We start from the raw sequence: 903,111 nt of genomic DNA on the forward strand, positions 1-903,111 counted from the left end.
CGGGCCGCGCGGTCGTCTCGTGGTGGGTCGGCTTTGTGGCATGGGGTCAGGTTTCGCCGATGGTCGGTCGTGCGGTCGTCTCGCGGTCGGCTTTGCGGCTTGGGGTCAGGTTTCGCCGATGGTCGGTCGTGCGGTCGTCTCGCGGTCGGCGTTGCGGCTTGGGGTCAGGCTTCGCCGATGGTCGGCCGGACGATCTTCTCGCCGTCCGGCCCGCGTTCCGGCTTGAGGTCGAAGATGTCTTCCTCGAGCTGGATCTTGTTCTTGTGTTCCTTGTCGTCTTCCTTCTTCTTGCCGGCGCCGGCCCCAGCCGCGCCCGCGCCGCCGGCCTTCCCCTTGGCCGCGGCAGCCGCGGTGGCGCCGCGCTCGAGCCGTTCACCGCTGCCCTTGGCGCCGGTCTTGCCACCTTCGCCGGCCGTCTCCTTCGGCGCTCCGGTGGCCCCGCCCCCGGAGACCCGCGACCCGGCGAACCCGCTCCCGGCTCGCCCGGCTCCGGACTTGCCGCGCGTGATGTCCCCACCGGCCCCACCGGCGCCGGTCGTCCCCCCGGGCATGGCAAGCCCATCGGGCCCCATCCGCGGGAAAGCACCGGCGGCCGGCGCGCCACGGAGCCCGGAGTTGCCACCACCGAAGCCCCCGGCGTTCCCGGTCCCGCTGGTGGCCCCGGGCGGAACGAAGGTACTCGGCGGCGTCGCCCCGGGAGGCGTGGTGCCAGGAGGCGCGAAGCTCCCGCTGGTCCCGCCGGTGCCGCCGACCCCGCTGAAGCCGCCTGTCCCACCGGTTCCGCCGATGCCACCCGAGCCACCGATGGTGGGGGTGCCGGTGAAACTGGTGCTGCTGGTCCCGTGGAACCCGCTGGCGGTGGTGCTGTCACCGGACCCCAGCTGCGGCGGGGGTGAGTAGGTGGGCTGGGTGCTGGCGGTCTCGTGGTAGGTGCCGTCGAGGCCCTGGAGAACCTGAACGGCCTGCTGATGCGCGGCATCGGCCTGCTGCTGCTTGGCCTGGATGCCGGTCATCGTGTTGCTCATGCCGACCAGATCGCCCGAGTTGTACTGCTGCTTCGCCTTGTCCATCTCGGCCTGCTGGTTGAACCCGGTGGGCTCGGGCATGTTCGTTTTGGCGTAGTAGGCCGCCGCGGACTGCTGCGAGTAGTGGTTCGACGCCAGCTGCATCGCGTTGCCGGTCTGTTCGGTGTGGCCGGCGGTGCTCTGGAAGAAGGTGTTCGCCTGGTCGGCGGCAGTTCCCTGCCACTGGCCGCCTGCTGCCGTGGCGGCGTCGCGGAACTGGTTGGAGGCGTCGGCCAGCCAGTTGCCGTAGGTGTTCGCCACCCGGCTGCGGTCGTTGAGATCCTCGAGGTCCAGGTTCTTGTGGACCATGTCGTACAACACTTCGTGCGGGCTGTTCGCGTAGTTTTCCCCGGGCGCGGGCGCATCTCCGCGCAGGGTTTGTCCTTCTTGCAGGACCTTTCCCTGGGCGACCGAATAGTCCGACGCGGCCTTCTGAGTGAGGCGCTGGCCGTCTTCGCCGTGTCCTTGAAGCTTCTGAGCGGTCTCCGCGTAGTAGTCACCCTCGGACTGGCGGTGCTGCGCCCGGTGCGGCTGACTCATGGCAGAACTCCGTCTCAGTTGGTCTTCGGCAGCAGGGGTTCGATCTTCTCCGCGAATCCTTCGACGAGCTTGCAGGCGTTGGCCGTGTCCGATCCCGAGGTCACCAGCACGAAGGCGCGAGAGTCGGGCTTCACGTCCAGCCACACGCCGCACTGCCCGGGCGACTGCTGTGGTTCGCGCACTTCGACCGCCGCACGGCCGTTGACCGTTCCGTCACTGGCCTGGCTCGGATTGCTGATGTTGTTCTTGTAGCCCCGGCCGGGTTGCAACGAGAGTGCGACATCCACCGCGCGCACGTCGCCGGCGGTCGGCTTGTTGGCGGCGCAGCTTTCCTTCGCGTCGGCGACGGTCGGCACCGCTGCCGGGAACCCTTGACCGCTGAGGCCTTGGTCGAGGAGCGAACACGGTTTCAGCGAGGCGAAGGAATCGCCGGACGGTGCGGTGGTGTCGGGCGCAGATGTGCTGCCGGCGGCTGAACTGGGGTTCGCCTGACCGCCGACCTGGCTGGTGCACGCGGCCAGGACCAACGCCGTGCCGGCGACGGCGGCCAGAACGGCCGGAATGCGTTGAGAGATCACTGACCCTGCAGATTCTTGTTCAGCTCGGTGAACGTCACGGCGTGAGCGCTCTCGGTTTCGCGGTAGTTCTTCCGCGCGATCACCATCGCTTCGCGCGCGTCTTCGACCCCGCTCCGCATGAGGAGGAGGTTGGGGATCAACGACTGTGGGTCGCCGTTGACCGCGGTCACGTTGAACCGGGCGACTGCCTGCGCGTAGGTGCTGCCCCCCATGCGCGCGGCGTCGGCGAGGATCTCCACGTCCCGAAGCATCTTGTCGTAGCCGTCGAGGAAGAAGTCGCAGGCTTTCAGGTAGGCCTGGAAGCCCTCTTCGTTCACGGCGAACTGGCCGTTGGTGGCGAGTTCCTTCAAGTGGCTGCCGCCCGCGTTGACCTGCTTCGCGGTCTCGGAATCCAGCGGCGCCGCTCCCAGGTTCGAGAGGAAGTTCGAACCGGCGTCACCGGCCGCCGCGGGTGGGGGTGTGAACGTGCCCGGTGCGCCGAACTGCGAACCGCCCATGACGCCCTCCCCGTCGTCCTGGGACCACCCAGCGTGGTCCCTCTGCACTGTACTAGTGACGAAGGGCCGGTGTCAGTGGCTCGCGCCACGCCCCTCGTGGAGCCAGCTGCGCAGGTGAGAACCATCCGAAGGGATGAACCGCAGGCGATCCTCGCCGCCGGGGAGGGGCTCGCTGAACATCAGGAAGCGGCCGCCGTCGTTGTCGACGAAGGTGGCTGCCCCGATCGGGTGAAGGGCGCCTTGGCCGTGGCGGGCCGACAGCTCGACGGTGCCGTACCGGTGCAACGGCCAGGACGAGAACTCGGCCGCGGCCTCTTCGTCCCGGCGGGCGAGAGCCGGGCCGCGGACGAACGTCAGCTCCGCCAGGGGGACCGGCGGGTAGGCCGGCAGCATGCCGACGACCATGTCGACCAGGCGATCCGGACGGGTCTGGGCGAACAGGATCTCTTCGCCCACGAGTTCCGAAAAGACGCCCAGGCCGTGGCCGATCGTCGCTCGGTACAGGACCTGGCGGCCGTCGGCTATTTCTGCTGCTCGGACGATGATCAGGATCTCCGGCTGGGTCCACGACCTCAGCGTCTGCTCGACCTCGATGTCCAGCTTGTCCGGCCCCGCCAGGCCGCGAGCGCGCAGCGAATCCCACGAAGCCGCCGCCAGCCGGGCGTTTTCCTCGAGGGTGTGGCCCGCGCTGCGGATCTCGAACGGGTGCCAGTTCGCCGGGAGACCGGTTCGCCGGACCGCGACGTCGACCTCGTTCAGCCCCAGGGCGAATTCCTCCGGCACGGTGCCGAGCGTAGCGGAACCGGCACCGGGCGCTCAGATGTCCAGCTGCCGCACGCCCGTCTCGCGCTGGGCGACGCCGGCCACCCGGCCCGCCGTCGCTTGTCCCCGCAGCCGGACTATCTCGTGCGGCTGCAGCCCCACCGCCACGCCGAACGCCTCGACGTCCGCGAAACCGCCCTGACGCCGGCGCAGCTCCAGCGCCTGGTTCACCCGTTCCGGGGTCATCCCCGGCAAGCGCGCCAGCTCCAGTCCGGCGGCCGCGTTGACGTCGACCGGGACAACCGGCAGCGGAGCCGAAACCGGGGAAACCGCCGGCGGCGCCAAAACCGGCGCCGGTGGCGGCGCCAAAGCCGGCGCGTCGACCGGGACGTACGTCTCGACGATGTCGTTCTGCTGCACTTCACGCGTCGCCAGGCCGAGGGTGAACACACCCGTCCCGGCCGCCGTCCGCATCGCGATGCCGTCCCTCGCCACCGACAGGATCCGCAGGTCGGTCGCGACGACCGTGCTGCGCTCGTTGAACGTCGTGCCCACCGGGCGCAGCAGCCGGGCCCGCCTGCCGACCGTCAGCAGGTTGTTCGTCCGCCCGTCCGGCACCTCGACCGCGGCCACGACCGAGCCGTCGCCCAGGTCGCTGACGCCGTGGACGTGCGCCGTGCCCTCCCGGCGTTCCAGGAAGTCAGCAGACGGCTCGTCGTACGCGGTCAGCGCGTCGCCGGCCATCGGCGGGACGTCGCACTGGAAGCCGAGCAGCACCGTCCCCGGCTGTCCGGCGGGTAGCTCCGGGAGCGGCCCGGCCGGGCCGAACAGGCCCAGCACCCGCATCGGCCGGCCGACCGGACGCCCACCGCGGAACAGCCCGGTCAACGCGCCGAAACGCAGCACGCCACGCTCCGAGCGCACCTGCACGTGGAAGCCGGTCAGCTGGTCGTACGCCGGCGCGAGCACCGCGGCGACGCCGTCGTGCCGGCTCGTGTCCGGCCCGATCGTGTCGTCGGTGTAGAGCTCCAGCGCGTCGCCGGGGCCGAGGTCGGTGCGCCCGACGGCGACGAAGACGTCCTTCAGGAACCCCGCGTCGGTCACCGGCTCGACGTCGCTGGAGAAGAACTTCTTCCGCACCATGATCCCGAGGCGCAGGTTGTCCGCGAGGATCCGGTCGGCCCGCTTCAGCCGCGCGCGGGCGCCGCGGACCGCGCGGCCCGCGCTCACCTGGCCGCCCGGCAGCTCGCCCAGGCCGGGCAGGGTGACGCTGGCGTTGAGCGCCTTGCCGAACTCGATCAGCCCGACCCTGATCTCGGTCACGACGTGGCGGCCAGGGTGACGCTGATCGACTGGTCGGCGTTGGTCCGCTCCGACTCGACGCGCATGCCCGACCGCGCCGCGCGCTCCTTCAGCCGCGTGAGCACCGCGCGCTGCACTTCGGCGCCGTACGCCTCGTCGACGGACAACACGAGACGCTCGGCCTCGGCGGGTGTCAGGCCCGGGCCGTCGACGTGTGCCAGCTGGACGCCGTCCGGGCCGTAGACGAACGTGATCCGCCGCCCCTCCCACGCCCCGGCGACGGCGTTCCTGTCGTCGGTGACCTGGGCGCGCAGCCCGGACAGCGCACGGGCCAGCAGGTCGCGGTGCCGCATCCGGGTCCGCACGACGACGACGCCGGGCTGCGCCTGCGCGTGCGCGGCGATGGTGGCGGCGTTCAGCTGGGCCAGCGCTTCGCTGCGCAGCTTGAGCGTGACGCTCATCGGTGATCCCCTTCGAGCAGCGCTTCGAGTACTTCGGTGGTGGCGAACCCGTTCAGCTCCACCGATCCGTCGGTGGCGATCCGCAGTTCGAGCCGGTTCGGGGTGGCGAAGATCGACTCGTCGTAGCGGTCGGTCAGGAAGTGGAACCGCTGGTTCACCGAGCCGACCCACGGCCGGGACGGCTCCGGTCGGTCAGCCAGAAAAGGCCCGTCCACCAGCAGATCCGTCGCCTCGAGCAGTTTCGACGGTGGCAGGTCTTCCAAGACGCGCCCGGTGAACGTCATCACCGAAAGCCCCGCCGCGCGCACCGCGGAAGCGAACGCGCCCAAGGGTTCCGGCTGGTCGAACGGCTCACCGCCGAGCAGCGTGACGCCTTCGACGCCCTCGATCGCCAGGACCCGTTCGGCCAGGTCCTGCCAGGGGAGCAGCGTGCCGCCGCGGGTCGTCCACGTCTGCGGGTTGAAACAGCCGGGGCAGCGGACCGAGCAGCCCTGGGTCCACACCGCGCACCGCAGGCCGGGACCCTCCGCGGCGGTGACGTCGACGATCCGGTGCAGGTTCAGGAGTTCCATGACGTCTGCTGCTGCGAAGCCGGGTTTTCCGCCTGCGCCGACGTGCGCCGGTAGTCCTCGGTGAACTCCGACGTCTCCGTCTCCGCGCCGAGCAGGTCCTCCAGCAGCGGGATGTAGTCGAGGCACTTCGAGCCGGTCACGCCGTGGGTTTCGGCGCTGATCGAGCCGTCCTTGCCGATGGTCACGGTCACGCGGTGAGTCATACGTCGATCGCCCTTCCCCTCGGTGACTCCGGTCGTGGCGGCGCGGCGACGGGCGCGACAGGAGCGGCGTCGTTGTCCGTGGCGGCGACCGCGCGGGTCTCCGCCCACTGCCGGATGGCCAGGATCTCGTCGGCCTGGGTGACCGACAGCGGCACCGTCGACTTCACCGCCCGCACCAGGTCGTCGCGGCGCAGCGGCCGCTTCTCGGCGAACGCGTCGACGAGCCCCGACAGCACGGCCTGCTCGATCTCCGCGCCGCTGTACCCCGCGCTGACGTCGGCGAGCTCGGCGTACAGCGCGTCGTCCACCTTCAGCTCGCTGCGCACGAAGTCGTCGGTGACGCGCTTGTTCAGGTGGATCCGCCAGATCGCGGTGCGCTCCGGCGTCGAGGGCAGGTCGACGAAGAAGATCTCGTCGAACCGGCCCTTGCGGAGGAACTCCGGCGGCAGCGAGTCGACCTGGTTCGCCGTCGCCATCACGAACACCGGCGCCGTCTTCTCCTGCATCCAGGACAGGAACGTGCCGAACACGCGCCGCGCGGTGCCGCCGTCACCGCCGCCGCCCGCGCCGGCGAGGCCCTTCTCGATCTCGTCGACCCACAGCACGCAGGGCGCGATGCCCTCGGCGGTGCGGATGACCGTGCGCATGTTCTTCTCGCTGGAGCCGACCAGCCCGGCGAAGACGCGGCCCAGGTCGAGGCGCAGCAGCGGCAGCCGCCACATGTTCGCGACGCACACCGCGGACAGGCTCTTGCCGCAGCCGGGGACGCCGGACAGCAGCAGCCCCTTCGGTGCGGCCAGGTTGTAGGCGGACGCGGCGGGTGTCCAGGTGCCGGTGCGCTTGGTCAGCCAGCGCTTGAGCCGGTCCAGGCCGCCGACGGCGTCGAAGCCCGTGTCGGCCGGGACGATGTCGAGCATCCCGGACCGGCGCACGGCCTGGCGTTTCTCGGCGAGGATCAGCTCGAGGTCACTGGGATCGAGCCCGCCGCCCTCGACCAGCGCCCTGGCGAACGCGTTCTCGGCTTCCGGCAGCGTCAGCCCGCGCGCGGCGGCGACGATCATGTCGCGGTCGTCCCGGTCGATGCTGATCCGGACGTGCTGCCGGTGCGCGGCGACCATGCCGTCCAGCAGCTCGCCGATCTGCTGCCGGTCGGGCAGCGGGAACTCGACGACGGTGGCGTCGTGCTCCAGCTCGGGCGGCACGGGCAGCGACGGCGACACGAGGATCAGGCTCAGCGGTACCGGCCGGGTCTTGAACGCGGCCGCGAGCTCGCGCAGCCGCCGCACGACCTCGGGGTCGGGCCGGTGCCCGCCCTCGGAAACCAGCGACGGGTGCAGGTCGGCGAAGACGAACACGGCGGGCTCCGCCCAGCCGTAGACGCGCTCCAGCGCGGCGGACGCGGTGCGCGTGTCGGCGATCGGCGGCCCACCCGCCGGGGCCAGCCCGGTGGTCGACGACCAGACGTACACCCGCCGCGGCGTGCGCAGCCGGGCGCCGTCTTCCGCGACCGCGCGGATCTCCCGCACCACCCGCTGCTCTTCGTGCGTTTCGACGACCAGCAGCGGATAGCGCGCCTGCAGCAACTGGGTCAGCTCGTCGCGAAACCCCTGGCCGGACATCGATCGCCCCCTCGATTCGGGTCCGGATGCTACCAGCGGCCCGAGCCCGGGGCGGATCATCCGCCGAATCCGTCTACTGTGGACTCACGTGCCGAGCCACGTGCTGCCGAGGTCGGTGGGCGCAGGGTCCATGTCGATTGGTGGACGCCGTGAAGGTCGGGCTCGTGTCCGCGAGCGTAGAAGGCCGGCCGCCGACGTTGGCGCACTGAGCTGGGGTTTCCTAGACTGCGGTCGCAGTCACCGCAGACTTCAGGAGGCACCATGCCTGACGCGCCCGCCCTGCCGAGCTACGCCTCGGGGATCTCCGAGGTCCCGCTGCTCGGGGACACCATCGGCGACAACTTCGACCGGACGGTGGCGGCCTTCGGCGACCGGGACGCCCTGGTCGACCGGTTCGCCGGCCGCCGGTGGACCTACCGCGAGCTGGCCGCGGAGGTGAACGCGCTGGCGCTGGGCCTGGTCGCGCGGGGCATCGGCAAGGGCGACCGCGTCGGCATCTGGTCGCCGAACCGGGCCGAGTGGACGTTCCTGCAGTACGCGACGGCCAAGATCGGCGCGATCCTGGTCAACATCAACCCGTCGTACCGCTCGCACGAGCTCGAGTACGTGCTCAACCAGGCCGGCGTGAAGCTGCTGGTGGCGTCGGACAAGTTCAAGACGTCCGACTACCCCGCGATGGTCGAGGAAGTGCGGGGGAAGTGCGCGCAGCTGGAGCACGTCGTGCTGCTCGGCGGCGAGAGCTGGCAGACGCTGATGGACGCCGGCTGGCAGGGCGAGCCCGCACAGCTGGGGGAGCTGCAGGCCGCGCTCTCGGCCGACGACCCGATCAACATCCAGTACACGTCGGGCACGACCGGCTTCCCGAAGGGCGCGACCCTGTCGCACCACAACATCCTCAACAACGGCTACTTCGTCGGCGAGCTGTGCAACTACACCGAAGCCGACAAAGTCTGCATCCCGGTGCCCTTCTACCACTGCTTCGGCATGGTGATGGGCAACCTGGCCTGCACCAGCCACGGCGCGTGCATGGTCATCCCGGCGCCCGCGTTCGACCCTCGCGCGACCCTGGAGGCCGTCGCGGCCGAGCAGTGCACTTCGCTCTACGGCGTGCCGACGATGTTCATCGCCGAGCTGAACCACCCGGACTTCGCGAGCTTCGACCTCTCGTCGCTGCGCACCGGCATCATGGCCGGTTCGCCGTGCCCGGTCGAGGTGATGAAGCAGGTCATCGACCGGATGGGGATGGCCGAGGTGTCCATTTGTTACGGCATGACCGAGACGTCCCCGGTGTCGACGCAGACCCGCTCGGACGATTCGGTCGAGCGCCGCGTCTCGACGGTCGGCCGGGTCGGGCCGCACCTGGAGAGCAAGGTCGTCGACCCGGAGACCGGGCTGACCGTGCCGCGCGGCGTGCCGGGCGAGCTGTGCACCCGCGGGTATTCGGTGATGCTCGGGTACTGGGAGCAGCCGGACAAGACGGCCGAGGCGATCGACGCCGCCCGCTGGATGCACACCGGCGACCTGGCGATCATGGACGACGACGGCTACGTCAACATCACCGGCCGCATCAAGGACATGGTCATCCGCGGCGGCGAAAACCTGTACCCGCGCGAAATCGAGGAGTTCCTCTACACCCACCCGGACATCCTCGACGCGCAGGTCATCGGCGTCCCGGACGAGAAGTACGGCGAAGAGCTGATGGCGTGGGTGCAGATGCGCGAAGGCGCGTCGCCGTTGACCGAGGCGAAGGTGCGTGAATTCTGCGAGGGGAAGCTCGCGCGCTACAAGATCCCGCGGTACGTCCACGTCGTCGAGGAGTTCCCGATGACGGTGACGGGCAAGGTCCGCAAGGTGGAGATGCGCGAAAAGTCGATCACCCTGCTGGGCTTGGAGGCTGCTGCGGCGACGAAGCACGCCTAAACCGCGCGGGGCGCTCGGGCGTTACCCCTTCGCAAGTGCCGCGAAGGGAGGGCCGAGCGATGATCATCCTGGCCTGGGACTGGTGAGCTGAAACGCCGTGAGGGGCACCCTCAGGGACAGATAAGCCCTGAAGGTGCCCCTCACGGCACACGCGGGTCAGGAAACCGCGGCCGCCGCCTCCGCGATCGCCTTCTCGTCCTCCTCGCCGAACGTGTCCTCCAGCTGTTCCGGCGAGTAGTCCAGGTCGATCTGCTCCACCGGCATCCCGCGCGCCGACTCGATCGCGCCCAGACGCCGCTGCGCGCGGTCCGCCGCGTACTGGATGATCTCGTCCGGGTCGTTGTCGAACGGCACTTCCTCGAACTGGTCCTGCACCCACTGGATCATGTTGAGCGCGTGGGGAAGCAGCTCGCCCATCCGCTGCTGCACGGCGTCCCACAGCGAGTCGTCCGCGGCGACGTGGCGGCGGCAGGTGAACGTGCCCCACGCCATGTGCCGGCGCTCGTCGTCGCCGATGCGGCGGACCAGTTCCTGCATGCCCGGCAGGATGTTCTGCTGGGTGCAGATCAGCTGCCACGAGTAGTACCCGGTCAGCGCGAGGCTGCCCTCGATGACGTGGTTGTACGTCACGCTCGCCCGGATCTGGTTGAGCGGGCTGGGATCGTCCTCCAGCGCCCGCAACGACTGCGGCAGCTCTTCGTAGAACAGCTTGCGGTAGTGCGGGTTCTCGGCGACGTACGGGTGCAGGTCCTCGGTCAGCCCGACGGCGTCCATCCAGCGCCGGAACACTTCCGTGTGCTTGGCTTCCTCGAAGCAGAACTGCGTCAGGTACATCTCGTCGCCGAACCGGCCGGTCGCCGACATCGCCCGCATGAACGGCTGGATGTCTTCGGTGACGGCTTCCTCGCCCGCGATGAACTGCGCGACCAGGTACGTCGTGCTGCGTTTCTGCTCGGGGTTGAGCGTGTCCCAGCCTTCGCGCTCGCGGCCGAAGTCGATATCGGCCGGGTTCCAGAACTTCTTGTTGCCCTTGACGAACAACCGCAGCGGGAACGAGTCCCAGTTCAGGCCGCCCTTGCGCAGCGAAGAGAAGCCGGTCCGCAGTTCGGCGAGCGTGTCGGTCATCGTGTCACTCCATTGTGGACGAAATGCCGGATGGCGGGGGCCAGGACGGCGGTGACGGCGTCGGCCGCCTCCGCCGCGGTGTGCGTGGGGAGCACGAGGTGCGACAGCGAAAGCCGCACGACGGTCTCCGCGAGCAGGGCGGCGGACTCGGCCGACAGGCCCGGCTCGAGTTCGCGGTAGTGCTCGGCCGCGAGCTCGGCGGCCGCGGACAGGATCGGCTCGCCCTTGGTGGTCAGCAGGGGCAGCAGGTCTTCGCCGGCTTCGGTGCCGAGCGCCGCCGCGACCAGGCGGTTCTCCCGCGCGTGCTCGATCGTGTAGACGACGGCGCAGTGGATGCCGGCCAGCAGGCCGTCCGCCGTCTCGAACCGCTGCCGGATCCCGTCGAGGAACTCCGCCGCGGTGCGCAGCGCCACCGCCTGGGCCAGCGCCGCCTTGTTGCCGAACTCGTTGTAGACGGTCTGCCTGCTCACCCCGGCCTTCGCCGCGACGTCGGCCATCCGCAGCGCCGCGTAGCCGCGGTCCGGCAGCAGGTCCCCGGCCGCGTCGAGCAGCGCTTCGCGGAGGGACGCCTTGGTCCGGTCAGTGAAGCTGGTCACACCTTCACCTTGACACAGATCGCCCTGCTGTCAAGACGCTGTACATGATCAGTCGGCGTGTAAATCTGTCGGTGGTGGCAGCTACGGTGCAGGTGTGGGCATCACCGTGGGGTTCGACCTCGACATGACACTGATCGACGCGCGGCCGGGCATGGCCGCGGCGATGACCGCGCTCGGCGTCGAGTCCGGCTTACCGCTGGACGGCGACGCGTTCGCGGCCAACCTCGGCCCGCCGCTCGACGACATCCTGCGCGGCTTCGAGGCGCCCGAGGAACGCATCCCCGGCCTCGTCGACCGGTTTCGCGCGCTGTACCCGGACATGGTCGTGCCGAGCACGGTCGCGCTGCCCGGCGCGGTCGAGTCGCTGCGGGCGGTGCGGGCCGCGGGCGGGCGCACGCTCGTCGTCACCGGCAAGTACGGGCCCAACGCGCAGCTGCACGTGGACGCGCTCGGCCTCGACGTCGACGAGGTCGTCGGCGAGCTGTGGTCGACGCGGAAGGCCGAAGCGCTGCTGGCCCACGACGCGCGGGTGTATGTCGGAGATCACGCCGGCGACGTCCGCGGCGCGCTCGCCGCCCGGGCGGTCGCGGTCGGCGTCACAACGGGTCCCTGCGATCGCGCCCTGCTGCTGAGCGAGGGCGCGGACGTGGTGTTCGACTCGCTGACCGAGTTCCCGGAGTGGTTCGAGCGGACCTACGCGGGGAGCGTGGTGCCCTGAACTACTCCATCCATGCCCCCGCCGCCGCCCTCAACGGAGCAGCGGAGCTGCGCTGCTACTTCTTGGCCCGCGCTTCGCGGACCAGGGCGATCAGGCCGAACAGCAGGCCCAGCGGCGTGATGATCCCGGCGGCGGCCGACAGCCACACCGGCAGGTTCTCCAGACCGGCGGCGAACATGATGAACACCGCCAGCACAGCGAGCATGCCGAGGCCGAAGAGGCCGATGCCGATCCGCATGAGGAACGGTTTACCGGGGGCGGCCACGGCGGCCTCCTTTGTCGCGGTCTTCATGGATCAAAGGGTATCCGCAGGTATCGACTTCTCCCCAGGGCATGTGGCGAGATACGCTTCCAGGAGCGCGCCCTGGGTACGCCCACCGGGCGCGTTCGTCGTGAGCGGACAGCAGAAGGACTGGTGAGGGAAGTGCCGACCGGCAAGGTCAAGTGGTACGACGTGGAGAAGGGCTTCGGTTTCGTCACGCAGGACGACGGAGGCGCCGACGTCTACATCCGCAAGGCCGCGCTGCCGCAGGGCGTCGAGGGGCTCAAGGCCGGGCAACGGCTCGAGTTCGGCGTCGCCGACGGCCGCCGCGGCCCGCAGGCTCTCTCCGTCCGGCTGCTCGACCCGCCGCCGTCCGTCGCCGAGGCGCGCCGTCGCCCGGCCGAGGAGCTGCACGGCCTGATCGAGGACATGATCAAGCTGATCGAGCTGAAGGTGCAGCCGGACCTGCGGCGCAACCGCTACCCGGACAAGAAGAACACCAAGCAGATCGGCGAGATCATGCGTGCGGTGGCCCGGGACCTCGACCCCTAAACCGCTAGCCGTCGAGCCGGAGACCCCAGAAGTCGCTCGGCATGATGTCCGAGCCGGTGGCCGAGTTCACCACGGCCGAGTACGCCTGGATCTCGACCGCGGAGACGCGGTCGGCGGGCGTCGGCGGGGTGACCGTGTAGGCGTAGCGGTCCAGCGAGGTGATCAGCACCGGGTCGCGCTGCTTGAACTCGCCCTGCGGGGTGACGTACTCGACGATGACGCGCCACGGCGCGTCCGCCACCTCGCCGGGTACCGAAACCTGCACCGGCTTGCCCGGCCGTACTCGCAGTGTTTCCGGCGGGCGCACCGTGCGGCACACGTTCTGGGCCGGCTGCGAGTAGTCGCAGGTGACCGTCGGCGTGGCGTTGATGGTGTGGCCGTCGGCGAAGAAGGTGACCTCGGCCGGGCCGGGCGCCGAGCAGCCGGCCACCGCGAACCCACCGGCCGCAAGCAGGGCCACCACCCGGGAACGTCGCATGCGCCGGAGCCTACCGGCGGGCCCTCGGGTCCCCGGGCAGGCCCTGGGCCGGGAAGCTGCCGGTCGGCTCGGGGCGCAGCGGACGATCGCCGCCGAGGCCCGGCAGGAGCGAACCGCCGCGGCGCACCAGGTAGGTCTGGGTCAAGCCGACCGCCAGCACGACGGTGATCACGAGGAAGCCGATCCAGTACGTCGGCGGCAGCAGCAGGCCGGCGCCGCCACCGAGGCACCACGCCAGCTGCAGCACGGTCTCCGAGCGGCCGAACGCCGACGCGCGCGACTCCTCGGGCAGGTCTTCCTGGATCACGGCGTCGAGGCTGATCTTCGCCAGCGCGCTGGCCGTCGCGCCGACCAGGCCGACGATCGCGGCCGTCGCCAGGCCGGGCAGCACGGTCGCGACCAGTGCGGCCAGCACGCAGCCCGCCACACAGCCGACGATCACCTGGTCGGGGCTGCCGAAGCTGAGCCTCGAGCCCAGCGCGTTGCCGAGGAAGCCGCCGGCGCCCGCCGCGGCGCCGATCACGCCGAGCAGCAGCAGCTGCGTGAACGGCGTCTGCCCGGTGCCTTCGGTCTGGGCCTTCACCGCGAACGCGGCGAACATCATGAGGAAGCCGGTGAGCACACGCACCGAGCCGTTGCCCCACAGCGCGACGACGATGTGGCGCCCCATCGGCTGACGCCGCTTCTTCTCGGTCGGGTGCGCCGACAGCGAGGTCGGGACTTCACCTTCGGTCGCCTCGACCCAGGCCGGGATCCGCATCGACTGCACCGCCGCGGCGACGCAGATCAGCGCGGTGAACCACAGCGCGCCCGCGGCGCCGGTGATCCCGTTGATGCCGCTGGCCAGCGCGCCGAACGTGCCGGCGGCGATCAGGCCGAACGTCGTCAGCCGGGCGTTCGTCTTGGACAGCGTGATCTCGGACGGCAGCACCCGCGGTGTCACGGCGGCCTTGAGCACCGTGAACGACTTCGAGAGCACCATCATCCCGAGCGCGGCCGGGTAGAGCAGCCAGTCGTCGAAGTGCAGCGCCATCACGACGGCCATCAGGCCCTGGCCGATCGACGACGCGCACATCGCGAGGCGCCGGCCGCGCTGCACCTTGTCGAGCGCGGGCCCGATCACCGGCGCGACCAGCGCGAACGGCGCGATCGTGATGAGCAGGTAGAGCGCCACCTTGCCCTTGCTCTCGCCGCTGGTCGCCGCGAAGAACAGGGTGTTGGCCAGCGCGATCGCCATCGCCGCGTCGCTGGCGTAGTTCAGCATCACGGCGTAGGTCAGCGAGGTCAGGCCGGACTTTTCGGCGCCGTCGGCCTTCGTCGCGCGTTGGAACGCGCCGACGGCCTGGCCGGTCAGCTGCCGGCTGCGCATCGCCGCCACCCGCGTGACCGTGATCTTCTTCGGCAGCTTCGGCGTGCCACCCGGGGTCCGCGGTTCCTCGCGCGGCTCGGGTTCGGGCTCGGGCGGACGCGGCTCACCGGCGTAACCACCGGTGTCGTAGTGCTCGTACTCGCCGCTGCCGGGACGGCGTTCACCCTGGTAGAAGCCACCCGGCGGGGGTGGCTCGCGGCGGACCTGCTCGGTGCGGTTCGGGTCGTGCGGCGGCGGATAGGGCCGGGCTCCGCGCGGCGGAGGGGGCCGGTGCCCCGTCGGCGCGGCGGCCGTCGGGGCTTCGTTCGCGTTCGGGACGCGCGGCGGCTGCGGCCGGACGTCGTCGTAGTAGCTGCCCGGCGGGTCCTGCCTGGGGGGCGGCGGGCCGGGACGTTCGGCGCGCGGGGCGACGGGCGGGGGCGCGGCCGGGCGGTCGACCCGGGTGGGGTTCGCCGGGGGCGCGGCCGGGCGGTCGACCCGGGTCGGCGCGGCCTCCCGCCAGGAGCGGGCCTGCGCCGCGCCCGGCTCCGGCGTCCAGCGCCGCTTGCTCTTCCGGCCGCGCTGCTGACCCGACCGGCCGGTGCGTGAGCCGTCGGAGTCGGAGCGGGAGCCGAAGAGTGCCACGTCCCAATCCTGCCTTACCGAAGGTCGCTTCCGCCTGCTCATCCGTGCTTTCACGCCGGAGCCGGGACGAACCTCACCCGGAACGTGACCTGCCACTGCTTCCCGGTCAGCAGGAATTCGCCACCGGTTCCGGGAACGGCGGCGATCCCGTTGAGCACGGCTTCAGGGTCGGTCACGTTCGCCTGCGCACGAAGCTGACCTGCGTCGATCGTCGCGGTGACGTGTCCGGTGGCGGCGTCGATCCGCAGGATGGTGCCGGCGTGCCAAACGTTTGCGTAGACGTCGCCGCCGACGCACTCCAGCTCGTTGAGCTGATCGCGGCCGACGTCGACACTGCCGGTCACGGCGAAGGTCTTCGGGTCGCGGAAGGTCAGCCACGACGAGCCGTTGCTCATCACCAGCCGGCCGCTGTCCTGGTGGCACAGCCCCCAGCCCTCACCTTGGAACGGCACGCGCCGTAGCTCCGCGAGGGTTTTGGTGTCGCGTTCGATCGCGAAACCGTCTTGCCAGGTGAGCTGCCAGAGCGTCGGGCCGAGCACGGTGACGCCTTCGCCGAAGAGAGGCGCCGGGAGCGTGGCCTCGACCGCGGGCGGCCCGCCGGCCGGTCCCGCGGTCAGCTGCGAGCTGCCGGCCAGGCCGGTGCTTTCGTAGAGCGTGTCGCCGGCGAACTCGAGGCCTTCGGTGAACGCGGCGGGGTCGTGCGGCAGCGTCGAGACCACCTGGACCGTGAGTTGTTCCGGGCCGGGCGGCGTGGCGGGAGTGCCCGCGCAGCCGCCGAGCGCGGCGGCCAGCAGCAGTGTGGTGAGGATCGGCGTGCGCACGTAGAACAGCCTGGCACGGGCGCCGCGGGTGCGTGCGGCACAATTGGCCGCATGACTCTGCTGCTGACCCTGGACGACGGCTCCGTGCAGCGCAAACTCGCCGATGCGGTGGAGTTCGCGCGTGCCGCGGTGCTGGAGGAAGCGCCCGAGGAGCAGATCGGTGCCCACGTCGGCGCCGGCCGGGAGGACGCGGTCTCGGCGAGTCACCTGTTCGAGGCGCAGGTGCCCGGCTACCGCGGCTGGCGCTGGTGCGTGACGGTCGCGCTGGCGGGCGACGACGAGCCGGTGACGGTCAGCGAGGTCGTCCTGGTGCCGGGCCCCGAGGCGCGCATCGCGCCGGCGTGGGTGCCGTGGGAACGCCGCGTCCGCGCGGGTGACCTCGGCGTCGGCGACATCTTCCCGACGGACGACAGCGACCCCCGCCTGGCCCCGGCGTACCTCCAGTCGGACGACCCGGCGGTGGAGGAGGTCGCCCGCGAGACGGGCTTGGGCCGCATCCACGTCCTGTCCCGCTTCGGCCGCGAAGACGCGGCGACCCGCTGGCACGGCGGCGAGTTCGGCCCCCGCTCGGACATGGCGCGCTCGGCGCCGGGCGTGTGCGGGACATGCGGCTTCTTCGTCCCGCTGGCCGGTTCGTTGCGCGGCGGCTTCGGAGCGTGCACGAACGACATCGCCCCAGCGGACGGCCACGTGGTGGACGTCGAGTACGGCTGCGGCGCGCACTCCGAGGTAGAGGTCGAGGTGACCTCGTCGATCCCGGTGGCCGAGCTGGTCTACGACGACTCCTTGCTGGACTTCGACACTCCCGCCGCGGTCGAGCCGGCTGCTGCTGCCGCCCCGGTCGTCCCGGCGGACGGGGAGCGAGCCGAGGGAACGGTGGCAGACCCGACGGTGGCCGAGGTCGAGGCGGTCGCGGTGGTCGAGGCCACGGAGGTGGTGGAGTCCCCGGCCGCAGAGCCCGAGACGGCGGTGACCGAGGCTGACCTGTCGCCGGCGGAGGTTGAGCCGGAGGTCGTGGAAGCGGCCGCGGCGGAGCCGATTGCGGCGGACGCCGGGGTGGCTGCGGCGGAGGCCGAGGAGCCGGTGGTGGCCGCGGAGGCTGCCGCGGAGCCGGAGCGGCTGGCGGCGGAGACCAAGGCTGCGGAGGCTGAGCCGATTGCGGCGGAAGCTGTGGCGCAGCCGTCGGCGGCGGCGGACGCTGAGTCGGCCGCGGCTGTGGAACCACTGGCTACGGGGGCGGAGGCCGCTGCGGCCGAGGTGTCGGAGCCGACCCAGTCCGAGGTGACCGATGCGGTTGCCGAGCCGCAGGCCGTTGTGCCTGAGGCTGAGTCGCCGGCGGCAGAGGTGTCGGAGCCGACCGAAGGGGCGGTTGCTAAGCCCGAGGCCGAGCAGGGTGTTGCGGCCAAGGCCGGGGATGCCGCGGTTGCCGGGCAGCCCGAAGCGGTTTCGTCCGAGGACCGGACTGCGGCGGTTGAGCCGCAGGTGACCGAGATTGCGAACTCCGCGGTTGCCGAACCGGTTTCGCCGGAGGTCGCCGCAGCGGACACCATGGTTGCCGATGCGCCGGCGGCTGAAGAGCCGACGCGGGTCGAGGTGACCGATGTGGTCGCCGAACCGCAGGATGCGGCAGCCGAGCCGATCGTGCCCGAGGCTGAGGTGACTGAGCCGGCCCGGGTTGATGTTGCCGAGTTGCCGGCTGGTGCGCCCGAGGCTGGGCAGACCGTGGTGAGCGATTCCGCGGAGCCGGTCCAGGCCGAAGCGGCGGCTGAGCCGCAGGTGGTCGAGGCCGACGATGCTGCGGCCGCCGAGTTGCCCGTAGTGGCCGAGCCTGCCCCGGCTGAGGTGCCGGAAGCCGCGCTGACCGATTCGGTTGTCACCGAGACCGCCGAGTCGCGGGCAGACGGGTCCGAGGCCGGCGCGGTTCCGGAACGCGCTGAAGCTGAGCCTGCCCAGACCGACGTGACCGATGCTGTTGTCGCCGAGCCGACCCAGGCCGACGCCAACGAAGCCGACGCCACGGAAAGCGGAGCCGCACAGCCCGACGCCACCGGGACCGCGGCGCGGGAAGCCGAGACCGCGCAGCACTCGGCCACCGAAGCCGATGCCGCGCAGCACCAGGTCGGCGCCGCCGAAACCGGAGCCAAGCACCACGACGTCACCGAGACCGATCACCGCGGCGAGCGGTGAGCGGTTCGACTGCTGAGCCGCCCGTCACCGATCCCTTTGGTACCGGGCGGCTTCGGGACGCGACCCTGCGCGCCTGGCGGGACTCGCCCACTCGGCTCACCGAGGACACCAACGTCGAGCGGGACCTCCGCGTCGGGGCCTATCGGGACCGGCTCTTCGTCGAGCTCGCGCAGAACGCCGCCGACGCCGCTATGGCGGCCGGTGTGCCGGGGCGCGTTCGGGTGTCTCTTGTGGATGGACAGCTCCGGTTCGCCAACACCGGCGCACCCCTTGACGCTCGGGGTGTCGCCTCACTTGCGTCGCTGCGGGCGTCGGGGAAGACCGGGGACACCGTCGGGCGGTTCGGGGTCGGGTTTGCCGCTGTCCGCACTGTTGCCGATGAGGCGCAGGTTCTGAGCAACACCGGTGGTGTGGTCTTCTCCGCCGAGCGCACCCGTGAAGCCGCGGGGATCGACGGTGACGTTCCCGTGCTGCGGCTGCCGTGGCCCGTCGAAACCCCCGTTCCGGCGGGGTTCGACACCGAAGTTCGCCTGCCGTTGCGAAGCGACGTCGATGGGCAAGCCCTCCTCGACGAGCTGGGCAAGGACATCGGTGACCTTCTGCTCGCCCTGCCGTGGCTGGGTGAGGTCGATGTGGACGGTCGTGTGTGGACTCGCACGGCTGACCAGGACGTCGTCGAGATTCGTGGGCCGGAAAAGGAAACCCGCTGGCTGACTCATCGCGGTGACGTCGTCTGGGCCGTCCCGGTCGACGCTCAGGGGACTCCGATCCCGCTCGAAGAAGACGTCCTGCACGCGCCCACCCCCACCGACGACGGGCTTTCGTTGCCCGCCCGGCTGCTGGCGCCGGTTCCGGTGGAGCCGTCGCGACGGCGGGCGCTGCCCGGCGAAGAGCTCAAGCGGGCGCTCGAAAAGGCCGCGAAAGAGTACGTCGGACTGGTCCGGTTGCTGCCGCCGGAACGCCGGTTCGCGCTGGTGCCCGTGCCCGGTTTTCCGAAGTCCACAGTGGACGCGCAACTGCGGGAAGACGTGCTGGCGCAGCTGGCCACCGAACCGTGGTTGTCCACTCAGGACGGTCGTGAGGTCTCCGGTCGTCAGGCGCGCGTGATCGACGTCGACGTGTCAGGGCTGGCTGCCTTGCTGGCCGACGTCGTTCCCGATCTGCTTGCCGAAGCGCCGCCTGCCAGTGCGCTCAAGGCTGTTTCTGTGCAGGTGATCAGCATCGAAGAGGTGCTGGAAACGCTTACCGGCGCCACCCGGGAGCCGTCCTGGTGGCACGACGTCTACCAGGCGCTGAACATCGCCGTCGAATCCCACGCGCTCGCGGCGGCCCGGCTTGACGGCCTGCCCGTGCCGCTTTCCGACGGCCGCACGTTGCCGGGTGCGCGGGGCAGCCTGCTGGTCGACGGCTCGGCCGAACTCCTCGATCTTCTGTCCGATGTGGACATCCCGGGGCTGCGGCTGGTGCACCCCGCGGCATCGCACCCGTTGCTGGAACGGTTGGGCGCCAAGCACGCCGACGCGCGCGAGCTGCTCAACGCCGATCAGCTGCGCGACGCCGTCGAACGCAGTGTCGAGGACGTCCGGTCCGGGCTGGACGGGACGACGCTCGCCGGTGCCGTCCTCAGGCTGATCGCCGACTGCGGTGACGATGCTCCACAGTGGACCGGCGCGCTCGCGTTGCCCGCCACCGACACCTGGCGCCGCGCCGACGAGCTCGTGCTCCCGGCGTCGCCGCTCATCGACATCTTCGACGAAGAGGTCTTCGAGGAGGACGGCACACTCGACGTCCTCGACGAGGACTTTGCCGAAGACTGGCCGGCCGAGACGCTGAAAGCCGTCGGCGTGCTCGATTCGTTCGCGCTGGTGACCGACGACGAGCCGCACGAACCCGACCACGACCTGCCGGACGAAGAAGCCTGGTGGGACGCGCGCGCCGAGCCGCCGTCGACGCTCCTCGCCATCCGGGATCTCGACCTCGTCGCCGACGATTCCTGGCCCGCGGCGCTGCGTTTGCTCGCAGCGCGGCCCGAGACGTGGCACGCCCTGCGCACGCCCGGTGGACACGCCGCCTGGTGGATCGCGCAGTACGCCGTGCTCGGCGGGCTGGCGCCGAACGAGTGGCGGCTGCCGGATGCCGACCTCGCCGGGCTCTACGACGAGGTCCCCGACGTCGGCCTGACCGACGACCTGCTCCGGATCGCCGGAGTACGTAAGGATCTCTCGCTGTCCACAGTGGACGAGGCGGCGGACGTCCTGCGCCGGCTCGGCGACCCGGACCGCACGATCTCGGCCGGCCTGGCCACGCGTGCCTACGACGCCGTCGTCGAGTCCGGGTTCGATCCCGGCGCGCCGGACGCCGTCCGGGCCGCGGACGGGTCCGTCGTCGAAGACGCGCTGGTCCTGGACGTGCCGTGGGTCGCCGGGGCGCTCGAACCGGATCAGTACGTTGTCGCGCCCGAAGAGCCGGACCGCCTCGCGGACCTGCTCGACCTGCCGCCGGCGAGCACCACCCCCGCCGAGATCATCAGCGAGGGCGAGTACGCGCCGTGGGCCGAGCTGCCCGCGCTCAAGCTCGTCGCCGAGCAGCTCGGGATCCGGCTGCCGGACGGTGGCGTGCTGGTGCACGACCCGCTGACCGTGTCGATCCAGCTCACCGAGCACGACGTCCAGTGGTGGTCCGACGGCCGGCTGCACGCGGCCGACACGTCGGAAGGCCTGGCCCGCGCGTTCGCCTGGGCGACCGGGCGCTGGCCGGACCGGCACCTCATCACGGCGCTGCTCGACGACCCGTCGCCGCGGACGCTGCTGGCGTAAGCGCCGGAGAACTCAGACCCGCTGCGCGGACTTCGAGCCGCGGCGGGCGGCGGCGCGCTGCCACAGGATGATCGCCAGCCCGACGAAGCCGAGCACGAACCCGGCCAGCGCCGTCTGCACCCACAGCCCCGAAGTCGTGAAGAAGAGCACCACCAGCGCGACAGTCCAGATCGCGGTGCCTACGATCACCACCGGCGTCAGGTCGGTCAGCCTCTTGGGCAGCTCCGGCGTGTGCCGCAACGAGCCCGTAACCTCCGGTGGATTGCTCGGATCACTCACGAGGTGCAGGGTACTCCGCAGCAGCGAGAGAATGGGCAGGCGAATGGCGGAGCAGGAGACGACCCCCACCGGGACGCCGGAGGCGGCCGGCACCGGGACGTCCACACTGGACCGGTTCTTCAAGATCACCGAGCGGGGGTCGACCGTCCCGCGCGAACTGCGCGGCGGCCTGGTCACCTTCGTGACGATGGCCTACATCGTGGTGCTGAACCCGCTGATCATCGGCAGTTTCGCGCCGGACGACGCGGCCGCGCACAAGGACCTGCTCGGCGGGATCCTGCCCGTGCCGCAGGTCGCCGCCGTCACCGCGCTGGTCGCCGGGGTCATGACGATCCTGATGGGCCTGGTCGCGAACTACCCGTTCGCCATCGCCACCGGCCTGGGCATCAACAGCCTGGTCGCGGTCACCATCGCTCCGCAGATGACCTGGCCCGAAGCGATGGGCCTGGTCGTCATCGAGGGCGTCATCATCGTCGCGCTCGTGCTCACCGGCTTCCGCACGGCGGTGTTCAAGGCCGTGCCGGCGTCGCTGAAGTCGGCGATCGCCGTCGGCATCGGCGTGTTCATCTGCCTGATCGGCCTGGTCGACGCCGGGTTCGTCCGGCGGCTGCCGGACGACGCGCACACCACCGTCCCGGTCGGCCTGGGCATCAACGGCTCGATCGCGTCCTGGCCGACCGCGGTGTTCGTCGTCGGCCTGCTGATCACCGGCATCCTGGTGGTGCGCAAGGTCAAGGGCGCGATCCTGATCGGCGTGCTGTCCTCGACGGTGCTGGCCATCGTGGTCGAGGCGATCGTCAAGGCCGGGCCGTCGAAGGGCACGAACCCGAAGGGCTGGAACCTCGGCTACCCGGCGCTGCCGGACCAGGTGCTCGGCCTGCCGAACCTCTCGCTCGTCGGCGACGTCTCGTTCGGCGCGTGGACGCGGCTGCCGATCATCACGGTCTGCCTGCTGGTGTTCACGCTGGTGCTGGCCGACTTCTTCGACGCCATGGGCACCATGACCGGCCTGGGCAAGGAAGCCGGGCTGATCACGAAGGACGGCCAGCTGCCGAACGTCGGCAAGGCGCTGTTCGTCGAGGGCCTCGCGGGCGCGGCCGGCGGGTTCGGTTCGGCCAGCTCGAACACGGTGTTCGTCGAATCGGCGGCCGGCATCGCCGAAGGCGCCCGGACGGGCCTGGCGAACGTCGTCACCGGCGTGCTGTTCATCGCCGCGATGTTCCTGACGCCGCTCTACCAGGTGGTGCCGGTCGAAGCGGCCGCGCCGGCGCTGGTCGTGGTCGGCGCGATGCTGATGGCGCAGGTGCGCGACATCGACTTCACCGACTACGCGATCGCGCTGCCGGCGTTCCTGACCATCGTCGTCATGCCGTTCACGTACTCGATCGCGAACGGCATCGGCGCGGGCTTCGTCAGCTACGTCGTGATCCGCGCGGCCACCGGCAAGGCGCGCCAGGTGCACCCGCTGATGTGGGTGATCGCGGTGGCGTTCGTCGCGTACTTTGCGGTCGGCCCGATCCAGGCGGCGTTCAGCTGATCAGCCCGGCGCGCTGACCTTCATCGCGGCGTCCAGCACGCCGCGGTTGGGGTCGAACTCGGCGGGCGGTGCCTCGTAGCGGATCGTGACGAGGCTGTCGCCCGCGCCGAGCCCGATGATCGCGACCCGTTCGGGGTCGCGGCCGTCGCGGAGATAGGTGTAGTCCCATTCCGCCGCGTCCCCGAAGTCGCCGGCCTGCACGGGCTTGACGACCGAGCCGTCCTGGTGCGCCTTCGCGGCGATGGCTTGGAGTCCGCTCAGCGCGTCTTCTTGCGAGATCGGCACCTTGTCGGTCTCCAGGAGGAGGTGACCGCTGCGGTAGCTCGCGCGGTCGTTCTCGTGGGTCACGCTCCAGCCCGACGGGACCGGGATCTGGATCGACCAGCCGCGCCCGCCGGCGACGTCGGGGAAGTTGTAGGCCTCCAAGGTCGCCTGGTACGGCAGCGTGGTGGTCGTCGGCGCGGGTGGCGGCGGCGCGGCCGCCGGAGCCTCTTCGCCGCGCCAGAACTGCGCCACCACGATGGCCAGGATCGCCGCGCCGACCACGGCCGAACCCACCAGTTTCTTGTTCACCGGACCCCCAGGTTTCTCCCTCGGGAAGGACGCGTGAGCGTCTCCGGGGTTGCGGGTTGACGGAGATCACCTGAAGGGACGAAGTTTCGTAAGGTATGCTAACTATATGTCCGGCGACACGCACGAACGCTCCTTGGCGAGCCGTCTGCGTCTCGCGGTGGTCCGGCTCAACCGCCGGCTGCGGGCACAGCGCGTCGGGGACGATCTGACGTTGACGCAGGTCGCCGCGCTGTCCACCTTGCACAAGTGCGGTGCGCTGACCCCGGGTCAGCTCGCCGCGAAGGAAGGCGTCCAGCCGCCCTCGATGACGAGGGTGATCGCCGCGCTCGAGGAGATGAAGTTCGTCGAGCGGCGGCCGCACCCGACCGACGGCCGGCAGGCCATCGTCGAGTTGTCCGAGAGCGGGCTGGCCTACGTTCAGCGGGCCATCTCCGTGCGGGAGGCGTGGCTGGACAGGCAATTGGCCGATCTCGGTGACGAAGAGCGTGAAGTGCTCTCGAAAGCCGCCGAAATCATCGACAGGATGGCGGGGAACTAACCACGGTGACCACCACGGGTAGCGAAACAGAACGACAGGTCGAGACCACTGCTACCCGGGAAACGGCACCACCGCCGTCCGCGTCACCGCCGTCTTCGGCACCCTCTTCCGAGCCCGTGGCCCAGCGCCGCGGCAGCATGTTCGCCTCCTTGCGGGTCCGCAACTACCGGCTGTTCTTCACCGGCCAGGTCATCTCGAACATCGGCACCTGGATGCAGCGCATCGCCCAGGACTGGCTGGTGTTCACCCTCAGCGGCAACAACCCGATCGCCCTCGGCGTCGCGGTCGCGCTGCAGTTCACCCCGACGCTGTTCCTCTCGCTCTGGGCCGGCGTCCTCGCCGACCGCGTCGACAAGCGGCGGCTGCTGACCTGGATCCAGGCCGCGGCGTGTTCCCAGGCCGTCGTGCTCGGCGTGCTCGACCTGACCGGGCTCGTGGCGCTGTGGCAGGTCTACGTCCTGTGCTTCACGCTCGGCATCACGGCGGCGCTCGAAGTGCCCACGCGGCAGTCGTTCGTCGCGGAGATGGTCGGCCGGGACCAGATCGCGAACGCGGTCGCGCTGAACTCGTCGATCTTCAACATGGCCCGGATCGTCGGCCCGGCGATCGCCGGGTTCGCGATCACCTGGATCGGCACCGGCTGGCTGTTCATCGCCAACGCGGCCAGCACGGTCGCGGTCATCACCGGCCTGATCCTGATGAATCCGGACAAGCTGTTCCGCGTCGCGGCGATGCCGCGTGAGAAGGGCCAGCTGGCCGAGGGCCTGCGGTACGTCCGCCGCCGATCGGACCTGATGACGGTGATGGTGCTGGTGCTGTTCGTCAGCACGTTCGGCATCACGTACTTCAGCTCGCTCCCGATCGTCGCGGCCAACGTCTTCCACACCGCGGCCGACGGCTACGGGTTGCTCTCGACGCTGGTCGCGGTCGGCACGTTCACCGGCGCGATCATGTCCGCCCGCCGCGGCACGAAGGGCCGGCCACGGGTGCGGCTGATGCTGATCTCGGCCCTCTTCCTCGGCGTGTTCGAGCTGATCACGGCGTTCATGCCGAACTACCTGACCTTCGGCCTCGGCCTGATCCCGCTCGGCTTCGCCACGATGACGTTCCTCAACACGGCGAACGCGCTGGTGCAGACGTCGGTCAGCCCGGAGATGCGCGGCCGGGTGATGGGCCTGTACGTGCTGGTCCTGATCGGCGGCAACCCTATCGGCGGCCCGATGGTCGGCTGGATGGCGCAGGCATTCGGCGGGCGGTCTCCCTTCTACATCGGTGGTGCGGTCTCGGCGCTGGCCGCGGTGGTCTGCGCGATCGTGCTGATCCGGCGGGGCGGGGTTTCCTGGCCGGTGCAGCGGGGGTTCGGGCTGCGGGTGCTGAAGCGGACGAAGGTCTAGCCCGGTCGGCTCGCGTGCCCAGGCGGTCGGTTCGTGTGCCTGGAGGGTCGGTTCGCGTGCCCAGGCGGTCGGTTCGCGTACCTGGGGGGTCGGTTCGTGCGTCCTGAGGTCAGCGGCCGAGTAGCTGGGGGACCATCGACTCGGCCCACGCGCGTAGCTCCTCGTCGGACTTGCGTGGGGACGTCCAGGCGAGCTGGACCTGTTGTCGTGATTCGTCGCTGAGCCGGATCACCACTCGCGGGTTGTCGACCATGGCGGGCCGGCCACCGATCCGGTCGGGGAAGTCCTTGGTGCAGCAGTCGTCGCTCGAAGCCTGGACACCCAGACCGTCCTCGCGGTGTTCGCACTTGCCGCTGTGCTTCGGCACGAAGTCGGTGAGTGGCCGCTGGGTGCTCTGGGCCAGCAGGGAACAGAGCTGCCACGCGATCATCGGGGTCGAGGCGTCGACGATGCCGCTGCCGGGGGTCGGCCCGACCGCGCGGGACGGGATCGAGTCGTCGTAGGACGCCTTCGGCAGCGCCGGCCCGGGGGCCGTGATGGCGTTGACGATCCCGTCGCCGAGGGTTTGTGCCAGGCCGCGCAGATCGCGGGCTGTCTGGTCCCGGGGGTCCTGGGAGACGGAGATCTCCAGGACCGGTTTCGCCCAGTCCGGCGCGCCTGGCCCGAGCAGCCGGGTGACGACGCTCGCATCCTTCAAGAACCGTGATTGGTACGAAGTGGCGGCACGGCCGCCGACGGTGACCTGCTCCGGTGCGTCACCGGACCGGACCGGCCTTCCGTCGCCGAGCTTGGCCGAAACCCGGAGCGTCGTGGTGACGACCTGGCAGCCGAAGATCACGTTGACCTGGCGGAGGACCGGCCCGCCGAGCAGCTTCGCCCAGGTCGCTCCGGGCAGCGCCGAGCACAGGACGTGGCTCGCCGTGTAGCCGGGCAGGGCCGCGACCATTTCGCCGGTCGGCATCGGCACCTCGCGGACCGGCTCCGCGCCCTGTTCCGGCCACGGGCTCGGCAAGGTCGTCGGTGGTGCGGGTAGCGAGACCGGCGGGAACACGATGCGAAACGCCAGCCACGCCCCGCCGCCGAGCAGCGCGGTGAAGGCGAGGACGGCGACGACGATCAGCGCTGCGGTACGAGTGGAGCTCCCCCTTGTGTTCACGGTGTGACCGTATCGGCACGCACCGACAGAAACCGGCGGGTTCGCGCACTGAGGGTCACCCGTACGAGTGAGATCCGAGTCTCCCCGGAAGCCCTCTTGCTCAGAGAGATGAGGTTAGGCTAACCTCATACACGTCCGCTTCGTGGTGGGAGCGGCAGTCAGTTCGGGAACGGACGGAGCCCCGGCCCTGGGAACCCCAGGCCGGGGCTCCGTTCATGTGCGGGTCACGGCAGTGTCGGGCTGAGCGAAGGGCTCGTCAAGGGGTTCTCACCCGGCAGCGTGGGCAGGCGCGGCAACGCCATCCCGAAGTACACCCGGTAGGCGGCGCGGATCGCGTCGTCGCCGGTCAGCAGGACCTCGTGGCGGACGCCGTCGACCGTTTCGATCAGCTTGGCGCCCGAGAGCGTCACGCGGCCCTGGGACGTCGGGCGGGAGCACGTCAGCGACCGCGTGAAGTGCGACGCCGGGGACGTCGACTGCCACCACGCCAGTGGCACGAAGTCCGAAAGCGGACGCGATCGGCGTTCCAGGCGGTACTGCGGCTTCCCGTCCAGCAGGACGTCCACGTCGCCGTACGGCGCGTCCAGCACCAGGAAGTCGCCTTCGGGGTCGCGCTGGGCGTCCACGCCGGACAGGCGCAGCGGGTGCCGGGAGAAGCGGCCGAAGCCGACGTCGAGCAGCCACGGCTCGTCGAGCTCGACGACGACCGCCGCGTGGTCCAGCGGCGGGCCGAGGGACCCGTCCGGGCGGAAGACCTGCGCCGCGCGCAGGGAAGCGTCGTACCCGAGTTCGCGCAGCAGGGCGGCGAACAGGCCGTTGAGCTCGTAGCAGAACCCGCCGCGGCGGCGTTCCACGATCTTGGCGAACAGCGCTTCTTCGGTGAGCTCGATCGGCTCGCCGAGGTGGACGCTCAGGTTTTCGAAGGGGACCGCCGCCAGGTGGCGTTCCTGCAGGGTGCGCAGCGTCGCGAGGTCGGCCGCCGCGGGCCATGCGACGCCCAGCCGGGCCAGATACGCGTCAACGTCCATGGCTCAAGCCAAACACCTCGACCGCACTCGAGGTCAAGCGAATTCACCCGGAGACGAGAACGGGGCCCTCCACAGTGGAGGACCCCGTTCGCGAACCGCGTGCTCAGCCGAGCAGCAGGCCGTTGCCGCCGGCGACGGCGTTGTCGAAGCGCTTGCTGATCTCGGCCCAGTTGAAGATGTTCCACAGGGCCTCGACGTACTTCGGCTTCACGTTCTTGTAGTCCAGGTAGAACGCGTGCTCCCAGACGTCGACCAGCAGGATCGGCACCGTCGGCAGGATCAGGTTGTTGTGGTGGTCGCGCAGCTGCTGGGTGATCAGCGTCTTGCCGATCGGGTCCCAGGAGAGCGCGCCCCAGCCGTTGCCCTGGATCGTCGTCGACACGGCGGTGAACTGCGCCTTGAACTTGTCGAAGGAGCCGAAGGCCTCGTCGATCGCGGCGGCCAGCTCGCCGGTGGGCTTGTCGCCGCCTTCCGGCGACAGGATCTTCCACCACACGACGTGGTTGGCGTGGCCGGCCAGGTTGAAGGCCAGCGTCGTCTCGAGACCGACGATGCCGCCGAAGTCCCCGGCGTCGCGGGCTTCCGCGATCTTGTCGAGGGTGTCGTTCGCGCCCTTGACGTAGGTCGCGTGGTGCTTGCTGTGGTGCAGCTCGTTGATCTCGCCGGAGATGTGGGGCGCCAGGGCGCTGTAGTCGTAGTCGAGATCGGGGAGCTCGTAGCGGGCCATTGGCCCTCCTTCTGTCTTCGACACAAGATTCCGGTATCGAACCTAGTAGCACACGGCCGCCCGCGGCGAGCGGGGGCGCGTCGTCGTCACTGCTTGGGACGACCGGTTCGACAGTGGCGTACCCGGGGGTGCGCCACCCGAAACCGAGCCTGCAACCTGGACTTAAGTCGAGGTCAAGGTGCTGTGACGACGATCATTCAAGCGGTGCGGAACTCGTCGAGCCGCTGGGCCAGCTCGTCGAACACCGCGACGTTGCACTCGAACGCCACCAGCGTCTCGTCGATCACCCGGGCGCGCTCGGCGTCGGTCCAGGGCGCGTTGTCCAGCTTCGCCCGGTAGACGTCGCGGAACTTCGGGGCGCTGCCGATGCCCTCGAAGTGGTAGAAGAGCGTGCCCGCGTCGGCGACGTCGTAGGTCTTCTCCAGCAGGCGGCGGATGGCCTGGCCGCCCGCGATGTCGCCCAGGTAGCGCGTGTAGTGGTGGGCGACGTAGCCGCCGGCCCACGACGACGCCTCTTCGACGCGCGCGACGTACGCCTGCGTCGACGCCAGCGGGGCGATCGTCGAGCGCCAGTCCGGGCCGACGAGGTGCGCCAGGTCGCGCTCCAGGCTCGGCCGCCGGCGGAGCGCGTCGAAGACGAACTCGCCGCCGACCGGGTCGCCGGCCATCCGGTCGCTGGCCGCTTCGATCGCGCCGTAGATGAAGTAGTACTGGACCGCCAGCTGGGTGTAGCCGTCCTGCGACAGCTCGCCGCCCAGCAGCGCGCGCATGTACGTCGAGTAGTTCGCCTTTTCGTGCACCTGCAGCGTCGAGGCGCGCAAGGTCGCCGAGAACGGACGGGTGTCGAGGTCCGTGGTCACCGACATGGAAGGCCTCCCGGCGATCGATCTGACACACTGTCAGAAAGAGCCTAAGCCATAACCGGCGGTAAGGCTACCCTAAATCTTGGCCGCTCCGACCGCTCGCAGCACGAACCGGACGGCGGCTTCGACGACGTCTTCGCGCTGCTCCGGCGGCCCCTCGACCAGCGCCCGGTTGCCCAGCGCGGCGGTGATCATGGCGATCAGGACGTCCGGGTCCTCGGCCGGCCAGCGCCCCAGGTCGACGCCGCCGGCGAGGATCGCGCGCAGCCGGTCGGTGATCGGGTCGGCGTGCGCGCTGATCCGCCGGTACGCCGCGGGGGCCAGCGCCGACGCGAGCGCCGCGCCCGGCGGCATGTGGTACTCGGCCAGCACCCGCAGCTGGAGCCGGACGAACGTGCCGAGCTGGTCGACCGGGTCGGCCTGGGCCTCGACGGCGTCGGTCAGCCGGGTGACGTACCGGGCGGCCTCGTCCTCGACGAAGGCGACGAGCAGGCTCTCCTTGTCCGGGAAGTGGTTGTACAGCGCGCTCCGGCCGACGCCGGCGGCCGCGGCGACGCCGGTCAGCGAGATCGCGTCGAAGCCGCGTTCGTACAGCTGGGCGCGCAGGACGTCGAAGACGCGCGCGCGGACTTCACGGCGGTGCGCCTCCAACGACCCACCGAGGATCTTCGGCATCCGCCCAGGCTAATCGGCCACGGGCCACGTGTGCACCGGCTCGCCCGCCTCCGACAGCTCCAGGTAGCGCCCGAGCATCCGGGTCAGCGCCGCCTCCCGGTCGAGCCCGTGCTCCTGCGCGTGCACGACGAAGTCGCGCTGCCAGGTCGCCCCGGTCCGCCGCGCGAGGCACCGCTGCTCGATGATCCCGAGGTAGCGCTCGCGGGCCTCGTCGGAGACGTCGGAGGCCCGCAGCCCCTCGTGGGCCAGCGGGAGCAGCACGCGCAGCGCGAGCTCGTCCGGCGGGATCCAGCCGATGCCCGGCCAGTACAGCTGCGCCTCGAAGCCGCGGCGCGCGCCCGCGTACAGGTTTTCCTCCGCCGCCTGGAACGACATCTGGCTCCACACCGGGCGTTCCGCCTCGGCGAGCGCACGCTGGGCGCCGTAGAAGAACGCCGCGTTCGCCACGGTGTCGACGACCGTCGGCCCGGCGGGCAGGATGCGGTTTTCGATGCGCAGGTGCGGCAGGCCGTCGACGACGTCGTACACCGGGCGGTTCCAGCGCCAGATGGTGCCGTTGTGCATGCGCAGCTCGGTGAGCTTCGGCGCCTGGCCCGCGTCGAGCGCTTCGATCGGGTCTTCGGCGTCGGTTTCCGGGAGCAGGCCGGGGAAGTACCGGACGTTCTCCTCGAACAGGTCGAAGATCGACGTGATCCAGCGCTCGCCGAACCACACCCGCGGCCGGACGCCCTGGTTCTTCAGCTCTTCCGGGCGCGTGTCGGTCGCCTGCAGGAACAGCGGGATGCGCGTCTCCTGCCAGAGCGCCTTGCCCAGCAGGAACGGCGAGTTCGTGGCGAGCGCGATCTGCAGCCCGGCCAGGCACTGTGCGGCGTTCCAGTGGGCGGCGAACTCCTCCGGCGCCACCTGCAAGTGCAGCTGCACGCTCGTGCACGCGGCTTCCGGAAGAATGGATTCCGCATAACTGCGCAGGCGTTCCGGCTGCTGGCCCGGCAGCGGCGCGCCTTCCATCGCCAGCACGGTCCGTTCGCCGCGCGCGGCGAAGATCTGGTCGTTCAGCGTGACATACCGCGATTTGTTGGTGAGCCACTTCTGGTCGAAATGCTCGTGCTTCAACGTCGGCAGGATGCCGATCATCGCCAGCGCCGACCCGTTGTCCCCGGCTTTCGCCGACGCGGTGCTGAGATAAGCGCGGAGGTCGTCTTCCAGCTGGAGCGCCGAATCGCCGGCCAGCGGCCGCGGCGGCACGTTCAGCTCCAGGTTGTGCTGGCCCAGCTCGGTGGTGAACGACGGATCGTCCAGCGCTTCCAGCACCGCGTTGTTCGTCATCGACGGCCGCAGTTCCCGGTCCACCAGATTCAGCTCGACTTCGAGGCCGATGTTCTTGCGCGGAAAAGAGAAACTGCCGTCGGTGAGCATTCGGGCCAACGTGTCGAGACAGCGCTGCACCTTGCGGCGGTACCGTCCTCGATCGAGCGTGTTGAACGGTTGTGCCGCCAGGTCCATCCCCATGACCATCCCTGCTTCGCGTCGGCGTGGAACTAGTACGTGTTTCAGGTTCCCGGCGGATAACCGTTTCACAGCGGTTGAATCCGTGCTAGCGGCCAAACTGGTGCTCTCCGTCACCAGGAGTTAACCGACAGCAAAATGAACCCGTTTGTACCAGAGCAACTCGACGTTCGGACCAGCGAGCGCCCCGGCAAGCGGATGACAGACTGGGCGGATGGCCGTGATCCACACCGATGACCGGGACGACCCGGGACTCGACGACTTCCGCGACCTGTCCACTGCGGACCGCCGCCCGGACCGCCCTGGTGGCAAGGGACTCGTCATCGCCGAGGGCACCGTCGTGGTGTCGCGGCTGCTGGCGTCCCGGTACCCGGTGCGCGCGCTGCTGGGCGTCGAACGGCGGTTCGCCGAGCTGGCGGACGACCTGGCCGGGACGGACGCGCCCCAGTACGTCACTTCGGCGGAGGTGATGGCCGACGTCGTGGGCTTCCACCTCAACCGCGGCATCCTCGCGATCGCCGACCGGCCGGCGCCCCTGACGGTTTCCGACGTGGTGGCCGGCGCCGGCACGATCGCCGTGCTGGAAGGCGTGGGGGACCACGAAAACCTCGGCGCGCTCTTCCGCAACGCGGCCGCGCTCGGCGTCGGCGGCGTGCTGCTCGGCCCCGGCTGCTCCGACCCGCTGTACCGGCGCAGCGTGCGCGTTTCCATGGGACACGTCCTGCGCGTCCCCTTCGGCCACCTGACGGACTGGCCGGGCGGGCTCGGCGACCTGCGGGCGCGCGGGTTCGCCGTCGCCGCGTTCACGCCGCGGCCGGGCTCGGTCCCGCTGCGCGAGCTGCGGAAGCACGCGCCGGGCCCGGTGGCCCTGCTGTTCGGCGCGGAGGGGCCCGGACTGACGGACTCGGCGCTCGCGGCTGCTGATCACGCGGTGCGGATACCCATGCCCGCCGGAGTCGACTCCCTCAATATCGCCACGGCCGCCGCCGTCGCGTTCTACGAACTGGCCTCGGGTGACTAAGACCTGGTCTCAAAACTCAAGGGTGTGTCACTGCGTAACCTGCCGGTCCGGGTGGGCGGCCCCGGATCGATGACCGTGCCGCGCTAGAGGGGATCTTGTTCGTGCTCGACACCGGCTGCCGCTGGCGAGACCTACCCGAGCAGCTCGGATGCGGTTCCGGGCGCACCGCGTGGCGGCGGTCACGTGAGTGGCAGGACGCCGGCGTGTGGGACCGGCTGCACCAGCTCGTGCTCGACGAGTTGTCCACCATCGACGAGCTCGACCGGATCAGAGGCTGCATCGACGCGGTGTCGGTGCGGTCGAAAAGGGGGCGAGCTGACCGGCCGCAGCCCCACTGACCGGGGTAAAGCCGGCTCCAAGTGCCACGTTCTGTGCGACGCGAACGGGCTACCGCTGCACATCATGTTGTCGGCGGCAAACACCCACGACAGCATGATGTTCGAGCCGCTGCCGGACACGAACCCGACCGTGCGCGGCCACCACGGCCGGGCGGGCCGGCCACGATGCCGACCGGACAAGCTGCACGCCGACGAGGGCTACGACTACCGCCGCTGCCTCACCCGCCGCGGTATCTCACTCGTTTGGGATACATCGGTAGCTCTGTGTCGTCGGGTGGAGGTGACTGGTGAGCTTCTGAGCGCGGAGCAGGTCCTCGGGTCGGCACGGGGCCCCTGTCACCACGAGGGAGATCGATCTCCTGGAGGAGGCTGCAGCCGCGTTGCCGACGGCACCATCGACGGGGATGAACGAGCACTCTCGTCGGGAAGTGATCAGCCATCGGTGGGGCCGCCTCGTCAGAGGCGTTCGATACGGTCGGCCTGCGGGCCCCGGTCGCTCTGACGCACCGCGTACCGGACCCGGTCACCCTTCTGCAGCGACTCCGACCCCATGATCACGGACGCGTGGGCGAAGAGATCGTCGCCGCCTGCGTCCGGGGTGATGAAGCCGAAGCCGCGGTCGGCGTCGTAGCGCGCGACGACGCCCTCGCCGCCTCGTACGGGCACGTCCCGCGCCGCCGGCCCTGCGGCCGCGGCAGGTGCCGACCGCTGCGGCGCCGTCTGGGGCTCGGCGCCCCGGACCAGGTGCACGTCGCGGGCCTGCGGACCCTTGTCTCCACTGGCCACCTCGTAGGCGACGCGGTCGCCCTCCGCGAGCCACGTCAGCCCCTCGGCCAGGGCCCGGGCGTGAACGAAGACGTCCCCGGCGCCGGAGTCGGGGTTGATGAAGCCGAAGCCCTTGTCCTCGTCGTACCAGGCCACCGTGCCGTCGGCACCGTCCGCGATACCGGCCGCAGCGGGTGAGCCGGCCCCTGCTCCCAGCGGGATCACGTGCCCGGCCTGCGGGCCGCGCTCGCCTTCGACGATCAGGAAGGCCACCCGCTGCCCCTCGGTGACCACGCCGCCGGTCACGATGGCGGAGCTGTGCACGAAGATGTCGGCGCCGCCGCCGTCCGGCGACGCGAAGCCGTACCCCTTGCCCGGCTCGTACCAGGTGACGGTGCCGAGCAGGCCCACGGCGCCGCCGGTGGCCGCATCGGCGGTGACGCGAACGCGCAGCGCCTCGGGCCCGCGGTCGTTCTCGCCGACCTCGAACACGACGGCCTGCCCCTCGCGGAGCACTTTCGCGCCGCCGTCCCCGACGATCTCGGAGGCGTGCACGAACACGTCCGGCGAGCCGTCCTCGGGCGCGAGGAAGCCGAAACCCCGTTCGGCGTCGAACCAACGGACGGTCCCTTGCGGCATCAACAGCTCCAGGTCGAGAGGGCGGGCACTGGCCCCCAGTCTCTCTGACAGACCTCCGGTCCGTCGGGCCGGGTCCACAGGCGGGCGGTGCGGAGCCAGGGGCGGGCCGTTGGTTCACCTGGCGACACGCCGAGATTTGAGACCAGGTCTAAGGTGCCTCCTAGTGTTTCGGGGGAACTCGGGCGTGAAGGGACACGGGGACACCATGGAGCTGCGGATCCGCGGTGAGCGTGCGGTGCTGGCCGGGCCGGGCGGCGACCGGGCGCGCGAGGTGGACCCGTACAAGCTCGCGATCGGCGGGGACCTGGCGCAGGCCCTGCACGAGTGGGCGCGGGTGGCGTCCGCCGTGTCCGCCGACCCGGGTGCGGAGGCGGCCTCCGTCGTCTCGCAGCGCGGCCGCCAGCTGGCCGGCCGGCTGGCCGCGGTGATGGGCACGGCCGTGCGGTTCGTGGACCCGGTGACCGGCGCCGACATCGTCGTCGAGCCGCCGCCGCGGCAGCCCGAAACCGGCCGCAAGCTGGTCCGGACGGTGCTGGGCCCGCCGGGGCCGCCCGGGGAACCGACCCCGTGGCCGACCGGGCTCATCGTCTCGGCGTTCATCGCGGCCGTCGTCGTGGTGGCGATGCTGGCGCTGGCGACGACCCTGGCGCGCGAGACCAGCGGCTGGCTCGCGCTGGTGGCGTCGGTGGTGGTGACGGCCGGCATCGCGCCGTCGCTGTGGCTGATCCGCCGCACCCCGATCCTGCGCTGGGCCGCCTACGGCGCGGCCGGCGGCGTGCTGATCGCCTGGGTCGGCGTGCTGGTGATCGCCTTCGGCGGCGCCTGACGGGCCGGAACGGGGATACTGGCGCGATGGAGCAGCTGGACGTGTTGCGGAAGCTCTGCCTCGCCCTCCCGGAGGCGACCGAGCGGCTCAGTCACGGCTCGCCGGCATGGTTCGTGCGCGGCAAGAAGACCTTCGTCATGTTCGCCGACGACCACCACGGCGACGGCAGGCTCGCCTTCTGGTGCCCGGCGGCCGCCGGCGTGCAGGAGGAGCTGGTGCGCACCGAGGCGGACCGGTTCTTCAAGCCGCCGTACGTCGGCCCGCGCGGCTGGCTGGGCGTGCGCCTGGACGTCGACGTCGACTGGGCCGAGATCGACCGGATCGTGCGCGAGGCCTACCGCCTGGTCGCGCCGAAGTCGCTCGCCGCGCTGGTGGAGTAGCGCCGCCAAGGCGGCCTTGAGTGCGTCAGACGCAACCAAGGCCGCCTTGGGGCGTTTGGGTCTAGCCGCGCTGTGAGCGGACCCCGAGCAGCACGTCCTCCCAGGACGGCACGATCGGGTGATTCTTTTTGGCCTTCGGCCGCGCCGGTTCCTCCGCGGTGGCCGTCTCCTCTTCGGGGTCGGCCGGGACGCGGGGGATCTCGCGGGTGTCGTCGTCCGGGTCCGGCTCGGCGGCCGGCAGCTCGGCGTGGTCCGGCGACACCGAATCCAGCGTCGGCTGGAACTCCGCGTCGCGGGCCGGGTTGAGCGCGCGGACCGTCCGGGGCGGGCGGTAGGCGTTCGGGTCGAGCAGGACCTCGGCGTTCTCGTCGAGCGCCGTCACGGTGCCGCCGTGCGCTCCCGGGGCGAACGCCCAGTGCGCGCGGTTGTCCGAGCGGCCGGCCTTCCAGCGCAGTACGACGACCCAGCGGCCGTCGTCGCCCTTCCAGGAGTCCCAGGTGGCCTGCGAGTAGTCGTGGCCGCGCACGCCGAAGCCGTACGCGACGACCTCGCCGAGCGTCTGCACGTCCGGGCCGTCTTCGCGGACCGGGTGCGCGCTCTGCGCGAGCTCGGCGGTCCGGGACCGCTCGAGCAGGACGGGGTAGGCGTAGCGCTCGACGCGCTGCTCCGAGATCCCGGCGCCGCTCGCGACTTGTTCGACTGACTCGCCGGCGCGGATTCGCGCCTGGATCTCGCGTGGCCGCATCTGGCTCTCCAACTCGATTTCGATCTGGCCGAGGCGGGTGATGTCACCCCGCGCCGCCGCGCGCAGTCTCTCATCGGCCGGGAGGAGGAATTGCGTACGGCTCGCCGGGTCTTCGCACACGATGGACTTACCGTCCTCGTGCAACCCGACCACTCGTAGCGTGCGCATTGTTCGCCTTCCCCGATGCTTCACCGTTGTGGGTGCCCACGTTAGAACGGCGCGTCGGCTTGACGTGCGAGGCGCGCCGAGTCATCACCCAAAGGACCACTGTTCACTTTGTGACTCCCGCATCATCCGTGCCCTGGTCAGCGGCATCCGTGTGACACGCCGACCACGCAAAGTCACGATCGAGTGGATCGCCTCCGCGTGTTCCGGCAAAATCTCCTCCGACTGGCCCAGTCCGCTGGGCCCTGTGGTTTCTGGGACTGGTGTGACTACTGGGACGCGTGGGACGTCGCGGGGGTTGCCAGGTCGTGAGTGTTTAGGGCGGTTAGAACCGCCCTAAACACTCACGACGCTCAGCCTGGCGGCAGGCGGACGGTCACGGTGAGCCCGCCGCGCTTGCCCGGCTGGGCCTCCGCCGTGCCGCCGTGGGCGTGGGCGACCGAACGGACGATCGACAGCCCGAGGCCGGCGTTGCGCGTGTCGCCCGTCCGCTCGGCCCCGTTGATGCGCCGGAACGGCTCGAAGAGCGTCGGCACGGCTTCGGGTGGGACCACCGCGCCCGAGTTGCGGACCTCCAGGGCCGGGTCCGCGCGGACTTCGACGTACACCCAGCCGCCGCGGGCGTTGTACGTGATCGCGTTGACCAGCAGGTTCGTCACCAGCCGCTCCAGCAGCACCGGGTCGCCCGCCACCGTGCGCGGCCGGAAGCGGGTCTCCACCTTGACGCCCGCCGACTCCGCCTGGGCCGCGGTGGCCCGGACGACCGCCGCGACGACCTGGTCGAGCCGGACCGGGCTGCGCGCGGTCAGGCCGCGGTCGCTGCGGGCCAGGATCAGCAGGCCCTCGATCATCCGCTCGCTGCGCTCGTTGGTGTGCAGCAGGTGCGTGCCGAGTTTCCGCAGGTCGGGCGCCACCTCGGGATCGGCCATCGCGACTTCGATCAGCGTCCGCTGCACGGCCAGCGGGGTCCGCAGCTCGTGGGACGCGTTCGCGACGAACCGCTTCTGGCTGTCGAACGACTCCGCGAGCCGGTCGAGCATGCCGTCGAAGGTGTCGGCCAGTTCCTTCAGCTCGTCGGGCGGGCCTTCGAGGTTGATCCGCCGGTCGAGCTTGCCCGCCTCGAGCCGCCGCGCGGCCGAGGTGATGTCGTGCAGCGGCCGCAGCGCCCGCCCGGCCATCAGCCAGCCGAACAGGACGGCGAGCGCGGCCGTCGCCACGAGCGCGATCGCCGAGTTGACGACCAGGGTGGACAGCGTCGAGGACCGGTATTCGTCCAGCGAGCCGCTGACCAGGCGCACGGCCATGCCGGCGGGCGCCATGATCGTGTCGTCCGGGATGCCGTACGCCGCGTCGGCCGAGCCGAGGGACGCCGTCGCGAACCGGGCCGGGTCCGGCAGCGTGCCCTGCACCAGCAGGTAGTCGATGACGACGAGGACCAGCCCGGCCAGCAGGAACAGCCCGCCGTACCAGGCCGTCAGCTTGGTCCGGACCGACAGCGCGTTCACGGCGTGCCGAACCGGTAGCCGGCGCCGGGCAGCGTCTCGATCACCGGCGGGTCGCCGAGCTTGCGGCGCAACGTCATCACCGCGACGCGCACCGCGTTGGTGAACGGGTCCGCGTGCTCGTCCCACGCCTTGTCCAGCAGGTCCTCGGCGCTCACCACCGTGCCTTCGGCCCGCATCAGCACTTCCAGCACGGCGAACTCCTTCGGCGAGAGCTGCAGGAACCGGCCGTCGCGCGCGGCCTGGTGCCGCGGCAGGTCCAGCACGACGCCGTCGCGTTGCAGCACCGGCGGCAACGCCGGCCTCGCCCGCCGGGACAGCGCCTGCACCCGGGCGACCAGCTCGGCGAACGCGAACGGCTTGGTCAGGTAGTCGTCGGCGCCCAGGCCCAGTCCGGCGACCCGGTCGGTGACGTCGGCGGCGGCCGTCAGCATCAGCACCCGCGCCTCGCCGCCCGCCGCGACGACGGCGGCGCACACCGCGTCGCCGTGCACCTTCGGCAGGTCGCGGTCGAGGACGACGACGTCGTAGCCGTGCACCCCGACCCGCTCGAGGGCCTGTTCGCCGTCGTAACAGACGTCGACGGCCATCGCGAAGCGGCGAAGGCCCTCCGCGACCGAGTCGGCGAGCAGCCGCTCGTCCTCCACCACCAGCACACGCACCCGCCCAGTCTGCCCAGGCGGGCCATAAGCCCCGCATAAGCGACTTCGCTTAGCGCGCCGGAATCCCCCGATCCGTAGACCTGACGACCTGACCGGAGGAAAGGAGCGAGCGATGCGAACACGCCTGACCGTCATCGCGGCGATCGGCGCCGCGGTGCTGCTCGCGGGGTGCGGGGCCAAGCCGGACGACGCGTCGAAGGTGGCCTCGATCTCGGGGCCGTCCTCGTCGGCCCCGGCGAAGGCCGCGGACAACAAGAGCGACGAGGACAAGATGCGCGACTTCGCCAAGTGCATGCGCGAGCACGGCGTCGACATGCCCGACCCGAAGCCGGCCGGGGACGGCGGCGGCATGGCGATCACGCTCGGGGGCGACGCCAAGGACGCGGGGAAGCTCGACGCGGCGCAGAAAGCCTGCAAGAGCCTCATGCCCAACGGCGGCGAGATGAAGCCGCCGAGCCCCGAAGAACTGGACAAGATGCGCAAGGACGCCAAGTGCATGCGGGACCACGGCATCGACATGCCGGACCCGGACCCGTCCGGCAAGGGCGCGACGCGGATGGGCGGACCGGGCGACGACCCGTCGAAGTTCGAGGCCGCCGCGAAGGCGTGCGGGCTCGGCATGTCCATGCACGCGGAACCGGCGGCGCCCGCGCGATGACCGAGATGATCGAATCCAAGCCGCGGCGCCGGGGCCGGGCGCGCTGGTTCATCGCCGCGGCCGTGCTCGTCGTCGTGGTGGGGACCGGCTCCGCCGTGATCCTCACCCGCGTCTCCTCCGCCACCTCGGTGCAGGAGGCCGCTCCGCCGCCGGTCGAGACGGCGGCGGTGGCCAAGACCGACCTCAGCGAGGAAGAGGAGGCCGACGGCACCCTCGGTTACGGCGAGGAGTCCACGGTCGGCGGCCGCAAGCCCGGCACCATCACGTCGCTGCCCGCCGCCGGCGCGACCCTCACCCGCTGCCAGGCGGTGTACGGCGTCGACGCCAAGCCGGTGCCGCTGTTCTACGGCACGCTGCCGTTCTACCGCGACCTCGCCTCGGGTGCGGCCGACGGCGCCGACGTCAAGCAGCTCGAGGAGAACCTCAAGGCGTGCGGGTACGGCGGCTTCGGCACGCCGGACAAGAAGTTCACCGCGGCGACGGCGGCCGCGCTGAAGAAGTGGCAGAAGGCGCTGGGGCTGGACCAGACCGGCGCGTTCGGCCAGGGCGACGTCGTCCTTTCGGCGGGTGAGCTGCGGGTGTCGGCACTGTCGGCCAAGCTCGGCTCGCCGGCCCAAGGCGAGGTGCTCAAGACCAGCGGCACCGTCCGCTCGGTGCAGGTCAAGCTCGACGCGGCCAAGCAGGACCTGGCCCAGCAGGGCGCCAAGGCGTCCGTGACGATCAACGGGAAGACGTCGAAGGGCACGATCACCGACGTCGGCAAGTCCGCGGTCGAGGGCAAGGACGGGGCCGGCCAGGACGACGGCAAGCCCAAGATCACGGTGACCGTCCAGCTGGACGACCCGGCCGTGGCCGGCACGCTCGACTCGGCCCCGGCGACCGTCCGGTTCACCAAGGACGTCCACCAAGGCGTGCTCGCGGTGCCGGTCGGCGCGCTGCTCGCGCTCGCCGAAGGCGGTTACGCCGTCGAGGTCGACGAGAACGGGAAGCGCCGGCTCATCGCCGTCCAAACGGGACTGTTCAGCGGCGGCAAGGTCGAGGTCAGCGGCAACGGCCTGACCGCGGGCATGCGGGTGGTGACGACGTCGTGACGCCCGTCCTGCGCGTGCACGAGGTCACGCGCACCTACCCCGGTGGCGTCGCCGCGCTCGACGGCGTCTCGCTGAGCATGGAAGACGGCGAGATGGTGGCGATCGTCGGGCCGTCCGGCTCCGGGAAGTCCACGCTGCTGCACCTGATGGGCACGCTCGACCGGCCGTCCACCGGCCGGGTCGAGCTGCGCGGCCACGACGTCGCCGTGCTGTCCGACCGGAAGGTCTCGGCGTTGCGGTCACGCTGGATCGGGTTCGTGTTCCAGCAGTTCTTCCTCGACGAAGGGATGAGTGCGGTGGACAACGTGTGCACCGGCCTGCTCTACGCCGGGGTGCCGCGGCGGCAGCGGCGTGCGCGAGCCCGGGAAGCGCTCGACCGCGTCGGGCTGGGACACCGGGCGTGGCACCGGCCCGGCGAGCTGTCCGGCGGCGAACGCCAGCGCGTCGCGATCGCCCGGGCCGTCGTCAACAACCCGGCGATCCTGCTGGCCGACGAGCCGACCGGCAACCTCGACACCGGCACCGGCGCGGCCGTGCTCTCGCTGCTCGGCGAGCTGTCCGCCGACGGCACGACGATCGTGGTGATCACCCACGACCGGGAGATCGCCGCGGGCATGCCGCGCCGGATCGAGCTGCTCGACGGGCACCTGCGGCTCGACACCGGTCTGGTGGGTGCGCGGTGATCGCGCCACCGGAGGTCAAGCTGCCGGAACCGGCGCGGCTCAAGCCACCGGACGTCGTCGCGCTCGGCGCCCACGGCATGCGGACGCGGCCCGTACGCGCCGTGCTTTCCGCGCTGGGCATCGCGATCGGCGTCGCGGCGATGGTCGCGGTGCTGGCGATCCCGGCGTCCGGCGCGCAGGCCCTGCACGACCGGCTGGCCGCGCTCGGCACCAACCTGCTCACCGCCGGGCCGGGGCAGACGTTGTTCGGGGCCAACGCGACCCTGCCGGACGACGCCGTCGCGATGGCCAAGCGGATCGCGCCGGTGACCGCGGCGACCGGCACCGGGACGACGTCGGCGAGTGTGCGGCGCAGCGACAAGATCCCGGTCGACGAGACGTCCGGGCTCGGGGTCTTCGCGGCGCGGCCGGACCTGCTCGGGGTGCTGGGCGGGAAGGTCCGGTCGGGGGCGTTCCTGGCCCCGGGGAACGGGAACTACCCGGTCACCGTGCTCGGTGCGCAGGCTGCCGCGCGGCTCGGCATCGACCACGTCGACCCGGCACGTCCGCCGCAGGTGCTGATCGGCGCGCAGTGGTTCACCGTCGTCGGGATCCTCGGGCCGATGCCGCTGGCACCGGAGATCGAACGGTCGGCGCTGGTCGGCTGGGACGTCGCGAAGCGGCTCCTCGGCTTCGACGGCCATCCGTCCACGGTGTACGTCCGCGCGAACGAGTCCGAAGTGGACGGTGTGCGGTCGGTGCTGGGCGCGACGCTGAACCCGCAGGCGCCCAACGAGGTCGAGGTCCGCCGCCCGTCGGACGCGCTCGCCGCGCAGAAGCTCACCGACAACACCTACAGCGCGCTGTTCCTCGGCCTCGGCGGGGTCGCGCTGCTCGTCGGCGGGGTCGGGGTGGCGAACACGATGGTCATCTCGGTGCTGGAACGGCGCCGGGAGATCGGCCTGCGCCGCGCGCTCGGGGCCACGAAACGGCAGGTGCGCGGGCAGTTCCTGGCGGAATCGGTGCTGCTGTCCGGGCTCGGCGGGCTGGCCGGCGTCGTGACGGGGGTGCTGGTGACCGCGGGTTACGCGCTGAGCCAGGGCTGGCCGGCCGTGCTGCCGGTCGGCGCGCTGGCCGGCGGGGTCGGCGTCGCGGCCCTGGTCGGGGCGGTCGCCGGGGCGTACCCGGCGGTCCGCGCGGCGCGGCTCGCGCCGACGCGGGCGCTCGCCTGAGGCAGGTCCCCGGGACGGTGCAGGGGCCGTCCCGGGGATTGCACCAGCCTTGCACCTCGGAACGTGCGTCCCCGCAAGGAGAGCACGCAGGGAGATCCCCGGTCACCACCCGGCGAGTTGAATGTGCGGACGGGTTGGTGATCGGGGAGGGCAGTCGGCGTGGCACGAGTCGAGGCGAACAGGCGTGATTTTCTCCGCTGGCTGGCGACGGCGGGCGCGGGGCTCGCCGCCGCGGGGATCGCGCCCGCGCTCTTCGCCCAGGAAGCCGCCGCGGCCGGCACGGATGTCGTGGTGGTGCTCGGGGCCACGGTCGTCGACGGCACGGACGCCCCGGCCCGGCCGAACTCCGCGGTCGTGCTGATCGGCGACCGGATCGCCTGGGTCGGCCCGGCCGTCGAGCTGCCGCACTGCGCCGGCGCCCGGATCGTCGACGGCCGCGGCCGGTACCTGATCCCCGGCCTCTGGGACATGCACGCCCACGGCATCGACTACGAGAAGCTGTGGCCGCCGATGTTCCTGGCCAACGGCGTCACTGGCATCCGCGAAATGCAGGGGTACGACGAGAACCGCGCCACCCGCGACAAGATCGACCGCGGCGAGCTGCTCGGCCCGCGCGTCGTCATGGGCAGCGCCATCATCGACGGCCCGGTCAGCCTGCTCGGCCCGCCGATCACGCAGGTCGCGAACGCCGAGGAGGGGCGCGCGGCCGTCCGGACCGCCGTCGCGCAGCGCTCGGACTTCGTCAAGGTCTACTTCTACCTGCCGAAGGACGCCTACTACGCGATCGCCGACGAGTGCCGCCGCTTCGGGCTGCCCTTCTCGGGCCACTGGCCGTACCGGCTTCGCCAGCTCGACGCCGCGAAGGCCGGGCAGCGCACCTTCGAGCACCTCTTCGGCCTGCACATCGCCACGTCCAGCCGTCGTGACGAGTTCCTGGCTCTCCTCGACGCGAAGCCGTTCGACCCGAACGCGAAGCGCGACTTCTTCAACCTCGCCCGCGAACTCGACCGGCAGGCGGCCCAGGCCTACGACCCGGCCACCGCGGAAAGCCACTTCGCCGCGCTCAAGGCGCTGGACAACTGGGTGAGCCCGACGTTCGCCGTCAACCGCGTCATCTCGCGCCCGGCCGGCACCTTCGCGCACGACCCGCGGCTCAAGTACGTCTCCCAGGACATCATCGACTACTGGGCCGACCGGCTCACGATGTTCACCCCGGTCACGGCCGAGCAGATCGCCCAGCAGGACGCGTACTTCGAGGCCCAGCTGCGGCTCGTCGGCGAGGCGCACCGGGCCGGGCTGGGCGTCCTCGGCGGCACCGACTGCCTGAACCCGTACGTCTTCCCGGGCTTCAGCCTGCACGACGAGCTCGACTACCTGGTCCAGGCCGGCCTGTCACCGCGCCAGGCGCTGCAGTCGGTGACGCGCGACGCCGCGCGGTTCCTCGGCAGGGCGTCGACCACGGGCACGATCACCCCGGGCAAGGTCGCCGACCTGGTGCTGCTCGACGCGAACCCGCTCACCGACATCCGCGCGGTCCGCCGGATCGACACGGTCGTCACGGCGGGCCGGGTGCTCGACCGGACGCGGCTGACCCGGATGCTGGCGGACGTCGAGACGGCGGCGAAGCAGCCGCCGGCGGGCGCGAACAGCAGGTCAGTGCGGTTGCCGGTGCGTGGCTGCTGCTGAGCGCCCGGTAATCTCGGCCGGTCGGAGACCGGGCTCGAGGGGGACGCGTGACACTGGCCGAGCGGCTTTTCGGGGGCTCCGGGTGGCGGAGCCCCCGGCCCGGGGCGAAGCCTCGGATGTCACAGCGGCTTTTCGGGGGCTCCGGGTGGCGGAGCCCCCGGCCCGGGGCGAAGCCTCGGATGTCCGAGCGGCTTTTCGGGGGTTCCGGGGGCTCCGGGCGGAAGCTGGTGGGGGCGCTGGTCGTCCTCGAAGTCGCCGCCGTCGTGCTGGTCCTCGTGCTGAAGCGGTTCGACGGCCTGGACCTGGAGGTCTACCTGGGCGGCGCGAAGGCGCTGGCCCAGCAGGGCTCGCCGTACGAGGCCTGGGTGCCGACGACGCACCAGATCCTGCTGCCGTTCACGTACACGCCGTTCGCGGCCGCGGTGTTCCTGCCGGGCACGCTGCTGCCGTTCGCGGCGACGATGAAGCTCGTCAGCATCGCCTCGATCCTCGCGACCGGCGTCGTCGCCTACCTCTACGTCGCGACGCTCAACGGCTCGCTGACGGACTCGTCGAAGGTCCACGGCCGGGCGGTCGCGGCCCTCGTCGCGATCGTGGCGCAGCTGGCCGGTGCGCTGCTCGAACCGGTGCGCTCGACGCTGGGCTTCGGGCAGATCAACGCGCTGCTCATGGTCCTGGTGGTGCTCGACGTCCTGCTGCCGGGCAAACGCGGGCGGACGAAGGGCCTGCTGATCGGCGTGGCCGCGGCGATCAAACTGACGCCGGCGGTGTTCGTCGTCTACTTCCTGTTCCGCCGCGACTTCAAGTCGGCCGCGCGGGTGGTCGCCGGGTTCGTGGCGGCCGGCGCGCTGCTGTGGCTGATCCGGCCGTCGGCGTCCTTCACGTACTGGACGAAGCTGGTGTTCGACGCGGGCCGCATCGGCGGCGTCGACTACGTCGGCAACCAGTCGCTGAAGGGCCTGGTGACGCGGCTGGGCCTGCCGGAAACGGCGGCGAACATCGTCTGGCTGCTGGCCGCGCTCGCCGTGATGGCGGTGGTCGCGGTGGTGATCGTCCGGGCGGCCGAGCCGGTGCTCGGGCTGACCGCGTGCGCGCTGGGCGGGCTGCTGGTGTCGCCGATCTCGTGGACGCACCACTGGACGTGGTGCGTGCCGATCCTGGTCCTGGCCGGGTACTACGGCGTGCGCGCGTGGCGGACCGACCGCGTGGTGACGTGGTGGGCCGGCGCGGTCGTGGCGGCCGGGCTGGCCCTGTTCATCTGGGGGCCGATGTGGTTCGCGCCGCGCCCGGCGCCGTCGATCGGCTGGTGGCTGGCGACGGAGTCCTACGAACTCTTCGGCCTCGCCCTGCTGGTCCTCGCGGCTTTCGCCGCCCCTCGCCTGAAAGCCGTGAAGGCCTCCTTACCGGCTGTAAGAGCCGGTAAGGAGGCCTTCACGGACGTCTAGGTCAGCTGCCCAGGCGTTCGACGACGTACTCGATGCTCTGTGTGAGCTTCGTGATGTCGTCCGGGTCGATGGCCGGGAACAGGCCGACGCGCAGCTGGTTGCGGCCCAGCTTGCGGTACGGCTCGGTGTCGACGATCCCGTTGGCGCGCAGCACCTTCGCCACCGCGGCGGCGTCGACCTCGTCGGCGAAGTCCACCGTGCCGACGACCTGCGAGCGCAGCTCCGGGTCCTTCACGAACGGCGTCGTGTAGCTGGTCTTCTCGGCCCACTCGTAGAGCCGCGACGACGAGTCCTTCGTGCGCGCGGTCGTCCACTCGAGGCCGCCCTGGCCGTTCATCCACTCGATCTGCTCGGCGAGCAGGAAGAGCGTGGCCACGGCCGGGGTGTTGTACGTCTGGTCCTTGCGGGAGTTGTCCAGCGCGGTGGTCAGCGACAGGAACTCCGGGATCCAGCGGTCGCCGCCGCCGATCTCGCCGATCCGCTCGACCGCGGCGGGCGAGGCCAGCGCGATCCACAGGCCACCGTCCGCGGCGAAAGACTTCTGCGGCGCGAAGTAGTAGACGTCGAAGTCCTCGGCCTTGACGGGGAGGCCGCCGGCGCCGGAGGTGGCGTCGATCGCGACGAGCGCGCCGTCACTGCCCTCGGGGCGGCGGACCGGCACGGCGACCCCGGTCGACGTCTCGTTGTGCGCCCAGCCGACCAGGTCCGCGCCGGCTTCGTAGGCGATCTCGGGCGCGCTGCCCGCGTCGGCCTTGACGACGATCGGGTCGGCCAGGAACGGCGCGCCCTTGGTGACGGAGGCGAACTTCGAGGAGAACTCGCCGTAGGTGAAGTGCTGCGAGCGCTCACGGACGAGGCCGAACGCGGCGGCGTCCCAGAAGGCCGTGGTGCCGCCGTTGCCGAGGATCACCTCGTAACCCTCGGGGAGCGAGAACAGCTCGGACAGCCCGGCCCGGACGCGCCCGACGAGCGACTTGACCGGCTTCTGCCGGTGCGACGTGCCGAGGTAGGTGGAGCCGGACTCCGCCAGGGCGCTCAGCTGCTCGGCGCGGACCTTCGACGGTCCGCAGCCGAAGCGGCCGTCGGCCGGCTTGAGGTCTGCGGGGATGGTCAACTCAGCGTCGGTCATGTGGCCAGTCTCTCAGGTCGGGACGGAGCAGGTCGAAGCGGTGCTGAAGTGTCCGGAATGTGGAATCACCGCTGTTCCGGGCAGTGGGACGGCGCCGCTCCCGGCCTTCGGAGCAGCTCGTCGTCGGCCTTCCGGACGTCGGCGGCCGCGCACTCGGCGCCCGGCTTGACCGTAAAAACACGGTTCCCGGCGTCGCGGCCCGCGCGTAGGTTCCCCGGCGCGGCAAGTCCGGCGCCCGCCCTGACCCGAGGCCCCGCTCACCCCGACTGGGGGTGTGAGCGGGGCCCTCCCTCGGCACCGAAGTTCGACGACAGCCTTCAGCGCCAGCCGTCGACGCCACCCGGCACGGGGGCCGCCGGGTCGTACGGCGTGCGCGTGAAGACGAACGTCGCGAGGTCGAGGTGGTTCGCGACGCCTTCGCCGTCCCGGCCCACCTTCAGCGTCTCGCCGGAGTAGTAACCGTCGAGGCCGACGTACGTGTCGTCGCCCGTCGCGCGGAAGCGCGAGCCCCGCCCGGGGCCCTCCGCCGGGGCCAGCGACAGCAGGCCGTCACCCTGGATCCGCAGGTGGTAGGGCGTCGGGCCCCAGTGCCAGAGGCCGGTCAGCGCCAGCAGCGCCGGGTCCACAGTGGACGGTTGCCACTCCGCGGGGACGCGCGGCTCCAGCTCGTCGGTCATGGTGATCAGGTCCAGGCACAGCGGGGTGATGCCGACACCGGACGTCGAGTTGGTGAGCACCAGCGCGCCGGTGCCCGCGGCCGGGTCGACGAGCGTGGCGGCCAGGAACCCGGGCATCGAGCCGGTGTGCCCGGCCAGCCGGCGGCCCTGGTAGCGCACGAGCATCAGGCCGAGCCCGAAGCCGGTGGCCCAGACGTCGGTGTCGTCGACGGTCACCATCGTGCGCATCTGCTCGATGGTCTCCGGGCCGAGCACGCCGCCGCCGTGGCCGCCGAGGAACGCCGTCCAGCGGCCGAGGTCGGTGATCGTGGACCACAGCTGCCCGGCCGGGGCCATCGCGCCGGCGTCCGGGTGCGGCTCCGGCAGCAGGACGTCGGCGAAGGGGTGCACGGCGAAGCCGTCGGCGTGCGCGCCGACCGGGTGCGGGGTGGTGCGCGTCATCCCGAGCGGGCCGAGGATCTCCTCGTCGAGCACGGCCAGCCAGTCCTTGCCGCGGTGGCGCGAGAGGAGCTCGCCGAGCACGCCGTAACCGACGTTCGAGTAGTGGAACCTCGCGCCGGGCCGGTGTTTGGTGGCGCCGTCGGCGAGGCTGCCGACGAGCGCGTCCCAGTCGGCGCCGGGCGTGCGTTCCCACCACAGGCCGGGCGATTCGGACGTCAGGCCGGAGGTGTGGGAGAGCAGCTGGGCCACGGTCGCGGCGCCGAACGGCGTGCCCGGGACGTGCTTTTCCAGGGGGTCGTTGAGGTCCAGCAGGCCCTCGTCGCGCAGCCGCATGACGGCGGTGGCGACGAGGGTCTTGGTGATCGAGCCCAGCCGGTACTGGGTGTCGGTGCCGGGGACCTCGCCGCCGACGCGGCCCCGCCCGCCGGACCAGACGATCTCCCCGTCCCGCACCACGGCGGCCACCAGCGAGGGAGCCCGGCTGGCCGCCTGCTCGTGGGCGATCCGGCGGAGCAGGGCGTGTTCGGTCGACTCAAGCATGCAGGCATTCTGCCGCGCGCCGTTCAGCCGAGCAGGTTGCGGGCCATCGCCGTGGTCACCGCGGCCGTGCGGTCCGAGACGCCGAGCTTGCCGAACGTCCGCAGCAGGTGCGTTTTCACCGTCGCCTCGCTGATGTGCAGCGCGCGGCCGATGTCCGCGTTCGTGCCGCCCTTCGCGACCAGGCGCAGCACCTCGACCTCGCGCGCCGACAGCGTCTGCGGCTCCGGGTTGCGGACGCGGTTGACCAGCTTGCCCGCCACCGACGGCGCCAGCACCGTCTCGCCGCGAGAGGCCGCGCGGATCGCGTTCGCCAGCTCCGTACGGGACGCGTCCTTCAGCAGGTAACCCGACGCGCCGGCCTCGACCGCCCGCAGGATGTCCGCGTCCGTCTCGTACGTCGTGAGCACGACGATCCGCCGCCGGGGCTGCTCACGCAGGATCCGCTTGGTCGCGCCGACGCCGTCCAGCCCGGGCATCCGCAGGTCCATCAGCACGACGTCCGGCTGCGCGACGCGGTCGAGCGCGACCGCCTCGTCACCGGAGCCCGCCTCGCCGACGACCGTCAGGTCCGGCTCGGCTTCGAGCATGCCGCGCAGCCCTTCGCGGACGACGGGGTGGTCGTCGACGAGCATGATGCGGATCACGCGGGGACCTCCAGGGTCAGTTCGGTGCCGTCGGCGCCACTGCGGAGGCTCAGCGTCCCACCCACCTGTTCCGCGCGGGACCGCATGCCCCGCAAACCGAACCCGGTGACGCGGTCCGGGTCGAACCCGGCGCCGTCGTCCCGGACGTCGAGCCGGACCGCGTCGTCCACAAGGGACAGCCGGACGAGCACGGCGGCCGCCGTCGCGTGCCGCCGGACGTTGTTCAGCGCCTCCTGCGCCCCGCGCAGCAGGACCACCTCGGCGGCCATGGCCAACGGGGGCAGGTCACTGTCCACTTCGTACCGGACGGCCAGCCCGGTCTCGTCGCCGAGCCGGTCGGTCAGCCGGCGGACGGCGTCGACGAGGGAACCGCTCGTCAGGTCGTCCGGCGCGAGCGCGGCGACCATCGTGCGGGCCTCGGCGAGGTTCTCCCGCGCCGTCCGGGCGGCCAGCTCGGCGTGCCGCCGCGCGGCCGCCGGGTCGGTGTCCACTTCGGACTCGATGGCCTGGGCGAGGGTGACGATGCTGGTGAAACCCTGCGCGAGGGTGTCGTGGATCTCCCGGGCGAGCCGCTCGCGTTCGGCGGCCGTGCCCGCCTCGCGGGAGAGCCGGGAGACCTCGGCCTGGCTCTCTTCGAGCTTGGCGATCAGGTCGGCGCGCGCCCGGCTCTCCTCGATGACGTGCAGGATGAACTTGCCGGACAGCACCCCGAACACGACGAGGATCGCCGTCATCGGCAGCAGGATGTGCAGCACCGGGCCCTCGAGGCCGTCGTTGAGGATCGACGCCGCGGGGCTCAGCAGGATCGCCGCCGTGGTGAGCACCGCGGCCGGGCGGAACTCGAGCGTCATGAACAGCAACGGGCAGGCCATGAACAGGATGAAGCTGGCCGTCGTGTTGGCGAGCACCGCGACCGCGACCAGGGCCACGACGACGACGGCGAACGCCCACCGTTGCCGCGCGTGCCCGTCGTCCCGGACGATCCCGCGCCCCCAGAGCAGGTACGTCAGCACGAGCGCGGTGAGCGCCCCGACGGCGACGGTGCCGCGGACCGGATCGGTCTCGTCCAGCAGCACCAGCACCGTCGTGGCGACGTAGGAGACCGCGAAGAGGATTTCCCAGAGCCAGTTGAACCGGTCCCAGGCGTCGCTCACTTCCCGTCGGTCCACCGGAAGCTCAGCCGCGCCAGCACCAGCCCCGCCACGCACCAGATCCCCAGCACCAGCGCCACCCGCGGCAGTTCCCATGAGCCAGCCATCTCCATTCCGACCGCGCCGTCCGGCAGGAACACCGACCGGAAGCCCTGGCAGATCCATTTGAGCGGGAAGAACGACGCGATGTCCACCATGATCTTCGGCAGGTTCGTGATCGGCGTGACGAACACGCCGGAGATGAACTGCAGCACCAGGTACAACATCTGCACCACGGCCACCGCGCCGGTGGTCGACTTCGCGAGCGAGCTGAGCGCGATCCCGAGCAGCGTGCAGGACACGATGCCGAGCACGAACACCCAGAGCAGTGTCAGCCACTTCGCCGGGTCGGTCGGCAGCTTCAGCCCGAACAGCAGCGTGCTGACGGCGACCATGAGCACGGTCTGGGCCAGGCTGGACACCGCGACCAGCACCATCTTGCCGATGAAGTAGGACGCCGAGGGCATCGGCGTGCCGCGCAGCCGCTTGAGCGCGCCGGTTTCGCGGTCGGCCGAGACGCCGGTGGCGATGCTGTTGAACGACGTCGAGACGATGCCGGAGCCGATCATCCCGGCGGCGAGCAGCTGCCCCGACGTCACGCCGGCCAGCGCGGTCGGGCCGTCCAGGATGGAGCCGAGCAGGATCATGAGTACGGCGGGCAGGGAGAAGGTGAAGACCACCTGTTCCTTGTGCCGGAAGAACTGCCGCAGCTCGGTGCCGCCGCGGGCCAGGCCCAGCGCGAGCGGGCCTGGGAGGGCTCGGGTGGCGGTGCCTCCGGATGGCACGGTTGTTTTTCGGGGGTTCCGGGTGGCGGAGCCCCCGGCCTGGGGCGAAGCCCCGGATGGCGTCGTGGTCATGCCTTGTCTCCGATCAGGTCCAGGTAGATGTCCTCCAGGCTGGGCCTGGTCACGGTGAGGTTCGCCAGCTCGCGCCCGCCCGCGGAGAGCTGGTTGACCAGCTTGGTCGGGTACGCGGTGCGCTCGGTGTGCTCACCGCGGTCGTCGATCCACCGCACGGTGGCCTCGGCACTCGCCCGGCCGCCGAGGTTCTGCGGCGTGTCCTGCGCGACGATCTCCCCGCGAGCGATCACCGCGACCCGATCGGCGAGCGCCTCGGCCTCGTCGAGGTAGTGGGTGGTGAGCAGGATCGTCGTGCCCTCGGCGGCGAGGTCGCTGATCAGCGCCCAGAACTGCCGCCGCGCCTCGGGATCGAACCCGGTGGTCGGCTCGTCGAGGAAGAGGAGTTCGGGACGCCCGATGATCCCGAGCGCGACGTCGACGCGCCGCCGCTGCCCACCGGAGAGCGACTTCACCCGGGACTTGGCCTTCTCGGTCAGCCCGACCTTCTCGATCACCTCATCGGGATCGCGCGGGTCGGGGTAGTACTTCGCGAAGTGGTGGACGGTCTCGGCAACACTCAGCTCGGCGGCGTCGTTCGCGGTCTGCAGGACGATCCCGATCTTGGAGCGCCAGGCTCGCCCGGCCTTGCCGGGGTCCTCGCCGAGCACGGTCACCTCGCCATCGGTCCGCTGCCGGTGGCCTTCGAGGATCTCGACGGTCGTGGTCTTCCCGGCACCGTTGGGCCCGAGCAGGGCGAACACCTCACCTTGGGCGATGTCCAGATCCAGCCCGGCCACCGCGAGGTGACCGGGGTACTGCTTGCGCAGGCCGCGCACGCTCACTGCTGTGGTCATGGGTCCAGCTTGGTCCCCGGGGACGTTGATTCCGACCAACGCGCGACTGAATCCGGCTGTCCACCGATCGGTGGACAGCGCGGTCGGCAGGGCGGGTTTCGGTGGTCTCACCTGCGGCGGGGTCGCGAACGGTCCTTTCGTGCTTTGCCGGGTGGGAGTGGCCCTTTCATGCCGGGCCGGCTTGGGTGCGAGTGGCCCGTTCGTGCTTTTTCGGGCACGAACGGCCCGTTCGCGACGCCCCGACCCGGGCGCGAGTGGCCCGTTCGTGCCTGCACCTGCGCACGAGTGGCCCGTTCGCGCCCGCACCTGCGCACCAACGGCCCGTTCGCGACGCCCGGCTTCCCTCGAGACGCGAGTGGCCCGCTCGCGCCTTTTCGGGCACCAACGGCCCGTTCGTGACGCCCGGCCTGGCGTGCGGCTGGCCCTTTCGCGACGTCCCGCGTGCGCACGAGTGGCCCGCTCGTGTCTTTTCGGGCACGAACGGCCCGTTCGCGACGCCCGGCCTGGCGCGCGCGACTGGCCCTTTCGCGACGTCCCGCTTGTGCACCAACGGCCCGTCCGCGGCTTTTCGGGCGCCAACGGGCCGTTCGTGACGCCTCGGCCCGTCACGAACGGCCCGTTCGTGACGCCTCCCCAGTCCGGCCGGACCGGGGCGGCCCGTGCGCGCTGTCACCGATCGGTGGGCCGAGTCGTCGGCGCGGCGGCTTGCAAGATCGGGCTTGGTTTCCCGTGGAACCACAAAAACGCTGTCATACAAGGGAAATGCATGAAAAGCCGCTATCCGGTAGCCCCCGGGAGGGTGAAATGATCAGGCGACACTTGTTGACAAGTTGTCTAACATGACGGAATGCCTCACAAGTGGGTGACCGCCAGCGACGGTGTCCGCCTCTCGGTCGACATCGACGGCCGCGACGACGGGCCGACGGTCGTGCTCGTGCACGGCTATCCCGACAACAGCTCGATGTGGGATCCCGTCAAGGCCGAGCTGCGCGGCAAACACCGCGTCGTCACCTACGACGTCCGGGGCGCCGGGCAGTCGGACACGCCGTCGGGACGCTCGTCCTATCGGCTGGACCAGCTGGCCGATGACCTCAAGGCCGTCGTCGACGAGGTGCAGCCGAGCGGCAAGGTGCACCTTCTTGCCCACGACTGGGGCTCCATCCAGACCTGGCACGCCGTCACCGGCGACGGCCTGCGCGGGCGCGTCGCGTCCTACACCTCGATCTCCGGGCCGAGCCTCGACCACGCCGGCGCCTGGTTCCGGGCGCAGCTGACCCGACCGTCGCCGAGAAAGATCAAAAACGCGCTCACCCAGTTCCTGCACTCCTGGTACATCCTCGCGTTCCAGCTCCCGTTCCTCCCGCCGCTGCTCTGGCGCACCGGGATCATGCCCGCGCAGATCGCCCGCATGGACCCCGGCGCCGCGAAGCCGAGCACGAAAGACGGCGTCAACGGCCTCGAGCTCTACCGGGCGAACATGTTCACGCGGCTGAGCCGCCCGGTGCCGCGCAAAGCCGACGTCCCGGTGCAGGTACTGGCCCCGGCCGGGGACGCCTTCGTCACGACGCCGCTGCAGACCGAGATCGCCGAATGGGTTCCTGACCTGCGGGTTCGCCGGATCGTCGGGACGCACTGGGTGACCCGCGCCAAGCCGAAGGTCATCGCCGACGCGGCCGCCGAGCTGATCGAGTACACCGAGGGCGGCGCGGAGAGCCGGGCCCTGCGGAAGGCGAAGGCCAACGGCCGGTTCGCGCACCAGCTCGTCGTCGTCACCGGCGCGGGCAGCGGCATCGGCCGTGCCACCGCGCTCGCCTTCGCCGACGAGGGCGCCGACGTCGTCATCACCGACATCGATCCGGACGCCGCCGCGGCGACCGTGAAACTGCTGCGGGAAAAGGGGGTCGACGCCACCGAGTACACAGTGGACTCCAGTGACGGCCCGGCCGTGCACCGGTTCGCGGAGCAGGTCAAGGCCGAGCACGGGGTGCCGGACATCGTGGTGAACAACGCCGGGATCGGCATGTCCGGGTCGTTCCTCGACACGTCGGTCGAGGACTGGGAACGCGTCATCGACGTCAACCTCTGGGGTGTCATCCACGGCTGCCGTGCGTTCGCGCCGATGCTCGCCGAGCGCGCCGAAGGCGGCCAGATCGTCAACCTGGCGTCCGCCGCGGCGTACCTGCCGTCGAAGATCCTTTCCGCTTACGCCACCACGAAGTCCGCCGTGCTGACGCTGAGCGTCTGCCTGCGGGCCGAGCTGGCCGAACACCACATCGGCGTCACGGCCGTCTGCCCGGGCATCGTCAAGACCAACATCACGAACACCACGCGCTTCGTCGGAGTGTCCGAAGAGGAGCAACGTCGGCGGCAGAAGGAAAGCTCGAAGCTGTACGCGCGGCGCGGTTTCGGCCCCGAAGGCGTGGCGAAGGACATCCTACGGGCGGTGGAAAAGGACACGGCCATCGCACCGTCCACTCCGGAGTCGAAGGTCGCGCTGGTCCTTTCGCGACTGACGCCGGGCCTGCTGCGGGCGGCGGCGAAGCTGGACGTCACGCCTTGACCGAACGCCGGCCGCGGCGGATGTCGCCGCAGGCGCGCCGCGACGACCTGATCCGCGCCGCGCTCGACCTGTTCGGGTCGCGGCCGCCGGAGCTGGTCACGGTGGACGACATCGTCGCGGCGGCCGACGTGTCGCGGCCGCTGTTCTACCGGTACTTCCCCAACCTGCGCGAGCTGCAGGTGGAAGCGCTGCGCACGGTCACCGACGGGCTGATCGACGGCCTCGCCGGGCTCGAGGAGGGCCCGCCGGAGGTACGGCTGCGCGCGGCCGTCCGCGGCCTGATCGACGTCGCGGACAACTACCGCGCGGGCTACATCGCCTTGCTGCGCAGCGGTTCCGTGATCGCGACGTCGGAGACGGACGCCGCTGTCGACGCCGTCCGCAACCGCGCGGTCGCCCTGATCCTGGACGCGCTCGACGTCACGGACCCGTCGCTGTTGGTGCTGCTGACGCTGCGTTGCTGGACGGCGGTCGTCGAAGGCGCACTGCTGAGCTGGCTGCAGGAACGCACCGTCGAACGCGATGACCTGGACAGCTGGCTCGTCGACCAGCTCACCGCGATGCTCGCCGCCACCGCCGCGCACGAGGCCACTGCAAGTCCGTGAAGGACTCCTTGAGGGACCACAAGTCCCTCAAGGAGTCCTTCACGGACAACGGAAAGCGGTCAGTGCTTGGTGACCAGTTCCCAGCCTTCGACGTCCTGCGGGGTGCGCGGCGCCGGGCCGACGTACTTGGCCGACGGCCGCACCAGGCGTCCGGTGCGCTTCTGCTCCAGGATGTGCGCGGCCCAGCCGGCGGTGCGCGCCGAGCTGAACATCGACGGCATCATGTGCGGCGGGACCTGCGCGAAGTCCAGGATCACGGCGGCCCAGAACTCGACGTTCGTCTCGATCGGGTGATCCGGACGGCGCTCGCGCAGCTCCTTCAGCGCGGCCTGCTCCAGCGCCGCGGCGACCTCGTAGCGCTCGGCGCCCAGCTCCTGGCAGGTGCGCCGCAGCACGCGGGCCCGCGGGTCCTCCGCGCGGTAGACGCGGTGGCCGAAGCCCATCAGCCGTTCCTTGCGGTCGAGGATGCCCTTGACCAGGCCGGCGGCGTCGCCGGTGCGTTCGACTTCTTCGATCATCGGCAGCACGCGCGCCGGGGCGCCGCCGTGCAGCGGGCCGGACATCGCGCCGATCGCGCCCGACATGGCCGCGGCGACGTCGGCGCCGGTGGAGGCGATGACGCGGGCGGTGAAGGTCGACGCGTTGAGGCCGTGCTCGGCGGCCGACACCCAGTAGGCGTCCAGGGCCCGGACGTGGGCCGGGTCCGGCTCGCCGCGCCAGCGGATGAGGAAGCGTTCGGTGATCGAGTGGGCCTCGTCGACGCGGGCCTGCGGGACGGCCGGCTGGCCGATGCCGCGGGCCGACTGCGCGACGTAGGACAGCGCCATCACCGAGGCGCGGGCCAGCTGCTCACGGGCCTCTTCGTCGGTGATGTCGAGCAGCGGCCGGTAGCCCCAGATGGGGGCGAGCATGGCCAGCGCCGCCTGGACGTCCACCCGCACGTCGCCGGTGTGCACCGGCAGCGGGAACGGTTCCGCGGGCGGGAGGCCGTGGCCGAACCGGCCGTCCACGAGAAGGCCCCATACGTCGCCGAAGGTCACCTTCCCGGCGAGGTCTTCGATGTCGACGCCGCGATAGCGCAGGGCACCGCCGTCCCGGTCGGGTTCGGCGATCTCGGTGTGGAAGGCGACTACGCCTTCCAGGCCCGGTCGGAAGCCGTCGTCGGGTTGGCCGGACGGCTGTGGCTTGCTGATCGTGGAGGTAGTCACTGTTTCGCGAAACCTTTCGGTGCGCTTTCTTCCCCGGCTGGTCGCGCTGACGGGATACGCACGGAAAGCGCGCACCATCGCACGGATGGATAGACCTTGCTCCCTCGATCGCCGGGGGGCAATCGAAAGAAGCGGTGGTTTCGGTCACGATTACGAGAACGATTCAGTCACACAGGCCGTCCAGCAGGAGAATTTTTCGCGACGCACTGTGACGAAGCCCAGGTAAATCCTGTGTTTCCGAACCGGGCGCGGATGTGGTCCGGGTGATAGACCTAGCTGATGCACCTCAGTCCGCAGGAGCGGGACAAGCTGCTGATCCACGTGGCGGCGGACGTCGCGCGGAAGCGGCTGGACCGCGGGGTCCGGCTCAACTACCCGGAGGCGGTGGCGCTGATCACCGACCACGTCCTCGAAGGCGCCCGCGACGGCCGCACGGTCAGCGAGCTGGTCGCCAGCGGCCGGACCGTGCTCGGCCGGGCGCAGGTCCTCGACGGCGTGCCCGAGATGGTCGACTCCGTGCAGGTCGAGGCCACTTTCCCGGACGGCACGAAGCTCGTCACCGTGCACGACCCGATCGTCTGACCGCCCGCCCGTCGTGAGTGTTCAGGGCGGTTCTAACCGCCCTGAACACTCACGACCCCCATGTGAGAGGAGCCGGATGCGTCCAGGCGAGATCATCCCCGGCGACGAGCCGGTGGAGCTGAACCCGGGCCGCGAGCGCGTCCGGCTGCTCGTGCGCAACCTCGGCGACCGGCCGGTGCAGGTCGGCTCGCACTACCACTTCGCGGCCGTCAACCCGGGCCTCGAGTTCGATCGTGACGCCGCCCGCGGGCACCGGCTCGACGTCCCGGCCGGGACGTCCGTGCGGTTCGAACCGGGCGTCGAACGTGAGGTCGACCTCGTCCCGCTCGCCGGGGCCCGCCGGGTGCCCGGGCTGCGGTCCGAATTTTCCGGGGAGTTCTGAAATGCCGCAGATCGACCGCGAGCGCTACGCGGAACTGTTCGGGCCGACCACCGGTGACCGGATCCGGCTCGCCGACACCGACCTCCTGATCGAGGTCACCGAGGACCGTTCGATGGGTCCCGGCGGCTCCGGCGACGAGGTCCTCTTCGGCGGCGGAAAGGTCATCCGCGAGTCGATGGGCCAGGGGATGGCCACCCGCGCCGAGGGGGCGCCGGACCTGATCATCACCGGGGCCGTCATCCTCGACCACTGGGGTGTCGTCAAGGCCGACGTCGGGGTGCGCGACGGCCGGATCGTCGGGATCGGCAAGGCGGGCAACCCGGACACGATGGACGGCGTCGACCCGGCGCTGGTGATCGGGCCGTCGACGGAAGTGCTTTCCGGCAACGGGAAGATCCTCACAGCGGGCGGCATCGACTGCCACGTCCACTTCATCTGCCCGCAGCTCGTCGACACCGCGCTCGCCGCCGGACTGACCACTTTGGTCGGTGGCGGCACCGGGCCGAACGAGGGCACGAAGGCCACCACGGTCACGCCCGGCGCGTGGAACCTCGGCCGGATGCTGTCCGCGATGGACGGTTACCCGGTCAACGTCCTGTTGCTGGGCAAGGGGAACACCGTCCGGCACGAGGCGCTGCGCGAGCAGCTCGCCGCCGGCGCGGGCGGGTTCAAGCTGCACGAGGACTGGGGCACGACACCCGCGGCGATCGACGCCTGCCTCACGGTGGCCGACGAATCCGGCGTCCAGGTAGCGATCCACACGGACACGCTCAACGAGGCCGGCTTCCTGGAGTCCACTGTGGACGCCATCGGCGGGCGCTCGATCAACGCGTACCACACCGAAGGCGCCGGGGGCGGGCACGCGCCGGACATCATCCAGGTCGTCTCGCTGCCGAACGTGCTGCCGTCGTCGACCAACCCGACCCGGCCGCACACCGCGAACACCCTCGACGAGCACCTCGACATGCTGGTGGTCTGCCACCACCTCAACCCGTCGGTGCCCGAGGACCTCGCCTTCGCCGAGAGCCGGATCCGGCCGACGACCATCGCGGCCGAGGACGTCCTGCACGACCTCGGCGCGATCTCGATGATGAGCTCGGACTCGCAGGCGATGGGCCGGATCGGTGAGGTCATCATCCGGACCTGGCAGACCGCGCACGTGATGAAACGCCGTCGTGGCGCCCTGCCCGGCGACGGCGCGGCCGACAACCTGCGTGCCCGGCGTTATGTCGCCAAATACACGATCAACCCGGCCATCGCGCACGGCATGGAGACCGAGATCGGCTCGGTCGAGGTCGGCAAGCTGGCCGACCTGGTGCTGTGGGAGCCGAAGTTCTTCGGCGTCCGGCCGCACGTGGTCCTGAAGGGCGGCTTCCCGGCGTGGGCGGCGATGGGCGACGCGAACGCGTCCATCCCGACACCGCAACCGGTCATGGCCCGGCCGATGTTCGGCGCGAACATCGGCGCCGCGCTGAGCCTGCACTTCGTCGCGCCGGAGGCCCTCGACAGCAACCTGCGGGAAACTTTCCGGATCACGCGACCGCTGGTCGCCGTGTCGAACACGCGCGCGCGGACCAAGGCGGACATGGTGCTCAACGACGCCACGCCGGACGTCCGGGTCGAGCCGGACAGCTTCGCGGTGCACGTCGACGGCGAGCTGATCGAGCCGCAGCCCGTGACCGAACTGCCGATGGCCCAACGATACTTCTTGTTCTGATGGACCTTTCGGCACTCATTCTCGCGGACTCCCGCTTCCCCGGCGGCGGGCACGTCCACAGCGGCGGGCTCGAAGAAGCGGTCGCGCGCAAACTGATCAAGTCCGAAAGGGACCTGCCGGGATTCCTTTCCGGACGGTTGCGGACGGCAGGCCTGCTGGCGGCGGTGTTCGCCGCGGCGTCGGCCCACGCGGCCGCGCGATCCGTCTCAAGTGGACACTGGTCCCGGTTGGACGCCGAGCTGGACGCGCGGACGCCGTCGCTCGCGCAGCGCGAGGCGTCGCGGGCACAGGGGCGGGGGACCGCGCGGGCCGGGCGGATCTCCTGGCCGTCCCCGGTGCTCGTCGCGCTGTTGGAGGAAACGCCGCGGCCGCACCACCCGATCGTCCTGGGTGCGCTGGTCGGCGTCGCGGGAGGTGCGCCGTACGACGCCGCGATGGCCGTGGCCTACTTGGCCGTGAGCGGTCCGGCGAGTGCGGCGGTGCGGTTGCTGGGGCTGGACCCGTTCGCGGTCAACGCCGTCGTCGCGCGGCTCGACCTGCGGTCGGTGTGCGAGACCGCGGCGGCGGTGGCGGGCGACGACCCGGCGTCGCTGCCGGCGCCCGGATCACCCGGGTTGGATCTGTTCGCCGAGGCGCAGGCCCGGCATCACCAGGAAGAGGTGCGTCTCTTTGCCAGCTGAGCACGGTCACGGTCATGGGCACTTCCACGAGGTCAACTTCGACCCGACGGCCGCCGAACCCGACCACTACGACGCCGCGCCGACGGCCGGGCGCGCGTACCGGATCGGCATCGGCGGCCCGGTCGGCTCCGGCAAGACGGCGCTGACCGCGGCGCTGTGTCGGGCGCTGGGCGACGAGGTGAACCTCGCCGTCGTCACCAACGACATCTACACGACCGAGGACGCCGACTTCCTGCGCCGCGCGGGAGTGCTCGACCCGGAGCGGATCGAGGCGGTGCAGACCGGCGCGTGCCCGCACACGGCGATCCGCGACGACATCACCGCGAACCTCGACGCCGTCGAGCGGCTGGAGGAGAAGTTCCCGGGACTGGACCTGGTGATCATCGAGAGCGGCGGCGACAACCTGACCGCGGTGTTCAGCCGCGGCCTGGCCGACAGCCAGGTGTTCGTGGTCGACGTCGCGGGCGGCGACAAGGTGCCGCGCAAGGGCGGCCCCGGTGTCACGACCGCGGACCTGCTGGTGATCAACAAGATCGACATCGCGCACCTGGTCGGCGCGGACATGGACGTGATGACGTCGGACGCGCACCGGATGCGCGGGGAGCTGCCGGTGATCACGCAGTCCCTTGTGGACACTCCGGACGCGCCGGCGGTCGCGGCCTGGGTCCGGTCGCTGCTCCCGGTCCGCGCCGGGTGAAGGCCCACGCCCGGCTGACGGCGTGCTTCGACGGCTCGCGCACGATCCTGCGCGAGCTGCGCTCGATGGCGCCGTTGACGCTGTTCCCGCGCCGCGGCGGCGGCCGGACGGCGGTGGTCCACCTGGTCAACTCGGCGACGTCGCCTCTGGGCGGCGACGACCTCCTTCTGACGATCCGCGTCGGCCCGGGAGCGTCGCTGCGGCTCTCCGGCGTCGCGGCGACGCTGGCGCTACCCGGCCTGCACGGCGAAGGCTCACTGTCCACAGTGGATGTCTCGGTGGCCGAGGGTGGCCGGCTGGAGTACCTGCCGGAGCCGACGGTCATCACCGCGCGAGCCCGGCACACCGCCGTGTTCCGGGCCTCGCTGGCGGACGACGCCTACCTGCACACGCGCGAAGTGCTGGTGCTGGGCCGGGCGAACGAGAAGCCGGGCACGCTCACGACGTCACAGCAGGTCACGCGGGGTGCGGTGCCGGTGCTGCGGCAAACGCTGACGATCGGGGACTCCACTTTGGACGCCAGCCTGGCCCACTTGGCGGGCCGCCGGGTCCTGGCCACGGACCTGGTGGTGGGCGGCCCGGAGCTGCAGGCGGCCTCGGGTGACTGGTGGTCCCGCACGCCCCTCGCCGCCGGCGGCACCCTCACGACTTCGCTCGCGCCGGACGCCGTGACGGCGTTGGCGCCCTTGTCGTGAGGGGCACCCTCAGGGACTTGAAAGCCCTGAGGGTGCCCCTCACGGCTTGCGGAAGCTCGGGTGCCGCCGTGTCGGGGTCCCGTGCGAGCCCTCGGCCCGCGAGCGCCGGGCCCACAGCGCGCGAGCGCCGGGTTGGCAGCGCAGAAGTTCCTGGCTGCAGCCAGGACCTCGGCGGTGGTCGGCCTGGTCGTGAGGGGCACCCTGAGGGACTCGGAGTCCCTGAGGGTGCCCCTCACGACCGTCGGAAGTCGACGTGCCACCGCTCGCCGGGGAAGGCCCCCTGCGCCGTCCCCGGCGAGCGGAAGTTGTCGAAGATCGCGATGGGAAAGCGGTCGCGCGAGCGGGACGCGCTCGTTCTCGATACCGTGCGCCGGCGGGTTCGACGAGCGAATCCCGCGGAGCCTTTGGTAATGACGATTTTCACAAGTTACTCACCCGGGTAGGATCTGGCAATCCCTCGGAAGGAGGAGAGAACCGGTGGCTCGCACGTACGGCGGGGTCGCGCCCGAGCAACGTCGTGCCGACCGTCGCCAGCGGCTGCTCCTGGCCGGCCTCGAGCTGTTCACCTCCACCGGGTTCCGGCACACCAAGATCACCGAGATGTGCGCGCGGGCCGGGGTGTCGACGCGGAACTTCTACGAGGAGTTCGCGAGCAAGGAGGACGTGCTCCGCACCCTCCACGACCAGATCAACAGCCTGGCGCTCGCGCACGTCACCGCGGAGCTCGACAAGGTCGCCGAAGCCGACGCGCTCACCCGCATCTCGACGCTTCTCGACGTCTTCATCGCGACGGTCACCGTGGATCCCCGGATGCCGCGCCTCAACTACGTCGAGGCGGTCGGCGTCAGCGCCGAACTGGAGGCGCAGCACCAGGTGTGGGTCGACCGCTGGGCGAACTTCATCGCCGCCGAGGCGAATCGCGCCGCGGAACACGGCGTCGCGCCCGTGCGGGACTACCGGCTGACGGCGATCGCGCTGGTCGGGGCGGGTACCGGGCTGCTGCGCGAATGGCAGGCGCACGACCCGCCGCTGCCGGTCGAACAGATCGGCGCGGAGTTCCGCGCGATGATGTGGTCGGCCATCATGCGGCCGGAAAAGATCTTGGACATCGAGGGCAACCGCGGCGCGACCTCCGACGTGGAAGAGTCGAGCCGGGAGGGGGATCCGGGGGGACACCGGCGAACGTGAAGGGCCGTTACCAGCAGCGGACGCTGGTAACGGCCCTTCACGGACTTTACGGGGTGCGCGCCGTCGGAATGCCCAGGGAAACCGGGCCCGTCTCCTGGCACAGGTCGTGACAGGTGTTGTCGAGCGTGCAGCACAACGAGCAGATCGGCCCGCTCTGCTTGGCGCAGTCGGCGACGTCCGGCAGTTCGTACGGATCACCGCAGACCGAGCAGGTGTACGTCGCCCGCAGGTCGATGTCCTGATCGGGCCCGGCGACCGTGTTCGGCCGGGCCAGGTAGTACTTCCCGCGCGTCACGACGGCCAGCGTCGGCACCAGCACAATCGCGATGACCAGCGCCAGCAACGGGCTGAACGCCGCCAGGAACTGCCCGAAGGCACCGAAGTACGCCGCGATCGAAACCGTCGAAGCGACGAGCATCGAGCCGAACCCGACCGGATTGATCTTGTGCAGGTAGGCCCGCTTGAACTCGATGTACTTCGGCGAGAGCCCGAGCGGCTTCGCGATGACCAGATCCGCGCACACCGCGCCGATCCAGGCGATCGCGACGTTCGAATAGAAGCCCAGGATCTTGTTGAGGAACCCGAACGCGCCGAACTCCATCAGCGCGAGCGCGATCCCGCAGTTCACCAGCACGTACCAGACTCGGCCCGGGTGCTTGTGCAGCACACGGGAGAAGAAGTTCGCGAACGACAGCGAGCCCGAGTACGCGTTGGTCGTATTGATCTTGATCTGCGAGACGACGACGAACAGCGCGGCGAACGTCAGGGCGACCGGGCCGAGGGCCGGTTTCACCGCCTCGACGTACGGCGCGATCGGCTCGAGCGCGGCCGTCTTGCCGACGACGCCGAGCGCGAGGAACGCCAGGAGCGCGCCGCCGATCTGCTTGGCGGCCCCGAGGATGACCCAGCCGGGCCCGGCGGCGAGCACCGCGGTCCACCAGGCCCGTTTGTTCTCCGTCGTCTTCTCCGGCATGAACCGCAAGTAGTCGGCCTGCTCGCCGATCTGCCCGATCAGCGACAGGGCGACACCCATGCCGAAACCGAACCCGATCGCGGAGAACCCGGACCCGGCGCCTTCCGTGCCGCCGAAGGCCGCGAAGTCGGCGAAGCGGCCCGGCTCGCGGACCAGCACGACGACGAACGGCAGCACCAGCCCGGCGAGCCACAGCGGCTGCGTCCAGGTCTGCATCTTCGCCACCGCGCCCATGCCGTAGAGCGCGAACGGCAGGACGATCAGCGTGGCCAGGAGGTAGCCGACCGCCAGCGGGATGCCGAGGGCGAGCTCGAAGGCCTGGCCCATGATCGAACCTTCGAGCGAGAAGAAGATGACCGTGAAGCTCGCGTAGACGAGCGAAGTGAGCGTCGACCCGAAGTAGCCGAAGCCGGCTCCGCGGGTCAGGAGGTCCATGTCCACTCCGGACTTCGCGCAGGCGGCCGCGATGGGCACGCCGGTCGTGAAGATGACGACGGCGGCGGCGAGGATCGCCAGCACCCCGGAGGTGAAGCCGTAGGAGAGCACGATGCTGGCGCCGATCGCGAAGTCGGCGAGGTAGGCGATGCCGCCCAGCGCCGTCGTCGCGACCACGAACGGTGACCATTTCCGGAACGAATGAGCGGCGAAGCGCAGTGAGTAGTCCTCGCGGTTTTCGTTCGCCGCGAGCGGGGCGTACTGGCGTTGCGGTGGGACCGTTTCGGGAGTGCCTTCTGGGGCGTTCGACAGGATCTCGGTCATGCCTGCCTCCGGGGGTGGTGGGGAACGGGCCGAAAGATAGCCGCGTCCTTTATCGATCCCGGTCCAGGAGGTAACGCGGGCGTAAATGGTTGCTGACGGGCGGTTACGGGACGATGGCGGCGAAGTCGTGTCGGGAGTCACCGTTCAGTGGGTTCCGCTGCAGCTCGCGAGGCCCTAACGTCACCTGGACCCAAGTGTCAGGGCCCCGACCGGGTACGGAGGTTTGGCGATGATGCCGGAGATCGAGGACAAGGTGGAAGACGCCGTAGTACGCCTGCCCGGGATGCGCGTCGCCTATGACGGCGCCGCGTTCGACGAGTCGGCGCTGGCGGCCACGTGGACCGACCAGTTGCAGGGCTGGCTGAACCAGGCCGTCGCCGCCGGGATCGCCGAACCCAACGCGATGGTGCTCGCGACCGCGGACGCCGAAGGCCGCCCGTCGTCGCGCACCGTGCTGTGCAAGGGCCTCGACGAGCGGGGTGTCGTGTTCTACACGAACTACACCTCGTCGAAGAGCCACGACCTGACGGCGACGCGCTACGCGTCGGTGACGTTCCCCTGGTACGGGCTGCACCGCCAGGTCCACGTCCGCGGCGAGGTCGAGAAGGTCGGCGTCAAGGAGACGGCGGAGTACTGGGCGCAGCGGCCGCGCGGCTCGCAGCTCGGCGCCTGGGCGTCCCCGCAGTCCCGCGTCGTCGACGGGCGCCGCGCCCTGGAGACCGCGCTGAACGGCATCGAGCGGCGCTTCGCCGACGTCGAGCACATCCCGGCCCCGCCGCACTGGGGCGGCTGGCGGATCCGGCCGGACCTCGTCGAGTTCTGGCAGGGCCGCGAGGACCGCATGCACGACCGGCTCCGCTACATGCGCCACGAAGACGGCTGGAACATCGAGCGCGTCGCGCCGTAGTTCTCTGCTCCCGAAGGGCCCTCGCCACGGCGGGGGCCCCTTCGGCGTCCGGCGACGAAAATCACGCGACCGGGGATAGTTAGCCGAGCTAAGCTCGTTGGTTGTGAGTGATCAACCGGGGACCTTGCCGCCCCGCACGGGCATCCGCGGGCTCCTCGGGCGCATTGTCGTCGACACCCGGCCGTTGAAGATCCCGGCCTTCCGCCGGCTCTGGCTGTCCACTGTGGTCACCGCGGTCGGCACCCAGCTGACCGCCGTCGCCGTGCCCAAGCAGGTCTTCGACCTCACCGGCTCCTCGGCGTACGTCGGCCTCAGCGGGCTCGTCGCGCTGGTCCCGCTGCTGGTCTTCGGGCTCTGGGGCGGCGCCATCGCCGACGCCGTCGACCGGCGGAAACTCCTGTTCGTCACGAACGTCGGGGTCGCGATCACGTCCGCGCTGCTCTGGCTGCAGGCGTTCCTGAACTTCGGCTCGGTGTGGCTGGTGCTCGGCCTGCTGGCCGTCAACCAGGCGTTCTTCGCGATCAACATGCCGACCCGCGGTGCCGTCGTCGCCCGGCTCGTCCCGCCCGAGCTGCTGCCGTCGGCGAACGCGCTGAGCACCACGATGTCGACGTTCGGCGCCGTGTTCGGCCCGCTGATGGCCGGCGCGCTGATCCCCGTCCTCGGCCTCTCGACGCTCTACCTGATCGACGTCATCGCCCTGACGATCACGCTCTTCGCGGTCTGGAGGCTGCCGTCGATCCCGCCGCTGAACGGGCCCTCGCGCCGCGCCGGCGTCCGCGACGTCGTCGACGGGTTCCGGTACCTGGCCGGGCAGAAGATCCTGCTGGCCTCGTTCGTCGCCGACATCATCGCGATGGTGTTCGGGATGCCGCGGGCGCTGATCCCGGAGATGGCCGAGCGCACGTTCGGCGACCCGCCCGGCGGCGGCCCGGCGCTCGGCTGGCTCTACGCCGCGCTGCCCGCGGGCGCGATGCTGATCGGGCTGTTCTCCGGCTGGCTGACGCGCATCCACCGCCAGGGCGTCGCGGTCGTCATCTCGATCTGCGCGTGGGGCGCGGCGGTCGCCGCGTTCGGGCTCGCGCACTCGCTGTGGCTCGCGGTCGTCTTCATGGCGGCGGCCGGCGCCGCGGACATGGTCAGCGCGGTCTACCGGATGGCGATCCTGCAGACCGCGACCACCGACGAGATGCGCGGCCGGCTCCAGGGGGTGTTCACCGTGGTCGTCGCCGGCGGCCCGCGGATCGCCGACCTCACCCACGGCTGGGGCGCCGCCGCGTTCGGCACCGCGGCCACGGCGACCGTCGGCGGACTGCTGGTGATCGTGCTGGTCCTGGCCGCGATGCTGGTGCTTCCGGCGTTCTGGCGGTACCGGGCGCCGACGGCGTAGGACGCCTCCGGCTACTGTGCAAAGTATGCGTATCGCAGTCGCTTTGGTCGCTTTTGCCGCTTTGACCGCCTGCTCCGCCGAGGACAAGCCGGCGCCGGCGCCCAGCTCGTCGTCGCCCGCGCCCAAGCCGAGCACGAACGCCGCCGCGGCGTCGCTCGACCCGTGCGCGCTGCTGCCGGCCGCGGCCGTGTCGAAGGCGCTGTTCCTGGACAACCTCACGGCGGTGCCGGGACCGGTGCAGGACAACGCGGCCAGCGGCGGCAAGGCCCGCACCTGCGAGTACAAGCTCGACAACAAGGCCGCGGGCGCGCTCGCGGTGACGCGGTACGACGGCCGGCAGGCGAAGCCCGCCGACATGGTCGCGTCGATCAAGAAGGCCAAGCCGGGCGCCCAGGACGTCGCCGGTTTCCCGGACGGCGCGGTCTACTACGTCGACGAGCAGAAGACGGCGACCCTCGCGTCGGCCGAGCTGGTGTCGGGGACGCCGGTGCTGATCAACTACACCGGCCCGGCGAAGATGACGCCGGATCAGATCGCGCCGCTGGTCAAGGCCGCCCTCGCGGCCAGCAACTGAGCTGTGCCGTCCGGGGCTCCGCCCCAGCCGGATCCCCGGAACCGCTGATCAGGCCCAGCCGACGAGCTGTCGCTGCCCCACGGCCGGCAGCTGCTTCAACGCGGGCCGCGTGATCGCGCCCGGCCCGGCCCGCAGGAGCACCGCCGCGGTGTCGCCGGTCTTGATCCCGGCGCGGGCGATCGCCTCGTCGCGGTCTTCTTCGGCCGCCCTCGCCTGACCGGCGTAGAAGGCCAGTTCGTCCAGGATTACCCGGCGCTGCGCCGGGTCCTGCCGCTCGAGCCGGCGGGTCCCGTCGTCGAGTGACCGGATGCCCGGGCCGGCTCGTTCAGCCGCGCCGAGTGCTCGCCGACGATCATCGTCGCAGGGCCGCCAGCTCCACCGGGCTGTGGGCGGAGAACACCGTCACCTCGTCCTGATGCTCCTTCACCAGCTCCTGCAGCCGGGCCAGGTTGTCCAGGCGGGCCTGGCGTTTCGTCTGGACGATGTTCTGGAACGCCGTCATGCCCGGCGGGCAGTGCGGGGCGACCGGGTCGAGCTGGCCGTGGAAGAAGTACGCGTCGCCCGCGTGCAGGAGCCAGCCGTCACCGGTGTCGATCGCGACGCCGCTGTGGCCGAGCGTGTGGCCCGTCAGCGGGACCAGCAGGATCTCCTCCGGCAGGCCCTTCAACGACCGGACCGCGTCGAAACCGAACCAGGGCTCGCCCGTCTCGTCGTAGGTGCTCCACAGTGGACGGTGGGCGAACTGGGCCGCGCGGTAACGGTTCTTCTCCGCCGCGTTCGACGGGGCCGTCGCCGCGCGCTGCTCCTCGGTGCGGACGTGCACCACCGCGTTCGGGAAGTCCGCCAGCCCGCCGGCGTGGTCGACGTCGAGGTGGGTCGGCACGATGTGGCGGACGTCGGCCGGGTCGAGGCCGAGCGCCTCGATCTGCGCGACCGCCGTCTCGGCCGCTTCGAGCCGGGCGCCGACCATCGCCATGAACGGCCGGCCCAGCCACTTGCCCGGCTGGGCGACACCCTGGGTGCCGAACCCGGTGTCGACCAGCACCAGGCCGTCGCCGGTCTCGATCAGCAGGCAGTGGGCGACGAGCTCCGCCCGCCGCAGCAGCCCGGGCTCGCCGTCGAGCAGCTTGCCGCCCGCCGGGCGCATCGTGCCGCAGTTGAAGTGGTGCACCTTCATACGCTGCTCCTGGTGCTCAGCCGGAGGAACTGGGTCTCGTCGTGCGCGGCGAAGACGCTCACCTCGTCGCCGTGCTCCTGAACAAGCTGTCGCAGGCGGGCGTGATTGTCCAGCCGGGCGCCCTTGACCGTCTCCATCCGGCCCTCGAACCACCGCAGGCCCGGCGGGCAGTGCGGCGCGGCCGGGTCGACCTGGCCGTGGAAGAAGTACGAGTCGCCCGCGTTGAGCAGCCAGCCGCTGCCGGTGTCGACGGCGACCCCGGCGTGGCCGCGGGTGTGCCCGCCGAGCGGGATCAGCAGGACCTCCTCGGGCAGGCCGGTCAGCTGCCGGACGGCGTCGAAGCCGAACCACGGGTCGCCCGTGTCCGGATAGGACGTCCACTGTGGACCATGACTGAACTGGATCTTCCGGTACCGCCCGCGTTCGGCGGCGTCACGCGGTGACCGCAGGGCCCGCAGCTCCTCGGCGTAGACGTGCACCCGCGCCCACGGGAAGTCGATGAGCCCGCCCGCGTGGTCGAGGTCCAGGTGGGTCAGCACGATGTCCCGGACGTCCGCCGGGTCGTGACCCAGCGCCCGGATCTGCGCGATCGCGGGCAACGCCGGATCCGCGATCGGGTTCGACTGCCGGACGAACCCGGCGCCGAGCCAGGCCTCGCGGTCGACGGCGGCCGGCGTGCCGGTACCGGTCTCGACCAGCAGCAGCCCGGTGGCCGTCTCCAGGAGCAGGCAGTGGCAGACCATGGTGGCGCGGCGGAACAGGCCCGGCCGGCCGTCGACCAGCCGGCCGCCGGGCGGGCGCATGGTCCCGCAGTTCAGGTGGTGGACGCGCATCAGGAGAACTCCCGTTCGAGGGTGGCGTGCAGGTGGGCGGCGACGGCCCGCAGCGGGGCGACGTCGCGGCGGGTGCGGGCCAGCAGCAACCCGCCTTCGACGGCGGCGAGCACGATGGTGCCCAGCTCGTCGGCGCGATCCGCGGGAAGTCCTTGCGTGGCAAGGTATCCGGTGAGGATATCGTGCCAGTCCGCGTAGCCGTCCGCGCACGCCTCCCGGATCGGTTCGCTCTCGGCGGCGGCGTCCAACGCGACTGTCGCGAGTGGACAGCCGCGCTGGAAGTCCGACTCCGTCAGGAAGTTCGCGAGCGCGTCGACGACCCGGTCGATCGCGGTCGCGACGTCCGGGGCGCCGGCCACGACCGCGCGGAGCAGCTCGCCCGTGCGTTCGCTCGACAGCCGGACGGCTTCGGCGGCCAGTTGTTCCTTGCCGCCGGGGAAGTGGAAGTAGAGCGACCCCTTCGGCGCGCCCCCGGCCGTCGTCAGCTGAGTGAGGCCGGTGGCGTGGTAGCCCTGCGAGTGGAACAGGTCGGCGGCGGTGTCGAGCATCCGCTGCCGCGTGTCGGTGCGGCGAACCATGGAAGGGACCGTAACGCAAACTATGACGACCGGTCTAGTGAGTAACGCTGAAAAGCCCGGCTGCGGCCATCCGGGTGAGCCTGCTGGTCTGACCGAGCGACAGCGCGCACTATCACTAAGCGTGAGCGAATCCGAGTTCGTGGCACCGCCGGGTGGTGTTCGCCGAGAGCTGCCCCGCGCCGCCGCCAGCTCGCGGCGGCGCGTCACCGTGACGCTGGTGCTGCGTCGGCGTTCGTCAATCCCTGACCAGCTCAGCGCCGGTCCGGACACTCTCGGACGAGAGCTGTTCGCCGAGCGGTACGGCGCCGATCCGGTCGACGTCGAGATCGTCCGCACGGCCCTGGAAAAGCTCGGGCTGGAGGTCGGGGGCAGCGATCTCGGTACACGGAGCGTAGTCGTCTCGGCTCAAGTCAGGACCCTCGTCCGGGTGCTCGGGACCCGGCTGTGGATCCCCGCCGAACTCGACGGGATCGTCCTCGCGGTGCTCGGTTTCGACGACGGGCCCGGCGAGCTCCTGGCCGCCCTGGCCGCGGCGGTGCACGCCGAGCCGACGCCGCCGGTGCTCGACGTCGGCGTCGCGGACGAGGACTGGACCGAGCAGGAACGTGCCGTGCTGGCCGAGCTGCTGGCGGACGCGGCGGCGCTGGGCATCAAGGTCGTCCGGCCGCGTCGGTAAGGTCGTCCGCATGGGCAACCCGACCGGTCAGCAGTTCGAGATCACCCGCGGCAACGCGCGCGCCGTCGTCACCGAGATCGGTGCGGGCCTGCGCGCGTTCGAAGTCGGCGGAGTGCCGTACGTCGAGGAGTTCGCCGAAGACGCGAAGCCGCCGAAGGGCGCCGGACAGGTGCTGCTGCCCTGGCCGAACCGGACCAAGGCCGGCTTGTGGACGTTCCAGGGGGAGCCGCAGCAGCTCGAGATCACCGAGGAGGCGCGCGGCAACGCCATCCACGGCCTGACCCGCCACCTCGAGTGGGAGCTGCTGGAGCACGCCGAGTCGTCGATCACCCTGGCCGTCGACGTCGAGGTGCAGCCGGGCTGGCCGGTGCCGCTGCGCGCGACGATCACCTACGACCTCGCGCCGCGCGAGCTGACGATCACCCACGAAATCCGCAACGAAGGCGAGCAGCCGATCGGCGTCGGCGTCGGCACGCACCCGTACTTCCGGATCGGCGACGTCCCGACCGACGAGCTGACCCTCACCCTGCCCGCGAGCCGCGTCCGGCCCTACCTCGGCGACGAGCAGATGCCGTACGCGCCGGAGCAGGACGTCGAGGGCACCGACTTCGACTTCCGCGGCGGCCGCGTCCTCGCGGGCGTCGACCTGGACACGGCGTTCGGCGGACTCGCCGCGGCCGACGACGGCCTGCACCACTTCGTCCTCGCCCACGGCGAGCAGGAGCTGCTGGTCTGGACCGGCCCGGACTTCCGCTGGGCGCAGGTGTTCACCCCGGACGACCTGGTCGGGCGCGGCCGCGCGGTCGCGATCGAGCCGATGACCTGCCCGGCCGACGCGCTCAACACGGGCACCGACCTGGTCGAGCTGGAGCCGGCGACGTCGTGGTCCGGCAGCTGGGGCATCCGCGTCAAGTGAAGCCGCTTCGCCTGGGCGTCGCCGACGCGGGCGAAGTGCTGACGCTGCAACGCGCGGCGTACGTCACCGAAGCCCGCGCGCACGACGACTTCGACCTGCCGCCGCTGCTGGAGACCTTCGCCGAAGCGCAAGCGGCGTTGGCGTCGTGCCTTTCGTGGGGCATCCGGGAGAACGGCCGGCTGCTCGCGTCGGTGCGCCTGACGGTGACCGGGCACGTCGGCGTGGTGACCCGGCTGGTCGTCGCGCCCGACCGGCAGGGCGCGGGCCTGGGCGGCGGGCTGCTGCTCGCCGCCGAGGCGGCGGCCCCGCCCGAGGTGACGGTGTTCCGGTTGTTCACCGGGTCGAAGAGCGTCGGGCCGCTGGGGTTGTACGCGAAGCACGGCTACCGCGAGACGCACCGGACACCGGAGAACAACCACGAATTGGTGCACCTGGAGAAGGTGCGGGTTCCGTAGGCTGCTCCGGTGCAGACGGTCTCGTTCTGGCAGGCCTGGGGGCTGTGGTTCGACGGCCAGTCCGTGGCGGGCTTCCGGCTGTGGGGTCTGCCGGTGCTGTGGTGGGGCCGGTTCGGCAAGCTCGGCCAGTTCACCGGCGGCCTGGCGGCGATCATCGACATCGTGGGCGTCGCCCGGATCACGGGGTGGGGCGAGCGGCTGCGGGCGAGGCCGATCGCGGCGCAGCGGCAGACGCTCGCCGAAACCCGGCGCCGCAGCCGCGCGATCTTCCGCGCCGCCTACCGCGACCTGCTGGCCGACTTCGTCCAGTCGAAGGAGGCCAAGCACCGCCGTCTCGGTCTGGGGCTGGGCAAGCCGAAGCGGGAACCGCTCGACGTGGAGACCCGGCGGGTCAAGCGCATCCTCATCACCGTCGTGCTCGTCTGGGCGGCGCTGCTGTGGGGCCTGACCATCTGGGCCCGCTCGGCGTGGGACGACCGGTCATTCGATCCGGGCCTGCCCTGGTGGCTGCCGATCCTGTTCTTGGCCCTGACCTTCCCGTTTTCCTTGATGGCCATCTTCACCGGCCTCTCGCTCGGCCTGAATCTGCTGGCCCGGGCCTGGCCGCTGGTCGTTTACGGCCTGTTCGTCCGCGTTCGATCTGCTGGCGAGCTGAGCCCCGCGTCGCGGCGTCCAGGCGAGTTCGTTAGCGTGGCGAACTATGGCGAAGGCAATTGTCGGGGGCTACGTCGTCCCCATCGACGGTGATCCCATCGACAACGGCACGGTCCTGATCGACGACGGCAAGATCGTCGCGGTCGGCACGGAGGCCGACGTCGACATCCCGGAGGACGCCGAACTGGTCGACGCGGCCGGCACCTGGGTGCTGCCCGGCTTCATCGACGCCCACGCCCACCTCGGCGTCCACGAGGACGGCGAAGGCTGGGCCGGCAACGACACCAACGAGATGACCGACCCGAACGGCGCCCGGTTCCGCGCGATCGACGGCATCGACCCGTACGAGCCCGGCTTCGACGACGCGCTGGCCGGCGGCGTCACGAGCGTCGTCATCAAGCCCGGGTCGGGTAACCCGATCGGTGGCCAGACCATCGGCGTCAAGACCTGGGGCCGCAGCATCCTCGACATGGTCTTCGCGGAAGGCGTCAGCGTGAAGAGCGCGCTCGGCGAGAACCCGAAGCGCGTGTACGGCGACAAGAAGCAGACGCCGTCGACGCGGCTGGGCGTCGCGGCGATCCTGCGCGAGGCGTTCACGAAGGCCCGCAACTACCAGGCGAAGCGCGACCACGCGGCCGCCGAGGGCAAGCCGCACGAGGTCGACCTGACCCAGGAAGTCCTGGCCAAGGTCCTCGACGGCGAGCTGTACTGGGACCAGCACGTCCACCGCGCGGACGACATCGTGACGGCGATCCGGCTCGCCGACGAGTTCGGCTACAAGCTCGTGATCAACCACGGCACCGAAGGTCACCTGATCGCGGACCTGCTCGCCGAGCGCGACGTCCCGGTCATCCTCGGCCCGCTGTTCACCACGAAGTCCAAGGTCGAGCTGCGCAACCGCACGCTGCGCTCGGCGGGCATCCTGGCCCGCGCCGGCGTCAAGATCGCGATCACCACGGACCACCCGGTGATCCCGATCAACTTCCTGGTCTACCAGGCGGCGCTCGCGGTCAAGGACGGCCTCGACCCGCACACGGCCCTGAAGTCGCTGACCGTCAACCCGGCTGAGATGCTGGGACTGGACGGGCAGATCGGCTCGCTGAAGCCGGGCCTCGACGCGGACGTGGTGCTGTGGTCCGGCGACCCGCTGGACGTGATGAACCGCGCGCTGCGGGTCTTCGTCCGCGGCGCCGAGGTGTACCACTTCGACGAGCAGCTGGGCGAAGGCGTATCGGCGGACCGCCGGTACCGCGAGTCCCGCTGACCGTCCCTTGAGCGGGCGGACGACACGTCGGTTACCGGGCGGTTCCGGCGTGTCGTCCGCCTATTTTCTTCACGACAGCAGGGCGTCGAGGTCGAGCCTGACCGGGAACGGGACGTCGGTCGTGAAGGTGCCGGTGACCGCGGGCGCGTCTTGGTACCCGCGGCAGGCGACGAGCGAGACCGGCTCGGTGAGGTCGATGATCCAGTAGTGCGGGATCCCGGCGTCGGCGTACTCGTCGTGCTTCACCCGGTAGTCGGTGCGTCTCGAGCCCGGCGACACGATTTCGATGACCACGGCCACCTCGTCGGCGCGGATCAGGTCGCCGACGCGGGCGACCGCGGCTCGGTCGAAGACCAGCAGGTCCGGGCGGCGGGAGAAGCCGGGCTCGCCGTGCGGCGCCAGCTGCAGGTCCAGGTCGGTGCCGAGGGCGAAGGCGAGACCGCGTGGCAACTGCCGTTCGAGCTGTCCGGCCAGCCGGCACGCGGCCATGTTGTGCCTCCGGCCGGCGCCGGGCGACGGCACCACCCGGCCTTCCACCAGTTCGGTGAAACCACGGTCGGTTTCCCCGAGCGCTCGGTACTCCTCGACTGACAGCAGACGGCCGGACATGGGGTAACGGTATCTGTGCCGGCCGTGCGACAGCCTTCGCTGGACCGGGCTACACCGAGGCCTTCAGTTCGCGCGCGATGACCATCCGCTGGATCTGGTTCGTGCCTTCGAAGATCTGCGGCACCTTCGCTTCGCGCATGTACCGCTCCACCGGGAAGTCCCGCGTGTACCCGGCCCCGCCGAGGACCTGGACGGCGTCTGTCGTCACCTTCATCGCGCCGTCCGTCGCGACCAGCTTCGCGATCGAAGCCTGGCGCTGGAACGGCATCCCGCGGTCGCGTCGCCGGGCCGCGTCCAAGTACGTCGCGCGGGACGACTCGACCGTGGCCGCCATGTCGGCCAGCAGGAATTCGACGCCCTGGAAGTCGATGATCGGGCGGCCGAACTGCGAGCGGCCCTTCGCGTACTGCACCGCCTCGTCCAGCGCCGCCTGGGCCAGGCCCACCGCGCACGCCGCGATGCCCAGCCGGCCGGAGCTCAACGACGACAAGGCGATCTTCAAGCCGTGGCCCTCGTCGCCGATCAGGCGGTCCGCCGAAACCGTGGCGTCGTCGAAGATCAGCTGGGCGGTCGGGGACCCGGTGAGGCCCATCTTCCGTTCGCGCGGCGCCGCCGACAGGCCCGGTGTGGCGCCGTCGACCAGCAGGCACGAGATGCCGCGGCCGCCGTCGTCGCTCGTGCGGACCATCGTCGTGTAGAAGTCCGCGACGCCGGCGTGGGTGATCCACGCCTTGGTGCCGTTGACGACGTAGTCCGAGCCGTCGAGACGCGCGCGGGTCGTCAACGCGGCCGCGTCCGAGCCCGCCTGGGTCTCCGACAGCGCGTACGCGCCGAGCAAACCGCCTTCGAGCATGTCCGGGAGCCACCGGTCACGCTGCTCGTCGGTGCCCCAGTTGGCCAGGCCGTAGCAGGACATCGTGTGCACCGAGAGCCCGACGCCGACCGTCATCCACGCGGCCGCGATCTCCTCCAGGACCTGCAGGTACACCTCGTACGGCACGTCGCCGCCACCCCAGCGCTCCGCGTACGGCAGCCCCAGCAGCCCGGACTTGCCGAGCAGCCGGAACTGCTCGCGCGGGAACCGCTCGGCCTCCTCGGCCTCGGCCGCGCGGGGCGCCAGCTCGTCGCGGGCGATCTCGGTCGCCAGGGCGAGCAGGTCCTCGGCGTCCGAGTCGGGCAGCAGGCGTTCGGCGGGCATCGTGGTCCTCCCGGATAACGGTACTGAAAACAGTACTGTGGGTCTGCTTAGAGTACAGTACGACAAGCCTGGGGTGGCCGGAAGACGTAGGAGATAGTGGTCCGATGGAAGCCAGTCGCCGGCCCACCGCGAGGCAGCGTGCCCTGCTCGCCGACCTCGAGGCCCTCTTCCTCGCGGAGGGGTTCGCCGCCTTTACCCTGGACGACATCGCCGCCCGCCTGCGCTGCTCGAAGTCGACGCTCTACGCGCTCGCGCCCAGCAAGGAGCAGCTCGCCGTCAAGGTCGTCGCCCAGTTCTTCCGGGGCGCCGCGGAGCGGATCGAGGAGCGGATCGCCGGGATCGACGACGCGCCGAAGCTCATCGGCGAGTACCTGGCCGGCGTCGCCGAGCACCTGAATCGCGCGTCGGCGACGTTCATGCGCGACATCGCCGAGTTCGCCCCGGCCCGCGAGACCTACCAGGTCAACAGCCGGTTCGCGGCGCAGCGGATCCGCGCGTTCATCGACAAGGGCGTCGCCGACGGCGTCTTCCGCGACGTCCACGCCCGGCTCGTCGCCGAGATGACCGGGCTGATCGTCGAAGGCATCCAGACCGGCGTGCTCGCGCAGCGGACCGAGGTGTCCGACGCCGAGGCGTTCACCGCTCTGGGTGAGCTGCTGCTCGGCGGGTTGAACAAATAGCGGACAGGAATTGTCACCCGCTTCTCCCTTAAACTCGCCGGGTGATCGTCGTAGGCGGAGAAGCTCTCGTAGACCTCGTCCCGGGTGACCCCGTGGACTCCACTGTGGACGGTGGGCTGCGCGCGCTGCTGCCGCGCCTGGGCGGCGGGCCGTACAACGTCGCGCTGGCCGCGGGCCGGCTCGGCGTGCCGACGGCGTTCCTGTCGCGGGTGTCCACCGACCGCTTCGGTGAAGCGATGGTCGAGCGGCTGCACGCGTCGGACGTCGACACGTCGCTGCTGCAACGCGGGGATGAGCCGACGACGCTGGCCGTCGTCGCGCTCGACGCGAAGGGCGCCGCGCACTACACGTTCTACGTCGAGGGCACGGCGGACCGGCTCGTCGCCGACCCCGGCGCGCTGCCGGAGGAGGTCACCGCGCTCTCGCTCGGCACCCTCGGCATGGTCCTGGAGCCCGGCGCGTCGGCGTACGAAGCGATGCTGCGGCGCGAGGCCGCCCGCGGCGTGCTGACCGTGCTGGACCCGAACATCCGCGAGGCCCTGATCACCGATCCGGCCGCCTACCGCGCCCGGTTCGCGTCGTGGCTGCCGGACGTCCGGTTGCTGAAGATCTCCGACGACGACACCGCGTGGCTCACCGAGGGCGCCGACCCGGTCGCCGCCGCGAAGACGTGGGTCGAGTCCGGTGTGGACGCGGTCGTGCTCACCCGGGGCGCCGACGGCGTCGCGGTGATCACCGCCGCAGGTGAGGTGGCCCACGTGCCGTCGAGGAAGGTGACGGTGGTCGACACCATCGGCGCCGGCGACACCGTCCAGGGCGCGCTGCTGGCCTGGCTGACCACCCACGAGGTCTCGGACCTGGCTTCTCTCGACGCGGACGCGTGGCGCGAAGCCCTCACGTTCGCGGCGAAAGCGGCCTCGATCACCGTGTCGCGCAGTGGCGCGGAGCCGCCCACGACCGCCGATATGGCATCCACCGTGTGAACCTGGTCCCAAAGCGGGTACCTGGGGCAACGTCACCGCTGCGCGGTGCGGGGTTTCTCGACTAGCGTAGAGGGGCATTCTTCATACCCCAGCGGGGCGGTGTGCAGCGAGGCGCCAGTGTTTCCTCGCGTGAACACGTGGCTACCTGTGGAACCTACAGGCGCCGCCGGCCCGTGCCCAACGTGAGAGGGACTTGCATGTCCGACGCGACGACTGCGGGGCAGTCCGGCGGCGAAACCGCGAAGCTGAGCCTTCCGAATGGTGAGCACGAGTTCAAGATTGTCCACCCGGTCGAGGGCGCGCCCGGGATCGAACTGGGGAAGCTGCTGGCGCAGACGGGGTACATCACCTACGACCCCGGGTTCGTCAACACCGGCGCCGCTTCGTCGGCGATCGCCTACATCGACGGCGACGCCGGCATCCTCCGCTACCGGGGTTACCCGATCGAGCAGCTGGCCGAGAAGTCGACCTTCGTCGAGGTCTCCTACCTGCTGATCTACGGCGAGCTGCCGACCGAGGCCCAGCTGGCCGACTTCACCGAGAAGATCCAGCGCCACACGCTGCTGCACGAAGACCTCAAGGAGTTCTTCGGCGGCTTCCCGCGGGACGCGCACCCGATGCCGGTGCTCTCCAGCGCCGTCTCCGCGCTTTCGACCTTCTACCAGGACTCGCTCGACCCGTTCGACGAACCGAACGTCGAGCTGTCCACCATCCGCCTGCTCGCCAAGGTCCCGACCCTGGCCGCGTACGCGTACAAGAAGTCCGTGGGCCAGCCGCTGCTGTACCCGGACAACTCGCTCGGCCTGGTCGAGAACTTCCTCCGCATGACGTTCGGCTTCCCGGCCGAGCCGTACGAGGTCGACCCGGACGTCGCGAAGGCGCTCGACCTGCTGTTCATCCTGCACGCCGACCACGAGCAGAACTGCTCGACCTCGACCGTGCGCCTGGTCGGCTCGTCCGAGGCGAACCTGTTCGCGTCGATCTCGGCCGGCATCAACGCGCTGTTCGGCCCGCTGCACGGCGGCGCGAACGCCGCGGTGCTCGACATGCTCGAGGGCATCAAGAACGACGGCGGCGACGTCGCCAAGTTCGTCGAGCGGGTGAAGAACAAGGAAAAGGGCGTGAAGCTGATGGGCTTCGGGCACCGGGTGTACAAGAACTACGACCCGCGCGCGAAGATCATCAAGAACACCGCCGACGAGATCCTCGGCAAGCTGAAGGGCGGCGACCAGCTGCTCGACATCGCCAAGAAGCTCGAAGAGACCGCGCTTTCGGACGATTACTTCGTTTCGCGCAAGCTGTACCCGAACGTGGACTTCTACACCGGCCTGATCTACCGGGCGCTGGGCTTCCCGACGAAGTTCTTCACGGTGCTGTTCGCGCTCGGCCGCCTGCCGGGCTGGATCGCGCACTGGCGCGAGATGATCAACGACCCGGCCACCAAGATCGGCCGCCCGCGGCAGATCTACACCGGCCACGCGTCGCGGGACTACACCCCGATGTCGGAGCGTTAAGCCTCGATCGAGAAGCGCCCCGTCGTGCACTGGCACGGCGGGGCGCTTATCGTTGTCCGGCGTGACCAAAGAAGCACCCGTTGTCCTGTGGTTCCGGCGCGACCTGCGGCTCGGCGACCACGCCGCCCTGCTGGAAGCCTCGAAGCACAGCAAGCACGTCCTCGCGCTGTACGTCCTCGACGAGGCACTGCTGAAGCCGTCCGGCGACGTGCGCACGGCGTTCCTCTACGGCTGCCTGGAGAAGCTCGACGAGCAGCTCGGCGGCCGGCTGATGCTGGTGCGCGGCGAACCGGCGGCCGAGGTCGTGAAGGCCGCCAAGAAGATCGGCGCGAGCGCGGTGCACGTCAGCGCCGACACGGGCCCGTACGGCCGTCGCCGGGACGCCGAGGTCGCGAAAGCCTTGGCGGAGCACAACATCGACTGGGTCGAGACGGGCTCGCCGTACGCGGTGGCGCCCGGGCGCGTCACCAAGCCGGACGGCGACCCGTACCGCGTCTTCACGCCGTTCTTCCGCGCGTGGACCGCGCACGGCTGGCGTGCGCCCGCCGACACCGGACCATCCCTTGTGGACTGGGTCGAGCCGGATCGCTCCTCGGGGATCCCCAAGCCGCCGCGCGTCTCCGCAACGCTGCCGGAGCCGGGTGAGCAGGCCGCGCTGGACGTCTGGCACGCCTTCCTCGACGGCGGCGTCGACACCTACGACGAGGACCGTGACCGGCCGGATCGTGAAGGCACCACGCGGATCTCGCCGTACCTGCGCTGGGGGTGCGTCCACCCGCGGACGCTGCTCGCGGACCTGGCCGGTGACGACCGGGTGGGCGCGAAGTCGTTGCGCAGCGAGCTGTGCTGGCGCGAGTTCCACGCCGACGTCCTGTGGCACCGCCCGGAAACCGCGCGCAAGAACTACGACAAGCGGTTCGACAAGATGAGCCACGACGACGACCGCGACGCCTTCGACCGGTGGTGCGCCGGGAAGACGGGCTACCCCATCGTCGACGCCGGGATGCGGCAGCTGCTGGCCGAAGGCTGGATGCACAACCGCGTCCGGATGGTCGTCGCGAGTTTCCTGGTGAAGGACCTGCACCTGCCGTGGTGGCAGGGCGCCCGGCACTTCATGAACCACCTCGTCGACGGCGATCTCGCGTCGAACCAGCTGAACTGGCAGTGGGTCGCGGGCAGTGGCACCGACGCGGCGCCGTACTTCCGGATCTTCAACCCGACCACGCAGGGGGAGAAGTTCGACCCGAACGGCGACTACGTCCGCAAATACGTCCCGGAACTGCGTTCGGTGGCGGGGAAAGCGGTCCACAAGCTGAAGGACCGCCCCAAGGAGTACCCGGAGCCGATGGTGGATCACGCCCACGAGCGCCAGGTGTCCTTGGAGCGGTACGGCAAGATCACGTCGTGAGTGTTCAGGGCGGTTCTAACCGCCCTGAACACTCACGAGGGCTCAGCCGCGCAGGGCCTCCGACAGCTTGATGCGGCTGCCGATGCGCAGCACGCTGTTGCCGTAGATCTTGCCGCCCAGCCAGGTCAGCAGCGCGACCAAGGCGACCGTCAGGCCGAGGGACAACCCGATCTCCCACCCGGCCGCGGCGCCGGTCGCGATCCGGGCCGGCATCAGGATCGGCGAGAGCAGCGGGATCAGCGAGACGACCTTGGCCGCCGTGCCGTCCGGGTCCTGCAGCAGCAGGTTGAAGCCGGCGACGAACCCGATGATCAGCACGATGTTGATCGGCCCGACGACCGACTGCGTGTCCTCCTGCCGGGACACGAGCGAGCCCAGCGCGCCGTAGATCGTGGCGTACAGCAGGAAACCGAGCAGGTACCAGAGCAGGCCCCACAGCAGCGCGCCGCCGGCGAACCCGGACAGGGTGAACACCCCGCTCACCGACGCCGCGATCAGCCCGGCCGTGGCGAGGATGACCAGCTGGACGAGCCCGACCAGGCCGAGCCCGATCACCTTGCCCAGCAACAGCTGCCACGGCCGCACGCTGGCGAGCAGGATCTCCACGACCCGGCTCGACTTCTCCTCGACGACACCCTGGGCGACCATCGTCCCGTAGGTGATGATGCTGATGTAGAGCAGGAACGCGACGATCAGGCCGACGACCAGCCGCTGGGTGTGGTCGGCCGGCTCCGGCGACAGCGCGTCGTCCTGCACGTGGGTGCCGTTGACCTGCGCCATCACGTCGGCGGGTTCGAGCTGGGCGGACGAGAGCACACCGTCGAGCACCTGCTGCTGCGCCACCTGGTCGAGCACCGTGCGCAACTGGTTGTCCAAAGAGGACTTGTACGTGGCGGTCAGCTTCGCCGCACTGCCCGAGACGAGCGCGTCCAGGTCGCCGTCCTCGACCTTCTGCCGGCCCTCGGCCGGGTCGGTGATCGTGACGGTCGAGATCTCCTGGCCCGCCTGCGCCGCCTTCGTCTGGAGCTGCTGGGCGATCCCGGTCGCCTGTCCGGTCAGGCCCACCGTGCTCTTGTCGGCCGCCCCGGCCAGCGCGGCCTGGAACCCGACGTAACCCAGCAGCAGCACCAGCATCACGACGGTGCCGATCACGAACGAGCGCGTCCGCAGCCGCGTGTTCAGCTCGCGCTTCATCACGAGCCAGACGGCGCGCCGCCCACTCAGCGTCCTCATCGCGGCTCCCCCTTGTCCGATACGGCGTCGCGGAACAGCTCGGTCAGCGTCCGGCGCCGGTGGCTGAACTCGGTGACCGGCCCGGTCGACAGCGCCGCGGCGAGCACGGCCTGGTCGTCGGCGCTCGGTTCGAGGCCGAGCACGGTGGTCGTGTCACGTTCTTCCAGCACCCGCACGCCGGGCAGGCCCGCGGCCCAGCCGGGACGCGCGCCCGGCGCCGTCACCACGAGCTTGCTGCCGGCTTCGGCGGTGAGCTCGCCGACCGTGCCGACGGCGACCATCCGGCCGTTGCGGATGATCCCGACCCGGTCGCACAGCCGCTCGACGAGGTCGAGCTGGTGGCTGGAGAACACGACCGGCACCCCGGCCGCGGCCTTCTCGCGCAGCACCGCGCTCATGACGTCGACGGCCAGCGGGTCGAGGCCGGAGAACGGCTCGTCGAGCACCAGCACGGCCGGGTCGTGCACCAGCGCCGCGGCCAGCTGGACGCGCTGCTGGTTGCCGAGGCTGAGCTTCTGCACCTCGTCCTTGCGGCGCTCGGCCAGGCCGAGCCGGGTGATCCAGGTTTCGGCGTTGCGGTGGGCTTCGTTCGCCGTCAGGCCGTGCAGTTCGGCGAGGTAGACGAGCTGGTCCAGCACCTTCATCTTCGGGTAGAGCCCGCGTTCTTCCGGCATGTAGCCGATGTGCGTGCGGGTTTCGTGGGTGATCGGCTTGCCGTCGAAGCGGACCTCGCCACCGTCGGCGGCCAGCACCCCCAGCGCGATCCGCATCGTCGTGGTCTTGCCGGCGCCGTTGCTGCCGACGAAGCCGAACAGCTCGCCGGCGCGGACGTCGAACGTGACGCCGTCCAGCGCCACTTTCGCCCCGTAGCGTTTGGAGATCCCGTCGATCTCCAGGTTCCCCTCGGTCATGGGGTGTCCCCCTCTTCGAAATCGTCGGGGTCGTCGTCCGGCAGCGACCAGCCCAGCACGATCGGCGGGACGGTGGTGCCGGTGACGAGCAGCGCGGACATCATCATCACGCCGCGGAACGCGCCCTCGGCCTGCCCGGCGACGATCAGGGTGTAGAACATCGCGACCAGCATCAGCGCGACGAGCACCAGGTAGCCGATGTAGGTGACGCGGTGGCGCCACTCGCGTTCGCGCTCGTCCAGCAGCCGCGAGAAGCTCCCGCTCATCCGGCCGGTCAGGATCTTCAGCAGCGTGAAGGAGGCCCCGCCGGTCAGCAGGGCGCCCATCCAGAGGCCGAAGTACAGCCACGGCGAGACCACGGTGAAGACGGCCGCGCTGCCGACGAGCACGAGGTCGGCGCCGGCCAGCGCCCCGGCCAGCGCGCGCCGGTGCCGCCGGTCGCGCCAGCCCGGCAGCCGCTGGGCGTGCCGCAGTTCGCGTTCGTCCATCTTGTCGAGCTGACGTTCCCAGTAGGCCGCCAGCCGACCCTGCTGTTCGATCATGGTCATGCTCCCCCCTCGCGGTAGACCTGGGTGGACAGTGGCATGAACGGTTCACGGCTGAACACCGCTTCGACCGGCAGGTCGAACACCGCGCAGATCCGGAAGGCCAGGTCCAGGCTCGGATAGTGGTCGCCGCGCTCGAGCGCCCCGATGGTCTGCGGGTTCACCTCGACGGCGTTCGCCAGCGCGGCCCGGCTCAACCCGCGTTCGGCCCTCAACACGGGTAGCCGGTTGTAGATCGGCAGCTCTTTGCCGCGCCTGACCGGACTCATAGAACGTACTGTTGCAAAAACCCAACGACTCGTCAACCTAAGAGAACATCAAGCCTCAGCTTTCGCGCACGCCGAAGCGGCACTTTCACGTGAAAGTGCCGCTTCGGGTCAGGCCAGGCCGGCCAGTGCTTTGTCCACCAGTTCGGCCACTCGCGGGGTCGCCGCGGTCGCGTCGGCCGGGACCAGGGACAGGCGCGTCCGGCGTTCCAGGACGTCCTCGACGTCCAGGGCACCCTCGTTGCGGACCGCCCAGACGATCTCCGCCGCCGTGATTTCCGTGCCCGGCGACACCGGGGCCGCGAACTCGGTGTCCAGTTCGCCCAGCGCCGCCACGCGAGGCGCCTCCGTGCCGTACTTGGCCACCAGCCGGGCCGGAGCGTCCACAAGGGACAGATCTTCGCGGCGGGCCGCGCCCAGCAAGGGAAGCCGGGAGGTCCGGCACGGCGAAGTCGGGAGCCCGGCGAGGCGGACCGCCGCGTCGACCGCGTCCTCGGCCATCCTCCGGTACGTCGTGAGCTTGCCTCCGACCACCGTCAGCAGGCCGTCGGAGCCCGCCAGGACCGCGTGCTTGCGGGACAGGTCCGCCGAACGGCCGCCCGTGCCTTCGATCAACGGGCGCAGTCCCGCGTACGAGCCCGCGATGTCCGCGCGGGTCAGCGGGCGCGACAGGACCGACGACGCCAGTGCCAGCAGGAAGTCCACATCGGACTCCGGAACCGTTGGCACGTCGGGCAACGAGCCCGAAACCGGCTCATCCGTCAGTCCCAGGTAGACGCGGCCGTCCGGCTGGGGGAGCAGGAACACGAAGCGGTTGGTCTCGCCGGGCACGCCGATGTTGATCGACGTCGTGCCCATCGGGACCGTCCCCGGCGCGAGCACCAGGTGCGAACCGCGCGACGGCCGCAGGCGGACCGAGCCGGTCAGGGTCCCGGCCCAGACGCCCGTCGCGTTGATCACCTGGCGGGCGACCAGGTCCAGTTCGTCGCCCGAAACGCCGTCGCGGACGCGGACGCGGTCGGCCGTCACCGAGAGCGCCGACAGCCGCGTCAGGATGCGGGCGCCGAACGTCGCCGCCGTGCGCGCCAGGGCGATGACCAGGCGCGCGTCGTCGACGAGGGCGCCGTCGTAGGCCAGCAACGCGCCGCGCAGGGCGTGTGGTGAGAGGGCGGGGGCCAGCGCGAGCGCCTCCGCCGCCGGGATCGTGCGCGGCCGCGGCAGTACCGATGACGGCGTGCGCGCCGCCCGGCGGAGGCCGTCGCCCGCTCGCAAGCCCGCCGAAACCAGCGCCTGCTGAGCCCGGGACGTGCTGGGGTACAACGGGAACAGCTGCGGCATCGCGCGCGTGAGGTGCGGCGCCGTGCGCGTCATCATGATGCCGCGCTCGACCGCGCTTTCGTGCGCCAAGCCCAGTTCGCCGTGCGCCAGGTACCGCAGTCCGCCGTGGACCAGCTTCGACGACCAGCGTGATGTCCCGAAGGCGAGGTCGCGCGCCTCGACGAGCGCCACCGACAACCCGCGGGAAGCGGCGTCGAGCGCGATGCCGGCGCCGGTGACGCCGCCGCCGACCACGATGACGTCGACGCGCTCGCCCGACGCCAGTTCCGCGAGCTCGCGTTCACGGCGCCGTGCGTTGAGCGACCCCGACGTCATGGCTTCAAGGCCGCGTCGAGCACGTGGGTGAACTCGGCCATCAGCGCCGCCTGGTCGACGTCCATCGTGGCCGGCCGCAGCGAGAACGCGAAGGACTGGACCAGCAGCAGCACCGACCGGGCCTGCGCCGCGACCGGCGCGCGCCGGACCGAGCCGTCCTGGTGGCCGGTTTCGAGCAGCTGGTGCAGCACCTGCTCGGCGAACCGCTGGGTCGCGCCGAGCCGCTCCACGATGTACGGCAGCACCAGCTCGGGGTCGACGTCGAGCAGCGTGCGGAACAGCGGGTCGTTCGACAGCGCGCGGATCCCGGCGGACGCGATGAGCACGAGCCGCTCACGGCTGTCCGACGCCTCGGCGCCGCGTTCGCTCGCCGTGCGCAGCAGGCCGCTGAACTCACGCGTCATCAACGCGGCGAGCACGCTGCGCACGTCCGGAAAACGGCGGTAGACCGTCATCCGGCTGACGCGGGCGGTGCGGGCGATCTCGGCGAGTGTGGTGCGGCGCACACCGACGGCCAGCACGCACGTGCGCGCGGCGTCGAGCAGCACGTCATCGGCCACTCGTGTCGCCGTCTGCCGGTTACGGGTGTCCGCGAGCGCGGAAGATCCCGCGATCTGCGTGGTGTGACGTTTCACGTCCATGTGTCACACTGTAGTCGTGAACGAGCTGATTGACCACCGTCTCCGCCAGTCCTGGACCGCGGAAGCCGCCGACGCCGCCCAGCTGCCCGCGCGGGCGGCCAAGTGGCTTGAACAGCGTATAGGCCAGGTGGGTCCCGGCGCCGCACCGGTGGCCGAATTGACGGTTAAAATACCGTCGTCAAGTCTGGCCGGATCTGCAGTGGAAACGCTGTCGGAGGTCGTCGGAACCGCGAACGTGCTGGTAGACGACGAATCGCGGCTCGCGCGGGCCACCGGGTTGTCCTACCTGGATCTCTTGCGCCGCCGGTCGTCCTCGGTGGAGTTCCCGGTGCCGGACGCGGTCGTGCTGCCCGCCGGACCGGACGAAGTCCAGGCCGTGCTCGACGTCTGCGTGCGGCACGATGTCGGAGTTGTCCCGTTCGGCGGTGGGACCTCGGTGGTCGGCGGGGTCGCGGCGCTCAGCGGTGAAAAGACGTCCGTGATCGCGCTGGACCTCGTCCGGCTCGACGCGCTGGTCTCGGTCGACACCGAATCACGCATCGCCATCCTCCAGGCCGGCGTCCGCGGCCCCGAAGCCGAGCGGCTGCTCGGCGAGCGCGGCCTGACGCTCGGGCACATCCCGCAGTCGTTCGAGCGCGCCACGATCGGCGGCTTCGCGGCGACGCGCTCGGCCGGCCAGGCGTCGTCGGGCTACGGCCGGTTCGAGGACATGGTCACCGGCGTCCGGCTGGCCACCCCGCGCGGCGAGTGGAAGCTCGGTGTCGCCCCGGCGTCCGCGGCCGGCCCGGACCTGCGTCAGCTCGCCGTCGGCAGCGAAGGCACGCTCGGCGTCATCACCGAAGTCTCGCTGCGGGTGCGGCCGGCGCCGCCGGTCAAGCGGTACGAGGGGTACGCGCTGCCCGGCTGGGAGGCCGGCGCGGCGGCGGTCCGCGACCTCGCGCAGAACCACGTGCTCGCCGACGTCACCCGGCTGTCCGATGTGGACGAAACCGAGGTCTCGCTCGCGCTGAACGGCGGGCTCAAGACGACGGCACTGCGCAAGTACCTGTCCGCGCGCGGCGTGCGGCACCCGTGTTTCCTGATCGTCGGCTGGGAAGGCACCGCGCACGACGTCGCGGTGCGCCGCCGCGAAACCACCCGCCGGCTGAAGGCGCTGGGCGCGGTGCGCGTCGGCAAGGCGCTCGGCGAGTCCTGGCGGCACGGCCGGTTCGGCGGCCCGCGCCAGCGCGACATGCTGATGGACCGCGGTGTCTGCGTCGAGACGCTGGAGACCGCGACCTACTGGTCCACTGTGGACGAACTGCGCGACGACGTCCGCGCGGCGCTCACGGCGTCACTGGGCCGCGCGATCGTCATGTGCCACATCTCGCACGCGTACGAGACGGGCGCGTCGCTGTACTTCACGGTCCTGACCGCGCGCGATCAGGCCGACCCGGTCGGGCAGTGGCAGCGCGCGAAGGCCGCGGCGTGCGAGGCGATCAGCGGCCTCGGCACGATTTCGCACCACCACGCCGTCGGCGTCGACCACGCGCCGTACCTGAGCGCGGAGATCGGCAAGCTCGGCGTCGAGGTGCTGCGCGCGGCGAAGTCCGCGGTGGACCCGACCGGAATCCTCAACCCGGGCAAGCTGATCTAGGGAAAGGTGCGCCCGTCCGGCGGCTCGACGACCTCGCACGCGATGCCCGGGCCGGCCGCTTCCTCGCCCCGCAGCCCGATCGCCTGCGCCTGCGGGACGTCGGCCGTGCGGACCGGCTTGCCGTCGACCAGCAGCGGGAAGCGGATCGGCATCGCGCCGATGTAGGCCAGCACGTCGGTGACCTTGCTGCCGTCTTCGAGCGTGATGGCCGGGTCGGTCAGCCGGACCAGGTGGTAGCGGTTGCCGCGGCCCTCGCAGACGTCCAGGACCGCGAGCTGGTCCGGCGTCACGAACCAGACGGCGTGCTCCTCGACGCCGGGCAGCGCGGTGAGCGTCGCCGGGCGCTGGCCGTCGCGGTAGCGCAGGCCGGACGCCCAGACCGCGCCGAGGCCGTCGCATCGGGCGTGCGCGACGACGACCGGGCCCCGCAGGCCCAGTTCGGCGCGCATCCAGCTGATCTTCGACGGGTTCGCGTTGGAGCCGTACGCCAGCACGGCCTGCCGCTCACGCCAGCCCTCCGGCGCCGTGTCCAGCGGATACCCGGCGCCGTCGGTGTGCACGAAGGAAAAGCCCGGCCGGGTCCCCGGGTAGGGGTCGGCCGGGTAGTCCTCGTCGACGAAGAGCGTCAGAACGTCACCACGCTACGCAGGACGTCACCGTGGTGCATGCGCTCGAAGGCCTGCTCGACGCCGTCGACGCCGATCCGCTCGGTGACGAACTTGTCGAGCGGCAGCCGGCCCTGCAGGTAGAGGTCCACCAGCATCGGGAAGTCGCGGCTCGGCAGGCAATCGCCGTACCACGACGACTTGAGCGAGCCGCCGCGCGAGAAGAAGTCGATCAGCGGCAGGTCGTCGAGGCGCATCTCCGGCGTCGGCACACCGACCAGCACGACGGTGCCGGCGAGGTCGCGCCCGTAGAAGGCCTGGCGCCAGGTCTCCGGCCGGCCGACGGCGTCGATCACGACGTCCGGGCCGAACGAGCTGGTGGCGTCCTGCATGGCCTCGACGACGGCTTCTTCGGAGAGACCCTTGCTGTTGACCGTGTGGGTGGCGCCGAAGTCCTTGGCCCACTCCAGCTTCCGGTCGTCCATGTCGATCGCGACGATCGTGGTGGCGCCGGCGAGCTTCGCGCCCGCGATGGCCGCGTCCCCGACGCCGCCGCAGCCGATGACCGCGACCGAGTCGCCGCGGGTGACGGCGCCGGTGTTGATCGCCGCGCCGAGCCCGGCCATCACGCCGCAGCCGAGCAGCCCGGCGACGGCGGGTTCGGCGTCGCGGTCGACCTTCGTGCACTGTCCGCTGTGGACGAGCGTCTTCTCGAGGAACGCGCCGACGCCGAGCGCGGCCGACAGCTTGGTGCCGTCGGCGAGCGTCATCGGCTGGGTGGCGTTGAACGTCGAGAAGCAGTACCACGGCTTGCCGCGCTTGCAGGCCCTGCAGGTGCCGCAGACGGCGCGCCAGTTGAGGATGACGTAGTCGCCGGGCTCGAGATCGGTGACGCCGTCCCCGACGGCTTCGACGACCCCGGCGGCCTCGTGGCCGAGCAGGAACGGGAAGTCGTCGTTGATCCCGCCCTGGCGGTAGTGCAGGTCGGTGTGGCAGACCCCGCAGGCCTGCACGTTCACGACGGCCTCGCCCGGCCCGGGATCGGGCACGAGCACGGTCTCCAGCGAGACAGGCTCGCCCTTCGCCCGCGAAACGACCCCCTGGACCTCGTACGGCATGCGAATCCACCTTCCTCGCTGGTTCTGCCCGCAGCTAATCACGGATCATGCGGAGATGGCGACATCCGCATGAGTGAGAGTCGGTGGTGAAGACGCAACAGGGTGCGTCTAGCGCAACTGATGCACCCAGGCGGCGATGACGTCGAGGTCACCGGCGGTGAGACCGGCGCTCGGCGCGACCGTGTGGAGTAGCGCCGGCCCCGGGTGGTGGGCCGTCACCCAGCGCCGGTCCGCGCCGGTCGTCTCGTCGTCGATCCAGACGAAAGGCAGGCCCGCGGCCCGCTCGACGATCCGCCGGGTCTTCCGGTGCCGCCCGGCGCGGGCGTCGCGCTCCTCGTCGGGAGAGTCCGGCCAGGTCAGCACCGGCAGCGGCGGCAGGCCGAGCAGCGGGGCGACGCACTCGTTGGCCTCGTCCAGCCAGGTGGTGGCCCAGATCAGGTCGCCACCGAGGGCCAGCAGCCGGGGGCCGACGCTCGGATCGACCCGGGACAGCAGCGGGTTGGCCAGTTCGGCGTTCGTGAACACCTCGTACTGCCCGGTGCTTCTCCCGAAGGGGATCAGCGGGCCGTCCACGTCGAGGAACACCAACGGCTTGCTCATGGCAGCGCGAAGTCTGCCATGAGGGGCACCCTCAGGGACATAACGTCCCTGGGGGTGCCCCTCACGACACGTCGGGGGTCAAGCCGGGGTGATGATGTACGCGATCCCGCCCGGGCCGCCCGCCACGGTTCCGTCCGCGCGGTACCGCTGGGTCCGCTGCCAGATCTTCTCGAACTGGTCTCGCTTGTACACGTTGCGCACCCGGTCGTTGCTGCTCGACGCCGGGTCGTTGACGATCACGTCGCCGTCCTTGGTGAAGCCGACCACCACCATGATGTGGCCCGCCGTGCCGTAACCCGCGCCGTCCAGCTCGGAGGCCAGGAACGACTGGGACGTGATCACCGGGATGCCGCGGACGATGTAGTTCTCCAGCTCGTTCAGCGAGTGCAGCCGCGTGATGTGCCCGCGCAGCCCGCGCGACGCCGCGTACGCCGTGTTGAACGGCCAGTTGCCCGTGCCGTCGTACGCGTGGTCGTAGGTGAAGCGCGCCGCGAACGCGATCGACGGGTCGACGTAGTCCGACGGGATCCACGACATCTCCGCCGCCGACGGCTTCTTGCCCCAGTACTCGGCCACCATCTCCGTCGACGTCGGGCTGCACCAGGCCTCGCCGCCCCCGCCGTACTGCGGGAACTGTCCCTTGTGGAGGTTCTGCGCGTACGCCGGCACCTTCAGCTCGATCCCGCTCGCGCGGCCCGGCTTCGTCGTCTGGACGTCGAAGCGGTTCGGCACCGCCGAGGTCATCGCGCCCAGCGACGTCACCGACGGCGTCGCGTGCGAGCCCTTCTCCCGGTAGAGGCTGATCCGCAGCTTGTACGACTTGAGCGTGACGCCGGTCTTCGTGACCAGCGTGTCGACGTCGACCAGGGCGTTCGCGTCGTCCTGGCCGTCGACGCTGGTGCGCAGGATGTCGGCGTCGCCGCTGGCCCAGCGGCCCATCACGTACCAGCCGGTCTCCGCGCCGGCCGCCGTCCTGCCCTGCGCCTCGACCTGCAGCCACGTCTTCGCCGGCGTCTGCGCGTTCCACGACGACACGAGCTGCGTCGCGCCGAAGCCCTGGCGGTACGACGGCGACGTCCACTGGCTGTATTCGTACGTCTTCGTCGTGCCGAGCTCGGGTTCGGTGTGCTCGACCGTGCCGATCGGGCGGGTGATGCGCAGGCCGTCGCGGGTCAGCGCGAGCCCGGCGAAGCTGCCCTCGTGCAGGCGGCCGCCGGCCCACTCGTGGTAGTCGATCGACTCGTCGTCGCCCGGCCGGCCGGGCGCGGCCTCGGCGACCTGCGCCGTCACCACCGTCACCATCACGGCGGACAATATGGCGAACAAACTGCGTACCCGCATCCCGGCTCCTTGCTCGACCCACCCAGTAGCCAGGGATTTTCGCCGGTCCGGCCGGGTATGTAAACAGGTACCTAGAGGACGGCCTGGGTCTGTGTCACTTTCGCGACCAACTTGCCGTCGTCGTCGTGGATCTCCGTCTCCACCACGACGAACTTGCGGCCCGCGTGCAGTGGTCTGGACGACGCAGTCGCGTAGCCCGAACGCACCGCGCGCAGGAAGTTCGTCTTCGACTCGACAGTCGTCGTGCCCTGCGCGCCCTCGGGCAGGTTGAGGAACGCGCACACGGCGCCGGTCGAGTCGGCCAGCGCCATGAGCGCGCCCCCGTGCAGCGCGCCGCCGAGCGTGCAGAGGCTCTCGTCCCACTTCAGCCGGCTGCGCACGAGCGCGGGCCCGTGTTCGAGGACCTCGACGCCGAGGCGTTCGGAGAACGGCATGGAGCGGTGGAAGAGCTGCGTGCCCTGGGGATCGGTCATGCCCTCGAGCCTGCGGGACACCGGCGCCGCGGGTCGATTACCTCCCGGGTAACGCGCGTCAGCTCAGCGGGTGGACGAGCAGGGAGGTGCGTGCGCAACCTCATCCGCTGACTCTGGGTAGCAGCCTTACTGCGGTCGCGGGGAGTCAAATTCGCACAGGGCGACACGTTCATGGGATTCCCGCCAGCCAACGTGGTGTGGCATTCGACGATTGGTGCTTCATGTTGTGTTAACGTCGCGTTCGGTCGTCGACGCGGGTTTCAACCAGGTGACGTGATGGAACTTTCGTTCCGTCACGCTCTTGCGTCCTGTAATGTTGAGGGTTCCGTGTTTCTGGCACCGCAGGTTGGAGCGTGAGTGAAGTGGACGACACTGATGCACCTGCCGAAGACTATGACTACAGACCGGTGCGTCCCGCAGAGACCGGTAGTCGAGTTCGTATGCGGAGCCAGGAGCGGCCGGGGGTTCGGGTCGTCAAGGTTGCAACGCCTCGGGTGGGCACCGACGGTCTCCGTGAGGCGTTGAAGGAACGATACGGAGTCAAGGAGAAGTAGTGGGGCGTAGGAACTCCTGGCCAAGAGTCTTCATCCGGACCGCGAGTTCGCGCATGTGATCGCTCTCTGCATCGCCGAAGTAGACCTCTTCTTCGATTGCGGGTGCATGGAGCAACAAGATCATTACCCCGACGGGAAGCTCGTAGTACGGAGCCTCAGGGAGAATGATCGGTACGGCCAGGAAGTGAGTCCATCGACCGTCATGGCTGTTTTCGACCGTGCCTTCGGTCGCCTGCCTGGCTGCGAACGCCGAGACGGCTACGTAACGCGACATGTGCTCGATCCGGGCACTGTGTGGCCAGTAGCCCGCGTCTGGCAAGACGACATTTTGTGACGATGCGTAAAGTCTCAGGCGGCGTGAGTCGGGGTCGTCGCGGACCCAGACTTCTGCTTTGACGTGAGGGGTTCGATCGAGTTGTCTCTCTTCGTTGATCGCAAACTGTCGCAGACTTCTGGAGTAGTCGACGAGTCGATTGAGTCGCTGCGGTTTTTGATCCTCAGTTGACCATGATTGCCACCACTTGCGGAGGCGGGTGGAATAGTTCGGTACTCGGAGGTCTGTCGGGATCGTCGCTTCATGTAGGAATTGGCAGACTTGCCCATAGAAATCGGGGCGTAGAACGCGTACGCCGAGGTGAAGTCCGCGGAGTGATGCATAGCGCGCACTGGAGGGCAGCCAAGGCTTCCCTCGTAGCTGGGCATGTGCGACCTCGTCCTCAACTGGAAGCAATGCGTAGACTTCGCCTCTGCTGAACCGCCGAATCATGGCTGCGATGTTGTAATCTCGCAAGGAAGCGCCGATAAATAGTGTCAAGCCGCCGCCAGTGACCCGTTTGGGCAGGTAGTCGCGCCATTTGCTTTCCCGGTCCCACTGGATGTACTCGCGTTCGGAGAAGACGACCTCGCGGGCTGAGCCTGTTCGTGGTATGAAACCGTGAAGATGCGAGATGGGGACCCCGCGGGCGAGTCCGTCGTCCTCGTGGTTCCAGTTGGTGTATACGGCTACGCCGTCGGATCCTAGATCACTGAATATTTCGTGATGACCGGCAATCTGTTCAAGCATGTCGTCATAATTTGTTGTGAGAATGTGGACGTCGCACCCGGCGAGCCGTTTGGCAACGGCAAGACGGAGTACGTATACCGCGAGGGAGTCTTCCGGTGTGCGGTCTACGGGAGAATCTCCGCTGCTGGCGTAGAGAATCTTGGCGATGTCCCTGTTTCTTTGATTGAGTGCATGGAGAGGATGTTTTTCGTCGTATAGTGCGTCGACTATCGATGCTGCAGGCATCTGATGGAAGAAGTCAACGGCCTGTTGGACGGTTGAGTGGCACTCGTGGTCGTTCTGATACGTTTCTGACTCTAGATTCTCTAGGAGCCGCGATACCAGGTTGGACCAATTTGGCACGTGAAGATCGGCGGCTATGCCGGCGCCGGTGAATATTGTGAGACGTTTCGCCTTGGCAATCTTCTCGATTGCTTCTTTTGTGTCTTTCTCGTCGAAAAAACCGATGCCGGGATCTCGGTGTGGTGGTCTGTCAGGACTTACCAAAGTTCACCTCGCCGACTCGGGTCAGTCAGTGTAGCGGAGTCGGCGCTCGGTTCTGGGAAAAGTTCTTGTCACGGTCAGATTGTCGTCGGGTCACGTCTCGATCGATGGTGGGTGGCGTTGCCTGGGTCTTCAAGTCGTCGCTCGTAGGCAACCTCGCGCTGGCATTCGCGGTATCAGCAGGATGACGCTGACCTTTACGGGGTAATCATGTGACCCATGGTCTCCATTTTGTGGTCGACGCTAGTGCTTATGGGTGGTTCTACGTTTGGTACCGTTGCGGATGATCAGGGCGTCAGATCCTCGTCTCTGATTTCGGTGAGGCGATGGGCTGGTCAAGTCCGCCCCACTTGCCCACGCCGATCGGGGTAACGCGCGTCAGCTCAGCGGGTGGACGAGCAGCAGTTCCGTGTTGTGGTCGACGGCCTCGCCGACGCGGCCGAGGTCGACGTGGATGTCGTTGTACGACAACTCGCGGTACAGCGCCGCAAGCGCTTGCGGCGTCCGGGCGTCGTAGTCGACGGCGTACGGCGCTTCGGCCTCGATCAGCGTCGTGAACAGCGACAACGTGCCGTCGGCGTTGTCCGCGACCTCGACGATCCTGGCCTGCTGCGGGAAGTCGACGTGCGACGCGGTGTTGATCTCCCAGAAGCTCTGCTTCGGGGTGCCGCCGGCGTGCGCGGTGATCTTGTTGAGGTGCGTGTGGCCGTTGACCCAGGCCAGCACGTTCGGGAAGCGCTTGAGCAGCGCGACGAACGCGTTGCCGTCGAGGCGCGGGTCGAGCAGGTGGCGCGAGTCCGGCAGCAGGTTGCCCATCGAGCCGCTGGTGTGGTGGCTGAACAGCAGGAACAGCTCGTCGGTGACGCTGTGGGTGACCCGGCGGCCGAAGAAGTCGTAGTACGCCGAGCTGCCGCGCTTGAGCGTCGACTCGACCCAGTTGTACTGCGCGAGGCCGATCGAGCCGTCGGCGAACCCGGCGTCGGTCGTGGTGTCGAGGCTGATGCCGGTGATGCCCGGCGCGATCCGGAACGTGTAGTAGACGGCCTTGCCGTCGGCGTTGTCGGCGCCGAAGCCGTGCCCGGCCGGGCCGGGGCCCGTGTTGGCGGTGTCCAGGTGCGCGCGCACGAACTCGCCGGTGCTGAACGGGCGGCGGCGCGCGTCCGGCGTGATCTCGCGGATCGTGCCCCCGCCGCCGAACAGCTCGGCGACCGGCACGCTCGAGCCCAGCTTCTTGATGGCCGCGGCGAGCTTCTTCGCGGTGCTCTCGTCCTTGCCGATCACCTTGTACTTGCCGGTGTACCAGGCGTCGATGCCGGGGATCTGGGCCGGTAGCGAGCCGACGATGCTGTCGTCGTGGTTGCCGAAGGTGCAGAACCACGGGACGTCGAGGCCCGGCGCGGTGAACGTCCCGATGCCCGCTTCGAGCAGGCCGGGAAGCTGCGGGAACCCCTTGGCGGAGTAGGCGTCGCTGCCCGGGATGGCCGGGTTCCAGAACGCGCTGTTGCCCGAGTTCTGGACGCCTTCGTAGGCGTTCGTGGCGCCGGAGTTCGGCGTGACGCTGCCACCGTTGAGGACCTTGAGGAACCAGTCGAGCTCGATCAGTTCGTGGTTGTCGGTGTTGTCGCCGGTGGTGACCATGAGGTCGAACGGCCGCCCGGTGAACGGGCCCTGCCGGACGCTGTTGACCCGCTCGACGAGCGCGCTGGTCGCGACGGTCCCGAGCGCTTCCTGCGGCCGGTGCGCGGAGCCGATGTAGGGGTGCAGGTACTCGAAGCGCGCGGGGCTCTCGGTGTCGGTGATGTGCAGGTCGGTGAACTGCACGAACGCGCTGAGCGCGCGGCGCCGGTCGTCGCGCCCGGCCTGCGGGGCGGCGAGGTCGCCGCGGACGACGAGCGGCCAGCCGGGACCGGCGCTCAGCCGGGAGTAGGTCGCGGTGCCGCCACCGGTCGCGACCTGTTCGAGCGTGGTTCCGGTGGTGCTGACCGAGCGGGTGGAGGTGAGCCGCAGTGCCCGGTCGAGCGCGTTCGCGGTGGGCGTGCAGAGCAGCAGCCCGAGACCGGCGGCGCCGGCCGTGGCGAAGGTGCGCCGGGTGAGTTCGGCCATGTGATTCGCTCCCCAGGTGTCTCGGTTGCCCAGCACCGTGCCGGACGACGTTGTCCACACGGTGAACATGAAAAACATTCACCGTGACACTTGGGTTCACCTTGTCACAGGGCTTGGGGTGGGGTGTACCGCCGAAGGTCGTGGTCATTTCCGCCGCTGGCCCTGCGGCTCAGCAGGCGATGCCGCACGCTCCGGCGGCGGCGAACAGGCCGAAGAAGAACAGCATCACGATCAGTGCCGGGATCACGCCGATGATTCCGCAGATCAGGCCCGCGATCGCCATGCCCTTGCCGGTGTAGCCGGGCCGGCCGCCCTGGACCATGCCGGCCCACGACAGGCCGATCGCCAGGAAACCCAGCAGCAGGTCCGCGAACGGGACCCAGAAACCGACCAGGGCGAGGATGCCGACGACCAGGCCCGCCACCGCCATGCCGCTCGTGCGCAGCATCGGGTACGCCGCCATCGCGTTGGGCTGGGCGGGGTAGGGCTGGGCGGGGTAGGGCTGAGACGGGTAGGACTGCGCCGCGTAGGGCTGGACCGGGTACGGCTGCGTCCCGTAGTAAGGCTGCATCGCCGCCGGCGGGGCCGGCGTCGGCATGGAGGGCGGGTACTGCTGCCACGTCGGCTCGGCCGGGTCGGGCTGCTGGTAGGAGTCGAAATCGGTCACGCCGCACCCACTTCTGTCAGTGACCTCGAAGTCGTTCCGGTGGCCCCGGTTGTTACTCAGCCCTTCAAGCCCGACTCCGTCACCCCGCGCACCAGGTACCGCTGCAGGAACGCGAACAGCAGCACGATCGGCAGGATCGACACCGCCGCCGCCAGGAACAGCAGGTTCAGCTGCGGGTTCTGCGCCGTCAGCAGACCCGACAGCGCCACCTGGACCGTCCACGAATCCGGCGACTGGGCGATGATCAGCGGCCACAGGAACGCGTTCCAGCTGCCGATCACCGTGATGACCGCGATCGCCGCGAAGAAGCCCCGGGAGTTCGGGACCACGATGCGCCAGAACACGCCCCAGCGCGTCAGGCCGTCGACGCGGCCCGCCTCCTCCAGCTCGCGGGGGAAGTCCAGGAAGTACTGCCGGAACAGGAAGACGCTGAACGCGCTGAACAGCCCGGGGATCACCAAGCCGCGGAAGTCCGACAGCCAGCCGAGGGTCGAGACGACCACGAAGCTCGGCACGAACGTCACCGACGTCGGGATCATCAGCGTCGCCAGCACCGCGTAGAACACGATCCCGGAATGCCGGTACGGGATGCGCGCCAGGCCGTAGCCCGCCAGCGAGCACAGCACCAGCAGGCCGACTGTCTGCAGCACCGCCACGATCGCCGAGTTCAGCAGGCTTCGCGCGAAGGGGACGTCGTCCGAGGCGAAGAGCTTGGAGAAGTTCTCCCAGTGCACTGTGGACGGAAAGAAGGTCCACTGTGGAGCGGTGATCTCCGCTCGGGACGCCAGCCCGTTGCGCAACAGCAGGTAGAACGGCAGCAGGAACAGCACGGCCGCGATGATCAGCGCCGTCCAGCGGAGGAACGCCCTCATGTCGCACGTCCGAACCGCAGGACGCGGCCCTGCAGCAGCGTCACCATGGCGATGATCAGCGCCAGGATCACCGCACCCGCGCTGCCGCGGCCGAGGTCCTGGCCACCCGAACCCAGCGAGGTGTAGTACAGGTAGACCAACGGCGGCCGCGCGAACGGCGGGTAGCCGCGGGCGTCACCCATGATGTTGTAGAACTCGTCGAACGCCTGGTACGCGTTGATCAGGTTCAGCAACAGCACCGCCACGGCCGTCGCGCGCAGCTGGGGCAGCGTCACGTACCGGAACACCTGCCAGCCCGGCTTCGCGCCGTCGAGCCACGCGGCCTCGTACAAGTGCTGGGGGATCCGTTGCAGGGCCGCGATGAACAGGATCATGTAGAACCCGAGCTGCAGCCACAGCCGCGCCGTCACCAGCACGATCCAGTACAGCGGCGGGTGGACCGTGCCCGTCCACGCCACCGGATCGGCGCCGAACAACGACAGCACGGTGTTCGCCAGGCCGTATCGGACACCGGAGAACAGCGACGTCTTCCAGATCAGCGACGCCACGACGTACGAGCACGCGAACGGCAGGAAGAACACCGACCGGAAGAACGCCCGCGCGAACCGGAGCTGGTTGACGCCGAGCGCGAGCGCCAGCGACAGCACGAACGTCAGCGGCACGATGAACAGCGCGAACACGCTGAACGTGCCGAGGCTGGACAGGAACGGCTCGTCGGTGAGCATGTGGCCGTAGTTGTCCAGCCCGACGAACTTCGTCGGCGTGACGGTGTTGCGCGCGTCGAAGAACGAGAGGTACGCGCTCCAGCCGATCGGCAGGTACGCGAACACCGCCAGCCCCAGCAGGAACGGCCCGACGAACAGCCAGAATGTGCGTGCGTCTCGCCGCTTCATCCCCGGTGTCATCCAAAAAGACGCTTGAGCTCGGCAGCGGCAGTAGCAATGGCCGTCTTGACCTGCGCGGCCGGGTCCGCTCCCTCCTTCGCGATCTTCGCGACCGCGTCGGACAGTGCCGTGTTCGCCTGCTGTGTCCACACCGGACCGCCGACGAGGTGGCTGTTCTCCTTGACGAATCGAGCGGCGTCGGCGGCCGGGCCGGTCTTGAGGCTGTCCGCGCGGTCGATCAGGCTCTGCCGCGCGGGGACGTGGAAGCCGAACTTCGTCGCGAACTCCAGCTGGTCCTGCGTCTGGTCCACCCACAGCCACTTCACGAACGCCTTCGCCTCGGCGACGTGCGCGCTCTTGGCGTTGACCATCGCGCCGTACGCGCCGACCGGGACCGACGGCGCGCCGCTGCCGTCGAGCTTGGGGAAGGGCAGCACGCCGAAGTCGTCGTCGAACGCGTCGCGGATCTTCGGCACGTTCCACAGCCCGGTCCACTGCATCGCGGCCAGCCCGTCGATGAACGCACCCGGGTCCGACCAGTCGGCGGGCGCGCCGAGCAGCAGCGAGCCGTTGGTGTTGAGCGTGTGCAGCTTCGCCAGCGCGGTCGCGGCGCGCGGGTCGTCGAAGCCGACCTCGCGGTTGCCGTTCTTCAGGTAGTCGAGGCCGGCCGACCACAGCAGCGGGCCGGTGAGCACACCGACACCGCCGTCGTTGCCCGCGAAGAAGCCCTTCACGCCGTCCTTCGTGAGCTTCGACGCCGCGTCGATCAGCTCGTCGACGGTCTGCGGCGGCTGCACACCGGCGGCCTGGAGCAGGCTCTTGCGGTAGAAGAGCACCTGCGTGTCGGTGGCCTGCGGGACGCCGTAGACCTTGCCCTCGACGGTCTGCGCGGCCAGCACCGCCGGACTGAAGTCACCCTTCACCGGCCCGATGACGTCGTCGAGCGCGACGACCTGGTTCTGCCGCACCCAGTCGATCTTCACCTGCGCCTCGAAGACGTCCGGCACCTTGCTGTTCTGCAGCGCGGTGACGATCTTCGAGTCGTAGTCGCCGGGGTTCCACTGCACGGTGACGGCGGCGCCGGGGTACGTCGCGGCGTAGCGCTTGACGGCTTCCTGGACGCCGTCCTCGCCGTACGCGTGGTACCACTGCTGCAGGCCGACCTTCGGCGCGTCCGTCGGCGGCGGTCCCGCCGAGTACGCCGTCGACGCGGGCGGGTCGCCCTGCCGCCCGGTGTTGGACCCGCACGCCGCCGCGAGCGCGCCCACCGCTCCCGCTCCCGCGAGCGCGAGAAAACTCCGCCTGTTCCGCATCCCCAGCACTCCTCCGTGAACGTCCGTGAAGGCCACCTTGAGGGACATAGAGTCCCTCAAGGTGGCCTTCACGGAACTAAAGGCACGCCGGAGATTTACCCGTTAGAGCTGTGAGATGTCGAGCTTTCCCTCGGAGTAGGACGCGCGGATCCGCTTCTTGTCGAACTTGCCGACGCTCGTCTTGGGCACTTCGTCCACGAAGGTCCAGTTTTCCGGCAGCTGCCACTTCGCGACCTTGTCGCTGAGGTACTCGCGCAGCTCCTCGGGCGTAGCCGTCCGGCCTTCCTTGAGCACGACGGCGACCAGCGGCCGCTCGTCCCACTTCTCGTCCGGGATGCCGACGACCGCGGCCTCGGCCACCGCCGGGTGACCCATGACCTGGTTCTCCAGGTCGACCGACGAGATCCACTCGCCGCCGGACTTGATGACGTCCTTGGCGCGGTCGGTCAGCGTCAGGTAGCCGTCCGAGCTGATCTTCCCGACGTCACCCGTGCGCAGCCAGCCGTCGTGGAACTTGTCGGGGTCGATGTCCGCCCCGCCGTAGTACGCCCCCGCGATCCACGGGCCGCGGACCTCCAGCTCGCCGACGGCGTCGTTGTCCCAGGGCAGCTCTTCGCCCGAGTCGCCGATCAGCCGGGCCGTCACGGCCGCCGGGAAGCGGCCCTGCGTGTAGCGGTAGCGCCAGGCCTCGTCGCCGGTCGCGGACGCCGGCGGGCGCGCGACGCTGCCCAGTGGGGACGTCTCCGTCATGCCCCAGGCGTGCAGGATCCGGACGTTGTGCCGCTCCTCGAACGCGTGCATCAGCGACGGCGGCACCGCCGACCCGCCGACGACGACCTCGCGCAGGTGCGAGATGTCCTGCGGGTGGGCTTCGAGGTGGGCGAGCAGGCCCTGCCAGACGGTCGGGACCGCGCCGGCGAACGTCGGCTTGACGTCGGCCAGCAGTGCGGCGAGCGGCGCGGGCTGGAGGAAGCGGTCCGGCATCACCAGCGTCGCGCCGACCATCAGCGCCGCGTAGGGCAGGCCCCACGCCATCGCGTGGAACATCGGCACGATGGCCAGCGCTTTGTCGTGCTGGGCGAGGTTCATGCTGTCGCTCATGCAGACCTGCATCGAGTGCAGCCAGATCGACCGGTGCGAGTAGACGACGCCCTTGGGGTCACCCGTCGTGCCCGACGTGTAACACATCGCGGCCGCGGAGCGCTCGTCGATCTCCGGCCAGTCGAAGGTGTCGGGCTGGCCGGCCAGCAGCTCGGCGTAGGAGTGGACCTCGACGCCGGCCGGCGCCTGCAGCGTCGACGCGTCGCCGTTGGCCACGATGACGTGCCGGACCGTCTTGAACTCCGGCAGCTGCTTGGCCAGCAGCGGGACGAGGGTGCCGTCGACGATGACGACCTGGTCCTCGGCGTGGTTGGCCACGAAGACCAGCTGCTCCGGGAACAGCCGGATGTTCAGGGTGTGCAGCACGGCGCCCATCGCCGGGACGGCGAGGTAGGCGGCCAGGTGCTCGGCGTTGTTCCACATGAACGTGCCGACGCGCTGGTCGCCGGTGATGCCGAGGCTCCGGAGCGCGTTCGCGAGGCGCGCGGCGTTGCGGCCGAGCTCGCCGTAGGTCTCGCGACGGGCTTCTGAACCGGTCCAGGTGACGACTTCGCTCGCCGAGTGCACCGACGTGCCGTGGCGGAGCAGGTTCGCCAGCGACAGCTGGCCGTCCTGCATGGTGCTCAACATGGTCACTCCCGGGGGTGTTCGCCGGTGAACTGGGGTTGAGCCGACTCTAGTGCGGATCGGGTGAAGCGGGCATGGTCAACAACGGCTCCGTTCGGTCACGGTCGTCGCCCGATCGCGGGACGACCGAACGGTGATCATGATCATCAAATATGGCCCTTTTCCTTGCACGTAAGGAAAAGGGGGCGAATTCGGGGCGTAGCGGAGGCTTCACTTCCGGGTGAGTGAGGCCACTCGGGACGCTCACTGGGAGCGTTTCCGCAGGCCGGAGCGGGTTGCCCGGCATCACCTCCAGGGGTAATAAGTGCGTGTCGGTTGCACGGCGGAGAACCCGGTGGCGTTTACTGGGGCCGTGGTAAGAGACGGCTGAGCAGCGCTTGCAGCAGCAAGCACAGCAAAAAGCCGTCGGCCGCGAAAGCGGAGACCTGAGAGGAAAGGACTACTACGTTGGCTCTGCCTACGTTGACTCCGGAGCAGCGCGCCGATGCACTCGCCAAGGCGGCCGAGGCTCGCAAGGCGCGTTCGGAGCTGCTCGCGTCGATCAAGTCCGGCAAGGAGAGCATCGAAAAGGTGCTCAAGCAGGCCAAGGAGAACAAGACGATCGGGAAGACGAAGGTCACCCAGCTGCTGAAGGCCGTCCCCGGCCTCGGCGCGGTGAAGGTCGCCGCCCTGCTCGAGCAGGCCGGCATCGACCCGGACCGGCGCGCCGCCGGCCTGGGCGAGCGCCAGCGCGAGGCGCTCATCGACGCGCTCAAGTAGCCGTCACCAGGAGCTGACCGCGAGGGGAGTGTCGCTCGTGACACTTCCCTCGCGGATCTCCCGGATCCTGGGACTCTGGAGTGGTGGACGAACTCCCTGCCGTTGATTTGGCCGCCCGCTACCAGCGCGGCGACTTCCTGTTCACGACGGCCCAGCGCGCACTCCTGGCGCAGGGCACCCTCCGGACCGTCACCGAGACGGACGCCCGACGGCTCGCCTCGGTGATCCCGGGCGTGCTCGCCGAGACCGGCGCCCCGCTGGCGGTCGGCGTCCTGCCGTTCGACACCGGGCCCGACACGAAGGTGTCCGGTCACCTGGTCGTGCCCCGGACCGTCCACCGGTCCGAAGGTGCCCCTTCGCTGCCCCGTGAGGTCCTGCCGGCGCCGTCACACGTGCGCGCGGTGCCTTCACCCGAGCAGCACATGGCTTCGGTGCGCGCCGCCGTCGACGCTCTTCGTGAGCGTGACCTGCGGAAAGCCGTCCTGGCTCGCGCGCTGGACCTCGAGTTTTCCGCGCCGCTGCCCGCCGAGAGCATCGTGCGCAACCTGGCCGTCGGCAATCCCCGCCACTTCACGTACGCGGCCGAGCTGCCCGGCGGCCGGACGCTCGTCGGCGCGACGCCCGAGCTGCTGCTGCGCCGCACCGGGCGGACGGTGTTCTCCAGTCCGCACGCCGGCTCGATGCCGCGCTCGGCCGACCCGGCGACCGACCGGGCCAACGGCGAGGCGCTGCGGACGTCCCGCAAGGACCAGCTGGAACACGCCGTGGTGATCGACTACCTCGTCGAAGCGCTGCGGCCGTTCTGCCGGACGCTCGAGGTGCCGGCCGAGCCGGAGCTGGTCACCACGCCGGCCATCTGGCACCTGCGCACGCCGATCACCGGCGAGCTGGTGGACCCGGACGTCACGGCGCTCGACCTCGCGGCGGCCCTGCACCCGACCCCGGCGATCTGCGGCACCCCGACCGACGGTGCGCGTGACCTGGTCCAGGAGCTGGAGCCGTTCGACCGCGACTACTACGCGGGCGCGGTCGGCTGGGTGGACGCCACGGGCGACGGCGAGTGGGCGGTGGCGATCCGCTGCGCCGAGATCGCGTCGACGTCGATGCGGCTGTACGCGGGGGGCGGCATCGTCCCGGCGTCGGACCCGCGGGCGGAGCTGGACGAGACGACGGCGAAGTTCCGGACCCTGCTGACGGCGATGGGCCTGGAAGACAGCCTTTAGGGCACCCAGTGTTCCTCGGTGACCGACAGTTCTTCGGTGGTCAGCACCGCGATCGCCGCTCGGTAGCCGTCCGCGGCCTTCAGGTCCGCCAGGCTCGTGCGCGCCGGGTCCAGGGCCGGGTCGCCCGAGGTGATCAGGCGGGCCGGTTCGTCGTAGCGGGAGAACGTGATGCTCTGCAGCGGGATCTTCAGGCCCTTGCCCGTGGCCTTCATCACCGCCTCCTTGCGCGTCCAGTAGACGAAGAACGCGCGCGCCTTCTCTTCGCCGGACAGGCCCGTCAGGTGCTCGGCCTCGGCCGGGCTCAGGGCGTACTCGATGAGGCCTTCGTCGGCCTTGCGGTTCGCCGTCTCGACGTCGAGGCCGACCGGCACCGCCGGGGTGGCCGCGAGGCCGATCAGGTCGCCCGAGTGTGAGATGGACAACGTCAGGTCCGCGCCCGGGATCCGCGGCCTGCCGTGCGGCTTGCCGCAGTCGTCGCAGGTCGCGTCGAACTTCACCGACTCCAGCGGGACGCCCAGGCGCTCGGCCGTGACCGTCTTCGCCAGGACGCGGCCGGTGAGGAACCGCCGCTTGTCCGCGTCCTGCCGGTACGCCCCGAACCGGTCCTGCTCGACGTCGTCGAGCAGGCGCAGGAAGCGCGGCTCGGCGGGCAACGGCGCTGACCAGCGGACCACGATCTCCATCACACCCCCGATCTTTCCCGCTACCACGGCCGTTGTCACGAATTCGGGTGCAGGACTGGGGTAATGCCGCACTCAGCGGGTACTCTCGGGTAAGCAAGCGCTTAGCCAGTGACAGTGTTTTCCGGGGCCTTGCCCCAGACCCCGGCCGGGGGCGAGCCCCCTGGACCCCCAGAAGCGTGTCAGAGGAGCAGCTCACCCATGGATTTCTCTCTCAGCGTCGAAGAACGTGAAGTGCGCGACTGGGTCCGCACGTTCGTCCAGCGCGAGCTGGTTCCGCTCGAGCAGGAGGTCCTGCGGCGCGAGCGCGCGAACCAGCCCGGCCTCACCGGCGAGGAGCTGAAGGACCTCCAGCTGAAGGCCAAGGAGTCCGGCTTCTGGGGCATCCTGACGCCGGAGGAGTACGGCGGCATGGGGATGTCCGCCGTGATGGCCGCGCTGCTGGAAGCCGAGCTCGGCCGGACCTTCGTGCCGTTCCGCTTCGGCGGCGCCGCGGACAACATCCTGTTCCACGCCAACGAGGAGCAGAAGCAGGCCTACCTCCTGCCGACCATCTCGGGCGAGCGCAAGTCCTGTTTCGCGATCACCGAGCCGGGCGCCGGGTCCGACGCGAAGGCCATCCGGGCGACCGCCCGCAAGGACGGCACGGACTGGGTCATCAACGGCGAGAAGACCTTCATCACCGGTGGCAACGAAGCCGACTTCACCATGGTCTTCGCCATCACCGACCCGGAGAAGGGCGCGAACGGCGGTGTCACGTGCTTCCTGGTCGACCGCGAGGCCGGCTGGAAGTCCGAGTACATCGACACCATGGGCGAGTGGGGCCCGGCGTCGCTGGTCTTCCAGGACGTCCGCGTCCCGGAGACGCAGATCCTCGGCGAGGAAGGCCGCGGCTTCGAGCTCGCCATGCAGTGGATCGGGCAGGGCCGCTACCTGCTGCCGGCGCGCGCGATCGGTTCGTGCGAGCGGCTGATCTCGATGGCCATCGAGCACGCCAACACCCGCGAGACGTTCGGGCAGAAGATCGCCGAGCGGCAGGCGATCCAGTGGATGATCGCCGACTCCGGCGTCGAGCTCGAAGCGCTGCGCTGGCTGGTGCTCAGCGCCGCCTGGCAGGTCGACCAGGGCGTCGACTCGCGGCACGCGCAGTCGATGGCGAAGCTGTACGGCGGCCAGAAGGCCAACGAAATCGTCGACCGCGTCATGCAGATCCACGGCGGCATGGGCTACACGCGGGAACTGCCGGTCGAGCGCTGGTACCGCGAGCTGCGGCTGCTGCGCATCTACGAGGGCACCGACGAGATCCAGCGCCGCACGATCGCGCGCAACCTGCTCAAGGGGCACGTGAAGGTCGGCGGCGTCCTCGGCTGAGGGCCCCCCGGAACGCGGTCAAGGCCACCTCCCGAACCTCCGGGAAGTGGCCTTGACGGCGGTTGGAGCTACTTCTTGTTGCGGATGGCGATCGGTACGCCGGCCAGGTCCTCTTCGTTGCACAGCAGCTTCACGTCGTAGTACGGCGAACCCTGGCGGTCGTCGTAGTCGAGGTGGATGGCCAGGACGTCGAGGGGCTCGCCCAGCCACTCCTGCGCCTGCCGTAGCCACTTGGAGCACCGCTCCAGGGCGGTGGGGAGATCGTCATCGCGGAACTCGACCGGGCGGTAGGGCACGTCCTGCACCTGATCGCGGGGGTTTGCCGGCGTCGGGAGGCCCGGCGCGAGACCCGAGTCGTCCAGTTCCAGTTGGATCGTTTCCTCAGTCACCCTTCGAGCGTCCCCCACGCGCGCCGTCTGAGCAAGGCGTACTCAGGTAAAACCGGCGCTAAACGGACAGCCCCCACTCTTTGGCGATGATTTCGCGGCACCGTGCCAGGTTGCTCACACCGGGCGCCGACGTGCAGCCCAGCGCCCGCGACGCCAGCTCCGCGTAGTGCTCGGCGAGCTGGTCCAGCGCGAGCGGGCCGCGCGGCGAATACCACCGCGCGACACCACTGCACATCTCCAGCAGGGCCAGCCGGGTCACCGCCGGGTGTTCGGTGTGGAACACCCCGGCCGCGACGCCTTCGTCGATGGCCGCGGCCCACAGCCGTTCATAACCGTCGCGCAGGGCCACGACCGGCTCGCGCGCGGCCGGGGACAGGACGTCGACTTCGTTGTCCACCACCCGGGTTTCCGCCGGGCCGACCGCGTGCGCGAGCACGTGCAACGCCACCAGCGTGCGCAATCGGTGCACCGGGTCGGGGCTGCCGGCGGTCGCTTCGCGGGCGGCGTCGAGGAGGCGGTTCAGCGCGGTGTGCATGATTTCCGCGAGCAGATCCTCCTTGGTGCCCATGTAGTGGTACAGGCTCGCCGAAGAAAGTTCCGCTTCCTGGGCCAGATCCCGGATACCGGTGCCGTGGAACCCCTTGGTGGCGAACAGTTTCACGGCCGCCGCGCGCACCCGGTCGCGACTGCTCACAGCCAGGTCCCCACCTTCGCGTCCCAGGCCCCGGCGCGCAGGTCGGCCACCTTCCGCAGCTCGCCCTTGGCGACGCGCTCCGACGGCGTCAGCGGCAGCTCGTCCGCGAACGCCCAGAACCGCGGAACCTTGAAGTAGGCCAGCTTTTCCGCGCAGAACGCGGCGAGCGCGGCCGGCTCGGGACGCTCGCCGTCACACACGACGTACGCCTTGATCTCCTCGCCGCGCAGCTCGTCCGGCACCGCGATGACAGCTGCCAGCCGCACCGCCGGGTGCAGCAGCAGGGCGCGTTCGACCTCGTCGGCGGAGACGTTCTCGCCGCTGCGGCGGATCATGTCCTTCGTGCGGCCGACGTAGTAGACGCGGCCCGCGTCGTCCATCCGGGCGAGGTCACCGGTGCAGAACCAGCCGTTGCGGAAGGCTTTCGCCGTCGCGTCGGGATCGTCGTGGTAGCCGTGCATCAGGCCGATCCCGCGGATCAGCAGCTGCCCGGTTTCCCCGCGCGGCAACGGCTTCCCGTCGTCGCCGGCGATCATCACCTCGCGGTCGCGGCTGGGCCGGCCGATGCAGCCGGTGCCGACGGTCTCGCCGTGATCGGCGGCGCCCACCCGGATGTCGCCGCCCGTCTCGGTCATCCCGAACGCCTCGAACCACGGCACGCCCCAGCGCTGCTCGAGCTCGGCGTGCAGGTCGAGCGGGATGGCGGACGCGCAGATCGCGCGGACCTTGTGGTCGCGATCGGCGGCGGACGGTTCCTGGCGCAGCAGCAGCGTCGGCATCAGGCCGAGGCAGTAGAACCACGTGACGTCGTGCTCGCGGACCTTCGCCCAGAACGTGCTGGGGTGGAAGCGGTCGAGCACGACGAGCGTGGCCCCGCCGGCCAGGCCCAGCGCGACGTTCCACTGTGGATCGATGTAGTGGAACGGTTGCGCGGTCAGGATGACGTCGTCCGCGCCGACGGCCGGGAAGTCCGTGGCGAGGCTCATCGCGAGGGTGGTCCAGTACCGGTTCGGCAGCACGCAGCCCTTGGGCGCGCCGGTGGTACCCGAGGTGTACTGGAGGTTCACCGGCGTTTCCGGCACCGGTGTGAAAGCGGCACTTTCACGTGAAAGTGCCGCCCCCAGGTGGTCACTTTCACGTGAAAGTGCCGCGGGGGTGATGACCTCGGCCAGGCTGATCCGGTTCAGCAGGTCGGTGAACTCAGGTGCTGCGACGACCAGCTTCGCGCCGGAGTGGCGCAGGACGTGGGCGCCGTCGAACTCGCGGTAGTTCGTGTTGATCGGCACCAGCAGCGCGCCGATCTTGGCCAGGCCGAGCCAGATCAGCGGGAAAGCGGGCTGGTTGCGCAGCATCACGGCGACCCGGTCACCCGGGCCGACGCCGCGGTCGGTCAGCGCGGCGGCGATGCGTGACGTTTCGGCGTCCACCTGAGCGAAGGTGAAGCGCTTGCCGGTCTCGTCGAAGATCCACGCAGTGCGCTGCGGCCACAGTTCCGCGGCGCGCGCGACGAGCTGGGCGAGGGTGCCCACCTCGGCCGGCGGCGTCACGTCCGGCTCCGGAAGGCCTCCGTGGACGCGGCGACCGCGGCCGAGTGCTCGGTGATCAGCGCGTGGCTGACTTCCAGCTCCAGCGCGGGCTCGACGTCGATCGGGGTGTCGAGGACGCGCTTCGCCATCGCCGCGGCGGCCGGCGGGTGCTCGGCGATCCGCTTCGCCCAGCTCCGCGCCTCGGCCTGGAGCTGTTCGGCGGGCACCGCCGTGTTGACCATGCCCAGCTCCGCGGCCTTCCGGCCGTCGAAGCGCTCGCCGAGCAGGAGCAGTTCCTTCGCCTTGAGCGGGCCGACGAGCAGCGGCAGCAGCCGCGACGCCGCGCCGGTGACGCTCAGGCCGAGCGAAACCTCGGGGAACGCGAAGACCGCGTCCTCGGCGGCGAGGATCAGGTCGCAGCCGAGCGCGAACTCGGCGCCCGCGCCGATCGCGTAACCGTGCACCGCGGCGATCACCGGCTGCCGCAGCGCGCGCAGCCGCCGCGTGACGTCCTGGAGCCGGTCCAGGCGAGCCCGCGAATCACCTTCGGGGGTGGGCTCCTTGAGGTCGTGGCCGGCGCAGAAGGCCCGGCCGTTCCCGGACAGCACGACGACGCGCGCGTCGCTGCGGGCGGCGGCGTCGAGCGCGGCGAGGAAGTCGTCGACCAGCACGGCGGCGACCGCGTTCAGCCGCTCGGGCCGGTTGAGCCGGATGTGCGCGATGCCGTCTTCGACGGCGAACTCCACGGTGGGCATGCGGCCGATGCTAGACGTTCGATCGATCGATCGATAGCCTTTGAAGGATGCAGGTCGATGCGGTCTACGAAAACGCCCTGGTGTGGACGGGCACGGGCTTGACCAGCGCACTCGCCGTGCTGCACGGCCGGGTCGTCGCGCTGGGGGAGGACGCTCTCGGGGTGTCCGCGCGCACGCGCGTCGACCTCGGCGGCGGGTTCGTCGTGCCGGGCTTCCACGACGCGCACAACCACATGGCCTGGTTCGGGATGGCCCTCGACGACGTCCCGCTCGGCGGCTGCCGCAGCGTCGAGGAGGTCTACGACGCCGTCGCCGCGCGGGCCGCGACGCTCCCCGCGGGCAGCTGGGTGGTGGGCAGCGGGTACGACCAGAACAAGCTCGCCGGCGGGCACCCGGACCGGCACGGTCTCGACCGCGCGGCGCCGGGGATGCTGGTGCGGCTCAAGCACACGTCCGGGCACATGACCGTGGTCAACTCGGCCGTGCTGGACCAGCTGGACCTGGCGCACGTGCCGGTCGGCGGCGACGTCGTGCACGCCGAGGGCTCGCCCACCGGGCTGCTGCGCGAGCAGGCCCAGCTGCTGCTGCGGCCGCTGACCTACCCGACGCCGGTGGAGCAGGTCGTCCGCGGCCTCGACCGCGCGTCGGAGCGGTACCTGTCGGAGGGCATCACGAGCGTCCAGGAGGCCGGGATCGGCGGCGGGCTGGTCGGCGAGACACCCGCCGAACTGGCCGCCTATCAGCTCGCGCGCGACCGCGGGGTGCTGCGCGTGCGCAGCACGGTGATGGTCGCGGCGAGCGTGCTCCACGACCTGCCCGACGGCGCCGGGTTCGGCCTCGACCTCGGCCTGCGCACCGGCCTCGGCGACGAGTGGCTGCGCGTCGGCCCGATGAAGCTGTTCGCCGACGGTTCCCTGGTCGGGCGCACCTGCGCGATGCACGAGCCGTTCGACGGCGAGCCGTTCGACGGCGAGCCGGACAATGTCGGCTACTTCCAGGTGCCCGAGGACGAGATCGCCCGCACGATCCGGAAGGCGCACGACGCCGGCTGGCAGATCGCGACGCACGCGATCGGCGACCGCGCGATCACTGTCGTCCTCGACGCGTACGAAGCCGCGTTGGCTGCTTCGCCGCGCGCGGACCACCGGCACCGCATCGAGCACTGCGCGGTGCTTCAGCCCGCGGAGCTGACCCGGCTCGCTTCGCTCGGCCTGATCGCGTCACCGCAAGGCCGGTTCGTCAACGAACTCGGCGACGGGATGCGCGCCGCGCTCGGCGAGGCCCGCGTGCCGTGGTGCTACCGGCTGCGCAGCGTCCTCGACGCCGGTTGCGTGCTCCCGGCGTCGTCGGATCGCCCGGTGGTCGACGGCGCGCCGCTGCTCGCCCTCGCCGACATGGTGCGCCGGCGAACGGCGTCCGGTGCGCCCTTCGCTCCCGAAGAGGCGTTGACGCCGGAACAGGCGCTGCGCGCGTACACCTACGGCTCGGCCTACGCGACGTTCGCCGAGCGGGACCTGGGCACGCTGGAGCCCGGGAAGCTCGCCGACTTCGCCGTGCTCTCCGGCTCGCCCCTGGACGAGTCCGCTTTGGACGACCTGAGCGTGCTGGCCACCGCCGTCGGCGGCGAACTGCGTTACCAGGCCTGATGTCTCACTTGCCTCCCACGAATGCGTGTGCCTCCTTCGCCAGGGCGGGCCACGGCTGCGGCGAGTCCGCCGCCAGGGCCAGCCATTCCTTCATCGGGGTGCCCTTGTTCGCGTCGAAGCGCATCCCGTGCCCGCCTTCGACCAGCTCGTCCACGCGTATTTTCGGCAACTTCAGCACCAGCTGCCCGCGGACGAACATCGCGAAGATCCGGCCGTCGGCCCGCAGGGCGCCGCGCCCGAACCCGCCGGTCGCGCCGGGTGGCGTGATGCCCGGTTGTCCGGTGAACTCGTCGACCAGGTCCTCGAACTTCTCCTCCGGTGACACCGACCACCTCCTTCGCGCTCGACCCTAACGACCACCACCGACAGAAACGGGAGGCGAAATGCCCGTCCGCGACGCCGTCCTCGAAGACATCGAGGAGATCTGCGCGCTCATCGAGGAGCACGCCGTCTACGAGGACAAGCACGACCTCAAGCTGGACCGCGCCGAGATGGGCGGTCACCTTTTCGGGCCGGAGCCGAAGGCCTGGGTGCTGATCACGACCCCGCCCGGCGAGCCCGGCACGGTCGCCGGCTTCGCGTTCTGCAGCTGGAACTTCTCCACCTGGGAGGCCAAGCCGGGGATCTGGCTGGACGACCTGTTCGTGCGTCCCGCGCACCGGCGTCACGGCCTCGGCGGCGAGCTGCTCGGCGAGCTGGCCCGCCGCACCGGCGGCCGCGTCGAGTGGGACATGCAGGCGGGCAACGAGAAAGGCGAGGCGTTCTACGCCCAGCTCGGCGCGGAACCGGTCCCCGGCTGGATCCGCTACCGCTGGCGGCCGTGAAGCGCACGGGGAAAGTACCCGGCCCGTATCGTATGCGGCATGGGAGATGGTTCGGTCCGGAGATCCTCGTCGGTCGAGGACTACGTCCGGGTGATCTACGGCCTGGTCGAGCGCGGTGAGCCGGTCACCAACACCTCGCTCGCCGGACGGCTGGAGGTCAGCCCGTCCTCGGCGTCGGGGATGGTCACGAAGCTGTCCCAGCTCGGCCTGGTCACCCACGTGCCCTACCGCGGCATCGAGCTCACGGCCGACGGCCGGCTGCTCGCGCGGTCGGTGCTGCGCCGGCACCGGCTGATCGAGACGTACCTGGTCTCCGAGCTCGGCTACACCTGGGACGAGGTCCACGCGGAGGCGGACGCGCTGGAGCACGCGGTGTCGGACCGGCTGGTCGAGCGCATCGCGGCCAAGCTCGGCAACCCGGTCCGCGACCCCCACGGCGACCCGATCCCGGCCGCGGACGGCAGCGTCGAGGAACTGTCGGTCCGCATCCTGGACGACCTGGAGCCGGGCGCGGTCGGCGAGATCGTCCGGGTCTGGGACACCGACCCGGAGCTGCTGAGGTACCTGACGGAACACGCCATCAACCTGGGCGAACGCATCGAGGTCGTGGAGCGCCAGCCGTTCGGGGGGCCGATGGTGGTCAAGGTCGGGTCACCGCCGGAGGTGGCGACCCACGCGATCGGCAAGGAGATCGCGCAGGCCCTGTCGGTCACGCTGCGCTAGCCACCGATGGTGAGGCTGAAGCCGTCACGCTCGGTCTCCTCGGCGCTCTTCCACAGGGTGCCGCGGTTGGTGTTGCCGAGGTGCACGCCGTAGCGCTCGGCGCTCGGCACGTCGGTGAACGTGAAGGTGAAGGTGCGCACCCACATGCCTTCGACGATCTTCGTTTCTTCGCCGGGGGTGCGGCGCAGCTGGGTGGTGGCCACGACCTGCCCGGTCTCGTCCACAAGCGTGACTTGCGAGCCACTGCTCAGGTCCCCGTAACCGTCAGCTGCGGCTTTGGTGCACTTCATGTCGCACAGCAGGGACAGTGTGCCGTTGACGGACGAGGGGCCTGAGGTGGTGAAGACGATGATCAGGATGGTGGCGACCACGGCGACGACCGCGGCACCCGCGACGATGAAGAGGGGCTTGCGGCTGCGGTGCGCGGGCGGCAAAGCCGTGTCGGGCTGCGAGACGGGCTCCGGGGTCGGCGGTTGGCGGGTGTTCGGGTCGACGGTCATTTGTCCGCCTCGCTCTCTGTGCCGGGATTGTGCAGAGAGACGCATTGATCACCGCGGGTGTTACGGGCGGTGATCGAGCTGTGATGACGTCGGGGCGCGTACGTCCGGGTGACGTCCTGGAGCGGATGTGGTGACCCCGCCGCGCCGCCGACCATGGGCGGCATGACCTCTCCGTTCCGCTTCGGCATCGTCGCCGGTTACGCGCCTGACCTCGGCACCTGGACCGCTCAGGCGCGGCGGGCCGAGGAGCTCGGCTTCGACACCCTCCTGGCCACCGATCCGGTCTCCGGGGGTGACCCCTTCGTGCTGCTCGGGGCGGCCGCCGCGGTTACCGAACGGATCACCCTCGGCACCTTCGTGCTCGCCGATCCGTTCCGGGACGCGCGGGCGCTCGAGTGGCAGGCGCGGACGCTGTAACAGCAGACCGAGGGCCGGTTCGAGCTCGGGCTCGGCGCCGGGCGGCCGAACGCCGACGCGCTCGCCGCGAGCCTCGGGCGGGAGTTCGGCTCGCCGGGTGAGCGCGTCACACGGATGGCGGACACCGTCACGCACCTCAAACGATCGATCGAGCGGCCGCGGCTGCTGCTCGCCGCCAGCGGGCCGAAAATGCTGGCGCTCGCCGCGCAAGAAGCGGACATCGTGACCTTCTCCTGGCATCCCACGACCACCGAGGACCAGGCGCAGTCCATTGTGGATCGATTCCGTACGCTCGCCGGGCCGCGGCTGCCGGAGATCGAGCTCGGGCTGAACCTGATCGCCGTCGGGGACGAGCCGTCGCCGCGGGTGGCCCGCTTCGCCGGGGCCGATCTGCCGGAGCTGGTGGCGGCCGGCGCGGTCACCGTGCTGCCGTCGGATCCGGGCCGTGCCGGGGAAAACCTCCTCCGGTGGCGGGAGCGGTGGGGGATTTCCTACGTCACCGTCAACTCCGGCTACTCGGCACCGTTCGCCGCGATCGCGGACCACGTCAGGACTTCCGGGGCGTTCGCAGGTGGGTGAGTGGTCTTCCGATCTCGCCGAAGCAGGCCTACGCTCCAATTTTCGTATTCGGGAGTGCTTCGGAGCGATGTGATGACCGGTCAGCGAACACACACGATGGACCGGGGGGACCAGGCCGAACTCGACCGGCTGCTGGCCCACGGGCCCTTCGCCGTGGCACTGCGAGCGGCGATCCGGGTTCGTGGCCTCGGCCTCGACCGGATCCGCTATCGCTTGCGCGGCAGGGGAACCACGGTCAGCTTGGCCACCCTCAGCCACTGGCAATCCGGACGGTGCCGGCCGGAACGGGCAGAATCGTTGGAGGCGTTGAGAAACCTCGAGGACATCTTGAACGTGCCCGGCGGTTCGCTCAGCAAGCTGCTCGGACCGCCGCGGGTGCGCACGCGCTTCCACCCGCAGCCGCCACCGCTCAACTGAGCGGTACCAAGGGAAAGCCGCTCAAGTGAGCGGCTCGCGTAGGCTCGCGGGCATGCGAGCTGTGGTCATGGAGGAGTTCGGCGTTCCGCCCGTGGTCAGGGAGGTGCCGGAACCGGTTGCGCCGCCGGGCGGGGCCGTCATCGAGGTCGACGCCACCGGCGTGTGCCGCAGTGACTGGCACACGTGGCAGGGGCATGACAGCGCGGTGACACTGCCGCACGTCGCCGGCCACGAGCTCGCCGGCCGCGTCGTCGCGCTCGGCGAAGGCGTGCGCGGCTGGGCGCTCGGCGCGCGCGTCACCGTGCCGTTCGTCTGCGCCTGCGGCACGTGCGCCCAGTGCGCGCGCGGCGACCAGCAGATCTGCGACCGCGAGTTCCAGCCGGGCGCGACGCACTGGGGGTCCTTCGCCGAGCGCGTCGCGATCGGGCACGCCGAGGTCAACCTGGTCGCGCTGCCCGACACGCTCGGCGCGGCCGAGGCGGCGGCGCTGGGCTGCCGGTTCGGCACGGCGTTCCGCGGGGTGCTGCGGCAGGGCCGGGTCACCGCCGGGCAGTGGGTGTCGGTGTACGGCTGCGGCGGCGTCGGGATCTCCGCCGTGCTGCTCGCCGTCGCGGCCGGCGCGAAGGTCGTCGCGGTCGACGTCTCGCCGGCCGCGCTGGAGCTCGCGGCGAAGTCGGGGGCGGCGCTGACGCTCGACGCGTCGGCGTTCGACGGCCCGGAAGCCGTCGCCGCGCACGTGCGCGAGCTGACCGAAGGCGGCACGCACGTCTCGCTCGACTGCCTCGGCTCGCCGTCGACCTGCGCGGCGTCGGTGGGCAGCCTCCGCAAGCGCGGACGGCACGTCCAGGCCGGGCTGATGCCGCCGGCGCAGGGCGTCGCGCCGATCCCGATGCACCGGGTCATCGGCGGCGAGCTGGAGCTGGTCGGGATCCACGGCCTCCAGGCCCACGAGTATCCGGAGCTGCTGCGCGTCGTCGAGACGTCGGGCATCGACCTGGCCGCGCTGATCGGCCGGCGGATCGGGCTCGACGACGTCCCGGCCGCGCTGGCCGCGATGACCGACCCGGTGCCGGCCCGGGCCGGCGTCACCGTGGTCACGTTCGGTGAGTGATCCACGGCATCGTGTTCAAGTGATCCGTTCGTAGCTGATCCACGCTGGCATGTGACAAACAGGTGTGGGAATGTCCAAGCCATGGCGGTCCAACGCGAGGGGACCCGGCCGCAGGAGCGCCCGATGGGACGTCTCCTGCGGCTGTTCGGGTCCGCCGGTGTGACGTTCCGCGGTCACCGGGTGGTCCCAGGGCACGTTGCCGGAAGTCGGCGACGGGAGCCGCTGGCAGAATCGAAGTAGTGGACGCTCTTCTGCCGAGACCCCGCGCCGAGCTCGCGCCCGGTGCGGTGCACCTGCCCGACTGGCTCGACTTCGACGCCCAGCGCGACCTCGTCGCCGCGTGCCGCGGCTGGCCCGGTTACCGCAACACCACGTACCCCAACGGCGGCGTGATGTCGGTCAAGACCGTCTGCCTCGGCTGGCACTGGTACCCGTACGGCTACTCGCGCACGACCGACGACGGCCGGCCGGTGCTGCCGTTCCCGGACTGGCTCGGCGACCTCGGCCGCCGCGCGCTGGCGGACGCGTACGGCGAACCGGCCGACGGCTACGAGCCCGACACCGCGTTGGTCAACTTCTACGCCGCGAAGACGAAAATGGGGCAGCACCAGGACAAGGACGAGCAGAGCGCGGCCCCGGTGGTGTCGCTCAGCCTCGGCGACACGTGCGTTTTCCGCTTCGGCAACACGGAGTCGCGCAACAGGCCGTACACCGACGTCGAACTGCACTCGGGCGACTTGTTCGTCTTCGGCGGGGCGTCCCGGTTCGCCTACCACGGCGTCCCGCGGACGTTGCCGGGCACGGCGGACCCGGCGCTCGGCCTGACCGGCCGGCTGAACATCACGCTGCGGGTGTCCGGCCTCTAGTCTTCGGTGAACTCCTTCTCCGGGACCATGACGAGCCGGACGGCCATCGCGCGGGAGCCTTCGGGGTGCTCGCCCGGCGCGGTGACGTACTTCCAGATCAGGTTCTGGTACTCCTCGACGAACGAGGCGATCTGGTCCTTCGTCAGGCGCAGCCCGGAGCGGTGGATCTGGTTCCAGCCCTCGGCACTGTCGTACCCGGCGTACGCCCGCGTGAGCAGGCCGATGTCGTGGCTCATCTTGAGCGCGCCGAGCTTCGACGCGGCTTCGCGCTCGTCGGGCGTCATCTCCAGGCCGGGCGGGGTGTAGAGGTCCTTCGACAGCGCTTTCCACCAGCGCTCACGGCCGGTGGAGCGCTCCTCGATCTCCGCGATCAGCCGGAGGTCGGCGAGCTTGCGGAGGTGGTAGCTGGTCGTCCCGGTGCTTTCGCCGAGGGCCTTCGCGACGCTCGTCGAGTTCGCTTCGCCGTGTTCGCCCAGGTAGGACAGGATGTCGCGGCGCACGGGGTTGGCCAGGGCCTTGTAGAAGGCCTTGAGATCCGCGCCGGTGAGGACCCGCCGTTCGGGACGTTCGACCATGCCCCAGAGCGTACTACAGAGACTGTTTGCAAAGAATCTCTGCATTCGGCTACCTTGGGTTCCAGAGGCACGGGAACTTCGGGGGTTTCGATGCGGAAGGTCTTCTGGGCGGCGGGATTGTGCCTGCTGCCGTGGATCGCGGTACTGGGGATGACCCTGCCGGACGTCTATCCGGCGCAGCACTGGAGCCTGGCGTGGACGGGCTTCGACGCCGCGGAGGCGCTCGGCCTGCTCACGACGGCCTGGCTGCTCGGCCGGGGCGATCCGCGGGTGCCGTTCGCCGCGATCGGCACGGCCACGCTCCTGCTGACCGACGCGTGGTTCGACGTCGTGACGGCCGGCGACGACGTCGTGTTCTCCCTGCTCATGGCCGGGTTGGAGGTGCCGCTGGCGTTGGCGTGCCTGTCGGTGGCAGTGCCGCGCCCGGCGGTCCCGGCGCATGTCTGAGCTGAGCCCGCGGCTGCGCGACGAGATCGACGACCAGGTCGCGGAGGCCTTCGACGCCTACCTGGCGGAGTCGGGACTGCTGCGGAAGCGGCGGCGGGCCTGGCCGGTGCTGGTCGCGATGGCACTGGGGGTCATCGCGACCGGCCTGGCCCCGGGCGCGGCCTGGGCGATCTGGCTCGCGGTCACGGTCACGGCCTCGGTGGTCTGCCGCGGCTTGTCGTGAGTGTTCAGGGCGGTTCTAACCGCCCTAAACACTCACGAGGGCTGGAAGCGGAGAGTCTGACCCGGGCGCAGCTGGGCGGCGACGTCCAGGTCCTCCTCGTCGACGACGGCGATCACCGGGTAGCCGCCCGTCGTCGGGTGGTCGGCGTGGAACAGGATCGGCTGCCCCGACGGCGGCACCTGCAGCGATCCCGGCACGCACGGCTCCGACGGCAGCTCGTCTTCGCGGGCGCGGGAAAGCGGAGGGCCGGTCAGGCGGATGCCGACGCGGTCGGAGTCCGGCGAGACTGTGTACACAGTGGACAGAAGACGCGCCGGGTCGGTGAACCAGTCGCGACGCGGTCCCGGCGTCACCCGCAGCACCGGGGACACCGGAAAGGGCGCCCGGGGCGCGAGATCGACACCAGGGAACTCGAGCGCGTCGTCGCCGACCGGCAGCAGCGTGCCCGCCGCGATCGCGGGCGGCCCGAGCTTGCCCAGCGTGTCCGTGGATCGTGAGCCGAGCACCGGCGGGACGTCGATGCCGCCGCGCACCGCGACGTAACAGCGCAGGCCGGCCGAGGCCATCCCGAGGGACAGTTCCGCACCCGCGTGCAGCGTGATCGGCGCGTTGAGGCCGAAAGCGCGGCCGCCCGCTGTGACGGGGCAGTCCGCGCCGGTCACCGCGACCGTCGTCACCGCGGACGCGCGCAGCACCAGGCCGCCGAGCGTGACCTCCAGGGCCGCGGCGCCGGGCGGGTTCCCGACGAGCCGGTTGGCCAGGAGGAACGAGCCGCGGTCGGCGGCGCCGGACCGGCCGACGCCGAGCGCCGCGTGGCCGGGCCGGCCGAGGTCCTGCACCGTTGTGGCGAAGCCGGGCCGGCGGATCTCGAGCTTCACGAAACCTCCCGGAACCGGACGCGCGTGCCCGGCGGCAGCAGGTTCGGCGGGTCGCGTTCGACGTCCCACACGGGCGCCTCGGTGCGCCCGATCAGCCGCCAGCCGCCCGGCGACGCGCTCGGGTACACCGCGCTGTACTCACCCGCGATCGCCACTGAGCCGGCCGGGATGCGCGTGCGCGGCGACGACCGGCGGGACACGTGCAGCACCGGGTCCGCGCCGGACAGGTAGGCGAACCCGGGCGCGAACCCGCAGAACGCCGAGACATACGACCCCGCGCGGTGCCGGGCCACGACCTCCTCGACCGACAATCCGGTCTCGGCCGCGACCTCCGTCAGGTCTTCGCCGTCGTACACCACCGGGATCACCACTTCGCGCGTGTCGGCAACCTGACTGTCCACAGGGGACACTCGACCCAGCAGGGCGCCCAGCCGGTCCGAGGAGGTCACCGCCGGGTCGAAACGGACCAGCAGCGTGCGCGCCGCCGGAACGAGTTCCACCACCCCGTCCGGCGGCGCCTGCGCCAGCGCGGCCTGATAGCCCAGTACGTCGTCGACTTCCACGAGCACCGCACGGCGTCCGCACGGCAGCAGCCGGACGGTCATCCGGTGAACGCGGTGAGCGTGACACCCGCGTCGGTCAGGCCGTCGCGGATCCGCCGGGCCAGCTCCACCGCGCCCGGCGTGTCCCCGTGCACGCACAGGGAATCCGGGCGCAGGTCGAGCTTCCCGCCGCCGGCCGTGACGACCCCGCCGCCGGTCGCCATCGCGACCGCGCGCTCGGCGACGGCGTCGGGTTCGTGCAGCACGGCGCCGGGCTGCTTGCGCGACACCAGCCGTCCTTCCGCGGTGTAGGCCCGGTCGGCGAACGCCTCGGCGTACGCCACCACCCCGGCTTTTTCCGCCTCCCGCTGCATTTCCGAGTCCGGCAGGCAGAGCAGCGCGAGCGCCGGGTCGTACCGGCGCAGGCCCTCGACGATCGCCGCGGCCTGCTCCGGATCGGCCGCCGCGGTGTTGTACAACGCGCCGTGCGGCTTTACGTACGTCACGCGGCTGCCGGCCGCGCGGGCGAACGCGTCGAGCGCGCCGATCTGGTAGAGCACCTCGTTCGCCAGGTCTTCCGGGGCGATGTCGAGCGCGCGCCGGCCGAACCCGGCCAGGTCGTGGTAGCCGACGTGCGCGCCGATCGCGACGTCGCGATCGGCCGCCAGCTCGCACACGTGCCGCATCACCGACGGGTCGCCGGCGTGGAAGCCGCAGGCGACGTTCGCGCTGGTGACGATGTCGAGCACGGCTTCGTCGTCACCCATCTTCCAGGCGCCGAAACCCTCGCCGAGGTCGCTGTTCAGGTCCATTTCAGCCCACCCGGTATTCGCTGTCGTGGCGGTCGGTGATGAACATGTACCCCGGCGCGTGGGTGATCGCGTACGGCGGCCGCGACGCCATCAGCGCCGCCTGCGGGGTGACCCCGCAGGCCCAGAACACCGGGACGTCACCGTCGGCCGCGTCCACCGGATCACCGAAGTCCGGCCGCGAAAGATCTTCGATGCCCAGGGTACGCGGATCCCCGATGTGCACCGGCGCGCCGTGGACGGCCGGCATCGCGCGGGTGATCCGGATGGCGTCGTCGACGCGGTCCTCGGGGAGGTACCGCATCGAGACGACCATCGGGCCGAAGAGCCGCCCGGCCGGCTCGCACTGCCGGTTCGTCAGGTACATCGAGACGTTGCGGCCCTGCTCGACGTGCCGCAGCGGGACGCCCTCGGCGGCCAGCGCCGTCTCGAACGTGAAGCTGCAGCCGATCGAGAAGGCGACCATGTCGCTGCGCCACAGCCCGGTCGCGTCGGAGACCTCGCCGGCGAGCACGCCGTTCTGCCAGATCCGGTAACGCGGCAGGTCGGTGCGCAGGTCCGCGCCGTCGGCCAGGCGGGTGGCCGGGTCGCCGGGGTCGGTGACGTCGAGCAGCGGGCACGCCTGCGGGTTGCGGGTGCAGAACAGCAGGACGTCGTAAGCCCAGTCCTCGGGCACGGCGATCAGGTTCGTCTGGGTGAAGCCGCCGGCCCAGCCCGTGGTGGGGCGGGCCGTGCCACGCCGGAACGCTTCGCGCGCTTGCTCCGGCGTGAAGGTGGCCGGTTGGTCGAAGGTCGTCATGAGTTCCCCCTTGGGAGACTTCCGGGTCCGGGGGCGGGCCCCCGGGCGGGGTGTGGGGGTCGCACCCCCACAAGATTCAGTCAACGAGTTCGATCCCTCGGGTTTCGGGCAAGCCGAGCAGGGCCAGGGCGGCGATGGCGTAGCCGATCGCGCCGAACACGATCGCGCCGCCCGCGCCGAGGAAGCCGACGACGGTCGGGAAGATCGCGCCGACCGCGCGCCCGAAGTTGTACGTGAAGCCCTGGCCGGTGCCGCGCAGCGTCGTCGGGTACAGCTCGGCGAGGTACGCGCCGAAGCCGCTGAAGATCGCGGACATCGAGAAGCCGAGCGGGAAGCCGAGCACCAGGACGAGACCGTTGGCGCCCTTGGGGATCTGGGTGTACGCGACGATCAACCCGGCCGACAGGATCGCGAACGTCAGGAAGGTCTTCTTGCGCCCCATCAGGTCCGTGAGGTAGCCGCCGCAGACGTACCCGACGAAAGCGCCGGTGATCAGGAACGCGAGGTAGCCGCCGGTGCCGATCACGGTCAGCTCGCGCGTCTTCTTCAGGTACGACGGCAGCCACGTCGAGATCGTGTAGTACCCGCCCTGGACGCCGGTCGCGAGCAGCGCGGCGAAGAACGTCGTGCGCAGCAGGTCGCGGTGGAAGATCTTGACCAGCGTGCCCTTGACGCGCTCGCCCTTGAGACGCTCTTCCGCGCGCGGCGCGTCCTTGACGCTCTTGCGGACCCAGAGCACGAGCAGTGCCGGGATGACGCCGGTCCAGAACATGATGCGCCAGGCCAGGTCGGGGCTCGCGAGGCTGAACACGACGGTGTAGACGATCACCGACAGGCCCCAGCCGACCGCCCACGCACTCTGCACGAACGCCACGGTCCGGCCGCGGTAGCGCGCCGAGGAGTACTCCGCGACCAGCGCCGCGCCGGCCGCCCATTCGCCGCCGAAGCCCAGGCCCTGCAGGGCGCGGAAGATCAGCAGCGTCTCGAAGTTGGGCGCGAACCCGCAGAGCACGGTGAACACCGTGTACATCGCGATGGTGATCTGGAGCGTGCGGACACGGCCGATGCGGTCGGCCAGCATGCCGGCGCCGATCCCGCCGACGGCCGACACGACCAGCGTCGTCGTGCCGAGCAGACCGGCTTCGCCGCTCGAAATGCCGAAGTACGCGGTGATCGCGGCGAGTCCGAGGGGCAGGGTCTGGTAGTCGAACGAGTCCAGGCCGTACCCGCCGAACGCGCCGGCGAAGGCGAGCCGGCCGCGTTTCCCCAGTGTGCGGAACCAGTCGAACGGCCGGGCCTCGGTTGCTGTGGCAGTCATGTCGGGCACCTCCAGGCCAGTGTCTCATCGTGGCGTGACTCACACAGTAAGGATTGTTCAACAATTCCACAAGACTGCAATTGGATCGTCCTCAGTGTGACGGGTACCATCGTCCCCGTGGTCATCGAAGACAGCGTGGTCCCGGACCTGCCCGGCCTGGAGGCCGATCGCGGCCTGGTCAGCCGCAAGAGCACGGCCGAGCGGGTGGCCGGCGTCCTCCGCAAGCGCATCGCGGAGGGCTTCTTCCTGCCCGGTGGGCGGCTGTCGGAGCAGGACATCGGCAACGCGCTCGGCGTCTCGCGCAACACGCTGCGGGAGGCGTTCCGGCTGCTCACGCACGAGCGGCTGCTCGCCCACGAGCTCAACCGCGGGGTGTTCGTGCGGATCCCGAGCATCGAGGACGTCGTCGACATCTACCGCGTGCGCAAGATCATCGAGTGCGCCGCGGTCCGGGGCGTGACGGCGAAGCCGGCGTCGTTCCCGCGGATCAAGGAGAAGGTCGACATCGGCGACGAGGCCGCCCGCAACGGGAACTGGAAGGACCTCGGCACCGCGAACGTCTGGTTCCACCAGGAGCTGGCCGCGCTGTCGGGCAGCGAGCGCGTCAACGAGCTGGTCAGCAGGCTCATCGCCGAGCTGCGGCTGGTCTTCCACATCATGGCCGAGCCACGCCGCTTCCACGAGCGCTACCTGCCGCGCAACCACGAGATCCTGGACCGCGTCGAGGCGGGCGACGGCGCGGGCGCGGAGCAGCTGCTGATGAAGTACCTGGAGGACGCGGAGGAGCAGCTGGTCGAGGCGTACGCCGACCGCGCGGCCGCGGCCCGGGCGGCGATCGCCGTCGAGTAGTGCGTCTTCGGGCACGCTTGCGGTCCGGACGGGCCGAGCCCGGCTTTTCCGGGCCGCGGACTGGATAACCTCAGCGCGGTTTCGCCGCCGGAACCCCCAGCGGCCGGCGAGACCCGGCTGCCGGGGCGTGTGACTACCCCCAGGGTCACCCCCGGCAGCTCCGAAACGCCGTGAAGGCCTCCTTGAGGGACTTAGAGTCCCTCAAGGAGGCCTTCACGGACTTGCCGGAACTCAGCCGGCGTAGCGGGCGAAGATCCTCGTGAAGTCCCATGCCTGCTGGGAAACGCCCGAACACGTGTCGTCGTTCGGGTAGGCGCCCGGGCAGGGGCGGTCGCGGTTCGCGGACCAGAACGTCAACCGGGCCAGGTGGTGCGTGTTCGCGTAGGCCAGGATGGTGGTGAAGTCGGCCAGGGTGACCGTCTCGCTGTTGTCCGTGATGCCGTTCATCGACGAGATGCCCATGTGCCGGTAGGCCGTGTCGTCGTCGTAGCCGTAAGCCGACTTGACGACGTTCTTGAGGCCTTCCGCCGCGCGCTGGGTGAGCGTGCCCATGTTCTGACCGGCGCCGCCGAAGTCGAACGGCATGATGACCCAGCCGTCGACCGTGAGACCGGACTGCGCCGCGCGGTTGACCAGGCTGTTGTCCGGCCCCGACTGCCCGGTGCCGAACGTGACGTACAGCTTGATGCCCGCGTTGTTCGCCCGGATCGTCTTCAGCGCGTCGACCGTGCGCTGCTGCACCGTCGGGTTGCTGTAGGCGTCGGCCTCGATGTCGATGTCGATCGCCTTGAGGCCGTAGGCGCTGATCACCTTCTGGTACGCCGCCGCCAGCTCACCCGCGCTGCCGCACGACGACTCCAGCTTGTTGCCGGAGTAGCCGCCGAACGACGGGATGACGTCGCCGCCGCCCGCGCGCACGGTGGTGATGGTGTTCTGGTCGACGCCGCCGGTCAGCGCGCGCCCGTCGTCCCACTGCGGGTTGCAGTAGCCGTTGGACAGCACGAACGCCAGCGTGAACCACTTGACGCCGGTGGCGTTCTGGATCGTCGCCGGGCTCGGCGGGTTGCCCCAGCCGTTGTAGAGGTACGGCGCGACGGCCATCACGCCCGGCCCGGACGGCGGCGGGGTCGTGCCGCCGCTCGGCAGCGTCCACTGCTGGTTGGCGCTGGTGGCGCACGTCCAAATCTGCAGCCGCGTCCCGTTCGCGGACGAGTTCCCGGTCGCGTCGAGGCACTTGCCCGACCCGGTGTTGACGAGGTTCTTCGCCGCGTTGGCCGTCCACTTCTGGGCGGTGGAGCCGTTGCAGTCCCAGAGCTGGATGGTGGTGCCGTTGGCCGTCCCGGCGCTGGTGACGTCGAGGCACTTGCCCAGCGCCTGCAGGGATCCGTCGGACCCGACCGTCCATTGTTGAGCTCCGCTGCCGTTGCAGTCGTAGAGCTGGATGGCCGTACCGTTCGCGGTGCTCGCCGCGTTGACGTCGACGCACTTGCCGGCGATGCCGGTGATCGGCCCGGTCGCCGCCTGCGCGACGCCCGGGGCGAGCACCAGTGCCGATGCCGCCGCTATGAGGGCGCCGAATGCTGCTGCTCTTCGGGGGTTCCGGGTGGCGGAGCCCCCGGCCCGGGGCGGAGTCCCGGTTGTCACTGCCAGTTTCTTCATGCGGGCACGTTCCACTTCTGGTTGGCGGCGCCCGTGCAGGTCCAGATCTGCAGGCGGGTGCCGTTCGCACTCGAATTGCCGGTCGCGTCGACGCACTTGTTCGACGCCGCGCCGACGAGGTCCTTGGCCGCCGTCGCCGCCCAGCTCTGGTTGGCCGTCCCGCCGCAGTCCCACAGCTGCAGCTGCGCACCGTCCGCTGTGGACTGTCCGGTCACGTCGAGGCACTTGCCCAGCGCGCGGAGCGTGCCGTCGGTGCCGACCGTCCACTGCTGCGCGGCCGAGCCGTTGCAGTCGTAGAGCTGCACGGCCGCGCCGTTCGCGCTGCTGCCGCTCGCGACGTCCAGGCACTTGCCGCCGAGGCCGGTGATCGCGCCGGTCTTGCCGCCGCCACCGCCGCCGGTGCCCTGGTTGCCGGCCCAGGTGAACGTCGCCGACGTGTGGCCGGGCAGGTTGTAGGTGAACGACGAGTTGCCCCAGTTCACCCGGACGCTCTGGGTGCCGGTGCTGGTGTTGTACGCGATCAGCGCCTTCGAGCCGTCCGGGTTCTTCCAGGCGACGTTGCGGACGGTCGAGTTGTCGTTCGAGTCGATCCGGACCGCGCCGGGCTTCACGAACTTCGTCAGGTGACCCATCGTGTAGTACTCGACGGTGTAGTCGACCTGGCCGTTGCGGCCGTCTCCGTTGTGGACGGTCACGAGGCCGGTGCAGGTGTCACAGCCACCGTTGTGCGGGTTGTGCGCCTGGTCCATCGCCAGGCTCCACTTGGTGACCGTGCGGCTCCAGTTGCGCGTGTAGTCGACGATGTTCGTCATGTCCTCGGCCTGCTGGTTCGACACCCAGGTGCCGCCCGAGTGCTCGGTCGAGTACGCGTTCACGCTCGGGTACTGGTTGTGCACGGTCGTCTGCTGCGAGACATTGCCGCCGTAACCGTGCCACGCCATGCCGCCGAAGTTCGGGTGGCTGCGGATCGCCGCGTCGTCCATGGTGGGCGCCGCGAAGGACTGGTACTGGTCCCAGTTCCAGTCGAGGGCGAGGACCTTTGTGGACAGACCGGCGTTCTGCAGCGCCGGCAGCAGGTTGTTCTTGGTGAAGTACGCCAGGCCCGCGCCGTTCCAGTTGGTCGACGGGTAACTCGCGCAGCACGTCGGCTCGTTCTGCACCGACAGGTAGTTGATCGGCACACCGGCGGCCTGGTAGGCCTGGGCGTACTTCACGAAGTACTGCGCGTAGGCCGGGTAGAACTGCGACTCGACCCAGCCGAGCAGGTAACTGTCGTTGTCCTTCATCCACGGCGGCGCGCTCCACGGCGACGCCATGACCTTGATCTGCGGGTTGAGCTGCAGCGCCTGCTTGGTCAGCGGCAGGACGTCGGTCTGGTCGTGCGCGATGGAGAACTTCGTCAGGTTCGGGTCGGTCTGCCCGGCGGGCACGTCGTCGAACGTGTAGCTGTAGCGCGCGATGTCCGACGCGCCGATCGGGTTGCGCAGGAAGCTGATGCCGATGCCCGCGTTGGGGTCGAACAGCTTCTGCATCACCGAGTTGCGCGTGCCGGCGCTGAGCAGGTTGCTCGAGTTGAGCAGCCACGCGGCGGAGTCGGTGAACGACGCGCCGGCGCCCTCGAACTGCTGGTACGTAGTGTTTTCGTTGACGTTGATGGTCTGGCCGCCGGTCCCGGTCCCCGCGGTGAAACTGGTCGGCGTCTGCTGCTGCAGGCCGCGGGTGACGTTGACGCCCTTGGCGTCGTCGGTCGTGGTGAGCCAGACGTTCACGGTCTCGCCCGCGGCCTGCGCGGGCACGGCGAAGGTGGCGGCGGCGAGGGCCGTCACACCCAACAATGCGGCGAGAGAGCGTTTTCTCATGGGAGCGTCCACTTCTGGTTCGCGCCGGACCCGCAGGTCCAGATCTGGAGCCGGGTACCGTTGGCGGAGCTGTTGCCGGTCGCGTCGAGACACTTGCCGGAGCCCGCGTTGACGAGGTTCTGCGTGCCGTTCGCCGTCCACTTCTGGGCGTTCGAACCGTTGCAGTCCCACAACTGGACGGTGGTGCCGTTCGCCGTACCCGCGCTGGTGACGTCGAGGCACTTGCCGAGCGCGCGGACCGTGCCGTCGGAACCGACTGTCCACTGTTGCGCGGTCGTACCGTTGCAGTCGTAGAGCTGGACCGCGGTGCCGTTGGTGTTGCTCGCCGCGTTGACGTCGACGCATTTGCCGCCGAGGCCGGTGATTTGCCCGCTGCCGGCGGGCGGCGGGGTGGTGGTGCCACCGGCGAACTGCGTCGCGACCTGCTCGCCGAGACTGGTGGCGTTGTTGTGGTTCTCGATCGGGTTGACGTGTGTGTTCGGGAACACGATGTACGTCACGGGACCTTCGGTGCCGCCGTTGGACGGGTCGGGGTTGATGCCGAGGTTGACGGCGGTGGCGTAGGAGGCCTCACCGATGATGCCGGTCGGCCCGGTGTCGCCGACCACGGCGTAGGTGACCTGGTTGTTGTAGATCACCGCCACGACCGAACCACCGTCGATGCCGTAGTTGCGGTAGTCCCATGTGGACGTCGGCTGCGGCAGCACGATGTAGGGCAGTTGCGCCGCGTTCAGCGGCTGGTCGGTCGACGTGTGGAACGCCGTGTCCGGGTAGAAGCAGCAGTCGGTCTGCTCGTTGCACTGCGTGGTACGGACGCCGTCGCAGTCGATGTCCATGTCGGCCTTGAAGAACACCGCGCCGTTGGCCTGGCAGACGGGCACGGTGGCCGCGCCGCCTTCGTCGAAGGAGTACTTGCCGTTCGAAATCTGCTGGCAGGACGTCGTTTTCGCGAGCAGCTGGCTCGCGGACGGGCCGGCCTCGACCGCCGCTTGCGCGGAGGTGGACATCAGGAAAGAAAGCGCTAACAGGGCACACCCCATTAGCGCGACGAGGAATCGCCGCACTTGGATTCTCCTGTGGGGTAAGGGGTCGTGAGTGTTTAGGGCGGTTAGAACCGCCCTAAACACTCACGAGGGGGAGCAGATCAGGGCGTGGTCCACTTCTGGTTCGCGCCGCCGCCGCAGGTCCAGATCTGCAGGCGGGTGCCGTTCGCACTCGAATTGCCGGTGGCGTCGAGGCACTTGTTCGCGTTGGGGTTCACGATGTCCTTGGCCCCGCTGATCGCCCATTTCTGGGCGGCGGTGCCGTTGCAGTCGTAGAGTTGCACCGCTGTCCCGTCGGCGGTGCCGGCGGCGTTGACGTCCATGCACTTGCCGAGCGCGCGGATCGTGCCGTCGGTGCCGATGGTCCAGTTCTGCGCGGCGTTGTTGTTGCAGTCGGTGATCTGGATCGGCGTGAGGTTGGCGGTGCTGGCGCCCGCGACGTCGACGCACTTGCCGCCGATACCGGTGATCCGCCCGGTGCGCCCGGACGGCGGGGTGGTGCCGCCGGTGTCGTTGGTGACGTGGACGTAGTCGACGACCAGCTGCTGCGGGAACGTCGTGCTGCTGTTGGGGTCGCCCGGCCAGTACCCGCCGACGGCGAGGTTGAGGATGATGAAGAAGTTGTGGTCGTAGACCCAGCGGTTTCCGTTCAGGTCGGACGGCGTGCGCGTCTGGTAGAGGTTCCCGTCGACGTACCACTTGATCTGGTTGGGCGACCAGTCGACGGCGTAGGTGTGGAAGTCGTCGGAGAAGTTGGGGCCGTTGTAGGCGGCGCCGATGCCGCCGGAGCCGGAGTAGCCGGGGCCGTGGATGGTGCCGTGGACGGTGTTCGGCTCGAAGCCGACGTTCTCCATGACGTCGATCTCGCCGTCGGTCGGCCAGTTGCCGCCGCCGAGCATCCAGAACGCCGGCCACATGCCCTGCCCGCGCGGCAGCTTCATGCGCGTCTCGAAGTGGCCGTAGGCCTGGCTGAACTTGCCGGAGGTGTTCATCCGCGCGGAGGTGTACTCGCAGCGGCCGTACCAGCAGTTGTAGTTGCCGGGGTTTTCCTTCTTGGCCGTGATCACGAGGTGGCCCTGGCCGTCGAGCTGGGCGTTGTTCGTGCCGGATGTGTAGTACTGGCGCTCGTGGTTGTTGACGTTGTCGCCGGTTTCGAGCTGCCACTTGGAGCCGTCGACGGCGGACCCGGCGGGGCCGTTGAAGTCGTCGGTGAAGGTGGCCGCGGCTTCGGCGGCGGGTGCGGTCAGTGCTTGCTGCCCGAGGACGAGCAGTGAGCCGACGGCCAGTACGGCCGCTGCTCTGCGCAACTTGCGGAATTTCGAGGTGGACATCTTTGTCGCCTCTCTCACCGTGGGGACCGGCGTTCCGCGCGCAGCACGGAACGCGGGGAGGGGAGGGTGGCCGTGCATGCCGGGGCGGCGGCAGGCGTGACCGGGCATCGCGGTGCCGTCCGCGGTCCGGGGCGGGTGGGTCGCGGGCGACGAAGGGTTCTACAGGGCTTTGTTGTGCCTGGCAACAAAGTATGCATGGTCCAGACAAGTCGGGCAACAGTCGGACCGTCATTTTTTTTCAACCCGAATTAAGGGTGGGTGGCTGACGGGCGCGGTCGGCCCGAGGTGCTGCTGACCTGCGGGAGCCCGGTTCCCGCTCAGCGGGGCACGCCCGTTGTGCACAGGCTGGCCACGTTGTGGACAAGCGGGCTGCCGGGGCGGGCTTTGCCGGAGGTTTGTCGGGTGGGGTCGATACGCTGGAGCGGGGATGGACCCCCGGGGAGGGCGGGCCCCGCTCTGGGGCCGCGAGGGCTCGACACACTGCCGACAAGCTGCCGCGAAGGGACGACACGCCGGCGGGAGTGGCCAACACGGTGCCCGGCGCACCGGGGGTGTCGGGTGTGCCCGGCGCGGCCGACACGCCGACGAGAGTGGCCAATACGCTGGCGGGAGTGGCCAACGCGGCGCCCGGCGCGGCCAACACGCCGGCGGGAGTGGTCAATACGGCGCCCGGAGTGGCCAACACGGTGCCCGGCGCGGCCGGCACTCCGGGGGTGTCTGGTGTGCCCGGCGTGCCGGCCGCGCCGGTGAGCGTGTTGGCCGCTGCGGGCGGTGTGTTGGCCGCGCCGGTGAGGGTGAGGGTGAGAGCGGGAGCCCGGGTCAGGCCGCGTCGGAGTTGGGGGCTGCCGGTTTTGCGATCCGGGACGTCGCTCCCTGCTCCAGCAGGTCCGCCACCGGTAACGTCGCCGCTCCCGTGGCCACCGCGTCCAGGCCCAGCGACCCCAGCTGGATCGACGTCTGGCTGAACGGGTGCCGTAGCGCGTGCTCGCCCGCGGCCTCGCGGATCCTGGGCAGGAGCTGCTCGCCCAGGGCCAGGCCCGCCCAGCCGCCGATCACGATGCGTTCCGGGTTGAACAAGTTGATCAGGTTCGCGATGCCCGCGCCCAGGTAACCGGCCGTGTCGTCCAGGACGCGAGCCGCCGTTTTGGACTTCGGGGCCGCCTCCAGCAACGCCGAGAACTGGGCCTGCTCGTCCGCGCCCGGGACGTCCTTGCCGCGTGCCTTGCGATACCGCGTCAGCACGCCCTCCGCGCCGATGTAGGCCTCCAGGCAGCCGTGGGAGCCGCAGCGGCATTGCGCGCCGCCGTACGCGATCGTCGTGTGGCCCCACTCGCCCGCGCTGCTCGTCGAGCCGCGGTACGTCGAGCCGTCCGCTACCACCGCAGCGCCGACACCCGAGCCGATCAGCGCTATCACCGCGTGCTTCGCGCCGCGGCCGGCGCCGAACCACATCTCCGCCTGGCCCTGGGTCTTCGCGCCGTTGTCGACGAACAGTGGCAGGGTCACCCCCGCGTCACGCAGCAGCGACGTCAGCGGGACGGCGTCCCAGCCGACCGTCGGCGCGTGCACCAGGACCCGCTCGCCCTGCTCGACCGTGCCCGGCACGCCGATGCCGACACCGAGCACCGCCGATTCCTCGATGCCGGCGCTGGCGAACACCTCCCGCAGCCCCGACGTCACCTGCTCGACCGCCGTCGCCGGGTCGGGCGCCGCCGGGAGCGGGTGGTCGACCGTCGCGAGGCGGTTCATCGCCAGGTCGAACAGTTCGATCTTGACGCCGGTCTCGCCGATGTCGACGCCGACGACGTGGCCGTACGCCGGGTCGACGCGCAGCAGCACGCGCGGCCGGCCGCCGTCGGATTCCACCTGGCCCGCTTCGGTGATGAGCCGTTCCTCGCCCAGTTCGGCGGTCACGTTGCTGACCGTGGCGGCACTCAGTCCGGTCAGCTGGCTCAGCTCGTGCCGCGACAGCGGGCCGTCGAAGTAGAGTTTCGACAGCAGCAGGGAACGGTTGTGTCGCCGCAGATCGCGGACGGTGGTGCGCTTGCTCGCCATGGGCAACCCATCTGAACTCTTACCGGCTACTGACAGGATGCCTGATCACCCTAAGTTGTGGCCATGTATTAACTGGTGAACTAAGTCCCGAACTGATGGTCGCACCGCAGGTATCTGGCACAATCCCCACCGTGACCCAGGTAGTGCGCCAGACGACGCGGGACCTCCGGCGGCACAACCGCGCGGCACTGCTCTCCACCCTCTACCTCCACGGCCCGGTCAGCAGACTGGAACTGGTAGCTGAATCGGGACTTTCGGCCGCCACCGTTACGAACGTCGTGGCCGAACTGATCGCGGACGGCGTCGTCGCCGAAGCCGGATCGGTCGAATCGGACGGCGGACGCCCGCGGACGCTGCTGGCCGTGCGCCCCGATTTCGGCCACGTCGTGGGCGTCGACGTCGGCGAGACGCACGTCGAGGTCGGCCTGTTCGACTGCGCGCTCGGGACGCTCGGCACCGTGCGCCACCCCCTCGTCGGCACCCGGCTCGACCCGGGTCAGGTGGCCGCGCTGGTGCACACCGGCATCGCCGAGGTCCTCGAGAACGCCGACGCGAACGCGGTCTTCGGCGTCGGCATCGGCGTGCCCGGGGCGGTCCGCGACGGCGGGATCGTCCACGCGCCGACCCTCGGCTGGCGCGGTGTGGCCTTCGCCGACCTGATCCGCCCGCACGTCGTCGCGCCCCTTCACTTGGACAACCGCGCCCGCACACTGGGCCAGGCCGAGAGCTGGCTGGGGGCCGGCCGGGGCGCGGACCGGGCCATCGTCGCCCTGCTCGGCGTGGGGGTCGGGGCCGCGGTCGCGACGGCCGGGCCGTCCCACCCGGGCATCACGACCAGCGAGTGGGGGCACACCGTCGTCAAGGCAGGGGGCGCGGCCTGCCGGTGCGGGTCGCACGGCTGCCTGGAGGCCTACGTCGGCACCGAGGCGGTCGTCCGGCGGTACGCCGACCGGGTCGGCAAGGATCCCGTCATCGGGGACGAAAGCGACGCCGAACTGGCCCACATCGTGGCGGAAGCGCAGGTCGCCGGGCCGGCCGCGGAGGTGCTGGCCGAGACCGGCGAGTACCTCGGGATCGGCATCGCGAACCTCATCAACCTGCTCAGCCCCGACCGGGTGGTGCTTTCCGGCTCCGCAGGGGCGATCATGGGTCCGGCGATCCTGCCCGCCGTGCGTGACGCGGTCGGCCGGCACGCGCTCGACTACCTCGCCGGGCGCACCGAAGTCGTCCTCGGCCGGCTCGGGCCGGAGGCCGTCGCGCTCGGCGCGGCCACCCTGCCGGTCGCGCAGCTGCTCGCCGCGGGCGGCCGGACCGGCTGAAACCCCTTGTGTCGCAAGGGGTAAACCGCCGGTCGGCCCAAGGTCGCGAGTTCTTTCAGTACTTAAACTTAGGCACAAAACGTTACCGCCGTGTTATTGACGTGACCCGAGTCACCCGGGTTGACTCGTGGCGTCGTTCGGTCGCCGGCGGTCGGGGCTCGCTACCAGTCGACACGGAGTAGTAGTCGTCGATGACCAGGAGGAACCGATGCGAGTCAAGCGCTCCATCGTCGCAGCGCTAGTGGCACTAATGGCCCTGGGGGGCTTGACCGCGTGCGGGGGAGGTAGCTCGAGCGCAGGTCAGGGCAACCCCAACGCCGTGCTCAACGTGGGCATGCCGAACGGCCCGCAGTCGGAGAACAACAACCCGTTCCTCGAGACGTCGGCCGCGGCCAACCTCGGGTACCGGTGGACGATCTACGAACCCCTGGTGATGCTCAACCGCGTCAAGCCGCAGGAGCCCGGCAAGCCGTGGCTGGCCGCCAAGTGGGACTGGTCGGACAACTACAAGAAGCTGGTCCTGACCATTCGGGACAACGTGAAGTTCTCCGACGGCCAGCCGATGACCGCCGAGGACGTGGCCTACACGTTCGGCCTGCTGAAGGACAACAAGGCGCTGAACATCGACGCCGTCCCGTACAAGGACATCACCCCGGCCGGCAACCAGGTCACGCTGGGCTTCGACAGCTCCCAGTTCGTCAACCAGGTGAAGATCCTGCAGACGATCGTGGTGCCGAAGCACATTTGGCAGGGCATCAAGGACCCGGCGCTCGACACGATCAAGAACCCGGTCGGCACCGGCCCGTACACGCTCAAGTCGTTCACCCCGCAGACGGTGATCGTCAGCCAGCGGGACGGTTACTGGCAGGAAGCGCCGAAGGTCAAGGAGATCCGCTACACCTCCTACACCGACAACAACGCGCAGGTCTCGGCGCTGGCCAGCGGTGCGGCCGAGTGGAGCTTCGTCTTCATCCCGAACTACAAGGCCGTCTACACGAACAAGGACCCCGAGCACTACAAGCTCTGGTTCCCCGCGCAGCTGGCCGTCCACGGTCTGTGGTTCAACACCGAGAAGGCCCCCTGGAACAGCGCGCCGCTGCGTCAGGCGATCAGCAAGGTGATCAACCGCGACGACATCTTCAACCAGGGCGAGGCCGGCTACTTCTACCCGAAGAACGACCAGGTCACCGGCATTCCGACGCCGGCGGGCGACCCGTTCATCGCGCCGCAGTACCAGGGCCAGACCGTCAAGGTCGACGTCGCGGCGGCCAAGGCGCAGCTCACCGGCGCCGGCTTCACGTTCAACGGCGACAAGCTGCAGGACCCGTCCGGCAAGCCGGTCACCCTCAAGCTCACGGTCCCGTCGGGCTGGTCGGACTACATCACCGACCTGGAGATCATCAAGGACAACCTGTCGCAGATCGGCATCACCGCGACGGTCGACAAGATGAACCAGGACGCGTGGACGAAGTCGGTCGACACCGGTGACTTCGAGGGCCTGATGCACTGGACCAACGACGGTGCGACGCCGTACGACATGTACCGCGACGTCATGGACGGCAACCGCTACAAGCCGACCGGCCAGGGCAACATCAACGGCAACTACGGCCGCTTCAAGAACGACGAGGCGACCAGGGCGCTCGAGACCTACGCCAACGCCGAGGACGACGCCTCCCGCACCGCCGCCATGGCGACGCTGCAGAAGATCATGATCGACCAGCAGCCGATGATCCCGACCTCGGCCGCGAACTCCGGTGGCGAGTACAGCACGAAGAACTGGACGGGCTGGCCCGAGGAGGCGAACCCGTACGCCCCCGCGCAGCCCACCCTGCGCAACGCGCTGGACATCATCCTGCACCTGAAGCCCGCGGCCTGATCCATGGCGGACTCAGTTGTGAAGACCGGTCACGGGGACGGCCGCGGTGACTCCGCGGCCGTCCCGGCCCCCTCCGATCCGGCCGCCGCCGGGTCGGAGGGGGGTACGGAAGAGGTCCTCGGCGACGTCGTCCTCGAGGCGACGGGGCTGACCAAGCACTTCCCGGTGCGCCGGAAGGGCCGGGCCGGGCTGACCGGCCCGCGCCGCGCGGTCCAGGCCGTCGACGACGTCTCCCTGACGTTGCGACGGGGCCGCGTCACCGCGCTGGTCGGCGAGTCCGGCTCGGGCAAGTCGACGGTCGCGCGGCTGCTCGCGCAGCTCTACCCGCGCACCGGCGGTGACATCCAGCTGCACGGCGAGACGGTGAACGTCCGTGGCGGAAAGGCCTTCCGCGCCTACTGCCGCCAGGTCCAGATGATCTTCCAGGACCCGTTCGCGTCGCTGAACCCGGTGCACACGGTGCGGTACCACCTGACGCGGGCGCTGAAGATCCACGGCCGGGCCGGCGACGACCTGGAGCAGGCGCTGCACGACCTGCTGCTGCGCGTCCAGATGACGCCGCCCGAGCGCTACATCGACAAGTTCCCGCACGAGCTGTCCGGCGGGCAGCGCCAGCGCGTCGCGATCGCGCGGGCACTGGGCGCGGACCCCGAGGCCCTGCTGGCCGACGAGCCGGTGTCCATGTTGGACGTCTCCATCCGGCTCGGTGTGCTGAACCTGTTGCGGGACCTCAAGGAACGCCTGCACCTCGCGATCCTCTACATCACCCACGACATCGCGTCAGCGCGCTACTTCGCCGACGAGACGATGGTGATGTACGCCGGCCGGATGGTCGAAGGCGGCGACAGCGAGACGATCACGCAGAACCCGGCGCACCCGTACACGCGCCTGCTCATCGACTCCGCGCCCGACCCGGACCGGCTGGTCGGCGGCAGCGCCGAACTGGACCCCGGTGAAGTTCCGGCCGAGCGCGGCGCCGGCGAACCGCCGAGCCTGATCGACCCGCCGTCCGGCTGCCGGTTCCACCCGCGCTGCCCGGTCGCGATGGAGCGGTGCAAAACCGACCTGCCGCCGCGGTTCGAGGTCGACGACGCACCCGGCCACTGGGCCGCGTGCTGGCTGTACGACGGGGCCGCCCGATGAGGTACCTGCTGCAACGGCTGGCCTTCTACCTCTTCACGGCGTGGGCCGCCGTCACCATCAACTTCTTCATCCCGCGGCTGATCCCCGGTGACCCGGTGCAGTCGCTGATCACGAAGAACCAGGGCACGCTCAGCGCGGACGCGATCCAGTCCCTGTATGTCCTCTTCGGACTGGACAAGAACGAGAGCATGGTCACCCAGTACTTCCACTACTGGGCCCAGCTCTTCCGCGGCGACCTCGGGCTGTCGTTCACGTTCTTCCCGACGCCGGTCACCGAGGTGCTCGGCGACAGTCTGCCGTGGACGATCATCCTGGTCGGCATCACGACGATCATCGGCTTCCTGATCGGCACCGCGCTCGGTGTCGTCGCCGGCTGGAAGCGCGGTTCGTGGGTCGACGGCCTGCTCCCGGTGACGACGTTCCTCTCGTCGGTGCCGTACTTCTGGCTCGGCCTGATCGCCCTGACGCTGCTGGCCGGGCCGGGGAGCTTCTTCCCGTCGTCCGGCGGGTACGACCCGGGCCTGATCCCGGGCTGGGACCCCGACTTCATCGGCAGCGCGATCCAGCACAGCCTGCTGCCCGCGATCACCATCCTGATCAGCTCGATGGGCAGCTGGATACTTGGTATGCGCAACATGATGGTGACCGTCGCGTCGGAGGACTACGTCACCGTCGCGCACGCCAAGGGCCTGCCCGAACGCCGGGTCGCGGTCGGTTACGCGGCGCGCAACGCGCTGCTGCCGAGCGTCTCCGGCTTCGCGCTGGCGCTGGGCTTCATCGTCGGCGGCACGCTGCTCGTGGAGATCGTCTTCTCCTACCCGGGTGTCGGCTTCGAGCTGTTCCAGGCGGTCGGCTCGCAGGACTACCCGCTGATGCAGGGCATCTTCCTGATCATCACGCTGTCGGTGCTGGTGGCGAACCTCCTCGCGGACGTCGCCTACCTCGCGCTCGACCCGCGGACCCGGAAGGCGGGCTGACATGGCGGTACCAGCAGCGGACGTCAAGGCCGCCCAGGCCCTCCCGATCGACGCCATCGCCGGGCGCGCCAAGCGGCGCAAGTTCCGGTTCCTCAGCGGCGGCAAGACGATCACCGGGCTCAGCGTCATCGTGTTCTTCCTGATCATCGCGGTGATCGGTGAGTGGATCGCGCCGTTCGACCCGTCGGCCCGCAGCAACGACCTGCTCGAAGGGCCGTCGGGGCGGCACTGGTTCGGCACCACGCACCTCGGCCAGGACATCTTCAGCCAGGTCCTGGCCGGCACCCGCAGCGTCATGCTCGTCGGCCTCACCGCCGGCGTGGTGGCGACGATCCTCGCGGTCATCGTCGGCGTGACGTCCGGCTACCTCGGCGGGACGCCCGGTGAAGGACTCTCCGCACTGTCCAATGTGTTCCTGGTGATCCCGGCGCTGCCGCTGATCATCATCATCGGCAGCGCGCTGCCGAGCGGCGGTGACTACCTGGTGGCGGTGGTCATCGGGTTCACGTCGTGGGCGTGGGGCGCGCGAGTCCTGCGGGCACAGACGCTTTCGCTGAGAGGCCGGGAGTACGTCGAAGCAGCGCGGGCCACCGGCGAGTCGACGTGGCGGATCATCTTCTTCGAAATCCTGCCGAACCTGACCGCGGTGATCGCGTCCAGCTTTGTCGGCACGGTGATCTTCGCGGTGATGTCGGAGATCACGCTGGCGTTCGTCGGCGTCTCGAGCTTCTCGAACTGGAACTGGGGCACGATCCTGTTCTGGGCGCAGAGCCAGCAGGCGCTGGCCCAGGGCGCCTGGTGGTGGTTCGTGCCGGCCGGGCTGGCGATCGCCGTCCTCGGCACCGCGCTGTCGCTGCTGAACTTCGGCATCGACGAGTTCGTCAGCCCGCGGCTGCGCGGCAGCGGCAAGGCGAAGGTGCGGGACATCCACGGGCGCACGCAGCGCATGCGAGTGGGCTTCACGCCCGTGCTCGGGCGGGAGGAACAGGCATCATGACACCGGTCCTGGAGATCAAGGGTCTCGACGTCGACTACGGCGTCGGCGACGAAGCCGTGCGCGCGGTGCGGGACGTCCACCTGACGCTCAACCGCGGCGAAGTCCTCGGCCTGGCCGGGGAAAGCGGCAGCGGGAAGTCCACTTTGGCCTACGGGCTGACCCGGCTGCTCGCGCCGCCGGGCGTGATCCGCGGCGGCGAGGTGATCTACCACCCCGAGAACGCCGAGCCGTACGACGTCCTGAAGCTGAACCACAAGCAGCTGCGCGACTTCCGCTGGGCCGAGACGTCGATCGTGTTCCAGGGCGCGATGAACTCGCTGAACCCGGTGCACAAGGTCAGCACCCAGCTCGTCGACGTCATCAAGGCGCACGAGCCGGACACGACCCGCGCCGGGCGCGCGGCCCGCGCGAAGGACCTGCTGAAACTGGTCGGCATTTCGGCCGACCGGCTCGACGCGTACCCGCACCAGCTCTCGGGCGGCATGCGCCAGCGCGTGATGATCGCGATGGCGCTGGCGCTCGAACCGCGCGTGGTCATCATGGACGAGCCGACCACCGCGCTCGACGTCGTGATGCAGCGCCAGATCCTCGGTCAGCTCGTGGAACTGCGCGAACGGCTGGGCTTCTCGGTCCTGTTCATCACGCACGACCTTTCGCTGCTGGTCGAGTTCTCCGACCGGATCGCGATCATGTACGGCGGCCGGATCGTCGAACAGGCCCCGGCGTCGGCGCTCTACCGGGACGCACTGCACCCGTACAGCTTCGGCCTGCTGAACTCGTTCCCCGCGCTGCGGGGTCCGCGACGCGAGCTCAGCGGGATCCCGGGTTCCCCGCCGGACACGCGGGGAATGCCGGCCGGCTGCGCGTTCCACCCGCGGTGTCCCAAGGCCTTCGAGCCGTGCGACTCGAAGATCCCCGTGCTGGGCCTGCCCGGCGGCGACGCGTCGCGCGAAGTGGCGTGTTTCCTGCACCCCGTCGCTACCCCCTGAACGTCGCCCGTCCTGTCCGGTACCACTGGAGGAGAGCCGCCTTGACCGAGACCACAGCCGCGACCGCGCAGCAGCAGGCGTTGATCGACAGCCTGCCGCCGGACTTCCGCTGGGGCGTGGCCACCGCCGCGTACCAGATCGAAGGTGCGGTCTCCGAAGACGGGCGTACACCGTCCATCTGGGACACTTTCTGCCAGGTCCCGTGGGCGATCGACAACAATGACAACGGTGACATCGCCTGCGACCACTACCACCGGATGCCGGCGGACATCGGCCTGGTGGACGAGCTGGGCGCGGACACCTACCGGTTTTCCGTGGCGTGGCCCCGGATCCAGCCGCGCGGCCGCGGCCCGGTCAACGAGGCGGGCATCGGGTTCTACGACCGGCTGGTCGACGAGACGCTCGGCAAGGGCATCACGCCGTGGCTGACGCTCTACCACTGGGACCTGCCGCAGGAGCTCGAGGACGCGGGCGGCTGGCCGGCGCGCGACACGGCGTACCGCTTCGCGGACTACTCGATGCTGGTGTTCGACCGGCTCAAGGACCGCGTGCGGCACTGGACGACGTTGAACGAGCCGTGGTGCTCGGCGATGCACGGGTACGTGCACGGCGTGATGGCGCCGGGCCGCCGGGACTACGCGGCCGGGCTGCACGCGGTGCACCACCTGCTGCTGGGCCACGGCCTGGCGACACAGCGGATGCGCGAGGCCGCGCCGCCGGACACGGAGTTCGGCATCACTCTCAACATGTGCACCGCCGACCCGGCGACGGACTCCCCGGAAGACGTCCGCGCGGCGCGTCAGGCCGACGGCCTCGGCGTCCGGATCTACCTGGACCCGCTGGTGCGCGGCGAGTACCCGGACGACGTGGTGGAGGACCTGGCCGCGCGCGGTGTCAAGCTGCCGGTGCAGGACGGTGACCTCGAGATCATCTCGACACCGCTGGACTTCCTGGGCGTGAACTACTACTTCGGCCAGCAGTTCTCCGGCGTCGACGAGCAGGGCAGCGCGGTCGACTCCGACGGCGTCCCGACGTCCCGCGCGGTCCCGTTCGGCGAGCCGACGACGGCGATGGGCTGGGAGATCCTGCCGGACAAGTTCACCGAGCTGCTGACCCGGCTGGGCCGCGACTACCCGAACCTCCCGATGTACATCACGGAGAACGGCTCGGCCTTCGACGACGACCCGGATTCGAGCGGCTTCGTCCGCGACGAGCAGCGCACGGCGTACCTGGCCTCGCACATCGCCGCGGTGGCGGCGGCGCGCAACGCGGGCGCGGACGTCCGGGGCTACTTCGCCTGGTCCCTGTTGGACAACTTCGAATGGGCGTACGGCTACGCGAAGCGGTTCGGCCTGATCCGGGTGGACTACGAAACGCAGGAGAGGACGATCAAGCAGAGCGGCCTCTTCTACCGCGACACGGTGCGCCGGGTCCGCGGCAGTTGAGCTACGTCCGTGAAGGCCTCCTTACCGGCTCTTACGGCCGGTAAGGAGGCCTTCACGGCTTTTCGGTGGTAAGGCTGGCCCCACCAGGGTGGCGGTGGCAGGCCCCATGGTTCGGCCCCGGGGGTTTCCCTAGCTTCGTACGGGTAGCCGACCCCTGGGGGAACCATGAGCGTCCGGACGGAAATCAGACCCGCGCCACCGCAGCGGCCGCCGTGGTGGCGACGGCCGTGGATCGGGCCGCTCGCCTTGCTGGTGCTCGCTTTCCTGGCCTTCTCGCTGCCGCCGTACCTCGCCTTCGATCCGGCGCAGTCGAGGGTGCCGCAGCCGGAAGGCTTTCCCGCGCACTACTGGTTCCTCGTCGCCCACGTGATCTTCGGATCCGTCGCCATGGTGGGGGCCGTGCTGCAGATCTGGCCGTGGCTGCGCCGGACGTACCCCGTTTTCCACCGTTACGCCGGCCGCGCGTACGTCTTCGCCGGGGTGCTGCCGGCCGGGGTCATGGCGCTGACCATCGGTTCGCAGAGCCCGTTCGGCCCGACGACCCGGGTCAGTGACATTGTCGCGGCGCTGCTCTGGCTCGGCTGCACCTTCGCCGGCTGGCGCGCGGTGCGCGAGCGGCGCTTCGGCGACCACCGCAAGTGGATGATCCGCAGTGTGGCGATGACGTTCTCGATCATCGTCAACCGGCTGATCACGCCGATCGCGATGGTCGCGCTGGAGCCGCAGATCCCGACCACGTTCGGCGGCAGCGAGCTGGCCTACTCCCAGAGCGTCGCGGCGATTTCCTCGTGGGGCGGTGTGGCGATCGCGCTCGTCTTCAGCCAGCTGTGGCTCGAGCGGAAGCCAGCCAGCGCGCGATGATCGTCCGCTGGATCTCCGACGCTCCTTCGTAGATGCGCGGCGCGCGGACCTCGCGGTAGAGGTGCTCCAGCAGGTGCCCGCGCCGCAGGGCCCGGGCGCCGTGCAGCTGCACCGCCGAGTCGACGACGAACTGGGCGGCCTCGGTGGCGAATAACTTCGCCATCGCCGCGCGGCCGCCGAGGTTCTGCTCGCCCGCGTCGTACGCGCCCGCCGCCGCGTAGACCAGCAGGCGCGCTGCTTCCGTGCGCGTCGCCATCTCCGCCAGCGCGTGCGCCACCGCCTGCTGCTTGATCAGCGGGCCGCCAAAGGCTTCGCGCTGCCCGGTGTAGTCCACAGTGGCGTCCAACGCGGCTTGCGCCATCCCGACGGCGAACGCGCCGACGCTCGGGCGGAACAGATCGAGGGTCCGCATCGCGACGGCGAAGCCGCGGTTCTCTTCGCCGAGCAGCTCTTCACGCCGGACCTCGACGCCGTCGAACGTGACCGTGCCGATCGGGTGCGGGCTGACCAGGTCCAGGTGCTCGCCGCCCAGGCCCGGGCGCTCGCCGGGGACGACGAACGCGCTGACGCCGCGGGAGCCGGCGCCTTCGGTGGTGCGCGCGAAGACCGTGTAGAAGTCGGCCTCGGGCGCGTTGGAGATCCACATCTTCTCGCCGGTGAGGCGCCAGCCGTCGCCGTCCGGCTCGGCTTTCAGCGAGAGAGCGGCCGCGTCCGAACCGGCGTCCGGTTCGGTGAGCGCGAACGCCGCCACGGCGTCCCCGGCCGCCACCGCGGGCAGCCACTTCGCGACCTGATCGTCCTGTCCGGACTGCAGGATCGGGTAACTTCCCAGGCCCTGCAACGCCAACGCCGTCTCGGCCTCGGTGCTGACGGTGGCGAGGTTCTCGCGAAGGATGCACAGGTCCGTCGCGGCGGCCTGGCGTGACGGCTTCCCGTCGGCGACGCCGGGGAACAACCGCGCGAGGAGGCCGAGCGCGCCCATCGCCTTGAGCAGCGGGCGGTTGACCGCACCCTCCACACCGGACTCGGCGAGCGGGCGCAGCTGCTCTTCGGCCAGTCGCCGGACGTCCGTCGCGAAGGCGAGCTGGTCCGGGTCGAGGGTGAAGGTCATCGCGAAGCTCCCGGTCGCCAGCGGGCGTGGGCGGTGCCGGTCGGCCCCGACCGGACGAGGTCGAGCCGCGGCTCCGGGCCATCCGAACGGCCGGTCTGCGGTCTGCGGTTGCCCGCGGCGAACTGCTTCGGCCAGACGATCGGGTAGCCCTGCTCGGCCGCCGCGTGCAACGTCCACTGTGGATCGTAGAGGTGGGTCCGGCCCAAGGCGCACAGGTCCGCGCGGCCGGCCAGGATCAGCGAGTTCACGTCGTCGTACGACGAGATCGCGCCGACGGCGATCACCGCGATGCCGTACTCCTGCCCGATCTCGTTGCGGATCCGGTCGGCGTACGGCGTCTGGTAACTCCGGCCGTACTGCGGCTTCTCGTCGCACACCACCTGGCCGGTCGAGACGTCGATGCCGTTCGCCCCGTGGGAAGCGAAGGCGCGCGCGATCTCCACGGCGTCGTCGGCGTCGATGCCGCCGTCCGCCCAGTCGGTCGCCGAGATCCGGACGGTCATCGGCCGCTCGGCGGGCCACACCGCACGGACCGCGTCGAAGACTTCGAGCGGGAACCGCAGCCGATTCTCCAGTGAGCCGCCGTAGCCGTCGGTCCGCTGGTTCGTCAACGGCGAGAGGAACGACGAGAGCAGGTAGCCGTGCGCGCAGTGCAGTTCGAGGACGTCGAACCCGGCGCGAGCGGCAGCGAGTGCGCACGCGACGAACTCGTCCCGGATCGCGACCATGTCTGTTGTGGACAGTTCACGGGGGACCTGGTTCCGCTCGGAGTACGGCAGAGCCGAGGGTGCGCAGACTTCCCAGTTGTCCGACGGCAGCGGCTCGTCGATGCCGTCCCACATGAGTTTTGTCGAACCCTTGCGGCCGGAGTGTCCTAATTGGACGCCGATCCGAGCGGGGGACTGGGCGTGCACGAAGTCGACGACCCGCTTCCACCCTGCTTCCTGCTCGGCCGTGTAGAGACCGCCGCAGCCGGGCGTGATCCGCCCTTCGGGCGAGACGCACACCATCTCCGTCATCACCAGGCCGGCGCCGCCGAGGGCCTTGCTGCCCAGGTGCACCAGGTGGAAGTCGCCCGGCACACCGTCCACCGCGGAGTACATGTCCATCGGCGACACGATGATCCGGTTGGGCAGCTCCAGCTCGCCGAGCTTGAACGGCTGGAACATCGGCGGCCGCGACGTCGTGCCGAGCGACCGCGCGAACCAGTGGTCCAGTTCGCCGGCGAACTCCGGGTCGCGCAGGCGGAGGTTGTCGTAGGTGACGCGGCGGCTGCGCGTGAGGATGTTGAACGCGAACTGCGGCGGGTCCTGGTGGGCGTACTGCGCGATGTTCTCGAACCACTCCAGGCTGGCCTGCGCGGCGCGCTGGGTCGACGTCACGACCGGGCGCCGTTCCAGCTCGTACGCCTTGAGCGCCTCCGCGACGCCCGCGTTTTCGTGCAGGCACGCGGCCAGCGCGAGTGCGTCCTCCATGGCCAGCTTCGTGCCGGAGCCGATCGAGAAGTGCGCGGTGTGCGCGGCGTCGCCGAGGAGGACGACGTTGCCGTGCACCCAGGTCTCGCAGCGCACCGTGCCGAACGTGACCCACTTCGAGTTGTTCGCCATGACGCCGTGGCCCTGCAGGACGTCGGCGCACAGCTCGCGGATCAGCGAAATCGACTTCTCGTCACTCTCGCCCGGCTTGAGCGAGGTCGCCGCGATGGAGCCGAACGTCCGCTGCCAGACGTCCTCCTGCACCTCGAGGATGAACGTGCTGCCCTCGCGGCCGTACGGGTAGCCGTGGATCTGCATGATCCCGGCCGGCGTCTCCAGGACGTAGAACTTGAAGGCGTCGAACACCAGGTCCGTGCCGAGCCAGATGTAGCGGCACCGGCGCGTCTCGACGCTCGGCCGGAAGTGCTCGGCGTGTTTCGCGCGGACCGCGGAGTTGACGCCGTCCGCGGCGATGACCAGGTCGTAGCCGGACAGATCCGCCGGGGCCTCTTCGCGGAAGCGCAGTTCGACGCCGAGTTCCGCGCAGCGGTTCTGCAGGATGCCGAGCAGGCGCTTGCGGCTCATCGCGGCGAAGCCGTGGCCGCCCGAGGTGGTGACCGTGTCGCGGTAGTGGACGTCGATGTCGTCCCAGCGGGCGAACTCGGCGCGCATGGCCTCGTGCACGGCCGCGTCGGCGTGTTCGATCCCGCCGAGCGTCTCGTCGGAGAACACCACACCGAAGCCGAAGGTGTCGTCGGGCGCGTTGCGCTCCCAGACGGTGATGTCGTGACCCGGGCCGAGCTGTTTGGTCAGCGCGGCGAAGTACAGGCCCGCCGGGCCGCCGCCGATCACCGCGATACGCACGCCGTCCAGGGTATGTCGTCACGCGTACGACCGTCAATAAGGCGAAAGATGGGCTACCGTGTCCGCATGGAACGCATCAACCCGCCGGAGCTGGGCAAGCCCTCCGGGTTCTCGCACGCGGTGGTCGCCGAGGGCCGGGTCGTCTTCCTCGCCGGGCAGACCGCGCTGGACGCGTCGAACAAGATCGTGGGCGACGGCGTCGTCGGGCAGTTCGAACGCGCGCTCGGCAACTTGCTGACGTCGCTGCGCGCGGCCGGCGGTGAACCCGCGGACCTCTGCAGCGTGACGATCTACATCGTCGACATGGCCGACTACCGGGCGCACGCGCGCGAGATCGGCGCGGTCTGGCGGCGGCTCGCGGGCACCGAGTACCCGGCGATGGCCGGCATCGGCGTCGACCGGCTCTGGGACGAAGAAGCCCTGGTCGAAGTCCAAGGCTTCGCGGTCGTGAGTGTTTAGGGCGGTTAGAACCGCCCTAAACACTCACGACAAGGTGCGGCAGCGGACTCAGCCGAGGTTGATCGCCTTCGAGACGTACGCGCGGGCCGGGTCCTCCAGCCGGGCGTGCAGCTCGAAGAACAGCTCGGCCGCGCGGATGCCCGACCAGTCGCGCGGCAGGAACTCCGCGGGCAGGCCGGGGTCGAGGTAGGGCATCCGCCGCCAGCCGGTCAGGACCCGGACGTAGTCGCCGAAGGCCTCTTCGTCGGCGACGGTCTTGCGCCGCTGCCAGCGGCGCAAAGCCGGGCCGTGCTCGTCGAGGAACGTTGTGTACAGCTCGTCGAGCCGGTCGAGGTCCCACCAGTCACGGACCTTCGCGGCGACGTCGCCGAAGGCCAGGTGATCGGCCCGGAACAGGTCGGCGTACCCCGCGAGACCGAGGCGGGTCAGGGCTTCGGCCGTGACGTCGTGCAGGTGCGCCGGCGCGATCCAGACGCCCGAGGCGGCGGTGCCGAAGCCCATCCGGGCGAGCTGGGTGCGCAGCAGGTGGCGCTTGTGCCGCTCGGTCTCCGGCACCGAGAACACCGCGAGCAGCCAGCCGTCGGCCGGGGTCGCGCGCTCGCGGCGGAAGATCCGCTCGTCACCTTCGCGCAGGATCCCGCGCGCGTCGTCGGACAGTTCGTAACCCGCGGTGGCGTTGCGGCGTACGGCCTCGAGGATCCCGCGTCGCTTCAACCGGGAGATCGACGAGCGCACGGCGGGCTCGTCGACCCCGACGGCGGCCAGCAGATCGATCAGCGACGCGACCGAAAGCCAGCCGCCTTCGGTGCGCGAATAGAGGCCGTACACCGTCACGATGAGCTGGCGAGGCTGGGCCGCACGGCCGGAGCCGTCCAGTTCGGTCGCCTCGGGTACGGCCGTCATCCGGCCACAATAACAACCGGCCGCGGACCACTCCGCTACGATTTCGCCGCGATGCTGCCAGCCACCAAGGGGATCTTCGACCGGCTCACCCGGCGCGGCCGCCTGATGTCCAAGCGGACCTGCGACCGGCAGGGCCACGTGGTGCGCACCGGGCGCTTCCTGTTCCGGACGCCCACCGCGTGGGAGTACGCCGCCGCCGTCGCCTGCGGCAGTGATCCGGCCGCGCAGCGCTGGCTCGGCTGGCAGCGCGACTCCATCGTCGCCCGGGGCGCCCGGGCGGACGCGCTGCGCGTCGTGCCCGGCACCGGGCCGGACTGGGTGTCACCCGATCCGCAGTCGATCGACCTGGTGATGATCGACCTCGAGGCCGGCCGGTGCGTCGGGCTGGTCAGCGTGCACACCGGCGAGGACGGCGGCCCGGAGACCGGCGGCTACCTCGCGCCGGACTACCGCGGCCGCGGCATCGGCCGGGTCCTCTTCGCCACCGGGCTGGTGCTGGCGCACGATCACCTCGGCCTGCCGCGGGTGCGGGCCGGCGCCGAGGTCGGCAACGTCGCGAGCGCGCGGTCCCTGCAGGCCGCCGGGCTGGCGCGCGTCGCCGGGCCACCGACCTACCGGCTGCCCGACGGCCGCGTCACCGAGGCGTGGTGGTTCGAGCACGCCGTCCCGCGAGTGATGCGCTGCGCCGGCCCGCAGGCGACGTGGTTCCGGGCGACGTCGGTGCTCTGAACCCGTCTTGCTCCGAAACCGTCGTGCTCCGAAACCGTCGTGCTCCGAAACTTCGGCGGGCGCCGACGTTTCCCGCACCTACGGTCGGCGCATGACCCAGCTGACCGCCCCGGTACCACCCGTTCCCGCCGACGTCCCGCCCGGCGGTGTCGCCTGGCTGCGCGCGACCGTCGCCCGCTTCAGCAACGGCTCCGAGCACGTCCGGCGGCGCGCCCTCGCCGTGTCGTTGCTCGCCGAGATCGACGAGAACGCGGTGCAGGACAAGGCTTTCGCGTGGACCCAGCGGATCCTCTCGAAAGTCGAAGACGTCGATGTGATGGCCGTGCTCGCCCGGCCGGTGCCGGTCGGGGTGCTCGCGGAAGCGCTGGGGCTGCCCGACGTCTCGGCGGAGGTGGCGCTGGTCGCGGCCGCGTACCACCCGCACGTCACCCCGTCGGAGGCGGCGGAAGCGGCGATGGGACGGCTGATCGGGGCGTGCGGCGGAGTCACCGAACTCGCGGCCGCGCGGATCGGCGTGCTCGTCCAGGCCTGTGACGCCACCGCCGGCCTGATCGGGAACGCGCTTTCCGCGTCACTGGCCGGAAAACCGGGCGAGCTCCTGGCCGACCCGCCGGTGTTGCGGACGCGCCGCCGCGTCGACGGCGAGGACGTCACGGTCGAATTGACCGGGATGCCGTTCGGCGCCGGGCCGCGCGAATGCCCGGGTTCGGCGCACGCGATCGCGCTCGCCACCGGGGTTCTCCAGGCGCTGCGCGGTTTTCGCCTGACAGAAGCGGAAACGGCGTGGGTGTCGTCGCCGAATCTCCGGATGCCTTCGGTGCTGCGGGTGACCCGCGGGAGTTCTGCCGGTGGCCTCTGCTAGAACTACCGCGTTCATTTGTCTGGGGGAAGGCCGGAAATTGCTGTACATGGATGGGCTGCTCGGCTTCGTCACGCTCGGATTGTGGATCTTCTGCTTGGTCGACGTGATCACGACGGACGAGTCGTCGTGCCGCAACCTGCCGAAGATGCTGTGGCTGCTGCTCGTGCTGCTGGTGCCGCTGGTCGGTTCGATCGTCTGGCTGGTCGCGGGCCGGCCGCAGCAGGTCGCGCGTGCCGGTGGCCGCTACGAGCGCAACGCGCCGGCGTTCCCGGAGTACGACCGGCCGGGCCGGTTCGCGGCGGGGAGCCCGGACGACGACGAAGAGTTCCTCCGCAAGTGCCGTGAGCGCGCCGAAGCGCAGCGGAAGCTGGCGCGTGAGAAGGGCACCGAGGCCTGAGCCCGAACACCTCATCGGGGAGCTAGCAGGCAGGGCCTTCGCAGGAGCCGCGTTCGTAGGCCTCCAGCGTCGAGATCACCAGCTGCCGCTCGGCCGGCGTCAACGGCGCCAGCGCGTCGCTCCACGCCCTCGCGCCGCGGGCCAGCCAGGCGTCGACGGCCGGGCGTTTGCCCGGCTGGATGCTGACGATCGTGCGGCGGCGGTCGGCGGGGTCTTCGTCGCGGTTCAGCACGCCCTGGCGGCTGAGGTCGCCGACCATCAGGCTCGCCGTCGTCGGCGCCACCTGGAGGCGGGTGGCCAGCTCGGTCACCGTCATCGGGCCGTCGAACAGCAGGTACGACAGCAGCGAGAGGTGCCGCGGCGCCAGCGTGCAGCCGTTGAGCTCGTCGGGGACCGGCGTGCGCTTCGCCCGGCCGACGAGGCGGGGCATGAGCAGCAGGAGCTGCCGCACGCCGTCCTCGACACTCGGCCCGGCTTCCGTTGACACCGCACTCCTCCCGTCGGTAGCTTTGTTTGCAAAACAAACGCTTCGATCGCTCCCGAGCCTACCTCGGGGCACCGATCGAGCGTACCGGCAAGAAACAGGGGTTGAGATGACGTCCGAGGTTCCCGGGTTGACCGAGGTTCGCGAGATGAACAAGGGGGTCACCGAGGAGTTCCGCGCGAACGCGGGTGTCGTCGGCGGCATGTTCGAGGGCAAGAATGTGCTGCTGCTCACGACGATCGGCGCGAAGAGCGGCGAAGAGCGCCTCTCGCCGCTGGTCTACACCCGCGACGGCGACCGCCTGGTGATCGCCGCGTCCATGGGTGGCGCGCCGAAGAACCCGGCGTGGTTCCACAACCTGGTCGCGAACCCCAAGGTCACGGTCGAGGTCGGCACCGAGAAGTTCGAGGCGACGGCCACGGTGATCGCCGACCGCGCCGAGCGTGACCGCCTGTACGCGGGCATGGTCGCGCACGCCGAGGGCTTCGCCGACTACGAGAAGAAGACCGACCGGATCATCCCGATCGTGGTCCTGGAGCGCTGACCACCGGTCGTGAGTGTTCAGGGCGGTTAGAACCGCCCTGAACACTCACGACAAGCCGCGGCAGACCGGCCGGGCCGCGGGGTCAGGAAACCGACGTCGTCGCGGGGGCGGACTCGACGCGGGGCTCGGCGGGCGGCTGTCCGGCAGCCTCCCGCTCCTCGCGCCGGGCTTCCTTGCGGGTGATGATCCGCTTGCCGACGTCGATCATGGGCTTCTCGACCCAGCGGTGGATCAGGTCCGCGATCGCCAGGCCGACCAGGAACACCGTCACCGCCGTGACCGTCCGGTTCACCACGAGCCCCGGCACCGCCTGGACGACGACGAAGTGCACCGGACCCTGCAGCAGGTAGAGCGAGTACGACCGCTCGCCGACGAAGCGCATCGGGGCCGTGCCGAGCAGCCAGCGCAGCGGGCCCGGGCTGACCAGGACGATCAGCAGCAGCATCGTCAGCACCGTGTACCCCACGAGCAGCAGCAGGTTCTGCCCCGACTCGTTCCACAGGGTGTCGAGGTTCGTGTGCAGCAGCGCGAACGCGGCGACGATCGGGATCGCGGCCAGCGGGTGCGTCAGCGGCTTCAGCAGCGTGTACCCGCGGCGGTAGTGCAGCAGGATCGCCAGCAGGCAGCCGCTGGCCAGGATGAAGTAGTGGATGGTCGAGGTGTAGATCGCGGTCTTCGACGCGCCCAGCACCCAGCCGCCGGTGGTCAGCGGCACCAGCGCCAGCAGCGCGACCATCGCCGCGCCGACCAGCAGGAACTTGCGCTTGGCCGCGCCGATCCCGATCGCGACCAGCAGGAACGGCCAGACCAGGTAGAACTTCTCCTCGATGCCCAGCGTCCACGAGCCGCTGAAGAAGTTGTCGGCGCCGTTGCCGCCCGAACCGGGGAAGAACTCGTTGAGGAACGTCAGGTAGTACTTCAGCGCGTGCGGGAAATCGCGGCTGAGGAACTCGGCGCGCAGGAGCACGAACGCGACGATGCCGCCGAGGATCACCAGGTACGGCGGCAGGATCCGGAAGACCCGCCGGATGTAGAAGTTCGACAGCGAGATCCGGCCGGTGCGGTCCTGCTCGCGCAGCAGCAGCGTCGTGATCAGGAAGCCGGACAGCACGAAGAAGATGTAGACGCCGACCCAGCCCGACAGCCAGCCCCAGTTCGGGCCGCCGAAGTGGAAGAAGATGACCATCGTCGCGGCCAGCGCGCGCAGGCCGTCGAGCCCGGGGAAGCGCCGGCTGCCGAGGTAGTCCTCATGGCTCATCGTGCGCAAGACGTTCCCCCATCGGTGTGACAGTCGGGGGCGAGTATAGGGCGTGGCTACGGCCGCCCCGGCCGTGTGGGGCGGGGCAAGCGCGTCCGGGCGAACGCGATCAGGGCGCGGGCCGCCGGTCCGATCGGGCCCTGATCGCGCCAGGCCAGCGCGAGTACGCCGCGCAGCCGCGGCCGGACGATGTCGATCACCCGCACGTCACCTTCGTGGTAGCGGGCCAGGGATTCCGGCACCACCGCCACGCCGAGGCCGCGCACCGCCAGCTGCACCAGCACGTTCGGGTCGGCCGCCTCGAACGCGATCCGCGGGGTCAGCCCTTCGGCCGCGAACGCCCGGTCCAGCGCCGTGCGCAGGCCGGTGCCTTTCGGCAGGGCCATCAACGGCGGCCCGGCCAGGTCGGCCAGCGCGACTTCCGCGCGGTCGGCCAGCGGCCCGGACGGCGCCGTGACGGCCAGGAACGGCTCGTCGATCAGCACCTGCGTCGTGATGCCCGGCGGCGGCTCCGCCGCGAGACCGACCACGGCCAGGTCGAGCCGGCCCTCCTGCAGCGCCGTCAGCATCGTGTCGGAGTTGGCCTCGGCCAGCGTGATCTCCACCGCCGGGTACCGCTCGTGGAAGCCGGCCAGCAGGTCCGGCAGCCCGACCGGCCCCGCCGACGTCACGGCGCCGAGCGCGACCTGGCCGCGGACCAGCCCGGCCAGCTCGTCGACGGCCTCGTGCACGCCCCGCACCGCCGCGAGCGCGGCCCGGGCGTGGGGCAGCGCGGCCGCGCCGACGTCGGTGAGCCGCACCGTGCGGCCGGAGCGGTCCAGCAGCTCCTGCCCCAGCTCCCGCTCGAGGCGCCGGATCTGGGCGCTCACCCCGGGCTGGGCGACGTGCAGCCGCTCCGCCGCGCGCGTGAAGTTGCCTTCCTCCGCGACGGCGACGAAGTACGCGAGCTGATGCAGTTCCATAAGCACTGATTCTAGCCGGGATAAAAACCAGATCTTGGACTTCTGATCGTCGCGGGCCGAAGGTGGAGGGAGCACCGAAGGAGGAGTTCACGATGGACGTCACCCCGCTCACCGGCCAGGTCTTCCGGCCCGGTCAGGACGGCTACGACGACGAGGTCGCCGGCTTCCAGCTCGCCGTCGCCACCGCGCCCGCCGTGGTCGTCGGCGCCGAGACCGCCGACGACGTCGTCACCGCCGTCCGGTTCGCCGCCGCCCACGGCCTGCGCGTCTCCGTGCAGGCCACCGGTCACGGCCTGACCGCGGGCACCGAAGGACTGCTGATCAGCACCCGCCGGCTGGCCGGCGTCGAGATTGACGCCGAGGCCGGCACCGCCCGCGTCGAGGCCGGGGTCCGCTGGGGCGCGGTGCTCGAAGCCGCCGCGAAGCACGGGCTCGCCCCGCTCAGCGGCTCGTCGCCGGACGTCGGCGTCGTCGGCTACACGCTCAGCGGCGGCTTCGGGCTGATGGCCCGGAAGTACGGTCGCGCCGCCGACCACGTGCGCGCGATCGACGTCGTGACCGCCGACGGCTCGCTTCGGCACGTCGAGGCGGGTTCGGACCTGTTCTGGGCGCTGCGCGGCGGCCGGGCGGACTTCGGCATCGTCACCGCGCTGGAAATGGACCTGGTTCCGGTCACCGAGCTGTACGGCGGTGGCCTCTACTTCGACACGGCGGACATCCCCGCCGTGCTGCGGGCCTGGCGCACGTGGGCGTCGAGCGCACCCGACACGCTCACGACGTCGCTCGCCATGATCCCGTACCCCGACCTGCCGATGGTGCCGGAGACCTTGCGCGGCAAGCACATCGCGCACGTCCGGGTCGCGTACCTCGGCGACGGCGGGGACGACCTCGTCGCGCCGCTTCGGGCCGCGGCGCCGGCGCTGATGGACACGCTGAAGCGGATGCCGTTCAGCGAGTCCGGCTCGATCGCGGCCGAGCCACCGCACCCGCACGGCTACCACGGCACCAACACGACGGTCACCCAGCTCAACGACGCCATGCTCGACGCGATCGTCGAGCACGCCGGCCCCGGCGCGGAGGTCGGCACGGTGCTGATCGTCGACCGGCTGGGCGGCGCGCTCACCCGGCCGCCGGAGGTGCCGGGGGTCGGCTGGGACAGGCAGGCGGAGTTCGTCGTCCGAGCGCTTTCGGTGGTCGAGGCCGGGATCGAGCCCGTCCGCAAGGCGCACGCGAAGCTGTTCGACGCGCTGACGCCGTGGTCGAGCGGGCGGCTGCTGCCGTTCGTGTACGGCGAGCACGACCCGGCGGAGGTCGCCGAGAGCGTCTACCCGGCGGATGACCTGCGGCGGTTGCGGGAGCTGAAGCGCGAGTACGACCCGAAGGCCACCTTCGGTTCTTGACACGACGTCAACAGCGGCGTTTCCTGAGGGCGGAACCCGCTCGGGCGAGGAGGCGTGCCCATGGCCGCGACCGCCCTCCGGGACGCCGTTCTCGGCGCCGGGCTGCTGGCCGCCAGCGCGAACGTGATCATGCAGCTGTCCCGGGCCCCCGTCGGGCACGGCGTGGTGGAGAGCAAGGTCGACAGCGGCAACCTCTTCCGGCACCCGGTGAAGCGGACGCGGACCACGCTCACCTATATCGCCGTCGCCACGATGGGCACCGACGCCGAGCGCGCCGCCTACCGCCGCGGCGTCGACCAGGCTCACGCGCAGGTCCACTCGGACCCGGACAGCCCGGTCGCCTACAACGCGTTCGACACCGATCTCCAGCTCTGGGTCGCCGCCTGCCTCTACAAGGGCTTCGAGGACGTCCACCTCGCGTTCCTCGGCGGCGACCCGGAGCGCTTCTATCGCGAAGCCGCGGCGCTCGGCACGACGTTGCAGGTCCGGCCCGGGATGTGGCCGGAGGACCGCGAAGCGTTCGAGGAGTACTGGACCCGGGGGCTCGCCGAGGTCGCCATCGACGACACCGTCCGCCGGTACCTCACCGACCTCGTCGACCTGCGGTTCCTGCACCCGGTCGCGGCCGCGACCGGCCGGCGCTTCCACCGGTTCGTCACCACCGGCTTCCTGCCGCCGCGCTTCCGCGCGGAGATGCGCCTGACCTGGACCCCGGCCGATCAGCGCCGGTTCGACGCGCTCCTGCGCCGCGTCGGCGTGCTGGTCCGGCTGAGCCCCGGCCCGCTGCGGCGCTTCCCCTACAACCTCTGCCTCTGGGACCTGCGCCGCCGGCTGCGCACCGGGCGTCCGCCGGTCTGAATCGCCCCGTTACAGTGTCGGGTCGACACCGGCCACCCGAGGGGATTCCATGACGGCGATCGAGGCGGACGTCGAACCGCCGGTGACCGCGCCGGCCCGCCGCGGCCCGCTGATCGCCGTTTCGGTGCTCCTGGCGGCTCTTTTCCTCGTCGGCGCCTGGGCGGCCTGGTTCCTCACGATCGACGACGCCTTCATCAGCTTCCGCTACTCGGCGAACTTCGCGGCCGGGCACGGCCCGGTGTGGAACGTCGACGGCCCGCGCGTCGAGGGCTTCACGAACTTCGCCTGGGTCGTCTGGTCCGGGCTCGGCGCGTGGCTCGGGCTGGCGCTGCCGCTGTTCACCAAGGTGACGTCGCTGCTGCTCGGCCTGGGCACGCTGTACCTGCTCATCCGCGAAGGCCACCGCCGTGCGGGCCTCACCGGCGTGCTGGTCGGCGCGGGCGCGTACGTCGTGTTCCTGCCGACCTACTTCCACATCACGGCCGGCCTCGAGACGGCCGCGTTCGCCGCGGTGCTGCTGCGCGTCGTCGTGCTCGGCCTGCGGGTCCTGGCGAACGAACGCGTGCGCGTCTGGGAGCCGCCGGTCCTGCTGCTCCTGCTCGGCATGCTCCGGCCCGAAGGCGTGCTGGCCGCGCTGCCGGTCTTCCTGCTGTGGTTCTGGCGCGAGCGCGGGGCCGCGCGCTGGTGGTGGAGCGGCGGCGCGGTTGTCGTCGGCGCCGCGTACTTCGTGTGGCGCTGGCGGTTCTACGGCCAGCTGCTGCCGAACACCTTCTACGTCAAGTTCGGCAACCTCGACTCCGGCTGGATCTGGACCAAGCACACGACGTTGCTGCTGCTCCCGCTCCTGCTGCTGACGCTCTCGCTGCTGCTCCGCAAGGCGACGCGCGCGATCGGCGCGCTGCTCGTGGTGACCGTCGCGGTCACGTACGTGACGTACGCGGTGTCCGGGCCGACCATGGACTACCTCGACCGCTTCGCCGACCACGCGATCCCCGTGCTCTGCCTGGGTGCCGGGATCGCCGCCGGGACGCTGGCGCCGCGGGTCGTCGGCGCCCTGCTCGGGCTGGTGGCCGTCGGCTGGTCGGCCGTCGCCGGCGCGAGCGCGCCCGACCTCGGCGTGATCGCGAACTACGGCCCCGACCTGCAACGCGCGCACATCGCGATCGGCAAGGGCCTGGCCGAGGCCGACGTCCCGGCGCCGGCCCGCAGCCTCGCCGTCACCGACGCCGGCGCGATCCCGTACTACAGCGGCTGGCAGTCGATCGACTACATCGGCCTCAACGACCCGAAGATCTCCCGCGGCGCGGACCCGACGCAGGTCGTCATGCAGGCGCACCCGACGGTCATCGTGGTGACCGCGAACGGCCCGGAGCCCGAGGGCAAGCGCTACGGCTTCGACTTCCCGCGGGCGACCGTGGGCTACCAGAAGGTCGCGGCCGTCGAGATGCGCGCTGGTTACTGGCAGGACGTCTACGCGCTGCCGCAGTACGCGGACACGATCGGCGAGCACGTCCGGCGGCAGGCCGACACGGCCGGGCAGGCCAACGACCCGGGCCGGCCGGAGGACACCGTCGACCGCTGGCTGGACCGGCTGCGCTCGCAGCTGCCGTTCTGAGGAAGGCTCGCTGCGAGTTGACCGCTTCGCGCGCGGGCGCGAAGGTGGGCCGATGAGCAGCGATGAGCTCCGTCACGGCGTCAAGTTGAGCAGTCTCGACCAGGAGGTCTTCCCCGGCGCGGGGGCCACCAAGCGCGAGATGCTGGACTACCTCGAAGCGGTCGCCGACCGGATGCTGCCGGAGCTGCGCGACCGGCCGCTGTCGGTGGTGCGGGTGCTGCGCGGCCAGGGGCCGTTCATGCAGAAGAACCTGCCGAAGTACACGCCGGACTGGGTCGAGCGGATGCCGCTGTGGGCCGACCGCTCGCGCCGCGAAGTCATCTACGCGCTGGGCAACGACCTGCGCACGCTGATCTGGTTCGGCAACCAGCGGGCGATCGAGTACCACGTGACGCTCTTCCGCGGCGAGCCCACGACCGGGCCGACGCACCTGGTCCTCGACCTCGACCCGCCGGAGGAAGGCCCGTTCAGGCTGGCGATCGACGCCGCGAAGCTGGTGCGCGAGGCACTGCAGGCCGACGGCCTCGACGGCGCCGTCAAGACCAGTGGCTCGAAAGGCCTGCACGTCTTCATCCCGCTCGCCCCGGGCCAGTCGACCGAGGACATCGCGGCGGCCACCCGCGCGGTCGCGGCCCGCGCCGAGCGCATCGACCCGGCCCGCGGCACGACGGAGTTCGTCAAGGAACGCCGTGAGGGCAAGGTCTTCCTGGACTCGACCCGCTCCGGCGGCGGCACGGTCGTCTGCGTCTACAGCCCCCGCAACCGCCCGGGCGCGCCGGTGTCGTTCCCGGTCCGCTGGGCCGACCTGGACGGGGTCAAGCCGTCGGACTTCACGGTGCACACGGCGCCGGGTCTTCTGGCCGGCGGCGACCCGTGGACCGAGGAGATGCCGGAGCCGTTCGTGCTGCCGGCGGACCTGGTCGAGGAGGGCCACACGATCCCGATCGCCCGGGTGGCCGCGATGCACGAGGGCAAACGCCGCGCCAAGGCCGCCCGCGAGTCCGGCTGACCCAGTCGCGGGGGTTCCGTCCAAGTCCGTGAAGGCCTCCTTGAGGGACTCAGAGTCCCTCAAGGAGGCCTTCACGGACTTGGAGCCGGGGTTAAGCGGCCTGGTTGTGGGCCGGTGCGGCCGTGCCGTGGGCAAGGCGGCGGGTCAGGACCACGATTGCGGCCGGGCGGGCCGCCGGGACGCGGTGCCGGGCCAGCCAGACGACGTCGCGGCCGAAGGACCAGACCAGCGACGCCAGCGCGACGGCCACCGCGGCGAAGGTCCACGCCACCGGCAGGATTTCCGACACCGCCACCACCAGGACCACGCCCTGGATCGCGGCCACCGTCTTGCGCGCCATGCTCGGGTAGAGCGGCGCGGTCAGCCACGGCATCGCCCACGAAGCCGCGACGAACGCGTAGCGCATCAGGCCGATCGCCAGCACCCACAGGCCGAGCTTCTCCGACACCTGGACGCACAGCAGCAGGATCAGGAACGCGTCGACCTCCATGTCGAAGCGCGCGCCGAACTCGGACGACGTGCCGGTGCGGCGGGCGACCTGGCCGTCGACGCCGTCCAGCGCCAGGGCGACGGCGATGAGCGCGACCAGCCACGCGATCGGCTGGTGGGCGTCCGCGATCAGCTCCGCGGCGCAGCCGACCAGCGTCGCCCGGGCGAACGTGATCCAGTCCGCCGGGCCGAAGCCGCCACGGCCGGTGCGTCGCAGGCCCCAGCCCGTCAGCAGCACCAGTGCGACGCCGAACACGAGCCCGGTCGCCCAGGCGATCGGCGCGAGGCCACCGGCGACGGCCCCGGCGGCGAGCACCCACGCCGGCACCGCCGCGCGTAGGAGAAGTCCCTGCTTGATCATCGTCCGCTCCGAGAAATGCTCATAGGGTGGCGGCGACACCAGCCTCCGGCCGCCTGCTAGGAGAAACACGTGGAACGCGCTTTCTGGGTTCAAAAGCCGGACGAGGGCGAGATCCGGTCCGTGACACTGCGCGACCCCGGACCGGACGAAGTCCTTGTGCGCACGCTGTATTCGGGCGTCTCGCGCGGCACCGAAACCCTCGTGTTCCGCGGTGGCGTCCCGGCGAGCCAGTACGACGTCATGCGCGCGCCGTTCCAGGAGGGCGACTTCCCCGGCCCGGTCAAGTACGGCTACCTCAACGTCGGTGTCGTCGACCAAGGCCCGAGTGAGCTCCGGGGCAGGACCGTCTTCTGCCTCTACCCGCACCAGACCGCGTACGTCGTCCCGGCGAGCGCCGTGACCCTCGTGCCCGACGCCGTCCCGCCCGGCCGCGCGATCCTCGCCGGCACCGTCGAGACCGCGGTGAACGCCGTGTGGGACGCGCGGCCGCGGCTCGGCGACCGGATCGCCGTGATCGGCGCCGGGATGGTCGGCTCCAGCGTCGCGAAGCTCCTGTCCGGCTTCCCCGCGACGCGCGTGCAGCTCATCGACGTCGACCCGCGGCAGAAAGAGATCGCCGACGCACTCGGTGTCGACTTCTCGACGCCGGAAGAAGCGCTGGGTGACTGCGACCTCGTCGTGCACGCGAGCGCGTCCGAGGCCGGTCTCGCGAAGGCGCTGGAGCTGCTCGCGCCGGAGGGCGAGGTCGTCGAGCTGTCCTGGTACGGCGACCGGAAGGTCAGCGTGCCGCTCGGCGAGAACTTCCACTCGCGGCGGCTGACGATCCGCAGCAGCCAGGTCGGCACGGTCGCGCGCCCGGACCGCAGTTACGCGCAGCGGCTCGGCGTCGCTCTCGATCTCCTGGCCGATCCGGCGTTCGAGGCGCTGGTCAACGGCGAATGCGCGTTTGACGACCTGCCGTCGGTGTTACCCCGGTTGGCCACGAATGAACTTTCCGCCCGCTGTCTCCGTGTCATGTATCAGCCGCAGTAACCACGTCCACCCCGAACGCATCGGAGGTCTTGGTGTTCAGCATCACCGTCCGTGACCACGTGATGGTCGCCCACAGCTTCCGCGGGGAAGTCTTCGGACCCGCGCAACGCCTGCACGGCGCGACCTTCGTGGTGGATGCCACCTTCCGCCGCACCGACCTCGACGAGGACAACATCGTCGTCGACATCGGCAAGGCCACGGAAGAGCTCGGGGCGGTGCTGAGCGACCTGAACTACCGCAACCTCGACGACGAGCCGGCGTTCAAGGGCATCAACACCTCCACCGAGTACCTCGCGAAGGTCATCGCCGATCGCCTCGCCGACGCGGTCCACGCCGGACGCCTCGGCGAAGGCGCGCGCGGGCTCGAAGGCATCACCGTCTCGCTGAAGGAATCGCACGTCGCCTGGGCGAGTTACGAGCGTGCGCTGTGAGCGCCATCTACGTGATCTTGCCGGGTGACGTCGACGACCCGGCCGTCCCGAGCGGCGGCAACAAATACGACCGCCGGATGTGCGACGGCCTCACCGCGGCCGGCCTCGAGGTGCACGAGATCGCCGTCAGCGGGTCCTGGCCGCGCCCGGACACCGAGGCCCGCGCGGTCCTCGGCCACCTGCTCTCCGCGTTGCCCGCCGGGTCCGCCGTGCTGCTCGACGGCCTGGTCGCGTGCGGGGTGCCCGAGGTGATCGTCCCGCAGGCGCGCCGGTTGTCGCTGTCGGTCCTGGTGCACCTGCCGCTGGCCGACGAGACCGGCCTGCCGCCCGCGCTCGCCGCCGAGCTGGACGCGCTGGAACGCGAGGCGCTGCACGCCGCGAGCTCGGTCGTCGCGACCAGCGAGTGGGCCGCGCGACGGCTGATCCGCCACCACGGCCTGGCCCCGCACCGCGTCCACGCCGTGACGCCCGGGGTCGACCCGGCGCCGCTGTCGATCGGCACCGACGGCATGTCGCGCCTGGTCTGCGTGGCCAACGTGACCCCGCGCAAGGGCCAGGGCGTGCTCGCCCAGGCCCTCGAGACCGTCGCCGACCTGCGCTGGACCTGCGAGTGCGTCGGCGGGATCCGCCGCGAGACGAAGTACGTCGAGCGCCTGCGCGAACACCGCCTCGGCGCCCGCTTCACCCTCACCGGCCCGCGGTCCGGCCAGGCGCTCGCCACGACCTACCACACCGCCGACCTGCTGGTACTGCCTTCGCGCGCCGAGACGTTCGGCATGGTCGTCACCGAGGCCCTCTCCCGCGGCGTGCCCGTGCTGACCACTGACGTCGACGCGCTGCCCGACACCGTCGGCGTCGCGCCGGACGGCTCGGTGCCCGGGATGCTCGTGCCGGGTGACGACGTCGACGCGCTCGGTGCCGCGCTGCGCCGCTGGCTGACCGAAGCGGACCTGCGCAAGCGCTTGCGCGCCTCGGCGGCGCTGCGGCGCGAGACGCTGACCAGCTGGGACGACACCGCGCGCCGGATCGCCGAGGTGCTGCAGCGGCAGGAGGCAGCGGCATGAGCGAGCTTGCGAGTGAATCATGCGACACGGGTGCCTACTCGCCCGAGTGGCTGAGCCTGCGGGAGCCCGCCGACGCGGCGGCCCGTGCGCCCCAGCTGCTCGAACCGCTCCGGGAGTTCCTGCCGGACGACGAAGAGGTCGTCATCCGCGACCTCGGCTGCGGCACCGGCTCGCTCGGCCGCTGGCTGGCCGCGCGGCTGCCCGGCACCCAGCACTGGATCCTGCACGACCACGACACCGCCCTGCTGGCCCACGCCCGGGCGGGCCTGCCGCGGACCGCGCTCGACGGCAGCCCCGTCGACGTCGTCACCGAACAGCGCGACGTCACGGCGCTGCGCGCGCCGGACCTCGACGGGACGTCGCTGGTCACCGCGTCCGCGCTGCTCGACCTGCTGACCAAGGACGAGGTCACCGCGCTGGCCGGCGCGATCGTCGGGGCCGGCTGCGCGGCGCTGCTGATGCTCTCGGTGGACGGCCGCGTCGAGCTGTCGCCCGCCGACCCGCTCGACGACGAGATCGCCGCCGCGTTCAACGCCCACCAGCGCCGGATCACCGGTGGCCGACGCCTGCTCGGCCCGGCCGCCCTGGACGTCGCCGCGACCGCGTTCGGCCGGCTCGGCGCGACCGTGCTCCGCGCGGAGAGCGCTTGGCGCCTCGGACCCGACCAGGCCGAACTGCAGCGCCAGTGGCTGCGCGGCTGGGTGGGTGCCGCCGTCGAGCAGGTCCCGGACCTGCTCCCGGCCGCCGACGTCTACCTGCAGCGCCGGCTCGAGATGGCACAGTCGCACGAACTGCACGCGGTGATCCACCACGGCGACCTGCTGGTCCTGCCGCCGAGCCTGGAGGTGGCGGCGTGAAGCGCGCGCTCGCCTGGCTGCGCATCCTCGGCGCCGTCGGCATCCTCGCGGTGCTCGTCTGGCAGCTCGGCAGCGACGCCTTCCTCGACGGCCTCGGCCGGATCGACACCGTCGGCGTGCTGGCCGCGCTCGGCATCGGCTTCGCGACGACACTGCTCAGCGCGGGCCGCTGGCAGATCGTCGCCACCCGGCTCGGCCTGCGGCTTTCCCTGCGGACCGCGGTCGGGGACTACTACCGCGCGCTGTTCCTCAACGGCGTGCTGCCCGCGGGCGTCCTCGGCGACGTCCACCGTGCGGTGCAGCACGGCCGCGAGTCCGGTGACGTGCCGCGCGGCGTGCGCGCCGTCGTCCTCGAACGCACCGCCGGGCAGGTTGTCCTGATCGGCTCCGCCGTCACCGTCGTGCTGGCCTGGCCGGGGGTCGTGCCGGGCGCGTTCCGCCAGGTCGTGACGCTCTGCGGGGTCGTCGTGGTGCTGCTCGCGGTCGCCGCGGTGGTGGTCGGCCGGGTGGCCGGCGGCCGCTGGATCCACAGCCCGTCGAAGGTGCGCCGCGGCTTCGCCGCCACCCTCGCCGACGTCCGCCTCGGCCTGCTGACCCGCGAGACGTGGCCCGCCGTGGGCCTCCTGTCGGTCGCGACGCTGGCCGGGCACCTGGCGCTGTTCGTCGTCGCCGCCCGCGTGGCCGGGGTGGCCGCGCCGGTCGGGCAGCTGCTGCCCCTGATGATCCTCGCGCTGCTCGCGATGGGTCTCCCGCTCAACGTCGGCGGCTTCGGGCCGCGAGAGGGCGTCTGCGCCCTGCTCTTCGGCGCGGCCGGTCTCGGGGCCGCCCAAGGTGTCACCGTCGCCGTCGTCTACGGCGTGCTCACGCTGGTCGCGAGCCTGCCCGGCGCCGGTGTCCTGCTCGTCCGGAGCGTCGCCGGGTTCCGCCTGGCCCGTGCTCCGCACGCCGGAACAGTCGTTCCCGCCCCGCGCACGGCGGCCGACGTTCCTGTCGAATCGGAGATGGGATTGAAGTCATGACCGCAAGCGAAGCCGTCGAAAACCTGCCGCACCGGGCCGTGGTCGAGCGGGTGGTCGACACCCGGCTCCCGACGCGGCACGGGACCTTCCGCGCGGTCGGCTACCTCGACCGGACCGGCACCGAGCAGGTCGCCCTGGTCCACGGGGACATCACCGAGCTCGGGACGCTCACCCGCGTCCACAGCGAGTGCCTGACCGGCGACGTCTTCGCCTCGACGCACTGCGAATGCGGCGACCAGCTCGCGGCGGCCCTGGACCGGATCGTCGAAGAGGGCGCCGGCGTGCTGATCTACGTCCAGGGTCACGAGGGACGCGGCATCGGCCTGCTGGCCAAGCTCAAGGCGATGCGCCTGCAGGACGAAGGCCTCGACACGGTCGACGCGAACGTGGCCCTCGGCCTGCCGATCGACGCCCGCGACTACCACTCGGCGGCCGGCATCCTGGCCGACCTGGGGGTCCGCTCGGTGCGGTTGCTGTCGAACAACCCGGAAAAGGCCAACCAGCTCACCCGCTACGGAATCCGGATCAGTGAGCTGGTTCCGCTGCTGGTTCCGCCGAATCCGGAGAGCCTCCGCTATCTCCGGACGAAGGCCGAGCGGATGGACCACCTGCTCCCGCACCTGTCAGGCGCCTAGCACGTCCAGGACGGCGGCGAAGCGCTGGACCAGCGTGTCCAGCACGACGTGTCCCTTCGCCGCGGTCGCCAGCGACGGACGGCCGACGACGCCCGACTCCGTGTACGCCCGCAGGCCCAGCGTCAGCAGGTGTTCGCGGTCGGTGACGTGGTCGGCCGTCTCGTAGCCGGGCCGGACCAGGTGCGGGTGGGCGTGCAGCAGGATCGACGTCTCCAGCTCGCCCGCGTGCATGTCGTCGTCCAGCGACGTCCGCAGGCCGGCCGCGGTGTGCGCGGCCTGCCAGTCCGCGACGCCGGGGAACAACGCCATCCCGCCGGCGCTCTCTTGGACCACATTGGACAGTACGTAGTTGCCGCCGTGCCCGTTGACCAGCACGAGCCGGTCCACGCCGGACGCTTTCAACGAGTCCGCGACGTCGGTGACGACAGCGTGCAACGTGCGCGCGGAGACGCTGACCGTGCCGGGCCAGGCGGCGTGCTCGTGCGAGCAGGAGATCGGAAGCGGGGGCAGGTGCAGCACCGGGTACGCGCCGGCGACGGCCTGGGCCAGCGTCGCCGCGATCACCGTGTCCGTCACCAGCGGCAGGTGCGCGCCGTGCTGCTCGAAGCTGCCGACCGGCAGCACCGCGACCGCCGCCCGCCGCCGCTGCTCGTCGACGGTGGTCGTGAGCGGGAACAGGTCGGTCATCGCGAGGCCCTTCTCTATGTTGGTGGCATGAGCGAGCATGCCGCACTCCTGGACGTCGCGCGCGAGGCCGTGGCGCGAGCGACCGCGATCATCCGGTCGCGCCCGAGCTTTTCCGTTTCCGCGAAAGGTGATCGTGACCTGGTGACCGACGTCGACACGGCGGTCGAGGACGCGCTGCGCGAGTTCCTCGCCGCCGAGACGCCGGAGATCGGCGTCCTCGGCGAGGAGCGCGGGCGCAGCGGCGACGACGGTGATCGCTGGTGGGCGCTCGACCCGATCGACGGGACCGCGAACTTCGCGCGCGGAATTCCACTGTGCGGGATTTCCCTGGCGCTGGTGGACGGCGCGCAGAGCACGGTCGCGGCGATCACACTGCCGTACCTGGGCGTCACCTACACGGCCGCGGAAGGCGAAGGCGCCTTCGCGAACGGAGAGCGGGTCGGCGCGTCCACGGCGACGGAGATGTCGGACGCCATGATCGCTGTCGGTGACTTCGCGATCGGCGACCTCGCGGACGAGAAGAACCGCGCGCGGCTGTTGCTCCTTTCGGACCTGGGCGCGCGGGCGCAGAAGATCAGGATGTACGGCAGCGCGGCGATCGACCTGGCGTGGGTAGCGGACGGAAAGCTCGACGCAGCACTGATTCTGGCCAACAACCCGTGGGACACGATGGCCGGTGTGCTGCTGGTGCGCGAGGCCGGCGGCGCCGTCGTCGACCGCGACGGGAGCGAGCATTCGGTCGATTCCGCGGCCACGATCGCCGTCGGTGCCGGGCTGCGCAAGGAGATCGTGGACGCGCTTGATCGTGCCCATGGGGTTGTTCGTTAAGATTTCCGGGTACACGGTGGGCAGCGCCACGTGCGTGATTGCACTGTCCGCGCAAGGTTTTCGGTTACGTTGGTACCGGTCGGCGGATGAGCCTGGCATGCTGGCCGGATCCCGTCGGCCGCTTCGGAGAATGGTGGATGCTCGTGGAAAGTCGCCGGATCCGCGATCGGTACCGGCTGATCGAGCCGATCGGCGGCGGCGCGATGGGCACGGTGTGGCGCGCGCAGGACGAGCGGCTCGACCGCACGGTGGCGATCAAGGAACTCCTGCTGCCGCACGACCACGACGAGGACCGCACCGAAGAAGCCAAGAACCGCGCGATGCGCGAGGCGCGGATCGCGGCCCGGTTGCAGCATTCCCACGCGATCACGGTGTTCGCCGTCCTCGAAGAAGAGGACCGGCCGTGGCTGGTGATGGAGTACCTGCCGTCGAAGAGTTTCGCCGTCCTGATCCAGGAGGAACCGGTTCCGGTCGACGACGCCATCCGCGTCGGCGCCCAGATCAGCTCCGCGCTGGCGGGCGCGCACCGCGTCGGGATCGTCCACCGCGACGTCAAGCCGGCCAACATCCTGGTCTCCGACGACGGCACGGCGAAGATCACCGACTTCGGCATCTCCCGCGCGATCGGTGACGTCAAGCTCACCGCCACCGGCGAGATCGCCGGAACGCCCGCGTACCTCGCGCCCGAGATCGCCCGTGGCGAGGACGCGAGCTTCGCCGCCGACGTCTTCTCCCTCGGTGCCACGCTGTACGCCGCCGTCGAGGGCTCGACGCCGTACGGCACCGCGGACAACCCGATCGCCTTGCTCTACAAGGCGTCCAGCGGGGAGATCGAGCCGCCGGTCAAGGCCGAGCGGCTGACCCCGCTGCTGCTGCGGATGCTCGCCCCCGAACCCGGCGATCGGCCGTCGATGGACGAGGTCGAGCGGGAGCTGCGGGCGCTGCTGACGGACGAAGAACCGGGGGAGGCCGTGCTCGCGGCGACCGTCCCGGAGACCCCGGCCGCGGTACCCGCCATGCCGGCTTCGGCCGTCATCCCGCCCCCGCCGCCGGGCGAGGTCGCCGCGGTGTCACCCGGCGCTCGCAAGGGCATGATCGCCGTCGGCGCGGGCGCGGCGCTGCTGTGCGTCGCGGTCGTCGTCGCGATCCTGCTGGTCGTGCGCCAGAAACCGCCGCAGGACAACGCCGCGCCGCCGGCGTCGCTCGCGCCGTCCACCTCGGCTTCGGTCACGCCTTCGGTCACGCCGTCCCCGACACCCGCGCCCTCGTCGGCGCCGTCGACCTCGGCTCCGCCCACGTCACCGACGATTTCGACGGTGGCGTCCGCGAAGACCGCCGCCGCTTCCCTCTCCGCCTACTACGGGCTGCTCCCGGGCAATCCGGCGGAAGCGTGGAAGCTGCTCACGGACAAGTTCAAGGCCTCCCGCCACCAGAGCTACGCCTCGTATTCGAGCTGGTGGGGCCAGTTCAAGTCGGTGCAGGCCACCGGCGTCACGGAGTCGGGGCCCAACCGGGTCACCGCGCACGTCACCTACGACGGCAAGCAGCCCGAGACGGACACCTTCACCATGGTCCAGGTGAACGGCGTCTGGATGATCGACGCCCAGAGCTGAACCGTTCGCCGACCTCCCGCGTGTGACAGATGAGCCGTCATCGTCGTCGACCGCGCCTGGAGGTAGCCGTGTCCGATTCCACCGCCCTGCCCCGGCGTCCGCGATGAGGCCCGCCGACCCGATGGTCTTCATTCTGCCCGCGGCGCCGCCGGGCAGCGATTCGTACGACAAGCGGATGTGCCAGAATCTGCCCGCCGTCGGGCAGCCGGTGCTGGAGCTGCCGATCGCCGGCGACTGGCCGGAGCCGGACGCGACGGCGCGCAGACGGCTCGCGCGGTCCCTGACCGCGCTGCCCGACCGGACGGTCGTGCTGCTCGACAGCATGATCGCGGCCGGCGTCCCCGAGATCGTCGTCCCGCACGCGCGGCGGCTGCGGCTGGCCGTCCTGGTCCACCAGGCCCTCGCCGACGAGCCCGGCCTCGACCCGGCGCACCGCGCGGAGCTGGACGCCTGCGAGCGCGAGACGCTGCGGATGGCCGGCATGGTCGTCGCGACCAGCCCGTGGCTGGCCCGGCTGCTGATCGACCGCCACGACCTCGACCCGAGCCGCGTCTACGTGGCGAAGCCCGGCACGGACTCGGCCCCGCTGGCCGCGGGCGCGGACGGCGTGTCCCGGCTGCTGTGCGTCGGCGACGTCACCCGCCGCAACGGCCAAGACGTGCTGGTGGAAGCCCTCGGCGAGGTCGACCACCTCGCGCTGTCGTGCGTCTGCGTCGGCTCGCTGGCGGTGTCCCCGGGTTACGTCGACGAGCTGGGCTGGTCGATCGAGCGCCTCGGCCTGGGCGGCCGCATCACCCTGTCCGGCGACGCGGTCGACCTGGGCGCCGCCTACAACGCGGCGGACCTGCTGGTCATCCCGTCCCGCGGGGGCGCGTCGGGCATGTTCGTCGCGCAGGCCCTGGCCCGCGGCATCCCGGTCCTGGCCACGGAGGTCGGCGGGGTCTACGACGCCCTGGGCGTCGACGCGGACGGCGAGATGCCGGGCCTGCTGGTGCCCCCGAACGACCCGTTCGCCCTGGCGGACGCGCTGCACCGCTGGTACGCGGACCCGGAGCTGCGCCGCTCCCTGCGCACGGCGGCGTTGGGCCGCGGAAGTGCGCTGGAGGAGTGGGACGTAGCGGCGCGGCGGCTGACGCAGGTCCTGTCGCGGCTGGCATCGGAGCCGCGCATCGTGGCTTGACCCTTGCCGCGGCTGGCAGTCTGGCCGGATGGTGTCCCAGTCCGAACGGCCCGACCACCACCTCGACTCCGAACGCGGGTTCCTCGAAGTCGCCGGCCGCGAGGCGGACCGCCCGCTGCGCGAGACGTTGCTGGGCTTCCGCGACCTGGTCTCGGCCGACATGGACTGGGCCGACGTCCGCAAGCGCCGCTTCCGGCAGCGCGCGTCGATCGTGCGGGTGAGCGCGCTCGTGCTCACCGCCGCGTCGACCGTGGTCCTGGGCATCCAGGAGATCCCGGCGCGGGCGTCGATCGCGCTGCCGATGGTCGCGCTGGTGACGGTGCTCGGCGGGCTCGAGACGTTCTTCAACTGGCGCTCGCGCTGGGTGCTGATGGAGGAGACCCGCTACGGCCTGAACCGGCTGCGGGACGACATGGACTACTACATCGTCGCGACTCCGACGACCGAGCTGAGCCGCGAGAGGCTGCAGGAGTTCTTCGACCGGCACCAGGCGACCTGGTCGGACGTCAGCCGCCAGTGGGTCGAGTTCCGCAAGCTCGACCGCGCGCCCCAGGCCCCGGAGGTCCGAGCCTGAGGTGATTATTCGTCCAGCGCGACCTTGCCGGTCCGCCGATACCGCGTGGCGGGGTTCCGGACGTTGACCTCCGTGGTCTCGACAAGATCTTCGCTCCGCAGGATGCGCAGCCACCTGGCCACGGTCTGATCCGTGAGACCGGTGGCTGCCGCCAGTTCGAGCCGGGAACGTTCGCCGGCGGTGAGGGCGTCCAGGATTTCCGCACGGCGATCGGCTCGCCGTGGAGCGGAACCCGTCGTCGAACCGGGTGCGAGCGCGGGTGCGAGCCGGTACCTCGCCCAGCGTCGATTACCGGTCTGGACCACAAGCTTGCGAGCGATCAGATCGCCCAGTTCCTGGGTCGCCACCCGATGTGCGGTCGAAGAGGTGGCTCGATGTCGGTCGCGCACATGGCGCCCAGATCCGACGACATCTTCGCCGGGTCGGACAGCCCGATGGGTTCGAAGCCGGCCTGTTCGTCCAGGCCGGGTACCAAGGTGCCGCCGCGGGTGTTGGCGAACGCCACGAGCGAGTCGCGCGCTCCGTCACGCCGGCGACATATTAGTTGACATGCTAGTTCGCATGCTAGTTAACATGTTGCGCGGGGTAGCGGACGGCTACTGAACGCGTCCGTAGCCTGACGGCACCCCGACGCGGCCGGAAAGCCGTGAAGGCCTCCTTACCGGCCATAAGAGCCGGTAAGGAGGCCTTCACGGCTTTCACCGAGCGCTCACGCCAGGGTGAGTGCGTAGATCTCCACCCGCGGGTCGTTCGGCAGGCTCACCGACTGCAGGGTCTTCCCGCCGTCCAGGGCCGCCGAGACACCGAACAGGCGCACCGGCGGGCCGTCGACGCCGCTGCCCGCCTTGATGCGGTGCGGCATCTCGAGCACCACCGGGCTGCCCGATCCCGCCCAGTCGCCGAACGTCGCGGCGAGGTCGGCGCTCGTGCCGTCCGTGTAGTGCGCGGTCAGCGTCGTGGTCACCGGGCCGTTGTGCGACGACCCGACCAGCCGCAGCGAACCGTGCGCACCTGCCGGGAGCAGCAGCGACTGGCCCCGCGCCTCGACGAAGTTCGCCGCCGTCCCCGACGCGTCCGGCGCCGCGTACGTGACGCCGTCCCAGGTCACCGGCCCGGCCGCCGGCAGCAGCGACGCGTCGTAGCTCCAGCCGCCGCCGTCGAAGTTGCCCTCCGTCGACGCCGCGACCGTCGCCGTCCCGTCGTGGTTGTAGTCGCGGCCGAGGTCGACCGCGCACTGCGCGCCCGGCGAGACGCACGCCGAGGGCGTCCGGACTTCGATCGACACCGACCGGGTCACCGTGTTCGCGCCCAGCCCGGCCACCTTGACCTGCACCGGATACGTCCCGGCCGCGGCATTCGCGGGCACCGTCACCGTGATCGGCACCGTCTTCTGCACCGGCAGCCGCCCGGACCAGATCACGTCGACCGGCTGGACCTTCGCCTTCCACCCGGCGGGCGCGGTCGCGGAAATCGTCACCGGCTGCAGCAGCGGGTTCTGCGCGAGGACGTCCAGGTCGAGGTGCACCTGCTGCGCCGCGCCCGACGGGATCACCACGGACGACTGCCGCAGCGACGCGTCGACGTGCCGCCGCAGGTCACCGACGGCGTTGTTCACCGACGGCGGCTGGGCGCCGGCCGAAGTCCCCCACGAAGACGGCTTCGACCCGAGCTTGTGGTTCAGCGTCCCGCCGTGCGCCAGCGCGGACCAGTCCAGCGACGTCTGCCGGACGTCGCGGCCGTTGAGCGACACGCTCTGCACGTACCGGTTGGTGTCGCTCGCCCCCGGCGCGTTCACCGTGAGCGTGCCGCCCTGCGACCGGCCGTACTGTCCGATCCGGACGGTCGCCGACTCGAACTGCGGGCTCGACACGGCGAGGAAGTTCGCGCCGCTCATCGTCGGGTACAGCCCGAGCGACGAGAAGACGTACCACGCCGACATCGTGCCGAGGTCGTCGTTGCCGGTCATGCCGTCCGGGCCGGTGGTGAACAGCGTCATCGCCGCGCGGACGACCGTCGCGGTCTTCGCCGGCGCGCCGACCCAGTTGTACATGTACGGCGCGAGCAGGTCGGGCTCGTTGTTCGGGTTGTACGTCGCCTTGCCGTAGTAGTCGTACGGGCTGGCGATCCAGTCGTTGCGCGCGGTGCCGGCCGGGTCGGTGAGCAGCTTGTCGTAGGCGAAGAACGAGTCGAGCCGCTTCTGCGTCGCGGGCTTGCCGCCCATCAGCGAGACGAGCCCGGCCGGGTCCTGCGGCACGAGCCACTGGTACTGGTAGGCGCCGCCTTCGTGGAACTGGTGGTCGGCGTCGACCGGGTTGTACGGCGTGAGGAACGTGCCCTCGGTGGTGCGCGGCCGGAACGCTTGCGTAGAGGAGTCCCAGAGGTTCTTGTACCACTGGCCGCGGTCGGCGAACATCCGCGCGTCGGCCTGGTGGTTCAGTCCACGAGCCATCAACGCCAGCGCCGCGTCGGCCGCGGAGTACTCCATGGTCGCCGACGCCGGGTGCTCGCAGTCGTTGTCGCCGCCCTTGGCCGCGCAGTCCGTGCCGAGCGTCAGGCCGCTCGGGATGTACCCGCGGTCGTTGTAGTAGTTGACGCCGGAGCGCCCGTTGTAGGGCGAATCGGCGGGCGGCGTGCTCGTCGCGTTCTTCTTGAGCAGCGCGTACGCCTCTTCTTCGTGCCCGGCGAGCAGACCCTTCGACCACGCCTCGACGAGGAACGGCGTCACCGGGTCACCGGTCATGATGTTGGTTTCACTCTCGGCCAGCGCCCACCGCGGCAGCCAGCCGCCGTCGCGGCCGATGGCGACGACCGACAGCGCGACGTCCCGCGCGACCTGTGGTTCGAGCATTTCGAGCAGCTGGTTCTGCGGGCGGTAGGTGTCCCAGAGCGAGAAGTTCTGGTACGGCGTGTAGCCGCTCGCGGTGTGCACCTTGGCGTCGAAGCCGGTGTACGTGCCGTCGGTGTCGCCGGCGAGGTTCGGGTGCAGCTGCGAGTGGTAGAGCGCGGTGTAGAACGCCGTCTGCCGCTCGGTGGTGCCGCCGCCGATCTTGATCGCGCCGAGCCGGTCGGCCCACTGCTGGTGCAGCGCGGCCTTCGTGGCGTCGAAGTCGAAGTCCTTGGTCTCCGCCGCCAGGTTCTTCCGCGCGCCGTCGAGCCCGGTGTAGGACAGGCCGACCTTGAGCACGACGTCGTGGTCGGTGGTGGCGTCGAAGCTCGCCCAGGCGCCGTTGCCGCCGGTGCCCGCGGCGTCGCGGCTGCCGTCGGTGCGCGTCGAGCCGCGCCAGGTGCCGTAGGAGCTGAACGGCCGGTCGAAGGTGGCGGTGAAGTAGACGGTGTGCTCGTCGTGCCCGGCACAGAACCCGCCGGCTTTGACCCGCCCTTCGAGCGTCCGGTCGCCGACGACGTGGATCTCGGAGTCCTTCACGGACTGGTTGGCCTGGCCGGTGTTGAACAGGACGTTCGCCTGGCCGGTCGACGGGAAGGTGTAGCGCTGCCAGCCCGTGCGCGCGGTGGCCGTCAGCTCGGCGTTCACGCCGTACTTCTTGAGGCCGACGCGGTAGTAGCCGGGCTCGGCGTGCTCGTCGTCGTGGCTGTAGGCGGACTTGTAAGCGTCCTTGTCAACGTTGTCGACGGCGCCCGTGGTCGGCATGATCGGCAGCTCGCCCATCACGCCGCAGCCGACGCCGGAGAGGTGCGTCTGGCTGAAGCCGTAGATCGCGTTCTGCAGGTAGTCGTAGCCACCTTGCCCGCCGGTATCGGGGCTGACCTGCACCATTCCGAACGGCGCGCTCGCGCCGGGGAAGGTGTTGCCGAAGTTCTGCGTGCCGACGAAGGGGTTGACCAGGCTCACCGGATCGGCGGCTGGTGCCGGCGCGGCCTGCGCCACGGCGGGCGCCAAGCCGACGACCACCACCCCCGCGGCCACCGCGGCGGCCAACCGTCTGCTCTGCGACCACATGGGCGCACCTCTCAGGAGATGACAACGTTGTCAGAAGCGGACCTTCGGTCACGCCCTCGGTCCGGTGAGCACCTTTCCACCTCGATGGGCGTTTGAGAAGCCCTCAACCGGCCGCTTCCCGCGACGATCGGTTCCGCGCGGTGGCGAGCAGCGCGGCGATGCCCGGCTTGCGCTCGTCCCGCCGCCGCCAGGTCATGGTGACGCCGGTGTCCTCGCCGGCGAGCGGAATGGCGGTCGCGCCGGCGTGCTCGACGATCGCGGGCACGATCCCGCACCCCAGTCCCTGCGCGACGCACCGGCAAAGCGCGGCCAGGCTGCCGACTTCGGCTTCGATGACGGGCCCGTCGATCCGGTCCAGCATTTCCCGGAAGCCGCAGCCCCGTTGCGTGGCGAGGAATCCGACGCCCTGGAGATCGCCGGGCCGGATCTCCGTCTGGCCCGCCAGGGGATGCCCCTCCGGCACGATCACGACGAGCTGTTCCCGGCCCAGCTCTTCACTGGCGAGCGCAGGATCGGCCGGCGCGTCACCAAAGGTGAAGCAAACGTCCATTTCGGACTCCCGCACGGCCGCGTACAGCTCGCCCCGGCCGGCTTCCACGAGCGAGACGCGCACCCGCGGCCACCGCGTCCGGTACTCCTTGAAGATCTCCGGAACCCACTGCGCGCACAGGGTTTCCAGGGCGCCGATGGTCAGCTCGCCGTCCGGTTCCCCGCGCTCGTCGTCCACGGCGGCCTTGGCCTCCTCGACCAGCGCGAGAACCCGATCGGCGTACCCCACGAGCCGTTCCCCGGCGGCGGTGAGCGCGAGGCGTCGCCCTCGCTCGAACAACGGCGTCCCCAGCTCGGCCTCGAGGGCTTGCACTTGCTCGGTGACGCTGGACTGCGCGTAGTGCAGCTCCCCGGCGGCCCGGGTGAAGTTGAGCGTCCGCGCGACCACGCGAAAGGTGCGCAGGTGGCGCAGTTCCATGGTGTCCCCCATCGGAGTTCCCGATACCCGCCATCGTAACTCCCTGCTTCCGCCGATGTCACTGAGCGTCCAGGCTCGGAGACGTGCCAAGACTCCTTACCGGCCTCTCGCTGGGCTACTTCCTGGTCATGCTGGACACCACGATCGTCACGGTCGCGCTTCCGGCCCTCTCCCCGTCCTTGTCCGGCCAGCAGTGGATCTCGAACGGCTACACGCTGACGTTCGCGGCGTTCCTCCTGACCGCGGGAGCCTGGTCCGACCGCCATGGCGCCCGGCCGATCTTCTGCACCGGCCTGCTCGCATTCGCCGCGCTCTCGCTGCTCTCCGCGCTGTCGCCGTCGGTCCCGGTCCTGATCGCGCTCCGGGCCCTCTCGGGCGTCGCCGGCGCCCTGCTGGTTCCCAGTTCCCTGTCGCTCATCGCGGCGACGTACCCGGTTCCGGCGGCCCGCGCGAAAGCCATGGGCGTCTGGGCGGCGCTGAGCGGAACCGGTCTGGTGGCGGGCCCGCTGCTGGGCGGCGTGCTGACCGAGGCGTTCGGCTGGCGGGCGATCTTCGTGGTGAACGTCCCGGTGGCGTTGCTGGCCCTGATCCTGTCCCGCCGCGCGCCGGCCACCCCGCCCAAACCGGGCCGCACCGACCGGCTCGGCCAGACGACGACGGTCGTCGCGTTGTCGGCGCTGACGTACGCCTTGATCGAAAGCGCTTCCGGCTGGACCTCACCCTCGGTTCTCGTCGCCCTCGGAATCACGGTCTTGGCGGCGGCGACATTCGTGATTTCCCAACGCCGCCCGGACGCAATGCTTCCGGCGCGGCTCTTCCAGGACCGGATATTCCCCTGGGGCCTGGCGGCGGGCGCGATAGTGAATTTCGGACTCTCCGGCGTCCTTTTCGTTTTGTCGCTGTACTTCCAGGAGGTCCGCCATTACCCGCCGGCACTGACCGGCTTGGCCTTCCTGCCGCTGACCGTCCCGACGGCGTTCAACCCCGTCTTCACCGGCCGCCTGGTCGCCCGGATCGGCCCCCGGGTCCCGGCGACGGCGGGCTTCCTCCTGATGTCTTCAGGGACGCTGCTCCAGGCATTCGCCACCTCCGCGGCACTCTCAGTGGTCGCATTGGCCTTGCTGGGCTTCGGCGTCTCGCTGGCCATCCCGTCCCTGCTGACGGCGACGATCGGCTCGGTCCCGCGGGACCTGGCGGGCATCGCCGGCGGCGCGTTGAACGCGTCCCGGCAAACGGGTGCGGTCCTGGGAGTGGCGATTCTCGGTGTCATCGAATCCGGAACATCGATGGTTTCGGCTCTGGTGGCCGCAGCCGCGCTGCTGCTCTCCGGGGCTGTGGTGGTCTCGGTCGCCTCAGGCCCTCGAGAACCGGTAGGAGACCGCCTCTGAGCGTGTCCACTTTTTAGCAACTTTTTGGACAGTTTTGCAGTTATTGGCCACTTTTTTGTCCTGGTGTTGCGCTGTTCGGCTTGCCTATCATCGTCCGCGTGCCGGGATACAAGTACGATGTGTTCGTCAGCTACAGTCGTCGCGGGACCGCGCCGAAATGGCTGTTGACAAATTTCTACCCCAGGTTCGTCGAGTGTCTTGTCGACGAGATGGCCGACGCGCCGAAGATGTTCATCGACAAGGAGATGCACCGCGGCGTTCACTGGCCTTCGCAGTTGCAGCACGCGTTGCGGCACAGCAAGATCATGATCGCGGTCCTCTCCGCACCGTACTTCGTATCCGACTGGTGCATGGCCGAGTGGGGCAGCATGCAGGCGCGGGAGAAGCTGCTAGGGCTGGCGAGCCCGCAACGTCCACAGGGGTTGATCTACCCCATTCGTTACTCGGACTCGGTCAGTTTCGAAAACGAAGGGAGGATGCGGTCCTGGTGGGACTTCAAAGGACTTGACGGCCCGGACAAGGGGTTTCAGGAAAGTCGAGACTGGCACCCGTTCCAGCAGAAGGTCCGGCAGTGTGCGCAGGACCTCGCGGAACTGCTGAAGCAGGTGCCGCCGTGGCGGCCCGACTGGCCGGTCATCGACCCTCCTGATCCCGTCCTGCCACCACCGCCGGCACTGCCGAGGTTCGGCCCATGACGGGGACCGTCGTCACCTTCTACTCCTACAAAGGTGGAGTAGGACGCAGCTTTACGCTGGCCAATGTGGCCGTGCTGCTGGCTCGTTGGGGCTACCGCGTCCTCACCATCGACTGGGACCTGGAAGCACCCGGCCTGCACCACTACTTCCGGCCCTTGCTGCCGAAGACACCCAAAGGCGGGGTGGTCGACCTCGCTTCCGACTTCCTCGCCGGAGCCAAGCGCCCGACCCGCCACGCGGTCCGGCTCGACCTCCCGGAAGGTGAGGTGTCGCTGCTGGCCGCGGGCCGGCAGGACGCCGGCTACGCGGGCCGGGTGCAGGACATCGACTGGGGCGACCTGTACCAGCGGGGGTTCGCAGACTTCCTGGAGGTCTGCCGGGCCGAGTGGACAGACGACTACGACTTCGTCCTGATCGACAGCCGGACCGGCATCTCCGACATCGGCGGTATCTGCACCGCGCACCTGCCCGACCGGCTGGTCGTTCTGTTCACCGCCAACGACCAGAGCGTTCACGGCGTCGTCGAGACCGCGCAACTCGCCAACCTGGCCCGCGACCGAATGCCCTACGACCGTCCGCCGCACCTGGTGCTGCCGGTCCTGTCCCGCCTCGACAACCGCGTCGAGTACGAGCGGGCCGAGGCGTGGCAGCAGCGGTGTGCCGAGATCGCTGCCCCGCTGTTCCGGAACTGGCTGGCCAAAAGCGTGACGCAGGACCTGATGCTGCGGCACACCACGGTGCCGTACGTGTCCTACTGGAGCTTCGGTGAGCAGCTCCCGGTGCTGGACGAACCGGTCCCTTCCGCGGACCAGATCTCGTTCGCCCTCGAGACGGTCGCCGCGGTCATCGCTCAGCAGTTCGACCGGACGACTTTGCTAGCGGACAACAGGGACGCTTACGTGGCCGCTGCTCGTACTCAGCGGCGGTCCTACAGGCTGGACCTGCTGGTCTCGATCCCACGGTCGCAACCGAAGGCGGCCGACGAGCTCATCGCGAAGCTGAAGGCGCTCGGGCTCGAGGTCGATCGCTCCGTGTCCAGCGATCCGGAGTTCCTCGAGCACAGCAGCGATCCGGCCAAGCACCTGTGCCTCATCGTGGACCGCGAGGTGAGCCGGTGGCAGGCCACCGAGGCGGAGCGCTTCCTCCGGCACGCTCTCGACGCGGATGGCGACCGGCAGTTGTTCTGCGTCCTCACCGGCCGGACGGATCCCGAGAAGCTGCCCGCGTTCCTGCGCAACTTGCGGTACTTCCAGCTGGAGGCGGACCAGCGGCCGAGCCAGGTGGCACGGCAGCTGCACGAGATCATCACGGAAGCGACGCCCAGTCACACGGACCCGGACCGCACCGCACTTCAGGACGTGGCGGCCGCGTTACGCATGGTGCCGGACGCGGTGGCCCACGCCGGCCGGTGGGCCCTGATCGAGCAGACCGTCGTCGACATGGCCGCAGCCCTGGACGACGGTGACACGGCTCTGCTGAAGGACTTGACGGTGGACCTGGAGCAGTTGAACCAGGTGCGCGCGAACGGCAACCGCATCACGGCGCCGGACGATCTCCGTCCGCGGATCCGCAACCTGCTCGACCGGATCGATCGCCGGACCAAGAACTCGACCAAGTGAGGAGTGGGGAATGGCGGAGAAGTACGGAAGCCCGGAACGGGCGACGCTGCTCGTGCTGGTGATGAACGGTGGCGAGCTGCCGAACGCGGATCTGAGGAAGGACCACGGTGTCGACCTCAGCCCGGCGGGCCGCACCAAGCTGAACAAGGCGGGCTTGCTTGAAACCCGCAAAGAAGGCAGGCGGCTTGTCCACAAGATCACACGCGCGGGGGAGGATTGGTGCGATCAGGCACTGGCCGACATCGAAACCCCGCCGCGGTCGAACCCCCTGGTTCGGATTTGCTTCGCCGCATTGAGGCTTTACGCGGGGCAGAACAATCTCCGACTCCGTGATCTCGTCGGCTCGACGCTGAAGCCGGAGGAATCCTTGGAGGACGTGATCCTCCGGGTCTACCAAGAGCTGTCCGGCAAGCCACAAGACTGGGTGCGCCTCGCGACGCTCCGTCCGAAGCTCAACGGTGCCGAGAAGAACGAGGTCGACCAGACCCTGATCGGCATGATGAAACAAGGGTTCGTCCACCTCTCGCCGGACTCGGATCGCCAGGGCCTCACCGATGCGGACCACGCCGCGGCGATCCGGATCGGCAAGGAGGACAAGCACCTCGTGGCGATCGAGGAATCATGAGTGAGGAGCAACAGCACCAAGCGCTCGCGGCGGTCCGGTTCAACTCCGCCGAGACACCGGACGACGTCTGGGGCACGTCGCCGTTCCACGTGGACGGCCTGCACACGCGGGCCGAGAACCGCATTCGCGGGAGCATCCTCGATACCAAGAACAGCGTCGGCCCCAGTCCCATCGGGCTTACGTTGCAGGGGCAGAAGGGCGTGGGGAAGACCCACCTGCTCGGCCGGGTGCGTCGGTTCGTCCAGCAAGAGGACGGCTACTTCTTTCTGATCGACTTGACGACCGGTGCTGCTTTCTGGGACGACGTCCTGCGGGCCATGCGTGGTGAGCTGTGGCGCACAGGCGACGACGGCGAGCTCCAGCTGGCCAGGTTGCTGCAGCGGTTGTGCGACAAGGCGGGCGTGACCGAGTCGGTGGCCAAGGTGATCCTCGGTAATGCGCCGCTCACCGTGGAAGACCTCAACAACTTCATCGATGCTCTGCGTCGGGTCGACGCCCATGTTGCCGTCGAGTGCGTCGACACGGTCCGTGCGCTTGTGCTGTACGCCGCCCTCGACTCCGACCAGCGAGCCGTCGGCAAGGACTACCTGTCGGCATCGATGGACGAGGACAAGAAGAAGGCGCGCAGGGTGTGGGGCCTACCGACAGACCCGAAGCCGCACCGGGAACTGGTCACGGAGATCTCGCGAGTGCTCGCGCTCACCGGACCGAGTGTGGCCGCGATCGATCAGCTGGACTCGTTCATCACGCCGGAGCCCGATGAGCGTTCGTCGGAAACGACCGGTGAACTCGGCGTCATCGCTCACGGCCTGATGCAGCTCCGGCAGTCGACTCGGCGAACCCTGTCGATCGTGGCTTGCTTGCCCACCACGTGGATTCGGCTGCAGAAAGCCGCGACCGACTCGTTCGAAGACCGGTTCACCGAGACCCCGATCCTCGGCGCCATCGTCGACCCTCGAGTCGGCCGGGCGGTGGTCGAGAAGTGGCTCGGCGTTGTTTACCAGGGCATCGGCTTCACGCCGCCGCACGAGACGTGGCCGATCGCGGCGGAGGCCTTCGGCAATTCGTGGAGTGGCTACACCCCACGGCAGGTGCTCCGGCGGGTTCAAGAGCACGCCGAAGTTTGCCTGTACGGCGAAATCCGCGAATTGACCTCGTTCGATGAAGAACCGGCAGAACCTACCGAGGGGCCGTCTCGGCTCGAGCCTGGCTCGGAACCGCACTACTTCGCCGACCTCGACCGTGAGTTCGCCGAGCTGCGCAAGAAGACCGACGTGAGTGCCGTGCTGAGCTACCACAACGAAGACGATGTGATGCCCGGGCTCCTGCAAGCGGGCTTGCGTTCGTGGATCACGGAGTTCGGCAACGACGACAAGTCCTGGGAGACCGAACCACCCCAAGACGGGGCACGCGATCTGCACGCCGGTCTCCTGCGGGTGTTGAACGAGAAAGATGACGTCAAGGAACGCTGGATGTTCCGGGCCTTCGCGCCTCAACACGGCAACCGGGTACTGCGACGGGTGCAAAACGCGATCGACGCCGCGGGGATCCGGGACGGTGTGCGCAACCGGCACCTGGTGCTGATCCACCACGGTGCGAAGGGCTGGACAGGTGGCAAGACCAAAAACGTGGTCGGCGACCTCGCCCGGGTAGGAAGTCCGCGCGTCGAGATGAGCAAGGACGACATCCGGACTTTCTGGGCGCTCAAGCAACTGTTCACCAAGCAGAGCTACGAGCTGCTGAACTGGCTCGTGGCCCGCAAGCCGGCGAGCAAGACGGGACTGCTGCGGCAGATCCTGCCCAACATCGGCCAGCCCCGCGGCAGCCAGCGGGAAACTCGCCCGCCGCCGGTGCAAGAGATGCAGTCATCAGTCGTCGCGAAGAAACAGCAGCCGGTACTGGACGCCAAGCCGCCGGCGGAGCAGAAGCCGGGCGAGTTCACGCTCGGCGTCGACGGTGAGATCCGCATCGAACTCGAGTCCCTCCGCAAGCACGCGGTGATCTTCGCCGGTTCCGGTACCGGTAAGACCGTTCTCCTCCGGCGCATCATCGAAGAGTGCGCGCTGCACGGCGTGTCCGCTATTGTCCTCGATCCGAACAACGACCTCGCGCGGCTCGGCGACGCTTGGCCCGAACCACCCGACGGCTGGCGTGCCGGTGACGCCGACCATGCCGCGGAATACCTGGCCAACACCGAGGTCGTGGTGTGGACGCCCGGCCGGGCCGGTGGGCGGCCGCTCAGTTTCCACCCGCTGCCGGACTTCGCCGGGGTCCGGGACGACGAGGACGAGTTCACCGCGGCGGTTGAGGCGGCCGTGGCAAGACTCGTCCCGCACGCCAGGGTGAGTGGTGGCACGAAAGGGGCGATCCGCGGACAGGCCGTGCTGCGCGAGGCGCTCACGTACTTCGCGCGCGAGGAGTCGCGCAGCCTGTCCGGGTTCGTCGACCTGCTCGCCGAGCTGCCGATGGGAGTCAGCAAGCTCGCCACCGGCACGAAGACCGCCGCGGACCTCGCCGAGACACTGCGGGCCGCGATGGTCAACGATCCGCTGCTCGGCGGCTTGGGCGAGCCGGCCGATCCCGCCGTGCTGCTGACGCCGTCGCCGGGGAAGCGGGCCCGGATCTCGGTGATCAGCTTCGTCGGGTTGCCGTCAGAAGACCAGCGGCAGGGGTTCGTCAGCCAGCTGCAGCTGGAGGTGTTCGCCTGGATCAAACGCAACCCCGCGGCCGACCGGCCGCTGGGCGGCCTGTTCGTCATGGACGAAGCGCAGACGATCGCTCCGTCCGGTGGCTGGACGGCCAGCACTCAAAGCACCATCCTGCTCGCCTCGCAGGCCCGTAAGTACGGACTCGGCCTGCTTCTCGCGACTCAGGCGCCCAAGGGCCTGCACAACCAGGTCACGGGGAACGCGACCACGCAGTTCTTCGGCCGCCTCAACAGCCCGGCGCAGGTCGCCGCGGCGAATGAGATGGCGAGGGCGAAGGGCAGCACCGTCGAGGACATCTCGCGGCTGGAACGCGGGCAGTTCTACGTCACAGGCGAGACGTTCGGGTTCCGCATCATGCGGGCTCCGCTCTGTCTCAGCCACCACCCGCCCACTCCGTTGCGGCTGGAAGAGGTTCTGGACCGGGCCCGCACGGGTCGCTGAGGAAAGGCCGCGTTCCGAGGGGGAACGCGGCCTTTTTCGTGCGCTGGGACCGGAGTTGACCGTTGCCCGCGATGGCGGTCAACGGTCAACTCCTTGTCGCGAAATCGTGCGTGACGAATCCTGATTGCAGGGCGCGGAATTTCGCAAAAGCCCTGATCAATCACCTTTATCAAGGAGGATTTGTCATGTCCTTGTCCAAAAAGCTGACCAAAATCGGTGGACCCGTTCTCGCGCTCTGCATCCTCGCGGCGGCCCCGATGATCGGGTCCACCTCGGCGTTCGCGGACGGCGGTGACGGCGGCACCCCGCCGCCCACCAGCACCCCCGCCCCGCCGCCGGCGGGCACCAACGGCAACCCCTGGCACGGGTGACGCGCGCCGGGCCGGCCGCGATCGATTCGCGGCCGGCCCGGCAATTGCGTGAATGCCACTTGGAATGATGTACTCGGGTGTCATCGAAATGGAGGTTCGCATGGCCGGGACATTCGGCACGCTGTTGAGGGAATGCCGGGCCGCTGCCGGGATCTCGATGGGTGAACTGGCCAAGCGGGTCAACTACAGCAAGAGCTACATCAGCAAGATCGAAAACGACCTCAAGCCGCCGAACGCGATGCTGGCGCGGATCTGCGACCGCGTGCTGGACGCCGGTGGCGCGTTGATCGAATCGGCGCACGAGACGCGGGCGCGCGCCATGGCGGCGGCGAAGACCCCCGGCGCGCTCGATCGTCGCCAGATGCTGGCCGGCGCGGGCGCGGTGCTCGGGATCGCGCTGGCCGGCGGGTCGCGTCCGATCCTTGACGACCAGGTGGTGACCGGGCTGCGCGCGTCGTTCGAGCACCTGCGCACCCTCGGCATGCAGACCAGCCCCGCGGTGGTCCTCGAGTCCCTCGTTACCCAGACGCACACCGTGCACGCGCTGGCCAGGGGAAACCCGGAGCCCGTCCGGTCCCGGCTGCTGCTGCTCGCTGCCCGGATGTCCGAATACACCGGGTGGCTGAGTCAGGAAGCCGGCAACGACCAGGATGCGCTGTCGTGGACGCGGCACGCCTCGGAACTGGCCCGTGCCGCCGGCGACCGGGAGATCGCGAGCTACGCGTACGTCCGGGAGGCCGGGCTGGCCCTTTACCGGCACGACCCGATCGGCACGATCGGCCTCGCCCGGCAGGCGCAAAAACTCGGGCGAGAGGGTTCGCGGACGTTCGGTCTGGCCGCCCGGCGGGAAGCACAGGGGCACGCGCTGGCCGGCGACCGGGACGGCTTCGAGCGCGCGCTGGACCGCGCGGCCGGCTCGGTGTACTCGTCCGCTGTGGACGCCAAGGACTACCCGGTACTCGGTTCGACCGCGGCGGATCCGCTGACACTCGCCCGCGGTTGGTCGCTGGCCGATCTCGGAATGACCGGTGAAGCGGCGACCATCCTGGGTGAGGAGCTGTCCCGGGTTCCCGCGATCAACCGCCGCACCAGGGCCCGGTTCGGCGTCCGCCGGTCACTGGCCCACGCGCTGGACGGGGAGATCGACGAGAGCTGCCGGACGCTGACCGAGACGATCGGCGACGTGGCGCAGGTCGACTCCGCGACCGTGCGGACGGACCTGCGCGAACTCGCCAGGTGCCTGAGCCGGTGGCGTGGCCACCACACCGTCCGGGAGATCTACCCCGAACTGAGCCGCGTGCTGCACCAGCACTGACGTCACCGCAGGAGGCAGGCGCACTCCAGAGCGGCGCGTTCCTCGCGCACCGCACCGGCTTCCGGCAGATCGAGCTCGGCGAACGCGCTTTCGGCGGCGGCCCAGTACGCGACGGCGTTTTCGTGGTCGCCCATCGCGTGCAGCGTCCTCGCGATGTCGTGGCGCGCGCGGGCCTCGTAAGCGCGGTTCCCGTGGCCGGCGGCCAGGTCCAGGGCCGACTTGGCGGCGGTGAGCGCGTCCCGGTGCGCGCCCTGGGCGAGGGCCGTCGTGCCGCGGTCGAGGTAGAGCTGGGTCTGCAGGTCGGCGTCGGGCACGTTCGCCGCCACCTCGCGCGCCTTCTCGTGATAGCGCACGGCCTGGGGGAACCGGCCTTGCTGACGGTGCACGTTGCCGATGTTGTTCAGCGCGTACGCCTCGACGACGTGGTCCCCGATCCGGGCGGCGTAGCCGTGCGCGTCGGTGTAGCTGGCCAGCGCATCCGTTAGGAGGCCGAGCTTTTCCTGCACGGACCCGAGATTGTTCAGCGTGTGTGCCACGCCCTGGATGTGGCCGACTTCGCGCAGCATCCGGGCAGCCGCCGAGTGCTGCTCCAGGGCGACGTCGAAGTTGCCGTGCAGTTCGTTGAGGTAGCCGAGCATGCTCAACGCGTGGGCCTGGCCCCGCGGGTCTTCGCTCCTCTCGGACTTGGCCAGCGCGGCCTCGAGGTGGGCGATGGCCTGGTCGTGCCGGCCCAGCTCCATGGTGGGAATGGCGAGCGCGCACAACGTCGCCGCCTCGCCCCGCTCGTCGCCGAGGCGGCGCCACTTCGGCAGCGCCTGCGCGGCCAGCTCCAGCGCCTCCGAAAGCTGCCCGCGCCGGTCGTTCGCGGTCGCCAGCCGGAGCAGCACGTGCGCCTGGCCCAGGTCGTTGCCCGGGTCCGCGGAGACGACTTTCCAGGCGAGGTCGAGGGTGCCGATCCAGTCCTCGAACTGGTTCGTTGTGTTGAAGTAGCGCCACAGCAGCACGGCCAGCCGCCAGGTGTGCTCGGGCAGCTCGCGGTCGGCGGCGTACCGGACCGCGGCCACGAGGTTGTCGCGCTCGGCGACGATCCACCGCAGCCCCGCGTCGGAGTCGGCGAAAACCGGCGTCACCGGGCAGGACCGGTCCGTTGCCGGCAGCTGGGCCTTGTCGAACGGGTACGCGGCGCCGACCGCGGCCGCCAGCGTCACGAGGTAGAAGTCGAGCAGCCGCACCAGCGCGCCCTCGCGGTCGGCCGGCTCGGTGGCGGCGAACTCCTTGAGCGGGTCCAGCATCTGGTACCGCTCCGGCGCGGCCTCCTCCAGCAGGCTGACCTCGTGGAGGTCGTCGAGCAGCAGGCGGGCCTCGGTGACGTCGCAGCCGGCGAGCGCCGCCCCGCCGGGGACGCCGACGACCGGGCCCGGCACGCTGCCGAGCAGCCGGAACAGGGCGCGTTGCGGCTCGCCGAGCTGCTGGTAGGACACCCGGACGGCGGCGGTGCCGTCGACGTTCTCGCTGTCCGCGCCCCACGGCCCGTTCTCTTCGAGCAGCCCGAGCAGGTGCGTCAGGGGCCACCGGTCGTGCCGCCGGAACAGCGCGGCCGCGACCCGGATGGGCATCGGCAGGAACCCGCACCGGCGGACCACGGCGGCGACCTCGCTCGTCCGGCCGCGCACCCGCGCCCGGCCGGTCAGCTGGTGGAACAGGTCGGCCGCTTCTTCGGGCGGCAACGGCGAAAGCCGGATGTTCTCGCCGGTGTCCGCGTCGCCCATCCGCCGGCTGGTGATGACGGCCAGGCAGCCGTCCGTCTCGGGCAGCAACGGCCGGATCTGCTCCGGCGTCGCGGCGTTGTCCAGGACGAGCAGGGTGCGCGTGCCCCACAGGGTGTCCTGGTACAGCCGGACTTTCCGGCCGACGGTGGCCGGGACCTGTTCGGCGGGGACGCCGAGTTCGGTCAGCAGCTCGGTGAGGGCGTCGCCGACGTCGACCGCGTCGACGCCCGGGGTGAACCCGTTCAGGCGGACCAGCAGCTGCCCGTCGGGGAACCGGTCGCGGAGCTGGTGGGCGGACTCGACGGCCAGGCCGGTCTTGCCGACGCCCGGGGCGCCGCTGACCCAGACCGCGCGCTGCCCGGTCGCGGCGGCGGACTCGATCGCGGCGAGCTCCGCGGCGCGGCCGGTGAACCCGCCCGGCCGGGTCGGCAGGGAGCTGGGCGGATCACCCTGTTCGGCGCGCGCGGCGAGCTTGCGCAGCACGGGCCCGGGCTGCATGCGCAGGCCGTCGAGCGCGTCACGGGTGCTGGTGAACACGCGCAGCGCGCCCGCCCGGTCACCGCCGGCGAGCAGGGCGCGGATCAGGAGTTCGGCGTGCTTCTGGCTGGCCGGGTCGGCCTGGACGAGTGGCCGCAGCCGGTCGCGCGCCGAGCGGTGGTCGCCGGACTCCAGCTCCAGCTCGGCCAGGTCGCCGACGGCGTCGGGGTAGCTCTCGTCCGGCGAGATCACGTCGGCGCCGCCGACCCGGTCGATGTCGATGTCCTCGAGGAACTTCCCCCGCCACAGGTCGAGGGCGGCGCGCAGCAGGGTGATCGCGCGGCGCGGGTCTTCGGCGCGGACGTCCGTGGCCTGGTCGCGCAGCCGGGCGAACCGGATGGTGTCCAGCTGGTCGTCGCCGATCCGCAGCAGGTAGCCGGTCGGGGTCGTCTCGATGCCGACGTCGCCGGCGTCCTGGACGACGTCGCGCAGCCGCTTGATGTAGCTGCGCACCATGGTGGGCTTGGCTTCCCGGCCGGCCCAGACGACCTCCGCGAGCCGGGCGGGCGTCACCGGCTTGTTCGCGTTCAGGAGCAGCACGACGAGGACGAACCGCTGCTGCTGGTCACCCAGCTGCACCGGGACGCCGTCGTGCCACGCCTCCAGCGGGCCGAGCATCCGAAACTCCACGCGGCCTCCCCGGCGCCAGCTTGCTGTCCGCAAATGACATCGCGCAATCGGCCGAAAGGGTTTCGAAAATCCGCATTTCCTCCACGTTCGATACACACGCCCTTGCCAGACTCCGCCGGTCGATCAGGGGTGTGAAGGAGAAACCGGTATGGGGTCCGACGTGTTGCCGTGTTACGTCGCTTGCGATGTTTCGCTCTCGATGGCCGACCACATCGACGAGCTGAACAGCGGCCTGCGGGAGTTCCGCGGCGCGGTGCACGCCGACGCGTCGGTCACCGGCCGGATCCTCTGCAGCGTCGTCGGCTTCGGGGAGACGCCGCACGTCGTGCAGTCGCTGCTCCCGATGGACGAGCTCGCCGAGCTGCCCGCGCCGCGCGCGTGTGCCGGCACCAACTTCGGGCCGGCGTTCAGGTTCCTGCGAGAGGTCATCGACGGGGACGTCGGCGGGCTGGAGAAGCACCGCCTCCAGGTCCACCGGCCGGTCGTCTTCTTCCTGTCCGACGGCCAGCCGACGGATCCGGTGACCTGGCCCGCGGCGTTCGCCGAGCTCACCGACCCGGCCTGGGAACGGCGCCCGCGCGTGGTCGCGTTCGGCGTCGGCGACGCGGACGAGGACGCGCTCGGCCGGATCGGCACCTTCCGCACGTACCTCGGCCGCGACGGCGTCCGCGTGGGCACGGCGTTGATCGCCTCGGTGATGCACGTTCTGTCCACTTCCCGTCCACCGGCCGGTCCCACTCTGTCCAGAAAAGGAGACGCCATGGAAACGCACTGAAGGAGACCACTGTGGAGCGTTCCGAGCTGGTCCACGAGCTGAAGGTGCTGCGCAAGGGCCGTGGCCTGCAGGGCCGGATCGAGGAGCGGGTGGGCCCGGTGCTGAGGTCGGCCTGCGACGTGACCGCCGACGACGGCCTCGTGGTGATCCGCACCAAGGTGGCCGCCCGGCTGTCCGAACTGGCCGAGCACCTGCCGGAGGACCTGCGCCTGGCGGCGTTGGCGGCCTTCGCGATCTCCGCGGAGGCCCGCCAGCCGCTGTACCAGGACCGGGTGAAATGGGCCGCGACCCGCGTCGACCGCGACCCGCGGACGGTCCGCCGTCGCGTGGACGAGGCGATCGACCTCCTGGCGGAGCTGGCCACCGGCGGGCGCCGCGGCCCGGCGCCGTCGGAGAAGAGCCGCTGGCACACGGCCGAGCTCCGGGTGGCGATGGTCCTGGACCAGCCGCGGCCGGAGATCCTGGAGCAACGCCGGATCGTCGCCGATCAGAGCGGCTTGCGTTCGCTGGACCTGGCCGTCTCGCTGCCCGCCGGTCGTGAGGACCTGTCGGTGACGGTGCTGTACGGCGGGACGCTGGTGGACCGCGGGATGGAGGCGAGCGACCGCTGGGGTTACGGGCTGGAGCTGCCGAAGCCGTTGTCCCGGGGCGAGTCGTGGGAGGTCGCGGCCCTGTTCCGGCTGCCGTCGGCGGCGGCGCTGCAGCCGTGGATGGTGTGCGTGCCGCGGCACGTGTGCGACTCGTTCGACCTGCGCGTCCGGTTCGGACTGGAGCACCCCCGCGAGGTCCGCGCCCTGGACGGCGCGTTCCAGCGAGACGTCGCGGACCCGGCGTGCGGCGGTCGCCGCCTCGCGGTCGATTCGGCGGGGGAGGTCCACCTGCGGTTCCGGGGGCTGACTCCGGGGCTGGCCTACGGCGCCCGGTGGGGGGACGCGCCGTGAGCGCTCAGTCCAGCAGCCGTTGTTCCTTGGCCACGGCGACGGCGCCGGCCCGGGTGTCGACGCCGAGCTTGCCGTAGATCCGGCTCAGGTGGGTCTTGACCGTCGCTTCGCTGATGAACAGCGCGCGGGCGATCTCGCGGTTGCCCAGCCCCTGCGCGAGCTGGCGCAGGATGTCCCGCTCGCGATCGGTGAGGGAAGGCCGCGGGGTGCGCAGCTGCGCCATCATCCGGTCGGCGACCGGCGGGGACACGGCGGTGCGCCCGGCCGAGGCCGCGTCGATCGCCGCGTACAACTCGGTGGCGGACCCGGCTTTCAGCAGGTACCCGGTGGCGCCCGCGGCGATGGCGCGGGTGATGTCCGCGTCGGTGTCGTAGGTCGTCAGGACCAGGACCCGGGGCGCGTCCGGACCGGCGTGGATCCGCCGCGTCGCCTCGATCCCGTCGATGCCGGCGCCGAGCTGCAGATCCATCAGGACGACGTCCGGGCGCACGGTGGCCGCCGTCGCGACGGCTTCCTCCCCGCTCGCCGTCTCCGCGACGACCTCGATGCCGTCCGCGCCCGACAGCAGGGCGCGCAGCCCGGCGCGCACGACGGCGTGGTCGTCGCACACCAGCACGCGAATACTCATGGGGCAGTCTCCAACGGGATCGCGGCCGAAATGACGGTGCCCTGGCCAGGGGCGGATTCGACGGTCAGGCGGCCGCCGAGCTGCCGCGCCCGGGCCCGCATGGCCGGGAGGCCGTGGCCGCGTTCACCCGGGTCGGCTTCTGTCATGTGGAACCCCTGTCCGTCGTCGGCGACGTCGAGCACGACCTGGTCGTCGAGGTAGGTGAGCGTGACGACGGCGCGGCCGGCCCCCGCGTGCTCGAGCGCGTTGGCCAGCGCGCCCTGGGCGATGCGGACCAAAGCGGACTGAACGCGCTCGGGCAGCGGCCGCTCGGCGCCGTCGACGCGGACCTCGGCGGGCAGCCCGGCCTGCGTCTGCCGGTCGGCGACGGCGTGGAGCGCGTCTTCGAGCGTGGCGTCGGCGAGGTCGGCGGGGGCGAGGTCCTGCACGAGCCGGCGCGCTTCCGACAGGTTGCCGGTGCCGACGCGCAGCGCGGAACGCAGGTGCTCGCGCGCCAGCTCGGGCCGGGCCCACGCCTGGTCGGCGGCCTGCAGCAGCATCGCCTGGCTGGACAGGCCCTGGGCGAGCGCGTCGTGGATTTCGCGGGACACCCGGTGCCGCTCGGCCAGCACCCCGGCACGCCGCTCGGACTCGCGCAGCCGCTCGGTCTGCCGTCGCATGAAGGTGATCACCGCGGCGGTGACCACGGCGATGGCGATCGGCACGATGGTCAGGTTCGGGTCGAAGCCGTCGGCCAGCCGGTTCTGCGAAACGACCACGAGCGCGGTGACCACGGCGACCACGGCGAGCGCCGGCCCGGTCGGCAGCGTGCGCAGACCGGTGACGAACAGCGGGATCGCCGACCAGGCGAAGCTCGGGGCGAGCACCACCAGCACCACCCAGAACGCGAGGACGACGATCAGCCAGACCAGGCCGGGCTTGCGCATCCCCACGCCGTAGGCGACGACGAGGGCCGCGGTCAGCGCGATCACCCACGGCGCCAGCGAGGTGCCCTCGTGGCGCGTCAGGAACCGGACCGCGGAGGCGAGCACCAGCAGGAAGAACGCCGAGTGCATGACAGCGGCGAGCCACCGCGCGTCGGAATCGGCCGTTGTCATGTTCGCTCCCCTCCGCTCTCAGCGTCGACCGGGCCCGGTGCCCGCGCATCAGCCGATCGGCTGACCCGGTGGTCGGCCGATGCGTCGACCGCACCGGCCTGGTGGCGGGCTGAAGCTGGAGTCATCGAACCGCACGACTCCGAGGAGCGCACCATGATCTCGACCCGCACCCGCATCGCCGCCGCCGGCTTGGCGATGGTCAGTGCCGCCACCGTCGGCGCGGTGTCGGCGTCCGCGGCGCCCGCCACGGGCCTCGTCCAGACGTCACACCTGTCGATCGCCGCCGCGCAGAAGGCCGGTCAGGCCGCGCTGAACGCCGCCACCAAGGCCGGCCAGCACGTGTCGGTCGCGGTGGTGGACCGCGACGGCAACACGGTCCTGACCCTGCGCGGCGACGGCGCGGGCCCGCAGTCCTACAGCTCGGCGCAGCAGAAGGCGTTCACGGCGGTCTCGTGGAACGCGAAGACGTCCGAGCTGGCAGGCCGCCTGCAGCAGACCCCGACGTTGAAGGACATCGAGGGCACCCTGTTCCTGGCCGGCGCGGTCCCGGTGACCGCGGGCTCGACCCCGATCGCGGCGGTCGGCGTCGCCGGCGCGCCGTCGGGGACGCAGGACGAGTCGTTCGCGCAGGCCGGCGTGGACGCGCTGGGCAAGTAACGTGTCGACGGTGTTGATCAGTGACGTCCGCCCCTGGGGCGGCCCCCGCAGCGACGTGGAGCTTCGCGGCGACCAAATCGCGGCGATCCGCCCGCACGCTCCCGGGGTCCCGGCTGCGGTCGAGGGCCGCGGCCGCCTGCTGTTCCCGTCGTTCAGCGACGTCCACGTCCACCTGGACTCGACCCGCATCGGCCTCCCGTTCCGCCCGCACACGGGCGGCCCGGGAGTGGTCGCGATGATGACGAACGACCGCGACAACTGGCGCTCAGCGGAGGTCCCGCTACCGGAGCGAGTGGCCGGCACCCTCGAGCGGATGATCGCGCACGGCACAACGCGAGTCCGCAGCTACGCGCAAGTGGACGTCGACTGCCGTCTGGAGAAGCTGGAAGCGGTCCTGGCCGCGCGTGAGAAGTTCGCCGCCCAGGCCGAGGTCCAGGTGATGGCGTTCGCCCAGGCCGGAATCCTGCGCGAACCAGGCACGCTGGAGCTTCTGGACGCCGCAATGCGCTCAGGAGCAACAGTCATCGGCGGCATCGACCCGTGCACGCTCGATCGAGACCCCAAAGGCCACCTGGACGCGGTATTCGCCCTGGCGGAGAAGCACCAGGCGGAGATCGACATCCACCTGCACGAGCCGGGCCACCTGGGCCTGTTCTCAACCGACCTGGTGATCGAGCGCGTCCGGGCGCTGGACATGCGAGGCAAGGTGACGATGTCCCACGCGTACGACCTGGGCTCGATCTCCGAGTCGGTCAGCCGCCGGGTCATCGACGACTTCGCGGCGCTGGACATCGCGATGACCACAGTGGCGCCCTCGGCCGCCGGCCAGCTGTCTCTGCTGGACCTGGTTTCCTCGGGCGTCCGCATCGGCCTGGGGGAGGACGGCCAACGCGATTACTGGAGCCCGTACGGCAACTGCGACCTGCTGGACCGCACGTGGCAGCTGGCCTTCACCCGCGGCTTCCGCCAAGACGCGCATGTGGAGCTGGCCTTGGCGGTCGCCACCATGGGCGGCGCGTCGATCATGAGCCACGACGTCCCGCGCTTGGCGGGTCTCGAAGACCGCCCAGGCCTGGCGGTGGGCGACCGAGCGGACCTGGTCCTGGTGGACGGCGAAACCCCGACAAGCGCGGTGATGGACCGAGGCAAGGACCGCACGGTCCTCCACAACGGCGTGGTGGTGGCCGACGGTCTCGCGGTGCTCAAGCGTTGAGGGATGGCTCAGGCGTGCGCAGCTCATGGCCATCCCAGGTGAACCTCGCCGTGGTCACGGCGTCGTCGCCGTCGGCGCCGGTGATCAGCTGGTGGATGCCGATGCCGCTCAGTTCCGAGTAGACGCACCACTCGTGGTCCGACGTCAGCATGAGGTCGAGGTCGAGCGCCGACAGCAGCCCGAACACCTGCCCTCGGTTGGTGGCGTCGACCCCGACGAACACCTCGTCGAGCAGAATGACGCGGGGCGCTTGCGGCGCGGCCTGGTAGTGCGCGGCGACGGCGGCGAACAGCGGCAGGTGGAGCGCGATCGCCTTTTCCCCGCCCGACAGCGCCCCGTGCAGCTTGCGGGTCAGCAGTTTCCACCCTTCGCCGTTGGCCCGGTCGACCTTGACCACGAACTGGTGCCACGCCGTGTAATCGAAGACCTGGGCGAGCTGCTGCTCCCAGCTCGTCGCCGTGTCGTCCGCCTTGGCCTGTTCGATCCGGTCCCGGAAGAACCGGTGCAGTGATTCCCGTTCCGCGTCGTTCAGTCCGGCCGGATCCTTGAGCAGGAGGTCGCGGGCGGCTTTGGTGCCGGTCGGCAGATCCGGTGCCACCTGCCAGACCAGGTGCACTGCCACCTTCGACGCCGTCCGCACCCGCTCCAGTCGGGCGTTCATCCCGTCGACGAGCTCGTTCGCCTGCCGGATCCGCGCGGCCAGGTGCCGCCGCGTGTCACCGGTCAGGGTCTGGTCGAAGAGCTGCCGCTCGCGTTCGGTGATTTCGTCGCGGCTCTGCTCGGCCTCCGTCCGGAGGATGTGCAGCAGCTCCGCGGCGCCGACCCGGATGCCGTCGACCACCGCGGTGAAGACCTGCACGTCCTCGTCGGTCTCGAGGTCGAGGTCCGCGCGCGCCTTCAGGGTTTCCCGGCAGGAGTGCACGGATTCGGAGAGCCGGTGCAGCGCGTCGCCGATGTTGGCGGGCGAGTGTGGAATGGTCGGCCAAGCGCCGGCCACCAGCCGAGCTGCCTCCAACGCGGCGCGGACGCCGTCCGACGCGGCGAGAGTCGCTTCGAAGGTGGTCAGGTCGTCGATTCCGCCGTCGGCGGGGAACACACCGGTCGCCAAGTGCCGGAACCGGTGCGCCGCGTCATCCCGGCGGGTCCCGGCGAGCCGGTGGGCTTCGTCGTCGGTTTCGCGCCGGACCTTCACCTCCCCGAGCTTGGTGGCGAGTTCGTTGACCGAGCGGGCGGTACTCCGGTGCTCTTCACCCAGTTCCCGGATCTTGGCGCGCAGGGTTTCGATCTCGGCCAGCACTTCCCGGTAGTCGACCCCGAACGTGCTGTCGACGGCTTCGAGGGTGGCGGCGAGCCGTTCGTGGTCGCCGGCGGCGTTCGCGGCTTCTTCTTCCCGGTCGGCGGAGATCTCCGCCGAGCGCCGGGCCTGTTCGGCCGCGGCGGTGGCGACCTGCCGGAAACCGGCCAGCTTGGCGTGGGCTTCCAGCCAGCCTTCGGCTTGGTCCTGGAAGGAGGCAATGGCGGTCGCGAGGGTGCCGAGGGCCGCGCGGTCGGTCGGCAACCCGTGTTCGGCGGCGACGCCGGCCAATTCGTGGAGCGCCCGGGCCACCTCCCGATCGCGCGAGGTGACGGCGTCGACCCGGTCCCGGACGATCCGTTCGGCCGCGGCGCGTTCCGACTCCCGCCGCACCACGTTCTCGGTGGCGGCGGCCACCGCCGTGTGCCCGGGACGCGCCGCACGTTCGTGCGCGACCACCTCCCGGCGCGTCAGCAGGGCAGCCAGCTCCTCGCCCAGCGAGGTCACCGCGGCGTCGTACTCCGCGACCGATGCCGTCAGCGCGTCGATGCGACGTCGGCGGGCTCGTTGGCGGGCGAGGGCGCCGACGTAGGAAGCGTGCTCCTTTTCCCAGCTCCCGCTGAGCGCACCCAGCCGCCACGACCCGTCCGCGCCGATCGCCGCAGGCGCGCCTTCAGGCAGGTCGTCGCCGAAAGCGATCGACCGCAACAGCCGCTCGACGGCGCTCGGCTCGACACCGGCGTCGCGTTCGGCGATCAAGACGTCGCCGAGCGACCGGCCGGGTACCGGCGGGAGAGCACCGGGATCGGCGAAGACGTCGTGACCCGCGACGTCGCCGCGCGGCCCGACCCAGGCGTCCAGCAGGCCGCTTCCTTCGAGCGCCGCCTCGACGGCCGCGGCCGTCCGCGCCGGCGTCGAGTCCGAGAAGTCGACAAGCCGCCACAAGGGCGCCCCGATCATCGCCGCCCGGTCGGTCGTCCGAGTCGGTGGAGCTTCCGGCGGCAGGTCCTGCTCTGTGCGGAGCCGGGCGAGAACGTCGGTCAAGCCGGCACGTTCGCGTCGCGCGGTCGTCAGCGCCGCGCCGGCTGTCGTTTCCTGGCGGATGATGTCTTCCAGGATCGGCGTGGCGACGGCATCGATCCTGGCGAGCAGCTCTGGTTCCGATTCCAGACAGCTCAGGAGGGTTTCGGGCTCCGGAAAGCTCAACTCACGACAGCCCGCCACCCACGCCAGAAGCTCGGTGCTCAACGCGGTCAAGGCGGTTTCGCGTTCGGCAACCGCGCCCGTGAGGTGTTCCTGTGCCTCGGAGAGCCTGGTCCGGGCCGTGTCCAGGTCGGACTCCGCGTGCGTTCGCCGGTCGACGGCACGCTCGTGGCCGTCCAGTGCCTTGCCGACCGCGTCGAGCTGACCTCGCCTGCTCCGCACGGCGGCGCCGAGCAGAGTCCGGGCCTGGCTCGTCTCGGTTTCCACTCGTGCCGAGACTTCCTCGTACGCGCTCACCAAACCGGCCCGGGTGGCGGCGTTGCGGGCCTCGAGCTCTTGCACCTGAACGGCTTCCGCCTGCTGGTGCACGGCTTGCCCGGCGGTTCGCCGGACCTGCTCGTCGCCTGTCGCGGCGGCGCGCTTGCTCGCCGCGTCCCGGCCGAGCCGTTCGGCGGCGGAGCGGGCTTCGGCCGTCCGGCTGCGCAACCTGTCCAGCTCCTGCCCCTGCTTGTACTCCTCGCTCTCCATCAGCCCGGCCTTGCGTGCTTCGGTGGTGCCGATTTGGCCGGCCAGCTCGTCGGCTCGGTGCTCGGCGGTTTCCTTCTGCCGGGCGGTGGTCTCGTGGCGTTCGGCCGAGTCGCGGGCGGCCTTGGCCCGGTTGTCCAGCTCGGTCGTCGCCGAAATCAAGGCTCCGGCACCGGCGCGGAGGACACGCTGGGCGTAGGTGCGCTGGCGGGTGGCCAGCGTACGGGTCGCGTGGACTTCTTCCTCGAGTGCTTTGAGCCGCCCGCGTTGCGCGTCGAGCCGCTCGAAACCTTCGGCGAGGTCGGCGATCTCCTGCTGTCCCAAGGGAGGCAACGCGCGGGAAAGCAGGCTGGACAGCAAAGCGGGGTCGAGCCGTTGGGACAGCTTCGGCATTCGCAGCTGGAGCAACGCCATGATCAGCGCGTCGAAGCGTTGCTCGCTCAGCCCTGGGAACAGCGTCGTCCGGACCTCCGTGCGGTAGTCGCCCGCGTTGCCGTAAACGACGCCGTCGGTGCCGAGGCGCTCCTCCAGCACACTCTTCGTCAACGGCTGGCCCGCTTGGTTGACGAGGGAGAGCTCGTCTGGAGCGACGCGCAAGCTCGTGGTGAAGTAGTCGGGGTGCACGCTGGTGGTGTGCGAACTCGCCTGCAACCGGGCGCCGCAGGTGAACCAGCGCTCGGGCTCGCCGGGAAAGCGGAACTCGAGCCAGACGTAGCCGACCCTGGTGGTTCCGGTCGCCCCCTCGCCCATGAGGTTCCAATGCATGGTTCGTTCGCCGGTGCCGAACGTCGAGAGCCGGTTGGCGCGCAGGCTCGCGTCGAACAGGAACGGCAACAGCAGCTCCAGAGCCTTCGACTTCCCGCTCCCGTTGGGCCCGCGCAGCAGCAGGCGTCCCTCGTGGAATTCGAAGACCTCGTCGTAGTACCGCCAGACGTTGAGGATCCCGGCCCGGGCCGGGATCCAGCGCGGCGGCCGTGCCGCGGTTTCCCCGGCGGCGTGCTGGGGGAGTTCGGTCACCGTCATGGCGTCGTTCCTCCGGGTTCGGTGGTCCGGGCATCCCGCACCGCGTAACGGGCCGCGGCCGGAAGCGGCCGCACCAGGCCGGCTTCGTGCTGAGCGAGCCCGAACGCGGTCAGGACCGCGAGAGCGTCCGACGTGAGCTGCCGGGGCCCGTCTTCGTTGCGATACGTCTTCGCCCACCGGGGAAAGCGGTCGAGCAGCGCGGCTGCTCCGATCTCCAGTTGCTCCACTGTGGACGGTCCGGTGAGGGACTCGAGCAGCAGCAGGGCCGCGACCTTCGCGGTGCCGGCGTCGTCGGGGAACCGGCTGTCGGTCGCGATGCCTTCGACGTCGACGAGGAGCACGCCTTCAGCGCGCTCCTCCAGGACGAAACCCGCCTGGTCCGCGGCCCGGCGCAGCAGCTGACGTCCGGTCGGCGAGGCGAGGTAGGCGCGTTCGTCGGCATTCAGGTCCTCGAAGTAGAGCACCGGATCGTCGACGATCCGGCGGAACACCGAGTGCCGCAGCCACAGGTTCCGCTGAACTTCCGACCGGGTCGCGGTTTCGTCGTGGGCGCCGGAAGCAAGTCCGTAGCGTCGTTCGCGGGACACTGCGGCCAGCAGCTCGTCGAAGCGCAGCGCCACCTCCTCGACCGGGACCGCGAGCTGCGACGCCCCGACCGGTGCGGCCAGGAGCCGGAGCAGCAGCGTCGCGTCGATCCGGTACAGCACCTTGGCCTCCGCCGAGTCCACGAAGGCTTCGGTCGTCCCGTCGACGACCTCGACCACGCCGTAGGACTCGAGCAGGCGCAGGACGTCGACGAACGCCATGCGTTCGCCGCGGCTGGCGGTCTCGAACGCCGGCACGACGTCGTCCGCCGCGGTCGCCCGCCCGACCCGGTCCGCCAGCAGACCGATCGTGGTCACCGGGACCGCGAGCAGCTCGGCCGCGACGACGCACAGCAGCGCGTAGCGGCGACGGTCGAACGCGGCCCGCCCGGACCGCGGCCGCCGCGCGGGCCTCGTCGGGTCCGTGACGGTCCGCACCTTGACCAGCCGGGCGTACCCGAGCCGCGGTTCGACGGTCAGGGTCCACCCGCAGTAGTAGTCGAACCACTGCCGGATCGGTTCTCGCCGGCGCCGGACCAGGTCGAACGCCTCGGGTTGGCTGAGCTCGGCGATCAGCGGGGTCGCGAGCAGCCGGCGGATGCCGTGCGCGACCTCCTCGCGTTCGGCGCTCACCAGCTGGTTGGTCAGCTTGGTCACGGGCGGCCTCCGGCGCTGCGCCGGACGAGCCGCTGTCCGGCCGTACGGATCTCCACCTCGTAGTCCGGGCCGCGGAACTGCCCGCGCGGAGTCGTCACAGTGGCCGTCGAACCGTCCCGCGGCGGGCGGAGGAGGATCTCGATCCGGCCGTCGGAGGTGGCGCTGTGCCGGTTGCCGGCGCGACCGGGAGCCGCGCCGAGCGCGCATCCCAGCAGATCCAGCAGGCGCTCGAAGACGGCGTGATCGAGCGCCCCGAACGACGACAGCCGGATCGCACCACCCGTGTCGAGCATGTCCCACGCCGCTTCCAACTCGGCTCGCTCCGCGCGCGCCTGTTCGGCTCTGGCCGCCCGCACCGCCGCGACGTCGCGCACCTTGCCCGTGCGGCTGAATCGTTCGGTGCGCCCGCTCGTCCTCAGCAAGGGGGAGACCTCCACCGGCGGGGCGTCCGCCCACGGCGAGGTCGAGCTGATCAGCTCGGGATCGGGATGAGCGAGATGAGCGTGCCGCGCGGAGCTCAGCCCGAAGACGGTCGACCACAGCCGGTGGAGGTCGTCCTGGGCGGGGACCACCGTGAACCACCGGGCGAGCTCACGGAAGTCGGCCACCGCGCTGCTCGTCCGCCGGCGTGACTCCGTGATCCGGTCGAGCACCTGGAGCAGCGCGATGATCGCCTTGCGCGCGACGAGGTGCAGCTGCTCGACCCGCGGCTGGGAGCCGTCCACCGGCAGGAACCAGGTGCGCAGGCCTTCCCACTTCGCGCGCCGGTGCTCGAGCCAAGACGGACCCGGGTCGGTGGCCGTGAGCTGGGGCAGGTCGGCGCCGGTCAGGGCGCGCAGCTGCATCAACCCGACGCCGTGGTCCTCGACCTGCTGGATCCGGACCGCGATGGTGTGCGACCGGTGTTCGAGGTTGGTGAGGAACTCCTGGAGGTAAGCCACCGTGCTGGCCTTGACCTCGTGGAAGGTCGTGAGGTTCGCGCCATCCGCGCGCAGGAGCCGCTGCAGCTCGCCGTTGAACTGCTTCGTGTTGCCGCGCAACGCTTCGAGGTGGGCTTCGAGTTCGATCAGCGTGGTGAAGATCCGCCGGTTGGTGCCCCTTTCCAGTTCCCTGACCAGGTCGCCGAGCCGGTCGGCGATCGCGTCGAGCACCGCGGTCTGCAACGCACCGGTCGCGGCCAGGACGTTCATCGCGTGGACCACGCCCGCGAAGGCGGCTTCGCCTTGTCGCGTCAAGGAATACTGCAGGTTGCGACGTTCGTACTCGCCGGCGGTCCGGTAGTTCTCGGAGTGGTTCTGGACGACGTCGACGAGGTTCCAGTCCCGCAGCTTCCCCAGCGCGTCGGTGAGTTCGTCGTCCTCGATCGCTTCGAGCCGGCCGACGGTGCGCAACCGGGCCCGGACGTCGTCGAGCCCCAGCGCGGTTTCCAGCCGTTCGTTGGCCTCACCGAAGGCGTGCAGGATCGAGACGTACAGCCCCGCCCGATCCCCGCTGGTGAAGCGGAACATCTCGGGCGGGACACGGATCGGATCCATGCTGCCTCCCGGTGGTCATCGGTCACGCTACGGGACGGCACCGACAGTTTTCGGAGACGCGGATTCGGTGACCGGTCTTTGTCAGCTTCCTGTCCGCTGGACGATTTCATCCAGAAGCGCCCTTGCCAAGCGCTCCTCCGGAACGGTTCGCCCGGCTTCGGTGAGGTGCCTGGCCAGCTGCGCGTCCCACGGCACGGAGGTGACCCGGCCGACGGATGGCCCATCGGCCACCGCGGCGAGGTAGTCGTCACTGCTCATCCGCCAGGGCACCGCACCGGTCCGCGCGACGACGTTGGCGGCGATCCGCAGCCCTTCGCCGTCGAAGTCACCGTGGTAGTACAACGCCGATCCCGCGGCGGAGAGCTGGTTGAGCAGGAGGATGCCCGCACTGCTCGGCCACCCCGACGTGCACACCAAGGGCGGGCAGCGCTCGCCGAACCGATCGAGCGCCACGGCGAGCACACTGGGGTTCTCGAAGACCCACACCTCGGGCGGTGCGCTGGTCAACGCCGTCGTGGCCCGAAGCTGTTGCAGGGTGAGGGCCGCCGCGAACCCGGCGTCGGCCCACAGCTCGAGAACGTCGCTGACCACGCCACCCCGCGTCCGCAGCCCGGCCGCAAGAACGGTGGAAGACAGCTGGTCGTCGGCGATCCCGGCCCGTTCCCACAGGGCCCGGCGCTCAGGCGCGTCGGCCGGAGGCGGGACGTCGTAGATGGCGACCAGGGCCTTCAGGACGAGGTTCGCGCAGCGTTTGCCCTCGTCCAAGGCGTGGGTATCACCGAGAACCTCGTCAGCGAACTTCGGAAGCGGCTGTCCGGCCGCGGGCAGCTCGGACAGCACCTCAAGGACCTTTTCCAGCTCTTCCCTGGTCCGGGCGATCGACCCGCCGACGAGCCCGGCCCGCCGGATACTGGCGACCCAGTCGCCGAGCGCCGGCTGAGCCGTGACAACCGGATGGCCGCCGAGCCAGTCCCACAGCTCAGCGCGCCGAGCCGCGGCTTCACGCCGCTCGGCCGCGCGGTCGCCGATCGGCCCGACGAGCCGGCTGACGACGGCGCGCGAGTCCTGGCCGGTACGGTCCAGCAGCACTTGGTCGAGCTTGGCGAGGCTGATCTCGACGTGCTCGCCGGGCAGCCGAGCGGACCCGAGCAGGTCGGCCAGGGCAGTCCGCTGCCCGGGATCAAGCGGCCCGACCTTCACCCGGCTGACCGCCAACCCACCCGACAACCGCGCGTGCACGGCTTGCCAGAGCGGCATCAAGGCGATCGGCAGTTCCACGATGCCGCCCAGTTTAGGCTGTGGATCCGGGTGAATATCCCGCGCGTATGTCCGAACGCTCAGTGCTCAGGATCGTCCGGGACGTCCACGGCCGGCTCGGCGAACGAGCAGACGAGGATGTCCTGCTCTGCCTCGAAACCCTGCTGGAAGCGCGACGTAGCTGGCTGGCGGTGCCGGACCCCACGTTGTGGAAGACGGGTGATGCGCACCGGCTGCTGATCGAGCTGGCGGCGACGCGCCTGACGAACGCGTTCGGCATGGACGAACACGCTCCGGCCGCGTTACGGACGTTGTTCGACTTCCTCGACGCCACCGACCGGTTCCACCCGGCCTCCATGCGCGCCGCGACGCTGCGCAAGGAGCTGGCCAAGGCAGCGGCGAAGTTCCCGGCGGCGATGGCGGACGAGTCCCAGTGGCGGCTGGCGAAGCGCCTCTACACGGCGATGCGCGCGGACGGCGTCGACATCGCCGACGACGTGAAGGTCGCGGCGTGGACGAAGGCGTTCAACACGTCCCCGGCCGCGCGTCGGCGTGCCGTCCTCGGCGCTCTTCTCGACCACACACCCGAACTGGCTACCGCGAAGTTCGCCGCGCGCGACGGCCAGGTCGCCGCGGTCCGGCGCGGCACCGAGTTCCCGGCCGAGTTCCTCGACGACCTCGAGCCGCCCGTGGCACAGCCGCCGATCACGCTCTCACCGGCCGCCGAACTCGCGGACCAGGCTCGCGCCTCTGCGCTGATTCCCCGCCTCGTGGCGTGCGGCCGCTGGGCAGCCGAGGGGAAAAAGGTGACGCGCCGAGGCTTCCCGTCCCCGAGCGACACGGCCGGTCTGGCGGACGCGCTGGGTTTCGAACCCGGTCCCGGGGCCCGGGACCCACGTGACCACGTTCCGCTGATCCGGGCCTGGCGCTTGGCGCTGGACGTCGAGGCGCTTCAGCTGCACCGGACCCAGGTGGTCGCGGACCCGGACTCGCGGCCATCGAGCGTCTGCTGAGCGGAGACGCGGGCACCGAAGAGACCCTGCGAACCTGGCACGAGATCGCCGACGTCGCGATCACCGGTCCGGCTGCCTTGGACCTACGCGATGCGGAGACACGCGAACTGTCGGAGTTCAGCCGCCCGTGGGGCCCGCGGGCTCTTGGCGAGCTGTACCGCGCCGAAGAGCCGGCCGATCTCGAAGACCTGGTCGACGAGCTGGTCGCTCTCTACGAGGACCCGGACATCGACGATCTCACGTTCGAGCTGGTGGGCGCGGCTACAAGGGCCGGGCTGCTCGCGGCCTCCGAAGCCGGCGTGGTCGAGGTGACCATCCCCGCCGACGCGGAACTTCCCGCCACAACCGGAGCCTTGCTGGGCGAACCGGCGTGGGCGGTGATTCCGGTTCAGGGCACGACAGTCGCCTTGACACCGCTGGGCCGCTACTTCGTCCGGGAGAACCTCATGGCCGAGGGAACTGATGCGCCGCTACTGGAGCCGACCTCGTAACTCCGGCCTAGGGCCGAGATACAAGGAGATCCGCTATCACGTCGGATTGCGCGCGGAACCGTTCTGAAGCGAAGGATGCGGTGTGCCCCCGGCAGGATTCGAACCTGCGACACCCGCTTTAGGAGAGCGGTGCTCTATCCCCTGAGCTACGAGGGCCTTGCCGACGCAAGCTTAGCGGGCCCGGGACACGCGCAGACGAAGGGGCACGGATGGAGTAACCCGACCTCCGTCGTCACCCGACTGAGTGGTTCTGGCCGCGGCCCTACACCTCCAGGGTGGGCCGATGGCGCCTGACCTGGTCGGACCAGCAGCTCACCTGGTCGTGTCTGGTTTCGAACTGCTGAACAACAGTAGGTAACCTTCGTTAACGGGACGCGGGGAGCCGCCTCCTACTGGCTGTTGCGGAGGGCTTCGTTGATCAAGCTCATGTTCGCCGACGACGAGGAACTGGTGCGCTCGGGGTTGCGCGCGATGATGTCCGGGGCCCAGGACATCGAGATCGTGGGCGAGGCGAGCGACGGCAGATCCGCGGTGGAGGTCGCGCGTCGGTATCACCCTGACGTGGCTCTTCTCGACATCAAGATGCGTGCCCCTGACGACGGCATCCGGGCGCTGCGGGCCATCCTCGCCCTTCCTGACCCGCCCACCGTCGCCATGCTGACCACCTTCGACATCGACGAGTACGTCAGCCTCGCGCTGCGGCTCGGGGCCAACGGCTTCCTGCTCAAGGACATCGACCCCGCCGCGCTGCTGCGGGCCGTGCGGGACCTGGCCAAAGGCGGTGCCGTCCTCGATCCGGGGGTGGCCGCGCGAATGGTGCAGTCGCACCGGGACGAGCAACGCGCCGCTCAGCCGGCTCGCAAGCTGCTCGCTTCTCTCTCCGAACGAGAACGCGAGGTCGTCGCGCTGATCGGGCAGGGTCTCAGCAACGCTGAGATCGGTGGGCGGCTCCACCTGTCCGAGGCCACCGTCAAGGGGTACGTCTCCGCCGTGCTCTCCAAGATCGGGGCCGCCAACCGCGTGCAGGCCGCGCTGCTGGCCTACCGCGGTGGCCTGCTCGACCAATAGAAGCCAGTAAATGCTGCTCACGGCGCTGGAGTTCCTCGGGCTCGTCGCCTTCGCGGCGTCCGGGGCGCTGGCGGCCGTGCGGGCCCGGCTCGACGTCTTCGGTGTCGTCGTGGTCGGGCTCACCACGGCGCTCGGCGGCGGGGTCATCCGGGACGTCCTGCTCGGCATCCACCCGCCGACGACGCTGCGGAACTGGCCCTACCTCGCCGTCTGCGCCGTGACCGCGCTCGTCGTGTTCGTCTTCCACCCGCAGGTCGCGCGGCTGCGGCGGGGTGTGCTGCTCGCCGACGCGCTCGGGCTCGGCGTGTTCGCCACCGCCGGGACGACCATCGCGCTCAACGCCGGCGCGACCGTCTACGCCGCGTGCCTGATCGGCATGACGACCGGGATCGGTGGCGGCGCCGTGCGCGATCTGCTGCTCCGGGAAATCCCGCTGGTCCTGCGGAAAGAGATCTACGCCGTGGCCGCGCTGGCCGGCTCGGTGCTCGTCGCGATCGGTCACGCTCTGCGACTGCCCGAGGGGCCGGTCACCGTCGTGGCGGCCGCGGCCGTGGTGGCCGTGCGGATGCTCGCGCTCTGGCGGCACTGGAACGCCCCGGTCGCGCGCGGTCCGGAGTGAGAGAAACTCTTTGTGTGTTCTGTGTGTGTTCTTAGGCGAGTCTCAGCACGCTGAGTAAAACTATCGCCATGCGCATCCTTGTGGTGGACGACGACCGCGCCGTCCGTGATTCGCTCCGGCGGTCCCTGGAGTTCAACGGCTACCAGGTCGAGCTGGCCGGCGACGGTGCGCAGGCGCTCGAGGCGATCATCGCCAACCGGCCGGACGCGATGGTCCTGGACGTCATGATGCCGCGGCTCGACGGCCTGGAGGTCGCCCGCCGCCTGCGCAGCACCGGCGACGACCTGCCGATCCTCGTGCTGACCGCGCGCGACACCGTCTCGGACCGGGTGTCCGGGCTGGACGCCGGCGCCGACGACTACCTGCCGAAACCGTTCGCGCTCGAGGAACTGCTCGCCCGGCTGCGCGCGCTGCTGCGCCGCGCCGTCCCGGAGGGGCCCGGCGGGCAGGCGTCCGAGACGTTGGCCTTCGCGGACCTCACCCTCGACCCGGGCACGCGCGAGGTGCGCCGCGGCGGCCGCGAGATCAGCCTGACCCGGACCGAGTTCGCGCTGCTGGAACTGTTCCTTTCCTACCCGAAGCACGTCCTCACGCGGGGCCGGATACTGGAGGAAGTATGGGGTTACGACTTCCCGACGTCGGGCAACGCCCTGGAGGTCTACGTCGGCTATTTGCGCCGCAAGACGGAGGCCGAGGCGGAGCCGAGGCTGATCCACACGGTGCGGGGGGTGGGGTACGTCCTGAGGGAAACTCCCCCGTGATCGACCCGCCCGGGGAAGAGGACCCGCGCGGCACCCGCTGGGGTACGCGCCGGTTCTCCCTCCGCGGCCGGGTCACGCTGCTCGCCGCGGCCTGTGTGGCCGGCGCGGTCGCGCTGGTCTCCCTCGGCGCGTACATGGTCGTCAGCAGCAACCTCTACCAGCAGCTGGACGACGGCCTCGTCGCGCGCGCCGAGGCGGCGGTCAACTCGCCGCAGGTGCAGACCGAGCTGCGGCAGGTCCCCGGCGCGTTCCTGGCGAGCGCGGACCTGCAGATCGGGCAGCTCAACGCCGCTCCCGACGTCCAGCACGCCGTGATGACCTACCCGCTGTCGAGCTCGGCGCCGCCGTTCGACCAGCGGGAGCTCGACGTCGCCAACGGCGATTCGGCGCAGTCGCTGCGGACGGACTTCCGCACGGACAGCCGGGTGGTCGCGCTGCCGTCCGGGCACGGCGAGGCCATCGTGCTGGCCCAGTCGATGGGTCCGACCAAGCGCACGCTGAACGAGCTCGCGCTGGTGCTGTTCCTGATCGGCGGCGCGGGCATCCTGGTCGCCGCCGCGGCGGGCACCGCGGTCGCGCGCGCCGGCCTGCGCCCGGTGGACCGGCTGACGTCGGCCGCCGAGCGCGTCTCCAAGACCGGCGACCTGCGGCCGATCCCGGTCAGCGGCGACGACGAGCTGGCCCGCCTCACCCAGACGTTCAACACCATGCTCGGCACGGTCGCGGACTCGCAGGAGCGGCAGCGCCAGCTGGTCGCGGACGCGGGCCACGAGCTGCGGACGCCGTTGACGTCGCTGCGCACCAACCTCGAGCTGCTGCTCGCCGCGAGCAAGCCGGGCGCGCCGCCGCTGCCGGACGCGGACCGCGTCGACATCGTCGCCGACATCAGCGGCCAGCTCGACGAGCTGACCCAGCTCATCGGCGACCTCGTCGAGCTTGCCCGCCAGGACGAGCCGCGCGAGCGCTTCGAGCGCGTCGAGCTGCTGGACGTCGTCGAGCGGGCGCTGGACCGGGCGCGGCGGCGTGCGGGCGAGATCAACTTCGACGTCTCGCTGCAGCCGTGGGTGCTCACCGGGGACAACAGTTCGATCGAACGCGCGATCCTGAACCTGCTGGACAACGCGGTGAAGTTCTCGCCGCCGGACGCGACGGTCTGGGTGCGGCTCTACCCGCTCGGCGACGGCACCGCGGTGGTCGAGGTGGCGGACGCCGGCCCGGGCATCGCCGAGGAGGACCTGCCGAAGGTGTTCGACCGCTTCTACCGCTCGTCGGAGGCGCGGACGCTGCCCGGTTCCGGGCTCGGCCTCGCGATCGTCAAGCACGCGGCCGAGCGCCACGGCGGGGCGGTCTACGCCGCGCGGGCGCCCGAGGGTGGCGCGCTGATGACCATCCGGCTGCCGGGCGCGCCCGGCTGAGGTTGCTGTCGGGTAACTCGGGGGACAGCGGGCCGCGGTGGCGGCCAGGATCGGCGCATGCTGCTGCGCCGATGCCCGGCCGCCGCGGGAGCCGGCGTGGTCGCGGCCCTGACCGTGACGTCGGCGCCGACCACCGGCTGGTGCACCGGGGGCAGTTGTGTCCTCTTGGGCTTCGTGCTGGTTCCGCTCGTGCTGCTGGCCGCTGTCCTGCTCGCCTGGGCGGTCCTGGGTCTGGCCCGCGTCCGCCCGGCTTGGCCGGTCGCGCTTGCCGGGCCGCTGGTCGTGTTGTCCCTGACGACGACGCTGCTGGGCAGCGTGTGGACCTGGCCTCTCGCGGTGTACGTCGTCGTGGTCGCGGCCTGTTACGTGCTGGCGGCTCTGGTCACCTCAGCCGCGCTGTCACGGGCCTGGCGGGTTGCGCTCGGGTCGCCGGTGGTGGTGTTGTTCGGCTGGGGTGTGCTGCTGCCCCTCCTGGTGCCTGGCCTGTGACCAGGTGTTTCGAAGTTCACCCCGATCACCTCAGCGGATACCATGTTGAATCGTGTAGGATTTTGTGTGGTTGGGGAGCCGACTCGGGACGGAGTGAACGGTGCTGGCGCGTCAGCGACAGGCGGTGATCCTGGAAGAGGCACGCCGGACCGGTGCGGTCCGGGTCAGTGACCTCGTGACCAGGCTGGGCGTGTCCGACATGACGGTCCGCCGCGACCTGGACGTCCTGGCCGGCCGCGGGCTGGTCGAGAAGGTCTACGGCGGCGCGACGTCCATCGTCGGCAAGAGCACCGACGAACCCGGTTTCGAGGCCAAGTCCGTCCGTCAGCGCGCGCAGAAGGAAGCGATCGCCGCGCTCGCGGCGAACCTGGTCCGGCCGGGCACCGCGATCGGCATCTCCGCCGGCACCACCACGTGGACGCTCGCGCGGGCGCTCGACGCGATCTCCGGGCTCACCATCGTCACCAACTCGATCCAGGTCGCGGACGTGCTGCGCGGGTCGACACAGCCGGACCGCACGGTCGTGCTCACCGGTGGCGTGCGGACGCCGTCGGACGCGCTGGTCGGGCCGGTCGCCGTGCACAGCCTGCGGTCGCTGCACCTCGATGTCGTCTTCCTCGGTGTGCACGGGATGTCCGACGGGCCGGGGTTCACGACGCCGAACCTGACCGAGAGCGAGACCGACCGCGCGCTGGTCGAGGCCGGTCGCAAGCTGGTCGTGCTCGCCGACCACACCAAGTGGGGCACCGTCGGCATCTCGACGATCGCCGACCTGGACGAGGCCGACGTCGTCGTCACCGACGACGGGATCCCCGACGACGCCAGGGAAATACTCGCCGAAAGGGCAGGGGAACTCATGATCGCCGAGACGGCGGAGACAGTCGAGGCTGAAGAAGCGTGAAGCGCACGTCACGGCGCCTGGCCGATGGCCGGGAGATCATCTATTTCGACCAGCCCGGCGCGCCCGAGCGCGTCGCCGAGGACACCCGCGACCTGCCGCCGGTTTCGGCCGCGTCGGAGATCCGGCTCGACCCGCTGACCCACGAGTGGGTCGCGATGGCCGCACACCGGCAGACGCGGACGTACAAGCCGCCCGCCGACCTCTGTCCACTGTGTCCGAGCAAGCCCGGCAAACCCAGTGAGATCCCGGAAAGGGACTACGACGTTGTCGTGTTCGAGAACCGCTTTCCGTCCTTCGCCGAGGATGTGATCGGCGAACCGACCACTGTGGACGGTCTCGGGCTGGTGCCGGTCAAGCCGGGGCGGGGGCGCTGCGAGGTCGTCTGCTTTACCAGCAACCACGACGGTTCCTTCGCCGGGCTGACCCCGAAGCAGGTGCGGGCCGTGGTCGACGCCTGGGCCGACCGGACCGCCGGACTGTCCGAAGTGCCGGGTGTGGAACAGGTTTTCCCGTTCGAGAACCGCGGTGAGGAAATCGGCGTCACGCTGTCCCACCCGCACGGGCAGATCTACGGCTACCCGTTCGTCACGCCCCGGACCGCGCGCATGCTCGACGTCGCGCGCGCCTACCAGGCCGAACACGGCCGCCCGGTGCTCGGCGACGTCCTGGCCGCCGAACGCAAGTCCGGCGCGCGCGTCGTGGCGTCCGGCGAGCACTGGACGGCGTTCGTGCCGCCGGCGGCCCGCTGGCCGGTCCAGGTGCAGATCGTGCCGCACCGGCAGGTTCCGGACATCCCCGCGCTGACCGACGCCGAGCGCGACGACTTCGCCGACGTCTACCTGGACGTCCTGCGCCGTTGTGACGCGCTGTACGACCGGCCGTTGCCCTACATCGCGGCGTGGCACCAGGCACCGGTGCGCCAGGACCGTGAACTCGGCTGGCTCCACCTGGAGCTGTTCTCCGTGTTGCGCGCGAAGGACAAGCTGAAGTACCTGGCGGGGTCCGAATCGGGCATGGCGGTCTGGGTGAACGACGCGACACCGGAGCAAATCGCGGAACGGCTCCGCGCGGCGGGGTGACCCGGCCATACTCATCTCCGATGCACAGGTTCGGCTCAGGAACCTCTCAGGACCGTCCCGCAAGGTGATGACATGACCGAGAACGACCCCACCGCGCACGACCCCGCGACCCCGCGGCCCTCCGCGGACGCCCAGCCCGGCTCCGGCCAGGAGGCCGCCCCGGGCGGTTGGGCCGGGAGTCCGTACGGCGAGCCGAGCGCCACCGCGTCCGGCAGCCCGTACAGCGACCAGAGCGCGTCCGGCAGTCCTTATGGCGACCCGGCGTCCCCGTCCGGCGGCACGCCGCAGTACGCGGCGCCGGCCGAGCCGTCCTACCACGCGGTCACGGGGGCCGATCCGTCCTACGGGGCGCAGAACCCCTGGTCAGCACAGGGCGCGCAGACACCGCCGCAGGGGCACCACCAGCAGAGCGTCTACCCGCCGCCGAGCCCGTACGCGCAGCCCGGCACGTCGGTCTACAACGCGCCTCCCGCCCCGCCGGCGAAGCGCTCCGGCGGCAAGCTGCTCGCCGGCGTCGCGCTGGTCGCGCTGCTGGTCGGCGGCATCGCCGGCGGCGCCGTCGGGTACCTCACGGGCGGGACGTCGGGCCCGTCGAGCAACGCGCTCGACGCGCCGAAGCCGGCCCAGCAGACGGGCAACGCGCCCGCCGGATCGGTCGAATCCGTCGCGCAGAAGCTGTCGCCGAGCGTCGTCGAGCTGCAGGTGAGCGGGCAGCAGGGGGCCGGCGAGGGCTCCGGGTTCGTCATCAGCACCGACGGCTACATCCTGACCAACAACCACGTCGTCGAGGTCGCCGCGGGCGGCGGGCAGATCCAGGCCGTGTTCCAGGACGGCCGGAAGGCCGCGGCCAAGGTCGTCGGCCGCGACCCGACCACGGACATCGCGGTGGTCAAGGTCGACGGCGTCGGCAACCTGACCCCGGTCGAGATCGGCCGGTCCGACGACCTGCGCGTCGGCCAGTCCGTCGTCGCCATCGGCTCGCCGTTCGAGCTGGCCGGCACGGTCACCTCGGGCATCGTCAGCTCGCTGCACCGGCCGGTGCGGGCGGGCGGCAGCACCGGTGACCAGACCACGGTGATGGACGCCGTCCAGACCGACGCCGCGATCAACCCGGGCAACTCGGGCGGTCCGCTGGCCAACATGTCCGGCCAGGTCATCGGCATCAACTCGGCGATCTACAGCCCGCAGTCCGGGCAGCAGGGCCAGGGACAGGGCGCGTCCGAGGGTGGCAACGTCGGCATCGGCTTCGCCATCCCGATCGACCAGGCGCGTCGCACGGCGGACACGATCATCAAGACCGGCCAGGCCGTGCAGACCTACATCGGCGCGCAGGTCAAGGACGCCCCGCAGGGCGGCGCCGAGCTCGGCGCCATCACCGCGGGCAGCCCGGCGGAGAAGGCCGGCCTCAAGTCGGGCGACATCGTGACGAAGATCGACGACCGCACCATCGACTCGTCCGACACGCTCGTCGCCGCGATCCGCACCCGGGCGCCGGACGAGAAGGCCACGTTCACCCTGCAGGGTGGCCGCACGGTCGAGGTGACCCTCGGCGGGCAGCCCGTCACCCCCAACTGATCCATTCCAGACGCTCGGCCGCCCTGGCGCGGCCGAGACCAACCCTTGGCTCGACCCCCGTGACTTTCGGGGCCGGACCCACAAGGCCACGCGCGACCGGATTTCGACGCCGGTCGCGCGTGGCCGCTTTTGTGGGGGCTTCTGGACTGGTTTCTCATGTGTCTGGAGGGGTATCGCGCGTGATTGGAGGGTCGGTCAGGTGCGGGTGGGGCGCTTGAGGTGGGGCGTCAGGCGGTGGCGCAGGGCCGTGAGGACCACTGCCAGCCAGACGGTGGCCAGGGTCAGGGCCAGGCCCAGGGCTGGGTTGCCGTCGTGGAGGCCGGGCATGGGGGCCGTGCCGTAGGGACGCCAGAGGAGCGGGAACGCCAGGATCAGCAGGACGCCGGTGAGGACTGTGCCCGTGACTACCGGGGTTTTCCACGGGGGCGGCAGGAGGCGGGCCAGGGTGACGCCCAGCAGGGCCGTCAGCGGGGCGATGACGGCGTCGTTGAGGATCGGGCCGCCCACGAGCCAGCCGACCGTGCCGAAGACGTCCGGGCGCAACGGCAGCGCGTAGTCGGCGAACAGGATCACGCCCCACCCGAGGGCCGCGAGGCCAGTTAAGGCGAGGAGCACACGGGCGGTCTTCACAGGGCCTCCAGTTTTGTGACCCACTTCGTCTGCAGCACCCCGGGCCGGTTCGGCGCGATGATCCGGCAGGGGAAGCCGTGGTCGAGGTCGAGGACGTCGCCGTTGAGCTCCAGCGCGAGCAGCGTCAGGTCGTCGGCGGTGTGCTCGCCCGGGAGCACGCTGACGCCGTACAGCCCGGCACGCTCCAAAGAGGACACTCGCACCGCCGTGCCCGGTTGTGCGCCGGTGGCTTTCAGCAGCGTCGGCAACGAGATCCCGCGCCAGGTCGCCGACTGGCTCCAGCCTTCGACACACGCGATCGGCAGTTCGGCCGTCGTCTGCGGCAGGGCGCGCAGCTCGTCGAGCGAGAAATTCGTGGTGCCGCGCGGGGTCACCACCGAGAGCCGCCAGGCCGCCGCTTGCGCGGTCTGCGTGACGCCCGCGGCCACGGCCGTGCGGTTCACCGGCAGGCCCTGCGTGCCCTTGCTCGTCTTCCAGGCTAGGCCGGAAACGCCGCGCAGGAAGGGAACCGTGGCGCCGGCCGTGGCGACGACCGCGACACCGGTCGCCAGGCCCGTGGTGCGGAGGAAGCCGCGCCGCGACAGCCCGGTGGCCGGACGCTCCTCGGCCTCGCCGCTGACCCGGCTCAGCGCGCGGCGGATGACCGGCAGCTTGACCGCGACGTGCACCAGGATCGACCCGATCGCCAGCCACGCGACCGCGTAGTGGACCTGCGGGAAGTAGAACGCCCACGGGTAGTTCTGCGCGACGTTCAGCAGGCCGGTCGTCAGCTCGAAGAACGCCGAACCCGAGAGCACCAGGATCGACAGCCGTTCGAGAGCGTGCGGCAGCGAGCGGACCAGCGGCCGGCCGAACAGCTTCGGGTAGACGCTCCACAGTTTCGCCAGCAGCAAGGGGATCGACGCCACGCCGGAGATCACGTGCAGCCCCTGCGTGACCCGGTAGAGCCCGACCGGGCGGCTCGGCCAGAAGAACCACTCCGGCGGGTGCTGGATGAAGTGGCTGATCAGGCCCGTCACGAAGCAGGTCGTGAAGGTGACCGCGAGCGCCAACCCGATCTTCGACGTCACGCGCTCGTTGTGCGCCGCGGCCTTGAACTGCTCTTCCTTCGGGATCGGCAGTTGTTCGACGCGTTCGTTCAGCCGCGCTCGCGCTTCGCGAGCGCGCACCGCGAGGGATGTGCGTTTCGGCTTCACGGCTTCTCCAACCGGGCGAACCAGCGGTGGCCGTGCCGGGTGGTCCGGTCGACGTGCAGCCCGGCCCGGTTCGCGACCTCGGCGATGGCGTCCACGCCGACCCAGGCCCAGGTGAACCACGCGACGTCGGCGTGGCCGGGCCGCAGCCGGACGCGCTCGTGCCGCAGGCCGCCGCCGGGCGGGTCCAGCTCGACCAGGACGTCACCGTCCTCGGCGATCAGCTGGGCCACGCGACGCAGCAGCGCCGCGGGGTCGCCGCCGATGCCGATGTTGCCGTCGGCCAGCAGGACGTGCTGCCAGCGGCCTTCGCCGGGAATGTGGTCGAAGACGTTGCGGTGCAACGCATTACCGCCACGCCGGCGGGTCAGGCGGACGGCGGTGCGCGAGCTGTCCACGCCCAGCGCGACGACGCCGCGTTCGGCCAGCGCGGCGGTGAGCCGTCCCGGGCCGCAGCCGATGTCGAGGGTCGGGCCGGTGCAGGTGTCGAGCAGCACCTCGTCACCGTCGGACGCCTGGGCCCAGCGCTCGACCGGCAGCTCGATCCGCTCGCCGCTGGGCAGTTCGAGCCAGCAGCGGTGGCCGAGCAGGCCGTGGTCGAACTCGCTTCCGGTGCTCGCCGGCGCCGTCATCAGGCGACCGCCCGATCGACGGCCGCGACGGCGCCGGCGAACCGGCTGCCGGGGCATTCGAGCGCCACTCCGCGGGCGTCGGCCATCGTGTCCACATCGGACAGTTCGGTGGCCTGCCACGGCTCCAGGCCGCACGTGATGAGGGCGCGCAGCGTGCGCTCGCCGGTGTCGTCGCGGGACATCGGGACGCCCGCGAGCGCCTGCGCGGCCCGCGGGTCGGTGAGGCCGAGGGCCCACCAGCCGCCGTCCGCGGCCGGCCCGAGTACGGAGTCGCGGCTGTTGCGCAGGACCGGGGCGATCGTCGCGGCCAGCGATCCCGGCGTGACCTGCGGGGTGTCCATGCCGATCTGCAGGATCGGGAGCCCGGCGTGCACCGCGGCGGCATCGGCGTGGGCGTTCGCCAGCCGGGCGCCGAAGTCCCAGCCACGCTGCGGGATCACGGTGGTGCGGCGCAGCGCGAGGCCGATTTCGGCGCCCCGGGTGGCCGCGCCGAGGTCGCCGGTCATCGCGACCACCGGCTCGGCGCCGGGCACCGCGCAGACGGCGTCGAGCGTGTCGAGCAGGGCGGACGCGGCGATCTCCGCCGCCTGGACCGGGGTCGCGGGTGGGCAGAGCCGGGTCTTGGCGAACCCCGGCACGGGGGCCTTGGCCACGACCAGCAGCACGAACCGGGCCGTCATCGCGCCAGCACCCGCCCGAAGTCGCGGACCGCGCGCAGCGTGCCCCGCACCGAGCCGGACACCTTCGACTTCGTGCCCTTGGCCCGCTCGCCGTAGCGGACGTCGGATTCGTCGACCCGCCATCCGGCGCGCTGCGCCTTGATCAGCAGCTCGAGGGGATAGCCGAACGCGCGATCCGTGACGCCGAGGCCGAGCAACGCCCGCCGATCCGCGGCACGCAACGGCGCGATGTCCCGGACCGGCAGTCCGCGACTGCGCAGCAGCAAGGACAGCACGATGTTGCCGGCCCGCGCGTGCCACGGCCACACCCCGGGACCGGTCGGCACCCGGCGTCCGACGGCCAGGTCGGCGCCGGCCACGACCGCGTCGACCAGCCGGGGCAGGTCGGCGAGATCCAGCGAGCCGTCGGCGTCGGCGAAGCACACGATGTCCGCGGTGGCGGCCTCCAAACCGGTGTGCACGGCCGCGCCGTACCCGCGTCGCGGCTCGTGGATCACTTTCGCGCCGAGCGCGGCCGCCACCTCGGGTGAGCCGTCGGCCGAGCCGTTGTCGACCACGATCGCGCGGTAGCCCGGCGGCAGGCCGCCGAGCACACCGGGCAGGGCGCCCGCCTCGTCGAGACAGGGGAGGACCACGTCCACTTCCAAGTCAGTCACGCCGCTGACCGTAGGTCTACGGTGGACAGTGGGAAAGCATTGTGCCGCTTACCAAATCATGACGTTGACCAATCGGATGACGAGTTCTTACCGGCTCGTTACGGCTGCCGCCGCCGGGCCGTGAAACCCGGTGAGCGGCCCTAAGGTGGACGGCGATGAGCGAGCCGAACCCGGCAGCCAGGCTCGCCGAGCCGCCTGCCCGCGAACCCGAAGACCCGGCACCCGATCGGCCCGCACGCCGCGCCCACCGGGCCGATCTCCTCGCCGTCGCGGCGGCCGCGGTGCTCGTCGCCGCGGCCGCCGCGATCGGCCTCTACTACAACCGGCCGAACTCCGGTGTGGTCATCTTCGTCAGCGCGCCGCCGCTGTTCGCCGACTGGCTGCCGCACGTCGGCCCCGGGTCGGTGTTCGCGGTGCTCATCGCCGCCGCGGTGGTGCTCCACGGCCCGGCACTGGCCGCTCGCCTGCCGTGGCGCCGCGCACTCGTCGCCGGCTACTTCGCGTCGCTGGCCTGGATCTTTTCGCTGACCTTGGTCGACGGCTGGGCGCGCGGGTTCGCCGGGCACCTCACCATTCCCCAGGAGTACCTGCACGAGGTACCCGGGATCACCGACATCCCGCGGATGCTGCGCGAGTTCTCCTCCCGCATCCTCGACTTCCAGCCGAACTCCTGGACCACGCACGTGTCCGGGCATCCGCCGGGCGCGACGCTGGTCTTCGTCTGGCTGGACCGGCTCGGCCTGCACGGCGGCGCGTGGGCGGCGACGGCCGTCGTGCTCGTCGGCAGCCTGGTGGCGGTGGCCGTGCCCGCCTCGGTCGCCTTGCTCGGCCGGCCGGAAGCGGCTCGCTCGGTGCTGCCCTTCGCCGTGCTCACCCCCGGTGCGGTGTGGATCGGCGTGTCGGCGGACGGCCTGTTCGCCGGGGTGACGGCCACCGGCCTGGCGTTGCTGGCGCTGTCCGCGAACGGGTTCGCCCACGGCCGCCGGTACGCCGTCCCCGCCGGGTTGGCCGCGGGTGGGCTGCTGGGTTTCGGCATCTTCCTGTCGTACGGCCTGGTGCTGCTGGGCGTGGTCGCGCTGGCCGTGGCCGTGCTCGGACGGCAGTGGCGGGCGGCGGCACTGGCGGTAGTGGCGGCGCTGGCTGTCGTCGCCCTCTTCGCGTGGGCGGGTTTCTGGTGGCTCGACGGCTACCACCTGGTCGTCGAGCGCTACTACCAGGGAGTCGCCCTGGTCCGGCCGTACTCCTACTGGGTGTGGGCGGACCTGGCCGCGGTCGCGGTGGCTCTCGGCCCCGCGGTCGTGGCCGCCCTCCGGCGTGGCCTGACCGAGGCGTTCCTGCTCCGCCCCCGCCGCGCGGTGTGGGCCGACCCGGTGCTCCTCCTCGGCATCGCCGCCCTGCTCGCGATCATCTTCGCGGACGTTTCGGGCCTGTCGAAAGCGGAGACCGAACGGATCTGGCTACCGTTCGGGGCGTGGCTGCTGCCGATGACGGCTCTGCTGCCACGGCCGGGGCGCCGGTGGTGGCTGGCCGCGCAGGCCGTGACGGCGCTGGCGGTCAACCATCTGCTGCTGACGGGCTGGTGAAGACATGACAGGCGATCAGGCGGGCCGTGTGCTCGTGGTCGACGACGACGAGACCGTGCGCGACGTCGTGCGCCGCTACCTCGAGGTGGCCGGGTTCACCGTCGACATGGCCGGCGACGGTGCCGAGGGGCTGGCGAAGTTCGCCACCCACGAGCCCGACCTGGTCGTCCTCGACGTGATGATGCCGGGGATCAACGGCCTCGAGGTGTGCAAGCGGCTGCGCCAGGTCAGCCAGGTGCCGATCGTCATGCTCACCGCGCTCGGCGAGGAGGAGAACCGGATCGCCGGGCTCCAGCTCGGCGCCGACGACTACGTGACAAAACCCTTCAGCCCCAAGGAACTCGCCCTGCGCGTGGCGTCCGTGCTGCGCCGTGCGCGGATGCCCCGGCCGACACCGGCGGCCGCGGAACTCGTCGACGGCGACCTGCGGCTGCAGATGACCGCCCGCACCGCGACCCTCGGCGGCCGTGAGCTCCCGCTCACCACCCGGGAGTTCGATCTGCTGGCCTTCTTCCTCGGCCACCCCGGCGTCGCCTACTCGCGGGCGGACCTGCTGGAGAAGGTCTGGGGCTGGGACTTCGGCGATCAGTCCACTGTGACCGTCCACGTGCGACGGTTGCGCGAGAAGATCGAGCGCGAACCGGCCAAGCCGACCCGGGTCGCGACCGTCTGGGGCGTCGGCTACCGCTACGACCGGGAGCAACCGTGATCGAGCCTGGCGAGTCCTTCGGCGAGATCCTGGCGCACCTGTGGCACATCCTGCCGCTGGCGCTGCTGTTCGCCCTGCCCGTGGCCGTGCTGGGCGGCGTGGTGCTCTACGTGCTGCGCCGCGGTTCCCTGGCCACCACGCTGACCGTGCTGGTGCTGATCCCGGTGCTCTCGACGCTCGTCGGCGTGCTGGGCGTCAGCGGGTTCATGTTCACCCCGGCGCTGACCACGATGCTGCTGGTCTGCCTGCTCGTCGGGGTGATCACCGTGCCCGCCGCGATCATCCTCGGCCGCGCCATCGCCCGCCGCAGCGTGTGGGAGCGGGAGGCGCGGAACCGCGAACGCGCGGCCGAGGCATCGCGGCGCGAACTGGTCGCCTGGATCAGCCACGACCTGCGCAGCCCGCTGGCCGGCATCCAGGCGATGGCGGAGGCCCTCGCCGACGGCGTCGTCTCCGAACGCGACGAGGTCGCCGACTACGCCCAGCGGATCAGTGGCGAGACCACCCGGCTGTCCGGGATGGTCGGCGACCTGTTCGAGCTCTCGCGGATCACCGCGGGCGCGCTCGAGCTCACGATGTCGGCGGTGCCGCTGCGGGACGTCGTCAGCGACGCCGTCGCGGCCCAGAGCCCGGTCGCCGAGCGGAAGCGGGTGCGCGTACTCGCCAACGCCGAGTCCTGGCCGATCGTCACCGGCAGCGACCCGGAACTGGCCCGGATCGTGCGGAACCTGGTGTCCAACGCGATCCGCCACACCCCGCCGGACGGGACGGTCGCGGTGCAGATCGGCGTCGACGGCGACGAGGCCCTGCTCGCCGTCGACGACTCCTGCGGCGGCATCCCCGACGACGAGATCGGCCGCGTCTTCGACGTCGCCTTCCGCGGGACGCAGGCCCGCACGCCCGAGCGCAGCGGGACGACCACCGGCGGCGGGCTCGGACTGGCCATCGCCAAGGGCCTGGTCGAGGCGCACCGCGGGAAGATCGGCGTGCACAACCACGGCCCGGGCTGCCGCTTCGAAGTCCGCCTGCCGCTGGCGATGTCGTAGAGATGGGTGACACCCACATCGGTGGGACTTCCGCCTGATCCGCGTTCCCGGGCGCCGCGGCTGGTCACCTTCTGCGCGTTCTTGGCCGTGTCCGGGGAAGTGGGCCGGGGCGATCACCGCCGGGGTGCGGGCCACCTCCTCCGGGTCGTGGTCGGCGATGGACCCGGTCGTCACGCAGCTGCACCGGCGTGTGGATGACGTCGCCGAGCAGGATCAGCCGCTCGCCGTCCGCCTCGACGTCGAGGACGTAGTGGCCCGGCCCGTGCCGCGCGGTGATGCCGGGTCAGCGGGACGGGGTGCCGGTGCGCTTCGATCGTGTAGTCGCCCACGGTGATCCGCTGCATGAATTGAACAAGGTCGACGGACCGTTGCCGTCAGACCGAAACCGGGTCCCGCAGTTCCGCCGTCGCGAAGCCGTCGATGCCGGTGGCGAACCCGACCTCCGCGGTGAACCCGAGCAGCTCCCGGGCCCGCGCGGGGTCGGCGACGACGTGCCGGACGTCCGCGGCCCGGGCCCCGCCGACGACCCGCGGTGCCGGGCCGTCGCACGCCCGCGCCAGCTCCCCGGCCAGCTCGCCGACCGTGTGCGGGGTGCCGGAGCAGACGTTGACCGGGGTGATGTCGCCCGCCGGGCCGTCGGTGCGCAGGGCGAGCACATTCGCCCGCGCGACGTCGTGGACGTGCACGAAGTCGCGCTGCTGTCGGCCGTCTTCGAGGACCAGCGGTGCCTCGCCGCGGACCAGCGCCGAGCGAAACAGCGACGCGACGCCGGCGTACGGGGTGTTCTGGGGCATCCGCGGCCCGTAGACGTTGTGGTAGCGCATCGCCCAGACGCTGCCGCCGGTCTGCCGGGCCCACGCGCCGGCCAGGTGTTCCTGCGCCAGCTTCGTCGCCGCGTAGGTACTGCGGGGGTTCAGCGGCGCGTCTTCGGGCACCAGCTGCCAGGCCAGCTCGGTGCCGCAGACCGGGCAGCGCGGCTCGAACCGGCCCGCGTCCACATCGGACGCCCGGCGCGGCGACGGCGGGACGACACCGTGGTCCGGGCACGAGTACCGGCCTTCGCCGTAGACGACCATCGACGACGCCAGCACCAGCTTCGCCACGCCGGCCGCGTGCATCCCGGCCAGCAGCACGGCCGTGCCGTAGTCGTTGTGCAGGGCGTACGACGGCGCGTCCGAGGGGTCGATCCCGTGCCCGACGACGGCCGCCTGGTGGCACACCGCGTCGACGCCGTCCAGCAGCTCGGCGACGATCTCGGTGTCCGTCACGTCGCCGCGCAGGAACCGGTGCCTGCCGGTGTACGCCGGTGGTGTGCGGGAGCCGTGGGCCGTGGGGAGCAGGTTGTCGAGCACCACGACGTCGTCGCCCGCATCGGCCAGCAGATCGGCGATGTGGGACCCGATGAACCCGGCTCCGCCGGTGACCAGTACGCGCATGACGGACACGCTAGGTGCCCGCGAGGGGCGCCGTCGCGACAAGCGCGGGCACGTCACGGAATCGTCAGAACTCGCCGGGCACCACCCGCCGCCGGGTGACCGAAACCGACTACGGTGGGCGCATGGAACGGAGTGCACAACGGCTGGGCCGGGCCCTCGTGGTCATCGTGGACGATCGCGTGGCGCACGGCGAGCACGAGGACGCCACGGGACCGCTGGTGACCGAGCTGCTCGAAGAAGCGGGCTTCATCGTCGACGGCGTGGTGGTCGTCGAGGCCGGGGCCGTGGGTATCCGCAATGCGCTCAACACGGCCGTGATCGGCGGCGCCGACCTGGTGATCACCGTCGGCGGCACCGGAGTGCTGCCGCGCGACAACACCCCCGACGCCACCGCCGGGGTGCTCGACCGGCCCATCCCGGGCATCAGCGAGGCGATCCGCGCGTCCGGCCTGGCGGCCGGCGCCGTCGACGCCGGGATCTCGCGGGGGCTCGCGGGCGTCTCGGGCAGCACACTGGTGGTCAACCTCGCCGGCTCGCGCTCCGCGGTGCGGGACGGGATGGCGACCCTGACCTCGCTGGTGCCGCACGTGATCGACGAGCTTTCGGGCCTCGAAGAGGTGTGACCCTCCCGCGCGGCCGGGGTGGCGTCGATACCGTCGCCCCCTGGCCCGAGGGATCGTGGACTTTCACATCGGCGGACCTGCGGGTGCGCAGGCTCGGTTTCGGGGCGACGCACCTGCCGTCGGAACCCGGTTCGGCTTCGCGCCCGTTCGCTCGTGATCCGGCCGATTCCGGGGACCGGCCGGATCACGCACCAGGACGAGAACGTCGCCGCGGGAGCGTCTCGACGCGCCGGCCGGCGCGGGCTGAGCTTCGCTCTGGAGTTGTCAAAGAACGCGTCGTGGGACACTGGGGTCATGCCGGGCGAACAGCGGAACCCCCAGGCCAGCAGCGAGCAGCGCCGGCGGGTCGACGAGATCTTCGGGGACGTGCTGCCCGAGACCACCTCCGACGAGCGCGACCCGGACCGGCGCACCGGTCTCCCGGACGACTGGTATCGGGAGAACCGGCCACCGCACCACGATCGCTGAGCCGTCAGTCGCGGCCGCCGTCGCGCTGGGCCTGGGCCCGCAGCAGGTCGCGGATCTCGATGAGCAGCTCGACGTCGGTCGGCTCCGAGGGGCCCGGCTCCTGGCCGCGCTTGCGCCGCTCCTGCACGTGCTTCACCGGCAGCACGATCACGAAGTAGACCACCGCCGCGACCAGCACGAAGTTGATCGCCGCGTTGATCACGCTGCCGATGTCCAGGAACGTGGCTTTGTTGTTGTCGAAGATCTGGTAGCCGAGGCCCTGCGCGGCGTCCGTGCCGCCGATCGTGCTGATCAGGGGCTTGATGAGGCCGGTGGTGAACGCCGTGACGATGGCGGTGAACGCCGAGCCGATGACCACCGCTACGGCGAGGTCGACGACGTTGCCGCGCATCAGGAAGTCCTTGAAACCCTTGAGCACTTGTTCTCCTCACGAACGGGGACGGTTGCTCCACCGCCCCGAAGCCTGCCGGGGGATGCCGTCGCCCGCCTCGGCGGGCGCGGGCTAGCGGAGAGTAACCGTTACCGGACGGTCCAGTGAAATCGCCGCCACCCTCGTCGCGATCGCTTCCGGGAGCCGGAGCAGCACAAGCGGTCCCTTGGCCGGCCCGGCCAGCGGACGCGCCGAGGCCGCGTCCGGCGATGAGATCGTCACCACGGTCGCCCCGCCGGCCAGCACGGACGCGGACGCTCCCGGCCCCGGCGCGGCCACGACGTCGACGCGCTGCCCGGGCCGCAGCAGTTCGGCCACCGCCGAGTCGGCCAGCCGGACCGGGACGGTCGCCGTCGCGGGATCACCCGGTGCGGGGATGGTGCTCGCCAGCCGGACGTCGGTCAACGGTTCCCCGGCGCGGACGGCGCCCGCCAGCAGCCGTCCGGCGGCGACGTCGAGGGCGCTCAGCGCGCCGGACGGGCGCGCCTCACCAGGGAAATCGGCCAAGCGGACGTCGGCGGCGCGGAGCATGGCGCCGGACGGGAGATCGCGCGCCGCCACGACGGTCGGGATCGTCGGCGCGCCACGTGCGGAGCCTGGATGGGCCACGAGCAGCAGCCCGGTCAGCAGCAGACCGGCGGCGAGCCAGCGGCGGAGCAACCTTGTCCGCCGGCCCTGCAGCCGGGTGAGATCGGGTGAGCGGAGCTTCGCCAAGACGTCCACAGGTCCCCCTCGATCGGATCGAGTGCGGCCACGTGCCGCACAAGATCGACGTTAGGAGCAGCGGACGGGCCGCCGGAAGGGCCTCGTCCGCACCCTGTGGACAACTGGGGTGTTGTGGATAACTCCGGGCTCAGGAAGCCGCGGCGGCGGTTTTCGTCGTACCCGAGGAGGAAGATGCCGAGCCCGAGTCGGACTTGGGCTTCGACTCCGTCTTGGTCTCGGGCTTCGACTCGGACTTGCCCTCGCTCTTCGCCGGCGTCGAGGTGGTGCTCGACTTGGCCGCGTCACGCGAGTCGGTGCGGTAGAAACCGCTGCCCTTGAAGACGACGCCGACCGAGCTGAAGACCTTGCGAAGCGGCCCGGAGCACTGCGGGCAGACCGTCAGGCTGGGGTCCGAGAACGACTGCACGGCTTCGAACCGGTGGTCGCATTCTTTGCAGGCGTACTGGTACGTAGGCACTGAGGGCTCCTTTGCTGGCACTCATCCGACAAGAGTGCCAACTAGATTGTGCTTGAAACCATTCCCCGAAAGCAATTCCTCGTTGCTCACATCGGCAGGTCGAGCACGCCTCGACCAGGGGTCAAGACGCCGCTCATCCGCACGTCGTGAGGTTGTCCGGGCAGCCGGTCGACCAGCTCTTCGTCGCGGACGACGGCGAGCAGGCGCGCCCCGGCCGCGGCGAACACCAGCGAGCGATCGTAGTGGCCGGCGCCGCGGCCCAGCCGGACACCCTGCCGGTCCACGGCCAGCGCGGGCACCAGGACCAGCTCGGCCGCGCCCACGGCGGCGGCACCCAGGCGTTTCCCGCTCGGCTCGAGGATGCCGCGCAGCCGCCCGGGCGCAAGATCGGCCTCGCCGGTGTACTCGGCCCAGTCCAGCGGACCCGGCTTCGGGGCGATGACCGGCAGCAGGACCCGCGCGCCGCCGGCGGCCAGCGCGTCGACGAGCGCCGTCGTGCCCGGTTCGGTGCCGAAGGGCAGGTACGCGCACACGGTCGTGGCTGTGACCTTCGACACCGCGCTGACCAGCGCCGAAGCCTCGTGGGCGTGCGATTCGGCAGTCTGCCCGGCTCGCGCGCGCGTAAGCCGGGTACGCCACTCCGCCTTGCTCAGGTGCTCATTGCCCAGCGCATGCATGGCCTCACGTTAGGCTTTGCGCCCATGACGGGCGCCGCAACTTCCAAGACGTTCAGAACCGCTATCGTGCCTGCCGCCGGCCTCGGGACACGCTTCCTGCCGGCGACGAAGGCCGTGCCCAAGGAACTGCTGCCCGTGGTGGACACGCCGGGGATCGAGCTGGTCGCGGCCGAGGCCGCCGCCGCCGGCGCGGAACGCCTGGTCATCGTGACCTCGCCGGGCAAGGAAGCCGTCGTCAAGTACTTCGAGGACCAGCCCGAGCTGGAGGCGAACCTCGAGGCCAAGGGCAAGACCGAGCTGCTGGCCAAGGTCCGGCGCGGCCCCGCCCTGCTGGCCGTCGAGACCGCGATCCAGGAGCAGGCGCTCGGCCTCGGCCACGCCGTCGCGCAGGCCGAGCCGAACCTGACGCCCGAGGACGAGGCCGTCGCGGTGCTGCTGCCGGACGACATCGTGCTGCCGACCGGCGTGCTCGAGCGGATGAGCGAGGTGCGGGCCAAGCACGGGGGCAGCGTGCTCTGCGCGTTCGACATCCCGAAGGCCGAGATCTCGCCGTACGGCGTCTTCGACGTCACCGACACCGACGACGAAGACGTCAAGCAGGTGCACGGCATGGTCGAGAAGCCGAAGCCGGAGGACGCGCCGTCGACCTACGCCGCGGCCGGCCGTTACCTGCTGGACCGGGCGATCTTCGACGCGCTGAAGCGCATCACCCCGGGCTCCGGCGGCGAGCTCCAGCTGACCGACGCGGTCGCGCTGCTGATCACCGAAGGACACCCCGTGCACATCGTCGTGCACCGCGGCGGACGCCACGACCTGGGGAATCCGGGTGGTTTCCTGCGCGCCGCGGTCGATTTCGCGCTCGAAACGCCCGAGTACGGTCCATCTTTACGGGCGTGGCTGACGGAACGGATCGGGACAGATCGCCCATGACGGAATCCCTCGACGCGGCACGGCCCGAAGTGGCCGAGGACGAGGAGGCCGAGTTCCGCTCGGTCGAGTCGCAGATCGCGATGACGCTGGACGCCGCCGTCCGGCCCCGGCCGGTGCGGGTGGCGATCTCCGAGGCCCAGGGGCTGCTCTGCGCCGAGGAGGTGGTCGCCGAGCACGCGCTGCCCGGGTTCGACCAGGCGGCGGTCGACGGGTACGCCGTGCGCAGCGTCGACGTGCGCACGGCCGGGCAGGAACCGGTGCAGCTGCCGGTGGTCGGCGAGATCGCGGCCGGCTCGCGCCAGCCGCGGCGGCTCCAGCCGGGCCAGGCGGTGCGCGTCGACACCGGCGCGCCGCTGCCGACGCTGGCCGACGCCGTCGTGCCGCTCGCCTACACCGACGGGCACCAGGCCAAGGTCACCGTGCACCGCTCGGTGCCCTCGGCGGGGTACGTGCGCCGGGCCGGCGAAGACGTCCAGATCGGTGACGTCGCGGTCCGCAGCGGCGACACGATCGGGTCGGCGCAGGTCGGCCTGCTCGCCGCGGTCGGGCGCGCGAAGGTGCTGGTCTACCCGCGGCCGCGGGTCTCGATCGTGTCGGTCGGCGACGAACTGGTCGACATCGACCGGACACCGTCGGTCGGGCAGGTCTACGACGTCAACTCCTACGCGCTGGCCGCGGCCGCGCGCGACGCGGGCGCCGAGGTCAGCCGGGTCGGCATCGTGTCGAGCGAGCCGAAGCGGCTGCGGGAGATCGTCGAAGGCCGGCTGCTGATGTCGGAGATCGTGGTCGTCGCCGGCGGTGCCGGCGGCAGCACCGGTGACGACGTCCACTCGGCGCTGTCCGACCTCGGCCGGATCGACGCGACGCGCATCGCGATGCACCCCGGCTCGGTCCAGGGGTTCGGCCGGCTCGGCCCTGACTCGGTGCCGACGTTCCTGCTCCCGGGCAACCCGATGAGCGCGCTGGTGGTGTTCGAGGTGCTCGTGCGGCCGCTCATCCGGGCGGCCCGCGGCACGCGCAACCCGCACCGGCGGATCGTCGGCGCGCGGCTGCTGTCGCCGATCACCTCGACCGAGGGCCGGCGCGGCTTCCTGCGCGGGCAGCTCCTGCGCGACGAGGCCAACGGCGAGTACCTGGTCCAGCCGCTCGGTCAGTCCGGGGCGCACCTGCTCGCGTCGCTGGCCGAAGCGAACTGCCTCATCAACGTGCCGGAGGAGATGACCGAGGTCGCCGCGGGCGAGCAGGTGCAGGTCACCTTCCTGGCGCAACGGGCCTGATGAACTCCGTGTCGGGCGTCTCCTACCCGGTCGAGAGCCGGCACCCGGGCTGGCCGGCGCGGCTCGGCCCGCTGCGGGTGCCCGCGGGCGAGGTCGCGATCCGGCCGGTCCGGCTGCGCGACGCCGGCGAGTGGAGCCGGATCCGGCTCCGGGACCGCGCGCACCTCGAGATGTGGGAGCCGACCGGCGTCGGGCCGTGGCCCGAACGCAACGCTTTCTGGTCGTGGCCGTCGCAGTGGGCGGCGCTGCGGTCGCTCGCACGGCGTGGTCAGTGCCTGCCGTTCACGATCACCCTCGACGGTCGTCTGGCCGGCCAGATCACTGTCGGTAACGTCGTCCGCGCGTCGCTGCGGTCCGCCTGGATCGGCTATTGGGTCTCGTCCGAAATCGTGCGCGGCGGGGTCGCGACGGCCGCTGTCGCGCTCGTCACCGACCACGCCTTCGCCGCGGCCGGGCTGCACCGGCTGGAGGCCACCGTGCGTCCCGAGAACGCAGCCAGCCTGCGGGTTCTCACCAAAGCGGGGTACCGGCAGGAGGGGCTGTTCGAGCGCTACCTCGACGTCGCCGGCGCCTGGCGGGACCACTACTGCTTCGCCGTCACGCGCGAGGAGACCGGCGCCGGGCTGGTGTCGCGGCTGGTCTCGGCGGGGCGTGCGGACTACGCCTGACGGTGATTACCCATCCGGGGTTGTGAGCGCGTTACCACATGCTGTGAGATTCACCTAATCCGGTGAGGCATTTCCGTGATCCAACCCGGCGAGCCTCCGTCCGATCTGTTACTCCTGTGACTAGCGTGATTTCAGGTGAAGGATCGGGGGAGGTGACGGGAGATGCCCAGCTCCGTGATCATCGTCGCGCTCGCCGCGGCATGGCTCGTCGTTCTCGTGCCCATGGTCGCGCGTCGGCGGCAGCAGGTCGCGAGGACCGCTGACTCCGCGTTGGCGGCCAGGGTCGTGCGCAGTGGTGGTGGACGCAACGAAGACCGGGAGGAATTCGCCATGTCCGACAGTCCCGTCAAGTCCAATCTCGTGAAGTCCCGGCCCTCGGTCGAGGACGACCTCGCGGAGCTGGAGGCGGACCTCGAGCTCGAGGACGACTTCGACGAAGAGGAGCCGGAGCCGCTCCCGCAGCCGACCCGCGCCGAGCGGGCGGAACGAGCCGAACGCGAACGGGCCGGCTACCGCCCGGGCCGCGGCGGCTTCGACCCCGAGGCCGCGGAGATCGCGGCCCGTGCGAAGTACAGCTTCCGGCAGCGCATCGTCGTCATCCTGCTCGTCATCGCGGTGATCACGGCCGCCGTCGCCGGCTTCCTGATGCCACTCGTCTGGTGGGGCCACGCGCTCGCCGACGTCGTGCTGGTCGGGTACCTCGTCTACCTGCGCCGCCAAGTGCGCATCGAGGAGGAGATCCGCCAGCGCCGCCTCGCGCGGTTCAACAGCACCCGCGCCCCGCGACGCCCGTCGGAGCCTCGGCCTTCGTCTTCGTCCACGTATGCGGCTTCGACATCGGAGTCGACTTCGACTTCGGTCGAGGACGAGCTGGAGGACGACGTCGACGATGTGGAAGTCGTCGAGCCGGCCCGCCGCGAGATCGTCGAGCGCCGCCCGTCGCCGACATCCCGCATCCGCCGCAGCGCGGTCGTCGTCGACCTGGACGACGAAGACCCGGCGTTCGAAGAGCTCGACGAGCCCGGGACCGGCCCTTATCGACGCGCGGTAGGCGAGTGACCCCCCGCGTGATGTGCTCGTAGGGCACTGCTAAGCTCTACGAGCACGATCAAGGGGCTGTAGCGCAGTTGGTAGCGCGTCTCGTTCGCATCGAGAAGGTCAGGGGTTCGATTCCCCTCAGCTCCACCCGAAGTTCGAAGAGAGCCTTGTTCGCGGAATGCGCGAACGGGGCTCTCTTCGTTTGTGTCCTCTGGGGGTGCAACCCCCAGACCCCGCCCGGGGGCACGCCCCCGGACCCCCGTGTGTGGTTGCGTTCTCGTGGTGGGTTGGCTTTCGTCAGGTTGGGTCGCGGTAGCGGTGCAGCAGTCTGGTGAAGTTGCGCAGCTTCTTGGTGGCGTCCTCGGAGAGGGGGTCCGGGTGGAAGTGCATCACCTTGTTGCGGACCGTGCGGATCTCCGCCAGGCGGGCGATGAAGACTTGGCGGTCCAGGGGCCACGCCAGCTTCTGCCAGATGTCCTTGTTCTCCAGGATGTGCTCGTAGTCGCCGAAACCCAGGTCGTCGAAGCTCTCGATCGGTCTGCGGCAGAACGGCTGGACCGTGCTGAGGTCCAAGGCGCCCTTCAAGACCCAGCGGAGGGTTTGGTCCAGCTCGCCGAGCTGGAAGAACGGGGTGGCCATCTCGCCGTAGCGCCGGGCGACGTCCGCTGTGGTGACGATGCCCATCACCGCCTTGCCGATGTCCGTGACGAACACGAACTCATGGTGCTGCAGCGCGGGAAGGACCTCGAAGAGGTCTCGGTCGTACGCGACGACCTCCACGTGCGTGATGATCGCGTCGGCGACCGTCGCGTCCGGTTTCCGGTGTATCGCCTGGGCGATCGAGCGCCACGTCAGGGCGCCGCGCGGGTTGCGGGGGCCGCTGAGGACGGCCAGCTGCGAATAGTCGTTGATGACCATCTTCGTGATCGCCTCGTGCAGCGTGCTGTTCGGGCCGACGGACTCCACGCCCTCGAGCGGTGACAGGTTGCCCACCGTCAGGCGGACGTTCAGGTCGTCATCACCTTCGTCGTCCTCGGCGACCGGCAGTTCGCCGGCGACGGGCGAGCCCACCGTCGCGGGTACTTCCGCTTCGTCGGGCGGTGTTGTCAGCGACACCAGCGTGTCTAGGGTGACGGCGCGGAAACTGGGTGACGTCACCAGTCCGTGGTTCGCCAGGTCCGCCTCGATCTGGCTGACCTGGTCGCCACGCTCCTTCGCGCCCCAGAACGCCAGGAGCTCGCGGACGGTGATCTGTTCCGGGGCGTGCTCGTCCGCGCGGCTGCGGGCTTGCCGAAGGCGTTCGTGGATGCGCTGACGCACCTTGTCTTCGGTCTGCTGGTGCGCTACCCGGGAGATCGCCCGGTCGAGCAGCTCCTGGCGCACGTTGTCCAGCAGCCGGTCCTGGTCGACGACCCACCACGCCCGCCAGCCGTCGACCGCCCGCATGCCCGCGGCCACCATGGCGGCCCGGGAGGGCGAGCGGAACTCCTCGCCGTCGGGCTCGAGCCGGATCCGGCCTTTGCCCGTCACCGTCGCGGTGTAGGTCGCACCGATGCGGGCGCGGTTGAACCTGAGCTTCGCGCCGGCCTCGATCAGCCCCGCCTCCAGCAGGTCCGAGACCATCACGCGGCGGCCGCGGATGAGGTACATCGAGCGGCCGCCGGTTTCCCCTGCTTCCTCGGTCACCGGCGCTCACCACTTCCGCAGGCCGGCGAACCTGCGCCGCGCACCGATCGCTTGCCTCAGTACTTTTTTCTGGAGCTCTGTGTGGGTCAGACGTTCCACTCGCGTGAGCTGCAACTCAGCCGCGACGGCGAGCAGGGTCTCCCGGTCCAGGTGCTGCGCCTTGAGGTACGCGGCGCCGTCCGCCTCAGTTTCGATCTCGCTCAGGCGCGCGGTGATGGCCGCGACGTCGGCGCTCGGTTCCGCGGGTGCCGGCGGCGGATCCGGCGCGGTGGCCGGCTTTGCCGCCTCCTCGGCGATCGGCTCGGGCGCGGTCGCCTCGGGCTGGTCTTGGCCGGCCAGGAGGGCTACGAGAGCGGCCTTCTTGAGGCTCTTGTACCGGGTCAGGCCCAGCTGTTCGGCCATCTCCTTCAGCTTGGGCACCGTCAGGTCCGAAAGCTTGCGCGACCGGTCGTCGGACGGTGCCGCGACGGGCGCGGCAGCAGGTGCCGTGCCCGGGCGGAGAACCGTCAGCTGCGCCTCTCCGCTGACGATCGCCTGCAGCGTCGTCTCGTCCTGCTGTGCCAGGAACTCGTAGATCCTGGCCTGCAGGACGGCGAAGCTCTTCAGCTCGCTCATCGGCGATCACCCGACAGGGCGAGTGCGCTCAGCACCTCGTCGGCCAGCTGGTCGAATTCCCGGACGACGTCGTCCTTCCCGTTGGTGCGCAGCATCGCCGGGACACCGCTCTCGCCGGCGTCGCCGAAGTGGCTCGAGCTGTTGCGGATCCTGCTCTTCAGCACGGGAACCACCGAGTTCGCGGCGACCTCCTCGATGTAGCGGTGCTGGGCCAGTACCACCTGTTGCGAGTAGATCTGCACCATGGTGAAGACGACTCCCAGGAACCCCGGGTCGATCGGCCGGTAGGTTCCGGAATCAGGTTTGTGATTCACGTAGTCGTTGAACTGCTGCACCAGTCCCGCGCAGTTGCCGGCCAGGTAGTCCAGTCCCAACGTCGACAGGTAGTCCGCCTTGGCGGGTACCAGGATCTGTTCGCTGGCCACGATCGCCGTCTTGGTGACCAGCCCGAAGTTCGGGGCGCAGTCGATCAGCACCAGGTCGTAGTCGTCGAAGTGGTTGTCCTCCAGTGCATCCCGGAGGCAACTGTGCAGGTCCAGGAACTTCCGCTTCGATCCGTCGAGGGTGGTGCTCCCGCCCAGCAAGGCAGCGAGTTCGAGGTCGATGTCGATCAGGCCGAGGTGGGAGGAGATCAGGTCGAGCCGGCCGGTGGAGTTCCGGAGAACGTGGTTGACCCGTTCCGGTGTGACGACGAGGTCGGCCAGGGAGATGTCCCGTCCGAGTATTTCGGAGTCGTACCACTGCTTGATCGTGCGGTTGTCCTTGAGCCGGTTTTGCCAATCGTCGACGGTGAAGAACGAGAAGGTCAGGTTGGTCTGCGGGTCGAGGTCGAGGAGGAGGACACGCAGGCCGCGGGCGGCGGCCACCGCGCCGAGGTTCGCGGTGAGGGTGGTCTTGCCCACGCCGCCCTTGTAGTTCATGACCGCCACGACCCGCATATGGCTCTCCCCGCTCGCCGATCCGGTCTACGACTTTCGCAGAAACCGGACCGGCGCGCGCGGGTGTCATCGAACTGGCAATTCCTTGTCCTCTTTCTGCCTGTCAGGAAACGGTCTGGAGCCAGTTCGTCACCTGGGTGAAGTACGTTCCGGCGTTCGGGGCGTAGTTGATCGCGTGGCCGTAGCCGTTCAGGATGTACGTTTGCAGGCGCGCCGCCGGGGCGAAGAACGGGGCCTCCGAAGCCCGCAGTGCCTCCGGCGACGAGCAGTCGCTCGCCAGGGGGCCGCAGAAGTGCGGGTCGTCGCCCACCACCAGGAACACCGGGACCGTGATCTGCTGGGAAGCCGGGATGACCACCGTGGTCATCGCGATCGTGTCCACCGCCTCCGTCACCGCGAAGACGTCCTTTGTGGACTCGTCGTACGCGATCGCGCCCGGGTCGTTCGGGCCGGGGGTGTGGAACGCCGTGTAGCGGGTTCCCGGGGACGTCGTCAGGTAGCCCGCGTCCAGGCCGCGGCTGCCGAGCCGGGGGTCCAGGGGTGCCGGGATCATGTTGGCCAGCACCGGGATCACGGTGACGTAGTTCATCCGGTGCGTCATGTCCGTCACCAGGACGCCGTCGACGTCGTGGAAGGTTCCCGCTTCGATCATCGCCATCGCCGAGCCGATCGAGTGACCGCCGACGATCACCTTCGTGAAGCGCGTGCGGATCGACTGGATCACCTGGTGGACCGCGTTCGCTTGGGCTGTTGCCGACAAGAGGGCGCTCAGGGGCTGGGAGCTCGAGCCCGTGCCCATGCGGTCGACCGCGAGTGTCGCCACGCCGGCCTGGTTCATCGCCAGGCGGAACGAACGCAGCTCCGGCGTGTAGGCGATGTCCCAGTAGGACGCGTTGTACGTGCCGCCGGGGATCAGGACCACCACCGTGTCGGCCTGGGACGGCGCGCAGAGGCGGCCGTGCATTCGGCCCAGCGCGACCGGGACGTACAGGTCCTGACAGGTGACCGTGTCCGCGTGGGCCGGGATCGGTACGGACATCGCCGCCGCGATCAGGAGCAGGGCAGCACAAAGGCGGCGGAAAGCTTGGCGAAGCAAGGAGAACTACCTCCAACTAGCGACGGACTGCCGTCATCGGCAGGCTTTCGGGGTACGCGGCGGAGGTGAACTTGACGCGCACCGGCCGGCCCGGGACCGGGACCAGCCGCCAGCGCGCGGCCACCGTGGCCACGGTGATGACGATTTCGTTCTGGGCGAAGACGTTCCCGACACACTGCCGGGAGCCCGCCCCGAACGGGATGAACGCGCCCTTCGGCAGCTGCTTCGCGCGCTCCGGCGACCAGCGGTCGGGATCGAACCGCCCGGGAGCCTCGAAGCTGGCGGGATCGTGGTGCAGGGCGTGCGGGCTGACGATCACCTCGGCCCCCTCCGGCAGCCGCTCGTCGCCGAGCCGGACTTCGGTGAGGGTCCGGCGCATCAGCATCCAGAGCGGGTACTGGCGCAGCACCTCGTCGACGACCTGCCGGACGTAGACCAGCCGGTGCAGGTCGTCGCCGGTGACCGGGCGGCCGGCCAGCACCTCGTCGATTTCGGTGTGCACCCGCGCTTCCACGTCGGGGTTGCGGCCGAGCTCGTGGAACGTCCAGGCCAGCGCGAGCGCGGTCGTCTCGATGCCGGCGGTGAGCAGGGTGAGAACCTCGTCGCGCGCTTGCTCGTCGGTCATGCCGGCCAGCAGCAGCATCGACAGGAGGTCGCCGCGGTCGACGCCGTCGGCCCGCCACTCGCGGATCACCTCCAGCACGATCGCCTGCATCCGGGTGATGGCCTCGTCGAACCGGCGGTTTCCGGGAATCGGCAGTTTTTCGACGAACTTCGGCGACAGCGCGCGAATCATTCCCTGCTGGATGATCAGATAGATGGAACGGCGTGCTTCGGCGATCGCCTCTTTCCCGAGCTCGGTGGAGAACAGGGCCTCGCCGACGATCGTCACCGCCAGGCCCTGCAGGTCTTCGTCGATCTTCCGCACTTCGCCCGGCTGCCACGAGTCGCCCAGTTCGGCGGCCGCGCGGCGCATGGTTTCCACGTACGCGGTCAAGCGGTCGCGGTGGAACGCCGGCTGCATCAGCCGCCGCTGCCGCATGTGGAAGTCACCGTTCGAAAGCACCAGGCCATTCCCGACGAACGGCCGGAACTTGTCGAACATGGCGCCCTTGCGGAACTTCGGCCCGGCCGTGACCAGCACTTCGTGACTCAGCCGTGGACTGGTGACGAAGTAGGTGGGTGCCGGGCCGAGGTAGATTTTGACGATCTCGCCGTGTTCGTGCAATGCGTCGGTGAATACGAAGCGTCGCCGAAGGAGCGCCGGGGTGTGCCCGAGAAAAGGCCACCGGCCCGGTGCGACCGGGACGGTCATGAGGACTCCTCGTTACGCCATTGTGTGGATTCCGCCAACGAGACGGCCTACGGTAGGCGCGTCCGGTCGAGCGTGACAGTGCCCGAACGGGTGGTCTGCGGTCACGCATATGGCGCAGCGAGGGAACCGCGCGGGATGGCTAAACTCGGGGCCATTCCCGATGTGACTAGAAGGTGTTCTCTGTGACACGATCACCGGAATGGGTGCCACCGGGTGTCGACATCTCCGTGCCGAGCATGGCGCGCACCTACGACTTCATGCTGGGGGGACGGCACAACTTCGCCGTCGATCGCGCCGTGGGCGCGCAGATCGAGCACGTGATGCCCGGCCTGCGCGAGGCCGCGCGCGTGAACCGCGCGTTCCTCGGGCGCGCGGTGCGGTTCATGGTCGACCACGGGATCCGGCAGTTCCTCGACGTCGGCTCGGGGATCCCGACGGTGGCGAACGTGCACGAGGTGGCGCAGGCCTGCGACCCGGAATGCCGGGTGGTGTACGTGGATCGCGACCCGGTGGCGGTCGCGCACAGCGAATTGCTGCTGGCGGGCAACGATCACGCCGCGATCGTGCGGGCCGACATGCGTGACCCGGAGACGATCCTCGACTCCCCGCAGGTCCGCGGCCTGCTCGACCTCGACGAGCCGCTCGGGTTGCTGATGTTGCTGATGCTGCACTGGATCCCGGACGAGTCCGGGCCGCGCGAGCTCGTCGGCCGCTACCGCGCGGCCCTGGCGGACGGCAGTTTTCTCGCCGTCACCCACGTCACGGGTGACCACCAGGGCGAGAACCTCACCGAAGCGACCGACGCGATCAAGGAAAGCCGGAGCCCGGACCAGGTGACATTGCGAACGCACGAAGAAGTGACCGCGTTGTTCGCCGGATTCGAAATCGTCGAACCCGGTCTGGTCGGGTGCGGCGAATGGCGGCCGGCCGGTCCGTCGGACATCTCCGGGACCGCCGACATGAACACACTGGTTTACGCGGGAATCGGCAGCAAGAACGCCGACGGTGACCGATCCGCGCGAGCGAAAGCACAGCAAGGCTGAATAAATGGCGAAACCCGATCACCGGCCGGACGGTTCGGCGGATACGTCCGATCCGGCGCGCGAGCGGAACCTGCTCGCCCGCAAGTGGGCGTATCTGCTCAGTGGCGTCACCGTCGTGTCACTGAGCCGCGAAGGGCTCGAGGAAGAACTGCGCGGCCTGCTCGACGCCTTCTGCGCGCACCTGCTGGAGCGGCCGGCGGGCACCTCGGCCGCGGAGCGGATCGGGCAACGGCTGGTGTCGCTCGGTTACGTCGGCGAGCCGGGCCTGCGGTGCACGCTCGACGTCCTCGGAAAGGGGTTGCCGGCGCTGGCGGAACTCCAGCCGCCGGACCGGTTCGCCGAGCGGATCGTGCTCGGGCTGGGCGCGCTGTCCTGCGGCTTCCTGCTCGCGCACGAACGCAGCGTCCTCGACCAGCAGGAGATCATGCACCTGTCGCTGCTCAAGGCGGTGCGGGACGCGCAGTGGAACCTCAAGGAGAGCGAAGCGCGCTTCGACGAGGTGGTCACGTCGTCGGCGAGCGGCATCGCGGTCGTCCGGCTCGACGGCCGGATCGCGCGGGCCAACACCGCGCTCGCCGACATGCTCGGCCACCCCTCCGGCGAGCTGACCGGGACGGGGCTCTACGACCTCGTGCACCCGGATTCCGTCGAGATCTTCCGTGAAGCCATGCAGACACTGCTCGAAGACGGCGGCCGCGACCGGATCCGGCAGTCCCAGCGGCTGCTGCGCAAGGACGGTGACGTCGCGCGCATCTCGCTCACCGCGTCCCTGCTGCGCGACGCCGGTGACCGGCCCCGGCACTTCGTCGTGGTGGTCGAGGACGGCACCGAACTGATGCTGCTGCAGAGCGAGCTGAGCCGGCAGGCCCTGCACGACGTCCTGACCGGCCTGCCGAACCGCCAGTACTTCGGCACCCACCTCGAGGCGGCCCTGCGGCGCGCGGACCCGGTCCACGGCGTCACGCTGCTCCACGTCGACCTCGACGCGTTCGGCATGATCTGCAACAGCCTCGGCCGGCGCGTCGGCGAACAGGTGCTCGTGCACTTCGCGCAGCGGTTGAAGGCCGTCGTGGCGCACGAGCGGGCGATGATCGCCCGCTTCCACAGCGACGAGTTCGGCATCCTGATCGAGAACACGGCGATGACGCCGTCCATCGACACCATCGTGCGCGCCATCAACGACGAGCTCGCCGAGCCGTTCTTCGTCGAGGGCCACGGGCTGGCGCTGTCGGCCAGTGCCGGGGTGGTGCACCGGCCGGTGAAGGGTATCGACCCGGGTGAGCTGCTGCGCGCGGCGGACCAGACGCTGCGGCGGGCCAAGGCCCGGCGGCGCGGGCAGTGGAAGATGTTCGACCCGGTCGCCGACGCCGCGGACCGGCGGGCGCAGGGGCTCGCCGTCGGCATGGCCGGGGCGTGGGAGAACGGCGAGATCGAGGTGCGGTACCGGCCGATGGTGCGGCTTGCGGACGGTGAGCTGGCCGGCGTCGAAGCGCGGCTGCACTGGGACCGGCCGAGCGAGCCGCTGGCGCACGAACGCTGTGCCGAGCTGGCCGAAGCGACCGGGCTCGTCCTGCCGCTGGGCGACTGGGCGCTGCGGACGGCGAGCCGGCAGGGCGAGTGGTGGCACCAGCGCCTGGACTTCGGGCTGCCCGTGGTCGCGGGCCTCACCGAGCACCAGGTGACGGACGAGGCGCTGGGCACCCGTGTCACCGGGCTGCTGGCGGATTCCGGCCTGCCGCCGGAACAGCTGATGATCGGGGTCCCGGTCGGCGCGCTGGGGACGTCCGGGGTGGTCGAGAACCTGACCGCGCTGACCGGGCTCGGCGTCCGCGTGCTGCTCGACGAGTTCGGCATGGGGCCGGACGACCTGCGGGCGATCGAGGACCTCCCGGTCGGGGTCGTGCGGGTCGCCCGGCGGCTCGCCGAATGGCAGGCGTGGACGGACTCGACGTTCCTCGGCGAGCTGGTGCCCCTGGTCCGGCAGGTCGGTGCCACGCTGGTCGTCGACGGCATCGACACCGCGGGCCAGGCGGACTGGTGGCGGGACGCCGGCGCGGACCTGGCCACCGGCGACTACTTCGGCGCGGCCGACACGGCGGGCGCGGTCGTCGAACTGCTCGTCTGAGCCGGTGACCGGTCATCGTGGTGGTGCGGAAGAAAGCCGCGATGACCGGTCACCGTGCAGGAGGCGATCTGTCAGGAAAAGTGAAACGTCCTGGACGGATCTTCCCGAGGTGCTACCGGGTTCCACAGGCGGTCGCCGAACAGGGACAGGGCCGCCGGGAGCAGGACACCCCGGACCACCGTCGCGTCCAGGAGGATCGCGAAAGCCATGCCCAGGCCCAGCATCTTGTACTCGATCGCCGCGAGGCTCAGGAAAATGCTGAACACGCCCGTCATGATCAGCGCCGCGCTCGTCACCACGCCGGAACTGCCCGCCGTGCCTTCGACGATCGCCTCGCGCGCCGGGCTGCCCGCCTGGCGGCGTTCGCGGATCCGGCTCAGGATGAAGATGTGGTAGTCGGTGCTCAGGCCGAACAACAGCACGAACAGGAACATCGGCAGCCAGCCGAGCACCCCGCCGTAGGGGGTGAAACCCAGTAGTGGCGCGAGAAAGCCGTCCTGGAACACCAGCGTGAGGACGCCGTAGGCCGCGCCGACCGACAGCAGGTTGAGCAGGATCGACACCGCCGGCACCACCACCGAACGGAACACCACGAGCAGCAACACGAACGCGAGCAGCAGGATGAACCCGAAGACGTAGGGCGCCCGCTCCAGGACTCGCGCGGTGAAGTCGTGGGCCTCGGCGGTCCGGCCCGCGACCGCGAAGCGGACGCCGTCGAGCCGGCCGATCGACTGGGGCAGCAGGGTTTCCCGCAACGCCGTGAGGGTGCGGTCGGCCGCTTCGTCGTTCCCGGAACCACCGAGCGGGACGCGCACGACGAGCGCGTCACCCACGGGTACCACGACTGCCGGCTTCGGGGTCCGGGCGGTGAATTCGTCGATCGCCCGGCGGACCGCGGGTGTGTCGACCGGGCCGCGGTCGCTCCACAGGACGACGTGCGCCGGCATGGTGCTGCCCGGGAAAGCCTCCTGGACGCGCGCGGCCGCGTCGATCACCGGGACGCTGCGCGGCAGGCTTTCGGTCGGGGCCGGGTCCTGCAGCCGGATCCCGATCGCGGGCAGGGCGAGCAGGACCAGTAGCCCGGCGGCGATCCCGGTCCACAGCGCCGGCCGCCGGGTCACGATCGACGCGACGCCGGCCCAGAACCGCGAGCGCGTCGCGACCGTGCGACGCCGGCCCAGCCACGGGATTCGCGCGCGGTCGACGCGATCTCCGAGCAGTGAGAGCGTGGCGGGGAGCACCGTCACCGACGCCAGGACCGCGAGCCCGACGACGAGGATGGTGCTCACCGTCAGGCCGCGGAGGTTGTCGAGGCCGGTGCACAGCAGGCCGGTCACGCACAGCGCGACCGTCAGTCCCGACACGACGATCACGTGCCCGGACGTCCGCGCCGCGATCCGGATCGACTCTTCGACGCCGTGCGCGCGTTCTTCCCGGACGCGGCGCAGGAAGAACAGCGAATAGTCGACGCCGACGGCCATCCCGATCAGCAGCGTCATCGAGGAAGTGGCGCTGTTGACCGGAATCCAGTTGTCCACTGCGGACAGGAGGCCGAACGTCGCGAGCACGGTGGTGCCCGCCAGCAGCACCGGGATCGCCGCCGCGACCAGCGACCCGAACACGACCAGCAGGATCAGCAGGGTGAGCGGGAGCGAGCGCGTCTCGGACCGGCCGATGTCCTCCTTGATGCTCCGGTCGACCGCGCCGGACACGCTGAGGTCGCCCGCTTGCGCGAGCCGGTCACCCGGGTGCCGCGCGGCCACCGCGTCGACGGCGGCGGTCGCCGTCACGAGGTTCGCCCGGATTTCGGTGCCGGTGCCGAGAAGCCGGAAGGTGACCAGGCCGGACCGGCCGTCGGCGGAGACCTGCGCCGGATCGGCCAGTGGGCTGCGGATGTCGGCCACCGCACCGGACGCCGCCAGCGCCGTCACCAAGTCCGTTGTGGTGGCGGGAGAATCGCGGGGGACCAGGACGTTTTCCCAGAACGGTTCGCGGGCGTCCTGGCGGTCGAGGGCCGCTTGACCGGTGCCGGCGTCGCCGGCGGGACTCGAGCGCGCGTCGGTGCCGGGAGTGAACGTGCCGATGACCCAGGCGAGCGCGACAAGCGCGAGCCAGCCGAAGATCGCCGCGGCGCGGTGGTGCGTCGACCAGCGCGCGACGCGTTCGACCACGGGCGTGCCTGCAGGCAGCATGAACTAAAGTCCTTCCGTGAAGGAGTGATCCGATGAGAGCTCGCCCTCGGGCGAGTGGGTGCTTCTTCTTCCTGGGCCGCCGAGTTGCCGCTCGGCGGTCCAGGGCCTCAGGTCAGTCGACCTCCTTGAGCACGTGTTCGATGGACCGCAGGCGGTCCTGGACGTCCCGCAGCTGCCGTTCGGTTTCCTCCTGCGTCCGCACGGCTTTCTCCGCGAGCGACCGGTATTCGTGCTCGCGGGCCAGCGCGGCCTTGGCGCGCCAGCTCGTGGCGAGCTGCACGATCCCGACCGTGAGCACGACGGTGATCAGGACGAAGACCCCGGTCACGCCGATGATCTCCTGCCACTGGTGCCAGTTCATGTCCGTCCCTCCTCGCCGTCCCCGCGGACGGACTCCGGTGTGGTCAGCGTCGGCACGGCGGCCGCGATCGCCTTCGGCGTCAGCACGACGGAGAACGGCGTGAGCTCGTAGAACCGCAGCGTCTTGCCGTCTTCGCCGACCTCGAAGCTGGCCGTGACCAGGCCCGCGGCCTCGAGCTTGCGCAGGTGCACCTGCAGGAGCGCGCGGCTGATCCGCAGTTCGCGCGCCAGCTCGCTGACGTAGGCGCGCTCGGCCAGCAAGGCCGCGACGATCCGCAGCCGGTGCGGATTCGCCAGGGTCCCCAGCAGCCGGACGAGCTCGTCCCCGGTGGGCTCGGTCACGGCGTCCTCCACATGCAAACAAAAATTAGCAGGTGGTGGCGCGGAGGTCCATCGGGGTGATCCCCGAGACGGTTCATCCAGTCGTTCGGCTCGACGCAGGCCGTCGACGAGTGCACCCGCCGGCGTCACCGTGAACGGGCCGACCTTGACGACCCGGGCGCTCGTGGGTGGGCTGCCGGCGGCGGGCCGTGTACTCCGGCTTCGGGACCGCGGGATGGCGGCGACGCTCAGCGGACGGGCAACGCCCTCCGCCGCCGCGTCAGTGCCGACGGGTCGAGGTTCGCCTTCGTGCCGGCGTCGTGGCCGTCGAGGTAACCGCTGCCGGACAGGCGCCGGGGCGCGGCCGAGCGCAGGTCGCCGTACTCCTCGTCGAAGCGGTGCTGGACCAGGGCCGAGCGGTCCCGGACCACGAGTTCCGCCGAGCGCGCGCCGGGCGCGGCCGTGCGGACGGCCTCTTGTTCGGCCAGCGAAAGCCGTTCGTGGACCGCGCGGGCGAAACCGTGCAGCCACGTGCGCCGGTACGCGGCGAGAGACTCGCCGGGGAAGAAACCGCCGGGCCGGACGCGGTTCAGCTGGGTGCTCGCCTGCAGCAGGAGGCTGGTGAACAACAGCTCCACGCGGCCGAGGTCGGACTGGTAGCCGAACACCGTGACGCTCTCGACCTTCTGGCCGACGCGGTGCAGCAGGGTCCGGCAGCGCAGCGGGTAGGCGACCGAGGTGAGCAGGCTCGCCTTGTCCCGGCTGTAGGGGTCGTCCATCGGGATGGTGAGCGTGCCGATGTCGTCGACGCTCGCGCCGGTCTCCGCGAGCATCGCCTGGTCGATGCCGTACCGGGCGACGAGCTCGGCGGCCTTCTTGTTGTACGCCTCGGCTTCCGCTTCGGTGACCGCCGGGTCCTCGGCCTTGGCCAGGAGCTTGCGGATGCGCTCGAGCTGCGGGTCTGACTCGGACATGGGCGGAGCTTATTCGATCAGGTGTTCGGGCGCTCGCACCGGGTGAGCGTGTCGCGGAAGCCGCGGCTTCCGCCGGCGGAACTGATCGGGCGGCTGAGGAACCCGCTGCCCGGTGGGCACCGGGGCTCGAACAGCGGGTTGTCGTCGCGATCCACGAGGAGACCGGTGCGGTGGCTGCTCGCCGAGCTTCCGGGACCCGTGCGGATCAGCACCACGACCGGGGCGGAGAACGCGCACATGATCCGCGTCAACCGCGAGCTCGGCTTCGGCCCGGAGCGCACCATGCTCGCCGTGCGGCGGGACCTTGCTCAAGCTCCCGGCCGGACCAGCCCGGTTTCGTAGGCCACCACGACGGCCTGCGCGCGGCTGGAGATGCCGAGCTTGGCCATCAGCCGGTTGAGGTGGGTCTTCACCGTCGCTTCGCTGACCCGCAGCTCGGCCGCGATCCAGCCGTTCGGGACGCCGGTACCGACGAACCGCAGCACCTCCAGCTCGCGGTCGGTCAGCGCGGCCAGCGCCGGTGACGCGGTGGGCGATTCCGGCGGGGTCCGGGTGAACGCCTCGACGAGCCGGCGGGTGATCGTCGGGCCGAACAGCATGTCGCCGCGGGCGACCGCGTGGATGCCGGCGATCAGCGTCTCCGTCGGGCTGTCCTTGAGCAGGAAGCCCGCCGCGCCCGCGCGCAACGCCGTGTAGACGTACTCGTCGAGGTCGAAGACGGTCAGCATCAGCACGCTCGGGCGCGGTGCCTCGGCCGTGGCGAGGATCCGTTCGGTCGCCTTGACGCCGTCCAGGCCCGGCAGCCGGATGTCCATCAGGATGACGTCCGGCCGCAGCGCCGCCGCCTTCCCGATCGCCTCCAGGCCGTCACGCGCTTCGCCCGCGACGTCGATGTCCGGCACCGCGCCCAGCAGCGCGACGAACCCGGCGCGGACGAGGTCCTGGTCGTCGACCACCAGCACACTCGTCACTCGGGCTCCTGCGGTTGGGCGAGCGGCCGCGGGTACGGCAGCGTCAGCACGACGGCGAACCCGGCCGGGTCGCGGGGGCCGATCTCGATCACGCCACCGTACATCCGGGCCCGTTCGCGCATGCCGATCAGCCCGTGCCCGCCCGGGTTCGGCGGGCCGGCCGGCCCGCCGCCGGGATCGGTGACGGCGAGGACCAGGTGCTCGGTCCGGTAGTCCAGCGTCAGTTCGGCCGTGGCGCCGCCGTGCTTGAGGACGTTCGTCAGGGCTTCCTGCGCGACGCGGAACGCGCACAGCTGCTGGCCGGGCGGCAGCGTCCGGGGCGTGCCGGCGACCTGGAGGCCGACCGCGATCCCGGCTTCGCGGACCCGGGCGGCGAGCGTCTCGAGGTCGTCGAGCCCGGGTTGCGGCCGGTACCCCTCGAGCGGGTACTGCGGCGGGCGGAGCACGCTGAGGAGGCGTCGCAGCTCGTCGAGCGCTTCGGTGGTCGTGCCGGTGATCGTGTCCAGCGCACCCCGCGCGGTGTCCGGCGCCGAATCGAAGACGTACCGGGCGAGGTTGGCCTGCACGGAGATCACCGAAAGGTGGTGCGAGACGACGTCGTGCAGCTCGTGCGCGATCCGGACGCGCTCCTCCGCGACGGCCAGCTCGGTGTCGTGCTCGGCGTCGCGAAGCCGGTGGCTGCGGACGTAGGCGGTGCGCCCGATCGCCGCGACGCCGGTCGCGAGCAGCAGCGACAGCAGCGTGTCGCCGACCGGGGAGACCGGGCTGCCGAACAACATCGACGTCTCGTAGGCGATCAGGCCGAACACGGTGACGGCGAGCGCGTCGCGGAACCGGCAGTGCGCCCAGACGGTGTACGCGGCCACGATCACGCTGAGCTGGCCGAGCTGCGAGCGGAAGCCGAGCGCGTAGAACACGCCCATCAGGGCGACGCAGGCGACCAGCGTCGTGATCGGGAAGCGGCGGCGCGCCGCGAGCGGCAACGCGCTGACGGCGGCAAGCACCAGCCCCAGAGGGCGCGCGTGGGCGCCGAAGGGGTCACCCAGCTCGGTGGCGCCGGCCAGCTGGTAACCCGCGACGAGCAGCGCGAGCACGGCGTCGGCCAGCCGTGGCCGCGCCCGCAGTTCACGCAGTGCCGTCACGGTGAGGAAGCTACCGGTGTACCGCGAAGGTTTACCCCGGCTACCTCGTCAGTTGCTTCCGCTGGGTGGCTGTCCGCCACTACGGTCGGCCACTGACTCGGCGGAGAGGGTGCCCCACCGGGGCCGGGGGAGGTCTCCGGAGCCCCCTCTTCGCCGGGCGTCAGCCGAGATACGCGTCGAGCGTGACGGCCAGCGCCGATTCGGGTGACGGTGCGAAGCTCGCCCCGGCCAGCCCGCCCCAGAGCCAGAGCTGCGCGAGGCCGTGCAACGCCGCCCAGAGTGACGCGGCGACCAGCCGCAGGTCGGCGCCGGACCGCGCGATCGGCGTCGGCACGGCGGCCACCAGGACGGCGAAGGTGTCGAACACCGCGCTCGCCGCCGCCGAGAGCGCCGGGTCGGTCGCGTCGATCAGGTCGCGGCGGAACATCAGCTCGAACATCGCCGGGTTGGCCAGCGCGAAGTCGACGTAGCTGTGGCAGGCGGCGGTGAGCCGCTCGCGTGGCGACGTCTCCGGCAGCGTCTCGCGGCGGGCGAGCAGGTCGGCGTACCCGCGGGTCGCGACGGCCGACAGCAGCTCGGCGCGCCCGGAGAAGTGCCGCAGGGGCGCGCCGTGCGAGACGCCGGCCGCCTTCGCGATTCCGCGCAGCGTCACGGCGTCGACGCCCTCGCCGGCCAGCAGCTCGGACGCGGTGTCGATCAGGCGTTGCCGGGTGCCCATGCCTCGTCCAAGGTGATCGGGAGCAGGTCGGGGCGTTTGGCGAAGAAGCCGTCGCCGGGCTGGCGGCCGATCATCCGGTTGCGCGTGCGCGTGACGGCGACCGGGAGCACCTCCCGCAGCACCCAGTGCAGGTCCGCGCGCCAGCCGCCGTGGGACGGCGTACCGGGCAGTGGCGCGAGCCAGCCGGGGTCGTGGTCGAGGCCGAGTAGGCCGAGGACGTAGGCGGCGAGCCGGTGGTGCCCGTGCGTGGACAGGTGGAGCCGGTCGGCGCCGAAGTAGCGCGAGTCGGTGGCGGCCTGGTCGGGCCACAGGTCGACGAGCCGCGCGCCGTAGCTGACGGCGGCCTCGCGGATGGCCTCGTTGAGCGCGACGATCCGCGGCCGCATCCGCGCGCCCAGCGGCATCCGGTTCGAGACGTCGCTGAGGGTGAAGGTGACGACGGTGGGCGCGATCTCGGTGCAGGCCCGGATGGCGGCGTCGACCCGGCGGGCCACGGTCCGCGCGTCCCAGCCCCGGCTCATGACGTCGTTGCCGCCGCCGAAGAGCGCGATCAGGTCGGGTTCGAGGCGGGTCGCGGCGGGCACCTGCTCGGGCACGATCTGGTCGAGCCGCCGCCCGCGGACGGCGAGGTTCGCGTACCGGAAGCGCGGCTCCTCCTCCGCCAAGCGCGCGGCGACGAAGTCCGCCCAGCCGCGGTACTGGTGCCGGCCGGGGTACGGGTCGTCGAGACCTTCGGCGCAGCTGTCGCCGAGGACGACGAAACGGTGGTAGCTCATTCCCGATCTCCGTAACCCGTGGTTCACCTTGTGGACACTGTCTATCAAACTTCTGTAGACGCTGTCTACATCGGGTGCCCTCGACTGATCCCGAGGTCAAGGCCGGGTGCGTCGGTAAAATCCACGTGAGGCGTTGCATCTTTCCTAGGGAAAGTGACGACTCGGTGGGGCGCGTGGGCTGAGGGGTGGGACCGGCGTCCTGGGGGCTGGGTCAGGCGAGCCGGGCGCGGTGGGCCGAGACGGCCGCGCGGCGGGGGTCCGACGGCGGGAGCGTCGTCAGCAGCGCGTCCAGGATCTCGAAGTCGTCGACGCCGCACGAGGTTTCCCAGAACGACCACAGCACCGCCGGGTCGGTGCTGTTCAGTGCCACCTGGCGGACCTGGGCCGTGAGCGTCTCACGTTCTTCGCGGATCGCCGGGGCCTCGGACTCCGGCAGCAGCGGCCCGCGGAACACCTGCAGCACGTCCGACGGCGAACCCGAGCGCAGCAGCGACCGCGCCTTCACGAAATCCGCGTCCACCTCGGCCGCCAGGCGGTACGGGCGGGTCTGCACCACCGTCGCGCCCAGCTGGGAACGCAGGCGGTGGATCTCCGCGCGGACCGTCACCGGGTTGCCCGACTCGCCGTAGAGCTGCAACGCGAGCCGCTCGGCCGAGAGGCCGTTCGGGTGCAACGCCAAGAGCGTCAGGATTTCCGCGTGGCGCAAGGTGAACGGCACGTCGCGACCGTCCACTGTGGTCGATCCGGCGCCGTCGGCCAGGTACTCGAGGCGCAGCCGGGGGCGGTGGCCGCCGCTGCCGCCGGAGCGCAGCCGGAGCAGGTAGCCCTCGGCCAGTGGCTCCATCGTCGCGATCCGGCCGTCGGGGAGGGCGACCGTGCCGCCGCCGCGACGGACGTCCACCGTGGCCGGCAGCAGGCACGCCTGGGCCGCGAGCACCCGGCCGCTCGCCGAGAGCAGCGCGCCGGGGCGGCCGCGCAGGGCTTCCAGGTGGGGCATGTTGACGCGCCGCAGCCGCTCGTCGCGGACCGCGAGCTGGGCGCGCAGCTGCCCTTCGGCGAGCTGCGCCGTCGCCGTGACCAGCGACAACATCGCCGGGTGGACCGTGCGCAGCGGGCCGCTGACGTCGATCGAGCCGAGCAGCACGCCGGTTTCCGGGTCGCGCACGGGTGCCGCCGCGCACGTCCACGTGTGGTAGCGCCGGACCAGGTGCTCGGCCGAGTAGATCTGCACCGGCTCGCCGGTCGCCAGGGTCGTGCCCATGGCGTTCGTGCCGATCGCCGACTCGCTCCACCGGGTGCCTTCGGAAAGGCCGACGTGGTCGGCGCGCACCAGCTGGTTCGCGGCGCCCTCGCGCCACAGGATCAGGCCCTCGGCGTCGGTCACGATCATCACGTGCTCGGCGTCGTCGGCGATGCTCACCAGCATCTGCCGCAGCACCGGCAGCACGGGCGCCAGCGGGTGGGCTTCCCGCAACGCCGTCAGCACGTCGACGTCGTAGACGAACGGCGCTTCACCCTCGTCCGGGTCGACGTGCGCGGCCAGCGACCGGTCCCAGGACGCCGAGACCACGGAGCGTGGCGAACGCGGGCCCGGCAGCCCGGCCAGCACCGCCGCGCGGACGTGTTCGAGCAGCCGCGCGTACGACTCCGGATCGCGCAGCATCTCGGGCTCGGGCGCCTCTGCCACGTTCTTGAGAGTAGAGAGCCAGCTCACAGGGCTGCAACGTCCGTGCAACGTTGCCCGGCCTACGTTCGGCGGCGCCCGAGAAGAGCCGTCACTCCGAGCAATGAGGCAGGGAAGATGGTCCAGTACGCCGCACCGAACACCGAAGGCAGCGTCGTCAGCTTCGAGTCACGCTACGACCACTACATCGGCGGCGAATACGTGCCGCCCGCCGGCGGCCAGTACTTCGAGAACCCGACTCCCGTCACCGGGAAGACCTTCTGCGAGATCGCCCGCGGCACCGCGCCGGACGTCGAGAAGGCCCTCGACGCGGCCTGGGGCGCGGCCCCCGCGTGGGGCAAGACCTCGGTCGAGGAACGCGCCGGGGTCCTGCTGAAGATCGCCGACCGGATGGAGCAGAACCTCGAGAAGATCGCGGTCGCCGAGGCCTGGGAGAACGGCAAGGCCGTCCGCGAGACGCTCGCCGCCGACATCCCGCTGGCCATCGACCACTTCCGCTACTTCGCCGGCGCGCTGCGCGCCCAGGAGGGCGGCATCTCGCAGATCGACGAGAACACCGTCGCCTACCACTTCCACGAGCCGCTCGGTGTGGTCGCGCAGATCATCCCGTGGAACTTCCCGATCCTGATGGCGGTCTGGAAGCTCGCCCCGGCGCTGGCCGCGGGCAACGCGATCGTGCTCAAGCCGGCCGAGCAGACCCCGGCGTCGATCCACGTGCTGATGTCGATCATCGGCGACCTGATCCCGCCGGGCGTGCTGAACATCGTCAACGGCTTCGGCGTCGAGGCCGGCAAGCCGCTGGCCTCCAGCAACCGCGTCCGCAAGGTCGCCTTCACCGGTGAGACGACGACCGGGCGGCTGATCCTGCAGTACGCCAGCGAGAACATCATCCCGGTGACCGTCGAGCTGGGCGGCAAGAGCCCGAACATCTTCTTCGACGACGTCGCCGCGCAGAACGACGCCTTCTACAACAAGGCGCAGGAGGGCTTCACGCTCTTCGCGCTGAACCAGGGCGAGGTCTGCACCTGCCCGTCGCGGGCGCTGGTCCAGACGGGCATCTACGACAAGTTCATGGGTGACGCCGTCGAGCGCGTCCGCAAGATCAAGCAGGGCCACCCGCTCGACACCGACACGATGATCGGCGCGCAGGCGTCCAACGACCAGCTCGAGAAGATCCTGTCCTACATCGACATCGGCAAGCAGGAAGGCGCCGAGATCCTGATCGGCGGCGGCCGCAGCGACCTCGGCGGCGACCTGTCCGGCGGTTACTACGTCGAGCCGACGGTCTTCGCGGGCGACAACAAGATGCGGATCTTCCAGGAGGAGATCTTCGGCCCGGTCGTGTCGGTGACGAAGTTCGACGACTACGACGACGCCATGAAGATCGCCAACGACACCCTCTACGGCCTCGGCGCCGGCGTCTGGTCCCGGGACGGCAACACCGCCTACCGGGCCGGCCGCGACATCCAGGCGGGGCGCGTGTGGGTGAACAACTACCACGCCTACCCGGCCCACGCGGCCTTCGGCGGCTACAAGGCGTCCGGCATCGGGCGGGAGAACCACAAGATGATGCTGGATCACTACCAGCAGACGAAGAACATGCTGGTCTCCTACTCCGACCAGGCGCTCGGGTTCTTCTGATGACCGAGCGGGTGGCGTTGACGGAGGAGGCGGCCGACCTCCTCCGGAAGCTCGCGGCGACCCACGGACCGGTGATGTTCCACCAGTCCGGCGGGTGCTGCGACGGAAGCGCCCCGATGTGCTACCCGAAGGGCGAGTTCAAGACCGGCCAGACCGACGTGCGCCTCGGCGACCTGGTCGTCGAGGGCATGGAAGACGTGCCGTTCTGGATGTCGGGACCGCAGTTCGCGTACTGGAAGCACACGCACCTGACGGTCGACGTCGTCCCGGGCCGCGGGAGCGGGTTTTCGCTGGAGGCGCCCGAAGGCGTGCGCTTCCTGATCCGCTCCCGCCTGTTCACCGACGAGGAGTCGGCGGCGCTGAACCGAAAGCACTGAACAACGCCGTGGCGAGCACCAGCCCTTCCCGGGCGACCGGGGCGAGCAGGTGCTCGTCCGGCGCGTGCTGCAGGCAGCCGGGGTAGGAGTGCGGCAGCCACAGCGTCGCCAGGCCGAGGACGTCGGTGAAGACGTGGTTGGGCAGGCCGCCACCGAAGTTCGGCAGGAGCGCGACGGGCTGGGCGGCGACCTCGTCGAGCGCGGCCTTGGCCCAGCCGACCCACGGGTCGTCGACTGGCGTGCGGCTGGCCCGGAAGTCGCCGCCGACGGTCACCTCGACCATCGGGAACCCTTTTGCGGCAAGGTGATTCGTGACCGCATCCGGGATCTTCCCGACGTCGGTCCCGGCGACGTACCGCAGTTGCAGGACCGCCCGCGCGCGGCCGGGGATCGCGTTGACCGGCCGGTCGACGTCGCCCGCGTCGAGCGCGAGGACTTCGAGGGTGTTCCAGCCGTAGAGCCGTTCCGCGGCGGTCAGGCCCGGCGCGCCCCAGCCTTCGTCCGGTACCGGGTCTCCGGGCGTGTTGGCGATCTTGAGGCCGTCGAGTGCCGCGCGCACGCTCTCGGGGAGTTCCGGCGGGAGCAGTTCGGGCACCTGGACGCGGCCGTGGCCGTCGACCAGGCTCGCGATCGCCCCGGTGAGCGTGGTGGCCGGGTTGCGCAGGACCCCGCCTCAGTTCCCGGAGTGGTAGGCGTCCGGGCGCAGGTCGATGTCGAGCGCGAACCGGATGGCACCACGCGCGCCGAGGAACAGCGTCGGTGTCGCGGCGTCCAGGCGCGGGCCGTCGGAGGCGATGAGGACGTCGGCTTCGAGGAGGTCCTTTTCCTGCGCGGCGAACTCGGTGAGGCCGGGTGAACCGATCTCCTCGCCGGTCTCGAAGAGGAACTTGAGGTTGAAGCCGAGGTTGCCGCGGTCGGCGAGCAGGAGCCGCAAGGCCGTCAGGTTGATCAGGTGCTGACCCTTGTTGTCCGCGGTGCCGCGGCCGTACCAGCGGTCGCCGTCGGCGGTGAGCGTCCACGGGCCTCGCCCTTCGCCCCACTCGCCGGCCTCCCCGACGACGTCGGCGTGGCCGTAGCAGAGCAGCGTCGGCAAGCCGGGATCCTCGACGCGGACGCCGACCAGGAACGGGCCACCCGCCGGGGCCGGGTTCGCGTGCTGCGTGACTTCGCAGCCCAGCGCCGTCAGCGCGGGCGTGAGGACTTCGTCGAGGTAAGCCTGGATGGCGACGCGGCCTTCGGGCGCGTCGCTGACCGTGGGGTACGCGACGAGCGTGGCCAGTTCGGCGAAGAGAGCGCCGGAGTCGACGTGGGCGCGGGCCTGGTCGAGCAGTTCCATGACCTCAGCCTAGAGGTGGGAAACAATACGAACGATCGTGCTATCTTCGGAGCATGAACGTCGACAGCGTTTACGTGGGGGAACCGAGCGTCCTGGGGTACCGGCGCGAGCTGCCGGTTCTGAGCGGGATCACCAAGGCGCTGGTCACAGCGCCGGAGCTGAACCTCACCGAGCTGAACCTCGACGGCGACCGGCAGGCCGACCTCACCGTGCACGGCGGCCCCGACAAGGCGGTCTACGTCTACCCGGCCGAGCACTACGCGGCCTGGCGCGAGGACGGTTTCGAGGTGTCGACGGCCGACTTCGGCGAGAACATCTCCCTGTCCGGGCTCACCGAGGACGACGTGCGGATCGGGGACGTCTGGGCCTGGGGTGACGCGCTCGTGCAGGTCTCCCAGCCGCGGTCGCCGTGTTTCAAGCTCGCGATGAAGACCGGCCGCAAGGACGCCGTCCCGGCGATGATCGACTCGGGGCGCTCCGGGTGGTACCTGCGCGTGCTGCGGCCGGGCACCGTGCCGACGTCGGGTGCGGTCGAACTGGTCGAGCGCGCGGACGGGCCGACGGTCGCCGAGGTGTACGTCATCTCGTTCGCGAACTACGGGCAGCTGCCGCCGGAGCACGTCGGGGCCGCGCTGGACTTCGCCGACCGCGTGCTGGCGGCACCCGCGCTCGCCGAGCAGTGGAGCGCCGGGATCCAGTCCACTGTGGACCGCTGGCGGGCCCGCCGTGCCGGTTGACGGGCGGCTGGCCCGCGGCGACGCGACCCGCCGCTTGGTGCTGCGGCGCGCTGTGGACGTCGCGTCGGTCGACGGGCTCGACGGGCTGTCCCTCGGCCGGCTGGCCACCGAGCTGGAGCTGAGCAAGAGCGGCGTCTTCGCCCTGTTCGGCTCCAAGGAGGAACTGCAGCTCGCGACGGTCGAGGCGGCGTTCGAGATCTTCCGCTCGCACGTCGTGACGCCGGCGACGGAGGTGCCGCCGGGTCTGCCGCGGCTGCGGGCGATCTGCGAGAACTGGCTGGACTACTCGGAAAAGCGCGTCTTCCCGGGTGGCTGCTTCTTCTTCAACGTCGGCGCGGAGTTCGATGCGCGCCCGGGCCGGGTCCACGACGCGGTGGCGGCGGCGAGCGGCTCATTCGCGGACTTCATCCGCGCGTCGGCTCTCGAGGCAGTAACCCTGGGCCACGTCGAGACGGACCCCGAAGTCCTGGCTTTCGAACTGCACGCGCTGGGCCGAGCGGCGAACGCGGACTCCGTCCTCACCGGCACCGCCACCCCCTACACCCTGGCCAGGCGAGCCATCGGCGCAAGACTGTCGTGAGTGTTTAGGGCGGTTCTAACCGCCCTAAACACTCACGACAACGGGACCACCTGCTTACTTCCAGTCGACCTGGGGGCTGCGGTAGAAGTTGATGCCTTCGAGGGTCCAGCGGGGGGACTGCTTCGCCAGGCGCAGGCGGTAGGCGTCCCAGTTGTGCGTGGCCTTCGGGGACCAGCCGATCTCCGCGATGCCCGGCAGGCGCGGGAACGCCATGTACTCGATGTCGTCGCTCGTGCGGATGGTCTCCGTCCACAGTGGAGCTTCGACGCCCGCGACCTGGCTCTCGCCGACGCCGGTCACCAGCGACGCCGGGTCCCAGTTGTAGCCGTCCTTCACCTCGACCAGGGCGGCCCAGTCCTGGCCCAGCGGCGTGGACTCGTCGTACTTCATGTCCAGGTACGCGTAGTTCGCCGGCGACATCAGGATCTTGTTGCCCCGGGCCGCCGCGGCGGCGACGGAGGCGTTGTCACCGCCGAAGTCCCAGTACTGCGGGATCGCCGACACCGGCGGCGTGGCCTTGGCGATCTCGTGCCAGCCGGTGATCTTCTTGCCGTACTTCGCGACGATCGGCGCCACCTTCTGCTGGAAAGTGATGTAGTCCGCCGGGGGCGTCGCGTGGGCCTCGTCGCCGCCGATGTGGAGGTACCGGCCCGGCGTGATGGCCGACAGCTCGCGCACGACGTCGTCGACGAACTTGTAGGTGATCGGCGACGAGATGCACAGCGAGCTGTAGCCGACCTCGGTGTCGGTGCGCACCGGGACGGCCTTGCCGTCGCAGTTCAGCTCCGCGTACGTCGACTGCGCCGCGTTCGTGTGGCCCGGCATGTCGATCTCCGGGATCACCGTGATGTGCCGCGAAGCCGCGTACGCGACGATGTCCTTGTACTGCTTCTGCGTGTAGTAGCCGCCGGGGTCGCCGTACGCGGCCGTCTTGCCGCCGACGGTCGCCAGCTTCGGCCAGCTCTTGATCTCGATGCGCCAGCCCTGGTCGTCGGCCAGGTGCAGGTGCAGCGTGTTGAGCTTGTACTGGGCGATCTGGTCGATGTACAGCTTGACCTGGTCCGGCTGGAAGAAGTGCCGGGCGACGTCGAGCATCGCGCCGCGTTCGCCGAAGCGCGGGTAGTCGAGGATCGTGCCGCCGGCGACGGTCCACGTCCGGTGCTGCACGTGCTTCGCCTCGATCGCCGACGGCAGCAGCTGCCGCAGCGACTGGACGCCTTCGAAGAGCCCGTCCGCGGTGTTGGCCGACAGGGAGACGCCGTTGCGCGCGACCTTCAGCTGGTAACCCTCGGTGCCGAGCCGGGCGTCGTGACCCAGCTCGAGCGAGATCGCGGGCAGGCCCCACGCGCGCGGCACGACCGGCAGCGGGTAGCCGGTGGCCGGGCGCAGCAGGCCGCGCAAGTAGTCCGCGACCTGGCCGGCGCCCCGATCGGCGCTGATCACGGTGAACGGCGTGAGCCGGAAGTCCGCCTTCGTGTCGGCTTTCGCCGAGACCGGCGCGGGGACGACGTCGGTCACGCTGCGTTCGGGGGTGGTGGTGGCGGGGGCCGCCGCGGCGGCGGCGGGCAGGCCGACTGCCGTCAGACTCACGACAGCCGCGGTCAAGACGGCTCTGGACAAGCGCATCAAAGCACCTCCGGTCGGGGACTCCCTCACAAAGGTACAGACCAGCCGGTGTATTTGGAACAATACTTTACGAAGTGCGCAGCGCGGCCCGGATCGCGTCCAGCACGGCCGGATCCTCGATGGTCGAGGGCGCCGCCTCGTCGCGGCCGTCGGCGATCGCGCGCATGGTCTTGCGCAGGATCTTCCCGGACCGCGTCTTCGGCAGAGCGTCCACAATGGACACATCGCGGAACGCGGCGACCGGCCCGATGTCCCGGCGCACCACCGCCACCAGCTCGTCGCGCAGCTGGTCCGCAGGCGTGTCGACGCCGGCCTTGAGCACGACGAAGCCGCGCGGCAACTGGCCCTTGAGCTGGTCGGCGACCCCGATCACGGCGCACTCCGCGACCGCCGGGTGCGAGGCCAGCGCGGCCTCCATCGACCCCGTCGACAACCGGTGGCCGGCGACGTTGATGACGTCGTCGGTGCGGCCCATGACGAACAGGTAGCCGTCCTCGTCGAGGTACCCGGAGTCGCCGGTCAGGTAGTGGCCGTCGTAGCGGGAGAGGTAGGCCTCGCGGTAGCGCTCGTCGTCACCCCAGAGCGTCGGCAGCGAGCCCGGCGGCAGCGGCAGCTTGACCGTGATGGCGCCCTCGCGCCCCGCGGGCAGCTCGTCGCCGGCCTGGTCGAGGATCCGGACGTCCCAGCCGGGCACGGGCTTGGTCGCCGAGCCGGGCTTGACGTCCATCGGCTCCAGGCCTCGCAGGTTGGCCGCGATCGGCCAGCCCGTCTCGGTCTGCCACCAGTGGTCGATCACCGGCGTGCCCAGCTTCTCGCGCGCCCAGTGGTAGGTCTCCGGGTCGAGCCGCTCGCCGGCCATGAACAGCGTCCGGAACTGCTTCAGGTCGTACTTCTCCAGTTCCTTCGCGTCCGGGTCGACCTTCTTGATCGCCCGCAGCGCGGTCGGCGCGGTGAACAGCGCCTGGACGCCGTGCTCGGCGATGACCCGCCAGAACGCGCCCGCGTCCGGCGTCCCGACCGGTTTGCCCTCGTAGAGCACTGTCGTCGCGCCCGCCAGCAGTGGCGCGTAGACGATGTAGGAGTTCCCGACGACCCAGCCGACGTCGGAGGCCGTCCACCAGACGTCGCCCGCGTGGACGTCGTAGATCGCGTTCATCGACCAGGCCAGCGCCACCGCGTGCCCGCCGGTGTCGCGGACGACGCCCTTCGGCTTCCCCGTGGTCCCGGACGTGTAGAGGATGTAAAGCGGATCGGTCGCCTTCACCGGTACCGGATCGACCGGGGACGCGCTCGCGGCCAGCTCCCGCCAGTCGACGTCCCGCTCGGTCAGCTCGGCCGGCGCCTGCTCGCGCTGCAGCACCACGACGTGGTCCGGCTGGTGTTCGGTCAGCTCGAGGGCGGCGTCGATGATCGGCTTGTACTCGACGACGCGCGTCGGCTCGATCCCGCAGGACGCGGCCAGGACGACCTTCGGTTTCGCGTCCTCGATCCGGGCCGCGAGCTCCTTCGGCGCGAACCCGCCGAAGACCACCGAGTGCACCGCGCCGATCCGCGCGCAGGCCAGCATCGCGATCACGGCTTCGGGGACCATCGGCAGGTAGACGATGACGCGGTCACCGTGCGTCACGCCGAGCGAACCCAGCGCACCGGCGAAGCGCGCGACCTCGTCGCGGAGCTGTTCGTAGGTGAACGTGTGTTGCTGTCCGGTCACGGGGGAGTCCCAGATCAGCGCGTCCTGCCCGCCGCGGCCGGCCTCGACGTGGCGGTCCAGGGCGTTGTAGGAGGTGTTCAGCTCGCCGTCGGGGAACCAGCGGTAGAAGGGCGGGTTCGTGTCGTCGAGGGCCCGTTCCGGGGCCTTCGTCCAGGTGATCGTCTTGGCCGCTTCCAGCCAGAACGCGTCCGGCTCGGCCAGGCTCCGCCGGTAGGCCTCGGAGTACGCGCCCATTCCCGCTCCTTCGCGTCGAACGTCCCGCCGGTCCCATCATGACGCCGAGACGGCGGGCCCGCCGGATTCCGCGCGGGATCCGGGCGCCGGAAAGACCCGGCAACCCAACGGCGGCGGCGCGCGTCCTAAGCTGGACCGCGGGGAAATGCCGCGTGACGGTAAGACGTGAACACGGACAGTGAGGGGAGCCCGGCAGTGAACGGACTCGCGAGCGCGTTGCTCTCGCTAGCCCATTCCTTGTTCGGCCCGGGCTTCTGCCCCGGCGACTGGGTCTGGGCCACGAGTGCGGCGGGCGCGCTCGTCGCGTTGCTGCCGCCGATCGGCGCGCTCGTCGTCTCGATCATCCGCAAGGGCACCGGCAACCGGTACGACCTGACCACGCTGTCGGTGTTCGGCGTGATCGGCCTGCTCAGCACGCTGGTGCTGCCGTGGCTGCTGTCGAACGGCGTGTCGGGTGTCTACCGCATGGTGTTCGCCGGCCAGAGGTCCGGGCTGTCCGCGAGCGAGGTCGCGACGCTGAAGGGGCCCGGTGGCTGCTGGGTCGACTCGCAGGTGAACTACCTGGGCGGCCGTCAGACCGTGTTCGACGTGCTTTCCTCCGGCAGCACCGGCGCCGACGACCTCCCGTTCTTCGTGTACCTGCTGGCCTTCATCGTGCTGCCGGCCGGGTCGCTGCTGTTCGTGATGCTGCAGGGGCGCACGGCGTTCCGCCGCGGTCCGAAGTGGCCGTCCCGGTTCTTCTGGATCCCGTTCGTCGCGATGGCCTTGTTCAGCGTCGGTATGGAAGCGAACACCGCGCTGCACTTCTGGCTCGGTTTCCTGCCGTTCAGCGTGCTGGGCCTGATCCCGGTCGCGATGGTCGGCCCGCCGCCGTGGTCGGTCATCAACCGGCCGGACGTGCCGCCGCCGAACCGCAACCCCGAGCCCTACCGGCCGCCGCAGCAGCCGCCGTCGCAGGTCCAGCCGCGGCCCACCCCGCCGCCTCCGCCGCCCCCGATCAACAAGCCGTACCCGAAGACGGCGCTCGCGTCCGCGCCCGAACCGCCCCCGATGGCGGGCGCGCTGGCCGCGGCGCCGGGCCCGATCCCGCACCCGCCCGGCTCGCGCAACGCCGGCGGCAGCCGTTACCGGCGCGTCAAGCAGCTCGGCGCCGGCGGTTTCGGCACGGTCTGGCAGGCCGTCGACACCCAGCTCAACCGCACGGTCGCGCTGAAGATCGCGCACGCGCCGGACCGCGACACCGCCGAGCGCATGCAGCGCGAGGCCCGCGCGCTGGCCGTCGTCAGCCACCCGAACTGCGTCAAGGTGTACGACCTGGCCGAGGAGCCGGACGGCCTCGCGCTGGTCATGGAGTACCTCGAAGGCCGGCCGCTGGCCGAACTGGTCGACGGCCAGGGTCCGCTCGACGACGTCGCCGCCGGCCGCCTGTGGGCGACCATGGCGGGCGCGCTCGCGGCCGCCCACGAGAAGGGCGTCCTGCACCGCGACATCAAGCCGTCGAACGTCGTGCTCGACCCCAGCGGCCTGGCCCACCTGATCGACTTCGGCATCGCCCGCAGCCAGGGCGACTCCAAGATGACCGCGACCGGCATGATGATCGGCACGCCGGACTTCGTTGCCCCGGAGCAGGCGATGGGCGCGACGGCCTCCCCGGCGTCCGACGCCTGGCAGCTCGCGGCGACGATCAGCTACGCCTTGACGGGCCAGCCGCCCCGCGGCACCCGCGAGACCCCGATGGCGGCCCTGATGGCGGCGGCCCGTGCGGAACCGGTGTCCCGGCTGCCGCAGCGCAGCGCCCACGCGCGGCTGCTGGCGGCGTCCCTGGACCCGGAGCCGCGCCGGCGTCCGACGCTCAACTCGGTGCGCCGCGAGGTGGAGGGCTGGCTGTCGAGGGCGGGCAAGTCCGCGGACGGCCCGGTCACCCGCGTGGTCCCGCGCCAGCCGCACCGCTGACCCGGACCCGTCGTGAGTGTTCAGGGCGGTTAGAACCGCCCTGAACACTCACGACAAGCCGCGGCAGCCCCCTCAGCCCGGCTTCACCGCCGAGAAGATCACCAGCTGCTTCGGCTCCAGCTGGACGTCCACCTGCTCGAAGCCCGCCTTCTCCAGACGACCGCCGAACGTCGGCGCGTCGACGACGTTCATCGTGTCGCCGATGTGCAGCAGGCGGAACCTCAGGTTCAGCTGGCCGTCGCTGCCGCAGTACGTGCCGCCCGGGCGCAGGACCCGCGCGGCCTCGGCGAAGATCGCGTCCTGCAGCTGCTTCGTCGGCACGTGGTGCAGCATCGTGAAGCAGACGACCGCCGAGAAGCGCCCCGACTCGAACGGCATCTCCGCGCCGCTGCCCTCGACGACGTCGGCGCGGTCGCCGAACTTCGCGCGCAGCAGCTCGGTCGACGCGTGGTCGATTTCCAGGACCGTCAGCTTCGGGACGACGCCGAGCAGCACCTTCGTCGTGGCGCCGAAGCCGGGTCCGATCTCGAGGACGTCGTCCCCCAGGTCGCGCTCCTTCAGCCACGGCGTGAGGCGCTCCTCGACGGTGGCCGCCCACTTCTCCGAGCTGCAGATCTTGCGGTGGATCAGGTTCATCGGCATGCCGTCGACGGTAGGGAGCCGTCGTGGTGACCGGTAGCCGATAGCCTGCCAACTGATGTCGCAAAACGGCCACCACGCGATGCTGCTCGGCGAGGTCGACCTGCCGGCCGGCACCTGGTTCCCGTGGCACGAACACCCCGTGCACCAGCTCGTCTGGGCGGCCAGCGGGGTCATCGCGGTCAAGGCGGGCGACGCCGGCTGGGTCCTGCCGCCGACACGCGCGCTGTGGATGCCCGCCGGCGTCCAGCACCGGACCGGCGCGCTCGGCAAGGCCGCCCTGCGCGGGATCTACGCGCACCCGGACCGCAGCCCGGTGCGCTGGCCGGAGCCGCGGCTGGTCGCCGTCCGGCCGCTGCTGCACGAGCTGCTGGAGTACCTGACCGGCGACGGCGTCGCCCCGGAAGCCCGGCTGCGGGCCGAAGCCGTCGCGTTCGACCTGCTGGAACCGCTCGACGTCGTGCCGATCGTGGTGCCGTCACCCGCCGATCCGCGGGCGCGGGACGTCGAGGCGGCGGTGCTGGCCAACCCGGCCGACCCGCGCGGCCTCGCCGAGTTCGGCCGGGACGTCGGCGCGGCCGAGCGCACGCTGGCGCGGATCTTCGTCCGCGAGTGCCGGATGCCGTTCGGGACGTGGCGCACCCAGGTGCGGCTGCGTGCGGCGCTGCCGCTGCTGGCGCAGGACGTGCCGCTGGAGACGGTCGCGCACCGCGTCGGCTACAGCTCGGCGAGCGCGTTCGTCGCCGCGTTCCGGCGCGCCGTCGGCGTCACGCCGAGGGCGTACTTCGCGGGCTGAGCGGGTCGAGCTACCGCCAGGACGGCAGCCAGCGTTCGGCTTCCCACTGGCCGGTCGTGATCGCGATGCCGTTGAGGATCGGCCACAGCCAGGCGAAGTTCGCCACGACCAGCCCGACGTACAGGCTGACGACGAGCAGACCGGTCCCGCGTCTTTCGAACCCGCGCTTCGCGCTGCCCAGGATCTGGCCCAGGCACAACGTCAGCCCCAGCACGAGGAACGCGGCCAGCGGCGTCGCGTAGAAGAAGTACATCTGCCGGTCGATGTTGGTGAACCAGAAGACGTACCCGCCGAGGTAACCGACCAGCACGGCGGCGTAGCGCCAGTCCGCGCGGAAGATCGAGCGCCAGGCCGCCCAGCCGAGCATCGGGATGGCCAGCCACCACATCGCCGGCGTCCCGATCAGCATCGTCGCGCTGACGCAGCGGGACTCGCCGCAGCCGGTGATCTCGCCGTCGTAGCTGTAGAGCATCGGGCGCAGCCCCATCGGCCACGTCCAGGGCTTCGACTCCCACGGGTGCGGGTTGTCCTTGGGCGTGACCAGGGTTTCGTGGAAGTGCAGGACGTTCGCCGAGTAGTCGCCGAGCGAGCGCAGCGACGCCGGGATCCAGCCCCAGACGCCCGGCGCGATGTCCTTGATCTCGGTGTAGTGCCGGTCGGTCGCCGTCTCGCTGGCGAACCAGGCCCAGTACGCGGCCAGGTACATCAGCAGCGGGATCAGCAGGATCGCCCACAGCGCGGGCAGCACGTCGCGGCGGATCGTGCCCAGCCAGGGCCGTTCGACGCCGGCCGCGCGCCGCGCCGCGACGTCGAAGAAGACGCACAGCAGCCCGAACGCGACGATGTAGTAGAGCGCCGACCACTTGACGCCGAAGGTGAGCCCGATCATCAGCCCGGTCGCGAACCGCCACCAGCGGAAGCCGAGTTTCGGCCCCCACGGCGACTCGTCGGCCCAGCCCTCGCGCACGGCCGTCGCGAGCCGGGTGCGCACCTGGTCGCGGTCGACCAGCAGGCAGGCGAACGCGGCGAGCACGAACAGCGCGATGAAGATGTCGAGCATGCCCATCCGCGACTGCAGGTGCAGGACGCCGTCGCTGATCACCAGGATGCCGGCGATGGCGCCGAGCAGCGTCGAGCGCGTCAGGCGGCGGGCGATGCGGATGGTCAGGAAGATGATGAGCGTGCCGGCCAGCGCGGGCATGATCCGCCAGCCCCAGCCGTTGTAGCCGAACAGCCATTCGCCGATCGCGATCAGCTGCTTCGCCAGCGGCGGGTGGACGACCAGCTCGTAGCCGTAGTTGTCCTCGTAACCGCCGTTGCGCAGCACCTGCCACGCCTGCGGGACGTAGTGCTTCTCGTCGAAGACCGGGCTGCCCTTGTCCGTCGGGCTGCCGAGGTTCTGCAGCCGGACGATGCCGCCGATCACGGTGAGCACGATGGTCACGAGCCAGGCGCGCAGCCGGTCGTCCGGCATGCCGCGGCCGAGCAGGGTCGTCTCGCGGTCGGTCGGCGGCCGGAGCGCCTCGGCCGGGCCCGGCCGGACGCTTTCGTCGTCGGGACGGGTCAGCACGGCGGTCACGGGGCGATCCTACGGGCGGGACAGGGCGTACGTCGTCCGGATCCGCCGACCCGCCTAGGCTGGCCCGGTGAGCTCATCGGTGACACCCGGCCGCCTGGTCCTGGCCGCCACCCCACTCGGCGACGTCCGCGACGCGTCGCCCCGCCTGGCGGAAGCGCTGGCCGAAGCCGACGTCGTGGCCGCTGAGGACACCCGCCGCTTCCGGTCCCTGGCCTCGGCGCTGGAGATCACGCCGCGCGGCCGCGTGGTGAGTTTCTACGAGGACGTCGAGACGGCGCGCCTGCCCAGGCTGCTCGAATCGTTACAGGCGGGCGAGACGGTGGTCCTGGTGACGGACGCCGGTATGCCCAGTGTGTCCGATCCGGGCTTCCGCCTGGTGGCGGCGTGCGTCTCGGCGGACATTCCGGTGACGTGCCTCCCGGGCCCTTCGGCGGTGACCACGGCGCTCGCTTTGTCCGGTTTGCCGTGTGACCGGTTCTGCTTCGAGGGCTTCGCGCCGCGCAAGCCGGGTGAGCGGACCAAGTGGCTCACGTCGCTTGTTTCGGAACCCCGGACGGTGGTGTTCTTCGAGTCCCCGCACCGGCTGGCCTCCCTGCTGGCGGACGCGGCTGCGGTGCTGGGCGCGGACCGCCGGGCGGCGGTCTGCCGGGAGCTGACGAAGACGTATGAAGAGGTGAAGCGGGGGACGCTGGCGTCGCTGGCCGCCTGGGCCGCGGACGGCGTCCGCGGCGAGATCACGGTGGTGCTGTCGGGCGCCGAGCCGCGCGCGGTCTCGGTGGCGGACCTGGTGGGCGAGGTGGCGGACCGCGTCGCGGCCGGCGAGCGGCTCAAGTCCGCGGCGGCGGAGGTCGCGGAGGCGACCGGAGTGTCCAAAAAGGAGCTTTACGATGCCGTGCTGACGGCGCGGAAGGCGACGTGACGCCGATGTCTGTTTTGTCGTAGGTGAAATCCGGATTGAGCCATTCGGTCGCTACCGCCGCAGTCGATCATCGACGATCGTTCCTGGTGGGCGCGGCCAGGACTGTCCAGGCCGCGGAGGAGGGGTTTCCGCGTGTCTTCCGTTGTGCGTTCTTCCCGGTCGAGAGCCGGCCGTGGCGGGCTCTTCCTCGTGCTGGCCGTGGCGTCCGGCATCATCCCGGCCGCGGCCTTCGCGCGTCCGGCTGAAGCGGCGCCAGTCGCGCAGGCGCCCGACGCGCCCGCCGTTTCCTCGCAGAGGTACCCGGCCGATACGTTCGGCGGCGGCCCTGGCGTGCCCGGCGACTTCACGTTCACGCCGGCCGGCACGGGCTCCCCGGTCGACCACTACATCTGGCGGCTGGACGACTCGGTCTCGCCGAGCTGCGACGGCGTCGAGGCCGGCACGGTGAAACCGACGGTGCCGGGCGGGTCCGCCACCACGACCATCACTCCCGCCAGTTCCGGCCCGCACGTGCTGAGCGCGTGGGCGTGCGACAGCGCGAAGACACCGTCGGATCGGACCGACTACTCCTTCTCGGTCAAGGACGCCGCGGCCCCGGTGGCCGCGTGGCAGTTCGAGGGCGACACCCGCTCGCAGTTCGCCGGTCTGCGCTACGCGGGTGCCGGTTCGGCCCCCTTCGCGCCGGGCAAGCTCGGTCAGGCGCAGGCCGTGAGCGGCCGGCCCGGCGACTACCTGGCCACGAGCGCGCGGATCCTGGACCTCGGCAAGTCGTTCTCGGTGTCGGCGTGGGTCGACGCGGCCGATCTGGGCAAGCGGCGGGTGGTGCTGTCCCAGGACGGCGCCCGGACGAGCGGGTTCGCCCTGCAGTACCTGGAAACCGGCAAATGGGCGTTCAGCCTGAGCGGCTCGGACGTCGCGAACCCGGTCGTGCGGTCGGCGGTCTCGACGGCGGCGCCGGCGACGGGCGTCTGGACGCACCTCGCCGGCGTCTACAACGCGACGGCGCACACGGCGACGCTGTATGTCGATGGCCAGGCCCAGCAGACGATCCCGGCCACGGCTTCGGGCGGGGCGGGCCCGCTGGTCCTCGGCGGCGGCCTGGCCGCGGGAGCGCGGGCGGACCTGTTCCACGGGGCGATCGACGAGGTGGCGACCTTCGGGCGCGCCCTGTCCGCCGCCGACGTCACCACGCTCTACAACCAGAACGGCGTCCCGGCGGGCCTTTCCGCCACGCGTGAGTACACATTGGACGGTGACACGGCCGACGCCACCGGCGCCGACGGCACGCTGACCGGGACGAACGTCGCCTACGGTCCGGGCTACTCGGATTCGCCGGGCCGGTCCGCGACCGACGACTCGATCGGCCACGGCCGGGGCCAGGCGCTGGCGGGCACCGGCGCGGCGACGTCGTCCCCGGTGGTGGACACCGCGGGGGGCCTGGCGGTTTCGGCCTGGGTGAAGCTGGACAAGCCCGGCTGCTACACCTTCGCCGCACAGGGAGGCGCCTCCGGCGACGCGTTCAGCCTCGGTGCCACGTCCGACAGCCTCGAGTTCGGGCTGAGCACCACCGGGGGCCTCTGGCGGTGGGCGAAGACGTCCATCACCCCGCACCTCGGGAAGTGGACCCACCTGACGGGCGTCCACGACGTGCTCGCGGGCAAGGAACGGCTGTACGTCGACGGCACGCTCGCCGCGGAAACGACGATCCCGGCGGGCACCGCGTGGCGGTCGACCGGCCCGTTCCGGATCGGCGCCTTCGCGGGATCGATCGACCAGGTCCAGGTGTGGGACCGCGCGCTGCCGGCCGCCGAGGTGGCCGAGCTCGCCAACACCGCCGTGCTGCGGGCGAACTACCAGCTCGACGGCACCACGACGGACTCCGTCAGCGGCGTTGCCGGCACCCCGGGCGGGAGTTTCCGGCTGACGACCGACGACGACGGCGCGGACGTCGGCCGCTTCCCGTTCGACGGGGGCGCTCAGGTCGAAGGGCCGCGCCCGCAGAACTTCCGCAGCGACCGGAGCTTCACCGCCGAAGCCTGGGTCAAGCACACCTGGACCGAGGTGGACGCCGAGCGGGAGAAGCAGCGTGACCCGTCCGACCCCGCCGGTGTGGACAAGGCCGGCCGCACGGCGCTCGGGGCGAACAGCGCGTCCTCCTCGCCGTACCTCCTGGGCTACCGCGGCGTCCAGGACGCGAACGGCACCTGGCGCCCCCGCTGGAGCTGGACGCTGGGGGCGACCCAGATGATGCCGGACGGAGACGCCGAGTCCGGTGTCTGGACCCACCTCGCCGGGACGTACGACGCCGTGACGCACCAGGCGTGCGTGTACGCGACGACGGACGCGTTCCAGTTCAGCCCGAAGTGCGTCGGTGACGTCACCGGCTGGAACGGCGCGAGCGATCTCGAGGACCTCTTCCTCGGGCGTGGTCGGTTCGACGGCCAGGACAGCGATTACTGGTACGGCGACCTGCGGGGCATCCGGGTTTACAGCGGCGTGCTCGACCAGCAGCGCATCAACGTCGACGCCATCCTCGACCACCCCTAGGACGGCGGTGGTGGTGACCGACGAGGGAGACGGGCCGTGGCGCGCGGAGATGGTCGAGCTGGTTCGAGGAGGTGACGTCGCGGATGCGACCGACGCCTTGCTCAGCCTCACCTACCACGAGCCGGATCGGAGCTGGCTGCAGAGGTTCCTCCTGGAGTGCCTCGGATCCGGGGTGAACCGGCAGGTCCGGGCACTCGCGGTCACCTGTGCCGGGCACGTCGCCCGGCTCGATCACGAGATCGGTCCGGCGCTCGTGGCCCGGCTGCGCGAGCTGGAGAAGGATCTTGTTCTCGGTGGGATCGCCGAAGACGCGCTCGCCGATGTCGTCTCCTTCGCAGACGGCGCTTGACGGGTCAACCGGTCCCGTCCACACCTAGGACAGCAGCGCCGACACCGCGGCGTGGGCCTTCCCGGCATCGGGTGCGTCGCCGGTGATCACGTCCGTGTAGACGAACGACTCGCCGATCCGGACCAGCAGGTAGGCCAGGTCCGGCACGGGTAGCGGGGGGACGAGACGGCCGGCAGTGGCCTCCGTCGACAGCAGGGACTCCAGTTCGGCGATGGTCCGCTGCTGGCAGACGCTGGCCCGGGTCGTCAACAGGCGCAGGGCCCGCTCCGGCTCCCGGCGCAGGAAGTCCCGGAACGGCGGGGACTCGTTCGCCGATCGGACGAAGCCGCTGACGAAGTCCGCGATGCCGGCGGCTCCGCGTCCGACGCACGACGGCAGCAGGTGGGTAATCGACGCGGACGAAAGGAACCACAGGATCTCGCCCAGCAACCGGTCCCGGGAGCCGACGCGGCGGTGCAGCGTCGCGCGGCTGATCGACAGCGCCTCCGCCAGTTCTCCCATGTCCAGCCGGCGGCCGGACAGGAACCAGGTGCGGGCCAGCTCGAACTCGTGAGACATATGCCAGAATGTCTCACACGACGATCGAGAGGACCAGCAGATGCGCGCAGTTCAGGTGACCGAGTTCGGCGGACCCGAGGTGCTCACGCCCGTCGAACTGCCCGATCCGGTGGCCGGGGCCGGTGAGGTGCTGATCGACGTCGAGCGGATCGGCGTCAACTACGCCGACACCCACCAGGCCGAGAACTCCTACCTCGCGCCGTCGAAGCTGCCGCTCGTTCCCGGTGGTGAGGTCGTCGGGCGCACCGCCGACGGCAAGCGGGTCGTCGCGCTGCTCAACAGCGGTGGCGGGTACGCCGAAAAAGCCGTCGCGCCGGAGGTGACCACCTTCCCGGTGCCCGACGGCATCGACGACCTGACCGCGCTGTCCATGCTGGTCCAGGGCGCGACCGCCTGGGTGCTGCTCCGCAAGAACGCCCACCTCGAGCAGGGCGAGTCCGTCGTCGTGCACGCGGCCGCCGGCGGGGTCGGGACGATCGCCGTGCAGCTCGCGAAGGCGTGGGGCGCGGGCCGCGTCATCGCCACCGCCAGCAACGACGAGAAGCGCGCGCTCGCCCTGGGACTCGGCGCCGACGTCGCGGTCGACTCGCGGGCCGAGGACATGACCGCGACGCTGCTCGAGGCCAACGGCGGCCGCCGCGTCGACGTCGTGCTCGACATGGTCGGCGGCAAGACCACGGACCAGAGCATCGCCGCGCTGGCGGCGTTCGGCCGGCTGGCGTTCTACGGCATGGCCGGGCGCGAGTCGCCGAAGCCGGTGGACCTGCGCAACATCCTCGGCCACAGCACGACGATCAGCGGCATGTGGCTGCCGCACGTCTTCCGCCTGCCGGGCGACGTCTTCGGCACGGCGCTGACCGAGCTGTTCGACCTGGTGCTCGCCGGGAACCTGAAAGCGGTCCCGGGCGGCGAGTACGCCCTGACGGACGCGCGCGGCGCGCACGAAGCCCTGCGCTCACGCGGCACGGTCGGCAAGCTCCTCCTCGACCCGACGAAGTAAGTCCGTGAAGGCCTCCTTACCGGCCATAAGAGCCGGTAAGGAGGCCTTCACGGCTTTGAAGCCAGCAGGGCCTCCAGTGGCGCGGCCTTGTGGAGGCACTCCTGCCACTCCGCCTCCGGGTCCGAATCCGCCGTGATGCCGCCGCCGACGCCCAGGGTGATCGAGCCGCCCGAGAGCTCGAACGTGCGGATCGCGACGTTCAGCTCCAGGCCCGCCGCCGGTGAGATCAGGCCGATCGCTCCCGTGTAGACGCCGCGGGCGCACGGTTCCAGCTCCGCGATCAGGTCCTGCGCGCGGATCTTCGGCGCGCCCGTCACCGAGCCCGGCGGGAACGTCGCCGCCAGCAGCAAGTCGTCGGTCACCGACGGGCCCAGTACCCCCGAGACCGTCGACTCCAGGTGCCACACCCCCGGCGCCGGGCGCACCCGCAGCAGCGACGGCACCGTCACGGAGCCCACTTCGCAGACCCGGCCCAGGTCGTTGCGCACCAGGTCCGTGATCATCACGTTCTCCGCGACGTCTTTCGTGGACTGACGCAGCAGCGAAGCGTTGCCGGCGTCGAAAGGCCCACGCCGGGGGAGCGTTCCCTTGATCGGCGTCGACAACACCGAACGGCCGTGGCGTGCCAGGAACAGCTCCGGCGAGAACGAGACCACCGAACCCCAGGCACCCGACAGGAACGCCGCGCGACGCGGGTTCAGCCGGGAGACGCCGGCGGCGAACAGCGCGGCCGGCGAGCCCGAGAACGAGCCCGTGAAACGGCTGCAGATGTTCGCCTGGAACAGCTCTCCAGCCTCGATCGCGTGCACGCACGCCTTCACCGCGTCCCGGTGTTCCGAAGGCAGCGGACGTCGTAGCGGGCCGGCCGTCCAGGAAACGGCAGGAACGGCCGAAGCCAGCAGGGACTCCATTGTGGACACCGATGGGCCGCCGCCGTCCAGGGACTCCAGGTAGCAGGTGCCCGACGCCGACCACCGCAGCACGTGGTCCGCCCAGCCCCACGCCGTCGCGGGCAGTGCGCCGCTCCGGCCCGACGGGTCGGCCGAGTCGTAGGACAGGTAACCGAACCAGCCGCCGCCGACCACGCCGTGCGGGGCGTCCGCCGGCTCGGGCCGGGAAACCGGGCCGGGGGACACCTGAAGCGACGGCGCGATCACCGCCCGTGAGCCGAACCAGTCACCCGACAGCATCGCGGGCGGCGGCAGGCCGTGGGCGCGGGCGTGCGCGGTCAGCACCAGGAGCGCGCGCGACGGTGTCACGTTCGTCCGGAGTGTCCTGCTCTGCACGCGCATGGCGACATTGTCACCGGTCCTACAGCAAAAGGTCGCCCAATGTGAACGGATACACGACGGCGTTCTGCTCCACCGGCCCGTCGATGCCCGGTACGCCCGGCGCGGACGCGTGCTGGTGGATGCCGAGCCGCGCGTGGAACCAGCCGGCCCGGCCCGGGATGCCGTTGTGCCGGATCAGCCACAGCACCACCTCGGAGTCGGCCCAGCGGTCCGGGTGCAGGCGGTGCTGCCAGCAGTCGTAGTCGGCGTAGATCAGCACCCGCTCGACCCGCGCCGCGTGCCGGACGTGCTTGATCCACGCCTTGATGAACCGGTCGTCGACGCTCGGCGCCGCGACCTCCAGCGCCGGCGCCAGCGAGCCGGGGGAGAACGCGCCGAGCTTGCTCGCCGTCCGGACGAAGTGGTCGGCCTGGTCGTGCACCGCGCCGGGCCGCGCGTAGTGGCGGCCGCCGACGTGCAGCCCGGCTTCCTGCGCGCCGGCCAGGTTCCGCTCCGCGGCCGAGCTGCTCCAGTTGACGTTCTCGCTGATCGTCACCGAGACGAACTTGGTCTGCGCGCCGCGCACGGCCTGCCAGTCCGCGACGCGCTCGCGGTGGGACAGCGAGATGCCGAGTTCGGCTTCCGGCTCCGTCACAGTCCGCCCCCGGCGCGTAGATGAGAGCACACCATACGTCGCCGGGAGCGGACCCGCAGTCACACCACACCGGGTTGATCAGGCGTTTCTTTGGTCAGGCGCTGTCTCGCTGGAAGGTGCGCGTGCCCCACCACACGGACAGCGCCGCGAGCGCCAGCACGACGACGCTCCCCGTGAACAGCGCGTCCATCGTGAAGTCGCCGCGGAAGCTGCTGCGCTCGACGTCCACCACGTGCCGGAACGGGTTGATCCGGGAAATCGTGTACAGCCAGCCCGGCGCCGAGCCCGCCGTGATCGGCAGCAGGATCCCGGACAGCAGCAGCACCGGGATGAGCACGGCGTTCAGCAGCGCCGGGAACGTCTCCTCGCTCTTCAAGGTCAACGCCAGCGCGTACGAGCACGACGCCAGCGAAACCGCCAGCAGGAAGACGATCACCAGGCTCAGCAGGACACCGCCGACCGGCGCGTCCAGGTCGAACGCGAGGTACGCCAAGGCGATGATCAGCAGCGCCTGCACGACCGCCTGCAGCGCGTTGGCCAGCACCTTCCCCAGCAGCAGCGCCGCGCGGCTGACCGGCGTCACCCGGAACCGCTCGACCACGCCGGACCGGTATTCGGCCAGCAGGCCGAACCCGACGAACGAGCTGCCGAACAGCGCCAGCTGCGCGATCAGCGCCGGGGTGAGCAGCATCCAGCCGTCCACTTCGGACAGGCCCTGGGCCTGCACCGCCCGGACCATCAGGGGGCCGAAGAGGAAGAGGTACAGCAGGGGCTGCATGATCCCGATCAGCACCCAGGTCGGGTTCCGCAGCGCGCTCAGCATGTCGCGCCGGAAGATCAGCCAGGTGTCACGCAACATCGGCGGTCTCCTTCGCGGTGTGCGCGCCCTGCTCGGCTTCGCGCAGTGAGCGCCCGGTCAGGGTCAGGAAGACGTCGTCCAGGGTCGGCCGGTGCACCTGCATCGACGTCATCGCGATGCCCCGGGTGTCCAGCGCGCGCAGCAGTTCCGGCAGTGCGACGTCGCCGCGGGGCACCCGGAACCGGATCACGCCGCCGGTGACCGACAGCTCGTGCGCGCCGGACAGGCGCTCGGCGGTCTCGGCCGCTTCGGCCGCCGAAGCCGGGTCGACGCCGACCTCGACGCCGTCGCCGGACACCCGGGCCTTCAGCGCGTCCGGGGTTCCTTCGGCGACGATCCGGCCGTCGTCGATCACGATCAGCCGGTCCGCCAGCGCGTCCGCCTCGTCGAGGTAGTGGGTGGTGAGGAAGACCGTGACGCCCTGCTCGGCGCGCAGCCGGCGGATGTGGTCCCACAGGTTCGCCCGGCTCTGCGGGTCGAGCCCGGTCGACGGCTCGTCGAGGAACACCAGGCCCGGCGAGTGGATCAGCCCCATCGCGATGTCGAGCCGGCGCCGCTGCCCGCCCGACAACGTCTTCGTGAGCCGCCGGCCGAGGCCGGTGAGGTCGAGCTGTTCGCACAGTTCCGTGCCGCGCGCGATGGCGTCGGCCTTGCTCATCCGGTAGAGCCGCCCCTGCAGTTCCAGCTCTTCGGCGACCTTGCTCTCCGGCGCGCTGCCGCCGCCCTGAGCGACGTAGCCGATGTGCTCGCGCACCCCCACGGGATCGGCCAGCAGGTCGTGCCCGCCGACGGTCGCCGTGCCGGCGGTCGGCTTCAGCAGTGTGGTCAGCATGCGCAACGTCGTCGTCTTGCCGGCGCCGTTCGGCCCGAGGAAGCCGACCAGCTCGCCCGCTTCGACGTCGAGGTCGACGCCTTTCACCGCGTGTACTTCGCCCCCGGTGCGGCCCTTGCGGCGGAACCGCCGCTCGAGGCCGCGTGCCGTGATCATGAGATCCCCTCTCGACGATTTAGTCAAATTTGACTAGCAGAAGCCGGCACTCTAGTCCCGCAGGTGAGGGGTTAGTCAAATTTGATTACTCGGCCGGATCGGCCGGTGGCTCCCCGAAGGCGCCGCCTTGCTCGTCCGCCATCACGTATTCGCCGGCTTCCAGCCGGGCGATCAGGCCCTGGAGCCAGTCGAAGCTCGCCTCGGAGATCCCGCCCCACAGCCGGTACAGCTCGCCGACGTGCTCGGGCGTGCCCAGCTCCATGCTGGCCTTCAGCTCTTCGATCATCAGCGTGGCCTGCCGCCGCTCGGCTTCCAGGTGCACCAGCCGGTGCCGGAGCAGGTTGACCACGCGGGCGCGCGGCAGCGTGGTCATCAGCGAGATCGCGGCCGACAGGTGCGGGTGGTTCAGCTCCGGGTCGGACAGCGCCTTCGACAGCAGGAGCTGGTACTCCTGCTCGCCGACGTCGGTGAGCCGGTAGGCGACCCGGTCCGGGCCGCCGTCACCGGGCTCGACGTCGACCTGCTCCAGCAGTTCTTCGGTGGTCATCTTCTTCAGCGCGTGGTAGATCGACCCCGGCTGGACGTTGGCCCACTTGTCGGCCGACCAGCTCAGCAGCTCGCGCCGCACCTGGTAGCCGTGCGCGCGGCCGTACATGCGCACCACCCCGAGCACGAGCAGACGCGTCGCGGACACCCTGGCCTCCTGTACCTGCCGGAATCGCCTTGGACGGCATCCGTAGGCTAATAAGGTATGAGCACCCCAGTGTTGACTGCGGTGGCCTGGCCCTACGCCAACGGCCCCCGCCACATCGGCCACGTGTCCGGATTCGGCGTCCCGTCCGACGTCTTCTCCCGCTACCAGCGAATGGCCGGCAACCGGGTGCTCATGGTGTCCGGCACCGACGAACACGGCACGCCGATCACCGTCCAGGCCGACAAGGAAGGCCTCACCTCCCAGCAGACCGCCGACAAGTACACCCGTCAGATCGGCAACGACCTGCAGGGCCTCGGCCTGTCCTACGACCTGTTCACCCGCACCACCACCGGCAACCACGCCGACGTGACGCAGCAGATCTTCCTGGCGCTGCACCGCAACGGCTACGTCGTGCCGAAGACCACGCGCGGCGCGATCAGCCCGTCCACCGGCCGCACGCTGCCCGACCGCTACGTCGAGGGCACCTGCCCGATCTGCGGCTACGACGGCGCGCGCGGCGACCAGTGCGACAACTGCGGCAACCAGCTCGACGCCGCGGAGCTGATCAACCCCAAGTCGCGGATCAACGGCGAGACGCCCAAGTTCGTCGAGACCGAGCACTACTTCCTCGACCTGCCGGCGTTCACGAAGACCCTCGGCGACTGGCTCTCGACCAAGACCGACTGGCGCCCGAACGTCCTCAACTTCACCAAGAACCTGATCGACGACATGCGGCCCCGGCCGATCACCCGCGACCTCGACTGGGGCGTCAAGATCCCCCTCGACGGCTGGAGCGACCAGCCGATGAAGCGGTTCTACGTCTGGTTCGACGCGGTGATCGGCTACTTCTCGGCCAGCGTCGAGTGGGCGCGGCGCTCCGGGAACCCGGACGCGTGGCAGGAGTGGTGGACCAACCCCGACGCGCGGTCCTACTACTTCATGGGCAAGGACAACATCACCTTCCACGCCCAGATCTGGCCGGCGCTGCTGTTCGGCCACAACGGCGAGGGTGACAAGGGCGGCGAGGCCGGGAAGTACGGCAAGCTGCACCTGCCCGACGAGATCGTCTCCAGCGAGTTCCTCACCATGAGCGGCTCGAAGTTCTCGACCTCGCGCGGGCGTGTCATCTACGTCGAGGACTTCCTGCGCGACTTCGGCCCGGACACGCTGCGGTACTTCATCTCGGTCGCCGGCCCGGAGACCCAGGACACCGACTTCACCTGGGACGAGTTCGTCCGCCGGACCAACTTCGAGCTGGCCAACGAGTGGGGCAACCTGGTCAACCGGTCCATCTCGATGGCGCACAAGAACGTCGGCGCGATCCCGCGCCCGGAGGCGCCGGCCCCGGCCGACGAAGAGCTGAAGGCGTTGTCCCGCAAGGCGTTCGACACCGTCGGGGCGCACCTGGCCCGGTCGCGGTTCAAGCAGGCGGCCGGCGAGGCGATGCGCGTCGTCACGGCGGCGAACAAGTACCTGTCGGACCAGGAGCCGTGGAAGCTCAAGGACGATCCGGCCCGCCGCGACAGCGTGCTGCACACCGCGTTGCAGGTCGTCAGCGACGCCAACACGCTGCTGACGCCGTTCCTGCCGCACTCGGCCCAGAAGATCCACGAGGCTCTCGGCGGCACCGGCGTGTGGGCCGCGCAGCCGGAGCTCAAGGAGGTCGAGGACCTCGACATCGCCGGCCGGGTCAACCCGATCCTCACCGGTGACTACGCGGCGGAGCAGGCGAAGTGGGAGTCGACGCCGATCGAGGTCGGCGTCCCGCTCGCCAAGCCGTCGCCGCTGTTCACGAAGCTCGACCCGGAACTCGGGGAAACCGGCCCCGAGTGGGCCCCGATCACGAAGTAAGAGGTATGCGAGTTGGGTGACGAGAAGCGCGAGCTGCCGCCGGTCCCGGACCGGCTCCCGGTATCGGTGGTGGACGCGCACACCCACCTCGACGCGTGCGGCGCGGTCACCGCGGCCGATGTGACGGCCATGGTCGACCGCGCCGAGCGCGCGGGCGTCGCGCGCGTGGTGACGGTGGCGGACGACCTCGCCTCCGCCCGCTGGGCGGCCGAGGCGGCGACGTGGGACCGCCGGGTGTGGGCCGCGGTCGCGATCCACCCGACCCGGACCAAGGCCTTCGGCGACGCCGAGAAGGCCGAAGTGGAGCGCCTGGCGTCGGCCGAGCGCGTCGTCGCCGTCGGCGAGACCGGCCTCGACTACTACTGGGACTACTCGCCCCACGACGCCCAGCAGGAGGCGTTCCGCTGGCACATCGACCTCGCGAAGCGGCTGGACAAGCCGCTGATGATCCACGACCGCGAGGCCCACGAGGACGTGCTGCGCATTCTGGCCGAAGAGGGTGCGCCGAATGCCGTAATCTTCCATTGTTTTTCCGGGGACGCGGAAATCGCGCGACGCTGTATCGACGCCGGATACGTGCTTTCGTTCGCCGGCACCGTGACGTTCAAGAACGCCAAGGGGCTCCACGAGGCGGCGCGGCTCTGCCCGCCGGACGGTTACCTCGTCGAGACCGACGCGCCGTTTCTGACCCCCCACCCCTTCCGTGGACGCCCGAACGAGCCCTACGGCGCCGCGTACACCGTCCGTCACCTCGCGGCGCTCAGGGGCGAAGCTGTCCACGAAGTCGCCGAATCGGTCCGGACCACGGCCGAGCGGGTCTACCGACTCCCCAGTGTCACAACGGGGTGAACGCATTGCGACAACCGGGTTCCATGATCGCCCACCTGATGGAGTGACTCAGATCACGACACTCCGGGGGGTGTTTGCGCAACCCGGCGGGACCCGTTACTGTCCCGTGATCGTGCCGGTCGGTACTGCACCATGCAGTTGCCGGCTGTTACGCCCTCAGTCACGTCAGTGCACGTCGGGGAAGCGGAACCGGGTTGGTACGACCGGGACCGTGACGATGGCGCCGGCTGCGGGCCCAGACGTAAAGACTGCCGCCCCGAACGGCGTCTTGGGAAAGGGAACGACCCGGTGACAGGTAGCAGACAGGCTGGAGCACGCTCCGCCGCCGTCCTCGACCGCAATTACTTCGAGGACACCGCGTACGGCCAGCTCGACTTTTCTGACGACCCGAACATCACGCAGCAGGACATCCTCGCCGCGCTCGGCCCCGACGCCGACGCGATGATGGCGTCGATCGACGTCGACGTCGACGAACTGATCCGCCTCATCAACGCGGAGACCACCTACCTCCCGCCGATCGTCATCCCGGACGAGATCGAGGCGGACCGGACCGCGTCCCCGCAGGCCAAGAAGGCCATGCTGGACGAGAGCATCCGGGCGACCTCCAAGGTCTGGAAGCGCCGCTTCCTCAAGGGCGCCGTCCTCGGCGTCATGATCAGCATCGCCGGCGGCGGCGCGGCCGCGCTGGCGATGAACAAGAGCATCACCGTCGACGTCGACGGCCAGACGACCACCGTGCACTCGTTCGGCGACACCGTCGGCGAGGTGCTGGAGGACGCGGGCCTGTCGGTCGGCGCGCACGACTCGCTCTCCCCGTCCCCGCAGGCCGAGGTCGGCGACGGCGGCGTCATCAAGCTCGAGCGCGGCCGCCAGCTGAAGCTGGTCGTCGACGGCGCGGAGCGCACGTCCTGGGTCCGCGCGACCCACCTGGGCGACGCCCTGTCCCAGCTCGGCATGACCGACGCCGAGAAGGCCGGCACGTGGATGTCGATGCCGAAGGACGGCGAGCTGCCCCTCGAGGGCGCCACGGTCCAGATCAAGACGCTCAAGCACCTCACGCTCTTCGACGGGGCCAACGAGCCGAAGCAGGTCACGACGACCGCCGTCACCACGAAGGAGTTCCTGGGCGAGTACAAGCTCACCCTGGGCCCGGAGGACGCGGCCGAAGGCGGCCTGGACGTCAAGCTGACCGACGGCGCCGAGGTCCACATCAGCCGGACCGGCGTCTCGATGGTGAACCAGAAGGAAACCATCGCCCCGCCCGAGCAGAAGGTCGACGACCCGGACCTCGACAAGGGCAAGACGCAGGTCGAGGACCCGGGCACGCCGGGCGAGAAGATGGTGACCTACAAGGTCACGCAGAAGAACGGCAAAGAGGTCTCGCGCGAGTCGATGTCGGAGCAGGTGATCACTCCGGCCAAGCCGAAGATCATCCACGTCGGCACCAAGAAGGCCGCGACCCCGGACATCGGCGACGGTTCCGCGTGGGACCGCATCGCGCAGTGCGAGTCCGGCGGCAACTGGGCCATCAACACCGGCAACGGCTACTACGGCGGCCTCCAGTTCGACAAGCAGACCTGGAACGCCTACGGCGGCTCCCAGTACGCCGCGCTGCCGAACCAGGCTTCGCGTGAAGAGCAGATCGCGGTGGCGGAGAAGGTCCGCGCCGGCCGCGGCGGCAGCTACAGCGCCTGGCCGGTCTGCGGCAAGAAGGCCTGACTTCCGCTTTTCCGAAACGGCCCCCACCTCCGGGTGGGGGCCGTTTCGCGTGATCAGGCGAGATACCCGCCTGATCACGCGGGTTCCGCCTGCGGTCACGTGTGTCGAACGTCCAATCACGCGTGTCGGCTCCTCGATCACGCGAGCCGACCCTTCAAGTACGCGAGCCGACTGTCCGGGTACGCGGGCCGACCCTCCCCGCACGGATATTCGGGTGCCCCGGCCCCAGGACCTGGTCAGACTGGGTCCGTGGAGGAGTACTACCAACGGCACAAGCTCCGGTACTTCCGCGTGGCACTGACCCGGCTGACGTGGCCCGCCGAGCGGCAGCAGGCGTGGTTGCGCGAGATCGGCATTCCCGTCTGCGCGGACGAACTCGCCCTGGAGTTCGACGACTTCTACGAAGACCTCGGACGCAGCCCAGGACACGGCGAGGCCACACCGGCCCTCGCCGAACTCGATTGCCTGCTCACACGGATGAGCGGCGAAGTCAACGCACACCTCTGGACGTTCGATGCTCTCGCGGCCGAGCCGGACTGGCGGCGGGTGCGCGAGCTGGCCACCGCTGCCCTCGCGGTGTTGCCGGACCATGCTGGGTAAGCTCACCCGGTGGTTGAACTGTTGGGACCTGCCGAGATCCGCGGGCTGGCGGCCGAGCTGGACGTGCGGCCGACCAAGAAGCTCGGGCAGAACTTCGTGCACGATCCCAACACCGTGCGGCGGATCGTCGACCTCGCGCGCCTCGGCCCGGACGACGTCGTCCTGGAGGTCGGGCCCGGGCTCGGCTCCCTGACGCTCGGGCTGCTGGCCGCCGGGGCGCGGGTCGTGGCCGTCGAGATCGACCCGAAGCTGGCCGAACGGCTGCCGAAGACCGTCGCCGAACGCGGGCCGGACGCCGCGGGCCGGCTGGACGTCCTCGAGGCCGACGCCATGCGCGTCTCGAAGGCGGATCTGCCCGCCGAGCCCACCACGCTTGTGGCCAACCTGCCCTACAACGTCGCCGTGCCGGTCGTGCTGCACCTGCTGGCCGAGCTGCCGTCGCTGCGCCGCGGCCTCGTCATGGTCCAGACCGAAGTCGCCGACCGGATGGCCGCCGGCCCCGGCAGCCGGATCTACGGCGTCCCGAGCGTCAAGCTCGCCTGGTACGGCTCGGCGCGCAAGGTCGCCGCGGTGCCACGCTCGGTGTTCTGGCCGGTACCCAACGTCGATTCGGCGCTCGTCGCCTTCGAACGCGGCGACGCGCCGGCGTCCGAGGACCGGGACCGGCTGTTCGGTCTCGTGGACGCCGCGTTCTCACAACGCAGGAAGACGCTCCGCGCGGCGCTCGCCGGCTGGGCCGGGTCGGCCGAGCGGGCCGGTGAGCTGCTGGTGGCCGCCGGGATCGACCCGAAGACCCGCGGTGAGCAGCTGGACGTGCACGACTTCGCGCGGCTCGCCGCCGTCGCCGGCTGACCGCGGCAAAATACGTCCTCCGCGGTGCCCGTCTCGCGATCCGGACACCTCCAGTCGTGTGATCTGGCCCAACAGGCTTGCTTTCGCTCCTCGGGATCGGTTTTACTCAGTACGTCCATCCCGAGCGACTGAGAGACCTGGCTCGCCGAAGTCGCAGCAACCACCCTCCGCAGGGCAGGTGCTACCGCCAGGACCGATGGAGGCCGTCCCGATGAAGAGGGTTGCTCGCCCGCTGCTGCTGACCAAACGCCGCGTTGTCGACGAGGGTCGCCGCTCCGTGACCGCATGTCGACGCTCCAACTGAGCTTGCTCGACCCGTCACACCTCTTCTTCATGCACCGTCCATAGAGGACGGACACTTGCTTGCGGCCGGACGCGTACATCTACGCGCCCCGTTTTCTGGAGCCTTCGTGATCACCGTCGAAAACCTGTCCAAGTCCTTTGCCCTCAACGGAAATCCGGTCGTCGCGCTGCACGATGTGAGCGTCGACGTCCAGGCCGGCTCGCTGTTCGGCGTGGTCGGCCCGGCCGGGTCCGGCAAGTCCGTTCTCGCCCGCTGCATCGCGCTGCAGGAGCGGCCCGACCGCGGCGTCGTGCGGCTCGACGGCCTCAACACCGGCACGCTCGACGGCCGCCGGCTCCGCGAGATCCGCCGTCAGCTCGGCGTCGTCGGCACCAAGTCGGAGCTGATCGCCGAGCGCACCATCGCCGGCAACATCGCGTCCCCGCTGGAGCAGCTGGGCATCGACGGCCCGCAGCGCCGCAGCAAGGTCGGCTCGCTGCTCGACCTCGTCGGCCTGACCCCGCGCGCCGCGCAGCGTCCCGGCGAGCTGACCGCCGGCCAGCTCCGCCGCGTCGCCGTCGCGAAGGCACTCGCCGCGGCCCCCGCGGTGCTGCTCGCCGACGACCCGACCGCCGGCATCGACCCCGAAGAGGCCGGCGCGGTGCTCACCGTCCTCGACCGGGCGCGCGCCGAGCTGGGCGTCACCATCGTGGTCACGACGCCGGACGCGAGTGTCGTCCGCCGTGTCTGCGACGACGTCGCGGTGCTCGAAGACGGCACGGTCGTCGAGCGCGGCTCCGTGCTCGACCTGATCTCGAACCCGGGCAGCCGCACCGCGCAGGCGCTGCTGCCGGCCATCGAGACCACCCGCGCGCAGGCGTCGCGCTACGACCGCTCGGTCGACGTCGTGCTGGTCGGCTTTGCCTCGGTCGGCGCCCTGCTGCCCGAGGCCGCGGGCCGCTTCGACGTCGAGTTCGCCACCATCGGCGGGGGCCTGACCCGGATCGGCGACACCCCGGTCGGCCGGTTCCGCCTCGGCGTCCGCGGCGAGCGGGCCGACGCGGCGCTGGCGTGGGTCGCCGAGCGCGGCGGCCACGTCACGCACACCGCCCGCGGCCCCCAGGGTGTCGCCGCGGCCTGACCCCAAAGCCGGCCCCCAAAGCCGTGAAGGGCACCTTCAGGGACTCTATGTCCCTGAAGGTGCCCTTCACGGCGTTCAGCGGGTGCCGGGCGCTCGACGTCCTTTCTCCTGGCGGGAAGCCGGCCGGTGCGGGCACGTAGGCTGGTCGGGTGCTCGCTGTAGTCCCGCCCCCAGTCACCGTCCGGGTCCCGGCCAAGGTCAACCTGCACCTGGCGGTCGACGACCTGCGCGAGGACGGTTACCACGAGCTGGTGACCGTGTTCCAGGCCTTGTCGTTGACCGACGAAGTGACCGTCGCGGTCACCGACGACCCGGGCCTGGAGATCTACGGCGAGGGTGAGGGTTCGGTGCCCACCGACGCCACGAACCTGGCCTGGCGCGCCGTCGAAGCGCTGGCCGCGCACGTCGGCCGCACCGAGGAGCCGAAGGTCCGCGTGGTGCTGCGCAAGGGCATCCCGGTCGCCGGCGGCATGGCGGGCGGCAGCGCGGACGCGGCGGCGACGCTCGTCGGCCTGGCTTCCCTCTGGAACCTCGAAATCACCCGCGACGAGCTCGCGGAGATCGCCGCCGGCCTGGGCAGCGACGTCCCGTTCGCGCTCTACGGCGGCACGGCGCTGGGCACCGGCCGCGGCGAGCAGCTGGTGCCGGTGCTCTCGCGGCACACGTTCCACTGGGTGCTGGCCTTCGACCAGCGCGGCCTGTCGACGCCGAAGGTGTTCGGCGAGCTGGACCGGCTGCGCGCCGAGGGCAACCCGCCGCGGATCGGCGCGCACACGCCGGTCGTCGAGGCGCTGGCCTCGGGCGATCCGCGTCAGCTGGCGCTGCTGCTGGGCAACGACCTGCAGGCGGCGGCGGTTTCGCTGCGGCCGGGGCTGCGCCGCACGCTGCGCGCCGGCGTCAACGCGGGCGCGCTCGCGGGCACGGTTTCCGGCTCCGGCCCGACGTGCGCGTTCCTCTGCGAAGACGCGCAGACGGCGGTCGAGGTCGCGGCCGAGCTGTCGGGTGCGGGGGTGTGCCGCACGGTCCGCGTGGCCCACGGCCCGGTGCCGGGCGCGCGGGTGGTCGGCGGGGACGACGCGCCTCGCGCCGCGCCGCCGCGGGTGCACGCGTGAGGCGCGCTGAGTTCGCGTTCCCGGGGCCGTTGCGGGACAAGCTCGTCGGGGCGATCCTCGACGGCACGAAGACGACGACGTCCGCGCTCCTCGCGGGTTATGAAGCCGACGGCGAGGCGCCGCCCGTGGCCGGCGAGCGCGAACTGGTCGTCGACTCCGCCGACAAGGGTGTCGCGATCATCGAGATCCGCGAGGTGCGGATCCTCCCACTGTCCGAAGTGGACCTCGCGCACGCGGTCGGTGAGGGCGAAGGCTTCACGACCGTCGCCGGATGGCGCGCGGACCACACCTCCTTCTGGCACACGGCGCAAGTGCGCGCCGAGCTGAAGGATCCCGAATTCACCGTGGACGACACGACTCCGATCGTGGCGACCCGGTTCACGATCGTGGAAAGGATCGGCTGAGCGCATGGCCAACCTGGTCAACCTGGAGGCGGTGAGCAAGTCCTACGGGGTGAAGCCACTGCTGGACGGCGTCTCGCTGGGCGTCGCGGCCGGGCAGCGCATCGGTGTCGTCGGCCTCAACGGCGGCGGCAAGACCACGCTCCTCGAAGTCCTTTCCGGACTCGCCGAGCCGGATACCGGTCGGGTGAGCCACGTCGGCGGGCTGCGGATGGCCGTCGTCACCCAGCGCACCGAGCTGCCGGACGGCAGCAGCGTCGGCGAGGTCGTGCTCGAACGCTACGGCGCCGAGCACGAATGGGCCGCGGACGCGCGCGTCCGGTCCATTGTGGACGGACTGGGCATCACCGCGATCGGGCTCGACACACCCACCGCGAACCTCTCCGGCGGCGAGCGGCGGCGGGTGTCCCTGGCCGCCGCGCTGACCGGCGAGCTCGACCTGGTCGTGCTCGACGAACCGACCAACCACCTGGACGTCGAAGGTGTCCAGTGGCTCGCCGACCACCTGCTGAACCGGCGCATCGCGGTCGTGGTCGTCACGCACGACCGGTGGTTCCTGGACACCGTCGCGAGTGTGACCTGGGAGGTCGCCAACGGCCGCGTCGAGAGTTACGAAGGCGGTTACGCGGACTGGATCTTCGCGCGCGCCGAGCGGGCGCGGCTGGCCGCGACGGCCGAGGAGAAGCGGCAGAACCTGGCGCGCAAGGAACTGGCGTGGCTGCGCCGCGGCCCGCAGGCGCGCTCGTCGAAGCCGCGCTACCGCATCGACGCCGCCGAGGCGCTGATCGCGGACGTGCCGCCGCCGCGCGACACCGTGGAGCTGATGGCGTTCGCGAAGCGGCGGCTCGGCAAGACCGTGCTGGAGCTGGAAGACACGACGTACACGGTCGGCGAGCGGACGCTGCTCGACCACGTCACCTGGCGGGTCGGCCCCGGCGACCGGATCGGCCTGGTCGGCATCAACGGCTCGGGCAAGACGTCACTGCTCAAGCTGCTCGGCGGCGACGTCGAGGGGTCGACCGGGCGCCGGATCCAGGGCACGACCGTCGCGCTCGCGCACCTGCGCCAGGAGCTCGACGACCTGCCCGCCGACCTGCGGGTGCTGCAGGCGATCGAGCAGATCGCCGGGCGCGTGGTGTTCGGCAAGCAGGAGATGACGGCGTCGCAGCTCGGCGAGAAGCTCGGCTTCCCGCAGGCCCGCCAGTGGACCCCGGTCGGCGACCTGTCGGGCGGCGAGCGGCGCCGGCTGCAGCTGTGCCGGCTGCTGATGGCCGAGCCGAACGTCCTGCTCCTCGACGAGCCGACGAACGACCTGGACATCGACACCCTGCAGCAGCTGGAAGACCTGCTCGACGGCTGGCCGGGCACGATGGTCGTGGTCTCGCACGACCGGTACCTGGTGGAGCGCGTCTGCGACACGATCGTCGCCCTCTTCGGCGACGGCCGCATCACCCACCTGCCGGGCGGCATCGAGGAGTACCTGAACCGCCGCGCCCTCGCCAAGGAGCCCGCGGGCGCGACGGCCCCGACGGCGGCGAAGGCCGAGGCCAAGAAGTCGGCGGCGGACCTCCGCGCGGCGCAGAAGGACCTGGGGCGCCTGGAGCGCAAGCTCGACCAGCTGCATTCCAAGGAGGAGAAGCTCCACGCGGCGCTGCTGGAAGCGGCGACGGACCCGGCGAAGCTGATGGAGCTGAACGCGCAGCTGAAGGGCGTCAAAGGTGAGATCGAGGACGTCGAGGCGCGCTGGCTGGAGACGTCCGAGCTGCTGGAGTGACCGGTCCAACGTTGAAAGCCGTGAAGGCCTCCTTCCCGGCCGTAAGAGCCGGGAAGGAGGCCTTCACGGCTTTCCTGCGCAGGTGCTCAGGCCGGTTTCCGCGTTGATCGGCGGATGGTGACGGCCAGCCAGTAATCTGACGCCCATGAGCAGGTTCGTGGACACGCTCGTCGCCACCGCGGCGGGTCGAGGTCAGCAGCGTGGCATGGTCACCGGGGAGCCGAAGGAGCCGGTCCGGCGGACTTGGGCCGAGGTGCACGAACAGGCCCGGCGGATCGCCGGTGGCCTGGTCGCCGGGGGATTCGAACGAGGCACGGCGGTCGGGGTGCTGGCCGCCGCGCCGGTGCTGATCGCGCCGACCGTGCAGGCCGTGTGGCTGGCCGGGGGCAGCGTCACCATGCTGCACCAGCCGACCCCGCGGACCGACCTCGCCGAGTGGGCCGAGGACACCGTGCGGGTGCTCGGGATGATCGACTCGGACCTGGTGCTGCTGGGCGAGCCGTTCGACCAGCTCGCCCCGGTGCTGGAGCAGAAGGGCATCGGCTTCAAGCTGATCAAGGACCTGGCCGATGCCGAGCCGCTCGCCGAGGCCGTCGTCACCGATGAGGGTGAGACCGCGCTGCTGCAGCTGACCAGCGGGTCGACCGCCGACCCCAAGGCCGTGCGGATCACTTACGGCAACCTCTACTCCAACGTCAAAGCCATGGTCGACCGCGCGGAGTTCGACTTCGACACCGACGTGATGGTGTCGTGGCTGCCGACGTTCCACGACATGGGGATGGTCGGCTTCCTGACCGTGCCGATGACGTTCGGCGTCGAGCTGGTCAAGATCACCCCGGTCGAATTCCTGTCCGGGCCGCTGATCTGGCCCGAGCTGATCACGAAGTACCACGGCACGACGACGGCGGCGCCGAACTTCGCCTACGCGATCGTCGGGCGCCGGATGGCCCGCGTCGACGACGACAACGCCTACGACCTGTCGAAGCTGCGGATCGCCCTGAACGGTGCCGAACCCGTCGACGAGAGCGCCGTCCAGACCTTTGTGGACGCCGGCGCGCGGTTCAAGATGCCCGCGGAGTGCGTGTTCCCGGCCTACGGCATGGCCGAAGCGACGCTCGCGGTGTCGTTCGCGCCGCTGTTCACCGGGCTCACCCTCGACGTCGTCGAGGCCGGCGCGCTGGAGGCCGACAACCGCGCGGTGCCCGTCCCCGAAGGTGACGAGCGGCGTGGCACCGACAGCGTCCGGTCGTTCGCGGTGCTCGGCCGCCCGCTCGACGGGCTCGAAGCGGAGATCGTCGACGACAAGGGCGAGCGGCTTGGCGAGCGTGCGGTCGGCGAGATCCGGCTGCGCGGCGAGGCCGTGACCCCCGGCTACCTGACGATGGACGGCCCGCTCGACACCCAGGACGCCGAAGGCTGGCTCAGCACGGGCGACCTCGGCTACCTGATCGACGGCCAGATCGTCATCTGCGGGCGCCGCAAGGACGTCATCATCATGGGCGGCCGCAACCTGTACCCGACGGACATCGAGCGCGCGGCCACGTCGGTCGAGGGCGTGCGCGCGGGCAACGCCGTCGCGGTGCGCATCGACGCCGGCAGCCGTCGCGAACGCTTCGCCGTCGTCCTGGAGTCCAAGCTGGCCGGTGACGCCGAGGCCGAGAAAAACCTGGTGAAGCAGGTGTCGGCCCGGGTCCGCGACGCCGTCGACATGCGGCCGTACGCGGTGGTCGTGCTCCCGGCGGGCAGCCTGCCGAAAACACCGTCCGGCAAGGTGAAGCGCGCGGCGACGGCCGCGCAGTTCGCGGACAGGATCAAGAATAACGCGGACGCCTGACGCGTCGCTTTCACGTGAAAGTGCCCACCTGGAGGCGGCACTTTCACGTGAAAGTGACGGTCTAGCGCTGCTGGAGGTGCTCGGCGAGAGCCGGTGGGGTGGCGCGCTCCGCGGTGGCTTCCTCCGAGGTGCGGGCGCCCGGCAGGTCCGGGGCGCGGCCCGAGCGGGCGGCGAGCTGCTCCTCGGCCGAGTCGAGGAACTGGTCGACCTCGCGCTCGTCGTAGCCGCGCTTGCCGATCAGGGGCTTCGAGAACATCACGTGGTGCACTTCCGCGGCGGTCAGGTCGTCCTCCTCGGCGAACGTCTTGGCGATGCGCCGGACGAACTCGTCGACCTCGTGCTTGGCGTAGCCACGGCGGCCGATCGGGGCGTTACCGAATGTGACCTCGGCGAGGTCTTCGGCGGTGAACGACATGGAACTCTCTCCGATTCCGGGGTTGGCGGTGCGAACTCCCGTACACCGTCCTAACCCGTGAACAGGTTCCTCGGAAGGGGCAACCCCGAAGCTCACCCCGACGGGCGCCCCGGCGCCCGCCATCGAGTGAGCGGCACTACCCAGCGCCATGTGGCGGGTTTCACACTTCGACCTGGGTCTTCAGCTCCGGCCGAACCACTTCCGGGGACCCGGGGGCGCGCCGTCCTCGGCCACCGGCGGCGGGGCCGGGTTCCGCAACGCGACCAGCGCCGCCTCGGCTTCGTCGAGGAACATGTCGACCTGAGCCTGGTCGTAGCTGCGCGCGCCGATCGGCATGATCGTGAAGTCGACGTAGTGGATGTCGTCGGCGGTCAGGATGTTGCGGCCGGCGAGCGCCTCGGCGATCAGGTCGAGGAACGCGTCCACTTGGTCTTCGTCGTAACCGCGACGGCCGAAGCGGGGTTTGCCGAACGCGATCGCCCGGACTTCGTCAGGGGTCATGGATTCACCTTGCCACCCGTGTCAGCCCGCGTGAAAGGTGTTCTGCGCCGCGGCGAGGCCGGTCGCGACCAAAGCCTCGGTGGCGTCCGCGCAGCGATCCACCTCGAACGGGAGCTCCTTGCGCTCGACCGTCGAAAAGTCCTTCAGCACGAAGTCCGCCGGGTCCTGGCGGCCGGGCGGGCGGCCGATCCCGAACCGCACCCGGTAGTACTCGCGGGTGCCGAGGGACTTCGTGATCGAGCGGAGGCCGTTGTGGCCGTTGTCGCCGCCGCCGAACTTCAGCTTCAGGGCGCCGAAGTCGACGTCCAGCTCGTCGTGCACCACGACGACGCCGGTCGGCGGCACCTTGAAGAACTTCGCCGCGCCGACCAGGGGCCCGCCGGAGAGGTTCATGAAGGTACGCGGCTTCACGAGCACGACCCGGCGGCCGCCGAGGCGGCCTTCGACCACTTCGGCGCCGCTCTTGTGCGCCTTGAACTTGCCGCCGACCCGGCCGGCGAGCTCGTCCAGCACCATGAAACCGACGTTGTGCCGGTTTCCGGCGTACTGGGGTCCGGGATTGCCGAGGCCGGCGAGCAGGATCAGCTCGCCGGCCCCGGGCAGGTCTTCGGTCATGCGCGAATGTTATTCGGCGGCTTCGGCCGAGTCGTCGCCCGCGTCGGACGCGGCGTCTTCGCCCTCGGCCTCTTCACGCTGCGGCTCGTTGACGGCCACGACGAGCGAGTCCGGGTCGGTGATCAGGACGGCGCCCTGGGGCAGCTCGACCTGCGACGCGACGATCTGGGTGCCGATCGGGGCGCCCTCGATCGAGACCTCGAACTGGTCCGGGATGTGCAGCGCCTCGACCTCGACCTGCAGGGTGTCGACGTCCTGGTTGACCAGGCCGCCGGGGCCGGGGTTGCCGGTGACGACGACGGGGATGTCGACGGTGATCTTCTCGCCGCGCTTCACGACCAGCAGGTCGACGTGCTCGATGTAGTTCTTGAGCGGGTGCACGACGATGGTCTTCGTCAGCGCCAGCTCGTCGGAGCCCTCGAGGTCGAGGGTGATGACGGCGTTGGAGCCGTTCTCACGGACGACGCGGGCGAACTCGATGGCCGGCAGCGCGAAGTGCCGCGGGTCCGAGCCGTGGCCGTACAGCACGGCGGGGATCTTGCCGGCGCGACGCGTGCGACGCGCGGCGCCCTTGCCGAACTCGGTGCGCGGCTCGACGGACAGACGTACCTCGGACACGGTGTGGCACTCCTTCAAATCACGAACATGGTGCGGTGAACAGCATGCTGCGGCGGGGATGCGGTGGTCTTGTCGTTCAGGCGGTTGCGTTCGGCGGCGAGTTTCCGGGCGTGCACGACAGCCGGGGGCTACTCCGAGCCGCCGCGTCGATCACGCCGGGCACCCTGGAAGGGCCCCGCCTCGCCGAGACAACCTCAAGAGTGTAAACCAACCTCATCACGGTGGGTTGCGGCGGGTGCCCGGACCAGGCTAGAACCCTCTTGAGCCCGGGACGTGACGACACAAATCCGGTGGCGGAGCTCCGCCGGCCGAGGTGTGCTCGGCGGAGCGGGGGAGAGCAGGGGGCGGGACGATGCGGGCTCGAGGCACGGTGGCGGCTGTGGTGCTGCTGAGCGGGCTGCTGGCCGGGTGCCAGGTGGCGGTCCCGGGCACGCCCGGCGTCTCCGCGGCCGACCGGGAGAAGGCGGACCGGCGTGCCGAGCAGCGCACGGCGGTCGACGCCGCCCTCGCCGCGCTGGAACAGGCCCCCGCGCTCGCGCTGAAGTCGACGCTCAAGGGCGCCGAGCAGCAGTTCCGGATCACCCGCGGCGGCAGCGCGGTCGGCGCCCTGCCGCTCGAGGGTCGCGCCGTCCAGGTGACGGCCGCGGCCGGCCAGTTCTACCTGCAGGCCGACGCCGACTACTGGAAGGCGCACGCGATCGACGAGGGCACGCAGTTCGGCACGAGCTGGGTGCGCTCGCTCGGCTCCGAGCTGCCGCTCGACCCCGCGGCCAAGTTCGCCCCCGCCGCGCTCGCCGGCGCGTTGCGCAAGGCACTGGCCGGGATGGACCAGACGCGCGAGCCGGTCAGGAGCAAGCTCCCCGACGGCACCGAGGTCTACCAGCTGGGCGCCGCGCCCAGCGTCCTGCGCGTCACCACGGCCAAGCCGAACCGGGTCGTCAGCTTCGCGCCGGTGCTGCTCGACCCGCAGGCCGGGCCGAAGTTCGGCGCCGAGTTCCAGGTCGCCCCGCTCGCCGGGGACGCGCTGAAGACGTTCCACACCGACCTCGACAACACCGTCGGCGGGCTGGGACAGCCGTTCGAAGGACTGGTGCAGGCGAGCGCCGTCGTCACGAACGACAACCTCGACTGCAAGGACTTCGTCGGCTCGTGCACCACGACGGTGGACGTCTCCAACAGCGTCGTCGGGACACCGGCCGCCGGCGGGAAGAGCACGGTGCACATCAACCTCTCCGTCGAGGTGAGCGCCGACTCGCTCGGGGCGCAGACGTGCACGGCGGCCGCCGACGCGGAGCCGTACGCGACGATCAAGATGTCCTGCACGGTCAAGTTCAAGCTCCCCAACCGCACGGCCAGCTACCAGGTGCTGTCCAAGCCGAACGCGACGGCGGAGGTGCGCGCGGCGCTCGACGTCAACGCGGTGAAGCAGCAGCTGGCCACGGAGTTCGCGGCGCTGGGCGGCTGACCTGGACACCTACCCGGCGGTGCGTTGCTTCCGTTGAAGTAGGTGATCTTCCGTTCTTAGAGTCGGCTGTGACAGCCGAATTCGAACGGAGAACGTGATGGCCAAGCTGGTGGTTTTCGGGGGGACCGGGTACGCCGGGGGCAGGATCGGCACCGAGGCGCTGCGCCGCGGGCACGAGGTGGTCGGCGTCGCGCGCCACCCCGGCGCGGTGCCCGAAGGCGTCGAAGCGGTGCAGGGTTCGCTGCACGACGAGGACTTCGTCGCGCGGGTGGCGAAGGACGCGGACGTCATCGTGGTCGCCACGCCGGCCCGCGCGCTCGACGGCGAGAAGCTGCTCGACGCCGTGCCCGCGCTGGCCCGGATCGCACGCGAGCACGACGTCCGGCTCTCGTTCGTGGGCGGTGCGGGGAGCCTGCACGTCGCCGAGGGCGGCCCGCGCCTGATCGACACCCCGGAATTCCCGGACGAGTACAAGGAAGAGGCCGGCAACCACGCCGAGGTGCTGTACCTACTGCGCGAGCAGCCCGAGGACCTCGACTGGTTCTACGTCAGCCCCGCCGCCGAGTTCGGCGCCTGGATCCCCGGGGAGCGCCGGGGCGGGTTCCGGGTCGGCGGCGACGTCCTGGTGACCGACGAGAACGGCAAGTCGCACATCGGCGGCGACGACTTCGCGACCGCGTACGTCGACGAGATCGAGGACCCGAAGCACCGCCGGGCGCGCTTCACCGTCGCCTACTGACGGGTTTCGGGGGTCCGGGTGGCGGAGCCCCCGGCCCGAGGCGCAGCCTCGGTCGGGTACTGACGGGTTTCGGGGGTCCGGGTGGCGGAGCCTCAGCTGGGCACCGAAAGTTCCCGGATCACGGGCGCGAACGTCTCGAGCATCGGCTCGAAGACGGTGATGTACGTGAAGCCGTAGCGCTTTCGCCGTTGTTCCAGTTGCCCGGCGATCTCCTCGACCGTGCCCAGCAGCAGCTGGGGCGCGTCGAGGAGCTCGCGGGCGTCCGGCACGGCGCTGCGCTCGGTCTTCTCGTGCCACGCCGCGGCCGCTTGTTCGCGGTCGCCGGTGACTTCGACGTGCTGCACCAGCATGTTGTACTCGACGTCCCGGCTCGTCGCGGACCGGAAGTACGCGACGCGCTCGTCCATCGCCTCGGCGTTGTCGAGCTGGAAGGTGCCGGGCGGCTTGCCGGGCTGCTGCCGGAGCCCGGCGAACCCGACGATGTCGGCGTGCTCCGCGGCCAGCCCGAGGACGCCGTCGCTGTTGCCCGCGATGAGCAGCCGCGGCATCGCGAGACCTTCGTCGTCGAAGTGGTTCCGCAGGTAGCCGAGGCTCTCGGCGAGGTAGCCGATCCTGGCCGACGCCTTCTGCCACGGCAGGCCGGCGTTGTCGAACTCGGCCTTCATGTGCCCGGAGCCGAGGCCGAGGTCGAGCCGCCCGTCGAGCAGCGCGGCCGTAGACGACGCTTCGCGCGCGAAGAGCGCGAGGTTGTAGAAGGGCACGTTGGACACGAGCGTGCCGAGCCGCGGCCGCTCCGTGACGGCGGCGGCCATGGCGAGCACCGGGAACGGCGCGAACCGCCCGGTGCCGAGGTGATCGGGCACGGTGATGACGTCGTAGCCGAGCTCTTCGGCCCGCCGGCACTTCGCGATCCACGCGTCCCGGCTGCCGATCTCCCGGAAGCTGACGCCGAACTTGAACTTCCCCATGTCGGCGACGCTAGCTCCGGTGCGGTCCGGGTGTCGCGGGCTTTCGCGGGCAGCGGAAAGCCCGCCCTCCGCGGCTGGGAGAGCGGGCTTTCCGGGGAACCTCAGGCGTTGCCGTCGAAGAGGGACGTGACCGAGCCGTCCTCGAAGACCTGCTGGATGGCCTCCGCCAGCATCGGGGCGATCGACAGGACCGTCAGGCCCTCGAACCGCTTCTCCTCGGGGATCGGGAGCGAGTTCGTGACGATGACCTCGCGCGCCTTGCACTGCGAAAGGCGCTCGGTCGCCGGGTCCGAGAGGATGCCGTGGGTCGTCGCGATGACGACGTCCGCCGCGCCCTCGTCGATCAGCGCTTCGGTGGCCTTCACGATCGTGCCGCCGGTGTCGATCATGTCGTCGATCAGGACGCAGAGCTTGCCCTCGACCTTGCCGACCACGCGGTTCGCGACGGCCTGGTTCGGCTTGTCCGGGTCGCGCGTCTTGTGGATGAACGCGATCGGGCGATCGCCCAGCGTCTGCGCCCACTTCTCGGCCAGCCGCACCCGGCCCGAGTCCGGCGAGACGACGGTGATGTCGGCGTCGCCGTAGGTCTTCTTGATGTGGTCGGCCAGCACGCTCTGGGCCATCAGGTGGTCGACGGGGCCGTCGAAGAAGCCCTGGATCTGCGCGGTGTGCAGGTCGACCGTCATGATCCGGTCGGCGCCCGCGGTCTTGAACAGGTCGGCGATCAGCCGGGCCGAGATCGGCTCGCGGCCCTTGTGCTTCTTGTCCTGGCGCGCGTACGGGTAGAACGGCATCACGACGGTGATCCGTTTTGCGCTCGCCCGCTTCAGCGCGTCCACCATGATCAGCTGTTCCATCACGTACTCGTTGATGGGGGTGGTGTGCGCCTGGATGACGAAGGCGTCGGTCCCGCGGACGGACTCCTCGAACCGGACGAACAGCTCGCCGTTGGCGAAGGTGTGCGCCGTCTGCGGGGTGATCGTCACGTTGAGGTGCTCGGCGACCTCTTCCGCGAGCTCCCGGTGCGCCCGTCCGGAGAAGAGCATCAAGTTCTTCTTCGGCGTACCTGACTTCGGACTCATGCTGGCGACTCCCCGTCGGTTCCTGCTGCTGAATCGGCGTCGAGGGCGGCCTGCGCCGCCTCCGCCGCGGGCGTACCCGGCCGGCGCCGGATCGCCCAGCCTTCGATGTTGCGCTGCGGCGGCGCCGACACCGCGAGTGTGCCCGGCGGGACATCCTCGCGGATCACGGCACCCGCACCACTGTAAGCGCCGTCACCGATCCGCACCGGGGCGACGAAGGTGTTGTCCGCGCCCAACCGGACATGCGACCCGATAACGGTCTTGTGCTTGTTCACGCCGTCGTAGTTCACGAACACGCTGGAGCAGCCGATGTTGCTGTTCTCGCCGATCGTGGCGTCGCCGACGTAGGTCAGGTGCGGCACCTTCGTGCCGGCGCCGATGTCGGCGGCCTTCGTCTCGACGAACGCGCCGAGCTTGGCCTTCTCGCCGAGCTTGGTGCCCGGCCGCAGGTAGGTGAACGGGCCGACGTTCACGCGGTCGCCCAGCTCGGAGTCGGAGCCGTGCACCCGCACGACGGAGGCGCCGGCGCCGATCGAGACGTTCGTCAGCGTGCTGTCCGGGCCGACGGTGCTGCCTTCGCCGACCGATGTGGTGCCCTTGAGTTGCACGCCGGGCTCGAGCACGACGTCCCGCGAGAGGGTGACGCCGGCGTCGATCCAGGTCGAGGCCGGGTCGACGACCGTGACACCTTCGCGCTGCCAGTGGCGGACGATCCGGCGGTTCAGCTCGGCGCCGAGCACCGACAGCTGGACGCGGTCGTTGACACCCTCGGTCAGCCACGGGTCGTCGACGACCAGCGCGCCGACGTTCAGCCCGTCGCCGTTCGCGATGCCCAGGACGTCGGTGAGGTAGAGCTCGCCCTGCGCGTTGTCGGTCGACAGGCGCGAAAGGCCGTCGCGCAGCACCGCGGCGTCGAAGGCGTAGACGCCCGAGTTGATCTCGGTGATCTCCGCCTGCTCCGGGGTGGCGTCCTTGTGCTCGACGATCCCGGTGACGTGGCCGGCGTCGTCGCGCGTGATGCGGCCGTAGCCCGCCGGGTTGTCGACCACGGCGGTGAGCACGGTGACGGCGTTCTTCGCGTCGGTGTGCTCGGCCAGCAGAGCGGCGAGCGTCTCGGTGTCCAGGAGCGGGACGTCGCCGTAGCTGACGATCACGGTGCCGGTGAGGTCGGCGGGCAGGGTCGCGAGGGCGCAGCCCACGGCGTGGCCGGTGCCCTTCTGCTCGGCCTGCACGGCGGTGCCGACCGCGCGGCCCAGGTTCTCGCCGACGGCGGCCAGCTTCTCGCCGACGGCCTCGCGGCCGTGGCCGACGACCACGACGAGGTGCTCGGGGTCCAGGCCGGCGGCGGCCCGGACGGCGTGCTCGACGAGGGGCCGCCCGGCGATGGGGTGCAGCACCTTCGGCGTCGAGGAACGCATGCGGGTGCCTTCACCCGCGGCCAGGATCAACGTGCTCAGCGGGCCGGTCAACGACGCTCCCAACGATGGCTCCAGTCGTCACTTTCTCCGTGAAAGTGTTCCGGAGGAGTCGTCTCCGGAACACTTTCACGGAGAAAGTGACGCTTGACGGGCACCGATCCTAACTGTGCTCGTCGGGGTCCCACGCTGGGTCGGTCGGTAGGCCTTCGCTGGTCCACGCGCCCGCCGGGTCGGCGGCCATCGAGTTCGCCGACGCCACCTGGTTGCCGCCACCGCGTTTCGCCTGGTACATCGCCGCGTCCGCGCGGGCGAGGACCTGCTCGCCGCGCTCTTGCGGGCGCAGTGAGACGAGGCCGATCGACAGCGTGACGCCGTGCGAGAGGTGGTGCGGCAGGCCGGCGACGGACTTCACCGCGCGGCCGAGCGCCATCTTCGCCGCGGACGCCGGGGTGCCCGGCAGCAGCACGATGAACTCGTCGCCGCCGTAGCGCGCCACGAGGTCGTCTCCCCTCAGGGCGTCACGAAGCGTGCTCGCGACGACACGCAGCACGTTGTCGCCTTCGGCGTGCGACTGCTTGTCGTTGACGCCCTTGAAGCCGTCGAGGTCGACGAGCGCGACGGCCAGCGGCTGCGCGTCGGCCGAGGACGCGAGCTGACGCAGCTTCTCGTCCAGCGCGCGCCGGTTCGGCAGGCCCGTGAGCGGGTCCTGCAGCGCCTGCTGGGTGATCGCGCCGTGCTCGGCGGAGAGCCGTTCGTGCTCGCGGCGGGCGTTCAGGGTGGCGATCTGCGACTCGCGCAGGCTCCACATCTCCGACTCCAGCCGGGTCGCGTAGTCGACCAGCGACTTGCTGACGCCGGACGCGTAGTCCGGGCTCGTGTCGAGGCGGGCCAGCTCGCGGGCGACGTTCAGCCGCATCGACGGCTGCGAGCCGTCGTCACCCAGTGAATCGCGGGCCGCGCGGAGCACGTCCAGGGCTTCCTCGCGGCGGCCGGCCTTGTCGAAGCAGCGGGCGAGCGCGATCGTCACGATCTCGCGTTCGCCCGGGAGGCCGATGCCCTCGTGGAGGCGCCGGAGCCGCTCGATCTGGTCCTCGCTCGGCCGGTGCAGGGCGGGCGCGGCGGCGAGCACGCCGACCTGCTCGACGGCTTCGACGCCGGCCTCGCGCGGGAACAGCGACTCGCTGTAGGGCCCCTCGATGGCCACCGCCATCGACGCGGCGGTGCGGAACTTGTCGGCGCTCTCGTCGTACTCTTCGATCCGCTCCAGCCGCAGGCCCCAGCCGAGCAGCATCTTCACCCGGTTCAGCAGCTGCAGGGTGATCTCGTGCGGGGTCGCGCTCTCGCGGATCGCGGCGGCGGCGCGGCTGCTGACCTCTTCGGCGGCCTCGTACACGCCGAGCTGGTTGAGCACGATCCAGCAGTCGTTCAGCGTCGACCACAGCATCCGGTTCCACAGGCGGACGCCGACCTGGCGGTCCGGGGTCACGGAGTCGTCGAGGATGGCCAGCGCGCGGGCGATCTCGGTGAGCGCGGCGTCCTCCTGCGCGGCCAGCACCAGCCGGCGTCCGCGCAGCGCGTGCGCGTCGGCCCGCAGCAGGGCCAGGCCGTGCCGCCGGGTGTGCGCGAGCATCTCGTCGAGCCGCGGCTCCGCTTCGGCGGCGAGGCCCTTGGTGATCAGCCGCGCGGTCGCGGACGCGCGCAGCAGCTGCGCGACCAGCAACGGCTCGCCGCGGCGCTGGGTCTCGTCGAGCAGCTCGTCCATCTGCGCGACGATTTCGAGCTGGTGGGGGTACTCGGACCGTTGCACCGCGGCGGTCAGCTCGCGTGCTCGTCCGACGAGCCAGGCGTCGGACATCTCGACCATCGCGGGCCGTCTGGCCGCTACCGGGTCGGTCGCCTCTTCGGTCAGCGCCAACCTCCCGGTGTCGTGGTTCGGGGTACTCGGCTTGTGGTGTTTCCGCTGCTCCGCCGCCAGGATTCGAACCTGAACTGTCAGAACCAAAATCTGAAGTGCTGCCGATTACACTACGGCGGATTGCTCCTGGTCAGGATAGCGACGATCGGGTGTCGTCCGCGCGGGGGATGCGTTACGCGCCCGTCTGCGGGGTAACCGGGTCCGAAGTACCGGTGAGAGTTCAGCCACTCCCCACCCGGCGGAACCTCCTGTACCGTAACTTACGGCATCGTAGGTTAGGTAACCCTTTGTAGGGGCACCTCCCAGGAAGAAGTGAAGCGTATGACGGCCACGCTCGACCGTTCGCAGCCCACCGGGGAGCCGCCGGCTCCCAAGGGGCCCAAACCTGTCACCGAAGGCACCCGCGGGATCGGCGTGCAGCTTTCGGTCTACTTCGGCGTGATCGCGCCGTTGGTGGCACTGCTCGTCGCGGTGCCGTTCGCCTGGGGCTGGGGACTGAGCTGGGTCGACGTCGGCATCTTCGTGGTGTTCTACGCGATCAGCGGGCTCGGCATCACCGTGTCGTACCACCGCTACTTCACGCACGGCTCGTTCAAGGCCAAGCCGTGGCTGCGCGTGGTCATGGCCATCGCCGGCAGCATCGCGCTGCAGGGCCCGGTCATCACCTGGGTCGCCGACCACCGTCGCCACCACGCGTTCTCCGACCGCGACGGCGACCCGCACTCCCCGTGGGCGTTCGGCACCTCGCCGTGGGCCATCGCCAAGGGTTTCTGGCACGCGCACATGGGCTGGCTGTTCGAGCGCGACCAGACGAACGCCGAGCGCTTCGCGCCGGACCTGGTGAAGGACCCGGCGATCAAGAAGGTCGACGACCTGTTCTGGCTGTGGGCCCTGGTCAGCCTGGCGCTGCCGGCTCTCGTCGGCGGGCTCGTGTCGTGGTCGCTGTGGGGCGCCGTGACGGCGTTCTTCTGGGCCGGGCTCGTGCGCATCTGCGTGCTGCACCACGTCACGTGGTCGGTCAACTCGATCTGCCACATGATCGGCGAGCGCCCGTTCGCGGCGCGCGACAAGTCGGCGAACTTCTGGCCGCTGGCGATCTTCTCGTTCGGCGAGTCCTGGCACAACCTGCACCACGCCGACCCGACGTCCGCACGGCACGGAGTGAAGCGCGGCCAGATCGACATTTCCGCACGCCTGATCTGGATCTTCGAGAAGTTCGGCTGGGTGCACGACGTGCGCTGGCCGACCCCGCAGCGATTGGCCAGAATCGCCACGGAGAAGAGCTGAGCAAGTAGGGTTCGGCGAGTGGCGGGGAGACGACGTTCAAAACGTGAGCAGGTCACCGGGGCACGTCCGGCCGCCCCGGTGACCCGCGTCCGGATGACCGGCACCGAGCGCCGTCAGCAATTGCTGAACGTGGCGCGGGCGTTGTTCGCCGAAAAGGGTTTCGACGGCACGTCGATCGAAGAGATCGCGCACCGCGCCAACGTGTCGAAACCCGTGGTGTACGAACACTTCGGCGGTAAAGAGGGCATCTACGCCGTGGTCGTCGACCGCGAAACCCAGCTGCTGCTGGACCGCATGGTCTCTACCCTCCACGGCGGCCACCCCCGGGTGATGCTCGAGCAGGCGGCGACGGCGTTGCTGTCCTACGTCGAGGATTCCCACGACGGCTTCCGCATCCTGGTCCGCGATTCCCCGGTGGCGAGCTCCACGGGCACGTTTTCGACGGTCCTGAACGACATCGCGAGCCAGGTGGAGCACATCCTGGCCCAGCAGTTCGCGGCCCGCGGGTACGACGAACGACTGACGGCGCTGTACGCCCAGGCCCTGGTGGGCATGGTCGCGCTGACCGGCCAGTGGTGGCTCGACGCGCGGAAGCCGAAGCGGGACGAGGTCGCGGCGCACCTGGTGAACCTGGCCTGGAACGGGCTGTCGCACTTGGAGCACAAGCCGAAGCTGCGGCTGACCTGACACCTGCTGAAGGTCCGTGAAGGCCTCCTTGAGGGACTCAGAGTCCCTCAAGGAGGCCTTCACGGACTTGGGCTCAGCGCAGCTGCCCGGACTCGTGCAGGTGGTCGAAGATGATCTTGTCGACGGCGGAGACCCGGGAGCGGTCCGCGTAGCCGAGCCACGCGATTTCTTCGATCTCGCTGCTCGCGACCAGCGTTCCCGTGTAGTCCGCCGTGAAGCACGTCATCCGGACCACGACACCCGAGGCCTTGCCGTCCGCCTGGGCCTCGAAGACCCCGGCCGGCTGGATCGTCGGCTCGGCGATCGACGCCGTGACCTCTTCGCGGACCTCTCGGACCAGCGTCTGCGCGTCCGTCTCGCCCGGCTCGCGCTTGCCGCCGGGAAGGTAGTAGACGTCCTTGCCGCGCGAACGGGTGCTCAGGATGCGGCCGTCCACCAGGTGCAGCCACGCGATCTTGTCGATCATGCCGGGCTCGGATCGATCTTCGTCATGACCCGATCCTAAGCACTAGGTTCGGGGACATGGGAAACAGCAGGGAAGTAGTGGTGACCGGCGGCGGCACGGGCATCGGTTACGCCGTCGCGGCGGCGTTCGCGGCGGCCGGTGACCGCGTCACGATCACCGGACGGCGCGAGAAGGTGCTCACCGAAGCCGCGACGCTGCTCGGCGCGCGTCCCGTCGTCTTCGACGCGGCCGATCCCGCGGCCGTCGAAACCGCACTGGGTGAGTTGCCGGACCGGGTCGACGTGCTCGTCAACAACGCCGGTGGCAACACGGACTTCGCCGGCGACGCCGAAGAAGGCCTGGCCGGGTTCGCGGCCGCGTTCGAGCGGAACCTCCGGTCCAATGTGGTCAGTGCCGCGCTGGTGACGCACGCCCTGCGCGACCGGCTCACCGATCACGCTCGCATCGTGACGATCGGCTCGATCGCCGCCCACACCGGCGCCGGTTCCTACGGTGCCGCGAAGGCCGCGGTTGAGGCGTGGAACGTCAGCGTGGCCCAGGAGTTCGGCTCGCGCGGGATCACCGCCAACGTCGTCGCGCCGGGACTGATCGGGGACACCGGGTTCTTCCACGGCAAGCTCAGCGACCGCCGTCGCGAGCAGCTCGTCGGGAACACGATGAACAAACGTCCCGGCACGCCCGCGGACGTCGCCGCCGTGGTGACGTTCCTGGCGAGCCCGGCCGCCGGGCACGTGACCGGCCAGGTCGTGCACGTCAACGGCGGGGCCTACCTCGGATAATCCGGCTGGAAGCCGGTCCCCGGGCGCCAGGTCGGCGATGGCGCCCGGGGACCGGCGGCGGTGCTGCCGCGGGAACGCTATCTTCGGACCGCGTCCAACACGCGTCGGGGGCGGGCGAAAACTCTTGGTGCACACCATGTTCCGCGATCGCCTCGCGTTCCGACAGTGTTCCCGGCACCGGCTGGGCGTGGTTTTTGCATGATCAGGCGGGCGTGATCTTGAGCAGCTTGTCGTTCGTCCCATCCGACGTGGTCAGGTACAGGGCGCCGTCCGGGCCGCTGCGGACCGCGCGCAGGCGGCCGAACTTGTCGTCGAACTCCGGCGGCAGCGTGACGTCGAGGACCTTGCCCGCGGGGTCCAAGTGGTACAGCAGCAGCTTCTGGCCCTTGAGCGCGACCACGACGAGCGCGCCGTCGTTCGGGCCCCACTGGGCGCCGGTCAGGAAGGCGTCGCCGCTGATCGCCTCGGTGATCTTACCGGAAGTCCACAGTGGACTCACCGCGTCCGGGAAGCGCTTGAGGTCGGTCATCGGCACGCTCTCGTCGTAACTCTGGTCGGTGCCGCCCTTCGCCGGGTCCCAGCCGTAGTTCGCGCCCGGCTTCAGCAGGTTGACCTCGTCGTCGAACGTGGGGCCGTGCTCGGCCGTGACGACCTGGCCGCTGCCCGGCCGGATCGCCACGCCCTGCAGGTTGCGGTGCCCGTAGGTGTAGACGAGCCGCTCGCGCGGGTCCGACGAGGTGATGAACGGGTTGTCCGGCAACGGCTTCCCGGTCTTCGCGTCCAGGCGCAGCACTTTGCCGCCCAGGGAGTGGCGGTCCTGCGAGACGGTCGACTTCGCCGTGTCGCCGGTGCCGACCAGCAGCGCGCCGTCCGGCGCGAACGTCGGGCGGCAGCCGGAGTGCCGGCCGCTCGGGTTGACCGGCAGCCCGGTGAGCAGGTCCTTGACCTTCGTGGCGCTCCCGCCGTCGTCGGCCAGCTTCCAGGTGACCAGCCGGATGTCGACGGCCTTGCCACCCTCCTGGTGGTCCTGGCAGGTGATGAACTCGCGGCTGGTCGTGAAGTCCGGGCTGATCACCATGCCGAGCAACCCGCCCTCGCCCTGCACGAGGACGTCGGAGAAGTCGGCTTTCACCTCGGTGGCCTGGCCGCCGCGGACCAGCGCGAGCTTGCCGGGCCGCTGCGGCACGAGGATGCCGCCGTCGGGCAGGAAGCCGATGTCCCAGCCGTGCTCGAGGCCCGCGGTGACCGTCTCGACCTTGAACTTCCCGCTGAACGCCGCCGGTGTGGACGCGGGTGGCGGGACGCTCTGCACAGGGGCGCTCGAAGCCCCCGAACAGCCCGTGACCAGCAGGGACACCACTCCGATGAGACCCAGCGCACGCCGCATACGGCCCATCCTGCCATCAAGCGGTGAAATCGCCGTTCGCCGCCACGCGCGTGAGGAACGCCAGGTCGGCGTCGCCGGGGAGGTAGTGCCCGGTGCCCGGCACGAGGTCGGCGACGGCGTCCGGCGCGAAGGTCTCGAGCCGCCGTTTGGTCGTCGCGGAGTCGACCATGACGTCGTCCGTACCGGCCACGGCGTACACCGGCATGGTCAGCCGGGCCAGCGTGGCGTCGTCGAAGGCCGGGAACGGGCCGGTGCGGTAGCGGTAGTTCGCCGACACGAGCAGCTGGTGCTCGAGGACCTCCGGAGACTTCGCGTCACCGAGCACGCCGGCCACCGACTTCCGCCGGCCCCGCTCGCCCAGCAGCGCCCACAGCACGGCCTTGACCAGGAAACCCTTCTTCATCGGGCCGAGGCCGATCGGGGACCGCAGGGCCAGCGCCGTGACGCGCCCGGGCCGCCGGGTCGCGTAGTCGAGCCCGAGCCAGCCGCCGAGCGACGACGTCAGGAAGGCCGCCGACGCCACGCCGAAGTGGTCGAGCACGGTGTCCAGCCAGGCGGCGTACCGGTCGGAGCCGATCGGCGGTCGCGTCTCGGCGCTCAGCCCCGGCTCGCCGACGACGTCGACGGCGTACACCCGGAACCGCCCGGCCAGCGCCGGCATCCGGGGCGCCCACTCGCCGGAGTTGCTGCCGGAGCCGTGCAGCAGCACCAGTGGCGGGGCCTCGGCCGGGCCGGAGACCAGCACGAACGTCGCACCCTCCGGCGTCGGGACACGCACCCGCTCGTGGGGGACGGGCCACTCCTCGAGGACGCCGAGGTAGCGCTCGCGCAGCAGCCGCGCGCCGACTTCCGACTTGTATATCGTCATGCAACATACTCTAACCTTCCCTATCAAGTGGATAAATAGGGAGCGTTACGACCCAGGTCGTACCAAGCCGGACTCGTAGGCGAACACCACCGCGTGCACCCGGTCGCGCAGCCGCAGCTTGCCGAGGATCCGCCCGACGTGCGTTTTCACCGTCGTCTCGCCGATGTACAGCTTCCCGGCGATCTCGCCGTTCGACAGCCCGCGCGCGATGAGTCCCAGGACGTCCTTCTCGCGCTCGGTGAGAACGTCGAGTTTCGCGACGTTCACGGGGTCGCGATCGTCGTGGAGGCGATCGAGGTAGCGGTCGAGCAGCCGGCGGGTGACCGACGGCGAGACCATCGCGTCACCGCGCAGCACCCCGCGGACCGCGACGAGCATCTCCTCCGACGGCGCGTCCTTCACCAGGAACCCGCTGGCCCCGGCGCGCAACGCGGCGTAGGCGTACTCGTCGAGGTCGAACGTCGTGATGATCAGGACACGCACGTCCGGCAGCTCCGCGCAGATCCGCCCGGTCGCGGTGACGCCGTCGAGCACCGGCATCCGGACGTCCATCAGCACCAGGTCCGGCCGCAGCTCGCGGGCCTTCGCGACGGCCTCCTCGCCGTTCGCGGCCTCGCCCACCACGGCGAGGTCGTCCTGGCTCTCGACGATCATCCGCAGCCCGACCCGCACCAGTTCCTGGTCGTCGCAGAGCAGCACCCGGACGCTCACGGCGCGACCACCAGGCTCGCGCGCACCCGGTAGCCGCCGTCCGGGAGCGGCCCGGTCGTCAGCTCGCCGTGGTACATCTCGACGCGCTGGCGCATTCCTTCCAGCCCGCGCCCGGACGACGGCAGCACCGGCGAAGGCGGGTCGTCGCCGCCGGTGTTCGTCACCTCGATCCGGGTTTCGCGGGGCCCGAAGGCGACTTCGACGCGGCCGGTCGCGTCGGCCGGGGCGTGCTTGATCATGTTGGTCAGGGCCTCCTGGACGATCCGGTACGCCTGCAGCGCGGCGCTCGCGGGCAGGCCGCCCGGGTCGCCGCTGACGTCGAGACTGACCGCGCGCCCGGACTGCTCGACGAGCTCGCGCAGTTCCGCCACCGTCGGCTGCGGGCTGCGCGCGGCCTGGCCGGCGTGCAGCACGTCGAGCAGCCGCCGCAGCTCGGCGAGCGCGTCGCGGCCGGTGCGGCCGATGGTGTCGAGCGTGCGGTCGACGACGGCGGGGTCGCGGTGCCGCGCGAGCTTCGCGCCCTCGGCGTTCAGCACGATCACGCTCATGCTGTGCGCCAGCACGTCGTGCAGCTCCCGCGCGATCCGCGCGCGCTCCTCGGCGGCGACCGCGCGGGTCTGGGCGTCGACGCGTTTCCCCTCCTCCGCGGTGAGCTCTTCCTTGGCGTGGAAGAACTCCCCGAGCGCCCAGGCGGCGATGTGCAGCGGAAGGGTCCCGGCGATCGTGAGGGTCGGGTTGTCGGAGTACGTGCCCCAGGTGAAGCCCCACATGACGTCGAGGACGACGACGCAGGCGGCGATCAGCGCGCCGGCCCATCGGTCGCCCAGTTTCACGAGGGTGAACAGCGCCACGGCCATGCTCAGCTCGGCGCGGCCGCGGTCGAACGCCCAGATCTCGTTCGTGTAGGTCGCCGTCGCCCCGGCGATGATCAGCGCCGCGGCGAGCCGCGGGTAGCGGCGGCGCACCAGCAGCGGCAGCAGGAACAGCATCGGGATCGCCCGGATGGTCCACGGCGCGGCGCCGTTCCAGTTGGGCGCCAGGGAGACGAACACGGCGTACAGCGGCAGGTCCACCGTCCACCGGTGCCGTCGCACCCACATCACCAGTCGTTCCACGGACCGAACGTAACGCGGGTGCCGGGCCCGTGGCGTCATCCCGCCGGTCCGTCCTTGTCCTCCCTCGGGAGGACGCGAGCGGCCGATCCGGCGGATTCGCGGCCACGGCGGCCGTTCCTAGCGTCGGGATCATGTCGATCACCAGTGAATTCCTCCGCCACCCGATGCTGACGGGCGCGATCGCGGCCAGTTCGCCGCGGCTCGCCGAGACGATGACGGCGGGCCTCGGCCTGGAACGCGCGGCCCGCGTCGCCGAGCTCGGGCCGGGCACCGGCGTCTTCACCGAAGCCGTCCTCGCGCTGCTTCGCCCCGAAGCGAGCCTGACGGCCGTAGAGATCAACCCGCGTTTCGCGGACGCGCTCCGGGACCGGTTCCCGCAGGTCGATGTTGTGACGGGGTCGGCGGAACACCTCACCGCCGCGCGCTTCGACGTCGTCGTGTCCGGTCTGCCGTGGACGGCCATGAGCGCGGACCGCCAGCTGCGCGTCCTCGACGCGGTCACGGCGTCGCTCGCCGCGAACGGCCGGTTCACGACGTTCGCGTACGCCCACGCGGCCTGGACGCCACCCGCGCGCCGCTTCGCCGCGTCGCTGCGAAGCCGTTTCGCCGTCGTAGAGCGGACTTCGGTCGTGTGGGGGAACCTGCCGCCGGCGTTCGTCTACCGCGCGGCACTGCCGGTGAGCGTGGGGAGGGCCCGGCGTGGACAGCCTGCTGCGGCCTCTGCTTGACGCGCCCGCCGTGCTCGTCTACCTGGTCTGCGGCCTGGTGATCGCGGCGGAAACCGCACTGCTGCCCGGAATCGTGCTGCCGACGTGGTCGACGCTGCTGCTGATGGGGTTCCTCGCCGAGCGCGGCACGCTCCAGCTGGGACTCGCGTTCGCGGTGGCGGTGGCCGCCGCCGTGCTCGGCGACCAGCTCGCGTACCTGGAGGGCCGCCGGTGGGGGCCGCGGCTCGCGCGTCGCGTCGGCCAGGACCGCTGGGACCGCGCGGAAGCGGCCGTCGCGCGCTACGGCGTCCCGGCGGTGATCGCCGGCCGCTGCCTGGTCGGCGTCCGGACGGTCCTGCCGCGCGTCGCGGGCTCGGCGGCGATGCCGTACCGGCGGTTCGCGGCGGGCAGCGCCGGCGCGGCGGTCCTGTGGGCGGGCGCGGAACTAGCGGTGGGTCACTTGACGGCGTCGGCCGTCTGAAGCAGGGCTTCCGCGGTTTCGGCGTCCGCGGGCAGGAACGTCTCCAGCTTCAGCTCCGACACCGTGACGTCCGCCGCGGTCGCGAACGTCGTGATCGCCGTGATCAGCCGCAGCTCACCGACCGAAGTGGACAGTCGGACCGGTACCGCGAAGCCCAGGTGGTCCGGGGCCGGCGGGGACGCCGGCGGCAGGTACGACTCGAGTTCGGCGAGCTGGGCGGCGAGCCGTTCGTCGGGGTTGCGCGCGAGGTCGTTGCGGATGCGCTCGAGGATGTGGCGTGCCCAGTCGTCGAGGTTGCGCACGCGCGGCGCCATGCCCCGCGGGTGCAGCGCGAGGCGCAGCGTGTCCACCGGCTCTTCCAGCAGCTCCGGCGCGACGCCCTCGGTGAGCAGGCCGAACGCGTCGTTCTTCGCGACCAGCACGCCGTAGCGGTCCACGACGATCGCCGGGTAGGGCCGGTGGCCGTCGAGCAGCCGCCGCAGGCCGTCGAGGACCGGCTTGATCGCCGGGTCACCGAGCCGCGTTTCCGGGTACGACGGTGCGAACCCGGCGGCGTAGAGCAGGCCGTTGCGTTCGCGCAGCGGCAGTTCCAGCGACTCGGCGACCCGCAGCACCATCCCGCGGCCGGGAAGCGAGCGCCCGCTCTCCATGAAGCTCACGTGCCGTTGCGTCGTCCCGGCCCGCAACGCCAGGTCGAGCTGGCTGAGGTGCCGCCGAATCCGCCAGTCCTTGAGCGCCGTTCCGAAGTTCACGCGTCCATCATCGCGGTCCGCGCCATTCCCCGCGAGGAATTGAGCCCATACCCCGGTGCGGACAGGCTTGCGGCATGACGAAATTCGGCCTGGTCGTCCCGACCTACCAGCCCATCCTCGACGCCGGGCGGACCGCGCCCGAACTGGTCGAGACCGCCGTCGAAGCCGAACGCCTCGGCCTCGACTCGGTGTGGGTGGGCGACACGCTCGCCCGCGCCCCGATCGACGCGCTGACCATCCTCGGCGCGTTCGCGGCGCGCACCTCCCGCGTCACGCTCGGCACGGCGTCGCTGCTCCCGGCGTTGCGCGACCCGATCCAGACGGCCAACCAGCTGCTGAGCCTCGACCTGCTCAGCGGCGGCCGGCTCACCTTGGCCGTGGGCGCCGGGTTCACCGGGCGGAGCGAGCCGGAGTTCGCGTTCGCGCGCGTCCCGTGGGCCCGCCGGCGTGCGCGGCTGGACGACATCGTGGCGCTGTGGCGGGCCGTGTGGCGCGGCGAGACGTCGTTCCACGGTCCGGTGCTGGCCTACGACTCCCTGCCGGTGTTCCCGGCGCCCGCGCGCCCGGGCGGCCCGCCGGTGTGGCTCGCGGCGCACACCCCGCAGGCCCTGGAACGCGCCGGCCGGCTCTACGACGGCTGGCTCCCGTACCCGCCCGACCCGGCGGACTACGTCTCGGGCCTGGCCGGGATCCGCGCGACGGCGTCGCGGCCGGTCACCCCGGCGCTGTTCGCGACCGTCCTGGTCGAGGACGACGCCGAGCGCGGGGCGGCGCTGCTGGAGGAGTACTGCCTGCGCAACTACGGCATGCCCGCGGACTTCGTCCAGCGGATCCAGATGCAGGTCACGGGCTCGGCCGCGGAGGTGGCTTCGCAGTTGCGCGAGTACGCCGGCGCGGAGCACGTGCTGCTGCGGATCGCGAGTACCGAGCCGAAGGTCTTCGACGAGCAGCTGCCACGGCTGGCGGAGGTGGCGGCGAAACTGCGGTCCTCGTAACGCGGGCGGGGCGGCGCCGACTCATCGGCATGGCGAAGGTGAACTGGTCCGAGCGGGGGACGCCGGTGGCGTGCCGGCTGCCGGCCGAGCGACCGCACCGGGCGTCCCGCCTGATCGCCGTGCTGCGCGAGGCGCGGCAGGCGACCGGCCGGAACCCGGAAACCGGCCGGATCGAGCCGGGCAGCGGCGCCTTGAGCGGGAACTGGCTGGGTGCCGTCGGCTACCTGATGCTGGTCGACCAGGTGGGCAGCGCCTACCGGCCGGCCGGGGTGCCCGCGGTGCCGGGCCCGCCGGTCGTCCGGGCGCTGCGGTACTTCGCGCCGGGAGTGGGCGAGCCGGAACGAGAGGCGCTCTACGCCCTTCGCTGCTCGCTCGTCCACGACTTCGGGCTGGTCAGCGTCGGCGGGCCGGGCCGGACCCACCACTTCATGCTGGACGACGCGGAGGGCGGCCCGATCGTGCGGCTCCCGCCGGAGCCCTGGGACGGCCGCGCCGGGCACTGCCGGCGGTTCAACGCCACCTGGGTCAACCTCCGGGCGCTGGGCGACCTGGCCGAGGACGTGTTCCGGCGGCTCTCGACCCTCCCCGAGCCGGCCGCCGCGCGGCCCGGCCGGCCGGCGTCGCCGGTACTCCGCGACGGTCCGGCCCGGCCCGCCTACCGCCGGGCCCTGAGCACCCGCGCGGCCAGCGGTGACCGGAAACCTGTCGGGGGTGGCACGTAGGCTGGGACCGTGACCGACGCTTCACTGTCCGGACTCCTTACCGCCATACTTCCCGACCCGGCCCTGCGCGGAGTGGTCGAGCGCGCCGGTGCGCCGCTGCTCGAACTCCAAGGGCCGATCGCCGCGCGGCAGCTCGTCGCCGCGGCCCTCGCCTCCGACGACGGCGCCGGGAAACCCGTGCTCGTCGTGACCGCCACCGGCCGCGAGGCCGACGAGCTGACCGCGTCGCTGGGCGCCCTGCTCGGCACCGCGAAAGTCGCCGACTTCCCGTCCTGGGAGACGCTGCCCCACGAGCGGCTCTCGCCCCGCGCCGACACCGTCGGGCGGCGGCTGGAGGTGCTCCACCGGCTGAAGACCGGGGCCGACGACCTGCGCGTCGTCGTCGCCACCGTCCGCAGCCTGATCCAGCCGATGGCCCCCGGCCTGGGCTCGCTGGCCCCGGTCGACCTGGTCGTCGGCGAGGAACAGAGCTTCGAGGGCCTGCTGGAACGGCTGGTCGAGCTGGCCTACACCCGCGTCGACATGGTCGAGAAGCGCGGCGAGTTCGCCGTCCGCGGCGGCATCCTCGACCTGTTCGGCCCGACCGCGCAGCACCCGGTCCGGGTCGAGTTCTGGGGTGACGAGGTCAGCGAGATCCGCGCGTTCGCCGTCTCCGACCAGCGGTCGCTGCCCGGCGAGATCCCGCGCGTCACCGCGCCGCCGTGCCGGGAGCTGCTGCTCACCCAGCCGGTCAAGGACAAGGCCGCGGAGCTGGCGAAGACGTACGAAGCCGACGCGCACCTGTCCGAGATGCTCACCAAGCTGGCCGACGGCATCCCCGTCGAAGGCATGGAAGCGCTCATCCCGGTGCTCTGCGAAGGCGAGCTGGAGCTGCTCACCGACGCGATGCCGGTCGGCACCCACGTGCTGCTGACCGACCCGGAGAAGATCCGCGCCCGCGCCGCCGACCTCGTCCGCACCGGCCAGGAGTTCCTCGAAGCGTCCTGGACGACGGCCGCGGCGGGCGGGCTGGCCCCGATCGACCTCGGCTCGTCCGCCTACCGCGGGCTCGACGGGATCGCCTCGCACGCGCGGGACACCAAGCGCACCTGGTGGACGCTGAGCCAGCTGACCAGCGAAGACCCGGACGTCTACCGCGTCTCGGTGGAGGCCTCGCCGGCCTACCGCGGCGAGATCGAGCGCGCGACGGCGGACCTGCGCGCGCACACCGCGGCGGGCGGCACGGCGGTGCTCGTCGTCGCCGGCCAGGGCACCGCGTCGCGCGCCGTCGAGCAGCTGTCGAGCGCCGACGTCCCGGCGACCCTGGCGGGTGACGGCGTCACCGGCGCGCTCCCGCCCGGCACGGTCACGGTCACCTGCGGCGCCCTCACCGAAGGGTTCGTCTCGCCGGAGCGCGCCCTCGTCGTGCTGTCGGAGGCGGACCTCACCGGCCGTGGCGCCGGCGCCGGAACGTCCACAAAGGACCTCACGACCAAGATGCCGTCGCGGCGGCGCAACGCCGTCGACCCGCTGGCGCTCAAGAACGGCGACTACGTCGTCCACGAGCAGCACGGCATCGGCCGGTTCGTCGAGATGGTGCAGCGCACCGTCGCCGGCGCGACCCGCGAATACCTGCTGCTGGAGTACGGCTCGTCCAAGCGCGGCCACCCCGGTGACCGCCTGTTCGTGCCGACCGACCAGCTCGACGAGGTGTCCAAGTACGTCGGCGGCGAACTGCCCACGCTCAACAAGCTGGGTGGCTCCGACTGGAAGAACACCAAGGCCCGCGCCAAGAAGGCGGTCAAGGAGATCGCCGCCGAGCTGGTGCAGCTCTACGCCGCGCGCCAGGCCGCGCCCGGGCACGCGTTCGGCCCGGACACGCCGTGGCAGGGCGAGCTGGAGGACGCCTTCCCGTTCACCGAGACCAACGACCAGCTCGCCGCGATCGACGAGGTCAAGTCGGACATGCAGCGCGGCGTCCCGATGGACCGCGTGATCTGCGGCGACGTCGGCTACGGCAAGACCGAGATCGCCGTGCGCGCCGCGTTCAAGGCGGTGCAGGACGGCAAGCAGGTCGCCGTGCTCGTCCCGACGACCCTGCTCGCCCAGCAGCACCTCAACACCTTCCACGAGCGGATGCGCTCGTTCCCGGTGACGATCAAGGGCCTGTCCCGGTTCACGAACAAGACCGAGTCGGACATCATCCTGGAGCAGCTCGCCGGCGGCGAGGTCGACATCGTCATCGGCACGCACCGCCTGCTGCAGACCGGCATCCGCTACAAGGATCTCGGCCTGGTCATCGTCGACGAGGAGCAGCGCTTCGGCGTCGAGCACAAGGAGCACATCAAGGCGCTGCGCACGCACGTCGACGTCCTGACGATGTCCGCGACGCCGATCCCGCGCACGCTCGAGATGTCGCTGGCCGGCATCCGCGAGATGTCGACGATCCTGACCCCGCCGGAGGATCGCCACCCGATCCTGACCTACGTCGGCTCCTACGACGACAAGCAGGTCGGCGCCGCCATCCGCCGCGAACTGCTGCGCGACGGCCAGGTCTTCTACGTCCACAACCGCGTTTCCTCGATCGAGAAGGCCGCGCGGCACATCCGGGAGCTGGTGCCGGAGGCGCGGGTCGTCACCGCGCACGGCCAGATGAACGAGGACAAGCTCGAGAAGATCATCCAGGGCTTCTGGGAAAACGAGTACGACGTCCTGGTGTGCACCACGATCGTCGAGACCGGGCTGGACATCTCGAACGCGAACACGCTGCTGGTCGAGCGCGGTGACCTGCTCGGGCTGGCGCAGCTGCACCAGCTGCGCGGCCGCGTCGGGCGTGGTCGTGAGCGCGGGTACGCGTACTTCCTGTACCCACCGGAAGCGCCGCTGACCGAGACCGCGCACGACCGGCTCGCGACGATCGCCCAGAACACCGAACTGGGCGCGGGCATGGCCGTCGCCATGAAGGACCTCGAAATCCGCGGCGCGGGCAACATCCTGGGCGCGGAACAGTCCGGGCACATCGCGGGTGTCGGGTTCGACCTGTACGTGCGGTTGGTCGGCGAAGCGGTCGACGCCTTCCGCCGGCACGCGGGCGCGGAGCCGGCCGAAGACGAGGAGCTGGCCGACGTCCGCGTCGACCTCCCGATCGACGCGCACCTGCCGCACGACTACATCCCGGGCGAGCGGCTGCGGCTGGAGGCGTACCGCAAGATCGCGGCGGCGCCGGACACCGAAGGCCTGGACGCGGTGCGCGAAGAGCTGATCGACCGCTACGGCCAGCCGCCGGCGCCGGTCAACCGCCTGCTGGCGGTGGCGAGGTTCCGGCACACCTGCCGCGAGGCGGGCGTGACGGAGGTGGCCGTCCAGGGCAACACGATCCGGTTCGCACCGCTGCCGCTGCAGGACTCGCAGATGGTGCGGTTGAAGCGGTTGTACCCGAAGGCGACGTTCAAGGCCGTGACGAACACCGTGTCGGTCCCGAAGCCCACGGAAGGCGCGGCGGGCGGCCGCATCGGCGCCCCGACGCTGCGCGACGAGGAACTGCTCGGCTGGTGCGCCAAGCTGCTGACGCAGCTGACGAAGAAACCGGCGGCGGTGTAAGGGAAACGGGCGTCCGGTCGGGTACCGGACGCCCGTCGCTCAGCCGACTTCGCTGAACATCGGCGGCGTCGGCGTCGCCAGCCCCATCCGCACCTGCTCGACCGGCACCGGGATCGCCCCGGCGTCCGCCATCGGCTTCGGGCGTGGTCTGCGCGGCTTCCGCGTGCCCGCGCCGCCACCGCGGCCCGGGTACACGAGCAGTCCGCGCGCCGGGTCGGGCACGGCGTCGAGCGCCGCCGTCACGACCGGCAACGCCCGGAACGCGTCCCGGCTTTCCCCGGAACGGAATTCGATCTCCAGTACGACGCCCCAGCGGTGTTCGTGCCACACCCACTGCTCGGCGCCGTTCGTCAGTGCTGCTTCGGTCAGTGCGTCACCCCGGGCGAGCCGCCACAACGAAGCCGTGGACTCGCCATCGAAGACCTCGATGGTCAGCCAGTGGTCCATGGGATCGACGTTACGCCCGGCGACACCGCACCGGTGTTGCGTTTCGGGTGCGATGGTGTGAGAGGGTATGCGCTGTGATGCGGATCATGGGGCGCCCTCGCGCGCTGGTCGCGGTCGTTGCCGGAGGTCTTCTGCTCGCCGGGTGCGGCACGGGCCCCAGTCAGGTCGGCAGCGCCGCGATCGTCGGCGACCGCTCGGTCTCGCTCGAACAGGTGCAGTCGCTGATCGACCAGGCCGTCCGGACTCAGCCGTACGCGCAGAAGCTCGCGCGTGAGCACAAGGTGGAGCTGCTGGGCCGGGAAGTCGTCCGGCAGCAGGTGCTGCACGAGCTGACGGCGAACGCCGCGCAGCGGGAAGGCATCGTCGCCGACCAGAAGAAGATCGCCGGCCTCATCGCGCAGGAGACCGCCGCCCCGGTGACCGACACCGGCCAGGGCGACCAGGTCGCCGTCACCCAGATCATCTCCCAGCTGCGCGACCGCACCGAGACGGCGACCGACGTCGTCCTCGAGCAGCAGCTCGCCCAGAAGTACCTGCCGAAGCTGTCGGTCGGTGCGGAGTACCTCGGCATCAAAGCCTCGGGTGACGACGACGACGTCACGCGCGCCCGGGCCCTCGACTACGGGAAGCAGTTCCTGGCCGACCCCGGCAAGATGACGGCCGCGATCCAGCAGGCGCAGGCGGAAGGACAGCAGGCGCAGCAGACCGGGATGCCCGCTCCCAGCGGGTTCACCGCCGGGGGGTCGCAGCTCTTCGGCGCCGACCAGTACCCCGGGCTGGCGTCGACTCCGGTGTTCGGCTCGCCCCAGGGCAGCGTCGTCGTCTTCCAGGCGGAGAAGCCGCAGAGCCCGGACTGGTTCGTCTTCGTGATCCACACCCGTGGCACCGATCAGGCGGTGCCGGCCGACCAGCCGCCGCAGAAGCCGTCGGACGCGCAGCTGACCGCGATCGGCACGCGGCTGCTGCAGCCCTACGTCGACCAGACCGGGCTGCGCATCAACCCCCGCTACGGCGTGTGGGACGTCATGAGCATGAGCGTCGTGCCGAGCCTGAACCCCGCCCGGGGCGCGGTGCTGGTCCGGGGCTCGTCCGCACAGCAGTGAGCTCGGGCGTCGTCGTAGTCGTCCGCGGGGCGACACTGCCCGCCGCGGCGCTGAAGATCCTGCGTGAGTCCACGGCCGTTTACGCGGCCACGGACGTCGACCCCGCGGTGTTCGGGGTCCCGGCCGTCACGGAGGCGCGGTCGCTGAAGGACATCGTGCTGCTCGCGACGTCGCGCGAGGAGCCCGCCGCGTCCCTGCTCATCGCGACCGGCGCGCAGGTCATCGACACGCCCGTCCCGCCGCTGGTCGAGGCCGCGGACGTGATGGACCGGCTGCGCTCGCCGGGCGGCTGCCCGTGGGACGCCGTGCAGACGCACGAGTCGCTGCGGCAGTACCTGGTCGAGGAGACCTACGAGCTGCTCGACGCGATCGAAGACGGCGACCGGGAGGCGTTGCGCGAGGAGCTCGGCGACGTCCTGCTGCAGGTGCTCTTCCACGCCCGCGTCGCCGCCGAGGACCCGGCCGACCCGTTCGGCATCGACGACGTCGCGGCCGCCCTGGTCGAGAAGCTGGTCGGCCGGCACCCGCACGTCTTCGCCGACGCCGACGAGGTGCGCACGGTCGAGCACCAGAACCTCAAGTGGGAAGAGCTGAAGCAGCGCGAGAAGCAACGTCTGTCCATTGTGGATGGCGTCGCGCTCGGCCAGCCGGCGGTCGCGCTGGCGGGCAAGCTCGGCCAGCGCAGCGGCCGCGCCGGCATCCCGCTCGACCTCTTCCCCAAGGGCTCGAACGCGGCCGCCCAGCTGTTCCGCATCGCGGCCACGGCCCGCCGCGCGGGCGTCGACCCCGAGGGTGAGCTGCGAGCGCTGGCGAAGGGGTTCGCCCTGGAGGTCCGCGCCGCCGAGCAGGCCGCCCGCGACGCGGGCCTGGAGCCGACCACCCTGGAAGCCGACGGCTGGCGCAAGTTCTGGCCCACCCGCGACTGACCCCCCCAAGCGCCACTTTCCCTAGGAAAGATGCGCCTGAAGGGGCCCTGGACGTATCTTTCCTAGGGAAAGTGAGCGTGACGCAGGTCACAGCGGGGTGAGAACCGGTGGCGGTCTTACGGCGTCTTGCCTGGTGTGAGGATGAAGCCAGTGGAGGACGCCGACGAGGAGCATCTCGTCCGGCGCACGGCCAAGGGCGACCGCGCGGCGTTCGAGGAGCTCTACCGCCGCACGTCGCCCTGGCTGGCCGTGCGCCTGCGCCGCCGGTGCGCGGACGAGCAGGTCGTCGCCGAGGTCATGCAGGAGACGTACCTGGCCGTCTGGCGCGCCGCGGGCTCGTTCGCGGGGGCCGCGACCGGCGGCTCCGCGGTCGGCTGGGTGTGGACCATCGCCGTGCGGCGGCTGGTCGACGCCTTCCGCCGGCGGGCGCACCACGCGCAACCGCCACCGGTGATGGCGCTCGACGTCGCGCCGGCGCCCGGCGCCGAAGAAGAGGCGCTGGCGGCGGCGGTCGGCGACGAGGTCGGGGACGCGCTGCGCGACCTCGCGCCCGAACTGCGAGCGGTGCTGCAGGCGATGGTGCTCGACGGGCTGACCGTCCGCGAGACCGCCGTCCTGCTCGGGCTGCCGGAAGGAACCGTCAAGACCCGCGCCCGCCGGGCACGGATCGCGATGCGGGAGGCACTGTCATGAACCATGCGTCGGACCGGCTCATCACCGGGTACGCGGCGGGTGACGACCTCCCCGGTGACCAGCTCTGGGGCCTCGAAGCGCACCTCGAGGCCTGCGCCCAGTGCCGGGCGAGGCTGGCCGCGCTGACACCGATGCAGCCGGTGGTGGACCTCGTCTGGTCGCGGCTCGCGGTGGACATCGAGCTGCCGAGCGCACCCGCGCACGCACGTCCGGTGCCGCATCCGAAGCGGCGGTGGCTGTCGACCTGGGTCACCCCGGTGATGGTGCCGTGGCTGGCGATGATCGTGCTGCTCACGCTGCTCGCGGTGGTGTTCGACCAGTTCTGGCACACGGTGTTCGACACGACGGCGGTGCAGCTGTTCGCCCCGGTGCTGCCGGTGCTGGGTGTGGCCGCGTCGTGGGCGCGGGGGCTCGACCCGGCGTACGAGGTCGTCGTCTCGACCCCGCGGGCCGGGCTGTACCTGATCGCGCGGCGGACGGTGGCGGTGCTGCTCGTCGTGCTGCCGGTGCTCGGGGCCGCCGGCTGGCTGACCGGGACCGGCGTCGCGCTCTGGCTGCTGCCGAGCTTGGCCTACACCACCGGCACGCTCGCGCTGGGCGGGCTGATCGGGGTCACCCGGGCGGCGTACGCGCTGATCGCGGCTTGGGCCGCGCTGGTGGTGCTGCCGTCCGCGGTGGCCCAGCAGCAAACGTTTGCGCTCACCACCGGCGCGTTGCCGGTGTGGGCGGGGGTCTTCGCGCTGACGACGGTGGTGGTCGCCCTGCACAAGGGCGCCTTCACCCGGCTCGGCGTGGGCAACTAGGGAGGAAGACATGCGTGCTGTCGGGGCCGCCGAGATCGCGCCAACGGCCTACGCCTGGGAGATCCAGGCCGAGGGGCTCAAGGTGCGGGCAGGGCGGCGGAAAATGGCGGTGGACGGGCTGGACCTGTCCCTCGGCAAGGGGGTACACGGCTTGCTCGGGCCGAACGGCGCGGGCAAGACGACGCTGATCCGCGCGCTGGCGACGGTGCTCAGGCCGGCGGAAGGCCGGCTGACGCTGCTCGGCGCACCCGTCGGGGGGCGTACCGGGCAGCGCGGCCTGCGCCGCCGGATCGGCTACCTGCCGCAGAACTTCGGGTACTACAAGCGGTTCACGGTCCGCGAGTTCGTCGAATACCTGGCGTGGCTCAAGGAAGTGCCGAAGGCGGACGTCCCGGGCGCGGTGCAGCGGGCGATCGAGCGCGTCGGGCTGGCCGACCGCGCCGACGACCGGATGAAGACGTTGTCCGGCGGCATGGTCCGGCGCGTCGGGATCGCCCAGGCGATCGTCAACGACCCGGACGTCCTGCTGTTCGACGAGCCGACGGCCGGCCTCGACCCGGCGCAGCGCGTCCGGTTCCGCGAGCTCGTCCAGGAGCTGGGCCAGGACTCGTGCGTGCTGATCTCGACGCACCTGGTCGAGGACGTCGCCACGGCCTGCTCCGACGTCGTGCTGTTCGACGCGGGCAAGCTGGTCTTCCAGGGCACCCCCGGCGAACTGGCCGCGGCCGGGACGCCGGACCACGTCGGCGACAGCCCGATCGAGCGCGGGTATTCGGCGCTGCTGAACCACGAGCCGGGCAAGGGGGCCTGGTGATGGTCTTCCGCATCGAACTCCGGCGCACCATCGCGCCCTGGGCCGGGCTGGCGCTGGTCGTCGTCGCGCTCGGGTTCCTGTTCCTGCTGCCCGGCCCGTGGTGGAAGGTGCCGGCGCCGTGGACGGGGAACACGACGACCACCGCGCTGTGGCTGCGGTTCCTGCTGGTGTTCCTGTGGCCGATCGCCGTCGGCGCCGGGGCGATCCAGGGGATGCGCGACAGTCGCTCCGGCATGGTCGAGCTGTTGTCCACGACGTCCCGGCCGGGCTGGCACCGGGCGCTGCGGCTGGCCGGTGCCGTGGGGGCGCTGAGCGCGCTCGGGGTCGTGGTGGTGTTCGCCGTCGGCCTGGCCGAGGTGCTCGGGCACGGCGGGTTCGTGTCCGCGAGCTTCCTGCCGGTCCTCTTCGTCGGCCTGCTCGCCGTCGTGGCGGGAAGCTGGATCGGCCTGGCGATCGGGCGGCTGCTGCCGCACCCGCTGACCGCGCCCGCGCTGGCCGTGCTGACCCTCGTGGTGTCGGTGCTGACGTCGCTCGAGGGGAGTGCTGCGGTCTCGTACATCCGATTCGGGTTGCTGACGCCGGTCTTCGGGGAGCCACGGGGCGCACTGGTGACGACGGCGACGTCGGTGGACCTCGGGCAGACGGCGTGGTTCTTCGGGCTCGCCGTGACGGGATTCCTGATGCTGGCGGCGAACTCCGCGCGGGCCAGGGTCCTCGGCCTGCTGCCGGTGGTGGCCGGGGCGGCGATCGCCCTGCCGGTCTTCCCGGCTTCCGCCGGCGGGCTCCTGACCGCGGACAGCATCGCCGCGCAGAAGCTCTGCGACGGGCCGATCTGCGTCAGCCGGGCTCATGAAGACCGCCTGGCCGCGCTGGCCGTGCCGGGGCGGGAAGCGCTGGCGATGCTGGCGAAGCTGCCCGGCGCGCCCACCCGGATCGAGGAGCGGACGGCGCCGAACTCCGTCGCCGCCCGGCCCGCCCGCGATCCCGGCGTCGTCTACCTGGACTTCCAGATCAACGACGACCTGCTCACGGCCGACGCGAGCACCCTGCGGCTCGCGGTGCTGTCCGGCGCCGGGCTGCCCGCGTGCATGCCACCGAGTTACGGCGACGTGCCCGACACGGGCAGCCGCATGATCGCGGCGGCGTACTTCACCGGCGAGCTGAAGCTGCTGCCCGAGTACGGCGGCAGCTGGTTCCGCCACGAGTCCGGCCGGATCGAGCCGGTGTGGCAGAAGTTCCACGCGCTCCCGGCGGACGTCCAGTTCGCCCGGATCGTCGCGCTGCGCCAGGTGTTGCTGACCTGCCACGGTGACCCGATCGACACACTGGTGCCGGGGGCGCTGCGATGAGGTGGGTGATGCTCTACGCCCGGTCGAGACAGCTCCCGGCGGCGTTCGCGGCCCTGCTGGTGGCCACGGCGGGCCTGTGGTTCCTGGCGCGTGACTGGTGGTCGCCGGTACCGGTCATGCTGACGCTCACGGCCGCGATCGCGGTCGCGGCGATCGGACTCAGCGGCCAGGACCCGGACCTCGACCGCACCGCGGCGCTGCCGTGGCCGGTCCGCCGGTTCGCCCACCTGGCGCTGATCGGCCTCGTGGCCGGGGGCGCCGTGCCGGCCGTCCAGGAGCTGGGTGCGTCCACTGTCGACTTGCCGATCATCCTGCGTGACGCCGCGGGCCTGCTGGGCCTGGCCGGCCTGGCGGCGACGGTCGCGGGCGGTCAGTTCGGCTGGACGTTGCCCCTGCTCTGGGCGGGCATCACCCCGTTCGTCCAGCACGACGGCTCGACGACGAGCCACATCGTGGCCTGGATGCTGCAACCGCCGGCCACGACCGCCGCCACGTGGACGGCCGTGGTGCTGGCGGTGGCGGGCACGGTGGCCTACACGGCCTGGGGTGGCCGCCGGTAGCCGTGCGGCCGCGCGGATCTCGCGTGATGCCCCACCGGGCACGCGAGGTTCCGTCCGGGATCTGGAGGCTCGGGCTCCGTAGCTCGGGCGTGCGCGGGGGAACCTCACGTGACCGGCGGGGCATCGGACGCCGGTGCGGGCACCCCCAGCGCCCGCACCGCCGGTGCGTCAGACGTTGCGGATGTTCGTCTCCAGCTCCAACGGCTCCCGGTCCCAGTCCTCGACGCCGAAGGCGAGGATCCGGGCCGGGTGGATGCGGATCACCGCGTCGTCGAAGTGGTTGTCCGGCAGGGCGACGCCGACCAGCGCCTCGGCGCGGCCGCGGATCTCCAGGCAGCGGACGCGCCACGGGTTCGTCGACGGGAGGTCGTCGACGACGAACGCGACCTGGTCGTTCGTCGCGATGTTGCGGAACTTCTTGCTGGAGCGCAGGTTGTGCCCGGTGACGTCGATCGTCCGCTCGTCCGGGTTGTAGCGGAAGCCGACCGGGTTGACCTGGAGCTTGCCGTCGGGCTGGGCCGTCGCCAGGCGGCCGAGGGGCTGGCCGGCGAGGTACGCGAGCTCTGCTTCGGTGAACATGACCTCCAGCCTCCAACTTCAAGCTCGCTTGAAGTCAAGAGAAGACGCCGTCGGCGAACACGAGTTTCGTGAACCGCTCGCCGATCCGGCGGTGCGCCGCCGGGTCCGGGTGCAGGTTGTCCGGCAGCGGGAACTCCGCGAAGTCCGCTTCGCCGTACAACTCGCGGCCGTCGAGGTAGTACAGCCGGGCATCCTGGCGAGCCGCCACGATCCGCGCCAGCTCGCCACGGATGACCTGCAGCGTCAGCTTGCCCGCGGCCGTCTCGGCGGGGTCGCCGGTGGCGCGGAACCGCACCTCGCCGGCGGCCAGCGCCTCGTGGTCGAAGTCCCCGGGCCCCGGCGTCTCTTCGTGGATCGGGCAGAGGATCGGCGAGACGACCAGCAGCGGCGTGTCCGGGTGGCCGTCGCGGATCGTGTCGAGGAACCCGTGCACGGCCGGGCCGAACGCGCGCAGGCGCATCAGGTCGGCGTTGACGACGTTGATGCCGAGCTTGACGCTGATCAGGTCGGCCGGGGTGTCGCGCATGGCGCGGGCGGTGAACGGGTCGAGCAGCGCGTTGCCGCTGAACCCGAGGTTCACCAAGTCCACTCCTGCGGCGGTGGCGGCGAGCGCGGGCCACGTTCCGGACGGGGTCGCGGCGTTCGAGCCGTGGCTGATCGAGCTGCCGTGGTGCAGCCAGACCCGGCCCGGGGCCGGCGCGGCCTCGACCGGCGCGTCGGTGCGCAGGGCCACCAGCTCGGTGATTTCGTTGTGCGGCAACCAGATTTCGACGTCCTTGAGGCCGGCGCCGAGTCCGGTGAACCGGACACGGCCGGTCGGGCCGTCGGCCCGCGAACCGGCGCCGGTGGCCAGGTCGACGGTCAGCGTGCTGCCGCCCTCGACCACGCCGGATCGCTCGAGGCGGCCGTCGACGAGCAGGTCGTAAACGCCGTCCGGCCGCGGCGGCGCACCGGGGTACACCACCTTGGTGGGCCGGGTTTCCAGCTCGACGACGTCGGCCCGGGTCCGGAACCGCAGCCGCACGCCCGCGGGCTGCGCTTCGGCCATGGCGAGACGCGGGTCGGTGTTCTGCGTCCGGGCCCGTGCGGGCAGCCGGTGCGGGACCAGGCCGAGCTCGGTGGGCTCGAGTTCGAGGGCGCCGCGGACCAGCGAGGCGGTGACGGGGGTGGTGATCATGACTGGGGCCAATCGCGGAGAAGGGTGTCGAGGACGGCCAGGATCCGGGTCCAGGACTCCTGGGAGGCGGGGGAGCTGTGGTCGAAGCCGCCCTGGGACTCCAGGTCGACGTACCCGTGGAAGACGCTGCCCAGCAACCGGACGGCGTGCGTCTCGTCCGGCCCGGTGAGGTCGTAACCCCGCAGGATCGCGCGCATCATCTGCGAGTGCCGGACCCCGGCGCTCGCGGCGGCGGTCTCCGGATCGAGCCGGAACTGCGCGGCGGCGTACCGCCCGGGGTGCTCCCGGGCGTAGTCGCGGTAGACGTCGGCGAAGGCCACGAGCGCGTCGCGCCCCGCCCGCCCGGCCAGCGCGGCGGCGGCCCGGTCGGCGAGCTCCTCCAGCGCGAGCAGGGCGATCTTCGTCCGCAGGTCGTGCGCGTTCTTGACGTGCGAATAGAGGCTCGCGACCTTGACGTCGAACCGCCGCGCCAGCTCCGACGGCGTCACCTGCTCGAAGCCGGCCTCGTCGGCCAGCTCCGCCCCCGCGCGCACGACGCGTTCCGTGGTCAACCCAGCACGAACCATGACTACACTCCCTTTTGCCTAAAGTGAGTGTAGATCAGCCTAAAGGGTTTAGGCAAACAGGGCGTCGCCCCAGGAGCCGGTCGACGAAACGCCCGGTGGGACGGCGAAGTGCGCCGAACCCGTGTGCTGGACGTACTCCATCATCGCGTCCTTCGAGGACAGCGCCTGCTGCATCGGGACGTACTGCTTGCGCGTGTCCCGGTTGAACGCCAGGAAGAACAGCCCGGCCTCGAGGTGCCCGACGCCGTCGGAGCCGTCGACGAAGTTGTAACCACGGCGCAGGATCCGCGTCCCGTTCAACGCCTGGTGCGACGCCAGCCGGACGTGGGCGTCCTCCGCGATCAGCTTCTCGCCGCCCGCGCCGCCGACTTCCAGATCGATCTCGTCGAACTCGTTCTGCTGCCCCAAAGCCGCTCCGACGCCCTTCGTGCGGCCGATGATCTGCTGCTGGCCGTCGAGGGTTTCGCGGTCCCACGTCTCGATGTGCATCCGGATCCGGCGCGCCACCAGGTAACTGCCGCCCGCCATCCACGCCTGCCCGTCGGCCGCCGTGGCCCACACCTGGTCGCGCAGGTAGTCGGTGTCCTCGGACTTGATGTTGTTCGTGCCGTCCTTGAAGCCGAACAGGTTCCGCGGGGTCTGCTGCGCCCGCGACGTCGACGAGCTGCGGCCGAAGCCGAGCTGCGACCAGCGGACCTCGGTGACGCCGAAGCCGAGCCGCACCAGGTTGCGCACCGCGTGCACGGCGACCTGCGGGTCGTCCGCGCACGCCTGGATGCACAGGTCGCCGCCGCTGCGGGCGGGGTCGAGCTTGTCCTTCGGGAACAGCGGCAGGTCGATCAGCTGCGGCGGCCGCTTGGCCGCGAGGCCGAAGCGGCCGTCGAACAGCGACGGCCCGAAGCCGATGGTCAGCGTCAGGTGCGACGCCGGCAGGTCGAGCGCCTCGCCGGTGTCGCCCGGCGGGGCGAACTCGCCGCCGCCGATCGCGCCGTTCGCGACGACCTCCTGGCCCGCCGTCATCCGGCGGGCCGCGTCGGTCCACGTCTTGAGCAGCCGCCGCAGCTTCTCGTGGTCCGTCGTCGTGACGTCCAAGGCGGCGAAGTGCAGGTTCGCCTGGGCCGGCGTGACGATGCCGGCCTGGTGCTCGCCGTGGAAGTCGACGGTGGTCACCGCCGCCTCGGCGTTGCCGCTGGTCGCTTTGTCGATCCCGATGCCCGCCGCGGCTCCGGCCCCGGCGAGCGCGACACCCGCTCCCGCCAGGCCGAAGAGCTTCCGGCGGGAGACGCGGGTTGAGTCTTCGGTCCCGCCTTTCAACGTCACCGTGACACAACCTCCGCAACCTTGCTCAGCGGCTCGCTCAGCGCGTCGACGGCGCTGGCGAAGGCCTTGATCTCGTCCTGGGACAGCTGGTTGTAGAACTTGTAGCCGTCCCCGGCGCGGGTCTTGTCCAGCAGGCCCTGCACGTTCGCGAACTCCTTGTCCAAAGTGGACACGAGGGCCGCGTCACGCTCCTGCAGCAGCGGCCGCAGCGAGGCGATCGCGCCCTTCGAACCGTCCACGTTGGCCTGGAAGTCCCACAGGTCGGTGTGCGAGAAGGTCTCCTCCTCGCCGGTGATCTTGCCGGTGGCGACCTCGTCGAGCAGGCCCTTCGCGCCGTTCGCCAGGTCGAGCGCGGTCAGCTCGAGGGTCTTCGACTTCGCGACGAGGTCCTTGACGTCGGTGAGCAGCTTGTCCGCGATCTGCGGGCTGTCCGGCTTGAGGCCGGTCACGTAGAGGTCCTTCTCCAGCCGGTGGAACCCGGTGAACTGCTGGTTCGGCTCGAGGTCGGCCTCGCGCACGTCGATGGCCGGGTCCAGGTCGCCGAACTTCTCGGCCACCGGCTCGATGCGCTCGTAGTAGACGCGGGTGGTCGCGTACGCGGCCTTCGCCTCGTCGACCTTGCCGGCCTTGACGAGGTCGACGAACTTGCCCGTCTGCTCCTCCAGCGCGGCGGTGTTGTTCGCGACGTAGTCGGCGTAGCTCTTGGTGGCCGCGGCCTTCCGCGCGTTGGCGTCGGCCTGCTTCGGCGCGCCGCCGGTGATGGTGAAGTCGCCGCGGATGCCGTTGCCGGCCATGCCCGGCTTGCACGCGGTCTGGTACTTGCCCGCGTCGGACGCCTCGACGATCAGCCGCCGGTTGAGGCCCGGCGCGATGTTCTCGACCTCGCCGATGATCCGGTCGCCCTCGGCGTACAGGTAGAACTCGGTGACCTTGGCGCCCTTGTTGGTGATCTCGAAGGTCACGTTGCCCGCGGCGGCGGTGTTGGCCGAGACGGTGCACGCGGTGTCCGAGGCCTCGACCTTGATCGGGCCGCCCGCCGCACCGGTCGAGGACTCGGTGCCGGTGGTGCCCTGGCCGTCGCACGCGGCCAGCGTCACCAGCGCGGCGGCGCCGGCCACCAGGGCCAGCGGGGTTCTGTGGGTCTTGCGCACGGTCACTCCTTCGGGGCGGCCGCGGCGGCGGGCACCGGCGCGGTCTTCTTGCTGGGCTTGAGGAAAAGGGGCAGCACGATGACGACGTAGGCGACCCACGCGATGGCCTGCAGCACGGTCGTCTGCTGGGAGTAGTTGAAGATGCCCTTCAGGAGCGCGCCGTACCAGGACGTCTCCGGCAGCGCGTCCGACGCGTCGAACGCCAGGGTGTTGATGCCCGGCAGGAACGCGGCCTCCTGGAGGTCGTGCAGGCCGTAACCGAGCACGCCGGCGGCGACGAAGACCAGCAGCACACCGGTGATCGTGAAGAACTTCGCCAGGTTGAACCGGACTGCGCCCTTGTAGAGCAGGAACGCCAGGATCACCGCGGCCACGATGCCGATGGCGAACCCGATCAGCGGCTGGACGGTGTCCGACTGCGCGGTCTGGACGGCGGAGTAGAAGAACACCGCGGTCTCCAGGCCCTCCCGGCCGACCGCGAGGAACGACAGCAGCAGCACGGCCATCGGGCCGACGTCCAGCGCGTCGTCCATCTTCCCGCGCAGCTCGGCGGCGATGCTCTTGGACGCCTTGCGCATCCAGAAGATCATCGCCGTGACGAACACGACGGCGACGATCGACAGGCTCCCGCCGAGCAGCTCCTGGTGCTCGAACGACAGCTGGGCGGTCGTGTAGGTCAGGACCGCGCCGACGGCGATCGACAGCAGCACCGCGGCGCCGACGCCGGGCCACACCCAGCGCAGCGCGTGGCGCCGCTCGGTCTTGACCAGGAAGGCCACGAGGATGCTCACGACGAGCGCAGCCTCCAGGCCTTCGCGTAGCCCGATCAGCGCGCTCGAGAACAACACCGGTCCGCCTCCTGTTTCGTCCGCCCCCGTGAAGTTTTTAGGTAAGGCTCACCTGTAAGTCCAGCGCGCGCACGTCCGGGAGCGACGGAAGAACCGGGCAAAAGGGACCGACGGCCGAAGTTAGGTTAGGGTAACCGCAGGTCAGCGTGCTGCGCGTCGACTCGATAACAAAATCTGTGACGTCGCTGGCAGCGGACCTGTTTTTACCCTGCGTTTGCCTGGTCAGGCGATCGTGGTCCCTCTTGAGTGGCTCCGTAACCTGATCGGGTGGCCGATACCGCTCAGCCGACCGTCACACGTCCGGACCCGCCGCCCTCGGGTGGTCCCCCGCGGCGCTATCTCGGCCGGGCGGCGTTCGCGGTGGCTCTCGTGCTCACCGGAGTGGTCCTCGTCCTCACCATCGGTGTCCGGAACCCGGACGCGCCGGCGGCACCCCCGCCGCCCCAGCCGGCGCTGGCCATCCCGGAACAACGCCCGCAGCCCGGCGCGGAGTCACCGCGGGCCGGGCTCGCCGCGCCGGTCGACCGGCCCGCGGTGTCCGACCAGGCCGAGCTCGACGCGTGGGCGACCCGCGTCGCGGACAAGACGCACATCCCGGCACGCGTGGTTTCGGCGTACGGCCGGGCGGAAATGTGGATGCAGCGCCAGAAACCGACGTGTCACCTGTCGTGGGCGACGCTCGCGGGCATCGGCCGGGTCGAGGCCGAGCGCGGGAAGTTCGACCTCTCGGCGATCCGGCCGGACGGCCGCGTCGTCATGCCGGTGGTCGGCCCGCCGCTGGACGGCTCACCCGGCGTCCCGGCGGTGCACGACACCGACGGCGGCAAGCTCGACGGCGACAAGTCGTGGGACCACCTGATCGGCCCACTGCAGTTCCCGCCGTCGACGTGGAAGAAGTACCAGGAGCGGGCCAACGGCGACGGCGGCACGCCGGACCCCCAGAACGTCGACGACGCGGCCTTCACGGCGGCGCGCTACCTGTGCTCGGGCGGCGACGACCTGGGCACCCCGGCCGGCTGGTGGCGGGCGGTGCTGTTCTACAACTCGGCCGTCACGTACGGCCAGGACGTCTTCAGCGCGGCGGACGCCTACGCGGAGGCGAGCGTCGCGCCGTGAGGCCTACAGCTCCCGGTCGGCGAACAACGGCGTGACCGCCATCAGCACCAGCAGCAGCAGTCCGGCGTACGCACCCAAAGTGGCGAAGATCGACATTTCCGGTTCCTCCCTGTTCGGTCTGGAACCAGCTTCTCCCGCGGAGGGGTGCGAGCGGATCGGCCGAGGGGCCCGGAGAGATCGGCCGAAAGTACGGTCCTCCGGCCCTGGTCCCTGGTCCCGCAGCACCTAGTCCCGCAGCGCGATGTGCGCCTTGACCTCGCTGATCGCTTCGAGGTACTCCGGCACCGGGTTCATCGCCGAAGCCATCTTCAGCTGCGCCAGCGCCTCGACGAACCGGCCCAGGCGCTGCAGGGTGCGGCCGAGGAGGAAACGGGCGTAGTGGTCCGTCGGATCCAGCTCCAGCACCCGGGTCAGCGCCTGTTCGGCGCGCCGCAGCTGGGCGGAGTGGAAGTAGGCGCGCCCGGCGAGCAGGTGCACCGACGGCTTGTCCGTCTCGGATTCCAGGAGCGGTTGCAACGCCTTCAGCGCGTCGAGCGGGCGACGGCGGCCGACGAGCTCTTCGGCCTGGCGGAAGGCATGGAACCGCGACTCTTCGGGAGGCTGCGAAGCAGCTGCGGCGTCCGTCATGGTCACTCCGACTTTACCTCGGGAGAGGGGCTAACACACGCCCGTGAACGGGACGTGATGGACTGTGCCGCCATGAGCAGCGGGTACCGGGGCTTGGCGCCCTACCTCTACTACGCCGACGCCACCGCGGCGCTGGCCTGGCTGACCAGGGTCTTCGGGTTCACCGAGGAGGTCCGCTTCTGCGACGCGGCGGGCGAGGTCTTCCAGGCGACGCTCCGCGCGGGCGAAGCGCGGATCCAGCTCGCGGGCGTCGGCCCGGACTACTGGCAGGCCAAGGGCGCCGACGGCCCGGTCGGCCAGCTCAACATCCTGTACGTCGACGACGTCGACGCCTGGTACGAGCGGATCGAGGCGGCGCTCGGCGACGAGGGCGAGCTCGATCCGCCGCAGGACCAGCCCTACGGCGCGCGGGTGTTCACCGTCGGCGATCTCGGCGGCAACAGCTGGACGTTCTGGCAGCAGACGTCCGACGTCGTGGAGCTGCCGCCGGGCTGGCAGGCCGTCCGCGCGGACAGCTGAAGACGCTGGCGGACCGGCCGCTACCGGCCGTGCCTCCAACGGGTGAACTGCGGTGACGGCTAGGCTGGGCGCGAAACCGCAGGCACGACGCACCGAGGAGCATGGCGTGGCTCTCATCGAGCAGGTAGGCGCGCGCGAGATTCTGGACTCGCGCGGCAACCCGACCGTCGAGGTGGAGGTCGCCCTCGACGACGGCACCCTGGCGCGGGCCGCCGTCCCGTCGGGCGCGTCCACCGGCGAACACGAAGCGGTCGAGCTCCGCGACGGCGACACCGGCCGCTACAACGGCAAGGGCGTCGAGCGCGCGGTCGCCGCGGTGCTCGACGAGATCGGCCCGGAGATGGTCGGCATCGAAGCCGTCGACCAGCGGATCGTCGACCAGAAGCTGGTCGACCTCGACGGCACGCCGGCGAAGTCCCGCCTCGGCGCGAACGCCATCCTCGGCGTCTCGCTGGCCGTCGCGAAGGCCGCCGCCGAATCGGCCGACCTGGAGCTGTTCCGCTACCTGGGCGGGCCGAACGCGCACGTGCTGCCGGTCCCGATGCTGAACATCCTCAACGGCGGTTCGCACGCGGACAGCAACGTCGACGTCCAGGAGTTCATGATCGCGCCGATCGGCGCGGAGACCTTCCGCGAGGCCCTGCGCTGGGGCGCCGAGGTCTACCACTCGCTGAAGTCGGTGCTGAAGGGCCGCGGCCTGTCGACCGGTCTGGGCGACGAAGGCGGCTTCGCGCCGAACCTGGCGAACAACCGCGAGGCGCTCGACCTGATCCTGCAGGCCATCGAGAAGGCCGGGTACACGCCGGGCCGTGACGTCGCGCTCGCGCTCGACGTCGCCGCGACGGAGTTCTTCGCCGACGGCGCGTACACCTTCGAAGGCAGCAAGAAGAGCGCGGAGCAGATGTCGGCGTACTACGCCGAGCTGATCCGCGACTACCCGATGGTTTCCATCGAGGACCCGCTGAGCGAGGACGACTGGGACGGCTGGGTCACCCTGACCGCCGAGGTCGGCGAGAAGGTCCAGATCGTCGGCGACGACCTGTTCGTCACCAACCCGGACCGGCTCGAGGAAGGCATCACCCGCCGCGCCGCCAACGCGCTGCTGGTGAAGGTCAACCAGATCGGCACCCTGTCCGAGACGCTCGACGCGATCTCGCTGGCCACGTCGTTCGGCTACAAGTCGATGATGAGCCACCGCTCCGGCGAGACCGAGGACACCTTCATCGCGGACCTGGCGGTCGCCACCGGCGTCGGCCAGATCAAGACCGGTGCCCCGGCCCGCGGCGAGCGGATCGCCAAGTACAACCAGCTGCTGCGCATCGAGGAGACCCTCGGTGACGCCGCCCGGTACGCCGGCGAGCTGGCCTTCCCGCGGTTCAGCGCCGAGGGCTGAGCCTGTTATGGCGGACCGGGGGAGGGCACCACGCAGCCGGGGCGGCAACCGCGCCGCCGGCGGCGGTGCCACGCGGGTGGGCGGGTCCTCGCGGGCCCGCCGTCCCGAGGCGGCGCGGGCGCGCCGCACCGGCGACGCGGAGACGACCAGGGCCCGGCTGCGCCGGGGCTTGGCGCAGAAGCGCGCGTCGGGTGCGGCGAAGGTGCTCGGCATGTCCACCACCCGCCGCGCGGCGGTGGTGGCGATCGTGGTGTGCGCGCTGGCGTTCACCATCGCCGTGCCCCTGCGCACGTACCTCTCCCAGCGGACCGAAATCCGCCAGCAACAAGCGCAGCAGGCGTTGCTGCAGCAGACGGTCGCTCAGCTCCAGGGCCGCAAGGCGGAGCTGAGCGACCCGGCGCAGATCGAGGCGGAGGCCCGGCGCCGGCTGCGGTACGTCAAGCCGGGCGAGACGCCCTACATCGTCCAGCTGCCCGAGGACAAGGCCCAGGACACGGTCCCGCAGCCGGGCCAGCAGCAGATCCCGGACGGCTCCTGGTACGACAACCTCTGGAACCAGGTCTCCGGCGGCTGACGCCGACCCCGTCACTTTCGTAGGGAAAGATACGTCCAGGGCCCCTTCCGGCGTCACTTTCCCAGGGAAAGATGCGTCTTCGCATGGCTCACGTGGGGGCGGTCGGCGTGGTGCACCCCACGCATTAACCTTGAGCGCGTGAACAGCACGCAGCAGCACCGGTTCGAGCCCGTCACCGACGCCGACCGCGAGATCATCGCGGAGCAGCTCGGACGGCCGCCGCGGGCGCTGCGGGCCGTCGCCGCGCGGTGCCCGAGCGGCCACCCGTCCGTCGTGCAGACCAGCCCGCGGCTGGAGAACGGCACGCCGTTCCCGACCCTCTACTACTTGACCTGCCCGAAGCTGAATTCGATGATCGGCACGATCGAGGCGTCCGGGATCATGAAGGAGATGACCGAGCGGCTCACCACCGATCCCGAGCTCGCCGCGCAGTACCAGCGCACCCACGAGACCTACCTCGCCGAGCGCGACGCGATCGAGCCCCTCGGCCACCAGGTCACCGCCGGCGGTATGCCGGGCCGCGTCAAGTGCCTGCACGTGCACGTCGCCCACTCCCTCGCGGCCGGCCCCGGCGTCAATCCTTTCGGTGACGAGACCCTCGCGCTCCTTAAGGCGAACGGGTGGCCCACGGGAGAGTGTGCCGAGTAACGAACGCGGGCCGTGAGGAGATAACTGGTCTGGGTGAGCGAAAACCCCGGTCCGGGAAGATCCAGACTCCCGAAGGGGTGAAACCGCGCCCCGGGTACGGCAGGCTGTCACCCGAGGGTGGGTTGACCGGTCCGGCCAGGAGGGTTTCGAACGATGCGCGTGCGGCGACTGCCTGACGCAGTCGGGAGCTACACCCGAAGATTCGGGATCCGCCACCGCAGCGCGTACCCGCTGATCACCGGTGTCCTCGCGGTGATCCCGGCCCTGGTGGCCGGCGCGGTCACGCTCGGCTGGCTCGGCGGCAGCGGAGACCACACCCGCGACGCCGCACTCGCCCAGGGCTACGACCCCGGCCGCGCCGCCATCCAGCAGATCGCCGTCGACGGCACCCTCCCCGGCGCCCCCATCCCGCTGCCGCTGCCGGCCTACGAACTCCCCGACGGCCCGCTCGGCATCCCGGCCACCGCGCTCGCCGCGTACCACAACGCCGCCGACATCCTCGGCAGCGAGCAGCCCGCGTGCCACATCGACTGGGCCCTGATCGCCAGCATCGGCCGCATCGAGTCCAACCACGCCCGCGGCGGGTACGTCGACGCCGCCGGCACCACGCGCGAGCCGATCCTCGGCCCGGAGCTCAACGGCCAGGGCGGGTTCGCCGCGATCCCGGACACCGACCAGGGCCTGCTCGACACGGACCCGGTGTGGGACCGCGCGGTCGGCCCGACCCAGTTCATCCCGGGCACGTGGCGCGGTTACGCCTCCGACGGCAACGGCGACGGCAAGTCCGACCCGAACAACATCTTCGACGCCGCCCTGGCCACCGGCCGCTACCTCTGCTCGGGCGGCTTCGACGTGGCGAACCCGGACCAGCTGCGCGGCGCGATCTACCGCTACAACAACTCCGACACGTACGTGAACACGGTGGTCCTCTGGGCCGACGCGTACCGCAACGGCATCATGCAGATCCCGGACAGCACGATCCCGGTCGGCGCGCCCAACGCGGCACTCGGGCCCCCGCCGCCGTCGATCCCGCCCCCGCCGGTCCCGACGACGACGCCGAGCGCCCCGCCGACGTCGACCCCGCCGGGCGGCACGTCGACCGCGCCGACGACGTCGAAGCCGTGCGCCCCACCGACGACCACGCCGACCACGACGACGGAGATCAGCGTCACCACGGTCCCGTCCCCGACGACGACTCCGCCGGACACCAGCACCACGCCCGGCGGTCCGACCACGACACCGACCCCGAGCTGCGGCGCGATCGTCACCTCGGTCTCGACGTCGGTCACCACGACCACGACGACGCTGCCGACCTCCACCAGCTGAGGCAAAGGCGTCACTTTCCCTAGGAAAGATGCGTAAACGGCCCCGCGAGTGGCACTTTCACGACGAAAGTGGCGGGTTGGCTAGGGTGGATCCCATGCCTCGTGTTGCCGCGATCGACTGTGGGACCAACTCCATCCGCCTGCTCGTCGCCGAGCTGACCCCGCGCCACGACGGCACGGTGGACCTGCGCGACCTGCACCGCGAGATGCGCATCGTCCGGCTCGGCCAGGGTGTCGACGCCACCGGTGAGCTCGCCCCCGAAGCGCTCGAACGCACCCGCGTCGCGCTCGCCGACTACACGATCGCCGCCCGCCGCAAGGGCGCCGAGAAGGTGCGCATGGTCGCCACTTCCGCGACCCGCGACGCGAAGAACCGCGACGACTTCTTCCGCATGACGCGCGAGACCCTCGGCGTCGAGGCCGAGGTGATCTCCGGTGACGAGGAAGCCCGGCTCAGCTTCACCGGCGCCGTCGGGGAGCAGGACCCGGACGACGGCCCGTTCGTCGTGGTCGACGTCGGCGGCGGCTCGACCGAGCTCGTCCTCGGCACCTGGGACGGCCGCAAGGCCGAGGTGCTCGCCGCGAAGTCCGTCGACATCGGGTGCGTCCGGATCACCGAGCGCGCCCTCAAGAGCGACCCGCCCACCGCCGAGGAGATCGCCGTCGCGCGCGACCTCGCCGGGAAGGTGCTGAGCGAGGCGTTCGACGTCGTGGACGTCTCGCGCGCGAAGACCTGGGTCGGCGTCGCCGGCACGGTGACGACGCTCTCGGCCATCGCCCTCGGCCTCACCGAGTACGACAGCGAGCGCGTCCACCTGTCCAAGCTGGGCGCCGCGGATATCGACCGGCTCGCTGCGGGCCTGCTGCACGCCGACCACGCCACCCGCGCGGCGAACCCGGTGATCCACCCCGGCCGGGTCGACGTGATCGGCGGCGGCGCCGTGGTGGTCCAGATCCTCGCCGAGCAGCTCGCGGCCCGCGGCGGCCCGACCGAGCTGATCGTCAGCGAGCACGACATCCTCGACGGCATCGCCCTTTCGCTCGTCTAGACCAGTTACACCCAGTCACCTCGAGGTGACGCGGTCGCGGCGGTGGTCCAGGCCATCGCCGCGCGTTGGTGCGCCCGAAAGGGCTTGTGCCACAAGGGATTTCGCGACCAACCCTCGGTGAGCGCGCGATGACAAGGCGTCCGCGCTAGGCCGTCCGGAGTATCCGATTACCTACGTTGGTTGTGCTCCAACCAGGTGGTCCTGACGGTCGTCACACATTTGCAACACCGCACTCCTGTGATCACCTTCGCCGCCCCCGATAGCGTGCGTCCCATCTTTCGGACAGCCGGATTGTGGAGGGGATCATGCGTCGTTCGCGCAGGCTCTGGGGAAGTTCCGCGGTGGTGACCACGCTGGCACTGGTGCTCGCCGCCTGTGGGGGCGGCAGCTCAGGCGACTCCACGGGCTCGGGCGGGACGGACCCGGACGGCACGGTCAGCGTCTACGGCACGGAACCGCAGAACGCGCTGGTCCCGACCAACATCAACGACCTCGGCGGGACCAAGGCCATCCAGGTCATGTTCGCCACGCTGGTCGGCTTCAAGGGAGCGGACGCACAGCCGTTCAACCTGATGGCCGACTCGATCACGACGACCGACTCCAAGGTCTACGACATCAAGATCAAGCAGGGCTGGAAGTTCCACGACGGCACCGAGGTGAAGGCGCACAACTTCATCGACGCCTGGAACTACGGCGCCTACGCCCCGAACGGGCAGCTCAACACGGACTTCTTCTCGAACATCCAGGGCTACAAGGACGTCCACCCCGAGGACAAGAACGCCAAGCCGGCCACGGACAAGATGTCCGGCCTGGTCCTCAAGGGCGACTACGAGTTCCAGGTGACGCTGGACGGGCCGTTCTCGGTGTTCTCGATCAAGGTCGGCTACCAGGCGTTCGCGCCGCTGCCCGACGTGTTCTTCAAGGACCCCAAGGGCTTCGAGCAGCACCCGGTCGGCAACGGCCCGATGAAGTTCGTCTCGCGGACGCCGAACCAGGACATCAAGCTCACCCGCTTCGACGACTACAAGGGTGACGACAAGGTCCACTTCAAGGACCTGAACATCAAGATCTACGCCAGCCAGGAGACGGCCTACCAGGACCTGCTGAGCGGCCGGCTCGACTTCATGGAGGCGCTGCCGCCGTCGGCCGTCGCGGGCGGCAAGTACAAGGCCGACCTGGGCGACCGCCTGGTCACCGGCCACCTGCTCGGGATCAGCACGATCGCCCTGCCGTACTACGTCCCGGGTTACGACAACCTGGAGCTGCGCAAGGCCGTCTCGATGGCGATCGACCGGGCCCAGATCACCAAGACCGTCATGAACGACACCTACGTGCCCGCGGACAGCTACATCGCCCAGGGCATCCCGGGCGCCCGCACCGGCGTCTGCCAGTTCTGCAAGTTCGACCCGGCCGCGGCGAAGGAAGCCTTCGCGAAGTCCGGCTTCAAGGGCAAGCTGACCATCGCCTCGAACGCGGACGGCGGCCGCAAGGAACCGCTGACCGCGGCGTGCAACAGCATCAAGAACACCCTCGGCGTCGAGTGCGACTTCGTGCCGGCCACCGACTTCGGTCAGTGGCGCAGCATCGTGACCGGCAAGAAGCTCACGGGCATGGGCCGGTCGGACTGGTCCGCGGACTACCCGTCCATCGAGGACTTCCTCAACCCGATCTACAAGACCGGCGGCTCCTCGAACGACTCGTCGTACTCGAACCCGCAGGTCGACTCGATCCTCGGCCAGGCCGACGCCACGGCCGACAAGGACGCCGCGGTCAAGCTGTACCAGCAGGCCGAGGACCTGATCGCCAAGGACCTGCCCTCGATCCCGGTGTGGGACGAGAAGGGTGTCGCGGCGAAGTCGAAGAACCTCAAGTCCGCGGGCCTGGACTTCCGGCGCATGCCGGACTACCCGTCCATCGAGGTCCTGAAGAAGTGACGCGCTGACCTGCCGTAACCACCACCACGCCGTCGTGAGTGTTCAGGGCGGTTCTAACCGCCCTGAACACTCACGACGGCCGGCGCGCACTAGGAATCCGTCATGATCCGCTATGTCCTGCGACGGCTGCTCCAGCTGATCCCGGTCTTCTTCGGCACCACGTTCCTGATCTACGTCCTGGTCTGGGCCGTGCCCGGCGACCCGTTCGCCGGCAAGTGCGGGCAGACCGCCTGCCCCCAGGCGTACATCACGCAGATGACCGAGAAGTTCCACCTGGCCGACAACATCTTCGTCCAGTACTTCAAGTACCTCGGGAGCCTGTTCACCGGCGACTGGGGCGAGACCTTCAACGGCACCTCGGTCGGCGAGCTGATCGCGACGTCCTACCCGATCACCCTGCGCCTGGCCGTGGTCGCGGTGATCATCGAAGCCGTCATCGGCCTCACCGCCGGCGTGCTGACCGGCCTGCGCGGCAAGGGTTTCCTCGACAACCTGGTGCTGGTCTCGACCACGTTCCTGATCTCGCTGCCGGTGTTCGTCACCGCGATCGTGCTGCAGCTGGCCCTGGGCACCAACGGCCTCGGCCTGATCGAGGCCAGCGTGTCCGACAACCCCAGCATCGGCGAGCTGATCGTGCCCGGCATCGCGCTCGGCAGCCTGTCCATGGCCTACGTCGCCCGGCTGTCGAGAACGAGCATCGCCGAAAACCGCCGCGCCGACTACGTCCGGACGGCGATCGCGAAGGGCCAGCCCACCAGCCGCGTCGTCGGCGTCCACCTGCTGCGCAACTCGGTGATCCCGGTGCTGACGTTCCTCGGCACCGACCTCGGCGCCCTGATGGGCGGCGCGATCGTCACCGAAGGCGTGTTCAACATCAACGGCCTGGGCGGGCTCATCTTCCGCGGCATCCAGAACCGGGAGAGCGCCACCGTCGTCGGCGTGGTCGTCCTGCTGGTGCTGGTGTACCTGCTGATGAGCCTGATCGTCGACCTGCTCTACGCCGTTCTCGACCCGAGGATCCGCTATGACTGACCCGAACCTGGTGGGCGGCGGCGGGGCCGACGCGGCCGAGCTGTCCCGCATCGACGACTCCGCGACCAGCCCGCAGAAACCCCGCAGCCTGGCGGCCGACGCCTGGCGTCAGCTGCGGCGCAAGCCGGCGGTCGTCGTCTCGGCGGTGATCATCCTGGTCATCGTGCTGATCGCGATCGCGCCCGGTCTGTTCAGCTCGCGCGACGCGGGTTTCAGCGACCTGACCCACGCCAACGAAGGACCGTCCGGGAGTGCCTGGTTCGGGTACGACAACCAGGGTGCCGACGTGTTCGCCCGGACGATCTACGGCACCCGCGCGTCGCTGCTGGTCGGCGTGTTCTCCACACTGCTGACCGTCCTGTTCGGCTCGCTCGTCGGCATCGTCGCCGGTTACTACGGCCGGTTCGTCGACAGCCTGCTGTCGCGCTTCGGCGACATCTTCGCCGGCCTGCCGTTCGTGCTCGGCGCGATCGTCATCCTGACGACGTTCAACGCGCCCGGCTCGAACCCGGGCGCGGTCACGATCATCGTCCAGGTCGTCTGCTCGATCGCCGTGCTGAGCTGGCCGGTCGCGATGCGCATCATGCGCTCGGCGACGCTGGTGGCCAAGCAGCTCGACTACGTCAAGGCCGCGCGCGGCCTCGGCGCGAGCACGCCGCGGATCATCTTCCGGCACCTGCTGCCGAACACGATCGCGCCGGTGCTGGTGTACGCCACCATCGCGCTCGGCGCGTTCATCGGCGCCGAGGCGACGTTGGCCTACCTCGGCATCGGCGTGCGCGCGCCGGTGATCTCGTGGGGCGTGATGATCAGCGACTCGCGGGACTACTTCCGCAGCGACCCGCACATGCTGCTGTTCCCCGGTGCCTTCGTCACCCTGACCGTGCTGGCCTTCGTGATGCTGGGTGACGGCATCCGCGACGCGCTCGATCCGAAGTCGAGGTAGATCCCCTTGTCCGACAACGAACTATTGCTCGAGGTAGAGGATCTGCACGTCGAGTTCCGCACCTCGGACGGCGTGGCGAACGTGCTCAACGGCGTCGGCTACTCCGTGCACGCCGGGGAGACCCTGGCGGTGCTCGGCGAGTCCGGCTCCGGCAAGAGCGTCACCGCGCAGACCGTGATGGGCATCCTCGATGTGCCACCCGGCGTGATCACCGGCGGCGCCGTGCGCTGGCGCGGCGAGGACCTGCTGACGGCGTCCGAGGACCGCCGCCGGGAGGTGCGCGGCAGCGAGATCGCGATGATCTTCCAGGACGCGCTCTCCGCGCTGAACCCGGTGTTCACCGTGGGGTTCCAGATCGAGGAGCAGCTGCGCGTGCGGCTCGGGATGTCCAAGAAGGACGCCCGCAGACGCGCGATCGAGCTGCTGGACATCGTCCGCATCCCGGCCGCCGACCGGCGGATCAAGGACTACCCGCACCAGTTCTCCGGCGGGATGCGCCAGCGCGCGATGATCGCGATGTCGCTGGCCCTGGACCCGGACCTGCTCATCGCCGACGAGCCGACCACCGCCCTCGACGTCACCGTGCAGGCCCAGATCATGGACCTGCTCGGGGAGATCCAGGCCGAACGCAAGATGGGGCTGGTGCTCATCACGCACGACCTGGGCGTGGTCGCCGAGGTCGCCGACCGGATCGCGGTGATGTACGCGGGCCGGATCGTCGAACAGGCCGACGTCGTCGAGCTGTTCCGCGCGCCGGCCCACCCCTACACCGCCGCGCTGATGGACTCCCTGCCCCGGCTCGACCTCAAGGGACAGACGCTGGAGACCATCAAGGGCCTGCCGCCGAGCCTGCTCGACGTCCCGCCCGGCTGCCCGTTCCACCCGCGCTGCAAGCGGGCCGAGGACCGCTGTTCCTCGGAAGTCCCGGCGCCCCGCGGGATCGGCTTCGGCCGGACCAGCGCGTGCCACTTCGCCGAAGATGTGGTGGTGAACTCCCGTGGCAGTGTCTGATGCCGCTTCCGCTGAGAAGAGCACGTCGGCGGAACCCATTCTTTCCGTCAACGACCTCAAGAAGTACTTCCCGGTCCGCACCGGCGTCCTGTTCAAGCGGACGGTCGGCCAGGTCAAGGCGGTCGACGGCGTCTCGTTCGACCTGCTGCCCGGCGAGACGCTCGGCGTCGTCGGCGAGTCCGGCTGCGGCAAGTCCACCCTGGCCCAGGTGCTGATGCGCCTGGAAGAGCCGACCGGCGGCACCGCGAAGTTCGAGGGCCGCGACATCTTTTCGATGCGCGGCAACGAACTGCGCAAGCTGCGCCGCGAGATCCAGATCGTGCTGCAGGACCCGTACACGTCGCTGAACCCGCGGATGACCGTCGGCGACATCGTCGGCGAGCCGTTCGAGATCCACGCCGACGTCGCGCCGAAGGGCTCGCGGGCGAAGAAGGTGCAGGAGCTGCTGGAGGTGGTCGGGCTCAACCCCGAGCACCTCAACCGCTACCCGCACCAGTTCTCCGGCGGGCAGCGCCAGCGCATCGGCATCGCGCGGGCGCTGGCCCTGCGGCCCAAGGTGATCATCTGCGACGAGCCGGTGTCCGCATTGGACGTCTCGATCCAGGCGCAGGTGATGAACCTGCTCGGCGACCTGCAGGACGAGTTCGGCCTGTCGTACGTCTTCATCGCGCACGACCTTTCGGTGGTGCGGCACCTGTCCAACCGGGTCGCCGTCATGTACCTCGGCAAGATCGTCGAAATCGGCACGGACGAGGAGATCTACGAGCGACCGTCCCACCCGTACACGCAGGCGCTGCTGTCCGCCGTGCCGGTGGCGGACCCGGCCCTGCGCGGGCAGCGGCAGATCATCCGGCTCGAGGGCGACGTCCCGAGCCCGCTGGACCCCCCGTCCGGCTGCCGGTTCCGCACGCGGTGCTGGAAAGCGCAGGACCGCTGCGCTTCGGAGGTACCGGAACTCGTGCCGCGGACCGACGGGCACTTGTCAGCATGTCACTTCGCGGAGCAGAAGTCGGTTGTTCCATAACGTACGTTTGGCCGTTGTAACCACAATGTCCGAACTATACGGTCCGAGGGGTGCGGAGCAGTAACCGCTTTCCGAGGAGGAGAAACGTGAAGAGACCCAGGCTTCTCGCCGCGGTGCTGGTCGTCCCGTTGTTCGGGGCGATCAGCGCGGTGGCGGTCCCGGTCGCGTCGGCGCAGCCCGCGCTGGCCGGCCCGGCGACCGAGTTCACCGTGCTCGCCAAGGACGTCCAGAGCGTCGGGAGCGCGCAGAAGGCGATCCGCGACGCGGGTGGCACGGTGCTGGAGACCAACAGCGCGGTCGGCCTGATCAAGGCCAGCGCTCCGGCGTCCGGCTTCACCGAGCGCGTCTCGGCGAACCGGGCCGTGTTCGGCGCAGCGAAGGCCCAGGTCATCGGCTCGGTGCCGAAGGACGGCAAGAAGGCCAAGAACAACAACGTCGAGAAGGAAGGCCGCGGCGCCGCTTCGAAAAAGAACGCAGCCGCCACCAAGGCCGTCGGGATGGACCCGCTGGACGACCAGCTCTGGGGCCTCAAGTCCGTCCGCTCGGACCTCTCCCGCACCAAGCAGCCGGGCAGCAAGCAGGTCAAGGTCGGCATCATCGACACCGGCGTCGACGGCACGCACCCGGACATCGCGCCGAACTTCGACGAGGCCGACTCGCGCAACTTCGTCAAGGACATCCCGTTCGACGTCAACGGCGTCGAGGTCGACGGCCCGTGCGAGTTCCGCGGCTGCGTCGACCCGGTGAACCACGACGACGGTGCGCACGGCACGCACGTCGCCGGCACGATCGCCGCCGCGGCCAACGGCTTCGGCGTCTCGGGGGTCGCGCCGAACGTGTCGCTGGTGAACATCCGCGCCGGCCAGGACTCGGGGTACTTCTTCCTGCAGCCGACCGTCGACGCGCTGACCTACGCCGGCGACGCCGGCATCGACGTGGTCAACATGAGCTTCTACACCGACCCGTGGCTGTACAACTGCACGGCGAACCCGGCCGACTCGGCCGCGGAGCAGGCCGAGCAGCGCACGATCATCGAGGCGACGCAGCGCGCGTTGAACTACGCGCACCGCAAGGGTGTCACGATGGTGGTCGCGCTGGGCAACCAGCACACCGACCTCGGCGCGCCGCAGCCGGACACGACGAGCCCGGACTACCCGGCGAACACCACGCACCCGCGTGCCGTCGACAACGCGAGCTGCCTGAGCCTGCCGGTCGAGGGCAACCACACGATCGGCGTCAGCGCGTTCGGGCCGTCGCAGGCGAAGGCGGACTACTCGAACTACGGCACCGAGCAGATCTCGGTTTCCGCGCCGGGCGGCTACTTCCGCGACGGTTTCGGCACGCCGTGGTTCCGCACGGTCGAGAACGAGATCCTCTCGACGTACCCGAAGAACGCCGGGGTGGCCGACGGCAACATCGACGCGGCGGGCAACGTGACGCCGGCCGGTGTCGCGCTGGGCGTCCAGAAGGCCACGGCCGCGGACGGCCGGGTCGGCTACTACCAGTGGCTGCAGGGCACCTCGATGGCCACGCCGCACGCAACCGGCGTCGCGGCGCTGATCATCTCGCAGTACGGCAAGAAGTCCGGCGCCGGTTTCGGCTTGGACCCGGACAAGGTCCAGCGCGTCCTCGAGGGCACGGCGTCCCAGATCGCCTGCCCGGTCCCGCGCACGGTCGACTACCTGGACGAAGGCCGCGACGCGACGTTCACCGCGACGTGTGCGGGTGACCCGTCGTTCAACGGCTTCTACGGCCACGGCGCCGTCGACGCCTATGGCGCGGTGACGCGCGGGTCGCAGTACCTGAAGTAGCTCTGCCGGCAACGGCCCGCTTCCCTTCGGGGAGGCGGGCCGTTTTCGCGTCAACCTTTCCCCGGTGACGGCCAGGGAGCAGGCGATGGCCGGCGCCGGCATCGCCGGTTCGCGGGTGTTCGGCCCGGGGAGGACCGAGAGCGTCTTCTACTTCGCGATGCAGCGGTCGACGGGGGACACCGTCCGCCGCGGCGAACGGGACCTCCGCGAGTCGGTTCCGCCGGTGACTCCGGCGGAACCCTGGCGGAAGGTCCCCGCCGGTCGCCGAGGAGGTGACGTGAAGCCTGACGTGAAGGAAGTTGCGAAAGACCGCGCAGGGAAGGCAACCTCTCCGGAGCGGTCCGCGTTTCACCAGTGGACCAGGGGGCGAGGGGGACTTCGGGGTGGATGTGCGTGAGCCGGCCTTGCCGGTGGATCCGAGACTGCCGGGTGAGCCGACGCTGCTCGAGGTGGGCCGCACGCGGGTGTGGCTTGGCCGGCGCGGGGCGGTGGTGTGGCTGCCGACCCGGCTGCTCGCCCTGCGCGTCGGCGGGCGGTCCCTCACCGGCCGGGGGATTCCCACCTTCGTGGTCGTCATGGTGGTTCTGTGGTGGTCCACCAAGGGCATCTTCCACGCGACGGACCTGCCGGGTTCGGTGGCGGCCGAGGCCGCGCTCATCGCCTTGTTCTTCGTGCTGCGCTGGCGCAGTGTGCAGAACCGGGAACAGCTCGCCGAGCGGCTGGCCGGCACCGGCGCGCCGCTCCCGTTCCGGGTGGCGGCGAAGCGGGTGGGCTGGTGGTACCTCGTCTCGACGGCCGTCACGTTCCTCGGCGGGGCGGCGCTGTGCGCGGCGACCTTCCTGACCGAGCCGCAGTTCACCTGGAAGCGCTGGTATCCGCCGTTCGTGGAGGTCGGGCTGCACACGTTCGCGCTGGCCCTGGGGGCCGGCGCGACCGCGCTGGTGCTCGGCCGGGTGCTCCGCGCGCCGGTGATCGCGGAGGACGAGACCTCCCAGCGGGTCGACGACCTGCTGCGGGCCGAAGATCCTTACCGGTTCGCCCCGCGTGCCGTGTACGCCGTCTTGGCGGTGCCGGTCTTCGTGGTCGACTGGGCCACGCCCGGCTGGCTGGGCTGGCTCGCTTCGGCGTACCTGGTGGTCGCGATCGGCCTGCAGCTGACCGGCTGGCTGATCACCCGCCGTCGATACCGGCACCTGCCGCCCGGTTACTACGGCAGGTAAACCTTTCCGGCCGCTCGTGCGTGTTCTCCGCGAAGTGAGGGGGTTCCGTGAGCGAACGAGTGCCGAGCCGCGGCGAGGTGGCGCAGGCCGCGGTCTGGCTGGGGAAGCACGGCGTCCGGGTGGAGACCCCGACCCGGCTGCTGGCGACGCGGCTGGGCGTGCGCGCCGGCGCGCGGCCGCGAGCGTTCCTGATCCGGGTGGCCCTTTTCCTCCTGGCCGGGATCGCCGGGGCGGTCGGCTACCAGTGCCTGCAGTACCTGCCCGGCGTGCGCGGGGTCGAGATGACCGAGAGCAAGGTCGTGTACTTCCTGCTCTGCGCGTTCCAGTGGGCGACCTGGTCCGCCATCCGGCACCGGCACCGCCGAGCCGCGGCGGCCCTGGGCGCGCGGGCGCTCGACCGTCCCCGGCCGCCGTGGCGTTCGCTGGTGAACCGCTGGTACCTCGCGTCGGTCGTGGTGACCTTCGGGGGCGGCGCCGCGCTCGGGGCGACGATGTACTTCGCCACCGAGTACCGGACGTACGCCTGGAGCTGGCTCGGCGTGCTCGGGCTCGGCGCGGTCGTCTTCGCGGCGATCTTCGCGGGTGTGGTCTGCCGCCCGGTGATCGCGCAGGACCGGCCGTCGCTGGCGGTCGACACCGTGCTGCGGGTCGACGACCTCACCCTCGCACTGCCTTCGATGTACTCCTTCCCGGTGCTGGTGGACCTGGTCACCACCCACCGGCAGCCGCCCGGGTTCGCGCCGTGGCTCGCCGGTTACGTGGTGCTCGCGATCGCGCTGCAAGTCGTCGGCGTGCTGGTGTCCCGCAGGCGGCGGCCGGCCCTCCCGGCCGGTGACTACGGCGTCCCCCTGCCCGCTCAGGCCGGTGCCCGGTGATCGTGTTGACGGCCCGGGAAAAGGCCGCGACCGGTGGCTCGAGCGGCGCGGGATCCGGGTGGCCGAGCCGACGACGCGGCTGTCGGAGCGGCTGCGCGTCCGCCGCGGGAGGCGTTCACCGTCGTCTTCGCCCCGGTCGTGGTGACGACGTTCGGCGGACGCCGGCTACGGGGAGGTCTGATGAGCAAGGAACACGAGATGGTGCTGAGCTGGCTGGCGAAGCGCGGCCGGCCGGTCGCGGCGCCGACGCCGTACATCGGCGCCCTGGTGGCCACCCGCAACGTCACACCCGGCCGTAGCCTGCCGTGGCTGCTGCTCTTCGGCGTCGCCGGTCTCGCCGGCGCGATCGGCTACCAGCGCCTCTTCGGCGTGACCGCGGCCGCTCCGGTGTACTTCTTCTGCTTCGTCGTCCAGCTGACGATGTGGCAGGCCGTCCGGAGCCGGCAGCGGCAGCTCGCCGGCGAAACGCGTCCCTGGCCCGGCGCGACGCGCGATCGCAGTGTGCTCGGCGGCTGGTTCACGGTGGCACTGGCCTTCGCGTACGCCGGCGGCGCGGCACTGGCCGTCTCGCTGTTCTCCACGGCTTCGGCCTACGCGGTGAGCTGGCTGGGGCTGCTGGTCCTGAGTGCTCTCTGCGGCGGTGTGGTGCTGGCCGGTTTCCTGCGGGCGCCGGTGCTCGCCGAAGGCCCGGAGTCGCTGGCGGTGTACCGCGGGCTGCTGGCGGAGCACATGCACGCGGCGTCGCCGGCGCTGGTGGCGTTCCCGCCGCTACTGGACGCCCTGGGCCACCGGCTGCCGCCGGGGTACGGGCCGGTGCTCATCGTGTACTTCGCGCTGGTGTCGGTCGCCGAGCTGCTCGCGTACCTCCGGAACCGCCGGCCGCTCCCGCCGGGCCGCTACGGGGACCCGCGGCCCGCGCGGAGCGCCGTCGACTGGACACCACCGGAGCCCCGGTGAAGGACCCGAGGGCGCGGTGGGTCCTCGGGTCCCCGGTGCTGAGCCAGGTCGCGGGGCCGGAACGAAGCAGCCCACGACGACCTGGCCCGCCCCTCAGCGGTTCGACGCCTTCTTGACGAACTTCCCGAGGTCCTTCGACTGCTGCACCCGGGTCGGCTCGTGGACGTACATCATGTGCCCCGCCGGGTAGTACGCCGTGTCGATGTTGTCGCGCAGCTCCTCCGGGATCTGCAGGTGCGCCAGGACGTGCTCGGCCGCGAAGTACGCCGTCGCGCCGTCGTAGTGGCCGAACGCCACGTGGACCTTCAGGTGCGGGTTCGCGCGCATCGCCGCGCTCACCGAGTCGACCACCGAGATCGAGCGGCCCTCGAACTCCTTGTACGACCACGCCTTGAAGGTGTCCTCGTGGATGATCTCGTACGGCAGGTCGTTCTCGTAGCCGAGCTCGGCCCGCACGTAGTGGTTGAACGCCGCCGAGTACGCGCCGATCACCCGGGAGATCGACGGGTCGTCGCTCATGTGCTCGCGGCCGCCGTCGGGCTCCCACGTCGTGAACCGGCCGTCCATCCGGCCGACCGTGAGGCCGCGGTCGCGCAGCAGCTCGGTGAAGAACCGGACGTGCTCGATCCGCAGGTTCACCCGGTCCACATAGGACTCGGTGAGCCCGGTCAGCGACGCCAGCGTGGCCACCGCGTCGGCCCGGTCCTGTGTGGACAGCCGGGCGCCGCGCGCCAGCGCCCACGGCAGGTCCTTCGCCGCGAAGTCCTCGGCGTCGGCGAGGACGTCGTCGAGCGGGCGCTCGCCGTGCAGGCCGTGGTAGTGCGCGATCGCCGCGTACGTCGGCACGTACAGCGAGTACGGCAGGTCGTTGCCCTCGCTGAACTGCAGCGTGCCGAGGTCGAGCACCGACGAGATGAGCAGCAGCCCGTTCAGGTACAGCCCGTGGCGGTCCTGCAGGTGCGCGGCCAGCCCGGCGGCGCGCAGCGTGCCGTACGACTCGCCGGCCAGGAACTTCGGCGACAGCCAGCGCTCGTGGCGCGACACCCACAGCCGGATGACCTCGCCGACCGACTCGATGTCGCCCTTGAACCCGTGGAAGTCCTTCGTCTCGCCGCCCTCGGCCGCGCGCGAGTAACCCGTCGACACCGGGTCGATGAACACCAGGTCGCTGTGCACCAGCAGCGTCTCGGGGTTGTCGGCCAGCCCGTACGGCGGCGGTTCCGGGTCGTCGACGTCGCCCGAGAGCACGCGCCGCGGCCCGAGCAGCCCCATGTGCAGCCAGATGCTCGACGAGCCGGGGCCGCCGTTGAAGGCGAACGTCACCGGCCGCGAGCCGGGCTCGGCGTCGTCGAGGGTGTAGGAGGTGATGAAGACCTCGGCCTTCGCCTTGAGCCCCTCGGACTTGCCGTCCTTCACGACCTCCTTGCGCAGGACGATCCGCCCGGCCTTCGCCGTGTAGGACAGCGTCTTCCGCTTCACGGTGAGCGTGTGCTGGGTCGTGACGATGTCGTCGGCCGGTTCGGCCGGGAGCTCCTTGACTTCGGGAGTCGTCTTCTCGGGAGCCTCTTCGGGGGTCGTGTCCGCCATGGACCCCAACTTAGCCGGATCACTGTGGCAGGGTGACTTGGTGCACACCGGGGACTGGCCGACGACGATCGCCGAGGCGCTCGCCGTGCAGGAACGGCTGCGCGGCGAGGTCGACCTCACCGACAACGGCCCGGAGCTGCCGCCGACGGTGACCGGCCTGGACGTCGCCTACGACGACGCCGGCGGGATCGCCGCCGCGGTCGTCACGCTCGAAACCGCCGGACTGACCGTGGTGGAGGAGCGGACGGTCCGCGCCAAGGCCGTCTTCCCGTACGAGCCGGGCCTGTTCGCCTTCCGCGAGCTGCCGCCGCTGCTGGCCGCGCTCGAGCAGCTCGACCACGAGCCCGACGTCCTGGTCTGCGACGGCCACGGCCTCGCCCACCCCCGCCGGTTCGGCCTCGCCTGCCACCTGGGCGTGCTGACCGGGCGGCCCGCGTTCGGCGTCGGCAAGACCCGGTTCGTCGGCTCGCACGACGAACCGGCGCCGGCCCGCGGCTCGTCGGTGCCGCTGGTCGACGCGGGGGAGGTGGTCGGCGCGGTGCTGCGTACCCAGGACGGCGTCAAGCCGGTGTACGTCTCGGCCGGGCACCGCATCGACCTGGCCCACGCGTGCCGGCTGACGCTCGCGCTCACCCCGCGCTACCGGCTGCCCGAGACGACCCGGCAGGCCGACCGGCTGTCCCGGGTGGCGCTGCGATGAGGACGCTCGCCCAGCTCGACGCCGCCGTCTCCGCGTGCCGGGCCTGCCCGCGGCTGGTCGAGTGGCGCGAAGGCGTCGCGGGCGCGAAGGCGGCGTTCCGCGGTGAGGAGTACTGGGCGCGGCCGGTGCCCGGCTTCGGGCCGGCGGACGCCACGCTCGCCGTGGTCGGGCTGGCGCCGTCGGCGCACGGCGCGAACCGCACCGGCCGGATGTTCACCGGCGACCCGTCGGGCGACTTCCTCTTCCGGGTGCTGCACGAGGTGGGCCTCGCGTCGCAGCCGACGTCGACCGCGATCGGCGACGGCCTCGAGCTGTACGGCACCCGGCTCGTCTCGCCGGTGCGCTGCGCCCCGCCGGAGAACAAACCGACGCCGGCCGAGCGCGACACGTGCCGGGCGTGGCTCGCGGAGGAGCTGACGCTGTTACGTCCGACACTGCGCTCGATCGTCGTGCTCGGCGCGTTCGGCTGGCAGGCGTTGCTGCCGGTGCTCGCCGCCGCCGGCTGGCCGGTGCCGTCACCGCGGCCCGCGTTCGGACACGGCACGGTTCTGAAGCTCGGCGACCTGCGAATTTTCGGCTGTTATCACGTCTCGCCGCGCAATGTCCAGACCGGGCTCCTGACCCACACGATGGTGGCGGACGTCTTCCGCGCCGCGACCTCCGTGACGGCCTCGGACTGAATCGTTACGGAAGGTGCAGCGACGCTGGTCACAGCCGGATGGGGTCCCCGCGCAAGGTCCGTGTGAAGGTGCCACTATGAAGTCATGGCTGCTGCGAAGTCGAAGTCGGAACCGACTCGGATCCTCGTCCTCGGTGGTGGGTACGTCGGGCTCTACACGGCGTACGGCCTCCAGAAGATGCTCCGGGCCAACGAGGCCTCCGTGACCGTCGTTGACCCGCAGCCCCACATGACCTACGCGCCGTTCCTCCCGGAGGCCGCGGCCGGCGCGATCGAGCCGCGGCACGTGGTCGTGCCGCTGCGCCGCGTGCTCAAGCGCTGCCACGTGCTGACCGCGCGCGTCACCAAGATCGAGAACGACAAGAAGTCCGTGACGGTCGAGGCCGCCGACGGCCACATCGAGCAGCTCGGCTACGACGTCCTCGTGGTCGCGCTCGGCGCCGTCGCCCGCATCCTGCCGATCCCGGGCCTGGTCGAGCAGGGCATCGCCTTCAAGACCATCGGCGAGGCGATCTACCTCCGCAACCACATCATGACCAAGCTCGACGAGGCCGCCAGCACCCTCGACCCCGAGCTGCGCAAGCGCCTGCTGACGTTCACCGTCGTCGGCGGCGGGTTCGCCGGCATCGAGGCGCTGGCCGAGCTCGAGGACATGACCCGCTTCGCGGTGGAGAACTACTACCCGAACATCCAGCCGGCCGACGTCCGCTGGGTGCTCGTCGAGGCCGCCGGGCGCATCCTGCCCGAGGTCCGCGAGACGCTCGGCGTGTACACGGTGGAGCAGCTGGAGAAGCGCGGCATCGAGGTCTACCTGTCGACGGCGGCGAAGTCGTTCGAAAACGGCCACGTCGTGCTGTCGGACGGCACCGAGTTCGACACGGACACGCTCATCTGGACCGCCGGCGTGAAGGCCAACCCGGTGCTGGCCAACTCGGACCTGCCGCTGGACAAGCGCGGCCGCCTCGAGGCGACGGCCGCCATGCAGGTCGTCGGCCACCCGGACGTCTGGACCGCGGGCGACAACGCGGCCATCCCGGACCTCTCGCGCACCGAAGAGGACCCGACGGCGACGTGCCCGCCGAACGCGCAGCACGCGGTCCGCCAGGCGAGGCTGCTGGCGAAGAACATCATCAAGGTGACCCGCGGCGGCAAGCCGAAGGACTACTTCCACAAGAACCTCGGCGCGGTGGCGAGCCTCGGCCTGCACAAGGGCGTCGCCGACGCGCTGAACCTGAAGATCAAGGGCTTCCCGGCGTGGCTGTTCCACCGCGCCTACCACCTCAAGGCGATGCCGACCTGGAACCGCAAGATCCGCATCCTGTTCGACTGGATCCTCGGCGGGCTGTTCCGGCGTGAGGTCATCTCGCTGGGCCAGATCAACAACCCGAAGGACGAGTTCGCGCGCGTCTCGAAGTCCTGAGTTTTCGGTGGGGAGAGCCCCTGTCCGCTTCGGCGGACGGGGCTCTTTCGTGTCGCGAGGCGACGGCGGGACCTTCGCGCTCGAGCCTGCGAAGCTCACCCACCACCGCCGCCGCCGGTTCGTTCGCGCTCGTCGTGGAAGCGCTTCCTTGCCGACTGTTAAGGGCCTTTTGGGGCAGTTGCCAGGAAATGCCCGACTGTGTGCCGGTGAGCGACATGGTCTGGACAACTGGGCCAGTGAGCGGGTATCCCTTTCTTCACTACGAAGAATAAGTCGGCGAACCTCCCCCTCGCCGACAAGATCCGATCACTCCGCACCGCCCGTCCCCACGGTCCCAGGAGCTCCCATGCGCTTTTCCCGCACCAAAGCGGCACTCGTGGCGGCGTTGCCCGCCGTGCTGAGTGTCGCCGTCATCGCCGGCGCGCCCGGCACCGCGGCCGCGGCCGGCCCCGCCTTTCCCGCCCACTACGCGGCCCCCTACCTGCAGATCAGCGACTCCGACGCCGGTCAGATGTCCGCCGACATGAACGCCACCGGCACCAAGTTCTTCACACTCGCGTTCCTCACCCCGCAGTCCGGCTGCACGCCGGTCTGGGAAGCGAACGGCACCGGCGTCGGCTCCTTCAAGACGCAGATCAGCGCGCTGCAGGCCGCGGGCGGCAACGTCATCCCGTCGTTCGGCGGCGCCGAAGGCGGTGAGCTGGCCCAGACCTGCACGAACACCGCCAGCCTGACCGCGGCGTACGCGAACGTGGTCAACACCTACGGCACGCCGCGCCTGGACTTCGACATCGAAGGCGGCGTCCTCGGCGACACGGCGTCGAACCAGCGCCGCAACTCCGCGCTGGCCGCACTGCAGCAGCAGAACGGCGCGGTCCAGGTCGACTACACGCTGGCCGTCGACCCCACGGGCATCCCGGGCAATGAGCTCGACCTGCTGCGCGACGCCAAGAACAAGGGCGTCAAGGTCAGCGTCGTCAACCTGATGGTGATGGACTTCTACGACGGCCAGCCGGTCCTGGGCGACGCCCTGTCCGCGGCCCGCGCCAGCGCGTCGCAGCTGGCGAGCCTGTACGGGATCTCGACGTCGGCGGCGTACGCGATGATGGGCTTGACCCCGATCGCCGGCCGCAACGACGACGGCGCCCAGTTCAGCCAGTCCGACGCGCAGCAGCTGGAGACGTTCGCCGCCCAGAACGGCGTCGCGGAGCTGTCGTTCTGGGAGCTCCAGGACTACGACCGCGCGACGGGTTACGCGTACTCGAGGATCTTCAACGCGATCACCGGCGGCGGCACGACCACCCCGCCGCCCGCGGGCAGCGGCACGATCACCGGCTACGGCGGCAAGTGCGTGGACGTGGCAGGAGCCTCCTCGGCGAACGGCACGACGGTCGACCTGTACACGTGCAACGGCACGACGGCCCAGACCTGGACGTCGACCGCGGGCACGCTCCGAGCACTGGGCAAGTGCCTGGACGTCAACGCGGCAAGCACGGCGAACGGCGCGAAGGTCCAGCTCTACGACTGCAACGGAACGGGCGCCCAGCAGTGGACCCACACGGGCAACCAGCTGGTCAACCCGGCCTCGGGCAAGTGCCTGGACGCCACGGGCCCCAGCTCCGCGGACGGCACCCCGCTGCAGATCTGGACGTGCACGGGCAGCGCCAACCAGTCCTGGACGCTGAACTGAGTCCACAGTAGACACGAGGCCGGGCGGGGACACCCCTGCCCGGCCTCGTGGCTCGCGCGGGGCGTGGATCGCCTAGAGTGTGCGGTGCCCCCGTAGCCCAACTGGCAGAGGCAGTCGACTTAAAATCGACCCAGTGCGGGTTCGAACCCCGTCGGGGGCACTTTGCTGTCAGGCGGCCGAGCGTTCGCTCATCGGGCGGCGGCGGAGGGGGACCTCCTGCAGTGCCTGCGGTACGAAGTCCTGGTCCAGCGCGCTCACGTTCGTGCCCGGCGGGACTATCTCGTCGATCCGGTCCAGTACCTCGTCCGACAGGGTGACCTCCAGTCCGGCCAGGAGGTCGTCCAGGTGGGTCATTGTGCGCGGGCCGATGATCGCGCTTGTCACGCCCGGGTGGGAGATCGCGAACGCCATCGCCAGGTGGGTCAGCGGCATGCCCGCCGAGGCTGCCAAGGGGATCAGCTGCTCCACCACGTCGATGCGGTGCGAGTCGTTCAGGTGCTTCAGCATGCCCGCGCGGCGGAGGTCGTTCGCGCCGTCTCGGCGGACTCGGCCCGTGAGCATTCCTTGGCCCAGGGGGCCCCAGACCAGCGTGCCCATTCCGTGGCGTTGCGCTGTCGGGAGGACTTCGCGCTCGATGCCCCGGCTCAGGATCGAGTACGGCGGCTGCTCCGTGTGGAATCGCTCGAAGCCTCGGCGGGAGGCGGCCCACTGGGCTTCGACGATGTCCGATACCGGCATCGCCGACGTGCCGATCGCGCGGACCTTGCCGCTGTGGATCAGGTCGTTCAGCGCCGAGAGCGTTTCCTCGATGTCCGTCGACGGGTCCGGGCGGTGGATCTGGTACAGGTCGATGTGGTCGGTCTGCAAGCGGCGCAACGAGTTCTCGACCGCGGTCATGATCCAGCGTCGTGAGGTGCCCTGGTGGTTGGGGTCTTCGCCGGTCGCGCGGCTGAACTTGGTGGCCAGGACCACGTTGTCGCGGCGGCCCTTGAGGGCCTTGCCCACCACGTCTTCGACGTCGCCGTAGGCGTCGGCCGTGTCGACGAAGTTGATGCCCGCGTCCAGGGCCTTGTGGATGACGCGGATCGAGTCCTCGGGGTCGGGGTTGCCGATGGACGTCGCGAACATCAGGGTGCCGAGCGCGTACGGGCTGACCTTGATGCCGGTGCGGCCGAGGGTGCGGTACTGCATGGGAGGTGGCTCCTGGGGGTAGTCTCGGGGCGTAAGCGGAAAGCTCTTCCGCTACTATACGGAAAGGCTTTCCGGTTATGCAACCGCGCAAGCTGCGCGCCGATGCCCAGCGCAACGTCGACGCCCTGCTCGAAGCCGCAAAAAACGTCTTCGCCACCTCGGGTGTGGACGCTCCCGCGAAGGAGATCACCGACCTGGCCGGGGTCGGTGTCGGGACGCTCTACCGGCACTTCCCGCAGCGCGCCGACCTCGTCGTGGCCGTGCTGCACCGGGGGATCGACACCTGCGCCGCCGCCGGGCCGGCGCTCAGTGCCGAGCATGAACCCGAGGTGGCGCTCGCGGAGTGGCTTCGCCGGTACACCGCGTTCGTCGGGACCAAACGCGGCCTCGCGACGGCCCTGCACTCGGGGGATCCGGCCTTCGACGGCCTGCCCGGGTACTTCATGCAACGGCTCGAACCCGTGCTCGGCGCGCTGCTCGACGCCGCCGTCGCGACCGGCGGGACCCGCGCCGACGTCAGCGCGAAGGACCTGATGCACGCCATCGCCCTCTTGTGCCAGCCGGTGCGCGGCGAAGGCATCGAGTTCAACCAGCGCATGGTCGCCGTACTCGTCGACGGGCTCCGGCGCGCCTGAAACCCCGATGTACGCCGGGTGTACTCCCCGTCCACGCTGCGCGGAAACCCGCATTCCGCGAGGTCATCCGTACGGGGAGAGCAGCATGACAACCTCCAGCAAGGTGGGCCGCGCGGCCGTGTACGGCGCCGCCGGGCTCGCCACCGCCGGGGCGACCGCCGCCGGGGCCTTCGCCGCCGACGACGTGACGCCGGTCGCCGCGGCCGGCGGACGGCCCGCCGTCGCGCCGGTCAAGGTCGCGCCCCTCGCGGCGCCGGCCGCCCAGAAGGTCGCCCAGCCCGCAAAGCACACGCCCGCGAGGCACGCTCCGGCAAGCACACGCCGGCCAAGCACGCCACGGCCAAGTCGGGTTCCCGCAAGAAGCCTGCTCAGCGGCCGGCCGTGAAGCGCCAGGCCGTGCAGCCGGCGCAGGCGAACCACGTCGTCCTGCCGCACCTCGTCGCCAAGCTCGTGGAACTGCCGAAGCCCGCGTCGCCGTCCGCGCTCGACCAGGCGACCGCCGAGGTCGGGGCCGCGAAGAAGGCCGCCCCGCCGTCGCCGGTCGGACAGGCGGGCCCGGTTCCGACCAGCACGTGGTCGTCGAACGGCGTGTCGATCGTCATCGCGAGCGAGCGCGGTCCCCCGGGTGGTGCCAACGGTTCCGGCCGTTTCTCGTACGCCGGCCACCGGGTGCCATACCGTCCACAGTGGTCGGATGCCGATCCTGTTTGCCCGGTATGCGCGCTTCGGAAAACGGCGTTTCCGGAGTCGCATTCTGCACTTTTCTGGCTTCTTCATGCCCTTCCGGGCAACACATTCGAGTTAACGGGGACACCGGAAGTAGCCCTTGTGAGGTCCATGTATGCTCCGGTGTCGCTTGACCGGGTGATAACTCACTCGAATCGGTGGCCGTTGTGATCGGGGCTTGGTCTCACGCGGCCCCCCACGTCGTGGTTCGGGCTCTGATAGGAGATTTATGCAGGTCAGGTCAGCTCTCGTACGTGGCGGGATCGCGGCTCTCGCCGCGGCCGCCGCGGTCATGGTCGGTGCTCCGGCGGCTCTCGCCGACGACGGTGCCGCCCACGGCAAGGTCGACGGGAACGGTGGCACCGTCGGTTACCGGCTCAACCTCGGGAAGGGCGGCGACTACATCGCCGAGCTGTTCTCGATGAAGCTCTCCAACGGCAGCACCCTCAAGCTCTACTGCGTGCAGATCACCGTCGGCCTGCGCACCGACGTCGACATGGTCGAGCGCCCCTGGAACAAGTACCCCGCGAAGGGCCCGTTCCAGGAGAACAGCGCGAAGATCAACTGGGTGCTGCACCACGGCTACCCGGGCGCCGGCCTCGACGCTCTCGGCAGCGCGCTGGGCAAGGCGGGCGTCACGGTCCACGGCGGCGTCTCCGAGCGCGAGGCCATCGCCGCGACGCAGGCCGCGGTCTGGCACTTCAGCGACGGCGTGAACCTCGACGCCACCAAGCCGCTGGCGGAGGAGAACTCGGCCGACGCCAACGCCGACGTCGCCGCGCTGTACGGCTACCTGACCGGTGACCAGAACAAGGGTCTCGCCGCGCAGCCGAAGCCGACCCTGAACGTCGCCGCGGACAAGACCGAGGGCACCGCGGGCAGCAAGATCGGCCCGTTCTCGGTCGCGACCTCCGGGGACATCACCGCGCTGACCAGCCAGCTGCCCGACGGCGTCAAGATCACCGACGCCGACGGCAAGGAGCTGAAGGCTTCGGACGTCAAGGACGGCACCAAGCTCTACGTCGACGTCCCGGCCGGCACCAAGCCGGGCAAGGGCGCCTTCGAGCTCAAGGCCAGCGGCGAGCTGGACACGGGCCGTCTGTTCGTCTCCGAGAACTACGCGCGGCAGCCGGCCCAGTCGCTGATCGTCGCCGACTCGGAGAAGACCGAGGTGACCGCGAACGCGGCCGCCAGCTGGACCGAGGCGGGCGCCCCGGCGACCAGCCCGGCCCCGACCACCCCGGCCGGTTCCCCCGGCGGTGGCGGCGACCTGGCCAACACCGGCGTCGACGCGGCCGTGCCGTTCACCGTCGGCGGCCTGCTGCTCGGTGGCGGCGCGCTGATGCTGCTGGTGAACCGTCGCCGCAGCCGTGCGTGAACTGATCTGAGCTGAACCCGGACGGGGCCGGTCCACAGTGGACCGGCCCCGTTCCGGCGTCCGACGAACGGATTGCGACGTTCGGGGCGAAACCGGCGAACCGCGCACGCAGTGGTCTAGACTTTTCCGCCGACAGGCGAAGGGACGAGACCATGCGTGGTACGACCGTTCCGCCCGGGACGCCCGGCCGTCCGCCGCGGGCGGGAGAGCTGCCGATGCACCGGCTGGAGCTGCCCGCGCCGCACGCGGTGCCGTTCGCCGTCGGGACGTTCGACACGATCGGGCCGCTCTCGCGCGCGGAGTTCCCGCACCGGCACACCTTCCACGAGCTCGTCCACGTCACCGGCGGCACCGGCGCGCACGTCGTCGACCTGGCCCGCTGGCCGTTGCGGCCGCCGCACTTCGGCGTCATCGCCGCGGGCCAGGTGCACCACTGGGCCGGGGCCCGGAACCTGACCGGGCACGTCGTCCTGTTCACCGACGACTTCCTGCTCGACTACCCGGGCGACCGCGAACTGCTGCGACGCCTGGGCGAACGGCCGTGGCCGGAGCTCGACGCCCGCGCCGACGCCGACGTCACGCGCCTCATCACCGAACTGGAGGCGGAACACCGCCGCGGCGAGGACTCGGTCCTGCGGGCCCTGCTGCACGTCCTGGTCGTGCGCGTGGGACGGCTGCCGGGGACGCCCGCCGCGCCGCCCGCCCGGACCGGGGCGGTGGCGGCGGAGTTCGCCCGGCTCACCGGACGTCCGGACCTGGGGCTGTGGTCGGTGCACGCGCACGCCGAACGCATCGGCGTCACCCCGGAGCACCTCACCGAGGCGGTCAAGGCCGCGACCGGCCGCACGGCCGCGCAGCTGGTGCGGGAGGCGCGGATCCGGGAGGCCAAGCGCTTCCTGCTCCGGACGGATCTCACGGTCCGGCAGGTCGCCAGCCGCGTCGGCTTCGCCGATCCGGCGTACTTCTGCCGGTTCTTCCGGCGCGAGACCGGGCTGAGCCCCGGCGACTTCCGCCGCACCGGCGAGAAGCACCACGACTGACCGCTCCGGTCCATCGCCGGGGAGCGGGTGCGCTCCTTACCGTCGAGGGCATGGACGAAGAGACCAAGCTGAGCCGCAAGACGCTGCTGCGGGCCGCGTTGGCCGCCGGTGTCGCGGCGCCCGTCGCGCTGATCGGCGGTCCCGCGCTGGCCCGCACCGCCGCGGCGGGCAGCCAGGCCCCGGAGCTGACGCCGTCGTGCCACGACGACGACGATCCGACGCCCGAACAGATCGAAGGCCCGTACTTCAAGCCGAACTCGCCGGAGCGGACGTCGCTCGTCACGCCCGGCACGCAGGGCACGCGGCTGACCGTGACGGGCTACGTCTTCGGGCTCGCGTGCCTGCCGGTGAACCGCGCGCTGCTGGACTTCTGGCAGGCGGACGTCAACGGCGCGTACGACAACACCGGTTTCACCTTCCGCGGCCACCAGTACACCGACGCCCGGGGCGCGTTCACGCTGTCGACGATCGTCCCGGGCCTCTACCCGGGCCGCACCCGGCACATCCACGTGAAGGTCCAGGCGCCGGGCCGGCCGATCCTGACCACGCAGCTGTACTTCCCGAACGAGCCGCGCAACAACACCGACTCGATCTTCGACGCGCGGCTGCTGATGACCGTGCGGGACAACGGGAGCGCGAAGGAAGCGGCGTTCGACTTCGTGCTGAACGTGCCGCAGACGCCGACCACCACCGGCACGCCGCCACCGGCTTCGACAACTTCGACGCCGCCCGGCGGCACCACCTGGGCGGCGGGCACCAACTACGCGGCCGGCGCCCGCGTCACCTACGGCGGCCGGGACTACGTGTGCTTACAGGGGCACACGGCCCAGCCGGGCTGGGAGCCCCCGAACGTCCCCGCGTTGTGGCGGACGGCCTGAGACTCCCAGCGTGAGGTCGTGAGTGTTCAGGGCGGTTCTAACCGCCCTGAACACTCACGACCGGGGTTCAGCAGTAGAGGTTGGCGCCGGGGTCGACGCCGAGGACCGAACTGATCGAGCGGTACTTGGAGACGCGGCTTTCGACCTGGGCGGGGTTGCCGCCGTTGCATTCGATCGAGCCGTTGATGCTGCGGATCGTCTCGCCGAAGCCGCGGCCGTTGACGATCGCGTTGTGCGGCGTCATCGAGCCCGGGCCGGTCTGGGTGTTCCAGTACCAGAGGCCGGTCTTCCACGCGACGGCCGAGTTCTGCTCGACCTGCCAGGGGTTGCCGAGCAGGTCGATGCCGAGCGCGTCACCCGCGGCCTTGTAGTTGAAGTTCCAGCTCAGCTGGATCGGGCCGCGGCCGTAGTACGCGGCCTGGCCGGCCGGGCAGCCGTAGGACTGGCTGTAGTCGCAGTAGTGCGGGTAGTTGGCCGTGTTCTGTTCGACGATGTAGACGAGGCCGCCGGTCTCGTGGTCGACGTTCGCGAGGAACGCGGCCGCCTCCTGCTTCTTCACCGTGTCACTGCCCGTGTTCGCGAAGCCGGGGTAGGCGGACAGCGCCGCGGTCAGGCCGCTGTAGGAGTAGAAGCCGTTGCGGCCCGGGAAGATCTGGTTGAACTGCGCTTCGCTGACGACGAACGAGCCCGGGTTGCCGGGGTTCGTGCCGCCGCCGTCGCAGCTGTAGGGCTCCCAGTACCAGGTGCTGATGATCGGGTCGTAACCCGGATTCGCGTTCTTGGCGCGGTAGTAGCCGCCGTTGGTGTACTTGACGACCGCGCCGACGTCGTACCACTGCCCGGCGACCCAGTTGGGTGCGTTGCAGGTCGTGCCGCCGCCACCGCCGTCACAGCTGTAGGGCTCCCAGTACCAGGTGCTGATGATCGGGTCGTAACCCGGATTCGCGTTCTTGGCGCGGTAGTAACTGCCGTTGGTGTACTTGACGACCGCGCCGACGTCGTACCACTGGCCGGCGACCCAGTTGGGCCCGCTGCACGCCGCGGCGGCGGCCTGCGGGGCGGCGGTGGACAACGCGGGGACACCGAGCACGAGCGCGGCTGCGGCCGCAAAGGCCGAAATCACCGCGACAAGACGTCTTCTCAAGGCTCGCTCACTCCTTCGGCCACGACAGGGTCCGGACGGGGGGAGGCGTCCGGGTGTCGAAGAGGGGGTGCTCATCCGGCCGGGAAGAACGTGACACCAGTCACTAGAGCAGATTGGTCTAGTCCAGTCAAGAAGCCTGGCCACGCGGGCAACGGGTGTGCGCGAACGGCCCTGGCATGATGCGCCCATGGCCGGACATGTCACGCGCGCCGCGGCAGGCAGCGAAGTGGGGCAGCGCTACTCCGCGAACTTCGATGTCGTGCACCTGACCGAAGATCCGTTGCTCGCGGTGGTCGCCGACGGCATGGGTGACGGCGAAGGCAGCCGGCTGGCCGGACGGACCGCGGTCGACGTCTTCGTCGCGCGGGCGGGCGGTTCCCCGGACTCGTTGCGGGAAGCGGTCGCCGCGGCGCAGCGGGAGGTCGGCGAGTCCGGCCGGCGGATCGGCGGCCTGGCCGGGTGCACGCTCACCGCGCTCGTGGAGTCCGGCGGCGGGTACTGGCTCGTCCAGATCGGCGACTCGCGGGCCTACCGGCTGCGCGACGGCCTGCTGGAGCTGCTCACCACCGACCACACGATGGCCTGGCTCGGCGCGGTCAACGGCTGGTACGCGTTCGACTCGCCCCAGGCGTCGGCCGCGCGGTACCAGCTGACGCGCTACATCGGCCACCCCGCGCGTCCGGAGCCGGACGTGCTCAGCCTCGCGCTGCGCCCGGGCGACGTGCTGCTGCTGTGCAGTGACGGCGTCGCCGAGCAGGTGCCCTACGAGCGGATCCACGAGATCCTCGGCCGGCGGGGCGAGCCGGCCGAACAGGTCCGGCGGCTGCTGGCCGTCGCCGAGGCGGCGGGCGGCCGGGACAACGCGACGGCGGTGGTCGTCCACGTCGTCCCGGCGCCGTAGGCCACGGGGTCAGCGCGCTTGCGGGATCCGCACCTTGGCGGGTTGCACGAGCCGCAGCAGCCGGGCCCGGCCCAGCCGGTGGAGCATCTCGCCGAGCTCTTCCGGCGCGATGCTGCTCTCGAGGTCGATCCGCGTCACCTCGACCACGCGGTCGATCTCCGTGACCGGGAGCCGGGCGCCGAACTCCCCGGTCAGCCACACCCCGACCTCGTCGACGACGTTGTCCGCCCGGTGGCTTCGTACGGTCATCGCTCTCCTCGTTTCGGCTCGCTTGTTACCCAGGTCGAGGCCGGAAAATGCCGACCTGACGCGGGTTCGACGGCCGAGCCCGGAAGCCATGACGCCGAACGGCGAAATTGGCCGCGAGAAAGCTTTCCGTGTTCGGGCAAGTGAAATCCGTGACGATGAGTGTCACTCACATGGGCGGAACTCCGACCGCAGTTGTCGGCCGATCGGGTGGAAATCGGGGGAACTTGCCCGATCGGCCGTACGTCCCAGGACGCTGGAGACGTCCGGTGGGGTGCGGGTGTCCCTCGGCGGGGCGCGGAAACGGAGACACGATCGATGGGCCGGTACGACCGGACCGACCTCGGGGCCTACAGCCTCGGGTTGCTCGACGACGCCGAAACGGCGCGGGTCGAGCGGCACCTGGCGTCGTGCTCCGACTGCCGCCAGGAGGTCCGGGAGTTCGAGTCCGTCCGCATCATGCTGGACAGCCTCGGAAAGTCCACTTAGGACTTCCGCCGGAAACCGTCGGTGCCCGCCGCTAGGTTGCCGGGCGTGACCGATGACCTGTTCCTGAGCCCGACCCGGGCCACCTACGCCGTGGTCGCCGAGAGCTACGGCAGCTTCGTCCCACCGATTCGCGAAGACGTCGAGGACCGCGCGCTGCTGGCGGCGTTCGCCGACCTGGTCCGCGACGGCCCGGTCGCCGACCTCGGCTGCGGCACGGGCCTGGTGACGGCCTACCTGGCGTCGCTCGGCCTCGACGTCGCCGGCATCGACCTGACGCCGGAGATGCTCGCGGTCGCCCGCCGCGACTACCCTGAACTGCGGTTTTCCGAGGGCTCGCTGCTGGACCTCGATCTCCCGGACGATGGTCTTTCCGGTGCGGTGGCGTGGTATTCGATCATCCACACCCCGCCCGCGCGGCTCCCGGCGGTGGCGGCGGAGCTGTTCCGGGTGGTGCGCCCGGGCGGTCACCTGCAGCTCGGCTTCCACGTCGGCGACCGGCGTCACCACCGGACGGACGGGTACGGGCACGAGGGGTTTTCGCTGGACATCTACTGGCTCCCGGTCGACGGGGTCTGCGACCTGCTTCGCGACGCGGGGTTCGAGATCCTGACGACGGTGCTGCGCAACCCGTCGGCGCGAGTACCGCAGGGACGAGTGCTGGCGCGCAAACCCGCCTGACGCACGCCCGCGGCTCAAAGCCGTGAATGGCACATCGAGGGACTCAGAGTCCCTCGATGTGCCATTCACGGACCTCGGAAGTGCGGGTCAGCGGGGTGCGGCGGCCTTGAGGCCCCGATGCTCGGTGACGTCGGGGGCTCGCGCCCCCGAAAGCTCAGTAGTCGTCGCGTCCCGTGAACTGCTGTTCCAGCAGCTCGGCCGCGCCCGCGACGAGTTCGAGGGGATCGATGAACTCGTTGATGTCCAGGTTGATCAGGGGCAGCGAGTGCCGCAGCACGATGTGGTCGCCCATCACCGCGACCCCGCCGACGATGGTCGACTCGCCGACCTCGGTCAGCACCGACAGGAGGTCGACCTCGTCGTGCCGGGCGAACGGCGTCGCGATCTGCACCCAGTCCTCGCGCTGGTCCAGGATCTCCCGGGCGATCACCATGATCTGGGCGCGGTTCTCGGTGTCCGGCTCGTCGCCGAAGATCAGCCGGATGCGGATCTCGTCGGGCTCGTCGCGCACCACCCGGTAGGCCTGCCTGATGTACGCGACCAGGTCGCCCCATTCGGCCATCAGACGGCTCCGATCCGGTCGAGGTCGGCGAGCACGTCCGCCGGCAGCTCCAGGTCCGCGGCCGCGAGGTTCTCGCGCAGGTGCTCCGGCGAGGACGTGCCCGGGATGAGCAGCATCGACGGCGACCGCTGCAGCAGCCACGCGAGCGCGACCTGCATCGGCGTCACGCCCAGACGCTCGGCGCAGTCGTCGAGCAGCCCCGACTGCAGCGGGCTGAAGCCGCCGAGCGGGAAGTACGGCACGAAGGCGATCCCCTCGGCCGCGCACTTGTCGACGAGCGGGTCGTTTTCGCGGTGCGCCAGGTTGTACTGGTTCTGGACGCAGACGACCGGCGCGATCGCCTTGGCCTCGTCGAGCTGGTCCGCGGTCACGTGGCTGACGCCGAGGTGCCGGATCAGGCCCTTCTCCCGCAGGCCCGCGAGCACCCCGAACGGCTCGGCGAGCGACATCGCGACCGGGTAGCCGCCGGTCGCGTCGCTCAGCCGCAGGTTGACGACGTCGAGCGCGTCGAGGCCCAGGTTCCGCAGGTTGTCGTGCACCGCCTGGGTGAGCTCGTCAGCCGACAGCGCGGCCGGCCACCCCTTGTCCTCGCTGCGCCGCGCCCCGACCTTCGTGACCAGGTGGACGTCTTCGGGGTACGGGTGCAGGGCTTCCTTGATCACGGCGTTCACGGTGTGCGGACCGTAGTAGTCGCTGGTGTCGATGTGCGTGACACCCGCTTCGACGGCCTCGCGCAGCACGGCGACCGCGGTGTCGTGGTCCTTCGGCGGTCCCCACACGCCGGGGCCGGCCAGCTGCATCGCGCCGTAGCCCATCCGGGACACGGACAGTTCGCCGCCGAGAAGGAAAGTACCGCCGGGATCGGACATGTCACTCCTTGCTGTAGGTGCCGCGAAGGAGTCTAGGGAGGTTCCGGCTCAGCCGCAGACACCTTTGCCGCGCAGCACCCGCGTCACCGACTGCTGGACGCGCGTCTTCGGCAGCTCGCCCGAGGCGACGGCCTTCTCCAGCCGGTCCAGCACTTCGCCGATCCGGCCGCCGGACGACCACAACGCCTGGTCCGCGCCCGCTTCCAGGGCCTTCAGGACGGCGTCCGGCAGCGAATACTGCGCCGTGATCGCCTTCATCGCGCCGAGGTCGTCGGTCAGGATCGGCCCGGTGAAGTGGAATTCGCCGCGCAGCAGCTGGTACGCCGCCGGCGAAAGTGACGCCGGGACGCCGTTCGTCAAGTCCGGCACGTCGAGGTGGCCGACCATCACGGCGACCGGGCCGTAGTCGGCGATGTTCCGGTAGGGCGCGAGGTCGACCGCGCGCAGTTGCGCGAGCGGCGGCGTGACGACCGTGCCCTTGTGCGAGTCACCAGATCCGTGGCCGTGGCCGGGGAAGTGCTTCAGCACCGGCTGGACACCCGCGTCGCGGAGGCCCGCCGCGAACGCCGTGGCGTACGTCTTCACGCGGGCCGGGTCGGGGCTGAAGGACCGGTCGCCGATGACGTCGTCGTCCGGGGCGTCGGTGACGTCGGTGTCGGGCGCGAAGTCCACCGTGACCCCGCGGGCCTTGAGCTGCCGGCCACGGTCGGCGGCGATGCCGCGCACCTGGTCCGGCGTCTTCGTCTTCGCCAGTTCGCGCGCCGACGGCATGTCGCCGTCGAGATCGTCGATGCGCTGGACGCGGCCGCCCTCTTCGTCGACCGAAACGCCCACCGGGATCTTCGCGACGCCCTGCACGGCGTCGAGTGAGTGATCTTTCAACAACGCTGTTGCGTTACCACCGATGAAGATCCCGCCGACCTGGTTGTCGCGCACCAGCGACACCGTCGAAGCCGGGTTGTCCCCGGTCACGCCGACGACGACCAGCTGCGCGACCTGCCGGCGGAGGTCGAGGCCGTTCACCAGCGACGCGCAGTCGCCGGGACGCGAGAGACTCGAGGTCGGCGCGGGTGCGGGGGTGCCCGCGGGGACGGGCGGGGTGGTGGGAAAAGGCGTCCGCGGGAGCGCCAAACCGGACACGGTCCGCGGCTGCAGGCCGATGACCAGCAGACTCACGGCCACGATGCACACGGCCACCCCCAGGGCGGCCAGACTTCGGCGGTTCATCGGTCCCTTCACTCGTCGGCGGGCCCCACGACGGTAGTCGACGCCCCGGCTTCACCGTGTGAAGAGGACCGTGAAGAAGGCGATCACCGGCGTTAGAGAATTCGTGAAGGCGGTCTCACCAGACTGGGCGGCGTCAGGAAAATCGATGACGGTTACCAGGAGGCACGATGGACCAGGTGCGCGTGGCGGCATGGGCGTCCGACCCGATCGCCCTCACCGGGTTGATCAACCACCTGCGGTCCCGTCCCGAACTGCTGGTCGTCCCGCGAGCCCGCCGTGGCGAGGCCGCCGTGCTCGTGTTCGCCGCGAACCAGGTCGACCGCGACGTCATCGCCGCCCTGCGGGCCGCGTCCGCGGAGTCGCCCGCCGCGATCGTGCTGGTGGCCGGGCACGTCGACCCGGCGCACCTGAGCCTGCTCGCCGACTGCCACGTCTCCGCCGTGCTGCCGCGGACCGCGCTCGACCGGCTCACCGACAGCGTGCTCGCCGCCGCGCGGGGCCGGACGGCGTCGCTGCGCGACCAGGTCGAGGCCCTGGCCCACGAGGGCGCCGGGGCGTCGCTGACGCCGCGCGAGGTGGATGTGCTTCGCTTGATGGCGGAAGGCTGGGACACTGCCGAGATCGCGGGCAAGCTGTGCTACTCCGAGCGGACCGTGAAGAACGTCATCTACGCCATGACCAACCGGCTCAACTTGCGCAACCGGCCGCACGCGGTCGCGTACGCCGTGCGCGCGGGTGTGATCTGAGGGAAGCTCACGCACGTGGGAACGATCGTCCGCCGGACCGCCGCGGCGGCTGCCGCGCTGGCCCTGCTCGCCGCCTGCAGTCCGAGCGACGCCGGGGGCAAGACCAAGCTCACCATCGCGACCTTCGGTGAGTTCGGGTACGCGCCGCTGATCGCGGAGTACGAGAAGCTGCACCCGGACGTCGAGGTGCAGAACCGCGTCACCGACTTCGACACCCACCACAAGGGCCTCGCGACCCAGCTCGCCACCGGCCACGGCGCGGCCGACGTCGTCGCGATCGAAGAGCAGTACATCCCGCAGTACCGGAAGGCGAAGGACAAGTTCGCCGACCTCGCCCAGTTCGGCGCGCGGGACCTGCAGGGCCAGTGGGCGCCGTGGAAGTGGGCGCAGGGCACCGACGGCGATTTCGTCCTGGGCCTCGGTACGGACATGGGCAGCCTCGCCCTCTGCTACCGGCGCGACCTGTTCCAGGCGGCCGGCCTGCCGACCGACCGTGACGCCGTCGCGAGGCTGATCCCCGACTGGAACGCCTACGCCGCCACGGCCCAGCGGTTCTCCGAAAAGACACCGGACGTCAAGTTCGCGGACTCCGCGGGCACCGTCTACACGGCGATGCTGAACCAGTCGCCCGAGAACTACTTCGCGGCGAAGGACGATTCCTACATCGGCGGCACGAACCCGACCGTGCGCAACGCCTTCTACCTCTCCGGAGGGATCGCCGAAAAGGGCCAGACGGCGGCCGCGACCACCTTCACGCAGGCCTGGAACGTGGCCATCAAGCAGGGCTCGTTCGCCACGATCGCGTGTCCCGCGTGGATGCTCAGCCAGATCAAGCAGTCCGGCGGCGACGCCAACAGCGGCAAGTGGGACGTCACCACCGTGCCCGGCGCCAGCGGCAACCAGGGCGGTTCGTTCCTGACCGTCCCGAAGCAGAGCGAGCACCCGAAAGAGGCGTACGACCTGGCCCGCTGGCTGACGGCGCCGGAGCAGCAGAAGAAGCTGTTCCTCTCCGACGGCATCCTGCCCAGCGAGCCGGCCGTCTACAAGGACCCGCAGGTCGTCGCGCACACCGACCCGTACTTCGGCGACGCGCCGATCGGGAAGATCTTCGCCGCGTCGGCCGACTCCCTGCGGCCCAACTACCGGGGCCTGCACGACGCCGACGTCCGGCCGGAGTTCGGCCGCGCGCTCGGGCGGATCGAGGACAAGACCGAGAACGTCGACCAGGCCTGGGCGGACGCCGTCCAGCAGGCCCAAGCAGCCCTGAAGTAGCTCCGCGTGCAGCACCGGCTCGCCCGTTTCGACCGCAAGGTCACGCCGTTGCTGCTCATCGCGCCCTTCTTCGGGTTGTTCGTCGTCTTCGGCGCGTTCCCGCTGCTCTACACGATCTGGGTGTCGCTGCACGACTGGAACCTGCTCGACGGCGACCAGGGCTACCGCGGGCTCGCCAACTACGGCGAGCTGCTCACCGACCCGCGGTTCTACAACGCGCTGGCCAACACGGTCGGCATCTTCGTGCTCGCCGCCGTCCCGGAGTTCCTGCTGGCGCTGGGGATCGCCGCGCTGCTCGACCGGCCGCTGCGGGCCGCGACCTGGTGGCGCACCGGGATCCTGCTGCCGAACGTCGTATCGGTGGTCGCCGTCGGGCTCGTGTTCGGGCAGCTGTTCAGCCGCGACTACGGCGTCGTCAACGAGGTTCTCGGCTGGTTCGGCGTCGCGCCGGTCAACTGGCAGGCGAGCACCTGGTCGTCGCACGTCGCGGTGGCGTCGATGGTGCTCTGGCGCTGGACCGGCTACAACGCGCTGATCTACCTGTCGGCGATGCAGGCCGTGCCGGCGGACCTGTACGAGGCCGCCGCGCTCGACGGCGCGTCGCGGTGGCGCACGTTCTGGTCGATCACCGTCCCGGGCATCCGGCCCGCGCTCGCCTTCACGGCCATCGCCGGCACCGTCAACGGCCTGCAGCTGTTCGCCGAACCGCAGCTGTTCGACGCGGGCGGCTCGGGCGGGACCGGCGGCAACGACCGCCAGTTCCAGACCGTGACGATGTACTTGTACGAGAAGGGGTTCACGCACTTCGACGCCGGTTACGCGGCCGCGCTGACCTGGGTGCTGTTCGTCGTCTGCGTGCTGTTCGCGCTGGTGAACTACCGGCTCGTGCGCCGGTTCGTGAGGTCGGCGTGACGGCCCGGCGGCGGCCGGGCGCCTGGGTGTACGCCCTGCTGATCGGCGTGCTCGGCGCGTCGATGTTCCCGCTGTACTGGTCGTTCGTGGTGTCCACAAGGGACAATTCGGCGATCGGGGAGACGTCACCGCTGCTGCTGCCGGGCGGGCACCTCTTCGAGAACGTGCGCCGCGTGTTCGACACCGTCGACTTCTGGCTCGCGATCGGCAACTCGCTGATCGTCTCGGGCACGGTGATGGTGTCCAACGTGGTCTTGGCGAGCCTCGCCGGGTTCGCGTTCGCGCGGCTGCGGTTCCCCGGCCGCAACACGTTGTTCCTGCTCGTCGTCGGCTCGGCGATGGTGCCGGCGCAGCTCGGCGTGATCCCGCTCTACCTCGTCGTCGGCGACCTCGGCTGGTACGGCCGGCTCGAAGCGGTGATCGTGCCCGGCCTGGTCAGCGCGTTCAGCGTGTTCTGGATGCGGCAGGCCTGCGAGAACGCGATCAGCGCCGACCTCGTCGACGCGGCGACCGTCGACGGCTGCTCGATCCTGCGCACCTACTGGCACGTCGCGGTCCCGTCGTTGCGCCCGCAGGCCGCGGTGCTCGCGATGCTCACGTTCATGGCGACGTGGAACGACTACTTCTGGCCGCTGGTGGTACTCGACCCCAACGAGACGCCGACCGTGCAGGTCGCGCTGTCGCAGCTGGCCAGCGGTTATTACACCGACTACGCGCTGATGCTGACCGGCGCGACCGTGGGCGTGCTGCCCGTCATCGCGGCGTTCCTGCTGCTCGGCCGGTACGTCGTCCGGGGGATCCTGAGAGGGGCGCCAGTGTGACGGAGTTTCCGGCGGGTTTCCGGTGGGGCGCGGCGACCGCGTCGTACCAGGTCGAGGGCGGCGTCACCGAGGGTGGCCGCGGACCGTCCATCTGGGACACCTTCTCGGCCACCGAGGGTAAGGTCCTCGACGGCGCGTCCGGCGAGGTCGCCTGCGACCACTACCACCGCTACCCCGAGGACATCGGCCTGCTGGCCGGCCTCGGGCTCAACGCGTACCGCTTTTCGGTGGCGTGGCCGCGGATCATGCCCGACGGCGTGACGACGTCCGCGGCCGGTCTCGGGTTCTACGACCGGCTGGTCGACGAACTGCTGAGCCGCGACGTCACGCCGGTGCTGACGCTGTACCACTGGGACCTGCCGCAGGCGCTGGAGGACGCCGGCGGCTGGCCGGCGCGGGACACGGCGTTCCGGTTCGCCGAGTACGCGGCGGTGGTCCACGACGCGCTCGGCGACCGCGTCGAGCAGTGGACGACGATCAACGAGCCGTTCTGCGCGGCGTACCTGGGGTACGGCAGCGGCGTGCACGCGCCGGGCGTCCAGGACTACGACACGGCGCTGGTCGCGGCGCACCACCTGCTGCTCGGCCACGGCCTGGCGACACGCGCGTTGACGGAGCAGGCCCGGCCGGGGCACGAATTCTCGCTGGCGTTGAACTTCGCGCCCGCCATCGCGGACGGCTCGTCACCGGCTCACGCCGAAGCGGCCCGGAAGTTCGACGGCATCCACAACCGGTTCTTCCTGGACCCGGTGCTGGGCAAGGGCTACCCCGCCGACGTCGTGGCGGACGTCGCCCACCACGGCGGCCGCTTCGCCGCGTCGGTCCGGGACGGCGACACGGACATCATCGCGGCGGCCATCGACTGGCTCGGGGTGAACTACTACGCCCCGGCCCGGGTGACGCCGCTCGCGGACCCCACGGCGCCGAGCAACTGCCCGCTGCCGGGCTTGCGAGGCCTGGACGTGCTCCCGGCTCGGCCGCCGCTGACGGCGTTCGGCTGGGAGCAGTCACCCGAGACGCTGACTTCGCTTCTGAGCTGGATTTCCACCCGCTCCGGTGGCTTGCCGCTGGTGGTGGCGGAGAATGGTGCGTCCTTTGTGGACGAAGTGGTCGACGGCCGGGTCCACGACGCTGCCCGCGTCGCCTACTTCGACTCGCACGTCCGCGCGGTCCACGACGCGATCGTTGGTGGCGCGGACGTGCGCGGCTACTTCGCGTGGTCCCTGCTGGACAACTTCGAGTGGGCGATGGGGTACTCGCAACGGTTCGGCCTGGTCCACGTCGACTTCGAGACCCAGGTCCGCACGGTCAAGGACTCCGGCCACTTCCTCGGGCGCATCGCCAAGGCCAACGCCCTCCCCACCTAACCGACCCTCCAGGTACGCGACCCGACTCTCCAGGTACGCGACCCGACCCTTCCGGTACGCGACCCGACTCTCCAGGTACGCGTGTTGTCCTTGGCGGGGGCGACACCGTGTCGGTCGCTGTGCCGGAACGGTCGGTTCGCGTACCCAGACGGTCGGTTCGCGTGCCTGGAGGGTCGGTTTGCGTGCCTGGAGGGTCGGTTTGCGTGCCTGGAGGGTCGGTTTGCGTGCCTGGAGGGTCGGATCAGGTGCGCTGGCGGAAGGCGTCGGCCACGCCCGAGCGCGACGGCGTCTCCAGCTTGCCCAGCAACCTGGCCACGTGGGCTTGGACCGTCCGCCGGGGCAGGGACAGTTCCGCCGCGATGTCCGGGTTCGAGCGGCCCTCCGCGACCAGGCTCGCGATGCGGACCTCGATCGGCGTCAGCGACTCCCAGCCGTGGCCCGGGCGGATCGGCGAGGACAGCGCCCCGCGCCGGACGCCCAGCCGGCGCAAGCGGGTCTCCGCGCGGCGCAGGTCCCAGCGGGCCGACAACGCCGTGTACAGCTCGGCCGCCTCCTCGTACGCCGCCTGGGCCGCGTCCAGCCGGCCGGCGCGGGCCAGCAGCACCGACGCGTCCTCCAGCGCCGTCGCCAGTTCCGGGCGGCGGCCGACCGAGCGGAAGTGCTCGGCCGTGTCGAGCACCGGGCTCGGGTCCTCCTCGATCAGCCCCCGGCACCATGACGCCGCGGCGAGCGCCCGCGCCGGGCGGCGTTCCTTCTCCGCCTCTTCTTCGCAGACGTCCAGCGCCCGCAACGCGCGTTCGCGGTCGTCCTGCTCCATCGCCAGCCGGACGAACGCCGGAAGCCATTGGTGCCGCAGCATCATCTGCGCGTACGTCGGGTTCAAGATCGGTTCGAGGATCTGCAGCGCCCGCGCCCGGTCGCCGCGCTGCTCGGCGGCGAGGGCGTCGGCGACCAGCAGGAAGTCGAAGCTCTCGCGCTCGGCGCCGGTCGCCGGGGCGTACTCCTCCGCCGCGTCGAGGTGGGCCGCCGCCTGCGCGCGGTCGTCCCGCCGTCCCGCGATCAGCGCCGCGACGCCGTGCAGGAGCAACGCCGCCGGCCCGGGCTCGCGCAGGCCGTAGAACGTGATCGCCGGGCCGTCCTCGGTGACCGTGTCCAGCTCGACCAGCGCCTCGTCCCAGCTGCCTTCCCAATACCGGTGCACCGCGACGGAAACCTGCAGCCCGACCGGCATCGCGTGCCGCGCCGCGACCTCGCCCGCCGCGCGTAGCGCTTCGCCCGCTTCGGCGAGCCGGTCGAGGTTCTGCAGCGTGAAGACGCGGTTGTCGAGCAGGTCGAGATGCAGGTCGGCCAGCTCGTGCTCGTCGCCGACCGCTTCGATCGCCGCGTCGATGTGCTCGAGCGCGCTGTCGTGCTCGCGGCGCACCGAGTCCACCAGCCACAACGACTGCAGGGCGTGCGCGGTCAGGTAGCGGTCGCCGCCGGACTGCTCCTTCGTTTCGCGCGCCGCCTTCTCCGCAGTGTCCAAATCGGACAGATCGCCGCGGCGGAAGTTCGCCAGCAGCTGCCGGTGCCGGACGCGCCAGAGCTCCGGCACGGCCGGGTCGTCGGCGGACGCGCCGAGCGTCGCGACCGCGCCTTCGGTGTCGCCGCGGCGGTGCCGCAGCGCCGCGAGCACGTGCCGCATCTCCTCGACGGCGTCCGGTTCGGTGGCGACCTCGAGTGCTTGCTGCGTCAAGGATTCCGGATTGCGCTCCAGCCGGAACAGCACCTTGACGAGCGCGACGAGCAGCACCTCCCGGCGCGGGTCGTCGCTCGCGCCGGCGGCCAGCGCGCGCTCGAGCAGCTCGACGGCGATCAGCGGCGCCCGGTTCGACACGGCCGCGTGGTGCCCGGCCAGCCAGTCGAGCACCCATTCGTCCACTGTGGCCGGTGCGGCCACCAGCTGTTCGGCGACCCGCTTGACCGGGGCGCCGATCCGGGCCAGTGCCTCGGCCGCCTGCCGGTGCAGCGCCGCCCGCGTCCCGGGCAGCAGCCGGTTGTACAACGCCTGACGCAGCAAGGGATGCCGGAACGCGAGCTGCGTGCCGGTGTCGATCAGCACGTTCGCCGCGACGGCTTCTTCCAGCGGCTCCAGCAGGTCCGACGGCCGGGAGCCGAGCACCGCGGCGATGTCGCCGACGGCGAACTCCATGCCCAGCAACGCGCCCCAGCGCAGCACTTCCTGGGTCCGCGCGGGCAGGAAGTCGAGCCGCCGGTCGACCGCGGCCACCAGCGACTGCGGCGTCTCGAACTCCTCGGGATCGTCGACGTCGGCCTCGCCGCCGGTCACCTCGACCGCGCCGGCGCGCAGCAGGACGTCGACCATCTCCTTGACGTACAACGGGTTTCCGGCGCCACGGGCGGCCAGCTCGCGCAGGCCGGGCCCGGGTACCGCGCCGATCTGGTCCTCGATGAGGCGCCCGACGTCGTCGCCGCTCAACGGCGCGAGGTCGAGCACCACGCCGTCGCGCGCCTGGACGCCGCGGCGCAGCTGGGCGAGCTCGGCGCGGTCCGGTGCCGGGCGGGTCGCGGCCACCAGTAGCAGGGGGAGCTGCCGCGTCGCCGCGCAGAGCCGGTGCCAGACCAGCACGGACGCCTCGTCGGCCCACTGCAGGTCGTCGACCACCAGCACCTGCGGCGTCTGCGCGCACAGCTCGTCGACCAGCACCAGCAGCCGGTCGACGGCGCCGAGCACCGGGTCGGCCGGGCCCCAGCTACGCCGCACCGGACCCTCCCCGGCGAGCTCCTTCGCCACCCGCGCGCGCCGCGGGTCGGGCGAATGCGCGTCGATCTCCAGGCACTCCATCATGACCTGCAGCGGGAAGCGGGTGCTCAGCTCGTCGGCGGCCGCCCACAGCAGCTGGAAACCGGGGCCGCCGGGCAGCGAGTCGGTGAGCAGTTCGGACTTGCCGATCCCGGCTTCGCCTTCGATCCACACGGCCCGGCCGCGGCCGGCCCGGACGTCGGTGACGAGCTCCGCGAGCCGCGCGCTTTCTGTCTCCCGGCCGAAAAGCCGGTGTCGCGGCGCCGGAACGGGCGGAGGCGGCGCGACCACCGCGGGCGCGTCGAGGGCCGGGTCCTGCGCGAGGATCTGCTGCTGCAGCCGCTGCAACGCCGGCCCGGGCTCGACACCCAGCTCGCCGATCAGCGTGGTGCGGGCGTCGCGGAAGACGTCGAGGGCGTCGCCGTGGCGGCCGCTGCGGTAGAGGGCGAGCATGAGCGACTCGCGCAGGGACTCCCGCAGCGGGTTCTCCCCGGCCAGCACGGCCAGTTCGGGCGCGAGGTCGAGGTGGCCGCCGAGGGCCAGCAGGGCCTCGGCCCGCCGCTCCAAGGTGGCCAGCCGCAGCTCGGCGAGGTATTCGCGGTGCCGCTCGGCGAACTCGCCCGGGACACCGGAAAGCGCTTCGCCCTGCCAGAGCGCCAACGCGGCGTCCAGTTCGGTGACGGCGGCCCGCGGATCACCCTGGTCGAGGTGGTGTTGCGCGAGTTCGCGGTGCCGCTCGAACACGGCCGCGTCGAGCGCGTCGTCGTCGAGCAGCAGGGAGTACCCGGCGGTTTCCGACACGAGCACGCTCGACGCCGACCAGCGCGACCGGTCCGGTTCGAGGGCCCGGCGCAGGCCGGAGACGTAGGTGTGGACGCTGCCTTCGACACTCGCGGGCGCGGAATCGCCCCAGACGCCGGCGATCAGCTCGGCACGCGGGACGGGACGGCCGGCGTTGACCGCGAGCACGGCGAAGATCGCGCGCTGACGAGCGGGGCCGAGGCCGATCTCGGCCGTCCCGCGCCAGGCCCGCAGCGGGCCGAGCACGCCCACTCGCAGACCGGTGTCCGCATCCCCTGGCATGTCGTTCCGTTCTCGGTACCGACTTCTCCGTCGACTTTACCGACGTGGCAACACCCGATCGGGTTGACCTACTCCGGGGAGCTTACTGACCTGGCAAGCCCGGGATCACGCCCCGGCGGCCGGAACCCCGCGAGCGGCCCCCGACGGTGTATGCCCTGGTGGACGGCCCAGGCCAGGGCCCCCGAACACCATGCCGGAAAGGCCGGCGCGCGTGATCGGAGAGCCGACACGCGTGTCTGGAAGGTCGACACGGCCGAGGCCGCCGTGTCGACCCTTCAATCACGCGTGCCGGCTCCGGAATCACGCGTGCCGGCGTTCTGATCACGGGTGGCGAGGCGGCGATGACACCGATGTCACTCGCCGGCGGCCCGCGACCGGACCGAGTTGGCCCGCCGGATCCCGAACGGCTGCATCCGGGCCTCCGCGCGCCGGACGTCCCAGACCGCGCCGATGCCCGTGTAGATCGTCAGCGCGGCGCGGAACGCCATCCGGGCTTCGTCCAGGCGATCCGATTCGGCCAGCAGGATCGCCGCGTCCTCGGTCGCCTTGGCCTGCTTGAGCAACCGGCCGGCCGCGCGGTAGTGCTCGGCCGCCGTGAGGACCGGTTCCGGGTCGCCCGTGACCAGGCCGCGGCAGTGCGCGGCCGCGGCGGCGTGCGCCGGCGGGACGTCACCCTCGGGTTCGAGCAGCCGCAACGCCTGGTGGGCGTGCTGCTGGTCGCCGAGCTGCCCGGCGAGCCGGACGAGGTCGGGCAGCCACTGGTGCCGGGCGGCCGGCGGGTAGTTCTCCTCCAGCAGCGGCAGCAGCGCCGCCAAGGCCTCTTCGGGCCGGCCGTCCTGCTCGGCCAGCAGCGACCGCGCCGCGAGCAGGAAGTCGCCGCCGTCGGGCTCGAGGCCCTTGGGGAACTGCTGCCGGCTCGCGGCTTCGAGGTGCGTCCGGGCCTGCCCGGGCTCGCCGCGGTGCCCGGCGATCAGCGCGCCGACGCCGTGCACGAGCAACGCCGACCCCGGGCTGCGCAGGACGTAGGAAGCGGTTTCCGCGCCGTCGCGGATGACCGCGTCCAGCTCGGCCAGCGCCTCCGGCCAGCGGCCCAGCCAGTAGTAGTGCACCGCGCCCGCCAGGTGCATCTCGCCCGGCACCGCGCGGGTCGCGGCGAGCCGGCGGGCGGCGTCGAGCGGCTCGGCGGCTTCGTCGAGGCTGTCGAGGTTCGGCACGGACAGCGCCGCGTCGTCCAGCGGGTGCAGCCCGGCCGGCACGAGCACCGCGCCCGGGTCGTCGCCCAGCCGTTCCAGCGTGGTCAGCAGGGACTCGTGCCGCCCGCGCCACATCTCCGGGACGGCCACGTCGTCGAGGGTCCGCTTCACCTCGGCCGTCGCCTCGGCGAAATCACCGCGGCGGTAGTAGATGTAGGCCAGGATCCAGCGCATCTCGGCCGCGCGCCTGCTGTCCGACGTCCGCGCGACCACCGAGCGCGCTTCGGCTTCGGGTTCCCGCCCGAGCCAGAAGAGCAGCCGGGCCAGCGTCGCGGTGAGGGTCTCCCGCGCCTCCTGCTGCAGCGCCCCCTGCGTGACGGCGTGGCGCAGCAGATCGACCGCGACGCGCGGGGTTTCGGTGGCGACCGTGCCGATGTTCTCCAGCAGCCAGCCGACGACCCACGGGTCCACCTGGGCCGGTGCCGCGGCGAGCTGCTCGGCGACGCGGTCCGCGGGCGCGCCCGCCGTCGCGAAGGCTTCGGCCAGCTGCCGGTGCAGCGCGACGCGCATCGCCGCGGGGGTCTTTTCGTAGAGCACGCGGCGCAGCAACGGATGCCGGAACGCCACCCGGTCGCCGGACTCGACGAGCACGCCGGAGGTGATCGCCTCGTCGACCGCGCCCACGAGCGACGTCGGCGGCCGCTCGGTGGCGACCGCGATGTCGGACAAGGAGAACTCGCGGCCCAGCAACGCGGCCCAGCGCAGGGTGTCGCGCGTGCCGCTGGAGAGGAAGCTCAGGTACAGCGTGATCCGCGACCCCAGGGGTGACGGGATGTTCTGGCACGAGTTGCCGTCCAGGTGCGCGTGCACGCCGTCGAGCACGATCATCGACTGCGCCAGCAGCGTCTCGACGACTTCGCGGACGTAGCGCGGGTTCCCGGCCGCGTACGACACCAGCAGCTGCAGCCCGGGCCCCGGCGGCGCGCCCACCAGCTCGGTGGCGAGCTCGAGCGTGGCGCTCTCGGCCAGCGGCGGCAGCGCGAGCACGGTGGTGGTGTCGGCGTCCAGCTCGCCGCGCAGGTCGTCGAGCGCGGACAGCCGCGGCACCGGCCGGCACGCGCCGACGAGCAGCAGCGGCAGGTCCCGCGTCTCCCGGCTCAGGTGCCGCCAGACGCGCAACGTCGTGTCGTCGGCCCACTGCAGGTCGTCGACCGCGAGCACCAGCGGCGCCTCCGCGCACAGCTCGCGGACGAGGCCGAGCAGCCCGTCGACCGGGTCTTCGCCGGGCTGCTCGGAGAGGCGGACGGCGAGGTCCGACCGGCGCTCGTCGGTGGCCCGCGGGTGCACGCCCAGCGCGTCGAGCAACGGCCGCAGCGCGAACCGCTGATCCAGCGCGTCCGCGGCGGCGAAAGCGGGCTTCACGTCGGCTTCCTGCGCGGTGGCGAGCACTTCGGCCAGCAGGGCCGTGCGGCCGCTGCCCGGTTCGCCCTCCAGCCACAGGGACCGGCCGGTGCCGTCGAGCAGGCCGGCGACGGCCTCGCGCAGCAGCGCCAGCTCGGCGTCCCGGCCGACGAAGATGTCCGTGCGGTCCGGAAGTGACGCGACGGGGAAACGTGTCACGCGGGCGGGCGGCGCCGGTCTCGGCGCGGGCGGCGCGACGGGCTTCTCCAGCAGCTGCTCGTACAGCCGCCGCAATGCCGGCCCCGGCTCGGTGCCGGACGACTCGACCAGCCTGTCGCGGACGTCGGTGTACACCGCGATCGCCTCGGTCCGCCGGTCGGCGCGGGCCAGCGCGCGCATGAGCAGGCCGCGCAGCGTCTCGCGGAAGGGGTGTTCGCGGGTCAGCGCGGTCAGCTCGGCGACGAGCTCGTGGTGCCCGCCGGACTCCAGCACGATCTCGGCGCGCCGTTCGATCGTCGCGAGCCGCACCTCGCCGAGCCGGGCGCGCTGGGCGGCGGCGAACGGCCCGGGCAGACCGGACAGCGGGACGCCGTGCCAGAGGCCCAGGGCTTCGTCGAGGGTTTCGCGCGCGCCGCGGAGGTCACCGGCCGACTGCTGCCGCTGGGACTGCTCGCGCAGCGTCTCGAAGTGGTGGACGTCGATCGCCTCGGCGTCGAGGCAGAGGGAGTAGCCGGACCCGATCGACGCGAGCAGCTGCGGGCCTTCGCCCTTGGCGCGGCCGGGCTCGAGGGAGCGCCGCAGCCCGGAGACGTACGTGTAGATCGATCCCTGGGCGCTCTGCGGGGGCGCTTCGCCCCAGACGGCGTCGATCAGCTCCTCGCGCGAGACCGTGCGGTTCGGGCTCATCGCCAGTGCGGCGAGGACCGTGCGCCGGTGCGCGGAGCCGAGGTCGAGCTCGGTGTCGCCTCGCCAAGCCTGTACGGGACCCAGCAGTTGGAGTCTCGGTGCGGCGCTGTCCGCAGCCGACATCGGTCTCCCTTCGTGCGCTGACGTATCGTCACGCGCCGGATGCCTGAGGTGAGCATACGCGGCGGTCGTGAACCCGCAGGCAAGGATGGCGGACATTCGGGCAACGGCTTCCGGGCGGGGTTTCGTTCGGCTGCCCGGTACGCCACTCTCGGGTGCCGGACACGTAAGGAGCCGCGAATGAGTTCAGCCGTGCCGACGGAGGACATGAAGCGCGCCGCCGCGCGGTTCGCGTCCGCCATCGAGGCCGCGAACTCCCAGCTCCGCGACGTCAACAGCGAGATGGCGACGTTGCAGGCGGCGTGGCGAGGCGAGGCTTCGGTGCGGTTCGGGCAGGCGATGAACGACTGGGAGCAGGAGTTCGACGTCATCCTCACCCGGCTCGCGTGGCTGCTGGAGGCCACCGGCGGCCGGGTACCACGGCAACGGTCCGGCGGGTCGTGACCATGTCCCGCCAGCGGTTCGACTTCACCCTCGCCGACCTGGTGCTCGACCGGATGGGGTCGATCACCGGCGGCCTCGGCGACCTGCTGGCCGAGCTGGAGTCCACTGTGGAGCCGGGGCTGGCCGGCTGGACCGACGAGGCGCGGGAGCGGTACCTGCGGGCCAAGCTCGACTGGGCCCGGGCGGCCGAGCGGATGCCGGACTGCGTCGACCGCGCGCGGGACGCGTTCGGCGAGCTGGCCCGCGGCTACGACGAGGCCGGTTCCTGATCGTCTTCACGGGCCGCCGGGCGGGCGTGAAGACGGAATAGGGAGGGCGTGAAGACCCACAGGTCACACTGCCTTCATGAAGCCCGTCGAAGTGACCGTCCTCGCCTCGGACCCGATCACGCACGCCGGCGCGGTGAGCCTCCTGGAGTCCCATCCGGACGTCCGGATCACCGACCTGGTGCCCGACGTGCTGCTGGTGATGGAGGAGCACGTCACCGAAGCGGTGCTGGGCGAGATCCGGGCGGCCAAGGCCTCGCACGTCGTGCTGGTCGTGGAGCACTTCCGCGAGAGCGACCTGATGGCGGTGCTGGAGAGCGGCGTCGTGGCGATCCTGCCGCGCCGCGACACGGGCGGGTCCGAGCTGGTCACGGCGGTGATGGCGGCGGGCGACGGCACCGCGAACCTGCCGCCGCGGCTGCAGGGGGCGCTGCTCTCGCAGGTCCAGCGCATGCGCCGGGACGTGCTCGAGCCCAACGGGCTCACCCTCTCCGGGCTGGCCGCCCGCGAGTGCGACGTGCTGCGCCTGGTCGCCGAGGGCTTCGGCACCGAGGAAATCGCCGCGAAGCTGTGCTATTCCGAGCGGACCGTGAAGAACGTCCTCTACGGCCTGATGACGCGCTGCGGTCTCAACAACCGCGCCCACGCCGTCGCCTACGCGCTGCGCGCGGGCGCGATCTGAGGTCTTTTCGTGGGCTAGGGTCGCGATCATGGTGCTGACCGCCGCGGAGATCGCGGCTTCCGTGCGGGCCGGGACACTCGATCCGGTGAACGTGGTCAAGGAAGCCCTCGACCGGATCGCCGCCACCGACGGCGTGGTCGGCGCGTTCCGCCGGGTGCGCGCCGAGGAGGCGCTGGCGGAGGCCGCCGAAGTCGCCGCGCGGCCCGATCTGGCGACGCTGCCGCTGGCGGGGGTGCCCGTCGCGGTCAAGGACGTCACGGCGATCTCCGGCGAGTTCGCGTCGCACGGATCAGTCGCGGGACCGTCTTCACCGGCCGGCGAGGACGGCGTGATCGCGGCGCGGCTGCGCGCGGCGGGCGCGGTGCTCGTCGGGCTGACCCGCGTGCCGGAGCTGTGCATCTGGCCGATGAGCGACACCCCGGACGGCATCGCCCGCAACCCCTGGGAACCGACGTACGCCGCGGGCGGCTCGTCCGGCGGCAGCGCGGCGGCGGTGGCGTCCGGCCTGGTCCCGCTCGCCCACGGCACCGACGGCCTCGGCTCGATCCGCCTGCCGGCGGCGATGTGCGGCCTCGTCGGCCTGAAGCCGGGTGCGGACCGGCTGGCCGAAGGCGGCTGGTTCGGCATGTCGGTGCACGGCCCGCTGGCCACGACGGTCGCCGACGCGGCGGTCCTGTTCTCGGTGCTGGCCGCGGACCCTTCACTGGCGACAATCACCACGCCCGGCGCGGTGCGCATCGGGACGTCGACGACGGTGCCGGTCCTCCACTCGCCGGTGCCCCGTGAGCTGGTCGCGGCGGTCTCCCGCGCGGCTGACCTGCTGACGGCGGCCGGGCACACGGTCGCGCCGGGCGCGCCCAAGTACCCCGCGTCGGCGATCCTGGGCATCTCGGCCCGCTGGTGCGCGGGCCCGGCCGAGCAGGCCGAGGACTTCGACTTCGCCCGCCTGCAACGCCGGACGCGCACGCACGTCCGCCTCGGACAGCTGTTCCGGAAGGCCGGCTTCGTCCGGGAGCGCACGAAGCAGCGCTGGGTAGCGCGGGCGGAGGAGTTCTTCGCGGACCACGACGTCCTGATGACGCCGACGCTGTCCCACTGGCCGGCGAAGGCGGCCCGCTGGCACGAGCGCCGGTGGGCGTCGAACGTGGTGCCGTCGCTGCGCCTGGCGGGCTTCACGGGCCTCTGGAGCCTGGCGGGCTACCCGGCGATCTCGGTCCCGGTCGGCCGGGCGCCGGCGTCGGGCCTGCCGACGTCGGTCCAGCTGGTGACCCGCCCGGGCGGAGAGCCGTTGCTGCTGGGCCTGGCGGCCCAGCTGGAGGCGGCGAACCCCTGGCCCCGCACCTCCCGCGGCTGACCCCCGGCCTGAGCTGATCATCTCGGGGTTTGTCCACAACCACGACGGCTTGGGGACAAGCCCGGCCGTCGGCGCGCGGAAAGCCGGAACTGTCGGCGCCTGCGGCTAGCGTGGAATCGGGGGCTGCTCAGGCAGGAAGGCACCGCTGACCTGCCCCGGACCCGCTCAGGCCGAAGGCCGACACACCGGCAAGAGCCGCTTAGCCGGAATCCTGCGCTACCGCCCGGGGCAGTTGAGGCGAAAGACCGCCAACGACCGGGCCCGCACAGCCGAAAGGCCGCGCCACCGAACCTCGGCAGCGCGGCCTTCACGGCACTTCAAGACTTCAGGAGCTGGGCTTGCCCGCCGCGGGCGTCAGCGGCTTCGCGGCGCCGTTCCCATTCCCGTTCACCGGCTTGGTCGCCGGGCCGTGCTGCTTCGCCGGGGCGTTGTTGCCCGGCTTCGCCGCCGCCGGAGCCTGCTTCACCGGAGGCGCCTGCTTCACGGGCACCGGAGCCTTCGTCGCGCCCGACGGCTTGGCCGGGGTCGACGGCTGGACCACCGGGACCACCGGCGCGGCCGGGGTCGTCGGGGACTCGCCGCGCTCGTCGCCGCCGACCAGCTTCGACGCCTGGGGGATCACCGCTTCCTCCGGCAGCGTCGCCAGCTGCGTCTCGCTGCGGTTGAGGATGTCCTCCGCCGCCGCCAGGCTCTTGCGCGCCTGCTCGCGGATCTCCGCCAGCCGCTCGACCTTGCGGTTCGCCGCTGTCGTGCGCTGGGCCGCCTGGGTCGTCGCCTCGTCGAGACGGCGCTTGGCCTCGGCGGTGGCCTCGTCGAGCCGGCGCTTCGCCTCGGCCGTCGCCTCCGCGAGCCGGCGCTCGGCCTGGTTCTTGCTCGCTGTGCGCTGGTCGGCGACGTGCTTCTCCAGCGCCGCCTTCTGGGCCGTCTGGGACGCCTCGAACTCGCGCTCGAGCTTCCGGCGCTTGCGCTCCGCCTCGTTGTCGAGCAGTTCCCGCCGCTGGGCCGCCTCGACGGTGAGCCGCTGCACTTCCGCGCGCGTCTCGGAAAGCGCGTTCTCGTGCTCCGAATGGAGCAGGTCGGCCTGCTTGTCCAGTTCCGTGACGAGCCGCGTGTAGCGCTCGCGCAGCTTCGTCGACGCCTCGGTCGAGCCCGCCCACGTCTTCTCCGCGGCGGCTTCGGCGCGCTTGACGATCTCGTCCGCGCGGGCCTGCGCGAGCGTCACCGTCCGCTGCATCCGCTCGTCGAGGTCCTCGAGCCGCTCCGGCGGTTTCTTCAGCTCCTCGACGCGCGCTTCCAGCTGCGCGACCTGCCCGCGGACGGACTCCAGCTCGCGCGCCACCGCGGCGGTCTGCGCCACCGCGGCGTCGCGGTCGCTGACGACCCGGCGCAGCTGCGCCTCGACGTGATCGAGGTACTGGCGCACCTCGTTGCGGTCGAAGCCGTGCCAGGCCTGGGTGTACTCACGACGGAGGGGGAGCAGGCCGTTGAGGGCGCTCGCGGCATTGTCGCGCTCAGGAACCATGGGCCCGACCGTACCCGGGCACCGAGCGCATCCGCCGTCCGGCTTAACAAATCACCAACACGTGTCGTGGCCTCAGCGGCGCGTCGCCGGAATGGCCGCACCCGGAAAACGCAGAGTCACCAGTGAAAGCCGCGCGAGAGCCGGGCCAGCGCCATCGCCGCGCGCGAGAGGTGTTTCTCGCCACGTCCGATCTTGAGCTGGCCCGAACCGCCCGCGGCGGTCGAATCCGGGAAGATCCGGAAACCCTGGTACGCGACGGCGTCGGTGAGGCCCGGCGTGAGCGTGTAGGCCAGCCCGATCGCCTGCCCGGCGGGTGTCCCGATGTGCTTCGGACGCTCGAGCAGCGCCTTCATCACCATGTCCGCGGCCTGTTCCGGCGACTTCGTCGGGAACGCGTCGTAGATCTTCGTCGGCCGGATCATCGGCGTCCGCACGAGCGGCATGTGGATGGTGGTGAACGTGATCCCGTCGCCGTGCGTCTCGGTCGCCGCGATGCGCGAGAAGTAGTCGAGCGCCGCCTTCGACGCCGCGTACGCCGAGAAGCGCGGCGCGATGCCCTGGACGCCGATCGACGAGACGTTCACGATGTGCCCGAACTTCCGCTCGGACATGTGCGGCAGCACCGCGAGGATCAGCCGGACCGCGCCGAAGTAGTTGATCGCCATCGCGCGCTCGTAGTCGTGCATCCGGTCGTAGGACAGCTTGATCGACCGGCGGATCGACCGGCCGGCGTTGTTGACCAGCATGTCGATCCGGCCGTGCTCGGCGAGCATCGCGTCGACGGCCTTGTGCACCGAGTCCTCGTCGGTCAGGTCGGCCGGGTAGACCGACGCCGTGCCGCCAGCGGCGATGATCTCGTCGCGCACCTCTTCGAGCTCGTGCTGGCGCCGCGCCACGAGCAGCGGCACTCCGCCGGCGGCGGCGACCTTCAACGCCGTCGCGCGGCCGATGCCCGACGACGCACCGGTGATGATCACGCGCCGGCCGTCCAGCTCGCCGCGCGGCCCGTGCTTGCGCGCGCGGAACGGGTCGAGGTGCTCGCGCCAGTAGCGCCACAGCGTCGCCGCGTAGTCCTCCAGCGGCGGCACCTCGACGCTGCCGGCGAGGGCCTTGCGCGTAGCGGTCGAGGAGAACACCGACGGGAACGCCATCGTCTCCAGCAGCACCGGCGGGATGCCGAGGCGCTCGAGGACGGCGTCGCGCGCGATGGTGAAACCGGGGATGTGCTCGGACAGCTTGACCAGCCCGACGATGCCCTTCGAGAACCGCTCGTTGAGCTGCACGGTGATGGTCGGGGCGCCCGCGGCCTTCGCGAAGGCGTTGTAGACCGAGACGACCGGCTGCGGCTCGGCGTTGACCAGGTGGAAGGCCTGGCCGTCGAGGCCGGGCTTGGTCACCAGCTCCAGCAGCGCCTTGGCGACGTAGTCGACCGGCACGACGTTGGTGTCGCCGAGGTCGGGCCCGACGATCGGCAGGTCCGGCAGCCCGGCGAGGCGGCTGATCGCGGGGAAGAGGTAGTAGGGGCCGTCGACCTTGTCCATCTCGCCGGTGACGGAGTCCCCGACGACGACGGCGGGCCGGTACACCCGCCACGGCACGCTGTCCTGCTCGCGGACGATCTTCTCGGCCTCGAACTTGGTCCGGTGGTACGGCGTGACCAGCCGCTGGCCGGCGTCGAACATCTCCTCGGTGAAGACGCCGTCGTGATCACCCGCGACGGCCACCGACGAGACGTGGTTCAGGCAGCCGGCGCGCAGGTCCGCGGCGAGGTCGACGACGGCTCGCGTGCCGTCCACATTGGCCTTGACGCTGGCTTCGTCGTCGGCGGTGAGGTCGTAGAGCGCGGCCAGGTGCACGACGTGGTCGACGTGCCCGCGCAGCTCGTCGCGGTCCGTTCCGGAGACCCCGAGCAGCGGCTCGCCGAGGTCGCCGGTGATCAGCGTGACGCGGTCGGAGTGCGGCCACTGGTCGACGAGCGCGGCCAGCTTGGCCCGCGACGAGGCGCGCACGACCAGCGCCACGCGGTCGTCGTCGGGGCGGGAGAGCAGCAGCCGGGTGAACTGGCGCCCGATCAGTCCGGTCGCCCCGGTCACCAAGAACGTCGCCATCGTCGTCGCCTCACCTCTCGCCCCGCACAGCCTGACCCTGGGCATTGTGCTGCATCCGGGCGTCACTGACCACCGTGGCACCACGTGATGTTACCCACGAGTAACTTAGGCCGGGTCCGCGATGACGACGCGGTTCTCCTCGTAACCGTCCGAACCGCCGACCCAGCGGCCGCCGCAGGTCACCAGGACGACCCGGTGCGGGCCGGACTGGCCGAACAGCTCGTCGGCGCGGGCGGCCAGGTCGTTCTTGTGCACGGTGACCAGCTGGGAGACGGTGTAGCGCCAGGTCTTGCCCGCGCTGTCCACAATGGACACCTGGCCGCCGATGCGGTCGGTCCACAGCTCCGCGAACGGCCCGGTCGCGCCGCGCCAGTTCACGTGGCCGGCGAACACGCTCGCTCCGCCCGCCGCGTCCAGCTCGGCGCCCCACCAGGTCGCCTGGCCGAGGTCGGCGGGGATCGGCAGCTCGGCGCCCGGACCGAGTTCCTTGCGCACCAGCGTCGCCGTGCCGCCGCCGGGCAGCCGGACGGTGCCGGGTTCCTGCGGCGCGGGCACCCGCGGGGTCTCCGCCGCCGGAGCCGCCGCGGTCGTGGACGGCGGTAGTGGCTGCGCGGGAGGAGGCGTGGAGGTCGTGGCCGGCGTCGACGAAGGCGCCCCGCCCGGCGACCGCCCGGCCGCGGGGGCGGGCAGCGCCGACCCCGCGACGACGGTCGTCGCCGGCGGCACGTCGACCACGCCGGTGGCGACCTGGACCGCCAGCACGGTCACGACGCCCGCGGTGAAACCGGCCAGCAGCCGGGCTTTGCCTGCCATCCCGTTACCCGCGCGACGCCCGCCGAGCGGCGAAGCCGACCAGCGCGGAACCCAGCAGGGCGAGCAGGCCGAGCCCGGCGACGCCCAGCGCCGAGTAGTCCGTCTCGACCGTGCCGTGGGCCAGCGTGACCGGCCGGTCGCCCGCCGGGATGGCGTGCGGGACCTCGTTCGGCTTGTTCGACACGGTCAGCGCGAGGGTCTTGCCCGGCTCGATCTTCCCGCAGGCCGACGGCGGGTTCCCCGGGTCGTACGCGTTCGTGTAGCCCGGCGGCGGGCTGACCTCGACGACGCAGATGTCCTGCGGCGCCCGGAGGTTCTCGACGGTGACCCCGCCGGTCTTCCCGTCGGTGGTGACGACGGCGGGCTTGCCGTCGGCGCCGTTCAGCGGCTTGCCGTCCTGGCCGAGCGCGGCCGACGTCCGGTCCGTGCCGGTGATCCGCAGGACCGCGCCGCCGACACCCTTGCCGCTGTTCGCGTCCACCTTGGTCACCTGCACCACGCCCGGCTTCGCGACGGAGACGACGCCCTGGGCGGTCAGTTCCTTCTCGCCGCCGGTCGAGACGACCCGCTGGACCCCGGTGTTCACCGGCGCCCGCACGTACGGCCGGTCGGCGGGGGCGGTGAGCGACGCGGCCAGCGCCGGCTTGTCCCCGGTCGGCGTCAGCGAGACCTTCACCGTGCCGTCCGCGCCGGTCTTGAGCGTGACGTCCTTGGCCGCGGCCTGCGGGCTCGAGTTGCCCGCGCCGGTTGTGGCGGTCTTCTCCTCGCCGAGCGTCGCGGCGGTCGCCGTCAGCTTCACCGGGACGTCGGCGACGCCCTTGCCCTTGGCGTTCTTGACCGTCACGGTCCACTCGGCGGCCGTGCCGACGTGCTGGTCGTCCTTCGGCGTCGTGACCGACGCGGTCCAGGGGCCGCGGTTGGTCCCGGCCTCGGTCGTCAGCCGGGCCACGGCGGCCTTCGCGTCCGCGGGCAGCTTGGCCAGGTGGAAGTCCGCGTCGTAACCGATCTTGTCGGCGGTCAGCCCGGCGTCGAGGTCGGCGGGCGTGCGCGGCGCGGCCGTCCAGGAGTGCAGCAGGTGCGCGAGCGCGGCGGCTTCCTCGGGCTTCTTCGTGTCGCCGTAGCGCAGCAGGAGGTAGGAGATGTTCGCCGCCTGGTCCGCGGGCAGCTTCGTGCCCCACTTCGTCAGCAGCTCGTCACCGGGCTGGTACTCCTCGTCGGTGTTCGGGGCCTTGAGCTGGAAGCTCACGCAGAACACCTGCTGCCCGCCGACGATGTAGGAGCCCAGCCAGTTGCGGCTCGGGGTCGGTTTCATCGGCTGCCCGGGCTTGACCTCGTAGCCGATGCCCTCCTGGGACGCCGCCGACGCCGCCGGGGCCCCGACCGTCACCGAGAGGGTGCCGAGCAGCGCGGCCGCGACCAGGCCGGTGAGCGCGCGTCGACCCGCGTGCGGGCGTGCAGACCACCCCATGGTGTTTCGACTCCTTCGACGGTCCCGCGCCGACGTCGGGGTGTCGTCGCAGGTCACACGTTTGATCAAGTCCCAGATGCGCTTTCGGTGAAGATCCGGACACGCCAAGTGAGGGTCGCTCGAACGGGTTGGGGATGTCTAGCGTCCATCGGGTGCCTGTCGGCGAACGGTCGTGACGTCCGTCGCATACGGTGTGCGCGAGGACCGCTGACCAGGCGTCAAGTAAAGTCGTCTTTACTCGACGGGAACCGCGCGTCCCCGGCGGTCGTTGGACCCGATGCAGCGTTGATTCACGCAGCTTGATTGACAAAGCAGCAGATCCAGGAGGATCAGGTGCGTTCCAGTAGCAACCCGGCGTTCCGCAACCTGCCCAAGGGCGGAACTCAGACTTACGGTCAGTACGGCCCCCCGGTGGGCTTCAACCAGCCCCAGGGTGGCGTGCCCGGGTACGGCCCGGGACAGGTCTCCTCCGGCGAGGGCGACCGCCCGATGACCGTCGACGACGTCGTCGTCAAGACGGGCATGAGCCTCGGCGTCACCCTGCTCGTCGGGATCGTCACGGCGATCTGGGCGCAGAACCAGCTGGCCGAGACCGGCCGGCTGTCCGGGGCGCTCATCGGCGCGATGCTCGGCGGCCTGGTCGTCGGGCTCGTCATCTCGCTGGTGATCATTTTCAAACAGAAGGCGAGCGCGCCGCTGACGCTCGTCTACTCGGCCGCCGAAGGGCTCTTCCTCGGCGCGCTGAGCGGCGTGTTCGAAGTGATCTACCCGGGTATCGCGCTGCAGGCGATCATCGGCACCATGGGTGTCTTCATCGGCATGCTCGTGGTCTACAAGACCGGTGCCGTCAAGGTGACGCCGAAGCTGACCAAGTGGATCGTCGGTGCCGTCGTCGGTGTCGCGATCCTGATGCTGTTCAACCTGATCAGTGCGCTGGCCTTCGGCTTCAACCCCCTGCGTGACGGCGGCCCGATCGCCATCATCTTCAGCATCGTCTGCATCGGCATCGCGGCCTTCAGCTTCCTGCTCGACTTCGACCAGGCGGACCGGATGATCCGCGAGGGCATGCCCTCGAAGTGGGCCTGGTACGTCGCCTTCGGCCTGATGACCACCCTGGTCTGGCTGTACCTGGAGATCCTGCGGCTGCTGTCCTACCTCCGCGAGTAATCTGGCTCACAGTCCTCGACCGCTCACACAGTGAAGGCGCTCCGTAATCAACGGGGCGCCTTTTCTGTCGGTAATTGACTCTTTCGCGGACCCCGCTGCGGCCGCTGATCACACTGCGTGTTTGATGTGCCGGTCGGTTCTCTTATTTCACATGTGTGAGGTTCACAGTGAGCGTTCCCCCTCCGGCCCCCGGGGGCCAGCAGCCGGTGGGTCAGCCCGATCCCTACGGGCCGCCGCCCGGCGGCCAGCAGCAGCAGTACGGCCAGCCGCAGTACGGCACGCCGCCGCAGGGCCAGCCGCAGCCGCAGTACGGCACGCCGCCCCAGGGCCAGCCGGTCCAGGGCCAGCCCGGCCAGTACGGCCCGCCGCCCGGACAGCCGGGTCAGTTCGGCCCGCCGCCCGGCCAGCCCGGCTACCCGCCCGCGCCGCCGGTCCCGCCGAAGAAGTCGAAGGCCCTCTGGATCCGCCTCGCCATCGTCGCGGTGATCGTGGTCGTCGGCGGCACCCTGGCGATCATCAACTTCGCCAAGTCGCCGGCCAGCTCGAACGCCGGTGACTGCCTGACGATCACCGAGTTCACCAGCGGTGGCGACGACCCGGTCAAGGCCGACTGCGCCGACCCGAACGCGAACGTGAAGATCGCCAAGAAGCTGGACAGCTCCAGTGACGCCTGCCCCGGCGGCGCCGACGCGGCGTACGACACCTACACGGTCAGCGGCCGCAGCTCCTACAAGCTGTGCCTGATGATCAACGCCAAGCAGGGCGACTGCCTGACGAACTTCACCTCGAAGACGCAGGGCTACAAGAAGGTTCCGTGCTCCGACCCGTCGAAGGACGGCGAGCTCGTCAAGGTCGTCAGCGGTCAGGCCGACCAGAACGTCTGCGAAGGGACCGACGCCACGCGCGTCGCGGTGTACCCGGAGCCGGCGACGACGATGTGCGTCAAGACGAACGAGTAGCACCGCAAGACCGATGAAGGCCCCTCCGCCGCGGCGAAGGGGCCTTCGCGGCGTTCGGGGTAGCCGCGGTGTTCATTCGTCCCACAGGGCGTTCGTCCGACACTGTGCGACGGGCTGCGACGGACCCGTCGGCCGCCCGAACTTTGCTCGTCCTGCTCCGCCGACCCGGGCCTGGAGTACTGGTGGCGACGACCGAATCCCCTTCGGTGACAAGAAGTTCCTCGAGTTCCCCACCTCCTGCGTCGCTCCCGTGCCGCGGACGGAAGAACCCGTCCGCGTCGGCCCGCCGGCCTACGGCGCCAAGTCCGGCGTCCTGCTGCTGCTCGGCCTGGGCCTCGGGCTCGCGCTGTTCCACTCGCGCTTCGGCTTCACGTCGGCGTGGCGGCAGCTGATCGCCGTCGGCGACGGCCCCGGGTTTTTGTCGGTGTCCCCCGGTACCCTCGCGGCGTAACCACTACCTGGGGGATTTCTTCCTTATGTCAACGCAAAGTACGGCGTCCGCGCCGCAGGGTGACGCGCTCGACGCGGGGGTGCTGAAGGTCGCGTCCGTGGTGGTGCTCGGCGCCATCATGGCGATCCTGGACACCACGGTCGTCAACGTCGCGCTGCAGAAGCTCACGATCGAGTTCTCGACGTCGTTCGACGTCATCCAGTGGGTCGCCACCGGCTACCTGCTCGCGCTCGCCACGGTGATCCCGGTCACGGGCTGGGCGTCCGACCGCTTCGGCACCAAGCGGCTCTACATGGTCGCGATCGTGCTGTTCCTGGCCGGGTCGATGCTCGCGGGCGTCGCGTGGAACATCGAAACGCTGATCGGATTCCGCGTCCTGCAGGGCTTCGGCGGCGGCATGCTGATGCCGTGCGGGATGACGATCCTGACCCGCGCGGCGGGCCCGCAGCGGATCGGGCGCGTGATGGCGGTGCTGGGCGTGCCGATGCTGCTGGGCCCGATCGGCGGCCCGATCCTCGGCGGCTGGCTGGTCGACGCGGTGAGCTGGCGCTGGATCTTCTTCATCAACGTGCCGATCGGGCTCGTCACGCTGCTGCTGTCGTGGCGGCTGCTGCCGAAGGACGCCCCGGAGCCGGCCGGCCGCTTCGACTTCGTGGGCATGCTGATGGTTTCGCCGGGCCTGGCCGCGTTGATCTTCGGCGTCTCGAAGATCCCGTCCGCGGGCGGGGTCGGCGCCGTCGAGGTGTGGCTGCCGGCGCTGGGCGGGCTGGCGCTGCTGGTCGCGTTCGTGCTGCGTGCGCTGAAGGTGCCGAACCCGCTGGTGGACCTGCGGCTGTTCAAGAACCGCGCGTTCACGATCGCGATGGTGACGATGTCGCTGTTCTTCGTCGCGTTCCTCGGCGGGATGATGCTGCTGCCGACGTACTTCCTGCTGGTGCGCGGCGAAACCACGCTGCACGCCGGGCTGCTGCTGGCCCCGCAGGGCTTCGGCGCGATGATCATGATGCCGATCACCGGGCGGCTGGCCGACAAGGTCGGCGCGCGGAAGATCGTGCTGCCGGGCATGGTGCTGCTGGTCGGCTCGATGGCGATGCTGACCCAGGTCACCGCGACCACGCCGTACTGGGTGCTGCTGTCGGCGCTGTTCGTGATGGGCCTGGGCATGGGCTGCACGATGATGCCGATCACGACGTCCGCGCTGCAGACGTTGCAGCCCAAGGACATGGCCCGCGCGTCCACGGCGACGAACATCGTCCAGCAGACCGCGGGCGCGATCGGCTCGGCGGTGATGGCGACGATCCTGGCGGCCCTGCTGGCGGACAAGTTCGGCGTCCCGACGGCCCAAGGCCAGCTGGCGGCCACCGCGGCGATCATGAACCCGGCGTCCCACGACGCGGCGACGGGCCTGGCGGCGGACGCCTTCTCGACGACGTTCGTCTGGTCCCTGGTCCTGGTGGCCCTCTGCGTGATCCCGGCCCTCTTCCTCCCGAAGTCCCGCCCGGCCACCCCGGCGGTGCCGGAAGGCGAGGAACTCACCCCACCGGTGATGCTCCACTGACCGAGATACGCGCTCAATCACGCGAGTGACGCGCCCAATCACGCGAGCCGACCCTCCGGGTACGCGAGCCGACCCTCCGGGTACGTGACCCGACCGGCTGAGTACGCACCGAAGGCCACCACCGGGACTTCCGGTGGTGGCCTTCGGGCGTCAACGACTCAGGAAAGGCGCTCGATGATCAGCGCCATACCCTGCCCGCCGCCGACGCACATCGTCTCCAGGCCGAACTGCTTGTCGTGGTGCTGCAGGGAGTTGATCAGCGTCGACGTGATGCGCGCGCCCGTCATGCCGAACGGGTGGCCGACCGCGATCGCGCCGCCGTTGACGTTCAGGCGGTCCAGGTCGATGCCCAGGTCGCGGTACGACGGGATGACCTGCGCGGCGAACGCCTCGTTGATCTCGACCAGGTCGATGTCGCCGATCGACAGGCCGGCGCGCGACAGCGCCTGCTTGGACGCCTCGACCGGGCCGTAGCCCATGATCTCCGGCGACAGGCCCGTCACGCCCGTCGACACGATCCGCGCCAGCGGCGTCAGGCCCAGCTCGCGGGCCTTCGTGTCGGACATGACGACCAGCGCGGCCGCGCCGTCGTTCAGCGCGCAGCAGTTGCCCGCCGTGACACGGCCGTCCGGGCGGAACACCGGCTTCAGCCCCGAGACGCCCTCGACCGTGACGCCCGCGCGGGGGCCGTCGTCCTTCGAGACGACCGTGCCGTCCGGGAGCGTCACCGGGGTGATGTCCTTGGCCCAGAAGCCGTCCGCGATGGCCTTCTCGGCCAGGTTCTGCGAGCGGACGCCGAACTCGTCCATGTCCTCGCGCGTGACGCCCTTCTGCCGCGCCAGGTTCTCCGCGGTCTGGCCCATCGCGATGTAGACGTCGGGGACATTGCCCTCGGTGCGCGGGTCGGTCCAGGTGTCCGTGCCGGACTCCGCGGTCGTCTTGGTCCGCGTCTCGGCGTCGGCGAACAGCGGGTTGTGCGTGTCCGGCCACGAGTCGGAGCTGCCCTTGCCGAAGCGCGACACCGTCTCGACGCCGGCCGAGATGAAGACGTCGCCCTCGCCGGCCTTGATCGCGTGGAACGCCATCCGGGTGGTCTGCAAGCTGGACGAGCAGTAGCGCGTGATGGTGCAGCCGGGCAGGTGGTCGTAGCCGAGCTCGACGGCGACCGCGCGGCCCATGTTGAACCCGGACTCGCCGCCCGGCAGGCCGCAGCCCAGCATCAGGTCGTCGATGTCGGTGGGGTCGAGCTGCGGCACCTTGGCCAGTGCCGCCTGGATCATCTGCACGGTCAGGTCGTCGGGGCGCATGCTGACCAGCGAACCCTTGTTGGCGCGCCCGATCGGCGAGCGCGCGGTGGAGACGATGACGGCTTCAGGCATGACGTGACACATCCTCGTATCGCGAGCTAAGCGTGCTAAGCGGTTGCTCACCATAGTGCCGTGAACCACGCCCGGGACAAAGCCGAACGCGACCAAGGCAACAGCCGGGCTGGCAGGATCACCCGGGTGGGGACCGAGGCGCGGGTGCTGGGTACGAGGACGATCCTGCTCTGGGGCGCGGGCCTGCTGCTGCTCGCCGGGCTGGCGGCGACGCTGTTGCTGTCGTTGCTCGGCGGGGGCCGGCCCGAGGACTCCGCCCGGCTGGACGCGCTGCGGACCGCGGCCAACATCGTCGTCGGCACCGGGGGCGCGGCCGCGCTGCTGCTGGCCGCCCGGCGGCAGCGCTCCGCCGAGCTGGACCTGGTGCAGAAGGACCACGACGCCACCGAACGCCGGGTCACCGAGATGTACAGCAAGGCCGCCGACCAGCTCGGCAGCGAGAAGGCGCCGGTCCGGCTCGCCGGGCTGTACGCGCTCGAACGGCTCGCCGGCGGGTACGCGCCGCACCGGCAGACCATCGTCAACGTGCTCTGCGCGTACCTGCGGATGCCGTTCAAGCACACCGCGAAGAACGCCGAGGAGCTGCAGGTCCGCAAGACCGCGCAGCGCATCCTGCAGCTGCACCTGCGCGCCGGGTCCGTCGAACAACCGAACGAAGGGTTCTGGCCGGACGTCGACCTCGACTTCTCCGGGGCGACGCTCGTCGGGCTGAACCTCACGCACTGTTCGATCCGGTCGATCGTCTGCTACGGGACGACGTTCCTCGAACTGGTGTCCTTCCGCGGCACCGAATTCCGCACCAAAGCCGACTTCAACAAAGCGAACTTCAAGGATCGCGTCGATTTCCGCGGCACCGTTTTCGGTGGTGACCGGGACTCCTTCAACGGTGCTGTTTTCGCAGGTCCGGTCGATTTCGGGACGAAGACCGCGGCCCGGCTCGCCGGCGCCGAGGCGCAGCGCGGCTTCGCCAGGACCTGGCCCCCGGACTGGGAAGAACGCCCGATCGCCGACCGGCCGGACCGCGCGCGATTGACTCGAAAGGACGCACCGCCGGATGCCGGCACCCGATAGGATCGGTTCCGGAAAGAGCATCGTCATTCCGGAACCGGGGGAGGTGAGCCGGATGGCCGAACATCGAGGCACTTGCTGGGCCTTCCTGCCTTCTCTGATGGGTCGCGACCGCGCGCACGGCGCCGGGCGGGTCCTCCGGGACGGGATGACGGCTCAGCGTGCGGCGACCCTCGGGTCTGTGAATCGGCACCGGTAGCGGCTTGGTGGCTTAGCGACACGCCGGCGCCGGAACGGCCCCGACCTCGCCCACAACGCCCCGTCACTTCCGACGCGCACCCGGAGTCCGCCCGGGCCTTGCGCCGTGCTGAGTGGACAACGCCACCGGTAGGCCGTTTAGGCTGACGGCGTGGAGTACGCAGAGCACATCGCAGACCTCGTGGGCAACACCCCGCTGGTCAAGCTGAACTCGTTGACCAAGGGGCTCAAGCCGCTCGTGCTGGCCAAGGTCGAGTACCTGAACCCGGGTGGCTCGGTCAAGGACCGGATCGCGCTGCGGATGATCGAAGCGGCCGAGAAGTCCGGCGCCCTGCGCCCCGGCGGCACGATCGTGGAGCCGACGTCGGGCAACACCGGCGTCGGGCTGGCCATGGTCGCCCAGCGCAAGGGCTACCAGTGCGTCTTCGTCTGCCCGGACAAGGTCAGCGAGGACAAGCGCAACGTGCTCAAGGCGTACGGCGCCCGGGTCGTGGTGTGCCCGACCGCGGTCGCGCCCGAGCACCCGGACTCCTACTACAACGTCTCCGACCGCCTGGTCCGCGAGATCGACGGCGCCTGGAAGCCCAACCAGTACGCCAACCCGCAGAACCCGGAGAGCCACTACCTCTCGACCGGCCCGGAGCTGTGGAAGCAGACCGACGGGAAGATCACCCACTTCGTCGCGGGCGTCGGCACCGGCGGCACCATCTCCGGCACCGGCAAGTACCTCAAGGAGGTCAGCGACGGCGCCGTGCAGGTCGTCGGCGCCGACCCGGAGGGCTCGGTCTACTCCGGCGGCAGCGGCCGCCCCTACCTGGTCGAAGGCGTCGGCGAGGACTTCTGGCCGGAGACCTACGACCGGGGCGTCGCCGACGAGATCATCCCGATCTCCGACGCCGACTCGTTCCAGGTCACCCGCCGGCTCGCGCTGGAGGAAGGCCTGCTGGTCGGCGGCTCGTGCGGGATGGCGGTCGCGGCCGCGCTGAAGCTCGCCGAACGCCTCACCGAGGACGACGTCGTGGTCGTGCTGCTGCCCGACGGCGGCCGCGGCTACCTGACGAAGGTCTTCAACGACACCTGGATGTCCTCCTACGGTTTCCTGCCGCCGGACTCCTCGGGCGCGACGGTCGCGGACGTGCTGACGAAGAAGAGCGGCCAGCTGCCGGCCCTGGTGCACTCGCACCCGAACGAGACGGTCGCCGAGGCCATCGCGATCCTCGCCGAGTTCGGCGTCAGCCAGATGCCCGTGGTCAGCGCGGAGCCGCCGGTGATGGCCGCCGAGGTCGTCGGCGCGGTCAACGAGCGCGACCTGCTCGAAGCGCTGTTCACCGGCAAGGCCCAGCTGGCCGACCGGCTCGACCGGCACATGTCCCTGCCGCTGCCGACGATCGGCGGCGGGGAGCAGGTGGGTTCTGCGATGACCGCGCTCGAGGGGGCCGACGGCGCGCTCGTGCTGGTCGACGGCAAGCCTGCCGGTGTCGTCACGCGGCACGACCTGCTGGGTTTCCTGGCCGGTCGGTGACCAGGAGCCCAGAAGAGTCTTAATCGGCGGACCCGGCAGGGGCGTTACGAGCGCCCTGCCGGGTGATCCGATAGCGTGGGCGCAAATAGAACACTTTCGCGTCCTCGTCAAGGGGGTTCAAGACCCACATGAGTGCACCGCAGCCACCGAACCAGCCGTGGGGTGGCAACCAGCCACCTCAGGGCCCGTCGAGTGGCCCCGAGCCGCAGCAGGACAACCCGTTCGGTAGTCCGGAGCCGACGCAGGTCGTGCAGCCACAAGGCGGTTCCCCGTTCGGGGAGACGCCGGAACCGACGCAGGTCGTCCAGCCCGCCCAGCCGGGTGAGGGCGGGGCGGGCGCGACCCAGGCGCTGCCGCCGGTCGACGCGAACGCGACGCAGTGGGTGAACCCGGCCGGCGGTGACGCTCCGGTCGCGGACTCCACGCAGCTGGTCCCGCCGGGTTCCCAGCCGCCGCCGGCGATCCCGTACAACCCGCCGCCGAGCGCGGCCGACAACCCGGCCGCGGCGTTCGGCCAGCAGCAGGGTGGGTACGGCCAGCCGGGTGGTTACGGGCAGCAGCAGCAGCCGGGCGGCTTCGGCCAGCCGGGCCAGCCGCCGCAGGGTTTCGGTGGTCCTCCCGGTTTCGGCGGGCCCCAGCAGCCCGGCTTCGGTGGTCCGCCGCAGCAGCAGTTCGGCGCGTCGCCGGCCGGCGGCGGCAACCCGCTCTTCGGCTACATCGCGGCCGGTCTGCTCGCGATCTTCGGCCTGCTCGCGGTGGTGTTCTTCTTCGTCGACATGTTCGACAGCGACTTCACCACGTACTCCGACGCCGTCGGCAAGGTCACCGATCAGCAGATCCAGGCGGCCAAGGACGCCGGGCAGTACATCTCGCCCGGCGCGTTGACCATCTACTACATCCTGGTGCTGATCGGCGGCCTGGCCGCGCTGGGCGCCGCGGTGTTCACGTTCCTGAAGAACAAGATCGCCTCGTTCCTGGCGGTCGGTGGCGGCGCCGTGCTGCTGATCTTCGCGATCCTGATCATGATCGAGCTGAGCATCGACGTGCCGGACGGCGCGACGATCAAGTTCGGCAACGGCCAGGCGCTCTACCTCGTCGCCGGGATCTTCGTGCTGGCGATCGGCGTGCTGGGCCTCCTCCCGGCGACCAAGCAGTTCGTCGGCCTCGGTGACGGCGGTGCCGCGCCGGCCGGGCCGCAGGGCTTCGGCGGTCCGCCCCAGGGGTTCGGTGGCCCGCAGCAGGGCTTCGACGGTCCGCCGCAAGGCTTCGGTGGCCCGCAGCAGCAGCCCGGGTTCGGCCAGCCGGGGCAGCCCGGTCCGCCGCCGCAGGGCTTCGGCCAGCCGCCGCAGGGTTACGGCCCGCCCCCGGGCTACGGCCAGCCGGGTCAACACGGTCAGCAGGGTCAGCCGGGCGGCCCCAACCCGGCCAGCGGCGGGTTCCCGCAGCCGTCGGGTGGCGGGTACCCGCAGCAGCCGCAGCAGCCGGGTGGTTTCGGCCAGCCGGGTCAGCCGCCGCACGGCTACCCGCAGCAGCCGGGCCAGCAACCGGGTCAGCCGCCGCAGGGCTGGGGTCAGCCGCCGCAGCAGCAGGGTCCGCCCAGCGGAGGGTTCGGCCAGCCGCCGCAGCAGTGGTAGGTGAACACCGTTTTCGTGCCCCGGAGCCAATCGGCTCCGGGGCACGCTGCATTTATAGCCGAACGCGCAATTGTCCGAATAGGACAAGCGGTCGGTAAATCGCTCGCAGCGATCACGTGACAGGATTTCTACCGCTAGCGCAGGAAAATGATCTTGGGTTCCGCCGTCCGGCCGAATTCCGATATTTTTTCGGACTACTTCCCCAGGTGCAGACTAGGCTGAGCGCCGACGTTCGTGTTCTGTCGATGGGGGAGTCGTGGCCGGTCCGCTCGGTTACCCGGTAGTGCATTCGCATTCGTATTCATCCGCTAGGCCGTCCGGAGTAACGGCAGTTCTCGCCGGATTGCTCGGTTTGCCGGCGGCGGTTGCCGCGGGATTCGTCCCGGTCAAGATCTTTCTCGATATGCCCGCCGAATTCAGTCTCGGCATGCTGCCCGTGCTGGTGCTGGTGGACCTCGGTGCGTTCCTGCTCGCCGGGCTCGTGCTGCTGCTCGGCTCGCTGGCGACGCTGTTCCGCGCGACCGCGGGCGCGATCCTGCTCGGGCTCGGCGCGCTGCTCGCGATCGGCGCTCTGCTGACCGAGCCGCTGTCGGCCGGGGTCCCGCTGGCGCGGTTCGTCGACGCGATGTTCACCCACGGCGGCCTCGCCATGGTGGACCGGGTCGGCCTCGCCGGGCTCGCGGTGTTCGTGCTGATCCTGGCGTTCCTGCCGCCGACGTTCCGGTACCTGCGCTACCGCACGCCGACGCTGCCCGTGTTCACCGGCCAGGGCGCGTACACGTCCGAAGGCTGGTAATCGCGCCGTCACCCGCCGTGGCCCTATCCTCGGCGCGTGCTCTTTTCCGCGCTCACCTCCGCCGGCGGCCGGACCGCCCGCACCGCCGCGGGCCTCGCCGTGCTCGGCGGGCTGGTCTACCTCGTGGGCCTGCTCCTCGACGTCGTCGCGCTGGTCCGGTTCCCGGACGACGCGGCCCGCACGGCCGTCCACGCGGCTGTCGACCTGGTCCTCGCGGCGGCCCTGCTGCCCGGCGGCGTCCTCCTGCTGCGCCACGACCCGCTGGGCCGGGTGGGCTGCATCGCGGGCAGCGCGACAGCGATCGTCGCGACCCTGACGTCGCTGCTGCTGGCGGCGACCGGGCTGGCCTCCGTCGACCTCGGCGGGCCCGGTGACCTGGTGGCCGGCGGGGTGGCGGCGCTGTTCGTGGTGCTGCCGCCGGCCGTCGTGACGCTGGCCCTCGCCGTGGCCGCGCCGACCGCCCGGTGGTGCGGGCTCCCGGTCCCCGGGCGCGAGTGACGAGAACCATCCCACCTGCCGGGAATGTCAGGCCCGGGCCGTACGCTGAAGCAATGGTGGACGACTACTCCGAATTGGGATTCGAGACTCGCGCGATCCACGCCGGTCAGAAGCCCGACCCTCGCACCGGCGCGGTCATCGTGCCCATCTACCAGACTTCGACCTACGCGCAGGACGGCGTCGGCGGCACCCGCGAGGGCGACTACGAGTACTCGCGCACCGCGAACCCGACCCGCACCGCGCTGGAAGAGGCCCTCGCCTCGCTGGAGGGCGGCCGCCACGCGCTCGCCTTCGCGTCCGGCATGGCCGCGTCCGACGTGGTGCTGCGCAGCACTCTGCGTCCCGGTGACCACCTCGTGCTCGGGAACGACGCGTACGGCGGCACCTTCCGCCTGATCGACAAGGTGCTCAGCCTCTGGGGCGTCGAGCACACCGTCGCGGACCTGGGCGACCTCGACGAGGTGCGCGCCGCGATCCGGCCCGAGACCAAGCTGATCTGGTGCGAGTCGCCGACCAACCCCATGCTCGGCATCGCCGACATCGCGGCGCTGGCCGGAGTCGCGCACAACGCCGGCGCCCGCCTGGTCGTCGACAACACCTTCGCGACGCCGTACCTGCAGAACCCGCTCTCGCTCGGCGCGGACATCGTGCTGCACTCGACCACCAAGTACCTCGGCGGCCACTCGGACGTCGTCGGCGGCGCGATCGTCACCAACGAAGACGAGCTGCGCGAGCAGTTCTTCTACCTGCGCAACGCCGCCGGCGCGGTCCCCGGCCCGTTCGACGCCTGGCTGACCCTGCGCGGCATCAAGACCCTGGCCCTGCGGATGGAACGGCACAGCGACAACGCCGAGCTGGTCGTGCAGGCGCTGCTGAAGCACCCGAAGGTCGCGAAGGTCTACTACCCGGGCCTGCCGGAGCACCCCGGACACGAGGTCGCCGCGAAGCAGATGCGCCGCTTCGGCGGGATGGTCTCGTTCAGCCACGTCGACGGTGAGCAGGCCGCGCTGGACGTCGCGTCCCGCACCAAGCTGTTCATCCTCGCGGAGTCGCTCGGCGGCATCGAGTCGCTGATCGAGCACCCGGGCAAGATGACGCACGCGAGCACCGCGGGCTCGACCCTGCAGGTGCCGTCGGACCTGCTGCGCCTCTCGGTCGGCATCGAAGACGGCACCGACCTGGTCTCGGACCTGCTGACCGCGCTGGGCTGACGTCCCGAAGACAGCAAAACGGCCCCGGAACCGACTGGTTCCGGGGCCCGTTTCGCTAAGGCTTTCGCGCAGGTCAGGGGTTGTAGTTGCCGTGCACCACGGTGCCGGACTTCGGCGTGCCCGCGGCGGGCAGATCCGCGCCGTCGACGCAGCCGCCGACCAGCTCGACGTGGCTGTCGTGGCGGATGTACTGGGCCGGCGACGCGCACGAAGCGCTGTCCACCGTGATGTACGCGGCTCCGGTGAGGGCGGCGGCCGAGGCCAGCCCGATCACGAGGGGGACCAGCCCGGCGGAGCGGGTGGCGCGTGCCCGTCGAGCGGCCTTCGCGTCGTTCCCCCGTGCCATGGTTGCTCCCTGTTTACCGCGTGTTGACACGCCAAGAGTACCCGGCTCCCGGTCCGATCAACCTGTGGATCTCCTGAGTGGCATCATCCGGCTCATGGAACTCGTCACCATCGAGCGGATCCAGGCCGCCCGCGAACTCCTCAAAGGAGTGACCCGGGTGACGCCGATGGAGCACGCGCGCGACCTGCGCCGGCTCCACGGCGGTCCGGTGCACCTGAAGTGCGAAAACCTGCAACGCACGGGCTCGTTCAAGATCCGTGGCGCCTACACCCGCATCCACGGTCTCACCGACGAAGAGCGCGCGCGCGGCGTCGTCGCGGCCAGTGCCGGCAACCACGCGCAGGGCGTCGCGCTCGCGTCGTCGCTGCTCGGTGCCAAGTCGACGGTCTTCATGCCGCTGCGGGCGCCGCTGCCGAAGCTCGCCGCCACCCGCGGTTACGGCGCCGACGTCCACCTGCACGGCGCGTTGCTCGAAGAGACCCTCGCCGCCGCGATCGAGTTCGGCGAGCGGACCGGCGCGGTGTTCATCCACCCCTTCGACCACCAGGACGTCATCGCCGGCCAGGGCACCGTCGGCCTCGAGATCCTCGAGCAGGTGCCCGGGGTCAAGACGATCCTCGTCGCCACCGGCGGCGGCGGGCTGGTCGGCGGGGTCGCCGCCGCCGTGAAGTCGGTGCGCCCGGACGTCCGGGTGATCGGCGTCCAGGCCGAGGAGGCCGCCGCGTACCCGCCGTCGCTGACCGCGGGCGCGCCGGTCCGGCTGAGCCAGACGTCGACCATGGCCGACGGCATCGCGGTCGGTGAGCCGGGCCTGGTCAGCTTCGCCCACGTCGAGTCGCTGGTCGACGACGTCGTGACGGTGTCCGAGCAGTCGCTCTCGCGGGCCGTGCTGCTCTGCCTGGAACGGCGCAAGCTGGTCGTCGAGCCGGCCGGCGCGGCCACCGTCGCCGCGCTGCTGCAGCACCCCGGCGCGTTCGAGCCGCCGGTCGTGGCCATCCTGTCCGGCGGCAACGTCGACCCGGTGCTGCTCCTGCAGATCATCCAGCACGGCATGACCGCGGGCGGCCGCTACCTGCGGCTGCACCTGCGGGTCCCGGACCGGCCGGGCTCGCTGGTGGGGGTGCTGTCGTGCGTCAGCGGGCTGGGCGCGAACGTCCTCGACGTCGAGCACTCCCGGATCTCCGGCAGCCTCGACCTCGGCGAGGCCGACGTCGTGCTGGCGCTGGAGACCCGCGGGCCCGACCACTGCAAGGACATCGAGATCGCGCTGACGAACGCCGGTTACACGGTCGTCTGAGCCCCGGAAGTCTCAGCGGCTTCCGGGTGGCGGAGCCGCGGTTGTCACAGCCGTTCGCCGGTGATGGCCGCGAGCGCCAGGACCGTGGCCTCGGCGGAGACCTCCGACGGCGCGGTGAACCGCCGGGCCCGGATGTGGGCGATCAGGTCCGGATCCGGCGGCACCCCGTGCTCACGCAGGTAGTACGCGACGGCGCCGGGCCACGCCCAGGCCCCGTCGGTGCGGAAGTTCATCGGCACGGCGTCGGCCCGGTCCGGCGCGAACGCGTCGGCGCCGTAACTGCGGGACGCCAGGATGACCGGCGCCGTGTCCAGGTAGCTCAGCACCCGCTCGATCTCGGCCGGGGCCAGCGGCGGCCGCCGGATCACCGGCCGGCCCGCCGCGTCGACGCCGTCGTGGACGCGGGGCGTGTGCACCTTTTCGTCCGGGCCGGGCAGCGCGGGCGGCGGCAGGGCCAGCGGGGGCAGGCCCGCCCGGTCCCGCAGCCAGCCCGGGATCCGTTCTTCGGCGCGCGGGAAGAACCGCAGCTCGTCCTGGAAGCCGATGGGCGGCGGCTGGTGCCGGAACGGCGGTTCGAGGTCCGGCCGGCCGAAGTCGGCCTCGGGTGGCCGGCCCGGGTCGAACACGAGGACCGCGCCGAGCCAGGTGCCGTGGCCGGGCTGGTACATGCCCGCCCGCAGGACGCCGAGCAGCCGCACCGCTTCCGGGTGCGGTGGCAGGGTCCGGGGCAGCCCGTCCGGGGCGGTCACGAGCAGGTCGGCCTCGATGTGCCGGCCGGCGGCGCGGTACTCGACCCGCAGCTGCCGCCAGCCCGGCGGCACCTGACCCGTCAGCACCGCGCCGATCTGCCGGACGAGCTCGTGCTGCTGCTCCGGCCGCAACGGCCCCGGTGGCTGGCTCATCTCGTCCTCCCGGACCCGCTCAGATCGTGATCTCGCCGACGCGGGTGCCGGTGAGCAGGTGGTGCGGCAGGTAGTCGGACTCGACGTCGACCGTCATCCCGGCGTCGCGGGCGAGGCAGGCCATCGCCAGCGGTGCCAGCGCGACGATGCTCGCCGGGCTGCGCGGCCGCTCGGGGTCGGCCGTCCAGAACCGCTTGTGCAGCTCCAAAGCCGTCACCAGTGAGTCGCTGAACTTGCCTTCTTCGCGTTGGGTGTAGAGGTAGAACAGCTCGATCGGCGGGTAGTGCAGCTGCAGCACGGCCTCCGGGACGGAGTGCTGGAGCACGTCCGGCTCGGTGCCGCGCATGGCCGCCAGGACGGTGTCGATCAGGTCCGGGCCGTTGCGGATGTGGAGCTGCAGCGCCCGCACCCAGTCGAAGAGGTAGTCGTCGTACTCCGGCGCCGCTTCGCGCAGCTGCTCGATCGGGACGTCGGCGAGCAGGTCGAGCCGGGGCTGGTCGCGGGCCACGATGGCGAGGTACGCGGTCTTCAGCCAGTTCGGCGCGTCGGTGTCGACCGTCGGCCCGGTCGCCGGGCGGCGGATCACCTCGTCGCCGAACCGGAACTCGACCTCTTCGCCCTCGGGCCGGGTCCCGGCCAGGAACAGCGCGCCGCCGGCCTGCAGTGCCCGGGTCAGCGCCAGCCAGGTTTCGTTTTCGGCCGCGCGGGGGTCGCCGCCGCAGCGGTAGGCGAACTCGTCGTATGACCGGTCCAAGGCGTAACCGGGTCCGCGCCGGTCCGTCTCGATGTCTTCCCGTGCGTCCTGCCGGCGCGCGAAAATCCGTTTCGCGCCGCTCTCGGCATTCGGCGCGTCGAAGTCGTGCCGGGCAACAGTGCGCACGGATTCGTCACTCCCCACGATTCTCCGGTTATCTGTCCGTCAGGTCGAACTGCTTGAGGTTGTAGCCACCGTACACGGGATGTTTCTTGTACTGGCCGGGGTTCGCGGGGTCCGGGACCTTCGCGCCCGACGGGTCGAGGTCGACTTCGTCGCGTACCCGGGCCTTGGCGACGTAATAATCGAGAGTGCCTTTTCGCTGCGCCCGGATGAGGTCTTCGGCGAGATTCTTCTCGGCCTCGGTTCCGTTCGCCGCCATGTTCTTGATGATGCTGTCGACGTACTTCGGGTGGCCTTGTTCGAAGCGGCCGTTCCCGTCGGCGCCCTGCCGGGTGCCGAGGCCGGCGTTGGGCCCCTTGGCTTCGACGACGACGAGCCGGGGCTGCCCGTCCGGCCCGGTGACCTGGTAGATCTGGTCGAACCGGCCCGAGCCGGGCTTGTCGCCGAGCCGGGTGTTGTCGCCGTGCAGGTCGGGATCGGGCAGTTCCTTGACCTCGTAGTCGGGCGGCGGGAACCTGTCGGCGACGGCATCGCGGCCGGCGTGCTCGCCGAGGTCCTCGCCGAGGTTCGTCCGGTCGCGGTGCGCGTCGGTGCGCTCGCGCTCGATCTCGTCGGTGACCGTGCCCTTGCCGTGGGCGTCCTGGTAGTCCGCCTCGGCTTCCCGCGCGCGCTGGTTCGCCGCGTGCCGGCGGTCGATGAGGTCCTGGGCTTCGTCCCGCTGCACGGGCGTCGCCGGGTGCTCGACCTCGTTGGCCTTGTGGTAGTTCGCCGGTTCGAAGTCGTCGGACTTCGGGTCGAACTTCTCGCCGTCCGGCTTGGTCGTGTCTTCCTTGATCTTCGGGACGCGCTCGTCGAGGGCGTCGTTCTGATCGGCGTTCTTGCGCGAGTACTCGCCGTTCTTGTTCGGCCCGTCGTAGTACTTCTCGCGGTAGGCGTCGTCGTTGATCCGCTCCCTCATCGACGCCCGCGGCTCCCGGTCGGGGTGCTCGATGTCGACCGGTTCCTCGTCGATGTAGCGCTCGCCGCGGTGCTGCGCGCTGTCGGCGTCGACGTCGTGCGGGTCGCCGTGGTGGGTGTCCGGGGCGAAACCGTCGTCGCCGGCGCGGTGGGTCGTGCCGTCCGGGTGGTGGGTGTTCCACTCGCCGTCCGGCGGGATGCGGGGACGCATCTTGCCGTCCGGGCCGATTTCGTAGTCGGAGGAGAAGACGCGGCCGTGCGCGTCGGTCCACGCCGGCTTCGTCGGGGCCATCACCTCGGTGTCGAGCTCACGCGAAAGCCGGTGTGCGAAGTCGTTCGAGCTCGCGTCGCAGCCGATCAGCCGGACGGGGCGGCCGTCGTAATCGGCGTTGCGGCGCAAGACGTCCGCGAACTCTTCGGGGGTGTAGAGCCGGTCGCCGATCCGGGCGTGGCCGTCCGGCGTGACGTGCACGTCGACGGTGTAGCGGCCGTCCGGGTCGGGCTGCACCCGGTGCGGCAGGTCGCCCATGTCCGGGTCGCCGGCGTGGTAGGAGCTGCCGGACGGCGTGCTTTCGGCGTGCCGCGCGTTGACCTCGTCCGGGCTGAGCGGTTCGCCGTGATGGGGCGGGCCGCCGTCGGGATCGTGGTGACCGGGGCCGTTTTCGTGCGGGCCGTTTTCGTGGGGACCGTGCCCGTCGGGACCGTGGGTGCCGCCGGGGCCGGTGTGCCCGGGACCGCCGCCCGGCCGGCTGCCCGGGGCGTGCCCGCCGGGGCGGGTGTCCGGGCCGTGCGTGCCGGGGCCGAAGCCGCGGGCCGCCGGCGCGGGGGTGTCCGGGGTGCGCGGACGCGGGGTGTCGCCACCCGGACGCGGCCGTCCTTCGGGCAGATCGCCGCCGGCGCGCGGCCGTCCTTCGGGGAGATCACGGCCGGGGCGTGGGCGTCCTTCGGGGAAGTCGCCGCCGGGGCGTGGCCGCCCGGGCGCGTCGACGTGCGGCGTGTGCGCGCCGGGACTGCCCGGGGTACCGGTCCAGCCGCCGCCGGTGCGCGGGGAACCGCCGCCGGGGCCACCGCCGCTACCGGGGCTGCCACCGGGCGGCATGCCCCCGCCCATCGGCGCGCCGCCCTGAGGCGGGACGCCGGAGGCGGCGCCGTCCCCACCGCGCGGCGACGGGAACTGAGTACCCGGGTCCCCGGTACGCGGAGCGGCGGGCGCGGTACCGCTGGCGGAAGTGGTGCCGTCGGCCCGCGGCGGCGCGGCACTGCTCGGAGTGTCACCGCCGGCGTGCGAGCCGGGCGCATCGGACCGCGCGGCGGGCGACGAGTGCGACGGACTCCCCGAGCCGGCGTGGCTCGGCGAGCTGTCGCCCGCCCGGGTGGGGGACGGGCTCGAATCCCCGGCGTGGGAAGGAGAATTGCCGCCGGCGTGGGTGCCCGGGCCGCTGTCGGCGACCCGCGGCGACGGGCTGGAGTCGCCGGCGTGAGTCGATGGGCCGGAATCTCCGGTGTGCGAGGGTGAGCTGTCACCGGCGCGTGCCGAAGGGTTGGAGTCTCCGGTGTGCGAAGGCGAGTTGTCGCCTGCACGGGTCGGTGAGGGGCTGCTGTCGGCGGTTCGTGGTGCCGGGCTGGAGTCGCCCGCGTGAGCCGACGGGCTGGAGTCGCCGGCGTGGGCGGGTGAGCTGTCCCCAGTGCGTGCCGAGGGGCTGGAATCCCCGGTGTGGGAAGGGGAACCGTCCCCGGGCGAGCTGTCGCCCGCGCGGGCCGACGGGCTGGAGTTCCCCGCCTGCGCGGGAGCGTCCCCGCGAGCCGTCGACGGGCTCGAGTCGCCGGTCGGGGAGCTGTCACCCGCGTGGGCGCTGTCGCCGCCCGGCTCCTCACGGCTCGGACTCCGGCGGGAGCCGGTGTCGGGCGAGGAGTCCGTGTTCATCGGGTCCGAACCCGGCGAGTCCGCATCCCCATGGCTGCCACCGGAATCACCGGAGTCGCCCGAGGAACCGTCGGAGCCGTCGGGCGAGTCCTCCGAACCGCTGTGGGCCCTCGTGTGGACGCCGCCCTCGCCCTTGGGGACCTTGTGGACGAAGCCGCCTTCCTTGATCTTCAGCCCGTCCAGGCCGCTGACCTTGCCCAGCACCTTGCCGAAGACCTTGGCGATCTTTTCGAAGATGTCGACCAGCTTCGACAGCAGCGGCGACACCTTGCGGATCGTGTCGGTCAGCTTCTTGAGCAGCTCACCGATCTTCTTGCCCCACTTGGCGATCGCGGCCGACGCCTGCGCGACGACGACCGGCGTGCCGAAGCCCAGCGAGAAGACTTCCTCCATCACCCAGGCGATCAGCTTGCCGACCAGGTCCGCGATCAGCTGGCGCACGGTCTCCCGGACGAACGAGACGACCTGGCCCATGATCATGGTGACCGTGCTGATCGCGCCGGCGACCGTCGCCGCGCCCGAAAGCGCGTCGCTGTGCTCGGTGGCGAATTTCCGGTACGCGTCGGCGCCCGCGCCCTGCCACCCCGCGGTGCCGGTCTTGACCGCGTTGTCGAAGTCGGTCTTCCGTTCGCCCAGCGCCTTCGAGACGTTGCCCCAGGTGTCCGCGTACGACTGGATCACCGGCGGGTTGCCCGCGAGCGAGTCCAGCATGTCCTTCAACGGCTGGATGTGCTCCATCAGGAACGACGCCACCGACGACATCAGGTACCCGAACGGGTCGACGGCCGCGCCCGCGATCTCGCCGGCCAGGCTCAGCACGCCCAGGCCGCCGGAAACCCAGTCGCCGTCCTTGATCCCGTTGAACGCGTCCATCGACGACTCGGCGAGGCCGATACCCCCGGCCCAGCCGTAGTCGCCGTTGCCCGCGGTGAAGGCACCCGGGCCGTCCGGGTCCTGCTTCGCGTCCACGACGAGCGGGTTGCCCTCGGGCATCAGGCACCGTCCGTGGACTTGTTCAGATCGTCGGCGACCCCGGCTTCGTAGGTGTGGTACGCCGCCGCGGCTTCGCGCACTTTGCCGGAGACGGCGGTCATCGCCTGCACGGCGTCCTTGAGCGCGTCGATCCCGTACTGCTCCACCGGGTCGAGCAGCATCCGGAACGGCTGGCAGAGGATGCCGTACGCGTCCGTCGGCATGCTGACCTGGTTGGCCGCGTCGACGGCCTGCTGCAGCCCGTCGCCGATGGCGTCGAGCTGCTTCGCGTGCGCGGTCAGGTCGGTGCTGAGTTCCACATCCGTCATCGGTTCCCCCTTAGGAAAGGATCGGTCCGCCGAAGTCGTCGTCATCGTCGTCGGCCGGGCGCCGGCGCCGCGGCGGTTGCTGCTGCGGCGGTGCGGGCGGCGGAGTGCGCGGCGCCGCGGGCGGCTGCTCGTCGTTGTCGTCCGGCAGGAACCGGCGGACGCGGTCGGGTTCCGGGAACGTGGGCTCGGGCTCCGGCGGCGGCTGAGGGAACGTGCTCTGCGCCTCGCGGACGATCTCCACAGCGGCCTGGTCGCCCGTGCCGGTGGTCTCGGTCATGGCCTGCTGCAACAGTTCCGGGATCCGCGCCTGCGCGCGCTGCACCAGCTGCATCACCTGCGCGGAGACCTCGGCCATCCGCTTGGCGCCGGCGGCGGACTCCGCGATGACGAGGTTCTTCAGCAGGCCGCGCGCATCGACGGTCACCGTGACCAGGCCGTCCTTCGACCGCTCGGTGACCGTCTGGCCCTGCATGCGATCGGCCAGTGCCTGGTACCGGGCGGCGTTCTCCTCGAGCCGCTTGGTCCAGTTGTCGATCATCTCGTCGCTCGCGTCGACGCTGTCCGGCATCCCGGCCCCTTTTCTGTCCCTCTCCACACTGACGGATCCGAGCCGCCCGCGGTTCCCCGAAAGCCGTGAAGGCCACCATAGGGGACTTGGAGTCCCTCATGGTGGCCTTCACGGCTTTGTGGTTCAGAGGTTGCCGCGGCGCTCCTGCTCGCGCTCGATCGCTTCGAACAGGGCCTTGAAGTTGCCCTTGCCGAAGCCCAGCGAACCGTGGCGCTCGATGAGCTCGTAGAACACGGTGGGCCGGTCGCCGATGGGCTTGGTGAAGATCTGCAGCAGGTAGCCGTCCTCGTCGCGGTCGACCAGGATGCTGTGCTCCTTGAGCGTCTCGATCGACACGCGGACGTTGCCGATCCGGGCGCGCAGCTCCGGGTCCTCGTAGTACGACGCCGGGGTGTCCAGGAACTCGACGCCGGCGGCGCGCATCGCGGTGACCGTGGCGATGATGTCGTTGGTGGCCAGCGCGATGTGCTGGCAGCCCGCGCCGCCGTAGAACTCGAGGTACTCGTCGATCTGCGACTTCTTCTTCGCCACGGCGGGCTCGTTCAGCGGGAACTTCACGCGGTGGTTGCCGTTCGAGACGACCTTGCTCATCAGGGCCGAGTACTCGGTGGCGATGTCGTCGCCGACGAACTCCGCCATGTTCACGAAGCCCATGACGCGGTGGTACCAGTCGACCCAGTAGTCCATCTTGCCGAGCTCGACGTTGCCGACGCAGTGGTCGACGGCCTGGAACAGCCGCTTCGGCGCACCCTCGGGCCGCTTGACGGTGCTCTCGCGCGGCTCGTAGCCGGGCAGGTAGACGCCGGTGTAGCGCGACCGGTCGACCAGCGAGTGGCGGGTTTCGCCGTAGGTCGCGATCGCGGCGACGCGCACGGTGCCGTGCTCGTCGGAGACGTCGTGCGGCTCCTCGAGGACGGTCGCGCCCTGCGCGCGGGCGTGCTCGACGCACTTGTCGACGTCGGTGGTCTCCAGCGCCAGGTCGATGACGCCGTCACCGTGCTTGCGGTGGTGGTCCAGCAGCGGCGAGTCCGGCCGCACGCCGCCGGTGATGACGAACCGGGCCGAGCCGGACTTGAGCACGTACGACTTGCGCTCGAAGTTGCCGGTCTCGGGGCCGGAGTAGGCGACCAGCTGCATCCCGAACGCGATCTGGTAGTACCAGGCGGTCTGGGTCGCGTTGCCGGCGATGAACACGACCGCGTCCATGGCCTTGACCGGGAACGGGTCTGTCGAGGCGTCGTGGTCGACGAGGCCGACGAGCTGACGCAGCTGGTCGTAGCTGACGTCGTCGAGGGCACCCTGGTGGGGTTCGGCAGTCTGGGTCATACCTCGAAGCATCCGACCGTGAGGCAAGATGTGCAATGGTCTCAGTTTTTGCTGGACAATATGATCGGTGACTGTCGGACATCGGCTGTCATCGTGGACAACTTGTGCAGGGAAGAGAGCAATGTCGGAGAACCTCGACGCATTGGACGCGCGGCTGCTGCTGTTGCTCACCGACACCCCGCGTCTGGGCGTGCTGGAGTGCGCTCGCCGCCTCGGGGTCGCCCGCGGAACGGTCCAGGCGCGCCTCGACCGCCTGGCCGAACGCGGCATCCTCGGCGGGTTCCCGCCGGAGCTCGACCTGGCGGCGATGGGTTACGGCCTCACGGCGTTCGCGGTGATCGAGATCGCCCAGGGCCGCCGAGCGGAGGTGGCGCAGGCCCTGGCGGCGATCGACGAGGTCTGCGAAGTCCACGCGACCACGGGCCAGGGCGACCTGTTCGTCCGCATGGTGGCGCGGGGCAACGACGACCTGCAGCGGGTGATCGACGAGGTGGTCGGCGTCCCGGACGTCCAGCGGACGTCGACGTCGATCGCCCTCTCGACGCCGGTCCCGCCCCGGGTCCGCCCCCTGCTGGAACGCACCGCCCGGTCGTGAGTGGTTAGGGCGGTTCTAACCGCCCTAACCACTCACGACCCGGGACGCGCGTCAGCCTTCGTCGATGACCTGGGACAGGTAGCGCTTCGCCGAGCGCTGCACGACCTCGAAGCCGTCGGTGCGCACGATCGCGTCCCACCAGGCTCCGTAGATCGCCTCGAAGCGGTAGCCCGCCAGCAGTTCCGCCGCACGGCGGACGATGTGCGGGCGTTCCGGGACCAGGTTCGGGTAGCTGTACATGAAGCCGACGTGCGTCCGGTCGGGGATCACCTGGACGATGTCGCCGGACAGCAGCGCGCCGCGGCCTTCTTCGCCGGCCGGCCAGTGCAGGACCGTGCCGCCGTCGAAGTGCACACCCAGGTTGATCAGCCGCAGGTCGGGGGCGACGTCCAGGGTGGTGCCGGACCACAGCTCCACCGACGGGTCGGGCCGGCCGATCCACTGCTGATCGCCTTCGTGCAGGTAGACCGGGACGTCGAACGCGTGCGCCCACTCCACCATCGTCGTGTAGTAGTGCGGGTGGCTGATCGCGATGCCGGTGATCCCGCCGAGGGCGCGGACCCGCTCGACGAGCGCGTCGTCGAGGTACGCCGCGCAGTCCCACAGGAAATTGCCGGAGCCGGCCCGCACCAGCAGGGCGCGCTGCCCGATCGCGAACCCGGGGTTCGAGCCGACGCCGACGATGCCGGGGCCCTGTTCTTCGACGCGCGGGGTGTACGTACCGCTCGCGCGGAGGGTGGCCAGGCTCGTCCACTGCTGCCCGGACGCCGGGACGTACTGGCGCTCGTCTTCGCAGACCGGGCAGTCGTCCCGGGCCTCGGGGTACTGCATGCCGCAGGCCTGGCAGATCGGTTCCGTGCTCACTGAAGTCCTCCCAGTACGTGGCCTCTGGGAGTCACGCTAGCTGCGGGGACGCGCGCCCGGCGACGGGAAACCGGGCGCGCCCGGACCGCTACTTGCCGTCGCTGTAGGGGACGGCCTTGACGAGGGTGACCTTCTGCAGCTTGCCGTTCGGCAGCTCGTACTCGCGCGACTCGCCTTCCTTGGCGCCGAGCAGGGCCTTGCCCAGCGGCGACTCGGGGGAGTACACGTCGAGGCCGCCCTCGGCGCCTTCCTCGCGGGTGGCGAGCAGGAACTTCTCGTCCTCGTCGTCGCCTTCGTACCGGACGGTCAGCACCTTGCCCGGGCCGGCGGTGCCGTCGTTGGCCGGCGCCTCGCCGACCTTGGCCCCGCGCAGCAGCTCCTGGAGGTGCCGGATGCGCGCCTCGGCCTGGCCCTGTTCTTCCCGGGCGGCGTGGTAGCCGCCGTTCTCCTTGAGGTCGCCTTCTTCGCGGCTGTCGTTGATGCGCGCGGCGATAACCGGACGATTCTCGATCATTTCGTCGAGCTCGTGCTTGAGCCGGTCGTAGGCATCCTGGGTCAGCCAGGTCACCTTGGTGTCGCTCACGGTCACCATCTCCTCGTCGGGCCTGCCAGGCTTGCGTGTTCAAGCCGGCCCACACGGGCCTAGGTGCCCGCGTGGCTGAGATAAAGGAAAAACACGGCCCGTCGTGGGCCGTGCTGAGGGGTCAGACTATCACGGCACGACAGGGCCAAGCCCGTTATTTCCGCGCGTCGTGGGCGTTGAGCGCGCGGTTCACCCCGTTGGCCGCTATGGGGTTGACAGGTACCGTGGTATGTCGTACGAGCAGCCGTACACGTCGGCCGTCACCGGTGCCCCGATGCTCTTGATCGTCGTGGTCATCCTGCTGTACTTCGCGCCGGCGGGGATCAGGAGCTCTTTGCGGCCGCTCTCGGCGCCGGTCTTGTCGCGGACGCGGACGATGCAGACGCCCGGCCGGTTGTTGTCGTCGCGGGTCACGTTGAGCGTGATTTCCATCGCGTTGCCCGGTTTCCCGCTGAAGGCGACGCGCTCGGCGTCGATCGGCGCGGAGCCGAGGTTGACGTAGGCGACGTACGCGATCACGCCGCTGACGACCAGGGCGATGGCCAGGAAAAGCCAGCGTCGCCAGCGCCGGGACATCGGTGTGCGCCCGGTGCCGTAGCGGCCTTCGGGGAGCGTCGACGCGCTGCTCCCGACGACCGTTTCCGCCGGTCCGCCTGCCAACCCGGGGCCTCCTGCTCGTTCTTGTCGTACCCCTGGGGACAATGGAGCTGTCCGGCCCGGGTACGGCCTTCGGGATCGAGTATCCGCTGGCCGGGTGCGCGCCGCGCAGGTGGGTCCTGGGTGGGTTATGGAATAAGGGTCGAAAGGGAGTCGTTCGGAGCATGGTGGAAGCTGACGAGCTGAGGAACACCGCCGAGCCGCGCCTGCGCATGATGGCCGTGCACGCCCACCCGGACGACGAGTCGAGCAAGGGCGCCGCCACCATGGCGCGCTACGCCGCCGAAGGTCACGAGGTGCTGGTCGTCACGTGCACCGGAGGCGAGGCCGGGAGCATCCTGAACCCCGCGATGGACCGGCCGGACGTGCTGGCGAACATGCGCGAGGTCCGCCGGGAGGAGATGGCCCGCGCGGCCAAGATCCTCGGCGTGAGCCAGCGCTGGCTGGGCTTCGTCGACTCCGGCCTGCCGGAGGGCGACCCGCTGCCGCCGGTGCCCGAGGGGTCGTTCGCGGTGGTGCCGCTGGAGGAGTCCACCGAGGCGCTGGTGCGCGTGATCCGGGAGTTCCGCCCGCACGTCATCACGACCTACGACGAGAACGGCGGCTACCCGCACCCCGACCACATCCGCACCCACGAGGTGTCGATGGCGGCGTGGGACGCGGCGGCCGACCCGGACCGCTTCCCCGGCGCGGGCGAGCCGTGGCAGCCGTCGAAGCTGTACTACATGCACGGCTTCTCCAAGGCCCGGATGGTCGCGTTCGACGCGGCCTTGAAGGAAGCCGGGATGGAATCGCCGTACACCGAGTGGCTCGAGAAGTGGGACCCCGACCGCGCCGATGTGATGGAGCGGGTGACGACCCGCGTCGAGTGCGGTGAATACTTCGAGGCGCGGGACGAGGCGCTGAAGGCGCACGCGACGCAGATCGACCCGAACAGCCGCTGGTTCTTCGTGCCGCTGGAGATGCAGCGCGCGATCTGGCCGACCGAAGAGTACGAGCTGGTCAAGTCGCTGGTGGACAGCACGTTGCCCGAGAGCGAACTGTTCGCCGGCATCGAGGAGAAGGTGAGCACATGAGTCTGACGCTGCCGGCCGGCGTGGCGCTTCCGGTGACCGCGTCGGCCCTGGTCCTGGCGCAGCAACCCGGTGACGGCGACAACGGCGGGCAGGGGGAGGACTTCGGCAAGTCGTCCCCGGTCGGCTTCCTGGTGCTGATCCTTTTCCTCATCGCGGTGGCCTTCCTGGTCCGCTCGATGACGAAGCACCTCAAGCGCGTCCCGGCCAGCTTCGACGAACCGGCCGAGAAGACCGAGCCGGCGCCGGCCGGGGGCGAGTCCCAGGCGAAGGCCGAGCCGGTCGAGGAACCGAAGGCGGTCGAGGACACCTCGCCCGCCAAGGCCGACTGACCCGGGTCGGCACCGCCCCGCAGCCGACACCGTTCTCGTCGACACGCGGCATCCGGACGTCCACCAGCACGACGTCGAGGGCCGCGGCCACCTCGCCGACCACGCGAGTGCCGTCGAGCGTCAGCCCGGCGCGGACAAGGTCGTCGTCCACCGGCAGCAGCCGGGTCACCGCGGCCACGGCAGCCAGGCGTTCAGCAGGAACTCGCCGCCGGATCGCCGGTGGTCGAGCTGCCCGCCGGCCAGCCGGACGCGTTCGGTGAGGCCGACGAGACCGTGCCCGGTCGCGCGCTGGGGGTTCCCGGCCGGGCCGAGGGGGTTCGAGACGGCGATCTCCAGCCGGGCCCCGGCTTCCCCGCCCAGCGCGATCCGCACCGGCTGGCCCGGCGCGTGCTTGCGGGCGTTGGTGAGGGCTTCCTGGACGACGCGGTAGGCGGTGCGCCCGGCCATCCCCGGCACGCCGCCGACCTCGCCGGTCACCTGCACCGCCGTGCCGACCGCGCGCGTCCGCTCGACGAGCCCCGGCAGGTCGGTCAGCTCGGGCACCGGCCGTTCCGTGCCGGCGGGCACCGGGTCGTCGTGCAGCAACACGATCACTTCGCGCAGTTCGACGAGCGCCTGGTGCGCGCCGGCCCGCACCACCCCGGCCGCCTGGGCGAGCTTCTCCGGCGGCGCGTGGGGCCGGTGTTCGAGCGCGCCGGCGTAGGTCGCGAGCAGGGCCAGGCGGTGCGCGAGGACGTTGTGCATCTCCCGGGCGATCGACGCGCGTTCGGCCGCGCCGGCCTCGGCGATGCGGCGGCCCTGCTCGGCTTCGGCGCGCAGGGCCCGTTCGGTGAGCGCGGTGAGCACGGCGTCGCGGCCCGCGGAGAGCGCGCCGAGCCCGACGACGGCGACGTGCGCGAGCACCGCCAGCACCAGCCACCAGCCGTAGGGCAGCCCGTGGGCCGGCCGCCACAGGCCGCGCAGAGCGTGGGCCAGCACCCCGGCCACGGCGACCGTGACCGCGTGGCTCCACGGCCGGGACCGCGCGACCTGCAGCACGCCGAGCACGGCGGGCGGGGTCGCGACCGGCGACAGCACGGCCAGCACCGCCGCCGCGAGCGTGCTCGTGACCGGGCGGTGGAACACCAGTGGTACCAGCGCACAGCCGAGCAGCCCGGCCAGGACGTCGTAGACCCGCAGGTCGCCCGAGGCGTACTGCCCCCACGCCGTCACGGCCGCGCCGACGACCGCCACGGCCGTCAGCGGGCCGGGGCGAGCGTAGGTCGCCGAGCGGGTCATGGCCCGAGCGTACGACCGGAAGGAGGGCGCACAGCGACCTGAGGCCACATGGCCGCGGCGTCCCGGCCGACGCGCGCGGGCCGCCGAACGCCCGTTCCAGCGTAGAACGTCTTGCGGCCGCGACTTCTAGAGCCGCGGGTCCACAGGGTCCGACTCCAGCGCCAGCACCGCGAACACGCACTCGTGGACCCGCCACAGCGGCTCGCCCCGCGCGACGCGTTCCAGCGCTTCCAGGCCGAGCGCGTACTCCCGCAGCGCCAGCGTGCGCTTGCGGTTGAGCCCGCGCTTGCGCAGCCGCTCCAGGTTCTCCGGGAGGGTGTAGTCGGGGCCGTAGATGATCCGCAGGTACTCGCGCCCGCGCACCTTCACCCCGGGCTGCACCAGCCCGCGCGCGCCGCGGGTCAGGTTGGCCGCCGGCTTGACGACCATGCCCTCGCCGCCCGCGCCGGTCAGCTCTTCCCACCACTCGACGCCCGCCGCGACGGACGCCTCGTCCGTGGTGTCGACGGAGAGCGTCCGGGTGCCCTGGAAACGCGGCCCGGCCAGCCGGTCGAGCAGCGACAGGTGCCAGTCGTGCGGCCGGTCGTGGTAGCTCGCGCCCTCGGAAGCCAGCAGCTGGAACGGCGCCAGCCGCACACCGTCGAGGCCGGACGTCGGCCAGCAGTAACGCCGGTACGCCGCCCGGTAGGACTCCACTGTGGACTCCCGGGTCGCCGTGCGCCCCAGCAGGTCCGTGACGTCGATGCCGCGCGCGGCGGCGGTCGCCAGCGCGGAGACCGCGGCGGGCAGCACGGCCTGGGCGGCCGCGCCGACCGACGCGTACTGGTTCGAGATCAGCGAACCCGCCTTCGCGCTCCACGGCAGCAGTTCGGCGTCGAACAGCAGCCAGCCGCTGTCCAGTTCCTCGAACAGCCCGGCCGCCGCGGTCCGCACGTCGGCGAGCAGTTCGAGGTTCTGCGACGCCGAGAAGAACGGCCGTCCGGTGCGCGTGTACACCGCTCCGCCGCCCCGGACGCCGAAGCGCTTGTGAGCCACGTCGTCGTCCCGGCACACGAGCACGACGGCCCGCGAGCCCATGTGCTTCTCCTCGCACAGCACGGACTGGACGCCGGCCGCGCGGAACTCGGCGAACGCCTCCTCGGGGTGCTCCAGGTAGTCCTCACGCGACGAAGTCGCGCACGGTGCCATCGTCGGCGGCAGGTAGGCGAGCCAGCGCGGGTCCACCGCGAACCGGCTCATCACCTCCAGTGCCGCGGCGGACTGCTCCGCCGAGACGCCGATCCGGCCGTGGTGCGCGGCGTTCACGATCCGCTTGCCGGTGACGTCGGCCAGCTCCAGGACGGCAGGCTCACGCCCGCCCAGCGGACGGTTCGCGTCGAGCGGCTTCGTCGGCTCGTACCAGACCTGGTGCGCCTTCACCGAAACGACGTCGCGCTCCGGGTACCGCAGCGCGGTCAGCTTCCCGCCGAACACGACCCCGGTGTCGAGGCACATGGTGTTGTTGACCCACTCCGGTTCCAGCGTCGGCGTGTGCCCGTACAGGACCATCGCGGACCCGCGGTAGTCGCGCGCCCACGGCAGCCGCACCGGCAGGCCGTATTCGTCGGTCTCGCCGGTCGTGTCGCCGTAGAGCGCCATGCTGCGCACCCGCCCGGACGCGCGTCCGTGGTAGCGCTCGGGCAGCCCGGCGTGCGCGACGACGAGCTTGCCGCCGTCGAGGACGTAGTGCGCGATCAGGCCGTCGCAGAATTCGTGCGCCTGGCGGCGGAACTCCTCGGTCTCGGCATCGAGCTGCGCCAGCGACTCGGCGAGCCCGTGCGCGACGTTGACCTTCCGCCCGTGCAGCGCGCGCACCAGCTTCTGCTCGTGGTTCCCGCAGACGACCAGCGCGTTGCCGCTCCCGGCCATTCCCATGACTCGTCGCAGCACACCCGGGGTGTCCGGGCCGCGGTCGACGAGGTCGCCGACGAACACCGCGGTCCGCCCTTCGGGGTGGACGCCGTCGGCGTACCCCAGCTCGGCCAGCAGTTCCTCGAGCTCGGCCGCGCAGCCGTGGACGTCGCCGATCACGTCGAACGGCCCGGTCAGCTCGCGCTTGTCGTTGCGCAGCGGCTCGACGGCGATCTCCGCTTCGGCCACCTCGGTCTCGCCGCGCAGCACGTGCACGCGCCGGAAGCCTTCGCGTTCCAACGACTTCAGCGACCGCTGCAGCTCACCGCGCTGCCGGCGGATCACGTGCTCGTCGAAGTCGCGGTCGGCCCGCCCGGCGTTGCGCGCCGCGCAGACGGACAGCGGCAGGTCGAGCACGATCGCCGTCGGCAGCACGTCGTGCTCCTTCGCGAGCTTCACCAGGCTCGCCCGCGACGCGCGCTGGACGTTCGTCGCGTCGATGACGGTCAGCCGCCCGGCCGCGAGCCGCTTGCCCGCGATGTAGTGCAGCGCCTCGAAGGCGTCGGCGGACGCGGACTGGTCGTTCTCGTCGTCGGCGACGAGCCCGCGGAAGAAATCGCTGGAGAGCACCTGCGTCGGCGCGAAGTGCGTGCGCGCGAACGTCGACTTGCCGGAGCCGGACGCGCCGACGAGCACGACGAGGGACATATCTGGTACGAGGTACTCTACGGCCATGACTCAGTCTCCCGCAACGAGCGCCGTGATCGCACGCGATTTGGTGCGCGTCTCGCACACGGACCGGGAGAAGTCGCCCGACGACCAGCACAACGACCACATCCGCTCCGCTGACCGGATGGGCTGGGAGCTGCAGGGACCGAGCTACCGCGATCTCGGCAGTGCCTCGCGGTTCGCCACGAAAGAGCGCGTCGACTTCGAGCGGCTGATCACCGATCTCGAGCAAGGCACCTTCGGAGCGTCGATCCTGATGATGTGGGAGAACTCGCGTGGTTCCCGCAGGGAATCGGAGTGGCTCCGGCTGATCGAGCTGGCCGAAGCACGGGGTGTGCGGTTCTGGATCGACGTCCGCGGCCGGCTGATGGACCCGGCGGACCCGCACGACCGCCGAGACCTGGTGCACGCGGCCGCGGACGCGGCGTTCGAGGCGGGGTTGCTCAGCGTCCGCACACGCCGCGGAACGGCGGGCGCTGCACGGGCGGGGCTCCCGCACGGCCGCATCCTCACGGGTTACCAGCGGATCTACGACGAGCGCACCGGCCAGTTCCAGGCGCAGGTACCGCACCCGGAGGAAGGGCCGCTGATCGTCGAGCTCTTCGACCGCGTGGACCGAGGCCACACGCAGCGCTCCATCGCGATGGACTGGGAGCGTCGCGGCGTGACGGACCGCCGCGGCAAGCCCTACCCGCCCGATGCGCTGAAGACGCTGCTGACGAACGAGGCGTACATCGGGGTTCGGATCCACGACCCCGGCCGCACGCCGGGTCGCCGCACGCTGTCCCCGCTCGCCGAGCGGACGCCGGGCGCCTGGCCGGCACTGATCGATCCGGCGGTGTTCTGGCGCGTGCAAAAGCGGCTACGGGACAACGCGGCGCAGACCGCGCGCCCCGGCGGCACCAAGCACCTGCTCTCCGGGCTCGGCGTGTGCCACGTCTGCGACGCGCTGATCCGACGGCGAGCTGGCCGGAAGTACGCCTCTCGGCCCGGGTACGCCGCGCCGGTCACCTACGCCTGCTCGGCCGCGGGTGGCTGCGCTCGGGTGCCGCTAGCGGATCTCGACCGGCTGGTGACTGCAGCCGCGCTGGCCTACCTCGCGGACGAGCGCAACTACGACGCGTTCGCGCAGGCGCGTGAGGGGCATGACGTCGAGCTGGGCGAGATCGCCGCCGAGCTCGAGGAGATCGCTCGGGACCTGGAAGAGCTGCTGACCGAGCGGGACGCCGGGCGTATCAAGCCGGCCAGCGCGGCGCGCGGCGAAGCCGCGTTCGAGCAACGGGCCGAGAGGCTGCGGGCCCGTGAAGCTGAGTTGCTGCGCCCCGCCGAGCTGGCCGGCCTGATCGAGCCCGGTCCGGACGTCGAGGTGCGCTGGAAGACGGCCACGTTCGACACCCATCGGGCGACGTTACGCGTGCTGCTGCGCCCCGAGCACCTGGGCCAGCTGCGGATCCTGCCGATCGGCCGAGGCAACGGCAAGACGCCGACCCGCGACCGCATCCACTTCCACCGCGGTGACGAGTGCCGGACCGGGCCGTGCGCGGCGTGATCGACTTGTGATCCACGGAGGAGTGCCCGGTACGCGATCCGTCCACCTGGGACTCTAACGCTGTCAATGATGCCAGTTGTGCCAGTTGTGCAGGCGTACCAAGGGTTTCCGGCTGCGGTACGGCTTGCGCGAGGTTTCTCGAATGCGTAGCGTTCACGCCATCAACGAAATGCCTGGCTAGCCGAGAGTACGGAATACGGGCCGCCACACGCACCGTGTGGGCGGATGCGGCCACCATCCGCGAGAGCGGGCGAATTCCCAGGGTAGGCACTTGAATGGCGCACCAGTGGTGTGCTGGGCACAAAACGCGGATAGTCCCGTTTTGTAGCGCATTTCTCCTCATTTCAGGGAGAAATTGTGTCCGCCTCTGCAATTCCCGATAACTTGATCAAGGTTGCCGACGCTGCGGCACGTCTCGGTGTGAGCCATCGGACCGTGCTCAACTACATCGACGCGGGAACGCTGCTCGGGTTTCGTGTGGGCCCGCGGATGCTGAAGGTCCGCGCTGCCGACGTTGAGGCGCTGGTGCAGCCCGCCGCCGTAGAGAACTCCGACGCCGAGTTCGTGCGTGACGTCGTCGCTGCGGCCGGGAAGCTTACGGCCGAGGCACGCGCCGAAATTCGCCGGCTGCTTCCGCCGGTCTCCGAGTCTGCTGTGGACGGTGCCGCGTGAACGCCCACGAAGAGCGCCTCACCTGGCAGGTCGTCATCGGCGGGCAGTGCGTCACTCGCACGCGCCCCGCGCACCTCTTGCCCCCGGCTGAGCAGGCCGCGCTCAAAGCGCGGACGCGCGAGCTGCGGGCGCAGGGCCTGTCCTTCCGCCAGATCGTCGAGCGCCTCGCGGAGGAGACCGGCCACCGCAGGAGCTTCGGTTGGGTCCGGAACACCTGCTTGGACACGAAGGGCGCGCGATGAACTCCACCATCATCCACCCGAAGCCCAATCACCCGTGCGAACTGCTGCCCGCGTTCCCGGACGTCGAGCCGGGCGACTTCGCCGAGTTCGGCGACTGCCGCGAGCCGTGGTTCACGGTGAACGTCTACTGCCCCGCTTGCCTGGGCTTTCACTACTTGATGGCCTGGGACGACTGGAATGAGGTGGCCTACCCCGCGACGTTCACCACCGACGTGCTGGGCACCGAGCTGGTGACGAACCTGCCGTGCATCGCGCTGGCCGCCCGCGCCCGGCGGCACACCTGGGCGCGGGTCCGGATCGTGCCTACGACCTATCGTGAGGTGCGCGAGGCCGCGCCGGTGCCGGGAGAGGTGCCCAACCAGCGCCGCGAGATCGACCCCGAGCACGACCGGCGGATCCTCACCGGCGGGCCGGTGCTGTTCAACGCAGGGCCCGCGCACATCGCGCTCGCCTTCACTGCCCGCGTCACGCCGGAGATCATCGCCCTGCGCGCGCAGGCGTCGGCGTTCGTGGACGGGGTGCTGACATGAGCGCCCCGGACCCCGCCTACGTCGCGCGCGGCCTCGAAAAGGCGCAGGCGTACGTCGAGCTGATGACCGACTACCCGCCGCCCGCCGAGGTCGGCTACCCGCAGCGCGGAGAGCACTGTCCCCTCCACTGCCCGTCGCGCGCCATCGCGCCGGGAGTGTGCGCGGGGCACTGCGATGGCGACGGCACCAACTGCACGGGGGAATGATCATGAGCGACTACGACACCGCCGACGTCTACACCTCGCCCGAGGACTATGGCGCCTACGAGACCTGCCACCGCGCCCACGCCGGCGAGCTCGACCCGCTGCTGCTGGCCGACCCCGCGTGGGCGGCCGAGGCACTGGATCGCCTCGAGCACTGCGCGTGCGACGTGACGCAGACGCTGACCTCGAGCCTGGTTGGCTCGTGCGTCTGCTCGACGTGCTCACCGACATGGTCGGTGGATCCGGAGACGGCGGCGGCGATGGCGCGCGGCACGGCCACAGGGATGTTCACCGCGCTCAAGCCGCACTACCGCACCACGCACGACGGCCCGCATGGGTTCCGCCGCGTGGTCTGGAAGCGCTCGCTGGAGCTGTCCCGGCTGCTCGCCCACCCGCCGCTGCGCCTCAGCCCCGGCGAGAGCAAGCGGGACCTCGACTTCGTGCGCTCCCAGGTGGCCGAGCTGCTGGAGCACCTGCGCTTCACGGATCAGGAAGAGGCAGACCGCGCCGCGCTGCGCGCTGCCATCGAGAGGGGAACGGCGTGACCGACAACGTGGTGCGGCTGGTCCAGCCGAGCCCGGCCGCGATGCCGAGCGGCGGGCTCCAGCCTCACCAGCTCCAGGAGACGGTGTTCGTCGAGCGCGTCGCCGACGCGCTGCGCGGCCGGTTCCTCTACACCGACGCGATGGGCTGGCTGGAGTGGACAGGCCAGGTGTGGGTCGGGTGCTCGAACGTGCCCGTGCGCGACGCGGTGCGGCTGTTCATCCGGGAGTTCAGCCGGGCAGCCGCGGTCGACGACGGCAAGTCGCTCGACTTCGGCGAGCTGCTCAAGCGGATCGCCACCCTCAACTCAGCCGCCAAGGTCAACGCGCTGACCGACCTCGCCCGCGGGTTGCTGCTGGCCGACGCCGCGGACTTCGACGTGGACCCCGACGTGCTCAACTGCCGCAACGGCCTGCTCAACCTCGAAACGCTCGAGCTGACCCCGCACGACCCGTCGATGATGGTCACGAAGTGCACGGACGTCGACTACGTGCCCGGCGCCACGTCGCCGGCGTGGGACGCCGCACTGGCCGCGCTCGGCCCGGACGCGAACTTCCGGGCGTGGTACCAGTTGCGCAAGGGGCAGGCGATCACCGGGCACGTCGCCGATGACGACGTGCTGACGTTCGAGTGGGGCGCGGGGTCCAACGGTAAGAGCACGCTCGTGGGCGCGATCAACGCCGCGCTCGGCGACTACTTCACGATGGTGCCGGACAAGCTACTGCTCGGCAGCCCCGGGGACCACAGCACCGAGTGGATGGCGCTGCGGGGCGTTCGGTACGCGCAGGTGGAGGAGCTGCCCGAGGCTCGAACGATGGACGTGGCGAAGCTGCGCAAGCTCGTGGGCACGCACCGGATCACCGCCCGGCAGGTCTACAAGGACAACGAGAGCTTCCCCGCCACGCACACGCTGTTCGTCAACACGAACTTCATGCCCGTGGTGGCCGAGACCGACAACGGCACCTGGCGGCGGCTGTGCCGGATCGCCTTCACCGCGCGGTACCGCACGCCCGGCGATGAGTCCCGCCTCGGCCCGTTCCAGCCCGGGGACGTCCGGGCCGACACCACGGTCCGGGACCGGCTCAAGCGCGGCGAGGGGGCCGAGGCGGTGCTGGCGTGGCTTGTGACGGGCGCGCACGCCTGGTACTCGATCTTCAAGCGGCAGATGCCGCCGATGCCGGCCGCGGTGGTGGCGAGCACGGATACGTGGCGGCTGGAGCAGGACGAGGTGCTCCAGATCTTCACCGAGCTGGTGGAGGCGGTACCGCCCGGTAGCACGCCGGAGACGCCCTACGTAACCGCGAAGGATCTCGTGGCGGCACTGCGCGCGTGGCGCTCAGACCGGGGCTACCAGGGCGTCTGGAACGAGCGGTTGGTGGCCACGCGGTTCGAGACGCACCCGGCCGTCACCAGTAACGGAGTGTGCGCAAAACGGCTGCGCGAAGGCCAGCCCGGCTACGCACGCTCGGTACTGCCTGGGTCGCTGGGCGTGACCGGATGGGCCTCATCGGGCCCGAATGGGCCGACCTCATCGGCGCGCAGCATGGCGTGGCTGGGGCTCCGGTTTAGGGCTTGACGTGGGCTTGGACAGCCTGGCCAGGCATCAAACCAACTTTCCCTATGCGTATTAGTGGCGAAAAGTTAGTTGAGTGCCTGGCCAGGCTGTCCAAGCTCCGCACCGGTGAGCTGGTCGGCTGGAGAAGTCCGCGACAGAGCGTGACGGTGGGCCCCGTGAGAGACGTCGCGGTTGCCGCCGCCGCACGGCGCCGACGGGACGGCAGTCACTGACATTGGCGCACTGACGTAACTGTCTACTTGCGGAACACCAGTTACTATCGGAACGATCGTTCAGGTTGTTTCGGTAGGGGAGCCACCATGTCCGTAATCGTCGATCTTCTGGACCACGTGATCGCCAAGCAGGCCGTGACTCGGCACCCGGGCGCGATCGGTACGAAGGGTGCCTTCGGCAGCGTCCCGCCGATCGACCTCGACGCGCTGGAGTTGCGGGACGAGTACCTGGCGGCGCTCGGTTCGCGGCATGTGGAGCTGGAGGAGATGGTGATGGCCCGGATCGAGCAGCCGGCGCGCGTGCCCCTCGGGCTGTGCGCCTGCGGTCATCCGGTCTCGTGCGAGTTCGACCGGGTGGCCGCCGAGTGCCCCGCCTGCGGGGACTGGCTGCGCCGCGAGGATGCCGTGCACGCGGCCCGGGAGTACGTCACCTCGACCTGGCTCACGGCCGCTGAGATCGAGCAGGAGACGCGTACCTGGGGGACGCCGGTCTCGGCCGGGCGCGTGCGCAACTGGCGCTACCGCGGCCAGATCGGCGCCCGTTCGGACGGGCGCTACCGGCTCGCCGACGTCCTGGCGCTGCTCGACCACCAGGCCGCGCTCACAGCTGCGTGACGACGACCTGTTTGACAGGTGCCTGTCAAGGCCGTAGCGTCACAAATCGAGGCGGAGCCATGCCCCGCCGTTCGAAGCCCTCACCGCCCTGGCTCGGGGACGCGGTGGGGGCTTCGGTCATTCTCCCGGCCCCGCCGACACGCACGGCCTCCTCAGTGCGGCGTGAGGTTCCGGGACCCCTCTCCGGTCGAGCAGCAGCGCAGGCGCTCCTACCCGCCGCGCTGCTGCTCCCGGACCTTCTACGCCCGCGGAGGTGAGCGCCGATGCCGAACGCCGGCAGGAATCACCAGCGCCGCGGCAAGGTTGCCGACAAGGCCGCGCGCCAGGTCCGCGCCTACGAGCTGAGCCTGCGGGGCCACAGCCTGCGCGAGGTCGCCCGGATCATGACGACCGAGGGCATGCGGGTCAGCCACGAAGGCGCCCGCACGCTGATCGAGCTGGAGGCCGCCGAGCGGGTGAGTCCGCTGGCCGAGCAGTACCGCACGCTGCTGATCGAGCGACTGAACGTCTCGCGCCTGGCCGTGCTGAAGGTGCTCGAGCGCGACCACCTCACGATCAGCGACGGCCAGATCGTCCGGCTCGACGGCGAACCGATCATCGATGACGGCCCGGTGCTCCAGGCCGTCGACCGCCTGTTGAAGATCGACACGCAGCTGGCGAAGCTCACCGGCGCCGAAGCCCCGGTGGAGTCCATCGTCTCGGCCACCGTCACCGCCCGCCCCGCCGAGCTGGACGACCTCATCGCTAAGGCGCGCACCGAGCAGCAGGCCGCCGAGCGGGAGCTGGCCGGCGGCTAACGCACGTGTACGGCGATCGGCACCCCGGGTGTGATCAGCAGTTCTACCAGGTTCCCACTCGTCGGCGCTCCGACGATCTCGGCCGAGAGCCAGAACGGCCCGCGTGCCAGCTGCTCGAGGATGTGACTCTGCGCGTGAGTCGGGCTATGCGCCTCGAGCACGCGGTATCGGATGCCGCCGTAGGTGATGTCGACCATGCGCCGAAGTCGCTGCAGGCGTGGTTCCCGTTACGGCGTGGTACCGGACCGGGGCTCGCGTAGCTCCAGCCGGTCACGGGCAGCCATCCGCACGAACTCGTCCGCGCTGTTCTCGTACCGCACCTGACCACCGCCTGGCATCACGATGATGATCCTGTCGGCGCTGCGCACGTGCCATTCGTTGTGCGACAGCGGATCGACGTATTCCCCGGGGACAGGGCGGAAGCGTTCGCTCAACTCCTGTCGGCTGATCTCCAGCGCAGCGGCGATGAGCGTCCACGGCTGGTCGTTGCGGACGCACTCGGCCATCGCGTCGCGCCAGATCTGGCGATCAGACATGTTCGCCATCTGCGCCACCCTGCGCAGGTGCTGCAGATCGGGGTCGGCGTCGGGTGGCAGTGCCGCGTTGTGGCTCATGACCGGGGAGTCGCGTGCACGCCGCCCGGCGTTTCGCTTCAACGATCACGATCGGGGGACAGCGCGTGCGCATCTTCATGTGGTTGGCGGACTACTCCGGCTGCGGTTACTACCGCTGCCTGCTGCCCGGCGCCGAGCTGGCCAAGCGTGGTCACGACGTGATGGCCGACGGTCGCGTGGTGCCGAACGAGGCCAAGAACGGCGAGTGCGACGTGATCGTGGGGCAGCGCATCTGCCTCGAGGGCGCGTCGGTCACCTGGCAGAAGCTCGCCCGTGCCGGCCATTCGAAGCTCGTCTTCGAGACCGATGACCTGCTGACCGATGTGGACCCGAGCAACCGCTACGCCGCGCAGTTCTACGACGCCGACACCGTGCGCCGCTACCGCGAGAACATGGCCGTGGCCGACGTGATCACGGTGACCACTGACCGGCTGGCCGAGCAGGCGCGCGAGATCAACCCGTTCGCGCAGATCCGCGTACTGCCCAACCAGGTGCCGGCCTGGCTGCTCGAGCACGAGCGCTTCGCGCCCATGGTTCCGGGTCTGTTGGCTACCCGATGGACCGGGCCTGTACCTGCGCACCTGGATCCGGAGCAGGTGACGATTGGCTGGCGCGGTGGGCCTTCGCACAGCCGTGACTTCGGCGAGCTGGCCCGGCCGCTGCGGCAGTTCCTGCAGCACCCGGACAACCGCGATCGCGCCGAGCTGCACTGCATGGGGGCGGACTACACGCCGCGGGTAGCCACCCGCCACGGCCGTGCGCGCTGGACCGGCTGGCACGAGAGCGTCGGCGACTTCCTGCGCGCGGTGGACTTCGACCTGGCCGTGATCCCGCTGCGCCCGTCGGCGTTCAACGACGCGAAGTCGGACCTGGCGCTGGTGGAGATGTCCGCGCTCGGCGTCCCGGCCATCGTGTCCGCCGCCGGTCCGTACGGACGCGCGGCGGAAGACGGAGCACCGTGCCGGCTGGCGGCGACGGCGAAAGACTGGACGGCCGCGCTCGCGGACCTGGTGAACGACGCCGAGGCCCGCGTACAGCTGGGGAAGCAGGCCCGGGAGTGGGCGACCGGCCGGACGATCGAGGCCAACGTGCACCGCTGGGAGGAGGCGTACAGCTCATGATCACGAAGTTCAGCGACCTCACCGAAGCGGAGCGGAGCTACCTCGGTGCCGAGGCGCGCATTGCCGCGGGCCGGTGGGAGGAACGCACCGCTCTCGACGACGAGAAGCGGCGAGCGCTCGCCGCGCGCTGGCGGGAGATCGCCGAGGCCATCGAGAACGGCGGCAAGCAGCCACACAGCGTTGAGCCCGGCGGCTACCGGCAACTCCCGGACGGCACGGGATGGGTTCGCGACGATGGCACCGGAGAAGGTGACTGCTAGGCAGTCGCTACAGCGCCACGAGTCTTCGTCATCTTGTACGAGTCAGACTCTGCGCAGTTGTCCCATTTACCAGGCGCGAAGACGGCGAGGGTTTTGCTCTGGCCGCCGATCACGGTCAAATGTCCGTCGGCGCGCACCTCAGTTTTCTTGCCGTCGGCGAACGTGTAGACCGAGAGACCGGCGCGAACCTCGATAGCCATGTGATCAGTCCTCGTTGAGTTGGTGTCACGTAGATCGATATCGTCGCGGCCGCTGTTACAGCCGGAAGGTTGCTCGGCGACGACGCCAGCAGGCTGGGCTGACCCCGGCTACGCGGCGTCGTGTTCGGTCTTGGCCTTCGAGGAGTTCGTGTTCTCGGCGTAGAGCCAGCGAGCGTCCGCAAAGGTGGCGATGGCGTCCGCGTCGCGCGCGGCGCTGTCGTAGATGGACAGAATGCCGGTCTGACTCACCCTGAAGACCTTCCCGGTTTCGTAGGTGTACGTCCTCGCCGGGGTTCGCACGCTGATCGACATCGATGCCTCCGCTTCGTTGGTGCCACGTAGATCGACAACGATGCGGCCGCTGTTACAGCTGGCTGCAGATCCCGGGTCTGCTGCTCGACGGAGCCGGGCAGAGCCCTCGGCCCAGGCTCGCGCACGGGCAGGACGTGGAGGGCACCCGGGATGTTCGACCTCACCGCCTACCTGGCCGGCCTGGATGAGCGGCTGCTGGCCGACCCCGAGGGGCGTCGCGTTCTCACGCGACTGGATCCGCTGCTGTTCGCGCTGACGTATTTGCCGCACCACCTGCGCGGCGCCGAGACCGGGGACGAGATCTCGTTCAGCGAAGCCCATTGCGAGTGGTGCGAGCTGGCGAAGCGGTACGTCCGGCCGATCGCGGCGTGCGAGCCCGGCTCCCTGCGGGACGCCATCGTGGCCCCTCGCGGCTGCGGAAAGAGCACGTGGTGGTTCACGATCATCCCGTTGTGGCTGGCGGCGCACGGGCATCGGATGTTCATCGCGGCGTTCGCCAACTCGGCGACGCAGGCGACCGATCACCTGGCCACGTTCAAGCGTGAGACCGAGCAGAACGCGTTGCTACGGCTGGACTTCGCGGACCTATGCGCGCCGGCGCGGCGAGCCAAGGGCGCCACGGTCGCCGACTCGCAATCGATGTACATGGCGCGCAGCGGCTTCGTGTTCGCCGCCCGCGGCATCGACTCACAGGTGCTCGGCCTGAAGATCGGCACGCGGCGCCCGGATCACCTCATCCTCGACGACATCGAGGGAACCGAGGGCAAGTACTCCCCGGCGCAGAAGGCGAGCCGCCTGGCCACGATGACCGGCGGCATCCTGCCGATGAACAACCGCGCCTCGGTCACGCTGGCCGGCACGGTGGCGATGCCGGGCGCGATCGTGGACGACGTCGCGGCTAAGGCCCGCGGCGAGCAATCCCCGGCGTGGGTCGATGACGAGCGGTTCGTCCCGCGCTACTGGGACGTGATCCAGACCGGCCCGGACGGCGCCGAGCGCAGTCTGTGGCCCGAGCGCTGGTCGATGGAGTGGATCAACTCCGTCCGACACACCCGCAGCTTCCAGTCCCAGTACCGAAACGACCCGATGGCCGCGGACTCGGCGTTCTGGTCCGGAGCGGACTTCGTCTACCGCGACGGCGTGGCGATCACGCACCAGCTGCTGAGCATCGACCCGGCGGTGACGACGCGGGCCAAGAGCGACTTCACCGCGCTGGCGGTGATCGGCGCGTCGGCCCCTGGACCGAAACGCGTGTGCGTCGTCCGCGAAGCCTGGCAGGTCAAGATCCCGCCGGGCGAGCGCCTGCGCGCCCGCGTCCTGGCCATCCTCACGGAGTTCCCGGACATCGCAGGCGTGGTGGTGGAGACCAACCAGGGTGGCGACGTCTGGCTGGCGATCCTGCACGACCTGCCGGTCCCGGTGCGCACCGTCCACCAGGACCGGCCGAAGGAAGTCCGCGCCGGCTCACTGCTGGCGAAGTACCAGCGCGGCCGCGTCCTCCACGAGAAGCGACTGCACCAGGCCGAGGCGCAGATGATCCGGTTCCCGCTGGCCGAGCACGACGACCTCGTGGACGCGATCGGCACCGGCGTCGAGGTGTTCCTGAAGTCCGACGCCCCGCTGCAGCGGGCCACCGCACGGGAAGGGGCGGCATGAAAAGCGATCTCGACGGCGCCCTGGCGGCGATGCGTGGTGCGGATGACGCGTACTGCAAGGCCAAGGCCTACAGCGACGGGCCGGTGGACGAGGTGTTCACCTCCCGCCGCGTGCGCGCGCTGCTGCGCGACGCCGGCGTGTCGTTCCAGACGCTGCTCGGTGACGTCGTCATCGACGCGGTGGCGAACAAGCTCAAGGTCACCGCGATCACCAGCGACACCGATGAGCGCACGGCGCTGATCGCTGCGGTGGACGAGGACAACCTCATGGGCCGTGTCCGGCCCGCGGTGATGCGTCGGGCGCTGCAGCTCGGAGACAGCTACCTGTCGGCTTGGCCGAAGCTCGACAAGGCCGGCGATCCGGTGCCCGGCAAGGTCCGGGTGTCGGTGCACGGCCCACGGGAAATGCGGGTGATCTACGACGAGGACGAGCCGGAGACGCCGCGGCTGGCGATCCAGCGCTGGATCGTGAAGACGCCGCTGGGCGTGAAGCGCGTCCGCGTGGACCTGATCTACGCCGACCGGATCGAGCACTGGATCGCGAAGGGGCAGCGATCGAGCAAGGCCGGAGACTTCCAGCCGTACGCGGCTGACGGCCGGGACGCGGTGGAGGAGAACCCGTACGGCTTCCCGGTGTTCCACTTTCACGGCACGGGGCTGCCGGGCGAGTACGGCACGCCGGAGCACAGATGCTTCTACGGCACGCAGAACAAGTTGCTGAAGCTGGAGATCAGCGACATGGCCGGCGTGGACTTCAACACGCTGCCGCAGCGGGTGGCCCTGCGCAAGCTGGGCATGAAGGCGATGACACCGGACGACCTGGACGAGGACGACTTCGCAGTGTCCGCGGACGGCAAGCGGACGGTGTCGTCCACGGGCGAGGACCGGAAGTCGAAGCTGTCCAGCGAGCCCGGGTCACTCTGGGACCTCGAAGGCTACGACGACGTCAAGCAGCTGGAGCCTACGACCGCGGCCGTCTTCCTGGACCGCCGCGAGGCGTACCTGCGTGAAGGCTCGGTGGCGGCGTCCACGCCGCTGCACATGTTCGACCGCACCGGCCAGATCCCGTCCGGCGAGTCATTGAAGACGGCAAACGAGCCACTGGACGACAAGGCCGGCGACCGGCGCGACGCGTTCGATCCGACGTGGCGGAGCTTCTACGGCTTCGTGCTGAAGATCTTCGGCCACGAGAATGCGCCGGTGTCGATCAGCTGGGCACCGATCGAGTCCACCGACGAGACCACGAAGCTCACCCACGCCAAGCAGAAGCAGGACGTGGGCGTGCCGGTGGGCGTGTCCCTGACGGAGATCGGTTACGACACCAAAGACGTCGAGCGCTGGCTGGACGACGGCGACGGTGGCCTACCGCAGCGGGTGGCGCTGCTGAACCAGCTCGGTGACGCGCTCGGCAACTTCGCCTCGGCGGTGGCGGCCGGGCTGACCGACCAGGCAACGGTGCAGCGGGTGGTCACGAAGCTGATCGGCGACGTGACGGGCCCGGACGATGGCGGCGCCTGATCCGCTGGAGCTGATCGCCGAGCACGACGCGCAGGCGCTGGAGCTCGAGCGCGCGGCCATCACCGCGGCCGCCGGACCTCTGCGCCAGGCGGCGCGGCAGGTGTTCTCGTGGGCGGTGTCCTCGTGGGCGCGGCTGTTCGGCAAGCCGCGGGCGCAGGCGTCCGGGAGCCGGTTCACCGCGCTCACGGCGAAGCTGGCCGCGCGGATCGCGGGCATTCCGGTCGACGCCGGTCCGGTGCTGACCGACTACGCGACCCGTGCGCGACGCCTCGGCGCCGAGCAGGCTCACCGCGAGGCCGGCGCGCGGGTGCGGCCGATTCCGCTCGAGCTGGAGCCGACCACTGTGGCGGCGATCGAGCTGGCGGTGAAGGCGGCTCGTGCCAAGCTCGCCGAGGCGGCAACGCTGGTGCGCGCGGCCGACTCGGGAACGCTCGCCGACGTCCAGCGGCGCATCGCGGCGATGGGCCAGGCTGCGGCGATCATCGAGGCCGCCGCCCGGGACACCGCGAACGGCGAGCTGAACGCGGCCATGAGCATCGTGGCGCAGCGGCTGGACGCTCGGCTGGTGTGGGTGGCGGAGCGGGACGCCTGCGTGTCTTGTCTGGCGCAGGCAGGCCGGCTGATCGTGCCCGGTGGCCACTTCGACTGGCGGCATACCTTCGGAGCCAAGTCGTACCAGCCGAAGGCCTACGACGCCGCCGGGAAGCTCGTGCTCGTCGAGCTCTCCCGGCCGCCACGCCACCCTCGGTGCCGATGCCGGCTGTCGTTGTGGCTCGGGCACGACGAGGCCGCGGCGCTCGCGGTCACACACGACTGGGCCGAGGCCATCAAGGACGCGCAGGCCAGGGGCGATCACGTCGCGGTGGCCGCCGCGCGGAAGGCGGCCGCAGCCGCAGCAGCCTCGGCGGCGTTCGACCTGCCGGGAGCTCTACGCCGCGAGGCGGAGCGCTCGGTGCTCCGCGGTGACGCGCTGCCCTCGGAGTCGGAGAACGTCCGGCTGCAGGCGGCTGACCGGCTACTGACCCGGATCGGGTCCGGCAAGAACTCTCCCGCGCCCTCGGGGTGGCGGGTGCCCGCGTCGGTCAAGGCGCGGGCGGAACGGGCCGTGAAGCGCGGCCAGTTCACCAGGTAGCCCGCTGGCGGGCACATTCGAGGAAGGACGCCGTGATGGCGGAGGAAACCACGACGGAGACCACCACCGAGGAGACCAAGCCCGGCCCGGGCACGGAGACCACGGAGGAATGGAAGCCGCCGACGAAGGCCGAGTACGAGGCGAAGCTGGCCGAGCTCGCGCGTGTGAACGCCGAGTCCGCGGGCCGTCGCGTCAAGCTCAAGGAACTCGAGCAGAAGAACGAGACCGACGCCGACAAGGCCAAGCGCGAAGCGCTGGAGGCCGCGACGGCGCTCTACAAGCCGACCGCCATCAAGGCCTCGGCGAAGTCCGCGCTGCTGGAGGCCGATGCCAAGACGGACCGCGTGGCCGCCTTGGCTGGCCTGCTCGACGTGTCCAAGCTGGACATTGACGACAAGGGCACGATCACCGGCCTCGACGCCGAGGTGAAGCGCGTCAAGGCCGAGTACCCCGAGTTCTTCAAGGCCGAGGGCGAAGGCGAGAAGCTGCGCCCCGGCAAGCTCACCCCCGGCGGCAAGCAGACCGCCGAGACCGAGAAGACCGCGGGCGAGATCATCGCCGCCCGCTACGGCGGCTGACACAGCGCCACCCCCAGCACCACAGAGCAGCCCGTGAGGGCGTCCAACCGCACCCGTGATGGGGAAGCGGTGACTTTCCCTTGTATCCCAACAGAAACGGAGAGCCGTCATGGCTGTCACTTTCACCGGGGCGGGCTGGATCCCGATCGAGACCAACCCCGACGTCATCCAGAAGGTTCAGCAGTCCTCGGCAGTGCTCCGGTGGGGCAACCACGTGCCGATGGGCAGCAACACCAAGTACACGCCGCGCTCGGGCGGCGTCGTCATCGATCGCTGGGCGAAGTCCACCAGTGCCCCCGCCGACAACTCGCCGAACGACTCGGTGCTGCTGAACACCGACAAGTTCGGCGGCAAGGTCGTCGTGGCGGCCGAGGACATGGAGGACTCGCTGGCGTCCATCGTGGACGCCAAGTCCGGCGACGCCGGTACCGCGTTCGGCAAGCTGTTCGACAACGTGACCCTCGGCATCACCGCCGCGAAGGGCACGAGCGGGTGGGGCTTCGACAGCCTCTACTACCTGCTCACCCAGAACGACACCGTCACCGGCTACACCGGCAACGCGAACCTCACCCTGGCCGGCACCGGCGGCATCACCTACGACAACCTCTCGGCGGCGCTGGGGCTCTACGAGGTCGGGGACTTCTTCGACGAGGCCGAGACCATCGTGGTCGCGCACCCGAGCTTCAAGCAGGTGCTGCGCGGCATCAAGGACGCCAGCGGCTCGCCGATCCTGAACGAGTCGTCCAACGGCACGGCCGGCGGCGGCCAGGGCGGCACGCCGAAGCTGTTCGGCTACGAGCTCCAGTGGTCGATGGGCGCGAAGACGTCCGCGGCCGGCTCGTCCAAGCCGACCGGCAACCCGTTCATCGTCTTCGGCAACCGGCAGTACCTGCAGGTCGGCGACCGCACGCAGGGCGAGCTCGCGGTGAACTTCCAGGACACCGAGACCGGCATCGGCGTCGACACGGACGAGAACCTGCTGTACTTCCGCGCCCGCAAGGCGTTCGCGGTGGGCGCGCCGGGTGCGTTCTCGATGCTCGTCAAGAACTGACCGAGCCCGTGACGGGGCCGCGTGGCGAACTGCTGCGCGGCCCCGTTCCCGGAAGGGAGGCGCCATGCCGGACACCTGGGCGAGCGCGGCCGACGTGCTCACCTACACGGGCGAGACGGTCCCCGAGGACGCGATGCCGCGGGCACAGGCCGTCATCGACATCGAGAGCGGCCGGCTCTTCGAGGACGCCGAGCGGATCGGTTCCCGAGACCGGTACTGGCTCAAGCTCGCCACCGCCTATCAGGCCGCGTGGCAGAAGGACCAGCCGGACGAGTTCGTGCGGCTGGACGTCAAGGGCACCGGGTCCGGGCAGGGCTCGCAGCAGGGCAACGACAGCTGGCTGATCCTCGGCCCACACGCGGCGCAGGCGCTGCGGCGAGTGTCGTGGCTCGGCTCCAGTTCGCTGCACGTCCGGGCGCCGGGGGAGTCCCCGCGCCGGCGTGAGCCGACGGGTGAGGACGGCGACCCCGGGACCTGGCGCCCGATCGGAGGCTGACGTGTACGCGATGGCCACCTGCCGGGCGTCGATCTACCGCGGCACCACTCCGTCGGACTTCGGCGACCCGGTGCCGAACAACCTCACCCCGGCGGCCACTGGCGTGCTGCTCGCGGTCGACGAACGCGACACCCGCACCTGGGACCCAGCTACGCAGACCCCGCGCGTCGTGCGTGTGGTTACCGGCACCGTGCCGTCCACCACCGACGTGCTCACCGGCGACCGGATCCGCGATGACCGCAACGGCGTGTTGTACCTCGTGCAGAACGTCACCCGCCCGCGCACACCGGGCCGGGAGCCGGACGTCCTGCTCGAGCTCAAGCGGATCGGCGACGACGGGGGGTGAGCCGTGGCGGACTACCGCGAGGCCGCGGACTGGCGCGAGCAGATCTCCGCCGACGTGCGCGAGCTGTTCGGCCGGCTCGTCGGCGAAGTCCTCGACGACGCGCAGCGGCTTGTGCCCGTCGACACCGGCCACCTGCGCGAGTCGCTGTCGAGTGAGATCAACGGCGACACCGCGCGGATCGGCTCAGACCTGAATTACGCGCTGTACGTCGAGGAAGGCCACCGCGTCGCCTACCGCGGTGCGGACGGCGAGACCGTCTTCACCGGCGACGTGGTACCGCCGCAACCATTCCTGCGGCCGGCGCTCTATCGCAGGCGGGGTGCGTGATGACGGCCCCGTTCCTGTACGCCTCGGACGAGGCGGTGACCTTGGCGTGGCTGGCGCAGCTCGGCGGCCTCTCTGCCGGGATGGTCGGGGAGACACTGCCGCGCGATACGAGCAGCTGGGCGGCGTCCGGCTTCGTGACCGTCGCGGTGGCTGGCGGCGACACCGTGCCCGAGTACCGGCTGGAATCGCCGGTGATGGACGTGCGCGGCTGGGCAACCACGCCGGGTACGGACGCGCCGCCGTGGAACAAGGCGCGCAACCTCGTGCTGAGCGTGCAAACGGGGACCTACCGGCGGGAGCCGTGGTTCGTCCCGCTGCCCGCGTGCAGCGAAAACGCCGTCGTGAAGACGGCTTACGTCCTCGGCAAGCCGAGGCGGGCGTACGGCGACTTCGGCGACTACGCCGTGTACGCGCTGGACCTGATGCTGCATTGGGTCCCGGTCGCCAAGAGCACCCCGTGAGGGGACCGACACCAACCCATCGGGGCCATCCGGTCCCTGTCCACAGTGGAGTGCCTTATGGCTGACACGAGCGGTCTGGTGCCCGGAAACCTCGTCATGGGTCCGGCCCGGCTGTACTTTTACAAGAACGCTTTCGACCCGACGCTGTCCTACGAGCCGGCTCTGGCCGACGTGAACATCGCACCGGCGGCGAGTGCCTGGTACGACGCGGGCATCACGCTCGGTGGTACCAGCGTCAACATCAGCCCGACGTGGACGCCGCTCACCGGTGACCAGCTCGTCGACAAGCTCGGCGCGCGGCTGACCGACCGCGACATCAAGGCCACGGTGAACTTCGCGGAGATGACGCGGGTGAACCTCGCCTACGCGTGGAACATGACCGCCGGCCCGACCGGCGCGGGCTACGCCACGTCCGACCTGAACGCCGGGCAGACCGCGAACCGCGCGCCGTACCGGACGCTGATGGTCGACGGCCTCGGCCCGGACGTCACCGACGGCTCGCGGTCGCTGAAGCGCCGGGTGATCCTGCGCAAGGCGCTGCCCTCGGGTGACACGGCGCTGAACTGGGAAAAGGCGAACCAGCAGGCGCTCGCCGCCGAGTTCCAGACGTTCTTCGTCTCGGAGTCGATCAGTCCGTTCCGGGTGATCGACGAGGTCGAGGCCTGATCCACCACCAGACGCAGCCCCGCTCCGCGCGCACCTGACGGCGTGCGGGGCGGGGCTGCCCCACTTTCCCCTTGTCCCGTCAGGAGGACCGCACCATGGCCGCATCCGCGCCCCGCAAGACGTCCACCCGCAAGCGCGCCGTGACGAAGCCGGCCGCCGATCTCGGCATCGTGCTCGACGACGCCGCGGCCCAGGCCGAAGTCGCCGAGCTGGTCGCCGACCGCGAGCCGCTGTTCACCGTTGGCGGCATCACGTACACGATCCCGAAGCGGGTGCCGCCGTCGTGGTCGATGAAGGCGTACAAGATCGCAACCGAGCAGGGCGAGGCCGAGGCGCTGGCGTTCGCGGCGGAGAAGCTGCTCACCGACGAGGCGTGGGAAGCGCTGCAGGAGTGCGAGACCGTGACGCCGGCTGCGTGGGAGAAGGTGCTCAACGCGCTGGTGGACCGGATTCTCCCGGACGGGGTGCTGGGCCCAAAAGCCTGACCGACGCCTGGCACGAGCGGCTCTCGGCCGTGGGCTGGTTCTTCGAGCACCTCGACGACGTGCTGAGCGACATGTCGGTCTTCCACCGGGTCGACGAGCTGGACCAGCTGCCCGCTGCGGTGTTCCTGCCGCGCATGGTCCGGCTCGCGCTCTACGACGGCGCCGTCAGGCACGCGATGCGCCGCGCGGCCGAACAGCCCGCCGCTGCCCCGCAGACGCCCGCGCAGTCCGTCCGGCCCGCAGCGGTCCCGGCGGCGCCCGTGAGAGCGCACACCGCCGACGAGCTGAAGGCGCTGAACCGGACCCGTGAGTACGGGCCGCTGGGCGTGAACCAGGCCGGGGTCTTCGACTTCGGCTGAGCCGGGGAGGGGGCACGCGGTGACCGCACCTGGTGGCGACTTCAAGCTGGCCGGCGCGTACGTCGAGGTCCACCTGAAGGATGAGACCTCCGGCGACGAGAAGCGCATCCGCGCGAAGATCGAGGGCGAAAAGCCGGTCTCGCTCGGCACCGCGCTGAAGGATCCGAAGAACACCAAGCTTGTCAAAGAGAAGATCGAGCGCGAGACAAAGCCGGTCATCAAGCCGGAGGTGGACGAGAAGGCCACACGCGACTCCGCGCGCAAGGCGGGCAAGGGCGCCGAGGACGAGCTGGGTCGCTCGGCCGCTCGAGCCAACGCGAAGTTCGACGCGCTCAAGTTCACTGGTCTATCGGTCGGGCTGCCGGTGGCGGCCGCGGCCGGAGCGGCCGGAGCCACGGCGTCGCTGGCGCTGGTGGCCGGCGGCTTCGCGGCGCTCGGCGTGTACGCGGCGCTGTCCTCGGACCGTGTGCAGACCAAGGTCCAGGACCTGTCCAACCACGCCAGCTCCGACCTGCGTGGCTTGTCGGGCGTGCTGGAGAACGAGACGGTCACCGCGATCGACTCGGCCGGGAACGCCTGGGACCGGCTGGCCCCGCAGATCCGCGCCGGCGTGGCCGCGTCCGCCCCGGCGGTGCGAGAGCTGACCGGCGCGGCCACCGACTTCGCGAGAACGCGATGCCGGGCGTGGTCACCGCCGTGGAGGCGTCCGAGCCCGCACTGAAGGGCCTGCACAGGCTGACATCCCAGGCCGGCACCGGGCTGAGCCTGTTCTTCACCAACGCGTCCCAGGGGAGTGAGGGCGCCCGCCAGGGCTTCGTCATCTTCGGCTCGACGGTCGCTTTGCTCGAGGCGCGGCTGGGGACGCTGTTCGCGAACCTGGCCAACGGCAGCAGCGGCCCGCTGTCGATGCTGCACGTGATCGTCGACCAGGTCACCGGCGGCTTGAACGACATGACGTCGGAGGGCTCGGCGGCGATCGGGTTCCTGTCCGGCTTCACCGGCACCGGTACTGGCACGGTCACGATGCTGCGGTTGCTGCTGTCGCTGATCTCGATGCTGCCGCCGCAAGTGGGGCAGTTCGCCGGGTCGCTGACCGCGGCCGGGATGATCGCGAGCCGGTTCGGCATCGACGTCGGCGCCGGGTTCCAAGGCGTTGGCAAGGACATCAAGGCCGCCGACGGCTTCCGGGACAAGTTCGTCACCGGCCTCGGCGGACTCGTCGCCGGGGTCACCCCGGTCACCGCGGCCGTCGGCGTGTTCGGGCTGATCCTCGGCGTTCTCGGGCAGAAGCAGGCCGAGGCCGCCGCGCGGGCCGCGCAGCACACGCAGGCGGTCAACGACATGACCGAGGCGTACCGCCGGGACAACGGCGTCATCGGGGAGAACGTCCGCCAGACCGCGCTCAAGGCGCTGTCGGACAAGAACGCCTTCCTGTCGAATGACCGCCTCGGCGTGTCGATGGGCACGGTGTCGGCGGCCGGCCTCGGCCAGGCGGACGCGCTGAAGACCGTCAACGACCACTTCCGCAGCTACCTGACCGGGCTCGTGCAGGCCAACCAGCACGGCGGCGATGTCACCGGCATGGTGCTGCAGCTGTCGGACGCCTTCATGCAGCAGGGCGGGCACGCCGCGGACGTGGTGGACAAGATGACCGCCACACGCATGGCGTCGCTCGACCTGACCGACGCGCAGAAAGCCGAGCTGGCCACCACCCTGCAGAACGTCCGGGCGATCAACGCGCAGGCGGGTGCGTCGGCCGACGGCGCGAAGAAAGCCGCCGAGCTGGAATCGGGCCTTCGGCTGGTCGAGTCCATCGCGGCGCGGGGCACCACCCCGGCGATGTACGCGGCGAAGGCGGCCACGGCGGACCTGGAGACGGCGTTCGCCGCGCTCAACACCACCGGTGGCGATGTGGCGGCCAAGGGCCAGGCGATCATCGAGGTGATGCTGCGGCTGGCCGGGCAGACGCCCGGCGTCGAGGAAGCCCTGCAGGCGTGGAACGACGACCTGCGTGGCATCGGCGACGCGTTCAAGAGCCTCGACATCAGGGCTCACGCCAAGGATCTCGTGGACGTCTCGGGCTCGATCAACACGGTCACCGAGGCCGGGTCCAAGCTGCAGGACACTGTCCAGAAGGGCGTGACCGACTTTGCCAGCTACGCGCAGTCCCTGAAGGACGCGGGTACGCCGGCGGCGGAGATCACGCCGAAGCTGGCGGCGATGCGGGGCGAGTTCGAGAAGCAGCTGCGCCAGCTCGGGCTCAACGACACTCAGATCGGGAAGATCCTTGATCACTACGGGATGTTGCCGGACAAGGTCGTGACGCAGCTGGGCCTCGAAGGCGACACCGAGACGCAGCGGCAGCTGACCGACATCCAGACCAAGCTCGCCGCGGTGCCGGACGAGAAGGGCATCACGATGGATGCCCTGACCGACCCGGCGATCCGTGCGCTCGGCGAGCTGGGCATGACGGTCGTGAAGATGCCGAACGGCAAGTTCGCGGTGTTCGCCGACACCGAGCCGGGCCGCGCAGCCGCGCAGCACCTGCTCGACCAGGTCGGCAACAGCAACGCCACCGCAACGGTTTTCGCCAACACCAGCCCCGCCGACAACGCGGTGACCAACTGGAAGAACGTCACCACGTCCACCGTCGGGAACACCACGACCTACACGAACCCGGACCCGGCGAACAACCTGGTGCGGCAGTGGAAGTCGACCACGGACGCCACCGGCGCCACCACGCGCACGTACGCCGATATCAACACCGCGACCGGCGCGGTGCGGGTGTGGAAGCAGAACACCGACGGCACATGGGCGGAGACGCACGCGCGGGCCGACGTCGGTGCGGCCGAGGCATCGCTGAACAACGCGGCGCGCACCCGGACCGCGTACATCCAGGGCGTCTACATCCCGCCTTCCACGACGGGCCGCGGCGCCTCGACGTTCGGGCTGGCCGAGGGCGGGCTTCTCAAGCCCAACGCCAAGGGGAACATCCTCAAGTTCTTCGCCGGCGGCGGGTTCGAGGGGCTGACTCCGATGTCGTCGATGGCGCAGATCGTGCCGCCGAACACGTGGCGCGTCGTCGGGGACAACCTGCGAGTCCCGGAGTCCTACATCCCGCTCGACCCGTCCTCGGCCCGCTCGCAGCGGCTGCTCGACGAGACGAACGCGCGGATGGGCCGGAGTCCGGCGATGGCCGGCGGGGGCGGAGTCGTCAACAACATCACGGTGCACACCGCGGCGATGGAGCCCTACGCGGTCGCTGCGGCCGTATCGGGTGAGCTCGGCTGGGTCATGAGGGGAGCCTGATGTGCCTACCTCGGTGATCCTGCCGGTGTACTCGATCGGCAGCTGGTCGGCCAATGTGGACGATGACTACGGCTGCCGGTGGGTGGTGACGGCGCAGACCCTGCACGGCGGTGCCGGCAGGAAGGTCCACACCACGGAGCGGCCGTTCGGGATGGGCGCGTACCGCGCGCGCTCATACCTGGCGGCCCGCTCCGACACCTTGCAGGGCTGGTGCCAGGCGCCGGACTTCGCAGGCGCTGTGGCGGCGCGAGACCGGTTGCTCGGCCTGTTCCCGGACGGCGCGGAGCTCGCGCTCGTGAAGGCCGACGGCATCTCGACGCGGCAGCTGCTGGTCGAGCTGGACTCGGCCGCGGTAAGGCTCGAGGGCTGGGCGGACGCGCAGGGCTTCGATTGGCAGCTGCCGCTCTACGCGGCGGATCCACGCTGGCTGGACAGCTCGGTACAGACGGCCGGGCCGTTCACGGTCATCGGTACAGCTACCGACGGCCTCGACTGGGGCAGCGGCGGCTTGGACTGGGCCAATGGCGGCCTCGACTGGGGCAGCAGCGGGAACGGCGGTGTGCTCTCGCTGAGCAACCCCGGCACCGCGCCGAGCTGGCCCGTCTTCACCGTCACCGGGCCGCTCACCAACCCGACGTTCACCAATCCGGCCACCGGCGACGTGATCGCCTACACCGGCACCGTCGACACGGGACAGACGTTGGTGATCGACACCAGCCCGTTCACCCGCTCGGTCGCGCTCAACGGTGTCGACCGCTTCGGGTTCCTCGCCTCGGCGCAGTGGATCGAGATTCCGCCCGGCGGCCAGGTGACCGTCCAGTTCTCCGGCACCGGCGCGGGAACCGTCACCGCCACTTGGCAGCACGCCTACAACTGAGAGGGGGCCCGAATGCCCACCAACGCGGCAGCGACCGGCTTCTGGTCCGCGATGCCTGGCGGCTCGCGCGTCAACAACGCGCGCCAGGGCCGCGCCCTGCTCCAGGCCGTCTACCAGAACAACGACGCCACGCCGATGAACGGCACCCGCTCCGGTGTCCTGCCGACGACGTGGGACGTAGCCAACACCCGGTTCACCGACCTGCTCGTCACGGTCACGTCCGGGCTGACAATGGGCGTCGCGCCGGGAAGCGCGATCGCGCACCGCTCCGGCCAGGGCCCGTACGAGGGCTGGCTGACCGCCGCGGCGTCGGTGACGTGCGACCCGGCGCCGGCGTCGAACCCGCGCAACGACATCGTGGTGATGCGCTGGTACGACTCGACGCAGGGCGACACCTCACCGGACGGCAACCCGTGCCGCATCGAGATCATCACCGGTACGCCGGGCGCGGTTCCGGCCGACCCGATCTCGGTGAACAGCCTCGGCGTGTACACGTCGTTCCCGACTTCGGGCGGAGGTGTGGGCATCCCGCTCGCGCGGGCCCAGGTATCCACCGGCGGCGTGATTACGCTGACCCGGCTGCGCCGCTCGGTGGGTGTGCTGGGCGCGACGCGCGCGCTGCTCGAGGGCGACAGCGACACGGCGGGCAGCGTCGGCGACCACCGCTACAACCCGGCCACCGACGTGCTTGAGGTGAAGGACAGCGCCGGCAACTGGCAGCGCATCGTGCCAGGTGCCACGGGCTACGCCGAGTACTCGCAGACCGCCGCGCAGACCGTCGCGACCAGCACCAATGCTCGCATGACGTTCGACACCGCGGTCGAGTCTTCGCCCTACATCTCCTACTCGGGCGGAGTTTTCACGGTCAACCGCGCGGGCACGTGGTCGATCACCGGCACGATACGGTGGAACGGCGCGTCCGGCAACGGGTTCTTCGAGCGGGCCGCGGTCCTGTCGACCACCTCAGCGACGGCGTACCGGTTCGGTGGCAACAACGACTACACCGGCATCGGCGGCGGCCAGCCCGCCCTTCAACTGCAGTTCGCCGGCCAGAAACGATTCGCTGCGGGAGACACCTTCGCGGTGTGGCTGTGGCAGGCGTCCGGGGGCAACCTCACCACCAACGTGGCGTTGGACTCGAACCGCATCCAGATGAAGTGGACGGGGCTGTAATGACCACCGCCGAGCGCGCTTACACCGCGCTGGCCTACGACACGGTCACCGGCCGGGTCCTCTTCGAGCTCGACCTGAGCGCCGAGCCGGAATGGTCCTCGCGGATCAACGACGTCGGCGGCTGGAAGATCACCGTCCCGCTCGAGGGTGGCGCGAAGACGGCACGGGTGCGGGAGTGGTGCGTGCCGTGGCGGTTCTCCGTCGCGATCGTGCGCGGGCGTGGTGCGCCGGCGGACGTCGTGTGCCAGGCCGGGCCGATCATTCCGTACGCTCCGGCCGCGGACAAGCCGGAGCACACGGTGTCCGGTAAGGGTTTCTGGGAGCTGTTGAACCGCCGGGTGCTGCACAACCTGGCGTGGAACCCGGCAGCGGCGCGGATCACCGATGCGTCGGCGGACGTGTACACGACCGACAGCCTGCCGAACATCGCTCGCGGAATCGTCTACCACGCCACGTCGATGACGTACCGGCCTGGCTCAGCGCTCCCCGTAGATTTGCCGACGCCGGCGGCCGCCGGCACCAACTTCCGGCGCTACTACGGCTACGAGATGGCGATGGTCGGCCAGCGCCTGCAGGAACTGACGCAGGTCGACGGCGGGCCGGACGTGTTGTTCCAGCCGTACCTCACCGTGGTCGGCGGGCTGCGGTACATCCGGCACCGGATGCTGATCGGGGACCCTTACCTGGTGCAGCCGGGCGTGCCGCTGCTGTTCGATTACCGATCGAGCCTGGTACGCCTGGACATCGCTGGTGACGGCTCGGACCAGGCGAACACCGCGTTCGTAAAGGGGACCGGGAACGAGGCCGGTCAGCTCTACGGCTACGCCACCGCCACCGCGCTGACGACCGCGGGGTGGCCGATGCTGGACATGGTCGACTCCGGGCACACCTCGGCGTCCGATCAGTCCACTTTGGATGGCTGGGCGACGGCGGACGTGGCCCTGTACAACTCGCAGCCCGAGCAGTGGCAGGCCACCGTGCTTGCCGACGCCGAGCCGCGGCTGGGCTCGTACCTGCCAGGGCACTTCGCCGACTACAGCGTGAAGAACCATCACTGGCTGAAGAACGGCAAGTACTCCTACCGCATCCTCGGCGTCTCGAACGGCCCCGAGCGGGACAAGGTGCTGCACCAGCTGCAAGCGGTGAGGGGTCCTGAGTGGTTGCGAACCCACCGATCGAACGCCCCGGGTCACCGGATTTCCTGGTGAACAAGCTGAACCGGCAACAGCGCCAGGCTGACGAACAGGGACGCCAGTCGAAGTACCCGTTCTCCGTCGCGCACGGCGGCGTGCCGGACTTCACCGTGCTGCCCAATGCCGACAACTCCGGCGCCGTCGTGAGCCTCTACGACGGCGCCGGAACGCTGGTTGTTGCGACGGACGCGGCGACGAAGTACGGGTTGGCCAGGCCGTTCACGCAGGTGCCGATGTACCCGTCTCAGCCGGGCTTGGTCTACAGCGGGGCCGGTTCGGCTATCCCGTTGTACTCGGGGCAGCTGGTGCAGCTGAACTCGTGCTTCTACCTGTCGTGGAACTTCACGGTGTCCTCCGGTGGCGTCACCGGATTGACCGGATCGACCTACGCCAAACTGGTCGACACCGTCACCGGCTGGACCTGGACCACGCCGACCGTCGCGCTCTCAACCGGTGTGAGCTCGACGGGAAATCTGCTCAACGGCCCCTTTTCGGTACAGGTACCGAAAAGCAGTCTCGGGCACTTCATGACGATCGATCTCTACGGCTGGGTGTCGGCGAACACCGGCAACTCCAATGCCGTGGCGATCACCCCGCTTGCCGTGCTGGGCGCGGATTACGCGCTGTCACAGGCGTACTTCGCCGGCACCACCTCACCGTGAAAGGGGGGCTCTCGTGATGACGAGTACCCGCAATCCATTCGAGACACTGATCGTCGCGGCGTTCGGCCTGTACTGCGTGGCCGGGTTGGTCGCGTTCGACTCGGTGGCCACCACGACGTTGCGCGGCTACCCGACACCCTTCGGTCACGTCTTCCTCGCCGTCGGGCTGGTGACGTGCTCGGTGGCGCTGTCCGGCATCATCCGCGCGGCCACCGTGAATGGCGTGCTCTGGGAGCGGGCCGGGCTGACCGGGCTCGCCGGCGTCGGGTTCGCCTACGGCTGCTGGGGGCTGGGGACCACCGGGGTCCGGGCACTGGCTTTTTGCCTGTTCCTGTTCGCGATGTCCGCGGCCGCGGCGTGGCGGGCGGTGCAGATCTCCCGCGCTCGGAAGGTGGCGCTGCGATGACGGACATGCTGACGTGGCTCGGCGGGGCCGGCGGCGTCGGCGCGGTCGCGAAAGCCGTCTACGACATCGTCCGGGCGCGGGCCGATACCCGGAAGGTCAACGCCGACTCCGCGGCCGTGCTGGTGCAGACCGCAGCCGAGTCGAACCGGGATCTCGGCGACGACCTGAAAGAAGTGCGTACCGAGCTGCGCGAGGTACGCACGACTCAGCGGCGCCACGACGACGTGCTGCGCGTGCACCACCGCTGGGACGAGGACGTGGTGGACCAGCTCCGCCGTCTCGGCGGCACGATCGCCGATCCGCCGCCGCTCTACCTCCCTGAGGTTCCCTGACGTCCTGATGCGTGGCGAAGTCCATCGACGTGTAGTGCAGAGCCCCCACCACTTGCCCGAGGGCAGGTTGTGGGGGCTCTTTGCGTCGTCTCGGGGTAGTTACGAGGTGGCAGTTACGAACGGCTGCGTCTCGAAGGGCCAGTTGATCGCCGAGGCGCTCGTTCCCGCCTGCATCCGCGTCTGGTTTCGAGCGATGTTCTCCAGCAGCGCGAGCACGCGGCTATCGACGTGGACGTGCTGGGCGATCTTGTCCAGAGGAATCGGTGCGGACAGGTCGAGCAGCTCGATGCCTACGGCCATCCCGTGCTTGTCGAGGTCCACGTTGATCTCATCGGCCAGCTCTTTGGTCTCAACGACATCGTGCTGGTTGAAGCGCACGTAAGCAGCTTCGGCGACCTGATCGATCTCAACTGAGAACGACGGTTCAGCCATCTCACTCACCTTCCCACGCGACGCTCTTGACGACCTTGACTTTGCCGGGTATGTCCGACTTCGCTACTATCCACACCTTAAGCATCACGTTCCGTGTCGCGCCGACGCCCTTGTAGCGGACGCTTGCGCCGCCTTCTACTCTTTCAACGTAGCCTGCCAAGACTTTGTTCACGTCGTCTTCTGTGATGTTGCGCTCACTCATGCGCTCTCGCGCATGGGTCGTCAAGATCAAGCGCATAGCATCAGCCCGGAACCGTCAGCTTGACCCGGAACCGCAGCTCACGCTCATCGCCGGTCGACAGCTTCAAGTTCACCCGATAGATACCCTCTTCGGCTACCGCCATCAGTAGGGATACGGTCGCCTGAACGCTGTACTCGCCCTCGATGACCTTCGGCTGTTCGGGTACTGGAATCTGGCCTTCGAAGTTGATCACATAGCTGCGGTCGGGCGGGCTCGCGGTCACGGTGAAGCTCGGAGTTTCTTCGTCCTCGCCCACGACCACCCTGAAGGCGAGCGTGAGTGGCATTTGCCCAGCTGGGCCTATCGCCGTGACCTCGGTGAAACCACCTCCGACCACAGTCAGCAGGCCGCTCGCATCGACACGTGCGAACTCCGCAAGGGTCGCTGCATCGAGTCTTGCCACGAGGGTTCCTTCCGGTCGCGTCACACCTAGTCGTACCAACCTGCTCGAACGTTACCGATGAGGCTGGGAGATGGTGAGTCTGGGACGCGTGCTGGCACGACCCAAGCTGCTGAGTTACGGACCCGGCCGGTGCGCCCGCACAATGGGAGGCAGACACACCGACCGGGGTTCACTGAGGCGGCGGCTCGTCAAGCTGCTCAGCTGTCGGGAGCAGCGCGGCAGGATCGAGTACCTGGCCGTCGAGCTCGCCGGCGCGTGCGGCCATCTCGGCGCCGATCCGCACCAGATCCCGGCCGAGGTGGCGTAGAGCAGCGGCGTACTTGGCGTCATCAGGCTGCAGCGTGAGCAGCTGCAGCGTCACTGCGCCGATCTCCTGGTTGGTCGCGGCGAGGCCAGCCAGCAGTTCGCGGTCACGCGCGTGCATCGTTGGTCACCACCTCGACCAGGTCGCCGACGAACTCGCCGACGACGAGCGTTCCCGCTCGGGGGTGCGGGACGGTGGCCCATTCGTGAGCCAAGCACGCCGGGCAGACACCCGAGCAGTTGCGCCGCAGGATCAACAGGGGCTGAGGGTCGATGTTCGACCGCTCGTGCTCCAGCGGGAAGGGGGCGCCGAGTAGGCACCACGGGCGCAACAGCTCCAGCCGTCGATTCGCCAGCTCGGCGACGAGATAAAGGTGGGCCCACCCGTCGGCCTCGAACAGGTGCCACACCCACCGGTTCAGCATCGGCGACGGGGTGTGCGTCAACGGCCGGTCGTCGAGCGCGGTCACCAGCGCACCAACCGTGCATTGAGGACCGAGTACACACCGGTCCCCAGATGGGCGTAGAACAACGCACGCGCGAGATCGCTACCGCCGCACCACTCGGGATCCACGACGTTCACGTCCGCGCTTCCTGCGCCGATGCCGAGGCCACTCACCCACACGTTCCCGGCGTCGGCCGCCCGGTTGAACACGTCGTACTGATTGGGGCGTGACGGCGCGGAGGGGGCGTGTTCGTCGGCGGCCTGTCCCTGAAGCGGAACCGGGCCGCTCTCGTTGCCCTCGTCGGGGAAGGGCTGATCACCATCGCGCGCCGTCACGCGACAGACGCTATGACCTGCGCAAACTCCGGACAGGTACGGTTTGTACCCTCACTCGATCAGCGGTTCAGGCGACCAGGCCGACCCGCTGGCTGAGGTCGCGCACCGCAGCCCGTTCCCCGGTCGGCGGCCGCTTCGAGAGGTCCACCAGCATGTCGCGGGCGAAGCCGTTGTAGCTGATCGTCTCGCTCGCCACCCGCTGCGCCCGGTCGAGAGTGGCGAGAACGGCGGCCGGGTCGCCCTGAAGCGCGTGCACCCGGGCGACTTCGATCAGGTGGCGGCTCCGCCTCGCCAACGACGGGATCAGCACGGGGTCCAGGGCATCGGCTGCTCTCTGCGCTTCGCCGACGCGGCGCAGCTCCACGCCAAGGGTGACCGCGTGCGCCTTCATCACACTCTGGGAGAACGACGTCTGCGTGTGTCGGTAGTCGGCACCGAGGCCGCGCGCCACCTGCTCGGCCGATTCCCAGTGCGCCCAGGCCTCACCGTGGCGGCCGCGCCGCGCGTGAACGTAGGCGATCTCCGCATCGAGGGCGCCGGCCACTCCTCGCCAGTCAGTAGGCGCCCCGTCGAGGTAGGGCAGCAGCTGCCGCCGAGCGTCGGTCGCCAGTGACACCGCTTCGTCCCAACGCCCGGCGTCTCGGAGTGCCTGGACCATCGCCCACGCGCCCCCGGCAATCGCGTACGGGTCGTCCGCTTCCTGTGCCTCGGTCAGCGCCCGGTCGGCGACCATCCACACCAGTTCCGGAGACGGCTGGTACGCCACGTAGAAGTCGGCGAGCTGGTAGACGCCGGAGAGCACTCGCCGGGCCTCGCGCCGCTCGTCGCCACGGAGTCCGCGCACGGCGTTCTGCGCATCGCTGATGAGGCCGGGCAGTAGTGTGCCGAGCTGCGTTCGGTGGTCGGGTGAGGAGTGCCGGACGAGCCAGGCGACGCGCAGCCGCTCGGCGAGGTGCGCGAGGGAGACGGGATCTGGCGTCACACTGACGCGGTACTCGGTGAGCGCGGACTGCACGGCCGAGAGAGCGGCGTGCCGGTGCCCGGCGTAAACCGTGACCGGGACGGCGTGCCCGTTGCCGGTCAGCGCGGCCAGGTCGTCGAGTTCGAGCGCCTGCGCTATCCGCAGCAGCATCGGGAGCCGTGGAGTCTGGAGCCGCAGGGTCTCGACGGCCTTCAGCCACTCGGCGGACTTGCCGAGCAGACCGGCCAGCACCGGGCGGGACATGCCCGCGCGCTCGCGGTACAACTTGATTCTCTTGCCGACGGGCAGCGCGTCGTCTTCGGTCACGTAGACCACCTCATTCGCGGAGTCGACCTCTCCGCGTGCCCCCGGGAGCTGGCCGGCTACCCGGGGGCGTTCCTCCGCGAAGAGGTACAGCACCAGCGTACCGGCCGGGTGACCCGTCTTGAGGCCTGCAGCTACGCCGCCGAGGCCGGGGGCCGTCCCGCCTGCGCTGGGCGTTGCACTACCAGCGCGCCGATGAACACGACCCCGCCGAGCGCGAGCAGGCCCCAGCCGAACCCGCGCCGCGTCGACAGTGCGCTGTCACACGCCGCCTGGTAGCCCTTGGTGCCGTCCGGGAGGGCCCAGCCCGCGCCGGCGTCGGCCGCGTAGGCGTTCGTCAGCGCGTTGACGTTCGCGGCGTGCTCTGCCTGGCTCGTGTCGGTGTGAAACCCGCTGCCGCAGGCCACGGATTGCCCGCCCGAGGCGGTGGCCTTCACCGGGACCCCGAGCAGAATCAGCGCGCCGAGGGCAACGGCAAAGGCGGCGATGGCGACGAACGTGCGGGGCTTCATGACGGCTCTCCAACAGAGTCAGGCGGTTTCCGGCACAGGTCGCGTCGATCAACGACCTCGTTACGCACGCCGCGCAGGCTCACCGGATCAGGTGAGTACCGCGCGTGGGCGCTGCTCACCGTGTCCATCGACGTAGAGCCTTCGCCTCAGCGAGCTCACTGCTCGAGCAGCCGTCCCTGCCGCTGGCGTTCGCGCGGTCGGTGAGGTATGGCCAGTAGTCCGGCCAGCCGGTGAGCACGCTCCCGCAGTCGGCCACGATCTCGGCGTGCGGGCCGCGGCCGCCGGCGTAGAGGTCGCAGCCGCCACACGCCCGGTACTGCAGGACGTGCGTCCACTCGTGCGCGATCGTCGACCACACGTAGCGGCAGGGGAGCACGCGTTGGTCTGCTGTGAGCGTGATCCGCCCGAACCCGTCGGGCGTCGGCTCGGCGTACCCGGCCGCGCCGGCGGGCACGACGGCATCGAGGTCTGCTTGCGGGCGGACGAACACGGCCACGTGGTGCTCGCCGAGCCGGGTCAGGGCGACGTCCGCCGCGGTGGCGGTGTCGCATCGCGCGCCGGCACCGTCGATGTCGCGTGTGGGCGTCCAGGCGGCGGCCGTCACCGACGATGCCGAGTGGGGCGCGAGGGCTACGAGGAGCACGGCCAGGACGAGCAGGGCGGCGGCGATGGCCGCAGCGCGCTTCATCGACCTTCCGCCCGGCGGCGCAGTTCACGGGCCTGCTCGAGCCACATCGCCGCTTCGATGGCCTCGAGCTCGGCGTGGACCATTTGCTCATCGGCGCGGCGAAGGGCCACGGAATCCGGACGTCGTAGCGCGCGGGCGAGGCGCGTGAAGAACCTGAACACGGGCTGCTCCTGGGGTAGGAGCGGGCGCCTGTCTGCCTCCCGGCGATGGTGCTCCGCTGGCTTGTCAGCCAGAAAGCCCCTGGTCAGCCGCCGGTTCTGCTAAGTACTACTAGCGGGTTATATCGAGGGACATCTCGGGAACGGTCAGCTTCACGCGGCCACCTCCTTCTCACTCGTGAAAACCGCCAGCTGGGTCGGCGGTCCTGAATCCTGGTCCTCCGGTCCGACCGGCAGGTAACGAACGGCGTAGCGATTTCGGGCCGCGACGCCGTCGGCCCAGGCGCGGAACTCCGCCCGGGTCCATTCGAACCGGTGATCGGCGTGCCGGAAATGCCCCATCGGGAGGAATTCGAACAGCCGGTTGTACTCCGCGTTGGGCGTCGTGACGATCACCGTCCGCGGCGCCGCGACCCCGAACACGGCGTGCTCCAGGGCCGGCAGCCGCTCTTCGTCGACGTGTTCGACGACCTCCATCAGCACGGCGGCGTCGTACCCGGCCAGCGCCGGGTCGGCGTAGGTCAGCGCGGACTGCCGCAGCGTCACGCGGCTGTGCTCCTTGAGCCGCTTCTCCGCGATGTCCAACGCACTCGCGGAGACGTCGACGCCGACGATCTCGGTGAACGACGGCTCCTTCTCGAGCACGCGCAGCAGTGCACCGGGACCGCAGCCGAGGTCGAGGACGCGCTGGGCGCCGGCCGCCCGGAGCGCGGCGAGCACGCTCCCGTGCCGCTGCGTCGACAGCGGTTCGGGCCGGTCGGGAACCTCGGTGACCAGAGCTTCGGCCTCCGCCGGGACGTCGTCCGCCTCGGCGAGGCGCGACAGCGCGTAGTTCACGACGGGACGGCGTCGCTCGAGGTAGCGGTTGGTGATGAGCGTGCGCTCGGGGTGCCGGCCGAGCCAGCCTTCGCCGGCGCGCAGCAGCTTGTCGGCCTCGTCCTGCCCGACCCAGTAGTGCTTGTCGCCGTCGAGGGCGGGCAGCAGGACGTAGAGGTGGCGCAGCGCGTCGGCGACCCGCTGGGTACCGGTGAGCGTCAAGTCGACATAGCGACTCTCGCCCCACTGCGGGAACTCCGGGTCGAGCGGGATCGGCGTCGCCGTGACCTGCCAGCCGAGCGGCTCGAAGAGCTTGTGCACCACCTCCGCGCCACCGCGCGCGGACAGCGACGGCACGCGGATCTCCAGTTCGAAGGCCTCGTCGACGAGTTCGGGACGCGCGGCGCAGCGCCCGGCGAGCGCCGTCGTGAACGCCGCCCGCAGCGCCACCGCGAGGTACGAGCCACCGGCGTACGGCCGGTCGTTGACGTACTGCGTCAACGACGTCCCGCCGCCGCGCACGAGCTCGATCGCATCGATCTCGACGAACAACGCGGCGGTGCACTTCGCCGGCGTCGCCTCGGGGTAGAAGACGTGCGCGGTGCCGGCGGAAAGCGCGACCGACTGGGCCTTCTCCGGATGCTTGTGCAGGAGGAAGCCCAGATCGGTGGCGGGGGTACGGGTGGTCGTGATGGTCAACAGCACCGCGCAAGTGTGGCTGACGCCCTGGTGACCGCGCGCCCGGTTTTCCGGAGTGCGACCCTGAAGGCATGAACCGCCTCGCCAGTGCGACCAGCCCGTACCTGCTCCAGCACGCGGAGAACCCGGTCGAGTGGTGGCAGTGGGGCGCGGACGCGCTCGCCGAGGCGCGGCGGCGGAACGTGCCCATCCTGTTGTCCGTGGGCTACGCCGCGTGCCACTGGTGTCACGTCATGGCGCACGAGTCGTTCGAAGACGCCGGGACCGCGGCAGAGATGAACGAGAACTTCGTCAACATCAAGGTCGATCGCGAGGAGCGGCCGGACATCGACGCGGTGTACATGGCCGCCACGCAGGCGATGACCGGGCAGGGCGGCTGGCCGATGACCTGCTTCCTCACCCCGGACGGCGAGCCGTTCCACTGCGGCACCTACTACCCGCCGACGCCGCGGCCGGGGATGCCGTCGTTCCGGCAGCTGCTGTCCGCCGTCGCCGAGGCCTGGCAGGAACGGCCCGGCGAGCTGCTGGAGGGCGCGAAGCAGATCGTCGCGCACATCGCCGAGCAGACCGGGCCGCTGCAGGAGTCCGTTGTGGACGAAGCCGTGCTCGCGGCCGCCGTGGAAAAGCTTCAGGGGGAAGCTGATCCGGTCAACGGCGGGTTCGGCCGCGCGCCGAAGTTCCCGCCGTCGATGGTGCTGGAGTTCCTGCTGCGCCACTACGAGCGCACCGGATCTGAGACGGCATTGTCCCTGGTGGACGCGACAGCGGAGGCGATGGCGCGCGGCGGGCTGTACGACCAGCTCGGCGGCGGCTTCGCCCGGTACTCCGTGGACGCCGAGTGGATCGTGCCGCACTTCGAGAAGATGTTGTACGACAACGCGTTGCTCCTGCGGTTCTACGCCCACCTCTCGCGCCGCACCGGCTCGCGGACCGCGTCGCGCGTCGCCACCGGGACGGCCGAGTTCCTCGCCGCGGAACTGCGGACGGCCGAAGGCGGCTTCGCGTCGTCGCTGGACGCGGACACCGACGGCGTCGAAGGCCTGACCTACGTCTGGACGCCGGCGCAGTTGCGTGAAGTCCTCGGCGAGGAGGACGGCAAGGTGGCCGCCGACCTGTTCGGCGTCACGCCCGAGGGGACTTTCGAGGACGGCGCGTCGACGTTGCGCCTGCTCGCGGACACGCCGTTCGAGGACATCCGGTTCAAGCTCCTCGACGAGCGGGCGAAACGGCCGCAGCCGGGCCGTGACGACAAGGTGATCGCGTCCTGGAACGGCCTGGTGATCACGGCTTTGGCCGAGGCGGGCGTCGCTCTCGATCGTCCACAGTGGATCGAATGGGCCCGTGACGCGGCTGACTTGCTGCTGCGCGTCCACGTCGTCGACGGCCGGTTGCGACGCAGCTCCCGCGACGGTGTCGTCGGCGAGTCGGCCGGCGTGCTGGAGGACTACGCCTGCGTCGCCGACGGATTTCTGGCCCTGCACCAGGCCACGGGCGAGGCGAAGTGGCTCACCGAGGCGACCCGGCTGCTCGACCTGGCGCTGACGCACTTCGCGTCCCCGGATGTCCCGGGCGCGTACTTCGACACGGCCGACGACGCCGAGACGCTGGTCCAGCGCCCGGCCGACCCGGGCGACAACGCCAGCCCGGCGGGGGCATCGGCGCTGGCCGGTGCGCTGCTGACGGCGTCCGCGCTCGCGGGTCACGAGAACGTCGGGCGCTATCGCGAGGCCGCCGAGCAGGCGGTTCGCCGGGTCGGCGTGCTCGCCGGCCGGGTGCCGCGGTTCGCCGGGCACTGGCTGTCGGTCGCCGAGGCGATGCAGGCCGGTCCGGTGCAGGTCGCGGTGGTCGGCGCGGACCCGGCGTTGCGGCTCGCGGCGGCCCGGGGCGTCCACGGCGGCGGCATCGTGCTGGCGGGTTCGCCGGACGCCCCAGGCGTCCCCCTGCTGGCCGACCGCCCGCTGGTGGCCGGCGCCGCGGCGGCGTACGTCTGCCGCGGTTACGTCTGCGACCGCCCGGTCACCACCCCGGAAGCTCTCGCCGCCCAGCTCTGACCCGGTCCGTGAAGGCCCCCTTGAGGGACTCAGAGTCCCTCAAGGGGGCCTTCACGGCTTTGCGCTCTGGGTGAACGACGTCCGCAATCAGGTGTTTCCGGCGTAGCGTCGGTAGCGTTGTAATCATGTAATCGGAGGTGCGGCATGGGACGAGGCTGGAAAGGCGGCAGCGGCTGGAAGGGCGGCGGCGGCTGGCAGCAGGGCGAGGTGCCTTCGGCGGACGACGCGGCGGCCTGGTTCGGCGGGCGCCTGCCCGAGGGCTGGTTCACCGGAGCGCCGGAGGTCACGGTCGACCGGGAAGAGATCATCGTGATCGGCGAGCTGCCGGCGCTCACCGAGGAGTACGCCGACGACGCGGCCCGCGCCGCGGCCGAGGACGGCCGGATCAGCCGCTACCGCGAGGAGACGCGCGACGAGCGCATCGAGATCGCGCGCCAGGCCGAGCACCGCTACCAGCGGAAAGTCTCCTGGGGCACCAAGCTCGGCGGCACGACCGTGCTGTTCACCACCCACTCGGCGCCGGTGATGACCCGGCTCCGGCAGCCGGAACGCCTGGTGCTCGACACACTGGTGGACGCCGGCGTCGCGCGCTCGCGGTCGGAGGCGCTGGCCTGGGCGGTGCGCCTGGTCGGCGAGCACGCCGACAGCTGGCTCGGCGACCTGCGCGAAGCCATGACCAAGGTCGACGACCTGCGCTCGAAGGGCCCGGACCTGGCCTGACGCACGTGGGGTGCCGCCCCCTCGGCGGCACCCCGCCGCTGGTGGCGAGCGACGGAGGTCCAGCCGCCTGGAGGCGACACGCGACCGCCGTCGGCGCGTGGCGGGGTGCTGCCCCCTCGGCGGCACCCCGCCACGCACGATCAGTCGGCGACCAGGATCGCCTTCCGGAACCCGAAACCCGCCTCGCGCTGCCGGCGCACGACCCAGCAGCCCGGGGCGATGCCGGTCGCCCCGTGCTCCGGGTGCACGAGGTACACCGGCAGGGCGTTGCGCACCATCGCGATCGCCAGGCCTTCGGGGTCGTTCACCCAGGTCGTCAGCCGGCACGAGCCGTGTTCGGCGACGAGGGTGTGCGGGTTGTTGCCGTCTTCGCCGCGGACGAGTTCCACGCCCTCCTCGGGCAGGGGGCGCCAGCCGTGGACGTCGACGCCGGTCATCTCTGCCGGGACGACGATCAGGTCGCCTTGGGCCTGGAGCCCGTCGATCACCGGGACGGCGACCTGCCGGTCGAGGTGGCCGAGGACGTCGAGTCCGGTGTGGTCGAGCAGTTCTGCGAGATACATGCGATCACCTATGGGGTTCAGGTCCGACGCCGCAGCTGCGCGTACTGGGCTCCGCTGAGCCCGTACGTCCAGCCGGCGGCGTCGAGGGGATGGTCGAATCCGGCGGGGACACGCAGTCCGTAACGGCGGCGGGTGCCGTCGCGCTCGACGGAGCCGTTCACCGCCAGCAACAGCCGGGCGGGCGCGCGCCACGGCTCCGGCCACGCGTTGTAGAGCAGGAGTTCGCAGCCGGGGTTGCCGGGATCCTCGGCGTGGGCGAGGAGTTCCAGGCCGGCGTCTTCGACGAAGGCCGCCCAGCCGACGTGCTCGATCGCGCAGCGGCGCACTTCGACGTTGCGCTCGCTGGTGATCCGGTCCGCCGTCGGCGCGTCGATCACCCAGGACGGCACCCGCGTTCCGTGCCACGCGTGCACGGTCCAGCCGTCGGGGAACGCCATCGCCGGCCCGTTCCCGTTGTGCAGCCGGGCTTCGCCGTGGTCCGACGGCAGCTGTTCGGTGCGCGCGACGAGCGGCCGTTCGGCAATGACGCAAACGTTTTCGCGGGGCCACCACCAGCCGCAGGACCGGGCGAGCGTCGCCCACAGGTCCAACTGCGCGACGTCGCCGAGGGCGAACCGCACGCCGTCGACCCGCCGGTGGAGGTCGTAGTGCGCGACCCAGTAGGCGTCCTGCTGGCCGTACCAGTGCAGCCCGGACGACGTCGCGAGCTCGCCGCGCAGCACCCAGGCGACCGAGTCCCGGATCGTCCGGCGCAACGCGGGCGCGACACCGTTGTTGAGGAGTTCGCGCACCGAAGCGCCGCCGCGCGGCGGGTCCGGCCACCGGTACCGGTCCCGCCAGGCCCCGACGTACTGGTCGAGCCGCTCGCGCAGGGACGTCACCAGCGTCGCTATCAGTGCTTCGACCGGCAGGTCACCGCCGAGCGAAAGCGCTTGCGCGGGTGGGATCAGCGCGACGGCGGCCGCGGGCGAACCGACCCAGGCGAACTCGGGTGGTGACTGCCCGGCCAGCGCGTACAACTCGCTGATGACGGCTTCCGCGGTCCCGCGCTCGGCGGGTTCGGTGCTCAGCGCGTGGCGCAGCCACTCATCGCGGATTTCGGGAGCCCGGGAATGCTCGGCCGGGACGGGGATGCGGCGGGGTTCCCGCCGCGGGGTGCTCAACGCACCAGGGCGCGCACGCCCTTTCGGATCGACATGATCCGATGATTACAGGTGTTCCGTGGACCACGCAAGGGTGATCTGAACCTGCGGGATCCACGCGGCTGGGGCACGCTGACTACTAACGAGTAGCAAGTACTTTTCGGAGGAAGCCGTGGACGTGCCCAATGTGCCCGCGAAGGTGGATCCGGACGCGCTGACCGCCGTCCTCGACGGCCGCTGGGCCGAGCTGCGCCGTGGCGTGCGCGCCGAGATGAGCGGCTCGGAGTTCCGTGATCCGATCGACCTCGACGTCGAGGCCCACCGCGCCCAGGTGCTCGACCAGCTGCGCGCGCTCGCCGCGACCGACCGGCCCGGGCTGGGTTTCGACCCGGCCTACGGCGGGGGCGGTGACGTCGGCGGCTCGGTGACGTCGTTCGAGATGCTCGGCTTCGGCGACCTGTCGCTGATGGTGAAGGCCGGCGTCCAATGGGGACTGTTCGGCGGCGCCGTCCAGCTGCTGGGCACCGAACGCCACCACTCGAAGTACCTGCGTGAGATCAAGGACCTCGACCTGCTCGGCTGTTTCGCGATGACCGAGCACGGCCACGGTTCCGACGTCCAGCACCTGCGCACCACCGCGACCTTTGCCGACGGCAGGTTCGTGCTGCACACGCCGGACACCATGGCCAAGAAGGAATACATCGGCAACGCGGCCCGCGACGGCCGGATGGCCGTGGTGTTCGCGCAGCTGATCACCGGCGACGAGTCCCGCGGTGTGCACGCGTTCCTGGTGCCGATCCGGGACGAGGACGGCAATCCCGCTCCCGGAGTGTCCATCGAGGACTGCGGTCCCAAGGCGGGCCTGAACGGCGTCGACAATGGACGGTTGAGCTTCGGCAACGTCCGGGTCCCGCGCGAGGCCCTGCTGAACCGCTTCGGCGACGTCGACGAGTCCGGCGCGTACTCGAGCCCGATCGAGAGCGACAGCCGTCGCTTCTTCACGATGCTGGGCGCGCTGATCCGCGGCCGGGTGAGCGTCGGCGGCAGCGCGGGCAGCGCGACGAAACGCGCGCTGGCGCTGGCTGTCCGCTACGGCGAGGTCCGCCGCCAGTTCACGAAGCCGGGCGGCGACGAGGTCGTCGTCCTCGACTACCTGGCGCACCAGCGGAAACTGCTGCCCGCGCTGGCGAAGACGTACGCGCTGCACTTCGCCCAGGAGGAGCTGGTCTCGAAACTGCACGACATCGACTCGTCGGCGCCGGAAGAAGAACAGCGTGAGCTGGAGTCCCGCGCGGCCGGGCTGAAGGCGGCGAACACCTGGCACGCGACGGCGACGATCCAGACCGCGCGCGAGGCGTGCGGCGGCTCGGGTTACCTCTCGGAGAACCTGCTGGCCGGGCTGAAAGCCGACACGGACGTCTTCACGACGTTCGAAGGCGATAACACGGTGCTGCTGCAGCTGGTCGCGAAGGGCCTGCTGACCAGCTTCAAGCAGGACTTCGAGGACCTGAGCCCGCTGGCGACGGCGCGGTTCTTCGCCGAGCAGGTGGTCAGCACCGTGCTGGAGCGGACGTCCGCGCGCAAGGCGTTCGAACGGCTCACCGAGGCGTCCGATTCGGACGTGTTCTTCCGCCGCGACTGGCAGCTCGGGCTGTTCGAGGACCGCGAGGAGCACGTCGTCGAGGGCGTGGTGAAGCGCTTGCGCAAGGCGGGTGACGACCCGTTCGGCGTGTTCAACGCGGCCCAGGACCACGTGCTGCGCGCCGGCCGGGTGCACGTCGAACGCCTGATCCTTACGGCGTTCGCCGGGGCCGTCGAGCGGTGCGAGGACCCGGAAGCCCGCACGGTGCTGGAGCGCGTCTGCGACCTGTACGCGCTGTCGGCGATCGAAGAGGACCTGGCCTGGTTCCTGGGCCACGGCCGCCTGTCGGCGTCCCGTGGAAAAGCCGTTACGGCGGCGGTGAACGGCCTGTGCGCGGAGCTGCGCCCGCACGCCCGGACCCTGGTGGACGCGTTCGCGATCCCGGAGCAGTTCCTCCGCGCGCCGATGCTGACGTCCTGACCCGCTCGCCGGAACCGGGGTTGCCTCGGTTCCGGCGTTCGACGTGCGGCACCGACGACAAAGGGGCGGCGCGCTGTGCGCGTCCGCCCCGGCTGCCGCCGTGCACCCCGGGCGGCTCGGCTTCGGGGAGCCGGCCGCCCGCTCAGGGTTACGACTTGCGGTGCTTGCCGTTGTCGTCGGTGACCTCGAACTGCTCCTTGCGGACCTTGCCCGACACCGTCTGGTCCTCGGTGACCGTCTCGGTCTTGAGGCGTGCCCGCTCGACGGCCACGGTTTCCTTGTTCACGACCGGCTTTTCGGCGTGCAGGATGATGTCCTGCTCGTCCTCGCCGATCTCGGCCCGCCCGCCGGCGCCGTCCTTGATCGGCTCGCGCTCGATGCGCACCTCTTCGTGGCTCACCGGCACGGTGATCTGCTGCTCTTCGGTGACGACGTACTTGCGCAGCCGCACGTGCCCGGTCTCGACCTGCTCGGTCCCGACGTTCAGCCGCTCCTCGGAGCGCGTCATGGTCCGGTCGCCGTCGCGGCCCATCTTGTCGCGGCCCGCCTTGTCCCGGCCGGCGGCGTCCATTTCGGACCGCCCGCGGCCCGCGCTGTCCATTTCGGACCGGCCGCGGCCGGCGTCGCCCATGGCGGCCTGCCGGGTCCCCGCACTGTCCATTCCGGACTGCTCACGGCCGTTGCCCTTGCCCTGCGCCATCCGGTCGTCCATCCGCCCGTCGGGCGACGTCCGCGGCACCGGCAGGCCGTAGTGCTTGTAAAGCTGCGCGCTCTCCTCCGGCGAGAGGTGACCGTCGGCGTCGATGCGGGGCGCGTCGGAGACGCTGTCCTTGTCGACCTGGACGTGCACGCCGTCCTGGTCGGTGTGCGCGCCGGAAAGCGGGACGAAGCTCTCCTTGGTCCCGAAGAGGCCGGTCTTCACCGTGATCCACTCCGGCTGGTGCGTCGCGTCGGCGAGGTAGACGTTGCCGACCTTCCCGAGCTTGTGGCCGTTCGGGTCGACGACGGCACTGTCGATGAGCTCCTGGGGCTGCATGGTCTTGGCCATCGCGGTGCTGCTCCTTCCACGCGTTGAGTGTGTCTGGGGCAACGGTCGGTCGTGGCCTTGATCACGGCAACCGTCGTGGTGTCCCTGTGGGTGACCCCCGAAGGTGCGAGTTTGAAGCACCGCCCGCGGGCTAAGTCCGAGGTGTCGCCGCAGGTCAGAGCCATGGCCCGCGGCGCGATCCGCGGGCCCGGGGTTGGTGCGAAGGTGTGTAACCCCGGGTGGCTGGGAAAGACAGGGCATGGACGAGTGCGAAGTGATGTGGCGCGTCCCGGCCGACGCGGACGCCGTGATGCAGTTCGTCGGCTGGGACCACCCGCTGCCGGCGGTGGTGCTGAAGCTCGGCGAAGTGACGGTGACGCTCGCGCCGCCGCGCAACCGCGCGGAAGAGTCCGAGTTCGCGCGCTTCCTGGTCAACCTCGCGGCGGCCGCCCGGGACGCGGCGAAGCAGTTCGTGTGACCGGCGCCACTGTCACAACGTCGCGCGCGGCTTCGTCAAGGGGGTGAAACCGGACGAGGGAAGGAAAAGACCATGGATGCACGGCTCGACATGTTCGAGAACGAGGTTGCCGGCAAGTTCGTCAAGCGCCTCGTCGCGGCGTCCCGCCCCGTCGAGGAGTCGACGCTGCCCAAGGCGACGCAGGAGCTGGTGAAGATCCGGGCCAGCCAGATCAACGGCTGCGGCGTCTGCCTGGACATGCACACGAAGGACGCGGCCCACGCGGGCGAGACGTCCCTGCGCCTGAACCTGGTGGCGGCCTGGCGCGAGGCGACGGTGTTCACCGAAGCGGAGCGCGCGGCGCTGGCCCTGGCGGAGGAGGGCACGCGCCTGGCGGACAACCACCACGGCGTCGGCGACGACACGTGGGCCGAGGTCCGCAAGCACTTCGACGACGAGCAGGTCGGCGCGCTGGTCGTGCTCGTGGCGATGATCAACGCCTGGAACCGGCTGAACGTGATCGTCCGCAACCCGGCGGGTGACTACCAGCCGGGAATGTGGGCCTGAACTGGGGGAAGGGGACTCTCGCGAGTCCCCTTCCGCGCGTCAGGACGACTTCTGCCCGTCAAGCGCCTCACGCAGGATGTCCGCGTGCCCGGCGTGCTGCGCGGTCTCGGCGATGACGTGCAGCAGCACCCGCCGCACGCTGCGCACGGCGCCCGGCTCGTTCCAGGGCGCCTCCGGCAGGAGGTGCGTCGCCGAAAGGTCCACGGTGGCGACGACCTCCGCGGTCCGGGCGGCGACCTCCTCGTAGCGCTTGAGGATCCCGGCGAGGGAGTCGCCGGGCAGCATCCGGAACTCGTTCTGGTGATCGATGGCCCACTGCGGGTACTCCCGAGCGGTCCCGCCGGCGAAGTCGGCCCAGGTCACGCCGTCGGGCAGGTCGTAGCGCAGCGCCGAGGGCCCTTCGACGGCCCAGCGCAGCCACCCTTCCTCGATGGTCGCGACGTGCTTGATCAGCCCGCCCAGGCACAGGGCGGAGACGGTCGGGTGTTCGCCGAGCTGCTCGTCGGTGAGGTCCCGGACGGTGTTCGTCAGGGCAGCCCGCGCGACGGCGAGCTCGGCGATCAGGTCGGCGGTTTCGTTGTTCTCTGGCATAGGACCACCCTCGCAGGGGTAGCGGCCAGGAAGTGTCCTCTTCTCGGGGCATCATGGAACCCATGCCGAAGACCTCGGGCCGCCTGCTGTCGTTGCTCTCGTTGCTCCAGTCCCGCCGCGACTGGCCGGGGGCGCTGCTGGCCGAGCGCCTGGAGATCAGCCCGCGCACGGTCCGCCGAGACGTCGACCGCCTGCGAGAACTCGGCTACCCGATAGCGGCGATCAAGGGCCCGGACGGCGGCTACCGCCTGGACGCCGGCACCGAACTGCCACCCCTGTTGTTCGACGACGACCAGGCAGTGGCCCTGGCGGTCGCCCTCCAGCTGGCGGTCACGACGGGAGCAGGAATCGAGGAGGCCGCGGCGAGAGCGTTGACCACGGTCCGCCAGGTGATGCCCTCGCGACTGCGTCACCGCATCTCGACCCTGCAGATCACGGCCGTCGCCCGCCCCTCGTCCGCCCAGGCGTCCCCAGGGGTGTTGCTGGCCCTGAGCACGGCAATCCACGCGGCCGAGGTCCTGCGTTTCGACTACGCGTCGGCGCTACGCCGAGCCGAGCCCCACCACCTGATCACGTGGGGAGGCCGCTGGTACCTGGTGGCGTGGGACCTGGACCGCGAGGACTGGCGCACGTTCCGCGCGGACCGCATCACCCCGCGAACGCCGACCGGGCCGCGTTTCAAGCCGCGTGAGCTGGGCGACGTGGGCGCCTTCGTGACGTCCCGTTTCCGGGGATCTTCGACTCCGGAATTGCCCTGCCAGGGCGAGGTGATCCTCGCCGCGCCGGCCGCGGAGGTGGCGCCGTATGTCCACGAGGGACTGGTCGAGGCGCTGGACGTTTCGCATTGCCGGGTGGCGATGGGTGCCTGGTCATGGCCGGCCTTGGCGGCATCCTTCGGCCGGTTCGACGCGGACATCGAGGTGGTCGGCCCTCCGGAGCTGAGGGAAGCGTTCGCCGAACTGGCCACTAGGTACACCGCGGCCGCTGCCCGGTGATGAGCACGGTGTGCTGCCGGATCAGAAACGGCCCCCGGACGGCGGCGCACTGCTCTGGGGTGAGCGGCCGATCGGACATGCTGTCGAGGTCGGCGAGCACCGGTCCGGCGTTGAGATCACACCGGCACCGCGCTTCGACGGCACCGGATCGGTACCAGGAGTTCCTCGCGTTGCTGCGCACCATCGACAAGAACGTGCCCGCCGGGCTCGAGGTCCACGTGGTGCCTGGCTGCTCAAGAACCCCGGTACCACTTGCACTTCACCCCGACCGGCTCCAGCTGGCTCAACCTCGTCGAACGGTTCTTCGCTGAGATCACCGCCAAACTGCTCCGCCGCGGTGTCCTCCGCTCAGTCACGGCCCTTGAACGCGACATCCGAGACTGGATCGCCCAGTGGAACACCAACCCTCGGCCCTACGTCCGGACCCGCACCCCTGATCAGATCCTTGAGTCAGTCGCCGCCTACTGCCGACGAATTAACGACTCAGGACACTAGGCGTACATGGCCAACCAGATCGCGATGTAGTGGCAAATCGCCGCCAGCACCGTGCACGCGTGGAAGTACTCGTGGTACCCGAACGTATCCGGCCAGTGGTTGGGCCACTTGAAGCCGTAGAACGCCGCGCCCAGGGTGTAGAACAGCCCGCCCACGCACAGCAGCACCAAAGCCGCCACGCCCGCGTGGGACAGCAGCTCCGGGAAGACGAACACCGCTACGTAGCCCAGCGCTATGTAGATCGGCACGCCCAGCCAGCGCGGTGCGTGGGGCCACAGCATCTTCAGCGCCACGCCGAGGACAGCGCCGCCCCAGACGATCGAGAGGACCACGTAGCCCGTGGGCTTGGGCATCGCCAGCAGGGTGAACGGGGTGTACGTGCCCGCGATGAACAGGAAGATCATCGAGTGATCCGCCCGCTTCATCCACTTGTACGCGCGGGGGCTCCACAGCCGGCGGTGGTACAGCGCGCTCACGCCGAACAGGCCCAGGATCGTGACGCCGTAGATCGACACCGCCAGAGTGGCGATCGCGGACACTGTGGACGCGGCCAGGCTGATCAGTGCCGCCGCCGCCGCGAGGGCACCGAAGAACGTCCAGAAGTGGATGTGGCCCCGGAGGCGGGGGCGCAGGTCCACTACGGGCTCCGGGGATTCCGTCGTCACACTCACACAACCAGGTTACGGGACCGTAGGTTCCCGGACAGCGGTCAAGTCACACGCCTCACACCGGGTGCGTAGTCTTCCTCGACGTGAGTGTTCGCTCCTTCTTGTCCGACGTCGTGTACAGCGCCTACGGCAGGCGCCTCATCCAGCAGGCCCGCGGCCGGCATCCCCGGCACATCGCCATCATGCTCGACGGCAACCGCCGGTGGGCGCGGGAAGCGGGCTTCGCGGACGTCGCGGACGGCCATCGGGCCGGCGCGAAGAAGATCGCGGACTTCCTGAGCTGGTGCCACGAGGCCGACGTCGAGGTCGTCACCATGTGGCTGCTCTCCACCGACAACCTCAACCGCGACCCGGACGAGCTCACGCCGCTGCTGAAGATCATCACCGACGTCACCGACGAGCTCGCCGCGCCGGGTACGCAATGGCGGCTGCGGATCGTCGGGGCGCTCGACCTGCTACCCGCCGAAGTCGCCAAGCGACTCAGCGAAGCCGCCGCGCGCACCGAAGGGCGCACCGGCATGGAGGTCAACGTCGCGGTCGGTTACGGCGGGCGCCAGGAAATCGCGGACGCTGTGCGCAAGCTGCTGCTCCACCACGCCGACGAAGGCACGAGTATTCACGAGCTGGCGAAAATCCTCGACGTCGACCACATCTCCGAGCACCTCTACACCTCGGGGCAGCCGGATCCGGATCTCATCATCCGCACTTCCGGCGAACAGCGGCTTTCCGGATTCCTGCTCTGGCAATCCGCGCATTCGGAATTCTGGTTCACCGAAGCCTATTGGCCGGCATTCCGCCGCGTCGACTTCCTGCGGGCTATCCGCGACTACGCCTGGCGGCACCGCCGGTTCGGTTCCTGAGCACCCCTGACACGGCGAAAAGCCCCGGAGCGGACTCCGGGGCCTTGCGCGCGACCTGACTCAGTGGTGGTGGTGCTCCAGCGAGTGCAGCACCAGCGCCGGCGAGGTCAGCACACCGGCGTAGGCGCCGGCGACCAGGGACGCGGCGCCGTAGCCGAGCGCGCCGCCACCCTCGATGAACGTGGCGTAGGCGTCGCCGAACGACGGGTCCGGGGTGTAGCCGTGGTCGTCCGTCGTGGCGGCGAACGCGGTGCTGCCGATCATCATGAGGCCCGCAGCGGTGGCGGCCACGAAACCAGCCTTCTTCAGCACTTCGCACACTCCTAGATAGAACTGTTGGGATCCGGGGCACCGGAGGACCGGTGGTGTGTCCCGCAGTCAAAAAATTACTCGCTTATCGGGCTTCTCGTACGTCTTGTACGCCCATTGTGTGAGCCCGATGCGGGGCCTTTCACTCGGTACGGTTCTCTCTTCGCTACGCAAAATGCATTCCTCAACCGAACGTGGTAGAACCCCGAAGCCGATCTTGTAAATACGCCGAGTCAGTGAATTGACCAAGATCATCCGGGCGGGTGGGTATCGATCGAGACGGCGACTACTCAGAGCCACCGTCACCAGGCGTTGATGTCGGACGACCGACAGTGAGGTGACGATCTGGCGAATCACCGGGTTGGCTTCCTGCGCGATCACCGATTCGTGGGTACCTTCCGAGATGAGGGCACGCGATCCGTGCGGGTCCTCGCGGGAGGCCCTGGTCGTGACGGTGATCGAGGGGGCGGCGCAGCCGCCCACGAGACGCACGAGGGGGCCGGCACCCGGCCCTCGTGGCCGCGCCGCCTGACAGCTCGTCAGGCGGAGTGGTCCAGCCAGGGAGGTGCCCGGCCCAGCGAGTGCGGGCGTGAGGTGCACACGCCCTCGAGGGAGATGCCGTCGTGACTGCGCAGCGTTTACCCCGTAAGGCCTCTGGCCGTTCTTCGACCGGTGCCGTTCCTGGCCCGGAGAAAGCCTCGACCTCGCCCGAAACCCAGCAGCACATGTACGTGCTCGACACGTCGGTCCTTCTGTCGGACCCGTGGGCGGTGACCCGCTTCGCCGAGCATGCGGTCGTGCTTCCGCTGGTCGTCATCAGTGAACTGGAGGCGAAGCGCCACCACCCGGAGCTCGGCTGGTTCGCCCGGGAATCCCTGCGCATGCTCGACGACCTGCGCCGGCAGCACGGCAGGCTCGACGCGCCGCTCCCCATCGGGGACCACGGCGGCACGCTGCAGGTGGAGCTGAACCACTCGGACCCGACGGTGCTCCCGATCGGGTTCCGGACCGACTCCAACGACCACCGGATCCTCGCCTGCGCGCTCAACCTGGCGGCGGAGTTCCCGGCGGTCACGCTGGTGACGAAGGACATCCCGCTGCGGGTCAAGGCCGGGGCCGTGGGCCTCGAAGCGGACGAGTACCGCGCGCAGGACGTCACGCCGTCGGGCTGGACGGGCATGGCGGACGTGGACGTCGAGCACGACGTGCTGGACACGCTCTTCGGCGGCGGCACCGTCGACCCGGTCGAGTACGGCATGGACGAGCTCGCCGAGCTGCCCTGCCACACCGGGCTGCGGCTGCTCGCTGGCAGCTCCAGCGGGCTGGGCCGGATCACGGCGGACAAGCGCATCCGGCTGGTCCGGGGCGATCGCGAGGCGTTCGGCCTGCACGGCCGCAGCGCCGAGCAGCGCATCGCGCTCGACCTGCTGCTCGACGCCGACGTCGGCATCGTCTCCCTCGGCGGCCGCGCCGGCACCGGCAAGTCGGCGCTCGCGCTGTGCGCCGGGCTCGAAGCCGTGATGGAACGCCGGCAGCACCGCAAGGTCGTGGTGTTCCGGCCGGTCTACGCGGTCGGCGGCCAGGACCTCGGTTACCTGCCCGGGTCCGAGAGCGAGAAGATGCAGCCCTGGGCGCAGGCGGTGTTCGACACCCTCGGCGCGCTGGTCAGCCAGGAAGTCCTGGACGAGGTGTTCGACCGCGGCATGCTCGAGGTGCTGCCGCTGACGCACATCCGCGGCCGCTCGCTGCACGACGCGTTCGTGATCGTCGACGAGGCGCAGTCCCTGGAGCGCAACGTCCTGCTGACGGTGCTCTCCCGGCTCGGCACGGCGTCGCGCGTGGTGCTCACCCACGACGTCGCGCAGCGCGACAACCTGCGGGTCGGGCGGCACGACGGCGTCTCGGCCGTGATCGAGAAGCTCAAGGGCCACCCGCTCTTCGCGCACGTCACGCTGACACGCTCGGAGCGCTCGCCGATCGCCGCCCTGGTCACCGAAATGCTGGAGGACCACGGCTGAGCTTGAAGTGCCGTGAGGGGCACCTTCAGGGACATCTAAGCCCTGAAGGTGCCCTTCACGGCGTTTACCAGCCCGAGGGGAGCGGACGGCCTTCCGCGAAGCCTGCGGCCGACTGGACGCCCAGCAAGGCCCGCTCGTGGAACTCTTCCAGCGTGCGGGCGCCGGCGTAGGTGCACGAGGACCGGACGCCGGAGCCGATCGAGTCCAGCAGGTCCTCGACGCTCGGGCGCGCCGGGTCGAGGGACATCCGCGACGACGAGATGCCCTCCTCGAACAGCGCCTTGCGCGCGCGGTCGAACGAACCGTCGGTGCGGGTCCGTGCGCCCACCGCACGCTTCGACGCCATCCCGAACGACTCCTTGTAGGGCCGGCCCTGCTCGTCGAACCGCAGGTCGCCGGGGGATTCGTAGGTGCCGGCGAACCACGAGCCGACCATCGCCGCGGACGCGCCCGCGGCCAGCGCCAGCGCGACGTCACGCGGGTGGCGGACGCCGCCGTCGGCCCAGACGTGCTTGCCCAGCTCGCGCGCGGCGGCCGCGCACTCGGCGACGGCGGAGAACTGCGGGCGGCCCACGCCGGTCATCATCCGGGTCGTGCACATCGCGCCCGGCCCGACGCCGACCTTGACGACGTCGGCGCCGGCCTGGATCAGGTCGCGCGTGCCCTCGGCCGTGACGACGTTCCCGGCGACCACCGGGACCTGCGGCGACACCGACCGGACGGCCTTCAGCGCGGCGATCATCTTCTCCTGGTGGCCGTGCGCCGTGTCGACGACGAGCACGTCGACGCCCGCGGCGAGCACGGCTTCGGCCTTCGCCGCGACGTCGCCGTTGACCCCGACGGCGGCCGCGACGCGCAGCTTGCCGCCGTCGTCGACCGCCGGGGTGTAGATGTCGGCGCGCAACGCGCCGACCGCGGTCAGCACGCCCGCGAGCTTGCCGTCGGCGTCCAGGCCCAGCGCCAGGTGCGCGCCCTGGGCGTGCAGCAGCTCGAAGACGTGCCGCGGCGGCGTGTCCAGCGGGACGACGGCGGTCGGCGGCTGCGCGACGTCGGCGAGGCGCGCGAAGCGGTCGACGTTCGCGCAGGCCGCTTCGGTGACGATGCCGGTCGGGCGGCCGTCGCCGTCCACGACCACGACGGCGCCGTGGGAGCGCTTGTGGACCAGGTTGAGGGCGTCGGCGACGGCGTCGCCGCCGGTCAGCACCAGCGGCGTGTCCCAGACGGTATGGCGGCTCTTGACCCAGCCGACGATGTCGGCGACGGCCGCGCTGTCGACGTCCTGGGGCAGCACCACCAGGCCACCGCGGCGGGCGACGGTCTCGGCCATCCGGCGGCCGGCGACGGCGGTCATGTTCGCCACGACGATCGGGATGGTGGCGCCGGTGCCGTCCGCGGTGGACAGGTCGACGTCGAAGCGGGACTCCACGTCCGAACGGTTCGGCAACAGGAACACGTCGTCGTAGGTCAGGTCGTGGGCGGGCCGGTGGCCGTCGAGGAAACGCACGAGTCCCCAGGCTACGTGGCTCGGCAGGAGACGGCGAACGCGGCCGGGTGCGTGGGAGGATCGGGGCATGAGCCGCCGCGACCGGGACGCCGAGGGGCGAGCACGCAACGCACGGCCGCGCGACGGCCTCGGCCGCCCGCTGCCGTACGGCGCCGACGGCGTCGAGCGCCAGCCGGAGGGCATCGTCCGGACGCCGGCGCAAACGCTTGCGGAGGCCCAGCACCTGCTCGACGACGGCAAGCCGTTCCACGCGCACGAGGTCTTCGAGGACGCTTGGAAGACGTCGGACGGCCCGGACCGCGAGCTGTGGCGCGGCCTCGCGCAGCTCGCCGTCGGCCTGACGCACGCGGCGCGTGGCAACACGTCCGGCGCCGCGTCGCTGCTGGAGCGCGGCGCGGCGAACATCGAGCCGTTCCGCAGCGAGCCGCCCTACGAGATCGACGTCGCGGGGCTGCAGCGGTGGGCGCGGGACCTGGTGGAAGAGGCGAAGCAGCGGGTCCGGGTGGAGCCCGTCCCGCCGCGGCTGACGGGCTGACCGCGCTGGGGCCGCGGTCATCACGGCGGTGGCGTCGCCGGTCGAGCCGCTGAAACCGAACGCCGCACGGAGATCCGTTCGACCGAGTCTTCCGGCCACCAGTTGTCCGTACCGCTGCCGGCAACTTGGACCGGGCGATCGAGGAGCTCGCCCTCGTCGCCCGGAAGCGCACTGCCTGAGGCGGCACTTTCACGTGAAAGTGCCGCCGCTTCTCAGGGCTGGTCCCAGCCGGTCGAGGCGGACTTCTCCGCGCCGAGCTTCGTGCCCTCGCCGTGGCCCGTGTGGACCTTCGTGGCGTCGGGGAGCGTGAACAGCTTCTCCCGGATGGACTTCACGATGGTCGGGTAGTCCGAATAGGACCGTCCGGTGGCGCCCGGGCCGCCGTGGAACAGGGTGTCGCCGGTGAACAGGACGCCCAGGTCCTCGGCGTACAGGCAGACCGCGCCCGGCGCGTGGCCCGGCGTGTGGATGACGCGCAGTTCGGTGCCCGCGATGGTGATCGTCCGGCCGTCCGCCAGTTCGCCGTCCGGGGCGCGGTCCGGGTGGGTGAGGTCCCAGACGACCCGGTCGGCCGGGTGCAGCAGGATCGGCGCGCCGGTGGCTTCGGCGAGCGCCGGGGCGGCGTTGACGTGGTCGTTGTGCGCGTGCGTGCAGACGATCGCGACCAGCTTCCGGTCGCCGACGACGTTCTCGATCGCCTTCGCGTCGTGCGCGGCGTCGATCACGATCACCTCCGCGTCGTCGCCCACGATCCACACGTTGTTGTCGACGTCCCAGCTGCCTCCGTCGAGCTCGAAGACGCCAGAGGTCACCAGGTTCTGCACGATCGCCGTCATGCGCCCGACCCTAGTGGTCGGGGCCTGACACAGCTGACATACCGTCGGTATCTACTTTCGGGTAGCTTTACTGCCGGTAAGTCGACGTGAAGGAGCAGCGATGATCCGGGACCTGCTGGCCGAGCCGCTCAAGCTGCGCTGCGGCGCCGTGCTGCCCAACCGGCTGGTCAAGTCGGCGCTCAGCGAGCAGCTCGGCGACCGGCGCAACGCCCCGACCCGCGAGCTGGCCGAGCTGTACCGGACGTGGGCGCGCGGCGGCGCCGGCACGCTGATCACCGGCAACGTCATGGTCGACCCGAGCGCGCTGGGCGAGCCGCGCAACGTCGCGCTGAGCCCCGATCCGGACGTCTACCGGCCGTGGGCGCGGTCGGTCGAAGGCGCCGAAACGCAGCTCTGGGTGCAGCTGAACCACCCGGGACGGCAGAGCCCGCGCTACCTGTCGTCCCGTCCGGTCGCGCCGTCCGCAGTGCCCTTCGGCGATCGAGGCGTCCGTACCGCCTTCGCTGCTCCGCGAGCGCTGTCCGGCGAAGAGATCGAAGCGATTGTCGAACGCTTCGGCGTCGCGGCGCGCACGTTCGCCGACGCGGGCTTCGCGGGCGTACAGATCCATGGCGCGCACGGCTACCTCGTCTCCCAGTTCCTCTCGCCGCTGACCAACCGGCGGACCGACGCCTGGGGCGGCGACGCCGCCGGCCGCCGGCGGTTCCTGCTCGAGGTCGTGCGGCGCGTGCGGGAAGCCGTCGGCGACGACGTCCCGGTGTCGGTCAAGCTCAACAGCGCCGACTTCCAGCGCGGCGGCTTCACCGAGGACGAGTCGCTCCAGGTTGTCCACGCTCTCGGCGAAGCCGGGCTGGACCTGCTGGAAGTCTCCGGCGGGACATACGAGAAGGCCGCGATGATGGGCTCGGGTCGCGCGAGCACTCAGGCGCGCGAAGCGTACTTCCTGGACTACGCCGCGAAGGCACGCAACGTCTCCGACGTCGCGCTGATGGTCACCGGCGGCTTCACCACGCCCGGCGGGATGGCCGACGCGCTGAGCTCCGGCGAACTCGACGTCATCGGGCTCGGCCGGCCGCTGGTCGTCGACCCCGGGCTGCCCGCCCGGTTGCTGGCCGGCGAGGACGTCGAGGCGCAGCGGCGCTGCCCCAAGACCGGCATCCGGCTCGCCGACAGCCTGCTGGAGATCCAGTGGCACACCCGGCAGATGCACCGGCTCGCGGCCGGGCGGCCGGTGGATTCGCGCGGTGCGGCGCTGACCCTCGTGCAGGCCGGGTTCACCGACGGGCTCAACGCGTTCCGCCGCGTCCGGGGTTAGCCGTCAGACGGCTCGGACGGCTCAGACGACTAGGGCAGCTCAGACGGCTTCGGCCCGCGCCTCGGCGGTCGCGGCCCGGTGCAGCGCGCGGCGGTGGAACGACCGGTCGGCCAGGAACAAGCCCGCCGCGAGCACGGTGAAGAACACGCCGATGGCGACGCAGTTGAGTGTCACGCGGCCGTAGCCGAGCGCGCCCGCGTCGACGAACGGGTACGGGTAGAAGCCGGTGAGCGCGCCGCGCGGCAGGGTGAACGCGAGCCACGCCGCCGGGTAGATCAGCGACCACCAGACCGTCGGCCAGGTCAGCGCGCCGCGCGGGCCGGCGAGCAGCCAGCCGAGCACGAACAGGATCGGCGTCACCTTGTGCAGCATCGTGTCGGCGAACAGCGGCAGCCCGTGCAGCTCGTACAGGCCGGCGAGGGCGACCTGGTAGACGATGCCGGTCACGATGATGCCGGCGAGCGCGTCGAGCCAGAGCACGCGGAACGGCCCGGTGACGCGGGCGGCGCCCAGCGCGACGATCAGCGAGGTCACGATGACCAGCAGGTTCGAGTCGATCGTGAAGAAGCAGAACAGGTTCGCGATCCGCGCGCCGGCGCCGCTGAACTGACCGGTGGTGTCGCCCGCGGTGGCGATCACCTGGCTGACCAGGCCGGTCAGGGCGACCACCGCGGTGACCGCGAACCAGGTGCGCGTGAGCTTCGAACCGTGCATCCCCGGAGGATACCGGCTGGTAACCGCGGTGGGGTCCTTTGTGGACCACTCGATCGAGTCAGGCCCGCCGGTGCCGTGTTCCCGGCCGGGACGTCGATCGCACGCCGGGCGGATCGGGCGGATCGCTGTCGCCGAACCCGGGCGCGCCCCGGAGGGTGGTGGTGAACGCCTCGTACCCGGCCTTCTGCTCGACCGGCAGCTGGCTGAGCCTGAAGCTCTGCCCTGCGTCGTCTTGATCACGAACCGGCCCTGAAGATCACGTTTCTTGACCGAGGCCCGGTTCGTGTCCGTGATCGTCAGCGGCGTGCCCGCCGTGACCGTGCCGCTCTTTTCCTCGAGCGGCACGATCACGAGCTCGGTCTGCACCGGCCGGAAACCCAGTGCGAAATTGCCGACGCTGGTGGTGCGGAAACCGATGAAGTTCTTTTGCTTGATTTCCGCGGCGTACACCTGCGTGTAGCTCGTCCCGTCGGAGACGGCCGCGTCGAAAGCGGCGTGGATCGCCGCAGTTTCGGTTAAAGCGTCAGCGGAGTGCCTTCACCAATGCGGGAACGAAGACCGACGCGTCGACCGTGCCCCAGCCACTGGCGATGTCGAAACCCTTCGCCGCGGGGAAGCCGGTGACGCCGTCCTGGCTGTTGTCGCCTTCGGTGACGTCGACGATGCCCGCCTTGGCGCCGGCCGGGCCGAGCTTCGTGTACAGCACCGGGTTGATCTGGCCGAGCTTGCCGCCCTTGGCCTGCACGGCCAGCGCGAGCACACCGGCGAACAGCGGCGCGGACTGCGACGTGCCGAACACGCCTTCCATGCTGATGTCCGGGAACGAGCGCATCTTGCTGCCGGTGATCTTCTTGACGCCGTCCTGCCAGTTCGGCCGCGCGTACGTCTTGGAGAGGCCCGCGCCTTCGGAGAAGCCGTTGTCGGCGACGTTCACGACGTCGTCCGGCTTGGTGCGGGCCCCGGTCGTGTCGAGGTGCAGCTGGGTGCCGCCGAGCGTCGTGACACGCGGGTCGGACGCGGGCCAGCTGGCGACGCGGTACGGGTAGTTGCCCGGCCCGTAGAGGTAACCGCCGGTCGGGCCGTCGTCACCCGAGGAGGCGACCATCGTGATGCCGGCCTTGCTCGCACGCTCCAGCGCCGGGTCGAGTGTCTTGATCGAGTCGAACGACGGGAAATTCTCCTCGGTCGTGCCGAAGCTCATCGAGATGACGTCGGTCAGCTTGTGCTCGGTCAAGTAGTCGACCGCGTGCATCATCTCGGGCAGGCCGGTGAAGCCCTGCGTCTCGGCGACGGGCGTGGCCGCGACGATGATCTTCGCGTTCGGCGCCAGGGCGTGCATCATCGTGACGTCGAGGTCGGTCTCGCCGCCCCAGCCCTGGCAGGTCGCGGTGTCGACGCCGGGGTCGGTGCACGCCGGCACCGGGCCGGACGGCTGCAGGATCTCGACGTTCGCCGGCGGCAGGCCGTGGTTCTTCGAGTAGGTGTCGAGCACCTGCTTGACCTGGTCGTCGCCGAACGACACCAGCGTCGTGACCGTGCTGCCCGCGCCGGTGATGCCGTTGTTCCAGAGCTTCGTCGCGTTGTAGGCGGTGCTCTCCTTCGGCAGCGTCGACATCGCCGCTTCCAGCTTCGCGACCCGCTTCTGCACGGTGTCCGCGCCGACGAACGACTGCGCGGCCGCCGAGAAGTGGTGCTTCGACGGCTGGTGCCCGGCGTCCGGCGTGCTCGGCACGGGCGTCGCACCGGCGGGTACGGCGAACGCGGTCACGAGCAGGGTCGTGCTCGCGAGCAAACCGGCGGCAGCGCGCAGTCTCATGCTTTTCTCCCCTGGCTGAAGGAAACTCCGTCAGCCACTCTGGTCAGGACGGGGAGAAGGCAACATCGACTTTCGTCTTTCCTTTTAGGAGGAAAGCACCGCGAAGACGCTCGATGTCGTGATCGATACTTTCGTTTCAGCCTCCCTTTCGAGGACGACTCGCGTACCTGGATGGACGACTCGTGGTCAGCCTCCTTCCGAGCGGTCGCCTTGGAGGAGGCCGCGGACGGTGTCGATCGTGTCCGCGTCGGCGGCTTCCTTGTCCGGGCGGTAGCGGACCACCCGGGCGAAGCGCAGCGCGAGGCCGCCCGGGTAGCGCGTGCTGACCTGGGCGCTGTCCAGCTCGATCTCCACCACGACCTCCGGGCGGACGTACACCGTCCAGTCGTCGCGGTGGGTCTCGATCTCCTGGAACGTCGCCGTCTGCCAGGCGAGCAGCTCGTCGGTCATGCCCTTGAAGGTCTTGCCCACCATGATCGGCGGGCCGCCGTCCGGGTCGCGGGCGCCCAGGTGCAGGTTCGACAGCTTGCCCGTGCGCCGGCCGTGGCCCCACTCCGCCGCGAGCACGACCAGGTCGATCGTGTGCACCGGCTTGACCTTGAGCCACGCGCGCCCGCGCCGCCCGGCCGCGTACGGCGCCGCCAGGTCCTTGACCATCACACCCTCGTGCCCGGCCTCCATCGCCGCCTCCAGCACCTCGGCGGCGCGCGAAACGCCCACCTCGCCGGGGATCACGTGCGCCCCGGCGACCTTGCGCAGCGCCGCGTTGCGCTCGGATAGCGGCGCGTCCAGCAGGTCGACGCCGTCGAGGTGCAGGCAGTCGAAGAAGTACGGCCGCAGCAGCAGGGCCTTCACCTGCTCCTCGCGGGTGCTGCCGAACCGGCTCATCGTGTCCTGGAACGGCCGCGGACGCCCGGCGTCGGTCAAGGCCAGGGTCTCGCCGTCGAGTACCACCGATTCGCACGGCAGCGCCCGCACGAGTTCGACCAGCTCTTGCACGCTGCCGGTGATCTCGCGCAACGTCCGCGTCCAGACGTGCACCTCGTCACCTTGGCGGTGCACCTGGATCCGCGCACCGTCCATCTTGTACTCGACGATCGCCTCGGCGTGCTCGGTGACGGCCTCTTCCAGCGACCCCGCCGGCGACGCCAGCATCGGCCGGATCGGCGTGCCCAGGGTCAGCCGGAACTCCGCCAGCGCCGCCTGCCCGCCGGTCAGGGCCGCGACGCCGGTGGTCGGCAGCTTGCCGGACAGCATGAACGCCCGCCGGACATCGACGGCCGGGACGTCGGCCGCCGCCGCGACCGCGTCGACCATCACGCCCTCGAGCGCGCCTTGCCGCAGCTCGCCGGTGACCAGCCGGAACAGGAACTCCTGCTCGCCCTTCGTGAGCCGCACGAACAGCGCGCGCAGCACCTCCTGCCGCCGTGTCGACGAGCCGGTGCCGGCCGCCACACCGGCCGCCGACGTCAGCGCTTCGTCGACCTCCAGCACCGTCACCACCGGCTCCGGAGCGGGCGACGCGCCGAGCCCGGCCAGGGTGCGCCAGCCCGCACCCAGCCGGTCCTGCGCCGTCTGCCCGGTCAGGTACGCGATCACGACGGGCAGCTCCGCGACCTGGGCCGCGCGCAGCAGCGTGGCCAGGAGGGCGATCTTCGCCTTCCTGGACCTCGTCGCCGCCAGGTCGGCGGACGCCCGGACTATCTCGGTGAGCAACACCCGGACATCATGACCCGGACCACCGACAATTTCTCGGTGATCAGATGTCCGCCCTGGTGCAGACGGGGTCGAGCAGGCCGTCCTTGGCCACGCACGGCACGAACCCGGCGTCCTGCAGCTCGGCCCGCGCGGTCGGGCTCGCCAGGTAGTCCAGGAACCGCTTCAGCACGCTGCCGTTGTCGGGTACACCCTTCGTATACAGGTACTCGACGGTCCAGAACCGGTAGCCGGCGTCGATCGTCGTGACGTCGGGGTAGTGGCCGTCGAGCTGCACGACGCCGACCTGCCGGTCCTTCGCCGCGGCCGCCTTCGCCGCCGGGACGTCCGCGTACCCGATCGCCCCCGGCACCGCGCCGACCTCGGTGAGCACCTCGGCCGTCGTCCCGCGCTCGCAGCGCGTGGTCGCCGCCGCCGGATCGCGCTCGGGCTTGCGGCACGAGTCCGACGTCAGCCGGTCTTCCGCGCTGCCGAGCACCTTCTGCTCGAACGTCTTGCGGGTGCCCGACTCCTGCCCGCGCCCGACGATCCCGATCGGCACCGACGGCCCCGGCCGGAGCTGGTCCCAGTTGCGCACACGGCCGCTGAAGATGTCCTTGACCTGCTGGTTCGTCAGCCGGTCGACGCCGGCCGCGCGGTTGACGACCAGCGTGTAGACGACCACGGCGACGGCCTTCGCCTCGAGATCCGCGCCCGCTTCGCCCGACCGGCCGTCCGACAGCACCGCCAGCTCGTTCCGGCCCGCCGCGTCGACCGGCGCGAGCGCGCGGACGCCGGTGACGCTGCCGGTCGCGCGGGTCGTGATGGCCGCGCCATCGCACTGGCCGTGGTACTCGGCGGCGATGCCCTTGATGATCGGGACGAACGCGCTCGAGCCTTCGACCGACAGCTTCCCGGTGGCGCAGAGCGCGGTCTCGCCGGACGGCCGTGACCACGACACGAGCAGCGTCGCCAGCAGCGCGCCGGTCAGCAGCACCCCGACCGCCGTGGTGACGACCGGCCAGGTGACCCGCCGCTGCTTGCGGTCGTCCTTGATCCGGCCGGCGGCGAGCCGGGCGTAGTGCTCGATCTCCTTGCTGATCTCGCCGTCATGCCCGTCGGACTCGCGGAGCACGACGACCAGCTTGAACTTTTCCTTGCGCTTCAAGGAAAGCCGGGCGAACCGGACGCCGTGCCACTCGGGTGCTTCGGGCGCGGGTGTCTCGGCAAGCCGCTTGGGCAGCCACGCGCGCACCCTCGACAGCTTCGCGCCTTCCACCGGCCGCTGCGGGGTGTCGCGCGTGAAGAACTCCAGGCCGTCACGGACGTGCTGGCGCAGGCCGTCGTCGGTCGCGTCGGACACCCGCGCGTCCCAGACGATCCGGCTGCCGAAGGTGAACGACAGCGGGATTTCGAAGTCCTCCGGCGCGATGTCGAAGCCGCCGGTGTTGCGGACCCGGATCACCACGACGCTCATCCGGCTCAGCAGCCGCGCGGTGCGCTCCAGCTGCGGGTCTGCCTGTGCGGAACCGTTTTCACCGTCGTGGAGGTCGATCGGGGAGAGGCCGATCTTCGAGTTGTAGAGCACCCGGAACGCCAGCCGGCGGCGCCGGATGAAGTAGCGGTCCACGAACGGCGCGGCCATCGCGACCAGCGCGGCGAGGCCCAGGACGAGACTGCCCGAATCCGAGCTGAGGATCTCGGCGAGTGACTGCATCGTCGCGCCGACGCCCACCGTGCCGCTCCTCTACCCCCGACTCCCCAGGTGGACGAGCGTAGGCAGCCGTCACCCGCGGTGGGGGTGCGACGGCCGAGTGTTCACCGGTCGTTCACCGCTGGGGGCCTCGGCGATCCAGCTGGCCAGCAGGCCGAGTGCGCGGGCGGACTCCGACCCGGGTTCGGCGTGGTAGATCACCAGGCCCTGGTCCGGGTCGTCGGGCAGGCGCAACGTCTCGTAGCGCAGCCGCAGCTCGCCGACGACCGGGTTGAGCATGAGCTTCCAGCCCTGTGCCTTCTCCTGCACGTGGTGCTCGGCCCACAGCGTGCGGAACTCGGCGCTGGCCAGTGAAAGCTCGCCGATCAGCTGGGCGAACTTCGGGTCGCCGGGGTGGCGGCCGCTCTCGGCGCGCAGGTTCGCGACGAGCTCGCGGCACACCGCGTCGTACTCGGGGTGCAGCTGCTTCGCGCGCTCGTCCAGGAAGAACAGCTTCGGCATGCTGCGCTCGTCGAGGTTGCCGAAGTCGAACGCGACCGCGCCGCCGAGCGCGTTCCACGCCAGGACGTCCAGGTAGGAGCCGAAGATGAACGCCGGTGCCTGGAGGGCGTCCAGCATCAGCTGCAGCTCGGGCCGGATCCGCTGGGGCCCGAGCCGGTCACGCCGCTTCGGCGCGGCGAGGTTGCGCAGGTAGGACTCCTCGTCCGGGCGCAGCCGCAACGCGCGGGCCAGCGCGTCGAGGATCGCCTCCGAGACGTTCTTCGCGCGGCCCTGCTCCAGGCGCGTGTAGTAGTCGACGCTGATGCCCGCGAGCTGCGCGATCTCCTCGCGGCGCAGCCCGGCCACCCGGCGCCGGGTGATCCCCTGCGGCAGGCCGACCTCGTCCGGTTCGAGGGCGGCACGGCGCGCCTTCAGGAAGGCGCCGAGCTCGGCTGCGTCACTCATGCCTCCAGTATCCCCGGCGCACGACGTCCAGCCTGGTACTGCCGGACCCAGGCGGGACGCGGCCTGGCTCGGCCCCCGGACCGCTCGCAAGGTGGAGGCATGAAACGACGAATTCTGGGTGGCACGGGGATCTCGGTCAGCGAGTACGCGTTCGGCGCCATGATGCTCGGCCAGTGGGGCAACCCGGACCACGAAGAGGGCGTCCGGATGCTGCACACCGCGCTCGACGCCGGCGTCAACTTCTGGGACACCGCGGACATGTACTCGAACGGCGAGAACGAGCAGATCGTCGGGAAGGCCTTGAAAGGCCGCCGCGACGACGTCGTGCTCGCCACCAAGGGCTTCTTCCAGATGGGCTCGGACCCCAACCAGGGCGGTCTTTCGCGGCGCTGGCTGACCCGCGCACTGGACGACAGCCTGCGGCGGCTCGACACCGACTACGTCGACCTCTACCAGGTCCACCGGCCGGACCCGGCGACCGACATCGAGGAGACGCTCTCGGTGCTGACGGACTTCGTGCGGTCCGGGAAGGTGCGCGCGATCGGGTCGTCGGACTTCCCGGCCGAGCAGATCGTGGAAGCCCAGTGGGTGGCGGAAAAGCGCGGCCTGGCGCGGTTCCGCGCCGAGCAGCCGCCGTACTCGATCTTCAACCGGGCGATCGAGGCCGCCGTGCTGCCGACCGCGCGGAAGTACGGCATGGGCGTGCTCACGTGGAGCCCGCTGGCCAGCGGCTGGCTGTCCGGCAAGTACCTGAAACCGTCCGATGTGGACCTGTCCGAAGGCCGCCGGACGTTGCAGGCGCACAAGTTCGACCCGGCGCTGCCGGAGAACGCCGTCAAGTTCGACGCGATCGCGCAGCTGAAGAAGATCGCCGACGACCTGGGCCGGCCTCTCACGCACCTGGCGACGGCGTTCGTCCGCGCGCACCCGGGCGTGACGTCGGCGATCATCGGCCCGCGCACGCCCGCTCAGCTCGACGACCTGCTTGCCGGCGCCGATCTGGAGCTGGACGACGACGTGCTGGACCGGATCGACGAGATCGTCCCGCCGGGCACGGACCTGAACCCGGCGGAGAAGGACTACACCCCGCCGGCGCTGGCGGACAAGCACCTGCGCCGGCGGTAGCCGCTCGCTCCCGAACCGTCACTTTCCCTAGGAAAGATGCGACACCTCACGGAGACTTCACTTGCCGCCGCGGGCCATGCGGAGCACGTCGAGGGCTTCGTCGAGCTGGGCTTCGGTGAGCTTGCCGTCCTTGACGTGGCCGCGTTCGAGGACGACCTCGCGGATCGTCTTCAGCTCCTTCAAGGCCTGCTTCGCGACCGCGGCGGCTTCTTCGTAGCCGATGTAGGAGTTGAGCGGCGTCACGATCGACGGCGAGCCTTCGGCGTACTGCCGGGTGCGCTCGACGTTCGCCGTGACGCCGTCGAACACCTTGTCCGCCAGCAGCCGCGAGACGGCGGCGAGCAGCCGGGCCGACTCGAGGACGTTGCGGGCGATCACCGGCAGGTTGACGTTGAGCTGGAAGTTACCCGCCGCGCCGGCGAAGGCGACGGCCGCGTCGTTGCCGATCACCTGCGCGACGACCTGCAGCGTCGCCTCCGGGATCACCGGGTTGACCTTGCCGGGCATGATCGACGAGCCCGGCTGCAGGTCCGGCAGGGCCAGCTCGCCGAGGCCGGTGCGGGGGCCGGAACCCAGCCAGCGCAGGTCGTTCGCGATCTTGTTGAGCGAGACGGCGAGGGTGCGCAGGTGCCCGGACGTCTCGACGACGCTGTCCTGCGTCGCCTGCGCCTCGAAGTGGTCGCGGGCCTCGGTCAGCGGCAGCCCGGTCACCTCGGCGAGCTCGGCCGCGACGGCCGCGCCGAAGCCGTCGGGCGCGTTCAGCCCGGACCCGACGGCGGTGCCGCCGATCGGCAGCTCACCGAGGCGCGGCAGGCCGGACTTCAGCCGTTCGATGCCGAAGCGGACCTGCGACGCCCACGCGCCGGCCTCCTGGCCCAGCGTGATCGGGACGGCGTCCATCAGGTGCGTGCGCCCGGACTTCACGACGTCCGTCCACTCCGCGGCGCGCGTCTCGATCGCGCCGGCGAGGTGCTCGAGCGCCGGGACGACGTCCTTGAGCACGGCTTCGGTCGCGGCGACGTGGATGGTCGTCGGGAAGGTGTCGTTGGAGGACTGCGACGCGTTGACGTGGTCGTTCGGGTGCACGTCGCGGCCGAGGGTCCGGGTGGCGAGGGTGGCGATGACCTCGTTGGCGTTCATGTTCGACGACGTGCCCGAGCCGGTCTGGAAGACGTCGATCGGGAAGTGCGCGTCGTGGGCGCCCTCGGCGACCTCGTCGGCGGCCTTGGCGATGGCGTCGGCGACATCGGCGTCGAGCACCCCGAGCTTGCGGTTCACGCGCGCGGCGGCGGCCTTGAGCAGGCCGAGCGCGCGGATCTGGGCACGCTCCAGGCCCCGGCCGGAGATGGGGAAGTTCTCCACGGCCCGCTGCGTCTGCGCGCGGTAGAGAGCGTCGACCGGCACGCGGACCTCGCCCATCGTGTCGTGTTCGATCCGGTATTCCTGGTCAGCCATGACACCGATTCTGGACCTGTTCGAGGGTTGTCGCGTGGTGGCGTTGCGCACCCCTGCGGCGCGAGTGGCCCGCTGGTGCCGGTTCGGTCGCGAACGGGCCGTTGGTGCCGGGTGGCGGTGCGAGTGGCCCTTTCGCGCCAGCGGCCGGGGCGCGAGTGGCCAGTTAGTGCCGGTTCGGTCGCGAACGGGTCGGCTGGTGCCGGTTCGGTCGCGAACGGGCCTCTGCTGCCGGTTGGCGGTGGGTGCGAGTGGCCCTTTCGCGCCGGTGGGGCGGTGAGCGGTCCGTCCGTGCCATGTCGCGTGGGCTTGCGCGAGTGGCCCTTTCGTGCCGGATCGGTCGCGAACGGGCCATTGGTGCCGGGTGGCGGTGCGAGTGGCCCTTTCGCGTCAGCGGCCGTGGCGCGAGTGGCCCTTTGGCGCCGAATTGGTCGCGAACGGGCCGTTGGCGCACGGCCGCAGGGAGGCGCGAACGGTCCTTTCGAGCCGCCCACGGCGCGAGTGGCCCGTTCGTGCCGTGTCGACCAGCCCCGCGCGAGTGGCCCTTTCGCGCCGGACCGAACCGGCGCGAGCGGTCCGTTCGCACCGCGCGCGTCGCGAACGGACCGTTCGCGACGTCGGCCGGGCCCGCCACAACCCGACCATCGGCCGGCCGCGTCGTGGCGTCGACCACCCCACGAGCCCGGCGAGGCTAGGATCGGGTGTGTTCTCGATCACCGCCATCCACCACTGGCTGGAGCGAGCATGACTGAAGCTTCTGGGGACTCCTACGACCTCGTGATCATCGGCGCGGGCCCGACCGGCCTCTTCGCCGCCTACTACGCCGGGTTTCGCGGGCTGTCGATGGCCATCGTCGACTCGCTGCCCGAGCCCGGCGGCCAGGTGACCGCGATGTACCCCGAGAAGATGATCTACGACGTCGGCGGGTTCGCCGCGGTCAAGGGGCGCGACCTCGTGGACGGGCTCGTCCAGCAGGCCGCGCCGTGGAAGCCGGCCTACCTGCTGGGGCGCAAGGCCGAGAAGCTGGAGACTCTCGAAAACGGCGTGGAACTCACCCTCGACGGCGGTGAGACCCTCCGCGCCGGCGCCGTGCTGATCACCGCGGGCATCGGCGAGTTCACCCCGCGTCCGCTGCCCGCGGGCGACGGCTGGCTCGGCCGGGGCATGGTGCACTTCGTGCCGTCGTTGCAGGCGCACGCCGGGCAGCACGTGGTGGTCGTCGGTGGCGGCGACTCGGCGTTCGACTGGGTGCTCGCGCTGCACCCCGTCGCGGCCAGCGTGACGCTCGTGCACCGCCGCGCGAAGTTCCGCGCCGCCGAGTCGATCGTCCGGCAGGCTCGTGAGCTCGGCACCCGGATCATCACCGACGCCGAGGTCACGGCGTTCGTCGAGGACGCGAGCGGCGCGCTCGAAGCCGTCCACGTCTCGGTGAAGGCCGCCGGCGAGGAGCGGCTGCCGGCCAACTCCGTCGTCGCCGCGCTCGGGTTCACCGCCGACCTCGGGCCGATCGAGAGCTGGGGTCTGGAGATCGACCACCGCGCCATCGCCGTCGACTCGACGATGGCGACCCCGCGCGAACGCGTCTACGCGGCGGGCGACGTGGCCGCCTACCCGGGCAAGGTCAAGCTGATCGCGACCGGCTTCGGCGAGGCCGCGACGGCCGTCAACAACATCGCCGTCGCCCTCGACCCGGACGCGCACCTGTTCCCGGGCCACTCCAGCAACGCCGAGTAGGTCAGGCCTTCGTCTTCTCCGCGATCCACGGCGCGTAGGCGACGACGGACGTGTAGATCGACGGCGCCGTCGCGCACACCGGGCTGTCGTTGCCCGGGCGGCTCGTGACGCCGGCCAGCAGCCAGTGGTCGCCGTCGCGCACGACTTCCGGGCCGCCGGAGTCGCCGAAGCACGCCCCGGCGGTGCCGCCCGGGTTGTCCGTGCACAGCTCGGCCGTGCCGTCGAACACCGACGTGCACTTCGAGCCTTCGACGATGTGCGTGTCGAGCTGCTGCAGCGCCGTCGGGATCTGGCCGCAGTTCACCTTCGGGCAGGTCTGGCCCCAGCCGAGGATCCGGGTCGCCGTCCCCGGTGCCGCCGCCGTCGCGATCGCGATCGGCGCCGCCTTGGCCGGCGCCGCGAGCCGCAGCAACGCGATGTCGCCCGCCGGGTTCTGCGTGTCGAACGCCGGGTTGACGATGATCTCGGCGGGCCGCGCGACCTCGCCGCCCTGCCCGGAGTCGTTCGACCCCAGCCGCAGCGACACCGCGGACGGCGCCTTGTCGAAGACGCAGTGCGCGGCCGTGACCACCCACGCCGGGGCGATCAGCGCGCCGGCGCAGAACAGCTTGCCGGACGTCGAGTGCAGCGACACCGCGAACGGGTACGGCTGGTCGGCGACGGCGCCGCCGACGATGCCGGGTTCGGCCGCGGCGGTGCCCGGGACCAGAACGAGCGCGAGGACCGTCAGCAGTGCCAGCAGTCGCCTGGTCACGAATCTCCTTTACGGCAGCGGGGGCACCACGTCGTCGTCGCCGGCGCTCAGGTTGCCGTCGAAGTCGATCGAGGAGTACGCCCGGAGCTTGTCGAGCCGGTGGTAGCCGTCGATCATTCTGACGGTCCCGGACTTGGACCGCATCACGATGGACTGCGTCGTCGCGCCGCCCTCGCGGTAGTTGACGCCGCGGAGCAGGTCGCCGTCGGTGACGCCGGTGGCGCAGAAGAAGACGTTGTCGCCGCGCACGAGGTCGTCGTTGAGCAGGACGCGGTCGAGGTCGTGCCCGGCGGCGATGGCCTTCTCGCGCTCGGCGTCGTCCTTCGGCCACAGCCGGCCCTGCAGCTCGCCGCCGAGGCACTTCATCGCGCAGGCCGCGATGATGCCCTCGGGGGTGCCGCCGATGCCGATCAGCATGTCGACGCCGGTGGTCGGGCGGGCCGCGGCGATCGCGCCCGCGACGTCGCCGTCGGAGATGAAGCGGATCCGCGCGCCGGCGTCGCGGACCTCCTTGATGATCTGCTCGTGGCGCGGGCGGTCCAGGATGCACACCGTGACGTCGCCGACGCTGCTGTTCTTCGCCTTGGCGACCCGGCGGATGTTCTCCGCGATCGGCGCGCCGAGCTCCACCTTGCCCGCGGCTTCCGGCCCGACGGCCAGCTTCTCCATGTAGAACACCGCGGACGGGTCAAACATCGCGCCGCGCTCGGCGACCGCGAGCACCGCGAGGGCGTTGGGCATGCCCTTGGCCATCAGCGTGGTGCCGTCGACCGGGTCGACCGCGACGTCGCAGTCCGGGCCGTCGCCGTTGCCGACCTCTTCGCCGTTGAACAGCATGGGCGCTTCGTCCTTCTCGCCCTCGCCGATCACCACGACGCCGCGCATGGACACGGTCGACACCAGCTGGCGCATCGCGTCGACGGCCGCGCCGTCCCCGCCGATCTTGTCGCCGCGGCCGACCCAGCGGCCGGCCGCCATCGCGGCGGCTTCGGTCACCCGGACCAGCTCCATCGCGAGGTTGCGGTCGGGCGCTTCACGGCGTTGTGGGGCGCTGGAGCTGGTCATGCGGGCCTCCCGGAATGCGGAGTTCGGCGGACGCCCAGTCTCTCAGATACCGCGGGTCGGTCGAGGCACCGACGGCATGGCGAACGTCACTGGCCGTTGCCGGGCTCGTCCTCGACGGACGCCAAGGCGGCTTCGACGCGCTCCCGGGCGCCCTCGAGGTGCCGCTCGCAGACCTTCGCGAGCTTCTCGCCCTTCTCCCACAACTCGAGCGACTGCTCGAGCGACAGCCCGCCGGCTTCGAGCTCGCGGACGACCTCGACGAGGCGGTCACGGGCCTGCTCGTAGCCGAGTTCCTCAGTGGCTGGTTCGCTCACGCTGGACGTTCTCCGACCTTCCGGGATGGGTTGTGGGCGCACACTACCGCGCTCGCCATCGCGTGGTCGTACCCGACGAACGCCAGCGCGAACTCCTGCCCGTCACCCTCCGCGATCGCCTCTTCGAGGTTTTCCTGCGCCCCGGCCACCCGCTTGCGGTGCCCGGCGCCCTCGGCGAACCACCAGCGCGAACCGACCTGCATCGACGTCGCCTCGGAGAGCCGCCGCAGCTGCGGGCCCAGGTCGCGGCGGGCGGCGGTGCCGCAGCCGGCGAGCAGCGCCGTCCAGCATTCGGCGGCCGCCCGATCGGTGCGGATCGCCTGGTCCAGCAGCGGACGCGCGCCCAGCTGCCGGGCCGCGTCCATCGTCAGCGGGAGGAACGTCGCTGCCCGAGGATTCACTCCCGTGCTCCTTCCGCCACCGCCGTGATCGCGCCGTCGCCCACGCGCACGCGCAGCTGGGCACCGGCCTCGACTTCGGAGACGGAGCGGAGTACCTGGAGGTTGCCTTCGGCGTCGAGGAACTGCACGACCGCGTAGCCGCGTTCCAGCGTCGCGGCCGGCCCGAGCGCGGTGAGCCGGGCCCGCGCGCTGGCGATTTCGGCCTGGTCCTTGGCGAGCAGGGTCAGCATGGCGCGGCGGGCGCGTTCGCGGTGCACGTCGACGTCGTCCTGGCGCCGCTGGACCGGGCCGAGCGGATCGGCCAGCGCCGGGCGGCTGCGCAGCTGGGTCAGCAGCCGGGTCTGGGTGTCGACCCAGCCGTGCAGCGCGCGGCGGCCGCGATCGCGCATCTGGTGGACGCGCTGGGTCTCCTCGCGGACGTCCGGCACGATCCGCTTGCTCGCGTCGGTCGGCGTCGAGCAGCGCAGGTCGGCGACGTAGTCGAGCAGCGGGGTGTCGGGCTCGTGCCCGATCGCGCTGACCACCGGTGTCCCGGTGGCCGACACCGCGCGGCAGAGCGCCTCGTCGGAGAACGGCAGCAGGTCTTCGACGCTGCCGCCGCCGCGGGCGATGACGATGACGTCGACGTCCGTGTCGGCGTCCAGCATCCGCAGCGCGCGCATGATCTGCGGAACCGCCTGCGAACCCTGCACGGCGGTGTTGAAGACCTTGAACTGCACGTGCGGCCAGCGCGCCTGGGCGTTGACCAGGACGTCCCGCTCGGCCGCCGACGCACGGCCGGTGATCAGGCCGACGCCCCGGGGCAGGAACGGGATCGGCCGCTTGCGCTGCGCCGAGAAGAGGCCTTCGGCGGTGAGCAGCTTCTTCAGGCGTTCGATCCGGGCCAGCAGCTCACCGATGCCGACGGCGCGGATCTCGTCGGCGCGCAGGCTGATCGTGCCGCGGCCGAAGAAGAACGACGGCTTCGCGTGCACGACGACGCTGGCGCCCTCGCGCAGCGGCGGCTCCATCTCGCGGATCAGCCAGTTCGGGCAGGTGACCGACATCGAGACGTCCGCGGACGGGTCGCGCAGCGTCAGGAACGCGGTCTGCGTGTTCGGCCGCGAGTTGACCTGGGTGACCTGACCTTCGACCCAGACGCTGCCGAGCCGGTGGATCCAGTCGCCGACCTTGCGCGCGACCGTGCGGACCGGCCAGGGGTTTTCGGCGGTGCTCGAGGGTGCCGGCGCGGATTCGGTGCTCACGGGCCTTCCGTGCCGTCGCCGGACTCTTGCGCCTTGCGGGCGTTGGCGATCCGGCGGCTCAGCATCCCGGTGAACGACGAGCGGTCGGCGTGGGCGCGCTCGTACTCGAGGATCGTCTCGAGCTGCGGGATCGAGAACTGGCGCAGCCGGGCCCGCAGCTGCGGCAGCGTGAGCTGGTCGTAGCCGGTCAGCCCGGCGGGACCTTCGTACCCGCCGGCGCTGGTCTTCGGGATTTCGCTCTTGGCCTTCTTGTCGATCTTGGGGGTGCCGGGCTTCGGCTTGGAGGCTTTCTCCGGCGCGTTTTCGGGCGCGTCGAACTCGCCGTCGGCGTGGTCCTCGGCGAGCGCGCGCTCTTCGTCGGCCCACGGGTCACCCAGTTCCGCTTCGAAGTCGGAAAGTGACGGAACGTGACCGTTGACCTCCGAACGGGGTTCGGGCACGTCGGCGACCGGCGTGAGGTTGGGCCGGACGGGCGGGACGTCGAGGTCTTCGTCGAAGGTCGCCCAGCTGGGGGTGTCCTCGACGGGCCGCAGGTTCGACAGGGCGTTGTCGCCCTTGATCGCCAGCTCGGTGACGTGCTGCTGCACCCGCATGGAGGCCTGCAGGACCTGGCTGACGACGGTCACCGGGAGCCCGGCGAGCTGCCGGGGAAGCTCACGAACCCGCTCGGCGGTGCTGACGGCGAGGCCCGCGGCGACCCGGAGGGGGAGCGGGAATGGCTTCATACGTCTAGCCTGCCGCATTTACGCCATCCTGCCCAACCCAAAGGGTGGGTTCGGGCGCGTTGCGTGACCCCGCGCACAGCACGACAGGGGGACGAAGCTCACCCGAAAGGGACTGCGGGTTCGCCCGCGGACTGCCCGTACCCTGGGTGCCATGAGTTCAGCGAGTCCCGGAATCGAGCCCGCGGGTACCCCGACGATCACCGGAACCGCCTCCGGCAAGAAGCGCGTGCTGCTCGCGAAGCCGCGTGGCTACTGCGCCGGCGTGGACCGCGCGGTGATCGCCGTCGAGAAGGCCCTCGAGGTCTACGGCGCCCCCGTGTACGTGCGCAAGGAGATCGTCCACAACCGCCACGTGGTCGAGACGCTGCGCGAGCGCGGCGCGATCTTCGTCGACGAGACGTCCGAGGTGCCCGAGGGCGCGCTCGTGGTGTTCTCCGCCCACGGCGTCTCGCCGATGGTGCACGCGGAGGCGGCGGACCGGAACCTGCGCACGATCGACGCGACCTGCCCCCTGGTGACGAAGGTGCACAAGGAGGTCAACCGGTTCGCCAAGGACGACTACGACATCCTCCTGATCGGCCACGAAGGCCACGAAGAGGTCGAGGGCACCGCCGGTGAGGCGCCGGACAAGGTGCAGCTGGTCGACAAGGCCGAGGACGTCGACAAGGTCGAGGTGCGCGACCCGTCGAAGGTGATCTGGCTGTCCCAGACGACCCTGTCGGTCGACGAGACGATGGAGCGGGTCGACCAGCTCCGCGAGCGGTTCCCCGGTCTGGCGGACCCGCCCAGCGACGACATCTGTTACGCCACCACGAACCGCCAGGTCGCGGTCAAGGCGATGGCGGCCGAGTGCGACCTGGTCCTGGTGGTCGGCTCGACGAACTCGTCCAACTCGAAGCGCCTGGTCGAGGTGGCCCTGAAGGCGGGCGCCGACACGTCGTACCTGATCGACTTCGCCCGCGAGATCGACGAAGCCTGGCTGGAGGGCGTCACCACGGTGGGCGTCACCAGCGGCGCGTCGGTCCCGGACGTGCTGGTGATGGAGGTCCTCGACTGGCTGGCCGAGCGCGGCTACGCCGACGTCGACGAGGTCACCACGGCGAACGAGAAGATCACCTTCGCGCCGCCGAAGGAGCTTCGCAAGGTCTGAGTTCCTCTGGACGCTTCGGCGGCGGGCCGGGTTTCGGCTCGCCGACAGAGCTTCGTGCCCCGAAGCTTGAGCGGTTCCGGCGGCGAGTCGATCTTCGGCTCGCCGCCGGGTGCTTTCCGAGATGAGCCCCTTACCCGGCGGCAGAACCTGCTGGGGCGTCCGATGGGTGAGCGCCACCCCTTCTCCGCCTCGCTCTCGCGGCCGTCGGACGAGATCCGGGATCTCGGGAGCGGACTCGCCGAGTGAGTCGACACCCGGCCGGGAGCGTCGCTGCGGCGGGTCGATACGTCCGGGGATCGCGCTCGGCCGCGCGTCGGTGGCAGAGGTCGCCGCGGTGGTGAGCCGTGTGGTCCGAACCATCGCGCCTGAACGCCGAAGGCGGTCACCTCCCGCAGGAAATGACCGCCTTCGGTGATACGTCAGCGTTCTTCGTCGTCCCAGGGACGGTTCCGTCGCGGCGGAGCACCACGTCCACCCGCCGAGGGGCGGCGGGGCGGCGGTGTGTCACGGCCGTCTTCGGCCGGGGGCCGCGGCCGGCGGCGCGGGGCGGCGTCGCCGCGGGGCTCGCGCCGGCGAGGGTCGGCCTCTTCCGGGCGGGGGCGGCGGTTCGCCGGCGGGGGCTTGCGGGTGCCGCGGGTGCCCGGGTCGCGCTCGGCGGGCGCACCCGCCGCACGAGGGGCGCGGCGCTCACCTTCCGCGGGCGGACGCGGCCGCCGGGGCGGTTCGCCTTCACGGCCACGGCGGGCACCTTGCGGCACGGGCGTCTGACCGGTGCGGCTCGAGCCGGGCGGCCGCGGCCGCCCACCCGCCGACGTCGCCGCGGCACGAGCCGCGGGCTTCTCGTCGTCCTCGTCCGCGCGACGGCGGTCGGCCTTGCCACCCTTGCCGCCCTTGACCTTCGCCGGGGCGTCCGGGTCCTTCTCGCGGAAGATCCGGACGAACCCGATCAGCAGCGTGACACCGGTGGTGATCGCCATCATCGGGAAGCCGTTGATCAGCGGGGTGCCGATTTTCAGCGCCTTCGAAAGCATGTCGTCGCCGCCCTGCGACCCGGAGGTCAGCAGGATCACGCTGGGCACGGTCACGGCCAGCACCAGCGGCGGCATCACCATCGGCCCGAAGATGCCCCTGCGCCGCACCGCGCAGACCGCGATCACCGCGCCCAGGACGTAACAGACCGTGAAGATGACGGGGATGCTGTTCTGGCTCGGCTTGCCGATGAGGGCACCGACGACCGCCAGGCCGAGGCCGACCAGGACCGCCGCCCACCAAGGGAGTCCACGCCTCGAACCGACGACTGGACGCTCGTCCCACGGCACGGGGACGTCGTCGGCATCTGGATCGCTCTGGCGATCGCGAATCGCGGTCACGAGACAACACCGTATCTCGTGGTTGTGAAGATCTTGCTAGCACCGCCGCCGACTTGGTTGTACCGCCACCCGGCGGCGTGAGCCGAATGGCTGCGGGCACTCACCGCGGACAGCCGTCATCGGCATCTCCCGGAGTGCTCGATCGGTGCCGGCCGTGACTCGCCACGGGGAGCATCGTCGCTGGTAGGACGGTTACCGGCCACCTCGTGGCCACCTTTTGGACACTGCTCCGCCAGGTAGGCCGGATGGCCGTGTCCGGGTGCTGTCCGCCGAGGTCACAAACTGCCGCACCGAGTGACGCGAGTCAGCCGCTCGGGTACGTCCGTCCGAGGCCGCCTCCACCGCGCCGGGTCCGGCCGCCGACGCTGTCCGGCCTTGCCTGCCCGGGCCGTACCTCGCCGCGAGCCCGTCGAACGGCTCGATGGCTCAGCGCGACCAGCCGAGGTCGTCCTCGCCAAACCGGTGACCCGTCGCCGCGTTCGCAGGGCCCACATCGCGACACCGTTCAGGCGGTTGCCGCCCGTTCCGGAGCCCGGCTCCGGGCCAAGCGGGGCGCCCCGCCGTGACGGTGAGTCAGCCGATCACCCGTGGTCCAGTCCTTTCAGCTCGCCGCCAGTTCGTCCCCCTTCCGCACCTGGGGCACCGCGGCCGGACTCCCCGACGCGTCCGTCAAGGGAGCCACCGTCGCCCGGAACGTCTCCAGGGCTTCCAGTTCCCGCCGTCGCGCCGAAAGGAACCGCTGCAGGTGCGTGCTGGACAGGTTGAGCGCCTCCACCGCGCCGCCCGCGGCCCGGTGCGCCGCGGCCGCGCCGGCCCGGACCTGCTCGACGTCGGCCTCCAGCGTGCGGTCGGTCGCCGCGAACAGGGCCGCCGAGGCCAGCACGCCGAAGCCCGTCGGCCCGCACAGGAACACCCGCCGGTCGATCAGCCAGCGCAGCAGTTCCGGGTCGGTGTCCAGCGCCGCGACCACGGCGGCGTCGGACGGGACGAACATGATCGTGCCGTAGATCGCGTCCGCCCAGCGCTGATAGCCCTTGCCGGCCAGCTCGGCCGCCCGGGACCGGATCTGCCGGACGTGCGCGCGCAACGCGTCCAGCCGTTCCTCCGGGTTGTCGGTCTCGATCGCTTCGGCCCAGGTCGCCATGCTCGCCTTGGCGTCGACCGGGACCGTGCGCCCGCCGCCGACGCTCAGCACCATGTCCGGTTTCGCCGCGCCGCCACCGGCCAGGTCGGTCTGCAGGGTGAAGTGCAGGTCTTCGCGGAGCCCGAGCGCCCGCGCCGTCTCGACCAGTACCTGCTCGCCCAGCTCGCCGCGCCCGCTGATCGACGCGAACGCCACCTCGTACCGGCGCAGCGCGAGCTGCTGCTGATCCGCCTTCGCCCGCTCGGCCGCGACCAGCCGGGCCGCCGCGTCCGCGCGCCGCATCCCGTCGTTGTACAGCCGCCACAGCACCGCGACCGCGATCAGCAGCAGGACCGCGAGCACGACCGCCGCCGTGGTCAGCACTGTCGCCACCTGAATCTCCTCCCTCGGGGCCGCTGGATCGGACCGCGCAGACATCATGACGGACCCCACCGACAAAAAACGCACCCGACCCGTCGCTCTGGGTAGCTGACCTGGGAACACTTCGAATTCGGGCAGGGCGTGTCCGAGCAAGCCACTCTCGTGCTCGTACACACGTTCGAGTGGGATGGCGGCGAGCCTCCGCGATTTCGTCGGAGCCGGGTCGTACCTTGGCCCGGTGAGATTCCTGCACACGTCCGACTGGCACCTCGGCCGCACCTTCCACGGTGCGGACCTGCTGGCGGAACAGGAAGCGGTGCTCGGGCACCTCGCCGACCTCGTGGCCGGCGAGGCGATCGACGTCGTCCTGGTGGCGGGGGACATCTACGACCGCGCGGTGCCGTCGGCCGAGGCCGTGCGGGTGGCCACCGCGGCGGTCGCCCGGATCCGCGCGGCCGGCGCGCAGCTGATCGTCACGCCCGGCAACCACGACTCCGCTCCCCGGCTCGGCGCGTTCGCCGAGTTCGCCGCCGCCGGCGGGCTGCACCTGCGCACCACCGTCGGGGGCCTCGCCGAACCGGTGCTGCTCGACGACGACCACGGCCCGGTCGCGTGTTACGGCATCCCTTACCTCGAACCGGAACCGTCGCGGCACGCGCTGGGCGTGCCGGAGGCGCGCGGGCACACGGGCGTGCTCACCGAGGCCATGCGCCGGATCCGCGAAGACCTCGCCACCCGCCCCGGCGTCCGGTCGGTCGTGCTTGCGCACGCGTTCGTCACCGGTGGCGAACCGACCGATTCGGAGCGGACGATCGCGGTCGGGGGCGTCGAACAGGTGCCCGGCTCGGTTTTCGACGGCGTCGACTACGTCGCGCTCGGCCACCTTCACGGCCCGCAGACCCTCGCCGAGCACCTGCGCTACTCCGGAAGCCCGCTGGCGTACTCGTTTTCCGAGGCGCGGCAACGCAAATCGGTCTGGCTGGTCGACCTGGACGCCGACGGGCTCGCCGAAGTCCGCCGGCACGAGCTGCCGGTGCCGCGGGCCCTGGCCACCCTGCGCGGCGAACTCGAAGACCTGCTCGTGGCCCCGGAACACGACGTGTTCCTCGAGCACTTCCTGTCGGTCACGGTCACCGATCGCGTCCGCCCGGTGGACGCGATGCGCCGGCTGCGCGTGCGGTTCCCGCACGCCGTGCACGTGGAGTGGGAGCCCGAAGGCGGGTACGCGGGCGCCCCGCTGCGGTACTCCGACGCCGTCCGCGGCCGCTCCGACATCGAGATCTCGCGCAGCTTCCTCGACGACTGCCGCGGTGCCCCGCCGAGCGAACGCGAAGAGAAGCTCCTGTTCCACGCACTCGAAGCGGCCGACCGGGGGGCGCTCGCGAAATGAGGCTGCACAGGCTGGAGGTCGAGGCCTTCGGGCCGTACCTCAAGCGCCAGGTGGTCGACTTCGAGGTGCTCGGCGCGGACGGGCTCTTCCTCCTCCACGGCGAAACCGGCGCGGGCAAGACCACGCTGCTCGACGCGATCGCGTTCGCCCTGTTCGGCGTGGTCCCGGGCGCCCGCAACGAGGCGAAGCGGCTGCGCTGCGACCTGGCCGTGCCGGATCAGGTCACCGAGGTCGCGCTGGAGCTCACCGTGCAGGGGCACCGGCTGAAGATCGTGCGCAACCCCGAGTACCAGCGGCCGAAGCGGCGTGGCGAGGGCACGACAACGCAGCAGGCGAAGGTGTCGCTGAGCTGGATCGGCACCGCGCCGGCCGGGCTCGCGCCGGAGGGCCTGATCCGGATCGAGGAGGTCGCGCGCACGGTCGAGCGGCTGCTCGGGATGACCGCGGCCCAGTTCTTCCAGGTGGTGCTGCTGCCGCAGGGCGAGTTCGCCCGGTTCCTGCGCTCGGACACCGCCGAGCGCGAAAAGCTGCTGGAACGGCTGTTCGGCACCGAGCGCTTCGCCGACGTCGAACGCTGGTTCGCCGACCTGCGGGCCGAGCGCGGCCGGGAGCTGGAGGCGCGGCAGCAGTCCGTGCGCGAGCTGCTGGCGCGGTATGGCCAGGAGGCCCAACAGGATCCGCCCGAGTCGGAGCCCGCGGAGTGGGTGGACGCGGTGCTCGCGGCGGCCACCGAACGCGTCGGGCAGGTCACGGCGGAGGAGGAACGGGCGCGGGCCGCGGCCCAGCGGGCGGACGCGCATCTGCAGGAGGAGCGCGCCGACGCGGAGAAGATCCGCCGGGTTCGCACCGCGCACTTGCGGCTGCTCGAGATCACCGAGCAGGCGCCCCAGCGTGCCGAGTGGGCCCAGGAAGTCGCGGCCGCGCGGCGGGCGGCGGGCGTGGCCGTCGAGGCGGACCTGCTGGACCGGCGGACCGCGGAGCTGACCGACGCCGAGCAGGCAGAGAAGGCGTGCGGCGCAGAGCTGCGGGAGTTCGGTACCCGTGCGACTGGCGACCTGAAGGCGCGAGCGGCGACCGCGCGCGAAGAAGCGGGTGCGGTCGCCGAACTGGTCGCCGAGGCCGAGCAGCAGCAGGTCGACATCATGCGGCGCGACGACCTGAAGCTGTCCTCCGTCACAGCCGCGAAGCAGGCTGAAGAACTGACCGCCGAGCTGGCCGCGATCCCCGGCCAGCTGGCGAAACTGCGGGCGGACGCGCTCGCGGCGGCCGAAGCCGAAGCCAAGCTCGACGGGGCTCGCGCCCGCGTCGACGAGCTGCGGGCCGTGGCGCGCGACGCGGCCGAACTGCCCGAGGCGCAGGCGAAAGTCGGTCGGGGCGAAGCGAAACTGCGCGAAGTCGTCGACACGCACCAAGCGGCCCGGCAACGGCGGCTCGACCTGCGCGAGCGGCGGCTCGACGGCATGGCGGCCGAACTCGCCGCCGCGTTGCCGGAAGGCGCGCCCTGCCCGGTCTGCGGCTCCGCGGAGCATCCGGCGCCGGCGAACCGGAACGCGATACTCGTCGATCCGGCCGAAGAGCGGGCCGCCGAGGAAGCCGAGCAGGCGGCGGACGCGATGCGGCAGCGGGTCGTCACCGCGCTGGAAGAGGCGAAGGCGCGGCTGGCGGGGCTGATCGAGCGGCTGGAGGGGCGGACCGCCGAGACCGTCACGGCCGAGCTGTCCGAAGCCCGAGCGACAGTCACCACGCTGACCCAGCAAGCCGAAGCGAAGGCGAAACTCGGTCAGCAGGTCGTGCTGCTGGAGCGGGACCTGGAGCTGCGGACGGAACGTCGTCGCCGGGCCGAGCAAGCGGTGGCCGAGGCCACGGCGGACGTCCGGTCCCTGGAAGAACGGCTGGCCGAGCGGGAACGCCGGTTGGTCGCCGGGCGCGGCGAGTTCGCGGACGTCGGGGCGCGGCGGACGCACCTGGTCGGGCTGGCCGAGGCCCTCGAAGCCGTCGCCGAGGCGCGGACGGCGGTCACCGGTGCCCGGGAACGGGTCGCGCAGCAACGCACGCTGGTTGACGCGGCGGTCAAGGCCAAGGGCTTCACGTCGCTGAAGAAGGCGCGCTCGGCGATGCTGCCGGACGAGCAGATCGAAAAGCTGGAACAAGGCATCGCCGAGGCCGAGGCGACCGCGGCGGGCGCGCGGGCGCTGCTGGCCGAGCCGGACCTGTTCGGCATCTCGCCGGACGACGTCGCCGACGTCGGGCGCGCGGCCGACGCCGCCGAACTGGCGCGCGCGGCCGCCGACACGGCGTACGCGGCCTTGCGCGTTGCCGCCTCCCAGCACGTAGAGCTGACCCGGCTGGCCGGACTGCTGCGGAAAGCACTCGCCGGGTTGGCACCGGCCGAAACCGAGTACGCGGAGCTGCGCGCTCTGGCGGACGTCGTCAACGGGCGCGGGCAGAACAGCCGGAAGATGTCGCTGCGCTCGTACGTGCTGGCGGCGCGGCTGGAGGAGGTGGCGGTCGCCGCCACGCACCGGCTGCGCACGATGAGTCAGGGGCGCTACGCGTTCGTGCACTCGGACGCGGCCGGCGCGCGCGGCACCCGCGGCGGCCTCGGCATCGACGTGCTGGACGACTACTCGGGCACCATCCGCCCGGCGAAGACGCTGTCCGGCGGCGAGTCGTTCCTGGCGTCGCTGGCGCTGGCGCTGGGGCTGGCGGACGTCGTCGCCGGCGAGACCGGTGGCGCGCTGCTGGACACGCTGTTCGTCGACGAGGGCTTCGGCACGCTGGACGCCGAGACCTTGGACGTCGTGATGAACATCCTCGACGAACTCCGCGCCGGCGGCCGGGTGGTCGGGCTGGTGTCGCACGTCGAGGAACTGCGGCAGCGCATCCCGACGCGGCTGCGGGTCCGCAAGGCCCGCACGGGCTCGACCTTGGAGGTGCGCGCGGGCTGACGCCTCGGCCAAGATGAAGTCATGACCGACCAGCTGCCCGAGGGCCTGCCCCGCTACCGCGTGCTCACCGGCCCGGACGACGCGAAGTTCTGTCACCGGGTGAGCGAGGCGCTGGAGCTCGGCTACCGCCTGCACGGCTCGCCGGCGGTCACCTTCAACGGCGAGCAGGTGATCGTGGCTCAGGCCCTGCTCTGGCCGGGCGAACAGGCCTAGCACCCGGCTCGCCGACTGCCGCGGCTCTTGGCGGTGGCCAAGACTTGCTACCTGCGCCCTTGCCCGGGGGTGGCGGCGCACTCGAATCGTCCCGGCTGCGCCCATTGTCGAAGCTCACGGCCGCTTTGTGCGGGCTGCCGAGCCCGCCGGATCCGCGCGCCACAGGTACATCCCGGCGTAGGAACACCACGGCGTCCACCGCCTGGCCCGCTCCGAGAGATCCCTCACGCCCAGCGCCGCCGCGCCCCGCTGCAGGGCGGCGTCGCCGGTCAGCAGGACGTCCGGCGCACCGAGGACGCGCATCAGCACGTAGTCCGCTGTCCACGCGTCGACCCCCGGGCACGCGAGCAGCTCCGCCCCCAGGTCCGCCGCGCCGCGTCCGACGTGCACGTCCAGCCGGCCCTCGGCCAGCGCCGCGGCGACGCCGGCCACCCGTGGTGGTCCCGCCGTCGCGAGCTGGGCCGCCGTCGGGAACAACCTCGTCACCCCCGCTTCGCCCGGCACCTCGGCGCCGAGGACGTCCGGCACCTCCCGGCCGAGCAGGGCGCGCAGCAGCAGCTCCTCACCGTCGACCGCGCCCGGGACGCGGATCCCGGGCACCGCAGCCACGACCGGTGCCAGCGCGGGGTCGGCGCCGAGCACGCGCGTGACCGCCGCCGGGTCGGCGTCGAGGTCCAGCAGGCGGCGGACCCGGCTGACCGCGCTGCTGAGATCACGCAGGTCGGCGAGCTGCAGCTCGCAGCGCACGTGGTCCGGCTCCGGCGTCAGCCGTACGACGCCGGAGCCGTGCGCGAGGCGCAGCGTGCGGGTGTACGTCCCGTCGATGACGTCTTCGACGCCCGGCACCGCCCTGTCCGCGAAGAAGCGAAGCAGCCCGACGGCGTCGAAAGGCGGCCTGAACGGCAGCCGCAGGCTGAGCCGCGTTCCTCCGACGTCACCCTGACGTCTACGCCGCGAAGCAGCGAAGGCGCGAAGCTGCGAAGGCGTTGTCGCGAACACTTCGCGGATCGTCTCGTTGAACTGCCGGACGCTGGAGAAGCCCGCCGCGAACGCGACGTCGGTCAGCGGCAGCCCGGACATCTCGATGAGCAGCCGCGCCGAGTGCGCGCGGTGGGCCCGGGCGAGCGCGAGCGGACCGGCGCCCAGTTCGGCGGTGAGCACCCGGCCGAGCTGGCGCTCGGAGTAGCCGAGCCGTCGTGCGAGGCCCGGGACGCCTTCGCGTTCGACAGTCCCGTCGGAGATCAGGCGCATCGCCCGCGCCGCGAGGTCGGCGCGCAGGTTCCAGTCCGGCGACCCGGGCACGGCGTCGGGGAAGCAGCGGCGGCAGGCGCGGAAGCCGTTGGCCTGTGCCGCCGCCGACGTCGGGTAGAAGCGGACGTTCTGCACCTTCGGCGTCGACGCCGGGCACGACGGCCGGCAGTAGATGCCGGTGGTGCGGACCGCCATGATGAACTGGCCGTCGAAGCGCGGGTCGCGGGCGGTGACCACGCGGTAGCAGCGCTCGGCGTCGCGCCAGAGCGCCGGGGCTTCGGCGACCGCCGTGTTCGGGACCATGAATCCCAGCCTGCCACCAGGTCAGCACCGCGACTGGCGGGAATCCGACACGGCGTTCGGCCTGGTCGTGAGCCCTGACGGCGTCCGCGGACCGGCCACGTAGACTTCGGGGTCGTGAGCCTCACCCTCGGTATCGTCGGCCTGCCCAACGTCGGCAAGTCCACCCTGTTCAACGCGCTGACCCGCAACGACGTGCTCGCCGCGAACTACCCGTTCGCGACGATCGAGCCGAACGTAGGCGTGGTCCCGCTGCCGGACCCGCGGCTGGACAAGCTCGCCGAGCTGTTCAAGTCGGAGAAGACCGTGCCGGCCGTGGTGTCCTTTGTGGACATCGCAGGCATCGTGAAGGGTGCCTCCGAGGGCGCCGGGCTGGGCAACAAGTTCCTCGCGAACATCCGTGAGGCCAACGCGATCTGCCAGGTCATCCGCGTGTTCGACGACCCGGACGTGATCCACGTCGACGGCAAGATCGACCCGCTGAGCGACATCGAGACGATCAACACCGAGCTCATCCTGGCCGACCTGCAGACGCTCGAGAAGGCCGTCTGGCGCCTGGAGAAGGAAGCGCGGACCAAGAAGGAAGCGAAGCCCGCGCTCGAGGCCGCGCAGAAGGCGAAGGAAATCCTCGACAGCGGCCGCACGCTCTTCTCCGCGCAGAAGGACGTCGACCTCGAACTGCTTCGCGAGCACAGTCTCCTGACCACGAAGCCGTTCCTGTACGTCTTCAACGCCGACGAAGGCGTCCTCACCGACGAAGCCCGCCGCGAGGAGCTGACCAAGCTGGTCGCGCCGGCCGACGCGGTGTTCCTCGACGCGAAGGTCGAGCAGGAGCTGCTGGAGCTGGACGACGAGGAGTCGGTGCGCGAGCTGCTCGAGTCGGTCGGCCAGCCGGAGCCGGGCCTGTACTCGCTGGCCCGCGCCGGCTTCCACACCCTCGGCCTGCAGACCTACCTGACCGCGGGCCCCAAGGAGTCGCGCGCCTGGACGATCCCGCAGGGCGCGACGGCCCCGCAGGCCGCGGGCGTCATCCACACGGACTTCGAGCGCGGCTTCATCAAGGCGGAGATCGTCTCGTACAACGACCTGATGGACGCCGGCTCGATGGCGGCGGCCCGGGCCGCGGGCAAGGTCCGCATGGAGGGCAAGGACTACACCATGACGGACGGCGACGTGGTGGAGTTCCGCTTCAACGTCTAGTCCGCGGGGAAATCGGCCTCTGACCTGCCGCTTGCTGGCTACTCGCCGACCGCTGTCCGCACCTGGTCCGCAGCCTTCAGTGCTCCGGCCATGAGGCCCGCGGCAGCCTGGCGCGTACGGTCCTCGGCGCTCGGCCACAGGTGGCTGTAGGTGTTGAGCGTCGTCGTGGCGCTGGCGTGCCCCAGGGCGCGTTGCACGGTCACGACGTCGCACCCCGCGGCGATCAGGCCCGACGCGAAGTGGTGCCGTAGGTCGTGCAGGCGGATCCCGGTCTGGCCGGCGTCGCGGAGCGTCTTCCGCCACCAGTAGCCGACCGTGTTCTGATGCGGCGGATTGCCGTTCTCGCCGTTGAACAGCCACCGGTCGGGTCCCGCGCCGTCGAGACGGCCGACGTGCGCTGAGAGGGCCGTTACGAGCTCGGGAGCGAGGAACACGGTCCGCTCACTGCCGTACTTCGGCGCACGGATCTCCACCTGCCCCTTCGTGGCCCGCTGCACCTGCCGGGAGATGGTCAACCGCTTGCGCAGGAAGTCGACGTCGCCCACCCGTACGGCCGCGGCCTCGCCGAGCCGCAAGCCGGCGAACGCACACAGCGCGACGAACACCCCGAAGGTGTCGTCCGCCGCGGCCAGGAGTGCGCCGACTTGCTTCGTCGTCGGGAGCTGCATCGCCGCTTCGGCCTTCCGCCGCCGCGGCAGGGTCACGTCCTCGCTCGGGTCGGACGCGATCATCTTGTCTCGGACAGCTGCCCTGAGGACCGCGCGCACGTTGTTCACGCGAGTGTGGATCGTGCCGGGCGCGAGCTTGCGGGAGTTCTCGCGGCGCGGGTCGCCGTCCTTCATGACCTTGACCCACTGCTCGACGTGCGTGGGTCGGATCTTCCGGAGCTCGAGGTCCGCGAAGGTCGCCGAGCGCGCGGCGAGGCGCATCGCCTTCTCGGTCCCGTCGACCCACACCTGACGGGCGGCCCACTGCTCGAAGTAGTCGGTGAAGGTCACGCGGCCCGCGGTCGGGTCTACGTACTGCCCCGTAACGACGCTCGCGGTGACCTGGTCCAGCCACTTTTGCGCGTCGATTTTCCGCTCGAAGTGGCGGGCGTGTTCCTTGCCGGCGTCGTCTCGGTACCGAGCTCTCCACTTGCCGTTCGGACGCTTCTTGACGCTGGACATCAGCTAGCCGCTCCCTTGCGTGATGGGGGGAGCATGATCCCCCGTTGTCGGGCCGTGAAGACCCATCGCTGAACCGTCTTGAGCGAGATCCCACGGGTGTCCCCGCCGAGCTGCTCGCGGATCGACGCATTCGGCCGTTCCCCCCGCGCGCGCGCGGCGTCGTACGCGCGCTTGATCAGTGCCAAGAACTCGTCCGTCAGACCCTCCGTCGGCCCCTGGTCGGGCGTCAGTCGGAACTGTCGGTCCGAGGCACGGATCTGCGACCACTTTTGCGAGGTGGTGCGCCGGTCGACCGTGGCCAACTCGACACTCAAGTCGTCGTCGATCTTGAGAGTGGTCCGCACCTCGCCGGCAGGCACGTACTTCTGTGTCGCCAGTGACTGCACGACCCAGTTGCCGTACCGGATCTGTCGCGCGACCGGCGCGGCGTTCCCGAGCCCAAGATCGAAGTATGTCGCCAAGGTGGACAGGTCCGGGGCGGGCCGGCCGATGCTGTCGCGGATCTTGTCCGACCAGAAGGCGTTGGCCGCCGACTCGATGCGCGCGACGGGAATCGACGCGAGGTCCTGCGGCGTGATCGGTGCCCCCTCCTGTGCGTCGAGGTAGAACTCGGCGACGCACAGACGGCCGTTCCTGTCCTGTAGACGCAGGTACAGCGGCCCCGGCAGGTTGGCGGCGTCGATCAGAAGCCATCCGCCGTTGCCGATCCTGACGCGGAACTCGCCGTCCCCGAACTCTCCGTCACTCATGCCGAGTAGGTTACACGAAATACCGAGTAGGTCAACGGTAGTACTCGCCTACAAACGTTGGCTAGCGTCGAGTATGTCAAGCAACCTACTCGGAGGTGATCGGGCGATGCCCGAATATCTGACTACCGCTGAAGTGGCGAATCTTTGCCGCACGAGCCCGGAAACCGTCCGCTACTGGCGGCACGTCGGCTCCGGCCCTGCCTCATTCAAGTGCGGCCGCCGTGTGCTGTACGACGCCAAGATCGTCACCGAATGGCTGCGCGGACTCCAGGAGGAGGCGAACGGGGGGAAGGTGGCATGAACCCCCCAGACGACGAACGGGGCCCCGAGGGGACCCCGTCCGACCACCACGTCCACCACGACGATGGGCAAAGCGTAAACGGTGGCCCCTCAGTTCCCCAACAGCTCCGACGACGGCGTGACGCTTCCCGCCGACTCCCGCCGCTCGAGTCCGGCCCACGCGATCCCTGGTGCGTTCACGTCCCTCGGCAGTCACGGGCCACGACCGCGGCCAACGTTGCCGCGTTCGACCACCTCGCGGCCCGGGGTCTGATCAGCGACGTGGTGATCGCCGTCCTCATGGAGAGGGGTGACCCGACGTGATCGACCTCATGAAGCCTCCGCCCTACGGGAGCGACGAGTGGCGGGCGCTCCCGGCCGACGACCCGAGGCGCCGCGCGTCCCTCGTGCACGCCGCATCCTGCTGGCGTCTGCTCACCCTGTCCCCGCACATCGATGACCTTCTCGCCGAGTGGGTGGAGTGGACCCACCGCTCCGACCTCCGCGAGACGTCCACCGCGATCTCCGCGCTCTCTGTCGGGCTCGCTGGCGCGCCGAGCTACGCCGAGCTGGATCGTCGACGCGCCGCGCCGACTACAGAACCGCTTACGCCCGAACAGATTCGATCCCGCGCCGCCGCGTCCTGGGCGCAATTCGAGGCTGAGAACGCCCACCGGAAAGGACGTGCTGCATGACCGTCGAATCTGCCTCCCCGCCGAACCTGGACGCAGACACCACCGCCAACGTCCTACCGTTTCACCGCGAACTGCACACCGGACAACTCCGGATCGCGGAGCGCTTCGTCCACGCCTGCACGGGAAAGCTTCTGTACGTGCACGGGATCGGCTGGCACCAGTGGACCGGCACACACTGGGTTGAGGACAAGGACGGCAAGGCCAGGCGCAGCCTGATCAGCCTGCTGAAGGACATCCGTCACGAGAGCGTCGACTTGCAGGCGAAGGAACGCGAGTCCCTTCTCGGGGATGTCCGGAAGTGCGAGAGCAGCGGCGGTGTCGTCGGAGTCCTCGAGCTCGCCAAGTACATGAAGCCCATGACCGTCTCCGCGGAGCAGACGAACGCTCACGCTCACCTGTTCAACGCCCTGAACGGGACGCTCAACCTGGAGACCGGGCAACTGCAGCCCCACCGGCCCGCGAACATGATCACGAAGTGCGCGGGCACCAGCATCCGCCCGGATGCCGACTCGGACCTGTTCAACACCTTCCTGCAGGAAGTGCTCCCCGACGCACAGGTGCGGCAGTACCTGCAGCGGGTCCTCGGCGTGGCCATGCTCGGAACCGTCCGGGAGCACATGCTGCCCATCCTCACGGGCACAGGCGGCAACGGGAAGTCCGTCCTGGTCGACGCGGTCCTCGCAGCGTTCGGAGACTACGGCATCACGGTCGACCCGAAACTCATCATGAAAACGAAGCACGAGCGTCACGCAACGTTCCTGGCCGATCTCCACGGCGCACGCCTGGTCGTCACGTCGGAAACCGACGAAGGGGACGTCATCGCGGCCGGCACCGTGAAGCGGCTGACCGGCGGCGACAAGATCCGCGCGAACCGCATGCGGGAGAACCCGTTCGAGTTCGCTCCGTCGCACAGCATGCTCTACATCACGAACCACCCGCCGCGGGTTTCCGCCGACGACCGGGCGATGTGGCGACGGCTCAGCGTCGTCCCGTTCGACGTCACGGTCGAAGAGCCCGACGTGAAGCTGCCGGAGAAGCTGAAGGCGCAGCTGCCCGCCGTGCTGGCGTGGGTGTACGCCGGGTGGGAGGACTACCAGCGGGAAGGGCTGAACCCGCCTCCGGCCGTCCTGGAGCGCACAGAGGCCTACCGGAACGAGAGCGACCCACTCGCTCAGTTCATGGCCGACGAGTGCGTTACCGGGCCCATGGTGAAGGTCAAGGCCAAGGCGTTGTTCGAGGCATGGGCGGGGTGGGCGATGAAGCACGGTCACCCGCCGATGACGCAGGCCGACTTTGGCCGCAGAGTCGGCAACCTGTTCGAGAAGAAGCGGGGGACCGGCGGGGCGTACGTCTACGTCGGCGTGGCGCTCTCGGCAAGTGAAGCAGAGACCGAGGCAATGTGGTCATGACCTGCGGTAGTGAACGGTTTAGAAGGGTTTTCCGTATGAGTCCCTATATGTGTGCGCGCGGGGGATACGGAAAAAGGTTCAAAACCGTTCACTACCGTCGTTCGGCCTTCACGAGTTCTAGCCTGATCAACAGACGCATTAGAAGGGGATGACCCGTGAACGATCGGCGCATCGCAGACGCACTAGCGGCGATGAACGTAGACCAGATAGTCGCCTTCCGCGCCGACGCAGCGGAACTGTCCCGATCGCTCGAGGTACCGGCGATCACCACCGTCTTCTGCGCCCTCTCGGAAGTCGGGTACGACGAAGACCTGTGCGGCTTCACGCGAGCCGTCACCAGCTGTGGCGCTGAGGAACAGGCGTTCGTGCTCGCCCTCGTGCGCCGCGCGGTGCACCGCGCACAGACCGAGCTCAACCGGGACCTGTGGCGAGAGATCAGGACGACGGTGCTCACCGTCACGCGGCAGGACAGGGCTGGCCGATGACCGCGGCCACCGTCACGCGGTCCCTTGGTGAGTTCGACGTCATCGCCACCGTTGCCGGCATGTCGAGCGCTCAGCACCAGGAGTGGCGGAACTCCTGCGGGCACGCCGCGGACCTGTACCGCGTCACCCTGCCCACCGTCGCCGCGTTCTGGGACGCACTCGCCACCATCGGCGGCACCGCCGGCGCGCTCGAGGCCAGCCTCACCCGGTGCACTGTGGACGACGTCCGCCACATCGAGGCCGTCCTCCTTGGCGCGGAGCTGTCCGTGCGTCGCTCTCCGCGGATCCGGGCGGTGTGGGCGGTGTGCCGGGACCTAGTCGCCGAGGTCGTCGCCGAGCGAGGCCGTCGCCCGCTGGTCGCCGCCAGGGGTACTCACGATCTGAGTACCCCTCTCGCCGCCGTCGAGCAGGATTACCACCAGGGCCGCCGCACGGAAGCCGTCCTCACTGCGCTCGCGGAGAGCGGCTCGGCCGGAGTGCCTACTCGGGACCTCACCGCGCGGTTCGGTGGTTCCGCTGTCCGCACCGCGCTGCAGCGTTTACGGAATGCAGGCCGGGTCGAATTGCGAGACGGCCTGAACTACCTCGTGTCGGGTTTGGAAACCTGACTCCGTTAGGGCACAATGGATTTTGGCAGAAGCGGGTTTTCGTCGCCACGCCGAAGTTGACAGGTAGTACCGGCCGGTGCCCCGGCGTTTCACGTTAGATGACCGCGTGATCACGGGGACTGAGCCCGGCCAACTGAATTACATCGGGCCGATCCGTTCGCAGGGGCCACTCAGAGTCAAGCGAACGGGTCGACCTAGGTGCCAGCCCTACGAGGACCACTCAGAGTCAGGTAAGGCGCAGAGCTCCCGCGAACGTCACTCAGAACGCGGCGGTAGAGCAAAGCCAGGTGCGAACTCCGGATTCGTCCCTTCGCCGGGCGTCGATTCGCCCTGCCCGCCTGAATGGCCTCATCATGACTTTCACCGCTCCGGCGGTCGATGTTGCAACCCTGCGCGCCGACCGTGACAGCATCGCTCGACAGCTCCGCTCCATTGTGGAGACGGCACAGCGGTCCGGGCACAAGTCCCTCACCACCGAGGAAACCGCCCGGTTCGACGCTCTCCTCGCCCAGCGGAACCAGCTCGACACCCAGATCACCGCCCCCGCGGCCGGCGCCGGCGCGGCACGCTCGACCGCGAGCGCCTACGACCAGGTCGCCCGCGTCGGCTCCGAACCCCGCACGTACACGAGGGAGAGCGACCGCAAGGGCTCGCTTTTCCTGCGCGACGTCGCCCGTCAGTTCCTCACCCGCGATCCCGACGCCATCGACCGCCTCGCCCGACACATGAGTGAGGAGAAGGTGGAGCGCGGGCAGCAGCTGCAGCGCGCGGCTGGCACCGGTGCGTTCTCCGGCCTGGTGGTCCCGCAGTACCTGACGGACATGTACGCGCCGGCCGTCGCCAACATGCGTCCGTTCGCGGACATCTGCAACCACCACGACCTCCCGTCGGAGGGCATGACGGTCAACATCTCCCGCATCACCACCGCCTCGTCGGTGGCGCTGCAGGCGTCGGAGAACTCCGCGGTCTCGGAGACGGACATGGACGACACGCTCCTCACGGAGAACGTCCAGACCGCGTCGGGTCAGCAGACCCTGTCCCGGCAGGCGATCGAGCGAGGCACCGGCATCGAGGAGGTCACCCTCGGCGACCTGTTCCGCCGCTACGCCACCACGCTCGACAACACGCTGATCAACCAGTCCACCACGGGGCTCGCTGCGCTCGCGACGACCACGACCTACACCGACGCGTCCCCGACCGTGGGGGAGCTGTACCCGAAGCTGCTGGGTGCCGCGGCAGGCGTCGAGGCGGCGCTGCTGGGCCAGGCGGTCCCCTCGCACGTGATCATGCACTCCCGTCGGTGGTACTGGATGCAGTCCCAGGTCGGCCCGAACTGGCCGACCATCCAGCAGCCCGGCATCGACCCGCAGTCCAGCGGCGTCAACAACGCCGTCAAGTACGGCAGCGGCTCGCGGGGCGTCCTGCCCAACGGGATGCAGGCTGTCGTCGACAACAACCTCGGCACCGCCGGCGGCACCGGCACCAACGAGGACGCCATCTACGTCGTCCCCGCCGACGAGTGCCACCTGTGGGAAGACCCCAACGCCCCCGTCTACATCCGCGCCGACCAGCCCAAGGCCGCCAGCCTCGGCGTGCTCCTCGTGCTCTACGGGTACTTCGCCTACAGCTTCCGGCGGTTCCCCGCGGGGATGCAGTCGATCACGGGTAGCGGCCTCAGCACGCCGGCCTTCTAGGCAGGGGCCAGCATGCCGGCCACGTCGGGCCGCACCGGGACCTGCGCACGCGCGGTCCCGGTGCGGTCGGACCACTCAAGTCGATCACTTGTGGATCACCGAAGATCAACGATCAATGCAGGCAAGATCTTTTTAAGCCTGGATCCGGAGACCCACACACACGGCTACTCGCATTTATCCCCGTGTGACGCCATTGGAAACGCGTTACGCCCCCAAAGCCGCAGGTCAGAGGCGTTTTCAATGGCCCGTCACGCGTCACGTTACGTGACGCGTAACGATCTTGGAGGTCGTAAATGAGTGACCTGAGCTTCTCAGTGGTCGCCCTGGACCGAGCAAGTAAGACGTTCCTGACCGCGGCTGACGCAGTCGACCGTCTCGAAGCCAGGCTCAGCCGGCTCGACGGCAAGGAAGCCACCGCGACGGTCAACGTCAAGACCGACGAGTCCGACAAGGCGCTCGACAGCTTCACCAACCGGTTCACGCTGATGACCGCAGGCATTGCGGCGGCCTCACCGCTCGCTGGGGCCGCGATCCTCGGTGGGCTGGGGTCTGCGTTCATCGGTGTGGCAGCGACGGCTCAGGCGTCGAACCAGCAGGTCCAGCAGACCTACAAGACGTTGTGGTCGAACGTTGTCGCGGACACCAAGACCGCGACCGGCCAGCTGGTGCCACAGCTGGTGGCGTCCGGAAATCAGATCGGGCACACGTTCGAAGCCCTGCAGCCGCAGATGCAGCGCGCGTTCTCCGCGGCCGGCCCGGACCTGCGGGCGTTGACGAACGGCGTCTCGCTGTTCGCGACGAACGTGATGCCGGGCGCCACGAGCGCGATGGAGCACAGCCTTCCGGTGTTCCATTCCCTGGAGCAGCTCGCTGGGCAGCTTGGCACCACGGTTGGTACGTCGCTGGCCAGCCTGGGGCAGAACTCTGCTGCGTACGGCGCGTCGGTCCAGTCGTTCGGGCAGATCCTCTCGTCTGTTCTGACGCTGGGAATCTCGCTGGTCAACGACTTGGCGCAGGTGTGGGCCGCGAGCGGCCAGGACATCAGCGTGGCGATCTCCGGCGTGACTCAGGTGGCTGCCGGTCTGGCATCCGGGGCGATACCGATCCTGACCGCGTCCCTGACCGCCGTCGCGGAGATCCTCACCGTTGTCGCGCAAGTCATCGAACCGCTCGCGCCACTGCTGGGAGGCGTCGGCACGGCCGCGTTGGCGACGTGGGGGGCCTTCAAGCTCGCCGGCGTCGTCACGGCTGGCATCGAAGCCCTTTCCGCTCGGATCCTCACCATGGGCGTGGCGATGGAGTCGGGTGCCGCCAAGGCCACCGCCGCCGGAATTTCCATGCAGGGCTTCGGTGCCCGCGCCGCTACCGCCTCGGTGGGGACTGCCGCGGTTGCGGAGTCGCTCGCAGGGCCTGTGGGTATCGCTCTCGCCGCGGCGACCGTTGGGTTCGTGTTGCTGTCGGGGACCATGGGCAGCTCGTCGGACTCGGCGCAGGAGCTCGCTGGCGCCATGGACGGTGTGGCGGGCGCGTTGCAAGCCTCGAACGGCGCGGTCAACGCTGCGGTGATCGGCGCGATCCAGTCCAACCAGGAATTCAAGAACGCCGCTGACTCGGCGCGGCAGTTCGGGATCTCGCAGAAGGACCTCACCGGCGCGATCACTGCGGGTGGGGGCGCCTACGACTCGCTCGCCGCGAAGATCCAAAAGGTGATCGACGCGAACCACCGGTACACCACGGTCGCCGGCGGTTCCCAGGTGGACTCTGGACTGAACGACACCGGCCAGGCCGCACAGGAGCTCCTCAACCACCTGCAGGACCTGATCGGCAAGTTCAAGGACCAGAAGACGATCGCGGACCAGAGCTCGGGGTCGCTCAGGGATCATGCGGCCGCGTTGACCCACGACAAGGCCGGGTTGGACGCGGCAGCTAACGCGGGCCTCATGTTCGGGATCTCTCAGCAGGCTGCCATCTTCGGCCTGGAAGGTGTCGCCGCCGCATCCGGTGACGCCTCGGCTGGCCTGCAAGACGTGCAACTCAAGTTCGCTCAAGCGACCCTCGGGGCGGCTAACGCTGGCGCCGCGATCGACGAGACGTTCAGTCAAGCCGATAAGCAGGTTGCTCAGGCTCGCAATTCAGTCTCGACGGCGTCTCACGGCCTGGCGTCCGCTAGCCGGTCGATCGCTGACGCGCAGCATGGCGAGGAAACCGCAGCGAGGTCCCTCGCGGATGCCCAGCGGGGCGTCGCGGATGCCCAGCATGGCGTGGAGACCGCTCAGCGGTCCTATGTGGATGCTCAGCGGTCCGTTGTGGAGGCGCAGCGGCAGGAACGGGACGCGCAGGTCTCCCTCAACGAGGCCCGTCAGCAGGCTGTCCGCGACCTGAAGGCCATGCACCAGCAGCTGGACGACCAGTTCACGTCCGAGGCGTCGGCTCGGGTGAGGTTGTTCGACGCGCAGACGGCTGCGGGGAACCTGCAGATCAACGGGTCGAACGCTCGCGCGCTTGCTTCTGGTCCGGTGACGGCGGAGAACGAGGACCGGGTCAAGGCTGCGATCGACCTGCTGTCGGCGCAGAACTCTCTCAACGCGGCGTTGCAGAGTGGCGCGAACCTGAAGCAGGATGTTGCCGCCGCGGATGCCCGCGGGGTTGAGGGTTCGAAGTCTGTTGTCTCCGCGCAGCAGCAAGTCGTGTCTGCGCAGCAGCAGGTGGTGGCGGCGCAGCAGCAGGTGAAGGACGCCTCGTATGGGGTGGAGCAGGCGCAGCGCGCTGTCATCCGGGCCCAGCAGGGCGTGGCGGACGCGTCGTATGCGCAACAGCGCGCCCACCAGGCCGTCAGGGATGCGCAGTACCAGCAGAAGCAGGCTTCTGATCAGCTCACCACCGCGAACCAGGCGTTGAACGACGCGGTGGCGAACACCTCGAGGTCTCTGGACATCACCACCGAAGCCGGCCGGCGGAACCTGGGACAGCTGTTCTCCCTCGCGGACGCGATCAACAAGCAGTACGGGCCGACCGCGGCGGGGTACAACGCACTGATTCAGCAGACCGCGGACAAGTTCGGGCTCACCACGGACCAGGCCTCGAACCTGCTCAAGAAGCTGGGGGAGATCCCGCCCGACTGGAAGTTCTCCATGACGGCGGTCGCGTCGGCGAACTTCGACGAGCTGAATCGGGCGTATGACGACAAGTTCGGTGGTCACATCGGCTCGATCTCCCCGAACGCCTCGCACGCGTTCGCTGCCGGTGGCCAGATTCCGGGCGCTGGCGCACCTCGCGCGGACGACCAGCTGATCTGGGCTTCCAGTCGTGAGTGGATGATGCCCGTCGATTCCGTGGACCACTACGGCCCAGGGTTCATGCAGGCTGTCCAGAAGCGCCAGCTCCCGAAGTACGCTCAGGGCGGGCAGGTCGACGGCGCGGGGATCAACTACCTGTTCTCCGGCGCCGGCGTCGGCTACCAGTCATCAGTGAACGCCCGCACCGTGATGGGCTTCCCCGCCCCGCCGTCGCTGCCGAAGTACGTGGCCCCGCCGCCCATCACCATCGGCCCGGTCGGTGGCGTCTCCGGTGACCGGGCGGCGAACAAGGCGATCGTGCAGAGCGTGTTCGCCAACATGTTCGGATGGGTCGGCCCGCAGTGGGACGCCGCGAACGCGCTGATCATGGGTGAGTCTGGCTACCAGAACGCCGTCAAGAACAAGGTGTCGACCGCTTACGGGATGTTCCAGTTCCTCGACTCCACGTGGGGCGGGTACGGGATCCCGAAGACGTCAGACCCGTACCTGCAGTCTGTCGCCGGTGGGCGGTACATCAAGGCCCGGTACCACAACAGTCCGATCGAGGCGTACTCGAAGTGGCTGTCGCGGACGCCGCACTGGTACGCCGACGGCGGTCAGGTGGCGGCCGGCGGGCACGCACGTCTTCCGAGGCCGCGCGCGTACGACAACGGTGGTGCGCTGCCGCCGGGGATGTCGACAGTGTGGAACGGCACCGGGAAGCCGGAGAACGTCCGCACCTCCGGGCAGGAGGACCAGCTGCTCCGGGGAATGCGGGACATGACGGAACGCATCGTCACCGCGATCGTGGACACCGGAAGCCGGGAGATCAACGGCAAGCTGTACATGGAACGTGGCGCCATGCTCGGTCAGGTCAAGGCTGCGATGAACAGCATCACGACAGAGAGCTCGGGGGGCAGGCTCTAGGACGCAGGCGCGCCGTCGGCCGGGGATGCGGCGTCCTCCGGTCGACGGTTCGCCGCGACCGCGACGCCGGCGCCGAGCAGGAGACCGATGATGCCGATCGCGTAGCCCCACACGCGGCGCGTGCTGATGGCGCTGTCGCAGCTCGCGGCGTAGCCGTCGTACGCGTTGCTCGCGTAGGACCGCCCCTGGAAGGCGTTGCCCACTGCTGCACCGAACTGATCAAGGCCCGCCTGATAGGTGTCAGGGGCCCACGCGGTCCCACAGCTCACGGTCATGTCACCGCTGGTCACGCTCGACACGGGCGTGGCGAGCAGGACGATGCCACCGATCAACGCCAGCGTCGCGACGATGTACAGGAAGTTCCGCACGTTCGTGGTCACGATCGCTCACTCCTCGGGGCGGGGGCCGTCTCGCAGCTAGGTCGCTTCGATCATGCGGTGCGTTGCCTGCGAGATCGGCCCGTGACCTTCTTGTCCACTTTCTGTCAACTGGCCCCGGTCCGCCCGCCGCGTGAGGCAGACCCTGGTTGCCACAGGGATCACGCGGCGGACGGAGTCCGGGTGGGAGCGACGCACACCGATCGGGGTGGAAAGGAAGTGCGCCGCTCCCGGTTCCGCTCATGGGAGCGGTCGACACCTGGCCGCCGTGCCGGTCGGGGGGCCACGGCACGGCGACCAGGCTGACTAGGTGAACTGGTGAGGGCTGCGCTCGCACGCCCATGCGGCGCCAGCGTGGAGGAACACGCGCTTGCAGCCCTGGCAGGTGCGACGGGTTCGAGTGGTCTCGTCCCAGTTCTTGCTGACGTCCAGCGGCGCGAGCTGCGACAGCGGGAAGGCTTTCCCCGGCTCGGCGTGGCGGTAGACCTGGACCGCGGAGCTCACGACTGGCTCCGCGTGTACCAGTCCATGAGCATCTGCCGGATCGCGGCGAGGAGTTCCCCGCCGACCTGGTGCAGGGGGAGTAGCACGGTGGGGCCGCCATCGACGCGCATGGCGGGCTCCGGCTGGCCGTCGACCAGGACCAGGCCAACGGTGATCTCTACCGGGTGCCCTGCGGTGTCGCGGGTGCGGATCGTCCGCACCATCCGCCAGTCCTCTTCAGCCATGTCCTGAGCATCGACGTGGCATTACCGCAGGTGAAGGGGTTGCCCTTTGCGCAAAGGTACGCGCAAAGGGCCGGTGTAGAAGATCGATCCCGACCGGGGGACTCTGGGGAGAAACGCAAGGAGGCGTGTCACGTCACGTGACGTTCACCCTGTTCAGGAGGTGTTTCCGTGGCGCTACGGCCGTTCGGGGAGCTCGGCTCCGTCCTCGCGGGTCCACCATGCGGCGAGTTCGTTGATCACCTTGGAACGGTCGGACCCGACGTCCTTGGCCTTGTCTCCGAGAGAGTTCCAGCGCTCGTCGGGCATCTTCACGCTGCGGACCGGTGTCTCCCCAGTGGGGGGCCGGCCCGGCTTGCGCTTCTCCTCGCTCATGGCGAGACCATACCGTAATTAACGTCTATACGGAAACGCTTGTCCCGTGTAGACAGTCCTGCTAGTTTTCGTCCATACGGAAAATCTAGTAGCAAGTAGGGGGCGGCCCCCGGCGGTGCTGGAACACCAACCCGGGGACCTTGATCGGAATAGAGGTCCGACCCATGCAACAGGATGCACCAGAGCCGCAGCGGCTGCCCTACCAGCTCATCGGATGGCAGCTCGCCCGCGAAGAGGAGGCCGCCGTGTGGGCGGCATACCGTGCCGCCCACGAAGCCGCCGTGGCGAAGGCGGCTGACCTCATCCGCCGGGTCGAGGAGAACGACATCCCCTGGGACAATGCGAAGGCCGAGTTTTGGTCGATCATGAACAGCGTCCCGTCGCGACCCGTTCCCCTCACTGGGGGGCAGGAAGCGGAAGCGCACGAAGTCATCAGCGAACACCTCGCGCGAGGCTCGAAGTGACGACCTCGAGGTGTCCGCGGACGGCGGAGACGACTGGCGGCTTGACCTGCGTCGAGGCCTTGGCGGACGGCTGGATCACCCCGCAGGACCTCTGCCCGGCGTGTACCCGCGCCTACATGAAGGCGCTCGACACGATCTCGGGCCCGCTGCTCTGGCACGAGAACTTCCATCGGCGTGCCGAGGGGACCGGGACCCCGTAACCATCCTGACCAGGCTTTTTCCTGGCGCCGGGAAAAAGGGGCACCCACGGTGGGTGCCCCTTTTGTCGGCTAGGATGGTTCGATCCTCTTCGCGGAGGACAACGCCCCCGGGTAGCTCCCGGGGGCATCCGCGGGGGGCACTCCGCGAACCGAGGTGACCGCATGGCCGAGACGTTCGGCGACGCGCTCCGCCGCTTCCGCGAAGCGGCCGGCCTGTCGCAGTCCAAGCTTGCTCAGCGCGTGTTCATGTCCGTGTCGTCCATCTCCCGGTACGAGTCCGGGCTGCAGCGCGTTGACGAGGCCACCGCCGCGCGCCTCGATGACGAGCTCGGCGCACACGGCCGGCTCCTCGAGTACCTGCCGCCGAAGACGCTCGACGTCGGTCCGCTCAACGCCGACCAGCGCGACCGCATCACCTACTCCGTGCGCTTCCCCGGCCGCATCGACGAAGCCGCGATCGCCGCCCTCGCCGACAGTCTCGCCGCACAACGCCGTCTCGACGACGTCCTCGGACCCGTCCCGCTCATCCCCGCGTCCCTCGCGCAGACGGAGATGGTCACCGACCTGCTGAAGGAGGTGAACGGGCCCCTCAGGCAACAGCTGGCGAGCGTGGCCAGCGAGCACGTGCAGTTCGCCGGCTGGCTGCACGCCGAGGCTCGACGGGACGCTGAGGCCGTGCGCCTGCTGGGACAGGCCGAAGACCTCGCCGACGAGGCAGAAGACGGCACGCTCGCAGCGCAGGCCCTCAACTTCCGCGGCTACCTCGCACGGCAGCAGGGTAGACCACGCGCCATGATCCGCGGCTTCCTCACCGCGTACCACACACCAGGCGCGCACGTGGCCCAGCGCATCGGTGACGCCATTCAGGCAGCGCAGGGGTACGCGAAGATCGACGAGCGGGACGCTGCTCTTCGCCTGCTCGACCAGGCAGACGGGATGCTCGACGAGGCAGCACGCGACGAGCCACCACCCACCGCGTACTGGCTCACGCCCACCTTCCACCGCCTCAACAGCGGTCTCGCACACCTAGCCTTAGGCGACCACGGCGACGCGGTCGATCACCTCAGCACCGGCCTCGACAACCTCCCTGAGGACCAGCAGGGTGCTGAGTGGACCCATGAGTACAGGGACGGACTCGATCAGGCCAAGGCCGCTAGTTGATCAGATGTGGATCTCCTGGGATCGCAGGAAGTTTCCTGCCCAAGATCTAAATGATCTACGTTGGTTGGTCACCAACCAGATATTGGTGATCAACAACAGAGGGTCAAGATGATCTTTTAAGATCCACTACGGAGACCCACACACACGGCTCCACGCATTTCTATATCGGACGCGTGTTTAAGCCCTGACCTGCGCAAACGCTCGACCAGTGGTCTTCAGGTGATCTTGGTGTCGCGAAAACCCGCAGGTCGGGCGCAAAATCCGGGGGCTGTACCCGACTTAACCACTGGGGTGGCTTGCTTGGATTAAGGCGTGTAAAAAGTCCCGTCCAGGGTGTCGCGATCCGCGACGTCCTCAGGGTTACGCCGAGACCGTAGCCCTCCCCCGGTCCAACGTTCCCTCGCGGACCGTCAGTCCGCGGACCGTCCGCAGAACGGTCAAGTAGTGCCATCTGTAACCAACGCTGGCAAACGTAAGAAACGGCAGGTCAGAGGCGTTGCAGGCCTATCTCCGCTGGTCGGAGTGCTGGGTGTCAACGTTCCGCTTCAACGTCTAGATCTGTCTCGGCCCCGGGTCGTAGGTCGGCCGGGTGATGAGCGATCTGGCTGCTGTCCTCGCGGAGCACCGTGCCGCGCCGTTTCCGTCGGCGGTCAGGCGGGGCGAGGACTACGGGTCCGTGTGCGCCGTGACGATCGACGCCGACATCTGCGGGTGGGCGAGCCGGGCGGGATCACTGCCGCCGGGCGCGCGGATGTCCTTCGCGCGTGCCGCGGACAGGCTGAGGTCGTCGCTGCCGGAGTTCCCCGCTGCGGGGCGGCCGTACTACGAGCGCCTTCTGGTCATTGCCGACCTGGCGCTGGCCGAGTAGCGGCTTGTCGCTGGTTGTTACTTTCATTGGGCGCAGGATATACTGCGTCCAATGAAAGCTTCGCCGAGCTTGCTGCCCCTGCTGCGTTCGCGCATGCAGGGTGAGCTGCTCGCGCTCGTGCTCCTGCACCCGGATCGCGAGTACAGCATCACCGAGCTCGCCGAGGCCTGTGGTGTCACGCCCACCGCCGTGTTGCGGGAAGTCGAGCGGCTGACCGGGGGCGGCATCCTGGAAGACCGGCGGGTGGGCCGCAGCCGGCTCGTCAAGGCGCGTACCGATACCCCGCTCTACCCGCCCCTGAGCGAGCTCATCGCTGTCACCTTCGGGCCGATGCCGCTTCTCGCCGAGGCCCTGTCCGGGCTGGCCGGCGTGCGCGAGGCCTACATCTACGGCTCCTGGGCCGCGCGCTACAGCGGCGAACCCGGTCTTCCGCCCGGCGACGTCGACGTCCTCGTTGTCGGTTCGCCCGATCCGGACGCGCTCTTCGACTCGGCGGAACAGGTGTCACGGCGGCTGGGGCGCGAGGTCAACGTCCACCGGGTCTCGCCCGAGTCGTGGGCGGCGAGCACCACCGATCCGTTCCTCACCAGCGTGCGTGAGCGTCCGCTGGTGAAACTCAGCCAGGAGACCTGATGCCGCAGTGGAACCAAGGCCGCGAACGGATCGACGCGTTCCTCGCGCGCGGCGCCATCGAGCACGTTCCGGCGTCGCGGGAGGCGGCCGAGGCCGAGCTCGTCCGAGCCCGTACGCACCTTGCTTCGGCGCGACAGCTCCAGGAGACGGACCCGGAAGGCGCCTACACGCTGGCCTACGACAGCGCGCGGCGGGCGTTGGCGGCCGTCCTGCAGAACCAGGGGCTGCGGGTGACGAGCCGCGGTGGGCACGTCACCGTCTACGAAGCCGTCCTCGCTCAGCTGGATCCGCCGCTGGGGTCGGTTTTGCGGCCCTTCAACCGGATGCGGGCCCGTCGCAACGAAGTCGCCTACCGGTCCTCGGAGGCGCCTGCGGTGACGCCGGAGGACGTGACGGCCGACGTCGTGAAGGTCGAGGCCCTCATCGACGTCGCCGAGAAGACGATCCCGAACATGCCACGCTATTGAGCACCGCTCGCCGGCCGCTCACTCCGCGCGAGAGAGCGGTCCTGGACCTGCTGCTGGCTACGGACTTTCCCGGTGCCGCGGCACTTCGCGCCCAGGCGCGCACGGCCGAGGTGACCGGCCGCTGCCCGTGCGGGTGTCCCACGATCGACCTCGCCGTCGACGCAACAGTGACGGTGGCCGACGTCGAGAGCCGGGTGGCCGTGGACGTCGATGTGGTGGACGGCGGGCTCATCCTCTTCGTCGACGAAGGCCGCTTGTCCGGCCTCGAATACTGGAGCGTGGCCGACGAAACCCCGGTCGAGTTCCCGCCGCCGGAGGAAATCCGGGTAGTGACAGCACCAGGTGACGGCTCCGGAGTTCTGCCACCCTCGGAACCGTGAGCGTCTACGTGATCTCCGAGGTCGAAATCCTCGACGAAGTCCAGGGCCGGCGTTACCGCGAACTCGCCCAGGAGTCGATCGTGCACCACGACGGCCGTTACCTCGCCCGCGGTGCGACGCCGACGGTTCTCGAAGGGGGACTGCGACGACCGCGTGGTCCTCGTCGAGTTCCCGGATCGCGAGACGGCCGAACGCTGGTACGCCTCGGCCGAGTACGCCGAGGCGCTGCAGCTCAGCAAGACCGCGCTGCGGCGGCGGTTGCTGCTCGTCGACGGCGTGGCCTAACGTCGGCTTCGTGGAGCCGCTGACCGCTGATCTCTTCGCGCCGCAATGCCCGTCCGGCGATACGCCGTTCCGGATCGGGGACAAGTGGGGCGGCATGGTCGTCGTCTGCCTGAAGGACGGGCCGCGGCGGTTCTCCGAACTGCGCGTGCCGCTGAGGAACGTCAGTCCGAAGGTGCTCACCGAGACACTGCGGTCCCTCGAGCGGGACGGGATGATCACCCGCAAGACCTACGACGAGAACCCGCCACGCGTCGAGTACGCGCTGACGGACCTGGGCCGGACCTTGTTCGAGCCCATGGACCGTTGCCGCGAATGGGCGGAGAAGTACCTGCCGAGCTTGCGGGCGGCCCGGCAGGCCTACGACCGGGCGGATTAGCCGAGGAGGCCCATCAGCGCGATCGCGATCAGCACGACCGCGGGCGCGAGGGCGTTGATCCAGGCGCGCTGGGCGGTGGTCAGGGTGGCGGGGGCGGGGGTGCTGTTCATGGCGTTTCCCTACGAACGGGCCGATGCTTCCGCGTGTTCAGCGCGTTGACCATGCCGAGCGTTAGCAGCTGTGACGAAGCTCACCCGATCATGCCGCTGACCAGCGGAAACAGCACTCAGCCGTCCGAGTGACGGCGGTTGCGGACGGTGAACCAGAGCACCCCACCGGCCGCGGCCACCATCGTCGCGAATGCCGTCGTGCCTACCACGATCGCCTGGGTCATGACTGTCCTCTCGAGTCCGAAGTCCTTTACCGAGAGACGTCGAACCCGGGCTTTCGTGCACTGAGAGTAGGCGGGATCACAGTCCGTCGAGAACTTCGTTGATCTGCTTGGCCAGCGCGAAGTCCTTCTCCGTCAACCCGCCTGCCGAATGCGTGCTGAGGTGGAAGGTCAGCGTGCGCCAGCGGATGTCGATGTCCGGGTGGTGGTCGGCGGCCTCGGCGAGCACCGCGACCCGGTCGACCACCTCGATCGCCTTCGGGAAGCTCGGGAGCTCCACCTCTCGCCGGATCACCGCGCCCGTGCGGACCCACCCGTGGAGCAGAGCTCGATCGGCCTCGTCGTCGCTCAAGATTTCCGTCATGCCTCCATCGTCCAACGTCCTGGACTACGCTGCACGGTTGCCACGGGAGTCCGGTGAGCCGGGCTGAGAGGCGGGGTGACCCGCGACCGTTAGCACCTGATCCCGGATCATGCCGGCGAAGGGAGGGCTTTCCCTCCTCGTCCGGCGAAGTGCAGGAGGGTAGATGAAACGCAGGGCTGTACGCGCCGCGACGGCCATCGCCGCCGTCAGCGTCGTCACAGCGGCGTGCTCGCTGTCGGACGGGTCCGGTGACACGAAGCAGACGCCCACCGTCACCCTGGTGACGCACGACTCCTTCCTGGCGCCGCAGGAGGTGCTCGACGCCTTCCAGCAGCAGTCGGGCATCAAGATCTCGGTGCTCAAGCAGGGCGACGCCGGTTCGCTGACCAACAAGCTCGTGCTGACCAAGGCCAACCCGGTCGGCGACGTCGCGTACGGCGTCGACTCGACGTTCGCCTCGCGCGCGCTCGCCGAGGGCGTCTTCGAGCCCTACACCAGCCCGGAGGCCGACCGCGGGCCGCAGCGTTACGCCGTCGACCCGGAGCACCGGCTGTCCGCGGTCGACGTCGGCGACGTCTGCGTCAACGTCGACACGAACTACTTCACCGCCAAGGGGATCCCGGCGCCGGAGTCGTACGACGACCTGGCCGACCCGAAGTACAAGGACCTGCTGGTCGCCGAGGATCCGGCGACGGCGTCGCCCGGGCTCGCGTTCCTGCTCGGCACCGTCGCGAAGTACGGCGAGGCCGGCTGGAAGGACTACTGGACCAAGCTGAAGGCCAACGGGCTCAAGGTGGTCAGCGGCTGGGAAGAGGCCTACACCAAGGACTTCTCCGGCTCGTCCGGCAAGGGGCCGCGGCCGATCGTGGTCTCGTACGCGTCGTCGCCGGCCGCCGAGGTGGGCGACGACGGGAAGCCGCGGACGAAGGCGCTGCTCGACACCTGCTACCGGCAGGTCGAGTACGCCGGGGTGCTGGCCGGCGGCAAGCAGGAGGAGAACGCGCGCAAGGTCGTCGACTTCCTGCTTTCGCAGCAGTTCCAGGCGACGGTGGCGGCCAACATGTACGTCTACCCGACGCGCCAGGGTGTCGACCTGCCGGCGGGCTGGGCGCAGGTCGCGCCGCTGCCGCAGAAGCCGCAGGCGCTGACCGCGGACCAGGTGCAGGCCGGGCGTGAGAAGTGGATCGGCGAATGGCGCACGCTCGTGCAGTGACATCCCGGAGCCTCCTGGCCCCGCCGCGGACCACCCGGGGGCTCGGCCTGGCGCTGCTCGGGCTGGGCCCGATCGGGTTCCTGGTGGTGTTCTTCGCCTGGCCGGTGCTGGCGATCGTCGGGCGCGGGTTCGCCGCGGGCGGGCTCGACGTCGTGCTGGGCGACCCGCAGACGTGGCGGCTGGCCGGCTTCACGGTGGCCACCGCCGCGGGCTCGACGGTCGTCGCGGTGCTGGCCGGGCTGCCCGTGGCGTTCCTGCTGGCGCGGGCGAAACTGCCCGGCGTCGGCCTGGCGCGGACGCTGGTGCTCGTGCCGTTCGTGCTGCCGACCGTCGTGGTCGGGCTGGCGTTCCGGGCGCTGTGGCCGGACGGCGGCGTGCTGCCGATCGTGCTGGCCAACGCGTTCTTCAACGTCGCCGTCGTCGCGCGGACGGTCGCCGGGCTCTGGGCGCGGCTGGATTCGCGGACGTCCGACGCCGCCCGGGCGCTCGGCGCGTCGCCGTGGCGGGCGTTCCGGTCGGTGACGCTGCCCGCGCTGGCGCCCGCGATCGCGTCCGCCGCGGCCGTCGTCTTCCTGTTCTGCGCCACCAGCTTCGGCGTCGTGCTGATCCTCGGCGGCGCGCGGTACCGGACCCTGGAAACCGAGATCTACTTGCGGACGGTCGACCTGCTCGACCTCTCCGGCGCGTCGGCGCTTTCGCTGATCCAGTTCGCGGCGGTCGTCGCGGCGCTGGTCGTCGGCGGGTTGGCGCGGCGGCGCAAGGAAGGCGCCAGGATCGGTTCCGGCGCGGTGCGACGCCCTCGCGGCGGCGAGTGGTGGGTCGTCGGCGCTGCGGGCGTCGTGCTGGCCCTGCTGCTGACGCCGATCGTCGCGCTGCTCGCCGAGTCGGTGTCCACTTCGGACGGCTGGAGCCTCGCGGGGTACCGCGCGCTCGCGGGCACCGGCGAGAAGGGCGCGCTGCAGGTGTCCGGCTGGGACGCCGCGCTGAACTCGCTGAAGGTGGCGATCGACGCGACGCTGCTGGCGCTGGTCGTCGGCGTGCTCGCGTCGGTGGTGCTGGTGGCGCTGCGCCGGTCGCCGGCGCGGGCCGCGCGCGGGCTGGGGGAGACGCTCGACGCCGCGCTGATGCTGCCGCTCGGGGTGTCCGCGGTGACCGTCGGGTTCGGCTACCTCGTGACGCTCGACGCGCTGCCCGGCGACCTGCGGACGTCGCCCTACCTGGTGCCGCTGGCGCAGGCGCTGGTGATCATCCCGCTGATCGTGCGGATGGTGCTGCCGGTGCTGCGCTCGGTCGACGTCCGGCTGCGGCAGGCCGCGTCGACGCTCGGCGCGAGCCCGCTGCGGGTGTGGCGGGAGATCGACCTGCCGCTGACGCTGCGCCCGCTGGTCGCGGCCGCGGGATTCGGGTTCGTCGTGGCGCTCGGCGAGTTCGGCGCGACGAGTTTCCTGGCCCGGCCGACGTTGCCGACGCTGCCGGTCGCGATCGCGTCGCTGATGGGACGTCCGGGCGAGCTGAACAACCAGATGGCGTACGCCGCGTGCGCGTTGCTGATGCTCGTGACGGTGCTGGCGGTCGCGCTGATCGACCGGCTCGGGGCCGCGCGCGGCCGGGTGGGAGAGTTCTGATGGCGCTGTCGGTGCGGGACCTGACCGTCCACTATGGATCATTCGCCGCGGTGCGCGACGCCCGGCTCGACATCGCCGACGGCGAGGTGCTGGCGCTGCTGGGCCCGTCGGGCTCGGGCAAGTCGACGCTGCTGCGCGCGATCACCGGGCTGGAGCCGTCGGCTCGCGGCACGGTCAGCTGGGACGGTGAGGACCTCGGCGCGGTGCCGGTCCACCGGCGCGGCTTCGGGCTGGTCTTCCAGGACGGCCAGCTGTTCGGCCACCGCGACGTCGCCGCGAACATCGCGTTCGGCCTGCGGATGCACGGCGTGCCGCGGTCGGCGTGGGCGCCACGCGTCGCCGAGCTGCTGGAACTGGTCGGGCTGTCCGGCTTCGAGCGGCGGCGGGTGACGGAGCTGTCGGGCGGTCAGGCGCAGCGGGTGGCGCTGGCCCGCGCGCTGGCGCCGGAGCCGCGGCTGCTGTTGCTCGACGAGCCACTGTCCGGTTTGGACGCCGGGTTGCGCGAGCAGCTGGCGATCGACCTCGCGGACCTGTTGCGGCGCAGCAAGATCACGGCGTTGCTGGTGACGCACGACCAGGAGGAGGCGTTCACACTGGCCGACCGGGTCGCGGTGCTCGACGCCGGCGAAGTCCGGCAGGAGGGTGCGGTTCGCCGGGTGTGGCGCAACCCGCTGGACGACGACGTGGCGCGGTTCCTGGGAGTGACGTCGTTCGCCGAGGGGATCGCGACAGGCGGCGTGGTCCGGACGCCGCTGGGGGATGTGGCGGTGCCGGACGTCAAGGACGGCCCGGTGCGGCTGGGGCTGCGCCCGCACGCACTGCGCGTGGCCGGCTCCGGAGTGGACGGCGAAGTGGTGGCCGCGGTCCACCGGCGCGAACACGTGCGGCTGGTGGTCCGGCTGGCGGAGTCCACTGTGGACGCGGTGGCCCCGGCGGCGGCTGATTTCCGGGCGGGGGACCGGGTGACGCTGGAACTCGACTCGGACGGCGTGGCCCTGGTCGGTTGACTACTTGCACGTTCGGCGGGCGCCCGGGGTTGCCCCGGTGTGCGCTTCCGCCGAATCCGCGCTGACCTGCGGGTTCCGCCTAGGCTTCGGCGATGGATCCGGAGTCGGACGCCGAGGCCGCCGCTCGCCGGGCGTCGTGGCAGCGCACGGCGTGGGAACTGCTCGCCGCGGTGTGCGCGCTGGTTTTCGCGATCTTCGTGATCGGCACGGCGATCACGCTCGCTCAGCCGGGCTACCTCTTCGGGGCCGGGGAACTCCCGGCCGACGCCGGGGCGCTCATCGGTTCGGCGGCGCTGGCCGTCATCGCATGGTCCCGGATCGTGGCCGCCGACCACCGGGCCGAGGCCGCGCTGGCCGGATGGGCGAAGAGAAGTGGCTGCCGGCGCCGAAGCCGCTTGACGGCGTCGATTTCGAGGAGGAGACCTCGCGGCTGCGCACCCTCGGCCGGCGCGGTGCTGATCGCGGTGGCGTGGTGGTGGCTGATGGGCCGCTGCGCGGCGGGGATCACGGCGGTCGGCGAACCGGCCGGCGTCGTCCGGGAAACCGGTACCCGCACGCTCGCCGACGTCGTCGCGGTCGGGGCGTCGGTGCGGGTCGAATACCGCGTCGAGGGCGTGACCCGGACCGCGGAGATCGTCCGGGAAACCGGAACCAGGTACGCGGTCGGCCAGGTGGTGGCGGTGGTCTACGACCCGGCCCACCCGCAGGTGGCCCGCCTCGACGACGAGCGGGCCGAGGACCCGTTCCCGGTCTGGGTCTTGATCGTGCCGCTGCTGGTCACCTTCTTCGCGGTACCGTGGTCGGTGCTCGCGGCCTTCCGCTGGCGGCGGCGGTACCACGCCGTGCGGCGAACCGGCTGGCGCCGGGCCGCGGTGACGGTGCTCCCCGAACTCCGCCGCACCGAGCGCAGGCCCGATGCGGACCTCCGCGTCCACTACCACGACGGCTCGGCGATCACGGTGCGCGCGGTCAGATCGACCCACGGGACGAAGGTGCTGAAGGACCGCGTGGATCGCCGCGCCTGGATCGGCGGCCGGGGCCGCGACATGGTGGTGCTGATCCCGTACGGGCCGTCCGCGGAGCGGCCCTACGCTATTCCGGTGTCCGGGAAGGTGCCGCGGGCTGCCGGATGACCCCGGGCCAAGTCTTGCGACCTGGCCCGGGAAAGCGGCTCAGCCGTCGCGGGTGGACAACCGCGCGTAGGCCAGCGAGAGCCCGATCACGATGTAGCACGCCGCTCGCAAAGCTCCTTCGCCCAGCATCTGCGTCCCCATCGGGTCCTGCAGCACCTCCGCCGGCGCCAGCGACCAGTTCTGCGTCAACAAGAACGGGTGCAGCCAATCCAGCGAAGTCAGGAACCCCAGGATCGTGAACACGATGTCCGCCGCCAGGACCGACGCCACCACCAGCATCGGGTGCTCGGTCCAGCTGGAGATCGCCAGCGCCACCGCGCCGACCGCCCACAGCTGCAGGACGACCCAGCCCGCGACCAGCAGGATCCGGGCCAGCGCGCCGCCCACCGACAACGTCGTGCCCGACAGCGTGAACAGCGAATCCGTGCCGTTGATGATCAGGCCGGTCACCACGCCCGTGAAGCACATCGCCAGCACCGAAACCACCGACACCGTCGCGACGCCGAACGCCTTGACCGCCAGCAGCCGGCCGCGGCCGACCGGGGCGATGAGCCAGCCGCGCAGGGTTCCGTGGGACGTCTCGCCCGCGATCGCGTCCGCGCCCGCCATCGCCGAAGCCAGCGGGAGCAGCAGGGTCAGCGTCATCACGATCGCCGCGATCGGCAGCACGAACGCGTTGTTCACCGCGGACGCCAGCAGCGCGCCGCCGCCGTCGTCAGGGCCGCCGCCGGATTGCGCGTCTTCGCTGACCAGCGTCAGGCCGATGCCGATCACCACCGGGATCAGCGCCAGCAGGCCCAGCACCGCGAGGGTGCGCGGCCGCCGGAAGATCCAGCGCAGCTCCGCGGCCAGCAACCGGGGCAGCGGCACCGTGTCGTGGCCGGCGCGGGCCACCGGTGCCTCGAGAACCGTGGTCATTCCGCCCCCTCCGTCAGCCGCGCGAACAGGTCTTCCAGGCCGGTACGCGCCCGCGTCGCCTCGTGGACCGCGACCCCCGCGCCCACCAGGACCTGCAGCACCCGCGGCGCCTCGGTCGCCGTGAGGTCGGCGCGGATCCCGTCCGGCGTCAGCCGCGCGCCGATCCGGTTCTCCCGCAGCACTTCCACGGCTTGCTCGGCGTCCGGTGTGCGGACCAGCAAGGCCGCGTTGCCGGACTCCAGCAGCTCCGCCAGCTCGCCCTGCGCGACGACGTTCCCGGCCTGCAGCACGGCGACGTGCGTGCAGGTCGCCTCCACCTCGGCCAGCAGGTGCGACGACACCAGCACGGTGACACCCTCGGCGTGCAGCTCGGCCACGATCCTGCGGATCTCCCTGGTACCAGCAGGGTCGAGGCCGTTGGTCGGCTCGTCGAGCACGACCATCTTCCGCGGCACGAGCAACGCCGAAGCGAGCCCGAGCCGTTGCTTCATGCCGAGCGAGTACCCCTTGTACCGCCGTCGCGCGGCGACGCTCAGCCCGACGCGCTCGAGCGCGGAGTCCACCGCGAGCGGGATCCCGGACGACGCCAGCCGCGGTTCGGCCGCGGCGAAGCGCAGCAGGTTGTCGCGGCCGGAGAGGAACGGGTGGAAGCCCGGCCCCTCGACCAGCGCGCCGACGTCCGGCAGTGCGTGCGCGGCGGCGTCGGGCATCTTGCGGCCGAGCAGCTCGACCTCACCCTCGGTCGGGCGCACCAGGCCCAGCAGCATCCGGATGGTGGTCGTCTTGCCCGAGCCGTTCGGCCCGAGCATCCCGACGACCGCGCCCTCGGGGATGTCGAGGTCGACGTGGTCCACCGCGACCGTGCCGCGGTAGACCTTGCGCAGCCCCCTGGTGCGCGCGGCCAGGGGAACCGCCGGGGCGGACGTCTCCTGTGCAGGATTCAAAACGTCCGTCCCGGCCTCGACAGAGGTCGTACTGGTCACTTCTGACCCAGCGCTTCGAACAGGACCTGCTCCGGCACCGCACCGGCGGCGAAGCGGCCGTCGTCGGTCAGGATCGCGCTGCCGACCTTCGTGGTGATGAGGTGGCCGCTGCCCCAGGTGCCGCTGACCTTCTTGGTGAACCGGTCGAGCAGGGCCTGCGGGTCGGTGCCCCGGCCCTGGCGGTCACCCTGCTGCTTCGGCGCCGCGTTCAGCGCGTCGGCCGGCACCTTGCCGGTGATGACGGTGTCCCAGCCGTCGCCGACGACCTTGACGTCCTGCTTCGCCTGCTCGGCGAGAGCCTTGTCCTTCTGGTCGACGGTCGGCGTCTTCTCCTCCACCTTGGCGCCCTTCGGCGGGGTGAAGGCGAAGAGGTCGGCGGGCTGCTGGGTGAACTGGACGTCGGTGAACGCGACCTCGAGGGCCGGCGTCGACGTCCCGTTGCTCAGCACCGACACGCGCAGCGGCATCCGCGTCTGCGAGTCGACGGCCACGCGGATCTCGCGCAGCAGCGTGCGCTCGCCCGGCTTCGGCGTCAGGACCAGCTCGTAGGCCGGGCGGTCGGCGACGGTCGCGGTGCCGTCGACCGACACCGTGCTGCTCTCGCGGACCTTCGCCAGCAGCTCGGTGGTCGTCGCGACCGGGTCGGGCGTCTTCTCGCTGCCCGCGCCCTTCTGCTTCGCCACGTCCGCCGGGATGGTCACCTTGGTCGCGGTGTTGGTCTTGGAGCTGTAGTCCCAGACGGTCGTGCCGTCGTGGACCACGGTCTCCTGGCCGGCGCCCTGCGTGACGGCCAGCCGGCTCTTGCCCGCGCCGTCGGTGAAGATGTGCGCCGAGTCGATGTTCAGCGCGGACGCCCCCGGGATCGCGCTCCCCACCGCGGGCAGCCCGAGGTTGTTGCTGACCTTCAGCGTGCCGTCGAACGCGCCCGGCTTGGCGGTCATCACCGACTGCACCAAGTCCTCCGCGCTGACCTGCGGCAACGCCGGCTTGTCGTCGGCGCTCGCCGGCATCGCGATGAACGCGAGCCCGCCGGCGCCGAGGGCCGTGCCCACGACCGCCGCGGTGATGCCCTTCGTCTTCGGTTTCATGCGTCTCTCCCTGTGTTCCCGAACCCGAGTGTGCTCGGTTCCCGGCTCCGACGCTTCCCTCTCGAGGCTGAGATACCCCTGAAGGTTCTCCCTCCGCGGCTGAGATCGTGCTGAGAGATCCCGCGGGACCTGCGCAAACCCGCCATGATGAAAGGCGTGAAACCTCGGGTGCTGGTGGTCGACGACGAGCTGGGCGTGCGGAAGGCACTGCAACGCGGGCTGCGCGCGGAGGGGATGGACGTGGTCACCGCCGCGGACGGCCCCAGCGGGCTGCAGCTGGCGAGCACCGGCTCGTTCGACGTCGTGCTGCTCGACATCATGCTGCCCGGCTTGTCCGGTTACCGCGTGCTGGAGCGGCTGCGCAAGGACGGCGTCACGACGCCGGTGCTGCTCGTGTCGGCCAAGGACGGCGAGGTCGACCAGGCCGACGGCCTGGACCTCGGCGCCGACGGTTACCTCGTCAAGCCGTTCTCCTTCGTCGTGCTGGTGGCGCAGGTCCGCGCGACGCTGCGCCGCGCCGGGCCGGACGCCAGCCGCGGCACACTGCGGCTCGGCGCGCTGGAGGTCGACCGCGGGCTGCGGCAGGTGCACTGGAACGGCGAGGAGGTCGGGCTGAGCCCGCGCGAGTTCGCGCTGCTCGAGGTGCTCGTCGGCCGCGCGGGCACGGTCGTCACCAAGGACGAGCTGCTGCGCGCGGTCTGGGGCGAGGAGCAGGCCGTGACGCGCAACCTCGTCGAGGTGTACGTCGGGTACGTGCGGCGCAAGCTCGACGCCGTCGGCGCCGGCGCGCTGCTGCGGACGGTGCGCGGGCACGGCTACCTGGCCTCCGACGCGCAGATCGACGAGGTCATCACCCCGTGATGACCTGGTGGCGCGGGCGGTCCCTGCAGGCCCGGATCACCGTGCTGGCCGCGACGATCACCCTGGGCTGCCTGCTCGGGCTCGCCGCGCTGGCCGCGGCCAAGCTCTCGCCGTTGCTCATCGACTCGGTCGACCGCGAGCTGACGGGCGCGCTCGGCCCGGCCGGTGCCGAGGTGGCCGCCGGCCGGGCCCTGCCGGTCACCGCCCCGGTGACCGTCCGGGTGCTCGACATCTCGGGCACGCCGGTCGACGGCGGCGCGCCGAGCGGGCTCGGCGGTGCCGACGTCGGGCTGCTCAAGGCCGGGCAGCCGGTGCAGCAGGACGGCGCCCGCTACCTGGGCGCGGTCGTCAGCACGCCCGACGGGACGCAACGGCTGGTCGTCGCCGGCGCGGGCCTCGTCGGATTCTCCGCCGCCGTGCACTACGGCGGGGTGTGGCTGGTGGTCGTCGCGTCGGTCGGCGCGCTGGTCGCGGGCCTGGCGACGTGGCTGGTGGTGCGCTTGGCGCTGCGCCCGGTGGCGCGGATGCGGGGCACGGTGCGGACGCTGCCGCCGGGCGCGCGGCTGCCGCTGCCGGACTCGCACGACGAGCTGCGCGCGCTGGCGGAGGAGTTCAACGCGCTGCTGGAGCGGCAGGAGCAAGCGAGCGAGCGGCTGCGGCGGTTCACCGGCGACGCGGCGCACGAGCTGCGCTCGCCGGTCGCGTCGATCCGGGTGCAGGCCGAGGTCGCCGTCACCAATCCCGATCCGGAGCTGTCCCAGGAGACGCTGGGCGACATCCTGACGGAGGCCGAGCGGCTCTCGTCGCTGCTCGACGGGCTGTTGTCGCTGGCCCGTTCGGACGCGGGGGAGGTGCCGCCCGCGGAGCCGGTCGAGCTGGTCAGCGAGGTCCGCGCGGCGGTCGCGCGGCTGCCGGCCGGGGCGCCGGAGACGCGGGTGAGCAACGCGGTCGCGCAGGCCTGGGCGTGGTCGGCGCACGGCGAGGTCGAGCTGGTGCTCGACAACCTGCTGCGCAACGCCTGCCGCTACGCGCGCGGGGAGATCGTGGTCTCGGTGCTGGCGTCGCGCTCGTCGGTGCGGGTCGTGGTCGACGACGACGGTCCCGGGATCGCGCCGGAGCACCGCGAGAAGGTCTTCGACCGGTTCTACCGGGTGTCCGACGACCGCGCCCGGATCACCGGCGGCACCGGCCTGGGGCTGGCGATGGTGGCCGAGACGGTCCGCCGTCGCGGCGGGCGGGTCCAGGTGGGCGAGTCCCCGGACGGGGGCGCGCGGTTCCAGGTCATCTGGCGTTCGGCGCCGGTCTCGTGAGTGTTTAGGGCGGTTCTAACCCGCCTAAACACTCACGACTGATGCGCGCGGCTGTTGGGAGGGCGCGCCTCGGGGGGACGGCTTGCGTTCTCGGAGGGTCGGTCGGCGTGCCTGGACGGTCGGCTCGCGTGCCCAGGGGGTCAGCTCGCGTGCCCAGACGGTCGGCTCGCGTGTCTGGAGGGTCGGCTCGCGTGCCAGAGGGTCGACTCGCGTGTTTGGAGGGGTGACACGGCGCGGGTCGCGTCCGGGCTTCCGGGTAGATTCCGGGGCTGTGAACGGTGTGATCGTGGGTGCCGCCCTGGTGCGCGACGGGAAGTTGCTGGCCCAGCAGCGGGCCTGGCCGCCGGGGCACGCGGGGCAGTGGGAGCTGCCCGGCGGGCGCGTCGAGGACGGTGAGTCCGACGCCTTCGCCCTGGCTCGCGAGTGCAGCGAGGAGCTGGACGTCGTGATCGAGGTCGGGGCGCGGGTCGGGCAGGAGATCCCGCTGCCCGGGGACAAGATCCTGCGGATCTACGCGGCTTCGCTGGTCTCGCCGGGCGACGAGCCGCGGGCGGTCGAACACCTGGCCGTTCAGTGGCTCGGCCCGGACGACCTCGACGACGTCGACTGGCTGCCCGCCGACCGCATCCTGCTCCCGGCCTTCCGGGAACTGCTCTCCTGAAGGTCCGTGAAGGCCTCCTTGAGGGACTCAGAGTCCCTCAAGGAGGCCTTCACGGACCTCTTCAACTGGCGCCGATCATCCGCAGCGCGGCCGAGAGGCGGTGCGAGCCGCGCTCGGCGGCCCGGGCCGCGCCCGCTTTGCGGACCCGGTCCAGCTCCGCGACGTCGCCGAGCAGCGTCAACGCGCGCTCGCGCAGCGGCCGCAGCTGTTCGATCACCGCGTCGGCGACGGCGTCCTTCACCGCGCCGTACGACGAGAACTCGTCGGCCAGATCGGCCGGTGACCCGCCGCGGCAGGCCGCGAGGATCTCCAGCAGGTTCGCCATGCCCGGCCGGGTGTCCGGCGCGTGCACCGGCACCGAACCGCCGTCGGTGACGGCGCGGCGGATCTTGCGGCGGATCTGGTCGGGCTCGTCGAGCACGAACACCACGCCCGCGCCGTCCTGCGACGACTTCGACATCTTGCGCGTCGGGTCGGCGAGGTCCTTCACCCGTGCGCCCGCCGGCGGGAGCACGGCCTCGGGGACGGTGAACACGTCGCCGTAGGTGCCGTTGAACCGCTTGGCCAGCGTCCGGGCCAGCTCGACGTGCTGGCGCTGGTCCTCGCCGACCGGCACCTCCCGCGCGCCCTGCAGCAGGATGTCCGCGGCCATCAGCACCGGGTAGGTCAGCAGCGACAGCCGCACCCCGGCCTGGCCCTTGGACTTCTCCTTGAACTGGATCATCCGGGCGGCCTCGCCGTAGTTGCAGGTGCACTCCAGGACCCAGGTCAGCGCCCCCAGCTCGCGGGCGAGGTCGGACTGGACGAACACCCGCTCGGGGTCGATGCCGGCGGCGATGAGGACGGCGAGCTGCTCACCCGCCAAGGATCGGAGTTTGGCGGGGTTGTGCGACGTCGTCATGCCGTGCAGGTCGGCGACGAAGTAGAGGTCGTCCGGGCCGCCCTCGGCGGCCCAGCGGCGGACGGCCCCGAGGTGGTTGCCGAGGTGGACGTGACCGGACGGGGTGATCCCGGACAGCTTGCTCATCGTGGGTCCTTTCGACGGGGACCACCCCGGCGAAGGCACGAAAAAGGCCGCCCGTCCGGGGCGGCCGCTGCTGGATTCAGCGCAGGGTCAGTGGGCCGCCGAGGGCGGCCACCACTGGGACGTCTGCGCAAACATGCGGTGACTATAACCGAGCGGGTCTACCGTCGTAACCATGTTCGTCGTACTGCTGACCTACACCGCCCCGATCGAAGAAGTCGACCTGGCGCTGCCGGACCACGTGGCGTGGCTGGAGGCGCAGTACGAGCGCGGCCTCTTCCTCGCGTCCGGGGCGCGGAAGCCGCGCGTCGGCGGCGTGATCATCACGCGGCCGATGTCGCAGGGGAAGCTCGACGCGATCCTGGCGAGCGACCCCTTCGCGGTGCGGCACCTCGCGAAGTACGAGGTCATCCCGTTCTCGCCGACCAAGACCGCGCCGGAGCTGCGGGACCTCAACGAGGCCATCTCGCACTGAGTCCTCGGAGAGCGCTGAGTCCCCGGAGAGCACTGAGGCCCCGGAGCGTCAGGCCGCGAGGTCGAGCTTCGCCTTCGCCTTCTTGAGCGCCAGCACCGGGCACTTCTTGCAGCGCGGCTTGGACCGGCAGCACTTCTTCTTGACCTTGCCGGCTTTCATCAGCTTGCGCACGACCTTGTGCGGGTCGTCCGGTGGCTTCTTGCCCACGCGTGAGCTCCTCGGATCGGCGACGCTGTCCGGCTCTCCAGATTAGGAGAGCCTAACCGATCTTGGGGCGTGGGGCTCCTCACAATGGGGGTGCAGGTATCCTTGGTGAGGTCCGCGTGTGACCAGAGCCGGTCACAGGATGCCGAACGGGCTTACGCGGCCACCCACACCTTTGAAGTTCAGGAGTCTTCGCGTGCCCGCAGCCAGCGCTACCGTCGAAACCGGCCGGTCGACCGGTAAGACCCGGCCCGACCTGCGCAACGTCGCGATCGTCGCCCACGTCGACCACGGCAAGACCACGCTGGTCGACGCCATGCTCCGGCAGTCGGGCGCCTTCGCCGAGCGCGCCGAGCTCGTCGACCGGGTCATGGACTCCGGTGAGCTGGAGCGCGAAAAGGGCATCACCATCCTGGCGAAGAACACCTCGATCCACCGCCAGACGCCCGAGGGTTCGGTGACCATCAACGTCATCGACACCCCCGGCCACGCCGACTTCGGCGGTGAGGTCGAGCGCGGCCTGGCGATGGTCGACGGCGTGGTCCTGCTGGTCGACGCCAGCGAGGGCCCGCTCCCGCAGACCCGCTTCGTGCTCCGCAAGACCCTCGAGGCCAAGCTGCCGGTGATCCTGCTGGTCAACAAGGTCGACCGGCCGGACGCGCGGATCGCGGAGGTCGTCGAAGAGACCCACGACCTGCTGCTGGATCTGGCCGGCGACATCGAGGACGCCGATCTCGACGCCATCCTCGACCTCCCGGTCGTCTACGCCTCCGCGCGCGCCGGCAAGGCGAGCCTGGCGCAGCCGGAGGACGGCGGCCTGCCCGACAGCGAGAACCTCGACCCGCTGTTCGAGACGCTGATGCGCCACGTCCCGCCGCCCGCCGCGGACCTGGACGCGCCGCTGCAGGCCCTGGTCACGAACCTCGACGCGTCGAACTTCCTCGGCCGCATCGCGCTCATCCGCATCCACGCCGGCCGGCTCCGCAAGGGCCAGACCGTGGCCTGGATGCGCGAAGACGGCACCGTGCAGAACGTCCGGATCTCCGAGCTGCTGGTCACCGAGGCGCTCACCCGCGTCCCGGCGACCGAGGCCAGCGCGGGCGAACTGGTTGCCATCGCCGGAATCCCGGAGATCACCATCGGCGACACCCTCGCCGACTCCGAGAGCCCGGTGGCGCTGCCCCGGATCACCGTCGACGAGCCCGCCATCTCGATGACCATCGGCGTCAACACCTCGCCGCTGGCCGGGCGCAACGGCGGCGACAAGGTCACCGCGCGGCTGGTCAAGGCCCGCCTCGACGTCGAGCTGATCGGCAACGTCTCGATCCGCGTGCTGCCGACCGAGCGCCCCGACACCTGGGAGGTGCAGGGCCGTGGCGAGCTGGCGCTGGCCATCCTGGTCGAGCAGATGCGGCGTGAGGGCTTCGAGCTGACCGTCGGCAAGCCGCAGGTCGTGCTCCGCACGATCGACGGCAAGCTGCACGAACCGTTCGAGCGCCTCTACATCGACTCGCCGGAAGAGCACCTCGGCGCGATCACGCAGCTCCTGGCGTCCCGCAAGGGCCGCATGGAGGACATGAGCGGCAACGGCACCGGCCGGATCAAGCTGGTCTACGTGCTCCCGTCGCGCGGCCTGATCAGCTTCCGCACCGACTTCCTCACCGAGACCCGCGGCACCGGCATCGCGAACCACGTGTTCGAGGGCTACTTCCCGTGGGCGGGCGAGATCCGCACCCGCCACAGCGGGTCCCTGGTCGCCGACCGGACCGGCCCGGTCACCGCGTACGCGATGATCCAGCTGGCCGACCGCGGCACGTTCTTCGTCGAGCCGGGCGCCGACGTCTACGAGGGCATGGTCGTGGGCGAGAACCCGCGCTTCGAGGACCTCGACATCAACATCACCAAGGAGAAGAAGCTGACGAACATGCGTCAGTCCTCCGCCGACGTGATGGAGACGCTGGCCCGGCCGCGCAAGATGGGCCTGGAAGAGGCCCTGGAGTTCTGCTCGGTCGACGAGTGCGTCGAGGTGGCCCCGGAGGTCGTGCGCGTCCGCAAGGTCACGCTGGACATCAACACCCGGGCCAAGGAGCGTTCGCGCGCCAAGAGCCGCGACAACGTCTGATCCGACAACGCGAAAAGGGCCTCCCGGCGATCGGCCGGGAGGCCCTTTTCGCGTCCGCAGGTGACCCTGTGTCGGAAATACCCCGCCCCAGCGTCACCGAATTCGCGTACCTTCTCCTTATATCTTTATAGGCGGACCGCCTGGTGTTCACCTCCGCCCGGCGCCGTCCCGTGTCCGGGCCGTGTTCGTTCCGCCGTTCCGGAACGGTCCGGGAACCCGGACGGTGCTCCGCGCGTCCTTTTCCATAGCGCCACGATGGGGCGCCGGACCCGGCCGATCCGGGTATGGGAATCTCGGTTCCGGCGGCGGAGGTGGTCATGGGAGCATGGCTGCCCCGATCGGCGAGAATCCGGAAGGAACAGGGCGTGCGGGTGAATCGCAAGGCGGGGCCGGTACTGGCACTCGCGGCCGTGGTGCTCGCCGCCTGTTCGAACACCCCGCCACCCCCGGTGGTGTCGACGTCGGTGGCGCCGGTCTCGACCACCGGCAAGACCCCGTCGCAGATCGTCGTCGGCGTCGACGACGTGCTCGGCGGGTACAACCCGCACAACCTCGCGGACTCCTCGCAGGTGACCTCGGCGCTCTCGCAGCTGCTGCTGCCCTCGGTGTTCCGCCAGAAGGACGACGGCGCCACCCTGCTCGACAAGAACCTGATGAAGTCCGCCGAGGTGCTCTCGCAGCAGCCGTTCGTCGTGGCCTACGACATCCGGCCGGACGCGTCCTGGTCCGACGGCGCGCCGATCGCCGCCGAGGACTTCGACTACCTGCGCACCCAGATGCGCGACCAGCCCGGCGTGATCGGCCCGGCCGGCTACCGGCAGATCACCGACCTGCAGTCCCGCGAAGGCGGCAAGCGCGTCGAGGTCACCTTCGCCAAGCCGTACCCCGGCTGGCAGACGCTGTTCTCGGACCTGCTGCCCGCCCACCTGCTCAAGGACGCCCCCGACGGCTGGCGCGGCGCCCTGGCCTCGAACTTCCCGGCCATCGCCGGCCCGTTCTCGATCAAGAGCCTCGACACCGCCCGCGGCGAGGTGATCCTCGAGCGCAACGAGCGCTACTGGGAGAAGCCCGCGGCGATCGACCGGATCGTGCTGCGCCGGTCGGACCAGAGCACCCTGCTGGCCGCGCTGCGCAGCGGCAACGACCAGTTCGCGCTGGCCCGGACCACCGGGGACGAACTCAAGCTGCTCGGCGAGCTCGGCTCGGCCGTCCAGCTCCACACCGTGGCCCGGCCGCTCGTCGCCGACGTGCTGCTGCGGCCGGTCAGCGCCACGCTGCAGGACGCGCAGGTCCGGGCCGGGGTCGCCGCCCTGCTCGACCGCCCCAAGCTGATCACCGAGGGTGTCAACGGCGGGCCGTCGGCGACGCTGCACGCCGACGCCCAGGTCAAGGCGCCGTCGGTGGCCGGGTACACCGCGACGATCCCGCCCGGCCCGCCGACCGCGCCGGACGTCGCGAAGGCCGAGGAGTCGCTGAAGGCGGCCGGCTACACCAAGACGGCGGGCACCTGGCGCAAGAACGGCAAGGCGCTGTCGCTGGTCGTGGCCTCGCCCGGCACCCAGGAGCCGTACGCGTCGATCGCCAAGGAGCTCACCGGCGAGCTGACCGCGCAGGGCATCGAGGTCAACGCGATCACGCCGCAGCCGCGGGACCTGTTCAGCGGCCTGCTCGCGATGCCGGTGGTCAGCGGGGTCCAGCAGCCGGCCGGGGACTCGGCGGGCAACGTCGGGATCGACATCGCGGTCGTGCCGCAGGCGGTCGGCGGCGACACGGCATCGGTGCTCGCGTCGACCTTCGGCTGCCGGCTCGAGCAGACCGCTTCGGGGAGGGACACGGCAAAACCGGTCGTTCCGGGCAATTCGGCGGGCTTCTGCGACCCGGCCCTGCAGCCCTCGATCGACGCCGCGCTGTCGGGCGCCACGCCGATCGCCGAGGCCCTGACCACCCTTGAGCCTGAACTTTGGCGTCAGAACGTGGTGATCCCGCTGTTCCAGATGGCTGACACCCTGGCGATCGGATCGGGTATCTCGGGCGTCACGCCGGGTCCCCCCATGGTGGGCCCGTTCGGGTCCGCCGTGAACTGGACTCGCGGCCCGAAGTAATCACTCGGCTACGCATTCAGTACTACCGAGTGATCTTCACCGACGCCTTCGGGTGGCAGCCATTGATTCCATGAGGTAACCGTCGTATTTCTGGATGTCCACTGGAAGTCACCCTTTGGTCACGATCGACCCTGAACTGGTGACTGTCGGTGCTTTTCCTTTCTAGCGTGCACCCGCAGTGCGCCAGTTGAGTGTCGCTTGGCGTGTCGTAGGCTCCGGCACCAAACCGGAGCGGTGTGGGTCCTTGTCACAATTCAAGGGCTCAGTGCTAGGAGGGCACACTTCATGAGGAGAACCAAAGCAGTCTCCGCCTTGTCGCTCGTCGCAGCGGGCACGCTGCTGCTGAGCGCCTGCAGCGGCGGCGATTCGGGTTCGGGCAGCACGGACCAGAACGGGTCGTCGACCGACGTCAAGTCGATGGCTGTCGGCAAAGCCGAGACGGGTGACTCGTTCAAGCTCGCCGACGTCAAGGGCTGGGACGGCACCGTCACGGTCGGGATCGACGACGGGTACTCGGGGTACAACAACAACACCCCGGACACCAACAGCTCGTACAACACGTACATCTTGACGGCCGTGCTCGAAGACTCCTTCGTCCTCGACGGCAACAACAAGGTGCTGCTCAACAACGACATGTTCGACTCGGTCGACGTGACCTCCAAGGACCCGCAGGTCGTCACGTACAAGATCAAGCCGAACATCAAGTGGTCCGACAACGCGGCCTTCGACTGCCACGACCTGTACCTGAACTGGCTCTCGCAGAGCGGCCAGGCCAAGGGCTCGGACGGCAAGAACCCGTTCAACGCGGCGTCGACCACCGGCTACGACAAGATCAAGACCGCCACCTGCAAGGACAACCTGACCTTCGAGACGGACTACAGCGAGCCGTACCTCGACTACAAGGGCCTGTTCAGCGGCGTCTCGATCCTGCCGGCGCACATCCTCGAGAAGCAGACCGGCATCGCGGACATCACCAAGCTGGCCCCGACCGGTGACCCGGCCCAGCTGTCCAAGGCCGGCGACTTCTGGACGAACAAGTGGAAGGGCTTCGACAAGGCGCTCATGCCGGCCTCCGGCCCGTACATGATCGACGCGTTCGACGCCAACCAGAAGGCCGTCACCCTCGTCAAGAACCCGGCTTGGGCCGGCGGCAAGGGCGGCCCGGCCAAGATCATCGTCCGCGCCATGGAAGACACCAAGGCCATGGCGACCGCGCTGCAGAACGGTGAGATCGACGTCGCGGCGTCGACCCAGCCGGACGCCACCGCGGCCCAGACGATGAAGGGCCTCTCGGCGCAGGGTGTCACCTACGGGTCGGCCGCACAGCTGACCTACGAGCACCTCGACCTGCAGTTCAACCGCATCTTCAAGGACGACGCGCTCCGCAAGGCGTTCTTCGAGTCGGTCGACCGCAAGGCCATCACCGACAAGCTGCTCAAGGAAGTCCAGGCCGACGCGGCCCCGCTGAACTCGATCGTGTTCTTCCAGGGTGAAGAGGGCTACACCGACCTGTACGGCAGCAAGGCCGGGCTGGGTGCCGAGGCAGCGGCGAAGACGCTGACCGACGCCGGCTGGGCGAAGGGTGCCGACGGCATCTTCGCCAAGGGTGGCGTGCGCGCTTCGTTCAAGATCACGCACAACCAGAACGCGCGCCGCAGCCAGACCGTCGAGATCATCATCTCGCAGGCCAAGGCGGCCGGTATCGAGGTCAAGGACGAGACCGACGCCAACTTCCTCAAGGGTGGCCGCGTCTCGACCGGTGACTACGACATCGCCCTCTTCGGCTGGTCGTCGGCGCCGTTCAAGTCGCAGTCGCGCTCGATCTACGTCTGCCCGACCAACGGTGGTGACCAGAACTACCAGAACCTCTGCGACCCGAAGATCGACGAGGCGTTCACCGCCGCCGTGAAGGCGACCGACGAGCAGAGCAAGCTGCAGAACTACCAGGCCGCGGACAAGGCGATCGCCGACAAGTACGCGACCATGCCGCTGTTCCAGACGCCGTCCATGTGGGCGTTCAAGGGCATCGACCGGGTGTACATGCAGTCGTACAACGGTGTGCTGTGGAACGCCGGCGAGTGGGAGAAGAAGTAACGGGGCTAGCGCCCTGACGCTTCTTTCCCCTCGCTCCAGATGACCTGGGAGGTACCGGGGCCCGGCCACGAGCCGGGCCCCGGTACCCACCGGAAGTAGCTGTTGACCGTAGGGTTACCACCACTACGGTAGACAACCGGGTAGCGGTCCAGCGCACTTCTGACGACCAGGCCCGGATGAGGAGCAGTTCGTTGAACCTGGTGATCTACATCCTTCGCCGTCTGGCGATATCGATTCCCGTCCTCCTGGTCGGGACCTTTTTGTCGTTCGTGATGGTCGCCGCCACCGGTGACCCGCTGGGCGAGATCCGCAACAACCCGCTGATGAGCAAGGACGCGATCGACGCGCTCTCCCACAAGCTGGGGCTGGACCAGGGCGTCATCCCGCGCTACTTCACGTGGCTCGGGCACTTCCTGTCCGGTGACTGGGGCACCTCGATCGCGCAGGGCAACGCCCTCGCGCCGGTCGCGCCCAAGGTCACGGCCGCGTTCGCCGTCACGCTCAAGCTGGTCGTCGGCGCCGAGATCCTCGCGCTGATCATCGGCATCATCGTCGGTGTGCTGGCCGCGGTGAAGCAGTACTCGATCATCGACTACATCGCGACCACCCTGGCCTTCCTGCTCTTCTCGATGCCGATCTTCTGCGTCGCGATCGTGCTGAAGCGCTACGCGATCGAGATCAACGGCTGGGTGCGGGACCTGGGCCTGTCCGACGTCCTCGGCAATCCCTGGCTGCGCACGATCAGCCCGGAGCAGCTGAAGACCGACGGCGTCGGGGACTTCATAACCAGTACGGTCGGCGCGTACCTGCTGCCGACCCTCTCGATCATGGCGATCAGCTTCGCCGCGTACAGCCGCTTCCAGCGGGCTTCGATGCTCGAGGTCATGAGCTCGGACTACGTGCGCACCGCGCGCGCCAAGGGCCTGGGGAACGGCCGGGTCATCTTCCGGCACGCGTTCCGCAACGCCCTGATCCCCGTGACGACGCTGTTCTCGGTGAACTTCGGCTCGGTGCTCGCCGGGGCGATCATCACCGAAACGGTCTTCAACTGGCACGGCATGGGCACGCTGCTGGTGGAAGCCGTCACGAAAAACGACACCCAGGTGCTGATGGGCTGGCTCGTGGTCATCGCCACCAGCGTGGTCGTCGCCAACCTGATCGCCGACCTGATGTACGGCATCCTGGACCCGAGGATTCGCGTTGGCTGACTTGAACTCACTTCTCGCGAGCGAAACCGCGACCGCCGACGGCACGCTGCCGCCGGAGGCCCTGCCCGAGCCGCGGAGCCAGGGCAAGCTCGTCCTGCGCAAGTTCCTGCACCACAAGCTGGCGATGGCCTCGACCGCGGTGCTGGTGCTGATCATCCTGCTCAGCATCCTGATGCCGATCTTCTGGCCGCACAGCTACGAGGACAGCTCCTTCCCGTCCTTCGCGAAGCCGAACGGGGACTTCCCGCTGGGCACCACGCAGGTCGGCAAGGACATGGTGTCGCAGATCCTGCGCGGTACCCAGTTCTCGCTGCTGATCGCGCTCACGGTGTCGGTCCTGTCGACCTTCGTCGGCGTCGTCCTCGGCGCCCTGGCGGGCTACCTGCGCAGCTTCACCGACTCGGCGATCTCACGCGTGACGGACCTGTTCCTGATCATCCCGCAGATCGCCGCGGCGGCCATCCTCGCCAAGGTGTTCGGCGGCGGTGCCTGGTACATCGTGGCGCTGGTGCTGGCGGCCTTCGGCTGGATGCAGGTCGCCCGGATCACCCGGGCCGAGGCGATGTCGCTGTCGCAGCGGGAGTTCGTCGACGCCGCTCGCGCTTCGGGCGCCGGCACGTTCCGGATCATCTTCAAGCACCTGGTGCCGAACATGGTCGGCAGCATCACGGTCAACGCCACCCTCGCGGTCGCGCAGGCCGTGCTGGCGGAAGCCGCGCTGTCGTTCATCGGCCTCGGTGTCCAGCTGCCGGACACCTCGCTCGGCCGCGTCATCCTGGAGAACTACGCCCAGCTGCAGACGCGGCCGGCGCTGTTCTTCGGGCCGTTCATCGTGCTCGTGCTGATTTCACTGACGATCAACTTCATCGGTGACGGTCTTCGCGACGCCTTCGACCCGCGTCAGCGGAGAATGAAGGCCTGACCACGCGCCGCGGGGGTGACCGGGATTCCGGTCACCCCCGCGGCCGTTTGCCGCGAGAACCGCCGGACCTGGGGGTTTCGGATGAATCTCGTGGTGTACGTGGTCCGCAGGCTGCTCGTCTCGATCCCGGTCCTGCTGGTCGGCACGTTCCTCTGCTTCGTCATGGTCGCGAACACGGGCGACCCGCTCGGGGAGCTCCGGAGCAAACCCGGCATCAGCGCGCAGGCGATCGCCGACACCGAGCACCGGCTCGGTCTGGACCAGCCCGTCTTCGCGCGGTACTTCACCTGGCTCGGCCACTTCCTGTCCGGCGACTGGGGCATCTCCGTCGCGCAGGGCAACGCGCTCCAGCCGGTGGCGCCGAAGGTGCTGGCGGCGTTCCGGGTGACGCTCGAACTGGTGCTCGCGGCGTCGGTGCTGGCCCTGGTCCTCGGGGTGCTGGTGGGTGTGCTCGCCGCCGTCAAGCAGTACTCCCTCTGGGACTACATCGCGACGACGCTGGCGTTCCTGATGTTCTCGATGCCGATCTTCTGCGTCGCCATCGTGCTCAAGGGCTACGCGATCCGCGCCAACATCTGGGTCCGCGACCTCGGGCTGGCGGACGTCCTCGGGGACCCGTGGCTGCGCACGACGAGCCCGGAGAGCCTCTCGGCGACCGGCGTCGGCGACGCGCTCGCGAAGTACGTCGGCGCGTTCCTGCTGCCGACACTGTCCATCATGGCCATCACGTTCGCCGCCTACAGCCGCTTCCAGCGCGCGTCGATGCTGGAGGTGCTGGACGCCGACTACGTGCGCACAGCGCGCGCCAAGGGCGCCACGAACACCCGCGTGATCTGGCGGCACGCGTTCCGCAACGCGCTGATCCCGTGATGACGCTGTTCTCGGTCAACTTCGGCGCCACGGTGACCGGCGCGATCATCACGGAGACGGTCTTCACCTGGCACGGCATGGGCATCCTCGACCCCCGCATCCGGGTCGGCTGACACCCGGGGCCCACGCAGTGGAAGCAGAGTGAGAGCGAACCCGGGCCCCAGGAACGTCGAAGGCCGCCACCCGAGCCGGGTGGCGGCCTTCGACGTGTCTACGGGAGCGTCAGTCGGCGACCGGCGCCAGCCGGCCCGCTTCCCAGGCCGCGCGGCGCTCGGCCTGCAGCACCGGGTCGGCGACCGGGGCCGCCGACAGCAGGCGCCGGGTGTACTCCTGCTGGGGCGAGTGCAGCACCTGGTCGCGGGTGCCGACCTCGACCAGCTTGCCGTACTGCATCACCGCGACGCGGTCGGCCAGCAGGTCGACCACGGCGAGGTCGTGGCTGATGAACAGGCACGCGAACTGCAGCGACTGCTGCAGGTCGAGGAACAGGTCCAGGACACGGGCCTGCACCGACACGTCCAGCGCCGAGGTCGGCTCGTCGGCGATCAGCAGCGCCGGGTCGAGCGACAGCGCGCGGGCGATCGCGACGCGCTGGCGCTGGCCGCCCGAGAGCTCGTGCGGGTAGCGGTTCATGTAGTGCCCGCCCAGCTCGACCTTGTCGAGCAGCGAGCGCACGCGGGCCGAGAGCTCCTTGCCGGCCAGCACCTTGTGCAGCACCATCGGCTCGGCGATCGACTCGCCGATCGTCATCTTCGGGTCCAACGTGGACGCCGGGTCCTGGAACACGATCGAGAAGAACCGGCGAAGCGGGCGGATTTCCTTCGCGGACATCGTGGTGATGTCCTTGCCCGCGATCGCGATCGTGCCCTGGGTGGCCCGGAGCAGGCCCACGGCGCAGCGGCCGACGGTCGACTTCCCGGAGCCGGACTCGCCGACCAGGCCGACGATCTCGCCCTTGGCGATGGTCAGCGAGACGTCGTCCACCGCGCGGTTCTTGCCCTGGCCGCGGCGGCCCGGGTACTCGAGGACGAGGTTCTTGATCTCCAGGGCCGGTGCGGCCTCTTCGATCACGGCTTCCAGCTCGGCGTCGGCCAGCCGGATGTCCTCGGCGATCTTGGCCGCCTCGGTGCTGTCGGCGTCGATCCCGGTGTCGAGCAGGCGGCGCCCCTCGGGGCGCTGGCCGAGGACCGGCACCGCGGCGAGCAGCCGCCGGGTGTAGTCCTCCTTGGGCGAGGCGAACAGTTCGCGCACCGGCGCCTCTTCGACGATCTCGCCCTGGTACATCACGATGACGCGGTCGGCCATGTCGGCGACGACGCCCATGTCGTGCGTGATCAGCACGATCGCGGTGTCGAGGGTGTCGCGCAGCTTGCGCAGCAGGCCGAGGATCTCCGCCTGCACGGTGACGTCGAGCGCGGTGGTCGGCTCGTCGGCGATGATGACCTTCGGGTCGCAGGCGATCGCCATGGCGATGACGACGCGCTGGCGCAGGCCGCCCGAGAGCTGGTGCGGGTACTGCTTGAACCGCTGCGCCGGGTTCGGGATGCCGACCAGGTCGATCAGCTCGACCGCGCGCTTGTCGGCGGCGGCCTTCGAGATGTCCTGGTGCGAACGCAGGGCCTCGCGCAGCTGCCAGCCGATCGTGTAGACCGGGTTCAGCGCCGTCATCGGCTCCTGGAAGATCATCGCGACCTGGTTGCCGCGGATCTTCTGCATGTCCTTTTCCTTGAGCTCCGCCAGGTTGCGTTCGCCCAGGCGGAGCTCGCCGGCGATGCGGCTGGTCTTGGGCAGCAGGCCCAGCACCGACATCGACGTGACGGACTTGCCGGACCCGGACTCACCGACGACGGCGACGATCTCGCCGGGCTTGACGTCGAACCCGATGCCCTTGACCGCGTCGACGACGCCGTCTTCGGTCGGGAACGAGACGCTCAGGTCGGAGATGGACAGAACGGATCCCGACACGTCGGCGACGTTCGCCGAAGTTGCTTCAGTGCTCACCAAGATGCCCTTCGTGGGGGTACAGACCATCGCGACGCGGCGGTCGCGACTCGCGCGAGGATAACCGAGGGTGTCCCCGACTAAGGTCGGAGCACGGGAATTACGCTCAACCCGTGATCTCTCCGGTACCGCGAAGGCTGCTGCTCGTCCACGCCCATCCCGACGACGAGAGCATCACCACCGGCGCCACGATCGCACGATACGCCGCCGAAGGCGCCGAGGTGACCGTGGTGACCTGCACGCTCGGTGAGGAAGGCGAGATCGTCCGCGAGCTGCCGGAGCTGGCCGGGCTGGGGGCCTGGGCCGCCGACCAGCTCGGCGGTTACCGCGTCGGCGAGCTGACGGCCGCGTGCGCCGCGCTGGGGGTGTCGCGACATCGTTACCTGGGCGGGATCGGCCGGTGGCGCGATTCGGGCATGGCGGGCACGGCGGCGGCGTCCCACCCGCGGGCGTTCGCCGGTGGCGCCCTCGAAGAGCAGGCCGCGCAGCTGGCGGAAATCCTCGACGAGGTCCGGCCGCAGGTCGTCGTCACCTACGACGCGTTCGGCGGGTACGGCCACCCCGACCACATCCGCGCCCACGAGATCACCATGGCCGCCGCGCCGCGGGCGTCGTCGGTCGCGCGGGTGTTCCACACGGTCGCTTCGCGTGACGCCGTCCGCGCCGGCCTGGCGGAGCTGCGCGCGGACGGGACGTCCCTCTTCCCGGTGCCGCCGGACGCCGAGCTGCCGGTGACCCCGGACGAAGAGATCACGACGGTCCTCGACGTCGCCGCGCACCTGCCGTCGAAGCTCGCGGCACTGCGCGCGCACGCGACGCAGCTGACCGTGGTCGAGGGCGCCGTCCCGCACTTCGCGCTGACCAACGAGCTGGCCCAGCCGATCCCGGCACACGACTACTTCGTGCTGGCCCACGGCCCGGCCGAGGGCGCGGCCGGCGACCTGTTCGGTGGACTGTGACCACGCCGGACCGGTTGACCGGGCCCCAGATCGCCTTCCTGCTCCTGCTCGCCTTCGACACCGTGCTGCTGGGCGTGCTGGAGCTGTTCTTCCTGCCGCTGCGGCTCGGCGTGCTGCCGCTGCCGGTGACGGTGCTGGTCGGCGCGGTGACGACCCCGTGGCTGGTGTCGGCCACGGCCAAGCTGGTGCGGCCGTCTCTTTCGTGGGTACCCCTCGTCGTGTGGGTGCTCGTCGTGTTCGGGTTCGGCATGCTGGGTCCGGGCGGCGACCTGGTGCTGATCCAGGACTGGCGGGCGCTGCTGCTGCTCGGTGCGAGCGCGCTTCCCGGCGCGATGGTGCTCGGCGGTGGGCTGGGACGGGCGGCGGGAAGGAAACCGGGACGTGGCTGAGGCGATTTCCGACAAGCAGGTCGTGGCGGTGCTGCGGCCGTTCGTCCGGGCGTGCGGCCCGATGCTGGACGCGCTGCGCGAGTCCGACCCGTTCGGGCTGCAGGCGCGTGACCGGCGGGAGCAGGACGACCTCGCCGAGGTCGAGTCCGGGCTCAAGGCGAAACTGATCCACGGGCTGACGTCGGTGAAGGTCCCCGGCACGGCCGCGTGGGGCCGGATGACCGGCTACGACCGCTCGAGCTGGTGGATGAACCGCGTGGGCCGCTTCACGGCGCTGCTGACGTCGATCCCCGGCCTGGGCGGCGCGCTGGCCGACCGGCTCCCGGTGCAGGACACACTCGGCGCGGCGTCCCAGGGGCTGCTGTTGTGCGCGATCGCCGGCGAGTACGGCGTCACCGACGTCGGCACGCGCGTCCGGCTGATCGCGTCGGTGCTGTTCGAGCGCGACATCGATCCCGACCTCGCGGCGGGCAAGCATCCGGAACACGACGAAGCCGCCGAGGCCGAGGAAGCCGCGAGGCTGACCGAAGAGCTGACGGCGTCGGAGAAGAAACACGGCAAGGCGACGATCAAGGCCGCCGCCGGGACGCTGTGGCGCCTCGGCCGCGGCCTGATCGGCATCACGGGAGAGCTGGAGAAGCGGCCGCGGGGCAACCTCGTGCACCGCGCGCTGGGCATGCTCCCGGTCGTCGGCGCGGCGGGCGACTACCTCGGCGAGCGCTCCGGGCTGAAGGAGGTCTGGAAGCGGGCGCACACCTGGCTGACGGAACAGGCGCCCGCCCGCTGACCCGGCGCGTCAGTTCCAGAAGCGGAAGACGCTGGCGCCCGCGCGGGCGCCTTCTTCGAAGCCGCCCAGGTTGTTGTAGATCCAGAACGCGCCGTCCCACAGGGCCGTGCTCGCCGGGGTGAAGAACCAGAGGATCGCGAACAGGATGATCGGGGCCCACGGGCGCACCTGGGCGCCGAACGCGCGGGCCTGCGGCGGCAGGTACGGCTCGATCGCGCCCCAGCCGTCGAGGCCGGGGATCGGGAGGATGTTCAGGATGAACGTCAGGACCTGCAGCAGCGCCAGGTAGGACATCGCGACGACCAGGCCGCCCGCCATCGGCACCAGCGCCACCACGAGCGTCAGCGCCGCGCCGACCGCGAGGTTGCTCAGCGGCCCCGCCAGCGAGACCCACGACGACGTCCCGCGCGAGCGCAGCGCGCCCCGGTTGATCCAGACCGCGCCGCCCGGCAGCGGGATGCCGCCGATGATGAGGAAGATCAACGGCAGGACGATCGACAGGACCGGATCGGTGTACTTCCGGACGTCCAGCGTCAGGTAACCCTTATGAGCGACACTCGCGTCACCGCCCCGGTAGGCGACCATCGCGTGGCCGAACTCGTGCAGCGACAGCGAGGCCACCCAGCCGGCGGCGACGAAGATCACGACGCCGGCGATGAGGAGTGGATCGCGGTCACCGACCAGAACGGTGGTCACGTCGCCGAAGGCGGCCATCACGCCACCGGCGACGGTGAGGGCGAGGATGCCGAGGAAGACCGGGCTGGGGCGCGTCGCTGACTTCTGCACGCTTCCAGTCTTCCGTATGCCCGGTGTGAAGTTACCGGCGTGTCCCCTTGCGCGATCGGGCCGAAGGGTCCCCCGAACTCGCTACTCCGCTTGACCTGACCGCACTACACGGGTGTAATCACAGTGATGTCATTCGTCGTCGAGGGGACGGCGAGTGTCGTTTCACCACCGCCAGCCTGGGGAGTGCTAGGGAGCGAGGAGGCGGACGTGCGGTTGGAAGCCGATGGTAAGGAATGGGGGCACGTCATGAGTTGGGGCGAGATCCCGGAGCAGGCTCTGGGAGATCTCACCGAGCTCATCGATGCCACCGAGGAAGAGCAGGACTGGCAAGAACGCGCTCTGTGCGCGCAGACGGACCCGGAGGCGTTCTTCCCCGAGAAGGGCGGCTCCACCCGCGAAGCCAAGCGGATCTGCCTGGGTTGCGAGGTCAAGGACGAGTGCCTTGAGTACGCGCTGGCCAAGGACGAACGCTTCGGCATCTGGGGCGGTCTGTCCGAGCGGGAGCGCCGGAAGCTGAAGAAACGCGCAGTTTGAGGGGAGATCACCGGTGATGCGTGGCGTCACCGGTGATTCCACGTGGTGAACACGCGGCGTGGGTTCACCATCGGGTGACGGACCGGGGCCGTAGGGTGGCCGCACCGATCCATCGCCTGATCTGGAGCGTTTGTTGCCCCGCACCGCCGCGCCGCCCGCCCTGCGCACCGCGCCCGTTCTGGCCATTGTGGTCTGTCACAACGGCGAAAACTGGCTGCCGCTGGCGCTTTCTTCGTTGCGCCGCAGCACTCTCCGGCCCCGGCACGTGCTCGCCGTGGACACCGGATCCACCGACGCGACCCCGCGTCTGCTGGCCGAAGCGGCCGACCCCGGCAGTGATCCCGACGCGACGCCGGTGCTCTCCGGGATCATCACGCTTTCGAGTGAAACCGGCTTCGCCGCCGCGGTGGCGGAAGCCGTCGAGCACGCCACCGAGCGCTGGGGCGACCCGGGCGCGTGGCTCTGGCTGCTGCACGACGACTGCGCGCCCGAACCCGACTGCCTCGACGAACTCCTGAAAGTCGCGACGGCGCAACCGTCCGCGACCGTGCTGGGCGCGCTCGGGCTCGATTGGACGGACCCGCGGCTGATCGTCGAAGCCGGCCTGTCGACCGACGCGTCCGGGCACCGGCAGCAGGTCGCCGCGACCGGCGACGACCCGGCCGAGGTGCTCGCCGTGCCCAGCGCGGGCTCGCTCGTGCGCCGCGACGCGTGGGACGCCCTCGGCGGGTTCGACCCGGATTTCCCGTTGCTGCGCGAAGATCTCGACTTCGGCTGGCGCGCGAACGCGGCCGGTGGGCTGGTCCTGTCGGTCCCGGCCGCGCGGGTGCGGCACGCGCGCGCCGTCACCACCGGGCAGCGGCCCGCCGACGCCGTGCCCACGTCGCTCGCGGCCGCGAACCGCGCCCACGGGCTGCGGGTGTTCCTGGTGAACTGCTCGACGTTTTCCTTCTGGCTGGGGATGATCCGGCTCCCGCTGCTCTCGGTGCTGCGCGCGCTGGCCTTCGTCCTGCTGCGCCGCACCGGCGAGGCGCGGGCGGAGTTCGCGGCCGCCGCGTACCTCCTCCGTGGACGCGGCGGATTGCGTGCCGCCCGGGCGCACCGGCGGCGGAATCCGCGGCCCGGCACGGTTCGCGGTCTCTTCACCGGACGCGGGACGCGGCTGCGCAACGCCGTCCGCGCCGGGGTCGTCGGCCTCGTGCGCCGCGGCGTGGAGAACGACGTCGCGCTCGGGACGGTCCCCGAAACCGTCGAAACCGAGTCCGCGTGGGTGACGCCGGAAGCGCTCGACGCGCGCGAGAACCGTCCGGTCGGGCCGGACGCGCTGCCCGCCGGCGCGCTGCGCGGGGTCAGCTCACGCGGGTCGGGGCTGCGGCGGCCGGGCACGCTCGTCGCCGTCACGCTGCCGGAAACCGTGGCGCCGGAACCGGAAACCACGGAAACTTCGGAAGCCACCGATCTCGCTGAAGAAGCTGCTCCGGCGCCCGAGCCCGAGATCGTCTTCGTCGAGGTGAACCGCCGTCGTGTGCTCGGCGCGACGATCTTCGCGCCGCCGGTGGTGCTCCTGGTCGTGATGACGGCGCTGGGGCTGTTCGTCAACCGCGCCCGGCTCGGGCTCGACCTGTTCGGGGGCAAGCTGCTCCCGGTCGGCGGCCTCGGTGAGCTCTGGACGTCGTACCTCACGCCGTGGCACGCGATCGCGGGCGGCACCGGCGCGCCCGCCTCGGCGACGGTCCCGGTGCTGGGCACGATCGGCGCGGTGTTCGCGCCGATCGGCGGCCCGGCCGCGCTCGTCGCCGTCCTGCTGCTCGGGGACATCCCGCTCGCGGCGCTGAGCGCGTACGTGGCGACCCGGCGGCTTCGCGTGCGCCGGTGGGTTCGCGCGGTCGTCGCCGCGACGTACGCGCTGCTGCCGGCCGCCACGGCGGCGGTGGCGCAGGGCCGGCTCGACGTCGTCGTGGTGCACCTGGTGCTGCCGCTCGTCGCGGCGGGCATCGCCGGGCTGCTGGTCCGCGCGGACACCCGGTGGCTGCACGTGTCGGCGCTCTCGGCGTTCGGCGTCGCGCTGCTCGGCGCGTTCTCGCCGCTGGCGCACGGGCTCGCGCTCGCCGGGCTGCTGATCGGGTTCGTGGTGCTGCCGGCGCCGACCGGGCTGGCGCGGCGGATCGCGTCGGTCGGGATCGTCGTGCTGCTGCCGCTGGCGCTGCTGCTGCCGTGGCCGACGGTGCTGCTGAAACACCCGGAACTGCTCGTCCAGGGCTTGGGCGGCGCGGCGTCGCCGGTGTCCGGCACGGACCTGGCCGGGCTCGCCCCGGGCGGGCCCGGCGCGTGGCCGATCGGCGTCGCGGTGATCGCGGCGGCGCTGGTGGCGCTCGTCGTCCGGCCGACGAAGCTCGCCGCGGGCGGGCTCGCGCTGGGGGTCCTGGGCGCCGGTGGCCTGGTGCTGGTCCGGCTCGTCACGGCGACCCCGATGCAGGGCGGCGCGGCGGCGCACGGTTACGCGGGGGTGCCGCTGCTGATCGTCGGCGCGGGGCTGCTGTGGGTCGTGCTCGGTTCGTGGCAGCGCGGCGGTTCGGCCGGGGTGCCGTCGACGTGGCTGCCGAAGGTGTCCGCGATCGCCGGTGTCGTGGTGTTCCTCGCGCTGGCCGCCGGCGCGGTGGTCGTCGGCGGGCAGGGACCCCTTCGCGCCGGCGAGCGTCCTTCACTGGCGCCGGAGGTGACGGCGGAGCTGGGCGCGTCCGGCCGGTCGGTGCTCGACCTCACGCCCGACGCGACCCGCCAGACCGGCGGCCGCCTGCCCCACTACGGCGACGACGACCTGGCACCCACGCCCGGCACCCCGGCCCGGCTCGCGACGTGGCGCCGCGACCTCGGCCAGGGCGACGCGGCGGCGGTCCAGCGGACGTTCGCGGCGGCGGCGGCCGCGGGCGTGGAGTACGTGGTGCTCCCGCCGGGCGCCGACCCGCGGGCGTACCCACCGCTGGCGAAGGACATGGTGTCGGTGGCGGCCCCGACCTCCGACGGCCGTGGCGTGCTCCGCCTGTTGTCACCGGCGGGTCAGGTGATCCTGATCTCCCCGGAGCAGGCGAAGGCCGCGGTCACGGGCGGCGGCGCCCCCGGGAACGCGCCGGGCGTGGCCCCGGTGCAAGCGGGCCTCCCGGACGTCCGCGTCCGGGTCTCGGACGGCCCGACCGGCCGCCTGCTGGTGCTGGCGGCGGAGCAGGAAGCGGGCTGGAAGGCTTCGGTGGGCGGCAAACCGGTCCCGATCGTCCCGGCGTGGGGCCACCAGGTGGCGGTCTCGGTGCCCCCGGCGACGTCGGAGGTCACGGTGGAGTACCCGGGCACGGAACGGAACCTGCTGCTGCTGGCCCAGCTGGCGGCGGTGCTGTTCACCCTGCTGACGGCGGTCCCGGCCCGGCGCCGCCGCTGAGCCCGGGACGCCAGTCTCCCCACGCCCTGTCGGGGCGTGGGGCCGAGCGCGAGCGGACTACTCGCCTTCGATGACGTCCGGTTCCACGCCGAGGTACCCCGCCACCTGCTCCACCAGCACGTCGTGCACCAGCTCGGCCAGCTCCGACGGGTCCTTCGCCCGTGCCTCCAGCGGCCGCCGGTACAGCACGATCCGGGCGCGCGTGGGCATCCCCGTGCGATCCACCCCCGCCGGGACCAGGCGCGACAGCGGCACCGCGCCGTCGTGCAGCACGCCGTCCGCGGGCGCGTGGCCATTCTCGCGGACTTCGGGCACGTCGTCGACCGCCACGTCCAGCTTCGTCAGCTCGTGGCGCCAGCGAGCTTCTATCGGTTCCAGCGCGTCGAGCACCAGCGCGTCGAACCGCTCCGCGCGGCTCGCGGCGGCGGGCAGGGTCGCCGGATAGAGCGTCCCGCGCAGGCCCCGGCCGTGCCGGTCCCGTCGCAGGCGCCGCCGCTGTCGGTAGTCACGAGCCGTCGCCACCCCGGAAGTCTATGCGGTCGGCGCGTCTCAGCGCGTGTCGCTCCTACGTCCTTGCGGCGACGCGCTATCGTTTCCGATCGTGCGGAGCGTACGGAAGTGTTCGCGTACCGGCTGTCTCGAGCCGGCTGTGGCCACGCTGACGTATGCCTACAGCGACTCCACCGCCGTCGTCGGCCCTCTGGCCACCGCCTCCGAGCCCCACTCGTACGACCTCTGCGAAGCCCACGCGCTGCGGCTGACCGTCCCCAAGGGCTGGGAAGTCGTCCGGCACGAAGGCGCGTTCGCCGCTCCGGACCCGTCGGCCGACGAGCTGACCGCGCTGGCCGAGGCCGTGCGCGAGGCCGGCCGGTCCGACAAGCCCGCGCCGCCGGCCCCCGAGCCCGAAGGCCCCTCCGGGCGCCGCGGCCACCTCCGGGTCCTGCCCGGCCGCGCCTGAACGCGTAACCCACCTCCGGCGCCGGTAGGCTTTCCGCGCGGCGCAGCGGGCGCCGGGACGACTATTCGCGGGGAGACGGCGTGCCAGACCTTTCGGGCATCGTGAAGGCCTACGACATTCGCGGCGTGGTCGGCGAGCAGCTCGACGCGGACCTCGTCCGCGACTTCGGTGCCGCGTTCGCGCTGCTCATCAAGCCCGAGGCCCCCGCGGTGGTGATCGGCCACGACATGCGCGACTCGTCGCCGGGGCTGTCCGCGGCCTTCGCCGAGGGAGTCACTTCGCAGGGCCTCGACGTCGTCAGCATCGGCCTGGCGAGCACCGACCAGCTGTACTTCGCGTCGGGTTCGCTGAACCTGCCGGGCGCGATGTTCACGGCCAGCCACAACCCGGCCAAGTACAACGGCATCAAGATGTGCCGCGCGGGCGCGTCGCCGGTCGGCCAGGACACCGGGCTCGCCGAGATCCGCGACACCGTCGAGCAGGGCGTGCCCGGCTTCGAGGGCCAGCGCGGCACCGTCTCGGAGCGCGACGTCCTCGCCGACTACGCCGCCTACCTGCGCAACCTCGTCGACCTGTCCGGCAACCGGCCGCTGAAGATCGTGGTCGACGCCGGCAACGGCATGGGCGGGCACACCGTCCCGACCGTCTTCGACGGGCTGCCGATCGACGTCGTGCCGATGTACTTCGAGCTCGACGGCAGCTTCCCGAACCACGAGGCCAACCCGCTGGACCCGGCGAACATCGTCGACCTGCAGGCGAAGGTGCGCGAGGTCGGCGCGGACGCGGGCGTGGCCTTCGACGGCGACGCCGACCGCTGCTTCATCGTCGACGAGCGCGGCGAGCCGGTTTCGCCGAGCGCGATCACGGCGCTGGTCGCCGTGCGCGAGCTGGCCAAGGACCCGGGCGGCACGGTCATCCACAACCTGATCACGTCCAAGGGTGTGCCGGAGATCGTCGCCGAGCACGGCGGCAAGCCGGTCCGCACCCGGGTCGGGCACTCCTTCATCAAGGCCGAGATGGCCCGCACCGGCGCGATCTTCGGCGGCGAGCACTCGGCGCACTACTACTTCCGCGACTTCTGGCGCGCCGACACCGGCATGCTGGCGGCGCTGCACGTGCTCGCCGCGCTCGGCGAGCAGGACGGCCCGCTGTCCGACCTGACCAGCGCGTACTCGCGCTACGCGGCGTCGGGGGAGATCAACTCCACGGTGGACGACCAGGTCGCCAAGATGATGGCCGTCAAGGACGCGTTCGGCGGCAAGTCCGGGGTCGAGATCGACGAACTGGACGGTCTCACCGTGCAGCTGCCGGGCGGCGCGTGGTTCAACCTGCGCCCGTCGAACACCGAGCCGCTGCTGCGGCTGAACGTCGAGGCCGCCAACGCCGAGGCGGTGCAGGCCCTGGTGGAAGACGTCCTCGCGATCATCCGCAGCTGACCCGTCCCGGGGGAGAAGGGCCGTCCGGACCGAACTGTGTCCGAAACTGTGCTCTTCTCCCCACCTCATCGCGTGGTATGGAGGAACCATGGCCCTCACGCTCGACGCCCAGCTCCTCGAGATCCTGGCGTGCCCGTCGCCCGATCACGCCCCGCTGCGTCCCGGGACGCCGGGCGACCCGGAGGCCGACGCCCTGACCTGTACCGAGTGCGGCCGGGTGTACCCGGTCCGCGACGGGATCCCGGTGCTGCTGCTCGACGAAGCCACCGGCGGCCCCGCTGAAAGCGAAGCGTCCGATGCCGACGGTGCTTGACGACACGCTGCTCGACGACCCCGCGCGCCTGGCCGAGGCCGACAGTGCGGGGTTGCTCCGCGCCGCCGCGATGGCGGGCGCCCAGGTGCGGGCGACCACCGAGCTTGCGGCCGAGCTGGGCCTGGCCGACCGGCTCGACGTGGGCCGGCCGCGTGCCGTCGTGCTGATCGACCGGCCGGGCGTGAGCCGGACGCTCACGCGGCTGCTGGCGGCGCTGCTGGCGCCGGCGTGCCCGGTGCCGGTGGTCGTCGCCGAGGTGGTGCCGAGCTGGATCGGCGCGCTCGACGTCGTCTTCGCGCACACCGACGACGCCGGTGACCGCGAACTCGCCGCGTCGCTGGAGCGGGCCGCGCGCTTCGGCGCGTCGGTGGTGCTCTCCGCGCCGGCGGAAGGCCCGGTGGCCGCCGCCGTGGCGGGCAAGGGCGTGCTGCTGGCGCCGCGGATCCCGGTGCCGCCGGAGCTGGCGTTCCCGCGCGGCCTGGCCGCCGGGCTGCTCACCGCGAACGCGCTGGGCCTGCTGGTCGCCGACGTCCAGGTGCTGGCCGACCAGCTCGACCTGGAAGCCGAAAAGGACTACCTGGCCCGCGACTCGTTCGCGAACCCGGCCAAAGCGCTCGCGTTGCGGGTCGCCGACCGCGTGCCGCTCCTGTGGGGGCTGGACCCGGTCGCCGTCGCCGTCGGTGAACACGCTGCGCACGCGTTCGCGGCGCACGCTGCTACCGTCTGTGACGTCGAGGATTTCCGTCAGGCTCTGGCGCGCCCCGCATTGCGGCGGGCGGCGCAATCGAGTGGCGCGGAGCGTGACATCTTCGCCGATCCGGACGATCCATCAGGTGACATCCTCACCCGGGTGCTGCTTCTCTCGGTGCGTACCGGTCCGGCCACGGACGCGGCACGCTTCCAGGCCGAGGATCTGCTGCCGGGTGCGGACGTCATCGCCCCGGCCGAGGAGTTCGAGGCGGACGAAATCGTGCGGGCCGCGGTGCTGGCGCTGCGGTTCGAACTGGCGGCGGTCTATCTCGGGCTGGCGGCGGGCAGCATCGGCGGCGCGGGCCGCTTCGAGCCCGTGACGGCGTGAGACCCGCCGAGCACCGGCCCGGGCCGGTGCCGAAGGAGTGGAGTTGAGGTGACAGTGGAGCTGCTGCGCAACGCGGTGCGGCCCTACGCCTGGGGATCGCGGACGGCGATCCCCGAGCTGCTGGGCCGTCCGATCCCCGCGCCGCACCCCGAGGCCGAGCTGTGGATGGGAGCCCACCCGGGCGACCCGTCGCACGTCATCGGTCCCGACGGGACCGAGCGGAGCCTGCTGGAGCTGGTCGAAGCCGACCCGCTGAACCAGCTCGGCGAGCGCTGCGCGAAGCGGTGGGGCGGGCGGCTGCCGTTCCTGCTGAAGATCCTCGCCGCGGAGGAGCCGCTGTCGATGCAGGCGCACCCGTCGGCGGCGCAGGCCGCGGAGGGGCACGCCCGCGAGGAGAAGCTGGGCATCCCGCGGGACGCGCCGAACCGCAACTATCCGGACCCGACGGCGAAGCCGGAGCTCGTCTGCGCGCTGACGGAGTTCCACGCGCTGGCCGGGTTCCGCGAGCCGGAGCGCACGGTCAAGCTGCTGAAGGCGATCGAGACGCCGGGGCTGGCGAAGTACACCGGGCTGCTCGAGGCGCAACTGGACCCGTCGGGCCTGCGGGCGCTGTTCACGACGTGGATCACGCTGCCGCAGTCGTCGCTCGACGCGCTGCTGCCGGAGGTGCTGGACTCGTGCGTCCGGCACCTGCGCGAGCACGGCGAGTTCGCGGTCGAGTGCCGGACGATCCTGGAGCTGGGCGAGACCCACCCGCGCGACGCGGGCGTGCTGGCGGCGCTGCTGCTGAACCGCCTGACGCTGCGCGCGGGCGAGGCGATCTACCTGCCGGCCGGCAACCTGCACCTGTACCTGAACGGCACGGCCGTGGAGATCCTGGCGAACTCGGACAACATCCTGCGCTGCGGCCTGACGCCGAAGCACGTGGACGTCCCGGAGCTGCTGCGAGTGGTCGACTTCGCGTGCGGCGAGATGCCGGTCCAATGCGGCGACGCGGGCGACCGGATGGCGATCTACCACACGGACGCGCCGGAGTTCGAGCTCTCGCGCGTCGAGTGGACTTCGGGTCAGGACGACGAAGTGACGGTCGACAGCATCGGCCCGCAGATCCTGCTGTGCACGGCGGGCGACCTGCTGGTGACGGCGGACGACGGCGAGAAGGTGGAGCTGCGCCGAGGCCAGTCGGTCTGGCTGCCGGCCGCCGACCCGCCGGTGAAGATCCGCCCGCTCGACAGGACCGGCGCCCAGCTCTTCCGCGCGACGGCGGGAACCTGCTGACCCCTGCTTGAAAGCCACCAGGAGCGCCTGCTCCTGGTGGCTTTTTCGTGCGCGGGCGGCCGGGTGTTCTGTGTGCGTTCCGTGTGGCGGGGTTCGCCAGTATCGGTCCGAGGGGTGGTCCTGGAGCCTCGTGCTGTCGATTTCCGGGGAGGAAGAGCGAGAGCAAGGGGCGGCGGACGCTGCTGGGGGTGACGCCGGTCTGATGCCCGGCGTCGGCGACCTGGACGGTGCCACTCGGTTCTGGAGGGGCGTGGTCACGCTGGGGAGGCGTGGCTGCGGAGTGCGGGGTCGGGTGGTGCCGCGAGGGCGCAAGTCGCGCGGGGAGGCGTGGCTGCTGGAGTGTCTTGCCGAGGTGGCGCCCTGCGGGGAGGTGGGGCGTCGGGATTGTCTCGCCGAGGTGGTGCCGTACGGGATGTGGCTGCGGGAGTGCCTCGCCCAAGGTGGCGCCGTACGGGGAGGTGCGGCGTCGGCTGTCTGGCTTGGATGGTGCCCGCCGGTTTCGGTGGGCGTGCGGTCGGGTGCCGGGGTTGTGCGGCCGGAGTGGTGTCGTACAGGGCGGGTTGTGGTCGTGCGGGGAGGCGCGGCTGCGTTGCCCGCTGAGGTGGCGCGGGCCGGGCTCGCGGGCCGGGCAGGCAGGCCGCCGAGGCGGTGTCGTGCGGGGAGGTACAGGTGCAACGGCCCAGTGAGGTCGGGTGGCCCGGTTCGCTGTGCGGGTTGGGCTGCTGCCGCCGAGGTCGGGGCGGGTGAGGTCGTGCGGGGAGGCGCGACCGCGGTCGCCTAGCGGGGGGTGGTGTCGCGAGGGGGCGGCACCACCCCGTTTCGGGCCGCCGTCGGCGCGTGAAGCAGCCGAGGCAGCTACACGGGCTCGGTGAGCGCCAGCAGGGCTCGCCGCAGGGTGGCCGCGCTGGCGTCGCGTGGCTCCGTCAGGGCCGCGGCCTCCGTGGCTGCTTCGGCCGCCGATGCCTGGTCGCCGGTCATCTCGTACGCGCGGTGCAAGACGAGCCACGTCAGGCTGGTCGCGGGGCGGCCGCCCATTTCGCGGAACTCGTCGAGGCACGCTCGCAGGACCGGGATCGCCTGTGCCGCACGGCCTTCGCCGATCCAGGCGGCCGCGATCGCTCGGGTGCACGACAGTTCTCGCGGTCGTTCGTCCAGCTCTCGGGCCAGGTCGCGAGCCGCCTCGAACGCCTCCACCGACCGCCGTCGTTCGCCTCGGAACGCTTCGATCGCGCCCAGCGTGCGCAGGGACTTCGCCAGTGCCGACCTCGCCGGGGTTGTTCGCAGCAGCGTCACCGATTCCGTGATCGCCGACGCCGCCTCGGCCGGCTGCCCACTGAGCAAAAGCGACCACGCGACGCCGTGCAGGGCGGTCCCCAGCTGTCGCGGCTCGCCGGATTTCCGGGCCAGCGCAACGGCTTCCTCGTCGACGCGCAGGGCGTCGCCGACCCGGCCCAGCCGGTGCAGGGCGGCCGACTCCGCCGCTCGGACCCGGCCCAGCTCGGCCGCGTCACCGTCCACAGTGAACAGTTCGCGCGCGTGCGCGGCCGTGTGCAGGGCCTCTTCCGCGCGGCCCAGCCCGATCAGGCAGTGCGCCAGGTTGGCCGAAACCCAGGCGTGAGTGCGGCGATCGCCGTGCTCCTCCAGCTTCTTCGCGCACTCGCGGTACCCGGCCGCGGCCTCCTCGTACTGGCCGCGGGCGTGGCGCAGCAACGTCAGGTTGGCCTCGGCGATCGCCGTCAGGGAGCCGTCTTCGCCGGCGGCTGCCAGCACCGTCTCGTAGCCCGCGCGCATGTCGGCGTAGTGCCCCTGCAGATACAGGTATCCGCTGAGCCGGTCGAGCAGGAGCAGCGCGTCGTGCCGGCGGCCCAGCCCGCACAGCGTGCCGACGAGCAGCAGGAGGTTCGCGCGTTCGGCGGCGAACCAGCGCTCCGGCCGCGCCAGCAGCCGCTCGACGAGCTCGGGTGGCAAGGGCTGCGCGGGTGCTTCCCGCGCCAGTGCCGGCATCGGCACCGTGCGGGGCAGCCGCGCCGCCGCCGTGTCGGCCAGGGCCAGCGTCGCCGCCAGCACCGTGCGCAGGCCGCCGCCGTCGGGCGCGTCGAGTTCGGTCGCGTAGAGGCGGACGAGGTCGTGCAGCCGGTAACGGCCTTCGCCGGTCTCGTCCGGGCCGCCGGACTCCAGCAGGCTGGCCTCGACGAGCTCTTCGACGGCTTCGTCGGCCCCCGGGTCGTCGATCAGCGCGGTGATCGCCCAGGCGGGCAGGTCGAGGTTGGCGCAGCGGCCGATCAGCCGGAACGCGCGCCGCGTGAGCGGGCGGAGGCCGTCGTAGCTCAGCGCGATGCTGCCGCGGACGCCCAGGTCGCTGACCGTCAGCTCGTCGAGCCGGCGGACCTCGTCCTCGAGCCGGTCGGCCAGTCCGGCGAGCCGCAGGTGCGGGCGGATGGCCAGCCTGCTGCCCGCGATCCGCAGGGCCAGCGGCAGGTGGTCGCAGGCCGCGATGATGCGCGCGGCGTCGGCGGGTTCGCGCGCCACGCGGTCGCCCGCGAGCCGGGTCAGCAGGCGTGTCGCGTCGGCGTCCGGCAGCGGCCCGAGCGGCAGCCGGTGCGCGCCCGCGAGGCCGCTGAGCCGGCGCCGGCTCGTCACCAGGACGGCGCAGCCCGGCGTGCCCGGCAGCAGCATGCGGACGTGCTCGGGGTCGGTGGCGTCGTCGAGCACCACGAGCACGCGGCGGTCGGTGAGCCGGCCGCGGAACACCGCCGCGCGGGCGTGGACGTCGTCCGGGATGGCCGGGCCGGTGACGCCGAGCGCGCGCAGCAGGTCGGCCAGGACGTCACCGAGGTCGCGCGGGCCGGACGGGACGTACAGCTGGCCGTCCGGGAACCGCGCCCGCAGCCGGTGGGCGGCGCGCACGGCCAGGGTGCTCTTGCCCGCGCCCGGTTCGCCGCTGAGCACCGCGACGGGGACGCCGTCACCGCTGCCCAGCACACCGGTGAGTTCGGCCAGTTCGGTGTCGCGGCCGGTGAAGTCCGCGGTGTCCGGCGGCAGCTGGCACACCGGCCAGACCGGCGCGGGCAGCCGCGGCACCGGATCTTCGCCGCGCAGCACGGCCGCGTGCACCCGGCGGGCTTCCGCACCCGGTTCGACGCCGAGCTCCTCGATCAACGTGGTCCGCAGCCGCCGGTAGATCTCGAGCGAATCACCCTGCCGGCCGGCCCGGTGCAGCGCGGTCATCAGCTGCGCGGCCAGCCGTTCGCGCAGCGGGTGCTCGGTGATCATCGCCGGCAGCTCGCCGGTCAGCTCCCCGTGCCGCCCGGCGGTCAGCTCGGCGTCGACGCAGTCCTCGAAGACGGCGAGCCGTTCGGACTCCAGCCGCGCGACGTCGGCGTCGAGCCGCGGCACGTGCAGCCCGGCCAGCACCGGCCCCCGCCACAACGCGAGCGCCCGCCGGTAGTGCCGCGACGCGGCGACGGCGTCCCCCGCCCGCTTCCCTTCGGCGGCGGCCGCCCGGAACGCGAGCAGGTCGAGTTCGTGCGGCTCGGCCCGCAGCCGGTACCCGAGCGGCCCGCGCTCGACGCGCAGGCCGTCGATCCGCTCGCGCAGCCGCGAGAGGTAGGTGTGCAGGTTCGAGGTGTACGACTTCGGCGGCCGCTCCGGCCACAGGGCTTCGACCAGCACGTCGACGTGGACGTGCTGGTTGGCGTTCAGCAGCAGCACGGCCAGCAGCGTGCGCTGCCGGTCTCCGCGCAGCACGGGCCACTGGCCCGGCGGGCTTTCGATCGCAAGCGCGCCGAGCACGGCGAAGTACGCCATGGCACCTTCCTGGACGGGCGAGCAGGGAGGGCCACGGTAGCGGAGGGCACCGACAAAACCGGGCGCGTTTGCGCGTGACGGGAGTTCTGCCCAGGCCTGTGGTGTCCACGGCTGTCCGCGCGCAGTCGTCGGCGTCCGCCGAAGCCGGCCGCCGCCATTGCCTGATCGAAATCCCGGCCGGTGGGGACCCACCGGAACCGCTCCGATTACGCTCCACCCGGACATTCAGGACCTACCAGGGGAGCGGTCGTGTCAGCTGGAGGCGGAACCAAGGCGATCATCGCCGCGCTCGGAGCCAACGCCGGGATCGCGGCCGCGAAGTTCGTCGGCTTCCTCGTCACCGGGTCGTCGTCGATGCTGGCGGAGTCGGTGCACTCGCTGGCCGACACCACGAACCAGGGCCTGCTGCTGCTCGGCCAGAAGACGTCGAGGCGCGCGGCGGACAAGGAGCACCCGTTCGGCTACGGCCGCGACCGGTACTTCTACTCCTTCATCGTCGCGCTGATGCTCTTCACCCTCGGCTCGGCGTTCGCGATCTACGAAGGCATCCACAAGATCGGCGCGCCGGAGCCGCTGGAGTCGCCGATCGTCGCCGTGATCATCCTGGTCGTCGCGGTGGGTCTCGAGGGCTACAGCTTCTACACCGCCGTCGGCGAGTCGAAGAAGATCAAGGGCGACGTCAGCTGGTGGGGCTTCATCCGCCAGGCCAAGGAGCCGGAGCTCCCGGTCGTCCTGCTGGAGGACGCCGGCGCGCTGCTCGGACTCGTCCTCGCGCTGCTCGGTGTCGGGCTGTCGGTGGTCACCGGCGATCCGGTCTGGGACGGCGTCGGCACCCTCGGGATCGGCCTGCTGCTGGGCGTCATCGCGATCATCCTGATCGTCGAGATGAAGAGCCTCCTCATCGGCGAAGGCGCGAACCCGGCGGTCCTCGCGACGATCGTCGACGAGCTGGCCGCGGGCAAGGTCGAGCGCGTCATCCACATCCGCACCCAGTACCTCGGCCCGGACGAGCTGCTGGTCGCGGCGAAGCTGGCGCTGGTGCCCGGCCTCGACACCGCCGCGGTGGCCACGGCCATCGACGACGCCGAGGCCCGCGTGCGCTCGAAGGTGCCGGTCGCGAAGCTCATCTACCTCGAGCCGGACCTGGACCGCAGCCTCGCCCGGTGATCGGCTACGCGCGTTCCGGCAAGCCGACCCGCGCCTGACCCGTTAGGGTGACCTACGGCGAAACTCGCAGGCCAGCCGTAGGAGGTCAACGGTGCCCGGAACGGGATTGTGGCGCACTAAATCGATCGAACAGTCCATTAAGGACACCGACGAACCGGACACCAAGCTCCGGCGGAACCTGAGCGCCTGGGACCTCACGGTCTTCGGGGTGGCGGTCGTCATCGGCGCGGGCATCTTCACGCTCACCGCGCGCGCGGCCGGTGACTACGCCGGCCCGTCGGTCTCGCTGGCGTTCGTGTTCGCCGCGATCGCGTGCGCGCTGGCGGCGCTGTGCTACGCCGAGTTCGCCTCGACCGTGCCGGTCGCGGGCAGCGCGTACACGTTCTCCTACGCCACGTTCGGCGAGTTCATGGCGTGGATCATCGGCTGGGACCTGATCCTGGAGCTCGCCGTCGGCGCCGCCGCCGTGTCCAAGGGCTGGTCGGTCTACCTCGAAACCGTGCTGAGCTACCTGTTCGGCAAGGGCGCGAAGACGACGTTCGACATCGGCAGCGTCACGATCGACTGGGGCGCGCTGGTCGTCGTCGCGCTCCTGACGACGCTGCTGGCCGTCGGCACCAAGCTGTCTTCGCGGGTCTCGATGGTGATCACCGGCATCAAGGTCGCCGTGGTGCTGTTCGTGATCATCCTCGGCATCTTCTACATCAAGGGCGCCAACTACTCGCCCTACATCCCGCCGGGCTCGACCGGAGGCTCCGGCGAGACCGGCGTCGACCAGTCGCTCTTCTCGCTGATCGCGGGCGGCGCGAGCAGCTCGTACGGCGTGTTCGGCCTGCTGGCCGGCGCCTCGCTGGTGTTCTTCGCGTTCATCGGGTTCGACATCGTGGCGACCACCGCCGAGGAGACGAAGAACCCGCAGAAGTCCGTGCCGCGCGGCATCTTCGGCTCGCTGATCATCGTCACGGTGCTGTACGTCGCCGTGTCGCTCGTGGTCGTCGGCATGACGTCCTACAAGGACCTGGCCACCTCGGCGGGCGACGGCAGCCACAAGACGCTCGCGACGGCGTTCTCCGCCAACGGCGTCGACTGGGCGGCCAACATCATCTCCTTCGGCGCGCTGGCCGGCCTGACCACCGTCGTCATGGTCCTGATGCTCGGCCAGGTCCGGATCATCTACGCCATGTCCCGCGACGGCCTGATGCCGCGTGGCCTGGCGAAGACCGGCGGGCAGGGGACGCCGAAGCGCGCGACGCTGATCGTCGGCGGCCTGGTCGCCCTGGCGGCGACGTTCTTCCCGGCGGACAAGCTTGAAGAGATGGTCAACGTCGGCACGCTCTTCGCGTTCGTGCTGGTCTCGGCGGGCGTGCTGATCCTGCGCCGGACGCGGCCGGACCTGCCCCGCGCCTTCAAGGTGCCGCTGGTGCCGCTCATCCCGATCCTGGCCATCGTGGCCTGCGTCTGGCTGATGCTGAACCTGACCGTGCTGACCTGGCTGCGGTTCGTCGTGTGGATGGTGATCGGCGTGATCCTCTACTTCGCCTACAGCCGCCGGCACTCGCTGCTCGGCAAGCGTCAGGCCGACGGCGTCGAAGATGTCGAATCGCCGGCCAAGGCACCCGAGGGCTGATTCACCCACTCTTTCGTGGCACCCCCCGCCGACCTGCTTCCCGCAGGTCGGCGGGGTTTTTTGTGGACCGGGGCAGAACGGGTGAGGCGAGACGATCTTGCCCATCGTGCCTAAAAGGGGACCCCGTGTAGCGAGACGAGTGACGTGCGATACCTTTCGATCCTTCGTGTGCCACTGGCGGGTGAATTACAGCAGTGTGATTTCACGCTCAGTGGTATCGCGATCACAACTTTCGACAGTGTCTCCCCGCCTGGCACAGGAGTTATGAATGCGTAGTCGTACCCTCCGCGGCTCGGCCGCGATCATCGCGCTCACCGCCGCCGCCCTCATCGGCACCGCCGGTTCCGCGCTGGCCTGCCACAGTGACGACAACCGCCCGCACCCGACGCCCGGCAAGGCGACCCCGTGCGCCGAGGGCACCGACCTCGGCCAGGGCGACGTCGTCGCCAAGATCACCAACAACCGCCTGGCCATCACCAAGGTCAACGAAGGCGTCACCGTGAAGCGCATCGTCGTCATCGGCGGCGACGACGGCTTCAACGACTACACCCCGGGCGCCCGTGGCCTGGACAAGAACGCGCCGTGGACCGACCTGCGCGCGCCGTTCAGCCGCAACGGCCACCAGGCCGGCATCGACAAGTGGTACCTCTGCGGCACCAAGACCTCCACCAAGCCGACCGAGACCACCACGGCCCCGACCCGGCCCACCAAGCCGACCGAGTCCACGAAGCCGAGCGCCCCGGCGACCTCGGACACCTCGGTCTCGCCGACCAGCTCGACCGCTCCGGCCGTCGTCCCCGCGGGCAACGAGTCCGGCACCGGTGGCGGCCTGGCCAACACCGGTTTCGACAACATGTGGCTCGTGTGGATCGCCGCGCTGCTGATCCTCGGCGGTGGCGGCCTGCTCGCGCTGCTGAAGTTCCGCCGCAAGGCTTCCGAGTGAAGCTGAGCTAGCCGAAGCGTGCCGTGAAGGGCACCTTCAGGGACATAGAGTCCCTGAAGGTGCCCTTCACGGCTTTCCGGGGAAGTCCGGGAAGAGCAGGCCCTGCTCACCGGTGGTCGGCTTGCCCAGCCCGGCCGCCATCGCGACGGCGTGGTCCCACTCCGCGTCGACGACGTAGTCCTGGTGCTTGAGCACCCCCGGCGCCCAGCGGTGCCGGCCGGTCGGGCCGCGCAGCGGGTCCGGCAGCCAGTGGTCGCCGCCCAGGATGAGGACGCCGTTCTCGTCGGCCTTCGCCTTCAGCGGGCCGCAGCCACCCTCGGCCAGGAACCCGACGCCGTAGAGCTGCCGGTCGGAGACCTCGTGCCGCCACGTCGTCACGCCGCCGCCGAAGATGTCCGTGCCGCGGCACAGCGCCCGCCACCGGCCGTCGAGGCTTTCGAAGAGCCGCTCCAGCGACTCCTGCGGCAGCAGCGCGGGGAAGGCCCGCTGGTAGCCCCACTGCAGAGGTGACCCGGCGGTCAGCACGCCGACGCGCTCGAGGTCCGTCTCCGGCAGTTCGGCGGCGAGCCGCGCGGCGGCCATGACCGTGAGCAGGCTGCCGAGGTTGTAGCCGGACAGCACCACCCGCGTCCCCGGCTCCTTGAGGTGCTCGCGCACGCGCGCGGCGAGTTCGGGCACGACCTTCAGCGCGTAGCACGGCGGCACGGTCGGGTGCGCCGCCCGCGGCCAGAAGCAGACGAGGTCGGCGAGCGCGCCGAGGTGCCGGCTGCGCTGCGGTGTGCGCGCCGCGGTGTAGACGACGCGCAGCAGCCCCGCGGCCAGCGCGCCGAGCGCGAAGACGCCGATCGCGGACAGCGGCCCGAACCAGCGGGGGACCTGGCCGAACCCGAACCGCAGCACGAGCAGCGCCGCGCCGCCCGCCGACATCGCCGACGCCACGGTGAGGGCCAGGTGGTGCAGGTGCCGCCGTTCCCACGCCGAGCGCGCCCACGCCGCCGCGGCCTGGACCTCCTGCTGGTCGTCGTGCTCCATCAGCCCGACGATCGCCGGGACGCCCCGCCGCAGCCGGCGCACCGGGACGGCGACCGCGAAGCCCAGCAGGGACAGCACCGCGGCGAGCGCCAGCCCGGCGCCCCACAGGACCGTGACCAGCAGGTACGTGTCGGGCACCTGCAGGAGATCGGCCCCGGACAGGCGTCGGACGGCTTCGGCGAGCCCGGCGCCGAACCCGCCGCCGAGGAGGCCGGCGAGCGCGAGCACGGGCGCGGCCGCCCAGCCGCCCGCCCACGGCCGCAGCCGGCGCGGCTTGTGCTTCCAGGTGGGCCGGGCCAGCACCGCGGCCGGGGCCAGGAACAGCGCGAACAGCACGGTGACCGCGACCAGAGACGCGCCGAGGCCCTCGACGACGCCGTTGGTCCCCGGCAGCCGGCCGGTGCCGGGCCGCAGCCGCACCGCGGCCACGACGACCAGCAGCGTCGCGAACGCGATCAGGCCGCGGCGGGCGATCCGCCCGGTGTCGACGCCGATCGCCGCGGCGACGACGGCGGCGAGCACCAGCGCCAGCGTGCTGATCCAGACGACCAGGTCGAAGACGTCGCCGGGCACCCGGAACGGGCCGCCGAGCAGCAGCAGCGCGACCGACGCGAGCGCGGCGACGGTGTGCAGGCCGCGCAGCGCCGGCGTCCCGGAGCCGGTGCGCATCCGCAGCGGGCCTTCGACGCGGTCGCTCTCGGCGTGCACCGCCCAGTTCGCCGAGGAGATCCGGTGCAGCACGAAGATGACCACGAGCAGCGGCAGCAGACCGACCGTGATCCGCGCCGGGACCGTGCGCAAGCCGTCCGGGACGACGGGCAGGCAGCCCGAGCCGGGCGCGAGGCACTGCGCGCCGAACAGGTCGAGCGCGATCGCCGCGAGCTGGCCCATCAGCAGCATGGTCAGCAGCAGGGCCGCGACGCGCAGCAGGCCGCGGCACACCGCGCCGAGGACGCGGGGGAGGCGGCGGCCGGGCGGGACCGCCGGCAGCATCCAGAACGCGACGTTGGCCAGGGAGAACGGGAAGAGCAGGGCCCACGTGGCCTTCGCGGCGCCCCCGGACGTCATCCCGTGCCAGAGGTAGCCTTCGAGGGTCCGCGGGATCGACCGGCCCAGCGCCGGGAGGACCGGTCCCGGTGCCGGCCGCCGCAGCCGGTCCGCCGGGCGGATCACGCGGCCCAGCCCGTCGCCGGCGACGTCGACGGTCGCGACCGCGTCGAGCAGGGTCTCGCCGCTGGTGCCCACGAGCCCGGCGACGCGGATTTCGACGACGCGGGTGTCCGGGCCGGGCATGGGCACGGTGAGGGCCTCCTGAACTGCTGCGGATCGCTTTCTAGGGAAGGTCGAGCGGACAACGGTAGTGTTCGGAAGTCATCGAGCCTTGGAGGAATCGCCACTATGACCCCCGAAAGCGTTGCCAAGCGGCACGAGACCCGCAACGGCATCGAGTTCGCCGTCGCCGACCTCGAGGCCGCCGAGTTCGGCCGCAAGGAGATCCGCCTCGCCGAGCACGAGATGCCGGGACTGATGGCGCTGCGGCGCGAATACGCGGAGGTCTACCCCCTGCGCGGGGCGCGGGTCTCCGGTTCCCTGCACATGACGGTCCAGACCGCCGTCCTCATCGAGACGCTGGTGTCGCTCGGTGCCGAGGTGCGCTGGGCGTCCTGCAACATCTTCTCGACGCAGGACCACGCGGCCGCCGCGGTCGTCATCGGCCCGAACGGCACGGCCGAGGAGCCCAAGGGCGTCCCGGTCTTCGCCTGGAAGGGCGAGTCGCTCGAGGAGTACTGGTGGTGCACCGAGCGGATGCTCACCTGGGACGGCGAGGGTCCCAACATGATCCTCGACGACGGTGGCGACGCCACCATGCTGGTCCACAAGGGCACCGAGTTCGAGAAGTCGGGTGTCGTGCCGGCCCCGGACGAGAACACCTCGGACGAGTTCCGCGTGTTCCTCGAGCTGCTGAAGGCGTCGGTCGCCTCGGACACCGGCAAGTGGACGAAGATCGGCGAGGGCATCCGCGGCGTCACCGAGGAGACCACCACCGGCGTGCTGCGGCTGTACCAGCTGGCCGCGGCCGGTGAGCTGCTGTTCCCGGCGATCAACGTCAACGACGCCGTGACGAAGTCGAAGTTCGACAACCGCTACGGCATCCGCCACTCGCTGATCGACGGCATCAACCGCGGCACCGACGTCCTCATCGGCGGCAAGGTCGCGGTCGTCTGCGGTTACGGCGACGTCGGCAAGGGCGCGGCGGAGTCGCTGCGCGGCCAGGGTGCCCGCGTGATCGTCACCGAGATCGACCCGATCTGCGCACTGCAGGCGGCGATGGACGGCTACCAGGTCCAGACGCTGAAGAACGCGCTGCCCACCGCCGACATCGTGATCACGACGACCGGCAACAAGGACGTCGTGCTGGTCGAGGACATGGCGAAGATGAAGCACCAGGCGATCCTGGGCAACATCGGCCACTTCGACAACGAGCTCGACATGGCCGGCCTGCAGCGCTACCCGGGCATCCGGCGCATCACCATCAAGCCGCAGGTCGACGAGTGGATCTTCCCGAACGGCAACACGATCATCGTGCTGTCGGAGGGCCGTCTGCTCAACCTGGGCAACGCGACCGGCCACCCGTCGTTCGTGATGTCGAACAGCTTCTCCAACCAGGTGATCGCGCAGGTCGAGCTGTTCACCAAGCACGAGGAGTACGACAAGGAGGTCTTCCGCCTCCCCAAGAAGCTCGACGAGAAGGTCGCGAAGATCCACCTCGACGCGCTGGGCGGTGAGCTGACCAAGCTCACCAAGGAGCAGGCCGAGTACATCGACGTCGACGTCGAAGGCCCGTTCAAGGCGGACCACTACCGGTACTGAGTTTTTCGTTCTTGCAGGTCAGGCCGCCCCGGACGTGTCCGGGGCGGCCTTTCTGTTGCATGGTCTGAACAGTGATAGCTGAAGGCGAGAGCCGAGGCCGAGGGGCGCAGCATGAACGACCTGGTCACCGAGGCCTTGCGAGTGGTGGTGGCGCAGGTCGAGAGCCCGCTCGAACGGCGGAAACGCCTGGTCGTCGAAGGCAAGCTGATCACTTTTGTGCCCGAGAACGACGCGCCTGGACACGACAAGCTGGAGGAACTCTCGCGTGGCTGGGGTCCGATCCGCTGGACGAGGGGTGACCGGTGACGATCTTCTACGCTGACCCGACCGCCTTGTTCGCGGCCTATCTCGCCGACGAGCCCGGCCACGCCGAGCTGCGAGAACTGCTCATCGATGGCGGGCACTTCGTCCTGACCAGCGAACTCACCCGGCTGGAACTGGCCGGCGCGATCACCGCGGCCAAGCCCGGCATGACAAGTCTCCTCCGTCAGTTCGACGAGGATTCGCGGACGGTGCTGGGAGTCGTCCCGCTGAATCCGCGTGTCTTCGCCGCGGCTCGGCGGACGGTGATCGGGAGCCCGGTGTCCACTCTCGCCGCGATCCACATCGCGGTCGCGATGCACGGCACGGCGGAGCTGACGGGCGGCTCGCCGGTGACCTTCGTGACCAGGGACGACCGCCAAGCGGAGGCAGCCAAGGCCAACGGGTTCGAGGTGCGGTGAGCGGCGGACCCGCGTAGCTCGTGTCCCGCCGGCGGGAAACGGCGGCGCGTCTCCGGTCAGCAGGTCGCCGGGTCTCCCGGGCCCGCCGGCACGCTTGTGGTGCGGGCCGGGCGGGATCCGGTCGCCGGTTGCAGGGGGCAGACCCGGACCACGGGCGGGCCGGCGTCGGCCCGGTTGCCGCTGTTGTCGAACGTGATCATGCCGCCCGCGCCGCGGACCGCTTGGCCCGCCGCGGAGAAGCCGCTGATCGCCGTGTTCACCTGGCTGCGCTGGACCGGTTTCGCGGCCGGGAGGGTGCGCAGGGCTTCGGACACCGAGACCGTCGAGTCGTAGGCGTTGACCGCCCAGCCGTCGTCGATGTCCGCCAGGTCGAACCCGGCGCCGGTGAACGACTCCTCCAGATCGGCGAACCCGGGGTTGTCCGGGCGCTTCTTGTCGGCGCCCGAGACGAGCGTCGTGAGCAGGCGCACCTTGCCGGTGGCGAAGCTCGCCGACCGCAGGGCGCGGACCCGCAGGTCCTCCAGCATCGGGTTGTCCTCGACCGCGCGGAGCCGCTGGCCGTCCGAGGTGCTCACCACGGCCACCGACGTCGCCGCGCACTGGCCGCTGCCGAACGCCTCGTCGAGGCTGAACAAGAGCCGGGCCAGGTCACTGCCGCGGGCGATGTACACGACGGTGACGTCCTTGGCCGTGCCGCAGATCCGCCTCGCCGTCTGCAGCACCGTGGTGGACTCGTCGGCGTCGAACTTCACCTCGGTGACGTCGCCGCCGAACCGGCGCTGCACCATCGGCAGCGCGGTGCAGGTGTACGGGTCGGAACCGCCGGTGGGCACCATGATGAAGTCCGGCCGCGCGGTCACGACGGCGGCGAGCCGGTCGATCTGCACCCGGTTGCGGTAAGCGACGCGGTAGAAGTAGTCCCGCCCGATCCCGTGCTGGTAGGTGATGTCCGGGTCGCACGAGTCGAACTGCGGCTGGTCCTCGCGCGAGCCGGTCTGGTCGAAGCCCTCCGCGGTGATCACGTCGGACACCATCGGGATCTTCGCGCCGGCGAACAGGTCCGCGGTCCGGGCCGCCTGTTCCTGGCTCAGGCCCATCCCGACGACCGCGACGACGTCCGGCCGGTCGGCTAGCGCCTGCGCGACGTCGAGTCCTTCGCTGTCCGGGCCGTACGCGCCGATGTTCGCGACCACCAGCCGCATCGGGTGCACGCAGCCGGTGCCGTTGGCGTGGCGCTGACCCGCCGCCATGCCTTCGAGCTCGTGCACCGCGCGGCCGCCCGTGTAGCGGTCGGTCATGGTCACCAGCACGCCGACGGTCACCGGCGTGCCGTCCGGGTCGCAGCTGTCGGCGGCCGCGTCGTTCTGGTGGGCGATCGTCTGCAGCACGGGGGCGAACCGGTCGAGGCCGAAGGCGTACGAGCCGTCGGACAACCCGACGCACTCGCCGGCGGCGGACCAGGCGGCGGTACCTGGCCAGCCGTCGTTGCAGGTGGCCAGCCGGCCGAGGTCCTGCCGGAAGACGACGACGCCGGTGGCGGTGACGGCCAGCAGGACCACGAGCCCGAGCCGGAGCCAGTCGATCCACAGTTTCGGGAAGCGGTCGGCACGGGGCACGACCACCCAGCGGTAGCGCGAGGGCAAGGTGGGGTCCTTCCGGGAGGTGGGGCGGTCAGCGCCGGGGCCACATGAGGAACGGCGGCCGCTCGTCGCCGTACCCGGCCAGGTGGGTGAGGCTGTGCGAGGCGAGGGTCTGCAGGGTCTTGCGATTCCACGCGGAGGTGAGGCACGGGTCGTGGAGTGCGGGGAACACGCCGAGCAGCACGACGATGTGGTCCACCGGAGTCGCGGGCTGCTTCGGACCGCAGACGGCCGCGAAGTCCCGTTCCCGGGGGTCCGGGGTGGCGGTGACCTCGTCGAGCAGGGTCAGCCAGTCCGCGGCCCGCAGCTCCCGCAGGAGGCCGGCCAGCTCCTTGGCCACGACCTCCTTGCCGCTCAGCAGCCTTTCGTGGTGCAGCCGGCCGGCCGGGTCGTCGGGCCCGGCACGGTCCCGCAGCTTCCGGAACACCGCCGTCCAGCCGGTCGCCGGGTCGTCGCGGGCGGCGAGGAGCCGCAGGCCGGCGTACCGGGCCAGCGGGTGCAGGCGGCCGCCGTCCGCTCCCGGAGGCGACCACAACGTCGGTGACGTGAACACGGGGGAGCCGATGCCGATCGGGTGCGGCAGCAGCGGGAGCAGCCCGTCGGCTTCGCGCCGATCACGGGCACCCGACAGGGTCACGAGCGCCTCGAACTGGGGCTCGTCGACGTCCTTGCGCGCGCTCAGGCCGCGGGCGAACGGTTCGAGCAGCCGGTGGTCGATCGGGACGTCGCCCGGTCCGCGGCGGCGCAGCAGGCCGTCGAGGTCGTCGGCCAGCTCGGGCCCGGCGACGAGCGCGCGCAGGACGATGCCCGTCCCCTCCGGGTGGCCGTGGGTGAGGTGGTGGGTGATCAAGCCGTACCGGCGTCCGCCACCCCAGTCGAAGCTCTGGGCCAGCAGGCAGACCTCCTCCTGGCCGAGGTCGGCCGCCGGCACCCGTACCCACGGCCGGGCCGGGTCGGCCCCACCTGTCCAGCCGGTGTCCGCGGTGAGCACGTCGGCCAGCGCGCCGGCGGAGGCGACGGCCACGTTCACCGGGTCCGGCAGGCCGGCGCGCGTGGCGGCCAGCCCGGCCCGGACGCGGATCAGCGAGCCGATGAAGGCCGACGGGCCGGGCAGGTCGGCGTCGTCGATGAGCACGAGCACGTTCGGTGCGGTGCCACGGGCCGACTCCCAGCTGTGCCGCAGGTCCGCGAGCAGGGCGGCGACCAGCAGGTCGGTCACTCCTTCGCGCAGGTCGGCACGGTCACTGCGGGCCCGGTTGCTGAGGTCGATCAGGATCTGGGCGGCGTTGTAGCGGAAGCCCTTGTCCTGGTGGCCGAACCAGGCCACGAGGCCGTCCCAGTCGATCTGCCGTTGCCAGGCCCGCTTGCGCAGGGCCGCCAGGACGCCCGCGGCCACCTGCTTCGCGATCGCGGAGGTGACCGCGGCGACGGGTGGGGCGGCCTGGTTCGCGGCCAGTTCTCCACCGGCGGCCACCAGGCCGACGACGAACTTGGTCACCGCGGCGGGCTCGCTGTAGGCGGCCAGCACCACCTTCAGCCGGCTCAGCGCCGCGGCCGCGGTCAGCCCGGAGAAGTCTTCGCTGAGGACGATCTGCGCGATCACCGTGCGCGGGAACTTGACGTCGTAACCGCGGATTCCCGGGGTGAGACCGAGCATTACGGCCGTGAGGACGCCGCGCACAGCGGAATCCGCGGGTTCGCCGTTGTCGTGCGGTTGAACCAGTGCTGTCGGCGTCTTTTCCCGGTATTCCTCCAGCGTTTTCCGCAACGCCGTGGAACGGCCGGAGCCGCCGGTTCCTTCGAGGACCAGAACCGGCGACGGTGGTCCTCCGGCGTCGGTGACCTGTGCTTCCACCAGTGCGCCGAGAGTGATGGAGAGGTTTTCTGGCACTTTTCTCCTTGCCGTCCAGTCTCCCCCGACTGGAAGGCAATACTTTAAACGCCGGTCCCGGGACCCGTCCCGGAGTAGTTGTGCTCAAACACACTCTTCACCCATTCGAGTGAATCGTGCACTCGCGGGGTAATCAAATTCCGTTCAATTCGGCGGGCCGTTGCGCCAATCAGTTCCACTCCACCGCGACTCCGGCCAACCCCGGACCCGCGTCGTTGAAGAACGCGCTGCTGACGCCGCCCATGTCGCACGCCAGCTCCTCCGCCACCACCGGCAGGGCGTCGTCGCGGGCGCGGACCTGGCGGGTGCAGCGGGCCGGGAGGGCGTTGCGGTCGAAGCGCAGCTGGACCAGGTAGCTCGCGCAGCGGTCGCGCAGCATCCGGTAGTAGCCCGGCGACGCCGAACCCGAGTCGTCGCGGACCTCGAAGCAGAACACGTGGATGTCGCCCTCGGCGAGCTTGCGGTCGAACAGCAGCTCGGTCGCCATCGTGTCCGCGTCCGGGTTGCGGCGCATGCGGCCGACGCGGCAGCCCTCGTCCGTGATCAGCTCGACGTCGTCGATCCGGCAGCCCGGATCGCCGTTGTAGACCGTCAGGTAGCGGTCCGGGCCGTGCCGGCGGGCGCGGGTCACCAGCCGGGTCCGGAGACTGACCTGGCGGTGCTCGGCGTCGAACGTGATCGTGTCGTGGACCGACAGCAGCTCGAGGTCGGCGTTGTAGTGGTTCGACGACGGGTACGCGCCGAGCTCGGCGAGCAGGTCCTCGACGATCGACCCCATGTCACCGGAACGCAGGTCGTGGAACGACGCCGCCGGCTGGTGGCCGCGGCGGACCAGTCGCGGGCCGATCAGCACCACGAGGGCGTCCGCGGGCAGCTGGAGGACCGATTCCAGGGCCCGGACCGCCGGCAGCGCCTTGGGCACCTCGGGCTGGCGCAGCCCGCGCTGCCAGTAACTCAGCGTCGACTGTCCGATTTGGACCCCGCGCAGCGCGAGGTGCGCGCGGAGCCGGGCGAGGGAGAGGCCGCGGTAGGCGATCGCGAGTCTCAGGGCATGGTGGAATTCGCCGGTCCGGAGCGCTTCGGTCAGCTCTTTCGGCAGTTCGGCGACCGATGCCCGGGTCGCCCGGGCGCCATCGATGATCAGTGGGAGGTTCCCGTCTTGTACCACCGCTCGTCCCTTCACCCGACCAGTGTGTGCGCTGGGCGTGAACACCGCGGAACGTTCACGTTAGCAGCGTAAAGTAGACGTGCCGACCCCCGTTCAGGGTGGTTGGCCACGTGATGGTGACTGTTCCGCGTTCCGGCTGCCCCCCGGAACGGTCCGTTCCTCCAGATGGCGTTCTTGCTCCGGGTGACGGCGTTGTTCACCGTGGTGACCACCGCTGGTTCGCCCACGTTCGAGCAGGAGGGCCGTCCGTGCTGGTGAAGTCGAGCAGAGTCCACGCCGCACTGGCGGTGAGCCTGATGCTGTGCCTGGCCGTGCCGGCCACCGCCGCCGCGTCCGGAGCGCCGTCGAACGTCCGGAACCCGATCTCGATGCAGGCGCAGCAGCGGAACCAGTGGTGCTGGGCGGCGTCGGGCAACACCATCGCGGCCTACCACGGCGTCACCGTCAGCCAGACGCGCTTCTGCCAGCTGGCCCACGACACGGCGGGGACCGACTGCGCGAACCTGCCGGGCACCCTCGCCGATCCGCAGCGCGCCTTCGCCCGCCTCGGGTTCACCTCGCCCGGCCGCTACGTCGACAGCCGTATCCCCTACGCCTCGATCCGGACGCAGACCGCCGCGAACCGGCCGGTCGAGACCCGGGTCGGCTACCGCTCGGGCGGCGGTCACACGCACGTCCTCTACGGCTACGACACCAGCGGCGACTGGGTGTACTGGGGTGACCCGGGGCCGGCCCGGCGCTACAACTGGTCGACCTACGGGTACTACACGCAGAACTCGTCCTTCTCCTGGACGCACACGCTCACGGGGATCACCCGATGAGCAGGCGAGTGCTGGTGCTCGCCGTGCTGACCGGCGCGGCGCTGCTGATGACGGCACCGGTGTCAGGCGCGGCCCAGGCGCCCGGCATCAGCAGCGCCGACGCCGCGGCGGCCCGGAGCGCGGCCGCCGCGCCCGGGCTCCAGGACACCCTGGTCCGGTTCTTCGCCCAGGCGCCCGGCGCGCCGGCCGCGCCGGTCTCGGTGCGGATCGCGCCGGACGCCTACCCCGTCTACGACCTGGCCGCGGACTTCGTCGTCGGCAAGCCGGACGCGGCCCCGGGCGTGTTCTCCTACTTCGCGGTGCCCGTCCAGGCTTCCGACGGCCGGACCGCGACGCTCTGGTCGGTCCGCGGGGACGACGGCGCCTGGCAGGTCGGCAACATCGCCTCGGGAGACGTCGAGACGGCGTTCGCCCGCAAGCTGCCCGCCGGCGCCCAGTTGCTGCACGAACCGCAGGTCGACGCCTGGTACGCGGTCGGCGACGGCCGCGTCACCCCGCTCGACGGCGGCGGCGCGGTGACCATCGCCGACTACCAGCGCGCGGTCGGGGCGAAGTACGCGGACAAGCTCCCCGGCTCGGCCTACGACCGGAAGGGCGAGGCCGGCGGCTACGGCGCCACCGGCTCGGTCATGCCCCGCGGCGACGGCGGCCCGGCGCCCTCCAGCAACGACACCGGCTGGATCCCGCTGCTGATCCTGGCCGGGGTCCTGCTGGTCAGCGGCGCGGGTTACTACGTGCTGCACCTGCGGCGGGCGACCGCCTAGTCGTACCGGCGGGCTCGGCGTCGATCACCTTCCACCGAGCCCGCCGGTCCACCACCGTTACTGTGACGCCCATGGGGCGACTGGTGGTCATCGAAGGGCTCGACGGCGCGGGCAAGCGCACGCTGACCGAGGGGCTGACGAACGCGTTGCGCGCCCGGGGCGCGAGCGTGGCGAAGCTGGCGTTTCCGCGGTACGGCGAGAGCGTGCACGCGGACCTCGTCAAGGAGGCGCTGCACCGCGGGCACGGCGACCTCGCCGACTCGGTGTACGGCATGGCCGTGCTCTACGCGCTGGACCGCAGCGGTGCTGCGGACGAGATCCGCGCCCTGCGTGACACGCACGACGTCGTCCTGCTCGACCGGTACGTCGCGTCCAACGCCGCGTACGCCGCCGCGCGCTTGCGGCAGGACGCGGCCGGCGAGGTCGTGAAGTGGGTGTGGGAACTGGAGGTCGCCCGCTTCGGTCTGCCGCACCCGGACGCGCACCTGCTGCTGCGGGTCGCCGCCTCGGTCGCGGCGGAACGCGCGGAACGCCGTGCGGCGGCCGAAACCGACCGCGAGCGCGACGCCTTCGAGACCGACGACGGTCTGCAGCGGCGCTGCGCGGACGTCTACGACGAGCTGGCCGCCGCGGGCTGGCTCGCGCCGTGGCACGTCTTGGACGGCGTGGCGGGCGTCGACCTGGAGTCCCTTGCCACCACGCTCCTGGGCTGACCGGCTCGAGGTCAGGCCAGCAGGCGCGCCGGGTCGAACCGGGCGATCGGATGCGTGGTCGTCCCGTCGACGACCAGGTCCGCGACGATCTCGCCGACCACCGGCGCGAACTTGAAGCCGTGGCCGGAGAAGCCGCACGCCAGCAGCACGCGTTCCTCGGCGGGGTGTGGCGCCAGCACGAAGCTCTCGTCGGCGGTGTCGGTGTACATGCACGTCACCGCGCGGAGGAACGCGCCGGGCAGCGTCGGCAGGTGGCACTTGACGACCGTGGCGATCTCGTGGACCTCGGCTTCGGTCACCGTCCGGTCGAGACCGTCGGGCGTGCACGGCCGGCCGCCGCTGTGGAACGCGACCTTCACGCCGTCACCCGCCGCGTTGTGCGCCGGGAAGCCGTAGAACGTGTAGCCGTCGGCTTCCCAGATGTAGACCGGGTGCCGGCGGAACGGCTCGACCCCGCCCGACGGCGCGAACCAGAACTGCACCTGCCGCCGCACGGTGAACCCGACGCCGAGGTCGCGCAGCAGCTCGCCGGCCCACGCGCCGGGACACAGCACCAGCCGGTCGGCCGTGTAGTAGTTGTGCGAGGTCCCGACGCGCACGCCGCCGGCCATGGTGCTCCAGGTGAACACCTTCTCCTCGTGGTGCAGTTCGGCGCCGCACCGCGCGGCGAGCTGCAGGTGCGCGGCGACGCTGCCCTCGGGCGACACCAGCCCGGCGCCCGGCTCGTACAGCGCGACCTCGTCCGGTGCCGGTGACGTCGTCGGGAACCGGCGGCGGATTTCCCGGGCGTCGAGCAGTTCGTGCGGGATGCCGAACGCCGCCGCCGAGGCGACGCTGCCGGTGATCGTCCGCGAAGCCGCCGCGCCGACCATCAGCCCGCCGCAGCGGGTGAACAGTTTGCGTCCGCTGTCGCGCTCGAGGCCGCCCCACAGTTCGTGGGCCCGCAGCAGGAGTGGCACGTACTCGGGGCCTTCGAGGTAGGCCTGGCGCGTGATCCGCGAACCGCCGTGACTCGACCCGCGGTTGTGCACCGGTGCGAACTGGTCGAGGCCGAGCACCCGCTGGCCGCGCTGCGCCAGCCGGTACGCGGCGGCGCTGCCCATCCCGCCGAGGCCGAGCACGATCACGTCGTAGTGCGTCATACGACCCTCCCCGGGACGCGCGTGCCGAAGTACTCGATCTCCACCGGCGTCCCCGGCACGCTGTACTCCGCCGGCAGCCAGGCGTACGCGATCCCGTCCGCGGCGCTGGTGACGTACCCGGCCGCGCGACCCTCGACGTACACCGGTTCCTGGCCCAGCACGACGCCGTCGACGCTCAACCGGGTCAGCCGGCGGCCGGTGCCGGCGTCGCAGCGGCCGGCGAGGGCGTCGCGGCCGAGGAAGTAACCCTTGTCCAGCCGGACGAGCGAGCCGAGCCCGGCTTCGTACGGATCGTGCTCGGTGGTGACGTCGACGCCCGGGACGGGCACTCCGGCTTCCAGCCGCAGGCTGGTGTACGCCTGGTGCCCGGCGGCGGTGATCCCGCGCGCCCGCAGCGCGTCCCACAGCCGTCGGCCCAGGTCCGCTGTGGCGTGGACCTCCCAGGACACAGTGGACAGTCGCAACGCGACTACGGGGACGTCGTCCACATAGGTCTCCTCGGCGGGGGACTCCACTGTGGACAGTTCGGGCAGGGCGTCGTGGGTCAGCGGACCCGAAACGCCGACGCAGCACGTGCCGGGCGTGGTCTCGTGGAGCTGCACGGTGCCGTCGCCCGGCAGGTGGCGCCGCAGCCAGTCGAAGTCCAGCCGGCTGCCGGCGCCGACGTGGAACCGTTCGCCGCCCAGCCGGGCGACGGTCAGCAGGCCGCGCACCCCGCCGTCCTCGCCGAGCAGCAGCGTCCGGGTGACCGAGCCGGGCGGCTTCGCCAGGTCGCCGGTCGTCATGGCCTGCAGGAACGGCAGCGCCCCCGGGCCGGTGACCGCCAGCCGCGGCACCGGCGTCAGGTCGAACATCGCGACGCGCTCGCGGGCCTCGAGCGCCTCCGCGTACCCGATCGGCGACCAGTGCCGCGCGGCCCAGCCGGCGCGCGCCGGGGCCGTGGGCAGGTCCGCGTTGGCCTGGTACCACTGCGGCCGCGCCCAGCCGTCCGCCGGCAGGAAGTACGCGCCGAGTGCGCTCTGCCGCTCGAAAAAGGGTCCCGTCCGCGCCGGCTCGTCCCGGGGATCCAGCGGGTGCACGATCTCGTGGACCTCGGCGAAACCCTTGCCCCGCAGGGAAACGCGGTCGAAGCGGGCCAGGTCGCAACCGTGCACGGCCAGCGTCGGCTGCCCGTCGACGAGCCAGCGCGCCAGTTCGCGCGCGACCCCGGCGGAGTGCTCGTCCCGGACGGCCTCGGCCACCCAGAAGCCTTCGAGGTCCGGGTGCTCGCCCAGCAGCGGCATCCCGTCCGGCGTGCCCGGGAGCGTCACCGTGCCGACGATCTCGGGCTTGGCGTCGCGGAGCGCGGGCAGCAGGGCGGCGGCCGCGTCCCACGCCGGGTCGAAGTCCTCGTCCCGCAGCGTGAGGGCCCCGACGCCGAGCCGGTCGACGTGCTCGCGGAAGTACAGCGCGCGGTCGTGGTGGCGCAGCACGGGTTTGCCCGCCTGCGCGTGGTCGTCGTTGTGCCCGGCCAGTTCCGCCAGCGGTGACGTCCGCGCGTACCGGTGCGGCCGCGGCACGTGCGGCACCGCCAGGCCGACGAGCGCGCCGGCGCCGTCGCACGACACGACGACGTCGGCGCGCAGCCGTCCGGAAGCGGTGACGACGCCGGTGACGCGTCCGCCGGACCGGTCGATCGCCACGACGTCGTCGTCGAGGAACTTCGCACCCCGCGCCGCCGCCCGCCGCGCCTGGGCTTCGGCCGCGTTCCCGGCGTGCAGCAGGCCGTCACCCGGGACGTGGAACCCGCCCAGCACCGGGGTTTCGTCGAGGAGCGGGTGCAGGTCGGCGCATGCGCGGGGCGTGCGCAGGAAGCCGCGCACGCCCCACGACGTCGCCCAGCCGTGCCGGCGCTTGAGGTCCGCGAGCCGCTCGGGAGTGGTCGCGAGCTCCAGGCTGCCGACCGGGTTGAAGCACCACCGGCCGTCGAACGTGAGGCCGCTGTACTTCGCGGCGGTGTACTTCGCGAACTCCGTCAGCGTGCGGTCCGCGCCGGTCCGGAACACGAGCCCGGGGGTGTCGGGCCGCGCGCCGCCGCCCAGCACCGTGACGTCGGTCCAGCCGCGCTCGGTCAGCTCGTCGGCGAGCGCGCGGGCGACGAGACCGGTGCCGATGACCACCACCCGGGGCTGTGCCATCGCGGGATCCCTCCGGGCGAAGTTGCGTCTTCGGCAACAACGTGCGTCATGCGCGACTTGCTGTCAAGCGCCCGAAAAGGTGCCGGTTCACGCCCAGGTGAACTCCATGATCCAGTTGGATTCCCAGGTCTTCCCGCCGTCGGCCGAGAACTCCTGCTCCCACCGCGGCGACAGCCCCGTGGTGCCCGACCACAGGTAGTGCGCCTTGATCGGCTGACCCTCGTGGACGTCGTCGCCGTAGAAGTCGCCCCGGCCGCCGGCGAAGGTGCCCACGACCGGCGGCTGGAGCAGCCCGGTGCGGTCGTTGGCCCAGTAGATCGACCACTCCTTCCGCTCGACGTCGAACAGGCGCAGGGTGAAACCGCGGAACCCGCGGGCGGGGAAGCGGATCTCTTCGGTGTTGCCGCCGCCCTCGAAGAGGGTCCGGCAGGTGGTGGTGCCGGGGAAGACGTCCCAGTCGTCGCAGCCGGCGAAGATCGTCTTGAGCCGCCGGCTGACGACGGTCCAGGAGCCGTGGAGGAAGTCGAAGTCGTTCATGACGGCGATCCTGGGCCGCGATCACTGACACCTTCGGTCAGTGGTGGCTGGCAGACTTCGCCGGGTGCGTGCGAGCCGGCTGGTGTCCCTGCTTCTGCTGCTGCAGAACCGCGGCCGGATGAGCGCGTCCCGGCTGGCCGCCGAGCTGGGCGTGACCGCGCGGACGGTGTACCGCGACGTCGAGGCGCTGGCCGCCGCGGGCGTGCCGATCTACGCCGAGCCCGGCCCGCGCGGCGGCTACCAGCTGATGGACGGCTACCGCACCCGGCTGACCGGCCTGACCGCCGACGAGGCCGAGTCGCTGTTCCTCACCGGCTTGCCGCAACCCGCCGCCGAGCTGGGCCTGGGCGCCCAGGTGGCCGCGGCCGAGCTGAAGCTGACGGCGGCGCTGCCGACGCCGTACCGGGACGCGTCGACGCGGATCCGGCAGCGGTTCCACCTCGACGCGCCCGGCTGGTATCGCGAAGCGGACCCGGTGCCGCAGCTGCTCGCCGCCGCGGAAGCCCTGTGGCGGGACCAGGTCGTCGAGGTCCGCTACCGCCGCTGGTCACCTCGCCCCGGCGTCGTGACGCGGCGGCTGCACCCGCTCGGCCTGGTCCTCAAGGCCGGCGTCTGGTACCTCGTGGCGTCCGGGCGGACCTACCGCGTCACGAACATCGTGGACCTGACGCCGCTCGGCGAGACGTTCACCCGGCCCGCCGGCTTCGACCTCGCGGAGTTCTGGCGGGAGCACGTCGAGCGGTACGAGCGGGCGGACCTCGACGAGACCGCCGTCGTCCGCCTTTCCCCGGCGGGAATCGCGGCCCTGCCCGAGATTCTCGGCCCGAAGGCGGCCCGGCTCGTCTCGCACACCCTCGAACCCGCGGACGCCGAGGGCTGGCAGCGCGCGGCCGTCCCGCTGGAGAGCGTGCCGCACGCCGCCGCCGGACTGCTCCGGCTCGGCGCGGACGCGCAGGTCCTCGAACCCCCGGAACTGGTGGCGCACATGGGAAAGACGATCCGGGCGATGGCGCGGTTGTACTAGTCCCGGAAGTAACCGAGCTGCGCGGAAAGGTCGTCCGCGGCCTCGGTCATCGGCCGCACGATCTGCTTCACCCGCTGCTTCGACAGCCGGTACGACGGGCCCGACGCGCTCATCGCGGCGACGACGTCGCCGCCCGGGCCGTGGATCGGCACCGCCACGGCGTGCATGCCGAGCTCGAACTCCTCGTAGCAGGCCGCGAAGCCGTCTTCGAGGATCCGTTCCAGCTCGGTCATCAGCTCGTCCGGCTCGACGGTCGTGCGCGGCGTGTACTGCTCCAGCTTCCGCTTCAGCACCCGCTTGCGTTCGGCTTCGGCCATGTAGGCCAGCAGGATCTTGCCGCTGGAGGTCGCGTGCAGGGGCGTCCGCTGGCCGGTCCAGTTCTGCGTGGTGATCGCCGCGGCGCCGCGGGCCTGGCTGATGTTGATCGCGACGCCGTCGTCGGCGATGGCGATGTTCACGGTCTCGCCGAGCTCCTCGGCGAGGGTCAGGCAGCTGGCGCGGCCGAGCTTCGCCAGGTCCATCCGCCCGGTCGCGGCGCCCGCCAGCCGGACGATGCCGAAGCCGATCGCGTACTTCCCGCGTTCACCGAGCTGTTCGACCAGGCCTCTCGACTCCAGGACGCTGAGCAGGCGCGACGCCGTCGACTTGTGCACACCCAGTTCGCCGGCGATCTCCGTGATGCCGGTTTCGCCGTTGCGCGCGAGCAGCTCCAGCACGCTGATCGCCCGGTCGACCGACTGCACCTGGCTCTGAGTTGCGTTGCCCGAGTCCTGGTTCCGCATAGCGCAACACTATCCGTTTTGCGCACTGCCTATCGGCTGAGTGGGCGAATCTCTTGACGCGGCGGCCCGGCGGACCGCCTGAGCCCACCCCACAGGTCCGTGAAGGCCTCCTTGAGGGACTCAGAGTCCCTGAAGGAGGCCTTCACGGACCGTCCAGGGGCACCCGGATGGAGCAGGGACCGGTGCGGATCTTGATCTTTCTGGTGGTCAAACACGCGGGTCGCGCGTCCGGCCGTCGGAACTAGTGCGAATATGTGGTCATGAAGGCACGTGTTCTCGTGGTCGACGACGACCCTGCACTCGCGGAGATGCTCACCATCGTGCTCCGTGGGGAGGGGTTCGACACGGCGGTGGTCGCCGACGGCTCACGCGCGCTTCCCGCGCTGCGTGAGCTGAAGCCCGACCTCGTCCTGCTCGACCTGATGCTGCCCGGGATGAACGGGATCGACGTCTGCAAGGCGATCCGCGCCGAGTCCGGGGTGCCGATCGTCATGCTCACCGCCAAGAGCGACACCGTCGACATCGTCCTCGGCCTGGAGTCCGGCGCCGACGACTACGTCGTCAAGCCGTTCAAGCCGAAGGAGCTGGTCGCCCGGGTCCGCGCCCGGATGCGCCGCACCGAGGCCGAACCGGCGGAGTCGCTCACGATCGGCGACCTGGCGATCGACGTGCCCGGCCACGAGGTCACGCGCGAGGGCAAGGCCATCCCGCTGACCCCGCTGGAGTTCGACCTGCTGGTGGCGCTGGCCCGCAAGCCGCGTCAGGTGTTCACCCGCGAGGTGTTGCTCGAGCAGGTCTGGGGCTACCGCCACGCGGCCGACACCCGGCTGGTGAACGTGCACGTCCAGCGGCTGCGCTCCAAGGTCGAGAAGGACCCGGAACACCCCGAGGTGGTGTTGACCGTTCGCGGCGTCGGGTACAAGGCCGGCCCGCCGTGATGGCTCCATGACCAGGGAGGCCGGTAGACGGCTTCCCGCGTTCGCGCGTTCGACGGCACGCCTGGTGCGGCGTGTCGTCGTTTTCGCGCGCCGTCGCGCGGTGGCGTTCAACGAGCTGTGGAAGCACTCGCTCCAGTTCCGCGTCACCGTCTCGACGCTCGCGCTGTCCTCGGCCGTGGTGTTCGTGCTGGGCATGGTCCTGCAGAACCAGATCACCGAGCGGCTGCTGGACACCAAGCGCGACGCCGCCACCGCGCAGACCCGCGCGGCCGCCGAGACCGCCGCCGGTGAGCTCGTCGGCCTCGGCAGCGAGACGTCCGAGGCGCTGAGCAACCGGCTCGAGAACGCGCTGAAGAAGATCGCGATCACGCCGACCAGCCAGGACGCGGCGGGCTCGGCGGCGGGCACGTTCATCCCGGTGCTCGCCAGCGGCGGCCACGACCGCTCCGGCGACGAGCCCGCGTTCGCCGGGCCGTTCGAGAACGTGCCGCCGCGGCTGCGGCAGTTCGTCGAGGCCGAGCAGACGAGCTACCTCGAGCACACGGTCACCGACATGAACGGCGGCCGCACGACCTACCTGATCGTCGGCACGCCGCTCAAGACCGTCGCCAGCCCGCTGCAGCTGTACTTGCTGTTCCCGCTGACGACCGAGCAGAACACCGTCTCGACCGTGCAGAACACGCTGCTGGTCGGCGGCCTCGTCCTGCTGCTCCTGCTGGCCGGCATCACGAACCTGGTGGTGCGGCAGGTGGTGCGGCCGGTCCGGTCGGCCGCCGCGGCGGCGGAGCAGTTCGCCGGCGGCGATCTCGACCAGCGCCTCGCCGTGATCGGCGAGGACGACCTGGCGAAGCTCGCCGTGTCCTACAACGGGATGGCCGCCAGCATCCAGCGCCAGATCCGCCAGCTCGAGGACTTCGGCGGGCTGCAGCGCCGGTTCACCTCCGACGTCTCCCACGAGCTGCGCACGCCGCTGACCACCGTCCGGATGGCCGCCGACGTGCTGCACGCGTCGCGCGAGCAGTTCCCGGCCGGGCTCGCGCGCTCCACCGAGCTGCTGGTCGACGAGCTCGACCGGTTCGAGGCCCTGCTCGGCGACCTGCTGGAGATCAGCAGGCTCGACGCCGGCGTCGAAGACCTGTCCGCCGAGTTCATCGACGTCCGCCCGATCGCCACCCGCGCGGTCGAGCAGGTGCGGGTGATCGCCGGCAACGCGGGCAGCTCGGTCGAGCTCGTGCTGCCCGACGAGGAAGTGCCCGCCGAGGTCGACTCCCGGCGCGTCGAGCGGATCCTGCGCAACCTGCTCGGCAACGCCGTGGACCACAGCGAGGGCCGGCCGGTGGTGCTCACCGTCGCGGCCGACGAGACGACGGTCGCCATCACCGTCCGGGACCACGGCGTCGGCCTGCGGTCCGGCGAGGCGGACCTGGTGTTCAACCGGTTCTGGCGCGCCGACCCGTCGCGCAACCGGCGGACCGGCGGCACCGGCCTCGGCCTGGCGATCAGCCAGGAGGACGCGCGCCTGCACGGCGGCGAGCTCGACGCGTGGGGCGCGCCCGGCCAGGGCTCGTGCTTCCGGTTCTACTTCCCGCGCCACCAGGACGTCCCCGCCGGCGAGCCGCCCCTGGCCCTGCCGCCGCCGGACCACATCCCGGGCGAGGTGCCGCTCGGGATCATCGAGGTGACGCCGGCGCCGGAGGCGATCTTCGCCGAGCGTGAGGAAGTCGGTCAGTGAAACGCGTTCTGCTCGCATTGTCGTGCTTGGTGCTGCTGGCGGGCTGCGCCAACGTGCCGCTCGAGTCCCAGCCGGTCGTGGTCTCGGGGGACCGGCAGGGCCAGGGCCAGAACGTCGAGGCGCCCGATCCGCCGCACGACATCGACCCGTTGACGCTGGTCCGCGACTTCATCGGCGCGACGCTCAAGCCGGGCCAGAACAACGGGGCCGCCCGCGCGTACCTGGACGACCAGGGCCGGGCGGCCTGGCGGCCCAGCCGCAGCCTGACGATCATCCAGGACACCTTCGGCACGGTTTACGACACCGAACCGCAGCCGGACCCGAACACCCAGGTCGTCAACGTGCGCGGGATCGACGTCGGCACGCTCGACCAGAACAGCGCGTTCGTCCCGGACTACAGCTCGGCGCTGCTCCACGTGAAGGTGCGCAAGCAGCCGACCGGCCAGTGGCGGATCGTCGACCCGCCCGCCGACCTGTACGCGACCGAGTCCGACTTCAGCGAGAACTACACCGCGGTACCGGTCGTCTTCTATTCGGAGTCCGCCAACACGTTCGTCCCCGACCGGCGCTACGTCGTCGCGAAACCGCAGGCCGGGTTGCCGAGCCGGGTGATGGACATGCTGGTCAACGGCCCGTCGACGAGCCTGGCCGGGGCGGTGAAGAACCTGCTCGGCGAACCAGTGGCGATCGACACCAACGTCAAGAGCCTCGACGACGGGACGCTGGTGATCCCGCTGACCGGGCTGACCGGCGTCAGCGACGACATCCGGAACCTGATCGCCGCGCAGATCGTGCTTTCGCTGCAGTACGTGACGTCGGCGCGGATCCGGATCCTCGCCGACGGCGCCGCGCTGGTGCCGAACCACCCGGACTGGCGCCAGAGCGACCTCCCCGCGTACGGCGCGGCGCTCTCGCCGAGCCAGGACCTGCTGGGTCTGATGACGGTCGGCGGCCGGGTCCGGTCCCTCGGCGACGGCGCCCCGATCGCCGGCCCGGCCGGCAACGGCGGATACGACGTCGTCAACGCGGCCCAGTCGATCGACGGCAAGCGCCTCGCGGTGGTGGAGCGTACCGGCGGCGGGGTCCACCTGCGGATCGGCGACCTCGGCCGCGAACTGCCGCAGGTCAACGTGGCCGGCAGCACCCTGAGCCGGCCGACGTGGCGCCCCGGCGCGTCCGAGGTGTGGACGGTGGTCGACCAGCTGTCGGTGGCCCGCATCGTGCTGACCCCGAACGGCCAGTGGACCCCGTTGACGGTGAACGCCTCCGACCTGATCCAGCAGGGCAGCGTCTCGGAGCTCCGGTTCTCCCGCGACGGCGCCCGCGTCGCCGCCGTGGTCGGCGGCCAGCTGTGGGTGGCGTCGGTGGTCGGCTCGGGCGGCGATTCGGTCAGCCTGCGCGAGCCCCGGCACCTGCAGCCCCACGACCTCCAGGACGTCGTCGACGTGGACTGGCTGACCCAGGACACCCTGGTCGCGGTGACGTCCAGCGTGTCGCAGCCGGTGGTCCGCGTGACGGTGGACGGCCAGCGGATGGACGCGTTCAACAGCTCCAACCTGACCACCCCGGTCCACGGCGTCACAGCGGCCCCCAGCCGCCCGATCGTGGTAGCCGACGCCAGCGGCCTCTGGACGGCGTCGGTGCTCGGCGAGGTCTGGCGCCCCCAGAACCATTCGGCGAAGGACGCGGACCCCTTCTACCCGGGCTGACACTTTCGGGTGAGGGCTGTGGGCTTCGAGGCCGAAACTGTCGGTGGTGGTCGCGACACTTTCCGTATGTTTCTCGACGCGCTTCTCGACCTGTTGATCCCCAGCCGCTGCGCCGCCTGCGGAGCCCGCGGCGCGCCTTGTTGCGCCCGATGCGGGGGCGTCTGGGGCGCGGTGAGGGAGGTGGCCCGCGTGCCCACGGCGGGGTTGGTCCGGGTGTTCTCCCTGGCCCGCTACACCGGAGTCGGACGGCGGTTGTTGATCGCGTACAAGGAGCGGGGGCGCCGTGACCTGGCACCGGCCCTCGGGACGGCGCTGGCGGAGGCGCTGGCCGTGTTGCCGCTACGGGGAACCGGTGCCGGAACCGTTTCCGCATCTGTTCCACAGCTTGCGGAACGGGGTTCTGGAACCGGTTCCACACGGCAGCCGCCGGACCGGCCTCGGACTGCCGACGATGCTGTCGCGTACGGGCAAGCCGGCCTGGTCCGCGCGGCGGGAACGGTTTCCGCTGGGCGGTTGTCAGGTCGTCCTCGGGGTGCCGACGATGCTCCCGTGCTCGGGCAACCCGGCCAGGCTCGCGCGGCGGGAACGGTTTCCGCTGGGCGGTTGCCAGGTCGTCCTCGGGCTGCCGACGATGCTCCAGCGTTCGGCCAAGCCGGGTTAGCCCACGCAGCGGGAACGGCGCCCGCTCGGCAGCCGCCAGGCCAGTCCCAGAGCGCTGCTTTGGCGTACCGGCCGGCGGACTGTGCCGACGGAACCGCCGCTCCGGTCCAGAGCGCCACTCCGGCCTTCGCGCACCGGCCAGGCCTGGCCGGCGCGGCTGGAACCACGTCCGTCCGGCAGCCGCCGGACGAAGCCCGGAGCGCAGTGTTCGCGCACCGGCCACCAGGGCTGACCCGCGCCGCATCCCTCGGTCTGCCATCGGACCTGGCCCAGAGCGGCGGCCCACCTCCCGGAGCCCGCAAGATCTGCCTGGTCCCGGCACCGAGCCGGCCATCCGCATCCCGGGTACGCGGTGGCCCCCACGTCGAGCGTCTGGCCGAAGCCGCGGCGAAAGTCTTGTCCACCCGCGGCTTCGAAGTGGCCGTCGCACCAGCGCTGGAGCTGGCCGGAAGCGCCCGCGATGCAGTCGGGCTCGGCCACGCCCAACGCGCCGCCAACCTGGCCGGCCGTCTCCGGTTCCGAGAGGCCGGACGCCCACCACCCGGATTCCCGGTGGTGGTCCTGGACGACGTCGTGACCACCGGCGCCACCGCGGCCGCATGCGTGCGCGTATTGGCCGCAGAGGGCATCGCGGTCTCGGCTGTCCTCACCCTGCTCGCGGCCGGGTGAGGACCGGGTGAACCGGCCCCAGCGTCAGTCGCCCAACCCTGGGCAGCCGCCGGAACTCCTGCCGAATGGAGGCAAAGACGCGAACGGCAAGTTCACCAAGACCGAGGACCGCGGGCGCGACATGTGCACGGCGTCGCCGCGATAGTCCGCAGCGACCGCGGGCGCGATCTGTGCACGGCGCCGCCGCGACAGTCCACGGCGACCACGGGCCCGATCGCGGGCTCGATCGTGGTCCGTCACCGGGCCGCCCCCGCGACATAAAAACCCCATCCCCGGCAAACCTGGCGCAGATGAACGGCGAAAGCGAGCCACCAAACCGATCTCCGAAGACATTTCGCGGCCGGGTGAATCCCCGAATCAGCACCTCCGGACCGCGCCGACCCAGCACCGGAAACCCCAACCACGCCCCAAACACCTGCAAACCGCGGTTCCGCCTGGTCACACCAGCCTCTCCGAGCCCCACCAACCCCACCCACACCACAAGATCGCCGGCCACCGAAAGCACCCACCCCCACCACCCCGCGCGCCCGGGTGACCGGGGGTGTCACCTACACGAGTGACTTCCGGCGGGAACGCGAGCGGACCCGCGGCCGTTGTCCGGGCATGAGGGTGTCGATCAAAGCCACTCGGGTGCCGAACCACTCCACCGGAGTGGTGGCTGTGCCGGACAAGGCCGTCACCCTCGGCGTCCGTGCAGGTGGTGTGGTGCGCCGTCCGTGTGATGCCACGGCCACCGGCGCGCGTCCGACCAGCGGGTGTTTTCTGGTGTTCACCCCTCGCTCACTGCGCGGGGTGACGGAGTCTCATTCCCCGACATCCCCCGGCTCGGGGGCTGTTGTAACGGGCGTGAGGAAGCTAACGTGCTCCGCTATCAGCAATCCCCGCAGGCAGGGAGGTGACGAGCCCATGTCCCTGGCGCCGGAGGTGCGCTGAGTCCGCGCTCGGGCATCCGGCACGAGACGTCGTGAACCGATCCGAGTTCCTTCTCAGCCCGCGATCCGGGCTTCCGTCCCCGCTACACCGGCGCCGTGTGTGAACTCAACAGCTCGCAGTCATCTCAGCGAGGGAGGTCGTGTATGGACATCGTCGTTAAGGGCCGCAACGTAGAGGTGCCCGAGCACTATCGGGCACTCGTCAGCGAAAAGCTGGCCCGCCTCGAGCGCTACGACAGGAAAGTCATCCGGTACGACGTGGAGCTGTTCCACGAACCCAACCGGCGCCAGGCCAAGAGCTGCCAGCGCGTCGAAATCACCGGAAAGGGGCGTGGCCCGGCCGTACGCGCTGAAGCGTGTGCCGCCGACTTCTACGCAGCGCTCGATTCCGCAGTCACCAAGCTGGAAAACCGGCTGCGGAGGACACACGACCGGAGGCGCGTGCACTACGGGCGCAGCCGACCGGAATCGGTCGCCGAAGCGACCTCTGTACTGCCGGGTGGTACCTCCCCGGCCGCCGCCAGTCCCGCCGCGCGTACCGCGGTGTTGGACGCACCCGAAGCCGAACCGCACACGAACGGCTTCGCGAGTGCCGACGAGATCGCCCTGCCCCAGCAGCAGAGCTGGGCCGACGACGACCTGGGCCACCAGCCCGGCCGCGTCGTCCGCGAGAAGCAGCACACCGCTGATCCGATGACGGTGGACCAGGCTCTCTACGAGATGGAGCTGGTCGGCCACGATTTCTACCTCTTCAACGACTCCGACGCGGGCCGGCCCAGCGTGGTCTACCGGCGGAAAGGCTTCGACTACGGCGTGATCCGGCTCGGCTGAGCCGGCTCGAAGGAGGCCTCCGCCGATGGCCCGCACGCGCCCGCGTGCGGGCCATCCGCATGTCAGGACGTACGGCGTGTGCACACGACGCCCCGGGTTCCCTACGATGGGGTGGAACGGTGGCGCCGACCCACGGCCGCCGCCGTGGGAGAACCTGTCCGGGACCGGCCCGGGCGCGCTCATGATCAGCTAGTGAGGTCGACCGGATGGTGCTGAACCGCCTGCTCCGCGCGGGCGAGGGCAAGATGGTGAAGCGGCTGCGCAACATCGCCGATCACATCAACACCCTCGAAGACGACGTCAAGGACCTGACCGACGCCGAGCTGCGGGCCAAGACGGACGAGTTCCGCAAGCGGCACGCGGGCGGGGAGTCCCTGGACGACCTGCTGCCGGAAGCCTTCTCGGTCGCCCGGGAGGCGGCCAAGCGGGTGCTCGGCCAGCGGCACTTCGACGTCCAGCTGATGGGCGGTGCCGCCCTGCACCTGGGCCAGGTCGCCGAGATGAAGACCGGTGAGGGCAAGACCCTGACCTGCGTCCTCGCGGCGTACCTCAACGCCATCCCCGGCAAGGGCGTGCACGTCGTCACGACGAACGACTACCTGGCCAAGCGCGACTCGGAGTGGATGGGCCGCATCCACCGCTTCCTCGGGCTCGAGGTCGGCGTCATCCTGTCGGAGCAGCAGCCGGACGTCCGGCGCAGCCAGTACAACGCCGACGTCACCTACGGCACGAACAACGAGTTCGGCTTCGACTACCTGCGCGACAACATGGCGTGGAGCCTGGACGACTGCGTCCAGCGCGGGCACAACTTCGCCATCGTCGACGAGGTGGACTCGATCCTCATCGACGAGGCGCGGACGCCGCTGATCATCTCGGGCCCGGCGGACCAGTCGTCGCGCTGGTACGTCGAGTTCGCGCGGCTCGCCCCGCTGATGAACGGCATCGACACCACCACGATGGGGTCGCGCGAGCGGGTCGAGAAGACGAACCTGATCAACTCGAAGTACCACTACGAGGTCGACGTCCGGAAGCGCACGGTGGCCGTCACCGAGAAGGGCGTCCGGTTCGTCGAGGACCAGCTCGGTATCGAAAACCTGTACGAGGCCGCGAACACCCCGCTGGTCGGCTACCTGAACAACGCGCTGAAGGTCCAGGAGCTCTTCCACCGCGACAAGGACTACATCGTCCGCAACGGTGAAGTCGCGATCGTCGACGAGTTCACCGGCCGCGTGCTGCACGGCCGCCGTTACAACGAGGGCATGCACCAGGCGATCGAGGCCAAGGAAAAGGTCGAGATCAAAGCCGAGAACCAGACCCTCGCCACGATCACGCTGCAGAACTACTTCCGGCTCTACGGCAAGCTTTCGGGCATGACCGGTACGGCCGAGACCGAGGCCGCCGAGTTCCACCAGACCTACAAGCTGGGCGTGGTGCCGATCCCGACGAACCGGCCGATGGTCCGCGCCGACCAGCCGGACCTGATCTACAAGACCGAAGAGGCGAAGTACGAGGCGGTCGCCGAGGACATCGCCGAGCGGCACGAGAAGGGCCAGCCGGTCCTGGTCGGCACGACCAGCGTCGAGAAGTCCGAGCGCCTGTCGAAGCTGCTGGTGAAGCTGAGCGTGCCGCACGAGGTGCTGAACGCGAAGCACCACGATCGTGAGGCGCTGATCGTCGCCCGCGCCGGCCAGAAGGGCGCCGTCACGGTCGCCACGAACATGGCGGGCCGCGGCACCGACATCGTGCTGGGTGGCAACCCCGACCTGATCGCCGACCACGTGCTGCGCGAGCAGGGCCTGGACCCGGTCGAGCACTCCGAGGAGTACGAAGCCGCCTGGCCGGCCATCCTCGAGAAGGTCAAGGAAGAGTCGAAGGCCGAGGCCGAGATGGTCCGCGACGCGGGCGGCCTGTACGTCCTGGGCACCGAGCGGCACGAGTCGCGCCGCATCGACAACCAGCTCCGCGGCCGGTCCGGCCGGCAGGGTGACCCGGGCGAGTCCCGCTTCTACCTGTCGCTCGGTGACGAGCTCATGCGCCGCTTCAACGCGACCATGGTCGAGCGCGTCATGACCACCATGCGGCTGCCCGACGACGTGCCGATCGAGCACAAGATGGTCTCCAAGGCCATCAAGAGCGCGCAGACCCAGGTCGAGCAGATCAACATGGAGCAGCGCAAGGACGTCCTCAAGTACGACGAGGTCATGAACGAGCAGCGCAAGGTGATCTACGCCGAGCGCCACCGCGTCCTGGCCGGCGAGAGCCTGCGCGACCAGATCGAGGGCATGCTCGTCGACGTCGTCAACGCCTACGTGGACGGCGCGACGGCGAACGGTTACGCCGAGGACTGGGACCACGAGAAGCTGTGGACGGCGCTGAAGACGCTGTACCCGGTCAGCCTCGACTGGGACGACCTGCTGGAGGACGGTGACCTCGACGCGAGCACGCTGCGCGAGGCGCTGGTGCAGGACGCCCGCGACGCCTACGACAAGCGCGAAGCGGAGATCAACGCGCTCGTCGGCCCGGAAGGCATGCGGACCCTGGAGGGCCAGGTCATGCTGACGGTCCTCGACCGCAAGTGGCGTGAGCACCTCTACGAGATGGACTACCTCAAGCAGGGCATCGGCATGCGGGCGCTCGCGCAGCGCGACCCGCTGATCGAGTACCAGCGCGAGGGCTTCGACATGTTCCGCGCGATGCTCGACTCGTTGAAGGAGGAGGCTGTCGGCTTCCTGTTCAACCTGCAGGTCGAGCGGGCCGAAGCGCCGCCCGCCGAGGACGCCGCCGCGCTGCCGGCGGGCGTCGGCACCGGCAACGGCCAGGCCGTGCCGGAGGGCCGCCACGCGCGGCCGGCGCCGCCGCAGCCGCCGACGACCGACACCGAGTCCGTCCCGGCCGCGCTGCGCGGCAAGGGCCTCGGCGGCAACAGCCAGCAGTCGGGGCTGACGTTGTCCGGCCCGGGTGAGGACGGCGAGGTCGAGGCGCACGCCGAGGAAGCGGGCGACTCCACGGGCGGCAGCGGCGCCACCCGCCGGGACCGCCGGGCCGCCCAGCGTGACGCGGCCAAGAAGGGCAAGAAGGGCCCGCGTCGCTGACGTGAGCCGCTGATGTGAGCCGAGAACGGGGCGCGTGGAGCTGTCTTCCACGCGCCCCGGTTTCGTGGACGGGGGAAGTTCGTGACGACGTTGTCGGCGGTGGCCGATCCGCAGGAGTTCTTCGCGTTGTTCGCCGCCGATCGGCGGCCCGATCCCTACCCGCACTACCGGCGGTGGCGGGAACGCCGGCCGGTCGCGGTCCTGGCCGAGCGGATGTTCGCCGTCAGCGGCATCGCGGAAGCCACACAGGTGCTGCGCGACCCGGCGTTCGGGCACCCCGAACCCGAGTACCTGGACCCGGCGGACCGGCGGCCGGACCAGCCGGTCGACGAGTCAGGACGCGTGGTCCGGGCGTTCCTGTCGCTGAACCCGCCCGACCACACGCGGTTGCGGCGGCTGGTGGCGAAGGCGTTCACGCCGCGGATGGTCGAGCAGCTGGCGCCGCGGATCGAAACGCTCACCGCGGACCTGATCGACCGCGCGCCACGCGAATTCGACCTCATGACGACGCTCGCGAAGCCGTTGCCGGTCGAGGTGATCGCCGAACTGCTCGGCGTCCCGCTGGACGACCGCGAGCAGTTCGCGGAGTGGTCGCACGCGATGGCGCGGGCGCTGGATCCGCCGTTCCTGCAAAGCCCCGGGACGGTCGAACCGGCGGTCCGCGCGCGCCGGTCGTTCGTCGGCTACTTCCGCGAACTCGCCGCGAAACGGCGGCGCGAGCCGGGCGAGGACCTGCTGTCCGCGCTGGTGGCGGTGTCCGACGCGGGTGACGCGCTCAGCGAGGGCGAACTCCTGGTGACGCTCACCCTCCTGCTGATCGCCGGGCACGAGACGACGACGAACCTGATCGGCAACGGCGTGCTGGCGCTGCTCCGCCACGACGGCCTGCGCCCCGCCGCGGAGGCGTCCGATCGGGTGGTCGAAGAAGTGCTGCGCTACGACTCGCCGGTCCAGCTGACCGCGCGGACCGCGGTGCGCGACACGACGCTCGGCTCGTTGCCGGTCCCGGCGGGCAGCCAGGTGATCGTCCTGATCGGCGCGGCCAACCGCGACCCCGCGAGCGGCCCGGAGACGTTCGACCCGGGCCGGGCGCCGGGCAGGCACCTGGCGTTCGGCCAGGGCATCCACTTCTGCCTCGGCGCGCCCCTGGCCCGGCTCGAAGGCCGCATCGTCTTCCGCGAGCTGGCCCGCCGCCGCCCGGACCTGGCGCTGGACGGCACCCCGGCCTGGAACCCGACGACCACGCTGCGCGGCCTGTCGGCGCTGCCGGTCCGGTCGTGAGTGGCGAAGGGGGGCCGGCACCCGGATCACCACTCACGACCGTCTACCTGCGACCGTCGCGCTGGGACGGTCGCGGCGGGGCCCGGGCCGCGCCCGCCCGCCTCACGCCGCGGCCCGCTGGGGACGCCGGTCGAGCCGCTGGGGTTTCAGCAGCGCGAAACGCACGCACTGCCACCCCGTCGCGGCGCGGGTGAAGCGGGCCGCCAGCGCGAACGACCGGCCGTCGGCCTCCACACGGGCGCACGCCTCGATCACGCCCGCCACCGGGTTGCACGTGTGGACACTGTGCGTCCGGTGCCGCGGTTGCGGCAGGCGTGGCCCGCTGAGGCCCGCGTACACCTCCGGGGCCACCAGGCCGCGGATCTGCGGCACCGGGCGACGTCCGTCGTAGGCCTCCAGCAGCATGTTCAGCAGGTGGCCCACTTCGGACGCCTCGAGCTGCCTCGACGCCGGCCCGCGCGCGCCGGCCCGGCGGGGCTCTTCCGGCGTCACGGCCGCGAGCCGTTCGGCCCGGCGGGGCGCCTCGTAGCGGATCAGCGTTCTCAGGCGATGTTCCTCGGACATTTCCTCCCCTCCCGGACTCGGCATTTCGCCGCATCCGCAGGCTTAGAGGGAGCGAAGGCCCGAATCGCGTCAGGAATCGCACGATTCGGGGGAGAACCGCCGAAGCGATGGCTTCGCCGGTGACTGTGCGCTAAGGGCACATCGCATTGTTGCGCTCTGAGAGACAGCGCCCCGCCACACGGCTATGGTGTGCCGGGTGCTGAAGGGGTTATTGGTCGATTTCGCCGGAGTTCTCACGGATCCGGACGCTGACCGCTTCTACGAATATCTGATGACCGCGCGCAAGCGGGGCATCCGTACCGCGCTGCTGTCCAACGCGCCGGGAGCGTCGGAGCAGGTCAAGAAAACCATGTTCGACTATTTCGACGCACTGGTGTTCTCCGGCGAGGTCGGGGTGGCCAAACCGGATCCGGCCGTGTACCTGATCGCGGCGGACCGGCTCGGCCTGCCCGCCGTGCACTGTGCGTTCGTCGACGACTCCGCAGCGAACATCCGCGGCGCCGTCGAGGCCGGCATGGTCGGGGTGCACCACCGGTCGGTCGGGGAAACGCTCGTCGAACTGGGGGTGCTGTTTCCCGATCAGTGAACGCTTAACGTGCGCGGCGGACCAGTTCGAAGGAAAGCACCGCGGCGGCGGCCGAGACATTGAGCGACTCGACGTCGCCCGGCATCGGGATCGACACCCATTCCGTGACGAGCTCGCCGACGTCGGCGCCGACGCCGTCCGTTTCGCCGCCGAGGACAAAAGCCGCGCGCTGCGTCAGGTTTACGTCGAACAATGTGGTCTCCGAGGACGCGTTCAGCGCGTAGAGCCCGTAGCCCGCTTCGGTGAGCATTTCGGCCGCTTCGCGCGCCGAGCCGCAGCGCAGCACCGGGGCGCGGAACGCGACGCCCGCCGAAGCCTTGACCACCAGCGGGTCCAGCGCCGCGACGCCGCGGCGCGGCACGATCACGCCGTCGAGCCCGGCCGCGGTCGCGGTGCGCAGGATCATGCCGACGTTCGCCGGGGTCGTGATGCCGTCCAGCAGCAGCACCCGCGACGGCGGCCGCCGGTCCTCCAGCGCCGTGGCCAGCGCGCGCATCCGCGGCGCGACGACGTCGGCGAGCACCCCCTGGTCCTGCTTGCCGTTGCCGGCGAGCACCTTGACCCGGTGGGCGCTGGCGCGCTGCACCGGCACGCCCGCGTCCTTCGCCGCGCGCTGGATCTCGGCCGCGCCCGGCCCGCGGGCGGTGTCGGCGAGGATCACCTTGTCCACGCGCAGGCCGTCGTCTGCCAGCGCCTCGAGCACCGGCTTGCGGCCGTACACGGTCAGGAAGCGGTCCTTCGGCGAAATCGTCGAGTCATCACCCACACCGGGCAGTCTGGCATTGTGTAAGGATCGGCCCATGCCCGACCGCCTTTCCGCGCTGGACGCCTCGTTCCTCTACGTCGAGGACCACGCGACGCCGATGCACGTCGGCGGGGTGGCGATCTTCGAACGGCCGCGCTCCGGGTTCAGCTACGCGCAGCTGCTCGACCTGGTCGGGGCGCGGCTGGCGTACTTGCCGCGGTACCGGCAGCGCGTGGCGGAGGTGCCCGGGCACCTGGCGCGGCCGGTGTGGGTGGACGACGTCGACTTCGACCTGAACTACCACGTCCGGCGCTCCGCGCTGCCCCAGCCGGGCAGTGACGACCAGCTGTTCGACCTGGTGGCGCGGCTGATGTCGCGGCGGCTGGCGCCGGAGCGGCCGCTCTGGGAGGCGTACTTCATCGAGGGCCTCTCCGGCGACCGGATCGCGCTGGTCACCAAGACCCACCAGTCCGTTGTGGACGGTGTCGGCACGATCGAGCTCGGCCAGCTCATCCTCGACCCGACCCCGGCCGAGCCGGAGCCGTTCGAGGACATCTGGACGCCGCGGCGCGAGCCGAGCCGCACCCAGCTGGTGCTCGACGCGGTCAGCGAAGGCGTCCAGCGGCCGGGCGAGGTCGTGGAGAACGTCCGGTCGGCGGCGAACGACGCGGCCGCGGCGGCCGGCAAGTTCGCCGAGACCGTCGGCGGGATGGCGGCGGCGCTGCGCACGCTGGTCAACCCGGCGCCGCCGGGGCCGCTGAACGTCCGGGTGTCCGGCGGGCGGGTGTTCTCGGTGGTCCGCACGCGGCTCGAGGACTTCCGGAAGATCCGCGCGGAGCACGGCGGCACGGTCAACGACGTCGTCCTCGCGGCCATCACCGGCGCGTTGCGCGAGTGGCTGCTGTCGCGCGAGGAGACGCTGACCCCGGACGCGACGGTGCGGGCGCTGGCCCCGATGGCGGTGCGCGACGCCGAGACGGCGGAGTACTCGACGCCGGCCCTGGTCGGCAACCAGGTGGCCGCGTACCTGGTCGACCTGCCGGTGGGCGAGCCGAACCCGGTGCTGCGGCTGCAGCACATCGGCCACGCGATGACCGAGCACCTCGACTCGGGCCGCTCGGTCGCCGCGCGCGGCCTGCTCAAGGTCGGCGGCTTCGCCCCGGCTACCCTGCATTCCCTCGGCGCGCGAGCGGCGGGGTCGTTGTCCGGACGGATCTTCAACGTCATGGTGACCAATTCGCCGGGCCCGCAGATGCCGATGTACGCGGGAGAGGCGAGACTGGTCGAGATGTTCCCGGTGATGCCGCTGATGCGCACCCAGGCGCTGGCGATCGGGGTGACGTCGTACCACGGCGGTGTCTACTTCGGACTCAACGGCGACCGCAAGGCCGCGTTCGACGTCGACCTGCTGGCCGGGATGATCGAAGAATCCTTGGAAGAGCTGAAGGGTGCGCACTGGTGAGGGTCTATCTGCCTGCGACCATCGCGATGCTTCGCGACCTGGAATCGTCGGGGGAGTTCCGGGCGCGCAACGGGACGGCGTTCGCGCTGACCCCGGCGCTGCGCGAGGCGTACGTGAGCGGATCGGACGAGGAGCTCGAGTACGCGGCGCTCCTCGACGCGGCCCGCGCCTCGCTGCGCCTGATCGCGGCGGAGGAGAAGGGCGAACCCCGCCGGGTGGTGGTGTCGGCGGACGTCGAGGGCATCACCCTGCGCCCCGACCTGGACGCTCCGGTGGTCCGCATCGGCGGCCCGATCCCGCTGTCCGCGGTGGCGGCGGTCCACGTGGACAGCCCGGAAGCGGCGGACGCGGTCTCGGCGGCGGCCGGGGTGATCGACGCGGCCGACCTCGGAGACCTGGATGCGGAGTTCATCCTCGGCGACGCGGAGGATCACGAACTGGCTTGGTACGCGCCGCAGGAACTGCCGTTCCTGCTGGAGCTGCTCTGACCCTCCCGACGCGAGTTGTCCACAGGCTTGTGTGCATGTGGACAACTTCGGCCCTGGCGGGCTGATCAGGGGTTTCGGTCGGGGGTGGCCGGTAGACTGGAGCTGGGCACGCCCCCCAGGGACAGGGCGGGGGCCGGTCTTTTCCGGCCCAGGCCCGAAACCTTCAGCGCGTCTCGAATCAGTCCGGGCGCCGGCGAAGTCGGATTCGGTACCCATGCCTTCCCGCTCGCGCCCGGAAAGCCGTGAAGGAGGCCTTCACGGCTTTCGGGCTCGGCGTGGCTTGCAGGTCAGCTGCCCCAGCCGGTGTGCTGGCCGTTGCCCCGCGAAGTCGCCATCCGAGCGGGGCGCGACGAGGGCGAGAACGGCCACCACGTCGACCGGAACAGCCGGCACCCCTCAGCGCGTCCCGAACCACTCCGGGCCCGGCACCGGCAGCTCGCACCGCCAGCCGGTCGCCTCCGCGAGCTTCCGTGACACCACCCGCTGCGAGCGGGCCATCGGCTCCGCCAGCGACAGCCGCGACGCCAGCCACTTCGGCACCACCCGCGCTTTCCGGACCCCCGCTGCGTCGGCCAGCGCCTGGCCCAGCTGCTCCTTGGTCACCGGCGTCGCACCCACGTTGTAGACCCCCGAGGGCGCCTCCAGCGAAGCCACCGCACCTGCCGCCGCGTCCAGCGGGTGGATCGCCGTTGCCCAGTCCTTGCGTGCTCCGAGGACCATCGGGGGCATGACGGCGTCGCCGCCCACCAGGTTCGCGATGCGCAGGCGGATCACCGTCCGCCCCGAGGCCTCCAGCTCGGCCACGTTCGCGTGCGCCCGCACCGAAGACGCCGTCACACCTCGGGGGCGCACCGGCGCGTCCTCGTCCAGTTCGTGGTCGCCGCCGTCCGCGTAGACGAACGAGATGCCCTCCTGGACCACGGTGCGCAGCTCGTCCACGCGGCGGACCGCCGCCGCCAGCGACGCGCTGCCCTGCAGCCGGACGCGGTCGTTCGGCGCCCAGGCCGCCTTGCGCGTCATCTCGCGCGGGCCCGGGATGCGCGTCGCCAGGTTGACGACCGCGTCGTGCCCTCGCAGCGCCGTGGCCAGCGACGCCGCGTCGAACAGGTCGCCGACGACCGGCTTCGCGCCCGTCGCCTCGACCGCAGTCACCCGGTCCGCGGTGCGGGCCAGCCCGCTCACCTCGTGGCCGGCCTCCAGCAGCCGCGCCACCGCCGGGACGCCCAGCACGCCCGTCGCCCCGATCACCATCACCCGCATGTCCTGACTCCCTTCGTCCACGCGTGGACGAGGCGGCCGCGGAGAACGTGACTACGGTGTGAGCGTCCCCACCTGGTCCGGCGGCGGCGCCTGGACGTCGACCGGCCCGCCCCACTCCGTGTAGCGGGTGGTGATCTTCGCGCCCGAGCCCGGCAGGATCGGCGACAGGTCGAACACGATCTGCAGCGGCCGGTGCGCGTCGTCGAGCCAGAGCTCGACCGGGAACTTGCCGCCCAGCTGCCCCACCTCGTCCGCGGAGAGGCCCGCGGGCAGGTCGGCGCCGAGCTTCGCCAGGTCGAGGTCGACGCGGTAGTGCTCCGCGCCGGTCCCGCCGAGGTCGGTGCGCTCGGCCGAGACGATCGTGCCCGCCGTACGAACCTCGCCCAGCGTGTGCGCCGGATCGTTCTGCGCCGCCAGCTGCCCGAGGCTGCCGCCGAGCACCTGCGAGAACGGGTCGGTGCCGTCCGGGGCCACCTCGACCCACGGCTTCCCGCTGCCGACCTGGTCGCGGGAGCCCTCCGGCACCTTCGCGTACAGCTTCCCGGCCACCAGCCGCAGCTCCATCGGCTCGCCGATGAAGTCGGTCGTCAGCACCTGGGACGTCCCGCCGGCGCCGAACCGCGCCTGGCCCTGGCCCTTCGACCGGACCGAGCCGACGGCGACGTCCGTGGCGAACTTCGCCGACCCGCCGCTCGTGGTGGCCGCCGTCGCGGCGTCGGCCAGTGCTCGCGCGTCACCGAACGCCGGTGGTGGCGAGGCGGGGGAGCACGCACCGGCGAGCAGGGCGAGCAGCAGCACGACGGCGGCTTTGCGCATGGCACACACAAACACAGCGGCTCCCCCGAACCCGTTCGGGGGAGCCGCTGCTACGCACAGTCGCTGCTGGTCAGCGGCCACCGTTCTTCATCAGCTCGCCGAGGTCGACGACCTGGTCGGCCGGCGGGGCCGCCACGTCGACGGTGGTGCCCCAGTCGCTGTACTTCATCGTGAACTTCGAGTCGCCCGCGCCGGGCGCGCCCAGGGCCTGCATCATCGGGCCCTGGTCCATGGTGACCTGCACCGGCAGGTTGTCCTTGTCCAGCCACAGCTCGGCCGGGATCTTGATGTCCTTGCCCTTGAGCATCTCGGTGAGCTTGTCGCGGGCCGCGGCCGGGACCTGGTCGGTGAACTGCTCGACCGACTTGGCGACGTCGAGCTCGACCTTGTAGTGGTTGACCTGCTGGCCGTTCAGCTCGGTCTGGTCGGACGAGATGATCCGGCCGGCCTTGGACACCTGCTCCAGGATCTTGCTCGGGTCACTCTGCTCCGCCGACTGCGACAGCGCGCTCCCCATCGCCTGCGAGATCGGGTCGGTGCCGTCGGCCGAGATCTTGGCCCACGACTTGTCGGTGCCCATCTGCTTCCGCTGCTCGGCGGGCAGCTTGATGTACATGACCTTGTCGACCATGCGCATCTCGGTGGTCTCGCCGGCCGCGGTGCTGGTCATCGAGAACTTGGTGTTCGCGCCGTCCATGGCCATCGCGCCGGTCGCGTTCACGGTCTGGCCCGCGGCGGAGCCCTCCATGGTGAACTTCGCCGACTTCGACTTCGCGGTGCCCTGCTTGGACGCCGAGGCCAGCTGGATGGCGTCGGTGAACGGCGAGGCGAGGCCGCTGCCGCCGTCGGCTTGGGACTGGCTGCCCGCGCCGGCGGGCTGGGCCGTGCCGGTGGCGGAGTTGCCGCTGCACGCCGTCAGCGTGAGCACCAGTGCGGCGCCCGCGGCGACCAGGGTGGTCTTGCGCATTCGAATCCCCTCAGAGTCGGATCTTCCGCTCGGCATATCGCCTGATCGGGTGATTGGTTACCGATGTGACGATGACGATGCGGAGCCGGTTCCCGGTTGTCTCAGGATTCCGTGGGGCGCGTCACATCGAGACCGCCGCGCGAGGCCAGCAGGCGCCGCAGGGACGCGAGCCGCTCGGCCCCGGCCTGGCCGTCGGTGACGACGTCGTCGAGCGCGCAGTCCGGATCCTCCGGCGGCCCGAGGTGCCCGCAGCCCGACGGGCACTCCTCGGCGGCCGCGGCGAACTCCTCGAAGGCGTCGACGATGTCGTCCGCGGTCACGTGGGCCAGCCCGAACGACCGGACGCCCGGGGTGTCGATCACCCAGCCGCCGTCCGGCAGCGGCAGCGCCACCGCGGCGACGGACGTGTGCCGCCCCTTCCCGACCCCGCTCACCACGCCCACGGCCAGGTCGGCGTCCGGGACCAAGCGGTTGACCAGGGTGGACTTGCCGACGCCGGAGTGCCCGACCAGCGCCGTCACGCGGTCTTTCAGCATCCCGGCGAGGCCTTCGGGAGTTTCGTCGTGACGGGAGACGATCGCCGGGATGTCGAGGCCCGCGTATCCCGCGAGGAGCTCGTCCGGGCTGGCCAGGTCGGCCTTCGTCAGGCACAGCACCGGCTCGACGCCACCCGCGTAGCAGGCGACGATGCAGCGGTCGATGAACCCGGTCCGCGGCGGCGGGTCGGCCAGCGCGGTGACGATCAGCAGGCGCTCGGCGTTGGCGACGACCAGCCGCTCGAACGGGTCGGTGTCGTCGGCCGTGCGCAGCAGGGAGCTGGTGCGCTCGTCGACGCGGATGATGCGCGCGAGGGTGTCGGGCTTGCCGGAGACGTCGCCGACCACCCCGACCCGGTCGCCGACCACCACCGGCGTGCGGCCCATCTCGCGGGCGCGCATCGTGGTGATCACCCGGCCGGGATCGGCCTCGATCGCGCAGGTCCAGCGCCCGCGGTCCTTGCCGATGACCATCGCGGAGACGGCGTCGGCGTGCTCGGGACGGCGCTTGCTGCGGGGCCGGGTGCCCTTGCCGGGGCGGACGCGGACGTCGGACTCGTCCAGCTTGCTCCAGTCGTTCCGCGTCAAACCGTCCGCCTCCTGTGCACCGGTGCCACCCGAATGATCCCATGCCGCTCGCCAGGGCCCTGGCCTGCGTGTAACGATGGCGTCGTCAGGCAATGTCCGGACGAGGAGGTTGGCCATGTGCGGCCGCTACGCCGCCACGAAGGACCCGGCGAAGCTGATCGAGGAGTTCGAGGCGATCGACCTCACCGAAGGCCGGGCTCGGACCGACCACAACGTGGCGCCGACCAAGAACGTGGTCACCGTCGTGCAGCGGCACCCGCGCGACGACGAGGGCCAGGTCCTCTCCGGCGAACCCGCCGAGCGCTCGCTGCGGCTGATGAAGTGGGGCCTGGTGCCGTTCTGGGCCAAGGACCCGTCCGTCGGCTCGCGGATGATCAACACTCGCGCCGAGACGGCCGCCGAGAAGCCGGCGTTCCGCCGCGCGCTCGTGTCCCGCCGCTGCCTGGTGCCCGCCGACGGCTGGTTCGAGTGGCGCCGCACGGGCAAGGAGAAGGAGCCGTTCTACATGACCGGCCCCGGCGACGCGTCGCTCGCGTTCGGCGGGATCTGGGAGAGCTGGCACCCGAAGGACGACGAGAACGCGGCGCCGCTGATCACGTTCTCGATCATCACGACCGACGCCGCCGGGCAGCTCACCGACGTCCACCACCGGATGCCGCTGATCGTTCCCCAGTCCCACTGGGACGGCTGGCTGGACCCGGACCGCGACGACGTCACCGACCTGCTGGTGCCCACACCCGAGGACATCGTCGAGTCGCTGGAGCTGCGGCCGGTGTCGAGCATGGTGAACAACGTCCGCAACAACGGGCCCGAACTGCTCGACCGCGTCGACCCGCAGCACGAAGCCGCCCTCTTCGACGCGCCGAAGTCATGACCGCCCTGCCGATCGAAACCGCGTACGGCCCGGCCCGGGTCTACCTGCACTGCGCCGAGGAAGGCGTGGCGGTGCTGATGCTCGGCCACGGCGCGGGTGGCGGCCTCGGCGCGAAGGACCTGGTCGCGGTGACGCGCGCGGCGACCGCGGCCGGCGTGCACGTGGCGCTGGTCGAACAGCCGTACAAGGTCGCGGGCCGCCGCGCCGGCCCCGGCGAACCAGCTGGACGCGGCCTGGCTGACGATCGCCGACGAGCTGTCGGAGCGCTTCGACGGCCTCCCGTTCGTCTTCGGCGGCCGCTCTTCGGGCGCCCGGGTGGCCTGCCGGACGGCGTCGGCCGGCCAGGCGGTCGCGGTGCTGTGCCTGGCGTTCCCCGAGCACCCGCCGGGCCGCCCGGAGAAGACCCGCCAGCCGGAGTTCGACGCGGTCGAGGTCCCGACACTGGTGATCCAGGGGGAGCGCGACCCGTTCGGCCGCCCGAAGGTGGGAGCGCACCAGGAGCTGGTGCTGGTGGACGGCGACCACAGCCTGGGCAAGGACCTGGAAACGGTCTCCCGCGCGGCGACCGAGTGGTTGTCCCGGGTGCTGCGCCCGCTGGGCTGAATGTCGTTGGTGGAGGATCCGGGACGTCCGACGTCTCCGAATCCTCCATCGTCGGCTACCGGAGTTCGGGCCGCGAGGGGCCGGCCCCCGGGACGGGTGGGGGCTATGCAGGCTGTTGCAGTGCAGGTCAGGCCGCGATCGGTGCCACCACGGCGCCCGTCAGCCGGATCAGCTCGCCGGGTGCCAGCTCTACCTCCAGCCCCCGTCGCCCGGCCGAGCAGAACACCGTCTCGAACTTCTCCGCCGACGCGTCGATCACCACCGGCAGCCGGCTGCGGTGGCCCAGCGGCGAGATCCCGCCCAGCACGTACCCCGTGGCCCGCTGGGCGGCCGCCGGGTCCGCCATCTTCGCCTTCTTGCCACCCGCCGCGGCGGCCAGGCCCTTCAGGTCCAGCTGGCCGGTGACCGGGACCACGCCCACCGTCAGCTTGCCGTCGACCTCCGCCACCAGGGTCTTGAACACCCGCGCGCGGTCCAGGCCGAGGGCCTCGACGGCCTCCAGGCCGAACGACTCGGCGCGCGGATCGTGGTCGTACGCGTGCAGCGTGTGCGCCACCTTCTGCTTCGTCAGGAGCGCGGTCGCCGGGGTGCCCTTGCCAGCCATGGCACGGAAGTCTAGGGAATGCCCGGGTAGTCCGATCGGTTGTACGGGACGTGACCACAACCCTCGCCACCACACGCTCTCGCAGCCGCCGCCGCCCTGAGGCACCGGCGACCCGCGGTGTGCCCGGCCCCCGCGTAAACTCGACGTCGCCGTATGCGTACACGCGCATCGACGCCGAGCGGGAAGGGAACGGTTTGCCGAGCACGCAGAGTTCAGCGCCGGAAGAAGCGACCGAGGCGGAGCGCGCAGAGCGCTTCGAACGGGACGCCATGCCCCTGCTCGACCAGCTGTACTCGGCCGCGATGCGGATGACCCGCAACCCCGCCGACGCCGAGGACCTGGTCCAGGAGACCTACCTGAAGGCGTATGCCGCCTTCGCGTCGTTCAAGGCCGGCACGAACCTCAAGGCCTGGATGTACCGCATCCTGACCAACACCTACATCAACGGCTACCGCAAGCGGCAGCGGCAGCCGGTCCAGCAGCCCACCGAGGAGATCACGGACTGGCAGATCGCCAAGGCCGAGGCCCACACCTCGAGCGGGCTGCGGTCGGCCGAGGTAGAGGCGATGGACAACCTCCCCGACACCGACGTCAAGGCCGCCCTGCAGAAGCTGCCCGAGGAGTTCCGGCTGGCCGTCTACCTGGCCGACGTCGAGGGCTTCGCCTACAAGGAGATCGCCGAGATCATGGACACCCCCATCGGCACCGTGATGTCCCGCTTGCACCGCGGGCGCGCCCAGCTGCGTGACCTGCTCGCCGACGTCGCTCGCGAGCGCGGGTTCATCCGGGGTGCCAAGGAAGAGGTGGCCGGGCGATGAACGACATGTGCGAAGGCGCGTCCGACAAGGTCCGGTGCGAAGAAGCGCTCGCCGACATCTACCTGCTCCTCGACCGCGAGTGCAGCCCGGAGCGGGACGCCGCGCTCCGCCAGCACATCGACGACTGCCCGCCGTGCCTCGAGGAGTACGGCATCGACGAGCACATCAAGCAGCTGCTGCACCGCAAGTGCGGCGGCGACTTGGCCCCAGACGAGCTGAAGACCCGGCTGCGCGCGTCGATCCGCCAGACCGTCGCGTCACGCGGCGGGGTGACGGTCGAGCGCACCGAGATCAGCATCGAGCAGCGTTCCGAATAGACAGCGCCCGAGCACGACGAAGGCCCCCGCGCAGGAGTGCGGGGGCCTTTTGCGTGCCGACGCCGGGATTCAGGAGTTGGGCTTACCGCCGTGGTTCGCGCTGTTCTTCTTCCGGCTGCGACGCTTGCGAGCGCGCTTCGACATGATTACTCCTCGTCGTCAAAAAGTGGCCACGGCCGCGGCGCTGGCGCCTGCCGGGCGGGGGGCAACCTCTCAAGTGTGTCATGACGTCCCGTTCTGGTTGGATGGGGTGGTCCGGCGAAGAGCGAGGAGGGGCGTCGATGGCCGAGATCAGGGCCGAAATGGTCGGCACCGTGCTCCAGGTCGTCGCGGAGCCGGGCACCACGCTGAACGCGGGTGACACCGTGCTGATCCTGGAGTCGATGAAGATGGAGCTGCCTGCCGTGAGCGAAAAGGCGGGCACGCTGACCAGCCTCGCCGTGGCGAAGGGCGACCGCGTCCAGCAGGGCGACGTCCTCGGGACGGTCGAGTAACCGTGTCGACGCTCGCCGAACTGCTCGCCGACAACACCGGCCTCCCCGGGGAGGCCGCGGACCACCTCCAGACCGTCGTCGCCGAATGGCAGCTGCTGGCCGACCTGTCCTTCGCGGACTTCCTGCTCTGGGTCCCGGTGGTCGAAGAACTGCAGCCCGACGGCGGCGACTTCGTGTGCGTCGCGCACGCACGCCCGACGACGGCGCCGACCGCGCACCCCGAGGACGTCGTCGGCACGCGGTTCACGGTGCAGGAGCACCCGCAGCTGGCGAAGGCCATGCGCGACGTCCGGATCTGCCGCGAAGAAGACCCGCACTGGTACCGCGACCTGCCGATGCGCCGCGAGGCGATCCCCGTGCGCTTCCACGACGACGTCGTCGCGGTGATGAGCCGCGAGACGAACCTGGCCGCGCCGCGGGTGCCTTCGCCGTTGGAGATCGCGTACCTGGGCAGCGCCGGCGACCTGTGCCAGATGATCGTTGACGGCACGTTCCCGCCGAGCGGCACCAACGCGACCGACACCCACACGTCACCGCGGGTGGGCGACGGCCTGATCCGCCTCGATTCGAGCGGCACGGTCGTGTTCGCCAGCCCGAACGGCCTGTCCGCCTACCACCGGATGGGGCACGAGTCCGACCTGGTCGGCACGCGTCTGGCGCCGCTGACGCGGTCGCTGATCCGCGACCCGTTCGACGCGACCGAGGTGTCGCACCGGATCATCGAAGCCCTCGACGGGAAGCCGTCGAGCCGCACCGAGGCCGATTCACGGCGCGGCGCCGTGGTGCTGTTCCGCGCGCTGCCGCTGCGCCCGGCCGGGCAGGCGGCGGGCGCGCTGGTGCTCGTCCGCGACGTCACCGAGGTGAAACGGCGTGACCGCGCGTTGCTGTCGAAGGACGCGACGATCCGTGAGATCCACCACCGGGTGAAGAACAACCTGCAGACGGTGGCGGCGCTGCTGCGCCTGCAGTCCCGGCGGACGTCGTCGGAGGAGGCGCGGCTCGCGCTCGCCGAGTCGGTGCGGCGCGTGACGTCGATCGCGCTGGTCCACGAGGCGCTGTCCATCTCGGTCGACGAGCGCGTCGACCTCGACAAGCTGCTCGACAACGTGCTGCCGATGGTGGGCGAGGTCGCGACGGCCGAATCGCAGGTCGGGCTGTCGCGCAAGGGCTCGTTCGGGGTGGTCGTCGCGGAAATCGCGACGCCGCTGGTGATGGTGCTGGCCGAGCTGGTGCAGAACGCCATCGAGCACGCCTTCCCGGCCGGCCGGTCGGGCAAGGTCGAGCTGATCGTGGAGCGCTCGGCGCGCTGGCTGGACGTCGTCATCCGCGACAACGGCCGCGGCCTGCCCGCGGGGTTCTCGCTGGAGCGGTCCGACGGCCTGGGGCTGCAGATCGTCCGCACCCTGGTGGAGTCGGAGCTGCGCGGCTCGCTTTCCCTGCGGAAGGTGCGCGCGGAGGCGTCGGCGACCCGGGCGACCGGGACGGAAGCGGCGCTGCGGATTCCGCTTTCCCGCCGCCTTTGAACCGCAGACGCCGAATGTCGTGAGGGGCACCCTCAGGGACATATAAGCCCTGAAGGTGCCCCTCACGACAGGTGGCCCCGCGCGCAGTTTGAATCAATTGCTTTGAAACGGCCCTCCCGCTCGATCGGGTGGGTTTCGCGATGATCAACACCGGGCATTTTTCCGTCGACGGCGTGATCGGGTGCGGATTTCGCGTGAGTGAAGGGACATCACGCGTGAATGGGGGGACGACACGATGAAGGCCCGGCACCTGGGTGCAGGTGCCGGGCCGTTCAGCGTCTCGCGGGAGGACTTGAAGTCCTGGTGAGGTTTCACCGCACCCGTCGCCGGGTGGTTTCACCCCACTTGTTAAGCTGGAGCCGGGTAGGTATCACCCCAGAAGGCCTGGACACAACGGTGCCAGCCCGGGCGAATCGCCTACGTGGCTCGGGTGTAGCTTGATGCGATGTAGCTGGATGAAAAATCAGGCGTTGGTACGCGTGCCGATGTGCGTGCGGCGGCGCTTGACTGCGCGTCGCTCGTCCTCGCTCATGCCGCCCCACACGCCGGCGTCCTGACCACTGGCCAGAGCCCAGGCCAAGCAGTCGGATGCGACGGTGCAGCGGTGGCACACGGCCTTGGCCTGACTAACCTGCGACAGAGCAGGACCGCTGGTTCCCACCGGGAAGAACAGCTCGGGGTCCTCGTCTCGGCAGGCCGCGTCGTGGCGCCAGTCCATGTTCGTGAGCTCCTTCATGTGGCGCGGGAGAGAGCCGCGCCACAGTCGTCATGGCGGTCGTGTTCTTGGGGTGCTTGTGAATGCTTTCACGAAGCACTGCGTTGGACAAGTGTTTCTTGAAGATCGGTGAGTCAGCTCACCCGGCTGAGCGACACGTCTGACCTGCGGTTTCTCTCCGAAACAGCCGCCCGAAGGGAAGGCTGATGCGGTGAGTGGAGCTTCTGGGTCGACGAACGGCAGATTGCACTTTGCCGCAGGCGATCAGCTGTCCCGTCGTCACGCGATCACTGTGAGTGCATCCGGGACGCTGAAGAACTCCACCCTGGTCCGCTGGCCGACGAGGTCGCCGTCCACCTGGAAGTTTACCGGTTCAGCTGCGTCGATGCGGATCATCGGCAGGTCGTCGTGACGCACGAGACGTTTGCCTTTTTGGTTGCTCTTCGTAGCCAAAGCACGGCGTACATGCTTGAACACCGTGGGCAACCCCAGACCGTTCAACGCGAACAGGCCCAATCCCGTCTCGAACGAGCAACCCGGGTTGAGGTGGACCGGACGCTCGCCCAGGTAACTCCACGGATCGGTGTTCGACACGAAAGCGGTCAACGCTTCGGCGGGTTCCTCACCCGGGATCCGGATCGTGAGGGCCGGCCGGCCCAGCGGCGGCCGGAAGTAGGAGCGGACGGCGGCCCTCATGTAGAGGCCGGCGGTCGTTTGCTTGCCCCGGCGCTTCGCGACGCGGCCGACGACGTCGGCGTCCCAGCCGAGGCCGGAGTTGAAGGTGAACCAGTGCCCGTCGGCCAAGCCGAGCCCGACGCGGTGCGACCGGTCGTTCTCCAGCGCGTTGAGCAGCTGGTGGGTGGCCTCGACGGGATCGGCCGAAATACCGAGAGCGCGGGCGAACACGTTGGCCGAGCCGCCGGGCACGACACCCAGCGCCGGCACGCGCCCGATCTGGGTCGGATCGCTGTCCAGGCCTCTTTCGGGGGCCCGGGTGGCGAAGCCCCCGGCCCGGGGCGAAGCCCCGGATGTCACCGCGTCGGCCAGCAGGCCGTTGACGACCTCGTTGACCGTGCCGTCACCGCCGTGGGCCACGACCAGGTCGATCCCGTCCCGCGCGGCCGAGCGCGCGACGGCCATCGCGTGGCCGCGGTAGTCGGTTTCGACGACGTCGAGCTTGACCTGGCTGGCGAGCGCGTGGGCCAGGACGTCCCGGCCACCGGCGGTGGTCGAGGTGGCCTGGGGGTTCACGACGAGAATTGCGCGCACTACCGCAGGGTAGGTGACGCCCACCGCCCCGAGAACCTCTCAGCGGCGCAAGGTGACCGGAAGCACCGGTCCGGCAACGCTCCGAACAGCACCTGTGACCCTGTGCCGGGCGGCCCTCCTTCGCGTGACGAGTTGTCCGCTCGTCGTGACAAGTGCACCCGGGCCGACCGCCCGCTCATCGACGACACCTGAATTTTCGACGCCCGGGCGGTCCCGCGAAAACGGCCGACCGGGTGGCATACGATCGAATCAGCTCACGCACGGTGACTCGCCCTGGTCGAGTCCACTGTGCTCCCGCAAAGCAGTTCGGAAGGCCCCTGCTGTGAAGCTCTCGCCCGCTCCCCGTGAGGTCCGGCTGGCCGGCGTGGTGACGGCGGTGCCGTCGCTGGCCCTGCTGGTGTTCGGGGTGATCGTGCTGGTGAACGGCCTGGGCTCGCCGGCTCAGCCGGGCAACAACGTCTACGTCGAGTCCGGCACGTTCGTCGTGGTGGCGCTGGCGTTCCTGGCCGCGTCGGCCGGGCTGGTCCTCGGGCAGACGTGGGCGCGCTCCCCGGGGGTGGTGATCGCGCTGATCGTGGTCGGCCTGGGCTGGTACCTGCTGGGCCCGTCCGGCGAGCCCGTGTGGGGCGTCCCGATCGCGCTGTTCGGCATCGCGGCGCTGGTGCTGTTGTTCCGCGCCCCGTCCCGGGCCTGGGCGCTGGGCCTGCGCGAGGGCGAGTCCGAGACGGAAGCCGCCGAGCGCGGCGGCCTGGCCGGGCGCCGCGCGGAGCGCGAAGGCCAGGACGAGGACTGAACACTCACGACGGCGCGGCAGCCAGCTGAGTCAGGCCTGGGCGGCGAGGGCTTTCAGCGGCTCGTCGGTGAGGCGGTTCACGGTCCACTCGTCCATCGGGACCGCGCCGAGGGCCTTGTAGAACTCCGTCGCCGGGTTCCAGTCGAGGACCGACCACTCCAGCCGGCCGTAGCCGTTCGCGACGCACTCCGCCGCGAGCGTCGCCAGGAGCGCCTTGCCCAGGCCCGAGCCGCGGTGGGCCGGGAGGACGAACAGGTCCTCCAGGTAGATGCCGTGCACACCGCGCCAGGTCGAGAAGTTCAGGAACCAGACCGCGAACCCGACGATCTCGCCGGCCACCTCGGCCACGTGCCCGAACAGCTTGGGCGCGTCGCCGAACAGGGCCTCGTGCAGCTGCTCCGCCGTCAGGTGGCACTCGTCCGGGGCGCGTTCGTACTCCGCGAGGGCGTAGACCAGCCCGACGGCGGCCTCGACGTCGTCGGGCCGGATGCGGCGGATGCGGTCGTCGGGCACGTCAGTCCTCCAGTGAGGGCGGCAGGTTGAGGTGTTCGATCTGGGGTTCGCCGCGCTCGTCGCCGAGTACCGCGATGCCCGCCGCGTCGAGTCCGAAGTGGACACCGGACGTCGCGGGCAGGCCCACCCAGCGGGCCACCATGACCCGGCTGAAGTGCCCGTGACCGACCAGGATCACGTCGCCGGCCTCGGTGTCGCGGCGGGCGCGCTCGAGGACCCGGTCCGCGCGGGCGCTGACCTCCTCGGCGCTCTCGCCGCCGAGGACCGGGTGCGTCCACACCGTCCAGCCCGGCACGGTCTCGCGGATCTGGGGCGTCGTGATGCCCTCGTAGTCGCCGTAGTCCCACTCGGAGAGGTCCTCGGTGACCTCGTCGACGCGCAGGCCGGCCAGTGCGGCCGTGCGCAGCGCGCGCTTGCGCGGGCTCGACAGCACCAGCGACGGCCCGCCGAGCAGGCTCCGGAGCGTGCCGCCCGCCGCGAGGGCCTGGCCTTCGCCGGCCGGGGTCAGCGGGATGTCCGTGCGTCCGGTGTGCCGCCCGTCGACCGACCATTCGGTCTGGCCGTGGCGGAGGAGGAACAGCCGATTTGCCACGCGCCGACTATAGGCGGCGGTTTGCGCCTCGGCCGGGCGCGTGCTTGGCTACTGGCCAGTAGTTAAGCCTGAGGAGATCTGGATGGCCGAGACGCCGACGTTCGCGCTGTGGCACAAGCTGGCCGCCAAGCCGGGCGGGAAACAGCTGTTCAGCGCGGCGATGTGCCTGCGCGTGCCCTACTTCGGCACGGTGCTGCCGTCCGTGCGCGAGCTGCGTCCCGGGCACTGCGAGGTGAGTGCCCCGAAGTGGTGGGGTGTTTACAACCACATCCGCACGTTCCACGCGATCGCGGCCTGCAACCTCGCCGAAATCGCGATGGGCATGCTCGCCGAGGCGACCGTTCCCCCGACGCACCGCTGGCTGCCGAAGGGCATGGACGTCCGGTACGTGGCGAAGGCCGAGACGGGCCTGCGCGCGGTGGCGTCGCTGCCGGAACTGCCGGAGTTCGGCGACGAGGGTTTCGAGCTCCCGGTCCCGGTGACCATTTCCGACGCGCACGGCAAGCCGGTGGTCACCGGGACCATCACCATCTGGGTGACCCCGAAGAAGCCCGCCGCGGCTCTCCGGTCGTGAGCGCCCGGTCGGGCCGGAACCCGGCCGGACCCCCACGACCGCCGCGGCGGGGCTCAGAGCGCCTTGTACTGGACGTACGACGCCTGCTGGAACGTGTTCTCGCCGGCCGGCGACGGGAGGCCGAGGCGCCGGTCGACGAGCTTGCCGAGCGGGCCGCAGCCCTGCGTGGCCGGAAGGGCCAGGTCCGGGTCGATGACGCCGAGGTGGGCCGTCATCGGGTTCTGGGAGATCACGGTGGGCGGGATCGCCGGGTCGTCGTGGACGACCGTGTGCAACGGCTCGGCCGCGGTGCCGATGCTGCAGTCCTTGCCCAGCAACGGGTTCCGGACCACGGCGTAGACGTCGAGCTCGCCGCGGCGCTCCTCGTCGCTCAGGAAGTCCGAGAAACCGCCGTAGCGCAACTGGATCGTCGTGCCGGGCAGGCCGGGGACGCGCGCCGGTGCGTGCCGCAGGGCGCCGAACGCCTGGGCGTACTGGCCGTTGATCCGGCCTTCGCTGAAGGTCAGCCGCAGTTCCCCGAGCGGGATCTCGTGGCCGTCGATGGTCAGTTTTCCTTGGGAGACAAAGGCTTCACAGCGCCACGTGCCGGGGTCGGCGTTGGCGGGCGGGGCCGGGCAGTCGGTGAAGTCGAACGTCGGCAGCTCGTCGGCGCGTGCCGGCGAGGCGAACGCGAGGGTGGACCCCAGTGCGGCCACGGCGACCCCGGCCGCGGCCAGTGCGAGAAGTTTCATGGGAGCCAGCCTGGCGAGGACGGCCGCGCGGGACATCCGGGATCGCCCCCAGGGGAAGACCCGAAATTTCGCTCGACCGGGTGAAACCGAGTCCATTTAGTTAACACCGTTCACCCGATCCGTCACGATCGTGATCATGTCCCCCTTCACCCGCCGCCGCTTCCTCGGCCTCTCCGCACTGAGTTCCGCCGCCGCACTCGGGCTGACCACCGTCTCGACCCGGACCGCGAGCGCCGCGCCGCTGCCGGAGTACGTCCCGGCCGTGGTCATCGGCACCGGCTACGGCGCCGCCGTGACGGCGTTGCGGCTCGGCGAGGCCGGGGTCCCGACCCTGATGCTCGAGATGGGTCGCCTGTGGACGACGCCGGGCGCGGACGGCAAGGTCTTCTGCCCGATGCTCACCCCGGACGAACGGTCGATGTGGTTCAAGGACCGCACCGAAGCGCCGCTCGCGTCGTTCCTCTGGCTCGACCTCGCCAACCGCGACATCAAGCGCTACGCCGGTGTGCTCGACCGTGTGAATTACGGTGACATGGCCGTCTACCTCGGCCGTGGTGTGGGCGGCGGCTCGCTGGTCAACGGCGCGATGGCCGTGACGCCGAAGCGGTCCTACTTCGAGGAGATCCTGCCGCGGGTCGACGCCGGAGAGATGTACGGCAAGTACTTCCCGCGGGCCCGGGCCGGCCTCGGGGTCAACGTCGTCGACCCGCGGTGGTTCGAGACGTGCAAGTCCTACCAGTACGCCCGCGTCTCGCGGAAAGCCGCGCGCAAGGCCGGGTTCGGCACGGTGTTCGTGCCCAGCGTCTACGACATGGACTACCTGCGCCGCGAAGAGGCGGGCACGGTCGTGCGCTCGGCCGACGCGTCCGAAGTCATCTACGGCAACAACCACGGGAAGCGCTCGCTCGACAAGTCCTACCTCGCCGCCGCGCTCGGCACCGGCCACGTGACGATCCAGACCCTGCACGAAGTCCGCGAGATCATCCAGCAGGCCGACGGCGCGTACACGCTGGTCGTGCGCGAGAGCGACGAGCACGGCACGGTCCTCGCGACCAAGCACGTCACCACGAAGCACCTGTTCCTCGGCGCGGGCAGCCTCGGCTCGACCGAGCTGCTGGTGCGCGCCCGCGACACCGGGCGGCTCCCGGCGCTCGACGAGCGCGTCGGGCAGGGCTGGGGCACCAACGGCAACGTCATGCTCGGGCGCGCCAACCACCTCTGGGACACCACCGGCAGCCTGCAGTCCGGCATGCCCGCGCTCGGCATCGACAACTGGGCCGACCCGGTGCACCCGGCCTTCGCCGAGATCGCGCCGGTACCGGCCGGCATCGAGACCTGGGTGAGCCTCTACCTGGCGATCACCAAGAACCCCGAGCGCGGCCACTTCACCTACGACGCCGCGAGCGACTCGGCGAAGCTGCACTGGACGGCGTCGCAGGGGCAGCCGTCGATCGACGCCGCGAAAGCGCTGTTCGACAAGATCAACCGGGCGAACAAGACGATCTACCGCTACGACCTCTTCGGCGACACGCGCCCGTTCGAGAACCGCTTCACCTACCACCCGCTCGGCGGGCTGGTGCTGGGCGAGGCGACCGACGACTACGGCCGCGTGAAGGGCTACCGGAACCTGTACGTCACCGACGGCTCGCTGATCCCGGGCAGCACCGGCGTCAACCCGTTCGTGACGATCACGGCGCTCGCCGAGCGCAACATCGAGCGTGTCCTCGCCGAAGACGTCAAGGGCTGAGCTTCGCCAGCGAGTCGGTGAAATCGCTGCCGACGCCGTCGAAGAACGACGCGTCGGCGGCCTCGACGTCCTTCAGTGCCTTCGCGACCAGTTCCAGGCCCGGCGCGGTGATCTGGAGCCGCTTCGCGCGGGCGTCGGCCGGGTCGTCCGCACGCTCCATGAGCCCCCGCTCGGCGAGCTTGCGGACGACCTGGCTGGTCATCATCGTGTCGGTACCGGCCTGTTCGGCCAGCTGCCGCTGGGTCGGCGCCTCGCCCGAGCGGGTGAGCCACCACGTGGTGGTCAGCAGCACGAACTGGACGTGCGTGAGGTCGTGCGGGGCCAGCGCGGCCCGCATCGCCCGCTGCCAGGCCAGCGTCACGCGCCACAGCAGGAAGCCGGGGCTGCGTTCGGGGCCGGGCAGGCGGGACTCCGGGGCGGTCATACCCGCAAGCTTGTCTCAGCGAGCTCGGCCAACGCGCGCATGGCGTCCGGAGTGTCTTCGGTGACCTGCGGCCCCAGTTCCGGCGGACCGTCGACGGTGACGCGGTAGGTGATCTCCGTGCCGCCCTCGACCTCGGTCAGGACGTGCTCGAACCGCAGCAGCGCGTCCGGCAGCCGCGTCTCGTCGGTGAAGCTCCGGCCAGCGGTGACCTCGGTCAGGGTGAACGGGATGGGCGGCAGGCCGTCCATGGTCATCGTGCCGCTGGTGCCGACGGCGAACGCGCCGTCGAGGACCACCGACCGGACGCCCGCGTCCCACTCCGGCCAGCGGGCGGTGTCCGCCCAGAGCGGCCAGATCGCGGCGGCGGGAGCGGTGGACGTCTCGGTGTGCGCGTACTCGTAAAGTGCCATGCGAGCAGACTATATGCGCGCTTACTAAATTCGCAAGGGGACCACCGGTCCCGGTCCGGGTGGCGGTCAGTCGTTCGAGCGCAGCTTGTCGTAGTAGGCGACGCAGTCGTCGTACGCCGGGAGCAGGCCGCGGTCCTTCGCCTCGGCCAGTGTCGGCGCGGTGCGGTCCTTCCCGGACAGGATGTGCGTGATGTCCGAGGGCCAGGGCAGGTTCAGCGCCGGGTCGAGCGGGTTGATCCCGTGCTCGCCCGTCGGGTTGTACGGCTCCGAGCAGAGGTAGGCCATCGCCGTGTCGTCCTCGAGCGCGATGAAGCCGTGGCCGAGGCCCTCGGCGAGGTACGCGGCGTTGAACGAGTCGGCGTCGAGGCGGACGGCGTCCCACTCGCCGAACGTCGGCGAGCCGACGCGCACGTCGACGACGACGTCGAGCAGCGAGCCGCGGGCGCAGTAGACGTACTTCGCCTGGCCGGGCGGGGTGTCGGCGAAGTGGACACCGCGGATCGAGCCGCGCTTGGAGACGCTGTGGTTGGACTGGCCGAGCCGCAGGCGGTGGCCGACGGCGGCGCGGAAGACGTCTTCCTGGAAGGGGGCGGTGAACAGGCCCCGGTCGTCGGGGAACGCCCGGGGGGTGAACTCGAAGGCGTCCGGGACGCTCAGCCGGCGGAATTGCATGGCGTCACCTTATCGGGCGCCAAGAAAACCGGACGGACGTCTTGGGAATTGGGGAAAACCGGCGAATGTGTGACCTCAGCCGCACCGAGGGGTCACCGGCGGCACCGCTCCTGTCACAATGACGGGACCGCCGCGTCCGCGGCCATCGCCACACCCACGGCACCGATGGCCGCATGGACGCTTCGCCGACAGGCCGGCGCTACCGCGCTGGGCTGCCGTGCCGGAGGAGAAGCCCAGGTAAGAGGGCGTGCCTTCGCCTGCTGCCTGGTCCCCCCGCTCGCAGGCCCAGGAGAATTCCAGTGACCCACGTTCGAACCGCGAGTTCCGTCATTCCTACTGAGGGAAACACGGAAACGACGACAGGAAACCCCATGAACGACCCCACCGGCACTGTTGCGCCGGTCACCGACGACGAGATCTTCACCGGGCACGAGGGCGGCAAGCTCTCGGTGGCGGCCACCCGCCCGATTTCCAGCCCGCGTGACCTTTCGATCGCCTACACCCCCGGTGTGGCGAAGGTGAGCCGCGCGATCGCGGAGGACGCCGCCAAGGCCAAGCGGTACACGTGGGCGGACCGGCTGGTCGTGGTGGTGAGCGACGGGACCGCGGTGCTCGGCCTCGGCGACATCGGCGCCAGCGCGTCGCTGCCGGTCATGGAGGGCAAGTCCGTGCTCTTCAAGACCTTCGGCGGCCTCGACTCGATCCCGCTGGTGCTGGACACCACCGACGTCGACGAAATCGTCGAGACCCTGGTGCGGCTGCGCCCGTCGTACGGCGCGGTCAACCTGGAGGACGTCTCCGCGCCGCGCTGCTTCGAGCTGGAGGACAAGCTCAAGGAGGCGCTCGACTGCCCGGTCATGCACGACGACCAGCACGGCACGGCGATCGTCACGCTGGCCGCGCTGCGCGGCGCGAACCTGGTGCTGGACCGGGCGATCGCCGACCAGCGCGTGGTCATCTCCGGCGCCGGCGCGGCGGGCGTGGCCTGCGCGCGGATCCTGCAGGGGGCCGGCATCGGCGACGTCACCGTGCTCGACTCGCGCGGCATCATCCACACCGGCCGCGACGGCCTGAACCCGGTCAAGGCGCAGCTGGCCTCGACGACCAACAAGGCCGGCCTGTCCGGTGGCCTCGCCGAGGCGCTCGAAGGCGCGGACGTCTTCCTGGGCCTGTCCGGCGCGACGATCGACGAGACGCTGCTGGGCCGGATGGCGGGCGGCGGCATCGTGTTCGCACTGTCCAATCCGGACCCGGAGGTGCACCCGGAGGTCGCGGCGCGCTACGCGTCGATCGTGGCCACCGGGCGCAGCGACTTCCCGAACCAGATCAACAACGTGCTGGCGTTCCCCGGCGTCTTCCGCGGCGCGCTGGACTCCGGCGCCCGGGCGATCACGGAGAACATGAAGCTGGCGGCCGCCGAGGCGATCGTCTCGGTCGCGATGGACGACCTGGGCCCGGACCGCATCGTCCCGAGCCCGCTCGACCCGCGCGTGGCCCCCGAGGTCGCGGCCGCGGTGGCGAAGGCCGCGGAAGCGGACGGCGTCACCGCCTGACAGTCCCTGTCAAAAGCGGCACTTTCACGTGAAAGTGCCGCTTTTGGCGCGTTCAGAGACCCAGCAGAGCCGGCAAGCGGTGGCGGGGGACATCCACCAGGCGCAGGTCCTGCAGGTCCGGGGGGACGTCGAGGGAGACGTTCGCCAGGCGGGCGTGGGCGCGGGTCAGCACCTCCGACTGGTGCTCCACCGCGTCCGCGACGACCACCGCGTGGCGGTTGTCCGGCGTGCTCCGCAGGTACCGCAGCGTGTATTTGCCGGCGACTAGGGCCGCAAGGGCCGTCTGGGACGCCTGGTCCGCCAGGTCCGGGTGCGCGTTCGGCAGCAGCAACGCGAGCCGCCGGGCGTTCGTGCCCAGCAGCGTGCGCAGCAGCCACGGGCCGGGGTCGGCCGAGAGGTCCATCGCGATCGCGTCGCCCTCGGGCCCGGAGATCGACCAGTCCACCGGGCGCGACTCGAACGAGAGCCCGCTCGCGACGGCGATCTCCTTCAGCTTCTCCAGCAGCGCCGGTTTTGTCCCGGCCGCCTCGACCGACTGCGGCCCGTGTGTGTAGATCGCCTTGCCACTGCGGACTTTCTTGGCCTTCGCCGTCGGCTGGCAGACGTACAGGTCCGCCGCGCTGCCGATCGCCTGCGCGCCGAAGTAGCTGTTGAAGCCCGGCAGGATCGCCTCGAACGTCAGCCCGAGCGTGGCCAGCGAGCGCTGCACCTGCGCGCCCAGCGCCGGGTGCCGCGGGCTGTAGCCGTAGGCGAACAGCAGCCGCCCCTCGCTCGGCTCCCGCAGCGCCTGCACCCCGCGCGCGGCGAACAGGCCCATGCCCTCCGGCGTGTATGGCGGGTCACTGAACACCAGGTCGGCGCGCCCGGTCACGGCGGGCGGCAGGCCGACGCGCAGGTCCGCGTGCGCGGTCTTGATCTCCCCGGCGGCGCGGTCGTCCAGGTAGGCGAGCACCCGCTCGTCGAGGTCGACGACGGTCAGATCCGCCGCCGGGCAGACCGCCCGCACCGCCAGCGACGTCAGGTCGTGGTCGCCGAGGAACAGCAGCCGCGCGGATGCCAGGTCGTAACGCGCGTCCAGCCACAGGGCGCGGCGCAGCACCGTCTCCGGCGTGGCCTGGACGTGGTCGAGCGCGGCCAGCGGCGCCGGCACCTCGGCCACCCACTCGGCGACCTTCGGCAGCAACTCGTGCGTGGCCACGGCTTCGTCGAGCGGGTCGGCGTAGCGGGGGACGCTGTAGCGCAGGTACGACGCGGCGACGCCGGGGGACAGGCGCAGCCGGTCGCCGCTGCGGTCGAGGTCGTCGCCCAGCGCCGCGAGGACGTCCTCCACGCTGCGCCGCGGCGCCGTGCTCAGCCGGACCAGCTCACCGAGGTCGTGGTCGCCGGTGCGCAGCAGGTCGATGACGCGGTACAACGGGCGGACGCCGACGCCGTGCGCGGCGAGGACGTCGTCGAGTGCCTTCACGGGCCACGAGCTTAGGCGCCCGCTCTCCACCTGCCGGAACAGCGTGCCAACCACCGCCGACTCGGCTACGGTCGATTGGACCTGACACGGGGAGTGGGCAAGTGACGATCGAATTCCGCGACGTGACCAAGCAGTATCCCGATGGGACGGTCGCCGTCGACAAGCTGAACCTGACGGTCGAGGACGGCACGATCACCGTGTTCGTCGGCCCGTCCGGCTGCGGCAAGACGACGTCGCTGCGGATGATCAACCGGATGATCGAGCCCACCGGCGGCCAGGTGCTGCTGGACGGCAAGGACGTCGCCGAGGGCGACCCGGCCCTGCTGCGCCGCGGCATCGGCTACGTCATCCAGCACGCCGGGCTCTTTCCACATAGGACGGTCCTGGACAACATCGCCACCGTGCCCCTGCTGTCCGGCTGGGACAAGGCGAAGGCGCGCAAGCGGGCGGCCGAGCTGCTGGAGACCATCGGCCTGCCGGTCGAGGTCGGCAAGCGGTACCCGGCCCAGCTTTCCGGCGGCCAGCAGCAGCGTGTCGGCGTCGCCCGCGCGCTCGCCGCGGACTCGCCGGTGCTGCTGATGGACGAGCCGTTCTCCGCGGTCGACCCGGTGGTGCGCGAAGGCCTGCAGGACGAGCTGCTGCGGCTGCAGTCGCAGCTGGGCAAGACGATCGTGTTCGTCACGCACGACATCGACGAGGCCGTCCGGCTCGGCGACAAGGTCGCGGTCATGCGCGTCGGCGGCAAGCTTGCCCAGTACGGCACCCCCGCCGACGTGCTGCGCCACCCGGTGGACGACTTCGTCGCGTCGTTCGTCGGCCGTGACCGCGGCTACCGCGGCCTGTCGTTCCTCTCCGCCGACGGCGTCGAGATCAAGGACCTCGAGCTGGTCGAGATCGGCTCTCCGGTCTCCGCGAGCGACGGCTGGCGACTCGTCGTCAACGCCGACAAGCAGCCGCGCGGCTGGCTGCCGCCGAACTCCACAGTGGACGGCGCACTGTCCGAAGACGACCTCGTCGCCGGCGGTTCACTGTGGATCCGCGGCACCCCGATCCGCGGCGCGCTCGACGCCGCGCTGTCGTCGCCCGCCAGCCTCGGCGTGGTCGTCGACGACGACCACCGCGTGCTCGGCGGGGTGCTCGCTCGTCAAGTGCTCGATGTGATCGAGGCGACCCCGCAGGCGTCATGAACTTCTTCGACGAGCTCGGGCGGTACCTGGGCAGCGGCAACAACCGCGAGCAGATCCTCGGCGACCTCGGTGACCACGTCTACCTCGCGCTGCTGCCGCTGGTCATCGGCGTCGTGCTGGCGATCGCGGCCGGCTGGCTCGGGCACCGCTGGGCGCCCGCGCGGTCGGTGCTCATGGTGCTGGCCAACCTGCTCTACACGATCCCGTCGCTCGCGCTGTTCGTCGTCATCCCCGGCTTGATCGGGTCGAAGATCCTGGACAGCACCAACGTCGTCGTCGCGCTGACGATCTACACCACGGCGCTGCTGGTGCGCCCGGTGCTCGACGCGCTGGACGCGGTGCCGCCGTCGGTGATCGCCGCCGCGACCGCCGTCGGCTACAAGCCGGTGCGCAAGTTCTTCGCCGTCGAGCTGCCGCTGTCGGTCCCGGTGCTCGCGGCCGGCGTGCGGGTGGCGTCGGTGAGCAACATCAGCCTGGTGAGCGTCGGCGCGCTGATCGGCACCGGCGGCCTCGGTGTGCTGTTCACCGACGGCTTCCAGCGTGAGTACTTCTCGCCGATCGTCGTCGGCATCGTGCTGACCCTGGTGCTCGCCCTGGTCGTCGACCTGCTGCTCGTCGGCCTGCGGAACCTGCTGACACCCTGGGAACGCGCCGGGAACACGGGGGTGGCCGTCGCATGATCACCGATCTCTTCCACTGGTTCGGCGACCCGGCCCACTGGTCCGGCCCGGACGGCATCCCGCAGCGGTTGCTGGAGCACCTCGGTTACACGGTGCTGGCGCTGGTGATCGCCTTGGTGATCGCCGTCCCGTTGGGACTGTTCGTCGGCCACACCGGACGTGGCGGCGTCGCGCTGGTGAGTGCCGGCAACGCGATCCGTGCCCTGCCTACGCTGGGTCTCGTCACGTTCCTGTTCCTGCTCTTCACCGAGAGCGTCACCGCGACGATCATCGGCCTGGTCGTGCTGGCCGTGCCGCCGATCCTGGCCGGCACGTACGCCGGGCTGCAGGCGACCGACCACGGCGTCGTCGACGCCGCCCAGGGCATCGGGATGACCGGCTGGCAACGGCTCTGGAAGGTCGAGGTGCCGATCTCCCTGCCGCTGGTGCTGGGTGGCATCCGCAATGCCGTGCTGCAGCTCGTGGCGACCGCCGCCGTGGCCGCGTACGTCGGACTCGGTGGCCTGGGGCGGTTCCTGCTCGACGGGCTGGCCATTTTGGACTACTCCGAGGTGATCGCCGGCGCGCTGTTGACCACACTGCTGGCGATCGTGCTCGACGTCCTGTTCGCGCTGCTGAACCGCGCGCTGGTCCCCAAGGGGGTCCGGCTGGCGACGGCGGCGGCGACCGGCAAGAAGGTGGCGGCATGAAACGGCTGGCCGGTCTGATCGCCGTCGCGGTCTTGGTCGCGGGCTGCGGCAACCCGCTCGCCGGTGGTGGTGAGGGCGGCTCGAACGGCGACATCATCATCGGCGCGTCCGACGTCGGGGAAAGCCTGCTGCTGGCCCAGATCTACGCCGGGGCGCTGAAGAACGCGGGCGCGGAGAACGTCACCGTGCGGCCGCCGGTGGGCAGCCGCGAGGTCGTCGTCAAGGCGCTGCAGGACAAGTCGCTGTCGGTCGTGCCGGACTACAGCGGGAACCTGTTGCGGTACTTCGACAAGGACACCCAGGCGACCACGCCGCAGGACGTCTACGCGCAGCTGAAGCAGAAGGTGCCGGCCGGGTTCGAGGTGCTGGACCAGGCGCCCGCCGAAGACAAGGACCTGCTGGTCGTCGGGCCGCAGCTGGCGTCTTCCGGCGTGAAGACGGTCTCCGACCTGGGAAAGCGCTGCGGCGAACTCGTGTTCGGCGGGCCGGGCCAGTGGAGCAGCCGCTGGAAGGACAAGATCAAGACGCTCTACGGCTGCGAGTTCAAGGAGATCCGGACCACCGACACCGGCGGCCCGGTGACGGTGGCGGCGCTCAAGTCCGGCGACGTCCAGGTGGCGGACCTGTTCAGCACGTCGTCCACCATCAAGGCGAACGGCTTCGTCCCGCTCACCGACGACAAGAACATGTTCCCGGCGCAGAACATCGTGCCGCTCATCGCGAAGGGGACGCTGTCGGAGCAGGAAGCCGCGGCGCTGAACCGGGTGTCGGCGGCGCTGACCACCGACCAGCTCACCCAGCTGAACGTGGAGTTCACCGAGGAGAAGCGCAACCCCCTCGACATCGCCGAGGACTTCCTGGCCCGCAACAACCTCAAGACCTAGCCATCGCCGCCTCACGGACGTCGTGGAGGTGGATGAGCAGGTCGTAGGACCGCGCGAGCGCGATGTCCGCCGGGTCGACGGGGAACGCCGTCCCGATGTCGTACGTCGGCCGGGCGACGTCCAGCCACGCGCGGGCGGCGGCCGGCGCGGACCGCATGTCGAGGTAGTAGTCCTGGTAGCGGACCTGGTCGAGGGTGTCCTCGTTCGATCCGGGCCCGGCGGCGCCGACGGTGAACTTCTGCCAGGTACCGGCTTCGTCCTGCGACAGGAACGAACCGCGGTCGAAGGTGAAGCCCGTGGCGACGTAGTTCGCGCCGAGCGTGTCGCGCAGGAACGAGCCCTGCGTCTTGGGGTACCGCCCGGGATCACCGGAGACGTAGCCGACGTGGCCGTTGTGCGCGGACAGCAGGATCTTGGCGCCGGTGTGCCGCTGCCACCAGACGACGTTCTGCGCCATCACCTCGTCGCGGAAGCGCTGGGACGTCGCCACCGAGGCCGGATCGGCGAGGTCGATCGTGAGGAACTTCGCGGTCTGCGCGATGGACCGGGCGTCCTGCGCCACCCAGTCGTCGCCGAAGCTCTGCACCAGATCGACGGCCTCCTGGGCCTGGGCCGCGAGCCGCTGCCGCTCCGCGAGCGGCTTGGCGAGGTAGGCGAAGACGTCGTCGATCGGGCGCAGGCCGGTGTAGAGCTCGTTCAGCCGGGCCAGCGACTCGGGGTGGGTCCGCTGGACGTAGCCGGTCACCCGGCCGAAGAACTCGTCGTCCACCGTCGGCGCGCTGAGGTCGTCGCCGAGGAAGTGGACGGGCCGGGCGGGGTGGTGGCGGTTGTAGTCGCGCATCCACTCGACGAGGTGGACGAACTCCTCGCGGTCCCACGGCGAGCCGGCGAGGGCGGCCTTGGTGATGGTGCGCGCGTCACCGTTTCCGGTCTGGAGGAACTCGTCGATCCGGAGGCCGGCGGACCAGCTCATTTCGAGCGCGAAGGTGGTGAAGCCCTTCTCCTCGACGAGGTAGCGGAAGAGCCGTTCCTTCATGGCGAAGAACTCGTGGGAGCCATGGGTCGCTTCGCCGAGGCCGGTCACCTGGGCGTCGCCGATCATCGCGCCGAGGGCCCGCAGGTCGGCGGTGTCGCAGCCGGGTTCGGTGGTGCGCAACGGATGCGCCGCCTGCGTCAGCGCGCGGACGGGGTCCGGCTGGGCCGCGTCGGCGGTCGCGGGGGCGAGGAGCGTGACGATGGCCGCGGCGGCGAGGACGGCTGTGGTTTTCTTGGTCATGACACGGATCCTGGCCGGGGCCCGGGCTCCGCACCCTGGGGCGGGCCGCCGGCTTGGGGGTAGCGCAGGCGCTACCCCCGGGTCAGTGCTCGAGGGCCAGCCGGACGCCGAGGCCGATGAAGATGCCGCCGGTGGCGACTTCGAGGCGTTGCCGGGCCTTGCGCTTGCGGCGCAGCCAGCCACCGATGCGGCCGGCGAGGACACCGACGGCGCCGTCGACGAGGAACTCGAACACGATCATGATCGCGCCGAGGATCGCGAACTGCAGCCCGACGCGCCCGAGAGCGGGGTCGACGAACTGGGGGAGGAACGCGATGGTGAAGGTGACCATCTTCGGGTTCAGGAGGTTGGTCAGCAGTCCCGAGAGGTAGGCGCGTTCGGTGCCGGGGACGGTGTCGCCGGGGATGGCCTTGCGCTTGCGGATGGCCTGGACGCCGAGGTGGATGAGGTAAGCGGCGCCGACGACCCGCACGACGGTGAAGGCCACGGGCACGGCGGCGAACAAGGCGGCGAGCCCGGCCGCCGCCACGGCGACGTGGATCGCCTCACTGGTGGCGACCCCGGCGGTGGCGAGCAGCCCGGCCCGCGGCCCACCGCGCATGCCGCAGCCGAGGACGAACAGCATGTCCGGCCCCGGCACGACCATCGCGATCATGGTGGTGGCGATGAAGGCCGGCAAGAGGTGCGGGTCGACGGGCATGACCCGATCCTCACACGCGGCCCGCGCCCGGCGAACCCCTTTTCCGCGGAGCTCGGCCCCCCAAAGCAGCCCCCACCCTCTCCGGGGGACCGGCCCCGCTTCCAGCGTATCGGGGGTGTCCGACGGAATGCCGGAAACCGCCTCGGCCCGGCCTGGTTGTCCACAGTGCCGCCGGGCTGTGGACAACCGGGGCCGTCAGGCGCGCAAGGCGGCCGCCACCTGGCCCGCGGCCTCGATGCCCTCCTCCGGGGGCTCCTCCGGCAACGGCAGCAGCACCACCGAGCCGCTGCCGGCTTCGTGCAGCGCGCGGACCCGCGCCACGCACGACGGCAGATCGCCGCACACGGCCAGTTGCTCTATCCACTCCGGACGCAGGCCCGCCGCCAGTTCGTCCACTGTGGACGCCGAGTCCACCAGGGCCAGCAGCTCGTCGGCGAACGGCAGGCCTTCCACCTGCACCCGTGCTCCCGGCGTGAGCGACTCCGCCACCGTCAGCCGGGCTCGCTCGGGGTCGCCCAGGGCCAGCCAGTTGTACGTCACCACCGTGTGGTTCGCCGGGGCGCCCGCCACCGAACGCCCGGGTGCGATGGCCGCCAGGGCCGAGCGGACGTACTCCGGCGGGGACGGCTCGGCCAGGATTGTGCCGTCCGCCGTGGCGCCCGCGATCGCCAGGGACTTCGGGCGGCGCACGCCCGCCACCAGCGGCGGCGGCGAGGCCGGTGGGAACACCAGCTCCACCTCCTCCAGCGAGACGTGCCGGCCGGACACCGAGACGCGGTCGCCCGCCAGCAGGCGCCGGACCGCGGCGAGCGTCTCCTCCAGCGCCGCCAGCGGGGACGCCGGGTACGCGCCGATCTGCTTCATCCACGACGGGACGCCGTGGCCGAAGCCCGCGATCAGCCGGCCCGGGTGCAGCTCCGCCAGCGCCGCGAGCTCCATCGCCGCGATCGCCGGGTTGCGCGCCACCACCGGCATGACGCCGATGCCGACCTTGATCGTCGACGTCGTCGCCAGGGCCGTGGCGACCGTCGCGATCCCGGCCGCCCAGAAGCAGTCCTCGACCAGCCACAGCTCGTCGAGCCCGGCCGCCTCGGCCTGCTGCGCCAGCTCGCGCAGCCGGGACGGCGGCTGCTCGCGGTTGATCCGGACACCGACCGACGAACGGGGTGCGTACATGCGTGCGGGCTCCTTGTTCAGATCCGGGAAAAGGCCGGCGCGTACTCGAACGCGCCTTGCTGCGTTGCGTTGTACTCCGCGAGCGGGCGGGCCTGGAAGTGCTCGGCCCACCCCGGCTCCGGCGGCGTGACGCCGAGCGTCGAGGCCAGCACGAACCCGAAGCGCGCGTAGTACACCGGCGAGCCGAGCAGGACGACGAGGCCGTAGCCCAGGGCGTCGGCCGCGCCGAGGACCGTGTGCACCAGCGCCGAGCCGACGCCGGTCCGGTGGTGCGCGGGCAGCACCCCGAGCGGGCCGAGGCCGACCGAGACGCCGGTGTCGTCGCCGAGCCGCGCCGGGCTGCAGCAGACGTGCCCGACGACCTCGCCGTCGCGGACCGCGACGAACGACAGCGCGCCGATCAGGTCGCCGTCGGCGCGCAGGTCGTCGACGAGCGGGGCTTCGAGGGGAGTCACGCCCGGCTCGCGGCGGAAGGCTTCCGAGTGCACGACGTGCACGGCGGTCCGGTCGTCGGGGGTTTCGCGGCGGATGAGCATGGCCGTCAGCATGCCCGGAGACGGGCGTCGCGGCGAAGCCGTTTTCCGGGCCGACTTTGGTAGGGGACCGTTCGAGTGGTTCAAAACCGGACAAACAGGTCGATCTTCCTATCTCGACCGGGGTCGACCTACAGTTCGAGCACCTTCACCCCTGCCCAGAAGGGACAGATCCGTGCGGAGCTCTCGGGGAATCTTCAGCAGAATCGGTGTGGTGGCGGCGGTCTCGGCGTTGACCGTCCTCGGCGGCAACGCCGTCGCGACCGCTAGGGAAGGCACGATCGCCGGCGCCGGCAGCGCCGACGCCGTCAAGGACAGCTACATCGTCGTCCTCAAGGGCGGCACGGCCCAGAGCGTCACCGGCCGGCACGGCGGCACCGTCGAGCGGACGTTCTCGGCGGCCTTGCGCGGCTTCACCGCCACGATGTCCGAGACGCAGGCGAAGCGCGTCGCAGCCGATCCCGATGTGTCCATTGTGGAGCAGAACCGGGTCGTGCGGGCCAGCGCCGACCAGCTGAACCCGCCGTCGTGGGGCCTGGACCGGGTCGACCAGCGGAACCTGCCGCTGGACCAGAAGTACAGCTACAGCACCACCGCGGCGAACGTGCACGCGTACGTCATCGACACGGGCATCAACCTGACGCACAGCACCTTCGGCGGGCGCGCGACGTCGGGTTACGACTTCGTCGACAACGACAGCAACGCCACCGACTGCCAGGGCCACGGCACGCACGTCGCCGGCACCATCGGCGGCTCGCAGTACGGCCTGGCCAAGGAGGTCAAGCTGGTCGGCGTGCGGGTGCTGAACTGCAGCGGCTCCGGCACGACCGCGGGCGTGATCTCCGGCGTCGACTGGGTGACGGCCAACGCGATCAAACCCGCCGTGGCCAACATGAGCCTCGGTGGCGGCGCGTCGAGCACCCTGGACGCCGCCGTGCAGCGCTCGATCGCCTCGGGCGTCACCTACGGTCTCGCCGCCGGCAACGACAACGGCGCCAACGCGTGCAACGGCTCCCCGGGCCGCGTCGCGACGGGCATCACGGTCGGCGCGACGACGTCCACCGACGCCCGCGCCAGCTACTCGAACATCGGCACCTGCCTCGACATCTTCGCGCCGGGCAGCGGCATCACGTCGTCGTGGATCGGCAGCACCACCGCCACGAACACGATCAGCGGCACGTCGATGGCGACCCCGCACGTCGTCGGCGCGGCGGCGCTGTACCTGGCCGCCAACCCGGGCGCGACGCCGCAGCAGGTCCGCGACGCGCTCGTCGCGAACGGCACCACCGGCAAGGTGACCAGCCCGGGCACGGGCTCGCCGAACGTCCTGCTCTACACGGGCACCGGCACGACCCCGCCGCCGACCTGCGGCACCGTCACCAACGGCACCGACGTCGCCATCCCCGACCGCGGTGCGGCGGTGACCAGCAGCGTGAGCGTCTCGGGCTGCGCGCGCAACGCGTCGGCGACCACGGCGGTGGAGGTCCACATCGTCCACACCTACGTCGGCGACCTGGTGATCGACCTGGTCGCGCCGGACGGTTCGGCGTACCGGCTGAAGAACTCCGGCAGTGACTCGTCCGACGACATCAACACGACCTACAGCGCGAACGTCGCCGGCGAGGCCGCGAACGGCACCTGGACGTTGCGCGTCCAGGACGTCGCCTCGGCCGACACCGGGCGCATCGACACCTGGTCGCTGACCGTCTGAAAATCACCCGGCTGCCGGTCCCGACCGGCAGCCGGGCCCCGGGCGGATCCCTAGAATCGGCGCGAGGCCGTTGTTCGAGGGGGACGTGATGGGGATTCGGGAACTGGTCGACCGCGTGGTCAAGCGGAACAACCAGGGGATCGTCGCGGTGCAGGTCCCGGCCGCCGATCCGGGCGGCGAACCGCCGCTCGAGTTCGTGCCCGGCCACGTCTACCTTGAAGTGCGGCTGCAGCAGATGTGGCTCACCCGGGCGCGTGAGCTGTGGCGCGAGTACCTGCCCTTCGGCACGATCGTCACCGAGTTCGTCCACAAGGGGAAACCGGTCGCGGTGCCCACGGTGCTCAGCAGCGCCGAACTCTCCCGGCGGTTCCAGGTGACCGGCGCCGACGACGCCGTCGAGGTCGGCAACGTCCGCGTCGCCGGGCCGGTGCCCTACGAGGGTGACGATTTCAGCCTGCTCGTCGCGTTGTTCCGGGCCAAGACCACCGACTGGATCGCGCGTTCGCTGAAGGTCGTCGAGGACGTCGCCGCGGCGGTCGGGTTCGGCGGGCTCGCCGGCGCCGTACCGCTGGCGTCGTCGCTGATCCGCGGCATCGAGTCCTTTCTCGAGTCGCCGGACGTCGAACTGCGCGTCGGCGCCTACCGGTCGTGGCAGCACGGCGGTCCGGGCGGGCTCGTGCCGCTGCACTTCTGCGTCATGCGCCGGCCGCACACGGAGACGACCAAAGAGGACCTGGCCGCGCTGCGCGTCTCCGAGGGCAGACTGCACCGGCTCGGGCCCGACGGCGTCACGCTGGAGCCGTACACCGAGCACGACTTCATCCTGGTCAGCGTCGAGGCGAAGCGGGAACGCGACGACTACCGCAAGCTCGCCTTCTACCCGCTGTGGGAGCGGACGAAGGAACAGGTCATCGCGGGTGACCTCGGGCCCGCGCAGCGCACCTGGCGGCAGACGGCGGGGGCGATCTTCTCCGACGACCTGACCCGCCCCCAGCAGGAGACGCTGTTCACCGAGTACCAGCGGCTCTACGCCGAGCTGGTCGACCGGTTCTCGAACCTCGAACTGGCGGACCTGCGCGGCCACCGGCCGGGTGGCGGGCCGCCGCCCGAACTGCACCTCGTCGACGATCCGGCCACCCTCCTCCGGTCGGTGCGGGCGTGAGCGACGCCCGGCTGTTCGCGCTGATCCAGCACGCCCACCGGCTGCTCGGCGCCGGCCGGCACCAGGACGCCTACGCGGCCCTGCTCGGCGGCCTGGAGCTGGCGGAGGCCGAGCGCGACGAACGGCTCGCGGTGTTCGCCTTCTACCGGCTGCTCGGCCAGGCCGCCCGGCTGGCGCGGCAGTTCGACGACGCCCGGCAGGCGTACGTGTTCGCCTACCGGGTCGCCGAGGAGCTGGGCGACCTCAACGCCGTCAGCGCCGCCCTCGAAGGGCTCGGGCTGGTCGAGATGGCCGACGAGCGGCTGGCCGAAGCCGACGAGTACCTGGCCGAGGCGGTGAAGGCGGCCAAGGCGTCCGGGAACGCCGACGGGTACCGCGCCACGCTGCAGAACCACGCGCTGATCCGGTCCCGGCGCAACGACCCGAGCGCCCTCGAGCTGTACGAAGAGGCCCTCGCGGTCCCCGGCGAGAACCCGGTCCTGCGGGCGATCGCCCTGGACAACCTCGGCGAGGAGCTGCACCGGCAGGGCCGGTTCGGGGAGGCGGTCGAGCGGACGCGGGAGGCCGTGGCGCTGTTCCGGTCGGCGGACGCCGGGTACGACGAGTTCAAGGCGCTGCGCAACCTTTCGATCCGCGCTCGGCTGACCGATCGCGACGCGGCCGCGCGGGCGTTCGTCGAGGCACACGACCTGATCCACCGGCTGCACGCCGACGTCGACGTCGAGCACTACACCACCGCCCACGCCGCGCGCGTCGCGGAGATCGAGCGGCAGACCGCCGCCAAGTTCACCGCCGAGCACCCGGAAGCCGACGCCGCGCTCGAGATCGGTCTCTTCGCGAAGTCCGCCGAAGACGCGGTGGACGAGGGCGAGCGGGCCCTGATGCGGCACGAGTACGCGACCGCCGAGCGCCTGCTCCGCCAGTCCGAAGCGGCCTGGGAGCACCTCGCGGCGCACCACTGCCTGCCGCGGGTGTGGAACAGCCTCGGTTACCTCTACATGGAGACCGGCGAGCACGAAACGGCCTGGCGGTACCTGGAACGGGCCAAGCTCCGGGCGAATCAGCTCGGCGACCCCGACCGGGAACTCGCCGCGCTGATCAACCAGTGCAGCCTGATGGTGCGCTTCGAGGGCTTTTCGGAGACGGAGGTGCTCGAACGCCTGGCCCGGGCCCGGGCACTGCAGGCCTTCGTGCGCGACCGGCGCTGGGAACGGCTGGGCAGGCCCGACCTCTCGGAGGACCAGCGGGAGGCGCTCGCCGCCGTCGGCGACATGGGCATCCTGGACGGCCTCGCCGCCCGGATCGCCGGCGAACACGACGCCGCCGACCTGGAGGAACACTACCTGCGGCGGTTCGTGGAAGCCGGGCAGTCGATGGCCGGCGACCTTCCGGGGCGGCTCGCCGGGCGCCGGGCCCGGTTGATGGAATTCCTGGCGCGGCAAGGGAAAGACGACGAAGCCGCGGAGATCGCCACCCAGCTCGAGGTCTCGCTGGTGGGCAACCCGGACGTCGCGCTTTCGTTCGTCGTCAACACCAAGCTCGGTGAACTGGCCGTCCGGAAAGGACAGTCGACCGAGGCGACACTCGAGCGGCTGGAGCGGGCTTGCGCGGCCTACGCGCTTCTGCGCCGGGAAGCGGTCGACGTCGGGGAGGTCGGCCGGTTCGCCGTGTACGCCGAGCCGCCGTACGGCCCGGCCGTCGAGCTCGCGATCGCGCTCGGCCAGGCCGAGCGGGCGTTCGAACTGCTGCAGTCCGCGAAATCCCGGGCGCTGCTCGACGCCGTGCGCGACCGGCCGCCGGTCACCGAGGGCGAGGATCCGCTGCTGGCCGAGGAAGCGGAGCTGTGGCAGCAGCTCGTCCGGCTGCGGACGCGGTCGTTCGGGGACACCGGGCTGTCCCCGCGGGAACGGGCCGTCCGGATCGTCGGCGCCGACCAGGAGATCGAGAGCGTCCGGACCCGGATCGAAGACGTCTGGGACCGGCTCGCCGGCAGCCACCCCGGCGTCCGGCTGCACCGGATGGCGACGCCGTCGACCGGCCCGGACGTCCGGTCGCTGCTTTCGCTGCGCGGCGAGCGGACGCTGCTGGAGTTCTTCACGGGTGAAAAGGGCATCTACGTCTTCACCGTGACGGGCACCGGGATCGACGTCCGGCTGGTCGTCGAGACGGCCGACCCGGACCTCGCCGATTTCGCCCGGCTGCTGGACGACGACGACCCCGGCAGCCTCGACCGGCTGCTCGCGCAGCCGGTGTACCGGCGGCTCGCCCGGCTCGTCGGCGACGTGCGCACCGAGGTGTACGTCGCGCCGTACGGTCCGCTGCACCTGGCGTCGCTGCACCTCGTGCCCGGGGAAGACGGTGCCGGCGAGCCCCGCCCGGGGACGTTCGTGGTGCCCAGCGCGTCCCTGCTGCGCGCGGCGCACCGCGGGTCGTGGCTGCGGCGGGAGTCGCTGGTCATCGGCGGTGACCCGCTCGGCGATCTGCCGTTCGCGCGGGCCGAAGCGGCCGGGGTCGCGGCCCGGCTGGGCGGCGAGGCCCGCCACGGCGGCGACCTCACCTTCGACTGGCTCGCCGGCGCCCTCGACGGCACCACCCGGCTCGTGCACCTGGCCTGCCACGCCGTGTTCGACGACGCCCGCCCGGAACGGTCGGGGCTGCTGCTCGCCGGCGCCGACGGCGACCCGGACCAGGTCACGCTGCCGCGGCTCGCGGCACTCGACTGGTCGGGTGCGCTCGTCGTGCTCGGGTCCTGTCAGAGCGGTAAGCACCGGGTCCGCAGCGGCGACGAGCTCACCGGCATCGCGAGCACGTTGCTCGCCGCCGGGGCGACGGCGCTGGTCACCACCTTCCGCCCGGTGCCGGACCTGGCGACCGCGGTGCTGATGCTGTGGTTCCACGACCGCCTGAGCGGCACCGACTGGTCGCTGGAAGCGGTCAGCGTGGCGCTCACCGACGCGCAGCGCCGGGTCGCGGGCGCGAGCTCACGGGACGTCGTGGGCTGGGTCGTCGAGAGCGTCGCCGCCGGGACACTGGATCTGACGCTGGCTTTCGCGCTGCTTTCGGCGGCGCACCGCGCGGCCGGGAACATCGACGAGTTCGTCGCCTGCAAACACCGGTGGCAGCAACTGCTCGGCGGCGACACCGAAGGCGCCTTCGAGGAGGTCGCCCGCCAGCGCGCGGCGGGCCCGGACTACGCGGCGCAGCCGTTCCGGGCGGCCGGCAACTGGGCCCCGTTCTCCATCACCTCGGGCGGCTGACGCGGCTCCGGCCGGACGAAGAAGGCCCCCGCACCGAACAGTGCGGGGGCCTTCTTCGTGGTCAAGCGATCAGTCGAACGCCTTCGAGATCAGCGCCTTCTGCTCCACCTCGTGGACCTTCGACGAGCCGGCCGACGGCGCCGCCATCGGGCGACGCGACACGACCTGCAGGCCCGAGAGCACCTCCGGGAACTTCCGCGGCAGGTTCAGGCCGAAGAACGGCCACCCGCCCTGGTTCTCCGGCTCCTCCTGGACCCACGCGACCTGCGTCGCGTTGGTGTAGCGCTCCAGCGCCGCCAGCAGCTTCTTCTTCGGCAGCGGGTAGTACTGCTCGATCCGCACGATCGCGACGTCGTCCGCCTCGCGCTTCGTCCGCTCCGCCACCAGCTCCCAGTACAGCTTTCCGGAGGTCAGCAGCACCTTGCGGACCTTCGCCGGGTCCGGCGTCACGTCGTCGATGACGGACATGAACCGGGACTGGCCGGTGAAGTCGGCGGTCGCCGAGGTCGCGGCCTTGTTGCGCAGCATCGACTTCGGCGTGAAGACGACCAGCGGGCGCTGGATCCCGTCGAGGGCGTGCCGGCGCAGCAGGTGGAAGTAGTTCGCCGGGGTGGAGGGCACCGCGACGGTCATCGAGCCTTCGGCGCACAGCGCCAGGAAGCGCTCGATGCGCCCGGAGGTGTGGTCCGGGCCCTGGCCCTCGTGGCCGTGCGGCAGCAGCAGCACGACGTCGGAGCGCTGGCCCCACTTCGCCTCGCCCGAGGAGATGTACTCGTCGATGACGGTCTGCGCGCCGTTGACGAAGTCACCGAACTGCGCTTCCCACATCACGAGCGCTTCGGAGTTCGCCACCGAGTAGCCGTACTCGAAACCGACGGCCGCGTATTCCGACAGCGCCGAGTCGTAGATCATCACGCGGCCCTGGCCGTCGGCCAGGTTCTGCAGCGGCGAGTACTCCTGGCCGGTCTTGCGGTCGATGAAGACCGAGTGCCGCTGGGTGAACGTGCCGCGCCGCGAGTCCTGGCCGGACAGCCGGATGAGCCGGCCTTCCAGCGCGAGGGACCCGAACGCGAGCAGCTCGCCGAACGCCCAGTCGATGTCGCCTTCGCGGGACATCTTGTGGCGGCGCTCCATGACCGGCTTGACCCGCGGGTGCGGCGTGAAGCCCTCCGGCACGTTCACGAACGCGTCGCCGATGTGCTCCAGCGTCTCGCTGCTGATCGACGTCGTGACCTTCGCCGGGACCTGCTGCTCCTCCTCGACCGAGGGGCTCGCCTTCGCCGGGTGCTTCTCCAGCTCGCGGACCTCGTTGAAGACGTGCTCCAGCTGGCTCGAGAAGTCGCGCAGCGCGGCCTCGGCCTCCTCGACGGAGATGTCGCCGCGGCCGATCAGCGACTCGGTGTAGCCCTTCCGGACCGAGCGCTTCGTGTCGATGATGTCGTACATCGCCGGCTGCGTCATCGAGGGGTCGTCGCCCTCGTTGTGGCCGCGGCGGCGGTAGCAGATCAGGTCGATCACGACGTCCTTGTGGAACGCCTGCCGGTACTCGACGGCCAGCTGGGCGACCCAGTGCGCGGCCTCCGGGTCGTCACCGTTCACGTGGAAGATCGGCGAGCCGATCATCTTCGCGACGTCGGTGGCGTACTGGCTGGAACGCGAGTGCTCCGGCGCGGTGGTGAAGCCGACCTGGTTGTTGACGATCACGTGCACGGTGCCGCCGGTGCGGTACCCGCGCAGCAGCGACAGGTTCAGCGTCTCGGCGACGACGCCCTGGCCCGCGAAGGCCGCGTCGCCGTGCATCAGGACCGGCAGCACGGTGTAGCCCTCGCCGCCCTTGTCCAGGAGGTCCTGCTTCGCGCGGACGATGCCCTCGAGCACCGGGTCCACGGTCTCCAGGTGCGACGGGTTCGCCGTCAGCGAGACCTTCGTCTCGCCGTCGCCGAACATCCGGAAGTACTTGCCCTCGGCACCGAGGTGGTACTTCACGTCGCCGGAGCCGTGCGCCTGGCCCGGGTCGAGGTTGCCCTCGAACTCCTGGAAGATCTGCGAGATCGGCTTGCCGACGATGTTGGCCAGCACGTTGAGCCGGCCGCGGTGCGGCATGCCGATGACGACCTCGTCGAGCTCGTGCTCGGCGGCCTTGTCCAGCAGCGTGTCGAGCAGCGGGATCGCCGTCTCGCCGCCTTCGAGCGAGAACCGCTTCTGGCCGACGTACTTGGTCTGCAGGAACGTCTCGAACGCCTCGGCGGCGTTCAGCTTCGAGAGCACGTACTTCTGGACCGCGGGGTCCGGCTTCTCGTGCGGGATCTCGACGCGCTCCTGGATCCAGCGGCGCTCCTCGGGGTCGAGGATGTGCGTGTACTCGATGCCGACCGTGCGGCAGTACGAGTTGCGCAGCACGCCGAGGATGTCGCGCAGCTTCATCCGCTCCTGGCCGGCGAAGCCGCCGACCGGGAACTCGCGGTCCAGATCCCACAGCGTGAGGCCGTGGCTCAGCACGTCGAGGTCGGCGTGGCTGCGCTGGCGGTAGTTCAGCGGGTCCGTGTCGGCCATCAGGTGACCGCGCATCCGGAACGCGTCGATCAGCTCGATCACGCGGGCGGTCTTGTCGACCGGGCCCTCGGGGATGTCGGCGACCCAGCGGATCGGCTCGTACGGCAGGCGCAGGCTGGTGAAGACGTCGTCGTAGAAGCCGTCTTCGCCGAGCAGCAGCTGGTGGATGCGCTTGAGGAACTCGCCGGACTCCGCGCCCTGGATGATGCGGTGGTCATACGTCGAGGTCAGCGTCATGATCTTGCTGATGCCGAGGTCGACCAGCGTCTTCTCGCTGGTGCCCTCGAACGCCGCCGGGTACTGCATGGCGCCGACGCCGATGATCGCGCCCTGGCCGGCCTGCAGGCGCGGCACCGAGTGGTTGGTGCCGATGCCGCCCGGGTTGGTCAGCGAGATGGTGGTGCCGGCGAAGTCGTCCGCGGTCAGCTTGTTGTTGCGGGCCTTCTTGACGATGTCCTCGTAGGCCTGCCAGAACTGCAGGAACGACATGTCCCCGACGTTCTTGACCGAGGCCACGACGAGGTTGCGGGAACCGTCCTTGCCCTTCATGTCGATGGCGAGCCCGAAGTTGACGTGCTCCGGCGTGATCGCGAACGGCTTGCCGTCGATCTGCTGGTAGTGCCGGTTCAGGTTCGGGTAGTCCTTCAGCGCCCGCACCATGGCGAAGCCGATGAGGTGCGTGAAGGAGATCTTGCCACCGCGGGTGCGCTTGAGGTGGTTGTTGATGACGATGCGGTTGTCGGCCATCAGCTTCGCCGGGACCGCGCGCACGCTGGTCGCGGTCGGGACGGACAGCGACGCGTCCATGTTCTTGGCGATCGCCGCCGCGGCGCCGCGGAGCTGCTTCGACTCCGGCTCGTCCTTGGCCTGCGGCTTCACCTCGGCCTTGGCCGGGCTGGTCGGCGCGGCCTTGGCCGGGCTCGCCGTGCTCGCGGCGTTCGCGGCGGGCTTCGCAGCCGGCTTGGCGGGCGCGGTGGTGGCGGGCTTGGCGCCCGGCGTCGACGTCTGCTTGGCCGCGGACTCCGCGTTCTGCACCGCCTTCGTCGACGGCGCCGTGGCCTGTCCGTTGGTGGCGGGCTTGGCGTCGGCTTGCTGCTGCCGGGCGTTGTCCGCCTTGGTCTGAGCGTTCTGCGTCGGCTTGAAGTCCGCGAAGAAGTCGTGCCACGCGGCATCGACTGAAGATGGGTCAGCGAGGAACTGGTCGTACATCTCTTCGACCAGCCACTCGTTGGGGCCGAACTGTGACGCAGGGCTGCTGCTGGACACGGCTTGGGCTCGCCTCTATCCGTCTCGATCTCGATCTTGGATCCGTTGATGCGCCTACCAGGCTAACCCCCTCGATGAGTGCGATGTGATGGAACCGGCCTGTGTGAGGCGTGGCGCACTAGGGCATCGGTCACTGACACGATCAAGATGTGCTAAGAGAACCTTAAGCAGTGGACCGGGTACAGGGTTTTCGCCAGGGTTGGCGGGCTCGTCGCCGAGCGCTCCGCCGCCGTTCACCCCGGCTGGTTCTGCTGGGTGGATGTGGCTGCTCGAATGTCCGTCGTTCTGGGACTAGGGCCTGGTCAGGCCGCTGGTCACCGAGTCCGGCACGGTCGTGCTGCGGTGCGATTCGTGCGAGGCCGTGTGGCCCACCGTGGCCGATTTCGAGGAGCAGGAGCACGTCGAACCCGGCGAGCCGGACTGGCTGGTCGGCGCGGGCGTGCACGTCCGGCCGGGGACGTTCCGCTGGGCGGGGCGCCCGGACGTCGAGGCCGCGGACTGGGGTCCCTGAAGTGGCGGGCGCTGCCTTAGCCGGCTCTCAGCCGTCCGCGTCGATGGCCCGCGCGAGGTCTTCGGGGAGTTCGTACGGTGGCTCGTGGGGGACCAGTTTCACGGCCTTGTGCAGCTCGTAGTCCCGCAGGTGCTGGTGGATCCGCCGCATCACCGGCGTGACGTCGGTGACAGCGGTGATCCACTCGTCGACGTAGCGGTCGACGGCCTCGCCGCTCAGTCCGACCTGGATCGCCCGGAAGTTCAGCGCCTGGTGGTTGAGGTCACGTTCGGGGTCCCACTGGACGCGCACGGGACTGGTCTTGACCTGTGCTTCCCAGGCCGCCTTGTCCTGGTCGCGGCCGGGGTGGCTCAGCGCCGCGTGGGCCAGGGCCCACTCGAAGCCGTCGCGGGTGATGTCGATCGCCAGGACGACCTCCTGCCCGGGCTTGGTCCCGTAACCGCACCGGTAGGCCATCCACCGGAACGACGGCTTGATCCACGTCATCCGCTCCCGCTTGAACGGCGCGACGAAGGTCTGCTTCGCCAGCGCCGGCTCGGCGATTTCGGGCGAGTAGGCCTGGTAGACCCGGACGGTGGTCTCGGTCTGCACGGCGCGGATCTGCCGGTCGGGCGCCCGCTGTTGTTCGAACATCCCGCCATGCTCCCATCGCCCGCCCACCCCCGCGAGAGACTTTCGGTGCGGAACCCGTACCCGCAGGGTCGGCTCACGTACCCAGGGAGTCGGCTCGCGTACCCAGGGAGTCGGCTCGCGTACCTGGACGGTCGGCTCACGAACCGACTCTCCGGGTACGCGAACCGACTCTCCGGGTACGCGAGCCGACTCTCCGGGTACGTGAGCCGACTGGTCCGGTACGGGTCAGCCGAGGGACCAGAGGCGGGCGTAGAAGCTGTTCGCGGCCAGGAGCTCTTCGTGGGTTCCGGTTTCGACGATCCGGCCGTGGTCGAGGACGACGATGCGGTCGGCGCGGGCCGCCGTCGCGAGGCGGTGGGCGACCACGAACGTCGTGCGGCGGCGGGCCAGGTGTTCCGTCGCGCGCAGGACCGCGGCTTCCGTGGACGGGTCCAGGGCCGCCGTCGCCTCGTCGAGCAGCAGGACGTCCGGGTCCACCAGCTCCGCCCGGGCCAGGGCCACCAGCTGACGCTGCCCCGCCGACAGCGACCGCCCGCGCTCGCCCACCGGCTGCAGGAACCCGGCCGACAGCGCCGCGACGCCGTCGAGCGCGCCCACCGCGCGGACCGCCGCCTCGACCTCGGCGTCCGTCGCCGCCGGGCGGCCGTACCGGACGTTGTCGGCCACCGTGCCCGAGAACAGGTGCGCCTCCTGCGGCACCACGCCCATCCGGTGCCGCAGCCCGGCGAGCTCGTACTCGCGGACGTCGGTGCCGTCGATCCGGACCGTGCCGCCGGTGGCGTCGTAGAAGCGCGCGACCAGCTTCACCGCCGTCGACTTGCCCGCGCCGGTGGCGCCGACCAGTGCGATGGTCTCCCCGGCCGCGACGTCGAGCGAGAACTGCGCCAGCGCCTTCGCGTCCGTGCCCGCGTAGGCGAAGTCGACCTCCTTGAAGCTGACCTCGCCGCGCAGCCGCTCCGGGATGGCCAGCGGGTGTTCCGCCGGCGGGACGGACGTCGGCGTCCGCAGCAGGTCGCCGATCCGGTTCAGGCCGACGCGGGCCTGCTGGTAGCCGTCGAACACCGAGGACAGCTGCTGGATCGGGGAGAAGAACTGCTGCAGGTACAGCAGGAACCCGAGCAGCACGCCGGCCGACAGGGTCCCCGCCGACACGCGGTTCGCGCCCGCGACCAGCACCGTGGTCGTCGCCAGGTCGGACATCAGCGCGACCAGCGGGAAGTACGTCGCCACGTACCGCTGCGCCCGCAGCCGCGAGCGGCGGTAGTCGTCGCTGCGCGAAGCGAACGCCTCGGCGGAGCGGTCTTCGCGGGTGTACGCCTGGGCGACGCGCAGGCCGCTCATGTTCTCCTGCATGTCCGCGTTGACCAGGCTGACGCGCTCGCGGGCCTCGTTGTAGGCCTTCGACGCCGCCCGCCGGAAGATCACCGTCGCGACGGCCAGCACCGGCACCATCGCCAGCGCGTACAGCGCCAGGCCGGCGTCGGTGACCAGCAGCGCCACCGTGATCCCGGCCAGTGTCAGCGCGCTGACCACGGCGGTGGCCAGCCCGGTCTGCAGGAACGTCGAGAGCGCGTCGACGTCCGTCGTCATCCGGGTCATGATCTTCCCGGACAGCTCTCGCTCGTAGTAGTCGAGCCCGAGCCGCTGCAGGTGCGCGTAGCTGCGGACGCGCAGCGCGTACAGCACCGTCTCGCCGACCCGCGACGTCAGCCGGGTCTGCGCGAAGACCACCACCCAGTCGGCCGCGATCACCACGGCGCCGATCCCGGCGGCGAGCCAGATCATCCACTCCACGCCGGTGCGGACGCCGTGGTCGACGCCGAACTGGTACAGCCCCGGCAGCGCGATCGAGGCCAGCGCGTCCGCCGCGACCAGGCCGATCACCACCGCGAGCGGCCAGCGGACCGGCCGCAGCAGGCCCGCCAGCCGGAACCGCGGGTCCGGCGCGGTGACGTCCACATCGGACAGCCGGGGCTCGTCGGTGACCGGGGGCAGCTTCCGGACGCCTTCGATCAGCTCCGGCGTCGGCGGCACGTCGAGACCGCCACCCCCGCCGACGAACCCGCTGCTGTTCGGGTTGCCGCTGCGCTGCTGCGCGGCCTCGGCCAGGTGGTCGACCTCGTCCTTGTCGTCGTCACGCGGCCAGAGCGCCGCCGTGACGCCGGCCGGGCCGCGGTCGAGGCCCTCGCAGCGGACCTTCTCCTCGACGTCGTCACCCGGGCCCGCGACGAGTTCGCGGAACAGCGGGCAGCGCGCCATCAGCTCGGCCTCGGTGCCGACGTCGACGACGTGGCCGTCGTCGAGCACCGCGATCCGGTCGGCCAGCGCGAGGGTGGAGCGCCGGTGCGCGATGAGCAGGGTCGTGCGGCTGGCCGTGACCGAGCGCAGCGTGTCGTGGATCGCCGCTTCGGTGACGGTGTCGATGGCCGACGTCGCGTCGTCGAGGATCAGGATCCGCGGGTCGGTGATCAGCGCCCGCGCCAGCCCGAGCCGTTGCCGCTGGCCACCCGAAAGGGTCAGGCCGCGCTCGCCGACCAGGGTGTCGTAGCCCTCCGGCAGGGCGCGGATGAACTCGTCGGCCTCCGCCGCGCGCGCCGCCGCGACGATCTCGTCGTCCCCGGCGTCGGGCCGGCCGTAGGCGATGTTGTCGCGGATCGACGAGGAGAACAGGAACGCTTCCTCGAACACGACGCCGATCGACTGGCGCAGCTGCCGCAGGGGCACGTCCCGGACGTCGAGCCCGCCGACGCGGATCGCGCCCGCGTGCACGTCGTAGAAGCGGGGCAGCAGCAGCGAGATCGTCGACTTCCCGGACCCGGCGGTGCCGACCAGCGCGAGGGTCTCGCCCGGGTGCGCGGTCACCGAAAGGCCGTCCAGCACCGGTTCGCTGCGGGTGTAGCCGAACCGGACGTCGCTCAGCTCGACGCCGAGCGGGCCCTTCGGCAGCGGCCGTGCGTCGGGGGCGTCGACGACGTCCGGCTGCGCGTCGATCAGCTCGTACACGCGTTCCGCGCCGGCGCGGGTCAGCTGGGCCTGCACGACCAGGCCGGACAGCATCCGGGCCGGGCCGATCAGAGTCGCGAGGTAGGTCGCGAAGGCGAGGAAGGTACCGAGCGTGATCGAGCCGTCCAGCGCGAGGACACCGCCGATGCCGAGCACCGCGACCTGGCCCGCGGCGGGCAACGCCGCGGTCGTGGCCGTCGGCACCGCGGACAGCTTCGCCGCGCGAAGGCGCTCTCCGAACAGCTTGCGCGCCGTCCGCTCCAAGCGGCCGACTTCGCGCGACTCCTGGCCGAAGCCCTTCACGACGCGGACACCGGTGACGGTCTCCTCGACCTGCTGCGCGACGTCCGCCGCGCGCTGCTGCGCCGACCACGTCGCCGGGAACAGCCGCTTGCGGCTGCGGGTCACGACGATGCCCACCGCGGGCGTGACGACCAGCGCGATCAGCGTCAGCACCGGCGACATCCACAGCATCGCCACGAACGACAGCAGCGCGAAGATCACCGAACCGAAGGACAGCGGGATCTGCATCAGGATCCCGGTGACCAGCTGCAGGTCCGAGATCGCGCGCGAGACGACCTGGCCGGTGCGCAGCGCGTCCTGCTTGCCGCCGTCGAGCCGCGACACCGCGTTGAACACCCGCTGCCGCAGGTCGTGCTGGACGTCGAGGGCGAGCTTGCCGCCGAAGTAGCGGCGCAGGAACGCCGTGGCGAACGCGACCAGCTGCAACGCCACCAGGACGACCGCGATCCCCGGCAGGGCGCCGGTCTGACCCGCCACCGCGTCGTCCACCGCCGCGCGCACCAGCAGCGGGCTGGCGGCCTGCACCCCGACGCTGAACACGGCGGCGGCCAGCGACAGCACGACGGTGGCGCGGTGCTCCCACGCCGCGGCGGACAGCCGCCGCACCCAGCCGACGGTCTCGGTGGGTGGGAGCTCTTGACGGAGGCGGGGCGGTGCGGTGCTCACGTAGCAACACTAAGCGTCGCGACCGACAGAATATTTCCCCGAAAGCCGCGAAAGCCCCCTCGCCGGCGTTTTCGGTCGGTAAGGGGGCTTTCGCGGGCTTCCGGGATCAGGTGATGTCGCGCTTCTGGTTGCCCAGCCAGCCGAAGCCGAAGAAGAGCATCGTCCACGCGAAGAAGATCAGCGCCGAGGCCCACCACGAGAGCACGCCGGGCGCGGCCGCGGTGTACTGCAGCAGCAGCTGCGCCCCCGTGTTGACGTCGGCGGGCAGGTTGAGCGAGTTGAACCCGAACGCGTCCGCGGCGATACCGCCGACGATGCCGTTCGCCGTGCCGTTCGGCAGGATCCCGCCCAGCAGGGTCGTCTGGCCCCAGAGCAGGATCACCAGGACGTTCTCCACGATCAGGAACCACACCAGGAACAGCACCACCGCCAGCGGCACGCTGCGCAGCACCGCGCCGAAGCCGATGCCGAACAACGTCACCAGCACCGCGGCCAGCACCGTCCCGCCGAGCGCGGCCAGCCACTGGCCCGCCGACGGCCAGCGGCCCGAGTCGACCGACGCCATCACGGCGATCGCCGAGACGCCGAAGCTGACCAGCCCGTAGATCGCGCCCCACCCGACGTAGGTGAGCATCTTCGCGGTCAGCGCCGAGATCCGGTTCGGCGCGGTCAGGAACGTCGTCGTGATCGTCTTGCTGCGGTACTCGCCGGCCAGCGCGAAGATGCCGAACAGTCCCGGGACGAGCTGCGCGATGTTCACGCCGTGCGCCAGCGCGAGCAGCCCCACCGGCACCTGGTTCGGGTCCAGGCCGATCAGCCGGGTGACCTGCCGGGCGTCGCTGTCGGAGCTCAGGAAGTCCGCGAAGTCGTTGGTGATCTTGCCCCACGCGAACGTCAGCCAGAACGCCACCAGCGCCAGCGGAATGAGCAGCACCCACCACGTCTTCAGCGAGAGCGTCTTGCGGAACTCCGCCTTGATCAGGTTCCCCATCACTGCTGCGGACCTCCCCAGTGCTGCTGCTGTTGCGGCCCCGACGGCGGACCCTGCTGGTACTGCTGCGGGTAGCCGGGCGGCGGCGGGCCCTGGTACTGCGGCTGCGGGGGATACCCCTGAGGACCGCCGCTGAACTGGCCCTGCGTCAGCTGGAAGAACATCCGCTCGAGGTCGGCGTGCTCCTCCTGCATCCCGTAGACCGCGATCCCGGCCTTCGCGGCCAGGTCCCCGATCTGCTGCACCGACGAGCCCGCGACGGCGACCCGGCCGTCCGGCGTCGGCGAAACCTGGTTGATGCCGTTCTCCTGCAACGCCTTCACCAGCGCCGCGGGATCCGCCGGCTGCACGAGCACCCGCGACTGCTGGCCCTTGCGCAGCTGATCCAGCGACCCGTTGTAGCGCGTCACGCCCTGGCTGATGATGACCACCTGGTCGATCAGCTGCTCCACCTCGTTGAGCAGGTGGCTCGACACGAGCACCGTGCGATGCTGCTCACGGGCGTAAGAGCGCAGGAAGTTGCGCAGCCAGAGGATGCCCTCCGGGTCCAGGCCGTTCGTCGGCTCGTCGAGCACCAGCACCTGCGGATCGCCCAGCAACGCCGTCGCCAGCGCGAGCCGCTGCCGCATGCCGAGCGAGAACCCGCCCGCCTTCCGGTCGGCGGCGCTGCCCAGGCCGACCAGGCCCAGGACGTCGTCCGCGCGCTGATCGGGCACCCCGATCGCGGCGGCATAGACCCGCAGGTGGTTGCGCGCCGTCCGGCTCGGGTGGAACCCCTCGTTCTCGAGCACCGAGCCCACCACCCGCGCCGGGTTCCCCAGCTGCGAGTGCGGCCTCCCGTTGATCGTCGCCGACCCCTGCGTCGGCGTCACCAGCCCGAGCAACATGCGGAGCGTCGTCGTCTTGCCGGCGCCGTTCGGGCCGAGGAAGCCCGTCACCGAACCCGGCTCGACCGTGAAACTCAGGTTCTGCACGGCGTTCACCGTGCCGAACTGCTTGCTCAGGTTCTGCACCACAATCCGGCCACTGCCGTCGTGCATACCGTCCCCTAACGTTCCCGCTGATGGGGCGCATCCTGCCCTACTCGGGCGACCCGCGCGCACGGAACGGCGGAACCGGCCGAGAGCGACCTTCGTCACGTTCCGCAACCGGTTCCGGGCACGGGCGGTAGCAGTGGCGAGCGTCTGACCAGAGGGTTTGCGGTCGACAGTCACTCGTGGGCGGGTCGAGTTGATAAAGAATTTGCCAGACTTGCCGACCCGGTGCAGCAAAGTCGCCCCGCGCCCTCTAAGGTGGAACACGGCGGCCCGCTCCCAATGACCCCCAGGTTGGTTGAGCGGGTCGCCGTTTACGTCTCCGCTTCGGGCTTCGCCCTTCGCTTCGTCTTCATTGTTTCTCCCGGGGGCCGAGCCCCCGGACCCCCACGGTGCCTTCTGCTCCGCTTCCAGCGTGGCCGGCTTCGGGGCCGGCGGCTTCCGGTGGAGGTGTGGCCGGCTTCTGCTCTTGCTCTTGCTCTCGCTCTTGGGTGCCTGTGTTGCCTGCTCCGGCGTTTGTGGGGTTGCTGTGGCATCTTGGCTCGATGCGGATCTTGCTCGTCGAGGACGAGCTGCGGCTGGCCGAGGCCTTGCGGGCCGGGCTCAGTGCCGAGGGGTATGCCGTCGATGTCGCGCACAACGGGCGGGATGCTCTGTGGTTCGCCGGGGAACATCCCTACTCGGCCATCGTGCTCGACATCATGCTTCCCGGCCTCAACGGCTACCGCGTCTGCCGGCGGCTGCGCGATCAAGGGGACAGCACCCCGATCCTCATGCTCACCGCCAAGGACGGCGAGGACGACGAGATCGAGGCCCTCGACACCGGCGCCGACGACTTCCTGCCCAAGCCCTTCTCCTACGGCGTCCTGCTCTCCCGGCTGCGCGCCCTCATCCGCCGCGGTGGCGCCACCCGGCCGGGGGTCCTCAAACTGGGGGACCTCGAACTCGACCCGGCCACGCGCAGCTGCCGGCGCGGAGACTCCGACATCACGCTCACCGGCAAGGAGTTCGCGCTGCTCGCCTACCTCGTGCAACGGCCGGGGCAGGTCGTCACCAAGGCCGAGCTGCTCGACAACCTGTGGGACTTCGCCTCCTCGGCCACCGCCAACCTGGTGGAGGTCCACGTCAGCGCGTTACGCCGGAAGCTCGGCGGCGAGACCATCCGGACGGTCCGCGGCGCGGGCTACCTCGTGGTGGCTTCCGGTGCGTAGGGTGTTCCGCTCGACCCGCTTCCGCGTCGCGCTGACGGCTTTCGCAACCTCCGCTGTCGCGCTCGGGGCGGTGTCCGTTTGGTTCGTGGTCCAGTCCCAAAGCCGCCTCGAAAACGCCGCCCAGCAGCTCGCCGTGGCCCACGCGGAAGCGATCGTCCAGCTGCTCGACACCGGCGCCAAGCCCGATGACCTGCGACTGCTCGTCCGTGACTCGATCTACGAAGTCACCGACCGGTCGGGGCACCGGCTGGCGTCCTGCCCGGCGCTGCGCGGGGCCACCTTGGCCGCGTACGACGCCGACGTCACGGTGGGGCCGGGCGCCGTCGACCGGGCCGATCCCGCCTCCGTCGGCTGCGCCCCCGAACTGGGCGGGCTCGACGAAGACCTCACCGTGCACGTCATCCACGAGGTCAGCGGCGACAGCGAGTACGACGTCTACGCCGGTGTCCGGATCGACCCCGAAGGCCAGGCGGCGGTCGACTCGGCCCGCGCCACGCTCACCGCCGGCGTCCCCGCGGTCGCCGTGCTGATCGGCGTGATCGCGTGGTTCGCCGTCAGCCGCTCGCTGCGGCCGGTCGAGGCGATCCGCGCCGAGGTCGCCGAGATCGGCGCGCACGACCTCGGCCGCCGCGTCCCCGCGCCGGGCAGCGCCGACGAGATCGCGCGCCTCGCCGCGACGATGAACTCGATGCTCGCCCGGCTCGACGACGCCGTCACCCGGCAGAGCCGGTTCACCTCCGACGCGTCGCACGAGCTGCGCACCCCGCTCGCCTCGATGCGGACGCAGCTGGAGGTGCTGCTGGCCCACCCCGACCGGCTCGACTGGCGCGCCGCCTGCGAGAACGCGCTGCTCGACGTCACCCGGATGCAGGACCTCGTCGCGGACCTCGTGCTGCTCGGCAAGCTGGACGCCGGCCCGGACCGCCTCGAACCGGTGGCCCTGGCCGAGGTGGCCGAAGCCGCGGTCGCCGGTCGCGACGTCCACTTCGAAGTCCGCGCGACGCCGGTCGTGCGCGGCCACCGGCCCCGGCTGGAACGGCTGGTCCGCAACCTCGTCGACAACGCCGAGCGGCACGCGACGTCCCGCGTCGTCGTCGAAGTGTCCGTTGTGGACGGACAGGCGGTGCTCGCGGTCAGCGACGACGGCCCCGGCATCCCGGAGGCGGACCGCGAGCGCGTCTTCGACCGCTTCGTCCGGCTGGACGACGGCCGCGCCCGCGACGACGGCGGCGCCGGGCTGGGGCTCGCCATCGTCGCCGACATCGCCCGCGCCCACGGCGGCACCGCCGAGGTCGAAGGCGGGAGCCGGTTCGTCGTCCGGCTCCCGGAGCTGAAGACGTCTTAAGGTCGCTTCAGCTCCGGTTCAGCGTCCGCGCCCGACGCTGCGGCCATGATCGTTCGTTCCTGGTGGCGGCCGCTCGACCACGCCGAGTTCCGCGCGTCGTCGTGGTTTCCCGGCTTGACCGGCCTGCGCGCGCTCGCCGCCCTCGCCGTCGTGTTCTTCCACTACGGCGGCCCGGTCGTCGACCGGCTGCAGGGCTGGATCGCCGTCCAGCTGTTCTTCGTGCTGTCCGGTTTCCTCATCACGACCCTCGCGCTGCGGGAAGAGGACCGCACGGGCCGGATTTCCCTGCGCGGCTTCTACGTCCGCCGCGTCTTCCGGATCCTGCCGGTGTACTTCCTGCTGCTCGGGTTGACGGCGCTGGCCGTGACGCTCGCCGGGACCTACCACGCCAGCCGGCTCGCCGACGCGGTGCCGTTCTACCTGACGTTCTTCAACGAGGTCGTCGACTACAACACGCCCTACCCGACGTCGTGGTCGCTGGGTGTGGAGGAGAAGTTCTACCTCGTCTGGCCCGCGCTGCTCGTGCTGACGTCGTTCGCGCGCAGCCGGAAATCCTTGCTGCGCGCCGTGATCGGCGCCGGTGTGGTGTGCTTCGTGCTCGGCGTGCTGCCGCTGGCGCCGTCGGCGCAGTGGGCGAGCTTGTCCGTGCACTACTGCTCGCTGGTCATCGGCTGCCTGCTCGGCCTGGCGCTGCATCACCCGCGCGGGTTCGCTGTGTTCCGGCCGCTGACCAGCCCGGCCGCGGCGGTGCTGGTGGCGTTGGGATTCGTCGTGCTGCAGTTCTCGGTCAAGCCGCTGGGGCAGTCGCTCGGCGGGCACTGGCAGTACGTCGTCCCGATCTACGCGGCCGGGTCGGCGCTGCTGCTCGTCGCCGTGATCGCGCAGAGTCCGGTCCGGCGGCTGCTGGCGAGCCGCCCGTTCACGTTCGTCGGGGACCGGTCGTACGCGCTGTACCTCGCGCAGACCGGCGCCGCGGGCGTGACCGGCCTCCTGCTGCCGACCGGCCTCGCCAAGGCCGCCGCGACGTCGGCCGTCGCGTTGCTCTTCGCGTGCGGGCTGCGCCGCTGGGTCGAGCTGCCGGCCATCGCGTACGGCCGGCGGCTCCTGGCCAAACTCTTGGCAAAAGGAGAGCGGGCCCCTGCCGACGCACGGCAGGGACCCGCTCGGGTGAGGTGATGGTCAGGCGAGGACGGTGGCCAGCGGCGTGTGCGGCAGGTCGTGGGCCACCGCGACCGGGCCGTTGGTCAGGGCGCCGGCGTGGGTGTTGAGGCCCTTCGCCAAGGCCGCGTCCGCCTGCAGCGCCGTCTTCCAGCCGTGCTCGGCCAGCTGGACCGCGTAGGGCAGCGTGACGTTCGTGAGGCCGTAAGTGGACGTGCGGGGCACCGCGCCCGGCATGTTCGCGACGCAGTAGAAGACCGACTCGTGCACGGTGTAGGTCGGGTCGTCGTGGGTGGTCGGGCGGGAGTCGGCGAAGCAGCCGCCCTGGTCGATCGCGATGTCGACGAGCACGCTGCCCGCCTTCATCCGCGAGACCAGCTCGTTCGAGACCAGCTTCGGCGCCTTCGCGCCCGGCACCAGCACCGCGCCGACGACCATGTCGGCCTGCAGCACGGCCTCCTCGACCGACAGGCGGTTCGACGTCACCGTGCGGATGCGGCCGCCGAAGTCGTTGTCGATCTGGCGGAGGCGGTCGACGTTGGTGTCCAGGATCTCGACGTCCGAACCGAGGCCCAGCGCGACGCGGGCGGCGTTGAGGCCGGCCACGCCACCGCCGATGACGACGACGCGCGCCGGGTGCACGCCGGGGATGCCGCCGGGCAGCACGCCGCGGCCGCCGCTCGGCTTCATCAGGGAGAACGCGCCGACCTGCGGGGCCAGCCGGCCCGCGACCTCGGACATCGGGGCGAGCAGCGGCAGCGCGCCGTTGGCCGTCTGGACGGTCTCGTAGGCGATCGCGGTGGTGCCCGCGGCCAGCAGCGCGTCGGTCAGCGGCCGGTCGGCGGCGATGTGCAGGTAGGTGAAGAGCACCTGGTCGGCGCGCAGCCGCGGGTACTCCTCGGCGATCGGCTCCTTGACCTTGAGCACGAGCTCGCCCTGGGCCCAGGTCTCGTCCGCGGTGGCGAGGATCTTCGCGCCGGCGGCGACGTACTCCTCGTCGGTGATCGAGGAGCCGACACCGGCACCGGTCTCGACGAACACGTCGTGCCCGCGGCCGACCAGCTCGTGCACCCCCGCCGGGGTCAGCGCGACCCGGTACTCGTGCTTCTTGATCTCACGGGGAACGGCGATACGCACGGTCGGCCTCCTGGGTCGGTCTGCGTCCGGAATCGGTGCGGTGGTGTCCTTCACGGTGAGCCACCCGGACGGCGGTGTCATCGTGCTGAGCGGACAGTTATTCGACGCGTTCATAGTGCTGAGCCGACAGGCCATTGACTTCGACCGCGCTTGAAGTTGCAACCTGTGCGGCATGCGCGTGGTGTGGATGCGGGAGTTCGGCGGTCCGGAAGTACTCGTCCCGGGGGAGGCCCCGGACCCGGTCGCGGGGGACGGCCGGGTGGTGGTCGAGGTGGCGTTCGCGAACACCACGTTCGTCGAGACGCAGATGCGGGCGGGCGGCCCGGGACCGTTCCGTCCCCGGCTGCCGATCGTGCCCGGCAACGGCGTCGGCGGCGTGATCAGCGCGGTCGGCGCGGGGGTGGACCCGGACCTCGCCGGGCAGCGGGTGGTCACGTCGACCGGGGGTTCCGGCGGGTATGCCCAACGCGTCGCGGTGGACGCGGCGTCGGTGTTCCCGGTGCCGGAGGGGCTGGCGCTCGACGCGGCGGTGGCGTTGCTCGCGGACGGCCGCACCGCGACCGGCCTGATCCACGCGACCGGGGTGCGGCCCGGCGACCGGGTACTGGTCGAAGCGGCGGCGGGCGGGGTCGGCGGCCTGCTGGTCCAGCTGGCGAAGGCCGCGGGGGCGTCCGTGGTGGGCGCCGCGGGCGGCCCGGCGAAGGTGGCACGAGTGCTGGGCGCCGACGCGGTCGTCGACTACTCGCGCCCGGACTGGACGTCTGCGGTCGGCGAGGTCGACGTGGTCTTCGACGGCGTGGGCGGCGCCATCGGCACGGCGGCGTTCGGCCTGTTGCGCCCCGGCGGCCGGATGGCGAGCTACGGCCTGGCGGGCGGTTCGTGGGCGGAAGTGTCCGAAGAGGACGCTGCCGCCCGAGACGTCTCGCTGGTCCGCGGGATCGGCGGCCCCGAGGACATGCGCACGTTCACGAAGTCGGCGTTGACGGAAGCGGCGGAGGGCCGCCTGGTCCCCCTGATCGGCCAGCGCTTCCCGCTGGCCCAGGCAGCCGACGCCCACGCGGCGATGGAATCCCGCACCACAGTGGGCAAAACGCTGCTGGTCCCGTGAAAAGCCGTGAATGGCACATTGAGGGACTCAGAGTCCCTCAATGTGCCATTCACAGCTTTGAGCGTCAGGCGCGGTAGGCCGACCAGGAGCTGGTCATCCGCGTGCCCTGGCCCGCGGTGAATTCGTACATGCAGCCGTCGTAGCTGTAGTCCATGAAGTTGTGGATCGGGTCGCTGCCCGCGGCCGAGCAGGTGTTCTTGCTCGCCGGGCAGCCGGACGTCGCGGTGGCTTCGGCCGGGGTGTCCGAGACGTAGTCGCCCGAACCGGAGCAGCCGCCCTGGAACGTGTGGTAGAGCCCCATCCAGTGGCCGACTTCGTGGGTTGCCGTGTCACCCTCGTTGTAGTTGGTCGCCGAGCGGCCCGGGAGGGACTCGTCGAGGATGACGACGCCGTCGAGCTTCGGCGACGACGTGTAGTTCCACGGGAACGTCGCCCAGCCGAGCAGGTCGTCACCGAGGTTGGCGGTGTAGATGTTCAGCGCGTTCTTGCCGCCCTTGCGCAGCGCGTTCTTCATGTTGCGCTCGGCGGATGTGCCGTCGGTGATGCCGTTGTACCAGGTGGAGTTGTTCGTGTAGTCCGTGCTCACCAGGCTGAAGCTGAAGCCCTTGCTGCCGTACGCGCTGTTGAGCACCGAGATCTGCTTGGTGATCGTGGCGGCCGGCAGGTTGCCGGTCGAGCCGCTGGTGATCACGTGGAAGTACACCGGGATCGACGTCGCCGCGGGTGCCAGCGCGGCGCGCTTGCCGGCCAGCTTGCTCTGCATGTCGGCTTCGACGCGGGCTGCTTCGGCCGGCGACAGGCTGTCGGCGTGGCCGTCCTTGCTGCGGTCCGCGGACTGCGTGGGCGTGAAGCAGTCGCCGCTCGGCGCCGCGACGGCACTGCCGGCCGTGGTGCCCGGGACGGCCAGGGAAACCAGGGAGAGCGCGGACACCGCGCCCAGCTTCAGGGCCCTGCGAAAACTCATGGACACTCCTCTGCGACGACCCGGCCACCCCGGGTGGTGCAGCGAAAATGCGCCGTCGAACCGCCGGAATCCACCTTCTTTCGGCGGGAAAGGACAATCCGTACTATCGGCGCGATCCATGCGGACCAGTGCATAAGCCAGAACGGCTCAGCTCCAGCGCAACGCCACCAGCTGGGTGATCAGCGCGAGCCGGACGTCGGGGTCGTCGAGGTCGAGCGGGACCAGCTCCAGCAGCTTCCGCATCCGGTACCGCAGGGTGTTGGGGTGGATCCGCAGCTCGCGCGCCGCCGCCCGCGGGTCGCCGGGGTGCCGCAGCCACTCGTAGAGCGTGTCGGCGTACCCGGCCTTGCTCGTCTCGTCGTGGGCGCGCAACGCGCCGAGCGGTCCGAGGTCCGCGACCTTCGCCGCGACCGCCGCCGTCGCCCCGCGGTGCAGCGCCAGGGCCGTCCAAGCCTCGTCGAAGGTGATGACACGCTCGTCGAGGATTTCCGCGCGGAGCAGGCCGAGCGCTTCGTCGGCTTGGGCGCGGGACGTCGAGAGGTCGCCGATCTCGCCGGGCGCGCCCGCCGCGGCTCGCGGGGCGCCGCCGCGCCGGGACGCCGACTGCGTCGCGAGCGCCTCGCGCAGCTCGGCCCAGCCGCCGGAGCCGGCGCGGTCCGGGACCACGGCGTAGAGCAGGCCGCCCAGCTCGGTGGCCACCGGACGGCGGCCGATGCCCTGGGACAGCCGTTCCAGCAACGCGAGCCGCAGGCCCTCGGCGTCCCGGCCGTCGCCGCCGGTGACCTCGATGACGACCACGCGGTGCGGCTCGTCGGACAGGTCCAGCTCCGCCATCGCCTTGCGCGGGTTCGCCCGGCCTTCGAGCACACCCCGCAACAGCTCGGCCGACGCGCGGCGCTGCGCGTCCGTGTAGGCCCGCCGCCGCAGCAGGTGCAGCGCGACGACCGGGGCGGCGTCGGCGAAGGCGGCCGCGCGCTCGTCGGACACCGGCCCGGCGACCACCGCCCACATCGAGCCGAGCAGCTCGCCGCCCATCCGGATCGGCACGATCAGCCGAGGCAGCGTGCCGTCGCGCTGGGCCGGTACGAAGATCGTCTGCCGCCCGCGCGAGAGCTCGCGGAACACCCCGCGCGAGCGGAACCGCGCGAGGACGTCGTCCGGGATGCGGCGGCCCATGATCGTGGCGACGCGCGCGGGGTCGGTGAGGTCCTGACGGGCGGAGTAGGCGAGCACGCGCGAGTTGGTGTCCTCGATGGTCACCGGAGCGTCCACAACGGACGCGACGGCGTCGGCCAGCCGGAAGAGATCGCCGGAGCCGGTGTCGTTCTCGAGGTTCTCGGACTCGTCGGCGAGCGCGTCGAGGACGGTCCGCAGCAGCCACACGAGCTGCGCCCACGACGTCGCGGCGTGCACCTGGATCAGCGCGATCCCGGCGGCTTTCGCCGCCCGCTTCACCGACGTCTTCGCGGCGACGGGCGGCTTGAGCAGCACCGCGGCGGCGCCCTGCTCGGCGCTCTGTTTCACCAGCTCGGCGGCATCTTCGGGCCCGGTGGTGGCGACGCCGAGCACGAGGTCCCCGGCGGCAAGGGTGACGCCCCCGCCGGGCTCGGCGATCACGACATCGGCGACGGCGGGCGAGTCGTCGGGCACCTGGAGCGCGTGGAGCAGCGTCGGCCCCACCCGGTCGACCACGCTGCGCACCGACACCACCGGCTCATTCTCGCCGAAGCAGACCGCGGCCGCCCGCCCGGATCACCAGGGTGCCGGATCCGGCCGTAGCCCCGTTCGTCCGAGTCGACGCACACGTCTGAGGGTTCCGGCGCGGTTGACGAACTGACACCCGCTGTTGTCCGGGGCCATGCCCGCTGGTGCTCGTCGAACGACGCGAAGTCTTCCGAGCCGATCGACTCGGTGTCCGGGACGGATCGCGCGCTGATCCTGACCGCTCCTTCCCCGCAACAGGGGTGTGTGCGGTGGTCTTTCTCCCGACGGAGACGGTTTCGAACACCATCGCCGGCTGGCTGAAGACCGGCGGCTCCTCGAAGCCGCCGGTTTCACGCTGGTCGTGGACGAGCAGGTGACGATGCGCGAGCCCGAGGGCGACGCGACCTTCCACTGGGTGCTGGGACGGCTCTAACGCGACAGGACCGCCGTCAGCACTCGCCCCAACTCGCCCGCCGGGTCCTCGGCCGGCTCCTTCGCGCGCCAGGCGACGATGCCGTCCGGCCGCACCAGGGACGCACCCCCGCGGGACAGTCCGTACTTCGCGGCGAACTCGTCACCTTCCACAGCGTGGCAATCCAGCCGCACCCTGGTCCCGGTCGCGATGTCCGAAGCCGCCGGGGCCCACCGCGAATCGTCGCCGGCGCAGAGCAGTACCCACGAATGCCCCAGCAAGTCCACTGTGGACGCCATGCCGGGCGCGCGGAAACCGGGCCGGCCGGTCGGCGCCAGGATGTCTTCGACGCGTGCGCCGTCGTCCGGCTCCTCCGAGAGCACCGCCGTCGACCGGTAGCGGAACCCGAGGACCGCCGCCAAGGGGTCCTCGGCCTTCGTCAGCCCGGAGACGTCCAGGTCGGGACGCATGCGCTCCTTCAGGTTGTGCAGCGACATGTCGACAATCATCCGCGCGATCGGCTTCCGCTCGGCCTCGTAGGTGTCCAGCAGCGCGTCGCCCGCGTCGCCGCGAAGGACCGAAGCGAGCTTCCACGCGATGTCCGCGCCGTCGCCGACCGCCGTGTTGCCGCCCTGGCCACCGGTCGGCGGGGTCACCTTCGCCGCGTCGCCGACCAGGAAGACCCGCCCGGACCGGAACCGCTCCGCCAGCCGCGCGGCGATCTCCCACGAGCCCGTCCAGACGATCTTCGGATCGAGCTCCGGCAGGTCGGTGGCGGTGCGGATCATCGCGACCAGCCGGTCGTGGCCGAAGTCGTCCGGGCTCTCGCCGCGTTCCGGGTGGTAATCCGGGCCGAAGACGTACCGGCCGGCGACGTCGGTGTTCGTCAGCCCGGCGGTGAACTCCGGGTGCCGCAGGTAGAACAGGTCGGTCACGCCCGCCTTGACGCGGTCGCCGAGGTCGGCGTCGAACACCACGCCCAGGCAGTGACTGAGCCCGTCCAAGCCGTCGGTCGCGATGCCCAGCGCCTGCCGGATCCCGCTGCGCCCGCCGTCGGCCGCGACGACGTAGTCCGCGCGCACCAACGTCTCCTCGCCGGAGTCGCGGTGCCGCAGCGTCGCGGTGACGCCGTCGTCGTCCTGGGTCAGCTCGACGAGTTCGGTCCGGAACCGGACGCGCGCGCCCGCCTTCTCCGCGGCCGCCAGCAGGATCGGCTCGACGACGTCCTGCCCGGCCATGCCGTGCGGCATCGTGGTCGTGGCCGAGACGTCGAACTCGCTGCCGTCCTCGGTGATCCGGTGGAACACCTGCCCGGCCAGGCTGGTCGCGACCGTGATCCGCAGGCCCTGGGACGCTCTCGGGCTGGCGTGCAGCACGTCGTCGTCGATGCCCGCCCAGTGGAACAGCTCCATCGTGCGCCAGTTCTGCCCGGAGGCCCGCGAGTGGACCGACGTTCCCGCGTGCCGCTCGACCGTCAGCACGTCCACTCCGTCCTGCGCCAGGAACATCGACGCCGACAATCCGCCGAGTCCGGCCCCCACGACCAGCACCTGTGCCCGTTCCGTCATGACTACCTCCCGTTGAGTCTCCCTGTAAAAGTATCTTAGTGACAGAGAGATTCAGTTAGCAAGACAATTGTTCGCGACCACCCCGGGTAGCGTGTCTCCCAGGAGGTGGGAACGGTTGGGTACTCCGTTCGGCCGAAGTAGCTTCGGACGAGCAGCCCTCCAGCACCCCCTTGAGCCGCAAGGAGAACCGATGAGCGCGGACGACACCTCGGCGTGGTCCTTCGAGACCAGGCAGATCCACGCGGGCGCCGCGCCGGATCCGGCCACGGGCGCGCGGGCGACGCCGATCTACCAGACGACGTCGTACGTCTTCCGCGACAGCCAGCACGGCGCCGACCTGTTCAGCCTGGCCGAGCCGGGCAACATCTACACGCGGATCATGAACCCGACCCAGGACGTCCTGGAGCAGCGGGTCGCCGCGCTCGAAGGCGGCGTCGCGGCGCTCGCGTTCGCGTCCGGTTCGGCCGCCACCACCGCGGCGATCCTCAACCTCGCCAACGCGGGCGACCACTTCGTCTCCAGCCCGTCGCTCTACGGCGGCACCTACAACCTCTTCCACTACACGCTGCCGAAGCTCGGCATCGAGGTCTCGTTCGTCGAGGACCAGGACGACCTCGAGCAGTGGCGCGCCGCCGTCCGCCCGAACACGAAGCTGTTCTTCGCCGAGACGCTGGCCAACCCGGGCAGCAACGTCCTCGACATCCGCGGCGTCGCCGACACCGCGCACGAGGCCGGCGTCCCACTGGTCGTCGACAACACGGTGCCGACGCCGTTCCTGCTGCGCCCGATCGAGCACGGCGCCGACATCGTCGTCCACTCGGCGACCAAGTACCTCGGCGGCCACGGCACCACGGTGGCCGGTGTACTGGTCGACGGCGGCACGTTCGACTTCGGCAAGGACGCGGCGAAGTTCCCGGGCTTCACCGAGCCCGACCCGAGCTACCACGGTCTCAAGTACTGGGAGGCGCTCGGCCCGGGCGCGTACGCCGCGAAGGCGCGCGTCCAGATCCTGCGCGACACCGGCGCGGCCATCTCACCGTTGAACAGCTTCCTGATCCTGCAGGGCATCGAGACGCTGTCGCTGCGCCTCGAGCGGCACGTGGCGAACGCGCAGGCGCTCGCCGAGTGGCTCGAGCAGCGCGACGAGGTCGAGAAGGTCTACTACGCCGGCCTGCCGTCCAGTCCGTTCTACTCCGCGGCGCAGAAGTACCTGCCGCGCGGCGCGGGCGCGGTGCTGTCGTTCGACCTGCGCGGCGGCGTGGACGCGGGCCGCAAGTTCGTCGACGGCACCGAACTGCACAGCCAGCTGGTCAACATCGGTGACGTCCGTAGCCTGATCGTGCACCCGGCGTCCACCACGCACAGCCAGCTTTCGCCGGAAGAGCAGCTGGCCAGCGGCGTGACGCCGGGCCTGGTCCGGCTCGCCGTCGGGCTGGAAGGCGTCGAGGACCTCAAGGCCGACCTGGAAGCCGGATTCCGGGCGGCCAAGGCGGATCTGTGACGGCTGAGCCCGTCACCGGGGCCTGGCGGATCACCGATCCGCCAGGCCGCCGGCAGTTCGTCACCGGCCCCGGGCTCACGCTCGAGGCCGGTGGTGCGCTGCCCGGCTACACCCTGGCCTACGAGACGTGGGGGACGCTCAACTCCGACGCGTCCAACGCGATCCTCGTCGAGCACGCGCTGACCGGCGACAGCCACGCCGCCGGCCCGGCCGAGCCCGGGCACCCCGGTGCGGGCTGGTGGGACGGGCTGATCGGGCCCGGAAAAGCTTTGGACACCACGGAGTTCTTCGTCGTGGTCCCGAACGTGCTCGGCGGCTGCCAGGGCTCGACCGGGCCGTCGTCGCCCGACCCGGACGGGACGCCGTGGGGCAGCCGCTTCCCGGTCGTGACGGTCCGGGACCAGGTCACGACCGAGGCGGTGCTGGCGGACGCGCTCGGGATCGGCCGCTGGGCGGCCGTCGTCGGCGGGTCCATGGGCGGGATGCGCGCGCTCGAGTGGGCGGTTTCGCTGCCCTCGCGGGTGGCGACGGTGCTGGTCCTGGCCTCGACGGCGCGCGCGTCAGCGGAGCAGATCGCCTGGGCCGCTCCGCAGCTGCACGCGATCCGCGCGGACCCGGACTGGCACGGCGGTGACTACTACTCGGCGCCGGCCGGGCCGTTTCGCGGCCTCGGCGTCGCGCGCCGGATCGCGCACGTGACCTACCGCAGCGAGCCGGAGCTGGCCGAGCGGTTCGGCCGGACGTACCAGGGTGACGAAGACCCGTTGCGGGGTGGGCGGTTCGCCGTCGAGTCCTATTTGGACCACCACGCCGAGAAGCTGGCCGGCCGGTTCGACGCGAACAGCTACCTGGTGCTGACGGAGTCGATGAACACCCACGACGTCGGCCGTGACCGCGGCGGCGTCGCGGCGGCCTTGGGCCGGGTGACGGCTCGCGCGGTGATCGGCGGCGTGGACAGCGACCGGCTGTACCCGCTGTACCAGTCGGCGGAGATTGCGGCCGGGATCAAGGGGACGACGGAGCCTTCGGTGGTGACGTCGCCGTACGGCCACGACTCGTTCCTCATCGAGACCGAGCAGATCGCCGCCTTGGTGAAGGCGTTGCTGGGTTAGCGACCCGTTCTCCCAGCCGTACCAGACGTTCCGCCACCCGCCGGGACGCGCCGGCCGCGACGTCGCCGAGCCGTTCCGCCGCCTTGTCGGACAGCTTCGCCACCCGCCAGGCGACGTCGTCGGCGCGCTCGCCCGCCTCGTCGCCGGCGGTGCTGATCCGGTCGGCCAGCCGGCCGGTGCCCGCGACGAGAAGATCCTTGAGAGCCATGGCTTTCCCTCCTAGAGCATCCCGGCGCGGCGCCACAGCACCGCGCTCGGCCCGCCGATCAGGTCGTTCTCCCGCAGGAACCGCACCAGCTTCCGGGCGCCGAAGGCGAGCGTCTCCCGCCGGTGCGCGCTCGCCCGCGCGGCCGCGACGGCCACGGCGGGATCGAGCCCGGCGCGCTGGTACTGCCGCGGCCGGGACAGCAGCCGCGACATCAGCAACGCGCCCACGGCGACGACCAGTCGCGTGAACTCCTTGCGCCACCACGGCGCGCCGGCCAGCGAACGGACCAGGTCGTCCCGCGCGTAGCGGACGTGCCGCGCCTCTTCGGTCACGTGGATCCGCATCACCGCGCGCACCAGCGGCTGCACCGATTCGTCGTCGAGGTGCTCACGCTGCAGCGCGTCGAAGATCTCTTCGCCGATCAGCGTGGCCACCCACATCGCGGGCCCGTGCAGGATCAGCGGCAACGTCTGCGCGGAGCGCTGCAGCCAGCGGTTGTTGCGGTAGGGCCGGCCGCCGACGCGCTCGATCAGCGTCGCGAACATCGTGGAGTGCCGGCATTCGTCGGCGACCTCGGTCAGCGCGTAGTGCACGTGGCGGGTGGTCGGGTCCTGCCGGTAGGACGCGCGCAGCAGCATCTGCATGAGGATGATCTCGAACCAGATGCCGACGCTGACGGTGTTGACCAGCTCCTGGCGCGACAGCTCGATCCGCTGTTCGCGGGTCAGCGTGTCCCACAGAGGCGTGCCGTACAACGAAACCAGCCGTTCGGGGATGAAGAACTGGTCCTCGTTGAGCGGCGCGGCCCAGTGGACGTCGACGTCCGGGTCGTAGGAGAGCCGGGCGCTCGACTTGAGCAGCCGCTCGGCCGTCGCTTCCCGATCACCCATTCCGCGCCTCCCGGTGTCGTGAAACACTAGAACGCATGTAACAAATTTCGTCAAGTTGTAAAGCGGCCTAGGGTTGGCCCATGCGCAACCTCCTGCAGCACGCGCTCGACGCCGAGCTGCCCGGCGACGAGACGTCCGAACGGATCATGGGCGCGGCCCTGACCCAGGCCGAGGACTTCGGGCTGCGCCGGTTCACCGTGGACGACGTGGCGCGCCGCGTCGGCCTCTCACGCGTGACGATCTACCGCTACTTCCCGAAGAAGGACCAGCTGCTCAACGCGCTGATCCTGCGGGAGATGAAGCGGTTCCTGACGAAGGTCGACGCCGTCGTCGAGGCCCAGGACTCCCCGGAGGAGAAGCTCATCGAGGGGTTGAGCTTCTCCCTGGGGTACCTGCGCGGCCACCGGCTGCTCACCCGTCTGCTGCGCACCGAGCCGGAGCTGATCCTGCCGCACCTGACGGTCCAGGCGGGCGGCCTCTTCGCCGCCGCCCGCGCCCGGATCGCGACGCACTTCCGCGCGGAGATCGCCGCGGGGCGCCTCAGCCTGCCGGACGACGACATCGACGGCATGGCCGAGCTGCTGATCCGGATCGTGGTCTCCCTGGTGCTCACGCCCGAGACGGTGCTGCCGGTCGACGACGACGTCGAACGCCGTCGCGTCGCGGAGCTCTACCTGACCCCGATCGTGCGATCCCTGCGCCCGGCGTAGACGCGTCACTTTCGTAGGGAAAGATGCGCCTCGACCCGGCGGCGACGCATCTTTCCCTAGGAAAGTGACGCCTCAGTCCGAGACGGCTTCGGAGATCCAGGGGGCCACCGGCAGGTCGCGGTCCAGGCACTCCACCGACAGCCGGATCGTCCAGCGCAGGGCCTGCAGCACCAGGCTGTCGACCTCGTCCGGCGCGGCGTTGGCCAGGGCGATCTCGACCTGCTCCTGCGCCGCTTCGGTGTTGCCGTGAACTTCGGCGAGCAGCGTCCGCACGGCCGTCCGCACCGGCGGGTCGGCCTGGTCGATCGACACTTCTTCGCCGTCCTCGTCGAAGACCTGGACCTTGACCGGCGCGGTGCCGCCGTCGCCCAGGGTCGAGACCATCGCGCTGCACTCGCCGAACAGCAGCAGCATCAGGTGCTTGGTCTCGTCCGCGCGGGCCTGCGGTTCGGTCGCCGTCGGGGCGACCTCGACGAGGGCCTCGGCGTCGTCGCCGACGCTCAGCGCGGTCAACGCGCGCTGGGCCTTCTCGACGAGCCGCTCGTTCCAGTCCGGGTCCACGTGCCCCATCAAACACCAGCGACGGCGCTCGTGGGGATACCTTGATCCGGGTCGGTCATCCGGCCGCGCGCAGAGCACCCAACGCGAGCCGGGAGAGCAGTTCGGCGAGTTCGCCGTCACCGAGATGGCGGTTGTACGGGGTCGAGTTGATCAGTCCGAACACGGCGTGTGCCGCCGAACGTGCCTGCCGTTCGCCCAGCTCCGGCATGGCTTCGCGGATCGCCCGCACCCACACTTCGACGTACTGGCGCTGCAGCGCGCGCACCTGCTTGCGGTCGGCGTCGGTGAGGTTCGCGAGGTTGCGCTCCTGGACGGTGATCAGCGCCGGGTGGTTGAGCGCGAAGCCGACGTGGAACGCGACGAGCCCGGCCAGCGTGTCGTCCGGCGTGCCGGGCCTGCCCGCCCACGTCGTGCCGCCGTCGAGCAGGTAGCGGCTGATCGAGTTCAGCATCTCGCCGAGGATCGCGTCCTTGCTCCGGAAGTGGCGGTAGAGCGCCGGGCCGGAGATGCCGACCGCGGCGCCGATGTCGTCGATGCCGACGCCGTGGAAGCCGTGGTGGGCGAACAGTTCGGCGGCCGCGGCCAGGATCTGTTCGCGTCTGTTCGCCTTCTCGCCGTTCACGAGTGGCGTCGGGTTCGCGGCCATCCGGCCATATTAGGGGCGACAGGTTAGCGAGCGCTAACAAGCAGGTCCGGGGTAACGGTTAGTGAACGTTAACCACTCGCCCGTCTTAAGTCGTGGGCCAAGAGAGTTACTTGCTGGTAGTCGCTCTTCCTTGTGGGGCCTTCACCTGGTGTGCTTTTCAGGTCGGTTCTGTCACAAAGGAGTGGCCCATGGGGGTTCCGATCCGCCTGTCCCGGCGATTCTTCCAGCGATCGATCACGGCTCTCGGCGCCGTCGTCCTGTCCACTCTCGGTGTCACGGGCCTCGCCCAGGCCGCCGGGACCGTCTACGCAGCGGTCGGTGATTCCTACTCCTCGGGAGTCGGCGCCGGCAGCTACGGCAGTTCCGGGAGCTGCTACCGCAGCTCCAACGCCTACCCGCAGCTGTGGGCCAACGCGCACAGCGGCACGTCGCTCACCTTCCTGGCCTGTTCCGGCGCCCGGACGGGTGACGTCATCAGCCAGGCCAACTCCATCCCCTCCAACGCGACCCTGGTCACGGTCACCGTGGGCGGCAACGACGCCGGCTTCAGCGACGTGATCCAGACCTGCACCCTCGGCAGCGACGCGGACTGCACCAACCGCGTCAACACCGCGAAGACCTACGTCAACAACACCCTGCCGGCGCTGCTGACGAACACCTACAACGCGATCAAGGCGAAGGCGCCGGGCGCGCGGCTCGTCGTCCTGTCCTACCCGCGCTTCTACACCGTGCCCGGCTCCTGCTGGGTCGGGCTGAGCGACACCAAGCGCACCGCGATCAACTCGGGCGCCGACACGCTGGCGTCGGTGACGGCGTCGCGGGCGGCGGCGGCGGGCGCGACGTTCGTCGACGTCCGGCCGTCGTTCGTGGGGCACAACATCTGCTCCTCGGCCGGCGACTACCTGCACAGCCTCACCTGGCCGGTCATCGAGTCGTACCACCCGACGGCGGCCGGTCAGTCCGGCGGCTACTACGCCCCGCTGCGGGGTGCCATCGGCTGAACCCGGTCCCCTCCGGTCCGTGAAGGCCATCCCGGCGCGTCCGGGGTGGCCTTCACGGCATTCCGGCGACTGGACAGCCAGGTTAGCGGTCGCTAACATCGGGACGGAGGTTAACGACCGCTAACTTCGAGGGAGCCCATGGACACGCCGGCTCTGGGGACTTCGGCCGCCCCGGACAGCGAGGCTTACGCCCGCAACGCCACATCCCACGCGGAGCTGGTCGAAGACCTCCGCAAACGCCTCTCGAGCGCCCGCCTCGGCGGGCCGGAGAAGTCACGCACCCGGCACGTCGAGCGCGGCAAGCTGCTCCCGCGCGACCGCGTCGACACGCTGCTGGACCCGGGTTCGCCGTTCCTCGAGCTGTCGCCGCTGGCCGCGAACGGACTGTACGACGACGAAGCGCCGTCGGCGGGCATCATCACCGGGATCGGGCGCGTCTCCGGGCGCGAGTGCGTCATCGTCGCGAACGACGCCACCGTCAAGGGCGGCACGTACTACCCGATGACGGTGAAGAAGCACCTGCGCGCCCAGGAGGTCGCGCTGCACAACAACCTGCCGTGCGTCTACCTGGTGGACTCCGGCGGCGCGTTCCTGCCGCGGCAGGACGAGGTCTTCCCGGATCGTGAACACTTCGGCCGGATCTTCTACAACCAGGCGACGATGTCCGCGCGCGGCATCCCGCAGATCGCCGCGGTGCTCGGTTCGTGCACCGCCGGCGGCGCGTACGTCCCGGCGATGAGCGACGAGGCCGTCATCGTCCGGAACCAGGGCACGATCTTCCTCGGCGGCCCGCCGCTGGTGAAGGCCGCGACCGGCGAGGTCGTCACGGCGGAGGAACTCGGCGGCGGCGACGTCCACTCGCGCCAGTCCGGCGTCACCGACCACCTGGCCGACGACGACGCGCACGCGCTGCGGATCGTCCGCTCGATCGTCTCGACGCTCGGGCCGCGCACGCCGCGCCCGTGGGACGTCCTGCCGACCGAGGCGCCGGCCGTCGACCCCGCCGAGCTGTACGGCGTCGTGCCGACCGACTCGCGCACGCCGTACGACGTGCGCGAGGTGATCGCGCGGATCGTCGACGGCAGCCGGTTCGGCGAGTTCAAGAAGGAGTACGGCTCGACGCTGGTCACCGGGTTCGCCCGGATCCACGGCCACCCGGTCGGCATCGTCGCGAACAACGGCGTCCTGTTCGCCGAGTCCGCGATGAAGGGCGCGCACTTCATCGAACTGTGCGACAAGCGCTCGATCCCGCTGCTGTTCCTGCAGAACATCACCGGCTTCATGGTCGGCAAGGCGTACGAGGCCGGCGGCATCGCCAAGCACGGCGCGAAGATGGTCACCGCGGTGGCCTGCGCGCGGGTGCCGAAGTTAACGGTCGTTATCGGCGGCTCTTTCGGCGCCGGCAACTACTCGATGTGCGGCCGGGCGTACTCGCCGCGGTTCCTCTGGATGTGGCCGAACGCGCGGATCTCGGTGATGGGCGGCGAGCAGGCGGCGTCGGTGCTCTCGACGGTCCGCCGCGACTCGATCGAGGCACGCGGCGGTGAATGGTCCACAGAGGACGAAGAGACGTTCAAGGACCCGATCCGCGAGCAGTACGAGGCGCAGGGGAGCCCCTACTACTCGACCGCGCGGCTGTGGGACGACGGCGTGATCGACCCGGCCGACACCCGCACGGTGCTCGGCCTCGCGCTCTCGACCGCGGCGAACGCGCCCCTTTCCGATGTCAACTACGGCGTCTTCCGGATGTGATGATGTTCGACTCAGTGTTGGTCGCCAACCGCGGCGAGATCGCGGTGCGGGTCATCCGCACGTTGCGTGACCTCGGCATCCGCGCCGTCGCCGTCTACAGCGACGCCGACGCCGACGCGCGGCACGTCCACGAGGCGGACACCGCCGTCCGGATCGGTCCGGCCGAAGCCGCGCGCAGTTACCTGTCCATTCCGGCCATGGTGGACGCGGCCGTGTCATCGGGCGCGCAGGCCGTGCACCCGGGGTACGGCTTCCTGGCCGAGAACGCCGAGTTCGCGCGGGCCTGCGAGGCCGCCGGGCTGGTGTTCATCGGGCCGCCGGTCGCCGCGATCGACGCCATGGGCGACAAGATCCGCGCGAAGGCGACGGTGTCGAAGGCGGGCGTCCCGGTCGTGCCCGGAGTGTCCGATGTAGACATCACGGACGGCGATTTCGCCGCCGCCGCGGCCGGTGTCGGCTATCCGCTGCTGATCAAGCCGTCCGCCGGTGGTGGCGGCAAGGGCATGCGGCTGGTGCACGCTCCCGAGGAGCTGGCCGACGCCATCGAGTCGGCCCGGCGCGAGGCCAAGAGCTCGTTCGGCGACGACACGCTGCTGCTGGAGCGGTTCGTCACGACCCCGCGGCACATCGAGATCCAGGTCATGGCCGACACGTTCGGGCACGTGATCCACCTCGGTGAGCGCGAGTGCAGCCTGCAGCGGCGGCACCAGAAGATCATCGAGGAAGCGCCGTCGGTGCTGCTCGACGAGACCACCCGCGACAAGATGGGCACGGCGGCCGCCGAGGCGGCGCGCTCGGTCGGGTACGTCGGCGCGGGCACGGTCGAGTTCATCATGTCGGCGCACAACCCGGACGAGTTCTTCTTCATGGAGATGAACACCCGGCTGCAGGTCGAGCACCCGGTCACCGAGCTGGTCACCGGCCTCGACCTCGTCGAGTGGCAGGTCCGCGTCGCGGCGGGGGAGCACCTTTCCGTCAAACAGTCGGACGTCGTGTTGAACGGCCATGCCGTCGAGGCGCGGGTGTACGCCGAGGACCCGGCGCGCGGCTTCATCCCGACCGGCGGCACGGTGCTGGCGGTGCACGAGCCGTCGGGCGACGGCGTGCGCGTCGACTCGTGGCTGGCGCCCGGCGCGGTGATCGGCTCGAACTACGACCCGATGCTGGCCAAGGTCATCGCCTGGGGCCCGGACCGCGCGGCCGCGCTGCACCGGCTCGACCGGGCGCTGGCCGACACGGCGGTGCTGGGCGTCGGCACGAACACCGCGTTCCTGCGGGGATTGCTGGCCGACACCGACGTCCGCGAGGGGCGTCTCGACACCGAGCTGGTCGACCGCCGGCTGTCCACACTGGTCTCTTCGGACGTACCGGCGGAATTCTTCGCCGCGGCCGCGCTCGATCGGTTGCTGGAGCTGCAGCCGTCGGGATCCATTGTGGACCCGTGGGACGTCCCGGACGGCTGGCGGATGGGCGCGGCCGGCGGAGTCGTGTTCCGGTTGAAGTCGGGCCGGACGTCGGCGGTGGTCCGGGTGGAGGGCACGCCTTCCGCGGCGACGGTGTTCGTCGACGACGCGGAGCCGGTGCGCGTCTCGGCCCGGCGTGACGGGTCCCTTCTGGAGGTTCGCCACGGCGGCGTGTTCCACCGGTACCGCCACGCGTCCGGTCCTGATCGGACGGTGTGGCTGGCGCGCGACGGCCGGAGCTTCCCCTTCGGGGAGCAGGAGTTCGTGCTGTCGTCGCGCGGCGAGGCCGCGGGCGCCGGGCCGGTCACCAGCCCGATGCCGGGCACGGTGCTCGTCGTCAAGGTCGCCGCGGGTGACGTCGTGCGTGCCGGGACGCCGTTGCTGGTCGTCGAGGCGATGAAGATGGAACACACGGTCACGGCGCCGATCGACGGCGTGGTCAGCGAACTTCCCGTCCGGGCCGGCCAACAGGTCGCGCTCGACGAAACCCTTGCCGTAGTCAGCCCCCAAGAGGAGCAGCAGTGATCGACTTCCGCCTGGACGAGGACTACGAGTCCCTCCGCAAGACGGTCGAGGACTTCGCGCACGCCGAGGTGGCGCCGGTGATCGGCGCGCTCTACGAGAAGGAAGAGTTCCCGTACGAGATCGTCGCGAAGATGGGCGGGATGGGCCTGTTCGGCCTGCCGTTCCCGGAGGAGTTCGGCGGCATGGGCGGCGACTACTTCGCGCTGTGCCTGGCGCTGGAGGAACTGGCGCGCGTCGACTCGTCGGTGGCGATCACCCTGGAGGCGGGCGTTTCCCTCGGCGCGATGCCGATCTTCCGCTTCGGCACGCAGGAGCAGAAGGAGAAGTGGCTCCCGTCGTTGTGCGCGGGCACGGCTCTGGGCGGCTTCGGCCTGACCGAGCCGGGCGGCGGCTCGGACGCGGGCGCGACCCGCACGCGAGCGCGCCAGGACGGTGACGACTGGGTCATAAACGGCAGCAAGGCGTTCATCACGAACTCGGGCACGGACATCACCCGCCTGGTCACGGTCACCGCCGTGACGGACGTGATGGAGAACGGCCGCAAGGAGATCTCGGCGATCCTCGTCCCGTCCGGCACCCCGGGCTTCGAGGTCGCGCCGAAGTACTCGAAGGTCGGCTGGAACTGCTCGGACACGCACGAACTGTCCTTTTCGGACGTCCATGTCCCGGTCGAGAACCTCGTCGGCGCCCGCGGCCGCGGTTACGCCCAGTTCTTGTCCATTTTGGACGAAGGCCGCGTCGCGATCGCCGCACTGTCGGTGGGCCTGGCGCAAGGCTGCGTCGACGAGTGCCTGGGGTACGTGAAGGACCGCGTCGCGTTCGGCAAGCGGATCGGGGAATACCAGGCGATCCAGTTCAAGATCGCCGACATGGAGGTCCGCACGCACACCGCGCGCCTGGCGTACTACCAGGCGGCGTCGAAGATGCTGCGCGGCGAGCCGTTCAAGAAGGAAGCGTCGATCGCGAAGCTGGTGGCCTCGAACGCGGCGATGGACAACGCGCGCGACGCGACGCAGATCTTCGGCGGGTACGGCTTCATGAACGAGTACCCGGTGAGCCGGTTCTACCGCGACGCGAAGATCCTGGAGATCGGCGAGGGGACGAGCGAGGTCCAGAAGATGCTGATCTCGCGCCACCTCGGCGTCGGCTGAGCTAACGCGCGATCCCTCGCCTGCGAAAGTCCTCAGGGAGGGTGAGGATGAAGCGGTTCGCGGTCGTAGTGGTGGGTGCCTGCCTGGTCGCGGGATGCGCACCCGAGGCGCGGGTCGACGACGGTCCGGAGTTCGGCACCCGTCGCCGACCGCGACGGTCACCCTGGCCCCGCCCAGCCCCACGCCGACAACCTTCCCGGCCGGCTACCCCAAGGTGGTGCCCGTGGGTTCGCTTCCGGCCAGGCTGCGGGACAAGTACCGCGCCGATGGCGCAACCGAAGCCGTCCAGCTCGCCCCGGGCGTGTGGTCGCCGGTGCAGGAGAGCGCGGCCATCGTGACCACGCGTGAAGTATCCCGGCACCTGCTGGTGAGTGCCGCCGGCGTCGGGAAAGCGCGCCCGCGCGTCCGCCTGGTCCGGTAAACAGGGGGCATGGACAACACCGTCATCCGATCGGGTGACCCTGGGGACGCCGACATACTGCTGCGCTTCTTCGACGAAGCCGTCGAATGGCTGGTCGCGCGCGGCAGTGCGAAGCAGTGGGGGACCGAGCCGTGGAGCGACGTCCCGAAGCGCGTCGAGCGGGTCCAGGGCATGGTCGCCGACCCCGGGCTGCGCATCGCGATGGTCGGCGGCGAGCCCGCGGGTGCGCTGATCGTCTCCGAAGAGCATGACCCGCACGTGCCGGCCGTCGACGAGCGTGAGCTGTACGTGCGGCTGCTGATCACGTCCCGCCGGTTCGCTGGCCGGCGCGTCGGCGGGCGGCTCGTCGAGTACGCGCTCGACGAGGCCAAGCGCCGCGGCATCGACCTCGTGCGCGTCGACTGCTGGGCCGGCGGCGACGGCGATCTGCAGCGCTACTACGAGAGCCAGGGGTTCAAGCCGACCGTGCGGTTCGACGTCGACGGCTGGACCGGTCAGGTGCTGGAGCAGCGTGTGGGGTAGCGCGATCCCGGCCCGGGAGCGACACTGTTGACGCGTTGCCAACAGACGGAGGAGTCGCCATGGCCGAGCATCTCGCGGGCAAGGTCGTCGTCATCACCGGCGGTGGGCAGGGGATCGGCGCGGCGACCGCGTCGGCGCTGTCCCGGCTGGGCGCGCTGGTCGTCATCGGCGACCTCGACCAGGTCCGGGCCGAGAAAACGGCCGGTGAGCTGGGCGCCGAAGCGCTGCCGCTGGACGTCACCGACATCCGCGGCTTCACCGGGTTCCTCGACGAGGTCGAACGCCGCCACGGCCGCATCGACGTGCTGATCAACAACGCCGGCATCATGCCGCTCGCCGCCCTCGAGGAGGAGAGCGACGCGACGACCCGGCGGCAGCTCGAGATCAACCTGCACGCCGTCATCCACGGCACCCGCGAAGCGATGAAGCGGATGCGCCCGCGCCGCAGCGGGCACATCGTCAACGTCGCGTCGTTCGCCGGCAAAGCGGGCTTTCCGGGCGCGGCGACGTACTGCGCCACCAAGCACGCCGTCGTCGGGCTGTCCGAGGCCGTGCACCTGGAGCTGCACGGCTCCGGCGTGCACGTCTCCTGCGTGATGCCCGCGATCGTGCGGACCGAGCTCGCGAGCGGTCTCGGCGAGGCGAAGCTGTTCAAGTCCGCGAGCCCGGAAAACGTCGCCGACGCCATCGTCGCCACGCTGCGGAAGCCGAAGTTCGACGTCTTCGTGCCCCGGTCACTGGGGCCTATGGGCAAACTCACGGGACTGCTGCCGCGGCGGGCCGCCGAACTGCTCGCTCGGACGCTGAAAGCGGACCAGCTTTTGGCTTCAGCGGCCCATTCCCCGGCTCGTGCGGCGTACGAAGCGCGGGCCGCGGAGAGTGCGCCCGGAGCGGCCGCGGAGTAACTCGGACGGCCTAACGACTGTCCGAATTGGACGTGCTTGCGGGGTGCTTGCAGGTGTGGCGTGGTTGAGCCGCGCGCGCCCGCACTGGCAAGATTGCCGGGTATTCCCCGGGGGACTCCAGGAGGCAACGGACATGGCTTCACCGCCCGCACGGCTGGCCGCCGCGGCGTCGAACGTGGTCGGCAAGGTGCTGCACGGTGGGGTCGCCGATCTCCGTCCGATGCCGCGGGTGCTGATCGACCAGGGCCCGAACCGCTCGGTCTACCGGATGACGCACAGCAGCCGACCGGTGTCGGGGCCGCCGATCCTGCTCGTGCCGCCGCTGGCCGCGCCGGCGATCTGCTTCGACCTGCGCCGCGGCTGCAGCCTCATCGAGCACCTCGTCGAGGACGGCCGCAACGCCTACCTCGTCGACTACGGCATGGTCGCGTTCTCCGACCGGCGCCTGGGCATCGAGCACTGGATCGACGAGGTGCTGCCGCGCGCGATCCGCAAGGTCAGCGCGGACGCCGGTGGCCAGGCCGTGCACCTGGTGTCGTGGTCGCTCGGCGGCATCTTCTCGATGCTGGTGAACGCCGACCAGCCGGACCTCCCGATCGCGTCGATCACGGCGATCGGCTCCCCGGTGGACTTCACGGCGATCCCGATCGTCGCCCCGTTCCGCCCGCTGGTCGACCTGACGGGCGGCCACCTGCTGACGCCGATCTACCGCGCGTTCGGCGGCGCACCGTCCTATTTGGTCAGCCGGGTCTTCAAGGCGACGGGCATCAGCAAGGAGATCACGAAGCCGATCGCCATCCTCAAGAACCTCGACGACCGGGACTACCTGGCCCAGATCGAGGCGGTGGACCACTTCATGGACAACATGTACGCCTACCCGGGCCGCACGTTCGGCCAGCTGTACCACCGCCTGTTCCGCACGAACGACCTCGCGGAAGGCAAGGTCGACCTGAACGGCCGGGTGATCTCGCTGTCGACGGTGAAGGTCCCGACGCTGGTAGTGGCGGGCCAGAACGACACGATCGCGCCGCGGGCGTCGGTCGAGCGCGTGGTGGAACTGCTGGACAACGCCCCCGAGGTCCGCTTCAAGACCGCGCCGGGCGGGCACCTGGGCGTCCTGACCGGACGCAAGGCGCGCGGCACGACGTGGCGCTACCTGGACGAGTTCCTGGACGACCGGATCTCAGCCGACTAGGTCGACGTCGAACGGCTCGGCCGCGCTGTAGTGGAGGTCCGCCCACACGGCGCCGGGAACTTCGTAGCGCCGGTGCGACGTCAGCCTCGGGTCGTAACCCGGGGTTTGCGCGGGGTTGTGGCCGATGCCCGTGTGGTCCGAACCCCACGCGAGGATGCCCGGCACCCACATCGGTTTCGTGGAACCGTCGCCGCCCAGCCGCGGGCGGACGACGATCGCCGAGCCCGGGCTGCCGGACAGGAAGACGCGGACCGTGTGCTCACCCGCGTCCGGCGGCGTGACGGTGATGCGTTCCAAGATTTCGACTCCTGTCGTGCCGGGGGCGCCGGTGGTGGCGCGCTGGCGGAGCCAGCCGGTGTCGATGCCGACCGGGTCGATCTTGCGGCCCGCGGGGACGCAGACGTCCTTGTGCCCGGCGTAGCGCTCGACACCACGGGACATGTAACGCAGCAGCGCGGCGACGAGCTTCGGGTAGGCGTCGCGCTGCGCGTCCGTCCAGACGCCGTTGCCCGCGGACTCCGCTTCGATGCCGAGGAACTCGTCGTTCAGGTCGAGGAACCCGAGCCAGCGGGACGCGCCGGCGTGGTAGGCGCACCCGGCGGCGACGACGTAGATCGTGCCGCTGCGCCCGAGACCGAGGTTGCACAGCGGCCCGGCCAGGTCGGGGCGGCCGTTCGTGACGACGTCGAGGGACGGGTAGTCGCCCGGCGCGGAATCGGCGGTGGCGGTGTGGTGCCCCACGACGCCTTCGACGACGCGCATGCCGCCGTGACCCCGGGTCTGCCACCCGGCGACCTCGACGACGGGGTAGCCGGTGCTGCGGGCGGCGTCGACGAGCCAGGGGACGTACACCGCTCAGCCCTCCAGCGCGTCGTAGGCGCCGGAGTCGGCTTCGGTGTCGGGCGCGTCGTGAGCGGCGATCCGCGCGGCGAGCGCGGCGCGGGCTTCGTCGAGGGTCTTCGGGTTCTGCCGCCCGGCGTCCCACCCCTCGGCGGCCCACTCCTCGGGCGTCTTGATCGGAGTGGTGTCACCGGGCTCGTGCACAACGTCGTTGTCGGTCCTGGCGGGTTCGGTCACAGTCGGCCTCCGACGGCGAGACTACCGGAGGCCGACTGCCGGCGACCTACTTCAGCTGAGCACTCGTCTTCCCCAGCACCCGCCGAGCCACGATGAGCTGCTGGATCTGCTGGGTCCCCTCGAAGATGTCGAGGATCTTCGCGTCCCGCGCCCACTTCTCCAGCAACGACTCCTCGCCGTACGCCCCGGTCAGCTCGACGCACTTCAGCGCGATGTCCACCACCGAACGCCCGGCCTTGGCCTTCGCCATCGACGCCTGCAGCGAGTTCGGCTTGCGGTTGTCGGCCATCCACGCCGATTCCAGCGTCAGCAGGTACGCCGACTCGTAGTCCGCTTCCAGGCGGAGGAACTCGGCCGCCGCCGCGTGCTGGGTGTGGGCCGGGCGGTCGTAGTCGATGACCACTCCCGCGTCGGTGAGGATCCGGCGCGTCTCCTCCAGCGCCGCCCGGGCGACGCCGATCGCCATCGCCGCCACCAGCGGGCGGGTGTTGTCGAACGTCTGCATGACGCCCGCGAAACCCTTGGCGGTGTCGATTTCCGCCGTGCCCAGCAGGTTCTCCGCGGGGACGCGGCAGTTCTCGAAGCGCAGCACCGCGGTGTCGGACGCGCGGATGCCGAGCTTGTGCTCGACGCGCACCACCTCGAAGCCCGGCGTGCCCTTCTCGACCACGAACGACTTGATCGCCGCGCGGCCCTTCGTCTTGTCCAGCGTCGCCCACACGACGACCGCGTCGGCGCGCTCGCCGGACGTCACGAAGATCTTTTCGCCGTTGATGATGTAGTCGTCGCCGTCCAGCCGGGCGGTCGTGGTGACCGCCGCGGAGTCCGAGCCGAAACCGGGCTCGGTGATCGCCATCGCCGCCCACAGCCCGGAGAAGCGCTTGAGCTGCTCGTCGGTCGCGACCGAGCCGATCGCCGCGTTGCCCAGGCCCTGGCGCGGCATCGACAGCAGCAGGCCGACGTCACCCCAGCACATCTCGATGGTGCCGAGGACGACGTTGAGGTTGGCGCCGTTGCGGTTGCCCTTTTCCTTCTCGTCCTTCGAGCGGCGGACGCCCGCGGCGCCGGCGCCGCCCTCGCCGGAGGAGTTGAGGCCGTCCAGCAGCGCCGCGAACATGTCCAGCTCGGCGGGGTAGGTGTGCTCCGCGCGGTCGTACTTGCGCGAGATCGGCCGGAACACCTCGGCCGCGGCCTGGTACGCCTGGTTGATCAGCGCGCCGGCCTTCTTGGGAGCTTCCAGGTTAATCATCGTTAACGCCTTTCCGAAACCTAGAGAAGGACGGCGCCTTCCATGACGCCGATGGCGCGCAGGTCCCGGTACCAGCGCTCGACCGGGTGCTCCTTGACGAAGCCGTGCCCGCCGAGCAGCTGCACGCCCGCGTTGCCGATCTGCATGCCCTTGTCCACGGCCAGCTTCCGGGCCAGCGCGACCTCGCGGGCGTAGGACTTGCCCTGCTCGGCCCGCGCCGCGGCGCGCAGCGTGACCAGCCGCAGGCCCTCCAGCTCGATCGCGATGTCGGCGACCGAGAACGCCACGGCCTGCCGGTGGCTGATCGGCTCGCCGAATGCGACGCGCTCGTTGACGTAGGGGACGACGTAGTCGAGCACGGCCTTCGCGGTACCGGCGGCCAGCGCCGCCCAGCCCAGCCGCGAGAGCCGGACGAGCTCGGTGAAGACGTCGAGCTTGCCGCCGCCGAGCAGCGCGCCCGCGGGCAGCGCCACCTTCTCCAGGTGCAGCTTTCCGGTCGCGGCGCCGCGCAGGCCCATCGCCGGCTCGGCCTCGATGGTCACCCCGGCGTTCGACGACTCGACGAGGAACAGCGCCGGGCCGCGGCCTTCGAGGTCCGCGGAGACGATGAACAGCTCCGCCTGCGCCGCGCGCGGTACCAGCGACTTCACGCCGTCGAGCTGGTAGCCCTTCGGGGTGCGGCGGGCCTTCGTCGCGGGCTTGAACGGGTCGTACAGCGCCCGCTGCTCCTGCAGCGCGAGCGCGGCGGCGGGCACGTTCTCGCCGACGAACGCGGGCAGGTAGTCGGCCTGCTGCTGCTCGTCGCCCCAGCTGACCAGCGCCGTGCTGACCGCGGACGGCGCGAGCACCGCGACCGCCAGCCCGAGGTCACCGTGGGCGAGGGCCTCCGCGACCAGCGCGTTGGTGACGACCGACCGTTCGGTGCCGACGCCGCCGAGCTCCTCGGGGATGCCGACCAGGCTGATGCCCAGCTCGGCGGCCCGGCTCAGCAGGCCTTCCGGGGCTTCGAGCTTGGCGTCGGCGTCCGCGGCGGCCGGGCGCAGCTGCTCGGCGGCGAATTCTGTCACGGTCTCGACGATGAGCTGCTGGTCCTCGCTCGGCGTCAGGTCGAACAGCCCGGTGTCGTTCGCCGGCGAGAGCCGGGCGGGCTTGCCCAGCTTCCGCACCGACGTGAACGACCGGGTGGCCGCGCCGGCGGCCCGGAAGCCGTTGCGCGTCCCCGCGGTGACCAGGCCTTCGATGGGCTTGCGCAGCCCGGCCCGATCCACGACTTTGCTCCCGGCCAGCCGGGTCAGCGCGGACAGGCCCCAGCCCATCGCGTCCCGTTTCCTTGGCGCAGCCATTGTGGCCCTCCATCCGCGTTACCTACTCGCGAGTAGGTTAACGCGGTATGCGGCTGCGCGCCAGTGCGGGTTCACTTACGAGTGAGTCAGCCGCGCCGAGGCCTCCCACAGCTCCCGCGCGACGGCGGGATCGCTGTCCGCGGGACGCCGCCGGGCCGGCTTCGGCGTCTCGCCGGATCGCCCGCCCGGGCCGATGTAGGCGTTGCCCGGGAGGTCCTCGGTCGCGGCGAAGAGCGTCGGCAGCGCGCCGTACTCCGCCTTCTTCTGCGTGATCAGCGGGTAGAGCGCCTTGACCAGCGTCGCCTGCACGCCGCCGGTGTGCCGGTCGAGCCCGGTCCGCGCGACACCCGGGTGCGCCGCGACCGCCAGTACCTTGCTGCCGGCGTCGGTGAGCCGGCGCTGCAGTTCGAGCGTGAACAGCAGGTTCGCCAGTTTCGACTGGCCGTACGCCCGCATCGGCGAGTAGCGGCGGTGCTCCCAGTTCAGGTCGTCGAGACGGATCCGCCCCGTCCTGGACAGACCCGAGGCGACGGTCACGACGCGTCCGGTGAGGTACGGCAGCAGCAGGTTCGTCAGCGCGAAGGGCCCGAAGTGGTTCACGGCCATGTGCGTCTCGAAGCCGTCGACGGACTTGCCGTACGGGACGGCCATCACGCCGGCGTTGTTGACGAGGACGTCGAGGTCGCCGGACCAGCCGTCGGCGAAGGCGCGCACCGAAGCGAGGTCGGCGAGGTCGAGGCGCCGGACCTCGGTATCGCCGGGGGGCGGGGTGACGCGGGCGGGGTCGCGCACGGCGAGCACGACGTGCGCGCCACGGGCGGCCAGATCGCGGGCGGTGATGGCGCCGAGGCCACCCGCGGCGCCGGTGACGACGAAGGTGCGGCCGGAAAGTGAAGGGGTCATGGGACCAGCGTCGCCGCGGCGCGCGGACCGTGGCAGAGCGCGCCGATCGGGGGATCGGCGATCCCTGGCACCGCGCGCGGAAGGGCCGATAATCAGGGGTGTGGACCGTCCAGCGCTCGCCGACTTCCTGCGCCGCCGCCGTGAGGCGCTGAGCCCGGAAGACGTCGGGCTGCCGCCGGGACAGCGTCGCCGCACGGCCGGCCTGCGTCGCGAGGAGGTCGCGACGCTCTCGGGCATGTCCACCGACTACTACACGCGGCTGGAACAGCGGCGCGGACCGCGGCCCTCGGAGCAGATGCTGGCCGCGATCGCGCGCGGCCTGCGGCTCACCCTCGACGAGCGTGACCACCTGTTCCGGCTGGCCGGGCACACCGCGCCGACGCGGGTGTCGCGCGCCGACCACGTCAGCCCGCCGCTGATGCGCGTCCTGGACCGGCTGCACGACACCCCCGCCCAGGTGATGTCGAACCTCGGCGAGACGCTCGTGCAGAACCCGCCGGCCAAAGCGCTGCTCGGCGACGAAACCGGCCACACCGGGCCCGCGCGCAGCGCCGTCTACCGCTGGTTCACCGACCCGGCGGAGCGGCGGATCTACCCGGAAGCCGACCGCGTCCGGCACAGCCGGTTCCTGGTGGCGAGCCTGCGGGCGACGTCCGGCAGCGACCCCCGGGCCGCGGACCTCGCGCGGCTTCTGAGCGCGAAGAGCGCGGAGTTCGCGAAGCTGTGGGACGCACACGAAGTCGAGGTGCCGTCGGAGCGGCGCAAGACGATCGTCCACCCGAGCTTCGGCCCGATCGACCTCGACTGCCAGCTCCTGTTCACCGACGACCTCGCGCAAGTGCTGCTGGTGTTCACGGCCAAGCCGGGCACCGAAGACGCCGAGAAGCTCCAGCTGCTTTCGGTCGTCGGCCCGGAGCTGCTCGAGTCGTCATGAGTGGTCGGCGTGCACCTGCTTGCGCCAGTCCGCGAACTGCAGGCGTTCGAAGGCGATGAGCCCGAGCACCACCGCGGCGACGATCAGGACCAGCACCGCGGCGGGCACGTGCGCCAGCAACGGCGTCACCGCGACCAGCAGGACCGCCAGGACCAGGCGCTGGTGGTTCCAGCTGCCGAGGTTGCGCTTGCGCAGTGAGCTCAGGGCGATCAGGTAGAGCGCGAGCCCCCCGGTCAACGTCCAGATCGGCACGCCGTGCAGCGCCTCACCCGGCGCGTGGTGCTCGGTGTCGGCGACGTAGAGCAGCGCCTTCTTCAGCCCGAGGGCGACGAGCACGATCCCGGCGATCAGCGGCAGGTGCAGGAACGTGTAGGAGTCGGTGGCGAGCTTCGCGCGCTCATGCCCGGTCGCGCGGGTCAGCCGATGCTCGGACACCCGCGCGACGACGTCGAAGTAGGTCCACCACATCCCGGCGGCCAGCGCGAGCCCGCACACGGCCGCCCCGGTGACCGGCCACGACATCGGCAGCGCCCCGATCCCGATGCCGATCGCGACGATCGACTCCCCGAGCGCGATGATCACGATCAGCCCGAACCGCTCGGCGAAGTGCGCCGGCGAGTTCAACCGCCAGCCGTCCGGCCCGGTCAGGTAGACGTTGAGGTAGTCGACGAGCAAGGCGACCACCCACAACCCCAGCTGCCACGGCCCGCTCAACGTCGTCGCGACCCCGAGCAGCACCACGCTCGGCAGCAACCCGACGAACATCCGGAGCAACACGCGCTTGAGCCCGGCATCATGCCGAGCGGCGCCCAGGTAGGCGACAAGGTGCAGCAGCCGCACGACGGCGTAACAGACCACGAAGAGGACGGGCGCGAACAACCCACCGGGATGATCGACAAAGGCCTCGGGAATGGTGAGGGAGACGAGGAACATCACGGCCATCGCCCCGAACATCGCAAGCCGGGCGATCCCGTGGTCGACGTGGATGGTGGTCCCGAGCCAGGCGTAGGAGCACCAGCACCACCAAAGAACAGCGAGCATGGCCAGCCCCTGCCCCACCCCGAGGGGGCTCAGGTGATCGGCCATCAGCTGGGTGGTCTGGGTGATGGCGTAGACGAAGACCAGGTCGAAGAAGAGCTCGATGGTCGAGACGCGGTGGTCCTCATCCGCGCTCACCAGGTGCAGGCGTCTCGTGGGCACGCCGAATTATGTCCAGTGCGGCCCTCTGACGTCCGCGTTTCGCGGTAACGCCCTGCGCGAACATAGCCGTGCGTGCATCCGTCTGGGACACTGAGTGCGGGACGTGGGGAGGTGGGCCGTGCATTCCTATCCGGCCGCGCTGCACCGGACGATCATGGTCGTCGATATCGCCGGCTACAACGACCCGAAGCGGACTGTCGCTCATCTCCACGAGGTGCACGAAGGTCTCTGGGGCGTGCTGCGCCGGACACTTGCCGAGACAGGCGTTTCGTGGGAAGCCTGTTTGATCGAGAACACCGGCGACGGCGCGATGTTTCTGCTGCCGCCGGACATGGCCAAGGCCGACCTGGTCACGCAGCTGCCCGAGCGGATGCTCGGCGAGCTTCGCCGTCACAACGCCGTGCACACGGTCGAAGCCAGGCTCCAACTCCGCCTGGCGATCCATGCCGGCGAGGTCCACCGGGGCAGCCACGGCTCGATCAGCCCGGCAGTCAACTACACGTTCCGTTTGCTGGACGCGAAGGTGGCGAAGGTGGCCCAGAAGCAGACAGGCGCCCAACTGGCCATCATCGTCTCGGAAGAGTTCTACCGCGAGGTGGTGAAGCACGACCCGGCTGCCGACTCCGACGCGTACCGACAGATCCTGGCGGAGGTCAAGGAGACGACCGCCCAGCCGTGGCTGCGCTTGCTGGGCGGTACTCCGGGAAACGACCTCTCGGTGCCCCCGCCGGCCCCGCACCGCATCCTCCCGAGGCCGCAGAGCTCGTTGCCGGAATTGATCGAAGCGCTGCTGGCGATTCCCTGTGTGCGTGATGGGCAAAGCCGGAGATTGCTGCTGGAGGTTTTCCGGCGCCGCGAAATCGCCGAGATCGTGCCCTATCACGCGGAGGACCGCCTGCACGTGATCGCACTGGCGCGAACGTGCCAGCGCTTCGACGGCGGAATGTCGGACCTCCTGGACGCTGTCCGGACCATCGAGCCGGAATCACCGCAGGTCGAAGCCTTGGCTCTCATCATCGAAGCATGGCCGGATCCGCGGATCCGGTGACGCTTGTCCAGCTTTTGCCCTGTTCCGGCCGGGATTGATCGGTAAACTCACGTTCCCTGGCCACGAGGCTGTCGGGGAGGTGGTTCGTCAGGTGCCGACCGATGATGGGGGGTACGGGCCCGGACGCGAGTTCCGTGCCGGGCCGGGCACCACGATCGCAGTCCGGGAAGCGATCGTGAACGTCCTCGCCACAGCGGGTTTGACCGTCGATCCCGCGGGTCGTGCACTGTTGCTGGACCTGATCCACGACAACCTCGGATTCCGGCTGACGATCCCGGATCAGGTGACCGGCCGCGATCACCTGATCGAAGTCGTCAATGCGTGCGCGAAGACCAGCGGCGGAATGAACGCACTTGCCGACGCCGTGCGGATGATGCGCCCGGATTCGCCGGAGTCGGACCACGTCCGGCGGCTGGTGCACCAGCCGCGGATGTACGACCTCTTGCCGGACGCGGAACTGATGTGGTTGCGCTCGATGCTGTCCGGGCTGGTTCCGCCGCGATTGAGCGCGTCAGTCCGCCGGGCGGCCGGGCCGGGCGACCCGCCGTCCGATGTCCACGACGCGTGGGCGGCTTTTTGCGTTCTGACGGATTTCAACACCCCGGCGAGCGGCTTACCGCCCGCGCTGGCGTTCGTCGAGTTGGTCGCCGCGAAGTGCGCGCCACGGCTGGCCGGTGAGCTGCGCGCCTGGAACACCCTGCAGGCCCGCCGTCTTCAGGCCGAGGTGGGGTTGCGCGAGCTACGGTCGGACCCGCAACCGGATTCTCCGGCCGGGGCGAGGCTGCACCTGATGATCGTCGTGCAGCCCGACGGCATCGATCCGGGCCGGCACCAAGTCTCCTTCTGGCGTCAGGACGACCCCGAGGTGTGGCCGCCGGCTCGGGGCGGCCTCCACACGGTGGCGGGCGACCAGCTCGAGCGGCACGTCGACACTCTCGTCGTCGACGCCGAAAAGGCGTGGGCGGAATATCGCGGCGAAGTAGCCTTGGAGTTCGTCTTGCCGAGGGCCCTGCTGAGCCTCCCGGTCCACCGATGGTGCAAGGAACACGAAACCGGTGACCCACGACCCCTGTTTCTCGACTATCCGATCGTCGTGCGTTCACTGGAACGGATGCGATCACCGCAATGGCACCGGGCCTGGCGAATGCGCTGGGAAGCGATGGCGACCGAGCTATCGGCCGAACGGGTGTACTTCTGCACAGCGGACGACACGGGGCAACGGCATCGCCTCGACGCTATATTGAGTGACGAGCAATGGATTGTCCTGGTTCTCGCGGCGGCGCCGTCATTGCGGCCGCGGCCGGGCGAAGACGAGCTGGCGGCAGGATTGCGGTCCGGGCTGCCGGCATTATTATGGCACCCCGAGGCTTCGCTGGATCTCTTACGAGAGGTGGTCACGTGGCTCGTCGACGGCGGTCTCAACGATCTTCCAGCCCAGGTGCAGAAATCCCGGCGTGCCGCATTCCGGAAACTGAACATTCCGGTGGATCTGCGGCTGGCACGCGATCTCGTCATCCTGTGGGACGACCCGTCACGACTCGTTTTCCTCGACAACCCGCCGTTCCGGCCAGCCCCGCCGCCAGGGAACGCGGATGAGCGAGGGCGCGCATCCTGAGACGCCGCCGGACTGGTGGGTCTACCGCGGCACCGGACTTCCGGCGCCGGAGCGGGCCGGGCTGCTCCCGCCACCGCCGCCGTGGCGGGAGTTCGACGGCGGGCCGCTCCTGGACGAGATTTCGGTGCCGTCCGACAACGGGGAAATGAAGCGACGGTTGGGCGCGGCCAGCACGGAATCGGTCCCGAGGGCCGACATCCACGAGGTCGACATGGTCAACGCGGCCCTCTATCTGCGTCGGCCCCTCCTCGTGACCGGACGTCCCGGCAGCGGGAAATCCAGCCTGGCGTTCCGGATCGCCCGGGAACTGGCCCTCGGCCGGGTGCTCCAGTGGCCGATCACTTCCCACACCACAGTAAAAGCAGGACAGTACGGCTACGACGCGATCGGCCGCGCCCAAGCGGCCGGGGCCCGGTCGGCAGGCGGCGGAGAGGCGGAACCGCCCATCGGTGACTTCGTCCGGCTCGGTGAGCTGGGCACCGCGTTCCTGCCCCGTCGACGTCCCCGCGTCCTGCTCATCGACGAGCTGGACAAGTCCGAAGCCGACCTGCCCAACGACTTGCTCAGCCTGTTCGAAGACGGCGAGTTCGAAATCCCCGAGCTGGTCCGGATGGCGCAGCGGACGCCGGTGGTCGAGGTGTTCACCGCCGACCCCGACTCCACCGCCGAGATCATCGGCGGCCGGGTCCGGTGTCACGCCTTTCCCGTGGTCATCATCACCAGCAACGGGGAGCGGGACTTCCCGCCCGCCTTCCTCCGCCGCTGCCTGCGCTACGAAACCAAGGACCCGGACGTCGGCCAGCTGGCCGCGATGGTCGCCGCGCACATGCTCGACCCGTCCGACGAGCACCGGTCGCGCATCATCGAGGAGTTCGTCAGCCGCAGTGAGGCATTCGGTGGTCTGCCGGTCGACAAGCTCTTGGAGGCGGTCTACCTGGCCACATCCGGGGCCTACCGCGAAGACGACGTCTCCTGGCCGAGGTTGGTCGACGCACTCTGGCGGCAACTGAACTCCTTGGTTTCCTGACGTGTCGCGGGAGCCGACCGAGGTCCCCACAGTCTCCGAGTTGAGCTGGAGCGAAGTGGGCGACGCGGTGTGGCTGGCGATGGCCATCGGGGATTCCGCTTCCCGCGCGCACCCCGAATTCGAGTCGCCCGAAGAACCGGCCGTCCCGGAGGACCTGGACCACGTGTCGCCGGAACCGCCGGAAGAACCGGCCGGGCCGACGATCCCGCCGCTCGGCCGGGGACCTGAGCTGCTCGTGACCGCGCTGGCCAAGAGCGCGGAGATCCTCGGGGCGAGCGGCGCCGAGGGGGTCAACGGACCTTCGCGGTTCCTGCCGGAGGCGGCCGCCGTCACCCGGGCCCTTCGTCCGCTCAAGCAGACCCGTCCGTCGCGCCGCGAGCAGGACGTCGTGTTGGACGAAGAGCTGACCGCGGAACAGGCGGCGCAGGACGGGCTCTGGCTTCCGCAGACGAAGCCTGCCACGCTCCGTGCCCTCGACCTGACTGTCGTGGTCGACTCGAGTCCGTCGATGGCGTTGTGGCAACCCACGGTGGCGGCTTTTCTCGCGCTGCTCCGGCAGCTCGGCGCTTTCCGGGCCATTCAGATCCGGTTGCTGGAGACCGACAAGCGAATCGGCGACGTCGTGTCCGGGCCGGTGCTGCGAGGTGGCACGCCGGGCGCGCCGGAACGGCAGCCCGCGGAGCTGCTCGATCCGTCCGGCCACCGCCTGATGCTCGTGCTGACCGATGGGATGGGTGAGTCTTGGCGCGAGGATCTGGTTTCCCCGCTGCTCGCCCAATGGGGCCGGACGATGCCGGTGTGCATCGTCCAGGTACTGCCCCAGCGGCTCTGGGGCCGGTCGGGCCCGCAACTGCACCAGGCCAGGCTCACGACGCCAGGACCGTTCCGGCCGAACCGGCGGTACGGGCTCGAACTTCCGGATTCCTGGCTGACCGGTGAGGACCCGGGGACCGCGGGCGCCGGCGCGGTGCCGATCCCGGTCGTCGAGCTCGACGCGCGCTGGCTCTCGTGGTGGGTCCGGTTGGTCGGCCGGGTGCAGCCCGACCCGGTGCAGGCGGTCGTCATGCTCGCGCGGACGCAGCCTCAGCCCGCGGAACCGTGGGACGAACTGCACGGACCGGAGCTGTCCGCCGGAGATCGTGTCAGGCACTTCCACGGGATCGCTTCACCGTCGGCGTTCCGGCTGGCGACGCTCTTGGCCGCGGTACCGGTGAGCCTGCCGATCGCCCGGTTCGTCCAGTCCGAACTCGTGCCGGAAGCGGCCACCGCCGATCTCGCGGAGGTGTTCAGCAGTGGCCTGCTCGACGTGCTGTCGACCACGGAAGCCATCAAGGACTGGGACGACATCGTCTACGAGTTCCCTTCTCCCGTGCGAGAAGCGCTCCTGGCCGCAGGACGGCGGTCGGACACGGCCCGGGTCGTCGTCACCACCACCCGGCGCTTCGGCGACCGCTATCCGGTACTGCTCAGGGTCGCCGAGGCACTGGACGATCCGGTCCGTGCGCCGCTGCCCGAATCGGACGCCGACCTGGCCCCCGGGGTCGCGCTCGAACGGGCCGTCATGCGGACTCTGTCCGGGCCCTATGCCGGACGGGCGGATCGCCTGCTGCGCTGGGAAGCCGAGCTGGCCGGCACGGGCGGGCCGGCGACGGAGACCGGGACTGTTACGAATCCCCTGTCCACGACCGAGAACCTGGTCGCCGACGTCCACGACCAGGCGGCCGATTCCCTTCAGCGGGTCCGCCAGTTCACGACCGACGCGCCCACAGTGTGGGGCGCCGTGCCCGCTCGCAATCCGGACTTCACCGGCCGGCAGCTGCTGCTCGAAGGACTGGCCGAGGAACTTCACGACAGCGGACGCGCCGCGCTCTTCGGTACCGGTGGGCTCGGCAAGACCCAGATCGCGGCGGAGTACGTGTATCAGAACCTCGGGCGATACGACCTGGTCTGGTGGGTCAGTGCCGCGCAGGGGACGCAGATCCGCGCGTCTCTGACGGAACTCGCCCGGCAGCTCGGACTGGCCGGTGCCGCGGAGACCGTTACCGCGGTGCCCGCCGTGCTCGAAGCCCTCCGGTCCGGCCAGCCGTACCGCCGATGGCTGCTCGTGTTCGACTCGGCGGACGAACCCGAGGCGGCGCTACCGTTCCTGCCGTCCGAAGGGCCGGGCGAGATCGTCGTGACGACGAGGAACCCGGACTGGCCGGAGAACTTCCCGCAGCCCCTCGAAGTGCGGCCGTTCATTCGTGCGGAAAGCACCGAACTGCTGAGCCTGCACGATCCGCAGCTCGGCGCGGAGCAGGCCGACCGGCTCGCGGCGCAACTGGGCGACCTGCCGCTGGCGCTCGCCCAGGCCGCCTCGCTGCGGACCGAGATCGCCATGCCGGTCGACGAGTATCTGCGGCGCCTCGAGGAGAAGACCGCGGAAATCCTGGCCACCTCGGCCCCGACCGAGTACGAGGTGCCGATCGCCGCCGCGTGGAACGTTTCGTTCGACGAGCTCGGAACCCGCAACCGCGCCGCGCACCAGCTGCTCCAGATCTGTGCGTTCTTCGCCCCGGAACCGATCTCCCGCAGCATCTTCGCCGGTGTCCGCAGACTTTCCATCGCCCCGGAGCTCGACGCGGCCATGCGTGACCCCACCCAGCTCGACCAGGCGCTGAGGGACATCAACCGATGGGGACTGGCGAAGGTCGACCACCGGTCCGACACGCTGCAGCTGCATTGGCTGGTTCAGCTGGTGCTGCGCAACCGGATGAGCGATCAGCATCGCCGGGATCTCCAGCACGGCGCGCACCTGCTGCTGGCGAACCGGGATCCCGGCGATCCGGCTGCGGCTCGGCTCTGGCCGCAGTACCACACGTTGCTCCCGCACCTCTACGCTGCCGAATTGATCGACTGCGACGACGACTGGGTGCGTGAGCTCGTCATCAACCTGTTGAAGTTTCTGTACTTCTGGGGTGACCACACCGGTGCGACGCTGCTCGCCCAGCGCGTGACAGCGTCCTGGACCGAGCGGTTCGGAGAAGCGGATCCGCTGACGTTGGAAGCGTCGGAACGGCTCGGCTTCTTCCTGTGGGTGCTCGGCAGGTACGAGGAGGCGGAAGTGGTCAACAACCGCACCCTCCGGCTTTACCAGCAGAAGGAGACCATCGGACAGCGGTCCGAGCAGACCCTGAACGCGCAGTTGTCGGTGGCCGTGGTGCTGAAGGCCAGAGGCGACTTCGCCGGTGCGCGCAGGCTCAACCTGGCGACTTTTCACGAGGCGGTCGCGATCCTCGGCAGCGATGAGCCGAAGACCCTGACCGCTGCCCACGATCTGGTCGTCTCGCTGCTCCTCACCGGAGAGTACGAAGAGGCGCGGCGGATCGGGGAGGACACCTATGCGCGATGTGCCGAAATACTGGGTCCGGACAACGCGGCCACCATCAGCACGTTGACCATCCTGGCGATCTGCCGGCGCGAGATCGGTGACTACGCCCTGGCGCGAATGGAGCTGCAGAAGATCGTCGAGCGGGTCCGCAGCCTCTTCCGGGATGACAACGCCGGAGTCGTCCGCCGGGAGTACCACCTGGCGGTGGCGTTGCGGAAGGACGGTCAGCACGCGGCGGCACTGACGCTGTCCCGGAGCACCCTCGAGCGCTTCCGCTCACGCTACGGGCTCAGCCATCCGAACACGCTGCCCTGCGCGCTGGCGCACTCGATCGACCTGCGGTACGCCGGGGAATTCGAAGCGGCAGGCGAACTGGGCCGGCAGGCGGTGGACCTGTACCGGGCGAGTCTCGGCGACCGCCACCCGCACACCTTGATCTCGGAGATCGACCTCGGCGTGACGCTCCGGCTGCTGGGAGAGAGCACGGCGGCGCGGAAACAGGACGACAACGCATTTCGGAACCTGCGCCGGATCCTCGGTGCCGATCATCCACACACCATCGCCGCGGCGATCGATCTCGCGAACGACCAGGTGGCTCCCGGCTCCTCGCGGATGTCGGCAGAGCGGCTCCTGGTGCGTGACACCGAAAGCCTGGCGCGTGCCCGTCGCACCGTCGGCGAAGACCACCCGATCACCTTGGCGGCCCAGCTCAACCGGGCGCTCGACCTGCGGGGGGTCGGCCGGGACCGGGAAGCCCTGCTGCAGCAGCAGGACGTCGTCGCCCGCTACCGACGGGTGCTGCGCGGCGACCACCCGATGACGGTGGCCGCCGAACGCGGGCAGCGCGCCGTGTGCGACATCGACCCGACCCCGCTGTGACGGCTCACCGGCCGGTCGTGGCCAGCCACCGAGCGACCTCTTCGGGTGTCGGGGCCGGGTTGGCCCGCTTCCGGATCCCCCGGTGCACCGCCCGCACCAGCTCGGGCCGGTCCAGGATGACGGCTGCCGTGTTCTCCTCGTGGGTCATCCGCAGGGCGAGTCCCAGCCCGACCAGGGCGACCGGCACGTCGGGATCCCGGCGGAGTTCGGCTCGGTAGCCTTCGAGTGCGGCCTCCCCGTTGCCGTTCACGAGGGCGAGGTCGGCCTCCGAAGCGCCGGAGACGTCCCGCCAGACCTGCCGGGCCCGGCGTTCACCGTCTTCACCGAGGCGAACCCGGAGCAGGTCGGCCCGTGCCTCCGACCACGGGCCGTCCGGGTCGGTGACCAGGACCGGGACAGCGGAATCGGTGTCGACGGTGGCGCCGCCCAGCCAGGCGCCGACGAGGCGGTCGACCGTCTCCGGAGCCGCGCGGTGGTGGCGAAGCCGCCAGCCCGCGCGGTGGTCGACGGCCATCAGCGCCGACCAGTCCGCTGCGACCGTCGTGACCTCGTCGTGCCGCCAGTCTTCGAGACGCTTCGCGAGGTGTCCGAGGAACCGGTGCCCGGCCTCGGTCAGTTCGGCGTCCTCGCGGATGTCGAACAGGGTGTTCTCGACCTGACGCCGCCAGTGCGCGAACTCGAAAGCGGCCAGTTCGTCTTCCGGCAGATCCCTGCTGAGCGCGCGGTAGAACTCCGTGACCGCGAAGAACGCGTAGATGCCGTGAATGACACCGCCGAGCGGTCGCGGGTCGTCTCGCCAGGGTGCGTAAAGCCGTTCTGTCCGGTCGCTGGAGTGGAGGGCCGCGATCTGCAGCAGACCGCCGAGCCGGATGTGCTGGAACTCGTGCACCAGAGCCGCGGCCAGGGTCACCGGGTCTTCGGGGTGACAGATCACCGCGCTGCCGAACGCCTCCCCGCTCGACGCGCTCGGCAGGCGGAACGGGAACGGCGGGTCGGGCACGATCGTGTCGAGGCCGGCGGGCAGGGCGTCCGCGTACTCCGGGACCAGCCGGGTGATCAGCTCCCAGGCCTGGCTGAGCATTCCGCGCCAATGTGCCAGGTCTTCGGGCGAGAGCCGGTATGGCGCCCGCGGGCCGTGGAGTCCGCGGTAAGGGTCGACGTCGTCGATGCGGATTGCCAGCCGCCGTCCTTCGGAGTCCAGCTGGAACGTGCGGATCCCGCGCCAGCCTGGCGCGTCGGCCGCGGAGTCGATCGGGATCGCCACGACGCGGCCGCAGGCCGAGATCTCGACCCGGCCCGCGACGCTGTGGACTTCGGCCGTGGCGCTCTCGGGTAACCCGTCGATGTGGGCGACGCCGAGGGTCGGCAGGGCTGCCAGCCCGCGCCACGCCGGGATCCGGATCCGAAAGCCGGTGACGCCGGCGCGGATCGCCGCCGCGGCAGCCAGTGCGTGCAGGTGTCCGATGTGGACCCAGAGCGGGCGGCCGTCGGTGACGTCCTGGTGCTGGAGCAGACGTGTGGTGTAGCCGGCCCAGCTGCCCGTGTAGGGGTGGGCGAGCACGTCTTCGAGCGCTCGCGGATCGGTCTCCTCGGCCAGGACCAAGAGGTCCCACGCGGTGTCGACGGAAGGGAGCGGCCCGTGCCGGTCCGGGCGCCCGGTCGTTTCGTCGATGATGGCGCGCAGCAGAAGCAGCCGACGGCTGCGCTCCGCCGTCCGTAACCGCCGGACCAGTGCCTGGCCACCTTCGGAACGGGCCAGGAGGTCGAACTCCGCCCACGAGACGTCGTGCACGAGCGGCTCGGTGGCGGCTTCGATGGGGACATTACTGCGGATGGACACGGTCCACCCTAACGGACGCCGCCTACTCGACCCGTTTCGCGCCTTGGCTCCCGCTCGCCGTGATCGGGTTGTGCGCCGTGCGCTCGACGACGTGGCGCACTGATCTGCGCATGAGTGCGGAGTCGAGTTTCCGCAGCTCGGACAGCGGCGTGGCACTGAGGTCCAGGAGCTCGGATTGGATCCCCGGTCGCCTCCTGCCGCCCGGCGATCGCATCGCGATTTCCCCTCTCATTAAGATCCCGCTTGGAGGCGCGCGTAAAGTAGCACGCCCGTCGATCACCCATTCGGGGGCATGCCGTAAAGGGCAGCGTACTCCGGACGGCCTGAGGTTTCGCCGTTTTCGCGAACAGGGTAACTCCGCAGTGTAATACCGGGAGTCACGGTACGAAGCGGTGAGGCGCAGTCGCGAATGAGTGACGAAAGAGCGGCGCCGGGTGGTGAATAGATTCCGTGGGAGGGCCCGCCGCGGATAGCCCGCCGGTGCGGCCGCGAGTCTCGCTCGCCGGGCGGCGGCCTGCGGGGCTCGCGATGGGAGTGCGTGATGGGTCTGCTTGGCGGCCATCGGTTGTTTGTCCGATGTGGGCGAAGCGGGCCAGGTTCGCCCGGCACTGGTTGGCATGAGGAAGTGCCGGCTTCGGAGAGCCGAGGTGATGCGTGGTTCGCGTGAGCGGTACGCGCGTGAACCTTCGATGGGAAACGAGAGTCGCTCGGACAGGTGAAGTATCTCGCCGGACTGGCATCGTCGAACTCGACGTCTACGTTTTGTAGCACAGACCGGAGACCGGGTCCGAACCTGTGTTGATGCGTGCCCCGTGGGATCCGTAGTTGTCAATGGTGATCGGCATACGAGTAGTGCGGTGGCATTGTTCTGTGGGGCAAGGGATGAGTTGGCATCACGATTCGTGAGTGACGTGATGCCGCGGGAACTCAAGCAGTCGAGTTCTTCGAGCGGACCTGAACCTGTCGTCCACCCTGATATTCCGGCAGACCGCGCAACTTCGCCGCCGGTCGAAGTGAGCCCGAGCGAGAGCACGGAGATCGTCCCGGAGGTTCCCGTAGTGGTCGGTCCGCGCCGTTCGGATGACGACGCCCGCCCATCTGGGGGGCCGTGCCGCCGAAGAATCCACTCTTCACCGGAAGGCGCGGACTGCTTGATCAGTTGGGTGAACGGCTGGGTGCAGGAACGACCGCCATCCTGCCGTCGGCACTGCAAGGAATGAGCGGTGCAGGCAAGACGCAGATGGCGGTGGAGTACATCTACCGGCACCGTCGGAGCTACGACGTCGTCTGGTGGATCCAGGCCACCCAGGAAACCCAGATCCGCGCAAGTTTCACCGAACTCGCCCGATGCTTGGGGCTGCCTGGTGCCGGCGAGGCAGGTACCGCCGTGCCGGCCGTCCGGGAGGCCCTGCGTCTGGGCCGGCCGTATCGCCGTTGGCTGCTGGTCTTCGACTCGGCCGAGGACCCGGATCTGGTCCGCCCGTTCTTCCCGGTCGACGGGCCAGGACAAATTCTGGTGACTACTCATAACCCAAGCTGGGCTTCCGTTGCGCGGCCACTGGAGGTGGGCGTCTTCGAACGCGCCGAGAGCAAAGAGCTGTTGGGCAGGTCAGGGATCGTCGACCCGGACGCCGACAAGATCGCGGATAAGCTCGGTGATCTGCCGCTGGCGGTCGACCAGGCCGCCTGTTGGCTGGCCGGGTCCGGGATGCCCGCGGCGGAGTACCTGGCGCTCTGTAACGAAAAGATCGTCGAAATACTCGGCACCTCGGCGCCGATCGACTATGAAACCTCTGTGGCCGCCGCGTGGAACGCGCCGCTCGCCCAGTTGAGCGAGAGCAACCCCGGTGCCCTCCTGCTCCTCCAGGTGTGCGCATTCTTCGCGTCTGGGCCCGTCTCGCGTCGTCTGTTTACCGAGGCGCCTGGCCTGCCGCCCGAACTCGCCGCTGTGGTGCGCGACCCGATGCTGCTAGGCCAGGCGATTCGTGACATCAGCCGGTACGGCCTGGCCGAGATCGACCACGGCGCCGGCTCCTTGAGCCTGCATCTTCTGGTGCAGGCCGTGCTGCGGAACCGAATGAATGACGCGCACCGGTTGGAGATGCGCCACTGTGCTCACCTGTTGCTGGCCGGTTGGGATCCCGGCGATCCCGCGTCGCCGAGCAACTGGCCGCGGTACCGGGCAATATGGCGGCACGTCGAAGTCGCCGAACTGGCTGAGTGCCGGGACCCGCGGGTGCGCCGGCTCGTCGCCCACCTCTTCGCTTTCCTTCACCACAGCGGCGAACACCGAGGCGCCATCTCGCTCGCGAAGCGGGCGGTGCGAGCGTGGGCAGCCGATCGGGAGCAACGGCTCTCGGCTGGTGAGAAGCCCGCTGAGAACCTGGGGGAGCTGAGTGCGTCCGAGAGGCTCGCGTTCTATCTCTGGTGTGTTGGACAGTACGACGAGGCCGCCGAAGTCGCGAGGCAGACGTTGGATCGCTACGCCGCTCTTCTCGGACCGGACCACAGCGACACGTTGAATGCGAAGCTGACCTACGCGCTCATCTTGAAGGCGCGCGGTGAGTTCGCCGAGGCGCGGAACCTCAACGAAATGATCCACCTCAAAGCGCGGGACAGCCTCAGCGCCGAGCACCCCTTCATCGCGGCAGCCACGCACGAGTTCGCGGTCGCGCTGTTGCTAACCGGTGAATACGAAAAGGCTCGCATACTGGCGAAGGACGCGTACGAGCGTCGTGCCGAGAACTTCGGTGCCGACCACGTCAATACGCTTGCCACGAGAATGCTGCTTTTGCTCGCTCGCCGGGAGGCCGGAGACTATGCCGGGGCCGCTGTCGAGGCCGGTCGCATCGTCGAGCGAACCAGCCGGCTCGACGACGAGAACAGCGCAGACTTGCTCCGCCGCCGCTACTTCTTGTCGGTCACGCTTCGCAAGAGCGGCGATCACGACACGGCGCTCGAACTCTCAGGTGACGCTCTGCCCAGGTTCCGGGTTCGGTATGGCCGCACCCATCCGAACGCGGTGGCCTGCGCGCTGGGACATGCGATTGATCTCCGATGTGCGGGAAAGCTCGCCGAAGCTCTCGAACTCGGTGAAGAAGTGCTGGGGCTCTACCGGCAGGCGTTGGGTGAAACCCACCCGCACACGTTGTCGGCCGCGCTCGATCTCGGGGTGACTCTGCGGCTCGGCGGTAACCCGGCGAGAGCACGTGTCGAGGACGAACTGTCGTTGCAGCGGTTTCGCGAGCGGCTCGGCGTGAACCACCCGCACTCGATTGCGTGCGGGATCAACGTGGCGAGTGACCTCTACGCCCTGGAACGAGTGACGGAGGCGGCCGTGCTGGACTCCGGTCTGCTCGACAAGGCCCGTCACGTCCTCGGCGAGGACCACCCGATGACGCTGGCTGTCCAGCTCAACCGTTCGCTCGACCTTCGTGAGCTGGGCGAAAACGTGGCCGCCGACTCATTGCGTAGCGACGTGCTGATGCGGCACGTCCGAGTGCTGGGGAGCAACCACCCGAACACTGAGTCGGCCGCACGCGGAGTCCGGGCCGACTGCGACATCGACCCGATGCCGCTGTAGCGGGCCTCGACGAGCGACGGTCTCACGCGCCATCCGGAATCGGTTCCGGGTGGCGCGCCGTCACTCGACGCGAGCCGCACCTTGGCTTCCGCTCACGGTCATCGGGATGTGGGCGACGCGCTCGACCACGTGCTGCAGCGCCTCGCGCAGTTCTTTGCTGTCAACGCTTCGCAGCGTGTTCAACGGCACCGAACTCAGATCGAGAAGCGAAGACTCGATTCCTGCTTCATCTCCGGATCGTGGACATTGCGTCACGTTTTCCCTCTCGACGGAGAACCAAGGCTGTGGCCATGATCCCGTAATTGCCGTCGTAGCGACAGGGTTGGACGTCGGTCAGGTGAGGTCGAGGATCGTGTGCAGCAGGGTGGTCAGTTCTGCTTCGAAGCCCGGGCGGCTGGCGACCCTGCGGGTGCGGGCCAGGTCGTTCGCGATGGTCAGGGCCGCGTGAATCGTTATCTTCGCCTCGCGCGGGGGTAGCGATGGGTGAGTGGTCGATAGCAACGTGACCCACTGGGCCACGTAATCGCGCTGCACTCGCAGGAGGTCGGCTTTGTCGCGCTCTGGCATCGTCACCCGGTCCGTCGAGAACGAGACCAGCAGTTCCGGCGTGTGCAGAATCGTGTGTACGTAAGACGCCGCCAACCGGCGCAATGCCGCCGGCTCGTCCGGGGCCTGCAGGGCTTGCTCGGCCGCCAGGGCCAGGCGGTCGGCTGCTCGGTGGCCGATCGCCACCATCAGGGCTGCCTTGCTCGGGAAGTGGCGGTAGACGCTGGGGCCCGCGATGCCCGCCGCCGCTCCGATGTCTTCCATGCTCACGTCGTGGAAGCCTCGCTGGGCGAACAAGGCCGTCGCCTCCGCCAGGACCTGCTCTCGGCGGGATGGCGTGCCCAAGCGCAATGGCGGCGTGTCCGGAGGGGGAGAGGCCGGCGTTGGCAGTGTGGCGTTGAGCACACCGAGGGCCAGTTCGACCAGTAACTGAGCGAAGCGACGGCGGGCCACGGCGGTGTGGTGGACCGACACGCTGCCGAACACCGACAGTGCCGCCCAGCACAGCAGCTCGGCGTCTTCGGCCCGTAGTTCCGGGCGTTGAACGAGCAGCGCCTTCGACCACGACGCCAGCGCCAGCGTCGACCGGCGGGCGATCTCCCGCTGGTCTTCCTTCGGGAGGTGACGGCCTTCCCAGCGCCACAGGGCCGCGATCTCCCGGCGTTCGACGGCCTGCGTCGCGAGCCGGCCGAGCAGGTCTTCCAGCTGGTCAACGGGCGGAACCGAGTCCGAGAGCGCCGAAGCCGTCGCCGCTTCCAGCTCTTCGAAACCCCCGAGGACGACGTACGCGAGGATCGCCTGCTTGTCCGCGAAGTGCCGGTACAACGCCGGGCCGGTGACGCCTGCCGCGTCCGCTATGTCCTTGATGCCGACGCCCGGGAAGCCGCGCGTGCGGAACAGCTCCGCGGCGACCGCGGCCAGCTGGGCCTTGCGGTCGCGCGGTCGCACAGCGCGCACGGAGTCGGTCATAGTGAGTCGACGATAGCGGCTAACGGCACACAGGCAACCCATTGACACCATGGGGTTATCCGGCGATATGTTAATGGCCATTAGCACTACTGGCCGGTATCATCGGTCACGGTACGAAGACGTCCCACCCGCTCGCGAGGAGTGTTCAGTGAGTAGCGAGGCCTACATCTACGAGGCGATCCGCACGCCTCGCGGCAAGAACAAGGGCGGTGCCCTCCACGGCACCAAGCCGGTCGACCTGGTGGTCGGCCTGATCGAAGAGCTCAAGGTCCGCCACCCGAACCTCGACCCGGCGGTGATCGACGACGTCGTACTCGGCGTCGTCTCCCCGGTCGGCGAGCAGGGCGCGGTCATCGCGCGCACCGCCGCGCTGAACGCGGGCCTGCCCGAGACCGTCGCGGGCGTGCAGCTCAACCGCTTCTGCGCCTCCGGCCTGGAAGCCACGAACACCGCCGCGCAGAAGATCCGGTCCGGCTGGGACAACCTGATCATCGCCGGCGGTGTCGAGTCGATGTCGCGCGTGCCGATGGGCTCCGACGGTGGCGCGCTGTTCATGGACCCGGCCACCGCGTACGACAACTACATCGTCCCGCAGGGCACCGGCGCCGACCTGATCGCGACCATCGAGGGCTTCTCGCGCGAAGACGTCGACGCGTGGGCCGTGCGCTCGCAGGAGAAGGCCGAAGCGGCGTGGTCCGGCGGCTACTTCGCGAAGTCCGTCGTCCCGGTCAAGGACATCAACGGCGTGACCGTCCTGGACCACGACGAGCACCGCCGTCCCGGCTCCACCGTCGAGGGTCTCGGCAAGCTCAAGCCGGCCTTCGCGGGCATCGGCGAGCTGGGCGGCTTCGACGCCGTGGCGCTGCAGAAGTACCACTCGGTCGAGAAGATCAACCACGTCCACACCGGCGGCAACTCCTCCGGCATCGTCGACGGCGCCGCGCTGGTGCTCGTCGGTTCCGAGCAGATCGGCAAGACCTTCGGGCTCACGCCGCGCGCCCGGATCGTGGCGACCGCGTCGATCGGCTCCGAGCCGACGATCATGCTCACCGGCCCGACCCCGGCCACCGAGAAGGTCCTGAAGACCGCGGGCCTCAAGCCCGAGGACATCGACCTGTGGGAGCTCAACGAGGCGTTCGCGTCCGTCGTGCTCAAGTGGATCAAGGACCTGCACCTCGACGAGGAGAAGGTCAACGTCAACGGCGGCGCGATCGCCATGGGCCACCCGCTCGGCGCCACCGGCGCGATGCTGGTCGGCACCGTGGTCGACGAGCTCGAACGCCGCCAGGCGCGCCGCGCCCTGGTGACCCTGTGCATCGGCGGCGGCATGGGCGTCGCCACCATCATCGAGCGGGTGTGAGGACACTAATGGCTGAGAGCAAGACCATCCGCTGGGAGCAGGACGAAGACGGCATCGTCACCCTGACCCTCGACGACCCGAAGCAGTCGGCGAACACCATGAACGCCGACTTCCGCGAGTCGCTCGGCGTAACCGTGGACCGGCTGGAGGCCGAGAAGGACGCCATCACCGGCGTCGTCATCACCTCGGCGAAGAAGACCTTCTTCGCCGGCGGCGACCTCAACGACCTCATCCAGGCGAAGCCTGAGAACGCGGTCGAGTTCACCGAGTCGTCCGGCCTGATGAAGGGCCAGATGCGGCGGATCGAGCAGCTCGGCAAGCCGGTCGTCGCGGCGATCAACGGCGCCGCGCTCGGCGGTGGCCTCGAGATCGCGCTGGCGACGCACCACCGCATCGCCGCCGACGCCAAGGGCAGCCAGATCGGCCTGCCCGAGGTGACGCTGGGCCTGCTGCCCGGTGGCGGTGGCGTTGTGCGCACTGTCCGATTACTGGGTATCCAGAGCGCGCTGCTGAACGTCCTGCTGCAGGGCCAGCGCCACCGCCCGCGCAAGGCGCTGGAGCTGGGCCTGGTGCACGAGGTCGTCGACACCGTCGAGGAGCTCGTCCCCGCCGCGAAGGCGTGGATCAAGGCCAACCCCGAAGGCGGCGTACAGCCCTGGGACGTCAAGGGCTACCGGATCCCGGGCGGCACGCCGTCCAACCCGAGCTTCGCGGCGAACCTGCCCGCGTTCCCGGCGAACCTGCGCAAGCAGATCAAGGGCGCGAACATGCCGGCGCCGCGGGCGATCCTGGCCGCCGCCATCGAGGGCTCGCAGGTCGACTTCGACACCGCGATCACCATCGAGACGCGCTACTTCATCAGCCTCGCCACCGGCCAGGTCTCGAAGAACATGACGAAGGCGTTCTTCTTCGACCTGCAGACCATCAACTCCGGCGGCTCGCGGCCGGACGGCTTCGAGAAGTACACGGCCAAGAAGGTCGGCGTGCTCGGGGCCGGGATGATGGGCGCCGCGATCGCGTACGTGTCGGCGAAGGCCGGCATCGACGTCGTCCTCAAGGACGTCTCGCAGGAGGCGGCCGAGAAGGGCAAGGGCTACGCGGCCAAGATCGAGCAGAAGGCCCTTTCGCGCGGCAAGACCACGCAGGAGAAGTCGGACGCGCTGCTCGCGAAGATCAAGCCGACCGCGGACCCCGCCGACTTCGCGGGTGTCGACTTCGTGATCGAGGCCGTGTTCGAGAGCGTCGAGCTGAAGCACAAGGTGTTCGGGGAGATCGAGAGCGTCGTCAACGCCGACGCGGTGCTGGGCTCCAACACCTCGACGCTGCCGATCACCACGCTCGCCGAGGGTGTGCAGCGGACCGAGGACTTCATCGGGATCCACTTCTTCTCGCCGGTGGACAAGATGCCGCTGGTCGAGATCATCTGCGGCGAGAAGACGTCGCCGGCGACGCTGGCGAAGGTCTTCGACTACACGCTGCAGATCAAGAAGACCCCGATCGTCGTCAACGACAGCCGCGGCTTCTTCACCTCGCGCGTCATCGGCACGTTCATCAACGAGGCCGTCGCCGCGCTGGGCGAGGGTGTCGAGCCGGCGTCGATCGAGCAGGCGGGTTCGCAGGCCGGTTACCCGGCGCCGCCGCTGCAGCTGATGGACGAGCTGACGCTGACCCTGCCGCGCAAGATCCGCAAGGAGACCCGCGAGGCGATCGAGGCCGCGGGCGGCACGTGGAAGGGGCACGCGTCGGAGGGCGTCATCGACCGGATGGTCGACGAGTTCGACCGCAAGGGCCGTTCGACGGGCGCGGGCTTCTACGAGTACGGCGAGGACGGCAAGCGCACCGGGCTGTGGCCGGGCCTGCGCGACGCGTTCAAGTCCGGCTCGGCCGAGGTCCCGTTCGAGGACCTCAAGGAGCGGATGCTGTTCGCCGAGGCGCTCGAGACGGTCAAGTGCTTCGACGAAGGCGTGCTGACGTCGGTGGCCGACGCCAACATCGGCTCCATCTTCGGCATCGGCTTCCCGGCCTGGACCGGCGGTGTCATCCAGTACATCAACCAGTACGAGGGTGGCCTGCAGGGCTTCGTCGACCGGTCGCGTGAGCTCGCGGCCCGGTACGGCGACCACTTCGAGCCGCCGGCTTCGCTGGTGGAGAAGGCCGCCAAGGGCGAGATCTACGAATAAGCGCTGACGTCGGAGGCCGTCACCGGGAACTCCCGGTGGCGGCCTTCGGCGTTATCTGACGACCAGGTTTATGACCGTGGCCAGGTCGGCCTCGGTCTTCCAGGTGGTTCCGCGCGTGTTGCCTCACTCGTCGTCGGTGAACGTCCGGTTGCAGAGGTCGAGGAGCGCAGGGGCGGGGTCGTCGAGCTTCACCAGCTTGACCGCGGTGCCCCGAGCGTCGTCGTCGATGTCAAAGCATGCGGCTTGGTGGTGCTGATCGAGCGGCGACGGCGATGGCCAGGAGGTGTCAGGGCGGCGAAGGTGAATGGGCAGCCGCGTCGGGAGTCCGGCGGGCAAGATGCGGGCGTGTCCGCCTGTTTGTCCGCTCCAGTTCGCCCAAAGGCCATCGGACGCGGTTAATCTCCGCCCATGCGCCGTCCTGTCACGGTGGTCCTCGCCGCCGTCCTGTTCGCCTCCAGCCTGACAACGATGTCAGCCGCCGCCGGCCTGAGCCCTGCCGACTACGTCGATCCCCTCATCGGCTCCGCCGGGGACGGGAACACCTACCCCGGGGCCACCGCGCCGTTCGGGATGCTCGCCTGGAGTCCCACCAGCACGCGCGGGGACCAGACGTCGACCGGCGCCGCCAACGGCTACCAGCACGACACCACCCGGATCCGCGGCCTGAGCCTCACGCACGTCAACGGCGCGGGCTGCAACCCGGGCGCCGCGGGGGACGTGCCGATCCTGCCCTTCGCCGGCGACGTCACGTCGTCGCCGACCGCGGACACCACCGACGCGATCTACGCGAGCAACTTCAGCCACGCCGACGAATCGGCGACGCCGGGGCGCTACAAGCTCGGGCTCGCGAACGGCGTCACCACCGACGTGGCGGCCACCGAACGCACCGCGCTCGGCACCCTCCGGTACCCCGCGGGCAAGCCCGCGAACCTGCTCTTCCGGACGTCGAACTCGCTCAACGGCAGCGAGGACGCCGAGACGCACCTCGACCCGGCGAACCGCAAGGTCACCGGGTCCGTGCTCACCGGCGCGTTCTGCGGCCGCCGCGCGAACGGCGGCGTCAACAACCGCAAGTCCTACTACCGGCTGTACTTCACCGCGTGGTTCGACCAGCCGTTCGCCGGCACCGGGACGTGGAAGGACGCGACGCTGCAGCCGGGCGGGCTCGACCAGACCGGCGGTGAGGGTTACGCGACCGGCGGCGACCGCGCGGGCCGAGGCTCCGGCGGGTACGTCACCTTCGCGCCCGGCAGCAAGGTCACCATGCGGATCGCGATTTCGTACGTCTCGCTCGAAGGCGCGGAGCGCAACCTGCGGGCCGAGCAGCCGCCGAGGTCCACGGTCGACAGCGTGGCCGCCGAGACGAAACGCGCGTGGAACACCGAACTGAACCGCGTCGCTGTCAGCGGCGGCACGGCCAACCAGCAGATCACCTTCTACACCGCGCTCTACCACGGCCTGCAGCAGCCGAACCTGGTGAGCGACGTCGACGGCCAGTACCTGGGGATGGATCGGAAACCCCACCGCGTCGCCCGCGGCCAGGACGCGCAGTACTCCAACTTCTCCGGCTGGGATCAGTACCGCGCACAGGTGCAGCTCCTGGCCCTGCTCGAACCCCGCGTCGCCGGGAACTTCGCGCAGTCGCTCTACAACTACGCGCAGCAGAACGACGGCGTCTGGGACCGCTGGGTGCACGTCAACGGCGCGACGCACGTGATGACCGGCGACCCGACGGCGGCGACGCTCGCGACGTTCTACGCGATGGGCGTCCGCAACTTCGACTACCGCGGCGCGTTCGATTCGCTGTACAAGCAGGCGACCGTGCCGCGGCCGGAAGGTCTGCAGGACGGCGGCTGCCCCGGCCAGTGCGTCGGCCAGCGCCCGAACCTCGCGCAGTACCTGACCTCGCACTACGCGCCCAACGACGTCTGCCACTGCTGGGGCGGCGCCGCGGAGACGCTCGAAGACTCCGTGGCCGACTTCGCAATCGGACATTTCGCAGAGCTGCTGGGTCGCAAGAACGAAGCCGCAGAGCTGCACGCGCGCGGGGAGTACTGGCGCAACGTCTACAACCCGGCGACCGGCTACATGCAGGCGCGCAACGTCGACGGCGGCTGGGTGACGCCGTTCGACCCGGCGAGCGACCGCGGGTTCGCCCAGGGCAGCGCGGCGGCCTACACCTGGATGGTCCCGCAGGACGTCTCCGGCCTCTCCGACGCGATGGGCGGCAAGACGACCGCCGTCACCCGCCTCGACGGCTTCTTCCACGACGCGAACGGCAACTGGCTGCTGCGCGGTGGCGGACCGCTCAAGTACGACCCGACGAACGAGCCCGACATCCACGCGCCGTGGCTCTACAACGAGCTCGGGCAGCCGTGGAAGACACAGGAAACCGTGCGGCAGCTGGTGAACGGGGTGTACGGGACCGGGCCGTTGGGCCTGCCCGGCAACGACGACCTCGGCACGATGTCCGCCTGGTACGTCTTCGCCGCGCTCGGCATCTACCCGCGCACGCCGGGTTCGGGCGAGCTGCTGCTGTCGAGCCCGCTGTTCCCGAGCGCCGTGATCCGCCCGGCGGCCGGGGCCCCGATCCGGATCGCGACGTCGGGCAGCGGCAAGTACGTCGCGGACGTCCGCAGGGCCGGCCGGCCGCAGCGGGACTGGAAGCTCGACGAGTCCTTCCTGCACACGGGCGGTTCCCTGGACTTCCGCCTGTCCGAGACGCCGACGACGTGGGGGAGCTGACCGTCACCCGATCAGGCTGAACGCAGCGGACCAAGGCCTGGGCGCGCCGCCCGGGCCTTGGCCGCCGCCGAAGCGACTCACGGTTCCAGCGCGACGTGCGGGAGCCGGCGGTCCAGCCAGCGAGGCAGCCACCAGGCCCGCGCGCCGAGCAGGCGCATGATCGCCGGGACGAGCAGGCAGCGGATCACCAGCGCGTCCAGCAGCACCGCCACCGCGAGGCCGAGCCCGAACTGCGCCAGCATCCGCGACGGGTCGAGCAGGAACGCGCCGAACACCAGCACCATGATCGCGCCGGCGGCGGTGATCACGCCGCCGGTCGCGGCGAGGCCTTCGCGCACCGCGAGCCGCGCGTCGCCGGTGCGCCGCCACTCCTCGTGCATCCGCGACACCAGGAACACCTCGTAGTCCATCGACAGGCCGAACACGATCGCGAAGATCATCACCGGCACGAACGCCTCGATCGGGCCGGACTGCGCGCCGAACCAGCCGTCGCCGAACACCAGCGTCATCACGCCGAGCGAGGCGCCGATGCTCAGCAGGTTCAGCAGCGCCGCCTTCAGCGGAATGAGGATCGACCGGAACACGACCATCAGCAGCAACGCCGAAAGCCCGACGACGACCAGCACGAACAGGGGCAGCCGAGCGGCGACGGCGTCGGCGAAGTCCGTCGCGGCCGCGACCGAACCGCCGACCAGGTAGTGGCCGGACAGGGACGGTAGGACCTCGGTCCGCAGGCGCGTCACCAGGTCGGCGGTCGCTTCGTCCTGCGGGGACGTCGTCGGGAACGCGAGCACGGTCAGGCCCATCGGCGGCAGCGCGCGGGCGATGCCCGGGGTCGACGCGAGCCGCTGCTGCAGCGCGACGGGCTCGCCGTCTTCGGTGACGACGGCGAGCGGCCCGCTGAAGCCCGGCCCGAACCCTTCGGCCATCAGGTCGTACGCCTCGCGCGTCGTCGACCCGGCGGGGTCGGTGCCCGAGTCGGCGAAGCCGAGCCGCATGCCCGCGGCCGGGAGGGACAGTCCGACGAGGACGAGCAGGCCGATCGCCAGCGGGGCTGCCGGACGACGTTGGACGCCGTCGGCGAGCCGCCGCCAGGCCTTGCCGTGCTCGCGCCTTTCGGCGTGCTTGCGGATGCCGCGTTCGAGCCGCTTGCCGAACAGCGACAGCAACGCGGGCAGCAGCGTCACCGACGCGAGCATCGTCATGAGGACGGTGAGCGCGACGGCCAGCGCGACACCCCGCAGCCCGCCGAGCCCGAGGGCGAGCAAGCCGAGCAGCGCGATGATCACCGTCGTCCCGGCGAACAGCACCGACCTCCCGGCAGTGTCGAGCGCGCGCCGCGCCGCCGCGTCGCGGTCGTGGCCGGCCAGGATTTCGCTGCGGTAGCGGGAAAAGATGAGCAACGCGTAGTCGACACCGACGCCGAACCCGACCAGCATCATCAGCGGGGACGTGTAGCTCGCGATGTCGACGTAGTGCGAGACGATCGTGATCGCGCCCAGTGTGCTGCCGACCGCGAACACCGCGGTGATGACCGGCAGTCCCGCCGCGAGCAGCGAGCGGAACAGGAACACGAGCACGACCAGCGCGGCGAGCAGTCCGACACCTTCCGCGGGCCCGCCACCCTCGGCCACCCGCTTGATCGGGTCACCGGCGAGCGCGACCTGAACGTCCTTCGCCTGCTTCGCGGTGTCGACGACCTTGACGATGTCGGCGTAGGGGAGGTCGGCCGACGCGGCGTCGAACGTGACGGTCGCGTAGCCGATCCGGCCGTCCCGCGACAGCGTCGCCGCGCTCTCGAACGGGCCGGTCACCGACCGCACGTGCGGCAGCAATCGGACATTCCCCAGAGCGTTTTCGACCGCGGCACGCCGGGTGGGCAGCCCGCTGTCGGACTTGAAGACGATCTGCGCGTTCGCGCCGGACTGCGCGGTCGTCTTCAGCAGATCGACGACCTGCTGCGACTCGGTGCCCGGCAGCGAGTTGTCGTCGTGGAAGGCGCTGCCGGTGAGCCGGGAGGTGAACGTGACGCCGAGGAGGACCAGGGCCCAGAGTGCGACGGCGAGCCACCGGTGGCGTTGCGCCCAGCCGGCGAGACGCGCCAGCCGGCCGCCGGAGGTGCGAGTGATGGTGTCCATGGTGGACAAGAATCCGCGAGTGCGGGCCTACTCCGCGTCGCGCTCCGGAGGGCACTTCGGGTGCTCCCGGCGGTGTCCCTTAAGGCCTTTCCCGTACTCCCGCGGGAGTACGGCTCAGGGGTTGAGCCAGCGCGGTGTCACCGCGCCGGACTCGTAGGCGAGCACGACGAGCTGGGCGCGGTCGTGAGTGCCGGTCTTGGTCATGATGCGGCTGACGTGCGTCTTCGCCGTCGCCGGGCTGAGTGTCAGCTCGCGCGCGATCTCGTCGTTCGACAGGCCCGCGGCGACCAGGGACAGGACTTCGCGCTCGCGGTCGGTGAGCCGGTCGAGCGCCGGGGCCGTCGCCGGGCGGGTGACGCGAGCGGCGAACTCGGAGATCAGCCGTCGCGTGATGGACGGCGCCAGCAGCGCGTCACCGCGGGAGACGACGCGCACGGCGTGGATCAGCTCCGCGGGTTCGGTGTCCTTGACCAGGAACCCGCTCGCACCCGCGCGAAGCGCGCCGTAGACGTCTTCGTCGAGGTCGAACGTGGTGAGGATGACGACCTTGGTGCCGGTCAGCGCCGGGTCTGCCAGCAGGTGCCGGGTGGCGGCCAGGCCGTCGAGCACCGGCATCCGGATGTCCATCAGCACGACGTCCGGGCGGTGGTCGTGCGCGGCCTGCAGGGCTTCGTGCCCGTCGGCGGCTTCGGCGACGACGTCGATGTCGTCCTCGCCGTCCAAAATGGACCGGAAGCCGGCGCGGACGAGCCGCTGGTCGTCGACGAGCAGGACCCGGATCATCGGCCCATCATCGCACCGGCAGCCGGGCGCGCACCCGGAAACCGCCCCCTTCGCGCGGCGCGGCGGTCACTTCGCCGCCGAGGGCCCGCGCGCGTTCGGTCATGCCGCGGATGCCGTCGCCGGCCGGGGCGGTGCCGCCGCGGCCGTCGTCGTCGACCTGGACGGACAGCTCGGTTTCGCCGTAGCCCAGCCGGACGACGACGGCTGTGGCGGCGGCGTGCTTCGCGACGTTCGTCAGAGCTTCCTGGACGACGCGGAACGCGGCGTGCTCGACGTCCGGCGGCAGGTCCCGGGCGACGCCGTCGATCTCGGTGCGCACGGTCAGCCCGGACGCGCCGGCCGATTCGGCCAGCTCCGCGACGCGGGACAGCGTGGGCACGCCGGTCTGGCGCAGCATGCCGAGAGTCGCGCGCAGCTCTTGCAACGCCGTCTTGCTAGCGTCCTTGATCGCGCCGAGTGCTTCTTCGGACTGCTCCGGATCCCGGCGGTGCAGCGCGGCGCCGGCCTGGACGTTGATCAGCGCGAGGTGGTGGCCCAGCGCGTCGTGCAGCTCGCGCGCGATGCGGAGGCGCTCGTCGGTCCGCGCTTCGGCGGCTTTGGTGCGTTCGGCCGCGGCGCGGAAGTGCGCGACGGCGCCGCCCGCGACCAGCGCGACGAACCAGCCGGTCATCAGGAAGAACGCGAAGTTGTCGACGTGCCGCCCGGTCCGTGAGCTGATCTCGCCGACCACGACACCCGCCATCGCCGCGACGACCAGCAGCGCGGCGCCGCGGATCCGGCCGGCCGCCGCGGCCGTGTAGAGCGTGTAGGCGAAGGCCAGCAGGACAAGGCCGTCCGGATCGGTGAGCGGGTAGTAGAGCGCGCAGCAGACCAGCGCGAACCCGGCGACACCCAGCGGGTAGCGGCGGCGCAGGAACAGCGCGGCGCAGCAGGCGATTGTCAGCACCCAGCCGAGCACGACGTGGTTCCCGGGCTCCGCCGTGTCACTCAGCACGGCGAACAGCGAACCCGCGAGCACCGCGACGGTGACCGCGAGTTCGGCGGCGTACCGCCGTAACCAGGACATCCGGCGAGTCTAGGACGGATTCACGCCAGCCCGTCTAGAGCGGCGCGCAAGCGTTTGCCGGCGTGCTCGGTGAACGGATCCATGTGGCCGAAGCACGCGATTTCGACGTTCAGCGCGGCCAGCCTGCGGAATGACTCCAGCAGGCGCGGGCGATCCGTGTTGAACACGCCGGGCATGGCGGCGCCCTCCATCTGCGTGACCGAGTCGCCGGTGAACAGGACGCCGTGCTCCGGGAGGTGGATCGCGATGCTGCCGTCGGTGTGCCCGGGGATCGCGAGGATCTTCGCGCCGCCGCCGAAGCCGAGTTCGTCGCCGTCGGCGAGTTCACGGTCGACGGCGCAGGGCGGCCCGGTGAGGCCCTTGGTCTCGGCGCCGGTCTGCTCGTACAGCGGACGCTCCCAGTCGAGCAGCACCGGCGGGGTGGCGGGCCGTTCACCGCGCACCACCGGCGCGTCCGCGTGGTGGGCGAGCACCTCGATCCCGCCCCACGCGCGGATGTCGGCCGCCGCGCCCGCGTGGTCGGAGTGGTAATGGGTCAGCACGATCCGGCGCAGCTCACCGGGTTCCCGCCCGGCCGAGCGGATCGCGTCCGCGATGCCGGGCGCCCAGCCGGCGAGGCCGGTGTCGATCAGGGTCAGGGCGTCGTCGTCCTGCCAGAGGTAGGCCTGGACGAACGCGTCCCGGATCAAGTGCAGCCGCGGGGTGATCTCGACGAGCTCCATGCCGCGAGATTAGGGGTGAGCGCGTGCGCGCGGGGCGGGATTTGCTCACAGCGTAACGGGGGTCGCTTGCGATTTTCTTTGTAACAAACGGTTTCCGGCCACCGACTAGGCGGCATCGGTTCGCGTGGCTAAGGAGTACTTGTGGGTAAGAAGCTCGGGTTGATCCTGGCGGCGGGACTGCTGGTCGCAGGCTGCGGCGCGGGTCCGCAGCAGTTCAGGGACACCGGCAACGTCGGCGTGATCGCGCCGACGACATCGAGCTACGCGACGCCGACGTATTCCGTTCCGGTCACGACCGAAGCGCCGGCTACCACTTCCGCGCTGCCGACCACTTCCGACGTGCCGGTCGCCACGACGGCCGCGCCGAAGACCGTCGCGCCCAAGGCCGTCGCACCCAAGGTCGTCGCACCGAAGACGACCGCGGCGAAAGCCCCGGCGCCGAAGACCACGGCCAAGCCCGCGCCGCAACCTGCCGCGTGCGGTGCCGACTACTACCGGAACTCGGACGGCAACTGCGTGCACCGGCCGAGTGACAACCCGTCCGGCGCGACCGCCATCTGCAACGACGGCAGCTACAGCTACAGCCAGCACCGCTCCGGCACCTGCTCGGGGCACGGCGGGGTGCGCACCTGGCTGTGAGATGTACGGCATCGAGCACGAATGGATCGGAATCCCCCAGTGCGTAGGTACAGTGCATGAAGTTGCATGATGCGTACTAACTACACATCTGGGGGTGTGGTGGTGTCCCGTCCCGAAGGGCCCGGCCGCGCGATCGTCGTCGTCCTCGCTTCGTGCGGTCTGGTGGCGTCGTTCATGCAGACCCTGGTCGTGCCGCTGATCCCGGTGTTCCCGCGGCTGCTGCACGCCTCGCCCGCCGACGCGTCGTGGGTGGTCACGGTGACGCTGCTCGCCGCGGCGGTGATCACGCCGGTCAGCGGCCGGCTCGGTGACCTCTACGGCAAACGCCGGATGATCCTCATCAGCCTCGCCGTGCTCATCGCCGGTTCGGTCGTGTCCGCGACGACCAGCGCGCTCGCGTTCCAGATCCTCGGCCGCGGGCTCCAGGGCTGCGCGATGGGCGTCATCCCGCTGGGCATCAGCATCATGCGCGACGAGCTCCCGCCCGAACGCGTCGGCGGCGCGATCTCCCTGATGAGCGCGACGCTCGGGGTGGGCGGCGCGATCGGGCTGCCGGTCGCGGCGCTGGTCGCCGAGAACGCTGACTGGCACGTGCTGTTCTGGACGGCCGCCGGGCTCGGGCTGGCCTGCGCGCTGCTGATCCTCACGGTGGTGCCGGAGTCGCCGCTGCGCACGCCCGCGCCGTTCGACTACTTCGGCGCGTTCGGCCTGGCCGCCGGGTTGCTCTGCCTGTTGCTGCCCGTCGTCAAGGGCGGCACCTGGGGCTGGACCAGCGCGCGGACGCTCGGCCTGGCCGCGCTGGCCGTCGTCGTCCTGGTCGGCTGGGGCGTCTACCAGCTGCGCCGCCGCGACCCGCTGGTCGACCTGCGCGTCTCCTCCCGCCGTCCGGTGCTGTTCACGAACCTGGCGTCGATCATGGTCGGCTTCGCGTTGTACGCCATGGCGTTGTCGTTCCCGCAGCTGCTGCAGGCCCCGTCGTCGACCGGCTACGGGCTCGGCCAGACCATGGTCGAATCCGGGCTCACCCTCGCGCCGAACGGCCTGGTGATGATGTTGCTCTCGCCGGTTTCGGCGCGGCTCATCGCGCGGTTCGGCCCACGCCCGACGCTGATGAGCGGCGCCCTGGTGATCGCCGTCGGCTACGCGTTCGCAATTGTGCTGATGGACAACGCACTCGAGCTCATCACGGCGTCGGTGATCATCGGCGCCGGTGTCGGGATCGCGTACGCGGCGATGCCCGCGCTGATCATGGGCTCGGTGCCGGTCACCGAAACGGCCTCCGCGAACGGCTTGAACGCGCTGATGCGCTCGGTCGGCACGGCCGTCTCGAGCGCGGTGATGGCCGCGATGCTGGCGCAGCTGACGATCAGCGTCGGCGGCCTGGCGGTGCCGTCACTGGGCGGCTTCCGCGCGACGTTCGCGGTCGCGGCGTGCGCCGCGCTGGCCGGCGTCGCTCTCGCGGCGTTGGTCCCGAAGACGAAGGTGGCGCCGGTTCTGGTCGGCGTCGCGTAGGCGCGGGTCCGGTCTGCCGTCGAGGGGACCGGACCCGCGGCGCACGCCGTCAGTTCTTGCGCGCCACCAGTGCCAGCCCGCCGCACTCGGTCGGGTCTGCCGGCATGTCGTCGGTGGAGTTCGGGCGCCACTGCGGGATGAACACGACGCCGGGGTCGACGATCTCGAAGCCGTCGACCAGGGCCCGCAGCTCGTCGGCCGAGCGCGGGATCACCGGGTTGGAGCTCTTCTTGTACATCGCCACGGCGCGCGCGGTCTCGTCGCTCTGCCGCTCGTGCGTGGCCGACGACAGCGCCAGGTAGCTGCCGGGCGCGAGCGCGTCACGGTAGGCGGCGAGCAGCCGGGCCGGCTCGCGCTCGTCCGGGATGAAGTGCACGAACAGCGCCATCACCACCATCACCGGCTGGTCCAGGTCCAGCATCATCTCGGTGGTGTCGTGCTCGAGGACGTCGTCCGGGAACTCGGCGTCGGCGTACACCATCGCCGCGTTCTCGTTGTTCTCCAGCACGATCTCGCTGTGCGCGACCGCGACCGGCTCGTTGTCGACGTAGACGACGCGAGAGGTCGGGTCGGCGGCCTGCGCGACTTCGTGCACGTGCCCCACGGTCGGCATGCCCGAGCCGATGTCCAGGAACTGCCGGATGCCCTGGTCCATCCCGAACCGGATCGCGCGGCGCAGCCACTGCCGGTTGAGCCTCGCCCGCTCTCGCGCGTTCGGCTGCGCCGTCAGCACCTGCTCGGCGAACATTCGGTCGACCGCGTAGTTCAGCTGGCCGCCGAGGATGTAGTCGTACACACGCGCGGCGTTCGGCTTCTCGAGGTCGATGCCGCGCCTAGCCAGTTCGTCTTCGGTCATCCGCCGCTCCCGGGCTCGAGTGTGACGCGAGAATAGCCCGGCCCGCGTCAGGCCTTGCGCGCCACCAGCGACAGACCGCCGGACTGCGCGGCCGGGTCTTCGAGCGGCTCGTCCGGGCGCCACTCCGGCGTGAACACGACACCCGGCGGCAGGATTTCGAGCCCCTTCACCAGCGCGCGCATCTCGTCGGGGGAGCGCAGGGTCAGCGGCGTGCCGCTCTTCTCGTACAGCGCGACCGAACGCTGCGACTCCTCGCCCTGGCCTTCCCACGTGCCCGACGACAACGCCAGGTAGCTGCCCGGCGGGAACGCGTCCAAGTACTGCGCGATCAGGCCGGCCGGGTCACGGGAGTCCGGGATGAAGTGCACGAACGCGGCCATGATGATCATCACCGGCTGGTCGAAGTCCAGCATCGTCTCGGTGGTCGGGTGCTCCAGCACCTCGTCGACGTACTCGGCGTTGGCCTGGACCATCGCCGCGTTGTCGTTGCCCTCCAGCACGATCTCGCTGTGCGCGACGGCGATCGGCTCGTTGTCGACGTAGACGACCTGCGACGCGGGGTCGATCGCCTGGACGACCTCGTGCACGTGCCCGACCGTCGGCATGCCCGAGCCGATGTCCAGGAACTGGCGGATGCCCTGCTCCGCGCCGAACCGCACGGCCCGGCGCAGCCACGCCCGGTTGACCACCGCCATGTGCCGCGCGTTCGGCAGCACGCCCAGGATCTGGTCGGCGAACATCCGGTCGACGGCGTAGTTGAGCTTGCCGCCGATCATGTAGTCGTACACGCGCGCCGCGTTCGGGCGCTCGAAATCGATGCCCCGTCTCGCGTGTTCGTCTGCGCTCATCCGCCACTCCCGACATCTGGTGTGACGGCGAGAATAGCCGGACTCAGAGCAAAGGTGGCACTACGGCATCGATAAGGTGCGGCCCGGGCTCGGCGAACGCGCGCCGCAGCTGTTCGGCGAGTTCCTCGGCGGTCGTCGCGCGGGTCGCGGGCACACCCATGCCCTCCGCGATCTTCACGAAGTCCATGTCCGGTCGTGAGAGGTCGAGCAGCTCGTTCGCCTTCGGGCCGCCCTGCGCCCCGACGCGCTGCAGCTCCAGCCGCAGGATCGCGTACGCGCGGTTGTTGAGCAGCACCGTCGTCACGTTCAGGTTTTCGCGCGCCTGGGTCCACAGCGCGGAGATCGTGTAGAGCGCGCTGCCGTCGGCCTGCAGGTTCAGGACAGGACGGTCCGGTGCCGCCACGGCCGCGCCGGTCGCCACCGGCATGCCGTAGCCGATCGCGCCGCCGGTCAGCGTCAGGACGTCGTGGCGCGGCGCGCCCGCCGTCGCCGCCGGCAGCATCAGGCCGGACGTGTTCGCCTCGTCGGCGATGATCGCGTTCTCCGGCAACAGCGCGCCGATGACGTCGACCCAGTTCTGCGGGGTGAGCGGGCCGCTCGGCAGCGCGGGCCGGGACGCCTGCTGCAGCACCGGCTCGGTGTCCGCGGCGACCAGGTCGGCGACCTCGTTCAGCGCGCGCGTGACGTCCTGTCCGACGGACGCAAGCGTGTGCACCTGCGCACCTTCGGGCACCAGGTCGCTCGGCTTGCCCGGGTAGGCGAAGAACGACACCGGCGCCTTCGTGCCCGCGACGACGATGTGCTTGATCCCGTCGAGCTGGTAGGTGACCTGCTCGGCGAGGTAGCCGAGCCGCTCGATCGTCGGCAGCCCGGCGCCGCGCTCGAGCCGGGACGGGAACGTCTCGACGAACGCCTTCGCGCCGGTCGCGGCCGCGATCCGGGAGGCCGCGCGCAGACCTTCCTCGGTGCACGCGCCGCCGCCGATCAGCAGCGCGACCGGTTCGCCGGTGCCGAACACCGCGGCGACGTCCTTGACCGTGGTCGCGTCCACGGTCTGCGGCACACGCGGCGGGATCGGCTGGCAGGTCTCGCCGCCGTCACCCCACGAAGCGTCCGCGGGGAGGATCAGCGTCGCGACCCGGCCGGGCGCGTCCTGCGCGGCGGCGACCGCGGCGGCGGCGTCCGCGCCGACGTCCTTGGTGTGCTCGGAACGGCGCACCCAGCCTTCGAGCGAGCTCGCGATCGACTCGATGTCCGACTCGAGCGGCGCGTCGTACTGCTTGTGGTAGGTCGCGTGGTCGCCGACGACGTTGACGATCGGCGTGTTCGCGCGGCGTGCGTTGTGCAGGTTCGCCAGGCCGTTGCCGAGACCCGGGCCGAGGTGCAGCAGCGTCGCGGCCGGCTTGCCGGCGATGCGCGCGTAACCGTCGGCGGCGCCGGTGACGACGCCTTCGAACAGCGCCAGCACGCCCCGCATCTCCGGGACGGTGTCCAGCGCGGCGACGAAGTGCATCTCCGATGTGCCGGGGTTGGCGAAGCACACTTCGACGTCGGCGTCGACCAGGGTGCGGATCAGGGACTGGGCGCCGTTCATCTCGCTCATGCGGTTCCTTCGGTGAAGAGAACGCCGGGGTTGAGGATCCCGGCGGGGTCGAAGCTCTGCTTGATCCGGCGCATCAGTGCGATCTTCGCCGGGTCTTCGAGTTCCTGGTAGTAGCCCGCCTTGGTGCGGCCGAGGCCGTGCTCGCCGGAGATCGCGCCGCCGAGGGCCATGGCGTGGGCGAAGATGTCGGTGAGCAGCTGCTTCCGCGCGGCGGTGTCTTTGCAGAAGATCCCGAGGTGCACGTTGCCGTCGCCGGCGTGCCCGCAGCCGATCGCGCCGCCGCCCGCGGCCATCGCGAGCTCGCGGGCCTTCTTGATGAACTCCGGCATCGCGGTGCGCGGGACGACGACGTCGATGACGTCGTCCGCGCCGGCGGCCTTCGCGGTCCAGAACGCCTTCTCGCGCGCTTCGATGAGCTTGCGCGCGGCGCCGCCGTCGAGGACGTAGACATCGGTCGCGCCGAGCTCGCCGAGCAGCTCGCCGACGGTCTCGACGTCCTGCTCCAGCCGCTGCGCTTCGCGGTTTTCCAGCGCGACGACGAGGTAGGCCTCGGTCGTCTCGCGGATCTTGTCCGGCACACCGAGCTCGAGCTTCTCGTTGTAGACGATCGCCGCCATCGTCAGGTTGTCGATGTATTCGAGGATGTGCGGCGCGAGCCCGCTGGAGACGATCTCCGGGACGGCCGCCATGACCTGGTCGAAGTTGCCGAACGGCGCGAGCACGGTGGCGCCGTGGGTCAGCCGCGGGTGCAGCTTGACGATGATCTCGGTGGCCAGTGCGAGGGTGCCTTCGGAGCCGATGATCAGCTGGGTGAGGTCATAGCCCGTGGACACCTTCGACGTCTTGCCGCCGGTGCGGAGGATCTCGCCGGTCGGCAGCACGGCCTGCAGGCCCAGGACGTTGTTGCGGGTGACGCCGTATTTCACGGCGCGCATGCCACCGGCGTTGGTGCCGACGTTGCCGCCGACGCTCGCGGAGAGCTCGCCGGGGTAGACGGTGTAGCTGAGCCCGGCTTCGGCCGTCTTGACGTCGAGTTCGGCGAGGGTGACGCCGGGCTGCACGACGGCGACGTGGTTGCCGGTGTCGATCTCCAGGACGGCGTTCATCCGCTCGAAGGAGATGACGAGGCCGTCTTCGCGGGGGCGAGCGGCGCCGGACAGTCCGCTGCCGGAGCCCCGTGCGGTCACCGGGATGCTGTGCTCCGAAGCGGCCTTCAGCAGCTCCGCGACTTCGTCGGCCGTTGCCGGCTTCGCGACGTACGCGGGCTTCTGCGGCTCCGCCGTCAGCGCTTCGTCGTGCGCGTAGTCCTCGGAGATCGCCTCGCCCGTGAGCAGGTTCTTGTCCCCGACGATCTCGGCCAGCTGTGCCGCCACGTCGCCCATCGAGAGTCTCTCCTCCGCGCCGTTGCTGTGGTTACCGCAGCGTAGTACGTACCGCCAGTACGCCGCTATGAAAATGTTTCATATTTGGCGGAGCGGTCGGAATTTAGCTCAGGCTAAATCTCTGGTGGGTGACGGCTGCCGGAGCGAGGCTTCCGGCATGACATCGACGTACACCTTCGAAGACGGCTTTTCCGTGCGTCGCCTGGGTTTCGGCGCCATGCGGCTGACCGAGTGGGATCACGTGCCCGACGGGGCCTCGGCGGTCGCGCGCCGGGCGGCCGAGCTCGGCGTGACGTTCTTCGACACCGCCGACGCCTACGACCTGGGACTGAACGAGGAGCTGCTCGCCGAGGCCCTCCACCCGTACCCGGGGCTGCTCATCGCGACGAAGTGCGGGCACGCGCGCCCGAGCCGCGGCGAGTGGGTTCCGCTCGGCCGGCCCGAGTACCTCCGGCAGCAGGCCGAGCTTTCACTGCGACGGCTGCGCGTCGACCGCCTGGACCTGCTGCAGCTGCACCGCCTGGACCCGCAGGTGCCGCTCGCGGAGCAGGTCGGCGCGCTCGCGCGGCTGCGGGAGGAAGGCAAGGTCGCGCGGATCGGGTTGTCGGAGGTGAGTGTCGCGCAGCTCGAGGAAGCCCGGGGCGTCACGCCCATCGCGAGCGTGCAGAACCGCTACAACCTGACCGACCGGGCGTCCGACGACGTCCTCGACCACTGTGAGCGGGAGGGCATCGCGTTCATCCCGTGGCTGCCGATCGCGAACGGCGGGCACGCGACGGCCGGCGGCGTGCTCGGAAAGGTCGCGGCCGATCTCGGCGCGACACCCGCTCAGGTGTCCCTCGCCTGGTTGCTGCGCCGGTCCCCGGTCGTCATCCCGATTCCCGGGACGTCGTCGCCCGAACACCTCGAAGAGAATTGCGGCGCGTCGGAAATCGAGCTTTCCGACGACGATTTCGCGCGGTTGTCCGCGAGCGCGTGAAACGGCCCGGTCGCGGTTTCCCGCGACCGGGCCGTCCGGTCACCTAGGTCAGACCAGCCAGCCGAGGACGTGCGCCAGGTGCGCGAGAACGCCCGTGAGGATGTCGTGGGCGTGGTGCGCGTGCTGGGCGAACATCTGCATGGAAAGGCTCCTTATTGAATGATTCCTGATTCCCTGGAGTTGCTCTCGCGAGGAGCTGAATCAGGTTTTCACCGTGCTGGCGAAGTGTCAAAGAGCCGATTTCCGGGAAGTTCGCTCTCGCGGAATCTTCCCATGTTAAACACGTAATCCCTTCGTGTTTGACGCCGGGGTGCCCCGGTTGGCGGTCAACCACTCCGGGTAGCAACCAGGCGGAATCTCACTGTCGGTAATACCGGGCTTGATCCGGCATCCCGGGTACTTGCGTAGCTCGATCTGGTGATCACCGGCCACGAAAGGTGAAACTCCGACGATCACCCTTTCGGGTGGCGGAAGGCTGAAAAAGGGAACGCCGGGTGCGGTAATCGCACCCGGCGTCCCCTTGGCGGGTAAGGGATTCAGGCTCGCGCGAACGAGAGTGTCTCGCCCTCGACACCCCGTAGCCAGAGGTCCTGCGCGGCCGCGGCCATCTCGGCCAAGCCCTCCTCGATCGTGGCGAACACGTTGCCGGGCACCCAGCCCGCGTCGCCGTTGATCAGCAGGTTGTTGCGCCCGTAGAAGATCGCGAGGTCGGTCGCGCCCTGGTCGCTGTGCGCCTCGCTGCCGTCGTCGTAGCCGTACGCGGGGTTGCCGATCTCCCACGCCGCGAAGCCGAAGTACACGACGTCGCCGGGGATCGGCGTGATCGTCGGGTTCTCCCGCCCCGGCTTGGGCTCCGCGAACGGCGGCACGAGCGTGTAGACCTCGTTGCGCGCGTACTTCGCGTGGTACGCCGAACCGCTCTGCGGCAACGCGTCCCACACCGCCTTGCAAGTGCGCGGCGCTTCGTCGTCCAGCAGCCGGGCCCGGCAGGAGATCCCGCGCTTGTCGAGGGTGATCGTGATGTACCGGGCCATCCTCAGCTCCCCGTGACGGACGCGACGACCTCGCCCCAGACGCGCAGTGCGTCGTCGACCTGCTCGGCGGTGACCACCAGCGGCGGCACCATCCGGACCACATTCATGTACGGCCCGCAGGTGAGCAGCAGCAGGCCGCTCTTGGACGCGGTCTGCTGCGCGGCCGCCGCGGTCGCGGCGTCCGGCTCGCCGTCGGCCGTCGTGAACTCCGAGCCGACCAGCAGCCCGAGCCCGCGCACCTCGCCGATCGCCGGCGTCTTGTCCGCGACCAGCCGCGCGCCGTCGAGCAGCTGCTGCCCGCGTGCGGCCGCGTTCTCCACGAGGTTCTCCTGCTGGATCACCTCGAGCGTCGCGATCGCGGCGGCGCACGAGACGGCGTTGCCACCGTACGTCCCGCCCTGCGAACCTGGGAACGCCTTCGCCATCAACTCCTGCGAGGCGGCGATGCCGGACAGCGGGAAGCCGCTGGCCAGGCCCTTCGCGATCAGCACGATGTCGGGGGAGACGTCGAAGTGGTCGTGCCCCCAGAACTTCCCGGTGCGGCCGAAGCCGGTCTGGATCTCGTCGACCACCAGCAGGATCCCGTGCCGGTCGGCGCGCTCGCGCAGCCCGGCCATGAACTCGGTGTTCGCCGGGACGTAGCCGCCCTCGCCGAGCACCGGTTCGACGAAGATCGCGGCGGTCTCGTTCGGCGCGCTGACCGTCTGGAAGAGGTAGTCGAGCTCGCGCAGCGCGAACTTCGTCGCGGTCTGCTCGTCCCAGCCGTAGTGGTAGGCGTACGGGAACGGCGCCACGTGCACGCCGGACATCAACGGGCCGATGCCGGCGCTGAACCGCGTCCCGGACGTCGTCATCGACGCCGCCGCGACGGTCCGGCCGTGGAAGCCGCCCTGGAAGGCGATGACGTTCGGGCGCTTCGTCGCCTGCCGCGAAAGCCGCAGCGCGGCCTCGACGGCTTCGCTCCCGGAGTTCGCGAAGAACAGCGAGTCGAGGCCGCTCGGCAGGACGTCGCCGAGGCGTTTCGTCAGTTCGAGCAGCGGCTGGTGCATCACCGTCGTGTACTGCCCGTGGATGAGCTTGCCGATCTGCTCCTGCGCTGCTCGCACGACGTGCGGGTGGCAGTGCCCGGTGCTCGTGACGCCGATCCCGGCGGTGAAGTCGAGGTGCCGGTTGCCGTCGACGTCGTAGAGGTAAACCCCTTCACCGTGGTCGACCACGACGGGCGTTGCCTGCTTGAGCAGCGGAGATAGCTGGGCCATGGCAGCGTGCTCCTTGGTCGGTCTGAGTGGGTTGTCGATTGTTGACAATATCCATAGCATGGCCCTCGGGACAACACGTGAGGAGCAGTCGGGATGAGCGTGAGCACCGAGTCCGGCGTCGTCGACGCGGTCGGCAAGGAACTGTTCATCGGCGGCAAGTGGGTCGCCGCCGAGACCGGGAAGACCTTCCCGGTTCTGGATCCGGCGACCGGCCGGGAGCTGTGTCAGGTCGCCGACGCCTCGCCGGCGGACGGCGTGGCCGCTCTGGACGCCGCTGTCGCCGCGCAGGCGGACTTCGCGAAAATGGCACCCCGCGAACGCGGTGAGATCCTGCGCCGCGCGTACGAGCTGCTGATGGCGCGCCAGGACGAACTCGCCCTGCTCATGACGCTCGAGATGGGCAAGCCGCTGGCGGAGTCGAAGGGCGAAATCGCCTACGCCGCCGAGTTCTTCCGCTGGTTCGCCGAGGAGGCCGTCCGGATCGAAGGCGGCTACGCGACCGCGCCCAACGGCTCGGGCCGCTTCCTCATCACCAAGCAGCCGGTCGGCCCGACGCTGCTGATCACGCCGTGGAACTTCCCGATGGCGATGGGCACGCGCAAGATCGGCCCGGCGATCGCCGCGGGCTGCACGTCGGTGATCAAGCCGGCCGCGCAGACGCCGCTGTCGATGCTCGCCCTGGCCGGCATCCTCGCCGAGGCCGGGCTGCCCGCCGGCGTCCTCAACGTCGTCACGACCAGCGACTCCGGTGGCGTGATGGAACCGCTGATCCGCGACGGCCGCGCCCGCAAACTCTCCTTCACCGGCTCCACCGGCGTCGGCCGCAAGCTGCTGGAACAGTGCGCCGACAAGGTGCTGCGGACGTCGATGGAGCTGGGCGGCAACGCGCCGTTCCTGGTCTTCGAGGACGCCGACATGGACGCGGCCATCGAAGGCGCGATGCTCGCGAAGATGCGCAACATCGGCGAGGCGTGCACCGCGGCGAACCGCTTCTACGTGCAGCGTGGTGTCGTCGAGGAGTTCTCGCGACGGCTGACCGAGCGCATGCAGGCGTTGCCGATGGGCCGCGGCACCGAGAAGGACGTCGCCGTCGGCCCGCTGATCGACGAAGCCGCAGTCACGAAGGTGACCGAGCTGGTCAAGGACGCCACCGACCGCGGCGCGAAGGTGCTCACCGGCGGCGCCGGCGTGGACGGGCCTGGCCACTTCTACCAGGCCACCGTGCTCACCGACGTCCCGCAGGAAGCGCGTCTGACGCACGAAGAGATCTTCGGGCCGGTCGCGCCGATCTCCGCCTTCGACACCGAGGAAGAGGCGGTGGCGAAGGCGAACGACACCGAGTTCGGTCTCGTTTCTTACGTCTACACCAGCGACCTCAAGCGGGCGCTGCGCGTTTCCGAAGCCCTCGAAGCCGGGATGATCGGGCTGAACCAGGGCATCGTGTCCAACCCGGCGGCGCCGTTCGGCGGCATCAAGGCGTCCGGGCTCGGCCGCGAGGGCGGCTCGTTCGGCATCGACGAGTTCCTGGAGACCAAGTACATCGCGGTGGCCCTGTGAGTTCCTACCGCATCGCGAGCATCCCCGGCGACGGGATCGGCGTGGACGTCACCGTCGAGGCCCGAAAGGTTCTCGACGCCGCCTCTGCGAAGTTCGGCTTCTCCCTGGAGTGGACCGAGTTCGACTGGAGCTGCGAGCGGTACGCCCAGCTCGGGTCGATGATGCCGGACGACGGCGTCGAGCAGCTCTCGGCGTTCGACGGGATTCTGCTCGGCGCGGTCGGCTTCCCCGGCGTCCCGGACCACGTTTCCCTGTGGGGCCTGCTGATCCCGCTGCGGCGGGCGTTCTCGCAGTACGTCAACCTGCGCCCGGTGCGGCTGCTGCCGGGCACGACGTCGGTGCTGGCCGGACGGAAGGCCGAAGAGCTGGAGCTGGTGATCGTCCGGGAGAACTCCGAAGGGGAGTACTCCGCGATCGGCGGCCGGCACAACGCGGGCCGGCCGGACGAGTTCGTGGTGCAGGAATCGGTGTTCACCCGCGTCGGCGTCGAACGGATCATCCGGTACGCCTTCGACCTCGCGCGAACACGGTCTTCGCGCGTCTGCTCGGCGACGAAGTCCAACGGGCTCATCCACTCGATGCCGTTCTGGGACGAGATCTTCGCCGAGATCGCCGCCGAGTACCCGGACGTCCACAGTGAACAGATGCACGTGGATGCCTTGGCGGCGCGCATGGTCCAGGCGCCGGACCGGCTCGACGTGATCGTGGGTTCGAACCTCTTCGGCGACATCCTGAGCGACCTCGCGGCCGCGATCACCGGCGGACTCGGCATGGCACCGTCCGGCAACATCAACCCATCGGGTGAATCCCCGTCGATGTTCGAAGCGGTCCACGGGAGCGCTCCGGACATCGCCGGGCAGGGCATCGCCAACCCCGTGGCGCAGATCCTGGCGGCCGCGATGCTGGTCGAACACCTGGGCGAAACCGTTGCCGCGCAAGCGATCCGCGCAGCGGTGGACCGGGTGCTCGACGAGGGCCGGGTGCGCACGCCGGACCTCGGCGGCGGCGATACCACAGAACGGCTCGGCACGGCAGTGGCCGAAGCGCTGGGCTGAGTTTTTGTCGGTGCCCTCCGGCACGGTGGTCCCCAGTCCACCGAGGGGGAGGAGACACCGATGTGTCAGCAGTGCGAAGACCCGGACAGATCCGGGTACCTGGAACGGCTTCGCGACGGCGTGGCCGACCGGGGCTGGCTCGTGCAAGGCGTGGAGAGCGCCGGGCCGTACCCGCCGTGGGCCTACACGATCGGGCTCAGCGGGTACGGCCTGCCCGAACTGGTCGCCACCGGGCTTTCGCTGCGGGCGGCGGCGAATCTGCTCAACGACATGGCGAGCCATTCGCTGCACGCGGCACCACCCGAGCCCGGTGAACGCATCCCGTTGCGCGGCGGCCCGCTGATCGAGGTCGTCCCGCTCAGCGAGCCGTCGGCGCACCTGGTGTTCGCGGTCGCGCTGTACGGCCCGGAAATCCGGGCGCTGCAACTGGTCCACGCGGACGACCGGGGTCGCTGGCCGTGGTCGCCCGACTTCCGCGACGGCCACGGTGGCCAGCCGGTGCTGGGAGTCCGCCATGCCCGCTGACTGCGTTTGCGCGCCGCCGGTCGGGTGCTTCCCGGTACCCGTGCCGTCCGTCCAGGCACGCGTGACGTCCGTCCGGATACCCGAGCCGGCCGACCGGGTGTACGTGCCGACCCGGCAATCACGCGTGTCGATCCTGCGAGCACGCGTGTCTGCTCTCCGAGCACGGGCTTCCACGGCGCGAGGGCGGGGAAGCCGTGTGCTCGGACAGGCGGCACGGGTGCTCGGCGGGGCGTCAGGGCACCGGCGGGGCGTGTCCCTCCACGAGGCTGGTACCCGGCGCGAGGCGCTGTACCGCGTCCTCCATGTGGGCGTCCAGGAGGGTCAGCGCCGTCTCCTCGTCGCCGTCGCGGAGGGCCTGGATGAGCTTCGTGTGTTCGTCCACGCGCTCCTCGACCCGCTGGTAAGTGCCCTGGAGCGCGGTGAGGCACATCCGGGTCTCGATGAGCAGGGTCCGGGCCATGCGGACGAGCCGCTTGCTCCCGGAGGCGTTGATCAGGGCCTCGTGGAACTTCAGGTCCGCCGTGGAAAGCGCGCTCGGATCGTCGTCGCTCGCGGCGGCCGCCATCTCGACGACGGTCCGCTCGAGCACCGCCGCGATCCGGTCGCGTTCGCCGCCGCGGATGGCGCGCAGCATCGCGGCGCGTTCGATCGCGGAGCGGGCGGCGTAGATGTCGTAGACGTCGCCGGGCTCGAGGTCGATCACGAACAGGCCGCGGTGCCGTTCGCTGCGCAGCAGTCCCTCGGACACCAGATGCTGCATGGCTTCCCGGAGCGGCCCCCGTGACACCTGGAACCGGGCGGCCAGGTCGGTCTCACCGAGCTGGGTGCCCGGCGGCAGGGTGCCGGTCATGATCGCGTCACGAAGCTGGCGCGCGATGACCGCGGCCGTCGACTCCCGGCTGACCGGCTCGATCTCGGGCAGCATGCCCGGTGGCAGAGCCATGTCAGGCGCTCCCGTCCGGCAGCCGCCGGAAGAGCGCGCCGAGGGAGCGGACGAGGCGGTGCCGCCCGGTCAGGCGCAGGCCCTCCCAGACGGTGACCTGGTTGGCGGTCAGCACGGGCTTCTTCAGTGCGGCCTCGAGGATGTTGATCTCCTGGAGCGTCCGCATCGCGGTGTCCGGCACCAGCACCGCGTCGGCGTCCGGGTGGTCGTGGCGCACGGCGAGCTCGACGACGGCTTCCGGAGGCAGCGCGCCGACTTCGGCCGCGGTGACGATGTCGGCGCTGGCCATCGAGAGGACCTCGATGCCGCCGGCCTTGAGGAAGTCCACGAACAGCCGGGCGATGTCGTCCGGGTAGCTGGCGGCCACGGCGACCCGCTTGACGCCGAGGGCGCGCGCGGCGTGCACGAACGCGAAGGAGGTGCTGGAGGCCGGCACGCCGGCGACGGCGGCCAGGCGGTCGACCTGGTCCTGGGCACCGTCCCAGCCGTAGACGAAGCTGCCGCTGGTGCAGGCCCAGATGACCGCGTCGGGTTCGTGCTTCTTGAGCAGGGCGGCACCGTCGGCGAGGCGGGTCTCGCTGCCGAGGTCCAGCAACTCGGCGACCGCGTGCTTGTCGGTGCCGTAGATGTGCTCGACCGCGAGCCGGATATCGCCTTCGTCGGCGGCCATCCCGCCGAGCAGCTGCTCGGCGAGCGGGTAGTCGTCTTCGGCCGCGTGGTCGGGGTAGATGAAGCCGATGGTGGTCACGGAACCTCCGGAGAGACGCAAATTGTCGACAATCCTAGAGGGATGGTCAAGGAAACCCTTCACGACACGTCACGAAGCCACTTCCCGGGGCCGACGATGGGCAGGTTCATGCGGCGCAGGCACGCCCACATGGTCAGCTGGTTGGCCGTGAGCACCGGTTTTCCGAGGGCGGTTTCCAGTGGCTCGATCAGGTCGTAGGTGGGGAGGTTGGTGCAGCTGACGAAGATCGCCTCGGCTTCGCCGTGGTCTGCGGCGAGGATGCGCTCGGCGATGGTCCGGTAGCTGACCTTCCAGATCCCGCCGCCCAGCCCGAGGTGATCGCTGGCGACGGTCTCGACGTTCAGCTCGCCGAGGAAGTCGTGCAGCGCCCGGGTCAGGTCGGCGTCGTACGGCGTGAGCACCGAGACCCGGTGCAGGTCGAGCTGGTTCAGCACCTCGGCCAGCGCGCCCGAGGTGGTGACGGCGTCCGGCGCGCCGGCGTCGCAGATCGCCTTGGTCAGGGAGCGTTCGTAGTCGACGCCGTTGACGAAGCTGCCCGACGTGCAGAGGTAAGCGACGACCTCGGGCTCGACGTGCAGCACGTCGCGGGTGGCGCTGGCCAGGTGGTGGCTGTCGCTGACGAGGCGCGCCATCTCCATGCTGACCGGCACGGGCTCGTACGGCGTGCGGGCGAGGTGCAGCGACACCTCCATCGGCACCCACCGCCAGAGCTCGCGCTCGAGGGCGAGGTCGAAGGGGGCGATCACCCCGATGCCGCGTTGCGCCAGCGGGCCTTCGAACGCCAGGAAGTCGAAATCCAAGGCTCAGCCTCCGGAATACGTCTGAACTTGATGACACGTCCGGTGCTCCGGGGGTCGTTCCTCGGATTGTTGACAATCATACGAGCCGCTTTTACCGTGTCAACGTGATCGCCTCGGAAAACCGGGAAACTCCCGTCCTGACCGTGCTCTGCGGCGAGCACCGTCCACCGGACATGCGTGCAGTCGAATCCGAGGCGGTCGTGCGTTACACGGACGCGGCCGGGTTGCCCGAAGCGCTGTGCGGCGCGGACGCGCTGTTCGTCTACGACTTCCTCTCGACGGCCGTGCCGGGCGCTTGGCATGCGGCCGACCGGCTGCGGTGGCTGCACATCGCCAGCGCCGGCGTCGACCCCGTGCTGTTCCCGGGGCTTGTGGAGAGCGACGTCGTCCTGACCAACTCGCGGGGCGTCTTCGACGATGCCATCGCCGAGTACGTGCTGGGCGTCGTCCTCGCCTTCGCCAAGGACTTCGCGCGCTCGCACGACCTGCAGCGCGAGGGGCGCTGGCTGCATCGCGAGAGCGAGCGGATCGCCGGGCGCACTGCTGTGGTCGTCGGCACCGGGCCGATCGGGCGGGCCATCGCGCGGCTGCTGCGGGCGGCCGGGATGCGGGTGAGCGGCGCCGGGCGCCGGGCGCGCACCGGTGACCCCGACTTCGGTGTCGTGCACGATTCCGCGCAGCTCACCGAGTACCTGCCCGAGGCCGACTACGTCGTCGCGGTCGCGCCGCTGACCGAGAACACCAAAGGTTTGTTCGACGCGCGCGCGTTCGCCGCGATGAAGCCGTCGGCCCGGTTCGTGAACGTCGGGCGGGGCGAGCTGGTGGTCACGTCCGACCTGGTCGCGGCGCTGACGGATCGCGTCATCGCCGGGGCGGCGCTCGACGTGTTCGACACCGAGCCGCTGCCGCCCGAGAGTCCACTGTGGAACATGCCGGACGTGCTGCTCTCGCCGCACATGTCCGGGGACTTCATCGGCTGGCGGAACACGCTGGTCGAGGTGTTCACCGAGAACTTCCGCCGCTGGCGCGCTGGGGAGCCGCTGCGCAATGTCGTCGACAAGACGCTCGGCTACGTGCCGTCGGGGAACCAGGGAGCCGGATGAACGACAGGATGCTGACCGCCAGCGAGCTCGTCGCCGCCTACGCGACCGGTGAGCTCTCACCGCTCGAGGCGACGCAGAACGCGCTGCAGGCCATCGAGGCCAGGGACGGCGAGTGCAACGCCTACACCCTCGTCGACGCCGACGGGGCGCTGGAACAGGCCAAGGCGTCCGAGGCCCGCTGGCGCGACGGCAACCCGATCGGCCTGCTCGACGGGGTGCCCTCCTCGATCAAGGACATGTTCCTGACCCAGGGCTGGCCGACCGTCCGGGGCTCGAAGAGCATCGACCCGGACCAGCCGTGGGACGTCGACAGCCCGGTCGCGGCGCGGATGCGCGAGGCCGGCCTTGTGCTGCTGGGCAAGACGACCACGCCGGAGATCGCCTGGAAGGGCGTCACCGACAGTCCGCTGCAGGGGATCACGCGCAACCCGGTCGACCCCACTAAGACGTCCGGTGGTTCGAGCGGCGGTAGCGCCGCGGCGGTGGCGGCCGGGATGGGTGAGCTGTCCGTCGGCACAGACGGCGGTGGCTCGGTGCGGATCCCGGCGTCGTTCTGCGGGATCGTCGGGCTGAAGCCGACCCACGGCCGGATCGCGCTGTACCCGGCGAGCCCGTTCGGGCCGCTGTCGCACGCCGGCCCGATGGCGCGGTCGGTGGACGACACCGCGATGTTGATGGACGTGCTGTCGATCCCCGACCACCGTGACCCGGCCGCACTGGCGCCGCCGGTGACGTCGTTCCGCGAGGCGGTCCGGCGGGACGTGCGCGGCCTGATCGCCGCGTTCTCCCCGACGCTCGGCTACGTCGACGTCGACCCGGAAGTGGCCGCGATCGTCGCGGCGGCGGTGCGCGCGCTCGGCGACGCCGGGCTGCACATCGAAGAGACCGACCCCGGCTTCGCCGACCCGAAACCGGCGTTCGACGTGTTGTGGTCCTCCGGCGCGGCGAAGCTGCTCGACAGTTTCCCGGCGGGTTCCGAAGATCGGACCGATCCCGGCCTGCGCAAGGTCTGGGAGCTGGGCAAGACCTGGTCGGCGAGCGACTACCTCGACGCGACCGCCGAGCGCGCCGCGCTGGGCATCCTGATGGGCGAATTCCACACGCGCTACGACGTGCTGATCACGCCGACCGTCCCGATCCCCGCGTTCGAGGCGGGTCACAACGTGCCGCCGGGCAGCGGGCTGAGCGAGTGGCCGGAGTGGACGCCGTTCACCTACCCGTTCAACATGACCCAGCAGCCCGCGATCAGCGTGCCGGCCGGGTGCACGTCGGAGGGCTTGCCGGTCGGGCTGCAGATCGTCGGGCCGCGGCACTCGGACGACCTCGTGCTGGCCGTCGCGAAGCTGCTGGAAGAAGTGCGGCCCTGGGCGCCCGCCTGACCACTTAAGGGTGAAACCCCGGCCGCGGCCGGGAAAGCTGTGCCACTGTCGGCCGGGTGAACGCTCAAGGCTGGCGGTACGAACGAGCCATTCCGACCGTCGACGTCACCGGGGAGCCGACGAGCGTGGTCGTCGGCCTGATCGAGCAGGGCGACCGGCTGGCCGCGGGCTTGAGAGTCGGCGACGGCCCGGCCGCGCTGGTTCCCCTGGAGACGGGCGGGGAGCTGCTCAAGGTGCTGCGCGAGACTCTCGAGAGCTGGTGGCGCCTCGACGGTCACCGCGACCTGACCCCGGAGCCCCGCGCGAGCCGGTAGCGACGGCCATCGCGGGCCGGCACTGACATCCGCTCGAACCGGCTCCGGTCTGCAGCGAGAAACCAGCGGCAGTCCGGCGCGTCGCGTCGAATGTCCAGACGTGCACCCGGCGCGAGTGTGGGGACCAGCGCACCTTGACGCTGGTATCCGCCCGGGGCAGTGGCGCGAGCGTGACCGCCATCGCCGACTGGCGCCGATCTCCGCGCGGGTCGGTAGCGCGAGCGGCAGCTATCGCGGTCCGGCCCGGACATCGGCGCAGGCCGGTAGCAGGGAAGGCCGTCAGTCGCAGCCTGGCACTGACTTTCGCGCGAGTCGGTAGCCCGGAGCGTGGCGACGATCGCCTGCGCGCGGGGTAGCAGCGCCGTCAGCCGATCCGGAGCTCGGCGAGCCGGCGGCGGCCCGGTTCCGTGATCCGCAGCGCCCGGCCGCGTGGGTGGCGGCGTACCCAGCCGTCGTCGAGCAATGACGTGAACAGTGCGGCGCCCAGGGCTCCGGCGAGGTGGACGGTGCCGTGCGACCAGTCGAGGCACGCCCGCACGCCGGGGCGTGAGTCCGGCAGGGCGGTGATGCCGAGCGCTACCAACAGCGGGTGGTCGAAGGTGCGGACCGTGCCGGATTCGCCCGGGGCCAGGTTGTCGATCACACCGTCTTCGCGCAGCAGCGCCGCTACTGGCCGCCGATGTGGCCGTAGCAGGCTCGGGCTCGCAGCAACGGCCCGGACGGCGGGTCGGGCTGGAGCCGGTCGGGCAAGCGGGCGGGGCGAGGGCGGTCAATACCTCGACGAGGTGCGCGACCTCCCGGCCCGCGAGCCGGTGCAGTCGTCGCCGGCCGGCTTCGGTGGCGTGCACGAGCCCGGCGTCGCAGAGCCGGCGCAGGTGCGAGCTCGCGGTGGACGGCGCGATACCGGCCACCGTCGCCAAGGCGCGGGCGGAGTGCGCGTCGCCGTTCAGCAGCTGCAGGAGCATCGCGGCCCGTGCCGGTTCGCCGATCGCCTGGGCGACCGAGGCGATGTCGGGTTCCCCGGGCATGACCTCGAGGGTAGCCCGGGAACCGTTCGCTCCGGATCGAAGTGTTCTTGTGGCACTCTGCGGCCATGACGAGCGAGTTCGGCACCCCGATCGGCGACCGCTACTTCGCGGACTACGTTCCCGGCGCGACCTACGACTGCGGGAGCGTCGAGGTGACCGAGGCCGAGATCCTGGAGTTCGCCCGGCGGTACGACCCGCAGAGCTTCCACGTCGACCCGGCCGCGGCGGCGGCCGGGCCGTTCGGCGGGCTGATCGCCAGCGGCTGGCACACGGCGAGCCTGATGATGCGGCTCTACGCGGCGCACTACCTGTCCACTGTGGCCAGTCTGGGCAGTCCCGGGGTGGACGAGCTGCGCTGGCCGCGTCCTGTCCGGCCGGGTGCGGTGCTGCGGTTGCGCGCGACGGTCACCGAGGCTCGCGTTTCACGCTCGAAGCCGGACCGGGGAGTGCTGCGCACCCGGGTCGAGTTCGTCGACGACGGTGCCGACGTCGTGTTCAGCGCGAACCTGGTGAACTTCCTTCTGGTGCGACCGGCGTCCGCCTGACCAAGCCGCGGATCTGCGGGCTGCACAGCACGAGCGCGGTCGTGACGACGACCAGCACCGCGCCGCCGATCAGCGTCGCCTCGCGGCCGGCGTGTTCGGCGAGCGGGCCCGCGCTGATCTGGCCCAGCGGCAGTGCGAGGAACGAACCGAGCATGTCGTAGGAGTACACGCGGGCGAGCTTCTCCGGCGGGATGTTCTCCTGCAGCGACACGTCCCACGCGACGGAGAACTGCTCGAGCGCGATGCCGCCGAGGAACATCGCGAGCAGCAGCGGGGCCAGGTAGGGCGTGACGCCGAGCGCGATCATCGGGAGCGCGTCCGCCATGACCAGCGCGACGCCGAGGAACAGCATCCGCCGGGGTCGCCAGTGGGCCGCGATGACGCCGCCGAGCAGAGCGCCGGCGGTCTGCACCGCCAAGGCGAGGCCCCAGCCGGTGCGGCCGAACGTGTCGTCGGCGACCAGCGGGCCGAGCACCACGATCGCGCCCGAGTTGACCGCGTTGACCAGCATGAACTGCAGCACCACCAGCCACACCCAGGACCGCGCGCGGAACTCGCGCCAGCCCTCGGCGAGTTCGGCGAGCGGGCGGCTGCCGGGGATCCGGTCCCCGCTCGGCAGCCGGATCCGGTGGTAGGACAGCGCGGCGGCGACGAACAGCAGCGCGTTCCCGGCGAGCGCCCACCCGGAACCGGCGAAGGCGACCAGGACCCCGGCGAGACTGGCCCCGGCGATCCGGCCGACGTTCGACAGGAGCCGGACCAGCGCGTTCGCCTGGGTGAGCAGCGTGCCGGGTACGGTCAGCGGCGTGAGCGACGCGGCGGCGGGCAGCGAAATGGCCGAGACGGCGCCGTTGACGAGGCTGAGCCCGACCAGCAGCGGCACCGAGGCGAATCCACAGAGGACACTCGCGGCGATGGCAGCCTGCGTGAGCGCGGCGGCGGTTTCGGTGCCCTGCAGGATCACCGACCGCGGCAACCGGTCGGCGAGCATCCCGCCGAACAGCACGAGCAGGATGTTGGCGACCGACCGGGCCCCGACGACGATCCCGAGATCCACGGCCGACCCGGTCAGGTCGACCACGGCGAAGGCCAGCGCAAAGGGCGCGACGGCGTTGGCGAAGTCGGCAAAGGTCCGCCCGGCGACGAGCGCCCGGAACCGGTGCTCCCGCAACGGCGCGAAGAGTGGCGCGCTCATCACGATTCCTCCGCGAGTGGTGCGATCGGGGCCGGTTTGGACTGCGTCACGGCGTTGGCGGGCATCAGGGTGCTCATCGCGAGTGCTTTGCGGGCAGGATGGCCAGAGCCGGCTCGAAGAGCTGCGCCGGTGTGTGCCGGTCGAACAGGTCCCGGGCGAAGGCGATCCGTGCCCGTTCGTACCGGCCCGCCTTTTCCAGTTGGCGGACAGCGGGGTGCTCGTCGCCGCCCTTCGCCAGTGGCACAGTGGGATCCGGCTCGAACGGCACTGCCTCGGGGCCGGCCGGGAGCAGGGTGGTCATCACGATTCCTTCGGAGACGGGACGGCTGTAGCCGGCTCGAAATGCGCCTCGCCGACGCCGGTAGGCGGTGGCGAGTTCGTCATGACTCCTCCGCCGGTGGCGCTGCCGCGGGTCCACGGCGAGGGCTTCGCACGGCGAGATGCGAAGAAACTCGGGCCGGCTCGGTCAACGCTGCGCCGGGGCAGGCGGGCAGCAGGCCGCTCATCGCAATCCCGCGGGAGCGATCGGGGGTAGGCCTCACACAGGCGTCGGCGAGAATCAGGGTTCTCTTCGCTGGTGACATGGCCGAGGTCAGCACGAGAACGGGCGACTACTGCGGTGCACGGGGGCGACCCGAACGGCACCACGGCGGGGCTCGCGAGCAGCGGAGCACTCATCGCGATTCCTCCGCCGGCGGCGTGATCGGGGTCGGCTCGGATAGACCTGTGATGATGGCCGAAAGCAAGGTGCGCACAGCGATTCCTCGCGGTCGCCAACCCCGGCGAGTACAGCGGAGTGCTCATTGCGGCTCCTCCGGCGCTTCCCCCGGAGTCAGCTCGAACAGCGCCATGCTCACGCTGACCCGGACCGTCCCCGGCGTCCTGGGCGCTTGCGCCGCGGTGTGGAGTTCGTGGCTCACCTCCTTCACCCGCGCCAGCAGCTCCGACCACACCTCCGGGGCCAGCCACAGCTCCGCGTCCGACAGGGATGCCGGGCGGCCCGACGCGCGGGACTCCGCCCGGCGCAGCAGCTCGCTCGCGATCGCCCTCGTCAGCATCTGTTCCTCGACCGGGTCGCGGGAGGTGAGACGCCGGCCGGAGTCCGGGTCGTGGCGGTAGCGCTTCGCGCGGCCGCCGCGGATGCGGACTTCCTCCGCGACGTCCAGCAGGCCCGCGTCGTGCAGGCGGCGGAAGTGGTAGCTGATGTTCGCCTGGGTTTCGCCCAGCTCGCGGGCCGCCTCCGCCGCGCTCATCGCCGTGCCCGTCAGCAGCGAGAGGATGCGCATGCGCAGCGGGTGGGCCAGGACCCGGAGGTCGTCGAGGGACATGCTCCCGAGTCTCGGGGACACGGCCGCGACTGTCAAAGAGTTATTTGGGGGTTTCGCTCGCCGGGAAGATCGGTGCAGTGGTCCGACGTCTGTGCTGTGCTGGACTCATGCGTACGACGATCTTGGGTCGCAGCGGTCTCGAAGTCTCGAAGATCGCCTTCGGCACCTGGCAGCTCGGCGGCGACTGGGGCGCCTTCGACGAAGACACCGCGATCGCGGCGATCCACCACGCCCGCGCTCTCGGTGTGAACTTCTTCGACACGGCGCAGGCGTACGGCCGCGGCCGCTCCGAGGTGCTGCTCGGGCGGGCGCTGCGAGGAGTCGAGGACGTCGTCGTCGCCACCAAGGGCGGCATCAACCCGCGGGCCGAACGACCCCGCGACTCCCGGCGAGCGTGGCTCACCCGGGGTCTCGACGAGAGCCTGCGCAACCTCGGGCGCGACCACGTCGACGTCTACCAGGTGCACTGGCCCGACCCCGACACCCCGGCAGCGGACGTCGCCGGGCTGCTGCAGGAGTTCGTCGACGCCGGCAAGGTCCGGCACGTCGGCGTCTCCAACTACGGCTCCGCGCAGCTGGCCGAGTTCGACAAGACGCGGCCGGTCGAGACGCTCCAGCCGCCCTACCACCTGTTCCGCCGCGGCATCGAGACCGACCCGCTGCCCTACGCCCGCGAGCACGACATCGGCGTGTTCGTCTACAGCCCGCTCGGCAGCGGCCTGCTGACCGGCGCGTTCACTCCGGACAGCACCTTCGAAACCACCGACTGGCGGTCGCGGTCGAGTGCGTTCCAGGGGGACAACCTGCGCCGCAACCTCAAGATCGTCGACGAACTCCAGGCCTTCGCCGCCCAGCGGGACGTCGCTGTCAGCCAGCTCGCCATCGCCTGGACGCTCGCCCGGCCCGGGGTGCACGCCGCCATCGTCGGGGCGCGGAACCCGCGGCACATCGAGGCGAGTCTCGCCGCCGCCGACATCACGTTGACGTCCGATGACTTGGCCGAGATCGACCGCATCACCGCCGACGCCGTGCAGATCGCCGGGGCCGCGCCGGAGGGGGTCGTCTAGTCCGCTTCGGACTACTTGACGGCGGCTTCCAGCTCGACCAGCGCCGTGTCGAGGTGCGTCAGGATGCGCTGCAGGTGCGGCACGCTGCGGCGGCAGCCGGTGATGCCGAAGTCGAGGTTGTCGCCGTTGCTGGTCAGCGTGATGTTGACGGCCTGGCCGTCGAGCAGCACCGACGCGGGGTAGATGCCGTCGAGCTGCGCGCCGTTCCAGTACATCTGCTTGCGGGGGCCGGGCACGTTCGAGATCACCAGGTTGAACGGCGGCCGCGTGTTGTTCACGACGCCGGGTATCGGCGAAACGCCCAATTGCGCCACGTTGATCCCGGAGAGCAGCAGCGTCTGCAACGGCGTCAGCTCCGAGAACAGCCGCTTGCCGTTGCGCATCGACTGGTGGATCGCGCCGAGGCGCTTGCCCGCGTCCGGCAGGTCGGTGGCCAGGTTGCACAGCAGCGCGCCGATGTTGTTGCCGGTCGCCTCACCCGGATCGGTCTTGCGGCGCAACGAAACCGGCACCATCGCGATCATCGGCGCGTCCGGCAGCGCGCGCTGCTCGATGAGGTAGTCCCGCAGCGCGCCCGAGCACATCGCGAGCACGACGTCGTTGCGCGACACCCCCGCCGCGTTGGCCACCTGCCGCACGCGGTCGAGCGACCACGACTGCGCCGCGAACCGGCGCGCGCCGCCGATCGGCACGTTGAACATCGTCCGCGGCGCCTGGCCCGGCAGGGTCACCGTGTGCTCGCCGAACGCCTCCCGCGCCACCTTCACCGCCGCCGGCGCCAGGCTCGCGATCTGGTTGACCGTCTTGCCGGCGGTGTCCAGCAGCGACCGCGGGCTCCGGGTGCGGCCTTCGCCCGGTTTGCGCCGGGTGCCCCACCAGGGCGGGCAGTCCATGTCCGACGGGTCGTCCGACAGCGTGCCCTGCAGGTGGCGCAGCGCCGAGACGCCGTCCATCAGCGCGTGGTGGACCTTGGTGTAGACGGCGAACCGGCCGTCGGCCAGGCCTTCGACGAGGTGGATCTCCCACAGCGGCCGGTGCCGGTCGAGCAGGGTGCCGTGCCAGCGGCCGGCGAGCTCCAGCAGTTCGCGGATCCGGCCCGGCTGCGGCAGCGCGGAGTGCCGGAAGTGGTAGTCGAGCTCGAGCTCGGTGTCGGTCGACCAGGCGACGTGCCCGAGCGTGTTCACCGGACGCGCCGGGCGGCGGCGGAAGATCGGCCGCATGTTGTCCGATTCGAGCAGGTTCCGGCGGATGCCGCTCAGGTAGTCCGGGCCGGCGCCGTCCGGTTTCTTGAACAGCTGCAGACCGCCGACGTGCATCGGGTGCTCGCGCGACTCCACCAGGAGGAACATCGAGTCGGTCACCGGCATCATCGGCATCGGGTACCACCTTCCGCGCGCGGAGCGTCGCTGCCCCGGTGGGCCGACTCTACGCGTTCGGGTGCCACCGGTGGATCACGTTCTACATTGGCGAGTATGACCGTCCGCAGCGCCGGGGAAACGTCCCTGCCACAGATGGCCGAAGTCGTGGTGATCGGCGGCGGGGTGATCGGGGTGAGCTGCGCGTTCCGGTTGGCCGAGGCCGGCGTCGACGTCCTGCTGCTGGAGCGCGACGGCCTGGGTGAGGGCTCGACGGCGAAGGCCGCGGGCGGCATCCGGTCGTCGTTCACCAAGCCCGTGAACGTCGAGCTGGGGCTGCGCGGGCTCGCCGAGTACAGCGCGTTCCGGGAGCGGTTCGGCACCGAGATCGACTTCCGCCGCGACGGCTACCTGTACCTGATCACCGACCCGGCGGACGTGCCCGCAATCGGACATTGCGCGGAGCTGCAGCGCGCGCACGGCGTCCGGAGCTACCTGCTCGACCCCTCGGAGGTGCGGGACGTCCTCCCGCTGCTCGAACCGGACGGCGTCGTCGCGGCGCTCTGGTCGCCGGACGACGCGAAGGCGACGCCGGACGCGGTCGTGCAGGGGTACGCCAGAGCTGCACGCGCCCGCGGCGCGCAGCTCCGGACCGGCGTCGAGGTGACCGGGATCGAACGTGACGGCGACGTGCTGACCGGCGTGCGCACGACGGCGGGCTTTGTCCGGACCGGCGCGGTGGTGTGCGCGGCGGGCGCGTGGTCGGGCCGGGTCGGCGCGCTGGCCGGGCTGGACCTGCCGGTGCGCCCGTTCCGGCGCCAGGTCGTGTTCACCGGTCCGGTGCCCGGGTTGCCGGAGTCGGTGCCGCTGACCATCGAGATGCCCTCGGCGTTCTACTTCCACCGCGAAGGCGCAGGTCTGGCGATGTCCTTTTGCGAGGACGACGGCTTCCCCGGCTTCGGCACCCGCTACGAGGCGGGCGAGTGGCTGCCGCGGCTGGCCGAGCTGGCCGGGCGCCGGATCCCGGCCGTGCTGGACGCCGGCATCCGCACGGCGTGGGCCGGGTTGTACGAGATGACGCCGGACCGCAACCAGATCATCGGGGAAAGCGTCCTTCTGTCGCGGTTCTTCTACGCGACCGGCTTCTCCGGCCACGGCTTCCAGATGGGTCCGGCCACCGGCGAGCTGATCCGGGACCTCTACCTGGGCCGGCCGACGGCGATCGACGTCGCCGAGCTGGATGTCCGCCGGTTCGCGGCGGCCGGTAGCGCACCGGCCGAGCACAACATCGTCTAGGGGCGATTGCCAGATCGTTCAACGATCTGGCAGTATCCGGGCCGTGGCTGTGAGTGGTGCGCGGGAGCTGGCGGACGCGTTGAAATCGCTGGGTACGGAGCTCGTTTTCGGCCTGCCCGGGGTGCACAACCTGCCGTTGTGGGAGGCGTTCGCCGAGACCGGCATCAAGATCATCGGCGTCCGCCACGAACAGACGGCCGGGTACGCCGCCGACGGTTACGCCCGCGCCACCGGGAAGCTCGGCGTCGCGCTGGTGACCACCGGGCCCGGCGCCGCCAACACGCTCGGCGCCGTCGGCGAGGCCATGGCTTCCGCCGCGTCGGTGCTGGTCATCGCCACGGACATCCCCTCGACGCTGCGTCGTCCCGGCGTCGTGCGCGGGGTGCTGCACGAGACCTCGGACCAGCAGGCGATGTTCGCGCCGATCACCAAGGGCGGCTTCACCGTCCGCGCGGCCGACCAGATCGGCACCACCGTGCACCGCGCCGCCCGGCTCGCGCTGCAGCCGCAGAGTGGCCCGGTGTACCTCGGCGTGCCGACCGACTACCTGCGCGAAGAGGTGCCGCACCGGCGTCCGCCCGCGCCGCACCGCAAGCCCGAGAGCGACGTCCCCGACCTCGCGCGGGCGGAAGCGCTGCTGTCCGACGCGCAGCACCCGCTGATCTGGGCCGGCGGCGGCGCGCTGCGCTCGGGCGCGGGCGCGGCCATCGGCGCGCTCGCCGAGAAGCTGGCCGCGCCGGTGATCACCACGTTCGCCGCCCGCGGCCTGCTGCCGCTCGACCACCCGTGCCTGGCGCCGAACCCGGTGCACACCCCGGAGGTCGGCGAGCTGTGGGACGAGGCCGACGTCGTGCTCGCCATCGGCACCGACTTCGACGGCCTGATGACGCAGAACTGGCTGATGCCCCAGCCGCCCACGCTCATCGCGATCAACGTCGACGCCGACGACGCCGCCAAGAACTACCCGCCGGACCTGACGCTGGTCGGTGACGCGCGCGCGATCGTCGAGCGCCTGCTGCCGAAGCAGCGGGCGGGGCTCGACGACATCACGCTGCGGCTGGCCGGCATCGGCCGCCGGGTGCGCCAGCGCATCCGCGAGGAGGAGCCGCAGGCCTACGACTTCCTGTCCACTTTGGACGAGGTGTTGCCGACGGACGCGGTGCTGGTGTCCGACATGTGCGTCGCGGGTTACTGGGTCGGCGGCTTCCACCGGGTGCGGGCGCCGCGCAAGCTCGCCTACCCGATGGGCTGGGGCACCCTCGGTTACGGCTTCCCGGCGTCGCTCGGCGCCGCCGCAGCGGGGGTCGGCCGCGCCATCTGCATCACCGGCGACGGCGGGTTCCTCTACGCCTGCGGTGATCTCGCGACGCTCGCGCAGGAACAGCTGCCGGTCACGGTCGTCCTGGTCGACGACGGCGGCTACGGCATGCTGCGCTACGACCAAGAGCGCGAAGGGCTGCCGCGGCGCGGGGTCGACTGGGACAGCCCGGACTTCGTCGGCCTGGCGCGCTCCTTCGGCGTGCACGCCGACCGCGTCTCCGGGTTCGGGCGCGCGTTCCGGCGGCTGCTCGGCGAGTTCGTCGAGTCGGACGAGCCGAACGTGCTGGTCGTGAAGGCCAAGCTGAAGCCGCCGCTGAACTCCTCGCCGCGGTGGTACCGGAAGGCCGCCGGATGAGGAACGGCAGATGAGGATCGGTGTCGACATCGGCGGCACGTTCACCGATCTCTGCGCGGTGGACGGCGCCGGGATCGTCGCCGTCGGCAAGGTGCTGACCACGCACGACGAGCCGGCCCGCGCGGTCGAGGAGGGCCTGGCCGCGCTCTTCGCCGACGCCGGGATCGCCGCCGGCGACGTCGAGCAGGTCGTGCACGGGACGACGCTCGTGACGAACGCGCTGATCGAGCGCAAGGGCTCGCGCACCGCGCTGCTCGCGACCGCCGGGTTCCGCGACGTCCTGGAAATGCGGCGCGAACACCGGTACGAGCTGTACGACCTGCTCATCGAACTGCCCGAGCCGCTGGTCCCGCGGCACCTGCGCTTCGACGTCCCGGAGCGGATCCTCGCCGACGGGTCCGTCCACATCGGACTCGACGAGGCGTACGTCGCCCGGCTCGGCCGCGAGCTGGCCGGCCGGGGGATCGACGCCGTCGCGATCTGCTTCCTGCACGCGTTCACCAACCCGGCCCACGAGCGGCGTGCGGCCGAGGTCCTCGCCGACGTCGCGCCCGGCCTGCGGGTCGCGCTCTCGTCGGAGGTCGTGCCCGAGATCCGCGAGTTCGAGCGCGCGTCGACCACGGTCGCGAACGTCTACGTCCAGGACCTCACCGAGCGGTACCTGCGCGATCTCGAACTCCGGCTGCGCCGGCTCGGTGTCGCCGGCGCGCCGCACATCATGCTGTCCAACGGCGGTCTGGCCACTGTGGACACCGCGGCCCGGCACCCGATCCGGATTCTCGAGTCCGGCCCGGCCGGGGGCGCGCTGGCGGCGGCCGCGATCGGCCCGGCAGACCTGCTGGCTTTCGACATGGGCGGCACGACGGCGAAACTCTGCCTGATCGCCGGCGGCGCGCCGCTGGTGACGCACCAGTTCGAAGTGGACCGGAAGTACCGGCTGCTGCCCGGCTCCGGGCTGCCGGTGCAGGTGCCGGTCGTCGACATGATCGAGATCGGTGTCGGCGGCGGGTCGATCGCCCGGATCGACGCGCTGGGGTTGCTGACCGTCGGCCCCGACTCGGCCGGCTCCGAACCCGGCCCGGCCTGCTACGCCCGCGGCGGCAGCGAGCCCACGGTCACCGACGCCGACCTGGTGCTCGGCTACCTCGACCCGGGGTACTTCCTCGGCGGCGACATGGGCCTGGATCGAGAGGCCGCGCGGACGGCCATCCGCGAGCGCATCGCCGAGCCGCTCGGCGTCAGCGTCGAAGAGGCCGCGTGGGGCATCCACACGAGTGTCAACGAGGACATGGCGAACGCCGCGCGCGTGCACGCCGTCGAACGCGGGCAGGATCCCGCGCGGCTGCCGATGTACACCTTCGGCGGCGCGGGCCCGGTGCACGGCGTGGGGGTCGCCCGCGCGCTCGGGGCGCCGGCGGTCGTCGCGCCGCCGGCCGCCGGAGTGCTCAGCGCGGCCGGGTTCCTGACCGCGCCGCTGGCGTTCGACTTCGTCCGGTCCGCCCGCGCGGCCGTGCTCGATCTGTCGTGGGACCAGGTCGACGCCCTGTTCGCCGAGATGGAGGCCGAAGGCGCGGCGCTGCTCGCGAAGTCTGGTGTGGACGGTGTGACGCACCGGCGGATCGCCGAAATGCGTTATGCCGGACAGGGTTACGAGATCCGCGTCCCGGTCCACGACGGCAGCTGGCCGGACACCCTGATCGACGAGTTCACCCGCACCTACCGCGCGCTGTACCGGCGGTCCGGGCCCGAGGTCGGCGTCGAGGTGCTGAACTGGCGCGTCGTTTCCAGTGGCCCGGCCCCGGACGTCACCCTCCGGCTGGCCGGGCGTGAGACGTCCGGTGCCGCACGCAAGGGCACCCGCAAGGCCTACTTCCCGTCGGCGGGCGGCTTTGCCGACACGGCTGTGTTCGACCGGTACCGGCTCGAACCCGGTGTCCGGGTCGACGGACCGGCCATCGTGGAGGAACGCGAGTCCACTGTGGTCGTCCCACCAGGCGCGCACTGCGTCGTTCGCGAGGACGCCGCGCTGGAGGTGACGGCGTGAGCCCCGCCGACGCACTCCCTCCCGCGGAGGCGGCAATGGGCACCGACCCGATCCTCGTCGGGCTGTTCGGCAACCGGCTGCACTCGATCCTCGCCGAACAGCAGAACGCGCTGGTCAACACGGCCTTCTCCGCTGTCGTCCGCGAATCGCTCGACCTGGCGTGCGCGGTGTTCGACTCCCGCGGCGAGATGATCGGCCAGTCGGTCGGCGGCACCCCCGGCCACATCAACGCGATGGCCACCGGCATGCACCACTTCGTCGCCGCCTACCCGGCTGACCGGCTCGCACCCGGTGATGTGCTGCTCACCAACGACCCGTGGCAGACCGCTGGGCAGATCAACGACATCACCGTCGCAACGCCGGTGTTCCGGGCCGGCCGGCTGGTCGCGTGGTTCGCGTCGTGCTGTCACGCGCCCGACATCGGCGGCCAGCTGGTGTCCGCCGAAGCGCACGAGGTCTTCGAGGAAGGCCTCCGGCTGCCGATCCTCAAGTTCCTGCGCGCGGGCGAGGTCAACACCGACCTGGAACGGCTGATCCGCGCCAACGTCCGCACGCCGGAGGAGACCATCGGCGATCTGTACGCGCAGGTCACCGGCAACGAGGTCGGCGCGGCGAGCCTGGTGCGGCTGCTGGACGAGTTCGGGCTCGACACGCTCGACGACGTCGCCGCCGAGATCATGAACCGCTCGGAGAACGCCCTGCGGGACGCGCTGCGGGAGCTACCGGACGGGACCTACACCAACAAAATCGTCACCGACGGCTTCGACGACGAAGAGATCGTCCTGCGTGTCACGGCCACTGTGGATGGTGACGAGATCCACCTCGACTTCGCGGGCTCATCGCCGCAGAGCCGGCGCGGGATCAACGTCGTGCTGAACTACACCCGGGCGTACGCGTCGTTCGCGGTCAAGGCGGCGATCGCGCCGGAGGTGCCGCACAACGCCGGCTCGTTCCGGCCGGTGCACGTGACCGCACCCGAGGGGTCGGTGCTGAACTGCCTGCCGCCGGCGCCGGTCGCGTCACGGCACCTGATCGGGCACTTCCTGCCGTCGCTGCTGATCGGCGCGCTGCCCGGCGCGGCGCTCGCGCCGAGCGCGGACGCGCTGTGGATGACCATCTGGCGGGGCACCGGGTTCATGCTCAACGTCTTCCAGACCGGCGGCATGGGCGCGCGGGCGGACAAGGACGGCCTGAACACCACGGGTTTCCCGAGCGGCCTGCGCTCGACGCCGACCGAGGTCATCGAGACCATGGCGCCGCTCGTGCAGTCCGAACGGGTGCTGCGGGTGGATTCCGGCGGCCCCGGGCGCCGGCGCGGCGGCCTCGGACAGGTGACCACGATGGTGGCACGCGCCGTGGATTCCTGGAGTGTCAACGGGAACGTCGACCGCGTGCGGGCGGCGGCGTCCGGTGTGGACGGTGGCGGCGCGGGCTCACCCGGACGGTTCGGCTTGCGCGACGGGCCCGACCTGCCGGCGAAGAGCCGCGTTACCCTCGCCGCGGAGTCCGTTGTGGACGTCACACTCCCCGGCGGTGGCGGTTACGGGCCGCCGCGCGAACGGCCGGTGACGGCCGTGCTCGCGGACGTCGTCGAAGGGTACGTCTCGGCGGCGGCGGCGCGTGAGGTGTACGGCGTCGAAGTGCGGTACCTCGGGGAACCGGACACACTCGTCCGGCTGCCGGAGGACTACGTGGTGGACGAAGAGCAGACAGCACGACTGAGAGCGGGTAAGTGATGGGTCGGTTGGCCGGCAAGGTGGCGGTCGTCTTCGGCGGCGCGCGGGGTATCGGCCTCGCCACGGTGAAGGAGTTCCTCGCCGAGGGCGCGACGGTGTTCGCGTCGGACATCCGCGAGCCCGCCGAGTCCCTGGCGGGCTATCGGCACTCCATAGTGGACGCCACCGACGAGGACCAGGTCGGCGCGTTCGTCGACGGCGTCATCGCCGAAACCGGCCGGATCGACGTGCTGTTCAACAACGTCGGCGGCCACCTCGGCAAGCCGCTGGTGGACACGACACTGGCCGACTTCGACGACATCTTCGCGCTCAACGTGCGGGCGGCGTTCCTGGGCACCCGCGCCGTGCTGCCGCACATGCTCGAGCGCCAGGCGGGCAGCATCGTCACGACGTCGTCGAACGGCGGCGTGATGGGCCGCCCCGGCGACCCGGTCTACAACGCCACCAAGCACGCGCTGGTCGGGCTGACGAAGTCGATCGCCGTCGCCCACGCGCACCAGGGCATCCGCGCCAACACGGTGAACCCGGGCGCGATCGACACCGACATGCTGCGCAGCACGCTCGCGTCCCCGGAGGAGTTCGAGACCAAGCAGCACCAGCTCGTCGCGAGCACGCCGGCCGCTCGCGTCGGCGAGGCGTGGGAAGTCGCGAAGGCCGTGGTGTTCCTGGCCAGTGACGAGTCGCGCTTCATCAACGGCGTCGTGCTGCCGATCGACGGCGCGAAGGCCGCGGGGGTGATGCCGGGCAACCGGTACAGCCTCGACTTCGAACTCGGCGTCAGGTAACGGAGTCCCGATGTCCACTGTGGACGCCTCGGGGCTGGAGCGCGAGCGGCACCTGCTCGCGCGCAGCGGCACGGCCGAGCGGGTGGCCGCGATCCTGCGCCAGTACATCACCGACGGCGTCTTCGCCCCCGGTGAAAGGCTTTCCGAGCCGGTGATCAGCTCGGCGCTGGGCGTCTCGCGCAACACACTGCGCGAGTCGTTCCAGCTGCTGGCCCACGAACGGCTGGCCGTGCACGAGCTGAACCGCGGTGTGTTCGTGCGCGAACTGACCACTGAGGACATCGAAGACCTCTACGTCGTGCGCCGGGCCACCGAATGTGGTGCCCTGCGCCGCGCGGCCGAACGATCCACTGTGGACCTGACGGCGGCCGAGGGCGCGTTGCGGGACGGGCGCGCGGCCGCGGAAGCCGAGGACTGGCCGGCGGTCGGCACCGCGAGCATCCACTTCCACCAGGCGCTCGCCGATCTCGCCGGCAGCGAACGGATCTCCGCCATGATGCGCCAGGTCCTCGCCGAAACCCGGTTGTTCTTCGTGCTCAACGAGAACACCCGCGAGTTCTACGAGCCGTTCCTCGAGTGTCACGAGCAGATCCTGGACGACTTGCGCGGTGGCCGGTTCGACGTCGCGGAGGCTGCGTTGGACCGCTACCTCCGCGACGCCGAAGCCTGGCTCATCGACCTCAGCAGGTGATCGTGGCGTTCGCCCAGTCGGCGTGGTCGTTGGTGTTGCCGTCACCGCCGTCGGTCACCGACAGCTCCAGCACCTGGACGCCGGAGAGCTGCGCGGTCAGGGGCTGAGCCTTGTCTCCGGGGTGCATGACGCCGGTGGCGGCCAGCTCCTTGCCGTCCCCGAGGAGACGGAACCCCACACTGCCATCGGAGTTCTCGTCGTCCAGGCCGACCAGCGTGCTGACCGACGTGCAGCCCGCGCCGACGTAGATCCGCACGCTCGACGGGGCGTGGGCGCCGATCCCGTCGTCGTAGCCGGTGCCGGCGATGGTGATCTTGTGGCCGTCACCCGCTTGGGCCTCGCCGTTGCTCGTGCCGCGTTCGACCGGGCCCCAGCCGTTGTCGGACGACATCCACGGAGCCTTCGACAACGCCGTCGTCCCCGCCGTCGGCCGCGAGACGAGCGGCGATGTGCCTTCCGACGCCAGGTCGCGCTTGCCCCACAGGGTCAGGTAGCTCGCCTTCGCGGTGAGCGTGACGTGATCGCCGGTGGGAGCGACGGGCTTGAAGGTGACCGCCTTTTGCCAGCTCTTCCCGGGCAGGACGACCGGCACCGTGAACGTGCCGGGCCCGGCCAGCTTCCAGCCGGTCGGCGCCGTGACGCTGGTCCGGACGTCCGCGATCGGCGTGCTGCCGTCGTTGGTCACCTTCAGCGTCGTCGTCAGCGGCCGGTCGGCGGGCACGTAGTCCGGGCTCGGCAGGGCCAGCGTCGTCAGCGGCGCGGCCGCCGGGTGGGTGGCCGGCCAGACGCGGAACACGGCCGAGCCGTGGGACGGCACAGCGGCGCGGAGAGTGCCGGCGGTCTCGGTTTCGGTGCCGCTCCAGAGGTCGCGGACGCGGTAGTCGCGCGCCTTGAGGCCGAGGTCCTTCGCCGTCGTGCTCATCGCCGCGCTCGCCGGGCCGCGGTTGAACAGCACGACCGCGGCCGAGCCGTCGGACATCGGCTTGGCCCAGACCTCGGTGTCGCCGTCGTCGCGGATCTTGTGGCCCTGCGTGCCCGCCCAGTCCTGGTCCAGCGCGATGACGTCCTTGTTCTCCAGGATCTTCTTGTTCGCCGCCGACATCGCGGGCAGGTCGTTTCCGGCCAGCAGCGGCGCGTTCAGCAACGCCCAGAGCGAGAAGTGCGAGCGGTACTCGGCGTCGGTCATGCCGCCGTTGCCGACCTCGAGCATGTCCGGGTCGTTCCAGCCGCCGGGGCCGGCGTACTTCTCCAGGCCGACCTGCTGGTCGAGGATGCCGGTCATGCTTCCCCAGTTGTCGCTGATGTCGCCGGTGGTGCGCCACAGCTGCGCGCCGGCGTCGCGGCCCCAGGTCCACGGGTCGTTCTCGCCCCATTCGCAGAGCGCGTAGATCATCGGGCGGCCGGTCTTCGCGATCGCGTCGCCCATCTTGGTGTAGCGCTCGATCGCCGGGCGGCCCTGGTTGTTGCAGTTGTCGTACTTGAGGTAGTCGACGTCCCAGTCGGCGAACGACTGCGCGTCCGCGTCCTCGTGGTCGAGCGCGCCGGGCATGGTCTTCTGGCAGGTCAGCGTGCCGGCGCTGGTGTAGATGCCGAGCTTGAGGCCGAGCCCGTGGACGTAGTCGGCGAGCGCCTTGATGCCGTGCGGGAACTTCTCGTGGTTGGGTTCGAGCTTGCCGTCGGCCGTGCGGTTCTGTTCGGCCCAGCAGTCGTCGATGTTGACGTACTGGTAGCCCGCGTCCTTCATGCCGGACGACACGAGCGCGTCGGCGGCGCCGCGGATCAGGTCTTCGTTGATGTCGCAGCCGAACTTGTTCCAGCTGTTCCAGCCCATCGGCGGCCGGTCGCCGACGCGCTGGGCGGCGAAGTACCGGGGTTCCGCGGCCGCGGCTTGCGTGACCGTGACCAGCGTGGCGCAGACGGCCAGCGTGGCCGCCATTCCAACAAGACGACGCATCGTTCCCTCCAGGAGTGCGCAACTCTGCACAGACTCGATCAACAATCAACACGATGGGAGTGATCGCCGTCTAGGTCCGTTGGTAGGAAATCCATTTCCCGAGAGCGCGAGGTAGAAAGGGGCGGACGCCGCCGAGCCCGACGAGGAGCCGTTGATGCCCCCTGCCCCTGACGGACTCCGGCCGCTGGACGGGATCAAGGTCGTCGACCTCTCCCGCATCCTCGCCGGGCCGTACTGCACGCAGTACCTCGGCGAGATGGGCGCCGACGTCGTCAAGGTCGAGCCGCCGGGCCACGGCGACGACACCCGCGGCTGGGGCCCGCCGTTCGTCGGCGAAGAGGCCGTCTACTACCTCGCGGCGAACCGGAACAAGCGCGGGATCGTCCTCGACCTCAAGAGCGACCGCGGCCGGGACGCGCTGCGGCGGCTGGTCGCCGGCGCCGATGTGCTCGTCGAGAACTTCCGGCCGGGGACGCTGGAGAAGTGGGGGATCGGCTACGCCGCGCTGGCGGCGGTGAACCCGCGGCTGATCCACGTGTCGATCACCGGGTTCGGCCAGACCGGGCCCTACCGCGACCGCGCGGGCTACGACCTGGTCGCGCAGGCCCTCGGCGGCGTCATGTCGCTGACCGGCGAGCCCGGCGGCCCGCCGGCGAAGGTCGGGCTGCCGGTGGCCGACCTCAACGCCGGGACGTGGGCGATCATCGCCGTGCTTATGGCGCTGCAGGCCCGGCACACCACCGGCCGCGGCCAGTACCTCGACGTGTCCCTTTTGGACAGTCAGCTGGCGTGGCACACCTACGCGGCGGGCGCGCACTTCTACGACACCCCGCGGCCGCGCCGGATGGGCTCGGCGCACCCGAGCATCGTCCCGTATCAGGCGTACCACGTCTCCGACGGCTGGCTGATCATCGCGGTGGGCAGCGAAAAGCTGTGGCACGCGTTCTGCGGGGTGCTCGGCTTGGACATCGCATCGGACCCCCGGTTCTCTTCGAACGCCGCGCGCGCGGCGCACCGGGATGCGCTGAACGCGCTGCTGGAGCCGGTGCTGCGGACCCGCGCGGCGGCGGACTGGCTGAAGGCCTTCGACACGGCGGGCATCCCGGCGGCTCCGATCAACCAGATCGACGACGTGTACGCGGACCCGTGGACGGCCGCGCGTGACCAGGTGGTGCGGTTGCCGCACCCGACGGTGGGGACGTACGTGGGCACCGGGTTCCCGGTGAAGGCTTCGGATACACCGGCGCGGCCGACGTCCGCGCCGCCGACGCTGGGGCAGCACACTTCGGAGGTGCTGGCGGAGCTGGGTTATTCGGAAGCGGAGATCGCGGAGTTCCTGGGGTGAGGCTCAGTTCGTGCCGGACGCGAGGACCGGGTCGGGCCACGTGCAGCCTTTGCCGGAGGAACCACCACGCGACGGTGCCGAGGGCCGGCACCGCGAACCCCGCCGGGGCTGGTCTGCGCCTGCCGCTGGGGGCGGCGGAAGCCCCGCGGTTGGTCGGCCAAGCGGCGTCGTTGTTACAGGTTGTGGTGCCGTTCCGGCCAGTCCGGACCGCCGAACTGTGCACGATGGAGTGTTCGCGCTCATTGCTTCGCCCTGGTAAGGATGAGGGCGCGACCTGAGGAGGACCGATGTCAGCACAGCCGAAGCACGCCCTCTGGCACCCGTTTGCCGATATGGGGGCCGTCGACGGGGATCGGATGGTCATCACCCGCGGTGAGGGCTCCTACGTCTGGGACGACGCCGGGCGGCGGTACTTCGATGCCACCGCGTCGCTCTGGTACGCCAACTTCGGGCACGGGCGACCGGAGATCACCGAGGCCGTCGGCAAGCAGCTGCGGGCGCTCGACTCGTACAACCTGTTCGGTTACAACGCGAACGAGCCGGCGATCGAGCTGGCCGACCGCGTCGCCGAGCTCGCGCCGACCCCCGGGTCGAAGGTGTTCTTCGGCTCCGGTGGCGGGGACGTCATCGACACCGCCGTGAAGCTCGCGCGCGCCTACTTCGCGCAGACCGGGCGGCCGGAGAAGGTGCACGTCATCGGCCGGACGCAGGGGTACCACGGCACGCACGGGTTCGGCACGGCCGTCGGCGGCATCCCGGCCAACGCGGCCGGCGTCGGCCCGCAGCCGCCGGAGTTCTCGCACGTTCCGTTCGACGACGCCGGCGCGCTCGAGGCCGAGATCCAGCGGGTGGGCGCGGCCAACGTCGCGGCGTTCTTCTGCGAACCCGTCATCGGCGCGGGCGGTGTGCTGCTGCCGCCGGACGGGTACATCGAGGCGGTCGCGGAAATCTGCCGCCGCCACGACGTCCTGTTCGTCGCGGACTGCGTCATCGCCGCGTGGGGCCGGCTCGGCACGTGGTTCGGCATCGACCGGTGGTCGGTGCAACCCGACATGATCACGACGGCGAAGGGCATCACCGGCGGGACCATCCCGCTCGGCGCGCTGATCGTGGCCCCGCGCGTGGCGGAACCGTTCTTCACCGGCGCGCCCGGCGCCCCGATCTTCCGCCACGGCGCGACGTACGCCGGGCACCCCGTCGCCTGCGCGGCGGGCCTCGCCACGCTGGACATCTACGAGCGTGACGGCCTGATCCCGCGCGGCCGCGAACTCGAGAAGCCGCTCGCCGACGCCGTGTCCGGTGTCAGCGACCACCCGCTGGTCAAAGAGGTCCGCGCCGGCCTGGGCTTCCTCGCCGCGGTGGAGCTGACGGCGGAAGTCATGGACGCCGACCCGGGCGCCCCGGTCAAGCTGCAGCGCGCGTGCCGCGACGAGGGTGTGATCGTGCGCAACCTCGGCCGCGGGATCGCCGTGTCGCCGCCGCTGATCGCGGCGGAACCGGAACTCGACCTGCTGGCCACGGCGTTGCCGAAGGCCCTGGACCGCCTGCGCTGAAACGGTGAACGGCTCATTCCTGTCCTCCGACGGCAGGAATGAGCCGTTCACCCTGCGTGTCACGACACGCAGAACTCGTTGCCCTCCGGGTCCGCGACCGTCACCCAGCTGTGCGGCCCCTGCTGCCCGCGGTGCAGGAACTTCGCGCCCCGCGTGGTCAGCTTCTCCACCGTCGCGTCGACGTTGGCCGCGCCGACCCAGACGTCGAGGTGGAGCCGGTTCTTCACGGTCTTGGGCTCCGGGACCAGCTGGAAGAGCACCCGCTTCGGTGGACCTTCCGGTGGAGAGTCCGGGTGCCGGATGGCCGCACCCGTCTTCCACACCAAAGCCCCGTTGTGCGTCTTCGTCTCCGCGTCGCTCGCGTAGCCCTTCGCGATCATCTCGCGGATGAAGTTCTCGTCGGTCGGTTCCACGGTCCAGCCGAGCGTCTCGGCCCACCAGTCGGCGAGCACGTGCGGGTCGGCCGAGTCCACGGTCACCTGGAAGTCATACGCCATACCGGCACGTTAACGACCGAGTCCGACATTTTCCGGAACGCGAGGTCTTCGGGCACCACCGTGAACCGCCACTTGTCGACGCCGCCGCCCATGATCTCGGCGTACCGGCGGGCGCCGTCCGCGTTCGCGAAACGCACTTGCTGGCCGTTCGTCAGGTGGGTGATCTTGACCGCCACGCTGCCTCCTCAGACTCCCCGAAAAGATTGGGCCGGCCCGCGGAGCTTCCCCCTCCGGGACCGGCCCGCACAGTAGAACACATGTTCGACTGGTCGCGCCAGTGGATCCCCCAGGTAGGGGAGAAAAGGGCATTTGCGCAGGTCAGAGTGGGCGGATCATCGCCACGCGCGGCCAGGCGTCCAGGCCGCGGGCGGCTTCGGAGCGGCGGATGTCACGCAGCCCGTCGCCGATTTCGGCGTCCTCGACGACCCGGAACCGCAACCGCTCGTAGTACGGCGCGTTCCACGGCACCTCGGTGAACGTCGTGAGCGTGAGCGCCGGCAGGCCGCGCTCGGCCGCCCACACGGCGAGCGTCTCGATGAGCGCGCGGCCGATTCCGCGCCGCGCGTGGCCGGGCCGGACCGAGACCTGCTCGATGTGCGCGTGCCCGTCGACGACCTCCGCGACGAGGTAGGCGACCGGGCGGTCGTCGGCGTCGACGCTCACCCAGGCGCGGTCGTCGGCCTGGTAGACCGACAGCTCCGCCACCGAACCCGGGTCGTCGTCGGCGATCGCGGCCATGTCGAGGTCGCGGAAGATCCGCCCGGCCTCGCGCTCGATGTCGATCAGGGCGGGCAGGTCGTCGGGGCGCGCGAGCCGGATCACCTTCGCATTCCTACTCGCGCGACCGCTCCGGCGCGCGGGATTTTTACAGCGAATACGACGAAAACGTCCGCTGGATGCGGTTCGCGTAGCCCTGCAGCGCGGTGATCGCGGTGTCGCGGGCGCTTTCGGTGATCCGGGCGGCGGGGCCGGCCATGGTCAGCACGGTCGGCCGCTTGCCCATCGTCGGCACCGGGACCGAACAGGCCCAGACGCCTTCGTCGATTTCCCCGGAACTGAGCGAGAACCTGTTCTCCTGCGCGAACTTCAGCTCGTCGCGCACACCGATGCCGTACTGGTCGATGATCGGCGGCAGCCGCCGGTCCCGTTCGATTTCCGGCAGCAGCGCCAGCAGCATCTTGCCGGACGCGCCGAGCCCGAGCGGCACCGAATGCCCGGGCTCGAAGGTGAACCGCATGGCCCGGTCGCACTCGACGCGGTCCGCGCACACCGCGGCGTCGCCGAACTGCTGGAACAGCATCACGGTCTCGCCGAGTTCGCGGGCCGCTTCCTCCATGGCCGGCTTGGCCAGCCGGACGAGGTCGTTCGCCAGCTGCGCGGCCCGCGCGAGCGGCATCACCTGGCTGGTCAGGTGGTAGTGGCCGGCGGTGCCCTCTTCGAGCAGCTGCAGCTCCTTGAGCAGGGCGACGTAGCGGTAGGTCGTCGCGACCGGGGTGCCGATCGTGGCGGCCAGCTCGGCGACGCTGGCCTCCCACCGGCGTTCGGAGAACGCGAGCAGCAGCTGCAGGACCTTCCGGGAACTGCTGGCACCGGGGGTACGGCGGGGGGAAGTGGTGGCGGAACCGTCGACCGGACTGACGGCAGGCGTCATCATGACCTCTCGGTGGGACAAAAACGACCTTCGCTATCACACGGGGTGAATAAATTAGCACGTTGCGTGAAACGAAAGCCAGCATTCCCAACGGGATACGGCAAGCGGCTCCGGCGGTGTGACTGCTTCGCAGGTCACGGCGGTGTCGACCCGGCCGACCCGGCCTCGGTCCGGGGGCAATTGAATATCGACCGAAACGTGCCGAACTCGCTTTTGTTTGTAGTACCCGGAAATCGGGTGCGCCGGACCGGGCGGCGTGACGGTGTGGCTGAGCTGCGGTGGGACGAGTTCCGGTTCCCCGCCCACAACGAGATCGACGTCGATCGGCTCGGTCCCCGAGCGGTCAGCGTTCGAGGAACGGCGTCAGCAGCCCCGGGAGAGCCCGGTCGGCGAGCGTCAGCCCGTCTGTCTCGCCGACGTCCAGGACGCGGTAGTGGCCCTTGCCCGCCGCGACCGGGGCGATCACCGTGACCAAGCCCGCGCGGCGCTGGAAGAACGAGCGCTCGACCACGATGCCCGTCATGCCGTCGCACCGGACCACCGCCGTGCCGCGGTCCAGCGAGCCCGAGCGCGTCACCAGGTAGCGGCCCGTCAGCGCGTGGCCGAGGCCGCGGTAGCGGTCCCAGCCGACCAAGGCCGCGAACGGCAGCAGCACCACGGCCACCTGCCACGGCCAGTCCGGGAGCGCGCCCAGCCACGACAGCGCGTAGAGCGCCGCGGCGAGCACCAGCACGCCGATCACCGCGCGGGACAGCCGGCGGTAGAGGGCGCGGCGGGGGTGGCGCACCAGCGGCGTCGCCGCGGGGTCTTCGCCGAGGACCGCCGCGACGACTTCGTGGACGCGGGCGACCGGGGCCGGGGGCAGCAGCAGGCCGCCGCTCTTGTCCGCGCCCTTGCCTTCACGCAGGCCGCCCGCGATGGCGACGCAGCGGGCGCCGCCCGCCAGGCGCAGCGGCAGCGGCTCGCGGACCTCGACGCCGCGCAGCCGGTCCTCTTCGATCGACACCGAGCGCGTCGTGATCAGCCCGCGCCGGATGTGCAGCGTGCCGGCGGGCTCGCGGGTGAGCCGGAAGTTCCAGAACGACAGGATGTACCCGCCGACCGACAGCACCGACACGAGCACCAGCAGCCCGACGGCGGCGAGCACCACGCTCAGCCACGTCGGGGTGTCGGCGAAGTGCCCGACGACCGTCCGGACCAGCGAGAACTGGACCGGGTCGAAGTGCAGTTCGTGCGCGAAGTGGTAGACGGTGCCGACGGCGGCACCCACCACCGCCAGCCCCGACAGCGTGAACGGCGCGTACCGCAGCCAGCGCTTGTCGACGGCGGCGATCAGCTGCTCCGGCGGCGCGGCGGGCTCGTCCGCGGCGACCGCGGCGGACGAGGCGGGCGCCTTGCGGTGCAGCAGCAGCGTCCGCAGCCGCTGGGCCTCGGCGACCGTGACGGCGTCGAGCACCAGCTCGTCCTTGTTCGGCCCCTTGCCGTGGTTGTGGCGCCCGGTGCCGATCCGGGCCGCCGCCAGCGAGAACAGCCGGTGCTTGGGCTCGGAGGTGACGTCGACCGTGCGGATCCGGTCGCGCGGGATGGCCCGCTGCTTGCGCAGCAGCAGCCCGGTGTGCCACTCGACCTGCGACTCGGTGATCCGGTAGCGCGACGTCAGCACGTGCGAGACACCGGTGAAGACGGCGATCGCGGTGAAGGCCAGGCCGATCCACTGCCACGGCTCACCGTGGCCGAACAGCAACGCGCCCAGCAGCACCGGCAGCGACTTCACCAGGTCCAGCACCGGCCGGATGAGCAGCATGCGCCGGTCGAGGTGGTGCCACGGCGCGTCCTGCGTGCCCTCGGCGGGCCGGACCACGGCCGTCCCGGTGTCGGCGGTGCTGCTCATGTCGCGTCCCCCCGGATCGCTTGCGTCGTCTTCGTCAGCTCGTCGGCCAGCTCCAGCGCGCGGTCGTGCCGCAGGCCCGCGATGCGCAGCGGGCCGGCCGCGGACGCCGTCGTCACCGTGATCTTCGCCAGCCCGAAGAGCTGCTCGAACGGGTCGCGCTCGATGTCGACGGTCTGGATCCGCGAGACCGGCGCGATCCGCCACTGCTGCTTCAGCCAGCCCGCCTGCGTGTAGACGGCCTCGCCGGTGACCTCCCAGCGGTGCACGCGGTAGCGCCACTGCGGCATCACGATCAGGTGCAGCGGGCCGAGCACGCACGAGATCACCAGCGTCACGTCGAGGAACGCGGGCGCGTCGTCGCTGGTCGCCACGATGAGCGTCTGCACCCCGATCAGCACGATCCAGAGGATCGCGGCGGTCGTCGTCCAGTAGCCGATGGCCCGGCGGCTGACCCGGTGTGCCGGCGGCCGCAGCCGCAGGGCCGTACTCGTGGTGTGTTCGCTCACCGCTTCAGCGTGCCCGATCGGTGGCTTGCGCGCCCACGACAAGTGTCACGATGCCGATCCGGTCCGGCCTCGATCGCATGGCGTTACGATCCCCGGCACGGCCGGTGGAATGGAATCCCCGTCGGGGTGTGTTGTGCTTGAAGGATTCGCATAAGTGTCGGCGAGCAGTGAGCAGGAGGATCCGGTGGGATTCGATCCCGACGACCTGTACGAGGTGGACTCGGACGTCCCCGACCTGACCGGGGCGGTGTTGCTGCACCACTTCGAGGGGTTCATGGACGCGGGTTCGGCGGGTCGTCTGCTGGCCGAGCACCTGCTGAGCGGGGAACACCGGGTGGTCGCGCGGTTCGACGTCGACCGCCTCATCGACTACCGCTCACGGCGCCCGACGATGACCTACGCGGTGGACCACTGGGAGGACTACGACGCCCCGGAACTGGTCGTCCACCTGCTGCACGACGCCGACGAGACGCCGTTCCTGCTGTTGTCCGGCCCGGAGCCCGACCACGACTGGGAGCGGTTCTGCGCCGCGGTCCGCAACCTCGTCGAGCGCTGGGGCGTCCGGCTGACCGCCGGCTTCCACGGCATCCCGATGGGCGCGCCGCACACCCGCCCGCTCGGCGTCACCGCGCACGCCACCCGCCAGGACCTGGTCGGCGAGCACCAGCCGCTGCCCAACCGGCTGCAGGTGCCGGGCAGCGCCGCCGCGCTGCTGGAGTACCGCTTCGGCGAGTGGGGGCACGACGCCGTCGGCTTCGCCGCGCACGTGCCCCACTACCTCGCGCAGCTGGCGTACCCGACCGCGTCGCTCAACCTGCTCGAGGCGCTGGGCCGCGCGACCGGGCTGAACCTGGCCGTCGGCGAGCTGCGCACGGCCGCGGACCTCGCCGCCGCCGAGATCGAACGGCAGATCGCCGCGTCCGACGAAAACGCCGGCGACGTCGTCCGCGCGCTGGAGCGGCAGTACGACGCGTTCGTCGAGGCCTCCGAGAAGGGCAGCCTGCTCGCGGAGTCCGTCGAGCACATGCCGACCGCCGAGGAGCTCGGGACGCAGTTCGAGCGGTTCCTCGCCGAGCAGAACGGCGGCGAAACCCCGGAGCGTTAGGCCACGGCCAGGAGCACCCGCGAGTGCTTCGGCGTCGTCGCCTCGTCGACCAGCGCGAGCGCGAAGTCCGCGTAGGCGAACGCCTCCGCCGGGAGGAGCGTCGTGACGGCCGTGCGGTAGGTGCCTGTGCCGTCGCCTTCGCCCAGCATCACCGGCGGCGGCGCGACGACCAGCCAATCCAGGCCGCTCTCGCGCAGTACGGCCAGCTCGGCCGCGTGCCCCAGCGAGAACTCGCGGTGCGCGGCCGGGAAGCCCGGCGCGTCGTGCACCGCGACGCCGGGCGCCGTCTCCAGCGTCGTCCCGATCCCGGCGACGACCAGCCGGCCGACCCCGGCTCGGGTCAGGCCGCGCACGAGCGCTTCGGCGGCGGCCGGGAAGAACGCGGCCGATGCCGTTCCGGCGGCGTACGCGACGCTGATGACCGCGTCGTGCCCGGCCACCACCGCCGCCACGCTGTCCGCGTCGGTGACGTCGGCCGCGACCCCCTCGTGGCGACCCGGGTCGCGCACCGCCGCGGTGACCTCGTGGCCCCTCCTGGTCGCCTCGGCGACGACCCGCTGCCCGGCCCGCCCGCCGGCGCCGAACACGATGATCCTGCTCATGGAATCCCCTTCCGTCGCCGGTGAAACTAGGCTCGGGGGTGCCGGTTACCGCAACGAAATCGGCTTCGACCTGGGGGTGTGCGATGACGACCTACGACCGCATCGGTCTCGGTTACGCGCTGGGCAGGCGGACCGACCCACGCTGGCTCGCGCCGCTGCTCGACGCGCTGGGAGACGCGGGCACGGTGCTCGACGTTGGCTCCGGCACGGGCTCCTACGAGCCGCCCGGGCGGCGGGTCACCGCGGTCGAGCCGTCCGCGGCGATGATCCGGCAACGCCCTCCCGGCGCCGCGCCGGTGGTGCGCGCGGTCGCGGAGGCCCTGCCGTTCGCGGCGGGCACGTTCGACGCCGCGCTCGCGGTGCTGACCGTGCACCACTGGCCGGACTGGCGGCGTGGCCTCGCCGAACTGCGCCGGGTGGCGCCCCGGCAGGTCGTGCTGGCCTACGACACCGGGCGCCACAACGACTTCTGGCTGGTGCGCGAGTACGTGCCGGAGGTGGCGGAGCTGGAGCGGTCGCGCCCGTCGGCGTCGGACATCGCGGCTTTCCTGGGAGCGCGGAGCGTGGTCCCGCTGCCGGTGCCGTGGGACTTCACCGACGGTGTTTTCCCGGCCCACTGGCGGCGCCCGGAGGCCTACCTCGACCCGGCGGTGCGGCAGGCGTGCTCGGCCCTGGCCCAGACGGACCCCGACGCCGTGGCGCGCGGCATCGCCCGGCTGCGCGCGGACCTCGAGTCCGGTCGCTGGCACGAAGAGCACCGGGACCTGCTGGACCTGCCGGAGTGGGACGCGGGGTTCCGGCTCGTCGTGAGTGTTCAGGGCGGTTCTAACCGCCCTGAACACTCACGAGAGGCGACCACAGTGTGAGGTACCGTCCCGAGATGAACCAGACGGAATCCCGTTCTTCCGCAACAAAAACCTTGAGGCGCACGCTGGGGAAGCTGTTGTTCCGGGTGGCCTCGAAAGTGCACGACCCGTACACCGATCAGCTGAACCGGATGGCCACGGAGCTGCGCGAGGAGATCGTCCGTCAGGGTGACCGGCTGCTCGATCGGGTGGTGGAGTTCGAGATCCGCAGCCGCCGCGACATCGTCTACGCCGGTGACCAGGACGCGGCCCTGGAGAGCAACGTCTTCGCCCGCGAGCACCTGGTCGGCGCCCCGCACTTCGGCAAGCCGAAGCAGACGCTCGAGTACGCGCTTTCCCTGGCGCCCCAAGGCGGAATGGCGCTGGAGTTCGGCGTCGCGTCCGGCAACACGCTGCGGACGATCACCCGCGCCCGCGGCAGCGAGCAGGTCTACGGCTTCGACTCCTTCGACGGCCTGCCCGAGGCGTGGCTCAACGGCATGCCCGCGGGCGCGTTCGCCCGCGACGACCTGCCGGACGTCCCGGGCGCCGAGCTGGTTGTCGGCCTGTTCGCCGACAGTCTCCCGGGATTCCTGCAGCAGCACCCCGGCCGCGTCGATTTCCTGCACGTGGACGGCGATCTCTACAGCTCCGCCAAGACCGTCCTCGACCTCTGCGGGCCGCGGCTGCGCGCCGGCAGCATCGTGCACTTCGACGAGTTCTTCAACTTCCCCGGCTGGAAGCGGCACGAGTACCGCGCCTGGACGGAGTACGTCGAGCGCACCGGCGTCGAGTTCGAATACGTGGCGTACACCTACAACGACAACCAGGTGACGGTGAAGATCACGAAGGTGTAGGTGGCCCGTCGGCGATCTCACGCAGCTCGAGCGAGCCGGCCTCGGCCCACGGGTGCCGCGAAGCGACTTCGACGGCCGTTTCGCGGTCGGGGCAGTCGAGGATGACGTAGCCGCCGATCTGCTCCTTGGTCTCGGCGAACGGACCGTCGGTGAGCAGTACGTCGCCGTCGCGCACGCGCAGCGTCTTCGCTTCGGACGGCGGGCGCAGGCCGGTGCCGGTCTGCCCGATCCCGCGCCGTGCCAGGTCGGCGCCCCATTCGTGGCAGCGCCGGGCCATCTCCGGGCCGGCGGCCGCTTCCGCGGATTCGTCGCCGCAGAGCAGGAGCAGGTATCGCATGCGGTCAGCATGCCACGCTCAGCCGAAGCAGCCTTCCTCGTTGAGCGGCCCGAACGACGGCAGCAGGAGCCCGCACAGGTAACCGTCGACCCACCGGCCGTTGCCGGAGAGGTTGACGGCGAGGCGGACCAGCGGCGCGAACCCGCGGATCCCGGCGGCGAGCGCGTCCTGGTTGCGCTGCAGCATCGACGTCAGCTGGTCGAGCTGGGTGAGCAACGGCCCGAGCCGCACCTCGTTGTCGGTGATGAGCCCGGACAGCTCGGTGGCCAGCTGCCGCGAGCCGTCGAGCAGGGACGTGATCGCGCCTTCGCGGCGGCTCACCTCTTCGAGCAGCTGGTTGCCGTCGTTCAGGATCTGCCGCACGGCGGCGTCGCGGTCGACGAGCGTCCGCGACACCACCCGGGTGTTGGCCAGCAGTGTCGAGAGCTGGCCGTCACGAGAGGCGAGGGTGTCCGAGAGTCGCGACAGCCCGGTGAGCGCCGCCCGGACGCTCTCCGGTGTGTTCGCCAGCGTCGCCGACAGCGTGTCGAAGCTCTTCGCCAGCTGCGCGGTGTCGATCCGGTCCACAGTGGACGAAAGCTCGCCGAACGCGGTGAGGACGTCGTAGGGGACGGTCGTGCGCGCGCGGGGGATCGGCGTGTCCGGGTCGAGGGTGCCTTCACCCTGCGGGTCGAGCGCCAGGAACTTCTGGCCCAGCACGGTTTTCAGCCGGATCGCCGCGCTCGTCGTGTCGCCCAGCCACGCGCCCTTCGCCTGGAACGACACCAGGACGTGGTCGCCGCGCAGGCGGATGTCCGAGACGCGGCCGACCTTCACCCCGGCGATCCGGACGTCGTTGCCCTCGAACAGGCCCGCGGCTTCGCCGAACTCGGCGGAATACGTCGTCCCGTCGCCGATCACCGGCAGGGACCGGGCGTTCATCGCGGTCACCATGCCCAGGCCCAGCACCGCGATTCCGACGAGTGCCGTCCGGACCGGGGCGTCGTGGGCCCGGCGTAGTGACATGGCGGCCAGGGTGACGCACCTCACGCCGGGCCGCCAGCGTAGTCCCCCGAAGAGAGGAAGATCGCCGCGTCACGCCGCGGTGAGCACCGGATATTCGCGGTACTCCAGCGCGTTGGCCGCCCGGTCGGTCATCCAGGTGAAGACGCGGCCGAACAGCCGGGTGCTCAGCATCTTGTAGGCGCGGTTGCGGCTGCGGATCTTCGCGGCCGTGCGCGGCGCGAGGAAGTTGCCCGAGCCCTTGCCGTTCTTCTGCCCGACCGCGGCCGGTTTGCGCAGCCGCTCCTCGTACTTCGCGAACGCCGTCACGTGATCGCCGCCGGCCGCCGCGAGCTCCCCGGCCAGCACCTGGGCGCCCATCATCGCCAGCCCGGTGCCGGACCCGCCCGGCCCGGCGCACCACGCGGCGTCGCCGAGCAGCACGACCCGGCCCTTCGACCAGCGGTCGAGGTGGATCTGGCTGATCGAGTCGACGTAGAGGTCGGTGGCCGCGGGCAGGGACTCGAGCAGTTTCGGCGTCTCCCAGCCGGTGTCCGCGAACAGCCGCGCGACCAGCGCGCGCTGCTCGCCGGCGCTGCGGCGGCCGAACTCGACGCCGTCGGCGGCGAAGACCAGCCCGACGTGCAGCCGGTCCGCGTGCCGGTGGCTGCCGACCGTCAGGCCGCGGCCGGGCTCGTTGTACATGACGCTCGTGTGGTCGAGCCCGAGGTGGTTGGGCGCGGTGAACCCGGCGATGCCGAAGCCGAGGTCGCGGCGGAAATCCGCCTCCGGCCCGAACGCCGCGGCCCGCACCCCCGAGTGCACGCCGTCGGCCCCGACGACCAGGTCGAACTTCCGCGGCGCCCCGCGGGAGAAGGTGACCTCGACGCCGTCGGCGTGCTCGGTCAGGCTCGTGACGCGGTCGCCGAAGACGTACTCGGTGTAGCTCCTGGTGTGCTCGTACAGGACGCGGGCGAGGTCGCCGCGCAGGATCTCGACCTCGCCGCTCCACGCGGCGCCGGGCACGGTCAGCTGCGGCTTCGCGTCGAGGCCGAGCACGGTCTGCTCGCCCATCGCCGTCTCGTACCGGCGGACGTCGCCGAGGACGCCCATCGCGGCCAGCAGCTTCACCTGCTCACCCCGGAAGTCGACGGCCTGGCCGCCGGGCCGCAGCTCCGGCGCGGTCTCGACGACGGTGACGCGGTAGCCGTGGCGGTGCAGCCAGTAGGCCGCGGACGGGCCGGCGATGCTGGCCCCGGACACGAGCACGGTCTTGGCGGTCATCGGGAGGTCCTCTCGGTCGGTGATGACCGAAGACTGCCGAGGCCCGCTGACGGGTCCCGCACCGTTCACTGACGGTGCCGCCACTCGCTGGGCGACACGCCGTAAGCCGCGCGGAACCGGCGGGTGAAGTGGGTCGGATCCTTGAACCCCCAGCGGCGGGCGACCGCGGCGATCGGGAGGTGCCGGTCGGCCAGGTCGGCGCGGGCCGCCGCCAGCCGGGCCGTGATGATCCACTGCTCGAGGCGGACGTCCGCGGCCGCGCAGGCCCGGTAGAGCTGGCGCGGCGACACCGCGAGCGCGGCGGCGACCGACGCGGGGGACAGGCCGGGGTCGCCGAGGTGGCGCCGCACGTGGGTCTGCACCTGGGTGATCAGCGCCGGCTCCTCGCCCGCCGCGCTCACCAGCAGCGCCCGGACCAGATCGACGCACACGCGGCCCAGCGCGTCCGCCGACGGCGTCGCGCTGAGGACGTCGGCGTCGCGGGCCAGGTCCCGGACGTGGCGCGCGACCAGCCGGTGGAGCGGGCTCGCCGCGAGCCGCGGTGCCGCCCGGCCGACCGTCGCCGCGGACAGGCCCAGCTCGCCCAGCGGGACGTGCAGCGTCCGCGGCGCGTCGTGGTCCTGCCAGACGAACGTGACCGGCCGCGGGGTGGCGAGCAGGCTCAGCTCGCCGGAGCGCTCCCCGCGTGGCAGGGAAACTCCGGCCGGCTCGACGCGGGAGAGCGTCACCGGCCCGAACGACCACCAGGCGAGCTGCGTCTCGAAACCCACGGTCATGAAGCCAGTCAACCGGACCGCTCGGCGTCCCGACAGCGCCCGGATCCCGCAATCGCGTGGCGCGGACGGCCGAGGGCCGGGCACCGAGAGCCGATCCGGCACGCGCCGGGCGCTCCTAGGCTCGGTTTCTCGGAGAAAAGAGGTCGTGATGCCTTTCGCTCGCACTTCCGACGGTGCCGAGATCTTCTACAAGGACTGGGGTTCCGGGCCGCCGGTGGTGTTCAGCCACGGCTGGCCGCTGAACGCCGACGCGTGGGATCCGCAGCTGAACCTGGTGGCGTCCAACGGGTTCCGCGCGATCGCGCACGACCGGCGCGGCCACGGCCGGTCCAGCCAGACGTGGACCGGCAACGACATGGACACCTACGCCGACGACCTCGCCGCGCTCATCGAGTCGCTGGACCTGACCGGCGTCGTGCTCGTCGGGCACTCCACCGGCGGCGGTGAGGTGACGCGCTACCTGGGCCGGCACGGCACCGAGCGCGTCCGCAAGGCCGTGCTGCTGGGCGCGGTGCCGCCGCTGATGCTGCAGACGGCGGCCAACCCCGGTGGCCTGCCGCTGAGCGCGTTCGACGACATCCGCGCCGGCGTCGCGGCCGACCGGTCGCAGTTCTACCAGGACCTGTCCGCGCCCTTCTACGGCGCGAACCGGCCGGGATCGACGGTCTCGCAGGGCCTGCGCGACCAGTTCTGGCGACTGAGCATGCAGGTCGGGCTCAAGGCGGCCTACGACTGCGTCGCGCAGTTCTCCGAGCAGGACTTCACCGGCGACCTCGGCAAGATCGAGATCCCGGTGCTGGTGGTGCACGGCGACGACGACCAGATCGTGCCGATCGACGCGGCCGGCCGGCGCAGCGCCGAGATCCTGCCGAACGCCACCCTCGTCGTCCACGAGGGCGCGCCGCACGGCCTGTGCGGCGACCACGAGACTCGGTTCAACGCCGAGCTGCTCGAATTCATCCGGGAGTGACCGTGACCGTCCCCGCACCCACCGCTCAGGAACTGGCCGAGGTCGAGCGGGCCAACACCTCCGGCAAGCAGCCGGTCGTGTTCGTCCACGGGCTGTGGCTGCTCGACACCAGCTGGGACCGCTGGGCCGAGTTCTTCGAGGCCGCGGGCTACGCCGCGGTCACCCCGGGCTGGCCCGACGACCCGGCCACGGTCGAGGAGGCCCGGGCGAACCCGGACGTCTTCGCCAACAAGAGCGTCGGCGACGTCGCGGCGTACCAGCAGGCCATCGTCGAGAAGCTGGACCGCAAGCCGGCGATCATCGGGCACTCGTTCGGCGGGCTGCTCGTCCAGATGCTCGCCGGGCGCGGGCTGTCGGCCGCGACCGTCGCGATCGACCCGGCGCCATCCCGCGGCGTGCTGCCGCTGCCGGCCAGCGCGCTCAAGGCGTCCTCGGCGGTGCTGACGAACCCGGCCAACCGGCACCGCGCGGTGGCGCTGACGTTCGAGCAGTTCAAGTACGGCTTCGCCAACGCCGTCAGCGACGAAGAGGCCCACGAGCTGTACGAGAAGTACCACGTCGCCGGTTCGGGCGTGCCGATCTTCCAGGCCGCGTTCGCGAACATCAACCCGCGCACCGAGGTCAAGGCCGACAACCTCAACCCCGACCGCGGCCCGCTGCTGGTCATCTCCGGCGAGCACGACCACCAGGTGCCGCACGCCATCGCGCACGCCACCTACGAGCGGCAGCTGAAGAACCCGGGGACGACCGAGTTCGCCGAGCTCCCCGGCCGCGGGCACTCGCTGACCATCGACAGCGGCTGGCGGGAGGTGGCGGCCACCGCGCTCGACTTCGTCGGCCGGTTCGTCAAGTAATCGCAGGTCACGCGCGTATGGGCCAAGTTGGCCGGTGATATCGGGGTTCCACTGGCTAGCATGGCCCGGTGGACCGTTCCGCCGCAGGCCGGATCCAGCAGGACGCCGACGAGGCCGTCGAGGCTCGCATTCTGGACGCCGCCGCGCACCTCATCGCCGAGGAAGGCTTCGGCAAGATGAAGCTCGGCGGGGTCTGCGCGCGCTCGGGGTACGCGAAAGCCGTGATCTACCAGCACTTCGGCGACAAGGACGGCCTCGGCGGCAAGCTGGTCGAGTACGCCGTCGAGGAGTTCACCGACGCCTACAGCGAAGCGGTGGCGGCCCGGACCGGGTCCGCCACCGCGACGCCGATGGACATGCTGCGAGCGCTGCTGGACATCATCTTCGAGCTCATCACCACGATGCCGACGCTCAACCACGCGTTCCTGGCCCTCTGGGGCGACGCGTCGGCGGAAAGCTCGGCCATGCGCGCCGCCCTGACCGAGGCCGACCGCCGGTTCCGCTTCGCCATCGCCCAGACCGTCGCCAGCGGGATCGCCGACGGCACCATCACGGGCGTCCGGGACGCCGACGCGTACGCGTCCGCGCTGCTCGCCCAGCTGCGGGGGATCTCGATGCAGGCCCTGATCGACCCGGACGGCATCGACCTGCGCGGCGTCCGCGCCGAACTGGAGCGCGGCGTCGACCGGCTGTCCGCGGGATTCCGCGGCACGCTACAGGCTGAAGGCGACTGACCGCAGCACCAGCACGGCGACGAACACCAGCGTGAAGGCGAGATCGAGCGAGATCCCGCCGAGCCGTACCGGCCGCACGACGCGTCGCACCGGCCCGATGACGGGCTCGGTCGCCGCGTAGGCCAGCCCGCGGGCCCGCCGGGTCCACGGCGGGCTGGTGCCCACCACGGCGACCCAGTCCAGCACCATCCGCGCGATCAGCACGAGCATGTACAGGGTCAGCGCGAACCCCAGCAACGTCCCCAACGCACCCATCGGTCCTCCTCCGTCTTGCTACCCGGTGAACGCGCGGGAGCGGCGGGGAGTGCCAGGTCTGTCCGGTTTCACAGCTTTTCGACAGGATCGCGCCTCAGACGTCACCCGATGGTGCGGCGCCGTTCGAGTCACTCGCCGACTCGCCTGCCGGCTTCTCGGACGGTGCTTTGGCAGGCGCCGCGGATACCGGCTTCTCTGCCGCTCTCGCTTCCTTGCTCACGGTGGCGTCGGACACCTCCACGACGGAACCGCTTTCGATAGCCGCGGCCTTGTTCCGTCGCTCGACGCGTTCGCGCATGCTCTCCCGCTGCCCGCCGAACCCGCTGTGTTTCCCGCCGAAGAGGTTGCCGAACGCAGTGCGGTGGACCTCGGCGACGTCCATGTCCTCCAGATTGCCGCCCATGGCGATCTGCAGGCCCTTGAGCATGTTCTGTGCCTCGGCGTTGCGCTCGTTGCTCAGGAATGCGAGCACTTCGCGCACGTCGCCGTTGTTCGTGGCAAGCAGCTGGGCGAACTGCTCTTCAGGTCCTCCGTGCGAGACGTCCCGCATTTCCGTCCGGCGCAGTTTCTGCACGCCGAGTTCCTGCTTTGCCTCGACCACTCCCTGGGTGTTCACGGGCTCCACCGTGACCGAGTACCCACCGAGCTCCACGTCCTGGGACGGATGGGCCGAGCTCAACCGCAGTTCGATCGCCCGTGCCGCGTCGGTCGGGCGCAGCACCTCGAACCGTGCCGCCGTGTCCCGGATCTCGCGGGCGAGTGAGGGGAGAAGTGCGGCGGTCAGGTCCTGGATGTTGTCCCGCGCGATGGTGAGCGGGTTGAGCACCCGGCATGCCAGTTCGACTTGCACAGAGAAGGAGAACACGGCTTCCGCGCTCGCCGCCTTCACAGTGAACGAGATGCCGTGGTTGGCGACATCGATGATGTAGCGGCGGTGGTCGCCGAGCCGGCCGGTCGGCCCGGGCCGACCGTGCCACACGACGATCGGCTCCGCCGAGGCGCGGATAAGCACGTGCGCTGTGCCCAGCTCGGGGGCCGGCGACGTCGAGCGGAACCAGCTCCGGCCTACTTCAGTGCGTTCCAGGATGGGGTTGTAGGTCCGGGTCATGACACCTCTTCTTCCGGTTCGTCCATCAGGTCGTAAAACGTCGCCGCGGCCAACGATGGCTGGTAGCGGTCTTGGGCCCATTGGCTGAGTGCGTGGCGGACGCGGTTCTTGTCGCCCGGGCTTTCGTCCGCGATGTCGGCGACGAGACCGAGGACGACCGGCTCGGCACCCGGGTCCTCATCGACCCGGCGCACCCAGTTGCGCAGCTCGCCGAGCGCCAGGTCCCGGACGAACCCGTTGGCCATGGCCCGGCACCATAGTGCGGTGATGCGCTCGCGATTTTCGTCCGCTGTGCGAAGCAGCACCGGCCAGGCGTCTTCGGAGTCGGGCTCGACGACGCAGGTGAACACGAGCAGCGCCTTGACAAGGGCGTCCTTGTCGCCGTCCGCTTCGGTCCATTCGTGCAGAGCGTCCAGCACCTCGCGGCCGCGGCCGGCGCCGAGCAGCGCGCGGGTGCTCGCAGCCACCGACGTCAGCACGTCCCACTTGTCCGGGCAGACCACGAAGTCGCGGAGGACTCTCAGCGCCCGCCGTGGCTCGCGGATGCCGAGGGGGCCGCCGGCGGCGAGCGCCGCGGTGGTGCAGAGGTTCTCCGTGTTCTCCCAGTACGCGAACGTGGCCCAGCGTTCGAGCACCGACCACGCCGCACGGTCGTCGCCGAGCGCGCCCGCGACGTTGAGGCCCAGTGCGGCAGTCTGCCTCAGCAGTTGAGAGTCTTCCCGCCCCCACGGTTGCAGGTATTCGTGCACGCCGTGCTGGAAGTCCTGTTGCGCCAGGATCCCGATGGCCTGGGCCACGCCTGCCCGGATCTCGACGTCGGGGTGCAAGGCCAGTTCCTTGAGCCACTCCAAGATCTTGCCGCGGGCGCCGTCGTAGCCGCACCAGACGACCCTGAGCACGGCAGGCCGAACTCGCGGGTGCCGGAACCGCAGCGTCGGGGCGCGCCGATGGTCTTCGGGCGGCACGCGCTGAAGCCAGGTGTGGTCGGCGAGGAGCCGCTGTGCGTACCGCAAGGACGTGGGCGCGCCGCCGCCGCTACTCAGCCGCTGGTAGAGCGAGACCGCCGCGTCCGCGACCTTGAGGTACCCGGTGTCGTCCAGCACCGCGGTGGCCAGAACCAGCGAAAGGTCCTTCACTTCCGGATCGCGGCTCAGCCACTCGTGGACCAGGCCCTCGGCATTACCGAGCTTCGCCGCTGTCTCTTCGAGACTGCGGCCGGCTCGGTGGCTCTCGACGATCTCCGTGGCTGCGCGTACTGCGAAGGCGGGGCTGTCCCGCTCGACGAGCACCTCGGTTAGCTCGGTGCCGCCCAGCTTTTCGATCAGCTCTTCGGCTTCTGACGGCACGGTGTCACGCAGCCGGCGGTGCAGGATCTCCACCGAATCGGGCAGCTCCCACTCGTCGAGGACGAACTCGGCGCGATTGGGCGCGTCGGCAAGCGAACCGCCGGGCGGGCCAGTGACCACGACCAAGAAGCTGTCCGACTCTTGCAACCGCTGCGCGATGTTCCGCAGCCACTCCTCGCCGATCTTGGCGGCGGAAAAGGCGTCCTTGCGTCCGGGTTCGTCGAAAACGACGAACCCGGTGTCCTTCCTCGGCACCCGCCATTGGGGGTTCGTCAGTATGGACGCGGGCAGCTCTTCGACGGCCTCGTCAAGTCCGGCATCGCGCAGGGTCGTCTTGAGGAGTTGCAGGGCCCGGGTGCGTTTGCCGGTACGGATCGGGCCGGCCAGCACGACGAGGTTCCGGTCCGCGAGCAGAGCCAGCTCGTCCTGAAAGCCAGGCGGCTCGACGAACGATGCCGTCGCTTTGTCGAGGTCTTGCTCGGAGAGGCGGAGCCTGGGTGGCCGGCGTTGCCCGGCGCGGCGGCCACTGTCTGTGAACTCCTCGTCGTAGGAGCTCGTGAAGATGATCGTCTCTGCGTTGAACTGGTTGATCCCACGGGAGACGTACTTGCCCATCTCCGTCTGCTCCAGCAGGGCCGCCTCGCCCTGCAGGTTCCGCACGGCCGAGTCCCGGTCGGCGTCCGCTGCCGGGCCGGGTGTGGTGACCTTTTCACCTGACGGGTCCGCTGCGTTGCCGTCGGGTTTGGCCGTTGCCGGCTGCTCCGCGGAGGGCGGAACCGGGGCAGGTGGCTTCGCCGGTGGGGTGGTTGGCTTCTCGTCGACCACGTGGTGTCTCCTCTGACTGCTGTCTTCGAGGTACTGGGGTCGGTCAGGTGCCGGAGGGCCGTTCGCCGAAGAAGATGCCTCCGATGTGCTTGCGGCCTTGGAAGACGTTCCCGTGGACCGGGCCGGTGACGGTGTTGTGCGTGCTGTTGTCGATGCTCGTGGCGCTCGCTGCCGGGGGCGCCGGAACCAGCGATGGGATCTGCCTACGCAGGCGCGTGACCAGCCGGTCCAAGTCAGGCTTGCTGTTGCGGAACGCCACGGTCGTGCTCTGCTTGCCGGCGAGTTCCCGCAGCGATTCCGGCAGTGTGTCGACGTCGAGCTCGTGACGGCGTTCGAGGTGCACCGGGATGACCTGCTTCTTCAGCTGAAGACCCAATTCGACTTCCCGGCGCACGAAGTCGCGCGGGTCGTCCAGCCGTCGTCGTCCCTTCTTGTCGGCCGCCGTCAGCCACCTCGACCCGATGATCACCAGAACGGCATCCGAAGCGGAAACCGCCGCGAACATCGCCGTCTCCCAGCTCGCGCCGAGTTCGATCGACCGAGACGCGAAGAACACCGCGTCCGGACCGAACTCACGGGTCAGCTCGAGGTCGAAGAAAGCCGCCGCGAAGGGTTCGTCACAGGTGCGGTAACTGAGGAAAACCTGGGTCACAGCCGTTTTCTCCGTATCCGATTTAGTCGCGTTTCTGTCCGGAAGATGTCCGTTCGGTGGCTATTTTCGAAGCATGGTGCTGCCGGTGTATCCGCCCGTGTGCGTGATGCGCTTCGCGTAACAACCATCCTTGTCGATTCCCGCGTCGTCGCACCAGCCGTTCGCGGACTCGCCACTGCTGTAGGGCTGTGGGAAGACTGTGACCCAGAAGTTGCCCTGCTTGAAGCTGCTGTAGTCGCCCGACCACAGCAGCAGCACGCCGGGGTACTTCGTCTGCAAACTCGTGAAGTCCGCCCAGATGGCCTGGTGGTCGTAGGTTGTGCCGTTCGCCTTGAGGCCGAGCATCTTTGAAGAGAGCTGGGGAACCCAGGAGTCCGTGAGCAGATCGACTTGCCCGCGATCGTGCCCGACCTGGTCATCAAGCCGTTGCCGGGCCGAGCTTTCGTCTGTGGGCCGGGAGTCCGGCGTGCTGGAGACGGTCTCGACCGGAGTGGTCGTCGTGGTCGGCGTCGTGGCATCGGTGGAAGAAGACGTGGCGGACGTATTGCGCCCGGTGGTGGCGGTAAAGGCGACGACCACCACGATCGCGACCACGGTGGCAACCGCTCCCACCACGCCGGCGGCGCGCTTGTAGGGCCGCAGCTCGTCCTGAGCAGGAGGTGCGGGTGCCGGCTCGGCCGGAGGTGGCGTCCCCGGCACCAGCACGGGTGCTGCCGCGGGCGGCAGGTCCTCCAGCGGGAGATCGGACTGTTCAGCGTTCGGTGGCACAACTGGGAATTCGAGGGTCATGGACATGATGGACGCCGGCGCGCAGCCGTCACAGAACTCCGCACTCGGCAGCGCGGGCGCCGTCCCGCACCGAGCACAGGGGACAGACATGGTCAGCTCACCTTCACTGGGTCCGCTTCATTACCTGGTTCGAAGTCTCTTCAGGCATTTGGAACGTTACCGGATCAGGTCATTGTGACATAAGGTATTTGCAACGGTTGGATATCGAGGAATGGAAAGTAGACAAATACTGGAAGATTAATGGACAGAAAGTGTGAAAAGCCTGCTCGGGAGCCATCTCACGCGGCGATCGTCGTGTGGCCACGGGCGTGCTCAGTGCCCCTCTGAGGCTGGCTGGTACGGGTCGTCGCAGGCGGGAACGCGACCCCTGCAGGCCTTTGTGCGCCGACGACTCAGCGCTGGCGGACGGGAGTGGTGGCAGTGGCGGGTGCCGGGATCCGGCGTGCCTCGTGTCGCCCCGTTGATCTTGGCAGCGTCTTTCGCGAGAGAACACGTATCTCGGCCGATCGGAACCAGTCCGGCAGTTGGTCTCGCATCTCGAGCCGGCTTCGCCGAGATCTCTTGTTGACCGACAGATCCCCGCGAGCGCGCGGACGTCCCGAAGATGGCGACCGGGGCCGGTGCGACGTTCCGCAGCATTGCTAGCTGCGGCTGCCGCAGGGGTCGCCCCGCAGACGTTGCAGGACGGGAGCATCGGCGCGATTCGCGGGCACCATGTCTGATGAACCCGCTTACGCGGGCTCCGGCGTGCCGATCAAGTCGAACTGCAGGAGGGGTCGGGGGAAGGGTGCTCTTATCAAGGGTTTGACCGTTTGATCTTGCCGACGGCGATCAAGTGTCGAAGTGCGATCGGTGGTCAGGCTCGAAGATCACCCTTGGAAACACAAACCCGAGACCTGGTTCACGCTTTCGCGAGCAAGTCTCGGGTACTTGAGTGCCCTCGGCAGGATTCGAACCTGCGACACCTGCCTCCGGAGGGCAGTGCTCTATCCCCTGAGCTACGAGGGCCCATCGCTGGGCGACTTCAGAAGCTTAGCGCATCCCCCGCGACCCGCGCGGGCAGGGCGCCGCAAAGCGTACTCGCTGGTCAGGGCGGCAAAGTTGATCCATTCCCGGCTGTCTCGATAGCGTGGGAGGCCCACCTGAAGGAGCTGTCGTGGTTGAGCCGTTCCGGGTACCGCTCGATGAGGCCGACGTCGCCGACCTGCGGGAGCGGTTGCGGCGGACCCGGTGGCCCGAGGCCGAGACCGTCGACGACTGGTCGCAGGGCGCTCCGCTCTCCTACGTGCGGGAGCTCTGCCGGTTCTGGGGCGAGGAGTACGACTTCGGCTTCGCCGGCCGGCTGAACGCCTTCCCGCAGTTCCGGGCCACCGTGGACGGTGTCGGCCTGCACTTCCTGCACGTCCGGTCGCCCGAACCGGACGCGCTGCCGCTCGTGCTGACGCACGGCTGGCCCGGGTCCGTCACCGAGTTCCTCGACGTGCTCGGGCCGCTGACCGATCCGCGGGCGCACGGCGGGGATCCCGCCGACGCCTTCCACGTCGTCGCGCCGTCGCTGCCCGGGTTCGGGTGGAGTGACAAACCCGCGCTCAAGATCCCGCGGGTCGCCGAGCTGTGGGACGAGCTGATGACGACGCTCGGCTACGAGCGCTACGGCGCCCAGGGCGGTGACTGGGGTGCCGCCGTCACCAACGCGCTGGCGCGGTTCGAACGTGTCGCCGGGGTGCACGTCAACTTCGCGCCCGTGCGGCTGGACCAGGAGGATCCGACGCCGGACGAGCGTCAGGCCCGCGCCGACCTGGAGGAGTTCCGGCGGACCGGCGCCGGCTACTCCGGGCAGCAGGGCACCCGGCCGCAGACGCTCGGTTACGGCCTGACCGACTCGCCGGCGGGCCAGGCCGCCTGGATCGCCGAGAAGTTCTGGGCCTGGACCGACCACAAGGGACAGCCGGAAGACGCCGTCGCGCGGGAAAAGCTGCTCGACGCGATCTCCGTCTACTGGTTCACCGCGACCGCCGCGTCCTCGGCGCGGATGTACTGGGAGAACAACGACCGCGACCTGTCCCGGGTCACCGTGCCCGCCGGGGTTTCCGTGTTCCCCAAGGAGATCGTGCGGCCGTCGCGGCGGCAGGCCGAGCAGCGCTACGCCGACCTTCGCTGGTTCGAGAGCCTGCCCGTCGGCGGTCACTTCGCCGCGCTCGAGCAGCCCGAACTGTTCGTCCAGCAGGTCCGGGGGTTCTTCCGGCTCGTGCGCTGACGCGGCCGGCGTCGAAGCGTGACCGGTCCGCAAGGCGGGAAACCCCTCCTGGTGGATTGGTCGGCGCGCGCCTGCGGGGTAGTTTCCGGATGGGTGAACTTAGGCTGCCCTCTGTTGCACATATGCGCATTCGACTATATGTTTGGCCTCGACGGTAGACCGGGAACGGAGGCGAAATGGGGCACGGACACGGACACGGGCACGGCCAAGCGGCCGCGCCGGCGAGCGCGTCGGGCCGGTACGTCCGGAGCCTGACGATCGCCCTGGGCATCGGCGCCGGGTTCATGGTGCTGGAGTTCGTCGTGGGCTTCGCCACCGGCTCGCTGGCCCTGATCTCGGACGCGGCACACATGTTCACCGACGTCCTCGGCGTCGGCATGGCCCTGACCGCGATCATCCTGGCCCGCCGCTCCGGCCCCACGGTCAGCCGCACGTTCGGCCTCTACCGCGCGGAGGTGCTGGCCGCGCTGGGCAACGCGATCCTGCTGTTCGGCGTCGCGGGGTACGTCCTCGTCGAGGCCGTCGGCCGGATCAGCGACCCGCCCGCGGTGCCCGGCCTGCCGGTGCTGCTGGCCGCGACCGCCGGCCTGGTGGCGAACATCGTGTCGTTCGCGGTGCTGCGCTCGGGGGCGAAGGAAAGCCTCAACGTCCGCGGCGCGTACCTCGAGGTGCTGGCCGACTTGATCGGCTCGGTCGGCGTGCTGCTCAGCGGCGCGCTGACGCTGCTCACGGGCTGGCGCTACGCCGACCCGATCATCGGCGTCGCGATCGGCCTGTTCGTGCTGCCCCGCACGTGGACCCTGGCGCGCCGCGCCCTGCGCATCCTCTTCCAGCACGCCCCGCAGGGTGTCGACGTCGGCGCGATCAGCGCGGAACTGTCGGCGCTGCCGGGCGTCGCGGACGTGCACGACCTGCACGTCTGGACCCTGACATCGGGCATGGAGGTGGCTTCGGCACACCTGACGCTCGCCCCGCCGGCGCAGCAGTCGGACGTGCTGACCGAAGCGCAGAACCTGCTCTCGACGCGCTATGCGATCGAGCACGCGACCCTGCAGGTGGAGGCGCCGCACTGCGCGCGCCGCTGCCAGGAACTCTCCTGGTAGTCGACGCCCTCCGGCCTGTTTCCCGACTGGGCACTGCCCTCCGGAGGCAGGTGTCGCAGTTTCGAATCCCGCCGCGCGCACGCGGGTCCCCTGCGCGAACCCGGCCTCAGCGGCAGCGTGCGGCGGTGGCACGGCAGGGGCTGTCCGGCCGCGCCGCGCCCTACCGGGCCCCGACTCGCTGGTCGTGGCTCCGTGAGGATGGGTGCCTGCCGGCACCGGCAGCTCGCGCCGCCCCAAGCCCGAAAGCCGTGAAGGCCTCCTTACCGGCCATAAGAGCCGGTAAGGAGGCCTTCACGGCACTCGGAACTCAGGGGAGCGGCTGGGCGCCCCGGCCGGTGAGCATCAGTTTCATCTGGTCCATCTCCGCGCCCTGGGACGTGAGGATGCTGTTCACCAAGGCCTTCAGCGCCGGCAGGTTCGAATGCTCCGACGCGTACTGCGCCATCGACGTGCCGCCCTGGTGGTGGCGGAGCATCAGCTGCAGGAAGTAGACGTCGAACGGGCGGCCCGACAGCGACCGCAGCTTCGACAGCTCCGTGTCCGTCGCCATGCCCGGCATCAGGGCGCCGCCGGCCGGGGACAGCGACTGCGGGGCCATCGACATGCCGTCGTGGCCCGACATCGGTTCCGTCATCCACTTCATCGGCGCGCCGATCGCCTGCTCCGGCTGGTCCCACAGCATGAGCCAGCCCTTCATCCGGCCGACCTGCTCGAGCTGCGTGCGTTCGATGTCGAACGCGAGCTGCTTGATCTCCGGGTCGGTCGTGCGGTCCCGGGCGATGCCCGACATCGTGACCGCCTGCAGGTGGTGCGTCGACATGTCCTGCGCGAAGCCGACCTCGACCGAGTCGCGGGCCGGTGTGGCCGTGGCCGCCGGGTCGTCGACGGCGCGGGTGACGAACATCCCCGCGACGCCGCCGATCAGCAGCACCGCCAGCAGCGTCCCGCCGATGATCACCCAGCGCGACCACGTCGGCTGCTCGACGACCTCGTCGGTGTCGAGGTCGAGGTCGGCTTCGGAACTCACTGCGACGGCGCGCCCGAGGCCGGGGCGGAGGCGGGCGCGGTCGGCATACCGGCGGAGGGGGCGCCGTTCTCACCCTGGGCGGCGGTGCTGCCCTTGTAGTCCATCGGCTTCGCGTCCGGGCCCGGCTTCGACGGGTCGAACGGCGGCGGGTTGTCCGGGTCGAACGAGCCCGGCACCGCGTCGCAGGACGCGCCGACCTCGGGGTAGACGCCGTTCGGGTTGGACCGCAGGGCCGCGATGAACTCGTCGATCCGCGGGTCGTCGGCTTTGTCCAGCTTCAGCTGGTGACCCCAGGACTGCAGCGAGATCGGCTTGTCGAGGCCGGGGTAGGGCGACAGCATCGTGAACGGCTTGTCCTTGGCGCGCACGCTCAGCAGGTTCAGCGCGTCACCCGAGATCTGCTGCGGGTTGTAGGCGATCCACACGGAGCCGTGCTCGAGCGCGTGCACCATGTTCTCGGTGCGGACGGCGTTCGGGTACACGATGCCGGTGCAGGTGGCCCACGTCTGGTCGTGCGGGCCGCCGAACGGCGGGGTCTTGTCGTAGGCCACGCGCTCGGTCGGGAGCACGTGGACACTGCCGGTGTAGGTCGCGGTGATCACGCCGGGGATGCGCTTCGACGGATCCGGGTCGGACGCGGTCGGCGCGAACGAGGCGGCGGCCTCCTCACGGCTGGCCTGGTCACGCTTCGGCGCCGACGCGATCATGTAATACGTGATCACGGCGGCGGCGAGGGCGACGATGGCCACGACCGCGATGATCGTGCCCCACGGCGTCCCCTTCTTGCTCACGACGGAACCGCGGGCCGCCTTCACAGCCGACCCCTTTTTCCGAGTTGTCCGGTTCGCCATGGCTCCCGCGTTCTCCTCTGCTGGCTGCGGACGGATTCCCGCCCGGGCCAGTGTAGAGACCACGCTTCTGATCACCGTTAACACCTCACACAGTGCCCACCGAACACAGTGCCCACCGAGGCTTCGCCTCGGGCCGGGGGCTCCGCCACCCGGAACCCCCGAAAAGCGGTACGTGGATCCGTCCCGTGATGTCGCCGAGACCGCCGGAAGCGCCCGACCTGGGCACACCTAGAATTCGACGAGTGACTCCCGCCGCTCTCGCCGACCTGGTCCGCAGCTCCGCCGTGCAGGTACTGACCGCACGCGGCATCGACGACACCGTGCTGCCGGAGCAGGTGACCATCGAACGCCCGCGCAACCCCGACCACGGCGACTACGCGACGAACCTGGCCCTGCAGGTGGCCAAGAAGGCCGGCCTGAAGCCCCGCGAGTTCGCCGAGGCGCTGGCCGAAGCGGTCGCGGCGGCCGACGGCGTCGCCTCGGCCGAGGTCGCCGGCCCGGGCTTCCTGAACTTCCGCCTGGCCGCCGCCGCGCAGGGTGACATCGTGCGCCAGGTCATCGAGGCCGGCGCCGCCTTCGGCCGCGGGGACGCGCTGGCCGGCACCAGGATCAACCTCGAGTTCGTCTCGGCCAACCCGACCGGCCCGATCCACCTGGGCGGCACCCGCTGGGCCGCGGTCGGCGACGCGCTGGGCCGTGTTCTCGGCGCGCAGGGCGCCGAGGTCACCCGCGAGTACTACTTCAACGACGCCGGCGCGCAGATCGACCGGTTCGTCCGGTCGCTGGTCGCCGCCGCGAAGGGCGAGCCCGCGCCGGAAGACGGCTACGCGGGCGGCTACATCAACGACATCGCCGCCGAGGTCATCAAGGCCGAGCCGAGCGCGCTGTCGCTGCCCGAGGACGAGCGGCACGAGACGTTCCGCCGCATCGGCATCAACCTGATGTTCACCGAGATCAAGCAGAGCCTGCACGACTTCGGCACCGACTTCGACGTCTACTTCCACGAGAACTCGCTGCACGAGTCGGGCGCGGTCGACGCCGCCGTCCAGCAGCTGAAGGACTCCGGGAACCTCTACTTCGCCGACGGCGCCTGGTGGCTGAAGTCGTCCGAGTACGGCGACGACAAGGACCGCGTCGTCATCAAGCAGGACGGCAACCCGGCCTACATCGCCGGCGACCTCGCCTACTTCAAGGACAAGCGCAACCGCGGCTTCGACCTCTGCATCTACATGCTCGGCGCGGACCACCACGGCTACATCGCCCGGCTCAAGGCGGCCGCGGCGGCGTTCGGCGACGACCCGGCCACGGTCGAGGTGCTGATCGGCCAGATGGTCAACCTGGTCAGCGACGGCAAGCCGGTGCGGATGTCCAAGCGCGCCGGTACCGTGATCACGATGGAGGACCTGGTCGAGGCGGTCGGCGTCGACCCGGCCCGCTACGAGCTGATCCGCTACTCCGTCGACTCCTCTTTGGACGTCGACCTGGACCTGCTGCGCAAGCACTCCAACGACAACCCGGTCTACTACGTCCAGTACGCCCACGCGCGGCTGGCGTCGCTGCAGCGCAACGCGGCCGACCTGGGCATCAAGTCCGCCGAGTCCTTTTCGGACGTCGACTTCGGACTCTTGACGCTGACCGCCGAGGGCGACCTGATCCGCACCATCGGCGAGTTCCCGGAAATGGTGCGCCGGGCCGCCGACATGCGGGAGCCGCACCGGATCGCGCGCTACCTCGAAGAACTCGCGGGCGCCTACCACAAGTTCTACACCGTGGGCCGCGTGCTGCCCCAGGGCGACGAAGAGGTGACTCCGCTGACCCACGCGCGGCTCGCGCTGTGCGAAGCGGCCCGCCAGGTCCTGGCCAACGGCCTCGCCCTGCTCGGTGTCTCTGCTCCGGAACGGATGTAATCGATGGCGCACCCCGCGGGCCCACGGCACGCCGACGTCTACCCCCACGCCGACTCCTCCGGGTTCCCGCCCGCGAGCGGCGACGAGCTCGACCGGCTCTACCCGAAGGTCTGGCCCCGCAACACCTTCCGCGGCGCCGACGGCGTCGTGCGGATCGCCGGCGTCGACGTGCGCGAGCTGGCCGAGCAGCACGGCACCCCGCTGTTCGTGGTCGACGAGGCCGACTTCAAGTCCCGCTGCGCGGACTACGCCGAGGCGTTCGACGACCCGTCGCTCGTGCACTACGCGTCCAAGGCGTTTCTCTCCATCGAGATCGCCCGCTGGGTGGCCGAGCAGGGGCTGAGCCTGGACGTCTGCAGCGGCGGCGAGCTCGCCGTGGCGCAGCGCGCGAGCTTCCCGGCCGAGCGGATCACCTTCCACGGCAACAACAAGTCGCCGGCGGAGCTCGAAGCCGCGATCGTCGCGGGCGTCGGCACGGTCGTGCTCGACTCGTACTACGAGATCGCCCGGCTGGCCGACATCGCCGCGCGCCACGACGTCGTGCAGGCGGTGCTGATCCGGGTCACCGTCGGTGTCGAGGCACACACCCACGAGTTCATCGCGACGGCCCACGAGGACCAGAAGTTCGGCTTCTCGTTGGCCGCCGGGGACGCCGCGGAGGCGGTGCGGCGGGTGCTCAACGCGCCGTCGCTGAAGCTGACCGGCCTGCACAGCCACATCGGCTCGCAGATCTTCGACGCCGACGGCTTCGAGGTCGCCGCCCGCCGCGTCGTCGGGCTGCTCGCCGAGCTGGCCAAGGAACACGGCCCCGAGCTGCTCGACCAGCTGAACCTGGTCGACCTCGGCGGCGGGTTCGGCATCGCCTACACCGACAAGGACAACCCGCCGCCGCCGGCGCAGATGATCACGCAGATCCGCGAGATCGTCCGCAAGGAGTGCGCCTACGCCGGCCTGCCGGTGCCGCGCATCGCCGGCGAACCGGGCCGCGCGATCGCCGGGCCCGGCACGATCACGCTGTACGAGGTCGGCACCATCAAGGACGTCGCGCTCGGCGACAACGCGGTGCGCCGGTACGTCAGCGTCGACGGCGGAATGAGCGACAACATCCGGACCGCGCTCTACGACGCGGTGTACGACGTCCGGCTGGTTTCCCGCTCCGCGAGCGACAACGACCAGCCGGTGCACGCCGTGCTGTCCCGGGTCGTGGGAAAACACTGTGAGTCCGGCGACATCGTCGTACGAGACTGCTGGCTGCCCGACACGCTGGCTCCGGGCGACCTGCTGGCCGTCGCGGCGACCGGTGCCTACTGCTACTCGATGGCGAGCACGTACAACCGGCAGCCGCGCCCGGCCGTGGTCGCCGTGCGCAACGGCGGCGCCCGGCTGCTGCTGCGGCGTGAGACGACCGACGACATGCTCCGCCTGGAGGTCTGAGAAACCGTGTCTGCTTCTGCTGAACGCAGCGACACTCCGAAACGGGCGATCAGGGTCGCCCTGCTCGGCTGCGGGACCGTGGGCGGCGAGGTCGCCCGGTTGCTCACCGAGCAGGCCGGGGAGCTGGCCGCCCGGGCGGGCGCGCCGGTCGAGCTGGCCGGCATCGCGGTCCGCCGCCCGGACAAGCACCCCGAGCTGCCGCCGGAGCTGCTGACCGCCGACGCCGAGAAGCTCGTGACCTCCGACGACGTCGACGTCGTGGTCGAGCTCGTCGGCGGCATCGAGCCGGTGCGCAGCTGGCTGCTCGCCGCGTTGAAGGCCGGGAAGTCCGTGGTCACCGCGAACAAGGCGCTGCTCGCCGAGCACTCCGCCGATCTGTTCGAGGCGGCCGACGCCGCCGGCGTCGACCTCTACTTCGAGGCCGCCGTGGCCGGCGCCATCCCGCTGCTGCGCCCGCTGCGCGAGTCGCTGGCGGGCGACCGGATCACCCGCGTGATGGGCATCGTCAACGGCACCACGAACTACATCCTGTCCGCGATGGACTCGACCGGCGCCGGCTACGCCGAGACGCTCGACGAGGCCAGCCGGCTCGGGTACGCCGAGGCCGACCCGACCGCCGACGTCGACGGCTACGACGCCGCGTCCAAGGCCGCGATCCTCGCCTCGCTCGCCTTCCACACCCGCGTGACGGCCTCGGACGTGCACCGCGAGGGCATCGCCGACGTCACCGCCGCCGACCTCGGCGCGGCCCGCGTGCTCGGCCGCACGGTCAAGCTCCTCGCCATCTGCGAACGGGTGACCGACGACGACGGCGTCGAGTCGGTGTCCGCCCGCGTGCACCCGGTGATGATCCCGCGCAGCCACCAGCTGGCCGGCGTCAACGGCGCGTTCAACGCCGTCTACGTCGAGGCCGACGCCGCCGGCGAGCTGATGTTCTACGGCCAGGGCGCGGGCGGCGCGCCGACGGCGAGCGCGGTGCTCGGCGACCTGGTCGCGGTGGCCCGCAACCAGGTGGCCGGCGGCCGCGGCCCGCGCGAGTCGGCGTACGCGGCGCTGCCGGTGCGGCCGATGGGCCAGACCCCGACCCGGTACCACGTAAGCCTTTCCGTGGCCGACCGCGCCGGGGTGCTCGCCCAGGTGGCGCAGGCGTTCGCCGCCCACGGCGTGAGCATCGCGGCGGTCCGCCAGCTCCACGTCGCCGACCGCGCGAGCCTGGTCGTCGTCACGCACCAGGCCCCCGACGCGGCCCTGCGGTCCACTGTGGACGAGATCGGGCGGCTCGACGTCGTCCACCAAGTTGTCAGTGTGATGCGGGTGGAAGGCGAAGACCAGTGAGCGACGCTTGCGAGCGAACCATGGACATCATGCGCCGAAAAGGATCAGACGCTGTCTCGCGGAGCGAGGCGATCGCATGAGTATTCAGGCCTGGCCCGGCATCATCGAGGCGTACCGCGACCGCGTCCCGGTCCCCGACGGCGCGCGGGTGATCACGCTCGGGGAGGGCAACACCCCGCTGCTGCCCGCCCGCTACCTGTCCGAGCTGACCGGCTGCGACGTCCACCTCAAGGTCGAGGGCGTCAACCCGACCGGCTCGTTCAAGGACCGCGGCATGACCGTGGCCATCACGCACGCGCTCGCCAGCGGGCTCAAGGCGGTGATCTGCGCGTCGACCGGCAACACCTCGGCCTCGGCCGCCGCCTACGCCGTGCGCGCCGGGCTCACCTGCGCGGTGCTGGTGCCCCAAGGCAAGATCGCGATGGGCAAGCTCGCCCAGGCCGTGCTGCACGGCGCGCGGATCCTGCAGGTCGACGGCAACTTCGACGACTGCCTCGAGCTGGCCCGCAAGACCGCGGCCGACTACCCGGTCACGCTCGTCAACTCGGTGAACCCGGTGCGCATCGCCGGCCAGAAGACCGCCGCGTTCGAGGTCTGCGACGCGCTCGGCCGGGCACCGGACATCCACTGCCTGCCGGTCGGCAACGCCGGCAACATCACCGCCTACTGGGCGGGGTATTCGGAGTACGCGGCCGACGGTGTGGTGAAGAACACCCCGCGGATGTTCGGCTTCCAGGCGGCCGGCGCCGCGCCGCTGGTGCTGGGCGAACCGGTGCGCGACCCGGACACGATCGCCACCGCGATCCGGATCGGCAGCCCGGCGTCGTGGAGCGCCGCGGTCAAGGCGAAGGACGAGTCCCACGGGCTGTTCGAAGCGGTCACCGACGAGAAGATCCTCGAGGCGTACCGGCTGCTCGCCGGGCGTGAAGGCGTGTTCGTCGAGCCGGCGTCGGCCACCAGCGTGGCCGGCCTGCTCGCGACGGCCGCCGACGGCCGGCTGCCGAAGGGCGCCACGGTCGTCTGCACCGTCACCGGCCACGGCCTGAAGGACCCGCAGACGGCGCTGGCGGGCAACGTCGAGGTCGAACCGCTGGCGGTGGACCCCTCGGCGGTCGCGGCGGCGCTGGACCTGCGATGAGCGGGTTCCGCGTGACCGTCCCGGCGTCCACGGCGAACCTGGGCCCGGGCTTCGACGCGTTCGGCCTGGCGCTGGCGCTCTACGACGTCGTCGAGGTGCAGGTCACCGACGGCGGCCTCAAGGTCGAGGTGATCGACGCGGGCGCGGGCGGCGTCGCCGACGTGCCCACCGACGAGACCCATCTCGTGGTGCGGGCGATCCGGCGGACCTGCGCGCACCTCGGCGTCGACCCGCCCGGCCTGCACCTGCGCTGCTTCAACGCGATCCCGCACGCGCGCGGGCTCGGGTCGTCGGCGGCCGCGGTGGTTTCCGGCGTCGCCGCGGGGTACGCGTTGGCGGACCGGGAGATCGACGAATTCGACGCGCTGCAGCTGGCGGCGGGCTTCGAGGGCCACGCGGACAACGCCGCGGCCAGCCTGTTCGGCGGCCTCGTGCTGGCCTGGTGCGAAGGCGCGGAGTTCCGCGCCGAGCGGCTGACCCCGCACGCCTCGATCCGGCCGGTCGTCGCGGTCCCGGCGGTCCGCTCGGCCACCGCGACCACCCGCGGCCTGCTGCCGGCGTCCGTGCCGCACCGCGACGCCGCGCACAACGCGGGCCGCGCCGCGCTCGCCGTGCACGCGCTCACGGCGAAACCGGAGCTGCTGCTGGCGGCCACCGAAGACCGCCTGCACCAGCACTACCGGGCGCCCGCGTACCCGGCGAGCACCGGACTGGTGGACACGCTCCGTGCACAAGGCGTGGCCGCGGCGATCTCCGGGGCGGGCCCGACGGTGCTCGCGCTGACCACGACGGGAATATTGCCGCCAGGGGCCGGTGTTGAGGGTTTCGACGTCTACGAGCTGCCCGCGGATCTCGCGGGTGTGCAGGTTGCGGCTCAGTAAAGGCTGGGTCACGTGCCTGCGGTGGGGGCCGCCACGCGGGGGGTGGTTGTTGCACCCGGCACCGGTGCGGTCTACCCTCGGGGGCGTTCGATCACCGTGCGTTTCCGCACCCGATGCCGGTCCAGGGGAGTTTCCCGGATCGCATCCTTCGTCGATCCGCCAGATCCGCACCGCCTGGCAAGCGGGGTAACGCGGAGGGACGCAGGCGGGTTTCCGGTCTCGGCGGTGTCGGATTCCGCATCCTCCGAATGGAGGACGCAAACCCCTGTGGTGGAGGCGCTCCAGCTGTGTTTCGCACGGCCGAAGAGCTTATCTCCCGTATCGGGGGGCAGTTACGCCGGTTCGCGATCAGAAGCGAGCGGCAGTCCGCTGATCCGCCTGGAGGCGTGGATCGGTCAGGAAGGACATGTGTGAGCAACACCGATCTTTTGAGCGACGTGGGTAACGGCGCCGCAGAGTCGAACGGCACGGCCCCCGCTCCCAAGAAGACGGTCGGCGGGTTGACCGGCAAGACTGTGGCCGAACTGCGTTCGCTGGCTGGGGAGCTCGGCGTCGGTGAGACGACGGGTATGCGCAAGGGCGATCTGATCGCCGCGATCCGTGAGCGTCAGGGCAAGTCTCGCAAGCGTGCGGCTGCCGAGACCCTGCCTCTGGACGGCCTCGGCGATGCGCCCAAGGCGGCCCCGAAGAACGAGCCCAAGGCCGAGGCCCCGGCGACCAAGCCGGAGCCGAAGAAGGCCGTGGTCCCGGAGGCGTCCGTCGAGGCGCCGGCTGCGCCCGTCGCGGACACCCAGCCGCAGGCCGAGCGCCCGCAGCAGGACAAGCAGGACGGCCAGCAGGGCCAGGACGGCGCGCCCGAGGAGGGCGGCCGCAGCCGGCGTCGCCGCGGTTCGAACCGCGCCGCCGGTGCGCCCGAGAGCCAGAGCGGCGACCGCCAGAACGACCGCCAGCAGGGTGGTGACCGCCAGAACGGCGGCGACCGCCAGCAGGGTGAGCGTCAGGGTGGCGGCGACCGGCAGCAGGGTGGCGACCGCCAGCAGGGTGGCGACCGCCAGCAGGGCGGTCAGCGCGAGCAGCGTCAGGGCAACCGGAACGACAACCGGCAGGGCCAGGACGGCAACCGTCAGCGCAACCAGCAGGACGGTGGCAGCCGCGGCGGTCAGGACAACCGTGACAACCGCGACAACCGCGCCCAGCAGCCGCAGGACGACGACGAGGAAGGCGGCCGTCGCGGCCGTCGCTTCCGCGACCGTCGCCGTCGCGGCAGTGGGGGCGGCCAGCGCGAGGTCGGCGGTTCGCCGGACACCGAGATCCGCGAGGACGACGTCCTGCTGCCCGTCGCGGGCATCCTGGACGTGCTCGACAACTACGCGTTCGTCCGGACGTCGGGCTACCTCGCCGGCCCGAACGACGTGTACGTCTCGCTTTCGCTGGTCCGCAAGTACGGCCTGCGCCGTGGTGACGCCATCACCGGCGTCGTGCGCCAGCCGCGTGACGGCGAGCAGCAGCGGCAGAAGTTCAACCCGCTGGTGCGCGTCGACTCGATCAACGGCCTGGAGCCGGACGAGGCCAAGCGGCGTCCCGACTTCACCAAGCTGACCCCGCTGTACCCGAACGAGCGGCTGCGCCTCGAGACCGAGTCGCACAAGCTCACGACCCGCGTGATCGACCTGATCATGCCGGTCGGCAAGGGGCAGCGTGCCCTGATCGTGTCGCCGCCGAAGGCCGGTAAGACCACGATCATGCAGGACATCGCGAACGCGATCTCGACGAACAACCCCGAGTGCCACCTGATGGTCGTCCTCGTGGACGAGCGTCCGGAAGAGGTCACGGACATGCAGCGCTCGGTGAAGGGTGAGGTCATCGCCTCCACCTTCGACCGGCCGCCGGCGGACCACACCTCGGTCGCGGAGCTGTCCATCGAGCGGGCCAAGCGCCTGGTCGAGATGGGCCACGACGTCGTCGTGCTGCTCGACTCGATCACGCGGCTCGGCCGCGCGTACAACCTGGCGGCCCCGGCGTCCGGCCGGATCCTGTCCGGTGGTGTCGACTCGACCGCTCTCTACCCGCCGAAGCGGTTCCTCGGCGCGGCGCGCAACATCGAGAACGGCGGTTCGCTGACCATCTTCGCCACGGCGATGGTGGAGACCGGGTCGACGATGGACACGGTCATCTTCGAAGAGTTCAAGGGCACCGGTAACGCGGAGCTCAAGCTCGACCGCAAGATCGCCGAGCGCCGCGTGTTCCCGGCCGTCGACGTCAACCCGTCGGGTACTCGTAAGGACGAGCTGCTGCTCAACCCGGACGAGCTGGCCGTGACCGTGAAGCTGAGCCGGGTGCTGCACGCGCTCGACTCGCAGCAGGCCATCGACCTGCTGATCTCGCGGCTGCGCAAGACGAAGACGAACACCGAGTTCCTCATGCAGGTCTCGAAGACCGCCCTCGGCGGCAACGAGGACGACTGAGTTCCGGTCGTAAGTCCGTGAAGGCCCCCTTACCGGCTCTTGTGGCCGGGAAGGGGGCCTTCACGGCTTTCGGGGCGGGAATACCAGGTCAACGGGGTCTGTTCAAGTACCTGTCAGCCTGTCTGGCAGAATTACCCGCTGAAGTCCGGCGCCGGTTCACCCCGCTCGAAGACTGGGGACCCGGAGCCAACGAGAGAGGACACCATGAAGAGCGGTATTCACCCCGAGTACGTGGTCACGAACGTCGACTGCGACTGCGGTAACACCTTCACCACGCGTAGCACGAAGACCAGCGGCTCCATCCACGTCGAGATCTGCTCCAACTGCCACCCGTTCTACACGGGCAAGCAGAAGATCATGGACACCGGTGGCCGCGTCGCGCGCTTCGAGGCTCGTTACGGCAAGCGTCAGAAGAAGGACGCCGAAGCCAAGTAGCTTGGTCGACGGCGCCCACCCGCACGTTCGGGTGGGCGCCGTTTCGTTGTCCGGAAAACCGAGCTGAGAGGTGGCAGAGGTGGATTCGAGCTCGCTCAAGGGGCTGCTCGCCGAACACGCGGAGCTGGAGACCCAGCTCGCGGACCCGGCGGTGCACGCCGACCAGGCGCGCGCCCGCAAGCTCGGCCGCCGCTACGCCGAGCTGACGCCCGTGGTGCGCGCCGTCCACTCGCTCGACTCCGCCCGCGAAGACCTCGTGGCCGCGCGGGAGCTGGCGGCGGAGGACTCCGGGTTCGCCGCGGAGGCCGAGGAGCTGGCCGCCGGGATCCCCGAGCTGGAGTCGAAGCTCACCGAGCTGCTGCTGCCGCGCGACCCGTACGACGGCTCCGACGTCGTGATGGAGATCAAGTCCGGTGAAGGCGGCGAGGAGTCGGCGCTGTTCGCCGGCGACCTGCTGCGGATGTACCTGCGTTACGCGGAGCGGCACGGCTGGAAGGCCGAGGTGCTCGACTCGGTCGACTCCGACCTGGGCGGCTTCAAGGACGTCACGCTCTCGATCAAGACGAAGTCGGCGGTCGTCGACGGCGTCTGGTCCCGCCTGAAGTTCGAGGGCGGCGTGCACCGCGTCCAGCGCGTGCCGGCGACCGAGTCGCAGGGCCGGATCCACACGTCGGCGTCCGGGGTGCTGATCTACCCGGAGCCCGAAGAGGTCGAGGTCGAGATCGACCCGAACGACCTGCGCATCGACGTCTTCCGCTCGTCGGGCCCGGGCGGCCAGAGCGTCAACACGACCGACTCGGCGGTGCGGATCACCCACCTGCCGACCGGCATCGTCGTCTCGTGCCAGAACGAGAAGTCGCAGATCCAGAACCGCGCCCGCGCGCTGCAGGTCCTGCAGGCCCGCCTCCAGGCGGTCGCCGAGGAGGAGGCCGCGGCCAAGGCGTCCGACGCCCGCCGCTCCCAGGTCCGCACGGTCGACCGGTCGGAGCGCATCCGCACGTACAACTTCCCGGAGAACCGCATTTCGGACCACCGGGTGAACTACAAGTCGTACAACCTGGACCAGGTCCTGGACGGCGACCTGGACGGTGTCCTGGACGCCCTGGCGACCGCGGACCGCGAAGAGCGACTGGCCTCGCAGTCCGGCTGACGCCCGCCGCCCGCATCGGACGGCGGGCTCGTCACGTCAGCCGCAGGCAACCGGTCCGGCCGAGGCGCGGAACTGGTTGACCGTGCCGTTGCCCAGCGAGAGGTTGCCGGACAGGTAGATGCAGTGGCCGTTGGTCCCGGTCAGCACGACCCCGCCCGCGTAGGTCGAGTAAGGGCCGGAGTCGGTGACCGTGGCGGAAGTCTCCGTCCGGATGCTGACCGACATGGACCTCGGGTTGTTCCCGTCGCTGGTGACCTTCGCGCAGTTGGTGCCGCCGTTCGCGCTGGAGTACCACAGGCGCAGGGTGCCGGCCTGCTCGCCGAGCTGGTTCTTCAGCGGCTTGGGCAAGCCCTCCTTGTGGAGTTCGGTACCCGGGCACACCGGCACCGGCTTGGCCGCGGTGGTCGCGTGCGCGGCGGGTGCCACGACGATCCCAGCCGCCACGACTCCCGCGACGACGGCGAACTTCCGTACTGCTGACCGCACACTTGCCTCCCACAGGTAAGCGGTGTCCGGGCTGCTCCCGGACCACCGCCTTCCCCACGCCCGGGAGGCCGGAACGGTTTAGCGGACGGCGGGCTTCTCCGGCTCCCGGAAGGCGTCGAAGACCTCGGTCATGGCCTCGGACTCCGGCTCTTCCCCGGCGTCTTCCGGCACGGCCCGGGACGGCCGCGGCAGCAGGCTCAGCACCGCGAACACCGCGGCCAGGAACGTCGGGAACAGCGTCAGCAGCTGGTGCTTCACGCCTTCGACGCCTTCGCCGAGCGCGGACAGGCCGAACTGGCCGATCCCGAACAGCAGCAGGAAGAACACCACGATCCCGAACTCACGCCGGTGCCGGCGGAACGCGCGGATGCCCAGCCACGCCGTCAGCAGCCAGAACGGGATCAGCAGGAACAGGCCCAGCGGCGCGGCCAGCGCGGACAGCCCGGAGAACACCGGCACCCGGTACTCCTGGGCCATCTGCGGGAAGCCGGCCGACTCGGCGAAGCTGCCCAGGCGCGCGGGGCGGGCGGTGAGCGTGTCGACCGCGCCCTGCTGGAGGATCTGCAGCGTGCGCTCCGGGTGCGACGCGTAGTACTGCACGACGTTGCGGCGGCTGATCTTGTCGCGGTAGGTGTTGTAGCCCGGGTCCGTCCAGGGGCTCGCTTCCCACCAGCCCTTGCCGATGAACTTCCTGGCGTCCGGCGGGAGGCCCAGCGCGGTCAGGTCGGCGTCGGTGTCGTGCTTGCCGTCCACGATGCTGTCGAACACCACGTGGAACATGTTGGCTTCGCGGTACTCGGCGTTCGCCGGGTCGCCCTTCGACTGCACCATCGCCGTGCCGGCGCCGACGATCACCAGCACGCCCAGCGGCAGCAGCCAGCGCGTGCGGCCGCGCGCGCCGAGCGGCCGGACCAGCGCCAGCGCGAGCACGAACAGCGGGATCAGCAGCAGCGTCTGCGACTTCGCGTTGATCCCGATCAGCGCGCCCACCACGGTCAGCGCCGCGCCCCAATAACGCCACGCGCCCGTGCGGTGCATCAGCAGGAGGCCGCCCGCCATGAGCAGCATGCCGACGAACCCGGCGCCTTCGCTGAGCACCGAGGCGAAGTAGCCGAAGAACGCCGAGTCGGCCATCACGAGCAGCAGCAGGACGGCGGCGATGACGCGGTTGCGGCGGCTCAGGTCCAGGCCCAGCACGGTGGCCGCGACGCCGGCGGCGACGAGCACGCACGTGATCGCGCCGAGCACCAGCAGGTTCAGTTCGGCCGACGAGCCGAGCACGTGCCCGAGCTTGCTCGCGAACCAGTCGAGCCACGCCTGGCTCGAGATGTAGTCGCTCTTGCAGGCCGAACCCGGCCCGTAGCTGAAGTGGACGTAGAACTCGCTCTTCAGCTCGGGGTGCCGGCCGCCGAGGTCGCACAGCAGGCGCCAGCCGTCGCCGTTGTCGGCCATTCCGACCGGCCTCGGCACGAGGAACCGGAGCAGCAGGACGCCCAGGGAGAGGACGAAGACGCCCAGGCCGAAGCGCAGTTCACGGGATCGCACTCGGACCAGCGTACGAGATCACGCTGAGTCGGCGGGTGCCGCACCGGGTAGCGGCGTCACCGGCCGGTGGCGGAACACGACGTAGTGGTAGAGCAGGTAGTTCCAGAACAGCCCGACGACGATCGCGGCGCCCTTGGGCACCAGCAGGTTGATCCCCGGGAACAGGTGGTTCACCAGCGTGATGACGAGGAACTGCACCACCCAGAGCCCGAACGCGGTGACCACGAAGAACAGCAGCGCCTGGCGGCGGACGTCGCCGTCCTTCGCCCGGAAGGTGAAGTTCCGGTTCAGCGTGAACGACAGCAGCATGCCGACGGTCGTGGAGATGAAGTTCGCCACGAAGGTCGGCACGCCGAGCGTGGCCAGCAGCGCGTACCCGAGGACGTCGACCAGCGTGTTGCCGATCCCGACGATGCCGAAGCGGACTTGCGTGGCCGTGACGAGCCTCATCGGACGCCGCTCCGGCTGTCCCCGGCGGTCTCGTTCGCGCCCGTCCGCACCGACGCGACGCTGTACAGCGGCCGGTTCTGCACCTGCGAGTACGTCCGGCCGATGTAGCTGCCGAGCACGCCCAGCATGATGATCTGGATACCGCCGAGGAAGAACATCGCGATGGTGATGAACGCCCAGCCGGGCACCGCGGTCTCCGGCGCGAACAGCTTGACGCCGATGACGTAGAGCACGCCGAGGAAGCTCAGCAGCGAGAACAGGTACCCCATCCGCGTGATCATCCGCAGCGGCGTGGTCGAGAACCCGACGATGCCGTCGGCGGCGAGCCGCATCATCTTCGTCAGCGGGTAGCCGGTGGCGCCGGTGTGCCGCTTGTCGCGGTCGAACAGCACCGCCGTCTGCTTGAACCCGACGTAGCTGACCAGGCCGCGCAGGAACCGGTCGCGCTCGCGGTACTTGCGCAGCTCGTCGACGACCTTGCGGTCGACCAGCCGGAAGTCGCCGGTGTTCTTCGGGATGTCGACCGCGGCCATCTTGCCGAGGAACCAGTAGAACGCGCTCGCGGTGAGCCGCTTGAACGGCGAGTCCTGGCGCGAGCGCCGCTGCGCGTAGACGACGTCGAAGCCCTCTTCCCACTTCTCGATGAGCTCCAGCGCCACCCGCGGCGGGTCCTGCAGGTCGCTGTCCATGATGATCGCGGCGTCCGCGTCGACCAGGTCGAGCCCGGCGGTGACGGCCATCTGGTGGCCGAAGTTGCGGGACAGCTCGATGACCGTGATCCGGCCGTCGCGCGCGCTCAGCTCGGTGAGCGCGGCCAGCGAGCCGTCCTTGCTGCCGTCGTCGACGTAGATGAAGCTGAAGTCGTACTTCCCGGCCAGCGGCGCGGTGACCTCGTCGACCGTGCGCTGCAGCAGCTCGATGTTCCCTTCCTCGTTGTAGATCGGGAAGATGAACGCGACCCGGCGGCGCGTGGTCGGCTCTGTCGGCACTGGCGCTCCCGGGGGTTCGGCGTCTCGGGCATCCTAGGGACCGGCGACGGCCTCGGCGAACGCGGTCATCCGCCGGTCGAAGCCCTCGGCCGGGCCGAAGTGGACGGCCACCGCGTCCGCCCCGGCCAGGATATACGCCCGGAACCGCGCGACGGCGGCGTCGAGATCGGTCCCGTCCCACTCCATCCGGGCAGTGGCCCGCACGTCGCGGCCGGCGGCCAGGTCCGCGAGTTTCCCGGCCCGCTCGCCGAACTCGGCGGGGGACAGCCCGGCGCTCTGCCACGCCGAACCGACGCGGGCGGCGCGCCGCAGGGCGATCGTGGAGTTGCCGCCGACGGTGATCGGCACCGGTCCCGCCGGCCGCGGCTCGAAGTACCCGCCGCCCGGGCCGCGGCCGGTCCGGAACAGCTCCGCGAGCAGGTCGAGGGTGGTGTCGGTGCGCTTCCCCCGCCCGGCGAAATCGGCCTCGACCTCGGCGAACTCGGGCTCGTTCCAGCCGGTGCCGACGCCGAGGTCGAACCGGTGCCCGGACAGCGCATCGAGGGTCGCGACCTGCTTGGCCAGCGCGAACGGCTCCCGCAGCGGCACGATCAGCACCGACGTCCCGAGCCGGATCCGGCTGGTCAGCGCGGCGATGTGGGCGAGGGTGACGAGCGGCTCGTAGACCCCGCCGAAGACGTCGCCGAACGCGCCGGGCGGGATCAGGTGGTCGGGCAGCCACGCCGTGCGGTAGCCGAGCTCTTCGGCGAGCCGCGCCAGCTCGGCGGGCCGGCCGGGCGGCAGGTCCGGGTGTTCGTTCGGCAGTACGACTTCGAGGTTCACGACAGCCTCCCGAGGAACTTTTCGATCGCGGCGAGCTGGTCGACGGCCGTCTCGAGCTGCCCGGGTGTCGGGGTTTTCGAGCTGGTCGCGGCCGCTCGCGACCGGCGTGAGGAACTTCGCGAGTTCTCGGGCCGGGCGAAACCGCTGGTCAGGACCAGACCGGTGACACGATCGGGGTGCCGCGTGGTGGCGCGGACCGCGACGGCCGTACCCCAGCGAGTAGCCGAGGACCGCGAACCGCTCCAGACCGGCGCCGATCGCGACCGGCTCGCCGGCGAGTTGCCCTCGACGCTGCCGCCCCCGCCGTGGGCGAGCAGCAGGCCCGGGCCGGTGCCGCGGACGACGCGGTGGAAATGTTCGGTCATACCGGCGACGTTAGGTCTTCACATCAGTGTGAAGGTCAAGTCCGGGGGACGGATGCGGATCGGCGAACTCGCGGGACGGACGGGCGTCAGCACGCGGTTGCTGCGCTACTACGAGGAACAGGGTCTGCTGGCGGCGTCGCGCGACCGCAACGGCTACCGGTGTTACGGCGAGGACGCCGTCGTCCGCGTCCGGCAGATCCGCCGGCTCCTCGCGGCCGGGCTGACCACGGAGGTGATCGCGTCGGCGCTGCAGTGCGCGAGCGGTGAGGACGCCCACCTCGACCTCTGCCCGGAGCTCGCGCGGCTGCTGCACCGCGAGCTGACGGCGATGGACGACCGGATCGGGACGCTCCAGCGCCGTCGCAGCGCCTTGGCCGGGTACCTGACCGAAGAGGGCGGCTGACCGCTCGCTCGATACGCTGGACGGCGGAGGACCGGCGCGTGTCCTGACAGGGGAGTTCCGCCTGGTGTGCCAGGCTTGACGAGGTGAAGGACGACGAGTGAATCGGCAGCCGCTGCGCCTGGCCATCATCGAGGCCACCCGCATTCTCGAGCGGGCGGGCGTGGCTTCGCCGCGGTTCGACGCCGAGGTGATCGCCGCGCACGTGCTCGGGGTCGAACGCGGCCGGCTGCCGATGGTGCCCCTGGTCGATCCGCCCGTCATCGAGGCCATCGGCCAGCTCGTCCAGCAACGCGCGAAGCGGATCCCGCTGCAGTACCTGACCGGCTGGGCCGCGCTGGGTGACATCACCGTCGCGGTCGGGGCCGGTGTGTTCGTGCCGCGGCCGGAGACCGAGCTGCTGCTCGAGTGGGGCGTCAAGTTCCTGCAGGGCCGGGAGTTCCCGGTCGTGGTCGACCTGTGCACCGGCTCCGGCGCGCTCGCCCTCGGCGTCGCGCACGCGCGCCCGGACGCGGTCGTCTACGCGGTGGACGTCGACCCGCAGGCGCTGGCCTGGGCGCGGCACAACGCGGACGTCCACGCCGACGCCGGCAACACCCCGATCCGGCTCTACTCCGGCGACATCGCCGACCCGACGATGTTCGCCGAGCTCGACGGCCTGGTCGACCTGGTGCTGTGCAACCCGCCGTACGTCCCGGACGGCACCCCGGTGCCGCCGGAGGTCGCCGAGCACGACCCGCCGCGCGCGGTGTTCGCCGAGGAGAGCGGCCTGGCGGTGATCCGCCACGCGATCGCGGCGGGCGCCCGCCTGCTGCGCCCGGGCGGCGGCTTGGCCATCGAACACGACGACACCCACGGCTCGGCGGTCCCGGCGCTGGTCCGCGCGCGCCGGGTGCTGACGGCCGTCGAAGGCCACAACGACCTGACGGGCCGCGCGCGCTTCGTCACGGCGAAGCGGCTGGGCTGAGCAGCCCCCGTTTTCCACGCTACCGGCAGGCACCGACAGTTCCGTGCTGCTCGCCTGGCGCGCGGGCGGACTTGTCCACCGGGCCGGAGTACTCCTGACAAACCGGCCAGACTTTCGTCGTGGGGCAAGCGGGTAAACCCTCGCTCCGGGGCAGAACGGGGACAGCGCGGCTCAATACGGTCGATCACGGGAAACCGCCGGTTTCCAGTGAAGGAGCCGCAGATGCGCGCCAGAACCCCGAAAGCGCTCGCCCTGCTCGCCGCCGTCACGGTCCTGTCCGGGCTCGGTGCCGGGACCGCGGCCGCCGAACCGCTCACCCGTGGCTGGCCCGCCCCGATCGACGCCGCGCACTGGGAGAACCAGGACCACATGACGTGGTCCGACTACCGCAAGGTGCCCGGGACGAACTGGGCCGACCCCGCCCTGAAGCCGACGCAGCGCGTCTTCAAGGGCGCCGTCGTCCTCGCCGACTACCCCGACCAGGACTTCGTCGTCACGCAGCCGCCGAAGTCGACCGTGTTCGGCAACCCCGGGCCCGCCGCCGCGAACATCCCGCGGGCGAACGTCGCGCAGTACTACCAGGACTTCCTCAACAAACCCGAAGCCCTCAACAACGGGCACACCATCAACGAGTACTGGATGGAGGACTCCGGCGGCCGCCTCGGCGTCCAGCTGACGGCGTTCGGCCCGTACCGGATGCCCGGCAAGTCCTACGAGTACGGCATGGAGTTCCAGCCGGGCGCGTGCCCGCCGAGCGCGAACTGCGACCGCGACATCCGCGCGGACGCCGGGAACGCCTGGCGCGCCGACGTCGGCGACGCCGCGAACCAGTTCGACTTCGTCTTCTACCTTTCCGCCGGCCAGGACGAAAGCTCGACCTGGCAGGAGTTCGGCGAGATGAAGTTCGGCACCAAGGAGAACGTCCCGGACGCGTTCGGCCCGCCGAACCACGACCTGCCGAACTACGCCGCCACCCGGTACGTCCCGTGGACGTCGTGGGCGTCGGCCGCCAGCATCTGGCCCAACGCCGGGAACGGCAGCTCGGTGCAGGCCGAAAGCTCCGGGCAGTCGACCTACGCCCACGAGTTCAGCCACATCCTCGGCATCGGCGACAACTACAACAACCCGTTCGGCGTTCCACCGTCCCGCAGTTACAGCGGGCCGTGGGACATGCTGTCGCGCGGCACGTTCAACGGACCGGGCGGCCCGCACACGCGCTGGCAGATCCCGGCCACGCAGGGCAGTTCGATGGGCGCGCAGCACCAGCTGCGCAACAAGCTGAAGCTCGGCATCGTCGACCCGGCGGACGTGCTGCAGCTCGACCGCAACCAGCTGGCGACGTCCGGCCCGGTGTCGGCTCGGCTGACCGCCCGCGAGACCGAGGCGCAGCCGGGTGCGTTCACCGGGCTGAACATCAAGCTCACCGGCGGCGACAAGAGCCCGAAGTGCGACCGCGCCAAGGACCCGTTCTGCGACGGCGGTGGCTACGACAACTACACCGTCGAGGTCGTCGACCGGATGGGCGCGGACTCCTTCGCGCCGGACTCCGGAGTCATGATCACCAAGACGAAGAACCAGGACAACGCGCCGTTCGACTGGGTGATCGACGCCAACCCGCAGGACATCGGCATCACCGACTACACCAAGCCGGACGGCACGCCGGTGAAGATCACCATCGGTGACTACCGCCAGCTCAACGACGCGCTGTTCAAGGCGGGCACCGAGGCGGCGAGCCCGTACGAGTACACCGACCAGGCGAACCGGCTGAAGTTCCTGGTCACCGACCTCGCCCGGGACCGCAAGGGGGTGCTCTCCTACACCGTCACGGTCGCTTCGCTCGACGGCGCGGGCAGCCAGGCGCGGGGCGCCGCGGTGACCCCGGCGCCGCCGGCGTTCGCCCGCGGCGGGCTCGCGACCTGCGACTTCGGCCTGGTCAACACGGGGTCGGCGAAGGGTGCGAAGGCGCCGTATGACACCGACACCTACCGGCTGAGCGCGTCGACCGACGCGAAGGGCTGGCAGGTGCGGCTGCCGAACGAGCTGGCGACGGCGAAGTTCGGCCAGTTCGTGAAGGTGCCCGCCTTCGCGAAGCGCAGTGGCGGTGACCTGGCCGCCCGGGTGAAGCTGACGGCGACGTCGGTGAGCGACCCGTCGAAGACGGCCACCGCGAGCTGCACGGCGTTCGGCTTCTGACGCGCACCTCGGGACCACGACCCGGAGGGGCCTGCCGCGGCGGGCCCCTCCGGCGCGCGGGGCTACCCTTGGCGCCATGAGCGTGGTCTACGACTGCAGCAAGCGGGACTCCCGGGCCGACGGGCTGGCCGCCGCGGCCGGCGCGGTCCGGTCGAGCCGGCTGGTCGTCCTGCCGACCGACACGGTCTACGGCATCGGCGCGGACGCGTTCGACGCGGGCGCCGTCCAGGCCCTGCTGCGCGCGAAGAACCGCGGCCCCGACATGCCGGTCGGCGTGCTCGTCGGCTCGTGGTCCACTGTGGACGGTCTGGTTCTCGGCGTGCCGCCGCAGGCCCGCGCGCTCATCGAAGCCTTCTGGCCCGGCGATCTGTCCATTGTGCTGCCCCACGCGCCGAGTCTGCAGTGGAACCTCGGCGACGCGCGCGGCACCGTGATGCTGCGGATGCCGCTGCACCCGGTGGCGCTGGAGCTGCTGCGCGACGTCGGCCCGATGGCCGTCTCGAGCGCGAACGTCTCCGGCCGGCCGCCGGCCAGCACCGCGCAGGACGCGCAGGAGCAGCTCGGCGACTCGGTCGCGGTGTACCTCGACGGCGGCTCCAGCGGCGAGGCCGTCGCGTCGAGCATCGTGGACCTCACCGGTACCGAACCGGTGGTGCTGCGCGAAGGCGCCGTGAGCAAGGACGCCATCGCGGAGGTGCTCGGTGTCCCCGCGGAATCGTTGGCGTGAAGCCGGATCAAGGCGTCGCGCGCGGCACGATAGCGTGTCGCGGGTGACCCCGACCCCGCGAGCGTGACGCACCCGTGCCGCCCACATCCGGTCTTCTCCCGATCCGGGAATACATCCTCGTCGCGCTGACCGCGACGGCCGTGACCTACCTGCTGACCGGCGTCGTGCGCCGGATCGCGATCCGCGTCGGCGCGATCGCGAACCCCCGCGCGCGCGACGTGCACGTCGCGCCGATCCCGCGCATGGGCGGGATCGGCATCTACCTCGGGGTCGCCGCGGCAATGGGCCTGGCCCACCAGCTGCCCGCGCTGTCGCACGGCTTCGACGCCTCGTTCGACTCGGTCGGCGTGCTGCTCGCCGCCGGCGTCATCTCGCTGATCGGCGCGCTCGACGACCGGTTCGAGCTCGACGCCTGGACGAAACTGGCCGGCCAGGTGATGTGCGCCGGGATCCTGGTCATCTTCGGCGTGCAGTGGGTGTCGTTCTGGGTGCCGTGGGGCGGCACCGGCGCGTCGTTCGGCTCGGTCCTGGTGCTCGACAAGAACCAGGGCGCGCTGCTCACCGTCGTGATGGTCGTCGTGATGGTCAACGCGATGAACTTCGTCGACGGCCTCGACGGCCTGGCCGGCGGCCTCGGCTTCATCGCGGCGGCGGCCACCTGCGCGTTTTCGCTGGGCCTGCTCGACAGCTCCGGCGGCGACGTCGGCACCTACCCGCCGGCGCTGATCGCGGCCACCCTCGCCGGCGCGTGTCTGGGGTTCCTGCCGTACAACTTCCAGCCCGCCAAGATATTCATGGGCGACTCGGGCTCGATGATGATCGGTCTGATGCTCGCGGGCGCGACGACGTCGGCGTCCGGGCGCGTGCCCTACCCGCAGTTCAGCGGCAAGGACGCGATCGCGCTGCTGTCCCCGCTGGTGGTCGTGGCGGCGGTGCTGTTCGTCCCGCTGCTGGACCTGATCATGGCGGTCGTCCGCCGCACCCGCCGCGGCGAAAGCCCGTTCGCGGCGGACAAGATGCACCTGCACCACCGCCTCCTGGAGATCGGCCACTCCCAGCGCCGGGCGGTGCTGCTCATCTACTTGTGGGCCGGCATCCTGGCGTTCGGCGCGGTTTCGGTGACCCTGTTCAACGACGCGGCGGCCCTCTGGATCATCGGCGTCGGCCTGGTGTTCGCGGTGGGGGTCTCGATCATCCCGCGGCTGCGCTCGCGCCACCAGCCAGGCGCTTAGCCCGCGGTGCCACGATCGGGTAATTGCCCATGATCGCCTTCTCTGGTTGCCGTTTTCCCGAGGGGTTGGGGCTGGGGAGTCCGCGAGCGAAAGGCTTCTCGCTGCGCCCTGCCTTGTCCGGTCGCTCCCTCTTTGTTCGTTGAATCGGGAGGGGAAACGAATGAGGATGCGCGAATCCGTCACCGGGCTGCTGGCCGTGGGGACGGCGTTCGCCCGCGTGGGACACGCCGGCGAGGCGGCCGGAGGGCTGGACGGAGTTGACGGCGGGACCGTGAACTGGACTTCGTCCGCTGGTCACCCCTGCGGTGCGAGTTCCGCGGACTGGAGCGACTACCACCACCACTGCACCGATGACGGCCGGTCGGGCAGGTGCTCGCCCGCTTCGTGCTGGTCGGGAACACGATCGCCTGCGTCGGCCGGGGCAGACGGTCACGGTCAGCGTCACGAGTGTCCACAGTCTGGATTGGAACGGCCTGACGTGCACCAATCCGGGGGCGACCTGGCCGGCCTGACCGGTCCGGAAACCAGTCCGCGAAAACGGACCTGATCCCGGTCGCTTCCGTTGCCGGCGCATTACGCGGAGCGGGAGCGGCCGGTTCGTCGCGCCGGGTGGCCGGGACCCCGTTTCACCAGGGCCTCTACACTCGGGTGTTGAACCGAGCAGGGAGCCAGTTGTGAGCGAGACCGAGACTTCGACCGAAGCGCAGGAGAACCCGCACGCCAAGGTGGTGCTGCAGGCGGCCCGCGCCATGACGAAGGCTTCGCTGCTGGTGACCCCGCCGGCGGTGCTCGTCTGCATCGTGCTCTTCAGCATCCTCAACGGCATGCCGGGTTTCTGGGGCTCGCTCGTCGGCGGGGCGCTGGCGATGCTGGCGTCGCTTTCGACGCTGGGCATGATGCGTTTCAGCGCCGGCCAGGACCCGATGTTCGTCATGGTGATCGCGCTCGGCGGGTACGTCGTCAAGGTCGTCCTGCTGTTCGGCGCGCTGACGCTGCTGAAGGGCGTCACGGCGCTGCACCCGATGTCGCTCGGCATCACCATGATCGTGGCCATCCTGCTGGCCGCCGCGGCCGAGTTCGCCGCCTTCCGCAAGACCAAGATCCCGACGATCATCCCCTCCTGAGCCCGGTCCGTTTTGCCGGGAAGTTCCGTTACCCACGGTGAACCGGCCTGCGGCCACCTGGGTGTGACCGGCGTCACGGGCGTGCGCTTTCGCGCGGCTCTCGAAACGGGTCCCGGACGGCTCGCCTGCGACGTTCCCGGGAGGGTCCCGGCCCCCGCCGGACCTGGGTCCCGGGTCGACCCGGGACCTAAGTCCTGGGCTGATCGGTGGGTATGGAGTACGCGTGTACGGCACTGATTGACCTGCTGGTATGGTCCGCGTCAAGGGTGGCGGCCTCGGCCGCGCGCTTCCTGAGACGAACCGCGATCAGCAGTGTGGCGACCGTGTAGTTCCGCCTTCCGCCGCTGGTCCGAAGTAGACCGCAGGGCAGTGTTCACGCGAGACAACCCCGTGTGCAGAACGTGAAGCCGTGTTCATCGCACAGTGGGGCAGCCGCCTCCGACGTCCCGATGCGTATCGGGTACGTTAAGTCCAGATCGTGACGATTCCCCCGGCGGAGTGAACGCCGGCCGGGAGAACCGGAAGGAGCCCAGTGGGCGCGCTGGTATTGGCCGAGGGTGCGGTGTTCGCACCGCCCGGTGCCGGAAGCTTCGAGTTGCCGCCGCTGTTCGGCGGGGTTACCAAGCCGATGGTGCTCGTCGTGCTCTCGGTGGTCATCATCGCGGCGTACTTCCTGCTGGCGACCCGCAAGCTGAAGGTCGTTCCGAGCAAAGGGCAGTTCGTCGCGGAGTCCATCTACGACTTCAGCCGCAACAACATCGCACGCGAGCAGATCGGCTCGAAAGACTTCAAGCCGTACGTGCCGCTCGTTTTCTCGTTGTTCACCTTCGTACTGGTGAACAACCTCTACGGGATCATCCCCGTCCTGCAGTTCCCGACCATGGCGCGCTTCGGTTTCCCCGTCGCGCTGGCGGTCCTCGTGGTCTACCCGGTCTACCACTACGCCGGCTTCAAGCGGCACGGTTTCGCCGGGTACTTCAAGAAGGAACTCGCACCGCCGGGCGTGCCCAAGGCGGTGCTGCCGCTCTTCTCGCTGATCGAGTTCGCGGAGAAGTTCTTCCTCAACCCGCTCACGCTCGCCATCCGTGTTTTCGCCGCCATGTTCGCCGGCCACCTCATCCTGGCCGTGTTCACTCTCGGCGGCACCTTCCTGCTGACCGAGACGTCGGGCTGGGCGCTGAAGCCGGTTTCGCTGGTGGCGTGGATCTTCGCCATCGGGATGACTTTCCTCGAGGCCTTCATCCAGGTGCTGCAGGCCTACATCTTCGCCCTGCTGTCGGCCGGGTACATCGGCGCCGCGCTGGCGTCGGAGCACTGAGAAACACACAAGCCCCCGATTCACGCGAGCGCGTGGACCGAAGTGAAGGGAAATGCACGTGAGCAACATCGTTCTGGCCCAGGCCGCCGAAGCCGCCGTCAACATCAACCCCGGCCTCGCCGCCATCGGTTACGGCCTCGGCGCGATCGGCCCGGGCATCGGTGTGGGTCTGATCTTCGCCGCCGTCATCAACGGCACCGCGCGTCAGCCGGAGGCCCAGGGCAAGCTGCAGGGCATCGGCTTCTCGACCTTCGTGCTGACCGAGGTTCTGGCCCTGATCGGCATCGTCATCTACTTCATCGCCTCCGCCGCCTGAGTCAGCAGCTCATCGCTTAAGGAGACGCCGTGCTGAAGAGTGCAATGCTCCTCGCCGCTGAAGGCGAGACGCACAACCCGATCATCCCCGACATCTCGGAGCTGATCCTCGGCATCGTCGCCTTCCTGATCCTGCTGTTCATCCTCAAGAAGTACGTCGTCCCTCGCTTCGAGGCCGCGTACGAAGAGCGTGCGCAGAAGATCGAGGGTGGCATCGAGAAGGCCGAAAAGGCCCAGGCCGAAGCCGAAGCCGCGCTGGCGCAGTACCAGGCGCAGCTGAAGGAAGCCCGGAGCGAGGCCGCGAAGATCCGTGACGACGCGCGGCTCGAAGCCGAGCAGATCAAGGCGGAACTGCGGGCCGACGCCGAGGCGGAGTCCCAGCGGATCGTCGCACAGGGCCAGGCTCAGCTGCAGGCCCAGAAGGCGCAGATCATCGCCGAGCTGCGGGCCGACATGGGCCGCAACGCCGTGGAGCTGGCCAGCCGCATCGTCGGCGAGTCGCTCGAAGACGAGGCGCGCCGTCGTGGCACCGTCGACCGGTTCCTCGCGGAGCTGGACACCGCCGGTGCCGCTGGTGGAGCGGGGAAGTAGACCGGAATGACGCTGCATGCTGCGAGCCGTGAAGCGCTCGGCCTCGCCGAGGAACGCCTCGGCGAGGTTCTGGCCGACGCGGGAGCCGACGCGGCCACGGTCGGCGACGAGCTGCTCTCGGTCGTCGACCTGCTGGACCGGGAGATCGGTCTGCGCCGGGCGGTGAGTGACGCCTCGGCGACGCCGGAGTCGCGCACCACGCTGGTGCGCCGGCTGTTCGACGGCAAGCTGTCCGAGCCGGCCCTGAAGGTGCTCGACGCCGTGGCGGGCAGCCGCTGGTCCAGCCCTCGTCAGCTGGTCGACGGGCTCGAGTCGCTCGGTCACTCCGCGCTGCTCACCGCCGCCGAGAAGACCGGCAACATCGACGCCGTCGAGACCCAGCTGTTCCAGGTCTCGCGCGTCGTGGCCAACCACCCGGAGCTCGAGACCGCCCTGGCGGACCTGGCCGGTCCCGCCGACGCCAAGCGGTCGCTGGTGCGCGGGCTGTTCGCCGACAAGGTGGACGTGGTCACCGAGACCCTCGTCGAGCAGGTCGTCCGCCGGGCCAAGGGCCGCGGTGTCGGCGCCGGGCTCGACGCGCTGGTCAAGCTGGCCGCGGAACGCCGTCAGCGCTCGGTCGCCTACGTGACCAGCGCGAGCCCCCTGACCGACGAGCAGACCGCCCAGCTGGGCGCGAAGCTCGACACCATCTACGGGCGGTCGATCGCGCTGCACGTCGAGGTCGATCCCAGTCTCGGCGGCGGGCTCGTCGTCCGCGTCGGCGACGAGATCATCGACGGGAGCGCGGCGGGTCAGCTCGCTGCCCTGCGCAGGCGGCTGGCCCGGGCCTAGTCCCCGGCCACACAAGACTTTGCATACTGGCAAGAACGAAGCGAGAGCGGGAAAGACATGGCCGAGCTGACGATCTCCTCGGATGAGATCCGTAGCGCGATCGAGAACTACGTCTCGAGTTACGCCCCGGACGTGAGCCGGGAAGAAGTTGGCGTCGTGATCGACGCGGGTGACGGTATCGCCCACGTCGAGGGCCTTCCCTCGGCCATGGCCAACGAGCTGCTCGAGTTCCCCGGCGGCGTCCTGGGCGTCGCACTGAACCTGGACGCGCGCTCCATCGGTGCCGCGATCCTCGGCGACTTCGAAAGCATCGAAGAGGGCCAGCAGGTCAAGCGCACCGGCCAGGTCCTGTCGGTGCCGGTCGGCGACGGCTACCTCGGCCGTGTCGTCAACCCGCTGGGCGCCCCGATCGACGGCCTCGGCGACATCGAGACCGTCGACCGCCGTCCGCTGGAGGTCAAGGCCGCGTCGGTGGTCGAGCGCCAGCCGGTGTCGGAGCCGCTGCAGACCGGCATCACCGCCATCGACGCGATGACCCCGATCGGGCGCGGCCAGCGCCAGCTGATCATCGGTGACCGCAAGACGGGCAAGACCGCCGTCGCCGTGGACACGATCATCAACCAGAAGTCCAACTGGGACACCGGCGACGAGAAGAAGCAGGTCCGCTGCATCTACGTCGCGATCGGCCAGAAGGGCTCCACGATCGCCGCGGTCAAGAAGTCCCTCGAGGACGCGGGCGCGATGGAGTACACCACCATCGTCGCCGCTCCGGCATCGGACTCCGCCGGCTTCAAGTGGATCGCCCCGTACACCGGCTCGGCCATCGGCCAGCACTGGATGTTCGAGGGCAAGCACGTCCTCATCGTGTTCGACGACCTGACCAAGCAGGCCGACGCGTACCGCGCGATCTCGCTGCTGCTGCGTCGCCCGCCGGGCCGCGAAGCCTTCCCCGGCGACGTCTTCTACTTGCACTCCCGTCTCCTCGAGCGGTGCGCGAAGCTCTCGGACGAGCTGGGCGCCGGCTCGCTGACCGGGCTGCCGATCATCGAGACGAAGGCCAACGACGTGTCGGCCTACATCCCGACGAACGTCATCTCGATCACCGACGGCCAGTGCTTCTTCCAGTCGGACCTGTTCAACGCCGGCCAGCGCCCGGCCATCGACGTGGGTATCTCGGTTTCCCGCGTGGGTGGTGCCGCGCAGGTCAAGGCGATGAAGTCGGTCTCCGGCTCGCTGCGCATCGACCTGTCCCAGTACCGCGAGCTGGAGGCGTTCGCCGCCTTCGCCTCGGACCTCGACGACGCCTCCAAGGCGCAGCTCGAGCGCGGTGCCCGGCTGTACGAGGTGCTCAAGCAGCCGCAGTACTCGCCGATCCCGGTCGAGGAGCAGGTCTGCACGGTGTGGCTGGGCACGAACGGCCACTACGACTCGGTCCCGACCGAGGACGTGCGCCGCTTCAACCACGAGTTCCTCGACTCGGCCCGCCGCAAGCACGACGACGTCCTGGGCGCGATCCGCGACTCCGGGAAGTTCGAGGACGCGACCGCCGACAAGCTGGTCGCCGCGGTGAACGAGTTCAAGAAGGAGTTCACCACCTCCGACGGCAACGCCTTGGTCGGGGCCGACGCCGACGCGATGGACGCCGACAAGGTCGGGCAGGAGACCGTCAAGGTCAACAAGCCCGCCCCGAAGAAGTGAGCTGATAGCTCATGGCCGCACAACTCCGGGAACTCCGGTCGCGCATCAAGGCGACCAAGTCGATCGGCAAGATCACCAAGGCGATGGAGCTCATCGCCACCGCGCGCATCACCAAGGCGCGGGCGAAGGTCGCCGCTTCCCGGCCGTACGCCGACGAGATCACCAAGGTGCTCTCGGCGCTGGCCGGTGCGGCGGCCAACCTCGACCACCCGCTGCTGGTCGAGCGCCCGAACCCGAAGCGGGCCGCTGTCCTGGTCGTGACCAGTGACAAGGGCCAGTGCGGTGGCTACAACTCCAACGTGCTGCGCGCGACCGAAGAGCTGCTTTCCCTGCTCCGCAAAGAGGGCAAGGAAGCTCAGGTCTACGTCACCGGCAACAAGGGCCTGAACTACTACCGGTTCCGCAACCGCGAGGTGGCGGACGGCTGGACGGGCTTCTCCGACCAGCCGAACTACGCCGCCGCGGTCGAGGCTGCGGAGACGCTGGTCGAGTCGTTCATGGCCGGCGTCGACGACGCGCAGGGCAACGCCGACGGCATCGAAGGTGTCGACGAGATCCACATCGTCTACACCGAGTTCGTGTCGATGCTGACGCAGCGGCCGATCGCCAAGCGCGTCGCGCCGCTCGAGGTCGAGTACTCCGAAGGGGAAGAGGAGACGCCCGCCGGGCTGCTCCCCAGCTACGAGTTCGAGCCGAGTGCCGACAAGCTGCTGGACTCGCTCCTGCCGAAGTACATCAACACGCGCATCTACTCGGCGCTGTTGGAGTCGGCGGCGTCCGAGCTGGCCGCGCGCCGGACGGCGATGAAGGCCGCTTCGGACAACGCGAACGACCTGGTCGGCAACCTGACGCGGGAGATGAACCAGGCCCGCCAGGCGCAGATCACCCAGGAGATCTCCGAAATCGTCGGTGGCGCGAACGCGCTCACCGCAGCAGGAAGTGATGATTGATGACCAGTACTGAAGCCCCGCGCGCCAAGGGGCGCATCGTGTCGGTGACCGGTCCGGTCGTCGACGTCGAGTTCCCGCGCGGTTCCGTGCCCGACCAGTTCAACGCGCTCAAGGTCGAGATCGAGTTCGAGCAGCTCCGCAAGACCGTGACGCTCGAGGTCGCCTCCCACCTGGGTGACAACCTCGTCCGCACCATTTCGCTGCAGCCGCAGGACGGTCTCGTCCGCGGTGCCGAGGTCACCGACACCGGCGGCCCGATCACCGTGCCGGTGGGCGACAAGGTCAAGGGCCACGTCTACAACGCGCTCGGCGAGTGCCTCGACGAGCCCGGCTACGGCGATGACCTCGAGCGCTGGGGCATCCACCGCAACCCGCCGTCCTTCGACCAGCTCGAAGGCAAGACGGAGATGCTGGAGACCGGCCTCAAGGTCGTCGACCTGCTCACCCCGTACGTCCAGGGTGGCAAGATCGGCCTGTTCGGCGGTGCCGGCGTCGGCAAGACGGTGCTCATCAAGGAGATGATCACCCGTGTCGCCCGGAACTTCGGTGGTACGTCGGTGTTCGCCGGGGTCGGCGAGCGCACCCGTGAGGGCAACGACCTCTTCCTGGAGATGAGCGAAGACGGCGTCATCAACGACACCGCCCTCGTGTTCGGCCAGATGGACGAGCCGCCGGGCACGCGCATGCGCGTCGCCCTGTCCGCGCTGACCATGGCGGAGTACTTCCGCGATGTGCAGAACCAGGACGTGCTGCTGTTCATCGACAACATCTTCCGGTTCACCCAGGCCGGTTCCGAGGTGTCGACCCTGCTGGGCCGGATGCCGTCGGCCGTGGGTTACCAGCCGACGCTGGCCGACGAGATGGGCCAGCTGCAGGAGCGGATCACCTCGACCCGAGGCCGGTCGATCACCTCGATGCAGGCGATCTACGTCCCCGCGGACGACTACACCGACCCGGCCCCGGCCGCGACGTTCGCCCACCTGGACGCCACCACCGAGCTGTCGCGTGGTGTCTTCCAGAAGGGCATCTTCCCGGCGGTGGACCCGCTGGCGTCGACGTCGACGATCCTCGACCCGGCCATCGTCGGTGAGGACCACTACCGCGTGGCCTCCGAGGTCATCCGGATCCTGCAGAAGTACAAGGAACTGCAGGACATCATCGCGATCCTCGGTATGGACGAGCTCTCGGAAGAGGACAAGCTCACCGTCCAGCGTGCCCGCCGGATCGAGCGCTTCCTCTCGCAGAACATGCTGGTCGCGGAGGCGTTCACGCAGATCCCGGGCTCGACGGTGCCGCTGTCGGAGACCATCGAGTCGTTCGACCGCATCGCCAAGGGTGACTTCGACCACTACCCGGAGCAGGCGTTCCTGGGTATCGGTGGCCTCGAAGACCTCGAGAAGAAGTACAAGGAAATCACCAAGAAGTGATCTCCTGACGACGGCGGGGGCAGTGTCCATTGTGGACTCGGGCCCCCGCCGTTCTCATACCGGGATACAGACCTATTACACTCGGTGGCAACACCCCGAGCGAAGGAGTGCTACGTGGCTGAGATGTCCGTGGAGCTGGTGGCCGTGGAGCGCCGTCTCTGGTCGGGTACCGCCACTTTCGTGGTGGCCCAGACCACCGAGGGCGAGATCGGCATCATGGCCGGTCACGAGCCCGTGCTCGGGCAGCTCGTCGAGGGTGGCGTGGTCAAGGTGACGACCACCGACGGCGAGACGGTGTGTGCGGCCGTGCACGGCGGTTTCCTGTCGGTCACCGGCACCGGGGTGAGCATCCTCGCCGAAAGCGCCGAGCTTTCCGACGAAATCGACGTCGACGCGGCCAAGGCGGCCCTGACCGCCGACGACGAGACCGAGCGGACCAGGGCTACGGCCCAGCTCCGCGCCGCAGGTCAGTCGGTCTGAGCGAGCGACGGGCAGGAGCCGGGCCGTGCAGATCACCGTGGTGGTACTCGGGCTCCTGATCGTGCTCGCCGTGCTGGTCGGCTGGTATGGCCAGCGGTGGATCCGGATGCGCCGCGGCGGGGGCGTGAGCGTCGCGCTGCGGTGGCGTCCGGACAACGCGCGGGCCAGCTGGCACCTGGGGCTCGGCCGCTACGAGGGTGACGAGTTCGTCTGGTACCGGGTGTGGAGCCTGCGCTCCGGCCCGGACCGCGTCTTCCAGCGCGCGAGCATGCAGATCGCCGACCGCCGTGACCCGTCCGGCACCGAGGCCTACGCCGTTCCCGAAGGCGCCATCGTGCTGCGCTGCGAGTCCGAGACGCAGGAGGCGATCGAGATCGCCATGGGACCGGGCGCGCTCACCGGCTTCCTCTCCTGGCTCGAATCCGCCCCGCCCGGGCGCCGTCTCCCGCGCGCCTCTTGACCCCGGTTGTCTCAAACCGAGACAGCCGGCCCGGCCGTTTTGGCCTACGGTTGAACGCATGATCTTCATCGTGGTCAAGTTCCCGGTCAAACCGGAGCACGCGGAAGCCTGGCCGGACATCGTGGCGGACTACACCGAGAACACTCGCGCCGAAGCGGGCAACCGGTTCTTCGAGTGGTCCCGCAGCCTCGAGGACACGAACACGTACGTGCTGGTCGAGGGCTTCGAAGGCCAGGACGCCGCCGTCGCGCACGTCGGCTCCGACCACTTCAAGTGGGCGGTCGCGAACCTGGGTGCCTACATCTCGGACAACCCGCGGATCATCAACGTCCAGGACGCCTCCGACTGGGGCCCGATGGCGGAGATCGCGCCCCACTAAACTGGGGTTCGTGACCCTCGTCGACATCCCCGGCTCCAAGTCCGTCACCGCCCGAGGCCTGTTCCTGGCCGCCGCCGCGCGCGGCACCACCGTGCTCGGCCGTCCGCTGCATTCGGACGACACCGAGGGCTTCGCCGAGGGGCTCGTGAAGCTCGGCTACCAGGTCGACCGGCAGCCGGACGCCTGGACGATCGAGGGCCGGCCGCCGGGGCCGGGTGTGGCGTCCGCCGACGTCTTCTGCCGCGACGGCGCCACCACGGCCCGCTTCCTGCCCGCGCTCGCCGCAGCCGGCACCGGCACGTTCCACTTCGACGCCTCCGACCAGATGCGCCGCCGTCCGCTGGGGCCGCTCACCGACGCGCTGCAGGAGCTGGGCGTCGACCTGACCTTCGAGGGCGAGCCGGGCCACCACCCGCTGACCGTCCGCGCGAACGGCGTCAAGGGCGGCGACCTGACCCTGGACGCGGGGCTCTCGTCGCAGTTCCTGACCGCGTTGCTGCTGCTCGGGCCGCTGACCGCGGAGGGGCTGCGGATCACCGTGACCGACCTCGTGTCGGTGCCGTACGTCGAGATCACGCTGGAGATGATGCGGCGCTTCGGCGTCGACGTCCGCCGTGAGGGCCAGACGTTCGTCGTCCCGCCGCAGCCGTACCAGGCGTGCGACTACCCGGTGGAGCCCGACGCGTCGACGGCCAGCTACTTCCTGGCCGCGGCGGCGGTCACCGGCCGCACGGTGACCATCCCCGGCCTGGGAACGACGGCCCTGCAGGGCGACGTCCGGTTCGTGGACGTCCTCGAGCGGATGGGCGCCCACGTGCAGCTGGAAGAGGACTCGGTGACGGTCGCGGGCCCGTCGGAGGGCCTGCGCGGCGTCACGGTGAACATGCGCGACATCTCCGACACGGTCCCGACGCTGGCCGCGATCGCGCCGTTCGCGGCCGGGCCGGTGCGCATCGAGGACGTCTACAACACGCGGATCAAGGAGTGCGACCGCCTGGACGCGTGCGAGGAGAACCTGCGCGCGCTCGGGGTGGGCGTCGAGACCGGCCGCGACTGGATCGAGATCCAGCCGGGCGTGCCCACCGGCGCGCTGATCAAGTGCCGCCGCGACCACCGGATCGCGATGGCGTTCAGCATCACGGGCCTGCTGGCCGACGGCATCACGCTGGACGACCCGGAGTGCGTGAAGAAGACGTTCCCCGGCTTCCACCAGGCCCTGCGGTCTCTGCGGGAGAGCTGGGGGATCTAGGAGGGCTGCCCGCCCGGCTGCCACAGCACGTCACCCTCGGGGTTGGCCAGCCGGGCGAGGATGAACAGCAGGTCCGAGAGCCGGTTCAGGTACTTGAGCGCGATCGGGTTCGTCGTCGCCGGCTCGGCCTCGTAGAGCTCCCACGCCGACCGCTCGGCCCGCCGCGACACCGTGCGCGCCTGGTGCAGGAACGCCGCGCCCGGAGTGCCGCCCGGCAGGATGAACGACGTCAGCTTCGGCAGGCGGTCGTTGAAGTCGTCGCACCAGCCTTCGAGTCGCTCCAGGTACTTCTCGGTGATGCGCAGGGGCGGGTACGGCGGGTCGTCCTGGATCGGCAGGCAGAGGTCGGCGCCGACGTCGAAGAGGTCGTTCTGCAGCATGCGCAGGACGTCCGTGATCTCGGCCGGCAGCGCGCCCAGCGCGACGGCCAGCCCGATGACCGAGTTGGCCTCGTCGGTGTCGGCGTAGGCGCCCAGGCGCGGGGACGTCTTGGGCACGCGCGACCCGTCACCGAGCGCCGTCGTGCCGTTGTCGCCGACCTTGGTGTACACGCGGTTGATGCGAACGACCATGAAGCCACCATAGCGGCCCCCGCCCGGGTCGAATCCGGGCGAGAGGGCATGATTGGCGGCCATGAGCGAGCACTTCGACGTGCATGGCGGAGCCCGGCTGGTCGGCGAGGTCGACGTGGTCGGGGCCAAGAACAGCGTGCTGAAACTGATGGCCGCCGCCCTCCTCGCGGAGGGCACCACGACCATCACGAACTGCCCGCAGATCCTCGACGTCCCGCTGATGGGCGACGTGCTGCGGAGCGTCGGCTGCGAGGTCGTCATCGAGGGCGACACGGCCACCATCACCACGCCGGCCGAGCTGTCCTACCGCGCCGACTCGGCGGCGATGGGCAAGCTGCGCGCGTCCGTCTGCGTGCTGGGACCGCTGGTCGGCCGGCTGAAGCAGGCCGTCGTGGCGCTGCCGGGCGGTGACGCGATCGGCTCGCGGCCGCTGGACATGCACCAGAACGGCCTGCGCAAGCTGGGCGCGACGAGCACCATCGAGCACGGCTGCGTCGTCGCGAAGGCCGAGACGCTGGTCGGCGCGCAGATCTGGCTGGACTTCCCGAGCGTCGGCGCGACCGAGAACATCCTGATGGCCGCCGTGCTGGCCGAGGGCACCACGGTGATCGACAACTGCGCGCGCGAGCCCGAGATCGTCGACATCTGCACGATGCTCGTGGAGATGGGCGCGAAGGTCGAGGGCGCCGGGACGTCGACGCTGACCGTGCACGGCGTGGAGCAGCTGCACCCGACCCAGCACAGTGTGATCGGCGACCGGATCGTGGGCGCGACCTGGGCGTTCGCGGCGTCGATGACCCGCGGCGACCTGACCGTGCGCGGCGTCAACCCGCACCACCTCGACCTGGTGCTCGACAAGCTCCAGCTGGCCGGCGCCGAAGTCACCACCTTCGGGGACAAGGGTTTCCGCATCGTGCAGGCCGAACGGCCGCAGGCGGTCGACTGGGTCACGCTGCCCTACCCCGGTTTCGCGACCGACCTGCAGCCGTTCGCGGTCGCGCTGTCGGCGGTGTCCGAGGGCACCTCGATGATCACCGAGAACGTCTACGAGGCGCGGTTCCGGTTCATCGAGGAGATGATCCGGCTTTCGGGCGACACCCGCACGGACGGCCACCACGCGGTGGTCCGCGGCGTCGAACGGCTCTCCAGCGCGCCGGTCTGGGCGTCGGACATCCGCGCGGGCGCCGGGCTGGTGCTGGCCGGGCTGTGCGCGGACGGCGTCACCGAGGTCTGGGACGTCTTCCACATCGACCGCGGCTACCCGCACTTCGTTGAGAACCTGAACCGCCTGGGCGCGCGCATCGAGCGCGTCAGCGGGGAGCCGGCCCGCACGTAGTCCGTGAATGGCACATCGAGGGACTCAGAGTCCCTCGATGTGCCATTCACGGCTTTTCAGACCTCGCGGGCGCCCAGCGCGCGCAGGACGTACTCCACCAGCCGGTCCAGGTAGTCCGGCTCCACCGGGGCCCGGCGGACCACCATGCGCCAGTAGATCGGCGCGCCCAGGACGTCCATCGCCATCTCGACGTCGAGGTCCGCCGGCAGCTCGCCGCGGTCCATCGCGCGGCGCAGCATCACCTCCGCGCGGTCGCGCCGCGGGCCGCCGATGCTCGTGCGCGCGCTTTCGGCCATCTCCGGGTTCCGCGCGCCCTCGGCGACGAGGTCCGGCAGGATCCGCGAGAACACCGGGTGCGTCAGCCAGTCGATCATCGCCCGCAGTGTCACCCGCAGGTCGCCGCGCAGTGAGCCGGTGTCTTCGAGCACCGCGCGCGACACGCTGAATTCCGCGACCACCGCGGTGATCATCTCGTGCTTCGACGTCCACCGCCGGTACAGGGCGCTCTTGCCGACGCCGGCGCGCTTGGCCACCGCTTCCATCGACAGCCGCCCGTAGCCCTGCTCGGCGAGCTCGTGCAGCACCGCGTCCGTGATGGCCTGGGTGACTTCGGGCTGGAGGACCGCGGCGCCGGTCGGAGTGCGTGCCATGGGGCGCAGTGTAGCGGGTGGACGGAACGGTACCGTCCCGTCTATATTGACGTCGGGACGGTACCGTCTCGTCCAAACGTTGAAGGAGTTCTCGTGCAGCCACGCGATCTTGTCGAGCACGCACTCGACCTGCTGCTGAAGCACGACATGGCCGGGTTCGCCGGGCTCTGGGCCGAGGACGGCGTCCTCGAGTTCCCGTTCGCCGCGCCGGGCTACCCGGCTCGTGTCGAGGGCCGCGAGGCCATCGCCGACTACCTGCGCGGCTACCCGGACCTCCTGGATGTCCGGGCGATCGCGGCGAAGACCGTCCACGAGACCGCCGACCCGGCCGTGGTGGTCGTGGAAATGACCGTCGCGGGAGTCGTCGTCGCGACGCGGAAGCCGTACGAGCTGTCCTACATCGCCGTGCTGACCGTGGCGGACGGCGAAATCCGGCACTACCGCGACTACTGGAGCCCGCTGGCCGCGGCCGAGCTGATGGGCGGCGTCGACGAGCTGACGGCGGCGTTCGCCGGGAGTGACCGTGGCTGACGTCCTGGTCCTCGGCGGCACCGGCACGACCGGCGGCCGGGTGGTCGCGGGCCTGCGGGAAATCGGCGTCACCGCCAGGGCGGCCACCCGCAAGGCGAGCGAACCCGGCCAGGTCCGGTTCGACTGGACCGACCGCGGCACGCACACCGAGGCGCTCCGCGACGTCGATGCCGTGTACCTGCTCGCCCCGATCGGCGAGGCCGAGCCCGCGCGGCTGGTCGAACCGTTCCTGGCGGACGCGCTCGACGCCGGCGTCCGCCGGGTGGTGCTGCTCAGCTCGTCCGCCGTCACCGAGGACTCGCCCGGGCTCGGCGAACTGCAGCGCCTGGTACGCGCGGTGCCGGAGTGGACCGTGCTGAAGCCGTCGTGGTTCATGCAGAACTTCACCGGCGAGCACCTGGTCGCCCAGGGCGTGCGGGACGGCGAGATCGTCACCGCGACCGGCGACGCCCGGGTCGCGTTCGTCGACGCCGGCGACATCGCGGCGGTCGCCGTCCGCGCGCTGACCGACGCCGAACCGCACAACACCGAACACGTGCTCACCGGCCCTTCGGCGGTGAGCTACGCCGAGGCCGCCGAGATCGTCGCCGCGCACACCGGACGTCCGGTGCGGCACCGCGCGGTGAGCACCGCGGAGTTCGCCGCGCGGCTGACGGCGTACGGCATTCCCGAAGCCTTCGCCGCCATTCTCGCCGCGCTCGACGAGGACGTCCGCCGCGGCACCGAAGACCGTGTCACCCCGGCCGTCGAGCAGGTCACCGGCCGGCCCGCCCGCTCGTTCCGCACCTTTGTGATGGAGGAAATCCGATGAAGCAGCTCATGTTCACCGAGGACCCGCAGTTCTGGTTCGAAACCCTGCGCCTGTTCGGCCACGCGGCCTACGGCGGCTCGGACTTCGGCGAGGTGCTCGCGGCCGCGTCGAAGGTGACGCCGGGGGACTACGACAGCTGGCACGACGCCTACCGCGGCCTGGCCGACCGGCTGTACGCCGAGGCGGCCGACGCGAGCCCGGTGACCGCGCGGGATCTGCTGCTGCGCGCGTCGACCTACTACTTCTCGGCGGACTTCTTCCTGCACGGCGACCCGGCGGACCCGCGGATCGCGGCGGCCTACGACCGCAGCGTCGAATGCTTCCGGCGTGCGGCCGTCGCCGAGCCGGTCGAAATCCCGTACGAGGGAACCACCCTGCAGGGCTACTTCTACCGCGCTCCCGGCGCGAGCCCGAAGCCGGTTGTCCTGATGCACAGCGGTTTCGACGGCAGCGCCGAGGAACTCCACTTCTTCGGCGCGGCGTCCGGCGCCGAGCGCGGCTACCACGTGCTGACCTTCGACGGCCCCGGCCAGCCGAGCGCGATGCACCGCGACAAGCTCGTGTTCCGGCCGGACTGGGAGCACGTCGTGACGCCGGTGGTGGACTTCGTGCTGGGCCTCGACGGCGTCGACCCGGAGCGGATCGCGCTCCTGGGCGTCAGCCTGGGCGGTGTGCTCGCCCCGCGCGCCGCGGCGTTCGAACCACGCCTGGCGGCGGTGATCGCGGTCGACGGCGTCTACGACGCGGGCTCCGCGGTGACGTCGATGCTGCCGTGGGACCGCGAGGAGATCGTCCGCCGCGCGAACGCCGAGCACGACGAGGAGTTCGACGCGTTCCTCGCCGCCGGCCGGCAGGCCAGCTCGACCCTGCGCTGGGCGTGCGACCACGGCCGCTACGTCCTGGGCGCGGCGACCGACCGCGAGTTCGTCGCGAAGTACCTCGAGTACACCCTCGAAGGCGGCTTCGCGGAGAAGATCGCGTGCCCGACGCTGATCTGCGAAGCGGCGGACGACCTGTTCTTCGGCGGTGAGACGGAAACCGAGCCGCGCCGGCTGTACTCGCACGTGACCGCGCCGAAGACGTTGCTGACGTTCACGGCGGAGGAAGGCGCGGACGCCCACTGCCACGTCGGCGCCCAGCGCCTCGCGGTCGGCCGGATCTACGACTGGCTGGAGCGCACGCTCTGACTTCCGACCGCGAGCCCGCCCGGCCGTACCGCTATTGGGGGGAGCCGGTTTTCTTGCGCTGGTTGGCCAAGAAGCGCGCTTTCTTCTGACGATTCCCGCAGGTGTTCATGTCGCACCATCTGCGGGTGCGGCTTTGGCTGGTGTCGAAGAACGCGGCCCGGCAGGTCGGCGAGGCGCACAAGGCCAGCTTTCCGTCCCGTTCGCCGGCGATGACGCTGATCGCGTCGGCGGCGATCACGCCGAGGGCGTCTTCCACGCGGGAAGCCGAGCCGAGCTGCCAGCGCCGCGTGCCCTCGGGGGTCAGGACGGCCGCGGCCCGGCCCCCGGCGCTGCGGTCGTTGATGACCCGGACCGCGGACGCGGGGAGGGCGTCCCGGGTCGCGGCCGCGGTCGCGGCGGCGTGGATCGCCTCCCGCAGTTCCCGGGCGAGTTCGAGCTGGGCGGCGGTGCAGGAGTCCACGGCGAGGCCGCTCACGGCCAGCCAGTCGACGAGCCGGTGCGGTGTGGGAACGCGCTCCACGGCTTCGCCGTGACGCTCCGACAGGGTCCCCGTGAAGCTCGTCGCCAGCACGGTACCGAGGCGGAAGTCGGGGAACCCGGCAGGCATGGAACCAGCTTAGCAGGTTGCGAGTGGACGAGGAGGTCTGTTAGAACCGTCTAAGCCGGTTCCGCGACAGCCAGGAGGTCTCATGCCCCGTTCACCCAGCGACGTGCGGGCGTTCGAAGCCCACGCACCCGACGCCGACCTCGACGAACTGCGTGCGCGACTGGCCGCGGCGCGCCTGCCGGAGGCCGAGACGATCCGGGGCGCCGCGCCCGGTCCTCGCCGATGGGACCAGGGCGTTCCGCTCGCCGACCTCGTCGACGTCGTGGACTACTGGCGCACCGGGTACGACTGGCGGTCGTTCGAAGAGCGCCTCGACCGGATCGGCCAGTTCCGCACGACCATCGACGATCTGGGAATCCACTTCCTGCACCGCCGATCCGCGCGCGCGGACGCCACTCCGCTGATCGTGACGCACGGCTGGCCGGGCAGCATCGCCGAGTTCGCCGACGTGGTGGACGAGCTGGCGGATCCGGAGGACGCGGCCGCGCCGGCGTTCCACGTCGTGGTCCCGTCGCTGCCCGGCTTCGGTTACAGCGACAAGCCCGCCACCACCGGGTGGGGAACCGAAAAGATCGCGGCCGCGTGGGTGGAACTGATGGGACGGCTCGGCTACCGCAGGTTCGCCGCGCACGGCGGCGACTGGGGCGGCAACATCACCACGGTTCTCGCCGGCCGGTTCCCGGCGCACGTTCTCGGCATCCACACGACGTTCGCGGAAGGACCGCCCGGGTTGACCACGGACGGGCTGACGGCGGTCGAACGCGCGTGGACCGAGGAAACCCGCCATTTCTGGCGTCACCGCGCGGCGTACGCGAAGCAGCAGGCGACCCGGCCGCAGACCATCGGCTACTCGCTCGTCGACTCACCGGTCGGGCTGCTCGCCTGGATCCTCGACAAGTTCGCCGAGTGGTCGGACACCGAAGACAGCCCGTTCGAGACGATTTCCCTCGACCGCGTTCTCGACGACGTCACCCTGTACTGGCTGACGCGGACCGGCGCGTCCGCGGCCCGCATCTACTACGAAAGCCACAACTCCCTCGATCCCGGGCTCCGGGTCGACGTCCCGTCGGCGATCACCGTGTATCCCCGCGACATCGAGAAGTACCCGCGCGCTTGGGCACGGGAGCGGTACCGGCGGATCGTCCGGTGGACGGAGCCCGGAACCGGGGGACATTTCCCGTCGCTGGAGGTGCCCGGGTATTTCGTCGAAGACCTGCGAGAGGGCCTCGCGGCCGTGCTCGCCGCCGATCGGTGAAGGCGTCAGCCTTCGAGGGCCAAGGCCGCGCCGAAGCCGAGCAAGGCCGTCCCCGTCACGCCGTCCATCGCGCGGCGCACCTTCCGGCGCTGCAACCACCCGCGGACCCGGTGCACGAACAACAGCAGCAGCACCTGCCACACCACGCCCAGCGCCGCGACCGTGTACGCCAGCAGCAGCGAGTCCCCGAAGCCCGATCCGGGCGTCAGGAACTGCGGCAGCACCGACAGGTACAGCACGATCACCTTGGGGTTGGTGATGTTGGACAGGAACCCTTCGCGGAACCGCCGGCTCCGGGAGGCGCGGGCGCGGCGGACGTCGTCCAGCGCCTCGTAGTCACCTCGCCAGGCGCCGCGCAGGGCCTGGACGCCCAGGTACACCAGGTACGCCGCGCCGAGCCACTTCACCGTCACGAACACCGGCTGGTAGCGGGTGATCACCGCGCCCAGCCCGAGCGCGGCCGCCGTGCCCTGCAGGAAATTCGCGACGGTGATGCCGGCGCACGCCCAGCCGCCGCCGCGCGCGCCGCCGGTGAGCGCGTTCTTCAGCACCACCATCGTGTCCGGGCCCGGCATCATCGCCAGCAACGCCATCATCGCCGCGAACCCGGCGTAGGTGCTCCACGTCATCAGGACTCCAGGGCGAGGGCGGCGCCGAACCCGACCAGCGCGGTGCCGGTGACGCCGTCCAGCGTCCGGCGGACCCGGCGGCGGCCCAGCCAGGCGCGCACGCGGTGCACGAACACCAGCAGCACCAGCAGCCACAGCCCGCCGATCACGGCGACGGTGTAGGCCAGCGCGAGCGCGTCCCAGGTCGTCGTGCGACCGGGGTCGAGGAACTGCGGCAGCACCGACAGGTACAGCACGAGCACCTTCGGGTTGGTGATGTTGGAGAGGAACCCTTCGCGGAACCGCCGGAAACCGCCGCCGGGACGACGCTGCTGCGTCTGCTCGACGACGTCGTAGTTCCCGCGGAACGCGCCGCGCAGCGCCTGGAAACCGAGGAAGACGAGGTACGCCGCGCCGATCCACTTGAGGGTGAGGAACACCGGCTGCGACTTCGCGATGAGCACGCCGAGCCCGAGCGCGGCGGCGCTGCCCTGCACGACGTTCCCGGTGACGATCCCGAGCGAGGCGAGCAGCCCGCCCCGGAAGCCGCCGGAGAGGGCGTTCTTCAGCATCACCATCGTGTCCGGCCCCGGCGCGAGCACGATCAGGACCACGATGAGCAGGTAACTCCCGTACACACTCCACGTCACGGCTGCCCACGCTAACCGACGGATCTCGGTGCGGTCTCGCGGATTTCCGTCACAGTGGCTCGCGTGGACGCACAGAGCGTGCCCGGGCTCTCACGGCGCGTTCGGCATTCGGCGTCGGCCACCCTGGCGGAGTAGTGTTCTGCCATGTCAGCAGGGGAAATCGATCTTCTACCCGGTGAGCGCGTGCTCTGGGCGGGCGAGCCGGTCCAGCGCCCGTTCTACGTCGCCGCGGACGGGGTGATCGCCCCCGCCGGGCTCGTCGTCACCGCGGCCGCGCTGTGGTTCCTCCTCTCGCAGGAACCCGAAGGCGCGGGCATGCTCGCCGGGCTGGTCGTGCTGGCCGCCGGCCTCTACGGCGCGGTCGGCCGGTCCGCCGTCCGCTACCTCGCGCTCGGCCGGACGACCTACGCCGTCACGGACACCCGGATCATCGCGCGCTCGGGCCTGTTCCGGCAGAAGGAACGCGCCAGCGAACTGGCCGGCCTGTCGGCGCCGGTCCTCAAGCCCGGCCGGTCGAGCACCGGCACCTTCGCCTTCCCCGAGCCCGGCTCGGTGACGCTGATGGGCGTCGGCGAGCCCAAGCGCGTCCGCGACCTGCTGACCAAGGCCATCGACGAGGCGAAGAGCCGCCAGGCCCCGCCGGAACCGGACACGTCCGGCACTTCGGCCGCCTGAAGGCAACCGGTACGGCCTTCTCGGGCGCCAGCCCGGCAAAGAGCGCCGGGGAGGCCGCCGATCATCGTTGTTCAGCCGGGCGAGCGGCTGTTCTGCTTCGGCATCCGAAGCAGAACCGACCGCGTCCGATCGCGCTGTTCGCTGTGCCGGACGTCGAACAGGTCCACGCGCTGATCGTGCGGGCTCGGATCGCGGGGCCGTCACCCGGACGTGTCCGATTCCACTCCGCCACCTAAGTTACCGGCCGGTACACTCGATGGGTCGACCAGCGCCGGAGGTGCACAGTGCCGTACCCATCCGACCACGAGCGGGACCGCCCGTGGGTGATGCGCACCTACGCGGGCCACTCCTCCGCGGCCGCGTCGAACGAGCTCTACCGGCGCAACCTCGCCAAGGGCCAGACCGGCCTTTCGGTGGCGTTCGATCTCCCGACCCAGACCGGCTACGACCCGGACCACCAGCTCAGCCGCGGTGAGGTCGGCAAGGTCGGAGTGCCGATCTCGCACATCGGCGACATGCGGCGCCTCTTCGACGGCATCCCGCTCGCCGAGGCCAACACGTCGATGACGATCAACGCGCCGGCCATGTGGCTGCTCGCGCTGTACGTCTCCGTGGCGCGTGAGCAGGCCGAAGCCGAAGGCCGCGACGTCGACGAAGTCCTCGCGAAGCTCACCGGCACGACGCAGAACGACATCATCAAGGAGTACCTGTCCCGCGGGACCTACATCTTCCCGCCGGGCCCCAGCCTGCGGCTGATCACCGACATGATCGCGTGGACCGTGCACCACGTGCCGAAGTGGAACCCGATCAACATCTGCAGCTACCACCTGCAGGAAGCCGGCGCGACGCCGACGCAGGAGGTCGCCTACGCGCTGTGCACCGCGATCGCCGTGCTCGACGCCGTCCGGGACTCCGGGCAGGTCGACCAGGCCGACATGGACAAGGTCGTCGCGCGGATCTCGTTCTTCGTCAACGCCGGCGTGCGGTTCGTCGAGGAGATGTCCAAGATGCGCGCGTTCACCGCGCTCTGGGACGAGATCACGCGGGATCGTTACGGCGTAACGGATCCGAAGGCACGCCGGCTGCGCTACGGCGTCCAGGTCAACTCGCTCGGTCTCACCGAGGCCCAGCCGGAGAACAACGTCCAGCGGATCGTGCTGGAGATGCTCGCGGTGTCGCTCTCCCGCGGCGCGCGGGCCCGCGCGATCCAGCTGCCGGCGTGGAACGAGGCGCTCGGCCTGCCCCGGCCGTGGGACCAGCAGTGGGCGCTGCGGATGCAGCAGGTGCTCGCCTTCGAGACGGACCTGCTGGAGTACGAGGACATCTTCGACGGCTCGCACGTCATCCAGGCCAAGGTCGACGAGATCATGGCCGGCGCGCGCGAGGAGATCGCCCGCGTCCAGGACGTCGGCGGCGCGGTCGCGGCGGTCGAGAGCGGCTACATGAAGTCGCAGCTGGTCGGGTCGCTGGCCGAATACCGCCGCGGGATGGAGAACGGGGAGCGGGTGCTGGTCGGCGTCAACAAGTTCGCGACGACCGAGCCGTCACCGCTGCAGGCCGAGGGCGCGAAGGCGATCGAGACGATCGACCCGGCCGTCGAGAAGGAAGCCGTCGCGGCGCTCGAGGATTGGCGCGGCCAGCGGGACAGCGACGCCGTCGAGCGGACGCTGGCCACGCTGAAGGAGACCGCGCGGACGTCGGCGAACCTCTTCGAGGCCACTGTGGACTGTGCGCGGGCCGGCGTGACCACCGGCGAGTGGTCGGGCGCGCTGCGCGAGGTGTTCGGCGAATACCGGGCGCCCACCGGGGTTTCCGCGGCCGCCGCGGGTGGCGGCGACCCGGGGATCGAGCGGGTGCGCGAACGCGTCCGCGCCACCGAGGCGGAATTGGGCGAGCGGCTGCGGATCCTGGTCGGCAAGCCGGGGCTCGACGGGCACTCCAACGGCGCCGAGCAGGTCGCCGTCCGCGCCCGCGACGTCGGCTTCGAGGTCGTCTACCAGGGCATCCGGCTGACGCCCGAGCAGATCACCGCGGCCGCCGTGCAGGAAGGCGTGCACGTCGTCGGGCTGTCGGTGCTGTCCGGTTCGCACCTCGAGGTCGTGCCGCACGTCGTCGACGGCCTGCGTGCCGCGGGCGCGGGTGACGTCCCGGTGATCGTCGGCGGGATCATCCCGCCCGACGACGCCGCGTTGCTGACCGAACGCGGCATCGCGCGGGTGTTCACGCCCAAGGACTACGAGCTGACCGACATCATGGACGGCATCGTCTCGCTCATCCGCGAGCGCCACGGCCTCAGCTGAGGCCGGCCAGGATGTCCTTTGTGGACTTGACGGTGGCGAACTGGTTGTGCAGGTTCGCCGCCGTGACGCGGTAGAGCTCGTCGGCGGTGACGACGTCGCCGTCCACGCCCGGCAGGTCGAACGTGAACGTCGCGTCGAGCGCGAAAGTCACGTCGTAGCCTAGGTTCCCGCCCATCCGCGCGGTGGTCTCGCAGCAGAAGTTCGTCTGGATGCCGGCGAGCACGAAGCTCGTGATGCCGCGCTTGCGCAGCCACGCGTCGAGGTCGACGTCGCCGATGAACGCCGAGTTGACCCGCTTGCCGAACACGAGGTCGGGGCGCGCGCCGTCGAGTTCGGGCTTGAAGTCGTTGCCCGGCTGGCCGGGCCGCAGCGAGGACTTCGGCCCCGTCGAGTCGTGGTGCACCAGCACCACCGGCAGCCGCCGCTCCTGCCACGCGTCGAGCAGGGCCTTGATGTTCGCTTCGGCGCCGGGGTTGTTGCGCGGTCCCCAGACGGGCTCGTCGAACCCGCGCTGGACGTCGATCAGGATGAGTGCCGTTTCGGTCATGACGTCGAGTTTCTCTGTTCCGTGACGTCCGGGGGAGTGGCAGAAGACGCGCGATGCGGTACTTTTCTGCCATGCGCACGATCGGCGTCCTGCTCCTGCCCGGCACTCGGATGTTCGACCTCGCGGTGATCGGCGAGGTCTGGGGCCAGGACCGCACCGACAGCGGGATCGGCCCGTTCACCCTGCGGCTGTGCAGTCCGGGCCGGGTCCGCACGGCCGTCTCGCCGTTCGGTGACGTCGCGGCCACGCACGGCCTGGCCGGGCTCGACGGCTGCGACCTCGTCGTGGCGCCGGGCCGCGACGACCCGCTGGCCTCGGTGCCGCCGGCGGCGGCCGTGGCCCTGCGGCGGGCGCGTCGCGCGGGGACGACGGTGGCCGCGTTGTGCTCGGGCGCGTTCACGCTGGCCGCCGCCGGCCTGCTCGACGGCCGCGCGGCGACCACGCACTGGCGCGACTTCGACTCCCTGATCGTCGTCGCGCCGCACGCGGACCTCCGGCGCGACGTGCTCTACACCGACGACGACGGTGTCCTGACCTCGGCGGGGGTCGTCGGCGGCCTCGACCTCTGCTTGTACCTGGTCCGCCGCGACCACGGCGCGGACGTCGCCGCCGCGCTCGCGCGCCGCCTGGTGATGCCGCCGGCGCGGGAAGGCGGGCAGCGCCAGTACGTCGACAACCCGTTGCCGCCGTCGAACGCCCAGCCGGGCATGGCGTCCACAATGGACTGGGCGCTGGCCCGGATCGGCGCCGACATCGGCGTCGAAGACCTGGTCGGGCACGCGCGGATGAGCGAGCGGACGTTCCACCGGGAGTTCGCGGCGGCGACCGGTGTGACGCCGGGACGCTGGCTGCGCGTGCAGCGCGTCCGGTACGCGCAACGGCTGCTGGAGACGACCGAGCTGCCGGTCGAGCGGGTCGCGCAGCGCTCGGGCCTGGGCACCGCGGCGAACCTGCGGCGGCGGATGCGTGCCGAAGTCGGCGTCGGCCCGGACAGTTACCGGCGCACGTTCAGAAGGGTTACCGTCGGGGCATGACCGAGTACGAGCACATCCTGGTCAAGCGCGACGGCGACACCGTCTCGATCACCATGAACCGCGCGGCACGGCGCAACTCGCTGTCCGCGGACCACCTCGCCGAGCTGCTGGCCGCGTTCCGCGAGGCCGGGACGTCCGACGCGACCGGCATCGTGCTGGCCGGGGCCGGTCCGGTGTTCTCCGCCGGGCACGACTTCGGCGACGTCGCCGCGCGCGACCTGATGGGCGTGCGCGAGCTGCTGACGTTGTGCACGGACCTGATGCGCACGATGCAGTCGGTGCCCCAGGTCGTCATCGCGCGGGTGCACGGCCTGGCCACGGCCGCGGGCTGCCAGCTGGTGGCGTCGTGCGACCTCGCGATCGCCGCCGCATCCGCGGGCTTCGCGCTCCCGGGCGGCAAAGGCGGCTGGTTCTGCCACACGCCGGCGGTCCCGGTGGCCCGCTCGATCGGCCGCAAGCGTCTGATGGAGCTGGCCCTGACCGGCGACGTGATCGACGCGCCGACCGCGCTCGACTGGGGCCTGGTCAACCGGGTCGTGCCGGACGACCGGCTGGACGACGCCGTCGCGGACCTGCTCGCGCGGGCGACACGCGGCAGCCGGGCGAGCAAGGCGATGGGCAAGGTGACGTTGTACGCGCAGCTGGACCGCCCGGAGGTCGACGCGTACGCGATCGCCCTGGAGGTCATGGCCTCGGCGTCGCAACTACCCGGCGCCCGCGAAGGCATGGCGGCGTTCCTGGAGAAGCGCAAGCCCTCCTGGACCGACTGAACCGAAGCGGCACTTTCACGTGAAAGTACCGTTCTCGTGCCCGGCGGCCGTACCATACGGTATGGTATGGCTCATGGTGAGCAAGCGGGACTGGCTGGACGCGGGGCTGACGCTGCTGGCGGAGCAGGGCGCGCCGGCGGTGACCATCGAGCGGCTGACCGAGCGGCTCGGCCTGTCGAAAGGCAGCTTCTACCACCACTTCCGCGGCATCGGCGGCTACCGCACAGCGCTGCTGGAGCACTTCGAAGCCCAACGCACCACGCGGTTCATGGATGAGGCCGAACGCGTGCGGGGTGACCGGCTGCGCACGCTGATGAAGCTCGTCCTCGCGCCCGGGCCGGGACCCGAGCTGGAGATCGCCGTCCGGGCGTGGGCGCTGCAGGACGCCGAGGCGCGGGCGGTCCAGGAGCGCGTCGACCGCACGCGCGCGGACTACCTGACCGAGGTCTGCGGCGACGCGGAACTCGGCCAGGCGCTGTACCTCGTCGTCGTCGGCGCCGGGCAGGTCGTGCCGCCGCTGTCGGGCGACCGGCTCAAGAGCGCGCTGGAACTCGTACTGGGGAGAAGATCATGACCGACCTCGAGCCCTTCCTCGACGGCGCCGACTACGTCGAGTTCAAGGAGATCGACAGCGAGAACAGCCTGCGCGAGTTCGTCGCGGGCGTCTTCGGCTGGAGTCCCGGATGGGTGAAGGTCCTGTTCGGCGTCCGGTACCTGCCGGCCCGGGCGCTGCGCCTGAAAACGGCGCGGGTGCCGCGCCGGCGCCGGTCCGCGGACATCGGCTTCGAGCCCGGTGACGCGGCCGGGATCTTCACCGTGCGGGCGGGCGACCCGGAGCGCTACCTCGTCGTCGGCGCGGATGACGCTCATCTGAGCGGGTACCTGACGGTCGAGGTCGTCACCGGCGCTCGCCGGCGGTTCCGGGTCGGCACGATCGTGCACTTCCACAACCGCGTCGGGCCGGCCTACTTCGCGCTGATCAGGCCGTTCCACCACCTGGTCATCCGCGGGATGCTCCGGGCCGGAGCCGCTCGGCCAGCATGAGCTGGGCCCACGCGGCGATCGACTGCGCGTCGGTGATCCCGCCGGTGAGAATCATCTTCTCGACGTCGTCGCGGGTGAACCAGGCGTCGCGCATGTCCTGTTCTTCGAGCTCGCGCTCCGGCTCGCCCTCGGTGAGCTCGGTGGCGAGGAACACCCAGCCGCGCTGGCTGCTCATGCCGGGCGCGACGTCGAGCTGGCCGAGCGTCACCATCGAGCCGGCGCGCAGCCCGGTCTCCTCGCGCAGTTCGCGGGCCGCGAGCTCGCCGGGTGGCACGTCGGCCAGGTCCGGCGCGGTGCCCTGCGGGAACTCCCAGCGGCGTTCGCCGATCGGGTAGCGGAACTGCTCGACCAGCCGGAACCGGTCGCCGTCCTGGGCGATGACGAGGGCGTACGCCGGCTTGTCGATCACGCCGTAGATGCCCGCCGAACCGTCGGGGCGGCGGATTTCGTCCTCCCGCACGGTCATCCAGTTGTTCCGGTACACCTCGCGGGACGCGACACGCTGAATGGGGTCCACCGGACCAGTATCCCGGACCTGTCCTACCCTCCTCGGGTGCGTCTCGTGATCGCGCGGTGCCAGGTCGACTACGCCGGCCGGCTCACCGCCCACCTGCCGATGGCCACCCGGCTGTTGCTCGTCAAGTCCGACGGCTCGGTGTCGGTCCACTCCGACGACCGCGCGTACAAGCCGTTGAACTGGATGAGCCCGCCCTGCTGGCTGATCGAGGACGGCAAGATCTGGATCGTCGAAAACAAGCAGGGCGAGAAGCTGGTGATCTCGATCGAGGAGATCTTCCACGACTACTCCCAGGCTCTGGGCGCCGAACCGGGCCTGCAGAAGGACGGCGTCGAGGCGCACCTGCAGGAACTGCTGGCCGAGCACATCAAGACCCTCGGCGACGGCTACACCCTGGTCCGCCGCGAGTTCCCGACGCCGATCGGCCCGGTCGACATCATGGCCCGCGACGCCGACGGCAAGTCGGTCGCGGTGGAGATCAAGCGCCGCGGCGAAATCGACGGCGTCGAGCAGCTGACGCGGTATCTCGAGCTGCTGAACCGCGACCCGCTGCTGGCCCCGGTACAGGGCGTGTTCGCGGCCCAGATCATCAAGCCGCAGGCGCGCACGCTGGCGGAGGACCGCGGAATCCGCTGCCTGACCCTGGACTACGACGAGCTGCGCGGCATCGAGTCCGACGAGTTCCGGCTGTTCTGAGTGGTGCAGCCCGGCCGCTACGTCCACTACAAGGGCAACGAGTACGAGGTGCTCGGCGTGGCGTCGCACAGTGAAACCGAAGAGCAGCTGGTGGTGTACCGCGCGCTGTACGGTGCGCGCGGCTTGTGGGTGCGGCCGGAGGCGATGTTCACCGAGACGGTCGAGACGCCGGCTGGGCCGGTCCCGCGCTTCCGCCGTGTGACTTCCTGAGCCGGTCTCACCACAGTTCGACGGTCGCCCCGGCGCTCTCGAGTTCCCGCCGCGCCACTTCGGCCTGCCTGGCGGGCACCTGCTGGAGAAGGATCGACGGCGTGCCGGTGACCAGTTCCCTGGCGTCCACGACGCCGAGCCCGCGCACCACCCGCCGCACCGCCCGGACGACGTCCACCTGCTGACCGCCGGCATCGAGCAGCGCCACGTCGAACCGCTGAGCCGACTTCGCCGTGGCGGGTTTCGGGCCGGCGCCGGCTTGTTCGTTCAGCAGATCGGCGAACTCACGTGCTTCGCGCATGGCCCGCGGGTTCTTCCGCAAGCCGGCCGCGCGGATGATCGCGGTTTCCGGACCTTCGATGATCAGCAGGACTTCGCCGTCGTACTCCTTCTTCCTCGCGGCCAATGCGAGCACGCCCAGGAACAGCACGCGCGGGACGGTCACCCGGTCGCTGCGCTCGTACCGGGTTTCCACCCGGGCGGACAGGCCGTGGAGGGGATGCCGCAAAACGGTGGCTCCGGAGGTTTCGACGAGGACCGACTCGGTCAGGTGTAGCCCCTGGTGGATCCCGACGACACCGTCGGTGTCGTCGGCCGGGTTCGCGAAGAGGCGTTTGACGGCCACGGCGCAGAGGAAGAGCGCGAAGAGGATGACGACGACGGCCAGTGGTGGTGACACAGGATTCCTCCGGGTGGTCCGGTGGCGGGAAAGACGCACCTGAGTCGTGGCGCTCGTCGCCGTTGTTACGGTGATGCCGAATCGATGCCTTATTCGTGTATCTGATTCGACTGCCATTACTCCGGCCGGGGAATTGTTGACCGGATAGCACGCATTGCGGTGGGCGGATCATTTCTCCGAGTTGTATTAATGCGCTGTTCGGGTGAGGTGCGGATCCCTTGCGTCCCGCTCGTGGGATACTCGATTCGAGGGGTTCCGCCGGTGCGTCCGGTGTGGCCGGAGGGTGGTGCGCTCGGCCGTCTTTCTTTGTCGTGCCAACGTTTTCTTTCCGCCTTGAGCTTGGTGTGCGCATGTTCTCCGGTCGGCGTGCGCGCTTTTTCGCCTGCACGGAGGAGGAAGTCATGCGTTATCGCCCGCTCGGTTCCGATCCGCTCGACCCGCGGCTGGGCCGGTTCATTCCGGACGACTGGGAGCACGTCGAACGGTATCCGCTGTCCGCGCTCGCGGACGACGACCGGCCGACGCGGTCGCCCGTGGTCATCGGGGTCAACTGGTACTCCGCGTTCGACACGCCGGAGAAGGACGAGAAGTCCGGCGAGTTCTTCATCGCGAAGGCGGGCGCCGCCGCGCTCGGCCGGATCCGCGGCGGGCACTGCGTCTGCCTCGAACCGGGTGGCACCCCGGACACCGACACCAACTACGCGTTCTACGACCAGGGGGCGGAAGGCGCCTGCGTCGGCTTCGGCTGGTCGCGGTGCATGTCGCTGTTCAACGGCGGTGAGTACACCGCCCGCTGGCTCTGGGACGCGGCCAAGAAGCGCGACGAGTGGCCCGAGACCAACCCCGGCGACGACAACGGCACGTCCGTCCGCGCCGGCGCCGAGGTGCTCAAGGACGCCGGGCACGTGCTCTGGGACGACTCGTACCGCAACGACGACTGGGAGGCGCGCGAGAAGTACGTTCCCGACGCCAAGCAGGGCATCGCGGCCTTCCGCTGGGCCAAGTCGGTCGACGACGTGCACGCCGTCCTCGGCAACCCGCGGGCCGACGAGCTTGGGGCGGTGCCGCTGCTCAACTCGTGGGGCCCGGGCTACCCGCACCGCACTTACCTGCCCGATGCCGTGCTCGCCCGGCTGATCGAGGAGGAGGGCGAGATCGGCGTCCCGACCGATCGATGATCCACAACTGAGCCGCTCCCGCGGTGCAGAGGGCGCGTTTCCGCTGGTCAACGACCGGGAAACGCGCCCTCTGTGCACAATGGACAGGTCAGCGTGCCGACCCTGAATCCATGCAGTACTGTCCGGATCCGACAGGACAGTGGTGATTCCTGTCGGTTGTTGTCCAGTTTGAAAAGACAGCCGGGAGGTGGGTCGGGTGTTTCTCGCCGATGCGAACCTGCGACTCGACGCCAACGCGATCGACTACATCGAGTTGGCGTTCTACTTCGTCCTGGTGCTCGGCATCGGGTACCTGGCACGACGGCAGGTGTCGAGCAGTCTCGACTTCTTCCTGTCGGGCCGTTCGCTACCCGCCTGGGTGACCGGCCTGGCGTTCATCTCGGCGAACCTCGGCGCGGTCGAGGTCATGGGCATGTCGGCCAACGGCGCCCAGTACGGCCTGCCGACCGTGCACTACTTCTGGATCGGCGCGATCCCGGCGATGCTGTTCCTCGGCATCGTGATGATGCCGTTCTACTACGGCTCCAAGGTCCGCAGCGTTCCCGAGTTCATGCGCCGCCGCTTCGGCAAGCCGGCGCACCTGCTCAACGGCATCAGCTTCGCCGCCGCTCAGATCCTGATCGCGGGCGCGAACCTGTTCCTGCTGGCCAGCGTCGTGAACCTGCTGCTGGGCTGGCCGATCTGGGTGTCGATCATCATCGCCGCCGTGATCGTGCTCTCCTACACCGCGCTCGGTGGTCTCTCCGCCGCGATCTACAACGAGGTCCTGCAGTTCTTCGTGATCGTGATCGCGCTGGTGCCGCTGACGATCATCGGCCTGGTGAAGGTCGGCGGCTGGCAGGGCCTGGTCGACAAGGTCACCGACAGCCCGGGCGGCACCGCGCAGCTGCACTCCTGGCCCGGTGACAACCTCACCGGTTTCGGCAACAACATCCTCTCGATCCTCGGCATCGTGTTCGGTCTGGGCTTCGTGCTCTCGTTCGGCTACTGGACGACGAACTTCGTCGAGGTCCAGCGCGCGATGGCGTCGAAGAGCATGTCCGCCGCGCGGCGCACGCCGATCATCGGCGCGTTCCCGAAGATGCTGGTCCCGTTCATCGTGATCATCCCCGGCATGATCGCCGCGGTCACCGTGTCCGAGTACGTCAAGGACAAGCAGGTCCTGCTCGACGGCGGCACCGCGGAAAGCGGCGTCACCTTCAACAACGCGCTCCTGCTGCTGATGCGCGACCTGCTGCCCAACGGCATGCTCGGCATCGCGATCGCCGGCCTGCTGGCCTCGTTCATGGCCGGCATGGCCGCGAACCTCAGCTCGTTCAACACGGTCTTCACGTACGACATCTGGCAGACGTACGTCCAGAAGGACAAGCCGGACGGCTACTACCTGCGGCTCGGGCGCATCGTGACGTCGGTCGGCACGGTCCTCGCGATCGGCACCGCGTTCATCGCCTCGAACTCCGGCAACATCCTGGACTACCTGCAGGACCTGTTCTCGTTCTTCAACGCGCCGCTGTTCGCGACGTTCATCCTGGGCATGTTCTGGAAGCGGATGACGCCGCACGCCGGCTGGAGCGGCCTGCTCCTCGGTACCGCGTCCGCGATCACCGTCTGGGGCCTGTCGCAGGCCGGGGTGATCGGCCTGAGCGGCCAGGGCACCAGCTTCGTGGCCGCCGGTACCGCGTTCGTCGTCGACATCGTGGTGAGCGTCGTGGTCTCGCTGGCGACCAAGCCGAAGCCGGACGAAGAGCTGGTCGGGCTCGTTTACTCGCTGACCCCGAAGAGCACGCGGCAGCACGACAACACCGGCGAGAACGCGGGCTGGTACCGCAAGCCGGGCCTGCTCGCGGGCATCGTGCTCATCCTGACCATCGCCCTCAACGTCATCTTCTAGGAGGTCCGTCATGGCTACCGAGTCCGGCGCGCGACCCAAGAAGGCGGGCGCTTTCGACATCCGGCTGATCATCGCCCTGCTGATCGGCGTCTACGGCGTCATCCTCACGGTGATGGGCATCGCTTTCACCACGGACGCCGAGCTGCAGAAGGCGGCCGGGGTGAACATCAACCTGTGGGCCGGCATCGGCATGCTGGTGGTCGCGGCGCTGTTCTTCGTCTGGGCGCAGGTCCGGCCGCTGGTCGTGCCGGCGCAGACCGAGACCGAAGAGACCACCGACACCACCCCGGCGGCGGGGGAATAGCCGGGTTGTCCGGACAGCGGCACGATCGTGCCGCTACCGTGCATCGCGTGCTCCCTGACGTTCGGCGCCGCCGTCTCCCGAAGCTGTTCCTGCTGGTCACCGCCCTCTCGCTGACACTGAGCGCGTGCGGGCAGGACCTCGGCAAGTCCAACTTCGCGCGGACGACGGTGCCCGCCGGGGCCGGCTCGGGCCAGCCCTCCGACGGCCCGATCACCGACGCCGCGGTGGCCACCGGCGCCCTGCGGACGGTCAAGCCGTGCCAGTTCCTGACCAAGGACGCCCTCGGCGCGCTCGGCCTCGGCACGGTCGACGAGGACCCGACGCCGTCGTCGATCGCCTACGACCGCTGCACCAACAAGGTGAAGGACCCCGGCGGCAAGGAGATCCGGCTCGAGTTCGAGATCGGCAACACCCTGCTGCCCCGCGCGGACAAGACGACCGGCCTGGTCGGTGGCCTGCCGCTGCGCGTCGACAAGACCGACGACTCGGACTGCACGGTCGCGGCGATGACGGCCCTCAACCCGGACACCGCCGTGACGCTGACGGTCGCCTACCCGGGTGATCCCTGCCGTCCCGGGCAGACGCTGATGGACGCCGTCGTGCAGAAGCTGCACAACTCGCCGGAGAAGTACTCCACCCCGCCGGGCACCCTCCTGACCGCCGACCCGTGCGCGATGGCGGAGTCCTCTGTGGTCGCCTCGGCCGCGCCGTCCGCGAAGCCGACGGCGTCGGGGCTGCACGGCTGTGAGTGGAAGGCCACCGGGTCCGCCGCGACGGTGTCGGTCGGGTTCCTCCCGGGCCTGCCCCCGATCGTGGGCGACGGTTACTCCAAGGTGGACCTCGGTGGCGGGGTCACCGGCTACCAGAAGAAGGGCACGTCGGGCTCGTCGAAGTGCGACGTGGAGTGGCAGCACCGGCCGTGGCAGGGCGACGACGTCGAACTGGCCCAGGTGCGCTATGAGAACTACGACGCCAAACCGGACACGGACGACCCGTGCGGCAAGGCGGTCACCGTCGCGAAGAACGTCGCCACGTTGCTCCCCAAACCCTGACCTGGCGTCCGGCCGCGCGGGGATGTAGGAAGAGGGCACCCACCCGCTGATGTGCCGGAGGTTGCCGTGAAGAAGATCATCAACGATCCGGCGAACGTGGTCGTGGAGTCGCTGCGGGGCCTCGCCGCCGCGCACGCCGACATCCTCCGCGTCCAGCAGGACCCGGACGTCGTGGTCCGGGCCGACGCCCCGGTCGCGGGCAAGGTCGCCGTCATCTCCGGCGGCGGATCCGGGCACGAGCCGCTGCACGGCGGCTTCGTCGGCCAGGGCATGCTCGCCGCCGCCGTCCCGGGCGCCGTGTTCACCTCGCCCACCCCGGACGCCGTGCAGGCCGCCGTCACCGCGACCACGGGGGACGCGGGTGCCCTGCTGATCGTGAAGAACTACACCGGCGACGTGCTCAACTTCGAGACCGCCGCCGAGCTGGCCGCCGCCGAGGGCCTCGAGGTGCGCAGCGTCGTGATCGACGACGACGTCGCGGTCAAGGACTCGACGTTCACCGCGGGCCGCCGCGGGGTCGGCGGCACGGTCCTGCTGGAGAAGATCACCGGCGCCGCCGCCGAGCGTGGCGACTCGCTCGACGCCGTGACCGCGCTGGCGGAGAAGGTGATCGGCCAGGTGCGCTCGATCGGCGTCGCGCTGACCGCGCCGACCGTGCCGCACGCCGGCACCCCCAGCTTCGAGCTCGCCGACGACGAGATCGAGTTCGGCATCGGCATCCACGGCGAGCCCGGCCGCGAACGGATCCCGCTCGAACCGGCCGACGCGCTGGTCGCGCGGCTGGTCGAGGCGGTCGTCTCGGACCTGCCGTTCGCCTCCGGCGACCGGGTCCTGCTGTTCACCAACTCGATGGGCGGCACTCCGCTGGTCGAGCTCTACCTGGCCCACGGCATCGCCGAGCGGCTGCTGGCCGAGCGTGGGATCGTGGTCGAACGCCGGCTGGTCGGGCCGTACATCACCAGCCTCGAGATGCAGGGGATGAGTCTCACGTTGCTCAAACTGGACGACGAGCTGACGGCGCTCTGGGACGCGCCGGTCAACACCGCGGCCCTGCGGTGGGGGGTCTGATGACCTGCAAGTCCGAGGGGGTCGCGGCGGCCGTGCGCGCCGCCGCGGCGGTGGTCGCCGAGCACCGGGCCGAACTGGTCGAGCTCGACCGCGCGATCGGCGACGGCGACCACGGCGAGAACCTGAACCGCGGCTTCACGGCCGTCGTCGCGGCGCTGGACGCCGCCGAGCCGGACACCCCGGGCGGGGTGCTGAAGCTCGTCGCGACGACGCTGATCTCCAAGGTCGGCGGAGCGGCCGGCCCGTTGTACGGCACGGCTTTCCTGCGTGCCTCGGCCAAGCTGGGCACGACCGCCGAACTCGACGTCCCGGCGCTGGTGGACGCGCTGCGGGCCGGGCTCGAAGGCGTCCAGGCCCGCGGGAAGGCCGTGGAAGGCGACGCGACCATGGTCGACGCGCTGATCCCCGCGCTCGCGGCCGCGGAGAAGGCGGCCGAGGACGGCGGGGACGTCGCCGCCGTGCTGACCGCGGCCGCCGACGCCGCCGACCGCGGTGCCGAGTCCACAGTGGATCTGGTGCCGCGCAAAGGCCGGGCGTCCTACCTGGGCGAGCGGGCGGTGGGCCACATGGACCCGGGCGCGCGGTCGTCGGCGCTGCTGCTGCGGGCGTTCGCGGGAGCTGCCCGGTGAGCGTCGGCATCGTGCTCGTGTCGCACAGCGGGAAGCTCGCGGAAGGCCTCGCCGAACTGGCCGCCCAGATGGCCCCGGACGTCACGATCCTGCCGGCCGGCGGCCTGCCCGGCGGCGAGATCGGCACGGACTACGACGAGGTCGTCGCGGCCACCCAGCGCGCCGACTCCGGCGCCGGGGTCGTGCTGCTCTACGACCTCGGCAGCGCCCAGATGACCGCCGAGCTGGCCGTCGAGTCGCTGGCCGACCCGTCGGCCGCCCTCGTCGCGGACGGCCCGCTGGTCGAAGGCGCGATCGCTGCGGCCGTCGCGGCGCAGGCCGGGCAGGACCGCAAAGCGGTGGCGGAGGCCGCCGCGGCGGCCGGGATGCCCGAGGATCTGATGCCCGCCGCTACGCCGGCCGCCGGCGGGAGTGACGAGATCGAGCTGGAGCTGCGCAACGAGGTCGGGCTGCACGCCCGGCCGGCCGCGGTGCTGGTGCGCACGCTGAGCGCGTTCGACGCCGAGGTGAGGGTGGGCCTCGGCGAGCAGGAGGCCGATGGGCACAGCGTGCTGGCCCTGATGTCGCTCGGCGCCCGCCAGGGCGACCGGATCCGCGTCCGGGCGAGCGGCCCGCAGGCAGCCGAGGCGCTGGCGAAGGCAAAAGAGCTGGTGGACGGCAATTTCGGCGAGTGAGACCGCGTTGCCGACCGGGTGACATCCGCGGTTCTGACTCGATTCCGTGTGGGCTTCAGACGACGGCGCGTGGCAGTATCGGGGCAATTACCGGCGAGTAACATCACTGGAGGCCTCGATGGCGCGGGACATCTCGACAGTCGGAGTGGTCGGCCTCGGCACGATGGGGGCCGGTATCGCCGAAGTGCTCGCGCGCAGCGGGCTCGACGTCATCACGGTCGAGCTCGACGAGACGGGCGTCGCGCGCGGCCGGGGGCATCTGGAGCACTCGACCGAGCGCGCCCTGTCCGGCGGCAAGCTCGACGAAGCCGGCCGGGAGGCGCTGCTGGGCCGGATCCGGTACAGCACCTCGCTCTCCGATCTGTCCGATGTGGACCTCGTGGTCGAGGCGATCCCGGAGAGCCTGGCGGCCAAGGCCGACGTGTTCGCGCAGCTGGACAAGGTCACCCGGCCGGAGGTCGTCTTCGCGTCCAACACGTCGTCGCTGTCGATCACCGAGATCGGCGTGCACACCGCACGTCCCGGCAAGGTCGTCGGCATGCACTTCTTCAACCCGGCGCCGGTGCAGAAGCTCGTCGAGATCGTGAAAACGGTCGTGACCGAGCCCGAGGTGGTCACCGACGCCGTCGCCTTCGCCGAGCGGCTGGGCAAGGTGCCGGTGGTGATCGGCGACCGGGCCGGGTTCATCGCGAACGCGCTGCTGTTCGGCTACCTGAACCACGCGGTGCGGATGTACGAGCAGCGCTACGCCACGCGCGAGGACCTCGACGCCGCGATGCGCTTCGGCTGCGGTTACCCCATGGGCCCGCTTGCGCTGCTCGACCTGATCGGGCTGGACACCGCGAACGAGATCCTCGACACGATGTACCACCAGTCCCGCAACCGGTTGCACGCGCCGGCGCCGCTGCTCAAGCAGATGATCACGGCGGGCCTGCTCGGCCGCAAGACCGGTCGCGGCTTCTACACCTACGACGCGCCGGACTCGCCGAATGTGGTCGCGGACGCCGCCAAAACGTCCACTGTGGACGGTGTCTCGCCGCGGCCGGTCGCGAAGGTCGGCGTGGTCGGCACCGGGACGATGGCCACCGGCATCGCGGAGGTCTTCGCCAAGCGCGGCCTCGACGTCGTGCTGCGCGCTCGGAGCCTGGAGAAGGCCCAGGCGTCGGTGGCGAAGGTGAAGAAGTCGCTCGACAAGGCCGTCGTCAAGGGCAAACTGTCCGAAGAGGACGCGGCTCTTGCCTTGGCGAGGATCACCCCGGTCACCGATTTCGAAGCCCTGGCCGACGTCGACCTGGTCGTCGAAGCGGTGGCCGAAGAGCTTTCGGTGAAGCAGGCGGTGTTCGCGGCCCTGGACGAGGTCGTCCGCCCCGCCGCCGTCCTGGCCACGACGACGTCGTCCCTGCCGGTGATCGAGTGCGCCGCGGCGACCTCCCGGCCGGCCGATGTGGTCGGTCTCCACTTCTTCAACCCGGCCCCGGTGATGAAGCTGGTGGAGGTCGTGTCGACGATCGCGACGGCCCCGGACGTGGTCGCCACGGCGAGCGCGGTCTGCCAGGCGGTCGGCAAACACGCGGTGCACTGCGGCGACCGGGCGGGATTCATCGTCAACGCGCTGCTGTTCCCCTACCTCAACGACGCCGTGAAGATGCTGGAAGCCCACTACGCCGGCGCCGACGACATCGACACGGCGATGAAGGTCGGCTGCGGCCTGCCGATGGGCCCGTTCGAGCTGCTGGACGTCGTGGGCCTCGACGTCTCCCTGGCCATCCAGCGGACGCTGTACAACGAGTTCCGCGAGGAAGGCTTCGCGCCGGCGCCGCTGCTGGAGCACCTGGTCACCGCCGGGCGCCTGGGCCGGAAGACCGGGAAGGGCTTCAAGGACTACTGATCAGTTCCCCAGGCTCAGCGCGACGCTCCCGGTGCGCGCCTCCTCGGGCGGCACCATGATCCGGCCGCGGTGGGAGACCTCGACCAGGTAGAACTTCTCGCCCGCGGGGACGTTCGCCGCGGACAGGGAGAACACGCAGGTGCCCATGCCCGCCGGCCGCCCGGTGCCGAGCGCGCCCTGGGAAAGCACGGTGCCGGCGGCGCTGTAGACCGTGACCCTCGTACCACCGGAGATGTCCGAGTAGCCGCCGGAGCCACCGCAGGTGCCGAAACCGTCCCCGCCGCTGTTCAAGGTGAACGTGCCACGGAGGTCGAACGACCCGCCGGCCGGACCGGCGGGACCGCCGGAGCCGGCCAGGCCGAGGCCGAGCCACAGCGCGCCGACCAGCGCGGCGCCACCCGTGGCCGCGAGCAGCAGGTGCCACGGACTGGTCCTGCTCCTGGTCCGAGCCCGTGCGGCCGGCGGCGCGACGGGATCCGGTTGGTACAGGTCGGTCATCGGGACACCTCCGGTCGGCACGATCGGCGGGTCCGTTCGTGCGAAGGAGGTCGTCCGGAAAGCGGCGCCCGTTACCCCGGGGACCGGATCGTGCTCGGTCGGCGCAACGCTCGCCGGGACCCGTTCGCATCGAGCACCGGAACACTCGAGCAAGGCGTCCCGTGGCTGTTACCGGTAATAGCCCTCGACCGGGACGCGGGCCTCGTCGAACAACGCGGGGCCGTCGAGTTCGTGGCCGCCCCAGGTCACCGGCGGCCGCAGGGTGAGGAACTGCTCGGTCGACAGCGCGAAGACGACCCGGCCGAGCCCGGACCGCTCGATCGCGCCGGCGCACATCCCGCACGGCTGGGTGCTGGTGAACATCGTGGTCTTCGCCGCGACCTCCGGGGCGAGGTGCTGCGCCGCCCAGCGGGCCAGCTTCAGCTCCGGGTGCGCCGTGATGTCGTTGTCGGTGATCGAGGTGTTGCGGTCCTCGACCAGGATCTGACCGCCGGCGTCCGCCAGCAGGGAGCCGAACGGCGGGTTGCCGTGCACCTCCCGGCTTCGCGGGCCAGCTCGATCGCCCGCCGCAGCAGGGTTTCTTCGGTGTCCTTCATCGCTTCTCCTTCCAGGACGCGGCAATCGCCGCGAGGTCTCGCCAAGCCACTTCGGGGTGAAGGGTTTCGGCCGGGTCGGCGTCGAACGGGTCGAGCACGACGGTGTCCGCGCCCATCGCCCGCAACCGCGTCAGGTCGTCGAGGACCTGGTCGAGCGTGCCCTCGCCGGCGCGCCGCTCCGGCCCGGTCACGGGGGTACCGGTCAGCCGCAGCAGGATCCGCGGCGCGAACGCCGGCACCGGCTGGTCGCCGGCCAGGGTATTCAAGCGCCCCAAGCCTTCCCGGAACCCGGCCATGGTCAGCCGCAACGGGTGCCACGCGTCGCCGAGTTCGATCGCCCGGCGCAGCCCGGCGTCGCTGTGCCCGCCGAGCCAGAGCGGGATCGGGCCCGCGCGGTAGTCGTCGTGCTCGGCCCAGGCCGCGCGGATCGCCCGCAGGTACTCGGTGGTGAGCTTCCCGCGCTTCTCGAACGGGACGCCCAGCGCGTCGAACTCCTGCTTCGCCCAGCCGATGCCGGCGCCGAGCACCAGCCGGCCGCCGCTCAGCTGGTCGAGGTTCGCCGCCATCCGGGCAACCAGCAGGGGATGGCGGTACGGGACGACCAGCACGGTGGTCCCCAGGCGCACCCGGCTCGTGACGCCGGCCAGCCACGACAACGTCGTGAACGGCTCGTAGAACGGCGCCGGGTACTGCGCCGCGACGTCGGGGGTGATCGCGACGTGGTCGGACACCATCAGCAGGTCGTAGCCGAGGCCTTCCACGGTCTGCGCCCACGAGCGCAGCGCGTCGGGATCCGTGCCGGGGCCGAAGTTGGGGACGTTCACGCCGATCTTCACCCACCAAGGCTAACGAGGGGAAAGCGCTGATCGGAAGGGATCGGCCACGGTGTTCGATGGCTTCGGCCGTGGATCTCGCGGTATATTCGCCGAATGACCGAGAGTCTCGATCCGACCGACTGGGCCATCCTGGTCGAGCTCCAGCGCGACGCCCGGTTGCCCCTCACCGAGCTGGGCCGCCGGGTGAACCTCAGCGCGTCCGCGACGACCGAACGCCTCCGCCGCCTCGAGACCACCGGCGTGATCACCGGGTACCGCGCGGACATCGACCTCGGCAAGGTCGGGTACGCGGTGCTCGCCGTCGTCCGGCTCAAGTACCCGGGCAGCCGCCACGAGCCGCTGCACAAGCTGCTCGCCGAGCGCTTCGAGATCCTCGAATGCGTGCGCACCACCGGCGACGACTGCTACACGCTCAAGGTCGCCGCGGCCTCGATGGCCCACCTCGAGCACACGATGGACGAGCTGGCCCAGTTCGGCAGCACGACCACGAGCATCGTCTACAGCCAGACCCTGCCCTACCGCGGTCCGCAGGAGCCTGCCCGTGACTTCGATTCCTGACCGGATCGTCGTCTACGGCGTCACCGGCTCGGGCAAGTCGACGCTCGCCGCGCGGATCGCCGAGCGCACCGGCCTGCCGTACCACTCGGCGGACGACCTGACCTGGGAGCCGGGCTGGGTCGCGGTACCCGACGAGGAGCAACGCCGCCGCATCGCGGAGGTCTGCGCGGGGGAGCGCTGGGTCCTCGACGCCGCGTACAGCAGGTGGAAGGACGTCGTGCTCCCCCGTACCCAGCTCATCGTGGGTCTCGACTACCCGCGCTGGCTTTCGCTGGGCCGCCTGGTGCGCCGGACGGCCGTGCGGTCGGTGACCCGCGAGCGGATCTGCAACGGCAACGTCGAGTCGTTCCGCCAGATGTTCTCCGCGGACTCGATCATCCACTGGCACTTCGCTTCGTTCGCGCGGAAACGGGCGACCATCCGGGGCTGGGCCGCCGAACCGCCGTGCCCCGTGGTCCTCCGCATGACGTCCCCGCGTGAGACCCGCCGGTGGCTCGACACGCTGTGACCTCAGGTGTTCGGCGGTAGCAGCGGGCCGCCGCTCCAGTGCTGGAACACCAGGTTCGTGTGCACGCGGGCGACCTCGTCGCGGGCGGTCAGCTCGTCGAGCACCAGCCGCTGCAGCTCGCCGGCCGAGCTGGTGGCGACGTGCGCGAGGAAGTCGTCCGGCCCGGTCAGGTGGTAGACCGCGCGCACCTCGGGCAGGGACAGCAGGTGCTCGATGAACGGGTCCACCAGCGGCCGCCGGTGCGGGCGCACCTGGACGAACAGGAACGCCTCCAGCGGCCGGCCGAGCTTCGCCGCGTCGACCGACGCGTGCTGCCCGGTGATCACGCCGGTGTCCCGCAGCCGCGTCACCCGGTCCAGGCACGTCGACGGCGCGATGCCGACCGCGGCCGCGAGGTCCTTGTTGGTGATCCGGGCGTCGTTCTGCAGCAGGCGCAGAATATCAAGATCAACCGGACTGAGTTCGACGTTCGCGGACATCAGCGAATGATATCCGAGACTGTTGCTCTCGATCCGGTGAAAGATCGAGCATGCTCGTATGACTTCCGCCCTGCGCACCCGCGCCGTCCACGCCGGCCGTGACGACCTCACGGACCTGGGCGTGCACGCCGCGCCGCTCGACCTGTCCACGACCTACCCGTCCCGTGACAGCGCCGGCGAAGCCGCCCGGATCGACGAGTTCGCCGCCGGTGGCGAGCTCGCCGGCCTGCCGATCTACGGCCGGGTGGGCAACCCGACCGTCGACCGGTTCGAGCGGGCCCTGGCCGAACTCGAAGGCTTCGACCACGGCGTGGCGTTCGCCAGCGGCATGGCCGCGGTCTCCGCGTGCCTGCTTTCCGCGGTGGCGCAAGGGAAACGGCACGTCGTCGCCGTGCGCCCGCTGTACGGCTGCAGTGACCACCTGCTCCAGTCGGGATTGCTCGGCACCGAGGTCACCTGGGCCGCGCCGGACGCCGTCGCCGCCGCGCTGCGGCCCGACACCGGCCTGGTGTTCGTCGAGACCCCGGCGAACCCGACGCTCGCCGAGGTCGACATCGCCGCACTCGCCGCCGTCTGCGGAGACGTGCCTTTGCTGGTGGACAACACTTTCGCGACGCCGGTGCTGCAGCGCCCGGGCCGCCACGGCGCCCGGATCGTGCTGCACAGCGCGACGAAGTTCCTCGGCGGCCACGGCGACGTGATGGGCGGGGTCGTCGCGTGCGACGCCGAGGAAGCCGCGCGGCTGCGGCAGATCCGCTTCGCCACCGGTGGCGTGCTGCACCCGCTGGCCGGCTATCTGTTGCTGCGCGGGCTTTCCACGCTTCCGCTGCGGGTCACCGCGGCGGCAGCGACCGCGGCGACGCTGGCCGAGCGGCTCGCCGCCCACCCGGCCGTGACGAAGGTGCACTACCCGCGCCTCGGCGGGCCGCTGGTGGCGTTCGAGGTCGACGGCGACCCGCACGCCCTGATCGGCGCCGTCCGGCTGATCACGCCGGCCGTCAGCCTCGGCAGCGTCGACACGCTCATCCAGCACCCGGGATCGATCAGCCACCGGATCGTCGACGCCGGCGACCGTCACGACGCCGGCGTGTCCGAGCAGCTCATCCGGCTCTCCGCCGGGCTGGAGGACGTCGAGGACCTCTGGCACGACCTCGAGCAGGCGCTGAAGGCCCTCTGAGGCCGATCAGCCGCAGCAGCCGCCGCCACAGCACCCGCCGCCACCGGCCGGGGCCGCGGGACCACCTGCGGCCCCGGTGAGGGCGACCGTGGTGAGCAGCTTGACGGTGTCCGCGTGGCCCTCCGGGCAGGCGGCCGGCGCGCCGGACTCGCTCATCGGGCGCAGGAGCTCGAAGGTCTCGGTGCACTCGCGGCAGCGGTAGGCGTAGGTCGGCATACGGGGATTATCGCCGGGCGGCACCCCGGATGGGAAGCTGGGCGCGTGCAGCCCCCTTCGCTCGCCGACGTCGCGCACCTCGGACAGGTCGTCCCCTCCCTGCTCGCCGCGCTCGGGGTCCCCGGCTGCGCGAACACGCTCGCCCTGCCGGAGGCGCGCAGTGCTGCGGTGTTGCTGATCGACGGGCTCGGCTGGGAGCTGCTGACCGAGCACGCCGCGGACGCCCCGGTGCTGACCGAGCTCGCCCGGCGGACGTTGCGCGTGGGCTTCCCGTCGACGACCGCGGCCGGGGTGGCCGCGATCGGGACCGGCCTCGCGTCCGGCGAGCACGGCATGGTCGGCTACACCTTCGAGATGCCGGGTGTCGGTGTGCTCAACGCGTTGCGCTGGCGCAGCCACGAGGACGGCGGTGACCTGCGCGGCGCCCTCCCGCCGCGTGAGGTGCAGCCGCTGCCGACGACGTTCGAGCGCGCCGCCGAGGCCGGGATCGACGCGGCCGTCGTGTCGTCCGCGCAGTTCGCCGACACCGCGCTGACCCGCGCCACCCAGAGCGGCGCGCGCTACGCCGGGGTGCACGCGCTCGGCGACCTCGCCGCCCGGACGTTGTCGGTGCTCGGCGGGCGGGCCTTCTGCTACGCCTACCACAACGAACTCGACCTGCTCGGGCACGTTTACGGCCCCGGCTCGACCGCGTGGCGGATGCAGCTGCGCCAGGTCGACCGCCTCGTCGAGTCCCTTGTGGACGGTCTGCCGGCCGGCGCCCTGCTCGCCGTGGTGGCCGACCACGGGATGGTGACCGTCGACGACAAGGTCGACCTCGAGGACGTGCCGGAGCTGCTGGCGGGCGTCCGGACGTTCGGGGGTGAGGTCCGGGCCCGGCACGTCTACACCGAGCCCGGGGCCGCCGCCGACGTGCTCGCCGCGTGGCGGGAAGTGGTGGGCGAGCGGGCCTGGGTGCGTTCGCGGGAGGAGGCCGTCGCCGAAGGGTGGTTCGGCCACACCGTCAGCGACCGGGTGCTGCCGCGGATCGGCGACGTCGTGGCCGCGGCCCGGGGGCGGTTCGGGATGGTCCGCGGGCTGGCCGAAGCCGTGGAGACGTCGTTGATCGGACAGCACGGTTCCCTGACCACCGCCGAGCAGCTGGTGCCGCTGGCGATCGCCCAGGGGTGACGGCCGCGACGTCGCGTACCTGGGCGGACGACTCGCGTACCTGGGCGGACGACTCGCGTACCTGGATGGACGACTCGCGTACCTGGATGGACGACTCGCGTACCTGGAGGGTCGGTTCGCGCGCTCCGGCGGGCATCACGCGTGATTGGCGGGTCGACACGGGGGCGGGCGGCGCGCGCGGGGGTGGGTGGGGTGCGGTTACCGTTTGGGCGTGCCTCGACGCAACCGTCCCGGCCGCCGCTCGGACGGTGGGCCGCCCGAGCGGGAGCTCGGTGCTGCCACCGGGTGGGCCCGGGCCGAAGCCGGGGCCGACGGCGAGTGGCTCGTGCGGACCGTGCCCGGCGCGCAGGCCACGAAGTTCTACCGCTGCCCCGGCTGTGACCACGAGATCCGGCCGGGCACGCCGCACCTCGTCGTCTGGCCCGCCGACGAGACCGGGTCCGTCGCCGACCGGCGGCACTGGCACCGGCCCTGCTGGGACGCCCGCGCCCGGCGCCGCCCGCAACGCCGCCGGTGATCCGCTTCTCTCTGGAGTTGTCAAACAACGGCCGGCTCAGCGCCGGTAGTGCCGCGACAGCGCGCCGTCGTACACCTCCTCCGTGTACTCGGTGAAGCCGAGCCGCTCGGCGACCCGCAGCGACGGCTTGTTGGCCACGTTCACGCTCGCCAGCACCGGCACGGACGCCTGCTCGCGGGCGCACCACTCCAGTACCGCGCGCCCGGCCTCGACCGCGTAGCCCTTGCCCCAGGCGGACGGCCGGAACCGGTAGCCGAGGTTGAGCACCTTCTCGCCGTGGAACTCGCGCAGCCGCACGCCGCACACGCCGATGACCTCCTTGCCGCCCGGTTCGGTCACCGCCAGGTAGCCGAAATCGTGCTCGGCCCAGTGCGCCAGCCAGGCGGTGAACATCTCCGACGCCCGCGGGACGTCGGGCGGGTCGGGGTGGAAGCGGTTGGTGCGCGGATCCGTGTGGATGTCGACCATCGCCTGCCGGTCCGCCTCGTGGAGCGGACGCAGCAGCAGCCGGTCGGTTTCGATGTCGGTGAACACGTCGGCGAAGCTAGCGCGGGGGTCCGACAAAATGACGCGCATGACCGAACTGCCGCTGGTCCTCCTCCACGCCTTTCCCCTGGATGCCCGCATGTGGAACGCGGTGCGCGAACCCCTGGCTTCACACCTTCGGGTGATCACTCCGGACCAGCGCGGGCTCGGCCGCTCGCCGCTGCCGGAGTCCGGCCGCGAGCCGGGTCTCGACGACGCCGCGCGCGACGTGGTCGCCCTGCTCGACCGGCTGGACCTGGACCGGGTGGTGCTCGGCGGCTGCTCGATGGGCGGCTACCTCGCGATGGCCGTGCTGCGGCTGGCGCCGGACCGCGTCGGCGGGCTCGTCTTCATCGACACCAAGGCCACGGCCGACACGCCCGAGGCCGCGCAGAGCCGGCTGGACGTCGCGGTGCGCGTCGAACAGGAGGGCATCGCGGGCTGGCTGGCCGAGGCCAACCTGCCGAACCTGCTGGCGGCGTCGACGCGCGCGGAGCGGCCCGACGTCGTCGAGACGGTCCGGGAGATCATCGAATCCCAGCCGCCCGCCGGGATCTCGTGGACCGCGCTGGCGCTGCGGACCCGGCCGGACTCCCTCGACCTGCTGCGCGACGCCGTCGTCCCGGCGCTGGTCGTGGTCGGGGAAGAGGACCCGATCACGCCCGTCGAGGCGGCGAGCGCGATGGTCGAGGCGATGCCCGGCGCCACGCTCGTGGTGCTGCCCGGGGCCGGTCACCTGACGCCGCTCGAGGACCCCGCGGGCGTCGTCGAAGCGATCCTCTCCTGGTACCCGGCAACTCACGAGAAGTAGGCGGCGAGCGCTTCGCGTGCTTCGGGAAGCCGGTGCGGGAACCGCTTCGCGATGATGAAGCGCCACGCGACGGCGAAGAGTTCGCGCAGTTCCGTACAGGCTTCGAGGGGGATGCCGGCCGAACCCGGGTAGGCGGCCGCGTACTCCGGGCCGCCCTGGCGGGCCAGGATCCCCAGGTCCCAGCCGAGCGGCCCGCGCCAGGTGTCCTCGAAGTCGAGCCAGCACGGCCCGGCCTCGGTGGCGATCAGGTTGCCGGGGTGCGCGTCGCCGTGCAGCGCCTGCACGGCGACGTCCGGCAGCGCGGCCTCGATCCGGGCGGCTTCGGCGCGCAGCCGGGGCGCCGCGCCATCCATCGCGGCGCCGTGCCGGTCGAGCATCCGTCCCAGGTCGTCCAGCGGCCCGCGCCGGGGCAGTTCGCCCGGGTACTCCCGCAGCGCCGCGTGCACTTCGGCGAGCGAGCGCGCGACGACGTCCGGTGCGTACCGGTGGTCCGGATCGTGCGGTGTGTGGTGCCAGAGCGTGACCGGCAGGCCGTCCGCGAAATGCGGGCCGGCCGGGGGATCGGCGAGGGGTGAGACGACGAGCACACCACGTTCGGTGAGGAAGCGGGAGACGGCCACGTCGCGGGCCAGCCAGGGCGCCGGCTCCGGCCGGGCGAGCAGCGTCGTCGCCGGCACCCTCGCCACCAGCGGACCCAGCCTCACCAGCACGTTCGAGCGTTCGTGGAGCACCTGCGGCGAGTGCTCCGGCAGCCCCAACCGGGTGGTCACGGTCAGGGCCGCGCGCACCGCCGCATGCGTGTACCCGTCGGCCATCCGCCGATCTTGCCAGCCGGTGCGCGCGACTGTCGGTAGCGAGGGCTACGATCCCTTCAAGCCGCCGGACCGGGTGTTCCCGAGCCCCGGTGGCGCGACGATGACCACCACAAGGTTTCAAGTGTTGGAGGCAGGAGTGACGGCCGTAGCCCCCAAGCCGATCGCGACGCGCCCGTATCCCGCGCGCGAGTCGGTCAAGGGTTCGTACCTGCTGCGGTTGTTCCGCACGACGGACCACAAGCAGATCGGGATCATGTACCTGGTCACGTCGTTCGCCTTCTTCATGGCGGGCGGCGCGATGGCCATGCTCATCCGTACCGAGCTGGCGCGACCCGGGCAGCAGTTCCTCTCGCAGGAGCAGTACAACCAGCTCTTCACCATGCACGGCACGGTGATGCTGCTGCTGTACGCGACGCCCATCCTCTTCGGGTTCGCGAACTTCATCCTCCCGCTGCAGATCGGTTCGCCGGACGTCGCCTTCCCGCGGCTGAACGCGTTCTCCTACTGGCTGTACCTCTTCGGCGGCCTGATCGTGCTGTCGGGCTTCCTGACGCCGGGTGGCGCCGCCGACTTCGGCTGGTTCGCCTACACCCCGCTGTCGGACGCGATCCACTCGCCGGGCGTCGGCGCGGACCTGTGGATCTCGGGCCTGGTGGTCTCCGGTCTGGGCACCATCCTCGGCGCGGTCAACATGGTCACCACCGTGGTCTGCCTGCGCGCGCCGGGCATGACGATGTACCGGATGCCGATCTTCACCTGGAACATCCTGGTGACGTCGATCCTGATCCTGCTCGCCTTCCCGATCCTGACCGCGGCCCTGATGGGCCTGCTGGCGGACCGGCATCTGGGGGCACACGTCTTCGACCCCGAAAACGGCGGCGTGATCCTCTGGCAGCACCTGTTCTGGTTCTTCGGCCATCCGGAGGTCTACATCGTCGCGCTCCCGTTCTTCGGGATCGTGTCGGAGATCTTCCCGGTGTTCAGCCGCAAGCCCATGTTCGGTTACAAGAGCCTGGTCTGGGCGACGCTGGCCATCGCGGCGCTGTCGGTCGCGGTGTGGGCGCACCACATGTACGCCACCGGCGCCGTGCTGCTGCCGTTCTTCTCCTTCATGACGTTCCTGATCGCGGTCCCGACCGGCGTGAAGTTCTTCAACTGGATCGGCACGATGTGGAAGGGCCAGCTGTCCTTCGAGACGCCGATGATCTTCTCGATGGGCTTCATCGTCACGTTCCTCTTCGGCGGCCTGACCGGCATCCTGCTGGCCGCGCCGGCGATCGACTTCCACGTGTCGGACAGCTACTTCGTCGTCGCGCACTTCCACTACGTGCTCTACGGCACGATCGTGTTCGCCACCTTCGCCGGCATCTACTTCTGGTTCCCGAAGATCACCGGCCGGATGATGGACGAGAAGCTCGGCAAGTGGCACTTCTGGACCACGTTCATCGGCTTCCACGGCACGTTCCTCGTCCAGCACTGGCTGGGCGCGGAAGGCATGCCGCGGCGGTACGCGGACTACCTGACCAGTGACGGCTTCACGACGCTGAACACGATCTCCACGATCGGCGCGTACATCCTCGGTGCCTCGACGCTGCCGTTCATCTGGAACGTCTTCAAGAGCTACCGGTACGGCGAGATCGTCACGGTGGACGACCCGTGGGGCTACGGCAACTCGCTCGAGTGGGCGACCTCCTGCCCGCCGCCGCGGCACAACTTCACCGAACTGCCCCGGATCCGGTCCGAGCGGCCGGCGTTCGAGCTGCACTACCCGCACATGATCGAGCGCCTCCACAAGGAGGGCGAGATCGGGTTCTTCGGCAAGCAGAAGCTGAACAGCCACGGCTCCGCGCCGTCACAGGTGCTGACCGAGAAGCTCATGCCGGGTGACCACAGCAAGGACAACTCGGGCGAGCAGTAAGACCCCCTGAACGAGTGAGAGCGTGTGTCCGGCTTTTGTGAAGCCGGGCACGCGCTCTACTTATGTCCAAGGCCGGACCGGCAGACTGTTCGTGCAGCGTTGCCGAGCGAGGGATGACCAGTGACCCAAACCCCCGTCCTGATCACGACGACCGGCCCCGACAAGCCGGGCGTCTCGTCCGTGCTGTTCGCCGTGCTGACCAGGCACGACGTCGACGTGCTCGACGTCGAGCAGGTCGTCATCCGCGGCCAGCTGGTGCTCGGGGTGCTCGCCGGGGTCTACCGCGACCCGGAGGGGCTGCAGGAGTCCGTCGAGCAGGCGATGGCGTCGGTCGGCATGCAGGTCGAGGTCAAGATCGGCGCGGCGATCGGGGCGGACCCGTTCGCGCTCGGCCGTCGCGACTCGTCGCACGTGCTGGTGGTGCTGGGCCGTCCGGTCACCGCCCGGGGCTTTTCCGAGGTCGCGCGCCGGCTCGCCGCGCTCGGCGTGAACATCGACTCGATCCGCAGCGTCGCCGACTACCCGGTGACCGGGCTGGAGCTGTACGTCTCGGTCGACCGCGACACGCCCGAAGCCGACGCCGCGTTGCGGACCGTGCTCGCCGACGCCGCTGTCGAGGCCGGCGTCGACATCGCGGTGGAACGCGCCGGGATCACCCGGCGGGCGAAGCGGCTGGTCGTCTTCGACGTCGACTCGACCCTGATCCAGGGTGAGGTCATCGAGATGCTGGGCGCGCACGCCGGCGTCGAGCCGGAGATCCGCGAGATCACCGAGGCCGCGATGCGCGGCGAGCTGAACTTCACCGAGTCATTGGAACGGCGCGTCGCGCTGCTGGCCGGGCTGCCGGCCACGGCGATCGACGAGGTCGCCGCGACGATCGAACTCACCCCGGGCGCCCGTACGACGATCCGCACGCTCAAGCGGATGGGGTTCAAGACCGGCGTGGTGTCCGGCGGGTTCACCCAGGTCATCGGCGGTCTGGTGGACGACCTCGGGCTGGACTTCGCGGCGGCGAACGAGCTCGAGATCGTGGACGGCAAGCTCACCGGCCGGGTGATCGGCGAGGTCGTCGACCGCGCGGGCAAGGCGAAGGTGCTTCGCCGCGTCGCCGGTGAATACGACATCCCGCTGGAGCAGTGCGTGGCGGTCGGGGACGGCGCCAACGACATCGACATGTTGTCCGCGGCCGGCATGGGGGTCGCGTTCAACGCCAAGCCCGCGCTGCGCGAAGTCGCCGATACCGCGCTCTCGCACCCCTACCTCGACGCCGTGCTGTTCGTGCTCGGCCTCACCCGCGGCGAGGTCGAAGCGGCCGACGCCGCCGCCGGACTCGAGCTGACGCGTCCGTGAGCAGCGTTCTCGACCCGCTGGGCAGCCGCTACGCCTACTGGCTGGGGCTGCCGCCCGAAGACACCTCGGACACCTCCGACGAGCTGCCGGAGGAGGTGCGGGCGATGCCGGTCATCCTGCGCATCGAACGCGCCGAGCCGCCGGGGCGCACGCCGCTGCTGGAGGCCGCCGCGGCGGCCGCGCTGGCGGTCTGCCTGGACGAGCGCGCCGAGCCCGAGGGCGAGTGGGCCGAGCCGATGCACGCGTGGCTCGACAACCGGATCCGCAAGGTCGCGCGGCGGGCGCGGGGCGCGCACTGGGCGGCGGTGCAGGACCTGCCGGGCGTCACCGTCGAGGTCGACGGCGCCGAGGCGCGGGCGCTGGTGCCGGGCTTGGTCACCGAAACGCCCAAAGAGGTGTCGCGGCTCCAGATCTCGGGCAGCGAGCTGCCGCCGGACGAGCCGGGCCCGATCCCGGACGGCGTCCCGCTGCTCCTGCTCAACCCGCAGGTCCCGATGACCGTCGGCAAAGGCGCCGCGCAGGTCGGCCACGCCACGATGATCCTCGCCGCGCTGCTGACCGAAGAACAGCTCGCCGGCTGGGCCGCGCGGGGCTACCGGACGGCCGTGCGCACCCCGAGTGTCGCGCGGTGGAAGGAACTGCACCCGGGCGACGACCCCGAGGGCGCGTGGCGGCGCGACCGCGTCATCGCGGTGCGGGACGCCGGGTTCACCGAGGTCGATCCCGGCACGATCACCGTCCTCGCGCAGTTTCCGCCCACGTACTGGACGCCGGAACAAGCGGTTTCCTGAGCCGGTTGGAGCCGATATGGGACTCGAAGTACAGCGCGACGGGCAGCACAGCTTCGTCGGACGCAACGACCGCGGCGCCGAGGTCCGGCTGGGCCGGACCGGTGCGGAGGGGGCGTTTTCGCCCGCGGAGCTGCTGCAGATCGCGGCCGCGGGCTGCAGCGCGGTGACGGCCGAAGAGCTGATCACGCGGCGGGTCGGCGAGAACGCGAAGTTCCGCGTCACCGTCTCGGCCGACCGGCGTGAAGGGGCCTCGGAACTGGACGCCGTGCACGTCGCCTTCGATGTCGATGTGTCGACTTTGGCGGCGGATCAGCGGGAGGCGCTGGCCGGTGCCGTGGACCGCGCGATCGAGCGGCTCTGCACGGTGAGCCGGACGCTCAAGAAGGGCATCCCGGTGACGGAGGAGTTCCCGACCTAGATCACCCGGCGAGTCTCAACGCCTGGGCGGCTTGGTCGATCCAGCCGCCTGGGTTGGTGTCGTCTTTGGCGTATACGTAGTTTCCCAAGTTGCGCAGGACGAGGCGGCCTTGCTTGGTGACTGCTATCTCCACAGCCTGTGCTCCTTGATCGAGCCAACCGCCGGCACCCAGGTGGTCCTTGGCGTACACGTGGCTGTCGGGTGTCAGGATCACCAGCCGAGCTCCGCCGATGCGCAACTGTGTAGCGGCGGCCGCTTGGTCGTACCAACCACCCGGTCCGCTGATGTCGTCCTTGGCGAACACCTCGCCGTCCACCCGGATGAACGCGATTCGGCCCGTCGGCCCTACTTCGACGTCAGTCGCGGTGTAGCAGTCGCTTTGCTGGATCCAGCCACCGGAACCGAGGTTGTCCTTGGCGTAGACGGCGCCACATGGGGTGACGATCGCGACGCGGTTCTGGCCGACGGACACATCCGTCGCCTGAGCCGCCTGGTTCAGCCAGCCGCCCGCGCCGAGTGTGTCTTTGCCGTATACCCAGTTGTCGGGGGTGATGATGAACATCCGGCCGGTGAGGCCGACCACCACTTTGCTGGCCATGGCTCCTTGGTCGAGCCAGCCGCCGACAGCCGTGTCGTCCTTGGCGTACACCTGCTGAGCTGAGTTGAGCAGGGCCTGACGGGGCCCACCATCGGACACCGCAGTTGCCTGGGCTCCCTGGTTGAGCCAGCCGCCACCGCCGAGCCCGTCTTTGGCGAAGACGTTGCCGGCGGGATCGAGAACCGATACCCGGTTCTGCCCGGTAGTGGCCAGATCCTTGAAATGGATGAAGTGGCTGGGCCACTGCGGGTCACCGACGGTGATCGTGCGCCAGCGGAACGGTCCTGCCGAGTAGTTGTCCTCGGAAATGACCAGGGACGTGCCGTCCCAGCCCTCGACGTAGGCGACGTGCCCGTCGGGGGAGGCGCCGCCGGATCCGGCGTCCCACTGGGCTATTGCACCGGCCGCGGGAGAGGCGTTGACCGGCACCCCGTGGGCCGCAGCGCTGGAGGCCCATTGTGCTGCGTTGCCCAGTTGATAGGCGGGGGTGGCCGCACCGTTGACGGTCGACTCCAGGTAAGCGGCGTAGTTGGTGCAGTTGTGGCCGCTGTAGGCGCCCCAGTACCCGTTTTGGTAGTGCTGCTCGAAACCGTGCGCGGTGTGACCGCTGTTGATGCATGTGCTGTATGAGCCGCCGGAGCAGAGCACTGTCACGCTCGCCGAGGCCGGGCTGCTCGCGATGACTGTGGCAAGCAGTGTCATGGCAAGCACCAGGAAACAACTGCTGATCTTCCGAAGTCTGTTCCGCACCGGCACACCTTCCCGGGAGTCGATGTCGAAGGGCTCGATCGCCCTCGGTAGTCGCCCCGGGTGGAGTGCTTGTTACGCAGATCAGTTTTCGCTGGATTCCCAGACCACGTAGGCCTGGTCCGCGTCCGTCGTCATGGCTTCGATGAACTTCTCGTTGTCGAAGCCCGGCAACGACTGCAGCCGTTCGATCAACGCGTCGGCCGCCGGGTCGCCGCTGGGGACCGCGGTGCCTTTGCCGTCGGTGCCCACCAGCATGAAGAAGACGTCTTCGTTCCACGGGCCGTCAGGGATCACCCTGACCATCACCGAGGACAGATCGGACCACGTGACGGCCTCTTCGCTGCCGTCCGCGAGGCGCCGCCGCACGCCGGTGTCGTCGACACTGACAGTCCGGGACTGTGCGCTGGACGAATCCTGGGTCAACCGGTGCTCCCTTGTTGCTTCGGTTGCTTCACCGTACCGGTCGGTGTTGTGGACCGCGTCACGCGGGCGCGGCTGCGTCCAGGCGCCGCAAGGCGTCGCGCGCCACCTTCGGGTCCATCGTGGGCCAGAACGGCGGCAGCGACGCACGGAGGAATCCGCCGTAGCGGGCGTTCGCCAGCCGCGAATCCAGCACCGCGACGACGCCGCGGTCGGTCACCGAGCGGTGCAGCCGGCCGGTGCCCTGCGCCAGCAGCAGCGCCGCGTGCGTGGCCGCCACGGTGAGGAACCCGTTGCCACCGCGGGCTTCCACCGCGCGTTGCCGCGCCGAGGACACCGGGTCGTCCGGGCGCGGGAACGGGATCCGGTCGACGACCACGAGCTGCAGCGACGGGCCCGGGACGTCCACGCCCTGCCACAGGCTGAGGGTGCCGAACAAGCAGGTCCGGACATCCTCGGAGAACTTCTGGACCAGCAGTGACGTCGCGTCGTCACCCTGGCACAGCACCGGGAAGTCCAGCCGCTCGCGCATCTCTTCGGCCGCCTGCTTGGCCGCGCGCATCGAGGAGAACAGGCCCAGCGTGCGTCCGCCCGCCGCCTCGATCAGCTCGGCCAGTTCGTCCATTGTGGACGACGCGAGGCCGTCACGCCCTGGCGGCGGCAGGTGCTTGGCCAGGTAGAGGATGCCGTTGCGCTGGTGGTCGAACGGCGAGCCGACGTCCAGCCCCGTCCACTTCGGCCCGGTGTCGGCGTCGGACGGCGCTTCCTTGTCCGTCGCGGCGCCCGGCGCCTTTTCGACGCGCGCCGCGCCCGGCGGGAGCCCCCACTGGCGCGCCATCGTGTCGAACGTGCCGCCCAGCGTCAGCGTCGCCGAGGTCAGGATCGTCGTGTGCAGGTTGAACACGCGCTCGCGCAGCAGGCCGGCGACGCCCAGCGGCGCGACCTTCAACGCCGGCGGGCGCGGGTTCGACGAGAACTTGTCGCCCGCCAGCCACACGACGTCGCGCTGGTGCGCCTGGTCTTCGTCGAACGCCTCGAGCAGCCGGACCGCGGTGTCGTGCACCTCGTCGAGCAGCGTGCGCGCCAGTTTGCGCGCGGTGGCCCCTTCGAGGTCCTCCTTGCGGTCCGAGCCCAGCGCCTTGATGCACGCGTGCGCGGCGTCGCGGACCGCGGGGATGGCGCCCCGCAACGGCTGCGGCAGCGTGTCCATCCGGCCGGCGGGCAGGTCGTCGACGATCAGGGCCAGCCCGTCACCCGCTTCGAGCAGGCGGTCGGCGACGTCGGCGTCGATCAGCTTGCCGCAGCGGCGGGCGGCGGACGCGCACATCGCGCTGGTCAGCTCGCCGGTGGCGACCGAGGTGACCCGGTCGACCAGGTCGTGCGCCTCGTCGATGATCACGACGTCGTGGTCCGGCAGGACCTGGTAGCCCTGCAACGCGTCGATGGCCAGCAGCGCGTGGTTGGTGATGATGACGTCGGCGCGGCCGGCCTCGGCGCGGGCCTTCTCGGCGAAGCAGTCCGTGCCGATCGGGCAGCGGGACGCGCCGAGGCATTCCCTTGCGGTCACGGACACCTGGCGCCACGCCTGGTCCGTCACGCCCGGGACGAGCTCGTCGCGGTCGCCGGTTTCGGTGTCCGACGCCCATTCCCGCAGCCGCGTGACCTCCTTGCCGAGGCGCGACACCGCGAACGGGTCGAAGAGCTGGGCGTCCTCCGGCTCGTCCGGCGCGCCGGAGTCCAGCCGGTGCAGGCACATGTAGTTGCGGCGGCCCTTGAGGATCGCGAAGGTCGGTTCGCGGCCCAGCGGCTTCTTCAGCGCCTTCGCGAGCCGGGGGAGGTCGCGGTCGACGAGCTGGCGCTGCAGCGCGATGGTGGCCGTCGACACCACGACGGTGGCTTCCTTCTCGACGGCGTACCGGATCGCGGGGACGAGGTAGGCCAGCGACTTGCCGGTGCCGGTGCCGGCCTGCACGGCGAGGTGCTCGCCGGTGCGGATGGCGCGGCCGACGGCGTCGGCCATCTCGACCTGCCCCGGCCGCTCGGCTCCGCCCACCGACTCCACCGCGTGGGTCAGGAGTTCGAGGACGCCGGGGAAGTCAGTTCGAGCGGGCACAGCGACACATTAGCCGCCACCACCGACAGGATCGGTGCTCCGTCGCGAACGGGCCACTCGCGCCGTCGTGTAGACGGCGGAGGGCCCGCCGTCGCGACGGCGGGCCCTCCGGCGAGACGTGTCAGTCTTCGGTGCGGCGCGAGACCAGCTTCCACGTGAGCGGCAGCAGGCCGGCGGCCACGACGATCTTCAGCGCGTCGCCGATCAGGAACGGCGTGACGCCCTTGGCGAAGGCCGTCGACAGGTCGAAGCCGGTCGAGGCCATCAGCCACGGCACGCCGAACGCGTAGATCACGACGTTGCCGAGCACCATGGTGCCCACGGTGCGCAGGGGCGTCCGGTCGCCGCCGCGCCCGGCGAGCGCGCCGACGAGGGCGCCCGCGAAGACGAACCCGACGATGTAGCCGGCGCTCGCGCCGGACAGGCCCGCCGTGCCGTTCTGGAACCACGGCACACCCACGGCGCCGACGAGCAGGTAGACCAGCATCGACGCGGCGCCGCGCGACATGCCGAGCGAGGCGCCGACGAGCAGCGCGGCGAACGTCTGGCCGGTCATCGGCACCGGGCTGCCCGGCACCGGGATGATCAGCTGCGCGGCGGCGCCGGTGAGCACGGCACCGCCGGCGACCAGCGCGATGTCCCGGACGAGCGAGCCGGGCACGAGGTCGGCCAGCACGGGCCGCTTTCCGGCGATGGACAGCGAAGACACAGAACCTCCCACGGTGGACACACGCGACCGACCGAGGTTAACGCTCGTTACCCCCGGGAAAAGCCGGAAAGTCGCGTTCCTCACCGGCCACTCGTCCGGGTGGACCCGATCAGGCGGCGCGCCGCCCCTGCCGATGATCCACAGGGAGACTACGAACCGTCACGAACCGAGGAGGCCGGTGCATGCGAAACGCCAGGATGAGGACGATCCGGTTGCTGGCCGTGACGGCGCTGGCCGGGCCGCTCCTGGTCGCCGCCGCGCCGGTGACGTCCACTGGCTGGGCGTCCGCCGGCTCGCTCGACGTGCTGATCGACAACGAGCACGTCGTCACCGGTGAACTGGCGAAGTGCACGGCCGACGGACCGGCGTCGGCGCGGACGGACGGCGGCGTGACCGGCGACGTCGCGTCGTTCGGCCTCGGCGAGTCCGGCTGCGGCCGCTCGGGCGAGGTGGCCATCGCGCAGGCGTCCGGGCACCGGTTCGAGGCGTCGGTCCTCAAGCGGTACGGCGGCCCGGTGATTACGGTCCGGACGTTCTCGGCGAAGTGTGCGACGAGCGCCACCGGCAGCGGCGGCGAGGTGACGATCGGCGCCGTCACCGGGATCACCGTGCCCGCCGAGATCCCGCCGAACGACCGGATCGTCATCCCCGGCGGCCCGGCGGGCACCGCGCTGGCCACGGTGATCCTCAACGAGACGGTGACGCCCCAGCCGCCGGACGGCAGCCTGGTCACGCACGCGCTGCACATCGTGCTGTTCCCGCAGGGCGGCCCGGCGAGCGGCGACGTCTACCTCGGCACGGCCGCCTGCGACCCGTACGGCAAGAAGAAGGCGTCACTTTCATAGGGAAAGATGCGGATTCGGGGGCCCCGGACGCATCTTTCCCTACGAAAGTGAGGTGTCAGGCGGTGGCGAAGCGGGCGGCGGCGGCGACGAATTCGCCCGCTCGGGTCGCCAGGTCCGGGAGGCTGCCCGCGGACGTCAGGGCGTCGCCCAGCAGGGGGGTCGCCGCCGCCACCGCGATCGCGCCCGAACGCAGGTAGCTCTCGACGTCGGCCAGGTGGACGCCGCCGGTCGGCACGAGCGGGACGTCCGGCAGCGGGGCGCGGACCGCGCGCAGGTAGGCGACGCCGCCCACGGCCGCGATCGGGAAGACCTTCACCGCGGCCGCGCCGAGGCGCCAGGCCTGGTCGATCTCCGTCGGCGTCAGCGCGCCGCAGACCACCGGGACGTCGAGGGCCGCGGCGCGATCGAGCACCGCGGCATTGACCGTCGGCGTGATCAGGTAGCGCGCGCCGGCGTCGACCGCGATGTCCACATCGGACGCCTCGCGGACGCTGCCGGCGCCGATCAGCGCGTCGTCGCCCAGCGCCAGGCGCAGCGCGGTGATCGCCGCGGGCGCGCCCGGCGTCGTCAAAGTGGCTTCGAGCAGGCGGATCCCTGCCGCGTGCAGGACCATCGCCGCGTCGGCGAAGCGCGACGCGTCGTTGGCCCGCAGGATCGCGACGAGCCGGTGTTCCGCCAGAGCGGCCTGCAGGTCCTTCATCCGACGTGCGCCTCACCGGTGTGCGTGACGCCGACCTCGGCGAAGTCCCGCAGCGCGGCGTCCACCGAAGCCCGGGCGATGCCCGCCGTGTGGTCGAGCAGCACGCGGACGCCGAACCCGGCCCGGGCCGCGTCCAGCGCGGTCGCGCGCACGCAGTAGTCCGTGGCGATGCCGACGACGTCGACGTCGGTCACGTCGTGTTCGCGCAGCCAGGTCTCCAGGGACTTCCCGTCCCCGGAGGCGCCTTCGAAGCCGGAGTACGCCGCGCTGTACTCGCCCTTCGAGAACACCGCCCCGATCGGGACGACGTCGAGGGCGGGGTGGAACGACGCGCCCGGGGTGCCGGCCACGCAGTGCGGCGGCCAGCTCGCGACGAAGTCGGGCGTCTCGCTGAAGTGGTCACCCGGGTCGACGTGGTAGTCGCGGGTGGCCACGACGTGCGAGTAGCCGCCGGTCGCGGACAGCGCCGAGATCGTCGCCGCGGCCGCCGCGCCGCCGGCGACCGCCAGCGAGCCGCCTTCGCAGAAGTCGTTCTGCACGTCCACCACGATCAGCGCGGTTCCCATGGGGCGGCCTCCGTTCAGAGGAAGAGCGTCGGGATGGCGGGCTCGCCGTGCGAGAGCTTCAGGCCCTCCCACGGCAGGCTGACCAGGCCGCGGCGCAACCGCTGCCTGGCGTCGTCGAGCGTAGGCAGATCCGGTTCGACGCGGCCAGCACGGATCAGCGGCAGCTGCAGCGGCCGGTCGTTCGGCTCCGGCTCGGGCGCCCGCCCCGACACCGTCCAGACGACCTCTTCGACGGCCGTCCCGGTGCCGCGGTGGCGCCGCAGCGCGGACTTGCGCCCGCCGCGGGACTCCTTGTGCGCGCTGCGCTTGGCGACCGGCTTGCCGTCCACCTCGACCAGCTTGTAGACCATGCCCGCGGTCGGCGCGCCGGACCCGGTGACGACCGAGGTGCCGACGCCGTACGCGTCCACCGGCTCGGCGCGCAGCGCGGCGATGGCGTGCTCGTCCAGGTCGCCGGAGACGACGATCCGGGTGTCCTTCGCGCCGAGGGAGTCCAGCTGCTCGCGGGCGCGGCGGGCGAGCGGGCCGACGTCGCCGGAGTCGATCCGGATCGCGCCGAGCTCCGGGCCGGCGACACGCACCGCGGCCTCGATGCCGGCGGTGATGTCGTAGGTGTCGACCAGCAGCGTGGTGTCCGCGCCCATCTTGTCGACCTGCGAGCGGAAGGCCTCTTCCTCGCTGTCGTGCAGCAGCGTGAAGGCGTGCGCGACGGTGCCGCGGGTCGGGATGCCGTAGCGGCGGCCCGCCTCGAGGTTGGACGTCGTCGCGAAGCCGGCCAGGTAGGAGGCGCGCGCGGCGGCGACGGCGGCCCACTCGTGCGTGCGGCGCCCGCCCATCTCGATGATCGGGCGGCCGTGCGCGGCGGCCGACATCCGGGCCGCGGCGGAGGCGATCGCGCTGTCGTGGTTGAGGATCGAGAGCACCAGTGTCTCGAGCAGGACGCACTCGGCGAACGAGCCGGTGACGGTCAGGATCGGCGAGCCGGGGAAGTACAGCTCGCCCTCGGCGTAGCCGTCGATGTCACCGGCGAACTCGTAGTCCGCGAGCCAGGCGAGCGTCGCGTCGTCGACCACCGCGGTGGCCTCCAGCTGCGCCAGCTCGGCGTCGGTGAAGCGGAAGTCCGCGATCGCGTCGAGCACCCGGGCGGTGCCCGCGACGACGCCGTAGCGGCGCCCGGCCGGCAACCGCCGGGCGAACGCCTCGAACACGCAGGGGCGCGCCGCCGTACCGTCGGCGAGCGCGCTGCCCAGCATGGTCAGCTCGTAGTGGTCGGTGAGCAGCGCTGTGCTGGTCGTGGCCGGCTCCGGTGAACCCATGGGGTCAGCCTATTCACCCACATGGCCGGACCTGGCGCGGCGTACCCTCGCGCCCCCGTGACACCATGGGGTGCATGTCCACGCCTGTCGCATCCGAGCAGACGCAGGTCGAGCCGGCCGGTGCCGAGGTCGCCGAGTCGGACACACCGTGGCGGACCGTGGTGTGGAACGACCCCGTCAACCTGATGTCGTACGTGACGTACGTCTTCCAGAAGCTGTTCGGGTACAGCCGCGACCACGCCACCAAGCTGATGCTGGACGTGCATCACAAGGGCAAGGCGATCGTGTCGTCGGGCAGCAAGGAAAAGGTGGAGGTGGACGTGGCGAAACTCCACGCGGCGGGCCTGTGGGCCACGATGGAGCAGCCGTCGTGAACGGCTGGCGGCGCAAGGGCGCGGTCATCCACGCCGGGTTCGAGCAGCAGGAAGCGGCCGTGCTGCGCGGCCTGGTCAGCCAGCTCGAGGACATGCTCACCGCGCGCGCCGAGGAGGCGCCGCAGGACGAGCTCGCCGAGCTGACCGGCATCCGGACCGGCCCGACCGAGTCGCCGGACGACCCGGTGCTCTCGCGGCTGCTGCCCGACTTCCACCGGCTCGACCCGGACAACCCGACCCGCGAGGACCTCGACTCGGCCGCGGCGATGCGCTCGCTGCACGAGCCGGAGCTGCTCGACATCAAGGTCGGCGTGGCCAAGATCGTGCTCGACACGCTGCCGCGCGACGGCGGCAACGTCCGGCTGACCGAAGAGCAGGCCGACGCCTGGCTGGGCGCGCTCAACGACGTCCGGCTGGCGCTGGGCACCGCGCTCGACGTCACCGAGGACATGCCCGACGAGCTGCCCGAGGACGACCCGCGGGCGCCGCACCTGGGCGTCTACCACTGGCTGACCTGGGTGCAGGAGACGCTGATCCAGGCCCTGGCCGGATGATCACCGACGTCCCCGGCGTGCTGGTCGGGCACCACGAACGGCTCGGGGACGGCTGGGCGACCGGGACGACCGTTGTGCTCGTGCCCGACGGCGCGGTCGGCGCCGTGGACCAGCGCGGCGGCGCGCCCGGGACCCGCGAGACGAACCTGCTGGAGCCGGAGAACCTGGTCCAGCGCGTCAACGCCGTCTGCCTCTCGGGTGGGTCGGCGTACGGGCTGGCCGCGGCCGACGGCGTCATGCGCTGGCTCGCGGAACGGAACCTGGGCTTCCCGGTCGGGACGCGGCCGCACGAGGTCGTGCCGATCGTGCCCGCGGCCGTGCTGTTCGACCTGCCGCGCGGCGAGTGGGGCAACCGGCCGGACGCGTCCTTCGGTTACGCGGCCTGCGAGGCGGCTTCGGAATCGTTCGCGCTGGGGACGGCCGGGGCGGGTGCGGGGGCGGCCGTCGGGTCGCTCAAGGGCGGCATCGGCTCGGCCAGTGAGGTCGTCGGCGAGTACACGGTCGGGGCGCTGGCGGCGGTCAACGCGGCGGGCGAGGCCGTCGACCTCGCGACGGGCCGGGCGTACGCGGCCGACCACGGCGACTTCGGCGTGACCTGGCCTTCGCGGCCCGCCGACCTGCCGCCGAAGCGGACCGACCTGAACACGACGATCGGCGTCGTCGCGGTCGACGCGGCGCTGTCGAAGGCCGAGGCCCGGCGGCTCGCGGTGGCGGCCCAGGACGGGCTGGCGCGCGCGGTCCGCCCGGCGCACACGATGTTCGACGGCGACACGGTGTTCGCGCTGGCCACGGGCGCGCGGGAGCTGCCGGAGGCGAGCGGCCCGTTCGGCGCGGCGGCGCGCCCGGCGGCGTTGGACGCGCTCTGTTCGGCGGCGGCCCGGGTGTTCGCGCGGGCGATGGTGCACGGCCTGCTGGCCGCGACCACGGCCGGCGGCGTCCCGGCCTACCGCGAGGTCTGGCCGGAGGCGTTCGGCTAGAGGTGCGGGTCCTCGGGCAGCCCTTCGCGGCTCACGTCGAGGTCGGGGGCGCGGACCAGGCCACCGGTGAGCGGTAGATCTCAGAGTCTGGACAGCTTGTGTCCACGACCTAAGATGGCGGTGTGCTCCGGATCCGCCGTGAACTCGTCGACGAGATCGTCGCCCACGCCCGCCGTGACCACCCCGACGAGGCGTGCGGGGTGATCGCCGGGGCGGAGGGTTCCGATGTGCCCGAGCGGTTCATCCCGATGCTCAACGCGGCGCGGTCCCCGACGTTCTACGAGTTCGACTCGGGTGACCTGCTGAAGCTCTACCGCGAGATGGCCGCCAACGACGAAGAGCCGGTGGTGATCTACCACTCGCACACCGCGACCGAGGCGTACCCGTCGCGGACCGACGCGTCGATCGCGGCCGAGCCCGGCGCGCACTACGTGCTCGTCTCGACCCGGGACCCCGAAGTGCACGAGTTCCGGTCGTACCGGATCGTGGACGCCGAGATCACCGAGGAGCCGGTCGAGATCGTCGGCTGAGCCCGCCCAGAAGACCAGCTCGGAACAAACCGCGCGCCGCAGGCGTCTGCGTGTAGGAACCCACCGGAGGTAAGAACCCATGGCCGTGACCGTCTCCATCCCGACGATCCTGCGCACCCACACCGGCGGCGAGAAGTCCGTCGAGGCGAAGGGCGCGACCGTCCTGCAGGTCATCGACGACGTCGAGTCCCGGCACGCCGGTCTCAAGGCGCGCCTGGTGAAGGAGGAGAAGCTGCACCGCTTCATCAACGTCTACGTGAACGATGAGGACGTGCGCTTCGCCGGCGGGCTCGAGGCCGAGGTCAAGGACGGCGACACCCTGACCATCCTCCCCGCCGTGGCCGGTGGCTGATCGATGGCTCGCTTCGAGTCCCTGCTCGACGCGCTCGGTGGCACCCCGCTGGTCGGGCTGCCCCGGCTCTCGCCGACGCACGACGTGCGCCTGTGGGCGAAGCTGGAGGACCGCAACCCGACCGGCTCGATCAAGGACCGCCCCGCGCTGGCCATGATCGAAGCCGCCGAGCGTGAGGGCAAGCTGCGGCGCGGCTCCACGATCCTGGAGCCGACGTCGGGCAACACCGGCATCTCGCTGGCCATGGCCGCCAAGCTCAAGGGTTACGGGCTGGTCTGCGTGATGCCGGAGAACACCTCGACCGAGCGCAAGCAGCTGCTGCAGGCCTACGGCGCGCGGATCGTGTTCTCGCCGGCCGCAGGCGGCTCGAACGAGGCCGTCCGGCGGGCGAAGGAACTGTCCGCGGCGAACCCCGAGTGGGTGATGCTGTACCAGTACGGCAACCCGGCCAACGCGGACGCGCACTACCGCGGCACCGGGCCCGAGCTGCTCAAGGACCTGCCGACGCTGACGCACTTCGTCGGCGGCCTCGGCACGACCGGCACGCTGGTCGGCTGCGGCCGGTACCTGCACGAGGCGAAGCCGGACGTCCAGATCATCGCGGCCGAGCCGCGTTACGGCGAGCTGGTGTACGGCCTGCGCAACCTCGACGAGGGGTTCGTCCCGGAGCTGTACGACCCCAGCGTGCTCAACGGCCGGTACTCGGTCGGCGCGTACGACGCGCTGCGCCGGACGCGGGAGCTGCTGGAGCACGAAGGCATCTTCGCGGGCATCTCGACGGGCGCGGTGCTGCACGCGGCGCTGGCCGTCGCCGAGAAGGCCGTGGCGGCCGGCAAGCCCGCCGACGTGGCGTTCGTCGTCGCCGACGCCGGCTGGAAGTACCTGTCGACCGGGGCTTACGCGGGCTCGCTGGACGAGGCCGCCGAGCGGCTCGACGGGCAGCTCTGGGCCTGAGTCACTCGGTCTTCCACAGTTCCGGGAGGGCCAGGTCTATGCCGGTTTCGGCGGCGAGGCGCTTGAAGGTGGCCATCGTCGTGTCCAGGTCGTCGAACAGCTTCGGGAGCAGCTTCAACGGCTTGGACAGCGGGCGCCAGAAGGCGTCCCAGTGCACCGGGCGGACCACTCGCGGGCCGAGGGCGCCGACCGTCTCGCGCCAGTACTCCTCCCGCCATTCCTCCGTCTGCTTCCCGGCCGCTCCGGCGCCCAGGTAGACGACGTCCGCCGAGTAGCCGGACAGGGCGCCCGGGACGAAGTTCGCCGACGGGTGGACCAGGACGTCACCCTCGGGGTGCGCGACGTGGAACGAATAGCACCGGCCGGTCTTGAACGCGCTCGCCTTCGCGGGGACCCGGACCGGTTCGGTGATCTCGCCCGGGACCCGGTCGCCGTCGCTGTGCCGGGCGTCGACGGGGGTCACCGTGAACTCGCCGAACTTCACCGGCTCGCCCGGCACGAGCTCGTGGAACGGCTCGGCGGCGAGGTCGTAGCCCTCCTGGACCCGGCGCGTCGACGGCGAGCCGCACAGCGTGGCGCCGGTCCGCTGGGCGACCACCGGCGCGTCCAGGACGTGGTCCACATGGGAGTGGGCCACCAGGACGGCGTCCAGCTTCGTGACGTCCAGCCGGCGCAGGCACTCGTCGATCCGGCTCCGGGACGGCGCGACGCGGGTGGCCATCTTCAGCAGCGACGGCCGGGAGAAGAAGCCGTCGACCAGGATCGCCGACGTCCCGTCGCTGATCAGGACGTTGGACACCCCGGCGAACGTGGTGCGCACTTTCCGTTCGGGCATGCTGAACAGCATGAAGGTCATCGGGCTGCTGGGCGGGATGAGCTGGGAATCGTCCAGTGAGTACTACCGCTTGGTAAACGAACGGGTGAAAGCCTCCCTCGGGGGCTTCCACTCCGCGCGCACCGTGCTGTATTCGGTGGACTTCGCCGTGATCGAGGCGATGCAGGCCGACGGCCGCTGGGACGACGCGGGCGCGGAGCTGAACCGCGCCGCTCGCGCGCTGGAGGCGGCCGGCGCCGACTTCGTCGTGCTCTGCACCAACACCATGCACAAGGTCGCCGACCGGCTGACCGACGGCCTGGGCATCCCGCTGCTGCACCTCGCCGACGCGACGGCGGCCGCCATCCGGGCCGCCGGGATCCGCCGGGTCGGCCTGCTCGGGACCGGTTTCACCATGAGCCAGCCGTTCTACCGCGACCGGCTCGCCGCGCACAGCCTCGACGTCCTCGTGCCCGGCGCCGACGACCGCGACCTCGTGCACCGGGTCATCTACGACGAACTGGTGCTCGGCGTCGTGAAGCCGGAGTCGCGCGAGGCCTACCGGGGCGTGATCGCGCGGCTCGTCGAGGCCGGCGCCGAAGGCGTGATCTACGGCTGCACGGAGATCGAGCTGCTGGTGGGTCCCGAGGACAGCGCGGTGCCGGTGTTCCCGACGACCCGGCTGCACGCCGAGGCCGCCGTCGACTACGCGCTCGGCAAGGCCCCGCTGCCCGGTTGAGTCACACGGCGACCACCGGCCCGCCGCTCGTGTGCGCCTCGTGCTGGGCGACGACAGTGTGCCACAGCCGTTCGCGCTCCTCGGCCGTGAACAGCGCCGACGGGATCCCGAATACGTCGCCCGCCGCCGCCCACCAGGCTTCGGGTGACTCGACGAGTTCCTTGGCGCCGTGGCGGTTCAGCGTCAGCGCCCGCAGGGTGTCGACGCCCGCCGCGTCCCGCCGCTGGATGACGCAGACGCGCACGAACCCCGACTCCGGCGCCGTCGACAGCCACGCGTGCTTCTCCGCGAAGTCGGCCATTTTCGCCGCGCCCGGGGCGAAGTCGAAGCCGGCGAAGCTGCCCGACGGGTCGTGGTCGAACCGCCAGCCGCCCGGCGCCACCTCCGACGGCCGTAGCCGGTAGGTGTGCGGGCCTTGCGTGTAGGTGCCTTCCCGGAGGGGGAGCGGCTCGTGGATGCCGTCACCCAGCCCGGCGTCCACCAGCCACCTCGCCGACGGGTCCTCCGGCAGGCCGGTGACGGTCAGCGCCAGGTGGTTCCGGTCCACGTTCGGCGCGTCCGCCGCGCCGCCCTGCACCCCGCCCAGGTGCCGGGTGACGTCGTAACCGAGCTCGCGCAGCAACGCCGAAAAGGCGCCGTTGAGGTGGTAGCAGTAGCCGCCGCGGCCGCGCAGGATCCGCGCCAGCGACGCCGACGGCTCCAGCGGCGTCGGCCGGCCGAGGGAGATCTCCAGCGCCTCGTACGGCACGCGCTCGACGTGCGCCGCGTGCAGCCGCCCCAGCGCGGCCAGGCTCGGCGGCTCCGCGTCGAGGCCGAGCCGCTCCAGGTATCCGGTGACATCCATGATCCGGACGCTAGCGGCAGGCACCGACAAAAACCGGCGATCCGGCCGCACCGGCGATCATCGCGGGCGGCGGGAAACCCCCGGATCAGGGATTTCACCCGAGGCGGACCTGCCGCGCCCTGACGTAGCGTCGAGGACGTGAGCACCTTGCCTGTGAACCCGGACCCGGCTTCCGACACCGCGACCGACGCCCGCAAGCGCGTGCTGCCGTCGAAACCGAAGGCGGCCGCGCTCGTCGCGTTGTCCTTCACCCTGCTGCTCTACCTGGTCGAGCTGGCCGACGTGATCCTGCCCGGCGACCTGGACCAGGGCGGCATCCACTCGCGCGAGCTGTCCGGCCTGGACGGCGTGCTGTTCGCGCCCGTGCTGCACGCCGGCTGGTCGCACCTGTTCGCCAACACCGTGCCGGTGCTGCTGTTCTCCTTCCTCGCGATGGCCGCCGGGATCGGCCGGTTCGCGCTGGTCACGGGCATCATCTGGCTCGTGTCCGGGCTCGGCGTCTGGCTGATCGGGCCGGCCAACACGGTCACGGTCGGGGCGTCCGGGCTGGCCTTCGGCTGGCTCGCCTACCTGCTGGTCCGCGGCATCTTCAACCGCGCGGCCGGGCAGATCCTGGTCGCCGTCGTGCTGCTGGGCATCTGGAGCGGGATGCTGCTGGGCCTGCTGCCGGGCAACACCGGTGTCTCCTGGCAGGGGCACGTCTTCGGCGCGCTGGCCGGCGTCCTGGCGGCGTGGCTGACCGGCCGCACCGGGAAGTCCCGCAAACCCGCTCCCGCGGTCACGGGTAACCTCGAGGCGTGACCCTGCCGCTCGCTGATGCCCCGATCGGTGTGTTCGATTCCGGCGTAGGCGGGTTGACGGTCGCGAGGGCGATCCTCGAGCAGCTGCCCGCCGAACAGCTCCGCTACGTCGGCGACACGGCGCACAACCCGTACGGCCCGCTCCCGATCGCCACCGCCCGCAGCTACGCGCTCGCGGCGCTCGACGAGATCGTCGAGAGCGGCGTGAAGGCCTTGGTGATCGCCTGCAACACGGCGTCCGCCGCCTGCCTGCGCGACGCCCGCGAGCGCTACGACGTCCCGGTGATCGAGGTCGTCCTGCCCGCCGCGCGCCGCGCCGTCATCGCGACGCACACCGGGCGGGTCGGCGTGATCGGCACCGAGGGCACCGTGCGGTCGCGGGCCTACGAAGACGCCTTCGCCGCGGCGCCGGGCATCACGCTCACCAGCGTCGCCTGCCCGCGGTTCGTGGACTTCGTCGAGCGCGGCATCACCTCCGGGCGGCAGGTGCTCGGGCTGGCCCAGGGCTACCTGGAGCCGTTGCTGGACGCCGAGGTCGACACGCTCGTGCTCGGCTGCACGCACTACCCGCTGCTGCAGGGCGTGCTGCAGATCGTGATGGGCCAGGAGGTCACCCTGGTGAGCAGCGCGGACGAGACCGCGAAGGACCTCGTCCGCGTGCTCACCGAGCGGGACCTGCTGACGACCAGGGAGACCGCGCCGCGGCACGAGTTCCTGGCCACCGGCTCGGCCGAGCCGTTCACCCGCCTCGCCCAGCGCTTCATGGGTTTTGCCCCGGGTGTCCTCGCTCCCACCACCGCGTGATCACGCCTTCGGGCCCTTAGGGTGGCGAAGTGCGACTGACCATCCTCGGGTGCTCCGGCAGCATCCCCGGGCCGAACGCCGCCGCGTCCGGTTACCTGCTCGAGGCCGAGGGCTTCCTGCTCGGCCTCGAACTGGGCAACGGCACGCTGGCGCAGCTGCAGGCCGTGGCCGATCCGTTCGACCTCGGCGCGCTCGTGCTCACCCACCTGCATCCCGATCACTGCGCCGATGTCAGCGCACTCACGGTCCTGCGCCGCTACCACCCGGCGCCGCCGTACCCGGCCCGCCCGCGCCTGCTGCCGCTGTACGGGCCGGCCGACGCGCCGGTCCGGCTCGCGAACGCGTACGCGCCCAACGAGACCGAGCGGGCCGGCACCGACCTCTCCGACGTCTACGCCTTCCACCCGCTGCGCTCCGAGCCGTTCCGGATCGGGCCGTTCGAGGTGGTCGCGGTCGAGGTCGACCACCCGACCCCGGCGTTCGGCCTGCGCATCTCCTACGGCGGCCGGATCTTCGCCTTCACCGGCGACACCGGCCCGTGCCGGGCGCTGAACGAGCTCGCCGACGGCGTCGACCTGCTGCTCGCCGAAGCGTCCTGGACGGATTCGGCGGAGCGTCCGGAGGGTGTTCACCTGTCCGGCAAGCAGGCCGGTGAGCTGGCGCGCGACGCCGGTGTCGGACGGCTGCTGCTGACGCACATCGCGCCGTGGACGGACCCCGGTGCCGTGCTGGCCGAGGCCGCGGCCGAGTTCGCCGGGGCCGAGGTCGTCAAGCAGGGTGCCGTCTACGACGTGTGAGCAGTGCGGTCCTAGAGTGCTCTTCGTGGCTCGAAAAGATGGCAGGAACGACGACCAGCTCCGTGACATCAAGATCACCCGGGGGTTCCAGCAGTGGCCCGCGGGGTCGGTGTTGATCGAATTCGGCAACACGCGGGTCCTGTGCGCCGCGAGTGTCACCGAAGGCGTGCCGCGCTGGCGGGCCGGCTCCGGCCTCGGCTGGGTGACGGCCGAGTACGCGATGCTGCCGTCCGCGACGAACACGCGCGGCGACCGTGAATCGGTCAAGGGCCGCATCGGCGGCCGCACGCACGAGATCTCGCGGCTGATCGGCCGCTCGCTGCGGGCCTGCATCGACCTGGCCGCGCTGGGCGAGAACACGATCGTCATCGACTGCGACGTCATCCAGGCCGACGGCGGCACCCGCACGGCGGCCGTGACCGGCGGCTACGTCGCCCTGGCCGACGCGATCACCTGGCTGGGCGCGGCGAACCGGCTCAACGACCCGCAGCCGCTGTCGTCCTCGGTGGCCGCGGTGAGCGTCGGCGTCGTCGACGGCCGGGTGCGCCTCGACCTGCCGTACGAGGAGGACTCGCGCGCCGAGGTCGACATGAACGTGGTCGCCACGGACGCGGGCACGCTGGTCGAGGTCCAGGGCACCGGCGAGGGCGCCACCTTCGCGCGGTCCACTTTGGACAAGATGCTGGACCTGGCGCAGGCCGGCTGCGAGGAGCTGACCCGCCTGCAGAACGAGGCGCTGGCGCTGCCGTACCCGGGCGAGCTGCCGGAGCCGCGTCCGGACAAGAAGAAGGGCTCGAAGTGACGAAGCTGCTTCTCGCCACGCGCAACGCGAAGAAGCTCGGCGAGCTTCGGCGGATCCTCATCGCGGAGGGAATCTCGGGCATCGAGGTTTTGGGTCTCGCGGACGTCGAGTCGTTTCCGGAGGCCCCCGAGACCGCGCCGGACTTCGAGGGCAACGCGGTCGCGAAGGCCCGTGACGCCGTGGCGGCTTGTGGTCTGCCCGCGATCGCGGACGACTCGGGCATCGCGGTGGACGCGTTGAACGGCATGCCGGGTGTGCTCTCGGCCCGCTGGTCGGGCGGCCACGGCGACGACGACGCGAACCTGAACCTGGTGCTGGCGCAGCTGAACGACGTCCCGGACGAGCGCCGCGGCGCCCAGTTCGTCTGCGCGGCGGCTCTCGTGCTGACCTCCGGCGAGGAGACCTTGGTCCGCGGCGAGTGGCGCGGGACGCTGGAGCGTGCCCGCCGTGGCACCAACGGTTTCGGTTACGACCCGATCTTCCGGCCGGACGGCGAGACCCGGACCTCGGCGGAGATGGAACCGTCCGAAAAGGACGCCGTCTCGCACCGCGGCCGCGCCCTTCGCGCGCTGCTCCCGGCGTTGCGGGAGCTCGCCGAGGCTTAAAGCCGTGAATGGCACATTGAGGGACTCAGAGTCCCTCAATGTGCCATTCACGGACTGGCGGCCGAGTCACCCGGGCACGAACAGTCTTCGCCGCGGTCGACGGCGGTGCCGCCGGCGAACCCGGCATCGCCGCGATCCGTTGTGGCGTCCAGTAATCGAGCGCGGCTTGGCGCTGGGCGGCCGTCACGGCGAGGTCGTGGGTGACGACGGTGCCGGCGGCCTGCGTGGGCGTGGCACCGAGCGTCGCCGCGGCCGGCACGGCCGCGGCGAGCGCGGGGATCTTCGTTGCCTGGAACATGAGTCGGTCTCCCTTTCGCAGCCCAGGCAGCGTCCCGAAAGGGCGGGTGGAACCGATGATCAGGCGGCCAGGCCGAGGTCCCGGATCAGCTTCGCGACGTGACCGGACGCGCGGACGTTGTAGAAGGCCTGCGCGATCTTGCCTTCCGGGTCGACGACGAACGTCGAGCGGATGACGCCCATGTAGGTCTTGCCGTAGTTCTTCTTCTCGCCGTACACACCCCACTCGGTGATCACGGTCTTCTCCGGGTCACCCAGGAGCGGGAACGTCAGCTCTTCCTTCGCGACGAACTTCGCGAGCTTCGCCTGCGTGTCCGGCGAAATGCCGACCACCTGGTAGCCGGCGTCGTTCAGGTCGGCGAGGTTGTCGCGGAAGTCGCAGGCCTGCTTGGTGCAGCCCGGCGTGCTCGCGGCCGGGTAGAAGTACACGACGACGGACTTGCCGCGGAAGTCGCGCAGCGACACCTCCTTGCCCTCGCTGTCGGGCAGGGTGAAGTCCGGGGCGTCGTCACCGGGGGAAAGGCGCTCGGTCATGCCTTCGAGCGTAACGGGCGCCGGCTCAGGCGGGTCCGCAATACGTGACCACGGCTTCTTCGGTCGTGCTCGGTCTGATCCGCAACCGGAGCTGCGTCTGGTCCTGGGGCACCGCGAAGGCCAGGGTGACGTGCACCGAGCGGCCCGGCAGGACGTCCTTGCCCGCGTCGGCGATGCCGGTGAAGCCCTGCGTCGTGTCGACGACCTGCTTGACCGCCGCGCCCGACGCGGTGGCCGTGACCGCGAGGCCCGAGAGCTTGTACGTCGTGGTGCCGTCGTTGGTCAGCTGGACGTCGAAGGCCGCGCCGCGCGGGCTCTGCGGGTAGGCCGACGGGCTGGGCCGGAAGGACTGGGGCGAGCCGACCGAGATGGTGACGCCGCTGGCGAACCGGTGGTCGGCGCCGAACTTCAGGTCGTTGCCCGCCTGGGCGGCCGCGGCGCCCGCGGGGGAGCCGCCCGCGCCGAGCGCGGCCGTGCCTTCCTGCGCCGAAGGGACCCCGCACGCCACCGCCAGGCACAGCAGTCCTGAGGTGAAAATGATCTTGCACGTGCGCGCGAGCGCCATCGCGGGTACTCCAGTCGGCGGGTCGGGGTCGCCATGCGGCAGCGGGACGTGCCGGGCGAACCCGCTCCACTCTGGCCGTGATCGCGCGGGGTTACGAGGCGCCACGGGGGGTTGACGCGGACCTGGTGCCGCCCCGTGGCCAATCCGTGACCGGAACGGCACGGGTGGTGACAATCACCCTCGACATGCCACTTAAACCGCGAGGGCGAACAACAGGATGAAGATCGCCACTCCGGCGACCCAGGCGGCCATCAACCAGCCGAAATCGCGGACCGGGTCGACCGCGCGGCTCTCCTCGCCGGGCACGTAGACGCCGCGTTCTTCGAACCAGTCCGCCCAGCGGGCGAACCACCCCAGCGGGTTGCGCGACGCCATCGTTCACCTCCGGGTACCGGCTTCCCCGTCACCCTACGGGTTCGGCGCCGGCGACCGGAAGGCGCGTGATGATCAGGGATTCCGTCCCGGAGGGGGCCCGGCCGGCCGCTCGTTCGAGCGCGTTCGACGTCTTCGAGCGGCCGTCGTGGCGGCGGCGAGCGGCGGGCCGTGCCACCCCGAGTGGTCCGGTCGCCCGGTGGCCGGTCGCCCGCTGCCTCCGAACGGTGACATCGCAAGGGTCACGGTCCGTGGTCGCGTCACGGGCTGCGATACGACCCGCCACGGCCGAGTGAACCTCGACGCCACCCGTGTAGAACTTTTCGCGTCGGTCAGAGGATGCCGTTGCGCTGCAGGATCGACACGGCACGCACCGTGGCGTAACCGCGCCATTCGAGGGCCGCGGCGGGCGAAAAACTCGCGAAGTCGACGCGCCAGCCGCCGTCGTCCTGCTGCTCGCCGGCCAGCCGCGCCAGCTCGGCCTCGATCACGCCGTCCTTGAACAACGCGCGCGCCGGGCGGTCCGGCAGGGGCGCGAAGTCGAGGGCGCGCAGGGTCTCTCCTTCGGAGCCGCCGGCCACCGCGGCCAGGCCGTCGGCCGGGACGAACGCGCCGAGGTGATCCAGCAGGGCGCTCGCCTCGGGGTGGAAGTCGTGGGCCGCGTCGGCGAACTGCACGGCGAACGACAGCACGATCGCGTGCGGCGCCTCGGAGAGCTGCTCGATGCTGCGGAAGCAGTACCGCGTCGCGCCGGCCAGCCACGCGTGGTCGCGCACGGCGCGGTCGTGCCGCGCGACGCGCAGCGCGACGGCGGCCGCGAACGCCGTGCTCTGCAGCGCGGCCTCTTCCGGGTCGGCCTGGACCCAGAACGGCGCGCAGCCGGCGGGATCGGCCACGGGCAGTGCGAAGGGCAGGCCGCCGTCGGGCCGGGAGGCGCCGGCCAGCCAGTCGCAGAGCTTCGCCGAGTGCGGCGAGGTGGCCGGGGCGATGTCCTCGAAGACCTCGAACGCGTGCAAGGCGCCGCCGGGCTGGCTTTCCGCGGCGCGCAGGTCGGGTTCGAGACCCCAGCCGTAACCCCCATCGGGGTTGCGATAACCGTCGACGGCGGCGAGCACGGCTTTCGCGTCGGTCTCGCCCCGCAGCAGTTCGAAACGGCGTCGGTCGAGGAGCCGGGCGTGCGTGGCCAGGAAGGACGCCGCCGCGGAAAGGTTCGCAGTCACCCGGCCAGGGTCGCACCGGCGCGGCCGCCGGTCTTGAACGGATCGGCGGCCGGGGCCGGTCGCGACGGCAAGGGCGGTCGGGCGCGCCGGGTTCAGGCGGTTGCGCGGCGGGCGGCGCCGAAGCCGGTGGTCAGGGCAGCTGGGCCGCCGGTGCCGCGGCTTCGCGCAGCCGCGCCGCGTCCTGACCCGGCGGCGCCCCGAACAAGCGCCGGTACTCCCGGTTGAACTGCGACGGGCTGTCGTACCCCACGAGGTGCCCGACGCCCGCGATGTCGCCCGCGTCGGCCACCAGCAGGGAACGCGCCTCCTGCAGGCGGATGCGCTTCTGGAACTGCAGCGGGCTCATCGCCGTCACCGCGCGGAAATGGCGGTGGAACGCCGAGGGGCTCATGCCGGTCAGCCGCGCGAGTTCGTCGACGCGCATCGGCTCGGCGTAGTTCTCGCGGATCCAGCGGATCGCGCGGCTGACGTGGGACAAGCTGCTGTCGGCCAGGCCGATCTGACGCAGCAGGCCGCCGTGTGGGCCGGTGAGCAGCCGCCACAGCAGCTCGCGCTCGATCAGCGGGGCGAGCACCGGCGCGTCCGCGGGGTGGTCGAGCAGGCGCAGCAACCGGGCCGTGGCGTCCAGGAGGTCGGCGCCGGCGTCGCCGGTCGCGATCGGCGACGGCTCGCGGAGCCCGCGGTGCGGCGGCGTCTCCAGCAGCAGCGGGGCGATGGCCGCCGGGCGCAGGGCCAGGCCCATGCCCAGCGCCGGCGTCCGCGGCGACGCGCCGACGAAGTGCCCGGTCACCGGCAGGTCCGTGGTGACCAGGAGGTACTGCCCGGCGCGGTATTCGTGCACCTGCTCGCCGAGCAGCAGGCGCTTGCCGCCCTGGGCCATGACGACCAGCAGCGGCTCGGTCAGCGAATGGTGCGGCTCGCCCGAGTCCACTTTGGACAGCAAGAGCCCCGGCACGGGCGTGCGCAGGTCCGCGTGGGCGTGGGTGGCGATGAGATCGCGGATCTCGGCGAGGAGCGTCGTGCGCATACCTCAAGAGAACCAAGTCCGAGAGGATCGTGCAAGAGGTCGCGTGGATCGATCTACCGCTGAGCTGGCAATTCGCGTTTCCTGGGAGCAGGTAATCCGACACGCAAGGAGCGTTTCATGTCACTCGACCACTACGTCACCCTCGGCCGGTCCGGGCTGCGCGTCAGCCCGTTCGCGCTCGGCGCGATGACCTTCGGCGAGGACCCGGGCGGCGCCGGCTGCAGCGTCGAAGAGTCCGGGAAGATCCTCGCGTCCTACCTGGACCTGGGCGGGAACTTCGTCGACACGGCCAACTTCTACACCAACGGCCACTCGGAGAAGATCCTCGGCGACTTCTTCGCCGCGCGGCCCGGCCGGCGGCAGCACGTCGTGCTGGCGTCCAAGTTCTTCGGCAACATGTTCCCGGGCGACCCGAACGGCGGCGGCGCGGGCCGCGCGTCGATCATCGCCCAGCTCGAGCAGACGCTCCGCCGCCTGCGCACCGACTACCTCGACCTGTACTGGCTGCACAACTGGGACCGCACCACGCCGATCGAGGAGACCATGCGGACCCTCGACGACCTGGTCCGCGCCGGCAAGATCCGGTACGTCGGCTTCTCGAACACCCCGGCGTGGGTCACCGCGCAGGCCCAGACGACCGCGCAGCTGCGGGGCTGGACGCCGCTGATCGCGCTGCAGGTCGAGTACTCGCTGCTGGCCCGCACGGTCGAGGGCGAGCTCGCGCCGTTCGCGCTCGACCAGGGGATCGCGCTGACGCCGTGGAGCCCGCTGAAGAACGGCTTCCTGTCGGGCAAGTACCGCCGCGGCGCCGACCGTCCCGAGTCGGCCCGCGCGGCGTACGTCGGCGGTCCGGGCGAGGCGGAGTTCGCGGTCATCGACGTCGTCGCGGCGATCGCCGGCGAGCTCGGCACGACGTCGGCGGCGGTGTCGCTGGCCTGGCTGCGCGCCCGGCGGGGCACGGTCGTCCCGATCGTCGGCGCCCGCCGCCTGGAACACCTGACCGGCAACCTCGCGGCGCTGGAGATCGCCCTGTCGGCCGATCAGCTCGCCCGGCTGGACGACGTCTCGGCGCCGACGCTCGACTACCCGGCCCCGATGCACGGCGCGCAGCGCGCGATGCTGCAGTTCGCGGGCGCGACGGTCGACGGCGAGCCGTCCGCGGTCTACCCGCCGCTGCTGCAGAGCGACGTCCGCTACTGACCGCTCACCCGGGCCAGGACGCTGTCGCGCAGGCCGTCGCCGCGCAGATCGGCCAGGAACCGCTCGTTGATGCCGCCCGGGGTCGTGTGCTTCCGGGCCAGGGCTTCGAGCTTGCCGGAGTTCTGGAGCAGCGTCCGGCCCGGCGCGGCGAAGGTGGCGGTCGCCGCGGAGAACGTGGCCAGAGCCGGCTCGTCCCGCGGGACGACGACGTCGCCGACGCTCTCGAACAACACCCGGGCGACGGGGTCGTCGGGGTAGACGGCGGTGCGGCCGGCGCCCCGGCTCACGGTCGGCAGCGGGATGGACCGGACCTGCCGGGCGGCCGGAAGACGAGGCCGGTCAGCACCTCCCGCGCGATCTGCGGGCGTACCGCGACGACCGTACGACTGCATGGCGAACCCTAACCGCGGAACGTGCGGCGGTAGGCGTCCGGGGCGACGCCCACCGTGCGGTGGAAGTGCCGGCGCAACGTCGTAGCCGTGCCCATGCCGACCGCTTCCGCGATGGCGTCGACACTGCTGCTCGACGTCTCCAGCAGCTCCTGGGCGCGGCGGATGCGCTGGGTCAGCAGCCACTGCAGCGGCGTCGTCCCGGTGACCGTCCGGAAGTGGCGGGTCAGGGTGCGGGCGCTCATGTTGGCCCGCCGCGCCAGGTCGTCCACCGACAGCGGGCGGTCGAGCCGTTCGGTCGCCCAGGGGAACAGCTCGGTGAGCGCGTGGCCGTCCCGGGCGGGCACCGGCGCGGGGACGAACTGGGCCTGCCCGCCGTCGCGGTGCGGCGGCACGACCAGGCGGCGGGCGATCGTGTTGGCGACCGCCGAACCGTGGTCGGTGCGGACCAGGTGCAGGCACAGGTCCATCGCCGCGGCCTTGCCCGCCGACGTCAGGACGCTGCCGTTGTCGACGTAGAGCACGTCGGGGTCGACCTCGACGCGGGGATAGCGCGCGGCCAGGACGCCGGTGTGGGCCCAGTGGGTCGTCGCGCGCAGCCCGTCGAGCAGGCCGGCGGCGGCCAGCACGAACGCGCCGGTGCAGAGGGACGCCACCCGCGCGCCCCGCGCGTGGGCCTCGCGGACGGCGTCGAGCAGGTCGGCCGGCGGGTCGACGTCGACGTCCGCCCAGCCGGGGACGAGCACGGTGCCGGAGCGCGCCAGCCGGTCGAACCCGTGCTCGGGCTCCAGCCGGAACCGGCCGACCAGGACGGGCGCCGAGCCGCAGACGGCGAAGTCGTACCGGGGGTTCTCGCCGAAGACCTCCGACGCGATGGCCAGCTCGAAGGACAGCATCCCGTCGGTCGCGGCCAGCGCCACTGTCTGCATGTCCGAAATTGTACGCATGATGGCGTTCCGGACACTGTCCGCGCGGTGCCGCGCTCGTCAGGATGGTCGTATGACATCGGTACTGGTTTACGGCGCCTACGGGCACACCGGCCGCTTCGTGGTGGCTGAGCTGCGCGAACGCGGCTTCGAGCCGATCCTCTCCGGCCGGGACGCGGCGCGCCTGCCCGGCGGCCGGCCGGCGTCGGTCGACGACCCGGCGTCCCTCGACCGCGCGCTGGAGGGCGTGGCCGCGGTGATCAACACGGCGGGTCCCTTCGCCGAGACGGCCGCGCCGGTGATCGAGGCGGCGCAGCGGGCGGGCGTGCCCTACGTGGACGTCGCGGCGGAGCTGGAGGCCAACCTCGACACGTTCGCGCGCGCCGCGGACAGCGTGGTCGTCCCGGCCATGGCGTTCTTCGGCGGCCTCGGCGACCTGCTGGCCACGGCGGCCATGGGCGACTGGACGAGCGCGGACGAGATCCACGTCGCGTACGGCCTGAGCGGCTGGCACCCGACGGCGGGCACGCTCGCCGCGGGCCGCGTCTCCCGCTCGCGCCGGGGAGACCGGCGCATCCGGTTCGCGGGCGGTCGCCTGGAGTACGTCGACGACGCGCTGCCGAAGCTGTCCTGGCCGTTCCCCGAGCCGCTGGGCGCGCAGCCGGTGCTCGGCGAGTTCACGATGGCCGACGTCGTCACGATCCCCAGCCACCTCGACGTCCCGTCGGTGACGACCTACATGACTTCCGTGGCGGCCGCGGGTCTGTCGGCGGCGCAGGAGCGGGCGGGATCGCCGGAGACGTTCGTGGTCGACGTCGTGGTCCGGTCGGGCGGCGAGGAGCGCCGGCTGGCGGCGCGGGGCCAGGACATCTACGCGGTCACGGCACCGCTCGCGGTGGAGGCGGTGGAGCGGATCCTGACGGGCCGCGTCAGGGCGAAGGGCGTCGCCTCGGCGGGTGAGCTGTTCGACGCGCCGGACTTCCTGCGGGCGCTGGCACCGCACGTCACGATCGGCTGAGCGATCGGGGGGATTCGAGTGGGCCCGGAGAGACTCGAACTCTCACTGGCACGGACCTAAACCGTGTGCCTCTGCCAATTGGGCTACGGGCCCTGCGCATCCGGAAGCGTAGCGTGCTGCGGCCTTCGCCACGCCGGGCCGTGGCCGGTGCGGGGTTCCGGGGGCGGGCCAGCTAACGTTGGCCGCCAGCAGTCCCTTGCGGCGAGGAGGACCCGTGGCCCGCGATCCCGAGACGATCGAGCGTGAGATCGAGCAGGCTCGAACCGCCCTGGCGGCGACGCTCGATCAGCTGACCGTCAAGGCCGACCCCAAGAAGCTCGCGGACGCGGCCAAGAACGGTGTGCGCGCCAAGCTGGACAACCCCAAGGTCAAGTACCCGCTGATCGGCGCGGGTGTCCTGGTGCTGGCCCTGCTGGTGCGCAAGCTCCTCAAGTAGCTCAGGCGCGGGCCGGCTTGGCCGGGGTCTTGGTTTCGACCTCGGGAGCCGGCTCGGCCACCGGCTTGGGCTCCTCGACTTCCTTGGGGAGCTGCTTGGCCGTCGGCAGCGCCGGCTTCTTCTCGGCCGGCTTCGCGATCTCCTCGACGGTCTTCTCCGCCGTTTCCGCGGTCTGCTGCTTCGGCACGCTGCCCGGCGGCGGGACCTCGAGCGGCGGGAGCTTCGGGAGCGTCAGCCGGGCGGTCATGTAGGCGCTGGTGAAGTCCAGCGCGCTGCCGTTGATCAGGTGTACCACCGTGGTCTTGCCGCCGTCGGCCAGCTGTTCGACCAGCTGGTCCGCGCGGTCCCGGGCGGCGATGATGCCCGGTGCCCGGGCGGTCAGCTCCTTGCCCTGACCGCTGACCGTGATCGCCCAGTCCGCGTCCTGTTGGACGTACGTCGCCGTGATCGCTTCCACCATCTGCCTCACGCCCCTCTCCCTCTCCAGCATGCCCTCACGCGTACGTGACCCGGTCGCCACGCCCTTATGACGTGGTTCCCGCCACCCTGTTCACGACCGCGCGAAGCCCAGCACACTTTTGTACCGTGTCATCGATACCGTAGAGCAACTCTGTGTCACAAGACACGGAGCGCAAAGTGCGCTGAGTAACGACCAAATGGCCTAATGCACGAGCAGATTACCGTGCACGGCCCCGAAGTCCAGCCCAGAGGACGTCCATCGCGTACTCGGTGGCCATTTCGGGGGTCACTTCTTCGTGTCGCTCACACCAGATAGCGAGCCGTTCGCAGGCTCCGACGACGAATTCCGCGGCCGCCTCGGCGCGCAGGTCGTCATCTCCGGTGAAATAACCGCTCATCAGTGCGGCGATGAGGTCGGTCTGCTGCCGGCGGGTCTCCTCGACCTCTTCGGCGGCGGGTGTGCCGATCAGCGCCATCTCGTGCCGCAGCAGTGACCAGGCCTGCCGCCGCTCGCGGATGAACACGAAGAACGCCAGCAGGCCGCGCCGCAGGGCGTCCTCGGCGCTGGTCGCGCCGACCGTCGCCTGCTCGGTGACCTCCCGCAGGACCGCCCGCGACTCCTGGATGCAGGCCAGGAGCAGGCCTTCCTTCGAGTTGAAGTACTCGTACAGCATCGGCTTCGAGACGCCCACCAGTTCGGCGATCTCGTCCATGGACGCCGCCGCGTAGCCGCGCGCCGAAAAGACCTCCTCGGCGACGTCGATCATCTGGCGCATCCGCTCGGCCCGGGGCATGCGCTTGCGCTTGGCGGTGGTCACGGGCAACACTCTACCGGTAGTAACCTACTCTGAGTAAGCTGGACGACGGGTAACAGGAAGCCGGGAGGCAGGCCATGGGCAACCGCACGGAGACCGGGGTCGTCATCGTCGGGACCGGGTTCTCCGGTCTCGGCATGGCGATCCAGCTGCGCAAGGAGGGGCGCGACGACTTCGTCATCCTCGAGAAGGCGCACGACGTCGGCGGCACCTGGCGCGACAACAGCTACCCGGGCTGCGCCTGCGACATCCCGTCGCACATGTACTCGTTCTCCTTCGAGCAGAACCCGGGCTGGTCACGCGCGTATTCGCCGCAGCCGGAGATCTGGCGCTACATGCGCGAGGTCGCCGACAAGCACGACCTGCGCCGCTTCGTCCGCTTCGGCCAGGAGATGACCGGCGCCCGCTGGGACGGCGAGGAGAACCGCTGGCACGTCGCCACGAGGGGCGGCGACGAGTTCGTGGGCCAGGCGCTGGTCGCCGGCGTCGGGGCGCTGCACCTGCCGCAGATCCCGGAGCTGCCGGGCATCGAGAACTTCGCGGGCCCGGCGTTCCACTCCGCGCGGTGGCGTCACGACGCCGACCTGGCCGGCAAGCGGGTCGCCGTGATCGGCACCGGCGCCAGCGCCGTCCAGTTCGTGCCGAAGATCGCGCCGGAGGTCGGGAAGCTGACACTCTTCCAGCGCACGCCGCCGTGGATCATGCCGAAGGCCGACCACGAGATGTCCGGCCGCGCGCGAGCGCTGTTCCGCGCGCTCCCGTTCGCCCAGCGCGCCTACCGCAACTTCCTGTACTGGACGCTCGAGGCGCGCGCGATCGGCTTCAACGGCCAGACCTGGGTGATGAAGCTCGGCCAGCGCCTGGCCCAGCGCAACATCGACCGCGCGATCCAGGACCCGGCGTTGCGGCGCAAGGTCACCCCGGACTACACCATGGGCTGCAAGCGCGTGCTCATCTCCAACGACTACTACCCGGCGCTCGCGCGGGACAACGTCGACGTCGTGACCGACGGCGTCCAGGAGGTCCGCGAGCACAGCGTCGTCGACGCGGCCGGGGTCGAGCACGAGGTCGACGCGATCGTCTACGGCACCGGGTTCCACGTCTCCGACGCCTTCGACGACCTGGAGATCGTCGGGCGCGAGGGCCGCAACCTCGGCAAGGAGTGGGCGACCGAGGGGATGCGGACGCACCTCGGGATCACCGTCGCCGGCTTCCCGAACCTGTTCTTCCTGCTCGGCCCGAACACCGGCCTCGGCCACAACTCGGTGGTGTTCATGATCGAGGCCCAGATCTCCTACGTCGCCCAGGCGCTGCGGCTGGCCGGCGGCCGGGCGATCGAGCCCAAGGCCGAGGTGCAGGAGCGGTTCAACACGCGGATCCAGCGCAAGCTCGCGAAGGGCATCTGGACCCGTGGTGGTTGCCGGAGCTGGTACCTCGACGCGAAGGGCGTCAACCGGACGATCTGGCCCGGCTTCACCTGGCGCTACTGGCTCGACACGCGGAAGGTGCGGCGCGAGGACTACCGCGTCGGCTGATCCTGATCCGCCGTGAGGGGCACCCTCAGGGACCCGAAGTCCCTGAGGGTGCCCCTCACGGCTTTCGGGGATCAGCGGGAGACGTAGCGGCGGAGGCTCGCGATCAGGTCCACAGTGGGCAGTTCGCACAGCTCCGCCATGCGCTCCAGGGCGGGCAGGTCGAGGGCCACCTCGCCGGGGCCGTGCTCGCCGGCCGTGCGGAGGCGGTCCTCGGCCCAGCGGCGCAGGGGGAGCAGCTCGGGCGGCGCGTCGGCGACGACCTTGCGCAGGTCGACGCGGACCCGGCCGGGCTCGTCGACGAACACCCGGCGGTGCACCTTGGCCAGCAGGTCCTGGGGCAGCTCGTCCATCGCGACGCACAGCTCGACCAGCCGCACCACGGAACACTGTCTGGTGCCCAGTTCGTAGGTGGCCAGCGTCTGCAGCGAAATCTCGCTCTGCAGGTGCTGGTTGAGCTCCTTGCGCGTCCAGCCTCGGCTGCGCCTGAGCTTGCGGAGCTCGTCTCCGAGAATCCGCTGGTAGTCCTCGGCGTCGATCAGCACATCAATGTCCCCTGCCGTGTTCCTCCCGCGGCACCTTCACGGAGGTGACAGTTCCCGTGCAGGTGCACCCTCACGTGTATGTAAGTGCGCAGGTGGCCGCGCATTACGCGGATTCCGGCATGTCTTTGATACCGATTGCGCGAGTTAGGCCTAACGGGTTAACGGCAGATGACGTCGAGGTGCAACTTGCAGGCGCCGTGACTCAGTTGACGCAGGGAACGCCCTCGGCGGTGATCGGCTTCTCCGCGTCGGCCGGCGGCGGCGCGGGTGCCTGGGACGTCGCGCCCCCGGTGCCGGCCCCGGCGTTCGAGTCGGTGCTCGGGGCCTTGTAGTCGGCGCCGAGGAACACCATCACGTGCCCGGCCTTGACGCTCTTGTCCTCCTGGACCGTCGGCGAGCCGCCCAGCGCGTCCGCGACGGCCTGGCCGGCGGCCGTGCCGCCCTTCGGCACCCAGATCACCGTGGTCTTGCGCGAGGTCGAGTTCGCCGTGTCCCCCGAGGTGAAGCCCTTGGTTTCGAGGGCTTTGGCGACGGTCGCGGCCAGGCCGGTCTTGCCGGAGGCGTTGCGGACGTCGACCGTGGTCGCCTTGTTCGCGCTGTCGGGCTGCGGCGCGGGCGTCGTCGCGCCCGGCTGCGGCCCGGCGAGGCCCTGGACGAAGTCCTTCACCTCGGTCGGGTCGACCTGGATCGCGACGCCGTCCTCCGGGGTCCGGTACTCGATGTTCTTCACCGGGATGGTGCGGAACTCGAGCTGGCCGCCGGTGAGGCCCTTCATCTGCTGGGCGAACCCGAAGATGTCCCAGTTCTGGTTGAGCACGACCGACTTCTTGATCGCGTCGATCAGGTCGCTGAGCTTGCCCGGGTTGGTCAGCGTGCCGGCCGAGAGCACCTTGCGGGCCATACCGGCCATGAACACCTGCTGCCGGACGACCCGGTCGAGGTCGCCGTTCGGCAGGCCGTGGCGCTGGCGGACGAACTCGAGCGCCTCGACGCCGGAGATCGTGTGCTGGCCCTTGGTGAAGTTCGCGCCGGAGTACTGGTCCTTGACGTTGTTGTTCAGGCAGACGTCGACGCCGCCGATGGCCGTGGTGATGTCGCTGAAGCCGAGCAGGTTGACCGCGGCGTAGTTGTCGATGGTCGACCCGGTGAGCTTCTCGACGGTCTGGATCAGCTCCTTCGCCCCGGCCTGGTTCGCCTGGACGTCGAGCTGCTTGGGGTCGGTGACGCCCTGCTTCTGCAGGTCCTTGCGGGCCGCCAGCATCGCGCGGGCGTACGCCGAGTTGATCTTGTGCTTGCCGTAGCCGCCCGGGATGTCGACGTAGGTGTCGCGCGGCAGGGAAATCGCCACGGCCTTGCTGCCGTCGTTCGGGATGTGCACGAAGATCAGCGAGTCGGTGTTCAGCTCGCCGTCGGAGTCGCCGGCGCGCAGCTGGTCGAGCACCTCGCGCGAGAGCGGGTTGCCCTGGGCGTCGGTGCGGCTGTCCAGGCCGACCAGCAGGATGTCGCGGGCGCCGTCGGCGGGCTTGTCGCCACCGGCGTCGTCGCTGATCACGTTCGCGTAGTTCAGGCCGTTGACCAGGCCCTGCATGGCGGCCCAGGCGTAGCCGGTCAGGCCCATCACCAGCAGCGAGACGACGGTCAGCGCGATCTTCGCGCCCCGGAAGGAGTTGCGGCGCGCCCGCTGCGCCGGGGGCGTGCGACGCGCGTCCACCGGTTCACGGCGAGGTGCGGGACGGCGAGGCGGCGGAGTGCCGCGGCGCGCGCCGGGCCGGGCCGGCTCGTCCTGCCAGGGCCGGGCGGGGCGGCGGTCGCCTTGCCCGTTCCGAGGCGGGTGATCCACGCGGGCGACTCCTCACTGCTCAGATCGGTAGGGCTACAGGATGGGACGCATGGTGCCTTCCCCTGGTTGCCGTAGCGTTACACATCCCCCTGTGGATGTGGCGTGCACCACCCATTTTCCGGCACCTCGGCCGGTTTCGCCTGGTCAGGACGCCGCGTCGGCCGGAGGCCGCACCGCCCGCCGCGAAGAGCAGGGCGAACCCGCTCCACGACGGGTGGCCGCGGGTCCCACGAACGAGTGAACGCCCGGCGCCGCAAGCCCGAGCTTTCGTAGGGAAAGATGCGTCGGAAGGGCCCTCGGACGCATCTTTCCCTACGAAAGCTCGGGCATCGGGCGGGGACTCAGGGGGCCGTGTGGGTGACGCGGCTGGGGGCCGGGAGCAGCGTTCCCGCCGCGGCCAGCAGGGCGAACATCGCCGTCGTCGCGTGGAGGGTCACGCCCAGCAGGCCCGGGGTGCCGCCGTCGACCGCGAACAACAGCGAGGGCGCGCACGCCAGGGCCGTGGCCAGCCAGGTGCCCGTCGCCGCGCTCGCGCCGATGCGGATCGTGTGCAGCAGGAAGACCCCGAGCAGCAGGTGCACCAGGCTCTGGATCGGGTCGAGCCGCAGGCCGAGGATGTCCGCGTCCGCCGCGACGCCGCCGAAGCGCGTCAGGGCGAAGCCGAACACCCCGAGCGTCGCGTAGCCGATGCCGAGCGCCGCCGCGGCCCTGGTCAGCACGGCCGTGCGGCGGCCGGGGAGCTCCGCCGCGCGCGGGCGGTCGGCGCCGTGCGCGTGACGCTCGAACCACCAGAACACCAGCGCCCCGGGCACCGCGAGCAAACCGACCGCGACCAGCGTGCGCGGCCGGACCAGCCAGGTCAGGCCGTCGGCGATCCGCCCCGGCAGGTAGACGACGGCCACCAGCAGCAGCATCGCGGCGAGGAACGCCAGGTACAGGCTCATCGGCGCGCGCAGCACGACCCGGCACGCCGTGGTGACGCCGGGCCGCGAGCCGAGCCGCGACAGCGGGCCGGCCAGCAGCCCGAGCACGCTCAGCTGGGCCACGCCGAGCAGCAGCACGCCCCACGGCGGCGCGGAGAACGCGGCCGGCGCGCCCGGGCTGCCGAGCAGGACCGGCGGCGCGCCGCGGACGACGCTCACCACGGCGAGCGCCGCGACACCGGCGAAGGCCGCGAAGCCGAGAAGACGTCGTGATGGCCGTACGCCGTCGGCGTGCGCGAAGGCGAGTTGCTGGGCGAGGAGCGCGAGGGCGAACGTCGCGGCGTAGCGGGGCAGGGGCGAGCCGGCCCAGTTCGCGGCCAGTTCGCCGCAGACGACCAGGGCGAGCAGGCCGCCCGCCGCGGCCACCGGGGCCCGGCGGTGCAGCGTCAGCAGCGGCGGCGCGCAGACGATCGTCAGCAGGTAGACGCCGAGCAGCCAGAGCGGGTGCAGCGCGATCCGCATCACCGTGGCCGTGGTGCCCGCGGGGATGCCGAGCAGTTCGAGCGCGAGCGGCGTCAGCAGCGCGACGACGGCGAAGATCAACGCCGGCCGCAGCAGCGGGTTGGCGCGTTCGGCCAGGTAGTGGCGGTAGCCGCCGCCCGTCTCCTGCTCGGCGCGCCAGCCGGCCGCGTTGGCGTGCCCGCCGGCGAAGAAGATCACCGGCGTGAGCTGGGCGAGCCAGGTCAGCGGCCACAACGCCGGTTCGGGTGCCCCGGCCCAGTGCGCGAGCGCCGTCACGGACTCGCCGAGCAGGAGCAGGACGACGCCGCCGGCGCCGAGCAGCGCCCAGCGGCTCACCGACGCGGGCAGGGGAGCGGGCCGCGGCGTGGGCCTCGTGCGGCGGGCGTAGTGCCAGCCGCGCAGCCGGAACACCAGCAGGCAGCCGATCACGAGCACGCCGGCGACCATCGGGCCGATCGGGTCGCCGACCGGCGGGCCCCAGCGCTGGTGCCACGAGTTGACGACCAGCCCGGCCGAGTAGAAGGACGCGACGACCCGGCAGGTGTTCGCCGAGTTCATCGGGTTGAGGTCGCAGGCGTGGTGCATGTCGTAGGACAGCCGGCTGTCGAGCGCTTCGCGGACCTCCGGGCCGAGCGGGTGGCCCTTGCGGTCGGCGTAGCGCAGCAGGTCGTACCCGAGGTCGTGCGCCTTGCACGGCACCGCGTAGTCCCACTTGGTGTTGTCGTCGCCCCACGGCGTCGAGCAGCCGCCGTCGACGTGCACCGCGCGGACGGTGCCGTCGCGGGCCGGCCTCGAGCCCGGCGTGACGCCGCTGAGCGCGGTGAAGTCCTTGGGCAGCAACGCCAGCGCGTCCGGGTGCGGGCCGGGGTGGACCAGCGCCTCGATCGCGTTCTGCGCGGCCAGGACGTCGCCGGTGGGCGGCCCCTGGTCGGGCGGCGACGGCGGGCGCGAGGCGATCAGCCCGAACGCGAACACCACCAGCAGCACCAGCAGCAGCCAGCCGGACGTCGACCAGGGTCGGCGGACACGAGGCGGCTCGGTCGGGGCTGGCATGGGTCAAGGGTGCCAGCCCCGCCGCCGGGCCGACACGGGGCTAACCCCCGGGTGCGCGGTGGGGGTTGCCCGATCGGCCGCCCGTTCTCGCTTTCCGCGGCCCGGCGGCGGCGCGGTGAGCAGGAGGACGTGAAGTGCGCTCGATCGATCGGCGGGTGCCGGTGGAGAACACCGTGCGCGCGCTGCGCCGCCTCGCTCCCGGCGCTGCCCTGCGGAAACCGCGTGATCCCGACGCTGGCGAAGGCCCGAGCGGCTTCCGCGCCGGACGCGCGAGCGCCGCGGCCGGAGTCCGCGGGTTACCGGGAAGAGCTGCTGCGCCGGCGCCGGGAACGACGGCGGAGGTGCTGGTGCAGGCCCGGCCGGCGGTCCGGCTGGGGGCCTGACCGGTCAGGACGCGGGCAGGTCGTCCGGGGTGTCCGGGGCGAAGCTCACCTGGTCGCGGCCGCTCTCCTTCGCCCGGTAGACCGCCGCGTCGGCGGCTTGGAGGAGCCGGTCCAGCGTCTCGCCGTGCCGCGGGTAGCGGGCCACGCCGATCGACGTCGTGCGGTCCGCGATCGTCGCCGGGTCGCCGCGCTTGTCCGTGGTCACGATGTGCAGCTTGGCGATCGCGATGCGGATGCGCTCGGCGGCGTCGTGCGTGGCCTCTTCGTCGATGTCCGGGAGCAGAATGAGGAATTCCTCGCCGCCGAAACGGCCGACCGAGTCACTCGGTCTGGTCACTTCGTCGAGGGTTTGCGCAACAGTGCGGAGCACGTCGTCACCCGCTGGATGTCCATAGGTGTCGTTAATCCACTTGAAGTGGTCGAGATCGACCATCAGGAGCGCCAGCTGATCACCCGAACGAGCGGTCCGTTCCAGTGCGCGCTCAGCCGTCTCCGACCAGCCGCGCATGTTGAGAATGCCGGTTTTCGGATCCGTCCGGACGTCGTTCTGGAGCTGATCGAGTTCGGCGAGGCGATTGAAGACGACTGTCACCACGGCCATCACCGCGACCATCGGCGGCACCACCGCGAGCAGGATCGCCGTCACCGCGCCGAGGCCGATGGTGATCGCTTCGAGCATGTTGTCGGCCGGGCTGCCCAGGACGTTGCGAACCGTGGGCTCGGACGACATGCCGAGCGCGAGGGCCCCGCCGACGTAGACGATCTGGATCGCCTCGTAGATCGCGCCGGTGAGGACGATCGCGCCGAACTCGTACAGGAAGTCGCCCCAGCCGAGGCCCAGCAGGTGGGGGCCGAGCGAGGTGTAGGTGAGGTGCGCGAGGACGCCGGCGAGGCCGTGCGTGATCGACGAGAAAATGAAGTTGTGCGCCGGGCGCCGGGCGATGAACCAGTGCTGGGTCCGAATGACGGCGATGACCAGCAGAATGAGCGGCGCGGGCAGGATCAGCGCGGCGGAAAAGGTCCACACCGCGGTGAGGTCGATCAGCACCGTCTTTTTGCGGTTCCGGCGCCTTTCCTCCTGGCGCTGGGTCAATTGGATGTGAATGGTGGCGCCGGCCGCGAGAATTCCGAAATTGATCCAGTCGCGCGGTATCAGGCCCGGGGAGCGGGTGAGCAGAACGGCGATGACGGCGACGGCGATCGCCTCGCTGGCGAGGAAGAAGGCCACGACCCGCGGCCGGCGGCGCCAGAGCGCCCAGTTGCGCGGCGAGTACGGGTGGTCGTTCCGGACTGTCCCGGATGGACCACGGGTAGTGGTCGCCACCTGGTCCGCTTCTTGGCGCGACGACGCCGGTCGCGGGGCGCCGCGGCCGCCGGTCGCGGCGTCGTCTGGTCCGGGATGCAATTGGTCACCTCCTTTCCAGCCTACTTGGGGTCTTGAGTAATCTCATCGGTACCTGCCAGAGTGGTTCCCGCATTCCGCCGCCGGGTATCATCCCATCGCAACGGAACTGCCGGGTCCCCGTCGTAACTGCCGGGAACGCGGACCAAAAGCATCTTCAGGCTCCCCACACGGAGGTGGCACCGTTGACCAACCGCGATCTCTGATGAGCCGGCGAATTGTCGTCCCCCGATTACCCCGAGAGGTGGCTCCCGTGCGCAACCGCGACCTGTGACGAGTGCGAATCCCATTCACGATCTTGACTTCACGGAGAGGTGGTTCCCGATGGCCAACCGTGACCTCTGAACCCGCGGAGTCCACTGAACCGACTGTCATGACGGCGGTGGTTGCGGCCCGTCGACCCGGCGCCAGGCGAGCGCGACCGGGACGGCCAGCAGCAGGCCCACCGCGCCGGCGAGCGCGATCGTCGTGTTCGCGGAGCTGATCCACTGCGCGACCAGCCCGCCGATCCCCACCCCCACCCCCTGGGCGACCCGCAGCCCGGTCCGGTACAGCCCACCGGCGCTGCCACGGATGTCGTTGGGGACCCACGTGATGAACGTGGCCGACACCGTGATGACGTAGGCACCCGTCGCCCCGGCCAGCGCCAGCAGCACCAGCGCGGTCGCGAGCCCCGGCCGCAGCGCGAAGGCCGCGAGCGCGGCCAGCGGCAGCGCGGCCAGCACTCCCAGCAGCTTGCGGCGGCGTTCCGTCGAGACGAACCGCGACAGCACGAACGTGCCGAGCACGAAGCCCAGCGGGTCGGCGGCCAGCAGCCAGCCGACGGCTTGTTCACCCGCGCCCAGTTGCGCGGCGAGGGGCGCGGCGAGGCCCTCCGGGATGACCGCCAGCCCGACCAGCCAGGACAGGTAGAGCAGCACCCGCAGCCGTTCGTCGCCGAAAACCTGCCGGATGGCGCCGAACCACGGGGCGCCGCCGTCGCCGGCGGCCGGGCGGCGCAGCACCAGCAGCTGTACCGCGACCGCGGCGACCAGGAACGTCACCGCGTCGATCGCCAGGGCCCACGACGTGCCGATCGTCGTCACCAGCAGGCCGCCGACGGCGAGGCCGCCCAGCATGGCCGTGTTGTTGGTGATCCCGCGCAGGTCCTGGCTCTGCAGGTAGACGTCGTCGTCGGTGAAGATCTCCCGGCCGAGCGCGTTCTGCGCGGCGTTGCCCGGCGCGTTCGCCAGCCGGGCCAGCACGAACAGCACGAACAGCCAGCCCATCGGCATCCCGGGCACGGCCATCAGCCCGATCAGCACGGCCTGCGCGAGCGACCCGGCGACCAGCACGGCCCGCCGCGGGAAGCGGTCGGCGAGCTGGGACAGGCCCAGGCCGCCGGCGAGCGCGGGCAGGAACGTCAGGGAGTAGACGACGGCCGAGAGCAGCGGCGACCCGGTCCGGTCGAACACGAGGATGGCCAGCGCGACGATGGTGAGCTGGTCGCCCAGCATCGACTGCGTCTCCGCGAACCACAGCGCGCGGAACTCCCGGTTGGCCAGGACGGCCCGGAACCGAGGGGTCGCCCGCGTCGTCACCTCGCCACCACCGTCCCCCGATCGAGTGAATATGGATCGCCTCGCATTGTGCCTCGGCAGTGACGACCCGGCCCGGGGGCGTCACACTCGCGGTCCCGGGAAGCACTAACAGTATGCCGTCGATTACTCGCCGACGTACGCGGAACAGCGCGCGACTGCACCCTTGAGCCGATCGGGCTACGCCGCCTGACCGGCGGCGGACGGTGCCCGTGACCGGTGCGCGGGTATCTCCGGGCTGATCGAACCGGGCTCGCTCGGCGCAGAGCGGGGGCCGCTCGTCGTCGTGGCGATGCCCCGTTGGGCCGAACGGGCCAAGACTGGAGCCAGGACCGGCCGGGGTGGACGGGCCGCCGCGCCGACGGCGCCGCAGATCGGGGAGATGACGATGGACGACTTGATGCAGGGCAAGGCGGTCGTGGTGACCGGCGCCGGGCGGGGGCTGGGCGAGGCGTTCGCGGTGCACATCGCGCGCGCGGGCGGCGCGGTGGTCGTCAACGACATCGACGTCGAGCTCGCCGAGCGGACCGCCCGGACCATCCGGGACCACGGCGGCCGGGCCGTGGCCAGCGGGCACAGCGTCGCCGAGGCCGGCGAGGCGCAGGAGATCATCGACCTGTGCGTCAAGGAGTTCGGCGGGCTCGACGGGCTGGTCAACAACGCCGGGCTCAACTACGAGGCGCTGCCCTGGGAGGACGACGCCGAGCAGGCCCGCGAGCTGGTCCAGGTGAACGTCCTGGGGGTCGTCAACACCGGCCTGGCCGCGATCAAGGCGATGGTCGACGCGGGCACCGGCGGCTCGATCGTCAACATCTCCTCCGGCGCCTCGCTCGGGCAGCGCAAGCTCGGCGTCTACGCGGCGAGCAAGGGCGCGGTCGCGTCCCTGACCTACTCGTGGGCGCTGGACCTCGAAGACGTCGGCATCCGCGTCAACGCCGTCTGCCCGCTCGCGCACACCCGGATGGTGTGGAAGTCCGAACGCTCCCTGCGTGCCTGCCCGCCGGACCGGACGCCGTCGCGGATCGCGCCGGTGGTGCTGTTCCTGCTCGGCGAGGGCTCGGACGGGATCACCGGGCAGATGATCCGCTGCAACGGCCCGCAGTTGCACGTCATGGGCCAGCCGTTCCTCAAGCAGCCGATCCTGGAGCGCCCGGTGTGGGACACCGAGACCGTGCAGAAGGCCTTCGACGAGGTCTTCAGCGCGCACCTGGAGAACTACGGCCTGGAGAAGCGCGTCCCGCCGCGGCTGCGCAAGTGGACCGACACCTCGCCCCGGACCGCCTGACCACTTTGCGTTTCAAAGCCGAGCTTTCGCTAGGAAAGATGCGTCCCAGGGGCCTCCGGACGCATCTTTCCTAGCGAAAGTGACGCTTCGGGGTCAGGAGCCGGCGGTGGGGGCTGGGTTGCGGGCGGCGGCGTAGAGGGCCTCGATGTCGGCCGAGTAGCGGTCGTTGATGATCCGGCGCTTGAGCTTCAGCGTCGGGGTCAGCTCGCCCGACTCGGGCGTCCACGTCTTCGGCAGCACGTGGTAGCGCTTGATCTGCTCGATCCGGGCCAGCCGGCTGTTGGCCGACTCGACCGCGCGCTCCAGCTCGGCGCGCACCGCCGGGTGGTCGGCCAGCTCGTCGGGCTTCGCGTCGACGCCGTTCGCCGCGGCCCAGCCGGGCGCGATCTCGTCGTCGAGGACGAGCAGCGCCGTGACGTACGGGCGGTCGTCGCCGATCGCGACGGCCTGGCCGATCAGCGGGTGCTCCTTGAGCAGCCCCTCGATCCGCGTCGGGGCGATGTTCTTGCCGCTCGACGTGATGATCAGTTCCTTCTTGCGGTCGGTGATCGTCACGAAGCCGTCTTCGTCGATCGTGCCGATGTCGCCGGTGGCGTACCAGCCCTCGGCGTCGGTCGCGTCGGCGATGGTGCCGTCCTCCTGCAGGTAGCCGAGGAAGACGATCGGGCCGCGGACCAGCAGCTCACCGTCGTCGGCGACACGCACGTCGACGTCGGCGAGCGGCTTGCCGACGCTGCCCGCGCGGAACGCGGCACCCGAGTTCGACGTCGCCGCGCCGGTCGTCTCGGACAGGCCCCAGACCTCGGCGATCTCGATGCCGAGCCCGGCGAGGAAGTAGATGATCTCGACCGGCAGCGCGGCCGCGCCGCTGGAGGCGACGAGCACCTGGTCCAGCCCGAGCAGCGCCCGCACCGGGGCGAGGGCGGCCGCGTCGGTCTGCTTGATCCGCTCGGCCAGCTCCGGCGGGACCTCCTGGCCGGCGCTGCGCAGCTTGTAGCCCTGCTGCAGCAGCTCGTTCGCCGCGAGCAACGCCGCGCGCCGGTCCTCCGGCACGCCGCCGAGCATGTTCTTCAGCCCGGCGACCATCTTCTCCCACACGCGCGGGACGCCGAAGAAGCTCTGCGGGTGCACCTTGCCGAGCGCGCCGACGACGCCGGACGGGTCGGCGAGCGTGTGCACGTGCCCGGCCCAGACGATCGGCAGGTAGACCGACAGCTCCCGCTCGGCGATGTGCGCGAGCGGCAGGTACGCGATGTTCGTCGCGTGCATCGGCGGGTGGTGCAGCTCCGTCACCGCATACGCCTGGTGGATCGCGTTGCGGTGCGACAGCACGACACCCTTGGGGTCACCGGTGGTGCCCGAGGTGTAGATCATCGACAGCGGGTCGTCCGGCTGGATGCCCTGCCAGGACTTCTCGAACGCTTCGGGGTCGGCGGCAAGCGCTTCCCGGCCGCGCGCGCGGACGTCAGCCAGGGAGACGAACCGGTCGTCGCCGGCCGGGATCGCGGTCTCGTCCATCACGACGATGTGGCGCAGCGCCGGGAGGTCGTCGAGCACCGGGCGCCAGCGGGCCAGCTCGGTCTCGCCGCCGAGCACCACGACCGGCGCCGCGCTGTGCCGCGCGACGAACCGGATCTGGTCCGGGCTGAGCGTGGCGTAGGCGGTGCACGGGATCGTGGACAGGTGGGTCGCGGCGAGGTCGGTGACGATGTGGTCCGGGCAGCCGGGCGCCATGATCAGCAGCCGGTCGCGCGGGGCGAGCCCGAGCCCGGCGAGGCCGCGGGACACCTCGGCGATCGCGGTGCGGAACTCCAGCCAGCTGAGCGTCGGCTGCCCCTCGATGTCGAGCGAGGTGATCGCCGGCAGGTCCGGGTAGGTGACCGCGTTGCGGTGCAGCAACCGCGGGATCGTCTGACCTTCGGTCTGCTCGGCGACGGACGGGGTGGTCAACACTGGCCTCCTGGTGGTCCGGATGGCCACACTTTAGGGGCTCCGCAGGCTGGTGGATAGAGAATCGCGGCCAGGTCAAATGTCTCCTTCATCCGGTTTCGGCCGGTCAGCTCCTCACGACCGGCCGCGGTGCACGCGGGCGCCGGCCCGCGAACTTCGCTTGAATGGACGGGCCACGTCCGGCGGACGACAGGGGATCCGATGACCCGTCAGGCTCGCGAGCTGCTCGACCAGATCCAGGCCGAGCTCGCGCCGCGCGACGACGACAACCGGCTGGTCCCGCTGATCACCGCGGGCCGCGCGCCGCGGCGGGTGTTCGCGGCCCTCGCCGCCGAGGAAAAACGGATCACGCTCAGTGACTGGCGGAGCTTCCACGCGCTGGCCGCGCGGGCCGACGAACCGAACGCGCGCACCTTCTTCGGCGGTCTCGCACCGGGAGAGCAGCAGGCGCACCTGATGCTCGACGCGCTAATCGCGGCGGCTGGTCCAGACCACGGCGAGGAGCTGCCGCGCGCGGGCTGCCAGGCGTACCCGGCTGTCGTCGCGTGGCTGGCGCTCAACGGCGAGCAGGCGGCGACCACGGCCGGGATCTTCGCCAACTTCGCCGCTTTCGGCCGGTACTGCCAGGACGTCGCGGCCGGCATGCGCGAGCACTACGGGTTCGACGACGCCGCTTGCTCGTTCTTCGACTTCTTCGCCGCCGACGTCCCGGAGATCGAACAGCAGGCGCTCGCCGCGATCCAGGCCGGGATCGACGCGCACCGGCTCGACGTCCACGAGGCGCTGGTCTGCGCCCGGCTGTTCCAGAGCTACGAACTCCAGTTCTGGAACACCCTGGCCGACGAGTTCCCCGGCTGAGGAAACCCTTGCGGTGAAAGGGCTTCAGGCGCCGATGCCGGCGGCGCGGGCGGGACCGCGCGTGCCGCGGGCGTCTCCGAGGGTGGCCGCCGGACGTCGCGCCATGGCGCGCAGCGTCAGCCCTGGCCGCGACGCGACGGGTGCCCGGTAATCGAATTCTTCGACGGCGCGCTATTCCATTCGGAGCAGTGCCGGGGGGTCGACTTCCGGAACCGGTTCCGCTGCCGCTTCGGGCCGGTCGGGCTCCCGCTTCGCGGAATGGCGGGAATTCCGGCCCGCGTTCCGGTGAATCCGTGGTGCCGATCGCGATTCGTGCGTATTTCCGCTTTCCGGGAGCCGTCGAACCCGAACGAGGTCGTGATGAGGCCCGGCCGTGCCGAACCCGTGATGTTTCTCACCGAACGATTCGGCGCCGCCGTACGTAGCGGCCCCCGGGTCGGCGCCGGGTCCGGTCGGCACCGGTTCCGGCGCGCACCCGTGGCGTGAAACGGAAGTCGTCCCGCGGCGAACGTCACGACTTTCGGTGGTGGACTTTCCAAGCGCGGGCAACGAGTGTGGATGGGTCACCGTTTCCAAGATCACGTTATCGCCACGGACTTGACGTGCCCTGAAGGGCTGCATACCGTCGTCGCGGGCGAAGCAGACCACGGTGATGTTGATCCGGCTGGTCGGAATCCGGGTGTTGACCGCCTCGGGCGACCCGAAACCATGTACTGCCGGAAGGAAAACGGACCCAGGTGAAGCAGATTTCTCTTCGACGCAACCGGGGATCCTCGATTCGGAAGCGCGTCCTCACGATCGCGCTCATCCCCAGTGTCGCGCTACTGCTCGTCGGCGTGGCGCTCGCAGGTTACCTGATCTACGACGCCGTCACGGGCCGTGACTACGTGAACCGGATCCGGGGTTCGGAAGCCCCGTCGATCCCGTTCTTCGGCGCGCTGCAGCAGGAGCGCCTGGCGACCCTGAGCCTCCTCGCGGGTCAGGGCAACCAGCGCGCGGTGCTCGCGGTCGTCCGCCCGAAGACCGACCAGAACGCCGCGAAGACGATCGAGTACCTCAAGGACAGCTTCGCCGGCTACAGCGACACCCCGCCCAGCGTCCAGAAGAACATCACCACGTTCTTCGGGCTCTACCAGCAGCTGCCGCAGACCCGCCAGGCGGTCGACAGCGGCCAGATCCAGATCAGCCAGGCCTTCACCTTCTACAACAAGATCATCGACCAGTTCACCGACGGCCTGGCCGGGCTGGCGCAGAACGCGCGGGGCGCGCAGAACGCGTTCGACCGGCTGACCGCCATCCCGATGTTCACCGCGGCCGAAGCGATGCAGCGCAGTGACGCGCTCGCGGCCGCCGGGCTGGCCGCGGGCGGGCTGACGAACGACGACTTCCGCACCTACGTCGGCCAGGTCGGTGCCTACCACGCGCAGCTCGACGCGTCGGCGCCGAAGATGATCCCCGAGGTCAAGGCCAAGTACGACCAGCTGCTGGCGAGCCAGCCGTGGCAGATCGTGAACCAGGTCGAGACGGCGTTCCTGCGCGGCGACCTGACCAAGCTGCCGGTGGCGCAGGACCAGTGGCGCGCGGCCGCCAAACAGGTCGGTGACGCGCTGTCGGGCATCTTCGTCGCGCAGAGCGCCAACGCGAGCCAGGCCGCGATCGACGACGCCGACTCGACGTTCACCGAGTCGCTGATCGCCGGTGTGATCGCGGTGCTCTTCGCGGTCTTCGTCGTCTTCGTCGCCGTCCGGCTGTCGAACCGGCTCATCGGCCGGCTGCACCGGCTGCGGGAGGACACCCTCGACGCGGCCGAGGTCCGGTTGCCGGAGCTGGTCGCCCGGGTCCAGGCGGGTGAGCCGGTCGACCTCGAAGAGGGCGGGCACTTCCTCGACCACGGCACCGACGAGATCGGCCAGGTCGCCGACGCGTTCAACAAGGCGCAGCAGACCGCCATCGCGGCCGCCATCGACGAGGCCAAGATCCGCGAGGGCACCAAGACGGTGTTCCTCAACATCGCCCACCGCAGCCAGGTCATCGTGCACCGCCAGCTCAAGGTGCTCGACCAGGCCGAGCGCAAGCAGGAGGACCCGGAGCAGCTGGACACGCTGTTCCAGCTCGACCACCTCTCCACCCGCGCCCGCCGCAACGCCGAGAACCTGATCATCCTCGGCGGCGGGCAGCCGGGCCGGCAGTGGCGCAACCCGGTCGGGCTGGCCGAGCTGGTCCGCGGCGCGTCCGCGGAGACCGAGGACTTCGCCCGGGTGAAGACCGCGGCGCTGCCGCAGATCGCCATCCGCGGCCCAGTCGTCGGCGACCTCGTGCACCTGCTGGCCGAGCTGATCGACAACGCGACGTCGTTCTCGCCGCCGCAGTCGCGGGTCGAGGTCCGCGGCAACGTGGTCGGCAAGGGCGTCGTGATCGAGGTCGAGGACCAGGGTCTCGGGCTCGAACCGGACCAGACCGAAGAGATCAACACGCTGCTGGCCGCCCCGCCGGACTTCGGCATCATGGCCCTGTCCGACGAGCCGCGCCTGGGCCTGTTCGTGGTCGCGCGGCTGGCCGCGCGCCACGGTATCCAGGTGCACCTGCGCGAGTCGGCCTACGGCGGCACCCGGGCGATCGTCCTGGTCCGCACCGACCTGCTCGCCCCGCTCGCCGAGCTCGAGCCGGAGCAGCCGATCACCCCGCCGAAGCCGGAGCTCGTGCCGAACCCGGGCGAGTCCGAGCCGCCGAACGACGAGGTCCGGCAGCTGCGGCGGCAGCCGCGCCGCCCGGCCCGTCACCGCACGGACCCGCCGCCGATGCCCACGCAGCCGGCCCCGGTGATCGCGCCGGCCCCGGCGCAGCCGCCGTCCGAGCCGACACCGGTGCCGGTCGGGACCGTCTCCGAGCCGGTCAGCCAGCCCACCCAGATCCAGCCGGTGAGCCAGCCGCCCAGCCAGCCGACCCAGGCCCAGCCGGCGGCGTCGGCCCGGCCGCCCGCGCCCCCCGTCCGCCAGCGCCCGGCCCGCCCGGCCGCGCAGCAGCCGGTGTGGCCGCCGCAGGAGCCCCGGCAGGAGCCGCGGCCCGCGGTGTCGGAGTCCCGGCCGCAGCAGCCGCGCCGCCCGGAGGCCCCGGGCCGCCCGCCGCTGCCGCAACGGCGACGTCAGCAGAGCCTCGTTCCCCAGTTGCGGGAAGATAGGCCGGCACAGGAACGGGAAGAGGTCCGGCTGGACTCCCCGGAAGCGGCCCGCAGCCGGTTGTCCGCCTTCCAGCAGGGCACCCGCCGGGGCCGTGACGAGGAACCAGCCGGGAACGACGACACGTACGGAGAGCGCGAGTAATGGCCAACTCAGGCGTCAGTGAGCTCGACTGGCTGCTGGACGACCTCGTCAAGCGGGTCGCCGGCGCGGACCGCGCGGTGGTCCTGTCCTCGGACGGCCTGCTCATCGGGCGGTCCGGGAACCTCTCCGAAGAAGACGCCGAACACCTCTCGGCGGTGGCTTCGGCGTTCCAGAGCCTCGCGCGCGGCACCGGACGGCACTTCGGCGGCGGCAACGTCCGCCAGACGATGGTCGAGATGGACCACGCGTTCCTGTTCGTGACGGCGGCCGGACGGGGTGCCTGCCTGGCCCTGCTCGCCCGCGAGGACGCGGACATGGGCCTCGTGGCCTACGAGATGAACCTGATGGTGAAGCGGGTCGGCCAGGTACTCACCTCGGCGCCCCGGACCGGCGCCGGCGTCCTGCCCACGTCGCCGTGAGCGCCAAGCACGAAGCCTGGTTCGACGACGAGGCCGGCCCCCTGGTCCGGTCCTACGCCGTCACAGGTGGGCGCACGCGCTCCGACACGCTCGGGCTGGACCTGATCACGCTGGTCGTCGCGCTGCGCACGGCGCACGAAGCGGGCATGCTCGAACCGGAGTACGCCCGCATCGTGGCGCTGTGCCAGCGACCGGTCTCGGTGGCCGAGGTGGCCGCACGGGTCGACTTGCCGTTGCCCGTGGTGAAGGTGATGTTGAGCGATCTCATCGAGCAGAACCTGGTGCTGTTCCGTACCGCGGCGCCGGTGAACGAAACTCCCAACAAACACGTACTCCAGGCGGTTCTTGATGGCATCCGGAAACTCTGAACCCCGGCGGAACCTGACCGCGACGGCGGTCAAGGTGCTGATCGCCGGCGGCTTCGGGGTCGGCAAGACCACGATGGTCGGTTCGGTGAGCGAAGTGCCGCCGCTGCGCACCGAGGAAGTCATCACCACCGCGTCCGAGGGCGTCGACGACCTATCGGGCATCGAGCAGAAGACCACCACGACGGTCGCGCTCGACTTCGGCCGCATCACGATCAACCCCGACCTGATCCTGTACCTGTTCGGCACGCCCGGGCAGGACCGGTTCTGGTTCATGTGGGACGAGCTGGCGGAGGGCGCGCTCGGCGCCGTCGTGCTGGCCGACACCCGCCGGTTGGACAGCTGCTTCGCCGCGGTCGACTTCTTCGAGCGTCGCAACCTGCCGTTCGTCGTCGGCGTGAACTGCTTCGACGGCGGTTACCGCTACGGCACCGAAGAGGTCCGGCAGGCGCTCGACATCGGCATGGACGTCCCGCTGCTGCTGTGCGACGCGCGCGAGCGGGAGTCGACGAAGCAGGTGCTGACCAGCCTGATGGAACACGTGATGGCGCGGTCCGACCTGGCGGCCGCCCAGGGCGGCTTCTAACCCCTACCTCCGAAGTCCGTGAAGGCCACCTTGAGGGACTCTATGTCCCTCAAGGTGGCCTTCACGGACTTGCGGTGCGGGTCAGCGGCGGCGCTTGAGGAGCGTGTCGAGCGCGAAGGTGCCCGGGCCGACGACGGCGAAGAGCAGGAAAACCCAGGAGTAGACGGCGGCCGGCTCGCCCATGTTCTGCAGGGGCAGCAGGCCCATCGGCGCGTGCACGGTGAAGTAGGCGTAGGCCATCACGCCGGACAGCACCAGCGCCGCGGCGCGGCTCGCGAGGCCGACCAGCAGCAGCGCGGCGCCGGCCAGCTCGAGGACGCTGCCCCACCAGCCGGGGAACGAGCCGAACGGGACGCCGCCGCCCTGGCCGTCTATCCCGCCGAAGAACCCGAATCCCTGGAGGCCGTGGAAGCCGAACAGGAACGAGATCACGATCCGGCTGGCCGAGATGACGGCGCCGGCGGCCGCGCTCGTGCGCTTGACCTCGGTGTTCTCGGTGGTCCGGGCGGCGGGGGTGATGGTGGTGGTCATGGTGGGTTCCTTTCGGTCCGTTCTCGCCTTCTGTCAACGCGTCGATCCGGCCGCGGCCGGATCGACAACCCCGCGGAAAAATCTTCGGCGGGTTTCGGCAGACTGGGCCGATGGCGGGCAAACGCAGTGCCGGGCTCCTGCTCCACCGCGGGCGGGGCGACGACGTCGAAGTGCTGCTCGGGCACATGGGCGGGCCGTTCTGGGCGAAGAAGGACGCGGCCTCGTGGTCGCTGCCGAAGGGCGAGCTGGACGAGGACGAGCCCCCGGAGGAGGCGGCGCGCCGCGAGTTCCAGGAGGAGCTGGGCCTGCCCGCGCCCTCCGGTGACTACGCGCCGCTCGGGGAGATCAAGCAGTCGGGCGGCAAGGTCGTCACGGCGTGGGCGGTCGAGGCCGACCTCGACCCGGCGGCCGTCGTGCCCGGCACGTTCACCATGGAGTGGCCGCCGCGCTCGGGCAAGCAGCAGGAGTTCCCCGAGCTGGACCGCGTCGAGTGGTTCACCCTCGACGTCGCCCGGGAGAAGCTGCTCAAGGGCCAGCTGCCGTTCCTGGACCGGCTGACGGCGTTGCTCGACGGCTGAGCAGCGCTTCCAGCGGCTCGGCGGTGAAGGACGGCAGGACGACGTCCGCCGCGCCGAAGTCGAGGCTCTCGGTGATCGCGTTCGGCACCGCGACGCAGGTCAGCCCGGCGGCCTTGGCCGAGGTCACGCCGTGCGGGGTGTCCTCGAAGGCGATGGCCTCGCCGGCGTCGGCGCCCAGCGCGTCGAGGGCGGCGAGGTAGAGGTCGGGCCGTGGCTTGGCGGCGTGCCGGTCACCGGTGCAGACGGCGTCGAAGTAGCCCGCGATGCCGAGCCGTTCGAGGTGCGGGAGCACCCAGCCGCCGGACGAACTGGACGCGACGGCCAGCCTCAGGCCATGCTCCCGCGCGGAGTCGAGGTAGCCGAGGACGCCGTCGCGCGGCCCGAGGGTCTCGAGGAGCTTGAGGACGCGGGCCTTCGTGACCGGGCGCAACGCCTCGACGTCGATACCGGGGACCCGCTCGGCGAGCAGGGCGAACATCGCGTTCGTGGTGTGCTGGGTGCCGATCACGGCGTACCAGGCGGCCAGCGGCAGCTCGACGCCGTGGTCGCGGAAGGTCTCCTGCCAGGAGGCGAGGACGGCGGACTCGGTGTCGGCGAGGGTGCCGTCGAAGTCGAAGACCAGCGCGCGGGTGGGCACGTCCGCACCCTGCCCGGTCGGTGCTCGCTCAGGCAAGGGAGTTGTGACGCGCGCGAAAGGCGTCCATGGCCTCTTCGCCGCGGAGCGCGAAGACGATCTCCTCGACATCGGTCTCCGCGGCGCGGACGGTGGCGAGCGCGATCTCGGCGGCGGACGCCATCGGCCAGCGGTAGATCCCGGTCGAGATGGCCGGGAAAGCGACGGTTTTGGCCTCGAGTTCGTCGGCGACCTTCAGCGAGTTCCGGTGGCAGTCGGCGAGCAGCGCGGACCGGTCTTCGGTGGCCGACCACACGGGCCCGACGGTGTGCACGACCCACTTCGCGGGCAGGTTCCCAGCGGTGGTGGCGACGGCCTGCCCGGTCTTGAGCCCCCGCCCGTAGTGCCCGGCCCGCAGTTCGCGGCACGCGGCGAGGATCGCGGGCCCGCCCTTGCGGTGGATGGCCCCGTCGACGCCGCCCCCGCCCAGGAGCGAGGAGTTGGCGGCGTTGACGACGACGTCGACGTCGAGGGTGGTGATGTCCGCTTCGACGATCCGGATGGACGGGCTCATGGTGACCATGTTCCCGGGCCCGTCCACCGGTAATCGCGGCGATGGCAGACTTCCGGCGTGCTGCTGCTGACCTGGATCGCCGAGCTGGGCGCCGAGGAGTTCCTGGTGGAGCCCGCGGATCCCATCGCGGAAGCGCGGCACAACACCTGGTTGCTAAGCACCGGCCCGGTGGCAGTGCCCACCGGGGAGGGTCGTTGCCGCGTTCGAAGCGTTCACCGAGGTGCTCGCCGGCCGCCTGACCGTGACCCTCTACGTCCGGCACAACGAGCAGGTCGGGGCGCTCCGGTGCTCGGTCTCCTCGCGTGCCCCGGAGGCGTTGCCCTTCGGCGGCTCATACCGGCTGGCCGGCGACCTGACGCCGATCGTCGACGCGTTCCTCGCCGACCCGCAGCCGGGCGCCGTTCTCCGGAGTGAGCTGGAGGACGCGCCGGACGGGGTGGACGAGCCGGAGCCGCCGCCATTTCCCGTCTGGGCGCGGGTGCTCTCCTAGCTCCGGAAGAAGTCCGTCAGCACCGGGGCCAGCGCGGCGGCCTGCACGATGTGCGTCTGGTCCGGCAGCGTCCGGTACTGCGCCGAGGGCAGGGCCTTCGCCAGCGTCGCCACGCCGTTGCGCATCCACTCCGGGCTCTTGCCGCCGTCGATGGCGACAGCCGGGATCTTCACCTCCGGCCACGCCGGGGACGGCAGCGGCGCGCCCGACTGGCGGTCGCCCACCACCGCCGTGTCGTACGGGATCGTGTGGGCCACTCGCTTGAGCTTCGACCAGAACGGCATGACCCGCATCGTCGCGACGACCGCGGGGCTCAGGCCGACGCCCTCGGTCATGAAGATCTTGACCGCCTTGCCGCGCTTGCCCGCCGCCACGGCCGCGTCCAGGCGGGTCGCGTAGTCGGCCGGGACCGGCTTGCGGGTGTCGTCGACGATGAACGGCGGTTCGTACAGCGCCAGTTTGGTCACCGGCAGGCCGCGGTCCACCGCTTCCAGCGCCAGCGCCGCGCCCGACGAGATGCCGAACAGCAACGCCGTGCCGCCCGCCTGCTCGACCAGCGCTTCGAGGTCCTCGACCTCACGCTCGATCGCGTACGGCGCGGTGTCGGTGCTCTCACCGCGGCCGCGGCGGTCGTAGGTGTAGACGGTGAAGTGCGCGGCCAGTTCCTTCGCCAGGTCGTCGTTGGGCGACGAGCCGCGGTAGCACATCGCGCCGTCCACCAGGACGAGCGCGGGGCCGGACCCGGCGCGGGTGTAGGCGATCTCGGTGCCGTCGGCGGAAACCGTCGTGCTCATGGGTCTTCTCCTTGTCCGGTAAGGGGTTTCAGCGCCGCATCAGGTGGGCTGACGTCGTCGCGAGCCAGGTCCAGGCGACAGTGACCGCCGCCCAGAAGCCGAGCGTCACGACCGGGCTCGTCGAACCGGACGCTACGCCCGCGAAGCCGAGGAAGAAAAGCACGCCGGTGATCCGCGAGTACCGGGCCCGCCCCGGCGTGAGGTGCGAGCCGATGACGAAGCACGCCGCGATCAGGCCGGCGAAGCCGATGCCGCCGCAGACGAAGTGCAGCGTGCCGTGCCAGCTCACCGACGCCGGCGGCCCGGCGGGCGTGCCGAGCGGGAAGCCGTCCTGCGGGTCGGCCCGGAAGCCGCCGGCGCAGAGCAGGCCGACGCCGTAGACCGCGAGCAGCCTCGGGCCCCACCGGCCGGGCAGCGTCCGGCTGATCCCGGCTGCCGCCGCGAGCGTCAGCAAGCCGGTGACCAGGAAGTTCGTGATCTGGATGAAGCCGAGTGAGCCGTCCGACAGCAGGCTGGCCGGGTGCCGCGTGAGGTCGAAGCCGGCCCGCGTCAGGCCCTGGACCAGCCCGGTCAGGACAAAGACGGGCCCGGCGAGGACGCCACAGGCGAGCAGGGCGCGGGTCCGGCCGTCCGACGTCGTGGCGGTGCGGGCGGGGCTCAGGGTGGTGGTCATGCCGGACAGCCTGACATCCGAGTACAAAAACTGTCAAGACAAAAAAACTTGTCGGTAATGCCGGAGAGAGGCCGCCCCGGGGGATCGGGGCGGCCTGACTCAGGCGCGGCGCAGCGTGAGGAGCGTGATCTCGCTGGGCGCGAAGACCCGGAACGGCGGTCCCCAGAACCCGGTGCCCCGGCTGTTGTAGAGCTGGGTCGGGCCGAACCGCTTGAGGCCGGACAGCATCGGCTGATCGAGCCGCACCAGGAAGTGGAACGGCCAGATCTGGCCACCGTGCGTGTGCCCGGAGATCTGCAGGTCGATGCCCGCTTCCTGAGCCTGCACGACCTGCTTCGGCTGGTGCGCGAGCAGCACGACCGGCACTTCGGACGGCACGCCGTCGAGCGCCGCGGGCAGGTCGGGGCCGTGGCCCGGCAGGCCGGACGACGCGCCCGTCGGGTCGTCGATGCCGGCGAACACGATCCGGTCGCCGCCGCGCTCCAGCAGCGTCGAGCGGTTGTGCAGCGGGTCCCAGCCGAGCCCGGCCATGTGGTCGAGCCAGCCCTGCGCCTCGCCGAAGTACTCGTGGTTGCCGGTGATGTAGAACCGCCCGAGCTTGGCCTGGACGCCGCCGAGCGGGTCGACCTGCTTGCGGCGCCGCGCCACCGAGCCGTCCGCGAGGTCACCCGCGTGGCAGACGACGTCCGCGTCCAGCGCGTTCACCGCCGCGACGACCTTCTCCGACCACTTCGTCCGGTCGATCGGTCCGAAGTGGGTGTCGGTCAGGACCGCGACGCGCAGGCCGTCGAGCGCCGGGCCGAGCCGCGGGATGACGACGTCGGTCGCCTTCACCGGCGGCACGCGCATCGCGACGCGGTTGCCGTACACCAGCAACGAGATGGCCACGAGCGCGGCGGCGCCCGCGACGATCCGCGACCGCGCCGGGTCGTCGACGCCGAGCAGCGCGACGCGCAGCACCAGGCTCAGCACGGACCACGTGAACAGCACCCAGCTGACCGCGAGCAGCGTGTCGCCGAGGCGGGCACCGCCGTCACGCTGGCGCTTACCGTGGCCGAAGACCATCGCGACCGGCATCGTCACCAGGCCCAGCGCGAAGAGCGCGGTGCCGGCGATGAAGCCCGCGGTACCCCACTCCGGCGCGAGAACGAGCGTCCACCAGGGGACGGTGAACAGCAGAAGCAGCGCCAGGATCGGCACCGCGAGGAAAGGGCCTCTCATCGAACCAGGTTACAGCCCATCGGGCTGTTAGCGCTTCGGCTACGCTGGGAGCGGAAGGAAGGGGGACGGCTGTCGTGACCACGTTGCTCGAGCTGGCGTTCCCCGTGCTGATCAGCCCCACCGCGCTGGTCGCCTTCGCCTCCCTCGCCGCCGCGAGCCTCCTGGTCGTCCTGCTGGTCGGCAGCACGCAGCGCAGCGAACTCGCGCTCTGGTCAGTGCCGGCCCGCAGCCGGGTCGCCGCCGCTCGCCGTCGCGCCCGCCGGGCCGAGTCCATCCGGCTCCGCGATCCCGGCGCACCCGGACGCAGCAGGCCACGAGCACCCGGTTTCCGCAGCCTGGCTGCGTAGGAACCTCTTACACGCAGCCATTCCGCCTGCCCCTTTCCCTCTTCACTCATGCGGAGTGCTGCCCATGTTCGGCTTTCTCGACGTGCCCGTCGCCGGCGCGTACCACCTGATCCACTGGCTGACCCCGCTCCCGGCGGTGGTGGTCATCGTCGGCTTCACCCTGTCCGTGCGGCTGCTGCTGCACCCGTTCGCCCGCGCGGCGGCCCGCGGCGAACGCGCCCGGGCCGTCCTGATGCCCGAAATCAAGGCGCTGCATACCGAACACGGCCGGGACCGGGAGCGCCTGGCCGCGGAGATGACGAAGCTGCAGCAGGAGACCGGTACGTCGATGTTCGTCGGCTGCCTGCCGATGCTGGCGCAGCTGCCGTTCTTCATGGTGATGTACCGCGTCTTCACGACCGCCACGATCGGCGGCGAGCCCAACTCGCTGCTCGGCGCGACGCTGTTCGGCACGCCACTGGGCGCGCACGGCCTGGCCGGCAGCCCGCTCGTCTTCGTGATCGCGGCCGGGCTCGCCGTCGTCGCGTGGTTCTCCGTGCGCTGGCAGGACCGGCAGCGCGAAGCCGCCGCGGCCGAGGTGCCCGGCGGGAAACTGCTGCGGCTGCTGCCTTACGGCACGGTGCTCGTGACGCTCGTCGTGCCGCAGGCCGCGGGGATCTACCTGCTCACGACGACCGCGTGGAGCGCGGCGGAACGCGCGTGGTTACGGCGTGGCGCGTGAGCGGCGCCAGTCCTCCAGCGCTTCGTCGACGTCGACCGGCGCGACGGTGAGCGGCGGGCCGGACAGGTGGTTGCGGTAGGCCTGGCGGATCCGCTCGTTGAGGTCCTCGACGAGCTCCCGCACCCGCCGTTCGGTCCGCTCGCCGGCGAGTGTGCCGGGCAGGTCCTGCACCTCCCGCTTGAGCGCGAGCGCGGGCGGCAGCAACGCCGCGGTGTCGTGGCCCTCGGCCCGGACCCGCCGCAGGATCCAGTCGGTCGCGGCGTCGTTGCCGGTGGGCGGCGGCAGCGGCTTGCCGGTGCCCGGCAGGTCGTCGAACTCCCCGCGGTCGCGCGCTTCGCTGATCCGGCAGTCGACCCACCAGCGGAAGGAGACCTTGGGCGGCTTGCGTCCGGTCATGGTCTCCAGGGTAGGCGGACAGACGTCCGGGTTCCCGGGACCAACGTCCTGAAGTGCCAGGTGAGCGCGGTTCGCCGGTAGGATCGCGGGGACGGAGCGAGGGGAGCGCATGACCGCCGAACGCAGTGGTGCCGAGAACATCGACCGCACACTGGCGTTGCTCTGGCGCGCCCGGGGCGGGGCCGGCGAGCCGACGAGGGGCCGGCGTCCGACGCTGACGGTCGAGCGGATCGTCGCGGCGGCGATCACGGTCGCGGACGCCGACGGGCTGGCGGCGGCGTCGATGCACCGCGTCGCGAAGGAGCTCGGCGCGGGCACGATGACGCTCTACACGTACGTGCCCGGCAAGACCGAGCTGGTGGACCTGATGGTCGACGACGTGCTCGTCGAACGACGGCTGCCCGGGCCGGGCGAACCGCGTCCCGCCGACTGGCGCGAGCAGGTGGCGCTGTACGCGTCGCGGACCGGCGACGCCTACCGGAATCACCCGTGGCTGTGCGAGGTCTCGCGGGTGCGGCCGCCGCTGGGCCCCGGTCAGCTGGCCGGCCAGGAGTACCTGCTGTCCATCATGGACGGTCTGGGCCTGCCGCCGCGCGACGCCGTCGCGGCGGCCAACGGGATCGGCACGTACGTCGACGCGAACGCGGCGCTGGGCGCGGAGAACACGCGCCTGGAGCGCAGCACGGGACAGTCCACCGAGGCCTGGTGGCACCAGCGGTCGTCGTTCTGGGAGAACCACTTCACGGTCGAGGGCCACCCGGCGATCAACCGTGCCTGGCTGGGCGGCGGTTTCGGCGGAACGGCCGAAGCCCAGGGCGAAGCGGCCTACGAGTTCGGGCTGCACCGCATGCTCGATGGCATCCAGGCCCTGGTCAGCGGCGATACCTCAAGTCCGTGAAGGCCTCCTTGAGGGACTCAGTGTCCCTCAAGGAGGCCTTCACGGACTTGAGACTGGGTGTCAGCGGCGAGTGGTGCGCAGCCACCGCGAACGGCGGCGTTCCTGCGCCGGCACCGCCGGCTCGGCCGGTGTGGTGTCGCCGCGCAGGATGTCGCGGCACGTCGGGTCGAAACGGCCCGGTGCCTCGATCATCGGGGCCGCCAGCACCACGTGGCCGCAGATCGCGACGAACCGCCCGCTGTGCCGGCCGGTCGCGAACTCGTCCTCGGTGACGGCGTGGCTGTAGCCGTCGGTGTCACAGCGGATGTGCACCAGGAAAGGCTCCACCGGGCTCACCCCGGCGGGGTGGTCGTGGTGGTGGTGGACTCGGTGGGCGTCTCCGCGGAGCCGGCCGGGGTGGTCGGCGTCGTCGACGGCGGCGGGGTGGTCGTGCTCGTGGTCGACGGCGGCGTGGTGGGCGTCGTCGGCGTGGTGGAGGTCGGCGAGGTCGGTGAGGCCGGCGTCGTGGGGGTGGTGGACGTCGGCGAGGTCGAGGTGGTCGGGGTCGTCGACGTGCCCGGCAGCGGGAGCGTCCCCGGCGGGCCGGTGACCACCGGCGGGGCGGGCGGCGCGGGGACGCCGACCGGGCCGCCGGCCGCGGCGTTGTCCGGGGCGTTCGGCGTGCCGATCGGGATGTCGCTGTCGGGCAGCTGGGCCACGCCGCCGCGGTAGGCCGTGGCCCACGCCAGCACTGTGTCCACATAGGACTGCGAGTTGTTGTAGCGGCGGACGGCGATCCGCTGGCCGGCGTCCGTGGAGAGGTCGAGCCCGCCCGAGCAGAGGTACCGCGCGCTGGCCAGGGTCTCGTCGTAGACGTTGTTCGGGTTCGAGACGCCGTCGCCGTTGCCGTCGGAGGCGTAGCCCTTCCACGTCGCCGGGATGAACTGCGTCGGGCCGACCGCGCGGTCCCACAGCGCGTCGCCGTCGTACTTGCCGCCGTCGGTGTCCGGGATCGCGGCGAACGCGCCCGCGCCGTTGAGCACCGGCCCGAGGATCGGCTCCAGCGTGTCGCCGGCCGCGTTGACGTACCCGCCGCGGGCGTGGTTCGACTCGATCCGGCCGATGCTCGCGATCAGCGCCCAGTCGATGTGGCAGCCCGGCTGTTCCTTGTTCAGGATGTCGGCGGCGTTCTTGTACGCCTTGAGCATGCTGGCCGGGATGCCGAGCGGCCCGGAGATGCCGGCCGAGCCCGCGTGCCCGCCGGGCACGACCAGCGGCATCGGCACCGGCGGCTGCGGCAGGCTGCCGTCGACGGCGACCGGCGGCATGACGATGTTCGGCGGCTGCAGCGGCGCGGCCTGGTCCGGCAGCGCGTCCCCGGAGTTCGCCACGACGACCGGCGCGGGCAGGCCCCCGGCGGTCAGCGTGGGCAGCACGACGAGCGCGCCACCGGCGAGCGCGGCGGCGGTCCGGCGGACGGAACGCGCGCTCTTGCGACGTGGCCGGTGCTTCGGCATGGTCGTCCCCGCTTCCCTCGATCTTCGCTGATCGCCTCACCCGATCGGCCCCACCACCGGTACTGGCCGGTAGGAGCAAGCTATCCGATGGAAGCGAACTTTGGCGAATGGCACAGCGAAATCCGGTCGTCCCGGAGAAGTTCGTCCTGTTGGCACAAAACCTTCGTAGGGAATCTGTCACATTCACCAGGACTTAACGGGTCACTCAGGAGAGTTTGTCCAGTAGCGCGGCCGGGACGGCGATCCCGCGGTGACGTACGTCCGAACAAAACCGCCGGACGAGCGAATCCGACGGCGTTGCGGTGAAAGTGACGACTTCGCGGTGCAGCGCGGGCTTCAGCCGCCGCAGCGCGCCGGCGAACGTCCGGGGCAGCGCCGTCGTCGGGACCAGGGCCACGCCGAGGCCGGCCGCGGCCAGCTGAGCCGCGGTCGACGCCTGCTTCGTCCGCATCACCGCGTCCAGCACCGTGGCGTGCTCCGCCGCCACCCCGTCCAGCCAGCCGCCGAGGCCGTTGTCCCGGTGGTAGTGCACCACCGGGAGCCCGGCCAGGTCCGCGATCGGCACCGCCGCGCGGGTGGCGAGCGGGTGGTCCGCGGCCAGGGCCAGGACGATCTCCTCGCGCCCGACCACTTCGCTGTGTCCGGTCCAGCGGCTCGGCCGCGGTCCGGCCGCGACGTCCGCCTCACCCGTCTCCAACGCTGTGACCAGCGCGTCCGCGCTCGTCGTCTCGACGAGCGTGATCCGCACGCCCGGCCGTTGCCGGTGCCAGGCCCGCAGGACCGGCGCGAGCAGCCCGGCGGTCATGGTCTCCGCGCACGCGATCCGGAGGGAGCCGTCACCGCCGCTGGCCACCGCGCGGCCGGTGCGGACCACCCGCTCGGCCGCGGCCAGTGCCGCCCGCGCGTCACTCAGCACGGCCCGGCCCGCCGCGGTCGGCCGGACCCCGCGCGGCAGCCGTTCGAGCACCGGCGTGCCCAGTTCGCGTTCGAGCGCGCCGATCTGGTGGGACAACGCGGGCTGCGAAAGGTGCAGCCGCGCGGCCGCTTCGGTGATCGATCCCGCGTCCAGCACGGCGACCAGGCACTCGAGGGCGCGCAACGTAGGCATTCGCTGATTCTATCGCAGCCATCGAAAACCTCCGTATCACGACGGGATGGATCCGGTGCCGCCGCGCGCTGAACCCGGAGTGCGAGACGAAAGGAGCACGACGATGTCTTTCGACGGAAAACGGCTGGTGATCGTGGGCGGCGGTTCGGGGATCGCCCGCCGGATCGCGGTGGACGCGCGGGCGGCGGGAGCGGAGGTCGTCTTCGCCGGGCGGAATCCGGAGTGTTTCACCGAGCCCGGAATTGTCACCGAATACGCCGATCTCGGGGACGAATCCTCGCTGAAAGCGCTTGCCGAGACGGTGGGTGAACTCGATTTCCTGATCACCCTGGCCGCGGCACCGGCGAACGGGCCGATCGCGACACTGGACCGGGACGCGGTCACCCGGGCCTTCGACGCCAAGGTGATCGGGCCGATCACGCTGGCCAAGCACTTCGCGCCGCGATTCCGCGCCGGTGGCGCGATCGTGCTGTTCTCCGGGGTCGCCGCGTGGCGCCCGATGCCGGAGCGGGCGGTGATGGCCACGACGAACGGCGCGGTCGCGTTCCTGGCCGAGGCGCTCGCGGTGGAGCTCGCGCCGGTCCGCGTCAACGCGGTGTCGCCGGGCATCGTCGACTCGGGCGCGTGGGACCGCCTCGGCGACGCGAAGGACGACTTCTTGCGCCGCACGGCGGAAGCGAATCCGGCGCGCCGCGTCGGCGGGACGGCGGATATCTCCACGGCGACCTTGAGCCTGCTGGCGAATCCGTTCATCACCGGGACGACCCTGCACGTCGACGGCGGCGGCCGGCTCTCCTGAGCGCGGCTGCTTTACACGGCCCCCGGCCATTCCTATGATCGGCCGACCGGACGCGTCGCCACCGTCCGGTCGACCCATGGGTGGAGGGTTTGATGACACGTCGGGCTCCGCGCCGCGAGCAGGTCAGCGTGGCCGAGCTGCTGGTCCGGTCCGCAAGCTGGCAGGACGCGCTCGAGTCGCCGCCGTCGCGGCACCGCCGCCGGTCCCCGGTGCTGCGTTCGCTCGCCCGGGTCCGGGTGTTCTCGGTGGTCGCCGGGGCGTTGGCGATCACCGGCGGGGTCGCGGCCGCGGTCGCGCAGCCGTACGAGCACGCCGCGGGCGCGGTGTGGCCGCCCGTCGGCCTCGAGCCCGTGCCGCTGTCCGTGACGCCGTCGCCGGCGGACGCCGCGAAGCCACCGGAATCCGTGGTGCCGGAATCGAAAACCGGCGGAATCATCCCGGCGGCCGTCGTCCGGCCGTCGAATTCCGGAAAACCGGCCGCGAATTCCGCGGCACCGCCGAAACGGGTGACTCCGGTGCGGCACGAAATCCCGGCCGTCCCGGCCTGGGCAGGCGGCTCCGACCGGCATCCGGCCCGGTCCGCGAGCCCGCACCGCCAGCAGGCGTGGTCCGGCGGCGGGCACCATGACGGCGGGCACGACCGCCACCACCGCGGTGGCGGCGGCCGGCACCGCCGCTAGCCGAGCGGGATCTGGTACTGCATGAACCCCTTGTCGAGCGCGACCTGGTCGTAGAGCCGGCGCGCGGTCGTGTTCGACGTCTGCGTGTGCCAGTAGACGCGCACGCAACCCTGGTCCCGCGCCCAGCCGGCGACGGCGTCGATCAGCGCCCGGCCGACGCCGTGACCGCGGGCTTCGGGCGCGGTGAAGAGGTCCTGCAGGTAGCAGACGTCGGCCGACGTCGTGCTGGCGTGCGTCAGGAAGTGCGTGATCCCGACGAGCTCGCCGTCGAGCCGTGCGCCGAGCGCGTGCATCCGCTCGCCGGTCGAGAACTCGCGCCAGTCGCGGTCCGCGAGGTGCGGCGTGAGTGGCCTGCCGTAGAACTCGTTGTAGCCGGCGAACAGGTTTTCCCAGGCCACGCGGTCGGATTCGGTCAACGCCCCAGTGGTGATCATGCTGCGAGGCTAACGCGGGGGATGGCCGGTTCGATGAACACGCCGGACACAACTGGCGAGTAAGGTGACGAACCCGAATTTGATTCATAGAATCAGGGCCATCCCGCACGGCAGCTACTCCCGGAGGTTCCCGATGGCGCGCACGGCACCCCGTGCCAGTGGCAAGCCTGTCACGGTCAGCGAGCTGTACCTGAGGCCGGACGTCCACGGCAGACGCCGGCCCGAAGACATCGAAGTGCTCGAACTCGCCTACCGCATGCGCCGCCGGATCGGTCCCGAGCCGGTCGTCGCCCCGGTCCCGTCGTCGCGTTCGCGCGCGATGGCTGTCGTCACCGGGCTGCTGCGCCGCAAGCCCCGGTAGCCGCCGGACCCGCTCTCCCACTGCAGGCCACCCTCGCCGAGGGTGGCCTTTTTGCTGCGCCCGGACCCGGTGCCGGTTCCGTCGTCTGCTGTCTTCTCGCGCACTTCTCTGCGCGGACTCTGTGTGAAGTTGCACGATACGACGATTGACGACGCACAAAACTGCACCTAACGTGACAGGTGTTGCGCGCAACCGGCACGGATGGGGAGTTCATGAGCGGGACCTTCATGGCGGCGGAGATCGCGAGCCAGCCCGGCTGCTGGCGGGACGCGGCCGCGCTGGCCTCGGCGAACAGCGGGCAGCTGCCCGCGCCGGGCGCCCGGGTGGCGATCGTCGGCTGTGGCACGTCGTGGTTCGTCGGTCAGGCGTACGCGGTGCTGCGTGAAACCGCCGGGCTCGGGGAGACCGACGCGTTTGCCGCGTCCGAGTTCCCGGCCGGCCGGGACTACGACCACGTGCTCGCGCTGAGCCGCTCGGGCACCACGACCGAGGTGCACACCGTGCTCGCGAAGCTGCGCGGCCGCACCCGGACCACGGCGATCACCGGCGTGCCCGCCGAGATCGAGCGGGCCGCCGACGCCGTCGTCGACCTGTCCTCGGTGGACGAACGCTCGGTCGTGCAGACCCGGTTCGCCACCACCGCGCTCGCGATGCTGCGCGCGCACCTCGGCGAGGACCTGACCGGCGTCATCGCGCAGGCCGAGCGGGTGCTGGCCGAGCCGCTGCCGGAGTCGCTGGTCGGGGCCGGGCAGTTCAGCTTCCTCGGCACCGGCTGGTCGGTGGGGCTCGCGAACGAGGCCGCGCTCAAGTTCCGCGAGGCGTGTCTGCTGTGGACGGAGTCGTACCCGGCGTGGGACTACCGGCACGGCCCGATCAGCATCGCCGAGCCGGGCCGGGTGACCTGGATGTTCGGCCGCGCGCCGGAGGGGCTGGCCGAGGACGTCCGCCGGGCGGGCGGCACGTTCGTCGAAAGCGGCCTCGACCCGCTGGCCGACCTGGTCCGCGCGCAGCTCGTCGCGGGCGCGATCGCCCGGCGCAAGGGCCTGGACCCGGACAACCCACGTAGCCTCAGCCGCTCCGTCGTGCTGACGTGAGCCCGCCGTGATCCTCACCGTGACGCCGAACACCGCGCTCGACGTCACGTACACAGTGGACGGTCTCCGGCCGGACGGCGTGCACCGCGTCCGGGAGGTCCGGAGCCGGGCCGGGGGCAAGGGGATCAACGTCGCGCGGGTGCTGCACGCGCTGGGCGCCGACGTCCGCGCGGTCGCGACGGCCGGCGGGGCGACGGGGTCCGCGGTCGCAGCGGACCTCGGCGCGGCCGGTCTGCCCGCCGAGCTGGTGCCGATCGCCGGCGAAACGCGCCGCACCACGACCGTGCTGGGCGACGACGGCTCGGTCACGCTGCTGAACGAGCCCGGCCCGGCGCTGTCCGCCGCGGAATGGCGGCTGCTCGCCGACGCGGTCCGGCGGCACGCGCCCGAGGTGCTGGTCTGCTCCGGCAGTCTCCCGCCCGGCGCGCCGTCCGGCGCCTACGCGTCGCTGCTCACGGGAACGTCCGTGCTGGACACCTCAGGCGCGGCACTGCTGGCCGGCCTGGCCGCACGCCCGGCCGTGGTCAAGCCGAACGCCGAAGAACTGCGCGAGGTCACCGGCCTCGACGACCCGGTCGCTGCGGCGGGTGAACTGCGGCGGGCGGGCGCGGGCGCGGTGGTCGTGTCACTCGGCGCCGACGGCCTGCTCGCGGTCACCGGCTCGGGCACGTGGCACGCGACGCCGTCCACCGCGCTCCGGGGCAACAGCACCGGCGCGGGTGACGCCGTCGTCGCGGCGCTCGCCCTCGGCCTCAGCCGCCGCGAGGCGTGGCCGGACATCCTGCGCCGGGCCGTCGCGCTGTCCGGCGCGGCCGTGCTGGGGCCGCTGGCCGGAGACATCGACCTGGCGCACTACGAGCGCGAAGTGGACTTGGTCGCGGTGCGGGTCGTGAGTGGTTAGGGCGGTTCTAACCGCCCTAAGCACTCACGACCCGCCGCGGCAGACCCGAAACGACAGGAGTAGGTCATGCCTCTGGTGAGTACCGGGGAGATCGTCGGCGCCGCTGTGGCGGCGGGACGCGGCTGCGGCGCTTTCAACGCCATCCAGCTGGAGCACATCACCGCGATCGTCGACGGCGCGGCCGCGGCCGGCGCGCCGGTGATCGTGCAGCTCAGCCAGAACGCCGTGCGCTACCACGGCGCCCTGGCGCCGATCGGCGGCGCGGCGCTGGCCGCGGCCCGTGAAGCCGAACCGGACGTAGCCGTGCACCTCGACCACGCCGAATCCGCCGACCTCGTGCGGGAAGCCGTCGGGCTCGGGTTCGGCTCGGTCATGTTCGACGCGTCCAAACTGGACTACGCCGACAACGTCCGCGCGACCCGCGAGATCACCGCGTTCTGCCACGACCACGGCGTCTGGGTCGAGGCCGAACTCGGCGAGGTCGGCGGCAAGGACGGCGTGCACGCGCCGGGCGCGCGCACCGATCCGGACGAGGCGGCGGAGTTCGCCGCGGCCACCGGGGTCGACGCGCTCGCCGTGGCGGTCGGCAGCTCGCACGCGATGCTGACCCGGGACGCCACTTTGGACTTCGAGCTGATCACGAGGCTGCGGGACCGGGTGCCGGTCCCGTTGGTGCTGCACGGTTCCTCCGGCGTACCCGACGAAGGCCTGGCCGACGCGGTGAAAGCCGGGATGACGAAGATCAACATCGCCACCCAGCTCAACAAGGTGTTCACCGCGGCCGCCGCCGGGGACTGGCGCGCGCACCCGGATCGCGTCGACCCGCGGAAGTACCTGGGGGCCGGGCGGGACGCCGTCGCCGTCGAGGTGCGGCGGTTGCTCGGTGTGCTCATGCTGGTCACCGAGCGCGGACCGAAGTGACGATTGAGCAGAACTTGTTCCATCAAGTGTTGACAGATGCGTGAAACCTAACAAAACTGCGCAGCAACGCGCAGAAGTTGCGTGAAACTCGAACTCTGGTGGTGGCGGATGCGGCGAAGCAAGGTCATGGCGTGTGCGGTGGGGGCCTCTCTCCTGCTGGCCGGCTGCGGCGGGGGCGCGGACTCCGGCAGCGACACCGGCGAGAACGCGCTGCCCGGTGTCGACCAGTACCTCAACGCGCCTTGCCCGGAGGCGGCGGTCAAACCCGCCACGGACAAGGAGTTCACCTACTGGGCGATGTGGACGGCCGACGAGCCGCAGGGCAAGGTCCTGCAGAAGGCCTTCAAGTGCTTCCAGGAGAAGACCGGCGTCAAGGTGAACGTGCAGTGGCTGGGGCGCAAGGCCTACACACAGAACCTGGTGCCGGCGCTGAACACCGACGCGGTGCCGGACCTGTTCGACCAGGACGTCAGCAAGGTCGGCGCGGCGATCGCGACACCGGGCGGCACGCAGAGCGTCGACGACGTCTTCGCGATGAAGGTCGGCGAGGGCGACAAGACCGTCAAGGACATGCTTTCGCCCAGCTCGTACGACTTCCCGCAGAACAAGGACCGCGAGGGCCACAACTTCATGGTCCCCTACACCGTCCAGTCGAGCGCCTGGTGGTTCAACAAGGACGCCGCCGGTGACGTGCAGCAGCCGAAGACGATGGACGACCTGACCGCGCTGTTCGACAAGGCGAAGGCCGACGGCAAGGCCGCGATCAGCCAGGACGGCGACATCCCGTTCTACAACATGTACTTCTTCACCCAGCTCGCCGAGCGCTACGTCGGTTCGGGCGGGCTGAACAAAGCCGCGTCCGACAAGACCGGGCAGCTCTGGAAGACCGACCCCGGTTTCCTCAAGGCCGCCACCGAAACCGCGAAGCTGCCGAAGTACTTCATCGACGGCTGGGACGCGGCGAAGTTCCCGCAGGTGCAGCAGCGCTGGGCGGACGGCGACTCGCGCTACCTCTACGTCGGCACCTGGGCGCCGAGCGAGACGCGCGAGTACCTGGACAAGCAGGGCGCCGGAACGAAGATCAACTACGGCTCGTTCCAGTTCCCGATGCCGGCCGGTGCCACGCACGACACCGTCGAGCAGATGTCGATCGGCTTCGCCGTCACCAAGAAGGCCAAGCACGCCGAGGCCGCGAAGGCGTTCATCGCCTACTTCCTGAACAAGGACATCCTCTCGGGCATCCCGGCGGTGGCCGACAACCTGGTGCCGCGCGCCGACCTCGCCGTGCCAGACGACCTCAAGCAGGTCAAGGCCGCGATGGACGACCCGAAGAAGGAGCACGTCCTGCAGTACGACGGGATCGACGGCATCGCCGGCGGCAAGTGGCAGACCGACGTCTTCGACCCGGCCGACACCTCGCTGCTCAAGGGTGAGCTGAACCCCCAGCAGTTCGTGGACCAGCTCGCGGCCAAGGGCGCCGACTTCTGGAAGAACCAGAGCTGATGGCCACGGTCACGACGACGGCGGCGCGGGACCGGGGGGCCCGCGCCGCCGGCGCTGCGCACCTGCGCCGCAAGAGGCGGCTGTTCTGGCCGTTCGCGGCCCCGGCTTTGGTGCTGTACCTGGCTTTCCTGGTACTCCCGACGCTCGCGACCGTCGTCCTGAGCTTCACCAGCTGGGCCGGCGCGGGGGACACGCCCAAGCCCAACGGCGTCACCAACTACACGCAGATGTGGGCGAGCGACTCGTTCCAGTACGCCTTCCGCAACACGCTGGTGTACGTCTTCCTCGGCGGCATCGGCACGTTCGCGCTGGCGTTCCTGTTCACCATGGTGCTGCGGGACATGCGCGGTGGCAAGGTCGTCCGGGCGATCCTGTTCTTCCCGAACATCGTCGCGCCGGTCGCGCTGGGCATGTTCCTCGGGTTCGTGTTCAAGTACCAGCCGGGTAAGCAGGGCCTGGCGAACTACGTGCTGGAGCACGTCGGCGCGGACGCGGCGAAGTTCCTGGCGCCGGCCAACGTGACCGGCGTCGTGACGGCGTCGCTGATCTGGGCCAGCTCGGGCTTCTACATCACCATCCTGATGGCCGCGGTCGACCGGATCCCGCCGTACCTCTACGAGGACTCCGAGCTGGGCGGCGCGTCGCCGTGGCAGAAGTTCCGCAACATCACGCTGCCGATGACGTGGGACGTCGTCGGCGTTGCCGGTGTCCTGTGGACGATCAACGCGCTGAAGATCTTCGAGCTGGTGTTCGTGCTGGCCGGGCCGGGTACCTACGCCCCGCCGAACCAGGCGTGGACACTCGGGGTCTACGTGTTCGACCGCACCTTCGGCTCGAACGGCACGCCCGACTTCGGGGCCGCCTGCGCCTGCGCGGTGGCGATGATCGCGCTGGTGTCGATTCTCGTTGTCCTGCTGCGCCGGTTGATGCGCCGTGACGCGATCCAGTTCTGAGGGGGATCCCATGACTGTCACCGACGCGCCCGTGCGCGCGGTCGCCAAACCGCCGCGCAAGGTGCCGCGCAAACCGCGTCCGGCGCCCGGCTCGCGGAAGCTGAGCCCGTTGCGGCTCTTGGGTTCCGTGATCGTCTGGGCGTTCACCGCGGGCAACGTGCTGGTGCTGTACTGGCTGCTCACGGCGTCGTTCAAGACGCCGGTGGAGATCTTCACCAAGCCGTTCGCGCTGCCGTACCAGTGGTTCCACCTCGGCAAGCCGTTCCGGAACTTCATCTACGCCTGGAACAACGCCGGCTTCGGCGACGCCGTGCTGACGACGGTCGTCCTGGTCGGGCTGGCGACGGTCGCGACGGTCGCCGTGTCCGCGCCCTGCGCGTACGCGCTGACCCGGCTCGGCGTGCGCGGGTCCGGGCCGATGACGAACGCCGTCGCGATCGGCATGGGGGTGCCGTTCCAGACGGTGATCATCCCGCTGTTCGTGACCATGAGCAAAGCCCACCTGGACAACGAGTACGGCCTGTTCCTGCTCTACGTCGCGTTGTCGATCCCGTTCACCGTGTTCCTGCTGACCGGCTTCTTCCGCTCGCTGCCGGACGAGCTGGAGGAAGCGGCCTCTTTGGACGGTGCCTCGCCGACGCGGACGTTCTTCTCCGTCATGCTGCCGCTCGCCCGCGGCGGCCTGATCACGGCGTTGACGCTGAACGCCATCGGCCTGTGGAACGAGACGCTGCTGGCGATCGTGTTCCTCAAGGACCAGGCCCACTTCACGCTCTCGCGGGCGCTGTTCACCTTCTACGGCGCCGCGAGTTACCAGTCGGAGTACGGCGGCCTGATCGCCGGTGTGGCGATCGTCGTGCTCCCGATGCTCGTGCTCTACCTCGTGCTCGCCCGCCGGATCATCACCGGCCTGACCCTCGGCGCCGGAAAGTAGGACCTGATGGCCACCGTGAGTTTCCAGGACACGACCCGGTTCTACGCCGGGGTCGAGCGGCCCGCCGTCGACGGGCTCGACCTCGAGGTCGCCGACGGCGAGTTCCTCGTGCTGGTCGGGCCGTCCGGCTGCGGCAAGTCGACGACGCTGCGGATGCTGGCCGGGCTGGAGGGGGTCGACGACGGCTCCATCCACATCGGCGACCGCGACGTCACCGAGCTGGCGCCCAAGGACCGCGACATCGCGATGGTGTTCCAGAACTACGCGCTCTACCCGCACATGTCGGTGGGCGAGAACATCGGCTTCCACCTGAAGCTGGCCAAGATGCCGAAGGCCGAGCGCGAACGCAAGGTGCGCGAGGCCGCCGCGGTACTCGATCTGACGGAGTACCTCGACCGCAAGCCCGCGAAGCTGTCCGGCGGGCAGCGCCAGCGGGTCGCGATGGGCCGGGCGATCGTGCGCGAGCCGAGCGTGTTCCTCATGGACGAACCTCTGTCCAACCTGGACGCCAAGCTGCGGGTGCAGACGCGCACGCAGATCGCGTCGCTGCAACGACGGCTCGGCATCACGACGCTGTACGTCACGCACGACCAGGTCGAGGCGATGACCATGGGCGACCGGGTGGCGGTGCTCAAGGACGGCGTCCTGCAGCAGGTCGACACGCCGATCGGGCTGTTCGCGCGGCCGGTGAACGTGTTCGTCGCCGGGTTCATCGGCTCGCCCGCGATGAACCTGCTGGAGACCACAGTGGACAGCGACGGCGCGGTTGTCGGCGGGACGCGGTTGCCCCTGACGCCGGCGCAGCGCTCGGCGCTGACCGGGCTCGGCGTCGTCGTCGGCGTCCGGCCGGAGGGCTGGACGATCGGCGACGGCGGGTTCGACGCCGTCGTCGAGGTCGTCGAGGAGCTGGGCAGCGACCAGTACCTGTACTGCCGGGACGGCGACCGGGTGCTGACCGTGCGTACGCCGGGCATGGCGCCGTGGCAGCGGGGGCAGGCGATCGCGCTGACGCCGCAGCTCGGCTCGGTCCACCTGTTCGACGCGGCCACCGGTGACCGGCTGCCATGACGCGCCTGTACCGCACCGGGCTGGTCCTGCCCGCGGCCGAGCTGGGACCCGAGAACCCGTTGCCGCCCTTGATCAAGCCGGAGGCCGTCGCGTCGGTGTCCAATGTGGACGAGTTGCCGCCGGATCTCGCGGCGGGGCTGGACTACGGCCGGCTCGACACCGTGCTGCCGTGCCGGCTGCAAGACGGGTATTCGCGCTCGCGCACCGAGCGGGAGCTGCCCGCGCTGGTGCTGGAGAACGACCGGGTGCGGGCGACCATCCTGCCCACGCTGGGCGGCCGGCTGTACTCCCTGGTTCACAACGGACGTGAGCTGCTCTACCGCAACCCGGTGTTCCAGCCCGCGAACCTCGCGCTGCGCGACGCCTGGTTCGCGGGCGGCGTCGAGTGGAACCTGGGCAGCACCGGGCACACGACGCTGACCTGCGCGCCGATGTTCGCGGCTCAGGTCGAAGGGCCGGACGGCACGCCGGTGCTGCGGCTCTGGGAGTGGGAACGCACCCGCGACCTGCCGTACCACCTCGACTTCTGGCTGCCCGAGGACTCCGACTTCCTGCTGGTGGGCGTGCGGATCCGCAACCCGCACCCGCACGACGTCCCGGTGTACTGGTGGTCGAACATCGCGGTGGCGCAGACGCCGGACACCCGCGTGCTCGCACCGGCGACGCAGGCCTGGCACTACGGCTACTCGGGCCGGCTGGACCTGGTCGACGTCCCGGGCTCGCTGACTTACCCGGCGCGCGCGGAGTCCGCCGCGGACTACTTCTTCGAGTGCTCGAAGCCGTGGATCGCCGCGGTGGACGGCGACGGGCGCGGCCTGCTGCAGACCTCGACCGAGCGGCTGCGCGGCCGGAAACTGTTCCTGTGGGGCGAATCCGCGGGCGGCCGCCGCTGGCAGGACTGGCTCGCGCCGGGAGCGGGCGGCTACCTGGAGATCCAGGCCGGGCTGGCCCGCACCCAGCTGGAGCACCTGCGTCTGCCGGCCGGCGACGCGTGGGACTGGCTCGAGGCGTACGGCCCGCTCGCGGCGGACCCCGCGGTGGTCCACGGCGACGACTGGCAGGCCGCCACCGACGCCGTCGTCGCACCGGTTTTGACCGGGTACCACGAACAGTGGCGGAAGATCCTCGACGTCGAGCCGGGCCCGTTGCTGGCCACCGGATCCGGTTGGGGTGCGCTGGAGGCCCGCCGGATGCCGACCTGCCTGCCGGGCACGCCGTTTCCGCCGGAGTCGCTGGGGCCGGAGCAGGAGCCGTGGCTGTCCCTGCTGGACGGTGTCCCGCCGCAGGGTGACCCACTGGCCGTGCCGCCGTCGACGCTGGTCAACCGGTACTGGGCCGATCTGCTGGAGCACACGGCCGACAACTGGCTGACCTGGTACCACCGGGGTGTCGCGCGCTGGGCGGCCGGGCGTCACGAGGCAGCGCGGGAGGCGTGGGCGGCTTCGGTGTCAGCGGCCGAGAACCCGTGGGCCCTGCGCTGCCTGGCGGTGACGGCCGGCTCGGCGGAGGCGGCCCAGCTGTACGACCGGGCGTTGAAGCTGGCGCCGGCGCTGGAGCCGCTGCTGGTGGAGGCCGTCGCGGCCGGGTGCGCGCCGGAGCTGCCGCCGGAACCGACGGGACGGCTTGCGCTGCTGGCCGCTCAGGCGCGGCTGGCGCTGGGCGACGTCGAGGGTGCGCGGGCGATCTTCGACGCGGGGTTCGAGGTCGCGAACATCCGGGAAGGGGAGACGTCGTTGTCCGACACTTGGGCGGCGCTGTCGTCCGATCCGCTGCCGGGGCGCTATGACTTCCGGATGAAGTAGGCGGCGTGCCGCGTTCCGAGGACAGTGATCGTGCAGCATAATGCTCGAAACGGTGGTCAACAGCGCACTTTTTTGTGCACAGGAACCTAGGGAGTACCGCCGATGGCCCGGCACGAACGGTTGAGCACCCTGCTGGACATGCTGGGGCAGCGGGAAAAGATCGACGTCGAGGACGTGGCCGAGGAGCTCAGCGTCTCCGCGGCGACGATCCGCCGCGACCTCGACCACCTGGCGGAGCAGCAGCTGCTCACGCGCACCCGGGGCGGCGCGGTCGCCAACGACCTCGCCTACGACCTGCCGCTGCGCTACAAGACCGCGCGGCACGTCCCGGAGAAGCAGCGGATCAGCAACGCCGCAGCCGCCTTCGCCGCCAAGGGGATGGTGGTCGGCCTCAACGGCGGCACGACGACCGCCGGCGTGGCGCGGGCCTTGGCGATCCGGTCCGACCTGTCCGGGCGGGGTGACGCGCCCGGCATCACGGTGGTGACGAACGCGCTGAACATCGCGCACGAGCTGGCGGTCCGCCCGAACGTCAAGATCGTCGTGACCGGCGGTGTGGCCCGGCCGCAGTCGTTCGAGCTGAGCGGGCCGCTGGCCACGCGGGTGCTCAGTGAGCTGACCATCGACCTGCTGTTCCTCGGCGTCGACGCGTTCGACCCGGACGCGGGCGCGTTCGCCCACCACGAGGGCGAGGCCAGCATCAACCGCCTGATGGTGGAACGCGCCGAGCGCGTGGTGGCGGTGGCGGACGGGTCGAAGCTGGGCCGCCGCGCGTTCGCCCGCATCTGCGAGACGACGCAGGTGCACGCGCTGGTGACCGACGCGGAAGCGGACCCGGAGATCGTGCGCGCGTTCGAGGCGGCGGGCGTCGAGGTCCAGGCGGTTTAACGCGCCAGGGCGAGGGCCGCCGTGAGGACCCGGTGGCCGGCCGCTGCCGGGTGGACGTCACAGCCCCCGGCCGGCAGCTTGATCAGCAGCCCGGCCGCGCACGGGTCACCACCCGTGCGCAGGGACGCCAGCCGGAACGCCGTGAAGCCGTCGGCGATCTTCCCGTGGTAGCGGCGGGTCACCTGCGTGAGCGCCGCGTCGATCGCCTGCACCTGCTCGACCTGCGCGGGGTCGCGGTAGTCGAGCGAGTAGTACGACATCAGCACCAGGTCACCGCGGTAGTGGGCGCGCACGGCGCCGAGGATCGTCGCGACGTTGCGGCTCATCCGGTCCAGCGCCGCCTGGAAGTCCGGGCCGGTGCACTGGTCCGGCGTCGTGGCCTGGCAGACGAACATGTCGTTGGCGCCGATGTTCAGCGTCACCAGCTTGGTGTCCTGGTGGGTGCGCAAGTACCGCGTGGCGTAGTCGATCTGGGTGCCCGCGTACGGCACGTGCAGCGGGAACGTGGTGCGGTAGCCGACCGGGGAGCCGACGGAGTTCTCGCAGCCGTTGCTCTGCGCGCCGGCCTTCAGCAAACTCCCGGTCGTCTCGCCGGGACACGACGCGTTGGCGACGCGCAGGCCGCGCAGGGCCGCGTAGTTCTCGGCGTAGCCGCGGAAGTTCGCCGCGTTCAGGTAGTCCGAAACCGGGGTCACGGCGCCGGGCCGGTAGCCGAACGCCACGGAGTCACCGAGGGCGAGGTACCCGCCGCCGTGCCGGACTCCGGCGTCCGCGGGCGCCGTGGCCAGCCCGGTGAGCGTGACGGCGATCGCCGTACTCGCGAGGAAAGTCCTGAACCGCATGACGGGGCTCCTTTCCTCGCAACGCCGCGAGGCCGGAACCGATTGTGCCGGTCCCGGCCTCGTTTCGGAAGCGTCAGAAGCCGATTGCCGGAGGCGCCTTCGGCCCGGCGATCCGGGCTTGGGGAGTGCCCGGCTCCACGGCGGCGCAGTGCGTGCCCTTCGCCGGGAGCTTGCCGGTGATCAGGTAGTCGTCGGTCGCCCTGGTGACGCAGTCGCTGTTCTTGAAGTAGGCGCCGTGGCCCCAGCCGTCGTAGGTGAGCAGTGTGTTGCCGGTCTGCCGGGCCACGGTCTGCGACCACACGTACGGCGTCGCCGGGTCGTACTCGCTGCTCAGGACCAGCAGCGGCGGCGCGCCGTGCACCTGCAGCGGGTGCTGCGGGTTGCTCGCCTTCTCCGGCCAGCCGATGCAGGCGGTCACGGCGGACCAGCCCAGCGAGTTGACCTTGACGTCCGGTGCGGAGGCCGCGGCCGCGCGCCGGTAGGTCTCCAGCTCGGCGTAGCTGTGCACCGGCAGGTTCCAGTCGTCGCAGAAGATGCTCTGGAACACGGTGTTGACCGGGATCTCGTCCCGCGCCCGAGCCGACGCGGCCGCCGGCGTGCCGTCCGCGAAGGACTTCAACGTCTTCGCCAGCTGGTCCCAGCTCGGGCCGTAGAACGCGCCCTGGAAGATCGACGCGAGGTTCAGCGAGGTGATCGGTTCACCGCTCTGCGGGGCCTTCAGTTCGCCGCGCGCGGCCTTGTCCTGCAGGTCCCGCGTCACCTTCGAGACGTCCTGGCCGTGCAACACGCAGGATGGCGTCCGGCCGCACCAGGCGGCGAACTCGCCGAACTCCGCCTGCACGGACTGCGTTTCGCTGCGCAGGAAGTCCCACGCGCCCAGCTGCGAGTGGTCCATGTTGCTGTCCAGCACGAGCGCGCGGACCTTGCCGGGGAACAGCTCGGCGTACTGCTGGCCCATCAGCGTGCCGTACGAAACGCCGTAGTAGGTCAGCTTCTTCTCGCCGAGCGCGGCGCGGATCGCGTCCATGTCCCGCGCGACGGTCTCGGTGTCGGCGAAACTCGCGAGCGGCCCGGTCAGCCGGGCGCAGCTCTCGCCGACCTTCCGGTTGTACCGCGCGAGCTGCTCGAACTCGGCCTGGTTGCGCGGCACTTCGGGGTGGTCGGCGATGACCTCGTCGAGGCCGCACTTGATCTGGGTGCTGTCGCCGATGCCACGCGGGTCGAAGCCCACGGTGTCGAAGCGCTTGGTGACCTCGGCCGAGAGCGACCAGCCCTCCTTGACCTGGCCCGCGCCCGGCCCGCCGGGACCGCCCGGGTCCATCAGGACCGCGCCGATCCGGGCCCGCGGGTCCGTGGCCTTCCGCCGGGCGAGCGCGACGCTCGTGGTGCCCATCTCCGGATGGGCGTAGTCGATCGGCACGGTCACCGCGCCGCAGTCGACGCCCGGCGCGTCCGCGCAGGGTTTCCAGTCGACGCTTCCCGTTCCGGCCGCCGACGCCGGCGCCGCGGCCAGCAGGCTTCCCGCTACCGCCGTGACCGCCGCCGCGGTCAGCAGCCGCTTGCGTACCCCCAGCATGGCCCGTCCTCCCGTCACTGACCGTGGTTGATCGGCTCCAGGAAATCACCAAACCGGTGATCGCGCCAGGTTCGCAGGTGGGTCCCATCGTGGCGTCCACTGTGGACGATCGCGCGGCGCAGCCAGGCCGTCGCGACGGTGCCGAGCGCGCCCAGCGCGCCCAGCACGCCGAACGCCCAGCCGAAGCCGGTCGCCGGATCGATCGTGAGGCCACGGGGCAAGACGATCACGCACAACGCCCCGCCGACCGCGCCGCCCGATGTTCACCAGCGCCGTCGCGTGCCCGAGTTCGTTCGCGTCGACCGAGGCGTACGCCGCCGTCGACGCGGGCATGATCGACAAACCCAGCCCCGCGCCGCGGACCAGCAGCAACGCCTGGGTCGGCCACATCGGCGTGTCCGGGCCGAGCCAGGGGCATCGGCACCGTGCTCGCCGGCACCACCAGCGATCCGGCGAGCGCGACCGTGCCGCCGCGGGGGAAAAGTGCCGCTTTCAGCGCGTGGAGCTGCCGCGGACGATCAGCTGGGCGGCCATCGTCGTCGTGGTCGCCGCGGGGGATCCGCTGCCGCCGATGCGGTCCAGCAGGAGCCGTGCCGCGAGCTGGCCCATCGAGTGGGCCGGCTGGGCCACGACGGTCAGGGTCGGCGAAATCAGCGTCGTCCAGGGTGCGTCGTCGAACGAGACGATGCCGACGTCGCGGCCGGAAGTCAGGCCCAGCTCCGCCATTGCCTGCAGGACGCCGATCGCCATCGTGCTGCTGGACACCAGGAGCGCGTCCGGCGGATCGGCTCTGGTCAGCAACTGTTTCGCCGCCTCGTAACCACCGGTTTCGCGGAATTCGCAGCGGCGCACCCACCGCGTCGAGAGTTTCCGGCCCGCGTCGCGGAGTCCGTCGCGGTAACCGTCGAGGCGGTCGTCCGCCGTGGTGATCCCCGGCGGCCCCGCGACGCAGGCGATCCGCTCGTAGCCGCGATCGACGAGGTGCCGCACGGCATCGCGGGCCGCGACCCGGGAGTCGACGAGCACCGCGTCGCAGTCGGCCGCTTCCAGGCGCCGGTCGACCGTCACGATCGGCGTGCCGTGCGCGAGCAGCGGGCGGACGTCGCTCTGGGCGGTGGTCGGCGACATGATCACGCCCGCCAGCCGTTCCTGCGCGGCGACCTCGACGTACCGGCGTTCCTTCGCGGTGTTCTCGTCGGAGTTGCACAGCATCACGGAGAACCCGGCGGCCTGCGCGGTGTCCTCGACCCCGCGCGCGATCGCCGTGAAGAACGGGTTCTCGACGTCGGAGATGATCAGTGCGAGGACCGCCGTCTCGCGGCGGCGCAGGCTGCGGGCCAGCCCGTTCGGCGTGTAGCCGAGTTCGGCCACCGCCCGGGCCACCCGTTCGGCCAGCGCCGGGTCCACAGTGGACTTGCCGTTGAGTGCCCGGGACACGGTCGCGGTGGACACCCCGGCCAGTGCCGCCACGTCGGAGATCGTCGCCACCGCGTCCTCGTTCACCTGAGTCGTTGCCAGTGTTCCGGACACACCATAGCTTGGTGGTAATCGATTTCCCGCATGGCGGCCCGGCGGAGGGGTGGATGACCGGACTGCTGCTCGGCGTGGACATCGGCACGGCCGGCTCGAAGGGCGTCCTGGTGGACGCCGAGGGCGCCGTGCTCGCCCGGTCCGTCCGCGAACACGGCGTGTCGACGCCCCGCCCCGGCTGGGTGGAGCACGACGCCGAAGCCGTGTGGTGGGCCGACTTCACCGCCGTCGTCGCGGACCTGCTGCGCGCCGCCGGCGGCCGGCCTCTCGCCGGGCTCGGGATCAGCGGCCTGCTGCCCGCCGACGAGCACGGCGACCCGCTGCGCCCGGCCATCCTGTACGGCGTCGACACCCGGGCCGGCGCCGGAATCGCGGAGCTGAACGACGAGTTCGGGGCCGGCGAGATCCTGGCGCGCGGTGGTACGCCGCTGACCGGCCAGGCCGTCGGGCACCAAGGTGCGCTGGCCGGCCCGGCACGAGCCGGATGTCCACGCGCGCACGAAGAAGCTCCTGATGGCGAGCTCGTTCCTGGTGCACCGGCCGGTACGTCCTGGACCACCACTCGGCCAGCCAGTGCACGCCGCTGTACGACCTCGCGGCCGGCGCGTGGGCGGCGGACTGGGCGGAGCGCGTCGCGCCCGGGCCGGCGCTCCCGGACCTGCTGTGGCCGACCGAGATCGCCGGCGAGGTCACCGCCGCCGCGGCTGAACGGACCGGGCTGCCGGTCACCGCCGGCACGGTCGACGCCTGGGCGGAAGCCACGAGCGTCGGCGTCCGCGAGCCCGGCGACGTGATGATCATGTACGGCGCCACGATGTTCCTCGTCCAGGTGCTCACCGAACCGAGGCAAGGCCGCACCCCGGCTTGTGGGGTACGCGCGGGGTCGCGCCGGGCAGCTTCACGCTCGCCGCGGGCATGGCGACGTCGGGCGCGGTCACCGACTGGCTGCGCCGGCTGGTCGGCGGCGGCTACGCGGACCTGGCCGCCGAGGCCGCGGACGTGCCGGCGGGCAGCCGCGGGCTCCTGCTGCTGCCGTACTTCGCCGGGGAGCGGACGCCGCTGTTCGACCCGGACGCGCGGGGTGTGCTCGCCGGCTTGACGACCGCGCACACCCGCGCCGACCTCTACCGCGCGGCACTCGAGGGCATCGCGTACGGGGTGCGGCACAACCTGGAGGCGATGGCCGCCGCGGGCGGCGCGGCCGGGCACCTGGTCGCGGTCGGCGGAGGCACCAAGGGCGGCCTGTGGACGCGCATCGTCTCGGACGTCACGGGCTTGCCCCAGCAGATCCCGGCCGAGACGATCGGCGCTTCCCTCGGCGACGCGCTCCTGGCGGCGGAGGCCACGGGCCTCGGGATCGACCTGGCCCGCGCCAACCCGATCGCGGCAACGGTGACGCCCGACCCGGCGAATGTCACGCGGTACCAGGAGTTCTACGAGCACTGCCGGGCGTTGTACGACGCGACGGCGAAGACGGCGCACTTCCTGGCGGCGCGGCAACGCGAGTCAGCTCGGTAGCACGGGTGCCGTGCCAACGTTGTCACCCAGGCGGTGGTAACCGCCGTGCCGCCGCGCCGTGCCAACGTTGTCGGTCCACCCGGCCGCGGTAGTCCTCCAGGGCCGCGACCGACTCCCTGACCTGCTCGAAGGACGGCAGTGCCCGCACGTTCGCGATCAGCGTCATGTCCTTGCGCGGGATCTCGACGAAGCACACTTCGACTCCGGAGAGTGACGTTTTGGCGGCCACCTCGGCCTGCCACGTCGGCAGATCACCGTCGATGCCCAGCCATTCGTGCAGGTACACGCACCACTTGCCGCGGCGGAGCTCGTCGGCGATGGCGTCCTGTGCCACCAAATACGGTTCTGTCACTCGGTCGGACACTGCTTGTCCTGGGTGAACCACGGCATGACTTCCCTCCTGCACCCGACGGCGACCCGACCGCCGGTAAGCGCTCTCTCGCCGGTCACCTCCCAGATCCCGTCGAGCAGCACGAGCCCCGATTGCTGATCCCCAGCCTTCGGTGGGCTGCCAACTTACAGCGGAAACCTGTTTCACAGCAAGCACTTCATCACTTACTGACAACCTGCTCGCCTCGGCGGCGTGCGGATGCACGTGCTGCTGCACGCCGGAAAACGCCCATCGGAACCTGAAGTGTGGCAACGGGAAGCGACGCGCGTAATCGTCCTGAGTGGACAGAGAGATGCGATCTGCAATTTGCAGATGGAGTGAGCTCTAAGACGCCGTTCAAGTACTCGCAGTGACCGCCCGACGGAAGTCGGGAGTCCGGGCGTCGGAACCGGTTCAGCGGGTGACACTGCGCGAAACGTGCGCTATACAGACTCCAACATGCGTGTTGATGCGCGAAAGGTGTCAGTAATGAGCAGAGTTGCGCAAACGCTCGGGTGTCTGGCAACAGCCGCCGTTCTCGGGCTCTCGCCCGCCACGGCCTACGCCGACCCGCCCGCGGCGCCCTCCGGCCAGCTCGGCGACCTGACCGGGATCTCCGCCGACGGCGCCACGGTGACGCTGGCGTCGGGGAGCGCGGCGGTGCGCGTGAGCTTCCCGGCCGACGGTGCCGTCCGGGTCTGGCTCGCCCCCGACGGGTCCTTCACCGACCCGGCCGGCAGCAAGATCGTCCTCCCGAAGAACACGCCCTCGGCCACGCCGAAGCGCGTCGACAAGGGCGCCTACTGGGCCATCTCCACCCCGAAAGCGACATTGCGGGCATACAAGCACCCGTTGAAGTTCGCCCTCTACGACGGCGCGGACCGCAAACAGCTCTGGACGGAGTCCGCGCCGCTGTCCTGGACCGGCTCGACGACCACGCAGAGCCTGACCCGGACGGCGTCCGAGCAGTTCGTCGGCGGCGGCGAGCAGAACGGCCGCTACAGCCACCGCGACCAGACGATCAAGATCTTCGCCGACGACAACTGGAACGACGGCGGCGCGCCCAACTCGCAGCCGTTCTACGCCTCGACCGCGGGCTACGGCGTCCTGCGGAACACCTTCGCGCCGGGCAGCTACTCCTTCACCGACCCGGTCGAGACCACCCACGACGAGCGCCGCTTCGACGCCACCTACGTCGTCGGGAACAGCCTCAAGGACGTCATCGGCGGGTACACCGACCTGGTCGGCAAGCCGTTCCTGCCGCCGATCTACGGCCTGGAGACCGGCGATTCGGACTGCTACCTGCACAACGCCAACCGCGGTGAGCGGCACACGCTCGACGCGGTGAAGGTGGCCGACGGCTACACGGCGAACGACATGCCCAACGGCTGGATGCTGGTCAACGACGGCTACGGCTGTGGTTACGAGAACCTGCAGCAGACCGGCGAGGGCCTGCGCAAGAACGACATGCAGCTCGGGCTGTGGACCGAGAACGGCGTCCCCAACCAGGCCGAAGAGGTCAAGGCCGGGGTGCGGGTGCGCAAGCTGGACGTCGCCTGGGTCGGCCCGGGGTACCAGTTCGCGCTCGACGCCTGCGACACCGCCCACAAGGGCATCGAGGACAACAGTGACGCGCGCGGGTTCGTCTGGCAGCCGGTGAGCTGGGCCGGTGCCCAGCGCTGCGGCGTGCTGTGGAGCGGCGACCAGTCCGGCTCCTACGACTACATCAAGTGGCAGATCCCGACCTACGCGGGCGCGACGACGTCCGGCATCGCCTACAACACCGGCGACATCGACGGCATCTTCGGCGGCAGCCCGCAGACCTACGTCCGCGACCTGCAGTGGAAGTCCTTCCTGCCGACGGCGATGACGATGGACGGCTGGGCGTCGTCGGACAAGCAGCCGTGGGCCCAGGGTGAGCCGTACACCTCGATCAACCGCAAGTACCTGATGCTCAAGGAGCGGCTGCTGCCCTACACCTACAGCTATTCGGCCCAGGCGCACCAGACCGGCGTCGGCCAGGTGCGGCCGCTGGCCCTGGAGTATCCGGACGACCCGAACGTGTGGACCGAAAAGGCGAAGTACGAATTCCTGTCCGGCACGGACTTCCTCGTCGCGCCGGTGTACGAGAAGTCGAACGTGCGCAACGGCATCTACCTGCCCAAGGGCACCTGGGTCGACTACTGGAGCGGCAAGACCTACACCGGCCCGACCACGATCGACGGCTACGACGCGCCGCTCGACACGCTCCCGCTGTTCGTCCGGGCCGGCGCTGTGGTGCCGATGTGGGCCGACGGCACGAAGTCGTGGCAGACGCGGGACAAGGGCGAGCTCGACCTGGACGTCTACCCGCAGAGCAAGGGCAGCTTCACGCTCACCGAAGACGACGGCGTCACCCGTGGCTACCAGCGCGGGGAGCAGGCGAAGCAGACGTTCACCGTGGACGCGCCGAAGTCCGGGCCGGGCACAGTGACCGTCGGGATCGGCGCGAGCGCCGGAACCTACCCGGGCAAGCCCGCGGCGCGGAACTACCAGCTGTCCGTCCACACGGGAACGAAGCCGGCGCTCGTCCAGGCGGGCACCGGGATCCTGCGGCAGTACGCCGGCAAGGCCGAGCTGGACAAGGCGTCGTCGGGCTGGTGGTACGACCCGGCCGCCCGTGGCGTGGTGCGCGTGAAGACCGGGCCGGTCGGCGCCGGTGCGAGTCAGGACGTGCGGCTCTTCGGCGCCAGCGCCGTCGGCGGGTTCTTCCCCGAGGACGACAACGGCTCGACGACGCTGACCATGCCGTCGCTGGCGGCTCCGGGACAGCCCGCCGCGGCGACGGTGAGCTTCACCAACGGCACGCCGCTGCCGGTCCGGGACGTCGCGCTTTCGGTGCAGGGAACCGGGTTCCACGCCGACGTCCCGGCGCTGCCGAAGCTCGTTTGGCCTGGTCAGACGGTGAAGGTGCCGGTGACGCTGACCCCCGAAGCCGGGCTGAAGCCGGCGGACTACCAGGTCACCGCGACCACGACCTACCGCGCGCGGCTGGACGCGCACCAGGCCGTGGACTCGTCGACGGTGACGGTGCCGTACGCGTCCCTGGCGGCGGCCGCGTCGAACGTCGGCGTCACCGACGCGGCCCACGTGACGGCCGGCGATCTCGACGGCGGCGGCAGCAGCTTCCGGGCCGAAGGCCTCGCCGAGGCCGGGCTGAAACCGGGAGCGGCGTTCGCGGCTCTGGGTGCGTCGCTGACCTGGCCGGACGCCGTGGGCGCGAAGCCGGACAACGTCGTCGCGGCCGGTCAGACCGTCGCGGTGCGCGGGACCGGGTCGAAGCTGGTGCTGGCCGGCACGGGCACCGGGATCGCGAAGGGCACGGTCGTCGTCCAGTACGCCGACGGCAGCACCGGCCAGTCCGATCTCGGGTTCCCGAACTGGTGCTGCGCCGATCCCGCCCAGTACGGCGCGACGACCGTCGCGACCGTCCTGGGCAAGAACACCGGGACCGGCGTGGCCTACCCGACCACGCCGTACCGCGTGTTCGCGAACTCCGTCCCGCTGACCGCGGGCAAGGAGGTCGTGGCGGTGACGCTGCCGGCGAACCCGGCGTTGCACGTGTTCGCCGCGAGCGTCGCCTGAAGCAGGTTCGGCGAGCCGCCGAAGTAGGCGCCGTCCGTGACGAACAGCGTGTCGTCACGGACGGCGACCGCGGTCGGGTTGGCCAGTCCGTCCTTAGTGGACAGAATGGTGCGGACGCCGTCGTGGTCGATGGTGACCACGCGGTTGTCCTGGTTGATCGCCGCGACGACGGTGTCGCCGTGGAAGGCGAAGTCGTCGACCGGCCCGAGACCCGAGGTGACGACCCGGCCGGGCCCGCCGCGCAGCGGGAAGCGGACCAGGGTGCCGCGGTCCAGGTTGGACACCCAGACCGCGCCGTCGTGGACCTTGATCCCGTTGGCGCCGAAACCGCTTACCGGGGCGAGCAGGTCGCCGGTGGCCCAGGCGGTGACGCGTCCCCGCGAAACCCGCCAGACCGTGGAGTCGAACGAGTCGGCGACGTAGATGTCGCCGGTCGCCGGGTCCCGCGCGACGCCGTTCTGGAAGCCGGCCGGCGGCAGTTTCGCTACCTGCACCGGCGGCGCCCCGGCCCTGACCCGGTAGAGGCCGGTGGCCGCGGTGCCGGTCGAGACGGCGACGTACAGGTCACCGCCGGGTGCGCGGACGATGCCGCCGAGGAACAGTCGCTTGTGGACGACCGGAACGTCGCCGTCTTCCGGCGCCGGGATCCGGGCGATGATGGTGACGTTGCCGCCGGGGGAGACCCGGCCGATCTCGCCGGTGTAGGCGAAGGTCAGGTCCGCGGAACCGTCGGGCTCCAGGGTGATGTTCTCCGGTTGCTGTCCGGGGGCGAGCGGCACGATTCTCGGTGCCGCGCCGGCCGGGGTGGCCGGCAGGGCGAAGACGGCGATCGCGGCCAGCGCGACGCCGATGTGCTTGATGCGCAAGGGAAAACTCCGTCTGAGTCGGGAACGGCGGCCCGACCCTGGGCCGCCGTTCCTTCGACGGTAGGCCCGTGGTGTCCTCGCGAACCAATAGCTTGCCTTGGCCGCGCCATCGGAAAACCTATGGCGCTCGGAGATCGCGGGTGAAACAGCGCGACAACGGCTCGCCGCGGTAGGGCCCGTAGGCCTCGATCGGCTCGTAGCCTTCGCGCTGGTAGAAGCGCATCGCGTCCGGCTGCCCGGTGCCGGTTTCCAGCAGCAGCCGTGGAATCCCGAGTTCCCGCGCGTGGTCTTCGAGCGCGCGCAGCAGGGCGGTCGCGACGCCGGAGCCGCGCGCGGCCGGGTCGACGTACATGCGCTTGATCTCGGCCGAGTCCGGTCCGAGCGGCCGGAGCCCGCCGCAGCCGACGGCGGTGCCGCCGCCGTCGCGCGCGACGAGGAACACCGCCATGGTCTCGGCGGTCGGCAGTGCGCCGGGCTCGTGGTTGTCGGTGCCGTAGCGGGCGTCGAGTTCGACGCGCTGGGCCTCGCGCAGCCGGGCCGCGTCGGGATCGTCCCAGTTCACGGCGCTGATCGCGATGGTGCCGAGGTCGGTCATCGGGCACACCCCCTTTTCGTAACGAGCGTTACCGTAGCACCTGTTACGCTACCGGGGAAGGAGGTTCCGGGTGCCGAGACAGCGTGACGTGGGGGCGCAGCGCGAGCTGCTGTCGAACGCGGTGTGGCAGGTGCTGGCGGAGGCGGGCCTGCCGGGGCTGACGCTGCGCGCGGTCGCCGAGCGCGCCGGCTGCACGACCGGCCTGGTGCTGCACGCGTTCCCGACGAAGAAGGCGCTGCTGCTGCACGCGCGCGACCTGCTCTACGAGCGCACGGCGATCCGCGCGGACGCGGCGGAGGCCTCTGCGGCCGACGCGCCCGCGGCGTTGCGCGCGGTCCTGGGCTGCGCGATCGACCTGCCCCACGGCCACCACGAGGAGTCCCGCGTCTGGGTCGGCTTCCTGGCGGCGGCCCTCGCGGACGACGACCTGGCCGAGCGTCACCGAGCGGCGAACCACTCGTTCCTGGCGCGGGTCCGGCGGCTGATCGCGGCCTGCCGTCCGGAGTGGCCGGACGACCGCCTGGAGCTGACGACGAAGAGCCTGGTGGCGCTGGTGGAAGGCTTCAACGTCCTCGCGGCGGCCGACCCTCGCGGCTACCCGGCGCGGCTGCAAGAGGAGTCCCTGGCCCAGGCGCTCCAAGACGTCGTGAGCGGTAATCCGGGTTAGAACCCTAACTACCGCTCACGAGGGCCGGGCCGAAGCGGCGGCGGTACGCGCTCGGGCTGAGACCCGTGTGGCGTCTCAGCTGCAGGCGCAGGTTCGACGCCGTCCCGAAGCCGCTCGCCTCGGCCACCCGGTCCAGCCGTAGCTCGCCGCGCTCGATCAGGCGGCAGGCCAGCGTCACCCGCTCGGTCGTCAGCCACGCCAGCGGCGTCGTGCCCAGCTCCGCGCGGAACCTCCGGTGCAGCGTCGCCGGGCTGGTCGCCGCTCGCGCGGCCAAGTCGGTCACCGTCAGCGGGGTGTCCAGCCGCTCGAGGGCCCAGGCCAGCAGCGGCGCCAGCGAGGTGTCCGGCACCGCCGGCACCGGCCGGGCGATGAACTGCCGCTGCCCGCCGTCGCGGTGGCCCGTGAACACCAGGCGGCGGCTGACCGCGTTGACGACTTCCGCGCCGTGGTCGCGGTGGATGAGGTGGAGGCCGAGGTCGAGGGAGGCCGCGCTGCCCGCCGCCGTGAGGACGTTGGCCTCGTCGACGAACAGGACGTCCGGCTCCCAGCGCACCGCCGGGAAGCGCTCGGCGAACTCCGCGGCCCACTGCCAGTGCGTGGTCGCGCGCCGGCCGTCCAGGACGCCCGCCTCGGCGAGCGCGAACGCGCCGGTGCAGAAGCTGACCAGCCGGGCGCCCCGGGCCGCGGCCCGGCGGATCGCGGCGAGGATCGCCGGGTCGGTCGGCACGCCGGTGTCGGGGCGGGCCGGGGCGATCAGCGTGTCGGCCGTGTCGGCGGCCTCGAGCCCGGCGACGCCGGAGAGCGTGAACAGGCCGAGGTTCATCCGCACGTCCGGGGTCGCGGCGCAGAGCGCGAAGTCGTACCAGGGCCGGTTCAGCTCGGGCCGACGCAGCCCGAACAGCTCGGTCGCGACGCCCATCTCGAACGGGTTCGACTCCGCCGTCACGATCGCGACGACCCGGTGAGAGAATTCTTGCGGCATGTGCGATTCCTAGCACTCGTGCCGCTCACCCGCCAGATCGACCATGGTGGGCATGAACCCGATCGACCTGACCGAAGTCCTGGCGAGCTTCGACGCCGCCTGGAGCCCGCGGATCGTCACCCGCGTCAACGACTACGACATCCGCCTCGCGCGGTTCGCCGGCGAGCACGTCTGGCACGTCCACGAGGACACCGACGAGTTCTTCCTGGTGCTGGACGGCGAGATCGAGATCGGCCTGCGCGACCCGTCGGAACGGGTGGTGACGCTGAGCCGAGGCCAGGTCTTCGTCGTGCCGAAGGGCACGTTCCACAAGCCGTCGTCGAAGGCGGGCGCGAGCGTGCTGCTGGTCGAGCCCGCCGGCACGCTCTCGGTCGGCGACGCGCACGACGAGGTCCCGGACCACGTGGACGTCACCACCGGCCACCTCGTCTGACTTCGGGGCACGGCGCGGCTGACCTGCTGAGTCTCTCCGGAAGACGGCGTACCCTCGGTCGCATGAAACGGACCTCGTTCGCGCAGTGGCCGTGCTCGATCGCGCGCACCATGGATCTGCTCGGTGACTGGTGGACGCCGCTGGTGCTGCGTGACGCCTTCTACGGCGTCCGCCGCTTCGACGAGTTCCAGCAGGCGCTCGGCATCGCCCGCAACACCCTCGCCGACCGGCTCAAGCGGCTGGTCGACGAGGGGTTGCTGGAGAAGGTGGCCTACCAGAGCGAGCCGGTGCGCTACGACTACGTGCTCACCGAAAAGGGCCGCGACTTCTACCCGGTACTGCTCGCGATGACGCGCTGGGGCGACAAGTGGCTCGCCGGCGAGGCCGGTCCGCCGATCACCGTGCACCACCTGGCCTGCGGGCACGACACCCACGCCGAAATCGTCTGCGCCGAGTGCGCCGCGCCGATGACCCCGGACGACACGCGGATGCGCCGTGGCCCCGGTTTCCCGGCCCGGCTGGCGCAGCGCGCGGACGTCGAGGAGCGCTTCGCCCGGCAGGAGTGAGATTGACAGCCGGGTCTACCTACGCAACTATCGTGGTCAGAGGCTCACCGAGAGGAGTGCGACCACGATGGAGTGGACCGGCGCGCGGTACGCGGACAAGCCCACGGCCGAGGTCTCGACCTGGATCGACGCCGCCCCCGAGGACGTCTGGCCGGTGGTCTCCGACATCGGTCTGATGCCTTCCCTGAGTTCCGAACTGCAGTCCGTCGAGTGGTGCGACGGCGAGGCCCGCCGCAAGTTCGTGGGCCGGAGCAAGCACGACGCGTTCGGCGAATGGGAGACGACGTCGTACGTCGTCGAGTGCGACGCGCCGCGGGTGTTCGCCTGGGCGGTGCAGGATCCGGCCGAGCCGAGCTCGGTCTGGAAGTTCACCCTCGAACCCGACAACGGCGGCACCCGGCTCTCGCAGTGGATGCAGCTGGGCCCGGGCCGGTCCGGGCTGTCGTTCGCCATCGACCGGATGCCCGAGAAGGAACAGAAGATCGTCTTCGTGCGGCTGCGGGAGTTCGAAACCGCGATGACCGGCAACCTCGCCGCGATCAAGGACCGGGTCGAAGGCTCGTGAAGACCGCGACGACGGTCGAGTTCTCCCGCGACACTCCCGTGACGCTGGACTTCGTGCTGGAGGCGGAAAAGCTCGGTCTCGACGTCTGCTGGGTCGCCGAGGCCTGGGGTTCGGACGCGCCGTCGGCGCTCGGCTACCTCGCCGCCCGCACCGACCGGATCCGGCTCGGCTCCGGCATCGTCCAGCTCGGCACGCGCACGCCGGTCGCGATCGCGCAGGCCGCGCTGACGCTCGCGGACCTCTCCGGCGGCCGGTTCTCGCTCGGCCTCGGCCCGTCCGGGCCGCAGGTGATCGAGGGCCTGCACGGCGTCCCGTTCGCCAAGCCGCTGACGCGGATGCGCGAAACCGTCGAGATCATCCGCCAGGCTTTCGCCGGCGAGAAGATCTCCTTCTCCGGCAAGGCTTTCGAGATCCCGCTGCCCGGCGAGACCCGCCCGATGCGGCTGTCGACCGAGCCGAACCCGGACATCCCGATCTACCTGGCCACGCTCTCGCCGAAGCTGCTCGAACTGACCGGCGAGGTCGCGGACGGCTGGCTCGGCACCAGCTTCGTCCCCGAAGGCGCCGACGCCTACTTCACCCACCTCGACGCCGGCCTCGCGAAGTCGGGCCGTACGCGCAAGGACATCGACGTCTGCCAGGGCGCCGAAGTCGCCTTCGCGGCGAACGAGGACGAGCTGCGCACGATGGTCGGCGGCCGCAAGAAGGAACTGGCCTTCAGCCTCGGCGGGATGGGCTCGGCCACCACGAACTTCTACAACAACGCCTACAGCCGGCAGGGCTGGGCGGACGTCGCCGCCGAGGTCCGCGAGCGCTGGCAGGCCGGTGACCGCGACGGCGCCACCGCACTCGTCAGCGACGAGATGGTGCTCGGCACCACGCTGATCGGCACCGAGGAGATGGTCCGCGAACGCCTGCGCGTCTGGCGTGCCACGGGCATCGACACGGTCCGGCTGTACCCGGCGGGCGACACGCTCGAAGCGCGGCTGGACACCCTCGGCCGCGCGCTCGACCTGCTGAAGCCAGTCGCGAATGGACGGATCGGATAGTCCGGTCAAACCGCTGCGGGACGGCGGCTTTTCGGTCATAGTGAGAACTCGACCGAAGGGAAGTCCATGCGCAAGATCGTGTCGAACCTGTTCCTCTCGCTGGACGGTGTGGTCGAGGCGCCCGACAAGTGGTCGCTGCGGTACTGGAACGACGAAATCGGCCGCGCCGTCGGCGGCGGGATGGCGGCCGCCGACGCGATGCTGCTCGGCCGCGTCACCTACGAAGGTTTCGCCGAAGCGTGGCCCGGCCGGACGGTCGAGGACGACGCGGGCGCCGAGTTCATGAACAGCGTGCGCAAGTACGTGCTGTCGTCGACGTTGTCCGAGGTCACCTGGAACAACTCGACGCTGCTGACCGGGGACCCGGTCGAGGCCGTCCGCGTGTTGAAGGCCGGGGAGGGCGGCGACATCATGACCAGCGGCAGCACCACGGCGGTGCGCTGGCTGCTGGCCGAAGGCCTGGTCGACGAGCTGAACCTGCTGCTGTACCCGATCGTCGTGGGCCGCGGGAAGCGGCTGTTCCCCGAGGAGGGGCCGGGTTTCCCGCTGGTGCTCAAGAAGTCCGCCACCTTCGGCAACGGCGTCGTCCAGCTGACCTACGTCCCGGCGTGATCACGCCGTTCCGGATCGACGTCGCCGAGGCCGACCTCGACGACCTGCGTTCGCGCCTGCGCCGGACCCGCTGGCCCGAAGAGGAGCCGGTCGACGACTGGAGCCAGGGCACGCCGCTGGCCCTGCTGCGGGAATTCTGCGAGTACTGGGCGTCCGGCTACGACTGGCGCCGCGCGGAGGCCCGGCTCAACGGATTTCCGCAGTACCGCACCGAAATCGACGGCCTGGGCGTGCATTTCCTGCACGTGCGTTCGCCGCGCCCGGACGCACTGCCGCTGGTGCTGACGCACGGCTGGCCCGGCTCGATCGTCGAGTTCACCAAGGTGATCGAGCCGCTCTCGCGCGAGTTCCACCTGGTGATCCCCTCTCTGCCGGGCTACGGCTTCAGCGACAAGCCGTCGTCGCCGGGCTGGGGCATCGAGCGGATCGCGGCGGCGTGGGCGGAGCTGATGGCCCGTCTCGGTTACACCCGCTACGGCGCCCAGGGCGGCGACTGGGGAACGTCGATCACGACGTCACTGGCCCAGCAGGACGCGGCCCACCTGGCGGGCATCCACCTGAACCCGCCGATCGCCGCCCCCGACCCGGCGACGTTCGACGACCTGACTGCGGCGGAACGCGAAGCGCTGGAGGCGTTGAAGCACGCGCAGCGCTGGGAGGACGGCTACTCGGCCCAGCAGTCGACCCGCCCGCAGACCCTGGGCTACGGCCTGGCGGATTCCCCGGCCGGCCTGTGCGGCTGGCTGCTGGAGAAGTTCCACGCCTGGTCCGACGGCTTCCCGTTCACCCGCGACGAGCTGCTGGACAACATCACGCTCTACTGGCTGACGGGCACGGCGACGTCGTCGGCGCGGTTGTACTGGGAGAGCATCGCGAAGGTCCAGAAGTGGTTCAGCGAGGCGACGGACGACACGGTGGACGTCCCGACGGGCTGTTCGATCTTCCCCGCGGAGGTGCCGAGACCGTCGCGCCGGTGGGCCGCGCGGAGGTACCCGGACATCCGGTATTGGAACGAACTGGACCGGGGCGGGCACTTCGCGGCGTTCGAGCAGCCGGAGCTGTTCGTCGCCGAGGTGCGGACCTTCTTCCGCCTGGTCCGCTGATGGAACCGGTCGGCCTCGGAGTCGCTTCGGTCTCGGAGATCTTTCATCGTAACGGCGAGGCGGCGGCACTGCAGGTCATCCTGGTCGACGGATCGTCCCTGGTGTGGGTCGTCTGGACGGACTGGTCGCTACGCGTCGAGCGCCGGAGTGAAAGCGGGATTCCGGACTACCTGTGGCCGGAGGCCGACTACGTGCGCCGTGAAGTCGCCGGCGGCGGCGAGCTGGCCATCTCGCGCTACCACGAGAGCTTCGACAAGGCCGGCATCCGGATCGGCGCCGAGCTGGAAGTCGGCGACCGCGTCATCCGGCTCCGGTCCAGCGGCGGCGATCTCGTCGTCAGCCAGACGACCGCTTGAAGCCCTTCGGGTCGGCCAGGTAGTGGTCCAGGTCCGGATCCTCGTGCAGCTCGGTGAACCCGTCCTCGACGTCCTCCCCGAGTTCACGACGCAACCGGGCCAGCGCCGCCCGGACGTCGGCGTTGAAGCGACGGCACCGCGCCTCCCGCCACGGGCCGGGGTCGGGCGGGTAGTCCCAGTTCAGCGACTCGTCGTACTGCTCGACGAGGCTGTCCAGCTCCGCCCGCAGCCCGGCGCTGATCGGCAGCCGCTCCAGGTCGGCCGGGCCGACGTCGGCCCAGAGCACCGCGCCCGAGCCCGCGTCGAAGAAGAACCTCAATTCACCCCTCGCGCCCGGCCCTGCCAGAACGGCTCCCGCAGCTTGAACTTCTGGATCTTCCCGGTCGCCGTCCGCGGCAGCTCGTCGAGGAACTCCACCCGCTTCGGGCACTTGTACCCCGCCAGGTACTCGCGGCAGTGCTTGATCAGCTCCTCGGCGGACACTTCCGAACCGGTCACCACCAACGCCGTCACCAGCTCGCCCCACTTCTCGTCCGGGACGCCGATCACCGCCGCCTCGCGCACCGCCGGGTGCGAGCTGAGCGCGTCCTCCACCTCGATCGACGACACGTTCTCGCCACCCGAGATGATCACGTCCTTCTTGCGGTCCGCGATCGTCAGGTAGCCGTCTTCGAAGGAACCGCCGTCACCCGTGTGGAACCAGTTGCCCTCCTGCACCCGCGCGGTCTCGTCAGGGTTCTCCCAGTAGCCGTCGAGGTTGTGGTTCGACTGCGCGAGCACCTCGCCGTCGGTGTCGACGGCGATCCGGACGCCCAGCGCGGGCGTGCCGGCGCGGCCCAGCAGCTTCGCCTGCTCGTGCGGGTCGAGGTCCGCCCACTCGCTGCGCATCCGGTTGACCGTCAGCAGCGGCGCCGTCTCGGTGAGGCCGTAGATCTGGATGAACTCCCAGCCCAGCTCGGCCCGCACCCGCTCGATCGTCCGGGTCGGCGGGGGTGCGCCGGCCACGACGATCCGGACGCGGTCGCGGCCGGGGATCTCGCCGTCCCAGCTCGCGGCGCCGTCGAGCGCCGCGCTGACCACCGCGGGCGCGGCGCACAGGATCGTGACGCCGTGCTCCTGGATGCGTCGCAGGATCTCGGTGCCGTCGACCTTGCGCAGCACGATATGCCGCCCGCCGAGCCCGGTCACCGCGTACGGCATGCCCCAGCCGTTGCAGTGGAACATCGGCAGCGTGTGCAGCAGGACGTCGTTGTCGTTCAACGTCGTGTGCAGCCCGAAGACGGCCGCGTTGAGCCAGATGTTGCGCTGGGTCAGCTGCACGCCCTTCGGCCGCGCCGTGGTGCCGGACGTGTAGTTGATCGTCGCGGTGGCCGACTCGTCACCCGCCCAGGGCCGCGGTTCGCCGTCGCCACCCCAGATCACGTCGTCGTCACGACCCAGCACGAAGACGTGCTTCGCGGTGACGCTGTCGAGCAGGTGTGCCAGCTCGGGGTCGACGATCAGCACCTCCGCACCGGAGTGCTCCACGATGTACTTCACCTCCGCCGGCGCGAGGCGGAAGTTCACCGGCACCAGCACCCGGCCCCAAGCCGAGACGCCGAAGAACGACACGAGCAGGCGCGCGGCGTTGTGCGACACCACCGCGACGCGCCCGCCGACCGGCACGCCCAGCGCGTCGAGGTGGGCGGCCTGCGCGCGGGCCCGCCGCGCCACCTCGCGGTAGGTGAGCGAACCCCAGCTCGGCGCGGGCTGGTTCGGCTCGTCGACCACCGCGACGCGGTCCGGGTACACCGCCTCCGCGCGGTCGAGGAAGTCCCGGACACCCAGATCGAAGAACACGCGCCTTCCCTTCGTCGCCCCTGACCCGATGATGACTGTTCGCGGGTGCTCGCACCAGTCCGATGTGGTTGGCTGGGCGGGATGGACTTGGAGACGGTGGCCGGCGAGCTCTACGGGGGTGACCTCGCGGAGTTCGTCAGCGCGCGCAATGCGGCGGCGAAGGCGGCGAAGGCCGAGGGGGACGCCGACCTGGCGGCGAAGATCAAGGAGCTGCGGAAGCCGACCACCGCGGCCGCGATCGTCAACCGGCTGGCCCGCGAAGATCCGGACGAGCTGCGTGAGCTGGCCGAACTCGGCGACGAGCTGCGGGACGCGCACACCCGCCTGGCCGGGGACGACCTGCGCGCGCTGGCCCGGCGTCGCGGCGAGCTGGTGCGGCGGATCCTGCACGGCCTGGCGAAGATGAGCGACACCGTCGCGCGGGAGGTCGAGGCGACGCTCGAAGCCGTCGCGGCCGACCCGGACACCGCCGCGCTCGCCCTGGCCGGGTGCCTGACGTCGGTGGCGCACCAGGACACCGACCAGTGGTTCACGCTCGCCGCGACCGCCCCGCCGTCGACCGGCAAGCGTCCGGCGAAGCTGGTGGAAAAGGCCGAACCCGCGAAAGCCAAGCGGACCGAAAAGGCCGAGCGGGCCGAAAAGGACTCCAAGCGCGAGGACGAGGAGCGGGCCGAGCGGGAGCGCTTCCGCGCCGAACGCGAGCGCCTGCGCAAGGAAGCCGCCGAGCTGGCGAAGGAACGCGCGGTGGCCGAACGCGACCTCGTCCGCGCCGAGCGCGCGGCGGAGCAGGCCACGGCCCGCGTCGAAGACCTGCGGGCCCGCCTCGCGGAAGCCGAGGAACGCGCCGAGCGCGCGACGGCCGAGTTCGAGACGGCCAAGGAAGCCTTCGACCAAGCCGACGAAGCCGCCATCGCGGCGAAGGAAGCGGCTGACGACGCTCGCTGATTCCGTGCTACCGTGGATGTGCGCCCCGGATGGGCCTACGCACGGAGGTAGTGGCTACTCAGCCCCCTGAGATCGACACGTCGGTGTCTCTCGTCTTTTCCCTGCTGTGGGACAAGTGTGCCTCCGTCGTGCCCTCTCACGCCTCCGATCACTCCACATCGGAAGGACCACGCGAGTTTGATCCAGCTCACCACGACCGGTGCCCGCACCGGCCGGAAACACGGCGTCACCTTGGGCGCCCTGCACATCGACGGCCAGCTGGTCGTCGTCGCGTCGGCGATGGGCCTGCCGAAGCACCCCGCCTGGTACCACAACATCCGCAAGAACCCTTTGGTGACCGTGGAAACCGGCACCGAGACGTTCGAGGCGATGGCGGCCATCGCCCCCGACCGCGACGCGCTGTTCGCCAAGGTCGTCGAGCAGCAGCCGGGCTTTGCCGACTACCAGGCCCGGACGACCCGGGTGCTGCCGGTGATCGTGCTGCACCGCCTCGACCGCGTCCGGCGGATGGGCGACTGGATCGTCGAGGTGCACGAGTGGCTGCGCACCGAGCTGCGGGATCTGCGGGCACAGCTGGATTCCGGCGAGCCGCTGAGCTTCAGTAAGCGCTGCCTCGGTTTCTGCTCGGCCCTCACCCGTCACCACACGGGCGAGGACACGGCGATCTTCCCGATGCTGGCCGCGCAGTTCCCCGCGCTCGCCCCCGCGTTGACGAAGCTGGGCGCGGAACACGTCGTCGTCGCGCGGCTGCAGGAGGAGATCCAGCGGCTCGTCGGCGAAGAGTCCGACCCGGTCCGGCTGCACGCGGAGTTCGATCGGCTGGCGTCCGCATTGGACACCCACTTCACCTACGAGGAAAGCGTGATCGTCACGGCGTTGAACGCGCTGGCGCCGGCGCCGGGCTGATCAGAGCAGTAGGCCGGCGAGGAGCCGGTGGTGCTCGGCCTCCACGTCCGGCGTGGGGCCGAGCACCTGGACGGCCACGTGGTCGGCTCCGGCGTCCACATGGGACCGCAGGCGCTTCGCGATGCTCTCGGGCTTGCCGTGCAGCACGAGGTCGTCGATCAGGCGGTCACTGCCGCCATCGGCGACGTCCGCCTCGGTGTACCCGTGGCGCAGCAGGTTGTTCACGTAGTTGCGCAGTCCGAGGTACGGCTCGCGCACGTACGGGCGGCCGATCGCGCGCGCCGCCACCGGGTCCTCGTCGACGACCACTTTCTGTTCCGGCGTCAGGAGTTTGCCCGGGCCCAGCACCGAGCGCGCGTGCCGCGTGTGCGCGACCGGCACGAGGTAGGGGACCGCGCCGGCCGTGCGTTCGGCGGCCAGCTTCAGCACACGGTCGCCGAGTGCGGCGAGGATCCGGGCGTCGGCGGGCACACCGGCGGCGTCGAGCCGGTCGAGGTAGCCGACGATCTTGTCGTACGGGCTCTGGTACGCCGCGACCGATTCCGGGTGGCCGATGCCGATGCCGAGGAGCAAGCGCTTTCCGTACCGGCCCGCCAGCCGGTGGTACGACTCGGCCAGAACCTCCGGTTCGTCGGCCCACATGTTCACGATCGCCGTCGCCACGGTGATCCGCTCGGTCGCGGCCAAGACGTCCTCGACGAACTTGAGGTCGCCGACCGAAGCGCTGCCGGTGCCGAACCAGACCGTGCCGTAACCGAGTTTGTCGGCCGCGACGGCGTGCGCCTTGCGCGTCTCGTCGTCGCGGTGCGGGGCCAGGAACACGCCGAACTCGTTCACTACATTCGCCATACGGTTCAATGTAGCAAATGTAGCGTCAGCTCGCGAGGCGGTGCAGCCACTCCCGCAGCAGCTGCCGCTCGGTGGTCGTCAGCTCGTCGACGTCGTCCGCGAGAGCGGTCGACAAAGCGACCGCGAGTGCGCTCGTCGACGACCCTGCCGCCGGGCCGTCGGTGAGCAGTCCGGCCAGCACGGCGTCCCGGACCTGCGTGGACATCGCCAGGTCGCGGGCGCCTTCGGGCTGGGCGATCAGGCTGAGTGTGACCCCGCTGTTGGCCGCCGCGAACTGCCGCGCGGCCTCGGTCGCCTCGACGCGCAGCCGCCCGGCGCGGGCGAGCGGGGTGAACAGCTCGAGCAGCATCGCCTCGGCGCTGCTGGTGAGGTTGCACGGCACGCCGGGCTCGATCTGGCCGTAGAGCAGCACGTAGAACGCCGGGTTCTCCAGGCCGTACTCAACGTGCCTATCCCAGCCCTCGCGGATCCGCGCGACCGGGTCGCCGCCGGTTTCGGGTGCCTGGACGTACTGGGTGAAGCCGTAGTTCACGACGGCGTCGAGCAGGCCCTGCTTGTTGCCGAAGTGGTGGTACAGGGTCGGGGCCTGGACGCCGGCGCGTTCGCAGATCGCGCGCGTCGACACCGCGCCGCCGTCCGCCTCGTGCAGGAGCTGCCCGGCGGCCAGCAGGAGGCGGTCGCGGGTACTGGTGGCGTTGCTCGATCGTCCGGCCATGTAGCAAGTGTAGCGACCATCTGTAACGTCAGGCCGTCCCGTCGAGCGCGCGCAGCCGCAGCTGGACCCGGCGCAACCCGGCGAAGGCGTCGAGCACGGCCGGGTCGGTCGCGAACGTGGCCGGGCGCACCGACCGGTAGCCGTCCAGCAGCGCCTCCCGCAACTGCGCGCGGTGCGGCAGGTGCGCGATCGCCTCGACCGTCACCGCCAGGTCGTAGGCGTAGTGCCCGTACCCGCAGTCGCCGAAGCCGACCACCGCGACCCGGCCGCGGTGGAACAGGTAGTTCTCCTGGTGCAGGCCGCCGTGGACCAGGCCGAACACGTCGGCGCCGAACCCGAGCGCGGCCCGCACCGCCCGCACCCGCGCCAGCGCGGCGCGGACGTCCTCGCCGGCCAGGGCGACCGCGCGCTCGACGACGGTCGCCGAGAAGCCGTCCACCTGGGCCCGGCCGAAGGCGCTGAGGTCGTCGACGCGGCCGCGGTCGAGGCCGTTCATCCGGGCGCCGTGGCGGTGCAGCCGCGCGGTGACCTCGCCCAGCCGGTACAGCTGCGTCGGGGTGAGCCGCTCGTCCAGGAACCGGCCTTCGACCCAGTGGCGCAGCACGCAGGTGCGTGGTTCGGGGACGGCCGGGTCGGCGACGACGGTGGCCGGTTCCCGGTGCCGCGTCGGCACCGGCCGCGGCACCACCAGGTCCGTTTCGCGGCACAGCGCCGAGAGCCAGGCGATCTCGGCCCGCACCTGCGCGACGCTCGGGCCGTCCGGCCGTTCCACGCGCAGGACGTACCGGTGGCCGTCCGCGCCGTCCACCCGGAACGTCGTGTTGCGCCCGCGCGCCAGCGGGGTCAGCCGGGCCACCGGGACGTCGTAGTCGGTCAACGCGGCTTCGGCGAGCCGGCGCAGTCTGCGGGTGCGGCCCGCGCGGTCGAGTTCGGCGAACGGCCGGAGGTTCGCCTGGAAGTCGGCCATCGACCACGCGGTCAGCTGATCGACCGTTCCGGTTCGCGGGAGTGCGAGACGAGCTCGATCGGCGGCGTGTGGCGGCCGCCGCCGAGCCGCTCGACCCCGCGCAGTCCCTCGACCAGCCGCTCGACCTCGGTGTCCGGCCGCACCCCGAAGCGCATGAACTGGCTGGTCATGCCGATCTTGTTGCCGCACTGGCGCACCAGCAGGTGGTGCTCGGTGAGCAGGTAGTCGCACAGCTCGGCGCCGTCGACCGACCCGGGCAGCTTGACGAGCAGGAAGTTCGCCTGCGACGGGTACACCGTCAGTTCCGGGAACTGGCTCAGCTGCGAGTTCATCATGAACCGGTCGAGCGCGAGCCGCTTGAGACTGTCCTCGTACTCCGCGCGGTGCTCGGCGAGCATGAAGATGACGGTCTCGGCCAGCGAGTTCAGGTTCCACTTCGGCAGCGCGGCCGACAGCTTGCGGGTCAGCGCCGGGTTCGACACCTGGTAACCGAACCGGATCCCGTGCAGCCCGAAGTTCTTCCCGAGGCTCTTCAGCACGATGACGTTCGGCCTCACGACGGCTTCGGCGGCCACCGACGGGTTCATCTCGGCCTCGACGAAGTCGATGAACGACTCGTCGATCACCACGAGATCGAGGTCCTCGAGGGCGTCCATGAACCGGATGACCTCGCGGCGCGAGAGGTACCCGCCGTCGGGGTTGTTCGGGTTGCACAGCACCGCGACCCGCGAGCCCCGGCGCTTGACGAACTCGATGTACTCGTCGACGCGCAGCTCGAAGTTGTTCGCTTCCTTCAGGAGGAACATGTCGACGCGCTTGCCGGTTTCCAGCGGCTGGTCGGTCCAGCGGCCGAACGTCGGGATCGGCACCGCGATGCTCGCGTCCACCAGCAGGTGGTCGATCCAGGTGATGAGCTCGGTCGAGCCGTTGGCCAACGAGATCGTCGACGGGTTCAGGCGCAGGACGTGCGCCAGCTGCGCGGTGATCGCGCCCGCGTCGCTCGGGTAGAACTTGAGGATCGTGCGGAGGTTGCGTTCCAGCTCGCCGAACATCCCGTCGGTCGGGAAGTACGGGTTGCAGGGGATGCAGAAGTCCGCGAGGTCGTCGCCGTGCTGGCCCATCGCCCGCATGACGGAGAAGAACGACGGGCTGTGGGCCTGACTCTGCTGGAAAAGGCCGCTCGTGGTCATGCCGTGCCGCACGTGGTCTCCGTCCGCCGCTTTACCGGCCCCTTGCCTTCCCATCGGGGATACGTACGAATCGGATACCCGGTTCAACACCGCTCAGCGCGTACAGGCCGGTGCCGGCCAGCGCGGCCGCCGCCAGGACCGACAGCGCGAGCACCGGAAGGGGCGCGGCGAGGGGGGACGTGCCGGTGAAGGACTCGACACCGATGACGGCGGTGAGCACGGCGTCCGCCGCGACCGCGATCCTGACGACACGCATCCGGTGGGCCTCGGGCCAGCGGGTGAAGGTGAGCAGCCACGCCAGCCCGGGCAGCACGAGGATCGCGTGCATCGCGACCGCGTGCAGCGGCTTGAGCGAACCGGCGGTGGTGTAGGCCAGCTGCGGATCGCCGCCGCGGGCCTCCACGACGCCGCGGGCGATCATCACGGCGCCGGTGGCCAGCGCGACCACCAGCACGAGCAGTCCGGACCGGATGGCGAGACGCAGGCTCGGCGCGGCCGGCCCGGGTTCGACGAGCGCGGCCGCGGTGAAGCCGATGACGGTCAGGATGAGCACCCCGCCACCCGCGGCGAGCGTCATCGACACGACGTTGTCGAACGGCGTCTCGAAGTTGAAGTGCGACGGCACACCGCGCCAGGACTGCACGCTGACCAGGGCGACCTCGACGACACTCGCCACGCTGAACGCGCCGAGCAGCACGGACCGCCACCGCGGCCGGACGGTGAGGAACGACGTCGCCCAGGCGACCGAGGCCAGCGTCAGGCCGAACGACAGCCCGAACGTGACGGCCTTGCGCATCGACAGCGGGCCCAGCCATGAGCCGCCGGTGGTGAGGAGCACGACCGCGTGCCCGAGCCCGCTCACGAAGAGGGCCGCGCCGACGGTGTAGGCGATCCGCTCGGCGCGGCCGCCTTCGTGCCAGATCCCGGTCACTGCGTTCATGGCCCCGAGTCTCGCTCGTCCGCGGGCCGGCCGCGTCGGCCCGGCGTCGACTCCCTGTCGTACGCCGAGCTACGTACGGTTGATTCAAAAAGCGGCCGTAAAGAATGGTCGGCGGTTCTTGACCGGGATATTGCCGAATGCGGTGTCCGGCGCCACTCGGCAGGCGGATGCGAGGTGGCCGCAGGAGTTCTACCATCGAATCATGTACATCGCACTGCTGACCTATACAGCGCCCGAAACAGAAGTCGACTACGCGCTCCCGGACCATTCGGTCTGGTTGCGCACGCAATTCACGAGGGGGATTTTCCTCGTTTCCGGAAAGGGGACCGGTGCGGCCGACCACGTGATCCTCACCCGCCCCGTGCTCCGCGGCAAGCTCGACGCGGTCCTCGCCAGCGACCCGTTCGTGGTCCAGCGCCTCGCCCGCTACGACGTCATCGAATTCACCGCCACCCGCACCGCGCAGGAGCTGCTGGCGATCAACGAGGCCATCGCCTCCTGAGGAGTCGGCCAGGTGGCCCGCAACGGCGCCCGCCACCTCCCGGCAACAAACGGCACCACCGTCTTTGTCGGTGCCCTCCGGTAGCGTGGAAACCGGGGGCGGCGCCCATCGTCTTCGTGCGCCTTTCCTTGCACTGCAACAGAATCCCGCGCTGAAACGCCGTCCCGCACTTCACCCGATCCAGCGATGATCTTCGCACGTGTGTTCGGGTAGCGTCGATGGCGTGACCAGAACGATCCGCCTGCCCGGCAGAGGCCGGCTACGAAGACAGCAGCCGCCGAAAGTGCTCCGGCAGCTCCAAAGCGCGCGCGTCCGCCGGCGTAAGCCACGCGAAGTCGTCGTGTTCTTCCGGATTGAGCACCACTTCGCCCTCGCCCGATTCCTCGGCCGTGTAGAAGCACGCGTGGATCCGCAGCGGCCGTCCCGTGATGTCCGGCCACGTGTCGCGGCCGCGCTCCCCGCTGATCCGGACCGTCAGCCCGGTTTCCTCCGCCGCTTCGCGCACCGCCGCGGCCTCGTGGGGTTCGCCCGGCTCGACCGTTCCGCCCGGCAGCTCCCAGCGCCCGGCGAGGAAGACCCCGGGTGCGCGGCGGAGGAACAGCACCTCGTCACCGCGGGCGATCCAGCAGTACGCGAGGTGCTTGTCGGCCGTCATGCCCGCGATTCTCGCTCAGTTGGTCTTCGACGTCGGCAGGTGGGCGCCCAGGTACCCGACATACACCGTGCCCGTGCGGTCGGTGTCGTCGAGGAAGTGCAGCCGCGGCGCGGGCGACTTGAAGCGCTCGAGGGCGATGTGGGCGCCGAAGTAGTCGCGTCCCGCCGGGTTCGTCCGCGGGTCGACGCGGAACGTGCGCGCCTGGCGGAGCCGTTCGTTCGTCGTCACGGTGTCGGACTCGGCCAGCGCGATGATGTTGGCGCTGATCAGCGAGCCCGGCTGGCCGGTGCGGGCGAACGCGAGCACGTCCGACAGCTCGGGCCCGGGGTCCTGCCCCGCGTCGAGCAGCGACCGGCGGGCCCGCGCGTAGGCGTCGAGCGTGCGCAGCGCGTCCCACGCCTTCCGGCGCCAGGCCGCGGCTTTCGGGTGGTGGTCGAGGATCGCCGTCGGCGCCGATTCGGCCGTGATCTCGAGGTACTCGAGGGTCGCCGCGGCCGCGCCGATCAGGTCGGCGAAGCTCGGGAAGTCGTCCGGCGGGCGTTCGGCGTCGGCGACCTCGGTGCCCGCGTCGTGGTAGCGGGTCAGCGTGCCGGCCAGCAACCCGTTGGCGCGCCTGAGCTCATCGCGCTCGGCCTCCATCTCGTCGAAGGCACGCGCGTAGTCGTCCAGCGCCTCCTGCAGCCGCGCCAGCTGCTCCTGCAGGCAGGCGACGTCGACCGCCGACAGCTCCTCGATGCGGCCGCGCAGGGCCTTCACCTCGCGCGCCGCGCGATCCCGCTCGTCCGCGCCGCTCTTGGCCTTCTTGCGCAGGATGGCGATCACGCCCCGCGCCTCCGCCAGCTCGCGCTCGGCGCGGTCGAGCTTGTCGGTCAGCCCGGCGTCGGGTTCCCGCTCCGGCGGCGCGAACGGGTCCGCCGCGTACCAGGCCCGCACGCTCGGCACCTCCGCCCACTCCTCGGGCAGCGGCGTCCGGCCCCGCGTCTGGATGAACCGCGTCAGGGCGCCTTCAAGCGCCTGCTCCGACACGGGAAGGGCCGATTCGACGAAGTCCGGCAGTTCGTCGCACGGCGGGACGAACAGCCGGGCGCCCAGCGGCACCGCGCAGCCGAGCGGGAGGTGGCCGTTGAGGGTGCGGCGGAAGCGGTCGTCGACGTCGAACACGTTCACCAGCCCCGGCCAGCCCTCGATCGGCGCCGCCGGCGGTTCGGTGAGCACCAGCACCGCCGACGTCCGCCACGGCGCCACCAGCGCCTCGGCGAGCAGATCCGCGACACGCTCGCACTCCTCGCGCGACCAGCCGTGCATCGAGAGCACCGGCCCGTCGATCGGGATCTCGTCGCTGCCGCTGGCGCCCAGCTCCTCCAGGCCGATCCGGTGCGCCGGCGCTTCGTGGCAGCTGCGCCACGGCCGCGTGCACGCCGCCGCCAGCAACCACGCCACGCGGTCCGCGCCGGCGTGGTAGCACAGCGAAAGCAATACCTGAACGGAGTAGCGGCCGTCGCGGTCCGGCCACGCGAACTTCAGGTCGCACCGGCGCGACCCGCCGTCGTCGGACGAGCCGAGATCGGTGACCGTGTAGTCGTCGTGCTGCCGTTGCCGCGTGATGAGCCTGCTGCGCAACGCGTCCAAGGGGCGTTTCCCCTCGACGGGGACCAGTCCGTGGTGCCAGATCCGGTGCACCCCCACAGGACTCACTCCGTTCGCCGGCAACCGGTACCTCAAGCGAACATAGCGGATCCTGTGACCGTTCGAACGCGGGGCGTCACCTCATTCGCGCGTCCAGAGGCAGAACGGATGCCCGGCCGGATCGAGGTACACGCGCACCTTCTCCTGCGGCTGGAACGCCGCGAGCCCGGCGCCCGCGTCGATCGCGATCACGCCGGCGGCGTCGAGGTCGTCGACCTCGATGTCCAGGTGCAGCTGCATCTGCTGGGCACCGTCCGCGTGCGGCCATTCCGGTGGCACATGGCCGGGTTCCAGCTGGAAGGAGAGGCCGGGGCCGCCGTCGTCGGGGCGCAGCGTCACCCACTCCGGTTCGTCGGTCTTGATCGCCCAGCCGAGCAGGGTCGCGTAGAAGACGGCCAGCGCGCGCGGATCCCGCGC

Annotated in this window: 881 protein-coding genes, 6 tRNA genes, 9 pseudogenes and 2 riboswitches (1 of these 898 only partly in view); of the genes and pseudogenes, 493 read left to right on the forward strand and 403 right to left on the reverse strand. The window is 70.8% G+C overall.

The window, feature by feature from the left end; all coding sequences use genetic code 11:
• Positions 1-164: 164 nt before the first annotated feature.
• From OG494_RS41645 to OG494_RS41685, 9 genes are all read right to left on the reverse strand, one after another.
• Entirely contained in the window at positions 165-1,604 is a 1,440-nt protein-coding gene (locus OG494_RS41645) for a hypothetical protein (protein WP_328448284.1), read from the reverse strand.
• Between the two features lie 14 nt (positions 1,605-1,618).
• On the reverse strand, positions 1,619-2,182 hold the full coding sequence (locus OG494_RS41650) for a DUF3558 family protein (RefSeq protein WP_328448286.1): 564 nt from the start codon (positions 2,180-2,182) through the stop codon (positions 1,619-1,621).
• On the reverse strand, positions 2,179-2,679 hold the full coding sequence (locus OG494_RS41655; protein ID WP_328448287.1) for a hypothetical protein: 501 nt from the start codon (positions 2,677-2,679) through the stop codon (positions 2,179-2,181). The genes OG494_RS41650 and OG494_RS41655 overlap by 4 nt, the downstream gene beginning before the upstream one ends.
• Before the next feature lie 72 nt (positions 2,680-2,751).
• A complete protein-coding gene (locus OG494_RS41660; RefSeq protein ID WP_328448288.1) occupies positions 2,752-3,462 on the reverse strand; it encodes an ESX secretion-associated protein EspG in 711 nt (236 codons plus the stop codon).
• Between the two features lie 33 nt (positions 3,463-3,495).
• Positions 3,496-4,764, reverse strand: a complete 1,269-nt coding sequence (locus OG494_RS41665; RefSeq protein WP_328448289.1) for a helix-hairpin-helix domain-containing protein — start codon at positions 4,762-4,764, stop codon at positions 3,496-3,498.
• The gene (locus tag OG494_RS41670) at positions 4,761-5,204 is read right to left on the reverse strand and encodes a hypothetical protein (protein ID WP_328448291.1); all 444 of its coding nucleotides are present in this window, start codon (positions 5,202-5,204) and stop codon (positions 4,761-4,763) included. The genes OG494_RS41665 and OG494_RS41670 overlap by 4 nt, the downstream gene beginning before the upstream one ends.
• Positions 5,201-5,776, reverse strand: coding sequence for a 4Fe-4S single cluster domain-containing protein (locus tag OG494_RS41675; protein WP_328448293.1), 576 nt, complete (start codon positions 5,774-5,776; stop codon positions 5,201-5,203). Before OG494_RS41675 ends, OG494_RS41670 begins: the two co-directional genes overlap by 4 nt.
• Positions 5,764-5,967, reverse strand: coding sequence for a DUF2997 domain-containing protein (locus OG494_RS41680; protein WP_328448295.1), 204 nt, complete (start codon positions 5,965-5,967; stop codon positions 5,764-5,766). The genes OG494_RS41675 and OG494_RS41680 overlap by 13 nt, the downstream gene beginning before the upstream one ends.
• Before the next feature lie 8 nt (positions 5,968-5,975).
• Positions 5,976-7,598, reverse strand: coding sequence for an AAA family ATPase (locus OG494_RS41685; protein WP_328448297.1), 1,623 nt, complete (start codon positions 7,596-7,598; stop codon positions 5,976-5,978).
• Positions 7,599-7,859: 261 nt separating this feature from the next.
• Between OG494_RS41685 and OG494_RS41690 the strand changes: the two genes are divergently transcribed.
• Positions 7,860-9,518, forward strand: a complete 1,659-nt coding sequence (locus tag OG494_RS41690; RefSeq protein ID WP_328448300.1) for an AMP-binding protein — start codon at positions 7,860-7,862, stop codon at positions 9,516-9,518.
• Positions 9,519-9,674: 156 nt separating this feature from the next.
• Here OG494_RS41690 and OG494_RS41695 read toward each other — a convergent pair whose 3' ends face one another.
• Complete coding sequence (locus OG494_RS41695) at positions 9,675-10,643, reverse strand: R2-like ligand-binding oxidase (RefSeq protein WP_328448302.1); 969 nt, start codon at positions 10,641-10,643, stop codon at positions 9,675-9,677.
• Positions 10,640-11,239, reverse strand: coding sequence for a TetR/AcrR family transcriptional regulator (locus tag OG494_RS41700; protein WP_328448304.1), 600 nt, complete (start codon positions 11,237-11,239; stop codon positions 10,640-10,642). Before OG494_RS41700 ends, OG494_RS41695 begins: the two co-directional genes overlap by 4 nt.
• Positions 11,240-11,333: 94 nt before the next feature.
• Between OG494_RS41700 and OG494_RS41705 the strand changes: the two genes are divergently transcribed.
• On the forward strand, positions 11,334-11,957 hold the full coding sequence (locus tag OG494_RS41705; RefSeq protein WP_328448306.1) for an HAD family hydrolase: 624 nt from the start codon (positions 11,334-11,336) through the stop codon (positions 11,955-11,957).
• A gap of 55 nt (positions 11,958-12,012) precedes the next feature.
• Here the strand turns inward: OG494_RS41705 and OG494_RS41710 are convergent, their stop codons facing one another.
• The gene (locus OG494_RS41710; RefSeq protein ID WP_328448308.1) at positions 12,013-12,249 is read right to left on the reverse strand and encodes a hypothetical protein; all 237 of its coding nucleotides are present in this window, start codon (positions 12,247-12,249) and stop codon (positions 12,013-12,015) included.
• 132 nt (positions 12,250-12,381) lie between these two features.
• Here OG494_RS41710 and OG494_RS41715 point away from each other — a divergent pair, with 132 nt between their 5' ends.
• Entirely contained in the window at positions 12,382-12,771 is a 390-nt protein-coding gene (locus OG494_RS41715) for a cold-shock protein (protein ID WP_323325665.1), read from the forward strand.
• Between the two features lie 4 nt (positions 12,772-12,775).
• Here OG494_RS41715 and OG494_RS41720 read toward each other — a convergent pair whose 3' ends face one another.
• Genes OG494_RS41720 through OG494_RS41730 form a run of 3 tightly spaced genes read right to left on the reverse strand, consistent with a single transcriptional unit; the run spans position 12,776 to position 16,063 of the window.
• Entirely contained in the window at positions 12,776-13,249 is a 474-nt protein-coding gene (locus tag OG494_RS41720; protein ID WP_328448310.1) for a DUF2771 family protein, read from the reverse strand.
• 10 nt (positions 13,250-13,259) lie between these two features.
• Positions 13,260-15,242, reverse strand: coding sequence for an MFS transporter (locus OG494_RS41725; protein ID WP_328448312.1), 1,983 nt, complete (start codon positions 15,240-15,242; stop codon positions 13,260-13,262).
• 50 nt (positions 15,243-15,292) lie between these two features.
• Positions 15,293-16,063: a glutaminyl-peptide cyclotransferase gene (locus OG494_RS41730; protein WP_328448314.1), complete on the reverse strand. Its 771-nt coding sequence runs from the start codon at positions 16,061-16,063 to the stop codon at positions 15,293-15,295.
• Between the two features lie 51 nt (positions 16,064-16,114).
• On the opposite strand from OG494_RS41730, the gene OG494_RS41735 reads away from it, so the two are divergent.
• On the forward strand, positions 16,115-18,250 hold the full coding sequence (locus tag OG494_RS41735; protein WP_328448315.1) for a DUF3027 domain-containing protein: 2,136 nt from the start codon (positions 16,115-16,117) through the stop codon (positions 18,248-18,250).
• Positions 18,247-21,066: a sacsin N-terminal ATP-binding-like domain-containing protein gene (locus OG494_RS41740; RefSeq protein WP_328448317.1), complete on the forward strand. Its 2,820-nt coding sequence runs from the start codon at positions 18,247-18,249 to the stop codon at positions 21,064-21,066. Before OG494_RS41735 ends, OG494_RS41740 begins: the two co-directional genes overlap by 4 nt.
• Before the next feature lie 12 nt (positions 21,067-21,078).
• On the opposite strand, the gene OG494_RS41745 is transcribed toward OG494_RS41740, so the two are convergent.
• Positions 21,079-21,306: a DUF2530 domain-containing protein gene (locus OG494_RS41745; protein WP_328459180.1), complete on the reverse strand. Its 228-nt coding sequence runs from the start codon at positions 21,304-21,306 to the stop codon at positions 21,079-21,081.
• Between the two features lie 82 nt (positions 21,307-21,388).
• Here OG494_RS41745 and OG494_RS41750 point away from each other — a divergent pair, with 82 nt between their 5' ends.
• The gene (locus OG494_RS41750) at positions 21,389-22,882 is read left to right on the forward strand and encodes an NCS2 family permease (protein WP_326951682.1); all 1,494 of its coding nucleotides are present in this window, start codon (positions 21,389-21,391) and stop codon (positions 22,880-22,882) included.
• On the opposite strand, the gene OG494_RS41755 is transcribed toward OG494_RS41750, so the two are convergent.
• Positions 22,883-23,455: a hypothetical protein gene (locus tag OG494_RS41755; protein ID WP_328448319.1), complete on the reverse strand. Its 573-nt coding sequence runs from the start codon at positions 23,453-23,455 to the stop codon at positions 22,883-22,885. It abuts the gene before it with no gap.
• Positions 23,456-23,561: 106 nt separating this feature from the next.
• Between OG494_RS41755 and OG494_RS41760 the strand changes: the two genes are divergently transcribed.
• Together OG494_RS41760 and OG494_RS41765 are read left to right on the forward strand one after the other, a co-directional pair.
• Positions 23,562-23,993 carry a MarR family winged helix-turn-helix transcriptional regulator gene (locus tag OG494_RS41760; protein WP_247058446.1) on the forward strand — a complete coding sequence of 144 codons (432 nt, stop codon included), beginning with the start codon at positions 23,562-23,564 and terminating at the stop codon, positions 23,991-23,993.
• Between the two features lie 137 nt (positions 23,994-24,130).
• Entirely contained in the window at positions 24,131-25,387 is a 1,257-nt protein-coding gene (locus OG494_RS41765) for an MFS transporter (protein ID WP_328459181.1), read from the forward strand.
• Between the two features lie 109 nt (positions 25,388-25,496).
• Here the strand turns inward: OG494_RS41765 and OG494_RS41770 are convergent, their stop codons facing one another.
• The 6 genes from OG494_RS41770 to OG494_RS41795 form a co-directional block, all read right to left on the reverse strand.
• Entirely contained in the window at positions 25,497-26,543 is a 1,047-nt protein-coding gene (locus OG494_RS41770) for a hypothetical protein (RefSeq protein ID WP_328448322.1), read from the reverse strand.
• A 224-nt stretch (positions 26,544-26,767) separates the two neighbouring features.
• Positions 26,768-27,571, reverse strand: coding sequence for an arylamine N-acetyltransferase family protein (locus tag OG494_RS41775; protein WP_328448324.1), 804 nt, complete (start codon positions 27,569-27,571; stop codon positions 26,768-26,770).
• 103 nt (positions 27,572-27,674) lie between these two features.
• Complete coding sequence (locus OG494_RS41780; RefSeq protein WP_247058440.1) at positions 27,675-28,298, reverse strand: superoxide dismutase; 624 nt, start codon at positions 28,296-28,298, stop codon at positions 27,675-27,677.
• Between the two features lie 197 nt (positions 28,299-28,495).
• A complete protein-coding gene (locus tag OG494_RS41785; RefSeq protein ID WP_328448326.1) occupies positions 28,496-29,164 on the reverse strand; it encodes a biliverdin-producing heme oxygenase in 669 nt (222 codons plus the stop codon).
• A gap of 72 nt (positions 29,165-29,236) precedes the next feature.
• Positions 29,237-29,836, reverse strand: a complete 600-nt coding sequence (locus OG494_RS41790) for a TetR/AcrR family transcriptional regulator (protein ID WP_328448328.1) — start codon at positions 29,834-29,836, stop codon at positions 29,237-29,239.
• Positions 29,837-29,845: 9 nt separating this feature from the next.
• Positions 29,846-31,345: a glutamate--cysteine ligase gene (locus OG494_RS41795; protein WP_328448330.1), complete on the reverse strand. Its 1,500-nt coding sequence runs from the start codon at positions 31,343-31,345 to the stop codon at positions 29,846-29,848.
• Between the two features lie 211 nt (positions 31,346-31,556).
• Here OG494_RS41795 and OG494_RS41800 point away from each other — a divergent pair, with 211 nt between their 5' ends.
• Positions 31,557-32,363, forward strand: a complete 807-nt coding sequence (locus OG494_RS41800; protein WP_328448332.1) for a TrmH family RNA methyltransferase — start codon at positions 31,557-31,559, stop codon at positions 32,361-32,363.
• A 44-nt stretch (positions 32,364-32,407) separates the two neighbouring features.
• Positions 32,408-32,939, forward strand: a pseudogene (locus OG494_RS41805) (IS5 family transposase); the annotation flags it as partial.
• Positions 32,940-33,157: 218 nt separating this feature from the next.
• On the opposite strand, the gene OG494_RS41810 reads toward OG494_RS41805, so the two are convergent.
• Positions 33,158-34,105, reverse strand: a complete 948-nt coding sequence (locus OG494_RS41810) for a cold-shock protein (protein WP_442874347.1) — start codon at positions 34,103-34,105, stop codon at positions 33,158-33,160.
• 205 nt (positions 34,106-34,310) lie between these two features.
• Here OG494_RS41810 and OG494_RS41820 point away from each other — a divergent pair, with 205 nt between their 5' ends.
• Entirely contained in the window at positions 34,311-34,931 is a 621-nt protein-coding gene (locus OG494_RS41820) for a DUF2537 domain-containing protein (RefSeq protein ID WP_328459183.1), read from the forward strand.
• Between the two features lie 26 nt (positions 34,932-34,957).
• On the forward strand, positions 34,958-35,311 hold the full coding sequence (locus tag OG494_RS41825) for an MmcQ/YjbR family DNA-binding protein (protein WP_328448334.1): 354 nt from the start codon (positions 34,958-34,960) through the stop codon (positions 35,309-35,311).
• Positions 35,312-35,372: 61 nt separating this feature from the next.
• On the opposite strand, the gene sepH is transcribed toward OG494_RS41825, so the two are convergent.
• The 3 genes from sepH to OG494_RS41840 form a co-directional block, all read right to left on the reverse strand.
• Positions 35,373-36,224 carry a septation protein SepH gene (gene sepH / locus OG494_RS41830; RefSeq protein WP_328448336.1) on the reverse strand — a complete coding sequence of 284 codons (852 nt, stop codon included), beginning with the start codon at positions 36,222-36,224 and terminating at the stop codon, positions 35,373-35,375.
• Between the two features lie 350 nt (positions 36,225-36,574).
• Positions 36,575-37,726, reverse strand: a complete 1,152-nt coding sequence (locus OG494_RS41835) for a sensor histidine kinase (RefSeq protein ID WP_328448338.1) — start codon at positions 37,724-37,726, stop codon at positions 36,575-36,577.
• Entirely contained in the window at positions 37,723-38,385 is a 663-nt protein-coding gene (locus tag OG494_RS41840; protein ID WP_328448340.1) for a response regulator transcription factor, read from the reverse strand. Before OG494_RS41840 ends, OG494_RS41835 begins: the two co-directional genes overlap by 4 nt.
• Positions 38,386-38,497: 112 nt before the next feature.
• On the opposite strand from OG494_RS41840, the gene OG494_RS41845 reads away from it, so the two are divergent.
• The 6 genes from OG494_RS41845 to OG494_RS41870 all read left to right on the forward strand — a co-directional run bounded on the left by OG494_RS41845 (position 38,498) and on the right by OG494_RS41870 (position 45,159).
• Positions 38,498-39,043 (forward strand): hypothetical protein, encoded by a 546-nt coding sequence (locus tag OG494_RS41845; RefSeq protein WP_328448342.1) that lies wholly within the window; start codon positions 38,498-38,500, stop codon positions 39,041-39,043.
• Positions 39,044-39,048: 5 nt separating this feature from the next.
• Entirely contained in the window at positions 39,049-40,134 is a 1,086-nt protein-coding gene (locus OG494_RS41850) for a peptidoglycan-binding protein (protein WP_328448344.1), read from the forward strand.
• A complete protein-coding gene (locus OG494_RS41855; protein WP_328448346.1) occupies positions 40,131-40,817 on the forward strand; it encodes an ABC transporter ATP-binding protein in 687 nt (228 codons plus the stop codon). Before OG494_RS41850 ends, OG494_RS41855 begins: the two co-directional genes overlap by 4 nt.
• A gap of 77 nt (positions 40,818-40,894) precedes the next feature.
• On the forward strand, positions 40,895-42,028 hold the full coding sequence (locus tag OG494_RS41860) for an ABC transporter permease (RefSeq protein WP_328459184.1): 1,134 nt from the start codon (positions 40,895-40,897) through the stop codon (positions 42,026-42,028).
• A gap of 159 nt (positions 42,029-42,187) precedes the next feature.
• A complete protein-coding gene (locus OG494_RS41865; RefSeq protein ID WP_328448348.1) occupies positions 42,188-43,714 on the forward strand; it encodes an amidohydrolase family protein in 1,527 nt (508 codons plus the stop codon).
• A 179-nt stretch (positions 43,715-43,893) separates the two neighbouring features.
• On the forward strand, positions 43,894-45,159 hold the full coding sequence (locus OG494_RS41870; protein ID WP_328448349.1) for a glycosyltransferase 87 family protein: 1,266 nt from the start codon (positions 43,894-43,896) through the stop codon (positions 45,157-45,159).
• A gap of 1 nt (position 45,160) precedes the next feature.
• On the opposite strand, the gene serC is transcribed toward OG494_RS41870, so the two are convergent.
• From serC to OG494_RS41900, 6 genes are all read right to left on the reverse strand, one after another.
• The gene (gene serC / locus OG494_RS41875; RefSeq protein WP_328448350.1) at positions 45,161-46,288 is read right to left on the reverse strand and encodes a phosphoserine transaminase; all 1,128 of its coding nucleotides are present in this window, start codon (positions 46,286-46,288) and stop codon (positions 45,161-45,163) included.
• A gap of 317 nt (positions 46,289-46,605) precedes the next feature.
• Entirely contained in the window at positions 46,606-47,946 is a 1,341-nt protein-coding gene (locus tag OG494_RS41880) for a serine hydrolase domain-containing protein (RefSeq protein WP_328448351.1), read from the reverse strand.
• 23 nt (positions 47,947-47,969) lie between these two features.
• Positions 47,970-48,590: a response regulator transcription factor gene (locus OG494_RS41885; RefSeq protein ID WP_328448352.1), complete on the reverse strand. Its 621-nt coding sequence runs from the start codon at positions 48,588-48,590 to the stop codon at positions 47,970-47,972.
• Positions 48,587-49,744, reverse strand: a complete 1,158-nt coding sequence (locus tag OG494_RS41890) for a sensor histidine kinase (RefSeq protein ID WP_328448353.1) — start codon at positions 49,742-49,744, stop codon at positions 48,587-48,589. The genes OG494_RS41885 and OG494_RS41890 overlap by 4 nt, the downstream gene beginning before the upstream one ends.
• Complete coding sequence (locus OG494_RS41895; RefSeq protein ID WP_328448355.1) at positions 49,741-50,565, reverse strand: ABC transporter permease; 825 nt, start codon at positions 50,563-50,565, stop codon at positions 49,741-49,743. Before OG494_RS41895 ends, OG494_RS41890 begins: the two co-directional genes overlap by 4 nt.
• Before the next feature lie 68 nt (positions 50,566-50,633).
• A complete protein-coding gene (locus OG494_RS41900; protein ID WP_328448357.1) occupies positions 50,634-51,473 on the reverse strand; it encodes an ABC transporter ATP-binding protein in 840 nt (279 codons plus the stop codon).
• A gap of 862 nt (positions 51,474-52,335) precedes the next feature.
• Here OG494_RS41900 and OG494_RS41905 point away from each other — a divergent pair.
• Positions 52,336-54,033: an SDR family oxidoreductase gene (locus tag OG494_RS41905; RefSeq protein ID WP_328459185.1), complete on the forward strand. Its 1,698-nt coding sequence runs from the start codon at positions 52,336-52,338 to the stop codon at positions 54,031-54,033.
• Between the two features lie 20 nt (positions 54,034-54,053).
• On the forward strand, positions 54,054-54,638 hold the full coding sequence (locus tag OG494_RS41910) for a TetR/AcrR family transcriptional regulator (protein WP_328459186.1): 585 nt from the start codon (positions 54,054-54,056) through the stop codon (positions 54,636-54,638).
• 59 nt (positions 54,639-54,697) lie between these two features.
• On the opposite strand, the gene OG494_RS41915 is transcribed toward OG494_RS41910, so the two are convergent.
• On the reverse strand, positions 54,698-55,846 hold the full coding sequence (locus OG494_RS41915; protein ID WP_328448359.1) for a citrate synthase 2: 1,149 nt from the start codon (positions 55,844-55,846) through the stop codon (positions 54,698-54,700).
• A 279-nt stretch (positions 55,847-56,125) separates the two neighbouring features.
• Here OG494_RS41915 and OG494_RS41920 point away from each other — a divergent pair, with 279 nt between their 5' ends.
• The 7 genes from OG494_RS41920 (at position 56,126) to OG494_RS41950 (ending at position 61,787) form a co-directional block, all read left to right on the forward strand.
• A complete protein-coding gene (locus OG494_RS41920) occupies positions 56,126-56,428 on the forward strand; it encodes an urease subunit gamma (RefSeq protein WP_328448361.1) in 303 nt (100 codons plus the stop codon).
• Between the two features lie 76 nt (positions 56,429-56,504).
• On the forward strand, positions 56,505-56,810 hold the full coding sequence (locus OG494_RS41925) for an urease subunit beta (protein WP_323324152.1): 306 nt from the start codon (positions 56,505-56,507) through the stop codon (positions 56,808-56,810).
• 1 nt (position 56,811) lies between these two features.
• Complete coding sequence (locus tag OG494_RS41930; RefSeq protein ID WP_328448363.1) at positions 56,812-58,527, forward strand: urease subunit alpha; 1,716 nt, start codon at positions 56,812-56,814, stop codon at positions 58,525-58,527.
• Positions 58,527-59,207, forward strand: a complete 681-nt coding sequence (locus OG494_RS41935; protein WP_328448365.1) for an urease accessory protein UreF — start codon at positions 58,527-58,529, stop codon at positions 59,205-59,207. Before OG494_RS41930 ends, OG494_RS41935 begins: the two co-directional genes overlap by 1 nt.
• The gene (ureG, locus tag OG494_RS41940) at positions 59,197-59,904 is read left to right on the forward strand and encodes an urease accessory protein UreG (RefSeq protein ID WP_328448367.1); all 708 of its coding nucleotides are present in this window, start codon (positions 59,197-59,199) and stop codon (positions 59,902-59,904) included. Before OG494_RS41935 ends, ureG begins: the two co-directional genes overlap by 11 nt.
• Positions 59,901-60,599, forward strand: coding sequence for an urease accessory protein UreD (locus tag OG494_RS41945; protein ID WP_328448369.1), 699 nt, complete (start codon positions 59,901-59,903; stop codon positions 60,597-60,599). Before ureG ends, OG494_RS41945 begins: the two co-directional genes overlap by 4 nt.
• Before the next feature lie 477 nt (positions 60,600-61,076).
• Entirely contained in the window at positions 61,077-61,787 is a 711-nt protein-coding gene (locus OG494_RS41950) for a TetR/AcrR family transcriptional regulator (protein ID WP_328448371.1), read from the forward strand.
• 46 nt (positions 61,788-61,833) lie between these two features.
• On the opposite strand, the gene OG494_RS41955 is transcribed toward OG494_RS41950, so the two are convergent.
• A complete protein-coding gene (locus OG494_RS41955) occupies positions 61,834-63,519 on the reverse strand; it encodes a purine-cytosine permease family protein (RefSeq protein ID WP_328448373.1) in 1,686 nt (561 codons plus the stop codon).
• A gap of 229 nt (positions 63,520-63,748) precedes the next feature.
• Between OG494_RS41955 and pdxH the strand changes: the two genes are divergently transcribed.
• The 3 genes from pdxH to OG494_RS41970 all read left to right on the forward strand — a co-directional run bounded on the left by pdxH (position 63,749) and on the right by OG494_RS41970 (position 66,390).
• On the forward strand, positions 63,749-64,426 hold the full coding sequence (gene pdxH, locus OG494_RS41960) for a pyridoxamine 5'-phosphate oxidase (RefSeq protein WP_328448375.1): 678 nt from the start codon (positions 63,749-63,751) through the stop codon (positions 64,424-64,426).
• A gap of 124 nt (positions 64,427-64,550) precedes the next feature.
• Positions 64,551-65,816: an MFS transporter gene (locus tag OG494_RS41965; RefSeq protein WP_442874526.1), complete on the forward strand. Its 1,266-nt coding sequence runs from the start codon at positions 64,551-64,553 to the stop codon at positions 65,814-65,816.
• Between the two features lie 25 nt (positions 65,817-65,841).
• On the forward strand, positions 65,842-66,390 hold the full coding sequence (locus OG494_RS41970) for a DUF3558 family protein (protein ID WP_328448379.1): 549 nt from the start codon (positions 65,842-65,844) through the stop codon (positions 66,388-66,390).
• Positions 66,391-66,438: 48 nt separating this feature from the next.
• On the opposite strand, the gene OG494_RS48525 is transcribed toward OG494_RS41970, so the two are convergent.
• The 4 genes from OG494_RS48525 to OG494_RS41985 are packed head-to-tail and all read right to left on the reverse strand — an operon-like array spanning position 66,439 to position 68,978.
• Complete coding sequence (locus OG494_RS48525; RefSeq protein WP_442874528.1) at positions 66,439-66,699, reverse strand: DUF5958 family protein; 261 nt, start codon at positions 66,697-66,699, stop codon at positions 66,439-66,441.
• A 43-nt stretch (positions 66,700-66,742) separates the two neighbouring features.
• The gene (locus OG494_RS41975; RefSeq protein ID WP_328448380.1) at positions 66,743-67,567 is read right to left on the reverse strand and encodes an MBL fold metallo-hydrolase; all 825 of its coding nucleotides are present in this window, start codon (positions 67,565-67,567) and stop codon (positions 66,743-66,745) included.
• Positions 67,564-68,400 (reverse strand): MBL fold metallo-hydrolase, encoded by an 837-nt coding sequence (locus OG494_RS41980; protein WP_328448381.1) that lies wholly within the window; start codon positions 68,398-68,400, stop codon positions 67,564-67,566. Before OG494_RS41980 ends, OG494_RS41975 begins: the two co-directional genes overlap by 4 nt.
• Entirely contained in the window at positions 68,400-68,978 is a 579-nt protein-coding gene (locus tag OG494_RS41985) for a TetR/AcrR family transcriptional regulator (RefSeq protein ID WP_328448383.1), read from the reverse strand. The genes OG494_RS41980 and OG494_RS41985 overlap by 1 nt, the downstream gene beginning before the upstream one ends.
• A 121-nt stretch (positions 68,979-69,099) precedes the next feature.
• On the opposite strand from OG494_RS41985, the gene OG494_RS41990 reads away from it, so the two are divergent.
• The 5 genes from OG494_RS41990 to OG494_RS42010 are packed head-to-tail and all read left to right on the forward strand — an operon-like array spanning position 69,100 to position 72,943.
• On the forward strand, positions 69,100-69,654 hold the full coding sequence (locus OG494_RS41990; protein WP_328448385.1) for a hypothetical protein: 555 nt from the start codon (positions 69,100-69,102) through the stop codon (positions 69,652-69,654).
• 10 nt (positions 69,655-69,664) lie between these two features.
• Entirely contained in the window at positions 69,665-70,570 is a 906-nt protein-coding gene (locus OG494_RS41995; protein ID WP_328448387.1) for an aldose 1-epimerase family protein, read from the forward strand.
• Positions 70,537-71,025, forward strand: coding sequence for a GNAT family N-acetyltransferase (locus OG494_RS42000; RefSeq protein ID WP_328448389.1), 489 nt, complete (start codon positions 70,537-70,539; stop codon positions 71,023-71,025). The genes OG494_RS41995 and OG494_RS42000 overlap by 34 nt, the downstream gene beginning before the upstream one ends.
• Before the next feature lie 9 nt (positions 71,026-71,034).
• On the forward strand, positions 71,035-71,772 hold the full coding sequence (locus OG494_RS42005) for a hypothetical protein (RefSeq protein WP_328448391.1): 738 nt from the start codon (positions 71,035-71,037) through the stop codon (positions 71,770-71,772).
• Positions 71,726-72,943, forward strand: coding sequence for an amidohydrolase (locus OG494_RS42010; protein WP_328448393.1), 1,218 nt, complete (start codon positions 71,726-71,728; stop codon positions 72,941-72,943). The genes OG494_RS42005 and OG494_RS42010 overlap by 47 nt, the downstream gene beginning before the upstream one ends.
• Before the next feature lie 69 nt (positions 72,944-73,012).
• Here OG494_RS42010 and OG494_RS42015 read toward each other — a convergent pair whose 3' ends face one another.
• Positions 73,013-73,552, reverse strand: a complete 540-nt coding sequence (locus OG494_RS42015; protein ID WP_328448395.1) for a Uma2 family endonuclease — start codon at positions 73,550-73,552, stop codon at positions 73,013-73,015.
• Between the two features lie 49 nt (positions 73,553-73,601).
• Positions 73,602-74,750 (reverse strand): acyl-CoA dehydrogenase family protein, encoded by a 1,149-nt coding sequence (locus OG494_RS42020; RefSeq protein WP_328448397.1) that lies wholly within the window; start codon positions 74,748-74,750, stop codon positions 73,602-73,604.
• A gap of 104 nt (positions 74,751-74,854) precedes the next feature.
• On the opposite strand from OG494_RS42020, the gene OG494_RS42025 reads away from it, so the two are divergent.
• The 4 genes from OG494_RS42025 to OG494_RS42040 all read left to right on the forward strand — a co-directional run bounded on the left by OG494_RS42025 (position 74,855) and on the right by OG494_RS42040 (position 79,335).
• Positions 74,855-75,430: a TetR/AcrR family transcriptional regulator gene (locus OG494_RS42025; protein WP_328448399.1), complete on the forward strand. Its 576-nt coding sequence runs from the start codon at positions 74,855-74,857 to the stop codon at positions 75,428-75,430.
• 41 nt (positions 75,431-75,471) lie between these two features.
• Positions 75,472-76,413: a carbohydrate kinase family protein gene (locus tag OG494_RS42030; protein ID WP_328448401.1), complete on the forward strand. Its 942-nt coding sequence runs from the start codon at positions 75,472-75,474 to the stop codon at positions 76,411-76,413.
• A gap of 197 nt (positions 76,414-76,610) precedes the next feature.
• Complete coding sequence (locus OG494_RS42035; RefSeq protein WP_328448403.1) at positions 76,611-77,927, forward strand: citrate synthase; 1,317 nt, start codon at positions 76,611-76,613, stop codon at positions 77,925-77,927.
• 61 nt (positions 77,928-77,988) lie between these two features.
• Positions 77,989-79,335, forward strand: coding sequence for a cryptochrome/photolyase family protein (locus OG494_RS42040; protein WP_328448404.1), 1,347 nt, complete (start codon positions 77,989-77,991; stop codon positions 79,333-79,335).
• 42 nt (positions 79,336-79,377) lie between these two features.
• Here the strand turns inward: OG494_RS42040 and OG494_RS42045 are convergent, their stop codons facing one another.
• The 6 genes from OG494_RS42045 to OG494_RS42070 form a co-directional block, all read right to left on the reverse strand.
• Entirely contained in the window at positions 79,378-80,568 is a 1,191-nt protein-coding gene (locus tag OG494_RS42045) for an ABC transporter permease (protein ID WP_328448406.1), read from the reverse strand.
• Positions 80,565-81,479: an ABC transporter ATP-binding protein gene (locus OG494_RS42050; RefSeq protein WP_328448408.1), complete on the reverse strand. Its 915-nt coding sequence runs from the start codon at positions 81,477-81,479 to the stop codon at positions 80,565-80,567. Before OG494_RS42050 ends, OG494_RS42045 begins: the two co-directional genes overlap by 4 nt.
• Positions 81,476-82,027, reverse strand: a complete 552-nt coding sequence (locus OG494_RS42055; protein WP_328448410.1) for a hypothetical protein — start codon at positions 82,025-82,027, stop codon at positions 81,476-81,478. The genes OG494_RS42050 and OG494_RS42055 overlap by 4 nt, the downstream gene beginning before the upstream one ends.
• Positions 82,024-82,293 carry a helix-turn-helix transcriptional regulator gene (locus OG494_RS42060; RefSeq protein WP_328448412.1) on the reverse strand — a complete coding sequence of 90 codons (270 nt, stop codon included), beginning with the start codon at positions 82,291-82,293 and terminating at the stop codon, positions 82,024-82,026. Before OG494_RS42060 ends, OG494_RS42055 begins: the two co-directional genes overlap by 4 nt.
• A gap of 108 nt (positions 82,294-82,401) precedes the next feature.
• Complete coding sequence (locus OG494_RS42065) at positions 82,402-83,943, reverse strand: glycerol-3-phosphate dehydrogenase/oxidase (protein WP_328448414.1); 1,542 nt, start codon at positions 83,941-83,943, stop codon at positions 82,402-82,404.
• Positions 83,940-84,503 carry a TetR/AcrR family transcriptional regulator gene (locus OG494_RS42070; protein WP_328459187.1) on the reverse strand — a complete coding sequence of 188 codons (564 nt, stop codon included), beginning with the start codon at positions 84,501-84,503 and terminating at the stop codon, positions 83,940-83,942. The genes OG494_RS42065 and OG494_RS42070 overlap by 4 nt, the downstream gene beginning before the upstream one ends.
• 97 nt (positions 84,504-84,600) lie before the next feature.
• Here OG494_RS42070 and OG494_RS42075 point away from each other — a divergent pair, with 97 nt between their 5' ends.
• Positions 84,601-86,220: an FAD-binding oxidoreductase gene (locus OG494_RS42075; protein ID WP_328448416.1), complete on the forward strand. Its 1,620-nt coding sequence runs from the start codon at positions 84,601-84,603 to the stop codon at positions 86,218-86,220.
• On the opposite strand, the gene OG494_RS42080 is transcribed toward OG494_RS42075, so the two are convergent.
• The 12 genes from OG494_RS42080 to OG494_RS42135 form a co-directional block, all read right to left on the reverse strand.
• Complete coding sequence (locus OG494_RS42080; RefSeq protein WP_328448418.1) at positions 86,217-86,780, reverse strand: gamma-glutamylcyclotransferase family protein; 564 nt, start codon at positions 86,778-86,780, stop codon at positions 86,217-86,219. The genes OG494_RS42075 and OG494_RS42080 overlap by 4 nt on opposite strands.
• Positions 86,781-86,845: 65 nt before the next feature.
• Positions 86,846-87,943, reverse strand: coding sequence for an S-(hydroxymethyl)mycothiol dehydrogenase (locus OG494_RS42085; protein WP_328448420.1), 1,098 nt, complete (start codon positions 87,941-87,943; stop codon positions 86,846-86,848).
• A 108-nt stretch (positions 87,944-88,051) separates the two neighbouring features.
• Positions 88,052-88,543: an HAD domain-containing protein gene (locus OG494_RS42090; RefSeq protein ID WP_328448422.1), complete on the reverse strand. Its 492-nt coding sequence runs from the start codon at positions 88,541-88,543 to the stop codon at positions 88,052-88,054.
• Between the two features lie 78 nt (positions 88,544-88,621).
• On the reverse strand, positions 88,622-89,884 hold the full coding sequence (locus tag OG494_RS42095) for a peptidase C39 family protein (protein ID WP_328448424.1): 1,263 nt from the start codon (positions 89,882-89,884) through the stop codon (positions 88,622-88,624).
• Positions 89,885-89,955: 71 nt separating this feature from the next.
• Positions 89,956-90,357, reverse strand: a complete 402-nt coding sequence (locus OG494_RS42100; RefSeq protein ID WP_328448426.1) for a PaaI family thioesterase — start codon at positions 90,355-90,357, stop codon at positions 89,956-89,958.
• Between the two features lie 540 nt (positions 90,358-90,897).
• Positions 90,898-92,460, reverse strand: a complete 1,563-nt coding sequence (locus OG494_RS42105; protein WP_328448428.1) for an SIR2 family protein — start codon at positions 92,458-92,460, stop codon at positions 90,898-90,900.
• Positions 92,461-92,835: 375 nt separating this feature from the next.
• Positions 92,836-94,560, reverse strand: coding sequence for a TIGR03767 family metallophosphoesterase (locus OG494_RS42110; RefSeq protein WP_328448429.1), 1,725 nt, complete (start codon positions 94,558-94,560; stop codon positions 92,836-92,838).
• Positions 94,561-94,729: 169 nt separating this feature from the next.
• Positions 94,730-95,227: a DUF4190 domain-containing protein gene (locus OG494_RS42115; RefSeq protein WP_328448431.1), complete on the reverse strand. Its 498-nt coding sequence runs from the start codon at positions 95,225-95,227 to the stop codon at positions 94,730-94,732.
• A 56-nt stretch (positions 95,228-95,283) separates the two neighbouring features.
• Positions 95,284-96,099 (reverse strand): carbohydrate ABC transporter permease, encoded by an 816-nt coding sequence (locus OG494_RS42120; RefSeq protein ID WP_328448433.1) that lies wholly within the window; start codon positions 96,097-96,099, stop codon positions 95,284-95,286.
• Positions 96,096-96,992 (reverse strand): carbohydrate ABC transporter permease, encoded by an 897-nt coding sequence (locus OG494_RS42125; RefSeq protein ID WP_328448434.1) that lies wholly within the window; start codon positions 96,990-96,992, stop codon positions 96,096-96,098. Before OG494_RS42125 ends, OG494_RS42120 begins: the two co-directional genes overlap by 4 nt.
• Positions 96,993-97,000: 8 nt before the next feature.
• Positions 97,001-98,296 carry an ABC transporter substrate-binding protein gene (locus OG494_RS42130; RefSeq protein WP_328448436.1) on the reverse strand — a complete coding sequence of 432 codons (1,296 nt, stop codon included), beginning with the start codon at positions 98,294-98,296 and terminating at the stop codon, positions 97,001-97,003.
• 102 nt (positions 98,297-98,398) lie between these two features.
• Positions 98,399-100,027, reverse strand: a complete 1,629-nt coding sequence (locus OG494_RS42135; protein ID WP_328448438.1) for a long-chain fatty acid--CoA ligase — start codon at positions 100,025-100,027, stop codon at positions 98,399-98,401.
• A 444-nt stretch (positions 100,028-100,471) separates the two neighbouring features.
• Between OG494_RS42135 and mihF the strand changes: the two genes are divergently transcribed.
• Together mihF and OG494_RS42145 are read left to right on the forward strand one after the other, a co-directional pair.
• Positions 100,472-100,783 (forward strand): integration host factor, actinobacterial type, encoded by a 312-nt coding sequence (gene mihF / locus OG494_RS42140; protein ID WP_026468624.1) that lies wholly within the window; start codon positions 100,472-100,474, stop codon positions 100,781-100,783.
• A gap of 83 nt (positions 100,784-100,866) precedes the next feature.
• Positions 100,867-102,006 (forward strand): isochorismate synthase, encoded by a 1,140-nt coding sequence (locus tag OG494_RS42145; RefSeq protein WP_328448446.1) that lies wholly within the window; start codon positions 100,867-100,869, stop codon positions 102,004-102,006.
• Here OG494_RS42145 and OG494_RS42150 read toward each other — a convergent pair.
• Positions 102,003-102,689 carry a 4'-phosphopantetheinyl transferase family protein gene (locus OG494_RS42150; protein ID WP_442874529.1) on the reverse strand — a complete coding sequence of 229 codons (687 nt, stop codon included), beginning with the start codon at positions 102,687-102,689 and terminating at the stop codon, positions 102,003-102,005. The two genes, OG494_RS42145 and OG494_RS42150, sit on opposite strands and share 4 nt — an antisense overlap.
• A 198-nt stretch (positions 102,690-102,887) precedes the next feature.
• Between OG494_RS42150 and OG494_RS42155 the strand changes: the two genes are divergently transcribed.
• On the forward strand, positions 102,888-104,057 hold the full coding sequence (locus OG494_RS42155) for an acyl-CoA dehydrogenase family protein (RefSeq protein ID WP_328448450.1): 1,170 nt from the start codon (positions 102,888-102,890) through the stop codon (positions 104,055-104,057).
• A gap of 68 nt (positions 104,058-104,125) precedes the next feature.
• Here OG494_RS42155 and OG494_RS42160 read toward each other — a convergent pair whose 3' ends face one another.
• From OG494_RS42160 to OG494_RS42175, 4 genes are read right to left on the reverse strand one after another with little or no spacing between them, the layout of a single operon-like run.
• Positions 104,126-104,446, reverse strand: coding sequence for a hypothetical protein (locus OG494_RS42160; protein ID WP_247058300.1), 321 nt, complete (start codon positions 104,444-104,446; stop codon positions 104,126-104,128).
• Between the two features lie 58 nt (positions 104,447-104,504).
• A complete protein-coding gene (locus OG494_RS42165) occupies positions 104,505-105,140 on the reverse strand; it encodes a TetR/AcrR family transcriptional regulator (protein WP_328448452.1) in 636 nt (211 codons plus the stop codon).
• Positions 105,137-106,687 carry an ATP-dependent acyl-CoA ligase gene (locus OG494_RS42170; RefSeq protein WP_328448454.1) on the reverse strand — a complete coding sequence of 517 codons (1,551 nt, stop codon included), beginning with the start codon at positions 106,685-106,687 and terminating at the stop codon, positions 105,137-105,139. Before OG494_RS42170 ends, OG494_RS42165 begins: the two co-directional genes overlap by 4 nt.
• Entirely contained in the window at positions 106,684-107,421 is a 738-nt protein-coding gene (locus OG494_RS42175; protein WP_328448456.1) for an enoyl-CoA hydratase/isomerase family protein, read from the reverse strand. The genes OG494_RS42170 and OG494_RS42175 overlap by 4 nt, the downstream gene beginning before the upstream one ends.
• 47 nt (positions 107,422-107,468) lie before the next feature.
• On the opposite strand from OG494_RS42175, the gene OG494_RS42180 reads away from it, so the two are divergent.
• Entirely contained in the window at positions 107,469-109,067 is a 1,599-nt protein-coding gene (locus OG494_RS42180; protein WP_328448458.1) for an amidohydrolase, read from the forward strand.
• A 4-nt stretch (positions 109,068-109,071) separates the two neighbouring features.
• On the opposite strand, the gene OG494_RS42185 is transcribed toward OG494_RS42180, so the two are convergent.
• Positions 109,072-109,392, reverse strand: a complete 321-nt coding sequence (locus OG494_RS42185; protein ID WP_328448460.1) for a hypothetical protein — start codon at positions 109,390-109,392, stop codon at positions 109,072-109,074.
• 58 nt (positions 109,393-109,450) lie between these two features.
• Between OG494_RS42185 and OG494_RS42190 the strand changes: the two genes are divergently transcribed.
• Both OG494_RS42190 and OG494_RS42195 read left to right on the forward strand, forming a co-directional pair.
• On the forward strand, positions 109,451-109,891 hold the full coding sequence (locus OG494_RS42190) for a GNAT family N-acetyltransferase (RefSeq protein WP_328448462.1): 441 nt from the start codon (positions 109,451-109,453) through the stop codon (positions 109,889-109,891).
• 39 nt (positions 109,892-109,930) lie between these two features.
• Complete coding sequence (locus OG494_RS42195; RefSeq protein WP_247058286.1) at positions 109,931-110,614, forward strand: metal-dependent transcriptional regulator; 684 nt, start codon at positions 109,931-109,933, stop codon at positions 110,612-110,614.
• Here OG494_RS42195 and OG494_RS42200 read toward each other — a convergent pair.
• On the reverse strand, positions 110,611-111,114 hold the full coding sequence (locus OG494_RS42200; protein ID WP_328448465.1) for a hypothetical protein: 504 nt from the start codon (positions 111,112-111,114) through the stop codon (positions 110,611-110,613). The two genes, OG494_RS42195 and OG494_RS42200, sit on opposite strands and share 4 nt — an antisense overlap.
• A gap of 162 nt (positions 111,115-111,276) precedes the next feature.
• Between OG494_RS42200 and OG494_RS42205 the strand changes: the two genes are divergently transcribed.
• The 5 genes from OG494_RS42205 to OG494_RS42225 all read left to right on the forward strand — a co-directional run bounded on the left by OG494_RS42205 (position 111,277) and on the right by OG494_RS42225 (position 114,504).
• Positions 111,277-111,531 (forward strand): LLM class flavin-dependent oxidoreductase, encoded by a 255-nt coding sequence (locus tag OG494_RS42205; RefSeq protein ID WP_328448467.1) that lies wholly within the window; start codon positions 111,277-111,279, stop codon positions 111,529-111,531.
• Between the two features lie 114 nt (positions 111,532-111,645).
• Positions 111,646-112,110 (forward strand): hypothetical protein, encoded by a 465-nt coding sequence (locus OG494_RS42210; RefSeq protein ID WP_328448468.1) that lies wholly within the window; start codon positions 111,646-111,648, stop codon positions 112,108-112,110.
• A 72-nt stretch (positions 112,111-112,182) separates the two neighbouring features.
• On the forward strand, positions 112,183-112,527 hold the full coding sequence (locus OG494_RS42215) for a transcriptional regulator (RefSeq protein ID WP_328448470.1): 345 nt from the start codon (positions 112,183-112,185) through the stop codon (positions 112,525-112,527).
• Positions 112,528-112,579: 52 nt separating this feature from the next.
• Positions 112,580-113,638 carry a zinc-binding dehydrogenase gene (locus tag OG494_RS42220; RefSeq protein WP_328448472.1) on the forward strand — a complete coding sequence of 353 codons (1,059 nt, stop codon included), beginning with the start codon at positions 112,580-112,582 and terminating at the stop codon, positions 113,636-113,638.
• 239 nt (positions 113,639-113,877) lie between these two features.
• Complete coding sequence (locus OG494_RS42225) at positions 113,878-114,504, forward strand: alpha-ketoglutarate-dependent dioxygenase AlkB family protein (RefSeq protein ID WP_328448474.1); 627 nt, start codon at positions 113,878-113,880, stop codon at positions 114,502-114,504.
• Here OG494_RS42225 and OG494_RS42230 read toward each other — a convergent pair.
• On the reverse strand, positions 114,501-115,079 hold the full coding sequence (locus OG494_RS42230; protein WP_328448476.1) for a helix-turn-helix domain-containing protein: 579 nt from the start codon (positions 115,077-115,079) through the stop codon (positions 114,501-114,503). The two genes, OG494_RS42225 and OG494_RS42230, sit on opposite strands and share 4 nt — an antisense overlap.
• Before the next feature lie 90 nt (positions 115,080-115,169).
• Here OG494_RS42230 and OG494_RS42235 point away from each other — a divergent pair, with 90 nt between their 5' ends.
• Positions 115,170-115,526: a hypothetical protein gene (locus OG494_RS42235; protein WP_328448478.1), complete on the forward strand. Its 357-nt coding sequence runs from the start codon at positions 115,170-115,172 to the stop codon at positions 115,524-115,526.
• Positions 115,519-115,749: a hypothetical protein gene (locus OG494_RS42240; RefSeq protein WP_328448480.1), complete on the forward strand. Its 231-nt coding sequence runs from the start codon at positions 115,519-115,521 to the stop codon at positions 115,747-115,749. The genes OG494_RS42235 and OG494_RS42240 overlap by 8 nt, the downstream gene beginning before the upstream one ends.
• A 32-nt stretch (positions 115,750-115,781) precedes the next feature.
• On the opposite strand, the gene OG494_RS42245 is transcribed toward OG494_RS42240, so the two are convergent.
• The 5 genes from OG494_RS42245 to OG494_RS42265 form a co-directional block, all read right to left on the reverse strand.
• Complete coding sequence (locus OG494_RS42245) at positions 115,782-116,627, reverse strand: biotin-dependent carboxyltransferase family protein (protein ID WP_328448482.1); 846 nt, start codon at positions 116,625-116,627, stop codon at positions 115,782-115,784.
• Positions 116,624-117,232, reverse strand: a complete 609-nt coding sequence (locus OG494_RS42250) for a 5-oxoprolinase subunit B family protein (RefSeq protein WP_328448484.1) — start codon at positions 117,230-117,232, stop codon at positions 116,624-116,626. Before OG494_RS42250 ends, OG494_RS42245 begins: the two co-directional genes overlap by 4 nt.
• The gene (locus OG494_RS42255; RefSeq protein ID WP_328448486.1) at positions 117,229-117,981 is read right to left on the reverse strand and encodes a LamB/YcsF family protein; all 753 of its coding nucleotides are present in this window, start codon (positions 117,979-117,981) and stop codon (positions 117,229-117,231) included. The genes OG494_RS42250 and OG494_RS42255 overlap by 4 nt, the downstream gene beginning before the upstream one ends.
• A 1-nt stretch (position 117,982) precedes the next feature.
• Positions 117,983-118,777 carry a putative hydro-lyase gene (locus OG494_RS42260; RefSeq protein ID WP_328448488.1) on the reverse strand — a complete coding sequence of 265 codons (795 nt, stop codon included), beginning with the start codon at positions 118,775-118,777 and terminating at the stop codon, positions 117,983-117,985.
• A gap of 76 nt (positions 118,778-118,853) precedes the next feature.
• Positions 118,854-120,095, reverse strand: a complete 1,242-nt coding sequence (locus OG494_RS42265) for an MFS transporter (protein WP_328448490.1) — start codon at positions 120,093-120,095, stop codon at positions 118,854-118,856.
• A 117-nt stretch (positions 120,096-120,212) separates the two neighbouring features.
• On the opposite strand from OG494_RS42265, the gene OG494_RS42270 reads away from it, so the two are divergent.
• The gene (locus OG494_RS42270; RefSeq protein WP_328448492.1) at positions 120,213-120,944 is read left to right on the forward strand and encodes a GntR family transcriptional regulator; all 732 of its coding nucleotides are present in this window, start codon (positions 120,213-120,215) and stop codon (positions 120,942-120,944) included.
• 231 nt (positions 120,945-121,175) lie between these two features.
• Here OG494_RS42270 and OG494_RS42275 read toward each other — a convergent pair whose 3' ends face one another.
• The 5 genes from OG494_RS42275 to OG494_RS42295 form a co-directional block, all read right to left on the reverse strand.
• Positions 121,176-122,603 carry a ricin-type beta-trefoil lectin domain protein gene (locus OG494_RS42275; RefSeq protein ID WP_328448494.1) on the reverse strand — a complete coding sequence of 476 codons (1,428 nt, stop codon included), beginning with the start codon at positions 122,601-122,603 and terminating at the stop codon, positions 121,176-121,178.
• Positions 122,600-124,462 (reverse strand): ricin-type beta-trefoil lectin domain protein, encoded by a 1,863-nt coding sequence (locus OG494_RS42280; protein WP_328448495.1) that lies wholly within the window; start codon positions 124,460-124,462, stop codon positions 122,600-122,602. The genes OG494_RS42275 and OG494_RS42280 overlap by 4 nt, the downstream gene beginning before the upstream one ends.
• The gene (locus OG494_RS42285) at positions 124,459-125,469 is read right to left on the reverse strand and encodes an RICIN domain-containing protein (RefSeq protein ID WP_328448497.1); all 1,011 of its coding nucleotides are present in this window, start codon (positions 125,467-125,469) and stop codon (positions 124,459-124,461) included. Before OG494_RS42285 ends, OG494_RS42280 begins: the two co-directional genes overlap by 4 nt.
• A gap of 137 nt (positions 125,470-125,606) precedes the next feature.
• A complete protein-coding gene (locus tag OG494_RS42290) occupies positions 125,607-126,836 on the reverse strand; it encodes a family 16 glycosylhydrolase (RefSeq protein ID WP_328448499.1) in 1,230 nt (409 codons plus the stop codon).
• A gap of 819 nt (positions 126,837-127,655) precedes the next feature.
• Complete coding sequence (locus OG494_RS42295; protein ID WP_328448501.1) at positions 127,656-128,891, reverse strand: ROK family transcriptional regulator; 1,236 nt, start codon at positions 128,889-128,891, stop codon at positions 127,656-127,658.
• A 131-nt stretch (positions 128,892-129,022) separates the two neighbouring features.
• On the opposite strand from OG494_RS42295, the gene OG494_RS42300 reads away from it, so the two are divergent.
• From OG494_RS42300 to OG494_RS42335, 8 genes are all read left to right on the forward strand, one after another.
• Positions 129,023-130,210 carry an ROK family transcriptional regulator gene (locus OG494_RS42300; RefSeq protein ID WP_328448503.1) on the forward strand — a complete coding sequence of 396 codons (1,188 nt, stop codon included), beginning with the start codon at positions 129,023-129,025 and terminating at the stop codon, positions 130,208-130,210.
• Positions 130,211-130,529: 319 nt separating this feature from the next.
• Positions 130,530-132,086: an ABC transporter substrate-binding protein gene (locus OG494_RS42305; protein ID WP_328448504.1), complete on the forward strand. Its 1,557-nt coding sequence runs from the start codon at positions 130,530-130,532 to the stop codon at positions 132,084-132,086.
• A gap of 18 nt (positions 132,087-132,104) precedes the next feature.
• On the forward strand, positions 132,105-133,229 hold the full coding sequence (locus tag OG494_RS42310; RefSeq protein WP_442874348.1) for an ABC transporter ATP-binding protein: 1,125 nt from the start codon (positions 132,105-132,107) through the stop codon (positions 133,227-133,229).
• Complete coding sequence (locus tag OG494_RS42315) at positions 133,226-134,206, forward strand: ABC transporter permease (RefSeq protein WP_328448506.1); 981 nt, start codon at positions 133,226-133,228, stop codon at positions 134,204-134,206. The genes OG494_RS42310 and OG494_RS42315 overlap by 4 nt, the downstream gene beginning before the upstream one ends.
• A 1-nt stretch (position 134,207) precedes the next feature.
• Positions 134,208-135,203: an ABC transporter permease gene (locus tag OG494_RS42320; protein ID WP_328448508.1), complete on the forward strand. Its 996-nt coding sequence runs from the start codon at positions 134,208-134,210 to the stop codon at positions 135,201-135,203.
• Positions 135,200-136,192, forward strand: coding sequence for an ABC transporter ATP-binding protein (locus tag OG494_RS42325; protein ID WP_328448510.1), 993 nt, complete (start codon positions 135,200-135,202; stop codon positions 136,190-136,192). Before OG494_RS42320 ends, OG494_RS42325 begins: the two co-directional genes overlap by 4 nt.
• A 41-nt stretch (positions 136,193-136,233) precedes the next feature.
• The gene (locus OG494_RS42330; RefSeq protein WP_328448512.1) at positions 136,234-137,637 is read left to right on the forward strand and encodes a GH1 family beta-glucosidase; all 1,404 of its coding nucleotides are present in this window, start codon (positions 136,234-136,236) and stop codon (positions 137,635-137,637) included.
• A gap of 231 nt (positions 137,638-137,868) precedes the next feature.
• Positions 137,869-138,498, forward strand: a complete 630-nt coding sequence (locus OG494_RS42335; RefSeq protein WP_442874530.1) for a DUF2306 domain-containing protein — start codon at positions 137,869-137,871, stop codon at positions 138,496-138,498.
• On the opposite strand, the gene OG494_RS42340 is transcribed toward OG494_RS42335, so the two are convergent.
• Both OG494_RS42340 and OG494_RS42345 read right to left on the reverse strand, forming a co-directional pair.
• Positions 138,455-139,609, reverse strand: a complete 1,155-nt coding sequence (locus OG494_RS42340; RefSeq protein ID WP_328448516.1) for an acyl-CoA dehydrogenase family protein — start codon at positions 139,607-139,609, stop codon at positions 138,455-138,457. The genes OG494_RS42335 and OG494_RS42340 overlap by 44 nt on opposite strands.
• Entirely contained in the window at positions 139,606-141,948 is a 2,343-nt protein-coding gene (locus tag OG494_RS42345; protein WP_328448518.1) for a bifunctional salicylyl-CoA 5-hydroxylase/oxidoreductase, read from the reverse strand. Before OG494_RS42345 ends, OG494_RS42340 begins: the two co-directional genes overlap by 4 nt.
• Positions 141,949-142,014: 66 nt before the next feature.
• On the opposite strand from OG494_RS42345, the gene OG494_RS42350 reads away from it, so the two are divergent.
• Positions 142,015-142,407, forward strand: a complete 393-nt coding sequence (locus tag OG494_RS42350) for a RidA family protein (protein WP_328448520.1) — start codon at positions 142,015-142,017, stop codon at positions 142,405-142,407.
• Between the two features lie 48 nt (positions 142,408-142,455).
• Here OG494_RS42350 and OG494_RS42355 read toward each other — a convergent pair whose 3' ends face one another.
• Positions 142,456-143,310 carry a PaaX family transcriptional regulator gene (locus OG494_RS42355; protein WP_328448521.1) on the reverse strand — a complete coding sequence of 285 codons (855 nt, stop codon included), beginning with the start codon at positions 143,308-143,310 and terminating at the stop codon, positions 142,456-142,458.
• Between the two features lie 51 nt (positions 143,311-143,361).
• Between OG494_RS42355 and OG494_RS42360 the strand changes: the two genes are divergently transcribed.
• The 3 genes from OG494_RS42360 (at position 143,362) to OG494_RS42370 (ending at position 145,298) form a co-directional block, all read left to right on the forward strand.
• Complete coding sequence (locus tag OG494_RS42360; RefSeq protein ID WP_328448523.1) at positions 143,362-144,039, forward strand: GNAT family N-acetyltransferase; 678 nt, start codon at positions 143,362-143,364, stop codon at positions 144,037-144,039.
• Positions 144,040-144,130: 91 nt separating this feature from the next.
• Positions 144,131-144,901: a hypothetical protein gene (locus tag OG494_RS42365; RefSeq protein WP_328448525.1), complete on the forward strand. Its 771-nt coding sequence runs from the start codon at positions 144,131-144,133 to the stop codon at positions 144,899-144,901.
• A gap of 37 nt (positions 144,902-144,938) precedes the next feature.
• A complete protein-coding gene (locus tag OG494_RS42370) occupies positions 144,939-145,298 on the forward strand; it encodes a PLDc N-terminal domain-containing protein (protein WP_328448526.1) in 360 nt (119 codons plus the stop codon).
• Between the two features lie 22 nt (positions 145,299-145,320).
• On the opposite strand, the gene OG494_RS42375 is transcribed toward OG494_RS42370, so the two are convergent.
• Entirely contained in the window at positions 145,321-145,785 is a 465-nt protein-coding gene (locus OG494_RS42375; RefSeq protein ID WP_328448528.1) for a MarR family winged helix-turn-helix transcriptional regulator, read from the reverse strand.
• 145 nt (positions 145,786-145,930) lie between these two features.
• On the opposite strand from OG494_RS42375, the gene OG494_RS42380 reads away from it, so the two are divergent.
• Positions 145,931-146,326 (forward strand): nitroreductase family deazaflavin-dependent oxidoreductase, encoded by a 396-nt coding sequence (locus OG494_RS42380; RefSeq protein ID WP_328448530.1) that lies wholly within the window; start codon positions 145,931-145,933, stop codon positions 146,324-146,326.
• Positions 146,327-146,408: 82 nt separating this feature from the next.
• Here the strand turns inward: OG494_RS42380 and OG494_RS42385 are convergent, their stop codons facing one another.
• Both OG494_RS42385 and OG494_RS42390 read right to left on the reverse strand, forming a co-directional pair.
• On the reverse strand, positions 146,409-147,584 hold the full coding sequence (locus tag OG494_RS42385) for an acyltransferase family protein (RefSeq protein WP_328448532.1): 1,176 nt from the start codon (positions 147,582-147,584) through the stop codon (positions 146,409-146,411).
• A gap of 56 nt (positions 147,585-147,640) precedes the next feature.
• Positions 147,641-148,546, reverse strand: a complete 906-nt coding sequence (locus OG494_RS42390) for a LysR family transcriptional regulator (protein ID WP_328448534.1) — start codon at positions 148,544-148,546, stop codon at positions 147,641-147,643.
• Positions 148,547-148,638: 92 nt separating this feature from the next.
• On the opposite strand from OG494_RS42390, the gene OG494_RS42395 reads away from it, so the two are divergent.
• From OG494_RS42395 to ligD, 4 genes are read left to right on the forward strand one after another with little or no spacing between them, the layout of a single operon-like run.
• Positions 148,639-149,946 (forward strand): FAD-binding oxidoreductase, encoded by a 1,308-nt coding sequence (locus OG494_RS42395; protein ID WP_328448536.1) that lies wholly within the window; start codon positions 148,639-148,641, stop codon positions 149,944-149,946.
• A 60-nt stretch (positions 149,947-150,006) separates the two neighbouring features.
• Positions 150,007-150,804 (forward strand): oxygenase MpaB family protein, encoded by a 798-nt coding sequence (locus OG494_RS42400; protein WP_328448538.1) that lies wholly within the window; start codon positions 150,007-150,009, stop codon positions 150,802-150,804.
• Positions 150,805-150,853: 49 nt separating this feature from the next.
• Positions 150,854-152,419, forward strand: a complete 1,566-nt coding sequence (locus OG494_RS42405; RefSeq protein WP_328448540.1) for a hypothetical protein — start codon at positions 150,854-150,856, stop codon at positions 152,417-152,419.
• A 52-nt stretch (positions 152,420-152,471) separates the two neighbouring features.
• On the forward strand, positions 152,472-153,428 hold the full coding sequence (gene ligD, locus OG494_RS42410) for a non-homologous end-joining DNA ligase (protein ID WP_328448541.1): 957 nt from the start codon (positions 152,472-152,474) through the stop codon (positions 153,426-153,428).
• Between the two features lie 91 nt (positions 153,429-153,519).
• Here ligD and OG494_RS42415 read toward each other — a convergent pair whose 3' ends face one another.
• A complete protein-coding gene (locus tag OG494_RS42415; RefSeq protein ID WP_328448543.1) occupies positions 153,520-154,278 on the reverse strand; it encodes a CDP-alcohol phosphatidyltransferase family protein in 759 nt (252 codons plus the stop codon).
• Between the two features lie 69 nt (positions 154,279-154,347).
• Between OG494_RS42415 and OG494_RS42420 the strand changes: the two genes are divergently transcribed.
• The 6 genes from OG494_RS42420 to ribA are packed head-to-tail and all read left to right on the forward strand — an operon-like array spanning position 154,348 to position 159,316.
• Positions 154,348-155,310, forward strand: coding sequence for a zinc-dependent alcohol dehydrogenase (locus OG494_RS42420; RefSeq protein WP_328448545.1), 963 nt, complete (start codon positions 154,348-154,350; stop codon positions 155,308-155,310).
• Positions 155,311-155,342: 32 nt separating this feature from the next.
• Complete coding sequence (locus OG494_RS42425; RefSeq protein ID WP_328448547.1) at positions 155,343-155,741, forward strand: 6-pyruvoyl trahydropterin synthase family protein; 399 nt, start codon at positions 155,343-155,345, stop codon at positions 155,739-155,741.
• A 5-nt stretch (positions 155,742-155,746) separates the two neighbouring features.
• Positions 155,747-156,805 carry a glycosyltransferase family 4 protein gene (locus OG494_RS42430; protein ID WP_442874531.1) on the forward strand — a complete coding sequence of 353 codons (1,059 nt, stop codon included), beginning with the start codon at positions 155,747-155,749 and terminating at the stop codon, positions 156,803-156,805.
• Positions 156,802-157,662, forward strand: coding sequence for a class I SAM-dependent methyltransferase (locus tag OG494_RS42435; RefSeq protein WP_328448551.1), 861 nt, complete (start codon positions 156,802-156,804; stop codon positions 157,660-157,662). The genes OG494_RS42430 and OG494_RS42435 overlap by 4 nt, the downstream gene beginning before the upstream one ends.
• Entirely contained in the window at positions 157,659-158,681 is a 1,023-nt protein-coding gene (locus tag OG494_RS42440) for a lysylphosphatidylglycerol synthase transmembrane domain-containing protein (protein ID WP_328448553.1), read from the forward strand. Before OG494_RS42435 ends, OG494_RS42440 begins: the two co-directional genes overlap by 4 nt.
• Positions 158,678-159,316, forward strand: a complete 639-nt coding sequence (gene ribA, locus OG494_RS42445; RefSeq protein ID WP_328448555.1) for a GTP cyclohydrolase II — start codon at positions 158,678-158,680, stop codon at positions 159,314-159,316. The genes OG494_RS42440 and ribA overlap by 4 nt, the downstream gene beginning before the upstream one ends.
• Here the strand turns inward: ribA and OG494_RS42450 are convergent.
• Entirely contained in the window at positions 159,305-160,003 is a 699-nt protein-coding gene (locus tag OG494_RS42450) for a creatininase family protein (protein WP_328459189.1), read from the reverse strand. The two genes, ribA and OG494_RS42450, sit on opposite strands and share 12 nt — an antisense overlap.
• 27 nt (positions 160,004-160,030) lie before the next feature.
• Here OG494_RS42450 and OG494_RS42455 point away from each other — a divergent pair, with 27 nt between their 5' ends.
• The 4 genes from OG494_RS42455 to OG494_RS42470 all read left to right on the forward strand — a co-directional run bounded on the left by OG494_RS42455 (position 160,031) and on the right by OG494_RS42470 (position 164,198).
• Positions 160,031-160,831, forward strand: a complete 801-nt coding sequence (locus OG494_RS42455; protein WP_328448557.1) for an inositol monophosphatase family protein — start codon at positions 160,031-160,033, stop codon at positions 160,829-160,831.
• 137 nt (positions 160,832-160,968) lie between these two features.
• Positions 160,969-162,444 carry a serine/threonine-protein kinase gene (locus OG494_RS42460; protein WP_328448558.1) on the forward strand — a complete coding sequence of 492 codons (1,476 nt, stop codon included), beginning with the start codon at positions 160,969-160,971 and terminating at the stop codon, positions 162,442-162,444.
• A 121-nt stretch (positions 162,445-162,565) separates the two neighbouring features.
• Entirely contained in the window at positions 162,566-163,624 is a 1,059-nt protein-coding gene (locus OG494_RS42465; RefSeq protein ID WP_328448560.1) for a glycosyltransferase, read from the forward strand.
• A 28-nt stretch (positions 163,625-163,652) separates the two neighbouring features.
• Complete coding sequence (locus tag OG494_RS42470; RefSeq protein WP_328448562.1) at positions 163,653-164,198, forward strand: DUF4231 domain-containing protein; 546 nt, start codon at positions 163,653-163,655, stop codon at positions 164,196-164,198.
• Between the two features lie 5 nt (positions 164,199-164,203).
• Here the strand turns inward: OG494_RS42470 and OG494_RS42475 are convergent, their stop codons facing one another.
• From OG494_RS42475 to OG494_RS42485, 4 genes are all read right to left on the reverse strand, one after another.
• Positions 164,204-164,545 carry a helix-turn-helix domain-containing protein gene (locus OG494_RS42475; protein ID WP_328448564.1) on the reverse strand — a complete coding sequence of 114 codons (342 nt, stop codon included), beginning with the start codon at positions 164,543-164,545 and terminating at the stop codon, positions 164,204-164,206.
• Complete coding sequence (locus OG494_RS48530; RefSeq protein WP_442874532.1) at positions 164,518-164,739, reverse strand: AlbA family DNA-binding domain-containing protein; 222 nt, start codon at positions 164,737-164,739, stop codon at positions 164,518-164,520. Before OG494_RS48530 ends, OG494_RS42475 begins: the two co-directional genes overlap by 28 nt.
• A 168-nt stretch (positions 164,740-164,907) precedes the next feature.
• Positions 164,908-168,156: a GH92 family glycosyl hydrolase gene (locus OG494_RS42480; RefSeq protein WP_328448566.1), complete on the reverse strand. Its 3,249-nt coding sequence runs from the start codon at positions 168,154-168,156 to the stop codon at positions 164,908-164,910.
• A gap of 103 nt (positions 168,157-168,259) precedes the next feature.
• Positions 168,260-169,135: a LysR family transcriptional regulator gene (locus OG494_RS42485; RefSeq protein ID WP_328448568.1), complete on the reverse strand. Its 876-nt coding sequence runs from the start codon at positions 169,133-169,135 to the stop codon at positions 168,260-168,262.
• 71 nt (positions 169,136-169,206) lie between these two features.
• Here OG494_RS42485 and OG494_RS42490 point away from each other — a divergent pair, with 71 nt between their 5' ends.
• From OG494_RS42490 to OG494_RS42520, 7 genes are all read left to right on the forward strand, one after another.
• Positions 169,207-170,511 (forward strand): MFS transporter, encoded by a 1,305-nt coding sequence (locus OG494_RS42490; RefSeq protein ID WP_328448570.1) that lies wholly within the window; start codon positions 169,207-169,209, stop codon positions 170,509-170,511.
• Between the two features lie 98 nt (positions 170,512-170,609).
• Positions 170,610-171,206 carry a toll/interleukin-1 receptor domain-containing protein gene (locus OG494_RS42495; protein ID WP_328448572.1) on the forward strand — a complete coding sequence of 199 codons (597 nt, stop codon included), beginning with the start codon at positions 170,610-170,612 and terminating at the stop codon, positions 171,204-171,206.
• Positions 171,203-172,825, forward strand: a complete 1,623-nt coding sequence (locus OG494_RS42500; protein ID WP_328448574.1) for a CATRA system-associated protein — start codon at positions 171,203-171,205, stop codon at positions 172,823-172,825. Before OG494_RS42495 ends, OG494_RS42500 begins: the two co-directional genes overlap by 4 nt.
• Positions 172,826-172,835: 10 nt before the next feature.
• Positions 172,836-173,450 (forward strand): hypothetical protein, encoded by a 615-nt coding sequence (locus tag OG494_RS42505; protein ID WP_328448576.1) that lies wholly within the window; start codon positions 172,836-172,838, stop codon positions 173,448-173,450.
• Positions 173,447-176,599 carry an ATP-binding protein gene (locus tag OG494_RS42510; protein WP_328448578.1) on the forward strand — a complete coding sequence of 1,051 codons (3,153 nt, stop codon included), beginning with the start codon at positions 173,447-173,449 and terminating at the stop codon, positions 176,597-176,599. The genes OG494_RS42505 and OG494_RS42510 overlap by 4 nt, the downstream gene beginning before the upstream one ends.
• Before the next feature lie 185 nt (positions 176,600-176,784).
• Positions 176,785-176,970 (forward strand): hypothetical protein, encoded by a 186-nt coding sequence (locus OG494_RS42515; protein ID WP_328448580.1) that lies wholly within the window; start codon positions 176,785-176,787, stop codon positions 176,968-176,970.
• A gap of 100 nt (positions 176,971-177,070) precedes the next feature.
• Entirely contained in the window at positions 177,071-178,285 is a 1,215-nt protein-coding gene (locus OG494_RS42520) for a helix-turn-helix domain-containing protein (protein ID WP_328448582.1), read from the forward strand.
• Between the two features lie 2 nt (positions 178,286-178,287).
• Here OG494_RS42520 and OG494_RS42525 read toward each other — a convergent pair whose 3' ends face one another.
• Positions 178,288-181,221, reverse strand: a complete 2,934-nt coding sequence (locus OG494_RS42525) for an AfsR/SARP family transcriptional regulator (protein ID WP_328448583.1) — start codon at positions 181,219-181,221, stop codon at positions 178,288-178,290.
• A gap of 148 nt (positions 181,222-181,369) precedes the next feature.
• Here OG494_RS42525 and OG494_RS42530 point away from each other — a divergent pair, with 148 nt between their 5' ends.
• Positions 181,370-181,996: a vWA domain-containing protein gene (locus OG494_RS42530; protein WP_328448585.1), complete on the forward strand. Its 627-nt coding sequence runs from the start codon at positions 181,370-181,372 to the stop codon at positions 181,994-181,996.
• An 11-nt stretch (positions 181,997-182,007) separates the two neighbouring features.
• Complete coding sequence (locus OG494_RS42535) at positions 182,008-182,937, forward strand: hypothetical protein (protein ID WP_328448586.1); 930 nt, start codon at positions 182,008-182,010, stop codon at positions 182,935-182,937.
• Between the two features lie 4 nt (positions 182,938-182,941).
• On the opposite strand, the gene OG494_RS42540 is transcribed toward OG494_RS42535, so the two are convergent.
• Positions 182,942-183,565 carry a response regulator transcription factor gene (locus OG494_RS42540; RefSeq protein ID WP_328448588.1) on the reverse strand — a complete coding sequence of 208 codons (624 nt, stop codon included), beginning with the start codon at positions 183,563-183,565 and terminating at the stop codon, positions 182,942-182,944.
• Positions 183,562-184,662 carry a sensor histidine kinase gene (locus OG494_RS42545; protein ID WP_328448589.1) on the reverse strand — a complete coding sequence of 367 codons (1,101 nt, stop codon included), beginning with the start codon at positions 184,660-184,662 and terminating at the stop codon, positions 183,562-183,564. Before OG494_RS42545 ends, OG494_RS42540 begins: the two co-directional genes overlap by 4 nt.
• Positions 184,663-184,815: 153 nt before the next feature.
• Here OG494_RS42545 and OG494_RS42550 point away from each other — a divergent pair, with 153 nt between their 5' ends.
• Together OG494_RS42550 and OG494_RS42555 are read left to right on the forward strand one after the other, a co-directional pair.
• Positions 184,816-185,319: a GlcG/HbpS family heme-binding protein gene (locus tag OG494_RS42550; protein WP_328448591.1), complete on the forward strand. Its 504-nt coding sequence runs from the start codon at positions 184,816-184,818 to the stop codon at positions 185,317-185,319.
• 10 nt (positions 185,320-185,329) lie between these two features.
• Positions 185,330-186,532, forward strand: a complete 1,203-nt coding sequence (locus tag OG494_RS42555) for an amidohydrolase family protein (RefSeq protein WP_328448593.1) — start codon at positions 185,330-185,332, stop codon at positions 186,530-186,532.
• Here OG494_RS42555 and OG494_RS42560 read toward each other — a convergent pair.
• The 4 genes from OG494_RS42560 to OG494_RS42575 all read right to left on the reverse strand — a co-directional run bounded on the left by OG494_RS42560 (position 186,522) and on the right by OG494_RS42575 (position 194,631).
• Positions 186,522-190,577 carry a TIGR02680 family protein gene (locus tag OG494_RS42560; protein WP_328448595.1) on the reverse strand — a complete coding sequence of 1,352 codons (4,056 nt, stop codon included), beginning with the start codon at positions 190,575-190,577 and terminating at the stop codon, positions 186,522-186,524. The two genes, OG494_RS42555 and OG494_RS42560, sit on opposite strands and share 11 nt — an antisense overlap.
• Positions 190,574-191,818, reverse strand: a complete 1,245-nt coding sequence (locus OG494_RS42565) for a TIGR02678 family protein (RefSeq protein WP_328448597.1) — start codon at positions 191,816-191,818, stop codon at positions 190,574-190,576. Before OG494_RS42565 ends, OG494_RS42560 begins: the two co-directional genes overlap by 4 nt.
• A complete protein-coding gene (locus OG494_RS42570; protein WP_328448599.1) occupies positions 191,815-193,353 on the reverse strand; it encodes a TIGR02677 family protein in 1,539 nt (512 codons plus the stop codon). The genes OG494_RS42565 and OG494_RS42570 overlap by 4 nt, the downstream gene beginning before the upstream one ends.
• Positions 193,354-193,434: 81 nt before the next feature.
• Positions 193,435-194,631, reverse strand: a complete 1,197-nt coding sequence (locus OG494_RS42575) for a TIGR02679 family protein (protein WP_328448601.1) — start codon at positions 194,629-194,631, stop codon at positions 193,435-193,437.
• A gap of 47 nt (positions 194,632-194,678) precedes the next feature.
• Between OG494_RS42575 and OG494_RS42580 the strand changes: the two genes are divergently transcribed.
• Together OG494_RS42580 and OG494_RS42585 are read left to right on the forward strand one after the other, a co-directional pair.
• Positions 194,679-195,623 carry a hypothetical protein gene (locus tag OG494_RS42580; protein WP_328448603.1) on the forward strand — a complete coding sequence of 315 codons (945 nt, stop codon included), beginning with the start codon at positions 194,679-194,681 and terminating at the stop codon, positions 195,621-195,623.
• A 77-nt stretch (positions 195,624-195,700) separates the two neighbouring features.
• Positions 195,701-196,114, forward strand: coding sequence for a hypothetical protein (locus OG494_RS42585; RefSeq protein ID WP_328448605.1), 414 nt, complete (start codon positions 195,701-195,703; stop codon positions 196,112-196,114).
• Between the two features lie 83 nt (positions 196,115-196,197).
• Here the strand turns inward: OG494_RS42585 and OG494_RS42590 are convergent.
• Positions 196,198-196,270, reverse strand: a tRNA-Arg gene (locus tag OG494_RS42590).
• Positions 196,271-196,528: 258 nt separating this feature from the next.
• Between OG494_RS42590 and OG494_RS42595 the strand changes: the two genes are divergently transcribed.
• From OG494_RS42595 to OG494_RS42630, 8 genes are all read left to right on the forward strand, one after another.
• Entirely contained in the window at positions 196,529-197,182 is a 654-nt protein-coding gene (locus OG494_RS42595) for a response regulator (RefSeq protein WP_247058120.1), read from the forward strand.
• A gap of 10 nt (positions 197,183-197,192) precedes the next feature.
• On the forward strand, positions 197,193-197,801 hold the full coding sequence (locus tag OG494_RS42600) for a trimeric intracellular cation channel family protein (RefSeq protein WP_328448609.1): 609 nt from the start codon (positions 197,193-197,195) through the stop codon (positions 197,799-197,801).
• 68 nt (positions 197,802-197,869) lie between these two features.
• The gene (locus tag OG494_RS42605) at positions 197,870-198,562 is read left to right on the forward strand and encodes a response regulator transcription factor (protein WP_328448611.1); all 693 of its coding nucleotides are present in this window, start codon (positions 197,870-197,872) and stop codon (positions 198,560-198,562) included.
• A complete protein-coding gene (locus tag OG494_RS42610; RefSeq protein WP_442874349.1) occupies positions 198,559-199,977 on the forward strand; it encodes an ATP-binding protein in 1,419 nt (472 codons plus the stop codon). The genes OG494_RS42605 and OG494_RS42610 overlap by 4 nt, the downstream gene beginning before the upstream one ends.
• Positions 199,978-200,034: 57 nt before the next feature.
• Positions 200,035-200,466 carry a hypothetical protein gene (locus OG494_RS42615; protein ID WP_328448613.1) on the forward strand — a complete coding sequence of 144 codons (432 nt, stop codon included), beginning with the start codon at positions 200,035-200,037 and terminating at the stop codon, positions 200,464-200,466.
• A 100-nt stretch (positions 200,467-200,566) separates the two neighbouring features.
• Positions 200,567-201,367, forward strand: coding sequence for a DeoR/GlpR family DNA-binding transcription regulator (locus OG494_RS42620; protein ID WP_328448615.1), 801 nt, complete (start codon positions 200,567-200,569; stop codon positions 201,365-201,367).
• Positions 201,364-202,446 carry a galactose-1-phosphate uridylyltransferase gene (gene galT, locus OG494_RS42625; protein ID WP_328448617.1) on the forward strand — a complete coding sequence of 361 codons (1,083 nt, stop codon included), beginning with the start codon at positions 201,364-201,366 and terminating at the stop codon, positions 202,444-202,446. The genes OG494_RS42620 and galT overlap by 4 nt, the downstream gene beginning before the upstream one ends.
• Positions 202,447-202,518: 72 nt before the next feature.
• A complete protein-coding gene (locus OG494_RS42630; RefSeq protein ID WP_328448619.1) occupies positions 202,519-204,021 on the forward strand; it encodes a S1C family serine protease in 1,503 nt (500 codons plus the stop codon).
• 195 nt (positions 204,022-204,216) lie between these two features.
• Here OG494_RS42630 and OG494_RS42635 read toward each other — a convergent pair whose 3' ends face one another.
• The 5 genes from OG494_RS42635 to OG494_RS42655 all read right to left on the reverse strand — a co-directional run bounded on the left by OG494_RS42635 (position 204,217) and on the right by OG494_RS42655 (position 207,797).
• Positions 204,217-204,651: a hypothetical protein gene (locus OG494_RS42635; protein ID WP_328448621.1), complete on the reverse strand. Its 435-nt coding sequence runs from the start codon at positions 204,649-204,651 to the stop codon at positions 204,217-204,219.
• Complete coding sequence (locus OG494_RS42640) at positions 204,648-205,772, reverse strand: molybdopterin-dependent oxidoreductase (protein WP_328459191.1); 1,125 nt, start codon at positions 205,770-205,772, stop codon at positions 204,648-204,650. The genes OG494_RS42635 and OG494_RS42640 overlap by 4 nt, the downstream gene beginning before the upstream one ends.
• A gap of 71 nt (positions 205,773-205,843) precedes the next feature.
• On the reverse strand, positions 205,844-206,476 hold the full coding sequence (locus OG494_RS42645) for a methyltransferase domain-containing protein (protein ID WP_328448622.1): 633 nt from the start codon (positions 206,474-206,476) through the stop codon (positions 205,844-205,846).
• The gene (locus tag OG494_RS42650; RefSeq protein WP_328448624.1) at positions 206,476-207,156 is read right to left on the reverse strand and encodes a TIGR04282 family arsenosugar biosynthesis glycosyltransferase; all 681 of its coding nucleotides are present in this window, start codon (positions 207,154-207,156) and stop codon (positions 206,476-206,478) included. Before OG494_RS42650 ends, OG494_RS42645 begins: the two co-directional genes overlap by 1 nt.
• Positions 207,153-207,797: a glycosyltransferase family 2 protein gene (locus tag OG494_RS42655; RefSeq protein ID WP_328459192.1), complete on the reverse strand. Its 645-nt coding sequence runs from the start codon at positions 207,795-207,797 to the stop codon at positions 207,153-207,155. The genes OG494_RS42650 and OG494_RS42655 overlap by 4 nt, the downstream gene beginning before the upstream one ends.
• A 170-nt stretch (positions 207,798-207,967) precedes the next feature.
• On the opposite strand from OG494_RS42655, the gene OG494_RS42660 reads away from it, so the two are divergent.
• From OG494_RS42660 to OG494_RS42670, 3 genes are read left to right on the forward strand one after another with little or no spacing between them, the layout of a single operon-like run.
• A complete protein-coding gene (locus tag OG494_RS42660; RefSeq protein WP_328448626.1) occupies positions 207,968-209,395 on the forward strand; it encodes a hypothetical protein in 1,428 nt (475 codons plus the stop codon).
• A 4-nt stretch (positions 209,396-209,399) separates the two neighbouring features.
• Positions 209,400-210,104 (forward strand): response regulator transcription factor, encoded by a 705-nt coding sequence (locus tag OG494_RS42665; protein ID WP_328448628.1) that lies wholly within the window; start codon positions 209,400-209,402, stop codon positions 210,102-210,104.
• Positions 210,101-211,150: a sensor histidine kinase gene (locus OG494_RS42670; protein WP_328448630.1), complete on the forward strand. Its 1,050-nt coding sequence runs from the start codon at positions 210,101-210,103 to the stop codon at positions 211,148-211,150. The genes OG494_RS42665 and OG494_RS42670 overlap by 4 nt, the downstream gene beginning before the upstream one ends.
• 374 nt (positions 211,151-211,524) lie before the next feature.
• Here OG494_RS42670 and OG494_RS42675 read toward each other — a convergent pair whose 3' ends face one another.
• Positions 211,525-212,586: an NAD-dependent epimerase/dehydratase family protein gene (locus OG494_RS42675; RefSeq protein WP_328448632.1), complete on the reverse strand. Its 1,062-nt coding sequence runs from the start codon at positions 212,584-212,586 to the stop codon at positions 211,525-211,527.
• A gap of 122 nt (positions 212,587-212,708) precedes the next feature.
• Here OG494_RS42675 and OG494_RS42680 point away from each other — a divergent pair, with 122 nt between their 5' ends.
• Positions 212,709-213,209, forward strand: a complete 501-nt coding sequence (locus tag OG494_RS42680; RefSeq protein ID WP_328448634.1) for a MogA/MoaB family molybdenum cofactor biosynthesis protein — start codon at positions 212,709-212,711, stop codon at positions 213,207-213,209.
• Positions 213,210-213,503: 294 nt separating this feature from the next.
• Positions 213,504-213,677 (forward strand): hypothetical protein, encoded by a 174-nt coding sequence (locus OG494_RS42685; RefSeq protein WP_328448636.1) that lies wholly within the window; start codon positions 213,504-213,506, stop codon positions 213,675-213,677.
• A 4-nt stretch (positions 213,678-213,681) separates the two neighbouring features.
• Here the strand turns inward: OG494_RS42685 and mscL are convergent, their stop codons facing one another.
• From mscL to OG494_RS42705, 4 genes are all read right to left on the reverse strand, one after another.
• Entirely contained in the window at positions 213,682-214,095 is a 414-nt protein-coding gene (gene mscL, locus OG494_RS42690; RefSeq protein WP_328448638.1) for a large-conductance mechanosensitive channel protein MscL, read from the reverse strand.
• An 84-nt stretch (positions 214,096-214,179) separates the two neighbouring features.
• A complete protein-coding gene (locus OG494_RS42695) occupies positions 214,180-214,830 on the reverse strand; it encodes an SAF domain-containing protein (protein ID WP_328448640.1) in 651 nt (216 codons plus the stop codon).
• A gap of 130 nt (positions 214,831-214,960) precedes the next feature.
• Positions 214,961-215,290 (reverse strand): FmdB family zinc ribbon protein, encoded by a 330-nt coding sequence (locus tag OG494_RS42700; protein ID WP_328448642.1) that lies wholly within the window; start codon positions 215,288-215,290, stop codon positions 214,961-214,963.
• Between the two features lie 86 nt (positions 215,291-215,376).
• Positions 215,377-215,967 (reverse strand): 5-formyltetrahydrofolate cyclo-ligase, encoded by a 591-nt coding sequence (locus OG494_RS42705; protein WP_328448646.1) that lies wholly within the window; start codon positions 215,965-215,967, stop codon positions 215,377-215,379.
• Positions 215,968-215,991: 24 nt separating this feature from the next.
• Here OG494_RS42705 and OG494_RS42710 point away from each other — a divergent pair, with 24 nt between their 5' ends.
• From OG494_RS42710 to OG494_RS42730, 5 genes are all read left to right on the forward strand, one after another.
• Positions 215,992-216,897, forward strand: a complete 906-nt coding sequence (locus tag OG494_RS42710) for a UTP--glucose-1-phosphate uridylyltransferase (protein ID WP_328448648.1) — start codon at positions 215,992-215,994, stop codon at positions 216,895-216,897.
• Entirely contained in the window at positions 216,894-218,174 is a 1,281-nt protein-coding gene (gene glp / locus OG494_RS42715) for a molybdotransferase-like divisome protein Glp (protein WP_328448650.1), read from the forward strand. The genes OG494_RS42710 and glp overlap by 4 nt, the downstream gene beginning before the upstream one ends.
• On the forward strand, positions 218,174-218,842 hold the full coding sequence (locus OG494_RS42720) for a GNAT family N-acetyltransferase (RefSeq protein WP_328448652.1): 669 nt from the start codon (positions 218,174-218,176) through the stop codon (positions 218,840-218,842). Before glp ends, OG494_RS42720 begins: the two co-directional genes overlap by 1 nt.
• 162 nt (positions 218,843-219,004) lie before the next feature.
• The gene (gene sepX, locus OG494_RS42725) at positions 219,005-219,901 is read left to right on the forward strand and encodes a divisome protein SepX/GlpR (RefSeq protein ID WP_328448654.1); all 897 of its coding nucleotides are present in this window, start codon (positions 219,005-219,007) and stop codon (positions 219,899-219,901) included.
• Positions 219,902-219,954: 53 nt separating this feature from the next.
• Positions 219,955-220,027: transfer RNA gene (locus OG494_RS42730), tRNA-Ala, on the forward strand.
• Between the two features lie 150 nt (positions 220,028-220,177).
• Here OG494_RS42730 and OG494_RS42735 read toward each other — a convergent pair.
• From OG494_RS42735 to OG494_RS42755, 5 genes are all read right to left on the reverse strand, one after another.
• Entirely contained in the window at positions 220,178-221,566 is a 1,389-nt protein-coding gene (locus OG494_RS42735; RefSeq protein WP_328448656.1) for a CBS domain-containing protein, read from the reverse strand.
• A gap of 6 nt (positions 221,567-221,572) precedes the next feature.
• Positions 221,573-222,181: a Rho termination factor N-terminal domain-containing protein gene (locus tag OG494_RS42740; RefSeq protein ID WP_328448658.1), complete on the reverse strand. Its 609-nt coding sequence runs from the start codon at positions 222,179-222,181 to the stop codon at positions 221,573-221,575.
• Entirely contained in the window at positions 222,178-223,119 is a 942-nt protein-coding gene (locus OG494_RS42745) for a ParA family protein (protein ID WP_328448660.1), read from the reverse strand. Before OG494_RS42745 ends, OG494_RS42740 begins: the two co-directional genes overlap by 4 nt.
• A gap of 103 nt (positions 223,120-223,222) precedes the next feature.
• Complete coding sequence (locus OG494_RS42750; RefSeq protein WP_328448662.1) at positions 223,223-224,158, reverse strand: alpha/beta hydrolase; 936 nt, start codon at positions 224,156-224,158, stop codon at positions 223,223-223,225.
• Positions 224,159-224,231: 73 nt separating this feature from the next.
• Complete coding sequence (locus tag OG494_RS42755; RefSeq protein ID WP_328448664.1) at positions 224,232-225,530, reverse strand: cytochrome P450; 1,299 nt, start codon at positions 225,528-225,530, stop codon at positions 224,232-224,234.
• A gap of 182 nt (positions 225,531-225,712) precedes the next feature.
• On the opposite strand from OG494_RS42755, the gene OG494_RS42760 reads away from it, so the two are divergent.
• On the forward strand, positions 225,713-226,573 hold the full coding sequence (locus OG494_RS42760; protein WP_442874350.1) for an SAM-dependent methyltransferase: 861 nt from the start codon (positions 225,713-225,715) through the stop codon (positions 226,571-226,573).
• A gap of 4 nt (positions 226,574-226,577) precedes the next feature.
• Positions 226,578-228,698, forward strand: coding sequence for a putative bifunctional diguanylate cyclase/phosphodiesterase (locus tag OG494_RS42765; RefSeq protein ID WP_328448666.1), 2,121 nt, complete (start codon positions 226,578-226,580; stop codon positions 228,696-228,698).
• A gap of 71 nt (positions 228,699-228,769) precedes the next feature.
• Here the strand turns inward: OG494_RS42765 and OG494_RS42770 are convergent, their stop codons facing one another.
• From OG494_RS42770 to OG494_RS42785, 4 genes are all read right to left on the reverse strand, one after another.
• A complete protein-coding gene (locus OG494_RS42770; protein WP_328448668.1) occupies positions 228,770-230,890 on the reverse strand; it encodes an MMPL family transporter in 2,121 nt (706 codons plus the stop codon).
• Between the two features lie 112 nt (positions 230,891-231,002).
• A complete protein-coding gene (locus OG494_RS42775) occupies positions 231,003-231,251 on the reverse strand; it encodes a hypothetical protein (protein WP_328448670.1) in 249 nt (82 codons plus the stop codon).
• Positions 231,248-231,592 (reverse strand): ArsR/SmtB family transcription factor, encoded by a 345-nt coding sequence (locus OG494_RS42780; protein WP_328448672.1) that lies wholly within the window; start codon positions 231,590-231,592, stop codon positions 231,248-231,250. Before OG494_RS42780 ends, OG494_RS42775 begins: the two co-directional genes overlap by 4 nt.
• Before the next feature lie 227 nt (positions 231,593-231,819).
• A complete protein-coding gene (locus tag OG494_RS42785; RefSeq protein ID WP_328448673.1) occupies positions 231,820-232,545 on the reverse strand; it encodes a DUF2786 domain-containing protein in 726 nt (241 codons plus the stop codon).
• Between the two features lie 165 nt (positions 232,546-232,710).
• Between OG494_RS42785 and OG494_RS42790 the strand changes: the two genes are divergently transcribed.
• A complete protein-coding gene (locus OG494_RS42790; RefSeq protein ID WP_328448674.1) occupies positions 232,711-232,887 on the forward strand; it encodes a hypothetical protein in 177 nt (58 codons plus the stop codon).
• Here OG494_RS42790 and OG494_RS42795 read toward each other — a convergent pair.
• The 5 genes from OG494_RS42795 to OG494_RS42815 form a co-directional block, all read right to left on the reverse strand.
• Positions 232,854-233,516, reverse strand: a complete 663-nt coding sequence (locus OG494_RS42795) for a response regulator transcription factor (protein ID WP_328448676.1) — start codon at positions 233,514-233,516, stop codon at positions 232,854-232,856. The genes OG494_RS42790 and OG494_RS42795 overlap by 34 nt on opposite strands.
• Entirely contained in the window at positions 233,513-234,658 is a 1,146-nt protein-coding gene (locus OG494_RS42800; RefSeq protein ID WP_328448678.1) for a sensor histidine kinase, read from the reverse strand. Before OG494_RS42800 ends, OG494_RS42795 begins: the two co-directional genes overlap by 4 nt.
• A gap of 160 nt (positions 234,659-234,818) precedes the next feature.
• Positions 234,819-235,376: a TetR/AcrR family transcriptional regulator gene (locus OG494_RS42805; RefSeq protein WP_328448680.1), complete on the reverse strand. Its 558-nt coding sequence runs from the start codon at positions 235,374-235,376 to the stop codon at positions 234,819-234,821.
• A complete protein-coding gene (locus OG494_RS42810) occupies positions 235,355-236,152 on the reverse strand; it encodes an SGNH/GDSL hydrolase family protein (RefSeq protein ID WP_328448682.1) in 798 nt (265 codons plus the stop codon). Before OG494_RS42810 ends, OG494_RS42805 begins: the two co-directional genes overlap by 22 nt.
• Positions 236,153-236,363: 211 nt before the next feature.
• A complete protein-coding gene (locus OG494_RS42815; RefSeq protein WP_442874351.1) occupies positions 236,364-237,839 on the reverse strand; it encodes a GAF domain-containing protein in 1,476 nt (491 codons plus the stop codon).
• A 114-nt stretch (positions 237,840-237,953) separates the two neighbouring features.
• Between OG494_RS42815 and exaC the strand changes: the two genes are divergently transcribed.
• Both exaC and OG494_RS42825 read left to right on the forward strand, forming a co-directional pair.
• Positions 237,954-239,477 carry an acetaldehyde dehydrogenase ExaC gene (exaC, locus tag OG494_RS42820; protein ID WP_328448684.1) on the forward strand — a complete coding sequence of 508 codons (1,524 nt, stop codon included), beginning with the start codon at positions 237,954-237,956 and terminating at the stop codon, positions 239,475-239,477.
• On the forward strand, positions 239,477-239,854 hold the full coding sequence (locus tag OG494_RS42825; RefSeq protein WP_328448686.1) for a DUF779 domain-containing protein: 378 nt from the start codon (positions 239,477-239,479) through the stop codon (positions 239,852-239,854). The genes exaC and OG494_RS42825 overlap by 1 nt, the downstream gene beginning before the upstream one ends.
• Here OG494_RS42825 and OG494_RS42830 read toward each other — a convergent pair.
• A pseudogene (locus OG494_RS42830) lies at positions 239,814-241,190 on the reverse strand (M20 family metallopeptidase). The gene OG494_RS42825 and the pseudogene OG494_RS42830 sit on opposite strands and share 41 nt — an antisense overlap.
• A 53-nt stretch (positions 241,191-241,243) precedes the next feature.
• On the opposite strand from OG494_RS42830, the gene OG494_RS42835 reads away from it, so the two are divergent.
• Together OG494_RS42835 and OG494_RS42840 are read left to right on the forward strand one after the other, a co-directional pair.
• Positions 241,244-241,927: an MOSC domain-containing protein gene (locus OG494_RS42835; protein ID WP_328448687.1), complete on the forward strand. Its 684-nt coding sequence runs from the start codon at positions 241,244-241,246 to the stop codon at positions 241,925-241,927.
• A complete protein-coding gene (locus tag OG494_RS42840) occupies positions 241,917-242,507 on the forward strand; it encodes a TetR/AcrR family transcriptional regulator (RefSeq protein WP_328448689.1) in 591 nt (196 codons plus the stop codon). The genes OG494_RS42835 and OG494_RS42840 overlap by 11 nt, the downstream gene beginning before the upstream one ends.
• A 54-nt stretch (positions 242,508-242,561) precedes the next feature.
• On the opposite strand, the gene OG494_RS42845 is transcribed toward OG494_RS42840, so the two are convergent.
• Together OG494_RS42845 and OG494_RS42850 are read right to left on the reverse strand one after the other, a co-directional pair.
• A complete protein-coding gene (locus tag OG494_RS42845; RefSeq protein ID WP_328448691.1) occupies positions 242,562-244,133 on the reverse strand; it encodes a beta-N-acetylhexosaminidase in 1,572 nt (523 codons plus the stop codon).
• Positions 244,134-244,200: 67 nt separating this feature from the next.
• Complete coding sequence (locus tag OG494_RS42850; protein ID WP_328448693.1) at positions 244,201-246,078, reverse strand: propionyl-CoA synthetase; 1,878 nt, start codon at positions 246,076-246,078, stop codon at positions 244,201-244,203.
• Positions 246,079-246,273: 195 nt separating this feature from the next.
• Here OG494_RS42850 and OG494_RS42855 point away from each other — a divergent pair, with 195 nt between their 5' ends.
• A complete protein-coding gene (locus OG494_RS42855) occupies positions 246,274-248,031 on the forward strand; it encodes a serine/threonine-protein kinase (RefSeq protein ID WP_328448695.1) in 1,758 nt (585 codons plus the stop codon).
• A 72-nt stretch (positions 248,032-248,103) separates the two neighbouring features.
• Here the strand turns inward: OG494_RS42855 and OG494_RS42860 are convergent, their stop codons facing one another.
• Positions 248,104-248,673: a class I SAM-dependent methyltransferase gene (locus OG494_RS42860; protein ID WP_328448697.1), complete on the reverse strand. Its 570-nt coding sequence runs from the start codon at positions 248,671-248,673 to the stop codon at positions 248,104-248,106.
• Positions 248,674-248,752: 79 nt separating this feature from the next.
• Here OG494_RS42860 and OG494_RS42865 point away from each other — a divergent pair, with 79 nt between their 5' ends.
• Positions 248,753-249,466, forward strand: coding sequence for an AraC family transcriptional regulator (locus tag OG494_RS42865; RefSeq protein WP_328459195.1), 714 nt, complete (start codon positions 248,753-248,755; stop codon positions 249,464-249,466).
• A 10-nt stretch (positions 249,467-249,476) separates the two neighbouring features.
• Here OG494_RS42865 and OG494_RS42870 read toward each other — a convergent pair whose 3' ends face one another.
• Positions 249,477-251,045, reverse strand: a complete 1,569-nt coding sequence (locus tag OG494_RS42870; protein ID WP_328448699.1) for a dolichyl-phosphate-mannose--protein mannosyltransferase — start codon at positions 251,043-251,045, stop codon at positions 249,477-249,479.
• A 79-nt stretch (positions 251,046-251,124) separates the two neighbouring features.
• Between OG494_RS42870 and rsmI the strand changes: the two genes are divergently transcribed.
• The 3 genes from rsmI to OG494_RS42885 all read left to right on the forward strand — a co-directional run bounded on the left by rsmI (position 251,125) and on the right by OG494_RS42885 (position 254,860).
• Entirely contained in the window at positions 251,125-251,964 is an 840-nt protein-coding gene (rsmI, locus tag OG494_RS42875) for a 16S rRNA (cytidine(1402)-2'-O)-methyltransferase (RefSeq protein ID WP_328459196.1), read from the forward strand.
• Between the two features lie 132 nt (positions 251,965-252,096).
• Positions 252,097-254,511 carry a LamG domain-containing protein gene (locus tag OG494_RS42880; RefSeq protein WP_328448701.1) on the forward strand — a complete coding sequence of 805 codons (2,415 nt, stop codon included), beginning with the start codon at positions 252,097-252,099 and terminating at the stop codon, positions 254,509-254,511.
• Between the two features lie 10 nt (positions 254,512-254,521).
• Positions 254,522-254,860, forward strand: coding sequence for a hypothetical protein (locus OG494_RS42885; RefSeq protein WP_328448703.1), 339 nt, complete (start codon positions 254,522-254,524; stop codon positions 254,858-254,860).
• Between the two features lie 24 nt (positions 254,861-254,884).
• Here the strand turns inward: OG494_RS42885 and OG494_RS42890 are convergent, their stop codons facing one another.
• On the reverse strand, positions 254,885-255,418 hold the full coding sequence (locus OG494_RS42890) for a QsdR family transcriptional regulator (protein ID WP_328448705.1): 534 nt from the start codon (positions 255,416-255,418) through the stop codon (positions 254,885-254,887).
• A 40-nt stretch (positions 255,419-255,458) separates the two neighbouring features.
• Between OG494_RS42890 and OG494_RS42895 the strand changes: the two genes are divergently transcribed.
• Positions 255,459-256,418 (forward strand): quinone oxidoreductase family protein, encoded by a 960-nt coding sequence (locus OG494_RS42895; protein ID WP_328448707.1) that lies wholly within the window; start codon positions 255,459-255,461, stop codon positions 256,416-256,418.
• Between the two features lie 47 nt (positions 256,419-256,465).
• Here the strand turns inward: OG494_RS42895 and OG494_RS42900 are convergent, their stop codons facing one another.
• From OG494_RS42900 to OG494_RS42920, 5 genes are all read right to left on the reverse strand, one after another.
• A complete protein-coding gene (locus tag OG494_RS42900; RefSeq protein WP_328448708.1) occupies positions 256,466-257,710 on the reverse strand; it encodes an aminodeoxychorismate synthase component I in 1,245 nt (414 codons plus the stop codon).
• A 19-nt stretch (positions 257,711-257,729) separates the two neighbouring features.
• The gene (locus OG494_RS42905) at positions 257,730-258,344 is read right to left on the reverse strand and encodes a glycoside hydrolase family 25 protein (protein ID WP_328448710.1); all 615 of its coding nucleotides are present in this window, start codon (positions 258,342-258,344) and stop codon (positions 257,730-257,732) included.
• A 94-nt stretch (positions 258,345-258,438) separates the two neighbouring features.
• A complete protein-coding gene (locus OG494_RS42910; protein WP_328448712.1) occupies positions 258,439-259,203 on the reverse strand; it encodes an ABC transporter permease in 765 nt (254 codons plus the stop codon).
• Positions 259,193-260,191 carry an ATP-binding cassette domain-containing protein gene (locus OG494_RS42915; RefSeq protein ID WP_328448714.1) on the reverse strand — a complete coding sequence of 333 codons (999 nt, stop codon included), beginning with the start codon at positions 260,189-260,191 and terminating at the stop codon, positions 259,193-259,195. The genes OG494_RS42910 and OG494_RS42915 overlap by 11 nt, the downstream gene beginning before the upstream one ends.
• Before the next feature lie 85 nt (positions 260,192-260,276).
• Positions 260,277-260,885, reverse strand: coding sequence for a PadR family transcriptional regulator (locus tag OG494_RS42920; RefSeq protein WP_328448715.1), 609 nt, complete (start codon positions 260,883-260,885; stop codon positions 260,277-260,279).
• 57 nt (positions 260,886-260,942) lie between these two features.
• Between OG494_RS42920 and metG the strand changes: the two genes are divergently transcribed.
• The 10 genes from metG to OG494_RS42970 all read left to right on the forward strand — a co-directional run bounded on the left by metG (position 260,943) and on the right by OG494_RS42970 (position 273,301).
• A complete protein-coding gene (gene metG, locus OG494_RS42925; RefSeq protein ID WP_328448717.1) occupies positions 260,943-262,736 on the forward strand; it encodes a methionine--tRNA ligase in 1,794 nt (597 codons plus the stop codon).
• A gap of 12 nt (positions 262,737-262,748) precedes the next feature.
• Positions 262,749-263,585, forward strand: coding sequence for a TatD family hydrolase (locus OG494_RS42930; RefSeq protein WP_328448719.1), 837 nt, complete (start codon positions 262,749-262,751; stop codon positions 263,583-263,585).
• Positions 263,586-263,873: 288 nt separating this feature from the next.
• Positions 263,874-265,304 (forward strand): transglycosylase family protein, encoded by a 1,431-nt coding sequence (locus OG494_RS42935; protein WP_328448721.1) that lies wholly within the window; start codon positions 263,874-263,876, stop codon positions 265,302-265,304.
• Positions 265,305-265,553: 249 nt separating this feature from the next.
• Positions 265,554-265,904 (forward strand): hypothetical protein, encoded by a 351-nt coding sequence (locus OG494_RS42940; RefSeq protein WP_328448723.1) that lies wholly within the window; start codon positions 265,554-265,556, stop codon positions 265,902-265,904.
• Positions 265,905-265,913: 9 nt separating this feature from the next.
• Positions 265,914-266,756 (forward strand): 16S rRNA (adenine(1518)-N(6)/adenine(1519)-N(6))-dimethyltransferase RsmA, encoded by an 843-nt coding sequence (gene rsmA, locus OG494_RS42945; protein ID WP_328448725.1) that lies wholly within the window; start codon positions 265,914-265,916, stop codon positions 266,754-266,756.
• Positions 266,757-266,868: 112 nt separating this feature from the next.
• A riboswitch (SAM riboswitch) is annotated at positions 266,869-266,959 on the forward strand.
• A gap of 207 nt (positions 266,960-267,166) precedes the next feature.
• Positions 267,167-268,180, forward strand: a complete 1,014-nt coding sequence (locus OG494_RS42950; RefSeq protein WP_328448727.1) for a methionine ABC transporter ATP-binding protein — start codon at positions 267,167-267,169, stop codon at positions 268,178-268,180.
• Positions 268,181-268,329: 149 nt separating this feature from the next.
• Entirely contained in the window at positions 268,330-269,292 is a 963-nt protein-coding gene (locus OG494_RS42955) for a 4-(cytidine 5'-diphospho)-2-C-methyl-D-erythritol kinase (RefSeq protein ID WP_328448729.1), read from the forward strand.
• Entirely contained in the window at positions 269,289-269,696 is a 408-nt protein-coding gene (locus OG494_RS42960) for an ASCH domain-containing protein (RefSeq protein WP_328448730.1), read from the forward strand. The genes OG494_RS42955 and OG494_RS42960 overlap by 4 nt, the downstream gene beginning before the upstream one ends.
• 4 nt (positions 269,697-269,700) lie before the next feature.
• Complete coding sequence (locus OG494_RS42965) at positions 269,701-271,467, forward strand: ABC-F family ATP-binding cassette domain-containing protein (RefSeq protein WP_328448731.1); 1,767 nt, start codon at positions 269,701-269,703, stop codon at positions 271,465-271,467.
• Positions 271,468-271,612: 145 nt separating this feature from the next.
• Entirely contained in the window at positions 271,613-273,301 is a 1,689-nt protein-coding gene (locus OG494_RS42970; protein ID WP_328448733.1) for a fatty acyl-AMP ligase, read from the forward strand.
• A gap of 61 nt (positions 273,302-273,362) precedes the next feature.
• Here the strand turns inward: OG494_RS42970 and OG494_RS42975 are convergent, their stop codons facing one another.
• From OG494_RS42975 to OG494_RS42990, 4 genes are all read right to left on the reverse strand, one after another.
• Positions 273,363-273,716 (reverse strand): DivIVA domain-containing protein, encoded by a 354-nt coding sequence (locus tag OG494_RS42975; RefSeq protein WP_328448735.1) that lies wholly within the window; start codon positions 273,714-273,716, stop codon positions 273,363-273,365.
• Between the two features lie 180 nt (positions 273,717-273,896).
• Entirely contained in the window at positions 273,897-274,217 is a 321-nt protein-coding gene (locus OG494_RS42980; protein ID WP_328448737.1) for a DivIVA domain-containing protein, read from the reverse strand.
• A gap of 21 nt (positions 274,218-274,238) precedes the next feature.
• The gene (gene pth, locus OG494_RS42985; protein ID WP_328448739.1) at positions 274,239-274,832 is read right to left on the reverse strand and encodes an aminoacyl-tRNA hydrolase; all 594 of its coding nucleotides are present in this window, start codon (positions 274,830-274,832) and stop codon (positions 274,239-274,241) included.
• A 9-nt stretch (positions 274,833-274,841) separates the two neighbouring features.
• The gene (locus OG494_RS42990) at positions 274,842-275,450 is read right to left on the reverse strand and encodes a 50S ribosomal protein L25/general stress protein Ctc (protein WP_328448740.1); all 609 of its coding nucleotides are present in this window, start codon (positions 275,448-275,450) and stop codon (positions 274,842-274,844) included.
• 370 nt (positions 275,451-275,820) lie between these two features.
• Between OG494_RS42990 and OG494_RS42995 the strand changes: the two genes are divergently transcribed.
• On the forward strand, positions 275,821-276,915 hold the full coding sequence (locus OG494_RS42995; RefSeq protein WP_442874533.1) for a hypothetical protein: 1,095 nt from the start codon (positions 275,821-275,823) through the stop codon (positions 276,913-276,915).
• Between the two features lie 97 nt (positions 276,916-277,012).
• The gene (locus tag OG494_RS43000) at positions 277,013-277,654 is read left to right on the forward strand and encodes an NAD(P)-dependent oxidoreductase (RefSeq protein WP_328448744.1); all 642 of its coding nucleotides are present in this window, start codon (positions 277,013-277,015) and stop codon (positions 277,652-277,654) included.
• A 92-nt stretch (positions 277,655-277,746) separates the two neighbouring features.
• Here the strand turns inward: OG494_RS43000 and OG494_RS43005 are convergent, their stop codons facing one another.
• The 5 genes from OG494_RS43005 to OG494_RS43025 all read right to left on the reverse strand — a co-directional run bounded on the left by OG494_RS43005 (position 277,747) and on the right by OG494_RS43025 (position 283,157).
• Positions 277,747-278,622, reverse strand: coding sequence for a TIGR03621 family F420-dependent LLM class oxidoreductase (locus OG494_RS43005; RefSeq protein WP_328448746.1), 876 nt, complete (start codon positions 278,620-278,622; stop codon positions 277,747-277,749).
• A 101-nt stretch (positions 278,623-278,723) separates the two neighbouring features.
• Positions 278,724-279,704: a ribose-phosphate diphosphokinase gene (locus OG494_RS43010; RefSeq protein ID WP_328448748.1), complete on the reverse strand. Its 981-nt coding sequence runs from the start codon at positions 279,702-279,704 to the stop codon at positions 278,724-278,726.
• Positions 279,701-281,173: a bifunctional UDP-N-acetylglucosamine diphosphorylase/glucosamine-1-phosphate N-acetyltransferase GlmU gene (glmU, locus tag OG494_RS43015; protein WP_328448750.1), complete on the reverse strand. Its 1,473-nt coding sequence runs from the start codon at positions 281,171-281,173 to the stop codon at positions 279,701-279,703. Before glmU ends, OG494_RS43010 begins: the two co-directional genes overlap by 4 nt.
• Positions 281,174-281,282: 109 nt before the next feature.
• Positions 281,283-283,037 carry a GGDEF domain-containing protein gene (locus tag OG494_RS43020; protein WP_328448752.1) on the reverse strand — a complete coding sequence of 585 codons (1,755 nt, stop codon included), beginning with the start codon at positions 283,035-283,037 and terminating at the stop codon, positions 281,283-281,285.
• A 48-nt stretch (positions 283,038-283,085) separates the two neighbouring features.
• Positions 283,086-283,157, reverse strand: a tRNA-Gln gene (locus tag OG494_RS43025).
• Positions 283,158-283,358: 201 nt separating this feature from the next.
• On the opposite strand from OG494_RS43025, the gene OG494_RS43030 reads away from it, so the two are divergent.
• Together OG494_RS43030 and OG494_RS43035 are read left to right on the forward strand one after the other, a co-directional pair.
• Positions 283,359-284,324 (forward strand): acyl-CoA desaturase, encoded by a 966-nt coding sequence (locus OG494_RS43030; protein WP_328448754.1) that lies wholly within the window; start codon positions 283,359-283,361, stop codon positions 284,322-284,324.
• A 93-nt stretch (positions 284,325-284,417) separates the two neighbouring features.
• Positions 284,418-285,011, forward strand: coding sequence for a TetR/AcrR family transcriptional regulator (locus OG494_RS43035; protein ID WP_328448756.1), 594 nt, complete (start codon positions 284,418-284,420; stop codon positions 285,009-285,011).
• A gap of 73 nt (positions 285,012-285,084) precedes the next feature.
• Here OG494_RS43035 and OG494_RS43040 read toward each other — a convergent pair whose 3' ends face one another.
• Positions 285,085-285,477, reverse strand: coding sequence for an NUDIX hydrolase (locus OG494_RS43040; RefSeq protein WP_328448758.1), 393 nt, complete (start codon positions 285,475-285,477; stop codon positions 285,085-285,087).
• 56 nt (positions 285,478-285,533) lie between these two features.
• Between OG494_RS43040 and OG494_RS43045 the strand changes: the two genes are divergently transcribed.
• Positions 285,534-286,256, forward strand: coding sequence for an SDR family NAD(P)-dependent oxidoreductase (locus OG494_RS43045; RefSeq protein WP_328448760.1), 723 nt, complete (start codon positions 285,534-285,536; stop codon positions 286,254-286,256).
• Between the two features lie 202 nt (positions 286,257-286,458).
• Here the strand turns inward: OG494_RS43045 and OG494_RS43050 are convergent, their stop codons facing one another.
• The 4 genes from OG494_RS43050 to OG494_RS43065 are packed head-to-tail and all read right to left on the reverse strand — an operon-like array spanning position 286,459 to position 290,322.
• On the reverse strand, positions 286,459-287,643 hold the full coding sequence (locus tag OG494_RS43050; RefSeq protein ID WP_328448762.1) for a PQQ-dependent sugar dehydrogenase: 1,185 nt from the start codon (positions 287,641-287,643) through the stop codon (positions 286,459-286,461).
• Between the two features lie 16 nt (positions 287,644-287,659).
• Positions 287,660-288,511 carry an alpha/beta fold hydrolase gene (locus OG494_RS43055; protein ID WP_328448763.1) on the reverse strand — a complete coding sequence of 284 codons (852 nt, stop codon included), beginning with the start codon at positions 288,509-288,511 and terminating at the stop codon, positions 287,660-287,662.
• A gap of 45 nt (positions 288,512-288,556) precedes the next feature.
• Positions 288,557-289,222, reverse strand: a complete 666-nt coding sequence (locus tag OG494_RS43060; protein ID WP_328448765.1) for a response regulator transcription factor — start codon at positions 289,220-289,222, stop codon at positions 288,557-288,559.
• Entirely contained in the window at positions 289,219-290,322 is a 1,104-nt protein-coding gene (locus OG494_RS43065) for a sensor histidine kinase (RefSeq protein ID WP_328459197.1), read from the reverse strand. The genes OG494_RS43060 and OG494_RS43065 overlap by 4 nt, the downstream gene beginning before the upstream one ends.
• A 146-nt stretch (positions 290,323-290,468) precedes the next feature.
• On the opposite strand from OG494_RS43065, the gene OG494_RS43070 reads away from it, so the two are divergent.
• Together OG494_RS43070 and OG494_RS43075 are read left to right on the forward strand one after the other, a co-directional pair.
• Complete coding sequence (locus tag OG494_RS43070) at positions 290,469-291,065, forward strand: class I SAM-dependent methyltransferase (protein WP_328448767.1); 597 nt, start codon at positions 290,469-290,471, stop codon at positions 291,063-291,065.
• Entirely contained in the window at positions 291,037-291,525 is a 489-nt protein-coding gene (locus tag OG494_RS43075; RefSeq protein ID WP_328448769.1) for a DedA family protein, read from the forward strand. The genes OG494_RS43070 and OG494_RS43075 overlap by 29 nt, the downstream gene beginning before the upstream one ends.
• Here the strand turns inward: OG494_RS43075 and OG494_RS43080 are convergent.
• Positions 291,501-292,277 carry a helix-turn-helix transcriptional regulator gene (locus tag OG494_RS43080; protein ID WP_328448771.1) on the reverse strand — a complete coding sequence of 259 codons (777 nt, stop codon included), beginning with the start codon at positions 292,275-292,277 and terminating at the stop codon, positions 291,501-291,503. The genes OG494_RS43075 and OG494_RS43080 overlap by 25 nt on opposite strands.
• A gap of 74 nt (positions 292,278-292,351) precedes the next feature.
• Between OG494_RS43080 and OG494_RS43085 the strand changes: the two genes are divergently transcribed.
• Genes OG494_RS43085 through mfd form a run of 3 tightly spaced genes read left to right on the forward strand, consistent with a single transcriptional unit; the run spans position 292,352 to position 297,573 of the window.
• The gene (locus OG494_RS43085) at positions 292,352-293,272 is read left to right on the forward strand and encodes an LLM class flavin-dependent oxidoreductase (protein ID WP_328448773.1); all 921 of its coding nucleotides are present in this window, start codon (positions 292,352-292,354) and stop codon (positions 293,270-293,272) included.
• Between the two features lie 29 nt (positions 293,273-293,301).
• The gene (locus OG494_RS43090) at positions 293,302-293,994 is read left to right on the forward strand and encodes a hypothetical protein (protein WP_328448775.1); all 693 of its coding nucleotides are present in this window, start codon (positions 293,302-293,304) and stop codon (positions 293,992-293,994) included.
• Between the two features lie 24 nt (positions 293,995-294,018).
• The gene (gene mfd / locus OG494_RS43095; RefSeq protein ID WP_328459198.1) at positions 294,019-297,573 is read left to right on the forward strand and encodes a transcription-repair coupling factor; all 3,555 of its coding nucleotides are present in this window, start codon (positions 294,019-294,021) and stop codon (positions 297,571-297,573) included.
• 39 nt (positions 297,574-297,612) lie between these two features.
• On the opposite strand, the gene OG494_RS43100 is transcribed toward mfd, so the two are convergent.
• The gene (locus OG494_RS43100; protein ID WP_328448777.1) at positions 297,613-298,020 is read right to left on the reverse strand and encodes a hypothetical protein; all 408 of its coding nucleotides are present in this window, start codon (positions 298,018-298,020) and stop codon (positions 297,613-297,615) included.
• An 86-nt stretch (positions 298,021-298,106) separates the two neighbouring features.
• On the opposite strand from OG494_RS43100, the gene OG494_RS43105 reads away from it, so the two are divergent.
• The 7 genes from OG494_RS43105 (at position 298,107) to OG494_RS43135 (ending at position 304,268) form a co-directional block, all read left to right on the forward strand.
• On the forward strand, positions 298,107-299,123 hold the full coding sequence (locus OG494_RS43105; protein WP_328448779.1) for a hypothetical protein: 1,017 nt from the start codon (positions 298,107-298,109) through the stop codon (positions 299,121-299,123).
• Positions 299,120-300,049, forward strand: coding sequence for a MazG family protein (locus tag OG494_RS43110; protein WP_328448781.1), 930 nt, complete (start codon positions 299,120-299,122; stop codon positions 300,047-300,049). The genes OG494_RS43105 and OG494_RS43110 overlap by 4 nt, the downstream gene beginning before the upstream one ends.
• A gap of 141 nt (positions 300,050-300,190) precedes the next feature.
• Positions 300,191-300,742, forward strand: coding sequence for an RNA polymerase sigma factor (locus OG494_RS43115; protein WP_328448783.1), 552 nt, complete (start codon positions 300,191-300,193; stop codon positions 300,740-300,742).
• Complete coding sequence (locus tag OG494_RS43120) at positions 300,739-301,545, forward strand: anti-sigma factor family protein (RefSeq protein ID WP_328448785.1); 807 nt, start codon at positions 300,739-300,741, stop codon at positions 301,543-301,545. Before OG494_RS43115 ends, OG494_RS43120 begins: the two co-directional genes overlap by 4 nt.
• A gap of 10 nt (positions 301,546-301,555) precedes the next feature.
• Positions 301,556-302,359: an ABC transporter ATP-binding protein gene (locus OG494_RS43125; protein WP_328448787.1), complete on the forward strand. Its 804-nt coding sequence runs from the start codon at positions 301,556-301,558 to the stop codon at positions 302,357-302,359.
• Positions 302,359-303,708 carry a hypothetical protein gene (locus tag OG494_RS43130; RefSeq protein ID WP_328459199.1) on the forward strand — a complete coding sequence of 450 codons (1,350 nt, stop codon included), beginning with the start codon at positions 302,359-302,361 and terminating at the stop codon, positions 303,706-303,708. The genes OG494_RS43125 and OG494_RS43130 overlap by 1 nt, the downstream gene beginning before the upstream one ends.
• The gene (locus OG494_RS43135) at positions 303,705-304,268 is read left to right on the forward strand and encodes a hypothetical protein (RefSeq protein WP_328448789.1); all 564 of its coding nucleotides are present in this window, start codon (positions 303,705-303,707) and stop codon (positions 304,266-304,268) included. Before OG494_RS43130 ends, OG494_RS43135 begins: the two co-directional genes overlap by 4 nt.
• Positions 304,269-304,436: 168 nt before the next feature.
• Here the strand turns inward: OG494_RS43135 and OG494_RS43140 are convergent, their stop codons facing one another.
• Genes OG494_RS43140 through efeU form a run of 6 tightly spaced genes read right to left on the reverse strand, consistent with a single transcriptional unit; the run spans position 304,437 to position 309,909 of the window.
• Positions 304,437-304,847 (reverse strand): PPOX class F420-dependent oxidoreductase, encoded by a 411-nt coding sequence (locus tag OG494_RS43140; RefSeq protein ID WP_328448791.1) that lies wholly within the window; start codon positions 304,845-304,847, stop codon positions 304,437-304,439.
• 34 nt (positions 304,848-304,881) lie between these two features.
• Positions 304,882-306,024 carry an SGNH/GDSL hydrolase family protein gene (locus OG494_RS43145; protein ID WP_328448793.1) on the reverse strand — a complete coding sequence of 381 codons (1,143 nt, stop codon included), beginning with the start codon at positions 306,022-306,024 and terminating at the stop codon, positions 304,882-304,884.
• Positions 306,021-306,590, reverse strand: coding sequence for a TetR/AcrR family transcriptional regulator (locus OG494_RS43150; RefSeq protein ID WP_328448795.1), 570 nt, complete (start codon positions 306,588-306,590; stop codon positions 306,021-306,023). Before OG494_RS43150 ends, OG494_RS43145 begins: the two co-directional genes overlap by 4 nt.
• Before the next feature lie 48 nt (positions 306,591-306,638).
• Positions 306,639-307,910: an iron uptake transporter deferrochelatase/peroxidase subunit gene (gene efeB / locus OG494_RS43155; protein WP_328448797.1), complete on the reverse strand. Its 1,272-nt coding sequence runs from the start codon at positions 307,908-307,910 to the stop codon at positions 306,639-306,641.
• Positions 307,907-309,067: an iron uptake system protein EfeO gene (gene efeO, locus OG494_RS43160; protein WP_328448799.1), complete on the reverse strand. Its 1,161-nt coding sequence runs from the start codon at positions 309,065-309,067 to the stop codon at positions 307,907-307,909. The genes efeB and efeO overlap by 4 nt, the downstream gene beginning before the upstream one ends.
• Complete coding sequence (gene efeU / locus OG494_RS43165) at positions 309,064-309,909, reverse strand: iron uptake transporter permease EfeU (protein ID WP_328448801.1); 846 nt, start codon at positions 309,907-309,909, stop codon at positions 309,064-309,066. Before efeU ends, efeO begins: the two co-directional genes overlap by 4 nt.
• Positions 309,910-310,278: 369 nt before the next feature.
• On the opposite strand from efeU, the gene OG494_RS43170 reads away from it, so the two are divergent.
• Positions 310,279-311,025 (forward strand): murein transglycosylase, encoded by a 747-nt coding sequence (locus tag OG494_RS43170; protein WP_328459200.1) that lies wholly within the window; start codon positions 310,279-310,281, stop codon positions 311,023-311,025.
• A 225-nt stretch (positions 311,026-311,250) separates the two neighbouring features.
• Here OG494_RS43170 and OG494_RS43175 read toward each other — a convergent pair whose 3' ends face one another.
• Positions 311,251-311,652 carry a tetratricopeptide repeat protein gene (locus OG494_RS43175; RefSeq protein WP_328448803.1) on the reverse strand — a complete coding sequence of 134 codons (402 nt, stop codon included), beginning with the start codon at positions 311,650-311,652 and terminating at the stop codon, positions 311,251-311,253.
• Between the two features lie 72 nt (positions 311,653-311,724).
• Between OG494_RS43175 and OG494_RS43180 the strand changes: the two genes are divergently transcribed.
• From OG494_RS43180 to OG494_RS43250, 15 genes are all read left to right on the forward strand, one after another.
• On the forward strand, positions 311,725-312,171 hold the full coding sequence (locus OG494_RS43180; RefSeq protein WP_328448805.1) for a VOC family protein: 447 nt from the start codon (positions 311,725-311,727) through the stop codon (positions 312,169-312,171).
• A gap of 106 nt (positions 312,172-312,277) precedes the next feature.
• Entirely contained in the window at positions 312,278-313,564 is a 1,287-nt protein-coding gene (gene eno / locus OG494_RS43185; protein ID WP_328448807.1) for a phosphopyruvate hydratase, read from the forward strand.
• A 211-nt stretch (positions 313,565-313,775) separates the two neighbouring features.
• Positions 313,776-314,138: an FtsB family cell division protein gene (locus OG494_RS43190; RefSeq protein WP_328459201.1), complete on the forward strand. Its 363-nt coding sequence runs from the start codon at positions 313,776-313,778 to the stop codon at positions 314,136-314,138.
• Positions 314,139-314,276: 138 nt separating this feature from the next.
• Positions 314,277-314,786, forward strand: coding sequence for a DUF501 domain-containing protein (locus OG494_RS43195; protein WP_328448809.1), 510 nt, complete (start codon positions 314,277-314,279; stop codon positions 314,784-314,786).
• 153 nt (positions 314,787-314,939) lie between these two features.
• A complete protein-coding gene (locus OG494_RS43200; protein WP_328448811.1) occupies positions 314,940-316,112 on the forward strand; it encodes a lytic transglycosylase domain-containing protein in 1,173 nt (390 codons plus the stop codon).
• Positions 316,113-316,206: 94 nt separating this feature from the next.
• Entirely contained in the window at positions 316,207-317,160 is a 954-nt protein-coding gene (locus OG494_RS43205; protein ID WP_328448813.1) for a Ppx/GppA phosphatase family protein, read from the forward strand.
• Positions 317,161-317,465: 305 nt separating this feature from the next.
• Entirely contained in the window at positions 317,466-319,094 is a 1,629-nt protein-coding gene (locus OG494_RS43210; RefSeq protein WP_328448815.1) for a peptide ABC transporter substrate-binding protein, read from the forward strand.
• A 102-nt stretch (positions 319,095-319,196) separates the two neighbouring features.
• On the forward strand, positions 319,197-320,126 hold the full coding sequence (locus OG494_RS43215; protein ID WP_328448816.1) for an ABC transporter permease: 930 nt from the start codon (positions 319,197-319,199) through the stop codon (positions 320,124-320,126).
• Entirely contained in the window at positions 320,119-321,072 is a 954-nt protein-coding gene (locus OG494_RS43220; RefSeq protein WP_328448818.1) for an ABC transporter permease, read from the forward strand. The genes OG494_RS43215 and OG494_RS43220 overlap by 8 nt, the downstream gene beginning before the upstream one ends.
• A gap of 6 nt (positions 321,073-321,078) precedes the next feature.
• Positions 321,079-322,083, forward strand: a complete 1,005-nt coding sequence (locus OG494_RS43225) for an ABC transporter ATP-binding protein (protein ID WP_328448820.1) — start codon at positions 321,079-321,081, stop codon at positions 322,081-322,083.
• Positions 322,070-323,107, forward strand: coding sequence for an ABC transporter ATP-binding protein (locus OG494_RS43230; RefSeq protein ID WP_328448822.1), 1,038 nt, complete (start codon positions 322,070-322,072; stop codon positions 323,105-323,107). Before OG494_RS43225 ends, OG494_RS43230 begins: the two co-directional genes overlap by 14 nt.
• A gap of 86 nt (positions 323,108-323,193) precedes the next feature.
• Complete coding sequence (locus tag OG494_RS43235; RefSeq protein WP_328448824.1) at positions 323,194-324,918, forward strand: S8 family serine peptidase; 1,725 nt, start codon at positions 323,194-323,196, stop codon at positions 324,916-324,918.
• Positions 324,919-325,301: 383 nt separating this feature from the next.
• Positions 325,302-326,138: a hypothetical protein gene (locus tag OG494_RS43240; RefSeq protein WP_328448826.1), complete on the forward strand. Its 837-nt coding sequence runs from the start codon at positions 325,302-325,304 to the stop codon at positions 326,136-326,138.
• Positions 326,139-326,185: 47 nt separating this feature from the next.
• Positions 326,186-327,013 carry a hypothetical protein gene (locus OG494_RS43245; protein ID WP_328448828.1) on the forward strand — a complete coding sequence of 276 codons (828 nt, stop codon included), beginning with the start codon at positions 326,186-326,188 and terminating at the stop codon, positions 327,011-327,013.
• A 180-nt stretch (positions 327,014-327,193) separates the two neighbouring features.
• A complete protein-coding gene (locus OG494_RS43250; RefSeq protein WP_328448830.1) occupies positions 327,194-327,970 on the forward strand; it encodes a hypothetical protein in 777 nt (258 codons plus the stop codon).
• Positions 327,971-328,063: 93 nt separating this feature from the next.
• On the opposite strand, the gene OG494_RS43255 is transcribed toward OG494_RS43250, so the two are convergent.
• On the reverse strand, positions 328,064-329,557 hold the full coding sequence (locus OG494_RS43255; RefSeq protein ID WP_328448832.1) for a S10 family peptidase: 1,494 nt from the start codon (positions 329,555-329,557) through the stop codon (positions 328,064-328,066).
• Here OG494_RS43255 and OG494_RS43260 point away from each other — a divergent pair.
• The 5 genes from OG494_RS43260 (at position 329,556) to OG494_RS43280 (ending at position 334,206) form a co-directional block, all read left to right on the forward strand.
• Positions 329,556-330,257: an endonuclease V gene (locus tag OG494_RS43260; RefSeq protein ID WP_442874352.1), complete on the forward strand. Its 702-nt coding sequence runs from the start codon at positions 329,556-329,558 to the stop codon at positions 330,255-330,257. The two genes, OG494_RS43255 and OG494_RS43260, sit on opposite strands and share 2 nt — an antisense overlap.
• On the forward strand, positions 330,254-330,937 hold the full coding sequence (locus tag OG494_RS43265; protein ID WP_328448836.1) for a uracil-DNA glycosylase: 684 nt from the start codon (positions 330,254-330,256) through the stop codon (positions 330,935-330,937). Before OG494_RS43260 ends, OG494_RS43265 begins: the two co-directional genes overlap by 4 nt.
• A gap of 84 nt (positions 330,938-331,021) precedes the next feature.
• Complete coding sequence (locus OG494_RS43270) at positions 331,022-332,356, forward strand: NAD(P)/FAD-dependent oxidoreductase (RefSeq protein ID WP_328448837.1); 1,335 nt, start codon at positions 331,022-331,024, stop codon at positions 332,354-332,356.
• 346 nt (positions 332,357-332,702) lie between these two features.
• Positions 332,703-334,046: a ricin-type beta-trefoil lectin domain protein gene (locus tag OG494_RS43275; protein ID WP_328448839.1), complete on the forward strand. Its 1,344-nt coding sequence runs from the start codon at positions 332,703-332,705 to the stop codon at positions 334,044-334,046.
• Between the two features lie 86 nt (positions 334,047-334,132).
• A tRNA-Leu gene (locus OG494_RS43280) sits at positions 334,133-334,206 on the forward strand.
• 8 nt (positions 334,207-334,214) lie between these two features.
• Here OG494_RS43280 and OG494_RS43285 read toward each other — a convergent pair.
• Positions 334,215-335,237 (reverse strand): aldo/keto reductase, encoded by a 1,023-nt coding sequence (locus OG494_RS43285; RefSeq protein WP_328448841.1) that lies wholly within the window; start codon positions 335,235-335,237, stop codon positions 334,215-334,217.
• Positions 335,238-335,314: 77 nt separating this feature from the next.
• Here OG494_RS43285 and OG494_RS43290 point away from each other — a divergent pair, with 77 nt between their 5' ends.
• Complete coding sequence (locus tag OG494_RS43290) at positions 335,315-335,872, forward strand: TetR/AcrR family transcriptional regulator (protein WP_328448843.1); 558 nt, start codon at positions 335,315-335,317, stop codon at positions 335,870-335,872.
• Between the two features lie 63 nt (positions 335,873-335,935).
• On the opposite strand, the gene OG494_RS43295 is transcribed toward OG494_RS43290, so the two are convergent.
• Positions 335,936-336,106 (reverse strand): hypothetical protein, encoded by a 171-nt coding sequence (locus OG494_RS43295; protein ID WP_328448845.1) that lies wholly within the window; start codon positions 336,104-336,106, stop codon positions 335,936-335,938.
• 134 nt (positions 336,107-336,240) lie between these two features.
• Entirely contained in the window at positions 336,241-336,474 is a 234-nt protein-coding gene (locus OG494_RS43300; RefSeq protein ID WP_328448847.1) for a hypothetical protein, read from the reverse strand.
• A gap of 353 nt (positions 336,475-336,827) precedes the next feature.
• On the opposite strand from OG494_RS43300, the gene OG494_RS43305 reads away from it, so the two are divergent.
• The 3 genes from OG494_RS43305 (at position 336,828) to OG494_RS43315 (ending at position 339,894) form a co-directional block, all read left to right on the forward strand.
• Positions 336,828-337,976 (forward strand): thioester domain-containing protein, encoded by a 1,149-nt coding sequence (locus tag OG494_RS43305; protein ID WP_328448849.1) that lies wholly within the window; start codon positions 336,828-336,830, stop codon positions 337,974-337,976.
• 152 nt (positions 337,977-338,128) lie between these two features.
• Entirely contained in the window at positions 338,129-339,016 is an 888-nt protein-coding gene (locus tag OG494_RS43310; RefSeq protein WP_328448851.1) for an AraC family transcriptional regulator, read from the forward strand.
• Between the two features lie 50 nt (positions 339,017-339,066).
• Positions 339,067-339,894 carry a dioxygenase family protein gene (locus OG494_RS43315; RefSeq protein WP_328448853.1) on the forward strand — a complete coding sequence of 276 codons (828 nt, stop codon included), beginning with the start codon at positions 339,067-339,069 and terminating at the stop codon, positions 339,892-339,894.
• Between the two features lie 67 nt (positions 339,895-339,961).
• Here OG494_RS43315 and OG494_RS43320 read toward each other — a convergent pair whose 3' ends face one another.
• Positions 339,962-340,984 carry a chitinase gene (locus tag OG494_RS43320; RefSeq protein WP_328459202.1) on the reverse strand — a complete coding sequence of 341 codons (1,023 nt, stop codon included), beginning with the start codon at positions 340,982-340,984 and terminating at the stop codon, positions 339,962-339,964.
• 241 nt (positions 340,985-341,225) lie between these two features.
• Here OG494_RS43320 and OG494_RS43325 point away from each other — a divergent pair, with 241 nt between their 5' ends.
• Positions 341,226-341,939, forward strand: a complete 714-nt coding sequence (locus OG494_RS43325; protein ID WP_328448854.1) for a PP2C family protein-serine/threonine phosphatase — start codon at positions 341,226-341,228, stop codon at positions 341,937-341,939.
• Between the two features lie 9 nt (positions 341,940-341,948).
• On the opposite strand, the gene OG494_RS43330 is transcribed toward OG494_RS43325, so the two are convergent.
• The gene (locus OG494_RS43330) at positions 341,949-342,188 is read right to left on the reverse strand and encodes a hypothetical protein (protein ID WP_328448856.1); all 240 of its coding nucleotides are present in this window, start codon (positions 342,186-342,188) and stop codon (positions 341,949-341,951) included.
• Positions 342,189-342,503: 315 nt separating this feature from the next.
• Here OG494_RS43330 and OG494_RS43335 point away from each other — a divergent pair, with 315 nt between their 5' ends.
• Positions 342,504-342,674, forward strand: coding sequence for a zf-HC2 domain-containing protein (locus OG494_RS43335; protein WP_328448858.1), 171 nt, complete (start codon positions 342,504-342,506; stop codon positions 342,672-342,674).
• A gap of 45 nt (positions 342,675-342,719) precedes the next feature.
• Positions 342,720-343,352, forward strand: coding sequence for a class I SAM-dependent DNA methyltransferase (locus OG494_RS43340; protein WP_328448860.1), 633 nt, complete (start codon positions 342,720-342,722; stop codon positions 343,350-343,352).
• A gap of 154 nt (positions 343,353-343,506) precedes the next feature.
• Here the strand turns inward: OG494_RS43340 and OG494_RS43345 are convergent, their stop codons facing one another.
• From OG494_RS43345 to OG494_RS43355, 3 genes are read right to left on the reverse strand one after another with little or no spacing between them, the layout of a single operon-like run.
• Complete coding sequence (locus OG494_RS43345; protein WP_247057777.1) at positions 343,507-343,914, reverse strand: hypothetical protein; 408 nt, start codon at positions 343,912-343,914, stop codon at positions 343,507-343,509.
• Positions 343,914-344,783 carry an oxidoreductase gene (locus OG494_RS43350; protein WP_328448861.1) on the reverse strand — a complete coding sequence of 290 codons (870 nt, stop codon included), beginning with the start codon at positions 344,781-344,783 and terminating at the stop codon, positions 343,914-343,916. The genes OG494_RS43345 and OG494_RS43350 overlap by 1 nt, the downstream gene beginning before the upstream one ends.
• Positions 344,784-344,831: 48 nt before the next feature.
• Positions 344,832-346,010 (reverse strand): glycoside hydrolase family 3 N-terminal domain-containing protein, encoded by a 1,179-nt coding sequence (locus OG494_RS43355; protein ID WP_328448862.1) that lies wholly within the window; start codon positions 346,008-346,010, stop codon positions 344,832-344,834.
• Positions 346,011-346,177: 167 nt separating this feature from the next.
• Here OG494_RS43355 and OG494_RS43360 point away from each other — a divergent pair, with 167 nt between their 5' ends.
• The 5 genes from OG494_RS43360 to OG494_RS43380 are packed head-to-tail and all read left to right on the forward strand — an operon-like array spanning position 346,178 to position 351,128.
• Positions 346,178-346,756: a helix-turn-helix transcriptional regulator gene (locus OG494_RS43360; RefSeq protein WP_328448863.1), complete on the forward strand. Its 579-nt coding sequence runs from the start codon at positions 346,178-346,180 to the stop codon at positions 346,754-346,756.
• Positions 346,757-346,771: 15 nt separating this feature from the next.
• Entirely contained in the window at positions 346,772-348,028 is a 1,257-nt protein-coding gene (locus tag OG494_RS43365) for an extracellular solute-binding protein (RefSeq protein ID WP_328448865.1), read from the forward strand.
• Between the two features lie 6 nt (positions 348,029-348,034).
• Entirely contained in the window at positions 348,035-348,940 is a 906-nt protein-coding gene (locus tag OG494_RS43370; RefSeq protein ID WP_328448867.1) for a carbohydrate ABC transporter permease, read from the forward strand.
• The gene (locus tag OG494_RS43375; RefSeq protein ID WP_328448869.1) at positions 348,937-349,761 is read left to right on the forward strand and encodes a carbohydrate ABC transporter permease; all 825 of its coding nucleotides are present in this window, start codon (positions 348,937-348,939) and stop codon (positions 349,759-349,761) included. The genes OG494_RS43370 and OG494_RS43375 overlap by 4 nt, the downstream gene beginning before the upstream one ends.
• Positions 349,758-351,128, forward strand: a complete 1,371-nt coding sequence (locus OG494_RS43380; protein ID WP_328448871.1) for a GH1 family beta-glucosidase — start codon at positions 349,758-349,760, stop codon at positions 351,126-351,128. Before OG494_RS43375 ends, OG494_RS43380 begins: the two co-directional genes overlap by 4 nt.
• Positions 351,129-351,369: 241 nt before the next feature.
• Here the strand turns inward: OG494_RS43380 and OG494_RS43385 are convergent, their stop codons facing one another.
• Positions 351,370-355,014, reverse strand: a complete 3,645-nt coding sequence (locus tag OG494_RS43385) for a BTAD domain-containing putative transcriptional regulator (RefSeq protein ID WP_328448873.1) — start codon at positions 355,012-355,014, stop codon at positions 351,370-351,372.
• A gap of 353 nt (positions 355,015-355,367) precedes the next feature.
• The gene (locus tag OG494_RS43390; RefSeq protein WP_328448875.1) at positions 355,368-358,637 is read right to left on the reverse strand and encodes a BTAD domain-containing putative transcriptional regulator; all 3,270 of its coding nucleotides are present in this window, start codon (positions 358,635-358,637) and stop codon (positions 355,368-355,370) included.
• 177 nt (positions 358,638-358,814) lie between these two features.
• Between OG494_RS43390 and OG494_RS43395 the strand changes: the two genes are divergently transcribed.
• The 4 genes from OG494_RS43395 (at position 358,815) to OG494_RS43410 (ending at position 361,380) form a co-directional block, all read left to right on the forward strand.
• Positions 358,815-359,078 carry a WXG100 family type VII secretion target gene (locus tag OG494_RS43395; protein ID WP_328448877.1) on the forward strand — a complete coding sequence of 88 codons (264 nt, stop codon included), beginning with the start codon at positions 358,815-358,817 and terminating at the stop codon, positions 359,076-359,078.
• A 2-nt stretch (positions 359,079-359,080) separates the two neighbouring features.
• Positions 359,081-359,347, forward strand: coding sequence for a WXG100 family type VII secretion target (locus OG494_RS43400; RefSeq protein WP_328448879.1), 267 nt, complete (start codon positions 359,081-359,083; stop codon positions 359,345-359,347).
• A gap of 76 nt (positions 359,348-359,423) precedes the next feature.
• Entirely contained in the window at positions 359,424-360,026 is a 603-nt protein-coding gene (locus tag OG494_RS43405; protein ID WP_328448881.1) for a helix-turn-helix transcriptional regulator, read from the forward strand.
• 28 nt (positions 360,027-360,054) lie between these two features.
• On the forward strand, positions 360,055-361,380 hold the full coding sequence (locus tag OG494_RS43410) for an amidase family protein (protein WP_328448883.1): 1,326 nt from the start codon (positions 360,055-360,057) through the stop codon (positions 361,378-361,380).
• 325 nt (positions 361,381-361,705) lie between these two features.
• Here OG494_RS43410 and OG494_RS43415 read toward each other — a convergent pair whose 3' ends face one another.
• The 4 genes from OG494_RS43415 to OG494_RS43430 form a co-directional block, all read right to left on the reverse strand.
• A complete protein-coding gene (locus OG494_RS43415; protein ID WP_328448884.1) occupies positions 361,706-362,902 on the reverse strand; it encodes a cell division protein DivIVA in 1,197 nt (398 codons plus the stop codon).
• Between the two features lie 116 nt (positions 362,903-363,018).
• A complete protein-coding gene (locus OG494_RS43420) occupies positions 363,019-365,010 on the reverse strand; it encodes an SDR family oxidoreductase (protein ID WP_328448885.1) in 1,992 nt (663 codons plus the stop codon).
• A 105-nt stretch (positions 365,011-365,115) separates the two neighbouring features.
• The gene (locus tag OG494_RS43425; RefSeq protein ID WP_328448886.1) at positions 365,116-365,823 is read right to left on the reverse strand and encodes a class F sortase; all 708 of its coding nucleotides are present in this window, start codon (positions 365,821-365,823) and stop codon (positions 365,116-365,118) included.
• A 4-nt stretch (positions 365,824-365,827) separates the two neighbouring features.
• Entirely contained in the window at positions 365,828-367,291 is a 1,464-nt protein-coding gene (locus OG494_RS43430) for a hypothetical protein (RefSeq protein ID WP_328448888.1), read from the reverse strand.
• A gap of 333 nt (positions 367,292-367,624) precedes the next feature.
• Here OG494_RS43430 and OG494_RS43435 point away from each other — a divergent pair, with 333 nt between their 5' ends.
• The 4 genes and pseudogenes from OG494_RS43435 to OG494_RS43450 all read left to right on the forward strand — a co-directional run bounded on the left by OG494_RS43435 (position 367,625) and on the right by OG494_RS43450 (position 371,426).
• Positions 367,625-368,458 (forward strand): Bax inhibitor-1/YccA family protein, encoded by an 834-nt coding sequence (locus OG494_RS43435; RefSeq protein WP_328448890.1) that lies wholly within the window; start codon positions 367,625-367,627, stop codon positions 368,456-368,458.
• A gap of 167 nt (positions 368,459-368,625) precedes the next feature.
• Positions 368,626-369,417, forward strand: a complete 792-nt coding sequence (locus OG494_RS43440) for an LppU/SCO3897 family protein (protein WP_328448892.1) — start codon at positions 368,626-368,628, stop codon at positions 369,415-369,417.
• Between the two features lie 182 nt (positions 369,418-369,599).
• Positions 369,600-369,832, forward strand: a pseudogene (locus OG494_RS43445) (YeeE/YedE family protein); the annotation flags it as partial.
• A 61-nt stretch (positions 369,833-369,893) separates the two neighbouring features.
• The gene (locus OG494_RS43450; RefSeq protein ID WP_328448894.1) at positions 369,894-371,426 is read left to right on the forward strand and encodes a DHA2 family efflux MFS transporter permease subunit; all 1,533 of its coding nucleotides are present in this window, start codon (positions 369,894-369,896) and stop codon (positions 371,424-371,426) included.
• Positions 371,427-371,584: 158 nt separating this feature from the next.
• On the opposite strand, the gene OG494_RS43455 is transcribed toward OG494_RS43450, so the two are convergent.
• Positions 371,585-372,805 carry an acetyl-CoA C-acetyltransferase gene (locus OG494_RS43455; RefSeq protein WP_328448896.1) on the reverse strand — a complete coding sequence of 407 codons (1,221 nt, stop codon included), beginning with the start codon at positions 372,803-372,805 and terminating at the stop codon, positions 371,585-371,587.
• Between the two features lie 126 nt (positions 372,806-372,931).
• Between OG494_RS43455 and OG494_RS43460 the strand changes: the two genes are divergently transcribed.
• From OG494_RS43460 to OG494_RS43485, 6 genes are all read left to right on the forward strand, one after another.
• The gene (locus tag OG494_RS43460) at positions 372,932-373,876 is read left to right on the forward strand and encodes a pentapeptide repeat-containing protein (protein WP_328448898.1); all 945 of its coding nucleotides are present in this window, start codon (positions 372,932-372,934) and stop codon (positions 373,874-373,876) included.
• A gap of 346 nt (positions 373,877-374,222) precedes the next feature.
• Positions 374,223-375,593 (forward strand): cystathionine beta-synthase, encoded by a 1,371-nt coding sequence (locus OG494_RS43465; protein WP_328448900.1) that lies wholly within the window; start codon positions 374,223-374,225, stop codon positions 375,591-375,593.
• Between the two features lie 128 nt (positions 375,594-375,721).
• Positions 375,722-377,227, forward strand: coding sequence for a hypothetical protein (locus OG494_RS43470; protein ID WP_328448902.1), 1,506 nt, complete (start codon positions 375,722-375,724; stop codon positions 377,225-377,227).
• Between the two features lie 403 nt (positions 377,228-377,630).
• Entirely contained in the window at positions 377,631-378,023 is a 393-nt protein-coding gene (locus OG494_RS43475; RefSeq protein WP_328448903.1) for a hypothetical protein, read from the forward strand.
• A gap of 36 nt (positions 378,024-378,059) precedes the next feature.
• Positions 378,060-378,521 (forward strand): hypothetical protein, encoded by a 462-nt coding sequence (locus OG494_RS43480; protein ID WP_328448905.1) that lies wholly within the window; start codon positions 378,060-378,062, stop codon positions 378,519-378,521.
• Between the two features lie 53 nt (positions 378,522-378,574).
• Positions 378,575-379,732, forward strand: coding sequence for a cystathionine gamma-synthase (locus OG494_RS43485; RefSeq protein ID WP_328448907.1), 1,158 nt, complete (start codon positions 378,575-378,577; stop codon positions 379,730-379,732).
• Between the two features lie 73 nt (positions 379,733-379,805).
• Here the strand turns inward: OG494_RS43485 and OG494_RS43490 are convergent, their stop codons facing one another.
• Positions 379,806-380,078 (reverse strand): hypothetical protein, encoded by a 273-nt coding sequence (locus OG494_RS43490; RefSeq protein ID WP_328448909.1) that lies wholly within the window; start codon positions 380,076-380,078, stop codon positions 379,806-379,808.
• Between the two features lie 94 nt (positions 380,079-380,172).
• On the opposite strand from OG494_RS43490, the gene ilvA reads away from it, so the two are divergent.
• The gene (ilvA, locus tag OG494_RS43495; protein ID WP_328448911.1) at positions 380,173-381,375 is read left to right on the forward strand and encodes a threonine ammonia-lyase; all 1,203 of its coding nucleotides are present in this window, start codon (positions 380,173-380,175) and stop codon (positions 381,373-381,375) included.
• A 44-nt stretch (positions 381,376-381,419) separates the two neighbouring features.
• Here ilvA and OG494_RS43500 read toward each other — a convergent pair whose 3' ends face one another.
• The 6 genes from OG494_RS43500 to hppD form a co-directional block, all read right to left on the reverse strand.
• Complete coding sequence (locus OG494_RS43500) at positions 381,420-382,277, reverse strand: ferredoxin (protein ID WP_328448913.1); 858 nt, start codon at positions 382,275-382,277, stop codon at positions 381,420-381,422.
• A 19-nt stretch (positions 382,278-382,296) separates the two neighbouring features.
• Entirely contained in the window at positions 382,297-383,157 is an 861-nt protein-coding gene (locus OG494_RS43505) for an immunity 49 family protein (RefSeq protein ID WP_328448914.1), read from the reverse strand.
• A gap of 28 nt (positions 383,158-383,185) precedes the next feature.
• Positions 383,186-387,028 carry a hypothetical protein gene (locus OG494_RS43510; protein ID WP_328448916.1) on the reverse strand — a complete coding sequence of 1,281 codons (3,843 nt, stop codon included), beginning with the start codon at positions 387,026-387,028 and terminating at the stop codon, positions 383,186-383,188.
• Entirely contained in the window at positions 387,028-387,336 is a 309-nt protein-coding gene (locus OG494_RS43515) for a type VII secretion target (protein ID WP_328448918.1), read from the reverse strand. The genes OG494_RS43510 and OG494_RS43515 overlap by 1 nt, the downstream gene beginning before the upstream one ends.
• Before the next feature lie 10 nt (positions 387,337-387,346).
• A complete protein-coding gene (locus OG494_RS43520) occupies positions 387,347-387,904 on the reverse strand; it encodes a YbaB/EbfC family nucleoid-associated protein (RefSeq protein ID WP_328448920.1) in 558 nt (185 codons plus the stop codon).
• A 123-nt stretch (positions 387,905-388,027) separates the two neighbouring features.
• Positions 388,028-389,230 carry a 4-hydroxyphenylpyruvate dioxygenase gene (gene hppD / locus OG494_RS43525; protein ID WP_328448922.1) on the reverse strand — a complete coding sequence of 401 codons (1,203 nt, stop codon included), beginning with the start codon at positions 389,228-389,230 and terminating at the stop codon, positions 388,028-388,030.
• 121 nt (positions 389,231-389,351) lie between these two features.
• Between hppD and OG494_RS43530 the strand changes: the two genes are divergently transcribed.
• Entirely contained in the window at positions 389,352-389,825 is a 474-nt protein-coding gene (locus OG494_RS43530) for an Lrp/AsnC family transcriptional regulator (protein WP_326944369.1), read from the forward strand.
• A gap of 51 nt (positions 389,826-389,876) precedes the next feature.
• Here OG494_RS43530 and OG494_RS43535 read toward each other — a convergent pair whose 3' ends face one another.
• The 3 genes from OG494_RS43535 to OG494_RS43545 all read right to left on the reverse strand — a co-directional run bounded on the left by OG494_RS43535 (position 389,877) and on the right by OG494_RS43545 (position 391,932).
• Positions 389,877-390,689, reverse strand: a complete 813-nt coding sequence (locus OG494_RS43535; protein WP_328448927.1) for an MBL fold metallo-hydrolase — start codon at positions 390,687-390,689, stop codon at positions 389,877-389,879.
• A gap of 88 nt (positions 390,690-390,777) precedes the next feature.
• Entirely contained in the window at positions 390,778-391,281 is a 504-nt protein-coding gene (gene greA, locus OG494_RS43540) for a transcription elongation factor GreA (protein WP_323323479.1), read from the reverse strand.
• Positions 391,282-391,476: 195 nt separating this feature from the next.
• Complete coding sequence (locus tag OG494_RS43545; RefSeq protein ID WP_328448931.1) at positions 391,477-391,932, reverse strand: DUF4307 domain-containing protein; 456 nt, start codon at positions 391,930-391,932, stop codon at positions 391,477-391,479.
• Positions 391,933-392,093: 161 nt separating this feature from the next.
• Here OG494_RS43545 and mca point away from each other — a divergent pair, with 161 nt between their 5' ends.
• Positions 392,094-393,005, forward strand: a complete 912-nt coding sequence (gene mca, locus OG494_RS43550; protein WP_328448933.1) for a mycothiol conjugate amidase Mca — start codon at positions 392,094-392,096, stop codon at positions 393,003-393,005.
• Complete coding sequence (locus tag OG494_RS43555; protein WP_328448934.1) at positions 393,002-393,334, forward strand: hypothetical protein; 333 nt, start codon at positions 393,002-393,004, stop codon at positions 393,332-393,334. The genes mca and OG494_RS43555 overlap by 4 nt, the downstream gene beginning before the upstream one ends.
• Positions 393,335-393,499: 165 nt before the next feature.
• Here the strand turns inward: OG494_RS43555 and OG494_RS43560 are convergent, their stop codons facing one another.
• Both OG494_RS43560 and OG494_RS43565 read right to left on the reverse strand, forming a co-directional pair.
• Complete coding sequence (locus OG494_RS43560; protein WP_328448936.1) at positions 393,500-394,612, reverse strand: sensor histidine kinase; 1,113 nt, start codon at positions 394,610-394,612, stop codon at positions 393,500-393,502.
• 126 nt (positions 394,613-394,738) lie between these two features.
• Positions 394,739-397,237 carry a polynucleotide kinase-phosphatase gene (locus tag OG494_RS43565; RefSeq protein ID WP_328448938.1) on the reverse strand — a complete coding sequence of 833 codons (2,499 nt, stop codon included), beginning with the start codon at positions 397,235-397,237 and terminating at the stop codon, positions 394,739-394,741.
• Positions 397,238-397,262: 25 nt separating this feature from the next.
• On the opposite strand from OG494_RS43565, the gene OG494_RS43570 reads away from it, so the two are divergent.
• From OG494_RS43570 to OG494_RS43610, 9 genes are all read left to right on the forward strand, one after another.
• Positions 397,263-398,780, forward strand: a complete 1,518-nt coding sequence (locus tag OG494_RS43570; protein ID WP_328448939.1) for a recombinase family protein — start codon at positions 397,263-397,265, stop codon at positions 398,778-398,780.
• Between the two features lie 357 nt (positions 398,781-399,137).
• Positions 399,138-399,452 (forward strand): helix-turn-helix domain-containing protein, encoded by a 315-nt coding sequence (locus tag OG494_RS43575; RefSeq protein WP_328448941.1) that lies wholly within the window; start codon positions 399,138-399,140, stop codon positions 399,450-399,452.
• Positions 399,449-399,694, forward strand: a complete 246-nt coding sequence (locus OG494_RS43580) for a hypothetical protein (protein WP_328448943.1) — start codon at positions 399,449-399,451, stop codon at positions 399,692-399,694. The genes OG494_RS43575 and OG494_RS43580 overlap by 4 nt, the downstream gene beginning before the upstream one ends.
• Positions 399,691-400,224 (forward strand): hypothetical protein, encoded by a 534-nt coding sequence (locus OG494_RS43585; protein WP_328448945.1) that lies wholly within the window; start codon positions 399,691-399,693, stop codon positions 400,222-400,224. Before OG494_RS43580 ends, OG494_RS43585 begins: the two co-directional genes overlap by 4 nt.
• A complete protein-coding gene (locus OG494_RS43590) occupies positions 400,221-400,430 on the forward strand; it encodes a hypothetical protein (protein ID WP_328448947.1) in 210 nt (69 codons plus the stop codon). The genes OG494_RS43585 and OG494_RS43590 overlap by 4 nt, the downstream gene beginning before the upstream one ends.
• Before the next feature lie 2 nt (positions 400,431-400,432).
• Positions 400,433-400,972 carry a hypothetical protein gene (locus tag OG494_RS43595; RefSeq protein WP_328448949.1) on the forward strand — a complete coding sequence of 180 codons (540 nt, stop codon included), beginning with the start codon at positions 400,433-400,435 and terminating at the stop codon, positions 400,970-400,972.
• On the forward strand, positions 400,969-402,546 hold the full coding sequence (locus OG494_RS43600; RefSeq protein WP_328448951.1) for a DNA primase family protein: 1,578 nt from the start codon (positions 400,969-400,971) through the stop codon (positions 402,544-402,546). Before OG494_RS43595 ends, OG494_RS43600 begins: the two co-directional genes overlap by 4 nt.
• A 299-nt stretch (positions 402,547-402,845) precedes the next feature.
• Complete coding sequence (locus tag OG494_RS43605; RefSeq protein ID WP_328448953.1) at positions 402,846-403,373, forward strand: hypothetical protein; 528 nt, start codon at positions 402,846-402,848, stop codon at positions 403,371-403,373.
• A 263-nt stretch (positions 403,374-403,636) separates the two neighbouring features.
• Positions 403,637-404,170 carry a hypothetical protein gene (locus OG494_RS43610; protein ID WP_328448955.1) on the forward strand — a complete coding sequence of 178 codons (534 nt, stop codon included), beginning with the start codon at positions 403,637-403,639 and terminating at the stop codon, positions 404,168-404,170.
• Here the strand turns inward: OG494_RS43610 and OG494_RS43615 are convergent.
• The gene (locus OG494_RS43615) at positions 404,167-404,367 is read right to left on the reverse strand and encodes a hypothetical protein (protein WP_328448957.1); all 201 of its coding nucleotides are present in this window, start codon (positions 404,365-404,367) and stop codon (positions 404,167-404,169) included. The genes OG494_RS43610 and OG494_RS43615 overlap by 4 nt on opposite strands.
• A 30-nt stretch (positions 404,368-404,397) precedes the next feature.
• Positions 404,398-404,784: a hypothetical protein gene (locus OG494_RS43620; RefSeq protein ID WP_328448959.1), complete on the reverse strand. Its 387-nt coding sequence runs from the start codon at positions 404,782-404,784 to the stop codon at positions 404,398-404,400.
• 65 nt (positions 404,785-404,849) lie between these two features.
• Between OG494_RS43620 and OG494_RS43625 the strand changes: the two genes are divergently transcribed.
• Positions 404,850-405,905 carry a hypothetical protein gene (locus OG494_RS43625; protein WP_328448961.1) on the forward strand — a complete coding sequence of 352 codons (1,056 nt, stop codon included), beginning with the start codon at positions 404,850-404,852 and terminating at the stop codon, positions 405,903-405,905.
• Entirely contained in the window at positions 405,902-406,165 is a 264-nt protein-coding gene (locus OG494_RS43630; RefSeq protein WP_328448963.1) for a hypothetical protein, read from the forward strand. The genes OG494_RS43625 and OG494_RS43630 overlap by 4 nt, the downstream gene beginning before the upstream one ends.
• Here the strand turns inward: OG494_RS43630 and OG494_RS43635 are convergent.
• Both OG494_RS43635 and OG494_RS43640 read right to left on the reverse strand, forming a co-directional pair.
• Positions 406,162-406,365, reverse strand: a complete 204-nt coding sequence (locus tag OG494_RS43635) for a hypothetical protein (RefSeq protein WP_328448965.1) — start codon at positions 406,363-406,365, stop codon at positions 406,162-406,164. The two genes, OG494_RS43630 and OG494_RS43635, sit on opposite strands and share 4 nt — an antisense overlap.
• 108 nt (positions 406,366-406,473) lie before the next feature.
• Positions 406,474-406,614: a hypothetical protein gene (locus tag OG494_RS43640; RefSeq protein WP_328448967.1), complete on the reverse strand. Its 141-nt coding sequence runs from the start codon at positions 406,612-406,614 to the stop codon at positions 406,474-406,476.
• Positions 406,615-406,827: 213 nt separating this feature from the next.
• Between OG494_RS43640 and OG494_RS43645 the strand changes: the two genes are divergently transcribed.
• From OG494_RS43645 to OG494_RS43740, 20 genes are all read left to right on the forward strand, one after another.
• The gene (locus OG494_RS43645) at positions 406,828-408,333 is read left to right on the forward strand and encodes a hypothetical protein (RefSeq protein WP_328448969.1); all 1,506 of its coding nucleotides are present in this window, start codon (positions 406,828-406,830) and stop codon (positions 408,331-408,333) included.
• Positions 408,330-409,850 carry a hypothetical protein gene (locus OG494_RS43650; RefSeq protein WP_328448971.1) on the forward strand — a complete coding sequence of 507 codons (1,521 nt, stop codon included), beginning with the start codon at positions 408,330-408,332 and terminating at the stop codon, positions 409,848-409,850. The genes OG494_RS43645 and OG494_RS43650 overlap by 4 nt, the downstream gene beginning before the upstream one ends.
• Positions 409,837-410,982, forward strand: coding sequence for a hypothetical protein (locus OG494_RS43655; protein ID WP_328448973.1), 1,146 nt, complete (start codon positions 409,837-409,839; stop codon positions 410,980-410,982). The genes OG494_RS43650 and OG494_RS43655 overlap by 14 nt, the downstream gene beginning before the upstream one ends.
• Before the next feature lie 35 nt (positions 410,983-411,017).
• On the forward strand, positions 411,018-411,560 hold the full coding sequence (locus OG494_RS43660; protein WP_328448975.1) for a phage scaffolding protein: 543 nt from the start codon (positions 411,018-411,020) through the stop codon (positions 411,558-411,560).
• Between the two features lie 109 nt (positions 411,561-411,669).
• Entirely contained in the window at positions 411,670-412,611 is a 942-nt protein-coding gene (locus OG494_RS43665; RefSeq protein ID WP_328448977.1) for a phage major capsid protein, read from the forward strand.
• 64 nt (positions 412,612-412,675) lie between these two features.
• Positions 412,676-413,107, forward strand: coding sequence for a hypothetical protein (locus tag OG494_RS43670; protein ID WP_328448979.1), 432 nt, complete (start codon positions 412,676-412,678; stop codon positions 413,105-413,107).
• A 1-nt stretch (position 413,108) separates the two neighbouring features.
• A complete protein-coding gene (locus OG494_RS43675) occupies positions 413,109-413,453 on the forward strand; it encodes a hypothetical protein (protein ID WP_328448981.1) in 345 nt (114 codons plus the stop codon).
• A gap of 3 nt (positions 413,454-413,456) precedes the next feature.
• Complete coding sequence (locus OG494_RS43680) at positions 413,457-413,780, forward strand: HK97 gp10 family phage protein (RefSeq protein WP_328448983.1); 324 nt, start codon at positions 413,457-413,459, stop codon at positions 413,778-413,780.
• Positions 413,780-414,241 carry a hypothetical protein gene (locus OG494_RS43685; RefSeq protein ID WP_328448984.1) on the forward strand — a complete coding sequence of 154 codons (462 nt, stop codon included), beginning with the start codon at positions 413,780-413,782 and terminating at the stop codon, positions 414,239-414,241. Before OG494_RS43680 ends, OG494_RS43685 begins: the two co-directional genes overlap by 1 nt.
• Positions 414,242-414,298: 57 nt before the next feature.
• Positions 414,299-414,907 (forward strand): hypothetical protein, encoded by a 609-nt coding sequence (locus OG494_RS43690; RefSeq protein WP_328448986.1) that lies wholly within the window; start codon positions 414,299-414,301, stop codon positions 414,905-414,907.
• 95 nt (positions 414,908-415,002) lie between these two features.
• Positions 415,003-415,392 carry a hypothetical protein gene (locus tag OG494_RS43695; protein ID WP_328448987.1) on the forward strand — a complete coding sequence of 130 codons (390 nt, stop codon included), beginning with the start codon at positions 415,003-415,005 and terminating at the stop codon, positions 415,390-415,392.
• A gap of 29 nt (positions 415,393-415,421) precedes the next feature.
• Entirely contained in the window at positions 415,422-415,751 is a 330-nt protein-coding gene (locus OG494_RS43700; RefSeq protein ID WP_328448989.1) for a hypothetical protein, read from the forward strand.
• Positions 415,752-415,770: 19 nt separating this feature from the next.
• Positions 415,771-416,472: a hypothetical protein gene (locus tag OG494_RS43705; RefSeq protein ID WP_328448991.1), complete on the forward strand. Its 702-nt coding sequence runs from the start codon at positions 415,771-415,773 to the stop codon at positions 416,470-416,472.
• The gene (locus OG494_RS43710) at positions 416,436-419,060 is read left to right on the forward strand and encodes a hypothetical protein (protein ID WP_328448993.1); all 2,625 of its coding nucleotides are present in this window, start codon (positions 416,436-416,438) and stop codon (positions 419,058-419,060) included. The genes OG494_RS43705 and OG494_RS43710 overlap by 37 nt, the downstream gene beginning before the upstream one ends.
• Before the next feature lies 1 nt (position 419,061).
• Complete coding sequence (locus OG494_RS43715; protein WP_328448994.1) at positions 419,062-419,937, forward strand: phage distal tail protein; 876 nt, start codon at positions 419,062-419,064, stop codon at positions 419,935-419,937.
• Between the two features lie 12 nt (positions 419,938-419,949).
• Positions 419,950-421,110: a hypothetical protein gene (locus tag OG494_RS43720; protein WP_328448996.1), complete on the forward strand. Its 1,161-nt coding sequence runs from the start codon at positions 419,950-419,952 to the stop codon at positions 421,108-421,110.
• The gene (locus OG494_RS43725; protein ID WP_328448998.1) at positions 421,110-422,318 is read left to right on the forward strand and encodes a hypothetical protein; all 1,209 of its coding nucleotides are present in this window, start codon (positions 421,110-421,112) and stop codon (positions 422,316-422,318) included. Before OG494_RS43720 ends, OG494_RS43725 begins: the two co-directional genes overlap by 1 nt.
• On the forward strand, positions 422,315-422,965 hold the full coding sequence (locus OG494_RS43730) for a hypothetical protein (RefSeq protein ID WP_328449000.1): 651 nt from the start codon (positions 422,315-422,317) through the stop codon (positions 422,963-422,965). Before OG494_RS43725 ends, OG494_RS43730 begins: the two co-directional genes overlap by 4 nt.
• A gap of 13 nt (positions 422,966-422,978) precedes the next feature.
• Positions 422,979-423,371 (forward strand): hypothetical protein, encoded by a 393-nt coding sequence (locus OG494_RS43735; protein WP_328449002.1) that lies wholly within the window; start codon positions 422,979-422,981, stop codon positions 423,369-423,371.
• Positions 423,368-423,703 (forward strand): hypothetical protein, encoded by a 336-nt coding sequence (locus tag OG494_RS43740; protein ID WP_328449004.1) that lies wholly within the window; start codon positions 423,368-423,370, stop codon positions 423,701-423,703. The genes OG494_RS43735 and OG494_RS43740 overlap by 4 nt, the downstream gene beginning before the upstream one ends.
• 99 nt (positions 423,704-423,802) lie before the next feature.
• Here OG494_RS43740 and OG494_RS43745 read toward each other — a convergent pair whose 3' ends face one another.
• The 11 genes from OG494_RS43745 to OG494_RS43795 all read right to left on the reverse strand — a co-directional run bounded on the left by OG494_RS43745 (position 423,803) and on the right by OG494_RS43795 (position 430,027).
• Complete coding sequence (locus tag OG494_RS43745) at positions 423,803-424,135, reverse strand: DUF2283 domain-containing protein (protein ID WP_328449006.1); 333 nt, start codon at positions 424,133-424,135, stop codon at positions 423,803-423,805.
• A 1-nt stretch (position 424,136) separates the two neighbouring features.
• Positions 424,137-424,373 (reverse strand): DUF4258 domain-containing protein, encoded by a 237-nt coding sequence (locus OG494_RS43750; protein ID WP_328449008.1) that lies wholly within the window; start codon positions 424,371-424,373, stop codon positions 424,137-424,139.
• 4 nt (positions 424,374-424,377) lie between these two features.
• Positions 424,378-424,779 carry a DUF6941 family protein gene (locus OG494_RS43755; RefSeq protein ID WP_328449010.1) on the reverse strand — a complete coding sequence of 134 codons (402 nt, stop codon included), beginning with the start codon at positions 424,777-424,779 and terminating at the stop codon, positions 424,378-424,380.
• Between the two features lie 169 nt (positions 424,780-424,948).
• The gene (locus tag OG494_RS43760; protein ID WP_328449011.1) at positions 424,949-425,203 is read right to left on the reverse strand and encodes a hypothetical protein; all 255 of its coding nucleotides are present in this window, start codon (positions 425,201-425,203) and stop codon (positions 424,949-424,951) included.
• Positions 425,190-425,552 carry a hypothetical protein gene (locus tag OG494_RS43765; protein ID WP_328449013.1) on the reverse strand — a complete coding sequence of 121 codons (363 nt, stop codon included), beginning with the start codon at positions 425,550-425,552 and terminating at the stop codon, positions 425,190-425,192. Before OG494_RS43765 ends, OG494_RS43760 begins: the two co-directional genes overlap by 14 nt.
• A complete protein-coding gene (locus OG494_RS43770) occupies positions 425,549-425,863 on the reverse strand; it encodes a hypothetical protein (protein ID WP_328449015.1) in 315 nt (104 codons plus the stop codon). The genes OG494_RS43765 and OG494_RS43770 overlap by 4 nt, the downstream gene beginning before the upstream one ends.
• 67 nt (positions 425,864-425,930) lie before the next feature.
• Positions 425,931-427,151, reverse strand: coding sequence for a helix-turn-helix domain-containing protein (locus OG494_RS43775; protein ID WP_328449017.1), 1,221 nt, complete (start codon positions 427,149-427,151; stop codon positions 425,931-425,933).
• 131 nt (positions 427,152-427,282) lie between these two features.
• Entirely contained in the window at positions 427,283-427,660 is a 378-nt protein-coding gene (locus OG494_RS43780; RefSeq protein ID WP_328449019.1) for a hypothetical protein, read from the reverse strand.
• A gap of 115 nt (positions 427,661-427,775) precedes the next feature.
• A complete protein-coding gene (locus OG494_RS43785) occupies positions 427,776-428,348 on the reverse strand; it encodes a hypothetical protein (RefSeq protein WP_328449021.1) in 573 nt (190 codons plus the stop codon).
• On the reverse strand, positions 428,345-428,509 hold the full coding sequence (locus tag OG494_RS43790; RefSeq protein WP_328449023.1) for a hypothetical protein: 165 nt from the start codon (positions 428,507-428,509) through the stop codon (positions 428,345-428,347). Before OG494_RS43790 ends, OG494_RS43785 begins: the two co-directional genes overlap by 4 nt.
• A gap of 150 nt (positions 428,510-428,659) precedes the next feature.
• Positions 428,660-430,027 carry a 3' terminal RNA ribose 2'-O-methyltransferase Hen1 gene (locus OG494_RS43795; RefSeq protein WP_328449025.1) on the reverse strand — a complete coding sequence of 456 codons (1,368 nt, stop codon included), beginning with the start codon at positions 430,025-430,027 and terminating at the stop codon, positions 428,660-428,662.
• A gap of 65 nt (positions 430,028-430,092) precedes the next feature.
• Here OG494_RS43795 and OG494_RS43800 point away from each other — a divergent pair, with 65 nt between their 5' ends.
• Positions 430,093-432,072 (forward strand): thioredoxin domain-containing protein, encoded by a 1,980-nt coding sequence (locus OG494_RS43800; RefSeq protein ID WP_328449027.1) that lies wholly within the window; start codon positions 430,093-430,095, stop codon positions 432,070-432,072.
• Positions 432,073-432,216: 144 nt separating this feature from the next.
• Positions 432,217-432,792, forward strand: coding sequence for a hypothetical protein (locus tag OG494_RS43805; RefSeq protein WP_328449029.1), 576 nt, complete (start codon positions 432,217-432,219; stop codon positions 432,790-432,792).
• Positions 432,793-432,932: 140 nt separating this feature from the next.
• Here the strand turns inward: OG494_RS43805 and OG494_RS43810 are convergent, their stop codons facing one another.
• Together OG494_RS43810 and OG494_RS43815 are read right to left on the reverse strand one after the other, a co-directional pair.
• Positions 432,933-433,355: a hypothetical protein gene (locus OG494_RS43810; RefSeq protein WP_328449031.1), complete on the reverse strand. Its 423-nt coding sequence runs from the start codon at positions 433,353-433,355 to the stop codon at positions 432,933-432,935.
• A 17-nt stretch (positions 433,356-433,372) separates the two neighbouring features.
• On the reverse strand, positions 433,373-434,518 hold the full coding sequence (locus OG494_RS43815) for a DUF6745 domain-containing protein (protein ID WP_328449033.1): 1,146 nt from the start codon (positions 434,516-434,518) through the stop codon (positions 433,373-433,375).
• 151 nt (positions 434,519-434,669) lie between these two features.
• Here OG494_RS43815 and OG494_RS43820 point away from each other — a divergent pair, with 151 nt between their 5' ends.
• Entirely contained in the window at positions 434,670-436,559 is a 1,890-nt protein-coding gene (locus OG494_RS43820) for an acyl-CoA dehydrogenase family protein (protein ID WP_328449035.1), read from the forward strand.
• A gap of 148 nt (positions 436,560-436,707) precedes the next feature.
• Here the strand turns inward: OG494_RS43820 and OG494_RS43825 are convergent, their stop codons facing one another.
• A complete protein-coding gene (locus OG494_RS43825; protein ID WP_328449036.1) occupies positions 436,708-437,607 on the reverse strand; it encodes a PRC and DUF2382 domain-containing protein in 900 nt (299 codons plus the stop codon).
• A gap of 238 nt (positions 437,608-437,845) precedes the next feature.
• Here OG494_RS43825 and OG494_RS43830 point away from each other — a divergent pair, with 238 nt between their 5' ends.
• Entirely contained in the window at positions 437,846-438,064 is a 219-nt protein-coding gene (locus tag OG494_RS43830) for a hypothetical protein (RefSeq protein WP_328449038.1), read from the forward strand.
• A gap of 72 nt (positions 438,065-438,136) precedes the next feature.
• Positions 438,137-438,610: a carboxymuconolactone decarboxylase family protein gene (locus OG494_RS43835; protein ID WP_328449040.1), complete on the forward strand. Its 474-nt coding sequence runs from the start codon at positions 438,137-438,139 to the stop codon at positions 438,608-438,610.
• A gap of 39 nt (positions 438,611-438,649) precedes the next feature.
• Here the strand turns inward: OG494_RS43835 and OG494_RS43840 are convergent, their stop codons facing one another.
• A complete protein-coding gene (locus tag OG494_RS43840) occupies positions 438,650-439,201 on the reverse strand; it encodes a DinB family protein (protein ID WP_328449042.1) in 552 nt (183 codons plus the stop codon).
• 62 nt (positions 439,202-439,263) lie between these two features.
• On the opposite strand from OG494_RS43840, the gene OG494_RS43845 reads away from it, so the two are divergent.
• On the forward strand, positions 439,264-440,196 hold the full coding sequence (locus OG494_RS43845) for a helix-turn-helix transcriptional regulator (RefSeq protein ID WP_328449044.1): 933 nt from the start codon (positions 439,264-439,266) through the stop codon (positions 440,194-440,196).
• Between the two features lie 491 nt (positions 440,197-440,687).
• Here the strand turns inward: OG494_RS43845 and trhA are convergent, their stop codons facing one another.
• Entirely contained in the window at positions 440,688-441,329 is a 642-nt protein-coding gene (trhA, locus tag OG494_RS43855; protein WP_328459203.1) for a PAQR family membrane homeostasis protein TrhA, read from the reverse strand.
• A 113-nt stretch (positions 441,330-441,442) separates the two neighbouring features.
• On the opposite strand from trhA, the gene OG494_RS43860 reads away from it, so the two are divergent.
• The gene (locus OG494_RS43860) at positions 441,443-442,219 is read left to right on the forward strand and encodes an isoprenyl transferase (protein ID WP_256475555.1); all 777 of its coding nucleotides are present in this window, start codon (positions 441,443-441,445) and stop codon (positions 442,217-442,219) included.
• Between the two features lie 60 nt (positions 442,220-442,279).
• Here the strand turns inward: OG494_RS43860 and OG494_RS43865 are convergent, their stop codons facing one another.
• Both OG494_RS43865 and OG494_RS43870 read right to left on the reverse strand, forming a co-directional pair.
• On the reverse strand, positions 442,280-442,531 hold the full coding sequence (locus tag OG494_RS43865) for a hypothetical protein (RefSeq protein ID WP_326944344.1): 252 nt from the start codon (positions 442,529-442,531) through the stop codon (positions 442,280-442,282).
• Positions 442,532-442,597: 66 nt separating this feature from the next.
• Positions 442,598-443,020, reverse strand: a complete 423-nt coding sequence (locus OG494_RS43870; protein ID WP_328449050.1) for a hypothetical protein — start codon at positions 443,018-443,020, stop codon at positions 442,598-442,600.
• 233 nt (positions 443,021-443,253) lie between these two features.
• Here OG494_RS43870 and OG494_RS43875 point away from each other — a divergent pair, with 233 nt between their 5' ends.
• Positions 443,254-444,546, forward strand: coding sequence for a PhoH family protein (locus OG494_RS43875; protein ID WP_328449052.1), 1,293 nt, complete (start codon positions 443,254-443,256; stop codon positions 444,544-444,546).
• Between the two features lie 64 nt (positions 444,547-444,610).
• Here the strand turns inward: OG494_RS43875 and OG494_RS43880 are convergent, their stop codons facing one another.
• Positions 444,611-446,050, reverse strand: coding sequence for a GuaB1 family IMP dehydrogenase-related protein (locus OG494_RS43880; RefSeq protein WP_328449054.1), 1,440 nt, complete (start codon positions 446,048-446,050; stop codon positions 444,611-444,613).
• Between the two features lie 67 nt (positions 446,051-446,117).
• Here OG494_RS43880 and OG494_RS43885 point away from each other — a divergent pair, with 67 nt between their 5' ends.
• Positions 446,118-446,585, forward strand: coding sequence for a DUF309 domain-containing protein (locus OG494_RS43885; RefSeq protein ID WP_328449056.1), 468 nt, complete (start codon positions 446,118-446,120; stop codon positions 446,583-446,585).
• Between the two features lie 212 nt (positions 446,586-446,797).
• Here the strand turns inward: OG494_RS43885 and OG494_RS43890 are convergent, their stop codons facing one another.
• Complete coding sequence (locus OG494_RS43890; protein WP_328449058.1) at positions 446,798-447,421, reverse strand: MBL fold metallo-hydrolase; 624 nt, start codon at positions 447,419-447,421, stop codon at positions 446,798-446,800.
• A gap of 100 nt (positions 447,422-447,521) precedes the next feature.
• Between OG494_RS43890 and OG494_RS43895 the strand changes: the two genes are divergently transcribed.
• Complete coding sequence (locus OG494_RS43895; RefSeq protein WP_328449060.1) at positions 447,522-448,736, forward strand: NADH:flavin oxidoreductase/NADH oxidase family protein; 1,215 nt, start codon at positions 447,522-447,524, stop codon at positions 448,734-448,736.
• A gap of 39 nt (positions 448,737-448,775) precedes the next feature.
• On the opposite strand, the gene OG494_RS43900 is transcribed toward OG494_RS43895, so the two are convergent.
• On the reverse strand, positions 448,776-449,450 hold the full coding sequence (locus tag OG494_RS43900; RefSeq protein ID WP_328449062.1) for a Pr6Pr family membrane protein: 675 nt from the start codon (positions 449,448-449,450) through the stop codon (positions 448,776-448,778).
• Positions 449,451-449,715: 265 nt separating this feature from the next.
• Here OG494_RS43900 and OG494_RS43905 point away from each other — a divergent pair, with 265 nt between their 5' ends.
• Positions 449,716-449,910, forward strand: coding sequence for a hypothetical protein (locus OG494_RS43905; RefSeq protein ID WP_328449064.1), 195 nt, complete (start codon positions 449,716-449,718; stop codon positions 449,908-449,910).
• 63 nt (positions 449,911-449,973) lie between these two features.
• Here OG494_RS43905 and OG494_RS43910 read toward each other — a convergent pair whose 3' ends face one another.
• The 4 genes from OG494_RS43910 to OG494_RS43925 form a co-directional block, all read right to left on the reverse strand.
• On the reverse strand, positions 449,974-451,266 hold the full coding sequence (locus OG494_RS43910) for a S53 family peptidase (RefSeq protein ID WP_328449066.1): 1,293 nt from the start codon (positions 451,264-451,266) through the stop codon (positions 449,974-449,976).
• A 186-nt stretch (positions 451,267-451,452) separates the two neighbouring features.
• Positions 451,453-452,985 carry an ATP-dependent DNA ligase gene (locus OG494_RS43915; protein WP_328449068.1) on the reverse strand — a complete coding sequence of 511 codons (1,533 nt, stop codon included), beginning with the start codon at positions 452,983-452,985 and terminating at the stop codon, positions 451,453-451,455.
• A 40-nt stretch (positions 452,986-453,025) separates the two neighbouring features.
• Complete coding sequence (locus tag OG494_RS43920) at positions 453,026-454,696, reverse strand: PstS family phosphate ABC transporter substrate-binding protein (RefSeq protein WP_328449070.1); 1,671 nt, start codon at positions 454,694-454,696, stop codon at positions 453,026-453,028.
• 51 nt (positions 454,697-454,747) lie between these two features.
• Positions 454,748-455,620, reverse strand: a complete 873-nt coding sequence (locus tag OG494_RS43925; RefSeq protein ID WP_328449071.1) for a helix-turn-helix transcriptional regulator — start codon at positions 455,618-455,620, stop codon at positions 454,748-454,750.
• A 99-nt stretch (positions 455,621-455,719) separates the two neighbouring features.
• Between OG494_RS43925 and OG494_RS43930 the strand changes: the two genes are divergently transcribed.
• Entirely contained in the window at positions 455,720-456,745 is a 1,026-nt protein-coding gene (locus tag OG494_RS43930) for an aldo/keto reductase (protein ID WP_328449073.1), read from the forward strand.
• Positions 456,746-456,802: 57 nt separating this feature from the next.
• Here OG494_RS43930 and OG494_RS43935 read toward each other — a convergent pair whose 3' ends face one another.
• Positions 456,803-458,200 (reverse strand): class II fumarate hydratase, encoded by a 1,398-nt coding sequence (locus tag OG494_RS43935; protein ID WP_328449075.1) that lies wholly within the window; start codon positions 458,198-458,200, stop codon positions 456,803-456,805.
• Positions 458,201-458,941: 741 nt separating this feature from the next.
• Here OG494_RS43935 and OG494_RS43940 point away from each other — a divergent pair.
• The gene (locus OG494_RS43940) at positions 458,942-459,931 is read left to right on the forward strand and encodes an NAD(P)/FAD-dependent oxidoreductase (protein ID WP_328449076.1); all 990 of its coding nucleotides are present in this window, start codon (positions 458,942-458,944) and stop codon (positions 459,929-459,931) included.
• A gap of 1 nt (position 459,932) precedes the next feature.
• Here OG494_RS43940 and OG494_RS43945 read toward each other — a convergent pair whose 3' ends face one another.
• The 6 genes from OG494_RS43945 to OG494_RS43970 form a co-directional block, all read right to left on the reverse strand.
• The gene (locus OG494_RS43945; RefSeq protein ID WP_328449078.1) at positions 459,933-460,685 is read right to left on the reverse strand and encodes a S1 family peptidase; all 753 of its coding nucleotides are present in this window, start codon (positions 460,683-460,685) and stop codon (positions 459,933-459,935) included.
• A 9-nt stretch (positions 460,686-460,694) separates the two neighbouring features.
• A complete protein-coding gene (gene glpX, locus OG494_RS43950) occupies positions 460,695-461,750 on the reverse strand; it encodes a class II fructose-bisphosphatase (protein ID WP_326957893.1) in 1,056 nt (351 codons plus the stop codon).
• Positions 461,751-461,836: 86 nt separating this feature from the next.
• A complete protein-coding gene (locus OG494_RS43955; protein WP_328449083.1) occupies positions 461,837-462,064 on the reverse strand; it encodes an exodeoxyribonuclease VII small subunit in 228 nt (75 codons plus the stop codon).
• Positions 462,061-462,429: a hypothetical protein gene (locus OG494_RS43960; RefSeq protein ID WP_328459204.1), complete on the reverse strand. Its 369-nt coding sequence runs from the start codon at positions 462,427-462,429 to the stop codon at positions 462,061-462,063. The genes OG494_RS43955 and OG494_RS43960 overlap by 4 nt, the downstream gene beginning before the upstream one ends.
• Before the next feature lie 32 nt (positions 462,430-462,461).
• Positions 462,462-463,709, reverse strand: coding sequence for an exodeoxyribonuclease VII large subunit (gene xseA / locus OG494_RS43965; protein WP_328449085.1), 1,248 nt, complete (start codon positions 463,707-463,709; stop codon positions 462,462-462,464).
• Entirely contained in the window at positions 463,706-464,434 is a 729-nt protein-coding gene (locus OG494_RS43970) for a lipid droplet-associated protein (RefSeq protein WP_328449086.1), read from the reverse strand. The genes xseA and OG494_RS43970 overlap by 4 nt, the downstream gene beginning before the upstream one ends.
• Before the next feature lie 151 nt (positions 464,435-464,585).
• Between OG494_RS43970 and OG494_RS43975 the strand changes: the two genes are divergently transcribed.
• Positions 464,586-465,584 (forward strand): 4-hydroxy-3-methylbut-2-enyl diphosphate reductase, encoded by a 999-nt coding sequence (locus OG494_RS43975; protein WP_328449087.1) that lies wholly within the window; start codon positions 464,586-464,588, stop codon positions 465,582-465,584.
• Positions 465,585-466,003: 419 nt separating this feature from the next.
• On the opposite strand, the gene OG494_RS43980 is transcribed toward OG494_RS43975, so the two are convergent.
• Together OG494_RS43980 and rmuC are read right to left on the reverse strand one after the other, a co-directional pair.
• Positions 466,004-466,954, reverse strand: coding sequence for a DUF6542 domain-containing protein (locus OG494_RS43980; protein WP_328449088.1), 951 nt, complete (start codon positions 466,952-466,954; stop codon positions 466,004-466,006).
• Between the two features lie 601 nt (positions 466,955-467,555).
• The gene (gene rmuC / locus OG494_RS43985; protein ID WP_328449089.1) at positions 467,556-468,470 is read right to left on the reverse strand and encodes a DNA recombination protein RmuC; all 915 of its coding nucleotides are present in this window, start codon (positions 468,468-468,470) and stop codon (positions 467,556-467,558) included.
• A gap of 226 nt (positions 468,471-468,696) precedes the next feature.
• On the opposite strand from rmuC, the gene OG494_RS43990 reads away from it, so the two are divergent.
• Genes OG494_RS43990 through OG494_RS44000 form a run of 3 tightly spaced genes read left to right on the forward strand, consistent with a single transcriptional unit; the run spans position 468,697 to position 473,009 of the window.
• Complete coding sequence (locus OG494_RS43990; RefSeq protein ID WP_328449090.1) at positions 468,697-469,848, forward strand: exonuclease SbcCD subunit D; 1,152 nt, start codon at positions 468,697-468,699, stop codon at positions 469,846-469,848.
• Complete coding sequence (locus OG494_RS43995) at positions 469,845-472,796, forward strand: SMC family ATPase (RefSeq protein ID WP_328449092.1); 2,952 nt, start codon at positions 469,845-469,847, stop codon at positions 472,794-472,796. Before OG494_RS43990 ends, OG494_RS43995 begins: the two co-directional genes overlap by 4 nt.
• Before the next feature lie 21 nt (positions 472,797-472,817).
• A complete protein-coding gene (locus OG494_RS44000) occupies positions 472,818-473,009 on the forward strand; it encodes a DUF1737 domain-containing protein (RefSeq protein WP_328449094.1) in 192 nt (63 codons plus the stop codon).
• Between the two features lie 114 nt (positions 473,010-473,123).
• Here OG494_RS44000 and OG494_RS44005 read toward each other — a convergent pair whose 3' ends face one another.
• Positions 473,124-474,563 (reverse strand): DNA-3-methyladenine glycosylase 2 family protein, encoded by a 1,440-nt coding sequence (locus OG494_RS44005; protein WP_328449096.1) that lies wholly within the window; start codon positions 474,561-474,563, stop codon positions 473,124-473,126.
• A 114-nt stretch (positions 474,564-474,677) separates the two neighbouring features.
• On the opposite strand from OG494_RS44005, the gene ychF reads away from it, so the two are divergent.
• A complete protein-coding gene (gene ychF / locus OG494_RS44010; protein ID WP_328449098.1) occupies positions 474,678-475,760 on the forward strand; it encodes a redox-regulated ATPase YchF in 1,083 nt (360 codons plus the stop codon).
• Positions 475,761-475,798: 38 nt separating this feature from the next.
• Here the strand turns inward: ychF and OG494_RS44015 are convergent, their stop codons facing one another.
• Both OG494_RS44015 and OG494_RS44020 read right to left on the reverse strand, forming a co-directional pair.
• Positions 475,799-476,929 carry a tyrosine-type recombinase/integrase gene (locus OG494_RS44015; protein WP_328449100.1) on the reverse strand — a complete coding sequence of 377 codons (1,131 nt, stop codon included), beginning with the start codon at positions 476,927-476,929 and terminating at the stop codon, positions 475,799-475,801.
• Positions 476,929-477,678 (reverse strand): hypothetical protein, encoded by a 750-nt coding sequence (locus OG494_RS44020; RefSeq protein WP_328449101.1) that lies wholly within the window; start codon positions 477,676-477,678, stop codon positions 476,929-476,931. The genes OG494_RS44015 and OG494_RS44020 overlap by 1 nt, the downstream gene beginning before the upstream one ends.
• Before the next feature lie 106 nt (positions 477,679-477,784).
• Between OG494_RS44020 and OG494_RS44025 the strand changes: the two genes are divergently transcribed.
• From OG494_RS44025 to OG494_RS44055, 7 genes are all read left to right on the forward strand, one after another.
• Positions 477,785-477,979, forward strand: coding sequence for a helix-turn-helix domain-containing protein (locus tag OG494_RS44025; RefSeq protein ID WP_328449103.1), 195 nt, complete (start codon positions 477,785-477,787; stop codon positions 477,977-477,979).
• 298 nt (positions 477,980-478,277) lie between these two features.
• Entirely contained in the window at positions 478,278-478,652 is a 375-nt protein-coding gene (locus OG494_RS44030; protein ID WP_328449105.1) for a hypothetical protein, read from the forward strand.
• Complete coding sequence (locus tag OG494_RS44035; RefSeq protein ID WP_328449107.1) at positions 478,649-480,061, forward strand: DNA primase family protein; 1,413 nt, start codon at positions 478,649-478,651, stop codon at positions 480,059-480,061. The genes OG494_RS44030 and OG494_RS44035 overlap by 4 nt, the downstream gene beginning before the upstream one ends.
• A 155-nt stretch (positions 480,062-480,216) precedes the next feature.
• The gene (locus OG494_RS44040; RefSeq protein WP_328449109.1) at positions 480,217-480,546 is read left to right on the forward strand and encodes a hypothetical protein; all 330 of its coding nucleotides are present in this window, start codon (positions 480,217-480,219) and stop codon (positions 480,544-480,546) included.
• Entirely contained in the window at positions 480,543-481,154 is a 612-nt protein-coding gene (locus OG494_RS44045) for a hypothetical protein (protein WP_328449111.1), read from the forward strand. The genes OG494_RS44040 and OG494_RS44045 overlap by 4 nt, the downstream gene beginning before the upstream one ends.
• Positions 481,155-481,507: 353 nt before the next feature.
• On the forward strand, positions 481,508-482,848 hold the full coding sequence (locus tag OG494_RS44050) for a hypothetical protein (protein ID WP_328449113.1): 1,341 nt from the start codon (positions 481,508-481,510) through the stop codon (positions 482,846-482,848).
• Between the two features lie 293 nt (positions 482,849-483,141).
• Complete coding sequence (locus OG494_RS44055) at positions 483,142-487,050, forward strand: hypothetical protein (RefSeq protein ID WP_328449115.1); 3,909 nt, start codon at positions 483,142-483,144, stop codon at positions 487,048-487,050.
• Here the strand turns inward: OG494_RS44055 and OG494_RS44060 are convergent.
• The 4 genes from OG494_RS44060 to OG494_RS44075 form a co-directional block, all read right to left on the reverse strand.
• Positions 487,047-487,430, reverse strand: coding sequence for a hypothetical protein (locus OG494_RS44060; protein ID WP_328449117.1), 384 nt, complete (start codon positions 487,428-487,430; stop codon positions 487,047-487,049). The two genes, OG494_RS44055 and OG494_RS44060, sit on opposite strands and share 4 nt — an antisense overlap.
• 303 nt (positions 487,431-487,733) lie before the next feature.
• The gene (locus OG494_RS44065; RefSeq protein ID WP_328449119.1) at positions 487,734-487,931 is read right to left on the reverse strand and encodes a hypothetical protein; all 198 of its coding nucleotides are present in this window, start codon (positions 487,929-487,931) and stop codon (positions 487,734-487,736) included.
• A complete protein-coding gene (locus tag OG494_RS44070) occupies positions 487,928-488,155 on the reverse strand; it encodes a hypothetical protein (RefSeq protein WP_328449120.1) in 228 nt (75 codons plus the stop codon). The genes OG494_RS44065 and OG494_RS44070 overlap by 4 nt, the downstream gene beginning before the upstream one ends.
• Positions 488,156-488,329: 174 nt before the next feature.
• Positions 488,330-488,527, reverse strand: a complete 198-nt coding sequence (locus OG494_RS44075; RefSeq protein WP_328449121.1) for a hypothetical protein — start codon at positions 488,525-488,527, stop codon at positions 488,330-488,332.
• 164 nt (positions 488,528-488,691) lie between these two features.
• Here OG494_RS44075 and OG494_RS44080 point away from each other — a divergent pair, with 164 nt between their 5' ends.
• From OG494_RS44080 to OG494_RS44120, 10 genes and pseudogenes are all read left to right on the forward strand, one after another.
• The gene (locus OG494_RS44080; protein WP_328449123.1) at positions 488,692-488,991 is read left to right on the forward strand and encodes a hypothetical protein; all 300 of its coding nucleotides are present in this window, start codon (positions 488,692-488,694) and stop codon (positions 488,989-488,991) included.
• A 41-nt stretch (positions 488,992-489,032) separates the two neighbouring features.
• Positions 489,033-489,191, forward strand: a complete 159-nt coding sequence (locus tag OG494_RS44085; protein WP_328449125.1) for a hypothetical protein — start codon at positions 489,033-489,035, stop codon at positions 489,189-489,191.
• A gap of 162 nt (positions 489,192-489,353) precedes the next feature.
• Entirely contained in the window at positions 489,354-490,352 is a 999-nt protein-coding gene (locus OG494_RS44090; protein WP_328449127.1) for a helix-turn-helix domain-containing protein, read from the forward strand.
• A 589-nt stretch (positions 490,353-490,941) separates the two neighbouring features.
• Positions 490,942-491,220 carry a hypothetical protein gene (locus OG494_RS44095; RefSeq protein ID WP_328449128.1) on the forward strand — a complete coding sequence of 93 codons (279 nt, stop codon included), beginning with the start codon at positions 490,942-490,944 and terminating at the stop codon, positions 491,218-491,220.
• Positions 491,221-491,271: 51 nt separating this feature from the next.
• Positions 491,272-491,853 carry an ArsR family transcriptional regulator gene (locus tag OG494_RS44100; RefSeq protein ID WP_328449130.1) on the forward strand — a complete coding sequence of 194 codons (582 nt, stop codon included), beginning with the start codon at positions 491,272-491,274 and terminating at the stop codon, positions 491,851-491,853.
• Complete coding sequence (locus tag OG494_RS44105) at positions 491,853-492,320, forward strand: hypothetical protein (protein ID WP_328449132.1); 468 nt, start codon at positions 491,853-491,855, stop codon at positions 492,318-492,320. Before OG494_RS44100 ends, OG494_RS44105 begins: the two co-directional genes overlap by 1 nt.
• A 173-nt stretch (positions 492,321-492,493) precedes the next feature.
• Complete coding sequence (locus tag OG494_RS44110; protein WP_328449133.1) at positions 492,494-492,700, forward strand: hypothetical protein; 207 nt, start codon at positions 492,494-492,496, stop codon at positions 492,698-492,700.
• An 8-nt stretch (positions 492,701-492,708) separates the two neighbouring features.
• A pseudogene (locus OG494_RS48535) lies at positions 492,709-492,780 on the forward strand (hypothetical protein); the annotation flags it as partial.
• Between the two features lie 31 nt (positions 492,781-492,811).
• Positions 492,812-492,985: a DUF1330 domain-containing protein gene (locus tag OG494_RS44115; protein WP_328449135.1), complete on the forward strand. Its 174-nt coding sequence runs from the start codon at positions 492,812-492,814 to the stop codon at positions 492,983-492,985.
• A 10-nt stretch (positions 492,986-492,995) separates the two neighbouring features.
• Complete coding sequence (locus OG494_RS44120) at positions 492,996-493,361, forward strand: winged helix-turn-helix transcriptional regulator (protein WP_328449137.1); 366 nt, start codon at positions 492,996-492,998, stop codon at positions 493,359-493,361.
• A gap of 410 nt (positions 493,362-493,771) precedes the next feature.
• Here the strand turns inward: OG494_RS44120 and OG494_RS44125 are convergent, their stop codons facing one another.
• The gene (locus OG494_RS44125) at positions 493,772-494,056 is read right to left on the reverse strand and encodes a 4a-hydroxytetrahydrobiopterin dehydratase (RefSeq protein WP_328449139.1); all 285 of its coding nucleotides are present in this window, start codon (positions 494,054-494,056) and stop codon (positions 493,772-493,774) included.
• A 32-nt stretch (positions 494,057-494,088) separates the two neighbouring features.
• A riboswitch (TPP riboswitch) is annotated at positions 494,089-494,198 on the forward strand.
• Positions 494,199-494,219: 21 nt separating this feature from the next.
• Between OG494_RS44125 and OG494_RS44130 the strand changes: the two genes are divergently transcribed.
• The 4 genes from OG494_RS44130 to OG494_RS44145 all read left to right on the forward strand — a co-directional run bounded on the left by OG494_RS44130 (position 494,220) and on the right by OG494_RS44145 (position 499,034).
• The gene (locus tag OG494_RS44130; protein WP_328449141.1) at positions 494,220-495,269 is read left to right on the forward strand and encodes a thiamine ABC transporter substrate-binding protein; all 1,050 of its coding nucleotides are present in this window, start codon (positions 494,220-494,222) and stop codon (positions 495,267-495,269) included.
• 62 nt (positions 495,270-495,331) lie between these two features.
• Positions 495,332-496,894: an ABC transporter permease gene (locus OG494_RS44135; RefSeq protein ID WP_328459205.1), complete on the forward strand. Its 1,563-nt coding sequence runs from the start codon at positions 495,332-495,334 to the stop codon at positions 496,892-496,894.
• On the forward strand, positions 496,894-497,901 hold the full coding sequence (locus tag OG494_RS44140) for an ABC transporter ATP-binding protein (protein WP_328449143.1): 1,008 nt from the start codon (positions 496,894-496,896) through the stop codon (positions 497,899-497,901). The genes OG494_RS44135 and OG494_RS44140 overlap by 1 nt, the downstream gene beginning before the upstream one ends.
• A gap of 92 nt (positions 497,902-497,993) precedes the next feature.
• A complete protein-coding gene (locus tag OG494_RS44145) occupies positions 497,994-499,034 on the forward strand; it encodes a DUF3592 domain-containing protein (protein ID WP_328449145.1) in 1,041 nt (346 codons plus the stop codon).
• 39 nt (positions 499,035-499,073) lie between these two features.
• Here OG494_RS44145 and OG494_RS44150 read toward each other — a convergent pair whose 3' ends face one another.
• From OG494_RS44150 to OG494_RS44160, 3 genes are read right to left on the reverse strand one after another with little or no spacing between them, the layout of a single operon-like run.
• On the reverse strand, positions 499,074-499,952 hold the full coding sequence (locus tag OG494_RS44150) for an ABC transporter permease (RefSeq protein ID WP_328449147.1): 879 nt from the start codon (positions 499,950-499,952) through the stop codon (positions 499,074-499,076).
• Positions 499,949-500,935, reverse strand: a complete 987-nt coding sequence (locus OG494_RS44155) for an ABC transporter ATP-binding protein (protein ID WP_328449149.1) — start codon at positions 500,933-500,935, stop codon at positions 499,949-499,951. The genes OG494_RS44150 and OG494_RS44155 overlap by 4 nt, the downstream gene beginning before the upstream one ends.
• Positions 500,932-502,023: a LolA family protein gene (locus OG494_RS44160; RefSeq protein WP_328449151.1), complete on the reverse strand. Its 1,092-nt coding sequence runs from the start codon at positions 502,021-502,023 to the stop codon at positions 500,932-500,934. Before OG494_RS44160 ends, OG494_RS44155 begins: the two co-directional genes overlap by 4 nt.
• A 144-nt stretch (positions 502,024-502,167) precedes the next feature.
• Here OG494_RS44160 and OG494_RS44165 point away from each other — a divergent pair, with 144 nt between their 5' ends.
• The 3 genes from OG494_RS44165 to OG494_RS44175 all read left to right on the forward strand — a co-directional run bounded on the left by OG494_RS44165 (position 502,168) and on the right by OG494_RS44175 (position 504,855).
• Complete coding sequence (locus tag OG494_RS44165; RefSeq protein ID WP_328449152.1) at positions 502,168-502,884, forward strand: response regulator transcription factor; 717 nt, start codon at positions 502,168-502,170, stop codon at positions 502,882-502,884.
• Positions 502,884-504,194, forward strand: coding sequence for a sensor histidine kinase (locus OG494_RS44170; protein WP_328449154.1), 1,311 nt, complete (start codon positions 502,884-502,886; stop codon positions 504,192-504,194). The genes OG494_RS44165 and OG494_RS44170 overlap by 1 nt, the downstream gene beginning before the upstream one ends.
• A gap of 271 nt (positions 504,195-504,465) precedes the next feature.
• Positions 504,466-504,855 carry a (deoxy)nucleoside triphosphate pyrophosphohydrolase gene (locus OG494_RS44175; RefSeq protein WP_328449155.1) on the forward strand — a complete coding sequence of 130 codons (390 nt, stop codon included), beginning with the start codon at positions 504,466-504,468 and terminating at the stop codon, positions 504,853-504,855.
• A gap of 61 nt (positions 504,856-504,916) precedes the next feature.
• On the opposite strand, the gene trpS is transcribed toward OG494_RS44175, so the two are convergent.
• The gene (trpS, locus tag OG494_RS44180; protein WP_328449158.1) at positions 504,917-505,882 is read right to left on the reverse strand and encodes a tryptophan--tRNA ligase; all 966 of its coding nucleotides are present in this window, start codon (positions 505,880-505,882) and stop codon (positions 504,917-504,919) included.
• A 172-nt stretch (positions 505,883-506,054) separates the two neighbouring features.
• Between trpS and OG494_RS44185 the strand changes: the two genes are divergently transcribed.
• Entirely contained in the window at positions 506,055-506,354 is a 300-nt protein-coding gene (locus tag OG494_RS44185; RefSeq protein WP_328449160.1) for a YciI family protein, read from the forward strand.
• Positions 506,355-506,402: 48 nt separating this feature from the next.
• Here OG494_RS44185 and OG494_RS44190 read toward each other — a convergent pair whose 3' ends face one another.
• The gene (locus tag OG494_RS44190; protein WP_328449162.1) at positions 506,403-506,561 is read right to left on the reverse strand and encodes a hypothetical protein; all 159 of its coding nucleotides are present in this window, start codon (positions 506,559-506,561) and stop codon (positions 506,403-506,405) included.
• 193 nt (positions 506,562-506,754) lie between these two features.
• Here OG494_RS44190 and typA point away from each other — a divergent pair, with 193 nt between their 5' ends.
• The 6 genes and pseudogenes from typA to OG494_RS44220 all read left to right on the forward strand — a co-directional run.
• Positions 506,755-508,680: a translational GTPase TypA gene (typA, locus tag OG494_RS44195; protein ID WP_328449164.1), complete on the forward strand. Its 1,926-nt coding sequence runs from the start codon at positions 506,755-506,757 to the stop codon at positions 508,678-508,680.
• A 365-nt stretch (positions 508,681-509,045) separates the two neighbouring features.
• Positions 509,046-510,782, forward strand: a complete 1,737-nt coding sequence (locus tag OG494_RS44200; protein WP_328449166.1) for an ABC transporter family substrate-binding protein — start codon at positions 509,046-509,048, stop codon at positions 510,780-510,782.
• A 285-nt stretch (positions 510,783-511,067) separates the two neighbouring features.
• Entirely contained in the window at positions 511,068-512,876 is a 1,809-nt protein-coding gene (locus tag OG494_RS44205; protein ID WP_328449168.1) for an ABC transporter family substrate-binding protein, read from the forward strand.
• Between the two features lie 191 nt (positions 512,877-513,067).
• Positions 513,068-514,084 (forward strand): ABC transporter permease, encoded by a 1,017-nt coding sequence (locus tag OG494_RS44210; RefSeq protein WP_328449169.1) that lies wholly within the window; start codon positions 513,068-513,070, stop codon positions 514,082-514,084.
• A complete protein-coding gene (locus OG494_RS44215; protein ID WP_328449170.1) occupies positions 514,077-515,006 on the forward strand; it encodes an ABC transporter permease in 930 nt (309 codons plus the stop codon). The genes OG494_RS44210 and OG494_RS44215 overlap by 8 nt, the downstream gene beginning before the upstream one ends.
• Before the next feature lie 81 nt (positions 515,007-515,087).
• Positions 515,088-515,986, forward strand: a pseudogene (locus tag OG494_RS44220) (ABC transporter permease); the annotation flags it as partial.
• 112 nt (positions 515,987-516,098) lie between these two features.
• Here OG494_RS44220 and OG494_RS44225 read toward each other — a convergent pair.
• On the reverse strand, positions 516,099-517,877 hold the full coding sequence (locus OG494_RS44225) for an ABC transporter ATP-binding protein (RefSeq protein WP_328449171.1): 1,779 nt from the start codon (positions 517,875-517,877) through the stop codon (positions 516,099-516,101).
• 113 nt (positions 517,878-517,990) lie between these two features.
• Between OG494_RS44225 and mshB the strand changes: the two genes are divergently transcribed.
• The 3 genes from mshB to OG494_RS44240 are packed head-to-tail and all read left to right on the forward strand — an operon-like array spanning position 517,991 to position 520,012.
• The gene (gene mshB, locus OG494_RS44230; RefSeq protein WP_328449173.1) at positions 517,991-518,836 is read left to right on the forward strand and encodes an N-acetyl-1-D-myo-inositol-2-amino-2-deoxy-alpha-D-glucopyranoside deacetylase; all 846 of its coding nucleotides are present in this window, start codon (positions 517,991-517,993) and stop codon (positions 518,834-518,836) included.
• On the forward strand, positions 518,833-519,225 hold the full coding sequence (locus OG494_RS44235; RefSeq protein WP_328449175.1) for a hypothetical protein: 393 nt from the start codon (positions 518,833-518,835) through the stop codon (positions 519,223-519,225). Before mshB ends, OG494_RS44235 begins: the two co-directional genes overlap by 4 nt.
• Positions 519,218-520,012, forward strand: coding sequence for a hypothetical protein (locus OG494_RS44240; RefSeq protein WP_328449177.1), 795 nt, complete (start codon positions 519,218-519,220; stop codon positions 520,010-520,012). The genes OG494_RS44235 and OG494_RS44240 overlap by 8 nt, the downstream gene beginning before the upstream one ends.
• A gap of 9 nt (positions 520,013-520,021) precedes the next feature.
• Here OG494_RS44240 and OG494_RS44245 read toward each other — a convergent pair whose 3' ends face one another.
• Positions 520,022-520,726 (reverse strand): site-2 protease family protein, encoded by a 705-nt coding sequence (locus OG494_RS44245; RefSeq protein ID WP_328459206.1) that lies wholly within the window; start codon positions 520,724-520,726, stop codon positions 520,022-520,024.
• 318 nt (positions 520,727-521,044) lie between these two features.
• Between OG494_RS44245 and OG494_RS44250 the strand changes: the two genes are divergently transcribed.
• Positions 521,045-521,332, forward strand: coding sequence for a WhiB family transcriptional regulator (locus OG494_RS44250; protein WP_247063648.1), 288 nt, complete (start codon positions 521,045-521,047; stop codon positions 521,330-521,332).
• Positions 521,333-521,465: 133 nt separating this feature from the next.
• On the forward strand, positions 521,466-524,762 hold the full coding sequence (locus OG494_RS44255; protein ID WP_328449179.1) for a glycosyltransferase family 2 protein: 3,297 nt from the start codon (positions 521,466-521,468) through the stop codon (positions 524,760-524,762).
• 57 nt (positions 524,763-524,819) lie between these two features.
• Here the strand turns inward: OG494_RS44255 and OG494_RS44260 are convergent, their stop codons facing one another.
• A complete protein-coding gene (locus OG494_RS44260) occupies positions 524,820-525,284 on the reverse strand; it encodes a metallopeptidase family protein (RefSeq protein WP_328449181.1) in 465 nt (154 codons plus the stop codon).
• A 79-nt stretch (positions 525,285-525,363) separates the two neighbouring features.
• Here OG494_RS44260 and OG494_RS44265 point away from each other — a divergent pair, with 79 nt between their 5' ends.
• The 5 genes from OG494_RS44265 (at position 525,364) to manA (ending at position 529,825) form a co-directional block, all read left to right on the forward strand.
• The gene (locus OG494_RS44265) at positions 525,364-525,720 is read left to right on the forward strand and encodes a DUF3499 domain-containing protein (RefSeq protein WP_328449183.1); all 357 of its coding nucleotides are present in this window, start codon (positions 525,364-525,366) and stop codon (positions 525,718-525,720) included.
• 80 nt (positions 525,721-525,800) lie between these two features.
• Complete coding sequence (locus OG494_RS44270; RefSeq protein ID WP_328449185.1) at positions 525,801-527,156, forward strand: phosphomannomutase/phosphoglucomutase; 1,356 nt, start codon at positions 525,801-525,803, stop codon at positions 527,154-527,156.
• An 88-nt stretch (positions 527,157-527,244) separates the two neighbouring features.
• A complete protein-coding gene (locus tag OG494_RS44275) occupies positions 527,245-527,469 on the forward strand; it encodes a Trm112 family protein (protein ID WP_323323309.1) in 225 nt (74 codons plus the stop codon).
• Positions 527,453-528,547 (forward strand): hypothetical protein, encoded by a 1,095-nt coding sequence (locus tag OG494_RS44280; protein ID WP_328449188.1) that lies wholly within the window; start codon positions 527,453-527,455, stop codon positions 528,545-528,547. The genes OG494_RS44275 and OG494_RS44280 overlap by 17 nt, the downstream gene beginning before the upstream one ends.
• Positions 528,548-528,601: 54 nt before the next feature.
• A complete protein-coding gene (gene manA / locus OG494_RS44285) occupies positions 528,602-529,825 on the forward strand; it encodes a mannose-6-phosphate isomerase, class I (RefSeq protein ID WP_328459207.1) in 1,224 nt (407 codons plus the stop codon).
• Between the two features lie 855 nt (positions 529,826-530,680).
• On the opposite strand, the gene OG494_RS44290 is transcribed toward manA, so the two are convergent.
• Complete coding sequence (locus OG494_RS44290) at positions 530,681-533,632, reverse strand: AfsR/SARP family transcriptional regulator (RefSeq protein ID WP_328449190.1); 2,952 nt, start codon at positions 533,630-533,632, stop codon at positions 530,681-530,683.
• Between the two features lie 249 nt (positions 533,633-533,881).
• Here OG494_RS44290 and OG494_RS44295 point away from each other — a divergent pair, with 249 nt between their 5' ends.
• The 3 genes from OG494_RS44295 (at position 533,882) to OG494_RS44305 (ending at position 537,369) form a co-directional block, all read left to right on the forward strand.
• On the forward strand, positions 533,882-534,799 hold the full coding sequence (locus OG494_RS44295; protein ID WP_328449192.1) for a cation diffusion facilitator family transporter: 918 nt from the start codon (positions 533,882-533,884) through the stop codon (positions 534,797-534,799).
• A gap of 91 nt (positions 534,800-534,890) precedes the next feature.
• Entirely contained in the window at positions 534,891-536,426 is a 1,536-nt protein-coding gene (locus OG494_RS44300; RefSeq protein ID WP_328449193.1) for an amino acid permease, read from the forward strand.
• A gap of 268 nt (positions 536,427-536,694) precedes the next feature.
• On the forward strand, positions 536,695-537,369 hold the full coding sequence (locus OG494_RS44305) for an LPXTG cell wall anchor domain-containing protein (protein ID WP_328449195.1): 675 nt from the start codon (positions 536,695-536,697) through the stop codon (positions 537,367-537,369).
• Between the two features lie 66 nt (positions 537,370-537,435).
• Here the strand turns inward: OG494_RS44305 and OG494_RS44310 are convergent, their stop codons facing one another.
• Positions 537,436-539,694: a hypothetical protein gene (locus OG494_RS44310; RefSeq protein WP_328459208.1), complete on the reverse strand. Its 2,259-nt coding sequence runs from the start codon at positions 539,692-539,694 to the stop codon at positions 537,436-537,438.
• Positions 539,695-539,799: 105 nt separating this feature from the next.
• Here OG494_RS44310 and ahcY point away from each other — a divergent pair, with 105 nt between their 5' ends.
• The 3 genes from ahcY (at position 539,800) to OG494_RS44325 (ending at position 541,994) form a co-directional block, all read left to right on the forward strand.
• Positions 539,800-541,272, forward strand: coding sequence for an adenosylhomocysteinase (gene ahcY / locus OG494_RS44315; RefSeq protein WP_328449197.1), 1,473 nt, complete (start codon positions 539,800-539,802; stop codon positions 541,270-541,272).
• Positions 541,273-541,383: 111 nt separating this feature from the next.
• Positions 541,384-541,578, forward strand: a complete 195-nt coding sequence (locus tag OG494_RS44320) for a hypothetical protein (RefSeq protein ID WP_328449199.1) — start codon at positions 541,384-541,386, stop codon at positions 541,576-541,578.
• Positions 541,575-541,994 carry a type II toxin-antitoxin system VapC family toxin gene (locus OG494_RS44325; protein ID WP_328449201.1) on the forward strand — a complete coding sequence of 140 codons (420 nt, stop codon included), beginning with the start codon at positions 541,575-541,577 and terminating at the stop codon, positions 541,992-541,994. Before OG494_RS44320 ends, OG494_RS44325 begins: the two co-directional genes overlap by 4 nt.
• A gap of 56 nt (positions 541,995-542,050) precedes the next feature.
• Here the strand turns inward: OG494_RS44325 and OG494_RS44330 are convergent, their stop codons facing one another.
• The 3 genes from OG494_RS44330 to OG494_RS44340 all read right to left on the reverse strand — a co-directional run bounded on the left by OG494_RS44330 (position 542,051) and on the right by OG494_RS44340 (position 546,693).
• Positions 542,051-543,637: an ABC transporter substrate-binding protein gene (locus tag OG494_RS44330; RefSeq protein ID WP_328449203.1), complete on the reverse strand. Its 1,587-nt coding sequence runs from the start codon at positions 543,635-543,637 to the stop codon at positions 542,051-542,053.
• A 28-nt stretch (positions 543,638-543,665) separates the two neighbouring features.
• Positions 543,666-545,525: a hypothetical protein gene (locus OG494_RS44335; RefSeq protein WP_328449205.1), complete on the reverse strand. Its 1,860-nt coding sequence runs from the start codon at positions 545,523-545,525 to the stop codon at positions 543,666-543,668.
• Between the two features lie 169 nt (positions 545,526-545,694).
• Positions 545,695-546,693 carry a hypothetical protein gene (locus tag OG494_RS44340; RefSeq protein ID WP_328459209.1) on the reverse strand — a complete coding sequence of 333 codons (999 nt, stop codon included), beginning with the start codon at positions 546,691-546,693 and terminating at the stop codon, positions 545,695-545,697.
• A gap of 248 nt (positions 546,694-546,941) precedes the next feature.
• Here OG494_RS44340 and OG494_RS44345 point away from each other — a divergent pair, with 248 nt between their 5' ends.
• The 3 genes from OG494_RS44345 to OG494_RS44355 all read left to right on the forward strand — a co-directional run bounded on the left by OG494_RS44345 (position 546,942) and on the right by OG494_RS44355 (position 548,991).
• Positions 546,942-547,514: a papain-like cysteine protease family protein gene (locus OG494_RS44345; RefSeq protein ID WP_328449207.1), complete on the forward strand. Its 573-nt coding sequence runs from the start codon at positions 546,942-546,944 to the stop codon at positions 547,512-547,514.
• Positions 547,511-548,278, forward strand: coding sequence for a hypothetical protein (locus OG494_RS44350; protein ID WP_328449209.1), 768 nt, complete (start codon positions 547,511-547,513; stop codon positions 548,276-548,278). The genes OG494_RS44345 and OG494_RS44350 overlap by 4 nt, the downstream gene beginning before the upstream one ends.
• Before the next feature lie 71 nt (positions 548,279-548,349).
• A complete protein-coding gene (locus tag OG494_RS44355) occupies positions 548,350-548,991 on the forward strand; it encodes a dTMP kinase (RefSeq protein WP_328449211.1) in 642 nt (213 codons plus the stop codon).
• An 11-nt stretch (positions 548,992-549,002) separates the two neighbouring features.
• Here the strand turns inward: OG494_RS44355 and solA are convergent, their stop codons facing one another.
• The 3 genes from solA to OG494_RS44370 form a co-directional block, all read right to left on the reverse strand.
• A complete protein-coding gene (gene solA, locus OG494_RS44360; RefSeq protein ID WP_328449213.1) occupies positions 549,003-550,133 on the reverse strand; it encodes an N-methyl-L-tryptophan oxidase in 1,131 nt (376 codons plus the stop codon).
• The gene (locus tag OG494_RS44365; RefSeq protein ID WP_328449215.1) at positions 550,130-552,310 is read right to left on the reverse strand and encodes an FAD-dependent oxidoreductase; all 2,181 of its coding nucleotides are present in this window, start codon (positions 552,308-552,310) and stop codon (positions 550,130-550,132) included. The genes solA and OG494_RS44365 overlap by 4 nt, the downstream gene beginning before the upstream one ends.
• Before the next feature lie 87 nt (positions 552,311-552,397).
• Positions 552,398-552,847: a hypothetical protein gene (locus OG494_RS44370; RefSeq protein WP_328449217.1), complete on the reverse strand. Its 450-nt coding sequence runs from the start codon at positions 552,845-552,847 to the stop codon at positions 552,398-552,400.
• 64 nt (positions 552,848-552,911) lie between these two features.
• On the opposite strand from OG494_RS44370, the gene OG494_RS44375 reads away from it, so the two are divergent.
• Positions 552,912-553,871 carry a helix-turn-helix transcriptional regulator gene (locus OG494_RS44375; RefSeq protein WP_328449218.1) on the forward strand — a complete coding sequence of 320 codons (960 nt, stop codon included), beginning with the start codon at positions 552,912-552,914 and terminating at the stop codon, positions 553,869-553,871.
• Here OG494_RS44375 and OG494_RS44380 read toward each other — a convergent pair.
• On the reverse strand, positions 553,868-554,653 hold the full coding sequence (locus tag OG494_RS44380; RefSeq protein ID WP_328449219.1) for an IclR family transcriptional regulator: 786 nt from the start codon (positions 554,651-554,653) through the stop codon (positions 553,868-553,870). The genes OG494_RS44375 and OG494_RS44380 overlap by 4 nt on opposite strands.
• 260 nt (positions 554,654-554,913) lie before the next feature.
• Between OG494_RS44380 and mtrA the strand changes: the two genes are divergently transcribed.
• The 8 genes from mtrA (at position 554,914) to OG494_RS44420 (ending at position 566,497) form a co-directional block, all read left to right on the forward strand.
• On the forward strand, positions 554,914-555,591 hold the full coding sequence (gene mtrA, locus OG494_RS44385) for an MtrAB system response regulator MtrA (protein ID WP_005150760.1): 678 nt from the start codon (positions 554,914-554,916) through the stop codon (positions 555,589-555,591).
• A gap of 7 nt (positions 555,592-555,598) precedes the next feature.
• Positions 555,599-557,323, forward strand: coding sequence for an MtrAB system histidine kinase MtrB (mtrB, locus tag OG494_RS44390; RefSeq protein ID WP_328449220.1), 1,725 nt, complete (start codon positions 555,599-555,601; stop codon positions 557,321-557,323).
• Positions 557,320-559,032: an LpqB family beta-propeller domain-containing protein gene (locus OG494_RS44395; protein WP_328449221.1), complete on the forward strand. Its 1,713-nt coding sequence runs from the start codon at positions 557,320-557,322 to the stop codon at positions 559,030-559,032. Before mtrB ends, OG494_RS44395 begins: the two co-directional genes overlap by 4 nt.
• Positions 559,033-559,483: 451 nt before the next feature.
• Positions 559,484-559,693 carry a hypothetical protein gene (locus tag OG494_RS44400; RefSeq protein WP_328449223.1) on the forward strand — a complete coding sequence of 70 codons (210 nt, stop codon included), beginning with the start codon at positions 559,484-559,486 and terminating at the stop codon, positions 559,691-559,693.
• Between the two features lie 416 nt (positions 559,694-560,109).
• The gene (locus tag OG494_RS44405) at positions 560,110-560,361 is read left to right on the forward strand and encodes a hypothetical protein (protein WP_328449225.1); all 252 of its coding nucleotides are present in this window, start codon (positions 560,110-560,112) and stop codon (positions 560,359-560,361) included.
• 1,076 nt (positions 560,362-561,437) lie between these two features.
• On the forward strand, positions 561,438-562,124 hold the full coding sequence (gene hpf, locus OG494_RS44410) for a ribosome hibernation-promoting factor, HPF/YfiA family (RefSeq protein WP_328449227.1): 687 nt from the start codon (positions 561,438-561,440) through the stop codon (positions 562,122-562,124).
• A gap of 206 nt (positions 562,125-562,330) precedes the next feature.
• Positions 562,331-565,216 carry a preprotein translocase subunit SecA gene (gene secA, locus OG494_RS44415; RefSeq protein ID WP_328449229.1) on the forward strand — a complete coding sequence of 962 codons (2,886 nt, stop codon included), beginning with the start codon at positions 562,331-562,333 and terminating at the stop codon, positions 565,214-565,216.
• Between the two features lie 81 nt (positions 565,217-565,297).
• Complete coding sequence (locus OG494_RS44420; RefSeq protein ID WP_328449231.1) at positions 565,298-566,497, forward strand: cytochrome P450; 1,200 nt, start codon at positions 565,298-565,300, stop codon at positions 566,495-566,497.
• Positions 566,498-566,599: 102 nt separating this feature from the next.
• Here OG494_RS44420 and OG494_RS44425 read toward each other — a convergent pair whose 3' ends face one another.
• Positions 566,600-567,061, reverse strand: a complete 462-nt coding sequence (locus tag OG494_RS44425) for an Rv3235 family protein (protein WP_328449233.1) — start codon at positions 567,059-567,061, stop codon at positions 566,600-566,602.
• A 211-nt stretch (positions 567,062-567,272) separates the two neighbouring features.
• Between OG494_RS44425 and OG494_RS44430 the strand changes: the two genes are divergently transcribed.
• A complete protein-coding gene (locus OG494_RS44430) occupies positions 567,273-567,647 on the forward strand; it encodes an HAD-IA family hydrolase (protein ID WP_328459210.1) in 375 nt (124 codons plus the stop codon).
• A gap of 4 nt (positions 567,648-567,651) precedes the next feature.
• Here the strand turns inward: OG494_RS44430 and OG494_RS44435 are convergent, their stop codons facing one another.
• The gene (locus OG494_RS44435) at positions 567,652-568,413 is read right to left on the reverse strand and encodes a TrmH family RNA methyltransferase (protein WP_328449234.1); all 762 of its coding nucleotides are present in this window, start codon (positions 568,411-568,413) and stop codon (positions 567,652-567,654) included.
• Between the two features lie 34 nt (positions 568,414-568,447).
• On the opposite strand from OG494_RS44435, the gene OG494_RS44440 reads away from it, so the two are divergent.
• Together OG494_RS44440 and OG494_RS44445 are read left to right on the forward strand one after the other, a co-directional pair.
• The gene (locus OG494_RS44440; RefSeq protein ID WP_328449235.1) at positions 568,448-569,854 is read left to right on the forward strand and encodes a WS/DGAT/MGAT family O-acyltransferase; all 1,407 of its coding nucleotides are present in this window, start codon (positions 568,448-568,450) and stop codon (positions 569,852-569,854) included.
• Positions 569,851-570,342 (forward strand): DUF6912 family protein, encoded by a 492-nt coding sequence (locus tag OG494_RS44445; protein WP_328449236.1) that lies wholly within the window; start codon positions 569,851-569,853, stop codon positions 570,340-570,342. The genes OG494_RS44440 and OG494_RS44445 overlap by 4 nt, the downstream gene beginning before the upstream one ends.
• Positions 570,343-570,738: 396 nt before the next feature.
• Here the strand turns inward: OG494_RS44445 and OG494_RS44450 are convergent, their stop codons facing one another.
• From OG494_RS44450 to rsgA, 4 genes are all read right to left on the reverse strand, one after another.
• On the reverse strand, positions 570,739-571,602 hold the full coding sequence (locus OG494_RS44450; RefSeq protein ID WP_328449237.1) for an NAD-dependent epimerase/dehydratase family protein: 864 nt from the start codon (positions 571,600-571,602) through the stop codon (positions 570,739-570,741).
• A 51-nt stretch (positions 571,603-571,653) separates the two neighbouring features.
• Complete coding sequence (locus OG494_RS44455) at positions 571,654-572,418, reverse strand: hypothetical protein (RefSeq protein WP_328449239.1); 765 nt, start codon at positions 572,416-572,418, stop codon at positions 571,654-571,656.
• A gap of 70 nt (positions 572,419-572,488) precedes the next feature.
• Positions 572,489-573,385: a hypothetical protein gene (locus tag OG494_RS44460; RefSeq protein ID WP_328449241.1), complete on the reverse strand. Its 897-nt coding sequence runs from the start codon at positions 573,383-573,385 to the stop codon at positions 572,489-572,491.
• 101 nt (positions 573,386-573,486) lie between these two features.
• The gene (rsgA, locus tag OG494_RS44465; RefSeq protein ID WP_328449242.1) at positions 573,487-574,509 is read right to left on the reverse strand and encodes a ribosome small subunit-dependent GTPase A; all 1,023 of its coding nucleotides are present in this window, start codon (positions 574,507-574,509) and stop codon (positions 573,487-573,489) included.
• Positions 574,510-574,624: 115 nt separating this feature from the next.
• On the opposite strand from rsgA, the gene OG494_RS44470 reads away from it, so the two are divergent.
• Together OG494_RS44470 and OG494_RS44475 are read left to right on the forward strand one after the other, a co-directional pair.
• Positions 574,625-575,383: an SOS response-associated peptidase gene (locus OG494_RS44470; RefSeq protein WP_328449243.1), complete on the forward strand. Its 759-nt coding sequence runs from the start codon at positions 574,625-574,627 to the stop codon at positions 575,381-575,383.
• A pseudogene (locus OG494_RS44475) lies at positions 575,380-575,986 on the forward strand (alpha/beta hydrolase family protein). Before OG494_RS44470 ends, OG494_RS44475 begins: the two are co-directional and overlap by 4 nt.
• A 127-nt stretch (positions 575,987-576,113) precedes the next feature.
• On the opposite strand, the gene ybaK reads toward OG494_RS44475, so the two are convergent.
• Entirely contained in the window at positions 576,114-576,590 is a 477-nt protein-coding gene (gene ybaK / locus OG494_RS44480) for a Cys-tRNA(Pro) deacylase (RefSeq protein WP_328449244.1), read from the reverse strand.
• A 194-nt stretch (positions 576,591-576,784) separates the two neighbouring features.
• Between ybaK and OG494_RS44485 the strand changes: the two genes are divergently transcribed.
• Positions 576,785-577,408, forward strand: a complete 624-nt coding sequence (locus OG494_RS44485; RefSeq protein WP_328449245.1) for a sigma-70 family RNA polymerase sigma factor — start codon at positions 576,785-576,787, stop codon at positions 577,406-577,408.
• Positions 577,405-577,725 carry a mycothiol system anti-sigma-R factor gene (gene rsrA / locus OG494_RS44490; protein ID WP_323323223.1) on the forward strand — a complete coding sequence of 107 codons (321 nt, stop codon included), beginning with the start codon at positions 577,405-577,407 and terminating at the stop codon, positions 577,723-577,725. Before OG494_RS44485 ends, rsrA begins: the two co-directional genes overlap by 4 nt.
• Positions 577,726-577,794: 69 nt before the next feature.
• On the opposite strand, the gene OG494_RS48540 is transcribed toward rsrA, so the two are convergent.
• Complete coding sequence (locus OG494_RS48540) at positions 577,795-577,869, reverse strand: 50S ribosomal protein bL37 (protein WP_371827656.1); 75 nt, start codon at positions 577,867-577,869, stop codon at positions 577,795-577,797.
• Between the two features lie 137 nt (positions 577,870-578,006).
• Between OG494_RS48540 and OG494_RS44495 the strand changes: the two genes are divergently transcribed.
• Both OG494_RS44495 and OG494_RS44500 read left to right on the forward strand, forming a co-directional pair.
• On the forward strand, positions 578,007-578,219 hold the full coding sequence (locus OG494_RS44495) for a biotin/lipoyl-binding carrier protein (protein WP_328449246.1): 213 nt from the start codon (positions 578,007-578,009) through the stop codon (positions 578,217-578,219).
• Between the two features lie 2 nt (positions 578,220-578,221).
• Complete coding sequence (locus OG494_RS44500) at positions 578,222-579,742, forward strand: sensor histidine kinase (RefSeq protein WP_328449247.1); 1,521 nt, start codon at positions 578,222-578,224, stop codon at positions 579,740-579,742.
• 463 nt (positions 579,743-580,205) lie between these two features.
• On the opposite strand, the gene OG494_RS44505 is transcribed toward OG494_RS44500, so the two are convergent.
• Both OG494_RS44505 and OG494_RS44510 read right to left on the reverse strand, forming a co-directional pair.
• Positions 580,206-580,460, reverse strand: a complete 255-nt coding sequence (locus OG494_RS44505; protein ID WP_247057443.1) for a WhiB family transcriptional regulator — start codon at positions 580,458-580,460, stop codon at positions 580,206-580,208.
• Between the two features lie 276 nt (positions 580,461-580,736).
• Positions 580,737-581,726 (reverse strand): diacylglycerol/lipid kinase family protein, encoded by a 990-nt coding sequence (locus tag OG494_RS44510; protein ID WP_328449248.1) that lies wholly within the window; start codon positions 581,724-581,726, stop codon positions 580,737-580,739.
• Between the two features lie 322 nt (positions 581,727-582,048).
• Between OG494_RS44510 and OG494_RS44515 the strand changes: the two genes are divergently transcribed.
• Positions 582,049-582,519, forward strand: a complete 471-nt coding sequence (locus tag OG494_RS44515) for a hypothetical protein (RefSeq protein ID WP_328449249.1) — start codon at positions 582,049-582,051, stop codon at positions 582,517-582,519.
• 30 nt (positions 582,520-582,549) lie between these two features.
• Here OG494_RS44515 and OG494_RS44520 read toward each other — a convergent pair whose 3' ends face one another.
• Together OG494_RS44520 and OG494_RS44525 are read right to left on the reverse strand one after the other, a co-directional pair.
• Positions 582,550-583,032, reverse strand: coding sequence for a GNAT family N-acetyltransferase (locus OG494_RS44520; RefSeq protein ID WP_328449250.1), 483 nt, complete (start codon positions 583,030-583,032; stop codon positions 582,550-582,552).
• 1 nt (position 583,033) lies between these two features.
• On the reverse strand, positions 583,034-583,624 hold the full coding sequence (locus OG494_RS44525; protein ID WP_328449251.1) for an acid phosphatase: 591 nt from the start codon (positions 583,622-583,624) through the stop codon (positions 583,034-583,036).
• An 82-nt stretch (positions 583,625-583,706) separates the two neighbouring features.
• On the opposite strand from OG494_RS44525, the gene OG494_RS44530 reads away from it, so the two are divergent.
• Positions 583,707-584,198: a hotdog fold domain-containing protein gene (locus OG494_RS44530; protein ID WP_328449252.1), complete on the forward strand. Its 492-nt coding sequence runs from the start codon at positions 583,707-583,709 to the stop codon at positions 584,196-584,198.
• 53 nt (positions 584,199-584,251) lie between these two features.
• Here OG494_RS44530 and OG494_RS44535 read toward each other — a convergent pair whose 3' ends face one another.
• Entirely contained in the window at positions 584,252-584,929 is a 678-nt protein-coding gene (locus OG494_RS44535) for a hypothetical protein (protein WP_328449254.1), read from the reverse strand.
• 136 nt (positions 584,930-585,065) lie between these two features.
• Here OG494_RS44535 and OG494_RS44540 point away from each other — a divergent pair, with 136 nt between their 5' ends.
• Complete coding sequence (locus tag OG494_RS44540; RefSeq protein WP_328449257.1) at positions 585,066-586,676, forward strand: GMC oxidoreductase; 1,611 nt, start codon at positions 585,066-585,068, stop codon at positions 586,674-586,676.
• Here the strand turns inward: OG494_RS44540 and OG494_RS44545 are convergent.
• The 3 genes from OG494_RS44545 to OG494_RS44555 all read right to left on the reverse strand — a co-directional run bounded on the left by OG494_RS44545 (position 586,666) and on the right by OG494_RS44555 (position 588,182).
• A complete protein-coding gene (locus OG494_RS44545; RefSeq protein WP_328449259.1) occupies positions 586,666-587,100 on the reverse strand; it encodes a MarR family winged helix-turn-helix transcriptional regulator in 435 nt (144 codons plus the stop codon). The two genes, OG494_RS44540 and OG494_RS44545, sit on opposite strands and share 11 nt — an antisense overlap.
• Complete coding sequence (locus OG494_RS44550; RefSeq protein WP_328449261.1) at positions 587,097-587,510, reverse strand: SRPBCC family protein; 414 nt, start codon at positions 587,508-587,510, stop codon at positions 587,097-587,099. Before OG494_RS44550 ends, OG494_RS44545 begins: the two co-directional genes overlap by 4 nt.
• Positions 587,511-587,576: 66 nt before the next feature.
• Complete coding sequence (locus OG494_RS44555) at positions 587,577-588,182, reverse strand: dTDP-4-dehydrorhamnose 3,5-epimerase family protein (RefSeq protein WP_328449263.1); 606 nt, start codon at positions 588,180-588,182, stop codon at positions 587,577-587,579.
• A 371-nt stretch (positions 588,183-588,553) separates the two neighbouring features.
• Here OG494_RS44555 and OG494_RS44560 point away from each other — a divergent pair, with 371 nt between their 5' ends.
• The gene (locus tag OG494_RS44560; protein WP_328449265.1) at positions 588,554-589,735 is read left to right on the forward strand and encodes an NAD(P)-dependent malic enzyme; all 1,182 of its coding nucleotides are present in this window, start codon (positions 588,554-588,556) and stop codon (positions 589,733-589,735) included.
• 52 nt (positions 589,736-589,787) lie between these two features.
• Here OG494_RS44560 and OG494_RS44565 read toward each other — a convergent pair whose 3' ends face one another.
• Positions 589,788-591,200, reverse strand: coding sequence for a bis-aminopropyl spermidine synthase family protein (locus tag OG494_RS44565; RefSeq protein WP_328449267.1), 1,413 nt, complete (start codon positions 591,198-591,200; stop codon positions 589,788-589,790).
• Between the two features lie 101 nt (positions 591,201-591,301).
• Between OG494_RS44565 and OG494_RS44570 the strand changes: the two genes are divergently transcribed.
• Genes OG494_RS44570 through OG494_RS44585 form a run of 4 tightly spaced genes read left to right on the forward strand, consistent with a single transcriptional unit; the run spans position 591,302 to position 594,640 of the window.
• Positions 591,302-592,387 carry an ABC transporter ATP-binding protein gene (locus tag OG494_RS44570; RefSeq protein ID WP_328449268.1) on the forward strand — a complete coding sequence of 362 codons (1,086 nt, stop codon included), beginning with the start codon at positions 591,302-591,304 and terminating at the stop codon, positions 592,385-592,387.
• The gene (locus OG494_RS44575) at positions 592,384-593,067 is read left to right on the forward strand and encodes an ABC transporter permease (RefSeq protein ID WP_328449270.1); all 684 of its coding nucleotides are present in this window, start codon (positions 592,384-592,386) and stop codon (positions 593,065-593,067) included. The genes OG494_RS44570 and OG494_RS44575 overlap by 4 nt, the downstream gene beginning before the upstream one ends.
• Positions 593,064-593,756 carry an ABC transporter permease gene (locus OG494_RS44580; RefSeq protein ID WP_328449272.1) on the forward strand — a complete coding sequence of 231 codons (693 nt, stop codon included), beginning with the start codon at positions 593,064-593,066 and terminating at the stop codon, positions 593,754-593,756. The genes OG494_RS44575 and OG494_RS44580 overlap by 4 nt, the downstream gene beginning before the upstream one ends.
• Entirely contained in the window at positions 593,753-594,640 is an 888-nt protein-coding gene (locus tag OG494_RS44585) for an ABC transporter substrate-binding protein (protein ID WP_328449274.1), read from the forward strand. Before OG494_RS44580 ends, OG494_RS44585 begins: the two co-directional genes overlap by 4 nt.
• Here OG494_RS44585 and OG494_RS44590 read toward each other — a convergent pair.
• The 4 genes from OG494_RS44590 to OG494_RS44605 form a co-directional block, all read right to left on the reverse strand.
• Positions 594,630-595,916, reverse strand: coding sequence for an erythromycin esterase family protein (locus tag OG494_RS44590; RefSeq protein WP_328449276.1), 1,287 nt, complete (start codon positions 595,914-595,916; stop codon positions 594,630-594,632). The two genes, OG494_RS44585 and OG494_RS44590, sit on opposite strands and share 11 nt — an antisense overlap.
• Positions 595,917-595,998: 82 nt before the next feature.
• Positions 595,999-596,616: a LysE family translocator gene (locus tag OG494_RS44595; protein ID WP_328449278.1), complete on the reverse strand. Its 618-nt coding sequence runs from the start codon at positions 596,614-596,616 to the stop codon at positions 595,999-596,001.
• Positions 596,617-596,811: 195 nt separating this feature from the next.
• Positions 596,812-597,792 (reverse strand): LLM class flavin-dependent oxidoreductase, encoded by a 981-nt coding sequence (locus OG494_RS44600; protein ID WP_328449280.1) that lies wholly within the window; start codon positions 597,790-597,792, stop codon positions 596,812-596,814.
• A 17-nt stretch (positions 597,793-597,809) separates the two neighbouring features.
• Positions 597,810-598,328: a GNAT family N-acetyltransferase gene (locus tag OG494_RS44605; protein ID WP_328449282.1), complete on the reverse strand. Its 519-nt coding sequence runs from the start codon at positions 598,326-598,328 to the stop codon at positions 597,810-597,812.
• Positions 598,329-598,530: 202 nt separating this feature from the next.
• Here OG494_RS44605 and OG494_RS44610 point away from each other — a divergent pair, with 202 nt between their 5' ends.
• The 3 genes from OG494_RS44610 to OG494_RS44620 all read left to right on the forward strand — a co-directional run bounded on the left by OG494_RS44610 (position 598,531) and on the right by OG494_RS44620 (position 604,455).
• A complete protein-coding gene (locus tag OG494_RS44610; RefSeq protein ID WP_442874534.1) occupies positions 598,531-600,036 on the forward strand; it encodes a S8 family serine peptidase in 1,506 nt (501 codons plus the stop codon).
• Positions 600,037-600,124: 88 nt separating this feature from the next.
• Positions 600,125-601,198 (forward strand): hypothetical protein, encoded by a 1,074-nt coding sequence (locus tag OG494_RS44615; protein WP_328449284.1) that lies wholly within the window; start codon positions 600,125-600,127, stop codon positions 601,196-601,198.
• Positions 601,195-604,455, forward strand: a complete 3,261-nt coding sequence (locus tag OG494_RS44620; protein ID WP_328449286.1) for a CHAT domain-containing tetratricopeptide repeat protein — start codon at positions 601,195-601,197, stop codon at positions 604,453-604,455. The genes OG494_RS44615 and OG494_RS44620 overlap by 4 nt, the downstream gene beginning before the upstream one ends.
• Positions 604,456-604,524: 69 nt before the next feature.
• Here the strand turns inward: OG494_RS44620 and OG494_RS44625 are convergent, their stop codons facing one another.
• Entirely contained in the window at positions 604,525-608,274 is a 3,750-nt protein-coding gene (locus tag OG494_RS44625) for a multifunctional oxoglutarate decarboxylase/oxoglutarate dehydrogenase thiamine pyrophosphate-binding subunit/dihydrolipoyllysine-residue succinyltransferase subunit (RefSeq protein ID WP_328449288.1), read from the reverse strand.
• 373 nt (positions 608,275-608,647) lie between these two features.
• On the opposite strand from OG494_RS44625, the gene OG494_RS44630 reads away from it, so the two are divergent.
• Positions 608,648-608,785: a hypothetical protein gene (locus OG494_RS44630; RefSeq protein WP_328449290.1), complete on the forward strand. Its 138-nt coding sequence runs from the start codon at positions 608,648-608,650 to the stop codon at positions 608,783-608,785.
• 27 nt (positions 608,786-608,812) lie between these two features.
• Here the strand turns inward: OG494_RS44630 and OG494_RS44635 are convergent, their stop codons facing one another.
• From OG494_RS44635 to OG494_RS44650, 4 genes are all read right to left on the reverse strand, one after another.
• The gene (locus tag OG494_RS44635; protein ID WP_328449292.1) at positions 608,813-609,418 is read right to left on the reverse strand and encodes a DUF4291 domain-containing protein; all 606 of its coding nucleotides are present in this window, start codon (positions 609,416-609,418) and stop codon (positions 608,813-608,815) included.
• 225 nt (positions 609,419-609,643) lie between these two features.
• Positions 609,644-613,390, reverse strand: a complete 3,747-nt coding sequence (locus tag OG494_RS44640; RefSeq protein ID WP_328449293.1) for an ABC transporter ATP-binding protein — start codon at positions 613,388-613,390, stop codon at positions 609,644-609,646.
• Positions 613,391-613,496: 106 nt separating this feature from the next.
• Entirely contained in the window at positions 613,497-614,381 is an 885-nt protein-coding gene (locus tag OG494_RS44645) for an ABC transporter permease (protein WP_328449295.1), read from the reverse strand.
• Positions 614,381-615,421 (reverse strand): ABC transporter ATP-binding protein, encoded by a 1,041-nt coding sequence (locus tag OG494_RS44650; protein WP_328449296.1) that lies wholly within the window; start codon positions 615,419-615,421, stop codon positions 614,381-614,383. The genes OG494_RS44645 and OG494_RS44650 overlap by 1 nt, the downstream gene beginning before the upstream one ends.
• Before the next feature lie 539 nt (positions 615,422-615,960).
• On the opposite strand from OG494_RS44650, the gene OG494_RS44655 reads away from it, so the two are divergent.
• From OG494_RS44655 to OG494_RS44665, 3 genes are read left to right on the forward strand one after another with little or no spacing between them, the layout of a single operon-like run.
• Positions 615,961-616,626 (forward strand): response regulator transcription factor, encoded by a 666-nt coding sequence (locus tag OG494_RS44655; RefSeq protein WP_328449297.1) that lies wholly within the window; start codon positions 615,961-615,963, stop codon positions 616,624-616,626.
• Positions 616,619-617,971: a sensor histidine kinase gene (locus tag OG494_RS44660; protein ID WP_328449298.1), complete on the forward strand. Its 1,353-nt coding sequence runs from the start codon at positions 616,619-616,621 to the stop codon at positions 617,969-617,971. Before OG494_RS44655 ends, OG494_RS44660 begins: the two co-directional genes overlap by 8 nt.
• A gap of 45 nt (positions 617,972-618,016) precedes the next feature.
• Positions 618,017-619,147: an acyltransferase family protein gene (locus OG494_RS44665; protein WP_328449300.1), complete on the forward strand. Its 1,131-nt coding sequence runs from the start codon at positions 618,017-618,019 to the stop codon at positions 619,145-619,147.
• 3 nt (positions 619,148-619,150) lie between these two features.
• Here the strand turns inward: OG494_RS44665 and ald are convergent, their stop codons facing one another.
• On the reverse strand, positions 619,151-620,266 hold the full coding sequence (gene ald / locus OG494_RS44670; RefSeq protein ID WP_328449302.1) for an alanine dehydrogenase: 1,116 nt from the start codon (positions 620,264-620,266) through the stop codon (positions 619,151-619,153).
• 172 nt (positions 620,267-620,438) lie between these two features.
• On the opposite strand from ald, the gene OG494_RS44675 reads away from it, so the two are divergent.
• Positions 620,439-621,374 carry a zinc-binding dehydrogenase gene (locus OG494_RS44675; protein ID WP_328449304.1) on the forward strand — a complete coding sequence of 312 codons (936 nt, stop codon included), beginning with the start codon at positions 620,439-620,441 and terminating at the stop codon, positions 621,372-621,374.
• A gap of 64 nt (positions 621,375-621,438) precedes the next feature.
• On the opposite strand, the gene OG494_RS44680 is transcribed toward OG494_RS44675, so the two are convergent.
• The 3 genes from OG494_RS44680 to rdmE all read right to left on the reverse strand — a co-directional run bounded on the left by OG494_RS44680 (position 621,439) and on the right by rdmE (position 626,022).
• Positions 621,439-622,338, reverse strand: coding sequence for a zinc metalloprotease (locus OG494_RS44680; RefSeq protein WP_328449306.1), 900 nt, complete (start codon positions 622,336-622,338; stop codon positions 621,439-621,441).
• 147 nt (positions 622,339-622,485) lie between these two features.
• The gene (locus OG494_RS44685; protein ID WP_328449308.1) at positions 622,486-624,048 is read right to left on the reverse strand and encodes a PucR family transcriptional regulator; all 1,563 of its coding nucleotides are present in this window, start codon (positions 624,046-624,048) and stop codon (positions 622,486-622,488) included.
• A 423-nt stretch (positions 624,049-624,471) separates the two neighbouring features.
• Positions 624,472-626,022, reverse strand: coding sequence for an aklavinone 12-hydroxylase RdmE (rdmE, locus tag OG494_RS44690; RefSeq protein ID WP_328449310.1), 1,551 nt, complete (start codon positions 626,020-626,022; stop codon positions 624,472-624,474).
• Between the two features lie 190 nt (positions 626,023-626,212).
• On the opposite strand from rdmE, the gene OG494_RS44695 reads away from it, so the two are divergent.
• The gene (locus OG494_RS44695) at positions 626,213-627,523 is read left to right on the forward strand and encodes a bifunctional o-acetylhomoserine/o-acetylserine sulfhydrylase (RefSeq protein WP_328449312.1); all 1,311 of its coding nucleotides are present in this window, start codon (positions 626,213-626,215) and stop codon (positions 627,521-627,523) included.
• Positions 627,520-628,635 carry a homoserine O-acetyltransferase MetX gene (gene metX, locus OG494_RS44700; RefSeq protein WP_328449314.1) on the forward strand — a complete coding sequence of 372 codons (1,116 nt, stop codon included), beginning with the start codon at positions 627,520-627,522 and terminating at the stop codon, positions 628,633-628,635. Before OG494_RS44695 ends, metX begins: the two co-directional genes overlap by 4 nt.
• On the opposite strand, the gene OG494_RS44705 is transcribed toward metX, so the two are convergent.
• Both OG494_RS44705 and OG494_RS44710 read right to left on the reverse strand, forming a co-directional pair.
• A complete protein-coding gene (locus OG494_RS44705; protein ID WP_328449316.1) occupies positions 628,586-628,843 on the reverse strand; it encodes a hypothetical protein in 258 nt (85 codons plus the stop codon). The two genes, metX and OG494_RS44705, sit on opposite strands and share 50 nt — an antisense overlap.
• 11 nt (positions 628,844-628,854) lie before the next feature.
• Complete coding sequence (locus tag OG494_RS44710; protein WP_328449317.1) at positions 628,855-629,733, reverse strand: AurF N-oxygenase family protein; 879 nt, start codon at positions 629,731-629,733, stop codon at positions 628,855-628,857.
• 80 nt (positions 629,734-629,813) lie between these two features.
• On the opposite strand from OG494_RS44710, the gene OG494_RS44715 reads away from it, so the two are divergent.
• Positions 629,814-630,443, forward strand: a complete 630-nt coding sequence (locus OG494_RS44715) for a TetR/AcrR family transcriptional regulator (RefSeq protein ID WP_328449319.1) — start codon at positions 629,814-629,816, stop codon at positions 630,441-630,443.
• Positions 630,444-630,515: 72 nt separating this feature from the next.
• On the opposite strand, the gene OG494_RS44720 is transcribed toward OG494_RS44715, so the two are convergent.
• The gene (locus tag OG494_RS44720) at positions 630,516-631,013 is read right to left on the reverse strand and encodes a hypothetical protein (protein ID WP_328449321.1); all 498 of its coding nucleotides are present in this window, start codon (positions 631,011-631,013) and stop codon (positions 630,516-630,518) included.
• Positions 631,014-631,059: 46 nt separating this feature from the next.
• On the reverse strand, positions 631,060-631,650 hold the full coding sequence (locus tag OG494_RS44725; RefSeq protein WP_328449322.1) for an SACE_7040 family transcriptional regulator: 591 nt from the start codon (positions 631,648-631,650) through the stop codon (positions 631,060-631,062).
• 188 nt (positions 631,651-631,838) lie between these two features.
• Here OG494_RS44725 and OG494_RS44730 point away from each other — a divergent pair, with 188 nt between their 5' ends.
• The 8 genes from OG494_RS44730 to OG494_RS44765 all read left to right on the forward strand — a co-directional run bounded on the left by OG494_RS44730 (position 631,839) and on the right by OG494_RS44765 (position 640,585).
• Positions 631,839-632,651 (forward strand): SGNH/GDSL hydrolase family protein, encoded by an 813-nt coding sequence (locus OG494_RS44730; protein WP_328449324.1) that lies wholly within the window; start codon positions 631,839-631,841, stop codon positions 632,649-632,651.
• Between the two features lie 138 nt (positions 632,652-632,789).
• Entirely contained in the window at positions 632,790-634,403 is a 1,614-nt protein-coding gene (locus tag OG494_RS44735; RefSeq protein ID WP_328449326.1) for a carboxyl transferase domain-containing protein, read from the forward strand.
• A gap of 2 nt (positions 634,404-634,405) precedes the next feature.
• The gene (locus OG494_RS44740) at positions 634,406-636,391 is read left to right on the forward strand and encodes an acetyl/propionyl/methylcrotonyl-CoA carboxylase subunit alpha (protein WP_328449328.1); all 1,986 of its coding nucleotides are present in this window, start codon (positions 634,406-634,408) and stop codon (positions 636,389-636,391) included.
• Positions 636,388-637,542: an acyl-CoA dehydrogenase family protein gene (locus tag OG494_RS44745; protein WP_328449331.1), complete on the forward strand. Its 1,155-nt coding sequence runs from the start codon at positions 636,388-636,390 to the stop codon at positions 637,540-637,542. Before OG494_RS44740 ends, OG494_RS44745 begins: the two co-directional genes overlap by 4 nt.
• Positions 637,543-637,765: 223 nt before the next feature.
• Positions 637,766-637,963, forward strand: coding sequence for a hypothetical protein (locus OG494_RS44750; RefSeq protein ID WP_328449334.1), 198 nt, complete (start codon positions 637,766-637,768; stop codon positions 637,961-637,963).
• Positions 637,964-637,972: 9 nt separating this feature from the next.
• Positions 637,973-638,485 carry a GNAT family N-acetyltransferase gene (locus OG494_RS44755; protein ID WP_328449336.1) on the forward strand — a complete coding sequence of 171 codons (513 nt, stop codon included), beginning with the start codon at positions 637,973-637,975 and terminating at the stop codon, positions 638,483-638,485.
• A gap of 59 nt (positions 638,486-638,544) precedes the next feature.
• Positions 638,545-639,390 carry an SDR family oxidoreductase gene (locus tag OG494_RS44760; RefSeq protein ID WP_328449338.1) on the forward strand — a complete coding sequence of 282 codons (846 nt, stop codon included), beginning with the start codon at positions 638,545-638,547 and terminating at the stop codon, positions 639,388-639,390.
• A 133-nt stretch (positions 639,391-639,523) separates the two neighbouring features.
• Complete coding sequence (locus OG494_RS44765) at positions 639,524-640,585, forward strand: alpha/beta hydrolase (protein WP_328449340.1); 1,062 nt, start codon at positions 639,524-639,526, stop codon at positions 640,583-640,585.
• Here OG494_RS44765 and OG494_RS44770 read toward each other — a convergent pair.
• The 5 genes from OG494_RS44770 to OG494_RS44790 all read right to left on the reverse strand — a co-directional run bounded on the left by OG494_RS44770 (position 640,574) and on the right by OG494_RS44790 (position 645,157).
• Entirely contained in the window at positions 640,574-641,437 is an 864-nt protein-coding gene (locus OG494_RS44770; protein ID WP_328449342.1) for a peptidoglycan recognition protein family protein, read from the reverse strand. The two genes, OG494_RS44765 and OG494_RS44770, sit on opposite strands and share 12 nt — an antisense overlap.
• A gap of 3 nt (positions 641,438-641,440) precedes the next feature.
• Positions 641,441-641,662, reverse strand: coding sequence for a hypothetical protein (locus tag OG494_RS44775; RefSeq protein ID WP_328449344.1), 222 nt, complete (start codon positions 641,660-641,662; stop codon positions 641,441-641,443).
• Positions 641,663-641,708: 46 nt separating this feature from the next.
• Positions 641,709-642,911, reverse strand: coding sequence for an acyl-CoA dehydrogenase family protein (locus OG494_RS44780; RefSeq protein WP_328449346.1), 1,203 nt, complete (start codon positions 642,909-642,911; stop codon positions 641,709-641,711).
• A gap of 20 nt (positions 642,912-642,931) precedes the next feature.
• On the reverse strand, positions 642,932-644,227 hold the full coding sequence (locus tag OG494_RS44785) for an acyl-CoA dehydrogenase family protein (RefSeq protein WP_328459211.1): 1,296 nt from the start codon (positions 644,225-644,227) through the stop codon (positions 642,932-642,934).
• A gap of 102 nt (positions 644,228-644,329) precedes the next feature.
• Complete coding sequence (locus tag OG494_RS44790; RefSeq protein ID WP_328449348.1) at positions 644,330-645,157, reverse strand: SDR family NAD(P)-dependent oxidoreductase; 828 nt, start codon at positions 645,155-645,157, stop codon at positions 644,330-644,332.
• Between the two features lie 100 nt (positions 645,158-645,257).
• On the opposite strand from OG494_RS44790, the gene OG494_RS44795 reads away from it, so the two are divergent.
• Positions 645,258-646,091 (forward strand): helix-turn-helix transcriptional regulator, encoded by an 834-nt coding sequence (locus OG494_RS44795; RefSeq protein ID WP_328449350.1) that lies wholly within the window; start codon positions 645,258-645,260, stop codon positions 646,089-646,091.
• Here the strand turns inward: OG494_RS44795 and OG494_RS44800 are convergent.
• Entirely contained in the window at positions 646,086-647,291 is a 1,206-nt protein-coding gene (locus tag OG494_RS44800; protein WP_328449352.1) for a low temperature requirement protein A, read from the reverse strand. The genes OG494_RS44795 and OG494_RS44800 overlap by 6 nt on opposite strands.
• Before the next feature lie 118 nt (positions 647,292-647,409).
• Here OG494_RS44800 and OG494_RS44805 point away from each other — a divergent pair, with 118 nt between their 5' ends.
• From OG494_RS44805 to fxsT (OG494_RS44820), 4 genes are all read left to right on the forward strand, one after another.
• Positions 647,410-648,339: an effector-associated domain 2-containing protein gene (locus OG494_RS44805; protein ID WP_328449353.1), complete on the forward strand. Its 930-nt coding sequence runs from the start codon at positions 647,410-647,412 to the stop codon at positions 648,337-648,339.
• Positions 648,340-648,514: 175 nt separating this feature from the next.
• On the forward strand, positions 648,515-649,954 hold the full coding sequence (locus OG494_RS44810) for a VMAP-C domain-containing protein (protein ID WP_328449354.1): 1,440 nt from the start codon (positions 648,515-648,517) through the stop codon (positions 649,952-649,954).
• Positions 649,932-650,981, forward strand: coding sequence for an AAA family ATPase (locus OG494_RS44815; RefSeq protein ID WP_328449356.1), 1,050 nt, complete (start codon positions 649,932-649,934; stop codon positions 650,979-650,981). The genes OG494_RS44810 and OG494_RS44815 overlap by 23 nt, the downstream gene beginning before the upstream one ends.
• A 40-nt stretch (positions 650,982-651,021) precedes the next feature.
• Complete coding sequence (gene fxsT, locus OG494_RS44820; protein WP_328449358.1) at positions 651,022-655,230, forward strand: FxSxx-COOH system tetratricopeptide repeat protein; 4,209 nt, start codon at positions 651,022-651,024, stop codon at positions 655,228-655,230.
• A gap of 4 nt (positions 655,231-655,234) precedes the next feature.
• On the opposite strand, the gene OG494_RS44825 is transcribed toward fxsT (OG494_RS44820), so the two are convergent.
• Positions 655,235-657,070, reverse strand: coding sequence for an HEXXH motif domain-containing protein (locus OG494_RS44825; RefSeq protein ID WP_328449360.1), 1,836 nt, complete (start codon positions 657,068-657,070; stop codon positions 655,235-655,237).
• 1,108 nt (positions 657,071-658,178) lie between these two features.
• On the opposite strand from OG494_RS44825, the gene fxsT (OG494_RS44830) reads away from it, so the two are divergent.
• Positions 658,179-660,653 (forward strand): FxSxx-COOH system tetratricopeptide repeat protein, encoded by a 2,475-nt coding sequence (fxsT, locus tag OG494_RS44830; protein ID WP_328449362.1) that lies wholly within the window; start codon positions 658,179-658,181, stop codon positions 660,651-660,653.
• A 333-nt stretch (positions 660,654-660,986) separates the two neighbouring features.
• Here fxsT (OG494_RS44830) and OG494_RS44835 read toward each other — a convergent pair whose 3' ends face one another.
• Positions 660,987-662,168 carry a TetR/AcrR family transcriptional regulator gene (locus tag OG494_RS44835; protein WP_328449364.1) on the reverse strand — a complete coding sequence of 394 codons (1,182 nt, stop codon included), beginning with the start codon at positions 662,166-662,168 and terminating at the stop codon, positions 660,987-660,989.
• 148 nt (positions 662,169-662,316) lie between these two features.
• Between OG494_RS44835 and OG494_RS44840 the strand changes: the two genes are divergently transcribed.
• Together OG494_RS44840 and OG494_RS44845 are read left to right on the forward strand one after the other, a co-directional pair.
• Positions 662,317-663,528 (forward strand): acetyl-CoA C-acetyltransferase, encoded by a 1,212-nt coding sequence (locus OG494_RS44840; protein WP_323323099.1) that lies wholly within the window; start codon positions 662,317-662,319, stop codon positions 663,526-663,528.
• A gap of 8 nt (positions 663,529-663,536) precedes the next feature.
• Positions 663,537-665,708 (forward strand): 3-hydroxyacyl-CoA dehydrogenase NAD-binding domain-containing protein, encoded by a 2,172-nt coding sequence (locus tag OG494_RS44845; RefSeq protein ID WP_328449368.1) that lies wholly within the window; start codon positions 663,537-663,539, stop codon positions 665,706-665,708.
• A 123-nt stretch (positions 665,709-665,831) separates the two neighbouring features.
• Here the strand turns inward: OG494_RS44845 and OG494_RS44850 are convergent, their stop codons facing one another.
• Positions 665,832-666,044 carry a hypothetical protein gene (locus OG494_RS44850; protein ID WP_328449370.1) on the reverse strand — a complete coding sequence of 71 codons (213 nt, stop codon included), beginning with the start codon at positions 666,042-666,044 and terminating at the stop codon, positions 665,832-665,834.
• A gap of 72 nt (positions 666,045-666,116) precedes the next feature.
• Here OG494_RS44850 and OG494_RS44855 point away from each other — a divergent pair, with 72 nt between their 5' ends.
• Complete coding sequence (locus OG494_RS44855; RefSeq protein WP_328449372.1) at positions 666,117-668,453, forward strand: GH92 family glycosyl hydrolase; 2,337 nt, start codon at positions 666,117-666,119, stop codon at positions 668,451-668,453.
• 77 nt (positions 668,454-668,530) lie between these two features.
• Here OG494_RS44855 and OG494_RS44860 read toward each other — a convergent pair whose 3' ends face one another.
• The 4 genes from OG494_RS44860 to OG494_RS44875 form a co-directional block, all read right to left on the reverse strand.
• Positions 668,531-670,591, reverse strand: coding sequence for an MMPL family transporter (locus OG494_RS44860; RefSeq protein WP_328449373.1), 2,061 nt, complete (start codon positions 670,589-670,591; stop codon positions 668,531-668,533).
• A gap of 114 nt (positions 670,592-670,705) precedes the next feature.
• Positions 670,706-671,374, reverse strand: a complete 669-nt coding sequence (locus OG494_RS44865; protein WP_328449375.1) for a response regulator transcription factor — start codon at positions 671,372-671,374, stop codon at positions 670,706-670,708.
• Positions 671,375-671,381: 7 nt separating this feature from the next.
• Positions 671,382-672,440 carry a sensor histidine kinase gene (locus OG494_RS44870; RefSeq protein ID WP_328449377.1) on the reverse strand — a complete coding sequence of 353 codons (1,059 nt, stop codon included), beginning with the start codon at positions 672,438-672,440 and terminating at the stop codon, positions 671,382-671,384.
• 20 nt (positions 672,441-672,460) lie between these two features.
• A complete protein-coding gene (locus OG494_RS44875) occupies positions 672,461-673,162 on the reverse strand; it encodes an MBL fold metallo-hydrolase (protein WP_328449379.1) in 702 nt (233 codons plus the stop codon).
• 141 nt (positions 673,163-673,303) lie between these two features.
• Between OG494_RS44875 and OG494_RS44880 the strand changes: the two genes are divergently transcribed.
• Together OG494_RS44880 and OG494_RS44885 are read left to right on the forward strand one after the other, a co-directional pair.
• Positions 673,304-673,801: a DUF3761 domain-containing protein gene (locus OG494_RS44880; protein WP_328449381.1), complete on the forward strand. Its 498-nt coding sequence runs from the start codon at positions 673,304-673,306 to the stop codon at positions 673,799-673,801.
• 96 nt (positions 673,802-673,897) lie between these two features.
• The gene (locus tag OG494_RS44885; RefSeq protein WP_328449383.1) at positions 673,898-675,313 is read left to right on the forward strand and encodes an MFS transporter; all 1,416 of its coding nucleotides are present in this window, start codon (positions 673,898-673,900) and stop codon (positions 675,311-675,313) included.
• A gap of 49 nt (positions 675,314-675,362) precedes the next feature.
• On the opposite strand, the gene OG494_RS44890 is transcribed toward OG494_RS44885, so the two are convergent.
• The 4 genes from OG494_RS44890 to OG494_RS44905 are packed head-to-tail and all read right to left on the reverse strand — an operon-like array spanning position 675,363 to position 680,002.
• Positions 675,363-676,169 carry an SAM-dependent methyltransferase gene (locus OG494_RS44890; RefSeq protein WP_328449385.1) on the reverse strand — a complete coding sequence of 269 codons (807 nt, stop codon included), beginning with the start codon at positions 676,167-676,169 and terminating at the stop codon, positions 675,363-675,365.
• Between the two features lie 47 nt (positions 676,170-676,216).
• A complete protein-coding gene (locus OG494_RS44895) occupies positions 676,217-677,017 on the reverse strand; it encodes an SAM-dependent methyltransferase (protein WP_328449387.1) in 801 nt (266 codons plus the stop codon).
• A gap of 43 nt (positions 677,018-677,060) precedes the next feature.
• Complete coding sequence (locus OG494_RS44900; protein WP_328459212.1) at positions 677,061-678,611, reverse strand: acetolactate synthase large subunit; 1,551 nt, start codon at positions 678,609-678,611, stop codon at positions 677,061-677,063.
• Positions 678,612-678,616: 5 nt separating this feature from the next.
• The gene (locus OG494_RS44905; RefSeq protein WP_328449389.1) at positions 678,617-680,002 is read right to left on the reverse strand and encodes an FAD-binding oxidoreductase; all 1,386 of its coding nucleotides are present in this window, start codon (positions 680,000-680,002) and stop codon (positions 678,617-678,619) included.
• A gap of 157 nt (positions 680,003-680,159) precedes the next feature.
• On the opposite strand from OG494_RS44905, the gene OG494_RS44910 reads away from it, so the two are divergent.
• On the forward strand, positions 680,160-680,981 hold the full coding sequence (locus tag OG494_RS44910) for an aldo/keto reductase (protein ID WP_328449391.1): 822 nt from the start codon (positions 680,160-680,162) through the stop codon (positions 680,979-680,981).
• Positions 680,982-681,517: 536 nt separating this feature from the next.
• Here OG494_RS44910 and OG494_RS44915 read toward each other — a convergent pair.
• Complete coding sequence (locus OG494_RS44915; protein ID WP_328449393.1) at positions 681,518-682,015, reverse strand: DUF3830 family protein; 498 nt, start codon at positions 682,013-682,015, stop codon at positions 681,518-681,520.
• Between the two features lie 2 nt (positions 682,016-682,017).
• Positions 682,018-683,274, reverse strand: coding sequence for an aspartate aminotransferase family protein (locus OG494_RS44920; RefSeq protein WP_328449395.1), 1,257 nt, complete (start codon positions 683,272-683,274; stop codon positions 682,018-682,020).
• Positions 683,275-683,367: 93 nt separating this feature from the next.
• Between OG494_RS44920 and OG494_RS44925 the strand changes: the two genes are divergently transcribed.
• From OG494_RS44925 to OG494_RS44935, 3 genes are read left to right on the forward strand one after another with little or no spacing between them, the layout of a single operon-like run.
• Complete coding sequence (locus OG494_RS44925; protein WP_328449397.1) at positions 683,368-684,831, forward strand: NAD-dependent succinate-semialdehyde dehydrogenase; 1,464 nt, start codon at positions 683,368-683,370, stop codon at positions 684,829-684,831.
• Positions 684,828-685,886, forward strand: a complete 1,059-nt coding sequence (locus tag OG494_RS44930) for a tartrate dehydrogenase (RefSeq protein ID WP_328449399.1) — start codon at positions 684,828-684,830, stop codon at positions 685,884-685,886. Before OG494_RS44925 ends, OG494_RS44930 begins: the two co-directional genes overlap by 4 nt.
• Before the next feature lie 60 nt (positions 685,887-685,946).
• Positions 685,947-686,411, forward strand: a complete 465-nt coding sequence (locus OG494_RS44935; RefSeq protein WP_328449402.1) for a DUF4262 domain-containing protein — start codon at positions 685,947-685,949, stop codon at positions 686,409-686,411.
• A gap of 232 nt (positions 686,412-686,643) precedes the next feature.
• On the opposite strand, the gene OG494_RS44940 is transcribed toward OG494_RS44935, so the two are convergent.
• From OG494_RS44940 to OG494_RS44950, 3 genes are read right to left on the reverse strand one after another with little or no spacing between them, the layout of a single operon-like run.
• Positions 686,644-687,354 carry a GntR family transcriptional regulator gene (locus OG494_RS44940; RefSeq protein ID WP_328449404.1) on the reverse strand — a complete coding sequence of 237 codons (711 nt, stop codon included), beginning with the start codon at positions 687,352-687,354 and terminating at the stop codon, positions 686,644-686,646.
• A 1-nt stretch (position 687,355) separates the two neighbouring features.
• The gene (locus tag OG494_RS44945) at positions 687,356-688,102 is read right to left on the reverse strand and encodes a maleate cis-trans isomerase family protein (protein WP_328449406.1); all 747 of its coding nucleotides are present in this window, start codon (positions 688,100-688,102) and stop codon (positions 687,356-687,358) included.
• A gap of 59 nt (positions 688,103-688,161) precedes the next feature.
• Entirely contained in the window at positions 688,162-688,902 is a 741-nt protein-coding gene (locus OG494_RS44950; RefSeq protein WP_328449407.1) for a maleate cis-trans isomerase family protein, read from the reverse strand.
• Positions 688,903-689,006: 104 nt separating this feature from the next.
• On the opposite strand from OG494_RS44950, the gene OG494_RS44955 reads away from it, so the two are divergent.
• The 3 genes from OG494_RS44955 to OG494_RS44965 are packed head-to-tail and all read left to right on the forward strand — an operon-like array spanning position 689,007 to position 691,698.
• On the forward strand, positions 689,007-690,005 hold the full coding sequence (locus tag OG494_RS44955) for a D-2-hydroxyacid dehydrogenase (RefSeq protein ID WP_328449409.1): 999 nt from the start codon (positions 689,007-689,009) through the stop codon (positions 690,003-690,005).
• Positions 690,002-691,384, forward strand: a complete 1,383-nt coding sequence (locus tag OG494_RS44960) for an amidase (protein WP_328449411.1) — start codon at positions 690,002-690,004, stop codon at positions 691,382-691,384. The genes OG494_RS44955 and OG494_RS44960 overlap by 4 nt, the downstream gene beginning before the upstream one ends.
• Positions 691,385-691,440: 56 nt before the next feature.
• Positions 691,441-691,698 carry a hypothetical protein gene (locus OG494_RS44965; protein ID WP_328449413.1) on the forward strand — a complete coding sequence of 86 codons (258 nt, stop codon included), beginning with the start codon at positions 691,441-691,443 and terminating at the stop codon, positions 691,696-691,698.
• A 364-nt stretch (positions 691,699-692,062) separates the two neighbouring features.
• Here the strand turns inward: OG494_RS44965 and OG494_RS44970 are convergent, their stop codons facing one another.
• On the reverse strand, positions 692,063-692,341 hold the full coding sequence (locus OG494_RS44970) for a hypothetical protein (RefSeq protein ID WP_328449415.1): 279 nt from the start codon (positions 692,339-692,341) through the stop codon (positions 692,063-692,065).
• Between the two features lie 211 nt (positions 692,342-692,552).
• Positions 692,553-692,726, reverse strand: a pseudogene (locus OG494_RS48545) (ArsR/SmtB family transcription factor); the annotation flags it as partial.
• 65 nt (positions 692,727-692,791) lie between these two features.
• Here OG494_RS48545 and OG494_RS44975 point away from each other — a divergent pair.
• Positions 692,792-693,271: a MaoC family dehydratase gene (locus OG494_RS44975; protein WP_328449417.1), complete on the forward strand. Its 480-nt coding sequence runs from the start codon at positions 692,792-692,794 to the stop codon at positions 693,269-693,271.
• On the opposite strand, the gene OG494_RS44980 is transcribed toward OG494_RS44975, so the two are convergent.
• From OG494_RS44980 to OG494_RS44990, 3 genes are all read right to left on the reverse strand, one after another.
• Positions 693,222-694,466, reverse strand: a complete 1,245-nt coding sequence (locus OG494_RS44980) for an MFS transporter (protein ID WP_328449418.1) — start codon at positions 694,464-694,466, stop codon at positions 693,222-693,224. The two genes, OG494_RS44975 and OG494_RS44980, sit on opposite strands and share 50 nt — an antisense overlap.
• A gap of 73 nt (positions 694,467-694,539) precedes the next feature.
• A complete protein-coding gene (locus OG494_RS44985; RefSeq protein ID WP_328449420.1) occupies positions 694,540-694,767 on the reverse strand; it encodes a hypothetical protein in 228 nt (75 codons plus the stop codon).
• Positions 694,768-695,266: 499 nt separating this feature from the next.
• Entirely contained in the window at positions 695,267-695,794 is a 528-nt protein-coding gene (locus tag OG494_RS44990) for an ArsR/SmtB family transcription factor (protein WP_328449422.1), read from the reverse strand.
• Positions 695,795-695,901: 107 nt separating this feature from the next.
• On the opposite strand from OG494_RS44990, the gene OG494_RS44995 reads away from it, so the two are divergent.
• Positions 695,902-696,861 carry an aldo/keto reductase gene (locus OG494_RS44995; protein WP_328449424.1) on the forward strand — a complete coding sequence of 320 codons (960 nt, stop codon included), beginning with the start codon at positions 695,902-695,904 and terminating at the stop codon, positions 696,859-696,861.
• Between the two features lie 11 nt (positions 696,862-696,872).
• On the opposite strand, the gene OG494_RS45000 is transcribed toward OG494_RS44995, so the two are convergent.
• Entirely contained in the window at positions 696,873-698,237 is a 1,365-nt protein-coding gene (locus tag OG494_RS45000; protein ID WP_328449426.1) for a WS/DGAT/MGAT family O-acyltransferase, read from the reverse strand.
• 96 nt (positions 698,238-698,333) lie between these two features.
• Between OG494_RS45000 and OG494_RS45005 the strand changes: the two genes are divergently transcribed.
• From OG494_RS45005 to OG494_RS45030, 6 genes are read left to right on the forward strand one after another with little or no spacing between them, the layout of a single operon-like run.
• A complete protein-coding gene (locus tag OG494_RS45005; RefSeq protein ID WP_328449428.1) occupies positions 698,334-699,512 on the forward strand; it encodes an NAD(P)/FAD-dependent oxidoreductase in 1,179 nt (392 codons plus the stop codon).
• A gap of 43 nt (positions 699,513-699,555) precedes the next feature.
• Positions 699,556-701,187 (forward strand): thiamine pyrophosphate-binding protein, encoded by a 1,632-nt coding sequence (locus tag OG494_RS45010; RefSeq protein ID WP_328449430.1) that lies wholly within the window; start codon positions 699,556-699,558, stop codon positions 701,185-701,187.
• A gap of 10 nt (positions 701,188-701,197) precedes the next feature.
• On the forward strand, positions 701,198-703,231 hold the full coding sequence (locus OG494_RS45015) for a hydantoinase/oxoprolinase family protein (protein WP_328449432.1): 2,034 nt from the start codon (positions 701,198-701,200) through the stop codon (positions 703,229-703,231).
• A 35-nt stretch (positions 703,232-703,266) separates the two neighbouring features.
• Entirely contained in the window at positions 703,267-704,967 is a 1,701-nt protein-coding gene (locus OG494_RS45020) for a hydantoinase B/oxoprolinase family protein (RefSeq protein WP_328449434.1), read from the forward strand.
• Complete coding sequence (locus OG494_RS45025) at positions 704,967-705,752, forward strand: SDR family NAD(P)-dependent oxidoreductase (protein WP_328449435.1); 786 nt, start codon at positions 704,967-704,969, stop codon at positions 705,750-705,752. The genes OG494_RS45020 and OG494_RS45025 overlap by 1 nt, the downstream gene beginning before the upstream one ends.
• 10 nt (positions 705,753-705,762) lie before the next feature.
• Positions 705,763-706,443, forward strand: a complete 681-nt coding sequence (locus OG494_RS45030; protein WP_328449436.1) for a GntR family transcriptional regulator — start codon at positions 705,763-705,765, stop codon at positions 706,441-706,443.
• Here the strand turns inward: OG494_RS45030 and OG494_RS45035 are convergent.
• A complete protein-coding gene (locus OG494_RS45035) occupies positions 706,433-708,397 on the reverse strand; it encodes an NPCBM/NEW2 domain-containing protein (protein WP_442874353.1) in 1,965 nt (654 codons plus the stop codon). The two genes, OG494_RS45030 and OG494_RS45035, sit on opposite strands and share 11 nt — an antisense overlap.
• 154 nt (positions 708,398-708,551) lie before the next feature.
• Here OG494_RS45035 and OG494_RS45040 point away from each other — a divergent pair, with 154 nt between their 5' ends.
• The gene (locus tag OG494_RS45040; RefSeq protein WP_328449437.1) at positions 708,552-709,742 is read left to right on the forward strand and encodes a CaiB/BaiF CoA transferase family protein; all 1,191 of its coding nucleotides are present in this window, start codon (positions 708,552-708,554) and stop codon (positions 709,740-709,742) included.
• A gap of 287 nt (positions 709,743-710,029) precedes the next feature.
• A complete protein-coding gene (locus OG494_RS45045; RefSeq protein ID WP_328449438.1) occupies positions 710,030-711,295 on the forward strand; it encodes an aminotransferase family protein in 1,266 nt (421 codons plus the stop codon).
• A 59-nt stretch (positions 711,296-711,354) separates the two neighbouring features.
• Here the strand turns inward: OG494_RS45045 and OG494_RS45050 are convergent, their stop codons facing one another.
• From OG494_RS45050 to OG494_RS45075, 6 genes are all read right to left on the reverse strand, one after another.
• On the reverse strand, positions 711,355-711,792 hold the full coding sequence (locus tag OG494_RS45050; protein WP_328449440.1) for a VOC family protein: 438 nt from the start codon (positions 711,790-711,792) through the stop codon (positions 711,355-711,357).
• A complete protein-coding gene (locus OG494_RS45055; protein ID WP_328449441.1) occupies positions 711,771-711,968 on the reverse strand; it encodes a hypothetical protein in 198 nt (65 codons plus the stop codon). The genes OG494_RS45050 and OG494_RS45055 overlap by 22 nt, the downstream gene beginning before the upstream one ends.
• 142 nt (positions 711,969-712,110) lie before the next feature.
• Positions 712,111-712,668: a GNAT family N-acetyltransferase gene (locus OG494_RS45060; protein WP_328459214.1), complete on the reverse strand. Its 558-nt coding sequence runs from the start codon at positions 712,666-712,668 to the stop codon at positions 712,111-712,113.
• Positions 712,658-713,443 carry an IclR family transcriptional regulator gene (locus tag OG494_RS45065; RefSeq protein WP_328459215.1) on the reverse strand — a complete coding sequence of 262 codons (786 nt, stop codon included), beginning with the start codon at positions 713,441-713,443 and terminating at the stop codon, positions 712,658-712,660. The genes OG494_RS45060 and OG494_RS45065 overlap by 11 nt, the downstream gene beginning before the upstream one ends.
• Positions 713,444-713,786: 343 nt before the next feature.
• Positions 713,787-715,334: a PH domain-containing protein gene (locus OG494_RS45070; protein WP_328449443.1), complete on the reverse strand. Its 1,548-nt coding sequence runs from the start codon at positions 715,332-715,334 to the stop codon at positions 713,787-713,789.
• Positions 715,331-715,840: a PH domain-containing protein gene (locus OG494_RS45075; RefSeq protein ID WP_328449445.1), complete on the reverse strand. Its 510-nt coding sequence runs from the start codon at positions 715,838-715,840 to the stop codon at positions 715,331-715,333. The genes OG494_RS45070 and OG494_RS45075 overlap by 4 nt, the downstream gene beginning before the upstream one ends.
• Before the next feature lie 184 nt (positions 715,841-716,024).
• Between OG494_RS45075 and OG494_RS45080 the strand changes: the two genes are divergently transcribed.
• Positions 716,025-716,945 (forward strand): proteasome assembly chaperone family protein, encoded by a 921-nt coding sequence (locus OG494_RS45080; protein ID WP_328449447.1) that lies wholly within the window; start codon positions 716,025-716,027, stop codon positions 716,943-716,945.
• Here OG494_RS45080 and OG494_RS45085 read toward each other — a convergent pair.
• Positions 716,942-717,547: an NAD(P)-dependent oxidoreductase gene (locus OG494_RS45085; RefSeq protein WP_328449449.1), complete on the reverse strand. Its 606-nt coding sequence runs from the start codon at positions 717,545-717,547 to the stop codon at positions 716,942-716,944. The genes OG494_RS45080 and OG494_RS45085 overlap by 4 nt on opposite strands.
• 83 nt (positions 717,548-717,630) lie before the next feature.
• On the opposite strand from OG494_RS45085, the gene OG494_RS45090 reads away from it, so the two are divergent.
• Together OG494_RS45090 and OG494_RS45095 are read left to right on the forward strand one after the other, a co-directional pair.
• Positions 717,631-718,413: a class I SAM-dependent methyltransferase gene (locus OG494_RS45090; RefSeq protein WP_328449451.1), complete on the forward strand. Its 783-nt coding sequence runs from the start codon at positions 717,631-717,633 to the stop codon at positions 718,411-718,413.
• Positions 718,414-718,427: 14 nt separating this feature from the next.
• The gene (locus OG494_RS45095) at positions 718,428-719,249 is read left to right on the forward strand and encodes a class I SAM-dependent methyltransferase (RefSeq protein WP_328449453.1); all 822 of its coding nucleotides are present in this window, start codon (positions 718,428-718,430) and stop codon (positions 719,247-719,249) included.
• Here the strand turns inward: OG494_RS45095 and OG494_RS45100 are convergent.
• The 4 genes from OG494_RS45100 to OG494_RS45115 form a co-directional block, all read right to left on the reverse strand.
• Positions 719,236-719,586, reverse strand: coding sequence for a YciI family protein (locus OG494_RS45100; RefSeq protein WP_328449455.1), 351 nt, complete (start codon positions 719,584-719,586; stop codon positions 719,236-719,238). The two genes, OG494_RS45095 and OG494_RS45100, sit on opposite strands and share 14 nt — an antisense overlap.
• An 18-nt stretch (positions 719,587-719,604) precedes the next feature.
• Positions 719,605-720,591, reverse strand: coding sequence for an MCE family protein (locus OG494_RS45105; protein WP_328449457.1), 987 nt, complete (start codon positions 720,589-720,591; stop codon positions 719,605-719,607).
• A gap of 69 nt (positions 720,592-720,660) precedes the next feature.
• A complete protein-coding gene (locus OG494_RS45110; RefSeq protein WP_328449459.1) occupies positions 720,661-721,851 on the reverse strand; it encodes an FAD-dependent monooxygenase in 1,191 nt (396 codons plus the stop codon).
• A 65-nt stretch (positions 721,852-721,916) separates the two neighbouring features.
• Positions 721,917-722,627, reverse strand: a complete 711-nt coding sequence (locus OG494_RS45115) for a helix-turn-helix domain-containing protein (protein ID WP_328449461.1) — start codon at positions 722,625-722,627, stop codon at positions 721,917-721,919.
• Positions 722,628-722,775: 148 nt separating this feature from the next.
• Between OG494_RS45115 and OG494_RS45120 the strand changes: the two genes are divergently transcribed.
• The 3 genes from OG494_RS45120 to OG494_RS45130 all read left to right on the forward strand — a co-directional run bounded on the left by OG494_RS45120 (position 722,776) and on the right by OG494_RS45130 (position 725,185).
• On the forward strand, positions 722,776-723,597 hold the full coding sequence (locus OG494_RS45120; RefSeq protein WP_328449463.1) for an alpha/beta fold hydrolase: 822 nt from the start codon (positions 722,776-722,778) through the stop codon (positions 723,595-723,597).
• Positions 723,598-723,599: 2 nt separating this feature from the next.
• Entirely contained in the window at positions 723,600-724,451 is an 852-nt protein-coding gene (locus tag OG494_RS45125) for an alpha/beta hydrolase (RefSeq protein ID WP_328449465.1), read from the forward strand.
• 68 nt (positions 724,452-724,519) lie between these two features.
• Positions 724,520-725,185: a TetR/AcrR family transcriptional regulator gene (locus tag OG494_RS45130; RefSeq protein ID WP_328449467.1), complete on the forward strand. Its 666-nt coding sequence runs from the start codon at positions 724,520-724,522 to the stop codon at positions 725,183-725,185.
• Here OG494_RS45130 and OG494_RS45135 read toward each other — a convergent pair.
• The 6 genes from OG494_RS45135 to OG494_RS45160 all read right to left on the reverse strand — a co-directional run bounded on the left by OG494_RS45135 (position 725,165) and on the right by OG494_RS45160 (position 731,168).
• Entirely contained in the window at positions 725,165-725,440 is a 276-nt protein-coding gene (locus OG494_RS45135) for a YggT family protein (RefSeq protein WP_328449468.1), read from the reverse strand. The genes OG494_RS45130 and OG494_RS45135 overlap by 21 nt on opposite strands.
• 94 nt (positions 725,441-725,534) lie before the next feature.
• Complete coding sequence (locus OG494_RS45140) at positions 725,535-726,548, reverse strand: hypothetical protein (protein ID WP_328449470.1); 1,014 nt, start codon at positions 726,546-726,548, stop codon at positions 725,535-725,537.
• Positions 726,545-728,719 carry a hypothetical protein gene (locus tag OG494_RS45145; RefSeq protein WP_328449472.1) on the reverse strand — a complete coding sequence of 725 codons (2,175 nt, stop codon included), beginning with the start codon at positions 728,717-728,719 and terminating at the stop codon, positions 726,545-726,547. The genes OG494_RS45140 and OG494_RS45145 overlap by 4 nt, the downstream gene beginning before the upstream one ends.
• A gap of 43 nt (positions 728,720-728,762) precedes the next feature.
• A complete protein-coding gene (locus OG494_RS45150; RefSeq protein WP_328449474.1) occupies positions 728,763-729,371 on the reverse strand; it encodes a toll/interleukin-1 receptor domain-containing protein in 609 nt (202 codons plus the stop codon).
• 60 nt (positions 729,372-729,431) lie between these two features.
• Complete coding sequence (locus OG494_RS45155; RefSeq protein ID WP_328449476.1) at positions 729,432-730,160, reverse strand: hypothetical protein; 729 nt, start codon at positions 730,158-730,160, stop codon at positions 729,432-729,434.
• 935 nt (positions 730,161-731,095) lie between these two features.
• Positions 731,096-731,168, reverse strand: a tRNA-Arg gene (locus tag OG494_RS45160).
• A 148-nt stretch (positions 731,169-731,316) separates the two neighbouring features.
• Here OG494_RS45160 and OG494_RS45165 point away from each other — a divergent pair.
• Entirely contained in the window at positions 731,317-732,417 is a 1,101-nt protein-coding gene (locus OG494_RS45165) for an epoxide hydrolase family protein (RefSeq protein ID WP_328449478.1), read from the forward strand.
• Between the two features lie 176 nt (positions 732,418-732,593).
• Positions 732,594-733,520, forward strand: a complete 927-nt coding sequence (locus OG494_RS45170; protein ID WP_328449480.1) for a cation diffusion facilitator family transporter — start codon at positions 732,594-732,596, stop codon at positions 733,518-733,520.
• 307 nt (positions 733,521-733,827) lie between these two features.
• On the opposite strand, the gene OG494_RS45175 is transcribed toward OG494_RS45170, so the two are convergent.
• Both OG494_RS45175 and OG494_RS45180 read right to left on the reverse strand, forming a co-directional pair.
• Positions 733,828-734,547: a DUF305 domain-containing protein gene (locus OG494_RS45175; RefSeq protein ID WP_328449482.1), complete on the reverse strand. Its 720-nt coding sequence runs from the start codon at positions 734,545-734,547 to the stop codon at positions 733,828-733,830.
• Positions 734,544-735,362, reverse strand: coding sequence for a DUF3105 domain-containing protein (locus OG494_RS45180; protein WP_328449484.1), 819 nt, complete (start codon positions 735,360-735,362; stop codon positions 734,544-734,546). The genes OG494_RS45175 and OG494_RS45180 overlap by 4 nt, the downstream gene beginning before the upstream one ends.
• Positions 735,363-735,640: 278 nt before the next feature.
• Between OG494_RS45180 and argS the strand changes: the two genes are divergently transcribed.
• The 8 genes from argS to prfA all read left to right on the forward strand — a co-directional run bounded on the left by argS (position 735,641) and on the right by prfA (position 746,143).
• Complete coding sequence (argS, locus tag OG494_RS45185) at positions 735,641-737,305, forward strand: arginine--tRNA ligase (RefSeq protein ID WP_328449486.1); 1,665 nt, start codon at positions 735,641-735,643, stop codon at positions 737,303-737,305.
• A 3-nt stretch (positions 737,306-737,308) separates the two neighbouring features.
• The gene (lysA, locus tag OG494_RS45190) at positions 737,309-738,739 is read left to right on the forward strand and encodes a diaminopimelate decarboxylase (RefSeq protein WP_328449488.1); all 1,431 of its coding nucleotides are present in this window, start codon (positions 737,309-737,311) and stop codon (positions 738,737-738,739) included.
• Positions 738,740-738,745: 6 nt separating this feature from the next.
• Entirely contained in the window at positions 738,746-740,074 is a 1,329-nt protein-coding gene (locus OG494_RS45195) for a homoserine dehydrogenase (RefSeq protein ID WP_328449490.1), read from the forward strand.
• Between the two features lie 76 nt (positions 740,075-740,150).
• Positions 740,151-741,212, forward strand: a complete 1,062-nt coding sequence (gene thrC / locus OG494_RS45200) for a threonine synthase (protein WP_328449492.1) — start codon at positions 740,151-740,153, stop codon at positions 741,210-741,212.
• Positions 741,209-742,093, forward strand: coding sequence for a homoserine kinase (thrB, locus tag OG494_RS45205; RefSeq protein ID WP_328449494.1), 885 nt, complete (start codon positions 741,209-741,211; stop codon positions 742,091-742,093). Before thrC ends, thrB begins: the two co-directional genes overlap by 4 nt.
• Before the next feature lie 410 nt (positions 742,094-742,503).
• Positions 742,504-744,558 carry a transcription termination factor Rho gene (gene rho, locus OG494_RS45210; protein ID WP_328449496.1) on the forward strand — a complete coding sequence of 685 codons (2,055 nt, stop codon included), beginning with the start codon at positions 742,504-742,506 and terminating at the stop codon, positions 744,556-744,558.
• 204 nt (positions 744,559-744,762) lie between these two features.
• Positions 744,763-744,993 carry a 50S ribosomal protein L31 gene (rpmE, locus tag OG494_RS45215; protein ID WP_328449499.1) on the forward strand — a complete coding sequence of 77 codons (231 nt, stop codon included), beginning with the start codon at positions 744,763-744,765 and terminating at the stop codon, positions 744,991-744,993.
• Between the two features lie 79 nt (positions 744,994-745,072).
• Positions 745,073-746,143 carry a peptide chain release factor 1 gene (gene prfA / locus OG494_RS45220; RefSeq protein WP_328449501.1) on the forward strand — a complete coding sequence of 357 codons (1,071 nt, stop codon included), beginning with the start codon at positions 745,073-745,075 and terminating at the stop codon, positions 746,141-746,143.
• Between the two features lie 36 nt (positions 746,144-746,179).
• Here prfA and OG494_RS45225 read toward each other — a convergent pair whose 3' ends face one another.
• The 6 genes from OG494_RS45225 to OG494_RS45250 form a co-directional block, all read right to left on the reverse strand.
• Entirely contained in the window at positions 746,180-746,629 is a 450-nt protein-coding gene (locus OG494_RS45225) for a hypothetical protein (RefSeq protein ID WP_328449503.1), read from the reverse strand.
• A 78-nt stretch (positions 746,630-746,707) separates the two neighbouring features.
• Positions 746,708-748,174 carry a glycan biosynthesis hexose transferase WsfD gene (wsfD, locus tag OG494_RS45230; protein WP_328449505.1) on the reverse strand — a complete coding sequence of 489 codons (1,467 nt, stop codon included), beginning with the start codon at positions 748,172-748,174 and terminating at the stop codon, positions 746,708-746,710.
• 18 nt (positions 748,175-748,192) lie between these two features.
• The gene (locus tag OG494_RS45235; RefSeq protein WP_328449507.1) at positions 748,193-748,624 is read right to left on the reverse strand and encodes a GtrA family protein; all 432 of its coding nucleotides are present in this window, start codon (positions 748,622-748,624) and stop codon (positions 748,193-748,195) included.
• Positions 748,621-749,613 (reverse strand): glycosyltransferase family 2 protein, encoded by a 993-nt coding sequence (locus OG494_RS45240; RefSeq protein WP_328449508.1) that lies wholly within the window; start codon positions 749,611-749,613, stop codon positions 748,621-748,623. The genes OG494_RS45235 and OG494_RS45240 overlap by 4 nt, the downstream gene beginning before the upstream one ends.
• Positions 749,614-749,646: 33 nt before the next feature.
• Entirely contained in the window at positions 749,647-750,435 is a 789-nt protein-coding gene (locus OG494_RS45245; RefSeq protein WP_328449509.1) for a TIGR03619 family F420-dependent LLM class oxidoreductase, read from the reverse strand.
• A complete protein-coding gene (locus OG494_RS45250; RefSeq protein ID WP_328449511.1) occupies positions 750,432-750,800 on the reverse strand; it encodes a hypothetical protein in 369 nt (122 codons plus the stop codon). The genes OG494_RS45245 and OG494_RS45250 overlap by 4 nt, the downstream gene beginning before the upstream one ends.
• Before the next feature lie 52 nt (positions 750,801-750,852).
• Here OG494_RS45250 and OG494_RS45255 point away from each other — a divergent pair, with 52 nt between their 5' ends.
• From OG494_RS45255 to aroA, 17 genes are all read left to right on the forward strand, one after another.
• Positions 750,853-751,203, forward strand: coding sequence for a MerR family transcriptional regulator (locus OG494_RS45255; protein WP_328449513.1), 351 nt, complete (start codon positions 750,853-750,855; stop codon positions 751,201-751,203).
• A 97-nt stretch (positions 751,204-751,300) separates the two neighbouring features.
• On the forward strand, positions 751,301-752,167 hold the full coding sequence (gene prmC, locus OG494_RS45260) for a peptide chain release factor N(5)-glutamine methyltransferase (RefSeq protein ID WP_328449515.1): 867 nt from the start codon (positions 751,301-751,303) through the stop codon (positions 752,165-752,167).
• 222 nt (positions 752,168-752,389) lie between these two features.
• On the forward strand, positions 752,390-754,360 hold the full coding sequence (locus tag OG494_RS45265; RefSeq protein ID WP_328449517.1) for a M6 family metalloprotease domain-containing protein: 1,971 nt from the start codon (positions 752,390-752,392) through the stop codon (positions 754,358-754,360).
• Positions 754,361-754,436: 76 nt separating this feature from the next.
• Positions 754,437-755,087: an L-threonylcarbamoyladenylate synthase gene (locus OG494_RS45270; RefSeq protein ID WP_326944141.1), complete on the forward strand. Its 651-nt coding sequence runs from the start codon at positions 754,437-754,439 to the stop codon at positions 755,085-755,087.
• A gap of 74 nt (positions 755,088-755,161) precedes the next feature.
• Positions 755,162-756,319: a glycosyltransferase family 4 protein gene (locus tag OG494_RS45275; RefSeq protein ID WP_328449523.1), complete on the forward strand. Its 1,158-nt coding sequence runs from the start codon at positions 755,162-755,164 to the stop codon at positions 756,317-756,319.
• A 674-nt stretch (positions 756,320-756,993) separates the two neighbouring features.
• Complete coding sequence (locus OG494_RS45280; protein WP_328449525.1) at positions 756,994-757,443, forward strand: hypothetical protein; 450 nt, start codon at positions 756,994-756,996, stop codon at positions 757,441-757,443.
• 532 nt (positions 757,444-757,975) lie between these two features.
• On the forward strand, positions 757,976-758,761 hold the full coding sequence (gene atpB, locus OG494_RS45285) for a F0F1 ATP synthase subunit A (RefSeq protein WP_328449527.1): 786 nt from the start codon (positions 757,976-757,978) through the stop codon (positions 758,759-758,761).
• 58 nt (positions 758,762-758,819) lie between these two features.
• Positions 758,820-759,077: an ATP F0F1 synthase subunit C gene (locus OG494_RS45290; protein ID WP_247057118.1), complete on the forward strand. Its 258-nt coding sequence runs from the start codon at positions 758,820-758,822 to the stop codon at positions 759,075-759,077.
• A 44-nt stretch (positions 759,078-759,121) separates the two neighbouring features.
• Positions 759,122-759,667, forward strand: coding sequence for a F0F1 ATP synthase subunit B (locus OG494_RS45295; protein WP_442874535.1), 546 nt, complete (start codon positions 759,122-759,124; stop codon positions 759,665-759,667).
• Between the two features lie 6 nt (positions 759,668-759,673).
• A complete protein-coding gene (locus tag OG494_RS45300; RefSeq protein WP_328449530.1) occupies positions 759,674-760,498 on the forward strand; it encodes a F0F1 ATP synthase subunit delta in 825 nt (274 codons plus the stop codon).
• A gap of 57 nt (positions 760,499-760,555) precedes the next feature.
• Positions 760,556-762,196, forward strand: coding sequence for a F0F1 ATP synthase subunit alpha (gene atpA / locus OG494_RS45305; protein WP_328449532.1), 1,641 nt, complete (start codon positions 760,556-760,558; stop codon positions 762,194-762,196).
• An 11-nt stretch (positions 762,197-762,207) separates the two neighbouring features.
• Complete coding sequence (locus OG494_RS45310; RefSeq protein ID WP_328449534.1) at positions 762,208-763,146, forward strand: F0F1 ATP synthase subunit gamma; 939 nt, start codon at positions 762,208-762,210, stop codon at positions 763,144-763,146.
• Positions 763,146-764,573 (forward strand): F0F1 ATP synthase subunit beta, encoded by a 1,428-nt coding sequence (gene atpD / locus OG494_RS45315; protein ID WP_323322809.1) that lies wholly within the window; start codon positions 763,146-763,148, stop codon positions 764,571-764,573. The genes OG494_RS45310 and atpD overlap by 1 nt, the downstream gene beginning before the upstream one ends.
• A 114-nt stretch (positions 764,574-764,687) precedes the next feature.
• Positions 764,688-765,053, forward strand: coding sequence for a F0F1 ATP synthase subunit epsilon (locus OG494_RS45320; protein ID WP_328449538.1), 366 nt, complete (start codon positions 764,688-764,690; stop codon positions 765,051-765,053).
• Positions 765,054-765,078: 25 nt separating this feature from the next.
• On the forward strand, positions 765,079-765,513 hold the full coding sequence (locus OG494_RS45325) for a DUF2550 domain-containing protein (protein WP_328449540.1): 435 nt from the start codon (positions 765,079-765,081) through the stop codon (positions 765,511-765,513).
• 58 nt (positions 765,514-765,571) lie between these two features.
• Positions 765,572-765,892 (forward strand): putative quinol monooxygenase, encoded by a 321-nt coding sequence (locus tag OG494_RS45330; RefSeq protein WP_328449542.1) that lies wholly within the window; start codon positions 765,572-765,574, stop codon positions 765,890-765,892.
• A 10-nt stretch (positions 765,893-765,902) separates the two neighbouring features.
• On the forward strand, positions 765,903-767,141 hold the full coding sequence (gene aroA, locus OG494_RS45335; protein WP_328449544.1) for a 3-phosphoshikimate 1-carboxyvinyltransferase: 1,239 nt from the start codon (positions 765,903-765,905) through the stop codon (positions 767,139-767,141).
• Here the strand turns inward: aroA and OG494_RS45340 are convergent.
• A complete protein-coding gene (locus OG494_RS45340; RefSeq protein ID WP_328449546.1) occupies positions 767,138-767,713 on the reverse strand; it encodes a cob(I)yrinic acid a,c-diamide adenosyltransferase in 576 nt (191 codons plus the stop codon). The two genes, aroA and OG494_RS45340, sit on opposite strands and share 4 nt — an antisense overlap.
• Positions 767,714-767,774: 61 nt before the next feature.
• Here OG494_RS45340 and murA point away from each other — a divergent pair, with 61 nt between their 5' ends.
• Positions 767,775-769,049 (forward strand): UDP-N-acetylglucosamine 1-carboxyvinyltransferase, encoded by a 1,275-nt coding sequence (gene murA / locus OG494_RS45345; protein ID WP_328449548.1) that lies wholly within the window; start codon positions 767,775-767,777, stop codon positions 769,047-769,049.
• A 56-nt stretch (positions 769,050-769,105) separates the two neighbouring features.
• Here murA and OG494_RS45350 read toward each other — a convergent pair whose 3' ends face one another.
• Positions 769,106-769,699, reverse strand: a complete 594-nt coding sequence (locus OG494_RS45350; RefSeq protein ID WP_328449550.1) for a TetR/AcrR family transcriptional regulator — start codon at positions 769,697-769,699, stop codon at positions 769,106-769,108.
• Positions 769,700-769,792: 93 nt separating this feature from the next.
• Between OG494_RS45350 and OG494_RS45355 the strand changes: the two genes are divergently transcribed.
• From OG494_RS45355 to OG494_RS45365, 3 genes are read left to right on the forward strand one after another with little or no spacing between them, the layout of a single operon-like run.
• Positions 769,793-770,230: a nuclear transport factor 2 family protein gene (locus tag OG494_RS45355; protein ID WP_328449552.1), complete on the forward strand. Its 438-nt coding sequence runs from the start codon at positions 769,793-769,795 to the stop codon at positions 770,228-770,230.
• Positions 770,223-771,041: an NmrA family NAD(P)-binding protein gene (locus tag OG494_RS45360; RefSeq protein ID WP_328449554.1), complete on the forward strand. Its 819-nt coding sequence runs from the start codon at positions 770,223-770,225 to the stop codon at positions 771,039-771,041. The genes OG494_RS45355 and OG494_RS45360 overlap by 8 nt, the downstream gene beginning before the upstream one ends.
• On the forward strand, positions 771,038-772,228 hold the full coding sequence (locus OG494_RS45365; protein WP_328449556.1) for an alpha/beta hydrolase family protein: 1,191 nt from the start codon (positions 771,038-771,040) through the stop codon (positions 772,226-772,228). Before OG494_RS45360 ends, OG494_RS45365 begins: the two co-directional genes overlap by 4 nt.
• 31 nt (positions 772,229-772,259) lie before the next feature.
• On the opposite strand, the gene OG494_RS45370 is transcribed toward OG494_RS45365, so the two are convergent.
• Entirely contained in the window at positions 772,260-772,835 is a 576-nt protein-coding gene (locus OG494_RS45370) for a CGNR zinc finger domain-containing protein (RefSeq protein ID WP_328449557.1), read from the reverse strand.
• 82 nt (positions 772,836-772,917) lie between these two features.
• Here OG494_RS45370 and OG494_RS45375 point away from each other — a divergent pair, with 82 nt between their 5' ends.
• Positions 772,918-774,090, forward strand: a complete 1,173-nt coding sequence (locus OG494_RS45375) for an epoxide hydrolase family protein (RefSeq protein WP_328449559.1) — start codon at positions 772,918-772,920, stop codon at positions 774,088-774,090.
• A 5-nt stretch (positions 774,091-774,095) separates the two neighbouring features.
• Here OG494_RS45375 and OG494_RS45380 read toward each other — a convergent pair whose 3' ends face one another.
• Positions 774,096-774,719 (reverse strand): LysE family translocator, encoded by a 624-nt coding sequence (locus OG494_RS45380; protein WP_328449561.1) that lies wholly within the window; start codon positions 774,717-774,719, stop codon positions 774,096-774,098.
• Complete coding sequence (locus OG494_RS45385) at positions 774,719-775,348, reverse strand: LysE family translocator (protein ID WP_328449563.1); 630 nt, start codon at positions 775,346-775,348, stop codon at positions 774,719-774,721. Before OG494_RS45385 ends, OG494_RS45380 begins: the two co-directional genes overlap by 1 nt.
• Positions 775,349-775,492: 144 nt before the next feature.
• Between OG494_RS45385 and OG494_RS45390 the strand changes: the two genes are divergently transcribed.
• Complete coding sequence (locus OG494_RS45390) at positions 775,493-776,023, forward strand: PH domain-containing protein (RefSeq protein WP_328449565.1); 531 nt, start codon at positions 775,493-775,495, stop codon at positions 776,021-776,023.
• A 284-nt stretch (positions 776,024-776,307) separates the two neighbouring features.
• On the forward strand, positions 776,308-778,323 hold the full coding sequence (locus OG494_RS45395; RefSeq protein WP_328449567.1) for a protein meaA: 2,016 nt from the start codon (positions 776,308-776,310) through the stop codon (positions 778,321-778,323).
• On the opposite strand, the gene OG494_RS45400 is transcribed toward OG494_RS45395, so the two are convergent.
• Positions 778,316-778,870 carry a cysteine hydrolase family protein gene (locus OG494_RS45400; RefSeq protein ID WP_326944118.1) on the reverse strand — a complete coding sequence of 185 codons (555 nt, stop codon included), beginning with the start codon at positions 778,868-778,870 and terminating at the stop codon, positions 778,316-778,318. The genes OG494_RS45395 and OG494_RS45400 overlap by 8 nt on opposite strands.
• Positions 778,871-778,941: 71 nt before the next feature.
• On the opposite strand from OG494_RS45400, the gene OG494_RS45405 reads away from it, so the two are divergent.
• The 4 genes from OG494_RS45405 (at position 778,942) to OG494_RS45420 (ending at position 781,718) form a co-directional block, all read left to right on the forward strand.
• On the forward strand, positions 778,942-779,904 hold the full coding sequence (locus OG494_RS45405; protein WP_328449570.1) for a GlxA family transcriptional regulator: 963 nt from the start codon (positions 778,942-778,944) through the stop codon (positions 779,902-779,904).
• Positions 779,901-780,674 carry an enoyl-CoA hydratase-related protein gene (locus OG494_RS45410; RefSeq protein WP_328449572.1) on the forward strand — a complete coding sequence of 258 codons (774 nt, stop codon included), beginning with the start codon at positions 779,901-779,903 and terminating at the stop codon, positions 780,672-780,674. Before OG494_RS45405 ends, OG494_RS45410 begins: the two co-directional genes overlap by 4 nt.
• A 73-nt stretch (positions 780,675-780,747) precedes the next feature.
• Positions 780,748-781,248 carry a TetR/AcrR family transcriptional regulator gene (locus OG494_RS45415; protein ID WP_328449574.1) on the forward strand — a complete coding sequence of 167 codons (501 nt, stop codon included), beginning with the start codon at positions 780,748-780,750 and terminating at the stop codon, positions 781,246-781,248.
• Positions 781,245-781,718 (forward strand): DUF2867 domain-containing protein, encoded by a 474-nt coding sequence (locus tag OG494_RS45420; RefSeq protein ID WP_328449576.1) that lies wholly within the window; start codon positions 781,245-781,247, stop codon positions 781,716-781,718. The genes OG494_RS45415 and OG494_RS45420 overlap by 4 nt, the downstream gene beginning before the upstream one ends.
• Here OG494_RS45420 and OG494_RS45425 read toward each other — a convergent pair.
• Positions 781,675-782,235: an NUDIX hydrolase gene (locus tag OG494_RS45425; protein ID WP_328449578.1), complete on the reverse strand. Its 561-nt coding sequence runs from the start codon at positions 782,233-782,235 to the stop codon at positions 781,675-781,677. The genes OG494_RS45420 and OG494_RS45425 overlap by 44 nt on opposite strands.
• 36 nt (positions 782,236-782,271) lie before the next feature.
• Here OG494_RS45425 and nucS point away from each other — a divergent pair, with 36 nt between their 5' ends.
• Positions 782,272-782,931, forward strand: a complete 660-nt coding sequence (gene nucS / locus OG494_RS45430) for an endonuclease NucS (RefSeq protein ID WP_328449579.1) — start codon at positions 782,272-782,274, stop codon at positions 782,929-782,931.
• The gene (locus tag OG494_RS45435; protein ID WP_328449581.1) at positions 782,932-783,141 is read left to right on the forward strand and encodes a DUF1653 domain-containing protein; all 210 of its coding nucleotides are present in this window, start codon (positions 782,932-782,934) and stop codon (positions 783,139-783,141) included.
• 7 nt (positions 783,142-783,148) lie between these two features.
• On the opposite strand, the gene OG494_RS45440 is transcribed toward OG494_RS45435, so the two are convergent.
• Positions 783,149-783,937, reverse strand: a complete 789-nt coding sequence (locus OG494_RS45440; RefSeq protein WP_328449583.1) for a ribosomal protein L7/L12 — start codon at positions 783,935-783,937, stop codon at positions 783,149-783,151.
• 284 nt (positions 783,938-784,221) lie between these two features.
• Between OG494_RS45440 and OG494_RS45445 the strand changes: the two genes are divergently transcribed.
• The 8 genes from OG494_RS45445 to OG494_RS45480 all read left to right on the forward strand — a co-directional run bounded on the left by OG494_RS45445 (position 784,222) and on the right by OG494_RS45480 (position 792,504).
• Positions 784,222-784,998 (forward strand): hypothetical protein, encoded by a 777-nt coding sequence (locus OG494_RS45445; RefSeq protein WP_328449585.1) that lies wholly within the window; start codon positions 784,222-784,224, stop codon positions 784,996-784,998.
• A gap of 196 nt (positions 784,999-785,194) precedes the next feature.
• Entirely contained in the window at positions 785,195-786,889 is a 1,695-nt protein-coding gene (locus OG494_RS45450) for a sodium:solute symporter family protein (RefSeq protein WP_328449587.1), read from the forward strand.
• A gap of 10 nt (positions 786,890-786,899) precedes the next feature.
• On the forward strand, positions 786,900-787,193 hold the full coding sequence (locus OG494_RS45455; protein WP_328449589.1) for a hypothetical protein: 294 nt from the start codon (positions 786,900-786,902) through the stop codon (positions 787,191-787,193).
• Between the two features lie 47 nt (positions 787,194-787,240).
• Positions 787,241-788,245: a DUF3558 domain-containing protein gene (locus OG494_RS45460; protein ID WP_328449591.1), complete on the forward strand. Its 1,005-nt coding sequence runs from the start codon at positions 787,241-787,243 to the stop codon at positions 788,243-788,245.
• Between the two features lie 66 nt (positions 788,246-788,311).
• Complete coding sequence (gene dhaK, locus OG494_RS45465) at positions 788,312-789,313, forward strand: dihydroxyacetone kinase subunit DhaK (RefSeq protein ID WP_328449593.1); 1,002 nt, start codon at positions 788,312-788,314, stop codon at positions 789,311-789,313.
• Positions 789,313-789,942 (forward strand): dihydroxyacetone kinase subunit DhaL, encoded by a 630-nt coding sequence (dhaL, locus tag OG494_RS45470; RefSeq protein WP_328449595.1) that lies wholly within the window; start codon positions 789,313-789,315, stop codon positions 789,940-789,942. Before dhaK ends, dhaL begins: the two co-directional genes overlap by 1 nt.
• Positions 789,939-790,616, forward strand: coding sequence for a dihydroxyacetone kinase phosphoryl donor subunit DhaM (gene dhaM / locus OG494_RS45475; protein ID WP_328449597.1), 678 nt, complete (start codon positions 789,939-789,941; stop codon positions 790,614-790,616). The genes dhaL and dhaM overlap by 4 nt, the downstream gene beginning before the upstream one ends.
• Positions 790,617-790,734: 118 nt before the next feature.
• Positions 790,735-792,504, forward strand: coding sequence for a 3-hydroxyacyl-CoA dehydrogenase family protein (locus tag OG494_RS45480; protein ID WP_328449599.1), 1,770 nt, complete (start codon positions 790,735-790,737; stop codon positions 792,502-792,504).
• On the opposite strand, the gene OG494_RS45485 is transcribed toward OG494_RS45480, so the two are convergent.
• The 3 genes and pseudogenes from OG494_RS45485 to OG494_RS45495 form a co-directional block, all read right to left on the reverse strand.
• The gene (locus OG494_RS45485) at positions 792,505-793,002 is read right to left on the reverse strand and encodes a hypothetical protein (RefSeq protein WP_328449601.1); all 498 of its coding nucleotides are present in this window, start codon (positions 793,000-793,002) and stop codon (positions 792,505-792,507) included.
• 168 nt (positions 793,003-793,170) lie between these two features.
• Positions 793,171-793,598, reverse strand: a pseudogene (locus OG494_RS45490) (nucleoside deaminase).
• Complete coding sequence (locus OG494_RS45495) at positions 793,595-794,434, reverse strand: LLM class flavin-dependent oxidoreductase (RefSeq protein WP_328449603.1); 840 nt, start codon at positions 794,432-794,434, stop codon at positions 793,595-793,597. Before OG494_RS45495 ends, OG494_RS45490 begins: the two are co-directional and overlap by 4 nt.
• Before the next feature lie 93 nt (positions 794,435-794,527).
• Between OG494_RS45495 and OG494_RS45500 the strand changes: the two genes are divergently transcribed.
• A complete protein-coding gene (locus tag OG494_RS45500; protein WP_328449605.1) occupies positions 794,528-794,992 on the forward strand; it encodes an Lrp/AsnC family transcriptional regulator in 465 nt (154 codons plus the stop codon).
• The gene (locus OG494_RS45505) at positions 794,976-795,500 is read left to right on the forward strand and encodes an adenylate kinase (RefSeq protein WP_328449607.1); all 525 of its coding nucleotides are present in this window, start codon (positions 794,976-794,978) and stop codon (positions 795,498-795,500) included. The genes OG494_RS45500 and OG494_RS45505 overlap by 17 nt, the downstream gene beginning before the upstream one ends.
• A 2-nt stretch (positions 795,501-795,502) precedes the next feature.
• Here OG494_RS45505 and OG494_RS45510 read toward each other — a convergent pair whose 3' ends face one another.
• Positions 795,503-795,979, reverse strand: coding sequence for an Lrp/AsnC family transcriptional regulator (locus OG494_RS45510; protein ID WP_328449609.1), 477 nt, complete (start codon positions 795,977-795,979; stop codon positions 795,503-795,505).
• Between the two features lie 58 nt (positions 795,980-796,037).
• Here OG494_RS45510 and OG494_RS45515 point away from each other — a divergent pair, with 58 nt between their 5' ends.
• On the forward strand, positions 796,038-797,156 hold the full coding sequence (locus tag OG494_RS45515) for a trans-sulfuration enzyme family protein (RefSeq protein WP_328449611.1): 1,119 nt from the start codon (positions 796,038-796,040) through the stop codon (positions 797,154-797,156).
• A gap of 6 nt (positions 797,157-797,162) precedes the next feature.
• Here the strand turns inward: OG494_RS45515 and OG494_RS45520 are convergent, their stop codons facing one another.
• Positions 797,163-797,372, reverse strand: coding sequence for an FmdB family zinc ribbon protein (locus OG494_RS45520; protein ID WP_247057042.1), 210 nt, complete (start codon positions 797,370-797,372; stop codon positions 797,163-797,165).
• A gap of 45 nt (positions 797,373-797,417) precedes the next feature.
• On the opposite strand from OG494_RS45520, the gene OG494_RS45525 reads away from it, so the two are divergent.
• Together OG494_RS45525 and OG494_RS45530 are read left to right on the forward strand one after the other, a co-directional pair.
• A complete protein-coding gene (locus OG494_RS45525; RefSeq protein WP_328449613.1) occupies positions 797,418-798,542 on the forward strand; it encodes an alkaline phosphatase family protein in 1,125 nt (374 codons plus the stop codon).
• A gap of 211 nt (positions 798,543-798,753) precedes the next feature.
• On the forward strand, positions 798,754-799,059 hold the full coding sequence (locus OG494_RS45530) for a hypothetical protein (RefSeq protein WP_328449615.1): 306 nt from the start codon (positions 798,754-798,756) through the stop codon (positions 799,057-799,059).
• A gap of 36 nt (positions 799,060-799,095) precedes the next feature.
• Here the strand turns inward: OG494_RS45530 and OG494_RS45535 are convergent, their stop codons facing one another.
• Positions 799,096-799,635 carry a GNAT family N-acetyltransferase gene (locus tag OG494_RS45535; protein ID WP_328449617.1) on the reverse strand — a complete coding sequence of 180 codons (540 nt, stop codon included), beginning with the start codon at positions 799,633-799,635 and terminating at the stop codon, positions 799,096-799,098.
• Here OG494_RS45535 and OG494_RS45540 point away from each other — a divergent pair.
• Positions 799,634-800,395 (forward strand): alpha/beta fold hydrolase, encoded by a 762-nt coding sequence (locus OG494_RS45540; RefSeq protein ID WP_328449619.1) that lies wholly within the window; start codon positions 799,634-799,636, stop codon positions 800,393-800,395. The two genes, OG494_RS45535 and OG494_RS45540, sit on opposite strands and share 2 nt — an antisense overlap.
• Here the strand turns inward: OG494_RS45540 and OG494_RS45545 are convergent.
• Complete coding sequence (locus OG494_RS45545) at positions 800,383-801,210, reverse strand: phosphotransferase (RefSeq protein ID WP_328449621.1); 828 nt, start codon at positions 801,208-801,210, stop codon at positions 800,383-800,385. The two genes, OG494_RS45540 and OG494_RS45545, sit on opposite strands and share 13 nt — an antisense overlap.
• A gap of 136 nt (positions 801,211-801,346) precedes the next feature.
• Here OG494_RS45545 and ctaD point away from each other — a divergent pair, with 136 nt between their 5' ends.
• The 4 genes from ctaD (at position 801,347) to OG494_RS45565 (ending at position 805,687) form a co-directional block, all read left to right on the forward strand.
• Positions 801,347-803,128, forward strand: coding sequence for an aa3-type cytochrome oxidase subunit I (ctaD, locus tag OG494_RS45550; RefSeq protein ID WP_328449623.1), 1,782 nt, complete (start codon positions 801,347-801,349; stop codon positions 803,126-803,128).
• 120 nt (positions 803,129-803,248) lie between these two features.
• The gene (gene serB / locus OG494_RS45555) at positions 803,249-804,478 is read left to right on the forward strand and encodes a phosphoserine phosphatase SerB (RefSeq protein ID WP_328449625.1); all 1,230 of its coding nucleotides are present in this window, start codon (positions 803,249-803,251) and stop codon (positions 804,476-804,478) included.
• On the forward strand, positions 804,475-805,269 hold the full coding sequence (locus OG494_RS45560) for a peptidyl-tRNA hydrolase (protein WP_328449627.1): 795 nt from the start codon (positions 804,475-804,477) through the stop codon (positions 805,267-805,269). The genes serB and OG494_RS45560 overlap by 4 nt, the downstream gene beginning before the upstream one ends.
• Positions 805,270-805,285: 16 nt before the next feature.
• Complete coding sequence (locus OG494_RS45565) at positions 805,286-805,687, forward strand: OsmC family protein (protein ID WP_328449629.1); 402 nt, start codon at positions 805,286-805,288, stop codon at positions 805,685-805,687.
• A gap of 1 nt (position 805,688) precedes the next feature.
• Here OG494_RS45565 and OG494_RS45570 read toward each other — a convergent pair whose 3' ends face one another.
• From OG494_RS45570 to OG494_RS45585, 4 genes are all read right to left on the reverse strand, one after another.
• Positions 805,689-807,035: a CHAP domain-containing protein gene (locus tag OG494_RS45570; RefSeq protein ID WP_328449631.1), complete on the reverse strand. Its 1,347-nt coding sequence runs from the start codon at positions 807,033-807,035 to the stop codon at positions 805,689-805,691.
• Positions 807,036-807,116: 81 nt separating this feature from the next.
• Positions 807,117-807,458 (reverse strand): hypothetical protein, encoded by a 342-nt coding sequence (locus OG494_RS45575; protein ID WP_328449633.1) that lies wholly within the window; start codon positions 807,456-807,458, stop codon positions 807,117-807,119.
• 58 nt (positions 807,459-807,516) lie between these two features.
• Entirely contained in the window at positions 807,517-809,568 is a 2,052-nt protein-coding gene (locus OG494_RS45580) for an ATP-dependent DNA helicase (protein WP_328449635.1), read from the reverse strand.
• Positions 809,569-809,689: 121 nt separating this feature from the next.
• Positions 809,690-810,277 carry a biotin transporter BioY gene (locus OG494_RS45585; protein WP_328449637.1) on the reverse strand — a complete coding sequence of 196 codons (588 nt, stop codon included), beginning with the start codon at positions 810,275-810,277 and terminating at the stop codon, positions 809,690-809,692.
• A 212-nt stretch (positions 810,278-810,489) separates the two neighbouring features.
• On the opposite strand from OG494_RS45585, the gene OG494_RS45590 reads away from it, so the two are divergent.
• Positions 810,490-811,122, forward strand: a complete 633-nt coding sequence (locus OG494_RS45590; protein ID WP_328459216.1) for a choice-of-anchor P family protein — start codon at positions 810,490-810,492, stop codon at positions 811,120-811,122.
• A 55-nt stretch (positions 811,123-811,177) separates the two neighbouring features.
• Here OG494_RS45590 and OG494_RS45595 read toward each other — a convergent pair whose 3' ends face one another.
• Genes OG494_RS45595 through OG494_RS45605 form a run of 3 tightly spaced genes read right to left on the reverse strand, consistent with a single transcriptional unit; the run spans position 811,178 to position 813,704 of the window.
• Positions 811,178-811,822: a bifunctional 4-hydroxy-2-oxoglutarate aldolase/2-dehydro-3-deoxy-phosphogluconate aldolase gene (locus OG494_RS45595; RefSeq protein WP_328449639.1), complete on the reverse strand. Its 645-nt coding sequence runs from the start codon at positions 811,820-811,822 to the stop codon at positions 811,178-811,180.
• Positions 811,819-812,388, reverse strand: a complete 570-nt coding sequence (locus OG494_RS45600; protein WP_328449641.1) for an isochorismatase family protein — start codon at positions 812,386-812,388, stop codon at positions 811,819-811,821. Before OG494_RS45600 ends, OG494_RS45595 begins: the two co-directional genes overlap by 4 nt.
• 14 nt (positions 812,389-812,402) lie before the next feature.
• Positions 812,403-813,704 carry a nicotinate phosphoribosyltransferase gene (locus OG494_RS45605; RefSeq protein ID WP_328449643.1) on the reverse strand — a complete coding sequence of 434 codons (1,302 nt, stop codon included), beginning with the start codon at positions 813,702-813,704 and terminating at the stop codon, positions 812,403-812,405.
• 74 nt (positions 813,705-813,778) lie between these two features.
• On the opposite strand from OG494_RS45605, the gene clpS reads away from it, so the two are divergent.
• The 6 genes from clpS (at position 813,779) to OG494_RS45635 (ending at position 817,445) form a co-directional block, all read left to right on the forward strand.
• On the forward strand, positions 813,779-814,078 hold the full coding sequence (clpS, locus tag OG494_RS45610) for an ATP-dependent Clp protease adapter ClpS (protein WP_103348337.1): 300 nt from the start codon (positions 813,779-813,781) through the stop codon (positions 814,076-814,078).
• Positions 814,075-814,632, forward strand: coding sequence for a DUF2017 domain-containing protein (locus tag OG494_RS45615; RefSeq protein ID WP_247057007.1), 558 nt, complete (start codon positions 814,075-814,077; stop codon positions 814,630-814,632). The genes clpS and OG494_RS45615 overlap by 4 nt, the downstream gene beginning before the upstream one ends.
• Entirely contained in the window at positions 814,629-815,609 is a 981-nt protein-coding gene (locus tag OG494_RS45620; protein WP_328449647.1) for a P1 family peptidase, read from the forward strand. Before OG494_RS45615 ends, OG494_RS45620 begins: the two co-directional genes overlap by 4 nt.
• Before the next feature lie 122 nt (positions 815,610-815,731).
• A complete protein-coding gene (locus OG494_RS45625) occupies positions 815,732-816,139 on the forward strand; it encodes a M67 family metallopeptidase (RefSeq protein ID WP_328449649.1) in 408 nt (135 codons plus the stop codon).
• Between the two features lie 79 nt (positions 816,140-816,218).
• On the forward strand, positions 816,219-816,491 hold the full coding sequence (locus OG494_RS45630) for a MoaD/ThiS family protein (protein ID WP_247056999.1): 273 nt from the start codon (positions 816,219-816,221) through the stop codon (positions 816,489-816,491).
• Positions 816,492-816,494: 3 nt separating this feature from the next.
• On the forward strand, positions 816,495-817,445 hold the full coding sequence (locus tag OG494_RS45635; RefSeq protein WP_328449651.1) for a PLP-dependent cysteine synthase family protein: 951 nt from the start codon (positions 816,495-816,497) through the stop codon (positions 817,443-817,445).
• Position 817,446: 1 nt separating this feature from the next.
• Here OG494_RS45635 and OG494_RS45640 read toward each other — a convergent pair whose 3' ends face one another.
• A complete protein-coding gene (locus OG494_RS45640; protein ID WP_328449653.1) occupies positions 817,447-818,280 on the reverse strand; it encodes an MBL fold metallo-hydrolase in 834 nt (277 codons plus the stop codon).
• A gap of 10 nt (positions 818,281-818,290) precedes the next feature.
• Between OG494_RS45640 and OG494_RS45645 the strand changes: the two genes are divergently transcribed.
• A complete protein-coding gene (locus OG494_RS45645) occupies positions 818,291-818,998 on the forward strand; it encodes an aspartate/glutamate racemase family protein (protein ID WP_328459217.1) in 708 nt (235 codons plus the stop codon).
• 1 nt (position 818,999) lies between these two features.
• Here the strand turns inward: OG494_RS45645 and OG494_RS45650 are convergent, their stop codons facing one another.
• Entirely contained in the window at positions 819,000-819,842 is an 843-nt protein-coding gene (locus OG494_RS45650; RefSeq protein WP_328449655.1) for an arylamine N-acetyltransferase family protein, read from the reverse strand.
• A 138-nt stretch (positions 819,843-819,980) separates the two neighbouring features.
• Between OG494_RS45650 and OG494_RS45655 the strand changes: the two genes are divergently transcribed.
• Genes OG494_RS45655 through rdgB form a run of 5 tightly spaced genes read left to right on the forward strand, consistent with a single transcriptional unit; the run spans position 819,981 to position 823,650 of the window.
• Positions 819,981-820,643 (forward strand): rhomboid family intramembrane serine protease, encoded by a 663-nt coding sequence (locus tag OG494_RS45655; RefSeq protein ID WP_328449657.1) that lies wholly within the window; start codon positions 819,981-819,983, stop codon positions 820,641-820,643.
• Entirely contained in the window at positions 820,640-821,446 is an 807-nt protein-coding gene (gene murI / locus OG494_RS45660) for a glutamate racemase (protein WP_247056991.1), read from the forward strand. The genes OG494_RS45655 and murI overlap by 4 nt, the downstream gene beginning before the upstream one ends.
• A 29-nt stretch (positions 821,447-821,475) precedes the next feature.
• Positions 821,476-822,243, forward strand: a complete 768-nt coding sequence (locus tag OG494_RS45665; RefSeq protein ID WP_328449659.1) for an MBL fold metallo-hydrolase — start codon at positions 821,476-821,478, stop codon at positions 822,241-822,243.
• Between the two features lie 25 nt (positions 822,244-822,268).
• Positions 822,269-823,045, forward strand: coding sequence for a ribonuclease PH (gene rph / locus OG494_RS45670; protein WP_328449660.1), 777 nt, complete (start codon positions 822,269-822,271; stop codon positions 823,043-823,045).
• Complete coding sequence (rdgB, locus tag OG494_RS45675; protein ID WP_328449661.1) at positions 823,042-823,650, forward strand: RdgB/HAM1 family non-canonical purine NTP pyrophosphatase; 609 nt, start codon at positions 823,042-823,044, stop codon at positions 823,648-823,650. Before rph ends, rdgB begins: the two co-directional genes overlap by 4 nt.
• A 25-nt stretch (positions 823,651-823,675) precedes the next feature.
• Here the strand turns inward: rdgB and OG494_RS45680 are convergent, their stop codons facing one another.
• The 6 genes from OG494_RS45680 to OG494_RS45705 all read right to left on the reverse strand — a co-directional run bounded on the left by OG494_RS45680 (position 823,676) and on the right by OG494_RS45705 (position 827,665).
• Positions 823,676-823,948, reverse strand: a complete 273-nt coding sequence (locus tag OG494_RS45680; protein ID WP_328449663.1) for a hypothetical protein — start codon at positions 823,946-823,948, stop codon at positions 823,676-823,678.
• 59 nt (positions 823,949-824,007) lie between these two features.
• Complete coding sequence (gene bcp, locus OG494_RS45685; protein WP_328449665.1) at positions 824,008-824,481, reverse strand: thioredoxin-dependent thiol peroxidase; 474 nt, start codon at positions 824,479-824,481, stop codon at positions 824,008-824,010.
• Between the two features lie 25 nt (positions 824,482-824,506).
• Positions 824,507-825,046 (reverse strand): hypothetical protein, encoded by a 540-nt coding sequence (locus tag OG494_RS45690; protein WP_328449667.1) that lies wholly within the window; start codon positions 825,044-825,046, stop codon positions 824,507-824,509.
• A gap of 192 nt (positions 825,047-825,238) precedes the next feature.
• Positions 825,239-825,421: a hypothetical protein gene (locus OG494_RS45695; protein WP_328449668.1), complete on the reverse strand. Its 183-nt coding sequence runs from the start codon at positions 825,419-825,421 to the stop codon at positions 825,239-825,241.
• Positions 825,422-825,750: 329 nt separating this feature from the next.
• Entirely contained in the window at positions 825,751-826,638 is an 888-nt protein-coding gene (locus tag OG494_RS45700; RefSeq protein WP_328449670.1) for a hypothetical protein, read from the reverse strand.
• Between the two features lie 130 nt (positions 826,639-826,768).
• A complete protein-coding gene (locus tag OG494_RS45705) occupies positions 826,769-827,665 on the reverse strand; it encodes an AraC family transcriptional regulator (RefSeq protein WP_328449672.1) in 897 nt (298 codons plus the stop codon).
• Between the two features lie 117 nt (positions 827,666-827,782).
• Between OG494_RS45705 and OG494_RS45710 the strand changes: the two genes are divergently transcribed.
• Entirely contained in the window at positions 827,783-828,865 is a 1,083-nt protein-coding gene (locus OG494_RS45710; protein WP_328449674.1) for an aldo/keto reductase, read from the forward strand.
• On the opposite strand, the gene OG494_RS45715 is transcribed toward OG494_RS45710, so the two are convergent.
• Positions 828,859-829,152, reverse strand: coding sequence for a hypothetical protein (locus tag OG494_RS45715; protein WP_328449675.1), 294 nt, complete (start codon positions 829,150-829,152; stop codon positions 828,859-828,861). The genes OG494_RS45710 and OG494_RS45715 overlap by 7 nt on opposite strands.
• A 113-nt stretch (positions 829,153-829,265) precedes the next feature.
• Positions 829,266-830,183 (reverse strand): helix-turn-helix domain-containing protein, encoded by a 918-nt coding sequence (locus OG494_RS45720; RefSeq protein WP_328449676.1) that lies wholly within the window; start codon positions 830,181-830,183, stop codon positions 829,266-829,268.
• A 70-nt stretch (positions 830,184-830,253) separates the two neighbouring features.
• Between OG494_RS45720 and OG494_RS45725 the strand changes: the two genes are divergently transcribed.
• On the forward strand, positions 830,254-831,198 hold the full coding sequence (locus OG494_RS45725) for an NAD(P)H-binding protein (protein ID WP_328449678.1): 945 nt from the start codon (positions 830,254-830,256) through the stop codon (positions 831,196-831,198).
• Between the two features lie 19 nt (positions 831,199-831,217).
• Here the strand turns inward: OG494_RS45725 and OG494_RS45730 are convergent.
• Positions 831,218-831,291: transfer RNA gene (locus OG494_RS45730), tRNA-Leu, on the reverse strand.
• Between the two features lie 121 nt (positions 831,292-831,412).
• Between OG494_RS45730 and OG494_RS45735 the strand changes: the two genes are divergently transcribed.
• On the forward strand, positions 831,413-831,634 hold the full coding sequence (locus tag OG494_RS45735; protein ID WP_247056962.1) for a DUF3618 domain-containing protein: 222 nt from the start codon (positions 831,413-831,415) through the stop codon (positions 831,632-831,634).
• A gap of 1 nt (position 831,635) precedes the next feature.
• Here the strand turns inward: OG494_RS45735 and OG494_RS45740 are convergent, their stop codons facing one another.
• Together OG494_RS45740 and OG494_RS45745 are read right to left on the reverse strand one after the other, a co-directional pair.
• Positions 831,636-832,094 carry a hypothetical protein gene (locus OG494_RS45740; protein ID WP_328459218.1) on the reverse strand — a complete coding sequence of 153 codons (459 nt, stop codon included), beginning with the start codon at positions 832,092-832,094 and terminating at the stop codon, positions 831,636-831,638.
• A gap of 217 nt (positions 832,095-832,311) precedes the next feature.
• Positions 832,312-832,869: a TetR/AcrR family transcriptional regulator gene (locus tag OG494_RS45745; RefSeq protein ID WP_328459219.1), complete on the reverse strand. Its 558-nt coding sequence runs from the start codon at positions 832,867-832,869 to the stop codon at positions 832,312-832,314.
• A 116-nt stretch (positions 832,870-832,985) separates the two neighbouring features.
• On the opposite strand from OG494_RS45745, the gene OG494_RS45750 reads away from it, so the two are divergent.
• On the forward strand, positions 832,986-834,443 hold the full coding sequence (locus OG494_RS45750) for a flavin-containing monooxygenase (protein WP_328449680.1): 1,458 nt from the start codon (positions 832,986-832,988) through the stop codon (positions 834,441-834,443).
• A gap of 71 nt (positions 834,444-834,514) precedes the next feature.
• Here OG494_RS45750 and OG494_RS45755 read toward each other — a convergent pair whose 3' ends face one another.
• From OG494_RS45755 to OG494_RS45765, 3 genes are all read right to left on the reverse strand, one after another.
• Positions 834,515-834,985, reverse strand: coding sequence for a helix-turn-helix domain-containing protein (locus tag OG494_RS45755; RefSeq protein WP_247056958.1), 471 nt, complete (start codon positions 834,983-834,985; stop codon positions 834,515-834,517).
• A 202-nt stretch (positions 834,986-835,187) separates the two neighbouring features.
• Positions 835,188-836,825, reverse strand: a complete 1,638-nt coding sequence (locus OG494_RS45760) for an LCP family protein (protein WP_442874354.1) — start codon at positions 836,823-836,825, stop codon at positions 835,188-835,190.
• Positions 836,826-837,166: 341 nt separating this feature from the next.
• The gene (locus tag OG494_RS45765; RefSeq protein WP_328449683.1) at positions 837,167-839,323 is read right to left on the reverse strand and encodes a phospholipase A2; all 2,157 of its coding nucleotides are present in this window, start codon (positions 839,321-839,323) and stop codon (positions 837,167-837,169) included.
• 134 nt (positions 839,324-839,457) lie between these two features.
• On the opposite strand from OG494_RS45765, the gene OG494_RS45770 reads away from it, so the two are divergent.
• On the forward strand, positions 839,458-839,706 hold the full coding sequence (locus tag OG494_RS45770; RefSeq protein WP_328449685.1) for a hypothetical protein: 249 nt from the start codon (positions 839,458-839,460) through the stop codon (positions 839,704-839,706).
• A 4-nt stretch (positions 839,707-839,710) separates the two neighbouring features.
• On the opposite strand, the gene OG494_RS45775 is transcribed toward OG494_RS45770, so the two are convergent.
• Together OG494_RS45775 and OG494_RS45780 are read right to left on the reverse strand one after the other, a co-directional pair.
• Positions 839,711-841,111, reverse strand: a complete 1,401-nt coding sequence (locus OG494_RS45775) for a GGDEF domain-containing protein (RefSeq protein WP_442874355.1) — start codon at positions 841,109-841,111, stop codon at positions 839,711-839,713.
• Positions 841,112-841,479: 368 nt separating this feature from the next.
• On the reverse strand, positions 841,480-842,688 hold the full coding sequence (locus tag OG494_RS45780; RefSeq protein ID WP_328449689.1) for an MFS transporter: 1,209 nt from the start codon (positions 842,686-842,688) through the stop codon (positions 841,480-841,482).
• Between the two features lie 385 nt (positions 842,689-843,073).
• On the opposite strand from OG494_RS45780, the gene OG494_RS45785 reads away from it, so the two are divergent.
• Complete coding sequence (locus OG494_RS45785) at positions 843,074-843,970, forward strand: SDR family NAD(P)-dependent oxidoreductase (protein WP_328449691.1); 897 nt, start codon at positions 843,074-843,076, stop codon at positions 843,968-843,970.
• Positions 843,971-844,063: 93 nt separating this feature from the next.
• Here OG494_RS45785 and OG494_RS45790 read toward each other — a convergent pair whose 3' ends face one another.
• Positions 844,064-845,923, reverse strand: coding sequence for an AMP-dependent synthetase/ligase (locus OG494_RS45790; protein ID WP_328449693.1), 1,860 nt, complete (start codon positions 845,921-845,923; stop codon positions 844,064-844,066).
• A gap of 198 nt (positions 845,924-846,121) precedes the next feature.
• Here OG494_RS45790 and OG494_RS45795 point away from each other — a divergent pair, with 198 nt between their 5' ends.
• From OG494_RS45795 to OG494_RS45815, 5 genes are all read left to right on the forward strand, one after another.
• The gene (locus tag OG494_RS45795) at positions 846,122-846,778 is read left to right on the forward strand and encodes a transcriptional regulator (protein ID WP_328449695.1); all 657 of its coding nucleotides are present in this window, start codon (positions 846,122-846,124) and stop codon (positions 846,776-846,778) included.
• Positions 846,779-847,515: 737 nt separating this feature from the next.
• Positions 847,516-850,098: a sensor histidine kinase gene (locus OG494_RS45800; RefSeq protein WP_328449697.1), complete on the forward strand. Its 2,583-nt coding sequence runs from the start codon at positions 847,516-847,518 to the stop codon at positions 850,096-850,098.
• Complete coding sequence (locus OG494_RS45805) at positions 850,098-850,517, forward strand: roadblock/LC7 domain-containing protein (RefSeq protein WP_284745731.1); 420 nt, start codon at positions 850,098-850,100, stop codon at positions 850,515-850,517. The genes OG494_RS45800 and OG494_RS45805 overlap by 1 nt, the downstream gene beginning before the upstream one ends.
• Positions 850,514-850,885 carry a DUF742 domain-containing protein gene (locus OG494_RS45810; RefSeq protein ID WP_247056937.1) on the forward strand — a complete coding sequence of 124 codons (372 nt, stop codon included), beginning with the start codon at positions 850,514-850,516 and terminating at the stop codon, positions 850,883-850,885. Before OG494_RS45805 ends, OG494_RS45810 begins: the two co-directional genes overlap by 4 nt.
• Positions 850,866-851,468 carry a GTP-binding protein gene (locus OG494_RS45815; protein WP_328449703.1) on the forward strand — a complete coding sequence of 201 codons (603 nt, stop codon included), beginning with the start codon at positions 850,866-850,868 and terminating at the stop codon, positions 851,466-851,468. Before OG494_RS45810 ends, OG494_RS45815 begins: the two co-directional genes overlap by 20 nt.
• Before the next feature lie 81 nt (positions 851,469-851,549).
• Here OG494_RS45815 and OG494_RS45820 read toward each other — a convergent pair whose 3' ends face one another.
• Positions 851,550-851,999 carry a DoxX family protein gene (locus OG494_RS45820; RefSeq protein WP_328449705.1) on the reverse strand — a complete coding sequence of 150 codons (450 nt, stop codon included), beginning with the start codon at positions 851,997-851,999 and terminating at the stop codon, positions 851,550-851,552.
• A gap of 110 nt (positions 852,000-852,109) precedes the next feature.
• Between OG494_RS45820 and OG494_RS45825 the strand changes: the two genes are divergently transcribed.
• Positions 852,110-852,577: an NUDIX domain-containing protein gene (locus tag OG494_RS45825; protein ID WP_328449707.1), complete on the forward strand. Its 468-nt coding sequence runs from the start codon at positions 852,110-852,112 to the stop codon at positions 852,575-852,577.
• Here OG494_RS45825 and OG494_RS45830 read toward each other — a convergent pair.
• A complete protein-coding gene (locus tag OG494_RS45830; protein ID WP_328449709.1) occupies positions 852,525-853,214 on the reverse strand; it encodes an HAD-IA family hydrolase in 690 nt (229 codons plus the stop codon). The two genes, OG494_RS45825 and OG494_RS45830, sit on opposite strands and share 53 nt — an antisense overlap.
• A 28-nt stretch (positions 853,215-853,242) precedes the next feature.
• Positions 853,243-853,764, reverse strand: a complete 522-nt coding sequence (locus OG494_RS45835; protein ID WP_442874356.1) for an O-acetyl-ADP-ribose deacetylase — start codon at positions 853,762-853,764, stop codon at positions 853,243-853,245.
• A 220-nt stretch (positions 853,765-853,984) separates the two neighbouring features.
• Between OG494_RS45835 and OG494_RS45840 the strand changes: the two genes are divergently transcribed.
• A complete protein-coding gene (locus OG494_RS45840) occupies positions 853,985-854,254 on the forward strand; it encodes a hypothetical protein (protein WP_328449711.1) in 270 nt (89 codons plus the stop codon).
• Here OG494_RS45840 and OG494_RS45845 read toward each other — a convergent pair.
• The 3 genes from OG494_RS45845 to OG494_RS45855 form a co-directional block, all read right to left on the reverse strand.
• Positions 854,251-855,048 (reverse strand): alpha/beta fold hydrolase, encoded by a 798-nt coding sequence (locus tag OG494_RS45845; RefSeq protein WP_328449713.1) that lies wholly within the window; start codon positions 855,046-855,048, stop codon positions 854,251-854,253. The genes OG494_RS45840 and OG494_RS45845 overlap by 4 nt on opposite strands.
• 28 nt (positions 855,049-855,076) lie before the next feature.
• Positions 855,077-855,721: a DUF998 domain-containing protein gene (locus OG494_RS45850; protein ID WP_328449715.1), complete on the reverse strand. Its 645-nt coding sequence runs from the start codon at positions 855,719-855,721 to the stop codon at positions 855,077-855,079.
• Positions 855,722-855,820: 99 nt separating this feature from the next.
• Complete coding sequence (locus tag OG494_RS45855; RefSeq protein ID WP_328449716.1) at positions 855,821-856,942, reverse strand: metallophosphoesterase; 1,122 nt, start codon at positions 856,940-856,942, stop codon at positions 855,821-855,823.
• A gap of 74 nt (positions 856,943-857,016) precedes the next feature.
• Here OG494_RS45855 and OG494_RS45860 point away from each other — a divergent pair, with 74 nt between their 5' ends.
• Together OG494_RS45860 and OG494_RS45865 are read left to right on the forward strand one after the other, a co-directional pair.
• Positions 857,017-857,289 (forward strand): DUF6412 domain-containing protein, encoded by a 273-nt coding sequence (locus tag OG494_RS45860; RefSeq protein ID WP_328449718.1) that lies wholly within the window; start codon positions 857,017-857,019, stop codon positions 857,287-857,289.
• A 64-nt stretch (positions 857,290-857,353) separates the two neighbouring features.
• On the forward strand, positions 857,354-858,010 hold the full coding sequence (locus OG494_RS45865; protein ID WP_328449720.1) for a YidC/Oxa1 family membrane protein insertase: 657 nt from the start codon (positions 857,354-857,356) through the stop codon (positions 858,008-858,010).
• Here OG494_RS45865 and OG494_RS45870 read toward each other — a convergent pair.
• On the reverse strand, positions 857,993-858,406 hold the full coding sequence (locus OG494_RS45870; protein WP_328449722.1) for a DnaJ family domain-containing protein: 414 nt from the start codon (positions 858,404-858,406) through the stop codon (positions 857,993-857,995). The two genes, OG494_RS45865 and OG494_RS45870, sit on opposite strands and share 18 nt — an antisense overlap.
• A gap of 109 nt (positions 858,407-858,515) precedes the next feature.
• On the opposite strand from OG494_RS45870, the gene OG494_RS45875 reads away from it, so the two are divergent.
• Entirely contained in the window at positions 858,516-859,304 is a 789-nt protein-coding gene (locus OG494_RS45875; protein WP_328449724.1) for a TetR/AcrR family transcriptional regulator C-terminal domain-containing protein, read from the forward strand.
• A gap of 60 nt (positions 859,305-859,364) precedes the next feature.
• Here the strand turns inward: OG494_RS45875 and OG494_RS45880 are convergent, their stop codons facing one another.
• The 3 genes from OG494_RS45880 to OG494_RS45890 form a co-directional block, all read right to left on the reverse strand.
• Positions 859,365-859,631, reverse strand: coding sequence for a hypothetical protein (locus OG494_RS45880; protein ID WP_328449726.1), 267 nt, complete (start codon positions 859,629-859,631; stop codon positions 859,365-859,367).
• 5 nt (positions 859,632-859,636) lie between these two features.
• Positions 859,637-860,800, reverse strand: a complete 1,164-nt coding sequence (locus OG494_RS45885; RefSeq protein WP_328449728.1) for a lytic transglycosylase domain-containing protein — start codon at positions 860,798-860,800, stop codon at positions 859,637-859,639.
• Positions 860,801-861,005: 205 nt separating this feature from the next.
• Complete coding sequence (locus OG494_RS45890; RefSeq protein ID WP_328449730.1) at positions 861,006-861,908, reverse strand: LysR family transcriptional regulator; 903 nt, start codon at positions 861,906-861,908, stop codon at positions 861,006-861,008.
• Positions 861,909-862,011: 103 nt separating this feature from the next.
• On the opposite strand from OG494_RS45890, the gene OG494_RS45895 reads away from it, so the two are divergent.
• Positions 862,012-862,707 carry an SDR family oxidoreductase gene (locus tag OG494_RS45895; RefSeq protein WP_328449732.1) on the forward strand — a complete coding sequence of 232 codons (696 nt, stop codon included), beginning with the start codon at positions 862,012-862,014 and terminating at the stop codon, positions 862,705-862,707.
• A 92-nt stretch (positions 862,708-862,799) separates the two neighbouring features.
• Positions 862,800-863,387 carry a hypothetical protein gene (locus OG494_RS45900; RefSeq protein WP_328449733.1) on the forward strand — a complete coding sequence of 196 codons (588 nt, stop codon included), beginning with the start codon at positions 862,800-862,802 and terminating at the stop codon, positions 863,385-863,387.
• Here OG494_RS45900 and OG494_RS45905 read toward each other — a convergent pair.
• Positions 863,384-863,821 carry a GNAT family N-acetyltransferase gene (locus OG494_RS45905; RefSeq protein WP_328449735.1) on the reverse strand — a complete coding sequence of 146 codons (438 nt, stop codon included), beginning with the start codon at positions 863,819-863,821 and terminating at the stop codon, positions 863,384-863,386. The genes OG494_RS45900 and OG494_RS45905 overlap by 4 nt on opposite strands.
• Positions 863,822-863,954: 133 nt before the next feature.
• Here OG494_RS45905 and OG494_RS45910 point away from each other — a divergent pair, with 133 nt between their 5' ends.
• The 10 genes from OG494_RS45910 to OG494_RS45955 all read left to right on the forward strand — a co-directional run bounded on the left by OG494_RS45910 (position 863,955) and on the right by OG494_RS45955 (position 874,246).
• Complete coding sequence (locus OG494_RS45910; RefSeq protein ID WP_328449737.1) at positions 863,955-864,182, forward strand: hypothetical protein; 228 nt, start codon at positions 863,955-863,957, stop codon at positions 864,180-864,182.
• Between the two features lie 212 nt (positions 864,183-864,394).
• Complete coding sequence (locus OG494_RS45915) at positions 864,395-865,276, forward strand: SIS domain-containing protein (protein ID WP_328449739.1); 882 nt, start codon at positions 864,395-864,397, stop codon at positions 865,274-865,276.
• 7 nt (positions 865,277-865,283) lie between these two features.
• Positions 865,284-866,177 carry a 1-phosphofructokinase family hexose kinase gene (locus tag OG494_RS45920; protein ID WP_328449741.1) on the forward strand — a complete coding sequence of 298 codons (894 nt, stop codon included), beginning with the start codon at positions 865,284-865,286 and terminating at the stop codon, positions 866,175-866,177.
• A gap of 66 nt (positions 866,178-866,243) precedes the next feature.
• Positions 866,244-867,098, forward strand: coding sequence for a class II fructose-bisphosphate aldolase (locus OG494_RS45925; protein ID WP_328449743.1), 855 nt, complete (start codon positions 866,244-866,246; stop codon positions 867,096-867,098).
• A 126-nt stretch (positions 867,099-867,224) separates the two neighbouring features.
• Positions 867,225-868,601 (forward strand): ABC transporter substrate-binding protein, encoded by a 1,377-nt coding sequence (locus tag OG494_RS45930; RefSeq protein WP_328459222.1) that lies wholly within the window; start codon positions 867,225-867,227, stop codon positions 868,599-868,601.
• Positions 868,601-869,554 carry a carbohydrate ABC transporter permease gene (locus OG494_RS45935; protein WP_328449745.1) on the forward strand — a complete coding sequence of 318 codons (954 nt, stop codon included), beginning with the start codon at positions 868,601-868,603 and terminating at the stop codon, positions 869,552-869,554. Before OG494_RS45930 ends, OG494_RS45935 begins: the two co-directional genes overlap by 1 nt.
• A gap of 10 nt (positions 869,555-869,564) precedes the next feature.
• Positions 869,565-870,488 carry a carbohydrate ABC transporter permease gene (locus tag OG494_RS45940; RefSeq protein ID WP_328449747.1) on the forward strand — a complete coding sequence of 308 codons (924 nt, stop codon included), beginning with the start codon at positions 869,565-869,567 and terminating at the stop codon, positions 870,486-870,488.
• A gap of 6 nt (positions 870,489-870,494) precedes the next feature.
• Entirely contained in the window at positions 870,495-871,556 is a 1,062-nt protein-coding gene (locus OG494_RS45945) for an ABC transporter ATP-binding protein (protein WP_328449749.1), read from the forward strand.
• On the forward strand, positions 871,553-873,358 hold the full coding sequence (locus OG494_RS45950; protein WP_328449751.1) for a DUF5107 domain-containing protein: 1,806 nt from the start codon (positions 871,553-871,555) through the stop codon (positions 873,356-873,358). Before OG494_RS45945 ends, OG494_RS45950 begins: the two co-directional genes overlap by 4 nt.
• Before the next feature lie 102 nt (positions 873,359-873,460).
• Positions 873,461-874,246 (forward strand): DeoR/GlpR family DNA-binding transcription regulator, encoded by a 786-nt coding sequence (locus OG494_RS45955; protein WP_328449753.1) that lies wholly within the window; start codon positions 873,461-873,463, stop codon positions 874,244-874,246.
• Here the strand turns inward: OG494_RS45955 and OG494_RS45960 are convergent.
• The 4 genes from OG494_RS45960 to OG494_RS45975 form a co-directional block, all read right to left on the reverse strand.
• Positions 874,243-875,088, reverse strand: coding sequence for an SGNH/GDSL hydrolase family protein (locus OG494_RS45960; protein WP_328449755.1), 846 nt, complete (start codon positions 875,086-875,088; stop codon positions 874,243-874,245). The genes OG494_RS45955 and OG494_RS45960 overlap by 4 nt on opposite strands.
• 73 nt (positions 875,089-875,161) lie before the next feature.
• Entirely contained in the window at positions 875,162-876,664 is a 1,503-nt protein-coding gene (locus tag OG494_RS45965; RefSeq protein ID WP_328449757.1) for an alpha/beta hydrolase, read from the reverse strand.
• A gap of 14 nt (positions 876,665-876,678) precedes the next feature.
• Positions 876,679-876,894, reverse strand: a complete 216-nt coding sequence (locus OG494_RS45970) for a hypothetical protein (protein ID WP_328449759.1) — start codon at positions 876,892-876,894, stop codon at positions 876,679-876,681.
• A gap of 262 nt (positions 876,895-877,156) precedes the next feature.
• A complete protein-coding gene (locus OG494_RS45975) occupies positions 877,157-878,152 on the reverse strand; it encodes a LacI family DNA-binding transcriptional regulator (protein ID WP_328459223.1) in 996 nt (331 codons plus the stop codon).
• Positions 878,153-878,247: 95 nt separating this feature from the next.
• On the opposite strand from OG494_RS45975, the pseudogene OG494_RS45980 reads away from it, so the two are divergent.
• Positions 878,248-879,712 (forward strand): annotated as a pseudogene (locus OG494_RS45980) (FGGY-family carbohydrate kinase).
• A gap of 22 nt (positions 879,713-879,734) precedes the next feature.
• Here the strand turns inward: OG494_RS45980 and OG494_RS45985 are convergent.
• Positions 879,735-880,076, reverse strand: coding sequence for a hypothetical protein (locus OG494_RS45985; protein ID WP_328449761.1), 342 nt, complete (start codon positions 880,074-880,076; stop codon positions 879,735-879,737).
• Between the two features lie 495 nt (positions 880,077-880,571).
• Here OG494_RS45985 and OG494_RS45990 point away from each other — a divergent pair, with 495 nt between their 5' ends.
• Positions 880,572-883,706: a TIM-barrel domain-containing protein gene (locus tag OG494_RS45990; RefSeq protein ID WP_328449763.1), complete on the forward strand. Its 3,135-nt coding sequence runs from the start codon at positions 880,572-880,574 to the stop codon at positions 883,704-883,706.
• Between the two features lie 984 nt (positions 883,707-884,690).
• Here OG494_RS45990 and OG494_RS45995 read toward each other — a convergent pair.
• Positions 884,691-885,167 carry a GNAT family N-acetyltransferase gene (locus OG494_RS45995; protein ID WP_328449765.1) on the reverse strand — a complete coding sequence of 159 codons (477 nt, stop codon included), beginning with the start codon at positions 885,165-885,167 and terminating at the stop codon, positions 884,691-884,693.
• 70 nt (positions 885,168-885,237) lie between these two features.
• On the opposite strand from OG494_RS45995, the gene OG494_RS46000 reads away from it, so the two are divergent.
• On the forward strand, positions 885,238-885,834 hold the full coding sequence (locus OG494_RS46000; RefSeq protein ID WP_328449767.1) for a TetR/AcrR family transcriptional regulator: 597 nt from the start codon (positions 885,238-885,240) through the stop codon (positions 885,832-885,834).
• 4 nt (positions 885,835-885,838) lie between these two features.
• Here OG494_RS46000 and OG494_RS46005 read toward each other — a convergent pair whose 3' ends face one another.
• A complete protein-coding gene (locus OG494_RS46005) occupies positions 885,839-886,816 on the reverse strand; it encodes a helix-turn-helix domain-containing protein (RefSeq protein ID WP_328449769.1) in 978 nt (325 codons plus the stop codon).
• A 43-nt stretch (positions 886,817-886,859) separates the two neighbouring features.
• On the opposite strand from OG494_RS46005, the gene OG494_RS46010 reads away from it, so the two are divergent.
• The 7 genes from OG494_RS46010 (at position 886,860) to OG494_RS46040 (ending at position 891,500) form a co-directional block, all read left to right on the forward strand.
• Entirely contained in the window at positions 886,860-887,249 is a 390-nt protein-coding gene (locus OG494_RS46010) for a cupin domain-containing protein (RefSeq protein WP_328449770.1), read from the forward strand.
• 62 nt (positions 887,250-887,311) lie between these two features.
• On the forward strand, positions 887,312-887,815 hold the full coding sequence (locus OG494_RS46015) for a winged helix-turn-helix transcriptional regulator (RefSeq protein WP_328449772.1): 504 nt from the start codon (positions 887,312-887,314) through the stop codon (positions 887,813-887,815).
• Positions 887,816-887,882: 67 nt separating this feature from the next.
• A complete protein-coding gene (locus OG494_RS46020) occupies positions 887,883-888,380 on the forward strand; it encodes an SRPBCC family protein (protein WP_328449774.1) in 498 nt (165 codons plus the stop codon).
• Entirely contained in the window at positions 888,377-889,429 is a 1,053-nt protein-coding gene (locus OG494_RS46025) for an LLM class flavin-dependent oxidoreductase (protein ID WP_328449776.1), read from the forward strand. Before OG494_RS46020 ends, OG494_RS46025 begins: the two co-directional genes overlap by 4 nt.
• 66 nt (positions 889,430-889,495) lie before the next feature.
• Entirely contained in the window at positions 889,496-890,041 is a 546-nt protein-coding gene (locus tag OG494_RS46030; RefSeq protein ID WP_328449778.1) for a dihydrofolate reductase family protein, read from the forward strand.
• Positions 890,038-891,144, forward strand: coding sequence for an epoxide hydrolase family protein (locus OG494_RS46035; RefSeq protein ID WP_328449780.1), 1,107 nt, complete (start codon positions 890,038-890,040; stop codon positions 891,142-891,144). The genes OG494_RS46030 and OG494_RS46035 overlap by 4 nt, the downstream gene beginning before the upstream one ends.
• On the forward strand, positions 891,144-891,500 hold the full coding sequence (locus tag OG494_RS46040) for a hypothetical protein (protein ID WP_328449781.1): 357 nt from the start codon (positions 891,144-891,146) through the stop codon (positions 891,498-891,500). The genes OG494_RS46035 and OG494_RS46040 overlap by 1 nt, the downstream gene beginning before the upstream one ends.
• Here the strand turns inward: OG494_RS46040 and OG494_RS46045 are convergent.
• Together OG494_RS46045 and OG494_RS46050 are read right to left on the reverse strand one after the other, a co-directional pair.
• Positions 891,481-891,819, reverse strand: coding sequence for a hypothetical protein (locus OG494_RS46045; protein ID WP_328449783.1), 339 nt, complete (start codon positions 891,817-891,819; stop codon positions 891,481-891,483). The two genes, OG494_RS46040 and OG494_RS46045, sit on opposite strands and share 20 nt — an antisense overlap.
• Positions 891,816-893,339: an AMP-binding protein gene (locus OG494_RS46050; RefSeq protein ID WP_328449785.1), complete on the reverse strand. Its 1,524-nt coding sequence runs from the start codon at positions 893,337-893,339 to the stop codon at positions 891,816-891,818. The genes OG494_RS46045 and OG494_RS46050 overlap by 4 nt, the downstream gene beginning before the upstream one ends.
• A gap of 81 nt (positions 893,340-893,420) precedes the next feature.
• Between OG494_RS46050 and OG494_RS46055 the strand changes: the two genes are divergently transcribed.
• A complete protein-coding gene (locus OG494_RS46055) occupies positions 893,421-894,284 on the forward strand; it encodes a hypothetical protein (protein ID WP_328449787.1) in 864 nt (287 codons plus the stop codon).
• Positions 894,285-894,461: 177 nt separating this feature from the next.
• Positions 894,462-895,190: a nitroreductase/quinone reductase family protein gene (locus OG494_RS46060; RefSeq protein ID WP_328449789.1), complete on the forward strand. Its 729-nt coding sequence runs from the start codon at positions 894,462-894,464 to the stop codon at positions 895,188-895,190.
• On the opposite strand, the gene OG494_RS46065 is transcribed toward OG494_RS46060, so the two are convergent.
• The 5 genes from OG494_RS46065 to OG494_RS46085 are packed head-to-tail and all read right to left on the reverse strand — an operon-like array spanning position 895,191 to position 899,851.
• On the reverse strand, positions 895,191-896,039 hold the full coding sequence (locus OG494_RS46065) for an LLM class F420-dependent oxidoreductase (protein ID WP_328449790.1): 849 nt from the start codon (positions 896,037-896,039) through the stop codon (positions 895,191-895,193).
• A 25-nt stretch (positions 896,040-896,064) separates the two neighbouring features.
• Entirely contained in the window at positions 896,065-896,754 is a 690-nt protein-coding gene (locus OG494_RS46070) for a TetR/AcrR family transcriptional regulator (RefSeq protein ID WP_328449792.1), read from the reverse strand.
• Positions 896,755-896,782: 28 nt separating this feature from the next.
• Positions 896,783-897,721 carry a phosphotransferase enzyme family protein gene (locus OG494_RS46075; protein ID WP_328449794.1) on the reverse strand — a complete coding sequence of 313 codons (939 nt, stop codon included), beginning with the start codon at positions 897,719-897,721 and terminating at the stop codon, positions 896,783-896,785.
• Between the two features lie 11 nt (positions 897,722-897,732).
• On the reverse strand, positions 897,733-898,923 hold the full coding sequence (locus OG494_RS46080; RefSeq protein WP_328449796.1) for a pyridoxal phosphate-dependent aminotransferase: 1,191 nt from the start codon (positions 898,921-898,923) through the stop codon (positions 897,733-897,735).
• Between the two features lie 19 nt (positions 898,924-898,942).
• Entirely contained in the window at positions 898,943-899,851 is a 909-nt protein-coding gene (locus tag OG494_RS46085) for a hypothetical protein (RefSeq protein WP_328449798.1), read from the reverse strand.
• A gap of 202 nt (positions 899,852-900,053) precedes the next feature.
• Here OG494_RS46085 and OG494_RS46090 point away from each other — a divergent pair, with 202 nt between their 5' ends.
• Positions 900,054-900,353, forward strand: a complete 300-nt coding sequence (locus tag OG494_RS46090) for a YciI family protein (RefSeq protein WP_328449800.1) — start codon at positions 900,054-900,056, stop codon at positions 900,351-900,353.
• Between the two features lie 259 nt (positions 900,354-900,612).
• Here OG494_RS46090 and OG494_RS46095 read toward each other — a convergent pair whose 3' ends face one another.
• The 3 genes from OG494_RS46095 to OG494_RS46105 form a co-directional block, all read right to left on the reverse strand.
• Positions 900,613-901,008 carry an NUDIX domain-containing protein gene (locus OG494_RS46095; RefSeq protein WP_328449801.1) on the reverse strand — a complete coding sequence of 132 codons (396 nt, stop codon included), beginning with the start codon at positions 901,006-901,008 and terminating at the stop codon, positions 900,613-900,615.
• 15 nt (positions 901,009-901,023) lie between these two features.
• Positions 901,024-902,694, reverse strand: a complete 1,671-nt coding sequence (locus tag OG494_RS46100; protein WP_328449803.1) for a hypothetical protein — start codon at positions 902,692-902,694, stop codon at positions 901,024-901,026.
• 81 nt (positions 902,695-902,775) lie between these two features.
• Positions 902,776-903,111, reverse strand: partial view of a VOC family protein gene (locus tag OG494_RS46105; RefSeq protein ID WP_328449805.1) — the 3' portion only. Its footprint extends 27 nt past the window's final position; only the last 336 of its 363 coding nucleotides appear in the window; its start codon lies off the right edge, out of view — the gene reads right to left on this strand; the stop codon is at positions 902,776-902,778.

This window comes from Amycolatopsis sp. NBC_00438 (genome assembly GCF_036026695.1).
Taxonomy (GTDB): domain Bacteria; phylum Actinomycetota; class Actinomycetes; order Mycobacteriales; family Pseudonocardiaceae; genus Amycolatopsis.

Bases quoted from the DNA above. Each gene is read 5' to 3' on its own strand.
- OG494_RS41645 (WP_328448284.1), bottom strand. From the start codon at position 1,604: ATGAGTCAGCCGCACCGGGCGCAGCACCGCCAGTCCGAGGGTGACTAC.
- OG494_RS41655 (WP_328448287.1), bottom strand. From the start codon at position 2,679: ATGGGCGGTTCGCAGTTCGGCGCACCGGGCACGTTCACACCCCCACCC.
- OG494_RS41670 (WP_328448291.1), bottom strand. From the start codon at position 5,204: ATGAGCGTCACGCTCAAGCTGCGCAGCGAAGCGCTGGCCCAGCTGAAC.
- OG494_RS41675 (WP_328448293.1), bottom strand. From the start codon at position 5,776: ATGGAACTCCTGAACCTGCACCGGATCGTCGACGTCACCGCCGCGGAG.
- OG494_RS41685 (WP_328448297.1), bottom strand. From the start codon at position 7,598: ATGTCCGGCCAGGGGTTTCGCGACGAGCTGACCCAGTTGCTGCAGGCG.
- OG494_RS41690 (WP_328448300.1), top strand. From the start codon at position 7,860: ATGCCTGACGCGCCCGCCCTGCCGAGCTACGCCTCGGGGATCTCCGAG.
- OG494_RS41695 (WP_328448302.1), bottom strand. From the start codon at position 10,643: ATGACCGACACGCTCGCCGAACTGCGGACCGGCTTCTCTTCGCTGCGC.
- OG494_RS41710 (WP_328448308.1), bottom strand. From the start codon at position 12,249: ATGAAGACCGCGACAAAGGAGGCCGCCGTGGCCGCCCCCGGTAAACCG.
- OG494_RS41720 (WP_328448310.1), bottom strand. From the start codon at position 13,249: ATGCGACGTTCCCGGGTGGTGGCCCTGCTTGCGGCCGGTGGGTTCGCG.
- OG494_RS41735 (WP_328448315.1), top strand. From the start codon at position 16,115: ATGACTCTGCTGCTGACCCTGGACGACGGCTCCGTGCAGCGCAAACTC.
- OG494_RS41750 (WP_326951682.1), top strand. From the start codon at position 21,389: ATGGCGGAGCAGGAGACGACCCCCACCGGGACGCCGGAGGCGGCCGGC.
- OG494_RS41760 (WP_247058446.1), top strand. From the start codon at position 23,562: ATGTCCGGCGACACGCACGAACGCTCCTTGGCGAGCCGTCTGCGTCTC.
- OG494_RS41765 (WP_328459181.1), top strand. From the start codon at position 24,131: ATGTTCGCCTCCTTGCGGGTCCGCAACTACCGGCTGTTCTTCACCGGC.
- OG494_RS41775 (WP_328448324.1), bottom strand. From the start codon at position 27,571: ATGGACGTTGACGCGTATCTGGCCCGGCTGGGCGTCGCATGGCCCGCG.
- OG494_RS41780 (WP_247058440.1), bottom strand. From the start codon at position 28,298: ATGGCCCGCTACGAGCTCCCCGATCTCGACTACGACTACAGCGCCCTG.
- OG494_RS41785 (WP_328448326.1), bottom strand. From the start codon at position 29,164: ATGTCGGTGACCACGGACCTCGACACCCGTCCGTTCTCGGCGACCTTG.
- OG494_RS41790 (WP_328448328.1), bottom strand. From the start codon at position 29,836: ATGCCGAAGATCCTCGGTGGGTCGTTGGAGGCGCACCGCCGTGAAGTC.
- OG494_RS41795 (WP_328448330.1), bottom strand. From the start codon at position 31,345: ATGGGGATGGACCTGGCGGCACAACCGTTCAACACGCTCGATCGAGGA.
- OG494_RS41800 (WP_328448332.1), top strand. From the start codon at position 31,557: ATGGCCGTGATCCACACCGATGACCGGGACGACCCGGGACTCGACGAC.
- OG494_RS41810 (WP_442874347.1), bottom strand. From the start codon at position 34,105: ATGCCGCAAGGGACCGTCCGTTGGTTCGACGCCGAACGGGGTTTCGGC.
- OG494_RS41820 (WP_328459183.1), top strand. From the start codon at position 34,311: ATGGAGCTGCGGATCCGCGGTGAGCGTGCGGTGCTGGCCGGGCCGGGC.
- OG494_RS41825 (WP_328448334.1), top strand. From the start codon at position 34,958: ATGGAGCAGCTGGACGTGTTGCGGAAGCTCTGCCTCGCCCTCCCGGAG.
- sepH (WP_328448336.1), bottom strand. From the start codon at position 36,224: ATGCGCACGCTACGAGTGGTCGGGTTGCACGAGGACGGTAAGTCCATC.
- OG494_RS41845 (WP_328448342.1), top strand. From the start codon at position 38,498: ATGCGAACACGCCTGACCGTCATCGCGGCGATCGGCGCCGCGGTGCTG.
- OG494_RS41850 (WP_328448344.1), top strand. From the start codon at position 39,049: ATGATCGAATCCAAGCCGCGGCGCCGGGGCCGGGCGCGCTGGTTCATC.
- OG494_RS41860 (WP_328459184.1), top strand. From the start codon at position 40,895: ATGCGGACGCGGCCCGTACGCGCCGTGCTTTCCGCGCTGGGCATCGCG.
- OG494_RS41870 (WP_328448349.1), top strand. From the start codon at position 43,894: ATGTCCGAGCGGCTTTTCGGGGGTTCCGGGGGCTCCGGGCGGAAGCTG.
- serC (WP_328448350.1), bottom strand. From the start codon at position 46,288: ATGACCGACGCTGAGTTGACCATCCCCGCAGACCTCAAGCCGGCCGAC.
- OG494_RS41880 (WP_328448351.1), bottom strand. From the start codon at position 47,946: ATGCTTGAGTCGACCGAACACGCCCTGCTCCGCCGGATCGCCCACGAG.
- OG494_RS41900 (WP_328448357.1), bottom strand. From the start codon at position 51,473: ATGACCACAGCAGTGAGCGTGCGCGGCCTGCGCAAGCAGTACCCCGGT.
- OG494_RS41910 (WP_328459186.1), top strand. From the start codon at position 54,054: ATGTCGCCGCAGGCGCGCCGCGACGACCTGATCCGCGCCGCGCTCGAC.
- OG494_RS41920 (WP_328448361.1), top strand. From the start codon at position 56,126: ATGCACCTCAGTCCGCAGGAGCGGGACAAGCTGCTGATCCACGTGGCG.
- OG494_RS41925 (WP_323324152.1), top strand. From the start codon at position 56,505: ATGCGTCCAGGCGAGATCATCCCCGGCGACGAGCCGGTGGAGCTGAAC.
- OG494_RS41930 (WP_328448363.1), top strand. From the start codon at position 56,812: ATGCCGCAGATCGACCGCGAGCGCTACGCGGAACTGTTCGGGCCGACC.
- OG494_RS41935 (WP_328448365.1), top strand. From the start codon at position 58,527: ATGGACCTTTCGGCACTCATTCTCGCGGACTCCCGCTTCCCCGGCGGC.
- OG494_RS41955 (WP_328448373.1), bottom strand. From the start codon at position 63,519: ATGACCGAGATCCTGTCGAACGCCCCAGAAGGCACTCCCGAAACGGTC.
- pdxH (WP_328448375.1), top strand. From the start codon at position 63,749: ATGATGCCGGAGATCGAGGACAAGGTGGAAGACGCCGTAGTACGCCTG.
- OG494_RS41970 (WP_328448379.1), top strand. From the start codon at position 65,842: ATGCGTATCGCAGTCGCTTTGGTCGCTTTTGCCGCTTTGACCGCCTGC.
- OG494_RS41975 (WP_328448380.1), bottom strand. From the start codon at position 67,567: ATGAAGGTGCACCACTTCAACTGCGGCACGATGCGCCCGGCGGGCGGC.
- OG494_RS41980 (WP_328448381.1), bottom strand. From the start codon at position 68,400: ATGCGCGTCCACCACCTGAACTGCGGGACCATGCGCCCGCCCGGCGGC.
- OG494_RS41985 (WP_328448383.1), bottom strand. From the start codon at position 68,978: ATGGTTCGCCGCACCGACACGCGGCAGCGGATGCTCGACACCGCCGCC.
- OG494_RS41995 (WP_328448387.1), top strand. From the start codon at position 69,665: ATGGGCAACCCGACCGGTCAGCAGTTCGAGATCACCCGCGGCAACGCG.
- OG494_RS42010 (WP_328448393.1), top strand. From the start codon at position 71,726: ATGGCGAAGGCAATTGTCGGGGGCTACGTCGTCCCCATCGACGGTGAT.
- OG494_RS42015 (WP_328448395.1), bottom strand. From the start codon at position 73,552: ATGTCCGGCCGTCTGCTGTCAGTCGAGGAGTACCGAGCGCTCGGGGAA.
- OG494_RS42020 (WP_328448397.1), bottom strand. From the start codon at position 74,750: ATGCCCGCCGAACGCCTGCTGCCCGACTCGGACGCCGAGGACCTGCTC.
- OG494_RS42025 (WP_328448399.1), top strand. From the start codon at position 74,855: ATGGAAGCCAGTCGCCGGCCCACCGCGAGGCAGCGTGCCCTGCTCGCC.
- OG494_RS42035 (WP_328448403.1), top strand. From the start codon at position 76,611: ATGTCCGACGCGACGACTGCGGGGCAGTCCGGCGGCGAAACCGCGAAG.
- OG494_RS42045 (WP_328448406.1), bottom strand. From the start codon at position 80,568: ATGAGGACGCTGAGTGGGCGGCGCGCCGTCTGGCTCGTGATGAAGCGC.
- OG494_RS42050 (WP_328448408.1), bottom strand. From the start codon at position 81,479: ATGACCGAGGGGAACCTGGAGATCGACGGGATCTCCAAACGCTACGGG.
- OG494_RS42055 (WP_328448410.1), bottom strand. From the start codon at position 82,027: ATGACCATGATCGAACAGCAGGGTCGGCTGGCGGCCTACTGGGAACGT.
- OG494_RS42060 (WP_328448412.1), bottom strand. From the start codon at position 82,293: ATGAGTCCGGTCAGGCGCGGCAAAGAGCTGCCGATCTACAACCGGCTA.
- OG494_RS42065 (WP_328448414.1), bottom strand. From the start codon at position 83,943: ATGACGTCGGGGTCGCTCAACGCACGGCGCCGTGAACGCGAGCTCGCG.
- OG494_RS42085 (WP_328448420.1), bottom strand. From the start codon at position 87,943: ATGCCGTACGAGGTCCAGGGGGTCGTTTCGCGGGCGAAGGGCGAGCCT.
- OG494_RS42090 (WP_328448422.1), bottom strand. From the start codon at position 88,543: ATGAGCAAGCCGTTGGTGTTCCTCGACGTGGACGGCCCGCTGATCCCC.
- OG494_RS42095 (WP_328448424.1), bottom strand. From the start codon at position 89,884: ATGCGGGTACGCAGTTTGTTCGCCATATTGTCCGCCGTGATGGTGACG.
- OG494_RS42100 (WP_328448426.1), bottom strand. From the start codon at position 90,357: ATGACCGATCCCCAGGGCACGCAGCTCTTCCACCGCTCCATGCCGTTC.
- OG494_RS42110 (WP_328448429.1), bottom strand. From the start codon at position 94,560: ATGGCCGAACTCACCCGGCGCACCTTCGCCACGGCCGGCGCCGCCGGT.
- OG494_RS42120 (WP_328448433.1), bottom strand. From the start codon at position 96,099: ATGAGGGCGTTCCTCCGCTGGACGGCGCTGATCATCGCGGCCGTGCTG.
- OG494_RS42125 (WP_328448434.1), bottom strand. From the start codon at position 96,992: ATGAAGCGGCGAGACGCACGCACATTCTGGCTGTTCGTCGGGCCGTTC.
- OG494_RS42130 (WP_328448436.1), bottom strand. From the start codon at position 98,296: ATGCGGAACAGGCGGAGTTTTCTCGCGCTCGCGGGAGCGGGAGCGGTG.
- OG494_RS42135 (WP_328448438.1), bottom strand. From the start codon at position 100,027: ATGTTGAGCACCATGCAGGACGGCCAGCTGTCGCTGGCGAACCTGCTC.
- OG494_RS42150 (WP_442874529.1), bottom strand. From the start codon at position 102,689: ATGGAGATCGTGGTCCGCTGGTCAGCGCCGTTGCCCGCCGAGCCGCGC.
- OG494_RS42155 (WP_328448450.1), top strand. From the start codon at position 102,888: ATGGATTTCTCTCTCAGCGTCGAAGAACGTGAAGTGCGCGACTGGGTC.
- OG494_RS42175 (WP_328448456.1), bottom strand. From the start codon at position 107,421: ATGCCCACCGTGGAGTTCGCCGTCGAAGACGGCATCGCGCACATCCGG.
- OG494_RS42180 (WP_328448458.1), top strand. From the start codon at position 107,469: ATGCAGGTCGATGCGGTCTACGAAAACGCCCTGGTGTGGACGGGCACG.
- OG494_RS42190 (WP_328448462.1), top strand. From the start codon at position 109,451: ATGCCCGTCCGCGACGCCGTCCTCGAAGACATCGAGGAGATCTGCGCG.
- OG494_RS42195 (WP_247058286.1), top strand. From the start codon at position 109,931: ATGGGAGATGGTTCGGTCCGGAGATCCTCGTCGGTCGAGGACTACGTC.
- OG494_RS42200 (WP_328448465.1), bottom strand. From the start codon at position 111,114: ATGACCGTCGACCCGAACACCCGCCAACCGCCGACCCCGGAGCCCGTC.
- OG494_RS42205 (WP_328448467.1), top strand. From the start codon at position 111,277: ATGACCTCTCCGTTCCGCTTCGGCATCGTCGCCGGTTACGCGCCTGAC.
- OG494_RS42210 (WP_328448468.1), top strand. From the start codon at position 111,646: ATGGCGGACACCGTCACGCACCTCAAACGATCGATCGAGCGGCCGCGG.
- OG494_RS42215 (WP_328448470.1), top strand. From the start codon at position 112,183: ATGACCGGTCAGCGAACACACACGATGGACCGGGGGGACCAGGCCGAA.
- OG494_RS42220 (WP_328448472.1), top strand. From the start codon at position 112,580: ATGCGAGCTGTGGTCATGGAGGAGTTCGGCGTTCCGCCCGTGGTCAGG.
- OG494_RS42230 (WP_328448476.1), bottom strand. From the start codon at position 115,079: ATGGTCGAACGTCCCGAACGGCGGGTCCTCACCGGCGCGGATCTCAAG.
- OG494_RS42235 (WP_328448478.1), top strand. From the start codon at position 115,170: ATGCGGAAGGTCTTCTGGGCGGCGGGATTGTGCCTGCTGCCGTGGATC.
- OG494_RS42240 (WP_328448480.1), top strand. From the start codon at position 115,519: ATGTCTGAGCTGAGCCCGCGGCTGCGCGACGAGATCGACGACCAGGTC.
- OG494_RS42250 (WP_328448484.1), bottom strand. From the start codon at position 117,232: ATGACCGTCCGGCTGCTGCCGTGCGGACGCCGTGCGGTGCTCGTGGAA.
- OG494_RS42255 (WP_328448486.1), bottom strand. From the start codon at position 117,981: ATGGACCTGAACAGCGACCTCGGCGAGGGTTTCGGCGCCTGGAAGATG.
- OG494_RS42260 (WP_328448488.1), bottom strand. From the start codon at position 118,777: ATGACGACCTTCGACCAACCGGCCACCTTCACGCCGGAGCAAGCGCGC.
- OG494_RS42265 (WP_328448490.1), bottom strand. From the start codon at position 120,095: ATGACTGCCACAGCAACCGAGGCCCGGCCGTTCGACTGGTTCCGCACA.
- OG494_RS42275 (WP_328448494.1), bottom strand. From the start codon at position 122,603: ATGAAGAAACTGGCAGTGACAACCGGGACTCCGCCCCGGGCCGGGGGC.
- OG494_RS42280 (WP_328448495.1), bottom strand. From the start codon at position 124,462: ATGAGAAAACGCTCTCTCGCCGCATTGTTGGGTGTGACGGCCCTCGCC.
- OG494_RS42285 (WP_328448497.1), bottom strand. From the start codon at position 125,469: ATGTCCACCTCCGCGCAAGCGGCGGTCGAGGCCGGCCCGTCCGCGAGC.
- OG494_RS42290 (WP_328448499.1), bottom strand. From the start codon at position 126,836: ATGTCCACCTCGAAATTCCGCAAGTTGCGCAGAGCAGCGGCCGTACTG.
- OG494_RS42295 (WP_328448501.1), bottom strand. From the start codon at position 128,891: ATGGCGAGCAAGCGCACCACCGTCCGCGATCTGCGGCGACACAACCGT.
- OG494_RS42315 (WP_328448506.1), top strand. From the start codon at position 133,226: ATGAGGTACCTGCTGCAACGGCTGGCCTTCTACCTCTTCACGGCGTGG.
- OG494_RS42320 (WP_328448508.1), top strand. From the start codon at position 134,208: ATGGCGGTACCAGCAGCGGACGTCAAGGCCGCCCAGGCCCTCCCGATC.
- OG494_RS42325 (WP_328448510.1), top strand. From the start codon at position 135,200: ATGACACCGGTCCTGGAGATCAAGGGTCTCGACGTCGACTACGGCGTC.
- OG494_RS42340 (WP_328448516.1), bottom strand. From the start codon at position 139,609: ATGACCTTCACCCTCGACCCGGACCAGCTCGCCTTCGCGACGGACGTC.
- OG494_RS42350 (WP_328448520.1), top strand. From the start codon at position 142,015: ATGGAACGCATCAACCCGCCGGAGCTGGGCAAGCCCTCCGGGTTCTCG.
- OG494_RS42355 (WP_328448521.1), bottom strand. From the start codon at position 143,310: ATGACGGCCGTACCCGAGGCGACCGAACTGGACGGCTCCGGCCGTGCG.
- OG494_RS42360 (WP_328448523.1), top strand. From the start codon at position 143,362: ATGCTGCCAGCCACCAAGGGGATCTTCGACCGGCTCACCCGGCGCGGC.
- OG494_RS42365 (WP_328448525.1), top strand. From the start codon at position 144,131: ATGACCCAGCTGACCGCCCCGGTACCACCCGTTCCCGCCGACGTCCCG.
- OG494_RS42380 (WP_328448530.1), top strand. From the start codon at position 145,931: ATGAACAAGGGGGTCACCGAGGAGTTCCGCGCGAACGCGGGTGTCGTC.
- OG494_RS42385 (WP_328448532.1), bottom strand. From the start codon at position 147,584: ATGAGCCATGAGGACTACCTCGGCAGCCGGCGCTTCCCCGGGCTCGAC.
- OG494_RS42390 (WP_328448534.1), bottom strand. From the start codon at position 148,546: ATGGAACTGCATCAGCTCGCGTACTTCGTCGCCGTCGCGGAGGAAGGC.
- OG494_RS42395 (WP_328448536.1), top strand. From the start codon at position 148,639: ATGGACGTCACCCCGCTCACCGGCCAGGTCTTCCGGCCCGGTCAGGAC.
- OG494_RS42400 (WP_328448538.1), top strand. From the start codon at position 150,007: ATGGCCGCGACCGCCCTCCGGGACGCCGTTCTCGGCGCCGGGCTGCTG.
- OG494_RS42405 (WP_328448540.1), top strand. From the start codon at position 150,854: ATGACGGCGATCGAGGCGGACGTCGAACCGCCGGTGACCGCGCCGGCC.
- ligD (WP_328448541.1), top strand. From the start codon at position 152,472: ATGAGCAGCGATGAGCTCCGTCACGGCGTCAAGTTGAGCAGTCTCGAC.
- OG494_RS42415 (WP_328448543.1), bottom strand. From the start codon at position 154,278: ATGATCAAGCAGGGACTTCTCCTACGCGCGGCGGTGCCGGCGTGGGTG.
- OG494_RS42435 (WP_328448551.1), top strand. From the start codon at position 156,802: ATGAGCGAGCTTGCGAGTGAATCATGCGACACGGGTGCCTACTCGCCC.
- ribA (WP_328448555.1), top strand. From the start codon at position 158,678: ATGACCGCAAGCGAAGCCGTCGAAAACCTGCCGCACCGGGCCGTGGTC.
- OG494_RS42450 (WP_328459189.1), bottom strand. From the start codon at position 160,003: ATGACCGACCTGTTCCCGCTCACGACCACCGTCGACGAGCAGCGGCGG.
- OG494_RS42455 (WP_328448557.1), top strand. From the start codon at position 160,031: ATGAGCGAGCATGCCGCACTCCTGGACGTCGCGCGCGAGGCCGTGGCG.
- OG494_RS42460 (WP_328448558.1), top strand. From the start codon at position 160,969: ATGCTCGTGGAAAGTCGCCGGATCCGCGATCGGTACCGGCTGATCGAG.
- OG494_RS42465 (WP_328448560.1), top strand. From the start codon at position 162,566: ATGGTCTTCATTCTGCCCGCGGCGCCGCCGGGCAGCGATTCGTACGAC.
- OG494_RS42470 (WP_328448562.1), top strand. From the start codon at position 163,653: ATGGTGTCCCAGTCCGAACGGCCCGACCACCACCTCGACTCCGAACGC.
- OG494_RS42480 (WP_328448566.1), bottom strand. From the start codon at position 168,156: ATGTGGTCGCAGAGCAGACGGTTGGCCGCCGCGGTGGCCGCGGGGGTG.
- OG494_RS42485 (WP_328448568.1), bottom strand. From the start codon at position 169,135: ATGGGGGACACCATGGAACTGCGCCACCTGCGCACCTTTCGCGTGGTC.
- OG494_RS42500 (WP_328448574.1), top strand. From the start codon at position 171,203: ATGACGGGGACCGTCGTCACCTTCTACTCCTACAAAGGTGGAGTAGGA.
- OG494_RS42505 (WP_328448576.1), top strand. From the start codon at position 172,836: ATGGCGGAGAAGTACGGAAGCCCGGAACGGGCGACGCTGCTCGTGCTG.
- OG494_RS42510 (WP_328448578.1), top strand. From the start codon at position 173,447: ATGAGTGAGGAGCAACAGCACCAAGCGCTCGCGGCGGTCCGGTTCAAC.
- OG494_RS42515 (WP_328448580.1), top strand. From the start codon at position 176,785: ATGTCCTTGTCCAAAAAGCTGACCAAAATCGGTGGACCCGTTCTCGCG.
- OG494_RS42520 (WP_328448582.1), top strand. From the start codon at position 177,071: ATGGCCGGGACATTCGGCACGCTGTTGAGGGAATGCCGGGCCGCTGCC.
- OG494_RS42530 (WP_328448585.1), top strand. From the start codon at position 181,370: ATGGGGTCCGACGTGTTGCCGTGTTACGTCGCTTGCGATGTTTCGCTC.
- OG494_RS42540 (WP_328448588.1), bottom strand. From the start codon at position 183,565: ATGAGTATTCGCGTGCTGGTGTGCGACGACCACGCCGTCGTGCGCGCC.
- OG494_RS42545 (WP_328448589.1), bottom strand. From the start codon at position 184,662: ATGACAACGGCCGATTCCGACGCGCGGTGGCTCGCCGCTGTCATGCAC.
- OG494_RS42550 (WP_328448591.1), top strand. From the start codon at position 184,816: ATGATCTCGACCCGCACCCGCATCGCCGCCGCCGGCTTGGCGATGGTC.
- OG494_RS42560 (WP_328448595.1), bottom strand. From the start codon at position 190,577: ATGACGGTGACCGAACTCCCCCAGCACGCCGCCGGGGAAACCGCGGCA.
- OG494_RS42570 (WP_328448599.1), bottom strand. From the start codon at position 193,353: ATGGATCCGATCCGTGTCCCGCCCGAGATGTTCCGCTTCACCAGCGGG.
- OG494_RS42580 (WP_328448603.1), top strand. From the start codon at position 194,679: ATGTCCGAACGCTCAGTGCTCAGGATCGTCCGGGACGTCCACGGCCGG.
- OG494_RS42600 (WP_328448609.1), top strand. From the start codon at position 197,193: ATGCTGCTCACGGCGCTGGAGTTCCTCGGGCTCGTCGCCTTCGCGGCG.
- OG494_RS42605 (WP_328448611.1), top strand. From the start codon at position 197,870: ATGCGCATCCTTGTGGTGGACGACGACCGCGCCGTCCGTGATTCGCTC.
- OG494_RS42615 (WP_328448613.1), top strand. From the start codon at position 200,035: ATGCTGCTGCGCCGATGCCCGGCCGCCGCGGGAGCCGGCGTGGTCGCG.
- OG494_RS42630 (WP_328448619.1), top strand. From the start codon at position 202,519: ATGACCGAGAACGACCCCACCGCGCACGACCCCGCGACCCCGCGGCCC.
- OG494_RS42645 (WP_328448622.1), bottom strand. From the start codon at position 206,476: ATGACGGCGCCGGCGAGCACCGGAAGCGAGTTCGACCACGGCCTGCTC.
- OG494_RS42650 (WP_328448624.1), bottom strand. From the start codon at position 207,156: ATGACGGCCCGGTTCGTGCTGCTGGTCGTGGCCAAGGCCCCCGTGCCG.
- OG494_RS42660 (WP_328448626.1), top strand. From the start codon at position 207,968: ATGAGCGAGCCGAACCCGGCAGCCAGGCTCGCCGAGCCGCCTGCCCGC.
- OG494_RS42665 (WP_328448628.1), top strand. From the start codon at position 209,400: ATGACAGGCGATCAGGCGGGCCGTGTGCTCGTGGTCGACGACGACGAG.
- OG494_RS42675 (WP_328448632.1), bottom strand. From the start codon at position 212,586: ATGCGCGTACTGGTCACCGGCGGAGCCGGGTTCATCGGGTCCCACATC.
- OG494_RS42680 (WP_328448634.1), top strand. From the start codon at position 212,709: ATGGAACGGAGTGCACAACGGCTGGGCCGGGCCCTCGTGGTCATCGTG.
- OG494_RS42685 (WP_328448636.1), top strand. From the start codon at position 213,504: ATGCCGGGCGAACAGCGGAACCCCCAGGCCAGCAGCGAGCAGCGCCGG.
- OG494_RS42705 (WP_328448646.1), bottom strand. From the start codon at position 215,967: ATGCATGCGCTGGGCAATGAGCACCTGAGCAAGGCGGAGTGGCGTACC.
- OG494_RS42710 (WP_328448648.1), top strand. From the start codon at position 215,992: ATGACGGGCGCCGCAACTTCCAAGACGTTCAGAACCGCTATCGTGCCT.
- glp (WP_328448650.1), top strand. From the start codon at position 216,894: ATGACGGAATCCCTCGACGCGGCACGGCCCGAAGTGGCCGAGGACGAG.
- OG494_RS42720 (WP_328448652.1), top strand. From the start codon at position 218,174: ATGAACTCCGTGTCGGGCGTCTCCTACCCGGTCGAGAGCCGGCACCCG.
- sepX (WP_328448654.1), top strand. From the start codon at position 219,005: ATGCCCAGCTCCGTGATCATCGTCGCGCTCGCCGCGGCATGGCTCGTC.
- OG494_RS42740 (WP_328448658.1), bottom strand. From the start codon at position 222,181: ATGAGCGAGCTGAAGAGCTTCGCCGTCCTGCAGGCCAGGATCTACGAG.
- OG494_RS42745 (WP_328448660.1), bottom strand. From the start codon at position 223,119: ATGCGGGTCGTGGCGGTCATGAACTACAAGGGCGGCGTGGGCAAGACC.
- OG494_RS42750 (WP_328448662.1), bottom strand. From the start codon at position 224,158: ATGTCCGTACCGATCCCGGCCCACGCGGACACGGTCACCTGTCAGGAC.
- OG494_RS42755 (WP_328448664.1), bottom strand. From the start codon at position 225,530: ATGACCGTCCCGGTCGCACCGGGCCGGTGGCCTTTTCTCGGGCACACC.
- OG494_RS42765 (WP_328448666.1), top strand. From the start codon at position 226,578: ATGGCGAAACCCGATCACCGGCCGGACGGTTCGGCGGATACGTCCGAT.
- OG494_RS42770 (WP_328448668.1), bottom strand. From the start codon at position 230,890: ATGCTGCCTGCAGGCACGCCCGTGGTCGAACGCGTCGCGCGCTGGTCG.
- OG494_RS42775 (WP_328448670.1), bottom strand. From the start codon at position 231,251: ATGAACTGGCACCAGTGGCAGGAGATCATCGGCGTGACCGGGGTCTTC.
- OG494_RS42785 (WP_328448673.1), bottom strand. From the start codon at position 232,545: ATGTCCGAGTCAGACCCGCAGCTCGAGCGCATCCGCAAGCTCCTGGCC.
- OG494_RS42805 (WP_328448680.1), bottom strand. From the start codon at position 235,376: ATGGGCACCCGGCAACGCCTGATCGACACCGCGTCCGAGCTGCTGGCC.
- OG494_RS42810 (WP_328448682.1), bottom strand. From the start codon at position 236,152: ATGAGCTACCACCGTTTCGTCGTCCTCGGCGACAGCTGCGCCGAAGGT.
- exaC (WP_328448684.1), top strand. From the start codon at position 237,954: ATGGTCCAGTACGCCGCACCGAACACCGAAGGCAGCGTCGTCAGCTTC.
- OG494_RS42825 (WP_328448686.1), top strand. From the start codon at position 239,477: ATGACCGAGCGGGTGGCGTTGACGGAGGAGGCGGCCGACCTCCTCCGG.
- OG494_RS42835 (WP_328448687.1), top strand. From the start codon at position 241,244: ATGAACGTCGACAGCGTTTACGTGGGGGAACCGAGCGTCCTGGGGTAC.
- OG494_RS42845 (WP_328448691.1), bottom strand. From the start codon at position 244,133: ATGCGCTTGTCCAGAGCCGTCTTGACCGCGGCTGTCGTGAGTCTGACG.
- OG494_RS42850 (WP_328448693.1), bottom strand. From the start codon at position 246,078: ATGGGCGCGTACTCCGAGGCCTACCGGCGGAGCCTGGCCGAGCCGGAC.
- OG494_RS42860 (WP_328448697.1), bottom strand. From the start codon at position 248,673: ATGCCGATGAACCTGATCCACCGCAAGATCTGCAGCTCGGAGAAGTGG.
- OG494_RS42865 (WP_328459195.1), top strand. From the start codon at position 248,753: ATGCTGCTCGGCGAGGTCGACCTGCCGGCCGGCACCTGGTTCCCGTGG.
- OG494_RS42890 (WP_328448705.1), bottom strand. From the start codon at position 255,418: ATGTCTCACGAGTTCGAGCTGGCCCGCACCTGGTTCCTGTCCGGCCGC.
- OG494_RS42895 (WP_328448707.1), top strand. From the start codon at position 255,459: ATGCGCGCAGTTCAGGTGACCGAGTTCGGCGGACCCGAGGTGCTCACG.
- OG494_RS42900 (WP_328448708.1), bottom strand. From the start codon at position 257,710: ATGCGCGTGCAGAGCAGGACACTCCGGACGAACGTGACACCGTCGCGC.
- OG494_RS42910 (WP_328448712.1), bottom strand. From the start codon at position 259,203: ATGTTGCGTGACACCTGGCTGATCTTCCGGCGCGACATGCTGAGCGCG.
- OG494_RS42915 (WP_328448714.1), bottom strand. From the start codon at position 260,191: ATGATCACGGCACGCGGCCTCGAGCGGCGGTTCCGCCGCAAGGGCCGC.
- metG (WP_328448717.1), top strand. From the start codon at position 260,943: ATGAGCACCCCAGTGTTGACTGCGGTGGCCTGGCCCTACGCCAACGGC.
- OG494_RS42965 (WP_328448731.1), top strand. From the start codon at position 269,701: ATGGCCAACCTGGTCAACCTGGAGGCGGTGAGCAAGTCCTACGGGGTG.
- OG494_RS42970 (WP_328448733.1), top strand. From the start codon at position 271,613: ATGAGCAGGTTCGTGGACACGCTCGTCGCCACCGCGGCGGGTCGAGGT.
- OG494_RS42975 (WP_328448735.1), bottom strand. From the start codon at position 273,716: ATGTCGTTCACCGCCGAAGACCTCGCCGAGGTCACATTCGGTAACGCC.
- OG494_RS42980 (WP_328448737.1), bottom strand. From the start codon at position 274,217: ATGACCCCTGACGAAGTCCGGGCGATCGCGTTCGGCAAACCCCGCTTC.
- pth (WP_328448739.1), bottom strand. From the start codon at position 274,832: ATGACCGAAGACCTGCCCGGGGCCGGCGAGCTGATCCTGCTCGCCGGC.
- OG494_RS43000 (WP_328448744.1), top strand. From the start codon at position 277,013: ATGGCCAAGCTGGTGGTTTTCGGGGGGACCGGGTACGCCGGGGGCAGG.
- OG494_RS43005 (WP_328448746.1), bottom strand. From the start codon at position 278,622: ATGGGGAAGTTCAAGTTCGGCGTCAGCTTCCGGGAGATCGGCAGCCGG.
- OG494_RS43010 (WP_328448748.1), bottom strand. From the start codon at position 279,704: ATGAGTCCGAAGTCAGGTACGCCGAAGAAGAACTTGATGCTCTTCTCC.
- OG494_RS43030 (WP_328448754.1), top strand. From the start codon at position 283,359: ATGACGGCCACGCTCGACCGTTCGCAGCCCACCGGGGAGCCGCCGGCT.
- OG494_RS43035 (WP_328448756.1), top strand. From the start codon at position 284,418: ATGACCGGCACCGAGCGCCGTCAGCAATTGCTGAACGTGGCGCGGGCG.
- OG494_RS43040 (WP_328448758.1), bottom strand. From the start codon at position 285,477: ATGATCGACAAGATCGCGTGGCTGCACCTGGTGGACGGCCGCATCCTG.
- OG494_RS43045 (WP_328448760.1), top strand. From the start codon at position 285,534: ATGGGAAACAGCAGGGAAGTAGTGGTGACCGGCGGCGGCACGGGCATC.
- OG494_RS43050 (WP_328448762.1), bottom strand. From the start codon at position 287,643: ATGCGGCGTGCGCTGGGTCTCATCGGAGTGGTGTCCCTGCTGGTCACG.
- OG494_RS43055 (WP_328448763.1), bottom strand. From the start codon at position 288,511: ATGACGATATACAAGTCGGAAGTCGGCGCGCGGCTGCTGCGCGAGCGC.
- OG494_RS43065 (WP_328459197.1), bottom strand. From the start codon at position 290,322: ATGTGGGTGCGACGGCACCGGTGGACGGTGGACCTGCCGCTGTACGCC.
- OG494_RS43070 (WP_328448767.1), top strand. From the start codon at position 290,469: ATGTCGATCACCAGTGAATTCCTCCGCCACCCGATGCTGACGGGCGCG.
- OG494_RS43085 (WP_328448773.1), top strand. From the start codon at position 292,352: ATGACGAAATTCGGCCTGGTCGTCCCGACCTACCAGCCCATCCTCGAC.
- OG494_RS43090 (WP_328448775.1), top strand. From the start codon at position 293,302: ATGGCGAAGGTGAACTGGTCCGAGCGGGGGACGCCGGTGGCGTGCCGG.
- OG494_RS43100 (WP_328448777.1), bottom strand. From the start codon at position 298,020: ATGGACCACTGGCTGACCATCGAGGTCTTCGATGGCGAGTCCACGGCT.
- OG494_RS43105 (WP_328448779.1), top strand. From the start codon at position 298,107: ATGGGGCGCCCTCGCGCGCTGGTCGCGGTCGTTGCCGGAGGTCTTCTG.
- OG494_RS43115 (WP_328448783.1), top strand. From the start codon at position 300,191: ATGAAGCCAGTGGAGGACGCCGACGAGGAGCATCTCGTCCGGCGCACG.
- OG494_RS43120 (WP_328448785.1), top strand. From the start codon at position 300,739: ATGAACCATGCGTCGGACCGGCTCATCACCGGGTACGCGGCGGGTGAC.
- OG494_RS43125 (WP_328448787.1), top strand. From the start codon at position 301,556: ATGCGTGCTGTCGGGGCCGCCGAGATCGCGCCAACGGCCTACGCCTGG.
- OG494_RS43130 (WP_328459199.1), top strand. From the start codon at position 302,359: ATGGTCTTCCGCATCGAACTCCGGCGCACCATCGCGCCCTGGGCCGGG.
- OG494_RS43135 (WP_328448789.1), top strand. From the start codon at position 303,705: ATGAGGTGGGTGATGCTCTACGCCCGGTCGAGACAGCTCCCGGCGGCG.
- OG494_RS43140 (WP_328448791.1), bottom strand. From the start codon at position 304,847: ATGTTCACCGAAGCAGAGCTCGCGTACCTCGCCGGCCAGCCCCTCGGC.
- OG494_RS43145 (WP_328448793.1), bottom strand. From the start codon at position 306,024: ATGATCACCACCCCCGTCACCGCCTCGCTGGTCCGCGGCGCCCTCGAA.
- OG494_RS43150 (WP_328448795.1), bottom strand. From the start codon at position 306,590: ATGGTTCGTGCTGGGTTGACCACGGAACGCGTCGTGCGCGCGGGGGCG.
- OG494_RS43175 (WP_328448803.1), bottom strand. From the start codon at position 311,652: ATGACGGACGCCGCAGCTGCTTCGCAGCCTCCCGAAGAGTCGCGGTTC.
- OG494_RS43180 (WP_328448805.1), top strand. From the start codon at position 311,725: ATGAGCAGCGGGTACCGGGGCTTGGCGCCCTACCTCTACTACGCCGAC.
- OG494_RS43190 (WP_328459201.1), top strand. From the start codon at position 313,776: ATGTCCACCACCCGCCGCGCGGCGGTGGTGGCGATCGTGGTGTGCGCG.
- OG494_RS43200 (WP_328448811.1), top strand. From the start codon at position 314,940: ATGCGCGTGCGGCGACTGCCTGACGCAGTCGGGAGCTACACCCGAAGA.
- OG494_RS43205 (WP_328448813.1), top strand. From the start codon at position 316,207: ATGCCTCGTGTTGCCGCGATCGACTGTGGGACCAACTCCATCCGCCTG.
- OG494_RS43210 (WP_328448815.1), top strand. From the start codon at position 317,466: ATGCGTCGTTCGCGCAGGCTCTGGGGAAGTTCCGCGGTGGTGACCACG.
- OG494_RS43215 (WP_328448816.1), top strand. From the start codon at position 319,197: ATGATCCGCTATGTCCTGCGACGGCTGCTCCAGCTGATCCCGGTCTTC.
- OG494_RS43220 (WP_328448818.1), top strand. From the start codon at position 320,119: ATGACTGACCCGAACCTGGTGGGCGGCGGCGGGGCCGACGCGGCCGAG.
- OG494_RS43250 (WP_328448830.1), top strand. From the start codon at position 327,194: ATGAGCAAGGAACACGAGATGGTGCTGAGCTGGCTGGCGAAGCGCGGC.
- OG494_RS43260 (WP_442874352.1), top strand. From the start codon at position 329,556: ATGGACCCCAACTTAGCCGGATCACTGTGGCAGGGTGACTTGGTGCAC.
- OG494_RS43255 (WP_328448832.1), bottom strand. From the start codon at position 329,557: ATGGCGGACACGACCCCCGAAGAGGCTCCCGAGAAGACGACTCCCGAA.
- OG494_RS43265 (WP_328448836.1), top strand. From the start codon at position 330,254: ATGAGGACGCTCGCCCAGCTCGACGCCGCCGTCTCCGCGTGCCGGGCC.
- OG494_RS43270 (WP_328448837.1), top strand. From the start codon at position 331,022: ATGGCTGCTGCGAAGTCGAAGTCGGAACCGACTCGGATCCTCGTCCTC.
- OG494_RS43275 (WP_328448839.1), top strand. From the start codon at position 332,703: ATGCGCTTTTCCCGCACCAAAGCGGCACTCGTGGCGGCGTTGCCCGCC.
- OG494_RS43285 (WP_328448841.1), bottom strand. From the start codon at position 335,237: ATGCAGTACCGCACCCTCGGCCGCACCGGCATCAAGGTCAGCCCGTAC.
- OG494_RS43290 (WP_328448843.1), top strand. From the start codon at position 335,315: ATGCAACCGCGCAAGCTGCGCGCCGATGCCCAGCGCAACGTCGACGCC.
- OG494_RS43300 (WP_328448847.1), bottom strand. From the start codon at position 336,474: ATGACGATCGACACGCCGTTCGACGACCACGTGCTGGTCGGAACCGGG.
- OG494_RS43305 (WP_328448849.1), top strand. From the start codon at position 336,828: ATGCAGGTCAGGTCAGCTCTCGTACGTGGCGGGATCGCGGCTCTCGCC.
- OG494_RS43310 (WP_328448851.1), top strand. From the start codon at position 338,129: ATGCGTGGTACGACCGTTCCGCCCGGGACGCCCGGCCGTCCGCCGCGG.
- OG494_RS43315 (WP_328448853.1), top strand. From the start codon at position 339,067: ATGGACGAAGAGACCAAGCTGAGCCGCAAGACGCTGCTGCGGGCCGCG.
- OG494_RS43325 (WP_328448854.1), top strand. From the start codon at position 341,226: ATGGCCGGACATGTCACGCGCGCCGCGGCAGGCAGCGAAGTGGGGCAG.
- OG494_RS43330 (WP_328448856.1), bottom strand. From the start codon at position 342,188: ATGACCGTACGAAGCCACCGGGCGGACAACGTCGTCGACGAGGTCGGG.
- OG494_RS43335 (WP_328448858.1), top strand. From the start codon at position 342,504: ATGGGCCGGTACGACCGGACCGACCTCGGGGCCTACAGCCTCGGGTTG.
- OG494_RS43345 (WP_247057777.1), bottom strand. From the start codon at position 343,914: ATGGCCGAATGGGGCGACCTGGTCGCGTACATCAGGCAGGCCTACCGG.
- OG494_RS43350 (WP_328448861.1), bottom strand. From the start codon at position 344,783: ATGTCCGATCCCGGCGGTACTTTCCTTCTCGGCGGCGAACTGTCCGTG.
- OG494_RS43355 (WP_328448862.1), bottom strand. From the start codon at position 346,010: ATGAACCGCCGAAGTCTGGCCGCCCTGGGGGTGGCCGTGTGCATCGTG.
- OG494_RS43360 (WP_328448863.1), top strand. From the start codon at position 346,178: ATGGACCAGGTGCGCGTGGCGGCATGGGCGTCCGACCCGATCGCCCTC.
- OG494_RS43385 (WP_328448873.1), bottom strand. From the start codon at position 355,014: ATGCCAGGGGATGCGGACACCGGTCTGCGAGTGGGCGTGCTCGGCCCG.
- OG494_RS43390 (WP_328448875.1), bottom strand. From the start codon at position 358,637: ATGTCGGCTGCGGACAGCGCCGCACCGAGACTCCAACTGCTGGGTCCC.
- OG494_RS43395 (WP_328448877.1), top strand. From the start codon at position 358,815: ATGAGTTCAGCCGTGCCGACGGAGGACATGAAGCGCGCCGCCGCGCGG.
- OG494_RS43400 (WP_328448879.1), top strand. From the start codon at position 359,081: ATGTCCCGCCAGCGGTTCGACTTCACCCTCGCCGACCTGGTGCTCGAC.
- OG494_RS43405 (WP_328448881.1), top strand. From the start codon at position 359,424: ATGAAGCCCGTCGAAGTGACCGTCCTCGCCTCGGACCCGATCACGCAC.
- OG494_RS43410 (WP_328448883.1), top strand. From the start codon at position 360,055: ATGGTGCTGACCGCCGCGGAGATCGCGGCTTCCGTGCGGGCCGGGACA.
- OG494_RS43415 (WP_328448884.1), bottom strand. From the start codon at position 362,902: ATGGTTCCTGAGCGCGACAATGCCGCGAGCGCCCTCAACGGCCTGCTC.
- OG494_RS43420 (WP_328448885.1), bottom strand. From the start codon at position 365,010: ATGGCGACGTTCTTGGTGACCGGGGCGACCGGACTGATCGGGCGCCAG.
- OG494_RS43425 (WP_328448886.1), bottom strand. From the start codon at position 365,823: ATGGCAGGCAAAGCCCGGCTGCTGGCCGGTTTCACCGCGGGCGTCGTG.
- OG494_RS43430 (WP_328448888.1), bottom strand. From the start codon at position 367,291: ATGGGGTGGTCTGCACGCCCGCACGCGGGTCGACGCGCGCTCACCGGC.
- OG494_RS43450 (WP_328448894.1), top strand. From the start codon at position 369,894: ATGTCAACGCAAAGTACGGCGTCCGCGCCGCAGGGTGACGCGCTCGAC.
- OG494_RS43455 (WP_328448896.1), bottom strand. From the start codon at position 372,805: ATGCCTGAAGCCGTCATCGTCTCCACCGCGCGCTCGCCGATCGGGCGC.
- OG494_RS43470 (WP_328448902.1), top strand. From the start codon at position 375,722: ATGAGTGCACCGCAGCCACCGAACCAGCCGTGGGGTGGCAACCAGCCA.
- OG494_RS43475 (WP_328448903.1), top strand. From the start codon at position 377,631: ATGCCCGCCGAATTCAGTCTCGGCATGCTGCCCGTGCTGGTGCTGGTG.
- OG494_RS43485 (WP_328448907.1), top strand. From the start codon at position 378,575: ATGGTGGACGACTACTCCGAATTGGGATTCGAGACTCGCGCGATCCAC.
- OG494_RS43490 (WP_328448909.1), bottom strand. From the start codon at position 380,078: ATGGCACGGGGGAACGACGCGAAGGCCGCTCGACGGGCACGCGCCACC.
- ilvA (WP_328448911.1), top strand. From the start codon at position 380,173: ATGGAACTCGTCACCATCGAGCGGATCCAGGCCGCCCGCGAACTCCTC.
- OG494_RS43500 (WP_328448913.1), bottom strand. From the start codon at position 382,277: ATGAGCCAGCCACCGGGGCCGTTGCGGCCGGAGCAGCAGCACGAGCTC.
- OG494_RS43510 (WP_328448916.1), bottom strand. From the start codon at position 387,028: ATGCCCGAGGGCAACCCGCTCGTCGTGGACGCGAAGCAGGACCCGGAC.
- OG494_RS43515 (WP_328448918.1), bottom strand. From the start codon at position 387,336: ATGACGGATGTGGAACTCAGCACCGACCTGACCGCGCACGCGAAGCAG.
- OG494_RS43520 (WP_328448920.1), bottom strand. From the start codon at position 387,904: ATGCCGGACAGCGTCGACGCGAGCGACGAGATGATCGACAACTGGACC.
- hppD (WP_328448922.1), bottom strand. From the start codon at position 389,230: ATGACCCAGACTGCCGAACCCCACCAGGGTGCCCTCGACGACGTCAGC.
- OG494_RS43530 (WP_326944369.1), top strand. From the start codon at position 389,352: ATGTCGGAGAACCTCGACGCATTGGACGCGCGGCTGCTGCTGTTGCTC.
- greA (WP_323323479.1), bottom strand. From the start codon at position 391,281: ATGGTGACCGTGAGCGACACCAAGGTGACCTGGCTGACCCAGGATGCC.
- mca (WP_328448933.1), top strand. From the start codon at position 392,094: ATGGTGGAAGCTGACGAGCTGAGGAACACCGCCGAGCCGCGCCTGCGC.
- OG494_RS43555 (WP_328448934.1), top strand. From the start codon at position 393,002: ATGAGTCTGACGCTGCCGGCCGGCGTGGCGCTTCCGGTGACCGCGTCG.
- OG494_RS43560 (WP_328448936.1), bottom strand. From the start codon at position 394,612: ATGACCCGCTCGGCGACCTACGCTCGCCCCGGCCCGCTGACGGCCGTG.
- OG494_RS43565 (WP_328448938.1), bottom strand. From the start codon at position 397,237: ATGGCCGTAGAGTACCTCGTACCAGATATGTCCCTCGTCGTGCTCGTC.
- OG494_RS43585 (WP_328448945.1), top strand. From the start codon at position 399,691: ATGAACTCCACCATCATCCACCCGAAGCCCAATCACCCGTGCGAACTG.
- OG494_RS43590 (WP_328448947.1), top strand. From the start codon at position 400,221: ATGAGCGCCCCGGACCCCGCCTACGTCGCGCGCGGCCTCGAAAAGGCG.
- OG494_RS43595 (WP_328448949.1), top strand. From the start codon at position 400,433: ATGAGCGACTACGACACCGCCGACGTCTACACCTCGCCCGAGGACTAT.
- OG494_RS43605 (WP_328448953.1), top strand. From the start codon at position 402,846: ATGTCCGTAATCGTCGATCTTCTGGACCACGTGATCGCCAAGCAGGCC.
- OG494_RS43610 (WP_328448955.1), top strand. From the start codon at position 403,637: ATGCCGAACGCCGGCAGGAATCACCAGCGCCGCGGCAAGGTTGCCGAC.
- OG494_RS43615 (WP_328448957.1), bottom strand. From the start codon at position 404,367: ATGGTCGACATCACCTACGGCGGCATCCGATACCGCGTGCTCGAGGCG.
- OG494_RS43620 (WP_328448959.1), bottom strand. From the start codon at position 404,784: ATGAGCCACAACGCGGCACTGCCACCCGACGCCGACCCCGATCTGCAG.
- OG494_RS43630 (WP_328448963.1), top strand. From the start codon at position 405,902: ATGATCACGAAGTTCAGCGACCTCACCGAAGCGGAGCGGAGCTACCTC.
- OG494_RS43635 (WP_328448965.1), bottom strand. From the start codon at position 406,365: ATGGCTATCGAGGTTCGCGCCGGTCTCTCGGTCTACACGTTCGCCGAC.
- OG494_RS43645 (WP_328448969.1), top strand. From the start codon at position 406,828: ATGTTCGACCTCACCGCCTACCTGGCCGGCCTGGATGAGCGGCTGCTG.
- OG494_RS43650 (WP_328448971.1), top strand. From the start codon at position 408,330: ATGAAAAGCGATCTCGACGGCGCCCTGGCGGCGATGCGTGGTGCGGAT.
- OG494_RS43655 (WP_328448973.1), top strand. From the start codon at position 409,837: ATGGCGGCGCCTGATCCGCTGGAGCTGATCGCCGAGCACGACGCGCAG.
- OG494_RS43660 (WP_328448975.1), top strand. From the start codon at position 411,018: ATGGCGGAGGAAACCACGACGGAGACCACCACCGAGGAGACCAAGCCC.
- OG494_RS43665 (WP_328448977.1), top strand. From the start codon at position 411,670: ATGGCTGTCACTTTCACCGGGGCGGGCTGGATCCCGATCGAGACCAAC.
- OG494_RS43670 (WP_328448979.1), top strand. From the start codon at position 412,676: ATGCCGGACACCTGGGCGAGCGCGGCCGACGTGCTCACCTACACGGGC.
- OG494_RS43685 (WP_328448984.1), top strand. From the start codon at position 413,780: ATGACGGCCCCGTTCCTGTACGCCTCGGACGAGGCGGTGACCTTGGCG.
- OG494_RS43690 (WP_328448986.1), top strand. From the start codon at position 414,299: ATGGCTGACACGAGCGGTCTGGTGCCCGGAAACCTCGTCATGGGTCCG.
- OG494_RS43695 (WP_328448987.1), top strand. From the start codon at position 415,003: ATGGCCGCATCCGCGCCCCGCAAGACGTCCACCCGCAAGCGCGCCGTG.
- OG494_RS43720 (WP_328448996.1), top strand. From the start codon at position 419,950: ATGCCCACCAACGCGGCAGCGACCGGCTTCTGGTCCGCGATGCCTGGC.
- OG494_RS43725 (WP_328448998.1), top strand. From the start codon at position 421,110: ATGACCACCGCCGAGCGCGCTTACACCGCGCTGGCCTACGACACGGTC.
- OG494_RS43740 (WP_328449004.1), top strand. From the start codon at position 423,368: ATGACGGACATGCTGACGTGGCTCGGCGGGGCCGGCGGCGTCGGCGCG.
- OG494_RS43745 (WP_328449006.1), bottom strand. From the start codon at position 424,135: ATGGCTGAACCGTCGTTCTCAGTTGAGATCGATCAGGTCGCCGAAGCT.
- OG494_RS43750 (WP_328449008.1), bottom strand. From the start codon at position 424,373: ATGCGCTTGATCTTGACGACCCATGCGCGAGAGCGCATGAGTGAGCGC.
- OG494_RS43760 (WP_328449011.1), bottom strand. From the start codon at position 425,203: ATGCACGCGCGTGACCGCGAACTGCTGGCTGGCCTCGCCGCGACCAAC.
- OG494_RS43780 (WP_328449019.1), bottom strand. From the start codon at position 427,660: ATGAAGCCCCGCACGTTCGTCGCCATCGCCGCCTTTGCCGTTGCCCTC.
- OG494_RS43785 (WP_328449021.1), bottom strand. From the start codon at position 428,348: ATGAAGCGCGCTGCGGCCATCGCCGCCGCCCTGCTCGTCCTGGCCGTG.
- OG494_RS43800 (WP_328449027.1), top strand. From the start codon at position 430,093: ATGAACCGCCTCGCCAGTGCGACCAGCCCGTACCTGCTCCAGCACGCG.
- OG494_RS43805 (WP_328449029.1), top strand. From the start codon at position 432,217: ATGGGACGAGGCTGGAAAGGCGGCAGCGGCTGGAAGGGCGGCGGCGGC.
- OG494_RS43810 (WP_328449031.1), bottom strand. From the start codon at position 433,355: ATGTATCTCGCAGAACTGCTCGACCACACCGGACTCGACGTCCTCGGC.
- OG494_RS43825 (WP_328449036.1), bottom strand. From the start codon at position 437,607: ATGGCCAAGACCATGCAGCCCCAGGAGCTCATCGACAGTGCCGTCGTC.
- OG494_RS43830 (WP_328449038.1), top strand. From the start codon at position 437,846: ATGGACGAGTGCGAAGTGATGTGGCGCGTCCCGGCCGACGCGGACGCC.
- OG494_RS43835 (WP_328449040.1), top strand. From the start codon at position 438,137: ATGGATGCACGGCTCGACATGTTCGAGAACGAGGTTGCCGGCAAGTTC.
- OG494_RS43840 (WP_328449042.1), bottom strand. From the start codon at position 439,201: ATGCCAGAGAACAACGAAACCGCCGACCTGATCGCCGAGCTCGCCGTC.
- OG494_RS43845 (WP_328449044.1), top strand. From the start codon at position 439,264: ATGCCGAAGACCTCGGGCCGCCTGCTGTCGTTGCTCTCGTTGCTCCAG.
- OG494_RS43875 (WP_328449052.1), top strand. From the start codon at position 443,254: ATGTACGTGCTCGACACGTCGGTCCTTCTGTCGGACCCGTGGGCGGTG.
- OG494_RS43885 (WP_328449056.1), top strand. From the start codon at position 446,118: ATGAGCCGCCGCGACCGGGACGCCGAGGGGCGAGCACGCAACGCACGG.
- OG494_RS43890 (WP_328449058.1), bottom strand. From the start codon at position 447,421: ATGACGGCGATCGTGCAGAACCTGGTGACCTCTGGCGTCTTCGAGCTC.
- OG494_RS43895 (WP_328449060.1), top strand. From the start codon at position 447,522: ATGATCCGGGACCTGCTGGCCGAGCCGCTCAAGCTGCGCTGCGGCGCC.
- OG494_RS43900 (WP_328449062.1), bottom strand. From the start codon at position 449,450: ATGCACGGTTCGAAGCTCACGCGCACCTGGTTCGCGGTCACCGCGGTG.
- OG494_RS43910 (WP_328449066.1), bottom strand. From the start codon at position 451,266: ATGAGACTGCGCGCTGCCGCCGGTTTGCTCGCGAGCACGACCCTGCTC.
- OG494_RS43925 (WP_328449071.1), bottom strand. From the start codon at position 455,620: ATGAGTGACGCAGCCGAGCTCGGCGCCTTCCTGAAGGCGCGCCGTGCC.
- OG494_RS43930 (WP_328449073.1), top strand. From the start codon at position 455,720: ATGAAACGACGAATTCTGGGTGGCACGGGGATCTCGGTCAGCGAGTAC.
- OG494_RS43935 (WP_328449075.1), bottom strand. From the start codon at position 458,200: ATGGCTGACCAGGAATACCGGATCGAACACGACACGATGGGCGAGGTC.
- OG494_RS43940 (WP_328449076.1), top strand. From the start codon at position 458,942: ATGACTGAAGCTTCTGGGGACTCCTACGACCTCGTGATCATCGGCGCG.
- glpX (WP_326957893.1), bottom strand. From the start codon at position 461,750: ATGACCAGCTCCAGCGCCCCACAACGCCGTGAAGCGCCCGACCGCAAC.
- OG494_RS43960 (WP_328459204.1), bottom strand. From the start codon at position 462,429: ATGGACGCGGCCCGGCAGCTGGGCGCGCGTCCGCTGCTGGACCAGGCG.
- OG494_RS43970 (WP_328449086.1), bottom strand. From the start codon at position 464,434: ATGAAGCCATTCCCGCTCCCCCTCCGGGTCGCCGCGGGCCTCGCCGTC.
- OG494_RS43975 (WP_328449087.1), top strand. From the start codon at position 464,586: ATGAGTTCAGCGAGTCCCGGAATCGAGCCCGCGGGTACCCCGACGATC.
- OG494_RS43995 (WP_328449092.1), top strand. From the start codon at position 469,845: ATGAGGCTGCACAGGCTGGAGGTCGAGGCCTTCGGGCCGTACCTCAAG.
- OG494_RS44000 (WP_328449094.1), top strand. From the start codon at position 472,818: ATGACCGACCAGCTGCCCGAGGGCCTGCCCCGCTACCGCGTGCTCACC.
- OG494_RS44005 (WP_328449096.1), bottom strand. From the start codon at position 474,563: ATGGTCCCGAACACGGCGGTCGCCGAAGCCCCGGCGCTCTGGCGCGAC.
- OG494_RS44015 (WP_328449100.1), bottom strand. From the start codon at position 476,929: ATGTCCAGCGTCAAGAAGCGTCCGAACGGCAAGTGGAGAGCTCGGTAC.
- OG494_RS44020 (WP_328449101.1), bottom strand. From the start codon at position 477,678: ATGAGTGACGGAGAGTTCGGGGACGGCGAGTTCCGCGTCAGGATCGGC.
- OG494_RS44025 (WP_328449103.1), top strand. From the start codon at position 477,785: ATGCCCGAATATCTGACTACCGCTGAAGTGGCGAATCTTTGCCGCACG.
- OG494_RS44035 (WP_328449107.1), top strand. From the start codon at position 478,649: ATGACCGTCGAATCTGCCTCCCCGCCGAACCTGGACGCAGACACCACC.
- OG494_RS44045 (WP_328449111.1), top strand. From the start codon at position 480,543: ATGACCGCGGCCACCGTCACGCGGTCCCTTGGTGAGTTCGACGTCATC.
- OG494_RS44050 (WP_328449113.1), top strand. From the start codon at position 481,508: ATGACTTTCACCGCTCCGGCGGTCGATGTTGCAACCCTGCGCGCCGAC.
- OG494_RS44055 (WP_328449115.1), top strand. From the start codon at position 483,142: ATGAGTGACCTGAGCTTCTCAGTGGTCGCCCTGGACCGAGCAAGTAAG.
- OG494_RS44070 (WP_328449120.1), bottom strand. From the start codon at position 488,155: ATGGCTGAAGAGGACTGGCGGATGGTGCGGACGATCCGCACCCGCGAC.
- OG494_RS44075 (WP_328449121.1), bottom strand. From the start codon at position 488,527: ATGAGCGAGGAGAAGCGCAAGCCGGGCCGGCCCCCCACTGGGGAGACA.
- OG494_RS44080 (WP_328449123.1), top strand. From the start codon at position 488,692: ATGCAACAGGATGCACCAGAGCCGCAGCGGCTGCCCTACCAGCTCATC.
- OG494_RS44090 (WP_328449127.1), top strand. From the start codon at position 489,354: ATGGCCGAGACGTTCGGCGACGCGCTCCGCCGCTTCCGCGAAGCGGCC.
- OG494_RS44100 (WP_328449130.1), top strand. From the start codon at position 491,272: ATGAAAGCTTCGCCGAGCTTGCTGCCCCTGCTGCGTTCGCGCATGCAG.
- OG494_RS44105 (WP_328449132.1), top strand. From the start codon at position 491,853: ATGCCGCAGTGGAACCAAGGCCGCGAACGGATCGACGCGTTCCTCGCG.
- OG494_RS44125 (WP_328449139.1), bottom strand. From the start codon at position 494,056: ATGACGGAAATCTTGAGCGACGACGAGGCCGATCGAGCTCTGCTCCAC.
- OG494_RS44130 (WP_328449141.1), top strand. From the start codon at position 494,220: ATGAAACGCAGGGCTGTACGCGCCGCGACGGCCATCGCCGCCGTCAGC.
- OG494_RS44140 (WP_328449143.1), top strand. From the start codon at position 496,894: ATGGCGCTGTCGGTGCGGGACCTGACCGTCCACTATGGATCATTCGCC.
- OG494_RS44145 (WP_328449145.1), top strand. From the start codon at position 497,994: ATGGATCCGGAGTCGGACGCCGAGGCCGCCGCTCGCCGGGCGTCGTGG.
- OG494_RS44150 (WP_328449147.1), bottom strand. From the start codon at position 499,952: ATGACCACGGTTCTCGAGGCACCGGTGGCCCGCGCCGGCCACGACACG.
- OG494_RS44160 (WP_328449151.1), bottom strand. From the start codon at position 502,023: ATGAAACCGAAGACGAAGGGCATCACCGCGGCGGTCGTGGGCACGGCC.
- OG494_RS44165 (WP_328449152.1), top strand. From the start codon at position 502,168: ATGATGAAAGGCGTGAAACCTCGGGTGCTGGTGGTCGACGACGAGCTG.
- OG494_RS44170 (WP_328449154.1), top strand. From the start codon at position 502,884: ATGACCTGGTGGCGCGGGCGGTCCCTGCAGGCCCGGATCACCGTGCTG.
- trpS (WP_328449158.1), bottom strand. From the start codon at position 505,882: ATGAGCAAGCTGTCCGGGATCACCCCGTCCGGTCACGTCCACCTCGGC.
- OG494_RS44185 (WP_328449160.1), top strand. From the start codon at position 506,055: ATGTTCGTCGTACTGCTGACCTACACCGCCCCGATCGAAGAAGTCGAC.
- OG494_RS44205 (WP_328449168.1), top strand. From the start codon at position 511,068: ATGAGGAGAACCAAAGCAGTCTCCGCCTTGTCGCTCGTCGCAGCGGGC.
- OG494_RS44245 (WP_328459206.1), bottom strand. From the start codon at position 520,726: ATGGCCGCCTTCGGCGACGTGACCACCGTTCTGGTCGGTGACCGCGAT.
- OG494_RS44250 (WP_247063648.1), top strand. From the start codon at position 521,045: ATGAGTTGGGGCGAGATCCCGGAGCAGGCTCTGGGAGATCTCACCGAG.
- OG494_RS44275 (WP_323323309.1), top strand. From the start codon at position 527,245: ATGGCCCTCACGCTCGACGCCCAGCTCCTCGAGATCCTGGCGTGCCCG.
- OG494_RS44280 (WP_328449188.1), top strand. From the start codon at position 527,453: ATGCCGACGGTGCTTGACGACACGCTGCTCGACGACCCCGCGCGCCTG.
- OG494_RS44290 (WP_328449190.1), bottom strand. From the start codon at position 533,632: ATGGCGTACTTCGCCGTGCTCGGCGCGCTTGCGATCGAAAGCCCGCCG.
- OG494_RS44305 (WP_328449195.1), top strand. From the start codon at position 536,695: ATGCGTAGTCGTACCCTCCGCGGCTCGGCCGCGATCATCGCGCTCACC.
- OG494_RS44310 (WP_328459208.1), bottom strand. From the start codon at position 539,694: ATGCCCGGCCCGGACACCCGCGTCGTCGAAATCCGCGTCGCCGGGCTC.
- ahcY (WP_328449197.1), top strand. From the start codon at position 539,800: ATGACCCCCGAAAGCGTTGCCAAGCGGCACGAGACCCGCAACGGCATC.
- OG494_RS44320 (WP_328449199.1), top strand. From the start codon at position 541,384: ATGAACGACCTGGTCACCGAGGCCTTGCGAGTGGTGGTGGCGCAGGTC.
- OG494_RS44350 (WP_328449209.1), top strand. From the start codon at position 547,511: ATGAGCAGGCGAGTGCTGGTGCTCGCCGTGCTGACCGGCGCGGCGCTG.
- OG494_RS44355 (WP_328449211.1), top strand. From the start codon at position 548,350: ATGGGGCGACTGGTGGTCATCGAAGGGCTCGACGGCGCGGGCAAGCGC.
- solA (WP_328449213.1), bottom strand. From the start codon at position 550,133: ATGACGCACTACGACGTGATCGTGCTCGGCCTCGGCGGGATGGGCAGC.
- OG494_RS44365 (WP_328449215.1), bottom strand. From the start codon at position 552,310: ATGGCACAGCCCCGGGTGGTGGTCATCGGCACCGGTCTCGTCGCCCGC.
- OG494_RS44370 (WP_328449217.1), bottom strand. From the start codon at position 552,847: ATGAACGACTTCGACTTCCTCCACGGCTCCTGGACCGTCGTCAGCCGG.
- OG494_RS44380 (WP_328449219.1), bottom strand. From the start codon at position 554,653: ATGCGGAACCAGGACTCGGGCAACGCAACTCAGAGCCAGGTGCAGTCG.
- mtrA (WP_005150760.1), top strand. From the start codon at position 554,914: ATGAAGGCACGTGTTCTCGTGGTCGACGACGACCCTGCACTCGCGGAG.
- mtrB (WP_328449220.1), top strand. From the start codon at position 555,599: ATGACCAGGGAGGCCGGTAGACGGCTTCCCGCGTTCGCGCGTTCGACG.
- OG494_RS44400 (WP_328449223.1), top strand. From the start codon at position 559,484: ATGCTGTCGCGTACGGGCAAGCCGGCCTGGTCCGCGCGGCGGGAACGG.
- hpf (WP_328449227.1), top strand. From the start codon at position 561,438: ATGGACATCGTCGTTAAGGGCCGCAACGTAGAGGTGCCCGAGCACTAT.
- secA (WP_328449229.1), top strand. From the start codon at position 562,331: ATGGTGCTGAACCGCCTGCTCCGCGCGGGCGAGGGCAAGATGGTGAAG.
- OG494_RS44425 (WP_328449233.1), bottom strand. From the start codon at position 567,061: ATGTCCGAGGAACATCGCCTGAGAACGCTGATCCGCTACGAGGCGCCC.
- OG494_RS44440 (WP_328449235.1), top strand. From the start codon at position 568,448: ATGCCCGACCGCCTTTCCGCGCTGGACGCCTCGTTCCTCTACGTCGAG.
- OG494_RS44450 (WP_328449237.1), bottom strand. From the start codon at position 571,602: ATGCGGGTGATGGTGATCGGGGCGACGGGCGTGCTGGGCGTCCCGGCG.
- OG494_RS44455 (WP_328449239.1), bottom strand. From the start codon at position 572,418: ATGCGCAAAGCCGCCGTCGTGCTGCTGCTCGCCCTGCTCGCCGGTGCG.
- OG494_RS44460 (WP_328449241.1), bottom strand. From the start codon at position 573,385: ATGCGCAAGACCACCCTGGTCGCCGCGGGCGCCGCACTGGTGCTCACG.
- OG494_RS44470 (WP_328449243.1), top strand. From the start codon at position 574,625: ATGTGCGGCCGCTACGCCGCCACGAAGGACCCGGCGAAGCTGATCGAG.
- ybaK (WP_328449244.1), bottom strand. From the start codon at position 576,590: ATGGCTGGCAAGGGCACCCCGGCGACCGCGCTCCTGACGAAGCAGAAG.
- rsrA (WP_323323223.1), top strand. From the start codon at position 577,405: ATGAACGACATGTGCGAAGGCGCGTCCGACAAGGTCCGGTGCGAAGAA.
- OG494_RS44495 (WP_328449246.1), top strand. From the start codon at position 578,007: ATGGCCGAGATCAGGGCCGAAATGGTCGGCACCGTGCTCCAGGTCGTC.
- OG494_RS44505 (WP_247057443.1), bottom strand. From the start codon at position 580,460: ATGGACTGGCGCCACGACGCGGCCTGCCGAGACGAGGACCCCGAGCTG.
- OG494_RS44530 (WP_328449252.1), top strand. From the start codon at position 583,707: ATGGCCGAGACGCCGACGTTCGCGCTGTGGCACAAGCTGGCCGCCAAG.
- OG494_RS44535 (WP_328449254.1), bottom strand. From the start codon at position 584,929: ATGAAACTTCTCGCACTGGCCGCGGCCGGGGTCGCCGTGGCCGCACTG.
- OG494_RS44540 (WP_328449257.1), top strand. From the start codon at position 585,066: ATGTCCCCCTTCACCCGCCGCCGCTTCCTCGGCCTCTCCGCACTGAGT.
- OG494_RS44545 (WP_328449259.1), bottom strand. From the start codon at position 587,100: ATGACCGCCCCGGAGTCCCGCCTGCCCGGCCCCGAACGCAGCCCCGGC.
- OG494_RS44550 (WP_328449261.1), bottom strand. From the start codon at position 587,510: ATGGCACTTTACGAGTACGCGCACACCGAGACGTCCACCGCTCCCGCC.
- OG494_RS44555 (WP_328449263.1), bottom strand. From the start codon at position 588,182: ATGCAATTCCGCCGGCTGAGCGTCCCGGACGCCTTCGAGTTCACCCCC.
- OG494_RS44560 (WP_328449265.1), top strand. From the start codon at position 588,554: ATGAACGACCCCACCGGCACTGTTGCGCCGGTCACCGACGACGAGATC.
- OG494_RS44575 (WP_328449270.1), top strand. From the start codon at position 592,384: ATGAACTTCTTCGACGAGCTCGGGCGGTACCTGGGCAGCGGCAACAAC.
- OG494_RS44580 (WP_328449272.1), top strand. From the start codon at position 593,064: ATGATCACCGATCTCTTCCACTGGTTCGGCGACCCGGCCCACTGGTCC.
- OG494_RS44585 (WP_328449274.1), top strand. From the start codon at position 593,753: ATGAAACGGCTGGCCGGTCTGATCGCCGTCGCGGTCTTGGTCGCGGGC.
- OG494_RS44590 (WP_328449276.1), bottom strand. From the start codon at position 595,916: ATGACCAAGAAAACCACAGCCGTCCTCGCCGCCGCGGCCATCGTCACG.
- OG494_RS44595 (WP_328449278.1), bottom strand. From the start codon at position 596,616: ATGCCCGTCGACCCGCACCTCTTGCCGGCCTTCATCGCCACCACCATG.
- OG494_RS44600 (WP_328449280.1), bottom strand. From the start codon at position 597,792: ATGTACGCACCCCGTTCGTCGGTCGGTGTCCGGATCAACCGCGAGCAG.
- OG494_RS44605 (WP_328449282.1), bottom strand. From the start codon at position 598,328: ATGCTCATCCGCCGCGAAACCCCCGACGACCGGACCGCCGTGCACGTC.
- OG494_RS44615 (WP_328449284.1), top strand. From the start codon at position 600,125: ATGGGGATTCGGGAACTGGTCGACCGCGTGGTCAAGCGGAACAACCAG.
- OG494_RS44635 (WP_328449292.1), bottom strand. From the start codon at position 609,418: ATGTTCGAACAACAGCGGGCGCCCGACCGGCAGATCCGCGCCGTGCAG.
- OG494_RS44645 (WP_328449295.1), bottom strand. From the start codon at position 614,381: ATGGGGAACCTGATCAAGGCGGAGTTCCGCAAGACGCTCTCGCTGAAG.
- OG494_RS44650 (WP_328449296.1), bottom strand. From the start codon at position 615,421: ATGCACGACGGCAGTGGCCGGATTGTGGTGCAGAACCTGAGCAAGCAG.
- OG494_RS44655 (WP_328449297.1), top strand. From the start codon at position 615,961: ATGCGGATCTTGCTCGTCGAGGACGAGCTGCGGCTGGCCGAGGCCTTG.
- OG494_RS44665 (WP_328449300.1), top strand. From the start codon at position 618,017: ATGATCGTTCGTTCCTGGTGGCGGCCGCTCGACCACGCCGAGTTCCGC.
- OG494_RS44675 (WP_328449304.1), top strand. From the start codon at position 620,439: ATGCGCGTGGTGTGGATGCGGGAGTTCGGCGGTCCGGAAGTACTCGTC.
- OG494_RS44680 (WP_328449306.1), bottom strand. From the start codon at position 622,338: ATGAGTTTTCGCAGGGCCCTGAAGCTGGGCGCGGTGTCCGCGCTCTCC.
- rdmE (WP_328449310.1), bottom strand. From the start codon at position 626,022: ATGACGGAACGGGCACAGGTGCTGGTCGTGGGGGCCGGACTCGGCGGA.
- OG494_RS44695 (WP_328449312.1), top strand. From the start codon at position 626,213: ATGAGCGCGGACGACACCTCGGCGTGGTCCTTCGAGACCAGGCAGATC.
- OG494_RS44705 (WP_328449316.1), bottom strand. From the start codon at position 628,843: ATGGCTCTCAAGGATCTTCTCGTCGCGGGCACCGGCCGGCTGGCCGAC.
- OG494_RS44710 (WP_328449317.1), bottom strand. From the start codon at position 629,733: ATGGGTGATCGGGAAGCGACGGCCGAGCGGCTGCTCAAGTCGAGCGCC.
- OG494_RS44715 (WP_328449319.1), top strand. From the start codon at position 629,814: ATGCGCAACCTCCTGCAGCACGCGCTCGACGCCGAGCTGCCCGGCGAC.
- OG494_RS44720 (WP_328449321.1), bottom strand. From the start codon at position 631,013: ATGGGGCACGTGGACCCGGACTGGAACGAGCGGCTCGTCGAGAAGGCC.
- OG494_RS44725 (WP_328449322.1), bottom strand. From the start codon at position 631,650: ATGGCCGCGAACCCGACGCCACTCGTGAACGGCGAGAAGGCGAACAGA.
- OG494_RS44730 (WP_328449324.1), top strand. From the start codon at position 631,839: ATGGGGGTTCCGATCCGCCTGTCCCGGCGATTCTTCCAGCGATCGATC.
- OG494_RS44735 (WP_328449326.1), top strand. From the start codon at position 632,790: ATGGACACGCCGGCTCTGGGGACTTCGGCCGCCCCGGACAGCGAGGCT.
- OG494_RS44740 (WP_328449328.1), top strand. From the start codon at position 634,406: ATGTTCGACTCAGTGTTGGTCGCCAACCGCGGCGAGATCGCGGTGCGG.
- OG494_RS44755 (WP_328449336.1), top strand. From the start codon at position 637,973: ATGGACAACACCGTCATCCGATCGGGTGACCCTGGGGACGCCGACATA.
- OG494_RS44760 (WP_328449338.1), top strand. From the start codon at position 638,545: ATGGCCGAGCATCTCGCGGGCAAGGTCGTCGTCATCACCGGCGGTGGG.
- OG494_RS44765 (WP_328449340.1), top strand. From the start codon at position 639,524: ATGGCTTCACCGCCCGCACGGCTGGCCGCCGCGGCGTCGAACGTGGTC.
- OG494_RS44780 (WP_328449346.1), bottom strand. From the start codon at position 642,911: ATGATTAACCTGGAAGCTCCCAAGAAGGCCGGCGCGCTGATCAACCAG.
- OG494_RS44785 (WP_328459211.1), bottom strand. From the start codon at position 644,227: ATGGGCTGGGGCCTGTCCGCGCTGACCCGGCTGGCCGGGAGCAAAGTC.
- OG494_RS44790 (WP_328449348.1), bottom strand. From the start codon at position 645,157: ATGACCCCTTCACTTTCCGGCCGCACCTTCGTCGTCACCGGCGCCGCG.
- OG494_RS44815 (WP_328449356.1), top strand. From the start codon at position 649,932: ATGAGCGAGGGCGCGCATCCTGAGACGCCGCCGGACTGGTGGGTCTAC.
- OG494_RS44835 (WP_328449364.1), bottom strand. From the start codon at position 662,168: ATGACCGACTCCGTGCGCGCTGTGCGACCGCGCGACCGCAAGGCCCAG.
- OG494_RS44845 (WP_328449368.1), top strand. From the start codon at position 663,537: ATGGCTGAGAGCAAGACCATCCGCTGGGAGCAGGACGAAGACGGCATC.
- OG494_RS44855 (WP_328449372.1), top strand. From the start codon at position 666,117: ATGCGCCGTCCTGTCACGGTGGTCCTCGCCGCCGTCCTGTTCGCCTCC.
- OG494_RS44860 (WP_328449373.1), bottom strand. From the start codon at position 670,591: ATGGACACCATCACTCGCACCTCCGGCGGCCGGCTGGCGCGTCTCGCC.
- OG494_RS44865 (WP_328449375.1), bottom strand. From the start codon at position 671,374: ATGATCCGGGTCCTGCTCGTCGACGACCAGCGGCTCGTCCGCGCCGGC.
- OG494_RS44870 (WP_328449377.1), bottom strand. From the start codon at position 672,440: ATGTCCTGGTTACGGCGGTACGCCGCCGAACTCGCGGTCACCGTCGCG.
- OG494_RS44875 (WP_328449379.1), bottom strand. From the start codon at position 673,162: ATGGAGCTCGTCGAGATCACCCCGCGGCTGCACTTGATCCGGGACGCG.
- OG494_RS44890 (WP_328449385.1), bottom strand. From the start codon at position 676,169: ATGACCGAAGACGAACTGGCTAGGCGCGGCATCGACCTCGAGAAGCCG.
- OG494_RS44895 (WP_328449387.1), bottom strand. From the start codon at position 677,017: ATGAGCGCAGACGAACACGCGAGACGGGGCATCGATTTCGAGCGCCCG.
- OG494_RS44900 (WP_328459212.1), bottom strand. From the start codon at position 678,611: ATGAACGGCGCCCAGTCCCTGATCCGCACCCTGGTCGACGCCGACGTC.
- OG494_RS44905 (WP_328449389.1), bottom strand. From the start codon at position 680,002: ATGGGCGACGTGGCGGCACAGCTGGCCGAGATCGTCGGGGACAAGAAC.
- OG494_RS44910 (WP_328449391.1), top strand. From the start codon at position 680,160: ATGACATCGACGTACACCTTCGAAGACGGCTTTTCCGTGCGTCGCCTG.
- OG494_RS44915 (WP_328449393.1), bottom strand. From the start codon at position 682,015: ATGGCCCGGTACATCACGATCACCCTCGACAAGCGCGGGATCTCCTGC.
- OG494_RS44920 (WP_328449395.1), bottom strand. From the start codon at position 683,274: ATGGCCCAGCTATCTCCGCTGCTCAAGCAGGCAACGCCCGTCGTGGTC.
- OG494_RS44925 (WP_328449397.1), top strand. From the start codon at position 683,368: ATGAGCGTGAGCACCGAGTCCGGCGTCGTCGACGCGGTCGGCAAGGAA.
- OG494_RS44935 (WP_328449402.1), top strand. From the start codon at position 685,947: ATGTGTCAGCAGTGCGAAGACCCGGACAGATCCGGGTACCTGGAACGG.
- OG494_RS44940 (WP_328449404.1), bottom strand. From the start codon at position 687,354: ATGGCTCTGCCACCGGGCATGCTGCCCGAGATCGAGCCGGTCAGCCGG.
- OG494_RS44960 (WP_328449411.1), top strand. From the start codon at position 690,002: ATGAACGACAGGATGCTGACCGCCAGCGAGCTCGTCGCCGCCTACGCG.
- OG494_RS44975 (WP_328449417.1), top strand. From the start codon at position 692,792: ATGACGAGCGAGTTCGGCACCCCGATCGGCGACCGCTACTTCGCGGAC.
- OG494_RS44980 (WP_328449418.1), bottom strand. From the start codon at position 694,466: ATGAGCGCGCCACTCTTCGCGCCGTTGCGGGAGCACCGGTTCCGGGCG.
- OG494_RS44985 (WP_328449420.1), bottom strand. From the start codon at position 694,767: ATGACCACCCTGCTCCCGGCCGGCCCCGAGGCAGTGCCGTTCGAGCCG.
- OG494_RS44990 (WP_328449422.1), bottom strand. From the start codon at position 695,794: ATGTCCCTCGACGACCTCCGGGTCCTGGCCCACCCGCTGCGCATGCGC.
- OG494_RS44995 (WP_328449424.1), top strand. From the start codon at position 695,902: ATGCGTACGACGATCTTGGGTCGCAGCGGTCTCGAAGTCTCGAAGATC.
- OG494_RS45000 (WP_328449426.1), bottom strand. From the start codon at position 698,237: ATGCCGATGATGCCGGTGACCGACTCGATGTTCCTCCTGGTGGAGTCG.
- OG494_RS45005 (WP_328449428.1), top strand. From the start codon at position 698,334: ATGACCGTCCGCAGCGCCGGGGAAACGTCCCTGCCACAGATGGCCGAA.
- OG494_RS45015 (WP_328449432.1), top strand. From the start codon at position 701,198: ATGAGGATCGGTGTCGACATCGGCGGCACGTTCACCGATCTCTGCGCG.
- OG494_RS45020 (WP_328449434.1), top strand. From the start codon at position 703,267: ATGGGCACCGACCCGATCCTCGTCGGGCTGTTCGGCAACCGGCTGCAC.
- OG494_RS45025 (WP_328449435.1), top strand. From the start codon at position 704,967: ATGGGTCGGTTGGCCGGCAAGGTGGCGGTCGTCTTCGGCGGCGCGCGG.
- OG494_RS45030 (WP_328449436.1), top strand. From the start codon at position 705,763: ATGTCCACTGTGGACGCCTCGGGGCTGGAGCGCGAGCGGCACCTGCTC.
- OG494_RS45035 (WP_442874353.1), bottom strand. From the start codon at position 708,397: ATGCGTCGTCTTGTTGGAATGGCGGCCACGCTGGCCGTCTGCGCCACG.
- OG494_RS45040 (WP_328449437.1), top strand. From the start codon at position 708,552: ATGCCCCCTGCCCCTGACGGACTCCGGCCGCTGGACGGGATCAAGGTC.
- OG494_RS45045 (WP_328449438.1), top strand. From the start codon at position 710,030: ATGTCAGCACAGCCGAAGCACGCCCTCTGGCACCCGTTTGCCGATATG.
- OG494_RS45050 (WP_328449440.1), bottom strand. From the start codon at position 711,792: ATGGCGTATGACTTCCAGGTGACCGTGGACTCGGCCGACCCGCACGTG.
- OG494_RS45065 (WP_328459215.1), bottom strand. From the start codon at position 713,443: ATGACGCCTGCCGTCAGTCCGGTCGACGGTTCCGCCACCACTTCCCCC.
- OG494_RS45070 (WP_328449443.1), bottom strand. From the start codon at position 715,334: ATGAGCAGCACCGCCGACACCGGGACGGCCGTGGTCCGGCCCGCCGAG.
- OG494_RS45085 (WP_328449449.1), bottom strand. From the start codon at position 717,547: ATGAGCAGGATCATCGTGTTCGGCGCCGGCGGGCGGGCCGGGCAGCGG.
- OG494_RS45090 (WP_328449451.1), top strand. From the start codon at position 717,631: ATGACGACCTACGACCGCATCGGTCTCGGTTACGCGCTGGGCAGGCGG.
- OG494_RS45095 (WP_328449453.1), top strand. From the start codon at position 718,428: ATGAACCAGACGGAATCCCGTTCTTCCGCAACAAAAACCTTGAGGCGC.
- OG494_RS45100 (WP_328449455.1), bottom strand. From the start codon at position 719,586: ATGCGATACCTGCTCCTGCTCTGCGGCGACGAATCCGCGGAAGCGGCC.
- OG494_RS45105 (WP_328449457.1), bottom strand. From the start codon at position 720,591: ATGTCACTACGCCGGGCCCACGACGCCCCGGTCCGGACGGCACTCGTC.
- OG494_RS45110 (WP_328449459.1), bottom strand. From the start codon at position 721,851: ATGACCGCCAAGACCGTGCTCGTGTCCGGGGCCAGCATCGCCGGCCCG.
- OG494_RS45115 (WP_328449461.1), bottom strand. From the start codon at position 722,627: ATGACCGTGGGTTTCGAGACGCAGCTCGCCTGGTGGTCGTTCGGGCCG.
- OG494_RS45120 (WP_328449463.1), top strand. From the start codon at position 722,776: ATGCCTTTCGCTCGCACTTCCGACGGTGCCGAGATCTTCTACAAGGAC.
- OG494_RS45135 (WP_328449468.1), bottom strand. From the start codon at position 725,440: ATGGGTGCGTTGGGGACGTTGCTGGGGTTCGCGCTGACCCTGTACATG.
- OG494_RS45140 (WP_328449470.1), bottom strand. From the start codon at position 726,548: ATGACCCGGACCTACAACCCCATCCTGGAACGCACTGAAGTAGGCCGG.
- OG494_RS45155 (WP_328449476.1), bottom strand. From the start codon at position 730,160: ATGACCCTCGAATTCCCAGTTGTGCCACCGAACGCTGAACAGTCCGAT.
- OG494_RS45170 (WP_328449480.1), top strand. From the start codon at position 732,594: ATGGGGCACGGACACGGACACGGGCACGGCCAAGCGGCCGCGCCGGCG.
- lysA (WP_328449488.1), top strand. From the start codon at position 737,309: ATGGCGCACCCCGCGGGCCCACGGCACGCCGACGTCTACCCCCACGCC.
- thrC (WP_328449492.1), top strand. From the start codon at position 740,151: ATGAGTATTCAGGCCTGGCCCGGCATCATCGAGGCGTACCGCGACCGC.
- thrB (WP_328449494.1), top strand. From the start codon at position 741,209: ATGAGCGGGTTCCGCGTGACCGTCCCGGCGTCCACGGCGAACCTGGGC.
- rpmE (WP_328449499.1), top strand. From the start codon at position 744,763: ATGAAGAGCGGTATTCACCCCGAGTACGTGGTCACGAACGTCGACTGC.
- OG494_RS45235 (WP_328449507.1), bottom strand. From the start codon at position 748,624: ATGAGGCTCGTCACGGCCACGCAAGTCCGCTTCGGCATCGTCGGGATC.
- OG494_RS45250 (WP_328449511.1), bottom strand. From the start codon at position 750,800: ATGACCGAACATTTCCACCGCGTCGTCCGCGGCACCGGCCCGGGCCTG.
- OG494_RS45255 (WP_328449513.1), top strand. From the start codon at position 750,853: ATGCGGATCGGCGAACTCGCGGGACGGACGGGCGTCAGCACGCGGTTG.
- OG494_RS45265 (WP_328449517.1), top strand. From the start codon at position 752,390: ATGCGCGCCAGAACCCCGAAAGCGCTCGCCCTGCTCGCCGCCGTCACG.
- OG494_RS45270 (WP_326944141.1), top strand. From the start codon at position 754,437: ATGAGCGTGGTCTACGACTGCAGCAAGCGGGACTCCCGGGCCGACGGG.
- OG494_RS45295 (WP_442874535.1), top strand. From the start codon at position 759,122: ATGCTCCTCGCCGCTGAAGGCGAGACGCACAACCCGATCATCCCCGAC.
- OG494_RS45300 (WP_328449530.1), top strand. From the start codon at position 759,674: ATGACGCTGCATGCTGCGAGCCGTGAAGCGCTCGGCCTCGCCGAGGAA.
- atpA (WP_328449532.1), top strand. From the start codon at position 760,556: ATGGCCGAGCTGACGATCTCCTCGGATGAGATCCGTAGCGCGATCGAG.
- OG494_RS45310 (WP_328449534.1), top strand. From the start codon at position 762,208: ATGGCCGCACAACTCCGGGAACTCCGGTCGCGCATCAAGGCGACCAAG.
- atpD (WP_323322809.1), top strand. From the start codon at position 763,146: ATGACCAGTACTGAAGCCCCGCGCGCCAAGGGGCGCATCGTGTCGGTG.
- OG494_RS45330 (WP_328449542.1), top strand. From the start codon at position 765,572: ATGATCTTCATCGTGGTCAAGTTCCCGGTCAAACCGGAGCACGCGGAA.
- OG494_RS45340 (WP_328449546.1), bottom strand. From the start codon at position 767,713: ATGGTCGTTCGCATCAACCGCGTGTACACCAAGGTCGGCGACAACGGC.
- murA (WP_328449548.1), top strand. From the start codon at position 767,775: ATGAGCGAGCACTTCGACGTGCATGGCGGAGCCCGGCTGGTCGGCGAG.
- OG494_RS45350 (WP_328449550.1), bottom strand. From the start codon at position 769,699: ATGGCACGCACTCCGACCGGCGCCGCGGTCCTCCAGCCCGAAGTCACC.
- OG494_RS45365 (WP_328449556.1), top strand. From the start codon at position 771,038: ATGAAGCAGCTCATGTTCACCGAGGACCCGCAGTTCTGGTTCGAAACC.
- OG494_RS45370 (WP_328449557.1), bottom strand. From the start codon at position 772,835: ATGCCTGCCGGGTTCCCCGACTTCCGCCTCGGTACCGTGCTGGCGACG.
- OG494_RS45375 (WP_328449559.1), top strand. From the start codon at position 772,918: ATGCCCCGTTCACCCAGCGACGTGCGGGCGTTCGAAGCCCACGCACCC.
- OG494_RS45380 (WP_328449561.1), bottom strand. From the start codon at position 774,719: ATGACGTGGAGCACCTACGCCGGGTTCGCGGCGATGATGGCGTTGCTG.
- OG494_RS45390 (WP_328449565.1), top strand. From the start codon at position 775,493: ATGTCAGCAGGGGAAATCGATCTTCTACCCGGTGAGCGCGTGCTCTGG.
- OG494_RS45400 (WP_326944118.1), bottom strand. From the start codon at position 778,870: ATGACCGAAACGGCACTCATCCTGATCGACGTCCAGCGCGGGTTCGAC.
- OG494_RS45405 (WP_328449570.1), top strand. From the start codon at position 778,942: ATGCGCACGATCGGCGTCCTGCTCCTGCCCGGCACTCGGATGTTCGAC.
- OG494_RS45410 (WP_328449572.1), top strand. From the start codon at position 779,901: ATGACCGAGTACGAGCACATCCTGGTCAAGCGCGACGGCGACACCGTC.
- OG494_RS45415 (WP_328449574.1), top strand. From the start codon at position 780,748: ATGGTGAGCAAGCGGGACTGGCTGGACGCGGGGCTGACGCTGCTGGCG.
- OG494_RS45420 (WP_328449576.1), top strand. From the start codon at position 781,245: ATGACCGACCTCGAGCCCTTCCTCGACGGCGCCGACTACGTCGAGTTC.
- OG494_RS45440 (WP_328449583.1), bottom strand. From the start codon at position 783,937: ATGGCAGTCGAATCAGATACACGAATAAGGCATCGATTCGGCATCACC.
- OG494_RS45445 (WP_328449585.1), top strand. From the start codon at position 784,222: ATGCGTTATCGCCCGCTCGGTTCCGATCCGCTCGACCCGCGGCTGGGC.
- OG494_RS45455 (WP_328449589.1), top strand. From the start codon at position 786,900: ATGGCTACCGAGTCCGGCGCGCGACCCAAGAAGGCGGGCGCTTTCGAC.
- dhaL (WP_328449595.1), top strand. From the start codon at position 789,313: ATGACCTGCAAGTCCGAGGGGGTCGCGGCGGCCGTGCGCGCCGCCGCG.
- OG494_RS45480 (WP_328449599.1), top strand. From the start codon at position 790,735: ATGGCGCGGGACATCTCGACAGTCGGAGTGGTCGGCCTCGGCACGATG.
- OG494_RS45485 (WP_328449601.1), bottom strand. From the start codon at position 793,002: ATGACCGACCTGTACCAACCGGATCCCGTCGCGCCGCCGGCCGCACGG.
- OG494_RS45500 (WP_328449605.1), top strand. From the start codon at position 794,528: ATGACCGAGAGTCTCGATCCGACCGACTGGGCCATCCTGGTCGAGCTC.
- OG494_RS45510 (WP_328449609.1), bottom strand. From the start codon at position 795,979: ATGTCCGCGAACGTCGAACTCAGTCCGGTTGATCTTGATATTCTGCGC.
- OG494_RS45515 (WP_328449611.1), top strand. From the start codon at position 796,038: ATGACTTCCGCCCTGCGCACCCGCGCCGTCCACGCCGGCCGTGACGAC.
- OG494_RS45520 (WP_247057042.1), bottom strand. From the start codon at position 797,372: ATGCCGACCTACGCCTACCGCTGCCGCGAGTGCACCGAGACCTTCGAG.
- OG494_RS45540 (WP_328449619.1), top strand. From the start codon at position 799,634: ATGACCGAACTGCCGCTGGTCCTCCTCCACGCCTTTCCCCTGGATGCC.
- OG494_RS45535 (WP_328449617.1), bottom strand. From the start codon at position 799,635: ATGCGCGTCATTTTGTCGGACCCCCGCGCTAGCTTCGCCGACGTGTTC.
- OG494_RS45545 (WP_328449621.1), bottom strand. From the start codon at position 801,210: ATGGCCGACGGGTACACGCATGCGGCGGTGCGCGCGGCCCTGACCGTG.
- OG494_RS45565 (WP_328449629.1), top strand. From the start codon at position 805,286: ATGGGACTCGAAGTACAGCGCGACGGGCAGCACAGCTTCGTCGGACGC.
- OG494_RS45595 (WP_328449639.1), bottom strand. From the start codon at position 811,822: ATGAAGGACCTGCAGGCCGCTCTGGCGGAACACCGGCTCGTCGCGATC.
- OG494_RS45600 (WP_328449641.1), bottom strand. From the start codon at position 812,388: ATGGGAACCGCGCTGATCGTGGTGGACGTGCAGAACGACTTCTGCGAA.
- OG494_RS45605 (WP_328449643.1), bottom strand. From the start codon at position 813,704: ATGGGTTCACCGGAGCCGGCCACGACCAGCACAGCGCTGCTCACCGAC.
- clpS (WP_103348337.1), top strand. From the start codon at position 813,779: ATGTCCACGCCTGTCGCATCCGAGCAGACGCAGGTCGAGCCGGCCGGT.
- OG494_RS45620 (WP_328449647.1), top strand. From the start codon at position 814,629: ATGATCACCGACGTCCCCGGCGTGCTGGTCGGGCACCACGAACGGCTC.
- OG494_RS45630 (WP_247056999.1), top strand. From the start codon at position 816,219: ATGGCCGTGACCGTCTCCATCCCGACGATCCTGCGCACCCACACCGGC.
- OG494_RS45635 (WP_328449651.1), top strand. From the start codon at position 816,495: ATGGCTCGCTTCGAGTCCCTGCTCGACGCGCTCGGTGGCACCCCGCTG.
- OG494_RS45640 (WP_328449653.1), bottom strand. From the start codon at position 818,280: ATGCCCGAACGGAAAGTGCGCACCACGTTCGCCGGGGTGTCCAACGTC.
- OG494_RS45645 (WP_328459217.1), top strand. From the start codon at position 818,291: ATGAAGGTCATCGGGCTGCTGGGCGGGATGAGCTGGGAATCGTCCAGT.
- OG494_RS45650 (WP_328449655.1), bottom strand. From the start codon at position 819,842: ATGGATGTCACCGGATACCTGGAGCGGCTCGGCCTCGACGCGGAGCCG.
- OG494_RS45680 (WP_328449663.1), bottom strand. From the start codon at position 823,948: ATGTTCCAGGCAACGAAGATCCCCGCGCTCGCCGCGGCCGTGCCGGCC.
- bcp (WP_328449665.1), bottom strand. From the start codon at position 824,481: ATGACCGAGCGCCTTTCCCCCGGTGACGACGCCCCGGACTTCACCCTG.
- OG494_RS45690 (WP_328449667.1), bottom strand. From the start codon at position 825,046: ATGGCGCTCGCGCGCACGTGCAAGATCATTTTCACCTCAGGACTGCTG.
- OG494_RS45695 (WP_328449668.1), bottom strand. From the start codon at position 825,421: ATGGCGTCGCGCAACCCGCTGGGGTGGTTCGCCCGCTGGGCGGACTGG.
- OG494_RS45705 (WP_328449672.1), bottom strand. From the start codon at position 827,665: ATGCGCACGACGCTCCTCGCCGAGATCCGCGATCTCATCGCCACCCAC.
- OG494_RS45710 (WP_328449674.1), top strand. From the start codon at position 827,783: ATGTCACTCGACCACTACGTCACCCTCGGCCGGTCCGGGCTGCGCGTC.
- OG494_RS45720 (WP_328449676.1), bottom strand. From the start codon at position 830,183: ATGCAGACAGTGGCGCTGGCCGCGACCGACGGGATGCTGTCCTTCGAG.
- OG494_RS45725 (WP_328449678.1), top strand. From the start codon at position 830,254: ATGACATCGGTACTGGTTTACGGCGCCTACGGGCACACCGGCCGCTTC.
- OG494_RS45740 (WP_328459218.1), bottom strand. From the start codon at position 832,094: ATGGTGGAAGCGATCACGGCGACGTACGTCCAACAGGACGCGGACTGG.
- OG494_RS45745 (WP_328459219.1), bottom strand. From the start codon at position 832,869: ATGCGCCAGATGATCGACGTCGCCGAGGAGGTCTTTTCGGCGCGCGGC.
- OG494_RS45750 (WP_328449680.1), top strand. From the start codon at position 832,986: ATGGGCAACCGCACGGAGACCGGGGTCGTCATCGTCGGGACCGGGTTC.
- OG494_RS45765 (WP_328449683.1), bottom strand. From the start codon at position 839,323: ATGCCAGCCCCGACCGAGCCGCCTCGTGTCCGCCGACCCTGGTCGACG.
- OG494_RS45785 (WP_328449691.1), top strand. From the start codon at position 843,074: ATGGACGACTTGATGCAGGGCAAGGCGGTCGTGGTGACCGGCGCCGGG.
- OG494_RS45795 (WP_328449695.1), top strand. From the start codon at position 846,122: ATGACCCGTCAGGCTCGCGAGCTGCTCGACCAGATCCAGGCCGAGCTC.
- OG494_RS45805 (WP_284745731.1), top strand. From the start codon at position 850,098: ATGGCCAACTCAGGCGTCAGTGAGCTCGACTGGCTGCTGGACGACCTC.
- OG494_RS45815 (WP_328449703.1), top strand. From the start codon at position 850,866: ATGGCATCCGGAAACTCTGAACCCCGGCGGAACCTGACCGCGACGGCG.
- OG494_RS45820 (WP_328449705.1), bottom strand. From the start codon at position 851,999: ATGACCACCACCATCACCCCCGCCGCCCGGACCACCGAGAACACCGAG.
- OG494_RS45825 (WP_328449707.1), top strand. From the start codon at position 852,110: ATGGCGGGCAAACGCAGTGCCGGGCTCCTGCTCCACCGCGGGCGGGGC.
- OG494_RS45835 (WP_442874356.1), bottom strand. From the start codon at position 853,764: ATGAGCCCGTCCATCCGGATCGTCGAAGCGGACATCACCACCCTCGAC.
- OG494_RS45845 (WP_328449713.1), bottom strand. From the start codon at position 855,048: ATGAGCACGACGGTTTCCGCCGACGGCACCGAGATCGCCTACACCCGC.
- OG494_RS45850 (WP_328449715.1), bottom strand. From the start codon at position 855,721: ATGACCACCACCCTGAGCCCCGCCCGCACCGCCACGACGTCGGACGGC.
- OG494_RS45855 (WP_328449716.1), bottom strand. From the start codon at position 856,942: ATGAGAGGCCCTTTCCTCGCGGTGCCGATCCTGGCGCTGCTTCTGCTG.
- OG494_RS45865 (WP_328449720.1), top strand. From the start codon at position 857,354: ATGTTCGGCTTTCTCGACGTGCCCGTCGCCGGCGCGTACCACCTGATC.
- OG494_RS45870 (WP_328449722.1), bottom strand. From the start codon at position 858,406: ATGACCGGACGCAAGCCGCCCAAGGTCTCCTTCCGCTGGTGGGTCGAC.
- OG494_RS45875 (WP_328449724.1), top strand. From the start codon at position 858,516: ATGACCGCCGAACGCAGTGGTGCCGAGAACATCGACCGCACACTGGCG.
- OG494_RS45885 (WP_328449728.1), bottom strand. From the start codon at position 860,800: ATGCCGAAGCACCGGCCACGTCGCAAGAGCGCGCGTTCCGTCCGCCGG.
- OG494_RS45890 (WP_328449730.1), bottom strand. From the start codon at position 861,908: ATGCCTACGTTGCGCGCCCTCGAGTGCCTGGTCGCCGTGCTGGACGCG.
- OG494_RS45895 (WP_328449732.1), top strand. From the start codon at position 862,012: ATGTCTTTCGACGGAAAACGGCTGGTGATCGTGGGCGGCGGTTCGGGG.
- OG494_RS45900 (WP_328449733.1), top strand. From the start codon at position 862,800: ATGACACGTCGGGCTCCGCGCCGCGAGCAGGTCAGCGTGGCCGAGCTG.
- OG494_RS45905 (WP_328449735.1), bottom strand. From the start codon at position 863,821: ATGATCACCACTGGGGCGTTGACCGAATCCGACCGCGTGGCCTGGGAA.
- OG494_RS45910 (WP_328449737.1), top strand. From the start codon at position 863,955: ATGGCGCGCACGGCACCCCGTGCCAGTGGCAAGCCTGTCACGGTCAGC.
- OG494_RS45915 (WP_328449739.1), top strand. From the start codon at position 864,395: ATGAGCGGGACCTTCATGGCGGCGGAGATCGCGAGCCAGCCCGGCTGC.
- OG494_RS45925 (WP_328449743.1), top strand. From the start codon at position 866,244: ATGCCTCTGGTGAGTACCGGGGAGATCGTCGGCGCCGCTGTGGCGGCG.
- OG494_RS45930 (WP_328459222.1), top strand. From the start codon at position 867,225: ATGGCGTGTGCGGTGGGGGCCTCTCTCCTGCTGGCCGGCTGCGGCGGG.
- OG494_RS45935 (WP_328449745.1), top strand. From the start codon at position 868,601: ATGGCCACGGTCACGACGACGGCGGCGCGGGACCGGGGGGCCCGCGCC.
- OG494_RS45940 (WP_328449747.1), top strand. From the start codon at position 869,565: ATGACTGTCACCGACGCGCCCGTGCGCGCGGTCGCCAAACCGCCGCGC.
- OG494_RS45945 (WP_328449749.1), top strand. From the start codon at position 870,495: ATGGCCACCGTGAGTTTCCAGGACACGACCCGGTTCTACGCCGGGGTC.
- OG494_RS45950 (WP_328449751.1), top strand. From the start codon at position 871,553: ATGACGCGCCTGTACCGCACCGGGCTGGTCCTGCCCGCGGCCGAGCTG.
- OG494_RS45955 (WP_328449753.1), top strand. From the start codon at position 873,461: ATGGCCCGGCACGAACGGTTGAGCACCCTGCTGGACATGCTGGGGCAG.
- OG494_RS45960 (WP_328449755.1), bottom strand. From the start codon at position 875,088: ATGCGGTTCAGGACTTTCCTCGCGAGTACGGCGATCGCCGTCACGCTC.
- OG494_RS45965 (WP_328449757.1), bottom strand. From the start codon at position 876,664: ATGCTGGGGGTACGCAAGCGGCTGCTGACCGCGGCGGCGGTCACGGCG.
- OG494_RS45990 (WP_328449763.1), top strand. From the start codon at position 880,572: ATGAGCAGAGTTGCGCAAACGCTCGGGTGTCTGGCAACAGCCGCCGTT.
- OG494_RS45995 (WP_328449765.1), bottom strand. From the start codon at position 885,167: ATGACCGACCTCGGCACCATCGCGATCAGCGCCGTGAACTGGGACGAT.
- OG494_RS46005 (WP_328449769.1), bottom strand. From the start codon at position 886,816: ATGCCGCAAGAATTCTCTCACCGGGTCGTCGCGATCGTGACGGCGGAG.
- OG494_RS46010 (WP_328449770.1), top strand. From the start codon at position 886,860: ATGGTGGGCATGAACCCGATCGACCTGACCGAAGTCCTGGCGAGCTTC.
- OG494_RS46015 (WP_328449772.1), top strand. From the start codon at position 887,312: ATGAAACGGACCTCGTTCGCGCAGTGGCCGTGCTCGATCGCGCGCACC.
- OG494_RS46020 (WP_328449774.1), top strand. From the start codon at position 887,883: ATGGAGTGGACCGGCGCGCGGTACGCGGACAAGCCCACGGCCGAGGTC.
- OG494_RS46030 (WP_328449778.1), top strand. From the start codon at position 889,496: ATGCGCAAGATCGTGTCGAACCTGTTCCTCTCGCTGGACGGTGTGGTC.
- OG494_RS46040 (WP_328449781.1), top strand. From the start codon at position 891,144: ATGGAACCGGTCGGCCTCGGAGTCGCTTCGGTCTCGGAGATCTTTCAT.
- OG494_RS46055 (WP_328449787.1), top strand. From the start codon at position 893,421: ATGGACTTGGAGACGGTGGCCGGCGAGCTCTACGGGGGTGACCTCGCG.
- OG494_RS46065 (WP_328449790.1), bottom strand. From the start codon at position 896,039: ATGGCGAATGTAGTGAACGAGTTCGGCGTGTTCCTGGCCCCGCACCGC.
- OG494_RS46070 (WP_328449792.1), bottom strand. From the start codon at position 896,754: ATGGCCGGACGATCGAGCAACGCCACCAGTACCCGCGACCGCCTCCTG.
- OG494_RS46075 (WP_328449794.1), bottom strand. From the start codon at position 897,721: ATGGCCGACTTCCAGGCGAACCTCCGGCCGTTCGCCGAACTCGACCGC.
- OG494_RS46085 (WP_328449798.1), bottom strand. From the start codon at position 899,851: ATGAACGCAGTGACCGGGATCTGGCACGAAGGCGGCCGCGCCGAGCGG.
- OG494_RS46090 (WP_328449800.1), top strand. From the start codon at position 900,054: ATGTACATCGCACTGCTGACCTATACAGCGCCCGAAACAGAAGTCGAC.
- OG494_RS46095 (WP_328449801.1), bottom strand. From the start codon at position 901,008: ATGACGGCCGACAAGCACCTCGCGTACTGCTGGATCGCCCGCGGTGAC.